Source organism: Halocatena marina (assembly GCF_023276375.1).
Lineage (GTDB): Archaea > Halobacteriota > Halobacteria > Halobacteriales > Haloarculaceae > Halocatena > Halocatena marina.
Genome location: NZ_JALLPK010000001.1, coordinates 229,168 through 1,151,913 on the forward strand (window position 1 = coordinate 229,168; position 922,746 = coordinate 1,151,913).

The following is a 922,746-nucleotide window of genomic DNA, read 5'->3' on the forward strand; positions in this document are numbered from 1 at the left end:
ACGTGATCCTGTTAGTGCCGGATGAGCCGGGCGATCTGTCAGCTGCTCGGCTTACGAGAATCTCATCCACATCGATTTCCCAGAGACGCTCTTTGCACTCCTCAATCAGCTCTGTATCTCCCGGTAACAGATCCGGCTCTAGCACCGCGTATTTCGTCGTGAACGGATCGTTGGCTGAACTCTCAAACGACGTTTTGTTCGAGAGCGGATCCACATCGAGAGCGCGCTCGCGGTAGATGACGACTGGTATCTCGAAATCGAGAAACGAAACAGTGTACCGACGAAGACGTTCGTTGGTGAATCGGTTCCGGTGTACTGTTTCCTCGATGCTCGCTGTCGCGGTGTACTCGCGCGTGTACACCGTGACGTTTTCATCAGTCCAGTCAACGCCCTCAATTCGATCGTCGAGAGCGTACGGCGTGAGCTCCTCGAAACATCGGATGCGTGCAAGGGCGTGATATTCAACTCGTCGCCGCGCAGCAGACGAGAGATCGATCAATTGATCGATTTTCTGCTCGTACTTCTGGTCGAATCCCTGCTGCATCCGTTCAATGGCCCCTCTCCGCGTGAGTGGTCGCTCCAGATCCGCCGCTGAAAAATACTCGACAATCCGTTCGAGCACCGTCGTGCTGTGCTCAGACAACCGTGGTTCGCGGACCTCGTACGCAAACTCCCTGTTCTTTTCTGTTGTTGTCGCCGATCTCGTCTGCCGAATCGTTGCAACAACTCCCGAATGGATCTCGTACTGAGAGCACACGTCCGGTGCGTACCACGCCGCCGAATCAGCGGGCGCAACCGGTGGCGGGACAGTCATCGTCTCGTTCGGCATACCTGCACTCGTCTGCATGCCGTGGATTCGACAACTAATCCGATTTAAACTTTAGCCGAATTCACTACTGGGGGTTGTTCAGTCTGTTGTCCGACGACCTCCGGTTCGTGTTCAAGATCGTCTGCAGGCATGACGTCACATTAGCTAACCATAGAATGATAGCTAACCATGCAAGGAATGGCTCAACAATACGCTTCGTGCGGTGATTTGGAGCCGCGATTCTCTGAGAGACATTTTCATTTGGAATCACCCGATTTCGCGCGTTCTCGACGGTTCCTTCCCGTCTTTTCGACCATTTTGAGAGATTGGTGATAATCCCCTTTTAGTACGGATGGTGATGGATAACTGAAGACAGCATCCGAGTAATGTAGGCGAATATCGAAGCGACCCGCCGTCGGCGGGTATCCAGATCTCAGCCGACACGCTATACCACAAGACAATGTCACACGCCACGACCGAACGTACACTCAAACGGCACGAGCGCCGTACCGCTGAAGAACACGACGAAGCAGAACACGACGGAGACCACGACACAGAGCACGTAGAATCTGGACGAACCGAATGTCCCGAATGCGGCTCTACGAGCGTCGTTCAGGAACAGGGAGAGCGGTGCTGTGGGGAGTGTGGGCTTGTTGTTGAGGACGATTTGGTCGATCGTGGTCCTGAATGGCGCGCGTTCGACAGTCAGGAGCGAAATCAAAAGTCCCGTGTCGGGGCCCCAACGACGCACACGATGCACGACAAGGGACTCACGACCGACATCAGTTGGAAGAACAAGGACGCGTACGGGCAGTTCCTCTCTACGAAAAAGCGCAACCAGATGAATCGGTTGCGAAAGTGGCACGACCGTCTTCGGACGGTGGATAATGCGGAACGAAATCTTCGGTTCGCGCTCTCTGAGATTGACCGCATGGCCAGCGCGCTCGGCGTTCCCAAGTCGGTTCGTGAGGTTGCATCCGTCATCTACCGACGCGCACTGAGCGAGGATCTCATTCGCGGACGTTCGATCGAAGGTGTCGCCACAGCAACTCTCTATGCCGCCTGTCGACAGGAAGGTATTCCACGCAGTCTCGATGAGGTGACAGAAGTCGCGCGTATCGATCGACGGGAGATTGCACGAACGTATCGCCACGTCTCACAGAATCTCGGACTGGAACTGAAACCCGCTGACCCAAAACAGTATGTTCCACGCTTTTGCTCGGATCTCGATCTCTCCGAGGAAGTACAGACGAAAGCGAACGAGATCATCGATGTGACAGCCGGAAACGGACTACTGTCTGGGAAATCTCCAACAGGGTATGCGGCCGCAGCAATCTATGCCGCCTCGTTGCTCTGCAACGAGAAACGCACACAGAACGACATCGCCTCTGTTGCGCAGGTAACGGAAGTCACGATCCGAAATCGGTATCAAGAACAGATCAAGGAGATGAACATCGTCGCGTGAGCGTGCGTGCTGGACGATCCAATCAATGAAAATCAGGATCGAAACGAGTAGAATTCGTGTCCGCAGTTGTTCAGCAGTGCCCCTTAGTAGAACTCTCGGACGAGATCCATTGCGTCCTCGGGCGCGCCATCAGGGATGTCGGCCATGTTCTCGGTTAGTCCGTGCGATTCGTTGTACGAGACGCTTTCTTCGTTCTGGTAGATGACGCCTTGGTACTCTTTTTCGCTGTCGAGGATGACGTCCGTCGCTTGGTCGTAGTCCGTTGGGTCGTACTCGTCGTCTTCACCAAGATCGACCAACGAATCGCGGAAGTAGTCGTAGGTGTCAACGTCGTTGAACGTCACGCAAGGACTGTAGACGTTGACAAAGCCAAAGCCATCGTGTTCGACGGCTTTCTGGACGATCTCAGCGTGGCGCTGAGCGTCAGAAGAGAACGACTGGGCGATGAACGTCCCACCGGCTGCAAGCGCGAGTGCGAGCGGGTTAACCGGTGCCTGCTGTGGTCCTTCCGGTGAGGTGGTGGTCTCGAAATCCTCGCGACTGGTCGGCGAGAACTGCCCTTTCGTCAGGCCGTAGATGCGGTTGTCCATGACCACGTACGTCATGTCCATGTTTCGACGCACTGCGTGAATGAAGTGACCGACGCCGATGGAGTAGCCATCACCGTCACCACCAGCAACCATCACTTCGAGCTCGGGATTGGCGGCCTTCACGCCCACTCCAACCGGGAGTGCGCGTCCGTGAACGCCGTGAAGTGCGTACGAGTGCATGTACGTCCCGATCTTCCCCGAGCAGCCGATTCCAGCCACGATGAACGTGTTATCGGGGTCGTTGCCCGTGTTTGCGAGCGCCTTCATCATGCCGTTCATCGTCCCGAAGTCACCACAGCCGGGACACCACGTCGGTTGTTTGTCGGATTTGAAATCAGTAAACCGTATGTCGGTACTCATGCTGTCACCTCCGTGCTCTCTGCGATCATGTCTTTGACATCAGTTGCAAGCTCGTCTGCTTTGAACCGGATGCCGTTGTATTTATTGATACGATCGACGCGGGTAAGGGTGTCGTGTTCGAGAAGATCGGCGAACTGACCGCCCGCGTTGCACTCGACGACGATAACCTGATCCGCGCTTTCGATCTCTTCGGTCAGATCCGCTCGTGGGTACATGTATGAACAGGAGATGAATCTGACTGAAATTCCGTCATCTTCCAAAAAGTCGAGCGCTTCACGCATTGCGCCCTCGTTCGATCCCCACGAAATGACGAGCGTGTCTGCATCGGGGTCTCCGAACTCGCGGTAGGACCAATCCTCGCGTTCGATTGCGGTTTCGACTTTTCGATCGCGTTTGTCGACCTGTTCGATACGAACGTCTGTGTCCTCTGTCCTGCGGCCGAGTTCGTCGTGTTCCAACCCAGTCGTCATATGCGCGCCACCGGACGTTCCGGGCGTCGTTCGTGGACTGATGCCGTCCTCAGTTGGGTAGTGTGGCTGGAACTGTCCTTGATCGTTCTGCCACGCCTCGATGTCGTCGGATTCGACGAGATTACCACGGTCGATCTCGACCGCATCCATATCGAACTCCTCGGGTGAGAACGTCTGCTCGGTTACGGCGAGCGCGAGATCGCTCGCGAGATAGACTGGGACCTGATACTTTTCTGCGAGGTTAAACGCCTCGATGGTCTTGTGGAAACACTCAGAGATCGTCGTCGGTGCAACGACGAATCGAGGAACTTCACCGTGGCCGCCGTAGAGCATCTGGTTGAGGTCCGCTTGTTCCTGTTTCGTCGGCATTCCCGTCGAGGGGCCCGAGCGCATCACATCACAGATAACCAACGGTGTCTCGGTCGTAGCGATTAGTCCAAACGTTTCGGTCATCAGATCGATTCCCGGACCAGAGGTGGCCGTCATCGATCGTGCTCCCGCCCGTGCCGCACCGAGTGCGATATTGATCGCTGAAAGTTCATCCTCTGCTTGGATGACCGCTCCACCGTAGCGCTCGATCCGTCCGGTGAGATACTCCATGACGTTCGTCGCCGGCGTAATCGGATAGCCAGCGTAGAACCGACAACCTGCGGCGATCGCTCCCATACCAATCGCCTCGTCCCCGTTCAAGAGCACGTAGTCGTTGTCCGTCGTTTCGAGTTCGTACTCGAACTCGTGGTCGTAGTTCTCCTCAACGTAGTCACGTCCCAAGCGAGCGGCTTGCTGGTTGTTCTCAACGATTGCAGTTCCCTTGTCTTTGAACCGCTTTTCCAGCGATTCATCGAGGTTCTCGATCGGGAAGTCCGCGACTTCGCAAGCTGCGCCGAGTGCAACGACGTTACGCATGATCGCTCCTCCCGCGTCTTCAGCGAGGCGCTTGAGCGGCACATTGAGATCGATCATCTCGTCGGGAACTTCGAGATCCTGCATCGTCGTTCGCTCACCGTCGTAGATGATGACGCTCCCCTCGTGGAGTTCATCGAGATTCTCATCGACAGTGCGCTGGGTGAGCGCGATGAGGATATCGAGGCGGTCGACGACGCTCTCGACCCGATCAACCGACGTCCGGACCTTGTACGCCGTGTATCCACCACGAATTCGAGAAGCAAAGTCCTTGGATGTGAAGACGTGTCGTCCGGCCCGCGAAAGTGCCTGGGCGAAAATTTTTCCCGTTGAGTCGATACCATCGCCAGCTTCGCCGCCGATGGCCCAATTAAGGTCTTCGTGCATACTGTTGCAAACGTACCTCTCGCCCGTGCAAAAGGCTTCTGAATGCCTAATAGAGATTCGTTCGAATCAGTTCGTAAATTGTCTATTCCCGCTCTTCTCCTTCGATCTTCGACCGAACTATCACACTATATACTTTTATTTTATTCTCCTTGTCGACTTATTTCTTTTACCATTGTTCCAATTTGTTTTGTTTCGTGGTGGATTTGTACTATCTTTATTCTATCTCTGTTCCGTTTTTGTTCGTTTACGCCCGCCGTGACCTCGGTAAGCACATTTATTTGTATTGTGGGCTGAGTGAATCATTGGGGAAGTCAGTCGGGTAATTCACGCTGTTTGAAAACGGCTGTGGTGCACCACACAACGAATGCGAACGAGTTCCATCCCTCTGACATTCGATAGCACTAATCAGTAGACACTAATCGAACGCCACGCGAGCGGTTTAGTGAGTCCGAGTCAATGCACTAACGTACAGTCAGCAGTAATCACACGCATGGACCCGACAACTGTCTCGGTTGTGACTGTCCGCTCCGTTGGAGCCGAGGCCATCGCGCTCGAACTACGTACTCCGTCCGATTTCGACGCCCGTCCCGGTCAGTTCGTCAAGCTTTCTACCGAAATTGACGGTGAATCCGTCTCTCGTTTTTATACAATCTCATCCCCGCGTGTTACCGACACGTTCGAGACAACGCTCACTATCGATCCATCGGGAACGTTTGGTCCGTATCTCGCGAACCTCGAATCGGGCGATTCGATCCGTGTCGCTGGGCCGTTCGGTAACGCTTACTACGAAGAGGAACAGCGAACGCTGATCCTCGCGGGCGGTCCCGGTGTTGGGCCAGCAGTTGGGATTGCCGGCCGAACGCTCGACGACGGCGGTACGACCACTATCGTTTACCGCGACGAGCAGCCAATCCACGAAGACCGTCTCAGCGCGCTTTCACAGCGGGGTGCACAGGTGTTCGTCGGTACAGAATCTGATAGCCTCACGGCAGCAATTGAGGAGACTGAGACTGAGAATGCACAAGTGTTCGTCTACGGCTTCTCGGAGTTTCTCGATTGGGCAACAGAGGCACTATCTGCTGCCGGTGTGGCTGTCGAACCAGCAAAGATGGAGAACTTCGGACCAGCACCGGAGGAATAATCGAACCCATTCGAGAGACATAGCACAAAATCCAGCAGTGAATCGAGACCGGTGAATCTACTCTCGGATGTCTCCGACGACTGACTGTAACACGGCATTACAGAGTTCACACCCTTCGACGGTAACACTGATACTGGACGGCGTTCGCTCACCGAATTCGATATCGCTCGTGCAGTCACAAAGTGGACAGCAGTTTGTTTCGTTCCACACGTGATGTAGAATCGTCTCGTCTATTTCTTCTCGTAACTGTTCGATACTTTTACGTCCGCCTGAATCCAAACCATACATGGTCTTTGTCTTACTGAAGACCACCGGAAGGGTGTTTGGGCACCCTTTCATCTAAGCCAGTGATCGCGTCCAGCGGTCTTCGTGTTTCCATTGATCGGTCACCACTTATAGTTTTAGTGTTCAGATAGAACCTCTAAGAATCAACAGTAGTGAATCTATCGCTGATTCGAGAATTGTGTATCTGTTGTCATACGATAGTACCCAAAAACACCATTGAACTAAAACGATCGTCAGCGATGAATCGAGATGTGGCTGTGTGAATACCTCTTTCTGACGTGGCTCACCCCACTGGATCGCCTTTTCTTGGGATTATCTCTCCAGAATTGACCGTTCGTGCGCCGTTCCGGTAGTTCTGGTATAGTTCTACCGCCCAGTTCAGAAATGCAGGATCGTCGCACTCGATACACGCCCGAATCCGTCCTCGTTCGTCGTATGCGCTCATAAAGCCGCAGTGGTCGGAGAGTGTGAGACCGAAGTCGATCGGCTGTGGAGATTCGTGTAACACGATACTTTCAGGAGAGGACCCAGATGCTGACACCGCGAGGCTCTGTACGCTATCGCTTTTGAGCACTGTCTCGTCTACCACGAGTTCGATTTCGGCTCCGCGCTCGGTCAGTTCCACGTAGAGGTCGGTGTAGTACTGGCTGAGAACCGGAAGGAGACTCCGGACTGTCGTGGGTGAGCTGTTTTTGAGACCGTTCACGTACTGCCTAATCGGTGCGTGCGGCTGATCAGATGTTGCAACGAATATCTCCGCATCGTGAAGCCACTCGGGAGCCGGGACGTGATCACAGTCGGGGAGATATTCGAAGAATGGTTTGCACTCGTGGATTATGCCGACCGTGGTCCGAAAGTCCACGTACTGTTCGGTGATGAGTTTTCCGTTCGTTGTGAGCCGGTAGGCACCGTTCACCTTCTTTGCCCACCCCCGCTCGACTAGTTTCGATAAATTTCGCTGAATTCCTCGGCGGGATAATGAAAGCGCACTTGCGAGTTCACGGGGTGATTGCGGGGTGTTATCGAGATATCTGAGTAGTCTAATCCGGGCCCGCGACATCGCAAGAAATCGAGTGTGCTCGTGGGGATCTGGTGTGTTTTGTGACATGATTCACCGTCCATTGTCAGTTACGACCGCTCGTCCAGTACCGCTGCAAAAGTGAATCCCACCGCATGCTGGACCATTGTCGGTGAGACAACTCAACCGCTGTCTCGCTGTGGTCACTCCACCTCCACGTACTCCCGTACTCCCGATCGATTCCACGAATCGCCGTGTCTTTCGAATGGATTTTCTCCATCATATTCTACATAGATTGTAGTTAATTGAATGTTGTGATGATATTTTGTAGAAGAGTGACTAACGATGAACATTATGTGGTAACATTGTACAATCAGATAGGTTACACGACCGGGCCGTTCCAACCCTCTTCGATCTTTCCGTGATACTCCGGCCATTGGACGATATGCTCACGGTATTTTTTATCCTGATATGTGTCGAGATGGGTGTGGTACATCGTGGTAGATACTAGCAGGCGGAGTTCCACCGAATCGATCGGAAGACCATCACGATAAGCGGTGTTGACATCAGTCGGCCTGTCTACTGCCCTCATCAGGACTGGATTTCCATCGAGTACGACAGCAATTGCCGAGACGATACCACAGACCGACTCCACGTCGCTGCCCCCGGCCCGGAGGTACTCTATGAGCCGCCTGCCGACGCTCCCCAGCTTGAAACTGTGGTGGGCGGGAGGCTGATACTTTCTTGCTTTCAGATGCGACAGCCTACATCGACGTCGAATTTCCCCATCAATATTTCATCTACAATTTTCTGAATAGAATTCTAAGAGAAAAGTTACCATGCCCGTTTGATGGTCGTGTGAGAAGAATAGCATGGTGAAGCTGTCGTTGAACAATCGTAACGCTCGTTAATGAGTCTCTCCCCGTCGAAAACAGCTGAAACCCCGATTTCGGGCGAGAGAACGCAAAAGAAGCCGAACACGAGGAGTTTATATCCGTGGGATGGTGACGTGTGAATGATATGGGACAGACGCTGACCGAGAAGATCCTCACCGATCATCTCGTCGAAGGAGAACTCGAAACCGGAGAGGAGATCGGCATCGAGATCGATCAAGTCCTCACACAGGATACGACTGGTACGCTCGTTTGGCTACAGTTCGAGGCACTCGGCCTCGATGAGGTCCAGACTGAACTCGCAGCACAGTACTGTGATCACCAGACATACCAGTTCGACTTCAAAAACACTGACGATCACCGATTCCTCCGTTCTGCAGCGGGGACGTTCGGTGCACATTTCTCTCGACCCGGAAACGGTATCTGTCATCAGGTTCACAAGGAACACTTCGCGGCACCCGGCAAGACGCTCCTCGGTTCTGACTCGCACACGCCGACTCCAGGCGGGCTTGGTCAGCTCGCTATTGGATCGGGTGGTCTCGACGTCGCTGTTGCGATGGGTGGTGGACCCTACTACATCGAGATGCCTGAGGTTGTGAGCGTTCGACTCGAAGGCGAACTTCCGGAATGGGCAACTGCAAAGGATGTCATCCTCGAACTGCTCCGGAAGCTTTCGGTCAAAGGCGGTGTTGGGAAAATCTTCGAGTACACTGGTCCTGGCGTCGAATCGCTTTCGGTGCCCGAGCGGACGACCATCACGAACATGGGGACGGAGTTGGGTGCGACGAGTTCGCTCTTCCCGACTGACGAGCGGACTGAAGAGTTCCTCTCTCGACTCGGACGCGAGGACGCCCACGTTGAGCTTCAGCCCGACGACGACGCTGAGTACGACGACGAGGTTGTCATCGACCTCTCTGAGCTTGAACCGCTCATCGCCACGCCATCGATGCCCGACAACGTCGTTCCGGTCAGCGAGGTTGCCGGCACGGATGTCGAGCAAGTCATCATCGGTTCGTGTACCAATGGTGCCTACGAGGACATCCTCCCGTCAGCGAAGATGCTCGAAGGTCGTGAGATCGACAAGAAGACTGAGATGATCGTCGCTCCCGGTTCGAAGCAAGCCTCTGAGCTGCTCGCTCGTCAGGGATGGACGGCTGAGATGATGGCTGCTGGTGTCAACTTCTCCGAGGCGACCTGTGGTGCGTGTATCGGAATCGGCCACGTGCCTGCATCCGACTCAGTCAGCTTGCGAACGTTCAACCGCAATTTCGAGGGTCGCTCCGGAATCGAGGACGACTCAGTGTATCTCTGCTCGCCCGAAGTCGCTACTGCAGCGGCACTCAAAGGCGAAATCATCGATCCACGCGATCTTGCGGATGAACTCGGTGATCTCGAAGCCCCCGGTCTCGAGATGCCCGAACAGTACGATGGTTCGACGACCGACCTCATCGCTCCCGACGAGGCAGTCGATGATTCGTTGGTGAAGGGACCAAATATCGGTGACGTGCCACTCAAGGACTCGCTCGAATCCGAGCTTGCTGGCCCAGCACTCCTGAAGATGGATGATAACATCACGACAGACCACATCATCCCGGCCACGCAGGACATCTTGATGTATCGCTCGAACATCCCCAAACTGAGCGAATTCACGCTCTCACGCGTCGACGATTCGTTCGCACAGCGTGCGCTCGATGCGGACGGTGGCTTCCTCGTCGCTGGAGAAAACTATGGCCAAGGATCGTCGCGCGAGCACGCGGCACTCTGCCCGATGTACCTCGGTATCGAGGGCGTTCTCGCACAGAACTTCGCTCGCATCCACAAGGCGAATCTGTTCAACTTCGGACTGCTCCCGCTTGCTATCGACGAAGACGATTACGAGCAGATCGAGCAGGGCGACGACATCGAAATCGTCGACAATGTGGATGAAGCAGTCCGCTCCGGTCAGGAAGCGTTCACCGTCCGTGTGAACGGCGACTGGGAACTCACCGCTACCCTCGATGCGTCCGAGCGCGAGCGTGAGATCCTCGCAGACGGCGGGAAGCTTTCCCACACGCGAAAGCACTACGACCAGAGCACGAGCGACGCGACACCAGCCGACGACTGATCGGCGTTCTTTCATCTGTCTATTCTCTTTTTGCTTCATCGACTCGGGTTTCGACTCGCTCCATGCCGGAGACTCTATCATCCTACGGTACGTATTGGGTGCCGTGACTACGTCCGTACCGGGGAACGATTTCGCTGTTCGTCAAGCGACACGGGCGGATCTGCTCGATGTCTTTCGAATCGAGCACGCCTCTTTTGCACAGCCGTGGCCGTTCCAAGCGTTCGAGCGGTTTGTCGGTGGTGAGGGGTTTCTCGTGGCCGAGCAAGGAAGTTTAATAGCGGGATATATCGTCGCTGATTCGGTTCCAAACCACGGTAGCGCACTCGGACACATAAAGGACTTCGCCGTCCATCCAGACTTTCGAGGACAGGGCATTGGCACAAGACTTCTCCAACGGACGCTTTCGGATCTCGGTATGCGGGGCGTCTATTCCGTTAAGCTAGAAGTCAGAGAGAGCAATGATACGGCGATTCGACTCTATCAGCAACACGGATTCACCCACCGACGGACTGTTCCTCGATACTACGAAAATGGCGAAGACGCGCTGATAATGGTTCGAGACTAATAAGCGAAAACGATACTATCTCCCAGTCTCTCCCTTCCCCGAAACAGTTCACTTCTGTCTCAGTTACAGTGTTTCCGACTCAGGGCCACAGTCCACGCGATTCGTGGGCTTCGACGATTCGTTTGAGTCCAACGACGTACGCGGCATCACGCCACGAGATTTCATCTTCACTCTCGTAGGCGTTTATGACGCTCGTCCACGCTGAGAGCATTTCTGCTTCGAGCTCTTCGTTCACGCGTTCGAGCGACCAACCCCGTCGGTTGATGTCTTGGAGCCATTCGAAGTACGAGACAGTGACACCACCCGCGTTGGCGAGGATATCAGGAATGACTGGGACGTCCCGTCGCTCGAAAATCGAATCTGCAGTCGATGTCGTCGGACCGTTCGCTCCTTCGACAATCATCGAGGCGGAAACATCTCCCGCGTTCGATTCTGTGAGCACGTTTCCAACCGCAGCAGGAATGAGGACGTCTACGTCAAGCGTGAGCAATTCTTCGTTTGAGAGCGCTTCGGTACCGGAAAATCCAGTTACGGCAGCGGGTTCCTCGCCGTGTGATTTGATCGCTTCTGTGTCCAGTCCGTCGGGATCGTAGATTGCTCCGTTGACATCACTTGCGGCAACGACATTTGCTCCCCATTCGTCGAGAAGGCGAGCAGCGTTCGCACCAACGCTCCCGAATCCTTGTACAGCGATGGTCGTTTCATCGAGTGGTTGGCTGTAGTATTTACACGCCTCACGTGTGACGATAGCGACGCTTCGACCGGGGGCTTCCTCACGGCCGTAGGAGCCACCGATAACCGGTGGCTTCCCTGTGACGACACCGGGTGTCGTTTCGCCTTCCTGCATGCTGTAGGCGTCCATAAACCACCCCATCGTTTCCGCATCGGTGCCCATATCCGGTGCAGGAATGTCGTGCATCGGCCCAATGACGCTCCGGAGTTCCTGTGCAAACCGGCGAGTCAGCCGTTCTTTCTCGTTTTGACTGAGTAGCTTCGGATTGACGACGACACCACCTTTTGCGCCACCGAACGGAAGGTCCATCACGGCGCATTTCCACGTCATCCACATCGAAAGCCCGACACACTCCTCTTCGTTCACCTCCGGGTGATAGCGGAGTCCGCCCTTGAACGGCCCACGAACCGAGTCGTGTTGGGCACGATATCCCGTGAATACCTCGACAGTACCATCATCTCGCTCTAACGGAAGCGAAACTCGCTCGACTCGCTGTGGATGCTTGAGACGCTCGATTACATTCGGATCGAGGTCGAGAAGTGCAGCCGCACGTTCGAGTTGCCGTCGAGCCGTTACGACCGCAGATTCAGACTCCTCGTTCTCGGCTTGTTCCTGTGAAATTGAGACGCCGGTTGCCATCTTTAAATACCTCCTCTGATTTTGCCGCCGCTACTCGAGTAGCCAGTGCTGTTGGTCCGCGAATTGGTCACCGGTGTCTTGTATCGCAACAAACCGCTCATCCACACCATTGTCGTGTGTTGTGCATGGATGAATATAATATTAATCCATATATGCGATATTAACACATCCAGCAGAATCACGATCTTTTCAGTTTGCTGTCGTATTACGACGCTCTGCATCTTCCACTCGCGCTTTTTGATGGACTGTTCGACGCTGTTATTTCGATCGGTGCTTGTTGTATCTCACAAGGGCTTTCCGCACGGCGGCTGTACAGTGGCCATGGGATACGAGTGCCCTGTCTGTGAGATCCCGCAGGCTGATGGCAGTCACCTCGCGAACCACGTCGCGTTCACTGCGATCATCCATGGTGACGAACACGAGGCGTGGCTCGATGAACGTGTTTCCGGTTGGTCTGATATGGGCCAAGACGAGTTAGCCGACGTACTCACCGAACTATCCGAGGAGACGACGTTTCCACAGGTGTTCGAAGATACAACTACCGGTGGTGAGCATCAACACGACCGCGAACGGTCTGGACAGTTGTTCGATGAACCATCGATGGCCGAACAGGGCGTTGGAAATGGTCGAGAACAACAACTGGACGCCCAGTCCGGAACGTTGGACGTAGAGGCACAGGCCGTTTTGGAAGAGGCTCGACGAATGACCGAATCGAAATTAGAAACTGACGAAGAGTAATCGGTGACGTTTCGAGTTGGTATCGTTCCATTCCTCGATTCTCATCAACCAACACGGTATCAGCCATGCTCAGTACTACACAGCAGAGTCGATCATAGCGCCTGCGATGAACATAACTATCCCTCCCGAGTACCCTCGATCATGCATTCGGTCGGTATCTTCGCCCCTGAAACGGTCGAGGCGGCACACGAGCAATACGACGCACTCGGATTCTCCGCCCAAACCGTCGTTCGTGAGGTTGCAAAGGCGATGTCGTTCGACAGAGACGAGTATCGAGAGCGCGTCACCACTGATGTCGTGATGACCGCGCGCGAGGCCCTTTTCGCGTCATTACTCGAAGTTACAGTTGGCACACGCGAGGAGTTCGACGAGTGGTGTGCTGATCGAAACGACGAGGTCGAACTCGCAGGGAATGAGAACGTCGACCACGTCGTCTGGCATCCGATCCCGTTTGCGGGTGTGATTGTCGCAGCGACGTTTCAAAATGAGGAAACAGCAGCTGTCGGAACGCTCCAACGACAGGCGTTCGGTCGTCACTACCGGAACGCATTCGAAGAACACACCACAGATGAGTGAATTCAACGAGTCCGGTCCCGACTCCAATCACGATCACGATCACGAAACGAGTACAGATACCGACCCCGACGGATGGCAGTTTATCGAGTCTGTCACCGAATACGAAACGGGCTGGTACACTGGCGGTTACGATCGATTCAAACAGCCAGACGGGACAGAAAAGCAGTACTACTGGGCGACACTCCCGCCTGCTGTGGTCGTCGTTGCCCGGGACGGAGATGAGCTGGTGATGGTTGAGCAGTTTCGGCCTCCGATCCGTCGATTATGTCTCGAACTCCCCGCTGGCATCGTCGATGCCGATGATCTGCCGGCTGCTCCGGATAACATCGACCGTTCGGACACACCGGGTGGATTGGCGGCAACTGCAGATGTTCCTCCTGCTGCCTACGAAGCGGCAGGTGCGCGCGAACTCCGCGAGGAAACCGGGCACGATCCGAACGAAATCATCTTCCTCGATGACTTCTGGGTGGCGACCGGCGTGCTCACACATCGTCGCGGACACGTTTTCGCCTCCGATCTTGACCCAACCGACCGCAAACTCGATACGAACGAGTTCATTACCGTTCGTCGTGTGCCCGTTAGCGAGGCACTTGAACAAGCACGGACCCCACCCTCCAATGACGCCACGATCGAAGGACTGCTACTAGCAGAACACGAAGGACTGCTCTAAGCGATCTGTTTAGTACATTGCGTATCTCTGTCGCCACCTTTGATGCTGTGTTCTTCTGTGCGGATAGATCCGGTACTATATCCGTATCCGGTGGTTTGATCGGACATGGACGGCGAGATTACCGCAGCAGAGTTGAAGACGTTGCTCGATACTGATGAGGACGTTCGACTCGTCGACATTCGAAACCGGACTGCGTTCGAACGTGGACACATCCCCAGCAGCGACAACATTCCGTTCGAAGAACTTCCACAGCGGGTTGAGGAACTCGATGACGACGACCACATCGTCACTATCTGTCCACTTGGAAAGTCGTCGATTCAGGCGGCCAGGCTCATCGAATCGTACGAGGGAACGAACGATACGACTATCGAGAGCCTAGCTGACGGATTACAGGGATGGGAATACGCGCTCGAGTCGAACAACGGGAACGCAGAGACGAACGACGGAACAAAAGCGCCCTTCTAACCGCATCCTCTGAGCTATTTTCTCTTGTAGGTAAAGTGTTAACGGAGGACGGCCTCCTCGTTGGATCTGTTCACATGATCGTGCGGCGTAATTTTGCGTTAAGCCACGTTGAATCCCTGTTCGCGGAGGAAGTCTTCGATTCGACCACTATGATTTCCTTGGAGTTCGATGGAACCGTCTTCGACGGTACCGCCACACGCGAACTTCGATTTGAGATCCGATGAGAGCGAATCCATGTCGACATCACGTGGATCGAACCCTTCGATGACCGTTACCTCTTTTCCGTATCGGCGCTCGTCGATGCGGATTGTAATCTCCTGGGACTCTTTTGCAACGTCTTCACAGACGCAGAGTTCCTGGGGCAATCCACACGTCGAGCAGACTTCCGACATTACGAGCGGAAGTACTCGATGGCCCTATTAAACACTATCGACCGTTCAGCCAAAAAACGCCGTCTCGTCGTGCCCTTGAGAGTCTGCGAGATGCGCTATAGGAGAGATCGTTCGCGCACACGTCGATTAACGATATCGATCGCTTCGTCTGCAAGCGCCTCTGTCGCCTCCCCTCCGTATACGGCGCGTTCGTATATCTCCTCAACCCGCCGTGCAGAATCGTCACCAACGACACGAACGTACTGCTTTCTCGTCTCTCCCGGTCTCCGCGGTCGATGCTCGCGTGCAAGGATGTATTCGAGTCGTTCGAATGCGCGTTCGATGTCACTCTCAGGATCGGTACGCGGCTGTCGGCGGAGCCACACTTCTCGGTAGGCCCGTCCACCGACGCCACTGCGGCGTACCACGGCCGCAATTCCCAACAGGACGATCGTTCCCAAAAACATTCGATCTCTCGAAGGGAGCATAATCTGCAAATCGCTCAATCCACCCTCCTTGTCGGCATCCGAGTCGCTTAGATCGCTCTCGCCACTCGGCGTGAATCCCGGAGGAGATGGGTTGTTCGATGAACCCTCTCTGGTTTGCTGTTGAGCTTCTGATTGGGGTGTGGATGTCTCGGTCGAGGTGGTTCCGTTACCCGCACTCTCGTTTTCATCAGGGGTCGGTGTTGGTGTCGGTTCCGTCTCGTTCGTATCGACGTTTGGGACTCCCTCAGATCGGGCGGTTTCGATGACGTTCTGTTCTGCTTGCTGGCGCGCTCCACCCGGCGTCGGGTCGAATTTGATCCATCCGTATTCAGGGATGTACACTTCGACCCATGCATGTGAGTCAAGTCCACGGACGACCCACTTATTCGAGTCTACACGCTGGCCCGGCGTGTATCCGACGACGAACCGGGCCGGAATATCCTGCGTTCGAAGCATTGTAACCATCGTCGTGGCAAAGTACGTACAGTACCCACGGTCCATCTCGAAGAGGAAGCTGTCCGCGATGTGGTCGTTCGGTCGCTGTACATCGAGCGAGTAGTTCTTGCTCCGCTGGAGATGTTCTTCGATGATCCGTGCCGTATCGTAGCTGTTGTTGGCGTTCGTGGTTAGCTTGTCAGTGTACTCTTTGACTCGTTCGGGTGTGCTGCCCGGGTTTTTTGTGTATCGACGGAGGACTTCGTCCGGATAGTCATCAGAACTGGTGCGCAACTCCTCCGGAGAAGCCGCTGGGACCGAACTGACAACACTGTACGAATCACCTGCATTGAGTCGTGTCTCTGGTTGTACGCCCTCAAAACCTGTTACGCGCGCCGAGTGGTTATCGACGGAAATGGGCTTCCACGCCGCGGGCATGACGTTCACCGGTTGCTTGGCACGAACTGTTTGTCGAATGTTTTGGTTCGGTCCCGGTGGCTGTGATAGCGAACCATTGTACGAATGGCTGTTTACGGTTCGTATCCAACTCGATCCAGTGTAACGGTCGTACGCCCCAACACGCCAGTACGCCTGCTGGTCGCTCTCGACTGTGAATCGAACTGAGGGGCTGAGGCGTATCGATCCTTGGATCGAGAGCTCGTTGTCAGCGTTCGTGAGGCTCCCCTCAACTGTCTGTGGATCGTTCGCTCCCTCTCTTGAGAGCACTGGGTGACTCTCACCGCCAGGAACGACACTCACTGTGGCCGTGAGAACGACGATCACAGCAAGAACAATAGCGAGCGCATTTGCTGCCGAGAGATTCCCACCGCTGTGATCGAGGTCTCCGAACCCAACCGTCGCTGCTGCCCCGAGCACACCGATGAGACCGGTTGTTACGTCCACGTCCCCTGTGAGAATGAAGAACCCAAGCGCAACGCATCCTACGCTCGTTGCCCGTCCATACTGTTTTCGAGAGGCGAAATACGACGTGAGAAATACAGGTACGGGTGCGACTGCTGTCGCCCAGACGCCAGCGTTGATGATTCGGAGGATCGACAATCCTGTGATGAGTGCACCAAAATCTGCCAAGAGAATATCTGTTGAGATGACGAACGAATATCCTTCTGGGAGTGTTGGGACGTACAGTGCGACCCCACCTGCTGCGATGAAGGCAGCACAGAGGTACGCAATCAGTGGCATCATGAATCGTCCAATAACGATTCCACCGACGAATGCCCCAGTCACAATAATGAAAAACAGCTGCATGTCGCCGGTGATATCGACTGCGCGATGGAGCACACTCAAATACGACCAACTCAGAACGAAGAGTCCAAGGAGTGCGAATAGCCACGGCGACTCAGCTTGAAATCGCTGTTTTGTGTCGAATTTTTCTCTCAGCCTACTCATGCGGGAACACTCTCACTTTCCTCGCCGCTATCGCTCCCGCTTTTCTCTTTCTCTTTCCGTATCTTTTGACTTCGGTGCCTGTCGCTGCTGTCGATTGCAGTTTTCTGTTTCCTGCTGTCGAGGTCATCACGAGCGCCCTCAATTGGCTCCTGATTGGTTAGCTGGTCAAACGAGATCGTTTGTCCCCCGTCTCCAACTTCGATGGTTACCCGGCCCCGTTCACCGAGAACGTATACGTCTGCTGACTCGACGCGTTCCATCGAGACGCGGCCCGGGTTAGTTCGCGCGAGAAGTTCGAGCATTCGCTGTCGATGGCGTTCATCGTGTCCCTTTTCGAGATGTCCGTTCGGGACTGCGAGGCTGACTTCGATACCGCGATCGATGAGATATGCAACGATGCTCGCGGTCGCCGTCGCCATCGCGTCGACACTCCGTCCGTGACTGTCTGCGGTTGACTCAGCAGCGATCGAGATACCTTCACCCCCACCGTGTGTGTACTCAACGACAAAGAGGTCGTCTTGATGCTGTTGTTTCGCGCTTGTCTTCCAGTGGACATCACGGAGTGAGTCCCCCGGTACATACTCGCGGAGCTGATCGAATTCTTGTCGTTCGATCTTTTCATCCGCTTCTGTGACTGCTTGTAGTGGTTTTGGCGACGTGAGATGGCGGATGTCTGGATAAACGAGTAGTGTTTCAGAATCGGTGTACCGATAGCGTTTGGTGACGAGTCCAAGCGAGTCGCGCACGTCAACAGACAGTGGGCCAATACTATGCACTCCGCGTCGCACGAGTTCTATGTTGTATGCAACCGTCTGATCTCCGGCGACGGTTTGCTCCACTGTATTGGGACGAATTCCGTCTCCGAGTTGATCGGTGATACTAACCATGCGGTTTGTGTCGAGACGGAGACGTAGCGTCCGGTCGTCTCCCGGAAATCCCGGTTCGGGAATCGAACGTTCGAGTGTTGGCCGGTCAGTCAGCGTGACTTCTGTAACGGCAACCGCGAGTGTCGCGATCGCTGGTACCACGACAGCATCTAATGCCCGTGCGCCAGAATTTGCACCGAGAACGAATCCGAGGACGGCAACTCCAGCGACGACAGTTCCGCGTCGTGTCAGCTTCATTCTATACCTCGACAGTTTCAAGTGCCGTCTCAATGAGTTCTTCTGGCGTTTCGTGGCTACTCGGTGGGACTCGTATCCTGTGTGCAAGTACTGCTCTTGCTTCCTGTTGGATATCGTCTGGGATAACGTAGCTACGCTGGTTGAGCACGGCCCGTGCCTGCGCAGCGCGCAACAACGTGATCGATCCACGAGGACTCACTCCCAACTGTGCCTTTTCGCGTGTATATCGAGAGAGGTTGGTAATGTACTCTCGAATGGCGTCTTCAACACGCACACGAGAGACAGTCTGTCGAGCCGACCGGAGATCCTCGATGGCCGCAACAGGCGTCAACGAATCGATCGGATGGTCACCGACAACGCGGGCAAGTACCTGTGACTCTTCATCCTCGCCCGGATATCCGAGGTGAAGCTTTTTCATGAACCGATCGATTTCGGCGATCGGAAGATCATAGGTACGGTTACGCTCGACCGAGTTTTGTGTGGCGATGACAGTGAACGGATCCGGCATCCGGCGTGTCTTGCCATCGACTGTCACCTGCTTTTCTTCCATCGCCTCCAGCAGCGCGCTCTGTGTCTTTGGAGGCGCACGGTTGATCTCGTCGGCGAGCACAACGTTTGCGAATATCGGCCCGTTTCGGAAGTCGAACTCTCGTGTCTTCTGATTGAAGACGTTCACGCCGGTCACGTCGCTCGGAAGAAGGTCTGGCGTGAACTGAATCCGCTTGAATATCCCGTCGATCGACCGGGCAATGGACCGTGCGAGCATCGTCTTTCCAACGCCCGGTACGTCTTCAAGGAGCACATTCCCCTGTGCTAATAACGACGTTACAAGATGCTCGACGGTATCGTGGTGACCAACGATAACTCGCTCTACGTTCGTCATCACGCTCTGTGCTAACTCCTTTGGCTGCTCTACGTCGATAGTCTCTGCAGTGATATTGTCTGTCATAACTCGCGCCTACTACAAGTGACTCTCACAAGCGTACATACGGCTTCTCGATGCAGAGTATAGGTCGAGCTCACATTCCGCTTGTCGGGCCGAAGCGTAGTAACTCTGCTGGGTTACATTGTCGGTAAAAAACACGGATTCGAACATCCTTGCCACAGTATTATCGGTAAAAAATAATGATAAAAGGCTAAAAACGTTCGAATAATCGTTCGAACTGTTCAATCCCTATACTGCAGTCGCCTCTAAAACAGTGAAACCCACTGAAAACCACCGGAACTATTCTCCCCTTTTATGAGATTTGCTGTGTTCTTTCGGTTCGATGAGTACACGTGCATCCCCATCGGAACAGTCTGGGATTTCCCCGCCCGCCTCCGCTGAAGAAATCACACCACCAACACTTGAACGAGATGACGTCTTCCATCTGCTACAGAACCAGCGGCGGCGGTCGGTACTCCGGTATCTTTTCGAAAATCCAGCGATCGACTCCGTCGAAATGCGAGTCGTCACAGAACAAGTTGCAGCATGGGAGAATAACACGACAGTCACGAAGCTAACATCGAACGCACGGCAGCGAGTCTACATCGCACTGTATCAGTCTCATCTCCCCAAACTCGACGATGCTGGCGTCATTGCGTACGATCAAAACCGTGGGACGATCGAGCCTTGTTCGCTACTGGACGAACTCGAACCGTATCTTTTCACAGATACGACGCCCGACAGTGGTGCTTCTGAGACAGTCGAAGAGTCAGCAGACGAAACAACACAACAGGAGACCGAATCAGAGATGACGTCCGAAACAGAGAGCGAAGCTGGCTGGTCCGTTTCGTGGAACGACTACTATCTCGGTTTATCGGTACTCAGTCTTCTCTTGGTCGTTGCAGTAACACTACTTTTCCCGACTCTGAGTGCAGGCCCGTGGCCGTTGCTCAGCGCTATTATCGGGAGTGTCTTCGGTCTGAGCGCGCTAATTCAGCGGTCCTAAAGGAATAGTGTGTAATACGTTCGGGGGAGCGTCGTTCTGCTCCGCTACTCCAACCCGAGCGGTTTCGACATCTTCTCATCGACATGCATATTCATCATCACGTCCGCATCCGCGGTTACCACGTTTGCGTTCGTGCTTGATTGTGTAGTCGTCGATTCCGTAGGTGTGTTCGTTGTGTCTGTGCTACTTGCCGTTTCGTTCACCGAGTCGCTCGCTGTCTGAGTGCTACTTGTCTGCGTTTCCGCCGGTTCCGTCGAATTAGAAGTAGTCTGGGTTTCCGTACCAGTTGCTTCTGACGTGTTTGTGGCGGATTCAGGCGTTTGGGTAGAGTTGTTCGCTACAGTGTCTGTGGGTGTGGGCGTGGCTGTGTCGTTAGCCGTCGTGTTGTTGATTGTCGGGGCCTCGTTATCGCTGACGACCCACTCTCCCGAACTGTTGTTCAACAGACTGTCAGTGAGATCTGACGAGTTGTTGTAACCGATATCTTGGGGAGATGTGTTGGTCGTTTCGAGTACCGTCTTGAGCGACGGACCATCCGCTTCTGGTGGGTCTCCACCGGATGTAACCCTCGTACCCTGTGTTTCTAAGTTATCGACACCAAGCCAGTAGGCTTCGAGTGTCGTTGGCATCGGGTTCGGGACTCCTGGTGGGAGACAGACTCCCAGCAGCGAAAGCGTGTTGACCAACATGTTTTCACCGTTTGTGTACAACACGAGTGCGCCGTTCACTTCGCCGGAGGGGAAACTAACGTGGGCTTTGACACCACCCTCCTTACCGAGGTATATATCGACGTCCTTCAGTTTCGAATCCGTGACGGTGACTTTGTTCACACCACCGTCGATCTTTTCGGCACAGATCTGCCCACCATCAGTCGCGTGTGGGAAGATCCCGCCAGTTCGGACCGTAAACGTCGCTTCATCATCGATACCGTCAGGCGCAGCAGCGGCGGGATTGAATAGTGCGAGACTGCCGCTCGACACGACCAGTAACGCAAGCACACACGTGAGTGCTGCTCGCATCGTCAATAGTGCCCTCAATCGTCGACGGAGTCGATATTTCGACATTCTTTTATCGCCACTTACTCACAAGCCCAGAGACACCATCGTCGTCTGATTCGTCCGAATCTGCATTGGGACCCCAGTCGAACGGGTTTGTCTCCTCTACCTCATCTGATTCCCACGCGATACAGAGATTTGAGCCGATCAGACCCAGCAACATCCCGATGAACAGACCACCAAGTGTTCCCATGAGAGAGATGATCGACAGTGCCCCGCCGACGTAACCGATCATCGTCGAGAACTCGGGCTTCGTGAGCGCGAATACGCCAGTCAGGAAGACGAGCGATGAACTCACAAGGCCGAGGAAGGCAGTTGAACTTCCGACAAGGATGAGGTCCTTCCCGTAGCTGATCGCCACGTAGGCCATGAACACGCTTCCAAGGAGCAGTAACGAGCCGCCAAGGAACGGACGACGGGCTCGCCAGTCTCCGAACCGCTGTCGACGTTCGCTCATGAAACCGCGATTTGAATTTGACATATTCACTTCCAGGGATGCAATTGTGTCTTAATAGAGGTTCCTACTCGTCCCCTCTACTCGCTGTAATTCCCGTCGCCGTCGTTATCGTATTGGACTTGAAGATGAAGTCCTGGAATACTGATTGAACTCGACGCGAGATAGTGTGCCGTAATGTTGGCGTTCTCCAAGTTCTGGGCCGGACCATCGTTGCTCGTGTCAACGAGCCGTCCGTCCTCTAGCTTCTTTTGTGACTCAGATGCATCACCCGACCAAATACCGAATGACTCGGACGGATTGTCCGAGTTGGATTCATCGATAACCTGCTGGTTGAAGGTGGCTTTGTCAGCCTTCAGGTCACTGATTTTGACCATCTGCTGATCCGCCGTGACATCTCCATTAGATGTCATGACGATCCGAGCGTTCCCGTTGAGTCCGGGCATGCTGGCGACGTTGATCTCCTTCATGAGCTTCATGCCTTTGATCGTGACGCCTTTCTGTTCGACAACGGCCATGGGGTAAGCATCCTCACTGCTGGTATCATCAGCACCTGGGTAGATGAGGGCTGATTCAGCGGTGAGCTGGTCAGCCTGGATGGTGAATCCTCCAATCCCGGCGAGAGGGACGGCGTATGCGGTTCCCGTTGAAAGAACGAGTAACCCAATTGCCGCCAATACCGCGAACGATGCACCCATGCCCTTTCCGAATGTGCGCTTGTTGTACATAGCTACCGTATTAAGTCCGCGTACGATTACGGTCGATGTAGTCTAGCCCTATATGTTTACCGAATTGCATGCATGTCGTACAATATGCCTGTTGTGTTCGAATAAGGACTATACGTACCGCTTACGAGGGAAATGCTTTCCCGTTGTCCCGCTTCGCTACCGAATGCTCACGGGCTTTCATCGACCTGGTCTCTGTTGCGTGTCTCTCTGTTAGAGTTTTTGCCCCGGATATACGTGGCTATTTAATAGAATTGTTAGCTGTAGTGGATGTAATATCTATTGTCATTTTTGTCCTGTCGTTCTCTTCTGACGTTCGATGATCAAGTGCGAAACATAAGTATAGGGGGAACAATAACGTGGAAATAGCGAAACTATCGATAGCCGCTCTATTGACTCTCTAGAACGTGCTTTCGCTTGGTCGGCATTCTCTGAACGGGTCGCAATTCGGTGATCATCACGACGCAGTCGATCGTGATCACACGATGATGAGCTTCCCACGTATCGAACGGATCGAAAACACAATCATACAGTCTCGAAAAGAGTCCGGAAATTCTCAGTTGTTCGGATAGCGTCCTTGATTGTAACCGAACACTCACCGTTCCATAATCACGCCGTAAACGAGACCCATCATTCCACCGTAGGTCATCCAGGCAAACAGGGGGATCAGTCCAAGAGAGGGAAGCGCGTATGCACCGCTGTAACCAATGAGCGAGAGCCACAGGGGAACTCCGAATCCGTAGAAGACGACCCCAACGGCGAGACCATAGACCTGCCCGAGAGCGAAAAGAGTCACACCGAGCGCAGAAATGTTGAGGAGTGGAACGAGAAGCTTCTGCAACAGTGTGCTCTTACTCGACAGCGCGATGATTGTCGTAACGAACGAGTTGACTGATCCGGAGGCAAACGCGAGAAATGGAAGTCCAAGCAGTACTCCACATACGAAAAGCAGTAGTGCTCCTCCGGTCAGTGTCGGCTCACGCACCGTCGCACCGAGCATCTTGACTGCTTCGAGACCATCGGGATGAAAATGGAGGATAAGGTTGGCTTGCAACGCTCCGAACAGGCTGGCCCCGATTATTCCTTCGATCTCGTCGATACCGATATCGAACGAGAACAGCGACCGTATGTTACGTTCCATATCCTCTCCCATTCCTCATGTGGTAAAAGTCTCTTGCAGGAATGGCTGGGTGATTTATTATGGCTGGTCGCTGAGGAACCTGCCACGCCGACAGCTCATTCGGCACGCACTCTGAATCCTGAAACATGATCAGCGTCTGAACGCGGAATTGACGACTGTCCGTAGCAGGGCGCCAATCATCCCGCCGATAATGCTATCGACAACGATGAAACCGGCAATCCCGAGGATAATGAGCAGCGAGCCTATCGTCCCCATCCCGCTGAACTGCGGAGCGATGATCCCGACAGCGTCCTGCATCAGCGATGGAGGTTCGATGATACCGAATAACTGACCGACGAGTACAGCGTTCGTCCCGCCGACGAGCCCCGCGATGATCCCGGCGATAATTCCGTGCAGCCATCCACGCGGCCCACCGACGATGTACGCAGCTACGAAGCCTGCGATGACGCCGCCACCGACGTAGTTGAGGACTGGAATCAACAGTGCGCTCATATTGACAAGGATCCCGAGCGTCGCCCCTGCAAGAATTGCCCTTTTGCTTATCGAGAGATCGAGTAAGTCGATCTTCGTTTCAAATACTGTCGTGTTACTCCCGCTCATACGTCGTGTTATTACCCCAACCCCGTAATAAATCCTCGGAGATATATCTTCGTATCCTATGTGATCGTGCCTCAAAAACACTGCAGTCTCACGATTAGCGGTGGTTCCTCAGACAACAGTAACGACGATATGTGAAGTGTTTCTATCGTTATGTGTACTCGCTCCCAACGATTTCCCTGATCCGGTCCGCAGTCACTTCTCCAACACCTGATACGTCCATGAGCTCTTCTTCGGAAGCACTCATGACGGTCTCAACACTGCCGAAGTGCTCAAGCAGCGCACGCGCCGTCACCGGACCGATCTCTGCGACCGAGCTAACCACGTACTCCTGCTGTTCTGCGAGCGTCTTCGCGCTTTTTTCCCCGTGAACACTCACTTCACGGTCCGAATCCGTTTGCTCACGGCGCGCAATGACCTCAAGCATCTCTGTCGTCTCTTGCTCATCACGCGTTTGAAGAACGCTTGCGCCAAAATCGGTGGCGAGCGACGCCAACGCACCCCGGATTGCGTTCGGGTGTACGTTCCGTCGTTCGTACAGTCTGTCACCTTCGAGGACGACGACTGGTCGGGAGTAGTTTCGCGCGGCGTCTCGGACCTGCTCAAACAACGAACGGTCGCTCCCCACGAGCGTGTCGAGGAAATCCTCAACGGTTTTACGCTCCACGACGGCCCGATCCGAAAGGACGTAATCGCCCACGGAGAGCGTTTCGAGTCGTGTCGTGATATCCTCGCGTTTCGAAAGTTCACGAGCGATGGTCGCATCGAGCTCTCGCTGATCGATAACGATTTCGACCGCATCGGCCTCTCCAGCGGATGGGACAGGGGTCTCTGTTTCACTCCCTTTGGCGTCCGACTCGTCATCCGGACCCGACGAGACGAATGCGTCTAACCCGGATTGTCCCGCTTGTTGTGCGTTGTTTTGTGTGGTCTCTCTTTGCTCGCTTTCGCCATTTCGTCCGGCGCTTTCTTTCTCACGCTTTGCAGCAGCGTGGTCGGATTCTGAGCCAGTCATTTCGTCCGTTTGTTCTTCCTCCGTGCCATCGAGCGCCGATTGTCCGAGTTCGCTGTTCACCTCGTTGACGACGCCTTTGAGCGCCCGTAACTCCTCTTCCATTCGTTTTTCTTCCCGTCGGGAGATCCAGAAGAACGCCTCATCACGTGTGTCTTCTGCGAGGAGCACCACCACGTGTCCCTCGCGTCCGCGTCCAGTTCGTCCCTTGCGTTGAATGGAGCGAATGCCCTTTGGCACCGGCTCGTAGAACAACACGAGATCGACCTCTGGAACGTCAAGACCTTCTTCTGCGACCGATGTCGAGACGAGCACCTCGAACTCTCCAGCGCGGAACGCATCGAGCGTTTCCTGCTGTTCGGTCTGTGTCATCCCGTCCGATCCCTCCGTGTCGCTCTGTCCGACGAACTTCCGGGTCGAAAAGTGATCAGAGAAGAAATCGGTCAGCGTCTCTGCTGTGTCACGAGATTCGGTGAAGACGATGATACGCTCACCATCCTCGACGCCGAGCGTCTGTGCCAGGAGAATACGTGCACGCCGGAACTTCGGGTGCAGATCGTCGTACTCCTCGACGCGACGCATTGACTCTTTCACTTTGGGATCACTAACAAATCGCTGTGCGGCTTTCGACGCTCCAGACGAGCGCGCAGCGTTGCGCTGTCGTTCGAAGTACCGCCGAAGCGACTCGACGCTCTGAGTCTCGACAAGTTCGACCGCACGCCGGAGTTTCATGATCTCCGCGTGGGCGGACATCCCTTTGTATCCCTCAGACTTTCCCGAATCGATCAGTCGCTGGAGTTTCGCTCGTATCCGGTTCAAGTCTTTCTGTGACATCCCCGGTCTGGTCGTGTCCGTCACACCGAGCTGTTTCAGCCGTTCGAGACGGTCGCCGATCACCGATTTCAACGAATCACGAATCGTGAGTATCTCTTCGGGGAGTTCGATATGCTCCCACTCCACCTCAGTCTGATACGTGAATGTACTCACGTCCGAGTCCGTCTCAGTCATTACCTCGACCTCTCTGAGACCGAGATTCGAACACACAGTCAGAATCTCCGCTTTGTCGCCACCGGGTGAGGCACTCATCCCTGTCACGAGCGGGTCCGCAGCATCCTGATGATACCGCTCTGCAATGTAGTTGTACGAGTAATCACCAGTCGCACGGTGACACTCATCGAATGTGAGGTGGACAACGTCATGAAGAGAGATTCGGCTGCCGACGAGATCGTTTTCAACGACTTGCGGCGTTGCAACGACAATTCGCGCTTGGTCCCAGAGCTCCGAACGATCATCCGGGCTGACCGCTCCTGTGAAGACGACAATCTCGTCGTCAGGAACGCCGAGTGCCTCGCGGTAGAACGTTGCGTGCTGCTGGACGAGTGGCTTCGTCGGAGCGAGCAACAACGACTTGCGTTTTTGCCCCGATTCAGAATCCTCGGCTACGGCATCCGACCGAGAGTCAGACGTAGACGTGGAGGTGGAGGTGGACGTAGAATCGGTGGAGGAGTCCAACGCAGCGGGATTTGAAACACGTATCCCACTGTCGTGCAGTCGGTGGGCAGTGACGAGCAGGCTCACTGTTGTCTTCCCCAGCCCGGTCGGGAGACAGACGAGTGTATGGTCTCCGGTTGCCGTCGCAGCCAGCTGAAGTTGGTATTCGCGGCGCTCAAGCAGTCCGGGCGTCAGCAACGGGTGATCGAGATTGGGTCCCTCGTCGACAGCCGCCATTATCTGTATCCTGTCGTCTCTACCGCATAAACGTTCTCGTACCGGTGTGGAAGTGAAATAGTATAGTGAATATCTAACATGAATAAAAGCATTGTGTCGAAATGATGCGGATGAAATTTCCAGGGTCGATTCTCAGCCAATCGGTGGAAGAGATACCAACAGGTGATGGCTCCCGGCGATTGCCAGTGCTGCTACCATTGGGATCGTGAGGTTGTCGTCGATGACGTATCCAGCGATAATTGGCTTTGCCCCGTCGGCTGCTGTTGCAGCGATAGCTCCACAGACTGCTGGGATAATGTCCACGAACGGGAGAGCAATGAGCGTACAGATGCCGAACATCGAAAACAGGATGTATGCCGGTTTCACAGTTGCTGGTTCACTGGAGCTGAGGAGACCGATCACGGGATCAGCAATCATGAGCATCAATAACGCGGGAAGCGCCACAGACGGATGGAATATGAGTGCAACGACGGTCGAGCTGAACATGTACAGCGCGTATCCCGCAAGATGGTCGCGTTCGTACTCACGAGTGAGCGTCTCGAAGATGCTCCACTCGATCAGACCAGAGAGCCGGAGAGCTTCGAGCGTCAGTGTAAGGAGCGTTCCGAGCACAAAACACATCCGTACCTGATCCCACGTGAAAAGTCCAATGACGTACGCAAGTGGGAGGGACACCCCAGATGCGTGAACGAGACGACGCTCAACCTCCGGCTGCATCTACGTATCCGTCTGATCGGACAGTCGCGCTGTCAAGTGCGCGCTTAGTTCATCGACCGAAACACGCTCTTGCTCGGTCGAGTCGCGCTCGCGGACGGTGACGGTGTCATCGTCGAGTGAATCGTAATCCACCGTGACGCAGTAGGGCGTACCGATCTCGTCCTGTCGCCGGTAGCGTCGACCGATCGCGCCCGAGTCGTCGTAGGTTACCTCGAATCCAGCGTTGCGAAGGTACTGTACGATCTCTTGGGCTCGGTCTGCCAGGCCATCTTTGGCCATCAGTGGGAAGACACCGACTGTGGTCGGTGCGATATCGGGACGAAGCGCCAGCGAGGTCCGCTCTTCACCGTCGACCTCATCCTCCTGGTATGCGTGCTCAAGCACGGTGTAGATGAGTCGGTCGATACCAAACGACGGCTCGATGACGTGTGGCGTGATATGCTCGCCCGATTCTGTCACCTCTTCGACGGCGAATCCTGTCGCGTCAACTGGAACCGCGTACTCTTCGCCGTCGACAGAGACAGTCACCTGCTCTGTATCGAACGCATCGGGGCGTTCCTGTGCGAGCCGTTCCAACTCGTCGGTGATAGCCGCGGCTGCACTACCGAATTCGGGACCGAGAACGCTCATGTCTGGGTCGACCGTTGGTCGCTCGACAGTAATCGGTTCGTCGTACTGTTTGAAGATGGTGAACTCCTCATCGGAGTACGACCCGTGTTTTGAGAGATCGTAATCACTTCGGTAGGAAAAGCCGGTGAGTTCGATCCAGTTGCCGTCGAGTTCAACCTCTGCGTCCCAGCAGTCGCTCGAATAGTGCGAAAGCTCGTTCGGTCGGTGCTGGCGGTAGCGGAAGCGATCCATATCGACACCGATCCGATCGTACCAGTTCGCTGCCACGCCGAGGTAGTAGGCGATCCACTCATCGACAACGCCTTCCTCGACGGCATCTCCGATCGACCACATTTCGATTTCACCACTACTGTCGCTCTCCTGTGCTGTTGCGGAGTACAACGGTACCTCAACGTCTGCCACTTCGGACAACGATGGTTCGTCCGTTTCCGGATCGATGAAATGTTCCAGTTCGGCTTGGGTGAACTCCCGTACTCGAATAATCGATCGTCGCGGACTGATCTCATTTCTGTATGCTCGTCCGATTTGTGTGACGCCGAACGGTAACTGATTGCGCGCGTACTCCTTCAGGCGGGGGAATTCGACGAAGATGCCTTGTGCTGTCTCGGGACGGAGGTAGCCCGGTGAGGACGAGCCAGGGCCGATGTTCGTACCGAACATGAGGTTGAACGCCGACACTTCGACGCCTGCGAGTGACGAACCGCAGTTCGGGCACTGGAGATCGTCCTCGGCGATCAGCTCTTCTATCTCGGGAATCGGGATGCTTTCTGCGTCCTCGATCTCTGTCGCATCCTCGACGAGGTGGTCTGCGCGGTGGCTCGCTTCGCACTCGGGACACTCGACGATCATATCATCGAAGCCGTCAAGATGGCCAGAGGCTTCGAAGACTGCTTCGGGCATAACCGTCGGCGCGTCGATCTCCATGTGGCCCTCCTGTGTAACGAAACACTCACGCCACGCATCCGTTAGATTGCGCTTCAGTGCTGCACCCTGTGGGCCGTAGACGTAGAAGCCAGCTGTACCGCCGTATGCGCCAGAAGCTGGGAAGAAGTAACCACGGCGCTTTGCGAGTTCGACGAGTTCTTTGCTCATAGTGCACTCAGAAGGTCCATATCGTGGACGATGCCGACGAGCTCGCCACCACTCACGAGCGGAATCTGTTCGATGTCGTGTCGGAGCATGAGCCGCGCAGCATCGCGCGCTGTCTTCGCGCGCGAGACTGTGATCAGATCCTCACTCATGAAGTCCGCCGCAGTTCCCTCGGGGAACTCAACGTTCCGCGTCGGATAATAGCGGTTGCCAACCGTCTTGATGCTCTCCCACATCCATTCTTCGTCGTCGCCCGCAATGGCGCCTCCTGTCTCCTCTTCTCCCTCGACGATTTCAGCGATGGCGATTAGATCCGCGTCGGTGAGAATGCCGGTGACCTCTGCCTCGTCGTCGAGCACCATCGCGTAGGGAACACCGGCGTAGCGCAACTCTCGCTCTGCGACGTGCAACGGCGTGTCGCTGTAGATCGCGTTGATCGACTGCGTTGCGAGGTCTCCGACCGACTTCTCGCCATCGACGTTACTCTCAGCAATGGCTCGGATGACATCGGTAATCGTGATGATGCCGTTGAGACTGTTGCCGTTGACGACCGGCACTCGTCGCGCGCGCGTCTCGCGCATCAGTGAAGCCAACTCCTCGAGACTCGTCCCAACCGTGGTCGTCGGACCTTCCTCGACGAGGAGTGCGAGCTGATCTTCATCGGGGTTTTCGATCAATGCCTCTCTGGAAATGAGTCCACGAAACGCTTCATCACCGTCCTCGTGCTTCACGACGGCAACCGAGGAGAACTCACGACTTCGAAGGTGTTCGAGTGCGTCATCGCGCGTACCCGGAACTGACACCGTGACCAGGTCCTCGCGCGGTGTCATCACGTCAGTTACGTCCATATCGCACCGTAGCCGTCAGACTACAAAGGCCTTACACATGCGGGAAGACCGTCCGGCACGCACAGCTCCCATCCGGCTTGGGCGTCTTCGCCGTGTTGTGCTATTTAGACTCCGTGTTATTCATCCAGCCGTTGTCTCGCGTTCGGGAAGAAGTGTTCCCAGCCTTCGTGTTGGAAGCTCCCGAGAGCCGTCTGATCGAGTGTTTGGACATGGGTGAACATTGCCCCCTGATCGAGGGCCGCGCGCATCAGATCCTGTGCGTTAATCAGTTCGTACGATCCAGCGAGCAAGATGGCGTTCGCTGTCGGCTCGTCGTAGAGGACCGTTACTTGGAACACGTGCTCTCCGACTTCAGATCTGTACACCTCGTACTCCTGGAATTCGCCTCCTTCTTCGTGTCCTCTATCGAATACGTCTACGAACTGATCAGCGAAATTGTCTGGGATCACGTAAACGAACCCGAATCGATCGGGGTTACCAACTTCCGGGGAGTTCGGCGCAGTATCCACGGCCGCGATCGCTGTCGTCGACCAGCCTCCCTCTTCGAGCTCTGCTGCCATCCCTTTCATATCCTGAATAGTGGCCTCCCACGCGTTCTTGGCCTGCTCGGACGAGCCAGCGAATCTTTCAGCATAGCTTTCGTTTTCACCCATTTCGGTCATACTGACATCTGTAGTGTTCAGGCACTAAAGTCCTCCCCACTTCAGCGCGCAACACTGAAGAAAACCTCAAGCGCGAATGATACAATCAAAATAAGAATGCTTGCAAAAAGTATCTTCACGCCGTCAGAGATCCGGTCATTCGGCTGAAGGCCGTACTGATCGAGTGGTGGAATCTGTTCGATACGCATCTGTATCCACGACGCTCGATCGCTGTCTGTCGATACCAGCTCGCTGTCGCGCCACGGCGCTGTCGGTCGGAGTTTGAACGTTCCGACACCAAATAGACCGATCCCAACGATGAATAGGATGTATTTCACACCAATCCATCCTCCGCCGAGGGTGAAACTGACCACAATCGAACCGATCACGACGATCACCGTGACGACGATCGCGTAGACGATCGCGTCTAATGCCTGTCGTCTCCAAAGCACCCCCTCGCCGGTAGTCATCAGTCGAGTATCCGTTCGAACACCGGTTCTGGTTCTTCGTATTCCGGTTGATGTCGGTGACAGAAGCTCGTTCGACCCGTTTCACTCACGGAGTGGTGTTTGGGCTTCTCCTGGGTGCAGCTGGTGTCGAACTCCGAAGCGAGGAGCGCACTGGCTTGTTGCTCCTTGTCGTTCCTAATGAGTTCGACTGCACGTTCGATGTGTGTTCGAACCTCCGGGGGAACGCCATCAAGCGCAGCATCGAGTCGTTCCGATGTTCCCATCTCGTTCCCGTCTTGTTCTCCAGCTTCGTCGCTCACTGTGACCTCCGTGTCCCGGACGAACACCTCTTCGACGACCTCGATGATGTCATCAAAGCGCGTTTTCATCCCCAACAGTTCCTTCGTCCGATCACGAAGCCCTGTCTCTGCCCGCTCGCGCTCACGAAGGATTTCGCGCAGGAGTTCAATTCCCTCCCACACGTTGTCATCGATATCTGCGTACGCTTCCGGACGGATCTTCACCGGACATCGCGTACTGAACGGGCAGCCAGTCGGCGGATCGCGCGGACTGGGTGGTGTTCCTCGCAGCGTAACGCGTCGACGCGTCGATGTTGGATCCGGATCCGGAATTGCCGACAACAGCGAGTACGTGTAGGGGTTTTTCGGGTTTTGGAACAGCTCTTCGGTCTCTCCGATCTCCATAATATGCCCGAGATACATCACAGCGACTCGGTCACAAATATGACGAACGACAGAAAGATCGTGGGCGATGAACAGATACGTCAGTCCGAACTCTTCTTGGAGATCTTCGAGGAGATTCAGGATTTTCGCCTGAACGGACACATCCAGCGCGCTCACTGGCTCATCGAGCACAACAAACTCCGGTTCGAGTGCGAGTGAGCGCGCAATCCCGACGCGTTGGCGCTGTCCTCCCGAAAATTGGTGTGGGTACCGGAAGTAGTGTTCTTCTCGAAGACCGACCGTCTGTAACAATTCTCGAACACGCGCGCGTCGGAGTCGATTTTTCGATTTAGTGACAGAGACGGATACTTTCAGTGAGTCATTCGAATCGGTGACCGAGACCTCCACGTCTTCTTCGGTCATTGGAAGCGCCTCACGAACGCTGACTGTCGGCCCGTCCGGGGTGACAATAATATCGACCGATCGGTCGTCTTCCTCGGCGAGTGTTCCATCGCCGGTAACGGTCACCGACCGATTACGGCTGTCCTCGACGCTGACAGTGAAGTTCGGCCACCCGTGGACATCGAGCGGCTCTCTGATGATCTCACCAATCGTCATCCGGTGATTGAGGCTCGATTCTGGGTCTTGGAAGACGATCTGGGCGTCCCGTCGCCACGTCTTTAGTTCTGTTCCGGAGAGTGTTGTGACATCGCGCCCATCGAACAGCACGTCTCCCGCTGTTGCGCGTTCGAGTTGGACCAGCGTTCGCCCAAGCGTGGTTTTTCCACAGCCTGATTCACCAACAAGGCCGAGTGTCTCGCCGCGGTCGATCGTGAAATCGACCCCGTCGACTGCCTTGACGGGTTGTGAGCCGAGCAATCCACCCGTATCGTAGTACGTTTTCAATCCCCGTACCTCGACCAGTGGCTCACCTTCGTCAGTGCGTTGTTGCTGTGTGAGTAGTTCTTCGCTCATTGCTGATCCCCTCCGTTGGCGTCACCGTTACCGAGCGTTCGGTGATGTTCGACAGCATCTTCTTTTGACATGTTGTCGGGATAGAGTAGACAGGCTGCCGTATGATCCGCTGTGGTCTCACTTACGTCCACGTTCGATGGATGGACGGTATCGCAGGCATCGAATGCCTTCGGGCACCGGGGCGCGAACCGACAGTACGTCGGCTCTTCGTTCGGTGTTGGAACGTCGCCCTCGATCGTTCGGAGCCGGTCTTCGTCCGTGTTCCGCCCCGGTATCGATTCGAGCAGCCCCTGCGTGTAGGGATGTTTCGGATTCGCGAACAGTTCCTCAACGGGTGCTTTCTCGATCAACTCGCCCGCGTACATCACGTTCACGCGGTCTGCGATTTCGGCGATAACACCCATATCGTGCGTGATGAACATGATTGCGAGATCACGCTCTTCTTGAATGTCCATCAGGAGTTCAAGTATCTGGGCTTGAATCGTTACATCGAGCGCGGTCGTCGGCTCGTCGCAGATGAGCAAATCGGGTTTGCACGCGAGCGCCATCGCAATGATAGCGCGCTGGCGCATCCCGCCGGAAAATTCGTGGGGATACTCGCTGACGCGTCGTCGTGCATCAGGGATCGAAACGTCTTCGAGCAGACGAATGGTCTCTTTGTGCGCTTCGCTTCCTCGCAAGCCCTGATGGAGTCGGAGTGCCTCTTTAATCTGGTTTCCAACCGTGTACACCGGGTTCAACGAGGTGAGCGGATCCTGAAAGATCATCGCGATTCCGTTCCCTCGGATCATTCTGAGGGCATCTTCGGGCGCGTGTGTCGTATCGACGTACCCACCGTCCTCAGAACGAACGATGAAGTCGTTCCCGTCCGTTATCCCGAGCTGTTCGGTGAATCGACGCTCAACGAGGGTGCGCATCGTGACTGCGTTCTCTCGCACCAATTCGACTGCATCCACGTCTGCAGTACTCCGATTCCGGTAGTCTTTATCGTTTGTTAGCTTTGCTGGTGAAACGCCCTGATCGAACAGGCGTTCGATGAGGGTTTCCACGTCGTGCTCGTTTCGGAGTTCGTCGATATCGACCGTCCGTTTTGGAAATCGATTGGCGAGTCGTTCGACTGTCCGCTCGTGACCGAACCGAACGCTTCCACCGACAACCCGACCGGGTGAATCGATCAGTCCCATGATCGACCGGGCAGTCACGCTCTTTCCCGAGCCAGATTCACCGACGATACCGACGGTCTCTCCCCGTTGAATTTCGAAATTGATGGTGTCAACCGCTCGGATCGTCTCCTTGTCAGTGAAAAACGACGTTTGGAGATTCTCAATGGCGAGTAGTGGTTGCTCTGTGATCTGAACACTCATGCTTACGCACCTCCTCCAGCTGCTGCGGCTGCTTCATTGGCCGAGTCTTCGCCCTCGCTCTCCGGATCGAGCACGTCACGGATTCCGTCACCGAGTGCGTTGAATCCCGTCACGACGATCACGATGAGGACTCCCGGAATGAGTGCCATGTGCCACGCTGGGCCTGTTACATAGTCCTGTCCTGCAGCGATAGCGCGTCCCCACTCCGGTGTTGGTGGGTTGATACCGAGGCCGAGATACGACAGCGCAGCAACGCCGATGATGATGCCACCAATCGTCATCGATCCGTAGATCAAGAGATAGCCGAGGATGTATGGGAGCATGTGCTTTCGCATTGTCGTCGTCGAACGCTGACCGTAGCTCTTTGCGGCGTCGACCCATTCTTGTTCTGACACTTGGAATGCCGGACCACGAATCGATCGCCACAGGCTCGGCCAGTAGATCACTCCGAACGCGACCGCGATCACGAATCCGCCGTTGTAAATCTGCCCTAACCAGTGGCTCTGAAACACCACTGAGACGAGGATGAGCAGGAGAATCCCCGGGAGCGACTGGATCGAGTCGCTCACGAGGACGACCGAGAGATCGATCGCACCCTTGTAGTACGCTGTGAGCATCCCGAAGCCAGCGGCCATAACACCACTAATACTGACGGCAAGCAACCCGATAACCAGCGATAGCCGCGCACCGTATGCCATGAAGGTGAATAAGTCCGCACCGGGATTCGACAGTGTTCCGAACGGATGGAATCGATCGTACTCATCGTACTGCCAGAATCCGATGTTCGTCGAACCGGCTCCCTGAGATGCCGACGCAAGATTCGCGTTGAGCACGGAGATCTCGTCTACTTCTCCATCATCGGCATCGTAGTACTCGATTTGATGGGAGGTCATCTCGTAGATGTTCTGTTCGGCCGTCGCTGGACTAATCGTCGGGGCGAAAATCGCCATCCCGACGAACAGCAAGACGATAACCAGCCCGAACTGACCCCAGCGATGGGTCCGCATCCGACGAACCATATCGTCGCGCGGCGTCCAGTCTGCGAGTCGATAGGCGTTGACGTAGGTGTCAAACCCTCTCCAGATCCACCAAAGAAGGACGAACATGTAGGTATACACTAATACGACACGGATGAGCCACGCAAGCATCGGCTCCAGTCCGAGGAACGTTCCATGCCACGCGCCATTGGGCGTCTGGTATCCTTGATTCGGAATGAAATTCCGAGACAGTAGTGATGGGAGACTGTCAGCAGCACCTGCCGCTGCGTTGAGCGAACCTGCGATGGCGCTCCCGACTGAGGGGAGGACCGGACCGCCCAACAACCCGTTTGCAACGCCCGCGATACTCCCTGTAAGACCAGAAAGCGCCATGACGGTCACCGACGCAATCGCACCGATCTGCAGTGCGAGTAGCGCGATCAGCACGACTCCCCAGACGAGTGCTGGCTGAGGGTTCGCCCGAACACGCTGTACGAATGGGACCTCTTCAGTTACGGTCGCAGTCGTTGATGTAGATGTGTCACTCATTATTCTAACTCTCGTACCCGATTCGTGGATCGATCACTGTGTACAGGAAGTCTTGTAGGATGTTCACTATCTGTAAGAAGACGGCGAAGATGAACAGGAGCGCCCCCGCCAAGGGCATATCTCCTTGGTTGATCGCTTGGAACGAGAGCTTCCCGAGTCCGTTGAGACCGAACACGTACTCTACGAGCACAGAGCCACCGATGAGGAGGAACGCTTCGGCCGAAATGACCGGCACGAGTGGGATGAGTGCGTTCCGGAAGATGTGCTTCCAGACGATGACCCTGTTCGTCAGTCCCTTTGCGCGTGCCGTTTCGACGTAGTTTGAGTTGATCGTTTCGAGGACTGCCGTCCGCCCGATCCGCATCTCGTTCCCCATCGACGCCGATCCGAGCACGATCGCGGCTGGAAGAATCCACTTGATCGCCGCGATCAGCCGGGTCGGATCGCCCAAATCAGTGAGCTCTGGCGTCCCAATGACGCCCGTTTCGACGATAAACGTCTGCCACGTGAACGTGATACCGAGTATCTCTTGAGATAGCTGTGTCGAGTTCGCGAGAACGCTCGCCAGGATGACTGCGAGCCAGAAGTTCGGCATCGCTCGCCAGATGATACCACTGAACGACGCGGTGTAATCAGACAGCGTGTTGGGATTCAATCCCGCGTAGAATCCTAGTGGAATCCCGACGAATAGTGCAATGAGGATCGACCAGAACCCGAGCCAGATCGTCACCGGAGCGCGCGCCGCGATCAGATCGAGCGCATTCGTACCGCGGTTGATGACCCACGTTTGGCCGAAGTTGAATGTAACGAGGTCAGTCATAAATTTAATATACTGCTCCCAGAGTGGCACTGGGGTCCCGTCGGGACGGACGAGACCGATCTGGACCCTCATTTGGTGTGCTACCTGTGGGTCTTGATTCTGTCCGAGGATCGCCGCGACGGGATCGAGCGGCCCGGCGCGAATGATCAGGAAGATGATCGACATCGCAAAGAAAAGCACTGGGATGGCGAGCACCAACCGTCGAAGGAAGTAACTCCACCGACTCACGGGCGTTCACCCTTCAGTGCGCGTGGGAGTCTCAAAGTCATACGTTGCAGCATTTCTGTTTGTGGCAATTGTCTCTTTCGTTTAGGTGGTTATCCGCACTTCGAAAAACGACCGGAAGCGATGCGTTAGAACGCTACCGTGTCTAGCTTTGTTCTTTCCAAGTATCGTTGAATTTACCACGCGACCGACCCATTCCACCGAACTTCTTGTAGTTGGTGTTGTCGTAGTAGAACTGCTCTGTCGCGCTGTGATGCGTCATGAGAACCATCGCATCCTCCCAGTTCGCCTCCTCCATCTTGACGTACGCTTGCTCTCGTTTCTTCGTAGCTTGCTCGGTCGGTTGGAGATTATTCTGAACCGTTTCGAACGCCGTTTTGGCCTTCTTCGAGGCCTTCGTTGGTGAATCACGGCCCCAGTTCAGGTACGTATAGGAAGCTGGGTTACCGGTGTGGGTGTTCGGTGGGTACAGAAGCTTCATGAAGTTGTCTGGTCTCGGCCAGTCGGCGATCCATCCGAGCGAATACAGCTCGTTGTTGCCGTTTTCTGCGCTCTGGATCAGCGTCTGGAACTTCGCTTGCTTGATTGACAGATCGATGAACGCACCTTTGAGCTGCTGTTGGAGGATTTTCCCAATCTGGCTGTACACTTCCGACTCGTAGTGGGTGAACTTGAGCTTGAAACGCTTGTTCGAGCCGTATCCAGCCTCCTTCATCACCTTCTTTGCGTTTTCGATATCGCTCTCTCCGGCGCTGTAGGGGTACTTATTTTCGACGTGCTTATCGTACGCCTCCTTCCCACCGGGATAGATGAGTTCCGGCATGAGATGGTAGGCTGCTGGCGATCGCTTTTTCCTGACCTGCTCGCGAATCGCTTCCGGATTTAGGACGTATGCGACCGCTTGTCGGACAGGCTTTGGCACGTTCCGTGCGTTGAACGCAATGTAGAAGGTCCCGACTTCTGGGATCTTCATGTAGTTGACCGTCTCGCCGTTCTGAATCGGTCCGTACGTTCCGGTTTTTCGCTGTTTATCGTCCGTGTTTTCGACGGAAACCTTCCCTGGGTCGTACTTTGCAGTCGGAATACTGAAAATGTCGGCCTTCTTCTCAATCGCGTAATTGAATGCCGCCGAGTCCTTCTCGATTACCTGCCAGTGGACGCCATCGACGTACGGACCTTCCCCGTAGTAGTCTTCGAACCGAGTGACTGCTGCGTCCTCCTGTTTGTTCCAGTGTTTGAATTTGAAGGGGCCAGCACCAACCGGATTGTTGTTGGCGAATTCATTGTACTGCTTGCTCGGTTTGTCCACCGTCCCTTCTTCCTTAAGCGAGCCGACGATACCCTCTGGTACCACAGAAAATGAACTGTACGCGAGGAGCTCGAGTGCCGCGTGGAACGGCCGTTCGAGCTTCATTTCGACCGTTTTGTCGTCTTTCGCGCTGACACCGAGCGATCCCGGTTTGTAGTTGTCTTCGGAGTCGGTTTCGTGGGTCACACCCATCGAACCGAGAATGAAGTCTGCGCGGACAGTGTGTGGCGATCCGGCGAGCCGTTCGAAGGAGTAGACAACGTCCTTCGCAGTGACGTCGCTGCCGTCGTGGAACTTCGCTCCCTCCCGGAGCGTGAACGTGTATGTCGTGTTGTCTTCGTTCGTTTCCACCTTTTCGGCGAGCAGTGGTTTCGTTTCGACTTGCCCGTTGGGGTAGTTAATCAGTGGGTCGAAAACCTGCTGAATGACTTCTCCGGACGCGGTATCGGCAGCTGCAACCGGATCGAACGTATCAATCGTTCCCGTGCTGATTAGGTTCAGGGTCCCACCCTTCTGCGGTTCTTGGTTACCGCCACCGTCGGTCCCACCGTCAGTCCCGCTTTCGTTCCCGTCACCCGAACCGCCGTCTCCGCCGAGACATCCTGCAAATGAAACCGCAGCGGCGGCTCCACCGGTTGCCTGCAAAAACTTCCGTCGTGAAAGCCCGGTATCGTCTGTCATTCCACCACCATCTCAATGATCCTTGGTGATAAATTTGCCGTTGTTCTTCTGACATTGTGTCTGGTATGTGATTTTTCCATTGTAGTCCTCTTTCGGCGATGCAGGGATGCTACACAGAGTTCTCTCGATATGTGTGGCATATACATGCACATCCCATCAATAAACCAGCATCCAGTTAATAACTAGCTATAAGTGAAAATGCCGTTTCACTCACACACTAATGGGCTGTAAACACCTTGGTGCTGCGTGACGTGGACAGGAGAGACACACACAATGTGTCTATATTAATCCACTATCTTCGGTCAATCGTGGTCTCGTGCGGACCGACAACCGTCGGCCCAATGGCTTCACGTCGTGCGACCATGGACGGCCCGTTTCGTTACGTTTATATCGTTGTGGTAACAATTACTCGACATGGTTCCAGACTCGGCCCCGGCGTCGGATACGCGCGGCGACAGTGAGGTGATGGTGTCTGTCGATTCTGACCAGCTCGTCATTGCCGACGTTTCCCGGGATGGAGCTTGGCTTACGATGCCAGTTTCCGAGGCAGCGGTTCTTCAAGACTGGCGATAACTTCCGCGATCTCTTTGAGCAGGGAGCGTACGCTCAATTGATAACAGTACGTTCATAGTTGGTGAGAATCCGTATATACGGATGTTTTTCTACTCCTTCAACGAATGGCCAGCATGGATATCGAGCCATTCACGCTGGAGCGTTGGTTTGCCGCCCACGAGCACGAAGCCGACATTATGCTTGCCGAAAGCGGTATCCGAAGTCTTCCTGCATCTCGATTTGACCTCGATCCCGGTAATCTCGGATATGTGATACCGACCAACGGCGAGCCTAAACTCCGTGCTGAGGTTGGGGCACGGTACGGCCGTACTGCGGACGAGGTGTTGTTCACGTGCGGAGCACAAGAAGCCAACTTCCTCGTGTTTCTCTCCCTTTTGAACGATGACGATCACGCTGTCGTCGTCACGCCGACCTACCAGTCGCTTCACTCGGTGCCGGAGTCACTTGCCGATGTCACGTGCGTCGACTTGGAACCACCAGAATGGACGCTCGATCCGGACGCAGTCGCCAAAGCCATACGTCCTGACACATCGCTTATCGTCGTAAACAATCCAAACAATCCGACAGGACGATATCACTCTCAAGAGACCATCGAAGCACTGTATGAGATTGCAGCCGACCACGGCGCGTATCTGCTGTGTGATGAGGTGTATCGACTGCTCGCGGAGGATCCAATTCCCCCAGTAGCCAGTATGGGTCAGTACGGAATTTCGACGACGAGTTTGACGAAGGCCTATGGCTTGGCCGGTCTCCGGTTCGGGTGGCTCGCTGGGCCACCGGAGATCATCAACGCAGCGTGGAACTGGAAAGACTACACCACGATCTCACCATCGCCCCTCAGTCAACACATCGCCCAGCAGGCACTCGACACCGAGAACGAACGCGAGATCCTCACCACGAACCGTACACTTGCCCATAAGAATAGGCAAACCACGCGCGCGTTTCTGGACCGACACGGCCTCGACTGGTATGATCCCGTCGGTGTAAACGGATTCGTGACCGTCCCAGACGGATTTGCGACGGGGATGTCGTTCTGTGAGCGCGTCGTCCGCGAGGAAAGCGTGGTCCTCGCGCCGGGTGATGCATTCGGCTATCCCAATCGCTTCCGTATCGGATTTGGATTACCGAGCGAAGCATTGACTGCGGGGCTCTCACGGCTCGATACATTCTTCGATCGGCACTCATAGCCTCCGTGTTCCAAACCGTTTATACCAGCACACCTGATACACGCGATATGGCGAGACAACAGACCGAAGTTCGTGATCTACAGGAAGGTAGCTACGTGATGATCGACGATACGCCGTGTCAAATCAACGCGTACAGCACGGCAAAACCAGGCAAACACGGGAGTGCGAAAGCACGTGTCGAGGGTCGTGGTGTCTTCGATGAGCGAAAGCGCAATTTCACCCAGCCCGTCGACGCGAAGGTGTGGGTGCCGATCGTCGACCGCAAGCAAGGACAAGTCATCAATATTGACGGCAGTGACATGCAGGTCATGGACCTCGAGACCTACGAGACGTTCCCGATGCGCATTCCTGATGGGATGGACCCATCACCAGACGACGAGATCGAGTATCTCGAATACGAAGACCAGCGGAAGGTCGTCTAAACCGGTTCGATCTCCGATGTTTCCTGGCGCAGCAGCCGATCGGAACGTTGCGGATTACGTACTCCTTGGTGCGCCACTCGACGTTTCGACGACGTTCCAGCCCGGTACTCGATTTGGGCCGGATCGTATTCGACAGCATGCCCGAACGTTCGATGACTTTGATCACCACACAGGACTCCGGTTTTCTGATCTTGGTGTGCACGACGGCGGAGACCTCCACGCGTGGGATGACGCTGCCGAATACATCGGATTCCTCGAAGGAATGCTCTCTGACGTGCGTGACGACGGAGCACTCGGAATACCCATCGGTGGTGAACACACAGTCTCACTCGCTGGGGTGCGCGCGTTCGATCCGGACGTTTTCGTCTGTCTCGACGCCCACCTCGATCTCCGATCGGAGTACGACGGTAACCCGATGAGCCACGCGACCATTACGCGTCAGGCTCTCGACGTTGCCGACAGAGCGATCATCGTGGGCGCACGCACCGGAAGCGAAGACGAATGGGAACGAGCGAGTGAGAACGATGTAACAGTCATCCCACCCGACGAAGTGACAGCATGGACATCTGAACTACAAGTACAATCCAACCGTATACTGGATCAAAAGCCAGCCCCAGCGTCAAATCCGGTGTCAACATCAGACTTAGACTTAGACTCAGACTCCGATTCCGACTCAGATTCAAATTCCGATTTAAATTTGAATTTTGATTGGGGGTCGGTATTTGGCGGTGATGTCTACTTGAGTGTCGATATTGACGGTGCAGATCCCGCATTTGCGCCAGGGACAGGGACGATGGAGCCGTTCGGTCTCATGCCACGGGAAATGCATGACGTGGTACGAGCACTTGCGCCCCACTGCACTGGCTTTGATGTGGTTGAGGTAAACGACCGTGATGATGGGCAGGCAGCAGCGCTCGCTGGGAAACTCCTTCGGGCGTTCGTCTACGAACACGCTGCACGCTCAGAGTGACGTGAAACGCCCTGTCACATCTACCGTCGGATCAGTTTTCGTGCTTTCTTGATGATGCGTCGTTTTACGCTCGATGGCAACTTGTGCCACACGCGACGAGCTGTTTTCAGTTTACTCATGGGTTATCTGTCTGATAGACACCCGCATTTCGATCGCAGTGGTTGTTAGTCTGGTGGTCAATACAGCCATACATGGATCTCTGTGAGCTTTGTTCACGACTCGACACTCGTCTCCGAACGACTGCGTACGCCGACCTCGATGCGAGCGCGAACGGTCTTCAGGTTGGCCCGCGCGAACAGGAAATCGAACGGGCGGCATTCGCGGTTGATGGCGCTGTTGCAACGATTGAACGAGCGGCTGCGTTCGATGCTGATCTCCTTCTCGTCCACCATGGTCTCTCGTGGGGCGGATTCGAGCGAGTAACCGGTCAGGACTACGATCGTATCGCACCGCTCATCGAGGATGACATCGCGCTATACGTCTCGCATCTCCCACTCGACGGGCATCAGGAACTCGGCAACGCGGCGGGACTTGCCGATCATCTCGCGCTCGATGATCGTGTTCCGTTCGGGACACTCGGAAGCGAGCATATCGGCCAGCGTGGGCGGCTTTCGACCCCGCTTGCGACCGAGAAACTGGCGAAACGGCTCACAACACTCGAGGGTGAATCCGAAGTACAGACCCTTCCATTCGGTCCCGAGACGATCGAGGATGTGGCGATCGTTACTGGGAGCGGTGTCGACTGGCTCGATGAAGCGCGCGCTGCTGGTGTGGACGCGTTCATCACCGGTGAAGGAAAACAACAGGCGTACCACGAGGCGCGCGAGGCAGGTATCAACGTCTATCTCGCCGGGCACTACGCAACGGAGACGTTCGGTGTGCGAGCGCTCAAGACGCTCGTCGAAGAGTGGGGGATTGAGACGACGTACATCAGCCATCCGACCGGGTTGTGAGCGTGGTTGAGCCGGCTCCGAGAGCGTCGCATCCGAACGAGTATCGTAGATCGCGTCGTTCAAACCCTCGCCACCCACAGGGTACGCATGAGCGAGGATTCCAGTCACGGGCACGACACTCCCCGAGAGGAGTTTCAGCACGATCCTATCGGACACACGACGGTTGGCGCTGGAATGACGGTTGCAGATCTAATCGATGAGTACGGGAAGGCGGGCATTGGAGCGGCAGATCTCCACAAAACTGTCGATGTCGCCGCGGAGATGTTTGCGGACGATGTCACCGTTTTCTTCGGTCTCGCGGGCGCGATGGTCCCCACTGGGATGCGCGCCATCGTCACGGATCTCATTCGACGCGGGCATATCGACGTGCTCGTCACCACAGGCGCGAACCTCACTCACGATGCTATCGAGGCAATCGGCGGTAAACACCACCACGGCCGAGTCTGTGACGACCAGCGCACAGAGCGAGAACACGACGAGCAGCTTCGTGACGAGGGAGTTGACCGGATCTACAACGTCTATCTTCCACAGGAACATTTCGCTCAGTTCGAGTCACACCTTCGTGATGAGGTGTTTCCAGCGTTCGACGAACCAGTGAGCATTCGCGCGTTCACAGCGGAACTCGGGCGTGCAAACGCCGACGTCAATGAACGCGAGGCGATCGAGGAAGATGCGGGTATCGCTGCTGCTGCCTACGCGAACGATGTACCTGTCTATGTACCAGCGATTCAAGATTCTGTGCTCGGTCTCCAAGCGTGGCTTCGTTCACAGGTTCAACCGTTCTCATTGGACGCACTCTCGGATATGTCTGAGTTAAATGATTTTGCATATGACGCTGACAGCTCCGGCGCGTTTGTCGTCGGTGGAGGCGTTCCGAAGAACTTCGTTCTACAGACGATGCTCGTCGCACCAGACGCCTACGACTATGCGGTCCAACTGACGATGGACCCTCCACAAACTGGCGGTCTGTCCGGTGCAACGCTCGATGAAGCCCGCTCGTGGGGTAAATTGGAGAAAGACGCGCGTAACGCATCGATCTATGCCGACGCGACGATAACACTGCCGCTCGTCGTTGCAGGTGCATTGGATCGAATCGAGTGAGCTGCTGTCTGACATACTGTTAGTATTCAAGTCTCTCCAGTGACTTGTTAGCGATTGAAGGGGACCACGTGGGAATCCACGGTCTCAGTAGTAGTCGTGAGGAGCGTGCGTTCAGTAGGATTCTTCTTCGACGAAACGTTCTGCGATGCGTTGTGCACCCCGTGCAGCGGCCGTAACGGGTTCTTCAGGCGCTGTGACTTTGACTTCATGTTGGAGTTCCTCACTGAGTCGATCTTCGAACTCTTCGACCAGTCCGGGGATGCACGCCATTCCTCCGGTCAGGACGATCGGTTCATCTAAGGTCTGTTTGTAGATCTTGATGTAACGGTTCGCCAGTTGTGGCAGGAAGTTGTTGGCGATTTCATCGACTGCGTCATCGACATATCGGTCGAGTGCGTCCGTCACACTGCGTTCGATGGTGAATTCGTGAGTGCCGCCACCAGGCTGTTGGATAATATCGGTGAACGGCTCGAAGTCGTTGAAGTCACCGTGTTGCTCTTTGTACTCTCGTGCAGTCGTCTGATCGATGTTTACCCGACCTTGTGTCTCTTCTTCGACGTAGTTAGAGATCCAGCGATCGACTTCATTACCTGTGACAGCACCGGTCGAAAAGCGCGAGAGTTGTTCACCCCGGCGGTACGCACAGGCTTCGAGATTCGTCGAACCCATGTTGATCGCGATGAAGATGCGTCCGATTGCGTCCAACCCGGTACCGATCGCCGGAATCGAACCACAGAGTGACTCGGGATAGCTCCGGATAAGCTTTGTACCAATGCCACTCTCTTCGATGACGTTCGCCAGATTTGACAGCCCACGCTCGTTGTCAATCGTTGGGATTGCATAGACAACGACGCTGTCCTCCGAAACATCATTCGCTTGGATGAATTTATTGAAGAACGTCGCAGCTGCTTCTGCCCGCTCGTCGTCTTCTGGGAGGCCAGAACGGAGCATGAATTGGACTCGCTCGGGATACTCGTTCGCTGCCTCCTCTCCGTAGATGGCGCGTCGCTTACCGGTCAAAACGTCCTGATAGGTTGCGAGACACGTGAGTGCCTCGTGTGTTCGTATAACACTTCCCTGTGGTTGAACAACAACCGTTCGGGTACTGCCAAGCTTAACGCCCACTGGAGAGAGGTTCGTTTCAGTTGTTTCCTCCTCCTCCTCCAATTCCTCATCGAGCATATCGTGCGACTGTTTCATCTCCTGGTACTTAGCATCATCCGTCTAGTTCTGAATTTTTCGATCTTTTACACATACAGGTGTATGTATGAGAAATGCATCTATAACTATGAAAACAATAAAATTTCATATAGTATTAGAATGTGTGAGTAACGTACAATAACGTAAGAAAACCCCCGCGGATCGACCCGTCAGTAGAAGACCATCCCCTCGGAGTTGACTGAGGCGATCTTAGCGATGTAAGCAAAACTCAGTAGGTGGTCACCACGGTCGAATACTTTGTATCCGTTGCCGTCGTAGTGGTCGTTCCAGCGTATTCGGTTTTGGAGGTCCTCTTCGACGCTTTTAGTGAACCAACCAATTTCGTGGTAGCGTTCGATTGCGTTGATCGCTCCTTCAGTTCCAGCTTCGTGTGTGAGAAACTCGAGCCAATCGCTGATAAACGCTCCTGCTGCCTCGGTCGAAATTCGCGTAAGGTAGGGCTTCTCACCGACCATCTCTGGGTCGATTCCTTCGAGTGTAAGCAATCGTTGATGTTGTTCTGGGGTCGGGTCCTCTATGCGTGACCGATGTTCTTCGGGGGGGTCGGACCAAACGAATCCGTGGACTTCGGTCTCTAACTCGTTCGAGAGATGATCGACGATATCACAATCAGAAATCGCTTGAAGCTCCGATATATCATAGTTAATCGGATCGATAGCAGTTTTGGCGTACTGTTGTTCCTGTCCTCCATCATCCCCGTTTACGACGGATTGTTTGCCGGTTGTGTTTTCAGCAGATTGCCCATCAGCTGTGGTTTCAGTGTGTTGTTGTGTTGAACTGTCGCTGTTATGCGTTTCTGTATCCGATTGGATATCGTTGTTCAAGCCATTGTCATCCCACTTTTCGAACTTCGAGTCATTACTGTCCCACCCTTCGAACGATTCTGTTGGCTTTTCCTGCAATTGTGACTCTGATTCAGTCTCGGACAACGACTGTGACTGGGCTTCCGAGGCGGATTCATTGGTTGTGTTACTCCACTGGAACCCAGGGCCGTTGTCTCCTGTCTGTTCCGATCTCTGATATGTAAACCCGCCATCAGAACTGTGTGTCGTTTGGTTCGATGCAGTATTTTTATCTAAATCAGTAATTTTCTCACCAGTGTTTTGAGATTGTGGCTTTTCTTTCGATTGTGTGTCTGATTGAGAAGATGTTGTGTTCTTGGTATCCTGCTGATGATCGGCGTCGTCTCCCTGACTTTCTGCCTCTGTCTCGTTTCTCACCCAAACGAATCCATGATTGTCGTCTCCGCTGTTCGACGTATCATCGATGCTCCTTTCACGGAGGTCCGACACGTCGTATCTGCTCGGATCGACGACCATCACCTTTCAAAGATAGTGGGTAACAACAGCACAACAATCTTTCTCCATCGACTGACGAAGAATCCTTCATATCACAACTAATTAGTCAGTGGCTGTTATAATCTTACACCACCTTCGTATCGTGCCGAGTACTGTAGATGATGGCTGATGACGATGAATACGACCCGAGCCGGATTCGGCACCCGGTGATGACGAACCCTATGAGTGCCGAGGCCATACCCCATGCTTTGATAGACTAATCGATTGTTCTCAATTGATAATATGTATCCGTTCTTCTATAGGAGGATATATATCGTATCTATTTTGTATTTGTTCATTTTATTGTCAAATCAGTTCTGATGTCTTTGGTGAATGTCTGGTCCGGAGTGGAAACGATCGAATCGGTGGATGTGTGGTTCTGGACACCGGAGGCGTTACTCACTGGATATACAGATACGACAAAAAACGGATCCGTCACAGCCTGCCAACACAGCTTTGAGGAGGGCTACGGATCATCACTATCGAACTGTTCGGTAAAAGTCCCGCGAACGTACTCGTTTTTCATTTCTATATTCTCTATTGACCGAAGCTGACAGCCAGTACACGCCGCGATCCCCACTCACAACAGAAGATCGTCTCGTCGGCACTAGTGATTTGAACTGAGCTGTATCGTAGCAATTGAAAAAACAGTAACTATCGAACAATCCACAGACCGTTCGAATTTGGAACCTAACAGTCTTCCTTATCTCGCTTTTTGTCGTGTTTCCGGTCGTCGTGTTTTTTGTCCCGCTTTTTGTCGTGTTTCCAATCGTCGTGTTTTTCGTCCCGCTTTTTGTCGTGTTTCCAATCGTCGTGTTTTTCGTCCCGCTTTTTGTCGTGTTTCCAATCGTCGTGTTTTTCGTCCCGCTTTTTGTCGTGTTTCCAATCGTCGTGTTTTTCGTCCCGCTTTTTGTCGTGTTTCCAATCGTCGTGTTTTTCGTCCCGCTTTTTGTCGTGTTTCCAATCGTCGTGTTTTTCGTCCCGCTTTTTGTCGTGTTTCCAATCGTCGTGTTTTTCGTCTCGCTTCTCGTCGTGTCTCACGTCAAGCTCTTCATTGCTTGCGTCGTGATCTTTGCCGTCTTTGCTGTCCCACTTCTTATCGTGTTCCCGGTCGTGTTTTTTGTCGTGCTTCCAGTCGCGATTACCGCTATCGCTGTTCGGACACCGGATGCGGAACCAGCAGATTCTCTTCTTTTCTCGCTTGTCTGCTTTAATTGTAGCACAGTAGGTACTATCGACTGGCTCAGCGACGACTGGCTTGCGCTTTTTACAATGTTTGAACTTATCGCGCCAATCGTGGTCTGATTCTTCATCGTGTCGCTTCTTCTTGTGGGTCGCATACGAGACAGCGAATGGGAAATGTGCGTAGATTTTTACTTTCTTTTTATCTCCTTTGATCCGGAATCTGTCCGGTTTGGAATCATTGGTATCATTCCCGTTATCGTTGAGCACGTGATGGTTCCATTCCCCATCTTTGCGCACGTAAACGATGTCGAGATCCTTTGGGCACTTTTTCGTGTTAGTATCGTTGTCGTTATCCTCGCCATCGGTTGCAACGGTGACGCCTGTACCAATGCCACCGAGAGTAATGCCGGATACACCGAGCGCCTTTATCAAGTCTCTACGACTAACAGATCGTTTGATACCCCTCATGGTACACCGTCACACAAAATGCCGTTTCGACTTTGTTATGGATAACTTTAAACTGATACTATATCGTAGGAACATATTATTGAATACGGGCGATGAATATTGTCAAAATATGTATGTTAACGTTATATATGTTAGAATATATTATTTTATAGTTGTGACTATTTGCACGAGAGTGTAGCTATAGTTATTTTCTATTTGTGGCTTCCATAGCGATTGCCACGCTAAAGACAATTCACAACGAATCTCCAGTACTCGCTTTTGCTAAAATCCTCAAAGGAAACAGGTCTGGGGGATGCTAGTGGTAGTAGACTTCGACTGATCACCGTGACGTTCACTGTTAAGTGGACGATTCGAGATCGTGGTGGTCTGTCCAGACACCCAAATACCAGAACATCGGCGCAAGATCCTGTGCTTTGTCTGTTGATTCGTACTCCACCCGTGGTGGTATCTCATCGTACGATTGGCGGGTTAGTAACCCTGCTTCGGTCAGTTCCCGCAGACGGTTTGAGAGTGTGTTCGGTGCGATGTCGATCATCTCCTCAAGATCGGAGAATCGTAGAGGATCGTCAGCACATGAAAACCGATGGAGAATAGCAATCGTGTGCTTTTTTCCGAGCAAATTGAGAAGCACAGCCATCGTTTTATTTGTTTCTCGTGCGAGGTCACTCCCTGGTTCCCTCGTCGAATCGTCAGCGAGGATCGTCTCGGCAAACTCCTCGGCAATAGGCTTCACGTGTTCTGCTATCGTTTCTGAAGTATAAAACTTGTTTTGGCGAAGCTAAAGATGGAGTACAGTTCTAGAGGTGGTGTGACTAATTCGTAGCAACAACTAAGAAACCGTCCAGAAACCGAACAGATGATCTGACTGAGCTGCGTTCCGGATGCTAACACCCAACGTGATAGAGGTATCGTCAGGAGTCGTTCGTGTTTCGAAAGAATACCACGAGCGTTCTGTCACCAATTTCGTCAAGTCGGTACCGTTTGGCGGTGTAGCTCTGTCCAAGCTTCTGTGCAACAGCGGAACGATTGGCCGCTGTTGTAATCACCACCGGCGGTGGTTCGGATCCAATGTCATCAGCAACGGCCACACTTGTCACATCGGCACCGATCGTTTCGGTATACCATGGGACTGGGATCCGACGGAACCACGCTGCTGTTGCTGGTGGAGCAGTACGGGAAGACTCGTTCGACACGAGCGAACGGCCAACGTACAGCACATCCGTATCGTTTCCGCCAGTTGCAGCCGCGTGGTCGATGGCGGTGATGACGGTCTGCAGTTCTTCCGGTGCCTGTGCATAGTAGACGATCTCGTTGCCGTCTCCTCCGTTTCTTGGGCTGTCGTATGGATTGAGATAGCTCGTCTCTATAGCTGTGAGGCCAGAAGAGACCACCAGAGTCCCCAGTAGCACAGTCGCACCACCTGCTTTGACCATCGCTCGCGTGCGCTCGCTTGCGATGGTACTCCCGTCGGAACGTGCAGTCTCCTGTGAAGACAGCTGGCTCTGCCCCCATCGATAGACGACGCCGACACCAACCGCTGCTGGAATCGAAAGTGCCACGACAGCGTGCACCGTTGACCACGGCACCGGAACGCTGTTTGCGAGTGGATATCCAACCGTTGCGGCAACTCCGCAGTAGAAACTGAACTCCACCAGATCGCGGGTACTACCAGCGTAGCGATCATAAAGAAAGCCAACGATTGCTAACAAGCAGACGCCCATCGCGCCCATTGCCAATGTCCAGAGGGTGTCCAGAAGATATGGAAGATACGGATGACTCTGAATTGACCCACCAGCCCAGTGTTCAATGGCCTTTTGGTAGGAGCCAAGCGTCGCTCGCTCGATGACAGCGGGAAGCATCTCAAACTTACCACCCACCGCTTTCCAGAGACCGGGCGCTCTCGCCTCGGGACTACGAGGTGCATAAAAGAAGATCACAATAAGAAAAAAGAGCAGGATCGCTCCCACCAAATGAGTCGCCCACGTACGAAAGCCAGCCACAGCGTGCACAGTGAGCGACCGGACAAACGAGACCGGTCCGGATCCCTCCTCACGGACTCGAAGCAACCGACGATCGAACACGAGCAAGGCCGCACCGCCCCACGTCAGCAACCACAGCAGGACGCTCTCTTTGGTGGTAAACGCGATTCCGAGCGCGATCGTCATTCCGTAGAGATACCGCGGCGCACGCGTATCGTACGCCCGAACCAACAACCCGAGTGCGACGAGCATGAACGCCGCAAGCGGAAGGTCGTTTCGCATAAAGCGCGAGTAGTAGAGCAACAGCGGATTGATCGCAAGGATGAATGCGAGCGCAACGATCTCCTCGTTTCGGAGACGGTCGCGGAACAACCACGCTGATAAGGGAAGTAACCCACCAATGACTGCCACGACCAACCGAGCAGTAAACTCGGTCGCTCCGAACACCGAGAAGACTACCGAATTAACTCGCATAAAAAACGGCCCGTGGAGAATCGGACGATACTGCCAGCTACCGTGTTCAAGAAATTTCAGCACCCAATAGCCGACCCACGCCTCATCGTAGTAGAACACTCGATGCCCAAGAGCGTACAAACGGAGGATGAGAGCACCGAACGCGGTCGCGATAACTGCAAGCGGTACCCACCGATCAGCGAGTAATGCACGGAAATCAGCCGCTGTGGAAGGCATGTCGGGGCTGGTTTGCTGATCGTAATATATCTTTTGTCAGAAGTGGAATTGTTTACGGACAAAATATACCCGCGAGGTATCAGCTGCGGTTCCAACTTGCCTGCTGCGTTACGGTGACATTCAATCTTTGAACCCATCAATGAGCGATCGATTGGGCGTGAGACGCGTGTATCCCCGCCTGTGTCCCTCACTGAGACGAAAAGCCACAAAATCTATGGCATCGCCGCGTGAATAAGCAGTTCCGGAACACGTTCAGACCCATCCACGCTATGTTTGAGGCTACCATCGAAATTGTACTTGAAAACCCCGTGACGGTTATCGCGCTGTTGCCAGCCCTCTACTTCACAGCCACGACGCTCTGGGGCGTCCGAAAGCCATTGGTGTCGATCCTTATGGCCACCACCGCGATTGGGTTATCTCCCATCTTCCTTCTCTTTGTGGTCGGTGAATTCACCGGATCATCCGTATGGATGTCGCTCGGAAACAGTGTCTTTCAAATCGAGGCGTCAGTGGTGGCTGGTGTCGTGCGGGTGTACGATGGGTTGATAGCGGCGTGGCTCCGCCTCTTCGCGTTGGTGTTCGATAGCCTGCTCTCGATTCGACTCCTCCCAGCGGATATGAGTGTCCGAGGGGTACCGGTAAACGAGGTGCTTCCGGTGTGGGTATCGGTGTTTGTGCTCCACGTAGCTGGCGGAGTGATGCTAGTGTATGGACTATACCGAGGAAACGAGAGTTCGTCTATGGATACGCTGTTGCGCGGCGGCGGTGTCGCGTTCTTGATCGCGGGGTTGTTCGTGGTTGTGCTCCAGTCCCGTGTTGTCGCATTCGACGCTTCCGCTATTGGTGTGTTGTTGATGGCGGTAGTCGGACTAGAGATCGGTGTTGCCGTCGTGCTGTTAGGCGTCCGCCCGGACTTTTCTGGTGGAGACAATGATGAGTTCGACGATGCTAGCTCCGCTATGAAAGACGTTCGTGATTCATTGCTGTCTCGTCTCACGATGTATATGAATCGGCTCCAGTCGGACGTGAACGAAGAGTGAACTGTGGCTGTTGACGAGAACTCTGAATCGTCCACCGTGTCGCTGGTCGAACCGAGGACAAAGCCTGCGACGCGAGAATGCTCGTTCGATTCGTGAATCCTGCATACATCAGCAAAACTGAGACTTCCCTCGTAGGAAGCCCCTCCTTTTAGGGTGAGGATGTCACAACTTGTGAGCACCGCCAATAGCTCGTCGGCCTCGTGCTTTCGTTCGATATCACGAACCGTCTCGGGACACACCGATTCAGCGCTGCACAGGACTGTCAAAAGCCTCGTCCGCTGTCATGCTGTCGCCGTTCGTTCCATAGACGCCGCTCCCTATCCGTCGATCTGGCTCACTACTCTATCGACTGACCGCCGAGAGAAGAGTCGTCTTGCAATATCCATAAGTAACCTCCAATCATACGCGTTTTCTATGAGCAGTTTTCGTGATCTGTCGTGTGCACGATTCCCGAATCACCCGTCCCAAATCAATCCGAGAAAGCGAGGCTCGTAGCATGCAGAACGTCTTGGCTTCCGGTACGGTCCGAACTTCGGGTCTGATTTCGTCGTTCGGTTCGGCCACAATGGATAGTTCGGCTTCGCTCGTGATGACGAACATGCCATCGAGCGAGTATCAAAAGACACCGAGACATCGATCGAACTGTGCGCTTGTTCCTGTGATCGGAACACGATCGACCGACAGTCCAGTCTCAATCCCCGGTCGTCGTTGCCGAGCTAGATTGCTCGAACGAGACCAACAGAACACGAGGAAACTCTGAACATGGTTGGTCTCTGTGGCTCGATCGGACAAGACGCTCTCCCCGAGGCAATGGCTGAGTACATCAGCTGGGGCGACGATGAGGAGACCGTCTCATACAGCGATGATCGCATTGATCTGCAGGCGTCATTGCATTCGTTGATCGCTGGCGATCAGCCGGTTGCAGTTGAGGATGAGGATGTCCTCCTCTGGATTTGGGGTGACGTGTACGGCTACGGATCGAGATCGAACTACGTCCCACGGCGGGGGCCACCCGACGGAAGCGCGGAGTTCTGTGCGCATCTCTATGAGGTGTTCGGGATGGATTTCGTCTCTGGACTGAACGGCAATTTCGCGCTCGTCATCTACGATCAAACGGAAAACGCCGTGTCGTTTGTGACTGACCGGTTCGCGACCCGGCCGCTCTACTACGCACAACCGACCGACGACACTCTCATCGTTTCCTCACAGTCTCAATCGCTCACGCTTCATCCCGACATCGAACCAGCGTTCGATCTCCCATATCTTTACGAGTATCTCGATCTCAGGCGCGTGTTCGGTGTGAAAACGCCGATTGCAGGTGTCGAACAGTTCCCACCTGGATCGATTATCACGGTCGATCTCGACGACCTGACGATGACAACGACCAGCTACTGGTCTCCCACGTACGATCCAATCGATAAGCCGTACTCGTACTTCCAAGAGCAGTTTGTCGAGACAATCCAACAGGTGTTCTCGGACTGGACGTATGATGATCTCTCGTATGGCCTGCTCCTGTCGGGTGGAAGCGACTCGCGGCTCGGGCTCGCAGCGATTGACCAACCGGTCACGACATTCCATAATGCTGACTGGATGAGCCGAGAGGCGAAGATCGCACGGCGTGCGGCAAATGCGACAGATAATACGTTCAAGCTGCTGGAACGCGGACCAGATTACGACGCCGGACTCCTCGAAAACGCGTCACCGTTGTCGAATTTCAGTGGCTGGTTCGATCAGGCATACTTCCTTGGATTCGAAGAGGAGGTCACAGCAGAAGTCGACGTTCTCGTCTCAGGGTTGTATGCCGATACGCTGCTCGGTGGCGGACAGCTCGAAACACCCACCGTCTCTCTCGATCCGCTCGGGAACCTCACGATACCCACTGCACAGTCGGTCAATTCGATCGATGAGTACATCGACTCTCAGATAAGTGAGGGAATCGAACCGCTTCCGTATTTCTCTGATGACTGGTCTCTTTCGAGCGTTTTATCCGACAACATTCACGAGACACGTGACGGTATTGTCAGCCACGGTATCCATTACGATTCGATCGAAGATCTGGTGATGTACGGCGGCTACTACCCGCTAAGCTCGGACACCGACGCTATCTTTTCGGAGAGTCTGGCACAAATGCGGCCGTACCGAACGCCGTTCCTTGACAATCGGATCGTCGATCTCCAACAACAGATCCCGAAGCGGTTCTTCCTTCGCCGTAACTTCGTCAATAAGGCAGTCGAACAGATCGATCCAGCACTCGCTGAGATACCACACGCCCACACCGGCGTCCCACTCAAGTACCCGTTCATTGTCGAGTATCTCGGGACGAATCTCAATGGACTCTGGTGGAAACACGTCGCCGATACCAGTGTACCAGAACCGTACCTCGACCACACACCATGGCCAAACAGAGAGGAACTCATCCGTGCTCGACCGTTCACCACCGAGACGCTGAACGAATGCAGTGAATATCTATCGGATCTGTCATTCCTCGATGTCGATGGCGCATGGCAATGCTATCACGAACATCTCGACGGAGAGGACAATACGACGATATTATATTCTTTGTTGACGTTCCTCCGAATGCGGGCCACAGAAGCGGTCCATCATTCATCTCAAACAGAGAATACCGACCGGTCCACGCCGGTCATCGAACCAAATTCGACCGCATCAGAAGGAAAAACGCGATGAGCCATACTCTCGAAAAGTATCAAAGTAGTGAACTATCGAGTCGACAGATGAACAAAGAGTTGTTTGGTATCTTCGGTGACAGAGATCAGTTCGACGAGTGTCGATCTGAGGACGAATTTGATGAAATACTTTCAGGTGATCAGGTTACTGTTGGTATTCGTGATCCGGGCCTCGGTGTGAAAGGACGGAGTGCGAGTCATTCGGACGATCATGGTCTCTGTTTCATCTGGGGTGAGGTGTACGCTGCGGACAGTAACGCGACGAATGAAGCTGATAATAATATCGCACAGTGGCTCTTTGAGGAGTATACGAGTCGCGGCGTAGCTGCTCTCTCTGATCTAAATGGATCGTATGTCGTTGCTCTCGAACACGATGGTGAAGCGATCGTTTCGACAGATCAAATCCGTTCGTGGGAATGCTTTTACGCTAATTCAAACGGCTGTAGGGTGTTCAGCACGGACTTTTCTGTAATCCACAGTTTTCTCGATGATCCACAGTATCATCGACCATCGTTGCTTGAATATATCCACCTCGGAACGGTGCTCGGTGATCGAACGATTATTAAGAATGTTCATCGAGTCCCGTTCGACGCCTATCTGACGTCGGACTCCGTCGAGTCGTTGTCTCGATTTGTATACAAACCGCGACCGTTCGATTACGTCACCGAACTGACACAGCGACTCTTACGAGCTGTTGATCGTCGAGCAAACCTCCCCGGCCCGAAGGGACTACTCCTTTCAGGTGGGAACGACTCTCGGATCTTTCTTTCTCGGATACCTGATATCGAGCAGTGTTATACGATCGGCAATCCGAACTCGCGGGAAGTCAAGGTCGCCCAAAAGGTAGCAGCGCAGTACGGGTCGAAACACACGGTATTGCTTCCGGACGATGGCTATCTCATGCCGACCGATGAGAAAAGTCGGTACTCACAAGGAATCAAGGAATCATTGCACATCCACCACGCCGGTTTCGATGATGCATTCGAGATGAAGACTATCTATCACGGAACGCTGTTCGATACGCTCCTTAAAGGCTACTTTCTCGAACGTGATGGTCTCGAACTGTTTGGAACGAAGCTTCCTTCGACGAAGCTCGTTTCGAACCCACGTCCGATCAAATCGTTGCTCGGGACGCTCGGGTTTTTCCCTGAAGACAGCGAGTCAGTCGGCGTGGCGACTGAAGAGCTCTTTGAGGAGGATCTCACCCTCGACTCACCGTACGAATTCCTTCGTGGACAGTTCGAGAAAGAACTGGAGACGTGTTGGGAACGCACCGATTCGGTTCACAACGCTATGGACCTCCTCGTCATCAAAAACCAACCCGTCTTACCATCGCATACACACCTCGCGGACAACTACTACGAGGCGTTCGTCGCCGCTGACCGCGAACTCGTCGAATGGCACCTGATGACGCCGCCAGAATATCGACGGTATGAGACATTCCGGAAGGCAATCGAACGGATCGATTCCGATATCCTCAAACATCGGCCACAGAGCCAGCCACTCCCCTCCGTCCGGCTGAATCAGATCGAACGGTTCCTCCGACGCAAGCTCCCATTTCTCGAACCGTTCGAACCGGCATGGCCCGATCGAGACGAGATTTACGACCAACATGCCATGGACCAAAGACTGTTCCCCGATGAGTACGCAATCCGGCGACTCCCCGCACGACTGAAGCTCCGAATCCACGACGCCCGCTGGTGGCTATCGTAGCTGTCATGGCCCGTCGTCGGTGATCAGAGCCGCCCTCGCATCAATTCGATAGTAACACACAATTCGGAGGTATTCAAACACATTAGGTAATTAATCGTATCTTATCTATTTTGCGAATAATACCGATTCCCACAGTATTTAACATCAACAATCGCTCAGAGAGAATATGGCCGTCGAGGACAACTATCACGAAGCCGAGAGTCTCGACACATCGGTGGATTCACTCGGGTACGACCATCCGGACGCATCCCAATACCGAGAGCTGGCTGTCGACTTGCGCAGCCGACTCGATGGCGGCGTACAGTTCGATGAATACGCACAGATTCTGTACGCAACTGATGGCAGTATCTATCAGGCCCGACCGGCGGGTGTCGTCTTCCCAAAACACACAGCAGATGTGCAAGCAGCTGTGCGGACTGCTGCAGAGCACGATGTTCCGGTGCTTCCTCGTGGGGCTGGTTCGTCACTCGCCGGACAGGCCGTCGGTCCGGGGTGTGTCGTTCTCGATCTCTCTCGGCACATGGACGCCATCCAGGACGTCGATCCCGACGCTCAGACAGTATCTGTCCAACCGGGTGTCGTTCAGGATCATCTCGACGCCCACCTCGAACAGTGGGGGTTGAAGTTCGCTCCCGACCCCGCATCCTCAAACCGGGCGACGATAGGCGGTGGCATTGGCAACAACTCCACAGGGGCACACTCCGTTCGGTACGGCATCACCGATGCTTACACTGAGGAACTTTCGGTCGTTCTCTCGGACGGCTCGTACATTCACACCCGAGAGATCGTCCTCGACAGCGAGGAGTGGGACGATATCGTCTCGAACGACGACCTCGAAGCCGAGATTTACCGCACTGTTCGTCAGCTCGTCGAGGAGCACGAAGCGGAGATCGAACACCGGTATCCAACGCTAAAACGCAGCGTTAGTGGATACAATCTCCACAAGGCTATCTACGAGAACAGCGAGGGAGAGACGGTCATCAACCTCTCGAAGCTCTTTGTTGGCGCCGAGGGCACGCTTGGTGTCGTCGTCGAAGCCACGCTCGAACTGGTTTCTGTCCCCGAGCAAACAGCACTCGCGCTGTACTGCTTCGATGATCTCGTTCAAGCGATGGAAGCCGTTCCAGAGGCGCTCTCGTTCGACGTGAGCGCGGTCGAATTGATGGATGACGAGGTCATCCGACTGGCGCTCGAATCGACACAGTACGCCCAGTACGCCGAACCGATCCCGGACGGCACCGAGGCAGCACTCATGTTGGAGTTCGATTCTGAACTCCACAGCGACTTCGAGGCGGCCATCGAAGAGACGAACGGTCATTTTGTCGATTCCGGAGCAGCGTTCGATGTGCTCAAAGCGTACAGTTCTGAGGCACAGGCGAAGCTCTGGAAGCTCCGAAAGGCAGCGATTCCGCTGTTGATGAGCCTTGAGGGCGACCCGAAGCCGTATCCGTTCATCGAGGACGCGACGGTTCCACCAGAGGAATTGGCCGAATACGTCCAACAGTTCGAGACCGTTCTCGACGAACACGATACATCCGCTGCGTACTTCGCGCACGCGGGGAGCGGAACACTCCACATCCGCCCGATCCTCAACCTCAAAACCGAACAGGAAATCGAGACGATGCACTCCATCACAGAGGACGTGACCGATCTCGTGCTCGAACATCACGGGTCGTTCTCGGGCGAGCACGGTGACGGAATGGCCCGGACGGAGTTCACTCCGAAGATGTACGGCCCGAAGCTGTGGCACGCATTCAAAACGCTCAAGACCGCGTTCGATCCCGAGTGGCTCATGCACCCGGGAAACGTCGTCTATCGGGATACATCGGAGGATATTGGGCCAGACACGAAGCGAGGAACGGGTGCGGACATGCGCGAACACCTCCGGTACGGAGCTGCCTACTCGTCGGTCGAACCACAGACCGAACTCGATTATTCCGACGGATTCTCACATCTCGTCGAGCTGTGTAACGGGTGTGGCACCTGTCGACAGACCGACTCGGCCACAATGTGTCCGACGTACCGCGCATCACGCGAGGAAATTCAAGCCACCAGAGGACGGGCAAACATGCTCCGGGCGGCGATCAGTGGTGAGCTCTCCGAAGATGAGTTGTACTCCGAACGGTTCCAAGAAGAGGTGCTCGATTTGTGCGTCGGCTGTAAGGGATGTGCGAGTGACTGCCCGACTGGTGTCGACATGGCGAAGCTCAAAACCGAGCTGAAACATCACTACCATCAGAAGGAGGGAGTTTCGCTGCGCGAGCACCTGTTCGCGGATATCGACCGTCTGTTCGCGCTCGGGAGTACGTTTGCTCCGCTTTCGAACTGGCTGACGCAGATTCCTGGTGCACGACGTGTCTTAGAGCAGATCGGAATCGCGCCTGATCGAGCGCTTCCACCGTTCACCAGAGAATCATTCGAAGACTGGTTTGAAGCTCGCGGTGGGTCGCACGTCCCACCCTCTCAGGCCGACGCGAGGGTCGTGCTGTTTCCCGATACGTACACGAACTACTGCTATCCCGAACCGGGGATTGCAGCTGTCAAAACCCTTGAGGCGGCGGCTGTCCACATCGAGCTTTTCAGTGACAATCCGAGTGGTCGTCCATCGTACTCGAAAGGACTGCTCGATGTGGCAAAACGGCGGGCCGATCGCAACGTCGATGCGCTGCTCCCGTACGTCGAAGACGGATATGACGTTGTGTTCATCGAACCGTCGGACGCCGTGATGTTCCAAGACGAGTATCTCGATTTACTCTCTGGAACTGCTGTCGAACGCGTGAGTGAAAACGCGTACGGCGTGCTGGAGTACCTCGACAAACAGCGACTCGACGATGTCTTGAACGTTGAGCCGACAGATGAGCAGCTCACGTACCACGGTCACTGCAACCAGAAAGCAATGAATAAGGATCACCACGCAGTGGGCGTGCTGCGGCGGGTGGGTTACACTGTCGATCCGCTCGACAGCGGCTGCTGTGGAATGGCCGGTAGTTTCGGCTACGAAGCAGAGCACTACGATATCTCACAAGCCATTGGTCGCATTCTCTTCGGACAAGTCGAAAACAGTCCCGGTGAGCAGGTAACTGCCCCTGGTGCATCCTGTCGATCGCAGCTCGGAGATCGTGATGGAGGTGAACGACCACCACACCCAATCGAAAAGGTCGTCGAAGTGCTCGAATGAACTGAGTTCGAACAGTGGCGACAGCACTCAGACCCCCCCGGGAATATCGGTTTCATCAGCTGCTTTAGACCACAATCCCTGAGACACGTCCATAAAGAGCACCACAATAACATGTGGGAGTGTAAGTATAGATATAAATACAAGATACATCGAAATGAGTTCTAATGTAGATGTCAGGGTCACAGGAACGAGTATGACGACCACTGAGAGTAATCCAAACGATAGTATCGTAAGTGGGGCTGCTTCTCGTCCAAACCGGATCAGAACCTGTACTGTATCACCTCGGACGAGTGCGGCTTGAGCGCCTGTATCGACAGCCAATAACCGAATAATGTGCCGAAGAGAATGCCAGAAGCAAAAATATACGCCAACTGCTATGAGGGGAGGTACGACAAGGAAATATACATAGAGAAGAACTGTTTCACCGACATCTATCCACCAAACATCGACGGGATGAATGTCTAGTTTCTCGTCGGCGGTTTGACTGACCTTGCCATTCCAAGCTGTTCGAGTACCGGACGCTGCTTCGGATGCGCTCCAGTAGTCGGATACCATGGTCACGAGAATGAGAAGCGAGAATACCATTCCAAACCCTGCACGAACAGGAGCTGAAAAGAGCCACATGAGCTCGAAATTCGACCCGAATAACGCTACCCACGCTGAGACGATAGTTCGATAGTCATCTGGAAAGGCGAGCAGTGGGACCAGCATCGGTAGACCGCCCCGGATCACGACGGTAGCTACCCGTCGCAAACGCGAATCGAGATATTGAGCACCCAGCAGTGCCAGTGCGTAGAGATCTCCCTGTCCCCAATGAAACCACGTGAGCGCGATAAACATCACTGCCGAGGTCTCTGGATAAAACGACCAAAGTATCCCATATACTCCACCAAAGATGGTGTACAGGAGGCCAATCGCTATGAGTCCCCGATATGTTACTTGTAGGCCCGCTGTTCGAGCAGGAGCGAGGTGGTCGACAGCGCCGTGGGGCAACCCGAGGATAACGACGCTTGAGAGTAGGGGGATGTATTGTACCCATACCGGAACTGCCAGATTGAGCTCACTACTAGCGAGCGTTACTGTAATGAGACCAACGAGGAGTATCCAAACTGGCCGAGCTGCAACTCGACAGTAAAACCGTCGAACTGCTTGTGATGCTGTGGGTGCATCGATCACGCCCACCGAGTGATCACCCATCGGTAGAGTATGAGGCCTTGTACGACAAAGAGATTCGTGACAAAAAAGAAAATAGCCTCTTCGATCGGCAGTCCGGCCAGCGTTATCCCGGTTGTGTACGTATCAGCTAGTGTCCAAATGCCGACCGCAATCGCAACGCGATCAGCACCCCACAGGTAGATTGTTGGAACTAATGTTCCGAAGAGGACGACTCGGTAGTGGTACAACAGCTGACAGGGTCCAACTGTCCACTGGAGGGTCAGAACAGGTGCAGCCCAAACGAGAATCGCTCCGAGATAGAACGTATCGAGGCCCTGTAGACAATACAATCCAATACAACCAACAAGCACACCGGTCGTGCAGCCAATAAGTCGTGGAACCGGTCGTAACTGTTGAGAAACATTCGGCCATCCTTCCCGAAGAGGCAGCTGTGCGAGCCAAAATGCGGTCATGAGCGGTTGGACGAGGATAAACAAGTACTCCTCAATTGGGGCATGCCCAACAGTTCTCAGCACTCGTCCTTCTCCGTACTCCCAAACTCCGCGTGCGATAAGGTAGTTATCCCACGGCGTCGTGTACAACAGCGCTACGAGCATGAGGGCCACAACGACGAGCCAATAGATGTGCCCACGATCGTTCGACCTAACTGAATTCCCTTCTGGTCTAATTGCCATCGCTGAGGCTGCTAACACGAGAGTAGCTGGTAGGAGAAATACAATATGAAACTGTAAGTAAGAAATTTGTGGCAACATCGGTAGTTAGGTACCAACCGGGGGTGATCGCATCGTATTCAGTGGCGCTGTCTTGAAACCACGCATCCAGCTGAACAGACACCGTCTCAAGTGAGACGACTTACTGAAGGCTACTACTGGTTTTGTTCGGTACGCCCCTCGGCAACACATCCGAAATAAGAACGATGGTTTCTGAGAGGACGTCGGTGGTGATCTCTCCGAATATGTCGTCGCATCGCTAGACGGTAGACGTTCGCATGATTCCACGGACGATTCGTGACTGAAACAGATATTCACGCGAGTGGCAAATGCCGCTATGTCGCTTTCATCGAAATCGTCTGCCCGAAACACCGTTTGCAAACTGGCGAGCAAGGACTGTTCTGTTCTGTGGGTATCAATTACTCTCCTCAAGACGAGCGAGGAATCCGTGAGTTGTGTATCTCGGGAGGAGATATCCGGATCACTGCCTTCCGTCTTATCAGGCTGGAAAGTGGTACTGACGCTTCGCGCTTTTCCCGTTATAATTCCAATAAGATGTCTGCTCGTAGAAGCTAATATTCGACAAATTTGTTTCTGGTGGGTATGGCTGTCGGTGCTATCGTAGTTAGGCATCGTTGAGTATACTGTTTTGTTTGTACATTGGAATGATGTGGTAGAGAGGGCCGAAAGCTGACGACACTCTTGCCGCGATATATTAGATGTGTGGGTCGGTGGGCTGTGCACCTGTTTTGATTGCTTCAGTTGCCGCATCAAGCACGTCATGGCTCGACAGAAGATGAGACCGATCCCGACTTTCGCTATCAGGTCCAGTACCGTGAAGCCAGCTGTCTCGATGTAGAGACTGACTGTCCCAAGACCTTCCGTTCCGAACAGCCACCAGATTGGATAAATGAGCCAGACGATTATCAGTAGCGTCCGAAGAGTCTCGAATGTGGATTTTGTATCACTGCTAAGACGCTGTGATTCCTCTTCAAGCGTTCTGTAGAGAATATAAAGCAGGACGAGGAGAAAACCTGTGGATATTCCCCACCAAATGAGGCGGTGGGCATCCGCCGAGAGGAATCCGCTCCCGCTGAACAGCGTGGCCAATGCACCAGCCCCAAGCATAAGCATGTCTACCCCAACAAGGGTTGTCAACTGAGTCCAATTCGCGCCCACGAGCAGTCCAAGGTCAATCAGTAGTAGGGGGATGGTAAAGAACCAATCTGTGTATCGGGCCCAATAAATAGGCATTTGTCCCCCACCGACCGTCACTATCGCCAACACAAATTCTATTGATATCAAAAGATAATTGATAAATACGGTGGTGATGACGAATATTGTCACAATATCGAACTTCTGTCGGTGGTTGTTTTTTACACCCCATCCGCGAGCGATGAAATACAGCATACCCAGTAGCATCCCCGTTGTCCCGGTCCAAAGCCATATCTGCTCTCTGATTGGTGCTGGCATAAAAATGAGATCGAGTCGGATGGTAATAAACAGCGTACACAGCTAGTAGGGCTTGCTGCTCGAGAGGCACAATTTTGTAAGATAGATGACTTGACTATAGAAGTATTTATGAATAGTCAAAAATTCATCCCCTCAATCCTCAGCAGTAGTAGGTATTCGACATCTCGAAGCATTATTTCCAAGACTCACACGCATTTAGAATAGTGGCAGATGGCAGCCACGCTAGCAATGTTTTTCCGCTCACCCTCAAGAAATTCAAATCGGTGATCAGTCGTCAACTGTTGCCGACTCGGTGGCCAACTCCCGCCCTGTCATAGACACTATCCGCTCGTTCGAAGCAATCCACCGGAGAAGTAGGAATGCAAACACGTACTTTGCAAGAATATCGAGGACAGAGTAGCCCCACGAGGTAAGTCCTGGCGACTGGACGAGTGCGAGTCCTTCAACACCAACTGCCCAGATAATCGGGTAGCCGAGCCACAGGACGATTGTTAGCGTGCGGAGGAGTCTAAAGATATCACTGGTACCTGCTTCGACTGCAAACGTTGGCCACTCAATCACCAACGCATAGAGGACGACGATAAAGAACGTGCAGCCGACAGCGTAGAATAGCCAGCGGAACAGATAGGAGGACGTAACTAAGGCTGCCGCGAGCCCTGTCATACACATTCCTATATCAGCCGTAATAACGGTGAAGAGACTTCCCAAGTTGGCGTCAGCGAGGAGCCCAAGCGCAAGCAAAATCAAAGGCGTTGAGAGTGTCCACGTGAGGTATCGTCCCCACTGGCTCATTACTTCCTCTCCCGCCAATGCGTGGCCCGCTGGCATCTCGATAAAACTGGCTGTCAGTCCAGAAGCCAGCCCGAGATAGCTCGAGATTGAGACGAGCGGTATCATCAGTGTCGCTCCCCAAATGAGGCGAGCGCGGTTGCTCGCAATTCCTCGACCCATGTATACGAATAGCAGTGCCGACAGACCAGCCAGCGCGATATTGACCCACAATGAGGAACTCAACAACACATCGTTCTGTATCTGCGAGAATGCGTCAGCTTGCGTTGCTTGGAGTAGAATCCCGCTCACGACAATTTGACCAATCGGTGACATACGTATCCGGTTTGGTGCGCTGAGTATATAAAATACATCCGAGACCATAATACAATAAATTAATGATCTTATTGAATATTACAAACTCACCGTCTGTGTCGAGTTTTTATTGGTTTCTTCGTGTGCTCGATTTGTCGTATCCGTATCGATTATCGAGCAGTTCTGAGACACAGCAACCTCATCAAATAAATGAAATTTATATATTGGTCATATATAAGTTGAATCATTGGTCTTTTGTGGTATTGTACGGCCAAAGCCATCCACTCCAAACATTCTATCGGTTATTTGAAGATATATCTTGCTCCATTGGCGTTTGAATATTTGTAATTATGACCGAAAACAATATTATGTGTGATGTTAAATCACAACATTATCGGCCCACGAGTGGTCGAGAGGATCAATGACAGGACAATCAGAGAAGGGAGCGGAGACAGAGTCTGACGGCGGTGTCGTCGACGACGTCTACGCTAGTGCAGAGGTTGGAGAACAGTATCGAGATTCGATGTATCGAGAGGTGAATTACGAGGTTCTTGAAACAGCTCCCGACACCACGGATTATCCGAAAGCCGATGGGAAAGGCGGTTACAAGCTGACCGATTTACCGAAGGTACCGAAGGTTAGTCACATCGTCGGACCGAGTGCGATCATGCTCGGAGCGGCACTCGGTAGCGGTGAGACGATGTTCTGGCCGGCAATCATCGCTCAGGATGGGTGGGCGCTCTATTGGGCGTTCTGGGTCGGCGTACTCACGCAGTTTTTCATTAACACCGAGCTTCAGCGGTGGGCGATGGCCACCGGAGAAAGCATTTTTCGTGGATTCGATCGCTTGAATGGGCTTTGGCCGTGGTTTTTCCTATTTGCCGGATTCGTCCAGCTCGGCTGGCCGGGCTGGGCTGCAAGCGGCGGAAAGGTGTTTGCCGCATGGACAGGTCTCATTCCACTGAATCAATGGTATTGGGTCGGACTTGCAACGATGATCGTCATCTGGCTGTCGTATCAGGCGGGTCCGGTGGTGTACAACATCATCGAAAAGGCTCAACTCGTAATGATGGTCCTCGCGATCGTCGGTGCCGTCGTGTTGGTTTTCCTCGTCGGTTCGATCGGTGAACTGGCGAACTTGCCTGCTGGCGCAGTGAGTTTCGGGACGCTCCCTGCCGACGTTGAGATTGCGACGTTCCTCGGTGGGTTGGCGTACGCCGGTGCTGGCGGATACACCAATCTCTCACAGGGGGTTTGGGCCCGTGAGAAGGGCTTCGGAATGGGTATCTATCAGGGCCGTGTGAAAAATCCTCTCCGTGGGGATAGTGAGCCCGAGACGGTTCACGACGGATATTCGTTCGAGCCGACCGAAACGAATCTGAAACGCTGGAAAGCGTGGTGGAAAGTGACCCAACAGGAGCACTTTTTGACGTTTGTGGTTGGACTGCTTGTCATTGCAACTGGTGCAATGACAATTACGGCACAGTACGTCCCAAGCGGGCAGACCGTAACAGGCAACGCTGTTTCCATGTGGCTCAACATCGTTATTCCACAGTTGGGGAGCGCCAACGCGTTCTTGATGTATATGGTGTTGTTCATCGCGCTGTTTAGCACCCAGTACGCCATCGTTGAGGCGTTCACCCGCAACACCGTCGACATCATCTATCAGGTCTACGGACGAGAACACGGTATGAACGTGAGTCGCGTCTTCCTTGGAGCACTTACTGTGTTCGTGCTGTGGGGGATGGCGATCATCGGAGCGAACGCCGTAACCAATATCACGACGCCGTGGATCTTCTTGGTGCTCGGTGCAGCGATGGCCGGCGTGATGATGTGGCCGTACAACGCACTCACAATCATCCTCAACACCACCCGACTGCCCGAACACACCCAACCGGGATGGGTCCGCGTCATCGCCATGTGGTGGGCAACCGGCTTCTTCGGGTACTTCAGCATCCTGTTGATCGGGGATCTCCTGTCAAGCAGCTTCGGGCTAAGTGTCTTCAGCACGACTGTAGATATCGTGAGTAGTGGTGTTGGCGGCTACGTCCTGTGGCTGATCGCGCTTGCTGTTCAGGTGTACACGATGTACCGGTCGGGCCAAGCGAAGCTCGAAACGAACGATACAGTCGAGAACGCCGAGGAAGCAGCAGGATTCCTCGCCTAAGAGTATTCAGGTGCAGAATCGCATCTCACATCGCATTATTTCCTCTTCGTGCGGTACTGTATTGGTATTCCAAAACACAACAGTACAATCGCATTCCCCATCATTCCATGATTCAGACGATTCAAAACTCCGGTGCGGTCCAATCACTGTTGGTTCGCTATCGATTGGCGATCTACATCCTCGGACTGTTCGCTATATCGGCTCCAATCGTACTCGATCGGTTTGGTATCTCGGTATCGTCCGAAATTCGAACAGTCATTGTTCTCGCAAGCCTCTTCGTGATGGTACTCACCTACGTCGCCGAGCGACAGTCCTTCGAACGTGCGGATGAGGAGCCCACGCGAAAGCAGAACTACTCTCGACAAGCACGCACCGCCATCGCGTTTGCACTCATCGGCGTCGCAATCGGTGGTTACGTCTGGTTTACGATCGACCCAGTGACTGGATTACTGTTCGTCCTCGGTGCGTTGTTGTTCGTCCGAATCGCTTACGCGGGGTCAATTCGATGAGCGAAAACATCGATTCCGACGCGTTCGATGATCTACCGAGCACGGATATCGAGGTTGAGGCTCACGTTCATTTTGGCATGACGGGTTCATTCCCGCTCCGTATCGCGGAACTGTTTTTTGCCAGTGACGGTCTCCACATCGTCGAATACGCGTATATCACGCCGCTGTTCGGCCTGGGAACGCGAAAACACAAGCGAGAGGCAAAGACGATGCGGTCGATCTACGACGTTCACGGTCTCGATGAAGTGTTGCTTCACGGTGACTCGGTGACTTGGCTCAACTACGACACCCTCGATCGGATCGCCGTTCACGATGGTGGATGGATGGGACGTCCGAAAATCACCATCTCGACTGATGGGCCGACGTACGCCTACCGACTTCATGGTGACCCAGATACTGAATCACTCATCGCAGACATAGATGACTCCGCCGAGCGTCACGGATTCTCGGTTGAGTTGGTTTCTGGTGTCGGATTCGCTCCGCGCGAGAACATCCGTCAATTTTTTAGTCGGTAACAGAACCAGAAGACTCGGAGAGACGGATCCAACCGTGACTGAGTGCTGCACAGCAAAGACCGATGATGTACAGCGCAGTCAGTACGATCGATAGCACTGACTGCACGATGGATGAATGGCTCGCCGTCCGGTGGTGAGCCAGAGACGCACAGCGTTCGATCAACCAACGGACGAATCGGGTAGTCCTCGCGTGGGGATGCCGGGCCAGCGTCGCTGCAATGGGAGGACTCACAATTTCGTAGAGATGAACCAGCGCACGCCCCGGTGGTGATCGGATGAGTGCGTCGTCTCGAAACGCTCGAAGCGCATCGAGCGTCGGACCGTCACCCGCCGTTGCCGTCGTGATGAAACACGCCGAATGGTGCTGGGTTACTTCCACCCGTCTAGTAGTATCTTTCGCGTATCGCTCTGTCTCCTCGTCCGGAAAGGCTGAATCCGAAGAAACGACGAACGCTGTTTCGGAGTGACGGAGGTAGACGTTCCCGTGATCTCTGTGTTCGCCCTCGTTCGTAATGGCTGTCACGTGCTTCTCTCTGTTATCACCGATTTCGACTGGCGTATCGCTGTCCTCGTCACGTTCCATGATCGGCAATCGAAGTCAATCCGGTTAAAACACACCGTAGAATAACGATTTCCGAAGTGGTTACCCCTGTCGAGACGATAGTACCGGTGGTGATTGAGCTATCCTTTCACTCGGAGGCATCTTGTTCTGGACGATTCTCGTCAGTGCTGTCCTCCTCGTCGTAGCCTTCATCATCAGCGGGCAGTACCTCCTCGCACTTTCTCTTGTTGTCCCTTTATTGCTGTTTGCCTATCTCGTGGATAATGCTGCGCCGTTACAGTAGCTCCCATGAGCGCTGCTCAATACATCCTGCCGTTCAATTTTGAAAACTGAGGCAGCTTTGCTAGTGAGAGTGACAGTCCAAAGTCCGTAATGATGTGAGTGTGTTTCAGTCCGATCGCAACGGACACGGACTATGTCATTTCTAATGGATATCGATATTTAATAATTGAATAGAACTGTTGCAACAGAGTGTCAGTGACAAATTCTTATGTGCAAATACTTTGGCTGATCGCGACCACCAATCTCGACCAGTATTGTCCACTTACTGGGTAGGAAAGCAACTTCCTCACAACACCGTTTTTGGTTTGTTTGTGTGTGTGGATCCCCCAGAAACAGGAGTCAGATACGGGATAGGCAAGACTCTGTTAATAGCCGGTTACCCCGGTAAGAGACGCGTATCCGTACAGAGCAAGCATCTCGCCGAGGTCGTCAATAAGGGAGGCAAAGAACGAGTAACTGTAGTCTAACCGACGAACGAACAGTTACTCTAACAAAAAAGAAACTCGAAATCGAGTTTCCTGAAAACATATCTGTTCAATCAATCAACTGTTTCCTCCCTGATCAGTTACCAGATCCTAGGATAGATATAACCGCTATCGACATAATTTAGGAACATCCTTATAACCGTTCGAACTAGTAATGTACACAAGGAACCGGACGACCGTTGGATGGGTAGTTAGAATGACGGTTTCGAAGAAGCGTTCCAGTCGTCGTGTATCGAGCGTGGCTGGTTGTTCGTCCGGTCGCCACAACGATACTCCATGGAAGAAAAATCACGCACACGGACTGATGGTCGGTACGACAAATACGGACTCTTCGAAACCCGTGATGGACGCCTCGTCGTGTACGAGCGTGAAAATCCGAACGCGTGGATCCGTTCGGATGCCATCTCGGTGCTGGAAGAGTAAACCGATACGGCAGCTGTGATGGGTGTAATCGATTCGGTTACATCCTCCAACTCCCACTTTTGTTGACCGAAGTGGTGGATGATGAGGGCGTTGTGTCTATCGATTATGAGACGAGTGCTTCGAGTTCCCACAGATCGTCGATCTCGTACGTCGGCTCGGTCGAGAGGAGAGTATCGCTCCGGTGTGAACGACGGATGAACGCCGAATCAATACCAGAGTTTTCCGCCGCTCTGATATCGCTCTCGCTGTCTCCGACGTACAGTGCGTTTTCGCTTTCCAGATCGGCCATTGCCCGCTCGATGAAGTACGGATTTGGTTTTTTCTTCCTAACGTGTTCAATCGTCGGCTTTCTCCCGTAGTACGTCTCGAATCGCCCATCGAGTTCGAAATGATCGATGATACACTCGATCGTCGCGTGCTGATTCGAACTAACGATGCCACGCGGATGTTCGAGCGACCAGACAGCTTCGATGTCGTCGTACAGCGGCTTTCGCCCTGCACGGATTTCGGCTTGCTGTGCGCGTGAACTGTTCGTGTCCCGCTGCTCCCAGAACGCAGTCGGAGACAGATCATATTCGCTGCAGACACGCTCGAGGCGATCGATGGTAACGCCGATCGACAACGCTGCAACGTGTTCGTCGGAGGGATTCGTCACATCGAACGCTTCGAACGCCTTACAGACCGCATCCCGAATGACGGTTCGGTCGGTCAACTCAGTCAGCACGCCATCGTTATCGAAAATAATCGCGTCATACATCGAATCGGATCACGTTATCGTCCAGTTCACGCGGAAAATACGTGAGCTGTTCGGTCCCATCGTCAGTGATTGCGACGGTGTCGGAGTGACGATAGCCGGCTGTTTCCGTGTAGAGTCCAGGTTCGATGGTGTAGACGTGGCCCGGTTCCATCTCGCTTTCTTCGTCCCACCCACGGTCGATGTACGGTGGCTCGTGGGCTCCGAGACCAATGTTATGTCCAACGTGGTGTTGGGCGAGATCAGCGACGCCTTGCTCTTCGAAGTAGTTCCACACCGCCTGATCGACGGATGCGACTGTCACGCCGGGTCCAAGCGCATCGATAGCGATGGACTGGGCTTCGAGCATGAGTTCGAAGTAGTGGATCTGTTCGTCTGTCGGTTCTCCCACGAACATCGTTCGTTCGAGTTCCGAAAAATAGCCATCGACGTTTGCTGTCGCACCAGTGATCAGCACGTCTCCCTCCGTCAATCGACGGTTGGCTGTGTGTCCGTGCGGGAGTGCGGTCTGCTGTCCGCTGATGAACCCTGCCGATACAGGCCCGTCGCCCCGAACACGCGCCACGTAGCGCTCACCGAGTGTATCGAGCATCGCCCGGGATGCGTCCATTGACGCACGCTGACTCACCGTTGCTGGGTGCGCGCCCGGCTCTGTGTATTCAGTGAGATATCGGTGACCGAGATTAGCCCACCGCGCTGATTCACGGATGAGATCGACCTCGGCAGCCGATTTCGCCCACCGCATTCGATCGACCCAGTGTTGTGTGTCTACTTCAAGGAACTCTGATAGCTCCGGGCCGTCGTATCCCATCGTGGCAGGTGCCCCATCACTGTCGGCGACAACTGAATCCGCATCGAGGTCACGCAACATCGTAACCGCTGTTTCGATCGGAGCACCGCCTGGATAGTCGAAATAATCGTATACGGCGTCGATGCGTGGATTGGACGTGACACGCTCGACTTCCAGTCGGGGGACAGTGATCGAACAGCGATCGTTCGTGACTGCGAGGACGACCGGTCGCTCGGTCTGGATGTGGTCGAAGCCGCTCACGTACTCGATACTCGTCGCACCAAACCAGACAGCAGCGTCTGCGTCGGTTTCTGTAAGCCGATCGCGGACAGCCGCGAGTCTCGATCGATACTCCGAGGGAGGAAGTGTGGTCGCCATGGAATCTGCTTGTGCGGATGAATCAAAAGCGTTCGCCTCATCGAAAACTGATCACGACGCCACGAACTGGTCGATACGTGGTCTATGACACGTCGCCAACTGTGTTCCGGAGCGTTCCAATTCCCTCGTAGGTAATTTCGATCGTATCACCTGATTCGAGGAGCCCGGGATTTGCGGGGCTACCGAATGAGATGACATCGCCCGGACGGAAGGTAAACCGTTCGGAGAGGAAGGAGACGACTGCATCGGGTTTGATGAACATCTGATCGGTGTTGTCGGATTGTCGTCGGTCGCCATTGATGAGCGTCTCCATCTCGATTCCGACAGGATCGATATCGGTTTCGATCCACGGACCGAGTGGTGCGCTCCCGTCGAAGGCTTTTCGTGCCGTACGCCGAGGCTGATCGAGCGCATCGAGATCATTCAGGATTGTGTATCCGCGCACGACGTCCTCGACCTCGTCTCTCGAGACGTGTGAGCACTCTCGATCGATGACTGCCGCCAGTTCGCCAGCGTACGTGAGTTCTTCGGTGAATCCGGGATACCGAATCGGTGTTTCTGGCGGATGCACCGAAATGGGTGGTTTGATGAAAAAGTCAGGTTCGTCAGGCACGTCATAATCCATCTGTGAGACCTTCTCGCCGAAGTTACGCCCGACGCAGAAACACGCCGAGGGTTCGCAAGGTGCGAGAAGCTCGTACTCATCCGGTTCGTACTGATCGGTGTCTGTGGTGACCGTCCCGTCGACGTACTCACCGGTTTGGATGCCCGCAGCCGTTTCGATGCGCGCGATCTTCATACTGACGGGAGTTGCGCGCGTGGAATAGTCGTTGTTATTTGAGAAAGATTCGAGGAGCGAGAGAGAACACGAATCCCTGGCTATTCTGTGATCAGACTTGGGGGACATCCTGAATAATCGACACTCATTTTTCTTATGCACACGGTAATATTATCGTGTGCACAAACGTCGTCAATCGAGAACGAGAATTTGAATCCCTTGATAACCGATTTACAACCTCTCTGTTCGTGAACTGATGGTCCGCGCCTCCCTCGTCGAACGGTATATAGAATTAGAACAATGGGTTCAAAATCTCTCCCCTGCTCGGAATGCGTTCTTGCACGGACTCATGTGGGCCGTAATGTGGACGACGCTTACGGCGGTGTTCGGTTCGCAGTCGATTCTGAGGGCAGTGGGTATCGGGGTCGCTGGTGGGGTTTTCTACGGCTGGCTGTGTTACTCGTGGGGAATTCCTTCGTAAGCCGATCTCTACCCAGCCAGATCGATCTCTTCGACCACGCTCGGCGAGTCGTTCGAGGGGTTGTTCACAGCTGTCGAGACTGGATACCCGCGCAGTGCATCCGCCGGTGTCGGTTCGAGCTCGTCCACCTCCACGCCGTCTAACCACGCTGATTCCGCTTCTCGTGAAAGCATGACCGCCATCCGGTCGTGATACTCGCGCACAGTAGCGTTCGGCTCGCGGGTCAGGATGGTGAACGTCACCAGTGGTTCGGGCTTCGAATCGTCGACGCTCCCTTCTTCTGTGAAATCTCCCAACCCAGTCTGGGTCTGTGGTGGCGTCCACGTCTCCCACAATCCAGCGAGGGCAAACGGCTCTCCATCCGTTCGGGTGATCCGATACGGCTGTTTGGAGCCATTCGTTGTGGCCCATTCGTAAAATCCGTCGGCGGGAACGAGACACCGCCGATTGTGGTAGGCATCGCGGAACGCAGACTTCTCATCGACCGTCTCCGAACGGGCGTTGATCAGATTCGTGCTCGCTTCGTCGGCCCACGACGGGACCAACCCCCACCGGCTCTGGGTGATCGAGTCGCGCGAATCGTCGCGGACGACCGGAAGCTGCTGTCCCGGCGCAGCGTTGTACCGAGGCTCGAAATCAAACGCGAACCGAGCCCCAAAGCGCTCCTCGACCTCGTCGGGCTGAATGAACAGGCTATAACGTCCGCACATACCTTACAGACGGTCTCCAACGCGATAAAGTCAACCTCTCTGTCCCGACGGACAATGATTTAAACCACATGGCGAACAACCCACCGTCGTGGCAGACGACCCGTCGTTCGAGATCCCCGAACGCCCAAAGCGTCAGTACTCTCGACGAACGGTTCAGTACGACGGTGATGTGAATTTCACACTCACACCGGCACACGACCGGGACACCGACCAACTCGAAGCCCTCGTCATCGACGTGCTCGACACCGGTCCGTACCGATACGGCGAGTGGTTCGATCTCCCGATGACACTGTTTCTGGTTCACGACGACCAGACCAACGACACCTTTCGCGTGTCGATCCGTGACGGGTCGGTCACGCTACACGTCCTTCCAAAAACCGACTCGGCGGGGCTGAAAGCGCTTTATGAACGGATCGTTGCGGCGAGCAACTGTGGCTGGTCTGTCGATCGGCACGTCGAGGTAGCGTGAAGCATCTTTCGCGTCGGTAACTCGAACACATCCGAGACAAAACCGATTTCTCTCGGCCACTCGATCCAGATGTATGACAGTCTCTCGCGCAGTTGAATTGGAGGGCCACATCATCGACTCGGGGATGATGCAGTCGTGCTTTGGCGTCATCATGGACATGGGCGGATCGTTCGAGGTCGAAGCGTTCGACATCGGTCGTTCGAAGACCGATGCGTCGTACGCTCGGCTTGTCGTGAGCGCGGACACCCAGAGTGATCTCGAAACGATCATTCACGAACTCCACCAGAACGGTGCAAATCCTGTCGACCCGAGGGACGCAACGCTCGATCCTGCGCCTGCTGATCGAGTCGTCCCAACAGGATTTTACTCGACAACGAACCATCCGACGGATATCAGATTCGAGGGGGAGTGGGTACCGGTCGAGAAGATCGAGATGGACTGTGCTGTGGTCGTTGAGCTCGACGGCAACGACCAACCGGTTCACGCCCAGGCGAAAGTGCTGACCGCCATCGAGGAGGGGGATCTCGTTGTCACGGGCGAGACCGGAATCCGTGTACGCCCGCCCGAGCGTCCGCGGGAGAGTGCTGGTGCGTTCGGATTCATGCAAGGTGGCGTCTCCAGCGAACGGCCATCACAATCGACGATTTCGACGATTGCGGATGCGATCGTTGAAACGAAGAGCGAAGGCGGGTCGGTCCTTGCCGTTTGTGGCCCTGCGCTTGTCCACTCCGGTGCGCGTGAGGACCTCGCGCGGCTCGTTCGAGACGGCTATATCGATATGCTTTCGGCTGGTAACGGCTTTGCCGTTCACGACATTGAACGTGACCTCTACGGCACCTCACTCGGAATGAACACCGAAACCCTCGATCACCCTCGACGAGGTCACAAACACCACATCTACGCGATCAGTGAAGTCATCCGCGCGGGTAGTATCGAGCAGGCCGTCGAGAATGGTCTCATCGAATCGGGTGTGATGTACGAATGCATCAAAAACGATGTGCCATTCGTTCTCGCGGGCTCGATCCGTGACGATGGACCGTTACCCGATACGATCACCGACACCCTCGAAGCCCAGAACGCCATCCGAGAACAAGCTCACGAAGCCGATATGGTGCTCATGCTCTCGACGCTGTTACATTCGGTCGCTGTCGGTAACTGTCTCCCATCGACAACACGCGTTGTCTGTGTTGATATCAATCCGGCGACCGTCACACAACTACTGGACCGTGGTAGCGCACAAGCTGTCGGAATGGTCACCGACATCGGCACCTTCATCCCAATGCTCGCAGAGCAAATCCTCGATAGCGACGAGTAACAGAGGACACTCGGACGCTGCACCCGAAACAGTAACAAACTAATCGAATCGGTGGGTTAATAATACTCTAGAAAATTTTATTAATAAGATGGGTCTCACGGATTCAATGCAGATTCGAGAGCGTTTTAGTCGGTCATCACCGGTCGGTGTCGGCGCCTTGCTCGTGTTGGTCTGTCTTTCGGTGATCGGCGTGGCAGGTGGCTATTGGAAAATATTCATCATCTCGTGGGTCGGGTTCATGGCGATGGCTGGTGGGGCAATCCCTGGTGCGCGGGCTGAGACGATCAGTGCTGATCGGTTGGTTTGGGGGTACGGACTCGCCAGCGGTGCAATGATAATGAGCGCCGCTATTTTTCTCGTTCCGGAAGCCATCGGATATTCGCCGACAATCGGTGGAGTTGGGATCGCCGCCGGTATCCTCGTGGGCTACGGTGCTCACACAATTGGCCATCGACTCTCACACATCGAGTCATTCGATTCGACCTCCATTCAACTCAGTGCTCATTCGTTGGCCGACGGTGCAATCATTGGACTCGTCTATGCGACGCTCCCCGATCTTGGACTGTTACTCGGGTTGGGTATCGTCTCACACAAGGGGCCAGCAGGGTACGCTGCTGCTCGTCAGCTCTCTCAGACTGGAAAACCGGTGTCCCTTCTGCTTCTCCCAGCTGCTGGCGTCGGGCTGGCAGCCTTCCCAATAGCGTTGGTGGACCTGGGCGGGTCATCTAGCATCAACGCAGTGATCTTTGGATTCGCCACCGGGACGTTTCTTCACGTTGCTATGGACTTTCTCCCGCAGTGTGAGATCGGAAACGAGATCGGTGATGCGGTCGGACAGAACGAAAGCGACGATGTCCACGCCGAACTCGATCGACTCCGGGTGCACGCCGTCGTGAGCACAATCCTCGGTGCGGGTGCGGTCGCCATTGCGTGGGCACTACTCGCGTAATGATCGAAATTGAGAAAAGTAAGGAAAGGAGGAAGAACGATCCTCAATGTAACATTGCTTCGCAGTGGGGACAGATTTTCATCCGAATTGGAATTTCCCTGTTGCACCACGGGCACCGCATCTCGTCTGATGATCCTTCATCAATGAATACGACCATCTGTGTGCGATTTCTGTATGCGTGGTGTTAACTATACCGCCATTACTTCGAATTCGATTCGGTTAGTGTGATGAATTCAGCACCTGAGTCTTCAGTTCCGTACTGTTCGAAAAAAGCCACGTCTAGACTAGGAAGATGTCAAAGCTCGACTTTCGTCGTTGGATCATCGAGATTCCAGAGCACACGGGGGAGAAACGCATCAAGATGGTCGATGACGTGCCGATCGGAGACATTCAGCCCTTCGCAGTATGTGTGTGCCTCATCACGGACAGAGACGTGGATATCATCGTCTTCGACGTGGACTTCGAGCGGGAACACAGAGCATCGCGTTGGCTTCCAGTCGTGTTCGGCGTGGAGCGAACAGCGACCGTCGTCACGGAGGAAATAGCAGGCGTGTTCGTCGATATCGATGTGTTCGTCCCGGTCTTTTTCCTCGCGTCGGACGAAATCACGTCCACGAATCTGCTTGACGGACTCGTTGATATTCTCACGCTGTGCAAGTTCAAGGAGGTCTTTACCATACAAAAGCACGCCGTGGTGACAACACCACGTGCATTCGGGAACGCACTCGAACGTGAGGTCCGGATCGAACTCGACAACGGCCTCACAGCCGGGATACACTTCGATGCGTTGGTCGTCGGTCACGGTAACACATCACGGCGCGTGGCGTGATACGTCCTTCGTCCCTCACACATTGATGGCAGCTTAGCTGTATCCACGCCAGCGATGTCCACACTCCATACATTTGAAAAAGCGCGTTGGTGGCTCGTCAGCCGACGCTGTTTGTTTGATCGTATACCACGCTCGGTCGTGGCCGCAGTCCTCGCAGATCGCTTCGGTGGTAGGGAGTCCCTCTTCGGCGGCTCCTTCTTCGGTTTCGATCACATCATCGAACGTCTGTGATTCAGTGCTGACGAATTCCGCAGCGCGTTCTTCGTCCTTCTGGACGCGAGCGTCACAGTTCGAACAGACCATCTCGCTGTCGCTATCAGTGTGCATCAGCGAACCGCACTCATCGCAAAATTGCATGCTTGATGTAGTCACTCGATGCCTAAAAGCGGATCACCTCTGTCCGATCACAAGACAGTTAGAGGATCTCCATGCCGTGATTTCGAGGCGTGCTCACGTGGACAGTGCCGTCGATGTCGAGTGCATCGAGTGCGTCTCTGGCTGTCGCTCGGGCTGACTCTATGTGGTCTTTGTCGGTTACCCCATACACAGCAGGACCCCACGAAGACTGTCCGGTCCCCATGATCGCAGACGACTCTCGTAGTCGTTCGATGAGCTCACCAGCTGGTGGCCGGTAAACGCCACCCTGCTCGTCAGCGTACCACGCCCCATTGAGTCGGCCAAGCGTTTCGATTGCGCGGCCGAACGGTTCGAGTCGCTCCTCGACGACTGCTGGCAGCAGTTGGTGGGTGAGGACGACTGCGAGTTCGTCACTGATGGAGGGGTCAGCCCGCTCGACGACCGAGCGTATCTGCTCATCCTCACGCTCGCCGTGTTCGCCGGTGATGTCTGCAGGAACAACGACGACAAACCGCCACTCGTCGGGAACAGCGTGTCGAGCGACGACAGGCGGGACAGTCCACTCGCCGGTCGCGGGCGGTGCGGTTGTGAACCGGTCTGTGGGATGTCCGGCGTCGACCACGAACCCACCGGATTCGAACGTCGCAACGCCGATTCCACTACGACCGCCCCGACCGAGCGCGGGTGCGTACTCACGGACAGTCGCGGTGCTATCGTACGCCCGTGCAATCGCCGCAAACGTTGCGAGCGCGTGCTGGGTGCCGCTGCCAAGCCCGACGTGTCGGGGCAACGATTCGAGAAGACGCACTTTCGCACCGGGAACGTCGAGCAGCGAGACAGCTCGCTGTGCAGAGGCGCGAATCATCGGATCGGCCGAAAGATCATCGGCTCGTTCTGCCTCGACGACGACGCGCGGCTCAGTCAATGCCACCCCAACACCACCATAGAGGCGCTCACGAGCCAACGAGAGGTTCTGAAAACCGATGTGAAGGCGTGCCCCCGTACATACCCGAACCATATGCTATTCTGTCGAGGTACGAGTATCCCGGTTTCGACACCGGAGATGTCTACCAAACCAGCAACTCAAGCTTACGAATACAGCCGCTCGAAAAGCTCGACAGAGAGCGAACCAACGCGGTGTCGTCAAGCGACCAGTAACGTCATCCGATGCTTTTCCAGAGCGTGTACAGAACGAACGTCGAGAGATACCCGACCGCGAGCGCAGTCGTCAGTGGCGAGCGCCCGAGCAGGGCAATCACGACAATCAGCAGGGGACCGCACAGGATGAGGGTGTCGTAGACAGTGTCACGACCATCGAACTGAAAGAGCGTCCCGACGATCGGGAGGTCTGCCGGTGTCACGGACGATCACCCCGCAGGAGTATACTCCGGAGCAAAACGAGCACTGGAATGATTTCGAGCCGACCGATCCACATGTTGAACATGAGCAACACCTTCGCGGCTGTCGACATCGTTGGTCCTGTGATACCGGTCGAGATCCCGACATTACCCTGTGCGCTTGCAATTTCGAAAATAACGTTTCCGAGCGTGAACCGTTGTGGCACGAGGAGCAACAGCCCAACGAGACCGATGACGAGAAACACCAGCCAGAGGAGCGTAATGATGGCTGCCTCCTCGAATTCGCGTGAGAGTTCGACATCCGATAGCGTTCGTCCGTCGATCTCGAACCGACGAACCGCAGACGCCGGGTAGAACACACTCATGATTCGGTATGCTGTCCCTTTTCCGAGCGTGAGAAGACGGATGAGTTTGATCCCACCGACAGTCGATCCCGCAGCAGCGCCGACAAACATCCCGAACGTCATCGTCAACTGAGTGATGGGTGCCCACGTCTGACCGATAGCAGCGGTTTGAAATCCGGTGCAGGATGCCGCAGAGACGAACTGAAACAGTCCAGACCGGAACGATTGAAAGAGCGTCTGGTACGGTCCTGTGTGATAGAGTAACACTGTGAGCACGGTGCTCCCGACGCCGAAAAAGATGAACACCCACCGGGTCTGGAGATCACGATAGAGATTCCGGAGATCTCCCTGCAGTATGAGGTAGTGGACGGGAAAGGCGATGCTGCCGAGAATCATGACCGGAATGAGCGCGAATTCGATAACAGCATTTTGATATGTTCCGATGCTGTTGTCGGTGACGCTGAATCCACCGGTTGCGAGCCCTGTCATGGCATGATTGATGGCGTCCCATATCGGCATCCCCGCGAGCCAGAGGAGGGCGATCGAGACGAACGTAAAGAGAACGAAGATCCACCAGATGGTCCGCACAGTCGAAACGATGCTAGGATGAATTTTCTCTGAGCGTGCTTCACTCTCATAGAGCGTAAGGGAACCACTCCCTGGCCGCGAGAGAATCGCCGTCGTGAGAACGATAACACCGACACCACCGACCCACTCTGTGAACGAGCGCCACCACTGGAGCGTACGCGGTAACTCGTTTTCGTGGACCGTCATCGTGAGACCGGTCCCCGTGAATCCGCTCATACTCTCGAAAACACCGTTGAGCGGGGCACGAAACGCCGCAAGCGTCGCCGTATCAGCATCTGTCGGCACGGCCAGCCACGACGGATCGAGGCGCACCGTCCACGCGATAAGCACGAACGGGAGTGAACCAAGCAGCGCAACGAAGAACCATCCCGAAGCGGCGATCATCATCCCGTGGAGCTTTCCCGGCTCACCGGCTTCGCCGATCCATTCACAGATTACAATCCCAAGACCGAGCGCAAGTCCGCCCGAAATGAGGAGGCTCGGAATGGTGTAGTACTCTCCCCAGACGATCGGAACGGCTACTGAGAGAAACATCATGCCGGATAAAGCCTGCAAAATGCGTCCGAGATCGAAAAGAATCGTACGGAGCCGGGGATTCATCTACGTCGTCAGTATCCTCGATAGTGCTAAATAAGCCGTGATTTCATAGCGTGAACTCGATTATCGATCGCGTGACACGGATGGCATTGCCTGCGAGCTCCCTCAAAAAGTATCAGCTGTGAGGTTCATCACTTCCCTTCTGAGATCGTCCTGTGGTCTTTGAACTGACCGAAAATGTCCGTCACGTTCGGGACAGCGCCTTGTTCTGAATAGACCGTCACGAGATCACCGGGTTCGATGTGGGTGTTCCCACGCGGTGTGATGGGGTCTTCGTTTCCATTTCGCTCGATCGCAACGATGAGCATATCGTCTGCGATGATCTCTTCAGATGCCGCCTCAGAGAGCGTCTTCTCGGCGATCGGAGCATCCGTCCCGACGCGAATCTCGAAGACTTCAGCCGTCTCTCCGATGTGCATGTAATCGACGACACTGGGACGTTCGACGGCTCGATAGAGATTTTCGGCGATGAGTCGCTGTGGGTTCTGCATCGTGTTCGCGCCGATTCGTTCGAACACACTCATGTGGTCGGGATCGTGAACGACCGAGACGATGTTTGGAACGTCGAACTCGCCAGCGAGGAGACAGATCATTATATTGGTCGCATCTCGGTCTGTCGTTGAGATAATCGCATTAGCTTGATCGATACCAGCGTCGACCAACGTATCTTGGACAGTTGCGTCGTCGTTGAGGACGAGACAGTCGAACTGACTAGCGGCGGTTTCGGCTCGCTCTCGATCGCGTTCGATAACGACGACTTCGTTACCGCTTTGGGTAGCGATGTCTATGAGCTGTGTCCCGATATTTCCCGCGCCAACGACGATGAGATACATACTGTGAAATTTTCTCAGACGGCACGAAAACCTACCGTTCTACACGCGCACAGCTCTCAGTTCGTAATCCTCGTCCAGTTCGTATATCCGTCGAAAGACGCGTTCGACGAAATCGGCTGTGTGTTTCGGATCGGCGAGAGCCGAGATATGGACGGTTGCATCGGGAGCCTTCCGTGTGGCTGGCTGCTCAATCTTGAACACCGGGAACGATTCGAAGAGTGATTCGAGGCGCTCGCGCTCCGTATCAGTCAGATCAAGCGTGATCGTTCGGTCGGCGTACGTGAGTCGTCCGGCATCGGTTTCGAGAACCACGCGCTTGCTGTTACGCGAACGGTGGGCCGTGATCGCCTCGGCAACGAGCGTCAGCCGATCGTGTGCTGTGTGTGCCTCGAAACGAGTCATGTGTACGCTGCTGTCGGTGAGCACCGACAAAAAGCGCGCGCCTACGCCTTTGCGATGAACTGCAGCCACCCGTCGGTGGTGACGGATGAATCATCGACGGTGAAGCCAGCGTTTCGCAACCGCTCGTTGAGATCATCGAGAGTGTAGAAAACGAACTGCCGTTCGTCAGATTCGTATACCGACCCGGTCTGTTCACCTTCTCCCTGTTTGACGGCGAGAGCGAGCGTCCCATCGGAGCGGAGAACGCGCTGAAACTCTCTAAGCGTCGACTGCGCATCGGATCGGGGAACGTGCAGAAATGATGCACACGCCCAGAGACCGTCCATCGATTCGTCCGCGAAACCGAGTCGGCGCATATCCATTCGAGCAACGGAGACAGACGGTGCGGTGTCTTGTATCATCTGGAGAAACGCCGGTGTGAGATCGATACCGACGGTATCGAAGCCGTGTTCTGAGAACGCTGTCGACTCCCAACCGGGACCACAGCCGATGTCGAGCACACGATTGCCCGCAAGCGCGCTGATGAACTGATCGACGAACTCCTCAACGACGCTCCGATCGGCGTTGCGAGTACGGTACTGTTCGGCGGCGGATTCGTACGTGTCAATGGTTGACGCGACGCAATCGTCCATAAATGATGATAATTGTAGGTGGAACGAAAGTGTTTCTACAAACTTTTAGGGATGCACGTTAGGATGAACGTATGGAACGTCCTCGAATCCTCCTGCTCGGCCCACCTGGAGCCGGGAAGGGTACCCAGAGCGAAAATATCGTCGACGAATTCGATATCGAGCACGTCACGACCGGCGATGCGCTGCGTGCGAATAAGGACATGGAAACGGAGTACGGCACGCCTCGAGAGTTCATGCAGAAAGGTGAACTCGTCCCGGATCCGGTCGTCAACGAAATCGTCGCACAAGCGCTCTCTGATGCCGAGGGATTCGTCTTGGATGGCTATCCACGAAATCTTTCGCAAGCAGAGTATCTCGATGACATCACTGAGCTCGACTGTGTGCTCTCACTCGCGGTGCCCCGCGATGAACTCATTGCCCGACTGACTGGGCGACGGGTGTGTCCAAACTGTGGCGCGACCTACCACGTCGAATTCAATCCACCGGAGACGGACGGCGTCTGTGATGCGTGTGGGAGTGAACTGACCCAGCGCGAAGATGACTCCGAATCGGTCGTCAGCGAACGACTGGAAGTGTACGAAGAGACGACAAAACCAGTCATCGAATTCTACCGCGAACGAGGCGAACTCGTCGAGATTGACGGTGAACAATCGCCGGATGAGGTTTGGAACGATCTCCAACTCGCGATCGAAGACGAACTGAACTGAAACGGGCGCAGGGAGACTATTTTTGTCGATCGTAGTAGGGGGATGGCTGTACGATCACAGTCGTCGATAGAAGACAGGGTTGATAACGAGGGATGGCCTAAACCCATCAATGGCACGTGCAGAACAGAAGGTGAACGATCTCCTTGCGGAAGATTCCGACATGGACGACGCGTTGTCGACCGTGCTCACTCGGGCGGACGCGAACGATGGCACGGTAGAGTGGTCTGACGTTAAGGGAGACCTGACAAGCGGACAGTGGGGACGCATCATCGAGAAGGGCGTCCTCACGAGCGCCAGCGGCAATGGGTTCTCGGTCCAGAATCCAGATGGGGTACGTGCCGCGCTCAACGGTGGTGGATCCACGACGACTGCGGGAGAGACGACAAGTGCAGTGGATGACGACGAGGGCTCCAGCTGGTCGGTTTACGATAAACTGGCTGGTGTTGGTGCGCTCGCCATGATGAGTGGGTATTACGTCACCTCCATCCGGGACACACTCGGTGGGGCACTCGATCTCCTAATCGGCCCACTCGATCAGGTGCTTCCGTTCTACGCCGTCGTTCTTATTCTGGCGATGCTGACTGGGCTGTATTCGACGCTCCTTCAGGCAAATCTGATGGACACAGAAAAGATGGGAAAGTACCAGTCCCAGATGCAGGAGATTCAAGACCGACGTAAAGAAGCCAAAGAGCGCGGTGACGACGAAGCCCTAGAGCGGATTCAGCAAGAACAGATGGACGCGATGGGTGATCAGTTGGGCATGTTCAAAGAGCAGTTCCGACCGATGGCGTGGATTACGCTGCTCACGATCCCCGTGTTTCTGTGGCTGTACTGGATGATCCAGCCCGGAGCAGGTCGAATCCCGGACGCGGAAATGCAGGTCATCATGCCGCTCGCTGGAGAAGTAAGTTGGAACAAGCAGGTTCTCATCATGCCCGCGTGGATTGTCTGGTATTTCCTCTGCTCGATGGGATTCAACCAGGTCATCCGGAAGGGACTTAACATTCAGATGACACCAACGGCGAGTTCGTAAGACAACCTCTTTTACCCTTACCACCGGAGATGTGGCATGTTGATCACCGTTTCCGGCCCGGCTGGCGTTGGTAAGAGTACTGCCACCGCCGCGCTCGCCGAAGCGCTCGATTACGACCACGTGAGCGGTGGCGATATCTTCCGCTCGTTGGCCGATGAGCGGGATATGACCCCGCTCGAATTCAATCGTCTTGCCGAAACGAACGAACAGATCGATCTCGATCTCGATCACCGACTCCGGGAACTCGCCCGCGAACACGACGATCTCGTGATCGAATCCCGACTCGCTGGGTGGATGGCTGGCGAGCATGCCGACGTCCGAATCTGGTTCGATGCGCCGCTTTCGGTTCGTGCGAGCCGGATCGCAGAGCGCGAAGAAAAGAGCGTCGAGCAGGCCCGCGAAGAGACACAAGCACGAGCCGAAAGCGAGGCACTCCGATACCGCGAATACTATGGAATCGACATCCACGACCGCTCCATCTACGATCTCTCAGTCAACACTGCTCGACTGGGACCGGAGGGCGTCGTTGAAACCGTTTTGGCGTTCATTCGAGCGTACGATCCCGACGCAGATGAGGGACAAACGCCGGTTGAGGGCGTCACCTACGAATTCTGAATCCTAACCCAATGCGCGCTCCACCTGACGAACGCGATGTCGATGAACTCCTTTCGTTTGGCGTCGTGAACCTCGATAAACCCCCTGGGCCATCCTCTCACCAAGTAACCGGATGGCTCCGTGATCGGCTCGGTGTCGAACGTGCTGCTCACGCAGGGACGCTCGATCCCAAGGTGACCGGCTGTCTTCCGGTGTTGACCGGCGATGCCACGCGGATGGCGCAGGTGTTCGATGAGAGCGTGAAGGGGTATATCGCTGTCCTCGAACTTCATGGTCGCACGGACGATCTCGAAACGGCTGCGGAGTTCGAAGGCCCCATCCTCCAGAAGCCACCACGAAAGAGCGCCGTCAAACGTCGGCTTCGAACGCGAACGATCCACCAGCTAGACGTGCTCGAATTCGAACGCGAGAATCGGCGGGCACTACTCCGTATCGACTGTGAGAGCGGGACGTACATCAGAAAGCTCTGTCACGATATTGGGCTGGCCCTCGGCACCGGAGCGCATATGGGGGATCTCCGCCGCGTGAGAACGGTCCCCTTCGACGACACCGATCTCGTGACGATGCACGATCTGACCGACGCGATGGCCTTCTACGAGGACGGTAGTGAGCGTGAGATACGGTCGGTCGTCGCTCCGGGAGAACGCGCGCTCTCGCACATCCCGCGTGTAACGATCGCCGAGAGCGCAGCACAGGAGATTGCGAATGGTGCACCAGTCTACGCACCAGGCGTCCTCGATGCGGAGGATGCAGAGAGAGGAGCGTTGGTTGCGTGCTACACGCCAGCGGGAACGGCCGTCTGTCTCGGAAACGTAGTCGGTGACCCGGACGCTACTTCGGGAACGGTTGTCGATACCCAGCGGGTGCTGGTGTAGGAACCGACAAGAGAAGGATTAAAAACGAAAACGAAGCGCTTAATCCGAGATGGTCCGTTATCAGAGACGTAGCACGGTGCGGGACCGTGGGGTAGCCTGGTATCCTCTGCGCATGGGGTGCGTAGGACCTGAGTTCGAATCTCAGCGGTCCCACTTCTGTCGATCGTTTTGATTCTGTCTGTGATGTTTTTCGTTTAGACTGTCAAGCCATCCGGGACAGGAACCAGCCCGTATTCGAGAGCGAGGCAGACACTCAAGTGCGTTCGGAGTAATATCCCTTCATGGAACGGTACTTCGATAAAAATCCGAAATCGGAGGTTTCGTCGTTCATATCAACAGTGGGGGTACTTCTGTGAGTGAATCGTTCGTCGAAAATCGGGCGCTGTGGCCGTGGTGGGCGCTCGTTCTTATCCTCACTGCGATACTGCTCGCTATCGCACACGCCTTCATCGGGACGATCGTCTTTGGAGTGTTTTTCTACTACGCGATGCGACCAGTCAACCGACGCGTTCGACGATTTACGAATGGACGGCGGCTCGCGGCCGCGTTAACGCTGTTTCTCGTCTTCATCCCACTGCTCCTGTTTATATTCTACACGCTTCTCGTCGGACTCGAAAATCTCAACGTTCTCCTCAACGATCAAGTTCGTCAGGCGATTCGTCCGTATCTCGATGTCTCCTCAATCGTCGAAAAACCAAGACAGACCCTCACGTTCGTCGAACAACTTCGTCAGACAGGGCCACTGCAAGATATACTCTCGACCAGTATCGGTGTCCTCGTGACAATCTCGAACTTGTCGATCAACCTCGCACTGATCGTCGCAATCGTCTACTACCTGCTTCAGGACGGAGCACGTATCGAAGCGTGGTTTCGTGACGAAGTCGGGGAAGACAGCGCGGCATACGCCTACGCGAGTGCCGTCGATGCAGATCTCGAATCTGTCTACTTCGGAAACGTCATGGCCATCGTGATGATTGCCGTCTTATCCGTGTTCTGGTATAATATTTACAACTATCTCGCACCATCACAAGTGATGATTCCGGTTCCGACGCTGCTAGCGCTATTGACCGGTATTGCGAGCATTATTCCCATTATCGTCGGAAAACTCGTCTATCTCCCCATTACTGGCTATCTGTTGCTTCTCGTGGCGCGGACCGATACACAGCTCGTGTGGTATCCAGCGCTGTTCGTCGTAGTGGCGTTTTTCTTCCTCGACTTCGTCCCGCAGACGTTCATCCAGCCGTACATCGCGGGACGAAATCTCCACGTCGGATTGATGATCTTCGCGTACGTCTTTGGTGGATTGTTCTTTGGCTGGTACGGACTCTTCCTCGGACCAATTATCCTCGTGTTCTCACTGCAGGCTATCCGCCTCGTCGTCACAGATCTGCTCCATGGTGGCCCAGTGACGCCGCGGCCAACAGCGGCTGAAGACCTCGGTTCCGATCCAGCGCTCGAACAGAACTAGCGACATTTCAATTCACTACAATCATCACAATAGTTAAGTAGAATCAATCTAATATTTATATAGGAAATAAAATTTACAATTGTCGGGTGGGCGCAGTACATCTCTCAGCTTTCGAATGAGTTGATATACGTACTTCGGCCACACAGACGACGTACACCGCAGCATCGCTGCTATGACAGACAATCCTATCGAAAACACCCAGTAATGGCCGACGATTCAGGGAATCAACCACCGGTGCCCGACGGACTCCCTGTCCTCGGGAATACGCTCGATTTTATTAGAAGTCCAATGTCATTCATCGGAAAACTACCGAAGCATGGGGACATCGTGCGCTGTGAGTTCCCGATGATTCGAGCGGTTGCACTGTTCCATCCTGAAGACATTAGGACTGTTCTTCTCGCGGACCAGCAGACGTACCGGCGATGGAACTTCGACCAACTCCGGAAGATGGGTGGGTACGACTTCGCTCCCGAAGGGCTGGCCTTTACTGAGGGGGAAAAGTGGCGCAACCAGCGTCGTCACCTTCAGTCGATGTTCGGTCTCGATCGACTCCACGGCTACGCAGACACCATGGTTGAGCACACAGAGCGTGTGCTCAAGCAGTGGGAGGACGGAGCAGAAATCGCGCTCAATCACGCCTTTTCGGAGCTCTCGTTGGCTGTCCTCACTCACTCGTTGTTCGATTTCGACATGCGCGAGCGGGGTGAGCCAATCATCCGGGCCACCGAGACGCTGAACGACCGCGCGCAGCTGGGTGGACGCAACGCTGTGGAATTTCTGCTCCCATCGTGGATTCCTACGCCAGGACACGCTCGCTACCGCGAAGCGATGGATGATTTCGATACGGTCGTCGATGAGTTGATCACAGAGCGTCGTGCGAATCCCGTTGGCTACGATGACCTCCTCGCCCGCATGCTCGCAACCGAGAGTGATAGCGACTATACAATGTCTGATGCCGAAATTCACGATCAGATGCTCGCCTTTCTGTTTGCAGGACACGAAACCACTGCCACCACATTGACGTTTACGTGGTTGCTCCTCTCGACGCATCCGGAAAAGCGCAAGCGATTAGACGCCGAGATTGAAGACGTGCTCGGTGGAGCACCTCCTTCGCCCGAACGACTCGATGCGCTTACCTACACCGAACAGGTCATCAAAGAAGCGCTGCGCCTGTATCCCCCAGCTGCGATGTTGTTCCGGAAGAATCTCACCGAGACGGAGATCGGGGGACACACTGTTCCAGCGAACTCGACGATCCTCCTCCCCCAGTTTGTGGTCCACACGGACGAGCGGTGGTACGACGATCCGCAGACGTTCCGGCCAGAGCGCTGGGATAGCCGGAGAGAACGGCCAGAGTATGCGTATTTCCCGTTCGGCGGTGGTGGACACCACTGCATCGGAATGCGTTTTGCCATGATGGAACTGAAGCACGTTATTCCGATCATCGCCCAACGCGTGGATTTCGAGTTACTGAGCACTCCCGACCCAGCTGTGCAGATGGAAATGACGCTCCAACCAACCGAAGATATCCGTGCGCGCGTCACCAAGCGGTCGTCACGCTATTAGCGTTTCGCGCTTGGGTTCGTGACAGCGCCGTTAGCAGCCGAGCCAAACGACTCACCATACTTTGCGAGCACACCGGACGTGTAAGCTGGCTCTGGCTCGTCTCTTGCTTTGAGGCGTCGGTCTATGTCGTCGTCCGAAAGGTCAGTCTCGATGATTCGCTCGGAGATGTCGATCGTGATAGCATCACCATCTTCGAGTGCAGCGATGGGCCCACCAACGTACGCTTCGGGAGCAACGTGGCCAATCATCGGCCCACGAGTTGCGCCGGAAAACCGTCCGTCAGTGAGGAGTGCGACGTCGTCCTCGTGTCCCTGACCGACAACAGCGGCGGTGACACCGAGCATCTCACGCATACCGGGACCGCCCCGGGGTCCTTCGTTGCGGATGACAATGACATCCCCACTCTCGATTCCTCCCTCCTGGACGTACTGCATCGCGTCCTCTTCGCTTTCGAAGACGCGGGCCGGTCCTTCGTGGTGGAACGCATCATCACCAGTTGCCTTCAGTACTGCGCCGTCGGGAGCGAGGTTCCCGCTGAGAATCTTGATTGCTCCCTCGTCGGTGAACGGATCGGAGACAGGTCGGAGGAAGTCCACATCGATCGACTCGTCGTCAGGAAGGTCCAACTGCTCGAGCTCTTCGCTGATGGTCCGTCCGGTAATGGTCATTGCATCGCCGTGGATCAGCCCGGCGTCGAGCAGACGGCGGATGACAACGGGAATTCCACCGATGTCGTGGAGATCCTTCATGACGCGCGTTCCGCCGGGCTGGAGGTTGGCAATCTTCGGCGTCCGCTGGGAGATGGCGTCGAACTCATCGATAGTGAGATCAATGCCTGCTTCGGCAGCGAGTGCGAGAAGATGGAGCACAGCGTTCGTCGAGCCACCCATCGCAACCTGAAGTGAGATGGCGTTCTCAAAGGACTTCTTCGAGAGGATCTCCGAGGGTGTGCGATTATCGCGGACGGCTTCGAGTGCGAGTTCCCCTGCGCGGTGGGACACATCGTCTCGCTCCTCGGATTCGGCGGGTGCGCTTGCGCTCCCGAGGGGCGCAAGTCCGATCGCTTCACTGATTGATGCCATCGTGTTCGCGGTGAACATTCCACCACAGGAGCCTGCACCAGGGCAAGCATGGCGTTCGATGTCGGCAAGCTCGTCCTCTGTCATGTCGCCGGACGCTACCGCTCCGACGCCTTCGAAGACGTTCTGGACGGTTATTTCGCGCCCGTCGTGCTCTCCGGGGAGAATTGACCCGCCATACAGAAAGACGCTCGGTAGGTCGGTTCGGACGGCTGCCATCATCATTCCAGGGAGATTCTTATCACAGCCTGCGACAGTCACGAGAGCATCCATGCGCTCACCGAACGCAACGAGTTCGACAGAATCAGCGATGACTTCACGGGAGATGAGTGAAGCTTTCATTCCCTCGGTTCCCATCGAGATGGCGTCCGAAATAGTGATCGTGCCAAATTCGATGGGCATACCCTCTGCCTCTTCGACTCCCTCGATAGCAGCGCCAGCAACTGTGTCGAGATGGACATTACACGGCGTGATGTCAGCCGCAGGATTGGCGATACCAACCATCGGAGCGGCGAAATCCTCGTCGTCGTATCCCATCGCACGGAACATAGCGCGATGTGGAGCACGCTCTGGTCCCTCGGTGACCTCACGGCTCGGAAGTCCCTCGGGTTTATCGTGCCAGTGCTGTTTCTGACTCATACCCCTCCCTGCATCGGCAGCGATTTAACTTGTCGGTGCACGTCAGAATTTTCCGTCTCTTCTCCGATATCTGTTATCATCATGATTTTGTAAAAATTAACGATAAGTTATGATATAATCGATTTGAAGAGGACACGAACATATCGCCGTTGTTATGTCGACCGGGGGTAATCGACCGCTATGGTCACGGACCTGAGTGTGGAAACCGAGACTCTCGATCTGGATCTCGATGCCACAGTCGTGGTTCCAGCGTACAACGAGCGCGCCTTCATCGGACGGACGCTCGACGCTCTGGCCGGACAGGACGCCGACGTGATCGTCGTCGCAGGTGGCGACGACGGGACCGAGGCAATCGCGCGATCGCACCCAGCAACAACCCACGTCATCGAGGATACAGACGAGAGTGGTCCTGCTGTCGCCCGAAACCGAGGAGCACGCGCTGCCGAGAGTGCAGTTGTCTGCTTCACCGATGCTGATACGGTTGTCCCACAAAAGTGGGTCACACGACACCTGCGCCACTACCGTGATCCGAATGTGGTTGGGGTAGGAGGGCCACAGCAACCGCTTGATGGCAGTCTCACCGATGACGTGTTGTTCACACTCCTCTCGGATTGGTGGTATCGTCTCTCGTGGCCGCTCGGATTTGTCCAAGCGAGCGGGAACAACTGCAGCTATCGCCGGAAACCGTTTCTCGAAGCTGGGGGATTCGACGAATCATTATCGTTTGTCGAAGACACCGACTGCTCGCTACGAATGTCTGATCGTGGGACGGTGGTGTTCGACCTCACCGCAACTGTCGAAACCTCCGTCCGCCGCCAATCCGAAATGGGCTATCTCGGCCTCTTTCTCACGTATATGATCGGATACAGTCGATACGCACTCGGACACGATCCCGGTGGGGAATATTTTCAGGATCGGTGAGTGGAACTGATGCTAAGCGAAAAAGGACAGTAGCTCTGGCAGAGAGCAAACGCACGCGCTCAGTCCCCTACCGATTTTCAGATCAACGAACATTTTGACATCGGTGCCTCATTCTGTGAATGCACTTCACTTCCCAGCGAGATGCAGTAGCTCGGATAATGAACGTTTTCTACATCTTCAACTATGCCCCGATCACGGCGTATTCTGTCGTTCTATCGCTCTCACGTACGTTCAGAAAATCAAACTATTGTCTATCGTCAGTTGTCGCTGATAATCTAACAGACGACGCCGCAATAGATAAGTATCTCTGAAATAATCATGATCCGTGTCACCGATATCCGGGATAGGTGGACTCATTGCTCGACGGTTGCTCATCGGTAGCAACGGACACATCGTTCACGTCTTGCAGACAACGGATCTGAAGACGATGCACGACATCTTCTCGAATATCTTCCGGGTGTTCCTGATACTAGGAACGCTCGTCGGCGTGGTTGTCATCTCCTATATGGTGTACAACGCGTTCAAATACCGGGAGAATGTCGATGAACAACTTGAGAGTGAGTCCTACACAGAACTAGAATCCAAGCTCGAATCGGACGTCGATCGGCCACAACTCGGTGAACTTCCATCGGGAAGTGGCGGCGGAAAGAAACTGGGTGTCTCATTCTTTTTCAGCGCGGTCATCGTTATCAGCCTCATCGTTTGGACCTACGGCCTCCTCATGGATGTCGAGGGTGGACCACCCGATACAGCCGATCAGATTGAAGTCAAAGTTGTCGGCCAACAGTTTTCGTGGCAGTTCATCTATCCGAACGGCCACACGAGTAGCACACTCCGAGTTCCTGAGGGGAAGACAGTGCGGCTCTCGATTACATCGAGGGATGTCTTTCATAACTTCGGGATATCGGCATTCGATTTGAAGGCGGATGCGATTCCCGGACAGACCACGGATACGTGGTTCCAACCCCAAGAAACTGGCACCTACCAAGCGAAATGTTTCGAGCTCTGTGGCGAGGGCCACTCGACGATGGAGTCGGAGGTCATTGTGATGAAACCAGATAAATTCGACAAGTGGTACGCCGGTACGAAGAATAGCACGCAAAACAAGAACTCTCCCACGAACACGACTGCGGCCAGTCACGCGATTGGCGATGTTTCAGTCAGGGCTGGCACGACGGTGGTTCGATGAGCGAGGACAGTCGACACACCGACAGTGCTGACGGAGCAGACGTGCAGACGGACGGCGGCCACGCACACAGGGGTGAGCAACCGACTGACATCGATTCGACAGTGCGTGATTTCTTCACGAGAGATACGCTCCCGCCGATGAGTTCGGTGAAACGGTGGCTCCTTACGACGAATCACAAGGATGTCGGCATCCTCTACGTCGTAACGTCGCTGTTCTTCCTCATCTTTGGGGGCGTTCTCGCGTTGCTAATGCGAGTCGAGCTGTTAACTCCTACAGCTGACGTTCTCAGCGAGGCGGGATACAACCAGGCGGTATCGATACACGGACTGATCATGATCTTCTGGTTCCTTTCACCGTTCGCCTTCGGTTTTGCGAACTATATTGTCCCGCTACAGATTGGGGCGAAGGATCTCGCATTCCCGCGACTCAACTCGTTGAGCTATTGGCTGTATCTCTTTTCGGGAATTCTCCTCGGCGTCTCCTTCTTTCAGGGGACGAGCTTTTCTGGCGGCTGGACGATGTACGCTCCGTTGAGCGTCCCGACCTACATGCCGAATATCGGTCCGACGACCACGATTCTGTCACTCCTATTGTTCGTCATCTCGGTGACGGTTTCGTCAGTGAATTTCCTGACAACGTTGCACCGAATGCGGGCTGAAGGAATGACACTCCGTCGGATGCCGCTGTTCACGTGGTCGATCCTCCTCACCGTCTGGATGATGCTCTTTGCGTTCGCGGCGTTGCTCGCGGCGCTTTTGATCCTCAGCTCCGATCGCCTTCTCGCTACGACCTACTTCACCGCTCCGGATACTCCCGGAGCGCTGCTCTGGACGCATCTGTTCTGGTTCTTCGGTCATCCCGAGGTGTACATCGTCTTCTTCCCCGCGCTGGGCGTCATGGCAGAGACGTTCCAGACGTTCACCGGAAGACGGCTCGTCGGGCGAAAATGGTTCATCGTGTCGATGTTGTTGGTTGCGCTCCAGAGCTTCCTCGTCTGGATGCACCACATGTTCCTCACGAGCATCAATCTCCAGGTCAAGACGCTCTTCATGTTGACCACAATCGGGATCTCGCTGCCTTTCGACGTCATGGTCTTTGCGCTCATCTACACGATGGTGAAAGGACGGATCCGATTCACCACGCCATTCCTCTTCTCGTTTGGTGCGCTTTTGATTTTCATTATTGGTGGTATCACCGGTGTCTTCCTCGGAGCTGTAGTGCTCGATTACCAACTCCGAGGAACGTACTGGGTCGTTGCGCACTTCCATTACGTCATGGTCGGCGGTGTAACGGCGCTCATCGGCGGACTCTTCTACTGGTATCCCAAGATCACAGGACGGATGTACAACAGGCGGCTCGGAAAAGCCACCTTTGGACTCTTTTTCATCGGGTTCAATCTCCTCTACTTCCCGATGTTCGCCGCATGGAACACACCACGGCGGGTCTTTGAGTATCCAGCGAGCCTCACACCGTGGCATCAACTTGCGACGGTCGGTGGATTCATTCTTGGAATCTCCTTTTTGCTCGTGATCTGGAACCTCTACTGGAGTCTCTGGAACGGTGAGAAAGTTGAGGGCAATCCATGGCGATATGCGTCCACAGCGGAATGGGCAGTTCCCTCCCCACCGCCACTCGAAAACTTCCCCGGGATTCCGAGCTACCGAAGTGGGTCACTCGACTTCCTCGACCGGATCTCGACAACGCAGGCCACCGATGGTGGCGCTGATCCCGAGAGTCTCACTGACGGTGGGAATAGTGAACTCACCACCAGTGATAGCAGCGAACTCACCACTAGCGACACTCACGACCATCACGACAGCCACGCTAGTCCGTGGCCTTTCTTCATTGGCGTTGCTTCGTTTTTCTTCTTCCTTGGATTGTCCGGAATCCATCAAGGCGGCGTCTATACCGCATCGGTCGCTCTCGGACTCGTTCTCGGGGCGGTGTCGCTTCTTGGGTTTGGGATGGAGTCGTTCCACGTTTCAGAACCGGCCCTCGGTGAGCGGTGGCCGTTCGACGGGATCGAGAACACGAAACTCGGCGTTTGGATCTTCCTCGCGTCCGATGTCGTGCTCTTCGGGGCATTTATCGGTTCGTACGTCTTCCTCCGTGTCGGGTACGGCTGGACCGATTGGCATCCTGTTCCCCACAATTCGATTCCGGGACTAATCAACACCTATCTCCTCCTCACGAGCAGTTTCTGTATTGTTCTCGCGCTCGTCGCGGCCGAAAAGGGGAGCAGGCGGGGTCTCATTGCTGGACTGACCACAACGCTTCTCCTCGGCATCGGATTCCTCGTGAACAAGGGGATCGAATGGTACGAACTCATCCACGAAGGGCTGTGGCTCTCGACGAACATCCAGACATCCACGTTCTTCCTCACGACGGGACTGCACGCACTCCACGTCATTCTCGGTCTCTTGATCATTATCTATCTGATCCCGAGAGCGATCGGTGGGGCGTATCTCGATGACGAGCGTCCGGTCGAGTACTTCGGGCTGTACTGGCACTTCGTAGACATCGTCTGGCTGTTCCTCTTCCCGCTCTTCTACATCATCTAGGTAACAATAATGACATCAACGAAACTGTACTCAGTGATATACGTCGTCTTGTTCGTGTTCGCAACCGCGCAGGTCGCAATCGAATTCACCAACATCGCCTACTGGGTTGCTGTCACAGCAATCCTAGTGCTGTCGGTGATTAAAGCGGTCGTCGTCGCGGCCTACTATCAACACTTGAAATACGAGCCGCGTTCGATCACGTACGTCATGCTCTCCGGTCTCTTGACGGCGCTTGCACTAACGTTCGCAGCGTCGTACTCGATTACGTGAGTCGGGAGGGAAACGATCGGTCTCATCGACTGCTCAACTTCTCTGTTCAGATTCACACGTTGTATCAGATCCACACGAACACGTAGACGTACGAGAACCCGAAGAAGACGAACACGAGTGCAGCGATCACTTTCAGATGATAGATGAACAGTTCGTCGGATTCTGTCTGGTATACGTCTTCGTACGCCTCGTGTTCGGTTCCGGTCCATTCCGTTTGGTGGACATCACCGATATGGAGCGTACTAAGTTGCTCTGTCGGAAACGGTCGCCCACAGTACGGACAGTGTGTGGCCGGCGTTTCGTCCGGTGGAACGGTCGTTTCTATCTCTGTTGGCTCCAGGTCGCCTTCTCGTGTCGATAGCGGTGTCATATGGGTGTTGTGTATGGTTGGAGAACGATCCACATGCTCGTCACGGTGTACAGGATCATGACGACGATGAGTGGATACTGGCTACGAATCGGTTGCAGTCGCCCCGAAAAGAGTTCGAACGCGGTCGCGTGTGCGACCCAGACGGCAAACAAGTGTCCACAGAGGATGAACAGGAGTTGCAGTTGCCCGAACCAGTCGGGCAACACCAGCACCTGCGGAGTTGGCGGATTGAACGGGTGGATGAGGACGGTCGCAAGCGCAGGTAACAAACTGAGAAAGTATCCGAGATAGTGTGCGAGGTGGTATCCGGCAGCGATCGGGAGCAACGAAATGACGAATCGCTCCTCGATGACGCGCGGTGCGACGTACGACTGTCCCGTCCGTCGTGCGAGCAGTGCCGCCGTTCGATAGACGAGAAGAAACACGACAAAGCCCCCGATCATCGTCCCGGCGTAGACGACTACCGGTGGTATTCCCCATCCGACTATCGCTCGTGCGAGTGCATTCCACGATGGTGTGGCAACAAGTCCGTCGTACGTCGTCGCCCACAACAGCGCGACAACGAACGCTCCCTGTCGGTATACTCCATGCGTGAGCGTGCTGCTCGGCAGTGTGATTTCGAATCCTGTCTCGGTTCGTTGGACGGGAGCCACACGGCCATACCACCGAAAGACCCGAGCAATCGGATCGACGTGCATAAACCACTCGTTCACACCGTACGCCATCGTACCGGCAAGCGTGACGAATGAGTACGCAAGAACCACGTATGCGAGCACTGACGGCGATTCGGCGACTGGACTACTCACTTCGAGCCAAACCAGTCCAAGCAGTCCGACGACACTCGGCCAGACGCCTAATCGACGCGGATACGAACGCGTCCTGCGCTGAGGGAACAGCGATGCGAGCGCTCGCCATGGGTTGACTGCAGGCCACGTGTTTCCAATGAGGTAGACGGACATCGTGTAGCCTGCCCACCAGCCCGCCCAGACGACGAGGATAGCGAAGTTTGACGTGGGAGTTGGTGATCCAAACAGCCCACTCAGCACGATCAGACCGAGGAGCGCGACACTCAGTGTCTGCACTGCACGGACTCCAACGACTCGGATCGTTTCCCACGTGGGAACGGCCTGCTGCCAGTCGTTGATCGAGCGGATCGTTTCGTGATCGGTTATGAGGCTCGTGAGGAGAAACGACGCGCCGACGACACCACCGCCGGTGGAGACCACCAACCAACGAGGAACGCTGACCGGTTCCTGTGAGAGCCGCAGTGAACCAGCGTGTGCTACGACTGGCTCCGTGACGATCAGCACGCCTATCAGACCGACTGCAGTGATACTCGTGACATTAAGGAGTGAAACAACGAGCGAACGGATCGTCGGTATCGCGCGCACCATCGAATCCTACGAACCGAGGAGGAGGTTCACGACGATCACGCCGACACCCAAAAGCCCGAGGAGCCAAATCGCCACACCAGTGGCTTCTGCGCTTTTTCGACCATGGCTTCGGAGTGAAAGATAGATGCCGGAGACGAAATACCCACAGACGAGACCTCCGATGACGATAGCTAGTCCGATCCCAGCCATCTGGGTCCCAATCCCGATCGATGGAAGCGACGACGCGCCAATGAAGAGAACCGAGCCCGCCCCTGCCGCGAGTACGAGTAGAAGAAATCCGATAATCCACGTGGGCGGTATCTCTGATGAGACTGTCTCGGTTGATCGCGCTGAAGGGGTGATATCCGGCAGCTCTGACGCCGTGCTTCGCCCGCCCGACGCTGTGGCTGTCTCGCTTACACTCCTAAGACGAGCGATTACAACGACGATTGCGAGTAGGAACAGGCCCATCAGGAGCGTGCTTACTAGGTAGTTGATCTCAACCATGGCACTATCTGTCGTTGTTATTCAATCCTTATATTTCTACGGTCGGTCGACGAAAGAGTATCGACGGTCCGTCCGACAGATCTCGTGCTGTCAAAACAGAAATAACCGAATCCTTTGTGAGGGTGATCTACTCTCGCACTGCGGGCTGTCCGTTTACGAAATCGAGTACACGCTCATTGAACAAGTCGGGTCGTTCGAGATTCGGCAGATGAGCTGTATCGAGAATAATCGATTTTTCCACGGTTGGAAGCTGCGCGGTCAGTTTCTCGGCAATTGCGAGGATATCCGGGCGGTCCTGATCTCCTATTATGACCAGTACTGGGGCTTCAATTTCATCGAGTCGGGAAACAGCGGACGGCTGTAATTCCTGTTCTAAGTCCTCTCCATTCGGTGCAATCTCATAGCTCTGTAAAAGCATATCACGGAGCAATTTCCGGAGCTCCGGATCGAGTTGATCGAGATCCCGATACGGGCCAGCCAACCACATTTCGGATTCGATTTCAGCTGCACGCTCGTATGCTTCTTGTTCGAACGCAGCCCCGGCTTCTTCCCACCCTTCGAGCGTCTGTCGATCGGTGAACTGATAGCCCTCTACTGCAGCGGCGGCGAGCGATATCGTCTTCACCCGATCCGGATGTTCGAGTGCGAAGTTGAGCGCGACTGCGCCGCCTGCGGACGCCCCGAGTAAATGTGCCGACGCTACGTCGAAGTAATCGAGTAGAGCAGTGAGATCGTGATGGTGAGTGAATGGATCGTCCGGCATATCGGACTGCCCGTGGCCACGTAGATCATACGCGATAACGCGGTGGTGCTGTGCGAACTTCTCGAACTGAGCCTCCCACATTCGACTATCTGCCACTCCTGCGTGGAGGAGTACCAACGGTTCACCGTCACCCGCTGTCCGGTAGTACAGTTGTGTGCCGTTGACAGCGGCAATTCCGGTTTCTGCTGTGTTCTCGTTGGACACTGTCACAGTGTACGTACCATCGTCATGTATATCTAACTGAAATGATGAAATGAAACGAAACTGGAAGAGAGTGCGTCTGTCCAGAGCAGTACGCTGTTCACGAGTCAGTCGGTTTCAAACAGCACGGTGCTACTCCATTGCAGAATACAAGCCTGAACGGAAGGTGTCGGTAGCAACGCACGATTACTCGGGCGACATTATTCTGCCGTCAAGTCCTCAACTATCAACGTTGATTGAGATCACGTCACGACGCTTACTCAAAGTCACGCCGTAACGCGATCTCGAACCACGGGCAGAGTCGGAGTTGACGGTACATCCGAGGATTATCGTGGAGATGCTCGTAGGGGGCCCAGAGGACGCCGCCGACTTCTTCTGGATTAGGGTCAATCGATGTGTCGTTCAGTGTGCATTTAAGCACCGCGCAGACTTCGTATTCAACGCCGTCATTGAGATAGTAGCGCTTGTACTCGAACTTGTCCGTCACGCGGAGGTCATCGTACTGTTCTGGGGCGATGCCCAGTTCCTCTTCGAGGCGCTGTTCGGTCGCTTCGACTTGCGTCTGGTTCTGGAGGGGATGAGAAGCGACAGTACCGTCCCAATGGGTGTCCCAGAGACGTTTATCGGCACTCCGTTGTGCAAGAAGGATGTGTCCGTCACCATCGAACACGAGTGCGGTGAATGCACGGTGCCGTGTGCCGTCACCAGTGTGTGCATCGAGTCGGTTCACGATGTCTAACTCGGTATCGTTTCCATCCACGGCGACGACAGACTGCTTTGCGTTCTCGTGTTGGTTGGTGTCTCCGGAGGCTGAGACATCGTCAGTGCTCATACACCTTCCTTGGTGACACCCCATAAGGACTCTTCGACTTATCTGTCCCTTCTCTGTGGTGCGTTTCTCCAAGGCATGGAACAGCTACTGCTCGTGTCGGTGCGCTCTCTATGCACTCCGTGTCCAACGGTTACCGAGAAAGCAGGTCACCCCAACTGTTCGTTGAGGATCAGTCGTGTTTTCGTGCTCATCACGTCATCGAGACCTCGTGCTTTGGTTATGAGATCGTTCACGCGTCTGGTGTCGGTGGCATCGACGACGAGTACGATATCCTCCTCGCCGCTGACCTGCCAGACGAAATCGACTTCCTTCCATTCGGCCATGCGCTCAGATACCTCAGTCGTGTCGACATCCACTGCAACTCCGATCTCAACCATCGCCTTCACGTTTCCGGTGCGCGTCGAGATTGTGAACCGCTCGATAACGCCGTCGTCGATCAGCCGTTCGACCCGATTGCGCACCGTACCTTCCGAGGTATTGACCGTCGACGCGATCTCGGTGTATGGAGTTCGAGCATCACGTCGAAGAATGTCGAGGATGTCTTGATCCAGGCTGTCCATTTCCATTGAGAATCATGTCTACCACTCCCACCCACTTGGAAATTACGAAAATCGTAATCTAACTTCGAATGACAATGATTAAGTCGTTCCTCGAATACGTACTTCGTAATGACGGACGCCTATGTGGCCCTCGAAGGTGGGCGTGTGGTCGAAGCACGCGCTCGTGCTCCTGGCTGTACACGCGGTGAACTGGTGTTCACGACCGCCTATACGGGGTATGAAGAGAGTCTCACCGATCCTTCGTATGAGGAGCAGGTACTCACGTTCTCCTACCCTCTCATTGGGAACTACGGTGTCCGACCCGAACGATTCGAGTCAGACCGTGTTCATCCACGCGCAGTTGTCGCCCGCGAACTCACCGACGATGTGGCGTCGTGGCTGACCGAAGCAGAAATCCCCGCTATCGATCATCTCGACACACGTGAACTCGTCATCGGAATCCGCGAGGAGGGTGCGATGAAATGTGGCATCGCTGTTGGTGAGGATGTCACCGCAGAAGACGCGCTCGCTGAACTCGATCAGTGTCAAGGGATGAGCGAGCACACGGATATCGGATCGCAAGTTTCGGTGGACGGACAGACATCGTACAACCGTGATGGAGACGGACCGACTGTTGCGCTCATCGACTGTGGTGCAAAGGGGTCGATCATCACCTCGTTGATCGAACGCGATGCGACCGTTCACGTCTTCCCCTACGACGCGACTGAGGACGACATCGCCGAACTGTCTCCGGACGTATTGTTCATCTCGAATGGACCCGGCGATCCGAAGAACTTCGAGGCGGCCGGCGATCTCGTGCAGTCGTACGCGGGGGAGGTGCCGCTTGCCGGTATCTGTCTCGGGCAGCAGGTCATCGCAGAAGCGCTCGGTGGCGACACCGAGAAGATGACCTTCGGTCACCGGGGTGTCAACCAACCCGTCCGTGACCTCCGAACGGAACAAGTCGTCATGACGACACAGAATCACGGCTACACCGTCTCCGAACCCGGTGATCTCGAAGTCACGCAGGTCAATGTCAACGACGGCACCCCAGAGGGTCTCGACAGCGAAGATCTCGGTATTATCACCCGACAGTATCATCCCGAGGCAAATCCCGGTCCCCACGACACGCTCGGATTTTTCGATGATGTGCTGACGATGGCCAAAACAACTGCTCCGACCGCTAATTGATCTCGCTCTCCGACGATTTTCATCGAGTACCGGTCGTACTCGTCCCTATTCTGCTGAACCATCGACTCCAGTCCGGAACGGAGTCTCTGTGGATCGAGACAACTGTCTGAGGAGCTCAGATTTCGTGTGCCGCGCGGATCGCGCTCGCAGCGGTCTCGTCCGCTCGGCGGACGATCTCGGCCTCGATCGTCGCTGGATCGACAGTCGTTCGACTCGTGTGTGAAAGGACGATGTGTGCGATTTCGACGGGAAGTCCGGCTTGTGAGACGACGTGAACGCCGTAATGAGGATGGCCGATCAGCCGTCCGATTTCGGTTTCGTTCATTCCGTCGAACTCATAGAGTTTCGAAACGTCGTGTACCAGTGCGCCCGCGATGACCGTCTCCATCGAGATATCGTATCCCCGATCGATGAACACTTCTGCGAGCGCAATTGCCCCCTGCGTTACGTCTCTCACGTGTGGGACGAGTCGTTCGTCCGGCAGGTTAAGTGTCCGCTGTGCTGGCGGAAACCACGGGAGCGATTCGAGATCATCGATACCATTGTCCTCCATAGCCGTCACCCACGCTTTCCGCACGCCTGCCCGGAGATCATCGCTTTCTATGACTGTGAGTTCGGGAAATGTTCGTTCGATCGTGTTGCTGTCAGTCACGTCTCGAACTGGCGCTATAAGATAAAAAATTCAGCCCCTCTCGTTTGATCCTCGCTCGCGGTCACTCAGATTCAGATTCAGATTCTGATTTTGGTTGTCCCCAGTATTCTTCGCGGGTTGGTCGATCGCCGACGGCCATCACGTCGAGTGGTTCCTCGCTCGCAGTGATGGCATCGAGTGCGGCCTTGGCGCTTGGAATCGTCGAGAAGTACGTTACCGATTCCTCGACGGCGACTTCGAGTGGTCCCCGTTCTCGCGAGACGATGAGGTCGATTTCATCATCGCGGATGGCCTGTTCAAACGCCTCATTGTCTTCGAATTCGACGATGTCGAACCGTTCATCGAAGCCTTCGACAGGGAGATCGACGACGGCTGTTCCTTCGCGTGGAACGGGTTTGCTCGTCGCGTCTTGTGCTTTGTCGTAGGCTTTGCCGAACGAGCGCGCGGTTCCCATGACTTCGCCCGTGGATTTCATTTCCGGACCAAGACGCGGATCGCTCCCCGGCAGGCGGTCGAACGGAAGGACGACTTCCTTGACGCTCGTATACACCGGGACCTGCTCACTGATGTCGAGGTCTGAGAGTGCCTGCCCTGCCATCACTTTCGCAGCGATCTTTGCGATTGGAACGCCGGTCGCCTTCGAGACGAACGGTACAGTGCGCGAAGAGCGTGGATTGGCTTCGAGGACGTACACTTCTTCGTCTTTCACGGCCAGCTGGACGTTCAACAGGCCGACAGTCGACAGCGCGCTTGCGATGTTCTCGACGACCTCGCGTACCCGGCGGTTGACCGACCGCCCGAGCGACCGCGGAGGGATCATACAGGCCGAATCACCGGAGTGAACGCCAGCACTCTCGACGTGTTCCATGATCCCGCCAACGAGAACGCTTTCACCGTCTGAAACCGCATCCACGTCCAATTCGACTGCGTCTTCGAGGAACTCGTCGACGAGAATTGGTTTCTCGGGACTCACGCGAACGGCTTCTCTAATGTACGTCTGCAGCTCGTCGTCGTCGTAGACGACCTGCATTGCCCGGCCACCGAGAACGTACGAGGGACGGACGAGTACCGGATAACCGAGATCGTGGGCGAGATCGAGCGCCTCGCTCTCACTTTGTGCTGTCCCGCCCTCCGGCTGGGCGATCTCCAGTTCGTCCATCAGCACATTAAACCGGTCGCGGTCCTCTGCGAGGTCCATCGCATCGACGGAGGTTCCGAGGATTGTACAATCCAACTCCCGCCGTTCGAGTTCCGCCTCAAGCGGCGTTCCGATATTAACTGATGTCTGGCCCCCGAACTGAACCATCACGCCGTCTGCGCCGGTCTCCTCGATGACGTCGGCAACCTCTTCTGCTGTGATCGGCTCGAAGAACAGTCCATCAGAGGTATCGTAGTCCGTACTAACCGTTTCCGGGTTGTTGTTCACAACGTGCGCTTCGATACCCTGCTCGCGCAGTGCCTGCACCGCGTGCACCGCACAGTAGTCGAACTCGACTCCCTGACCGATGCGAATCGGTCCACCGCCAACGACGACACAGCTCTCAACATTCCGATCGACCTGCACCTCGTTGCGACCGATCGATTGTTCGCTCACCGGATCACGAGCAGAGTAGTAGTACGGCGTCGAAGCAGCGAACTCGCCAGCGCAGGTGTCGACCTGCTTGAACTGACGATCGACCGCGCTTTCTTCGACCTCCGTGACCACCGCATCGGAGATTGAACCACCATCTCCGCCGTCCGCAATCCGAGCTGTCAACTCGTCACCGCTACGTTCGGGTTCGTCTTCTCCGTCGCTTTCGGTAGCGGTCTCACCGTCTTGTTGGTCCGCCTCAGCCAGTGCTGCGACCTGTCGGTTCGTAAAGCCAGTCTCCGCTGCGAGTGTGAAGTCACCGGACTGTGCGGCGTGTGCGGCGTCCGCGATACGCTTGTAGCGTTCGACGTACCATCGTTCGATGTCCGTTAGTGCAACAACCTCCTCGACGGAATAGCCCCGACTGAACGCCTCGAACATCGCATAAGCGCGATCGGGCGTTGGCGCTTCGAGGTAGTCGGTTTTTAAGGTACTATCGTCTACCGTCGTCCAATCGGCGCTCGGTTCGTACTCGCTCGAACGCAGCGCTTTGAGTAGACTCTCTTCGAAGGTGCGGCCGATTGCCATCGCCTCGCCCGTCGATTTCATCGCCGTCCCGAGCGTGAATTCGACATCATCGAACTTATCCTTCGGCCATCGAGGCACTTTCGTCACCACGTAGTCGATGGCTGGCTCGAACGCGGCCGTCGTCTCGCCTGTGATCTCGTTTTCGATCTCGTGTAAGCGCTTTCCAAGCGCGACTTTCGCGGTGACGCGGGCAATCGGATAGCCAGTCGCTTTCGACGCTAGTGCCGAAGAGCGCGAAACGCGTGGATTGACCTCCACAACGCGGTATTCGCCACTCGGTGTTCCGTCATCACGCCACGCGAACTGGATGTTACAGCCGCCCTGAATCCCGAGATCGCGGATGACATCGAGCGCTGCTGTTCGCATCTCCTGATGGCCATCGTCCGGGATGACCTGACTCGGCGTGACCACGACGGACTCACCGGTGTGGATGCCCATCGGGTCGATGTTCTCCATATTGCAGATGATGATGCACGAATCCGAAGCATCCCGCATCACCTCGTATTCGAGTTCGACCCAGCCCGCAATCGACTCAGTAATCTGCACTTCGTGGTTGCGGGACAGTTGGAATCCTTTCCTGACGCGCTCTTTCAGCTCGTCCATCTCTCCGACGACACCGCTTCCGCTCCCACCGAGCGTGTAGGCTGTCCGCATGATGACCGGCAACCCACCGACGGCCTCGACAGCCGCCTCGACCTCATCGATCGATGTAACCGTCTCCGAGCGCGGTACCGGCTGGTTGATCGTCTTCATTCGCTCGCGGAATAGATCGCGGTCTTCCGTTGCGTAGATGGTATCGAGCGGTGTCCCCATGATCTCGACATCGCACTCTTCGAGGACGCCTTGCTCTGCAAGCTCTGCCGTGACGTTCAGTCCCGTCTGTCCACCAAGACCGGCGATGACGCCGTCTGGCTCCTCCTTACGAACGATCTCCTCGATGGCTTCGGTCGTGATCGGCTCGATGTAGACCGCATCGGCCATCTCGGGATCGGTCATGATCGTCGCAGGGTTGGAGTTGACGAGAACGACTCGGGCTCCTTCCTCAGAAAGCGCGCGACATGCTTGTGCACCTGAATAATCGAACTCCGCGGCCTGCCCGATCTGTATCGGACCACTCCCGATGAGCAAAATCGTCCGCTTCTCGTCACTCATTATCCGATAGCATACGTACATCGTAATAAGTCCGGCGGATTTCTACGAAAGACGGAATTGAATTACGAATTTCGGAACGCGCGATACAGGTATTATGATGGCTTACCGCCCGTAGTATCCCCACGCCACACCAGTGAATGCCAGTATTGCCCCACTTGCTCCACCGATGTAGCGTCCGTATGGCATCCCAAGCGACCCTCCGGCCATCGAACCACCAACAGCAGCAACCGTAATCACAGCGAGCAAGAAAATGCCAGCTATCCACTCTGTTGTCAGTTCTCGAACATCCATTGAGTCCGTCTCAGTGCTTACGGTTCCCTGATTCGGAGATGTCGTGTCGGAGAAGAAGCCTTGAACGGCCGCGAACAGGCCGATTAGCAGGCCGAACGTCGTCACCGCGATACTGGCTATTCCCATATTCAAGAAACCGCCATACAGTACCACTAGTATCGCAGCCAGCTCGACGAGTATCGCTTTTTGTACATGCATGTCCGATCTTTCTAAAATATCGGATAAAGTATTTTCTATTAGAGTGGTTACCCGCGTCACTAATCTGATCATCACTCTGCGGTCGGACGAGGATATCTTCGGAACGTTCAGTTGTGCCGGATTCGGTATCGGTAGGGCCGATCGGGAATAACCTCGACCTCTGTCCCGGCGTATCGACCGAGAATCGTGGCGACTTTGTGTGCACTGTCGAACGCTTCCCCGTGCTCATCGAGTAGATCGAGAATTTCGCGCGCGGTCAGTGGCTCGTCCGGCTCGACTTCCAGAAGCACACTACGGATCCGTTCGAACTCACCCCGGCGTAAATGCATACATATATACAGAGACCCAAGCAACATAAATATAATACTTTGTCAGACTCCTTCTTATACGGTCTGAGGGGAAATTAACGGATGGGTGTATTGTAATTCATTCTGGAGAAGACAATTTCCATGTTGAACGCAGCGACACGACCCAACCGACAGCAGTGAGAAAGCATCCATCGACCTTCCTATCCGAAAGAATGATAGACGTATACTAACTGGGGTGAACCAGATCCGCCGTGGCTGTTACCCTTGAGCTTTATTCGTTAGCTATCAGCGACTGAATTCGATCGCTGCGCCCTGTCCGAAGCCGACACATTCGGTCGCAATGCCGCGTTCTGTGTCTTGTTTCTCCATTTCGTGGAGAAGGGTAACGGGGAGCCGAGCACCGCTGGCACCGAGTGGGTGGCCAATGGCGATGGCACCGCCGTTGACGTTGAATTTCTCGTCGTCGATACCAAGTTGGCGCTGACAGTAGACAGTCTGGCTTGCAAAGGCCTCGTTCAGTTCGACGAGTCCGTAATCTTCGATCGATCGTCCGTTGCGTTCGAGCAGCCCTTCGACGGCAGGGACAGGACCGATACCCATGATCGTGGGGTCAACGCCAGCGACGTTGTTGTCGCCAATTTCAGCCAATACCGGGAGTCCGTGATCCTCGGCGAAGCCCTTGCTCGTGATGAGCGTGGCGGCTGCTCCATCAGACACTTGTGAGGCGTTACCCGGCGTAACACTTCCTTCAACTTTGAACACAGTCGGGAGCTCCGCCAGCTTCTCCGCGGTCGTGCCGGGTCGGAGTCCCTCATCCTCTGTGACTGCCCCCTCGTCGGTGTCGATCGGAATAATCTCGTCGTCGAAGCGTCCTTCCTCGGTCGCCTCACAGGCACGCTGTTGGGAGCGAGCGGCGTACTCGTCTTGTGCCTCTCGGGAGATATCAAACTGCTCAGCGACCTCCTCAGCAGTCATGCCCATCTGGAGCATGGCAACGTTGTACGCTTCGTTCATGTTCGGGTGAATGTTCTGGCTGTTCTGACCCATTTTCACCCGTGACATGCTTTCGACGCCGCCGGCGATGATCGCATCGCGCTGGCCAGCACGGATCGCATCGCTCGCGCTGATGATCGACTGCGCTGAAGAAGCACACCATCGGTTAATAGTCGTCCCGGGAACGCTCTCACCGAGATCGGACAACAGCGCGATGACACGCGCGAGATTGTTACCCTGCTCTTCGCGCTGCTGAGCACAGCCCCACATCAGGTCATCGATATCCTCACCCGCTAGCCCCGTCTCGGCGAGGATTTCGTTGATCAGTGGGATCGAAAGATCTTCGCTTCGAACATCGTCAAAGACGCCGCCTTCTTTTCCCTGTGGTGTCCGATACGCCTGCACAACGACTGGTGTCGTATCCACCATACTCCAACATAACGCTTCATTGTGTTAAAATAGGATACTAACAACTCTCTGCGGGCCGTTTCCGGTTCACACCGATTGGGGATTTATTTCCGTGATATACCTAACATATTTTGCGATCGAGACGCACTCCGACGATCTTATACGCACGCCACGACAACTGTTTGGGGAATGACTGGCCCGGCGCTTGACGTCATCGAATTCATGCTTACGGCCCGCGTCTACAACGAGGATCTCGACTGTGACCCGGGCGATCTCCCACCGTCGTATCGTCGTGCGTTCTGGCGCACAAACGCCGATTCAGAGGAGTCGGCCGACGATTCGAACAGCGACAGTGGGCGTCGTACGAATGCCCCTGGTAGTATCCAACGACCATTGACGGTGACAACGACAAGAATATCGGAGGCGACAGGGCTTTCGCACCCATGGGATGCTGTCTCCGATTTGATGTTCACACAACGAAAGGAGTTCACCGGCGAGGTGTCGTTTACTGACGCTGAATTGGCCGAACAGTGGTATCTCAAACGAACCAACGCTGAGCGGCTCATGACGAACCCGACGCTCGTGGCGCATTTTGAAGACGAGGTAGAGGATGTCGAGTACGAAGCCGCTCGCGCGATGAACCGACCGATCCACGCCGATCGCGTGTGGATCGATAGCCTTCTCGAGCAGGTGTTCGACGAAGAGGACGAGGAGATGCTCGATCTCGTCGAGGTGCGCGCGCCCGAAGAGATGGAGATGACGCTCGACGATCTCGTCCTCACGTCCGGTCAGGAGGCAGAAATACAGAAGATCGTGAAAGCAATTGAGCACCGCGAGTATCTCGCAGAGATCGGTCTCCGCGAGATTGGCAAGCTCCTGTTTGTTGGTCCACCGGGGACTGGGAAAACGTCGATCGCGCGAGCACTTGCACACGGACTCGATCTACCGTTCGTCGAGGTGAAGCTCTCGATGATCACGAGCCAGTATCTCGGCGAGACGGCGAAAAACGTGGACAAAGCGTTCGAGGTGGCAAAACGGCTTGCACCGTGTATCTTCTTCATGGATGAGTTCGACTTCGTCGCAAAAACGCGAGCGAGCGACGAACACGCCGCGATCAAGCGTGCCGTGAACACGCTGCTCAAGTCCATCGACGAAGTCAGCCTCGTCCGTGACGATGTGCTCCTCATCGGTGCGACAAACCACCCCGACCAACTCGATGCAGCGGCGTGGCGGCGTTTCGATGAGATCGTCAACTTCCCGAAACCAGACGAGCCGATGCGTGCAGACATCCTTCGGGTCATCACCCGGAAGATGAAAATCGATGACTTCAACCCCGAACGAATCGCCAGCGAGACCGAAGGACTGACCGGGAGTGACCTTCGACTCGTGCTCCGAGAAGCCGTCCTCGATGCGCTTACCGAAGAACGAACCACCCTGACCCAAGACGACCTCTTGGCAGCCGTCGATGGCTTCGAAGAACGGGATAATCTCAAGAATATGGATATGATCAACGGCGATCCCGACGCTCTCATCGCTGGCTCCGGCGCAACAGACGGTGGCCACGAGCGAGGCAACGATCACAGCCACGACCACGATCACGATCACGATCACTGATGCGGGTTACGCTGCTCGGTACTGGTGATACCACGGGGACGCCTACCCCTGGTTGTAGCTGCGACACCTGTGAGGCAGCTGTTGACCGGGATATCGAGCGCACTCGGTTCTCCGTTCACATCGAGAACGAGCGCACGGGTGAGTCGTTTCTCGTCGATATGAGTCCCGACGCTCGATACCAACTGCTCCGTGATAGCGTGTCGCTGCCGGACGAGGTCATCATCACGCATATCCACTTTGATCACCTCGACGGTCTCGGCAACGCGTACCGACTGCTCGATTCGCTTCCGGTGCATGCTGCTGCTGCTGTCGACCCTCAAACTGGCGAGAGTGTCGCGGAAACGATAGCACAGAAATACGATTATCTCGATCAACTCGATGTACACCCACAGCAGCCGTTCGAACCGTTCGAGATCTGTGGTGTAACTGCCACGCTCGTTCCGGTTGAGCATCCACCACTTGCGTGTTATGGGCTGGCAATTGAGGACGAGACGGGTGCGAAGCTGTCTATCACTGGAGATACGAACTTCGCAGTTCCCGACGCCTCACGCGACGTACTGTCGGACGCTGATCTGCTACTTGCAGATGCTATTGTCCCAGCGCGTCTCTGTAAACACCATCCGCTTGGCGGGACACACGAAAATGAAGCGGGAGTCCCGCGCACGTTCGGAACGAAACATATGACAACCGAGGGGGCACTTTCGCTCGCAGCAGAACTAAACGCAGCGCAGACGCGACTCGTGCACGTCTCTCATTTCCCGACGCCAGAGGAAGCGTTCGGCGAGCACACTGCTGTCGACGGAGAACAGTACATTCTCTGATCAACAGCTCTGTCGCTCGCGTATCGTCACTCAAGTTCTTGTGGACCAACGAGCGCATTGAACGCCTTCGAAAGCAGTTGTACTTCATCGACTTCATCAACCGGCACCACCTCGTGGATGATCAAGTCGTACCACGGTGTTTCCGGCATCAACGCGCGGAGACGTGCCAGATACAACTGTGCATCTTGCACCGCCTCGCACGCGGCGTCCCGATTTGGAAATCGAAGTCCTGTTATGGGGGATGGGCTGTTACCCGTACGTGCACAGGCAATCCGGTAGCGTCCTGTATCCGTCGATCGACGCTCAATCCGACGACGGATGTCACAGAGGGTATCCGCGTGCATTTAGGATAACTCAAAACTGCAGTTGATTAATAGATTTGGGTAGTAGGTACCAAATCTACAACAATTCACTTATAAGTCTGCATAGGCTTGGCGTCGAGAAGATGTTCACGAATGAGTGCCTGCCCGTCTTTTGTTCGTTGTTTTCGCTCCTCATCTGAGAGCTGGAACCCGAGCCGTTCGGTCGTAATCGCTTCGGTGATGCGCTCACGTCGTTCCTCTGACACTGTCTCGTCTTCTGGTATCGTGCTTTCGATCCAGTCGTCGATGTGCTTTCTCCACGACTCGTCGCCGTATGTTCCTCCTTCGACTTGCCAATCCCAGTACTTTGCGACCTCCTCCCAGAATCCATCGTTCATTCGGTAGTCGTGGATGAGGGCTTTCGCAACCCGTGCACCGTGTCCCGCGCAGATGATTACTTGATGTGGACTCCCAGAGAGCCACCCAGCGACGTACAGTCCATCAATTGCGGTTCGACCAGTCGCCTCATCGCACTCGACAGGATGTGTTCCTGCTTCGTGGAACGACCCCTCATCGAGACCGCTTAGGTAGTCTGCGTTGTAGGCCGATGCCGCGATAACAGAGGCTGCTGTGAGTTCATGTCCGTCCTGTGTCTTGATCTGAAATCTGTCTCTGTCTCTGCTCTCTGCTTCAGATTCAGTCTCTGATTCTTCGACCTCGACGACCAGATCATCGACGATCTCACAGCCCTCGTACTGGGCGTGTCCACGGGCGAGTTTGAGAAACGCTGTCGGATCGATAGCGAGAAAGCCAAGGTAGTTCCCGATACTGTAGCAGCGCTGTATAGCGGACGCGCCTCGATCGAGGATAAGCGTCTTGAAGCCGTATCGAGCGGTGAACACTCCCGCAGACAGCCCAGAGGCACCCCCACCGATGATGACGACATCGTACTCGTCCGAACTCGGTTCATTCGATTTCTGTCCTGTTACTTGTTCTGTCATCGCTGGATGAATAATTGCGTCAGTGTGAAGGGCACGCTCGTGCGGTGAGAACCGGCGTGACGGACCGACTGTGAAATCGGTATTTTTGTTCCAATCATATTTTGGTTATTTGATGGACTGTTTCGGGAATATCTGTGGGTCGGGTGAGTACGTGACCGCTGCATCGATCTTGAACACGTCTGCGAGCAACGCTTCGGTCACGACGTCGCTGGGCGGACCCCAATCGTACACCGCCCCATCGTCGAGTGCGATGAGGTAGTCTGCGAAACGAGCAGCCTGTGCGATGTCGTGGAGAACAATGGCTACAGTGACGCCATTTTCGTCGTTCAGTCGCCGAATCGTCTCCATCACGCGGAGTTGATGGTGGAGATCGAGAAACGTAGTTGGCTCATCGAGTAAGAGCGTATCGGTGTCTTGTGCAAGCACCATCGCAATCCACGCGAGCTGTTTCTGTCCACCACTGAGGCTTCCCACTTCAGTATCGCGGAGGTGTTCCACACCAGCGAGTTCGAGCGAGCGTTCGACGGCCTCTCGATCTGTAGCGTCAACTGCGTCGAAAAAGCCCCGGTGAGGATACCGTCCGTGGTACGCGAGATCTTCGACCGTAATGCTCCCCGGCGAATCGTTCTCTTGTGAGAGGTGACCAAGTTTGCGGGCCAACTCCTTCTGGTCGTACTGCTGAATGTCGTGGCCGTTCAAAACGACCGTCCCGCTCTCAGGAGTGAGATGGTTCGAGAGTGATTTTAAGAGCGTGCTCTTGCCACTACCGTTCGGTCCAACGAGTGCGGTGATCTCACCATCGGGAATATCGATGCGGTCGCACTCGACAACTGGCTCCTCGCTCGTCGAGTAAGAGATCGACAGGGATTTTCCAAGAAGTGCACTCTCCGTCTCATTCGCCGAACTATCTTCCGTTGTTCCGTTCGCTTGATTGGTATCCGACGTGTTCTGGTCGTACGTACTCTTGTTCATAGCTCATCGATCTCTGGCTGGTTGGATCTCATACGCCGAATTGGCGCGCTGTGAATCGATCGTTGACCGTTCGCCTCACATGAACTGATCCCTTGATGATCCATGCTTCCGACCGTCACAGTTGTACACGCACACCCAACCATACAATCTCTGTTTTTGGATAGCCTAAACTACCTCAAAGACTTTTCGGAACGGGAAGATGTGTATGGTTCACTGAACCGACCGATCTCGGTCTGCTTCGTTGTGATAGTAGTCGGAGAGCGAACCCAAGGCGAGTGTGTTTCACGGATCGCATCCAGATCGACTGCGCTGTGTCCGTCTGCGTCGTGTCCAGAGGGACAGTCACAGGCGTCTGCTGGGCGGACGATACGCTCTTTTCGCGCACAATAGGGGATCCCGTCGACCCCAGCGATATCGGTGTTCTCGACGTGTGGACACGCCGGAAATTCGACCCGCCAGCCCTTTCCATAGGCGCGCTCTGCGAGCCGCCGCCGGAGTCGTCGCTTTTCCTTGTGGCTCACAACCGTGATCTTCGTTCGATCTGGCTGTTCTTCGAGTATCTCAATTCCGGGTCCCGATGAGAGTCGCTCGGGTTCACGAATTACTTCTCGAGTCCCTGTTTCGGGATCGAACCGCCAGACACCGACTTGTTCGGGAATGCGGTTCAGGTGTGCGCCGGTGACATACGACGCTGTGGCGAGAATGACTTCATCGCAGACCGCGAGACTGACGTCCGTTCGAAGCTGTGATTGGAGATCACCAGGACGGTCGAGATCGGGTTTATTCTCGATGGCTCGCAACGAGCCAAACCAGTCGGGGTATCGGGCTGTTTGTCGGATATACGTGCGTCCGTTTCGACGTTCGCTTTCGAAGAAACCGATTTCGAGAGCACGATTGACAGCTGCACGCGCACGATCCGGATGACAGTCGAAACAGTCCTTCCAGAAGCGAGCGCGGCCCACTCCTACGTCGGCCGCGATGGCTGCATCTGGAATGCTCTGTGCCGTGATTTGCGTCCGAGTATCGAACGCTGGCCCCGGTGTGACGGTAAGAACGTCGAGAACACGACGGCCGCTCGTACTCGCTCCAAGCTGCCGGCTCACGATCGTTCCACTATTCCCGTTTTCACTTCCTCCGTCTCTGATTTCGTTTTCGCTTTCGAGTGTCGCACAGAGGGCCATCTCGAACGCGAATTCGCGCATATTCCGTGTTCGGTGGGAGCTACCAAAAGGAACGCGGCGACACAAGAGCTATGCATTCTTTCGGTTTGGTTCGTTCTGTGCCCGCTCCCACATTCGACGAAACACAGCGATTCGAGTCATGGCTCTCTGCGCTGGTGATCATCTCCTCCATCCCCGTGCCGCTGCTCTTATGGAGTGTGATGGGCCTGCGGGGTGCCGTGATTGGGATCGTTACCGTACTGTTGCCGGTTGCAGTACTCGCTTTTGCGAGACTCGAGACCGAACTCCGAGACGACGGCGTCTACATCCGCTTTGTTCCGTTTCATTTTCAGCCACGCCGCATCCCGTTCGCAGAGATAGAGAGTGTCGATCGAGTTCGGCTCTCGTCACTCAATCGTGGAATTCATTGGACGCGCGAAGGGTGGAAATACACCGCTGCCGGGAGCACGGGTGTGCGCATTCGCCGAGAGAAACGAGACGTGTTCGTTGGCTCCAAGCGCCCAGACGACCTCGTTGTGGCTATTCGAGCAGCCATGGGGTCATAAATAGTCTATAATTTAATATATCTATTTGTGATGGTTTGGGATTTACGCGTCGTATTTTGATACCAGCGTGCAGCATTCTGACATCAGCTCTCCCATTCCGAGAACAGCAACTTTATGGCTACGACGGAAAGATATGGAGTTATTACTATCGAGATGACAAGGGAACACCGACAACCGGAGGTGAATATCGGTCTCGTTGGCCACGTCGATCACGGCAAGACGACGCTGGTGCAGGCGCTCAGTGGCGAGTGGACCGACCAGCATTCCGAAGAGATGAAACGAGGGATTTCGATCCGGCTCGGTTACGCCGACGCTACGTTCCGTCGGTGTCCCGATATGGACGCTCCCGAGTGCTATACGGTCGATGAAACATGTCCGGATGGGTCCGACAGTGAGGTTCTCCGGACGGTTTCATTCGTCGATGCTCCAGGCCACGAAACGCTCATGGCCACAATGCTCTCAGGAGCTTCGATGATGGATGGTGCGGTACTCGTCGTTGGAGCGAACGAGCCTGTCCCACAGGCCCAGACGGCAGAGCACCTCATGGCGCTCGACATTATTGGTATCGAGAATATTGTAATCGCGCAGAACAAGGTCGATCTCGTCGATAATGAGATCGCTCGAGAGAATTACCAGCAAATCAAACAGTTCGTCGAGGGAACCGTCGCAGAGGATGCGCCGGTTGTTCCGATCTCTGCTCAACGGGGAGTCAACATGGATCTCCTGATGCAGGCTATCGAGGAACAAATTCCAACCCCAGATCGTTCTCCAGATGTCGACCCACGGATGCAGATTGCTCGAAGTTTCGACATCAACCGACCAGGAACGACGTTTGACGAACTGATGGGTGGTGTTCTCGGTGGCAGTCTCGTGCGAGGACGACTACATTCTGATGACGAGATCGAACTTCGTCCCGGACGAGAGTTTGAGGAGGAAGGACAGTCGGAGTACCGCTCTATCACCACCACCGTTCGTTCGCTGCAGGCGGGCAACGATCTGGTCGATGAGGTCGGTCCCGGTGGCCTCCTCGGTGTCGGTACCGGTCTCGATCCGGCACTCACGAAAGGCGATGCGCTTGCCGGACAGGTCGCCGGTCCTCCCGGAACCCTGCCGCCGACGTGGAACTCATTCACGATTGAAGTCGAGTTGCTCGAACGCCTCGTCGATGGCGATGAGATCGAACCCATCAATACTGGCGAGCCCCTGATGTTGACAGTCGGGACGGCAACGACGGTCGGTGCCGTGACGAGTGCCAGAGAAAACGAGTGTGAAGTGAATCTAAAACGCCCTGTCTGCGCCGATCCGGGTGCGAAAATCGCAATCAACCGCCGCGTCGGGACGCGCTGGCGGCTTATCGGTGTTGGAACACTCGTAGGATAGGATGAGTAAAAGAGTCGCGATGGACACGAGTGCGCTGATGATGCCGGTCGAGTGTGACGTCCGAGTATTTGACGGACTCGACCGGTTACTCGGTGAGTACGAACTCATCACACCAAAACCCGTCATTCAGGAACTCGAACGACTCGCGCAAGGGAACGGGAACAGCACAGAACACAGAAACGAAAACGAGTCCCGAACGAAGAACAGTACTAGAAATGGACAACGACGGGGACAGGAAGCCACGGCCGCCAGCGTTGGGCGGGATCTCGCAGAACGCTGTACGGTTGTCGAGACGGATGCGACCTACGCTGATGATGCGCTCGTTGAATTGGCCGAGCGTGAAGCGTGTGAGTATGTGGTCACGAACGATGGTCCCCTTCGTGACCGTCTCTCTGTCGGAGTAATCGGTTTAAGGGGCCAGAACGAACTCGCTATTCACTAAGTTAACTATGTACAAACGGGTCAGACTACGCGATACGGTCGAGGTACCACCACGATACCTCGCCGACGTATCGGAAACGTTGGTCAAACAACTGTTGCAAGACAAGCTCGAAGGACGAATGGACGAGGATGTCGGCAGCGTCGTCAGCATCGTCGATGTCGTTGAGGTTGGCGAAGGTGCCGTCCTTCCGAATCGTCCAGGCGTCTACTACGAGGCAGTGTTCGACGCTGTCACGTTCGATCCACAGATGCAGGAGGTTGTCGACGGTGAAGTCGTCGAAGTCGTCAACTTCGGGGCGTTTATCGGTATCGGACCGGTTGACGGCCTGCTGCACGTCTCACAGATTTCGGATGAGTATCTCTCGTTCGACGAGGAGAATCAGCAACTCGCCTCTCGGGAATCGAACAATACACTCGGAGTTGGTGACTCGGTTCGCGCCCGGATCGTCACCAAGAGTATCGACGAACGAAATCCACGAGACAGCAAGATTGGCTTGACAGCGAAACAGCCAGGATTGGGAAAGATCGGATGGCTCCGTGAACAGCGAGAGCAAGAGCAGCCAGCGGCGGGTGAGTGACGATGGCGAACAAGCGACTGTCCTGTCGTGAATGTCACTTTGTGAACGAAGCTGACTCACAGACGTGCTCTTCCTGTGGGTCGAGCAGTCTCACGGAGGATTGGGCTGGGTACGTCGTCATTTCTCACCCCGAACAGAGCGAGGTTGCCGCAGAGATGAACGTCACTCGACCTGGTGCGTACGCTCTGAAGGTCCGATAGTGCTGTGCTTCGACTTCCACGTCACCTCCGAAGCGAACTCAAAGCTCCGATTGGTCCTGTCTACACCGAGCCGAGCGCGCTAATCGAAGCGGCAGGCACGCCGCTCGTCTCCGTCGGTGATGTCGTCACCGAGTATCTCCTTTCAGTTACGATTCCTCACGTAGCCGTCGTCGATGGCCAGACAAAGCGGACATCGATCGATAGTCCTGTGGATCTCTCTCCGTTTGAGCAGCGTGTGCGGGTTGAAAATCCTGCTGCAACCCTCTCTGAAGCGATGTTGCAGTCGCTTCGAGATGCGCTCAACGCGGATGACTCGACCGTCATCGTCGTCGATGGGGAGGAAGATCTCGTCGCGCTCCCGGCCGTCGTCGCTGCACCGATCGGCGCGAGCATCGTCTACGGTCAACCCGACGAAGGAATGGTGCTTGCAACCGTCGACGCGGAACTGACAGCACAGATGCGTGCGCTACTCTCTCGGATGGACGGCGATCACGAGGCGGCGCTTCGAATTGTCGAATCTGGCGGTCAGTAGCACGGCCGACGAACCGGAGTTGTGTACTACCAATAGATTGGTCTTGTTCGATATTCGGCCATTTGAAAACCCTCGGATGGGTCCGACCGCTAACGAACATCGACACTGTCATGCCCGATGGATGCATCAGAAATAATCTCTCGTAAGCAAAGTACGCTGTTCGTCTGTCTCAATTCTCGTTTCCGACTTCGTTTCCGTATCAACGTGCTCTCTGCGTATTTCCCATTGATGTGATGTATCGTTGCCGTTCAGATCTCTTGCGGGTGTTCACAGCGTAGCCATCGATCTATTCGTCCGACCGTTCGGTACAAATGGGTATCATTCCCGCACGATCTTGGCTGCGTCCGAGAATTCTTGATCATGAGAGTTGCGCATCAGAGTGAGCGGATGCTAACCGTCACCCAATTCATCTGTTTCTGTGCGTCATCGATACATAGTTGTGAGTGATGACATTTGCAGTATCGGTCGGGATTACTGTTGTGTCATTATACTCGATCCTTATCAAACAGGTAAAGTACCCCCCCATCGTTATACATACTCGTCATCAGCGATGGTGGGTCAACAGCCATCACGGTAGAGAGCGCAGACACGTCGGTGGTTTGATGTTCAATGATGCCCACAATCGCGGAGTCGATAACCCATGATACGGATAGAACTCGACCGGATTCACCTCGAACTGCTGTTGCTCGCGGGCTTGTTCGCTACGTTTTCCGGAGTGGTTTTCCAGCCGGAAATGCAGAACGGCATGAACATGACACCGCTTGCGGCATTTGGAGGTGTTGGAATCGTTGGTCTGGGCGTGCTCGTCCACCGACGAATCTCCACCGGCCAGGCAGATAGCCGTAGTCGTGTGCGTGCGATGGTTTGGTTTGCCCTCTTTGGTGCAACCTTCGGGGCCGTGATCTCTTCGGTCATCGTCGGTACACCACAATCGATTGCGCTGGCTTCAGTCGGCGCGGGCGCTATGTTCTCGGCACTTGGGACGCAGTTCGGTATCGTCATCAAGAGTCGAGAAGAGGCCGCAAAAGAGGCCGTCGAGGCTATTCTCGACGAAAAAAATGTCTTCGTAACACCAGACCAGCTGTGGTCCAACGGAAACACCACAAGTAGAGTGCACGAACCGAATAAACGATCGGATACGATCGGATACGAATCAGAATTTAACGTCGGAGCTGAAATGAAAACAGAGACGGAAACAGCGTTCGAACCTGAACCTGAGTCTGAACCTGAACCTGAATCTAAATCAGAATCTGAGTCTGAATCTGAACTTGAAGTTGAGTCTGAGTCTGAATCTGAACTTGAAGTTGAGTCTGAGTCTGAATCAGAATCTGAGACTGAGACGGACGCCGAGACTGATGCTACTGTTGAAGCGACCGTTGAGTCAGAGGCTGCATCTGACGCTGAATCAGAATCAAAATCAGACTCTGAATCTGAGTCCGACGTAACTGACGGGGTTGATGAGACCGACGAAAAAGATGATTCCGACGAGGACAGTACGAAGGACGAACAGGAAAACGATACCATTGAGCAGACCGACGATCCGGGTTCCGAAAGCTGGAAACAACCCACAACTGACGATACTTCTCCGATCCCCGTCATTAGATCGATTGAATCGAGTGAGTATCCCGAAGACTGAAGTCTGGGCGGTGGTAGCGATCGTTTTCTAGTGTGCTTTGGTGATGAGAGAGATCTAGCTGATCGTTCCGGTTGATGTTTTGTATTCTCGGATTCTGTTCCAATTCATGGAGTCGGTTGTTCCGAAATTCGTCAGTCAGTTTGCTACCAGCATTGGACCAACTACAGACAGTGTCATCGATGAGATGGACGCGTACGCCGACGAGCAGGGATTCCCGACCGTCGGTCCCGATGTCGGTGGTTGGCTCTCACTGTTAGCTCGGATTGTTGGTGCTCAGTCTGTGTTCGAGTTTGGGTCAGGGTTCGGATATTCAGCGTACTGGTTCGCACGAGAACTTCCATCGGATGGCGAGATTGTACTCACCGAACGCGATCCCGTGAACATCGAGCGCGCCCGCGAGTATCTTGATCGTGGCGGCTATCTCGACAGAGTGACGATTGAACAGGGCGATGCGATCGAGACGATAGACCGCTATGATGGGCCATTTGATATCGTTCTTATCGATAACGAGAAACACCGCTACCTCGAGGCGTTCAAGTCTATCAGAGACAAGGTCGCATCTGGTGGACTCATCGTCGCAGACAACGCTATGGTTGCTGACTCGATCGATTTCGATGCGCTCACTGATCTTGCCGACGGATACGAAGTCGACACGAACGAAAGTACCCAAGGCATCGCCGACTATCTCGATGCAGTACGGGATGACTCAGCGTTCGAAACGGCGCTGCTCCCTCTCGGAGAAGGAGTTGCAGTAAGTCACAAGCGATAACGATTCTGAGCTGTACTTTCGGAAACCATGACAACAGTTGGTATCTACCAGACCTAGCGCTGGATATGTCAGGTGGCAACGATCAGACGTTACGTCCATTCCTATGGCGTGCAGAACGATCCTAATCGGAGACAGAGATCGTTTCGCGCACTGGAAACGGAATCGTACGGTACTCGTACGGCGAGTATGCAGAGAGAGTTCGACAGCTTGCAAACGCGCTCGAAGCAATGGAGATCGAAGCTGGCGATCGCGTGGCGACCTTCTGCTGGAACCATCACCGCAATTCGAAGTGTACTTCACCACCGTCTCGATGGGTGCCCAGTTGCATACGATCAACTCGTTGCTTCCCACAGAGCACATCCAGTACATCATCGAAGACGCGAACGATCGTGCGCTGTTCGTCGATCCCTCGTTCCTCGATGCGCTCGAACCCGCAGCTCAGATTCCCGCCTTCGATAGCATTGACTGCGTCGTGATGAGCGAGACGGTTCCCGAGACTGGCCTCGATCTCGTGGACTACGAGTCGTTTATCGACGCGGTGCAAAGACCGCGACCGGAAATTTCTCAAAAAAGATCTCCGTGAGCGATACACTGACGCCTCGATATTCGATGGAAAATTGCCGGAAGAAGCCACACCTGAGGACTGATCGGGAAATTTTTGATTCTGTTCGTGCTTCCACTATGTCTGGATCCACAACTGTCTCTCCAGAAGATCATTCACACACTGATTTCACGGTGCAAACCGGTTGAGCAGTGCTGGTCGTTTAACGCGTTCTGTATCGTCGGGAATTCCACGAGTTACTTTATGGATGCGAGCAAACGGAACAGACAATGGAGCCGTTAGACGACAGCGTCGTCCCGGAACACGCCCAAGCACCCAAACAGCAGGCTCGGGAGTTCGCGGCGGAGCACATTGCTCCCGTCGCTGAGGAGTACTTCCGCAGCGGTGAGTATCCGTGGGATATTCTCGAAGCGGGCATGGATGCCGGATTAATCGCCCAAGATATCGGTGAGGAGTACGGTGGGTCGGGCTTCGATCTGACTCAAGTTCTCGCTATTGCAGAGGAGTTCTATCGTGCCGACGCTGGGATCGGTCTCACGCTATTGCTCGCCTCGTTCGGCGCGGAAATCGTCGAAGCGCACGGGAGTGAGGAACAAAAAGAGGAGTATCTCCGCCCCGTCGCGGAGAATACACAGATCACGGGGCTTGCCGTCTCCGAACCAGATCGTGGGAGCGATCTCGCGGGAATGACCACAACTGCCGAGCGTGTCAGTGATGGTGAGAATGCAGACGACGAGTACGTCCTCAATGGCGAGAAGTTCTGGATTGGTAACGGCGTCGAAGCGGACTGGGTCACTGTCTATGCGAAGACTGGCGACAGCGAAACTAACCGCTACGGCAACTACTCGTTGTTTATCGTGCCGACAGATGCATTGGGATACGAAGCCAAGCACATCCCCGAAAAAATGGCCATGCGCGCTTCTAAACAGGCACACATCATTCTCGATGACTGCCGTATTCCGGCTAAGAATCGCATTGGAGCCGAGGGGGGTGGCTTCTACATGCTCGCGGATTTCTTCAACTTCGGACGAACTGTCGTCGGTGGACAAGGGATCGGACTGGCGGCAGCAGCAATTGAGGAAGCGTGGGATTTCGTCCACGGCCGCGAGGCGTTCGGCCGAGATGTCAGCGAGTTCCAAGCCGTCCAACACAAGCTTGCGGACATGCGAATGGAATTTGAAGCCGCTCGCTCGCTTACGTGGCGTGCTGCTCGAAAGGTCGCAGAGAACGACAACGCGGGACTTTGGGCTGCAATGGCTAAGACAAAAGCAACCGAAACCGCTACGTTCTGTGCTGAAGAAGGGATGCAACTTCACGGTGGACGGTCGGTCCTCACTGACCGACGGATCGCCCGCGTCTACCGCGATGTCCGCGTCCCCGTCATCTACGAGGGCGCGAATGAGATTCAACGGAATCTCATATACAATCAATCGAGCTTCTGATCGCGTCTCCGTCATCCCTTGGCCGTCTCCGAAGGCTATTACTGGTCAATACCTTTGCTAGCTAAATGTTCCTCTCGGCTCAGAATCCTTCTCTCAGAAACGTCTCGCGTTTCGGGAACAGCTTTGAGAGCGTGCTACCAGCCGACTCTGTGGCATCAACATTTCCGATCCGTATCGCCCGTTCGACCGAGCAGTAGCCAACGGCGATCTGTGAGAGGGTCGCCACGTCGACAGTCGCATCGGGATTTGCGGTGGTTGGCTCGCACGAGGCGGTACCATCCTCGACGGTTAAGCGAAAGCACCCATCGTTCCAGTCAGCGAGCGCATCCTTCACGCTGAGCACGACAGATCCACCTGCTGAATACGAGAGATCGGACAACGCCCGTTCGACATCTACGATTCGGATCATCGGTCCAGGACTAATTTCGATCTCGACGTCTCTGGGATCGTCGACGCAGTCGTGCAACACCGTGCCGTCTGCATCACGAATCGAGACACACTCGACCTGTGAGTCGTGGTACCGACAGAACCGAATGAGTTCAACGTAGGCTTCGTGATCGACGTATCCGATATCCCAGACGTTCATCGTTCGGTCGTCTTCCTCTTCGATGGCGTAGACGAGATAGCCGCGAAGCTCACCATCGCGCTCCCAGCCGGACACGTACGGATCGCTTTTCCAGCCTTGAAAGACCCTTTTTCGCCACCATTCTTCTGTTCGGCGCATAGCGAGGTCGTGATCGTTGCAAGCCTCGTAGACGCGCGCTAGTTCTTCCCAGCGGTCGGTATCGAGATCGACGAACGCACTACCAGACGGGATATTTACACGGTCAACGAACGAGAGCGCATCCGGGGAACACGTGATTGCGGCTGCCTCATTACACATTCCCCATCCGAACTTCCGATAGAACGAATACTCGAACGGCCAGAGGACAGAATAATACTGATCGCGTTTGCGGTACTCTCGAAGCGATTCGAAAAGCAACTGGCGGACGAAACCCTTGCGGCGGTGTTTTGGTGGTGTCGAAACCGCAGAGACACCAGCGACAGCCCGATACTCACCGCGAATCCGGAGCGTCAACCAGTGATGTGTGACGGTACTGACCAACTCGTCGTCGTCGTACAACCCTCGACTCTCTCCAACGGTTGCAGGCGCTGGAATGTCCGCGCTCGATTCGATCGGTTCGAACGACTCAGTCGGCCAAAACGCATAGTTCAAGAGACGATGGAATTCGTTGAGGTCTCCATCGTACACCGGACGATAGTCCTGCATACCCGACCCTCCTGGCCGAACCACATAACTCCCTGCCAAGGTGTGATCTATGGTGACAATCGTTAGATGCGTATTCGAGCAGTCAGCTCAAAATCCTCGTCAAAGAACAAACACAGAACGGTGACCGAGAGTAGAACTGTTCCCGTTGTGGTGACTAGGTTCGGTCCTTACTTGGGGCCACACTATGGATTATGCGAGGTCGCTCTCACCAGCAAGGAGTGCATAGCGTTCGAGCGTGGTTTCAAGTCTGTCTCCACCCTCGGTTCCTTTCTGCTCTGATTCGTACGCGACCCACTGTCTCGTCCCCTTGTGGTGTGTGTAGCTGTACATGTGGTATTCGATTGGGGTTTCTAATACGAGATCTACGATGGTGTCCGCAGGCACCGGTTCGTTCGTAGCAGTGCTGATTTCGCGCTCCCGAGTCATTCCCCACACGCCGAACACTGTCTCATCGATGGGTATCGAGTCGAGTGCTTCGGTTGGATCATGTTCGGGACGGATTTCTGATTCCACCAGTGGCTCGTTGGGCCACTCATCCACTGGCCTAGGCGACATGGTGTTCACATTTGCACTCCATTATATTCATTCTTTTCCTAAAGAAATATATATTGAGGTTGATGGCTGCGTATCGACTTTGGAGATCGGCATCGACTCCAAACACTTACCCAGTGGCTATCGACCACTCTGTCACGCCAGCAATAGATAATATTCTTATACTTACTATTTGATTTAAGACGAATTAGTTTATACTAGAATTGATATACTTACGGTAGGAATGTTGCGCTATTTCCCATGATTGATTGAGTTAGTATCCCTTATGTCTCATGATAGTCCCTTATTCATCATAATCGATGTATGCTAACGTATGGTAAACCCTTTAGTCAACACGGTTCGTTTTGGGAGACACAGGCCTATTTGGCCATGATTTCGCATGACAAATGATGAGTTACTCTGGCGGATTGCAGGTGGGTCCGGTGACGGGATCGACTCAACCAGCCAGAATTTCGCAAAGGCGCTAATGCGCTCTGGTTTTAACGTCTTCACGCATCGCCATTATCCGTCTCGGATTCGTGGTGGTCACACATATGTCGAGATTCGGGCAGCACCGTACGATGTGCAGTCTCGGGGTGATGGCTACAATTTCCTCCTTGCGCTGGGTGACAGCTTCGCCCGTAATCCCCAAGAGGGTGCGTACTACGGGGTTGAGGAAGTAAAGCCACTCTCTGAAAATCTCGATGAACTCCGTGAAGGGGGCGTTATCGTCTACGACGAGGGACTTCTCGATGAGGCGGATGTCGCAGATCTCGACGAGCGGGCTGCGGAAAACGACTGGCACGTCTACCCGCTCGATCTTCGAGGACTCGCTCGTGAGCACGGGCGTGAAGTAATGCGAAACACCGCAGGTGTCGGGGCAACCGCTGCTCTGCTCGGGATGGAACTCGACCCCATCGAACAGTTGATGGAAGAGCGGATGAGTGGGGAGATACTGGAGCAGAACCTCGAGATCCTCGAACTGGCAAACGACCAGATGTCCGACACGGAGTTCACGCACGATCTCCGTATCCCTGACCAAGGCGACCAAGCGGACGAGCAAGACGACCAAGTGCTCGTTTCGGGCAGCACCTCAATCGCGTATGCGGCACTCGATGAGGGCTGTCGATTCATTGCTGGCTACCCCATGACACCGTGGACAGACGTGTTCACGATCATGTCCCAGAACCTTCCAGCGTTCGGCGGTATTGCAGAGCAGGTTGAAGATGAGATTGCCGCCGCGTCGCTCGCAATCGGTGCCTCACACGCTGGTGTCAAAGCCATGTCTGGTTCGTCGGGAGGTGGGTTCGCGCTCATGTCCGAACCGCTCGGATTGGCAGAGATGGCCGAGACGCCGATCGTGCTCGTTGAAGCAATGCGGGCCGGGCCATCGACGGGAATGCCAACCAAACCCGAACAGGGCGACCTCGAACACGTTCTGTACACCAGCCAAGGCGATTCGAATCGTGTCGTCTTCGCACCGGGGAACACAGAGGAGGCATACGAACAGACACGAACAGCGTTCCAGATCGCCTACGACTATCAGATTCCATCGATCGTCGTCTACGACCAGAAGCTCTCTGGTGAGATGACTAACGTCGACGAGTCGTTCTTCGACCGCGAACCGAATCCATCGCTTGGGTCGGTTCTTACCGAAGAGGAGATCGAAGACGCAGCACACCACGAATCTGGTAAGTTCAACCGGTACCAACACGATCCGGAAAACGGTGTCAGCCCACGCACGATTCCTGGTCAAGAGGACGGACGATTCCTCGTCACCGGCAACGAGCACACTCCACAAGGACACATCTGTGAGGATCCCGACAACCGGATCGCTCAGATGGATCGTCGGATGCGAAAGCTCGACTCGATTCGCGCAGAACTCGACGAGAGCGAGCAGAGCAACCAGACTCTCGTTACACCCGGAGAGGACGAGCAGTACCAGTACGGGATCATGACGTTCGGCAGCCAGCAGGGCACCGTCAAGGAAGCTACCGAACGACTGAACGAGCAGGGATATTCAGTAAAGATGCTCGGCGTGAGCGACCTCATGCCGTACCCAGAAGACGAAGTCACAGCATTCCTCGACTCTGTCGAGCAGTGTATGGTTGTCGAGATGAACGCCACCGGTCAGTTCCGCGGTCTTACACAGAAAGAACTCGGTGGCTACGGAGACAAGATGACTGGTCTGCTGAAGTACAACGGCAACCCCTTCGAACCAGCAGAGGTCGTTGAGGGGTTCGAAACGAGTATCAGCGGGGACGTGGACGCCCCCGGTCAGACGACCAAATTCGTCCCTGCAGCAGGTGATTAAGCAATGAGTGCATTCAGTGCAATCGGCATCGACCGAGAGGTCGATCAGAACGAGTTCACTCCCGGTATCGAACCACAGGCGACGTGGTGTCCGGGATGTGGTGACTTTGGCGTCCTAAAGGCGCTGAAAGGAGCGATGACTGAGCTGGGGAAAAATCCGGATGAAGTGTTCCTCGTAACGGGGATTGGCTGTTCGGGTAAGCTCTCCTCGTACTTCGAGAGCTACGGCTACCACTCCATTCACGGTCGTTCGCTACCGATCTCTCGAGCGGCGAAGCTCGCCAATCCAGACCTCGAAGTCGTGGCCGCTGGCGGTGATGGCGATGGCTACGGTATCGGTGGGAACCACTTCATGCACACCGCACGAGAGAACCACGACATGGTGTACATCGTGTTCAACAACGAGATCTTCGGGCTGACCAAAGGACAGACGTCCCCGACAAGCCCGAAGGGTCACAAATCCAAAACGCAACCGCATGGGAGCGCAAAAGATCCCATCCGGCCGTTGTCGATGTCACTCTCTGCGGGCGCATCCTACATCGCACGAACCGCGGCGGTGAATCCGAGACAAGCAAAAGATATCATTGTCGAAGCGATCGAACATGACGGCTTCGCACACATCGATTTCCTGACGCAGTGCCCGACGTGGAACAAGGACGCAAAACAGTACGTCCCGTACACTGATGTTCAGGATTCGGATGAGTTCGAGCTTGACGTAACTGACCGTCGCAATGCGAGCGAGGTCATGTACGAGGCAGAATCACGCCTCGCCGAGGGCGAAGTTCTTACGGGTCGGTTCTACCGCGATGACCGTCCTTCCTACGGGCAAGAGAAGCGTCACACGGGCGAAATGCCCGAAGTACCGCTGGCAGAGCGATACTTCAACGACGACTACGAGTGGGAACGGTCGGCCGATCTCATGGATCGTCACCGCTGAGCTGGCGTCCTCCACTATCACCCCTTCCTGCGCTTTCAGCGCCACGGTCGGGATGGTTTTTCCGATTCGGAAGGTATTTTTTCTACGATGCGAAATAATCGTCTATGAGCACGGACACTACCCAAGACCGTATTCTCTCTGTCTTGGAGAGGGATGCGCAGGCCTCGTACGCGGAGATCGCGGAACAGGCAGGAGTGTCAAAGCCGACAGTGAGAAAGTATATCGAACAAATGGAATCTGAGGGCGTTATCGTTGGTTACTCCGCGGACGTAGATCCCAAGAAGCTCTCTGGACGATCGATCGCAATGGTCGGTATCGATGTCGAAAGCGAGCGATACGTCGAAGTGACTCGGCAATTGCAGTCGCGCGAGGAAATCGAGGCGTTGTATACGTCTTCGGGAGATCACATGTTGATGGCGGAAGTGCACGCTGCAGACGGCCACGCAGTCGGTGAAATCATCAGCAATCAGATTGTGACTGTCGACGGTGTCACTGCTGCACACCCGTCGTTCCTGCAAGAACGATTGAAGTAGTTACTGTCATTTCAAACGACCTAGCACAAGTCTCCTCTGTGAGACTGCTTTCCCGACGAGCACCATTCGTTTTAGATGTTTGTACCGTGTTGTGTCGGCGTGAAACATGCGATACCAGTAAGTTAGTCCTGGGTGTAGCTAGTGCTATGCCCATTTTCACTCGCCAAACCCGAATTCGTGCACCGTTCGAGGAGGTTTGGGATTTTCATTCTCGCAGCGAAGGGCTCGAAATACTCACGCCTGCGTTCATGCGCCTCACTATCGAACGTGTTGTCGCTCCCGACGGGACACTCGATCCTGACTATCTCCATGAGGGCGCGCGCATCGACGCGACTGTTCGTCCGTTCGGAATTGGTCCCCGTCAGGGGTGGACCTCCGTTATCGTCGACCGAACCACAGCAGAGAGCGCAGCAGCGTTTGTTGATGAGATGGAGGACGGTCCGTTTCCACACTGGCAACACACCCATTCGTTTTACGCCGATGGGCTGGAAACGCTGCTCCGCGATCGGATCGAATACGAACTTCCCTTCGGAGGTCTCGGGCGGATTGCGGGTCGATTTGGCGACCTTGGATTCGAACCGATGTTCCGGTATCGCCATTGGAAGACAAGGGAGGTACTGGAGTGACAGTGGATGTACGCACATTCGATGCCGATACGAAACCGCTGCTCGCGCTCGTGGTTGCCATCTGTGCAGTGAGCACGAGCGCAATTCTCGTCCGTTGGAGTAACGCACCGAGTCTCATCAAGGCGCTCTACCGCGTCTTTTTCACGATCGTTCTCATCGCGCCATTCGCACTGCGTCGACACGAGGGGGAGTTCCGTCGGCTCTCACGACGCGATCTGATCGGAGCGTCCATCGCGGGCCTCGCGCTCGCATTTCATTTCAGTGCGTGGTTCGAGAGTCTCAATTGGACGACTGTCGCGGCAAGCGTAACGCTCGTTCAGTCACAACCCGTTTTTGTCGCTCTCGGAGCGAGCCTATTTCTTGACGAAGATGTATCCGCTCGGATTGTGGGGGGAATATCGATTGCACTCGTTGGGATGGTCGTTATGTCCGCTGGTGAGCTCACTGCCGGCGCAAGCGGTGCTGCCCCGCTCTACGGGAACGCACTCGCTGTCCTCGGTGCTTCGATGGCCGCTGTCTATGTGCTTTCCGGACGGGCGCTCAGACAGCGTGTCCCACTCCTCCCGTACGTGACGGTGGTGTACGTTGTCTGTGTTCTTGTTCTGTTTGTGCTCGTCCTTGTACGGGGATTACCGCTCGTGTCGTATCCGCTGCGAGAGTGGATTCTCTTTCTCGGAATGGCGATCGGTCCAGGAATCTTCGGTCACACAGTCATCAACTGGGCGCTTGCTCACGTCGAATCGAGTGTCGTCAGCGTCTCACTGCTCGGTGAGCCGGTGGGAAGTACGCTGCTGGCACTTATCTTGCTGGGCGAGATACCGGGCGTCCTGACCGTCGTCGGAGGCACTGTTGTGCTCGGCGGCATCGTAATTGCAGCCAATCGGTAACATAATATTAACTAAGGAACGAGGATATTCACAAATATCCGAGATCTTCGAGATTCCGAGCAATCGCATCCTCATCGTACTCTGTGATTTCTGCTGGCGCTTCTGGGATGATTTCCCGTCGTGGGCCAGATTCGTAGATCAACCACGGAACCGTGACCAGTGCTCTGTGATAGACACCCCGAGGATGGCCGTAATCCTTCAACGGAATTGGTGACAACCGCTCTCCGAGCAGCTCGCCGTGATCGGCGGTAACGACAGTCCGTCCAGACAACGAGCGGAGGAGATCATGGGTCTTCTCGATCACAATTTCGAGGTTTTCACGGTATGCTCGTCGGAGTTCAGCATCCGATGCGTCGTACTCCAATTTGATTTCTGCGAGGCTCAATCTCGGATCGTACCGCTCGCCGGTCGGTCCCAAATATGGTGTGTGTGGCTGGACGAAATGAATGAGGAGACGTTTGTTGGGATACGCTTTGGCTGCTTCCGTGGCGGATTCGACGACGATGTCCGGTGGCGTGACGCTGTTTCCGACTCGGGTTCGGTACTCGTCTTGCCAGAGCGGGATTTCGGCGTGTACTCGGGCGCCGATCGTGTCTCTTATTTTCGCGAAGTTTCCGTTCGACGTGACGTAGACGATGTCATCGAGCTGTTGGCCCGTAAAGTTCGCCTCAACCCACTCGCGGGTCATACTCCCCCGAGAAATACGGGATTCGAGCGTGCCTGGTAGGTCGGAAATAGTAGAAAACACGTCATATCTACACGCATCGAGGAGGATGAGGGTATCCCAATCCGCCTCAAATACATCGACTCCATCGTCATTGAACTCGGTGTGATTTCGATACCGGTGATGCATACGCGAGACGTGCCTGCTGATATTACGGATGTTTGGAGGATTACGATTCTTGATGCGTCGTGCTATCTGTTCGTACATCGATGACTCTCTGGATGGTGTGAGCTGTTCAGAACCAGTCGTTGTCCGACACGACAATACACCGACCTGAGGACGACTACCAAAGCGCTTCCCACGTCAAAATTCACGAAGCTCTCGTACTATCTTAATTGTTCGCTTTCGAGAGTAGGTCGAACGCCTCACGGATTGACGATTCGATGCCCCGCTCTGGCTCCCAGTTCAGTTCACTCTGTGCTTTCGATATATCCACATCGAAGTTCGAAACGAGCGTCTCTGTGCGTGGGTTCTCCACCTGTCGAACACGCACATCGATGCCTCGTTCGGTTGCAACTTCTTGAATGAACTCGGCAATATCGAGGACGCTCGGCGCTTTTCGACCAGCAATTTCGAATTTCTCGATCCCGGTCTCACCGCGGTCGCGCTGGTCCAGAACCGCTTCGACGCTCTGAACGTACGCCTGCGCTACGTCCACGACATGAACGTAGTTTCTCGCTTGCGTTCCCGGTTTATAGACAGTGAGATCTTCACCAGCGAGTGCTCGCTCGACGAAGTAGTTGATAACATTATTCCTGGTGACGGTCTGTCCACCCGCACGATGAATTCCGTATAGGTTGCCTTTGAGGAAAAGATGGGCGGGGAACGCATTTGCCGCGAACGACTCGACGATCCGCTCGCCAAGAACTTTCGTTCGGCCGTACCAGTTCATCGGCGTGCGTGGGTGATCGATCGATATTGGAAACTCCTGTGGATCACCGACGATAGCCATGCTCAACGGAAATACCAATCCAGCACCGGTTTTTCGGCACCAGTTCGTGACGTTGGCCGTTCCGACGACGTTGGTCTCGTACGTCAGATCAGGATTCTCAGTACAGTCTGGCACACCACTTATCGCTGCGAGGTGGACCACAACGTCCGCATCAGAAATCGCCGATGCAAGCCGTCGGCGATCGCGGATGTCAACGTGTTTAATAGAAAGGTCGCCGACGGTACGGACGGTCCCGAGATAGAAGTTATCGATCCCGATCAAATTCCAGTCGGGGTGTTTATTTTGAAACGCCTGAATGACGCAACTTCCGGCAAACCCTGCTGCACCAGTAATTGCCACTGTCGGCGTCGTCGCTGGTGTCTCTTCAATCGTCATCACTCACCAACCGAATACAGAGTATATTAACTATTTTCATATTTGACCACATCTTTGAGAACTTTAAACACCTGTCTGATAACGATTTGGAGGTCGAACCAGATGGACTGTTGTCTGATATATTCAACATCGAGCTGCAACTTCCCGTCTGGATTGTGTCCGGTCATATCGTTTATCTGAGCGAGTCCCGTCAATCCGGGCTTGACGAACCAGCGCTGTTTCCATTCAATCATATCGGCTGTGATCTCTCGATCGATCTCTGGACGCTCAGGTCGAGGACCGACAACGCTCATATGTCCCGTGAAAATCGACCAGAGCTGCGGAAGCTCATCGAGATGCGTGCTGCGGAGGATGCGGCCAACGCGAGTAACACGGGGGTCAACGCCTCCTGCATCTTCGTCGCTGATAACCGCTCCCGTCTCCGATTCAGCATCATCCACCATACTCCGGAACTTATAGACGGTGAACGTGCCACCGAACGTCGACGTTCGTTTCTGGGCGTAGATGATCGATCCTGGACTGTCCAGTTTGATAGCGAGCGAGATTACGAGCACCAACGGCGATAGCAGGAGTAGCCCTACACCCGCAAACGTCACGTCGAGCAGTCGCTTCGTCATCCGATCCTGCCAATCCCACGGCTCGAGGTCGATGTCTACCAACTCGTTGTACTGCGTGGAATCACAGGTTAACACGCTGCTCCCGAGTTCATGGGGAACTTTCGCGGTGACACCGTGGCTGTAGCACGTATTGAGGACTCCGAAGAACTCCTCGCGGTCGGTCCGAGAGAACGCCAGAGCGACTGTATCGGCGTCGTGTGTGACTAGAATCTCACTCAGCCTCGAAATCCCCCCGAGATATTCGATGCCCTCAATATCGGGGTACGGGGCGATCGATACCGAACCACCGTCCGTATACCCTGCCATTGGAGCCGATGATTCGGAGCCAGTATCGGAATCAGACCATTCTGCCAGTTGGTTCTTGTGATACGGACTGCTCAGAGAGACATAACCGACGATCGGTATCTCAGTCATGTCGACGAGCTTGGATATGTTCTCCGGATCGTCACCGACGATGATGATGCGTTCGGTCGAACTTCGCTTTTGACGCCGGATGAGTACGTGCCACGCTGGGAGTAACACGAGCAGCCCGGCAGTCGTCAACACGAGCGTTGACCGGGGAAGCCGGTATGTATAATCGAAATATCCGATCGTTGCGAGAATGAACGCTGCAAGCACGACTCGACGCTGTGTCTCGGTAACGACATCGAGTATACGGCGCGGCCGTGGTTTGTACAGCGGGACAAGTGCGAGTAGTACGATAAACAGCACCGTCGCCATTGCAATCGTCAATGCGCTGTTTGGGAGAGTCGTAGCTGGCAGACGATTCAAGACAGGAGCCGATGCCGTTGCCAATCTCTGTACGGAGGGATGATTGGTGACAGCAACCGCTAGTGCCGCGATTGTCCCTGTCCCGATCGAACTCGCCAATCGATATTGCCAACCGGACACCACACCCTTTATTCGATGACCTTGCATATTATTATCCGTCTCCTAATCCGATTCTACCACAATTCTCGATATCAACCTGTGGTGATATGTTTGACTACCTCTGACGAGGGTTCTGCTGGAAAATTCTCTATTTGATTCGCCTTCGGGAGGTTTTCTACTCTCGTGAACTATTTCGAGAACCACGACAAAATGATTACATTTCTTACATTGTTGGATCGTATCTAATATCCAGTAATATGAATGCAATCATACTCTTGTGGTAATCACATGGGTATAACACGAAGATATATTAGTATAATATGTCTGCTCATAATATCGATATGTCTTCAACAGATGTAATACTATAATCAGTCCATAATCATCACTACTTGACAACATGAAGTGACGTTTAATCAGATATTGTACCGTTTGATGGTCATTCATTCTCAGAAATGCCTGATTCAATCGTCAAAGACTGTCGTCGGAGACTGTGTTGGAGTCGGACGAACTCATGCGTATCCAAGATCTTCTAGACGGGCTTTGATCTCATCCGGAACTTCAGTATTCCCCTCAACAGCTCTGACGTCTAGCTCTGCTACGATCGACGCGAGTCGTTCTTTCGGAGACGGTATTCCTGTCTCTCCAGTTTCTTCGTATCCATCAATTGTTTCATAGCCGTAGTACTCATCGACAGCATATCCTCGCTGTGTCGTGTCGTATTGTTCTCGTTCGGTTTCGTCTCCATTTTCTTCGAGCTTCTGCTCGCTCCACGTGGTCAGTCCAAGATACTCCGTGATGCATTCTCGATCGTCGATGGTTCCGAGCAGTGTTTTGCCCCGTCCTTGCGAATCATTGATGCCTGCACTGTCGAGAACCGTTTCGTACACGTCACAAAGGGAGACCGTTTCGGAGCACGTACCATCCATCCCTGGCCCGTAAACGCACAGTGGAACGTGTGTCAGTTCCTTGTAAACGCCGTGTTCGTGGCCCCACGCGCCGTGTTCTCCGAGCATCTCCCCGTGGTCAGCGAGGGTGATGATGTAGTCGAAGTCTCTCGACAAAATATCAAATAGGTTGTTATAGCAGTCTGAAAGATATGTCGCACAATCATCGTACGCCTGTTGAATTTGATCTCCGTCTACGGCTTCGAGACTGATATCGCCGACCGACTTGGTCAGTGCTGGTTCTTCCACGGTTGCATATTCTGGCGGTACGCGGTACGGTTCGTGGGCTTCCATCACATTGATGAAGAGAAATTCGTTGTCACTGAACTCGATATTTTGCACTTCGTCTATCGCTTCGAGTGTCCCACCGTACTCAACGCTTTCCTGCGTATCCAGTGCGAATATGAGTCCCATACGGAGTGACGCAATTGTTTTAGTGTCGCTTCGAAGACACTCGTACACTCCTTCGAGATATTTCTGTAGCCCTGTCGTGTGGGTTTCTCGGCTGAACCTGCGCCAGTCGAACAGCTCCTCATCAGTGAGATGCTCGGATCCGTCTGGCGTTCTGAAATCGGTGAATCCTCTATCGAATCCGAAATGTCCAGTAATGTTTGTATTAGCACTGAACGCCCGCGTGGTGTATCCAGCCGCTGAGAGTCGCTCTGCGAGAACGGGCCTGTCACAGTCCAGTTCCATGTTCTTTGCGTGGACCCCAATTTCGCTCGCATACTGTCCCGTGAAAAATGATGCGTGGGCTGGAACGGTCCAGTTCGCGGTTGAGAATGCACGTTCGAACCGACGCCCGGGAAGCCAATCGAAGTGGCGGTCGAACGCGTCTTTTCGGAGTGTATCGAGGACAACAAGCGCGATGTTTGTCATAGCGTATCGAGACAGATGCTTTCTCCGTTTAGTACAAAAGGAAATCGACAGCGACGACGCAGTCGAGTTGTATTTTTGACGTTTCTAACGTGTAAATCGACAGGTCCACGTTAGCGCTGTCGTCCATGGACTGGTCTAATCAGGAGATCATAATGGAAATCTACCCCGGTTACAATTGCTCCACTATAGATAATGGCTCGAATCGCACTGATACACCCTCAGTATCTAGTCACTGGTGGGGCAGAAGCCGTCTCACTCAACGCCATCGAAGCCCTTCAGGACGAGCACTCCCTCACATTGTTTACGAACCACGAGCCGCAGTTCGACTCGCTCAACGACTACTACGACACTGCTGTCGATCCAAATCGCGTCTCCGTCCGCACACCGCCGATTGCGTCACACTACGTCGACCGCTTCGGTGCACAGAACGGTCTGTTGCTCTATGCATTGCTGAATCGGTACGTCAGACGGTATCTCGATGCGTTCGATCTCGTGGTTGGCACGTACAACGAACTCGCTTGTGAGATCCCTTCTGTGTTGTATCTCCACCACCCGTTGTACGATGTATCGAATCAACACCTCGATCCGCGCAGCAATCAGGGCGCTCGCTATTACTACAAACGTCTCAGTCGCTCAATCGCCGGTGTTTCGAATGCGACCATGAACCATCCATCTACAACGCTGCTGACCAACTCCGACTGGATGGCAGAAAATATAAAAGACGTGTACGGAACGCGTCCGCGGACGGTGTATCCACCGATCGAAACCAGCGCGTTTGCTCCGCCTCCGATTGAAGAACAATCACGTGGGTTCGTCTCGGCCGGTCGTGTCTCGAAGGACAAACAGCTCTTGCGGAGCATCGAGATTTTACAGCGCGTTCGAAATCGAGGACACGATATTACTCTGCATATCGCAGGGCCGCTCCCCAATACGGAGTACGCTGATCGCGTTCGTGTGGCCGCTTCACGCCACGCGTTCGTGACGATAGAAGGACGGCTATCGCGTGATGAACTCGTCTCGGTAATCGAGCGAAATCGCTATGCGATCCACGGCAAGGACTACGAACACTTCGGGATCGTCGTCGGCGAATTCATCGCCGGAGGTGCCCTTCCATTCGTACCGAACACCGGTGGACAGTGCGAAATCCTCGATCAGAACGACGCGCTTCTCTATGAGTCGACTGATGACGCTGTCGAAACGATCGATCACGTGCTCTCTTCGCCAGAGTTCGAACTGTCCCTTCGTGAGGAATTACCGTCCGTCGATGAAGAGTACGGGCAATCGCGGTTTCGACGTGAGATCTGTGACGTTGTTTCGACCGCACTGTGAGTACGATGATAGTCTCGTTCTCTTCAGATCGCCACTATTCCAATTCGTCTTGCAACGAGGAGTCCACCACCAACGATTGCGACTCCTCCCAGACCAAGACAGATTTTCCAGAATGAAATGCGCTCAACGATGCGCATCAGTGCATCGATCGTGAGATAGCCGACGATGGCGCTCACCGTTAGCGCGATCAGTGCACCACTTGGAGAGATACCAGCGAGACTACCGCTTTCGAGGAGTGCAAGCGCACTTCCACCGAGCGCAGCGGGAATGCTCAGCAAAAACGATAATCTGAACGCCGATGGACCATCGTGGCTCCGAAACAAGAGTACACTTGCTGTGACGCCGGATCGAGAGATCCCCGGAAGCACAGCGAACCCCTGAAGCGCCCCAACTAATAGCGCGTCGACGATGTCCGGTTGTTCGCGTGACCCGAGTGCAAGATCGCCGGACACACGCTGGAGTATTCCTGTTACGATGAGCAGTCCGCCAATCAGAATGATCAACATTCCTCCTTGAAGCTTGCCGATGACTTCCCCAAGAAGCAGATACGCCGGAATCCCAACGATTCCGGTCATCAGTGTTGCGATGGCGAGATACGACAGCTCGGCCGTCGAACCGTCGAACGCCTCCGATGGACGCCAGTCCGGAATCGATCGAAGCACAGCTTTGAGCTCGTCGCGGTAGTACGCTGTTGCTGAAACGGCTGTCCCAGCGTGCAAAAACAACGCGAAGGAAACTGCACTGGTGTTACTCTGTCCGAGTGCAGTAAGAGCGATCGTAATGTTTCCCTCGCTTGAGATCGGTAACCATTCGAAAATACCCTGCAGGATCCCAACAATCACCGCAATGAGCGCTGTCTCTCCATCCATGGTATGATTACCAGTGACCGATGGCTAAACGGTTTGGACTTCTTCTCGGATCGCGTTGTACACTCACACCCCTCCGCTTCGTACCTTCCAATACGAACAACATCTCTTAATGATCAGTTATAATTAATGTAAAAATAATGCCACTCGATCTTAACTCACTGTATTCTGTTTGTAACATGGCATCTCATATTCACCATCCAAATACATGTTAAATTATTTCATTCAACAACATAAAATGAGTATTTATTTGGTGATTCCGTTTGCTGTCCCCGACAAACGCATTACCCAGAAACTTTTACCCCTCTGTTACAAGGAGGTACGTAATGAATCGACCAGCCCGATACCTCTTTGCGAGCTTTTTTATGCTGCTCGTTGCCAGCCTGATATTCAATCAAGTCGGAGGACCTGAATCGCTGAGGATATATCATATTATTCCACTGTTCATTGTCTTTGGAGGACTTGGATTCGCGGTCTACGGCTATCACGTGTACGGTTTTGATGGCCGATTCGGACTGCTGTTGTTCACCTACATGCTCTGCATGGTGGTGCTCATCGGTGTTGCCCTCCAGCAGGGAGGACTCGGATTCCCTGCACCGGGGCGAGCAGTAAAGCTGGGACTCATCGCGTTGTTGGTCATGTTTTTCCTTGGCGTCTGCCCAAAGCAGCTTCGATTCATTAAGCAGACGTGGGTATACCTCTTTGCGTTTTTCGTGTTGTTCTCGATTCATCTCCTTCACGCAGTGCCGTTGTCACCCTCAGGTGGCTCTGCATCAGTCCCGATTTGGGCCGGATTTCTGATGGGCCTGAATCTGTTCGTTATCCCGCGATACGTTTCCCGCAATACGTTCTTGTGGGTGCTCAGTCTCTTCGCAAGTGTCTCGGTGTTGCTCGGTGCTCTGGCGTACTCCATCGGCCCCTACAGCGTTCTTGGAATGAATGTCACATTGTGGGACGAAACGTTCTCACCGATCTTCGTGAGTGGACAGCTTTATCCTCTCGAGTCGGTGTTTCCGAATCCAAACACGTTCGGATTTATCGGATTCATGGGTGCTGCCGCCGCGATTATGTTGGCAATCGGCCAGTTCCCGAGTAGTAACAGCGATCACGAGGGACAAAGCGTCCGCGCTGATGGTGCTTCGGCGACGGTTCTCTCGTTCCCATACATGTTTTCGCTCGGGCTGTCGTTTTTCGCCGGCGTTCTATTCGTGATCAATGTGCTGGGTATGTATCTCTCTAACAGTCGTGCCAGCTATCTCGCTCTCGCGATGGCACTCTTGTTGTTTTTCTCCTACATTACTCTCGGCCGTCGGAGTCTCCCCTTCGCCTTCGTCGGTCTCACGAGTGTTGTACTGCTGTTCTTGTTCTTACTTCCGCAACTCGGCATCAGTGCCTCTGGACGGTTCGCTCTCTGGTCTGGCGCGCTCGAAGCATTTCTCCAGCAACCGAAACTACTCGGAGAGGGAATTATCAATACAAAAGAGTTCATCGCGCCGTACGTCGAGGAGCCGTACAGCGGACACAGCCCGCACAACTCGTATCTGAATATCTTCCTCCGGGCTGGCTTGATCGGTGGTGGGATGTACCTTCTCATCATCGTTGGGAGTCTCTTCTCTGGTGCGCTCCGGAGAGACCGTGTCGACGTACCCGCCCTCGTGCTCGCGTTCGGTTGTGCTATCCATCAGATGTTTGAGGCATACTCGCTCTTCTGGTATACGATCATGGCTGTGATCAGTTCGCTTGCGTTCGGATATCTCATCATGAACGGCGCGTGGATTGACCAACCCGAAGAGCCAGCGAACGACCGTAAGCGGAACCGGAACTCCCGCAAGTCTCGAAATACATCCCGAAGTAAGTCTCGAAGCGAGACGTGGTCGCGCCCAGAGTGGAATCGGTGACTGTGTCGGCGTAATTTGAAACGTTTCTGTTCTTTATTGGATCGGTACCGAGTTGTTCATACCTGCTCTCATCGTATCCAGCCTGCTGATGACACTGGTCGTCGTTCCGGTTCGGTATCCCTTATCGAAGCATTCGCATGACACGCTGGAGATCGGAGCAGCGATCGCCCGCGAGCGTAGCGCCGAGCTTACGGTTCTTCATGTCAATATCTATCAGAATGGGGGAAGGATCACGCGCCGCGACCTCAAATCGGCTGTTAAGCGAGCCGTTGGTACTCTTCCACCAACGCGTTATGTCGTCCGTGACGGCTTTTTTGTCGAGGAAAGCATCCTTGATGAGGTTGCAAATGAGGCGGCAGACGTCGTCGTCATTGGTCGTGAAGAGGCATCCCGCCTCCGACAGCTCGTTCGTCGTCTGAGGGATGAGCCAGACATCGAGCGATATCTCCGCAATCGACTCGACTGTGAGATAATAACTGTTCCGACAGGAACGTAGCGTAGGCAGGTCAGTCGTCGGCTTCCGGCTCTGCAGGCGCACGCGGTGGGCGGTCTTCTGCCGTTGATTCGTGGGTCATATTGACGTTGAGCTCCCCGCTCGTTTCGTCAAAGACGACGTGTGAGTGAGGGTAGGCGAGTTCCACGTCAACGTCGTCGAGACGTTTCCATATTGCTTCTTGAATCCGAGAGCGCATCGTGAGCGGCTTGTACGGATCTCTCGTCCAGTAGCGGAGTCGGAGTTTGACGCTGCTGTTGGCGAACTGATCGATGAAGCACGTTGGTGCAGCGGGATAGCGCGAACTCCCGATGCGGATGTCTGGTCCGCCCTGAATGACTCCATCAATATCGCGAGCGGCGTTTTCGATGAGTGTACGCGCCTTCTCGATGTCGCTCTCGTAGGTGACACCGATGTCGAGCGTGTAGCGGGTCCGGGTGTCCTCAGCCGAATGGTTGATCACGTCCCGTTCGCGCATCGACCCATTCGGGACGACGAGGAACGTATTTTCGAGCGTGAATATCTTCGTGTAGCGGATCGTGATATCCTCGACGAACCCGCGTTGGCCTGTTTCGGCCAGTTCGATCATGTCCCCAACCTCGTAGGGCTGGTCGGCGAGAACGAACAGTCCGGAGATGACGCTCCCAACGATGGGCGCGAGCACGACACCAACCATGGCGGAGAAGACCGTGACAGAGAGAACGATGTTGGTGCCATTGATCCCGTAGATATACACGATGATGAACAGAATTCCAACACCGTACACGCTCATCCGAATGATCCGGAGCACTGTCCGCGAGACGCTCGGACGACGGAATCGTCGGGCCACACGCCGACCCAGCATCTGCGTGACGTACTTAGACGCGTACCACGTGACGATGAGGACGAGTATCGTCAGGAGCAGCTTTGCAACGTCTTGGGGAAACCCCCAATCCTTGAACCACTCAAGCCACCAGTGTGCAATATTGGCGAGGCCCTCACTCGCTTGTTGGCTGGCCGGTTCCTTGGTGGTCGATTGACCAAGTGGTCCTCCCGCCCCAGATTGATTCGTCGTAGTAGAATTGGCCGCAGCAGTCGTAGTAGTAGCATTCGGACTCTGTGCCGACAGCGTCCGACCCCCCTCCCTCATGTCTGTGGTCACTCTAGGAAGGGGAAAAAGCATTGCGACCCGTGAAATTGCCATTACAGCGTTCAGATTTGTTCATATTTGGCATCCATATTGATCGGTGTATAGTGTTACTTTGTCACTCATAATCACGCTTCATCATCAATGATGGAAGAATCACGGCCTGTAACCCTCTGAATATCAAATACTACTGCAACAAAGCCACCAGATCTATATCGGTGCTTCATCTAGTATCAAACAATGAATCTCATGAGTGTTCGGCAGCGATCGTCGGATCGAACCCAACGGGGGATCGGACGCAAGGCAACACTCGTCTGTCCCACCTGCGGCCACGAGAGTCCGAGCGGTACTGATGGCGACTGGGTTATCACTGAAGAAACGAACGACGATATCCGCCGCGTTACGTATGATTGTCCCGTCTGTTGGACGAGCGTCGTCGTTCAGCCTCGGTTCGAGCGCTGATCGATCGTCGAAACGGCGAGAGAGTGTCCTCAGAGGCCGTTCGTACGGAATTCGGTGTGTTCATAATTAGCACGAGTTTGTCGCTCATTGATTTAGAATCCCAGTAGAGAGCGCCGGAGCCACCGTTCGCCCGACAATCGCACGAACCGCAGTCGCGCTGCAGAAGATGGGCCGTTGGTGTAGATTACAGATCGACTGTAAGCGGGGATCGAAACACCGAGAGCTAAAAGAGTCGGGGGACAACGGACGCTTCGGCTTTTCGGAGATGTTCGTCGACGGTGCTCGGGGCACATCCGAGTTCATCAGCGATGTCTTGGTGTGTGGCGCAGCGGGGAACGTCGTAGTAACCGTGTTCGACAGCAGTTTCGAACACTTCGAGCTGTCGTTCTGTGAGCAGCGAGAGAAGATTGTTAGTGTCTGGATAGTACCCACCAGCATCGTGGACCGAAACGTCGATCTCGTCAGGAATCGACTGGAGGACGTTTCGAAGACTGGTGTCAATTCCAACAAGTGTCACGAACAGGTTGTTTTCGTCGAAGGTAATCGGTGTGTCGATAATGAGTGCGTGTTCGTGTGAAAGTTGGACGAGCTGTCCGACAGGATGCGACACATCGAGATGAAGGAATACGTAGACGCTCCCGTCTTCGACAGGGACGATCTCATAATTGAGAACATCATCGTGATCTCTGACGGTCGCTTCGATCGTCTCACGGTTGCCCGCGAGCTGATACAGCACGATGAACGTCTCGTTGAACCGAGCGTTGAAATGCAATAGTGTCTCTCGGGTAATGCTATCTTGTGCTGCGAGACAGTGGTCTATCGGGTGGAACACGAGTTGTGTCGGCCCGAGTGAGAGTGTGAGATACTTCATGATCTATGAACCCCGTAGTAGAAAGCCGAGCAGAACCGCCCCTTACTATTGTGACAAATCCGTCCAAACGTCGGAAGGGAACGTTTAACCCGACACTGTTCCCACCCACGGTTATGGAGTGGCCCCACGATCCAGACTCAGACGAGGGGAGCGAAGGAATGCGCAAGTACGGAATGGCGATTCTTGCCAAGAAAGTCGATGAAGACGACTTCCCGCTTTCGAAAGATCAGTTCCACGAACAAGTTAGCGACCATCCGATTCGTATCGACCACGAGACGGTCGTCAGCGTTGATGACATTCTCGACGGTGTTGAGGCCGATGTGTTCGAGGATATCCAATCATTCCACCGGACGGTGGGCAGCGCGATGCGCAATCAGGATTACTGGACGTACGATCCCGACGAAGCGACGAGCAACGGGTAGCGGTCTTCTTTCTGTGCACAGTATAGTGTGTGAACATACGCCACACTTATTCAGTCAGGATCGCATAGCAGCACGTATGGCAGTCGATTCATCGAACGCGGACGAGTCAGAACACGAACGGCTCCCCGAGACGGTGGTTGAGGATCTGCTGGACGATCCACGACGCCGGGCGATGCTTCGGTTGCTGGGAACACACGACGGCTCAATCAGAATGACACAACTCGCAGCACGCGTCATCGCAGATGAGCGATCGATTCCCATTGATGCAGTCTCTCTCGAGGAACGCCGGCGCGTCTGTGATACTCTCTATGAGTGCCATCTTCCGAAACTCACTGCAACAACTGTCATTCGGTACAATTCGCGACAGGCAAGCGTCGAACTCGACGAGAAAGCAACACAGCTGTTGGATCGACTCTAATTATCGCAACCGACATTGGTCGCCGTAAATTGGCACAGCCACAATCTGCGTGACGTTGTGCTTTTAGCTCCAGCCGGATCGAAGCACGAATATCCATGAATCAATAAGGACGGATGTGACGAACACGCAGGTCACGCTCATCCAGATCGACAACTATGGGCCGTGGACGGTAACGCCTGAACCACGCCGCGAGGTCGACCTTCAGACGCTTCAATCTCGATTGTACGCTGATCTCTCGCAACTGTTCGGCAACCGAGAGGGATACGTCTTCTTCTCTCGGTTCGACAATATGATCGCCGTTACCAACGGCTTAGACATGGATGCGCACGCGCTCATTCAAGAATCGGTTGGTAATCGATATCCAGTGACCGTCAGTCTAAGTGTTGCCGTCGATCCCAATCCTGTTGATGCACTTGGGTTGGCGACGAGTCGGCTGCAGGATGCCGGCAGTGCTCAGGATCGGACGAGACGGGAGATCCTCCGCGGAGAATCCCTCACTGAATCCATGCGTACGGAAGACGACGTCCAGATCGCTCACTTCGATGTGAACGACGCGACTGACCGCTACACCGACAAACTGAACGAGTTCGATACGTTCATTCACATTGAACAAGGTTACGCCGAGTTGATGCGTTATATGCGGATGGCCCACGATTCGCTCTCGTTTTTCGTCGGTGGGGACAACGTCATCTCGGTCTGTTCATCGATCGGCCGATCGGAGTACGCCGATGCCGTCGAACACGTTCAGGATGCGGTTGGCGTCGACCTCAAAGTCGGTGTTGGACGCAACCGGTCAGTACAGGCTGCCGGTATGATGGCGAAACACGCGCTTGAACAGTGTAGAGAAGACGAAACGGCTGTCGAACTCGGTTGGTGATCATAGACGTCACTGACCGATTATTGCCGAACGTGAGCCTAAGCGTCCATCTCACATAATAGTGCTGGGATACGCTTTACTTGGTCCAAGAGATACGTTTCGACATGGAATCTCACATGACCGTTCGTGATGTATTGTTGCCCGAATTTGTGGGTGCAAGCGAGAGCGATACCGTTCAGGCGAGTGCTCGTTTGCTTCTCGAAGAACGGGCGAACCATCTCGTCGTTCTCCGCGGAAACGATCCGGTCGGATTGGTCAGTGTCCGTCGACTTCTCCAGCAGTATGTCGATGGCGACGCTGCCGATACGACGCTCGGTGACGTGATGACGGATGAGTACGAGACCATCACGCCAGATATCTCCGTGAGTGCGGCTGCCGATCGCTTTGTCGGGGCCTCGCGGCCGTTGCTCGTCATGGATAACGGTACGCTTATCGGACTCTTGACGGAGAGAGATCTCCTGACCGCACCGCACAGTGAACCATCAGACGATACGATATTCGTCGAGGAAAAAGGATCGAACCCGACGCCCATCGATGAGGCGACAGCCGATCAAGGGATCTGTGAAGCGTGTGGTGCATTCACTCGAACACTAACTGTGACCGACGGACGCTCTCTGTGCTCGGACTGTCAAGACGTGTGAATCCTGATTCAACTCGATTCGGAGATTTGTGCGACACCGTCTGTGGTAGATCGTTGTACTCACCGAGTTCTGTAATCAACTGTCTCCGATATTTGGACTGACCTCGGGCAGCGATGGCTGTACTATCGAAGATCGTCGCACGTGCATCGCATGGTTCCGATGTGGACTGGTTTCGTCGTATGGTACGCGTTGTGTCGTTAGTCAGAGACGGAGAATGGGTATGGTGGCTGAAAAACGAGTACCCAAACTGTAGTAAATTCTTTTTCCTGAATCTTTTTACTATGTTTTTGCCTCAATTCTATGCACGGGAGAAAGATCCAATAGTTCAATCATGCGTGATGGGCATTCGTCCGGATATAGAACACAACACCTTTCGTAGATCGCGCAGGAATCACGGATATGATACGGACGCTCGATGATCTCGACGCGGAGGGAACCGCGGTCGGGGTGCGGGTCGACATCAATAGTCCGCTTTCTGAGTCCGGGGATGGGTTGGCCGACGATGCTCGATTGCGGGCGCACGTTGGCACGCTCTCGGAGCTCACGGAGCGGGGAGCACGCGTAGCCCTCCTTGCCCATCAGGGCCGACCAGCTGGTGATGCGTTTAGTTCGCTTGCTGCGCACGCAGAGCGGCTTGACGATCTGCTCTCGGCCCCTGTCGAGTACGTCGATGCCACATTCTGCTCGGACGCTCGGAGGCGCGTCGAGGCGCTTGAGGCGGGTTCGGTGCTCGTTCTCGAAAACACCCGCTTTTACAGTGAGGAGAACATGTCGTTCGATCCAGCTGATGCGGCCGAGACGCATCTCGTCGTGAACCTCTCATCGGTGTTCGATGCGTTCGTGAACGACGCATTCGCCGCTGCCCACCGGTCCCAACCATCAATCGTCGGATTCGCCGAGCAGCTTCCGAGCTTTGCGGGGCGTGTGATGGAACGCGAACTCGAAGCGCTCGGAAACATCGGTGAACGAGCGTCGCCGCGCGTATACGTCCTCGGTGGAGCGAAGGTCGACGATTCCATCGAGATCGCAGAAACCGTTCTTGAGTCGGGGTTGGCCGATACAGTTCTCACGGCTGGTGTCGTTGGGAACACCTTCCTGCACGCCTCGGGCGTCTCGCTCGGGTCTGAGAGCGATTCGGTTGTCGAATCACGCGCTCGTGACCGACTCGGTCTCGCTGAATCGCTGCTCGAACGGTATCCGGATCGCATCCGTATGCCCAACGATATCGCTATCGAACGGGGCGATGAGCGAATTGAGGTGGCTGTCGAAGAGCTTCCGGTTGATGAACCGGCCCTCGATGTTGGCCAGCGAACCATCGATGCATACGCAGACGTGTTCGAAACTGCCGGAACGGCGATTCTCAACGGTCCTGCTGGGGTCTTCGAAGAGGAACGTTTCGCAGTCGGGACGCGGGGGCTGTTCCAAGCCGCGACGGCTGCCGGATTCTCGATCGTCGGTGGTGGCGATACGGCTGCTGCGATCCGTCGGCTCGGTCTCTCTGGATTTGACCACGTGAGTACCGGCGGTGGGGCAGCGCTTGCGATGTTGACCGGCGAGCCGCTGCCAGCCGTTTCGGCTCTCGATTCGGCGTGAGTGAATACTGGTATGGAGATCGACACCCCGAGCCGAGCCGAGGCAGACATCCTCGCTGACCTCTGGGTGTCGCTTGCTCGTGGTCAGCACAATCACGGGTCTCATCTCGCAGCCGAAACCAATCGCACGCCGATCTACGAGTCTATCTGTCAACACATCGTTACTGATGGTGTCCGCGTCGCTCGCGACTCCGATGCTATCGATCAGGAACACGCCGATGGTGAGCACGTCGAGACCGATATCGTCGGATTCATTATGTTCACCGCGCGTACTGGTCGTTACGAGGAGACCGTTTCGGCCGGCGTCATCGAGAACCTCTATGTGATGCCCGATTGGCGGAGTGAAGGGATCGGCTCCGCACTCCTTTCGACGGCCGAAGACGAACTCGAAGCAGACGGAATCGAGATCATCACGCTCGATGTAATGGCCTCGAACAGAGCTGCCCGACGCTTCTACTCGCGCCATGGCTACGCCACCCACCGGGTGACAATGGCAAAACGCAAAACCGATACACACTCAAAGGATGAGTGATCATATACAGATGCGCCAAGGGAGCTTGGGCCCGGTGCAAGCACTCGATTTGTAATCGAGAATACGTGGGTTCAAATCCCACCCTTGGCTTGACTCTTCCAACACGAAGTTCGTACCTGTTGGTGTCTGTCATTTCATAGGTTGGATGAGAATCGGTAGCGTGACTTTGACGCCTCCCGTCCAGATCGGCGGAGGAATCGTCGGTTATGAATGTCCAGACTGTGGGGTTGTTGTGTTCGATTTTTTCTTGAGAGATTCCTTTCTGCGCGTTTGATGGTCTCATCGACAGATTTGCCGCTCCGTTTGAGCGTTCTCGTCTGTTCTATCAGTAACTGTCCGTCATTCGTTCGTGGACGTAGCAGCAAGCAATTCCTGAATGTGTTCGTCTGCCCAATCGTACACCTCTTCCATCTCCTCTATCATATCTTCGTACTCCCCGTACGCGTTCTCGGCGAAGGTGACACAGTCCTTGTAACATCCACGAGTTCGTGGCACATCTCGGTAACCGCATCAACCCATCCCTGTTTCGTAACCACCAAAGAGGTATCAATATCGAGCCTGTTGCATAGCGACCACAACCACACCACTGTCTACCGTTTAGTTATCCATCGATAGAATTCGATACTGAGCTTAAATTGCTGTTAGTTAGGACGTTAGATTTAACAGTATCCATCACTCTGTTGTGTTAGTGTTACTAATGCTGATTATGTCTGCTTGAACATCCGGGAGGTACAACCGAGTGCCAATAGTAATATTATCTGACTCGATCAATTCATCAATATCATCAGAATAATACACAGCCGAGACTAAACCGTACCCAATATCAAGCAATATTGAACGCTCGTTCGAGTCAATTTCACGAATCTCACCAACGAAATCATAGTTCCATTTACTTGCCGGAGATTTTGGGTGGCTGATGCCAATCTTCTTATCAGTATTCTCATATATATCATCATATAGATCAAGTCTAATACTTACATCGATATTCTCTCCAACCATCTCTTCTTCGACGACAGGCATAGGTAGATCAAACAGTCGAATCTCGAATCCGTTCTGCAATTTCGCTCGTACTGTCTGATCGTAAACTGTCCCTTGGTAGATCGCTTCTGGCTCGATTCCGAGGACTTGAATACGTATTTTGGAGGTTGTAACCATCTTTAGAACTATTAGTGATATTTCGATTTAGCGGGTATGGATGTGACAATATACCCGTTATCACCAACAATTACAGATATTGGCTCACCCGAGTCCGTCACGTATCCATACGCTGTCCCACCACCCTCTTTCTCTGGTATTCTCTTTGGCTCTCCTTCCTTGATTGTTTTATAAATAATGTCCATCATTTCGTCTTTATTTGAAACTTTGTATCTTTTATAGAACTGGTCTTCATGTCTTTGGAGAATGTGCTTCCAACCAGCACCACCATTCCCTTTTTCGAGCCAGACGACTTCCCCGTCACCCCAACGTTTCTGTTTCGGATTGACGGCCATCATCGTCTCATCCACGTTGCCCTGCTTGCCAATATGGCGGTAGTTGGCGTCGGTCAGACCGTCGTCTACAAACCGTCCGTTCTGGATCGTCTTTTTAATATCGGCTGTTGACCGTCCTCCATCAGTAACGAGTCGTTTCCCTTCATTCGGATTCTTCTTAGGCTTCTTCGAGAGCGCGCCTTTCTCCGCCCGATTGATGATCTCATCGACGGACTTCCCGCTCTGTTTGAGTTCACTCGCCTTCCCTCCGGAGAAGATATCCAGCAGTTTCACAGAAAGCGAGTCCGGCATATGGGGGGCGACGTGCTTGGCGAGCAGGGACCCGATCTCGTCACCTTTGGACGGGAATCGTTTGATCCAGTCTTTGGCGAAATCGAGTGCTTTGGCGCTGTTTGCGCTCGCTCCAACGACAGGAGCGATGGCCATTCCTGAGATGATAGCCTCACCCCACTTTCCGTTGGCCCCGTGCTGAATCGCATCGCGCACGTCTGCCGCGTCACCGAGACCGGGGACAAAGCCCACAGCCATGTGAGCGAGCGCATAAAACGGCGAAGCGTGCGTGGATTGGGTTTGCGCCCCGTCCGGCATCCCGGTGGCACCGTAGACCAGTCCGTCTTTGAACGCCGTCGCATCATCCTCCTGCAGCGTGATCCCCGCGATCGTCACCATCGAGTCCGAATCAGACTCAGTGTCTGGGTTCGTCGTGTCTTTCTCGTTAGGCTGTGTTCGCTCGGTGTCCGACTGTTTCGTCCCACCACCCGATGCCTGTCCGCCACTGGTTCCGGTTTCTATCGGTCCGCCAGCGCGCGCGCTCGACACATCGGTGCTGGTGTGCAGCGTCATCGACGGCTGTAACTTCGAACCTTGTTCGACCTCCCGCGTATCGACAGCCACGCTCACCGTGAGCGGCGTGCCCGGCTGAAGCGTGACAGCCTGTCCTCTGCCTTCAAATGGCGCTCCTGCCGTTCCTCGTTCGAAGGCGACGGCGTCGCTGTCGTCAGTGAGCCACACCTCCACTGGCTGGGTGCCCTGATTAGTGATCGTAAAGACGTTCTGTACGCGCGTTATGGCGTTCGGATTCACCCCTTTACCCTTCGCGGTAGCCACCTCTGTCAACGAGACGCGTAATCGCCCGTTCTGCTGGGTCGCGTACGCACCGTTGGGACCATCCGACGGCTGAAGCGCGAGATACCCGCTTGCATCCCCAGCAACGCGCACGTTCGCATCTCGTGATGCCGACAAATTCGAAAATGCGCCGGTAGCGTAGATGGCACTCGTGATCAACCCGATAGCAATCAGCACGATCGCAAGGCGACGGAGACGAAGCATGGATATGATGGCTCTGAGACGAACACGCACCACCACGGCCCACCGATCGACCGACAACGATGCGGTATCGCTACCCATCAGACGAACTGCATACTCTTTGTATTAGCCTGCTTGAAGATCTTCAAGCTCAGCTTGAAACCACTCACTCACTGTTCACGACTGTTTAACACTAGGCTAAAGAGTAATACGAGCCATTTCAATTCGAGATAGCTACTCTAACGAGATCGAATCGTACAGATACCAACGTACTAGTGATGAATTCGAATCGTACTTTCTCTTAGAGTATCGCCTCGATCACACGCTCAATCCACGGCGGTTTTGATCCCTCGCTTGGTATCACACTCATGGACGACGATCTCAGAGAGCGTATCGAGCGCGAGGCGGAGACAAGCGCGCTCTACAACGCGCTGAAGCACGACAACGAGGCACAGGTCGGGGCAATCCTCGGGCCCCTCATGGGCGAAAATCCGGCGTTCAGAGAGCACGGAGATCAGGTTGCGGGCATTGTCGCTCCCGTCGTCGAGCGAGTCAATTCGCTCACATCGGCCGAACGCCGGGAGCAGCTCGCTGAACTCGACCCGGACCGTCTGGCAGAAATCGACGCCGAAGACGACGAACAAGATGAACAAACGCTTCCAGATCTCCCCAACACAGACGCGTACGACCAGATCCGGATGCGTCTCGCGCCCAACCCGAACGGGCCGTGGCACATCGGTAACGCACGGATGCCAGCGGTCATCGGGACGTACAAGGATCGCTACGACGGGTGGATGCTCTGTCGATTCGACGACACTGACCCGGTGACGAAGCGGCCTGATCTCGACGCATACGACGCTATTCTCGATGCCATCGACTATCTCGGATTCGAACCAGACGAAGTCATCCGTGCGTCCGATCGGCTCGAAACGTACTACGATCACGCACGTGAGCTCATCGAACTCGATGGAGCGTACACCTGCTCGTGTCCCGCAGAAGAGTTCTCCGAACTGAAGAATGCGGGGAACCCTTGTCCGCACCGAGACAAGGACCGAGCGACGATCAGCGAGGAATTCGAATCGATGGTGGCTGGTGAGTACGATCCGGGTGAGATGGTTCTGCGCGTTCGGACCGACATCGAGCACAAGAACCCGGCGCTGCGCGACTGGGCCGCATTCCGGATGATCGATACGCCACACCCCCGCGAGGAAGCCGCCGACTATCGGTGTTGGCCGATCCTCGATTTCCAAAGCGGCATCGACGACCACCTGACGGGAATCACGCACATCATCCGTGGCATCGATCTTCAGGACTCGGCACGACGCCAACAGTTCCTGTACGACTACTTCGGATGGGAGTACCCTGAAGTGATTCACTGGGGACACGTACAACTCGACGCCTACGACGTGAAGATGAGCACCTCGACGATCAAGGGGCTCATAGCGGAAGGCGAACTCGACGGCTGGGACGATCCTCGTGCGCCCACTCTCGCTAGCCTCCGACAGCGAGGGATTCGTGGTGACGCTATCGTCGCAGCGCTCACCGCCCTCGGTACCTCGACCAGCGATGTCGACGTAGCGATGTCGGCTATCTACGCCGAGAATCGAGAACGGATCGACGACAACACTGACCGTGCATTCTTCGTGCGCAATGGCGTCGAAAAGGTAGTTGTGGGCGGTCCTGATGCCGGTGAACCCCCTGTTCATCCCGACCACGAAGAACGCGGGACCCGTCACATTCCAGTCTCCGACGCTGTGCTCGTAGAACCGGACGATGTGCCAGCCAACGGCAAACGCGTCTGGCTAAAGGGGTACGGCTGTGTCCGGCACAACCGTGATGCATTCGAATTCACCGGCGACGGGATCGAAGCCGTTCGAGAGGATGACGTTCCCGTCATCCACTGGGTGCCCGCCGATGAAAACGTCCCACTGACGCTGCAGACGATGAACGGAGCCATCGAAGGACACGCCGAACCCGGCGTCAGGGAATACGCACCAGATGATCTCGTTCAGTTCGAACGCGTTGGCTTCGTCCGAATCGATGAAATGAACGACACCGGAATCGCGTATTTCACACACCCGTAGTATCCCCTACGGCGTCGACCGTTCGAAGGCTTCCATCGAATCAACTGCTCGAACGTCTTGCATTGAATCAATCACATTCGGGAACACTCTTAAGTACCTACCAGCGAGTCAATCTAGGTATCGATGCCCATAGACCCACAATTCGAACAAAACCGAGAAAACGTCGGACAAGAGAACGGCGTTGATGTCTGGGGACCAGTTGATCCGCCGGAAGAGCTCGGTATTCACGGGACCCACGTTGCCGTCGACTACGATATCTGCATCGGTGACGGAGCTTGCTTGGAGGATTGTCCGGTTGATGTCTTCACGTGGGTTGACACTCCAGATCACCCTGAAAGCGAAATCAAAGTCGAACCGACGCACGAGGCCCAGTGTATCGACTGCATGCTCTGTGTTGATGTCTGTCCCGTCGATGCTATCGATGTCGACCCCGGCCGCGCAGGCCGTATCTAAACTAACACGTCTCCATACATATTCAAGACGCTGAAAGTACGAACAGCGTCGTTCAGCACGCACCCATTATTTACATATTTGTATAGGGATAACAACATTTATGTGACACAACAAAAAGCTATTAGCCTCCCGTAGTACTCATACCAAGACAGGGAAACACATGCCAATGCACTCGATTGTTCTCACAAAAGGGGTTCCCGATTTCCGCGAGGGGCAGGTCTCGTTCGACGAGGACGGACACCTCGAACGGGGAAAGACCCCGACCGTTATGAACCCGAACGACAAGCACGCGCTCCGTGCAGCGCTTCAAACGAAGGTACGACACGGTGGGCGAGTCAGCGTGATGAGTATGGGACCACCAGGATACGGCGACGTGCTCGCAGAGGCGATGGACTCTGTGTACGCCGATGATCTCTACTTGCTTTCAGACCGCGAGCTAGCAGCCTCGGATACGTGGGCAACGGCGATCACGCTCAGCACGGGACTCGAAAAGCTCGGTGTTCCTGATCTCGTTTTGGCTGGCTTCAAAACCGCCGACGGTGAGACGGGTCACACCGGTCCACAGGCCTGCTGGGCGCTCGACATGCCCATGATCACCCACGTCATCGCACTCGACGTGGACGAAGAGGAGCGAGTAGTGCGGGCAAAGAGGCTCGTTGAAGGCGGCGTCGATGAGATCGAAACCGTCGAGGCACCGTTGCCCGCGTTCATCGTTGCCGATCCCGAGTTTGATCCGTCCTACCGGACTGCGGGCGAGCAATTGACGCTGAAAGATCTCCGAGCAAAAACGAAAGACCGAGCCGAACACTACGAGCACCATCTGACGACGTGGGATCACAGCGACCTGAATCTCGATCCGGATTACATCGGTCTCGATGGGTCGCCCACAATCGTTTCGTCAGTGGATCCGATTCCAAAGCCCCCCGCAGAGCGCGAGGCAACGATGGTCGATCCAACCGACGAGAGTGAGATGGGTAACGTGTTCGATACAATACAGCCGTTCGCGGCAGGGGGTGATTGATCGTGGCGGATCTCGACCCGAGCGAGTACACCATCTCCGAACTCGGCCCGGAACTGAAAGACATCGAGGATGTCGATGCACTTCAGACGATCCTCGAAGCCGAGAAAGACGGCAAAGACAGACAGGGCGCAAAGACGCTCATCGAGAGTCGAATCGAGAAGTTCACCGAGGACGAAGACGAGGTCGATGTCGACGAGCTCGATCCGTCGGAGCTGTCCACAGCTGAGCTAGGGAACGCACTGCAAGACATCGATGATGCTGAGGAACTCGAAGTACTCCTCGAAGCCGAGAAAAAGGGTAACGACCGCGATAGCGCAAAGCGGCTCATCGAGAGTCGGATCGATTCGGTTTCTGGTAGTGGTGAAGAAGAAGAAGTAAAAGAGGAAGAAGAACGACTCTCTCCCGAGGAGAAACACCCGGATCTCGACCACCCGACAGCGGATAAACGACACATTCGTGCGCTCGATGACGGAGCGTACCGCGACATGTGGGTCTACTGTGAGACGCAAGCAGGAGGGCTCATCGACGTCTCCAAAGAGATGGTGGGGAAATCCCGCCAGCTGATGGATGCGTACAACGAGGAGTATGACACGGACGAGCGCGTCGTTGCAGTACTCATCGGCGACGATGTCTCGGAGCTCTCAGAGGAGCTCATCGGCTACGGCGCTGACGTTGTCGTCCAGTACGAGGACGAACGGCTCTCGCGCTTCCGGCACAAACCGTACACGGAGATATTCGTGGATATGGCGCGGGCGGACGCCGATTGGCGCGAATATGACGAACCGCGCTACACCATCTTTCCAGCGACGAACAATGGCCGCGATCTTTCGGCGCAGGTACAAGCTGAACTCGATAGTGGATTAGCGAGCGACTGCTCTGGGCTCTACATCGAAGAGAGCGTCATCAGCAATCCAGTCAAAACTGGTCGTCCAGGCGAGAAGAAGACATTCGAGCGCGTCCTACACATGAAGCGCCCGGATTTCAGCGGCTTCGAATACTCGACCATTTTGTGTCTCGACAATCCGAATCGGGAGTTTCATCCACAGGGTGCGTCGGTCATCCCTGGTAGTTTCGACATTCCTGAGGTAAATTCCGAAAGAGACGGACAAATTATAACGCACGAAGTCGATCTCGATTCGGACTGGATGCGCGTGGATGTAATTGAGCACGATCGGCTCGATAGCGGTGTCGACCTCACAGACCACGACGTTATCGTCGCGCTCGGACGAGGAATCGGCGACGACCCGACCCTTGGGATGGAGCTCGGCGTAGAGCTTGCCAACACGTTCGAAGACGCCGCTGTCGGTGTCTCTCGTGGCATCGTCACCGGCTCGTACGACTTCGCAGGACATGTCGAGGACTACACAAGCGAAGAGCGCCAGATCGGTGAGACTGGGCAGGTCGTTGCGCCGGAGCTGTACATCGCTATTGGAATCAGCGGTGCCGTACAGCACAAGGTCGGAATGGACGAATCGGAGACGATCGTCACCATCAACACCGACCCTGATGCCCGTATTCGGGATTTCAGCGACTACTTCATCGAAGGCGATCTGTTCGAGGTTGTTCCACAGCTGACAGGAGCCCTGAAATCCGGTGAGCTGGACCTGAAAGCGGCTGCAGATGGTGGATCATCCGCGGACGCTGATGCGAACGAGCGGGCAGATCAAACGCCAGACGAAATGAAAGGTGAATCCGATGATTGATGATTACGAACACTACGAAGCTGTCGTTGTTGGTGCCGGCCCGGGCGGCGCAGCAGCGGCGGCGAAATTAGCAGATGAGGGTATCGAAACGCTCGTCCTCGAACGGGGGGTCGATGCGGGATCGAAGAATGTCTCTGGTGGACTCATTTACGCCGAAGAGTCTGCTCCCTACACAATCGACGATCTCTTTCCAGATTTCAGAGAGGAGGCCACAGAGCGACCGATTACTGAGTATTACCTCCAGAACATCGCTGGTGAGAAAGTCAAGGAGTTCGATCTCACGTCGTTACACGAACACGACACAGAGTGGTCTGACGCCGTTCTGCGACGTCCCATGGACTCGTGGCTCGCAGAGCGCGTTCACGAGCGGACGCGCGAAACTGGTGGCGGGTTGTTGACCGGAATCAGCGTCAACGGGCTCCTTCGGAACGAGGGCCAGATCATCGGCGTCACGTGCGACGAGATCGACCCCATCCGAGCGGACATCATCGTGGCTGCTGATGGAGTGAACAGTGAACTCGCACGGGACTCTGGTCTCATGGACTGGGAGAAACCAGACGAATGGTTCCAGGGTGTCAAAGCAGTCGTCGACATGCCCGATGGGAGCATCGAAGAGCGCTTTGGCATTGGGCCAAACGAGGGTATTGCCCACCTCTTCTCTGGCAATCTGTTCGATGACGTTCGCGGTGGTGGATTCCTGTACACCAACACGGACACGCTGTCGATCGGAGCCGTCTTCCACCTCGACAGCCTCGTTGCCGAGCAAGCAGAGCCACACGAACTACTCAATGGGTTGCTCACCCACCCACTACTCGGACAGTGGATCGACGATGAGTGTGACGAAATCGAGTACTCGGCGAAGCTCGTTCCCGATTCGAAGAAGGTGGCTCACACTTCCCCCCACCGCGACCGACTTGTCCTCGTCGGCGACGCTGGAGGACAGATGCAGGCACAGGGTCCGATCATCAAAGGGATGAATCACGCAGTGACGGCCGGGGCACTGGCTGCCGAGTCGTTCGCAGAGGCAAAAAGACGAAACAACACCGATTCGGCTGGCAGACGCTACGAGCGGAAGCTTCAGGACAGCGGCGTGATGGGGAAACTCCGACCCAAGCGCTACGAGATGATGCGACCGATCGGCGAACGAGAAGACATGACGAGCGTGGTCGACCGACTCCTCACGTCGCCCATCGGTCGCATCGGTGTTCGAGCAATGGACACAGCCGGTCTATTACAACGGCTGTACAGCTCACCGTTCATGTCGATGGCGGCTCCAGACACCAAAACACCGTACGTCACGCTCCCGACGATGATCGCAGAGGAGCTCGGAACGCGGGTTCAAGAACGGAACACGATTGTACCACCGAGCCTCGAAGAACGCATCGGCGACCTAACCTACGACACCGACGTTGGAAATCCACACATCAAGCTGCTCGATAACTCGGCCGAGGCAAGTGGTGCCGCTGTTTCCGCCTGTCCCGTCAGCGCCACAGACTTCGGTGGTGGCTGCTACCGTGAGGAGACAATCCAAACGAATGGCGGACAGAAACAAGTCGTCAGCTTGGATACACAGCCGTGTGTCGAATGTGGTACCTGTGCTATCGTCGCAGAGACTGAATGGGAACACCCCCGAGGTGGGAAGGGCGTCGAGTTCAAACACGGCTGACGGCGATGGAGTCCTCCAACTCGGATTCGGATTCGAACTCTGCGTACTACGATCGGATCGTTGCGCTGGCTGACGAGGCTCGGTGCGATCGGGAGGCGTTCGAGCCGCCAGCGACGCCTGACGAAGAGCGAGCGATGGAGTATCTCCAGACTGGTGTTGGTCCAACTGTTGGGCTCTATATCGAAGCACGTACTGCAGATGAACCGGTCCGATTCTCTCCCGACGAGATGGCGCTCCTCGAACGCGCGATGAACGATTGGTTGGCTCTCTACGCTCGGTGTTACGATGTCGCGCTCGATCCCGAGTTCACCGTCCGTGAGGCTGCAGAACTACTCATAGACACTCACAACATCACGGATACAGCGCAGTTGCTGACGAAGGTACCCATGTGTTCAGACGAAATCAGCACGAATGATTAAGTAGTGAGGTGTGATATTATTAATCATGCAGTTCTCGGACGAACTCGAGTTCACTCACCGTGATCGGAAAGACGTATACGAGTACGTCGAGCGATACGGGAGCGTCGGGTACGAAAAAGCGCGTGCGGGACTCGACATGGAACCGGCTGCGTTTGGCCATCACGTAGCGATTTTGAAACGAGACGGGATCATCGAACAGCACGACGATACGCTCACGATTTCCTTCGAGAGCGGAGGGAAAGAGCAGTTCTCGGAGGATGGTGTCGAATTCGTGATTCGACAAGCCCGTGAGGACGATCTCACTGGACTCGTGGGGGCTATCCGCGAGGCAATCACCGATAAGACGTACATTGTCGCCGAAAACATCGCCGACATCATCGACCACGAGAACGTGTTGCTCCGGCACAACGATCTCGAATCTCGAGTGTTTTTCGTCGCCACCGTCAACGGTGATGTTGTTGGATGGGTGCACCTCACGTCACCCGAAATCGAAAAGTTGGGCCACACTGCCGAACTCACTGTTGGCGTTATTGAGGCGTACCGCGGCCACGGAATCGGGAGCCACCTCCTCCAGCGCGGACTGGAGTGGGCGAACGAAAACGGCTACGAAAAAGTGTGCAACAGCGTTCCGTCGACGAACGAGGACGCCATTGCGTTCCTCGACCGTCATGGCTGGGAAACCGAGGCGGTGCGCGAGAAGCATTACAAGATCGATAACGAATATCTCGACGAGGTGATGATGGCCGTTAATCTGTAACGAGCACAAGTGATTGGTGCTATCAGCGCCAGTCCTCCTCGGCCCCTTCGAGTGGTTCAGCGACGACGCCGTCTTGTTGTGCAAGCGCGCGGGCGTGGGCTGTGCAAACGTCCTTGTTCTTCGTCCACGGGATGTGAAGACGAACGGCTGCACCGTTCTCACAATCGTTCTCTTCGCACTGCATGGGTTCTGTTGTTCGTCGAGCCTAACAGACGTTCTGCACTCTCGCTCGTGCGATCCGGCGTCACTTTCGAGGAATGACACATTCCTGATCGTGCTCTCTTTGTAGCCCACCGAAATCTTGTTCGTGTCCAACGACCGCCATTATCTGTCGCAACTATTTTATCAAACGCCATCTATGAAGCTGACATGTCTGGATGGTCCCCTCCATCACTCTCTCGTGAGTGGCGCATCGGAATCGCTCTTTTCTACGTGTTCTTGTTCGTTTATTTTTTCGTCTTCCTTCAGCAGCTCCTCCTTGGCATTTTGATCGGCGCTCTGATCGGTTTGTGCTACATTTTGTGGCGATTCCTCATCGCAACCGAAGCAATTGCCGATGCCCTCCATCGCATTGCTCATCAGCGAGAACAAAGCTGAGACAGCGTCGGTGCCACCCTAGACGAAGACAGCAATCACGAACATCACGAGCATGCAGACCGTGAGCAGCACCTGTGCCACAGTCGAAGCGATGACACCGACCGTTGCGTACAGCGCTGCTTTTCCACCTGTCTTGGCGTCGCGGTGACGGTAGTATTCGGCGAGGAAGACGGTGCCTCCAATGCCGATAAGCAGGCCAATTGGTCCCGTAACGAACAGCAATACGAATCCAACGACCACCGCCAGACCGGTTGTGAAAAGCGAGGCACCGCCAGCGCGGGCGGTGATCGCGCCACCGAAGTAATCCGCGATGAACGCAGTGAGGCCGATAGTGGTGAGTACGAAGACCCAGAGCATGCCGGGATCAGTGAATCCGGTCGACCACCAATACAGGTAGACTCCAGTCAGCGACAGCAACGCCCCCGGAAGCAGCGGGAGGACGCTCCCGGCAATACCGCCGACGAGCATTGCAAGCGCGAGCAGCGTCAGTAGCTCACTCATCGTACCACCGCCGTTCGTCGGCCGCCGCTTGAGTACCGTACAGATCGACCAACGGTTGGAGCGCACGTCCCAGTGCCCGCCGGCACGCACTCGATGACATCTCCATCGCCTCTGCGACCTCGTCCCACGAGTGTGCCTGCAACACCCGGCGGACGAGGAGTCGTTCTTCGCGGGCAGAGAGCACATCGGCTGTGGGATCACTCAGCGTTGTGAGCACCAGTCGTCGGAACGGGCCGGGGTGCATATCGAACTGGCCGGGACCGAACGCAGCACTCACGATGAGTTGCCACTCCCTATCGGTCAGTTCGAGCACAGCGGGCCCGTCGGTTGCTGCCAGCGCAGCTCGAACGATGTCGGGATCGAGGTCTGTGAGTGTATCCGAGAGCATTCCGCCGATCCGCTCTCGGAACCACCGTGTGTGGCGTTCGAACAGCGCTGACTCACCCACCGGTCGGAGCATCGCCGCACTGTGTTCACCGCTCGTCTCGTTTCTCGTTGTCGAGAGATGCACCGTCCGATAGCCGTTCTCACGCCAGAATCGGAGGAGTTCGGGAGTCGTTCCGTAGGCGACGCCGAACCAGTCGATCTGCTCGAATTCGGCGTGAATCTCGTCTAACAAGCGTGATCCGAGCCCGCGCGAGCGCACTGCTGGATGGGTAGCGATGCGCATTACTCTCATTCCTGTTGTGGCTGTTGCGTCGGGGTCGCGCAGCTGTCCCGTGAGCAGGTCTGGGAGCATATTTCCGCGAATGCGGTCTCCAGCGTACGCCGCTGTTCGCGTCTCGCGTGACAGCCCACCCTCACGGGCGAGGAGTGCGACCGAGACGATGCGTCCCCCGTGTGTCAGCGCTCGAATCGAGAGATTCGGAGCATCAAGAAGTCGGACGAGGTCATCCGGCTCAGTTCGATAATGTGCGAGCACGAGCAGCCCGAACAGCTCCCTGAGCCGATGCTCGTCGTTGATGAGAGCCTCGGCTGTCGGTCGCTCGTACTCGATGGTTTCGGATCGTGCGTCGGTCACCAGCTCTTTGACGGCTGGCCGGGCGTCGAGCAACAGCGTCCGAAACGCCCAGCGCTCGATCGGATCTGTTGTGGCGTATCGAATGGGTCTTCGGAGTGTACACTCGGTCACATCGAGGTCGCTTTCTGCCAGTCGGTCACGAAAGCGCACCGAAAACCCTCGCCCAGCACCTTCATAGCCGTGGATGGTGGTCGCGAACACGACAGGTGTGGGCGTGAGAAACTGTTCGAGAAGTGCGACCGAAAGCGCAGCAGCCTCATCGACGATGACCGCATCCGGCTTCTCAGACTCTTCTCTCAGTGCGTCGGTTGCGCTGGCCGGTGGTTTGAAATACACTCGTCCACCAGCATTTGAGCGAACGACGGTTTCCTCAGTTGCTGACAGCGCGTCGAGTTGCTCTAACAACTCCCGAGCGCGGGTAAACACCGCTCGTGTGCCGACGAACGTTGGCGCGGTCACGAGAACGTCGCGGCCATCAACAGCGAGTGCGCCCGCAGCAAGACCAGCGGCACTCGACTTCCCTCGTCCCCGGTCAGCTTCGATAACGGTGGCACGAGCCGGCTCACGAAGCCGTTCGAGCGTCCGAACGGCCCGCAGCTGGTCGGCGGTCAAACAGGACTGGTAGGCGGCGCTTGGAAACGATCGATTCGATTCGGACGGTGGTGTCGGGTGGAATGTCCCGTCTGCTGGTTCCGGGTCGGTTAGTCCGTCTCGTTCGATGCGCTGGGTATCCACGTCGACGATGGCAATTCCCTCGTGAGCACGGAGGAGGGCGATCAACCGACGTCGGAAGTTTCTCGTTACGTCAGTATCCTCACTGGGCGGGACAGCGAGGGTTTCGTCGAATTGATCGTGTTGGTCGGGCCACGCATCGAGTGGCGGTGCAAGCAGGATCAACAGCCCGCCTCCATCGACCGCACCAACCACACGACCAATGGTGTTCGGACGACACTCCTCGTGAGCATCGAAAACGATGCATTCACGAGTCGTTCCGAGTAATGCGTCCGATTTCTTGGGTCGGTAGTGCTCACACTCCTTGAGAGTACGGTGCCCAACGAGAACAGCATCGGCTGCGAGCGTATCGAGAACAGTCGAAACAGCGTCGAGACAAGTCTCATGCGTGCCTGTGAGAACGAGGAGTCGCCGCTCGTTCGCGCGGCGAGCCTCATCGCGGAGCGACTGCACGAGATCCACGAGCATACGCCGAGAACGATCCACAAAAGCAAGCCTTCTCCGGTCTTCGATAGCGTAGTCTTCGCATCGGTACTGGCAAATAACGGACGGTGTACGAGCTGTGTGGTGGTCACACACGGTCGCATGCGTTCGGAAGCGCTTTTATGGACGGCTACAGTAAACCGGGATACAGCCCGTGTGGGGTTGATGATACTCCCAGCCAAGGACAACTCGCCGACGCAGGTCGGCAGTGGACGCTGGAGAACAATACACGAACCGGCTATCGGTGTGTTCTCGTTCGTCCACGAGGCGGGGGAGTGCGAGCCCACGCGCGGGGAGAATATCAACAATGTCAGTCTACGTAGATTTCGACGTTCCGGCAGATCTTGCAGAAGACGCCATCGAGGCGCTTCAGGTCGCCCGGGACACAGGTTCGGTAAAGAAAGGAACGAACGAAACGACGAAAGCAGTCGAGCGCGGCAACGCTGAGTTGGTGTACATCGCAGAAGATGTCCAACCCGAGGAAGTTGTCATGCATATCCCCGAACTGTGCGATGAGAAGGATATCTCGTACGTCTTCGTCGAAACACAGGACGACATCGGCCACGCAGCTGGTCTCGAAGTTGGTAGCGCAGCTGCTGCCCTCATCGACGCAGGCGAGGCCGAGGGTGATGTCGACGACATCACCGCCAAACTCGGAGAACTCAGGTAAATGAGCGCGGAAAATCAGGAGGGTGCGACGGCAGCCGAGGTCGTCGAAGTTGTCGGAAAAACCGGCATGCACGGCGAGGCAATGCAGGTCAAATGTCGCATCCGATCCGGCGAAAACCAAGGTCGAATCATCACACGAAACGTCCTCGGTCCGGTCCGCGAAGGAGACATCCTACAGCTCCGTGAGACCGCCCGCGAAGCAGACGCTATCGGAGGCCAGTAACGAATGCCGACGACACGAATTTGCGATTTCAGCGGCGACGAAATCGAACCCGGAACGGGCATCATGTACGTCCGAAACGACGGCACCGTCCTGCATTTCAAAGATTCGAAATGCGAGAAAAACTACTTCCTCGGTCGAGAGGCCCGAAGCCTCGAATGGACCGAGTCCGGTCGACGCGAAGGTGGCGACAACACGCAAGCCGAGTCGGAGTCGGAGACGGAATCGGACACTGAGAGCTCCGATGTGGTCCCCGATCTCGAACGGGCTGAGACAGCTGACACTGGCGTTGAAGGCGAGCCCGGCGCCGCCGACCAGCCAGATGAGGACGACGTCGAGACGAGTGAGGAGTCTGAAGACGACGAGAACGAGGATGACGAGTAATGGCTCGTGAGCGCACCTTCGTGATGGCCAAGCCCGACGCTGTTCAGCGCGGACTCATTGGTGAGATCGTCTCTCGGATCGAAGAACGTGGACTGAAGCTCGTTGGTGGGAAGTTCATGCAGATCGATGACGAACTCGCCCGCGACCACTACGGCGAACACGTCGATAAGCCCTTTTTCGACGACTTGACGACGTTCATCACGTCGGGTCCCGTCTTTGCGATGGTCTGGGAGGGACAAGACGCAACGCGACAGGTCCGCCAGATGATGGGCGAGACCGACCCTGCCGACGCCGCACCCGGCACGATCCGTGGTGATTACGCGCTGGACCTCGGGAGAAACGTGATTCACGGCTCCGATCACGAAGACCCCGGCGCAAACGAGCGCGAAATCGATCTGTTCTTCGATGAGGAAGAACTCCTCGACTACGAACGGATCGATGGCGAGTGGCTCTACGAGTGACCCGTCGATCTCTTCGGTGAGGAGTTCTTAGCGGGAGTTGACATTCATAGCTCGAAGCGTCGTTTACATCGATGTAAACAACCGAGAAAAGCTGTTCTAAGCGCTATCGTTGATCCGTCTGTTTGTGAACAGCGGCGCATCATGGTCGACCCGAACGAAATGACCAGCGGGATTGACGTCTCCGTCGCACTCCATGCTCAGCAGTTTGATGACCCACGCTTCGTGTTCAATTACGTCTTGGTGGATGTGCTGTGCTCTGTCGTGGATACGCCGGCACAGAAATGAGCATGTGACCGAAACGAACTTCGGCCGATTTAGTCACTCGTGATAATCGTCAATCAGGCGAGCCATTCTTCGGGTTTGGTGTCGTAATCGACATCCGTTGCGGCGAGGTGTTCGACTTCGTTCCACGGAAGCTCGGTCGCAGTGAGATCTTCGCCGTCGTAGCGGAGGAGATTCCCGCGTTCCTCGGGTGTCGGCTCGCTGTCGCGCCGACGGGCCACCTCGATATCATTCTCGTCGAGTTCCTTGACGATCGTTTTTAGGTTTACCGGGCGTCCCCACAGTTTGAAGACGCGTTTTAACACCTGTTGTGCCTGTTCGACATCGAGCATGACGCCGTTGTACTGATGAGAGAGCAACAGCTCGTTGCGGTTGTTGTAGTTACCGTCTTCGACGACAATTGTCGGCTTGCCGAAGTTCGAGAACTGGAGCATGAGCTTTTTCTTCACGTCTTCTACGTCGGTACTCGTCACCCGGTAGTCCTTCGTCGTCTCCATATACTCGTAGGTGAAGTAGCTGTGCTCGTTGACGAACTCCTGGGTGAGAAACTCATCGAGGAAGGTCACGTCGTTGTGGCTCTCACGAACTTCACGCATCCGATCCCATCCAGCACAGTAATCGACATGGTCGAGCGCCTCTTCGACAGTCGCGTACCGCGCATCGTCGAACATATACCGCGCGATGCGCTCTACGTCCGTCTGCGTGATCTGTTTGAGGAAGCCGCGGTTCTGTGGCTTCGCAAGTGAGTAGTGACGCTCGACTAGCCCCTCGTAGGTGAGTACCTTCCACGGGAATCGATCGGCGTCGATCTCTCCCGCTTTCGCGGCGGCGAGTCCCTCGTTATCGATGCGTGGATCCTCGGGATCGAGCGCAGCGAGCGTATCGCTGTCAACCCGGTCAACCACGGAATCGGGTTCAAGATGCTTCATCACCCGATCGAGATCGACCGTGTCGTGGAAATTCCGCCACGTAATGCCCTCGGTCCGGAGGAGATGCTCAACCACGTTCCGGCGGTTCGTCACGTTCTCAATATACTCCCACAGCTCCTTGCCGAGCTTGTACGGGTTGAAGCCGGGCGAACCGAGCACTTTCGATTGGTGATCCGCGTAGTGAATGAACTCGTTTTCGTCCGCGAATCCCTCCTCACCCATCATGATCGACTCCCAGTAGGCAGCCCACCCCTCATTGAGAACTTTTGTCATTTTTTGGGGTGCGAAGTAGTACGCCTCTCGACGGAGGAGTTCCATTATTTCGCGCTGCCAGTCCTCGAATTCGACTGCTTTTTCGGAGTCATCGTCATAGCGCATTCCGTGTTTGCGCAGGAATGAGATGATGTCTCGTTTCGGTTCGGCGGGAAACGATGTCACGTCCTCGTCCTTTCGTTGCTCGTCTAACCACTCGTCGTCGAAGACCTGTCCGATCACTTCTTCGCTCAGACCGAGATCGCCCAATTTCTCGTCGATATCCTCGTCGGTCGGTGTTTCGTTCGGCCATCCCTCTGCCGTCGAGAACGGCTGGTATTGGTCGATGCAGTCTTCCATACAGAGCACGTTGTCAATCCACGCCTCAACCTCCTCGCGGTCGATTTCGGGATCATCCATATACGACTCGATGATCTCTGCGTGGCTCGCAAGCATCCGGGCTGCATCGGGATTGTCAGAGAACAGTCCGAACCATTGATTCTTTGCGAAGAAGTCGGCATGGGCCTCCACGTGCGTGATGACCGCCTTCTGGTCCGCCAGTGCGTTCGATTCCTGTAAGAACGCGTGTGCCGGATTGTCGTTGTTGACCAGTTCGTAGGCTTTTCCGCCGAGGAATTGACGCTGTTTTTGCTGTTGGTCGTACTTCATTCCCCAGCGCCAGTGTGGATAGCGATCCTGAAATCCGTTGTACGCCACGAGCGAATTCATTTCGTCGTAATCGACGACCCAGTAGTTCACTGGGTACGGATCGAGACCGAGCTTCGTAGCTAACACTCGTGCCTCACGCACGGTGGATTCGAGTCCCTGTGCGATTCGCTGCTTATCCGCTCTGTCTGTCGGTGGCTTACTCATTGCTCTCGGTACTCAAGATTGTGTAGATGGCATCAACGACGTCGCCCGGATTCGTCACGTATGCGACTGCAACGTTGCCACTGTCGATGAAGTGACGCTCGACTTCCTCTGCGTGGGTCGCGTTGATGGCATTTCCACTCGGTTGTGTCTCGACGTACGCGTGAAGATTTGCGTCGATCTGTTCCATCATTGGAATCACACGCTCGGAGGTGTCGTTCGAGGAGTTCTCCGAGTCGCCAGCTGCGAACACATAGCGATTCCAGTCGCTCCACGGATACTCCTCTAAGAGTTCGGCTGCGAGTTCGTACGCGCTCGAGATGCGTGTTCCACCGCCAGATCGAATGCCGAAGAATTCATCGCGCGAGACCGCCCACGCGTCGGCGTCGTGGGCGATGTAGATGAACTCCGCGTTGTCGTATTTGCCTGTCAGATACCAGTCCAGCGGCGTAAACGTTCGCTCGACCAGCTCTCTCTTCTTCTCACGCATAGAGCCCGACACGTCACGAATGTTCACGACGACAACGTTCCGCTCTTTTTCTTCGATGATCTCCGGGTAGCGATATCGTTCGTCCTCGCGCCGGAACGGTATCTCTTCGATTCCTTCTTCGCGGATCCGCGTGGCTGTCGACGTTCGCTCGACCGATGCCATCATCTCTTCGATGCTCTCCCACTCGGTCCGTTCTTCGGGAGGGAGGCTCTCGTAGGCGTCGTCGATCCACGCTCGCGAGACTGGGATGCTCTCCTCTCGAGCCCACTGGAAGACAGCAGCCGGTCCCATGCCTTCGACCTTGAGTGCCTCGCGGACGTAGTCCTCGTCGAAATCCATCGCCAGCTTGCGCTTCAATCCCGATTTGAACAACCGATCGAAATCGAGTGTGCTTGCTGGACCTGTCCGTGTGATGTCGGTGTACTCGCCTTCTTTCTCCTCGACGACCCGCTTTCCTTTTGGCTCAAGATCCAACCCGAGTTCGTCATCGAGCTCCTGTGCGAACTCCTCGGGATCCATCTCGTAGTACTCGTGCTCACCACCTTCTTCGCCCGGCTCTCCCTCTTCATCACCGTCACCCGGCTCTGGCTGTCCAACAGGTTCACCGACATCCGGTGCCTCATCGTTTCCCTGCCCGACGCCACCTTGATCGCGTCGGTCGTACTCGAACGAGGGGAGGTCAACGATCTTGATCGGAATGTGAATCTCATCGGGAAGACTCTGTCCGAGGTCACCGTACTGGATAAAATCGGCGAGGTCTTGCCTGCGCTCCTCACCGACTTCCCGGTACCGTTCGAGGTCGTCTCTCAGTCCCATTTGTAACTCACTTGACTCATGACGTGTCGACTCGTCAGCTCAGCAGACGCTTCGCTGTAGTCGAACATCTCGATCATGTTGTCGATGGTCTCTTCTTTCACTGTGGCTGTCTCGGTCCCGGTTGGTGGATCATCCCACTGACGAGGGTCGAAGTCCTCGAATGTCCGGCTGACCTCTTCCCAGTCGTGACTCCCGAGAACCGTTCGGATCACGGGGATTTCCTTTGGATTGACATCTTTCACCCGGAACTCCTCGTCTCGGTTGTGCCACGCGTGGCGGTTCAGCGCCGTGATGATTTTCTCGATTCGGAACGATCTGACGGCTTCGGACGGTTCGGTTCCCGAGTAATGTTTCTCGTCGAATCGGCCGAGATGCTCGATCTCGAAGACTTTCATTTTGAGCGGATCGGGATCTTCGTGTTCGCCGCGGTCGTTCACGATCGGCTCTTCTTCGGCCCACGCGTAGACGTGTTCGACGTATTCTTCGACCGTCGCCACGTCGACGCGCTTTTCGCGCATAATCGCTGTGAGGACATCCTCCTCTTGGGTAGAGAAGATCTGGTTTTTCACCTGCACAACGCGATTCTCGAACTCCGTTCGTTCGGTGTCGGAAAACACAGGCGCATCGCGGAGTCCGTCTGCCATCGCGTCTAGTACGTCGCGTGGCATAATGATGTTTTCAACCGAGAAATCTGGGTGGTGTCGATCCTGCTCTTCGTAGAGGAGATCTGCAACGACATCTCGTGTGTACGTCACCGGAATGCCGTGCTGTCCATCGGTAGCGTCGTCTGCAAAGTCGAATTCGTCTTTTCCACGCTGATCATCGCCGTCGCGGATGTATCCAGCGTCGAACAGCCGTGCTTTGTCCACAAGATCGAGTCCTGGTGGCAGATCGTCTGTGTCGAGGCGCGTAACGACCGAATAGAGCGCTGCCGATTCGATAGCGTGTGGTGCGAGTTCGCGCTCTGTTACGTCCTGCTCGCTTCCCCGTACAGTGATGGTGAGTGATTCGCGGATCATCTCCTCCAGCTGATCGTACGAATCGGCCACCCACACTTCGGTTTCGTTCGTTAACTCTCGCCGAAGGAGCTCTGCTTCGAGCGAGAGGTTCGTCAGATACCGGAACTCGTGCTTATCAAGACGCCGCTTGAGTGCTTTGAGTGGGTCTTGTCCCTGCCGATCTGCGTGTTGATTGAGTTGTGCTTCGAGGTCGGGGTTAGAGATGATGATCAACTGCGTGTCGATGTCCATCCCGATACCCTTATCGAGCTTCACGTGTCTCTCGTCAGGAACGTTGAGCAGCTTCTGCAGGAGATCAGCGTGTTGTGCGGCGTCCTCGACCAATGTTAGCAAACCGTTACCTTGTGAGAGCACGCCGTCGTAGCTGAATGCTTGTGGGTTCTTCCGACCGCGCGAATCGAGCTTTTGCAACATTCCTGCCATCCACGATCCCACGAGACGCTCTTTCGGCGTTCCTTCGTCCTCAGAGTGGAGGACGCCGATTCCGTCTCCGATATCGACCACGAAGTTCTTCACGCGAAGATGCTCTGGGTTCGTCACAGCCGAAAACAGGTCATCGCGTCCCTGTCTGCGGTACTGCTCTTCGAGGTAGTCATAGGCCTCCCGACAGAAGGGATCGAGTTTGCTACCGACCTGAATCTCGATGTGATCATCGAGGCGTTCGTTGAGCTCATCGAGCAGGTGCTGGCGAACCGTCGGTGGGAAAACGGTCAGTGGATGTGACTGGACTGGGCTCGCATACCAATCGTCCTCGTCGCTCACTGGCTGATCGCCGTAGGTAAGCCCGCTGGATTCTCGCGCACCAGCGACGTTCCACTCGATGGTGTATCGACGCCCCTCGTCGGTCTTCGAGTACTCCCGAAGCCCGTTAATGAGACATCGCTTCATCTCCGATTTTCCCGTCGCTGTTGGTCCTTCGAGCCAGACGATCTTCTCCTCTTTACCACGTTGGGAGGCGATCGATCGGAGATCGTCGACGAACTCATTGAGCACCTCAGTGTTGCCGAGAATGGCGTGCTCACCGTCGTTGTGTGGGTCGTCGAAGAACCGATAGCGTTCGTTCTCCTCGCCCTCCTCGACCACCGTTCGGGTACCAGCGCTTTCGATGGCTTCGAGAAGGTATTTACTCGCGTGTGAGGCTAGTTGGGGCTGTTCAAGGATGCAGTCGACGTACTCCTCGATACCCATCGGCTCTTCGTAGGTCTCGGTCAGCTCACGGTCTGCCTCATGGATGAACTCCCGACTCATTCCTCTAGTTCAGTTTTAGCCACCTCCGCTCCGGCGAATTCGAGCACCTCCTTTGCCCCCTCGCGGGAGTAGCCTTGATCGACGAGTGCTTCGATCCACGCGTTTCGTTCGTCGTCTTCTGTCTCGCCACTGGAAACGAGTGCCGAGAAGTTGATGTTGTGTTTCTTATCTTCCCACAGCTTCCGTTCGAGTGCCCTGCGCAGCCTGTCGTTGTCCTGTGGATTGAAGCTCGTTCCCTCACGGGCACGCCGCGAGACCCAGTTCGAGACTTCCTGTCGGAAGTCATCTTTGCGGTCTTCAGGGATGTTGAGCTTCTCCTCGACGGACCGAAGGAACGTCTCGTCCGGTTCGGATTCTCGACCCGTGATCTCGTCTTCGATCGTGTCGTCGTCGATGTAGGCCATGACGTGATCCATGTACTTCTCGCCCTGGCGTCGGATCTCATCGACATCGTAGGCCAACGCGTGGCGAACGTCTTCGATCGCACGCTCTTTGTACTCCTCGCGCACCAGCTCGAGATACCGGTAGTACTGCTCGAAATGTTCCTCGGGAATCGAGCCGTGGTTTTCGAGATTGGCGTCGAGGTGGTTGAACGTCGTGAGTGGTGAGAGGAAATCTCGACCCCTGTGCATACTGTCCATGATTGCTTCTGCAATCTCGTCGCTGATGAAGCGGGGTGAGACGCCTTCCATTCCCTCACCGACGTCTGCGGTTTCTGTGGCTTCTTCACGAAGCTTCTTGACGTCTATATCGTCGATTTCGTCGATCTCACCGTTGTAGGCTTTTGATTTCTGAACGATACCGATCTGTCCACCGTCTGGTTCGACGACGCGCGTCAGGACGCCGAACAGCCCAGCCATTTCGAGCGTGTGAGGTTCGACGTGGATGTCGGGGAGGTCGGCGTTGTTGAGCATCTTCTGGTAGATCTTCGCCTCCTCCTCGTACTGGAGTACGTATGGGAAATCGATCCGTTTTGTACGGTCGTTGAACGCCTCCATCTTCTCATCGCCCTTTTTCTCCTTGTACTCGGGCATGTTGGTTCGTCCGACGATCACCTGATCAATGTCGATCCGTGGATTGTTCTTTGGCTTGATCGTCTGTTCCTGACTTGCGTGCAGGAAATCATACAGGAATTCGCGCTGTAGTTTGAGTAACTCTTCACCGCTGAAGACGCCACGATTGGCATTACAGAACGCTCCCGAGTAATCGAACGCCCTCGGGTCGGACTCACCGTAGACAGCAAGCTTCGAGTAGTTGACGTCTCCGGTGAGTTCGGTTTCGTCCTGATTTTTCTTATCTTTCGGCTCGAACGTCTCAATCGCGAGACGCTTGTTTTCGTCGGCCACGAGGCGGATGATTTCGATGTGGTTTTCTAACACCTGCTTGAGATCATCATCGTAATGTTCGAGCAGCTTATCCATGTAGAACTCGCTCGCTGGATCGAGTGACTGCTCGTTTCGGATGGTATAGGGTGCGTCGAGATGCTCGTTGAGTGTATCAACGACCCGATCGCGCTGGGATTGGGGAAGCAAGACGATCGGGTCCTGATTCATCGGTGAACGGACCACATCGTCGGCTGGGTCCTGATCACGGATCACATCGCAGAGATTGATCCACCGGAAGGTGTACATTCGCCCTTCTTCTCGGAGTGTATAGTCCTCGAAGTAGCGACGCACCTGCCGGTCGAAGTCGGATTTACCCGACCCGACGGGACCGAGCAGCAGCTTGATTCGCTTTTCCGGACCAAGCCCACGAGCACCGGATTTTACCTTATTCACGAATTCGTGAATAGCTTCGTGGATGCTTCGTCCGTAGAAGGTGTTTTCGCCGTCGGAAAGCGGATCCTTACTAGCGAGACGGTACTCAACGACACCGGCATCTTCATCGTATTCGGTGCCGTAGTAATCGAACATGTCCGCAACGCGTTGATGAGCGCTGCGGGAAATCTTGGGCTCCTCGTGGACGGTCTCAAGGTACCACTCAAACGAATGAGTGTGACGTAGATCAGCGGGAATTGAATCCTGATACGCCGTGCTGAGGTCTTCGAGGGTTGCCATGTCACCTGTCATGGTATCACGGAGCCGGTTTGGTTCTCCCGACCGCGTCAGTCTCAGAGATTACACCGCGCGAGCGTCCCCTACCATCGGATCAAAGTATGACGATCAACGCCACACAGACCCGCCGTGTCTCAAATACCGACCAACCAGCACGGAGGAAGGGGACCACACGGGCGGAATAATCCCCGATACTATATATCACGTTAGCTCTTCACATACATAAGTCTTCCCTCGATGGCGGTATCTAACATTCATCGCGACAAATAAAACCGCCGGCAGTCGTTGATAAATACGAAGGACACGATTGAATCGTGGCTCAGTATTTATATACGGTCCTCTAGCACGCGTCGGCATGTTGATGAGACGGGCGACCAACGATCGTATCTCTCATTGTCTGTGGTGTTTTACAACAACTATGCACATTGATCCGCCATCGGGATGGCGGCTCTGGAACGAGGAGAGCGAGCGGATAATCCTCGCTTATCGGCCGGACGTGTTCGACGGGGGATCATTTCCTGCCGCGTGTCTTCCGACAGTCTATGTTACGCGCGGACGACGAACCCGACGTCCGGGAAACCAGCGAACTGAAACAAACACGTGGTTCGTCACGCTCTTTCTCGAACCGGACGTAGAACACGACGCAGAACGATTCGATACACGCTCTGAAGCTATTGAAGGTGCAATCGAACTTGCCGATCGGTTTGGGGCTGGTGAGATTGATTATCGCGGGCTATATCAGATTCCTCGCCCGGCGTATTTCGACGCGTTGGACGAACTCACCGGCATCGACGACGAATCCTGATGACCGCTAGTTCGTGGCTGAACCCCGTCACCAGTTGTGGACGAGGTGTTTAACACCGGTGATACGCTATCTCGGGTATGACCACTGTTACACTCATTGGAACTCGACTCGCAGAAGAGGGGGTCGAATTCGTCTACCACGGAGCATCACCTGACTGTGATGGCTGTCCGTACCGGGAGCAATGTCTCAACCTTACGGAAGGTACCCGGTATCGGGTTACGAACGTGCGAAAATCCGGAACGCTGGATTGTGCTGTCCACGACACTGGCGTCACCGCAGTCGATGTCGAACCAGCCCCTGTTCGTGCTAATGTTCCCTCTACGAGTGCGTATGCGGGTTCGAAAGCGCAGCTTGGAGGACCCTGCCCCCACACCGAATGTCCGAGTCACCCCTACTGCGAACCGATGGGTGCCGATTTCGACGGCTCATACAAAATCGCGGAGGTTCTCGGTGAACCACCGCACGATTACTGTATGCTCGAACGAGATCTCACGCTCGTCCAACTCACGACAGAAGACAAAGGATAACTATTACGTCACTTCAACTTTCCGTTCAACTCGGCTGCGTATCCGAGCTGACTATCGTATCCGTACGGCGACATGAGAACTGGATAGAACGGCTCCTCAGCGATCAGTTCCCTGTCGTCGATGGTGGCGTACGGCGATCCTTCATCGACTCGTTCGAAATTCTCAACATGAACTGCATACGAGTCCGCAGGCTGTTTTGGAATAAGCTTTTGTAGCTGATAGACTGGAATTGCCCGATCCTCTGTTTCGACAGAGCCAGAGCCAGAGCCGGGAAGCGCCCCGGCAGCGGTAAGGAATTCTCTAACGAGTTGCACGGCATTCTCCGCGGCTTGATCGGAGCCCTGCAGGCCACATTCGACCTCCACGACATCGACGTATCCGACCAGCGTGTTTTTGACGAAATCTGCCGTTTCGACGAGCACATCGATCGAAAGGTGGGGACAGATTGTCTCTGCAAGCGGGCCTGCTTCGTCGACGATCGCAAATGGACGACTATACGACTGTGTTGAGTGCATTGAGAGGGTCGTGCATCCCCGAAGCTCATCTAGAAGCTTGTATGCCAAGCGGGTTTCATATGCCTCAGCATCGGGATTGCCGGGAAACACTCGATTCATATCGGTCTCTACGTAGCGCACATTACGATCGAGTGCGCGTTCATTCGCAATGATGAACTTAACCGGCCGTTCGACGGCTGGTTCCTCCGCAAGCAATGTCTCGATCGCATGCGCGCCACACGGTTCGTCGCCGTGAATCGACCCAACAACCGCGAGGTCTGGTTCGCCCTCGCCCAACTGTTCAACGCGCATGTTTAGGTGTACCACGGATTCCCTAATCAATCATGCGATTTGTTGTCGTCGAACTCATATTCTGTTAATTCGTTTCTGTCGGGCACTTTCCTACTAATCTTCCACATTATTTGTCATATATACGATTAAGATATGAAAGATTACTATTGCGGTTCTCATTCGAAGCAGGTGAGTCATCGGTTTAGCTTGTTCGATTTAGAGATATGGTTGTGTTGGTAGAAAGTTCTCTTTGCACTTGCCGAACGAGTATCGTCCGAGGGGTTACGTGAACATAGTTTGTAGTAGATGGCATGAACGATCACACGCGAGACGATTCCGTGGCTCCGTCTGCTTCTAATCCGACTGGATGGCTTCCCGAGAGCGACCGTTGGGAGCACGGGACACTACGTCGGGCGACGATCCACGGTGTTCGACTCTACAACGCCGGGGCGTTTCACGAGTCTCACGACTGTTTTGAAGCGGAGTGGTACAACTACGGGAACGGAACCACTGAGAGTGCGTTTCTCCACGGAATGGTGCAGGTAGCAGCAGGCGCGTACAAGCACTTCGATTTCGAGGACGATGCTGGTATGCGGTCACTCTTCGAGACTGCCTTACAGTATCTCCACGGTGTTCCGAACGACTACTATGGTGTTGATCTCCTTGATTTGCGAACGAAACTCACCAACGCGCTTGTCGATCCAACTGTACTTCACGGCTGGACAATCACACTCGATGGTGAGTGTCCCAGTGCGAGCGAACGAGACCACGAGTACGCTGATGGACTCTAGTGGCGTTCACGCACTCGGTAGCTCTCCGCACGCGTGATGGTTAACTACTCTTGGTATCATACGACATTCTGGACGGTCGCAGTTTGCTCGTTGGCGACGCGCTTCGCAACGTTTTAGCATTCGGAGAGACGACTGAAAGTGCGTGCGAGGGTAGCCAAGCCTGGAAACGGCGGCGGACTCAAGATCCGCTCCTGTAGAGGTCCACGGGTTCAAATCCTGTCCCTCGCACTCACACGAGTGCAGCAAGATGGAGCAAACATCTTGCCCTCGCAACTTCTTCACTACAACGCTCTGATCGATAGATATCTCTCGACCGTTCCGGTACGGGAGTGAGCCTACTCTCACCTCAATCGCAGCGACGGAGCGTTCTATGCATCGATCGGAGTGACATCGACGACTGCACCGACGATTTCCCACCCGTCTTCGGTTTCTTTTCCGGCGACGACCGTCTCGTCGTCTTCTCCCTCTGTGATGATGCGGTACGTTTCGTTGTCAGCGACGGAGACTCCTTCTCCTTGAAACGCTTCTTGAAAGAACTCGGTGCTCTGCATCCGGAGGTCGACGGTCGTTCCATCGGTGAACGTGATGCGGAGTGGATCGGGCGTGATGTTGTGGATGCGCTTTGCGAGCGTGTTCATACTGATTGCTCGGCAGCAGTACGCATTAGCTGTTCCATCTATCATATCTAATCCATACGACCGACGGATCTTTGCCCGACGGACTGGGACCGATTCACATGGTTGACGCTGAGAGCAGAGTCATGGTCGCAGACCGAGCGGCACACGCGGGGGCTGAGGTAGCGATGCAGTCGTTTCGCACTGCTATCGCTGTCGACACAAAAGCCAGTAAAACCGATGTCGTCACGCAAGCCGACCGCGATACCCAAGCACGTGTCAGAGCAATCATTGAGGAGACGTTTCCGGACGAAGCCATCGTTGGAGAGGAAGCTGAAGCACGCAAAACGGTACCAGATACGGGCGTCGCGTGGATCGTCGATCCGATCGATGGTACGAGTAACTACGTTCGAGGTGTGCGGATGTGGACCACGAGTGTTGCGTGCCTCGTCGACGGTGAGTGTGTAGCGGCTGTGAATGTGTTTCCTGCCCTCGGTGATACTTACATCGCCGGACCGGACGGTCTCACGCGAAACGGCGATCAGGTTGAGGTGAGTTCCGAATCGGATCCAGAAGCGGGTGTGGTTTCACCGACTCTCTGGTGGGATTTTGATCATCGAGATGAGTTTTCCGCCGCCGTCACGGCTGTCGTCGAGCGGTTCGGTGATCTTCGTCGGAGCGGATGCACACAGGGTACTCTTTCACACGTTGCCAGCGGAGGATTGGATGCCGCCATCTCGAACGTCGATCACTCTCCGTGGGACACAGTTGCGGGTGCGTTCATGATCGAACAAGCTGGTGGGACTGTCACCGATCTCACCGGTGACCGTTGGCGCTACGACGCTACCGGACTGGTCGCCTCGAACGGTCACATCCACGAGGAGGTACTCGCTGCAGTACGATCAATCGAGGATCGGACCCGGACGTAGCGCCGTGTATCGGAAGCATAAACACAACGCGACTCTGAACCTGCGGTAGTTTATGGAATCGACCGAACGGTTCAGCTCGGTGATCAACTCCGGGCGAGCCTGGATAGTCGCTGCAGTGCTCGCTGTCGTCGTACTGGTCGGTGGTGCCCTTGCCTTCCCGCGTCTGGTGTATGATCGCTTCGTCTGGCAGTATTTCTGGGGTCCTGTCTACGCGGATGCGCATAACGCCAGGTGTGCCGTGCTCTCTGATGGAACGGCAACGCTTCTCTCTGATGGGTGTCTCAGCGCCGAAACAGCCGGAAAGGTCGTCGCACGACCGGGCTATACGCTCGTATCTGAAGCTGGCTACGCACTGATTCTTATCTTCATGCTGCTCGGGGTCTTGTACCTCCTCCGGTGGGTCCAAATCGGCCGTGACCGCCGTCTCTTCTTTGCACTCGTCCCGTTCATGTTCTTTGGCGGTGCACTCCGGGTCGTCGAGGATGCGACTGACGCTGCCCTCAGAGCTGGCGCTGGGGAAATCATCGGATACCCACTCAACACGCTCATTATCAGCCCCGTCATCTATTTCGTCGTCTTTTTCGTCACGCTCGCTGCGCTCATGACGGCACTCGCACTCGCTCGATGGAACGTGATCAAAAGAGAGGAGTACACGTACGTCGCTGGGAGTATTGGAACGGTTGCTCTCTTCCTCACGATTGGCTATATCGGCTATTTAGTCACCACGACCATCGCTCCCGAACGAATGAGTGCTGGGTTCTACCCACAGATCACCATTCTTGTCGTTATCTTATCAATACTCATCTCTGTCGGCGTCTATTCGGCCACCGATCGGGTCGCTCCGTGGATAAACGCTGGAACTCGACGCATCGGTCTCGTTGTCATCTTTGCACAGGCACTCGATGGGGTTGCGAACGTCCTCGCCGCAGACTGGGCGAAAGAGCTCGGTCTTTCGTTCTACTACAGCGCGAAACATCCGATCAACCAGCTCATCATCGACATCACTGATAGTGTGCTTCCACAGTCGGCGATCGATACTATCGGAACAGCGTGGCCGTTCCTTCTCGTGAAAGTGGTTGCTGCAGTGGCCGTCGTCTCGCTCTTCGATGAGAGAATCTTCGACGAAAATCCGCGTTATGCTCTTTTGCTTCTCATCGCAATCACTGCGGTCGGTCTCGGACCGGGTACCCGAGACATGCTCCGAGCGACGTTCGGGATCTGATCATTTGCTCTTGCGTTCGAAGACAAGGAGATTATCTACTATCTATCCGTCACGAAGGATTTCCGAAACGCAATTTCTTCTGTGAGGAGATCCGGACGATCGCTGTAGTACTCGACCTGTGGCGTATTCGTAATTCGCGAAACTATCTCTTCAACTGCTACCTCCTGATATCCATGTGTTCTGAAATAATCGCCAGCTTTAGTACTGAAGAGATAGAGATTGGTCGCCCTCTGTGATCGTGCTTCCTGTTCGATGCGTTCGACGAGCGTCTCGCCGAGTCCGTTCGCTCGGTGTTCGGGTTCGACGTAGAGAGAGCCAAGCAGCGCTCCCGGCAAATCCAGTTCGAGACGGACAACTCCAGCGATCGTACCACCACGTTCTGCAAGCCAAAACCGAGAACGCGCAGGATCGATATCTTCGTACAGCATCCCACCAGCCGCCAGCTGATCGCGTATCTGTCTCGTTTCGTCATCCGCGCGACGAATATCATCCCCTCGAATGTCGGTCATCGGATCTGCGAGCCCTACGTCTACTGTGTATGTGCGTTCTGCTCTCACGGATACGGGTGATGTTCCCGTCGCAACCGTGGTTCGAATCCCAGTTCGATCGGAACTGTCTCTGCGCGCTCGCCAAAGTACGGATCGTCGACGAACAGCGGCTGAGCGCGAGGGATGAGAGCACGAACAGCTTCGAAACCAAGCGTGTCCACATCCGGTGGCGTCAGTCGTGCGGCGTAGGCATCGAGTCCCGCGTCGGTGATTCGTCGAACCAGGGCATCGAGCGCGTCCGACTTCGTTGGAACGCTTCCGGAGACACTTGAGGCCGAAACAGTCGTCTCGGGAGCGATGAACTCCTCGACAGACGAAGGGCGTGAAGCGAAATGCCCAATTCGCCCACCAGCAGTGCTGGCGTTTTCCCGTCCCATCGTTCGAAGCTCGGTCCAGTTCTGAAGTGCTTCACAGCAGGCCGACCGTGCCGCAGCGAACACATCGAGATCGGCAGCCAGTCCCATTGCGAACGCTGGCCAGTCGCCACTCCCGTTTGTTCGATGGACGGCGACACCAACAACGGGCACGTCGATATCTTGTGTCAACAGTGATGCGGTCACGGAGAGACCTTCTGCCCCAGCTCTGGCGACGAGCGTTTCGTACTCCTCGTCGTCTATCGAGAGGCCCAGCGGATCGTAGGTCGAATACCACGCTAACAGCGCGGCGTCGCGTTCGATGATTTCCGATAATCCTGCACGAAGCGCCATCGATCCTGAACTACCCAATCCTAAACCAGTCGTGATGGTCGGTCCAGCTCCGTGGTACGGAAAGAGAACGCGATCTGCAGGAAGGAACACTGGATTGCCTGTCGACAGATTTTCACCGGGTATCCACTCGATTGGATCGTCGTCAGCGGTCCCCGCTGGACGAACGAATGCCGACGGCGAAATCGCGTTCGAGAGATCGGTCGTTCGAGCAACGCGAACGTCGTCGGATCGGTACACCCCCGCGCTATATCGCTCCAGTCCCTCGCCAAGCGCCTTCATGAACGCTTTGTCCCAGTCGAGTGCGACACCGGCAGCCTGCCGACTCGCCGTCACGTCGCTGAAGTCAGACGTATCACCGAGCTGTGCGAGATAATACGGAACTGGGAACGATTCGACTTCACCAACTTCCTGAACTAATCCGACCCGATCGTCTAGTCCCCGCTCTGCACGTTCGAGTGCCTCATCGAGCGTCCGTTCCTCGTACTCCCGTCGAAGCCGCCAGTCCCGCTCTCTGCTACATTCGCAGTTCGGAACTGGAAGAACGCGACGAATTGCGTGAGGAATCTCGATGACGCCACCGAGCACTGGCGATCCCGAACCAGACAAGAGCCGAGCACTTTCTCGTCCGGCCAGCGCTCCCGCAAAGCGAGCCGTCGTGACGTCCTCGGTGTCCTCCTCGGAACGGCTGTGTGCTGAAGTAGAACTGAATTCGGAGTCAGCGGTACTGCGATTGGACACAACACGAGTTCGAAGACAGTCGAAACAGCCGGTTTCTGGACCATATCCCGAAACCGAGGCTTCGACAGTCGGGATACTGTGGCCACCAACGCCCCCGAGTTCGACGGCGATCCACCGCGTCTTTTGCTTTCTTGCTCTCTCGTTTACAGTCGAGAACAAGTCCGAGCCAACGCTTCCAACGACAATAGCGAGATCTCCGAAGTGTTGGGGGGGTGTGGAATGAACCGCTACCTCGTGATCGGTGTCCGAGAGCGCTGCCTCAATGGCATCGACGGACGGTCCTGAACCAACGACGATGACTGACATGGCTCATCGAACGTGTCGACACGAATAAGAAACACGGATTTGTCGCTGCTTGAACGTAGTAAAACAAGCGAAGCTAGACCGAATCGCGTCGATGATCTCCTTGTTTCAGGAGGCGAGCAGGCTCTGTGCGGCGTTTGCCAGATCGTCAGAGCCGGTGCCCTGAAGACGCTCGTCACCGAGCACGAGGCGCAGGCGTGGTCGACCAACATCGATCGGAACTTTCTCCGTGTCTACGAGACCCATCTCTTCGAGACGGGTTTTCGTACGGGAGAATGTTGCTTTGCTGGCGATGCCGACATCCTCGCCCCACTTGCTGATATCGTACAGCAGCTCCTCGTTCTTCGCTGCAACGAGCAGACTGATGGTGACTTCGTCGAGACCATCGCCGTTGCCGCGCGCAGTTTCGAGAGACGTAAGAACGCCATCGAAGTCGTCTGCGACATCGGTTCCGATCTCGTCGGACAGCGTCGTACGGACGCGCGAAATCGGTGGCGTCCGGAGCTTGAACGACTCAGAGACCTCCCACTCGTTCTCGTACTGATCGCGTGCAGCCGCCACGAACTCTGAATCGTCAGTGACGAGTCCAGCGACCTTCCCGCCCGCGGAGACGACAGCCGTAACAGCCTCATCGGAGACGATGAGTGTGTTCGTCGGGCCGTCGAACGTCCGCAGCGCAAGACGGTCCTCATCGATGAGGTCCGCAGCCGTGCTGCCGACGATGAAATCGTCGAGCACGTCCTTCAGGACGCGCTCACCAGCGAGCAAGCGCACCGAAACATCATCGGTTGCTTCTATTGCCGGGATTGTCACTTCAAGAATTTCGCGTGACGGGTTGACCAAGTACAGTTCTCCAGTAGCCTCTCCAAGGACTGAATTCAGGAGACCTTCGACACCTGATTCTAGTATGTTCGAACGCATCGGTAATGAATATTTATACCCTCATCCTATTTAATATCTGCGTTATCCAAAAACCGAATAGAACAGATATCCTGAAACTACTCGTACTCGGTTGACAAAAACTCTGCTGCAAGCTCATCTGACCAGCAAAGATCTTCGTCGAAGATGACCGGACAGGAGAGTCCATCGAGGACTCGAGGGACGTCTGCCCGGTCGAGTTCCGTTGTCGCAGAGGTACCACTGAGTCGAGTCCACAGTTCGAACGGGGCACAGTAGCTACCGCCTGGATATCGGTCCGGATCAACGGTGTAACTGAGTCTGTACGTCGTGCCGTTCTTGTTCAGTCGGGCAATGGCAGCCTTGTCATCGGTGAGCGTGTATGTTCCATCGCCGACGACAGTGTAATCCGTACTCATCATAATCTGCCGTCGAGCGAGCTGCATCGCACGTTCGATACCGAACCCGTTGATGAACAGCCGAGCAAACGTCGTCCCGACGTTGCTTGCCGGCTTGTTGAACACCTCTCGGAGTGTGACGGCACCAGCGACGCTACCACGCTCGATGAGTGCCTGACCTTGGTAGTACGAACCACACGCGTTGAGGAAAAACGTCCGCGCACCGACCGAAGAAAGGCTCTCGATGTCGAGTTCTCCGTCGGGACACTGTAAGCCACCTGTCTCACAGTGGCCAATGTAGTGGACGAAATCCTGACGCGATTCGAAGACTTGTGCGAGTTCGTCTACAGACAGCGACCGATGCATTGTGGTCGTTCGATCAGACTCGTTGTAGAACCGAGCAACCTTTTCGAGTTCGTCGTTCATCCCATCGTCGTTGAGAACAACGGTGATATCGAGAGGCGCCTCCGGAGCGGGCGTTGCGAGACGGTTCCGGAACGCTGCAACCGATGGGACGTACGCACCTGTTGGGGTACCGTTAGCGAGCCACGCGTGGAGGTCTCCCGGCTGAAGATCGGGGGCGACCATCTCGATGTTTGCAACTGATCCGCGATAGAAGTCATCGAGCGCTTCCGAGAGTAGTTCCTTCTCATCGATCGGTCGTGCACTCGGTGGGTAGATCAGACTGAGATCATCAAGCAAGTACGGAAGACTGGGGATCATATCGGAGGACGGTGAAACGTACGTCGAGAGATGCCACGTTGGCAGCTCCGACATGATCGACGCCTGTTTGACACCCATATACGCTGCGAGCCGCTCGCCTGGTGTCGCTGCCCGTATTGATTCTGGATTGAGACCGATCTTATCGAGTATGATGCGCTGATACGGTGGTTCCTCGTCAGGGACGTCTCGAACGAGACAATCGAGGAAAAACACTCGGCGAAGGAGAGCGGCTGCTTCAAATTGGATTTCTGAGAGAGAACCGAATGATTTATGTACTCCCGGCGCACTCAACCGTGCCGTACCGCTTCCAATCCGAACAGACGCACCAAGGTAGTACGCGAGCGGCGCGATGACGAACAATTCGTCGTAGTTCGCTGGAACGTCGATGATGATATCCGTTTGGGGAACCATCTCGCGCACTCGCGGCGGGATATACGTCTCGTCTCCGATCTCGACCAATGGTGGATGTGTTCGGTAATCTGGGTGTGATCGCTCGGGGCCGGTCGTCGACATCCCCGCGGACAAAACCGAGATGGCTGTCGCAACGCCTTCGGGGGTCTCAGAGACCGTAAACGTCGCTGGTCCCAGCGGCTGATCAACGGTCTGCCCATCACCCACGACGCCCCGGCTCATACCAGTAACTGGTATTGTTAGAGCAACAAATAGGTATCGACTCCGGAAGTCTGGCCACAGACGAGTAGATTATAGTGCAAGCGCACTGGAGAAATGACATGGAGTACGATCACGTCGGAGAGACTGATCCGGAAGTCGCCAACATGCTCTCCAGAGAGGTCGACCGCCAACGGGAGACGCTCGCAATGATCGCGAGTGAAAACCACGCTAGCCCCGCTGTTCTCGAAGCACAGGGGAGTGCTCTCACGAACAAATACGCCGAAGGATATCCCGGCGAGCGCTACTACGGCGGATGTGAGGTTGTCGATGAAGTAGAGCAGCTTGCAATCGATCGCGCAAAAGAGCTCTGGGGTGCAGAGTACGTCAACGTCCAGCCTCACAGTGGATCGCAGGCGAATATGGGCGTCTACCTCGCGGTGCTCGATCCGGGCGATACGATACTCTCGCTTGATCTCACGCACGGTGGCCATCTCAGCCATGGCCACCCGAAGAACTTCGCAGGACAGATGTACGACGTCGCGCGGTACGAAGTCGACCCGGAGACGGGCTACGTCGATTACGATGCTCTCGCCGATCAGGCACGCGACGTCGAACCCGACATCATCGTCTCGGGCTACTCAGCGTACCCGCGTCAAGTCGACTGGACCCGCATTCAGGAGCTAGCCGACGAGGTCGGTGCGTATCATATGGCGGACATCGCGCATATTACGGGACTTGTGGCAGCTGGTGAGCATCCGTCTCCGGTTGGAATCGCCGACTTCGTCACCGGGTCGACGCACAAGACAATCCGCGCGGGACGGGGCGGCATCATCATGTCTGATGCAGAATACGCTGATGCTATCGATAGCGCCATCATCCCGGGTATGCAGGGTGGTCCGCTGATGCACAATATTGCTGGGAAGGCGGTCGGATTCGGAGAAGCGCTCCAGCCGGAATTCGAGGAATACGCCACACAAACCGTTCGGAATGCGAGTGTTCTTGGGGAACGTCTCTCCGAACACGGTCTTAGTCTTGTCTCGGGTGGGACGGACACACACCTTGTGCTCGTGGATCTTCGGAAATCGCATCCAGACACGACCGGAAAGGACGTAGAGCGCGCGCTCGAAGACGTGGGAATTGTCCTGAACGCGAACACCGTACCCGGCGAGACTCGCTCACCGTTCGTCGCCAGCGGTATTCGTGCTGGCACACCAGCCCTCACCACTCGAGGCTTCGATGAAGCGGCAATGAAGGAGGTTGCAGACTGTATCGCCCGTATCGTCGAACACACGGACGATCCTGACGTGAAAGGTGAAGTCGCAGAGGACGTGCAGGCGCTCTGTGCTGACTATCCACTGTACGAATAAGAACGAGCACGGCTGTATCTGGGCCGCTCTCAGGCGTGATCGACGCGATATACTGATGATCTGCTCGTCTATCTGCTGTGGATTAATCTCGCTGTTAACGCCGCAAGCGACGTTCGTGCACGTTGCTGGCGGCACAAGGGACGACGTTGCTGTACGTTGCAGAATGTCAGATTCTCGACTCTTCGTGAATCGACGCACTCCGGCCGAAAAACACAACATGACGTACGTATGGTGTGTTGAGCTGCACACCAGAATCGAAGTAGACACAACGGAACCACAATGAATCATCCAAATTCAGATTTAGACTCTGACTCCACCTTTTCCTCGGATTTCAACGCTGCTTTTGAGGAAGTGTCATCTGCTCAGTCCCCGAATCCGGAACCGGCGGCGTTTCGTGCTCGGTACGAGGATGTTGTGTGGCACGAGGGGACACACGAACTCGACGCGGAATCGTTCGAATCTGTACGCGCTCGCGCACAACGTGGCTGGGGTGTCGGTGCGCTGATCGTGAACGAGGGGAGCGTGCTTCTCGTCCGTCAAGACAGTCGTTGGTACGCCCCCGGTGGGATGCTCGAATTCGACGAATCCCCTGAAGAGGGAGCCATCCGCGAAGTACGCGAAGAAACGGGACTGACGGTGCAGTTGGACGGGCTTGCAGCAATCGCTGAGCAGACGTTCGTCAACGCAGCCAACGAAGAGACGTTCGTGTTCTACTTTGCAATGTTCGATGCGCTGCTGGAGACAACGGTTCTCACCGACGATCCCGGTCTCTCGGATGAAAATATCAGTGCTGTCGAGTGGCACGCGACAGTTCCACCAGCTACCCACGACCGCCCGCTCATCGTCGAGCTACTCCAACAGCAGCATCCTCACTGGGAATAACAGACAACACATCCCAAAACGTCTCACTCTCCTCTCCCATCTTCGAATTCTGATGCCTGCTGTTTTGCAATCCAAATAATCAGTGCAGATACTCCACCATGTAACTGGTCAAATACGCGTATTTCTCAGACAACAGAAATGTCGAACGCTCGCTCTGCGTTTTTGTACAGGAACAGCTCTTTCGTCTCCTCATCGAGGTCGAGTGTATCGAGGCTGTTGAGGCAGTCTCCGGGTTGAATCATAGGATAATTTGTTCCAAACAGAACGTTCTCTCGACCGTACGTCCGCAGGAACTCGACGAACTCGTCAGGATAGCGTTTCGGTTTGTACGCTGAGGTATCGATGTACACGTTCTCGTACTTCGTCGCGAGCGCCATCATCTCAGCCGTCCACGGGTGGCCGATGTGACCTGCAACGATCGTGAGGTCCGGGAATTCACGCGCCACGGTATCCAGATACGGGATCGGTCGGCCCATCTCCGATGGTTTCAACGGACCAGTGTGGCCAACCTGCAAGCAGAATGGGACTTCCTGCTCGACGCACTCTGCATACACGGGGTAGTACCGACGATCGTCTGGTGGTAGTTCCCACAACCAAGGGATATTCCGTATCCCGACGAATCCCAACTCCTGTACACACCGGCGGACTTCTTCGATGGCTTCCATCGGGTTATTGAGTGGAACCGAACCGATACCTGTGAACAGTTCGGGTCGTTCGCTAACGATGTCCGCAACGTAGTCGTTGCTCAATAGCGGACCTTCCGGCCCCCACCACGCGGAAATGAGGGCCGTGTCGACCCCAGCGTTTTCGTAGGCCTGAATTGTCCATTCTAACGGAATTTCTGGAACAGTTTCATCGCCCTGCCAACGACGGAGCGAGGCGAACATTTCGTGATTGTGAAACTCCTCTGTCGGATGCTGCATCCACGCGTCGACGACAGGAATGTCACTATTTTCCATGTGTGTGATCATTCACTCGTAGTGAATATGACCGTCGATGCATCGAGGTATTCGGCTGATATACGTTGAGATTTTTCAAACCAGCAATTGTGAGTTTGTCACCATAGAACACGACTGTTTTCAGTCGGGCGATTGTAACGCATTTCAGTACACACAGCGTACCACAGCAGCATGGATGAGTCTGAGATCACCCGTCGGCTGCGACAGTTCGGATTTTCCGAAAAGGAAATTGACACTTATTTTACGATTCTTGCGCACGGAGAGGCGAAGGCAGCGACTATCGCGGAGAATGCGGGTGTCTCAAAGCGGTACGTTTACAGCATCTCTGAGACGCTCGAAGAACGCGGATTCGTTGAAGTCAACGACCATATCGTTCCGACGACCATCCGGGCAAACCCGCCAGAGGAGGTCATCGCACGGCTGACCGAGGAGTTGCAAGCAATGCAGCCAGGACTCGAATCTCGATTCAATCGGACGACACAGCCGACACAGCAGTTCGAGGTCGTTAAATCTCGTGTGACAGTGTTAAAACGTATTCAACAATTGCTTTCGAGAGCCACAGAAGAGGTGACGCTGTCCGTTCCGGTGTCGTTGCTCCCGAAAATCGAAGACGAGCTACGGGCAACGGTTGATCGTGGTGTGCTCGTTCTGTTGCTCGTGACCCGCGAAGATCTCGAGGACGGACAGATCGATCAGTTTGACGATATTGCGAGTGCGGTTCGTGTCTGGGAAGAACTCGCACCAGTGTTGCTCACGATCGACCGCCAGCAGGGAATCGTTGCACCAAATGAGATGCTCATGAGAGCGAACACGGGAAAACAGGCCATCGTCGTGGCTCAACAACAGCTCGTCCCCGTTTTCGTTGGATCCTTCCTCGGTAACTACTGGCCGATGGCGGATGAAGTGTGCGTGACCGAATCGGCGTCGCTTCCACATCGCTACGACGGATTCCGGCAGGCTGTGCTCCACGCGGAGCTTCACCGCCGGGCTGGTCAGCCACTCGTGGCACAGATTCAAGCCCGATCGACTGACTCGAACGACGACTATCACGACATAACGGGACCGATCGTTGAGATCCGACAGAGCCTCACTCAACCCGCAACGAACTCGTTCCCTGTCGAGAACGCGCTCGTCGTCGAAACCGACGACGGACTGGTCAGCGTCGGTGGTCCCGGTGCGTTCATCGAAGAGTACGAAGCTGGTGAAATCACTCTCGTGGCTGGCGAGGAGTGAGAAGAAAAAACGCCCAGTCGAAACACGAATCAATCTGATCGTCTCGGGATGGTCGTGCCGGAGGTCGGTTGCAGGTCGAGCGGGTATCGCGGAACAACGGGGCTATTCGTGTTCGGACCGGAATTTCTATGATCTGTGGCGTTCCGGTTGTATGCTCTATGACGAAGACAGAGAGCGAACGGTGCACCGATCTCGACCTCGGCTTCACTGTTGGTCTCGGGATGCCGTTTGACGAGACCGTCGAGTGGGCCGCGAGCGAAGGGTTCGATTTCGTCGAGGTGCTACTCGATGGCCCGTACGCCCGCGAACGCATCGCCGATCGACGCGAGTCGATGCGAACGACGCTCACAGACACAGGAGTGGATCTCATCGTCCATCTTCCGTTCGCTGTCGATCCTGGATCGCCGTTCACTCCTGTCAGAGAGGGTGTCGTCGATGAACTCATCGCCGGAATGGAGCTTGCAGCCACGCTCGACGCGGAGAACGTCGTGTTCCATCCTTCTTCTGATGCTTGGGATCTCGGCTGGTCCGAAGCGGAGTGTCGTGAGTTCGTCCACCGAAGTCTCGACGAACTCGTGCCCGCGGCCCACGAACACGGACTGACACCGTGTCTCGAAAACATCGTCTCCAGCTACTACGACGTGACCACGTTCCCGGAACTGTTAGAGCGCTATCCCGATGCATCGATGACTTTCGACACTAGTCACGCGCTGCTTGCTGGGATGGACGAATCCGGCATGGCTGAGTTCTGTCGGGACCACGCTGACCGGATCGATCACCTCCATCTCGTCGACACTCGCACAGGAGACGAGCACCTCCCCGTTGGAATGGGTCGCATCGATTTTACGACTGTGTTCGACGGTCTCGCTGCTGCCAGCTGGTCAGGGACTGCGACGCTGGAAGTCGGAACCGAAGACTACGACACCATCGCTCTTGGGAAACGGCACGTCGAGAAAGTGAACAGAACTATCTAATAATAGCTACGCGACTGACCGTCCATCGGTATCAACAGATCTGCCAGCCACCGTCGACGTGGAGCAGCTCACCGGTCACGTAGCTCGCATCGTCACTTGCGAGATACAGATACGCACCGGCCACGTCTGCTGGACGTCCGGCCCGACGCAACGGAACTGGCTTGAGGAATTTCTCCTCCTGTGCTTCTCGTTGTGCTGTTTCCGTCCATCCTTCGAGAAACTCCGTTGCGATCTGTCCGGGCGCAACACCATTAACTCGAATACCGTGTTCTGCGAGTTCGAGTGCCGCGCCGCGAGTGACCATCCGAATCGCTCCTTTCGTCGAGTCGTACTGCACCTGATCGAACTGTGCATGTGTGGAACTGATCGAGGCCGTGTTCAGGATGACCCCGGAGTGATCGCGCTCGATCATGTCGTTTGCTGCGGCCTGACAGCCGAAGAATACACCCCGAACGTTCACCGCGTGGATCCGGTCGAACTCCTCGGGGCTCACCTCACACAGGGATTTTCCGATGTAGAGCCCTGCGTTGTTGATCATTACATCGACGCCACCGTACTCACGAGCTTCCCCGATGAGTGACGCAATCTGTGCTGGCTCAGTCACATCTGTTTCGACGTACGTTGCTGTTCCTCCTGCTGCCTCGATCAGCTCGTGGGTCGGTTCAGTTTCGTTCGTATTCTTAGGATCTTCACGAACATCGGCGTTCAACACCGTTGCGCCAGCTTCGGCAAACCGAAGCGCAATCTCTCGTCCGATCCCCGAACTCCCTCCCGTTACAATGACCGTTTCACCACTGTAATCATACGCTGTACTACCCATACGGCTAGCTGCACAACACGAAGGAATATATACAATCGGCCGTCGTCGCAGTCATGCTCGGGACCTTCGGCAACGACGCAGTCCTGAGACGGTTTCTTCAATTTTCAGCTTCACCAGAGATCTCTAAGTTATTTATTAGTGACACCTTCGTCGGTATCCCGGCGATGGCCACGATCCGATCGCCAGTGAGTCTTCGCTCGGCTCTCCTCTATCACGGTACTGATGAAGGGCGTTCAGAGAACCGTTAAGGGGAACGGATGAGATCGGTACGACAATGATCGAAGAGGGAGCCGTTGCAGTCATCCACTTCGTCGGTCGACTGGCGGGCGACGATGCTGGTGCAGTGTTCGATACGAGCGATGTCGATGTTGCGCTCGAAGAAGGAATATATCACAACAACCGTGACTACGCGCCGCTCGAAATTCAGATTGGTGACGAATCAACATTTCCGGAAATCGAAGCAGCTGTCCAGACGATGAACGAGGGAGAAACGAAGACCGTTCGGCTCGATCCCGAAGAGGCGTTCGGGACTCACCACGAGGATCGCATCGTCGAGGTACCGCGTGCCGATCTTGAGGCACAGAGCGAGACGACAGCCACGGAGGGAGACCTCGTCGGAAGCGACCTTACCGACGGAATCGACGATGCGTGTACCGGTTGGATCACTGATGTGACCGCCGATACCGTCGAAATCGACTTCAACCACGAACTGGCGGGCGAACCAGTCGAATTCGAGATCCGATTGCTAAGCGTAAACGACTGAGTAACGACGCGTGGAAATCGGATACGTTGAATGATTCTGTGCGCTGCATCACGAGAACAGTTGTGGAATCACCGCTCGCTCGGCTCGTCTGAGTCGTTCGAGAAACGCGGATTTACTGAGATTGAGTTCGCTTGCCACAGTAGCGGCGTCTGCCATGCGTGGAATCTCGAAATACCCCAAATCGATAGCAACACGCAGAGCCTCCTCCTGTTTTGGCGTGAGGTCCCACCCCTGAGCGACCGTTCCCTGCTCCTCTTCGCCAAGTGGATACACACGCCGGAGCGTTACGCCAACGGTCTCGCCAGCGCGACTCATCACTCCGTCGAGCACGTCGTGTCCGACGACTGCGCCGGTAACGGTCGCATTACCGTCACGGTAGCTGAGCGATTCGACGAGGAGTCCAACACTCACGAGTTCGTGGACGACACACGGATGCTTCGAGAGACAGCGGTAGTTCGCTCGTTCGTCGAGCCGAGCGCGGTGGAGATACCGGATCCGTTCGTCACTGTCGAAGACCTGAGCAAGTCGCTCGTCGGGTGCGCTGAACTGCAGGAGTGCATTTCCATCGGAGCGTAGCTGTGGCGGTTGTGCGTCGATCGTCGTCTCTACTGTTCGAGTTGCCTCAGCCAGCGGGCAGTCGTCACCAGTCACCGCGAACTCGACGATGAGACACTCCGAAATCATGGACTCTGTAGTCGATATGGATATATAAAACACGTTCATGTGCGGGACAACCCGTATGTTAATCCGTTACAAATATTCGGTCGTAATGAATACAGCGGAGGCCAAAGAGCGGGCGGGACCACGCACGTTCAGTCCGCAGGACGATATGCCCGAGGAGTATCGTAAGGCTGCCACCCGGATGATTCAGTTTCACGCGAATTCTGAGATCATGGGCGCATACTTAGAAAAACCGTTCATCCGGCAAGCTCCGAGTCTCGACCGAAAGCTCGCGTTCTCCGCGAAGGTGCAAGATGAGATCGGACACGGGCAGCTCCTGTACAGAGCAGCGGAGTCCCTCGGCATCAAGACACGCGAACAGATGCTCGATGAACTGGCTGCAGGAGAGGGGAAATTCCTGAACTGCTTTCACTACCCGATGACAAAGTGGTGGGAGACGCCGATGATCGCCTTCTTCGTCGATGGGGCAGCGATGCGTCGACAAGCGACGATCAAGCGGACGAGTTGGGAACCGTACGCACACGCGATGGACAAGATCTGTTTCGAAGAGGGCTTTCACATCAAACACGGCGAAGACATCCTACGTGAACTCGCTACGGGGACTCGCCGCGAACAGGAGTTGGTACAGGAGGCGTTTGATGAGTGGTGGCCGCGAATTCTGCAGTTCTTCGGTCCGACGAACGATCAGAGCACACACCACGATTTCGCAGCCAGCGTCGGCCTGAAAACGATGAGCAACGACGAACTCCGGCAGGCGTTCCTCAATGCGTATCTCCCGAAAGCCGAGAAATACGGACTCTCTATCCCGGATGAGCCACGAATCCGCTACGAGGATGGACGCTACGAGGTCGTTGAGGATGACCTCGATTGGGACGAGTTCTGGCAGGTCGCGAAAAATGAGTACGACGGGAGCAAAGAACAGATCGGCTCACGGGCAGACGCACAGTCGGCTGTCGAGTGGGCACGAGCATCGCTCGAAAGCCACGACTCAACACAAACGCCGCAGGCGGCCGACTAATCATGATTTGGGAAGTCTTTAGACAGGAAGCTCCAGGGAAGTACCACACCCATTGTGGAAACGTCCACGCGCCCGACCGCGAGATGGCACTCCTGTTCGCACAGGTGCAACACGGACGTCGAAAACCAACCAACAGCCTCTGGGTCGTCCCGAAAGAGGAGATCGGAGAAGTTGATGCCGAGGAGGCCGAATTCGGCGGAACGACCGATAAGTCATACCGGTGGGTGTCGGCGTACAACGTCGATGTCGATTTCGCGGCCGAAATCGCCGAGTCCGACCGCGAACAGCGCGAAGCAGAGCGAGGTGAGAGCTGATGGCAAGCGCGATGCTCTCTGGTCCCGAGGACTTGACCGACCGAGAGCAGGCGGCTGTCGAGGCACTCCTCTTTCCGCTGGCGGACGAAGAGTTCGTGATCGCGGAGCGATACATCGAGTGGCAAGTGCTCTCTCCCACGCTGGAGTCGGATCTTGCGCTCTCGAACATTGCACAGGACGAACTCGGGCACGCGCGATTGTGGTACGATCTCTTGCAGGATTTCGGATACACAGAATCGGAACTGCTCTTCGAACGCGACCCGTCGGACTTCACGCACGCGGCGTTCGTTGAACTCCCGTTCGCGGAGGGTGACTGGGCAGACGCCATTGTCCGGGGGTATCTCTACGATGTTGCCGAACAACTCCGATTGGAAGCGCTCGAAGGAACGTCGTATCCACGAATCGCAGACCGGATTGGGAAAGTGCTCGGCGAGGAGTCGTATCACCGCGAGCACGCCCAAAACTGGCTGGAGCGACTGTGTGACGACACTGACGGCCGCGAGCAGGTTCAGAGCGCAGTCGATCGGCTATTCCCGTACGCGCTTGCGCTGTTCGAGCCACTCGATGCCGACAGCGAACGAGACATCGTCGATCTCGGTATCCGAACCGAATCGCTCGCAGATCTGCGAGAACAGTGGCTCGGTATCACCGTGCCGTTCCTCGAATCACTCGGTGTGGAAATACCTGTCCCCCCGACTGAGACTGACGCCAGCACGCTCCCCGATCAATACGGTCGCAACAGCGATCATACGGAGCACTGGTCAGCGCTACACGACGACTTAACCCGTACGTACCGCGAGTTAGGACGGACCGGAACCCACCGTATTATGAGTGATCCGGATGATGCCGAATGATCTCCCAGTCCGGTTCAGACGCGGCCGTACCACAGACGCCCCCGACGAACGCGAACGGACCTCTGACTGTTCACGAATCGAATGAGGAACGCCACAGTCGATACGGGACCGATCCCAATCGCACTGACACCATGTACACCCGAGGATTGACCAAACCATGATGCCCGATCACGAAAGCGACGAGCCCGAGTACTGTGCGTACACAGAGTACGATCGCGGCAAGAGCGTCGCCGAGCTTCCGAACACCGGCGAGAACGCGAGTGGTCTCGAACGGGACGTTTGGAACGCGCTCTTCGAAGTCGAGGATCCGGAGATGCCCATTAGTGTCGTCGATCTAGGATTGATTTATGGGGTCGACATCGATGACGACTATGCGACGGTCGAGATGACGCTCACGTACACCGGCTGTCCAGCGCGGAAGATGCTTCTCTCGGATGTGCGAAAGGCAGCCACGAGCGTTGATGGAATCGAAGAAAGCGACGTTCGGCTCGTCTGGAGCCCCGAATGGTCGGTCGAGTTCGTCACAGATGCGGGAAAGAACGATCTCCGCGAATTCGGGGTGAGCATCTGATGAGACGCCGATTTGATACCAGTTCGGATGCCGCACTCGACCCGAGCGTCGACACAGATGGAACGAGCGAGGGTGTGCGCTGTCCCTACTGCGACGGGACGAAGACAGAACGCGAACACCCAAAGGGTCCATCGCTCTGTCGCTCGATGCATTTTTGCCATGAATGTAAAGAGCCGTTCGAAGCGATCGGATAGACTGCTTCGATCAATAGCGTAATACTCTTTGGCGCGTTATCCCAGCACGATGAACGGTCGATCGCCCACTCGTCGACACCTTCTTCAGATGACTGGAGCGTCGCTTGTGCTCGGTATCAGTGGCTGTCTTGGTGGTAAGGACACGTCGAGCGACTCAGAACAAAGCGACGGATACGCCCCTCAGTCCAAGAATGGGACGGAAAAGACGAATGGTACGAAAACGAAGTCGGTCGACGTGAGCTCGTTCCCGACACGACCGACCCGTGGGACATCGGTGCCGCTTGTTCCGATCGACGTTGCACACGACTGGTACGTTCGGCGCGAGGCACGATTCGCCGACGCACGCGGGGAAACCGGATACGAGAAAGCACACATCAAAGGAGCGGTGTTGAGTCCAGCTCCGAAAGGACAAACGCAGAACGATCCTGTCGAGAACTGGCCGAAGTCAGACCGAATTATTACCTACTGCGCCTGTCCACACCATCTCTCCTCACTTCGTGCTGCAAACCTCATCAATCAAGGGTACAAGAACGTTTTTGCCCTCGATGACGGATTTCTCGCGTGGATGAAACGGAAATATCCGGTTGTGGGCTCAGAGGCCACCCAGCAACCGAATGTACAGGTCATTAACGGGCAGACAGCGCCACAGTATGCGGGTAAAACAGCGTGGGCATACCATCGACCGTCTGGCCAACGAGAAGCAACGACAATCGAATCGAAGGGACTCTACAGTCTTCGACTCCCGTTTTACGACGTTACTGGTGACTCTCTTATCGAGATCGAAACACCGGATTACATCATCGAAAAATCTCTCTCGGTGCTGACGAGCAAAACGATTACGCCCGAGGGAACGCTCTCCGTCAAGTGATTGAGTTTACAGTAGAGCGCACATCACGTACTCCACGGCGTCAAATGAACGTGAAAGAGCTTCCCGCACTCATCCTCCCCACACAGACAGCGCTCATCGGTCGCTATCTCTGAATCCTCGTACCCGACAGCGATAATGCGCGTTCCAGCGTGTCCCAACTCGTAACCGCCATCTGCTTCACGAACGAAATATTCACAGAGCTTTTTCAGATGATCGTTGAACTTTCCAGAGTCACGAATATCAACTCGCTCTCTGAGCTCCGTAAACGAGAGCACTCCATCGGCATCCGCAAGCTCTCGAAGGATCGACATCCAGATCTCGTTGCCGAGCACCGCGAGGGCATCGGTCAGATCCTCGTTACGACCAGCCATGAATCACCCCTACCCGAGCCATCTCTATCAGTCCTCTCCTGAATTTTCAGTATTATCACAGAATAGCTCTTCACCGAGTTTTGATATGAGATGTTTCCATCAGCGTCAGTATGCTCCGCGTTCGTTTGGATGAATCTTGCAAGTGGTGTCATCGAAGATAAAGGAAGTACGCCAGTCTCTCCATCGATGGCTCGCTAGTTTCCGGACCCGTCAGTTTCGACGGCTGCTCGTTGGGAGGGCTGTTAGCATCCTCGGAGACGGGCTGTACAGCGTTGCAGCGATGTGGTTAGTGTACGATCTCACTGGGTCGACGATGTACACAGGACTCGCGGGCGCGCTCGCGCTCGTCTCGGTCGTGTGCTAACTCTCGTCGAAATCACACAAGGTGTTCTCGTCCTCGCGGTCCCCATCGCCGCTGTATTCGGACATTTGACCGTGTCTGTCGTGTTGGCTGTGATGGTGTTGCTCTCGCTTGGCGGTCTTCCCGCGCTGCCAGCACAGAACGCAACCCTCCCACTGGTCGTCTCTGATGATGATCTTATCGGGGCAAATTCGGCGTTCTCGGTCGTCACGAAAACATTCGGTGCGATAGCGCGTGGCGTCGCCGGGGCGCTCATCGCTCTCGTCGGAAGCGTCACACTCTATCTCATCGACGCCGCGACGTTTGCACTCTCTGCGCTCGTTTTCACTTCACTCTCTGTCCCACCGCGATCGGGCATCGAAGAGCGTGCGCTCGATCTCACTGGATACGTTTCGGATCTCCGAAGCGGGATTGATGTGCTAACCAGTTCGACTGCTGGACAGATGCTCATCGCCAGCCGGTTTGCAAACTTTCTGGCGGGCGTCACACTGGCGGCTCTTCCCGCATTCGCCAACACTACGGGTGGTTCGGAGGTGTATTGATTACTGCTCGCTGGACTTACCGCTGGGCATATCATCGGTTCCGTCGGCGCTCCCGTCGCCGACCGATTCCCATTTGGTTGGATCACTATCGTCGGGATAGCATTCTCTGGTCTGCTGTGGATTGGGGCTGTGCTTGTTGCTGGACCTATTGCTACGGTTGTGTTGTTCACTGCGTCTCGAATTCCCGGGGGCGTATACAACGTTTCAGTCGTCACAATCTTTCAAACGAGCGTTTCCGACGACCGTCTCGGACGAGTGTGGTCAACCGTTGCCAGCGCAACAAGTCTCGCTGTTCCATCCGGTCTGTTGCTCGGTGGCGTTGCTGGAGAATGGATCGGGAGTCGATTAGTCATGTTCGCTGGCGGTGTCGGCTCGCTCTTGATGGCTGCCTACTGGTTCCTGATTCCGCCGCTTCCCGATTTGGACCACCGATCGAAGTCATATCTAGTCAGTTTGGTGATCCACACGTGGCGAACTGAATGTTCATATTCACTAATGGTTAACTTCATTGGCATGCTATTACATAACATGAATCTTCGATCGGCAACTGTGGCAGACATTCCACGGATTCAGACGATCGCTGAGCGCTCGTGGGAGCGTAACTACGACGTTCTGACGCGTGAAACAGCGCGCGAGACCGCAATGGAGTGGTACAACGAAGAAAAACTGCGGACAGACATCGAGCGTGACGACGCACGCATACAGGTGGCTGAAGCTGATGAAAGCGGTATTATCGGCTTTTCACACAGCGTATGGGGTGATGAAGAAACTGTGACTGGAACGGTCCTCCGTCTCTACGTCGATCCGAATCATCGGAACCGGGGCGTTGGCTCCAAACTGCTCGAAGCGACCCGTGCCGTGCTCAAAGAACACAATCTCGAATGGGTCGAGGCAATGGTACTTGCTGCGAACGAGCCCGGAAATGATTTTTATCGTTCCGCAGGTTTCAAGCGGATTGAGGTCGCCGAAACGACTATCGGAGACGATTCGTACTCGGAGTATGTTTACCGGGATAAGACTGAATAAACGATATATAAAAACACATTTGACACTCGTTGTCACGCGATACGGGACGGTTATGTGAGGTGGTTTCTCGTGACAGTGCGGTACTTTTATGTAGAAGCACATTCAATCATCGACCGATTATGGCTCAGCAGATGGGTAATCAGCCCCTCATCGTTCTGTCCGAGGAAAGCCAGCGCACCTCGGGACGCGACGCACAGTCGATGAACGTCACCGCCGGAAAGGCGGTCGCCGAATCCGTACGCACGACGCTCGGTCCGAAAGGGATGGACAAAATGCTCGTCGATTCGACGGGCAACGTCGTTGTCACGAACGACGGTGTCACCATTCTGGATGAGATGGATATCGAGCACCCTGCCGCAAACATGATCGTCGAGGTCGCCCAGACCCAAGAGGACGAGGTCGGCGACGGTACGACGACAGCAGTCGTCATTGCAGGCGAACTCCTCGCAAAGGCCGAGGATCTGCTCGAACAGGATATCCACGCTACAATTCTGGCGCAAGGATACCGTCAGGCAGCCACGAAGGCAAAGGAGATCCTCGAGGACATGGCCATCGACGTCTCCGAGGACGACACGGAGATTCTCGAACAGATCGCCGCCACCGCAATGACCGGCAAAGGTGCCGAGTCGGCGAGAGATCTCCTCTCTGAACTCGTCGTCGACTCCGTGCGCTCGGTCAGCGACGAGGACGGGATCGATACGGACAACGTGAAAGTCGAGAAGGTCGTTGGCGGTTCTATCGATGAGTCCGAACTCATCGAGGGCGTCATCATCGACAAAGAGCGCGTCCACGACAACATGCCGTACTTCAGCGAGGACGCTGACGTCGCACTCATCGACACCGCGATCGAGGTTCAAGAGACCGAGATCGACGCTGAGGTCAACGTCACTGACCCAGACCAGCTCCAGCAGTTCCTCGACCAAGAGGAAGCACAGCTTCGTGAGATGGTCGAGACGCTCGAAGATGTCGGTGCCGATGTCGTCTTCTGTCAGAAAGGCATCGACGACATGGCCCAGCACTACCTCGCTCAGGAAGGCATCATCGCCGTCCGCCGAGCGAAGAAGTCCGACATGAAGCGGCTCGCACGCGCAACCGGTGGCCGCATTGTCTCGAACATCGACGACGTCACCGAGGACGATCTCGGATTCGCTGGAAGCGTCGCCGAGAAGGACATCGGCGGTGACAACCGCATCTTCGTCGAGGATGTCGATGAGGCAAAGTCCGTCACGCTCATTCTGCGCGGCGGTACCGAACACGTCGTTGACGAGGTCGAGCGCGCTATCGAAGACTCGCTCGGTGTCGTCCGCGTTACGCTCGCCGATGGGAAAGTTCTCCCCGGTGGCGGTGCCCCCGAAACGGAACTTGCTCTCGGACTCCGAGACTACGCTGACAGCGTCGGAGGCCGCGAGCAGCTCGCAGTCGAAGCGTTCGCAGACGCCATCGACGTCATCCCCCGCACCCTCGCAGAGAACGCGGGTCACGACTCGATCGACGTACTCGTCGACCTTCGCAGTCGCCACGACGGCGGCGAAAAGTCCGACGGACTGGACGCATACACCGGCGAAGTCGTCAACATGGAGTCTGACGGCGTCGTCGAACCGCTACGCGTGAAGACGCAGGCTGTCGAGAGCGCAACGGAGGCCGCTGTCATGATCCTCCGCATCGACGATGTCATCGCTGCTGGTGACCTCAAGGGTGGCGGCAGCGACGACGACGATGACGATGCACCTGCTGGCGGTCCCGGTGCTGGCGGCATGGGCGGCATGGGCGGCATGGGCGGCATGGGCGGTATGGGCGGCGCGATGTAAGCGTCGGTCAATAGCCTACTCACCACCATACGCCACTTCGATTCGCACCGTCACAGTTCACGAATCATTTTCTTTGAGATACGAAACGGATACAAGCCCACAGTAGCGACCGATAACGGGTTGTTCGCAGTGCTGTTTGCTTTGGGAGTCCTCATACGAGAATGAGTGCTGTAGCAGGAGTGAGCAGTTAGTCGTTTTATAGGTTGGCTCTGTGGGCTGATCTTCTGTTGCTATCGCACTTCGAGCGCTCACGAGCGATTAGGAATCAACACCCGTGTCCACGATCGAGACCGTCTCTATCCAGAATCAACGATTAAAAATTGGTCTGAATGCGTTTCAACAGTGGTACGAAGCTGTCTCCTTCACAATCTGCTTGGAATAGTATCGTCCGTGCTTTCGTGCTCGGTGAACGGATTTGAAACCGTCAGAACGCAAAAAAGCACGATGACAGCGAGACACCCGAACGTGGCGAGAGCTGTAAGCGGTGAGGTGATGCTCGCTACTGCGCCACCACTTGCGCGTGCAAGAAAGAAAACGAGCGCGTACACCATCGAAACGCCACTGAGCGCCGTGGCCCGCCCGTGTGATGCGATTTGATCGTTGATGAACGCATTCCCCAGCGTATCTGTCGCCATATTGACTCCTCGGGCGAGAAAGAACGCAGGTACCGCAACGATCGGAATCTGTGTAGCGAGCAACAACACACCGGCGAGGGCGACTGGAACAATCGTATACCACCGCTCTGTCCCGAACCACCGTCTGATCCGCCCTGCTTGGGACGAACCGATCGCCGCTGCGATCATAAGCCCTGTATACAGCGGTCCAAGCGTCGCTGGACGGATTCCCATCGCTAGCATCACCGGTTGGACGAATATCTCAATCGTCTCTGGAACCGCGAGGATGAGTGCTGATAGCAACACGAACGTTCCAATCCGACGGTCCGTAACGATTACTTGGAGCGCTTTGCGCGCCTTCGCGGGCGAAAAACTATCACGCTCCTGTGTTACAGACGGTTCGGGAAGCGTTGCAACGACAAGCGCAGCGAGCGCAGTCGTGACAGCGGCCGCGAGAAACGGGAGCGACGGCTGGATCTCATACAGCAACCCGCCAACCAGTGCAGTCGTGGCTGCAGAAACGTAGAACGCACCAGTCGCCCGGCCACGGATATGCGTGTACGCCTCACTCATGCGGTCACGAGACGCTTTCTCTTCAGCGTCTGTCTCAATGTCTGAGAGGATATCGTACAGCCACGCATCGGCGCTTCCAGAGCGAAACGTCGCGGCTATCCCCCAGAACGCATAGAGTCCGACGAACGCGACGAGCGTCTCAGCGAATGCAAAGCCAATGTGCGTGATCGAGAGCAACACCGCTCCGAGTATGAGGCTGTTACGCCGACCAATCCGATCCCCGAGATAGCCCGTTGGGATCTCACCGATGAGTATCCCAAGAAAGAATACTCCGGTCGCAAGTCCGACAGCGGCAAACGTAAGCCCCTGTGCGAGTGCGTATATCGTGATAATTGGATAGACAAATCCTTCTGCGACGAGTGCACGATAGAGAAAAAATCGGTAGACAAGTGCAGAACGATCGGTCACTGTTGCACAGTCACACGAAGAAACATAAATGCTATCGATATGTTTGTGACACCGATTACCCTATCAACTGAAGCGTACCGCGGCGATGAAGAAGGAAACTACTCTTCTATATCGAGTGAGAACTGTTCGTGTTCAGAGACCGTGTTCAACACGACACTCGTATTTGTCTCTTTGACATTCACGTCAGTTAGCAGTTGTTTGATCTGTGCGTTCATTCCGTCCGTGTCTTTGAACTTTGCGATGGCGATAATATCGTGATCACCTGTGACCTCGTAGACGGACACCATCTGTTTCACATCACGGAGCGTATCGGCGACATCGGTGATGGCGCTCCCTTCGACTTTGAGTTGGATGACTGCCGTCACGTCATAGCCGAGTGCATCGTAATCAACTTTTGGGGTGTATCCCTCGATAACGCCCTCCTCATCGAGGTCGCTCAAATGGTTTGAGACCGTTGTAACGGAGACACCGAGCTCCTCTGCAAGATTTCTGAGACTTGCTCGACCATCTTCGAGAAGCGCATTCACCAATTTCTCGTCCAAGTTTTCATACGTCATTATATCCCCCCACTCGATCGAGACACTATAATTTTACGAATATCCAGTTATTCGTCCAGAGAAGTCGGTCTTGCAGGAACCAGTATGGTTTTAACCGTGAGGATAGATGAGTAGAACGTCAAAGAACGATGGGAAACGAAAATATTGCCTCTGATGGGGGACTTGATCCCAAGGCACAGACCGTCCTCGATGAAATCGAGGAACACAATGTCGATTTTCTCCGTATCCAATTCACAGACATTCTCGGAACAGTAAAGAACGTCTCTATACCAGCAAGTCAGGCAGAGAAGGCGTTCACCGAGGGTATCTACTTCGATGGATCGTCTATCGAGGGATTTGTGCGGATTCAGGAGAGCGACATGCGGCTCAGACCAGATCCGAACACGTTCGCGCTGTTGCCGTGGAAGACCCGCGACGACGGTACCGCGAGCGCCAGACTGATCGCAGATGTAACGGATGCATCCGGCGCGGACTTCAAAGGTGACCCACGTCACGTGCTCAAGCGTGCACTGAAGCGGGCAGGAGATATGGGATACACCCTCAACGCGGGACCTGAGCCGGAGTTTTTCCTCTTCGAAGAGGAAGACGGCCGGGCGACGACCATCACTCACGACGCGGGTGGATACTTTGATCTCGCGCCGAAAGATCTGGCAAGCGATGTGCGTCGAGACATCATCTACGGGCTCGAAAAGATGGGCTTTGAGGTGGAGGCGAGCCACCACGAGGTCGCAGAAGGGCAACACGAGATCGATTTCAAGTACGACGACGGTCTCACCACGGCTGATAACATCGCTACATTCCGGGCAGTAGTGCGCGCGATCGCCGCCGAACACGATCTGCACTCGACGTTCATGCCAAAGCCCATCGCGGGCATCAACGGCAGCGGGATGCACACGCACCTTTCACTGTTCACCGAAGACGGAGAGAACGTCTTCCACGACGAAGACGATGAGTTCAATCTCTCGGAGACAGCAAAGCAGTTCCTCGCAGGCGTTCTGGAGCACGCACCCGCCATCACTGCGGTTTGTAATCCAACAGTGAACTCATACAAGCGACTCGTGCCGGGATATGAGGCTCCTGTCTACGTCGCATGGAGTGATGTGAATCGGACTGCGCTCATCCGCAAACCTGCTGCACGGACGCCAGCCGCTTCGCGGGTCGAACTCCGCTCACCGGATCCCTCGTGCAATCCGTATCTCGCGCTTGCAGTCATGCTCCATGCAGGACTCGACGGAATCGAGCGTGGTCTCGATGCACCCGATCCAGTCCGAGAGAATATCTACGAATTCGACGAATCGACGCGCGAAGAGTACAATATCGATGTTCTGCCACCAAACCTTGGTGCAGCAATCGATGCTCTCGAAGATGACGATGTGATCCTCGATGCGCTCGGTAAGCACGTCGCAGAGAAATTCATCGAGGCAAAGCGTGCTGAATTCGACGAATATCGGGTGGCGGTTTCGGAGTGGGAACTCGAGAAATACCTGGAAACGTTCTAACTCTTAATCACGTACTCTCGCACGTTTTATCGCTTCGTGCTTCGTCCCGCGATATTTCCGTATTGTGATCGTTTACAAACGTAAACAGGGACACGAACACGAATATGAACACGAATACGGCCTACGAACGGATTGATTCGATACGGTTACGAAGGCGGGCAGGAATTCCAAGGAGATTGAATCCGACGCCGACCACGATCATGAAGACGTAGAGACCCAGTGTTGAGAGCCAGATAATGATCATCGCGAGGATTGCCCACAGTCCCGCGAGATAGAAAAAAGCTCCAATAGTCATTGCCGTCCCGTAGAGGAGGACGAGATACGGTCCCCAGCCGCGGGCTTTGCCGCGCCGTGCGCGCCGGCGCACGTATCGTTTGAGGTCACTTTCGAGTTCGTCTCGGTGGACGGTTCGGTCGTCGATGTCTTCTTCGAACTCCCGAAGCTGTTCTCGCAGTCTGCGAACCTCCGCTTCGAGATCATCGTCCGATTCAACGTCAAATGGCTCGTCGTCTGGCATAGATAGTTTCGGAATTGGTGGCCCTACTGTAGTCGTTTCCGCATCAGATTCGTCGGGGTCGTCTTCGTCGAGGCGTCCGGTGAGTGCTGCATTCAGTACAACACCCACGAGGAGGATAAGAGCCCCGAAATAGAGAAACGTCACGAGTAACAGGACCCCACCGATCGCCCCATACGCGTCGTAGCTACCCGCGTAGGCAGCGTAGATTCGAAACGCTGTCTGGAGTGCGGTCCAGCCGATTGCTGTAAAAGCTGCACCAGGGAACGCCTCTCGGACTGAGATCGATTCTCCTGGGAGGACATAATACAGGGGAAGGAGAGTGAGGGTAAGTCCACACAGCTGGGCGATTGTCCCGATTGTCCCGATGACGTCGACGGTCCCGACGACGAAATCGACCCCCGGAAAGGCGATGATCGTTCCGATAGCGACGGTGAGTGCGATACCGATACCGACCGCCATGAGTGTCAAAAGACCATTGCGCAACTGACCGACGATCCCATCCGAGGGTGGTTCTCCATAAACGGTCGAGAAAGCAACATCGAGGCCGCGAAAGAGCTTCAGTCCGCTCCAGAGGAGAACAAGTATACTGACGACAGTCGCACCACTTTGGCCCGATTGATTGTCCAGTGCATTTTGAACGAGTTCGCCCGCTTGCCCTCCAACGGCGTTCGTCACTGGCTCTGAGACAGCAGTCGAAAACATCTCCCCGCCGACGACGGATCCGACGACGATGGTGAGCAACAACAGAGGAATGAGTGAGATGAACGCGTAGTAGGAAAGACTCGCAGCGATAAATGTCACTTGTTCTGACCGGATGCCATCAATGACCGTTTGTATAACGCTGATAATCCGCTGCACGCTGGCATTCACGCTCTCTCGGTTTGTCCGTCGATCACATATAAATCGGGGGAAGAAGTCATCAGAACAGATAGTACACGCCAGCTACGGTTGGTTTATGTCGTTATGCGTCTCATCGCTTCGACGTCAGCGTTGGTCTTGAACGTCGTCCCTCCATAGTGGGTTCGGGACGCCTCGTACCCCGATTCAGTCAACGCCTCGAGGAATTCATCCATCGAGATTGCAGAAATACCCCATTGCTTTGAGAGCCGGTGTTGGTCGTAATGTGTTGGTCTGTCGATTTCATCTGCGATGGTGTCGAGTAACCGACGTGATCGGGTGGCGGTTCCCAGTTCTTCTGTTATGCGTTCACGAACGTCGGTCACGAAGTCCACCTCGTGGGTCGGCCCGAGCCACAATGGACCAGCGGTGTTGATTCGAGTACTCTCGCAGTTCGGACAGACGTCGTGCGGATTGGCGATCAAACCTTCTGTCGTCGTTCGATAGAGACACGCTTCGCAGTGATCGACGTATCCGAGTTCGTCCATGGTTGCGTTCGCATCCGTCGCTCGGTGACTGGTTGCGAGATACGTTCGCACGTAGTGGCGCGTTACGTGACTCAGCACAGGCGTGACGCCAACATCGTACCGGGCAGCAGTCCGAGCGAGCGCTGAGAGAAGGATGCGGAGTCCCATCTCCGCGTGAAAGTCCGTGTTCCGTGGAACGGCGCTGTACGAACGAACCCCGCTTTGAAAGTGAGCACCACACAGCGGCGCGGTGTCGGTTGCCGTGACACAGACGAGAGAGCGAGCACACTGGAACGCGGCGTCGGCAAATGGAATGGGCGTCCCGAACGGATCGAGATCGACCACGTCGACTCCCTTGTTTTCGTGCATGTACGCGTTCGCGTCACGGTGGACGATTCGTCCATCGAGATCGTTGCGCGTGAAGTTGGTTCGACAGTGCTCGACTGCGTCCGTATCGTAATCACAGCACGTCACGTTCCATCCTTCGGCAGCCGCGCGAACTCCCCGAATACCGCTTGCGGCGTTCGCATCGAGATACGATTCATCACCCGTCCGATCCTGCCACGTACGTAAGACAGCGACCGTAATGTCTCGATTCATCTCCTGTCGAGGATTATAGAAGACGACATCCCCAACTCCCGACTCAGGCTGCTCGGGAACCTCGATCGTAACCGTACCCTCGTGCACCTCCATACACGTCCCAACTGCCCAAGCGCGAAAAGCGCCACCATCCCGTCGGGAGATCTGTGTTCTCACCAGACGTCATCGATTGATGTCGGAGATCGTGACCATACAGACAGAACAAATCGAGGGAAGGGTGAACAAACGTGAATGACAGCAAACAGTGCGTGAGTGCATCGAACCGGTTTTGTTTCCTGACCGTCAAACTGTATGCGTGACCGCCGTGGAAGAGTGGCAGGATGCGCTCGCTGAGGAGGGCGAACTCACCGCCCCTGTAGTCGACCGTATCATCGCTGTCCACGGTTCGCGTGGAACACGCGCCATTGAGGCCGTTGCGGAGGAACGCGTCAAAGAGTACCGCGACTTCGTCGTCGTCGTTGGCCACACTGAGGAGTACATCGTCGAGGACGGTGGGTGTACCTGCGAGGATAGCCAGTACAATCTCGACCGTGATGACCCGACACAGCGTTGCTGGCACGTGCTTGCCGTCGAAATCGCTGCACGGATCGACGCAGTCGACCACCACGATATGTGGTATTCGGAAGTCCGAGAATTCCTCTAAGATAAGAGGTTTAATAGCACAGGTGCACGGACAGGTGAGCAAATGCGTCGATCGACGCTCATTGGGTTAGGATACGCTGGTTTTGGAGTCTTATTTCTCGCCAACGCTGTTACTGGAAACTGGATCCAATCTGGTTCGTGTGACTATATTCAACAGCAGTTGTTCGTCAACGTCGTTTCTGGGAGTTGGACCCAGTCTATCTCATGTGCCAACATCCGACGACGAATGATTACGTGGGGAGTGCTCGGGGGGATCTGGCTGCTGGTCAGTGTCTTTGCACTGTTGCGACCTGAACAGTTTGAAAACAAAGGAGACACAACAGAGATTGGATACGGTGCAATGTTCTCTGCTGTGTTCGTCGTGTTGCTCGTTCTCAGCGGAGGAGTACTGATCAACGTTATACTGTCACTGATCTATATGGTCTTTTGAACGGTTTTGGTGAGTCAGGAGCAAAGCTCAACGAAGTTCCGGAGGATGCGGAGTCCCGCTTCGCCGCTTTTTTCTGGGTGAAACTGCGTTCCGAAAATTGTTCCATCGTCGTTTGCGACGACACTTGGGAACGATTGGCCGTAGTCGGTTGTCGCCACACACGCATTCTCGTCGTTTGGGTCGGCGTAGTAGGAGTGAACGAAGTAGGCGTATTGCCCATCAACCCCTTCGACGATTGGGTGCTCGCGCTCAACAGTCAGTTCGTTCCATCCCATGTGTGGTACCTTCTTCGAACCATCGAATCTGACATTTCGGCCAGGGATGAGATCGAGCCCGTCGACATCCCCTTGTCCGGCACGGGTCGACTCTTCGCTCGAAGTGAGGAGCATCTGCATCCCGAGACAAATACCAAACAAGGGAATTCCGTCGGCAGCGGCATCACACAACGCATCGCGGAACGGTCCCGCATTCTCCATTCCTTCGCTGAATGCGCCCACACCAGGGAGGACGATGCCGTCCGCACGATCGAGGAGCGCGGGATCGGTGCTCATTTCGACGCCAGCGCCTGCTCGCTCGAGTCCACGAGTGACACTCCGAAGATTTCCGAGTCCGTAATCGACGACGACGACATCTGCCGTGATCTGACTGCTCATACTGGTCATTGGTGGGGTGAGATAAGGCGCTTTTCGCCTTCGTTAATACTCGCTGAGGCGGGATTGTCCACTCTCTGCGCCCGCACCCGCGAGTGAAACTGCCTCGCTGATCGTCTGTTCGAACGTTTCTTTCTGACTTCTGTCGTACAGTGTCGCGGCGGGATGAAGACAGATCACGATTCGACGCGGGGTGCCAGCGATCCGGTGCTCGACGACTGAGCCGGCCTCCTTCGTCACTGCTACGTCGCGCTCTAACAGGTGTTGACTCGGGACTTTTCCGAGCGTAACGATAAAATCGGGATCAACCGACTCAATCTCCCGTTCGAGATGCTCCCGGCAGTTCGTGAGCTCCGCTGTGGTCGGGTCGCGGTTTTCGGGCGGACGACAGCGCACGCAGTTTGCGATACGGACATCGCTCCGGACGAGACCACAGTCGCGCAGTGTTGTACTGAGTACGTCGCCAGAACGACCGACGAACGGCTCACCTTGCTCGTCTTCACGCGCACCCGGGGCTTCACCGATAAAGAGAAGCGACGCGTCTTCTACTCCGGTACCGTTGACGATCTGCGAACGAGACTCACACAGATCTGAACAGCGCTCGCAGGCAGTCACGTCGATCCCATCAACACGTTCCATGTCGTACTAGCGGCCGAGTAATGACTACAAGATTGCGTTCTCATCTGTATCCTGTGTGAAGAAATATCCTGCAATGATATGACTCCACGATCGGGATGATACCGTCGGTGCAACCGTGGTCTCTGCTTCTCGATCTGTCTCATATCGTCTGCGACAGTGTATCGCCTGCTCGCGCTGCGGTGTGTGCCACACGGAGTGGCTCCGGACGTCCTCCCTCAGGAGTAAACGTTCGGACGACACGCGCACTCTCGCTCGCATCGAGGCCGATCGCTCGGACAAACACCTGTTCGTCGTTGACTTCGATTGGCCAGCGCGGGGGCTGTCGCTCGTACCGTGAGAGTCGTTTGGTGCGTGCAGCACCATCGAACGCATCACGAAGTGCCGGTTCGAGCCCGTCGCTGTCCTCAAAGGAGACGGAAATGACCGGGCAGCTGAGAGCGTTCGCAAACTGCGGTAGATCAACAATATTGTACCACGCGGGCGCGATGCCGGAGATGAAGACATACTGTATATCGGGCCGGTCGACCCGATGGACGAGTTCTGTAAGACGATCGGTGCTGTCGGTTCCTCCAACCGTAACGTGCCCGAACGCTAACCCATCGAGGACACGGTCAGCACGTACGACCGCACCCGCGACAGTGCTCGTCTCAGCATCTGATTTGTACGAATCAGCCAACCCGAGTGCCCGCGTGCCTGATTTCACTCCTTCATCTCCTCAAGTCGTTCCAAGAGCTCGTCGTTGGAAGTGTCGAACTCGAACGAGACATTCCCATCGTGAGAATCACTCGAAGAGACCGTGTCTTCATCAAAGTCAGTGTCGATATCGCGGTTCTCCTGTTCAGATTCATCGTAGCTCCCGAAACCCATAGCCATCTAACTGTAAGGAATAGTCGTTGAAAAACGTTGGCTGCGTTCGTATTTATGATCTATCAGTAATTGCTAAAATCGAACTGTTCAGAATGGTGATATCTGACATAGATTCACCGTCGGTATCGATATGCGTGGAGGTAGGCTGAAGTACCAGCGTTACGACGTACGTGTATGAACGTTCATAACGTCACGGCAGACGCCGAGACGTTCACCTGTAACGCGTACCTCGTTACAGGTTCGACGACGACACTCGTCGACGCGGGGGCTGTTTCCGGTGTGGCCGACACCATCGCAGAGTACACCGATACTCTCGATCGGGTCGTCCTCACCCACCAGCACGGCGATCACATCGCCGAGCTCGATTCGGTTACGGATGCGTTCGAACCGGACTGTTATGCCTACAGCGATCACCCTCAGTGTACCCACACCATCGAAGATGGTGATCGCATCGACATCGGTGATGAGGTCTTTGAAGTCGTTTATACACCTGGCCACGCGGCCGATCATGTTTCGTTCATGAGCGAAACGACCATCTTCACCGGAGATGTCGTCGTTCACGACGACGGTGCGTTCGATGACGGCAGTTTTGGACGGACAGATATGCCCGGTCAGTCGCGTGAGCGTCTCATCGAGAGCATTAGAACACTGTTAGAGCGCCTTCCCGATGGAGGCGGCGACAACGCAGAGAGCAGTGTCGAACACATGTACTCGGGTCACGGTGGTCCCTTCCACGGTGACGTGCGCACTGTCATCGAACGAGCACTGGAGCGAGCAGAGCGCCGAGAACCGAAATATCCTGACGAGTAGTACCACACCTACAGAAACGGTAGTACTGTAGCAAGCAATCGTCGGGTATGGTCGGTTCTGCCTTTCTCAGGGGAGAAGACGTACGGCTGCGGACGATCGAAAAAGACGACGTCGACTTCCTCTGTGATCTCATCAACGATCCCGACGGGTGGCCGTATCTGAACAATCACACGCCTTGAAATCGCTCCTGGGACAATGAGCCAGCATCTCCGGCGGATCGAAGCGAAGATTTTCTCTGAGTATCCTTCCGACGCCAGCTCGAGCGAATTATAATACAGCGTACGCTGCGATCCACGCAAGAGACATCAAACAGATCGTCCTCCTACGAACCTTCTGAATCAGAACGAGCAGTACGCTGTCGATACGTCCCGACAACACCAGCCATCACGATTCGGTATTTGCTATTCGAGTCGGACTCACGACTCGATCAGCACTGTTCGCACGATTCTCCGCACAAACAGCTCGTACTGGGGCCATTTCCACCCGCTCTCAATCACATGAAGTCCTCGATCCCACTTTGTTTATTTTTGTCATTTTCGAATATGCTTTCTAACCGCCGTCGGAGGATGTCGAGGCGCTGTTTCGTGTACTCACGACAGCCAAACTCCTCTGCGACGTGGATCGCGGTGTCCAGATACTTGTTGACGGATCCCTCGTGGACGGTGAGCGTGACGCGGCCATCACACTCACGACACGACCCGGTGAGAGGCATTCGTCGGTACTTCACCCCACAATCGAGACACCGGGTGTCTTGCCGGGAGAACGCACGAAGGTTTCCGATGAGGTCCGGCAAGAAGTGGTACTCGATGACACGCTCTGCGACATCTGTTTCATCGACTGCGCGCAGCTTTCGAGCAAGTTCCAGCTGTGCGTCCATCTTGTCCATCATTGATTCGAGCGTTTTGTACGCCGAGAGATCCGGCCCAGCAGCGAGATCCGTGGTGTCGTGTGTGTGTTTGAATCCGGAGTACTCATCGTCGGTACCGAGCGTTTCCTCGGCGATTGTGATGTCAACTTCGCCGGGATCGGCCATCCGACGGGTTGCCTCGTAAAATTCGCGGGGATACGTATCGACGATGTCCACATTGTGTGCCTCGTCGTCGATCTCCGTGGGATCAATACGCGAGGACATGACCAACGGTGCGTCCATCGAGTTGTGGGCATAGAGCCAATTTGCGGTGAAAATAGGCTCACCGCCGACTTGTAGGTCGTACAGATAGCCACTGTAGTCGACCTGCTCGATGTTCGTGATTCGGAGATACGAGAGATCTCCTTCGACGAGCGGTCGGAGTTCGTCGAGACAGTGCGCTGCCTCGGTCGGTACCTCGCGCTGGTCGAGTTCAGCGACGATTTCGCTGAGCTTGTCCACTAAGATGGTCTCATCACGCTCGATCGACGCCGGAATGAGCTGTTCGACACCACGGATATCCATTTCGCGGAGGTCCTCTAGGGCACTCGGAATACGGACCGTGAGAGGTTCGGTGCCGTCATCGTCTTGCTGGCGAGAATCGCTCGCTCCACGAGAGGCAGTGAGCGTGTAGACCGACTGCTCTGATTCCTCCTGATCGTGCATTGCTATGTCGGCGACCAGTCCGAGCCGGTGGAGCAAGAATACGATCCCGTCTTTGACCGCCTCACTCGTCGTGTCGAATTCGACGCTCGAGTCGTTGTCGTCCTCACCATCGTCGATGAATCCACGGAGGAACGACAGGATGATCCTGCGCTCTGCACGGAGGATGCAGTCGGGAACAGCGTGTGCACAGTCGCTGTCGTTCGCACGCGAGTCAGCTTCGGTTTCTTCGATCCCAAGGTGATTGAGAACGTCTTTGAACACGGCCGGAAAGCGGACCTCACTGAACGTCTCCGACTGTTCAACAGACGGACTGCAACCGAGTACTGTTGTCGATACCTCAAGGATGCGTTCGGTGATCGACTCTTCACTACTCGTGAGTGTCGGGTTGTCATCGGAGAGTGATCCATTCGCGAGAACGTACCCAAGGAACCACGCGAAATCCACATCAACAGGGAGGTATCGATTGATTCCGATTTCTGATTCTTTGCTCCCGACTTCCGTGCTGTCTGGCACGGACTGATGGTCGTGTGTCGTTTCGGGCGTCGAAAACATCTCGAACGGGAGTTTTTGTCTATTTGTTGAACGATCGTCGTCGGCCGTGTCTGCTGGATCATCGACGAAGACGTACGGTGAATCGATACAATCGGTGACGTCAATTGTCGTCTCGATTGTTTCGACCTCTAATCGGCGTGGCGCGACGATCACGTCTCCCTCTTCGAGGTCGTCGCCAGCGACGTCCTCTATCCCGTCGTCGTACCGAAAGAGGCTGTGATTCGCTGTAATTTCCAGTGATCTCCCGAACTGGGTTTCGACGCGGAGCAACTGCTCGTCTTCACCGGCGCGGTATCGAATCGCCTTCTCGATCGGTTTCGGAGCAGCTTCGTGGTTCTCATCGAACGCGTACGTCGTCCATCCCTCTTCGAGGCAGATTTTCTTCTGGAACTTTCCATCGTGCTCGACCGGACTATCGAGTTGCGTCCAGAACTCCTCGAACGTGAGACATCTGACCGCACCCTCTGGACCGAACGCGAGCAGTTGAGAGTCCTCCGTCACGCTTCCCCCGCGTTTGTCCGGGAGATAGAGCTTGCTGAAATTCAACAGTCCGTCCATGAGAAGCATCACACAGTCTTCGTCCCCATCGCACTGTCCGACGTGAAGATCGTTCGCCACAAGTGTGTGGGTATCCGCAACCGTGAGACAGTACGTGTGGTCGGTATCACTTTCGACGTAGCGGACGTCTGTGACTTCATCGACTCGTGCAGTACTTCCATCGACGAATGGTCGCCCACGCTGATCGTTCGAGTCGAGTGACGCACGTGCCCATTCTGTCTCATCGGAGTCGGTTCCGATGAGTTCGGTGAACTGAATCGCACTCTCATCAGTAATGTGTACGATCCACGTTTCGACTGTCTGTGGATCATCACCGGAGAACGCAGCACCGACATCCCCCTCAGGCGTTCGTGTGTCACGGGACACCCGTCCAGTAATACCGAACCGTCTAAGCGCGCCAAGGAGATCTTCTTTCAGCTGGTCACTGACTGTGGTCACGCTGATCTCACTGGGCGATGCTACTGTGTTCCCATTGCTGTTGAAGTGAGCTGTGAGGAACGACTGGAGCTGACCGGCGGGTGCACCCATTACGCAATCTGGTATGCATTTGTCACCCATACCTGATCCGCACGCTAGCACGTCACATAATAACAATGAAACGATTCGGCTCGCTACAGTTACTCGCTCGTTTTCCCCGCCGGCTGCTTCGACTCCGAGTGCCTCCCTGAACGTTTGAATCGTTGCGTTTTGTGCGGCTTTGTGAGGAAGATTGATGACTGTCCGATACTGGTCCGCTTCCTCTCGAACGAAGCCCGACGCCGCGTAGTACCCGAGTAGTGATGCGAACGAGCTGTCGATTTCGAGCCACCGATCGACGCTCGTTCTGTCGTCTTCAACCGACAGAGAGATGTCTGTTGGAAGGAGGCTGAGAAGCGTCGATTCGTCATACTGTTCAAGAAGCGTCGACACCGGAACGCCATCCCGGTCGGTCTGCTCTGTCCACGTCGGATGGCGCTCGGAGCTTTTCTCGTCTCCGAGTCGTCGTTCGAGCTGTTTGGTCTCGTGACCGAGACCAGTAATGCGCAATTTGTCGTTCTCGATCCCATCGTGTGCGAGACACTCAGCAAGAAGATCGAACGACACCGGTTCTCCCTCGAAATCGACCGATTCTGGATGAAGTACGTTATCGCCTGGTTTGACTTCGCTCGCACTGACGCGCTCGATTTCGTCCGACCAGCGGAGAACCGTGTGGTCGGGCGTTACACGCAGTGTTCGTCCGTCGTTCGTTTCGATCGCTACGAGATGGTCGGGCGCGGGATGTTTCGAGACAGCACTGACCGGCTGAATGCCCATTTCACCATCGTTCGAGATCGATGGAACACAGAGCGCGCCGTCGAGATCTTGTATGAGCGTCCCGAAATCATCCGATCGTGGATCATCGAGACGCGCCTCAACGACGGTTTCGATGCGTTCGTACCGGTAGCGATCGTCTTCCCCCTTGTACCAGATCTTCGTTTCTGGATGGAAGCAGTTGCGCCGTTTTGCCGCGTGGAAGTACGGATGAGCGTATCCGACGGCTGCACTAGTGAATCCGACGACGCGTCCGACGACCGCGGCTGACGTGTGTGGAGCCATTCCGAACACCAGCTCACCAACGAGATCGTCGCGCGTTTCGACCTCGTAAAACGGCTCCAATCCGTAGTACTGCTCGAGGAGGTCATCGACGAAATCTGCGGTTCTGAGCATGTGAACCGCCGCGCCATCGGAGAGGACAATGTCCTGAACGCGGAGTTCGACAAGCTGATCGTCGTGACGGAGCGGTTCGCCATCAATATCGGTCTCGTATCCCAGCGAGCGAAACTGCCCTGCGGTCACATCGAGTTCGGTTGGTCGGACGGCTGTCACCGGCAGGTCTGTCATGTCGTATCGGATCGTGCCATCCTTGAACGTCGAAACACCGTGTTTTGCCCGTAAGACGCCTTTCTCGATCGGTTCGGCGATTTTCTGCTCCGAGGTGAGTCCCTTTACTCCTTTGAGGATATCGAAGACCCCCGCGCGCTGATTGACGGCTGCAAGCGCATCACGGTACTCACCCGCCACATCGATTGGTCGTCGCTCGACCGGTGATGCGAGACTTCCACAGCGGGGACATTCAGCCCGGCCGGCCTCGTCGGGCTCAGCACGAACGTCACAGTCACGACACTTATAAACTGGGCGAGTGGTATCGTTGCACTCTGGACAACGGGCTTTGAACGTCGCCGTATCACAACTGGTACACTCCCGACGGGCGATCTGTACCTCGACCTGTCCGGCAACAGACTGCATCGATTCTGTGTGTGAGGCTGCCTGTGTGACATCGCGCTGGTTGCCACCAGCTTCACCGATCGGGAACAACGTGTGAACAGCAGGGCTCAGTTCACGCTTTTCCGATTTTTCTGGCCGACCCATTCGGTTACCAATGCGGGTCGGCGCACGCTCACGAACAGTAAACGGCGCAACCTCGTTAACTGCCTTGATGGCGTTCTGCCCGTCTACGTCTGGTTCGACCGTCTCGTCAGCTCGGTCTGCTCTGCTCTCGTTGTCGTTGTTCTTGCTCTCTCGATCTTGTTCACTCTCGCTTTTGTTTTCATGATCACGCTGACTTCCCTCCGCGCGTGTTCCCCACGTACGGGCTTCGTCGGACAGATCGGTTATCGACCACGATCGTTCGAGCTGTTCGGTGAGTCCGAGCGAACGAACGAGCGCGAGCGCATCGGGGACAGTGACGGTTTCTTCGTTCTGTGTGTGTTGGACGAGAAGTGTTTCGAGTATGTTACAGACCGTTTCCGTTCGAGGGACGACGAGCGTGTTGGCTGAATCGGCAGCGTCGATCAGACGACCCTCACTGACAGCGTTGGCCAATCGTTCGAACTGTTTGACCGTGAGATCGTGCCAGAGGTAGGTGTACTTTGGATGCAACGGCGCGTCGTAGTCAGTAGTCCACCCGATCGCTTCGGCTGCATTGGGTTCAGAGAGATCGACGTGTGGGTCATCACGAAACATCTGTATGTCCGCACCAGCGTGATCAAGATCCTGCACCCACCACTCGACCGTGTAGGAGGCGGGCGAGAGTGGATGATTGTTCTCGACGAACTCGCCGTAGTTGACGAGATACTCCCCAAGATCGAGGATAGCTTCGACGCCGTTTCGAATCGTGCGTGCTTCCTCTAGGTCTTCGACGCGGCGCACATCACCGTTTGCAAGCCGGACTGTCGGCCCTTCGATGGTATCGACTGGAACAACGCCAGCGGCCTTTCCAGGACGTTCGGTCTTGATCTGTGTCCCTGTTGCGAGGAAGTCGTCGACGAGATGCATCGTCGCCGGATGAACGCCGGCGGTTGCGAATCCATGGTTTCGAGCGCGGCCGTAGCGGAGTCTGAAGCCACCTGCACGACACGGGTGAGAGAAGACGGGTCGACCAGCGATGAGGTCGCGGAGGAACTTCGTCGCTGGCTCGACACGCGGCGGACCTGTTATCTGGTCAGTCTCATCATCATCGACATCGTCGCCGTCGCCATCACTATCATCCTCTGACGATTCGTTCGTTTCCTCGTCTGTGTCCTTCCCTCCGATGGTTCCTTCGATGAGATCGTCGAGCCATGGCCAGTCGACCTCATCGAGCTGTGTCGTGTAGCGCTTTATTTTTGGGGCCTTCTGGGCGATACCCTCTGCGAGGACGAGACACATCCCGCCACGGGGATTGTTCGTATCGACTCGTTCCAAATCGCGGAATCCAGAGACTTCCTCCTGACCAGTCGCCTCCCCGTCGAGCATGATGGGACAGTGCTCTGCGATAAATTTCGTCTCTTTGTCCTTCGGAGAGTACTGTAGCCCCGTCTCTGAATCGTACAGATCAACTTCCTCGGCGTAGCGCTCGACCTCTTCGTCGTACGGCTTGTACTGATCGAGACCGAGTAACGTTCGGGTGTAGTCTGCAACGAGCACCGAAAGCGCCTGTGCTGTTCCGCCAGCCGAACGGATCGGGCCGGCATAGAACACACGGACGAACTCGGTCCCATCGCTGTTATCGAGCACCTCGACACGGTCAATCCCCTCGATGGGAGCGGCGACAACACCCTCTGTGAGGAGCGCCACAGCGGTCCGAACTGCACCCTCCACGACACCGGCTGTTGATTCGTATTCTCCGACGCGCCCTTCGGCGAAATCCTCCGCGAGTGCGAGTGTGGCCTCTTCGCGGCTCATCTCTCCTTCGAGCTCGCGGACCCGCTCGGCGACGCCTTCGATGCCGAGGATGTTCTCTACGCGATCGGCCATGTCTTTTGCAACCGGGATCTCTACGTCCGGTTTGGGGTCTCCTCCACGTTGTTTGGCCTCGCGGGCGACCGCGAACGCCTCGTCGAGACGACTCTCGATGCGCTCGAAATACCGTTCGTCGGCGTCCCTCACAGTTCCCAGAGATCGAGGTCCGTCGTTTTATCTCGCTTGCGAACTAACTCGGCGTCGAACGCACGGACGTACAGCTCGCCTGCAAACGTCGTGGCTCGGTTCAGGTGCCCCGCGACTGTCGAACCGTCCGCACGAGAGAGCGTCGCGTGCGTGTGTGCGAATCGCCCGTCATCGAGCCGAGAAATGTTACCAATGCAGGCGGCAACCTCCAGCGGCTCGTTGAACTCGACTGGGTGATACTCCTGATCGTCCTGGTCGTAAAAAAACAGCTCGGCGTCCTGTACAGCCCCAAGACCGTAGAAGAATCCCGCGTCGATCTCGTTTTCGTCAGCGAATTCCTCGATCTGTGCACGCCAGTCTGCGCCGTGATCCATCCGTGCGATGAACTCGCGAGTGCTCTCGATGACCGTATAGTCCATACCCACCGCGACGAGCGATGGTGGCAAAAGTGTTCCCGATAGTAGTGCGAGCGCAAAATTGTGACTCTCCAAAAATGGCTAATGTCGTATGTATTTCCCCATCTACACGAGGAATAGTACGTACGGCACTATTGCAGTACTTCAGAGGTTGGTACGGACTCCCTCCGGTTACTGCGTTCTAAACCGCACTATATATCAAATCATAGAATTGTTACATAATTGTTTTAATTCAGTCCAATAATGGCAATGTGTGATACATACTACTCGACGTCGGTTTTTATCGTTGGCTGGCACGACTGCGCTGGCGACAACTGCCGGAGTCACGAGTGCACGATGCGCTGAGAGAACGGCTACATTTGCTACGTACAACATCGAGGATCTCACGACAGAGCAGGTACAGTCAACCGGAGACGAGCAGGCGGCTGCCGCAGCGCGCGTCATTCAGGAAGTCAGACCGGACGTACTCGCACTCAACGAGCTTGTCAACAACGTTCAGGAGAGTGCGGTCAGGGACGTTCCACGCACACCAACGAACGCCCGAGCGTTCATCGAGAACTATCTCCGGATTCCACAGCGTGACGGTCTCGATAGCATTGACTACGAATATATCTACGTTCCGAAGAGCAACACCGGTGTTCACAGCGGAATGGACCTCGACAACAACGGAACAATCGATAAGACGCCCGGTGATCAAACGTACGGGAACGATGCGTACGGCTTCGGTCGCTATCCCGGTCAGTACGCGTTGGCGATCGTGAGTCGATATCCGATCGAGAAGAGCGCAGTTCGTTCGTTTCGTACGTTCCGCTGGATGGATATGCCCGACAGCGAGATTGTTCGTGAATCCGAGGGAATGTCTCTCACTGACGAGGAAGCCGAGCACTTCCGTCTCTCCTCGAAAACTCACGTGGACATTCCTGTCACCATCGGTGAGCACACTGTCCACGCGCTGTTGGCACATCCAACCCCACCAGTTTTCGACGGTCCAGAGAACTTCAACGGAAAGCGTTGTCACGACGAAATACGGCTCATGGCCGATTACGTCGCCGGTGCGGACTACATCTACGACGACAGCGGTGCGTGCGGCGGTCTGAGTGAGGACGCATCGTACGTCCTTCTGGGTGATATGAACGCCGCCCCCGGAAACGAAGAGAGCCTCGACGCCGCTGGAACGTACTTCCTCGAAAACGAGAATTTCAACACACGGCGGCTCCCAACGAGTCCCGGCGGTGCACAGGCCGGATCACCGTATCTGACGGCCGAATTCGGGAAACAGGTGGATTACGTGCTCCCATCACCCGACATTGCGATCCGTAACAGTGCCATCGTGTGGCCGAGCAAGAACGCACAGAAGAACGGACTGTCTGATGACGTGCAGACAGCCTCCGATCACCGACTCGTTTGGGCTGACATCACGTCGAAAGCATAGAATTACTGTTAGTGCTGCTCTGACGGAAGTTCACTTTGAGAGTGTGCATACTCGTGAAGCTGTGTTGAATGAAACAAAAACGTGATCGACTCGATCGCAAGCAAGCGGCACGCGAATAGATGTACCTCGACACCGGCATGCTGTTGGCACTGCTGAAAGAGGATGACTGGTTGCAAACCGACGTTGAGAGCGCCACGTTCACGACCCAAAAACGTCGGTTATCACCGCTGTCGAAATTCAGTTGGTGCTGTTCGACTCGTGGTCTCGGTCCGAGTCGGCAACCGTCTATGATGCGATCGGAGCGTTCGATATCGACGTAATCCCTGTGACTGCCGAAGCATTCCAAGCCGGTGCCGAACTGCTCACCAACTATCCGGCTTTGAGCGTCTTCGATTCCATTCACGTTGGGCACGCACGGGTGCTGGATGAGCCGCTCATCTCGACAGATACACTGTATCCAAAGATCGACGAAATCGAGAACATCGATCCACGAGAACTATGAGGTTCTTACTCCGATAGACACGAATGCTCTCTCCCAGTCCACTGATCGAGTGACATCAACTTCGAAACGTCAAACAATGATTCGATCGAACTAATTTTATGATTTGTGTGTGAGTCGTCGGAGTGTTAGTTAGTAGGTCTCCGGTCAGACAATCGTCAATCTTCTCTGCTCAGAGAGATACTGCTGTCACTGTTCATGCCGCTCTCGTCCTCTCTCTGTTGGCGCATGCTTTGGCGGGTGAACTGCGGTCGTGCGCGGATTCCGCGCCGCTTTCGGAACGAGCGATAGAGCAACACGCCGATGACACAGGAGATGGCAGCGACGACGAGTGCCCCAAGAGCGTCATCAGCGATGTACAACAACACGGTCGAGAGCAATCCGACTGTAAGTCCCATCCCGAGGACGAGTCGTTTTGCGAGTCGGTCGAAAACACCGTCCGGGTCGTTGAGTTCTGCCTGTACCACGAGGCTGTCACGGTCGACGCGGTCGAGCGTTTGTTCGAGTTTGGGCGGAAGGCGGATCGACGAGCGGACGGCCTGATCGACTTCGTCCACTCGCTCTTCGACGAACTGGCGTGCGCTGGCCTGCAAGTAGCCCTGTTCACGGAGGAACTCTGTTGCGACAGCGATGAAATCGAAATTCGGATCGAGCGTCACGCACACACCCTCGACAACGGTCGCAACGCGGAGGACGAGTGCGAGGTTGGGCGGCAAGCGCAGCGGAAACTCGTAGATTGTGTCCTCAACTTGGCCGACGATCTGCTGGACACGGTACTGCTCGATATCCTCACCACGCGCGTCCGCGATGGCGAGTTCCATCACGTTGGCCATCACCTGCCGATCGGCTTCAGGGCTGAGGGTCCCCATCTCGATGAGCGCATCGAGGATGCCATCGATGTCTTGGTTTGCGATAGCGATGTAAAAATCGACGATCCGGTTCTGAACGAACGAGTCGACGCGGCCGCTCATTCCGAAGTCATAGAAAACGAGTGTCCCGTCGGGTTTAACGGCGAGATTCCCCGGATGTGGATCGGCGTGAAACACGCCATCGATAACGATCATCTGGAGGTACACCTCTTGCAGCGTTTTCGCAAGCTGGGTGCGATCGACACCGAGCGCGTCGATATCATCGACCTCTGAGATTTTCGTTCCGCCCACGTACTCCATCGTGAGAATTCGACCAGTCGAACGCTCGTCTACGACACTCGGAATGAGTATGTCGGTGTCGTCGGTGAAGTTCTCTTGAATCTCCCGCAGCATGGTCGCTTCCCGGTGATAATCCATCTCTTGGCGAATGACCGTCGAGAACTCGTCGGCGAGCGTCTCCAGAGAAAAGGCCTGTGCTTGGTCGACGAACGGCATTAAAAGCGGGAGTGAGAACTTGATCACACGAAGATCAGTTCGAACGAGAGACTCGATACCTGGCCGTCGAACCTTCACCGCCACAGTCTCATCATCGTACTCGGCTACGTACACCTGCCCGAGACTCGCACCACTAATACTCTCTGTGTCAAAGTTGTCGTACGCGTCTTCGAGGGGGCCGAGCTCTTCCTCGATGACGTCCTTTGCGTCGGGCCACGGGGCGGGGGGAACCCGGTCTTGTAACTGCGTCAACTCTCCGATGTACTCCGGTGGGAGGACATCAGGTCGTGTCGAGAGCAGTTGCCCGAGTTTGATGAACGTCGGACCGAGTGTGAGGAGCGAATCGAGGAGGGTTTGGGCGCGCTGTCGTCGTTGCTCGCTCGATACGTCCCGAGCCGTCCCGAACACGAGAAAGCGTCGGCGGTCACGAGCGAACGCGACGAGGAGTGGAAGAAACTGCCACGCGACGACGAAAAACCTCCGGTACGCGCGGAGAGTCACCGACCCGCCACCTCATCCCTCCGTAACTGGAATCTGCTCGCCAGACGCGGCCGTCGTCTTCGGCAAGTGGAGTTCGAGAACGCCCCGCTCCATGTTCGCTTCTGCATCTGTGTCAGTTGCATCAGGCGGGAGCGGGAGCTGGGCATCGATGAAAAGCGAACGGTTTTCGCGGAGAAAGCGAAATGCCGGGGACAGCTCCTTTTCACGCTTGGCTTCAAGCCGGAGCCGACGGCCTTCCACCCACGCGTCAACTGTCTCCGGAGTTGCCCCCGGAAGATCGACAACGAAGAGGTACGCGTCGTCTGACTCCAGGACGTCAACGAAAACCGAGTCGGAAAGATCCTGAAGCGCATTGCGTAGGGCAGACATACAGAAACCTACTCTCGCAAGGGCGAAAAACCCCCCGGAACACGATCGTTTTGAGCGAACTTTTTTGTGAACAAACATCGGCGGACAAGCACACACGACAACAGGCGGTCGGATTTGACTAAATATCTCGATTCGGTCGCGTGATGTGACTGCAGAACACTTCGGTTGCGATCCATTCTATTTGACCTGACCTGACCTGATACCCTCTTCCCACGACGCTTTTGTCTCGGCAGGTCGATCATCGGGTATGTCTGACGTGAGCCAAGGGTTCGGTTCGGTGACGCGGGTCGCGGACGCTCGTGATCGGCTGCTCGATGCCGCCGACCCACTCGACCGAATCGACCGAATTCCGCTCTCGAACGCGGTGGGTCGCGCGCTCGCCGAACCAATCCGAGCGAGCCGTGACGTACCCCAGCACCGGCGGGCAGCAATGGATGGCTGGGCTGTTCGCGCTGCAGACACATTCGAGGCAAGTGAGCGTTCACCGGCGATCCTCCGCGAAAGCAGTGACGTTGGAGCAGGCAAAGCGGTCCACGTCGACACCGGAAACGCGCTCCCGGACGGCGCTGATGCGGTCGTTATGATCGAACAGACGGAACGGTACGGAACGGATGTAGAAATTTTCGAAAGCGTTGCAGGCGGTGAGAACGTCACTCCAGTCGGGGAGGACATCAGCGAGGGACAGCACCTGTACGACGCCGGCCATCAGCTCCGTCCATCTGATCTCGGTCTCCTCAAATCGACCGGGATTACGACTGTTGCGGTGTACGAGCGTCCGACCGTCGGCGTGATCCCGACTGGTGAAGAACTGGTTCAGTCCGATCCCGAACCGGGAGAGACCATCGAGACGAACGGGATGACCGTCGCGCAGTACGCCAAGCGATGGGGGGCGGTTCCGACCTACCGCGAGGAAGTCCCAGACGATTTCGATGCGCTCCGGGTCGCCATCGAACGGGATCTCACGAAGGATATCGTCGTTACCACCGGTGGTTCCTCGGTCGGTGAGCGCGATCTCGTCCCGGACGTGGTTGCAGAGCTCGGTGAGGTCCTCGTCCACGGCGTTGCACTCAAGCCCGGTCATCCGGTCGCTTTCGGTGTCGTCCGCGATACACCGGTTGTCATGTTGCCGGGCTATCCGGTGGCTTGCATCATTAACGCTGTGCAGTTTCTTCGTCCAGTAATCAAACACACTGGGAACCTCTCAGACGAGCCGCACCCAACGAGTGAAGCACGACTCTCACGGAAGATCCGGAGCGAACCGGGCGTGAAGACGTACGTCCGGGTGACGCTCGATCGCTCGGAGGAACTTCCAGTCGCCACTCCGGTTCGCGAAAGTGGAGCGGGTGTGTTATCGAGCGTCGCGCTGGCCGACGGCTGGGTCGTCGTTCCGGAAGCGCGTGAGGGAATCCCGGAAGACGAACGTGTTTCGGTCGAGAACTGGGAGGCATACCCATGAGAAAGGAATTCCGTGATCTCGCCCCGCCCGAGACCGTCCACGAGACGATCGCGTCACTCGATCTCGCTGGTGAGACCGAACACGTTCCGCTCCGCGATGCCGGCGGCCGCGTTCTTGCAGCGCGACTCGATGCAGCACTCGATGTTCCGGGTTTCGACCGGGCGAGCGTCGATGGCTACGCGGTGCAGGCGCGGGATACGTTCGAAACCGACGAGAGCGACCCAACACTGCTCCAGAAGGTTGGTACTGTCCACGCCGGAACAGAACCGGACGTCGAGATTGCTGCGGGCGAATGCGCCGCAATTTCGACAGGGGCCGTTCTTCCAGCGGGTGCAGACGCGGTCGTCATGGTCGAACGAACCACCGAAGAAAGCGAAAATGGACGGGTCGAAATTCGTACGAGCGTTGCGCCGGGCGATCGCGTGATGTTCGCTGGTGCGGATGTGGCGGCTGGTGAGCGCGCGCTCGGTCCCGGAACCCGTCTCACGCCGCGCGAGATCGGTCTCCTGTCGGCGCTCGGGATTGACGAAGTGCCGGTCGTTGGCCGACCGCGCGTTGGCATCGTTTCCACTGGTGACGAACTCGTCCGGCCGGGAGAGCAATTGAACAGTGACGCCGGGCAGATCTACGATGTCAACAGCTACACGATCGCCTCGGGTGTCGAAGAGGCGGGCGGTAGCGTCGTATTCTATCCGCACACGGGTGATGACTACGACGAGATGGAGCGTATCCTGCTCGAAGCAGCCAAAGAGTGTGACCTCGTACTTTCTTCGGGTTCGACGAGCGCAGGCGCGGTCGATGTCGTCTATCGCGTCATCGAAGACCGGGGCGAGCTCCTCGTTCACGGCGTCGCAGTCAAGCCCGGCAAACCGATGCTCGTTGGCGAGCTCGGTGGCGCGGCGTACGTCGGTCTTCCTGGCTATCCCGTCTCTGCTCTCACTATCTTCAGGACGTTCGTCGCACCGGCAATCAGGCGCGCTGCTGGTCTCCCAGAACCGCAGACAGCAACGGTAACCGGACGGATGGCGACGCGAGAGCGTTATAGCGAGGGACGACTGCGCCTCGTGCCGGTCGGGCTGGTCGAAAGCGGTCCATCAGAAACGCTCCAGATCGATTCTAACACCGGAGATGAGAGTGAGACAGTCGAATTACAGGGCGAGACACTCGTATACCCCGTGGATAAGGGCAGTGGCGCAACGACGAGCCTCGTCGAAGCCGACGGCATCGTCGAGATGCATCCGGACACGCGGTCGCTCACGATGGGTAAGCGCATTGACGTTTCTCTGTTCTCACCGGACGTGCGTCCACCAACGCTGTTCGGCGTCGGAGAGGACGATCCTGCGCTTTCGCGCCTCCTCGATCACCTCGAACGGCCTCGCTATCTCAGCCTCGGCAGCCGAGAAGGACTTCGTCGCCTCCGCAACGGCGTTACTGATATCGCGGTCGTCGCATCGGGTGACCCGTCACAGTCCGCCTTGGAATCCAGATTTGAGACCGAATTCGAGACGGTTCCGCTCGGCAGCTGGGAGCGCGAATGGGGTCTCGCTGTTCAGGCCGGAAATCCTGATGGTATCGAGGGACTGTCTGATCTCATCGAGCGCGATCTCCGGTTTGTGAACCGATCGTCACACTCCAGTCTTCGATCAACACTCACTGACGCGATCGCTGTGCTGGCTGCAGAACGCGATGAGACACGCCACGAGTGCATCGATGCGATCGACGGATTCGAGATGGCAGTTCGAGCCCACGAGAGTCCGGTCCGAACGGTGCTCGCCGGAACGGCCGACGCAGGACTCGGCCTTCGTGTTACTGCGAATAAGCTCGATATGGACTTTGTCTCACTCGGGACCGAGCAGGTTCGCGTGCTTGCGAATCCGGATCGGACCGAAAAGGGCGACGTCGCCACGCTCCAGTCCACCGTCTCCGATGTAGAGGCTCTTTTCGACGAACTCCCCGGCTATCGACGGTCGTAGGCTCAACATTTTGTGCCACAACCGAGTGTCACGATTCGGACGCTCGTGCCGCTGACTATAGATTTTGAGTGATAGCAGGGCGCCAAAGACTTCAAACGACTCCCTCACGTTATCTCAGTTGGGACGAGTTCCCGGTGTAAACATGAGCTGTGATCACAATCTCGATGCCGAGTACCTGTACCCATCCGACGCGGTCGTACTTGAGTTGTACGACGATTCCGAGGTCGATACTCTCGGTATCCGATTTGCCCTTCCGTGTCCGGACTGTGATGCAACGCTCGAACTCACTGCTACCGTCGATCACATTGGAGAGACCGAGCTCCAACCACCGATCGAAGAAGAGGATGATATCTACGATTGACACCGGGGACTACGAGTTGAAGACGAAACGACGGAGGGTTGGTCGTATGCGCGTGTGTCGGGATGTGGCTGTGGGTCAGTCTTTTGAAAGCGTACGGGTTGGTTGGGAAACGAGCTCGTCCAGCTGCGTTACCCGGTGATCGCCGAGAACACATACCCCCCGACGGTCGTGTCCGTGGCGCTCGATGTGGACGCTGTCCAACCCAGCGTTCCAGGCCGCACCAATGTCCTGTGGACTGTCCCCAACGAGAACACCCCGAGCGCCGTTCCCGTTCCCGTTCCCGTTCCCGTTCAGTTTTGTGTTGACTCCCATCGCTTGCATTGCTGTTTGTACCGGTTCTGGATCTGGTTTCCAGCCGCTCTCATCGGTGCAACAGAAGACGGTATCGAACCAATCTCGGATGTCGAGATGATCGAGGACCGGTTCAGTGAGGTACTGTTGACAGTGAGTGACCAACCCAACAGGGCCGTCTATATCTGAGAGGACGCGATCTGCGTCCTTATACAAAAAGGTCGCTGCTGCGCGCGATTCGGCATCCTCGACCTCGTGAAATGTCGACCAGAAGTTGGCGGGGTCGATACCCATCTGCGAGAAGAGATCGCCACGCTTGCCATCAAAACCGTACCAGAGCGCGGCCATCTCCCACTCCGAGAACTCGTGACCGATCCGATCTCCAACGATTGTCAGCACCTCCTTCGTATAGCTTTGCTCGACATCGACGAGTGTACCGTCGAGATCAAACACCCAGAAATCATAGGACGCGGATGACGAAGACATTGGACGTTCTGTTACGCCGCGTATCATCATATGACTTCCGCTAACGGTAGCTGCGCCTGATCAACGGAACTGACTGTCCTTTACAGATCACTGTCCGAACAGAGATTTTCAGTCTGTTACTGACCAGTTAGTTGACGAAGGAACAGCTTACTGGCCAACTCCACTCAGAACGTGCAAAGCGAAAGATTACGCGCCGTAGACATCGACACCGTTGGACATGACAATCATTCCGAACGGTGTCTTGCGGAGATAACCTGCGCATACCCTCTGGTCTCCGATTCTCGCGAGAGTGAAGGTTATACGTGTGGGGTGATAACTCGAACCTGGAGAATGATTGGCAATGAAACTTCTCGACCACGTCCGAGGACGCAGTCATGCATCTCCCCCCGAACCATATCAGTGTCAATGCTGTGACCACCGATTTGCTTACCAACGGCAAGTATGCCCGTTCTGTGGGGGATACACAATCGAACGAACCGATTGGAACTCTCGGGTCAATCCCGATGAACACGCACCCCTCGACGAGCAACAGCGTTGCCTGTAGGGTGAAGAAAACTCTCTCCTCGAAACGGAAGCAGTGCCCTATACCAGCGTATGCACCGTATTCGAGACAGGCTGGTGTCTACTACCACCAACCAGTACCGACAGCTACCACGTCACACTGAGAAACAGCCGTTTGTCTCGAATGGAATCGTCTGCTAGTCACGACTTTTTACAGCTCCACGACGCGTTTATGTGGTGAAACGGGCCACGGGACGAGACTGTTCCTGCTTTCGGGAAACGGAGCTCACACAAAGTATATACTCCCAATCGGTGAATTTTTCGCAAATGTCTGGTACTCCCGCGATCGAAGCCACGAGGCTAGCGAAACACTACAGCGACACGGTCGCCGTTCAGGACCTCCACTTGTCGATTCCTCGGGGGACCGTGTATGGTTTTCTTGGTCCCAACGGGGCGGGGAAAACGAGCACGATTCGGATGCTGACGACGCTCACGAAACCCACGAGCGGCGAGGCAAAAATCGCAGGTCATTCGGTTGAAGACCGTCAGGCAGTGTCACCGCACATTGGCTATCTCCCCGAGGAGCCACCACTGTACGAAGAACTCACTGCCCGCGAACAGCTCTCCTACATGGCCGGGTTGCGTGATCTGCCCGAAGAAGCGACGACCGAACGCGTCGAAGCACTTCTTGATCGATTCGATCTCGCTGCCGATGCCGACAATCGGATTTCGACGTATTCGAAGGGAATGAAACAGAAAACCGGTATCATTCAGGCACTGATGCACGAGCCGACGGTGCTCTTTCTCGACGAACCAACCAGTGGCCTCGATCCACGAGCGGCCCGAACCGTCCGCGAAACGATCGCTGGTCTCGCAGACGAAGACTCGACGGTGTTTCTCTCGACACACATCCTTCCTGTCGTCGAGGAGATTGCCGACAGGGTCGGCGTACTCCACGACGGTTCGCTGGTCGCCGAGGGAACGCCAGACTCACTCACAGACCGCATCGAGACCGGTTCCGAGAGCAGTTTGGAGGATGTCTTCCTGAACCTCACGACGGAAGCTGAATTTGCGGCTGCTGGTGCAAGTCGATGAGTCCACCAGCGACTGGGGCGAGTGGCGTTCGATCGTCGATCGAACACGCGTGGCTGATCACTCAAGTCGAGCTTCGCCGGAGTTGGCGCCGGATATCAGACACTCCCCGTCAGCTCGTTGGGCTCGCAATCACCGGACTGTTCATGCTGCCGGTGATGGCTGTCGCGGTTGGTGGAGCGTACGCGTTCGGGGTGGCGGCAGGCACCGATTCGTTCGTCGATCATCTTTCGATCGCCCGTATGGTTGTCGCGGGACTAGCGGCGTTTGTGACGCTGTTGGTCATCATCGCCACGATTCAGGAGTACGGTAAGCTCGAAGAACCCGAAGCAGTGTTGACGGCGATTCCGCACTACGAGGCTGTTTTTGGACTCTTGCTGTTGAATTACGTCTCCTTTGTGGGTCTGGCTGCGATCCCAATCGTTGGGATGGCGATCGCGTTTGCGATCGGTGCTAGCTCATTCGTGAGTGCTCCGATCATTGCCATCGTACTGTTTGCGGTGGTGGCACTTTCGACGACCCTCGGATTCGCAGTCGGACAGGCTGTCCGAACTGTTGGTGCTCGGGTCGCCTTCGTCGCACGCTTTAAGACTATTATCGGCGTGCTTGCCTTTATTGCGTACTTTGGTCTCTTGGCTTCTGGTAGCTTTGCTACCATCTTCGAACCGGTTCTCTCTGTGCTCGAAAAGACGCCACTCGGCTGGCTCGCCGACCTCGCGCTCGTTGCAGCGCCAGACCCTTCAATTGGAATCGTCCGACCAGCCGCGGCCGCCGTGGTCTTGCTTGCCGGGATTGGTTTGTCGATGTGGCTTGCTGTTCGACTCAGCGGTGTGCTCTGGTACACCGAATCAGTACGGCCTGCGAGCGAGAACGCTGACAACCGCTCGGCTGACAGAGCAAGCAGTACAGACGGTACTCCCCGAACCAACATCATGTCAACGGGGATTGCAGGCCAGATATTCGGTGGGTACGTCTCCCAACCGACCCTACAGATCGCTCTGAAGAGCTGGCGACGGACGTACCGATCACCACTGAAACTCCAATACGCCGTCATCCCAGTATTTTTTCTGATTGCACCGGTTCAGGAGAGTGTCGAAACTGGAGACGTCGTCGCTGTATTACCGGTCTTGATTGCGATCATCGGTGCGTGGGCGACGGGGACAGCGTTCACACTCAACCCGCTGGGTGATGAAGGAAGCGTATTGCCGATCACGCTTACGTCGGGAGTATCGGGCCGACGGCTACTCGGTGGGCTGGTGTTCGCTGGCACCGTCGTCGGGGGTTTGTTGACCGTGCTGCTCGCTGTGGGTCTCGGTCTCGCCAGCCCATTGGACGTTTCGACCACGTTGGTGACCGGAACACTCGCTGGTGTTCTCTGTGTTGGCGCATGTATGATTGGCGTCGGTGTCGGTACCACATTCCCAAAGTTCGAGTATACGCGTATTTCTCGGAGTCGAAAGGCGATTCTCCCGGGATTCTCGGCGTTTGTGGTCTATTCGCTAGTCTTGGTGGTGGTCTCGTTACCGGGCCTCCTTGGAGGGGTGCCACTGGCGTCCGACTGGCTTAGCGAACTGCTCGGCGTCTCTGCACAGCTGCTCTCGCTGGCTGGACTTACTGTCACAACCGTGCTGGTGGGTATGACCGGATGGTTCAGTCTCCGATCGGCTGCTGAGAAGATTGATGGCTACACGCCCGATCGTTGAACGACCCACACTGTCGACCGGTATTCCAGTCTCTCATGGCGTATCTGTTATCAGAATGAACGAGTAATGAACGCTTACTTTCCGGGTTTGCGTCGTTGATACGACCGGTAGCTCATCGCTACACCGTCTGTGATGACTGTCTCACGGACCTCTTCGTCAGATTCGGAAATTTGCACTGGTTCGTCACTGATCTCAGAATCGTCGAATCGATCATAGACGTATGGAGTGTCATTCCATATCATACACCTGTGTTAGATGCAATACTATAAAAAATTTTCCTCGATGATCATAGAATAGAGGTAATATCGGCCAGTGTATCGATCACGTGATCCGGTGGGGGGCTGGCAGTTTCTGGACCTGTTCCGTTGGCCAGCCCAGAACGGACGAGTGCTGTCGTCATCCCCGCTCGCTCACCGAAAGCGATGTCAGTATCGATCTTATCACCCACTACGAGGTAGTCTTCGGGCTGATATTCGAGCGTTTCGAGGACCACCTCGATCGTTTCAGGAGCGGGTTTACCGAGGACAACGTCTGGTTCACGTCCTGCGACCCCGGCGACAGCGTTGGTGATGGCTCCCGATCCGGGCATTGGACGACCATCGTCGTTCGGATAGACGATATCTGGATCGGTGGCGACGAATGACGCTGCTCCATCGAGTGCCCACAACCCGTTTGCCAAATCCTCATACCCGAAACTGTAGTCGTAGGAAGTAACGACCACGTCAGCTGCGTCGGGCTCGTCGGTCAGCTTAACGTTGTTGTCTTTCAGTTGTTCGCACAGTCCAGAACTGCCGATGACGAACACCTGGTCTGTTGCGTGATTGGTGGCCAGATAGCGCGCTGTCACGGTTCCTGCCGAAAGAAGTTCCTCGGGACCGACGCGAACTCCCATCGTGGTAAGACGCTCAGCGTACGTTTCGCGCGTCTGTGTGGGATTGTTCGTCAGAAAGAGAACCGAAAGACCCTGTTCACGGAGACGTTCGATGGCATCCGAAACGCCCGGTATCAGCGTATTTCCTTGATAAACAGTTCCGTCGAGATCGACAACAACACCCCGGAAGTCCATACACTGGCGACGGTCAGCAGCTTGTTAATCATCTCGATCCGAAATGTACTCCATTTTCCTATACGATCGAACTGTCCTCTCTATCGGCCGTTATAACCACAATAACAATGGTAATCAATCATTGATTGTGGGCTGGATAGAAATGAACAAAGGTGCGGTGGCCCTACGCAACGTCGCTGAGAAACCGGGACGCTGTCCCGGGTGTAGGCATACCGACGTACGAACGTGGGCGATCGATTCTCAACCGTCAGAGAGACGCTCTCTACGGTTCGAAAATAGCAATACCGAACTAATAGCGTGTTGGATAATTCCGCATAGAGGTCAGGTAGAATGATGTTGGTAACAACTCAGAGCGAGCAGTTTGACGACCAGTGCGCTGCACCGAGTCTCCGTGGCTCGGGAGATTGGGGTGGTAGTAATGAGTGATGTAAGTAACAAGCACGCAGCGAGCGTACAGCGTGTGTTCGACGAAGAGAAGTGTTGCACCGAGTTCACAACTGAGCATGGGTTAGAGAACCCGCCTGACAGTGCGTTCTGTTTCGGATTTGTCTGTCCACAGTGTGGGCGAACAAATCCACTCAAGGGTGATCCATCTGAGTTCCGATCTCAGCCAGTCCGGTGCTTCAGCTGTACATGGGTCACGGTGCTGGATGCAACGGCGCTTAAACAATTTGTTAGAGAGGTGTCCGATGATGAGTAAACACATGAAACGATCGACGCGGCGCGTCATGCTTCCGCAAACAGTGATTGCCGATCGAAACGTCATACAACTGCTCCGTGAGGAACGCATCGTCGTTCATTTCGACCACGGTGATGACAGTATCTACGTCAAAGCACCGCACGAATCGGAGATCATTCACGAATTTCCCATGCTGTGCGTTCACGACACCGAGAGCTGCGAACGGACGAGTATCGATTCGCTCGCGCTCAAACGAGCACTCCAACAACACGAGTTCAGTCTCGAAGACGAATCGGACACGCCGTTCAACGATACGAGTGAGTAACGTGCCGGGATGCCACCGGTTATGACGGCAACGACCGGTCCCACCGTCACCTTTCTCACCGTCGACGGTAGTGCTATTGCTGGGAAAACTACGACTGCACATGCCACTCCTCTCGAGAAGTGATCATCCATAGTCGAACGCATCCGAATGGCTATTATACGATATTTGGGTGACGTTCGGGTTGGTAGCAGACGAGTGCACGTAGCCAAACGAACACAATCACTTTCGCTTCCTCTCGTGTGAGATCTGGGATACACAGTGGGTTTTCGCTCGAACCGTTCCGTTCAGCTCTCGATGATACTACCGTTGTTTGTTAACCGAGCGTCGGGCCATGTCTTAAGACCATCCGGTGTTGTTCAAACACCGATTGAACTCTTCCATACGGTTTTGCTATACCGACCCATCGAACGTGATGTGGGTCGGCAGCGTCTACGGCAGAGGAGTAAGCATACCCATCCATCATCGCTGTTGATCCACTCGTCGCGGGTCATCTATCCGTTCCGTATCTCTGTCACCATTAGCAGGGAACTGGGGAGTTGAACGTGTGTGTGTGGGCTCGCGGCGTCATGTCCTTCATGCCGGTCGGATACGTCCTCATATCGACCGGATTCTTAGCAGTGAATCAGATTGGATTAGACAACTCACCACCAACCGAACAGTGACACTAAGTGGCTCACATCGATGGAGGTCATCGAAACGGTCTACGAGTAGCTATCTTTCTTGTGACTCCGATCGCGTGGGTCGCCAGTTGGATTTCAACTGCTCGCCGACTGACCGTGATCCTTCGACGGTGCGTCCCCTGAGCACAGACCAATATTCTTCGACAGATATCAGTAATATGACCGATGTGTATGAATATGGATACTATTGCAGTGCCTCGAGCGAAGCTACTAGCAGACAGATCGGCGCTCGATTAAACGATAGTCAACGGGCTGATTCGTGATACATAAATGACGAGGATTTCGGTCGAATTTCGCGGATTTGCGCTTCGAGACCCCTCTCGAAAAAGTGTATCCCGCATGGTTTATATGTCGATAGCCGCCATTTTAGAGTGTCTCATGCGACGCGCATGGACAGCATCACGATCACGCCCAACCGGGCACTCACACAATCATGTACGATACTGCGAAATATCTCATACACGCCAATATCACTGCAGAGGGGGTGGTCGAGCGTAGTGACGTCGTCGGGGCCATCTTCGGTCAGACAGAAGGCTTACTCGGGGACGAACTCGACCTCCGCGACCTGCAGGACTCATCGAAGGTCGGTCGTATCGATGTCGACATCAATTCAGAGCACGGTCAGTCGTTCGGAACGGTCACCATTGCAAGCGGCTTAGATCAGGTCGAAACCGCGATTCTTGCTGCTTCACTCGAAACAATCGAGCGCGTTGGACCGTGCCGGTCGAGAGTCGAAATAGACCGTATTGAGGACGTCCGAGCCGCAAAACGCCGGACAATCGTCGACCGAGCGAAAACGCTACTTGGAGAAGCGTTTGACGGAGGGATACTCACGAGCGAAGAACTCGTCGAGGAGGTTCGTCGCTCGATCCGCGTCGATGACATCACCGAGTATCAGGGCCTGCCAGCGGGTCCTCGCGTCGCGGATTCGGACGCTATCATCGTCGTTGAGGGACGTGCGGACGTGCTCACACTCCTCCAGTACGGCGTGAAGAACGCCATTGGCGTCGAAGGCACAAACATCCCCGAACCGATCATTGAACTCACAGACGGACGCACAGTCACCGCGTTCTTCGACGGCGACCGTGGTGGTGATCTCATCCTCAAAGAACTCGCGCAGGTAGCGGATGTCGATTACGTCGCCATCACTCCGACCGACCAGAACGTCGAAGATCTCTCCCGCGGTGGCGTTATGAAAGCACTCAGGGAGAAAATCCCGTACGAACTGGTTGCCGAGGCAAATACACCGCGCGAAGCAATGGCGGCAACTGACGGAAGTACTCGCCCTGCACCACCAGCAGCTGCACCACCACAACTCGATCACGAATCCGACGAAACAGCGAACACAGAACCAGACGAAAAACGAACAGAAACACTCGGACCAGAACCCGACACAGACGACGAAGGAACCGACGAGGCGGATACCGGACTGGAAACAAGCGAGATAACAGACACTGAGATCGATAGAAAAACAGAGTCCAACTCCGACTCCAACTCCAGTTCTACCTCTGCCTCTGATACATCTCCTGCGGTAGCGCCAGAGACGCTTCATGGTCACGTCCGGCAGGTCATCATTGACGACACTGGAGCGGTCCGCCTGCTCGATGAGATGTTTGTTACGCTTGATGATGCTCCCGCTGTAGAGGCGTTCGATCGGATCAAAGCAATTGATACCGTTCCCACGTCGGTCGTCCTTGACGATGAACTGAGCCAGCGCGTTCTCGATATCGCTGCCCAGCGTGGGGTGGATCAGATTATCGCAAAAAGTATGGGCGATTTTGTGAAGCAGCCAGCAACTGTCCGCATCCGAACCGCAGAACAGCTCATTCCGTCGGAAGCATAATTCAGAAGTCTGATCCGACCGAAACGTCACATTCGAACAGCCAACCTCGGTGTTGGTCTCCGTTTTCGTTATCCTTCGTTGGTTTCTGATTCGGTTTGTCCGTATCCTTCTGCGCTGATGTTAGCCTCGGGAACGCCAACTGCTTTGAGTGCCTCGGTAAGGTCGTGTATCATAGTGTTGATACCACACGCATAGACTTCCATGGAGTTCGGATCGAGCTGGGCGTCGATATCGAGACGAGGCTCTTCGTCGAGATACATTCGAAGGTCTTCATCCAGAGCAGACGAATCGACCGTTTCAGGATCGAAGTATTTCATCATTGTCTGCTGTACGTACGCATTCTCGCCTTTCCAGAGTGAGAGGTACGTTTCCCGTGTCAGGGTCGGGACGAAATGGAACTGCTCGTATTTTTCCTCAAGGTCGCGGAATGCATCGCGGTATGGGAGGTCGTCTTCCCACGCTCCTCCGAGGAAGAGCCAGATATCACGTGGCTTATCCTCGAATAGATGATGTTCTTCCTCGAACGTGTAGTCAATCATTGATTTGAACGGTGCGATACCGGTTCCGGTCGCGCTGAAGACGAGGTCCCGCTCGGATGGGTCTGCAAGGACGAAATCCCCGCTCGGACCCCGAATCGAAATAGTGTCCCCTTCATCGAGCGTCTCACAGAGTGTCGGCGTCAACGTCCCATCGGGGACACGCTGCACACAGAGCTCCGTTTCATCGCTGTTGGGTGAGCTTGCAATGGAATACGGCCGAGACGTTCCGTCGTAGCGGAGTGTGACGTACTGACCGGGGACAAATTGTAACGAATCGTCTGTCTGAAACCGAAGCGACACCAGCATCGGATGATCACGTTCGTAGCGATCCTGTAGTGTATCGAGCTTCGTCGCTAGCACCCCCCGATTTTCACCCTCTGCGTCGTCCGTGTCGGGTATCAACACGTCTCGAAGACTAGCCCAGTCAAGATTGTTCGCACCATCCACATCATCGAGGTATTCTTTCTCGTTGTATACTTCGAGAAGAAGTTCCACAGCGTCGATGACCTCTTCATGCCGTACTCGATCCATCGGCTCGATACCGGTGATTGTCGCGGCATCGGAAACGAGCGGCAAGTCCTCAGCAGCGTCGTGCTGTGAGTTATGCGACGCGATCTGCATGACGACGATTGGGTGTGGACATGTTTAAATTGTCGGAGTTATGATTTCAATTGCTGAAATGATAATTGTATCGTAGTATGGCGATGATATGCGTGGAAATAGATTCGTAGTCGAATAATGATGGAAGTTTGTAATGATATATGAATGCAGCAGAACGAACCGAACACTGGTTCACGACTGGAACGTGGGCCCGGAGCCGAGCGGTTTCGAGAGCAACAGCCCGTCTCGTCGTTCCGTTTCCTGACCGTGACCGTGTTCGTAATGCTCGGGTAGTCTGTCGATCACTTGGAAGCCGTGTGTTTCGTAGAATCCTCGTGCGGTTGTATCGTCAGCCCGTGCGGTTAGTAGGAGTTCGTCGGCGTCTGTGCGTTCAATGACTGATTTGAGGAGAGATGAGCCGTATCCTTCACGACGATGGTGTGGGTCAACGGCGAGTTCGGCAAGATAACACTGAGCGCCTTCTGTATCTGTCTCTCTACCTGTGGCTTGATCAACGGCGTCTGTTTCGGGCTGTCCCGTCACCGAGAGCGCGTAACCGATCGGTGTGTCCGTCGTTGTCGTTGCCACGAGACAGGTGGCTCCCCCGTGGACTGCGCTGTCGAGCAGCGCTGGCCATGGCGAAGTGAGTGATGCCCGCTGAATCGACTTGAGTATCGGCATATCCGTGGACACAGCCTCGCGGATCACAGTACCACGACGCTGGTTGCGAGCGACAGCGCGATGGCGACGATCGAGGCAACGAGCGTCGCGAGGAAGTTGACAGCCATATTGTCGAGCACTACTCCTTCCATGGTCGCACCGAGAAGGCTGTCGGTGGTCATGCCTGCAATACCAGCAACGACAATAACGCTCACTCCGAGGGCCGAGAGGTCGAAGAATGCGACAGCGATCCCAGCAACGATTCCGGCCCCGACAACACCAGCGAGTTCTCCTTGCCACGTGACACCGCCGTCGGTGCCCGGTGGAACGGGTTCCAGCGTAGTGATGAGTCGTGGATTATCGTAGAGTCCACCGATCTCACTCGAAAGCGTATCGCTCATAGCGGCGGCGATTGCTCCGGTGAATGCGAACAGAAACAGCGTCTCCGGCACTCCGAGGGGATCGCTCGCTGCGCTACCGATAACCGCGACGAGCGCAACAGCCGAGTTTGCGAGGACGTTTCCGCTCCCTCGTGCGCCCTCGTTGTCTTCTGCAAGCCCACGACTGCGTTTCGTGTCGTAGCGGAACTTGGTTGCCAGACCCCCAACCATGAAAAATGAGATCAGAACCGCGAACCACCCATAGCTACCGAGTACGATCGTCAACAGCGAAAGGAGAACCCCCGAGAGCATTCCGGTGACGGATGCGGTTTCGAGCGCGTACGAGAGATACCCGAACACGATGGTGATGATGAGCGCACTAATCACCGTCATCGGATCGAGAGAAGGCAGAAGGTCTGCAAACAACCACAGTGCAAACGCAACTGTAAGCATCACGAGCGGATCGTCACGATCGAACAACACCGAACGAAGGAGCGCGGCCATCAAGGCACCGCTCGACGCGAGAAAGACGGCAAGCGGGACGTCAAACGACTCTCCCGTGACGACTGTCGTCAGCCCTTGTGCTAGCAAGCCAGCGATAAACGCGGCCGTAACGAAAACCGTCACCAGCATGAACGAGTCGTCTGTCCACTCGGTAGTGAGCTTCTCGGCGAGATTACCGTAGACGAGCAGCAGAACGCTTGCGATGAACACCGCGATCGGCATCCCGAACTGGAGGGTAACCACCGTGAGACCAGCAGCAGCGAGACAGAAGCTTGCCAGCCCGTAGAGCCGACCCTCCTCGTAATCACCCGGGAACGCAAAGAGATCGAAGAGCGGACCGTGGCTCGTGATCAACGAAAGCAGCGTCACCGCGAGAAACGGGACGCTGACGAGAACCGTCATGGCGTGTGAGTGGCTGAGAATCGACGCGATCGGCACGGACTCTACTAGTGACGAGAACCGGTCCAGTTCCACGAATACCGGCACGAGGAGGGCGATTGACCCAACAAAAGCGAATCCTATTGCCCGCCGGACTGTGGAAGACACACCACTCGCTTTCGCTGTTGGTCACTTAATCCCCTCGGTGCCGCATTCATGTGGCGATGAAGTAACGAATATTTGTTGTCATTTTCAACCATCCGGTTCGATCGAGTCAGGCCGTGAAGTTTAGGCACCCGGACTGTTCACTGTGCATGTGGCACTTTACGACCGATATCTCGCTGCTCGCACGAGATGGAGTGATGCCGACCTCCCGAAAAACATCGCGCTCGTTATCACTGAACGTGATCTTCTTGAACCCGGGGCGTACGCAACACTCGAGAAGTTCTTTCGGTGGGCGTTTGAGAGCGACGCAGAGCGAGTCATGGTCTATGTGAGCGTTCTCGACGCTGCTGCTGTTCCGACACTTCAGAGCACGCTGTCGGAAATTGATGCCCCACACGATATTGCTATTCGTGTTCCAAATGACGACGAACGCGTCGATACATCCATACAGATCAGCATCGGACTGGGGGGGAAGTCCGAGTTCGCAAACGCTGTTCAACGGGTCGCCCGGAGCGTCGAACAGGGCACCGTGTCGTCCGATGAGATCGATGAGACGCATATCGAACAGGAACTCGTCTTTCCAACTGCTCCAGACCTCGTCATCAAAACTGGTGCAGAACGCCTATCGGATTTCATGATCTGGCAATCGGTCTATTCAGAGCTCTACTTCACCGACATCAACTGGCGTGATTTCAGAAAACGCGACTACCTACGCGCAGTACGTGATTTTCAGGAACGACAGCGGCGATACGGAACGTGAGTATTTGAGGTCGCTAATCACGTCTTGTCGTTAGTCACTCAGGGCTGGATCGTCCTCGACATCGATATCGAGATCGGTGTCGAGGTCGTCGAACTGTCTCCGGAGTCGCGCCCGAAGTCCATCGTCGGCACCCAGCACTCGAAGCAGTGTGATCGCGCGCTGGACACGGGTTTGGTGCCACGATTCCTGTCGTGATTCGTACGTTCGAATGGCTCGTAGGAGATCAACGCGTCGAAACTCTGGCCAGTAGGGCGTACAGAAAAACACGGCAGCTTCGTTGCCGTTAGCGTGCCACGGCAGGAAGTTGCTCGTTCGCTCGTCACCACCGGTTCGGATGATGAGATCGACAGCGCGACCGGAGTGTGAGTACAGTCGGCGTTCGATCTCGTCGACGTCGATCTCGTCCGGTGAGAGCGTGCCGCGTTCGACGGCGCGGGCGGTATCACGGGCCGCATCGAGCAACTCTGCGCGCCCGCCGTACGCGAGCGCGATGTTTAGATTCAAGTTGTCGTATTCTGCTGTCTTCGATTCGGCGTAGTTGATCGCCTCGCGGACGCGTTCGGGAAGCCGCTCTGTCTGACCGATCGCGTGAATGTGTACCTCTTTGTCGTGGATCTCTGGCTCGTCAGCAAACGTTCTGAGTTTGGATTCGATGAGATCAAACAGCTCCTCGCGTTGCTCCGGCGGTCGGTTGAAGTTCTCGGTCGAGAAGGTATAGAGTGTGAGCTCCTCGATGCCGAGGTCGGCGCACCATTCGAGCACTGACTCTGTTGTTTTCGCACCGTCACGGTAGCCGACCGCTGTTCCCTTGTCACGCGCGTCCGCGTAGCGACGGTTCCCATCCTGAATAACTGCTACGTGAGTCGGAACGCCGGAAAATTCTTGTTCGAGATTTCGCTCATAGAGGTCGAGCGCCCACCGACGGACCCGTTGTAGCATATCGAGCAGGAATCCTGCCGACCCTATGAGTCTTATGCCCTACCGGCACGCGTCACCCAGAGGATTTTAATAGTGGCGTCTCCTTCAGTAATACGCAATGGCGACCGGTACGGTTGATTTCTTCAACGACACTGGCGGTTACGGTTTCATCGATACTGACGAGTCCGACGAGGACGTATTCTTCCACATGGAAGACGTCGGCGGCCCTGATCTAGAAGAAGGTCAGGAAGTCGAATTTGAAATCGTTAAGGCTGACAAGGGCCCGCGGGCCAAAAATCTGACGAGGCTCTAATCATGGCGAAAGGTACGGTTGATTTCTTCAATGACACTGGCGGTTACGGTTTCATCGACACCGAAGAGTCCGACGAGGACGTATTCTTCCACATGGAAGACATCGGTGGTCCCGATCTAGAAGAAGGTCAGGAAGTCGAATTTGAAATCGTTAAGGCTGACAAGGGCCCACGGGCATCCGATCTTACCCGATTGTAGCTCAACTCTTGTTCAAGATATTTTCTTTGAGTAGCCCCAAGTAGCGGCGGCTCGGAGCAGTTGTCTAGAAGATCGACCGTGAGACGTATATCGGTCTGTGTCCGAGCATCGGCATGGATACGATGGATTCGAATGTTCTCGATGAGAATCTCTTCGAGCGGACGAAGGCGTTGCTCGAACCCGGCGATATCGAACTGAACGGCGTTATTGTCCACACGGATGTCGGAAACGATCAGGAAGCACAGCTTCACCAGACCACGCTCGATATCGGTGAAATCATCGCAACCCACGCCGACAAGGGCGAGACGTACGTTTTCTCTGGAAACGACGATCCCGAGTTTGGACTGAACCAGCATCAAGGACTCACGATCGCGGGCGATGAATTCGTCTGGGAATGCCAACAGCTACTCCGCGACGGAACCTTCAAAGTCGTGTTCTACTACGAGAGCAACGCCGATCAGGAAGCGATCGTCCGCGATATCGAAGCCGAAGACGTGCGGGTAACGAGCGTCGAAGGCGACTGACACTAACGAGACTGAAACTCGCTACTACTGGGGGATGGTTCGAGCAGTGTGGCACACGCCGAACCAATCAGTTCCAATATAATTTCACCCTGCTCGATACTCGAATTCCCCGGTACGAAGACCGAAGTGATTTTGCGCCAGACTGCTAAATCAGCGGTATGCAAAGTAGTGGGAACAGCGACATGACGCTCGCGTTTGAGCTTGAAGCGTTGAAACAGCTCGCAGAACCGGATACGGTGTTCACGAATACCAGACAGTGGAGCTCGTACGTCGGTGTCGTTTCGGAGAAACCAACCTATGTTGTGACGAATTTCACGCGAAAGAAACGCATCAGACAAGATTTTTTCTCTGGGCCCCGCGGCAAACAAGAGAGTCTCACGAACGTCAAACAGCAGTTCGATACCAACCGACACGTGTTCATCGGAACAACCGACGAGGACGAGGCCCTCGCCGAGGAAACCGGTTGGGAATATCTCGATATCGAGGACGCCGCCGAAGCTGCTGAGTGGGAACTCGGCGAGCCAAAGCCACAAACAACAAACAGATCAGAGCGCGACGACTGGCCGTAACAATCGCCGATCACGAGAGTAATAAATGTCACTTGATATCGGTGATGCGTTGAGAAAGGGTTTGGATCGGTCGACAGAACGTAACGGCGCGATTCTGTTTGCATTGCTTTTTGTACTACAAGCAGTGAGCACAGTAGCGAGCCAATCAGCACTCTCTCGTCTTCTTCCTCGGCTTATCCAGAGGATGCAGGAAGCCGCACCGGAACCGATTCCACCAGAAGTTACTCAGGCGATGGAACGTACGCCCCCGCTCGCGGTGCCGATTCCAGTCGAGGCGGCGGTTGCGCTCATTCTTGTGATAATGATCTTCGAACAGGCTGTGCTGGTAATCTCCGATCGGACGTTTATCAGCGATACAACCGAGCGGCTGCACGAACCAAAACGGTGGCTTGGATGGGCAACGGTGTCGAGTATTGGGGCTGTGATTTTCATCTATGCGTTGACTTTCCTTCTGTTTGTTCCGGCATGGATCGTCTCTTTTGTCAGTCTACCACTCGCCATATTTCTGGGACTGATTGCGGCTGTCATCGGTCTCTTTCTCGGACTCTCGTTTTTCTTTTTCAGACAGGAGATCGCTGCCGAGGATATCGGGCCCGTCGAAGCGCTGACCGACAGTTGGTCGCTCGTGAAAGGTGACCGGTTCGAGGTATTCGGTCTTATCATCCTGCTCTCATTCATTACGTTCGTTGTCAACTTCATCAGTGGTCTTCTCTTCGGATTGTTCGGGCGTGTTCCGGAAGCGGTAGGCACAATTGTCATTACTTCAGCACTGTTCGTATTTAGCAGCGCAGTCGCTGCACAAGCCTACCGGCAGCTCCGAGCGGCAAAACGCAACGAGGGTTCGACGGAGGCGGACGACAGCACCGATGACTTGGACCCGAATAACGAATGGAACGACCCACCGCTGTAACAACGATTTTGTCGACTCCCTTCATAGCTACCCTTGTGACAGATCACACGGACGCAGACATGAACATCGATGTCGAAGTTGAAGTCGAAGTTAACGGAAACGAACTCGAAATAGAAGTCGGCGATATACGGACTGCAGAAGCCGAACTCGAAGTCGACGGACTCGAAATAGAAGTTGAGATCGAAATCGAACGGAATGCAAACGAGGAGGACGAAGACGAAGAAGACGAGTGAGAACACGATACTTAACCGTCGGGTCGTCGTAGCGAGACTATGGCAGAACCGCGCGTTCCGGGGGAGCAAACGTCCGAGCTCGCGCTACCGTGTGGTGAATCGATTGCGTACCACGAACTCGATATGGGGTTGCGCGAACTCGAATGTTCGTGCGGGGACTCTCACGCGGTCGTAATGGATATGCATCCTTTGAGTCGGTTTGTTCCCGAGGATCTCGTGTCCATTCTGGACCACGTCGTCGATACGACCGATGGACTCCCGTTTGGAACGATGCACGTCATGGGAATGGTCCTTGAGGAGTATCCCGATCAGGTCGTGAGCGCGGACGCAAGCGACGACGGGACGGTTGGCTTCTCACTTGTTTGGATGGCGGGCTTCAGTGCCCGACGCCTCCATGAAATCGTTGTCGAACTCATTGTCGAACTCATGGAGCACGCCGTCAGCCACGCTGATAACGATCACGCGATGGATGACTTCGAAGCTCAGATGCTCGAATTCGATGTTTCTGAGTTCGTCGAAGAGTACCGCACAAAACGGGATTTCGAAGACGAGTACGATACACCGGCGTAACGTCCCTCGCTCTCCGGTGTCGCCTCAGACGGCTCATTCACGGTGATCTCTGAGCGCTCCTAGCGGAACGTATTTTACCGTCATCTGTCACAGTAACTCTATTCATCAGATTGATCAAAGCACCCTAGTTGATATATCAGCACATTATCGACACAGACCATACACAGACGTCCCTTATCACTATTTTAATCACATCAGAAAATATATTCGATCAAAACGTACACTATGTGGTATGGTGTCCTCCGATACCTCTTCTTTACGGACGCGCCGCTCGGTCCTCGCTGCATGCGGTACTGCCATGCTTGCTGGCTGTTCGGACATCTTAGCGCCCGATTCACCCCCACCGTCCATCGAATGCACGCACACGACGTACGATTGGCCCATGTACGGCTACGATGCCGCCCGCACGAGCCACGTGCGTTCTCACGATTTGCCGGTAGCTGCAGAGGCTTCTCGATTTTCCCAGACTGGTACGCACACGGGTGGTGGAAGCGCTGATGCACCACCGGTTGTCCACGATGGAGTCGCCTACATCGCAGGCAGTGTACGGATTGAAGCCCGTGACATTGAGACGGGTGCGCGTTTGTGGGAGAGTGAACCAGAGGATGGCATCGAGACCAGTCCGGTGCTCGCTTGTGGAACTGTCTATGTGAGTACAGTCAACGAAACGCTCGCGTTTGACCCCGAGGATGGGACCGAACTGTGGCGAGCAGACGTTGGGACACACTTCGGCGTGTCTTCCTCTCCCGTCGCGGTCGGTGACACTGTTTATGTCGTTGGGGTGGGAGTCACCGCCCTCGACGCCGAGACGGGAACGAAACGCTGGCACGCACAAATCGAACACAGTGCGCTCGGGATTGCTATTGGTGACCACATCTACGTCGGTGCAGGGAGCAACGGCAGCGGTGAAGTGGCTGCTTTCACGCGCGACGGTGATGATCTGTGGCGCACAACTGCAGCCGGGCAGGTCTACAGCGCCACATCGGTCGTTGGTGACACGGTCTATGCGATCTCGAAGACAGGAGTGCTGACGGCACTTGCTGTAGCCGACGGGAGTGTTCGTTGGGAGGCGAGCGTCGAACACGGCATCAATGAGCCACCGGCAGTAGCCAACGGGCGTATTGTCGTTTCGGCAGGCAACGAAAAGCGGACGATGGCCTTCAACGCGGCGACTGGCAACCGCTTGTGGACGTTTGAAACGGGCGTCAGCACTGGTGCACCGGTCATCACTGGTGATCGGGTGCTCGCCACGGGGGCGAACACTGGTATCCACGTTCTCGACGTCGGAACCGGTAACCGTGTTCATCATTGGCCTATTGAAAACGTGGGCTCTCAGCCGGTGATTGCTGGTCGTCGACTGTTCTATCGGGGCTGGGACGTTTCGGACGTGTTCGTGATCGAGCCATAACCGACCGATCCGCTCGTTCATCGCTCGCCAACCGCCCGATAGAGACCTCCGAGGAACGTTGTAAAGAGCCTAGCAGAACCGAACAGTTATTCCATTGTCACCGGTTGCCTACGGTATGCACGTTCCCGGCTACGAACACAGTCCAGGACGGCACTGCGGGTCGGTCTCGCTCCGAAATCTCGCCAATTTCTACGGGTGGGGATTCGATGAACCGACCTGCTTTGGGCTAGCGGGCGGTCTCGGATTCACGTATTTCGATCTCCCGATCAGCCCGCATCGGGGATTCTTTGGTCGTCCACTCCATCTTGAACGTTCATTCATGGAAACGCTCGATATCGGATACATCGAGCACGAGGGAGAGGAGTGGGAGACTGCGTGGAACGCTGTCACAAATCACCTCGAAGACGGCCGACCCGTGATGTTGTTCCTCGACATCTACGATCTCGATTACTTCGGAACGGACACTCACTTTGCACCACACGCCGTGCTCGCGGTCGGCTACGACGAAGCGCGCGTCATTCTCTCGGACAGTGAGTTTCCGGAGCTCCAGTCGCTCGCACTCGATAGTCTCCGTGATGCGTGGAACTGTGAACCGGTGTTTCCGATGCAAAACCGTTATCTAATCGTCACCGACCCGGCTGTGGAGGCGGATTCGTCGCCTGTATTCGAGACTGCTGTTCGCGATGCGACGCTCTCGGTGGCAACGTACATGCGCGATCCACCGACTGACGGCCTTGGACCAGGGCGACACGGACTCCCCGGAATGCGGGCACTCGCCGCTGATATGCCGACGTGGCTCTCGCTTCCCGATCCATCGTGGACAACACGGTTTGCATACCAGAACGTGGAGCGACGTGGTACCGGCGGTGGCGCATTTCGTGGGCTCCAGCGCGATTTCTTTCAGCGCGTCGATCACCCGTTCGGTACCGACGTCACCGAGCGGATGGCGTCCATCGCTGCCGACTGGACTGAGGCAGGACAGATTCTAAAGACCGCGAGCGAGGCAGACGAAGATGGTCTGCAGAGCGGACTAGAGCGCGCAGCAAGCGCGATCGATAATCTCGCAAACCGCGAACAAGCGCTCTATGAAGATATCTGTTCAAGAATACCTGATGGATGATCTATGATCGAATGGCCGATACAAATATCTGAAGTGCGTATGCTTTCGGTGATCTCCGATTTAGTGTTCTGCAGTAAACAGATGGATGTTTGTCATATGGTCGTAACGATGATAGATTGGTCCGTTGACTCACGAATACAGAACGAAAAGAACTCCTATAGTCAGTGACTCGTTGTACGTAACCATGGCACCAGTAATAGCAGATACTCATACTCATCTCTGTTGGGAACATAGGGTGAGAGTATGAGCGATATGTCGGATCAAAATATCGTATTCATCGTCATGGACACGGTTCGGAAGGATCGACTTTCTGTCTATGGATACGATCGACCGACCACACCGAAGCTCGAAGAATTTGCCGAGGAGGCTCGAGTCTTCGAGCAAGCTGTCGCTCCAGCGCCGTGGACGCTCCCTGTTCATGCGTCGTTGTTCACTGGCTTGTACCCGAGTCAGCATGGTGCCAGTCAGGAGAGGCCGTATCTCGAAGAGAGTACCACGCTCGCGGAGACGCTTTCAGAACTAGACTACGCGAGTGCGTGCTATACATCGAACACGTGGATCACGCCCTATACCAAACTCACACGAGGGTTTGACGATCAGGATAATTTCTTCGAGGCGCTCCCGAGTGATGTACTCTCAGGACCGTTAGCGCGGGTCTGGAAGGAGATGAACGACCGGGAGACACTTCGTACGGCAGCAAACTGGCTTGTCAATGCGGGAAACACGGTCCACGAGTATTTCGCGAGCAACCAGCAGGCAGACTCGAAAACGCCAGCAGTCATCGACCGGACCATCGAGTTCATCGATGGGACCGATGAACCGTATTTCACTTTCCTCAACCTGATGGATGCCCATCTCCCGTACCATCCACCTGAAGAGTACCGTGAGATGTTCGGTTCCGATATCGACTCAAATCTCGTCTGCCAGAACTCAAAGGAGTACAACTGCGGTGCGCGTGAGATCGATAACGACGAGTGGGATGATATCAACGATCTTTACGACGCCGAACTCCGTCACATCGACACCGAACTCGATCGGCTGTTCAAGTGGCTGCAAGCCAACGACGAGTGGGAGGAGACACTGATTGTCGTCTGTGCCGACCACGGCGAGCTTCACGGCGAGCACGATCTCTATGGACACGAATTCGGGATCTACGACCCCATTGTCAACGTTCCGTTGCTCATCAAACATCCCAAACTTGACCCCGGACGGGACGAGACGCAAGTCGAACTCGTCGATCTGTATCACACTGTGCTCGATCACGCTGGCGCGACTCCCGATGATTCGGCAGCCCTCGGGGACAATGCCTTACCGATCAACCACTACCGATCGATCCTCTCGTCTGACTACCGGACACCGAGCGACGACGATACGACGCTCATTGGGGATGGTGAGGTTGCGTTCATCGAGTATTTCCAACCAGTCATCGAATTGAATCAGCTTGAAGGGAAGGCTCAAGCTGCTGGTATCACGCTCGATACAGATTCGCGGTTCTACTCTCGAATGCGTGCTGCACGCCGCCTCGATGGAAAGTACATCCGAAACGAACGCATCCCTGATGAAGCGTATCGGCTCGATAACGACCCTGACGAGCAGTTCAACTATGCAGAAGCGGACGACTCCATTATCGAGGAAGTTGAGACGACCCTCTCTGAATTCGAGTCTCGCATTGCACGGGAATGGACGGACGCTGTTCCACAGCAAGACGACGCGGCCCTCGACGGAATGAGCGAGGAAGCAAAAGAACGCCTCCAATACTTTGGCTACCGAGAGTAGCCGTCTCGGACAGGTCACTGTGCTGGATGGCGACCGATCTGAGCTACATTCCATGCCGATCGGGACTGTTCTACTGCCATCGAGAAAGCGTGGAGAACGGGAAGCGTCAGACTTGGGACATAAGGTCGATCGTCTCGGGTCGACAGTAGACAGGTGGATCGTTGCCAGAACTGCAGATGAGACGCCCGATCGACGATCGACGATGATCCAGCTGATTGTCAGTGGCTCCGTGAGCCACGGTCTCATATCGAGACGGGCTCTCATAAAGTCCCAGATAACTAAAGCTAGCGTTTCACCAATTGAGTATGTATACCGTAGTCATACGACTACCAGTAGAGGAGTGGATCGTCACGCAGCCAACCGACAACGAGCTGATAGACGAGACCAGATCCGGAAACGAGTCCAAGTAGCATAATGAACAGTTCAGGGAGACGGACCCACATTGGAAAGACGAATCCGGCCCACGATTCGAGTCGATGGAGCTGATCAACGATGGGCTGTGAACCGGCAATGTTGGTCATCTCGCTGTTATGTGCCGAACCGTTGGTTGGTTCCTCTGGTAGTCCCAAACGATCGGCTTCGTAGATGATTCCCCGTTTTTCTCGCAGCGAATACCTCCAGACAACTTCACCCGCCGGGTTGATCTCTAGTAGCCGAAAGTTCCGAGAGTCGGTAATGAGTGTGTTTCCGTTCGGGAGTCGGTCTGCATCGCGCGGCCACTGGAGCCGACGATCGGTGTCGCTCGCATCGTATATCCAAGTGACTGTGTCGGTACTGGTATCAATTTCCACGATGCGATTATTCTCACTGTCGGCAACGAGAAGCGTATCACTGCCGAGACGCTGGGGGTTGTGTTGGTGGTTTAAAATCTTCGTGTCGCCGGGACGGCCGACCGTATCGACGATCTCGTTTGTCCGGGGATCGACCTCGATCACCATATCAAAATTCCGTATCGACAGCTGGTAGTTTCCGTTTTGAAGTAGATCGATGTCGTTCATGTGCGTCCAATCGGACTCGGCTCCCGTTCGCTCTGGGCCACCGTACTGTTCCCGAAAGGTGCTTTTCGGTCCGAGTTTCTTGTTTGCGCTCCATGACCACGTTATTTCGCCCCCAGAGTTGACGGTGAATGCACGGTTATTCCCCATGTCAATGATTGCTGTTTCGCCGTTCGGAAGCCGATCGGCATCGTGGACTTCGTGGTGGGTCTGAAAGGCGTCGTACCATGCATACTGCCAGACGACTGCGTTCGTTTCCGGATTGAGTTCGACGACACGGTTCTGAACACAGCCATCACCTTCCTGATATCTCACTGGACAATTTTCTGTGTCTACTGCTGTCGCAACCGACACGAGCACAGTCTGATTGTCGGTAACTTCAGCGTCGAACACGCTTGAGTTCGACGGGGCGTAAGTCCAAACAGTCGTTCCATTCGGGGTGGTGATCAGCGCCTTCCCATTGTTATTACCGAACCATCCATACGTTTGGACAGCAAGCAACGTGTTTCCCGAAGCGAGAATACTATCAGTGGACGTATCGTTTCGTGGCGCGTCTTGGGAGGGAGTGAAGGTCGAATTCGTTCTCGCCTGAGGATCAGCAGTCACGGCCTGCACGGCGAGAAAAGCAGCACAGAGAAGAACGATGGCACCGAGTACGAGAATCCGCCGCCGTCGGTCGGTGGATTCCGACGCTCGAACAGTCCCCGATGGTCTCAGTCCCATACGCTGCCATATGGATAGCTATCAATAAATTCGTTGTTTCGGTCGACCGATGATTCTAACCAACCTGAATACTGTGCACTAAACACGGAATCAAATGGAACAAACCCATACGAAAGACGAGATCAATCCGCCACGTATATCGAGACGTTCATAGCAATGCTCCCAGTTTGTATATCATATGCTCAAAGGGAACGCCCGAGCGATATTTATCGGGTTCGTCGGTTCGCTGGCCGTTCTCGGGGGTTTTTACTGGTATGTTGGTATCGATGAGACCCTTAGCGTGCTTTCGATGGCCGACACCAAGATTCTCGTACTCGTTGTTGTTGGAGCGATGTGTTGGCTCGTCGCGTGGGGTATGGCGCTTCGAACTGTCCTCGGTGTCCTCGGTTCGACGATCACACCGGTGAAAGCGACAGCCATCTTTTCGGGTGTCCTATTTGCGAATAACGTTACACCGTTCGGACAGGCGGGTGGAGAACCGATCAGCGGCCTTCTCATCTCGCATGCGACCGACCGTGAGTACGAAACTGGTCTCGCAGCGATTGCTAGTGTCGATGCGCTCAATTTCGTCCCATCGATCATCCTCGCAACCTTTGGATTGGGCTATCTCGCGTCGAGTATAACGTTTGATGGGAATCTTCAGTACGCTGCCTTCACCATCGTGGCACTTGCGGTGGTCGTTCCTGTGAGTGGCTACCTTGGTTGGCAGAATCGGTACCGACTCGAGCGATTCACTGTCTCTCTGATAACGCCGGTCATACGGACGATCCGGGGCACGATCTTACAGCGAGAACCGCTTGCGGAGGGGAGTATCGAAAAGCGCATTGAGGGATTTTTCAGCGCCATCGAGCGTATCGCAACCACTCCCCGTGAGTTGGCGCTCGCCCTCGGTTTATCCTCGCTCGGTTGGATCGCACAAGGAGCTTGTCTGTGGCTATCGCTGTACGCGCTCGGTCACGTCGTTTCACCGGTTGTTGTACTCATCGCTATTCCAATCGGTGCAGTCGCCGGTGTAACCCCACTTCCCGGGGGACTTGCGATGATCGAACTCGTGCTTGCTGCCGTTATCAGTGCGTTGGTTGTGTCGATCAGCCACCCTGTCATCGCGGCTGCCGTGCTCATTCACCGAGGTGCTGTGTACCTGCTCCCGACGATCGTCGGTGGCGGCGTAACAGCTATTCTTGCAAGTCGGTGAGCAGTACCGAACTCACGCGCTGAGTAAAACCGTCGTTCCGACATCGTTCTCGATCGCTGCTTCGTACAGATACGTCGCAGCCGCAGCGTCAAGTACCGCCGATCCGACGCTCTCGACGAGGAGGATGTCGTCTGTGTTCTCGCGTCCGGCATCTCCGCTGAGTACGGACGCGAACGGAACGAGATCCGGCGTTGGTGTGAGGTCTAAGCCGCGGATGTCGCCGATTGTCGCTACTTCTTCTGGGACGTCCGCGAACACCTGTGTCGATCGCTCAACGGTTGCCGTGTCTATCTCACGCATCTCGCTGGTGTACGCTCCGATGGCGATGACAAGCGTCCCGGACGAAAGTGTCTCTCCGGAAAACACGGGCTGTGTACTCGTCGTTGCGGTGACGACGACTGTCGATTCAGTCACCGCCGTGGCTGGCGTATCGACCGCTTCGACGGTGGGAGCAATCGCGTCGAGATCGCTTGCACAGTCGAACCGCGAGTCGCTCGGTGAATAGACACGAATCGCCTGTACATCGGTCGCTGCCGCGATGGCCCGCGCCTGCCACCGCGCCTGCGTTCCCGCTCCGATCAGTCCGAGCGTCACCGGTCCGGTCGAAAGTTCCCGTGCTGCGAGCCCACCGATGCAGCCAGTCCGAGCATTAGTGATCCGCGTCCCGGCCATGAACGCAGCTGGACGACCGGTCGTGGCGTCGGTCAGCGCAATCTGGGCGTTCACCGTCGGTCGTCCGCGTTCGGCGTTTCCCTCGTGTACGCTTGCGAGCTTCGTGGCGTAGTATTCCGATCCGTGGATGTACGCAGGCATCACGAGACCCGTTCCAAGCGGTTCGGTCGAGGAATCGAGTCCGATACCGACAGGAAAATGGGGGCGTTCGGGTCGTTCGACGGCCCCCGATCCTTGCTTTCGGAACGCATCCGCAATCCGTTCGAGGAGAGCATCGATTTCGAGAACCGACGCGATGTCGTCGTCAGAGAGGGTTATCACCATATTTTATGAGAGAATAATGAAGCAGTCATTCCACGAGTCACTGACTGAACTGTTGTCGAACGCTCGATGTGAGTCGCTCGAACACTGATGATTGGGGAACGTCGGTCGCTGTTTCGTATTCTCGTTTGAGGGATCCGTCCTGCTGGAGACTCAGTACTCCGATTTCGTGTCTCCGTGCAAGCTCTTCGGCCTGTTCGGAAACCGCTCCAGATGTCGTGATCAGCACACCACGCGCGCCTGCCACCTCTACGGAATTTTGAAGTCGCTCGACATCATCGCTAATGGGTCGTTCGTGGACAGCCACAATGACGCGATCTCCAAGCAGCTCGTCTTCCCCACGGATGTGGACGGGGATCTCTTCGTTTCCTGCTTCGTTGGTGATCGTCGTATCCACTTCGACATTGAAGTCTCTCTCTCTGAGCATCCCTGCCATCGACCGACGAGCCGACAGCTGTGTTTCGAGCCAGCTCTCCCCGTCTCGTTCGAACCCGTAGCTGTAGAGAACCCATTCGATCGTCTCTTCGGGTTCGTAGATCGACACGCACTCTCGACATCGGAGTGAATTCACGGGATCAGCGGCTCGTTCGCCGCAGGTTTGACAGACGTGCTGGCTTAGTGTCTCAATGTGCTCAGGATGCAATGAGAGATCACACTCAGGACACATATACTCGCCATCGTTGGCCTGAAACGCATCTCGTGGCGCGACTCCCCCGCACTCGATATGTTCGAGTAGCTCTTGCTCAATCGTGTTCGGAGAGCCACACCCCGGACAGATCGTCATAAACCGCATCCCGTCCGCGCCACAGTCTGGACAGACGTACACTTTATCTCGGAACTCTCTGTACAGAATCCCCCTGCTGGCTAGCGTTTCCAGTACCTCAAAGGGATCCCCATCACGCGCATCGAGATGCTGCTGGGCGTCTGGGTAACTAACCCGGCCATCTTCGTCGATCAACGGCGTGAACTCCTCGATTGTTCCGTCTGCCAGTTCAGCTAGCAGCCGAAGTACCCCTGGAGTAGCCATAAGTCATCACTATGCCGTCTGGCACCATAGTATTAATTCCTATTCAATGCTTTTTGATAGCATTTTCATACAACTTCGAGATCAAAAGATATGAACTGTGGGTTAGCTAGATTGAATTCGATACACTTGATTCGATCTTCGATGTCGACACGTGGATTGTTGGTGCCGATCGGTGGATTATCCTTCGTTGCTCTCGACGACTGAGGCGATGAGCGCGGATCGATTGCATGTGCTGTGGCTCACCCCGGATAAACCCGAGCACATCAGTGTCGGACGGCGACGAATCGCAGAGCAACTCCGACAGCAGGGCTACGACGTAACGCTTCGGGGAACGACACTACGCACGCTGTTCGCCGCCCTCCGAGAGCGCGGCCAGTACGATCTGGTGATCGGCACGACCAGAGCCGGAGCCATCGCCGGTACAACCCTAACACTCGTTGATGGTCCTCTCATCGTTGATCACGTCGATCCGATCCGTCAGTTCGAGGCAACGCATCCGTGGTGGCTGTTCGGTCCTGTCCGCTGGCTCGAACAGTTCGCGTTCACCGTTGCCGATCACGTTCTCTACGTGTATTCCGAGGAGAAAGAGCGAGTAGAACGATTCGCATCTGCCGCTTCGAAGACAGATCTTGGTGTGGCGTACGAACGATTCGCCGATCCTCCCGACGAAATCGTCGCAACCGCACGCTCAAAACTGTCTGCGTTCGACTCTGAGAATATTCTCATCTATGTAGGTGGTCTCGAACCGATATATCATATCTCTGATCTTCTGGCTGCCATTCGACAGCTCGATGACTGGACGCTCGTGGTGCTCGGGACTGGATCGCTCGAACCCGAAGTACAACGGGCTGCTCAGAAGCACTCGAACGTCTCATATCTCGGGACAGTTCCGCACGAAGAGGTACCGGGATATCTCCACGCTGCTACTGTCGGCGTCTGTCTGGTCGATGATCCACACACGCTGAAAGTGCTCGAATACGGCGCGGCCGGGCTGCCCGTGGTGCAACTCGCCGGACGAGCCGAACCACGGTTTGAGGATCGAGTGACGTTCTGCGAACCGACGCCCTCAGCTATTGCACACGCTGTCCGAACGGCAGCGCAATCGACTGAACCCGAGTCACTTCAAACGTTCGTACAGCAATTCGACTTCGAAGAAATCGCCGCAGACTACGCAAACGCCATTGCACAGGCAGTAGATGCGCACGGCGAATCGGAATGACTGTTCGGTAGAACGGGAACAATGAGCGCACTGGTATTCACCTCAAACTTAATCGAGAAGATCGGTCCAAACGTCGAGGTACTGTTGGGCGGCGTGTTCGTTGTAGTGATTCATCTTTTCGTGGCTCGCTGCTGCGAGCTCGGAAAATTGGTCAGGATCTGATAGTACCTCGTCGACCGCGTGCTCGATGCCTGTTGGCGTTGGTGGACAGATGCGCCCAGCGGTTCCAACCGCTTCAGGAACGCCCGCAGTGGCTCCACAGACGACGGGTAAGCCGGCTGCTTGCGCCTCCAGAACAGCCATCGAGAGCGAGTCGAGGTAGCTGACGTAGACGAACAGATCGGATGTCGCCAAGAGATGTGGAACATCGTCTCGATACCCGAGAAGATCGACACGGTCGCGGTGCGGATACGACTCGAGATACGCTGCTACCTCGTCGAACGCACGACCGTCGCCAGCAATCGTATACTGGAGCCGTTCGTCACGATCGAAGAGTGGTTGGAGCCCGTCGAGAATCGTCATAATTCCCTGTGCCTTCTGTTGATATCTGAGGTTTGTTACCGTCAGGATTTTCATATCCCCGTCGCATGTCGGCTGTGCGTTCGAAAATCGGGTGGTGTCAAACGGCCGCCTCACGATACGATTTGCTCCAAAGGAGTAGTGACGGCGCATTGTCTCTCGGCAGACGGAGCTAACAAAAAGTGCACGATCAGCGTGTTGAAACACGAGCTTCCCACGACATCTGATTGAACGGTGTGTCAGCCACCCGTGTTGACCGTGGGCGTTCGTATAATCTGCCCATCCCCGGATACAGTTCACGAGCGGTGTCCCTCGTTGTCGTTTTTCGAGGACAGCAAGCAGTCCGTTTCGAACCATTTCATCCACTTGTAGCAGGTCATAGCGTTCGGTGAGCACTCGATGCACACGCGAGTGGACTGACTCTGGTTGCGAGAGGACATCGACCTCGTATGCTGAATCGATCCGCTCGACAGCGGCAGCGAGCGCCTCAGCAAAATCTCTCTGTGCGTGGAGCAGTGCTATTCGAGGCATACTATCATATGATGTCGGATACGGAACGGTGTGCACGAGCAACGATCGCATCGGATGTCGTGCATCCGTTGTCGTATTGGTTGATCGCGGTCATGGTCGCTGGTTCGAAGCACGATCGTATAAGTGATATCACGATACGTCCCTCGAGGGATGTATAATAGATCTTTAGACTCATTCGCACCATATCTATCATATGTGGTTTTGTACGTGGTCGGTGGTGTAGTTCTCCCGGCCACATTTCTGGCTTCCAGAGAACACCAGTATCGTCGGGAACTGTTGGCTTTCTTATACTCACACGACGTGCAGTATCTCATCGAAACACGATCCACAACGACTACCACAAGCCGACGCATATCGTGAGGCGTGGCTTCCGATTCGGACGATGCACTCAAGACTGTATTCACGGGCGGGAGTGTCATATTTCTCGGATTGATCGTCGAACTTGGTGTTTCGTTTCTCGCAAAGCTCGCCATCGCTCGTGTTCTCGGTCCCGTCAACTACGGTGTGGTGTCGCTCGGTGTCACCACGATGCTGATCGTCTCGACTCTCGTGTTACTCGGATTGAACACGGGAATCGGCCGTTATCTTCCACGAGACGACGAGCCCGAGTATCGTCGTGGCGTCCTCGTTTCGGCCTTTCAGATTGCACTTCCGCTCGCCGTCCTCGCCGGACTCGGTGTGTACGTGTTTGCACCGACGATTGCTACAGACGGCTTCGGTGATCCCTCAGTTACGCCCGTTCTTCGCGTCTTCGGACTCATTGTGCCACTCGCGGCGGTGGTGAAACTCGCTGTCGGTGGCGCACAAGGACTCCAGCGTGCGCTCCCGAAAGTGTATATCAGGAATTTAGTACTGCCATTAACACGATTCGGTGCGGTGCTCGTCGCGCTGTCGCTCGGGTTCGGCTCACTCGGGATCGCGTGGGCGTACGCCGCTGCCTACGCTGGTGCTGCTGCAGTTGGTCTCTACATTCTGTTCCGCAGAACACCACTGTTCTCGCGTGAGATCGACGCAGTCCCGATGCACCGAGAACTGCTCTCTTTCTCTGTTCCGCTCGTTATTTCGACGACGATGACGTTCGTCTTTTCAGACATCGATACGTTCATGCTCGGCTACTTCGCCTCTACGGGGGATGTGGGTGTCTACAACACGGTGTATCCGCTTGCACAGTTGCTCATCGTGGGGATGAGTTCGTTTGGATTCATCTTCATGCCCGTCGTCTCGGAGTTGCACGAGCACGGCGACAGCGAGAACATGCGTCGGATATATCAGATTGCTACAAAGTGGATCTTCATCGCGACGTTCCCGGTATTCGCTGTTGTGGCGCTTTTTCCGACACAAACAATTCAGCTGACGTTCGGCTCCGAATACGTCGGGGGTGACCTTGCGCTCGTCGTACTCTCTGTCGCATTCTTCACGCACGCAGTCGCCGGTCCAAACCTAGATGCACTCACATCGATTGGTCGCACGAGGATTATCATGTACGATGATACCCTCGTGGCCATCGTCAATTTCGTGCTCAATCTCGTGTTGATCCCGCGGTACTCGTTTTTCGGAGCCGCATTCGCAACAGCCGCTTCGTACGTTCTGTTGAACGTCCTCTACACGCTCCAACTGTATCTCGAAACCGGTATCCATCCGTTCACATCCACGCTCGCTCGGGCGGGTCTCATCGGTTCGGTCATCATTGCGATGCTCTACGGACTCGCAACGTCGTTGTTCGAGATGACTGTGTTCGTGTTTGTCGCGACTATTAGCGTATTCGTCCTCGTATACTCATTTGCCATCATCCGATTCGCCATCGAACGCGAGGAGATCATGCTCGTGTTGAGCTTCGAAGAACGATACGGCGTTGATCTCGGTCCACTCAAAACACTGGCCCAGCGAGTGATGGCGTGAGCGAAACGTGTTGATAGCATAAGAACTGTCCTCTGGACTCTGTGGATGCTGGTCGGTGAGTCTCTGTTTTCATAGTTTCTACGAGCGATTCGGTAGCAGGGAGAGCCAGCGTGCAACCAGACAGTGCAGGAATATCGAGGCAGTCTGCTCGGTACTCACGCGAATCAGGCTGACCCCGGTTGTATGTCGTCTGTTCTGCCGTCTCCGAACTGGCATTTGTCCATATCGGCACGGACAAACCACAAATATATTCGAATATGTTTAATAACGGACTGATCATCGTATCGTTGGTGTAATTGAATCTATGATCCTGACGACGACGGAGACGGTTGAAGCCCGGGAAACAGTGGAGGTGCTGGGAATGGTCCGCGGCAACACGATCCGTGCCCGGAATGTCGGTCGTGATATCACGCAAGGGTTGCGAAATATTGTAGGCGGTGAACTCAAAGCCTACACGACACTGTTGTCTGATTCTCGTGAGGAGGCGCTCAAACGCATGGAGGATGCGGCCGAAGAACTCGGTGCCGACGCGGTGGTAAACGTGCGTTTTGAAACGAGCGGGGTAGCAAACGGTGCAGCGGAGCTCCTCGCGTACGGCACGGCTGTGAAACTCAAATAGCCGAATGGCGTGCTCTGAGTCATCGCTGTGACTCGTGCTATCGCGGTAGCTGTGAACCACCCAACATAAGAATCACTCGGTCATACCACCGTGTATGTCCAACCCGGATTCCGATCCCGATCCCGATCCCGATCCCGATCTCGGGAAGATTGACCGTACATTCTTCGATGAATATATTTATCCGCATCTCGGTGCTGACCGGGATGACGTGGTGCTTGCGCCGCAACACGGCGTCGATTTCGGAACGATTGACGCTGACGGAACGGCGGTTGTCGTGGCCACTGACCCGGTGTTTATCATGCCGTCGCTTGGGTTCGAGCGAGCAGCGTGGTTCGCCTTTCACATCCTCATGAGCGATGTGGCGGTGTCTGGACTGACTCCGACGCATCTGAGTATCGACCTCAATCTTCCTCCGCAGATCACGGATGCGGAGTTCGAGACGGTCTGGTCGACGATAGACGAGGAAGCGAGTGATCTCGGTGTTAATGTCGTCACCGGACACACCGCTCGGTACGAAGGGTGTAACTATCCAATGGTTGGCGGTGCAACGGCGATTGCAGTGGGCGAACATGCTGATCTCGTTCGGCCTGATGGCGCGCAAGTTGGCGATCGCATCGTGATCACGAACGGTCCCGCTGTCGAGGCGACAGGGCTGCTCTCGATTCAGTTCGCGTCTCTCATGCGCGAGGAACTCTCCGAAGAGGTCATCGAACAGGCGAACGAACGATTCTACGATATGAGTCCTGTCCGGGCTGCGCTGACAGCAGCCGCAGCTGGACCGGTGACTGCGATGCACGATGCAACTGAATGTGGCGTCTACGGTGGACTCTATGAGATTGCACGTGCTGCCGGCGTCGGTCTCGACATCGACCAGAGCGCGATCCCAGTCCAGCCGGGAGTACAGGAAACGTGTGACTTCTTCGATATTGATCCGTGGGCGTCGATCAGCGAAGGGACGCTCATTGCAGCGGTGCAACCGGACAGATGCGATGACGTGGTCGACGCGCTCGATGCGGAAGGTATTCCAGCCGCAGATGTAGGACAAGTGATCGAGGGAGAGGGTGTCATCATCGACGACGAACCGATCGAACACCCTGGTGTCGATCCGTTCTGGGGAGCGATGGAAGAATACGCTGCGAAACTAGAACAGAATACATGAGATCTCCGGCACCGGTCACGAAGCCGGTTACGCTAACGATCGCGGGGAGCGATTCGGGTGGCGGCGCAGGTATTCAGGCCGATCTGAAGACGATGGAAGCATGCGGTGCGTTCGGAACGTCCGTCATCACGGCACTCACCGCACAGAACACCCTCGGCGTCGACTCCTCTTTCGTCGTTCCCACAGAAGAAATCGAGGCACAGCTAGACGCAGTGCTCGCCGATTTCGACGTCGCGGGCGTCAAGACAGGAATGCTCGCCACAGCTGATGTCATCGAAGTGGTCAGTGAGTACGCACAAGCGCTTGGCTGTCCGCTTGTCGTCGATCCAGTGATGGTCGCCACCTCCGGTGATCGCTTACTGGACGAGGAAGCGGCGGACGCATACGAGGACCTCATCTCGGAAGCGACGCTCGTTACTCCCAACACCGACGAAGCAGCGGTGCTCACCGGTATCGAACCGACGAACGAAAGCGAAGCACGCGATGCGGGCGAACGCTTGCTCGATATCGGTGTTGATGGTGCACTCATAACAGGCGGACATCTTCCGACCGATGAGGTGCTGGATATTCTCCTCACTGATCAGTCGGTCGAAACGTACCGTCATTCACGCATCGAGACCGATGCAACCCACGGCTCTGGCTGTACGCTATCGAGTGCGATCATCGCTCGACTCGCCAGCAATACTGACGAAAACGAACCCACACACGAAGATGATCTGTTCGCGGCTGTCGAGTACGCCACGACGTTCATGCAACGAACGATTCGGTACCATCACGACGTCGGGGACGGTCCGGGCGCAGTCCACCATCTCGCTGCGCTGCGTGAGCAGGCGGCTCGGCAGCCGGTCCAAGAGTCAATCGAGTCTCTTGTCGGTGCATTCGTAGAACAAAACGTCCGCCCACTTGTTCCCGAAGTTGGGATGAACGTTGTTGGTGCGACTTCCTATGCGGAAACAGCAGACGAGATCGCAGCCGTCGAGGGACGTATCACAAAAACGATCGACGGAATCCATCCGAATCGTGGTGTCCGCTTCGGTGCGTCGAGTCATATGGCCCGCTTTCTCCTCTCGCTGCGTGAGCACGATCCAAGCGTTCGCTTTGCCGTGAACTGCCGGTTTGCGGACGATATCGAACGTGCGCTCGCTTCATTCCCGTGGACTATCGGAGAGTACAGCCGGGACAAAGAGCCAGCACCTGATGAGGAGAACTCCACAATGGGATGGGGAGCACGGCGTGCGTTCGAATCAGTCGAGGGAACCCCCACCGCTATCATCGATCGTGGTGATCTTGGCAAAGAACCAATCGTAAAACTACTCGCTCCAAATCGACAACAGCTCTACGATCGCACAATGATGCTTCTCGATACCCTCTCGAATAGATAAGGGATACAATGAGAGGGGGAGGGGCGAAGCAGTGCAGGTAAAGCCTTAATGCACGATCACCGGGCTACCACCCAACTGTACCGTCCCGGCGATGTCAACTGTGGTATGCGAGTGTGACCAAACACCCCAACCCCATCTATATAAGAGATCTACCCCAGTAAGTGCTTTCTGGTTACGGGAGATAGTGTTTTATTTCTAACTAATCAACAGCCTGGAACTTCATCTGAGGTTGATACCGTTACCCAGTCCCACAATATACGAGCAACTCATCGCCGTATCATATCCCAAACGATTATTACACATCTCTAATAGTAGATAGTATGGATCCGGGAAACTCCTCCGGTGAATTTGATGCTTTCCTCAACCAGATCTATACTGATCAGGATGATACGACCCACACTGAGATCCCCCAAATTGACGCTGTATTTGATGCAGAGGCTGACGAACGAGCTGTTGAATTCGACAGAGCGACCGAGAAGTCCGTCTTTAATCACGACAGGACCGACTCCGACGATGCACATTTCATCGTGGCTGATCGCTTGCGTCAATTCGCCGCCAAAGACCGACGTGATGTCTTAATCGAACACGTTGGCACACTCTTCGTGCAGCTTACTGCACCGAATACAGACATTCGTCGCCACGTCGCCCAGACCGTCATTGTTCTCTTTGATGATGCTGATGAAACCAACTCGTTAATCACGGATTCATTCATCGAGTATACGTCCGAACTTACCGCTCTCCTCGGCGACGAATTACTGTCCGTCAGGCGCGCGGCAGTGTACGCAATCGAGACGATTGCGATGAATTCGCCGGGTGCTATCGTCCCGGCTATCGATGCCCTCATCCCGCTTCTCTCGGCTGAAGAATCGGACATCCGACAGACCGTCGTCAACACGATCACAGCAATCATCGAAATTTCTCCGAGCGACGCAGTCCCTACCATTCGAGCGCTTACGACGCTTCTTGGTGACGATGTGAGAACAATCCGATTGCGAGCAGAGCGCGCGTTGACATTATTAACTGAAACCGCTCCGGATGCAGCGGTACCCGCTGTCGATGCCCTCATCCCGTTGCTCGAAACCGAGAACACATATGCCCGAAAGACTGCACTAGAAATCATCGCACGGATCACACTGTTCGCCCCGGGTGCGGCGGTGCCTGCCGTCGACGAACTTGGCTCTCTTCTTACGTCTAATAATCAATATAGTAGAAAGGTATCAGCGTGCGCACTCGCTGAGATCGTCGAGCATTCCCCTGAAGACGTGATACCAGCCGTGAGTTCGTTCGCGTCAGTGCTCACTTCGTCCGAACCAATCGTCCAAAACGCAGCGGCACACGCGCTTGCGGAGATTGCTGAGCACTCCCCCGAAGATGTAGCACCCGCTCTCGATTCGCTTCTGCTTCTTCTTGATGCCGATGATCCGAGTGTTCAGAAAAACGCAGTACGCGCAATCATATCGATCGCAGAGAGTACTCCAGAAGCGGTAATTCCCATTATCGAGTCGCTCTTTTCTCCGCTTGACCCCGATGAGTCATTCGTTCGAGAGCAGACTGCACAAACGATCGCAGCAATTGCTCAGAACTCGACGAAACCAGCGGTGCCTGCTGTCGATGCTGTCACGACGCTTCTCAACACAGACGAGTCGATTGGCCGAAAGCTAGCGGTGCGTGCGATTGTCGAGATCGCAACGGAAGTGCCGGAAGCGGCTGTTCCTGCCATCGATCCGCTTCTCCTCTTCCTCGATTCTGATCGACCACTGGTTCGAAAGTACGTAATCGCTGCGATCGCCGTGGTTGCGGCTGCCTCTCCGAAGACAGCAGTCCCTGCTGTCGATCCACTCGTGCCCTTTCTCGACGCCGACGAGCCGAACATCAAGAAGCTAGCAGTGCGTGCAATCACCGAAATTGCCGAAGAGTCCCCCGAAGATGTCGTTTCTGTTGCCGATGGCCTCGTTCCGCTTCTCGATGACGAGGATGAACACGTTCGAGAGAGAGCAGTGCGTGCAATGGCTGCGATTGCTACTACTTCCCCGAAGGATGCGGCACCAGCCGTTACTGCGCTCGGATCGCTTCTCGACAGCGATGACGGTCTCGTCCGAAAGAAAGCGGTGTGTGCACTCATGGAGGTTGCCATTGCCCGCCCGAAGGACGCAGCACCAGCCGTTACTGCACTCGGATCGCTTCTCGACAGTGATGACGGTCTCGTCCGAAAGAAAGCGGTGCGCGCGATCGCGGCAGTTGCCAAGAACTCACCTGAAGACGTGGTCCCTGTCGTCGATGCCCTCTCGTTGTGCCTCGATGCAAACGAATCGGCTGTCCGGAAGAACGCGGCGTGTGCAATCACCGATGTCGCTAAGAACTTTCCGGACGCAGCGGTGTCTGCGACCGATCCGCTGATGCGTTGTCTTTCTGTCGATGATGTCTACCTCCAAGAGAAAGCGGTACGCTCGATTGCAGAGATTGCTTCTGTCTCCCCGGAGACGGTTGTTCCTGCTGTCGACTCTCTCGCAAAATTCTTCGATTCAGATAAGCCCTATGTTCAGGAAAACTCGTTGTACGCGGCCTCGGAGGTCGCCAGAGCTGTCCCAGAGGCGGTGATTCCCGTTGTCGGTTCGCTACTCCCGCTCCTCGATACTGATGACGTAGCCGTCCAGAAGTCCGCGATTCGCACGATTGTGTCAGTCGCACTCTATTCACCAACGGGCATGGCTCCTCCTGTCGATTCGTTCCTTCCTCGTTTCAGTGCCAATGAATTGGCTGATCAAAAGAGGGCAGTGGCTGCAATCGCGGCGATGATTGAAGCACCCCCTGAGGATATGATTCCTGCCGTCGATTCGCTCTGTGAGCTTCTCGACGATGAGACACTCGGTGCGAAGCTTGCAGTAACTGCAGTTACAGTGATCGCCGAGGACGAACCGTTTGTTGCTGCAACTGCTATTCACGGACTCGTACCGCTCTTCGAAAGCGATGATCCGTACATTAAGGAACTGGCGGTACAGGCGACCGTACTGATCGCGCACGGCTCGCCAGCGTCGGCGATTCCTGCCGTGGAGGCCTTTATTTCTCTTCTCGATGATGACAATGCGTTCATTCAGCACGGTGCGGTGATCGGAATCGGGTGGATCGCGAAAGGATCGCCGAAGGCGGCGGTATCAGCTGCCGAGCCTCTTATTCCGTTTCTCACTATGGGTGACGTAGCAGTACAGAAGACAGCAGCATACGTGATTGCACGAGTTGCCGAGCACGCACCGGAAGCAGCGGCTCCCGCCATCGATGCGCTTGTTGCCTGTCTCGCTGCCGAGACTCCGTATGTCCGAAAGCACGCTGCCGAGGCGATTGGAGCGCTTGCTCTCTCATCGCCAAAAGATGGCGACACTGCTGTCAAATCTCTCGCACTACTCCTTGATGACGAGGACGAACGCGTTCGGGAGAAAGCAGCGCGCACGATCGCAACGATTGCAAAGGGTGACTCTGAGTACACGCGACCTGCTATCGATGCGCTGATTACCCATCTCGATGCCAGTGATCCAAACATCCGAGAACTGACGGTTCGAACGATCACGGAGATCACGAAAGACGCACCACGTGCAGTGATTCCCGCTGTCGATCATCTCGTTCCTCTCCTCGGAGACGAGACGCCAGTTATTCAGAAGAGTGCAGTCACCGCGATTGCGGCGATCGCCGAACATTCGCCCGAAGCAGCGATGCCCGCTGTTGATCAGCTCATTACCCTCATCGAAGGTGAGAACGTATCCATTCAGGAGAAAGCAGTGCGCGCGATCATGCCGATCACCGAAGACTACTGAAGGACACTCACCAACTCTGGATGCAGAAAAGAGTAGAAAAGCGAGTTAATGTAACGATAAAATCGAATCGGACGGTGCTGGCTTCAGAGTACGTCCCCGAAGTCTTTGTGACCTTGGATTGACACTCCTTCCTCGGTAACTTCAGCGAGGAAGACACCGTTGCCCGAGCCTGTATCACGCTCGACAGCGGCTTTGACACCACTTGCGGCGACGCTTTTTGCTTCTTCGATCGAGAGATCATCGCTGTATTCTCGTTCGAGGGTTCCGTACGCGACCGTCAGCCCAGATCCGGTGACCGTGTAGTCATCTTCCATAACACCACCCGCGGGATCGATAGAGTAGACGTGTGATCCTTCGTCGTCGAGCCCACCGAGGATCGGATTGATGGCGAAAAACGGTCCACCACGGGCGTAGTTGCCCGCAATGGTCGAAAGCGCGCGCATCGACATCTCTTCGTCGCGGCGCACTTCGTAGAGGTTGACCTCGGCGCGGATGTTCCGAATGAACGACTGAGCACCACCGACGCTTCCGACGAGCGTCATCGCTGCCTTCGGGTGGATCTGCTCGACTTTCTGGACGTTCTTATTCGAGACGAACCGACCGCCGAGACTAGCGCGCATGTCCGTTGCGATAACGATTCCGTCGGTTGCCGTGATGCCGATGGTAGTCGTTCCAGTCTGGTTCACCTTCTCGACATCTGCATCCGAAACGTCCGGAAGCGAGCCAAGCTCTGGCTCGTAGATCGGAGGTTCATAATCACGCCTATCGTGTATTGAGCCGTGTCCCAGTCCTTGCGAGAGCTGTGTTTCGCGCATTACTACCGGGTAGCCGGCGTGCGCTGATAAAAGCACCCCTTCGAACACTCAACACCTGCTTCGGGCATGGTTGTGAGCGTCGTCACACCACCGGATTGCCCGGTGGAATGGGAACGGAAGCCCCACCTGCCGGGCAAGAACGCCGACCGGCAACAACAGGAGACCGGTGACGAGGATTACTTGGTACAGTGCGAACAGGACTATTGATCGTAACCGTGCGAGCATGTCCGTACAGACCGGGAATCCATAGTGGATATATAACTATTACGCCACGGACTTTCGGTCAATCCGGCTGCAGTCGTGCGATTTTCTCGATAGCCCGCCGAACAATCTGTGAAGCAGACGTTGCTGACGATCGGCGGTATTCACAGTGGATGAACCACGAGGGAGAGAGGAGTAATCCAAATAACTTATCGGCGCTATCGGTGTGACGTGCGCATTCAATCGGACCGATCTATGTAGCCAATCAGACCGATCGACGAACCACAAAGACCGATATGATCGAATCCGAAGGTACGTCATGAGCAACTATCTCGTCGCTGTTGAGGCAGCGTGGCTCGTCCGGGATGTCGAGAGTATTGATGACGCAATCGGTGTCGCAGTGAGTGAGGCTGGAAAGCGCCTGAACCAGACCGATATGGACTACGTAGAAGTCGAAATCGGTGCCACGGAATGTCCGGTCTGTAGCGAACCGTTCGACTCGGCGTACATCGCCGCTGACACCGCTCTCGTCGGTCTGATCCTCGAAATGGATGTTTTCAATGTTGATAGCAAACAGCACGCACAGCGCGTCGCAAAAAGTGAGATTGGTGGTGCACTCCGGAACGTCCCGCTCAAGGTGGTTCACGCGGTCAAAACCGAATCTGATTCCGAAACAGAGTAACGGCGACCCACGCACCGATAACATTTTTGTATAACCACCGGTTATCTCGCGTATGGAACTTCCGACGCCGGAGGATCTTCGCGAGAACCGGCACGAACTCGAACTCACACAGAGCGAACTGGCAGACATGGCTGATGTTTCTCAGCCACTCATTGCACGCATCGAGGGTGGTGATGTCGACCCACGGCTATCGACGCTCCGGCGCATTGTCACCGCGCTCAACGAGGCAGGAGGAGCACTCCGTCGTGCCGAAGACATCATGCACAGTCCCGTTATTGGGGTCGCTCCGGACGACAATGTCGGTGACTCGATCGACCGTATGAGTCGGGAAGGCTACTCACAGCTCCCGGTTATTCGGGACGGCTATCCTGTCGGCATCATTAGCAACAGTGATATCCGGCGCATGAATGAAGACGCCTCACCCGCTGAACTCCCGATCGCCGACGTCATGCGCGAGTCAATCACGACGGTAACGCCCGATGCCACGCTCAGTGAGGTCGATACCCACCTAAATCACCACGACGCTATCATTGTTATCGATAGCGGCGAGATGGTCGGAATCATCACCGAAGCGGACGTGGCCACACACATCTCCTGATTATTGCAACGTTAGTCCTCGTATTGTTACGCGGCCAGTCTCTTCCTGATCTGATTCGACGTGGCCGATGATCCGTCCATCAGTGTTATCACAGAGTTGTTCGGCGTCTTCAGGCGAAAGCGCGGCGACAAAGCCCGTTCCCATGTTGAACGTTCGGTGCATCTCCTCGCTCGTGACGTTGCCCTCGTCCTGTACGAACTCGAAGACTGGCTGTGCATCGAATGGATCGGTAATGTCGTAGTGAAACGCGCCCATGCGCACGAGGTTCGTCCAGCCACCACCGGTAACGTGTGCTGCAGCGTGTGTATCGAGTTCGCACAGTGAATCGAGGAGGTAGGTGTAGATCCGCGTTGGTTCGAGTAACACCGACCCGATCGTCCGTGGTTCCGATTTCGCTTCTGCTGTCGATTCATCACGTGGGAACGGGTCCTCGTACTCGTGGCGTTCCAGTGCTGCCTTCCGGGCGAGTGTCAGTCCATTCGAGTGAATTCCGTTCGATGGAAATCCGACGATTGCGTCGCCCGGCTCGGCTTCACCTGGAAAGACCCCATCTTTCGGCGCGAGACCGGCACACGTCCCAGCAAGATCGAGACCACTGACGACTTCGGGCATCACCGCCGTTTCACCGCCGACGAGCGCACAGCCTGCCTCTGCTGCTCCTGCAGCAAGCCCCTGACCAATCTGTGCTGCGGTCTCGTCGTCCGGCTCGTCGATCGCGAGATAATCCACGAACGCGACCGGGTCGATACCTACTGCGGCGAGATCATTTGCGTTCATCGCTATGCAGTCGATACCGACCGTGGAGTAATCGTCAAGCGCCTCTGCCACGAGGAGCTTCGTCCCGACACCGTCGGTCGCAAGCGCGAGATACCGGTCGCCGATATCGATGACGCCAGCGTAATCACCCTCGGTATTGAGGTCCTCCACTGCACCGACCAGCGCAGCCGTTGCCGCCTCACTGTCCGAAATATCGACGCCTGCCCCAGCGTACGTCATCCGCTCCTCGTCGGTCATATAACTGAGTGAGAGGGCAGCGGTCGCAAAAACACTGCGGTTGTTCGGAACGGAGAGACAGCTAATTCGTGGTTGCGTTGAATCCATTGTGGATCTGTGAAAGCAGATGAGCGCCCCTCTCGATGGGACTCGAACTGTTCGAGCATTTCACCATTACTCACCGGGAGCAGCGTGAAGACCGTTCGTCAGCGGAGTGAAACACTGGTACATGTGGCGTAACATGTATACTGCAAGGCGATCTATTCTCGAATATGTCGACGAACGATGCGGGGGAGACGAAGGTAAATGACAAAGGGATGGTAACGATCCCAGCAGGTATCCGTCGACGGCTCGATATTGATGGGGGAGACAAACTCCGGTGGGACGTCACCGACGAGGGGGAGTTGACCGTCAGGGTCGTCCGGCAGCGCTATGAGGCGTTTGCAGACGATAGCTTGAAAGCAGATCTCGGTGGTGATAGCGACACCTACGATCTCGCTGGCTACGAGCCTGAGTTCCCGGAGGACAGGTAATGGCGGTCGCAGTCGTTGATACTACCATTCTCATCGACTACAAGAATACTGGCGCTGGTGAGCGTCACGACCGAGCAGAGGCGATCGTTCGGAGTATCGACACTGGAACACTCCCGATCGGTCGGGTAACGAACTACATCCTGTCAGAGACGTTGAACTGGCTCAATGAACGACAACGACACGATATCGCTGTCGATCTCCGCCGCCGACTCGCTGAGTCAGCAGGATTCGAACTCGTTCACGCCGCACAAAAGGACTTTCATCGTGCTGTAGAGCTGTTCGAGACCTACGAAGGGCTTGCTTTCGGCGATGCAACCCTCATCGCGTATATGGAACGCGAAGGGATCGAGTATCTCTACAGCTTCGACGACGATTTCGATGTTGTCGATCACTGCACTCGTCTGAAGAGCGCCGACAATCCTCTCGGATAACGGCTGGGACTAGATACTATTTCCGTCCTTGTCATTTCCAAGGTATGTCTTCTTCCGAGAATGCCCATTCATTCGGATTGTTCGTTAACCATTCGACGTACGATTCGACCATTTCCTGCAGGGAATACCGTGGTTCCCAGCCCAAATCGGTTCGAATCCGTGTCGAGTCTGTTGGTGGATGACTGTTCCTATCGCCAGCCCACGTCGTGTCTGCGCTTTTTTCTTGAAGCTGAATGTCTGTATCGGGAACGGTTTTCGAGACCAGATCGACGATTTCTTCGAGCGTTGCATGTTGATCGGTTCCGACCAGGTAACGGTCGTACGAAAGATCATCGTTAGTTACGGCAGACACGAATGCTCGAGCACTATCTTCTGCGTACAGAAACTCGTCCCGAATCCCCGTCTGGGGCACCTCCAGAGCGATCCCACTAACCGCTGCCTTCACCACTGCTACATCGTAGGAGTTCCCTCGGAGTCGGTCCGGACCGAAGCCGTGTACAGATTCTAAGGCGGCAAACTCGGTGTCGAAGGTAGTACCGAGCCATTCGATGGCATATTTGGTCATCGCATAGGTGCTGTTTGGTCGCCGGACGGTCGTTTCAGTAATACGTTCGGCGTCTGGTGGACCGTTCCCATATACGTTGACCGATGAGCCAGCAACGACTCGGTCGACATCGAGGGACTGTGCTGCTTCGAGAACGTTGATCGTCCCACCCACGTTCACGTCGAACGCCTTTCGCGGATTCGATCGGGAATCAGGAACCAACAACGAGGCCAAGTGAATAATGCAATCCGGGTTGGTGGAACCAATTGCATTGTACACGGCCACCGGATCGGTGACGTCTCCTCGAATGATTCGCACTCTGTCCTTTACGCTCAGAGCAACTGGTCCTAATGCTGCAATATCAAACGCGACAACATCGTGTCCTGACGACGTCAGCAATCGAAGGACGTGCCCGCCAATGAACCCGCTAGCACCGGTAACAACAACACGCATATCCCGGATACAACTCATCACTTAAAGATAACTTCGATCTAAATACATAGAAATAAATACAATTCCATTTCCCACAATTAATTGTCATTATACGACGATATAAACACTGTATCGAATCGTGGTGAATAGCCTGTTCCAAGATCTGCCGCCTTCAAATCGATATCAGTATCCGAAGCCGACGAACAGCGCTGCCCAGATAGCGAGTCCGACGGAGACGAGAAAGACGACGCTGAAGACGATAATGCTCCAGCTGAGCACCTTCCGACCGTCGAGCGGGCCGAAGGGAATCATGTTAAATCCCGCGAGCAAGAGATTGACGGAGACACCGAGTTGGCCGGCTTGTTGGAGGATTCCATCGGGCGAAAACAGGACGAGCGGGAAGAAGACGGCGGCGAGTGCGAGGTTTGTCAGTGGGCCAGCAACAGCGATGAGGCCGTTCTGGCGCGGTGTGATCTCTCGTCCAGCGTGATAGACTGCGCCGGGCGCCGCGAACAGGAATCCGACGAGACCTGCACCGATCGCAACCGCGAGCATCGTGTAATCGGCCCGAAATTCTGCGATCCGACCGAACTGTATTGCGACGACCTTGTGTGCGAGTTCGTGCAGCAAGAACCCGATTCCGACGGTCCCCATGCTCAATGCGAGTGTTACGATGGCCGTCTCGACCGAGAAGATGCCAGCAAGCAGATCGGACGCAAGATCGCGCCGGAAAAAGAACGTGAACGCGATGCCAAGCGCGAGCCACGCCGCACCGAGATCCCGAATCTCACGCTCGCTGAACTCGATACCATCCGAATGTCGCTGATACGTCACAGGAGTCCCCCCATGATGATGTCAATACTTCTTCGTGCTCCTTTGAGCATCAGCTTAACGACCTCCACGTCGCCAATGACGTACGGGACTGTCGCGACGAATGCCGCAGATCCGATCGTACTCCCGAGGTTCGTCATCGCAACGACGAGAATGAGTTTGAACAGTGGCACCTGTTTCATTCGGGCGAAGAGGTCACCGAGTGGACTCTCTTCGTCACTTAGAATCTCGTTGAGCTTTGCGATGTCCGTGACGTTTACCGTCGTATAGCGCAGTTCGACGTAGCCCGAAAACCAGCCTGGTGCGAGCAACGGATTGACCGATGTTAACCACGCGACTGCGCCACCGACAGTAGCGCTCGTCCAGTGTGCGCCACTCAACCGCGAGAGCGTGAACGTGCAGATGCCGTTGAAAAGGAACCACGCACCGAAGAGCTTGAGGAGAAACGTGTTCCGAACGCCGGCCATCGCAATGAGGGCGAAAAACGAGAGAAAGCCAAGCATGATGAGATAGCCGACCATTTTATACAATGAGAACCGCGAGCCGGTCTGTCGTCCAGCGATCGATTCCATCGGTGGGAGTGTCTCCGGTGCCGTGAGATACTGCTCAATTCCTGCTTGATGGCCTGCACCAACGACCGCGACAACATGCTTTCCCGACTCGCGGAGCGAGACGAGTTTGTGCGCGATGTAGGCGTCTCGCTCGTCGATGAGCGCCTCAGCACCACCCGGGGAGAATCGACGGAACTCTTCCATCATCGCGGTTACGACATCTCCGTCGGTCAGTTCGTCTATGTCAAACACCTCTGTCTCATCGATCTCCTGTGGATTGTGTAACAGGGAGAATAGAAGCCCGAGTCCGAGTCCCAGCGTTGTCCCACCGGCAAGCGAGACGATGACAACATCGATGACGACGCCGATGAATCCCATTCCGGAATCAGTGAGAACGAACGGTCCAGCGATTCCCTCTGCGATGACTGTGATGAACGTACCGACGAATAGACCGATTGAAAGACCAAGTAGCAACGCACCAACGAGATCAAGCGCGAGACCACCAACTAATCTAAGCTTCTCGATGACCGAGAGACGAGTCCAAAAGCGTTGGATGGTAACCTGTATGTCTCGGTCGACGAGCGCAACGTCGATTCCGGACTCTTCTGCAGCATCGATGGCGGCCATCATGTCCGCACCGGGCTCGATATCGAACTGATCTCCGAGCCGGGACTGGATGTACGAGAGCATCCAGTACGCAAGGAACTGGTAGACAGTATTCCCGCGGAGGAGATCACCTGCATCGAGATCGTCAGGGTGTTCACCCTTGATCTGACGGTAGCGTCCTTCGTCGAGTTCAACCGCAACAACGTCTGGACGCTCCTCAGCGACGACCGCCTCGACTTCTTCAACACTCTTCTCGGAGACGTGGGCCGTCCCAACGACACGGACTGACCCCTGCTCCGTAACCCGCTCACTCATTGGGGGCGCTACCGTCTCCTGACGCATCAAGATTTCGAGGCCGAAACTTTTCGCTCAACGAACCGACTAATCCCGTGCATACTGTCCCATTCTATCACAGAAATGAGTGAGCATCAGTTTCGCATCGGTGAACCGAACAGCAGCCACCAACGACCGTCCTTATGAATGAGTCTCTTCGTGGTTGGTCTCCACGACGTGGTTTTCGTCGTTCAACGGGGGATCGTGGATGATCCGTGCCTTCATGATGCGGGTGTTGTCTACCTGTTCGACTTGAATCGTGATTCCGTCGTACTCGATCTCTTCTCCTGGCTCGACGAGACGACCGGCACGGTTGAAAATGAATCCTGCAATCGTCTCGAACTCCTCGCCTTCAGGGAGATCAATGCCGAGAGCGTCGTTCACGACGTCGATGTTCACTTCTCCTCGAACGAGAACGGTGTTCTCATCGATGAATTCGACTGGTTCTTCCTCGCCTCCTTCGAGGATCTCACCGACGATCTCCTCGACCACATCTTCCATCGTGATGAGTCCTTCTGTCGTGCCGAACTCGTCAATGACGACAACCATATGCATCCGATTCTCGCGCATTTCGCGCAGGAGTTCGTCGACGTTTTTCGACTCCGGAACGTGAAGAACTGGCTGGATGAGATCGTCTAGATCGAGAGCATCCGACTCCCCGTAGTTGAGATCACGAACGAGATCACGAATGTGAACGACGCCGATGACGTTGTCGAGTTCACCGTCGTAAACGGGTAACCGCGCATGACCACTCTGAATGCATTTTTCTATTCCTTCCTCGATGCTGGACTCTTTACTGAGTGCCGTCATATCGAGTCGCGGGGTCATGACCTCCTTTGCAATGGTGTCGTTGAATCTGAGTGTGCGTTGGAGTATATTGCGTTCTTCCTCGGCAAGAACGCCCTCTCGTTCGCCCGTCTCGATCATATCCTGAATCTCCTGACGAGTGACGTAGGACGTTTCGATGGCCGATCGACCACCAGTCACGCGATTCACCTGCCGGGTGAGGAAGTCGAACATGACGACAAGCGGGAGCAAAACGTACTCTGCGAGCTTCAGCGGTCTTGAAACGCGCAGTGCCCACGATTCTGTATTCTCGATCGCGTATGATTTCGGAGAGCTTTCACCGAACAGGAGAACGAGGGCAGTGATTCCGAACGTGGCGACAGCGACCGCCATTCCACCCGAGAAATAGAGCGAGAGCAGCCCGGTTGCGATCGAAGACATCGCAATATTGACGAGGTTGTTACCGACAAGGATTGTCACGAGCAATCGGTGCGGGTCTGATTTGAGCTTTTGTAACGTCTCCCCGGACCGTCGTTCCTGAGAAAGTGCTTCGACACGATGGGAAGCAATCGAGAACATGGCGATTTCCGACGAGGAGAAAAACCCAGACAGTCCGAGTAGAATAAAGATGACGACAAGACCGAGACCAGCGGTCGCGCCCTTATCGAGAGTAAACAGTCCAAGGAGGTCTATTTGTACTTCGGTCGGTGTGGCATTCCCCAACGCGACGGATAATGCATGCACAGCTGAAGAACTATGGCCCATTCCCGTCCATTCTTCTCACTCAGTCAGATTAAACGTTGTCATGGAGGCGAAGAACTTAGGCTGCTTTCGGTCGAAATCGGCGGCATGATCAGTCCACCAATCACACTCCATCGACTACAGACGTGTCATTTCTGTGAGCGCGTTGTCCGTCGCCACAACGAACTTGATCATGGGATGGCTGGTATTGCGGATCCACGGCCAGCCGTTTCTCTCATCGACAGCGATGGCAGCATCAATCACGCGTGGGTTGCTGGCGCTTGGCCCAAGTTCCCTGACTACAAGGCAATCGAAGCAGCTATCGAAGAACTGTGACCGTAGAACAAGCTGCGACAGCGATCAAAGAAGATGGTGGATGCGTTATCTATCCCACAGAGACTGTGTATGGACTCGCGGCCGACGCATTGAACCCAGAATCGATCAATCGTGTGTTCGAGCTGAAGGGACGCTCCCGAGACAACCCGATTTCGTTCGCTGTTCCTGACATCGAAACAGTCGATGAGTACACACGACCGACCGACCGCGAGCGCGCCTTCATGAGAGCGTTTCTTCCGGGACCGATCACGGTCGTGCTCGAACGGCGGTCGGGGGCTGGCGTACCGGACGTTCTCACGGGCGGGCGTGAGCGCGTTGGTGTCCGGATCCCAGATCACCCGATTGCACTCGATCTGCTCGAACGCGTCGCTCCGCTCACGGCCACGAGTGCCAACCGGAGTGGTGCTGGGAGCGCCCGTCGCGTTGAGGAGATCGCACCCGATTTCCGAGACGCTGTCGACGCTATTCTCGACGACGGGGAAACACCGGGAAGCGAGAGCACAGTTGTCGATGTTTCTACGGACACCATCCATCGACGAGGAGCCCTCGCAAACGAAATCGAGGCGTGGCTAACCGAGGAGTGAACGCAGCGAACGCGTCCGTACTCCACACTGTGGACGGTATTCACAAGATTCACACTTGCTCGTGTTGCGCGTCCGTGATGGCGGTCCATCGACGCTTGCTGCTGTCCGCAGCGCGCGACGATACTGTCCCACGCGCCGCGCGGTGAGTTCTATCTCGCGGACCACACCGTGTGTCGAGTACTCGATGAACGCTCGATCGACAGGTGTCTCACGCTCCCACGCAAGTGCCTTCGCAGCTGCGACCGCTCGCACGTTTTGCGGACCCCACACACCTGTTTCGGGTGGCTCACCGACGGAAACGATCGACGGTGCGAGTGGATCTTCGAGAACTTTGTGGGCGATCCCTCGCGCCTGCCGGCCGGTGAGGAACGTTTCGCGCGACGACGGCTCGCAGAGCGAATCGAACGCATCGATGCGCGCCCGCGCCCGACCGAGATTGCATCGGTAGGTTACTGGCGTAACGGCAATCGGTTCGGTCTGTAAGCGTCGATCCGGATCGAGCAGCTCCGGGTAGCGAAACGCAAGTTCGAACCGTTCGTCACGCTTCGGCGGATCGTACTCATCTTCGTGCCACCGATAGTACAGTTTACGGGGGCAGTACGCTGCCAACGCAATGTCAGTGAACGCATACACGCGTTCGCGTGGCTGCGTGCTGGCATTTGAATGTTCGGTCGTTCACACATCAGAACAATGGTAAAAATGAAGGGAGAATGAGTGAACGATAACTTAGAGTGAAACGTCTGTTTCCATCCCTTCTGTCGCCTCGTCGAGGCCGTCTTCTGTTACGTCTTCGGTGTGCTCTTCGAGGTCGGCATCGGTGAGCAACTCCTCGAACTCATCCGAGTACCGGCTGTTGACGCGGCGGATCTCGTCCTGCGTCTCGACGATACGGTGGTATTCCCGGACCGACGACTCGGGGACGTCGAGTGCATCCGCAATCTCGCTGTCCGTCCGCTCCTCGACGAGCAGTCGCCGGAACGCCTCGGGAGCGAACGAAACGTCTGTTTCACGCTCGCGGATGAGATGAAGATCATGACGGGCCAGAACGACCCTTTTTTGATCAATGTCGAGCCGATCAGAGAGAGCAGTATCCTCTTCGTCCTCGTAGAATCCACGCACTATCGTTTCGTACTCGTCGACAGAGAGATCTGTCTCGAACGTCAGCTGCTCGCGCATCTGTTCGATGATGGCACGGAGTTTCCCCTTGATCTCCCGCTCATCTTCTGTGAGGGAGCCCCGCGACTCTTCTTGTTTCTCTGTAATCGTGTCATCTTCCGTTACCTCCAAGAAGATATCCCGGAGTTCTTCTGTTTTTTCGTTCATCAGGACTATGAACACAGGATACGAATATATGAATCTGTCCCCGGCGATTTCAATGATTCAAGCATGTACTACCTCCATCCGATCTGAAAGAGTACGTAACGACTCGAAACCGCGTCACCGTGGTCGCTCAAGCAATCGAGGGATCGGCTCTGTTCATCTGCTCGTCTATTTGTATGCAGTATTCTCGACGATTTGCGAACTGGTCATACTGGACGCGTTCAAATGCAGCTATCATTGGTGTGTTGTGTGTGTCAGCATCTGCCATGATTCGATCTGCCCCCGTCTTTAGGATGGTCCTTGTCCCGCGTGTGAGCAACGCATCGACGTACTGTTGTCCACGCAGCTCTGGAACGACACCGATGTATCCGATCGAAGCGCCTGCTGGAATTCTGGTAGGCATGATCACTCCGACGAGTTCCTCGTCTGGTGTCCACGCTAATTCCCACCACGATGGGTCGTACACAAGAGACGTGAGACTCTCGAAGTGCGCTATTGCGTCTTCTGCTGGGCCGACCGTCTCTCGCTGTTCTTGTATTCGCTGATCGAGAGACCCGACTGAGACTCGTCGAATTGCGTCTTTGAATGGGTTTTCTCCTATTTCCTCAAGTGATCGATAGGTCAATTCGTGATCTGTAGACGGTGGGTATTCCATCTCCTCTGCTTTGAATTCGAACCGGACGGTCTCGCGGATCTGGCTGAATCCACACTGTTCTACGAGGGATCTGCGTGATTCTGGATGTGCCTGCCACTGTGGCTGTTGGACAGGGGTATCGAGCACGTATTCGAGTTGTTTTGTACCGAGCGAACGTGCGGTGTCGAACATCGTATCGAGCAGCACAGTCCCGGTTTCGAACGCGGATGTTCGCTGCCAAGGAAGGTCAAGAAGAATGATGGCAACTGGCTGATCACGCTTTGGAAGTGTCCAAAATGCTGCACGGCCAACTGGGTGACCGTTACGCTCGGCGAGATAACACCACTCGCGTCGCATCGCACCCTTCGAAATGAGGTCTTCGACGTACTGTCGAACGTCATCTACATTTTCTGGCTCTGTTGCAGTCCTGATGAATGTCGAGAGTTCATCGGCCTCGATGGGTCGAATATGAGTCATATAGATTCCATACGCTCATGCCGTCTAATATTCATCGACGTAAGAGATCTCAATACATGCTGAACACTGGAGCTACCTCACGAATCACACGTATCAAGATCAAGAAACCGCTACGGAAAAAGTGCCCGTAGTCTCCAACACGACGAGGTACACCAGTGCGTCGAAATAAGATGGCCGTCAGACCGCGATAACTGCTGTCTCGACCGATCGTCTCAAGACAAGCAGACAAACAGCGTCGATCGTTGCAAAGCGAACCGAACAGTCAAACAGCAATAAAAACTGAGGTATCTGTGATGCTCATAAGCACACTGGGTTCTCACCCACTGAAAACAACTTCAATCCCTGCATAGTCTGTTGGTAAGACTTAACCTTCTCCTTCTATGCTGATAATCCATGATACGCCCGCTACAAGCCGAAACAGTCACTCGTGAGACATTTTGGCTCATCGGACCTGTTGGTGAGGTTGTGTTCTACTATCTTGCCCTACTGACGGTTCTTGTGTTCTCCTTCGGTGCGTACTACCGATTTTCGCGGTACGCAGAGGGTTCTGAGGATCCATTCGAACGTCTCGATCAACTTCCACAGCGCATTATTCGGGCCGCAAAGATCGTCGGCTCGAACGAACAGCAGTTCAATCGTGATTTTGTTGGTGGCATGATGCACGCCTTCATCCTCTGGGGGTTTTTGACGCTACTCATTGGGACGACGATCCTTGCGATCGACATGGATATCTACCGAAAGCTAACCGCAGCGTTCGGTACGGAACAATCGTTCTTTGTGGGTGATTTCTACCTCTCATACTCGCTCGTGATGGATGCGATGGGGCTGCTGTTCGTCGTCGGTCTCAGTGTCGCACTCTACCGTCGGTACGTCACGCGCAACGAGCGTCTGTGGGGTCGCCACACGAGCTTTGAGGATGCGTATCTCGTTTGGATGCTCTTCTTACTCGGTGTCGGTGGCTACCTCGTCGAGGGTGTTCGTATCCTCGGGGCTGGATTTCCGGATTTCGAGACAGTGAGCTTCGTCGGCTGGTTCATCGCTGATATGTTCCAGATCGCCGGCGTAACGGCGGGGATGGCTCGTGCGATCTACCCGGCCATGTGGTGGTCACACGCGCTGCTCGCGCTGGTTTTCATCGCATCGATCCCGCTTGCGAAACCGTTCCACATGGTTTCGAGCTTCGGGAACGTCGTCACCCGCGATGAGAAGGCGGGTGTTCGATTGCCGGGCGTTCCAGCCGATGCATCTCCCGATGAGATCGGAGCGAGCACGATTGATGACTTCTCGTGGAAACAGCTCCTCGATCACGACGCGTGTACGAAGTGCGGCCGCTGTTCGTCAGTCTGTCCTGCGAAGGCCGCTGGTCGACCGCTCGATCCGCGTGATGTCATTCTCGACCTCAAACAGTACCGCGAGGATCTTGACTCCGGGAACACAGACGAAGTCCCGATCATCGCTGATGGAGGCAACAGTGTCATCGCAAGCGAGACGATGGAGTCGTGCATGGCCTGTATGGCCTGTATGGACGCCTGTCCGGTCGATATCGAACACGTGACCCAGTTCACGGAGATGAACCGTCGGCTGACCGAATCCGGGCAGATGACCGAAACAGTCCAAGAGGCGATGATGAACGTGTTCCAGAACGGCAACACGTTCGGCGATCCAGAGCGCAAACGACCGGACTGGGTTGAGGATCTCGCGTTCGAGGTTCCCGACGCACGCGATCAATCGGTCGAATATCTCTGGTACGTCGGTGATTACCCGAGCTACGACGACCGTAATCAGAAGGTCGCAAAGTCGATCGCAACTCTGTTCCACCGCGCTGGTGTGAGCTACGGAATTCTTTACGATGACGAGCAAAACGACGGCAACGACATCCGACGCGTCGGCGAAGAAGGGCTGTACGAGATGCTCGTCGAGGACAATATCGCACAGTTCGAGGACTGTGAGTTCGAGAACATCGTCTGCACCGACCCACACAGCTACAACACGTTCAAAAACGAATACCCAGAATTCGGATGGAACGAAGACGGTGAGATCGATGTGTACCATTATACGCAAGTCGTTCAGACGATCGTTCCGGATCTCGAACTGACGGGTAACGAACTCGATTACACAGTCACCTACCACGATCCGTGTCATCTCGGACGGTTCAACGACGAGTACGAGGCTCCCCGCTCACTCGTCCGAGAGACTGGGTGCGATCTCCACGAGATGCCGCGAAACAGAGCCAACTCGTTCTGCTGTGGTGGCGGTGGCGGTGGGCTCTGGATGGACCTCGAAGAGGAGACGAAGCCAAGCGAGGAGCGTCTGCGTGAGGCACTTGAGGACACCGACGCTGGTACTGGGATCGAGAAGTTCGTTGTCGCCTGCCCGATGTGCATGACAATGTACGAAGACGGCCGAAAAACAGGCGACTTCGAGGACGAGATCGAAGTCGTCGGTCTCTCAGAACTACTCGCAGAAGCGGTTACGACGGACGTTGCGAGCGCAAGCGTCGGATCCAGTCAGTCCTCGGCTCCGGCCGACGACTAATCGTCTCGCTACTTCTTCGGTTTTCTTTCATCTTTGTTCTACTATTTACTCTCGGAGTAGCGCCACGCCTGCGAGTGAGTCGCCGGCAACAACCGTTGCCTCTCTTGCGATCCAGTAGAGGATCCCATCACGGTCGGTCTCGACTTTCTGAAGCGTTTCGTAGGTCGTCGGATCGTACAGGGTACCGAGCGGCGTGTTGGCGCCCACGTACTCGCCCAATTCAGCCCTTCCATCGTAGTGAAACAGCCCCGAATCGGTGGCCTCTACTCGCCCGAGATGGTTACGCGCGAGCACACTGTCGCCGTTCGGCTTCGGTTCCTCCGCAAGCATATCCAGCTCGCGGAGTACGTTGAACAGCCCCTGAAGTCCCCGCTCGATTGCTGATTCGACGAGCTGTTTGTTGTGTGCGAGTTCGGGAGTGATCGTTGGGATGTCCCCGGTGGCGGCAGCGACGCGAAGTTTGCCATCGAAGCGGCGTTCGTGCCACTCCGTATCAGCGTTCGCTCCGGCTGGCTCTCCGAGCAACAGCGCTGTCCCGAACGCTTTTGCGAGCTCACGTGATGGTGGATGATCTTCCGTGAAGACGACGTGCGTAAGCGTGTCGGGACTCCCAGTGTGTATATCGACGATCGCGTCTGCTTCTCCCGCGTATTCCCAGAGGCGGGCAGCCATACGTTCGTGGAGCGATCCGTCGGTGTCTCCCGGCCAGACACGGTTCATGTTCGAATTCATCGAATCGAGGCTTCCCGGCGTCGTATAGGAGACGCGATCGAACGTGATCGGGTTCGCAACTGGAATGGCGATCACCGTCCCGCGGAGATTCGAAGGCAGATCTTCGTGGAACCGCCGCAGCACTTCACTCCCATTTACTTCACGGCCGTGTTGGGCAGCCTGGACGTAGAGTGTCGGTCCCGGTTCGTCACCCTCGTACGTGTGGACAGTCGTCTCTACGGAGAGATCCGACGGCAACCGAGCGAGTTCGATTCGTGTCGCAGTATGGGCGGTCATATCAGCTAGAGTGGACTACGTAGTAATGTAGGTATGCCCGCTCGTTGTTTCGATAGCAGCGATACGATAGTGGTTTTGTCCGCGAATCACAATCAGTAGATATGGATCTTCGACAGCGCCCCCGCCGCCTCCGACGAGACGATTTCCGGGATCTCGTCAGCGAAACGAGCTTATCACCGAACGACCTCATTGCCCCTGTTTTCGTGGATGCGACGACCGACGAGCGCGCACCGATTCCGTCGATGCCGGGTCACGAGCGTGTCCCCGTCAGAGAAGCGGTCAATCGTGTCGAAGAAGTGCTCGAAACGGGCGTCGAGACCATCATCCTGTTTGGGATTCCAGAGTCGAAGGATGAGAACGGATCGCGCGCGTGGGCCGAGAACGGCGTCGTTCAGCGCGCTACGCGTGACATCACCCGAGAAACCGATGCCGCCGTCATCACCGACGTCTGCATGTGTGAGTACACCGATCACGGCCACTGCGGTATTCTCGAAGACGATGCGCGCGAATCACCAACGCTGACCGTCGATAACGACGCGACACTCGATCGATTGGCGCGTATTGCCGTCTCACACGCTGAATCGGGCGCGGACATGGTTGCGCCGAGCAGCATGACGGACGGGATGGTTAGTGCAATTCGTGATGCACTCGATGAGCACGCGTACGAGGACGTTCCGATCATGAGCTACGCGGTGAAATACGAGAGCGCCTTCTACGGACCGTTCAGGGATGCAGCGGACGGCGCACCCGCGTTCGGCGATCGACGACACTACCAGATGGACCCTGCGAACACACGCGAAGCACTGCACGAAGCCGCTATCGACGCCGAACAAGGTGCAGACGTACTGATGGTCAAGCCCGCACTCGCCTATCTCGATGTCATCAGCGCGGTGCGTGAGGAGTTCGATCATCCCGTTGCAGCGTACAACGTCAGCGGCGAGTATGCGATGCTTCACGCGGCTGCCGAGAAGGGATGGCTCGATCTCGATGATGTCGCTCACGAATCACTGCTTTCAATCAAGCGAGCTGGCGCAGATCTGATTTTCACGTACTTCGCAGAAGCGATCGCAAGCACACTCTCTGAGTAAGCTTTGGGCTGGTTTTCGTGACATATCACTGTACAGCGCTGCCGATGAAAATCGTTAAGCCAGAACGGGCTCGATTCGAGCCGCTATGGATTCTGCTGATGAACCAACAGCACAGGACGCATACGACGAGTTAGCCGAAGAATACGCAGCGCGCGTCGATGAAAAACCGTACAACGCCGACTTGGATTTTCCAGCGATGACATCGCTCGTGCCAAACGTGGACGGAAAGCGTGTGTTGGACGCGGGCTGCGGGAGTGGCCGGTATTCAGAGTGGTTGCTCGATCGAGGGGCGGACGTTCTCGCTGTCGATGCGAGCGAAGAGATGGTCCATCACGCGAGAGAAAGAGTCGGTAATCGAGCACACGTTCGTCGAGCCGACCTCGATGAGCCACTCGGATTTGCGGAAGATAACGAATTCGACGTGATCGTGAGTGCGCTCGTTCTTCACTATGTGGAGGATTGGAGAGAGCTGTTCGCAGAGTTTGCCCGCATCGTGAAGCCGGATGGTGTTTTGCTCTGTTCGCTCCAGCACCCGATTGACGACTACCGACGGTTAGAAATCGAGAACTACTTCGAGGTAGAACGGCAGACAGACACGTGGTCGAGTTTCGGGACGCCAGTCGAAATGCCGTTCTACTGGCGTCCGCTTTCGGAGGTTATCAATCCGATACTCGAGGCCGGATTTCAGTTAAAGACAATCACTGAGCCTCAGCCAACGGCTGAATTCAAAGAGAAAAGGCCAGTCAGATATGAAAAAGTGATGAGACGACCGACGTTCCTCTGTCTCAAGGCATTTCGCTGAGTGCGCTCTCTGTGCCATTTGGATGTTCGGACGTGTAAACGAGGGAAACGACGGTCCGTTCTTGAGGCTGCGTTCGTCGATGCTGGATCAGATTTTTTACCCTTCAATTGGTGTCGGATTCACACTATAACATCCAGATGGCCACAACAGAACGGGGGAACGAGCATCCATCTATATAGGGATAGTGCTTCAGAAGCGTATCATGAGTGCGCTTGAATCAGAATACCGTCTGGATTATTTCGAAGAGGAGGGGTTTTCCAGAACGAACTGCCAGACGTGCGGAGATCACTTTTGGACACGTGATCCGAGCCGTGAAACGTGTGGTGAACCTCCCTGTGAGACGTACAGTTTCATCCACAATCCGGGATTCGACGAGGAATACAGTCTGTCCGAGATGCGTGAGGTGTTCCTCTCATTTTTCGAATCCCACGATCACGAGCGCATTGAACCGTACCCCGTGGCAGCGAATCGCTGGCGCGACGATGTGCTTCTCACACAGGCTTCGATCATGGACTTCCAACCGTTGGTGACGAATGGAACGACACCACCGCCGGGGAATCCGCTGGTGATCTCTCAACCGTGCATTCGGATGCAAGATATTGACGACGTTGGGAGGACTGGTCGACACACAATGGCCTTCGAGATGATGGCCCATCACGCGTTCAACGCACGTGAGGACGCTCAAGAATGCGCATACGAAGGAGAAGTTTACTGGAAAGAGCAAGCAGTCGCACACTGTGATGAACTCCTCGATTCATTGGGCGTCGATCTCACTGAAGTCATCTACATCGAGGATCCGTGGGTCGGTGGCGGCAACGCTGGTCCGGCACTCGAGGTCATCTACCGTGGGGTGGAGCTTGCCACCCTGGTTTTCATGACGATGGAACAGAGCAGTGACGGCGAGTATGAACTCAAGGACGGCAACACGTATACGCCGATGGATACGTACGTTGTCGACACTGGCTACGGTCTCGAACGCTGGACGTGGGTCAGTCAGGGAACGCCGACTGTCTACGAGGCAGTCTATCCCGAAACGATTGCCTTCCTCAAAGATGATGCTGGCATTTCTCACAATGAAAGCCAACAAGAGATCATCACCCACGCAGCGACGCTCGCTGGGAACATGGACTCGGATAAAGTGAGCGACATCGAGGGCGCACGCAAAGAGATCGCCGCAGCGGTTGGCGTCGATATCGAAGAACTCCGAACCTTACTCGAACCGCTCGAAACAATATACGCCATCGCGGATCACTGTCGAACGCTCGCGTATATGCTTGGTGACGAAATCATCCCTTCGAACGTCAGCACGGGCTATCTCGTCCGAATGGTGCTCCGACGAACCAAGCGCCTCGTCGATTCGGTGGACATCGACACATCGCTTCACGAACTCGTTAACATGCAAGCCGAGCGGCTGGGCTATGAGAATCGTGAGACGATCCGGACTGTCGTCCAGACAGAGGTCGAACAGTACCACGCAATGCTCGACCGTGGCAGCCGACGCGTCCGCAAGCTCTCCGAGGAGTATGCCGATCACGACGAGCCGATACCGACCGACGAACTCGTCGAATTGTACGATTCTCACGGTATCCAGCCGGACACAGTCGAAGAAATTGCCCGCAAAGCGGGTGCAGAAGTGTCTGTCCCGGGGAATTTCTATAGCCTCGTGGCAGCGCGTCAGGATGAGGCAGCCCGTGAGGGGTCACAGCAGGCAAGCACCGATCGAATCGCCAATCTGTCTGAAACCGAGCGGCTCTACTACGACGATCAAGATCGAACTGAGTTCGAGGGCATCGTTCTCGACTCGTTCGAACAGGACGATGGCTACGACGTGATTCTCGACCGGACGCTGTTCTACCCTGAAGGTGGTGGACAGCCATCGGATACAGGAATGCTCAGCACCGAGGATGTCACCGTCGAAGTCGACAACGTACGAATCGAGAATGGCGTCATCATCCATCGAACCAGTGCGGGCTTGACCACTGGTGAACGCGTTCGCGGTTGCATTAACGCTACCCGGCGCTCGCGTCTGATGCATCACCACACTGCGACACATATTGTGGCTCACGCCGCCCGAAAGGTGCTCGGTGAGCACATCAGGCAGGCCGGTGCACAGAAGGGAGTCGAGCGCTCGCGCATCGATCTGTGCCACTACGAACGGATTACCCGCGAACAGGCGGCCAAAATCGAGCAGCACGCTAACAAGCTCGTGATGGCGAACGTTCCAGTGACTGTCGAGTGGTCTGATCGCCACGTGGCCGAAAAATACTACGGATTCGACATCTACCAAGGCGGGATCCCACCGGGAGAACGTATTCGGCTGATCCACATCACAGATGATATTCAGGCCTGTGGTGGCACCCACGTCACGCGTAGTGGCGATATCGGTGCGATTCGACTCCTCTCGACGAAGCGCGTCCAAGATGGGGTCGAGCGGCTCTCCTTCGCAGCGGGCGAGGCAGCTATTGCGGCGAGCCAGCAAACTGAGGATTCTCTTCACAGAGCGGCCGAAGTCTTCGATGTCACACCCATCTCTGTTCCCGAAACCGCAGAACGGTTCTTCACCGAGTGGAAAGAGCGAGGAAAACGCATAGCAGATCTCGAATCCCAACTCGCGAAAGCACGTGCGATAAGTGGTGTAACAGGAAACGAAATCGATATCGGAGGCGTTACTGCTGTCGTACAACGTCTCAACACTGATGTCAATGAACGCCGTGCGACGGCGAGTGCCCTTGCCGAAAGCGGACAGATCGCTGTTGTCGCAGGCGATACGGACGGCGCACAGTTCACTGTTGCTGTCCCCGAAGATGTGGGTGTTGATGCGGGTGCTGTCGTCAACGAACTCGCGGCTCGTGTTGGTGGCAGCGGTGGTGGTTCACCGAACTTCGCCCACGGGGGAGGACCACGGACAGAGGATCTCGACGAGACCTTGGATGCCGCACCGGAAATGCTTCGCCGGGTGATGAATGCATAAGTTCCTCAATAATCAGTTTGCGTCAATGGAACGATTGTTCTTCTCTGCTGTTGATGCTGTCTACTTGTGATTCAGAGCATCAGAACTGTTTCACACGAGATACAACAAGCGGGCAAACGTCGTTCGCAATCCTGTGAATAGACCACGATTTCGGACAAACGTGATACGAGTTGAGCGTTTGATCTGCTTCTCGTTCTTGTTGGTGTTCCATCGGACGGTGTTCTTAGACTCTGCAGCCGACGCGTAGTCACCAGTTACCAGATAGTCGGATGGTGCACGAACCACGAGTTTGTCCGCGCCAGGAGACGTCGTTCCTTCTCCACCGATAACGAATGGGAGTACGGGATCAGAGGCATGAAACCGGGTAAAGACGAGGACGCCGAGGTGTGTCTCAACAGCATCGGAGTCGCGGTACGAGACGGTGAGTGTGTCTCCCGAGATCTGACTGCTCACGTGGGTTGGTTCGGCAACGTGTCGAGCGTGATGAAGTGCATCGGTGACGATTGCGTTCCGCAGGGCGTCGTTTTGGAGGGCGGAGACACCCTCTGTGAGCCGTACTGTTGCTGTCCACTCTGTCGATGCGTTCTCATAGACCTGAATGGACAGTTCCGAGTGAGCACGGTTGATCGAGACTCCGTGTTTATCAGCAGCATGGTCAAGAGACGAGGTACAGACACCACAAGCCGTCTGTGGTGGTGCACGTGCGGATCCCGAGAGAGGAGTAACGATGAACCCTACTATGAGGAGGGCAGCAAGGATCGCTTTCTGAGAGTCCATGTACCACTATCATATCTGATTAATATAAAACCAATCAAAGATGGCTATTTCCTCACGAGACGTGCCACTCCGTATCGTCTCCGATCACTAGTCTCGCAATATCCTTCGCTGATCGTTTAGCCGTTATCGGAGTGAGGCGGTTCAAAGTGCATCTTATTAGAAAGTAACTCAAACAGTCGAGTCGCATCGTGTGATCTTTCGACAAGTGTCTTCTTACATCCAATGTCTCGGCAATTGTCGTATGATCTACTCTTCTACTCTACCTCTTGTCATTCTCTGGATGTATGTCTGATTGATCTTCATACTGGTCGCAGACGATTTTATCACACTATAAACTGGTTGGTGAACTTTTTGGCTTGACAATGCATATGCCACTACTCGATAGCTATTCAGAAATCATTTTAACTCAAAATTGAACCAGTAATAGATCAATATAGATATGAAAATTTGGTGTGTATGGGTTAAATGTATTTTACTGAATAAAGAGTGCATTACGTCGTTGGGTTTGCTGTCGTTACTGCCGAATAATGTATCTAAAAACCAGAAATATTGTGGATAATCTTTAATTACTATATGGATATAGACCTACACTAAAATTATTTCTATTTCCAAACTTTGTAAAATTAGAGCCCTGTCTACTGTCTATTTTCAGTAGTAATTTGCTAATACCAATGTCCATAATCGGTGCACCCATAGATGCGATGCAAGACAGCAAAAGCGATAAAGCGAATCTGAATCGCCGAACGTATCTCAAAGGTGCTGCTGCAACCAGTACACTCGGACTTGCAGGCGTCGCATACGCGAGCCAAGACGGTGAGGACGAGAAGAAGGACAACGGCAACAAGAACAACGGTAAGAAGAACGACGAGCAGAACGGAAACGGGAACCACGACGGAAAGAAAAAAGACCGAAAGAAGGACGAGGACAAGGACAAGGAGACATACGTTATTGAGGAATGGGGAACAACGATCACCGAGCCGGGTCATTACGTCCTGAAAAGTGATCTCACCCGGCCCCGCCGCGCCGACCCGCGAACTCCTGCGATCACGATCGCAACGAGTGGTGTTAAACTCGATGGTCAGGGCTACACGATCGATGGCGGACGCACGGTTGAGCCCTCCCAGAATACAATATTCGGTTCGGGTGGCGTTGGAGTACTGGTTCAGGCGCCGCGACTGCGTAAGATTAAAAGAAAGAAAGGACACAAGAAATATAGCAGTAAGAAAAAGGATGCGGACAAAAAGGACTGGGAGGACTGGATGGATAGAAAGGATTGGAAGAAATTGAAGGACGTGACGGTGAAGAATCTCACCGTACGGAATTTCGCAACCGGTATTAAGTTCTCTGGCGTCAAAAAGAGTAAGATCAAATACACAACGGTTATGAACACGACCTTTGCGGGTATCTTCCTCTTCAAATCGAAGAAAAACAAGGTCGTCAAGAACACCGTGCGGTGGAGTTCCGTTGGCATCTTCTTGCTTGACGCGAGCAAGAATTACCTCAAATATAACACGGTCACAGACGTGTTATCCGGCATCCTCTTACATGAGTATGCGTCAGGATCCAACAAAAACAAGCTCGTCAAGAACACCGTGACAGACGCCATCATCAGTGGTATTGATGTATCCGACTCGTACAAAAACAAGATTAAGAAAAATACGGTTACAGAATCTACCTTTGGTATTCTCCTAACCCGGTCGGATAAGAATTACCTCAAAGAGAATCGCACAACGGAAAATGTAATTGGGATCACTCTGATTGAATCTGATCGAAACTACCTGTCCGGAAATCGTGCGAACGACAACGATATCGGCATCTTGCTTATCACGTCGCACAAGAACATTCTCAAGCAGAACACGGCAAACTACACCTCGATCGGATTCCTTCTTATCGACTCTGATAAGAACATAGTGTCGAAGAATACCGCGAACAACACAGAGATTGGATTCCTTCTTATTGAATCCAACTTCAATAAGGGGAAGCGAAACCGTGCCGATCGAAGCAGTGTCCCGATCTTAGTCATCCGTGGCAAAGGAAATTGGGTCAAAGTCGTTACCGCGGGCACCAATAACAACGCTCAGATGGCTGATGCCGAACAAGCTGTCTCCGAATGGAACAACCGCGTTAACGAGCAATCGCTCAATGGGTTGGTTAATGAACACTGGACTGAGCTCACGCAGGATCTCGAAATAAGTGGTGCATCTGAACCTCCTGAAATGATGCTAAGCCACCCACTAGCTGAGCAAAAAGAGCAACTGAAGATCAACCCCAGTAGAATAGAAAACGCGTCGAACGGAAACGCATCGAATGGGGGAAACGCGTCGAACGGAAAGAACGCGGGCAAAAAGAACGGAAGCAGTCGTCCTGCTGACGACTGAGTGGTAGATCTGCTTCTCGGATCCGCCTCATCCGCTTCGATTTTTCACTCGGCTGAATTGCGTACCCAGTGATAATGCATCTTCTTCGTGACGATCGAGAAATAGTGATACGTGAGCATCGATTCTTCGCTCGAAATTGCGTGACTGGATGATGCAGAGAAGTGATTCCAGTAACATCTTTCAGGCGGCCGAATGAACACTCTCCATGAACCACAAGCGTTCCCGTGCGCTGTACGACCGCGCGCTCTCGGTCATTCCGGGAGGGGTAAACTCTTCAGTTCGTGCCATTCGGCCGTATCCGTTCTTCATCGAACGCGGCGACGGAGCTCACGTCATCGACGCGGACGGAAACCGCTATCTCGATTACGTGATGGGGTATGGACCATTGCTATTCGGTCACGATTTACCCGAGCCGGTTCGGGCGGCAGTCCAGTCTGCGGCCAGCGACGGACCGATGTACGGGGCACCGACCGAGGTTGAGGTTGATCTCGCGGAGTTCGTCACTCGACACGTTCCCAGCGTCGAGATGATCCGCTTTGTCAACAGTGGCACCGAGGCGACCGTGTCCGCGGTTCGACTCGCACGGGGGTACACGGGCCGAAACAAGATTGTCGTCATGGAGGGTGGCTACCACGGTGCGCAGGAATCGACGCTCGTCGAGGGCTCACACGATGCACAGCGTCCCTCATCGAGTGGGATTCCACAAGCGTTCGCCCGCCACACACTCCCCGTTCCGTTCAACGACGAAGAGGCACTCCGAGCAGTGCTCGCAGAACATCGAGACGACATTGCGGCTGTTCTCGTCGAACCGATTCTCGGAAACACTGGAATCGTCGCGCCTGTCGATGACTACCACCAAACAGTACGGGAACTGTGCGATGAGATCGGAGCGTTACTCATCTTCGATGAGGTCATCACTGGTTTCCGCGTCGGCGGACTCCAGTGTGCGCAGGGAAAATTCGGCATCATGCCCGATCTCACGACGTTCGGAAAGATCATCGGCGGCGGATTCCCGGTCGGTGCCGTCGGCGGACGGACGGAGATCGTCGAGGAGTTCACTCCAGCGGGTGAGGTCTTCCAATCCGGGACGTTCTCGGGGCATCCGGTGACAATGGCTGCCGGGCTCGCGACGCTGCAGTTCGCAGCCGAAAACGATGTCTATGACCACGTGAACGCGCTTGGCGACCAAATACGAAGCGGGATGCGCGATATTCTCGCTGATCGCGCGCCCGAGTACACCGTCGTTGGGACCGACAGCATGTTCAAGACAATCTTCACGAGAGCCGACTCGGAGATACAGAGCGATGACTGTGAGACCGGTTGCCAGCAGGACAGATCGTGTACGCGCTTTTCGGACTGTCCCAAGAACGGTTCTGACGTGCAGTGTGCTGAAACCGACCGCTGGGAACGGCTGTTCTGGCCCGCGATGAAAGAACAAGGAATCTTCCTCACGGCCAACCAGTTCGAGAGCCAGTTCGTCAGCTATGCGCACACAGAAACGGATATCGAAGAAACACTAGAAGCGTACAAGATGTTTTTCGAGTAATCACTAATCAGTGATCTGGCCTTTGTCGAGCGGATCTTCGATATCGCCCATCACAGCTTCTAACAGGTCGGTCACGGTCACTAGTCCGATAGCCTCACCGTCCTCAATCACGAGTGCGAGTTCCTGATTCTCGGTTTGGAACTGATCGATCGCATCACTCACGTCTGTATCGGGAGAGAGCGTCATCGGTGGTGCGGCTATTTCGACAAAATCGATGGTTCCCGACGCCAGCTCCTCTCGGTATCTGACGAAGATCGGAGAGTACACAATCCCGTGAAAGTCCGTGAGTTCAGGACCGACGAGTGGGTAACGTGTGTGAGTGCTCGCTTCCATCCGCCGGACGTTCTCAGAAGCGTCCGCCTCGGTCGACAGCGCGATGATGTCGTCTGCAGGGAGCATTATCTCCCGAATCGTTTGTTCGCCGATCTGAAGCGCGTTCATCACTTCATCGCGGCGTTCTGCTGATAGCTCACCCTGTTCGAGCACTGAGCTGAGTCGATTGCGGAGGTCGGCTCGTGATTCGATGACTCCCTCCTCCGTTTCGAGCCACGCACCTGTCATCTCGATACCGAACAGTTTGAGTGTCCACTTTGCTACCGAGTCACCGAGTGTGATCAGCGGAGAGATCAACCAGTTGAACCAGTACAGCGGGGTGGCTCCGTATCGACAGACCATCTGTGCGCGCTCAACACCGAGATACGTCGGTGTCTGTTCACCATGGGTCAGATGAAGGAGATTGATGATCAGAAATCCGATAATTGCACCTGAACCGATCGCGGCTAATGCCGTATTCTCGAAAAGTGGTTCGAAAATGGCGGCTAATGCCGGCTCGGCGACGATTCCGACTGCGATACTCGACGCTGTAATCCCCACTTGACAGGTGGTTAAATATATCTCTAAGTTTTGTGTCATCTCCCACGCACGCTGTAGCGCGGGGCTCTCTTCAGTGAATTCTTCTTTGCTGAACTGACGGGCACGCGTCAACGCGAATTCGATCGCAACGAAAAATCCGTTTGTCAGGATCAACAAGATACCAGCGATGAGGCGAATTGTGATTTCAAATGGGTCCATTTCAGTACTTGTTTGCTTGTCGGTTATACAACGGTGGTGATCTCACGATACATAAAGTGACTATAGCGATAGAAAACCCACTCAGCACATCTTCAGGACGGGGTGGGACCGACGGCGATGCAGCGGACCTAGGTACCCGAGACGGGAGTGAAGTGATTGATTATCTGTGACCATCGCTTGCGTAAAGCAATCATCGGATGGTGAAAATAGTAGTTGTGCTTTCACCTCTTGTTAGACGTTCGCACAAAAGAGTTCATAAGATGGTGTTTGGATGGGGAATAAAGGATAACGGTTCGATCGCCATAGAACTCCTTTTCACGCCCGAAATCCGATATTGAATATCATGACCACGCGCACTGTCCGGCTGGCGACGCGGGGCTCATCACTCGCGCTCCGTCAGGCGAACGAGGTGAAAACCGCGCTCGAAACTCGTCGACGATCTGTCGAACTCGTCGAGGTGGAGACGAAAGGCGATCAGATCCGTGATGAACTCATTCACCGGCTCGGGCAAACGGGTGCGTTCGTCCGCAGTCTCGACGAACAAGTGATGTCGGGAGATCTCGATGGTGCTGTCCATTCGATGAAAGACATGCCAACGGAGATCCCCGATGAACTCATCGTCGCTGGGGTCCCTGAGCGCACACGTCCGAATGATGTTCTTCTTACTCCCAATGGTCTGACACTCGATAATCTTCCGAACGAAGCGGTCGTTGGGACATCGAGTCTCCGACGAACAGCGCAGTTGCTCGCAAGACGCCCTGATCTCACGGTAAAACCGCTTCGCGGCAATGTGGATACCCGCGTCAAAAAGCTACTTGCCCCATCGCTTCAACGCGAACACGAACGCCGTCTCGAAGAGACGGACACGGACAACGAGGACGGCGAGAGTGATTCTGAGAACGCGGGGAGTGGAACACACGACCAGCCACCACAGGAGTGGTTCGACTCGCTCACGGAGATCGAACGAAATGCGCTCGGACGCGAGGTAGACACCGAATACGACGCCATCGTCCTCGCGGAAGCTGGTCTCATCAGATCCGGACTCTCACATCAGATCGACTTTCACCGATTGCCACTGCAGGAGTTCATCCCGGCACCGGGTCAGGGGGTGCTCGCGGTCACAGCACTCAAAGGGAAAACCGCAGACGCGATCTACTCCACTGTCGACCACTCTCCCTCACGAGTGACTTCGACAGTCGAGCGCAGTATCCTCGCTGAACTCGGCGGCGGTTGTGTTGCGCCAATCGGCGTCTACGCCCGACTTCAGGGCGAGTACGTCAATGTCTCCGTTCGAGTACTCAGTCGAGATGGTACCGAAGAAGTGGCTGATTCGCGCGATCTTCCGGTCGAGCGTCACGCAAAAGCAGCGCGTGAATTTGGTGCAGCCCTCCGAGAGCGAGGTGCTGCCGATCTCATCGAACAGGCCAGACGAGACGATATCAGGATACCAGCCAGAGAAGAATGACTGGAACTGTCTATCTCGTTGGGAGCGGTCCTGGCGATCCCGACCTCATGACTGTGAAGGCAAGACGGCTCATCGAAGAAGCAGATGTAATCTTGCATGATAAACTCCCTGGCCCGGCGATACTCGATCAGCTCCCTGCGGACGCACGCGAGGATGTCGGAAAGCGAGCGGGTGGAGAGCGAACCTCCCAAGAGCACACGAATCGTCGGATGGTTGAACTCGCGCGTGAGGGAAAGTCGGTTGTCCGACTCAAAGGCGGTGACCCGTTCGTGTTCGGGCGAGGCGGTGAGGAGGCCGAGTATCTCGCTGCCCACGACGTCCCGTTTGAAGTCGTTCCTGGCGTCACCTCAGCCGTCGCAGGACCGGGTGTCGCCGGTATTCCACTCACACATCGGGAACACACATCGAGCGTGTCGTTCGTTACCGGTCACGAGGACCCGACGAAAGACGAATCGGCTGTCGACTGGGAGGCCCTTGCAGCAACTGGAGGAACGATCGTTGTCCTGATGGGTGTCGGAAAGTTGCCCGCCTACACGCAAGCACTGCTCGATGCCGGACTGGCAGCTGACACGCCGGTTGCCCTCGTCGAACGTGCGACGTGGCCTGACCAGCGCGTCGCCTGCGGAACGCTTGAAACCGCTGTCGACGTTCGCGACCGTGAAGAAATCGAACCGCCTGCCCTCACAATCATCGGCACGGTTGCTGCAACGCGTGAGCGCGTCTTCGATTATCTGAGAAATTCCACACAAGAGGTACACCAATGACCGCAATCGCTGTTTTTCGACCCAACGACGATCGAATGACCCACGCAGTCTCGCTCTTAGAGGAATTAGGCGTTGAACCGATCGCCGATCCGATGCTCGCAGTCGAACCAACTGGAGCTGTACCTCGGGAGGACGCTGACTACACGATACTAACGAGCAAAACTGGGGTCGAACTCGCTGCCGAATCAGGATGGAGCGGCTCCGGAACGATCTGCGCAATCGGTGATAGCACCGCTAGCAGTCTCGATGACCACGGGTACGCCGCGGATATCGTTCCTGACGAGTTCTCTTCACGTGGGCTGGTTGCATCACTCGCCGATCGAGTCGACGGTACGCGCATTGAGGTTGCCCGAAGCGATCACGGTTCATCACTGCTCACTGATGGATTAGCCAACGCTGGCGCATACGTACACGAGACGGTCCTCTACCGTCTCGTCAGACCGCCAGAAGCAGGTGTCTCAAGCGAACGGATCGACGCAATCGACGGCGCGTTGTTCACATCCTCGCTCACCGTCGAACACTTTCTCGATGCAGCACAAGAACGAGACTCTCGAGAGGCGGCGATTGAGGGACTAAACAATGCGATCGTCGGTGCGATTGGAGAGCCGACGCAGAAAACAGCCGAAGCAGCCGGCATCGCCGTTGACGCTATCCCCAAGCGAGCAGACTTTGAAACACTTGCCCGAACCGTCGTCGACGACATCGAAGCACAAGAGAAGAGACAAACACGATACGACGCGACGCCGCGATAGCACGTATCGAACGAGGGCCGTGCTATCTGCTTCAGCCACTAGGGAATGACAAAAGCACATAGCCGGAACGATCTGAAATCTGAGAGTGACTCTGATGACTGGGGGGAACCATTGGCCGCGAGCGAATGATCTTCTCGTTCCGGTGTTTCTTTTATCAACGAATAGATTAACAGTCCCCGAAGAACTGTTGCGTTGATACCGAGACTCATCGTTAGTTCTGCGAGCCGACGTATACCAGCAATATCGTTGCTGAACAATCCCATCTCCGGCGATATCCACAACAAGACACCGAGACCGAGCACAGCCGTACCAATAAGTGTGGCAATGACGTCACCGGTACAGAATGTATCCCTCACTGACATTGGCCGTATTGACTGTTCTGGCGATCGTGATGTACTTTGGGAGTTGCGGTGTCTGGACGCTCGGTTTGTCTCCGATCCTTGTTTGTATGTCTCTCCTAAACTTTTCATACTATGTCTAGTACTGTCATAGATCAAAAGGATGCGTGTGACGCACGTCTGACGTTCTCTTTGCGGCAGTTTTTCAGTAAATAGGTCGTAGTGATGGGTAATGAGTGTCGCGCCTGTTCCAGAACTCGAAGATTGCGCGGCTGCTTGCGCTGAGCATTTGCATGCGGCCCGCGATGTCCTACTCGTCTCGCATATCGATGCTGACGGACTCACAAGCGCAGCAATCGCTGCAACCGCTCTCAGACGGGCCGAAATTCCGTTCGAGACCGTTTTCAAGAAGCAACTCGACACCGACGAGATCGCCGCTGTCGCCGCGACCGATCACGAAACAGTGCTGTTCACCGACTTCGGGAGCGGTCAGCTCGATATTATCACCGACTACGCTGCGGGCGAATTCACCCCTGTCGTCGCTGATCATCACCAGCCCGCCGATGCGAGCACTGAATTCCACTTGAATCCGCTTCTGTTCGGTATCAACGGAGCAAGTGAGCTCTCTGGTGCTGGTGCGAGCTATGTCCTCGCTCGGGCGCTCGAAAACGGGAACACGACAGAAACGGCTGACAATCGTGATCTCGCTTCGCTCGCGGTCGTCGGTGCTGTCGGGGATATGCAGGCCACCAGCGGTGAACTCATCGGCGCGAATCGTGCAATCGTCGAAGAGGGAGTCGATGCTGGTGTCCTCACAGAACGCGTCGATCTCGCGCTGTACGGTCGTCAGACTCGGCCACTACCCAAGCTGCTCGAATATTCGAGTGACGTGTTCGTTCCAGGAATTTCTAACAGTGAGCGCGGAAGCGTCGGATTTCTCTCTGATCTCGATCTCGATCTGAAGCGCGATGGGGAGTGGCGGACGTGGGTCGATCTGACCGACGGGGAACGACAGACCGTCGCGAGTGCACTCGTTCAGCGAGCACTCGAACGCGGTGTCTCTCCAGACAAAATCGACGATCTTGTTGGAACGACGTATACACTACCGGCAGAATCGGTTGGAACCGAACTCCGGGACGCAAGTGAGTTTTCGACGTTGCTCAACGCGACGGCGCGCTACGATCGTGCGGATGTCGGGCTTGCCGTCTGTCTTGGAGATCGAGACGAGGCGCTCGATCGCGCACGCCACCTCCTGCGCAATCACCGTCGAAACCTTTCTGAAGGACTCCAGTGGGTCACGAACGAGGGTGTTACGCGTGAAGAGCACGTCCAGTGGTTCGACGCCGGGACCCACATCCGCGAGACGATCGTTGGCATCGTTGCGGGGATGGCCCTCGGTGCAGACGACGTCGATCACGCTTGTCCTATTATCGCGTTTGCATCGAAGAACGACGACGAAACAAAGGTGTCAGCCCGCGCTACGCACGGTCTCGTCCAGCAGGGTCTCGATCTCTCGCAGGTGATGGGAGAAGCAAGCAGCGCTGTCGATGGTGCGGGCGGTGGTCACGATATCGCTGCTGGGGCGACGATTCCTGTCAACCGAGCGCGCGAGTTTATTGAGCACGCAGATCGCATCGTCGGCGAACAGATCGAGTAGGCGATCGAGTCTGATTCGAGGTTGACTCCGGAGAGAGCGGTTACGAATCGACCGTTTCGATTTCGACGCGTCCTTCGGGGACACGAAGCGTCTTCAGACGCTGTTTCGTGGCATCCTGCGTGTTCATGTTCTTATCAACGCTGTACGCTGTGTAGGTGCAGTCCTCTGGAGTGAACTCGACCACCGAGTACCCCCATTCGGTGCTGTCGAAGAACTCGACATGAGGGTTCGTAGTTGTCACGGCCAGTTCGCTGATCTCGAACCAGTCGAGCGCATCGATTCCGGGAAGGACCTCTGCGAGATTCACGCTCGTGATTGCCGGTGTCATGAACTCGACACCAACCTCCTCGTCGTTCTTGAAGAGATCGTAGCCGGTCTGTTGGTATCCGGCCATGGCGGTGTGGAAATCTCCCGTCAGCGTGATGAAATTCTCGACTCCCTCATCGTTCAGGTGGTTCATGATCTGTGCGTGTTCGCGCTGGTAGCCACTCCACGCGTCTTTGTTGAGGTAGAACTCGAAGTCAGCCATACCGATCTTGAGTGGCATTGTGAGGACTTCGTTCGCCCAGACGTTCCATGTTGCATCCGAGCTGTCGACCCGTTCGAGGAACCAGTCGAGCTGATCGCTCCCGAGCATCGTACGGCCCGAATCATCGCCGCCACCGATCTCTGGTGGTGGGTCGCGGTACAGTCGTTCGTCGGTAAGCACGAGTGTTGTGAGATCGCCGAACTGGAAACTCCGCTGGAGAACGAACTGCTCGTGGAGATCTTCCGTTTCTGGATTGTATTCAATTCGTGCAGGCATCTGCTCGACCCACGCCTGAATCCCTGCAGCAGTGACCTGTGTCGCAAATTCAGGATCGTCACCGTCCGAGTGCGGCGGGAGCTTCGGACTGTCCGTCTCGTAGTCCCAGTAGCGATTGTTCGCAACTTCGTGGTCGTCCCACCCAGCGATCATCGTGTGCTGTTCGAGTGCCCGCTGGAGATGCGGGTCCGAACGATACGTGTTGTATAGATATCGGAAATCAGAGACAGTATGTGCCAAATCGTGACCGCTCGGGAGGGTGAGTTCGCGGTCTGGATACTCACGACTTCCGGGTGCCTTGTACTGGCCGGCAGTCGATTCGTATATGAAATCACCCAAGTGCACGACGAAATCCACGTCTTCGCTTGCGACGTGACTGTACGCCCCGTAGTATCCATTTTGATAATCTTGACAGGTCAACACAGCAAACGAGAGACTCTCCGGCGTTGCGTCCGGTCGCGGGAGCGTCCGACACCGTCCGATCCGACTCCGGACGTCCCCGTACGTGAATCGATAACAGTACTGACTATCTGGTGAGAGCTGTCCGTCGAGATCAACGGTTACTGTGTAGTCGTTTTCTGACGTGATCTTGGCCGCGTCGACAACGCCACGGTGGACGAGATTTTCGAACGATCGATCTGAGGCGACCTCAAGTGCTAGTGGTCGACCGTTGTGGTGTTTCTCTGGGGCGATTCGCGTCCAGAGAAGCACACCCTCGGATGTCGGGCCACCGCTTGCGATCGATTGTGGAAAGACTGGTCCGGATGACTCGTCCTCGGCGTCGAAAACGCTCGATTTTGCTGGTGAGCGTGTCGTAACCGGTTGGGCGAGACTCCGCTCGGCGAGCACGGAAGCGAGTCCGCCAGCGGTAGCGAGTGATGTTGTGTCCCTGAGAAACGCTCGACGGTTTACCTGATCCTCACTTTTGTCGTTCCGATTATGCATTCATTGATGCATGATCATCCACACGTGAAAAAAGTATGGTATGTCGTCTCGGTTAATCGATGTTGATAGCAGTAGTCATACGACACGACATACGGTTGCTCCGAATACGAAATCCGCGGAATGTGCTGTCTGGTTGCGTCTTTCGGCTATAAACCTCATACCACGATACTGAATGAGAGATTCTGTCATTGTGAATTCTTTGAATGCTCTGTATGAGAATGCCGCTGAACGAGGAATCGTATTTCATTTGTCCTAAACTGACCACGCGCAACTGCTCTCCGATATCATAGGTAACAACTCAAAGGCCAGTTAGAGAATATAAATATCATTACGACAAAAAATTGAACGTTCTGCAATGATCTACTTATATGGCGCACAGACTCGTTCGATGCCTTCCTCGAAGTCGATCTGCGGTTCCCAGCCGGTCGCTTCCTTCATTTTCGTGCTGTCAGCGAGTGTATCGTGAACGTAGTCGTCGAACGGTGTTTCGATGTACTCCGGTTCGATATCGGTCCCAAGCTCCTCGTTGAGCAACTCGACTACTGTGTTGAAATCGTAGCGTTCGCCGGTACCGAGGTTGTAGATACCGTCTAGGCGGTGGTCGGCAGCAGCTTCGAGCCCGCGAACGATGTCATCGATGTGGGTGAAATCACGTGTCTGTGAGCCGTCTCCGAATAATTCGGGTGAGCGATCGTTGACGATCTCATCTGCGAATTGGGCGATCGTGTTTGCGTACTCGCCTTTGTGTTCTTCTGCGCCGCCGTAGCCCTGATAGACGGAGAAAAATCGAAGTCCTGCCATCGTCATCCCGTAATGGTTCGAGTAGTATTCCGCGTACTTCTCACGGGCAAGTTTCGAGGCTTCATACCCTGTGCGTGCCGTGACTTCCATGTCCTCTGGGGAGGGTTCGGTTCGACTGCCGTAAATTGAGGACGTCGAAGCGTAAACAACCGTGTCACACTGCTCGCGAACCTGCTCGACTGTGTTCACGAACCCCTCAACGTTAACGCGGACTCCCTGTTGTGGGTGCTCCTCGTGCATGTTCCGGGAGGAGAGTGCAGCAAGGTGAAACAGGACGTCAATATCGCTGGTACCGGGAAGTTCGTCGTCAAGGACGCTCGCGTCGTGGAACTCGACAGAATAATCGAGGTTTTCTGGCGTACCGAGATACAGGTCATCGATCGCGATGACCTCATTTAGCTCCGCAAGGTGGTTTGCGAGGTTCGATCCGATGAACCCAGCACCGCCCGTAACAAGAACGCGCTTTCCATCCATATTTCAATTCATTCGCATCCTGACTAAGGACTATCGGTCTTGCTCAAATGTTATCTTCGCACTGTGTGTCTGGTTCGAGCAAGCGTTCGGCCCTGTCACGGTCTTCAGGATACCCAACGTCAACACGCCAGCCATTCATCGTTACTGCCTCGATTGTCCGACCGCTGTGAATCAGCAGATCGATGGCCTCGCTAATCTCATACTCACCACGATTAGATGGCTGAACAAGGTGACAGGCATGGAAGATCGCAGGAGAGAAGGTATAGAAGCCGGTCATCACCGTGTTCGATGGAGGCTCTTCGGGCTTTTCGATCACGTTTGTAATTTCGTTGTCGCCGTTGGTCACACACACACCGTACCGATTCGCTTGCTCGTACGGGACTTCCTCAGTGAGAAACACGGCGTCGGCATTGGTTGTCTGCTGTTGGGTGACGACGTCCTGTAGATTCGCTTGAAAAATATTATCGCCGAGCATCAATACGAAATCATCATCAATTTGATTTTCGACGGTGAGTAACGCGTGGGCAAGCCCGTTCTGTTCGCGTTGATGGGTGTAGGTGATCGGAATTCCGTCGAATGCATCCCCGTAATGGTCGATGATGTCTTGCTTGCGGTACCCAACCACGACAACAAACGCATCGACGCCAATCGCCGCCAGCTGTTCGAAGCAGTGCGTAAGAATTGGCTTGTCGTCGACTTCGACCATCCCCTTGGGTTTGTCATCAGTCAGAGGACGGAGACGAGTTCCTTTTCCAGCAGCTAAGATGACAGCGTCCATACTATTCGCAAACACAACGTATAGTGTATAAAGACTTCCTACTTGCGCGCATCGAAAACACTGAAGGTCGTCGGCAGGAACACTTCGCTAATGGATATCAGTATCGTTGGGAGCGGCTACGTCGGCACGACAATTGCCGCGTGTTTTGCTGATTTTGGTCATACGGTGACGACCATCGATATCGACGAGCAGGTCGTCGACCAACTCAACCACGGGACTGCGCCGATCCACGAGCCTGGACTGAATGAGCTCATCGACGCGTACGGCGGCAACCGACTTCAGGCGACGACTGACTACGCTGCTGTTCGAGACACCGATGTGACGTTTCTCGCGCTGCCGACACCATCGAATGCTGATGGAAGCATCGACACGTCGGCAATTGAGGCGAGCGCACGCACGCTTGGTGAAGCACTCGCCACCAAGGACAGCGATCATCTGGTCGTCGTCAAGAGCACAGTGATTCCTGGAACAACTGAAGACGTGCTCTACCCACTCTTGAATGATGCGGCCGGCGAAGAGACCAACCAACGGATCGACGTGGCGATGAACCCCGAATTCCTCAGCCAGGGTACAGCTGTCACGGACTTTCAGACCCCCGATAAAGTGGTGTTCGGGACACGGACCGACAGCGCCACTGAACTGCTCACCGCCGTGTTCGAACCGCTGCTGGCAGAATCTGAACCGGCGCTGGTCGATACCGGTGTTCGGGAGGCAGAGATGATCAAATACGCGAACAACGCGTTTCTCGCCACGAAAATCAGCCTGATAAACGAACTTGGAAATCTCTGTAAAGAGTACGGTGTCGATGCCTACGAGGTCGCAGCCGCCATCGGCCTCGACGACCGAATCGGTGAACAGTTTCTGCGAAGCGGTGTGGGCTGGGGTGGCAGCTGTTTTCCAAAAGACACCCGTGCGCTCATTGCTGCAGCTCGCGATGTGAACTACGAACCGTCGTTGCTCGAAGCCACCGTTGAAGTGAACGAAAAACAGCCCAAGCGGCTGCTCGATTTGCTCAAAAAACACGTTGACGTATCGGATCGTCGGATCGCCGTTCTCGGACTGGCCTTCAAATCCGGAACAGACGACATCCGTGGTTCACGGGCAAAACCAACGATCGAGAGACTCCAAGAGCACAACGCAGACATCGTCGCATACGACCCCGTCGCAACCAAACACATGCAAGAGACGTTTCCAGACATCGACTACGCAGAATCAGCGGCGGCGGCACTCAACGGCGCACATGGGGCGGTTGTTGTCACTGATTGGGACGAGTTCAGCGCGCTCGACGAGGAATTCGATCAGATGGCAGATCCAGTCGTTGTCGACGGTCGGCGTGTTATCACGCGCAAGGATGACATCATCTACGAGGGAATCACCTGGTAGATTGCTCAAAAAACGTCCACGGGCGTGACGTCACACCATTGGCCACGCACACAGAATCGAAACGATCACACCACGTCTCACACAATCGCAACCTGTGTCCGAACGAGTTGTAAACCCCGTTTGGTAAGGAGCATGTATGACTGAGACGAAGACACTGCTAGTAATCGTCGATGGATTCTGGCCAGAGCGGATGGGAGGTATAGCCAAATCGCTACTGAACGAGGTCGAAGGACTGGTGGCTGCGGGCCATGATGTCGTCGTCGTAACGCGAGCACTCGACGAAAACATATCGCTTCACGAATCGAGTGATGGATACGAACTGTATCGCTATCGTGCACCTCCAAAGGAGTCGCGCAGATATCATCTCTACCCGCTCTACACTGTTGGACGGCTTCCGAAGCTGATTGACCGTCTTCACGAACAGTACGAGTTTGAGGTAGCGTACGTCCACAACCCGGTCCAATCGATCGGACTCCAGCGGGCAGACTGTTCGATCCCTGAAGTCTACACGTACCACGCGCCGATGGCGGGCGAAATCGCCATTGAGGCCGAACAGGGCAAATACGGCTGGAAAACGCCGATGGCCAAGGGCGCTGCACGCGTGTTCGAACGGATCGAGCAACACGTCGTCAGCTCGGCAGAGCGAGTGCTGGCTCGAAGCCAGTTCATGTGCGATGAGATGGAGCAGATTCACGGCTCGGTCTCTAATGCCGAAATTCTCCCACTTGCGGTCGACACTGACCGGTTCGCCTTCGAACAAGATCCACGATCAACTCGAGAGACGCTCGACCTCCCTACTGATCGCCCAATCCTGATCACGTTTCGACGGCTCAAACCCCGTGTCGGAGTGGATCTGCTGATCGATGCAATGGAGTCTGTGGTCGAGAGTCACCCAGATGCGCTGTTGCTTATCGGGGGAAAAGGATATCTCAGAGAGTCGCTCGAACAACAGGTCCAACGACTCGGTCTCGATGAGAACGTCCGTTTTCTTGGATTTGTTCCAGAAGATGAGCTGCCGACGTACTACGCTGCAGCCGATTGTTCGGTGGTCCCCACGAAAGAACTGGAAGGGTTCGGTCTCTCGACGATCGAATCACTCAGCTGTGGGACACCTGTGGTCGCGACTCCAGTCGGCGCGAATCCAGAGGTTCTCGGCTCATTCGATCAGCGGCTCGTGTGCGATGCGGCGTCGGCGACGGCAGTAGCGACGACGCTCAATCAGTTCCTTGGACGCGATCCAGAAACAATGCTGGATGAACGCACGGACTGTCGAGAATACTGTGTGCAAAACTTCTCACAACAGGCCGTTACCGAACAGTTGGGTGAGCTGTTTTCGGCTGTAGATAGGCGCTGAGCGGATCGTATACTGAGCCATCAAATTCTTGACAATTGACATCTCAGTTCCTGCGTGATCTCCACACTGTCGAGGAAATCGCTATCCCTCACGCTTTCACTTCTACGCTCAGACAATTCCACGACGCCATCGCTGATAACGTATCCATCGTTGGTTGTGCCGGATTCACTACGAGCTACGCACTCGAGCAAGGACTGACGCTCTGTTTCGTTCACAGCATTACGGAGTAGCCGGCGATCTTCGAGCAAAACAACGGCTTCTTCGTGAGCCGTCGCACGCTGGGATCCAACAATGATTGATGGCGTGTCTCCAAGGCGATCACTGTGAGAATCGATCGAAAACAGCACGAAGTCCTCCCAGATCGATCCCCGTCCTCTCTTCTCCCTTCTCAATGAGATCGACTTCCTCAGCTTCGATCCCCCCGAGTACCAGGATGAGCCCAAGATAGACGACACCGAACACGGTGGTGAGCAGCAAAAACAACGGACCAGTGACCGTCCAGACGGCGCCTACGAGTTGTGTGAGTCCCACCCAGACAGCGATCGAACCGAGTGCTGGGCCGAGTGTGGCTCGTCTGAACGGATGCACGCCGATGGACCGGTACAGCTGAATTACGTACAGGCTGTTCATCGCGAGAAACGCCACCGTCGTCGCAATCGCCGCACCGAGCACCGAGTATCGCGGGACAAGAATCAGGTTCAGCCCCACATTCACGACTGCCACCACGATATTGTCGATCATCACCAGTTTGGATTTGCCCTGCGCCGTCAGGGTGTCACCGCTCGGCCCGGAGACGGTGTGGGCGAAAAAGCCGATCGAGAGTACCGCCAGTGGAAGCCCACCAGAGATGTACTCTGGACCGAACGTGTATCGGATCACGATGTCGGGGTACGTGAGATACACCAACAACACTGGAAGCGTCATCAGCAACACCCATTTCGATACAATTTGATACGTTCGGCGCATCTCTCCACGCTCACCGTTAGAGTGCAGCTCAGAAATGAGCGGCATGAACAAGAAGCCGAACGTCGTAAGACCTACTTTGAGCAGCTTTGAAAGCGGATAGACTGCGGTGTAGACGCCTATTTCACCAGTTGATTGGAAGAATCCCAGGATGAACACGTCGATATTCGCATGAATCATGTTCATCGTCGACGCGATGATGAGCGGTGCTGAGAACACCAGAAGCTTTCGTCGCATGGGGGTCGCCGGTGTGCGATCGAACAGATTCGTGTACCGGTATAGATAGTACAACGCTCCCAAGCCGATGAGCGCGTATGCCCCCAGATACGCCTTCGAAACACCAGCCGCACCGAGTCCCAACGCAAGGACAACGACGACGATCAATCCGAACCGAACCACCGGCAGTCCGATGTTCTGGAGCAGTACTCGTGGTAATGCCTCTTGCTGTCCGCGGATGGTGCCACCGGTAAGCCGTATCAGTATCATCACGGGGAGCGTCATCGCGAAGATTTGGATGATGGGCTCAGCAGCGGGATCTTTGAAGATGATACTGGCGATATCGCCGGCAAAAACAGCCATGAGCACTCCTGCGATGAGAGCGACGGGCATTACGACACTGAACGCCGACACTAACACTCCCCGTCGGTCTGCCGATCGCTCCTGGCGTGGGAGATACCGGCTGATCCCTGTATCGAGTCCCAACAGCAGGATAATTCCGGCCGTCGACATGACTGTCACCCCGATGTTGACCAGCCCGTAGTTGACGTTGCCTAGTAGCCGACCAATGAGCAGTTTTCCAACGAAACCGAGGCCCAACTGGATGATGAATCCGACGAAGATGATAGAGCTTCCTTTGAGGAAGCGCCCCAGTCGTCCACTCGACTCGTTACCCATCTGTTGACCCACCCGATGGTCCGTAGTGCTGCGTTCGTGGTGGGTTCACGTCCCCATGGTTGCGATTCGAGCCTTGTCCGTTAGAATATCGATAATTGTGCTTGAACGTTGTGTACATTTTTAAGAGTCAAGAACAAGCAGGCGTCGGTGGCCGTCGTAGCCCTTCGATAGCAATCACAGTGCTATGCGCACGCCAGAGGCAAATGAGAGCAATGAGTGGAGTATCTATCATATAGCGAATCTATGAAGGTGTTTCATTGTACTGTCGACTTGTCTTTTTCCATCCAATCTGCATCAGGGGGATGATGCTTTAGACGTATCCAAGATGCTCGAGGCGCTGTTCCACAACCGAATCTGACACTGCTTCTGACTCTTCTGGCGTGTCGGCAGTGGTGGTTCGGCGCTGGTCGAACGGTATTTCGTGCCACGGCACCTCGATCAGCCCTGGTTTCCGGACCCCTTCTGGGTGGCCGAATTTTCTAATGGGTGTCGGCCAGAGCCGCTCGCCAAGCAGGTTTCCGTGGTCAGACGTGATGACGGACTTGCCATCAAGTTCGCCCAGCAGTCCCTGAACATGCTCCTGTACAAGCGCAAAATTCTCGATGTAACCCTCACGAGCCGTCTGACTATCCACAGGCGACCGACCGATGTCGAGCAAGTGCCAGATAGACGGAGCAGTGTTGGTATTTTTACCATTGCCAACCACGTCACCACTCACTCCTCCCGATTCGAACTGTGACCCACGCTCACCAAGAAACGGGTAGTGGGGCTGCATGAAATGAGCGATAATGCGCTTTTCCGGATACGCCTCGTGGGCCTCGATGGTAGCCGCGACAACCGACTCAGGACGCACAGTGTGAACGTCCTCGTCCCATTCGTCGTCGAACAGATTGATAACCGCGTGGAAAGTGTCGCCATCGAGCAATGATGCAAACGGGTTCGATGTGATGTAGACCGTATCGTGATGTGTCGTTCCGAGAAAGTTTCGGGTGATGAACTCACGGCTGTGACTCCCTGCTGACCGGACCTTCGATAGTGTCCCGGGGAATTCGTGATGTTCTTCGAAAAGATCGTACCGACACGCATCGAGGATAAGCAGATTATCCCACTCTCGATCAAACACGTCAATTCCGTCGTCGGGTGGATACCGTGCGGTAGAGACCCGTCGACTTACCTTTACTCCCAATCGGACCAATCTATGTCTGAGCTTGTGAGGTTCCTGGAGTTCCTTCAGAAGAGTGCCCGAGAGACGCAAAGGATTGCCCATACTGGCGAGTATATACCTGCAATCATTAATACTTCGGATGGCTGTTATCGAGCACCTCGATCACGCGTATCCGAGGTGTTCGAGTTGTTCTTTAATTTCATCGGGGACATCGTTGTCCGTCTCTACTGCTCGAATGTCGAGCTCGGAGACGAGCTGATCTAATCGGTGTTGCAGATCGGACACGCTTTCATCATCCGTAGCAATGAATTCATCTTGAGTCTGGTACCCGTACGACCCGCTCTGTGTGACGTATCCACGGAGTTGCTCGTTGTACTGTTCGATCTGATCGTCAAATCCGTTCTGATGCAACTTGCGCTCACTCCATGATGTAAGTCCGAGATACTCCGTCAGATATTCGTTTTCATCTCCTTCCTCAAGCAGCGATCGTCCACGAGCACCACCATCGACGTCCGCAATGTCGAGTACTGTTTGGTGGACATCCAGAAGACTGACTGTATCTGTGCATGTTCCATCGAGTCCGTTGCCAGTGATCACGAGCGGAACATGCGTCAGGGGGGATGCCACGCCGTATTCGTGTCCCCAGGCGTCCTGTTCACCGAGTAGTTCGCCGTGATCAGCGAGCGTGATGACATAATCGAACGTCTCACGTAGCTCTTTGAACAACGCTTGATATTTATCAGAAAGATACGTCGCGCAGTCCTCATACGCCTGTGTTGTCTGTTCTGCATCGAAGGTGCCAGAGCCGAAGTAGATGTCGCCAACAGAGTTCGTCATCGACGGCTCGTCAACGGTTCTGTACGAAGGAGGAACTCGGTAGGGTTCGTGGGCTTCCATAAAATTCAAAAACAGAAACTCCTCTTCGCCGAAGCTGATATCAGAGAGTTCCGATTGCGCTTCGATCAGTCCACCGTATTTGACACCATTGTTTTCGCCCCGAACCTTCCGTGCGAGTGCAACCATTGAGGGTACCGTTGCTGCGTCACTGGTTACGATTTCGTAAAGGAGTTTGCTATGGTGCTCTAACCCTTCCGCATCGGTTCGCTGATTAAAATCTCTGAAATCGAATATATTGTCGTCGTTCAGATGGCCGATCTGTTTTGGTACTCTGAAATCATCGAACCCCCGGTCGAAGTCAAAATATCCGGTGACGTTTGTGTTTGCGCTAAACGCTCGCGTCGTGTAGCCAGCTGCACGGAGTTCTTCTGCGATGGTCGGGTCATCACAGTCAAGTGTCATATTTTTGGCGTGGGTTCCGAGTTCGCTCGGATACTTGCCGCAAAAGAGAGATGCGTGGGCCGGAACAGTCCAGTTTGCTGTAGAATACGCACGCTCGAATCGGCGGCCAGGGAGCCATTCGAAATGACGATCGAACGCATCCTTCCTGAGTGTATCGAGAACCACGAGTGCGAGCGAAACCATGCTCAGTACGACCGTTCTTGCGGATATAATACTACCGAAGTGACACTCCTCAGATTCGTTAACCGACACACACGTACACACTACATAAGAATGCGATGTCGGAAGGTTATTGGACAACTATCGTAAACGGTGTATCCAATGAGCCACTCGATGACTGGCGAATCTGTCGAGAGATGTCGCAGATTCGGACAGAGTGTTGGTTTGCGACCGTGGAGCACTGCTGCTTCGCGTTGCCGGTCTCGGTCGTGTGGTGCCTTCGCTTTGTGGGAAGGCACCGGGCGATTGCCGATCAAAAGAAGAGCTTTGCATCGATAAGGCTTCCAAATGATCACAATGAATGATACAAACACAATAGCGATTGCCCACCATAATCTAATGGAGATGGGTGGGGCAGAGGGTGTGGGAATGAACGTGATTGAAGCGCTGCAAGACCAGTATGACGTCACTCTACTGACGCTGACACACCCCGATTTCACCAAATTAAACAGCTACTACAACACTGAGGTCGACGAACACGCAATCGAGGTCCAGCAGATAGGGTTGGTGACACCAACGCTGTACGAACAGACCAAGAGTCTTCATTTGCTGAAGAACGCGTTCGTTTCTCGTCTGATGGCCAGCCGGGCCGACCAGTTTGACATGGTGTTTTGTACGTACAATGAGCTCAGCCTCGCTGGTCGGTCGCTGCAGTATATTCACATGCCCCAGTTCCGACGATGGACGAACGGCGGTGCAGACAGTACGCTGTTGAGCGTCTACGACGAACTGTGCAAGGGGATTGAAGGATTCGATACCGAGCAGATCAGCACAAACCATCTCCTTGCTAATTCGGAGTGGACTGCAGATGTGACCGAGCAAACTTACGGCGTTCGTCCGCAAGTGGTGTATCCGCCAGTCGACACAGATGGCTTCGTGGATACGCCGTGGGACGAGCGAGAAGATGGATTCGTTTCGGTCGGCAGAATCGGCCCAAAGAAGAACGTCCTTCGCACCATCAAGATCGTTGCAGCGTTGCACGATCGCGGCCACGATGTCCATCTTCACATCGTCGGCCCACCTCACGGTGAAGAGTACATAGAATCCGTCGAAGCGGCAGCCGACCAACACGAGTTCGTTCACCTCGAAGGGATCCTAAGCCGGAAGGAACTCGTTGACCTGATCTGTACGCACAAATACGGAATCCACGGAAAGAATCACGAGCACTTCGGGATGGCTGTCGCTGAACTGGCTGCGGCTGGCACTATTCCGTTCGTTCCAGACGGGGGTGGCCAGCGCGAGATCGTTAATGAACGAGCAGAACTGCTGTACGAGGCCAAAAACGACGCGGTCGAAAAAATCGATCACGTGCTCTCGACTCCCGAACTCCAGTCTGAGCTGACGTCAACCACTGAGAATGTAAAAGAACGTTTTGGTCGCCGCCGTTTCCAAAGAATAATATGTGATATTGTCGAGGACCAATTCAATGAATCTGAGTAATCCATTCGAACGGTTCTTGGATGCCCCTGCTCCACTTTCCAATGGCCACTCTTTCGTCATCTTGTCGGTAGTGCTCATATTTGGACTCACGTTCGTTGCACCGGCGCTTTCGATGCTCACCGGTGCTCCGGTTCTCTTCTTTGTTGTTTTGATTGGTTCGATCTATGGCGTCCTTGCAGTCTGGTTTCGAGAACCGTTTATTGGTTCGCTCATCGCACTGCTCGTCACCGCAATGTTCGCTGCAGACGTCCCTCTGGCCAGCGAAGCCTACACCTCGCTCTTTCGCGGTCATCTCGGTCCCCGACTGTGGCTCGCACAGCTCCCGCTCATTGCTTCGGTTGGCCTCGTACTGTTCACGAAACACCGGGCGTTGTTCGATGGACGCACTCGTGTCGAAGAATTGTTTGCTCTCTTTGTCGGTTGGACAGTGCTTTCGGCGGTGTTCGGTGCGACGGTTCGTGTTGATGCAGCACTGTTCTTTTCGTTGTTGATGTTTCAAGGACTGATCGTATTCAGTCTGTTTCGGTACACTGTCCAACAGCGGATTCTCTCCTTTCGATCGGTTGTATGGTTGTTCATTGGGACAGTGCTCGCCCAGTCTGCTTTTGCGGTCGGCCAGTTCTTGAATCAGGACGTCTTTGGGTTGTCGACACTCGGTGAGGGTGACGGGATCGCACTTTCGTGGATCACGCTTGGCCCCTTCGGCCAGTTCTCATTCGGGACCCACGTCGCTGGATTCACGGGAATGTCGTTCCATTTAGCGAGTCTCATTGTCCTCGCCGTTCCGTTGACTATTGTCCTCGCTGTCCGCGAGACCGGGCGAAAGCGGGGAGTGCTTTTGGGACTGACGATACTGATGATCGCCATCCTGCGTGGAACCACCACCGATGCAGGACGAGGCGGGCTCATTGTGACCCTCATTTGTGTGTGTTTGGCACTTGTCTGTCTGTATCATACCTCACTCTTCGATTCGATTGTCTCGCGTTCCTCACACGCTATATCGGGACGTAGTCGGCTGATATCGCTCGGATGGGTCGTGTTTACCGTGCCTCTGAGCATCATCGCACTCTTCTTCCCTTCGTCAACTGCTGGAAACAAATCGGCAGTCACAGAGGTTAGTAGTGGAGTTGGAGTCAGTGGTGGCGGTGGCGGTGGTGGACTCGGTGGTCCTTCTCGATTTGAAGCCATCAACTCGTCTCTCCAGAGCCTCTCAATTCCATTTTTTAACATCGCCAACCTTGGTATTCGTGTACAGCAGTACGTGGCAGGCGTTGATCTCTTCATACAGAACCCACTGTTCGGTATCGGTGGTGCAAACTTCGTGTACTACACGTCCGAATACGGCTTTCCGGAACCACTACCGCTACACAGCATGTACTTCGCAATGCTGGCCGAAGCCGGCTTTCCTGGATTTGTACTCATGGTTGTGATACTCGTGAGTATTCTGTGGTACGGTTGGAAGGCCATCCCCCGCTCCAGTGATGGGGCACTGCTCGTCGGAATGCTCTGTGGATTTATCGGATGGCTAGCGTTTGCGTTTTGGTCCATTCCAACGATCAAGCTGACAACAATGTTTCCGTTCTGGGCGTTGGCAGGGGCCACTGTAGGTGTGTACGCACAGGACGATACGGCGTGAATGGTCTGGTAGATATCGTCGAGACAGAACTCAAATCAGTCGTCGGCTGCTCGTTCTGCGGTTTCCCACGTGACGATGTTGCGCTGCTTCAGGAAATTTACAAGCGCAAGACCCATGCCGTAGTTCGAAACGACGAAGTAGTACGGGATATGGAAGATCGACGAAACCTGCCGCCCAACTCGATCACTGATCGCACCGACCAGCGCACAGAGATAAAACACGATCTGGAACCCCAGAACGACGGGGTAGAACAGTCCCCTCGTCACCAGTGTCAGAACAACACTCGTCGCAAGGGCCCCGACGAGAAACACCGGTGAAAGCCATCTGAACACTTTGTGGGAGAACAATTTGAACGAAAACACCGGATACTGACGTGGATTCAACAGAGCAGTGTGGTCAGATAGCGTGTTCCACGATCGAGTGACAATCCGAACTCGACGAGAGAGTTCGGATTCGACCGACTGATCTGTCCGCTCGCGTGCGATAGCCGTCGGCGCGTACGCGATGCGTGAACCGTTTTCGATAAGCGCCAGTGGTTCTGCAAAGTCACTGATCGCATCCCGTGGGAGCGGAACGTACGATGACGTACGAACGGCATAGATCGAGCCATTGCCGGTAACGATGGAGCCGAGCTTCGATTCGAGTCGTTTGATGAGCCGTTCGTACCGCCAGTACGTGGATTCACCATCCACATCACTATCGTCGCTGTATCGAAGCTCTCCCACAACGCAATCGACAGACGGCCCGAATCCTCGAATGAGCTCACGGATCGCGTCCGGATCGTACATGCTATTTGCATCAGAGAAGACAATGATCTCGCTTCCAACTTGTTCTGCGACCACGTTCTGACACTCGGTTTTTCCCACGCGGCCCTCAACGCGGATCAGTTCGACGCCTTCATCGGCGTACGACTCGACGATCTCGTCTGTCCGATCAGACGATGCGTCCGAAAACACGATGAGTTCTAACTTCTCTGCTGGATAGTCAAGCGCAATGCTGTTCTCGATCTTCTCTGCAATCACGTCCTCTTCGTTGTACGCGGCGATGACCAACGATACCGTCGGGAGATCTGCAGGAAGTTCTTGGTGGTCTGACTCGACAATCCGACTGATAATTGATAGAATTGCTGGATACAGTGCGTATGTGTGGACCAATGCAAAGCTACAAATCCAAAAAATGGCTGCAATTATATTGTTTTGTATTTTCATTTTTTATAACCCATCTCTAATTTATTTATTCTATCTCATCCATATTTTCACTCCGTCACGTTCTTTCTCTGCTGGTTCCGACTGTGGTGTCGTTATTGATAGCACTTTTGATTATATTAGTGAACATGCTTTCTAGACTGTGAGACGATTGCGTTCGCTGCTTCGTGTGCAGGGCCATAAACCGATGATCCTTCTCTTGGTCGATGTATTGGTACGTCGATTGAGCATCGGGACCCTCGGGGTGTTCGATATTCTATATCAAGGGTCTCTCAGCGTGTTGATCTGCTCACTGCAGTTCGTACCACGACAGACCGGCGTATTCGTAACGTTGATGATTTCATCACCCACAATGCTCAAATTATCATCGACTTGATCATTGAGTGTGGATGATCTTGAGGAATTGGAAGCTACCTTATAAACAAGACTCGATCGACCCGTCCGGTGATTTTACCCACCCAAATCACATATGTAGGTTATCGATATTCAGATGGTTTCATCACGCTGTAGAGAATGGCAGCACCACTGCCAAGCTTCCAGTATCGTTTCCAGGATACCTAATATCATCACTGATTGACGCACACGTTTTGCTGTTCTACGATTTTCTATTTCACTCATTACTCTCAAGAGTGATTGGTCAAAGCAGTCCGTTGAGTCGTCGTAGAAGCCCCAAGACGAGAGGGATACAGACAGTAATGAACGCATCTATCCGCGAGAGGTTGTGGAGGTGTTCCATCGCAGACACCCAAAGAACTCCACTCCAGAGCAATAGACCGATCCCAATCCCGCCTGCAATCAAGAGGACTGGGTCCGACTGGAGTTGCTCGAAGGCGTTTTGAGCAGCGTGGCTTCCTGCCGGAAGTGTCTCACCGCCAAAAACGTAGTACGCGGCAGCGATACTGACGAGTTTGTCGAAGATCGCTGGGACGAATCCCCAGCCAGTGAGCGCTAGCGTATCAGTAAACGATCCGTTTCCGTCGAAAGCAACACGAGCAATGAGGTAAAACACGATCGCGTAGAGTCCCCACGTAATCACGGTACCGAGCACCGCACCGAAAACCGCGAGAATATTCGAGGCCGCAGAGATCACGCCAGATACACTCTGGTTCACCTGTTGGCCCTGCGATTGAACCATGCTCGTTGCGAGCTCACTAGCGACATCCGCCCGTGGGAGTGCTGCGATACTCGTCAGTACAGCTACGAGCAACACGATCCCAACTGGACTGAGGAAGTTGGGACTTTCCGTCCGATGTCGGAAGAACATATTTGGATCAGTGATGAGCGCTTGGAATCCTGCAGATGAATCATTAGTCACAATGTTATATTATATCTGAGGAAGATTGATAATATAGTTACGGAATTTCATCGAACAGGAAATAATCACGACACTATTTTCAGATGTGATCTCGGGGTAATCGAACTGGCTCATTGACTGAGAGGACGATGGACATTAATCTCTCAGATTGTCTCGCCATCAACCAAGTGCCGCCTAGCGACTGGTTCCCGGGAACTAGTCGATCTCGATGTGTCGCCAGTGGCTCGTTTCAGAACTCGTTCCTGTGGCACTTGCAGCCTCGCGGACGCGGCTAATGCGCTCATCAGTCGGTGGATGGCTTGCAAGTGCTCGTTCTAACGGTGTTTGTTCCGTCTGACGATCGTGTGTCGGGAGCAGCCACGAGAACAGTCCCCAGCCAGGCTCGCTTGCACGCTGGATCTTCTTGAGCGCACGAGCAAGTGCCAACGGATCGTCGAGGATTGCCACTGCTCGCTGGTCGGCAGCGTATTCCCGGCGGCGGGAGTAGGCCTGCAGCGCCAGCGTTGGAGCGATAAGCAAACCGATTACGAGTCTGATCACTCCACGTCGAAAGCCATTCCCCACACTTTTAGGGCCGCGTAGTGGACGGTCCACGACGAGCGATAGTCCCCAACAGCCCAGAAAGACAACGACGACGAACGGCACGAGCATCACGAGCACGAAGGATGTCGCCATCCGTAGAATGCTCATAACCAGCATGCGCAGGAGACTGTCGTAGCCTTCGAGATGAGCGAATTCATGAGCGAGAACGCCCTCGAGCTCTGTTGGTGTTAACAAGCGGACGAGCGAGTGATCAATCACGAGGGTCCCACTTCCGAGCGCAAACGCGTTGGGTTGACCAAGACGCGCAGTGTAGATCTCTGGTCGATCGAGCCGCATCCGTTGTGTAAGACGATCGACACTCGCGTGAATGCTCGGGGCACGGGACTGCGAGAGGGCTGTCACCGGGAGGCGAGAGAGGAGGCGCTTGGTGCTCGTCCGGTAGCTCAAGTAGCCAAAGACCAGTGCCATCGACCCCGCAAAGAGGAGCACCGATGGAAGGCTGCTACTGGTGAGAAGCGCACTGATCGCTTGGGAGGCAATGAGAACGCCAACGCCAGCAATCACGAGCAACCACACTCCAATCAGCACAGCGAGTCCACGCGGGCGACGGGATGACAGGGACATGGTTTTCGTACGTGTTGCTCGCCCAAAACGATTGCCGCGACGCAAATGAACCGCTCACTGAGCGTGAGATCGAAGTACCAGTGAATCTGTGTTGGTGTTTGTGATTTTCATACTAGAGGAGACACCACTACAGACTATGAACGTATCAGAATGTCATCTCCAAACAGGCTCCATGGACGATTCGAGCCGCCCAGATCGCTCTATTCGAGATGATTACGATTCAGCTCTCACGCACTGTCTTACGATTATTCGAAATATGATCGAATCACAAAAATATCGATAAAATCGTTAGATTTCGATCTCTCTGTCGAGATGCTATAATCAGCAATAGTCTGTGGTTCGAACGCTCGAAGTTAAGAGGCTTTGTCGTCCGAGCATACCTCGCACATTGATTTAGACTCTATTCAAATGACTTTACTTACTGTTTTGTAAACGGTGGTAGATCAGGACTCAAAGCACAATCTGTGTTCTATAGGTAGAAACCGAAACAATTACTTGAGCAAATATTCAATTGATTGCTGATGGCACAAACGACCGAGCGGCTTCGACGCTCTCTTAATGATGAACTTGAGGAGTGTCGTAGCGAGGATGTTGAACGTCGGCTTGATGACCTCAGCGCGCTCGAATCAGCACTTAGAACAGAGCAGGTAACAGCTGAACTCAATGTGTTCGCGGCACTCGGCAACGAGGTGCAATACGCACTCGTTCGAGTTCTTGTAGCGGCACAGGAAGAGCTCTGTGTCTGTAAGCTACACGCAGTTGTCGACGTGACCGAGAGCGGACTCAGTCACGCGTTGTCGGCGCTTGTCGACGCTGGGCTCGTTACTGTCCTCAAAGGGAGCGTGAGCAATGAGTAACGCCGAGGCTCACGAGCACGGCCCGGACTGTGACTGTGAGAGCTGTGGAGATCCACGCTCGATGGATGTCCTCGATAAGTATCTCACAGTCTGGATTTTTGGCGCGATGGCAATCGGCGTGGGAATCGGCTATTTTGCACCGTCGGTGACACAACCGATTCAGGATCTCCATCTCGTAGGAATCGGGCTTGTGCTGATGATGTACCCTCCTCTGGCCAAGGCTGATTACTCACAGCTCTCAACCGTGTTCAGTAACTGGCGGGTGCTCGGGCTGAGTCTCGTACAGAACTGGTTAATTGGCCCTACCCTGATGTTCGGGCTAGCGGTTGTGTTCTTCAGTGGGCTCGTTCCTGGTCTGCCCGCGCGACCCGAGTACTTCCTTGGACTCGTCTTTATCGGGATGGCACGGTGTATCGCAATGGTACTCGTTTGGAACGAACTCGCAGATGGTTCGACCGAATACGTCACTGGGCTGGTCGCATTCAACAGCCTCTTTCAAATCATTACGTACGGCGTGTACGTCTGGTTCTTCGGACTATTCCTGCCACCTCTCTTAGGAATGGATGCACTCGTTGCCGGGATTACGAGTTTTAGCATTACACCAATCCAAGTGTTCGAGGCAATCGTCGTTTTCCTTGGTATACCATTTGTCGGTGGGTTTCTCACTCGCTATCTTGGCACTCGAGTGAAAGGTAAAACGTGGTATGATGAGGTATTGATTCCGAAGATCGATCCGTTGACGCTGGTCGCGTTATTGTTCACTGTAATTGTAATGTTCGCTACACAGGGCGAGAACATCGTTGCTGCGCCGGTAGATGTCCTGTTGATCGCTGTTCCGCTCACGATCTACTTTGTCGTGATGTTTTTCGTGAGCTTCGGGATGGGACGCGGCATCGGAGCCGACTACTCGACGACAACCGCGATTGGGTTCACGGCAGCTTCGAACAACTTCGAACTCGCGATTGCGGTCGCAGTCGCAGTGTTCGGTGTTGGCTCTGGCGTCGCGTTCGCGACCGTTATTGGCCCGCTGATCGAGGTACCGGTGTTACTCGCGCTGGTCAACGCTGCGCTCTATTTCCGACGGAATGCCGACTGGAACGATGCCGAGACTGGAAGCGTAACTGCCTCAGCCTCCGATCCGATGACTGATGACGACTGATCACGAGACACGACAATGACGACGGATACCAATGCGGCAGCATCGATTCGCCTTGCCTTGTGTGTCCGGAGCGCTGGCCGCTCGCAGATGGCTCCGGTGTTTGATGTTCACGACTGGGCACTGGACGACCCTCGTGGCCAGAAACGAGACCGCGTGCGTGAAATACGTGAAGAGATCGAGGCTCGCGTTACTGCGTTGTTCGACGAGATCGTGGAGCGCTGCCACGTGTCTGCTGGTACGAATGTGATTCAATAATGAGTGATCGTTCTCTCCCAGATTACTCACACGCGACGGCCTATCAGCTTTCGCCCGCCCAGTGGGCAGTACTGTTCACCAGCGCGTGGCTGGTTGGCTGGGTGGCGATCAGGAGCTACACGGGGATGCCAGTAATCGATGCCTTGACACAAGCTGTCCCGATGGCGATCATACTCGGTAGCCTCGCATACGTTCTCAGACGATGAGCCAGCGAAACGACTGCACGTGTTCGCCAGTCGCAACAAGTCTGCTCATTGTCGTGGCTCATGTATCGATAACCGACCGTTTGATGTAGATATAAAATTCTATTCAATAAGACTATAGATACTAATTCTTAATAATCAAAAGAGTTTATATTGTTATATGAGCGTCGTCAGTGTCTCAATGCCAGAAGCGTTGCTCGAACGACTCGACCAGTTCGCCGATGATCATGGGTACACAGGGAGAAGCGAAGTTATCCGAGAAGCAAGTCGTAATCTTCTCGGTGAATTTGACGATAAGAAGCTCGAAGACCGTGAGCTGATGGGAGTCGTGACGGTCGTGTTTGATTACGAAACGACCACCGTCGAAGCAAAAATGATGCGACTGCGCCACGAACACGAGAACACCGTCGCATCAAATTTCCACAGCCATGTCGGTGGACGTCATTGTATGGAACTGTTCGTCCTCGAAGGCGCTCTCAAAGAAATTTCGACGTTCGTCGGAAAGATTCGAGCCACAAAGGACACGCTCACCGTCGACTACTCGGTGCTTCCCATGGATGACTTTGGATCACTTGCCGACATGAACTGATTCATTCACCAGACCCGTTTTTCGAACGGTTCCGTCCCTGAGTAACGACTATACGCCACACACTCTTGAGTAATAATAGCTAACTTTGCTTCCATAGAGATTACCACATCTATAATCTATATTAGTAAATTCAATGAATATATCAAACGATGATAATTTCCGGGCTTGGAGTGAGTTCGGTTGTCGGCTTAGGAATGACTTGGCGTCTCACTCATCCCGTCGGTAGAGCGCCCGCTTCGATTACCATCGCCTACACCTCTATTCATCGGATATAGAACATGAGGTGATGCAACAAGAGGGATACTACGACGACCTTCCAGGTGACGTCACTGTCGAACGATTCAGCTCTGGTCCGAGCGTCGTAACGGCGCTCGCGAAGGGTGATATTGACACAGCAATCATTCAGGAACCATTCGTAACGATCATCGGACGTGCCCCTCGATTCCACGAACTCGCACACGATCGTCATGCCCACGAGTTCGTCGACTGCGTTACGTTTGTACGAGATGAGTTCACTGCCTAAGTGGCGAGGTATTGAGAGCCAACCGCGAATCTCACTGAAACGAGAGAGCGTTACGCAAGTGAGCCGTATTCGACAGCGATGACTGTCTTATCAATAATAATCTCTTCCTACCCAATGATTATTATGATGGCAACAAAAAATAGGTAATGTTATTATATTCTATCTGCAGGTTACTAACTATGGCACACATTCATCTCGGAGAGGGTTCGTTCCCACTGTGGGCACTGGCTCTCTGGACGACCATTAGTGTTGCACTGATTGGGACAGTCCTCTACCGCGTGCGGACGAATGGAGTCAAAACACGTCAAATAGCGCTTGCGGGGATTGGGGCAGCCGCAAGCTTTGCGATCTTCCAGCTAAACATCCCCGTCTGGGGTGGTGTTCATATGAACCTCACTGGACTGGTTGGCATTCTTGCTGGACCACTGCTCGGGTCGCTCATCGCGCTGGTCGTGAACATTTTCTCGGCTGCCCTCGGTCACGGTGCTATTGGCCTGTTAGGCGCGAACACACTCGTCAATGCGTCGGAGGCTATTGTCGCCTACTACGCGTTCCGAATGCTGCTCCGTTTGGACTGGGACGTCTTTCCGGCGAGCGCGAGTGCCGCAATCCTTGGTCTCTCGGTTGGGGCCATCCTAATGGGCGCAATTGTCGTTATCAGTGGAGTGAACGGCAGTGCGCTTCCTCGTTCGGATCTGACGATCGCTGTTGCCGGGATGGTCGCCATTAATCTTGGTGTTGCAGTCGTTGAGGGACTCCTGACGGGATTGATTGTCCAGTTCCTCGCCTCGATCCGCCCCGACCTCGTTGGGATCGCTGATAGCACTGAGCACAAGGTATCCGCGGGGGTGACGCTCTGATGGATCGCTGGAAGCAGTATGCCGGTCTTGGCGGTCTTCTTGTCAGCTGTTTCGCCATTGGGTTGTGGGGCTTTACAGCGACTGGCGGGGCGCTTCCCTACGCGAAGCGGTTCACAAATGTACTACAGCACGGGTCACAGGAGGGCGGTGGCTCACTCGTTGCCCTCGGGCGGGGTATCGTTATTGCCGGTCCAATCCGCAAAGGCGGTCTTGTGGGCGAATTCGGTCTTATCATAGGTCTGTTCGTCATCATTGGAATTGGTCTGTACATCTATGCCGATCGTTATCACGATCCCGACGGACGAGAACGAGCTATCTAACAACCATGACGGTGCTCTCAGACCACGTCCTAGATCCACTGCTTATCACTGTGTACGCCGAGCGTCGTGATGGACCACTCCATCAGATCAATCCCTGAACCAAAGGGGGGTGATTGGCGCTCTGGTGCTCGCTGTCACCCTGTTCGACCGACGCCAACTATTGGCCGGTCTGTATGGTGTGGTCCCGTTCGTGTCCAGTCACTGAAATCGAGCTAGTGAGCTTCCTCTCGAAGAAAGCGTTAGACGACACTACCAACGGTCTGACCGTCTCACATACTACCAGTCTTTGCTGTGTGATTCTTTGTCGTGGCTGTCTTCCGAATGAATGAATCACTCTCTACGGCTAATAATCAAACATTGGAAAATACACCTCTGCAATCATTACTACACCCGAGTTTTATTCAGCCGATCTCCTTGCTTTCGTGGGTAGATATCATCTGATCGTATCGATCACAGATCTGACGCGGAGACACGGAGTGAACGCTTCTGTGATCGGTCTCAAGGCGTCAGTGAACGCATTGTTTATCAGAGACCGAGTTCTGAAAGAAGTATGACGATCTATGAGGCTGATGTCCCAGGCGTCGGCCACAAATTTGAACTCGAACTCGGGGGAGACAAACGACTAATCGTGCTTATCCACCACGACGGTAAGCGAGAAGTCTATCTCCGTCCTGGTGAGAATCAAGACAGTGAAAGACTATTTAGTCTGACGGGAAAGCGAGCACGCCAACTCGGCTCTATCCTCGAAGGAGCATACTTCCAACCCGTCGAAATGGACGATATTCAGGTTCCACTGGGCGAAGCGATCATCGAATGGGTCGACGTTAGTCCGTCGGCATCGTTGGTCGGTCACTCGCTGCGAGACGCTAATATTCGAGAGCAGACCGGGGTTTCCATTATCGCTATTCAACGAGGTGAGGAGACGATCGCGAATCCGCAGCCGAACAGCACGATCGAGGCTGGCGATATCCTCGTCAGTCTTGGAACGCGTGCTGAACAACGAGCGTTCACCGAGTTAGTCGAGACTGGCGAAACGGACACATCACAGACCTAAAAATGGCGGAGACGTTGCTTTTTGAAATTGGCATTGCACTGACAGGTATCGCCGTTGCGGGCGCTGTGGCCAACCGCGTTGGTCTGTCGGTTATCCCAGCGTACATCATTATTGGAATCCTCATTGGTCCGAACGAGCCCTCTTCAATCGCAGGAATTTCGCTCACGCTCGTGGAACATCGGGAGTTTATCGATATCGTTGCGGAACTTGGAATTGTGTTCCTTCTGTTCTTTCTCGGGCTCGAATTTAGCATCTCGCAGCTGTTGAGCGATCGTCGACGAATCGCTACAATTGGGAGTGTTGACTTTCTCATCAATTTCAGTCTCGGGATTGGTCTTGGCGTCGCGTTCGGCTACACACTTCTCGAAACGCTATTTCTCGCTGGGATTGTCTATATCTCTTCGAGTGCCGTTATCTCGAAAGCACTCATCGAGAGTGGGTGGGTTGCAAATCCTGAAAGTGGTCCCATTCTGGGTACGTTGGTGTTCGAAGATATCGCAATTGCGATCTATCTGGCGCTTCTCTCGGCGGTTGCCGTGGGAGAAGGGACACTGGTTGATGCTGCCGTCTCTGTCGGGATCGCGTTCGTGTTTCTTGGTGGGCTAACACTCACTGCGTGGTACGGATCGGATGCTATCGAGCAAATTTTCAGGGCCGATTCGGACGAACTATTTTTGCTGCGTATTCTTGGGGTGACGACGCTCATCGCAGGATTTGCGCTCACCCTTGGGCTGAGCGAGGCGGTGACTGCCTTCTTTGTCGGTACCGCATTCAGCGAAACCGACCACATTGAACGGATCGAGGCTGTCGTCGCACCAGCACGTGACTTCTTTGCAGCCGTCTTTTTCTTCGCAATCGGTTTGACAACTGAAGTCACTCTTCTCACGGGACTCGTCTGGTTGCTGCTCGCAGCGGTCCTCATAACAACCGTTGGAAAGATACTTAGTGGATCACTATCCGGACAGATCTATCAGCTCGATCGACTGCGATCGGTGCGCGTCGGGTTCGGACTGGTGCCACGCGGTGAATTCTCCCTGGTAATTGCTGCCCTCGCAACGAGTGTCGGAACAGGCGCACTTCAGTCCGTGATTCCAGCGTTCGCTGTTGGCTACGTGCTCATCATGAGTATCGTAGGCACTCTGCTCATTCAAAACGCTGATCGCATCTCCCACGAGATAGTGAGTCTTTCACAAACGGTGATACCCGACTGATGGCCACAGATACAGAGTAGCTCATCACGCCTGCGCGTTATCCGATTCCACTCGTTTTCGATGCTGCTGACGCTCTGATTACAACACTACGTATATCGATTACAGTCACATCTGCAAATCGATATGAGTCGAGATATCGCGATGCGAACTACTTTGAGAAATTTCTGACAAGCACGGGATAACACAGCTACTATGTTCAGTGACAACACCTAACACATCCTATGCCGTAGAGGAACTAACGCTCGCTGTGTCGCGGGCCGGGGTCGATGGCGTGTCGAGACGAGCGTCAGAGACGGTGTCCATCATGACTACAACAGTAACAGACGTCGATGAAACAGCCGTCAGAGACTTCGAAGAAACATTTCGAGGCGAACTGATCCGACCCGTCGATCCAGCGTTTGATGAAGCGCGGACGATCTATAACGCGATGATCGACAAGCGTCCGGGGATGATTGCGACGTGTACGGACGTCGCGGACGTGATTGAAGCGGTGAACTTCGGCCGCGATCACGACCTCAATATCGCAGTCCGCGGCGGTGGCCACAATGGCCCAGGTCTCGCTTTAGTGGATGATGGGTTGGTCATTGACCTCTCCGAGATGACCGGTCTCCGCGTCGATCCTGAGGCAAGAACTGTGCGCGTCGAAGCCGGTTGTACGTGGGGTGACGTCGACCATGCCACGCATGCCTTTGGCTTGGCTACAGTCAGTGGGGTTATCTCCACAACCGGGGTTGGTGGACTGACTCTTGGCGGTGGACACGGCTATCTGACTCGCATGTACGGGCTGACTATTGACAATCTCCTCAGCGCCGATGTCGTATTGGCCGACGGACGGTTCGTGCACGCGAGTGCGGACGAGCATCCGGATCTGTTCTGGGCGCTGCGCGGTGGAGGTGGGAACTTCGGTGTCGTCACCTCCTTTGAGTTCCGACTTCATCCAGTGGATACGGTCGTTGCCGGACCGCTGTTCTGGCCGCTCGACGAACTTGAAACCACCATGCGTTGGTATCGTGACTGGCTCGCGCAGGCTCCAGAGGACGTGTACGCCTTTTATTTAGTCGCAGAGGTACCAGGCGACCCGTTTCCAGAGGAAATTCACGGCGAGAATGTCTGTGGTCTCATGTGGTGCTATCTGGGTCCGGAAGAGCGAGTCAAAGCAGTGACTCAACCAGCGCGGGAGGTGGCAGAACCACTGTTCGAGCATATCGGAGCGATGCCCTATCCGGCACTACAAAGCATGTTCGATGCGCTCTATCCACCTGGGGATCAGTGGTACTGGAAAGGGAACTTCGTGCGCGAGTTGAGCGACGAAGCTATCGCCGAGCACCGACGGTTCGCTAACGTGCCGACCGCTCAATCAACGATGCATCTCTACCCGGTTAATGGCGCTGTGCACCGTGTCGGTACGGATGAGACGGCGTGGAGCTACCGCGACGCAAACTGGTCGATGGTCATCGCGGGCGTCGATCCGGATCCAGACAACAAAGAAACGATCACAGAGTGGACCCGTGATTACTGGCAGGCGCTGTACGAGCATTCGGCGGACGGTGCGTACATCAACTTCATGATGGAAGAAGGGATGGATCGGATCCGGGCAACCTACGGTTCCAACTACGAACGACTCCGGGAAATCAAGACCAAATACGACCCGAACAACGTCTTCCACGTGAATCAGAACATCGAACCAGCAACCTAGGTTGGATCGACCGGCAGTAGATGCCAGTGGCTTCGAGCGCGAAACCCACCGCATTCGGATCGAACACGCAGCTCACGATTGCAGTCGGCAGTACTGCTCGGCGTGACGTTCTGAGGGCTATGAAAATAGAATTTTGATCACCAGTAGTCGTTCTTTGACGGTGAGCGATACGCAGTGATGATTTGGCTTTCTGCCCGATGAAGAATGCGATTAATCACAGACTTGTTCCCGTTCCACACATCCTCCTACAGTCGATCGTGTACTCGCTCGTTTGTGCCGATTATGCAATCTAGTAGCGTTAATGTGAAGTAGTGCTTACCGTGAACATGTTGCCGTGGTTTCGACGATACCGGCGAATTCATTCAACATAAGGGTTAAATATTGTAGTAGTATATATTTAACTAGATGGTTGAACAATCGGTAGACGACCATGATCTTGATGCGATATTTCAAGCATTAGCTCATCCGACCCGTCGGGCGCTTCTCGAACAACTTGCCAGTGGACCCGCGAGCGTTGGTGAGTTGGCAGAGCCACACGACATTTCCTTAGCGGCAGTGTCGAAGCATCTGCACGTTTTGGAGGACGCTGGTTTGCTTGAGATTGAAGAAGACGGCCGTGTTCGTCGCTGTCATCTTGATGCTGCTCCACTTAGCGCAGCGTTCGGTTGGCTGACCCGATATCGTCTCTTCTGGGAAGACCGACTCGACGCGCTCGCCACCCATCTGGAGAACGAAACGTGACAGACAAAACTGCTGTTGTGAAGGGTCGATGAAATCTGCCTCTGATGAGTGACAATCGGTGGAGGGTCGTACTCGATAGTATCGACGACAGATTGAGGATGAACCGACGCGGCTGAGATCAGACTAACACCGTTGCTCGATATTTTGTGTAGGTATCGTATCTTTCCACAGATGATGCTGGCTAAATAATGAAATAAAACAATCATGTCTTCGAAATCCTATACAACTAATAATGTCTCTTTCTACCCTCGTTGGCCGTTCGAGCGGAGTCTACAGACAGTTACTATTGACATGGCGCATTGGAGATCTTCGGTATTTGTTATGTCACTATATGGGTGAGTAGGCAAGGGGGAGAAATGAACACTTATTCGTATCGAGGACGTTATTCTGAGTAGCATGAGCGAACAACGGGACGGGACCGAACCCAGTTTAACAGAATCCAACAGGTCACATACGGCCAGTAAGGTCGGCCGTGTACTCGTTGAGTACGACCTTGAGGACCTCGGGCAGACGATGGAGGCGCGGTGGACGGGAGACGAGGACGAACGATACAGCCTCCGAGAGCTTGCAAACTGGTTGAACAAGCACCTCCTCGAAGTAGCGATGGTTCGTGCAGGTCGTCAACCACTCGATGGTGAAGTAGATAACGTCTATCGTCTCCTCACAGGCGACGATGTGAGTAGTGGTGTCCGCACGCAGGCACGAAATGATCTCAAGCGTGACGGCGTAGCGATTGATGATCTTGAACGAGATTTCGTCTCGCATCAAGCAATCCACACGTACCTCACAAAATACCGCGGTGCGCGTCACTCCAAGCCAACGGCTGCCGACCGGGACCGAGTTGAGAGCGTCACACAGGCGATCCAGCGTCTCTCTCACCGAACCCTGCGCGTCACCGAAGACAACCTTTCTACTCTTGAGAACACTGACCGACTCCTGATCGGTGATTTCGATGTTCTCGTCGATGTTACAGTCACATGTCAGAATTGTGGGACTCGATACGATGTTGTCGAGCTCCTCGAGAGAGGCCACTGTGACTGTGAAACGGCGGGTGAGGAGTCCGTTGAATCGATTGACTGAACGGTTCCGTTACGAAATTACGCCTGTAACTCTATCAGTTCACACTGCTTCTTCTCCGGACGCGAGTCTGAGGAGTTAAATAGATGGCCCTCGGAATGCCGTCTATGAGTGCATCACAGATAGAAGCGGAGAAGATGCAGCTCTCTGTTGAAAACATTGGGGGTATCGATGGTACGACCGTCGAGTTCACGCCGGGAGTAACTGCTCTTGCCGGTCGGAACGCCACGAACCGCACTTCGTTGTTGCAGGCGATTATGGCGGCATTCGGCAGCGATCACGTTTCGCTGAAAGGTGATGCCGATCAGGGACAGGTCGACATGACGATCGGCGATACGACCTACACCCGAACACTAGAACGGCGCAACGGAACGATCGTGACTGGCGGCAATCCGTATCTCGACGATACGGAACTCGCAGATTTGTTTGCGTTCCTGCTTGAGTCAAACGAAGCCCGTCAAGCAGTCGCTCGGAGCGATGATCTGCGAGAGCTGATCATGCGGCCAGTCGATACGGACGCCATTCAGGCAGAGATCGAGCAACTCGAAGCTGAGCAACGTGAGATCGAGTCCAATCTCGAAGATCTCGATTCGCTCGCGGATCGTCTGCCCGAACTCGAGGAGCGCCGTACAACTCTCAGCGAACAGATTGAGAAGAAACGAGCGGAGCTCGAAGAGAAAGAGACGGAGTTGGCAGAAGCCGACGCTGATGTCGAGGATAGTCGAGCGGACAAACGCGAACTCGAAGAGACGCTCGACGATCTACACGACGCTCGAGCATCGCTCGACGATACCCGATTTGAGCTCGATACACAGCGTGAGAGTCTCGAAGCCCTCCGCGAAGAACGAGCCGAGGTGCAAGGCGAACTCGACGAGCTACCAGAGACGCCTGTCGGGGATATTGAAGAGATCAACACCGAGATCGGGCGACTACGTGACCGTCTACGGACGATCGATACGACGGTTAATGAGCTCCAAACGATTATTCAGTTTAACGAGGAGATGCTCGAAGGGACAAGTCGAGAGATCATCGACTCCCTCCGAAATGACGTTGGAAACAGCGAATCGGAATCCGAGGCGATCACCGACCAACTCGTTGAAGACTCGGAAAATGTCGTCTGCTGGACGTGTGGGAGTGAGGTTCCGAAAGCAGAGATTGAGGGAACACTCGACCGATTGCAAAAGCTCCGTTCGGAAACGTTCGAAGAGCGAAACGAGCTCCGAAGCAGCATCGACGATCTACAGAGTGACAAAAACACGCTCGAAGATCATCAACGAAAACGTGACCGGCTCGATCGACGAATCGAACAGATCGAAAACGAACTTGAAGACCGAGAAGACCGGATTGAGGAGCTGATCTCAACACGAGAAGACCTCGAATCGGAGATCGAGCGACTCGAAGAGGATGTCGATGATCTTCAGGAGGAGGACTACAGCGACATTCTCGATCTGCACAAAGAAGCCAACCAGCTCGAATTCGAACTCGGTCGGATCCAGAGCGATCGAGAGTCAGTCGATTCGAAGATCGACGGTATCGAGGACCGACTCGAACAGCGCGAATCCCTCAAAGAGCGACGGGATGAAGTGCATACGGAACTCGCAGATCTTCGAACGCGGATTGAGCAGATCGAAGAACAGGCGATCGAACAGTTCAACGAGCACATGGAGACCGTCCTCGATCTGCTCGAATACGCCAACCTCGAACGCATCTGGATCGAACGCACCGAACATCAAGTCAGCCAAGGTCGACGAACAGTTTCGCAACGCACGTTCGATCTTCACGTTATCCGCAGTACGGACTCAGGAGCAGCCTACGAGGATACGGTCGACCACCTCTCAGAGAGTGAGCGCGAAGTAACTGGACTCGTGTTCGCACTCGCGGGCTATCTCGTCCACGAAGTTCACGAATCGGTGCCAATCATGCTGCTGGACTCGCTCGAAGCGATCGATTCCGACCGCATCGCTGCGCTTATCGAGTACGTCGCCGACCATGCTGACTATCTCGTTGTTGCACTCCTGCCAGAGGATGCAAGCGCCCTTGATCAGGACTACCAGCGCGTGACCGAGATCTGAACTGCGTCAATCGTTGTTGTCTGGTGTATTTGTGGCAGCGTCTGACGTTAAAACACTTCAACACAAATAGCTGGATATTCGAAGCATATAGTTATCAATATATGTCAGGAAAAAGCCAATTGATAGCGAGAGCACAATCGATACAACGTGTAGGTTCGGATGCCCTCCGTTGTGGTTCGAAAAGCACATCGATATATACCGAGCGATGAGAGGCGTCTGATATGTGCGATGGTGAGGATGCTGGATCGGACAGTGCAGACGTGCATTCCGGGACTTCCCGGGCAAGGTCTTCGTCCGGTGGTTCTCGTATGGTGTCTCGACGCGGGGCGATTCGTAGTCTCCTCGCCGTGGGTCTCGCCTCGAACACTGCGTTGAGTGGCTGCCTGTACATAGCAGGTGCCGACCGTGTCAAAGAGCCGCTCGTGTTCGTTTCTCGAAAGAACCGCATTACAGCTGAGGATGCAACCCACGTCGTGCGCACGATAGACGAGCTTCGGTCGGCGCTCTCCGAGCGCGGAGCAACGGTCTGGCTTCCGAGTGATGTTAAAATACGCTTCGAAGACACTACTACGACACCGGTACCGATCGCATCGAACGTCACACTTGCGAGCGATCGAGGAGTTGATGGTGGACAAGGCGCGCTCATCGAGAGCACAGCGTATCATCCGACCATCTTTCAGTCGCGCAAGTCAGACATTCGTGTGACAGGTATTCGAATAAAGGGACCCCAGATGGAGTACTTCGATCCACGAACGAAATCCAAAGCAGAATCAGCGTTCTACGCGCGTGCATTCGAATTCATCGGGAACGGAATCGAGATTGATCACTGCGAACTGTTCGGTTGGACGAGTGCTGCAGTTAGTCTCGGTGGACAAGACGATCCAACTGAATCCCGGATCCATCACAATTCGATCCATCACAACCAGATGCAAACGCTCGGATACGGGCTCGATATACGGAACGGCACTCATCTCATCGAATGGAACTACTTTGATCGGAATCGACACTCGGTCGCCGGATTCGGCCATCGACAGAACGGATACGAGGCACGATTCAACGTGGTTGGGCCCCACGCCGTGCGTCACGCGTTTGATATGCACGGACTGAGTGAGAATCTCTCGGGATACTCAGGACCACTAGCGGGGAAATACCTCCGGGTGCATCACAACGTGTTCGAACTTACTGACGCCGCTGCCGTCGTGCTCCGGGGAATCTCAGACCGTCCGTCGTGGGTGCGAGAGAACTGGTGTGCAGCGGTTCCGCTCCTCGAACTCAAGGGTCGACGCTCGATTATCCGTCAGACACACGCCGATGCTCCCGAAAAATTTCAAGTGACTGATAATCACTTCGGACCGAAAGCAGTCAAACGCGGGCGTAGCTGGCTTCTTGAGCACGATACGAGCGTTCGCTACGAGTACTGAGGGTCTGTCATCTCGAATCGATGTTCGTGTTGTACTATGATGAGATATCATCTGCGATATAGGGATTGGTTGTTGGGTAATGTATCCTCAATTCTGCAGCTGAGATTGTGAGACGGCACGTCGCGTCGATGAATTCGTCATCTTGGTTCAGTCGGTGTACGACGTAGTAGACAACGGAGATTGGATCCTCTCATTAGACAGACGGGTCGAAGTGTCGGACGAATATCCCGATGTAGAGAGCGTGAGTCACGATACCGATCGCAATGTATCCGAGCATTGTTACGGATGATGCACCGACCGCTCCATCGACGATCACTTTGAGCGGCCAGTAAATCGGAACGGTTCCAGCGAGGAACTGGAGTGGTTCGGGGACGATCGCAATTGCGAACAGTGGTATCATAAGTGAGAACGCGACGAACTTGCTGACAGCAATTCCCTCAACGGTGTTTGCGGCGAATGACGAGATAATGAAGGCAACACAAATCGCCCAGAGTGAGCCAACGGCAGCCGTCAGGAGCACGACCTGAGCTGAGAGATTCACCAATCCGATCAGCGGGGCTACTAGGACCGTTGAAATAAAGCTGATGAGTACAACAGAGATTCCACGGTAAGCGAGGTATCCACGACTAGTCAGTGGAGTGGTCCACAGCCCCGCGAGGATATTCTCTTCTTTTTCTTCGAGAATGAGGAGTCCAATAGCCATTCCAACCGTGAACGATGGCATCGAGAAGAACAGACCGAACACCATCGGGTAGTATGGAACAAGATCGAATCCAGGAGCAAGCCAGGCCGTGATGACCGGGATTACAAAGCGCGCGAGCAGTGCATAGAAAAACGGAAGGATCAGAATATACGTGAGCAACGGATCGCGGAGCCAGTTGCGGAGATCCGAGAGAGCAAGTGACCCGACGGCACCGAACCGTCGCCCTTCGAATATCTGCGTGATATCTGGAACAGAAACGGTACTTCCGCTGTTTTCACCAGTAGTGACGCCTTGCACGATGTGTCGTTCGAAGGCACGATCTGCGAGCACAGCGGTACCTCCAATCCAGAGAAGGAGGTAGCCGACGGCGTAAGCGAGTTCCCACATCGGGAGTGGATCGAAGGCCCCGAAGGCACTACCGAGAAGCAATAGCGTCGCTTCAGTCGGAATGAGGTACAGCACTGGATGGGTAATACCGATCAATTCGAGTAACGGGAGCGCGGTCGGCAACAGGTACACCACCGCTGCCATCATGTACGCGTTGATCGTGTTGAACCGCGCGACGGCAACAATACCAATCAACACGAACAGCATACACGAAAGAACGACACCGAACAGGTACAATCCGATATCGAACTGAAGCCCATGGACGCTCACAGCGATAACGAAACTCGTGAGTACGCCTAACAGCGTGAGTGAGAGCGTCTTTGAGGCGAGATACGCCCGGCTACTCAGCGGTGAGACGACTAAGGCATCGAGAACGCCGTCCCTTTTCTCGAATAGAACGAGAGCACCAGTGAACAGAAAGCCGATAAACACCGGATCACTGAGAATGACGAGTGTGACGGCAGTAGCCCGGGCTGAAGCCGGAAGACTCAGCACACCGATTACGTACAGCGCCACCATGACTGCATAGACGGTGTAGAATCCGTACCGTATCTGTAGCTTCAGATCCCACCAAAGCATAGACACGAGAGCACCCGGTTCCGATGATTGCTGGTGTGAGCACTCCGAGTCCGCTGTTGGAACTGCGCGATTCATTGGAGTTCCTCGCCAGTAACCTCAAGGAAGACATCTTCGAGCGTTGCCTCTTCGGTGTGGATGGTTTCGATATCACCGGAATCGACTAGTGTATTGAACGATTCATCACTATCGAGCGTATCGAGATTGAATCGTTGTGATTCGAGTCGGCCGTCGCGTCGGACTTCGACGCGGACACGTCGGTTGCCGTGAGATCTTTTGAGTGTTTTTGGCGTCTCGATTACTGGAATCTCGCCATCGATCATGAACGCGACCCGATCGCACAACTGATCGGCGACGGTCATGTCGTGTGTCGTAATGAATACGGTCTTACCCGCGGTTTGCAAGTCGAGCACGATGTCTTTGATCCTGCGCGCGTTCATCGGATCGAGTCCGCCGGTTGGTTCGTCTAAGAACAGGAGGTCGGGGTCGTGAAGCAATGCACGGGCAACGTTGAGACGGCCCTTCATTCCCTTCGAGTAGCCGCTGACGTTTTCATTGGCGGCGTCAGCAAGCCCGACAAGATCGAGGACCGCTCGTGGATCACGGGTCTCGCCCTCGTAGAGTGAACCGAACAGTTCGAGATTTTTTCGCCCCGTCAATTTGAGGTAGTGGTTCGGTGCCTCTGCAGAGATGCCAATCCGTTCGTAGTACGAACCACTGTGGTCTGACACTTCGTTCCCGAACACGGCCGCTCCCCCCTTGTACTCGTCGAGGAGTCCAATGAGGATTTTTTGTGTCGTGCTCTTTCCAGCTCCACTCGGTCCGAGAAAGCCGAAAATTTCCCCTTCGTGAACGCTGAATGAGATATCTTGTACTGCTGGTGAAGTGGCCCCCGGATACGTGTAGGTGAGTCCAGACACGTTGACGATGGCTTCTGTCTGCTGCTTCCGATCATGGTCGTCCGTGCCATTTGTATCGGAAACTGCTGCAATCTCCGATGTCGATGGCCGGAAGTCGAATCGTGCTTGGATAGCGTCTCTCGTGCTCGATTCGTTCGATCCCTGGAAGCTACTTTGCTGTTGACGCTGGATAGTATCTGAGTGTGAGTCGATCTCGCCAGCGGTTTCGCGCTTGTTGATGTGGGCAATCAGTTCGGTCAGTACCATACCCGTTCGTTGACTCTATGACTATATATTTATTCTGGTCATAGAGTCTGACTGATGACCAGATTATTTATATAGTCATATACCGAATCTGGTGATATGGGCAATTACAGCGATGAACCGAGAGACAGGCGGGGATTTAGTGCTGAAGAGCACCATCGAATCCGAGAGCATCTCATCGAAACAGCGCGCGAACTGCTGTTCACCTATCGGCCAGAGAAGATTACCATCACGGATATCACTGAACCGGTTGGTATCGGCAAAGGAAGCTTTTACAGATTTTTTGACAGTAAAGCAGATCTCTATCTCGTACTACTGCAGCGCGAAATAGAGGAGTTTGTCGAGCACGTGCGTTCGGAACTGTCTGATGTGGATGAGCCACGTAGGGGGCTCGAACGACTATTCTGGTGCTACGCTGAATTTGCCGAGGAAAATCCACTCGTTCGTCGGATGGTTATCCAGAACGACTATCGAAAACTGATGCGAAATGTCTCACCAGATCGAATTGAACAGATGCAAAGCGAGGAGATGGCTGAACTTCTACCAATTATTGAACCGCTTCGGACAGAAGGTAGCGGAATGCTCGAAAATACCGAAACGGCGACACTTCTTGGTCTCATGGGTGGCTCGATCGGTCTTCTCGCTCTACACAAAGACGAATTCGACGAGTACGATGGTCCTGAAATATACGAAGAAGATTACTACAAGCGAGTACAGAACGTGCTCATCTCGTCGCTGGCAAGAGGTTTAACGGTTAATGAATGATCGATGATGTGTAACTGTCGCTAAAACAAGCTCTTTGCCGATCTTCTTCTTTTCTGTTACTGGAACGTAAGCGTCCGAACTGATTGATCCTTTTGACCAATCTACGAGAGCCCACCAACTGGTGGAAAATGTAGTAACGTATCTATTTGTGATGTTCTGTTGCCCTTCGCATCTTCACTAGACAAAAATGATTATATACTCGTTTCAATTATTATAACTGTCAAAATTATCCAATTCCTAATTATTAACCACGGAGACAATCTATAAAAGATGCTACCTTTCCACGAATACTTCTCGAAACTATACTTTGTATTTGTCCGTAGTGGTGTACTGCTGTTGTTGGTATAACCATCCTTTGAATGATATTATACAATTTTATGTATATGGTCCTATCAAACAATATATACAACGATAACAGTCCGGGATGAGTTGTTTAGTATGGTGATCAAAAGTACAATTATTATCGAAATTTACTGATGGGGCTATGAGGGCAAGCTTCTATTATTTACTCTAATCGATGCGAAACGTATTGATAGTGGGTGTAGCGGTCAACGGACGTTGAAGTCTTCATCATTACTGTCTATCTGACAGCACTCTCATTACAAAGGTACGGCTGTAATCCATCCACGAATATGAACGATACGTGGTCAGCCTTTTGAACTGAGTGCTTCGTGCTCCAGAAGCACTATTATCGACTGAAATTCGGTAATTACAAACGCAATAGTTGTCGATACGAATGAGGGCATTACAGATGTACGTGTGTGAGTGGATACCTTCGTATATCTGTTTTGAAGATTGTCCAGTCGGTCTCGAATTGCCAATCAGGGGTAACGAGAGTTATTGTCCCGATCCACAATGACAAAGGACTCGAATTGGCGGGCATACCGAACGAACGCTCAGCGTCTCTCTGTGGCTACACAGAACGCTCGTAGTTAATACGTGAATTCTACGAAATGGACGCTACCGTGTTTGCAGTTAGCGAATTGAATCGAGTACTACAGAAACGGAAACGGACTCCGTTGTTCAATCGGTGATAGACCAAATTGGCACGCATAGCGGGCTCATCGAACGACAGTGTCACTCATCAGTATCGACGCTTTACCAAACGTCTCGTTCCAAATATACAGCAGTCATCTGCGAACACAGTCGGTTTGTGAGAAGCGAACAGTGGGTCAATGATTTTTAATACAATCGGTAGCGATCATAAGGTTTGGTGTCCAAATGCTGGATTTTATTGCCGATATCGGTAACTGTGGTGGAACCTGAAAAGACTACACGTGAGTAGCGTTTACTTCTATGACGTTAGCAGCACCGCGGACGAATTCAGGGAGTTCCTTTCGGAATCGATCTCCCTTCAATCGGCTCGTTGGTCCCGAGATGCTGATCGCACCTTGAATATCGCCTTTCGAATGTTCAATTGGCGCGGCAACACATCGCAGACCCTGTAAAATCTCTTCATCGTCGAACGAGACGTTTTCCTCGCGGATTTGGTTCAGCTCTGTGAATAGTTCCTCACGAGTCGAGACTGTGTTGACTGTCCGTTGGGGTAAGCCCGTTTGATCGATAATTCCCTCAACACGTTCTTTTGGAAGTTGTGACAGGATCGCCTTTCCAAGTGCTGTACAGTGGAGGTCCTTCCGATTACCCGTATAGGATGCTGTCTGGATGGCATTCTCTCCACTTACCTTGTGTAAGTAGACACCGGTTCCGTGCTCTTCGACCATAAACTGAGCGACTTCACCGGTCTCTTGTGCAAGGCGGTCAACCTCTTTCGTTGTTATCTCGTAAATATCAACGTTTGTCTTGGCATACTCTCCAAAGTCGACGAACCGGAGGCTTATGCGGTATTCGTCCCCTCGCTTGACAACGAACTCGCTATCGATGAGCGTCGCCAGGTGGCTGTGAACGGTCGCTTTGGCGAGACCGAGATGATCGGCGAGTTCGGTGACACCAGCTCCGTCGAGGTCTCGGAGTGCTTCGAGTATCCCTGCCGTCGTTTGGACGGCCTTCACCCGCCGTCCTCCGTTGTTCTGACCGCCGTGGTTGCTCATGCATGATCGTACTTATCGCAAGATCATATCGTTTGTGATGAACGAACACGACACAACGATGTATTCGCGTGGAGCGAAACAGAGAATTCTGACGGAGTTAGAGTCAGAACAACAGTCGGAGACGGTCAGGTTCGAGAAACTGGTTCGGCAGCCTTGGTCTGGGCACTGTTCTTGACGGCTTCGCCGGTCTCGGCATCGAAAAGATGGATCTTATCTTCAGGAAACTCGATATCGATGCTATCGCCCGACGAAAGACGTATATCTCCATCGACGCTCGCAGTGTGCGTCTCTTCACCGATGGAAATGTAAATATAGCTCAGTTCACCCATCGGTTCGACTACTTCGACTTCAGTCTGAATAGCGTTTGTCACACTCTCTTCGACGATAGTGATGTGTTCGGGACGGATACCGAGTTCCAATCGCTTGGATGTTTGGCCGATATTGTCGATGATCTCGGATGAAATCGTGTAGGTAAACTCGTCGTGTTCTAGCACATCACCGTTTCGCGCCACCGAAAGGAAGTTCATCGATGGTGATCCGATGAATCCTGCGACGAAACGGTTTCTGGGCTGGTGGTAACACGTAAGAGGCGTACCGAGCTGTTGCAGTTCTCCATCGTTGAGGACAGCGATGTAATCGCCCATCGTCATTGCCTCTGTCTGGTCGTGGGTCACGTATATAGTGGTCACGCCCATATCTTGTTGGAGCTGCTGGATTTCGGTGCGCATCGTCGTCCGCAGCTTTGCATCGAGGTTACTGAGCGGCTCGTCCATCAGGAACACTTCGGGTTCTCGGATGATGGCACGGCCAAGGGCAACGCGCTGTTGTTGGCCACCAGAGAGCTCTGAAGGCTTTTTCCCGAGTAGCTCCTCGATTTCGAGCAGCTCTGCCGTCTCTTCGACTCGTTCGTTGATTTCATCTCTACCGAGATCGGTGGTAATCTTCAACCCGTAGCCGATGTTCTTTCGGACAGACATGTGCGGATAGAGCGCGTAGTTCTGGAATACCATCGCCATGTTCCGGTCCTTCGGCTTGAGGCGGGTTATATCGCGGTCGTTGAGTAGTATCTGCCCCGATGTCACAGTTTCTAGTCCCGCGATACACCGGAGTGTCGTCGACTTTCCACAGCCAGACGGTCCGACGAGGACGAGAAAATCACCATTATCGACCGTCACGTCGAGGTCGTCGACAGCAACGATCTCGTTGTCTTCTACGTTGAATACTTTTTTTAGGCCGTTGAGTTCTAATTGTCCCATTGTTCACCTATTATCTACTGTGCCATCATTTAGCAGCCCATCTTATAAAACCATCTCTTGACCCCTGAGCTACGTCTTGACTACCACGTGATCATCATCGACGGTCCATTCGCCACTCACCGTCACCTCAGTAACGCGAGTGAGCTCTGTGCTGTTGACGAGTACTGCGTCTGGCGTTGGTCCATCGATGACGATGGTGATCGAATCGGCAGTGATATTGCCGAATGAAACGAAAAGCGCATTCTCTTCGGTTACAATCGCCATATCGATCAGTTCGTCAGCGTCTTCGTCGTAGAACCGGCCAGTAGCAGTCCCGTCGGCGTCGAGTGTCGTACGGAGCGTTAGTGACTCGGGGGTCCCCGAATGGACCGTCTCAGTTGGCTCACGCCAAGGTATCATGCTGCCGGCCCGCAGGAATATCGGCATGATCTCCAGCGGGGTGTCGACGCTGATGGTTGCGTTTCCGTTGTGGTGCTCGTCTGTCCAAATACTGATCCATTCACCCTCTGGGAGGTAGACCTCCCGCATCCCCGATGCCTCGAAAACTGGTGCGACGAGCAGATCTGTTCCGACGAGATACTCTGTATCGAGACGATGTGTGTTTGGATCGTCCTGATATTCGAGAACGAGCGGACGAATCACGGGAAGACCAGTCCGCGCGGCGATCTCCGCGTACGTATAAACATACGGTAGCAGTGAGTATCGGATTCGGGAGTACTCACGGAAGATATCGAGCGCTCGCTCACCGAACTCCCACGGTTCTCGGGGCGTGGTGCCGTGACAGCGCGCGTTGCTCGATAAGAGACCGAACTGTGCCCACCGAGTGTAGAGTGCATTAGTAGGAGTACCACGGAACCCACCGATGTCGTGACTCCAGTACGCGATACCTGACAATGAGGCAGAGAGACCTCCCCGGAGTGCTGCACTCATCCCGTTCCAGGTCGTCTGCGGGTCGCCACCCCAGTGCATTGGGAATCGTTGGCTCCCTGTCCACGCTGATCGTCCCCAGACGATGGCCTCATCGGTGCCATTGACCTCGCCGACCACCTCGTAGACCGCTTTGTTGTACAAATACGGGTAGAGATTGTGCATCGATGCCCCGCTCTTGCCATTCGCAAAGACGGCATCCTCCGGGACGTACTCACCATAGTCGGTCTTGAATACGTCGACGCCCATCTCAAGCAGACGACGGTGTTTGTCCTTCCACCACTCGACAGCATCAGGATTCGTGAAATCAACGAGTGCACCTCGATAGTCACCCTGACACGTGTGGTCCATCACGTACGGTTTTCCAGTCCCATCGCTGACGAAGTACCCCTCACGTGCGCCCGCTTCGAACGCCTCCGTGCCGACGGGAACGTGTGGATGTTCCCACAACGACAGACGGAAATCGTTCTCGTGTAGCCCAGATATCATCCCCTCTGGGTCGGGGAACTGTTCGGTGTCCCACGCCAAGTCCGTCGAGCAGTGATCGCGCATCCAGAACGGATCCAGATGGACGACATCGCTCGGAATCTCCGCTTCGCGGAGTCGGTCAACGATGGCTTCGAGTTGGTCGCGCGACTCGTAGCCGAGCCGTGACATCCACGTGCCGAAACTCCACTTCGGTGGTCGGTCCGGCCGACCAGTCATCGCCGTGTACGACCGCAGGATGTCCGTGAAGTCGGGACCGTAGAAAAAGATGAATGCGAAGCTGTCATCGGCGACGGAGACGGACGCGCTGGCCGTCGATGTCTTCCCGAAATCATAGTGGACGCGCGCTGTTGTCTCTACCAACATTCCGTATCCTTTCGATGAGAGGTGAAATGGGATGTTTTTGTATGCACGCGGTGTTTCCGTCCCGAGCGGTTCCTCGTGCCAGAGATCGAGTTCCCGACCGCGACGGTCGAACTCGACGAACTGTTCGCCTGCGCCGTAGAGCTTTTCGCTCGGATCGAGACTGAACGCTGTTCCTGTCTCTGTGATGCGTCGAGGGTTGTGGTTGATCTCTTCCTGTGTGAATCCCAATGGATCCACGCGTGAACGCGCGAACACATCTGTATCGTGACGTTGCTCTCGAAGGATCTCCTCACCATCCTTGATACGGAAGCTCCACTCGTCGAGACCGATGACGACCTCCAATGCCCCCGTATCGAGGACGAGTGTCCCGTCTATCTCGCTCACAGCAAGCGCGACACTATCGGTGAGCGCGTCTCGTTTGATGTCGGGATACTCTCGTTCGATGCGAACTTCTGGATTCGCGTGGAGTTCGAATCTGACGGTTTTTGGTCCGTAGAATTCGAGCGTCACTGGGAGTGTGCGCGAGGTCGCCGTCTCCGGCGAGTCAGTCGCACACTCAAGCCTAACGGTGGTTCCGTCGATAGAATAGTCGTCGACAGCTACGACAGTAATGCGTTCGCTCGTCATTGACACTCGATTGAGCGAGACTCGCGCTATTAAAACTATCCCGCCCACCGTACTGTCAGTCGTGCTGTCGCTGTCCAGTCTATTACTGTCGCTATCACAATCTTTATTCACTCGTTACAACAGAGCATAGATGATGACAAACGAAAAGCCAGGGTACCGTATCGCACAGGGTGGTGGCGTCCCGTGGCGCGACATGGGACGGGAGGAGACCCATCGGCCGCCAGAGCGAGATATCGAAATCACCGACGTGAAGACGATGGCAATCGCAGGTAACTTTACGTGGGGTATTGTCAAGGTTGAAACGGATGCTGGTGTCTACGGTCTCGGTGAAACGTTTCGTGCCGAAGCAGCCCTCGATATGGCAGGGCGGATGACCACCGATCTCGTGGGCGAGAATCCACTCGACACACACCGGATGCGAGAGCTTCTCGAACAACGCTACACTGGCACTGGCCGCATCGGTCAGGCAGCGTTCACTGCCATCGAAACAGCGTGCTACGACATCAAGGGGAAAATATTCGATGTTCCGGTGTACGAGCTGCTGGGTGGGAAGTATCGAGACCGTATCAAAATATACTGTGACACGCACGGCGGAGCATCTCTCGGTGAGGCTGAGTCACACGATCCGAAGGACGTCTACACGCCGGAATCGTACGCTCGTGCGGCCCGTGAAGTCGTTGATGAGGGGTTCGAGGCGCTGAAGTTCGATCTCGACGTGCCGACTCACGAGACGTACGACGAGTCTAACCGCCGGATGGACAATGAAGCACTGGAACACAAGGTTTCGCTGGTTGAGGCAGTTCGGGACGAAATTGGCTACGATATCGACCTTGGGATGGATCTCCACTGGAACTTCACCGTGGAGACGGCTGTTCGCTTGGGGAAAAAGCTCGAGCGTTTCGACTTGGCGTGGCTCGAAGACCCGGTTCCACCCGAGAAATCGAAGGCCCAACAGCGCGTCGCAGAGAAACTCGATCTTCCCGTGCTCACTGGAGAGAATCTCGTCACAGTCGATCAGTTCAACACGGCCGCCCGTCAGGGCATGATGGATATCGCTGCGCCCGACGTGAACAAATGTGGTGGTCTCGGCGAGTTCGTCGATATCGCTACCGTCTGTGATCTCTACGGCATTCCCATCGCGTCGCACAACATCTCCAGCCCTCTCGGTACCATCGCTGGCGCGCACGTCTCTGCGGCAATTCCCAACTTCCTCTGTATGGAGTGGCACGCACGGGACGTTCCATGGTGGAACGAGATGGCAACCAGAACCGAAGGAAACGGGCCGATTCTCGAAGATGGGTATATCGACGTACCGGAAGGACCGGGGCTTGGCGTGGAACTGAACCGTGATCTGTGCGAGCAGTATCTGACCGACGGCTCCGAACTCATCATTTGAACGCATGACGTACACTGTTGTCGTCACTGACCACGATTTCGGAGACCTCTCAATCGAGCGCGCTGTCCTCGGCGACGTGGCCGAAATCGTGGCACTCACAGATGACATCGGCGAACGCGACGCGAACGCTGTGAAAGCGTTCAGGACGGCGGACGCAATCATCAACCTGCGCTCCGTTATCGACGCGAATGCCATCACCACGATGGAGAATGCTCGGGTGATCGCCCGATACGGTATTGGTGTCGATAATATCGACGTTGCAGCCGCAGCAGACTGCAATATCCCAGTAACGAACGTGCCCGAGTACTGTCACGAAGAAGTAGCAACGCACGCGCTCACGATGTTGCTCGCGCTCGCCCGAAGCATTCCCAGCTACGATCGGTCGGTTGGCCGAGGCGAGTGGAGTCGTGCCGTTGGGACGCCGGTTCACCGGTTCTCGACGCGGACCGTCGGCGTCGTCGGGTACGGAACCATCGGGCGGGAGATCGGTGATCGCGCTGCCGCGCTCGGAGCAGACGTCGTCGCAAGCGATCCATTCCTCTCTAAGGCCGATCTTGCGGACGATCCTGCTGATCTCGTCGCGTTCGAGGAACTGCTCGAACGGTCAGATTTCGTGACTATCCACTCGCCGCTGACGGACGACACCCGCGGTCTGTTTGATGCTGAGGCGTTCTGCCGGATGAAGGATTCGGCGTCACTCATCAACGTCGCACGTGGCCCGATCATTGACAGCGATGCGTTGTTGAATGCGCTGAACACTGGAGCCATCGCCGCTGCTGGTCTCGACGTGTTTCCTGACGAGCCGCCGCCGATGGACGATCCTCTATGCGACCACAACCGTGTCATCACTACTCCCCACGTCGCGTGGTATTCCGAAGAATCGAACGAGGAACGACGCCGAACGACGGCTAAAATCGTCGAAACCGTCCTCTCGGGCGGCGAACCGTGGAATGTCGTCAATGGCGTGTAGCACCGATCTCTTGGACAACAGAGGTGTACGGCGTGCAGTACAATCGAAGTCGGTTTCTCATCCTGTGTGAAACGGAACGTGAATGTTCAAGCCTTGCCGGTGCCAGCCGTGAGTCCCTCAACGACCCTCCGCTGGAAGAACAGCATGAACAGCATCAGCGGGACGATAGAGAGGAACACTGCGGCCGAGATCGTTCCCCAAGGGTACTGATATTCTCCCTGATAGAGTGCGATCCCAACCGTGATCGTGCGCATACTATCCTCCGTCATAAACGTCAACGCGAAGAGGAACTCATTCCATGCATAAATGAAGACGATAATGGCCGTCGTGGCCATCGCGGGTGCGGAGACAGGGAGGATGATGCGAAAGAGGACGCCGATGCGTGAGAGTCCATCCATCAGGCCAGCCTCTTCCAGTGAATCGGGGAGTTCTTTGAAGTATGCCTGAAATATCCAGACCGCGAACGGGAGCTGGAAGGCGGCGTAGGGGATGATGAGACCAAGGTAACTATTGAGCAGTCCCCACGACCGTGCCAACGAGAACAGCGGAATGAGTCGAGAGATGAAGGGCAGCATCGCAGTACCTAGAATGAGCAAGAGGACTGGAAGTTTGAACCGAAACCGGAGTCGTGAGAGCGAATAGCCTGCGAGCGCACCCAAAACCACATCGACGATTGCTGTTCCACCAGCCACTATTATGCTATTCAGAAGATATCGCATGAATGGAGCCTGTTCGAGAGCAACCCGGTAATTCTCGAGCGTCGGCTGCTGTGGAAGGTAGTAGACCGGGAACTGAACGACGTTGGACGGCTGTTTAATCGACGTGATAAATATCCAGAAGACAGGGAACATCGAGATGGCAACGAGTACGCCGATCGAGCCGTAGAAACCCAGTTTCTCTCCGACCCGCTGCAGCGAATCAACGTCGAACGCCCCGAATATTTTCGTGCTCATGTTATCGTACCTCCGGTTCGTACAGCGTTCCGACGTAAACGAGTGAAATTACCAGTGCTATGAGCGTGATTATCGTCGCCGCTGCCGACCCACGGCCAAACGCCAGCTGGGTGAACGTGAGCTGATGGTCGAACAAAACAAGCGTCGTTGTCGCTTCCCCCGGACCACCACCGGTCAGGCCGTAGGGGAGTCCGAAGGCCTGAAACGCTGGTAACGTTCGAAAGATGAGTGCGACAAGGATAGTTGGTTTCAACAATGGGAGCGTGATGTCGCGGAATAGCCGCCATCTCGATGCTCCATCCATGCGCGCCGCCTCGTAGAGGTGGTCCGGAATACCAGATAATCCTGCGAGCAGAATGAGTGCCATGAATGAGCTGGTCTTCCAGATGGTGATGAACGTCATCGATGCAAGTGCAACGTTCGGCTTCGCCAAGAACGGGAATGTCGTCTCGAAAATTCCGATACGAATGAGCATGTCGTTGATAACACCGTACTGTCCGTGGAACATCCACGCCCAGATCTTTGCGTTAATAACCGTCGGCAGCGCCCACGGAAACAGAATCGCGGCCTGCGTGATGTACTTTCCCCGAAACGATCGCTGGAGAAGTAGGGCCATCCCAAGCCCGATGCAGAGTTCGATGGGCACCGACACGAAGGTGTAGATCATACTCACTGTGAACGAGTTCCAGAATCCGCCGTTACTCAAAAGCTGTTCGTAATTCTGCAACCCGACGAACGTCTGTGGCCGTGCTTCGATGACATACCCTGTGTAGAAGCTACTCCGAACCGTCTCGATAATAGGGTAGAAGGAAACGGCGAGAAGAAACAGCACGACGGGCGCCAGCAGCGCCGTCGCCAGTTCTTCTTCCGTCAGCCGAAATTCCCGGTACCGCTGCCACCGCGATACGGCGGGCGTTGATTCCCCATCATGACGTGAGCTACTCACATGGTCGGCTGTGTCTGGCATACGTGTTCACCAGCCAGACGAAATCCGCAACAATAAATCTACGGACACACCCTCGCTCGCGTTCATGGCTAAGTGACGTATCTAAGATGGTCTCGATACGATTCAGCGTCTGTTCACTATCACAGCTACTGCCGTTCGGAATTGAAGACGATCTATGGTGCTGCTGACAGTAACTGTTAAGATGAAGGGCTTTGTTCCGTCGGTTGTATGGCCGATCAGCTTATCGAGGTCGTAGAATCTGCAGACAACGTCGCGACGGCACTTCGGGATATCGAAGCCGGTGAGACGGTCACTGTCCTCGTCGATGAAGCAGAGCGCACTATCGAGATGCACGACGATGTCGAGTTTGGTCACAAGCTCGCGCTCGAACCGCTGTCCGCCGGTGAGACAGTTACCAAGTACGGCACGAGTATCGGTGACGCATCGACGGCTATCGATGCGGGCGAGTGGGTTCACGTCCACAACGTCGAATCGAACTATGGTCGCGGCGATCTCGCCGATCAGAACCAGTCACAAGCGGTTCAGGAGTGAGAATCATGAGTGAATTCCTCGGATACGAACGCAGCGATGGTAGTATTGGCATTCGAAACAACGTGGTCATCGTCTCGACAGCCCCGTACGCGAACGATACAGTAACGCGCGCTGCGGACATCGTTGAGAACACTGTTCCGATCACACATCCACTCGGGCGGTGCCAGACCAAACCAGACGTCTTCCAGACGTACCGGACGCTTCTGGGTTATGCGACTCATCCGAACACCTACGGCGCGGTCGTGGTTGCACACGCCGGCGAGATCGTCGATGGTGACGAACTTGCGGCCGACACTGCCGAAACGGGCCGGCCCAGCGAATCAGTCAACATCCACGAGGAGAAGGGCGTAATGAACGGCCTGAAGGCCACTGTGGACGCCGCGCAGAAAATGGTCCGAGACGCGAGCGAGCAACGTCGAGTTCCGTCAAACATGTCGAATCTCACGTTCGGTATCAACTGTGCGACCTCGGACACGACCTCGGGACTCTGCCAACACAAGGCAACTGCTGGTGCCGTCTGGCGACTCATCGATGAACACGACGGTCGCGGGGTGTTCGCCGAGACGCCAGAATTCTTCGGTGGCGAACAGGAGCTTGCAGAACGAGCGATCAACGACGAGGTCAAAGAGAAGATCTTAGATCGTGTCGAGTGGTGGGATGAGCGACTGCAGGCGACAGGCTACGACGTTCGCGGTGCCCAGCCCACGCCAGACAATATGGATGGTGGCCTAACGACCATTGAAGAGAAATCACTCGGCGCACTCGTCAAATCCGGCAGTGGCCCCATTCAGGGCATGGTCGACTACGCAGAACAGATTCCCAATGAGTCGGGGATGTACATTATGGACTCGCCCGGGCACGGCGCTGAATCTGTCACCGGCATCGGCGCGAGTGGTGCGCATTTCATGATCATTTCGACCGGACAGGGACACACGCTCTCGAACGCTGTCATGCCGACGATCAAGATCACGGGGAATCCCGGCAGTGCAAAGCGTGTTCCGGAAGAAACTGATGTCGATGTGAGCGAGGCACTCGTTGGCGATCAGTCCATCGACTGGGCGACCAACCAGCTCTGGGATGAGATCAGCGCGATCATCGACGGGAAGCTCACGATGAGCGAGGCGCTCGGCGAGAGTCAGTTCGCAATCCATCGCATTGGTCCATCGACGTAAGATGGAGGTCGACCGTCAGCGCGCTGTCGATGTCGCAACAGCCGCCTTCGAAAGCCACGGCATTTCAGCGTCGGACGCCGAACTCACCGCTGAAGTGCTCGTGAGCGCAAATGCTCGCGGAAAACACTCACACGGGCTCTTACGCTTGCCGCGATTCATTCGTGGGATTGAACACGGAAACGTCGATCCCGACGGAGACATCGAGATAACTACCGAACGCGGCAGCAGCGTCACTCTTTCTGGTGGATCACGACTCGGTCCCGTCGTCGCAAGTGAAGCCGCAGTACTGGCGATGGAGCGTGCCGACGAATTCGGTATCGGAGCCATCGGCGTCCACGACACGAATCATCTCGGGATGCTCGGATACTACACTGACCTAATACGATCGGACGGATACGTCGGCGTTGCTATCACGAACACAGAACCCGCGATGCCACCACACGGAGGTACCGAACCGATACTGGGGACGAATCCCATCGCTATTGGTCTCCCAACAGATCCGGTGTTCAATCTCGACATGTCGACCTCCGCCATCGCACGTGGTACAGTTCTGCACAAAAAGGCAGCAGACGAGCCAATCCCCGAAGATCGTGCACTCGATGCCACCGGTGAACCGACGACCGATCCCGATGCGGCCCTTCAGGGTATGATTCTCCCCTTCGGTGGCGTGAAAGGGTCGGGGATCGCAATCGCGATCGAAGTGCTGGCTGGTGGTCTCGTTGGCGCAGCGATGGGAACCGCGGTCACCGGAACCTATCACACCAAGGATCCCTGCACCAAGGGCGATCTCTTTCTCACGATCGACCCCGAAGCGTTTGGGAACCCGAACTTCGCATCGGAGGCAAGCGCGTTCTTACGGGACATGAAACGTCATTCGGGATCTACCACCGACGAAATCCGTCTCCCCGGCGAACGATCGGTCCGACGCGATCGTGATCGCGAGACCGTCGAGATCGAAGACGACTGCTGGCAGGACGTCTGCGCGCTTGCGGAACCGAACTGAACCCGAATCCGACGAGAACAGCGCGTGCCCTGTAACTTTTTATTCTGTTATGATAAATACGGATAAACAAGAACAGTTATCATATGACCAATCCATGTGTGACAACATATGTCCCACCAGGACTATCGTCGAAAGAGACGTCAGTTACTGAAAGGTATCGCTGTCGGTAGTACGACTCTATTCGCAGGCTGTCTCGGTAGTAGTGGTGATAACACCGGTGGCAGCGATGGTCAAACAGAAATAAAGTACGTCTATCCCGGTTATTTCAGTTCTGATGCGAAGGATTTGCTGGCGATGTTTGACGAGCAGGCCAAGAAAGTCACAATCAGCGCCCAGAAAACGCCCGCCGAATCCTCATCAACGCGTAAGTACTACGTCAACCAATTCATTTCTCAGGCTTCATCGTTCGATGTTGGGAATATGGATGTCGTCTGGCCTTCGGAATTCGCGACAAACGGCTGGGCCGCTACAGTGAAAGACCCGAAGGGCCTCACTGATACGATGTTGAAAACGCCTGTCGAATCCGTCACTATCGATGGGTCTCTCTACGGAATGCCGATTCACACGGACGCCAACGCGTTGTACTACCGTACCGATCTATTGAAGGAAGCCGGATTCAACGAGCCGCCCAAGACGTACATGGAACTCGTAAAGATGGCAAAGAAGATCAAAAAGACCAGCGAGAAGGATCTCAACGGCTACATCTGGCAGGGCGGCTCCAACGAGGGCCTAACCATCATGTGGCTCAACTGGCTGTGGGGTATGGGCGGCAGTGTCCGACAGAACGGGACGCTCACAGTCAACACCAAGAAAGGAATTGACGCACTCTCGCACGCTGTCGATCTCATCCACAAGCACGGTGTAACACCCCAGTCCGTTCCGTCATCCAGCACCGACGAAAACCGGAAAACGTTCCAGCAGGGAAACACGATATTCATGCGAAACTGGCCGTATGCCTACGCGCTGATGAACGAGGACGGATCGCAAGTCAAAGGGAAATTTGATGTCGCACCGCTGCCGAAAGCCAAAGGCTCACCCAATGCTAAGAACTCCTGTCTCGGAGGGTGGAATATTTTCATCAATAATAATTCGAAGCACACAGAAACAGCCCAGCAGTTTGCTAACTTCATGGCCTCGAAACAAGCCCAGAAAAATATGGCGCTCGAACATAGTCGACTGCCAGTCCGGACGGATCTCTACACAGATGAGTACTTCAACGAAGCGGAGCACCTGAAACTATTCAAGGAGATCGTCGAACAGACGAGCGCCCGTCCATCGACCCCAAAGTACTCGGCTTTTTCGAAGATCGTGTACACAGAGTGTAACAAAGCTCTCGTCGAAAGCAAATCGCCGAAGAAGGCGCTCGACGATGCGCAGAACCAGATCGACAACCAAATCAACAACTGATGTCATTTTCATCCGTTGATGCTGTTTTTCGTCCGGTACAGCCGCTGTTGGCGTAGAAATGCATCGAGAATGTAGAACAGTTCGAACGACGTTAATCCGTAACGCGAATTCGGTTACTGTGTGATGATATTGTTCTCGATAGCCTCAACTACATGACGATACGTCCGTTCCAGCTGCGCACGCTCGGTTTTCGTCAGCGGTGGAAGCGGCGGGAGTGGCGTTCCGATGTCCATCCCGTGTACGGCAACGAGATGCTTGATTGCCGCTGCGGTCGGAAGGTCAGATGTCGCACTGACCATGGGCACGACGACAGTGTTCATAATACAAGATACAGCATCATTATCACCGGCCGCGTGAGCGTTGTACAGACGGGCAAGGAGATTTGGGAATATATTTGCAGGCCCCGCGATGATGCCATCAGCTCCAAGTTCGAGCGACGCAGCGGCGAGTTCAGTTGCTCCTTGAAAAACAGAGAACGCGGCGTTCGTCTGTTCGTTGACTTGGTGGTGATATGTGAGGTCCCCGGATGTATCCTTTAGACCAACGATGTTCGGGTGATCTGCGAGCGATATCACGGTCTCGATTTCGATGGCGTTGCCGGTCAATGGCGGGATATTGTACAAGACGATCGGTAACGGCGAACATTCCGCGACGTTGGTGAAGAATTCTTCGAGTCCCATCTGGGTCGTACTCAGATAGTACGGAGTGACGATGACTGCGACGTCTGCGTTCGTCTCAGCAGCAGTCCGAGTATTCTCGACGACAGCATCGACACTCGTGTCACCACAGCCGGCGAAGACGCAAGTGCGGTCGCCGACGACCGAAGCGACGGTCTCGATAACAGTGTGGTTCTGGTCGGGTGTCAGACTTGAGAATTCGCCAATCGAGCCGCCCGGAAACAGACCGTGAACGCCAGCCTCGACGAGCGAATCGGTGAATCGCTCGAGTGTAGATACATCGATCTCCTCGGTACGCCTGTCGGTAGGCGTAGCCATGGGAACGACTACTCCCGATAGGTCCATACCTACCACTCGGCCAGTATCAATTTATAATTTGGGATGGTGTCACAATCGATTGATTAGTTCCTGATCAACAGAGACAGCGTCTGGATACCTCGGTTCGTTCATAGTCAGTGGGGTAACACTTATTGTGACGATAGCCGACCGTGTGGATATGAGTTTGGATGCAGCCAACCGGTTAGACAAGAGAATGCTCATCGATGGCGAATGGACCGATGCTGATGATAGGATTGCAGTCACCAATCCATATGACGGAACAGCTGTCGGGTCCGTCCCGTTGGCGAGCACGTCACTGGTGAATGAAGCTATCGAGGCAGCCGACCATGCCCACCGTGCATCGACGCTCTCGGCCTACGAACGCTACGAGTTGCTCGCTGCTGCCGCCGCCGAACTCGAAGCACGCGCAGACGACGTGGCGACGATCATCACGAGCGAACAGGGAAAACCGATTTCCGAAGCGCGAACGGAGGTCGACAGAGCCGTGCAGACGCTGCAGCTCTCCGGTGAGGAGGCAAAGCGAATGTTCGGCGAATACATCCCGATGGACGGCCAGAAAGGATTTGCGAAGGATCACTGTTTCACCCAGCACGAACCGCTTGGCGTCGTCGCCGCCATCACGCCGTTCAACTTTCCACTAAACCTCATGGTACACAAGGTTGGACCTGCCCTTGCTGCGGGTAACGCGGTCGTCGGTAAACCCGCATCCAACACACCACTGAGTTCTATCGTGTTGTTCGAGTGTCTCGAAGCGGCCAGTGAGGATATCGGTGCGCCTGATGGTCTCGTGAACATCGTCACTGGAAGTGGATCAACAGTCGGTGACGCTTTCCTCGACCACGAGGCAGTCGAAGCCATTTCGTTTACGGGTTCGACGGATGTCGGTACGTATCTTGCAAATAATAGTGGTATGAAAGAACTTACTTTAGAACTCGGTGGAAATGATCCAACAATTGTCTGGGATGACACCGACATTGAGCAGGCTGCTGAGCAGCTTATTAGTGGAGCCTGTTCGAACGCTGGGCAGGTTTGTAACAGTGTCGAGCGTATTCTTGTCCACGAAGACATCGAAGCCGAACTCATCGATGCGCTGGTTGAGGCCGCTAAATCGCTAACTATCGGTGATCCCATGAACGAAGCGACCGACGTCGCAGCAATGATTGATGATGATCAATTCCAGACCGTGGTCGATCTGCTCAAGATGACCATCGACGAGGGCGCTACCGTAGAATGCGGTGGCGGCTACGGAGACAATCTCGGAACTCGCGTATTCGAACCGACAGTCCTGTCGGGCGTCACGTCGGAGATGCCCGCAGCCAAAGAAGAGGTATTTGGTCCGCTCGTGCCGGTTATTTCTGTGAGCGACTTCGACGAAGCAATCGAAGAAGCCAATACCACAAACTACGGGCTCGAAGCCGGACTGTTCACGCAGGATATCGATCGCGCGAAACGCGCTGCCGACGAGATTGACGCCGGCGGTGTGAACATCAATACGGTCTCCGGATTTCGAGCGGACCACATGCCCTACGGCGGATTCAAGGATTCTGGCGTTGGCAAGGAGGGTATCAAGTACGCTGTCGATCACTTTTCTCGTGAGAAGCTCGTTGGATTCCACCGAGGATTCATCGCCTAATGCAGAGTACTCAGCCGTTATCTCCGTAGGGGACTGTCACTGAATCCACCGTGCGATAGCACGGAATATCGCTTGATTTTTCAGGTCTCCAGCTCGCACTATCGCTATGCTATCTGTCTGCCGATTGTTGTACCAATCGCTTGTTTGTCATTCAGCACTCGTTGAATTGCACCTTAGGAGAATGAATGTTCGGATTCGAGACGATCAGAGGAAGTGAGGTCGAACAGCAGACTTCTCTACCCGTTTACTGAATTTCGATCCAAGTCTTCTCGGCCGCTGCTTTATAAATAGCCTCCATCGTTACCATGTCGACGAGTCCGTGTTCGCCGTTCGGGGACAGGTGTGCATCTCCGCGTACGCGATCAGCGAAATAATCGAACTCCTCGCGCATTTGGTCGACCATCGCAAGCGTGATAGATGATTGGCTGTCTCCCCGAGAGAGGTGGAGTTTCCGTGATTGCTCCTGAAAGAACGCGGGTTCGACACGAACTTGTCCTTCTGTCCCGGTTACGGTGATACCACTGGATTGGCGGGCGTTGTGACTCGCATAGCAGGACGCAAACACAGAATCAGGGAACTCTAGCATGAACGAAACTGTTTCATCCACGTCAGCGAAGGCGGCATGCGTACTCGCGGTCTGTCCTGTTGCGGCAATCGGATCTGCGTCCAAGAGGAAACGGGCCGTGTTCAATGGGTAGATGCCGATGTCAAAGAGCGCACCGCCTCCAGCGAGCTCCTCGTCGAGTCGCCACTGATCCGGATCTGAATTAACGCGATCAAGCAACCGCTGTGACATGTCTGCGCGTACTTCCATCGGATCACCGATGTATCCAGATTCGATGAGTTCACGCGCACGTCTAACTGCTGGTTCGGTGTGCATCCGGTAGGCGATCATGAGATCAACGCTGGCCGCATCGCACGTCTCGACGAGGGTCCGTGCCCGGTCACTGTCCCGTTCCATCGGCTTCTCACAGAGGACAGCTTTCTCGAAGGCCGCTGCAGTGCTCGCGTAATCAAGATGCAGTGCGTTGGGGGTACAGATGTAGACAGCATCGTATCTGTCGCGCGCAACACCGTCATGGAACGCATCATAGCTGATGCCAATCGCCCCGTCTGTGGCTGCTGCTACCTGTTCGGCTTTTTCAGCCGTGCTGCTAACCAGCACCGTCGGTTCACAGCGGTCGCTCGCTTCTAGCGCAGGCAAACTGCGTCCTTTCGTGAACCATCCGAGACCGACAACCGCAAATCGGACTGGTGCTGTTGAGTCTGGATCGGTCGTTACCCAGTCGCGTGCACAGCTATCTGTGAACAATGCGTCTAATTCCATATAGTAGTACACTAGAGCGTGGTTATTAAATGCATCCACGCTTTCACTGAATCTGCTGACTCCACTTGCACGTTTTGTTCGCCACATTCAGAACAGTTGTCGTGCGCTAACCGAAGTTCTATACTGCCATCATTCAACGAATCCAACACGTGGTAACGTTCGGTCGAATGAAAACTGGTGCTGGATCGATACGATACATGAAATACTATCTGATGAGTGTAAAATCGATGCTTACCCTCGCTGGCCAGACGTGGAGACAGTTAGAACGCGATTGGAAAGCGGTAGTACTCGGGCTGTTTGTGATGATACTTGTGCTTGCCGGCATTTCGATCCCATGGTGAACCGATCTGAACCAGAACAGTTTGTGCTTCCTGGACTCGGAGTCCTCGCTGTGATCGGATTGGCCGCACGGACGGTCACAGCTGTTGTTCCGGTGAGTCATTTGATTGTTGCAATATTCATTGGGGTGATCATTGGGAATATTTACGGTGTTCCACGGTGGGCACTGGCTGGAGTCGGAACGAACAAACTCTTGCTCGAAGCAGGTATCGTTATCATGGGTGCAAACGTTGCTCTCGGCCGTGTTATCGCTGCTGGGCCGAAAATTCTTATACTCGTCACTGCGACAGTCGTGACAACCATCGTCTCGGTTGAAGTACTCGCACGGGGGACAGGGATCCGCAACAAGGTCGGTTCGTTGCTCGCTGCTGGATCAGGCATCTGCGGCGTTTCAGCTGTTGTCGCGACGGCGGGGAGCATCGAGGCGGATGAGAAACAGATCGCCTATGCTGCTGCGACTGTGCTACTGTTCGATGCATTGACGCTGATCATCTATCCGGCCATCGGTCACATTCTCGGGCTCTCAGACACTATCTTCGGTATCTGGGCAGGGTTGACAATGTTTAGTACCGGACCGGTAGCTGCTGCTGGTTTCGCGTTTTCAAATACCGCTGGAAAGTGGGCACTACTCGTCAAACTCACGCGAAACGCGCTGATTGGCGTTGCAGCGATTGGCTATGCACTGTATTATTTTCACGAATCAAAGAACGCAACGAAACAAGCCGCGTACGGTGGCTGGAGTCGGCTATGGAATTCCTTTCCGAAGTTCGTTTTGGGATTCCTCGCGGTCATGTTGGTCGCCAACGCTGGTATACTCTCCCCTGAGCATCGCTCCTCGTTGAAACATGCTTCCGATTGGCTGTTCCTGTTTGCGTTTTCCGGCCTTGGTCTTGAAATTCGATTCGATGAGCTTCGTTCGACTGGTCTCAAACCGGTACTCGTCGTGCTTATAAGTCTTATCGGAGTAAGCTCGCTCTGTCTATTCGTTCTCATGACTATTTTCGATCCAACATCCTTGTCGTGAACTGGACGACGTTGATTGGAGAAACGACTCGAACGGCATTTTCTTTAACCACACGTTCAATAACGGGGTAAGGGATGCGGGAATTCACGTTTACGATCGAATACGAGTACGGAGTCGACCCTGTCATGAACGTTTTCATCGACAATCCGAATTCGGTGGCGCGTTCGCTTGACGGATTCGTGACCAAGGATCAGTTCTGGCGGATCGAACGAATCTCTGGGTCAGTAGATGTACTCGATCAGATCAAACGGGTCCGATTCGATGATGGGACCTGTGGTGAGTCGGTCACGCAACGTGACTGCGATGCGACCCGCTATCACGACGTTCTCGAACGTCGCAATGGAGAACTTGTCCTCTATACGTATCTCGAAGACATTCAGGACTGTGAGTCTATTCACACGCTTGCAGGAAAACACCTTCCACCGGGACTTGTCTTTGAGACGCATCGTCAAGCGAGTCAGCATTCGTGGCGTGTGCTGATGCGGTCAGACACGCACGTTGGTGTACTCTACGACGAGATCACCGCACGACTGCGTGATGGACTTTCGTTCCGGATGGGCCACCTCCGCGACGCTGACGGTTGGCAGCGCGACTCTCTTGCGTCGCTTACATTACCTGCCGAGCAACGAACTGCACTCAGCGCAGCCGTGGAGGGTGGATATTACGAAACGCCACGCAAAACAACGCTCGACGATCTCGCAGCAACCCTCGATATCCCCCGCTCGACGTTCTCCTACCGACTCCGACAGGCAGAGATACAACTCGCACATCGCTACGTCACAGACAACAAACGAAACCAGTGGTTTTGAGTGACAGTATCGATACGATGGCTGTCGAACTCGGAACGAAGTGACCGCCAGCACGTCGGTAGCTGTCCTTATTATTGATTGAGAATCGAACAATCGACGATCGATATCCAAGAGGAGCCGGGATTGGTTATGCTTTGTGTGGCTGATACGGTTACAGAACGGTCGTCCGACTGAGAGCACAGCGAACGAAGTTCAGTTTCTGATTACCTAGCGTTATACACTGTTTTTGAATTAGAAGTATTTACTCGAATTCTCCGAGCGATGATGAACATAGTTTTTCGAAGAGTCTTTCGAGAATTGATGACAGAAACGCTCAATGTGCGACAGACTACGAATAGCCGTTAGTGTACAGCGCAACTAATTGTGGCGGCTCAAGTGGACACTCGGACACTCGTACAACCTCGGTACTGCAGGTAGTTATGCGTTTGCCCGAATGTAAATATGTCTGAGTAATAAAAGAAATATATTAATTCGTTCGATTACAGTCTTTCTTTCTATCGAGTGTTTACTTATAATCTTAGATTGGAAACAAGGAGTGGCTCCTGATGTCATGGAATATCAGACACATAATCTCCCAATTTCGGATGGCTGCATGCGCGACGGTATTTCGACCGCCGAGATAATTCGCTGCCGAGTTGGTGATCGAACGCACGTCCCGAAGTGACCAACAGACTATTCATGGGAAGATGATAATTAAAAATCCGATACTCATGGATGGGTTCAGTGATGCTGTGAATGGCTATTTCGATGTCGAAGATCAGCTATCACGGTACTTTCTTCGTCAGGCAGACGGCCATTTTTCTGCCGAACAGGATGAAAAGCGATCGATCGAATCACGCAGCGATTTCGAGGCACGTCGTGAGCGTGTGCGAGACATGTTTCTCTCAAGGATTGGAGGGCTTCCAGAGCGTTCTAAAGACTTATCGATAGAGACGGTGGATCGGCACGAACGGGATGAGTATTCGATCGAGATGGTGTCGTTCGAGAGCAATTCGAACTTCCACGTGACTTCGAACTGCTATGTGCCCGACGGAAATGGACCACATCCGGGGATTCTCTTTCTCTGTGGACATCTCGACGATCCGAAATCGGATCCGCTCAATCAGAAAGCGTGTATCGAACTCGCGTTGAACGGCTTCGTTGTCCTCATCGTTGATCCAATCGGTCAGGGAGAACGAACACAGTATTATGATTCCGAGACTGGCGACCCAGTCTTCGACGGTAGTGGTGGTGTCTTCACCCACTGCTATGCGGGACAAAAGTGCTTTTACGCCGGGATGAACCTCGCGCGGTACATGATCAACGACGCTCAATGTGCGCTTGATTACCTCCATCAACGAGACGATGTCGACAACGATCGGATCGGTGTTACCGGCACTTCCGGTGGTGGCACACAGACCCTGTATCTCTCACTCGTCGACGACCGAATCGATGCTGCCGCTCCGTGTTGTAGCGTTACTGAACGACGCGAGTGGTTGAAAAGTGGAAAGCGAATTGACGCCGAACAGGCGATCTACGGTGCAATAGCGGATGGCATCAACTACGATGATCTGATCACGGCGATGGCACCACGACCGATTTGTATCGGTGCGGCCACTTCTGATGAGTATTTCCCGATCGAGGGCGTTCGAGACGCAATCGATCGCACGCAGCGTATCTACGACCTCTACGATGCAAAAGAACGGGTTCGTCTCGTTACGGCCGACAGGACACACTGCTCCGTGTACGAACTCAGGGACGGCGTCTTCCCGTGGCTGTGTGAGAATCTTGCGGATTCCGAGTACGTATCCCACGACGAACGACGAACCCTCGAAACAGCCGCGCTGCAGTGTACGCCTCGCGGGAGCGTCCAGAAGGCGTACACTGATGAGCGAACGATTGATGATCTGATCCGAGAAGACGTTGCAGAGACACATCCCAACGCAGGAATACAACCGACTGTCGACAGCGCATGCGCTGACGAACTGCGACAGACGCTCGTCGAGACGTTCGACCTCGACCGGAATGTGTGTGAACTGTCTCCTCGATTCATCGACCAGACTACATCTGATGAGTTGAAAGTCGAACGAGTCTGGTTCAAAACCGAACGAAATCCAGATATCGTCGTGACAGGTGTGCTGGTATCGGTGCCAGAACCGACTCAGTCCCCTGCTATAGTCCTGTACGAGCGTGGTACGGAAGAGTTACCGGAACGACGCGAGGAGGTCGTGTCCCTCGCTGACGAGTATGGGACAGTCTTTGTCTTCGATCCACGCGGTGTTGGTGCGGTGAAAAACCGTGCCATTCCGATTCCGTGGTGGGTAGATGCGTACGACGACATCTACGGGACTGAGTTCAAATTGGCGTACGACGCGTTACAACTGAAGTCCTCTCTGCTCGGGATGCGCGTATTCGACGTGCTTCGATCTGTGGCATTCCTCCGCAACGAAGCCGACGCCGAACGTATCTCGTTCGTTGGGGAGGGCATCGGTGCGTTCTATGCACTGTATGCGGGAGCTGCCACCCACAGTGTAGACCGAATCGACCTTCACGATCTCCCACCCAGTTTCTATGAGATGACGACCGGGTCGAATGTCCCCTTTCACCCGCAACTCACTGTGTTCGATGTAATTGGTGCGTGTGACGTACCACAGTTGCTCACAGCACTCGACCAGCGTGGCGTGCAGGTCGACGTGCAGTGATCGGTGAATGGTAAAGCACACGTTACTTGGGTGAACGCCCTCTTCCGTATCGATTGACGTTAGTGATGGCTATTGAGGAGAACTTAGTAGAGTCGATAACGGACGCGGCTCCGTACTTGGATTATCTCAACCAACTGTGGAGATGGTGGACCTGAGCCACCGTAGTTCGTACCAAGATTGTACCCTCTTCTGAACATCCGTCTCCAACGACTTTCATACATCGACATATGGTTTATGACGGACAATCGCCTGTTTTTTACCCGTTTCAAGCAACCATTGACCATGACCGAATTCGATCCAGAGATGTTTGAGGACAAGTACGTTCACTACTTCACAGAGCTGCAGGAGGCATACAAGCGCGCGTTTGACACCATGAACGAAGAATACGACTCGCAATTGATTCATACGATCGATCAGCAGGTACTCAACGAGTCAGAGCCGTTCTACGACGATGGTGCGTTTCGAATCGACCTCCCTGAAAGCCCAATGGCACGCGCGGATGTCGTCGTAGGAGAAGAGAAGTTCGAACACATTCTCGACCGATACACAGACGAGCTGTGTCAAGAACTTCGAGTCGTATTCGACCTCGAGTGATCTGTTTAGAGACTCGTTCCGCGCTGCTCTGTCGTTCTTAGTAAACAAGTAATATGTTCGAGCGTAACTACACTGATTGAGAAAGAGACACAGCAAACAGTACATATGCAACACAGAAAACAACTGTCGCCTGCTCAGGAAGCACGACATGACTGAATCAGCCGACTACGATGATTTCGCGGATGTGTCCCCAGAGGCAGCGTTCGCACTGCTCGGCAACAAAACTCGAATCGATATCATCAGGGAACTGGGTGAGATCTCTGATGAGTCTCTGTCGTTTTCTGCGCTCCGAAGCCGTGTTAACATCGCTGACAGCGGTCAGTTCAACTACCACCTCAAGGAGCTTCTCGGGAGTTTTGTTCGACGAACCGATGACGGGTCCTACGAACTCACGTATGCTGGAAGTCAGGTCGTCGGAGCAATCTACTCCGGAACGTTCAACCAGCGAGGTGCTTCCCGTGCGTTCAAGCTCACCTCCTCGTGTACCAAATGTGGATCGTCGTTGGAGGCTGATTACGAGCAAGAGCGGGTAACCATTCGTTGTCCAGCGTGCGACGACCAGAAATCGTCGTTTGGCTTCCCACCGGGCGCGTTCGAGAACCGCACTCACGAGGAACTCGCACGCGCGTTCGATACGTGGCTTCAGTTGTTACTCTTAGCATCGTTCGGCGGATTCTGTCTCAATTGTGCTGGCCGAATGCACGGCTCGATAACCGATGTTTCCGAATATCTCGACGATAAAGAAATCGGGACTAAGCACGTCTGTGAGCGGTGTACGAATCGCACCGTGAACTCAGTTGGTGCCTATCTTCTCTATCAGCCCATCGTTGTCGCGTTTCACCACGACCACGGAATCGACGTTACCGAAACGCCGATCTGGGAAATCCCGTGGCTGCGCGATGAAGAGACGACAGTGCTCTCTCGGGAACCGTGGTGTGTTCAATCGGTTGTGGAACTCGATGGCGACCGTCTCGAACTCGTGGTCGAGGATGATCTCTCCGTAACCATCGTCGACACATAAAATACAATCTGAATCAATCCTATATTCTATAACACGTGTTTTGTTATCATATTAGTAACAAATTTATGCTTCTTCCTCATCGATTAAATGATGAATAACGGAGTATCGCAGTGGTTCAACATCATTATATCATTACTATTTTATACTCGGTCATTGGGTGGTTTTACCACGGCTGTAATCGACACAACTAGCCGAAATGGAGACAATTCATCGGTTTCTGTATACGAGGAACCATTGGTGGAAAGCCATAAGCGTGCGCAACCGCTACCGGTCGGTATGAGCACGGAAGCACAAAAATCAGAAGACGAGCTCCGAGAGGAGGTAACGAACTTCTTGCGGCGTAATTTCCCCCAGATCCAAATGCACGGCGGAAGCGCGGCGATCCAACACCTCGATGTGGAGGCTGGTGAAGTGACCGTCGCTCTCGGTGGTGCTTGCAGCGGCTGTGGAATCTCTCCGATGACGATTCAGGCAATTAAAAGCCGAATGGTGAAGGAAATTCCAGAAATAAACAGAGTCAACGCCGAAACTGGTATGGGCGGTATGGGCGGTGGGGGCGGTGGTCAAACCTCGCCATCCTTCCCCGGTGAGATGACCGACGACGACTCTGACGAGGGACCACAGGCCCCGTTCTAATCGCCTCGCTGTCGCGTTTGTTTCCTGCTTTATCTCTTCCTTTCAGAATAAGGTATGCGAATCAGAAGTCGTGAATCACGATTGTCACGGGAGACAAAGATATACTACTGTATTCCAATCAATTTTCTAAACAGTGTGTCATACGTGATGAAATATCCGTAGCAAATGTGAATCCTTACACGCGTAATGCTCTCGTACAAACGACATCTACGTCACTCTGAGCAGTATTGAATGGATATATCGTCGTCTTCACCGAGTAGCGTGTTCATACCTAACACACCATCGTTATGTGAAATGCGTTCATACTCACTTTCGTATGCCGGAATGCCAGAATTGTGGCGCGTTCGTGACCAGAGCGTACGCACGAGTGTTCACCCCGATCGGTATCGAGAACCCACGGGTCTGTCCGAATTGCGAGGACAAGATCCGTGATGGAGCGAGCGTCCGCGAAGCCCGTTCGACGCGTCGAACTTAGGAGACGAAGCTACTTGCGCTCTCAAAGACCGCTTCTGTTCGTGTTTCGTCCCGTGCTTCCGCCGTCACACGAATAAGCGGCTGTGTCCCACTGGCCCGCAGGAGGAACCATGCGTCATCGAGATCGACCCGGACACCATCAAGTGTCGACACGGAATCCGCGTCGTAAGTTTCGGTTACTTGCTCACGAATAGCAGCCATCGTTGCTTCTTTCTCTTCAGTGTCGATGCTCGCCCGTCGGATCGGATAGCTTGGGATCGATGCAATGAGTTCTTCGATCGAGTGTTCGGCTGCGAGTTCGACGAGCCGGCAAGCCGCGAGTGGTCCGTCTGGACATCGCGTCTGTGAGGGCCAGATCCACGCTCCGCTCGGCTCCCCGCCAAAGGGTATCCCTTCACCAACCGCTTCAGCGATGTATACATCTCCGACAGGCGTATGCTCGACACCGACACCGTGCGTTTCGAGATAATCCTCGACAGCGAGGCTCGTGTCGATCGGAACGGCAACTCGATCCCCCTCTTCAGTCGAGTACGCGGCGAACAGCGCTAGTAGCGCGTCTTTTGGGACGAACTGTCCGCTTCCATCTACAGCCATCATTCGGTCAGCGTCTCCATCGTGAGCGATACCGAGATCAGCATCACTCTCTCCGACGAGCGAACAGAGAGAAGTCAGTGTTTCGCTGTTCGGTTCACTCGGACGCCCAGGGAAGCGACCATCGGGTTGGGCATTGAGCGTCTCGACGTGACAGCCGAGCTCGATCAATGCCTCGACGGTAACGCCTCCGGCCCCGTTTCCGAGATCGACGACGACACTGGGACGTTCATCGCTCTCGAACTCGACTGCCTCGACGAGTGCCTCGACGTGCTTGGTTGTGGCGTCTGCTTCGGTCCGCGTGCCCTGTCCATCCCACGGTTCGAGCGAAACACCCTCCTTGATGCGTGTTTCGATGGTCGTGCGCAGTCCTTCGTCGAACGCCTGTCCGCTTGGCTGCCAGAGCTTCAAGCCGTTGTCCTCCGAGGGGTTGTGCGAGGCGGTAATCGAACATCCTGCGTCAGCGTCGTACCAGTTGACGGCGCGGGCGACGGTAGGTGTTGCAGCGAGCGCGAGATCGACGACGTCTGCACCAACTTCACGGGCGCCGGCTGCGAACGCATCAGCCAGAATCGTGCCGCTCGAACGTGGATCCCGTCCCATCACGATACGATCTGCATCGACACCGACCGCTCGACCGACGTCGAGCGCGAGGTCTGCCGTGATCTCCTCTCCAACTGGTCCACGGATACCGCTCGTTCCGAACATGGTGGTCTCCTCGATGGTCACAATGAAAACTACTGCGGGTTCCGGTTCGATCGTAGATAATCGATCATTGTAAACACGATCGACAGACTGAACCGGGTCCCGTTGACTTCTGTGCTGTCGTACAACAGAACGACCCGTGTCACGATTCCGTTGATGAATGTAGTAGAATGAGATGATGAAAACGCATCAGTTCATCACTAGTGATGGAACTCTGAATAGAAATTAGACTATCACATTCATTTCACGTATGAAACAGTCCTTTGACCTCTTTCAGGAAATACGCCGCCTGTATGCGAGGGGTGAGATCAGAAAGGTAATACAACGTCCCGAGCTCTTCATCAGGGACCAACACCGGCTCGAAAGACGGGTCCTGAATGTTTTGTAAACCGTTCGATAGTACGTTGGGTGAGGCGTAGAACAGCCGTCGTCGTACCTCTGCCCACGAGTGCGCATCTGACAGATTAACTGACGCAAACGCGACGATGTAGCCAGCATCGAGCTTCGGTGTTAACCGCTGCAGTGTGACCCCTCCAACTGGCTCATCGTGGAGAAACTCCCAGATTCCGGCTGGCGTTCCGCGGTACTGCCGGATGTCGCCATGGTGGAAACTCAATACGCCATGGGTTGGTTGCGTAAGGATTTCACCCTGAAGTATACCTACCTGAAAGTGGACGACAGCGTCGCACGTCTCCGCAACTGCCTCGACTACGTCGGACGGAATGGTAACACCGAATGGCTCTGACGGCTCCGCTTTACACGGGAGGTACTTCGCTGACCCCAGCCATTCAATATTCGACAGCGGCGTGTGTGTTTGTGGATCTCGTCTGACGATATTCTTAACGTACTGCACTCCCGTACTGCAGTGTTCCTTCAGGTGACTTCCGATACCGGAGTCGCCGAGTGTGTTCTCGTCTGGCTCGCTGGCGTGTACGACGAGCGGAATCTCAACGTTCGCGTCCTTAACGATCCGTCGTAGTGAGGCGACCATCCAGTCCGCGATTTCATCGCGACCTGTTAGGAAGCAGACGCGAAGAGAGGTGCTGGATGACATATTCATGTCTCGGAGCTCTCTGGCTTGTTTATCTCGCTTGTATATCCCGATAGCCCGCAATAGTTACTAACAGCATAATGCAGGGTTTTCGTGGCTGCTGATGCGATAACGATGAAGTAACTGTCTACCGAATAGTTCACTGTGTCAGTTCTATCTACGTATTATGTCTAGAAAGTGGTTTATTGTAGTTGGGATGGAACTTTTCGTGTATATAGACATCTTTTATAGAGTATGATTATACACGAAAGAACTTCCTTAAAATCGCTGTCTATCGTCAGCAATTCGGATGCGCTTTTGTTTCCGGCTATTGAACTGTTCTCCATGAAATCAGAGAACGGCAGAGACGATGCAAAACGGCGCGCTGGCGAATCGGCGGCCGAACTGATCGAAGACGGGATGGTCGTCGGACTTGGGACAGGAAGCACCGCAGCGCACGCAATTCAGGCGATCGGACGGGCTGTTTCCGAAGGAATGGACGTTTACGGGATTCCAACATCGTTCCAATCGCGCGCGCTCGCCCGTGAAGTAGGAATTCCACTCGTGACACTCGACGATGCGTTGCCAGATATTGCGATTGATGGAGCCGACCAGGTCGCAGACGGAGCGCTCGTGAAAGGAGGTGGTGGTGCTCACGCCCGTGAGAAAGTTGTAGACGCGCATGCAGCGCGCTTTATTTGTGTTGTCGACGAAACGAAGCTCGCAGACGTGCTCAATCACCCAATCCCACTCGAAGTGCTCCCGTCTGCTGTTTCGGCTGTTGAGGACTCACTCCGCGAGCGTGGCGGTGAGCCGACACTCCGCGCTGCCGAACGAAAGGACGGTCCCGTGATAACAGATAACGGTAATCCGGTACTCGATTGTGATTTCGGGACGATCGAAGATCCAGACGTGCTTGCAGCATCGCTCTCTGCGATTCCTGGTATCGTCGAACACGGCATCTTCGCAGCTATGGCTGATGAGATTCACGTCGGCTTCTCCGATCGAGTCGATATCCGATCGGTGTAGTAACTACCCGATCGAATAGAAAACGAGTAACTGAGGGACCTTACAGGTCTCGCGGCTGTACTGTCTTGCGGTCGTTCTCTCCTGCGCGCCGTGCAGCGTCGTCGAGAAGGTCCTGGACCTCCTCATCGAGCGCGTCGTAGAAGTCCGATGCAACATTCATGTCATTAAGCGCGTCCTTTACGGCGGCTTTGACGATTAGATCTGCCATACAGAATCCCATTCTCGTACTTACTTTATAAACCTTCTCAAATAAGGAGCCTCTCGAGGGTGATGACGGCATTTTCGAATCCGATATTTTCAGAATCAAAGTCAGTTTCGAAGAGATAATAACAGAATTGATTCGATAGTCGATGAGTAGGAGTTCATGGAGCTCAGAACGAAGTCATGCGCGAACTATTGAACTCCCTCGCAGCGGGTGAAATCTCGGTATCAGAGGCCGAAGCAGAACTGAACGGGTACGTGACCGGAGACGCTGGACGGTTCGATGCAGCGCGGACAGGACGTACAGGCATACCGGAGATGATTCTCGCGGAAGGGAAGACGCCAGAAGAGACTGCTGCGCTGGCTGTCCTCGCGGTAGAAACCACCGAACGGGCGATCATCACCCGAACAGATGCACCGACCGCAAATGAGGTCGAAGAGTGTGTTATCGAGGAACATCCCGACGCTGTGATCGAACACGCAGAGCGTACTGAGACTATTGTGGTCTACAGTCCAGCATTCGAACCTCCATCACTCGACGCTGATATAGGAATCGTCACCGCTGGAACGTCAGATGCCGTTCCTGCGGGAGAAGCAGCAACTATCGCTCGTGAGATGGGCGCACGCGTTACTCGGATCGATGATGTTGGGGTAGCAGGACTTGCACGGTTGATCGACCGTCTTGATGACTGTCGAGCACAGGATGTTCTCATAATCGCCGCTGGACGGGAAGGCGCGCTTCCAACAGTCGCCGCAGGATTAGTCGACGTTCCACTCATCGGGCTGCCTGTTTCGAATGGTTACGGGTACGGCGGTGATGGGGAAGCTGCCCTCGCTGGAATGCTCCAATCGTGTACACCTATTACAGTCGTGAATATCGATGCAGGCGTTACGGCTGGCGCGCAGGCCGGACTCATCGCACGTGCCCTCGATGCCGCTCGTGCTGAGTAACTAGCGAGATCATTATATTCTTTTGAATGAACTATCTAAATAACGAGGATATATAGGCATTGAATATCAAAGGTGTATTGCTGGCACACTTCGTGTCGGCGCAACAATGGCCAAGTGCGACCACTGCGGCGCGCATGTTTCGGGGCGTTTTGCCCGCGTCTTCGCTGACGAAAGTGGGGTTATCCTCGCTTGCCCTAATTGTTCAGCGAATGCGGGTATTGCAGAAGTGTCCCGTGACCGCGCCGGTGAAATCCGATGACACTACTCTACCGAACCGTCATATAAGCACCACGCGAAGCCCACATCATTTCCGATTGTACTCCGGATGATGTGTATGCATTACGTGTATATCCTTCGCTGTGGTGATGAGACGCTCTATACCGGCTACACAACGGATATCGAGCGGCGGGTCGAAGAGCACCGATCCGGGACCGGTGCGAAATACACCCGTGGTCGAGGACCGTTCGAACTTGTGCACGTCGAGAAGTACCAGACGCGGTCGGCGGCGATGTCACGCGAATACGAGATCAAACAGCTCGCACGCGAGACGAAAGAACAACTCATCGAGTAGATACGAGGACAGCCAATGGCCTCGGCCCGATCGATTCCAATCATTCTTGATTTCTGTTCAATCGAATCTCGATTCGCCTCGTCAGTACTGACGCGTGACGCGGTATGTTGAGGAGGGTTTTTACCCCCTGCGTTGGTGGAGCGGAGTATGGAACACATCGAACACATTTCGTTCGGTACCGATGGGTGGCGTGCCACACTCGATACGTTCACAGAGCCTCGTGTCCGGATTGTCGGGCAAGCAATTGCCGACTACATCGGGACAGGGACGGTTGCGGTCGGGTACGACGCCCGAGAAAGTTCGCGTGGATTCGCGGACGCAGTCTCCGAGGTGTTGGCCGACAATGGGATCGACGTGCTCATCAGCGAACGTGACTGTCCGACGCCCGTTCTTGCGTGGACACTCGGCGAGCGTTCACTCGATGGAGGTATCATGATTACAGCGAGCCACAATCCTCCGGACTACAACGGTGTGAAGTTTCTTCCCCCGGACGGTGCTCCTGCGCTTCCTGTGGTCACCGACGAACTGACGGAACGACTGGCCGAGCCAACTGCGCTTCCAGAATCCGACCAAGGCGAGATCCACGAAGACACGTTTACCACTGCTTATGGCCAGCACGCGCTCGAATTCGTCGATCCAGCGTTGGACCTCGACGGCCAACAGATTGCCTACGATGCAATGCACGGTAGCGGACGAGGCGTCACTGATGCACTTCTCGAAGAGGCTGGCGCGGACGTCGACTGTCTGCGCTGTGAGCAGGATGCGGCGTTCGGTGGGGTCCCGCCAGAACCGAGCGCCGACCGCCTCGAAACGCTCACAGAGCGTGTCCAGGAAGGGAACGCAGCGTTCGGCATCGCTAACGACGGCGATGCTGACCGGATCGCTGTCGTTACCCCCGGTCGGGGCTATCTCGACCCGAATCTCTATTTTGCCGTTCTGTACGAGTACCTCCTCGAATCGACGGCTGAATCCGGACCGGCTATTCGAACGGTCTCAACCACATTTCTCATCGACCGCATCGCGGCCGCTTACGGAGAGCGCGTGATCGAGACGCCTGTCGGGTTCAAATGGGTTGCGCAGGCGATGGACGAACACGACGCGATTATCGGTGGCGAAGAAAGTGGTGGGTTTGGTCTCACCGCGCATCTTCGGAACAAGGATGGTGTTCTCCTCGCGCTCCTCACCGCCGCCGCGCACGCCGAACAACCATTAGATGAACGGGCCGACGCCATTGTCGAAGAGTACGGTGACATTCATCAGGATCGAGTGAGTGTTGCCTGCTCTGATGAGCGAAAAGAGGAGGTGCTCGCGGCGCTCGAAGGAGTGCTTCCAGAAAACGTCGCAAACGTCCCTGTTGAGGAGATTGGAACGAAAGACGGGTTCAAAATTCGTCTTGAAGACGGTTCGTGGCTGCTCGTCCGGCCGAGCGGGACAGAGCCAAAACTGCGTGTCTACGCGGAAGCGAACTCAGACGAACGTGTCGAAGAACTTCTCGTGGCGGGCCGTGATCTCATCGAACCGCTGGTCTGAACCCCTCCCAGCGCGTCTCACTCGTCTGTTCGATTTCGAAGCCGAGAGACTCGTAGAATGGACTCACACTCGGTCGGAAATTGGCTGTCAGCGGTCCGCAGTGCTCGCTAGCTGCCTCGATCAACGTGGTTCCAATTCCATTTCCACGCTGTCTGCGCCGAACCGCAATCGCGTCGATATGGTTTTCATCGAGAACGACCACGCCGAGTATCGAGCCAGCGGCGACAGCGACGAGCACGTCCTGTGTATGAATTTGTGCTCGAACAGTTGTAGCGTCGGTCGCAAGTAACGCGCTGTCAATGACCGTCATGATGGACGAAAGTTCCTCGCTTGCAGCGACACGGACAGCCACCGAACGATGATTCTTATTCACGTAACTGATACTGTCTGTGGTAGTATTAGCCGCCTTTGATCAGTCGCAACACTCGTACGTGTTCTACCGTGACTGGTCCGTCATCAGGAACCGGGCGTCCGTCGACGAGCACGGTCGCCTCGTGGGGATTCAACCCCACTTCGTGAAGGAGATCTGCGTAGGTTGCCTCCCGGGTGAGGTCGAGCTCGTGTGTCTGCTCCCCGACGACCTCGGCCGTGATGTGCATGTGTGGTGTGTACGTGCGTGGCTGCTTGAGCCTCACGGACTCAGTGTTCACTGGTACCGTTTTCCCCGTTGATTGCCTCCTCGCGCAACTGTTCGGCTCGTTCTGACGAGATCGTGAGTTCGGGGACAGGCGTCGGTTGGTGGTCCTCGTCGATCGCAACGTACACAAAGTACGATTCGGTGGTCAATTCACGGTCTCCGGTTCGTGGATCTTCTCTGTATGCCCGTAATCGCACACGCACGCTGGTTCGTCCAGCTGAGTAAACGTACGCTTCGATGAGAGCGAGATCGCCCACGAGGATCGGCCGATTGAAATCCACGTGGTTGATGTGAGCGGTCACGCACGATTCACCCGAAAACCGCATTCCAGACATCGCACCGACCTCGTCCATCCACTTCAGAACGCGGCCACCGTGTGCGGTTTGGAGGGTGTTCGCGTGATTCGGCTGGACCATCCACCGGTTCTCCACGTAGGTGTCCATCAGATCTGGCATCAGTAGAACACAGTTCCTGTTGGAGGATAGATCTGCTGAAACCGACGCTGTGGAACAATCGGTTCATTCTATCTACAGAATTCAGACGACAGCAAGCGATCGAATCCACGACGGAGTACGTCCACACGTTGTCCAGGATCCATCTTCGCGGCTGAGCACTCGTCCGCCAGTTGTTCCGGCGAGGACGTGTCCGTCGGCGAGTGTCCACGCAGAAATGAACTCGATGGGTGCACCGGGATCGGACACCATTTCGACTGTCTCACCGTCGGTGGATACGAACAGCGCTGCCTCTGTCTCCCGCTCGGAGGTGTTCCCTGTCGGTAGTGTCGGAGGGAGCGTTTGCCCCGCGGCGTACAATCGATTCCGGTCTGCAATTGCCTCTTGGAAGTAGGGACGGTCGAAATCAGCATCGAGGCGCTTCCACGATCGTCCGGTGTCGTGCGTGCAATAGAGCCCACCCCCACACGAGATGACGTACTCGTCGGCACCCAGTACGAGAACGTGGTGCACGTCGTACTGAAGGTCATCAGGGCGCTGGCGAATCTCTCGTCGTTCGGACCACGTCTCTCCGCTGTCGTTGCTGATATGTACGCCACCAACCTCGACGCCAGCAATCACGCGCTCGGGTGCAGCTGGATGTACACCGAGACTTCGGACGTGGGCCGCGTTCCGGTGGCGTGGGGTGTGCCACTGGTTGCGAGAGGGGAGCGTTTGGAACCCGTTCAGTTCGGTCCACGTCTCTCCATCATCTGTCGAGACGTAGAGATGTGCGGGATGGGTACCAGCGTAGAGCCGAGTCTTATCGGGGCTGCGGACGACTGAATACACTTCTGTCCGGGGAACTCCGAGGTTATCCCACGTGAGACCACCGTCGACCGAGCGGTACAGCCCAGTCGATGATGCTGCAAACGCGTGACGGCCGAACGTGCGAACACGACGAGTGACACCGGAATTGAGCACCAATTCCACGTCGTCGAATGCAACACTCGACGATCGGTACACTCCATCAGATGTCCCACTCAAAACTGACATTATTATGTTATGCAGGGCTGTCTTGACGTGTTTGAGTAGCGCTTCGGTTGATTGTCCTCGATCGTGGAAGGAGCCAAACGACGGCTGTCGCTGTCGTGACATGCATTACTGCCAGCGTTAGGAGGACAGATCCCGGTGCTTCGGCCAAAAACGCTGGTGGCACGAGGAGCGGGACGAATGAGATAACCAGCACGGCTGCGGCGATAATCGTGAACCGTCGCGTCGGTTGTGATGAAGTGCGCACGAGCAACCCGTACACAGCCGTCGCCCCGGCGACTCCGACGACTGTCGTATTGACAATCGGACCCCATCCGAGTGGTCCGAACCGCGGCACATCGAACAGTGCAATCGCACCGACCCGGACAATCGCGTTCATCGCCCCGGCGACGATCGCTGCAAACATTCCATACGCTGCGAGACGCGTCGCAGCGACTGACTCCATCGATTCTGTCTCTGTCGTAGTTGTCATAGACGTCTGTCCTATACTACAGTTTGATGAGTAATATGCTATCAAGTTTGAAGTTTATGAGTAACTCACACATCACGAAGTTACTCACGCATCTCGAAGGAAGCGGCTGCTTCAAGAGCTCCGTGTCGCAGTAGAATCACCGATGCTCAGTCGTAGCAATGACCGACAATCACAGAACGCTGTTCGTAACCGCGCTGTTCGAAGAGGAGCCTATCGATCGTCGTTATCGAACATTCCGGTGGACATGTACCGCTCACCACTGTCCCAGAACACCGTCACTACAAGCGGACAGTCGTCGTACTCGCTCTCAGAACGAGGCACTGACGAGGATCGCGTCTGTTCCGTCCGCTCACCGCCATCTGGATGGGCGGAGTCGTGCTGAGATGCTGGCTCCGTTTGTGTCGATCCCGGCGTCGGTGTTGGTGGGCAGTTCAGTTCGGGGGTCGCAAGTCGTGTTGCGACCCGGCGGGCCGCAACGTTCGATGCGCCACTCGACTGTCCGACGAGGATGCCCTCTTCGCGTGCGAGTCGTCGACACTCCTCCTCTGCGGTGTCGATCGAGACTGTTTCGATGGCATCGACGAGGTCGCGGTCGAGATTCTCGCTCACGAATCCCGGACCCATCCCCTGAAATTCGTCGTTTCCGGATTCACCGGTCGAAAGCACCGCATTTTCCTCGGGTTCGACCGCGACGATTTCCATCTCTGGAAACTCCTCGCGCAATCGTCGACCGATCCCTGAGAGCGTTCCACCAGTTCCGACCCCTGCGACGAGTGCATCAACCGTCCGGTCACCGATCTGTTCGATGATTTCGGGACCCGTCGTGTTGTAATGTGACTCAGGATTCGCCGGGTTCTCAAACTGACGCAACTGCACCATCCCGTCTTCTTGTTCGTAGCGGTCCGCACGCGCTTTCGCGTCACTAATATCGCCTTCGATGAGGTCGATATCGGCCCCGTAGGCTCGCATGATCTGCCTGCGTTCGGGTGACTTTGAGGCGGGCATGACGATAGTGAGGTCATAGCCCTTTGCGGCGGCAACCACCGCGAGACCGATACCGGTGTTGCCACTGGTCGGTTCGACGATTCGGTCCCCCGGCGTGAGCACCCCCTCGCTTTCTGCGGTCTCAATCATCGAAAGCGCTGGGCGATCTTTGGCGCTTCCACCCGGATTCTTCGATTCGAGCTTGGCGGCGACCGTCGATCCTGGTGGAGAGTACACCTGTACGAGCGGCGATCCGATAGTGTCGAGGATGGAATCGTCCATGTACAACCTTCCCGAGCAGAAACCAAAGGCGTGGCGAACGAGACAATCGATTCCGCGACAGGTTTTTACACACATCCGGAGTTGACACACTATGACCAACGGTGGAACGAGAGGATCGCTCGATGAGACATACCACGCTGCGCTCCAGCACGATCTCGTCTCCCTGTCCGGCGATCCCCGTCTCGTCGGTGTCGTCCGTCGACCGACAAACTGGTTTCGACGGTCCGTCGACGAGAATCACCGGGAACTCGGCCCGCCAGCGGACCTACTTGATGCGTTCCGCGAACGCCACGAGGACCTACGATCTCGAGGAATGTGTGATGAGGGAGCACATAATGCCGCATGGGAGGAGCTCGCTTTCGAAGAGCGATACAGAGAGCATCTCCAAACCACTGCAGACGCGATCGCAGCAATCGACGATCTTGTGTTTCGAATTCGCACGGGTGATGACATTGTGCTCGTCTGCTTCGAGAACGAGAACAAACGCTGTCACCGCCACGAACTCGTTTCGGTCATCGAAGCAGAACTAGAGTAACGGAAGTGCGTACGTACCTCATTTCGTACTTCACCCGACCGTTGTCCTACTGGACGCGCTCGGCCATTTCGAGGGCTGCATCGAGTTCGAGTGGCCCATCGTCCACAAGCCGTTCGAGTAGATTTTCGATCCGTTCATCGGTCGGTTCTCGCTCTGCTCGTTCGAGGAGTTCTCGTGCTGCGCTTTGTCCCGTCCGTGCCCCGAACAGGAGCTGGCGTGTTCCACCGAACATTTCGGGATCGTACGGTTCGAACGTTGCTGGGTCCTCAAGCATCGCAGCTGTGTGCAACCCTGATTCGTGTGCCGTAACTGCCTCGCCAATGATGGCTTTTCGGGGATCGACTGTTTCGTCGAGCGAGTCGAGCACCGCTCGACAGACCGGCACGAGCTCATCGAGTACGACGCCGCTATCACCGTCCTGTTCGATGGCGACGACACATTCTTCAAGCGCAGGATTACCCGCTCGTTCGCCGAGCGATGCAACGCTCACATCCACGCGGTCGACGCCGAGCTGCGATGAGACAAGCGCGTTTGCTGTTGCGAGTCCGAGATCGTCGTGGAAGTGGACGCCGACGCGGTTGATCGAGACACCCAGTTCGGCGAGTGTTCGAAGATAGCCCGCAACGAACGGGGGTGTCCGTGCTCCAACCGTGTCGGCAAGTGTGATCGGCGCGTCGAACTGCTCGAACGCGGGTGCCACGCTTGCTGCATCGGTTCTGAAGGCGTCCATCAGCGTGAGGTGTGCTTTCGCACCACCGTCTCGAACGCTGTCGATGGCTTCATGGGCAGCATCGAACGCTGATTCTCTCGAATCGTCGATGACGGCTTCGAGCTGTCGGTCAGAAATTGGAATGAACACCTCGATGATGTCTGCACCCGATTCGAGCGCAGCTGCTATGTCGTCTTCTCGCGCACGCGCGATTGCGACGACCTCGGCCTCGAGTGTGTCGGCCAGCCGTCGCGTAACCACGGTATCGTGCTCGCCCGTGATTGGAAAGCCAGTCTGGATGAGTGGAAGGCCGAGCCGATCGAGAGCAGTTCCCGCTGCGATCTTCTGCTCGATCGTGTACGCTCGTCCCGGCATCTGGCCTGCCTCACGAAGCGTGACATCACAGAGACTCATACGATACCCTTGTGTTGGAGTTCGTCGTACATCTCTCTGTCAAGTCCGAGCTCTTCGAGGAAAATTTCGTCGTTGTGCTGTCCGTGTCGTGGACCGAGGTGTTTGATCTCCCCAGGAGTGCGAGAGAACTTCGGGACCGTATTCATCGTCCGTACCCGGCCGAGATCGTCGTCCTCAACAGCGATGATGTCATCGCGTGCCGCGTACTGTTCGTCTGCGAAGATGTCTTCCATGTCGTATATCGGCGCGACGACGGCGTCTCCCTCACCGAGTTCTTGCAGTACCGTTTCGGTTGTCCGCGCTGCGATCCACGGTGCGATGTACGTATCGAGTTCGGTTGCGTGTTCGACACGCGCGCCGTTCGTTGCGAATCGTTCGTCCTCAATGAGTTCCGGATGTCCGATCGCCCGTGCAAGATTCTCGAAGATGGACTGAGACGATGCCGACAGCGCGATATATCCATCTGCTGTGGCGTAGACGTTTCGAGGCGCGGCGTTCGCGTGATGGTTCCCAATGCGTTCTGACGTTTCGCCGAGCCGATCGTACTTCTCGACGGCACCGGGAAACATTCGAAAGAGAGATTCGTACAGGCTCACGTCGATGACCTGTCCTTCTCCACTCTGTGCCCGTTCGTAGAGTGCGAACATCGTTGCCTGCACAGCGAATTGTGCTGCAGCCATGTCGGCGAGACTGATAGGTGGTAACAGCGGCTCACGATCGGGAAAGCCGTTGACGTGAGCGAATCCCGATATCGCCTCGGCGACGGTTCCGAACCCAGGCATCTTCGAACGAGGACCCGTCTGTCCGTAGCCGGAGATACGAGTCATGATGAGCGCAGGATTTTCGTCCTTCAGTGTCTCGTAGCCGAGTCCCCACCGTTCCATCGTTCCTGGACGGAAGTTCTCGATGAGCACGTCGCCGTCGCGTGCGAGATCACACAAGATCGTACGTCCTTCGTCAGTACTCAAATCGAGCGTGATACACCGCTTGTTGCGGGCGAGTGATTTCCACCAGAGCGAAATACCATCCTCGAACGGTGTCCAATCCCGAATCGGATCGTGGTGGGTCGGGTGTTCGATCATCACCACGTCTGCACCGAAATCAGCGAGCTGCATCGTTGCGAATCCACCGCTGATCATCCCGGAACAGTCGATCACCCGAAGACCGGAAAGCGGTCCACTGTCAGCCTCTGTCATGCTATTATAAGAGAGAGCCAGTACCCTAATCGTTGGGTGACTTGTAGAGATTCCCGAGTACTGCGATGTTCGAACCCCTACACGATCTCGTCCAAACGGTCTTGAGCGGTCACAAGCTGTGTTTCAGCCCCCGTTTTGATGTATTCGCTCGTTTCTTGGGTGGCCACGACAAGCCGCTCTGCGGTTTTGGGGTCAACCTCGCCGTCGAGTGCTTCGATCCGACGCACATGTTCTTCGATCGTCGAGAAGACGGACTGTGCAGTCTGATCGGGGTGTGTCTCGAGAAACGTTCTGAGATCGCGCTGGTATGCATCGATAGCGGCGGCGTAGGCTAGTCCACGGGCTGCTCGCATCGATCGCGGAACCGCTGTCGAATCGGGGCGTCGATCGTCGTCTGCGCCTCGAAGGAGAGTGAGGAGGTACAGTTCTTCATCGTCGTCGATCCGCATCGCTCGATTCGCCTCACGAGCGGCGTACGAGAGCTCATTCGCCGCGAGAAACGTCTCCGATAGCGGTTCGAGCTCGCCCGCATGGATGAATCCCGTTCGTCTGATGAACTCCCGGCACCTGTCGACAGCATCATCGAGAGCCGCAGAAAGCCCATCGGATTCGACCATTGACCGGGCGGGCGCGAGATCGAGGGTAACGGGGGCGCTGGTGTGTTCAGTCCGATCGTCGACGCCTCGGCTCCGTAGACTGTCACAGTCCGGACAGACTATCGTACCGGTCTCGTAGTACGACCACCGCGTTCCACACTCTCGACACTCGCGCTGGCCACGGATTTTCATACATCCTGTTTACCGGGCGAGGTCAAAAAACTGATCGGCTCGTTACTGGTTCAGTGCTCGCAACTGGTTCCGGGATCGAAGTTCGACCACCGATATTTATGATGGATGATGCGTTTACTAGAAGTTGCAATGCCGTCTGATACTCCGGCAACAACGACGCCAGAGGATAGAGTAAGCCGCAGCGATGCGGCTGGTCGGGAAATTCGCCGGTACTGAAACGACACCGTTGCCTGTATCGAGTGACGAACAGGTGAGCGATTGCTCAGTCGAAAGTGATGGCCACGAGGTCCATGTTGCTCTCTCCGGAGAGACACATGTCCTAACGACTGAGGAGGCCCGTGAGTTGCGTACTGCGCTCGATGACGCACTCGCTCACACCGAGGTGTTCACCCACACGGTCTGTGAACACCGATCGGACGGCTCGTACGTCGTCGCCCGTCGTCGAGCAGACTCATCGGGGCATCGGAAGGTGTTCGATTCCTTCATGGTGCTTCGAGAGTTGTACGATCGGCTTCCGTGTGAGTTCACTGCTGAGGATGTCGGCCGGACAGGGCTGACAGGCGGCCGACGACATATGCTCGTCCGTCATCTCACCGAACATCCCGGCTTCGACTGTGCGTTGGTGTGTCGCCAACCGCTCACGGCACGGAAAGGTGATTCCTAATCAGGCAATCACCGACTCAGGGTTAACTCCCGCTTCGAGCGCGAGCAACAGCGCAATTCGTGCTTTCCACGGTGGCAGAGCGTCCGCAAAGACGACACCACGATTCGCAAGCGTTGCTCCGCCACCAGCTGTGCCGTACACCGGTTCGGTCGCTCCGGTGTGACAGCGCGATGCAACGACTACCGGAATTTGCTCAAGTGCGTCAGAAATAGCCTCTCCGAGCTGTGCAGTCACGTTTCCGAGTCCGGTCCCCGCGATGACGATGCCGTCGGCGTGTTCGAGTACCTGCTCTATCTGCGTCCCATCGACACCCAGACCGGATGTGATGATTGGTACAGTGGCGTCAGTATCGAGGGTCTCTGTACCGAGTGGTGTGTCTGCCGTACCCGGTTCGTGATTCCATCGCACGCCGCTACGAGTAATTGATGCGACCGGGCCAACTTCAGGCGACGTGAACGTTTCGAGCGCGCTCGTGTGGGCTTTCACAACATCGCGTGCGGCGTGTAACTCGCCGTTGAATGCGAGAAATACGCCACGAGAAAGCTGTGTAACCGCCCGAACAGCGTCCCGGAGATTCGCTGGGGCGTCTGAACTCACCTCCTCAGGGCGACGCTGTGCACCAGTAAACACGACTGGTGGTGCATCGTGCGCGAGTGTGAGGTCGAGCGCGTACGCGGACTCGGCCATTGTATCTGTTCCGTGCGTGATGATGATGCCGTCGACCGAATCAGCAGCCGGAAGCTGCTCGGCAACCGCAGCAAGCGTCGCAAGATCCATGTCGAACCCCGGACGCTGACTGATCTGATCGGTGCTTACCTCCGTGTTCTCAGTAAGATCTGGTACCAGTTCGACTATCGATTCGGTAGAGAGTGAAGGAGTTGCTCCATCCGATCCACCCGTGCTCGCAATTGTTCCGCCAGTTCCGATAATGTGTATCCGTGACATGTTGTACTGTTCGATGATCAGTGCTTCTCCCTGAATGTTTTTATCGACAGCGGCAATGGAGTGGATATGTCACCATCCAAATCACAGACACATCGAACGTCGCGGCCAGCGCCGTCGACGTTTTCAATCGTCGCACGCGACCCGGACAGCGACGCTGTCGGTGTTGCCGTGCAATCGAAGTTCGTCAGTGTCGGAGGTGTTGTCCCCTTCGCTGCTGCTGATGCGGGTGCAATTGCTACACAGAGCTTCGCTAACGTTTCCTATGGTCCGGACGGACTCACAGCGCTCCGAGAAGGAATCCCTGCAGATCAGGTCGTTGAAACGCTCATCGAAGCGGACGAGGAAGCAGAGAGCCGACAGGTAGGCATCGTCGGACAGGACGGTTCCGTCGGGACGTTCACCGGTGAGGAGTGTTTCGACTATGCGGGGGATCTGTCTGGAGAGACGTACACTGTTCAGGGAAATATTCTCGAAAATCGGGAAACACTCACGGCGATGGCTAAGGCGTACGAGACGATCGATGGTGGTCTGCCCGAACGCCTCATTGGGGCACTCCACGCGGGTAACGAAGCGGGCGGCGACAAGCGCGGTGAGCAGAGCGCAGCGCTGTACGTCGTCAAATCCGAGGGGGGCTATGACGGGAAAAACGACCGCTGGATCGACGTTCGTGTCGACGATCACGACCATCCGATCGACGAACTCGAACGGATCTTCAAACTGTACGACATCACGCTGCTCGAACGCGTTGAACCAGACGAGACACAGGAGCTGTGTGGCGCAGTTGCCAAAGCGGTGCTCACGACGCTTGCCGATATTGGTCTCTACGACGGCGAGCCAAGCGGAGCGTTCGGCGACGACGCCCGAGCCGCTCTCAAACAGTTTCAGGGGATGAACAATTTCGAAAATCACGATCTCGCGCTCCTCGAAGACGCCCTCGCACGCGGTTGGTCGGAGAGCGACCAGACGGAACCAGCAGTCGAAGGCGAAGCTCGACTCATCGACGCCATCTGGAACGGGATGTCGGACCGAGAACGCCTGTAATCCGTTGGACGAATCGAGGATGGGCGAGAACTCCATTCTTGACGGGAGTCCACAGGTTTTTGCCTCGGGCGGCAGTTTATTCGGCTATGCGAAGCGAGGATGAGATCCGAGAACAATACGAGTTTCTCAAGGAAGAACTCGAAGACGAGGAGATGCGTCACGAAGGTGTTCGACAGATGTTCACGTACTATCGTCGTGCACTCGGATGGGTCCTCGAAGAGGAACACATCTAGTAATCAATAACAAACCTTCTACGACCCGGTAACTTTATACTGGTGAAGCCATTTGGTGGAAGTGACGCTTCGCTTGGAGGGCCGAAGCGTCAGCGGGGACCAATTCAGGGCGGCATGCCTGGCCGGGTGTTTTCACCCCGGCTGGGCTGCTTTCCTTTCTACAGCAATTGAACACAGAGTCGCAATACTGTCTGTTTTACTAGCTGAATCTGATCGCAATCTGTTGGTTTCCATCTCACGATCGAAACGTGGTGATGCCTCTCCAAGTGCATCGTCAACGAATCAAATGTCCTACGAACTCTCTCAGCGATGGCTACTCATTGCTCGTCAGTTGGATGGGTGAGGAGGTTACTCTCTGTCAGTCGGCGAAACACAGCCAAATGGGGATCATCTGACCCAATTTTTCACCGATTGGTATTTGGTGACAAACTAGGTTTTCTCCGTGTCCTTCCTTCGTCACATCAGTGTATAAATTAGTCGGAAGATTGGTACACACAAAACAAACGATATCTCCAATAACGACTGAATTATAACCCTTAGTTGATTGTCATGCGGTGAGTGACCGACTGTGTGGGAAAGACGGTCGACTTGGGCAACGGATCGACCGACACTCTTATGCTACCGAATCGGTAATATCCAGAAGTAAACAGTCATGCACGATTTGACCGGTTTCCAGAGAGACTTACTGTACGTTATTGCTGGTAGTGAAGAACCACACGGCCTTGCAATCAAGGACGAACTCGAAGATTATTATGAAAAAGAGATTCATCACGGCCGTCTCTACCCCAATCTCGATACGCTCGTAGAGAAAGGATTAGTCGAGAAAGGTCAACGCGACCGGCGAACGAACTACTATACCCTCACTCGTCGCGGGCAGCGCGAAATCGACGCTCGCAACGAATGGGAGGCGCAGTACGTCGAAATCGGCATCGAAGCGTAACGTAACGTCGTTCGTTCGGCTGCTTTAGAACGCAGTACACACACGACAGCAGTACCGTATCGACGGCGGATTCCGCAGTGGGGGTATCGAGTTTGAGTTATACGTCTGACTTTTCGTATTTTCGGACAGTGCGCTGCCTCAATCCTCACGAATCGAAGGGTATCTTCACAAATCAGATCGTGTATCGTATCGTACAGTGGAGGGATTCGGTTACCAATCGACGGTCTTGAGCAAGCGAACTAGATGGGCTTACTCTTCGGTCTCGTCGCCGTGTGAGGCGTTGACCTGATCGATATCAGCGCGTCGTCGGACGTTGACCTGATAATGTTGGAGGATATCACGGCCGAGAAGGAGCGGGTAATCCATGTGACTCCGATCTTCGACGCTCGCGGTGACCGTGTGCTGTCGGCCACCGATCCCGATGACGAGGTCGACAACTGGCCGGGCTTTTCCTCCTTTCACGCTTCCCGACTTGACACGCGTCATGCTTTTGATGGGGCCTGCACCGATCTCGGCAGCGAGCGACGTATCGATGCTCGATCTGGTAGCGCCTGTATCAGATTTTGCGAGCGAAGAGGTTGATCCACTCGTACCGCTAACGACGACTTCCTCGATGTAGCCGATGAGTGGTACTTCTTCGGGAGTCGTTCGTGCAGTGGATGGCATACACGATGGCGTCGAATCATCGAGCGTCGTTGCCAGTTCGTGCACGCGCTCTTCCTCGACAGTACCGCCGACGTGCTCGATGGCTTTCTGTGCAATGTACGGCCCGGGGTTTCGACCAGTCGCACGATACAGTCCTTTGAATCCAGCAGTCGGATTAACTTCGAGCACGTACCAGCCATCGTAGCCCTCTACGAGGTCGATTCCAGCGTAATCGAGACCCATGACCTCTGATGTATAGAGCGCTGTCTCGGCGGCTTCTTCGGGTAATTCTTCAGTCGCGTCCTGTACCTCGCCACCGAGTGCGACGTTCGTTCGCCAGTCACCATCCGGCGCGTACCGTCGCATCGCACCGATGATCTCTTCACCGACAATGTAAACGCGTAGATCCCGGTGCCGTTCGCCGTCGCGCTCGATGAGATCCTGAAGGAACGCTTGTCGATTCCCGACGCGTGGATTGACTGGTTCGGTGAGCTTGACCTTCCATGTACCACCACCGTGGGTACCGATAGCTGTCTTGTAGACGCCAATATCGCCAAAACGCTCGCGCCCCTCGTTGAGCCGTTCGTTCGAGAGTGCAAGGAGCGCGTCGGGAACTGGAATGTTCCAGTCAGCGAGCGTCACCGCAGTAGCAAACTTGTGTATCGACGTTTGGACGGACTTTGGCCGATTGAGCATCGGTCGAATGTGATCAAACGTCGCAGCCAACCCCATTCCTTCGGCTGGCTCCTCGCTGTTCGAAAGCAACAGCCGATTAGCGATGATGTCTACCTCGGGATCGAGGGTGACCTCACCATCCTCGATGGAAACTGACGTATTTTCGCGTCGTAACCAAACTGGCTGATGACCGAGATCCTCGACCGCATTTAAAATTACCTTCGTCTCCTTGCTGTTGTGGAGCGCGAGCACACCAACCCGAACTTGTTTCGAATCCTCCGAAACAGACATGTACGCAAACCTGTGTGTGGGACCGTTCAAAGAGTTGCCGATTCAGAAACTACTCATGGGCAGATAGATAGCTCAGCAAAGAGGATATTTCTAATTAAGTTACTATGTGACATGTATGATTGTGGGTAGAATGGGACAGTTGTTCACGAATTGATTCACTATCGTGTCGATTGGTGATGTCGACTCAGTTAAGATGTTTTATTACCGGTCGCCGTCGTGTGTCGTCATGGCCGAGGGAGACGATGACGATGCGTTCACCTTTCAGGGTGGGGCTGTCAGGCCGGGAGAGACCCAGAACTTCCGGTATACGGTCAGTGAGACGTATCTCGGCGACCCGGTTCGGATTCCAGTCACGATCATCAACGGCGAGCGGCCGGGACCGGTCGTGTTCTTGAGCGCGGCTGCGCACGGTGATGAGCTGAACGGGATCGAAGTCGTGCGCGAGGTCGCGTATACGGGGATGGGAGATCACGCTGATCTCGCGGGGACGCTCGTCTGCCTCCCCGTGTTGAACGTTCCTGCGTTCATTGCCCAACAGCGGTATCTTCCGATCTACGACCGCGATCTGAATCGATCGTTTCCGGGCAGTGAAACGAGCACTGGTTCAAAGCGCATGGCCTACCGCATCTTCCACAACTTCATCGAGCCGTGTGATTACGGTCTCGACTTTCACACCTCGACGAGAGGTCGGACGAACATGGTTCACGTCCGGGCGAACACAGAGCGTGAGTCCGTCTCGCGGCTCGCAAACGCCTTCTCGACGAACGTTATCATCTCGAGCGAGGGTCCGGAAGGCACCCTCCGGCGCGAGGCCACGGAAGCGGGAACGCCGACAATCACCATTGAGATGGGTGAAGCACACCGCTTTCAGCGGTCCCTCATCGATCGAGCGCTTGAGGGCGTAAAGAGCGTCCTCGCGGAGTTCAGCATTCGCACGATGGAGAAAGTTCGCTGGCCCGGCTGGCGGACGGTCATCGAAACAAGTAACGATAAGACGTGGCTTCGTGCCGACGCTGGTGGGTTGGTCGATATGCACTACGATCGCGGCTCGCTCGTCTACGAAAACGACACCATCTGTACGATTGCAGATCCGTTCCACGTCGAGACCGAGGAAGTCACTGCGCCGTTTACTGGTCTCCTCGTCGGCGTGCTCGAAAATCCGCTCGTCTATCCGGGGAATCCTATCTGCCACCTCGTGAAACTCAATGATCGTACTCGACGAGCAATCGAACTCGAACAAGCCAAAAACGGACGATCCTAACCTCGTCTTCGCTGAGATGCGTTCGGTTGCTTCATTCTCGATCTAATCGGTACGCGTCATTCGATCGTAGATCACGTTCTTTTGCAAGCGTTCTGAAATAACGATGCTCTTCGTTCGAGAGTGCTGTTTGAACGTGCTTGGAATTGCTCATCGGAGCATTCACCCACTCATCTATTGAGTCCGTGGCTGAGATCGTTCCACGGATGGGGAACGTACATGATTCAGATAAATCATTGGTTGTGGACGAGATTTTATCATTGATTCTACTTGCATTTTTCTTGTGACCAGCAAACCGTTCGAGTCGGCGTCTACAGTTCACAAACTACTATATTGGCGGGTTCAAATCCGAAGGTACACATGAGTCAGTCGTACGATCGGGGACTCGTTGAGGACTTCGGCCGTTGGGCGGAGTTCTCTGCCGGAATGTGGGCGTGGGTGTTCCACAAGTTCACCGGCTGGGTTCTCATCGGCTATCTGTTCACCCACATCGCTGTTCTTAGCACCGCTATCGAAGGTCCAGCCCTTTACACCAACACGCTTCAAGGACTTGAGGCACTTGCCATCGTCCGGTTTATGGAGGTTGGACTGCTCGCAGTCGCCGTCTTCCACATCCTCAATGGTATCCGTTTACTGTTCGTCGATCTGGGTGTCGGGCTGGATGCGCAAGACAAAAGCTTCTATGCGTCGCTAGTACTCACAGGAGCGATTACCGTCGCAAGCGTGCCAACATTCCTCGCGGGGTTATAACAATGGCAGAATACTACACATCGTTCTCTCGGGACGACACACGCTGGCTACTCCAACGAGTGACAGCGGTATTTCTCATCGGTGTGCTCGCATTCCACTTCATGTTGTTGCACTTCGTGCATCACGCTGCCGAGATTGAGTTTGCGGGGACACAGGCCCGTATGAGTCAACCGGGATATTTCGTAACAATGGTCTCGTTCCTCATTGCCGCAACGTTCCATGGCGTCAACGGCGTCTACAACGCCCTCGTGAATCAGGGACTTGAGGGAACACCACGAGCAGTCATCAAGTACGGTCTCATCATCACGGGGCTCCTCCTCGTTATCCAGGGAATCCGTGTCGCAACCGTGATGGCCGGTGTCACTATCAGTTGATCATGAGTACACACGTTCCAGAATCCGAGTCCGAATCCGAAACGGGAGCACCGGAACAAACAGAAGAACAGATACCAGCTGCTCAGCAGCGACGACTCGCGAAAAAGCAAGAGCGGAGCGATCAGCGCGAACAACGAGCCGAGTCGGAATCCGAGACAGACGAGCAGACGGTTCATCTCAAAGTCTTTCGCTACGATCCAGAAGTCGAAAGCAAAAGCAGACCACGATTTGATGACTTTCATATCCCGTTCAAGAAGGGTATGACAGTTCTCGACGCGCTCATCTACTCGCGCGATCACTACGACTCATCGCTTACGTTCCGCCATTCCTGCCGACAGGCGATCTGTGGGTCCGACGCACTGTTCATCAATGGTGCCCAGCGCCTCGGTTGTCAAACGCAGGTTTCTGATCTCGACGATCCAGTGCGCATTGAACCGCTACCGCATCAGGAAGTCGTGAAGGATCTCGTCGTCGATATGGAACACTTCTACGAGCAGATGGACGCGGTCGATCCGTATTTCCGCGACGAAGACGTTCCGTCGGGACTCGAAGAACAGAACCAGACGCGTGAAAACAGAGAGAAAATCAAGATGAGTACGCGCTGTATCTGGTGTGGCGCGTGCACATCCTCGTGTAACATCGCGGCTGGCGGAAACTATCTCGGGCCGGCGGCGATCAACAAAGCCTACCGGTTTGCGATGGACGACCGCGAAAGCGATGCATTACAACAAGAGCGCTTTGAAACCATCGAGCAGGAAAATGGCGTGTGGCGGTGCCAGACACAGTTCTCCTGCACGAACGTTTGTCCAAAGGATATCCCTCTCACAGAGCACATACAGGAATTGAAACGAGAGGCAGTGAAAAGCAACCTCAAATTCTGGTGAATCGGACGAATACGAACCCAAAACGAACAACAACACATTATGTCTATCTATAAACACGACGTGATCGTGGTCGGTGCTGGTGGTGCTGGTCTCAGGGCAGCAATTGCAGCACACGAGGAGGGAGCAGATGTTGCGCTCGTCTCGAAGCTTCATCCGGTACGGAGCCATACGGGTGCGGCCGAAGGCGGAATCAACGCTGCGCTTCGAGCGGGCGATTCGTGGGAAGACCACGCTTATGATACGATGAAGGGGTCTGATTACATCGGTGATGCACCCGCTGTCGAGACCCTCTGTCAGGACAGCCCCGAAGAGACTATTCAGCTCGAACATTGGGGAATGGCATTCTCGCGCGAGGAAGACGGACGAGTCTCACAACGTCCGTTTGGTGGACTGTCGTTCCCGAGGACGACGTACGCGGGTGCTGAGACGGGCCATCACCTCCTGCACACCATGTACGAGCAGGTGGTAAAGCGTGGTATTCAGGTGTATGACGAGCAGTATGTAATGGAGCTGGCGGTCACCGACCACGCTGATCCTGAAGAGCGCAGCTGTCACGGCTGTATCGCATACGACATCAAGACCGGCGAGCTCAACGGCTTCGTCGCTGACGGTGTCGTGATTGCGACCGGCGGCCCCGGTCAGCTGTACGCCCACACGACGAATGCGGTCGCTCAAACGGGCGACGGGCAGGCAATGGCGTACCGGGCGGGCGTTCCGCTTCAGGACATGGAGTTCGTGCAGTTCCATCCGACGACACTCCCCTCGACAGGGGTGCTCATCAGCGAAGGTGTTCGTGGCGAAGGTGGTATTCTCTACAACAGCGAGGGCGAGCGCTTCATGTTCGAGCACGGATACGCGAAAAACGACGGAGAACTCGCAAGCCGTGACGTCGTTGCCCGCGCCGAAGTGACCGAAGTCGAGGCTGGACGAGGCTTCGAGGACGACGCTGTTCACCTCGATATGCGTCACTTGGGTGACGAGCGCATCACGGACCGATTGGAGAATATCATCCACCTCGCAACTGACTTCGAGGGCGTCAATCCGCTCGAAGAACCGATGCCAGTCAAGCCGGGCCAACACTACGAAATGGGTGGCATCGAGACAGACGAGAACGGCGCAACCTGTATCGAAGGGCTGTACGCTGCTGGTGAGTGTGCCTGTGTGAGCGTTCACGGCGCGAATCGCCTCGGTGGAAACGCGCTTCCAGAACTCATCGTCTTCGGCGCACGCGCGGGTCGCCACGCGGCCAGAAGCGAGTCAGTAGTGCCGCAGATCAAAACCGGACCGTCCGCGAAAATCGAGGACAGCGACGTCGAGTCACCCGTTGCGCTGGGTCTCGATGAGGAGAGCAGAGCGGATATCGTCGCAGACGGTGGCGCGCTACTCGATGCAACCGCAGAAGACGTTGTCACGCACACGCTCGAACAGGAGCAACAGCGCGTAGAGACACTGATGGAGCGTGATGGCGTGAATCACGCTGAAGTCCGGTCTGATCTCCAGCAGACGATGACGGCAAACGTGAACGTCTTCCGGAATGAGGACGGCTTGAAACAGGCGCTTCGAGACATCCACGCCTGTCGGGAACGGTATCGAGATGTCGGCGTGAGCGACCCATCACGGACGTTCAACACGGACCTAATCCACACCATCGAGACGCGCAACCTCATCGATCTCGCAGAGGTTCTCACGCTTGGTGCACTTGCCCGGACGGAATTCCGTGGTGCACACTGGCGCCAGAACTTCCAAGAGCGAGACGACGAACACTGGCTCAAGCACACGATGGTCGCGTGGAACGACGGCAGTCCGGAGCTGTACTACACTGACGTTATCCTCGAAGGTGAGGATAAAGTGTACGAACCGAAAATTCGGAGCTACTGACCCGCCTCTACGATACGGTCGAATTCCGGTGTCGTTTCGCAGTCCTCTTTACGGTCTCGTTAGTGTGTGGCGTAGTGTGGGTTTATGAGGGATATAACCGTATTTTCAGGTATGAGTGACCCGACGAACGGATCGACAGCCACGATCGGTGAAGGGGCGATTTCGGGCAATCAAGCACCGATCCCGGCCCCGATCCGCGCATGTGCCGACATCGATGATGGTAACAAGCTCCGTTAGTACTGGGAAGACGGCGAGTTAACGATCGAACAGACCATATCTACCACAATAAGGATAGCCGTATCGATTTTCGCCCACACCATAGCAGTAGGCATATCCCGGCTGAGTACGCGCCTTTCGGTATGCAGGTAATCATCCTTGCTGCAGGAGAGGGAACGCGGATGCGTCCGTTGACGCACTCGACACCCAAACCAATGCTACCAGTCGCCGATCGACCGCTCGTGGCACACACTGCCGACGCAGCCATCGCGGCTGGTGCGAATGAGTTGGTGTTCGTCGTGGGCTATGAGGCAGAATCTGTTCGGTCGTACTTCGGCGACGAGTATGAGGGTGTGCCCGTCAACTACGCTACTCAGGAAGAACAGCTCGGAACAGCACACGCAGTGCATGCAGCGAAAGAGCACATCGACGGTCCGTTCGTGGTCCTCAACGGTGATGATCTGTACGATCAGGCGAGTATCGCCGCACTGTTCGAAGGGGGTCCGGCGGTGGCTTCGTTCCGCGTCGACAATCCTTCGGATTACGGCGTCCTCTCGGTTGAGGACGGGAACGTAACGGGAATTGTCGAAAAGCCAGCAGACCCACCGAGCGATCTCGTGAACGCCGGAGCGTACGTCTTTCCGAGCGAAGCCCGCGAGTGGCTTTCAGTCCCACAGAGCGAACGTGGCGAACACGAACTCACCGACGTGCTCGCACGCGTCATCGAAGCGCAGGACGTGCGTACTGTCGTGCTCGAACGGTGGCTCGGTGTCGGTCGACCGTGGGAACTCCTCGAAGCCAACGAGTGGAAACTCGCATCGCTCGATCGCCGTATCGACGGCGAGGTCCACGATGACGCCGAAATCAGAGGCTCCGTTGTCATCGAGCGTGGTGCGACGATCGAACCGGGTGTCCTTATCGAAGGACCAGCACTAATCCGATCAGATGCCAGCATTGGTCCTAATGCGTACATTCGTGGTGGGACCCTCGTTGGAGAGCACTGCCACATTGGAAGCAGTGTCGAACTCAAAAACACGATCGTGATGCACGATACGAACGTTCCTCACCTCTCGTACGTTGGGGACAGCCTTCTTGGGCCAGACGTGAACCTCGGTGCTGGAACACAGGTTGCAAACCTTCGCCACGACGGTGGCGATATTAAGCAAACAGTGAAAGGAGACCGTACTTCGACCGGGCGGCGAAAGTACGGCGTTGTTGCAGGCGATGGGGCCAAAACGGGAATCAACACCTCACTCGCACCGGGCGTTGTCCTCTCACCAGGCGCGACCACCGAACCCGGCGAACGTGTACAACGCGACCGATAGCGATAGACAACAGCTGGTCAAGCGCCCGAATAGCAGCGTGATTCGAACGCAGTGAGCACGTTCGTGTTCGGTAGTGAACGTACTGCGTACTAGTTAAACGGTTACGGCCTGTTGTATACCTGCCAGAAAATATGCGCCTAAATATGATGGCACCTACGAAGAAGTAATGCAAAGCGTGGAGACGAATGCGTCATATCATGTGAGTGATCTGGTGGGACAGTACACAGAGAGAAAGCAATGACAGTCGATCCGACATCCAGCCTCGGAGCGGACGTCTGCGAGGAGGACGCACCACAGTGTGATACCTGCAGCGAGCCAATCGTAAACAAGCCGACTCACCGCGTCATCACGTGGATCGAAGACAATACAACGAAAACAAGCCACTTCTGCGACGACGTGTGCTTATCACCAGAAGCGACGAGTGAATGAGAGTGGCTGTAGAGAGCATCGAACTGACTCGATCGTTCTCAGTCCGGCGCTTCGTCCGGAGCGTCCGAATCCCCGATCCACTTTTGGCCCCATCGTTCGACTTCCTCGAAGACAGGACACAGCGACATACCTTTCTCAGTGAGGCTGTAGTACGTCGCAACGGGCGCGTCTTCCTCGAGACGTCGCGTAACGAAATCCATCTCCTGTAGATCATCAAGCACACGAGAGAGAGTTCGTGAACTCGCATCAGTTGAGCGTTTGAGTTCGTTGAATCGCTTTTCACCGTCCTGTAGATCGTGCAGTACGATCAGGCGCCACCGTGAGCCGATCTGCTCAAGAGAATCGATCACGAAACACGCGTCTTCGCTGTACTGATCCACGAGTTGCTTGCGATCGTCACTAGCAGTCATCGGTCTTCATTCCGGATGGTCGTCATCGCACCACATATTGGTTCGGATCCGAATTCGGTTACAAAATGAAACTGCTTTTCTTCGTGGTGACCCGCGTGTCACCTAGTTACACTAGTATCAGGTAAGACATATATTGGTTCGAGTGCGAACGTAGTAACGTTATGCCACCGGTGGCGGTACTGTGAGGGTAAATCGACCATCCACGGTGGACGTACGTGATGAATGCTGAACTGTGAAAATGACTAACACCTTTGCGGACCAACGATTAAACAACAATGACCGACGCAACTCAAACTGACGCAGACGTGACCGCAGATATTCCGGATAGCCTGATTCACACCACCGGGACAGATCACATCACGCTCATTGGGAGCAACGAGGAGGATACAATTGCGTTCTACCGCGATCTGCTCGGTATGCCCCTCGTTCTCAGACAGCCGAATCTCGACGCTCCTGACGTAACGCACCTGTTTTTCGACACTGGTGATGGGCGCATGCTCACGTTTTTCGTGAGCGACGATCGTCAGTCACACAACGGACCACAGCGGCCGGGAATTGGTGCGGTTCACCATCTCGCGTTTCGCATCGCTCCCGAGCGCTTCGTTGACGTACGAAACGCGCTTGCAGAGAACGGTCGGCGGTTCAACGAGTTCGACCGCGGCGCATTTCACTCTCTGTACACCCACGACCACAACGGACTCGTCATCGAGCTTTCGACTGAGAAATACGACATACCCGATAAACGGCGTGCTGAGGTACTGGCAACCGCCCAGCGGATACGTGAAGAGGACGGAGAAAGCTACGTCGATACAGAACACGTGGAGGCAGCGCTTGATGAACTCGAACTGCCGATCGAACCGTACGACCTCCCCGACGCATCGAGTGGGACGGGACAGCTCAATGAGTGATTTCGACAGACGATAGAAATTAGCTGAAACTCCATGACTCCGGAATCTGATCCCGACTCTGACTCTCATCACAACGCGTCTGAACCTCACCAGAACCAACCGCTCATGACGATGGGTGCATCACCGGACGCGGCCGGATCAGCTGTGATTGCCCTCCACGGGCGGGGAGCGACGGCACGTAGCATTCTCCAGTTCGTCGAAACGTTCCGTCAATCAGAACAAGTGGCGCTCGCGCCCCAAGCCATGGGACAGAGCTGGTATCCAAACTCGTTTCTTGCAGAAACAGAGAGCAATGAACCGGGGCTTTCCTCGGGATTACAAGCCATCGATAGTGCACTCGTGGAGGTTGAAACGGCTGGAATTCCGCTCGAACGGACGCTTCTCCTCGGATTCTCACAAGGAGCATGTCTTACCGCTGAGTTCGTCGCTCGGAAGCCTCGACGCTACGGAGGCGTAGCTATCCTCTCGGGTGGCGTGATCGGTCCTGAGACGTCGCTTCGTGACTACGACGGATCGTTCGAAGGAACCCCCATCTTCATCGGATGCAGTGACAACGACCCACATATTCCCCTCGAACGAGTTCACGAAACGACGACCATTTTCGAAGCTCTCGAAGGAGATGTGACCGAACGCATCTACGAGAGAATGGGTCACGGAATCAACGAAGACGAACAGAAGGCTGTAACCGAACTCGTCGAGCGCCTCCGCTAACTGTCCCGTAATCACCCGTCTCCGTTTTCCCGAACTGAACCTCGGTCTATCTTTGGGAGTAGTATGTATGGTGGAAAAAATTCTTTGAAAAGTATATTTAACCAATCGAAATTTTAATCATATTGGCCAGATGATGTCGCACCAATGAGCAAAGCGGATCCAACCGTGTTGGTCGTCGAGGACGAACCATCGCTCGTGGAAATTTATGCCCATTGGCTGCGAGAGGACTATTCCGTGCGAACAGCGCAGGATGGTGAGGAGGCACTCGAACAGATTGATGATACTGTGGACGTTATTGTGTTGGACCGTATCATGCCCAAAGTGACCGGCGATGAAGTGATCGAAGTCGTTCGGGATCGTGATCTCGACTGCATGATTGTGATGGCAACTGCCGTCGAGTCGGGGCAAAATCTCATTGAGGCTGGAGCCGACGCGTATTGTACCAAACCAATCACCAAAAACGAACTCCTAACAGCCGTCTCTCAGATGCTCGATCGAGGCGAATACATAGATCTCGAACAGAAATATTTCGACCTCCTCGAAAAACGTTCGGCACTGAAGGCCGACTCTGATGCGGAGTCACGACAGTCCGATGAGGAATATGTTGAACTCGAAGCACGGATCGACGAACTCAGCGACCGACTCGAACAACAAACCGAATCGATGGGTGATGATGAGTTCATCAGTATCATGAGGAATACGACGTAAAAGCAGGAGTGTTCTGCGACTCTATTTTACCTCGATTCAATTCGAGACGAGAGATATAATTTCCGTGATCACATCAACACGGACAGTTCGTTGTCAGTATTCTCGTTCGATGAGAAAGTCTGCGATATCTTCGAGGACGAGACGAGCTTCGGATTCTGGTAGGACACTGAGACGGTCTTTCCCCTCGGAGATCAAATCACGAGCAACGTTCCGCGCGTACTCGATACTTCCAACCGCTTCGAGACGCTCGACGGCCTCGTCAATCTCCGACTCAGAGACCGCTTCGACGCTCTCCGTGGAGACGAGTGAATCGACGTCGACACCTTGTTCTCGGGCATGGAGGCTGATTAGCGTCCGCTTGCCTTCGACGAGGTCGCTCCCGCGCTGTTTTCCGAGTTTTTCACTTGGAATCGTGAGATCGAGTAGATCGTCCTGTATCTGAAAGGCCGTACCCACGTCAAGACCGTAGTCGTGTAGCGCTTCAATGGTTTCTGTCTCGGCTCCGAGGAGAATCGCAGGGATAGAGGCCGACGCGGCGTAGAGGACCGCCGTTTTGAGCTCGACCATCTCGAGATACTCCGAGGTCGAGACATCACCCCGCTGCTCGAACTCGACATCGAGTGACTGTCCTTCACAGATCTCTGTGCAGGTCGTCGCCAGCTCATCGAGTGCCTGAACACTTCGACTCGCGGGCGCACCGGTGTCGAGCATACATTCGAACGCTTTCGAATAGAGCGTATCTCCAGCGAGAATTGCAGTATCGAGATCGTATTCACGATGAACAGCCGGGACACCGCGACGGAGGTCATCGTCGTCCATAATGTCATCGTGGATGAGGGTGAACGACTGGATGACTTCGACGCTCACAGCGCCACTCATGATGTCGATTTCTTCCGGACCGAACTTGCGGTAATCGTCGCTCGTCGGTTCCACGCCAGTAAGCGCCTCTGCTGTGAGCAGGAAGACTGTCGGTCGGAGCCGCTTGCCACCTGCATCGAGCAGGTATCGGGAGGCTTCATAGAGACGCTCGGGATGCTCTATCGGTAATCGTTCGCAGATGGCATCGTTGACAAGTCCGCGACGCTGATGAACGGCCTCGGCCACTCGGTTACGGCCTGTGGATTTCATGGTTGTTGTGTTTAGTCGACGAGTTGGATCATGTTCCCGTTGCACGAAACATGCAGGTCTCGTCCGAGAGTGTAGCCCTGAGCAGCACACAGATCAGCATACGGCGCGAAGCCAGCCATCGACTGGTGGGCCGGAATAACGTGCTGGGGCTGGAGGGCTTGTAGCATTCTGTAGTGACCTTCTTCACGCAGGTGACCAGAGACGTGGACGTCGTCGTAGATGCGTGCTCCCTGCATCTTCAGGAGCTTTTCGGACTGATAGCGCTGTCCTTCATTTGTCGGCTCGGGAATGATCCGTGCCGAGAAGACGACCTTATCCCCATCAGTGAGCTCGTAGGGGGTCTCGCCGCGACCCATTCGCGTGAGCATTGCACGAGGCTCTCCTTGATGGCCCGTGACGATCGGGAGATAGTCTTCTTTCCCTTCGTTCATGATGCGCTTGAACGTCCGATCGACGGACTTTCGGTGGCCGAACATCCCGAGCTCCTCCGGAAAGTCGACGAAATCGAGTCGCTCTGCCGTTCCAGAGTACTTCTCCATCGATCGACCGAGCAGGACTGGCTGGCGGCCGATGTCCTTTGCGAATTCGACGAGGCTCGTCACACGAGCGATGTGGCTGGAGAAGGTGGTAGCGACGATTCCGCCGTCGTAATCCTCCATGCTGTACAACACATCTTTGAGATGTCTACGAGCGACGGATTCACTCGGCGTGCGACCCTTCCGTCCTGCATTGGTACAGTCCTCGATGTACGCGAGGACACCCGGCCCTTCGCGTCCGATTTCACGGAAGCGCTTCATGTCGATCGGATCGCCGATGACTGGCGTGTGATCCATGCGCTTGTCCAGCCCGTAGACGATGGCTCCCTCGGGAGTGTGGATGACGGGATTGATCGCGTCGATGATAGAGTGCGTGACGTTCACAAACTCCATGTCGACGTTTCCTGAATCGCCGATCGGCATCGTCTCCCCGGCGTTCATCTTCACGAGATCGTTTTTGACCCCGAATTTCTCTTCGGACTGAATCTGCTGTTTGACGAGCTCGATGGTGAAGGGAGTTGCCACGACGGGCGCGTCGTACCGGTGAGCGAGCTTCGAGATCGCTCCAATGTGATCGAGGTGACCGTGCGTTGGCACGATCGCTTGCACGTCGCCCTCAAGGTCAGACATGACGCGGTCGTCGGGGATCGCACCCATGTCGATGAGGTCGAGACTGTGCATCCGCTCAGTTTCGACGTTGTCGTGAATCAGTACCTGCGAGAGGTTGAGACCCATATCGAAGATGACGACGTCATCTCCGGTACGGACGGCCGTCATCTGTCGGCCGACCTCTTCGTATCCTCCTATCGTTGCAATTTCGATTTCCATTGTCGTAACTCCGAGTAAGCCGCCAGGAGGCACGACTTTCGTGCTACACCGCAGCCCACCGGCGAGAACCGTGTGATTTCGTTTCGGCAGTTGCCGCTCGCCGGTCGCCCGCTCGCACCCCGGGGCGACCGTTCTCTCGGTTACAACACAGTACTGGCTGCTGTGTTAAAAACTACGTGACTTTGGTTCGTGTGCTCACAACGCCCTGTCTCCTGTCCTGATAGGCCGTGCTACTCGATTCGACTCACGCCGATCCACGAGAGTACTGCTCGGGTGAACAGATATAGGACAAGCAACAGCGCAAGAAACATCGTCGGAGCGGCGAGTATACGCGCGGTTCGGTACGCGAGGACGATCCGTGAGAGCCCAAGAATAATGAAACTCACAAGTATCAATGCAAATGCAAAAACGGACAATTTACCGAACGTCTGGTATCGCATCCCTGTATGAAGGAACTGTTGCCCGAAACACTAACGTCCAGCGTCATCCCGTGGCTGCGTGCCGCGTCGGCCGGGAAACCCTCGTGTCGGGCGTGTGTCGCGTGCCTGGGTTCGCCGCACTGTCATCGCACCCGCACAATCGCGGGGTATACTCGGGCGGGGACTAACGGCACGCAGTCACGCTAGCAGCGACGCAAACAAAGCGCTTGTGGGAACAGGGAAGCAGTGGAAATAGAAGTGAAAGTGAAGTGAAATTGGAGAGCAGGAAATTAAGGAGCGTCGATACAACAGCGGTTCACTCCCCTTGTGGTGGTGGTGGGTAGAACAGCTTTTCTCGGAGGAATGGCTCAGCACGCCGCCGGAGAATGTACGCGCCAGTCAGCATCGTTGGAAGCAGGAAGATGAGTGTAAAGAGGCTCACGCGCGAGACCATTATCGTGCTCCCGAGCACGTCGACAGGGATGCGCTGAATGTCGACAGCGATCATCCACGTCAATACGACGAACGGCGTGGCGAGCACGGCGTTCCAGAGGCCGGGTCGCACGCGATATCCGTGTTCGTAGCGGTCACTCCACGGAGCGGATGTGAGGTCTCGACACATTGCCATCACGCTCCACAGTAGTCCACTTATCAGCGCGAGTCCGAGCAGGAAGTTCACGATCATTCCGAGATGGAGTGGACCAAGCGTGAACTGACCAACCCACGGGGTCGGGGTGGCACTACCACCCGCAATAACTAGCTCTTGGAATGACCCCTTTCCGCCCCACTCGGTAAACAGTACCACGACGCCGATGAGCATCCCAAATCCGACGCCCATCCACGTTGGGCGACTTGGAACTGAATCTTCGTCAGTAGATATCAATACCCGAGCTCCGTTTCCAAACACGGACGGGAGCATGAGGAAGAAGCCCGCAAATACGAAGACAGAGGCGAAAGAAAACGCAATTCCGCCATCTCTTGCTCCCATGGCTGTTCCCATGAAGATGAGCACAAGGCTAAAGATGTTTGCACCGGCGATTGGCCAGACTCGATCCCTGCCAGCTGGCTTGTACCGTTCTCTCGATCGGGGTGACTCGAACGGTAGCGGCGAGACGAGTTCGTAGCTCGTGTAGCTTATTATGAGCGCTGTAAGAACGAACCCAAGCCCTGTCCCTGGGTTTTGTTGTGGCGCGTACGCGACCCCAAGCGCTGGAGCGGCCTGTGTGAACGCGAGAATGAGTATGATCGCGGCACCGAGACGAATACTCGTCGGCGATGTCGCTATCCCGGCAAACCGCTCTCGCGTGATCGAAATCGAGTCTGCAGGAGACTGTGTGAGCAGTCGAACGAAGAGCTCGAACGTATCTCTGAGCTGGTCGGCTGCCCACTCAAGCTGTTCTCGGATTGTGGGGTCGACGCGCTCAGCGCTCGATGTGCGCTCACGTTCACGCGTTCGGGTTCGTGCCCTTCGTCCCGCACGTGCTCGTCGCTGCCAAGCGTCGGCTTTGTCGGACTGGCGCTGCTGTTTCCACTGTTCACCGAAGCCCGCTCCTGCTCCTGCCCCCTGCGTCGATTCGCTGTGCCCGTTCTTCTGCACTTGCCCGTGTTGGTCGTACTGGGCGCGCTGTACTGGGTCCATCAACACCTCCTTAGCCTCGCGGATCTCCATGATCTTTTCTCGGGCGTCCGGCTCGTCACTCACGTCCGGATGGTGTTGTTTGACCTGCTCGCGGTAGGCTTGCTTTATTTCCGTCTCGGTGGCCTCCGGACCGACCCCGAGAAGCTCATAGTACGATTCGGTCATTCTGATCGGACGATGGATGTGTCACTGGTGGTGATGGATGTTCGGCTACTGTATCTCTGGGAGGTTTTGCTGCATGATCGAAAGCTCCTTGTCGGTAAAGCCGAAAACCGACTGGATCTCGATCTCATCGCCGATTTCGTGATCGACGTCCCTCGCGCTTACGTTCAAGATTCCGTTTTCATCGAGCATGAATTTGACCTCGATGTTCGCTACTCCTTCCGGTCGCTTCGGGAGTGGACCAAGCTCAAACTCATCGAGAAGCTCGTTCTCTTCGAGCCGGTCGCTGTCTCCCTGATAGACCGGGATTTCGATTTCGGTCTGACTGTCCTGTGCTGTTGTTGTCATATAGGAATTCCGAACCGGGATCGGGGTATTGCGTTCGATAATGACGTGATAGTACGGTTCATTGTTTTCTAAATCGATTAATCCGACGCCCAGCGACTGTGGGGCAACGTCGAGTAACACCGTATTGTTGACTGTCTGAGTCGCAGGCGTCCGTTCGGTGTTCGCAGTCGGTGCTGTTGTGCCTCCTGGGGTAGAGGCCGGAAGAATCTCGTGGTTGATGATCGCTGCCTGTGCGGCTGCGCCAATAGCAACGGCTTCGTCAGGGTTGATCCGCTTTGAGGGCTCTCGATCAAAATACTCCGTGATGCGCTTTTTAATCTGTGGCATCCGTGTTGCTCCGCCAACGAGAAGAATCTCATCGATCGATCGTTCGCTGTAGCCAGCTTCTTCGAACAACGCCTCACAAAGATTGATCGTCTTATCGAGGAGATCGCGGGTCATACGCTCGAACGTATCGCGTCGAAGCGTCGCCTCAATATCGTACGTATCTCCTTCGAATTCTAAAAACGGGATCGTAATCGTTGCTGTTTGTCGTGTCGAGAGGTCGTGTTTGGCCTGCTGGGCAGCGTCGAATATCCGCTCTTCGGCAGCCAGAGTGCCCTCAATCGAGATACCATGCTCGCGTTCAATTCGCTCTTCGAGCCATTCGACGATGGCCATATCCCAGTCGTCGCCGCCCAGTTGCGTATCGCCGTTGGTCGCCACGACTTCGAAAATACCGCTGTCGATCTCGATCAGCGAACTATCGAACGTCCCACCGCCAAGGTCGTAGACGAGAACGGTTTTGTCCCTGGCTGTCTGCAGCCCGTACGCAAGGCACGCCGCTGTCGGCTCGTTTATGATTCGGTCGGCATCGAATCCGGCGAGTGCACCCGCATGTTTGGTTGCCTGCCGTTGGCGGTCGTTGAAGTACGCTGGCACAGTGATGACCGCGCTTTCGATCGTCTGCCCAAGATACGCTTCAGCGTCCTGTTTCAGCTTTTTGAGGATGATCCCCGACAGTTCCTCGGGTGTGAATTCGTAATTTCTCCCTCCGATGAGTATTGTCTGATCACTCCCCATGTAGCGTTTGACTGAGAAGACAGTCCGTTTTGGATGGTTGACTGCCTGATTCGTCGCCTGCTTACCGACAAGAGCCTTTTCGGCGCGACTGTCGAACGCGACAACGGACGGAGTGGTACGATCACCGGTCACGTTCGGCAGAATGTCAATATTGCCTCCTTCAGCGTGCGCGATCGCACTATTGGTCGTGCCAAGATCGATTCCAATGGTTGGTGTCCCTGTCATAGGTGTTCACAGATGTCTCCATTCCGTCCCGTCCGTCTCCGTACCATGTGCGTCTCTATTATTGTTACCGTACATTGACGGTATTGGTTCGACGGCCTGAAGACAGTCGTCTCCTGATCGTCCGCATACGGTATCGCGAACAATCTGGCGACCATCACGACGGCCGATACTACCACACGAGGACATAACGATCATAAATTAGTAGGTTACGATGATGCCCTTTCGCGACATATCTTGCGGACGTTTTACTGGGGTGGGTCGTTTGGATCGCATTGAGCGTCGTACACTTCTCAAATCTTCGTTCACCATTACTCTTGATATTTCAGACGTATCAATTAGTGTCACTGTTTGTACTGATCCGCTTGGATCTGCACGTATCGCCCGCTCCGGTACCCGAATTTCGTCCATTCGTACCTGCCGAGGAGACCGAGTCCAGAAATGCCGGATGTCAGGGCATCGAAGGTGTGGTATCCGCCGTTCCTCATCATTTTGTTAACGTTCCTGAATGTACGGTCCCAGTCGGCCGGTTCGTAGTCGCGGACCACGTCGGCAAGCGCGACGTTTCGCAGAATCTCGTCCCCAATGGTGTGCTTCCATTCCGAATTGTATGCACGCAGCGCACCGAGGGCAGCGAGACGGCCTGCGATTTTCCCGGTACGGACTGCGACGTGATCGCCGCCTTCGTGAAACGCCGATGTCGCGCCCATCGCTCCGCCAACCACAGCAATGTTCGCTTTCGTTGGTGAATCGATGGGTCGCGTCGAGGAGATTGGATAGGTTTCTGTCCCGCCCCGTTTCCCCCGGTCTTCGACGAGCGGAAACGCTTCTTCGATGTCGTACTCGTCACCGTACTCACGTTCGAGCAGACGTCGAATGTACTCCGAACCGGCGGGGACAGTCTCGTCAGTGCTTTGAAGTAGGGCGTAGGATGTGGGGTCTTCGATGGTCGAGAGATCGAGACCGATCGGCATCGTCAGCCCAACGCGGGCGACAGTGCCATCGTTCGGGAACACCCACGGGTACGCCGTGTGTCCGGGCATCGCGCCCCACCAGAACTTGAGCATGTCCTCCTCGAACACTTCGTCCGGAAACTCCCGGTACTCCTGATAGGCAATGTGGTTCGCCCGTGGTGAGGCGAGCTTTTCGATCGTCCCGTCTGGAAGGAGTGAATCGAGCACCCGATTTGTGACGGTGCGTTGGGGCCCGTCCGCGAGAATCAGGTATTCTGCTTTGAGGGTCGCTCCGTCTCGAAGCGTTAGAGTGTGCCCGCTTTTTGCATCGACATCGATGCTCTGAACGCCGTTGCCGACGCGATAGTCGGCTCCGGCGGTCTCAGCACGCTCGCGTAACCAGTCGTCAAAGCGCGCCCGATTGAACGTAAATCCGAAGTTCGGATACGAACTCGTCATTCGCGTCGATCGGAGCGTTACGGTTTCGTTTGGCCCGTAGAAGGTCGTTCCATTCAGCTCACGACACTTTACCGACTCCGGAACTTCATCCGGACGCATATCCATGAGATCAACCCAGTAATCGAGCATCCCTGCTGCGTCTGTCGAGTCCGGTCCCGGGCCGTCGCGGTCAGCGCGAGGGACTCCTTTCTCGATGATTACGGTGTCAGCGTCTTCCTCTGCTGCCGCTCTTCCCGCCGAGGTGCCCGCCGGTCCACCACCCACGACGGCCACGTCCACGCGTTCCATAGCAATGATGCTCACACCGAACGAGAAAACGGCTTCGCTCCGACGGCACGGCGCGAACGAATCTCTCTCATCTGCACGAATCACCATATCTGCTTTCATCTCTGACAGATATGACAGCAAATAGCACTGTACTCGGTGGCCGAGAGATTCAAGACGGTTCATCTCCCGTTGATGAATGATGCGGCACGATCACCTCATCAGCGCAAAACAGTTGTCGCGGGCCGACATTGACACGGTGCTCGACCGTGCCGCCGACATCGCCCGTAGTCCTCCTGACGTCAATCAGTACGCCGACACCATTCTCGGTCTCCTTTTCTTCGAACCGAGTACGCGGACGAAAATGAGCTTCGATAGCGCGATGAAGCGTCTCGGCGGAACGACGGTTGACATGGGAACCGTCGAATCATCGAGCGTCAAGAAAGGCGAGAGTCTCGCGGACACCGTTCGTGTCATCGAGGGATACGCTGACGCGCTCGTTCTTCGCCACCCGAGTGAGGGTGCAGCGAAGATGGCGAGTGAGTTTGTCGACGTACCCATCATCAACGCTGGCGACGGTGCCGGACAACACCCGACGCAGACGCTACTCGATCTGTACACCATCCGCGAGAACGTCGGCTTCGATGATCTCTCGATCGGTATCATGGGCGATCTGAAATACGGACGGACCGTCCACTCGCTGTCACACGCACTAACGAACGTGGATGCCAGACAGCATTTCATCAGCCCAGAGAGCCTCCGTCTGCCGCGCTCGGTTCGGTACGATCTTCACGAAATCGGGGCGAACGTGCGTGAACACACGGGTCTCGATGACGTTCTCTCCACGCTCGATGTGCTCTATGTGACACGCATTCAGCGCGAGCGCTTTCCTGACGAGAACGAGTACCGGCAGGTCGCCGGTCAGTATCGCATTACTGCTGAGCTTCTCGCGGACGCAAACGATGATCTCATCGTGATGCATCCGCTTCCGCGCGTCGACGAAATCGCCCCCGATGTCGACGAAACGGAACACGCACAATACTTCCAACAAGCGCACAACGGCATCCCGGTGCGGATGGCACTTCTCGATCTGATGCTCGGCGGTGAGACACAATGAGTGAAAACGACCGCGAACTCCGCGTCAGCAAGATTCGGAACGGTACTGTCATCGACCACGTTCCCGGTGGACAAGCACTCAAGGTACTTGCAATCCTCGGTATCGACGGCTCTGGCGGCGAAGCTGTCAGTATCGGAATGAACGTCCCAAGCGAGAAACTCGGACGAAAGGATATCGTGAAAGTCGAGAGTCACGAACTGAGCCAGAACGAAGTGGACGTGATCTCTCTTATTGCACCCGAAGCCTCGATCAATATCATCCGCGACTTCGATGTCGTCGAGAAGAGCCGCGTCATCCGACCGGACCTTGTGACCGAAGTCATCGCGTGTCCGAACCGAAACTGCATCACGACGCGAAACGAACCTGTCGATTCGGAGTTCGACGTGCTTGAGGATGGCGTGCGGTGTGTCTACTGTGATACCATCGTGCGCGAAGATCTGACCGACCACATCGCTACCGATTGAATCCATCTCGTATTTAAAAGAAGCGTGTGAATCGCTCGATCAGTTAGTGTAGCGTAACGATTGAACGGCTCCATCTCGATATTCCCATAGATGATCGAGAAAAACGCTGTCCGTCACTCGTACGACGAGATCGCGGACACGTATGCCACACAGCGGTCTGAAAACAGTCCTGATACGGAGCTGCTCGCACAGTTTCTCGATACGCTCTCTGAACCGACCCGTATTCTCGACGCCGGCTGCGGGCCGGGAATCCCAGTTCTGCCTCGAATTAGCGCTGTGACAACGGCGATCGGCGTCGACGTCTCACGCGAACAGCTGCGGCTGGCCGAGGAGAACGCTCCCGATGCGCTCCTCCTCCAGAGCGATATGACAGACCTCCCGTTCGACGACGGAGTCTTCGATGCCGTCATTGCGTGTTGGTCGTTGATTCACATCCCGATGGATGACCATCAAGCGGTCATCGACGAGTTTGCTCGTGTTCTTCGTCCCCACGGACGGCTGCTCGTCTGCGAAGGAACTGACGAGTGGATCGGTGACAATCCGGATTGGCTCGAGAGCGGCGTTGCGATGCAGTGGAACATTGCTGGAGCAAGCGCAACACGAGCCCAATTGCACAACGCCGGTTTTACCATCAGTGACAGCTGGGGTGTCCCAGAGCCGCTGGGATCCGAGTCTGATTCGGACGGAAATGACGACTTGCCGTGGACGTTTTTCGCTGCACGCCTCGATACGTAGCTTCCGGTCGCTCCCGAACCACCACGAACGCTTATTACTAAGTAATACCACTAGGTTTTTCGATGACGCAATTACAGCGAGCGCGCGCTGGAGCAGTGACACAGGCGATGGAACGGGTCGCAGCGCGTGAGAAGAGGAGTACCGAGTTTGTCCGCGAACAAATCGCAACAGGACAAGCAGTCATTCCGTCGAACCAGCACCATACGGCGTTGGACCCGATGATCATCGGTCGAGAATTCGCAACGAAGGTAAACGCGAATATTGGCAACAGCGAGACAACGAGCAGTCGGGACGAAGAGCTACGAAAGCTCCATACGGCTGTGCACTACGGTGCGGACACGGTGATGGATCTGAGCACAGGGAGCGATCTCGACGCCATTCGTGAGACGAATATTGAGCATTCACCAGTACCCATCGGAACAGTACCGATCTACGAGGCGCTCAAACGCGCAGACAACATCAAGGAGATCACTCCCGAGTTGCTTCTCGATGTCATCGAAAAACAGGCCAAACAGGGCGTCGACTACCAGACCATCCACGCTGGAGTTCTGATGGAGCATCTCCCGCTGACCGAGGGACGAACGACTGGAATCGTCTCGCGCGGCGGATCGATCCTCGCGCAGTGGATGGAAGAACACGCCCAGCAGAACCCGCTGTACACCGAGTTCGAATCGATCTGTGAAATTTTCGCAGAACACGATGTGACGTTCAGCCTCGGAGACGGTCTCCGTCCGGGCAGCCTTGCGGATGCGAACGACGCGGCTCAGTTCGCAGAGCTAGAGACGCTCGGCGAACTCACCCGGACAGCGTGGGATCACGGGGTACAAGTGATGGTCGAGGGACCTGGCCACGTTCCAATGGATCAGATCGAAGCAAACGTCGAACGCCAGCAGGACGTCTGTGATGGCGCTCCGTTCTACGTGCTCGGCCCACTCGTGACCGACGTCGCACCCGGATACGACCACATAACGAGCGCTATTGGTGCTACTGAGGCCGCCCGTACGGGTGCAGCGATGCTCTGTTATGTGACTCCGAAAGAACATCTCGGACTCCCCGACGAGGACGACGTGCGCGATGGGCTTGCTGCCTATCGGATCGCTGCTCACGCTGCCGACGTTGCTACCGGACATCCCGGTGCACGTGATTGGGACGACGCGCTCTCTGAAGCGCGCTATGCCTTTGATTGGCGGCGACAGTTCGATCTCGCGCTTGATCCCGAGCGAGCGAAGTCATCCCACGATCAGACGCTCCCAGAAGAGAACTACAAAACGGCACGATTTTGTGCGATGTGCGGTGCGGAGTTTTGCTCGATGCGCATCGATCAGGACGCGCGTGATGGCAGTGATCTCGCTGCGCTCGACGCTGATACAACGGATCTCGACGCCTCGTCCGCTGCTGAGGTGAACCGCCCGCCAGTTGGAACCCACGAGACACGTCGCCTGCCATCGTGGCCGATTGCAGAACACAGAGCGGACGACTGAGTAGAAAAAGACTTGTTATATGCCCTCGTTACTGCAGTTGATGTCCAAGAAAGCACTTGTTGTGTTTGTATTGGTCGCAGTTACCGCCGCCGCGATCGTTGTAAAACGATAATCGCAGTTCTTAGCCGCGGTCACCGCGGCTTCGTAATTCACGAGGTGTCAAATACCGGTGGTACCTTGTGTGAACTGTTCACTTCACTGATCCCACGAACGAATGACTTACCCCGCGGTCTCGCGAATCGCGGGTATGTACGGCGTCGTCACCCGTAACGAAGAGGAGCTGACGTGGCCGGAGTTCGAGTATGCCTTCTACGAGGCAAAATCCGTCGCCGGTCGAGCTGCTTCTCCGCAGCCGAATGCAGTGAACATGGTCTCTTGTTTCGCCGATAACGCCGCTGCGCGTGACAATCCAGATCTCGTACCCGTGAGCGAATCAGGCGAGCGCGCTACCCGCGAGCAGCCGTATTTCGATTGGGCGTACGTCTGCCCGACCCACGAGCGCTACCGCGACGGTCTCCTTGAGATGATCGAAGAGTGTGCAGCCGTCAACGGCGATGTCCGTCTCGATGATGTGGGATTTCCGCGGTCGGAATACTGTCACTGCGAGCGGTGTGAACGTGCCTTTTCAGAAAGCGAGTACGACGATCGCTTTGCGTGGCGAGCGTCGGTCATCGAATCGTTCGTTGCCCAAGCCCGCGAACGGGTTCCTGGGCGGCTGTACCTCACGCTCTACCCAGATCCGTATCCGGGCCATCTCTACGAACGAACCGGAATCGATGTATCAGCGCTCGATAGCGTCGATGAGTTCGTCGTTCCAATCTACGACATGGCGTACTCGACTACTTACTGGCTCGAAGTTCTCGCCAACGGTTTTGTCGACAAACTCACAACACCATTCAGCATCGAACTGTACGCTGTGAACGTCGAGATTGACAATCTCATTACGGCGAGTGAGGTTGCACAGGCCTACGCGAAGGATGTCTTCTTTGGCTACGACGCGAGCAACGCACGAGCGACACTCCGGCGAATGGATGCGCAGGCGCGAGAAGGAAAGTCACACGGCCCCGACTAGCCGCGAAATCTGCTTGATTCCTTCTATATTCCCCACAAGATACTTACCAACAACCCACTCTGTTCTATATGAATCGGGCGTCGTGATACGCTCTCTGCCAAGACTGACATTCACGAGGTCTCGCGTTCGACCTCTCCCGGACGTGTGACCTCTCTGCCTCTGCGTCCGACGCCCCGATTCCTCATCTGGTGTCTTTCTTCTTTCGTACCAGACTGAATCGTGAGAGTACGCTCTGATAAGTGTCGGAACGTACACCGCGTGAGCTGTGAGGAACGAACACTGGGATTTTCCTTCGCCTGAGCTGTGTGGGTCGTGTTTTTGTAGTAGGGAGACGGACTGACGTTATCATGCTCAAACAGATGTCGCTTGCTGAAGCCATGCGTACGGATGTCGAAACCATCGAATCTGATGCCATACTCATCGAAGTCGGAAGACGGCTCCGGAAACGAGAGATTGGCTCCGTTGTCATCGTAGACGACGGTCCCCCTGTTGGAATTGTCACTGAGACCGATCTCGTTGAGTTCCTCGTAACCGGTGGCGACGTCGAAACCGTCACTGCAGCAGAATGTATGTCATCACCGCTGATTACCATCGATGCGTCGTCATCGATCATTGAAGCGGCGACGTTGCTCCGAGAGCACAACATCAAGAAGCTCCCGGTGCTTTCTGATGGTGAGTTGGACGGAATCGTCACCACAACTGATCTCGCATCGTATCTCCCTCAGTTTTCCGTCCAGCGGACTTCACGGGAACGTACCGAGGGCCGAGTTCCCCGTCCGAATCCTGAGATGGCCTACGACGATGAGGGGTGGCAGTTCGAGTACCGTGACACAACGTCTGGGACGTTCGGTGTTGGTGACGTCGTAGAGTTTTCGAAGGTCGTTACGGATGCTGATGTGCGCTCGTTTGCTGAGATAAGTGGCGACACAAACCGTCTGCATCTCGATTCAGAGTTCGCTGCACAGACGCGATTCGATCATCGCATCGTTCACGGAACGCTCGTCTCTGGTCTGATCAGCGCCGCACTCGCCCGAATTCCGGGGTTGACGATCTATCTCGCACAAGACATTAGCTATCTCGCTCCAGTGGCCATTGGTGATCGGATCACCGCGGTCTGTGAAGCCGCCGAAGCACTAGGCAATAATAAATATCGACTCTCAACTGATGTCTACGATGAGAACGACGAACGCGTTATCGAGGGCGAAGCCGTCATTCTCTTGGATGATCTTCCGGACACTGTTGACGAGGCGACCGAAGAAGATTAGAAACAGAGGGGAGATGTTTATCATTACGTGAATTACCAGCAATCGAACGAGTATTTGCTCTCTGTTGTTGTATCGATATTTCCATCTTTTTTGAGCCAGTCGGTCGCATCTCCGGACAACTGAACGTTTAACACTCACTCGAAAGAACGATCTGTATGCAGACGCACATCGTCCCGGTCGGATTCGACTACGACCGACTCATCGCACCACTCGTCCGGGATCAACTCGACGTCGACCGTGTCATACTTCTCGAAGGCGCGGTTGGAAGCGAGGCCAACGTCGAGTACTCCCAGCACCTCGCTGAAAAACTTGAGAAAGACTTCAGAAACCTACTCGGAGCAGAGACCCAGCGATTTGTTGTCGAAGATGTATACGATTACGACACCGCTTTCGAGCAGGCCTACGACCTGATCAACGCCGAACTCGATGGCGAACCACCCTCGGGAACCGATTCGGACGAGTTAGAGCGAGAGGATCGACCCCCAAAGGATGGCAGGCAGTGTGATAACGGTGCTGTCTGGGTTAACATTTCGTCGATGCCACGGACAGTGAGCTTCGCGTTTGCGACGGCTGCACACTCCATCATGGTCGAGCGCCAGAGCGAGCGCGAGCGCATTCGAACCTACTACACTGTTCCTGAGAAGTACTTAGAGACCGAACTCGCTGAGGAACTCCGAAAGGGGATCGATCTTCTCTCGGATCTTCAGTCTTCGGGTGTCTCCGATGAACGCATCGATGAGTGGGTGACGGATGCTCGGACAATGATCGATGAATTCGACGAACGCGGGACGACGATCGGCGCAAAATGCATCGGGGAGAGCCACATCGTCGAACTCCCTGTTGCTTCCTTCTCGAACGTCAAACCGTTCGAGGAGCTCATCCTGTTCACGCTCGGAGAACACGGCGAGTTCGCCAGCGTCTCGGAACTAGCACAAACGCTCGCGCGCGATCTGAACGAAGAGTACACCGACAGTTTCCGGTCGAAAGTCATCTACAACGTCGATCGGCTCGGTCCTGGCGGAAAGGGGTATATCGAACAGGAAGAACAGGGGAAGTCCTACCGAACCCGCTTGTCCCACATCGGACATTTGTGGGTCCGGTCACACGCCGACGAGAACGAGATGTGAGTAGCGCGGTTGTCGTCGATTCCGGGTGGCTGTCTTTCGGAACTCAAAACTAGTTGGTCTCTGACTCTGGGTCCGAATCCGGTTCCAGTGGAATCCGATTGAGTCCGACCGTATCGTAGTCCTGTTCGCTGGTAAGCACACGCTCATCACTACAGGCAATGACGCCAGCGTGAAGCGCATCAAACGGAGTCAAATGATACTCATTGAGGAAGGTCGCTGCGGCAAGAACGACATCTTCGTGTTCTTTTGGGACGATCGGGACGAGCTCCAGCAAATTAGAAATCGCTCGCGGTGTATCTATTTCGTACGCCGCTGTTTCATGATTGTAGAATAGCACTAAAACCTCGGCATAGGCTAGTATTGACGTGTGAATGTCGTCGTGCTCTTCGAGAGCACGGATAGCTGGCTTACGGAGCCAATCCTCGTCTTTCACGAGTGCCGTCAAGAAATCTGTTTCCACGTACACCTGTCAGTCCCCACGGTTCTGCGATCGGTGCTCGGCTTCGCTTTGGACCTCCCGGTGAATGGCCTTTCGTGCGTCTTCTTTCAGTTCGTCCGTGGTCTTCTCACCGAATGCGTCTCCGACAGCGGCTCGAAGCCCCGCAAGCGGGTCCTCATCGACGGGGAACAGTGCGACGTGGCTCGGGAGTTCGACGATGCGATACCGATCGCCAAACCGCTCTCGGACATCTTTCGGGAGATAGATTCGTCCCCGATCATCCGTCGATTTCGACATCTATACCCGAATATAGACGGGAAGATTATAAAAATACCCGCTTTTCTATCTATTTTCCCACTCGTCATTGGAGGACTATCCGCCGACGAGACAGGGTGAACAGGCGGACGCCTCGTTCGACGTTCGCATCACCAGATCACTGTGTTCACGCATCGAGCCGGGCTGCGAAAAACGGCGGTTTGGGATCGTCCTCGCCTCCCATCTCCGGGGCATCCCATTCACCCGTAATCCGAAACCCCGCGTTCTGTAGCTGTTTCCTGGTGGTCTCTGCTCCAGCCATACTCCATGTCATCTTGACGTCAGTATCGAGCCAATCGGTGTTCGTGCGTTCGAACTCCGTCGGAGATTCCGAGAGGAGGACGCGTCCGCCGGGAGAAAGAACACGTGCGAACTCATCAAGAACTGTTTGATGATCCGTGAGTGGAATGTGAATCACGGAGCGATACGCCGTCACGGCTTCGAAAACATCATCTCGAAACGGAAGCATCGTCATATCACCCTGTACAAGCAGTGCAGGCGAGACTGTTTCAGCGGCGAGCCGAAGTTGTTCACGGGAGAAATCGAGGCCAACCGCAGTCGTTCTCTCGCACAATCGACGAAGAATTGGTGTTCCTTGTCCACACCCAGCGTCGAGGATGCGTGTCGGCTCCGAAAGTGAATCGAGGAAATGATCGAGTATCACCATTTCACGACGACTCCCAGGGCGTTTTGCGGCGTATGTCTCCGCAAGTTCGTCGTATCCTCGACGGATCTTCTCTTTCTTTCCCATCTGCGAGACGTATGGCGGACAAACGTTCAATCTCTCGTCTACGGTGACTGTTCGTCGCACGACCTCGCCGGTGGACGAGAACTATTCTGAGATGTAATCATCAACCAAAGAAAAGACGCTCTACTCCAACTTCTTCGCACGCGTTGTGTACGCGAGAAAGACCGCAAGGACCGTAATGAGCACTGCGCCAGCAGCCGCGACCTCCAATGCAGAGAGAGTGACCTGTGTCGTTACGGAGAGCCACGGCACGCTATCGGCGACTGGAAGCGCGGTGTGGTGTGGTTGGCCAACGATCGGATAGAAGTAATCGACGACGAGATCGACAGTGTACCACGTGAGCGCAACGCCGATCGCCCAGCCGGGAAACGCAGAATAGCGATGGATGACGAACGCCTCGACGACCATCGCAAGATGACTCCAGAAGAGAAAGTTGTACATCGCTGGGTGGAGTCCCAGCTGTGCCCACGCAGGAAAGAATGCGAGCAGAACGTAGGGAGTCCACAGACCGAGTTTGATGCAACCAAAAAATGCGAACATGTTGATGACTTCATTGTTGCGGTCGAGCTTCCAGAGCGCGATGCTACAAGCGATGAAGAGCGTCGCAAGGGGACTGTCTGGAACGAACGGCCACATAACGACTGGTGTCGTAGCGAACTGAGATCGGTAGTACCAGAATCCGAAGGCAGTTCCGACGAGATTGATCGCAACAACGAGCCACGCGAGCCGAAGACCGAGATTCTCGATCGTTCTCGGAAGCGGGGCAACATACCGTGGGAGTGAATCGCGTGGTGGGAGCGAGTCGTCATCGAGATACGCGAGGAGTCGATTGTACCAACTCCACTGTGCGTCGTCGGATGCTATATCCATGCCTCTGTTTCAATCCCTCTCGTTCGATCAGTATCCGTGTTCGTATTCGTATCCCGTGCTCTCCCCACTTCGTCTCCAAACGAAGCCACACCAGTCTGTGGAGCGAACGTGTATACAGACTGGTTAAGTAGGTTCGGGTCAGTGATCCAACCATGAGCAACGAGACGAACATCGAGGAGCTAAAGCGCGGAACAGATCTCATCAAGCGCGGGTTTGCGAAGATGCAAAAAGGCGGCGTCATCATGGACGTCGTGACGCGAGAGCAAGCACGCGTTGCCGAAGACAGCGGTGCAGTGGCAGTCATGTCACTCGAAGCCGTCCCCGCGGATATCAGAAAACGCGGCGGTGTCGCCCGCATGGCCGACCCAAGCGCACTGAGAGAAATCATCGATGAGGTCTCCATCCCTGTGATGGGGAAATGCAGAATTGGACACACGAAAGAGGCACAGATCCTCGAAGCAACGGGAGCCGATATGCTCGACGAAAGCGAGGTGCTCACACCCGCCGACAACGAGTATCACATCGAGAAACAGTCGTTCACCGCGCCGTTCGTCTGTGGCGCGCGCACACTCCCCGAAGCACTGCGGCGTATTGACGAAGGCGCGGCAATGATCCGAACGAAAGGCGAAGCGGGTACCGGCGACGTAAACCAAGCGGTCACGCATCAGCGTGCGATCAAAAGTGCAATTCGAGAACTCGAAGGCCAGTCCAAAGAGGAGCGAGAAAAGTGGGCACGAGAGCACGAAGCGCCTGCTGACCTCGTTCACGAAACCGCAGAACGGGGCCGTCTTCCTGTCGTGAATTTCGCTGCGGGTGGTATCGCCACGCCGGCGGATGCAGCGTTGATGATGCATCACGGATGTGACGGCATCTTTGTTGGATCGGGCATCTTCGGGGCTGAAGACCCTGATTCGATGGGACAGTCAATCGTCGAAGCCGTCAACAACTGGGACGATCCAGATGCCCTCGCCGAGATTGCTGCCGGAATCGGTCGCGGCATGAAAGGCCAATCGAACGTCGGGATGAAAGACGAAGAGAAGTTACAAAATCGTGGTGTCTAAAATTCGGCCTGATCTGATGGAGTAGCATACGTTCGATCTCCTCAAGCTCGTTGTCAGTGTGTGTCATTTACTGTAGGGCAATTTATATTACTGGTGAATTAGTTGGATAACATAGATGGTAACATCAACAGAAATTGGGATGTATATAAAACAGGCGTACCTGCTCATCGACCGGGTGAGTGGGTGATTGTTGAATAATACTTACATGTCACGTCATTGCATGACAACGAAGATTAACTTTACCTACTCTGTAAGCAAATCACATGAAGACTGAAGTTATTGGCTCAGATCAGGATGACAGATTTTGGTTTCGTGCGCGAATTATTGCTTGCCGCGAACCATATCGGCGGCTGTATGGGATTCCGACGTCGGTGAATCCGTGGGCTATTCGCGCACAGTCCCGTATCCGTCGATTCACTCCTGAGTGGAGTGGGTGGACCCCGAGAGACGCAGGCATCCTCATCGACTTGCTCAAACAAAGTGAAAAAACGGTCGAAGAAGACGGCTACTACGAGCATATTCTAGAGTATGCGGTCTGTGTCGTCGCTGAAACGAGCTCACAAGCTCGTTCGCGCGCGAAGACCTGCCTCCGAAATGGTTCATTTCTCCAGTTCGACCTCGATGCGGTTGGCGCAGACGAAGCAGCAGCGCTCGAAGCGACTCCAGTTGCGACGCGTGCAATTGCCACCCAAACAGCCATTCATCCCTTGATTGGCGGCGAGTATTCCCCACCGATTCCGGAGATCCACCTCGCCAGTTCGTCCGATGAAATCGCAGGCGTCATCCGAATGGAGCTATCTCGGGAACAACTCAAAGAGCAGATCTCACGCGTTCGAACGCACCGCCGTCGGATGTATGACTGGGGACGATTCAAGCCCGAGTTCGAGCTGAATCGGCAGTTGAACGAGCGAATGCTCGCGGTTATAGACGCTGTCGCTGAAGACGATACCGGAATACTGGTCGCCTCCGTCCCGGTTACAGAGGACGAGCCAGAAGTAGCCGTCGTCCTCGTTTTGAGTCACGAATGGGTCAAACGGATACAGGATCGAGCCACAAACCGAGACTCCAATGTCGAAACAGTCCACTGGAAATTCCCGATTGCGGAATCGTCGCTCGATCACTTCCTTGCGTACGCCAACGAAGCAATCGACACCACTTCTCCACAAATCATCGGCCCGAGTCCGTTCGTCGAACCGAACGAGATGACAGACGCAGAAATGATATCAGCGAGGTGAGATCAGACGTGCTAGCACCGTGACTGAGCAACTATCACCTTCGGTTATCGATCTATTGACGTTCACATTCTTTCTTCGGTCAACAGAATCGTTGGGACCATCAGAAAATCTGTGCGCCGTCACCGATGTGCGTCTGGTAGGCGCGCGATTCAACACCAAATTCAGCGAACGAATCGAGCATAGCGTTCGCAATCGCGCGTTGTGCATGATCGTAACAGACTGCGATGATCGCTGGTCCGGCACCACTGATCGTAACACCGGTTGCTCCGGCCTGAAGCGCTGCCTTGCGGACAGTATCGTAGCCTTCAATGAGTTCTGCGCGTGCGGGAGTAACGATCGTGTCGTGCATCCCTCGGCCCACGAGTTCGGGATCATTTCGAGTCATTCCAGCGGTGATTGTCGCCGCTTTTCCGACCGTATCGACGACTTTCGAGATGGATGTTCGTTTGGGGACTACTTGCCGGGCACTGCGGGTCGAGACGACGATATCCGGGAGGCACGTAACGAATGAGATATCAGCGTCAATTTGGGTGATTCCGTCGTCCGTCGCAATCGTAAAGCCGCCGAGAATGGCCGGGGCGACGTTATCAGCGTGAGCATCTCCCGAGACAACGGCCTCACCTTTCGCGGCGATCGGTACGAGTTCTTTGCGGGTGAGTCCACAGTCGTACAGTACGTTGAGCGCGACAGCAGCCGCTGCTGCGCTTGCAGCCGAGGAACCAAGCCCTGAAGCCGGACGGACACCTTTGTCGATCTCGATTCGTGCTGGTGCATCGAGCGCTTGAGCAACAGCACCAACGGTGTTTTTTTCCGGGTCTTCAGGGATGTATTGGCTACCAGCCCCCGTCACATCTATCGTTGTTTTGTTGGCTTTCTCGACGCGCACGACATCCGCCGGGCGATCGAGGGCAACGCCGAACACATCGAAGCCACTCCCGAGGTTCGCACTCGTCGCCGGAGCCCGGACGGTCACCATGTCACCGCCTTATCCGAGCGTGCGGATAAATCTACCCGAATACGATCCTGTTCGATGTGTTTCAAAATCGACGGCCGCATATGATGTGATTCAGACGATACTACGGGGCTGATGAATCACGTCACATTGTTTGATAAACGTATTTGATAACCTCTGTTTTCTCGACCTTCCGTAGCCATGTTGTGGGCGCTCGTTTGTGTCTCGATTGGCGAATCAGACAGCTGTAGACATAGCTGTACGGTGAAATGAGAACTGTTATGAGTGGGCCGTCGTCGTGGATGGGAAACGACTTACGGAGAGCTATCTGACCGTATCGTATGATCGGTATCGTCGGTGGCGGTATCGCCGGACTGGCGGCTGCCTACCGGCTCAAGCGAGCAGGACATGATGTACAGGTGTTCGAAGCGAGCGACGACCTCGGGGGATTAGCTGCAACGTATGAAACACAGGGTGATCGGATCGAGAAATTCTATCACCACCTTTCGAAATCAGAGCAGACTATCGTCGATCTCGCTGAGAAGATCGGAGTCGGTGAGCACGTTGAGTGGCTCATCGGAGAGAATGCTTACTACGTCGACGGGAACGTCCATCAGATGGATACGCCGTGGCAGATTCTCGGATTCCCCCATTGGAGTGTCTACGACAAGTTCCGTTTGGGGATGCTCACGCTCGATATCGATATGCGCGGCGGCATCCCATCGTTCGACAGCTACGAGCGACTCGAAGATTTCGAGCACGTTCCTGTCAAGGAATTCGCTATCGATCACACCACACAAAACGTCTACGAGACGTTCTTCGAACCGCTTCTCGACGCGAAGTTTGGAAGCCGAAAGGAGGACGTGAGCGCAGCATGGCTGCTCGGTCGAATCAAGTTTCGTGGTGAGCGCGACCTTCTCCGTGGTGAGGTCCTCGGCTATATCGATGGCGGATTCGGTGTTCTGCTCGATGCACTCGTCGATGCCGTCGGCAGAGAGAATATCACTACCAACGCGCCGGTCACTGATCTCATCGGCGATGAGGAAATTGAATCTCTTGTCGTCGAAACTGATGCCGGAACGACGACCCACGACGTAGACAGCGCGATCGTCGCAACGATGCCAAACGTGCTGGAATCCCTGACTGGCTATCCCTGTGCTATTGACTTCCAAGGAGCGGTGTGCGCCGTAATCGGCATGGAAGAGTCACTCATGGACACGTACTGGCTCAACATCGCCGACGATGCACCGTTTGGGGCACTCATCGAACACACGAACTTCATACCGCGCGAGCGATACGGCGGCGAACACCTGCTCTACGTGGCAAGCTACGTGCAAAATCAACAGGAGGAGCTGTGGCAGATGAGTGATGAGGAGGTCGAGGAACACTGGCTGTCGGGGATTGAGGATCTGTTCCCACAGTTCGACCGCGACGCTGTGAACTCGGTTCGCATCGGGCGCAATCCAAGAACCGCGCCAATCTACGAACGCGGTTATCTCGATATGGTTGTCCCCTACGATCTGAGCGATGAGATCATGGATGGTGTCTACTACGCCGGTATGGCGAGCCAAGCACAGTACCCGGAACGAAGCCTGAACGGTGGATGCGTGGCTGGATACGAGTGCGCCGACCGAATCATCGAAACGCTTTCGGAAAGCGACGTGGAGGATGACTCCGACCGTCCCCGTATCGATACGGGGACGGCGTGAGCCTCATTCGCTCTCTGTAGAATCAGACATTCCCACTGCATCGCTGACATCGACGTCGTCGGGTTCATCTGCTCCACCCGTGGTGATTTCGCCGTCTGCGTCCTCGACGTAGACATCGTCTGCGTATCCGCTGACAGCGTTCGGCTGCGCCAGGTCGGCTTCGGAATCGTCGAGTCGATCGATAGTCGCTGGTGCATCGGGGAGGTCTTCGGGTTCGAACTCCCCAAGCGGTTCATCGATTGTGATACCGTGTCGTTCGAAGAACGACTCGTATCGATCGTAGTGCTCGTCGAGCTCGTCAGTCGGAATTTCCATCATTTCGACCCAGCCATGGTTGTAGAAGTCGAAATTCCCCTGAATGTGCGTGATTTCGCGCGCTTCAGCTTCGGAATATCCTTCTTCGAGTGCTGCCGTGTATGCATCAATTGTCCCATCGAAGAATCCATCGAGGTGCTCGCGTCGTTCTTCACGGTGGTTCTCGTCGGCTTTCCCAACGAAAATATTGGTGTGAAGCCGAACCAGACCAGTGTGAACGAGTGAATCAAGCCCGGGTGTTGTGAGCGCTTTCTTTGCAGCCCAGTGACGGACGTTCTGCTTGATCTTCATTGGGCGTGCTACGTGATGAACGCACATCAATATTGATCTCGCACTGCCCGGAAACTGAAACACGACGAGGGACGACGGATGACAATACATGGGAGATGAGCGAGATAGCAATCCACATTAAGCGCGGATTCATATCGTCCACTCATGGGCACGTCGCACGTAATTATTGGCGACGGCATCGCGGGAAGTTCGGCCGCGGAGACGATCCGCGAGGCTGACCCCGCTGCCGACATCACCGTACTCACCGATGAGGGTGAGGCACTTTACAATAGAATTCTCATCAAGGAATTCGCAAAGGGAAAGATGCCCGAGGGTCCCATCTCGATCCACCAACCGGAGTGGTATGACGAACGTGATATCGAACTCCGGCTTAATACGATGGTAACACGGATCGACGCCACCGCTCAGGAGATCCACACTCACGACGGTGACACCATCGGGTACGATGCACTTCTCCTTGCGACCGGAGGAACGCCAGCGCAATTACCAGTAGAGAACAGTGATGCAGAGGGGATCCATCACTTCTGGACGTTTGAGGATGCTCGTGCAATTGAAGAGCACGCATCGCGCGCCGACACTGGTGTCATCGTCGGTGCAGGACTGCTCGGCATCGATCTCGCGGCTATTTGTGGGGCCCAGGATGTCTCCGCGCAGTATTTGATGCGTGGCAATGCGTGGTGGCGATACGCATTGAGTGAGGAGGGCGCAGAGATCATGCACGAGGCGATGCGTGAGCGTGACGTCACGCCCGTCTTCGACAGCGGTGTCGATCACTTCGAAGTCGATGACACGGGTCACGTGACTGGCGTCGTTGATCCTAACGGCGAGCACTACGAGGCTGACTTCGTTGGTATTGCAATCGGTCTCAACTTCAATACAGAGTTCCTCTACTCCAGCGATATTGAACTCACGGACAATGGCAGCATCGTGACCGACGAACACATGCGAACGAACGTCGAGAACGTTTACGCGGCGGGCGATGTCACCTATTTCTACGATAATATCCTCGGTGATCAGGCCCAAAACGGTGCATGGGGAAGCGCGAAAGAACAAGGTTCGATCGCCGGAACGAACATGGTTCGTGATACGGGCGGTGAAGAGGACGAAGCAACGTTCAGTTGGGTCTCATCGTACTCGATTACCCACTTCGACTTCCCGTTCCTCTCCTTTGGCCATCCGACGCTTGGCGACGAATCGGCCGAACGTACGTACTCCGACACCGAATGGCGACGTGTTTCCATCAAAGACGGAAAAGTTACTGGCGGCGTGCTCATCGGTAATCTTGCTCCACAGACCAAACTCAAACGCCTCGCGCGAGAACAAATTGATGTGAGTAATTCGAAGGATCTACTCCTCGAAGAAACCATCGACGTCGATAAGTTCCTCAAACAAGAGGCGGAAACATAATACACTGCGAAGGAGCTTACACGCCCGATAGCGCTCGTGGTGATACTCTCCAAGCTCCAATCGACGCCCACGCTGAATTTTGACTCATCGTCGAGTGATCGGGGAGCAAACACTTCTTTGTAATATATTTCCATTCTGATCACCGACGAAATCGATCTTCTGATTCGCCGTTCGATCTGATGTACTGTCGATCAGCAAAGATACCAAAAAGATAATCTATTATGGGATAGATTCTCGATAGCGTCACGGACGACGAAACTGATGAGGTACTTCGATTTCACGATAACGCCCGACAATGGCTCCATTCATCCGATAGATCTGATCCTCGCGGAGCATCCCGATGTAACGCGTGAGGCGCTGTTGCACATCAACGCCCTTGGTGATGGAACTGGTGTTATGCTTTATCGGCTCCGCGGAGATTCCGCTGCTGTCTCTGAGGAACTCAGTGACAGTGATGTGATTAGACACGATATTCTCGACGTTCAAGGAGACGTATTCCACCTCTATCTCCACGTTCGTCCCGGTGAGCCAGCAGGGCGATTGATGGCACTTGCTCAAAAGTACGCGCTTATTATCGACACACCACTTGCGTTCACCGACGGTGGTGGACTCCGACTGACCGTTGTCGGAACACACGATATGCTACGGCGAGCACTCGAAGATCTTCCCGACGATATCCAGATCTCTGTCGAACAGGCGGGTCAATACTCGCCCGAACGACCGCATCTTCTCTCTATCCTCACCGACCGACAGGCCGAAGTCTTTCGGACAGCAGTCGAGAAAGGGTACTACGAAATCCCGCGCCGAACGACCCACGAAGACATCTCTGACGAACTCGGCTGTGCTCCATCCACAATTGATGAACACCTCCGAAAGGCGGAGTCGCGTGTTCTCTCAACACTCGTAAAGTAATCCGCTGGCCCGGAGAGCCAGATTACGTCTTCATTTCTGTCTCTCTTCTGTGGGTGGACAACGCTTTCTCTCTGTGACTCGCCACTCAATTGGGAGTTGGAGCGCGCTCTTCGTGTTCGCTGTATATCCGATCGACTTGTCCGGCATAGCGCTTGAGGATGTTGCGACGCTTTTTCTTCATCGATGGGGTGAGGAGATCGTTTTCGGGTGTCCACTCCTCGGGGACGAGTTCGAACATCTTGATCTGTTCTTCGGGCTCGAACTGCTCGTTGACAGTATCGACGTCCTCGAGGATCCACTGGCTGACACGCTCGTTCTGACAAATTTCTCTTCTGGTTTCGGGAAGGTAGATATGATTTCTGTCCGCCCATCGCTCGACGGTTTCGAAGTTCGGGACGATGAGTGCACTGACGAACTTCTCATCGTCCCCAATGACCATCACCTGTTCGACGCGGTCGCTGGTGGAAAAGGCACTTTCGATCGGGCCGGGTGAGATGTTCTTGCCAGTCGAAAGGACAAGAATCTGCTTGAGTCGCTCGTGAAAGACGAGATAATCGTTATCGAGCTGTTCGACAATGTCGCCGGTGTGAACCCACTCATCGGTGAATGCATCCTCTGTGGCTTCTGGTTTTTCCCAGTAGCCATCGGTCACGTTCGGTCCACGGACCAGCAACTCCCCGATTTCGCCTGATGCGCCACGCTTCTGTTCTTCTTCGAGCAGCGAATCGTCGAAAGCGACTTCCACGCCCGGCAATGGCGGCCCGAGCGTTCCAGCCTGAATATCTTCCAACGGGTTAACACAGACAACAGGTGCAGTTTCGGTGAGTCCGTATCCTTCGGCGATCGGGATGCCCATGCCACCGAACAGCTCGGCGAGATCTTTCGAGAGGCTCCCACCTCCACTGATGAAAATCTCGAGATTCTCTCCCAGCTGGTCTTTTACGTTGCTGTATACCAGCCGATTCGCAATCGAGTATTTCATCTTGTGAATACTGCCGTGGTTCTCCATCTGGTTGTGCTGGCGAGCAATACCAACTGCCCAATTGAAGATTCGCTTTTTGATCGACGATTCGCTCGCCTGCTCTTGCATGCTGTCGTAGATTCGTTCGTACACCCGAGGGACGCTTGTCGCTGCATTCGGTTTCACGATCCCAATGTCGTCTGCCACTGTGTCGGGCGATTCGGCGTACGCAACGGTCACCCCCGAGGCAAACATGAGAAAGTGACCGGCCGTACGTTCGAACACGTGTGCTAATGGCAGAAACGAAAGAAACGTCATCCCTTGCTCGACGGTTGGCAGGTCGGGGGGCTTATCCGGTCGCGGTCCGAGTCGCTTTCTGATTTGGTTGATGTTCGATCTGATCTGTTTGTGAGTGAGCTTGACACCCTTTGGCTCACCGGTTGTCCCAGAGGTGTAGACGATACTCGCAAGATCATCGACATCACGCTCGTTGAGCCAGCTTTCGAGCTTCAACGGCCACGCTATCCCTTCGCCTCTCTTATGGATATCGCCGAGCGACATAATGTCATCTCGGTCATTATACCGGAACAGGTCGTCCATTGAGACAATAAACGAGAGATCAAGTTCGGATTCGACAGCGAGAACGCGCTCTAAGAGCGTTTCGTTTTCGACGATGACGGCTGTCGCTCCGGGATTATCGAGCAGATACTTCACCTGCTGGGGTGAGGATTCGGCGTAGACCGTCGTTACAACAGCACCTGCGACCTGCAACGCGAGATCGACCTGTGCCCATTCCATGCGCGTTGATGCAAAGATTCCAACACGGTCTCCCGACTCGATTCCACAATCACGGAATCCCGCTGCGAGATTGTGGACGATGTGTTGCATATCGGAATATTTGAGCGGTGAGTATCGTCCCGGCGGTGAGGCGTCGATCACGCCGGCCGACACAAGCGAGCGCTCGTACACACCGCCTTTGTAGAGTTGGGCGTTGAGATCACGATTGCGGCTGGTGCTCCCCTCGAACAATCGGCCAAGCGTCGACATCCCGATGACATCGTCGTTATTATCTCCGTACTGTTGCTCTGCTTCGAGCCATCCGGATGCGAGATTTTCAGTTGTGTCAACCATTACCTCGATCATATGCGTCTGATGAAAAATCAATGTTGCGCGAAGCTTCTGCATCACACACTGGAAAAATCCGGAAATTCCATCATTTGTGACGGTTGTCCGAATGGTCGGGGATATACTAGCCGAGATACAGTTAGAAATATACAATTACTATATGATATTGATATTGAATTGTCAAATTATGTCGAAGATTCGTGTTGGTATGGCTCGAGTGAGTGAAACTGTCTTGCGACCGGCTCCTTTCAGATAGTGTCCCATGCTTCGGTGCATTGGCGCGCGACGGCCGAATACGTTGAGTGAATCGTTTCGGATGGCAGCGATTATTGCCTCGCCGTCGACTTCTTTGTCTTTGTTGAATCGCATCTCTGTGTACGCGCGTCCGAGTGTTAACACAGAGTGTGCATCGCTTCCGGCAACGCCCGGATAGTCACGACGCGCTGCAAAGGTACGGGCTCGACGGTTTCGAAAACCAGTGACCAACCACGCGTTATACACCTCGATTGCATCACAGTCGGTGAGGTGTCGCCGTTTCACTCCGTGACGCATCCGTTGGAATGGGTGAGGCACGACAGCCACCCCACCTCGATCGCGGATTGCCTGAACAGTGTCCTCGAACGGTCGTCCCGGTTCGGGCATTGTCTCGATACCTAATCCGAGGAGATGTCCCTCTTGTGTGGATATTTCGACGCCGGGGATTCCGATCATACCATAGGACGGTGCGAGTGCCGCTGCCCGAAGCGACGCCTCAATCGTATCGTGATCCGTAATCGAAATGGCGTCTAGTCCGATCTCACTTGCGTGTTTTAGAATACGGTTGACCGTTTCACAACCATCGTATGAGGCCCGAGAATGTACATGTGGATCGAACCGAATCGTCACTGCCTCGTCCAACATGAATAACGCTTTCCGGCCACAACGTAAGTACTTGCTTGCCACCTTATGAGAATTACTTGTGGTAATACACAAGAAGATGAATCGATTAGTTATAAGTATTTGAGTGTCCGTCTTGGTATCAATTGCATGAAACCGATCTCTAGGACCACTATTCGTGGCGTATTTGCCACTCTTATTGTGGTTTCAATGCTTAGCTTGGGATATTCTTACGTGACATCTGCTTCGGGAACGGAGGCTACGTACGCGAACGTAAGTGGACAGCAGGTTGACCAACGAGGAAACATCACCGTCATTTCGACGGATTCGAACTCGTGGCTCGGAAGCGCATCGAAGGGCCCGCGGTCAAAAGCCGAACTCGTCGCATTCGCCCCCAACGGAAGTGTTCTTTATTACAACAGTAGCCATACACGCTACTGGGATGTCGATCCCATCGAAAAGTCCAACTCTGCCTCTCGTTCTGGCTCTGGTGAGACGGTCGAGTACTTGTACTCTGATCACATGAATGCCTCGCAGTGTCCGGATTTTCTTAGCAAGGATTACTGGCAATCGAACGAGTATGCCAACAGCGTCCCCTATGCGCAGTGGCAGGAATACACTCGTTCACACAGCGGGGACGGTGCTTGTACTCGCAACGGAATCGTTCAGACAAATCTAAAAACGGGTGAGACGAAAAATATTTACAGTGAGATAACGCCGGGGAAACACTCAACTCGATGGCACGACGGTGACCGAATCAACGCTACTCACTACGCAGTCGCGGATATCTTCCTCGATCGGACGTACATTGTCAACACTGAAACGAGCAATATCACGTGGCAGTGGAACGCTCAATCTGACTATGACCCGGCTACGACTGGTCGTGAGTATCCAATCGATTGGACGCACATCAATGATGTCGAGGTGCTCCCCGACGGACGGATTATGGCCGATCTGAGAAATCACAATTCGATCGTCTTTCTCGATCCAACCAAGCCATCAGATCAGGCACTGGATGAGGACTGGACGATCGGTCAGACGGACAATCACTCGATTCTCTACGAACAGCACAATCCGGATTACATCCCCCGCTCAAACGGTGGACCGGCAGTGACAATTGGTGATTCGGAGAACAACCGTGTTATCGAATACCAGCGCAGCAATGGAACGTGGACACGAACGTGGGAATGGAAAGACGCTCACATTCAGTGGCCCCGCGACGCTGACCGACTTCCGAACGGCAACACTCTCATCACAGATTCCAACGGTGATCGTGTGCTTGAGATCAATCGATGGGGGGAGATCGTTTGGGCTGTCGACATTGCCTTCCCCTATGAAGCTGAACGACTTCCAGGCGATGAAAGTGCTGGTGGGACAAGCACGAGTGCGGCTGGAATCAATTCGAATGCGAACGGTCCGATCGAACAGGTATGGCTCGGGATCAAGGATGCGCTCGCTGGTCCGATGTTCTCTGCCACACAGTATATTCTCCCACAGTGGATGGGCTTTCTCGAATTTGGGGTGGCGGTCTTCGGATTGATAATGGCTCTCTCATGGGGAGTCGTGGAGGCGTGGTGGCTGTCGACCCCGATTCGAGAACGTATTATTCACTCAATCCGCTCTCCCTGAATACCATCTCCGAATCGTCCTCTGCGTGAATCCTCACGTTTGGTGGAGATGTTCGCAGTCTCCTGCGTGGATGCGTACGTTTCCGTCGTTGGTTTCGATTACCAATGCACCAGGAGATTCGATATCGGTGGCTTGGCCGATGACATCTCCGCGTGGCGTTTGTGCTCGGACGCGTCGACCGAGCGTAATCGCGTTATCGCGCCACGCGGGAAGTATAGCGTCCGTGTTGTTTCGGAGAGCATCAAACTCTTCAAGGAGCCGTTGGACGAATATTCGGGTCTCGATAGCGTTTCGTTCGGTCGCTTCTGTTTTGTCTGCCTGATCGTTTCGCAGTCCAACTGCTCCATCGATGTTCGGATCGTCGACGTTCACACCGATACCAACGACGAGCCACGCGACCTGCCCGGCCTCTCCTTGCATCTCTGTCAAGATGCCTGCTAGCTTGCGCTCGTCGTTTTCGTTCACTACCAGTACATCGTTGGGCCACTTGATTCGGGCGTCGATACCGGTTTCTCGGGCTGCTCGTGTCGTCGCAACTGCGGCAGCGAGGGTGTACAGCGGTGACTCCGCTGGCGAAAGATCGGGTTGACAGACGATACTCAAGTAGACACCTCCAGGCGGTGATTCCCACTCTCGGTTGCGTCGTCCCCGGCCAGCTGTTTGAGCACTGGCGACGACGACGCTGTCTGTCGCACCATTCGCAGCGAGTGTCCGTGCGCGAGCGTTCGTGCTGTCAATCACTTTGTGATACTCAATCTCGAAGGGAGCATCGAGACCGAGCTCTAATGCCGCCCCGCTCATCTCTGGAATTTCAATCAATCGATATCCGCTGTCGTCGCTCTCGATTACGAATCCTTCTTCGCGGAGCGCCTCGACGTGTTTCCAAACCGCCGCCCGCGAGATAGCGAACTCGTCTGCGAGCCTCGGTCCCGAGACGGGACCATCCGCAAGCGCCCCAAGGACACGTTGTCGGGTTTGCTTCATGGTTCCCATAGCGTGTGTGCCCTCTTCAGCGTTCAGAAGAAGCCGCCGTGGACATTCTGGTCTGTCTTCTCACAGCGGAACAGAGATGCTAGCGCTCTCTCACTTATTCGCTAACGGTGTGGTTTTCGGGTCCTGAAACCACGACCCGACCGATCCACCAGAGTCCGACTGCGAATCAGGTCTGAAAACGTCATCGAGTGTTGTTTCGTCTGTGAGATCAATCCTCGACAGCTGCAGTTGCTCGGTATACTCGTCGCCGAATACGTCCTCGTATACGAATTCGAACGAGAGTTCGACGGCTTCGACACCATCCTCGTAGAACACGCGCATCGCATCCGACAATCGACACGTGACGGTGTGTTTTTGATTGTTCTCTAGTATACTTTCGGATACATCTACCAGCACGTTCGTTTCGAAACTGAGTTCATCAGCGTGGGCTGGTACACGCGGCGATCGTTGCCACCGATCTGCCCGTGTGAGTGGACAGATCGCGCGGCCGCCACTGACGGAGTATCCATCGGGTGCGCCAATCAGTTCTATCTCTGAACGTACTGTGCAGTTTATCGCCGCTCCAAATGACGGATTCGTAACGTCGAATCGGATCACGTCTGCCCCACTATCCCGATCAGTGGTTCGGAGACGGTCGATCTCGGGGGCAGGGGTATAGAGCGCACGCAGGGCACGCTGTTGCTCTACGAGCACGTTGACTCCGCTTTCGAGGGACGCTGTTTGTTTCTGTAATGCTTCGAGTTCCCCAGACCGCAGTGTGCTCTGCTCTTTGAGTGTGGCAAGTCCGTTTTCGAGCGCCGTGCTCTGGCGGACGTAGACGACAACCACACCACTAGTCAGTAAGAGACCTGTTATGACTGCCATAATGGCGAGTGCATCGCTGCGAGGAGCGAGACCCTGACTGCTTAGTACAGTGATGTATCCGAACGCAACGACGCCGGCTCCGCCGGCAAAACCAACAGCCATCGCAATAATGGCCACAATCGGATGCCGAGACACGAACGTGGACTGCGGCATCAATCGAGAACTACTCGAATCAGTTATAGCACCCATCGTACGTGGTAGTTTTCCAATGTGATCCAGATAAAAGGCGTCGGTTCGCTATCCAATGATGAATAATTTATATGTGGTCGGTTGTGTATACTCTAAAACGCTCAGCGCATCACGGATCTGAGCTCGTGTGTCAATCAATCAATAACAATGAGCGGATCGCCCATGTCGACACTTTGGCTTTCTTGAATTGGAATTTCGACGACGGTGCCGCTGTGACTCGCAACAATATCGTTTTCCATTTTCATCGCTTCAAGCACACAGAGCACGTCCCCAGCGTCGACTTCGTCTCCTTCATCGACGTTCACCGAGAGGATCGTCCCTTGCATTTCGGCGGTGATCTGCTCACCTTCCGTGGTGACACTCCCACTGCTATTTCCGCTCGACCCTCCACGTTTCGTACCACCCGAAGAGGATGACGACGGTCGTGGGTTGTGCTGATTGGAGCCGTTCGTCGGAAGTGGTGGTGCACCACGCTCTTCGAGGTTCACTTCGAAGCGTTTACCGTTAACTTCGACCGTAAACTCGCGTTCGACGACGTCTTCGTCGTCTCCGTTTTCCGTGTTCACTATTTCCGGACCCCACCGCTCCTGAGCAGCATCAATACGCTCAGGATCTAAGCCTTCATCAAGGTACTTGGTGTTGTGACGGCCCTCAAGGAACGTCTCGTCGGTGAGCATCAAGCGATGGAACGGGATGATCGTCGGGAATCCTTGAATATCGTAGTCGGCGAGTGCGCGTTTCCCGCGCGCGATGCACTCCGTGCGGTCCTCACCGAAGGTGATGAGCTTCGCGATCATCGAGTCGTAGTCAGTGACGAGGGCGTCGTCCTGACGCTGGGCGTCGTCGACGCGGACGCCAATACCACCTGGAGGATCATAGACATCGAGCGTGCCGCCTGTTGCGGGTGCAAAGTCGTTGGCGGCGTTCTCGGCATTGATCCGGAACTCCATCGCGTGGCCTTCAAGTTGGATGTCGTCCTGCGCGACGGTCAGCTCCTCGCCGGCGGCGATCCGTATCTGCCACTTTACGATGTCGATGTCTGTGAGCTGTTCGGTGACGGTGTGTTCGACCTGAATACGCGTGTTCACTTCGAGGAAGTAGTAGTCTGTGTCCTCGCCGAGTAGTCCGTCATCGTTGCGGTTTGTATCCTCGACGATGAACTCGAAGGTGCCTGCGTTGTAGTAGTCGGCGGTAGCAGCGCCCCGGCGGGCGGCCTCGCTGATCTGCTCGCGGAGGTCATCGGTCAGCGCAGGCGACGGCCCCTCCTCGATGAGTTTCTGCCGGCGTCGCTGGAGCGAACAGTCCCGCTCGCCGAGATGGCGGACGTTGCTGTGCTTATCGGCGAGGATTTGGATCTCGATGTGGCGTGCGTTGTCGAGAAACCGTTCCAGATAGACCGAGTCATTCGAAAAGTAGGCTTCTCCTTCGCGTTTGGCAGATTCGAGCTGCTCTTCTGCCTCGTCGGGCTCGTTGACAATCTTGATTCCGCGACCGCCACCACCCCCCTCGGCCTTGATAGCGACTGGGTAGCCGTGTTCTTCGCCGAACTCGTGTATCTCTTCAGGGTCGGTGACTGGTTCGGTCGTTCCCGGAACAATCGGTACGTCTGCAGCCTCCATAACCGAGCGCGCTTTCGTCTTCTCACCCAACTGCTCCATCGACTCGCTGGACGGGCCGACCCACGTGATGTCTTCTGTCGCTTCGACGCGCGCAGCAAACTCGGCGTTCTCGGCGAGAAATCCATATCCTGGGTGAATGGCGTCCGCATCAGCGCGGATGGCGGCTTCGATGATTGCCTCTTGATCCAGATACGATTCGGCTGCGCGGGCTGGCCCGACGTTGTACGCCTCGTCCGCGTATCGGACGTGGCCTGCGTCTTTGTCTGCTTCACTGTAGATAGCGACAGTCCCGATTCCGAGTTCCTCGCACGCGCGCATCACTCGCACGGCGATCTCTCCTCGGTTCGCAACCAATACCTTCTCGAACATGGCTGTCTCTATCAGGAGTTCGCCTATAAAGGTACAGGAACGCTCTTTTCGACGGACTGAGACCTCCAGTTCGATTCAAAGTCCTACAACGATACATCCATGATGCTATACCACCTTACGCGACGGTTTCGATCCGACGATGCATGTGTGGTACGGGTGTTTAGCCGGGAATTAGTCACGGATAGGTCGACAACACGCAACAACGGTCAATTTCTCAATAACGTACAGGACGGCGAAAGGCAGCAGACGACAGCCAGGACTACGATTCGTCCGGGTTCGATATTGAGGAACGATTTGCACGAACAGAAAGTTCGTTTCGAATATGGAAAGCGTAGCGACGCTGGGGTGAACAACCTAAATGTTTCTGGGTTATGATTCTCATCTCGGACACAGCTGTCTTCATTGGGAATTCGACAAACGAAGGAATCCTACGAACCGATCGCAGCGGAGTCAGTACCGATCTCGTCGTCCTACCGATGCCCACGCATCGGTGGGCGCAGAGAGTGGTATTCGCCCTCCTGTCAGGCGCTGTTGTTCGAGCCGATTCGCAAACGCCCACCGCTTGCCAGTCCACGACTTCGATTCATCATTTGTATTGATGAGCGCTGCCCGTTCTTCGGCTCGGAGATGAATCGAGATGGCAGCGGCAATGACAGCTGCCTCTTCGCCACTAGCAGTCTCCGGAATGATGGTATCGTAGCTCGTCACAGCGGAATGTTGCCGTGTTTTCTGGAAGGATGATCCGTTCGCTTACTCCGCAACATCTGGAGGTCCTTGATCAGCCGACGCCGGGTTTCTGGTGGTTCGAGCACATCGTCGAGAAAGCCCTGATCCGCGGCGGTGTACGGGTTGGCGAACGCATCGCGGTACTCGTCGATCAGTTCCTGTCTGCGTTCCTCTACGTCGTCTGCTGTTTTGAGCTCGTTGTCGTATAGGATGTTCACTGCTCCTTGTGGACCCATTACGGCAATCTCGGCGGTCGGCCACGCGTAATTTACGTCCGCTCCGATGTGCTTTGACGCCATCACGTCGTAAGCACCTCCGTAGGCCTTCCGAGTGATGACCGTGAGTAGTGGCACGGTTGCTTCAGAGTACGCATACAGGAGCTTCGCGCCGTGTTTGATGATCCCACCGTGCTCCTGATCTGTGCCAGGCATGAACCCCGGTACGTCCACAAGCGTCAGGATCGGGATGTTGAAGGCATCGCAAAAGCGGACGAACCGCGATCCCTTCAGACTCGCGTCGATATCGAGCGTGCCCGCGTTCGCCCGCGGTTGATTTCCAACGATTCCGATACTGTGTCCGTCGAGGCGCGCGAACCCAACCACGATATTCCGGGCAAAACTCTCAGCGACCTCGAAAAACGAATCGGAGTCAACGATACGATCGATGACGTTCGTCATGTCGTAGGGTTTCTGTGGTTTATCGGGAACGATATCCGTTAGCTCCGCATCAGCGCGTTCGGGATCGTCCCACGGTTCGACGCGTGGGGGATCCTCGACGTTGTTCTGTGGAAGATACGAGAGCAACCGCCGGATGTCATCCAGTGCTTCTTTTTCTGCGCTTTCGGAGAAGTGAGCAACGCCGCTTTCGCTTGCGTGCGTCTGTGCGCCACCAAGCTCTTCGAATCCGACTTCTTCACCGGTGACTGTCTTAATGACTTGCGGGCCGGTGATGAACATGTGACTCGTATCTTGCACCATAAATATGAAATCCGTGATGGCTGGCGAGTAAACCGCACCGCCAGCACACGGACCCATAATGGCTGAGATCTGTGGGACGACGCCGCTCGCGAGCTGGTTTCGGTGGAAAATGTCCGCGTATCCCGCAAGAGAGTTGACGCCTTCTTGAATGCGTGCACCCGCCGAGTCGTTGAGGCCAATGATCGGCGCTCCGACCTCCATCGCCCGGTCCATCACCTTACAGACCTTCTCGGCGAACACCTCGCCGAGTGAACCGCCGAACACCGTAAAATCGTGAGCGAACACGAACACCGTGCTGCCATTGACCTCCCCGTAGCCGGTGACAACGCCGTCGCCCGGTATTTTCGTCTCCTCCATATCGAAGTTGTGGCACTCGTGGGTGCGGAGCTGATCGAACTCCTCGAACGTCCCTTCATCGAGGAAGTATTCGAGGCGCTCGCGGGCGGTCATCTTTCCTTTCTCGTGTTGGGACTCGATGCGCTCCTCTCCGCCGCCAAGTCGAGCGCGCGCTTTCCGCTCGCGCAACGCCTCGATCTTTTCGTCCATGGTCATTGCTTGACGTGGATTTTACCACGCCAAGCAAAAGGATACCGAACCAAGAAGCTACACACGATCCAAATGGATGTAAAGTTCATTGTTAACCATGGTAAATTCTATCGAATCGGGTGAGATTTAACGACGGCAGTAGATACGAAGTGTGTGGAGAACGTAACCGACCGTACGAGTAACCCGTTCGGGATGTCCCCCCCCTGTGAACGGTTCGTCCCCGGCTATGGTGACGCCAACGCCAATTTTCACGTCATCGGCGATCATCCGAAAATCCATGGAGGGAGTGAGACTGGCGTCCCCTTCACTAACGATGCCGGTATGCGTCTCCAGCGCGCGCTCGCCACAGCAGGCTTGATCGACCAGCCAGACGAAAACACCCCTGCGATGCACGAGACTTTCTTTTCGTATATACACATGTGCGTTCCCGAAGGAGTTGGTCCTCCGACAGAACGCGCATACCTCGACATGGAACGGTTTTTCGATGCAGAACTCCGAGCTATCGCGGCCCATGTTCTACTGCCGGTCGGTATGAAAGCGACGCAACACGTAATCGAGACGTACACTGCTCTTCCAGTGGACGTGGATACTCCTACGGATATGGACGAACGACACGCGACGGAAATTCGCGGTAGTGGCTTCCTTGTGTATCCTATTCTCGACCCGAGTGAATGGCAGTCTGAGGACAGAGCGAATGACAGCCACAACGGAGCGGAAGAACAGCTTGTGCAGGCGCTTTTCGACCTCCAGGCGACCGATTATTACCAGGAAGTAGATCTCGGACGATTCCTTCCGAACGACGAACCGTATCACGTTCGGTAGTTTACCTCTATTTGGCCTTTAGCAGTCGTGCCCCAGGGCGCCTAATCAGTACACTTTGATAGCATTCAGAGAACAGTGGTGACTGCTCATGACAGAGACTGCCTTTGCACATGACTGATTGCAATTAAGATTGGATGTCTCCGGTTGAGCGATCATAAGAACGGACGGGTCGCCGCCGCGGTGAGACAACTGATAGCGAACCATCCGACGAAGTTCCACCACGGAACTCCACGCAAGCGGGGCCCCGGAAGGTCATCAGTGTACGTCCAGTGCCCGTCATTTACTCCGTGGTGATCTGTGAAGATATCGTAAATGGTGGCGAGTGCACCAGTCACGGCGACTGACGTCCAACCATCGGTTACGAGGAGCGCAATTCGGAATACGATATATATCGTTCCTGTCCAGCCGAACAGTACATAAAGTGGGACTCCGGCAACCTTCGGGCCAATATGGTGTTTCAGCCACCCGAGATTGATGACGAATGCCTCGGCGATGAAAGCCGCGAGCGCACCCCCACCAAACAACACAAGTATCGGGTCTACTCGCCACGTCAATACGGCGTGAGCAAGCGCAACGACACCGACCACGACAGTGGTTCCGGCTAAAACGCGACCACTCGGCATACAATCTGACCTTATTGTGCCATCATAAAGGCTGTTACTCGAGGAGACTACTCACGGTGGATTCATCGAAGAGTGACCAGAGGACACGAGAGCCATTTGCTATACACATCGCTCCTATTTGATACACGATTCCGTTCAGGAGTTGTGGGTTTTAACAGAGGATATCTACTGCAAAACTGTTTTACAGTCCGTTCAGCGGAGTCCGGGTGGGATGATGAAGTAGCCCGTATCTGGGGTAAAGAACAGGTCCCAAATGTTCAGCCCGAACACCAAGATGACCGCGATGAGAACGAACGTGCGGAGCGACCACAGCCAAATTGGCGCAAACGAGTCTCCTCCGTTCATTCCTTTTTTGAGCTCATCGATAGCGTCGTGACCCATGATCCAGCCGACGAAAACGACGACGAGCAACAGCGTGGTTGGGAGGAACAGCGTAACTCCGATTCCGTCGAACCAACCGAGCCACTCGGTGTCTATTGCCGATGGGAGGCCGAGGAGGAAGACCACGACTCCAAGACCGAGGGTCGCGTGCATGCGAGGAATCTCGAACTCGTCCACGAGGTAGGCAACCGGCGCTTCGAGAAGGCTGATCGCCGATGAGAGCGCTGCGATGAGAACGATGAAGAAAAAGACCACACCAAGGAGCTGACCGATGAGCATCGGGAAGTCAGAGAGTGCTGTTGGGATCGCTACGAAAACAGCCCCTGCGCCGCCACCTTCTGGAACGACGCCCTGACCAAGCGTGAGACCACCGGCGAATAGCAACGGAATCACGACGAGTCCAGCGAGGACGCCGATAAACGTGTTCGTGACTGCAATCGAAAGCCCGTCTGCTCCGAGACTATCGTCTTTTCCGAGATACGAGGCGTACGTGATCATTACGCTGAACCCGACCGAAAGCGAGAACAGCGCCTGTCCCGTTGCTGCGGGAATAATTGTCGTAGCGTTCGCGGTGATCGTTCCGAACTCCGGATTGAGGAGGAATCCGTACCCTTCTTGGGCTTCTGGGAGTGTGAACGTGTACACCGCAAGACCGAGCAAGAGAACGACAATGCTCGGGACCATGAACTTCGTTGCGAGCTCGATGCCACGCTCAATGCCAAACGCGACGATGGTGATGGTGAGCACCATGAACAGCGCGTGCGCTATGATTGCTTGTGAGCCCGCCGAAACAACGCCGAAATAGGACTGGGGATCTGCAAGTGCGTTACCGGTGATGTTTCCGAGGACGTACCGTAGCACCCAGCCACCGACGACACTGTAGTACGATAGTGTCCAAAAGCTCGCAATAACGCCGATCGCACCGATGAACCGCCATTGTGGTTTGTTAATCTGACGGAATGCTCCGATAGCGTCCATCTGTGCGCGCCGTCCGATGACGAACTCCGCGAGAAGTGCTGGTATGCCGATAACAACTACTGCAATGAGGTATACGATGAGAAACGCTCCTCCACCCGACTCGGCAGCGAGGAATGGGAACCGCCAAATGTTCCCGAGACCGACTGCACTGCCGACAGCTGCTAGTATGAATCCAAGTCTTGTCGTCCACGCCTCTCGTTCTGCCATTGATATGCTCTCCCGTATGAACGAGCCCTTATAAAGGCGGCGATACTTGCCATTGATAATACCATCAAAACATCAGTTATTGAGGTTGTAGACATCGTCCGAGTGTAGCGTTTTGGTACACACTGATCTCATTTTCTGAGATATCATCTGTAAATTAGAACGGTGGAAGGTATCATTTAGCACAGACGCATCTCGATGATAGGGTTTAGGGCAATCGGTCTGCGAGGTCGGATAACGGATTCGACGTTCTATGCTTCACCGTACACCGGAATCGCTGCCCCACTTGTGGCGCTCGCGCTGTTGCTACAGAGGAACGCAACAACAGTGGCGATATCAGCGGGATCGACCCACGCTTCGTGATCACTGTCGGGCATCATCTCGCGGTTCATCGGTGTGTCGATAACGCTGGGCATGACTGCGTTTGCGCGAACGACGCCTTTGTTTTCGGCGGCAATGGTTTCAGTGAGGAGCCTAACACCTGCCTTCGATGCGCGATAGGGACCGTCACCTTCACCGCCTTCGAGTGACGATCGGGACGAGACTGATACAATGGCTCCTCCGGAGTCTTGAAGGTGTGGCAAAGCGTGTTTCGAAGCGAGAAACATCGTTTTGAGGTTCACGTCGAAGAGAGTCTCGAACGTGTCTACACTGGTGTCTTCGATTGGATCGCCTCCGCGCCACGTGCCCGCAATGTTACAGAGTGCATCGATACGGTCGTGATCGCTGACGACCTCGCGGGTGACGCGCTCAACGCTTTGTTCGTCCGTGAAATCTCCCTTGTAGAAGTGGACTGCTTCGTGGTTCGGATCGAGAAGCGCACTTTCGTCGTCCGGTTCGACGATGTCGGTCGCACAAACGGTTGCTCCCATCTCCGCGAATTGTTCGACAATTGCGCTCCCAAGTGCCCCGCTCGCGCCTGTTAGTATCACTACTTGACCGTCGTAATCAATGTCTAACGGATCGGCCATGCAATTATTGACGTGGGATAGTTGGATAAATCTAGTGACAGGTGAGGATGAACTCCGGTCCGTTGGAATGTATCGGTTCAGGACTCACGAATGAGCTTATCAGATGTTTCGTTTTATTGTGTGCATCGAACGATTCAGTTCGATGGTCTGCTCAGTATACGATGTACAACAGCGCGTACACGACGACACCGAGAGTGAACGAAATAAGCCAGAGTGGGGCCGCGATACGAGCGATACGCCGGTGATTAGTCGAGTAAATCTCGTCAATAGGTCGAGTAGCCGCGAGCAAGAGAACATAGTACAAAAGCGGGACACAAACAATTGCGAGAAGAATGTGAATTGCGAGCAGCGGCAGGTAGAAGTACGTCTTGAGGAGTGCAGGACCGGGAAATGGCGTCGGCCCTTCGAGAATCACACGGTAGAGATACAGCACGAGGAAGATGACGAACAGGACAAAACTCACTATCATCGCGCGACGATGTTTCTCGATAGATCCCGCTTTGATGTAGTACCAGCCCGCACAAATTGTCACGATAGCAGTGAGACTGATCACTGCGTTGAGGTGTGGAATAACTGTAATAAGTGCATCAACGTGAGGGAAGACAGACGGCGGGATAACGCGGAGGGCGGCACCAAACACGAGCGCGAGCGAGATTACTGTAAGCAGCCCCGTTACTGCAGGAACGTTGTCCTTGATCTGTAGCTGCATACGTGAAAGCAGACGTGCCACTGCCTTGCGCGTATCGTTCTGAAATGATTGGAGTGGTTCGAATTGAGCCGCGTTGAAATGCGACTGATTCTAACTTCTCCCGAGAATTCCGTATTGCCTGCTCTAACAATGTCTCTAACCGTCGAATACCTCTCCGCAGTTTCCGCACATCCAAACACCTTGTGCTTTGACGACGCTTCCGCTTCCGCACTTTGGACACTTGTTAGATCTAGTCATACTTGGTTGATAGTTATCCCCTTTGTACTAAAAGATTGAGGTGACCGAATCGTGTGTCTAAGCCAATGCAAATCTTCATCTTGTTCAACAGGAACGAGGGTTGACATTACATCATCGATATCGACGAATACGTATCTCCCATCTCCTCCAACCAAGACTTCAAACGGCATGTTCCCTCTGTCCTCAAACGGCGTCGGTGAGTCCACTGTTCGCTCCAGATGGCTCATATGCTCATCTGTATCGATCGGAACGAGGGCTGTCGCCTTACCCATGGAGTTTAGATGTAAGAACAGGCGATCATCGGGACCCTCCAATATCTCGATTGTAGTCATTGTTGGATCACTTATCATGGTCTATCAAAAAACTTGCCCCTCTATTTGACTTTATACATGGGTTGTAAAAACGTTAAATATATTGTAGTAGCATCATATATACTTCTGACATTTCTATCATCAGAGAACCAACACAAAGGTTGGTTCGGTACGACGCCGTCCGGTTGTCCACAGTCGATTCATGACGATGTCGTTCGCACGCCCGGTCATTCGAGATAAGGGGATCAGACCGACGCGATAGCCGCATCTGGGCAGATCATATTTTTCACCATCTTGCGCTGCGTTCGGATATTCCCATCCTCGTGACTCATGAGATCTGACGATCGAGAACGTTCTCACCACAAACGCATTTCGCTGTATTCCGCTCAATCATCTAGACAGCACGTTCACTGGTGGGATTCTATAGATCCCACTAGTTGTCACGAATGAAAGTAGGAGTAGGAAACTGTAGTGCGTGGGACCGGATTTGAACCGGCGGACCTCTACAGGACAGCGCCCTCAACGCTGCGCCGTTGGCCTGGCTTGGCTACCCACGCACGTTGTGTCGTACGCATCTACCTGTATTCCGTTGGGTAATAAAAGCCCTTCCTTTTCGCTGTTCCATGCCGACCGTTCGCAGTGCCCTCGCCCCATGCGGATATTTCAGTGGGAGAACGACGGTGTATTGACCTGAGTACAGATCGTTTTACACCGTATCGAGTTCTGTCATTACTCGTTTCCGACGCGGATAACCTGCAATAATGAGTGGACAGGGACACCTTCGAGTTCCTCAACTCCACGTTTGTCGACGAGAACGACACAGGCGATCGGTTCACCGCCACGGTCGCGGACAGCGTTGATCGTCTCCGTCATGGTTGTCCCACTGGTGACGATGTCGTCGACGATGTAGCACCCTCGATCGCGGATAGTTGCGAAGTTTCGCGAAAACGTTCCTTCAAGATCCTCAATGTCACCCTCTTCCCACTGGTGTTTGCGTGGTGTGTACGTGCTGAGATCTGTATCAAGTTCGCGTGCGATCGACGTCGCAAGCGGTATGCCCGCTTTTTCGATACCGACGGTGAGATCTACGCCGTTTCCCTCCTTCGAGAGGAGATCAGCCATCGCCGCGCCCGCGTACGATAATCGAAGGCTATCGCGGCCGAAGGCGCTCCAGTCGACGTGAATATCGTGTGGACCGCCGATCTGTTTGGTTGCTGTTGGTGTTGCCTCATCGACTCCGCTGCGTTCGATAAGCCAACTCGCGGTCTCTCGTGAGACATTCAGTTCGTCGGCGATCTCCCCTTTGGAGAGTCCGCCTTGGGCGAGTTCCGCTGCGCTCTCGATCAAGTCGTCAACGTTCTTCATGTGTGTCGAATTCCACGGCAGTTGTTATTGGCCTTTCGCAGCGTCTATCTACCCGTCTTGGTTTCGGACGAACGTCACCGGACAAGGAGCGTTTAACATCACTTCCTGTGCGGTGCTTCCGAAGACAGCCTTCCCTGTTGGCGAGCGCTTTCGCCCACCGACGACGACGAGATCGGCGTCGGTGTCCGTAGCGAGCGAGACGATGGCCTCTCCATGAGGACCGACCGATCCACGAATCGAATGATCGATACTTGCTTTTGAGAGGTTGTTACCGAGTGACCGAATCGTTGCGTGTCGCATCGCCACCTCATCAGGAGCGACCGTCCCATCCGGATCATAATCAAGCTGCTCGACAACAGTCTCGAACTCATCTGACGTGAATACGTGCGCGAGGGCGACATCCGAATCGGCTGGACCAGCAATATCTGCGACAGTTTCGGCGAGTTCCTCGATGCGCTTCTCGTCTCCTGTACCGACTGCGAGCAGGATGGTGTCGAGTGCCATACCTTACCGCTTTGCTATCTCGTGATAAATGTGTCGGTGGTGCAACTCGTCTGTGTTCGTAACCGATGGATGATGATTACAATATTGATCAGCTGGGATTCACCAGAATCTATCGAGTGGTGGATTACTATGATGGTGACCGAACGAGCTATGAACACACTGAGAAGCCACTACAACGGCGAGGGAGACTTTAACAACTGACGTTGTAAATCAATAAGTATATATGGATTCACCCGCCGGATAGTAACGATGTCTAAAGATCACACACCCAATAAGACGAGGCAGAGAGTGCCTCGTCGCCGGTTCATGAAGGCAGTGGGTGCGTCCGGTGTCGCTGTGGGGCTTGCTGGTTGTATCTACGGTGACGATAGTGGCGGTGGTGGAACCACTCTCAAAATTGCCTCCGATTCTGACCTAAAAGACGTTCAGGGCAAACTCAACAACTGGCTCCACAACGCTGGATTATCGAAGGATATCACGATCGAAGTTCTCGCTGGATCGAGTATTACGGACCAGCGCCAACAAAAGTACACCCAGTGGCTCTCCTCAAATAGAGAAGAGCCGGCGCTGTTGATGACCGACAGTGGATGGTCGATTCCGTTCATTGCCCGTGGACAGCTCCTCAACCTGAGTGAGAATATGTCCAAAACGGCGAAGATGGTCAAAAACGAGTACTTCGAGGCGAGCGTCAACACCGCACTTGATGAAAACGGCAATCTCTTTGCGGTGCCGTTGTACCCAGACTTCCCGACGATGCTGTACCGGAAGGATCTCGTCAAAAAGGCCGGGTACGATCCCGAGGGTGAGAACTGGGCCACGAAGTCGATGACGTGGAAGCGGTTCTCGAAGATCACGAAGGAGGTGATGAATCAAAACAGCATGAAGTATGGGTATACGTTCCAGTTCAAATCCTACGAAGGACTTTCGTGCTGTGACTTCAACGAATTTATCTCCAGTTACGGTGGCGCGTACTTCGGCCCGCTAAAGAATCTCTTTGGCCCGGTTGGCGACCGTCCCATCACGGTCGATGAAAAACCCGTGGTCGATGCGCTTCGAATGCTCCGAACGTTCATTTACGGAAATAACGATCCACACGCTTTGAACGGCATCACTGGAGGGATTGCTCCGACGGCAGTCCTGCAGTGGGCAGAAGATCCATCACTCCAGCCATTCACGAACGGCAACGCAGTCATGCACCGTAACTGGCCGTACGCCATCAACACCGCCGGAGCAGAGGACAAGCTCGGAAAGGATCTCGGTGTGATGCCAATCCCATACGGTGTCGAAAAGAGCAAGGCAAAATACAAAGGGACGGGTGGACCAGTTGCAGCTCTCGGCGGATGGCACGTTGCTATCAACCCGAACACACCGGAGACAGAAGCGGCCAAAGAGGTAGTGCGGACAATGACAAAAGAGGACGTCCAGTTTAAGCTCTTCCAAGAAATCGGATGGCTGCCACCGCGTCCCTCGTCGCTCGATTCGAAGCGCGCCAAGGAAGTGCCCGTCATGGGTCGGTATCTCGACCAGCTACGGATCGCCGGCAAAAACGCGATTCCGCGTCCAGTGACGGTTGCGTGGCCCCAAGAGTCGTCTAAGATCGCACAACAAGCCAACAGTGCGGTCGGAGAGAACGGGAACCCGCAAAAGGCGATGACTAATTTGAAATCACAGCTTAAAGATATCGAAAACAGTAGTAAAAAGAACTAATACATGGCAACCGAATCCGAGACGCAAGGAAGCATCCCGCGAGACAGCGGGAAGGGAGGCCCATACAGGGCTGGAGTTCGTTGGGTCGAAAACCTAGGGGATGCCGCATTCGCGTACTTGCTGTTGCTGCCGGTGTTTCTGCTGTTGGGTGTCATCGCGTTCTGGCCACTCCTCCGGACGTTCGAGATGTCATTGCACGCGGATGCTCTCCGTTCGGCAGAGGCAGTCGGGGCGTTTGTGGGATTACAGAACTACACCGAGTTGCTGACAGGCCAACGAAGATCAAATCTCATCAGGCCATTCATCCCATCGGTAGCGATCAACGGCGCATTTCCTTTTATTCACGTCCGAAATCCATTCACAACCGCACTCACCGCAACCTTCATTTTCACGATCGTGAGTGTCTTCTTCGAGACCATCATCGGGTTTGGTCAGGCGCTCGTGCTCGATCAGGATTTCCGCGGGCGGCGATGGGTGCGCGTGGCCATCATCATCCCGTGGGCAGTGCCGATCGTCATCCAAGGGATGATCTTTTTCCTGATGTTCCAACCGAACGTCGGATTTCTGGTCGGCGGTCCCGGTAACCAGACGTTCCTCCAGCAGCTCGGTGTGTTCTCGTCCACACCACTTTCGACGCCGAGAGACTCGATGCTCATCGTTATCGTCGCGGATATCTGGAAAACGTCCGCGTTCATGGCACTTCTCATCCTCGCAGGACTCCAGAGCATCGATCGCTCGTTGTACGACGTGGCGAAAGTGTCTGGCGCGTCGAAGTGGCAACAGTTCAAGATGATAACGCTCCCCTTGGTGTTCCCGACTGTAATGGTCGCGATGTTGTTCCGTACCATCGCAGCACTCAGAATCTACGGACTCATCGAGACCGTGTCCACCTGCAATACCGTTCCGTCGCTGTCGTGTCTCGTTGTGAAGTCATTCGGACAGCGCGCCTACGGCACATCTGCTGCCGTCGCGTTCATAACGGCAGCCATCATTGGGGTCTTCGTGACGGTGTACATCGTCAACTTCGCCCGAAGCGATATGGGGGGAGTCTGAGATGGCGACTGAAACTCAGGACGACCCCGACGCCGGTCCACTCACGCGCTGGGTGCAAAGCGCGATACAGCGTCCAGAAAATGTCTATAAGTCCCTGTTCTACGTCGTGACGGGATTCTTCCTCATCACGACGCTGTTCCCGTTCTACTGGCTACTCGTGCTGGCGTTGACGCCGCTCGATAAGCTATCGAACTTCGGATTTCCGCCTGTCCCGCACGGATTCAACGTCGAAGCGTTCGCTACCATCTTCCAGCAAGTGCCGTTTCACTTGTTCATGTTCAACAGCTTCGTGCTCGCTATCCTAACGACGATCTTCGTGTTAGTGATCGCAAGTCTGGCGGGGTACGTCTTCGGACGACTGGAGTTCCCCGGTCGAGTACCACTCATGCTGTTGATCCTCGCCATCTCGTATTTCCCACCGGCAGCCTTCTTGCTGCCATTGTTCCAGCTCTTTACGGGTAATGTAGAGATGGTACTCTTCGGGATGACGATCAAGAGTCCTGTTCTATACAACACCCCGTGGTCGATGACGCTGCCGTTCAGCGCACTGTTCCTGCCGCTGTCGATCTTCATCTTGACGACGTTCTACGGCCAGATCCCTGATGGATTGGAAGACGCCGCCCGCATCGAAGGAACGACGCGGATCGGCGCGCTCTTCAGGGTAATCATACCGCTATCGGCACCAGGCGTGGCGACGGCTGGTGTGCTGACATTCATCTCAGTGTACAACGAGTTCTTCTTCTCGTTCTTGATGAACAGCGGTGCTGCGACGGATTGGGCACCATTGGTGGGAGGTATTCTGTCCTTCCAGACCCAGTATCAGCAATTGTTCAACCTGATGGCTGCTGCGAGTATCGTCGGTGTTCTTCCCGCCGTGATACTGGTAGTCGTCGCACAGGAACGAATCGTGAGCGGACTGACAGCGGGAGCACTTAAAGAGTGAATACAATGGGAAACGTCAACCTCAATGCAATCACGAAGCGGTACGGAGACGTAACGGCAGTCGATGACATGAACCTCGATATCGAGGACGGAGAATTCGTCACGTTGGTCGGCCCATCCGGTTGTGGGAAATCAACGACGCTCGAAACCATTTCCGGATTGACGCTCCCGTCCGACGGGACGATCACAATCGCTGGTCACGACGTAACGAATCTCCCACCGAAAGACCGCGGGATTGCCATGGTCTTTCAGAACATCGCGCTGTTCCCCCACATGAACGTCTACGACAACATCTCGTTCGGTCTTCGTCTCCGCGATTTCGAGACCGAAGAGATCGACAAACGGGTGAACAGGGCGGTTGATATCGTCCAACTCGAAGGTATGCTCGAACGGATGCCAGATGAACTGTCCGGGGGACAGCGCCAACGCGTGGCGATCGCACGCGCCATCGTGCGCGAACCCGAGGTGTTCCTGATGGACGAACCGCTTGCGAATTTGGACGCGAAACTCCGAGTTCACATGCGGACTGAACTGCAACGCCTCCACAAGGAGTTGGATACGACGATCATCTACGTCACACACGACCAAGCAGAGGCGATGACCATGAGCGATCGTATCGCTGTCATCGATGGTGGTGAACTCCAACAGATCGATCCCCCACTCGTGTGCTATAATGAGCCTGCGAATCTCTTCGTTGCCGGATTCATCGGATCACCATCGATGAACGTTATCGACGGAGAGGTAAGCAACGATCAATTCCACAGTGATGGATTTGATCTGTCGATCGACTCGGCGACACTCGGTTCCGGACCGACGCAGTCGCTGACGGTTGGGATCCGTCCAGAGGACATTTACTTCGCCGAACAAGCGCAAGGCGTGACACACCCATCAGCAGAAATTCAGGCCAGAACAGACGTGCTTGAGCCGATGGGTGATGAAATATTCGTCTATCTCGTGCTCAATGACGACGACTCTGAGATGACAATGAGCCAAGACCGGAGTGATCAGTTGCTGATGAGCGTCGCTCCGGACACGGATATTGGGACAGACGAATCGGTTCGCGTCGTCCTCGATCGCTCTCGAATCCATCTCTTCGATACCGCAAGCGGCGATGCGATTCAACACGGACTCACAGAGCCAAAAAGCCCCGCGGGGGCAGAAGCCGAAGCAGAAGGAGACGATTAAAATGGTCGCAGACTCCCTTCTCGTCTATTTCGGTGCCGGGACACTGCTGTTCTTCTTCTGGGCGTATGGGATAGTCTCTTTTGCTTTGGATATGAAAAATAAGATCATACCGAGTGTAAAACAGTATCGGCGCGGTCGTCGCCGGCTCGCAGAGGAGAAGCAACAGGAACAAGAGCGCAAAAAAGACGAACAACAACTTTACTAAACCAAGTTAATTCATATCAGGAAAATAACGTTACGGTTACACATAGCAATACACATCAAGTTGCGGGACACACTATTACACAATGAACACACAGGATCCTCTCTCTATCGGTATCGTCGGTCTCGGCAATATCGGGCGGTATCACGCAGAACAGCTCACATCCCTCATGGGGAGTTTCGATATTGAACTCAGTGGCGGGATGGACATCGCACCAACGGCACGCGATCGGTTTGAGAGCTCCTTCGGTGTTCCGACGTACGAAGACCACGAGAAGCTGTACGAAACTGTCGATTCGGTCATCATTACGACGCCGAACCGGTATCACGAGGAGTACGCCGTCTCTGCGCTCGAATCAGACATAAACGTCCTCATCGAGAAACCGATCGCACACACAATCGAAAGTGCGGACCGAGTTGCCACGGCTGCAGCGGCCTCAGATGGCGTCTGCATGATCGGGTTCCACAACCGATTTGCAAGTCCAGTGCAGGTGCTCAAACAGTACCAGCAACAGGCTCGATTCGGCGACGTCCACCACATCGAAGCGAAGTATATCCGTCGTCGTGGTGTTCCGGGTCGAGGAACGTGGTTTACCGAAGAGGCAGCATCAGGCGGTGGGGCTCTTATCGACATCGGCGCACACGCGATCGATCTTGCGTTGTATATTCTTGACTTCCCGCAAGTCACTGAAGTCTCTGGTGTAACGCGCTCTATCTTCGGCGGGCGGCCGGACTACACTCACCTGGAAATGTGGGGCCGGAGTGGTGAGGGCCCATTCAATGTGGACGATTCTGCGAGTGCATTCATCCGCTGTGCTGACGGTTCGACTATATCACTCGATGTCGCATGGGCGGCCAATCGACCTCCAAACAACGAATTCGTGGTTCAAGGGAACGACGCGGGCGCTCGCCTCGACCTCTCCGATGGAGACCTAACTATCTTCGAGTCGTCTTCAGCAGGAGCACCGCACTTTTCTGATTCCGAAGTCAGGACTCGTGATGACGATCCCCATCGAATCGAGCAGCAACGGTTCATCCAAGCCAGCAGAGCCTCGGAGGCACCAACTGTCAACACAGTTGAGCAGGCACTCACCGTCCAGCGCGTGATGGACGCAACGTACCGATCGAACGAACGCGGTCGAGCCGTGAAGATCGACTCTGAACCCCTCCCGACTGTAGACTGAGCCCCTGTTTCCGTCTGATACCTTCTCGCGTGGATGCTGTGATTCATGTTTGGAGAAGCGCTGCCAGTCTCTGTGGTTTTTCCGAACGTTTCTCTTCTCGGGTGAGCTTCTGCTGTGAGTGGATTGATGGAGGATGGGTGTTGGAAGATCACTCCGGAGAGTGTTCGGCACGAAAAGCAGCAACGTTCTCTCGTTCTGGGAGTGCCGTCATCGCTCCCGGTTCCGTAGTTGTCAGTGCAGCAACTGCGTTTGCAAATTCGAGGAGCTCAATCGGCGACTGTTCACCAGACGCACGTGCAGCAAGAAAGCCCGTGAGGAACGCATCACCCGCACCGGTCGAATCGACCGGATCAACAGCGTATCCCGGATGAGTGACTGTTGTCTCTCCCCACGGAGCGTCAGCACTCGATACCAGCATCGCTCCTTTGGAACCGAGCGTCAGCAATACCGTGTGTGGTCCATCCGAAGAACCACAGACGGTTCGTGCGAGCGTCTCAGCATCCGTGCTATCGAATCCTGCCTCGTGGAGATCATCCGGTGTTGCCTTGAGAACGTCCGTGTATTGCAGTGCGCTCTCGATAGTCTGATCGAACCCCATGTCCGATCCCTGCCACAGCTCTGGGCGGGCGTTCGGATCGAACACGACAGTACATCCAGATTCGTATGCGCGCCGTGCGAGATCGAGCGTCGCAGTTCGAGCTGGTTCCGATGCGAGCGCGACACCACCGATGACGACCCACTCAACAGCCGCGAGCGCATCGTCCGAAACGCGGCCAACTTCGAGGCGCGTGTCTGCGGTTCCATCGCGATAGAACGTGAACGACCGATCAGCGCTCTCATCGTGTGAGACGAATGCGAGCGTCGTTTTCGCGGTTGAATCGCGTTCGATGAATCGGTCTGGTATGTCGTTCGATGCGAGGACAGCAGCGAGGTAGTCACCCATCGGATCCGAGCCGATCCGTGTCCAAAACCACGGATCTTCTCCGAGACGAGCGAGACCAACCGCGAGGTTCGCTGGAGCACCTCCTGCTCGGCGAGAAAACGTCTCGACGCACTCCAAGGAGCCGACCGTTTCGGGGAGAAAATCGATCAACGTTTCACCAGAAACGAGAATCCGTCGCGTCATGAATGATCGATCTATGGCAATCGATAAAACACCGCTGTATGTGTATCGGAAGGATGGTGTCCCTTCGATCGTAGTGTGAGGGTGATGTCGATTGTTTCTCAGCCACAATGAATATGATTAAAACATCGTATTTGGTGATATGGGTGATCTTTTCTTGGCCGTCTTTTAAATAGCAGCGGACGGATACACGGGTATGACAAAGTACTCCACAGGGGGTGTCAGCTCCAACGATGAGGGGAGCTGCGAGCTGTGCGGTGCCGAGGGTCGTTCGCTGCAGACCGAGCGGGTAGCTGGTGCGCAGCTCGCTATCTGTTCTGAATGTCGAACGCGCCACGCAGAGGGTGGAAAAAAAGCACGAGATCGTGACGAATATGGACACGAAACGGGGACGCGTGATCCAGACGAAGATGACCGACAACAGCGAGCAGTTCGTAACACCGCTCGGATGAACGACGCTCAAAAGAGAGATTCAAAACACTGGGAAGATGGTGCAGACTACGAGCGAGATCCGCTTCCGTATCTCGTCCGTGGGTACGGTGATCGTCTCGCCAACGCACGGGCGGCTATCGATCTTGGAACCGCTGAACTCGCGGGCGAACTCGACGTCGATGAAGCCGACATCATCGCCATCGAACGAGGCCGAGCCACCAGTGCCGACGTCGGCGGCTCGCTCATTACCGCGATCGAAGAACGACTCGATATCACGCTATCGGACGATAGCTGAAACGCAAATCCGAATTCAAATCAAGGCTGATTCTTCGCTCGAAGCGCAGCGTGCGTCGCCGGAGCCAGCAGTACTGTCCGCCTCCTGCTAACCCTGTGAGCCTGAGTCTTTTGTTCGTCGGTGGCTAGATGTCGGTCGATGACAACACCAGCAGCGACCGATCCGGAGACGACCCGCTTTGAGGCAACTGTCGAGCAAACCGATGCGGGTCTCGTTCTCGATCACAGCTATTTCTATCCGGAAGGAGGTGGGCAACCCGCAGACAGGGGTACCATCGCCGGTGTTCCTGTTCTCGACGTTCAAAAGCGAGACGGACAGATCGTTCACAGTATCGAAAAAGCAGAGACCGCGTCGATCGAGGTGGGGGCAACCGTCGAATGTGCTATCGACGAGCGTTTTCGGGCCTACTGTCGCCGTGCCCACACAGCAAGTCACGTGCTCTATGGTGCTGGACGGCGTCTTCTCTCGGATCTCGGATACGGTGGCTTCGGTATCACCGACGAGAAAGTTCGCGTTGACTTCTCGACGACCACCACTATCGATGACGACATCCTTTGTGATATCGAGCAACGTGTCAACGAAGTCGTTTGGGAATCGCGCCCCGTACAATGGGAAGAACTCCCGCGAGAGGAGGCACTCGCTCACGAGACAATCGCCTTCAACACGAAAACGGAGGACGGAATCGCGGGAACAGACCGCATTCGTGTCGTGACTGTCGACAGCGCGGGTCACGAACAATCGGAGCCGTGGGACGTGGCTGCCTGTGGTGGAACACACGTCCAAAATACGCGCGAGATCGGTCCTGTGACGGTTCTTGAACGGTCGAATCCTGGTGAGGGACTCACCCGGGTCGAGTTTGCGGTTGGCCCTGCTGGTATCGAACGCCGATCGACCGAAAAGCGCGTCGCACTCGATGGAGCACGACTGCTGGAGACGAACGTCTCTGCTGTGCCGGATGCTATTGATCGATTGCAAACAGAACGAGACGACTACTCGAACGAGTTGGCGTCCCTCAGAGAACGACTCGTCGACGCCCGTCTTGACGAACTCAGCGAAAACACGGTCGAACGCGACGGACAGACGTGGCTCATCGGTACCGTTGAGGGGCTCGACGCGAACGGACTCGCAGAGCGGGCACAGACGCTCGCTGGCGAGACCGCAGACGTAGTCGCACTCGTCAACGGGAGTCAGCTCGCCGTCGGCACCAGCGACACCGATACGGCGGACGCAGGCAGCATCATCGAAAGTGTCACAGACGAGTTCGGCGGTGGTGGTGGCGGAAGTCCGATTGTCGCACAGGGCGGCGGACTCGGTGGCAATCCAGAGGATATAGTCGCGTACCTCCGAGCAGATCATCCCGAGGCGCTCAACTAGAACCACAACCGCAACAAGAACGGGTAATTTTTGCGCCAGCGCATCGACGAGCGGACATGGAGCTCAACTCTGAACAGCAGGCCATTCGTGATCTTGTCCACGAGTTCGCCGTCGAGGAGATCCAGCCGATCGCCCGTGAGGCAGACGAGACCGAGCAGTTTCCGGAGGAGATTTGGGATGGTCTCTCTGATCTCGATCTCACTGGGTTAACAGTACCAGAGCAGTACGGTGGGTTCGACGCCGATCCGGTCACGTACAGCATTGTCAACGAGCAACTCGCGTACGGGATGCTCGCGGTGGCGACTGCTCTTTCAGTCCACTGTCTCGCTACCTCCTGTATTGCAGCGTTTGGATCCGATGAGCAGAAAGAACGCTGGCTCCCTGAAATGGTCGCAGGACGACCAGTCGGTGCATTCGCCTTATCGGAGACGAGTGCGGGATCGAACCCAGCGCAGATGCAAACGACCGCAGAGCGCGAGGGTGATACGTACGTCATCAACGGCGATAAACAGTGGATCACCAACGGCGAGCGCTCTGGCGTGATCATTCTTTTTGCAAAGACCGCCCCAGCGGAGATCACACAGTTTGTCGTCCCGAGCGACGCTGACGGGCTATCGGTCGGCAAGAAAGAGGACAAACTCGGTCTACGAGCGAGCGATACAACATCACTCTCGTTCGACGACGTGCGTATTCCTGTTGAAAACCGCCTCACAGACGAGGGAGATGGCCTGAGTGCAGCGTTGTCGATTCTCACTGGCGGACGAATCGCGATCGCCTCACAGGCAGTCGGTCTCGCACAATCGGCGCTCGATCAAACGATCGAATACGTCACAGAACGCGAACAGTTCGGCTCTCCACTCAGTGATATTCAGGCTGTCAGGCACAAAATTGCGGACATGCACGCAACGACGCAGACAGGACGGATGCTTGCACGCGATGCAGCACAGAATAAAAAGATGGAATCACCGGAGACCTCAATCGCGGCGAGCACGGCAAAGTACCGCGCAAGTGAGGGTGCGATGGATGTGACAAACGAAGCTGTTCAACTCCATGGCGGGTACGGCTATACGACAGACTTCGATGTCGAACGACTCTATCGTGACGCAAAGATCACGACCATCTACGAGGGAACGACCCAGATCCAAAAAACGATCATCGCACGCGAACTGCTGGATTGAACGTGCAGAACCAAACGCATGAAAGTGCGGAGAGCACCACATACCGGATATCATATTTACTAGTGAGAATATAGATAACTCGTGACCGAGTACGACGCTATCGTCTACGATCTCGACGGGACCCTCGTCCATCTCGACGTGGATTGGGATGAAGTCGCACAGGACGGTGCAACTTTCCTTGAGTCAAAGGGTGTCGATGCTGACGGTGTGGATCTCTGGGCCATGCTTGAGATGGCAGCAGAGATCGGTGAGCGTGACGCTATCGAAGGAATCATCAGCGAGTATGAATGTCGCGGTGCCGAGCAGTCGACCCGTCTCCCGACTGCGGATGATCTCCCACAGATGGTTCCCGTCGCAGTGTGTTCGCTCAACTGCGAACAGGCCTGTCGGCTTGCGCTCGAACAACACGACATCGCGGAGTACGTCGAGGTCGTCATTGGACGGGACACGGTTCCCACGGAAAAGCCGGACCCCGAACCGCTCCTCACGGCCGTTCAGAGACTCGGTGTTGATCCTGACCGATCGCTCTTCATCGGTGACTCAGAACGGGACGAGTTGACCGCACAACGAGCCGGAACGGCATATCGATACGTCTGACGGACTCTCCCTGACCCCTACTTTTCGGTGCGTTGGCTCTCTTATAGCGGTCATCAGCACTGTAGTACTCTGATAGGGAACGAACAGTACGCGTATCCATGTACACAGGCCGTATCGGATCGATCAATCATTGCAGGCAGGGCACGACGCAACGCACAGCAAATCAGTGTGCGAAACCGTCTCCCACCGTACTCGTTCAGAAGTCGCCGACTGTCTAAACGGGAGGACATGAGTACGAATATCCACCAATAGAACCTAACAGTATCGTATAATGGATCCAATTGGCCTCTGTTCGGGAGAGACAGTCACTGTATATCCAATTTCGAGAACATCAGACTACACCTGGGTGCGGCGGGCGTAGAGAAAGACAGAGACAGCAGTGATGATCCAAACAACAGCCCCAACGCGAATAGCAAAGAGTACTCGTTCCATCCACGTTTCGAGCGCTGGAACCCCAAACGAGAGCACGGCGACTACGGGTGCGCCAACAACGATCGTGAGGACGAAGGTGACCTGCATCACCCAGCCGTAATCAACGTCCTCAGGAGACGTGGTCTCGATGTGCTCTGGCACGCCTCCATCTTCGAGCGGGCGTGATTAAACCTACCCGTTTGGTCCGTCGCTTGTCGGCGAGAGTGAAAATATCAGTACACCTGTATATTCAGAGAGTGACACTCCATAACATGGTAAACTGAGCACCACGAAGGACACAGTATGACTGCCGACGAAAATCACGACTTCGATCCGGAAGCTCCTGAAGAGCGGGAAATCGGCAGGGAGATGGTCGATAAAAGCGTTGGTCTCGGTTCAGTCGTTGCCCACTTCTATCGAGGAGAGATGAGTCGTGTCACGGCGTGGCGCCAACGGCTCGATGAAACGATCAACTGGGCAGTAACGGTTCTTTCAGCGATACTCGTCTACGCGTTCTCTACAGAAGGGAGACACGAAATTCTCCTCGCTGGGATAGTCGTTGTCACAATTTTCTTGGGACTCGAAGCGCGTCGCTACCAGGACTACGATGTCTTTCGGGCCCGAGCGCGTCTGCTACAAGAGAATCTGTTTGCAAACGCACTCGATCCGTCCCAAGGCGTTGAGCATCGTGATTGGCGTCGTCAACTCAGCGAAGATTATCGTAATCCGACGACCAAAGTACCACTCCTCGAAGCAATCGCACGACGCTTACGGCGAGTGTATCTCCCGTTTCTCACACTGTTAGTTTTAGCTTGGTTGTTCAAAATCACGGCTTTTTCCTCACAGTCGTGGACCGAAGGAGCCGCAGTCGGGAAGATACCGGGAACAGTCGTCATCGGCATTGTCTTTGGCTACTACATCGTAGCCATCGCAGTTGCGTTCTGGCCACGAGAACGCAAGGCGAAGGGTGAATTCAGCAAACAAGAGTACGGCGAATGGAAAGACGAAAACTAACAATTTCAATACAACTCACTTGCTCACCGAGCAGTTCGGATCGAACGCGTTTACCCGACGGAAAATCCACTATCGTTCATGCCGTCTGTGACAGAGATTCGTTCGAAGGCTGGTTCCGAGCCGATAACGATGCTCACAGCATACGATGCGCCGACCGCTCGTCTTGTTGATGACGCCGGAATGGATATTATTCTCGTCGGTGACAGTATGGGAAACGCTGTCCTCGGCCACGAGTCAACGCTTCCAGTCACTGTCGAAGAGACTGAAAGCCATACGGCTGCAGTTGCCCGTGCCGTCGAAGACGCGCTCGTTGTTGCCGACATGCCGTTTCTCTCTTTCGGGAAAGATATGAGTGAAAGTATTCACAACTGCGGGCGGATGCTCAAAGAAGCCGACGCCGACGCTGTCAAACTCGAATCCGGGCCGCACACTATTGATCTCACGGAACGGCTCACTCAACTGGGGATTCCCGTCATGGCACACCTCGGACTCACACCACAGCGGGTGAACGAACTCGGCGGATACACTCGTCAGGGAACGACTGAGGATGCAGCCCAAGAAATCATCGATCTCGCACGTGCCCACGAGGAAGCCGGTGCGTTTTCGCTCATACTCGAACACGTCCCTGCAAACCTCGCGGCGCACGTCACCGACGAACTCGATATCCCGACAATCGGCATCGGAGCCGGCCCCGACTGTGATGGTCAGGTGCTTGTCTTCCACGACGCCGTCGGACTGAGTGACTGGACACCGCCGTTTGCAACGACGTTTGGCGACGTCAAGGGCGAAATCGAAAACGCACTCGATAAGTACGTCGATGCAGTCGAGACAGGAACGTTCCCCGCCGAAGAACACAGCCATACCGAGGAAACACTAGACGAATTGTACTGATCTCAGTGCAGAGAGCGATACGCTCGATAGCACGTACTCGTTAGTGTCTGCCCGTTCTCGATAGTCATCAAATTCTACAGCAGTCCCAGACTACACTGACGTCAAAAAGGAATTGACCGAGTTATTCCACCGTTCGGGCTGTTCGAGCATTGAAAGATGTGCCGCATCAGCGACCGTCATCTGCTCGCACGTCGGTATCTCCTCTGCGAGATATGAGTGAAAGGACGGGGGCGTGAGCTGGTCGTACTCGCCCGTGATTGCGAGACAGGGAACTTCGACAGTATCGAGCTGCTGGCGCACGTCGAACGCAGCACAACTCATGAAATCACGATGGATTACCTCTCGTCCAGCCTCGTGCAGCGACGCTTTCGAGGCCTGACGATCGTCCTCACTTGCGTCGTGAAACAGCATATCTGCTCCGTGGAGGAACTCGGCGACACCTTCGAGATCATCCCTGAGCAGATCACGCAACTCGTCTGTCACGCCGAGTTTTGCGCCCGTTCCACAGAGAACCATTGCCTCGGGCTCAATATCCCGCTCGATGAGGAGGTGAAGGACGACGGCCCCGCCAAGGGAATTACCAACCAGCACGCCCGCATCGACCTCGCGTGCGACAGCGTATACGTCGTCTGCGTACGCATCGAGCGTCTCACGACCCGGATCGGTGTCGATGTCATCGCTCTCGCCGTGACCGCTCAAATCGAGTGCAACAGCAGGCCGAACGTTTTCACGGCGGCCGTACTGATGAACCCATACCTCGTGTGATCCACCACTCCCATGCACGTACACCACTGGTGGAGCATCGTTTCCAAAATCGGTCCGACGATACGTCGTCTCACGACCGTCGTGACAGACGTTCTGCATACCAGAACTACGTCGACTGTCGTATAAATCTCCGTATTGTTCAGCCGTGTAAATCTGGAACCACAATTCGACCGATATTCCAAATATCAACACCGTCCTGCGATTTTAATAGAAAGGTTTATATAGAATAGTAACTAACTTAGAGTTAGCATGAACGAGCAACAGCGGTTCACTGAACAGGGAGGGTTCATCACTCGGTACGACTACGATGATGAAACTGTGCTCGTAGCGGACATCGGTTTGAGTACTGAGGCGTCGATCGACGTTGTCGATGACACAGCCATAGTCGTCATCGGTGATGAGCAGTACGAGTTCGATGTGCCTGCGGGTGACGCGCAAGCGTTTATCAAAAACGGGATCGTCACTATCGAGGTAGAGCGATGAAACTCACCGTCAAACCCCTTAAACAGAAGGATGCTGGACGAGGACTCGCGGCGATCGACCGCACGGTGATGGCCGAGCTTGACCTCGAAAATGGCGATTATATCGTTATCAGCGCGAGCGACGGTCGTGCCGTCGCGCGCGTCTGGCCGGGCTACCCGGAAGACGAAGGGAATGAAATCATCCGAATCGATGGCCGACTCCGTCAAGAAGCTGATGTTGGTATCGACGACAGCGTAACTGTCGAGAAAGCGGATGTCAAACCCGCCAAGAGCGTCACGGTGGCACTCCCACAGACGCTCAGAATCCGTGGGAACGTCGGCTCACTCATTCGTGATCAGCTCAGTGGGCAAGCTGTCACGAAGGGCCAGACAGTTCCGATTTCGTTCGGACTCGGTCCGTTGTCTAGCATGTCTGGTCAGCGAATACCGTTGAAGATCGCAAGCACGTCTCCGAGCGGAACGGTCGTGATCACTGATTCGACGGAGATGCAGGTGAGTGAGAAGCCTGCCGAACAGATCGTCTCTGGTGGTTCGAGCGACCGGGAAACACCCAATGTCGCCTACGAGGATATAGGCGGTCTCGACGAGGAACTCGAACAGGTCCGGGAGATGATCGAACTCCCGATGCGTCATCCGGAGCTGTTCCGACAACTCGGCATCGAGCCGCCCAAAGGTGTGCTCTTGCACGGTCCGCCCGGGACCGGGAAGACGCTCATGGCCAAGGCGGTGGCCAACGAAATTGATGCGTACTTCACCAACATTTCCGGACCGGAGATCATGTCGAAGTTCTACGGGGAAAGCGAAGAACAGCTTCGGGAGATCTTCGAGGATGCATCGGAGAACGCCCCGGCTATTGTCTTCATTGACGAGCTCGACGCCATCGCGCCAAAGCGTGGCGAGACAACGGGCGATGTCGAACGGCGGGTCGTCGCCCAACTCCTCTCGTTAATGGACGGACTCGAAGAGCGCGGACAAGTGACTGTCATCGGTGCAACGAACCGCGTCGATGCGCTTGATCCCGCACTCCGTCGCGGTGGTCGCTTCGATCGAGAGATTGAGGTCGGTGTCCCCGACCGAGAGGGCCGCATGGAAATTCTGCAGGTCCACACCCGCGGAATGCCGCTCACTGACGACATTGACCTCGAAACGTACGCAGAAAACACGCATGGATTCGTGGGTGCCGACCTCGAATCGTTGGCGAAAGAGTCAGCGATGACTGCACTGCGGCGTATCCGTCCTGATCTCGATCTCGAAAGCGAAGAGATCGACAGTGAAATACTCGAATCCCTTCGCGTAACCGACGCCGACTTCCGAGACGCGCTCAAGGGTATCGAACCTTCGGCGCTCCGGGAAGTCTTTGTCGAAGTACCGGATGTCACGTGGGAGGACGTAGGCGGACTCGGAGAGACCAAAGACCGACTCCGGGAGACGATCCAGTGGCCAATCGACTTCCCAGAAGTCTTCACGGCAATGGATATGTCGCCCGCAAAGGGAGTTCTCCTGTATGGACCGCCGGGAACAGGAAAGACGCTGCTCGCAAAGGCTATCGCCAGCGAAGCAAACAGCAATTTCATCTCGATCAAGGGTCCCGAGTTGCTGAACAAATACGTTGGTGAGTCCGAGAAAGGCGTCCGCGACGTCTTCTCGAAAGCCCGCGAGAACGCTCCCACCGTGGTCTTCTTCGACGAGATCGACTCAATCGCGGGCGAACGGGGCCAGCGCATGGGTGATTCCGGTGTCGGTGAGCGCGTCGTTTCACAGCTACTCACCGAACTCGACGGTGTCGAGGATCTCGATGATGTGGTTATCATCGCCGCGACCAACCGGCCGGATCTCATCGACAACGCACTGCTCAGACCGGGGCGTCTCGACCGACACGTCCACGTTCCCGTCCCCGATGAGGAGGCTCGCCGGGCGATCTTCGACGTCCACACGAAGAACAAACCCCTCGCTGACAACGTCGACCTCGATCGACTCGCACAGCAGAGTGAGGGCTACGTCGGAGCCGACATCGAGGCAGTCACACGCGAAGCCTCAATGATCGCCACCCGAGAGTTCATCGACAGCGTCGATCCCGAGGATATCGACGGCTCGGTTGACAACGTTCGTGTCACAATGGATCACTTCGAACAGGCGCTCGATGAAGTCAGGCCGAGCGTCACAGAAGAAATCCGCGAGCGCTACGACAATATCGAAGAACAGTTCGGACGTGGCGGCGAACCGGGCAATCAAGAGCAAGTCAGCAGGACGTTCCAGTAATCGCCTTTTGCTCTTTTGCTCTTTTGTAGCTCTCTCGGCTCGAACGTCACGCTTCAGTGATTCACATTCTGTGAATGCGTACTGAATGATCGTTACTGTTTGTTTACTACGCTGTGATGATATGGCCAACTGTAACTGATGTGGGGTGTTATGCGTCGTAGATGACGGTCGAAGTGGTAGACGAGTTCGATTCGGAACACGTTTCTGAACTGGTGCAGCTGTACGACCAGTACCACTGGTGGGACGATCGTACGTCTGATACTATTCGACGGATGATCGAGCACACGGACGTACTTGTTGGACTTCGTGATACCAGATCAAAAGAGCTCGTCGCTGCTGGGCGCGTGCTCACGGATTTCGTCTACTACGCTAAGATCTACGATGTAATTGTGACTGAAACACACCGTGGCGACGGACTCGGGAAAAAGCTCGTCACAGCGATCGTGGGTCATCCAGTGCTCGATTCGGTGTCCGCTCTGACGCTCGATTGTCGTTCTGGATTGATTCCCTTCTACGAGAAGTGTGGCTTCACACAACACGAAAAGCGTATCAATTTCGAGGAAAGGACGGAGGAAATAGTACCAATGGTGTATCGAACCGAGTAATCAGTCCGTAATAACCTTCTGAACGAGTTCTACTGGCGTCGCGTCGTAGGCCGGGTTCTCGATAGCGAATCCTTCTGCGGGTTCACGCATGACCTCACTCGCCGAACGGTACTCGTTTTCGAAGACGAAGCCGTCTTCGATGATCTTCGCTCCGGATCCAACGACCATTACGGACACGTCAAGCTGGGCTGCTGTCGCGGCGATTGGAAAGGTTCCGATGCGATTGTACAATGTATCGCCAACGATGCAGTCCATCCCGAACACGACGCGATCGCACTCCGAAAGGACGTGTCCACTGGCACTGTCGGCGATGAGGTGTGGTTCGATGCGATCCATGGCGGCGAGCACACGGGCGGTTTTGCGTCCAAGATAGCGTGGGCGTGCTTCTGTAACATAAACTGTCATATGGACGCCGTTGCTAGCTGCAAGCTCGATGGCTTCAAGCACGGTAGAGGAATAATCGTGCGTGAGGATTGTCATTCCGTTTTCGAGCCATTCAGCACCATTCTCGGCCGCGTGTCGTTTCGCGGTTTCAACCTGCTCGATGACAGATTCAACTGTCTCCATCGTGAGCTGTTTCGCCTGCTCGACAGTTTCTGGGTCGGCTTCGGTGACTGTGTCGATGATGGTCCGTTGAGTGGTATAGAGCGTGGCGTGCGAGGAATTTGCGCGTCTGAGAGCGTTACTGTTACGTTCGAGATCCCGAATATACTCCTCAACCGTCGCGGCCTCACGCTCGGTGATCGTAGCGATCGCTCTGGCTGCTTTGATAGCAACGACCGACGAGCTATGGGTCTGCATTTCGCGGATCTCTTCAATGGTCTCATCTATCATACTTATTACGACACTCGTTCCCGGCAAAGAACTTCTGGCCACGAGGGTCCTACCTAACTCACAAACGACTCCCGGACAAGCCCGGTGAAGTTATATCGGTTCCGGCGCTAGCGGGTGCAGTGAGTGTTAACGTTGACAGTCGTACCGTCCGCCCCGGTCACGACACCTACGTGACTGAAGCGTGGGAGCTCAAAGAGCGCATCCGCCGAGAAGAAGGCGTCCTCCAACAACGAAAGGGATTTTTCACCGACGCGTACCGTCGGTCGACGATCTACTGTTTCATCGCTGAAGGAAGTTCAGAGACGCTCATCGGATTTGCTGCTACTCGCCGCGACGGCTACATCCTCTTTCTTGCCGTCTCCCCCGACTTCCGTGGCGACGGCTTTGGCAAACGACTCGTTGCGACGGTCGCAGAGAACTACAGCGGCGTCACTTGTCATGCTCGAACGACGAATGAGAGCGCACTCGCGTTCTACAAACACCTCGGATTCGAGATCGATCGACGGGTGAGTAGTTACTACGAAGACGGTGGCGACGCCTACTACCTCCGGCTCGGTGATAACGGAATCACGAGTAAAATTTCGCGGTTTATGGGATTCTGAGCTTCAGGTCCATCTACAGCTTGATCGGCTTCTCCGTGTGAGCTGCTCTTCTGTGCGATGCTCTACTGATAAGAAGGGAGTCGGTTGGTGATGTCTCCGCGTTGCTTTGACTACAGGTCTGTTGATGTGTGCCAGAATGCGTGGGATTCTTGACGGCGAACGTCGAACGTCAGGCAGCATGAACCAGCGCACGCGCGAGTATCTTCAAGGGCGGTTCGGCGACCACTATCGTCGTTCCGAAATCACGCTACCGCCTGCAGCGGACAAGCGCGAGTGGGGCTATATTCCGTTCACAGCGGGAGCAGGGACCACGATGGTCCGGCATAAGGCGCTGATCGATCTTGGCGATCTTTCGTCATTTCTGGCGCGAAAGCGTCCCCGTCACGTCTACTTCTCTGCGGGGCGATACAACGATCCCGGCACGCGATCGATGGAGGAGAAAGGGTGGCACGAATCCGATCTCGTGTTCGATCTCGATGGCGACCATCTCCCGGGTGTCGATCCTGAGACGGATTCGTACGCCCAGATGCTCCACTCCTGTAAGGACGCCCTGCTTCGGTTGCTAGATTTCCTGACGAACGATTTTGGATTCGGACCCGAAAACACATCGATCGTATTTTCCGGTGGGCGGGGATACCACGTCCACGTTCGAGACGAAAGCGTTCGGACACTCGATCGAGCGGCGCGCCGTGAGATCGTCGAATACGTTCTCGGAGACGGTCTCGATAGCCTCGATCGTCTCACACAAACCGAGACAGTCGCTGGAATGGGTGTGAAAAACCCAGTCGAAAAACGTAGTCTTCAGACGGACGGTGGCTGGGGAGAACGCGTTCACACCCGACTCGTGGAACTCACAGACGAGGTGCGGGCAATGGACGAATCCGACGGTCTCGATCACCTCCGCGAATTCGACGGTATTGGTGAGAAGGGTGCCACGAAACTGTACGAAGCAATGGACGAGCGCTACGACGAACTGAAGAGCGGCAATCTCGAAGCGGCAGGCCAGTATACAACAACGCTCACACGCCTGCTATTCGAACGAGTCGTACGTGAGGAGTCAGCGCCGATCGACGAACCCGTGACGACTGATATCAATCGTCTCATTCGCCTTCCTGGGAGTCTCCACGGCGGAAGCGGACTCGTCGTGACCGCACTTGCACACGATGACGTCGAAGCGTTCGATCCGCTCACAGATGCGGTTGCAGACACGTTTAGAGATCACAAAATAATGATTGAAAGTGAAACAGATCAACAGGTCGAACTAGATGGGGAAAAACATAATATCTCAGCGGGCCACTGTTCTGTGCGGGAGTCAGTCGGCGTGTTCCTCATGGTCCGGGGACGCGCTGAGAAGGCACCAGAATGAATCTCGACGAACTCCAGTCCGTTCAAAGCCGTGAGCGTCAGATAGATAGCCTCCAGCAGCTGCGCGATTCGTTTTACGAAGAAGCGGGGCGCTTCATTCGCCAGCTGCGCGAGGAGCGCGAACACGTCGCCGCCAACGCCGACGATCCGTTCGACTCGTCCGACGTTCAGCGACTGTCGGATGAAATCAAAACCGCAGAGCAGACCGTCGAGGCGGTCTACGAGCGACGCATAGGAAAGCTGGTCAAACAAGCAAGCCTCGAAGCCGCCGGAATGGCCGCTGATGTGGAGGGACTTACCAAGGAAGAACGAAAAGCGTTCAACAGTCTCGTTTCGACCATCGAGGACAACAGAACGCACGTCCTCGATGACGTGCTCGCAAGCGAGCGAAGCGAAGAAGACGTACGCAACACCAGTCCAGAATCAACGAGAGTCACAGGGTCCCCAGATACACCACTGCAAGAACACAACCAATCATCTACAAAGGACGCAGAACAAACAGATCAGAACGAACGTTCGAATCAACGTACTGCGTCCAATTCGTCCACTCATACCGACGCTGATCCTAGCTCACTTGAGGAAGACACACCCACCCGCACGGACCCTGAGGACGATTCTGCTGAACCTGCCTCCGAATCTCCACAGCGTGCGGGAGACGGTCCTACTGTCAGCGCTGCCGACGTGATGGGAGATGGTGGCGAAACAGTCACACAATCAGATCAAGCAATTCCACCCGACGTACCACCCGAGGATTCACAAGCAGTACCGGTTCACGAACGAACGTCTGCTGGTCCTGAACGAGAGAACAAGCCCGACCAAACGACTAGCACGCCTACGTCTACTGGTGTGGACGCAGAGACTGTGGATTCGGACGCTGGTAATGACGCCACAGCTAGTTCGTCGATTGATCGGGCGACGGTTCGAATCACGCGTGACGTAGGGGAGATTCTGTGCGTCGACAATCGGGCGTATAATCTGTCGGAAAATGACGTCGTTACGCTTCCGAAAACGAACGTGGGACCGCTCCTCGAACACGATGCAGCAGTACGACTCGACTAACAGTCACGGAACGAGTACGATCTTTCCCAGCAGACTTTCTTCCATCACTGCGCGCTGTGCCTCTGCGGCTTCGTCCAGATCGTATCTGCGAGCGATCGCTGGAACAACCGCACCACGTTCGAGTAACGATGCGGTGCGATCGAGGATCGCACTCAGATCGGGTGCGTTGAACAGTGTCATGAACTGATAGCACACATCCTTGCTTTTCGCTGCACCGATGGCTGTGAGTTCTGCGTGTTCGGTCGCGTTACCGATACAGATCACCCTCGCTCCGGTTGCGGCCACGTCGGCGTCGAACTGCAGATTTTCGTCAGCCCGTGTTTCGAGGATGACGTCTGGCGCGTGGTCTACTGCTTCGGCTAGATCATCCCGGGTGTAATCGAGGACGGTTGTCGCGCCAAGCGATTCCAGTTGGTCGTGATACGGTGGCCGAGCGGTTCCGATAACACGCGCTCCGATCGTTGCTGCGAGTTGGACCGCGACGTGGCCAACGCCACCGTTCGCTCCGTGAATGAGGCACGTTTCCGTGGGTTCGAGGGCAGCGTAATCGACGAGTGCCCGCCACGACGTACCGACGACGACGCCTGCAGCAGCTCCGATCTCGAACGAAACATCTGCAGGGAGATGAGCAAGCCGATCGGCAGGCACTGTTACCTGTTCTGCGTAGGTACCCAGCCGATCACTACCGAGCCCCGTCGCAAACACCCGATCGCCTTCGGAAATCTCGCTTACGCCATCTCCGACGCTGTCGACCACTCCTGCAAGGTCTGTGCCCGGGATCATCGGTAGCTCAGGAGGTTCGTACTCGCCTGTCCGAAAGTACGTGTCCACGGGATTGACAGCGGCCGCACGCACCGTAACCCGAACGTCGCCGTGATCCGGTTCCGGTGGCTCGATCTCATCGAGAACTAATACATCAGGATCGCCGTGGTCGTGAAAGCGAACTGCGCGCATGATAGACTGTTCGAAGCGAGACGATATAAAAAGCAATACGCCTCTTCCCTCGATCGGAAAATGGATCGATCGCTTCCAAGCGGAGTGTTATCAATCGAGATGTCCGTCGGGCCCACGGTCAAATGAACGGGATTTATGCGGAGTCCGGTCGCCCTATCAATTGATGAAGCTACACGAGCATCAGGCGAAAGGAATGTTCGCTGACGCGGGCATCCCTACGCCGTCCTCGCAACTCGCATCGAGTGTGGAAGGGGCGGTTGAGGCGGCCGACGAAATCGGCTATCCTGTCGCCATCAAAGCTCAGGTGCACGTCGGTGGACGCGGAAAAGCTGGTGGAATCAAACTCGTATCGGACGAGAAAGAGGCACAAGCGGCCGCTGATGAAATCCTTGGCATGGATCTCAAGGGATTGCACGTCAGTCAGGTTCTCGTTGAGGAAGCCGTGGATTTCACTGACGAACTGTATCTCGGTGTGACGATGGACCGTGGCGATGGCAGGCCGGTTGCAATGGTCTCTTCGCGTGGCGGTGTAGACATCGAGGAAGTCGCTGCTGAGGATCCAGACGCAATCGTCCGAGAACACGTCGATCCCGCATTCGGGTTACATCCGTATCAAGCCCGCCGTGCGGCATTCGAGGCTGGTCTCGATGAGGTTGCGACCGACACTGCTCGCGTCCTTTCCACGCTGTACAAACTGTGGGAAGAACAGGACGCGACAGAGGTGGAGATTAACCCACTGATGGTCACGTCAGACGGGTCAGTGATCGCTGCCGATGCGGTCATGAATATCGACGACGACGCGCTCTTTCGACATTCTGATCTCGCGGCGATCGAAGAAGAGGCCGCAGCGGACGACCTCGAACGGAAGGCAAACGAATATGATTTCGATTACGTCCGTCTCGAAGGCAACGTCGGTATCATCGGAAACGGCGCTGGTCTGGTGATGACGACGCTCGATCTCGTCGATCACTACGGCGGTCAGCCCGCGAACTTCCTCGACATCGGTGGTGGCGCAAAAGCAGAACGCGTTGCGAATGCGCTCGATATGGTCTTTTCCGACGAGAATGCTGATGCGGTCGTATTCAATATCTTCGGTGGTATTACCCGCGGTGACGAGGTCGCAGCAGGCATCAACGAAGCACTCGAACAGTTCGACGAAATTCCGAAACCAGTGACCGTCCGGCTGGCGGGCACAAACGCTACAGAAGGGAGAGAGATCTTGAATACGGACCTCATTACAGTTGAAGAGACGCTCGAAGCAGCTGTCCAACATGCAGTTGAGCAAGCCACGGAGGTGGACACATGAGCGTACTAGTCGACGACGAGACGCGCGTCGTGGTGCAAGGAATTACCGGTGGTGAAGGGAAGTTCCACACCGAGCAAATGATCGAGTACGGGACGAACGTCGTCAGCGGTGCCGTTCCTGGCCGCGGCGGTGAGGTCGTCGCGGACGTCCCTGTCTACGATACTGTCGAAGAAGCGACGACAACGCACGATGCGAACGCTGTTGTCGTGTTTGTCCCACCTGCGTTCGCCGCAGACGCGATCTTCGAGGCACTCGATTCGTCCGTTGATCTCGTCGTTGCGATTACTGAGGGTATCCCACAGCAGGATATGAGCCGTGTCTACCGACGGCTACAGGAGACTGATACGTACCTCGTTGGTCCCAACTGTCCGGGACTCATAACGCCCGGCGAGGCAAAACTCGGGATTCTTCCCGGAAACATCTTCTCTGAGGGGTCTGTTGGCCTCGTCTCCCGATCGGGAACACTCACCTACCAAGTCGTCGATAATCTCACTCAGCGAAACATCGGCCAATCGACGGCAATCGGCATTGGTGGCGATCCGATCATTGGGACGGACTTCATCGACGTTCTGGAACTGTTCGAACAGGACGTAGAGACCGACGCCATCGTCATGTGCGGGGAGATCGGTGGCGAAGACGAGGAAGAAGCGGCAGCGTACATCGATAATCACGTCGATACCCCTATCGTCGGCTTCATCGCTGGACGAACCGCTCCGCCGGGGAAACGAATGGGGCACGCTGGAGCTATCGTGAGCGGCTCAGGCACTGGCACCGCCGCAAGCAAAATCGAAGCACTCGAAGACGCTGGCGTCCCTGTCGGTGATACGCCAGCGGACGTAGCTGAGTACGTCGAAGACATAATCTAAGAGAGGAAGAAGCGAGAACCATCCGAGTCATCTCATTCGACTCGTGATCGATGACTCGTCTGTTCACACCGCAGAGAGCGAATTCACGTGTCTTTGTCTTTGGATCGTGGGCCAACCAGCAGCGCGTCTTCGACCAGCGCTTTTGTCCCGCGTCGGAGGCGCTCTGAAAGCGCCTGATGTGAGACACCGAAGTCCTCAGCGAGCGCTTGGAGGTCATTGTCGCGTGGGATATCGTAGTATCCACGTTCGACGGCTTGTGTGAGTGCTGCGTATTGGTTTTCGGTGAGTCCATAGCGGCCTGCTGGGTCACCTTCCATCTCGCGGATCGTCTCAATGTCGAAATTCACTCCATTGGCCTTACAGAACTCATTGGTTTTGCTGAGGAGATCCCGTGTCGGGTAGAGCACTCGAAGATACCAGCTGCTTCCTCCTCCGAACGCGTCGATAATTGTTGCCTCTGAGTTTGTGACCATCTGGAGCACGAGCTGGACGTGTTCAACCCACTCCATCCGGTACAACTGTTCATCGCCAAGATCTGAGAGTAGTTCGACGTCATTGACGCTCGGATCACTGTCGAGAACCTCCTGCACTGCCTTATTATCCGCTCCTCGGATCCATACCAGTGGCATAACAGTTTCTTCGCCAGTCTCGATGATCTGCTCGACGTCGAATTCGATGTCCGGCAGGGCCGCGTGCGACTCTGATAACGCAAACTCGCTCGCTGGCACGTGTCCTCTGACGATAGTTGCCATGGCTGTAATTGTAGGTCCCCGGTATAGTCTCCTTCGCTCTCTGTGTTCTATGACGTGGTTTCCGGATTGTCCCTTTCTCTGGTCGATTACTATCCGTCTTTTCAATCTTCTGACTGGAGTAATTGTTCAACGACAGCACGCTTGACCCACAAGACACCCTAAATGTCTCTGATCTTGTTTCTTATTCCTGTGAGCTATCGCTTCGAGCAAGAAAGTATCACGTGCTGACTGATCGGTGAATCACGTGTGGGTCGATCGCTTGCTCTGTCTCTGTCGCATCAACGTTAGCGACGATGGCGACGTCGACCTCTGTCGTCACTTCTCGTTCTTCGTCTTTGTACTCGGCGTGACACGTGAGGATTACATCTGATACGACTCCCTCTGTGGTTTCAACGTCCCAATCGAGTTCGTACGTACCATTAGGGTCCTCAATGAATCGGTGCGGAGTGAGGCTCTCGTGATACGCCTCGAGATCTTCGATATCTGCTAATGCGTCCACGTGCACGTCTTCGTGTACCGTCGTGCCGTCGAACACTTGATCGAGACACGTTTTCGCAATGTCGTCTGCCGTGTTGAGAAACACTGACAGCCGTTCATCCCACCACCATTCGTATGCCTCCTGCTGAGGCTGTCCGGATGACTGTTCGTCGGAATCCTGACCGTCTGGTTCCGTCATTTGCATGATTGCACTCACCCCGAGAGTCACAACCCGAGTTTGGTAACTGCGGGCAAAGACGATGTTCGTAACTCTCGTATTAATATCGATGAACTCACCGCATAAATACCTGCCTGTAAATGGAAAATAATCAAATAATGGACGGGATTATCCACGTATTTGTCTCTTTCTATCGATTATACCTGTGATAATTTGTTGATGTATGTGTATGTTTCACTCACAATGATATATAGTTCACGACTTTGGCTAGTGAAGATTGGTCCGGATCGGTTAGGTTCGGAGTCCCGGCTACACCGTATTCACAGACGATCTCGTTCGGACGCGGGGTTATCCATCGTCTTCGAATGGGGAGCGCGCCGCTTCGGGTTCGTCGCCCACGATGCTGATGATGTTCTCGCGGCCGACGCGGAGCTTGCTAATAAGATCTTCATCGTCCATATCTGAGAGGAGCATACTCACCTTCGATTTCGACCAACCAGTCTCATTGACGATATTCACTTGTTTCATCCGTCCGTTGTTTTCTTCGAGAAGCGACAGAACGCGATCCTCATCGGTCATCAGCTCTGCCTCAGTGATGACTGATGTCGTTGGTTCGTCGTCTGGTTTCGGTTTCGATCCGGTCCCTGACTCTGATTTCTCTCTAGACGGAACGCTCATTCGATCCGTGATCGCATCCGATCGATACGCTATGAGGGTCGTGAGGAGCACAAACGCACCGAGACCCAAAAGCCAGTGCCAGATCGAGAGTCCTCCGAATGGTAGCTGGACGGCAGCAGCGTTTGATTCGGATTCAGTGGGCCGATTGAGCACGACTTTCGGCTTGTTGTCGTAAAACTGTCGCCCTGCTTTCCCAGTCCACGTGACGGTGTCATCCGACTTATCATCCGGTTTGGGAACGGACGCCTCGTGTGTGAGATTATCACTCCACGTCACTGCGATCCGTTGATTCGGGCCAATGAGGAGTCCGCCCTCAAATACGTCACCGACGATAATCTTATCTCCCTCAATCTTTGCGAAGTTCGACCAACGAAACGACATTTCGACGACGCCGGAGTTGTCCAGTGGGCCAACGTACGCTCGACGACTAAACCCAGTTGCGTTCATCTCCCGACCCGTCTCTTTAGCTCCACTTTCGGTCAACACCTGCGCCCGCTTCTTGAAGTTCTCATACAGATCAGACTGTTCGTTAAATTCCTCTGCAAATGCGTTGAACTGTCTTCGCTCGGTCTGGTTCGACAGATCTCGTCGATAGACGAACGTCCAGCGTGCGGACCCATTTTCGCTTACGTTGATACGGAAGGTTGTTCGATCAAACTCTTGATCTGCGATCGAAACCCCCATCTGTGCAGTAGGAGGCACTGTTCCTATCTGTGCAGTAGGAGGTGTTGACTCCACTTGTTCTGTGAGTGGTGATGAAGTCGCTATGCTGACTGGTTCTGATCCGGTCGTCGCCATACCAGTCGCTGTGAGCACGAGGACCACGGCGACGAGCACCCGTAGCATCGTTCCGTACTCTCTACGCGGGGATATAAAACGAGTGTGACTCATCGCGGTGGGTGTTACCTATTTGATTGATTTGGTCGGTGTGATTGTTCAGATTGGCGGGCATCTCTGTACTATTCAACGTGCATCTCCTGTCAGTTGTTCGTGTTCATTTTAGTTGCTCAGAAGCAACATCTGCATACCGAACGATTGTGTCAAACGCCTCAGTTTTTCGTCGTGAACCGCTAGTGATGCCTCGTGCTTCATTGTTGTCCAATCGGTCGATGAACAGCTGTGCAACGAGGGCCATTCGTCCGTTGCCGTCTCGAAGCTCGTCTTGTGCGACTGTAAGGAGCTCAGCAGCCACGAACACGTCGTAGATGTAATCTACGAGTTCCTTGGCCTGTAGCTGGGCGTACTCCCTGTCTTCCCGTGCGAGCGTGAGCAGTGCCTTCTGTAGGTCGGTGAACTCCGTCTCGACTGTACTCGCTGATTCGGTCAGTGCAGAGTGATCGATCGAATCGAGGCGTTCAGTGATGGCTTCGATGAGCATTTCGTGGGCGTTTTCTCGTTCGAGAACGCGGAGTACATCGAGCGAAAGAATGTTCGACGTTCCTTCCCAGATTGGGAGGACCTGCGCGTCCCGGAGCAGACGAGCGGTAGCGAAGCCTCGGACGTAGCCGTTTCCGCCAAGTATCTCACACGCATAGGAGGCTGTATCGACAGCCTCGCGCGCGGTACGGTACTTCGCAATAGGGACGAACAATCGGAGCAGACGACGGGCATCGTCGTCGTCCCGTTTCTCTGCTTTATCGAGCAGACGTGCTGTCTCGAAGACGAACGCTGTGGCGGCCTCGTAGTCAACGGCCATCTCGATGAGGTCACGACGCATGAGCGGGAACTGATCGATTGTCCGGTCGAACGCCTCCCGGTTTGCCGCTTGTATCTTCGATTCAAGTAGACATCGACCCATGATTCCGATGCTCGCAGCAGCGTTCGAGAGCCGCTCGAAATTGAGCATCTCTGTCATGTAATTGAATCCGTTCTCAGGTTCTCCAACGAGGTATGCCTCTGCGCCGTTCAGTTCGACTTCTCCGGTTGGAACACTGATTGTCCCGAGTTTGTCCTTCAGCCGACGGTATAGCTGATCGTTGCGTTCGCCGTTTTCCTTTGTGTGTGGGAGGACGAACAGCGACAGTCCCTTGGTCCCGTCAGGAGCGCCCTCGCGTCGGGCAAGCGCGAGAGTTCCTTCCGCATCGATGTTCGAGCAGAACCACTTCTCGCCCGTTAGATGGTATACACCTTCTTCGTCTGTTTCGGTGGCTATCGTTTCATTCGCCCCCACGTCGCTTCCCCCCTGCTTTTCGGTGAGAAACATCGCGCCTTCGATGTATTCGTCGGGATCACGCGTCGTTAGCCGCCGGAAATACTCCTGTTGGCGTTCTGTTTTGCCGTATTTGTCGAGAACGATCGCCGCACCGACTGTCATAGCGACTGGACAGACGAACCCAGGATCGACAAATGAGAGTATTGTTTCCATCGTGAGTGCGTGTGCGAACCCCAATGGCTCCTCTCGATCTGCTGGCGCGTGGAACACATCGTGAGACAGCCCGAATTCGCTGTATGTGATCCGTTCGTTCTCGTACTGCTTGGGATGATACTCGACTTCGTTTTGTATTTCTCCCCACCGATCGTAAGAGTGAAGCTCCGGTCCGTGTCGATCAATGGTGTCTGAGTGATCGACGATTGTGTTCCCGGTTACAGAACCCAACTCACGCAGCCGTGGCTCGGCCCACTCGAAGTCTTCCCCACTGTACGCGCGTTGGGCCGCGGCCTGTAGCGTCCGGTCAAGCGTCCAGTAGTTGCAGTCACGGCCCGCCTCCCAGTCGCTATAGTCGATGGGGTCTGATGTCATGCTATTACACACTGTGCAAGATTGTAGTTAATATTGATGGGAACTCAAAACAACGATCGGGCGGTTGGGAGGGGATTGGAGCGTCCCGTCGCTCCTGTGACACAGCTTGAATGTGCTGTGAGATGACGGGATGACACGAGCGGCTGATCAGCTCTCACGGTGCCAGTCTGTTTTTCCGTCCTTTCATATTCTCGTTGTAATATTCGAATGTGAGCGGACACCAATCGGCTGCGAAATCAAGTACCTGCTCCGTCATATCGCGGACCTCCCACTGACTATCCGCCGCTGCGCGCATGTCGGCGACGTGCATTAGCATCCGTGCGTTGAGCGTCATTACCATGTTCACTTTGCTTCCAATAGGAAGGACAAATCGTGCATCTTCTGGCGGTAGCCCGAGATCAAGCAGTTGTTGGTACTGCTCGACGGATTGAACGATTGAGTCGTGGAAAATCTGCTCGCGCTCTTGGATGGTTTCTTCAGTGACAGCACCGTCTCGTTGGTTCCGACCGATCCAGTCGGCATCGCTCACGGAGGGTGGCACGACGACCATTTCACCGGCCCGCACGTCTTCTGGATCGACATCGTCGAACGCGACGTATCGCTGGCTCTGGATGTCGAATGAAACGTGTCGGTGGCGGGTGATCTGTGCCATGCACGAGCGGCTGATACCTTTCACAGCAAACGTCGCGTGCGCGTGTTCGAACGGTCCGTAGTGACCGTGCCCGAGGAGATGTCCAATGAGCGTGCGCTTTTTCTCCTCCATCGTCTCGCCATCGACTGTCTCCATCGTCTTTTCGAACGACTGCTCGCCGACGAAGGAGCTTGAGTAGTCGTTTCTGGCAGCGGTACAGATAACACGTTCGGGATCTTCCGTCGCTTCGAGCAGGTGAACGTCCATAGTCGGATCAGGACACGCGATACGCTTTCAAAGAGATTTCGTCACAGTCCTGTCGATCAGTTCCCGAGCGAGTCGATGAACTCAGACGGCGAGACGACATCCATATCCTTTTTCTTGACGTGATCGAGGACCGTCCGGAAGCCGTCCATCGAGACAGACGTGTTGGTTCCGCTGTCGATTTCGTGGTAGGCGACGACGACCAACTGGTTGTACTGCTCGGCGACATCGAGGATCGCGTTGACATCCTCGGGCGAGGTACCGTGGACACGAGGAATGGTGTACATATTGCCAGGTTGGGCAGCGTTGCCGGGCGAACCACCGAAGATGTAGTTGGCCTCGTGGTATTTCTTCATGATCTCGATCGTTTCGGTGCTGATGCGTCCGTATGGAGCAACGATGTGGCGTGCGCCCCTATCGAAGCCCCATTGTTCGAGTTGCTGTTTGGATTGTCGAATTTGGCGCTCTTGTTCTTTGGCCGGATGTTGCGGTAGTGGTTTGCTCACCGGTGGGTGAGACATCATGTCCCAGCCTGCTTTGCCCATCTCGCGCATGTTGTCACGAGTCATGTTTTGCTCGGTGTTGATCGAATCAGGAATAACGGCAACACCGCCGGGCCACTTGCGCTTTTTCAGCTCAGGGAACGCCTTGGTGTACGTCGATATATGAGAATCGTCAAACTGGAAGATCACTTTCCCTTTCTTTGGCCGCGGGAGCTTACGGATATCGTCGATACCGACGGAGATGGGCTCACCAGCGGTGCTGACACTGATGCGCAGCTCTTGGACGGATTTCATGACCGGCTGTCCTGTTTTGCTGGTGAAGCCGAAATCGAGTTGGGTCCAGCCGTTGAGTTCTTTCGGGAGGAAATGTCGGCTAGTGAGCTTGCTGCTCTCGGCGGGTGCGATGAACTCGACACCAATACGCCCACGAACGGGCTTCTCGAACCGAACAGCCATCGAAAGATCGTGCGCACTGAGATCAAGTCCACCCTCATTCGAATCGTAGAATGAACGATAGATGCTGACGCCGTTCTCTTCTTCCTGCTTTCCGTTGTTCGTGCCTTTGAGTACGAGCGACTGACTACCGTTGAACGCCTTTTTGGAGTCGACTGTGTACTTGCCCGAGTCGACCTGCCAGCGTGAGCCAACGTCGCCCTCAAAGTCCTCTATGACCTCTCCCTTAGATCCGGGGGATGGGGTCCCCGTTCCTTCCGCGTCAGTACCGCTGTCGGTCCCTGATCCGGATGAATCGCTTAGTTGTGCAGTCGATGTCGATGATTGGTCTCCGTTTGTGGATGGGCCGGTCGGCAGCACTGCCGAACACCCCGCAATCGATATTGTACCAGCAGTTCCGAGCGTTGCGAGGAATTTTCGACGAGTCGATGGGCGTCTCATAGTAGGTAGTGACTTTCAACGGAGCTAAAACACTTTATAATACGATTCGTAAAACTGATTAGGTGTGTAATAAATTCTCAGCAGAGCAAACAATCCGCGGCACCGACTACTGGTGTTTGATTTTGATTATAATCTGACTCATGGCAGTGTATATTGTTGTCTATACAATAACAGATATGAAAATTTATACAAAATTTATTGTATTCATTGTTTTTTGCGAGTATATTTTCTACACTATGAAAAATCACTTACCGTCGTTCGAATTGTGGAAATTAAATTCGTACAAAATCATTGTCCATTCGAGGGTTTTATAGTGAAGATAGTGATATCGATAGAGCATGGATTGGACTCGACGCCACTTTCTTTATAGCGCGGTAGGTATTGCTGGCTTATCTGGTTGTCTACAGAATGATTCTGGTTCTTCTCCTCCATCAGAGACTGTTAGTCGTTCTCCCATCGGCCCTCATTCACCGGTTCCGACAGCGCATTCACAAACCACTAGTGTCAATGAGAAACAATCAAATCGTTCTACTGATCCATCAGAGGAGACATCTCAGACAGATGATGGTAAAGCTGTCGGAAATTCACTCTATCAAGGAGAGACGATTCCGGGATCACCGCACGCTCCGTCTGGGACAGCTCCACCGATCGGTCTCAATTTCGATGCATCGATTGCGACTCCCGTCTTGCGTGCGAGCGATGTAACCGATTACGGAGAGGTCGACTATGTCGCTGATCCGTTTTTGTTCGTCGAAGACGGGACGTGGCACATGTTTTTCGAAATTTTCAACGAAGATCGGACACCTGACGCACCGATTGGTCACGCAACGAGCTCGGACGGCTTGAATTGGACGTACGATCAGATCGCGATCAAAAAGGAGGTACACACATCGTTTCCCCTCGTGTGGAAATACAAGGGCGAATACTACATGTGTCCCCCATCCGGAAAGCGAGTCGAACTATACAAGGCACGGTCGTTCCCAAACAATTGGAAGCACGTTGGGAATGCGATCGATGTCGAGTACTACTCACACGATCCGACGTTTATCCGGTATCAGAATCGCTGGTGGCTGTTCACAGAGCGGGATAACCGTGATGTGATGATCTATCACTCTCGGGATCTCGAATCCGAAGGATGGACGCCGCACAAGGCAAATCCCGTCGTCACTGATCGTCTCAGCGCTGGTCGGCAGGGCGGTCGACCCATCTGTTCCGGAGATCGATTGTTCCTCTACTTTCAGGATTCAGTCGAGAACTACGGCGATCGTATCCGATGCTACGAGGTGACGGATCTGTCACCTTCGACCTACAACGACAGAGAGATGCCCACATCGCCGTTGCTCCATGAGTTCGGTGATGGCTGGGCGGGTGACGGAATGCACACGTTCGATCCGTGGTGGCTCGGACCAGGAAAGGGGTGGCGTTGTGCGGTTGATGGCGTTCGAGAACAGCATTCCGTCGAAGATCTGTTCACGATCGGAATCGTCGATCTTCCAGCCCATTCTTCGTCTGCTCAGCCGTCCACCTCTACTCTCCCCGAAGGAGTGGAATAATCGGGGAGTAGAACTGAGTGCAACAAAGCGAAACGGTGTAAAACAGACTTAATTTGGTTCGTACACACCGGTATGTGTTCACTACGTGAACGCCTGTTTTCTACGGCGTACGACTATCGACACAACCATTCCTCAATCTGTCATCGATGCAACGTCGTGATACCGATCTGAGAATTTTTTCTCGATGGTTTCGGGCGCAAACCGTTCGAGATGGTCAGGGATGGCGTCGTAGTGTGTGTCGTAGTTCTCGATAAGTCGTTCGAAGGCGTCTGCGAGAGCAGTCTCGTCTCCGGGTGTAAATCGCTGTCCTGCTGGTCCAACGATGTAGTCGGTGCTTCCCACGTCGGAGGCGATGATCGGCGTCCGTGTCGATAGTGCTTCTAGTAGTACCCGCCCGAACGGCTCATCGAGTAAACCTGAGTATACGAACGCGTCCGCCTTGTCGTAGATTGTAGTCAACTCGTCGTGATCGACGTATCCGAGCCACTCGATCTGATCGTCGACATCGAGTTCTCGGGCGAGCTCGTGAAGTCGCTTTTCCAGCGGTCCCGAGCCTGCAATCTGTAACGTTGCGTCGTATCCACGCTGAAGTATCTCTGCTACACCGCGTACGAGCACGTGCACTCCCTTAATATCCTGTAGTGCACCTACATAGAGAAGTTTCACCGCTCGCCCAGCTTCCGGTTTCGAGCGTCCTTCGGTGTTTTCCACCTCGAATGTTTCATCATAGAAGTGTGGGATTACCTCAATTCGCTCGTCAGGAAATCCGATTTTTCCGAAGTCTTCCACGAGGTGTGGTGACAGCGCGTGATACGCATCGATATCCCACGAACGATCGAGGGATTCGTGAACGAAACCAATCTGACCGAGTGCAACATACCCACCTCGGAGTTCTTCATCGAGACCCTGTCGGCGTTTGAGGGCAGTCGCTGGGATGCAGTTCGCACATTTCACCCGGCCCGGCCCCGAACACTTCTGTTCGCCATGGTACATCATATCTGCTTTCGGGCAGACCGGGAGATATGAATTAATCGTCGAAAGTGTTGGAACATCCAAGTCGGCGAGAACAGGAATAAATGCTGACGAGTAGGAATGAACCAATTCGTGTTGATTGAGCGCGTGGCTCTCTTCTCGGAGTGTCTCGATCTTGTTCGTGAGTGGGTGGGGTAGCTTTGGGAGTTTGTCGTGAATGACGTATTCAACGCGGTCCTCGGCTGGAAGATCAGCCGACGACGCATCCATCTGACTCGATACGTACACGGTCAAGTCGTGGTAGTTCGATAGGCGCTCGATGAGCAGTGTGGATGTTCTAACGGCTCCCGTCCCTGCTGCTCCTGGACACTCGGCAGGGACGAATCCAACGTCGAGTCGCTCACTCACGCACTACTCACCCAGCTTCCTACTACTGTCTCCATCCTGTTTTCGTCCATCGTGTGGCGATGGTCTCACCTCTGAGCCCTTACTACTTGCTTTCATCTTCGGAACTATTCTGTGTCTGTATGTGGCATTGAAATTAACACTAAGGAATGTTACTTAGTGTAAATTCTATTTGACAATCCATGCCACACATCTCATGTTGGACATGCGTCAGCCGTATGTCGTTCGATCTAGAAACGATAATAAGACCGTAGGCATCTATGCACCTAGTAAGACCGCGTCTCCGGGTTTAGGAGGTGTATTGTAATACCCCTTCGGTCTCAAACAGGAGACTAGAGAGTAAGCACGCGATATATGTATCACGAACACACGATTGGCGTCGTTATACCGGCGTACAACGAGGAGGGATATGTTGGAGAGGTAATCGAAACGTTGCCTTCATTCGTCGACAGAGCGTACGTCATTGACGATGGCTCGACGGATGATACGTGGCTTGAGATAACAGAATATGCGACGGAGTACAATGCTACACACCCTGGCACGAACGGGTACGACGCACGCGTCGTCCCGATTCAGCACAAGGTAAACCGTGGTGTTGGCGGCGCCATCAAGACTGGCTACTTACAGGCACTCGAAGACGGCATCGATGTCACGGCTGTGATGGGCGGCGATGGACAGATGGATCCAGACGTTCTCACAAAATTCATCGATCCTGTCGTCGAGGGGAAAGCCCATTATGCAAAGGGTAATCGCTTTATGAAGTTCGAAACCCTCGATGCGATGCCCCGTTTCCGTCTGTTCGGTAACACGATCTTGTCCCTGTTGACCAAGGTATCGAGCGGGTACTGGTCCATTTCAGACCCACAGAACGGATATACCGCAATCTCACAAGAAGCACTCCAGCGCGTCGACATCGATGGGATGTACGAGTACTACGGCTATTGCAACGATCTGTTGGTTCGGCTCAATCTCGCCGACTGCCGTGTTGCGGATGTCGTTCACTCGGCTGAGACCGTCTATGGCGAGGATTGGAAGAGCCACATTAACTACTCGGCATACGTGCCGAAGGTGTCGTATATGCTGCTTCACCGCTTCTTGTGGCGGTTGAATCAGAAGTACATCCTGAAGGACTTCCGGCCGTTCGCGGCAGCGTACTACCTTGGTGCAGGCGTTACCGGTCTCGGGATCGCAAAGCTGATGGCCAAACTCGCATTCCGTCGTGAGAACACTGACAGCTGGTTCTTCACGCTGCTGTCGGGTATTGTGCTTATACTCTCTGCAATGGTGCTCGATCGGATGGAAAACGAAGACATGGGCGTCCAAGTTCGAGAAGCGCCAACTTCGCTTCCAACGACGTCGATCTCGAAGAACGGACGCACCGAAACAGGACCAATTCCTGCAGACGACGACTAATTAATGAGTAGCCGTACCGGTCTTCTCGGGATGGCCCGTCAGGGTCGTCTCGATATTATTGCGGGCTTGCTTGGTCTCATAGCAGCGATAGCGCTGCTGCCGCTGCAGTTTCTGCTTGATCAAGTGTACATTCGCACGCTCCCGATCGTGTTGGGCTGTGCATCGTTGCTCTATCTCCATGCGGCTCGTGATGAGCGACATGGTGAGGTCGCAACGCTTTCGATCGGTACGGCACGTATCCTTCCGCCACTCGTCATTCTCGGTTCGGCTGCCCTCGTCGTGATAGCAGCAGCTTCAGAAGGCCGAACGCTTCTGTTCTACGATATCGCTGCAGCTGTTGGCACTGCCTTGCTCGCGCAGATTCTCTTCGTCGATAACGACTACTTCTCGCCCGGACTAATGCTCTTTCAGATCATTGTCTTCGGGCTCGTCGTCCGATTCGCCGCGCTCTACACGACGCCCGGCTTCATCGGCATCGATGTCTGGACCCATATGGTGGACTGGACTGGGAAGATATACGAAGCCCGATCATTGCAGCCAATATCGGATGAGAAATACTTCGCCTCACCGTTGTATCACCTATTGGTCGTCGGGTCGAGTTTGCTGCTGGACGTGTCGATCAGAACGGCGCTGTTCATCGTGGTCGGCGTAGCGATGCCTATTTCGGTTCTGCTGATCTATGCAACGGCGACGTTTTTCGTCGAGCCACGCTGGGCGGTGTTTGCCACAGCAGCGTACGCGATCAGCGCGTCCGTTATCGAGTGGGGGATCCACCTCATTCCGACGAGTCTAGGGTTAATCTTCTTTCTCGCGATCTTCTACAGTCTGGATCGGATGTTACGAATCGACTACAAGCCGCGTGATTTCGGGCTGGTCGTGTTCTTCAGCGTTGCGGTTATCCTCACCCACCAGATCTCAGCGTTCATCATGCTGGTGTTCACCGGCTCTGGCCTCCTCGCCTACTTCGGCCTGAGCCTCGGCATCTTCGATATCGGCCGGGCCAGTTGGGAGCGCTCGTCGACGCGCGAATCGGTGAATCTCACCGGACTGTTAGTGTTCGACCTCGGGCTGATCACGTTTATGTGGTCGCTAACACCGTACCAAGGTGGATCATTCCTAACGACGATCCTCAACTACTTCGTCAACACGGTGCGCGATACTGCGGGTGCTGGCAATCTTGCCAGTTCATCACAGAATATCCCTCCGAGCGCGATGCCCCAGCAGACGCTTATGCAGAGCATCGTGGAGTATCTCGACGTGCTTGGATTTCTGTTGTTGCTGTTGTTGACGATCGTGGGCTGTCTGTACATCATTCGACAGGAAAATATCTCACACGCGACGTTCACGTGTGTCATTGCGACCGTTATTATGCTTGCATTCGTGTTCGGATTCCCCATGTTCGGGATCAGAACGTTCGTTCCTGGTCGGTGGTATCCGTTCGTTGGTGCTCCGATGGCCGTTGTCGGCGCAATCGGGCTCTCCTATCTCGTCAAGAACACCCAACCGTCAGTCATGGTGATCGTCCTATTGCTCTTCGTCGTCGTCTTCCCGGCGTCCTCGATTCTCGCAAGCGAAAGCACACAGGATCAGCCGGCGTTTGCTGACACCCAGACGCGCTACAGCTACACGGAAGCTGAACTGGCGGCCGTAGATACTATCCGTACCTACGCAGAGAATAAGAGTACGAACTGGGTCACCGATCACCCGTATGCGACAGTGTTGACCCGAACACAAGCTCACAACATGGAACCAGGCGCGATCCAAAACGGGCAGGTTGCCGGGTGGGCTAGGGATATACGATATGAAAACGGAACAACTACTACGCGGATGGTAGAGGCAGACACCTACATCTATCGGGACTATCAGGGAAGTGGTGCTGCGTACTTTAAGTTCTACTACAATAACTCGACAGTTTCGTACACACCCTCTGTCTCATACAAGCAAATGTGTGGAGGGAACAAGGACATTCTATTTATGAATAGTCAGGTGACTGTATGTAATTCGGCTGGAGCATAACAAAAACGTTGATAATGTTCGTAGAATTTCGGCTTCGGAGGAACGAAGGAATAAATAAGTGCATACGGAGAATCCGAAACAACAATGAAACTCACGAGAATGTCAGCTAGATCAGTTTCTTGCCAATCCATTATTCGACAAAAGATGAATGTAAATCATGGTACATTTAGTGGTGTATTGAAAAGAGGTGGTGATCGCAGTGAGTGATCACTCGATGGAGGCCTTACTCATCGGAATCGACGCCGGATGTCTTCCGGTGTTCGATCGATTGATTGAGGAGGATGTCATCCCAAATATTGAATCTATCTGCGATACTGGCGTTTCTGGGCCACTTACGTCTCAGATTCCGCCATGGACGCCTAGTGCATGGCCGTCGATGTACACCGGAGTGAATCCCGGTAAGCATGGAACGTTTGGTTTCGTCGATTACGACGGATACGATTGGCACGTCGTCACTGCCGATCACGTCCGTGAGCACGCACTGTGGAAGCTATTAGAGGAAAACGACATGTCGAGTGTCGTGGTGAACGTTCCAGTCACGCATCCACCTGACGAGATTGATGGAGCAATCATCCCTGGATTTATCGGTCCAGAGCATCCTGAATCTCATCCAAAAGGTATTCTAGACGAGGTCCGTGAGGAAATTGGTGAGTACCGCGTCTACCCTATCTACGAGCGTGAAGACGACTGGCCGGATTCACGGAAAATGGACGAGTATACGACACTCGTTCGGATGCGCGGCGAGGCATTTCGGTATCTGGATAAGCGATTCGAACCGGATTTCGGGTTTGTTCAGTTCCAAAAGCCCGATACGGTGTTTCACGAATTCCACGGGAATTGGGAAAAGGTAAAAACCGTCTACGAAGAGACCGACCGTCAGATTGGTCTCCTCCTTGAGGAGTGTGATGCGAAACGGGTCTTTATTGCAAGCGACCACGGGATGGGTCCATACGAGAAATACGAGTTCCGGATGAACGAATTTCTCAAAGACGAGGGCTACGCTGTGGCGACCCAAGGCGGCAAGGGAATGCCGTCGTGGAATCCGATCCGGAATCAGCTCCGTGAAGGGCAAGACCAAGAGACGTGGGAACCGGGCGTCGTCGAACGGTTGGCCGCTGTCGCAGCCCAACATGGTGTCACACCCTCTCGGATCGAAGGAGGACTCAAAACAGTCGGTCTCGACCGGATCGTGAAACAGTACCTCCCTGAAAACATCGCACGGACTGCGAGCGAACAAGTCGACTTTCCGGAGTCAAAAGCGTATATGCGTGCACGCGTCGAACTCGGTGTTCGAATCAATCTCGAAGGGCGTGAGCCGGATGGGATCGTGCCTGAATCGGAGTACGAGTCGGTTCGTTCTGATATCATCGAACAGCTTACGCCGCTGACAACACCGGATGGCGAGCCGATGTTCGACGAAGTCGTCCCGCGGGAAGAGTACTATCACGGTCCGTACGCTGAGAATGCCGTCGATATCGTGACCGTGCCAAACAACTTCGATCACTTCCTATCGGCCCATCTCCTCGGAAAGCACTTCGGGCCACCCACAGAGCCGTGGAATCACAAGCTCGATGGGGTGTTCGCTGCGATGGGTGAGGGTATTGATGATTCTGTTTCGGTTGAGGACGCCCACATCTACGATGTCGCGCCGACGATCATGGCCGCACTTGGTGTTCCGTACAGCGATCGCATGGACGGACGCGTCCTTCCAATCGTCGATGATCCTGGTTCAATTGCGTATCCTGAGTACAACAGCGACGATGCTGCCGGTATCGAAGACGACGACGTCGAAGACAGATTGGCTGATCTCGGGTATCTTTAAACGGACACCAATATACCGCGATACTGCAGCGTGTCGTCTCCTGTCTGTTATATTCGAGAGTGCTCTCTCTCCCCGTCAGTTGATCGTCTGGCGTGCCATCGGTTTGTGCTGATGCGCTCGCTGTCTGATCCCGTCGGCAATCACGCTTACTCGGTCATGTACCGGGGGCATCATTCCAGAGATCCACGTGGAGCCGTGGCGTGTATCGATAACCGTGTTCGATGGCGAGTGCAGCGACTGTTTCTCGCGTATCGTCGAGCGCCGAACGTGTCGCGCCTTCCGGCATGAGAAGAACATCGGTGTTTCGTATTTGGGTTGAGGTCACAGCTCGTATCCGTTCGAGCAGATCGGTAATCTCCGGAAGATCATCGGAATCAGTGACCACGAACTTGAGTTGGAACTCGTACGATTCGATGAGTGTTGCAAGTGTCTCGATATCAAGCCGACGTGCTTCGTGGGATTCTATCCACTCTCCATCACCTGTAGGTGCCCGTTCGGGCGTTGGTGTGCTGCTAGCGAGCTTTGGGCTGATACTTGCAAGATCAATGTCACCCTCTCGATAAACGGTTCCATTTGTCTCGACAGTCGTGTGATAGCCACACTCAGCGAGGCGATCGAGGAGTTCGACACTCGTATCGTGGATCAGCGGCTCTCCTCCCGTGAGAACGACGTGTGTCGCTGGATACGACTGTACGTCCTCGATAATATCTTCGATCGATAGCCACGCGTGAGTTGGTTCCCACGAGGTGTGATACGAGTCACAGAACCAACATCGGAGATTGCAGCCGCTGGTGCGGATGAAGACAGATGGCGTTCCAGCGAGCACTCCCTCCCCCTGCAGCGAATAAAACAGCTCGTTGATTGGGAGGTCACCGCTATCGGTATTGCCATTTCGATTTTCATCGTTTCCGATTTTCGTTCCCGTTGAGGGATCTACGGACGACTCGTCAGTATTGACTGGCATCGGTTCATATTCCCCCGTGTCCAGCGCAGAGTTCGCTGGTTTCACGGACTTCGACAGCGATCGCGGAGACTGTCTCCGGTAGCTTCTCTTTGAGTCGCCGTTCGAGAGCGACACTCATGACTTCTGCAGTCGGCGGATGTTCGAGGACAACTACTGCATCCCCATCACCTGACTGCTCGAACGCCTCAACCAGAGGATCACCTCGTTCGAGGAGGAATCGGTGATCCCACTCGTTGATCAGAGACGTTACCTCTCCCTTATCAACTACCCAACCACAGTCAGTGAGTGTTCCCTGAATCGAAACAGTAACCTCGTAGTTGTGTCCGTGGGGACGCGAACATTTGCCAGTGTGATGTCTGAGTCGATGACCTGCACTGATCCGAATCGGTCGGTCCTGACCGATGTGGAGGGTACGCTCTGTTTCTTTGATTCTCTTCAGTGAATTAGTGGCTCTTTCTTTGATTCTCTTCAGTGAATTAGTGGCTCTTTCTTTGCTCTCGTCCTTTATATCATCTCTATCATCGATTTCGTGTTCTGTACTCTCTGTATGGCCATCTTCTGAGACTCCTTCGATCATATTCTTAGATGACTGGAAGAGCACTTAGTCCTGTTCGATCAATTTTTTGTGCTGCGTTATAAGAGAATATTAGAATTTACGTTCATTCCAAATATAGGGGCGTCTCAGTCGCTGCTTCGCTCGTCATCACATTCAGTCTGTAACGGAAAACGAGATAGCAGTTGACGCTGCATTCACTGTGTGAAAATAATGACTCGACAATCGCGGGGGTTCTGTCGCTGAATAATATGATTCGTATCCATCGAGCAGTGCTGGTTCGTGAGTGCACGTGATTCGTGTTTCAGATCTCGTCTGAGTTACGCGGCATTGCCTGATGGATACGCGCGTTGATTGCTGTGTTGCAGTGTACTCTCCTATTCTGATCGTTCAGCAGGGCGGCTGTTCGTCGTTTTCCTCCGTTTCTGTATCCTCCTTGGTGTCCATCTCGTCCTCCGTGTCTTCCTCAGTAGTCTCCGAGCTTTCTTCGGAGTTCGTGTCTTCTTCTGTCTCGGTGTCCTGTTCAGTATCCGAGTCGGTGGCTGTTTCCTCATCTACTGTGCTATCGTTCTGCGTGTCGGTTTCAGTCTCTGTATCGGTATCTGAGTCTGTTTCGGTATCACTGTCTGTCTCTGGGTCCTCAGTTGGGAAATCAGATTCACACGGGATTCCGTCGCCGTCCCGATCTAAATCACTGTTATCATCGCCTTCTGCCTCAAACACTGCCTCGACTTGTTCTCTACTATTAAAGTCTCCGCAGTCGTATGGGTCGTCTGCGTCTCCGGATGGCGTCGGAGTTACGACACCGCTATCGTCTTGCGCTAATGCACCGAATGGCCCAACACTAATTACGGCGATAGTGAGCACAATAGTGAACGCCAGCGTAGCAATTCCTGTCTTAACACGTTTAGATGTGGTCGGTTTCATGACCGACTGCTACGATACCGTTTGTTGTAATATGCTTTCTGGCCACCTATATTAAATCCTTAGAATGGTGAGAAAGGTGGATGGGGTGTAACATCATGTCATATAATAATTGGGATAGAATCTAAATACATATGCTAGATTAACATTTGAGAGGTGGTGGATACCAATCTTCGTTGTCAATTATTTGTTGAATGGAATAGTATCCGATAGATTTATCTGTGGTTGTGCTGGTATATCCAACTGGTCCCAATAACATAAGTTGGAGACCGAAACCTTGTGCCCCTGCACACGGTTTTCCGATGCGTTCGAACTAGTTATGTGACATTCTGACTGCGGTCTCCAATAGAGACTATTATGCAGCCCCACTTAACTATTTATATATGGTGCTACTCACCATATCATGTACAATAGTGTGTCTGTTCGAGTCAGTCTGGTGGGAATATATGTCTTTGAATTTCCACCACACTCTTCGTCGTGACCCGAGGAACACATTAGGTGGATGATCGATCGGAATCACAGTGGTCGAACAACACGACAGTCTATTCTATCCCTCGATCGCTTGCGCCTTTTCTGATCTCTTTTGCACGTGTTCGTACGCGAGAGATGTACCGCTCGATTTTCTCCGGCTTTTCTCCGTAGAACGAGGCGATCCAATTAATATCCGTTCCGGGCTGTGTAAGGAAGTAAGCAGTCAACGTGTCTCGTCCAGCCTGAATGATCGTCGGAGGGACACCTCTCGTTCCGGTACCGACCTCCTCAAAACCGTTGACATCGAAATAAACATCTGCATACAGTTCGGCGAGATCGGAATCTTCGAAGGTTATTCCCTGATGTTGGGGTGCTTCGAATCGATAACGGGGGTCGCCGTCTGACGACGTCACCTCGACAATTCGAACGCCGAGAATATACTCTCGGGACACTGATTCGTTTCCCCTATCCGTGGTCGGATTATTGGATCGTGACATGGATGATGTACAGTTGATTGTAATACGGAACAGCACGATATGCGCGACCGTCAGACGAGCAACGTGTTGACAGACTGTGAATCTTTCTGCAACAAGAGATGAGTTACCCGACGACGATTGCTTCACTCAGTTGAGTTCTTCGCGAAGGCTAACGATGTCGTCGAAATCGAGACGATCATTTTCGTTGAAATCGTATGCGTCAGCGTTCAAACGGATGCTGTCGTCATCGAAATGTGAAAACAGTGTGACAATGTCGTGGTGGTCCAGTCGTCCGTTCCCGTTAACGTCTTCGTAGAGACCGTCTCCATCGGGGTCGGTAGGTGCGTTGTCTCCAATAACAGCCGGTGGTCCTGTGATGAATAGGCCAGTTCGTGCCTCCGCATCGATAGCATTGCCCTTCTCATCGTCCATCTGATGGATATCAATGGCGAGGTCGGTCGTTCCCATTTCGAGGGCACGCAACTCCACTGAAGCGATTGGGACATCGCTCTCTCCCGGTTGGATGTTCTTCTTTGTGTCTGCGAACCGGAGGGATACGGACGCACCGTCATCAGAAATAGTGCTGTCAGTAACCATCAACGTGTCCGGGAAAGAAACGTCAGTAATTGATGCCACGTCTGGATTGGAGACCGTAACGGTAACCCGGCCGCCAGAGATCCCTGATGGGAGAGACGACGCACGTAGGTCTGTACTCGCAGTGCTCCCGTGGGCAACAGCTATCGAGTCGATGTCGATCAGGACGTTCGGTTGGTAGACGTACAGCCCGTCGTTGGGGTATGAACGCGCAGGTCCGCCGAAGCCGTCCTCACAGCAGAGAACACGGCCGTCGTCCATTACGTAGACGTTGTCAACGTTCCTGAGTGCATCGTCTGCGTCTTCGGGTGCGTCTGTGAAATCGGGACCAGCAATAACTGGTTCGAGTCTCGAGACGTTGTAATCTCGTTCCAATTCGCCTCGGTAGACCACACCACCATCGACACGATCCATCTGAATGTCGCCTTCGTCGTTGGCAAGATCGTCGTTGAACTCAGAGATACCGAAGTAGACAACGTCACCCGGGCCAGCACCGTCGACGCTGTCGACACCCTCGGCCTTGTTGAATTCGATTGAGGCACCGATCTCTTTTGCGGCCGCGCGGGTTTCGAGGAACGGTACTTTGCGGAGGTCCTCATCGACACCTCGCGGTCCATCGCTTTCTACTTGTTCGGCCCAATCGATGATCTCTTGATTGGAGATGTAGTTCTGATTGCCGTTCTTGATGACGTCCCGATCGGCTTCCTCCAACGCTGCGTCGAGATCCTCTCTCCAGTCCGTCTCAGCGTGGGCTTCGAGGTAGTGTTGTTGCGTGATGTCGTCGTAGGTGGCGATCCACCGTTCTACTTCCTCGTTACTCGCGTGCCCAAGCTCAATCCACTCGATTTCGAGAGGGGTTTTCGCCGGTGAATGTCTGTTTCCGGAATCTGCAACGGATGCCTCATCGTTGGTTATTTTCGGGGCGTAAAGCGAGCCTTCGATCTCCATCGGATCATCGTACCTCGGAATCGGATCGTCGGCGACAAACTTGTAGATACCCTTGCTATCACCGTCCGAGCAGCCATAGACGGTTCGTTTATCGCTCTGGAAATCTGGTGCCTCCCACGCCGCCCGACCCATCACATAGTATTTGATCGGCTGGGGTGTCTCGGCTGCAGGATCACGAATATCGACGTGATAGCCGTATCGATACGGATTCGGGTAGATATCACCGATTGGGGTGGTGACATTATTTTTGCCGTTTGTCTGATCAACTTGCTCAGCTCCAAGATAATACGCGAGGAATTCGACACCGTCCAGCGCCCAGAAGCCCTGTGGACTGAACGAGTCGTCGTAATACGTTTCGATAGCCTCCACGATCTCGGACGGGTTCGGTCGGTTCCAGAACTGAGCACCGCCGATGAGACCCTTCCCGCTCCCGTTTTCTTCGATGTCACCCACCGTATTGGTCAGGTTGACGCGTGTGTGGGCGTAGTTCTCCTCTGAGGAGACCATCGTACCCCACGGGCTGAGATCACCATAGCAGTTGATACGCGTACCACCAATCGAACGGAGTGGCTCGGTGTTCGCAAGGTTGATTGCGTTCTTCTGGTCGGCCTCCCACTCACCGTCTTCGGTCTGGCGGATTGGGATCCGTGAGACGTTCCCCGGGCTGTTTTCCCAGTTCGTAAACAGGTATCCCTCCGTGCCATCGTTGTTTGTGGCGACGAACTCGTTACAGTCGGGATTAGTCGCGGCAGCCCCGTACTGAGTGCCTGGGAAGTTGTCCTGTGTGATGTCTGTACCCTCGGGCGTCTGAGTTACACCGAGTCGCTCCGTGCCACCGTTTATCGATTCTCCTCCCTGCGCGAGTAATACGTACTCGCCATTACCAGAACGTACCTGACCTTGTTCTTTCTTCGTCTGCGGTGTCGATACCTCTATGAAATCGTCGTTATCTCCGTCCAGTTCAAACTGGAAGCCGCTGAAGTAACCGATACCCGCTCTGTTGAATGGCGCTGGATTGTCCTCGCTCGGATGTTGGAGACTGTACAGCAGCCCGCCGTCCTCGAATACAAATGGACCTGTCACCTCGGCACCGTGCGCTGTTGTTGAAAATCGCTTGAGATTTCCCTTCACACTTGGCGCCCCAGGTGTATCCGTTTCTTCTACCTCATCTGCACTTGCCACACCGACCACGCTTGCTCCGAGCGCAGCGGCTATTGACGTTTCCATCAGACTCCGCCTAGTAAATTTCATTCTCGGTTTTGAACACTATCTCACTACCTAAAATACTTTTATAATATTTGTATTGATTGAGAAATAGTAATATTGGATGGAGGAAAGGTATATACCGGAAGAGAGTCTCATGGTGATATCGATTGTGACGCGGATGCTCTAGCACTCTCTGTATCCTCTAATCACGCTGTTTCCGAACTGCTCTTTTGCTTGGAGTTGGTGATCAAGTAGTTTCTGCCATCAGTCTCTTAACTGAATGACAAATGTAGCACAATACGATAAAACCGAATCTCAGTGCAATAATTTATAATTAGATAATGTTTGCTATGATATGATATGATATTTGATTAGATAAAACCACCTTTCGGTAAGAGTCAAACGTTTAGTCGAACCATTGTATGGTATTTGTGGATATGGCGGTTTGATGTGTGGGGGTAATCAGATGAGTGCTCTGAGTATCATTGATTTTCGAACGAACAATCGAGCAACAGACTCACTCACACCAATAACGACAGCCAGATAGCGGTTGTCTGAGATTCAGAATTGTACAGTGTGTTCACGCTCCATGTGTCGTGGGGGATAATTCCTATTCTTGAGTCATTGCCACGATACGTTGTCGTGGATGTGGATAGGTTTCCCATGATTTTCACGAGACAACGAGACTCTATTCCGTCGATTGTTGACACAACTTCGTCGGAGACAACGCGATATCAGTGACTAAGAGACCCACCTTTGTTCAAAATATATTTGCATCATGATTGTAAATTCTAATATCCTAATTGCGGATGAGTCGCATCTCTTTCGAACCATTGTCATTGAACATAAATATGACAGTTGGCAGGGGTTAAGTATAATGTACGCTGTGGTAGTCATAATGGTCGAAACAGAAGGAGTGTACCCACCGTCGCTCATTGCCGATGTCGTCGATGCCAAATTTTCGCACCTAATAGATGATACAATCTGTTTCGGTGGAGAATGTGAGTATGCACAAGCACACAACTGGTGGCTCACTTCAATTTTCACGTCTCAATGTTCTCAGAGGGCTACTGCCCGATACACGTGTGCTGCGTGTATGAGACGAGTGAAGATCGTTGTTGATCTTCCTTCGCTCACATACCTTGAATACTCTGATCCAGATGACGTCGTTGATGAACTCATCGATTATGATGGGTTCACGAGCAAATCGATGATCTAAACACGAAATTAATTTCTAACAGAGCGCCGCTTTTCGTCTCCGATTGTCTATAAGCTCCCAGTCGTCATTTTCTTCGCGCATTCAACTAACTCACTTGTTTGCACTCACCGTTCTGGCTGCTCCTGTAGAACTCAGACTTGCGAACATATCGTTCGAGTAGTCGGTTATTCACAATCCAGTACTCCTTGTTTATCTCCAGTATTGTAAAATCGGTAGTGAGTAGGTTGACGTTGCTTGTTGTTCAACCATACATCCGTCAAGATATCAGATTTTGGAGATAAGCAGTTCAGTATGAGTGCACGCAGCCGTAAATCGCGTTCGATCACAGTTCAAATTTGGTGGTTCAGCACAGCACGACTTATCGAGTCGGGGTGTCTCTCGGGAAAAACCACTGTAATGTTCATCGATCCATTTCGTCTATATCATATTAGTAATCTTTGAATCCAAATACCCTTTTTTCCCCACATCCGTCACAAACGGCAATATATGTATTCGATGACTTCATTGTCTTATGAGGGATAGTGTTTTTTTCATTACATTCATCACATCTCCATTCGAACATCACCAATTACAACCAATCTTAATCTTACTTGCTCACTATTTATAAACTTCATCTCATAATAACAATACGATCGCATTTTGTCTCCACTAATCGTTGTGCAAAGCCCTCTATGGAATGCATGGCGTGGGGGGCTACGTGCCGCTGGAGTCATTGATTTCTGTCTGCTGTCGAGGTCAAACACTCTGTGCGAAGTGAAGATAGAAAATATTCATGGTGTGGATTTCCTGATATGTCGTATATTGGACGTTGGTGCGAAGACGGTGGTATATACCTCAAAATGAGATGTGAATTGTACGTAAACGAATAACGGGATACTGTTCACGTTCAGGACTGCCGTACTTGTGGTGCAGCCGTATGTTAGAAAACTGCAGTCCTCTTTATTGATAGCGTGGCTGGAGCACAGTCACCATCTCTCATATCCTTTTATTTCAACTGCACTTATTCTCTCCTTAGTAAATACATACTTTAGCACTCATCTCACCCTCTTCGAAGTACGAGAAAATGCCTACACGGGATACTGATCTCAAATTTTATGTTATTGTCATATGAACATTGATCGAAAATAGGTTTTAGGGAAGTCGACATTCAACACGAAAAATGAGTGTGTGGATGATTACTGAGTCGGAAATCAGATATATTACAATTTATTTTTAATTGTATGTATTTACTTTGGAAGAATGTGTTTTGCCCATCTTGTAAGCTAGTCTTTTGATTTGATCCATGTCGAAATTACTATATAACAGACAAGAATGCTGTATTCACTGACTGCACGTTACCGTCACTACGTCTCAATATGAAAAAACACTCCGATAGATGTGTTGATGTTGCTATATTGTCGCAGTAAGCCGTCAACGTGCGCTGTGTATACAACAACGGCTAATCACGAACTAGCGTCCCATGGAGTAGAATTCCTCGTTAGGTCGCATGTCCGCCACTGTCGCCATCCTATTCGAGAGATTATAGAAGGCGACGACGCTCGTGATATCCCAGATCGCTTCTTCAGAGAAGCCATGATTGCGGAGTTTGGCAAGATCTGTTCGACCGATCGATTCCGGTGATTCAGTGAGGTCCGCCGCGAAATCGAGCATCGCGCGGTGATTAGGACTCAGATTCGCCGAGCGGTGATTAGTTGCGAGCTGGTCAGCGAGTTTGGGTGCTTCTGCATAAATTCGTAGCAACGCCCCGTGAGCGACGACACAATAGAGACAGTCATTCACACCACTCACCGTCACGACGATCATCTCGATCTCTTCGCGTGCAAGTTCGGTATCCTCAACGAGCGCATCGTGATACGCGACAAACGCTCGGAAGTGGCTCGGTTTGTAGCCGAACGCACTGAACACATTCGGCGTAAAGCCCGTGCGTTCGGTTTCCTCGTCGATTCGTTCGCGGAGATCGTCGGGAAGCTCATCGTGGTCGGGAGTCGGGAAGTTCTGCATCGGCTTCGTCATACTCCAACGTGATCTGGAAGGGTTTTATACTGCGGGTTACCCGTTGTCTATCCCCTCTGCTTGATTGCGTCTCCTGTCTCTCTCAAATGTGGGTGAGTATATCATGCGATCATTCTCATCCCTGATTAAAAACCAGTTATTTCCGGCATAGAATACACAAGACTTTGAGAGGTAATTATGAGTCTATGAAGATCGGACGACGGACGTTTCTACGATCGACCGGCGTACTGTTGGGTTCTGGAGCGTTAACGCTGGAGACAGTAAACGCAACTGGCAGCGATGAGATAACTATTCTAACCGACGAACACAGTGTCAGCCACGTGTATGCCGACGATCTGTATGGGATGGCGTTCGCAAACGGATACGTACAGGCTCGTGATCGACTCTTCGAGATGGACGTACTCAGACACATCGGTTATGGGAACAGTGCAGAGGTGCTCGGTCCATCCCAGTTGCAATCGGACATCGAAGTTCGCCGTGATCTCTACAGCAAGCGTGAGATCAAACGGCAGTACGAAACCGCCTCTGATCGGACACAGCGGGTTCTCGAAGCGTTCGCTGATGGCGTGAATCGGAAGATGGTTGAGCTAGCCGCCAGCGGACAATTGCCGGGGACGTTCACCGCTCTTGCGCACGCTCCAGCACCGTGGACGCCAGCAGACTCCATTGCCGTGCTGAGCTATCTCATCGGATACTTCGGTGTCAGCGGCGGGAATGAACTCGCTAATGCGCAAGAACTAGCTCAGCTCACTCAATCGCTCGACGACGAGCGATCGGCCTACGAGGCGTTTGGCGACCGAAACTGGCTTCGAATTCGTGAAGATCATTCCACGTCAATCTCGGCAGAGGATCTCACTGTCGACGGTGGTGAGGAGGTGCTTCCCTACGAGGACGTTCCAGATGAACAGTTGCGGTTTGTGGATGCTGCTCTCGATGCAGAACCGTGGGGCATTGAGAATGATTTCTCGCTCTCCGATTTCCTGAGTGGTCTGAGGCGAGGCGAGGAGGCGGGAAGTGGAGTCATGGAGGGGTTCAAGTGGGGGAGCAACGCACTCATCGTGAGTGGTGAGCACACCGAGACAGGATCCCCGATGCTCGGTGGCGGTCCCCAGATGGGCTATTTCAAGCCGCCAGTCATCCATCAAGTGGGACTCCACGGCGCTGGGTACGATGTGACCGGCATCGGTGTCGTCGGGACCCCAGGGATCGTCATCGGCCGCACGCCGGAGTTCGCGTGGACGGTCACAAGTGGGCGTGATGATCAGGTCGATACCATTGCAGTCGAACTCCATCCAGAGGATAAGCATCGGTACAAGTGGGACGGTGAGTGGCACAGCATGCAGACCGAGACAGTCGTTCACAATGCGTCGGTTGTCGGATCGATCGTCTCCGGGGACCCAGATGTTCGAGTTGTAAAACAGGAGATAGCCCGTATCGAAGAAAATGGGGACGTCATGCCTGTAATCGCGTGGAATTCCGACGAGCGCGTTGCGTGGTGTCAGCGAACGACAACACGCTATCAGGAACTCGAAGGAGCGTTCATGTGGGCGGATCTCGGTACACGGGACGATCTCGACGGATTCAAAGATCAGATCAGCGAATTTCCGTTCACGTTTAACTTCCACTATATTGACAGCGAGGATATTGCATACATTCATACTGGAAGCGTTCCGGACCGGAACCCGTCTCTCGATCACCGACTTCCAGCTCCTGGATCGGACCATCAATGGCGCGGTAAGCGCGTCGGTCTCGGGTTACAAACTTCGTATACGAACCCCTCCAGTGGATACGTTGTGAACTGGAACAATGGCCCGTGTGCGGGCTGGCGAGCGGGCGATGCTCCACAGCAGTGGGGATCTACTCACCGCGTCGAACTCCTCGATCGGTTCACTCGGTCGGCACTAGCTGATGGGCCGCTTTCACTCCAAGACGTCAAACAAATCATCGAGCGAGCCGCAACGCACGACGCAAGCGCACCTTACACCGTCCCAGCCCTCATCGATGCCGGGCACACGAGCAGCGACGCACAGCTTCGAGCGATGGCGGACGAACTCCAAACGTGGAAACAGCGTGGATACGCGTGGCGCGATGCGAATGAGGACGGTCGCTACGACTCCGGAGGGATGGCTATCTGGGAAGAAACACGCCGCGAGCTACAACGTCTTGTTTTTGAGGACGAACTCGACGAGCAAACACCCGATCTCGCGTTCGACCCCCCGGAAACCCGACACGCCGCAGATCACGGACGAGCACACCAGGAGACGACGCTCGTGGATGCGATCGCCGGTCGGACGACCCACGACTGGTTCGGGGGTGTAACTGATCGTAGCGAGCGCACACAGAACCACGATGAATCGGTCCGTACCGTCCTCAGACAGGCGCTCGAACAGGCTGCTCAAACGCTCGAAAAGCGATATGAGAGCGCCAACCCAGAGGACTGGCTGCTCTCAGTCCGTGAGTCTACATTCCGATCGCTCGGAGCGAGCAAACAGACATCGATCAAGATGGTCAATCGAGCGACGTACAACCAAGCTGTTGCAGTCGGTGAGGGACTCGAGGGTTCTCAGCATATCCTCGCACCGAGCAACGATGGCAACATGACACTCCCCGAGGTGCTGGCAACGCAACTCGGAGGAGACGAACCGGATCGATTGACCGATCAGCTGGACGAGTATGCGGCCTTCGAGTACGCTCCCAACCCGTACACCCGAGAGCAAGTTGAAACAATCGCTACGGATCACCAGACCCTCCGGGCGTACCACACGTCAATCGACGACCCGATCGAACCCACCGGTCAGATTTCCGAACGAACGCGAACGCAGATTGCTACGCAAATCAAAACAAACGAAGACAACAACTGAATTCCTTGCTGTTACACCGGTGTTGTTGGTTATAAATCATCATCATTTGTCGGGCCGATTTTTTGTTCGTCGACTGTTTCGAACTCATGGTCAATGACGTGGCGGGGATTTTCGTCGTCATCGCATTCGTATTTGTAGCGGACGCCTTCTTTCTCATCCTGAGTCGCTTGGTGTGAGCCATCACAGAACGGGTAGTCGGCTGAAAGGCCACAGAGACAGATCGCAATGTCGCCTTTCTCCTCGTCAAGGTCGTCGGGTGTGATGATCCGTGGCTCGGTCGCAGCGTGTGTGATTTCGCGGACCATACCCTCTCTTGTCGTTGGCTTTCCGTGAACGTGTGGTATCTGCACGGATGCACCCGACGAAACACTTTCAATCTCAACTCAACGGTGGTGGCCCTGTTGTCCTCCCGTGGCACCGACAACGATCGGATCGTGGGAAGATCACTTTCAGCGTCCATGGCGCAGTCTTATCATCGTACCGTTCGTGGATAGGATAGCGAATGAATCAGCTCAGGACCGACCCAGTACTCCAGGAATTGATCGAAGAACATGGGACTCTCGAACTTGAACCGGCTGTTGACCCGTTCGAACGGCTCGTTGTTTCGATCGTCAACCAACAGATCTCAACAGCGTCAGCGAGTGCGATTCGAGAGCGATTCTTCAATCGTTTCGACATCGCTCCGGAGCCTCTGTTGAACGCCAATGAGGATGATCTCAGAGACGTTGGGCTGTCCCAGCAGAAGATCGAGTACATCCAGAACACTGCCAAAACGTTCCAAAAAGAGAACCTCACAAAAGCGACGTTTTCAGATATGTCTGACCAGGCGGTGATTGACGAACTAACAACAATTCGTGGGATTGGTGTCTGGACGGCAAAAATGTTCCTTATGTTCTCGCTCGGAAGAAAAGATGTGTTTCCGACCGAGGATTTAGCTGTCAGAAAAGGAATGCAAGAACTGTATGGTGATCTCACTGAATCTGAAATGGTCGAAATAGCCGAGCAATGGCGTCCCAATCGGAGTATTGCAGCCCTCTATATCTGGCGAGCGTACGAGTAACTCGCCACTGAGAACAAAATCGGGCGATTCGATAATTCTGACTTCGGTTGGGCGAAATTCACACAACAATGATTGTATTTAATGATTTTAGTATACGTTTGCTATGTTATCTCAGATCCAGTCGCAATATTTATCATGGATGGAGACAATGGCTATGGTAGTGAGTGACAATCAGCCCAGTGTCTTGTCACGAGGTGACCGATGTGAGTGTAAACTCAAAACGATCAGAAAACGATAAATACGAATCGCTCGATTGGATGCTTTCGGCCGACGATCGAATTCTCGACCATTTCGACGAAAATGGTCCCGGGCTGTGCCCACAGGCAGCCGGAGTGCTTGGTCTCCATGTGTCGTTCGCTCGGAGGCGGTGCGAGATACTTTGTGAGCACGGATTCTTATACGAAAATGATACAGAATTTCGTCTCACAGATCGTGGCCAGCAGTATCTTGAAATCTACGAATAGCTTAGGAATGACCAGAGACCGGCAGCGGTTCGTATGGCTCTTCTAGAAATTCCATATCGCTGCCGGATAGCGTGATGTCAAGTGCTTCGACGGCTTCTTCGAGGTGTTCGATACTCGTTGTTCCAACAATTGGCGCGGTGACCCAATCTTTCTCGAGGAGCCACGAGAGACCGATCTGTGCCATCGTTGCCCCTTCGTCTTCAGCAATTTGCTGAACACGCTCGTTGATTTCTCGACCGCCCCCATCGAAGTAGGGATGGTCTCTTGCGTGACTATCTGCCTGCCCTCGTGCTGTCGTCTCGCTTTCCTCGTGGGGCCGGGTGAGATATCCTCGAGCGAGTGGACTCCACGGAATGACAGCGAGACCCTGATTTTCGCAGTACGGTAGCATCTCCCGTTCCTCCTCGCGGTAGAGCAGATTGTAGTGGTTCTGCATTGTCATGAACTGCTCCAATCCGTGACGATCGCTCGTGTGTCTTGATTTTGCGAGTTGGTGGGTCCACATCGAACTCGCGCCGATGTAGCGCACCTTCTCGCGGCGAACAGCGTCATCGAGCGCACGCATCGTCGTCTCAATCGGTGTCTCGTCGTCCCAGCGATGGATCTGATAAAGATCGATGGTGTCCACGCCGAGTCGTTCGCGGCTCGCGTCCAGCTGTTGCTCGATGGCTTTGCGCGAAAGCCCGCCCGAATTCGGGTCCGAATCGTCCATCTGAAAGTATCCTTTCGTTGCGATCACTTGCTCGTCTTTACGACCAGCAAGTGCATCACCGAGGATACGCTCTGATTCACCGCGTGAGTACATATTCGCCGTATCGAAGAAGTTGATCCCGAGGTCGAGAGCCCGCTCGATTAACTCGGTCCCTGCCTCTTCATCGAGCACCCACTCGCGCCAATCGCTCGTCCCGAAGCTCATGCAACCGAGACAGATCCGGCTCACAGTCATCCCGGTATCACCGAGCGTTGTATACTCCATACTGTTGCTGTCGATTTGAACTACTAAATAACTGTTTGAGAATTATCAATAGCTGATAATTTGAGATAAAACTTTAGACTGTTCGAGACGAAATCATATTGTATGAACTGCGAGCGATCGGACACCGAAAACACTGTCACTGGTTTCCTGAAGTCGGGAGTGCTCCCGTTCACGAGAGCAGCTCACGGGTGATCTTGTGCAATCGAACAGACGGGAAAACAGAGAGGGAGCCATCTACCGATGACGCTTGGCGTCCAACGGACCCCCGACGGATATCGTGTCGAAGTTTCCCGATATATCGATGCGCCACGAGAGGTGCTCTGGGATCTGCTCACGGACACGACTCGCTGGCCTGACTGGGGACCCTCCGTCGAGGAAGTGGTGTATCCCGATCGGTATATTCGACGTGGGGAGCGTGGGCGAGTGCGGGTAAGTGATGGTCTCGGTGGTGTCTGGGTCCCGTTCCAGATTACATCGTGCGCTGACTATCGCTGGACGTGGTCAGTCAGTCCGCCGACTCTCGGTCTCGGTGCGTTCGATCTCGCACCCCGCGTCCCGGCAACAGGTCACCGTGTTGAGCGTACGCCCCCGTACGTAGAACGTGAGTGTGATCCATCTCGCACTCGCCACCAGTCAACACAATCAGCGACAGACAGCTCTCGTGTCGTGTTCGAAATTCCACCCTTGGCTGCTGGCTACGCTATTATCTGTGAACGTGCACTCATCAAACTCGACCGGATTGCGGCGCGTGAAACAGTCGGTGAGAAATGATTCGTGCGTCGAAACAGAAACAGCCCCCTCCAGCGTTGCAGGAACGATACCCGAACCGGTTATCCCGGTTATTGAGTGACAGAAATCGCGTCTCGTACTCGATGTAAGTCGTCTTCGATTCCACTCCCTTCACAATCATCATTCGGACACTCGTAGTGCCACCCGTCTTTTGTGGCCCGTCGCTCCGCAAAGCGCTCACCACAGCACTCGCAGAACAACTGCGAATCGGTGCACGTATCGCGGTGAAGTTCAAGTTCGAGCTTCGTCGTGAACGTCCGCTTGCAGTTCCTGCAACTGTGAACCATATCTGCATTTCAGTGTCCATCGACCATAATGTTACCGACACGATCGTGCAGTGTGTCAAGATTGACCAAACATACTTGTACACGATCATGTATATAATTCATTATGTAGGCTCACACGCCTATTCGTATGCGTCCGGATAGGCCGCTTTGAGGAGATCAGATTCACCGAGTAGTCGTTCGCCGACAGGTGCGACAATGTCGGCGATATACGTTGCCGCCGCGTTCTTCAGATCCTGTGGGTGAAGCTCTTCGTTGACGAAGTCCGCTTCTAGTTCTGTGTAGCTCTCGTACGTGAGGTCGCCACCGAACTTCTCCGGACGTTCGATGTCGAACGATTCGTCGCGTGCCTCAAGCATCGGGAACACAAGGAATCGCACGTATTCGAGCACCCCGTTGTCTTCGACTTCTCCTTGCGGACAGTATGCCTTGTTCAACTTGTTCGTGATCTCGTCGGCATCGTCCGTGAGATTCACTTTCGAAGCGGCTTCAGAAGCGCTCATCTTGCCCCCTGTCAATCCCGAGAGAAGCGGTGCAAAGACACACAGCGGTTTCTCGTATCCTCGATCAGGGAGTATCTCTCGCGAGAGCATGTAGATACCGCGCTGGTCAATACCACCGTACGCGATGTCGGCTTCGAGTGCTGCAACGTCGAGCGACTGCATCAGCGTGTAGAGCAGTCCCCCGAGTTTCGGGTTGTCACTCTGGCGAACGACTTCGCTTCCGGCGCGCTGTGCGCGGCTGATCGTCGTGTCGGTCGCCATCTGAAGGAGTTCGAGCGAATATTCTCTGTCGAGCTCGAACTCGCTTCCCCGAACGAACGTGAGACGATCAGGACTTGCGCCTGCGGTCTCGATCATCGCCTCGATCGCCGTCTGATAGTACTCCGATCTGGCATCGAGCAGATCGAACGGGCTTTTCTCGTCATCGAGGTGCGCGTGGAGATCCGCAATCAGAACCGTCACATCGAACCCGGCACGGATGAAATCCGCAAGCTTGCGGATGGTGGTATAGTGACCGATATGCATCTCACCAGTCGGCGCGTAGCCGATGTAGACACTCGGCTCTTCACGGCTCAACACATCGTCGAGCTCCTCCTCGGTAACGACCTCCTCCGTGTAGCGGGTTATCAGTGCCCGCCGCTCGGCGGTGTCCATGCCCCCGATTTCTCCGTGATTCGAATAAATGGTTCGTTACACGGGCATGGAGCCCACGCTATCGCTTCGAACTGTCAGGCGGACGATCGTGTGTGGATGACTGATCAATCTCATTCTCACCCGTCCCGAGTCGGGCTGACAGGTGGACGATGGTTTCGACGGTGGACTGCCAGTATCAATCCGCTCACGAGGACATGGAAAAGCTCGGTTGCCACAGTACACTGCGCTAAAATCTGTCGTGCATGTCAGCACGAGCTACACGCAGAGCGTCGACGTACTGTGCGTTTTTTCTCAGTCGTCCGCGCTTGCGACCGTCGCTTGGACTTCGATGGTGCCCTCGTCGAGTTCCTGTTCGATTTCGCGGGCCGCGGTCACCATATTGTCCATCTTACCGTACGCGATCTCGCGTGGGAGCAGTTTCAGACCGCAGTCAGGGCTCACTGTGAGCCGTTCTGGTGGGACGACCTCCAGTCCTTTCTTGATGTTCGCTTTGATCTCTGCGACGGATTCGACCGAGGCCGTGTGTGCATCGACGACGCCCATCGCAAGATCCTTCGTGAACTCGTGTTCTTTGAACACGTGCAGTTGCTCGTAGTCACCGTTAGCGAGTTCGAGATCGTACTCGTGGACCGGATAGTCGAGGATCTCGGGGTAGATACGCGAGTAGTCTCCATAGCAGACGTGCAACCCGAGACGAACGTTCTCTGGAATCCCCTCCGCAATTGCGGTGAGACACTCACCGACGATGGTGTGATCGTCCGGTGTGGTCGCAAGCGCAGGTTCGTCGATCTGGATGTACCGAGCACCCGCCTCGACGAGCTTCTCGATTTCGGTGTTTACCAGTTCGGCGATGTCGTATGCAAGCTCTCCCTCCGTCTTTTCGGTCTCGTTGAAGCTCCAGTTTGCGAGCGTGTACGGTCCTGTGATGGGTACCTTTACCGGGCGCTCGGCGACCTCATCTGTGAACGCGAACTCATCGACCAGCCACGGTTCGTCGTATTCAACCTCGCTTGTGATACTCGGTTTATCGAAGTAGTTGTGTCCCCACACCTTGACCGGGCCGTTGAACTCGTAGCCATCGATGCGGTGGGCGAAGTACTCGACCATCTCGTTGCGCCGCATCTCGCCGTCGACGACCACGTCCAACCCGCTTCGCTCGTGTTCATTCGTGATGAGACGAGCAGCGTCGTCTGCAGTCTCGTTCCAATGATCGTCGCCGAACTCCTCATCGCAGTCGATCTCTCCCGTGTAGAGATCACGAACACGATGGAGCCACTTCGGCTTGGGATAGCTTCCCACAACGGTGGTTAACAGAAAGTGATCGTTCGGGTGATTCGGTGGTCTGAACTGCTCGCGTGTGTCTGTCATGCTGTCACCTCCTCAGCGAGGGCTGCTGCCTCGGCGAGAGCGTCCAATTTGGTCTCGAAGCGATTCGTCGGGAGGTAGAATAGTCCCGTGTTCGTCGTCGCATACACTGTCTCGAAGTCAGCTGCCGGCGTGTTGTCCTGCACCCACTCGATCCGTTCGCGGATCGTCGCCGCGTCCTCAACGTTAGTGTTCTGTCCGTCGACAACACCAAGTGCGATGTCGTCTTTTGTCCCGTACTCGTTGATATTGTACAGTGAGTCCTCGTGGTCGGTCACGAAGTCGTATCCGACGGCGTCGATGTCGGCGTCGAGTAAGTGCGCGTGCATCTTCTCGGAAAGCGCACCAAAGTAGGTGTGGACGACGACGTCCGTATCGATTGCTTGTGCGACGGTATCGATTGCCTCGCTCGCCGCCCTGTCTTCTCCATCTTCTGAGTTCGGTGGCTCCTCTACGAGCGATGGTTCGAGAACAAACAACGTTTCAATCTCAGGGAACCCTTCGAGTTCACCCGCGAGGAAATCGGCCACTGCGGTCAGGAATTCATCACCATAGTAGGTGTCCGTTGCGAGCGTCGAGAGCGAGTACGGTCCTGGGATGACTCCTTGTTGTCCTTCGATGTCACTGGCCTGTTCGAGATCGGCAGCCATGTCACCGCTTGCAGTCAACTCGCCGGTCACGACTGGCTCACGATAAAAGTTGTTGTTATCGTAGTACCGGACGATCCCGTGTGTCTCGACGTTCTCGTGGACGGTCAGTGGGTGGGCAAGCATGTCATCCCAGCGCAACTGTCCCTCGACAATACGGTCAAGTCCAGCTTCCTGCTGGCGCTCGATTACTTCGGTACGAGCGCGTTCGTACACAGATTCGATCTTGGGTCCCTCATCACCATCGATGAGATCGCCCTTCTGATGGCCTTTCAGGTCGGATAGCTCCACTTTCGCCCAATCGGGAAGTGGGAACAGTCCCGGTGTGGCCGCCACTACATTTGTCATTGAGGAGGGCTACGCAATCCCCACAAATAATATTTTCTACTCCGTCTAATGTTTCGTGGTAATTTTCATGACGACCAGCGTTTCGAACGGAATGGAATCTTCGGCGACGATTTTTGTTTCGAATCCATTACTCTGTGCGCGTTCGCGCACGGCATCGAGACCAGAGAGCGTGCTCACGAGGAGATATCCACGGCCGTTCGCATCGAGCACTGTGCTCAGGTCGTCGAGAAACGGGTTGATGACGGATCGTCCGTCGGGCCCGCCCGATAGCGCGTACTCCATCCAATCGTCCCACTCGTGCTCCGGATCAGTCGGGAGATAGGGTGGATTGAAGAGGACGACATCGAACGGGCCACAAATCCCCGACACGAGATCCGTGCGAACGACAGTGACTCCATGCTCTCTGGCCTGTTCACACGCGTGTGGGTTAATATCCGTCCCGACCACGGTTGCGTTCGTTTTTTCACGAACGGTGGCTGCAACGTACCCCGAGCCGGTGCCGACGTCGAGAACGCACTCGTCGGACTCGATGCGTTCGATAACAGTCGTGGCAAGCAGGTGTGAATCTTCGGCAGGCTGATACACTTGCTCTGTCTCACGACGGTCGCGCAAGTCACTCACGGTCACCACTCCGTCGGTTCGCCATGGTTCCACGCGAGGCGAGCAAGCGCCGCGAATTTTTCGGGAGACAGTTTACCAGCACGCTTTCTGAGTAGGTCCTCGTCAGCCGCCGTTACGACTGCCGCGGGATTGTCGAGCGACGAAATGTGTGCAGTGTTCCGGATTGCGTTACGCATCGTCTTCCGGCGCTGAGTGAACACCGCTGTCACGAACTGCAAGAAAAACTCGTCGTTCGGAATCTCGTACTCAGGCACACGGGGTGTCGTCCGCACGACAGCGCTCTCGACGGCTGGTTGCGGGGAAAACGCGGTCGTCGGGACCGGTTCGACGATTTCAACGCGCGCATAGTGGCCAGCTGTCACCGACAGGCGGCCGTACTCTGACGTGCTTGGCTCGGCTGCCATCCGCTCTGCGAACTCTCGCTGGAGCATCAACACAAGGGGAACAGAACGCGGGAGTAATCGGAAGACGATCTCGCTCGAAACGCTGTACGGAAGATTCGAGACTGACGCCGTCACACTGTCCGGAATATCTATTTCGAGTGCGTCACCTTCGATGAGCGTCAACCGATCCGCTGCGATAGCGTCCTCGAACTCCTCTCGAAGGAATTCTGCGAGCTTCGGGTCCCGTTCGACAGCAGTCACGTGATCCGCACATCTGAGTAAGCGGTCGGTGAGTACACCCGTTCCCGCACCAATTTCGAGAATGTGATGCGTGGCGGCTGCGGTTACCGATTCAGGCGCAGTGAGATACGCCGGCAATCGATCGAGCACGCGATCATCGACCAGAAAGTGCTGGTCGTGATTCGGATCACCAGCGATCCCAGCACGGGCAATGAGCGCATCGGGATCACGGGCGGACCCAGTCGATGGATCAGTCATTGCATTCGTCTACGTCTCTGCAGCGCAAAATGGATTCGTTCTCCGTCGCGTGGTCGATTTCCGGCCGTGACCACGCTCACGGTATCGTGATCGTACGCTTCATCGACTCGTGCGTTCGAACTCGTATCTTGTTGAATTTGTCACGAAAAATCAGATTATAGTGTGCTATCCTCCGCTAACGAACGAGCGGTATTTCAGGTCCTCTTCTCGAAGTTCCTCGTGAATCCGTTCGGCGAGAATCTCCCGAGGGCTGTGCAAGCCCGAAACGCGCTCTTCGAGATCTTCAAAGTCTTTGAATGGCTGGCGCTTTCTCGCTTCTAAGATATTATTCCGGAGCTTCTTACCAATTCCAGGCAAGAGATTGAGTTGGTGGAGCCGGAGCGTAATCGGTTGCGCGTCATTGTAGTAATCGACGAACCGCTGCTCGTCGTCGTCGATAATCGCTTGAATCGCGTATTCGAGTTCGGAGTGTGCACCGGACGTGAGTTGCTCGAATGAGAGTTCGCGGACGGTTTCGATACTCTCACCATCGAGGTCTACCCAATCACCAATCGATACGTTTGCATCGTCTGCAAGCACGCATTCGACAAGCTGGAAAGTATCTTGCTGTACCGCGTGAACGAGAGACGGTTTCTTATACTGGGGACGATCATCATCGGGTCGCCCATGCGGGAGGTAGTCCAGGACGACAGCAGGACTCGACTCTCTGTCCTCGGCATCACTCATACTCCATACAATGGTAGGCATGTACTTAAGTGAACTACCCACAGCGACAGTATAGAATAATCTACAAACGGGTGGGTTGGTCGTACATGGTGTCGACCGTCCGTCTATCGCATCCCTCCCCCGGTAGAAACCCTCCGGTTTGAATCACATGATCCCCGGGAGATACGACGACACACTCACAGGAGACGGGACAGATCAGACGTACTTTGCGACGACATCGAGAACGTCATCGAGTTCGTCGCCAGACAACGAGTAGCGTTCTTGTGCATATACGGAACGGAGCTCATCGCGCGTCTGCGGAAGGAGATCAGCGATCTTGAATGCGGTCGCTTCGTTCACCTTCTCAAGCTCTTGTAGCTCCGAGACAAGCTCGCGTGAGTCACTCGCACTCAGTTCTGAGAACTGATTGACGTGTTCGATAGCTCGCGCAAGCTCATAGCGCATTTCACGCTCTTCGTCCGTCGCGCGTTCCATCTCGATATCCGCGAGCAGCTCTTTGACCTCCGAGACCGTGAGATGTTCTTCTTCGAGTTTCTCTTTGAATATCGTCATCGCTGCCGTCGGAGATGAGCTGGACGGGAAATGAGCGTCTTCTCCATCCCACCATCGGTGATCTGGACTTTGAACGCTCTCCCTTGCTTCCCGAGAACCTCCCCCGTGTTACCGTTAAAGCGTGGGTGGAACCGTCCCTCGGGGACGCTCGGGTCAATCTTCAGGTGTACTTTCTCACCGACCTCAAACTGCTCGACTCTCGCTTGTGGTGGCGAGGTACCTCGTTCACGAGGATCGTTCGAGAGCTTGTTCCGCGTACTGTGTAAAGGACCATTGGAACTCGGCATTTGATGTACTTTTTCCGGTGAGAGATATAAAAGGTGCGTTCTCGGATCGACCAGAAACGATCCATCGTCATTATGCTACGAGAACAATAGCTATTGCTCCAGATCCGTGGCCGGAAAACAGTTTGTCTGTCTGTTCGTCGCTGGCTGCTTTCGTACAGCTAAATTCGCCCGACGTTCTTTACAGAAACACTCTCGACGCCCTCGGTGCCCTCGAAGGCGTCTTCGACGGCTTCGGTGCCTCCTGCGTCATCGGGAACGATGACGGTTGGCACAAGCGCAACAAGCCCGAACGCGACATCATCGCGCTCGAAACCGTTGATCTTCGCGCCCTCTGGAAGCGAGTCTTCGAGTCGCTCTTGGAGCACGTCGAGGTCGATATCGGGGCTTTCCGGCATGACTTTCAGATTTGCTGCAACTTTTCCCATGGCTACTTTATGGTCCCGTAAATCCGCAGTCCGGACACTCGTAGAGGTTACTCTGTTTTCGACACCGCTTGCACCGGTGGAGCTGCTGTCCGCAGTCTGGACAGCTGAACGACGCAGCACTCATCCCGGCGATGTTGATACCACAGGAGGTGCACTTGCGTTTCACTCGCTGCTCTGCACTCATATCTGTCGGAAGTAGACCGCGTGGTATAATTGTTGTTAAACGGCCCGTCGGAATCGTGAAATACGTTATCGAATTTCGGGGATGAATTTCGTCCCATAGCGTGGTATTCCCTCTTGTGTGTAGACACGCCGGATGACAGGAACAACACGGTCGCCGACGGCTGCTGCTTCGATGAGTTGGCCCGGGAGACTCACGCGCTCGCCAGCGCGTTCGAACCGGATAATTGCCACGCCGAACGAGCCAGAACGCGCCTGCTGTGCTGCAAATTCGGGTGGTGCGCCGCCTTGTTCGATCTCCGTCACCGTCTCGATGGTTCCAGGCCCCCACAGTTCGATCGGATCGTACTCCACCAGCATCTGACAGCCCGAACAGGCCCCCTCTGGTGGGAACGTGAGCGCACCGCAGTCGGGACAACGTCCTGCCACGAGCCGATGTCGTTGTGGTAGTGACCGCTGCCACGACGGAATAGAGACGTACGCTGCGCCCGTATCGAGTCCTGAGGATGTGATCTCACCCTGCTGACGGAGCGACGCCGAATACGTGAGTATACGGTCACCAGTGAGTGAACAGTCACACGGAATTGCTCCGTTGACTTCGATCCGAAGGACATCTGCGCCCGCTCCGCTGCCGAACGCCGCCGCAAGCACCGTCTCGTGTCCGTCATCGATCGCACGAGCGAGCGAGAGTGGAACACTCGCCGCTCCCGTATCGCCCAACTCGTGAACAGTTGCACACTCATGGATAGTAGTTCGTTCAACGCCGAGTGTCGATGCCGCCCGATACGGACGGCTGCCGTCGGGAGCCTGTACCGCTGCTGCAGTCACACCGTCAGCAGTCACCGCTTCGGCCGCCTTCGAGAGCGTTTCAGTGAACGCTTGGCGCTCGTACTTCGTAACGTCGATTCCCTCGATATGGTTGCTTCCAGTCCGCCGAAAGCGGGTTCCGGGATACGGCGCGGCGTATTCACTGTGCTCGACGACGGACCCAGCCCCGTTCGGATCGAGCACGAACGCGGCTGCACCCGCACCTGCCGCGTGCCCGCGCGCATCGTCCGGTTCACCACGGGGACAGTCCGACGCGACGACGAGCGCTGTACACGCAGAGGGTGCCGAGTGAATCGCCCGTGTTCCAGCACGCGTGCTTCCTGTAAACGTCTGGAGGTGTGCTCGCTCGGAAATGCCGAGCATCGACGCGAGCCGCGGCGTCAGCTCCTCCTCCGCGAGCGGTGGTGTTGTGGTGGCGAATCCGAGCCACTCGACGTCATTTCCGTCGATCTCCGCTGCTTCGAGTGCCCGCCGACAAGCACTCGCCGCCATCGTCAATGCGTCTTCGTCCGCGTCCGGAACAGCCTTCGATTCGATGTTCCGTGCTTCGAAACGACCCCACACCTCGGCTATTTCCTCGGCTTCGATACGAAATGCGGGCGCGTATGCGCCGACCGAGCGGATGCAAACAGCAGTCATGTGCTTTCCTCCGTTTGTTTTTCACCTTCGTCTCTGGGTCCGTCTCGTTCGAATACGTGTACCACCGCCGCCCCGCCGCTCCCGCCCACGTTGTGCGTAAGGGCGTATTGGGGGTTCTCGATCTGTCTATTGCCTGCTCGTCCGGACAGTTGTTCGAACACCTCGACGACTTGGCCCGTCCCCGTCGCACCGATTGGATGTCCCTTCGATTTCAGCCCACCGGACGTGTTGACAGGGATCTCTCCGTCGAGTTCGGTCGCGCCCGTCTCGACGAACGGTCCCGACTCTCCGCGTTCACAGAGCCCGAGATCCTCATAGGCCAGTAGCTCTGCAATCGCAAAGCAGTCGTGTACCTCGGCAAGGTCTAAGTCGTCAGGATCCACTCCCGCCATCGTGTACGCCTCTGTGGCGGCCTGTCGAGAGGCAGGGATTCCCGTGTACGTTTCGCGCTGGAAGAGACCAATAGCATCGCTCGCCGCACCAACCCCCGCAACGCGGATCGGTTCGCTGTCGGTGTACGCATCTACGACATCCTCGCTTGCGATGAGCGCACAGGCTGCACCGTCTGTCGTCGGACAGCAGTGATAGAGTGTGAGCGGATCAGCGACGATTGACGCAGACTGGGCATCCTCTAACGAACACTCGAACTGGAGGTGTGCGTGATCGTTTTTCGCACCGTTGTGATGGTTTTTCACCGCGATACGAGAGAGCTGTTCGCGCGTTGTGCCGTACGCGTCCATATGCGCTCTCGCCATCTGTGCGTACACACCGGCGAACGTGGTCCCTGAAAGTCGCTCCCACTCGGTTTCGCCGCTGACACCGAGCCAGTAACGAATCGCTTCGCTCGAAGCATCGGTCATCACTTCGAATCCGCCAGCGAGTACCACATCCGCCATTCCGGCACGAACAGCCATTACGGCCTGCCGGACAGCGAACCCTCCCGCCGCACAAGCGTTCTCGACGCGTGTACACGGAACTCCATCGAGACCGACGTGCTCGGTAACGGCCGGCCCGGAGAGACCCAACTGTCGTCCACCCACACCGAGTGTGCCGACGTACGCCTCATCAATTTGTTCTGGCCGGAGTTCATTCGAGACGCTTTCGAGCGCGTTCTCGTAGGCGGTCGCGAACAACGACCGGTAACTCTCGTCGGGAAAGGAGCCAAAATCCGATTGCCCTGCCCCGATCAGATACGCATCGGGCATATCCCTACCCAGCATCCCCGTCACTATTGCACTTCGGTTGTCGATAGGAGAATCGCTGTAGCTCAGTCGGTGATACTGGTGTGTGACTGGTACTGATATTTCCCATGCATATATGCTGAATTAGAATAACAATTACCACAGCGTATGCCGTTCCCAAACCATCCTGGAAAGCATGATGCACCGACGTATCTCACCCCGGAGTCGATTGCTGATACGTCGGTTGATACGGACACCGCGATTCCTGAGTCGGTCATTCTCTGCTATCAGCCTGATTTCTTCGAACACGTTGTCGAAACGTACGCGGGCGCAGCGATCGATCTGTTCACCGAGTCAGCTCAGTTCTATCGCCTCTCTGAAACGGACGGGCGCGTCGGTGTGCTGGGAGCGTTCGGCATCGGTGCGCCCGCCACAGCCGTCTGCATGGAACGACTCATCGTCCACGGGACGGACACATTCTGCATCGTTGGTGGCTGTGGTGGGATCGGTCGGAACGTTACCCGCCTCAAACCAGTCGTCTGTGATCGTGCGATCCGGGATGAGGGCGTTTCCCACCACTATCTCCCGAGCGGCACCTATATCTCTGCGAGTGCTCCTCTCGTTGACCAACTGGAGACATCACTCGACACAGCAGGCTTCGAGTACAAAACAGGACCATCGTGGACGATTGATGCTCTCTTCCGGGAAACGATTCCTGAGATTAAACGCTACCGGGATGAGGGGGTCCTCACTGTCGAGATGGAAGCCGCTGCAGTGTTTGCGATCGCCGAATATCGAGGCGTAGATGCCGCGGCGCTGTTCTGTCCGTTCGATCTCGTGATGGCAGACGGGTGGGAATCGAAACAAGAGCCGACTGTCGATGGGTTGCGTGATCTCCTTGTTCCTGCGCGTAATGCCCTTCTTTCCTATTCGCGATGAACGACCACAGAGAGACCGTGACACGATTCGCTAGAAACCTGTGAAATACGTCGTGCCAAACAGGGTCGCGTTGTAGAAACCGTGAGCGAGGATCGGGACGGTTAGATTGTCGAATTTCTCGTAGAGAATACCCATGAGAACCGCCAGTAAGAACGGGACGACACTGAGAAGGAGAATACCCTGCACGCCTCCGAGATACCCGATTGCGTGCGGAATAACGAACAACAGAGAGGCGACGAAGATAGCAGCACGTGGATGCATGCTTTGGGCTAGTCGTCGCTGAATTACCCCGCGGAACAGGTACTCTTCGGCCGGTGCGATGAGGATGGGCGAGAGCACAGCCATCACGAGAACCATCGTCTGACTCCCTGCGATCAGCTCCTGGTCTGCACGCCCGAGCTGAATCCCCGTGTGGGTGCTGATTACGCCAACCCCCATTGCGATTGCAAGCATGAGGAGCGTGCTGATGATCACCCACCACATCTGTCGGAACGTCGGTAGTTCGACCGGTACCGTTTCACTGAACCAGTTCCGGAGATACACCCATCCGACGAGCGCATAGCCCGCTTCTGACAGAACGAATACTGCAACGATCGCAGCGAAACTAGTCCCTCCCAAGGTGATCGGAGCGATCGAAAGAAGCGATCCGGTGACGATGGCAGCAACAACTAGTCCAAACCCGATGAGAATGGCCCGCCCGCGATCGTTCCAGTTAGATTGCGAGATTGGCTCGTCCGATCCACTGCTCTGTTGTGCGATATCCATTTAATCTGCATATTATAGAATTTGTTGAATTATATACTTGGTGTTCAATATAGTTTGGTGCTCTCCATATAGACGTGTGTTCATTATCCAGAACCTAATTGCTATCGAACAGTATGATGCTTCTTGAGTGGCTTTGAACTGTGCTGGTCGTGACTTGTACTACAGAGACCGAGCGTGCAGATACAGCCAACAAGGTCATGCCCTCACAGGTGATACAACCCTCCCAATACATCCCAGTCGGAAGGATACTTTGACCATGCGATAGTTATTTAGGCGAATAGGCTAAAGATGTTTTTAGATATGTCTAAAGCTTGTTGGTGTGGTGGAAGCCATGTTCGGTGAACTGTGGGAGATATTCGTTCTGTCGGTGCGTGATGGGTTCGTGCAGGTGAGCGCGTTCGTTGCAATAACCGTGCTCCTATTCAGTTACGTGCAGTACCGGACCGACGGACGATTGATTGAGCAGCTCGAATCGAATCAGCGCGCACAACCAATCTTCGGTACAATGATGGGGTTGACGCCGGGCTGTGGAGGAGCTATCGTGGTGATGCCGCTGTACATCAGAGGGAGCGTGAGCTTCGGAACGGTCGTTGCGACGCTCATAGCGACGGCTGGCGATTCGGCGTTTGTCATTCTCGCGCTCGCACCCGAGGCAGCGCTTTATGCGTACACCATCGCATTCGGAACCGCAATTCTCTCTGGATACGCCGTCGATCGCGCTGGAATCGGCGTCTCTCGCATCGACCGTGCGGTCAGTGAACTTCGCTCTACCGCAACAGACGGCGGGATGGTGGCCAACGGTGGTGTACACCAATCGCACTCCGAGGAGCGTTCACCAGCGTCACCTGGTGTCGGGAGTCAGGTTCACCACTACGAGGATGTTGAGGGCTGTGAGATTGAGACCGGAACACGCGAATCGCCGTTCATGGAGCGATTGAGCAAGGGCGTGCTCGCACTCTGGTGGATTGTTGCCATCGGCGGACTCGTCGCTGGCGTCACGTACCTCATGCGGGGCGCACCGGATGTGGCACTCGTTGCGAACGTGAGCTTTGCGGGTGCGTTCACTATCTTTGGCATCGTTGGTACTGTTCTCTCGTTCTACCTCTACTTCATTGGACGACGATACATCGGCCACGGGCAACTCAGACGGGCAAAAGATACGTTTGGCACTGTTCACGAGACGTTCACGCATGCTGCGATGGAAACGTCATTCGTGACTGTCTGGGTGCTCGCGGCGTATCTCGTCTACGAGTACAGCGTCGTTCTCTTCAGTCTCGATATCGCGGGAATCGCAGCCGCAGCCGGCGTGCTTGCACCGATCGCGGGTGCTGGTCTCGGGTTGATTCCAGGGTGCGGTCCACAGATCGTCCTCGCCACCGCCTACTCCGAGGGCGCAATCCCGTTCTCTGCGCTTACGGCAAACGCCATCAGTCAGGACGGTGATGCGCTGTTCCCGCTCATTGCGATGGATAAAAAGGCGGCACTCATCGCCTCGATCTACACGACGATCCCCGCACTCATCGTCGGTGTTGTCCTCCATCTCCTGTTCGGTCCGATGTTCAGCTTCGGTGTGCTCGGTGGGTGAACCGCTCCCCACGAGCTGATGAACAAGTTCGACATATCAACAATACTCAACGAAATACTGTTAGCTGTAAGATGACGTTGATCGGTAACCCTGTCTACGAGGCCGATAATAGTGCAGAGTGCTCAGACGCTTTGTGACAATGGCTCAGACGCTTGGCAGCGACGAATGACCTTCTGAACGGTATCAAAATTTTCCTCGCGTGTCCCGTAGACGACCGCATCGGCGTGAGAATCGATCTGGCGAGTCACGTCCACGAGCCGATCGACTTCAGCGTCGGAAGCCGATAATTGGATCGTAAGCGGTACGTCAAGGCCCCTGAGTTCCCGAGCGAACCCTCGAGCCAGCGACTCGACCCAGTACGTCGTCTCATAGCTGATGCTACAAAGCGGAACGAGAAAGCCGTCGACGTGGGCTTTGAGCTTCTGGGGGTCGAGACCAGCACACTCACGAAGATTACCAGGATACGGGTCAGGATACACTGTGACGATTATGTCCCCTGATACCCGGTTCGCTACCTCTTGTACGAATCGAGTGACTGTCTCCGTCCGCCACGCGACTCGCTTGTCACGATCGCTCGTCTCGAACTGTCGCTCACACCGCTCGCACCGACAGAACGCAGGGCCTGGAAATCCGAGGGTAGTGAGTCTGACGTCGTTAGCGCCGACCGTTTCGAGCCGATCGAGGAGTCTCGCTCGGTAGTCCGGATCGGTTGGACAGACCGTTCCCCAATGGTGACCCTCGGTTTCGGGTTTCGCACGAGTCCCGTCAGCAGTGACGGAGGCACGACTTGGATCGTCGTGAACTGCCTTCGTATCTCCCCAGCAGGCAACGGAGTTGATCGCACCGTCGAGTGGAGCGCGACGCTGACCACTCACGTCATCCGATATGTAGTGGACAAAATCACCAACATTCTCTCGAACTAGCGTCGGACTGCTTGTGAGAATCCCATACATACGGATCTTTTGGCGGGGGAATCTCAAAAATACTCCTCTGGAAGTGCCACGACGTGTACGATGGTACAGCCGCCGAAACAACTGCGTTGAAGAGTCGGCTGCTTTCTCAGTGGACAATCGGCCATCGTCACACTTTATCGTGAATTGCGCCGGACCAACCCCCTGCGGGAAAACCGTGATTCGTGTCTTCCGGCCGTTTGAGAGATAGTGGCCCGGTACCTGCTCCGAATCTTTACAACTGTGTTCAACTGCTTGGCGGTGAACGACCCTCAACTCTCTTGTGGATGCAGATCGGCGGACACTGTTCATGGAGAGCTGAGAACAGGTCAGGTCAGGTCAGGATACACGTGTCACTCTGCCATCAACACAATAAATACTTACCTAACGCAAATGTATTTGAATCGTCCGATCGCAGATCACTAACCATGCACGAAACAGACGACGAAACAACTGATCCAGATCAGGTTCGCAAACACACGCCCGGCGGAGGCGTAAAGCCAGCTGCTCACCCGATTGATCCGAATGTCCCCGAGGAGTTCGGGCTCGTTCAGGCATGGTGGGGTAATGGCAAAGGAAAGACAACAGCAGCCATGGGGATGGGCTTTCGTGCGGCCGGTCACGGCTATCGGGTGCATATGCTCCAGTTAATGAAAGGTGGTGCTGACAGCGTTGAGGCGGTTCGTGGCGAGTACAATGCTATCGAGTCGATGCCCGGCTTTTCCTACGAAAACCTTGGTCACTACGGCTGGCACGGTATGCAGGACGGCTCCAAAGATGATTCCCACAAAGACGAGGCTCAGGCTGGCTACAGTCGAGCTGAAGAACTTCTACGAGCAGCTGCCGCGGCCGATCTAACTGGAGAACTACCGTTGGACGCTCCTCCCGAGGACGGAATGCATCTCCTGATTCTGGACGAGATTCTCTACGCGGCTGATCGTGAACTCATCGACCCTGCGGATGTCATTACCCTGATCGAGAAGAAACCCGAACACCTTGAGCTCGTCATGACTGGAAGCCACAACAGACCGGAGTATCTCCTCGATCATGCCGATCTCGTCACTAATGTCCGGAAGGAAAAGCACCCGATCGACGAAGGGCAACGAGGTCGGAAAGGAACAGAGTTCTAACGGCCAAGACGCTGTCATTGGTCATCATTCGCCGAGAAGAGCAAGCCACGCCAATAGGACAATCGCAACGGTTTCTGGTAGAGATATTCGGTGCAGATCAGATTGAATCAAACATCACTGTCGTCGTCAACCCGTCGAGCTTTTCGATCTTGCTGTCCGAACTGATCGTATGACCGAATCCGATGGCTGGTTTGTCGGCGTCGATTTCGACGACGACGACCGACTGGCCGAGCAAATTCGCACGGGGAGATCGGATGTTTCCGACGCCAACGACCACGATTGGTCTTCCTTGGCTGTCGAGTCCGGGGTTGCAAGCGACGAGGAGGAGTATTACGAGCGCTTGCGCGAGGTAACGCTGACGGCGACCCGTGCTGCGGTGCGCGAGCGCGCCTTGGCTGACGATCGGCAGATCGTTCACGCTGTCCGAGCGATGGACGACGCAGAACGTGTTGCGAACGAACTCGCAGAGCGTGTTTCCGAATGGGCTGGAAGTCGCTTCGAAGACGCTGGAGCGGGTGTCAGATACGCACGAAGCCTCGCCGAAAAGGAGCCGAACGAACACGGAGCCAGCGCGACCACTTCGGTCGATGAGCAACTCGTTTCGTTTGGTGCTCGCGTTCGAGATCTCGACGACGAGAGCACGTCACTCCGGCGATATCTCGAACGGACGGTTCCAGAGGTTGCACCGAACCTAGCGATGCTCGCCGGACCAGTGCTTGCCGCGCGACTCATCGCGCTCGCAGGCGGTCTCGAAACCCTCGCAAAGAAACCAAGCGGAACCGTACAGGTTCTCGGGGCAGAGGACGCGCTCTTTGCCCATCTCAGGGGACGAGCAACCGCTCCGAAGCACGGCGTTATCTACGTTCACGAGTACGTCTCGGGGACTGCTCGTGAACACCGGGGCTCTGCGGCCCGCGCGCTCGCTGGAAAACTGTCGATCGCGGCCAGAGTTGATCACTACTCCGGTGACCGGCGACCGGAGTTACAGACAGCGTTGGACGAGCGAATCGATCGCATTCGGTCGCGGAGGGAGGACTGAGATGTCTCTTCCAACGCTTCCCACGGGTGTCGAACGGCGGCTGTTTGACGGTGACGAGCGGCTAGCGACGCGCGGCGCATCGGTCTACGGTGAACCAACGGACGGTGAATGGCGGGTGTGGGACGCGCGACGTTCGAAGCTCGGCGCAATGCTCGAACACGGGATGGAAACTGGTCTCTCTGGCGGTGAGACTGTGCTGTATCTCGGTGCAGCTGCGGGAACGACAGTCAGTCACGTCGCTGATTTTTCTGGGCCGACCTACGCGGTGGAGTTCGCTGCTCGTCCAACGCGCGATCTCCTCACGGTTGCCGAGGATCGGCAGAACCTCTTTGCGCTGCTCAAAGACGCTCGCAAGCCCGAAACGTACGCCCACATCGTCGAACCAGTTGATGTCATCGTACAGGACGTCGCCACCCGTGGGCAAGCCCACGTCGCGCGCGCAAATCGCCCATTCCTCCGGGATGATGGCCGCCTGCTTGCTGCCGTCAAGGCACGCAGCGAGGATGTTACTGCCGACCCAGAAAGCGTGTTCGAACAGTTTTCATCCCAGTTGGATGGCTATGAAATACTGGAAACCCAGCGGCTGGAACCGTTCCACGACGACCACCTCGCGGTGGTCGCTCGGCCAGACCGAGACCACTGACTGTCGCACTCCTATTGACTGTAGTTTTTATCTATGGCCGTCGTTTCACCGGCATGGGACTGTCCGTCGATCCACCAGAACCCCCCGTGCTCAAATCACAAATCGATCCGGACGAGTACGACGACACCGAGGTGATGGGTGAGGAGTACCGCCGAGACGAACTCCACGAGTTTCTCGTGGCTGGTGCGTGGGAACAGGCGTTCGAACAGTGGACTACAGACACGCCAATGGACGAAGAGGAGTTCGAAATTGCGACCGATCTCGATCTGTTTTCACGGTTTGATTTCTTCTGGGACGCCTTCGCAGATCGTGTCGGCTACCACGCTCCCGGAATCCCAGAGGACTGGCGCGAGCGAGAGATCCACCCTGACCTCGACTCGTGGGGCACCGTCTCAGCGATCAACGCTGGTCTCACCGAACTCGGACAGATCATCTGTGACGTGCTCAAAGACGAGTACATCGACTGGGAAACCGAATACGAACCGCCAGAAGATTTGCCTGATTTTTGAAAACGGCGTGACGGTAGTGATACTGTCCGGCCGTTGTCAGTCATGCTTCGTTCGGACACCACAACGATAATCATCGATGTAGATAGAATCGCTTTCGCTGAGTCAGCAAATCGCGGCAAGCATCTTATTACCAGATACCCTTCGAAGGGATGTGACCAATAATCAGTCTCTCGCCACAAGACTCAAAGAAGACCTAACAAATGACCTTCCAGTTAGTATCGTTTCTATCTTCCTTGCTATCGTCGCATCTTTCACATTTTCAACAATAAGTAGTATGTCTACCGGCAGCGTTTTGTTGGCGTTGAATATTGCCGTTTTCATTCCGTATGCGTACGAACGTTACTGGCCAGTTGCGTACTCGACCGGCACAGCGGCAATTTGGACCCTTTCTGCGACACTAATCACAACTGGCCTCTTCATCGGCGTATATCAAATTACGGTTGTTGTTCTTTCAATCAGTTCTGCTCCGGCAATCGCATTTGCTGTGACTGTGGTCATTCAGTATGGAACTGCAGCCCTGTTTGCTCGTGTTCGACGGGATGGGTAAGAGAAAACAACGGACGGTTCATGCTTCGAACAGCTATAATACATGTCATCGGAGGGAATAATTGGGCGTCCCAACGGGGAAGACATAGAACGGTCACGGTCAGGAGGGAAAAACGTGTGATTGATGCCTCGGATAACGAGATACTCGAACTTCTCGCCGACAAATATGCTCAGATGATTCTTCAACAGACACGAGACAAAGCAATGTCAGCGAAAGAACTCAGTGAAGAATGCGACATTTCCGTTTCTACAGTTTATCGACGAGCTGAACGGCTCGTCGAGTGCGGGCTTCTTTCTGAACGACGCGTTGCACACCCAGATGGCAATCACCATAGCATGTATGAGGCACGGCTGAACGAACTCACTATTCGTCTCGGAGATGAGGGTTTTGAAATAATTATTTCTGAGAAGCCAACAGGTGATCTCGCTGATCGATTTACAGAGATATGGGAGGGACTGTAATGATCATCCTGCAAGGGGATAAAATTCAGACCCACGCCGATTATCTCCTCTTACTTTCTATCTCTCTGATTGCAGTCGGACTAGCGCTGTTTCTCGTGCTCCATGCCTATCGGGGGTACCGACGCAACGACAGTACACGGATGCTGTTTCTCGCAAGCGGCCTCTGTCTTCTCACAGTCGTTCCAATGACGCTCTCGATCGGGATCAGCTCACTCGGACAGACAACAGCGCTCCAATCCCGAGTATATACATTCTATCTTCCGATAATAATTCGAGTGTGCGAGATTGGTGGTCTCTGTGCTCTTCTCTACTCACTGCTTATTATCCCTGACCGCTCTGAATAATTTGATATCTATCCAGTAATTTCGAATCATCTCAGAGTCGTCGAGCCCTGAGAACGAACGTTTCGTGGCGTTCGTCAGCGTATTCGATCTCGAATCCAGCGTCGGTGAGTGCCGTTCGGGCGTCGGCAAGCGCGTAGCGTTCGTTTGTCGGTGGGCCGTCTTCCCCAGTTCCGTTGCTGGTCCAATCTGCGATTCCGATTACTCCATCAGGTTCTACAACACGCGCAAGTTCCTCAAGTGCCGCATCGCTTGCGAATTCGTGGTACGTCATCGTCGAGAATGCACAGTTCAGCGAAGCATCATCGAACGGGAGATCGCTCACTTCAGCAGTAACGCATTCGACGTTCTCAGGTACTCCTTTCTCACGGTATCGTTCGTGCATCTCATCTTGTACATCGACGGCGTACAGCGTTTCGGCATAGGGAGCCACGTCGTCTGTATAAAACCCCGTCCCACTACCGAGATCCGCGACCGTTCCGGACGGATTGAACAGCGAGAGCAGTTCCTCGACCGAAAGGTACCGGTATCGAGCGAAGTCTTCCAGCGCGTCGGCGTTCTCGATGTCGTACGTGTGAAAGCCCATACGAGTGTGTTCTCTGCCGGCGGGGAAATAGCCTTAGACTCCTCATTTGTGACTGTACTCCCAACTTCCGAGCCCGAGCCCTCCAGCCACGACGACCAAGACAGACGTATAGCTTTGAGAGAGTACGACCGCGATGAGACCGAGTAGGGTGGAAACGACGAACGCGGGACGTGGATCCGCCTTCGTAAGCCGGTTCATTCCGACGAGAAACAGCAGTCCAAGGAGGATGCCTGTGAGGATATCAACAACGTAGTGAACGCCGAGAACGACACGAGAGAGCGCCACGATCGTTACGATCGCTGCTGGTACGAGGTAGTTCTGCCCGTCCCGTTTCGTGAACAGCAGCGCTGCGCCACCGTACACAGCGGTCGATTTCAGGGCGTGCCCGCTGGGAAATCCAAAGCCACCGCTCGTCACCAGCGACTCGTACACCGGTTTGCTGCTCGCTGGAAGCCACGCCGGGAGCATAGCAGTCGTGGCTCCCGGCGGCCGCGGGAGCATAAAAACGTGCTTGAGACTCATTGTCAATGCAGACGTACCAAGTGCAAGCGCGAATAAGTACGAACAATCCTGTAACGGTGTATTCGTAATCGACGAATCACGGCTCACGATCCAATACGTCCCGATGATCCACAGTACAACGAACCACATATCGCCCAATTGTGTGATGAGTCCGGCGATAGCGATAATCGACTCTGGAAGCTGCTTTATGACACCGATCTCTCCGAATCCACGCGACATTTCGTCTACCTCTGAATGATCTGTCCTATTTGATCGTTGTATGCTTTATGAATACGATTAAACATCAAAAATCTCCATTGGAATATCACAATTGTATTATTTAGGAAAGAGAAGGGGCGGATGAGCTTCATTCTGACGATTATTCGTTGAATGTGTGTCTGTTACACACAAGGAATTGTTATGATGATATCGTTGACCGATCGTGCGGGCTTTGTGGCCGCCGTGCGAGGAACAAGTATGCAGAACGTGGACGCCGCCGGTCTCGGTATTGGTGATTCGTATTCACCTCGGATCATGGGTGTGCTCAACGTCAGCGAGGAGTCGCCGTATGAGCCGAGTGTGTTCGACGAGCCGAGCGGGGCAGCCGCCTACGTCGATGAGCGTCTCATCGATCAGGGAGCGGATATCGTTGACATCGGTCTCGAATCGGCGAACAAGCGGTTTTCAGTACTTTCAGCCGACGAGGAGTTAAAGCGGCTCGACACCGCTATCGAAACCATCGCATCGGTGAGTGGTGACGCCGTTTTCTCCATCGAGACGCGCTATCACGAGGTTGCCGCTGCTGCTCTCGACGCAGGATTCGATATGGTGAACGACATCTGTGGCTTCGCCGATCCCGAAATGCCCCGTGTCTGTGAGGAGTACGATGCTCCCGTCGTCAAAATGGCGAGTCCACCGGATCTCGAACGGCCGGGAGCGGTCGAATCTCCCGAGGAGATTTACGAAGCATTGCAGATGAACGGCTTCACAGACAAGACTATCATCGATCCCGCATTTGGCGGATGGAGTGCCGAGAAGACGCTCGAAGACGACCGGGAGACGTTCGCTCGCCTCGAGGAGTTCCGTGGACTGGGTCGACCACTCCTCGTCTCGATCAATCGCAAGAACTTCCTCCGGGAGCTTGCCGGACGCTCGACCGACGACGCGCTCCCCGTTTCGCTTGCAGCCACGTCGATGGCGGTCGAGCGCGGTGCTCACGTCATCCGTACACACGACGTCGCCGAGACGCGCGATGCGGCCATCATTGGACGGGAGTTCTCCCAGTACCGACCGTCGGAAACACGCCTTGGTATCGAGGAACTCGACGACGTTTCTCAAGGGATTGAACGCCACTTCGAGCAAAGCGATGGCAGCCCCGACAGCTCGGTGATACGGACGTTCGAGCTGTCGGGTCTTTCGACTGTCGACCAGAGCTGTCTTTCGACGCTTGCCGCTGAGCACGGTGCGACTTTCATCCACGGCGAACGGGGGGTTCTCCTTGGCACAACCGAAGCGTTGTCGGCGCTCGCCGAGAACGGTGAGACGGGCGCTGTCAGTGAGAAAATGGATGACGATCACGCGTCGCTCGAACCAGTACTGGAAGCGATCGAAGAGCGGGTGAACGGAGGTCGGTAGCGTGGATTTCGCCGACTGGGAGCCAGTGTATACAGCAATTCTCGACGATTTTGGGTTCGACAGAGCTGGCGACGAGCGCGCCCGTGATCTGCTGGGGGACCTCACCACCGAATTCGATCTCTCTCGTCTCGTATTCACCGGTGGAACGGTCGCAGTCGTCGGTGGTGGTCCGTTGCCTTCGGAAGAACTCGCACGTGTTCACAGAGCAGACCGTGTCGTAGCCGTCGCTCACGCGGCCGAGATCTGCCGTCGTGAGGATATTCCAATCGATCTCGTGGTCACAGATCTCGATACAGACCCTGAACGAGCGGTGGTGCTGACTCAGGGAACGCCAGTTGCGGTTGCTGCTCACGGTGATAACATCCCTGCACTCGAAGCGTTTGTCCCGAAAATGACCCAGCGGAACGTGCTCGGGACAACACAAGCCAACCCGATCGGCCATCTGCTGAACGTGGGTGGGTTCACAGATGGTGATCGTGCTGCCTTCATCGCCGACCACTGTGGGGCGAAATCGTTGATCTTCCCCGGCTGGGACTTCGATGATCCCGACGTGAATCCCATCAAACGCCGAAAGCTCGCGTGGGCCGAACGGCTGCTCCGCTGGCTCGAACAGAGACGAAACGAACGCTTTGCAGTGCTCGATGGGCGACGCGCGGCCATCGATACGACTGTGATTCCCGATTGAGTCCAGCCTCGAAGCTATCCCTCTGAATTTGAATACGAGCGTCTCTATCGTCGGTCGCGCTCGCCGTGGACGAGAAACGCGAGTGCTCCACCGATGAGCCCGAGGTTCTTGATGAAATGGACCATCTGAGCTTCTTTTTGATCCTCGTCAACGGCCCAGAAATCGTGCATCGTCGGCGTGACACCAACAAGAAACGTCAACACCGAGATGGCGGCGAGTCTCGGGAGCCGCCAGAGCATGATTCCAACGCTGCCAAACAGGAGTGCACCGCTGACGAAGGGCACTGTCTGTTCGGGATTTGGCGCGTTGTTGCTCTCTGCGTACTCGATCTTCTCATCGAGATTGCGTAAGTTATCAATAGCCGAGAACGCGAGCACACTCCCGAACACCAGCCGAGCCAAAAGAAACACCCGTCCACATGGTCGCTCGTCAGTCGTTTCCTCGTCAGTCATCAGTCACTCACCTCCAAGACAGAGTGCATACCCAACGCTTCTCCCGCTAGCGTCTTAGTTCTTGATTGTTCCGTAATCATTCGATCTCCAAGCGTATGTAACGCGATTCTCCGACCCGTGACCCTTAATCGACTCGCACCACTATCAATGTTGATGACGGAGGGTAAGACCGTCGGCGGTGCGGACGCGTTTACACATCTCGGTGATGCGGTCCGGTCGGCGCTTTCTGAACGGGGATTTGCAACCCCGACTGAGCCACAGCGCCGGGCAATTCCGGTTCTGGCCACCGGGTCGAACGCGCTCATTGTCGCTCCCACCGGAACGGGTAAAACTGAGACCGCAATGCTACCGGTGTTCGACGCTGTCGCCGGGACAGACCGCCACGGCATCTCCGTGCTCTACATTACGCCGCTTCGAGCACTGAATCGGGATATGCGCGATCGACTCGAATGGTGGGGTGAGCAGTTGGACATCGATATCGACGTCCGTCACGGCGACACGACCCGATATCAGCGCACGAAACAGGCGGATGATCCGCCCGACGTTCTCGTCACGACACCAGAAACCGTTCAGGCGATGCTCACGGGCTCGAAGCTCAGACGAGCGCTGGAAGATGTCGAACACGTCGTCGTGGATGAAGTCCACGAGCTCGCAAACTCAAAGCGTGGTGCACAGCTCACCATCGGTCTCGAACGGCTTCGGGAACTCGCGGGATCGTTCCAGCGCATTGGTCTTTCGGCAACCGTCGGCGATCCCGAAGACGTTGGACGATTTCTCACGGGTGATCGAGGCTGTGACATCGTCGAAGTCGACGTCGGGAGCACGCTCGACATTCGCGTTCGTACCCCCGAAATCACGCCGGAAGACGAGCGATTAGCTGGCCGATTGATGACCGACGAAGAGACCGCCAGCCACATCCGTTTGATACGCGACCTCATCGACGAGCACGAATCGACGCTCGTCTTCGTCAACACCCGCCAGACCGCGGAAGCGCTCGGCTCCCGTTTCAAAGAACTGGATCTGAGTGTTGGTATCCACCACGGCTCGCTCTCGAAACCTGCCCGTATCGAGGTCGAAGACCGGTTCAAGGCCGGCGAGCTCGCTTCGCTCTTGTGCACTTCCTCGATGGAACTCGGCATCGATGTCGGTCGCATTGATCACGTCATTCAGTATTCGAGCCCGCGACAGGTCTCTCGCCTCCTCCAGCGCGTTGGACGAGCGGGTCACCGTCAGGACGTCCTGTCGTCGGGGACGATCATCACCACACTACCGGGAGATACGTTCGAAGCACTCGATATCGCAACGAAGGCAGTCGATGGAACAGTCGAACCGACGGAAATCCACGAGGGAAGTCTCGACACCGTCGCCAATCAGATCGCCGGGCTGTTGATGGGCACAGGTGAGATCGGAGCGATGCGTGCCTACGAGATCGTTACTCGGGCGTACCCGTTTCGCACACTCACTCAGGAGTCGTTTCGCGCTGTTGTCCGAGAGCTGTCGAACAACCGTCTCCTTTGGCTCGATGAGGATGCCGATCGTCTCGAAAAATCTGGCGGGACGTGGCAGTACTTCTACGACAATCTGTCGATGATTCCGGATGAGGCGACCTACGCTGTCGAGGACGTGGCGAGCGGGCGACAGATCGGAACGCTCGATGAACGGTTCGTCGTGAACTTTGCCGAACCGGGTGAGGTGTTCATCCAACGCGGTGAGATGTGGCGCATCGTCGAGGTCGATGACGGGGACGAGGAGGTCACAGTGACACCGATCGAAGATCCTGGTGGTGAGGTTCCTTCGTGGACTGGACAGGAGATTCCCGTTCCATTCGCGGTCGCACAGGGTGTCGGTTCGCTCCGCGCAACGGCCCGTCAGGCGTTCGACGATGGGGCCTCCCGAGCGACGGCCGCCCGCCAGCTCTGCGAGCGCTATCCGACCGACGAGCACACAGCACAGGAAGCGCTCGCACAGATCGAAAAGCACACGATGGCGATGCCCGATGCGGATCGGATCGTCGTCGAATCCTACGGCCGTGAGATCGTCATCAACGCCTGCTTCGGGCATATGATCAACGAAACGATCGGGCGGGTTATTTCGGCGCTCATCGGCCAGCAAACCGGATCCTCCGTTGGGCTCGAAACGGATCCATACCGCATCGCGTGTGAAGTCCCACGCGGAGTCACACCAACAGACGTGATCGAGGTGTTGGAGACAACCGTGCCAGAGCACGTCGAGGGAGTCATCGAACTGAGCCTGAAGCGTGCCGCTGTGTTGAAGTTTAAACTCGCACAGGTTGCGACGAAATTCGGGGCGTTGAAACGCTGGCACGGCTCCGGATCGTTCGGTCGGACGCGCCTGCTCGATGCGCTTGCGGATACGCCTGTCTACGACGAAGCCGTCCGCGAGGTGCTCTACGAGGAGCTTGCTGTCCCTGAAACGATTGACATCTTCCGGCAGATCCAGTCGGGCGGGATCGATATCGCTGTTGTCAGCGGACGAACCCCAATCGGAACCGGTGGTCGCTCTTCGGGACGCGAACTCCTTACGCCCGAGAACGCCGATGCAAGCGTCGTCCAGACCGTCAAAGAGCGCATCCGAGACGACCGGGTCATTCTCTTTTGTCTCCACTGCACGGAGTGGGAGCGGACCCAAACGGTGAAACGCGTCCCTGATCAACCCGAGTGCCCGAACTGCGGTTCGACCCAAATCGCTGCGCTCAATCCGTGGGACGACGACACGGTGAAAGCGGTGCGAGTCTCAGAAAAGGACGAAGAACAGGAGAAGATGACCCAACGCGCCTACCGCGCGGCGAATCTCGTTCAGAGCCACGGCAAGCGAGCGGTCATCGCGCTCGCTGCACGCGGCGTCGGCCCGCACAACGCAGCGCGGATCATCTCGAAACTCCGGGAGAATGAAGACGACTTCTATCGAGACATCCTTTCACAGGAACGACAGTACGCGCGAACGAAATCGTTCTGGGAGTAGTCTTGCCATATCTTCCACTGGAAAATCCCGGTATCCGACTTTTCACCCTGATCTGTGTGGGTCTCCGTGAACGAGCAAGTCGAGAATCAGTTCTCGGAACCGCTCTCCGTCCACCGATTCGACGACACGGGTGTTCGCGGGCAGGTCGGTGACGCCGTTCTCATCAACTAAGCTGTACCCCCGCGTCATCCCCTCTCGTTCGTCGACAGCAACTGGATACGTGTTTGTCTCGGTGATGATCGATGGATCGAGAAGTCCCGCGATGGTCAGCGAATCGGATTGCGTCGTTCCGTCGATTCCTTGCGTTTCGCGGGTGTGTTCGCACGCTGGCCGAGCGGTTTCGAGGAAGAAATCGGCGTACGGCGACTCCGATCGCGCTGCCTCTATCGGTTCGAATTCTTCGGTCCTGAGTGTCGCGTGTTCGAGACAGACACCCCAATCGACGAGCGTAACGTCGATTTCGGATAGCACTCGCGTTGCAGCGTCCGGATCGACCCAGAAGTTGAACTCGGCAGCCGGCGTCACGTTCCCGAGGCAGTTGCGCGCGCCTCCCATCACCCAGACGGAATCGAGTAACTCACCCAAATTGGGCTCGTGCTGGAGCGCCACCGCGACGTTCGTCAACGGACCGATACAGGCGAGTGTAATCTCACCGGGGTTCTCTCTTGCGGTTCGAACGATGTACTCGACTGCGTGTTCGTCGGCCGACGGAATCCCCGTCTCCGGAAAGAGGTCCCCACCGAGACCGCCCGTTCCGTGGACTTCTTCGGCCGTCTCGTGATCTTTTATGAGCGGTGACCGCGCGCCTTCGTAGACAGGTACGTCTTCTGCATCCGCCAGCGCGAGCGTGTACTTTGCGTTCTCGACCTCGTGTTCGAATTCAACGTTCCCGGCGACGACAGTCACTCCTTCGAGGACAGCGTGATCCGAACACACCGCGAGCAGCAGAGCTATCGTATCATCCCCGGCGGTGTCTGTATCGACAATTAAGCGGCGAGCGCTGTCACTGTCTGCTTTCACGTTCGCAGTTGTATTCGTCTCCATCTTTCTATCCTCTCTTGTTGGGGGCCACAACACAAGTATGTGCACGCTCTGATAGCATCCGAGAACGAACAACTATCATTCATTACTAGTGAACGAAATTATTTTATACGACTCTCGAATGCGATAGTATATGTGTGGTCGTCTCGCTGACGCTGCCCCCGATAGTGCCTTCGGACGCGTAGTAGTGGCCGTTCTGTCCGCATCGATTGGTGTTCCAGCAGCCATTGTTACGATCTTTGGACTGGGAAGTGAGATGTTTTTGCTAATTCCGATCGCCGTCGCGTGTGTAACTCTCTACGTTGCAGCTACCTACACGATGAGCGTTATCACGGACGCCGAACAGACCCCCGACACCGAACAACAATCCGAGAGCCAAGAGGCAGATTCTTCGACGGACCCTATCGCCACCCTCCGGATGCGATACGCTCGTGGTGAACTCACCGATCAGGAGTTCGAACATCGCCTCGAACGGCTGCTCGAAACCGAATCAAATTCGGAATCGGAATCGGAACGACAACCAGATCGCCTCGGAGAGCTCGTCTGATTCAGACTGTGTACCGCAAGTAGTTGATTTCTTCTCGCGTTAGTGTCCCCATCGGCTGCCTTCCTCGGTAAATCGAGCCTCGTAAATGCGCTCTCGTTGGTCGTCACTCAGAGAGACATCTGCTGCCCCGACGTTTTCATCGAGTTGATCGGTCGTTCGTGCCCCAATGATCGGGATGCACGTGAACGCTTCTTGGTCCATAAGCCAGCGGAGTGCGACCTGTGCTGGTGTTGCATCGACCTCCTGTGCGACGCTGCGGATCGCATCGAGAACGTGCCACCCGCGTTCAGAGGCGTAGTACTCTCCGAACTGCTCGTCGAAACTTCCGCGTGATCCGTCGGGTGCTTTCACGGCTTGTGGGTTATCCGGATCGGCGCGTTCGTACTTGCCGGTGAGAAAACCGCCAGCGAGCGGCGAGTACGGACAGACGGCCAGATCCTGATCAGCACACACGTCGAGGTAGTCGCCCACGTCTTCGTAGTATGCGGCGTGTGCGAGCGGCTGGGTAACCGAAAACGGCTCCCAGTCGTAAACATCGCTCTTCCAGAGAGCCTTCGTGAGCTGCCATGCGGCCATCGTGCTCGCCCCGAGATAGTGTACACGCCCGTCATCGACGAGACCGTTCAACGTAGAAAGCGTCTCTTCGATCGGCGTTTCCTCGTCCCAGCGATGGATGTAGTAGAGATCGAGATAGTCCGTTCCGAGGCGATCGAGCGTTCCGTCAATCTGATTGCGGATGTGGGTCCGCGAGAGCCCGCTTCCGTTCGGGTTGTCCGGATCAAACCCGAAGTAGACTTTCGAGGCGAGCACAAAATCCTCCCGGTCGCGCTCGTCGAGCCACTCACCGATGTACGATTCAGCGGTTCCGCTCGGCGTTCCGTACACGTTCGCCGTGTCAATGAAGTTCCCCCCACGCTCTGTGAACGCATCGAGCAGTTCGTGTGCCTCCTCACGACCCGTCTCGACGACACCGCCCGTCTCTCGACCGAATCGCCACGTGCCGAAACATAGCTCCGATACTGCTGTGCCCGTCGCTCCGAGCTGTCGGTATTCCATGGAGCAAAACTCGTTGACGGCCTCAAAGTATCTTCCGGCTGAACGTTTCTGTCAGGATCGGAGACTGTGAGGAATGTGGCTGTGTGGAATTGCAGTGCGTTGATCACTCAGCGCCAGCGCATCATCCGGACCACAGACCGGGACCGAGGAAACGCTGTCTGAGTGGTGTCAGAGTAGCGAATTCGAGATGGTTGTGTTCCTTGTTGCTCGGGTCCTCACTGAAAGTGTGTTTCTCTGAAATCATCTCTCGTCGGAAGCCATAGCAGATGGAGTTCAGTTCACGAGAGAACCGCTATTGCTCATCTGTGAGTTGGTTCTGTTCTCGTGCTTGCTCGAAATGCTGTGCGGTGATTCTGACCTCATCAGCGCGTTCGGTAGCTGCTTCTGGTCCGAGATCACCCGCAAACTCGCGGATAGCGAGCATGGACGCCTGTCGAACGAGTGCTTCGAGATCGGCACCAGAGTAGCCCTCGGTCTCGTCTGCGAGTGCTTCGAGGTCGACATCGTCACCGTAGGGCTTCCCTTCGCTGTGTACGTCAATGATCGCGCGGCGTGCTTTTTCGTCTGGAAGCGGGATTTCGACGTGTGATTCGAGACGGCCAGGTCGGAGCAACGCGGGATCGAGCGCCTCTCTCCGGTTCGTCGCAGCGAGTACCATCAGATTGGGGTTGTCGGTCATCCCATCGAGTTCGGTCAGGAGTTGGGAGACGACGCGCTCGGTCACTTCGTGGGTGTCGCCGCGACGACCAGCGAGCGCATCAATCTCGTCGAAGAAGACGATCGTCGGGGCGGTCTGTCTGGCGCGATCGAACACCTCTCGAATGGCTTTCTCCGATTCACCGACGTATTTATCGACGAGCTCTGGACCAGCCACGTGGATGAAATTCACGTCGCTCTCGCCAGCGAGTGCGCGCGCGAGCAACGTCTTCCCCGTCCCCGGTGGCCCATAGAGCAACACACCGGACGGCGGAGTGGTGTGCGTCGTCTCGAACAGCGCGTGGTATGTGAGTGGCCACTCGACCGCCTCACGGAGCGTCGCTTTCGCATCAGCGAGTCCCCCGACGTCATCGAACGTCGTACTTGGTGCTTCAACGACGTATTCGCGCATCGCGCTCGGTTCGACGGCAGCCATCGCAGTCTCCATATCTGCTCGGGTGACGACCATCGAATCGCTTTCATCCATTCGGTACCGACGGAGCGAGTTCATCGCTGCTTCAGTCGCGAGCGATCGGATGTCAGCCCCAACGAAGCCGTGCGTACGCGTGGCGATCCGATCGAGATCAACATCATCGGCGAGCGGCATCCCACGGGTGTGGACGTCAAGGATCTCTCGGCGTCCGGGCCCGTCGGGAACACCGATTTCGATCTCTCGGTCAAAGCGCCCTCCGCGGCGGAGCGCGGGATCAAGCGCGTCGACACGATTCGTCGCTCCGATGACGATTACTTCATCGCGCGTCCCGATTCCGTCCATCAACGTCAGCAACTGCGTTACGATGCGATTTTCCATGTCTGCATCGTCGTTGCGCGACCCACCGATGGAGTCGATCTCGTCCACGAAGACGATTGCTGGTGAATTGTGCGATGCGTCCTCGAACGTCTCACGCAGTCGTTCCTCTGAATCCCCTTTGTACTTCGAGACGATCTCTGGTCCCGAAATCGTCTCGAAATAGGCGTTGACTTCGTTGGCGACAGCCTTTGCGATGAGGGTTTTTCCCGTTCCTGGTGGCCCATGGAGGAGCACCCCTTTCGGTGGATCGACCCCCAACTGACGGAACAGTGCAGGATTGGAAAGCGGCAACTCGATCATCTCGCGTATCTGTTCGAGTTCGTCGTCCAGTCCACCGATATCCTCGTAGGTGATATCAAACTGAGAATCAGCGCTGCTGCTGGTAGACGATCCCGTCGATTGGGATGTCGAAGTACGAACTGTGTCTGGTGACGAAGACGAACCACCCCATCCCGTATCGATCGGATCTCCAGTTGTTCCGCTCGGAGTGTCGATCGTGACTGTCGTTTCGTCTGTGATTCTGACCGTCCCAGTCGGAGTCGTTTCGGCGACCGTTACCTGCACGCCGAACCGTTCGAGACGGATCTGTTCGCTTTCTTGGAGCGGGCGGTCGAGCAACTCGCGTTTGATAACTGATGTGACTTCATCCGACCGAACTGGTCGCGGAAGCGTGACCGTCACACTCCGTGCGTCTGCAACCTCGATCGGACGGACAGGTACCCGATCACCGATATTCAGATCTGCGTTTCGACGCGTATCGGCATCGATTCGAATAATATTCTCATCACCCCCCGGCCACACCTTTGCCACGGTCTGGCGGGGGCCGTCGAGAAGAACCGTCTCACCGCTGAGAACACCGAGTGCGCGACACGTCGCACCAGCGAGACGAGCGATACCTCGCCCGGCGTCTCGCTTCTCGGCACCCTGAACGGTCAGTTCAATTTCTCGTTCCATGACTGGACTAAGGGGTACCCCCCCTTGAGGCCACTGTCCGGCTCTGACGAATTCCCTCGATACCTGCTGGGAGTAACTCCTTTATCGGGTGAGACCAATATGAACATATGGTCACACAGGTCGAGCGTGATAATGTAACATGGCATACGTGCGAGACCTGCGGTCTCATGTTTGATGACAAAGACGATGCGAAAGAACACGAAAAACGCTGCGATGAGGAATCTCCGAGCTATATCCAGTGAGTGTAACACTCTTTTCGTTTAATTCAATCCGATCTCACCGACTGCCTCAGTTCCGTATTGTGACTGGTGGCTGGTGAGAGTCGAGAGTCGAACGACGATCGATCGACGGCTTGCTACCCCGGTTTGACGCTCAATGTCCAACGAAACGGGGATGATTGCTGAGGTGTTGTGGAAGATACCGGTTTCTGTCCGGGAGTTCATGAATGTCCGCTCGAACGGTGTTCCGTAGCTCATCGAGCGTCATAGTTCGCTCTTCGTCTTGCGAACGGATGTTGACACCGTACTCCTCACTCGACTGTTCTCGGTCGCCGACAACAGCGTAGTAGGGAACCCAGTCGGTTTCTGCGCGTGCGATTCTCTTTCCAACGGATTCGTGGCGGTCGTCTACATCCGCGCGAATCGTCGCCTCGCCCAGCCTATCGACGAGTTCGTCACAATGCTGTACGTGTTCGTCGCTTACCGGAATAAAGCGGACCTGCGTGGGCGAGAGCCACGTCGGGAGGCGTGGCGTCTCCATCGTTGCAGTCTTCTCTAGAAGTGCAGCCATTACGCGCTCAATTCCCCCTGATGGTGAGTAATGGAGAATCGGTGGATGGTGCGTTTTTGCTCCGTCAGTGTACTCGATATCGAACCGCTCTGCGCTTTCGACATCGATCTGCACCGTTGGATTCTCGATTGGCCGTCCCAGACCGTCGATCGCTGCGAAATCTATTTTGGCAGACCAGTAGTGATGACGCTCGGGCAGAAGCTCTACGAGGACGGGTTTATCGAGTTCGCTGACGACGGTTTTCACCCAGCGTTCGTTGTCTTCGTAGAACGCTTTCGTCATGCGGAATGCGGCTTCGTAGTTTAGTCCGAGATCTACCCCCGTCTGCAAGGCGAGCTTCGCTTGTCGGAGCAGTTCTTCGCGGGCCTGATCTGCGTCCCGGGCAGCGGTGTGCATATCTGGCATCGTGAACGCGCGCTGGCGTTTCAGGCCAGACACCTCGCCGCGCTGTTCCCGACGGAAGGAGTAGGTGCTCATCTCGTAGATCCGAAGCGGAAGATCGTTGATCGAGATATGCATGTCTCGCATGATCGAAAACTGTCCGAAGCAGGCGGCAAACCGGAGCATCATCCGCCTGTCACCGCTCTCGAAGCGGTACTGTCGTTCGCCGAATTGCTCCGCATGCTCTCGGATCGGTCGCGCTCCGAGATCGTACATGATAGGCGTCTCGACTGGCATTCCACCGTCGTCGACGACGAGATCACTGACGTATCGCATCAGCTGATCTCGGATCAGTTTCCCGCGCGGATAGTATCGGAGATTCCCGACATCAGAGAGGTCATCGTAGTCTACGAATCCCTTCTCGCGCATGATTCGAAGATGAGGTGGCTCTTCGCCCTTACTAGCAACCTTGTCTTCGACCTCACTTTCGATGAATGCCCGCATGTCATCGCCCAGATCGGCTTTCGACGCGATTGGATCGTGGAGGCTGCCGTCTGGGTTCATGAGCCTCCAGTCGCTCGGTTGCCGCTCGTTGCTCTCTTGCTCCTCTCGGTGGCCACTCACGTGCCGGGATAGCTCCGAGAGCGGGTGACCCTTACAGGAGAGCTCGAAGGACTTGTACCAGCCAAAGGGCGCACGAAGCACATCAAACTCCTCAGCAAGTGCCGCTTCCAACCGTTGGAGTACATCGGTGGCTACCTTGGGAGCTGCGAGATCTTCGCTTAAATGTGCGTATGGATAGAGGACGATTCGATTCGTGCCAAGCTGTGCTGCGACGTCTCGGAGTTCGTCAGTCGCGTTCTCGACAGTTCCAGCAACGCTCTTGCTGTCATCGCGTTCGACCGAAATGAACGCGGTCACACACTCTTCCATTTTCCCGTCGTGTGGGACGCCGTTCGTCTCGGCTATGTCACCGATCGCTTCCGTGGTCTCGAATTCGAGATGATCCGAATGGATGAATAATAATTTCATTGCCTAAACTCATTTATTTCTGGTATTTCCGGTATAAACCGTAGCGTTGCCACTCTCTCGGTAGTGTATTGTACAAACATGGATTTCTCTCCGTGATTAGTAACAGACAAACGAGCCAGCTAGGTGTAATAATAGTGATGGGCTTACGCCCGGCGTGTAAAGCACTCACCCACTAGCATCGATTCTCACTACCAACAACGGCTATTTAAACATATTGCCGACACTGTGTCAGATATCTCTTCGCTGCTTTGGGATGGGGCTCTTTCTATTCTATCATATATCGGATGTGTGTGTCGATTTGCGGTAGACTCGCGCCTGTCTTGTATTGGCAGATCATGGTGGGATAAAAGCGCAACCGTTATACACGAATCCCTCCGAGTAGTGGTTACACGCTGGACGTGTGCTCCGGTAGTGTAGTCCGGCCAATCATATTGCCCTCTCGCCTGCGTTCGCTTTCGGGCGTCGTGGGGAGTCAGGCGATGACCGGGGTTCAAATCCCCGCCGGAGCATCCTATCTTCTCAATGGTTTTCGTGTTCAGTGATTTCTGTTGTCCACGAAATTTATGATTTCAATGATCATTCGAGCCGCTTCTCTCGTTACTGAGTCATCTCTCTTCTTCGAATCTCCGTTCACGAGTAAACTGTGCGAAGAACTCCTCCATGAAACTCCACCGAGACCTTCCAAGACGACGTCCAGGAGGTGTATACAACAGCTCAAGACGCTCCGTTGCCCACTCTTCGAGAAGAGTGATATCTGGTAGGTCCGATGTCGCCATTCCAGAATCTGATGCGTTATCGATTACGGCGTATCTTTCGCCTGCTCTCCCAGATCTCTCACCGATAATACAGGAGAGACGAATGATGCCGCGTGCGCCAGTCGCTTCCAACTTGTCTGCGTCAAAAAGCAATTTAGCCTCGGGCGTCTCCGGTTCTGGGGAGCTAGCCCGAATACTGTGTGTCCGGAGACAGTGTTTGATCGCATCAATTTGGTCAGATGGTATCCCTTCGGCTTCGAGGAGATCGTCTGCTTTTCTAGCTGCCCATTTGCCGTGATGTTCGATCTCTCCGAGTCGCTCTCGTGGCCGACCAATATCGTGCAACCAAGACGCTGCAGAAAGAACTGCTCTGTCGACAGTGTTCTCATACTCCTTCGATAAGTTAATTGACAAATCCCGAACTCGCTTGGCATGGAAATGATCGTGCGCTGGGAGGGCATCTTCATAATACGGCAACGACAACGTTCGAGCAAGCGGACCTAATTCCTGCTTCATAGAGTGTGTATAAAGAATGGTCTCAGATGAGTTAGTGATTGTGAAATCCCACGTAACAGTGTAAACGAGCGCGCTGTCCGGTGGATATTCTTTGAGAGAATCCCACTCTATCTCTTATTTCGCTGTTCTACTTTGTTCAGTTCGATGAGGAGTCGGAATACCGCTTTCACGAGGTTGGCATCGACATCAAAGCAAGCTGCATTCTCGCCCGCGCGAGCCATCACTCGTTCCTCCTGCGTTTCGTCAGTCGTCGGAAGTTCTTTTTCGCGTTTGACTGTCGCGATCGTCTCTGCGACGTACGTTCGCTGAGCGATGAGTTCGACGATCTCTCGATCGATCGATTCGATCTCCTCGCGCAGCTCCGCGAGGTTCATCCCCTCTGTGCTCCGTCGGTTTGTGTTGTTGTCATCCATATGTTTCCCTCGTATGTTTGCCATATCTCTCGTACTCGTTCGAGCGCTGCTCGATCACCGATGGCAGTGAAACTCGGCCCTGTTCCGGAGAGTGAGACGCCATCTGCGTGCGACATCGCGGTCACAAGTGGATCGGTCGGGAACTGAAGCGCTGCACAGAACGCCAACCCGTTGACAGTCATCGCACGACCGTACTCCCCAGCCATCGCAAGATCTGCTACGAGATCAGCCATCGGCCCGATCTGCTCACAGCGGGCCACGTCCGCATCCGCGCTGAACGCCTGCTCGTTCGGCGTCCACACGAGCACGTCCCATTCGACTGCCTCGTGTTTCAAGAGTTCATCACGAGCGTTGTCCGTGATCGTTAGTCCGCCGAGCATACTCGCACTGGCGTCATCGAACGCCCCCGTAACCGTGACACCGACATCACGAGCGGCTTGTACTCCGATCCGAGCAGCGTCTTCCCGTGGGTACGTCACGTCGAGCGCATCGAGCGTCGCCAGAACCGTCGCGTTGGCGGCGGCGCTCGAACTCTTCAATCCCGCAGCCATCGGAATATCGCCAGTCGTTCGGACCGTTCCACCTTCGTCGTCTCCGAACCGTTCGACGATCAGTTCGACACACCGTTCGATGAGGCGCGTATCGGCGTCGGTCGTGTCCGCTACTTCACCCGTTATCGGACCGTCATTCGTCAGTTCGACGGTTGCAGTCAGCTCACTATCGATGGCGAATGCCGATCCGGTTTCATTCGCGAGGGCGTTCAGAACAGTACCCGCTGCAGGGGCGGTCGCTCGACCATTCACAGTTGTCTCTGTCACGGTGTGTACTTACCGCTGATGGTCGTGGCAGAGGTCACTGCGTGGCGCTCTTATAGCTGTCTCGAATAGGTTCCGTATGAGCATGCGCAGCGAGATCTCCCCGGATACCCTCCGTGTGGAGCTCGACCCCGATGGAATTGATGTTGAGTACACCGACGGAAGAAGCGTTTTCTACCATGGCATCCCACAGAAAACGACGGGATCGATTACCACTCCTCCCGGAAAACAAGTGCACGTTCTCATCACCGATCCAACAGAGGCAGAAGGCGCGATGATCTACGTTAACGACCGCAAAACCGACGACGAAATCCTTCGTAGTACCGGCGTCGGACGCGTGTTTCTCGCTAGTGACGAAGAAACGTCCATCTTCCCCGGTGTGACCGTCCACGAAGAGGGATACGCTGTCCGGGTCGAAGCCGACACAGAAGCAGCTCGTGGGCGTGTGTTCGTCTTTGCAGAAGACGAGCTGTCCGAACACTCGTGGGAGATCGTCAACGATAACGAGTAATTCACCACAGAGGTCAGCGATCGAAATAGCTGTATCGGGAACGAAATTGATCTCCAACCACGGACTCAGGACATCCCGTGACTCGGTTCTGAGAAAACACATCCGAGAGCGGCAAGGGTGTCCGTCTTCGTCATCACCATCCTATCGACTCGGGTAGTGCGGCTGATGACAAACGACCTTTTCACACCACTGAAACTGCGTGAAACGCGCCTTCGGAACCGCGTCATGGTGTCACCAATGTGTCAGTATTCGTGTGAAAACAGAGATGGAATCGCAACTGACTGGCACCTCGTCCATTTGGGAAGTCGTGCTGTCGGTGGTGCAGGGATCGTTATGACCGAGGCGACGGCAGTAGCGCCTCGGGGGCGGATCTCTCCACAGGATCTCGGAATATGGGATACTGAGCACGCCGAAGCGCTCGCACCGACTGCGTCGTTCATCCGCGAGCAGGGAAGCTGTCCCGCGATTCAACTCGCACACGCGGGACGGAAAGCGTCGAAGAGCCGTCCGTGGGATGGCAGTAAGCCACTCAGAGGCGACGAGGGCTGGGAAGTGCTCGCTCCAAGTTCCATTCCGTGGCCGTACGACGGCGACGCACCGCCGACCCGATCGATGACGCAGGACGATATCGATCGCGTCATCGATTCGTTCGTGGCAGCTGCAGAGAACGCACTCGCTGCCGGATTCGAAATTTGTGAAATCCACGCTGCACACGGATATCTCCTCCACGAATTCCTCTCTCCCGTGACAAACCAACGGACGGACGACTACGGCGGCAGCTTCGAGAACCGCAGTCGCATTGTCCGAGAAGTCACTGCTGCCGTGCGTTCGGTCTGGCCCGATGATCGTCCGCTCTTCGTGCGCATCTCAGCAACTGACTGGTTACCCGAACGCGATGCGTGGACCGTCGATCAGTCGGTCCGTCTCGCCGATCACCTCGCTGCAAGTGGCGCTGATCTAATCGATGTGAGTGGCGGAGGCATTCATCCCGACCAACAGCTTCCGAGTACTGGCCCAGGGTATCAGATCCCGTACGCCGAACAGATCAGCGAGGAGACGACTGAAGACGTCGCGGTCGGTGCTGTCGGTGCAATCACGGAACCAGCACACGCCGATGCACTCATCCGCACCGGACAGGCCGATCTCGCTATCATCGGACGAGAACACCTCCGCGATCCGTCTTTCACGAACAACGCTGCTTCGAAACTCGGTGTTGATCGCGTCGAACTACCGCCACAGTACCGCCGAGCCTACCCCGAAATTAACACTCGGACGGAGTAACACGTTCGTAACGGCATAACAGTGGATCAGCCACGAGAGACAGTAGGCAAGAGACTACAGACAGGAGACGTTTTAGGGATCGGGCGAGCAGTAGGCGATACTATCGTATGCACGTTCTCGTCAACGCCGCCATGAGCGCGGATGGAAAACTCGCTTCGTATCGCCGCGAGCAGCTCCGTATCAGCGGTGAGATGGACTTCGACCGCGTGGATCGGAGACGGGCAGAATCCGATGCAATCATGGTCGGTGTCGGGACCGTGCTGGCTGATGATCCATCGCTCACTCGCTTCGATCGCAATCACCGTGATGCGGTTGGTGGCACTGGTGTGCCGGCCCGGATCGTTGCTGATTCACAGGGGCGGACGCCCCTCGATGCGGCGCTTTTCGACGGGAGTGCGCCGACGTACGTCCTCACCACCGAAGCAGCATCGTCCGACCGCCTCGAACAGCTCGAGAAGGCGGGAGCAACAGTCGTTGTTGCGGGAAAGGAACGGGTCGATCTCACCGCTGCGCTCTCCGAACTCGAACGCGATGGCATCGAAACGCTGTTCGTCGAAGGCGGCGGCGAACTGATCTTCTCGCTGTTCGAGGCGGATCTCGTCGATGAACTCTCCGTTTACATTGGGTCGCTTCTCATTGGGGGCCGCGATGCCCCAACCCTCGCCGACGGCGAAGGATTCGTTGATGAGTTCTCGAATCTCATCCTCATCGGTGTCGAACGACTCGACGACGGTGTCTTTCTCCAGTGGAGTGTCGAATAACCGACCGCTCTTTACGAACAGAACCTCTGCCAACAGTCGCTGAGAACAGTCATCGCTGTCACGATCGTCTCGCGTGACTGAAATGAAGGGCCGTTAGTGATCGTGCCCGGTCGCAGCACCGAACGTCACGCCGAAACGATCTTCGAACAGGTCCATCATTTCGTCTTCGACCGAGGCGAGTTCGTCGCTCATTTCACCCTCGCCGTGGTGAACGATCGCGTGGATGCGCTCGGCACAAGAGAGAATAACAATGTCACTGACGACTTCAGCTGACGACTCATCGTTTTCCGAGAGTATCTTGAGCAGTGGTTCGGGAAGCAAAACCTCATCGGCCCCGTCTGGTCCTTCAATCGAGATGACAACACTATCAGTTTCTGTCGTCATACACATCCTTCGGACGACGACCACTAACCTCTGTTGGGTGGGCGATCTGACGGAGGACTGAACTCTATGATGGATTTTGGGGGTGATCGTGTAAGTGACAATGGGCGTGGAGCGCTGCCACGTCGGGAGAGATAGTGATTTTGGTTAGTCGTCAGATTCGGCTGGTGCTGGCGTTGTTTTAGTTGCCTTGCGGGGGTGTTGGTCGAGGAACTCATCAGCGTCGAGTGCAGCTTTCACTCCCATTCCGCCCGCGGTAGCGGCCTGTTGATAGTGGAAATCGACCACATCACCCGCGCCGAAGATACCATCGACATCGGTTCTGGTCTGTCCACCGTCCCGCCCACCTCGTGTCCGGAGGTAGCCGCTTTCGTCCATCTCGACGTCAGTCCCTTCGAGGTAGTCTGTGTTCGGTGTGTGGCCAATGGCGAGAAAGACGGCTCCGACGTCGAAATCGAACGACTCGGTGTTCGGGTCATCGAGTTTTTCGGACGGATAGCCCGAATCGTTGCGAGCGAGCGTGACGTGCGAAACACCCTCCGCTTGTGTTCCGTGGATCTCGGTCAGTTCCGTGTTGCGCATGATCTCGATCTCGCCAGCATCACTCTTTTCCTGAATTCTGTCGATCCAGTACTGTTCGGCGCGGAACTCCTCGCGTCGGTGAGCGAGATAAACCTTTGAGGCGAACTTCGTGAGAAAGGCTGCCTCCTCCATCGCGGCGTCTCCTCCCCCGACGACGAGCATCTCCTCATCGCGGAAAAACGCACCATCACACGTGGCACAGGTCGAGACGCCGTAGCCCATCAATTCGTCTTCGCCAGGGACGCCAAGCGTGCGCGCGCTTGCTCCCGAAGCAGCGATGACCGCATCAGCGGTGTAAACCGTTCCGTCTCTGCATTCGACTTCAAACGGACGCGAGCGGTCGTCGATATTCGTGACGATGCCGTGCTCAATTTCAGCTCCGAAACGAGTTGCCTGCTCTTTCATTCGCTGGACAAGATCTGGACCACTGATTCCCTCTGGAAAGCCCGGATAGTTGGCGACATCGGTGGTGAGTGTGAGCTGTCCCCCTGGCTCGTCACCCTCGATTACGAGCGGCTCATTGTTGGCCCGTCCGGCATAGATCGCGGCAGAGAGCCCTGCGATCCCTGTTCCTGTAATAATGAGTCGTCGATGAGTGCCATTGTTCATCGTTGGTTGATGTAATCGGGAGCGGTGTTTGTAGCTTGCGCCTACGGATATTGCAGGAGAATCGAGAGTGTCTCATCTCATTGATACGCCCTCTTCTTCCCTTGAACAACCATTCGAGCGGGACGTCCCGCTGTTTTTGGATGGCGTGTCTGGCGAAATCAATGTGCTTGCTCTCGACCGATCCGAACCGTTATGTCGCTCCCAGGCTGGCGTTCGATATGTCCGCCGATCTCGAAGAAAAGACCGAACGGTACGAACGTCTGTTATCGGAGGCGATCGATGCCGCAACGATTGCCCCTCCCGCGGGGACACCGTTGGCAGAAAGCGCCGCTGAATGCCACGAAATGGCCGCCTCGTACCTCGATGACGGACGTCACTTCAAGAAACAAGGCGACACAGTCAATGCACTCGCGGCGTTCTCGTACGGTCACGCGTGGCTCGATGCGGGTGCTCGTATCGGTATCTTCGATGTTCCGACAGATGGACACTTATTCACAGTTTGATCATATTGTGTTAAAAACACTAACCGCAATACGCCCACCGAACAGACGGTGTGTTTACATACAGGGGCTACGATCGGGTGAGTGATGGAAGGTGTCCTCTGGTACGTGCTGACGGGCACACGTGGCGGGCCCAACCGGGTGCGTATCCTGCGTGCTCTCGATGAGCAGCCACGCAACGCCAACCAGCTAGCAGAGGATTTGGATCTCGATTACAAAACGGTCCGACATCACCTTGACGTACTGATGGATAACAATGTACTGACTAACAGTGGCGACGATTACGGAGCGGTGTACCTCCCGAGCGATCAAGCGCGTCATCACTGGGAGATCATCGAGACGATCATCGAGCAGGTGGACGGATGAATCGGGACAGATTGAGCGTGACAAGTATGGCTGAATTTGGGCTAGTGTATATATGGCGGACAGGGGTTAGGATGACACAATGACGGGGCTAGTCGATCTCATGCGAGTGGTCCTGGGGATCAATCTCGTTCTCCTTGCTAGCCTTGGCTACGTGTGGGCAAACAACGCGTGGAAATTCCGCTCGAAACACACGATTGGGTTGTTTGTTTTCGCCCTGCTCCTGTTCGCCGATAATGGACTCTCGTTCTATTTCTTTGTGTTCCACGATGTACTCACTGGATGGATCACAGATCCGACGCTCGTCCCACCGATTGCTCAGTACGCGATGCTCTCGGTTCGGGTACTGGAGCTCTGTGGCCTCCTCTTTCTTACGTGGGTCACATGGGACTGATCGGCGTTCGTATGATCGTCCCATTCAACATCTGTTCCGTCAGATGATCTCTTGTTCTAGCAGCACTGCGTACATCTCGTAAGCAAACACGACTCCCACGAGTACGATTGATCCCCACGTCAGAAACGTGAAGGTGGTCGTACCGATCATTGGTCGTTCCCTCGTTGTCCACTGCCGTCTGCCATCGGTTCGTGTTCGTCGAGTCGCTGGATTTTCTGTTCAAATTGCTCGAAGTCGAACTGTCCCTTAGAGCCAAGCGAGGCGAGTACAGTCAGTGCGGCGGAAACGATGCCAGCGCTGAGGAACGACGCGAAGTATGACGCGGCCGGAAGTCCCGATGCGAACGGGAGGAGTGGCCGTGCCAGTGGGAAGAACAGTCCGCCGACGATCAGTCCGGCGACGCTCGCAAGAAGTGCGCCTGTCTCCGATAACCGAGCGAAGTACAGACCAGAGAGAAGCGGAATGAACGTCGCCACGGCAAGTAGGTCGGCGGTAAAGAAGATTGCGAGAACGCTGTATCCCTGTGCGCCGATGACGATCGCTGCGAGTGCAACGACGACGGTGAGAGCACGCGCACTCGCTGTGAGTGTCTCATCGCTTAGTTCGAGAACACGCGGGAGATCGGCTGTGACGATGCTTGAAAGCGCATTTAGCAGGGTGTCTGCGCTGCTCATTACGAGCAGGACAGCAAGAATGACGATACCGAGAACAATGCTATCGGGAAACGCCTCGTCGACGACGAGAAAAAAGGCGATACTCGCGTTGCCGTCGATGAGATTCAACCCTTGTGCAGCGAGACCGAACAGTCCGGAGACGAATATCATTGGAATGATGGCAACGGCAGTGACGAGGAACGACCGCTGGAGCACACGATCGTTCTCAGCCGCATAGATTCGTTGCCACCACGCCTGGTTCAGCATCTCCGCGCCGAGGACAGCAACAGCGATGTAAACGCCGAACTGTATCCCGGAAACAAAGCCAAGATTCAGAAGCTGGGGGTTCGAACTGACAGCGCCCTCGTAGACTGCCCCAGCGCCACCGAGTTCGAGCAGAGCGAACCCGAAGCCGATAGCCAGCAAGGGTAGTATGAGCAACGTTTGAACGGTGTCTGTGAAGATGCTCGCACGAAGTCCTCCATAGGTGGTGTACACGAGAACGAATCCACCGATGAGAGCAGCGGTCTGCCATGCTGGAACACCTGCAACGAGTGACAGGGCACCGGTGATCCCTGTCATTTCGGCTGCGAGAAATGTGAACATATACGCAATGCTCACTACAAGCACGTAGACGTACATCGCCGTCCCGTACCGGGCGTGAGTGTACTCTGTGAGTGAGTGACCGTGCGGAATTAGCTCTCGAATACGTGGTCCAATCACCGCATACACCACCATCGGAAGTGCACTCCCAAGTGCGTATCCGAGAACTGCTGTGATACCACCGAAGGCAGCACCAGCTTCGGCAGGCGATAGCAGAATCCATGCGCCCATACTCGATGCAATGAGTGTTGCCGTGAGCGTTCCCTCTCCTGCACTCCCTCGTGCGCTGATGTAGTCCTCGACGGTTTCGATCTGTCCACGAGCGAACAATACGCCGAGTATCGAAACCACTCCGACCACGAGAGTTGTCACACCAAGGACGATCGACGACTGAGTCACAAGAAATCACTTCTTCGAATCATTACCCAGTGATATCTCTCGATAGTACATAGATGTGATGACTGAGAAATCGTTCATAGACGAAACATTATTATTGGTAGTGTGTGGCACGGCCGATCGAGAGATACCTCTGACAGATACAATAACTGAAGGTTATTGTACTGCCTTCGTATGGTTTTGGCCGCGGCAGCGACGAAACATTTTTATACTTTACGGACTTACTGCGGGTAAGCAGATTGTGCGGAGACGGGTTCTCGATTTATTTGCCCGCGAGCCGCGCATCAGGTGTAACCATGAGCGATTCAACAATTCGAACATACACAGAAGAGACGACTGAATCCTCGTCCGAAGAGGAACACGAGCGTGAGCACGAGTCGACTTCCGCTTGTCCGGAGTGCGGTGGCCGACTGATGAGCGATAACGAACACGGAGAGACTGTCTGTGGAGAGTGTGGACTGGTTGTTGAGGAGGACTCGATCGACCGTGGGCCGGAGTGGCGCGCGTTCGACGCCGCTGAGAAAGATCAGAAGAGCCGGGTTGGTGCGCCGACCACCACGATGATGCACGACAAGGGCCTGTCGACGAATATCGGCTGGCAGGACAAAGACGCATACGGCAATTCCCTGTCTTCGCGTCAACGTCAGAAGATGCAGCGTCTGCGCACGTGGAACGAACGATTCCGCACACGGGACTCCAAAGAGCGCAACCTGAAACAGGCACTCGGCGAAATCGATCGCATGGCTAGCGCACTCGGTCTTCCCGAGACCGTTCGAGAGACTGCGAGCGTCATCTACAGACGCGCGCTTGCCGAGAACCTCTTGCCCGGCCGAAGCATTGAGGGCGTTTCGACGGCCGCACTCTACGCTGCTGCCCGGCAGGCTGGTACCCCAAGAAGCCTCGATGAGATCACGATGGTCTCACGAGTGGATAAGATGGAGTTGACCCGCACGTACCGGTACGTCGTGCGCCAGCTCAACCTCGAGATCAAACCTGCCGATCCGGAGAGCTACGTCCCCCGATTTGCGAGCGATCTCGATCTCCCTGAGGAGGTCACCCGTCGCGCACGGGATCTGATCGGCAACGCACGCGATGCAGGAATACTGAGTGGCAAGAGTCCAGTCGGTCTGGCGGCGGCGGCCATCTACGCTGCCTCGCTGCTGTGCAACCAGAAAGTCACCCAGAGCCAAGTGTCGGATGTTGCCAATATCTCTGAGGTCACCATTCGAAACCGCTATAAGGAGATTCTGGAAGCGGATGCCCATCCGGCAGTCTAATCTACCGTTTGATTGCTGACTCGATCGACGGTGGTCAAGCTTTTTACCACTGGCAACCGCATCGTTCGAGTATGCCGACTGAAACGTACGTGAGATTACTCTGTCCCGAATGTGGCAAACGGTGGGAAGCATCTCCCAACGATCTTCCGGAACCAAGCGAAGAGTTTCACTGTCCTGGCTGTCACGCAGGTCGGCGAATGTCGGAGTTCACACGCACTGAACGCGATCTTGAGACGCTCAAGACATTAGGTTGATACTAATTTTACTTTAAGAAAGTAACGACTTTCATTCGCAAGCTAACAGATATACACTGTTTACTGAACCGATCATTTTTCTTTCCAGTGGTTATTCGGCAGAAGTATGAAACCCTCTTGAGTGGCCGGCAGAGACGCTCTATCGCCGACACGTGATAACGTGACTCAAGGTAATACTATATGCCCCCAGTCACTATCTGTTTTCGACCATGAAAAAGCAGGAACTGATCCACCTTCACGGTCTGCTTGCAGAGGTATCCAATCACTACGAACTTCGAAGTGAGAATACAATTGATCACACCAAGTACGAGGAACTTGGGGTTCAACCGACATCTATACACAAATCAAAAACCGATCACAAGGAGGCTGTTTTTATGCTGGCCACAGGAATCACCGATGAAATAGTTGCTGTCGAAGACGAGCAGCCCATCTCGGCAGCCGCCGACTGATCTCGTCAGTGCGCGTTCTCCGATCAATTACTGCTGAATGACAATTATCTCTTGCTCTCGAAAGTGTCGACTATTTCTCTCCGATGAGGTCCTGAAACTCGGGAAGAATATCTTCATCTGATGCGTCCGATTCAGTTGTTGACTCGGTGCTCTCATCGGTGTCTGCTTGGGAATCGTCGATCTCTTCGGAGTCATCTTCGATGACGTCGACCTCAACAATATCGAGTGGCACCTTTTGCATTCGCTGGCCGATCTCTTTGCGAGCAATCCGCGAGGCGTGTTCTTCATCTTCAACGTTGAACACTGTCATTTCGAGTTCGAGTGAGACGAGCGCCTCGTCTGCGGCGACGAACGCAGGATCAATCTCCTCTTCACAGTGTGGACATGCTCGTGTGCCCATGGATATTTCGACGTAGTTGAGGTCGGGATTGAGCATGTCTCCGGTTTTTGAGATCGCTATGCGCACAGCTTCATCGGCAGAACCGACATCGTAGACGGGTATCGCCGCCTCGACGACGACGCGACAGTCCATAGATACACTTCGCTGTCTGACCGTATGAACCTTCGCCTCGATCGAAAGCTCGAAACCTTCGTCGGTCATCCTGTTGGGTGATGGAACAGGGTTTCATTTCTCTTGATTCGATACCCGGTGACTTCGACCTCCAATCGACCATCGAGAGCGGACAGAGTTACATGTGGTCGCGCGACGATGGGCGGATGTACGAGGAAACGCCTGCGTATGGTGGGACTGCCTGGTACTACACCGCCTTTTCGCGCCCGACGAATGGCGAACCATCCGTTGTTCGTGTCCGCCAACATGACCATCGACTCGAATGGGAGGCGACGTTTGACGCCCGTGACGCCCTTGTTCAGCTGTTGCGACTCGATGATGATCTTGAAGCGATCATATCCGAGACGGTCGATGATTCACTCGTCCGGACAGCGTATGAGACGTATCGTGGAATGCGTCTCGTTCGTGATCCACCATTTCCGACGCTCATTTCGTTTATTTGTTCGGCACAGATGCGAGTCTCGCGCATCCACGGCATGCAGCGCGCACTTGCTCGAAAGTTCGGCGACACGATCAAATTCGACGGGATGACGTACCACGCCTTTCCGACCGCAGAGCAACTCGCCACAGCGACTGAATCGGAGCTCCGAGAGCTGAAGCTCGGATACCGCGCACCGTACGTCGCGTCGACAGCCAAAATGGTTGCAGCTGGTGAGGCACATCCCGAGGACGCCATCGGAATGGACTACGAAGCGGCACGTGAGTATCTCACTCGCTTTGTTGGTGTTGGAGAGAAAGTCGCCGATTGTGTCCTCCTCTTCTCGCTCAATTACCTCGAAGCTGTTCCGCTCGATACATGGATCCGTGGGGCAATCGCTGATCACTACCCTGAGTGCGATCGCGGGAGCTACGCTGAAACTTCACGAGCGATCCGAGAACGCTTTGGTGGAACATACGCTGGCTACGCACAGACGTACGTGTTTCACTACCTACGAGCGAATGAGTCACCAAGCGAATAGACGACAGATCAGAATCTTTTGAAATCCTCCGATACAGTCCCATAGCCTTAAGCATTGGGCCCGTTTTCACGTCTGGAAAACAATGTGTCGTTTATATGCTCTTCACGAGAATACGTATGAGTGCGGGCATCCGGTCCCGTTGACTACGGGTATCCGGGGCTCACAGCGGCGTACTGGCCATTTCCACTAATTTTTCCATGTGTCAAAAACGAACCGAAATGGACGATACTCGGAGCAAAAGCATCTCTAAGCGGAAAGTGTTAATCAGAGGGTGTTCCTGTAGATAGTATGGCGTTTACCCTCCGGGAGACGCTTCGATCCGGTCTCTCTCTCGTCCGTTCGCGCAACGGAGCCATCCTGATCGGGACGTTTGCCCTTATCAGCTTATTTCAGGGTGGCTTCGTCTGGATCATCTCGGCGATGTATGTTCCGCTCGGGAGCAATGCCCTGGCATCCACACCGGCTGGTCCAACGCCGGGTACAGCGCTTCCTAGCTTCGTGGCTGTTCCTGCGGTTCTCCTTGCAAGCGTTACGGGCGGTATTTTCACAATCCCCGTACAGATTGTCGCCATCAGAACCATGGTGAGTAGACACACCGATCGTATCCCCGAGGAGTTCATCTTTCACAATATGGGGTGGGCAACACTACACAGCCTTCTCGGTTCGTGGTTCGTTTCCATTCTCGTCGGAGTCACTGGACTCGTGTGTTTGTTGCCCGGCATGCTCATTCTGTTCGCTGTGATGGACGCACCAACGCAGTCGTGGATGCTTGGGAGTTGGTTAGGGAATAGTGGGATCGGACTATTCGTTCTCATTCTTCTTCTCCCGAGCGCTTTCCTCGGTGTGAGTTTGCTTTTTGTCGGTCAAGAGATTGCCGTCAAAGACCGAAATCTGATTCAAGCGATTGTGGGCAGCTGGCGACAGTGTCGCGGACACCGTGTTCGCCTCCTGCTCCTTTCGCTAGTTCCGACTCTCATCCAAACAGGTGTACTGATGCTCGTTTTCGTTCGACTTGATCAAGTATGGGCTCAGAGTCTCATCTTCGTCGAAACAGCCATCGTGCAAATGACGATATTGGCGATCATGGCACGTGCGTACGTCGCCGTCCACAATGACACCGTCATTCCGATTGCTGGTGCGTCGCGGCGAGAGGATTGACGGTGTCGTTCGGGTTCGAAATGTGTCGACAACCACGACGATTGTACCACCTCCGGCTGCGTAGTGCTGTCGCTGCGGGTCGTTTTCCTGTCTCAGTGATGCATAAACGTAATACAGCTATAGAAACCTCCTCGCCAAGAGACGGTTCAAATATCACCTCCGATACAGTGACTTGGCTGATGTAACCGGCGAAGTTTCATCTTGGTTCGTGCTCGCTGCAGTGTATTTTAGTCACTTGATTGGTGAGTAATTAGTATGCTTCATGAAGCGCTCGCCGATACCCTTCGGGCTGAGACAATCGCACCAGAATGTATCCGGCCTGCATGGAATGACTACTGCTTCGCCAATGTTCCTGATACCGTGCTGTCACTGTTCGGTAATGGTTCGAAGGCCGTCCGTCCACTTCCTGATGCTGTTTTCGACGGTGTTATGACAGAGTTCGACCACGTTGTACTCGCATTCATCGACGGATTCGGCTGGAACCACTTTCAGCGCGTTCGGCATGATCACTCGTTTCTAACCCGATTGACCGAGCATGCGACGGTCACGCCATTGACGGCGGGCTATCCAAGCGAAACCGCGGCTGCGGTCTCCACGATTCACACTGGTCATCAACCGGTTGAACACGGTGTACTGGGTTGGGATGCTCACGTTCCGTCGCTCGGTGGATACATCCAGACACTTCCGTTCACTGACCACGAGCACACACCGCTCGGTGAGGTCCGTACCAACCCAGACCCTGCCGATCTGATCGATGAATCGACACTCTACGAACGTCTCGACGCCCGCTCGGTTCTCATTCAGCCCGCGAGAATCAACGAAAACCCGTATAACGCGCAGGTTACTCGCGGGGCCAAACTCGTAAATTACGAAAATTCCGCACAGGCTGCCTACCGAGTGCGTGCGCAATTGGAAGGGACGACAGAACCGACGTACTGTTACTGCTATCTCTCACACGTGGACACATTTTCTCATACACACGGCGTCGTTCACGAGGAAACTGATGCCCAGCTCGCAAGCGTTTGTCGCGCTATCGAGCGAGAGATTGTCGAAAAACTCGATCCCACGGTCGCCGAGCGCACACTACTGCTCGTGCTGGCCGATCACGGAGAAATTGATACGATCCCTCCTGAGCGGATCAACAGTGGCTCATTCGACCTTGACAGACATCTCCAGCGGGACGAGCAGGGAAACCCAATTCCAGTAGTTGGCGGTCCGCGTAATCTCCAGTTTCATGCCCGTGAAGGCCACCGAAACGCGCTACATACGGCCCTCGAAGACTGTCTCACACCACTTGACCCGCTCGTGCTCGATCGCGAGCGGATCATCGACGAAGACCTCTTTGGCGATCGAGAGCCAAGCGAGCGATTCAAGCGGCGGTGTCCAGATGTGCTTGTGGTGCCTCGAACGGGATTCGCACGTGATGCCGACGACCCTCTCACGAAGGTCGGGATGCACGGTGGGCTGCATCCTGATGAGATGCTGATTCCCTTCGCTGCCGCACGGATCGACGCCCTACAGGAGTGAGATGATAGCTACCAGAGACGGAGTAGAGGTCTCTTGGACACTCGTTTCATGTGTGTATGCGCCTACTCTGCGATGGGTCCCTCTTAGATGACTACGTCACCGTACACAGTACTCTTGTTGGGCTGGTTCTTTCGTCGCGTTCCTATTCTCTCACCCGTCAAAATCGCCGTTGACGATGTCTGCGACTCGCTGTCGATCGAACAATTTCTCATTGCTTGTCACTTCCCCGAAGACATCAGGATACAACTGCTGTGCGCCACGTTCAGTAAGAAACAGATTGTGGATTGGCCCTTGGTTGAGGTAGCCACCACGGTATACGCGTCCGTTCTGCACGGCCGTTAACTCGCTACCAACGGGATGGTTCTGCATATAATCGAGTACTGTCTTGCGGAATTCGGACACTGACTTTCGCTCGTGACCGCGGATGAGAATCACGTCTGGATCGATTTCGAGCAGGTTCTCGTAGTCGAGTTCGCTGCGGTTGCTGGTGCTGAGATTCTCGATAGCAGTCCCCGCGAGCGCGTCGGTAGCGCCGAGAAGACGCCACTGTTTCTTGCTCGTTCCCTTGTCGTCGAGTCGGTACGGTGAGAAGGTCTTCGGTTCTGTCGTTCCTTCGTAGGTGAGAAACACGCTCGGTCGCTTATCGGCGGGCGGGAGTCGCGTCCGAATCTCCGCAGTATAATCGTCATGAAGCTGCTTGAACGCCCGATACCGCTCCTGCTCGTGGAAGAGCTCTGCAATCTTCTCGAAGGCCTCATACATCGTGTAGTAGCGGTAATCGTGCCATTCATCGGACCGACGGAAGATCAAATTACAGAAAAATGGTGCAACGTTACTAGCGATTTCATCAACGTCCGACTGATTCCACTCGAACCAGTTGATGAGCATCTGTGGATCGTACAAGTGAACATCGTTGTCAAGCTCGTAGAACTGCTCTTTGGTTCGGATTTCTGGGTTTGCCTCGATTTGATCTCGATCGACGCTCACGCCAGGCAGCTCGTCGTAGATAGCGGTGTAATAGCGGTCGGCGTTTCCGATGCCGGTAATCCCGCTTGCCTTCCCAAGTGCGACGCCCATATCTGCGTACCCACCGTCGTAAGCGATCCACCGTTCAGGAACCGACTCGAATGAAATTTCACCGACCGGTTCCATTGTGACTGAATAGGAACTGGTCGCTGTAGCATTGTTTGCCGCAGTTGACGGTCCGTTCCCCGAATCGCCAACACATCCGGCGAACAGTCCACTGACGATCGCTGCTCCACCGTACTTGACACAGTCTCGCCGTGTCAGTTTCCCACTCCGTGTCGTATTATTGGTCTCCATGATCACGAACCCTCAGTGATGATATCAGCAACCCGCTGGCGGTCGAACAACTGATTACCACCGAATACGTCCGGGTAAAGTCTCTGAGCGGCCTGTTCGAGCTGAAAGAGATGAATAATAGGTCCTTGATACGTCAGCCCACCGTAGATGACGCGATCATTCTGAACAGCTCGAAGTTTGCTCGCTATCTCGTGGTTCTGCAAATGTGGAACGATCTTTTCGTCGATGTATTTCTGCGTGATTTCGCCTTGAAGTCTGATTGCGAGGATATCTGGATCGAGCTCCAGCAGGGTTTCATAATCGATTGTAGCACCGCCTGCTTGCGCGTCTGTGATGTCATTCTGCGCTAATGCGTCCCGAACGTTCAGCTCATTCCAGTGCTTGGATTGGGTTCCTTTTCCAATCCGATACGGGTAGAATGATTCTGGCGGCACTTCCGCAGGATACAGAACAGCAATATTGGGTTGCTCATTCGGGAGGCGTTTCTCTACGTCTGTGAGCACCTCATCGTGATACTGCTTGAACGCCTCGTAGCGTGCCTGCTCCTGAAACACTTGCGCGACCTTCTCGAAGGCCTCATACATCGTGTAGTCGGCGTAATCGTGCCAGTTGTAGACACGAGAAAAGATCGTATTCCCGATGAATGGTGCGACAGTATCACGAATCTCCGTGACATCGTCCTGATTCCACTGAAGTCGGTTCACCATGAAGTTCGGATCGATGAGGTGGATATCGACATCAAGTTCGTAGAAGACCTCCTTCCCGGTGCCATCCTGCCAGAGCTGCGTAAGTTTGCTCTTGTCGACTGAAACGCCAGGTATTGCCTCGTAGACGTGCGACCCAAATCGAGCGCGATGACCAATGGCAGACAGTCCGTCGCTTTGGCCCAGTGCGACACCCATATCCGCATAGTCACCGGTAAACGAGAACCACGTTTCTGGGACGTCATCGAACGTAACTGACCCAACTGGCTCCATCGTCACTGAGTATGAGGAACCTGCAGCTGTCTCGTCTGTATTTTCGGTGTCGCTGTCTGTCGCCATCACCGTCTTGTTCGTAGTCGACGGTGATTCGGAGCTATTGTTACCAGCACAGCCCGCAAGTAGACAGCCACCGATGAGAGTGCCACCGTACTTCAGGTAGTCGCGCCGCGTCGGTATTTCGAGTTCTGTACCGTTTACCATATGGTTTAGGCTCACCTAAATACACAAAGCCGTTTCGATTGTTAGGTTAGCCAAAAAATCGTCACTTAGTGAAAGTGCGGGCGTTGGTGTGATACTGTGATCCAGTCTCCTTGTCGTGTGAGATGCAGACAGATATGACTGATCGATGTCTGAGTCGGACACCCGTACTAAGTACGTGCGATCATCTCGTCAATCGTGATCCGTCTTGATCAGGTCTCCGTTTGCTGCGTACTTACGGATCGCATCGTCGTCCAGCGCGTCCAATATCTGATCGGTCCCAATTTCCTCGACGAGTTGTTGGAGGCCCGCTTTAGATTGATTCTCGACCGCAGTAGTGGAGCAACTCGTTTCGAACGCCCGGTCGATATACTGTTCACGCAGTTCTACGAATCGTTCATCACTCAGATCGTGATTGTCGTCGGCCTCGTGCTCGTAGTACTCACGCCACCGGTCGCGGTGCGCCCAGTCTCCCGAAAATTCCGATTCTCGCCGAAACATTATGGCTGCTTTGATCGATGAAGCTGTTAACCCATCAAAATCATCGTATTCGTCGGCTCCCTCGATATTTTTGGATAACATGGATGTCGACTCGACGCCATCAACCCCCTCCGATCTCACTCTCTAGAAAGTCAAGGCGCGTCGATAATCGGTCACTCGATCAAATCTTTGATGATCTTCTCCGGATCGATGTTTCGGGCACGAAGCTGTTCCTCAATAGAACAGAGGGTCTGGATAGTCCGGAGATCTGTGTTGTATTCTCGGAGTAGAACGCTATTGCGTCGGTAGCCATCGATCAGTCGTTCGTCGGACCACGTCTGGTAATGTGGTGACGCGGATTCGTCGATGCCAACACTACACATTTTTGAATTCAAATTCAGTGGGTGGTTCTTTTTCGTCATTGCCTGACATCCTTACTGGCGATATCCGCCATGTGCAGGCGATTGAGTACACTCATTCGGGGGTTCGGAGACGGTCTTTCGGTGGGCGTGGCCCGCCTCTGATGGTGTCTCTGTGGGAGTGCATCGTGCGTGACGATCTCTGTGGCCATGTGTTTTAGGCTGGCCTAAACAATAATAGTGATTCCGATTTTAGATGACGGACAGCATACTCAGCCACCTTTCGAGACATAAGAACTAGTTCCGGTGATCACACTGTATTCACCCAAGAACAAGAATGTGAAACGTCAGCGCTGAGACCAACGGTATGATGGAGAACGCGCTAACAGCGTGGCACTGCTAATCGCATTTCTCCACTACTTCTATTTCAACGAGTGGGTCTCCCAAGACGCCGTTCGCCGCTCAGTCGTAGCCCTTCCGGAAGCTTCGAAACTCGGTTCGGTGTGATTCCTCGTCACTTAGGATGCTGATAGCGAGGTCTTCGGTCACTGGATCGTCCGCTTCTCTGGCGGCATCAACGAGCGATCGGTACGTCTCGATCGCTTCTTCCTCGTACTCAATCACACCATCGATCACTGAGAGCACATCGGCCGTATCCTCTGGTGGTTGGAGTGATTCCTGTTGTGGTTCGAAATCGAACGACGCCGGTGGCTGAGCGTCGAGTTCTTTCAAGCGCTCCCCGATTCGCTCGGCGTGTCCGAGTTCTTCTCGTTTTGCATCGGAGCGGAGGCTCTCTTTGACCTCTTCTGCGCTGACGCCGTCGAGGACGACCGCGTTCGTCAGGTAGTTCATCACCGTCTCGATTTCATCGTTGTAAGCGCTTTGCAAAAGCTCGACTACCTGTTCATTGGTCATACAGTGTGTCTATACACGACCAAGAGCCTTAGTGGTAGGGGTCGACAGAGACCGATCCAGCGCTGTCACTGATTCGGTGCGTGCACGTCCTTGCACGCCTTCATGATGACCTTATTCATTGCGGGATGGACGTGGATCAGTGTGTTTTGGAGCTCATCGACTGTTATACCGTACTGAAAGGCAGGCGTGATTTCGTGGATGAGCATCGATGCTTCGTACCCGAGGATATGACAGCCGAGGATGTCTCGTGTTTCGGGATCAGTAAGCAGTTTGACGAACCCATGGTCGAGCTTTAGCGCCCGTGACATCGCGGTATCTGTGAATTCGGCACATCCGACGACATACTCTTGATCGTCGTCCTCAAGCTCTGATTCCGTTTTCCCGACTGCCCCGATCTGTGGTTCAGTGAAGACTGCATGGGGAAGCCCGGTGAAATCGGTCGTTCGTCGCTTCCCGTGGACGACGGTGTCGATTACGACCTCTCCCTCGTAGTCTCCGGAGTGTTTGAACATCCCGTTATCGGCGATATCGCCCATTGCCCAGACGTTCTCGACGCTCGTTTGGAGAGAGTCGTCGGTCTCGATGAACCCGTCTTCGTTCGTCGAGACGTTCGTTGCGTCGAGACCGATTCTATCCGTATTTGGTTGACGACCGAGCGCAACGAGGAGTGCATCGCCTTGCACTTCGATTTCGTCTTCGTCCTCTGATTCAGCGGTAACTGTGATCGTGTTTTCTGATTCGACAACGCTCGTGGCTCGATACCCAGTGAATACGTCGTGGCGTTCACGGGCGATTTCGGTGAACGATTCGGCGATTTCACTGTCCTCACGGGGAACGAGCGTATCCATCATCTCGATCAGCGCCACATCGACACCGAACGACCCAAAGTAGTAGCCGAGTTCCGCGGCGATGTATCCCCCACCGAGAATCACGAGCCGTTCCGGTCGCTCTTCTAATGTGAGCGCGTCGTCGCTCGTGAGGTAGTCGCTGTCAGTGAGACCATCGATCGCACCAGGAACGATCGGGTGGCTTCCGGCTGCAATAACGACCTTGTCGGCCGTGTGTCTCTCGCCGGTAGCCGTGAGTTCAATCGTACGATCATCGACGAAGCGGGCCTCTTCTTGAAACAACGTGAGATTCTCCTCGCTTTGCTTGTTCGCTCGGATTTCGTCGGCCGTGTCGGCGAGTTCCGCGTTCACCTCCCGAACGAACTCGGCAAAGCGAACGTCGTCGATGCTCGCATCGATTCCAAACTGGTCGGCATCCCGAATCCGGTTCACGAGATTCGCGTGTTGGATGAGCATCTTCGACGGATTACACCCCCGATTGAGACACAAGCCACCAAGTGGTCCCTTCTCGATGAGCGCTGTCTCTCGTCCGTCGGCGGCCGCTGCCGATGCGACTGTGTTGCCAGTGCCTCCGCCGAACACGATGAGATCGAACTCCGACATTGCAGCAGTAACTGAGGTGCGGTGTGCGTATATTAGTTCGCCGCTAGCGGGATTCCACCGCGAATACACCAATGAACTGAAACTATCTCGATGACGTTGACTACCAATAATCGTTCCAGTATACTGGCCAATGTGGCTCCGGCACAGAGATCGAGACGGCATATGTTGCCGGTTGTGAAAGAGACGTTTATTAAGTTGGAAGAAAACATCCTGTCATGCCATCCTATAATCGACGCGAATTTCTAACAGCGGTTGGAATGGCGGGGCTTGCGAGCACTGCCGGTTGTATCACGAGTGATACCGAGGGTAGTGACAAAAACACTGGGACTGACAAATCGAGTGGAGATAAGAGCGGTGGCAGCGGTGGAAACCAGCTCACGTGGGACGCTGGGGGTACTGGCGGCACGTACTATCCGCTATCGAATCAGTTCAAGGATATCGTCCAGTCGAATACGAAGTACTCGTTGCAAGTTCGATCGACGGGTGCGAGCGTCGAAAACGTCGGTAGTCTCGCTTCCGGTAAAGCAGACTTCGCGCTGATTCAGAACGATGTTGCCTATTTTGCACACAAAGGAACCGGAATCAAGGAATTCGAAGGCAACAGTGTTCCTGACCTTCGGGGCGTTGCAACACTCTATCCCGAAACGATACAAGTCATCGCGCAAGGAGGAAGCAATATCTCCTCGATAACGGATCTCCAAGGAGCGACGATCAACACCGGCGACCTCGGCAGCGGGACACAGGTCGACGCCAAGCAGATCCTGAAAGCGGTCGGAATCAACGATTACAACGAGCAGAACGCGAGCTTTTCGCAAGCAGCCGAACAGATTCAGAACGGCGACATCGACGCAGCGTTCATCGTCGGCGGTTGGCCGGTTGGTGCGATCGAGGATCTTGCAACGAACACGAACATCACGATCGTCCCGATCGAAGGGAATGCACGCAAGAAAGTCCTCAACTCGGGATCGTACTTCGCCGAGGACAAAATCCCCGGTGGGACGTACAGTGGAATACAGAATCCGGTCCCGACCGTTGCTGTCCAGGCGATGATCGCCACCGTCAAACAGACTCCCAAGCAGGCCGTCCAAGACGTTACAGCCGCGATCTTCGACAACCTCGATAAGGTTAGCAACAAACAGGAATTCATCTCCGTAGACTCCGCACAAGACGGTATGTCCATTCCCCTCCATCCGGGTGCGAAGGCGTACTTCGGAAAGACGGGAACGAGCAGTGGAAACAACAGTCTCAACTGAGCGCAACGTGTTCCGGAACGGCACACAGCACGGGTCATACGAGCCATCTGATCGCTTTCGGACAGACGAACACGAACACGAATACGAATGCGAGTCCGGACCTGAGCGCTACACTCGAATGCGCACGGGAGTATGAGACCGGAACAAGCGACACGTGCTCGCAGATTCGGTGTCTGGATCGTGGTCGTTTGTCTAGTCGTGCTCATCGCAGGCGCTGTCGCAGCGGCCACCCCAGCCGATCGCGTGCTCGTCGTTTCGGATGCAAAAACAGGAGAGCAGCTCCGCAGTATGCCGGTCGAAAATGGAACTGTCGTCGCAATCGAGTACACCCACAGCGTCGAGAAATCACGCGTTCTCGACGTGTACGCTGTACAGGGTGATCGTCTTGTAATGACACGCATGGAGTTCGAGACCTACGGCTGGGGCTTACCCGCAGCTGTCCCAGTCTCGACCGACAACGAAACGTTCGCCTTCGATCCGGCCTTTGCGAGCGACGAATTCGTAGTCAAGCCCGGCCGAATCGCTGGTCATACGCTTCATGTCCGAAACAGCACGTACGATCTCGTAGCGCTCTCCGATGCGCGTGCGGTTCGACTCTCTGTCGAACGGAGATCGGCACTGAGAGCTGCGCTCGACGCGCTCGATAATCACACTAACACTATCTCATCCCATCAAATCTGATATGAGTACACTACCGACTGATGAGGCCGATCGCCTCTCCGAGGAAGAACAACAGGAACTGATCGACGAACTCGAACGACGCCGATCACCACGAGGAATCGCTTCGCTCGTTGTCATCATCACCGCAATCGCCTTTTCGGCGTTCCAGATGTGGCTCGCTGCTCGGGGATTCATCTTTGCCGTCACGATACCGGGCATCGGTCAGATCAAGCTTGCGGCCCTACAGCTGTTGCAAGTCAACGCTATTCACGTGATCTTTGCGCTGTTGTTGGCGTTTCTCCTCTATCCACCGTCGACGGGGAACGGGCCGGTTGCACGACGTCTCGGACGCGTCGTCCCGGCGCTCGAACGTCGCTTCGGGGCCAAGAATCCAGTAACACGAACAATGCGAGGAGTACGCAGTATCGTCCGCTGGCTGTTCATGGACCCCAACCGCGAGCGGGTAACACCAGTTGATATCGTCTGTATGGGCATTGCAATCCTCGCAGGACTGTATATGCTCACGTCGTTCGACGAAATCCGGCAAATACGCGTCCTCGGGATCGATTCTGCCCGAACAATTGGCGAGTTCGTCCCGGCGCTCGCGCCGGTTGTCGACGTGATCTCGTCGCTCGGAATCGCGCTTGATACGATGTCCGTCGCCTTTCTCCTCGGTGCGGCTGGCGTGCTCCTCGTGCTTGAGGCAACCCGGAGATCGCTCGGAATCTATCTCACGCTGATCGTCGTCACATTCATCGTCTACGCAAAGTACGGGTATCTGATTCCGTCTGACGGAATCATCAGCACGCCATTCGGTTTCGGGATCATCGTCCCTTACATCGACATCCTCTGGATTCAACCCGGCGACTGGGGAACGATCATTCAGAACTTCTGGTACAACACTGAAAACGGCGTTTTCGGTATTCCCGTAACCGTATCAGTACAGTTCATCTACATCTTCATTCTCTTCGGGGCGTTTCTCGAAATGAGCGGGGCTGGTCAGTGGTTTATCGACTTTGCGTACGCCGTCACTGGTAAGCGAAAAGGTGGCCCAGCGAAGGCGAGTGTGCTCTCCTCAGGCTTCATGGGAGCCATCTCTGGTTCGTCGATCGCAAACACCGTAACGACGGGTGCGTTCACGATTCCGCTCATGAAGCGCTCTGGCTATCGATCGGAGTTCGCTGGTGCAGTCGAAGCCTCCGCGTCTTCTGGCGGACAGATCCTCCCACCAGTGATGGGCGCAGCGGCCTTTCTGATCGTCGAGTACACCACAACGCCGTACGCTAACGTCATCGCTGCTGCTGCCGTGCCAGCCATCGTGTTCTTCTTTGGCGTCTGGGTGATGGTCCATCTCGAAGCCTCGAAGGCAGGTATCACACAGATAGATGAATCCAGTGCTATCGCGTTACGACCACACCTCAGAAAAGGATGGTTCTACCTCCTACCGATTACAGCACTGCTCTACTACCTGATTATCGCACGACTATCCGTCGCTCGTTCTGCGTGGTTTTCGATCGTCGCGATCATCGCAGTCATCGCGGTCGTCGCCGTCTACAACGACCGCACCAAACGACCCCTCTTTGCAGGAATCGTCGGTCTGTTCCTCCTCGAATTCATCGCCAACCTCCTCGTTGGAACCGGTCTCGCTGGTCTCTTACTCGGAAGTGGTGGCTCCGGCCAATCTGTCTATCCAGCACTCGCTGCCGCTGCCGAGAAACTCGGAACGATCGCCATTACTATAAGTGCTGTGACACTTCTTGTTCGACCATCCCTCGATACGCCGTGGCTCGACTACGACGAGGCTGTCGACGAGGGTGGCGAGGCGACCGCGGACGCACTCAGTCGACCGTCGCTCTCAGAGAACAACGCATACCGGTTCGGTGCGTTCGTGCTTCGATCGATGGAGCACGGTGCTCGAACAGCAACTCCTGTCGTCATCGCTGTCGCAGCCGTCGGTATCGTCCCGGGCGTACTTAGCGCGACGGGACTTGCTCCGAACCTCACGACGTTCATCAAGACGCTCGCGGGTGGATCGCTCGTCTTGTTACTCATCATTACGGCCATTGCAGCGATCATTCTCGGGATGGGTGTGCCGACGACCGCGACGTATATTCTGCTCGCAGCGGTGCTCGCACCAGCGATCATCGAAAGCAGCTCAATGCCACTTCTCGCAGCACATCTGTTCATTCTTTATTTCGGTGTGATTGCAGATATTACACCCCCTGTTGCTGTCGCTGCCTATGCGGCGTCTGGAATTGCCAAGTCTGATCCGTTCTCGACGGGGGTCGAAGCATTCTCGCTGTCACTCAACAAGGCAATCGTCCCCTTCGCGTTCGCGCTCACGCCCGGTCTCCTCCTGCTGCGACCCACTGAAAATGGCGAGGCGCACATCATCGGACTCGCCGATGTCCTTGACTTCGGGTATTTCGTGCCCGAGGTAGCGATTCCGATCATCTGTCTGTTCACTGGTGTGCTTGCGCTCGGGCCAACGATCATCGGATACTTCTATACGGACGTCTCCCCCAGCGGACGAGCGTTGTTCGCGCTCACAGCGCTCTTGCTGATGACACCGCTGGCGCTGTTCAACTTGTCCACGACGCTATTCGACGTTCTGACCCCGTTCGCGGTGATAACCCCGCCATTCACCGAGCTCGCGCTCCGTGCCGTCGGAGCAGTGCTATTCATTGCGCTTGTGCTACAGAATCGCCGGAGCGCCGAAGAGCACGGATCCATCTCAACCCCAGAATCCACGACGGACTGAGCATCTTCTAGGTATCCGATTGTTGTTCTTGCTTTTGCTCTTGCTCTCGAAGATCGCTACCGGTGCCCGATCATTCGGAGAAGAACTCAGCTATCGGTTCTCTCTGTTCGTCGACGTTCAACGCTGGGGCGTGTCCACAGTCGACTTCGACCGTTCGAGCGGTTGGTTGGTGTTCGAGCATTGCTTCGAGCGGTTCACGCGGGAGAATCTTCGAATCCGTACCGTAAACGATGCAGATAGCCGCAGAAATCGATTCCCAGACCGTCCACGGATCTCCCGACGCATCTTCATCGAGTGATTCGATGATCCGTGGATCGTAGGCAGGGGTGATCCGTCCGTCGTCGGTACGCCGTGCGGACGTAACGGTGAATCGTCGCCACTCCGAATCCGTCATTTCGCTGAAAAATGGTCCGTACGTCTCTCTGTAGTATGCTTCCAGTTCGGTGACTGTGCTTACGGTTGGCGGATGAGGAACGTATTTGATGATCCGACCGAGCGCCTCCTCATCAGCGTCCTGTACTGGGTCAGGACTAATGTCGTTCACAACGAGGTGCGTAATGCGGTCGGCGAGCGGCCCCCCGGCGAGTGCCATACCGAGTCCACCGCCCATAGAGGTCCCGATCCAACGGATCGATTCGAGATCAAGCACGTCACAGAATTCGGTTAGCAGCTCAACCATCGCTTGGTTCGAATACCCCGCTGGATCACCGTACCATTCGCTCAATCCGCGTCCGGGAAGGTCCGGGCAGAGAACGCGATACGTATCGGAGAGACTGCGAGCGATTGGATCAAAATCACGCCCGACGCGTGACAGTCCGTGTGCACATACCACTGGTGGTGCGGTTTCGTCTCCCCACTCTGAGTAATGAAGCTCGGTGCCATCGACCGTGACGAATCGATGTTCCATACTGGCTACTATATCCAGACGTGTAGAAATAATCTCGGCTATTTCGTCTTGGGTTTGTGCGGTTCCTTTGGAAACTATCAGTGCTATCTGTTTGTCATACACTATGTTATTTTGATGAAATTAGTCGCTTGCCTCCGTCTCAAGGTATAATAGTCATGCTCTAATTGATTCATATACACGTGAGTAACACTGATACGTGGAGTCCAATCTTCACACGGTTAGCACTGGGGATCGTTATGATTGTTCACGGGGCTGGGAAGTTGTTCGGAGCCGGGCCGTCTGCGATGCCAATTTCGGATTTTGCGGGAGCCATCGCCGGTATCGGCTTCCCGGCTGCTTCGGTCCTCGCGTGGCTCGCTGCGCTTATCGAGTTCGGTGGCGGGATACTCGTGTTGGTCGGTCTGTTCACACGGTACGCCGCGCTCGGAATCGCACTCAATATGCTCATCGCAACGGCTTTCGTTCATCTTCCGAACGGATTCTCGAACTCGGGAGGGGGGTACGAGTACACCCTCGTGCTCTTGTTGCTGGCGCTGGCTCTCGTCGTGAGTGGCTCGGGAAAACTCTCAGTCACTCAGATTTTCTTCGATGGAGAACCCGACTGGCCGCTGTCTGCAGGCAGCTGAATGAGGCGCTGTGTGTATGTCGAAAAATAGCAGATGAGACGATCTACGCTGCTGTTTCCTCTGTCTCGGATGTAGACGGCCGTTCCCGATCTGTGCCGTGTCTCCGATCGTCAAAGCGGTCGTCAATGAATTCGTCGAGGTAGGTGGGATCATAGCTGTACGGGACTGTCCCTGTCTTTCCGGGGCGGGCGGCCCACGTCGATGTGAAGATGATCCGGTCGTAGATCGGTGCGCGGAGGAATCGATTCAGTTCCTCTGAACCATTCTCGAACGTCTGTTGATCCAGTTGCTTGACTCGATACAGGTCGTTCTCAGTAACGCCAATGAACGTGAACTGATGGTTGACGTACTCGTTTCGAACTTCACTAAGACTCTGGAACGGCTCAGTGCTCGTCCCATCGTAGCTGATGTTGGCCGCTGGTACCGAGATGTCTCGGAGATACCAGCCAGTTCCTGGGATTGAGCTCGAATTTCCGTTGACAGCGTAGTCGGTCGTTTGTCGGAACGCGATGAGAACCTCCTGACCGCTGTACGATGAGAGATCGAACGATTCGTTGACCCACTCGCCGCCGGTATCACCGGTGAATCCTGGTCGATTCTCGGCGATCGGAGGGTAGGCGCTATCAGGCGAAGCAAGGTAATCGCTCGTGTTCTCGTTCGACAGCGAGGTCCACGTCTCGCCACCGTCAGTCGAGACCTGCACGAATCCGTAGTCCCAGCCCCGCTCAATGTCGTAGTACGTATCGAACGTCAACGTCGGCGACTCGGTACCGCGGAGATCTGCTTCAATGACCGCGAAGTTGTCCGTGAGGTCGCCTTCGTTGCCCCATAGCACAGTATCACCTGAGTTCGAACTCGTACCGTTCCCCGGGGCAGAGACGGTATCCCATGCTGTCGGCTTGAAATCGATACCGTCAGCGCTGAATGTGACCATTGGCTCTCGATCGGGAGTGAGTGTGTTGTACGAACTCCCCCATGCCGCAGTACGGTTGTTCGTCCCACTCGTATTCACGTTCAGGTCGATCTCTTCGAACTGATACCGAGATGGTCTCGGCCGCAACGGATCGTCCAAGCTATCGAGGACGAGTGCCGTCGAAAAGTCCTGATGCAGGCTGTAAAAATCAGTTCCTGTTTGTTCTTCTTGAAGTGTGTTTTCGACGCTCACAATGCCGTTGTCCTGATCACGGACGAGATTTTTAATAAACGAATCACCGTATCGTTGATCCAAATACATCTGGAACAATCCGGCAACGCCGTAATCTGCGAGGATGTTGAGTTCCCCTTGATCGCCCCATTCGACGAGCGAGTTTCCGGGATGTTCCTCAAAGGCGTTGACGTGTCCCTCAGGCATTCCGTAGCCAGCGGCGTACTCTGCATACTCTGAGAGTCCTTCGTTGACCCACGATAGCTCATCGGCATCACGGTCACTGTGGATCAAATGCTGGAATTCATGCGTGAGCGTTCCTTCAATGGCGGTAGCGCTCCCATTCTCATCAGATCGCCACGGAGCATCTTTCGGACCAAGTCGATTGTCCCAATTGTATGCGTCCATGGTGAGAACGTTACGATCTGTGTAGTCTTCGATGACCGATGAGTAGAACCCGGCGGTATAGAGTGGATAGCTCTCGTTGAAGTAGTTCTTATCACGAATGTTATCTACGAGGACTATATTCCGGCTCTTGTTATCTGATGATTGGTAGTAGTTCTCCGGGACGACACCATCTTGAGAGAGTTCTGCATCAGTCCCGTAGCGCTTATCTGGTTCTCCGAAGAGTTCCACGTCTGATTGATAGATGTTATTTTCGAACTCTTCGGCAAGATAATCGACCTGCGCATCCGTCATATTTGGATTCTCTCGGGAGTCGTTTGTCGGCCACGAGAGATTGTCTGCAACCCAGATAGCTCCATGCTCGCTGTAGGCTCGGAGTGTATATTCTTTGATATAATACTGTCCTGTGTCGTAGTTCAGTGCGGGGAAAACTTTTGTTGTCCCGATTGCTGGACGGGAATTTTTAGCCTCAATATCCCGCGAACTGGGACTGCCAATCGTCTCCGGAACAGACGATCGATCGAGCGTAAAATTTTGTAACTCACTTGATCTCACTTCTCTCGGTTGATATTCCTGAGGGTTGTCATTCTCATTAGTTGTCTCATTTTCCTCCGTCGAAGTTTGCGTTATGTCTGTCTCTTGAGAGATTGATTTTGTTGTATCTTCATCTGTTAATTCTATCTGAGAGGTTGCGATGGCCGGAGCACCAACCCATGCAACTGAGCCGGATAGTACGACCAACGCCGTCACGAAGATCGGTAGAATCCTCATAGCGGTATCCATCTCAAATCAAAGAAGATATTTATAATCATCCCTCTTTTATATTAGGTTTATCCAACAATTTAGGTATATTGATGTGTATTTGAGATATGAAAATGCACGATGTTCAAGATCGGTTATGATTACTATCGTGGGAGAAATTCCAAAAATTCGAACATCGGTTTTGGACGAATGAGCACACGATTATGTGTTTGACAGATGGCTTCGTGGTCATTGAACATCGTTTCATCACTCTACTGGCGTTGTGCGGGTCGCGGTAGCTTTGAATGAGATGATCACGTTATTACCCGCTTCGAGGTCGAATTCCACGAGAGTATCACGGGTAATAAGTGTCGTGACTGGTGTCTTGGCCCCGATATCGACGACAACACGGGCAATTGACTCGCCACGATCTATTTCTGTCGCTGTCCCGTGAAACCGATTACGCGCGCTCATCCCAGCCGTCGATGGCACATCATCAGGCGTATGGAGTGTAATAGCGTCGGCTCGAAGCACTACCTGTACTCGATCAGCAGGCTCTGTAATCAGTGCACGTACCGTCCCGGCAGCCGTTTTGACAGTCGCTAGCTCGGCCTTGTGGTCGATTACGACACCAGAGAGAACGGTCTCTTCGACAGCAGCAGTGCCAGCGTACGCTGTTCGTAGCCGCTCAAAGCGTGTGAGTAGATCATGGGCGTTCGCTGTGAGTTCACTCCCGCCACCGTCAACGCCGCCCCGCTGGCGCTCAACAAGTGGTCCCAGTGCCTGTTCGAGGGTCTTGATTCGCTTGTGAGCACGCGAAAAAGAGCGATTGAGCGAATCGGCAGCAGCGTTGAGTGACTGCTGTTCCTCAACAGCGCGCAACAGCGCCGCATCCGCTTTCTCGAACGACACTCCTTTGGCCCGCAATCGCGCTTCGAACCCTGCATCCATATGTTGGCATCACTCTTCGAACGGGAAAACCTTTATGTCGAATTCGAAATAACGGTTCGTTACGTCCATGAGGAAACAACGCTCTGTACCGTATTCGCGCCGGGGATTTCTACAAGCGGTCGGTGGAGCAGGAATCGTCCTGACGGCGGGTTGTCTGACAGAAGGTGGTGCTGGGAATAGCACTGCTAACCGATCTACTCCAATCTCGATTCTCGCGGCGGGCAGCCTCAACAACGCGTTGTTGAACGGCTTAGAGCCGGTCGTTGACGCGTCGGTGCAGATCGAAACGCATGGATCGGCCCACGTTGCTCGGATGATCGATGAAGGATTGCGGGATCCTGACATTGTTGTGGTCGCAGATACTGCGCTGTTCGATGGGCCACTCACTCCATCTTGGTACTCGATCTTCACGAGCAACGCCATCGTGATCGCGTACAACGAAGAGACAGAAGAGGGACAACGCCTCGCTGCTGACCCAGATGAGTGGTATACAGTACTAGCCAGTGACGAGATTGCTCTCGGCCGGAGCGATCCAAAGCTAGATCCGTTGGGGTATCGGGCGTTGTTCATGCTCGAACTCGCCTCGCGGTACTACGATACCGAAGATCTCGTCTCAAAGCTCCTTCAACGAGACCAGATTTATCCTGAATCATCGCTGATCAGTCGTTTCGAAACAGGCTCGGTTGATGCAGTGATCGCCTATCGGAACATGGCGGTTGAGCGTGGCTATGCGTTTATTGACCTTCCAAACCAGATTGATCTCAGCAGTCCAGAACACGTCGATGAATGGTACTCAACAGTCTCGTATTCGTTACCAAACGGAAAAAAGGTGCAAGGCGAGTGTGTCAGCTACGGTTCAACGATTCGTACGATGAGTGACGCCGCGCTCGATGTCTTCAATGTCCTCACTACGGGTGCGTATCTCAAACAACACGGGTTCATTTTACGCGACACGTTCCCGGCTCACAAGGGAGATACTCCACAACACGTCGAAAAAGAGGTGAATGGTGGTCATTCCGACAGTAAAAACCCTACTGCGATGTTTCAGGTATAAACACACAGGTAGAACGTAATATATACTCCAATATATGAATACGCGACATACACGGTTGCACGGTGGATCATCGCTCGACTGGCTTACTGTGGCGCTCGTTCTCGGTTGCGTGCTACTTCTGTATTATCTCGTACCGTTAGTATCGCTGTTCTTTTCTGTTCCGGTGGGGGATGTAATCGTTCGCTTAAACGATCCGACGGTGGTGAACGTAGCAACGACATCGTTGCTGGGTGCATCGATCAGCACGAGCTTTGCGATGGCGTTCGGTTTGCCGTTAGCTTATTGGATCGCACGCGCAGAAACCCGTTGGAAGAGTGTTGTAACCGCGATTGTGGTGCTCCCGCTCGTTCTCCCTCCAACAGTAAGTGGCATCATCCTGCGTACTCTGTTCGGTCCAAATACGATGATCGGAGACTGGGCCGCCGCCGCCGGAATTCAGACGTGGCGCTCTCTTGCTGGCATCGTGCTTGCCCAGACGTTCGTTGCGTCGCCGTTCGTCGTCGTCACTTCGATGGCTGCATTCGAAGGTGTGGATCGGACGCTCGAACACGCCTCGCGGTCGCTCGGAAAAAGTCGCCTGACAACGATGCGACGCATCACGCTCCCGCTCGCTCTGCCGGGAATTGTCGCAGGGATGACCCTTGCATTCGCTCGTGCGATGGGCGAATTCGGTGCGACCATGATGATGGCCTATTATCCACGGACGATGCCGATTCAAATCTGGCGGGCGTTTCGGGAGCTTGGTTTGGACAATGCCTACCCGATTGCGATACTTCTCGTGCTCATTTCGGTTGCAGTGCTCATAATTCTCAACACCGTTGCATCGAATCCATGGAGGTAGTCTCGCGCTATGCTTGTCCTTAGTGACCTCGTGAAATCGCACGACGTGTTTGAGCTCGGCCCGATCAACCTCACTGTTGAAGATGAGGTCGTCTCCGTCCTTGGACCGTCGGGCGGTGGAAAGACAACACTACTCTCGGCTATCGCGGGGATTAGCGACATCAATGCCGGAACGGTCGTTCTCAATGATGCTGATCTCACCGAGTCCCCTCCAGAAAAGCGAGGCATCGTTCTCGTTTTTCAAGATGGAGCACTGTTCCCACACATGACTGCCTGGGAGAATATTAACTACGCCGCGACGTCTCCCGAGCGTGTCGATGTGCTTGCTGAAACGCTCGAAATCACCGCTATCTTGGGCCAGAAAGCGTCGACGCTTTCTGGAGGCGAGCGTCAGCGTGTCGCACTCGCACGGTCGATCGCTGCTGATCCTGCTGCACTGTTGCTTGATGAGCCACTTGCGAACCTCGATGCTCCGATCAGACGCCGATTGCGCCATGAACTGCGCGATCTGCTTGCTTCACTTGATATTCCCGTCGTCTACGTCACTCACGATCAGCACGAGGCAAGCATTATTGGCGACCGACTAGCTGTCATCGAAAGTGGAACGATACACCAACTTGGGACTCCAACTGAGGTGTTCATGCGCCCAAAGACTCCGTTCGTCGCGTCGTTCACCGGAAGCGTCAATCTGTTTCAAGCACGAGTCGATGAGACTGCACTTGTATGGGGAGACCGGCGGATCGAATGTCCCGCACACGAATACGATGTCGATCAAGATGTCTGGTTCTGCATTCGCCCTGAATACGTCACGATCGCTGATGATACAACCAACACGAACGTCTTTCTGGGACGGATCGAACGGCGAGTTTTCCAAGGTGATGATTATCTCGTTACTGTCTCCCCTGATGGAATGGATGAGACGGTAGAACTCAAACTGGCTCCTCTCGCCTATAATCAGCTACAAATTGAGACGCGCGAACAAATGCACATCTCGTTCGAAAGGGATGCTATCCACATAATCGAGAACGCGCCCCGCGAACAATAAACATTAATATATCTTGTACACATACATGATGTAATAGAGACAATAATTGATTAATATATATGATGTATTTGAGGTAAACTGAGTCAAGGTGTGATACATCTGGTATCGCGCTGGTAGTGAATGGAAGATTTTGATGTTACGAGCTGGATGATAGTCATTAAGTTATTGCTGGTGTTCATCCACTCAATTCGAATCAGTTCTTGTGATTAGGACCTGCTTTCAGCAAAGTGTGGACGAAACATCCTCAATCGAATACAATCTACGGGTAAATTTTTCTACAACATGGTGATACACCGGGACGAAGAATAGAATCATGAATGGGGGAACGATCATTCGTACTACCGGCTCGAAATTCATGATGCTATTCGAGATAGAAATGATTCATTGAAGAGATATTAGATGGAACTATCACTTTGATGAAGGTAGCGTCTCGGGCTAGCTCGTGTTGGCCCTGTCTTGGAATTATTGCTCTTCGATGAAGTGTTCACAGTCACATTTCGATGTCTGAAAATTTTCCTCGTCCACGGGCTGTCGGTAGTAGCTGTTCGCTTCTTCGTCGGTTGGATTCATCCCCACCGGTCATCGAGTGTGCGAGGAGCCGTCGGTTGTACACACCAGCAAACATTCGGGGACTGACTCTCTTCGATCCGTTGTGTCCAGTCCATCGATGTTCCCGTTCATCCCGCTCTCTGCAAGTCCATAGCCCGTGATCAATCTCAAATGTAATGCTGATCGGAGGTCACTCGAAGCTGTGTATTTCACTGTTTAAACGGTCGCTCCCCTACTGTTATTTCGCTACGTGATTATGATACTGTATGCGAGAAATTCAGACAACCGACGCACCGGAGAGTATTGGCCCATTCTCACAGGGAATCGTTCAGGAGAACACGATCTACGTCTCTGGTCAAGGCCCAATTGACCCAGACACGGGAGAGATCATTGGAGCGTCCCCGGGAGAACAGACGCGACAGACCCTCGAAAACGTTGAAGCAATTTTGAAAGCAGCTGGGGCTTCGCTTGCTGATGTGGTAAAAACAACCGTATTTATAAATGATATGCGATATTATGACGAAGTCAACGAAGTTTATGCCGAACGACTTTCGGAGCCGTATCCGGCTCGAAGCGCGGTCGAAGTAGTGAAACTACCGGTCGATATCGACGTAGAGATCGAGGTGACTGCAGCCGTTCCCGATCATCAGCTCGAATAAACCTCGTACTACGTACAGTACCTACTCGTCGTCGATACCAAGCACAACACCGACAGTTTCTCCAGTGTCTGTGTTCGGAAGTTCTTCTTCGACACGAAGAAGCGTGACACCGTTCTGGGTATCGAGTACCCTCGCTGGATAGCGTCGCTCCTGAATGGTTGATTCGAGACGATCGAGTCGGTCGAGGATCTGTTCGAGCGATGCGTCCTCTGTTACTGATTTTCCATCTCTCCTTGACTCAACATCAGACGCTTCGTGTATCGCAGACGTTGTCTGTTCCTGTGGTTGTGAATGTGAATGTGTGGTCGTTTGAGATCCTGTTGTCTGAGACGGTGAGTGTGTTGCTGAGAGTGTTGGAGCGCGCTGTATGACTGCTTCAATATCCAACCCCTCTGCTTCGAGGTCGACATCTGGGCGACGGTCCATTGATGGGAACAATAGTCCACCGTCTGCCTCTTCAAGTCCGTCTCCCATATACCGAGAGGTGTTCGTAGAGGATTGTTCGACGCGTTGCCGAGTCATCGTAGAGACCCACGGTGGAGGTGTCCATCCTCGTTCATCGAGAAGCGTATGCCGCGTCTGATCGTCCGTAACCCAGACGTAGCTTGCAAATTTGTCTTTGTATCTATCAGCTGCAGGACCTTTCTGATGCAAGATAACCACGTGCATCGGCGTCAGTTGATCGACGAGTGCATCTATCTTTTCGCGTGACGGATGGTTGCTCAGGAACTCGTCGTGAACAGTACAGCCAGCAGTCCGGATTGGAGAGTTGGTTCCAGAAAGTACCTGAACGAGTGTTGCACCGGGATCGTCGTCGATAGTTGCAAACAACCGGTCTGCGCTCTTGGGGCCTTCACGGGACGGCACTTCTGGTCCAGCAATTGTGATACACCCTGAGTCAAGAATCGTCGTCGGATCGGTAAACTCCTGATGGGTACTGACTGAAGGGATATCGTAGTTGAGTCTATCTGCTAGTGTCGCAGCGTGACCGACGAGTCTGATTGGCACGCTGATATCGAGTTGTACGTTGGCATGTCCGAGAAGATACGCGAGGTGGAGTCCGGTTAGTCCGCTGGCAGTCGCAAGCACTGTCGATCCCGCTAGCGCTCTGTCGATAAGCCGTGCGACTGTTTCCGTCAGTTTCGTCTCGACATCCGCATTCGACGCTGCATTCAGCAAGAGCACATCGATGTCGATGGGAAGGTCAGGTTCGAATCCAGGATAGCCAGCCGCTCGTCGCATTGTAAAATCGCCCGTCGCAAGAATTGTCCGTTGTTCGTCGTCATCATCCACTGATAGCAAGACTCCTGCCGCTCCGGGTGTATGGCCCGCCGGAACGGGACGAACGCGCAGCCCGTTGACTATCGTCGTCCAGCCGTCAATAGGAGATAACCGATCGAGAACCGTCTCGGTTGACTCTTGATCATCAAAATCATTTCCCGCAGCAATCGCGTCTTCGAGAATGGCAGCAGTATCGGGAGCGGCATAGATTGGTGCGCCATCACGTAGATTTTCATCAAGTGTTTTGTAGTGGTCGAGGTGAGCGTGCGTCAAACAAATTGCAGTGAGATACTCTTCCTCATCTTCGTCGAGTAAATTGTCGATAGCAACTCCCTCGCCAGTGTCGATTAAGACACATACTGTCTGATCCGGTAAGAGACCGTCAATACGAAGAACAACCGATTCGCGTCCGGTGAATGGATTTGCATGCTGATAACTGATGTGCATATCTAAGTTGGGTGGTATAGGCGTCTACGCTAGCGCCTATGAGAAAGTTTCTCCTTCGTCTTTTTGATAACATACGATTGAAATTTTCACACGATAGTTACTAGGGAGATCTAATTGATATGTATGTTGTTGATATAGTTTATTAAACAGTATGTTTACTATTTTCATGGCTGTTCTGCATGTGGTCGGACGTTTAGTGGGTATGAATAACAATGACCGTGTATGGTTGCAGAATATCAATAAGGTAACTGTTTCAATCGTGGCGAAGGTGACATCTGTAATGAGATAAGGCAGATGTGACAATGAACCAACTTCTTAATGGTGGTTCTATGAGTAACAGTATGGACGATTCGTGCCATTATCTCGATCTGTTACATTAAACGAGTAGTGAGATAATATACAACAATTTTAATTAATGATTATGGCTATTATATTGGTATTATATTGAAGTATGTTATTCTAATCTCTGAAATATCATAACAGATAAATATGGTTGATAGAGAATGACTATATTGCGCCATCTATCCGGATAAAATTCTAACTAAATACTGTGGGGTTATACAAGGTGTCCAAATCCATATTAAATCATTTCTTGGACTGACGTCTTTTACTCTGAGAAACCGGTATAGATACCAATTGCTTCTATTTAGATAATGGAAAACGACATTCTGGCAGAACTGATAAATAACAAACCAATTATATATTGTATAAATCCATAAAATTGTGTCTCGTGTCGAGTATGGTGTGATTGGTGGTCATTGGAGGTCAAAAATAGTCGTATTTTCATGCTCTTACTCAAACTCTACTGATGAGTTGAAGTAGCAATCGAGGATGTCTGTATGAATCATTGATGATTGTGAAATGTTGTACCGAGCACATGTTGGGTTGAGATATGGTATTGTACACTTCAATCTATATGCTACTGCTGTAGTTGGTGTGCTAACTACACAAAGGGAGGCGTGGGATGAATTGAACACCTCCTATTGTTTCTACATCCTCAGTATGGACATTCGCATCCGTGGGTCGATGATCAATGTAACTTTCACATTTGATGTATCGTGGTGATAACTAACTCGTGATGGTCGAATTAACTAGTTTGACAGTGACGTCGGCTGGTTACAGCAGTACGAATGTAATGAGCACACCGTCGATAGATTATCCATCTCACACTGTAACATTACTTAGAATTATATAAAAATATATAATATTATGTCGGTTGTCATAGGATATTGCCACCCGACTCGCCATCAGTACATGCATTAATTTCGCTTCTGATGACCCAACCGATCTACGTATAGATAGTAATCAGATAATGAACTTTGTCACAACCAGTTCTATCGGATGATTAACCTTCCTTGTGTGCCATACGAATCAGAGGTCTTGCTTCGTTCTATTAGTATATATGTGCATTGCGGTTGAAATGTATCTATGACTGTCCAATGGTGGACAATATACAATCACTATTCTTTGATTTTCTTGAACTCTGTATGAATCCTTCGTCAACGGGACTGTTGTTTTAGATGGCTCGGCATACAACATTCTCGAATATAAGTAACAACACAACAGTTATTTTAGTCAGGTAAATTAGCTAATTAAAATATCTCTATAAAGTTTTAATATCATAAATAAATAAAATGTATAATAGTGCATGCTATTTTGGTGGAACTGGTTATTGATTAGTATAGAATAATACATTTTGTTAAACAATCTATAACACGGACCCAATATCAAAAAATATTATATTATTTATATTTTCATAGATGCTAGTTGGTTATTTCTTGCGCATTTAACGGAGTGCAACTTTCAACTAGTCACTCTCACAACTTGGCTCGTTCTGTGATTTTCTTGATCACATCGTGACCGCAATCGAATTCAGGACGTTCTCTCAACGACAATGACACAAGCAGTTCATTCCATGTAACCCAGTTGTTTGAGTCTGTCTGTGACTTGATCAGATCGATTCTGTTCACCCTTTTCACTCACAGCGATCGGCTCGCGGGTGTCCCACGACGGTTCGGTTTCAAAGACCGGGAGCACACTCCCTTGCATATCTGTAGGAATATCGCTTCCGACAGCAGCTAGTAGTGTTGGTGCAATATCGAGGATACTGATCGATTCGATCTCGCCGCGGTCGTCGAAGTCTGGGCCATTGGCGACGAAGATACCGTGGGGTGTGTTCTCTGCGGCCCACCGATCCGGTCCAGACTGGATGGTTCCACCTCCGATACCATCGTTGACGTGAACTCCGGGTCGTTGATCAACGACTACTTCGGGTCCTTCATCGACGAACGGACCTGTGTACGCGTCTTCACCGTGATGAATCGAGGTGAACAGTTTCCCTGTCGAATCCGAGACGCCACGGAGATCATCGATAAGTTCCTCGCGCACTGTCTCGACATCGAACACAGGATTCAGGTAGATCGGTCCTTGTGCGCTCGCGACTGCCTTTGTCTCGTCGAGGTTGATTGCTTCAAGCTTCCGTCCACGTTTGATCCCTGCACTCTGTGGAATTAGTTGCTGGAGTCGCTCGGGAACAGTCCGTGCCAGTAAATCAACCACACCAGCGCGCTTTGCTAACTGGAGGACGTTTTCTCGGTTGAGTCCAAGCGGTCGGAGGAAGTCTTCAACGGTTCGCTGGCGTGCCTGATATCCATTCTCGGCGAGCCATTCGTTGATGTAAAACTCCGTTGTCGTCGGAGCACTCCCATGGTCTGACATGAGAATGAGGTTGGTATCTTCGAGTTCGGATAGTCGACCGATCCATTCATCGACGAGCTGCCACGCTTGCTGTGTTGGTTCTTCATCCCAGAAAAAATGATGGAGAACGTTGAGATAAAACAGCGTCACGTGCATGAAGTCGAGTTCTTCTCGCTCGAAGAGATCGAGTGCCACTTCAAACCGCGATTCGAGTATCGAGAGAATCGCCTCGACCTCCGCACCGCGCTCGTCGTTCGATGAGATGAGTGGCTCTGGATGGACGCGGTAACTGAATTCGTTATTGAGATACGTCGCTATGTCTTCGGGATACGTGTAGCCGGTGTCGATCGATCGATACTCCCCTTCGACTGTAGCAGGACCACCACACACAAGGACCCCATCGAGTTCACGCGGTGGAAACATCGTTGGCATATTGACGACCCCGGTCGAAAATCCGTCAGTGTTGAGATAGTCCCACAACTCAGCAGTCCGAAAATCTTCGCTGTTTGTTGTCGTGATCTCTCCCTCTTCAAGGTCAACGCGCTCGAACCAAAACACACCGAATCCGCCTGGATCCTTTCCCGACGAGTAGCATTTCCAGTTCGGGAAGGTGACCGGTGGGAGACAGCTTTTGTGTTCGGCCCATACGCCAGAATCTCGAAGCGACGCAATATTCGGGAGTTCTCCCTCCTCGATCCACGGATCGAGGAGTCGCCAACTCGCCCCGTCTAGGCCGACGACGAACGTCCGTGTCATACCCTGAGCGACTGGCTACCCGGTCATAGCCCTTGTCTTTCTATCCAGCCATCATAACTACATAAACAGTATACAGTTACACTCGCTTCGTACATGTACTGTTGTATGACAACAGCACGCTTCAGTTCATTTCTCTCCGGTGGCAAGCCCTGAAAGATCGATCCGGGTCACTGGATACCAGCCAGCAAGAGAGGGTAGATAGACTCCGAGGAATCGATCGACGAGAATTACTGGTGTAATAATTGCTGCTGGAATTCCAAGAGCTGTGAAAACGAGTGTCGCTGATGCTTCTGCGACGCCGATTCCCCCTGGTGTCAGCGGTAGCAACGTCACGCTGTAGGCAGTCACCAGTACCACTGGCAACAATAGCGGCGAGAACTCTACGTCGAGCGCGGTCAACAACACCCACGCCCTGAGCCCCGGAAAAAGCATTCTCGACGCAATCCACCCAGCTGTGTACAACGAAACGACGCGATAATTCGACAGCAGGTTTTTGAAGGTGTCTGCAACCCCTTCGCTGAAGGTTGGGAGCTTCCCCATGAACGCTCCGATCGCCGTCTCGATGAACGGGATTCGTCCGAATAGCTCCCGTGCTCGAACAGCAACGGCTGCCATGCCGTCCAGTCGTTGGGCTGCAACAATCGTGAGGAACCCCACTACAAGATACAGCGCGGTGGAGCCGCCGAGAACAGCGATCAGTCCCGGTGAGAACACGTGAGCAAAGAGCACGAGTCCGAGTAGCGCGATGAGGCCGTTGAGAATGGCGTACAACGCTGTGTGCAATCCGGCGACCGTTACGACCTCACTCCAATCGTACTGTGTGTAGTGGCGGAGGACGACTGGCGCAATCGATCGTCCTGAGATGCGCGACGGAAGAATTTGGTTGACAAAGTTGATGATCAAGGTCGAGCGCGCCGCAATCGAAAACGGTGTCGACCGGAGCCCGTTGAGCAAGACGTGCCACATCGAAAACCGAAAGAGTGTCTCGGCCACGGTCGCTGCGAGAATCACAACAATAGTTATATAATCCAACTTATCCATCAAACCGATGACGCGACCCCATTCAGCTTGTCGAACGAGCCACACGAGGGCAGCGATACCGATCGCGTACTGGACGATCTTGAGCGCCCACCGATAGCTCCGTTTCATCGAATCGTCACCAGATCGTGGTCGCGCCTCATTCGTTCCCCGAATACATGATACTGGCGGGCCGATCGTTGGACGATCCGACGGGCTAAATTGTGTCGTTGCCGGGGAATCATTCGATGGTCAAACGAGAGAGTGACGACTCATAGGGATTTCGAGGTTGCGATGGGTAACGTGTGTATCCTCTTTTCGAGAAAAATCATTTGTCCCGTAACGACTGAGATTACGGCTCGCGGAGTGCGTTCTGAACGTGGAGAGGACAAGACGATGTTCTATTCGAACGTCTGGTCGAGAAGGCGGGTCGCTTTCGATTTGATATCGAGATAGCGTTTGACCATAATGACCGTGCTTTCGGATTTTCGACCGATCTGCTCGGGAATCGTACCGAAGATGAGCTGTTGGAGCGGTCCCGCCCGTGTCGCACCAACGATCGTCAGATCGTAATCTTTGGACTCATCGACGAGTGTATCCACGACACTCTTTCCTTCGATGAGATGGTGTTCTGCAGGGGTATCCGTGATTGTCGCAGTGGTCGATTCGAGGCGCTCGCGGGCATCGTCGCGGTCCTGTTTAGTCATCTCAGGTTTGACGACGCGAACCACATCGATTCGTGTATTGCTCGGACGGGCAATCGATTGAGCGACCTCAGCGGCGAATTCGGAGTGAGGACCTCCCGCAGCTGGTAGCAGGATCGAATCGATCGTTTCTCCTCCTTCCGAACGGATCCGCTCGACGAGAACGTCACAATCAGCATCCTCGACGACCGTATCGACAATACTCCCAAGAATGGCTTCGCGGCGGGATGACTGACCGCTCCAGCCCATCAGGACGGCGTCAGCCTCGTACTGTTCGATCGTGTTCAAAATCGCATCATCGATGTGGTGTCCAATGCGAACCGTACCGCTGATCGGAACATCTTGCACTGTCGTATTGGGTTCTTCAGCGAGATCGTTTAATCCGCTGGCTTCCGTTTCGGTCTCAGCTTCCGTTCCGCCACCGTCGGTGAGTGCCATCGCACGCCGCAGCACCTCTCGTTGTTCATCAACGTACTGGTAGCCTTCCTCAAGCGGCGTCTGTTCGGGAAGATCCACGACCGACATGACGAGCACTTCGCCGTTCCGATCCCGGGCGATGTCGAGCGCAGTGCTCATCATCTGCTCGACGTGATCCGGATTGGCGATTGGAACCACGAGTTGATAGTCGCGTTCGTGACCGGACGGGTTGCGTTCTGCGACGACGGTTGGTGTCTCGCGCTCGATCTCCTGAACCGGACGGGAACGCGATTTCCACGCGAACCAGAAGGCAACACCAATGACTTCTGCAACGAGACCGAGGATGAGGCTCGACTGTTCGACGTTTGCGAGCAGCGCAAAGTTCGCCAACACTGCAATGATTGGAACCCACGGAACGAACGGAACTTCAAACGCGCGTTCGATGTCTGGGAACTTCCGCCGTGACTGGATGATAGCGAGGTTCACGAAGATCAGACCACCAAGCAGCATGAAATCAGCAAAGTGAGCGATGGATTCGATTCCGAGATGGAGTCCGAAGGGTCCAGTCACCTTGCCCTCTGCTGTTGGGCCACCACCGAAGAGCACGGTAAAGAAAAGGATGTAGAGAAGAATGAATCCGCCAGTGAGCAACACCGACTTATACGGTGTGTTCAGTGTCGGGTGAAGGTCTTCGAACTGTTGAGGGAGGTGGTTGCGTCGGCTCATCGCCAGCTTCACGCGTGAGCCTGCGAGAATAGTCGCGTTTGCGGCCGACAGCATCGAAAAGAGTGCACCGACGATGATCACGTAGAACCCGAATCCACCGAGATAGTACTGTGCGGCCAGCGCCATCGCCACTTCGGCGTTCGCTTCGATGTACCCCTCGACCCCTGCCGGTGCGCCGATTCTGCCCATCTCGATAAGAGATTCAATGAAGCCATTGTTGTTGATGGCAAAAACGATCACGAGAACGACGAGCGCGTACACCACTGTCACAAAACCCATACTGAAGAAAATCGCACGGGGGATGGTGCGTCCCGGCTCTTTAATCTCCTCTGCGTTCGTGGCGATCGCCTCGAATCCAAAGAAGGTGATGAACACGAGCGCGCTCGTAAGGAAGAGCGAATCGAAATTCGTGGCGTTTTCTGCGAACGACGTTGCGGCCACCGAAGCATCGAACGCCTGAAATCCTCCGTAGAGGAAGAGAATGATGAGACCCACTTTCAGTGCCGTAACGATGATCTGAAAGAGGCCAGTCTCCTCGGTCCCCTTGAGATTCACAGCGAGAAGGAGCCCAAGGACGAGAAGCCCCGCTACCCAGAATGGGATAGCTTTCGGAATCGACAGCGCGGGATACAGAAAGCGATAGAACCAATCGGAGAAAGATGCGAGATAGAAGGCGGCACTCGCGGGATAGCCGAGAATCATCGACCAGCCCACGATATACGTTAGATCACTGTCGAACGTATTTGCCACATACATGTACCCACCGCCACTCTCGGGATAGATCGCGGCGAATTCGGCGTAGGCAAAGGCTGTGAAGCTGGCAACGATCGCTGCGATGAGAAACGACCCAATCGCCATCGCGCCAACGTTGCTCACTGCAAGTCCAGAGAGAACGAAGATGCCAGCTGCAATCATCGTCCCGACGCCCAGAGCGACCGCACCAACAATGCCAATATCGCGGTCAAGTTCCGATTCGATATCGGACCCTCCTACTGCGTCAGTCTCTGCGACTTTGTCACCCATTGGGGGTACGATGGCCGATAGGATGAAAAGCTTTCACATGTCGTTCTCCTTCCGATCACGATTGCCTGCCGGTATTATACGTCGCTGAGCGGTATAACCGCCGGTACGCTGCTGATTCAGAAAACAGGTGCACTCGTGGCAATCTGTAGTGTGTCATAAATCGCAAGATGTATTCGATAGAGCGGACGGTAGTAGAGGCAATGGATGATATCGTTCTCGTGACTGCTGATTCGGTTCGGTATGATCACGTCGATGAGATGGAATTCATCTCGTCTTTGGGTCCACGTACTGGTATTACCGCCGCTCACTACACTCGTCCGAGCCTAGCGGGGTTGCTCTCTTCGAGCTTGGTCTCTGCCCTTCAGTCGAAGATCACTGGGCCGTCTATTGCGTCGGTAGCAGCGGAGCACGGATACACTTGCATCGGGTTAGCACCGACACCACAAACTGACCCGGCCTTCGGATTCGATTCCGGATTCGACGAGTACGAGACGTTTAGCGAAGGCGGGGGTGAAAACCCGTTCAAGAACAGACGAAGCCGCATCCGCGAATCGCTCGGCAGAATTAACTCTGTCCGTCGACTCTACCGCCGTCTCGTTCCGATGGAGGCTGTTCTCTCGTCGCTCCCAACTGACGAAGAGATCATCGACATGGCCATCGAACGGTTCAACGATGCTCCTGCGCCGCGATTCCTCTGGGTTCACCTGATGGAGAGCCATCGACCGTACGGCACTGGTTCAGAGGCCCTCCCAAAAGAACTTGATCGGAAAGCAGGCGCGGCTGGTAACACTGGGCTGCTCGGATCGAAATCGGTCAGTGAGTCGGAGATCGAACAGATCAAGGGAACGTATCGAGACGCACTCAGTCGTGTAGACGGGCAGATCGAACGGCTGCTCGCCGAGATTAACGCGGATCCGACATTCGTGTTTACGTCCGACCACGGCGACGAATTCGGCGAAGATGGATATTTCTATCATCAAGGATTTCGTCGGCGAGTCGTCGATCGGCTGATTGAAGTTCCCGTCGTCATGGACGGTGTTGATCTTGAGACAGAGCCGGAAGCGAAGCCGGAGCCGAACCGATTCAGCGTACTCGATATTGCTCCAACCCTGATCGAAAGCGCTGGTATGGAAGTACCGGACCAATGGCACGGGACACCCCTCGCCGATGGTGGTTCAGAGACGATGATAACGGTTGCTCCGTGGCACGAAAAGGCGACGATCGCTGTTCAAGACGAAACGAAGAAACTGGTCGCTCGAGATGCAAACGTTTCACTCGAAAGCGGCGAGAATCGAACTGAGACGAGTCGTGCCGAGGTCTCCGATGAGCTGGAACAACGCTTGCGCGATCTCGGATACACGGATGCAGGGTGAACCACACTACAGACAGACTGACACCACTGACAGACTGCGACGCTGGCGCAAATAAATCTGTCTCCTATCTCACAGTGAATTCATCGGAACAAACGTAAAGCGCTCTGAGAGGATCCTTTCGACCGCGTTTTGAAGCCACTCTCCCGTGCGCCAATAGACGCGGCGTGGAACACCATCGACGCGTGGAAGATCAACCAACTCCCACGGATGGATATAGAGAATCGGAACGATCCCACGTCGAGCGAGCAGCTTCATTCCGAGTATCGTGTATTTGACGCCGAAAAATCGGAGCCACGTCCCCGTCAACGGCAACCGAAGCCCCGGCATAACCGCAACCGGAAGCTCTGTGACGGTTGACGGTGCACCCTCGACGAATCGAGATGCTGGTGCGGGCTCCTGGACTGTGTGCTCGCCCCCATACCACCCGGGAATCGAACGGCACGGCACGATGCTCGAATCGTACTCGTATCCAGCAGCCGCAAGCTCAGTAAAATGGTCCGTGGTGATGTCGAACGACGGTGCACGAAATCCCGTGACTGGCGAGTCGGCAACTCGTTCGAGCGTCTCGCGGGATGTGCGAAGCTCATCGCGGCGTTCGGCTGTATCTATCTCTGATAGATGGACGTGTCGATGTGTGTGTGACCCGATCTCGTGCCCAGCATCGACGATACGGGTGATGATCTCCGGATGGCGCTCGGCAATATCCGAAACGACAAAAAACGTTCCTACAGCGTCGTACGCATCGTAACGATCGAGCAGCACCTCGATAGCCGATAGACCAACATCGGTATCAGACCCAGCAAGTGATCCGTGTGCATTCCGATAAGCGGGAATGTGTGAGAAACACTCTACATCAACAGAGAGAACAGCAGTAGGGCGTACCATCGCGTGATCGATACCATGAGGACGCTCTCTGTCTCTATGTAGCTTTGGCTCTCAATCAGTACACATATTGGTTTATATTTCGAAATTATATAATAGTATTACTACACAAAAAACGCATGGAGAATGTTCAGGAAAGTAAAATGAATACCACAACGCATATACTATCTCGCCCAAACGTCGGGAACAGCGAACAATATGATTTCGCCTCCGGAATCAATCATCAACATACCACTACTCGATCCAGCAGCACTCGCCGGTTCTGGGCTGGACAGTCCAGAACTCACGGGTCTATTGATACTCCTTGCAATTGGGATTGCCCTCTGGGGATTCGAACGATACCGTACGAAGTTCTCGAAAGGTGAATTTATCGTCGCGCTACTGCTTTCGGCCGGTGTTTTCGTCATCGGTGTCTTTCCCGATGTATTCGACCTACTTGGTTCGGCATTGAAAATCGATCGACGACCGCTGACGATCTCCTTGGTCGTGAATATAGCCATGGTCTTCCTCCTTTTGCATCTGCTCGCTCGAACGCGTGCGAACCAACTGTCAATGGCCGAACTCACCAGAAACTTGGCCATCGAGCAGGCGTCTGATGTCGATGAGGAGAACGAGCCGACAGTGTGTATCGTCATCCCGGCGTACAACGAAGCAGAGAGTATCAAAGGCGTTGTCGATGCACTTCCTGACTCGATCCACGGCCACACGCTTATGCCCCTTGTCGTCTCCGATGGATCGACCGACTCGACCGTTGCGCGGATCGAACCGACCGAAGCAATGGTTGTCAACCATCCGATCAATCAGGGTCAGGGTGGTGCTATCAGGACTGGCTTTGCAATCGCCCAACAGAACGACGCAGACATCGTTGTGACGATGGACGCAGACGGTCAACATCCAGCTGATCAACTCGATGATCTGCTCGAACCAATCGTCAACGATGAGGCGGATTATGTCATCGGCTCTCGATATACCGGTGTTGACGAGTCCCAAAACGGCGTTGCACGACAAACCGGGATTCGAGTCTTTACAGTTCTGATCAATGCGATGACGAAAGCAGGAATCACCGACTGTACGAATGGGTTTCGAGCGATCCGGTGTTCAATGCTCGGTGATATGACGCTATCCGAAGAACGATTCAGTGCTCCCGAACTCCTCATTGAGGCCCGGAAAAACGGACTCAGAATCACCGAGGTACCCATCACGATCGCTCAACGAGAGGCCGGACAGACCAAGAAACCAAAGCTCGGATACGCGCTTGGCCTTACCCGAACAATCCTCGTCACGTGGATCCGGTAACGTCTACTATTCATTATATCGTTGCTGTAGAACGATTCGATCCGTTCAGGTCTCGATCTCGCCCCGGATTATATGAGCGGATTTTTATTTCTCCTCGTTTGAGGTGAGGTATGCGTATGCGGTCGATTGTGTACCGACTGTTTTGTCGTGTGAAACGACGGCTTGTAAGCGATTTTGAAGCCGATCCATATCTCCTGTACATTCTCCTGTTGACTGGAGTGTTAGCCGGCTTCTGGTTCTGGCATCTGATACCAAACTTTGCAACTCGTGATGAACACGCCCGTCTCCTCGATGTGCTCCCGATGATCGGAGCACTTGTTGTGGATCCGGGAATCGAATCCCTCCGGCAAGGAGTAACACAAGGTCGAATGTACGGAGCGACGTTCTATCTGAATGCACTCGCGCTCATACCTGCCGTTTTGTTCGCCATCATAACGGGGAAGCTCGCGATCTTTGCTCCGTTCTATCGTCCGTATAAATCGACCAACATATGGGCTATCGACACTGATCTGTGGCATCTGTGGCATGATACCCCGCAGTGGCTCTGGACTTCGAGTCTTCTCACTCTCCGCCTTTTTAGTGTACTCTTTGCAGTCGGCTGTGTGTATCTCACCTACCGCATCGGGACCACACTCCGTGATCGAGCAACCGGACGGCTGGCGGGAACTCTGTTAGCGCTCACTTTTGGCTTCGTCGTCACGGCACACGAAGCCGGCGAGGACATCCCGATGCTATTCTTCTTACTACTTGTCATCTATCTCGCGCTCCGATATCTCCAATCAGGAAACGAAACCAATCTTCTCATTGGCTGTGTGGTCGGTGGATTTGCTATTGCGTTCAAGCTCACGGCTGTTGTTGGCGTGCTGGGTCTTGGGACGGCGTATCTCCTCCGCGCACGTAGAACTGGGACAGACTGGTATACGGCAATTGCTCGACCGCGTCTCATTATCACCGGATTGATTCTCGGCATCGGTGCGGTCGTCTTCGGATATCCGTCTATTCTCCTGTCCGGTCCAGACGCGCTCGCAGATCGAATTTTCAGAGGCGTGTCGAACAAGGGGACGGTAACGGGCGGACGGACTGCTTCGGCGGGGTGGTGGTTTCTTCGAGGATATCTCAATGGTCTCGGGCTTCCGCTGTTCCTCGCTGCAATCGGGGGCGTTTTAGCGAGCATCTCACAACTGCGAAACCAATCGAGAGAGACAGAAGGTATCGCAGTCGTACTGATCGTTTTTGGTAGTTGTGTGTTCATGCTCTCGTGGTGGGAGTACATACGGGTTCATCACCTCCTCCCAACGTTCCCGCTCGTCATGCTCCTCATCTCGATGGCTTTGTTGCGTCTTCGTGATCACAAACCGACGATAGCGCGCACGTTGGTCGTTGTTCTGCTCGTATCGAGCGGTTTGTATACTGGCTACGGCGACGTTGCCTACGCGACACAGCCGCGAGACGAAGCAACACAGTGGCTGTCGACACACGCTCCCGACGACGCGACAGTGGAAGTGTACGTAGAAGATCCCCAAGACGCGGCGGTTCCACACGGAATGCGTACCAGTCATTATGGGCACAGAGAAGACAGCGGTGCGCAAATTCCCCGGTCCCGGCCATCGGTCACTGAATGGATGCGCGCGCTACCAGAACGATGTCCCGAGTACGTCGAACTCACTCACGAGGATCTCCTCTATCTTGCTCCGAACAGTTCGAGTGCTCGGTCGTGGCAGTACTACAAACACCCCCAACGATCAGCGTACATTAGGCAACTCGTGAACAGCCCCACAGACCAATACGAGGTTGCAGCCGAATTTGGACCACGTCCTTCGTTTTTCGAAGCCCAACCTCGCTTTCGTCAGCGTTTACCGGAATTCGTCCGAGTTGGGTTGATTCCACGAACAATACAGTACGGAGACGAGCAAGATCTTGGCCCCGAGCAGTACGTTCTCATCCTCGAACGAACCGGCCACTGTCCCCGACCCGATACAGCAACCGCACGAGCAACCGGCATACGATAATTCGACACTGAAACGAAGCTCAATCGACTGAGGCCCTTTTTCTCTGAACGCTAGAACGTAACTGCTCTCGATTACACTGAGTAGTTTCATATGTTGCCCAGCTCAACCGATGAGACATATGTCTAACACGTTTAATATGGGTAGGATTTAACCGTAATGAGATCGATCGCATTATCGATAGGGGAAAGTAGTCGATGAGAGATGACAGCTCTGTATCTGATGTAGCACGGCGGACGCTTTTGAAGGCGACAGCTGGGTCGCTCGGTATAGCCGCTTTCGGGCAGGTGGAGGCACAGGCTCCCGATGAAGAACGAACCACTCCCAGCAACAGTGCTCGTGATGCACTGTCGAGCGATACATCGCGTGAAAATGCTGCTGAGTGGGCTTCAAACGCACTCTGGACAGCCACTGGGACTGCGACCGAATTTCCGGGTCAGGTCGTCTTTCCGCGATATTCACATCTCGCTGTTACTGCTATGAACCAGGCAGGTCTGTCAGGACACATTGGACCACGGGATGCAGCACTCGCAGCCTCACGCTTACAAGACAAGGAAACTGGCGGCTTTCACCGACAAGAGGGTGATTTCCTGGGTCCGTGGACCACCGCTACGTACCACGCTGTCTCACTGGCTCAGATGTTCGATATTTCGATCGACGAATCCGCCGCAACTGAATTTCTCCTCGACCATCAGAACGATTCTGGTGGTTTTATTCCCCGAAGTGGTTTCCTCGGTGGAAAAACGATCAGCACCTTAGCGGCCACGTACAAGTCGACGGCTGCTCTTGGTCAATTGAATGCAGTTACCCAATCGATCCGTGATCGGATCGTCAATTTCGTCCAGTCTGCCCAACACACTGACGGAGGGTGGGCGGCAACTCCTCACTCAAACAGTTCCACCGTCGCGGGTACGTACCACGCAATCAACACGCTGTTGTCTTTGAACGCGCTGGATGCCAAAACCAAGCGAAAAGCTGGTAGTTTTCTCCTTTCACTCCAACAGCCACGAGGAGGTTTCAGAGGGACACTCAAGCCGACGGACTGCTCTTCGCCCATCTGCCGTCGTCGTCCAGAAGTAACGACACGCAACACCGCTCAGGCTCTTTTAACGCTTTCAAAGCTCGGAGATGCGAATCCGTTGCAGTCGGCTATGGAACGGTTGCACGTGGACTGGTTGGTAGACAGACAGCTACTCAGTCCGGCGGACGAGCGGTTTCACGGTAGCTTTGAAACGTACCGGGATCGGACTGCCCCGATCACCCACTATCTCCTGAACACGGCGTTCGCAATGAATGCGCTCCGTTCGGTCGATACGCTCGATCACATCGACCAGCAGTCAGCGGGTGCGTTTATCGCGGCTTGCCAGCATCCGGGATCGGATGGCTTCGCTTCGTGGCCAAGTAGTCTTTCATCGCTGAGAGACACAGAAGCAGCGGTTCGTGCCCTTGATCAGTCGGGCGCAATCGAACGCTTTCCGCGAGACAGCCTCGCTCGAACGCTTTCCGGCCAGCAGCGCTCCGATGGATCCATCGCACAACTCGATTGGGACAACGAACCAACAGTCAAGCAAACTGCTCTGGCCGTGCTCGCCGCTGCTCAGGTTAATCGGACCAACGCCATCGACCGTGCATCTGCACTCTCATTCATCGCCGATCACCAGCATCAGACAGGAGGATTCACAAACACCAGTACGCCCAGATCGGAAACCAGTGATGGGGGTGGGGATGATCCCTCTCTCCAGACCACTTGGCTTGCAGTCCGTGCAGTGTCTGCCATGAATGGGCTCACTCGTATCGATCGGAGAAAAGTCTCTGAGTATCTCGCCGGGCTGCAAGGCGACGATGGCCAGATCTCTCCGGAACAGCCCACGAGTCTCACCGCTGTGCGTGACACTCGGTATGCGATGGAGATACTCACAACGATCGGTCGTCTATCAGTAGTGGATCTGAACAGGGCGATCTCGTACTTGGCCAGTCGTCAGCGGAGAGATGGCACGTATGAGAACGAAAACGAGGCCGTTCACGTAACTACCGGGCTTGCCGCAGCCGATGCACTTTCTGAGATTGATCTGTCGAAGACACAACAGTATCTACAGACGAAACAATTGCCAAGTGGTGGGTTCGCCAAGAAAGGCTTTTACAGCAGTGCTACTGCTATGCAGCGCCACGCCGATGTGGTCGAAGCACTTTCTGTCTTGCGTGCACAGTAGAATTACCTGCTCTCCACAAGAGGACGAACTGTTGTTTATGTCACTATATAGAGCGAACGAGAGGAGAGGCAGAGACTGGGGGCGGATGGGTGATTGGTTGATAACGTGGTTCTGGAACCCAGTATCTTAGTTTGAGACGATGAACTGTCCAGCGATCTTTGTGACCTCTTTCATGGATTTTGCCTCGTCGAAGCCCTTCGGAAACGGAAGGTCGCCGTTGAGTTCGTTGAGGAAGCCTGCGTGGCGAGCCTCAACGCTCTGGATCGATGCCGCCGCCTCGAAGACCGTGTCATTTGAGACGGTCGGGCCAGCACCCAAGTACGCCGCGACGCCGGTGTTTTCGAGCGCTTGTGCAACACCGAGGAATTCGCTTGCAGTCTCGTAGCCGAAGTCGTACTCGGCCTCTTCGACGGGGGTCCCGTCGAGTTTCTTGACGGTCTTCGTGATGGCGTCGACGTGGGCCTTCTCGTGATCACGGATCTCAGCGAGATCTGACTTGAGGCCGTCTGTGACCTCACCGTCACCGAATCGACAGAGTACTGCGTTTTCGAGTTCGGAATCGCTGAACTCTTTGAGCCCGTCGCGGTAGAAGGCGTATTCGAGGTGCTCAAGCGTCAGCGCGTAGTTCAGAACGTCGAGATCGCTCGTGCCATCATCCTGTTTTCGCTCTGGCTTTCCACTGTCGCTGTTTTGCTTTGCGTTCTCTTTCTTCTGTTTTTCCTTTGTAGATGTAATGAACTGCCCGGCGATCTTGAGGACTTCCTCCATCGATTTTGCTTCGTCGAACGCCTTCGGGAACGGTGAGGTGGAATTGACGAGATTGAGGAAGCTCGCGTGGCGAGCCTCGACGGTGTGGATCGAGAGCGCTGCCGAGAGAACCTTGTTGCTCATGATCATCGGGGCAGCGCCAGCATACGCCGAGACACCGGTGTTTTCGAGGGCTTTGCCGGTTGCGAGGAACTCGCTCGGCGTTTCGTAGCCGAAGTCGTACTCGGCCGCTGTGGCCGGGGTGCCGTCGAGTTTCTCGACCGTCTGTGCGATGGCGTCGACGTGGGCCTTCTCGTTGTCGCGGATTTCGGCGAGATACGCTGGCACTTCCATGCGCACCGTCTCGCTGAAGCTCTCGAGCGCGCTTGCGCCCATCAGCTCGTCGTGACCGAATTCCTTGAGGCCATCGCGGTAGAAGGCGTATTCGAGGTGTTCGAGCGCCAGCGCGTAGTTCAGGATATCGACATCCGTGGGATCGGACATCTCCTTGGCCTGCTGCACCCCAGCTGCGTCAAGCAGCTGCAGCTGGTCGGCCAACGGAGTACTCTGTGTAGTGTCCGACGCACTGATAAGTCCTCCACTGGCACTGCCGAGCAACGCAGTGCTTCCGAGGGCTGCCACACCGGTGAGTACCCCTCGACGGGTTGTGGATCCGCGTGATCGGTTTGATTGCTCTGTACTAGAATTATCGGTCGTGTCTGCGTTCTTTCGGCTCATATACGTTAGGTTCCTGCGTGACCTCATCTGGAGCCACACAGAATTTCTATAAGAAAATACGCCGAGTTGTCACCCAAATTCGGCCCACTTATCCACCGATTTATCCCCAAAGAGCGGATTATAACGTCAAAAACAGCGTTTTAATGAATTATCGATATTGAATATATCACGTTGGCCATCGTCTGTTCTTGTTGGGTAGCCTCGAACTCGTGGAGAATCGTTTTGACGAAGAACAGTACGATCAGACCAGGAGAGTGACCACTGGTTTATATGTCTAGTGCTGCGGGGATATCAACTAGTCCTGCTCCGCCCTCTTTCTCAGATAAGCCAACGTCTGTAGCAGTCTCTGTAAGCCGTTTTGCTGCCTCGGCGTTATCATACCCGTCTGCCATAAGTAGCGCTCCAGCACCAGCGATGTGTGGTGCCGCCATTGATGTTCCCGAGAACGCTTCGTAGGGTTGTTTGTCTGATGTATACGTAGATCTGATATTCGTCCCGGGCGCTAAGATATCGAGCTCTGGTCCTGTTGTTGAAAGCGCCGCGAGCTCGTCCTTTTCATTGGTAGCACCAACGCTGAGGACGTGGGGGTGGGCAGCGGGGTACTTCACACAGTTGTCACAGGGACCACTATTGCCTGCAGCAGCAACTACGAGTGTTCCTTGTTCAAACGCGTGTGAGCACGCATCGCCGACTATCTTCGATGCTCGTGGTGAGCCGAGACTCAGGTTTGCAACATCCCATCCCTGCTTGACGACGTAGTCGATACCCGCCGCAATATCTGATATCGCTCCGAAACCAACACTGCTCAGTACTCTCACTGCGTGAAGTGTCGAATCAGGACTGACACCGATAACACCTTCGGAGTTATCGATGGCGCTTGCAACGCCGGCACAGTGCGTTCCGTGTCCGATTTCGTCCTGCCACTTCGGAGATGTGGAGCTAGAAAGCAGTCCTGATAACCGGCTGTAATTTCTCTGTGATTGGTCGTCACGCGAGAGGGCAGTCACACTGCTCTGATTAGCTTGTTTTTGTTTTGTGGATAACAGTCCAAGACCGTTAGAAAATGACGCTCCTTCCCCAAGATTCCCCCGAAGATCAGGATGGGTACTATCGATTCCAGTGTCGAGAATCGCAATATCGACACCGCTGCCACTGATATCCTGATTGTGGGCTTTTGTTGTTCCAATGCGGCCGACCCCCCATGGAACGCTCTGTCCGAACGCAGCCATCGTCCGATCTGGTTCGACATACCGGATCGAATCATCATCAGCTAGTGTTTCGACCGCTGATCCAGACAATAGCTGTTCAGGTATTGTGATGGTCGCTGCGTTGAAATCGAAGTTTCGGACGACGCTATCCGCAAGATTGGCGGCCGCTTCGTGGCCGCTGTCGTCGTGATAGCCGATATTTAACGGTATGAGACTACCGACACTTTCTGTGGCGATATTTCCAATAGAACTGAGGACACCAATACTACCAACCGACCGGAGTACATCACGGCGGGTAGGCTCCGACCCAGAGCTATATGTCTCTTTAGATGTCATTTATTGTGAAACTATTTGATGATAGCTTTTACAAGACCCGACCCCGAGATCGTTCCTCTCTCTGTCTTCGCTGAATACGCGTGCATTCGAAACTGGGGCAGCAATGAAGCGCGCCAGAAATGATACAACAATATCAGATTTTACTGACTGCATATGACATTACGTAACTCGAATAGAAGAGTAATTAACTTTTGGGTTATATATGTATCCATCTGGCACAAACTATTACAATGGCTTTATGACAGGTGAAATCACAAGACAGCTGCCGTCAGATCATAAATATGAATGGGTATTCATGAAACTCTATCTGTATTTCTCTGGAAATAATGTCTACTACGATAGCAGATAGATAATTGACTGATCTATGATTGCTAGGTCGACATATAGCTTAGCAATCCGATTGTTTACTACTCCATGCGATAATTTCATATTATAGACATACATATTATATGAATTTAACAAACGATTCGTCATGAGTTTCCCATATCCAAAGGCTTAGTGTTAGTCTGCTCCGTGAGACGGTGCGTAACCACAGTCTTGACAGATCCACGACTGATACTGCTGATGCAATTCTCCTTCACAGTTGGGACAACGATAGTGCATACAAACTGGTGTACTATCGACAATCACTTATAGATTTGTTCGACGATTGTCGGTCTATAGTATTTTCACAGACCATCTATATTTATATTATAAATTCTCCTCATCGTCTATTGACGATAGGGTATGTTGCAAAGTCGGTGGGTGCAGACATCTGGAATGTCTTCAGCTCCAACGATCTCGATAGCCTCACACAATAGATCTGCTCGGAAACGACAGCCTCAGCGGAAAGCCGAATTGAACATGGTGTATGGTCTGTTCTGATTTCCCTCGAGAATTTTAAATACAACAATCATTATCTATCAGTTTGATTTCAATGCAAACGATTGACGTGCGGGGGACAACGATTCAACAGTCAACGAACAGTAACAGCTGAGTTGTCTCACTCAGTGTCCGGATTCGACACGACAAGGGAGTTCTTTGACTCCATAGAGACTCTTGAGTGGCGTTTTCTCCGACTCTTCGAGGGAGAGAACCTCGAACTGATCTAAGAGCGCTTTGAGTGCAATATCGGCTTCAATTCGGGCAAGAGATGCACCAAGACAGTAGTGAATACCTTTTCCGAACGCAATGTGTGGGTTCGGACTGCGTTCGGGTCGAAATTCTGCGGCAGCATCGAATATCTCTGAATCACGGTTCGCGGAGCCGATCCACGCTGTGATCACTTCGCCTGCATCGATCCGCTGTCCTCCAATTTCAACGGCATCAGTCGTCGTACGACGAAGTGCTTGAACGGGAGAGCGGTATCGGAGCACCTCTTCGATGGCTTGCGTGCGATCGACTGCTCCAGTTCGAACGGCGTCAGTCACGCCTTGCTCTTCAAAACACCAGACAGCGTTCGTGATGAGGTTGGTCGTGGTGACATTACCAGCAAGGAGGAGAAGAGTACAAAATCCGGTTTTCTCTTCGCGGGTAAGTTCGTCCGTTGTCGCGGTGAGTGTAACCAAATCATCATCCTCACTGTCAGCACGCTCATCAAGGAGTGTAGAGAAGTATTCTCTCATCTCCTGTTTGGCGCGTTTGCGGTGGGTTTGGGTTTCTTTGACAGCCGCTTTGGTGTCTTCGCTCGGACGAGCAATGAGTGTATCCGACCACGCTTTGAACTGATCGCGGCGCTCGCTAGGAATACCCAGAAGCTCGGCGATGACGGTCACTGGCAACGGATACGCAAAATCATCGACGATGTCGATGCGGTTGGCATCTGCAACTCTATCTATAAATTCAGCCGCTACAGCTTCGATACGGGGACGATATTCACGTATCATTCCGGGACTGAACCGGTCGGCGACAAATCCACGAAGTCGCCCGTGTTCTGGCGGATCCGCACTGATCATTGTCCGAAAGAACGGATGATCTTCATCATCACCGAAACGAGCGGCTTCCGTGCTCACCATGTCTGATGTAAATAATTCGTAGTCTGTGAGAACGCGATCGACGTCTTCGTAACCGAATACATCCCACACCTTTCGCTGTTCGTCGTAGTGAACGGGCGCTTCCTGACGCATTTTCGCATACCACTCGAATGGAGCCAACTGCCGTTCCCGGCTTCGAAGTGCCGCTGGCGGTTGAACTGAGGGCATGTTGCCGTTCGAAGACGTCATTAACTAAATATTCAGTTAGAGCTTTTGTAGCCCTTTCGGCGCGAACGTTGGGCTGAGTAATCCGTGACTGCAGTTACCCCTCTCCGACCATCCGCTCTTCTCCCTCCCAGTAGTCTTGTCTGAGTTGATATTTTTGCACCTTCCCGGTCGCAGTTTCAGGGAGATCGTCGACAAAATCGACGCTCGTTGGCGCTTTGAAGCTAGCGAGACGGTCACGAACGAAGTCGATGATCTCTGGCTCGGTGAGGTCCGCATCAGATTTCTGTACGACAACAGCGGTTGGTGTTTCGCCCCACTCCTCACTTGGTGTCGGAACGACCGCTGCTTTTGCGATCGCTGGATGGTCATAGAGTGCGTCTTCGACTTCGATGCTCGAGATGTTCTCACCGCCCGAGATGATAATATCTTTCTTGCGGTCTTGAACCGCGATCATTCCGTCTTCGTCTATTGTGGCCAAATCACCCGTATGGAAGTATCCAGGAAGACGATCGTTGAATGCTTCCTCCGTTGCTTCAGGCTTGTTGAGGTATCGGTCCATCACTTGATTTCCTTTCACAACAATTTCGCCAAGTGATTGTCCGTCACGTGGAACGTCCTCGCCGTTCTCATCAACAATTCGAATGTCCGTACAGAGGGTTGCAGATCCCTGCTTGACTTTGAGTCCTCGCCCTCGCATCGCAAGCCGACGCGGTGAATTGCTTGTGGTGATGATCGGTGCAGTCTCAGTTAATCCGTAGATGTGGATGATTCGCCAGCCGAAATTGTCTTCGACAGTTTGAATTGTCGCAGTTGCTGGAGCACTTCCAGCCGTCGCTATCCGCACTTCGCGGTCGCCGGTCGTTTCTGGTTCGTGTTCCTCGTAGTGGGCGATGAGTCGGTTGAGAACGGTTGGTGCACCACACATAAACGAAACATCGTATTCGCGAACACGCCGGAACGTCTCCTCAGGATCGAACGTACGCTGGCAGACGTGTGTCCCACCAGTGCCCGTGATCGCGTAAGTGTGTCCCCACCCGTTGCAGTGGAACATCGGTAGCGTCCAGAGATACGTATCGTCGTCGCTGATCTCCATGTGCTGGTTCAACACGAGCGCGTGCCAGTGCTCCGTGCGATGGGTGCGAACGACGCCCTTTGGATCACCTGTCGTACCGGACGTGTAGTTGATGCTCGCAGCATCATCTTCGCTGATATCTGGGCGCTCTGGAGCTTCTGTGGACTGACCGGAGAGGAGCTCCTCGTAATCCGACCATTCACCATCGATTCGGTCGGAGTTGTATCCGACGTAGTGTTCCGCTGGAATGGCATCCCGGACCGCTTCAATTTTCTCTGCGAACTCATAATCTGCGACGACGACGTCTGCTTCACAGTCGTTCAAGATGTATTCAAAGTCGTCCGGAACGAGCCGGTAGTTCATCGGAACGAACGTACCACCAACCTGATTGGTTGCATATAGTGTCTCGATGAAATAGTGGGTGTTTGGAGCGAGCAACGCGACACGGTCTCCTCTTTCGACCCCCAGCTCAGAGAGCGCGTGCGAGAGTTGGTTAACACGCGCTGCGAACTCACCGTACGTGTACTCGGTTCCGTCGTGAGCTATAACCCCGACTACGTCGTCGTAGAGGTCGACAGCACGGTCGAAAAAGTCCAGAGAGAGCATTCCAACATTCATGAACGTTCGGGTAGTTCGTTTCAACCGAGGTGATTAAGACCTTTCGGCTGAAAAGTGTTAATTATAAGAACATTCTCTTCGTCTCTGGCGGAATAATTGATGTGTATGGTCATCTATTGAACAGTTCCACACGATCACCACAACCTTTATTCTTAGGGTGTTCGCAGAAAATTGATGATGGCATTCGATGGGGGGACGATGGGGTCATCTGCGTTTGCGGAAGCTCTCAGTCGTCTTAAACAACGCGGCAGTGCATTACTCGTCGTCGGTAACGTTGCTCCGGAGGTACACCAGCTCGCTTGTCGCCACTTTATGGGCGATCCAAGCATGTGCCGCCAGCGATTGTTCGTTACTACCGACGGATTCGCTACGGACGTTCAATCATCAATTGTAGATCGATCACAACACGAAAATCATGTGATCGACTACGTGACAAACTGTCGAAGCACGAGTGAATATCCGGATGGCGATTCTACGATGGTATCGTACACGACCGCGACATCTTCGACCGAATTAATATCTGAGATTATTAATACTATCAAATCCATCGAACGCGATGTTGAGCCACTCTCTCCGGGGGAGCTCAGAGTTTGCATTGATTCTCTCTCGACCGTAATCGAATCGAGCAACAGAGACGTGCCGTTGCGTCTCGTCCGGTATACAGCTCTGGCAACGCGACGGCGAAATGGAATGATGCACGTCCACCTCCCTGTCGCCCGAGATTCGGAACTCGCATCACTATTCGAGCCGCTTGTCGACGCCGTCGTTGAACTTCGGGTTGCAGATGGCATACCTCAGCAGCGGTGGCACCTGACAGACGCTGCGATACCGTCCGATTGGACGAGCCTCAACGAGTGACTCGGAATCACCATACGACGCGAATCTATGATCTCTGCTATATACTACTCTGAATCTAGTCGTTAAAAATATATGGCGAATAAATTTTACGATGGATCATTCAGCAATACGCTTTTGTAGCAGCGGTCAGTATCGAACTCCAATCGGGTATGGGGGGAGATAGGAGATATGGATAAAGGAGTCGCAATCTCGTATGCAGCCATCGATGACGAACAAACCGGGCTTGAACTAATTGATCAAGTCGATCGTCATCGATACGTGTTCCATACACCGTCGGATCTTACACCACGCCGAACCGGAACTGATCAGTTCGAGTATCCAGTCGATCACGCGGTCGAAATCCGTACTGAGGCGATCGTGTTGCCATCCGTTGCCGGTGTCAATATCAGAAATCTCGATGGCGAAGTGCTTTCGAGAACGGAAGAGTTCGCTGATGAGTCGTTCCCCTCTGGGACGTATATTCTCGAACTATCCGCGCCTATCAAGGTGTATTTAATCGTCGAGAGTGCTGTCCGCATCACGGCGAATGGCATGCAGACTCACATCGTGTTCGAGAATGAGACGGCCGTCTCCGTTGGGGCGCGTTCGCGCCATCAGTCACCCGCCGCAACGATCACCACAACCGAGGATCCGACCGACATGATGGCTGCGATATCCATGTTCGGCTCGGCACTCAAGACGATCGGTGTAGAGCGCTCATATCCGACGCTCCGAGGACATCCGCCGACTGTCGAACTCGGCTCTGAACTCGACATTCCAGACGGATTGGAGACACCGGAGACAGGCGTCACGATAGAGATTCCCCCCAAATATCCGTTCGTTTATGTCGTCGCATCGCTCGCGTACTATCTCGGTGCGACGGTGGTTCCCGGAACTATCCCGAAGATTGTCACGACGACCGACTTTGAACACCGGCTCGATTCCGCGCGTGGGTTTGAGGGGGAGGTTGAGCGCGTGCTAAAGCAGGTTATGTTTCTCGACTGTCTCACACGAACCGATGGGGGAGATGGAATACGTCTGCACGAGCGACGATCGCTCGATTCTGTGCTCGATATCCAGTTCAATGAGCTGTACAGACAATCTCTCCCTGCGCAGCTCGAAGCGTATCTCTCCATTCCGTTCTCCGATATCGAGTCTCATCTTCCCGAGTGGAAGATGACCACCCACGTTTCGTCATCACCAGAGAACATCGAGACGATCCCGTTCCTCGTAAATGATCTCGCAGTCATTCGGACGCCGTGTTGTGAACGCGTCCAACCCCAAGCGGTGCAGGCTGATGCCATCACAGAGTTTGTCCGCGCTGGCGCGATGACACGAAGCACAACAGCTCACACGTCTCTCGATCGTGAGTACATTCAGCCCGAAGAATCCGATTCTCTCGAACAGGTCTGGGTTGGCGAGGAGACTCCCCTCGGAGCGAGCAAAGCGACGACAACCGCCTTCAGAAACCGACTCCAACGATCTCCAACGGACGGTAATATCACGATTACTGTCATCTGTAACGAGCCCGAGATGGCAGACGAACGCGATGCGATCGATGCTGTCTATGGCTCCCGTGACGAACTACCATTCGACGTCCGTACTCACGAGGGGCTGACGACTGATGAACTCGCCAGTGTTCTCATGAAACCGGCCGATTTCCTCCATTATATCGGGCATATCGATCCAGAAGGATTCCGCTGTCCAGACGGCCTCTTCGACATGCGAACGCTCGATATGGTCGGTGTAGACGCATTCTTCCTGAACGCGTGTCAGTCCTACGAGCAAGGAATGGCGCTTATCGATAACGGAGCGATTGGGGGTATCGTCACGCTTGGGAACGTCATCAACACCGGTGCAGTCACTATTGGACGTACCATGGCAAGACTTCTCAACCGGGGATTCCCCCTCCGTGCGGCAATGAACATCGCTCGAAACGAAAGCCTCGTGAGCAATCAGTATCTCGTCATTGGAGATGGTGGACTTGCGATTACACAGGCAGAAAGCGGTATGCCAATGCTCGGCGAAATCGAACGTTTGGCAGAGGACCGGTTCGAACTAGCGATCAATGTGTACCCGACGACACAGCATGGAATGGGATCTGTCAGTATTCCACTCATCAACGGTGAGAACGAATATCAGCTCTCCTCGGGTGGGGTCGACACATACGAACTTTCGACGAAAGAGCTAGAGCGGTACCTCGGGCTTGAGCAAATTCCCGTGCGAGTCGACGGAACGATTCAGTGGAGCGATGAAATAACGCTCACAGAACTCTAAGGTCCAGAGTAGTAAATCTTGTTAGCCGCTGATGCCGCTCCAACCTGTGTTAGCAGCAGCAGCATCGTGAACAGAACGCCAGTCATCTTTGGGTGATCGTTCAGGTATGCCGTGAGTGTGGTGTGCTCGGACATTACATACTAACCAAATGCATCCAGTGACATGGATATATTTCAAGTGTTTATGAATGTCGTAAAGTGATTTAAATTCTGTAACTCATTGACAGAGGAACAGATCTAGATACGAAAGAAATAGTTACAAACAGCGTACTACTGTGGTAGTACCTAGTATCTACAAACTGTGGGATCAAGTATTAACTCCCTTTTGTTTTCTTCAGTTTATTCCGCGACGGCGGTCGGATTGTGAGACGAACTCTCTCAAGCGAGCGCGCTTCCTGCCCGAATGATCTGCTCTTCACCGAATGCGGAGCCGATGAGTTGTAGCCCGACTGGAAGCCCGTCCGCTTCGCCCGCAGGGACAGAGATAGCGGGAAGGTTTGCGAGATTCACCGGAACTGTGTTCGCATCGATAAAGTACAGTTGGAGCGGATCATCGAGACTTTCACCGATCTTGGGGGGAAGAACTGGCATCGTCGGCGAGGCGAGCACGTCTGCACGAGAGAGTGCCGAATCGAAGTCCTGTTTCACCCACGCGCGGGCATCCTGTGCTTTCTTATAGTACTTATCGTGATACCCAGCCGAGAGTGCGTACGTCCCCAAGAGGATGCGCCGTTTGACTTCTTCTCCGAACCCGTCTTCTCGTGCTTTTGCGAAGGTCTCGTTCCAGTTTCCGTCGTATCCGCCAGAAGTCCCGTATCGAACACCATCGAAGCGCGCGAGGTTCGAGGAAGCTTCTGACATAGCAATAACGTAGTACGCCGCGAGGGCGTGTTCGATTGAATCGAGTTCGACTTCGACGGTTTCGGCTCCCTGCGCTTCGAGATCAGCGACTGCGTCCTCAAACACCGACACCACCTGTTCGTCTGCCCCCTCGACGAGATCCGAGAGGATACCGATCGTCATTCCTTCGACATTTCCGTCGGCGGCAGCCGCGTAGTCGGTGTTCGCTCCTTCCTCGTGAGTTGTCGCGTCGTGTTCATCTGGTCCGGCGATGACATCGAGGAGCGAGGCACACTCCTCGACAGTTGAGGCGATCGGTCCGATCTGTTCGAGGCTGTTGGCGTAGGCTATGAGCCCGTAACGCGAAACGAGTCCATACGTCGGCTTGATTCCCACGACACCGCAGAAGGCAGCAGGGTTGCGGATCGATCCTCCGGTGTCAGTTCCGAGTGCAAGATCTGCCTCACCCGCAGCGACGGCAGCCGCACTCCCACCCGAGGAGCCACCGGCCACACGCTCTGGTGCACGAGGGTTCTCGGTCGGTCCAAAAGCGGAGGTTTCGGTTGTGCCGCCCATCCCGAACTCATCCATGTTTGCTTTTCCAACGATTGTCGCACCCGCATCTGTGAGCCGACGCACGACGGTCGCATCGTACGGAGGGACGTACGATTCGAGCATCGCGGAGCCGCAGGTGGTCCGAATATTCTTCGTCGAGATATTGTCCTTCACTGCAACAGTCATTCCGGCGAGTGGGTTCTCGTCCTCATCACTTCGGTCGGTCGTCTCGTCAGTGTGTGACTCGATGCGCTCTTTCGTGATGAAAACGTTCAAATCTGCGCTCATGACACCCGTGGCCCTTTGAAGTACCCGTCTTCCGTTTCGGGGGCGTTCTGTAGTGCTTCCGCCGGATCGAGACAAGCGCGCTCTTCATCCGTTCGCATGACGTTCACGAGGTCTGTCTCCTGTTCGATCTCAGGGACCTCGTCTAACGAATCGAAGTACGCGAGGATCGTAGCGAACTGCTCGACGAACAGATCGACCTCCGCTTCGTCCAGTGCGACCCGAGCGAGGTCCGCTACGTGACGAACTTCCTCGGAGTCGACGGCGTCCTCAGTCATATACGGGACCTATCCGGGCCGAGCACTAAGCGTTTCGATACCCCAAACACCGATCTACCCATGGCGCAGTTGCTGCATTCGACTCGTGTCAACGTCATCCCATAATACGATCTTGTGTTCGAACTGTGTCTGCGAACAACTGAGAAACGAAACGCTCGGCGGCTCAAGACGTGACTGCCGTTATTTGATGGTCAATGACGCTATTATCTTCTCCATTCCATTTTCAGCTGTGGATGTATAGTTGAATTGTGGAACCACGATAAGGAGATCGTATACAGTTTCGTTGGCCAGCGCAAAGACAGCTTTTCCTCGCATCGGTATTTCCACCGTTTGGTTTCCATCCTCTACTTGGGATTTGATGTGTAGATCCATCGCAATGCCAGAGTGTTCGTTCGGAAGCGTCATGTCCCGTTTGCGCTTCACCTCAAATGCTTCAAATGTGGATTTATAGCCATCAATGAATACATCTACGAGTCCTTCGAGAGATTTTGGCTTTCCACCAAGACTTTCTGCTGTATTTGGAAATGCTTGCGTAGATCCAAACCCGCTGTCGCCACTAAACCTAACGTTCGTCAAAGCAGGATCGTCCGATGAATCCGACTTTTCCCATCCCTTTGGATACTTAATGCTATACGAGTGTTTCGTATCTGTATATGTCGCTAAATTAGATGGATCAATCGTCGCAATCTCTGCGCCTTCTGCCGTTCTTCCGTTCGTTGTCGACATCTCGGTGGGAACTTCGGTGACTGACTGTGTCGCCGTTGTCCCCAGCCGTTTCGTCGTCTCGGTGGATTCTGATTTATTCGTGCCCTGATCAGTACCCAACAACTGGGTACATCCAGCGAGAAACGGTAGTCCAGTTGCGATTCCTGTCAGAATACATCGCCTGTTCATGTTTACTATCACTTCTGTATTCACATAAGATTATTTATTCGTAAAAATGGTCGCATATGGTTTTTCGAATTGGTACACGTAATGATGGTAGCTATAGAATAGCCATCTCATTCTCTCCAATCAAACCAATTGAGAATTATGTATGCGATATAGATATATTTGTTCCTGTCAACCACTCTCTGTCAGTTATCACAAAACATTTTCATTTCCTTGACCCTGTGTCTCTCGTAAACGGGTGTACCAACGCTACACAGACACGAGAAGCCGACATATGGCCATCCCTTGTTGGAATTCACCGAGAGTGATGAACTTCTGCACGAAGCGGCTGTTCGGGACGTCAGCAAAGAATTTGGGACCCACGCTTGTGGCTCCTGTTCACAATATCGGACATGAGATATTTCTTTCATCTATTATTGCGTGGTATCACACGGATGATTCACACTAGAATTCGTCGACGCATCATCGGATGCGCAAAGATCGTCCTCACTCACTGAGATACGTAACAATCAGTCACATGTCCAGTAGACACAGTTGAGGTCGTCTTTCCGGTAATCGAGACAGTTGACGGCCAAGCTAAGATAGGACGGGAGATCAATCAGCGTTTAGAATCCATGATCAATCCACCCGTCGCACCAGACAGGAAGTCGGTGGTAGCGTACTTGATTCGTCGCTTGACGGCACCGCTGGCTTGTCTGAAGCTGATCCGCCATGGTGTCCGCTCACCGACAACAGTCGTCTCACCGTTAGCGATGGCTGTAAGGATCCCGTCGACCGTCCGTTCCTCGCTGGCGACGTGCGTGACTGCCTGCCCGACCATCTCTGCGATATGAGCGTCGCTCCCTGCGGTCATCGGAAGCGCTCGAGTGGTCGCAAAACGCTCTGCCTTCCGATTCGACCGACCCGTGAGGAGCCGTGAATTGTACACCTCAATGGCGTCAGCACTCGCGAGCTCTTCCTCTGAGATATTCGGTGCGACACCGTGGCGGGATCCTTGGAATGGATGCGGGATGATGGCAATCCCACCGAGATCACGGATGCGATCGAGCGTCTCCATAAAAGGGAGCCCCGCAGGAATTCGTTCTGTGATACCCAACCCAAGAACGTGACCAGCGGCACTCGTGATTTCCGAACCGGGGATGCCAATAAGTCCGTACTCGGGGGCAATGTCCGCTGCTTCGAGGCTCGCGGCGATTTCGTCATGATCAGTCACTGCGAGCGCGTCGAGACCGACCGCTTCGGCCTGCTGAAGCAGCAACTCGACCGGATCGCGCCCGTCGTACGACTGGGCGGAGTGTGTGTGTAGCTCGACCGAAAGCACAACGATGGATTGGCTGCCGCTGGCAAAAAAACCTCGATACTGGGTTGTCAGTGTTGAGTGTTACACCACAACAATGTCTGATACACCATCGGATAGCCCCATATCTCAGAATACACCAGCGATCTATACGGTGACTGTATGCTGTGCCTATCGGACATGGAAAGGGCTTTTACCGGCCTTCGCGGATACCCGGTCAATGAGCCTTGCCCCAGCGGATTACGGCCTCGTTGTCTCTGAACTTGGCCGCGATCCGACACCTGCGGAGGAAGCGCTCTTCGAGAATCTCTGGAGTGAGCACTGTGCATACCGCTCCTCACAGCCACTGCTTTCAGCATTCGACAGCGACGATGACTCTCAGAGCGTCGTTGTCGGACCGGGAGACGACGCCGCCGTGGTTGCTCTCACTGACTCCACGTACATCACGATGGGCATCGAAAGCCACAATCACCCATCGTACGTCGATCCATACGACGGCGCGGCGACGGGTGTCGGAGGGATCGTCCGCGATACACTCTCGATGGGCGCGTACCCGATCGCACTCACAGACTCTCTCTATTTTGGTTCGTTTGAGGACGAACACTCCAGATATCTGTTCGAAGGGGTGGTCGAAGGAATTGCAGACTATGGCAACTCCATCGGCGTCCCAACCATCGGTGGGAGCGTCGATTTCCATCCAGACTACGAAGGAAATCCGCTCGTTAACGTTGCTTGTGTAGGTCTCCTTTCATCGGAGAGACTTGTCACCGCCGAGGCACAGACTGCGGGGAACGCACTCGTTCTCATCGGGAACACGACCGGTCGAGATGGACTCGGTGGTGCGAGTTTTGCAAGCGAAGATCTAAGCGAAGACGCAGAAACCGAGGATCGACCAGCCGTTCAAGTTGGCGACCCGTACACGGAGAAACTTCTCATTGAGGCGAACGAAACGCTCATCGATGAGGAACTAGTTGAGGCGGCCCGCGATCTCGGCGCAGCTGGACTCGGCGGTGCATCGACCGAGATGGTTGCGAAGGGTGGTCTCGGTGCTCGCATCGAACTCGAGAAGGTCCATCAGCGAGAACCGAACATGAACGCGCTCGAAATCCTCCTTGCCGAGTCCCAAGAACGAATGTGCTATGAGGTCGCTCCGGAGAACATTGAGCGCGTTCGCGCCGTCGCAGAGCGATATCAACTCGGCTGTTCTGTTATCGGTGAGCTAACAGAAAGCGGTAGCAACTACGTCTGTACGTTCGATGGGAGCGTCGTAGTGGACGTTCCTGCCGAGTATCTCGCAGACGGCGCGCCGATGAACGATCTCGAAAGCGTCCAACCTGAACTCGAAGATCAGTCAGATCTTCCAGACAGAGCACTCGAAACAGCGTTTGAGTCCGTTCTCGCCAGCCCGAACACAGCGAGCAAGCGATGGGTCTACCGCCAGTACGACCACGAGGTCGGAACGCGAACAGCCCTCCGTCCCGGCGACGACGCCGCTGTTATGGCGATCTACGAGTGTGAGACGGGGCTCGCTATCGCTGCTGGTTCGAACCCACTGTGGACGAGTGCCGCACCGTACGACGGCGCACGCGCGGTGGCACTGGAGACTGCAACGAATCTCGCTGCCAAAGGAGCACAACCACTTGCCGCTGTGGACTGCCTCAACGGTGGCAATCCTGAAACGCCCGAAGTGTACGGTGGATTCAAAGCCATCGTCGACGGACTGGCCCATGCGTGCAGCGATCTCTCTGTTCCAGTGGTCGGCGGAAACGTCTCACTGTACAACGACTCCGCGAGTGGCCCCATCCCTCCGACGCCGACCCTTGCGATGGTCGGAACGAAAGACGGGTACGATGCCCCTCCCTGTGGATTTACCGGCGTAGAGACAAACGCGGACACTGAGGCAGGGACGATACTCGTTGTCGGAGACCGTGCGTTGGCGGGCGATCGCGCGAAGCTCGGTGGCTCGGAGTATCTCGCACAGTTCGAAGGCAGCGATGCGTTCCCGAGTCCGCTCGACTCTGAAGATGTTCCAGCGTTTGTCGACACACTCACAGCCGTCGCGAATGCGGCCTCAACTCTTGCGGTTCACGACGTGAGCCACGGGGGTCTAGCTGTGACGCTTGCGGAGATGGTCACCGATACGGGCGCTGACGTGACGCTTTCGTGTGAAGGAACCAAAGCAAGTGCAGCGGAACTGCTGTTTCACGAGCAGGTGGGCCGTGTTGTCATCGAAACGACAGACCCGGATGCAGTACGAACAGCATTCGACGGTGTCACACCGGTTCATGAGGTCGGACAGACTGACGGAACTGGTGAACTCACGCTCAGTGTTAACGGAGAAACACTCCGGTACGACAAGTCAACAATCCGAGACATTCGGAGTAGAATCGATCGAGAGCTCGATTGAGACGCTTCGACGAAACGAACGACGCGTTCCGGTTCGAGTGAATCCTGTTCTATACTGTCGTGAGGATCGGGATTCCGAAGGCGATCACCATCCCGATGATCGCAACGACGAATCCGATGCCGACGTCGCGCATCGTGTACTCCTCTTGTGGGGCAGTCTGTCGCTCGATCTGTATCGTCTCCTTCACGCTTTCGGGTTTTACCATGCCCGAACTCCTCCGGGAATACACTTTGGCCTATCGATTGGCGCTGTTTCGACTAGCGTACTCTTAATAATCGAAGAATGATTATGCAAAATAAAGAGATCAATAGTCCGCTGGATGGAGAACGTCGAAGTCGATCGCTCCATCGTAGTTGTCGAGATCTCCATCAAGCGTGATAATCGTCTCAGCGTCAAGAACATCGATACAATGAACCAGTGTCGCGTCGTCAAAATCGAGGACGCTGTTCCGCTGAATCTCACATATCTGTACCTGATCTCTGGCTGAGAGATGATAGAGGTCGAGTCCTGATGCGGTCACGATGCTAAAGATCAAGTCTTGTATCTCATCCGGCGCGCGCTCTTTGAAGTACGTATTGAAGATGGCTATCGTACCATGAAGGTGGAAATCTGATAGATCTCCCTCACAGTTCCCCTCGATGAGGTCATGAAGTATTCGTTCGCAATCGTCTGCATACGCGTCGTCGAGATAATATTCGAGGATGATTCCTTGATCAAGGATCATCGGGAGTCGTCTCGTTTCCGACGGTGCTGCTCCAGCAACAGTTCACCCACCGATTCCTGAAGTTCGACACTCCCCATATCGACGTGACTGAGATGCCCCCGTTTTGCTAGAAGCGGATTCTGCGATGGCGTAAGTTCGATATCGATGTCCTGTTCGGCTATCCACGTCGAGATTGCTTCCTCTCCTGCTTTTCCAATCGACCCTCGCTTGTGTCCGAACCGCTTCATCGCACGTTCGCGGAACTGTTCTTCGACCTCGTCCGGAACGGTAAATTTGATCACTCCCATTAGATCGTACATACGTACTTATGTGCTTAAAGACTTTCCTTGGTTACTGACGGACGATTATTCCCGAGTCGGATCCGTTTTAGCTCCCCCACTCCAACAGCCAGATATCACATGACGCTGACGAAGCGGATTATTCCCTGTATTGATGTCGATCTCGATGATGAGGGAAACGCTGCTGTTTACACTGGTGTCAACTTCGAGGATCTCACGTACACTGGCGATCCGGTCGAGATGGCAAAGCGATACAACGCGGCAGGAGCAGACGAGTTCGTCTTCCTCGATATTACAGCGAGCGCCGAGGGACGAGAAACCATGCTTGATACCGTTGCTCACGTCGCCGACGAGGTATTCATCCCGCTGACCGTCGGTGGGGGTATTGGCACCCGCGAAGACGTAAAAGAGACGCTCCGGGCAGGCGCTGATAAGGTGTCGATTAACACGGGTGCACTCAGGCGTCCCGAACTCATCACTGAAGCAGCGACCGCATTCGGTAGCCAGTGTGTCGTCATCAGCGTCGACGCTCGGCGTCGTTTCGACGAAGCGGGCGAACACTACGCACAAGCCGGCGGCGAATCGTGCTGGTTCGAGTGCACGGTCAAAGGCGGTCGCGAGGGAACCGGCATTGACGTGATCGAGTGGGCCAGCGAAGCCGAAGAACGTGGGGCAGGTGAACTGTTCGTCAACTCCATTGACGCTGACGGAACGAAAGACGGCTACGACATCCCACTCACAGCAGCAGTCTGTGATTCGGTCTCTACTCCCGTCATCGCGTCGTCTGGTTGCGGTGGCCCAGAAGATGCCTACGAGGTCTTCACCGATGCTGACGCTGACGCTGCTCTCGCCGCTTCAATATTCCATTTCGAGGAGTACTCGATCGAAGCGGTCAAATCGTACCTCGCAAAGCGCGACATTCCGATTCGATTATAACTGTACTGATACCGTCTCTCTGGCCTGAAATCAGGGGTCTCACCGCGTCATTGAATCCACTTTCACCGTGCTAGCCGCGCGCTTTTGCTCTGGAATCACGTTGATTCAACTACTCCCTCAGACGACGATCGCAGAATCCGACGTATCTCACTTCGACATCCTCCAGATCAGCGATGACTGTGTGATGTGAGATACCGGCTGTGCGTGTGGGAGTCTGATCAACGTGCGTGTCACCGCTCAGACGCTGATCACTCAGAGGAGATCCCGATGAACACGAATATCGAGCACACACACCAATCGAGAAAGCGGAGCGAACGGATCACTGGTCCCCACGCTGGGTACGACAAATACGGTCGGCTCGACCATTACTACTGGCGATGTGAACGTTGTGGACTAGAAGTAACGACATCGAAGCTTGCTCGGGGCTGCTGGCGATGTGCCACTGAAGATGATGCCTGAAGAGAATGAGTCACCGAGTACCGGCTGGCGAGACGTGTACGACGCAATGGGCGTCTCGACGACCGCTGAAGACACTGATTCGAACGGTTCCCGACCTCCGATGATCCGCCCTCCTTGATCACGCATTGATACACCTCATCTTCGCGGTGTGATGCGAGCGTCACGGGCTGTGGATTCCTGCACTACTGGAACCGAACCTCTGAATTTCTCTCTCACATTACTCGTGAGAGGATGCACCCGAGTCTTACCTGTCTCCGTAGCCAGTATGGTGTATGGGTCTCACTGCCGAGTTCCGGCTTCAGTCGCCACGACTGCCACTGATCGACGTGGCCAGCGCTGTGCCTGATCTTACATTTCGACTCGAAAGCACAGACCAGCCCCAATCCGGACCGGTCGTGTTTTTCATTCGTGTTACGGGGTCGTCATTCGACGGAGTAGACGCTGCACTTACAGATTCTCCTTCCGTCAAAGAACACGTTCGAATCAGCGAGATCGGCTCGATACGGATCTATCAGGTGGTTCTGACCGGTCCGCGCCCCGAGTATCTCGACAAACGCATGTTTTACAAAACGTTCCCCGAGAGCATCACAATCGCATCTGATGGGTGGTACATCAAACAACAACTCGCCGACCGAAATGAATTACTCGCGTACCAAGAATTCTGGCAAACGAGAGGTTTCTCGTTCCGTCTAGATCGGCTCTACGACTCACACAGCACCGACACCGAACTGATTGGTATATCCGAGAAACAGCGCGAGGCGCTGCTCACTGCCTACGAAGCGGGGTACTTCGCTGTCCCGCAGCAGACGTCGTTGGACAATGTCGCGACAGCACTCAAAATCTCCCGCTCTGCACTTGCCGAACGGCTCCACCGAGCGCAGGCGCACCTCATCGAGCACTTCTACTACACTGACCTATATTAAGCCCCAAAAAATGTGGGCAAGCGGTGATCCGATTTCCGTTCCAAAATACGGACGAAAGCAGATGCATAGATCACACGGCGTACTCACCGATACAATCGCACCGGCACTGACTGATGACTACATGCGTGACGGAGACGGGTTCGGGTATCTCGGACCAAACGGTGCAGACAGAGTGACACCGATACTCGTGGCCCTGTCGATGCCGATACGAAACCGGAGCACGATTAGCTGTTCCGACAGCGAGATCGGATCACGAACGGTATGGGAGGCTCGTAGAACGGAGATACACCCATGAGCTGCATACTCATTACAGGAGGGAACGGTTTTATTGGTCGTCAAATAGCTCGTCGAGCCGTTGCAGATGGTCACGTAGTGCGAAGCATTGCACGCAGCGGACGGCCAACCCTCACTGAACCGTGGGTTGATGAGGTTGATTGGAACGCGGCCGATGTGTTCGAACCACAGGACTGGCGAGACCAGCTTGGTGGCTGTGATGCCGTCATCCATACCATTGCCAACATTCGTGAATCCCCCGAACAGGGGGTGACGTTCGAGCGAATCAACGGTGATGCAGCGATTATTGCTGGGCTTGAGGCCGAACGGATGAACGTCGAAGCATTCGTATTCCTGTCCGCAGTGGGAACCCCTCCGCTCGTCAGCGAGCGATATCAAGCCGCCAAACTTCGTGCTGAACGAGCAATCAGCGATTTGGATATCCGTACAGGCGTGCTCAAACCTGGTCCCGTTTATGGTGAAGGAGCTAATCAAGGCCACTTCCCGTATCTTGTAAATCGCTGTCTTCGAGCGATCGACGACCACGAATTTCTCGCTCGCCATTTTGGTGACCAGCGACCACTCGGTGTCACACATGTTGCTCGAGCAGCGCTCCGGGTAGCGCTTGATTCCGACGAACCGGAACTGCTGATGCCTCACTCGATCAAATCATATTCCGAGAATAGTTCTCAGTAACTGAACAGCAGTATCTCCTGTGATATCTAATTGAGGAGAGACGATGCAAGAGCGGACACGGCTTAAACTAGGCAGAAAGGCCTCACGGGATGAACCTACCACAAGCCGCTCTTCATCCACTTACACTCCGCTACGCGCGTCTATATATGATCTGCTGACCGATCTCTACTGCGAGCAATAGACAACTATGACAGTATCACACACAGTAACCTCTCGTGTCATTAAAGTAGATAGTGGATCGGAATTCGAACTCTCTCACAAGGACGAATCAATATGACAGAAAATACCACTCCGCCTGTACAAGATGAGGACCGTGAGTCCTCACGAGGAAGATCAACCACATATGCCTTGTGGGGTGTACAGGGGCTGCTTGCACTCCTCTTTCTGCTCGTCGGTGGGATGAAGTTGATTCAGTCCTCTGAAATGGTGACAGCACAATCGCCGGTAGCGTTACCGGTTCTGTTCGTCCGGTTCATCGGTGTCGCCGAGGTGCTCGGCGCACTTGGTCTCGTCCTGCCAAGTGTTACAGGCATTCGGCAGAACCTGACACCGCTGGCTGCCACTGGGTTAGTGATCATCATGTGCGGGGCAACAGTGCTCACACTGGTGAGTGGTGCTGTCGCACCCGCGATTTTCCCGTTGGTCGTCGGACTCCTCGCTGCGTTCGTCGCCTACGGCCACTGGAATGTAATCAGTAACAGCTAGGCGTACCAGTGGCCGAACAGTAATTAGTTCGACTGCTGTCGGACCCCCGATCAGCCCGCTGTCTCGAACGCGGTCCGGAACGTCGATGCCTTGTCTTTGATGCTAGTCGCTGCCGTCGAAAGCGTATCGAGTGGGTCAGTCCCCTCTTCTGTCTTGATGGTGAGAATGGGATCTGTCTGTCCCCCCGACTGTTCAGGGTTCAGATCGTACGTAGCAGCGGCAACACCCTCTGTTTCGAGTAGTGTCCCCTTGAGAACGTTCATGAACGTATGATCCTCACCGGCAATTTCGATAGAGAGTTCCGTCGGCTCGTTATCGATGACCCGGAGTTCCATGTTTGACTGTTGTCGATCCGGCGTTTGAAGGTTTCGGACGGAACCGAATCTCTCCAGCCAGTAATCCAAACGATCTCCAACCAACTACGCATCTGTTGCTTGATATGTTCAATGGGTAAACTACGCTTCAGCGGTGTCCTGTGAAGACGACTGTGACTAGCTGTTGCTGTCTGCGGAATCAGCTATAGCCAATCGAATCTCGTTGTCTTTCGATTTTGATAACTGGTCGATTGTCTGCGTGGTGACGGCGATCAGAGCAAAAGTATGGCCGGTGCTCCCCCGAGTTTGATCGCTGCGTACTGGAGAGAAAATAGCGTCGCGTTGTATAACCCGTGAATCAGTGCGGGAACGACGAGATTCCCCGTTCGTTCATAAGCGATAGCGAAGACGAGGGCCGGAACGATTAGGAGTGCGACTGTAATTATTCTGCTCTCAAGACCACCAGTGAGCGAGGTGACGTGCGCTGCTGCGAAAATGACGGACGCAAGCACAATGGCGACGATCGGACCGAATCGCTCGCGGAGCGAGCCTTGTATGATGCCGCGAAAGAGCAACTCTTCGCCAGGTCCGATGAGGAGGATCGTTACTGGAATCATCACGAGTAGTGCCTCCGGTGTCTCAGACACCACCCGAACAAGTTGGTTTTTCCCTGGATTTAGTCCCAACAAGATAATGATGATCCCAAAAACGAATGCAGAGGCGAACGCAACTGCCCATCCTCCTGCGATCCACAGGAACTGTTTAAAATCAGGGAGTGAGACGCCGATCCACCCCAGATCACGGTTGCGAATCCATAGATAAATCACAGAAAGTCCACCGAAAACGAGCCCCTGCTGGAGCACTACACTAAGAACGAGTCGGGGGATAGTTGGTAGATTCACCGGAAGCGAATCAAGAAGCTGGGCCATTGTACGACCGAGAATCTCCGAAACACCGAGCGCAAGCACAACAATTCCCACTGCGATACCGATAGTCGCAAGACGGGACGACAGCACAGAACGATCCATGTCTGATGTGGTCGTCTGTCCGCCGTACGCAAATAATCTCCCTTCTCCTCGCCCAGCAACACTCTTGAAAACTATATAACTTGAATTCTGTCACCTAACATTTTGTATATTGTTGTGTATGTGATCGATGTTCACGTATACCCTTTTGCACTGCCTCCTTTCGCGAAAATACGTACGACTGTATCTTACTGTTTATAGAGGTTTTCGAGGATTTCAGCGTCAGTTCGAAATTTCAGGACGTTGTGAACTACAGAATTTCGGATATTTTGCACGGAATCACCATGCTCCTTATAGAAGTCGTGAATCCATTTTGATTCTTCACGTCTGTTCGTAAACATCATGATTGATTTCCACTGATATTCTCCATCTGAGAGAAACATGAACAGAGTATTGGGTGAGCCACGAATCGCTTCGAGTGCGTCACGCCACGTCTCTTCGAAGTGCTCTGGATTAAGTTTGAATTCAAACATACCAAAAATAAAATACTCGCCATTTGGAATAATCGCCTCGCGGAAGACGCCTTCCTCACGCATTCCACGAATAGATTCACTGACTGTCACATGAGAGACATCGATGTCGTATTCTTGTTCGAGGATGCCCGCGAGTTCGCGTGAGGAGAGTTGTGGGTCTTCGGAGAGTTCGCGGAGAATGTATACATCTCGCTCCTTGAAGTCCCAGTTTGGTGCATCATCTGGATCGTTCATACGGTAGCTATACCGTTCGGACTACCTGCCTGTTTCGGTCACTTATTCCTGGAGACAATAACAGGCGTACTATCAAACCAAAGTGTAAGACGCTCAGTGGTTTGCCTCTCCGAGTACGCCTCTGTGGAGGGGCGGCAGCGTCCCGTGGTTCAGAGGGTGAACCACAACTGCCCGGCCGACGAAGCCCCAAACGGGGACGAGATGCCAGAGAGAGCACGGTCAGCAGAGATCAGTCCAGTCATGCTCAGCCGACTGAACGGCAGCGATGGCCTCGAATGTGCTGCCCAATTACTACCCGAACGTTTGCCATGATAAAAATTATGGCCGATAGATGATAACTATTCTCAACCTTACAATGTTCTTCCGTATTTGAAGGAATTTGTTTTCGTGTACGATTGATTGGTCTGTGATACTGTGATACCGGTAGAAATTATCTATAAAATCTATTGAAGGAGTACTGAGGAAGATATGAGATACGCATACCGGCATTTATTTACATATCTATCGTAAATGACTGTCACACTCCGTAATGTGGTTGTTCACGGGGGTATAAGAGTTAACAATGGACTTAAAAAAATTCAAAGAAGAGAATGCTCCTCGAAAGGGTGGTGGGAAATTCCAACTCGAAAATCCGAAATTATTGGATATAGAAATTGATGGAGCGGTCATGGCGAAAATTGGCTCGATGATCGCGTACTCGGGAGATATCTCTTTCGAACAGAAGTCGTCGGGAGGCATAAAAGGATTCCTCAAAAAATCTGTAACTGGCGAGGGCTCGATCATGATGAAGGCCGAAGGCGAAGGCCATCTCTACTTAGCTGATCAAGCAAAGGAAGTACAAGTACTCGAATTAGATGAAGATGAGGAAATAAGTGTCAATGGAAATGATATTCTAGCATTCGAAAAGAATGTCGGGTGGGATATCAAGATGATGAAAAGCTTTGGCGGAGCTGCCGCTGGCGGATTATTCAACGTTTTTCTCGAAGGACCGGGATACATTGCCATAACTACACACGGTGACCCATTGGTTTTGCCGACGCCTGTTAGAACCGATCCCGATGCTACTGTTGCTTGGAGCAGTAACGTGTCTCCAGATATCAATACCGACAGAAATCTCAAAGGCTTCCTCGGTCGGCCGTCGGGTGAGACGTATCAACTAGAATTTCCGAAAGAGGATGGATTCGTAGTTGTCCAACCATTTGAAGAAGTGTTCCCGGAAGAATAGTCTCGTTGACTTTTGCTTTGTAGGTCAACTGTCTGTCGTTGTTCTACCCCCGCATCTGCTTTCGAGGGGGAGGATCAATTCGTCTTCTTGTCGTTCAAATTCGGTTCCGAACGGTTTCGATAGTTCGCGTATTCGGTCGCGACTCCAATCTGCAGCCGTCGATCCCGCTCTGTGGACGGCACAATCACGAATCTCTATCGGGAGCAGTCGGAGCGCACGGAGCGACCCCTCTCGGTCGGTTTGAAGTTCGAACAAAAATCCTCGGTCATTCCCTAGGTCATCATCAACCGCGTAGTCATCGACGAAGTCACCGACGTCGTATAGAATTGGACAGCCTTCGTGGATCTCAATACCCTGAAAGATGTGAGCACTGTGTCCGTGAACGAGGTCAACGCCCCGTTCGATCAACCAGTGACCAACGGCCCGGAACGCATCTGGTGGCTTGGTTACCATATTTGGTCCCCAGTGTAGCGACGCAACGAGAAGATCCGGTTCTGCGCTCTGTGCCGCGGTGAGTGCTTCACCGAGGATTTTTCGACATGGCTCGTTTTCGAGGTCGAACACAGTGTGGGAAATACCGGGCGTATCAGAATCTGCGGCGTATTCTGGGGTGTTGTCAGTGAACGAGATGACAGCGACGTTCATGCCTTCGATGAAAACATGAGACGGTTCCCGTGCCGCTCTCATCGTTCGCCCTCCTCCCGGGCTGGCGATGTCTCCACGATCGAGATGATCGAGCGTATCACAGAGCGCTCTCACGCCGTAATCGAGCGCGTGGTTGTTAGCGAGCGACGCACAATCGACACCTGCCCGTTCGAGTGCTGGTATGGCCCACGTCGGATTGGCACGGAAATGAAACGGTCGATACGTCCGTCGCCACGGCTGCCCGCGTGTCGAAAGACAGCATTCGAGATTGATAAACAGTCCATCGAGCGACTGCAATCGGCCAAGAAGGTCCCCCCACACTGCATCAGCGGATCGAGACTGCTGTCGTCGATCGACCTGTCGTCCCAACATAACGTCCCCCGTGAAACCGAACCGGACTGTCGAGGACATACTCGTTAGTTGCAGACTGTGGGCCGTAACAGTTTCCACGACATTGTTTCACAGAGCAAATGAACCGATCGACTGGGTCGCTCTCGGAATTCGAGCAGCGGAACCGACTCCGACGCTCTACCCTGGTGTTCTACTCTGGTGTGGCGGTCGGTAGGGCTCGTCGGCCGCGTGGTGGGAGCAGGTAGTTCCCACGGTGGGTGACGTTCATGTACTGGAGAATTCCGTTGTTCGTTCGTTGCCCGACAGCCGCCTGTGAAGAAACATCGCTTCCATTCATCGCCTCGCGCGTTTTCACGAAGTCACCAATCGCGCGCTGGAGCGACACGAAATGTAGCTTCGCGGTTTCATCGTCTGTCGAATCGAAATCTCGACGGAGAATGATTGGTGAGTCGTTTTCGCGTGCTCGTGCAGATTTTTGTGAGTGACCGACGACGCCGTATTCTCGGGCGTGTTCTTTGGTATGAGCCGGACAATCTGATAGTTTGCTTGAATTGCCGAGATTCTCGCCGGTTCCTTCGACGAGTTCTTTTTCCGCGTGGACCGGACAGAACATCGTTGCCACGCGGTGATAGCGGCTATCCTGTTCGTACCACTGCTGAAGATGGAGTCGAATCGTTGAGATGTGCTGGGTCGAACCACCGGCAAACGGACCGTTTTGAATCGTTACACGATCTTCACTAGCCTGATTCTTGGTAAAACTCGATTTGAAACCCATATACAGGGGCGAATCTTCGGGGACGGGCTCCGAGTCCGGAATTCCATTGACATCCTGGTTCGAAGCGGGTAATCCCTTGCCGACAAATCCCGTCCGTCGGTCAACTGTCTCAAAAACAGAAGACAACGTCGTCTGCATTTCGACACCGTTGAGCACGTCTTTTTCGCCGAACAGCGCTTCTTCGGCGGCGAGAACGACGGATCCGTAATCGCTGGCAAGATGAATCACGGCGTCCGGTCGATCCAACTTAGGATCCTCGAACGATGCCAATGCCTTCGGATTCGGAAGATCGACCGATTCCGGAAGCGAGTCGTCGAATCGATCGAAATACGCCGGTGAGTAACTTACGGTGAATAGCAGCCCTTCGTGGCTCCGAGGATACGCCCGATCGAGCGTCCGGAGGGTCCGTTCGACCAACGTACGGTCATTGGCGGTTGGCTGACCATCATTTGTGTACTTCAGATGCAGTAATACGCGGTGCTTGGGTGGAACGTGGTTACCGTACTTATCAGTTGCGAGTGAACTGTTCCACGAATGCTGGCGTTTCGGCAGTGTCGCGGGGTCTGGCCCGTTCGGGAGATTCGGTGTCTGCTCGTGATCGAGACAAGCAGATAGGGCAGACGCACCGCCAATCGCAACAGCCGCTTTCACGAATTCGCGCCGTGAGACAGCACGATTCGGATTCCCCTCCATGCCGACGGCGTATGGGATCCAGAAGAAAGCCGTTTCTGGTACGAGCCTCGAACGACACTATCAAAATGCTCTGACTGGTCTCATTACGAGAACGATCCTGCTGTTACCGTTCAGACTCACCGAACGATCAGTTCAGACGATTGCAAAAACGTCTCATGGTGCGCATCGACTAAATCGATCGCCGACAAATCGACAATAATAATATGCGCTTGGTTCAGCTGACGATTCCACAGGACAAACGAGCCGTCGTCATCGATACTCTCGAACAGCGCAATCTCGAATTCACATTGGTTGCTGAAACGTCTGGACGCGGTGAACAGCTGGTTGTGTCTGTCCCAGTTGAAACAGGCAATGTCGAGGAATTTCTGGATATCCTTGATGAAATCGGCATCAGTCGAAATGGATATGCAATCATCACTGATGTCGAAGCGACGCTTTCTCAATCTAATGATAGAACAACACCGAATTCCAACAAAGACGATTCTTTCGAAAACGACCGAATCTCGCGGGAAGAACTCCAAGCACGAGCAACAGAGATGGCAGCGTTCACGCCGAGCTACATATTTTTCACAGTTGTGAGTGCTATCGTAGCAAGTGCAGGATTGCTTACCGACAGCGCTGCTGTTGTCGTGGGGAGTATGGTCATTGCACCGCTTCTCGGGCCAGCAGTTGGAGCGAGTGTCGGGAGTATTGTCAATGACGACGATCTGTTCCGAGAGAGTGTACAATCTCAACTACTCGGTCTCGGGCTTGCTGTGATCAGTGGGACCATTTTCGCGTACGCGGTCAAGCTCACAGTGATGCCGAATGTGGACATACGTTCGCTATCTGAAGTTGCCTCCCGCATCAATCCCGGAGCATTATCTTTGGTCATTGCACTCGGGTCTGGTGCTGCCGGGGCGTTCTCGCTCAGCACTGGTGCTAGTACGCCGTTGGTCGGTGTCATGATTGCGGCGGCCTTAATCCCGCCTGCTGCCGCACTCGGGCTTGGTATCGCCTACTGGCAGCCCGTCTTAATCGTCAGCGTCACTATTCTGTTACTCGTAAACGTTCTCTCGATCAATTTCGCTAGCCTCGGTATTCTTTGGATGCGGGGATACCGACCGAGTCACTGGTTCGAGGAACGGATAGCCAAAAAAGCGACAGTAAAGCGACTCGGAGTGTTACTCATCGGCATTCTCATTCTGTCTTCGTTCCTCATTGCAACGACAGTCGATATGAATCGGAATGCCGAGTTCGAGAGTACTGTCGAAGGGATTGCTGCCGAAAGCGACGCTCGGATCCTTTCGATCTCGATTTCATACGAAACTCAGTTGTTTTCCAGACAACCAGACGTCGTTACAATTCACGCAGCGACGGAGTCCGATCAGATAGCCGATCAACTCTCCGATCGTATTAGTGCCGAAACGTCGTCTGATGTCTCTGTTGTCGTCATTAGAGAATCCGTAGAATTCTCCTAAACGCCTCTGTCTCTAAAATGGGAATAGCTCTGTTGATTCTCATCCAATGGACTACTCGCTAAGCAGGCCGTGACAGGAACTAGTTGTGATCTTTCATTCAGAACGTGATATCGAGGTCGAATTTTACATATTATTTAGATAGTTATATTTATACCTTCGATATTAATTTACTGATAGAATGGGTTTGGATCGATACTCTCCACGGGACATCGATCAGAGAAAACAATGACTGACACAATGACGAAGTCGAGCGGTCAGCGCCAGTACGATCACCAAACATCATCCGAATTTATCGACAGAGAATCCATAGAATGTCCGGAATGTGGGGGATCCACTGTTCGTCATGATCACGAACGAGGGGAGCGCTGTTGTAATGAATGTGGGCTTGTGATTGAGGGAGCAATGCTCGACACAGGCCCCGAGTGGCGAGCGTTCGATGCAACCGAGCGCCAGCAGAAATCCCGTGTCGGTGCGCCTGTCACACGGACGCTCCACGATAAGGGGTTGACAACAGCTATTGGATGGCAAAATAAGGATGGGAACGGCCGAATGCTTTCCACAAAGCAACAAAAGAAGATGCATCGACTTCGTACGTGGCACGAACGGAGTCGCACCGCGAACAACAGGGAGCGAAATCTCCAGTTCGCACTCTCAGAAATAGACCGCATGGCCAGTGCCCTCGGCGTTCCAAAATCGATGCGTGAAATAGCGTCTGTGTTGTACCGGCGCGCGCTGAACGAGGATCTCATTCGGGGACGCTCCATTGAGGGCATCGCTACCGCGATGCTCTATGTGGCCTGTCGTCAGGAGGGATTTCCCCGAAGCCTCGACGAACTGACCGAGGTGTCGCGTGTCGATCGTTCGGAGATTGCCCGGACGTATCGATACGTCGCGCGCGAACTTGCGTTAGCGTTGGAACCCGCCGATCCGAGACAGTATATTCCTCGTTTTTGCTCTGCACTTGAACTTCCTAAAGCGGTTCAATCGAAAGCCATCGAGATCTGTACCACCACTGCCGAGGAAGGACTTCTGTCCGGGAAATCCCCAACAGGATACGCTGCAGCAGCTATCTACACTGCTTCACATCTCTGTGATGAGGAGACGACACAGAGCGATATCGCCAGCGTTGCTCAAGTAACAGAAGTCACTATCCGAAAGCGGTACCACGAACAGATCGATGCGATTGGTCTCTCGATAGACGTTTGAGTTACTCCGGTGGCAACCAGAAGGTGCTGTCTGCAGGCCGAATTGATTGGTTGCCTCCGCGATTCCAACGCCTATTCTTGTGCGATCCGGGTAATCTTTCGTGATCCACACTCCGAGCACTGTTCGTATTGCTCACTGAAGCGCATGCCACAGTCCTCGCATTGATAGACTTCGTACTCTTCGGCCGCTTCCTTTGCATCAGTTTTGAATTGTTCGACCTGACGGCCGAGTTTCCGAAACAGACCCATTATAGTTCCGACGAATGGATGCCAGCACAATAAGTGTTCGTCGTCACCAACGTAGTGTCGATTCGTGCCAACAAAAGAGTTTTCGCCTGGTCCAGACGACTCCGTGGATGCAGTCTGTCCGAAAATCCACCCACAGCCTTGATTGGAGGTACTTACAGAAGGTGCGCCACTGAACCACGGGTCCAGCAGCTGTTTTCAAGCAAGTCTGAAAGAATAAATATTCACACGTGTCGCCGTAGGGCGACAGTGCTTACCTTAGACGCGAACGACGTTTTTCGCGCGCGGGCCTTTCTCTGCCTGTTCGATGTCGAATTCGATCTCTGTTCCCTCCTCAAGGTCGGGGCCGCCGACGTCTTCCATGTGGAAGAACACGTCCTCGTCCGCATCCTCAGTGGAAATGAAACCGTAACCGCCAGTGTCGTTGAAGAAATCAACCGTACCGTTTGCCATTACGAACAACCGTTAGACTCAGATACGGATAACGCTTTGGATGTGACTTTGTTCAGAGATTATATTAATTTCTGCAGATATGTGGGGGTAAATGTCGGTGCGGTCACCCACACAGTAAATATAGATATTACTACACTAATTGTGAAATACTTTATAATAGATAGTATCTTCATGGTTAGAAGTAGATGTTACTCGTTTTCTTTGAAGATCAGGATATCTTTGATGAGAACATTGTGCCCACGTCGAAGACGTTCTGAGAGGGCCTGATGAGAGATATCGAGTTCTGTGGCGAGTTCGCTCAGCGTAATGCGGCGTGGAACATCGAAATATCCCTGCTCATAGGCCTCGGTCAATGTTTTGTACTGCGCGTCGGTGAGACCGATCCTCGGGCTTGGGGGATGCGGTGGATCGGGATCAAGATGACGGACGTGAGTAATCTCGAACGTAAGACCGTGGTCCTGACAAAACTCGTTCGTACTGGAAAGAGCGTCCCGATTCGGAAAAAGAACCCGAAGGTTCCAGCCATCCTTGGAGCCCACAGCATCAAGAACTAGTGCCATAGCATTCGTAAGCATATCAAGTACGAGTCGTACGTTGGTCGTCCAACGCATCTCGTAGAGCCAGCGCTCCTCATCACCGATCAATAGTCTGTCATCGGTGACTGTTGAGTCCTCTGCTACCGCGTTTTCAAAGACAGTTGGCGTCGTCTCACGAACCCAGATGAGGGGCATAACCGTGTTATTGGGACCCGCAACGATACGCTCACCTTCAACGATCACCTGAGAGAGCCCTTGAAGCGTCTCTGTGAGCGCAAACTCCTCAACAGGGATGTTCGCGTGGATGAGCGTCGACATAGACGTTGTTGTCGGTGAATGTACATTAGTGTCGCGGCTACGTAATCAAACAGGAATGTATGTGTACTCATCTAGAGTCAGCTTGGGTGAAATATCTATTACATATTATAGAGTTTGAGGTGATATGATACGAGATCTCACTGTATGGTGACTCGTTATTCTATGGTATCTCTGTAATACGGATATACATCTCAGATTACTCAAACAAGAACATGGGAAGAGTGACCAGCCCTTCCCGAACCGCTGACCACGAAAATGCAGGAATGCCTGAATGGTAGACACGCGGGCAAACCCCAAATGGGTCCCTGCGCCCGCTACTGTGATTCACCTTGGTTTGTCCTGGAATTTCCTCCCGGTGCGCTCTTGCGCTACATTGCTATCCTCTATCTCCACCACTAAAAACGTTACTAATTATGTTAATGCAAACTCTGATGGGTTCGAAATATTGGATGTGTCTCATTCGTGAGATGCTATTTATTGATGAATGTGATATATTGGAATGAACTATCGGCTTGGATATTCCAATGAGCAGCCCTATGAGAGTTCAACTCACCCAAACTGGGATATACGGTTACGGACCGTCTGCTGTCAGGAGCTTCTGTGCGAATTACTCAGTAGATCTCGATTCGCGGGCTTTGAACACAGATTCGAGTACGGTAGCGGCGGCCCTACTGTCCTCGATATCTGCTCGTGCACACCGCAGAGACGGTTTCCAGCCTGTCGAGTACACCACGAGTGTTTCATCCGTGAGTGCCCAGTGCTCAAACGTCGACCACGGTCTGAAACGGCGCCAAAGTTGGTCCTCGACGACGAGTCCGGCATCCATAACGCGGATCGTTCGAGTGTTCGTTGCAGCGATGGCCAGTGGTATCGTGAGAGATGCGAGTGCGTACGCCGATATGGCCCATTCGATGCCGAATTGTGTACTGAGTACTATCCCTGCGAAGCCGATGATGTTCGCTATGACGGTGGTTCCGATAATTATTCGCCGCCATCGTTGCGGCCAGCGTCGTGCTTCCCACCGTGCACGCTCTTCTGTACCAACGAGTTGAGAATTTGCGTACTGTCTATGGCTCATCATAAGTAAAACAACTCCAGCCAACAGCCCACTGATTGCACCAATAAACGCTAGAAACACCGCCAGTGTAGACAACTCTGAATCGATAGCACTCAGAGCAACGCCGAATACTACAGGAGTCCACGTTAACGGAACAACGACGAGAAGCCAAATCGTGTCGTTTCGACCGAGCTGGATTGCTAGGTTCGGTATTTGATAAACGACTCTGCCAGCAGTGATCGTCACAAGCGCTGTGCTACCGATAAAACTGACACAGCGGAGTGCTGTGTTCGTGATGTCTGTCGAGAGAGCAAGGATAATTAGCGGTGTGAGGAGAGTGTTGATGTAGAAACCAGTGATGTATGCGTATATTCTATTAAAATGTGGGTCATCCGACGCCTTTGTTGTAAGTAGAATGTTGAGGACCATACAGGTTCATATTTGGCAAATGTAATACTATCTTCGGAATGGTAACCAATCACAATGTATGACTGTGCGGGTGAGTAAGTTCTTGCTCGGAAGGTTCGTTTCCTATATAGTACTATTTTGAATGATCAATATGTGCAAGTCATACTTCGAACGTTACCCCACAATGGTTCTTTGTCAGTCATTACTATCCCAATAATGGTGAATTTGGCGTACGAAGGTAGAATCATTGGGTAACTACTGTCTATTACTGTCTCTATACGGTCGATACAATCGTTGTGGTATTGTTCGTAGTCGGTCTATTAGGAGTTCTACCGACCCTTCGGTGTGGCATGGTTACGTTACTATCATCAGATGAGTTAGCATTTATGATCGCTATATCGTCGTCTCACTAACTCACTCCCGGAAAGAGCCACGTAATTGAGGAACCACCGTCGCATCGATCTGCGAATATGGTCGTGTGATACTTTCTGCACTAATTTGATGGACTATGGTATGCTCTAATATTGGTAGCCGTCTCATTTTTCCTATTATTACTCTGTGACTCTGAGATAATTGGTCAATCTCGCTTCTGAGCACTCTACTGTCTGCAGATAAAACTTTGATGGCATTAAATATAAGATATGAAATAAAAATATGGATATCACTGTATCCATACCATTCTAAGCCGGCTTACAAGATTTGAATAATAATTTATAGTATAGTTGATGGGGTATACATAATCGAAGTACTGGTGTCAATGGCAGTGATATAGATCGTTCATTCACTGCTAGATACATCTAAACGAATTAACGATGTCTACATTTTGTTTCCTTTCCGTTTCTCTGTTGGCTTTTTTACAGAAGTTATTGACATACAATTAAATACAGATCTGTTATTTCCAATCCTAAGATTTAATAGTCAAAAATAAAAGCGTAAACAATGACGCTGTTGTCGTAAGGAATCCGTTATGCAACACGAGACCAACGGTGAAGCTCTTAGACTATATTTGTAACCCAATCAAATCACGATACGCCATAAAACATTTTCTTTTTGAAACTTCACAGTCAGACTTAAAGATGTTCATTTCCATGTACAAATGTGGAAACTAGCTGGTCTGCTGTAAATAAAAATCCTGATATTACTTAGTCACTATCGTGGAATGGAATCGTTATTATCCAATTTCAATATATAGTTGAAAACTTTCATAATTTATGATCTGGTATCTATACGAACTTCTCCCCGTGCGAATCAAATCGGCTCTAACTGAGAAAACCTTCAAAGCTACGAATACAAATATCACACCGACAACGGAATTCGGCCCAACTGCGGTCTGGCCCGTTACAATCGTACTGCTGAAATGGTTAATGACAGATCCCCTTTACCTAGACGTCGAATGGACAGCAGATTCAGTCCGAACGACTAGACATACACGAGTAGCCACCCACACAAAACGATCTCCGACACGAAGCAACTCTGCTCTCGTGAGCTCGACGAATGATCAATCATCTGGCATCTAATGTAGTAACGGACAGCACTATTGGTATTTTAGGTTGACTTCGATCACGTTCGCTGTCCGCAAAACGAGATTGGGAATCTCTTCTTCAAACCGTGCATCCTGTATCCCACTTTTTGGGCCAGAGACGCTCACTGCCCCCATAACCTCGTTATTGTTGTCCAGCAGTGGGGCTCCGACACAACGCACACCACGAATTCGCTCTTCGTCGTCTGTCGCAAACCCACGCTCGCGGATCACATCCAGCTCTTCAAATAGTGCTTTCTCGTCCGTGATCGTATTTTCGGTGACTTCTGGAAGTCCGTGGTGCTCGATGAATTCGTCAACCTCTTCGGTTGGGAGTGTCGAAAGAATTGCCTTTCCGGCAGCGGTGGTCTGCAGTCCGACTCGTTTTCCAACGTATGTGTCTAATCGGAATGCATCTTCGCCTTCGACTTTTGCGAAGAAGACACCCTTACCAAACTCAGGGATCATGAGGTTCGCGTGTTCTCCCGTCTTGCGAGCGATTTTCCGCAACTCCGGTTGTGCGGTTTGGTATAGATTATTATTTCTTCGACAGTAACCGCCGATCCGAAGAAATCGAGTCCCGAGGCTGTATCCATCACGATTGCTAGTAACGAATTCGTACTGTTGTAACGTCTGAAGATGGTCAAACACAGTGCTCGTAGGTGTATCTAAATGATCAGCAATCTCGGAAACGCCTGCAGTATCGAGTTCTTGGAGCGCCTCAATCACCCGAATCGTCGTTCGCGTGGTTTGTACCGGTGCAGTGGATTCACCCATAGTCCAATCACGAATCACATTGAGACAACATAAATCTTTCCGGCACAGCCGGATCGATGTCATCACCCGAAGAATGTAATACATTTTGCCTTACTAACATGGAAACTAGTAAAACAAGAACTAAGGCACCCTCCGTAGTACCCGCTTTCATGCCAGAGTTAGAGATAACTGGGATAGAGTCGTATATCGTTGCAAATCCGTGGAAACCGTGGGTATTCGTGCGAGTAGAAACCAACGAGGGAGTTCACGGGCTGTCCGAGGCGACAACGCATGGGAAGCCTCGGACTGTTGTCGCTGCAATTGAGGAGATGCGTGATTACTTCATCGGTGCGGATCCGTTCGACACCGAACGCCTCTTTCTCGAAATGTACCGCGACGAGTGGTTTTCGAAGAACGTAATCAACACCACAGTCATCAGCGCTATCGACGTTGCCTGTTGGGACATCAAGGGCAAAGTTCTCGACCGGCCATTGTACGAGTTGCTGGGAGGGGCGGTACAGGGGACCGAGCTGCGAGCGTACGCCAACGGTTGGTATAAGGATGCTCAGGAAGGGCCTGAAGCGTTTGCTGAGGCAGCAGAACGTGTTGTTAGCGATGGTTACGACGCTCTCAAATTCGATCCGTTCGGCCACGCATGGGAACGAATGCAACGTTCTGAGTTCAACCGAGCGATCGATACGATTCGAGCGGTTCGTGAGGCCGTTGGGCCAGATATCGATCTCCTCATCGAGGGGCACGGCCGGTTCACTTCCGATGTTGCCGTTGAGATCGCACACGAGATGGCTCAGTTTGATCCAACGTGGTTCGAAGAGCCGTGTCCCCCAGACAGTATCGAAAGTCTCGGAACTGTCTCACGAAAGTCACCAGTCCCGATTGCAACCGGTGAACGACTGATGAGTAAGTATGAATTCAGTGCATTACTCGAAACCACCGAAATCGGGATCATTCAGCCAGACCTTGCCAACACTGGTGGCGTCACCGAAGGAAAGAAAATCGCTGCCATGGCTGAAGCAAAGCACGTGAATTTCGCTCCGCACAACCCACAAGGCCCTGTCGCAACCGCGATCTGCGCACACGTCTGTGCGAGCACTCCCAACTTCATGATTCAGGAAGTCTTTGAGGACTACGATGTCGACTGGAAGGGTGAACTGCTCCGTGATCCAATCACCATCGAAGACGGACGCCTGTCAGTTCCGGAAGGCCCCGGTCTCGGTGTCGAGCTGAATATAGCTGCGGTCGAAGAACACGAGTACACCGAAGACGCTGTCCACACGATCAACCTCTTCGAGAAAGGCTGGGAGTCTCGTTCGTTGGGTGGGGGCGACTGAACAGAGTGCTATCAGATCAGACTGACCAACGATCGGCTCGATAACAAGCGGCCATGTGGTTGCTTCAGTGGTTAATTGTCCTTTCATCGAACACAATTCATCGGTCGATTCCGACGACACCGGAACTACACACGATCTCTCGAATACTGCGGTTTTTCAACGGTATGGCCTATACCAACCATACTGCAAAATCAACCGTGGTCACGCAAGCCAGTAACGACGTGTTCATCTCCAATCTGGACAGGTTCACTCATGACTCCGAAGCTCATCGAGCCGTTGGATACGTATCTAAACGATTCAAAACTCACATCACCAAACTACGACTTCGATGGTCGCTTCGATATTTTCGCTCGCTCGCACGGGAAGTGGAACAGAACGATCTACGGATAGCTGTGGGATTGAGTATCATGACTCTCACGATCCGCGAGGATGCTCTCGAGAAACACGCCAAAGCGTCTCGGAAACAGCATAGCGAGGATATTCTGTCTCCTTTCTCCCAAGGCTACGAAAATCACGACCATTGTCAACGGACTCCACATCGAGGGAGTGCCGTACAGAGCAGTAGCGGCTATCGACGCTGCTGATCGAGCAGTGGGATAAGTCCATGCATCACATCTCAACTGTTATTTCCACGTCGGAATCTCCAATAGTGGAGTTCAGTTACTGATCACGTAGGTTCAAGTTCCCTCCCATCCAACACCAATCGGATGCCGACCCATACGCTACGGAAGCGACTCCAAGACGGAGAGACGTCAGTTGGAACGATTCAGGTCGTTGATTCGCCACAAGTTTCAGAAGCAATCGGCGTTGCCGGAATGGATTTTGTGATATTTGATCAGGAACACGGTCCGCTCACAGCGGAAACATCGTTAGCGATGGCTGCGGCCGCGCAGGTCGGTGGTGCTGAACCAATTGTTCGGGTTCGAACGAACGCCGAGCACGAGATTCAGCGTGCACTTGACATCGGATCAGCTGGTGTAATGATACCGCAGGTCGAGACACAAGCCGACGCGAAAGCCGCAGTCAACGCTGCTCGGTTCGCTCCACTCGGTGAGCGTGGACTCTCACAGTACGTTCGCGCTGGTGAGTACGCTGGCATGAATGAATACACGAAACGACAAAACGAAGAAACTACCCTCATCGTTCAAATTGAGGGTGAACGTGGCGTTGAGAACGTGCAAGAGATCGTCGCGGTCGAGGGGATCGATGTCATTTTCCTCGGCCCGTACGACATCTCTTCGTCGCTAGGTATCCCTGGACAGGTTCACGACAGCGAGGTACGGGAGCTCATGGCCGAAGTGTGTGATGTAGCGGCGAACTCTGAAACGATCGTTGGAACGTTCGCAGATGACACGGAGATGGCCCAGCAGTGGATTGAGGCGGGCGCACAGTTCGTCGCTATCGGCGTCGCTGCTGCTCACCTGACGTGGCAACTCGAATCGGTCGTTGATGCAATCGATCGATAACAAATGACGTCCTGAGCCGTATCCGAACCACCGTTGGCCGAAAAAACCACGGGCCGATCGGACACTGGTTAGTAAATTGTCACGAATCGGAGTACAACACAGCGTTCGACGATCATTCCTTGAGCGCACCCTGAGTGAGTCCGCTTACGATTCGTTCCTGAGCGACCAACACGATAGCTGCCATCGGGAGTACGCCAACGAGGCTCGCTGCAGCCATCAGATTATAGGCATACAATCGCGATCTTGAAGACGTAAAGATACCAAACGACACGGGTGCCCAATGCTCGACGGTGCCATCTACCACCTGATACGAGAAGACAAACTCGTTGTAGACGATGATGAACGTCAGGATCCCTGCGGTTGCGACCCCGGGAACAGATAGTGGAATAATGATACGGAACAGTGCACCGATTCGCGTCGATCCCTTGATGAGTATGGCATCCTCTCGTCCAGCGGGGATCTGGCTGTAGAACGTTGAGTGGCTGAAGATGATCAGTTGGAGAGCTTCGTCGGGAAATCCGCTGGCAACGGGTTCGGTTGCTCGCATGACTGGGATAGATCCACGTATGCGTGGCTGGCAGATGCCTCCCGAATTCCATCCATAATTTCGAGGACGTGATATCCCAGTTCACCATTCGCTCGCTGTTTCCAATCAGTCCGGATTGAGTAAGCCATATCTGCGACACCGATGCCTCTGTTCTCATCTGTGTGCCCATGCGTGATTGGGACCGTTTCCCACTCTCCGTCTGCCATATCGTCACGGTGGACGGTCACAGGGCCACTGAACTGATTGGGATCTGGGACGCGAAGCGTTCCCTTCGTACCGTACACTTCGAACGTACCGGAGAGATCCGTCTCCGAGACGTCAAAACTCATTAGCAGCGTTCCGATCGCACCGCTCTCGAACTCCAGCGTTGCGGACTCATGAGTCGGTACCTCGACGTCGATCGTTGTTCCACTTTTTGGCTGACTCGTAATCGTCCGTTGGGAGAATGTCTGTCTCGTGGTCCCCGAGACACTCTCAACCGATCCCATTAGAAACACAAGCGCGGTCAGATAGTACGGGCCCATATCGAATAGTGGGCCGCCACCGTCCTTGTAGTACAGCTCTGGACTCGGATGCCAGTGTTCGTGACCTGACGAGGCCCAGACAGCGGTGGCACCGACTGGTTTGCCGATCTGGCCGCTGTCGATCACATTCCGGCAGGTTTGGATTCCGCCACCGAGAAACGTATCGGGTGCAACTCCGACCGCGACTCCGTTCTCTGTTGCTCGGGAGAGTATCTCCGTTCCCTGTTCGGCCGACACCGCGAGTGGCTTCTCCGTGTAGACGTGCTTTCCAGCCTCGATACTTTGAAGCAAGACTTCCGAATGGACACTGGGTGGTGTCAGGTTGACTACGATGTCGATCTCTGGATCGTCAAGAACGTCTGTTATCTCACCGTACGTCGACACACCATACTCTTCGGCCTTCTCTCTGGCTTTCTCTGGAACGATATCAGCACACGCACCCACCTGAAGAATATCGAATCTGTCTTCTGCTTCAAAGTATACATCGCTGATAGTCCCGCAACCAACGATTCCAAGGCTGACTTGTTGCATGCTCAATCGCTCTCAACTCAGCAATATAAAACCATTCGTTCACATGATTTTCACCACTCATCAAACATCTGTCTCTCCATTTTGACGAATGAGAGAAGCCACTCGCTATCATTTTGACACATCATGAATACTGTGGAGACCGATATCAGCGACGATATTACCAGAAGTAGTCATGGAGCAGTCCCGTCCAGTATCAGTAACGCCGATAAGCAATGCGTGAATTACAGCGGTACATGCGTAACGGACGCTGTTGCTTCATTTGCATCGAATACGTGAACGAGACGACCCGCTCCGAACTGGGTCACCGTTGTCGTCTATACAGCATGGCAACAGGAGCGTTTTGCATGATAGAACAGAATCTATCATCGATGCCAGTTCGTCGATGGTCAGAGCGCTCTCCGGATGGTGTTGGTACTGTTCGGTCAGTGCACTCAAAGGATGGCGACGAACCAGTGATCGCCGGGGAAATCTCATATTAAATCTTTGTGGATTAAATAAATCGACAATCAACGAATTCAGTTGCTGTTGATTAAAACGACGAGGGCGACACAAACAGAACCCAAACAGATTGTTGGGTATTTTCGTTACAAAGAATACGCACCGTTAATCCTGTAGTAGTGGGTCTAAAAGACTGATTTTCCAAGACCTTCAATTTTCAAGTCCACAATCGGTCGTCAGATCTGTGACCAATCTGCTGTTGATTCCTGACCCGTCGAAACAATCCTCGGCTTCTAAAGTACGACAATTAACGATCTATGAGGTCGCTGAAATACGGAAGCTTCGAGGAGGATCGTCGCCGATATCGTTTACAAAATCACTTGTATTCGTCAATTTACAACGTCACGAACAGCAGATTCGGCGGACAGGGCAACGTTGCCACGATCGTGGACGCGCTGGAAGCCGAAATTCCGGATGCGCATCCGGTTCGTACTCCGTGGTACTTTCCGAGTCTCGGCGAATACGCATCGCTGCTCGAATCCAACGGGTTCGAAGTCACATATGCTCGGCTGTTCGACCGACCGACAACACTATCCGGTTATACCGGACTCGAACGCTAGCTCGAACAGTTTGCGGGCAGTTTCTTTGTGCCACTGTCTGTGGATGAGCAACGACGGATTACAAGCCGAGTCGAGAACCAACTCGACCCCTCGCTGTCTGATGGCGAACACTGGGTGGCGGACAACCGTCGTCTCCGGTTTGTTGTACAGCTGCCTGAGTAACTATGTGCGTTTCCATTCGTTTGTCTCTGCTATTCCCGAAGCGCCAGTGAGGCGTCCAGCTCGGCACTCGGGTGGCTTTCGATGAGATGGTACGCCACGATCGCCGCCGCAACGAACGAGAGGAGACTCCCAACAGCGAACGCGACGGAGTAGCTCATCACTGTAGCGATAGCCCCGAGAACGCTCGGACCGATCGCACCGCCCAATCCCCGAGCTGTTTGTCGGAACCCGATGAGCTCAGATTCACGCTCTTCAGGTGCAATATCGCCGATGAATGCGATCGTTCCGGTCATGAGCGCAGAGAAGCCCCCTGCAAGCAAGAGAAATCCGATAGCGACGACTGCAACGCGTCCAACGATGGAGGTCGGAACCGTCGCCATCGAGAGAACTGCTGCGTATAACCCGCTTCCGAATGCTCCACCGACGATGAGGGGCTTTCGGCCCATAATATCCGAGACGCGCCCGAGTACGTACATAAAGACGACCTGACAGATGGGGTTGATAGTGAGCAGGGCACCCATGAGAAATGTGGAGACGCCCACTCTCGCGACGAGATAAATTGGGAGTAATCCTCCCACGCCCAACACAGTCATGTTCCGGAGAAATACCGCAACGTACAACCATCGGATGCCGTTGCGGTGGAGGACATCAGTGTCACCCCCGACGAGTCGACTACGGATCTCAGCAAAGAGGACAGACCGCGACGGATCTCTATTTGTCGCTGTCGGCTCGTCGACGAACGCACAGGCAACGGCCACGAGGGCGCTCACTCCCGTCACGACGAGAAACACCCGATTGGGCGAGAGTGCGTCAATCAGAATTCCTGAGAAAAACTGACCGGCCATAAGTCCGACCGCAGTCGCGCTGTTGAAGAAACCGAGCGAGCGACCCCGCGTCGACGCTCCGCCGTGTTGATTTACGATCGTTAGCATGACAGGAAGAAATCCCGCAGCAAACACGGCAAACAACGCTCGAAATCCGATCATTGGTCCCACGCCGTTTACGAAGATCAATGGTGCGGTTCCGAGCGTTGCGAGGAGCGCTGTCCCCACGAGAACAGCTCGTCGCTTCCCAGTAATATCAGCGACCGACCCCCAAATTGGCGAGAAAATCATCAAAAATGCCCAGAACACCGTATAGACGAGACCAACAGCAAATGGGGAACCGTTCCGACCGATGTAGATGGACATCACCGTCCCCATGAGCATTACCGCAGCCTTATTCGCGATGGCTCCGACCCCGATAGCGACGCGCTGTCGTTTGCTTTCCACGATCTCGATTGGCCTCCGTCTCAGAGTCCGGAATGGGACGACAAAAGGCTGGTCTATCCGGAAGCCCTTTCGCGAAAACGGATAATCGAAATCGATGTGTATCTCGAAGCAGAAGAGTCACGATTGCTTTTTGTATTCTACTGATCACGATTACCTGCAGTGTTTTGATTCGTCGAATGCATCGAACCTGTGTATTTATGCCTATCCGTATCGAGCTATGGATCGTAACCGCTGGGACGATCGTTTCCCATCATTTGCATTTCCGTCACGAGAGCAACCAGATGGAGCGGATTTCGGTGGTCTGAGACGCGAGTTCGTCTCGGTATGGATGATCTTTGAGTATCACTATGACCTACAAAGCAGGCATCATCGGTGCGGGCGGTATCGCTGGGATGGGTATTCTTGGAATGCACGACGAAGATCAGATCGGCACAGAACGGATTCGCGCGAGTCACGCGGGTGGATACGAGGCGAACGATGACATCGAACTCATAGCAATCGCAGATGTCAATGCTGAAAAGCGAACCACGTTTGGTGACGCGTGGGACATCTCTCCCGATCGTCGGTACGAGGATCACAACGCGATGCTCGAATCAGAGGATTTGGATATTATCTCGGTCTGTACACCATCGCTGTTACACGCCGATCACGTCATTGCCGCAGCGAATTCGGAGGCCTCTCCAGACGTGATCTGGTGTGAGAAGCCGATCGCATCGTGCATCGCAGACGCCGAATCGATGATCGCTGTTTGTGAGGAGACTGATACAGAACTCGTCGTGAATCACTCGTTCCGGTTTACGAGCAAGCAACAGCGTCTCCGTGACTACATCCAGAACGATGAACTTCTTGGGGACGTTCAGGCGGTGACTGCACAGTTCCGGATGGAGCTACTGCGCAATTCGACCCACCTGATCGATACGCTGGTGCAGTTATTAGACACACGAGCGGCGCGCGTGAGTGGCTATCTCTCTGGAGAGAACGAGGCGGCCGAGTCACTCGACGTGACACGACGCGTCGATGACACCGGAGGTGGTGGGTTCATCGTCATGGAGGATGGCACGTTCGTCACTCTCGACTGTACGATTCCGCGGGAAAGCTCTTCGATGACGTACCAGTTCATCGGTTCAAGCGGGAAGCTCTATCTCAACAACGACGACGGAGAATGGCGATACTGGGCGCTTGAGGACGGAACACACGTCGAAACTCCGCTTTCGGATATCGACGGAGCATGGACGTGGGACGAGGATTACACCGAGTCGTTTGCAAACGCAACAGCACACATCGTAGAGATCCTGAATGGATCGGCCGAAAACCGTTCGAGCGGGCGGGAAGCCATTCGCTCGCTCGAAATCATCGTCGCGCTGTATCTCTCTCACGAAACCGGTGCGCACGTCTCGATGCCGCTCGCTCGGCCACTTCGGGAGATCGAAATAACTTCGTGGTAGCTCGTCAGTAGTTATCGGGAGCGATGATTTCGATCGGGTGTTGGACGCGAGGGCTCATCAGACTCTCCAACTGTTCGAGACAAGAGGTACCACTTGCGACGATAGGCCCATCGACATCGGTGAACTCCGATCGGAGATCGTCTCCAATATCGACGCTGAGGTCGTAGTACTCCTGTTTGTACCCGAACGAGCCAGCCATCCCACAGCACTCGACATCGGATGTCACGACCTCGTATCCAAGATCTTCGAAAACGGCTTCGGTGTACGTTTCAAGTCCCAGTGTTCGTTGCTGACAGTGGCTGTGATATGCAATGTGTTCACCACGAGAGAGCACGTCCTTGTCGGCCCCGTTAGCGAGGAGACCGTATACGTATTCGAGCATTTCGTAGCTCTGCTCTCGGAGCCGTTCGTGCTCTTTGGCTGGGAGCAATCGCTCGTAGTCTCGTTGGAACATGGCGAAGTCGCTCGGTTCGATCACTACCACGTCTCGTCCTTGATCGAGGTGCGAATCGAGCGTGTCGGCGACGCTGGTGGCGCGCGCTCGCGCTGTCGAGATCAGTCCCTGTGAGAGTGGTGCCCGCCCGCTTTCGGATACTGCTGGAATGTGAACCACGACTCCCAGCGATTCGAGCGTTCGGACGGCTGCTTTGCCGCGATCAGTGTGAACGTAGTTGGTGTAAACATCGGGGTAGAGGACGGCTTCTCGCCGTGGGTCTGCGATATCAGAGCCGCCGCGAGCGTCGAACCAATCGCGTAGTGTTTCGCGCTCGAATGACGGCAGCGACCGTCGTCGATCGACGCCCAACGTTCGCTCCAGCAACGCTTTCGTGGGACGAGCGTTCATCAGCCAGTTGGACACTGGTGCTGTCGCGCTGCCAATCTTTGCCAGCATCTCGAAATTTCCGAAGAGACGCTTTCTCGCGTCGATACTCCCTTCTTCGTCTGGTGTAAGTCCTTCGACGAGCCAGTCGAACTGATCATCACCTGCTTGGTTGATCCGGTCGCGAACAGCGGTGTTGATCCACGGAATATCGATCTTCACTGGGCAGTTGTTGACACAGCGCGAGCAACCGGTACAGAGATCGTTGAATTCAGCAGCCGTATCGAGTCCTTCAACACCGGCTTCCCACCCGGTGGCGATTCCACCCGAATACGTCTCGCCACCGAATGCGTGGCCACCAACGTGTTGGAAGTTCGCACACGAATTCGAGCAGGCACCACACCGGATGCAGTAGAGCGTCTCTTTCAGTTCTGGGTCATCTCGCATCGATAGTCGCCCGTTATCGATGAGCACGAGATGGAACGCTCGATCATTGCTGCTCTCCAATGTATCGTTCGTCTCGAAATCCAGTGTCGGTGTTCCGACTGGTGGCGTGAGTAGCGTCAAATACTGAGGGATATCCTGACCGGTCGCCGCTTTGGAGATGAGTTCGAAGAATGGTTCGAGGTCACCGACGGACGGAACCAACTTTTCGACGCCAGCGACCGCGACGTGCGTATCCGGTGTCACCGCGGACTTGCGTGCGTTTCCTTCGTTTGTCACGAGCGCGAGCGTTCCACTGTCTGCGGCGATGAAGTTTGCACCTGTGATTCCAATATCGGCCTCACAGATTCGCTCGCCCAGATATTCGCGCGCAAAGTCTGTTAGTTCTTCGGCGGTCTGGAGCGGCTCTTCGGGATCGAATCGAGTGTTGAACAGTTGAGCAATTTCGTCTCGAGATTTATGCAGCGACGGACCGACGATGTGCGAGGGTGTTTCATCGGCCACCTGCAGTACGAACTCTCCGAGATCAGTCTCCCAGACATCGGCACCGTTTTGCGAAAGACGTTCGTTGAGTTCGATCTCCTCGGTCGTCATCGACTTGCTCTTTACGACCGTGGCATCGCCAACGAGGTCAGCGACGTGCTCGCGCGCATCAGCAGCGTCTTCGGCGATGTAGACGCTCCCCCCGTTTGCTGTGACGGCGTCCTCGACTTGCTCAATTAGCTCTGGAAGGTGTTCGATCGCGTCCTCTTTGATCGCTCGCGCACGAGTACGCGCCTCTTCGTACTGATCAAAGTTCTCGGTAACCTCGTATTGCTGCCGATTGAAATGTGACGTGTTCTTCTGGACGGACTCGCCTTCGGTTTCGAGCAGCGTCCTGATCTGTTCTGCCGTCCGTCTGCGTGTCTCGACATCGCTCATCGGTCAGTCACCACGATGATGTGAACTTCTTTTGGACCGTGGACACCACGAACGAGCGCCCCCATATCGCCTGTAGCACTCGGACCGGTTGCAAACACGACAGAGTCGTGTCCGGCATCAATTTCTGTTTCGAGCCACTCGACCGCATCACTCATCCGTGGAACGATATCGCTCGCACAAAGTACAGCCACGTGACGTTCGGGGTAGAGACTGATCGGTTCGTCACCCGCTGTCCGTGATTGGATGGCAATCGTCCCATACTCAGCAATTCCGAGACCGGCGGGCGTCACACCTGTCTGGGCCTCCCGAATCTGCTCGGGTGATGGCTCTGTCGTAATATCCATCGATACTGAAATCCCATCCAGTGGGAACGATGCCCCGACTGCTGGCGGGACGACCGCGGCCGAGAGTGCCTGTTCGAACTCATCGGCCACCGTGCGAACAGTGCTCGTCTCGTGAGCATGCGCCGATCGTTCGAAGTCTTCGATTCGATCCGATGTCATGCTGTTCGGTATCGTTTCCTCCTAGTTAGATGTTCCCTCTCTCTTGTCTTCCACTTTTTGTCTGTCTGTAGCTCCGTTTCTCGTAGTTCGCCTCATACTCTCAGTCAGTGTTCCCAGATGTTTTGCTGATCGATCGCACACTCCCTGAGCGTAAGAATGAAATAAGTGTGTATCGACGCTTCGCCATGACGAATCAGGATTCGGCTGTTCGACGGCGGAAGATTCTGTGGTCATCGATCGGTATTGGTGGCTTTTCAGTAACTGGTTGGACGTATTTCAACGTCGGGTTCGTGCCGAGTTTCCTCCCGTTACTCATTGGGATCGTCGCGCTCCGGCGTCTTTTTGCGATCGAGATGGCAGAGTCACCAACCGAAGACGCTCTCACCGATCGATACGATGTCGATTCCGAACAAGAGTACACCGACGACGAGCAAGTCGATATTCTCTCAGAAGTGAAAGGTGAGTTCACGCAGAAAGGACGCATTTGGGCCGTTCTCGGTGCCAGTGCGGGGATTATCGGTGTTGTCGCAACTTCCCAGTCGCTGGCGTTGATGGTTGTCTGCATCGCGGTTACTGTCTACTGCCTCGTCCGGTATGTCCGGATTCGTCGATTGCTCAGAACGCTTGATACACGAATCGACGAACTCGTGGGCTAATCCGTGCTGTCTCTCACCCAAACTACACTGTCGGTGTCGTGTTCAGAGCAGTTGCGTGACGATGACGCCAATCCAGAGCACAGTCAACGCTGCGAGGACAATTAGAATCCGGTACTCGTCTGGTTCGGTAACGATATCCATGCATGAGTATCTCTACACCGATGAGTAAATAGTTTGGGAAACGATTTGTATTCGATACCATCGAACGGGCTGACTGCGTCCGAGAGTATCAGAACGTCATTAGCCCGAGATATTCGATGATCGAGATGATTCCAGAGAACGTCAGGAAGAGTCCCGACACGACGAGCGCAGCGTAATAGAGGTTGTTGCCTCGAAGCTCGGCGGGCAGTGCCGTCTTTTCTGCCCAAATCATACCGAAACACCACAATCCACAGCCGAAAACACCACCGAGAATCGAGGCCGGCGTGACGATTGCGACGGCACTCAGATCCGACCACATCAAGACAAGACCCAAACCACCACAGTAGATAAATGTCAGCGTCCGGGCGAGGTTCAAATTGTTCTTCTCTAAGTCACGAACGCGCGAGGAAAATGGTCGGAACGACATGAGCCACGTCCACGTGTACCCTTCCCACGTCGCGTACATCGTCCCGAAAATAGCGAAGAAGACGCCAATCTGCCACAATATATCGAGACCGGGTGCGATGTCGGTGAACCACATTGCTTGGTACGTATAGAGGTTGAATCCAGATGGGATGCGTTCTGTCGCGTTGAGACTCTGTGCGCCAAGCACCATCGCGGTAGCGGTGAAGAAAGTGATAGCGAGGAACGACAGTGTTACGTCGATCTGGGGAGCTTTCAACCACGAACGTCCACGACGGATATTGCTCTCATCGGTATCGATCGGCACCGTTTGCCCGGGTGCGAGTTCTCGAACGAGATCCTCGACATCGTCGGCATCCGAACGGCTGAATATCCCCCAGTTACGTTGCTTCGTGTAACCGACGTATCCAATGTAATCGTAGATACCGCCACCGACGGCTCCCATGTACGTCACCACTTCGACCCAAACAGAGCGAGCGGCAACCTCGGGGTATTTTTGATGTACGAACGGAGCATAATCACTCGGAAGCATCGGAATAAGACCACCCATCACCTTGCCGAGTGGTGGCTGTGTGGCGATCGCCAAAACCGCGATCGCAGCCGAAAGAAACGCTACGATTACTACCTGTGCTCGCTCAACGGCTTCGTACCCACCCAACAGATCGAGTCCGAACGTAACGACGATCATGATCGTACCGAGAGCGGCTGCCGTGGTGTTGTTCACCGGCAGCCCGAGTACCCACGCGGTGATCTGACCGAGCATCTTTGCGAGCCCACCAACCCACGATGGAAACGCCAGCAGGGCGAGAAAGCCCATCAGAAGCGTAAACCATCCACGCGGTCCCGGCAGCTTCGCCCACCGGGACATGATGTTCTCACCTGCAAGTGTCCGATAACGGACGCCGGAGTAGGTCATGACGCCCTTTACGAATCCCGCCCACACGAGGGCCCAGATGATCGAGAAGCCAAAAATCGCACCTCCACGCGGGGCGAATAGCGTCTCACCGGAACCAAGCGTCATCGACGCGACGATCGCTCCCGGTCCGAAATAGAGGAGCAATTTCCGCCAGTTCCGTGATCCCGGCTGTAGCTCCTCGGGTGGCTCCGGATACGTTATCTCCTCTTTCTCGTACTGTTCGTCTGTTGTCGGTGGATCGGCATCCGGTACCGATTCTCCTTTGGACTGGTTCGTCTTAGCACACATCCACTTTCACATCCAACTGCACACCGATTCTAAACGATTGTACTAATATATATCGGTTTATGATTATCTTAGTAATGTCTAATAGGCTGCCATCCGTCCCCGGACCGCAGCCTGCGGTCGGTAATCGTCTGACTGGATGATGTAAATTCAATTTATTGACGTGATATCGCGAACAATTTCACGAAGCGTATGTACCAAATCAGTCTGAAAGAAGACATATGTATCTCATACGTTTTATTTCTGTGTCATACGATCGATTTGCTCTGAATTTCAATACAATCGAAACGAGTATCAGTCATCGAGACGCTCTGGCAGTCTGTCGTCTACATTGCTCGTATCCTCACGGGTGATGGACTCTCAAATCAGCGGTTCTGTAGACAAAGCACTTTCTCCGTACGCTTCGAGAACAGTCCATCGGATAATGGTGAAAGCATACATTTATCAGAGCTACTCGAATGCTTGGACGTATGGGTTCACCCACGATCACCCGTATCGAAAGCATCGAATTCGGGTATCCGCTCGAAGACACCGGCTACGACGAACACGGATTCAATCTCGTCTACGATCCCGGAAGCCAGACCGAACGGAAGCTCTTTGGAATCCGGATCCACACCGACGAGGGGATCACCGGAGAGTACGTTGGTGGGAACTCCCCCGGTGCGGCGCAGATCAACATGTTTGCGAATTATCTCATCGGGAAGAATCCACTCCAGCGCGAGCGCCACTGGAGCGAAATCAAGCGCGCGCTCCGGAAGTACGATCGAATGGGTATCGGACCGATCGATATCGCACTCTGGGATATCGCCGGGAAGCACTATGACGCGCCGATTCACGAACTGCTGGGGACTTACCGCGAGCGAATCCCTGCTTATGCTTCGACCTACCACGGCGACGAAAATGGGGGACTCGACTCCCCGGATGCATTCGGGGAGTTCGCTGAAGACTGCCTCGATATGGGCTATGGCGGGTTCAAAATACACGGATGGGGTGGCTCTGACGCCTCACGAAATCTCGATCGTGAAGTTGCGGCGATCCTCGAAGTCGGAGAGCGTGTTGGCGACGAAATGGATCTCATGTGCGATCCTGCCTGCGAATACGAGACATTTGCTGATGCACTCAAAGTCGGGCGTGCCTGTGATGAGGCAGGATTCTTCTGGTATGAGGATCCATACCGTGATGGTGGAATCTCCCAACACGGTCATCGAAAGCTCGCTCAGAAGCTCGATACCCCGATTCTCCAAACCGAACACGTCCGTGGGTTAGAGCCTCACACGGATTTCCTCGTGAACGAGGCGACGGACTTCCTCCGGGCCGATCCCGAGTACGACGCAGGCATTACCGGAGCGATGAAGATTGCACGCGTCGCAGAGGGCTTCGGCGTCGATGTCGAATTCCATGCTCCGGGACCTGCACAACGTCACTGTATCGCGGCAACACGAAACTCGAACTACTACGAACTGGCCCTCGTCCACCCTGACTGTCAGAACACGCAACCGCCTGTCTATTCCGGTGGTTACTCCGATATGATCGACACCATCGACGAGAACGGAACTGTCGCCGTTCCAGACGGCCCCGGATTGGGTGTTGAGTACGACTGGGAGTATATCGAAGACCACCAGACGGGAAGCGTTCACGTCTACGAGTGATCGGCTGTCTGGCCTCAGCAGATCGTTTTTGCTGACTGCCCAGCATAGTGCTACTCGTGTGAGTGAGAGAACAGTGGAAGAAAACGCACTCTGAGTATGGTTCTGTTTCGTTCTCTCGAACTGTCAGACAGAAACGACGCTGTTGTGCAGTGTTCCGATTTCGTCGATTTCGATGTCGACTTCATCTCCTTCTGAAAGAGTGAACTCTTCTTCAGGAACGAGTGACGTTCCCGTCAACAGCACCGCGAGTTCCGGTACCGGGTTAGACCGCGTGTAGTAGCTGGCGAGTTCGGAGCATTCATGAATCATCTGTGAGGTCGAAGTCGATTCATCGAAGGCTATTTCCCCGTCTCTTCTGATCTGCATGGTAATCGTCACGTCGTGGGGATCGGGAATGGAGTTCGTCGAAGCGATGCACGGACCGATCGAACAACACCGGTCGTACACCTTCGCTTGCGGGAGATACAGTGGATTTTCCCCTTCGATCGATCGGCTGCTCACATCGTTGCCGATGGTGTAGCCGACGATCTCTCCTCGGTAGAGCACGACAGCGAGTTCCGGTTCGGGAACGTCCCAGTCGGAATCGGATCGGACACCGACGGCTTCATTCGGTCCAACAGTTCGACTCGGTGTCGCCTTGAAGAAGATCTCCGGCCGCTCGCCTTCGTATACCCGGCGATAGACATCTGGCATGGCGCTTTCAGCTTGCCGTGCTTCTTCACTGATCTTGTAGGTGACCCCAGCAGCCCATATCTCGCTGGCTATTACCGGTGCGCCAACCGATTCTTTGCTGAGGTCGATTCGTTCGGCATCAGTGAGTATCCGTTCGGTAACGCTGTCAATGTCTTCTCCGATAGCGGACGCAGTCCGGACAAGATCTCGAAATGATGCGACTTCGCTTCGAGCATTCGTTACATCGTACACTGCATCGTCATCGCCGGCCGCCAGTCGAGACGTACGGCCGTCGGTTAGACGGTAATACCTCATGCTTCCAGCAATATATTCGACCCTAATACTATAACTGTACCGCCCTCCTCGATTGAAAATCGTTTCGAGCAGAGAGGTAGTACGCTTAAGGTCCTGCGGTTGGTTGAACGATGCATATGTCGATCCAATCATACGGAGTGATCGCCGAATGAGTAAGAACACGCCGGACGTGCTGGTGTTTCGGACGGGGGCTCACGGTATGTCGAGCGAGAAATATGCCGCAGAGCTGCGCGAGCGCCTTCCGAATCACACTATCGAATGCGCGCGCACTCCGCAAGAAGAACGCGAACTCATCGCCGACGTGACGGTGGCAACGGGACACCACTTCGACGCCGAGCTTTTAGAACACGCTTCGAATCTCGAACTGTTCGCCTGTGCGGCCGCTGGTGTTAACCACCTCCCATTAGAGGAACTTGAGAGTCGAGACATCGCGGTCACAAACGCTTCTGGTGTCCACGGACCGAACATCGCTGAACACGTCATCGGGAACATTCTCGTGTTCAGTCGGAACCTACACGAGGGATGGCGCCGCCAGCAACGCACCGAGTGGCGTCACTTTCGCGCCCATTCCCGCGAACTGATCGACTCGACAGTTACTGTCGTGGGGTTGGGCGCGATCGGCGAGGCAATCATCGACCGGCTAAAACCGTTTGGCTGTCATATTATTGGCGCTCGATACACGCCAGAAAAAGGTGGAGTCGGAGCCGATGAAGTCATTGGGTTCGATACTGGCGACTTTCACGATGCGCTCGCCAGAACGGACTATCTCGTCCTCGCGTGCCCGCTCACCGAGACGACGCGCGGATTGATCGATAGTGCTGCGTTCGATACACTCCCCCCCGAAGCCGTCGTCGTCAATATTGGACGTGGACCACTCATCGAGACGGATGCGTTGCTCAGTGCGATCAGAGGAAACAATATCCGTGGCGCAGCGCTCGATGTGACTGATCCAGAACCGCTCCCAGCGGATCACGAACTCTGGGGAATGGGGAATGTTCTCATCACACCACACAACGCTGGAGACACTGACCAGTACTACCCGCGTCTCGCTGATATAGTTACAGAGAATTTAACACAAATCGAGGCGACTGGCAACTACGACGAGATCAAGAACCGAGTGCTGTAGCGTCGAGAGGACAAGCACCGTAACACACGTGCCGACCTGCATCGGTTTTTCATACCTCCGAACGACAGCCGATCCAGATCGCCGCAATCGAAGCGTATTTTTGACGGTAGACAAACAGTTAGATATTGATTCATGTTTATGTCCGCCAATGAGAATGACCGGGCCGTCCTCGCACTGACGATGCTCGGCCACGCGACGGTTCATACATTTGAGTTGTCTATTCCACTGTTGCTCAGCGTTTGGATGACCGACTTCAACGTGACCGCTGCCACCATCGGTGGAATCGTCGCATTGGGATATTCGTTGTTCGGTCTCGGGGCACTCCCTGCAGGAATGCTGGCGGATGCATACGGTCGTCAGCCCGTCATCGTCGCTTGTCTTATCGGTATGGCCGGTTCATTCGTACTGGTGAGTCTCGCACCGAATCTCATCTGGCTCGCTGTCGGGCTTGCTCTCTGGGGTATCGCTGCAAGTGCGTACCATCCGGCTGGCTTATCACTCATCAGCACTGGCGTCACTCAGCAGGGGCGTGGATTCGCCTACCACGGAATGGCTGGAAACGTCGGCATCGCAATTGGACCACTCGCTGTCGCGTTTCTTCTGCTTGTGGTTGACTGGCGAACTGTGGCGCTCATTCTCGCTGTGCTCGCTGCGGTTACCGCGGTCGCCGGTTTCCGTCTACGGATCGATGAAACGAGCGGCGTACAGATGGATGGTGGCTTCGACAGCCCGACGACTGCAAGCGAGTTCGTCTTTTCCTCTCGAAAGCTGTTCGCTGGCGGATTCGCGTTCGTACTCGTACTCGTCATCCTTGAGGGTTTATTCTATCGCGGAATACTGACATTCCTTCCCGAATTGCTAGAAAACTTCATCAACGTACCGTCCCTCGTTGTCTCCGGGATTGCACCCTCACGGTACGTGTACGCCGGGTTCCTCATGATTGGTCTTGTCGGCCAGTATATCGGCGGGTGGCTTTCTGACCGAGAGGACAGCCAGCGGATGCTCGCTATCGCATACATCACAATGGCAGCAGCAGCGTTGCTGTTCGTTCCCGCAGCGAACGCAGGTTTCACTGCACTTCTCGTTACCAGCGGACTGATCAGCATCTTACTATTTGGCGAACAACCCCTTCTTCAAGCGACTGTCGCCGAATACTCTGATCCGTCGATCCGAGGGCTTTCCTACGGCTACATGTATCTCGGAACGTTCGGTGTCGGCGCACTCGGAGCTGCGGTGACTGGTTCGGTTCTCACCTACTCGAATCCATCTGTTCTGTTCGTCTTCCTCGCCAGCATTGCTTTCATTGCAGCCGTCACCACGTGGCTATTTCGGCGGTAAAATCGAGGCAGCACCCTGAATTGTCTGGTTATATTATCTACTCTTCTGTTGGATTGTTATGGCCGAAAAGAGTCAGTCACACCCCAATCAATTGGTCGAAAGGGTGACGTATCCATCAAAGTTCAGCACAATCTGCTGGGCGACGTCACCAAAGAGTGCCTTGCCGGTTGGCGAACGATGACGACCGAGAACGTAGATATGATCACAGCCCTGATCTGTTGCCGTATCGAGGACTGCGTGAGCACGCTCGTCATCGTCTATCGCTTTGGCAATACTCTTAAATCCAATTTCGTCTGGAAGAATCTCGCGTGCCGTGTCACTGGCCTCGTTTGCTGCAGCGTCGAGAACAGCACTGCTATCGTAGCTAACGTTTTCGACAGATCCAATCGATTCCAGCGTTTCGATGTCCGATTCGTATCTCTCCTCCGACATAAGTGTCAACAAAACGATCTCTGCATCCGCACCACTCGCGTGCTCTGCTGCCTCCCGAAGAAGGTCTCGGTGTGCTTCCGTTTGGTCGACGACCACCAATCCACAGTTCATGATTACTATTCTTTTCGAATACATTGATATAAAACCATCGAACAACGAATATGTCGTCAGTTAGCCCCTCAAACCGACGATTCATCGTTATAACATTGTCTCGACATCAGTGTTGCAGTGCCAATGTCTCGAATCGCGCGTTAGGTCGGTATTCAATGGCAGAATGATAAAAAATAATAGAATTATTGCATCATCTTTGTTGCATGGTTGTTTCGGTGAGTGAAACAGTTTGATCCGTCGTCAGATCTTCGTGCGGACAAATGCACTCTCTAAACCATGTCTGAATCCATCTATTAACCGGAACCTTCTCGGTGTCTCCCTCTGTGGATTTGGTATGACTCGGTATGATGCGCTCGTGATCGGTGAGAACAGCTTTCCATTCCACGCGTTTGATGAGATGGGACAACACATTGCGACAGCACTCGGTTCAGACGTTGACGCAACGTTGACAACAGAAAGAGAGACACTTGCGGATCTCTCATCTTATGATTGCGTCGTCGATTATCTGACCGATAGTACTCTCACCGACGCGGAACGCGATGGGCTCTTCTCATTCGTTCGCAATGGCGGTGGGTATCTCGGATTACACTGTGCGGCTGATCTTACAAGCATGTCAGACGGCTCGGGTGGTATCGAACCGCGTGAAGAGCCGTTTCCCGCGTTCCGAGAACTGCTCGGTGGGCACTTTATCGGCCATCCAGAGCAGTCGGCGTTCGGTGTCGAAATCGTTGATGACGAACATCCAATCACCGATGGTGTCGGTAACTTCGACGTGTATGATGAGCCGTACAGACTCACTTACGACGAACGTGAGCTTCGTGTGCTGGCTCGGATGAATCATCCTGAACTCGAATCGTATCCAGTCGTCTGGGTGCGTGAATATGGATCGGGTCGCGTCTGTTACGTTTCGCTCGGTCATACGGTCGAATCGCTTGAGAACGACACCGTTCAGCAACTTCTCAAGAGAGCAGTGCGATGGATTTCTACAGAGTAAGGGTCGCCGCCGACAGCACAGGAACACCGTTCACCCACTGTCGATAACTGTATTCACACAGATTGATCCAAGTCGGTTCTATTCGGTTTCACTCGGACTATCCTCCGCAGTAAAAACATACACAGCGCTTGAGGCTCGTTCAGACTTCGTCGAAGAGGGTCTCGCCACCGACCATGTGTTCTTCGACAGCATCGAGATCGAGCGTAATACCGAGCCCTGGCTTCTCTGTGATCTTCATTCGGCCGTTCTGGATCAGGTTGTCCTCTTCGATGAGATCCTCCCACCAACCGAGTTGGTATGAGTGGAATTCCACAGCGAGCGAGTTCGGGATGGCAGCGGCAACATGCGCAGAAGCAACTGTTCCGACCGGCGAAGCGACATTGTGCATCGCAACTGGGATGTAGTAGGTGTCAGCCATATCCGCGATTTTGCGTGTCTCACGCATACCACCGACACGTGGAAGATCTGGTGCGATGATGTCGACAGCCTGCTCTTCGAGGAGACGACGATGACCGTGTTTACGGTAGACGTTCTCTCCGACCGCAATCGGTGTCGTGGTCGACTGGGTAACCTGTCGTTGGCTGTCGTGATTCTCTGGTGGAATGGGGTCTTCGAGCCACCAGACGTCGTATTCTTCGAGCGCACTGGCTAATTGGTGTGCCGAACCAGTCGAAAATGACCAATGACAGTCAAAGGCGACGTCTGCACGATCGCCAACACGTTCGGTGACCTCACGGACGATATCGACCTTGTGGCGGATTTCTGGCCCACGTAGATGACGGTTTGCTCGGTCTTTCTCGTGACCCGATGGCACATCGAGGTCGAATTTGATTGCGTCGTAGCCGAGTTCGTTCACGACTCGTTCGGCCTCGCGGGCATTCGATGCTGGCTCGGACTCATCACCAGCGTGACAATCACAGTAAATTCGGACGCTGTCGCGGTACTTGCCCCCGAGCAACTGGTAGGCAGGTATTTCGAGGAGCTTGCCTACAAGATCGTGGAGCGCGATTTCGATCCCCGAAATGGCAGAGATAGTCTTCCCGGATATTGATCCTTCTCCCGACATCTTCTGAACGAGATGCTCGTAGAGACGGTCGATATCGAATGGCGTCTCACCGATGAGAAATGGAGCCATTCTATCGATGATGGCGTCGTCTCCACCACCCCAATAAGCTTCGCCGGTACCGACGACGCCTGCGTCGGTGTAGACTCGAACGAGGATCCACGGGTAGTTGCCATCGACCATCGTCGTTTGCACATCCGTGATCTTGACGTCCCGGTGACCGCTCTCGCTGGTCAGGCCCATCGTCCCCGATGAGAGATCTCGCATGGTGTATTCTGCGTTGGGATCGTGTAGCTTCCGATAATTCGGCATACGATCGATAGTTACTGTCTGGGTATATTATGCTTGGCGTTTCAGCAAACATCACACGATACAACGTTCCAGAGACGCTGTCCCGTGAGAAGAACGTTACCTTGGTCTCTCCCGATCAGGCATACAAAGCCGGTATCACCGAGCGAGACGTAGACAGAAACAACGTGTTATTACACTAACTAGTTGTTCTGTGAAACAACACGTACGTTCTCCAATACAGAATTTTGTTTCCCATAAGGAAAGTGTGCGCCAGTACGTGGTTCTTCGTCGTAGCCCTCCTGCGTCTCTGGCTGACAATCCGTGTCGAACAGACGTTACTGATGTACGTCTGTAATTCTCTGTTCTGTCTCTGGTCCGGAGTAAGTGAACCGCCCAGCGAATATATCACTGCTTGTCTGAGACCTTCTCACCATCGATTGTACTGATCACAACACAATCCGGAGTGGCCGAACTGGTTTGAATTCAGCAACGATACGCTGATGTGCTCGATACCGCCGTTGACTAAACGAACAAAGAATGTCGGTCTATCAGAATATATTCGAACGTCCGATATCGACGAGAACAGCGATGATGCGGACGAATCGACTGGTGGTTTCGTATCCTTCGAGTGTCGTCTTCTCGCTGTCGGCCGCAGTAGCTCACAGTAGAGCACCACGCGACACTGGTGTTTCACGTTGGTACCAACTGAACTGACTGACAGCCAGATCTATTGCAAAGCTTCTGTCCGGTACGGTTGAGCCAGAAACGAGCGAAAAACTGTCCGGGGAGTGCTGACAAACGGGATGTTCGGTATTGCCGGATAGTCTTATACTCGGATCTCCCGTATTGATGATGATCAAATCGAGTGGTGTGTACAGTACACTCTCTTTGCTCAGAAACGAAGTTAGTTGGGCGGAACTGAAACGTGATCGAGACAATTGCTTTACACGAACTGTCTGATATTATCGGATAAATATACGTAGTATGAAGTGTCCGCCACAGTTGACGTTCGAATGACTAATCGAATTCCCAGTGAAATCGACACGAGTGAGTATCATCGTAGTTGAGGCGCTTCAGCGTCTCGATGGAGCAGGCGTTTCAAAGGTTTCGAAATACCTTGAAACTCCCAAGAGTACCGTTCACGATCATCTTTGGACGCTTGAGCAACTGGCGCTGGTCGTCAACGAAGACGGAGTCTACAAGACTGGACCCCGGTTTCTGGATCGAGATTCCGCGACTGAACGTCGAAGGAAATCCTCGATACGGGATGTGGATCAAGAGCTGTTCGAACGTTTCTCTCGGTGATCTCTGGATGCCTCTCCCGACGGCTGAGAGCATCGGTCTCGGCATCCGCATCGATGACAGTGAGAGCAACGGTCGAACGGAACGTATCGCTCGATTACGCATACGTCGAGGAGTGTTCACACCACGCTGTCGAAACGCACGGTGTCGACGGGATCGACATCAGTGAGGGACGCACCAGAACACCGGTGGCTGCGGGCTGCTCCTGAACGATACATCTGGTGCGACTATCGAAACAGTTGATGCAGTCAATCCAGATCCCGGTGGCGGGTATGCCGGATTCCGTGTTGCCAATGGAGCTGGCCCGGACATTACCGTCCAGAACGTTACCGTAAGAGGCGGAGCGCGGGGCGTCTTCGGTGTCTCTGGCAGTCATGGTTTCACAATCGAGAACGTCGATGTCGAGGAGACTGAAGTTCACGGAATCCTCATCCAAGACGGCCAGAACGCGAGCATCAACGGAGGGACCGCTCGGAACACCTACGACGAGGGCGTTCGGATCGATTCTCGATCCGGACCGCGTGCTCGATGCGTATCCGCACGAGCTCTCGGGTGGTATGAAACAACGCGCACTCATCGAACTCAGTCTGATTCTTGAGCCCGACGTGTTGGTCAGGGACGAGCCGACAGCAGCGTTGGATTTGCTCATGCAGCGCTCGATCGTCTCGTTACTGCAAGATTTACAGGAGACGTACGATCTGACCCTCGTGTTCATCACACACGACCTACCGCTACTAACCAAAATCTTGGACCGAATTTCGGTCATGGACGCCTTCGATATCGTCGAAACAGCCGGTATCGACGAAATATTGTACAGTTCCTCACCCCCGTACACGTGGGCGCTACTTGGGACAACACCGAATCTATTCGAGGACGACGATGACAAAGCGGAGTTCCCGATTCGCCAGATCGACGTTCCCGACCCGACCGACCTCCCGGCCGGCTGTCGATTCCATCCACACTGTCCAAAGCACGAGCGGTGTGCCAGCGCGAACATCCGAGTCCGATCAGGGGCGCTCGACGATGTCGCTGCTGCCGGGCGGACGACGGCCACGAGTACCGGGACAGCGAGATAATCCGACATTACCGGAACGACGACACTGGTTGGAGCACGTGCAATGGTTGGGCTGAGGATGTGATCAGCTCCCACTCACTGTAACCGACACCAGCACTATCCGGTGATGTCGGACAGATATCTCTCTGTCTTGTCGAATGGCCACTATCCACAGAAGATCGATTTCGGCTACAACTGCCGAGTAAAAGCGTACTCTGCAGTTACACTCAGATCACACGAACTGTGTGTAGCCACAGGTGGCTGCAAACGAGATGAAACAGTTGAGCGCGCCGTCGGACCTGTAGAGCTCTGCAGTCCGACAACGAACATCCACAACTGATATTTCTCTCCCTGGAATATTTGGAAATAACCAAATAAGAACGTACCTTTCGTTATTAAGAATGAGATTCCCTCAAACAGAATAGTTATCACTCTCAAACGCACAGCATTGGATCATGACCGAACCAAAACATCCGGTCCGAACCGTCGACCGGACCATCGACGTTCTAGAGATCATTCGGGAATTGGACGGGGCAGGCGTTTCTGAGATCGCAGAACGCGTCGACATCGGTAAAAGTGCTGTTCACAATCACTTGAATACGCTTGCAAACCGCGAGTACGTGCTCAAGGAGGGCGATGAGTATCACATTGGACTGTCGTTTTTGGGTCTTGGAGCGTACGCTCGAAACCGCACCGATATTTACGATGCGGCTCGCGTTGAGGTAGACGAGCTAGCTGATAAGACTGGCGAGCTGGTCAACCTTCTGGTCGACCGAAATGGAATGGGGATCTATCTCTATCAAGCGAAGGGCGAACAAGCCGTTGAGCTCGATACGTACGAAGGAAAGCACGTCCATCTCCACTGTACCGCGCTTGGAAAGGCAATTCTCGGATTCCGTCCACGAGAAGAGGTCACTGAAACCCTCGATGAGCATGGGATGCCAAGTATGACTGAGGATACAATCACCGACCGCGAGACGTTCTTCGATGAACTCGATGAGGTACGGAAACGAAAGTATGCCATCGACCGCGAAGAACGTCTCACCGGACTGCGTTGTATCGCGTCTCCGATTACTAATGATGAGGACCGTAGCATCGCAGCAATCAGCGTGGCCTGCCCGGCTCACCGCGTCGATGACGAACGATTCTACGAGGAGCTTCCGGATACTGTATTAGGAACAGCGAATGTCGTCGAACTCCAGTACAACTACTCGTGAGACGAATTCCGTAATCAATTGAAATTTTGTTATCGATGGTGAAGCTTACTATCCGATACCAAATTTCAGAAATTGAACATCAAATGATTGAAATTTGATGCTCGAACTAGCTATTATGTTCGACAGTGATTTCGGTACTAGATCCTTCGACAACCGCCAGATCGTACTCTGAAATCGTTGACCCACCGATTTGGAACGATGCTCCTGTGTCGATAGTTATCTTCTCACTGCTGTAGTTAAAGATCCACGTCAGGTCGCCACGTTCGGCAATGCGGACTCGTTCAGGGAGGCGATCGGTGTGTTCGACATCAGCCTGTTGTAACAGATCTGTCACGAGCGCGTCTGCAAGATCTTCACTCGGCCAGACGCCAACATAAACGATCCGACCATCGCCGACCGTCCGCTCGGTAATTGCTGCACGACCGGTACCAGTTCCTGTTGTGTATTCGCCAACGATCGTCGCATCCTCGTCAGCGAGCCACTCTGCCCACGTCCGATAGTCGTACGTTTCGCCCCCGTACTGAACCATAGTCTCAAGTCCGTCGACACTTTCGTGTTGTTCGACAGTCGCACCGACGAGATCTGCGAACGGACCAGGTGGTGTCGTTGGATGAAGTTTGTTGGAGCGGTCCTTCTCTCCAGAACGCATCGTCAAGAGCAGCGATCCGCCACGCTCGACGTACTCTGAGAGTGACGATGCGAGTTCAGTGTCGGAAAGATAGAGCGTTGGGGCGATGACAGCATCGTACGTCGAAAGATCGTCACTCGGTGGAACGATGTCGACATCGACGCCGCGACCGCGCAGCGCGCTGTAGTAGGTCTGGATGTGCTCCCAGTAGTTGAACGACGGCGACATGGGCTGTTCATCGAGTGCCCACAGACTGTCGTAATCGAGGAGAAGTGCGACCGGTGTGTCGACGTCGCCGCTTGTGAGGGCCTCGAACTCAGCGGCTGCGACTGATGCGTCGTGGTATCCGCGGTCGGCTGATCCATCCCGCTTTCGCAGACCAGAGTGATACTGTTCTTGTCCTTCGAGACATCGTCGCCATCGGAAGTACGAGACGACAGCAGCCCCGTGAGCGACAGCGTGATGTGCCCACAACCGCATCGCACCGTCTGCAGGCTGGGTCGTGATCGGTGGCCAGTTGATTTCACCCGGTTGCTGTTCCATCACCCAGAACTCGCCGGGCGCAGCACAGCGATAGAGATCGTGGTTGAAACCGAGCTGGTCGGGGTTGCCGACACGGAGCTCGTCTGTATCGGCTGTCCCGGGTGTGGTCTGTGGGAATCCCGTTGGATAGACGTCCCACGCCGCGAAATCGAGATCCGAGCCGACATCGAAGGGATTGAGCGGGGTAAACGAGACCATGAAGTTGTGCGTGACGAACCAATCATCGTTCACTGATCGGAGGAGAGCAGCCTGTAATCGATTGTACTCGACAACGCTGTCGCTCGAAAACCGGTGGTAATCGAGTCGCCGGCTCGGGTGATGGTCAGCGGCTGTGTGGCGCGGTGGATCAATCTCCTCGAAATCGGTGTGGTGCTGGCTCCAGAACGATGTGCCCCACGCCTCGTTCAACGTCTCGATGTCTCCGTACTTATCGCGGAGCCACTCGCGGAATGCATCGGCACAGTCCTCACAGTAACACCGAAGAGTGCCGTGACACCCGAATTCGTTGTCGGTCTGCCAGCCAACAACGGCCGGATGCTCTGCGAATCGTTCTGCGAGCGCGCTAACGATGCGCTCGGTCTGCTCGTGATACGCCTCGGAGTTAAAGCAGTAGTGGCGGCGGCCGCCAAACGCACGAACCGTGCCATCCGGCTCCTCCTGAAGAATCTCTGGATGACGATCAACAAGCCACTTCGGAGGTGTAGCCGTTGGCGTACAGAGAACGGCTTTCATCCCCCGTTCAGCGAGACCATCAACGACGGTTTCGAGCCACTCGAAATCCAGCGCATCGGGTTCCGGTTCGAGACGTGACCACGAAAATTCGCCCATTCGGACGTACTCGATGCCAGCCTCGGTCATTTGTTCAAGATCCGTCTGCCACCGCTCGCGCGGCCAGTGTTCGGGAAAGTAACATACACCGACGTTCATACGTAGTAGCCGTTTCTCCAGTTCAAAATCTTTTCCTTGTGTAGATAACTGTCTCGCACACCGTGACGGGGATGTCGCCTGTTGCTATCACTACGTTCGGAGTGAATTTCTCTTTTCTACGATACTCATACGAATCAATCATTACAATCATACTAATGTAATGGAATTCGCTCAGAATCCGGTAACACCGGATAATCAGTGTCTAAGGAAAGAGTCTACCCAACCACACCACAGATGAATGCTCGAATACTAGCTACTCTCTGTTTACTGCGGTAGATTGCCTCGACGCTAAATGTTTACTTGGTTGGCATTGACACACCACATATGGATCACGTGTCACTTTCGAATCACGAGCCATCGGAGGTTCTCGATGGTGTGTTTCTCGCTCAGTTGGCCGCAGGCGAACAGATGAGTGTCCAGCACTTTCGCATCGACCCCGGTGCGGTCGTCGACGACCACAGCCACGAGCACGAGCAAGGTGGGTATCTCTTCGAGGGGTCACTTGCGTTCACCGTCGATAGCGAGAGCTATCAAGTTGAAGCAGGCGACTCGTACGTGATTCCATCGAATGCGGTTCATGCCGTCGAAAATCGGGGAGACGAGCCCGCGATTGGCGTCGAACTGTTCAGTCCACCACGCCCTGATCCACCGTGGTCTAAAGAGTAGACTCGTCGATTCGAACGTATTGTTCACCAGGTGTTCAGCAGTAACCGCAGCCGTACTTAGCTCGGTTACTCGCTACTGACGTGGTTGGTCAGTGTTCCAACGCCTTCGATTTCGATCTCGACGGTGTCACCATCGGAGAGTGGGCCAACCCCTTCAGGTGTGCCGGTGGCAATAACGTCGCCTGGTTCGAGTGTCAAGTACGTCGTGATCTCCTCGATGAGTTCTGGAATTGAGAAGATGAAATCGTCCCTCGTGCCGTCTTGCTTGAGTTCACCATTGACCCGCGATCTAACGGCAGCATCAGCGGGTACGTCCTCGGGCGCAGCGAGCACGGGACCGATGGGAGCAGCGTTGTCGAAGGCTTTTCCTCGGATCCAGTTCTGCTCGACGCGTTGGTCGTCACGGTTCGAGATGTCGTTGACACACGTGATCCCGGCAACAACATCCATTGCGTCTTCTCGATCGACGTTTCGGCATTGCTGGTTGATGACGACGCCGAGCTCGGCTTCATAATCAATTCGCTCTTTCCCGGGCAGCAGGGAAATCGTGTCACCGTCTGCAGCAAGCGCGTTCGGTCCCTTGAGGAAGAGCAGTGGACGATCTGGGATCTCAGACCCCGACTCCTCGGCGTGAGCCGCGTAGTTCAGTCCAACACAGACGATCTTCGTCGGCTCGCACGGAGGAAGTATTGTCACGTCCTCGCTATCGTAGGTTTCTCCGCCAAAGCTGACTGTTCCATCGTTCCACTCACCAGTGCGAATAGACCCTGCAGGGTCACGGAATCTCACACGATTCATACACTCCACTGCTATCAGGCAGGGTAAAACGTTTCCGATGACCGCAAATACCGTTCTGTCTTACGCTTTTCTCGCTGGCTTTCGGTCGGTGTCCACGCTTTGGCTCACAGATTCGAAGCGCTGCTGCCACCATCGATGACAATGGACTGTCCGTTGATGTATCCAGATCGGGGAGAGCTGAGGAATGCGACCGTATTGCCAAGTTCCATCGGGTCGCCGATCCGTTCGAGGGGAACACCCTCACTCCACTCAGAGAGCCCTTCTTCGTAGCTATCGTACTCTCCGCGCTCGACACCCTGTTCGACGAGCGACTGAATTCGAGGCGTTTCGTGAGAGCCCGGTAGAACGGCGTTCACGCGCACATCGGGAGCGAACTCGACGGAAAGCGTCTTCTCCAGCCCGATGACGCTCATCCGAACCGCGTTCGACAGCACGAGCGCATCGATCGCCTCTTTCACGCTTCGTGAGGTGATCGTAACGATCGTTCCTCCGTTTTCGTCCAAGTGAGGCTTTGCTTCGCGGACGAGGCGAACGACGCTCATCACGAGTAGATCATACGCCTCGTACCAGTCTTCGTCGGTTGTATCGAGGAATGGACCGCTGGGCGGTCCACCAGCACTCGTCACGAGATGATCGAGTCCGCCGAATTCATCGACGGTTCGAGTGACGAGCCGCTCAATGTCGCTCTTGTCGGTCAAATCAGCTTGTACTCCGACAACGTCTCCTGTCGCAACCTCACGGACTTCATCAAGTGCCGCATCGAGTCTGTCTCCATCCCGGCCGTTGATCACAACGTTTGCGCCATCACGCGCGAGTGCCTTCGCCGATGCCTTCCCGAGTCCACTGCTTGAGGCCGTCACCAGCGCCGCGTTTCCGTCGATTTCGAGATCCATACCGCTAATGTGTGATGGGACCGACAAAAGACTTCACTCCGGGGCAATCGCAACGGGGTTTCGCCGATAGTCCGACTGATCAAAGCGTATACGCTCCATGCGCTACTGAGGACCCAATGCTTCGGTCAGTCCCTCCGTGTGCTTTGGGATTTCTTCTGACAGTGCTTCATCGATCGCTGCTTTCTCGTAGTCTGGGACACGTTTGCAGATGACGTTTCTGAGACCGATTCGGCCGCCGATCGTGCGCGGGTCCGCACTGGTCTCGTACTGTGTGACCTCTTCACCTTTGTAGACAATGGTGTAGGCGCACGGCTTCGACGCTCCTTCGGTCATCGTAACCGCCAACGACTCATCGATATCGATGGCTACCACGGTCACCACCGAATCTCGTCCCCGACGGCAAACTGTCCGGACTCGACGATACTCGCATTGAGTCCACCACGATGGACAAGCGTATCAGCGAGTCCTGGTTCTCCTACGAGTGATTGCATGTACCCACACGGTTCACACAGTTGAATCCCCTCACAGCGGATGTCGCCAACGGCGAATGTACGACCTACAAGATGGTTGAGCGGCACATCTCGTGTCGTTACGTTCCGACGGTGTGCCCCCGCCGGGACTTCGATGTCGGTCTCCCGCTCGACTGCTGTAAGTGCCTCAGATTCGATGAAGGTGATTTCGCTCGCTTCTTTACTCTCCCGAGTCGGGTCTTCATCGAGATAGTTCCAGAGGCCACAGTGCTCGAAGTATCGATCACCACGGATTCCTCGTCCGGCGACTGCCGCAACGGTCCGTTGTTCTTTCATTGGGTCACCGCTGTCGGGAGCGATGTGAATCCGTTCAATGTGACCTGTTCTCATGAATCTATTTCGGGAAATTGTCTTGTATACCTTCCGAACCGGGAAAATGATGCATCTGCTTTGACGACATCCCTCGAGCAATATGATTTCGTCATGCCAAGCCGTTGGTCGGGTCTCTGTCTATGTACTGTGTGACTGAAACAATATATGGCTGTTATACGTTATATCGATTTATCCACAGTCGCTGCGAGCGTTTTGAGCCGTATATTTTCGGATGGTTATGGGTTTAACGAACCCAACCGATGATTTCCGAATGCTTTTGTGATCGGGTCGATAGCGCATAGTATGACTCTTGGAACATGGCTTGACGGATATACAGAGCGCGATTGGCAAACGTCGTCGGACGGAACGGTTCGATACGCACTCATTGGTCTCGGTTGGTGGACGACCGACGTAGCACTCCCAGCAATTGCGTCCTCGGAACTCGCCACGACGACGACCGTGGTGAGTAGTTCGAAAGAAAAGGTAGAACGAATCGCCAGCGAGAACGATATCGAGCACGCGCTCACCTATGAGGAGTACCACGATGGAATGGCAGCGGACGGATACGACGCTGTCTACGTCGGGACACCCAACGCCTACCACCTCGAATACGTCGAGACAGCTGCGACGCTCGGGAAGGCAGTCATCTGTGAGAAACCAATGGAGGCCACGATCGAGCGCGCCGAACGGATGGTTTCTGTTTGTACAGAACACGACGTTCCGCTAATGGTCGCGTATCGGATGCATACTGATCCTGCAGTGCGTCGCGCACGCGAACTAATCGAGAACGGATTCCTCGGTGAGCCAGTTCAGGTGTACGGGAACAACACTCAACCACTGCTGGAAATGATTCCCGACCCCGACCAGTGGCGACTCAATCCTGATATCACGGGATACGGCACGTCTGTGATGGATCTCGGCATCTATCCGATCAACACGACCCGATTCCTCTTAGATCGCGATCCGGTTGCCATCGAAGCGAGAATGAGCTCTCACCACGAGGCGTTTTCGGATGTTCCAGACGAACGTTCTTCGTTCTTGCTCGTGCTCGAAGACGGCGTTCAGATGACATGCACCGCGAGTCAGAACGCCCACCAGGACACACAGCTCACAATTACGGGAACGGACGGACAGATCGAACTACGGCCAGCGTTCCACGGCACCTGCGAACTCCATCTCTCTGGCGACGGTCTCGATGCACAGATCTCTAACGAATTCGGCGCGACAGACGAAATGCGTGAGGAATTCGATTATTTCGCCGACCGAGTACTCACCGGTGAATCGATCTACGCTGACGGACACCACGGACTCCTCGATATGCGCATCATCGAAGCGATTCACCGAGCGAGCGAGACCGACGCAACGATCGAACTGTAGGAATCAGTTTTTGGTGGCACCCGTTCATTTATTTTGACAACATCAGGATGTCGTGCTGTGGGTGGGAAACGTCGTATCCCACGCTCTCAACGGTGGTCGTCGGCCACTCGCCAGTTTGCGTGAGGATCTCGAACCCATCGCTCGTGACGAGCACTGTGTCTTCGCTTTTTGCGCCCTGTACGGTCGGATTCCACGCGTATCCCATCGGGAGCGAAACACGCGCGTTCGAATCTGGTGTGGCGATCCACTCTCGGGTCGCGTAGCCACCAGCACCGCCTTGATGGTGGAGTTGCCATTCGTCGGGATACCCAACGGCTGCGTATGCGTCTTGGATGGAATCGAACACGTCACCCGCGGTACCACCGCGGTTACCGACTGCCTGTGTTGCGGCCAGCGCGGTCGATTGGACCCGCGCAGCAGCGTGCTGTCGATCTGTGAGCCATGCGGGCGGATCGAAGGCAACCGTTCGGGTGATCGAGATACAGAGACCATTTCGAACCGTACAAAGCGTGACGATTCCGTATTCGCCCAACGGCGCATCGGTCGATGTGAAATGACGATGGCGTTGTACTCGGTCTGCCCCTCCGATGAGCGCAACAGGAACCTTAATTCCACGCTCGGCAAATGCTCCCTGCACCGCTGCTTTGGCTTCCCGCTCGGTCGTTTCCGATGTGAGAGTGCGACAGATCGATTCGACCACTTCGGCGGTTTCGTGACCGAGTGCCCGATACTGCTCGATATCGTCGTCAGTGAGTGGGTGTCTGCAGTTGGATATGTCGATGGATTCGAGGCCGGGAACATCGAAGTCGGCAGCTGCGGGGGTTGAAGAACGCTCTGCAACAGCGCTTGCGAGCGAGGAGCCATACCAATCGAACGAGCTGACAGACATCTCCGATGGGACTTCTTTACGAATACGGTCGGCTTCGTTGTTCGCGGTAACGACCTCGACGCTCGTACCGTCGTAGCCTGCCGCAGCGACACCGACTGCCGCGGAGTCGACGACGGTATTGTCACCTCCGGTCAACCACGCGAACGAGTTCGGTTGCGCGAGCCAAATTGCTTCTACGGACTGCTCTGTGAGTAATTCATCAAGCGTTTCGAGACGTTGCATACAGTCGATCTGTCGGCCGTCGGGTTATGTATGTTTGTCTCGGCACGTATTCGGAAGCTGTGAGACACAGTTAACAGATAATGGTAATACAATGATGGATTCACAAAGGGAACGCGTTGCTAACAGCGCACATCACACCACCTTAACAACTCCAGCGGATGAAGACGATCGAAATCGTCCGTGACCTACGCCGTATTGACCAGTACGTGCAGTGAATATCTGATAACTTCTGTGACAGCCTATATTTGATTTGTGGTACTACTCGTTTGGTGACTCTGAAGGTGCGACAGAATGCTCGTTTGCGAGGTCAGCGAACGCGACTGTTGGGGTAACGCGTTCGATTTCGACCTCAACCTCGTCACCAGGATTACAGTCTGGAACAATGATGACGTAGCCACGCTCGACCTTTGCAATACCATCGCCTTCACTACCGACGGCTTCGATCGTCACAGTTCGCTGATCACCTTCCGTAACTGGAGGTGTCGGCTCAGTCGCTTCTGTCTCCGTTTCGACGAAACCGTCGCTATCTGGCGTATTCAACAGAGCGATACGGTAAACTGATCCGGGACTGATCGTTCCATGAGTGACCTCGTCGTCTGGTATCTCGATGACGTAATCGTCCCCACGGTGTTCGACTGTTCCGGTGAACACCGTGCGGAGATTATCCGAAATCTCGACCATAGATTTGATAGATGAACGCCGGTGTTAAGAAAACATCCCTCTAGCGCGGCAACCTGTGTCGGAAATTTTCTTTTGACAGTGTTTAAATATCTATATATGAGTATGATTTCTAGATGTCGTGTGAAGAATAAAGATGTGGTGATTGTGGATGGTTTCTCTGTCGCTGATTGTATACGGTTGTTGGTAGATAGGGAATTCTAGCAGAAGTAATTAAATATATAGCCGTGATTAAAGTGTCTGGTGTGAGTGCTACGCTGATTGCAGCACCGTTCTACTTAGCAACTTGACGGTGCTGTCGCTTCGAAAGGGGTGAGTTGTACTGTTACAGCTGAAAAATCGGTATCCGAACAATAGTACTGCTGTAAGGGTCGTGTTGTCTCTCTTTTAGTGACTGGTCTTCGTTTCACACATCACCCGGTGTTCGAATCTGGGGTCCGCTATCACGCTTTCCACGATTTGGAGAGTGGGATTGTGAAGTTGCCACCTCGTTTGAGAATATACTCGTACTTCGTATTACCCTCCGAAAAGTCCTTGACTGTCGTTGTCTGTCCGACGGTGAGCAGCGCACAATTATTTGACACCCACTTTGCGTCCTTGATCTCGTACGCACCGTTTCGATTCTCGACGGCGTCTGCGTAGATCCAAGCACCAATCACATCTGAGAGCGAGCACTGGCCAGACAGTCCCTCCGTTATTTTTATCTCGATAGTGTTATCGAGACAGAGGTCACAGGTAAAATCCGTTACCGTCCCCTCGATGCGCCCCGACGGATCGTCGATAAGCGGAGCGTTGCATCGTTGCGACTCCAGACACACTCCGTCGTTGAGATAAGCGTACGTCGGCGTTTGTTGATCGTCCTCGGTGTACACCGCGAACACGCCTTTGAACGAGAATACGTTCCCAACAGAGTGAGTCGTACTATGATCAGATGCACTAGCGACGTAGTCGATGCGTCCGCTTGTCAGCTCGACTTTCACTGCTCGTGCAGTCGGATCATCGCTCTCGACTGGAACCGCACTGATCGATTCGATGAATCGGCTCTTTTCGTACGGTTCGATGACAGAGGTGAACACGGTTCGGAGAGCGTTCCCAGACCGGTGTGCGATGAGATACGTAAACGCATCAGGGTTGTCTCCACGTTGTGGTGGGTCGCCTTCGGCGAGCGCGACAGTATCAGCATCCGCAACCATCGTTAATCGAAGATGCGGTCGAGTCTTCTCCGAGCGAACGTTCCAGTGGTCAGCGACGCTCCAATCGACGCTGAATGGCGGACTTGGATCATCGTCACACCGAACGTTGTACAGGTAGTTGAAACCGTTCCCGACCGACTCGTTGTAGTCGGTATTTTTTCCGTGTCCGGGCTTTGGCACATCCACTCCAGCGTACGTGCCGCGTTGCTGTGCTGTGAGTGTGAGACCGTGCGTCGTGACGCCCGTTTGTGATTTCATTCCTTTCCATCCCTCGTTCGTTTCGAAGAACGCCACGGGCGTGCCATCCAGCTTGAAATCTTCGAAGAGAAGCCGGCCGATCTGGTTGTTGTCGGTCGCGCCAAAGACGCCCATCCGGTCATCGGTCGTGCTATCGAGTGAGAACGATCCTCTCCCGAGCGTCGATCCATTGGCGGTGAGACCGACATCGACACCGATACCGGCGACGGAAACGGTGAGTTCGAGTTTACCGTCTACTGTGCAGGCATAACTCGAATCGTACGAATCGGTTCCAACGTGAGTCTGTCCTCTGTATCTCTCGATTTCAGGCGGCGCGATGTCACGACCACGCATCCCGGACGTAACGGACACGCTGTCTCCACTCGATTCTGTCGTACTGGTGTTGAATAATCCGATCCTCTCCCAGTTTATCTCTTCGTAATCGTCCCAAACTTCCGTCTCAGGGTAGAACAGCCCGAGCCGAAGATTCGCATCGCGAGACAAACCGATACCGGCACACACGTGTCGACCCCCCATATCTTGACCGAGATAGACCGACTGATTGATCGGCCATCGAGCGCCCAACAGTGCAGCATCGATGGTCACGCTGGCCGTCGTCTCTCCGTCTGATCGAACGGCGACGCCACGCCAATCACGCGTGTTTGGAGACGTGTTAATGAGTTCTATGGCGCTGTGTTCGGTCGTTCTCGATCGACGGCTCGATACCCTCCCTCCCCCATCGTGAAGAACAAGCGACTCGTAGTTTTGTTTTGCCTTCTGTGTCGATCGGTTGGTCTCTGTCTGTGCTCCATGAAAGCTGAAGTGGTGATCGTGTCCGCCGTCTACCCGGAAGAAATCGACAGCGTAGGAATCGTTTTCATCAACTGTGATCTGTGCCGTGGTACGCCGGTACTGATCGACTTCCTCATAGACGTTCGAGGCGTCGACATCGAACAGCTGTACGCGGTCTGTGTGATCGAAATGCTTCGGTGTCGAAACCCACTGCTTCTCTTGTTCGTGCTTGTTGACGAGGACCGTGTTGTGGCTGATAGTGTTTGCCGTCCAGTTCCACCGCTTTGGCCAGTCGCCGGTTTTTTCTGGATATCCGAGATCCGGTGAAAGATCCAACCCATGAGCGAACACGCCGATGTTCAGGGTGTCGCGGTGGCAATGGCTGGTTCCGTACCCGACGTCCGGACCGTATCCGTTTCTGCCATAGTAGGTCCAGATGGCCCGTTTGCTCGACTCTGTGGTACCTGCACGGAGAGCGGTGAATCCGAATCCAGCGAGCTGTCGACTATCGAGTTCGAGTGGGCCCGCTGCATCGATACTGCGTGTCACTGCGTCAGTGACAGCGTTTGGTTCTCGATCAAATATCCCTCCACGGAGCCCCTGAGTAGTGTTGCTGTTTCTCAGATGAATCCACTTGGCAAGCTCTGTCCCGCCGTAGATTGTGTGCGCCTGCACAAGATTATCAATCGGCATCATCTCATCGAATCCTGGGTTGCCGGCGTGTTTTGTATCCCCGAGCGAGGGTACGTATTTGTTGAGAAAGACGAGCGACTCCTGTTGATCGATCATCTGCTTGAAGAAGGCGTTCTCGGTAAGATCAGTTCCCGAGTAGGACTCGTATTCGTTCAACACTTGCCCGACGCTCTGAACCGCACTTTTCACGAGGCTATTGTAGTGGATACTCCCCTCGAATGGGAACCCATCCCGGTCGAACATCCCGAGAAGCGACGGCAGGACATCGCCTCCCGTGACTCTCCACGCCCCCCACGATGAGTCATCGCCCGTATGTTTGAGTCCTCCCTCTTTAAAGAGGAAGTCGATCGCATCGCCAGTGTATCCGTTTGGATCATCCTGCACAACTGCCGAGACGGCGAGTGTGGTCTGGTGTGAGCCAAAATTACCACGAATCTGCGCTCTCTTAATCGCTGGCAGAACTTCCTGCACCAGTCCCGTCTCAATGTTTGAGCGAATCTCGGTGACACTTGTTTTGGGTGTGAGTCCGCTGAACTCCGTCGTTTTTCCATCGAGAAAGGAAGTGAGCTTCTTATCACCTGTTTGTGCCGGAAATACAGCATCGTACGCGATCAAGAGCTCCTTGATCCAGTACGATTCCCAGATCGACCCGATCTGTTTCCCGCGTCCCGTTCCCCCGTGTCCCGGGTTCGGAAACCCGTTCTGTGCCGTGTATCCTCCATCATCGAAGTAAACGGTGTTCTGAAGGGAGAACTCGGGGTAGACATCTGCAACGCGATCAAGAATTACAGAAGCGGCACGGGCGTATTTCTGCTTGCGCGTGTAGAGATAGGCCTCGGACAGTGTACCTACCAGTGACCGATATCCGTAGACGACCATCCAATGATGTGTCCACGCGACCGGTACCCAGCGTTGACCGGCTGTCCCGATATCGCCGTTCGTGTCGACCCAACCCAGCCCGTCGTCGACACCCCACTTTTTCCCTTTCTCCGGATGCTCTTCATTTACGAGGTGAGATTCGTCCGCGAGCTCCGGATCGAACGTTCCTTTGTCGTCCAGCCCGCTTTGACGATACGCCTCGAAGTCGTTCGTCGGCAGTGTATACTTCCCGTTGGTGATCTTCCACTGTTTGCCGGGCTCAGTCGCGGGCTCGATTCCGTCGACCGGAAATTTTGCTTCCCACTCGCTTGATTCAGGCGGGTGACTGGCCGTCTGTCTCGCGAGCCACGCCGATCGCGGGATGTTTTGTGATCCAACGTATCGCCAGAGATCATCGAGTGTAAAGTATGAGAGAATAGTATCCGCGGCCGCGACTACGTCGTCTCGGACCGTCTTGGCCCAGTCATACTTCTGGATGTTTTTGCGTGCTGCTTGGCGCTCTGATGATGTGTAGTATGTCGGTCGAGATTTCCCCGATCCCGACGCTGTCTTCGCTGTCGCGTTCTCCGAAGACGCCAATAGCCCGAGAGTTGTGATGCTTGAGGCCTTCATGAAATTACGACGATTCACAGGCGAGCTGTCGGCCACGCATCCAAGATTACGAGAATCCGTTCCGTTCGCACGAATACGACACTTCTCGGCTGTATCGACCATTATGCCGAGTTAACACTATCAGGAAATAAGATTTTTGATCAAATAAATATAATATGTCTAAAATAGTGGCTGAAATATGACGGTATATTATATCTGAATGCATTTTTCAGTTCAGTGGAGAAAGCAGATAGAGGGCGCTTATCGAGAGATTTGTGAATAAAGATCTATTCTTTGGATTGAAAGGTATATTATTAGCAAAGAATTTTTATTTGATATGTTAGTGAGTTAGGACGGTTGCTCTTCGTAGTGTGGCACTGTGAGCGATCGATGAGGAAAGCTAACAAAGTCTCAATCACTCGTCGGTGAGTGAAAATATATCTGTCACCGAACAACCCGACTCACGTGGATTTGCCAACGTCCTGTTTTCATTCGTCCCCCTCATCGTTGTTTTGCAACGGCGTACGTCGGGAGAATACTGTGGGGGATAACTCGATCGAAAAACGCGTTTAATGTGATAGAATACGTGATGAATGTGTGAGTAGATCGGAAGACAGTCGAATACTCTTTTATGTCTGCTCACGAAGTGGATACGATGGCGACACGAACTACGGATCCGGAGTGGGAATACGCTGTGATCGGAACGACTCTCTGCGTTTCGGTCGGAGCCGTTCTGCTCGGCGTGTTCCAGCTTGTCGACGGCGAGTCAGTCGGTACTGTTCCACTTTTTTTCGGAGGCACCGGTCTCGGGCTTCTCATTTATCGCTGGTATAGTCGGACGTGGCGAGCTGATGACGGGACCGATTCGTCTGTAACTGCTTTCAAAGACGATTCATACGCAGCCCTCTTGGAACGCTACACTCGTAACATCGACGATACGACGTCTGATGATCAATTTTTAGATATTCGACCTCCCTGTTCGGACGACGATGACGAACAGGACGAATCCACCGCAGAGCGCAGCATCGTCCCGAAGCGAAACTAACGCTGTCGATGGCACAACCCTATCTGGATGGGTAGTGGGAGAATGTACAACTCTGACTCGATTTGGAATTATCCTGTTGGAGACTCACAGTCCCGGCGCGATTCCGACGTACACGGCGATGATGTACAGGCCACAAATGGCGGCCAATACGAGGATGAGCAGGATAAGATAATCGAATGCTCCCTTGATCGTCGTCAGTTGTGGAATACGCATGTGGCTGTATACCGATTTGATCGTAATAACAACAACGGCATTTTATAACATCATATTGCCACTTCTATTGTAGAATTGGTCAATAATTAGCGAAATACGCGCTTCGCACGGACCATCCTCTTCCCGGTGAGAAACAAATGATCACACGCATCCCTGATCTCGACCGAAATCATTATAATCTAACCTTAATAGGCAGCTAATAGATCACGAACTCTCGTACGTTGGGGTTTCTAGTCATCATTGAATGTAGGTAGCGAAGACGGTAATTCAATACTAATCTCCTATGCTCCACTACGATGTAGGATCTAGCCAAGCTTAATAGTAGAGATGTACGCAAGCAGTATCCTCGAATGTCTGTTCACTCTCTCGGTACAGAGCCGAAGTCATCCACTATGTGTACGGTATTATCTGTCGATGTTATGTATCCGAATCTATTCGACACGCAGAAATACTTAGATTTTTTTACCCATGGTTGTTATCCGTACCATGGACAAACTCGCCAACGTCACGGTTGAACGCCTTCGAGAGGCTCTCAACGAGGCTGAAAGCGCGAAGGCAGCAAAGCGTCTCATGATTGCGCTGGCGTACAAAGATGGTGTTTCGGTAGATACACTGAGCGCTCGCTATGGACTGTCGCGTTCGACAGTGTATTCGTGGCTCGATCGCTTCGAGTACCGCTCAATCGAAGAGGCAGTACACGACGATTCCAGACCCGGGCGGCCACCAAAACTCAGCGACAAACAGCAATCTGCGCTTCAGACTGCACTCGAATCATCGCCCACGGACTTCGATTACGAGCAGTCATCGTGGACTCCAGAGCTGCTCCAGCAACACATTAAACGCAATTTTGAGGTGTCCTACTCATTAGGTCACGTTCGTCGCTTACTCCGTGAAACTGCCAATCGATAACCTAAATGTTCCTTATGCGTACCCACTTTGTACCGGGTTCAAAGGCGTGTATACCGTGAATATGGTCTCATTGGTGGTTCTATGGAATATAGGAAGTCAATAACTTTCCTGAGATACCACCTATTCATCAGTGATGTCCGAGTGGTTGACTGACAGTGATTGGGAGCGTATCGCGATGTTTGCGAATACTAGTATGCACGATCGTACCCCGGAGCTGCTGCTTCCAGAAGATGGAGCCGATATCGACGATACTCACCACGGTAGTACTTGAGTGACGGTACACACAAGAACGGAAAATCGTTGATCGAACGGTACCGCTTCGATCGTCTATTTTGCGCTCGATACTGCATCTTTGCTACTACCGTCTCTGTGTTCTCAGATAATAGAATAGTTGGATTAGATTATTGAGCAATGAAACAGGTCACACAAGGTTCTCTGCTTCGATTGTCTGCCAGATTTCTGTCCCCTGTTCGGTGATTCCGTAAACTCGTCCCTTTCGACGATCTTCTGAAACGAGTAGCTCAACGAGCGATCGTTCTCGGAGCCGTCCAAGCGCACGCGAGACATGAGATATCGAGATATCTGCGTCATCGGCTATCTGCGATGGTGTCGCAGGACCGACTGCTAGTCGCTTGAGAACGGCTACGCGATAATTAGAGCTAATAACGAAACTCACTTCGTCCCAGTTTGGTGTCATTGGGTGTCCTCCATGGTGTCACAGTCGTCCTCACAACGTCCCGTATTATCCGAATACAGGTTTAGTAATATACCACGTACCACAGCAGTTGCGTGTGTCTACTTTTTGTTAGTTAAGTTAAATAACTTTGCCTTGCGAATCGTAGCTCAGCAGTCATCCTTACGAAGCGGGCGATTATTGTTTGGGACTAATTACTCCGGTAAAGGTCGCTGCTTCGCTGATCTTCGAGTATCACAGAGGATCATGTAACATATCCATTTGAGGAACCTATTCATTCCTTACTCATACGGTAGAAACCGTATAACAATGCGCGAACACTGGCTGAAATCAGTTCAATGGGCACCCCGATAATCAATCCATTGAGTCGTTTGGCTCGCTCTTATCACTTCATTAGATCCAAAGAGTGCGGACGGGGGAGGCTTCAGAGGTGGATACGGTGACAAACGCAACTTCAGAGCGGTCGTGGTGGCGTCGGCTCATCACTGGTTCGCTCCTATGGGAAACCATTCTCGTTATCGGTTTTGCAGTAATAGCCGATCTTGTTGTCCTGATGGTTGACCGTCCGCCCATTCGGGCAGTGTTCGGATTTCCACTCCTGTTGTTTTTTCCCGGCTACGCGATCCTGACAGTGTTGTTCCCAGGTCAGCCTCGTCGTTCTCGATACAACACGTTTGATCCACTCTCTCGGAGTATCAGCGGTGTCGAGCGAGTTGCATTGTCGTTCGGCATAAGTCTCGCGCTGATACCACCGATCGCGCTCGTCTTTTGGACGGTGAACGATCAGGGGTTCGGTGTCCGAGCCATCCTCTGGGTCTTCACTGCGATTATCACGCTCGGAATGATCTATGGGACGTACCGACGCTTTCGACTACCAATGCGGGATCGATATCGCATCCCAGTCAGCCACTGGATGTCTGAGCTGCGGACAAACGGGTTCAGCGGGGGAGTGATCGGAACCCTTCTCCGGATCGGACTGGCGATTTCGGTTATTCTCGCGGTAGGAACGCTGGGTTATGCAGTTCTCGTTCCAAACCAATCGGCGTCGTACACCAACACCTCGCTTCTCACCCGTGGTCCGACTGGCGATCTCACTGCCGCAAATTATTCAAATGCAATGGCGGAAAACGGAGGGAACCTCATTCTCTCGATCGAGAACAATGAGAAAGAGTCAGTGTCGTACACAGTTGTCGTCAAGATACAGCGCGTAGAAACAAATGGGCAACAGACGTCTGTGAATTCTTCGGACGAACTGAAGCGTCTCCAGACAACTGTTGTGGATGGCGAAACAGATTATCTGTCTCACACCGTATCTCCATCGATGAACGGTGAGAATCTCAGGCTGCAGTACCTCATCTACAAAGGTGACCCCCCGGCAGTCACGACGGCATCCAATGCGTATCAGACGCTCTTTATCTGGGTCGATAACCCGAGTCCGACAGCGACAAACCCAACAGGCGGTTCCGGAACAGGTTCAGGGACAGGAACGGGATCAGGCCCGGGGTCTGGATCTGGAACAGGGCAATCACTGGCGAATACTAGCCCTACGAGAATAGCGGTGGTCGACTGATGTGGCCGTGGGAGCATCTCGCTGTTGGCTATCTTTTCTATTCTTTTTTTACTCGCTTTCGCACCGGATCACCACCTGGTTGGATGGGCGTGCTTGCTCTCGCGTTTGGCACTCAGTTTCCAGATCTCATCGACAAACCGCTCGCGTGGGAGATTGGGCTACTTCCATCCGGAAACTCCCTCGCGCACTCTCTGTTCACAGCACTCCCGCTGTCTGCGATTGGAATCATTCTCGCTAACCGTCGTGGAGTGCCCCAGTTAGGAGTCGCGTTTGCGATTGGATATCTCCTGCACCTCCCAGGCGATGTATTCTATCCGGTGTTGTACGGTGGCGGTCCGTGGATCGATTTTCTCTTCTGGCCGATCGTTCCTGCCCAATCGGGACACGTTTCTGGGTTTGTCTATGAGTTCAGGCATTTAATCGAACGAACGGTACAGTATCTATCTTCACCGTCTGGCCAACTGTATCTAATGCTCGAAGTAGGATTACTCGGCTCGGCAGGGATAATGTGGTACGCCGATGGAATGCCCGGAGCGGGTATCCTTCGTGTCACGATCGCTCGCGTCCGAACGCAGATCTGAACGCTCTATAAATTCATTCTAAGTATCCGAGATCTTTGAGACGATCCTCGATCGTTTCGTTGTGTGTTTTTCGCCGGGCATCGGGATCGAACAGCGGATATTTTCGCTCTCCCGCTGATTCGACGATCGGAAGCGTCTGACCGTCCATCTCCACATCGGCAGGAACATCAAAGGTTGCCAACACCGATGGAGCAACATCAAACAGGTGTGCGTTATTGAGTGGCACTGTCTCGTCGACCACAGCGCCTCGTGCTGCGATGAGTCCGGCACGCTTGTGATTCCATGGTTCTTCTGGGGCATCGAACTGTCCTGCTCCGAGACGAGTTGAGAGAAACTGATCGAAATCAGTTGGGATTGTTAAGATATCCACTGCTCGGTTCGCTTCTGGTCCTTTGAAGTACTGTCCGCGCCGAACAACCGATTCAAATACTGGTTTCCCTGCGGGCGTCTCGGCCTGCTCTAAACATTCGATGAGAGCGGATCGAACCGACTCGTACTCCGACTCTGGAACGATGCCGTCTGGTTCACGACCTTCGAGATTGATACGAACACCGAGCTCAGTACGCGAGCGCATGTATGCCATCGAACGTGGAAAGTCAACCTGTTCGGTCGCGGTACTAATTGCTCTCATTGGTACGTGTCGGAGAACAAGATCATCGAGGCCGATAACAGAGAGGATCGATTCGATTCGCTGACTCGTCAGTCCCATCTTCGCTGTGCTTGCTGTCAATCGCTCAATGAAACTTGAATCAAACTGTGTGGCCTCTGTACCGTGCTTGAGTTGTGCATCTCGGACACCTGCCCACGACGGCATTCCAGTGCCACCGTTTGTCGTCTGAACAAAGCCATGCTCGCGGAGGTACTCATTTACGAGGAACGAGCGGCCCTCGTAGGGGCCAATCCCGTGATCACTCACGACGAAGACGTTCTGGGGTTCACACGCGTCGAGCAGCTCGCCAATCTGTTCATCAACCGCACCGTAGATTCGCTCTAGCGCGGCCCAGTCACCTGGCTTTTTATGACAGATCGTATCTGTCCACTGAAACTGGACAAATCCGAAATCCGGCTCGAAACGCTCTGCGAGATATCGGAACGCGTCACCGCGCATCCGAATACAGTCTTTTGCTGATTCGACGTCTCCGTACAACTGATACCCTCCAATCGCCTCTTCGACGTCTGAGAGTATCTCCGGAGGGTGGCATTTCGGTGCTTCGGGAGCGGTATATCCGGGAATGAGAGCTCCATCGAACGGGCGCGGTGGGTGTGTGACTGGCACGTTGACGACAACACTCCGATAGCCGCATCGGTCGAGATACTCCCACAGCGTCCGTCGTCGCACGTGCGTCCCATTGACAACGTTCCACTCATACCCGTCGAATGAAAGAAAGTCAAAAACACCGTGTTTTCCTGGATTTGTTCCCGTATACAGCGACGGCCAGGCGCTCGCAGTCCACGGTGGAATCTGTGATTCGAGCGATCCGCTTGCCCCCGAGAGAAGTCGCTGTAAGTGGGGTAACCGGTTTTGCTTGAACTGCGGTTTGAGCACCGGTAAACAAGCGGCATCGATGCCGATCAAAAGCGTCCGCAGACTCCCGTTATCGCCCATCGATTCGTCTATGGCATCGCTCGCCCTTTGTTATGGTATTCATTCTCGTTTCAGTCTACGTTTGTCCCGCCTTTACTCTGAAGATCACGGGAATGACAACCGAGAGGGAATGATAGTGTATGTCTTGCAGAGTGGTAGCCATCAAATATGCTCAGCTGCGCTTGAAAGACTGTGGAGATATATCAGTAGTTTAGTTTGGATCACGATGTATCTTCGTAATTATATATTACGTGGGGAATGATCCTCACATCAACACCGGTCTTTCAATCCAATTCTGTTTACGACGAGCGAAAACCGCTGTAATTGGGGCCGAATATTCAGTTCAGTCGTTTTCGATCGATATATCATCAAAAACAATCATAGTACTGAACAACGAGTCTGGTTGTACGCTGACTTGCAAATGAAACAGAGACACTACTTGGCTTAATCGGACGCTGTGACTTCGATCAAGGAGTTACGTCGTGATCTCACTAGAGATTCGGATCAAAGTAAGGGCGAATGAAGGACAAAGGAACACAGCACGTCGATCCCATGTCCAGTACCGTTCCGTCCGCTTCGTCACCGCTGCTGTTCAATGATGGGAATTATCTCTCATCGTCAGTGGCTAACTCGATCGGGAGACGTTGCTCGCGCTGTCGTATCGAGAGGTAATGGATAATCGTCGTCAGGCCGAAGAGGCCGAGGATGATTGCTCCCGACACAGTTACTGACACTGCGGCGAACACGCCCACATCGATGACGCCGATGGCGTATATCACCACACAGATGATCTCAATCGCGAGATACATCAATTCCCATCTGATGTCGTATCCTCCCTCGCTCGGGAGGTATTCATCGACATCGCTTGCCCGATCGGTCAGACGGATCGTTCCGCTTTCCGTATCGTAGTCGATGAGTCCTGCTTCAGCCAGTTTTGGAACGTGTGTCTGATAGAGCGAAACGTACGCACGCTTTCGCTCTTGTTCGGTCAGTTCCTCTACTGGTGTATCATACTCCCAGGCAGCCACTTCGTCAGCAAGATCAGTCAACTGCATCGATTCGCTTTCCGATCGGAGATAGTAGAGGACGAATCGACGGCGAGGACTACTCAGCAAGTCGAAGACAAGATCTTGCGACAGTGGCTCTTCATCGCTTGATTCATGATTGGTTGACATACCATTATCCGTCGGGATAGTAGTCGTCATCGCCGCCGAGGAAGTAGAGGTATGTTGGTTACGTTCTTTGTTACAGTCGACCTACGCCTTGTAGACCGATACTAACGGACACCGTAAAACCTGATATTGATTCCTATCGACGAGCATTCACAGAGCAACCACATTACTGGCTGAATCCAGCCGTGATTCTACATAATACTCAAACTTCATGTTCGTAAATATACTTCTACTCGATGAAACCTGTCAATAACAAAGCAAGGGAGAAACGAGTTCTGCCCCTGTATGTCTCGCCCTCGAAGATACTCACAGTTCATTCAGCTCATCAGTAGTTGTGTGTCGTTCGAGCCACAGTCCACACGGGGACCGTGTTCCTCATCGGCAGTTGCGATCGTGTCCAATACTCATACCGAAGCGTTTGACTGGAGCCATGTTTGAGCAGCTACCTGTCGGGGTCATCGGCGTCGGCGATATGGGTCAGCACCACGCGCGTGTCTACACGGAGTCACCCCGGGTTGATCTCGTCGGCGTCGTAGACGAAGACGAAGAGCGCGCAGAAGCAGTCGCTGCTGAGTATAGTACACGTGCACTCGACCAATCAACGGTTCTCGAGGAGGCCAAAGCGGTATCGATTGTCGTCCCAACGCGTGCGCACGCACCGATTGCTCGAGAGGCGATCGACGCTGGTGTTGGCGTTCTCATCGAGAAGCCATTTGTTCATGACCCGTCTGTCGGACAGGATCTTATCGAACAGGCCAACGAACGAGACGTTGTTCTTCAAGTTGGCCATATCGAACGATTTAACCCGGCAATTCGGACGCTTGCCGATATACTCGCCGATCTTGATGTAATTGCCATCGATGCACGCCGCCTCGGACCACCGATCGACCGGGACGTCGATCAGAGTGTTGCGTTCGATCTGATGATCCACGATATTGACATTCTTCTGTCGCTCCTCGATTCCGAGCCACGGTCGATTAGTGCTGTTGGTTGCCGTGACAACCGTCACGTCACCGCGACGCTCCAGTTCGATGATGACATTGTTGGGACGCTGACAGCGAGTCGTCTCACACAGCAGAAGGTCCGTGAGTGTTGGATCACCACGAGCGAGTGTTTGATTGTCGTCGATTACATCGAGCAGACAGTTCGAATTCACCGCCACTCGCTACCGGAGTACGTCGAATCGGCTGGTGGCGTTCGCTATCGCCACGAGAGTATCACTGAACGACCGACGGTCGAGAACGGCGAACCACTGAAACACGAGCTACTGTCGTTCGTTGACGCGGTCACGAACGGAACGGAGCCAGTTGTCACGGGGACAGACGGACTGCGAGCGCTCGAAATTGTACGGCAGATAGACGCGCTTGCAACCAGCTCCGAACAGGAGATTCCACAGAAGATTGGATCTGGAATCCTCGCCGATAGCGGGTCGGATTCCATCGGAGGGATATGATATGTATCGAAATCATACGATTGGCGTCGTCGTGACAGCGTACAACGAAGAGGGATTGGTTGGCGATGTGATCAGCCGCATGCCAAGATTCGTTGACCGAGTGTACGCTGTCGATGACTGTTCGACCGACGGAACGTGGGACGAAATCACCCAACACGCTGCTACGCCGGTGAATGAGACCGTTACGTCTCCTGTTCCCGACGGAGGGCGAAACGCCGAACAGATGGTCGTTCCCATCCGACACGAGACCAACCAAGGGGTTGGCGGTGCGATCAAGTCGGGATTCGAGCACGCACTTGAGGATAGAGTAGACATTGTCGCGGTGATGGACGGTGATGGACAGATGGATCCAGCACACCTCCATCGGCTCCTCGATCCGATCATCGATGGAAAAGCCACGTACGCGAAAGGCAATCGCCTTTCGAGAATGTCCCATTTTCGAGGGATGTCACCGCTGCGTGTCATCGGGAACCTCATTCTGACCGCTCTCACGAGAATCGCGAGCGGTTACTGGCGCATGAGTGATCCCCAAAACGGATACAATGCCATCTCTCGGTCGGCGCTCGAGCGTCTCTCGATCTCTGATCTGTACAGCGGCTATGGGTTCAGAAACGACATTCTCGTCCATTTGAACGTCCAGCAGGCAATTATCGCAGACGTTGCGATGCCAGCTATCTACGGAGAAGAAGAAAGCGGTATCCGCTACAGCAACTTCGTCCCACGGATGTCCGGGCTCTTGCTGCGTCGGTTCCTCTGGCGGCTCCATCAGCGGTACATGTCGAAGCACGGCTCCTTCGAGTCGGGTTTATCAGCCGCAGTGATCAGTGTACTCGCGGGAGTCATTCTCCTCACTCGAACACTCTCTCGCAAACGCTCGCTGTTTTCGCGGATCAGCACTGTAGGGATGGTGTTCGGTGGTTTGCTGATGGCGCTTGCGATGGCCGAGAGTCGACACGCGAACGATGCAACCGTGGTGGTTGGTGAAGATGAGTAAGCGAATCCTCTCAGTTGTCGGTGCGCGACCACAGTTCATCAAGGCGTTTCCGGTGTCAAACGCACTTCGTCGCTCGCACGACGATGTGCTTGTCCACACTGGTCAGCACTACGACGCGATGCTCTCGGACGTGTTCTTCGCCGAGCTCGACATCCCCGAACCAGCGTACAACCTTGGTGTCGGTTCGGGAACCCACGCCGACCAGACTGCGCAGATGATGATCGAACTCGACGATGTGCTCGACGCAGAATCACCAGACGTGATGATCGTCTACGGTGACACCAACTCGACGCTTGCTGGTGCACTCGTTGCTGCGAAGCGCTCGACGACGCTCGTTCACATCGAGGCTGGACTGCGGAGCGGGAATCGATCGATGCCCGAAGAACACAACCGAATCGCAACCGATCACCTCGCAGACGTGTTACTCGCGCCGACCAGCAGTGCTGTAGACACACTCCGTTCTGAGAGTGTTCCTGGCGAGATTCACGAGACCGGCGATGTGATGTACGATGCCATTCTGTACGTCCGCGAACGCGCCAACGAGGTGTCGGCAATCCGCGAGCAACTCGATCTCGAACCGGATGGATACGTTCTTGCGACGGTTCACAGAGCGGGCAACACGAGCAACAAAAGCCGACTGTCGTCCATCATCCGTGGGCTGGCGAGTGTCTCGGTCCCGGTCGTTCTTCCGATCCACCCGCGAACCGAAGCGGCGCTCAAAGAGAACGGTCTGTGGCAGTTGGCCTGCGATCAACTCACGATCATCGATCCCGTTGGCTATCTTGATTTCGTCAGTCTCCTCGAAGGAGCAACACTCGTTGCAACTGACTCTGGTGGCGTCCAGCGTGAGGCGTTCTACCTCGATACGCAGTGCATTACATTACGCGATGAAACAGAATGGGTCGAGACGATAGACTGTGGTTGGAATACACTCGTCGGGGCTGACAGTGACCGTATCGCACAGGCGCTCGCGCAGAACGAGCCTAATCCGCCGAAACCACAGCTTTACGGCGATGGTCGAGCCGCAGAGCGTGTTGCTGAGGTGATTGATAGTGTTTGATGATTACGAATTTGCGCTGTGTCTCACGCACGATATCGATCGGCCGTACAAGGCATGGCCGCAAGCGTTGTACTACGCGCTCGCCGACCGCCAGCCATCGCATCTCCTGTCGATGCTTCCTGAGAGAAATCCCTACTGGCAGTTCGAGACGATCATGGCGGTCGAGGATGACTTCGACGTCCGGTCTGCGTTTTACTTCCTAAACGAGCCGGATCTGCTGCGGGATAAGTCGCCCGTTTCGTGGTTTCGCTCGGAGAACTGGATACAACAGCTCGGGCGATACGACATCACAGACGAGGCGATCGTCGACGTCATCCACACACTCGACCGCGGAGGATGGGAGATTGGGATCCACGGATCCTATCACTCGTACGCGGATCAGTTCCGTCTCGCCTACGAGAAAGCGGTGCTCGAATCACTCTATGACGGCTCGATCCTCGGTGGCCGACAGCACTATCTCAATCTCGATCGTCCACAGACGTGGCAGTATCACGCCGAGTTGGGACTGCGCTACGACGCGAGCTTGGGTTCGAGCACCAGTTATGGATTCACAAACGGCTACGGGGTCAAACGGCCGTTCGACAACTCGTTCGTTGTGTTCCCACTGACAATCATGGAAGTCGCACTCCCAGATCCCGGAACGAAAGAAGATGAGGCGATCGCTGAATGCGATCGGCTGCTTCGGGAAGCTGCAGAGAATGATGCTGTGATGACTATTCTCTGGCACCTTCGGTACTTCAACGAAGATGAGTTCCCCGGATATCTCCGTCTGTACCGATACATCATAGAACGCGCCCAAGAGCTGAACGCATGGATTGGGCCGCCCGGAGAGCTCTATCCACACGTTGCAAAACCGCCCGACAGCACAGAAACAAGACCAAAAACGGAGCTCTAAGAGTAAAATAGATGATAGGAATTATAACGAAATTTGAAAGAGGTTCATCATGAGCACGAAATCAATCGATCTGCAACGACTCACGCTGTCCGAGTGGGATGAGGCACTCCCCTCGTCAGGGACCGAAGTGTTTCACACACCATCAGTTCTCTCAGCTATCGACGATCATTCTAATGGGGAGCTGCGATTATACGGTGGATTCAAAGGTGAACAGCCGGTCGCACTCTTGCCGGTGTTCGTTAATGAACGAACGATCGGTCGTGTTGTGACCTCGCCACCCCCCTCGATGGGGATTCCACGACTCGGCCCACTTGTGCTGAGTGCTAGTCCAAAGCAACGAAAGAAAGAAACTGTCAACGAAGGGTTTGCCGAACAGATACTCGACGATCTCGATGTCGAGGCCAGATCGACGCTCTTTCGGATGATCTGTCCGAGGGCCTATCCTGATCCACGGCCGTATCAGTGGAACCGTCTTGAGGTACAACCACGATTCACCTACGTTCTCGATCTCGAAGACTGCACGGTCGACAACGTGATGGATCCGTTCAGTCGGAGCCTCCGGAACGAGATGCGCAACCGTGAGTCGAGCGACATCACGATTTCGGTGGAGGGGATGGACACAGCAGAGCAGATCTGTGACTCTGTGAACGAACACTTCGCCGATTACGGAGCACGATCGCCTGCTGACTGGTCGTTCGTTCAGGATCTCCTCAACGCGGATTCAGTACATCATCGGGTGTACGTCGCCCGTACGGATGATGGATCCTATTGTAGTGGCATTATCGTTCTTTATTCCGATGATACTGCCTACTACTGGCTGGGAGGTATCACGGCAACTCACGAAGGTGTAAGCGTCAACAGCCTTCTTCATCGGACCGTCATTGAGGATATCATCGAAGAACCAGAGTTGGATTCGGTCACTCGTTATGATCTTGTCGGTGCGAACACAGAACGGCTCTGTCGATACAAAGGAAAGTTCAGCGGGATGCTTGTCCCGTATTACGTCGTCGAATCCAACGGTCTAGAAATGAAGCTTGCAAAAGGTGTTTATGATCTCGCAACTCGATAGATATCCGAGTCGTAGTCTCGTTATCGAACGAAAAGCGAACCAACAGCAACGCAACCCAACCGTTCCGCTCAGCTCATCAACCGATCCAACGAAACCATGACACAACGCGTTTCAACTTATACGACCGAGACATCCGCACTTAACGACGAGCAACGCACAATCGATATCCTGCGAAAAACGCTGGCCTACGCTCGAACACGGGACTACAAAGGATGGGATTACGGTGACGGGATGAGCAGTAAGCTCCTCCAGTGGTTCCCAATCGATAATAAGTGGCTGAATCTCGTCGTCCAAGAGGTCGCGAAACGACCACCTATCAACGTTCGACCGTTGTTGCTCATTGAGCAACGGCGTAACTACAAGGGGACGGCGCTATTCGCAATGACGAATCTGAACACCGCCAAACTCCAATCGGTGTGCACTCCGGATGAGACGTCTGCGTCGACGCCGGGATCCGGTGCTTGGTCTGAGATGGGTATCGATACCGATGTCGATTACGAAGACGAGAGTTACCAGCTCAATCAGTGGCTCATCTCGAATCGGAGCGTCGGGTACAGTGGCTTCTGTGGGGGCCACAAACATCAAATTCAGCATTTCCACAGCCGTGGAGTGCCGAATGATCCCGATGTCGTCTCGACCTCATACGCTGTCAAGTCGCTACTGTCGGCCGCGTCGCTCGATCCGATGTACCTGTCTGTCGCAGAAACCGCTGCCAACTTCGTTGTCGACGATCTCAACTACCGAACCGTCGCTGATGGAGCGTGCATCGACTACCACTTCAACCACCCGAGTGACTCGTATACGATCAACGCCGGTGCAATTGGTGCGAGACTGCTCATAGATCTGTACGACCAATTCGGAGACGAGTCCTACCGCCGCCGAGCGAAATGTCTCCTCGACCACATCGCTGGCCTGCAGACCGATATCGGTGGCTGGACCTACCGCGATCCTCCGTCAGCCTCACATCTCTCAATGGACAACCATCACAACGGATTTGTCATCGAGGCGTTCCTCCGGTATCAAGATGTGACCGGCACTGATCGATACGCGAAGACGCTGGATCGGGCACTCACGTTCTATCGGGAGACCCTATTCGATCCGTCCGGTGCACCGAACTGGGACGAAAAGAAATCGTACCCACGGGATATCCACGCGAGTGCACAAGGGATTCTCGTGTTTACCTACGCTGGTGATCTTGATTTCGCACGACGTATTCTTGCATGGGCGCTCGACAACCTTTATGTGGGTGATGGAAAGTTCTACTACCGAAAACACCGCTTCTATACGACGCGGGTAACGTTGATGCGGTGGTGTCAGGCGTGGATGGCATACGCGATGTCGGAGTATCTGATAGCTCTGCAGAACCAATCGAAACAGACAGTGGATGTCTAGGCTGTCACTGGCAATCAGCTGCTGAATTCATTGTATCAGGGGAGCTACCAGCGACAATTCGTACGTCTCACAGCTTGTGCCTACGTCCGGTCGCGGATCCACTTGTAGGCGTGTGCTAGTGACGTGATCACCGGTGAGCCGCGTTCGACCGTATAGAACGGAACGAGTTCTGGATTGAACTTCGCCTTATAGCGGTTGATGCGGGGATTGTCCGCTCCGACGAGATCGTATGTCGCTCGGTCTCGCTCCATTGCTTCGGTCATTACGTGCCAATCGAGTAGATCATTCACAGGAAGATCGATGTCGATATCTGTCCGGACACCACCCTGCCATCGATACACAGTATCGCCGTCGTCGAGTGCGAGCAGCCCACCGATGAACTCACCATCGACCTGAAGCGCGTACGGACGCACGGATCCATCGGGGAGACCAGCTGCCAACTCCTTCACAAATGAAGGCGTAACGTGATAGTCGATATCTTGACTCTCGTACCGGTTATTCACCTGTTCAATGATATCGGAGATTGCTGCTTGACCACCTTCCTCAATTGTGAATGTTTCCTCTTCTCCATCCTGAATGTTACTTCGGGCATCACGACTAAACGACATCAGGAGATCCTCAGGTCCCGGAGAGAGATCGACGAGGTATGTATACGACGGTGTCACATCACAGCCGTTCCAGAGAAACGGTCGCAAATCGTCATAACAGCCGTGGATACGCATGTGTCCGTATTTCGGATCGAACTCCGAGTCGGCCCATTCGAAACACCCATCGATGAACTGGCGCTGCCGACGTTCGAGCTTTCGCTGTTTCAGCCCGTCTCCATTCAATAGTGCGGGACCGAGATAGGAGACTCGAAGCTCTGGCGGTGGTGAGAATGCGGTCCGAATTGGTCCACGTGTAAGTTCGAACAGAGGAAACAACCCAATCGGCTCCTCTCCCACGTACCCTACGAGTGGATGAACCGCAGTATCTGCGTGTTCAGCTTGCACAGACAACGCCTCGTGCCGGTGAAACAAACACGTGTGCGGTGATTGCTCGACAAGTCTATTCCATATTTCGTTGTCACTACCATCTATACGCTCGATTTCGACTCCCATGTCACTATCCGAACGTTCGGGTTCCAACACTGTGTCGTTTTCCATCAATATTTGATATGTATTATAATTTGATAAGAATAACAGTCTTTACGTAATTATATTACATAGGGAGAGTATCAGATTCCATCATTTTACCTCCATTCACTTTATATTAGATACCGATTAACAGCAGTAGATAATACAATAAAAAATTTGACGATGGTCTCGATAATATGTATTATTCCTAGAGATTTATTAATTGCCTATTGATAAAACTGGCATCTGTCAGGCGCATACTCGATGAGAATAGCAAGATACAGCAGGTTATATCTGTAATCAGTTAGTTCTATTCTATATTCCCATTGCCAATTATGAATATTCTCGGACAATTAATTACAAGTGACCACCAGACGTAATACTTCGCGCCGCGGTAACTGCCCACTACTCACAGCGTCGGGGCACCGCAGTACCGGGCATTGAGAGTCATGTCAATGTTACGAGCTTGGAGTTTCAATGTTGTATCGTTTCCGGTAACGTCCGTGAAAGACACGGAGGTAGCCAATGAGCACCAAGGCACCGAATAACTCACAGACACAGTCAGTCGGGAATAGCGCTTCAACAGAAATGGAAGCCGAATCAACCGTCACCGAAACCGAAACAGAGACGAGTGCCGGCCCGTCACTCGGTCCCGACCGGATCTTCGAGGTCTTGAAAAATCAGCGCCGCAGACGAACCCTCCAGTATCTCATCGAGCACGATAATCCGGTGACCATTGGGGCACTCGCAGAACATATCGCTGCGCTCGAAAACGACACCACGGAGGCCGCACTCACTTCTCGCGAACGAAAACGAGTCTACGTCGGGTTGTACCAGTGTCACCTACCAAAAATGGATGACACCAGTGCGATCGAGTTCGATAAAGCGCGGGGGACAATAGCACTCGGAGCGACCTCCGAGCAGTTCGAACCGTACTTGGATCTCGAATCGAACGAATCCGATGCTTGGCCTCGCTATTACCTACTACTCACGGGAATAAGCAGCCTAATATTCGCTATTAATGTAATCTCAGGAATTGGTATCTCGCTTACGCAACTACTCGCAGGTATCCTCGTGGGATTTGTCTTCCTCTCTACAGTTCATATCTATAGTACCCCGAATGAAATAACTACATACCTATCGTCTCTGGCTGAACGCTGAGGGATGCTGTTCGCCCTGCCTGCTGGTGGTAGGTCGACACGTACTATCCATCGATTTCTTGCAATTATGGCCCGTAAGCAACGACGTTGAAGTGGTACGTGTCTACTCTCTACAAAGTACCGATTAACAAAGCCACTCGCCGGTTTTGAGCAGTTTATGAGATTTCTATTTTTCACAAACACCCCGGCTCACGTTCACCTATACAAGCACGCGGTCGCAACGCTTCGGGATGAAGGACACGAGGTGTCGATCTTGGCGCGTGATTATGGCTGTACTATCGATCTTCTCGATTGGTACGGGCTCTCATACACTGTGTACGGGCCGTGTGGGACGACGCGCTGGTCGTTACTCCGACGGCTCCCTGAACACTACGCTCGCATTGCCCGCCATGCGCTCTCATTCGATCCAGATCTCATCTTCGGAATGGGTGCGTATGCTGCCCACGCTGGCGCACTCACGCGGACGCCAGTCGTGTTGGTCCTCGATTCAGAGCCGACGGGACTAGATCACACCATTTCGATGCCGTTCGCTCGAACCATCGTGACACCAATGGCGTTCCGTAAGGATCTTGGTTCGAATCACTACGTCTTCAATGGATTCAAAGAATGTGCGTATCTCCATCCGAACGTCTATGAGCCATCAGTCAACGTCCGCAAACACCTCGATCTCACGCCCGATGAGCGGTACGTCCTCGTTCGTCTCAATGCCTTCGGCTCTCACCACGATGTCGGCCACGGCGGATTCTCGGCTGACGAACGCCGCAAACTAATTACGCAGTTGGCCGAGCACGCTACAGTGTTCGTCTCCGATGAAGGCGAGGATTTCCCGTTTGACTCGCTTCCTGCTCGTCCGTTTGACATCCATCCAGCTCTGTTGCACGATACACTCGCGGAAGCGTCGTTGCTCGTCGCTGACACACAGACGATGGTGACTGAAGCAGCGTTGCTCGGAACCCCCGCGATCCGTTCGAACTCGTTCGTCGGGCCCGAAGATATGGGGAACTTCCTCGAACTCGAAGAAAATAATCTCGTCTACAATCTTCGAACGTTTGAGGAAGTGCTGGAAACTGCTGAGACTGTTCTGAGCCAATCCGGTGTCGAGCGCGAATGGGAACGCAAACGCGACCGATACGTGAGCGAGCTGGTGAATCCAACAAAGACGATAACAACGCTCGCAGTGGAAGCCGGAGACGCTTCTGCTGTTGAAAACCTCCATCGACGCTCCATGCACGAACAGCAACCGATACGGAAAGAGCGGTCACCACAGCAGAAGTAAACAAACATCGTAGTGAAAGCGGTCGTCCATAGTGGTGCCCTGTTCAGTCAAAACATTATAAATCAGGTCTACGTAGTGACTACGTATGACACACGTCACTGTCATCGGAGGCGGTCCAGCCGGATTGAGCGCTGCGCTGTTCACGGCGAAAAATGAACTCGAAACGAGAGTGTTCGACACTGACGAGACGTGGATGCACAAAGCACACCTGTTCAATTATCTCGGTATCGAAAGCATCGACGGGAGCGAATTCATGTCCGACGCTCGAGATCAAATTGAAGAGTTCGGCATCGATCGTCATCAGGGAGCGGCCGTCACCAGTCTCGATCAAAACGGAGCAGGGTTCACCGTGACGACCGACGGCGACGAGTACGAAAGCGAGTACGTTGTGCTCGCAACGGGTGCAAACCGAGACCTCGCTGAAGCCCTCGGCTGTGCGTTCACCGACGACGGAACGGTGGATGTGTCTCTTTCGATGGAAACGAGTATCGAAGACGCGTACGCAACCGGAGCGATGGTACGCGCCGAAGAGTGGCAAGCTGTCATCTCAGCGGGTGACGGCGCAGCAGCTGCACTGAACATTCTCACGAAAGAAAAAGGCCAGCATTTCCACGACTTCGATACACCAGCAGACGCCGCGTGATACCAAATCGTATCGCTGGTTATAGATCGCTACCGTTGCTGGAAACAGTACCTGCCGCTCCTCAATGAGAACGCGACCCATCGCTCTCTGATGGTCTCAGGCATCCGCGCTTACTGATGCCCGATTCAGTTATTCAACATAGATTCGGCCGGTACCATTTTCTGAAACGCTTACAGTCACTTGGTAGTCGATGAACGGGAAACTCACCCGTCCACCGATCCCCTGAACGAATAACGTATCCAGTGCTTCAGGATCGATAGCGTCGTTCAGCGGTGTGATGATCTCTGTCTCGTCGATATCTGCAACTGAACCAACTGCTTCGACAACTCGCACACCGAGATCATGTTCTGATGGATCGTATCCGAACATCGCTACATCTTCCAGATCCGATTCGAAAGACGTCCACTCCCCCTCATTCTCCGTATCTACTCCCATGGCAGCCTCCGTATTGATGTCTGCTCTCATTGTTGTGTTGATTGGGTGGCAGCCCATAGACAGACAACAACCCAATAATGCCCCACGCCCTATATAAACGATGTGGAATTCGTTTGGAATTTCCCACTGTTTATATTTTGGAACGAATAGGTGATGACTATTCGACGGTGCACGGCACCATCCCGTCCACCATAACCGACTCCAAACTGTCAAATTGGGGTCGCCGTAGTAGTTTACTGTATGGTGTAGTAGGATGTGGTTTATAGTGGGCGATGTGAGAATAAATGTCTGAATTATGAGTGATCGTAACAACTACTTACAGGACAGTAAGCATAAGCTGTTTTTCGTGTACCAGACTGCCATCCACAGTGGTGCCCAAGCCGTCGTTCCGGGTCGTACTAGCAATGTTTTGAAACGCGGCCACGATGATGAGATGCGTCAGTAGTAGCTGATTCGTACTCCGGCAGACGACAAGTATGGTACATTATAACAAAGGAACAACGAGACCGCCCTGAAAGCATCGAGATGGATATCGATCGCCTTCTTATCGTCGGGACGCTCGGCGGCGGTGGCATTCACCAATACGTCGAGCAACAGTATCAGGCTCTCAACGGTAGCGTTGACGCGTCGGTGTATGATATGATGTCCGAACCGAAAGGGGCTGGCGTATGGTGGATGATTACGTCCACGCTCGCCTCTCTTCTGGCGGCACTCCGGTTCCCATTCCGATCGCCGCCGGATATCGTTCACGTTCATACCTCGCACCGATTTTCCTTCTATCGCGCGGCGTTTTACGTTCTGTGGGCGTCATCCGTTTGGAACCGTCCAGTTATCCTCCACATCCACGGCTCATCATTCGATGAGTTCGTGATGACCGATTCGTGGCTCGTCTCACGGATACAGTCCCTCGTCTTCGAGGCGTGTGACCGCGTCATCGTGCTCTCTCCCTACTGGCACGACGTGTTATCGACCCGTGTCGATGAAAAAAAGCTCCGTGTTCTTCCGAATGCGATCGATCCCAGCGAGTACACACCCACGTTCGGCGGTGATCCGCCGCACATCGTTTTCGTCTCGAATCTCGTCGAGCGGAAAGGCGTCCACGAACTTGTCGATGCTGTCGAAGCGATCGTCGTTGAGCAGGATGTGCGCGTGAGCATCGCCGGGAGTGGTCCACTCACAGAAACGGTTGAGGCGGTAGCAGACCAGTACGACGCTGTCGACTACCTCGGGTACGTCTCAGAGGAGGACAAACGAGCACTGCTCGAGTCGGGCTCTATTTTCGTGCTTCCGGCGTACGCTGAGGGGCTTCCGATCGCAATGTTGGAAGGAATGGCCGGCGGAAACGCTATTGTTTCGACTACTGTTGGGAGTATCCCTGAAGTCATCGGCGAGGAGAATGGGATTCTCGTCGACCCCGGTGATGCAGAGCAACTAACCGAAGCGCTCACCACGCTCGTCTCGCTCCCAGAACAGACCGAACAGATGGGACGACAAAACCGTCAGCTCACGCGCGATACGTATTCGTGGGCCGCCGCAAAGAAGACACTCCACGATATTTACGCTGGTCTCCCAAGCGGGTGATTCGAGCGGGTAATCGTTCGTTTACGCTAGACAATCGATCAATAACAAAGCCGCGTTCTGTGCAACTCTGGGATAATGTCCGATCCTGACGTTCTCCTGCTCGTTCTCGACTCAACCCGACGAGACCGCGTTTCGGCCTACGGACACGGACGAGAGACAACCCCAACGCTCGATACGCTTGCGAGTGAGGCAACCGTCTTCGAGCACGCGTACGTTCCCGCACCGTGGACGCTTCCGTGTCACTGCTCGCTGTTCACTGGCATGTTCCCCTCTGAACACGGGATAACGAACGGCTTTACCGATCAGCGACTTCGTCTGTCATCCGACATCCCAACCCTTCCGGAACAGCTCTCTGAACGAGGCTACCACACCGCTGGGTTCTCAAACAATCCGTGGGTCGGCCAGCTTTCAGGACTAGATCGTGGCTTCGAGGAGTTTGTCGAGTGGGACCTCGAAATCAGTCGGTCCGATCATCCAATTCACGGACGGTTCGCCAGTCTCTACTCGAAGCTCCACACTGTACTCGGACACGCGAGCCGTCAGCCACTCGTTTTACTCAAACGTCGGTTCTTCACCGAGCGACTCGTAAACCGCGCGTCTCGCTGGCTCCAGCACACTGCCGATACGAACGACCCGACGTTTACGTTCATGAACCTCATGGAGGCCCACAGTCCGTACTATCCGCCCCAGAGCGCGTTCCGCGCGCTCGGGCTGGACCGTCCGACAGCACTCGAAGCTCGTCGGCTCAACGTCAAACTGCTCGCGCACATCATGGGTCGGTCATCGCTCGATAGAGACACGCGCGCTCGACTCTTGGAGTACTACGATGCAAGCGTGAAGTATCTCGATTCGATGGTCGAGACGCTGCTTTCGGTCCTCAAACGAGAAGGACTGTACGAGGACATGCTGCTCATCATCTGTGCTGACCACGGAAAGACGCTTGGTGAGTACGACCGCGACGAGAGACCGCCCCACTACGTGCGGGACGTGAACACGACCGTTCCCCTCTTCGTGAAAGAACCGAATCAGACAGAGCCCGTGCGTATCGACCAACCGTTCGAGCTACACCGACTCTTCGAAACAGTGCTGGACGGTGACCTCGAACAGTCTCTCGAAAATGCGCCATCAACTGCGCTCGTTGAGGACTTCATCCCGCACACTGGTCGGGAAGTAGAAACAGTCACACATTGGCGTGCACTGTGTGATGGCACGACCAAATACGTGACGCCAGTGGAGCACCCCTCTGAACGAACGAATGGAAACGAGCAAGAACAGACCTCCGAACACGAGTCTGATCAGGACCCGACACAGCAATCCCATGAGTATCTCTTCCGTGGAACCGGACTCAATGAAGTCCCTGTCGAAGTGGACGCATCGACGCTCGAGCAGCTACGATCGCTAATGATCGAGCGGACGAGTCAGCTCGATACCGCAACAGCGTCGGCCAACGGCTCGTCGACGGACGAGTCGACACCCGAGGATCTCAGTGGGAGTGTCGAAGCACAGCTCGAAGACTTGGGCTATTTGGACTGATTCACGGGGTTGGCCTTGGTCAGACGATTGAACGTCTTCGGTTGAATGTCAATGATGCGTCCGTGACTGGCTGCGGTGTTGTACGGGTTGATGAATAGTCCTCGGTCATCGTCTGCCGCGAGGAAAATGTACGCGTTGGCAGACGGGAGATACTGTTTGTAATCGATGTATTCGACGGGTCGCCGTCGCGTTTGAAAGCGTTCGATCTCGTACCACTCCGTGAATTCAGACGTTGCTGGCGAGGCAATAACCATCGCCGTTTTGCTCTCGTTTCCAGTCTCGTTGGTCAGACCGTCCGGTGCCGTGCTGTCTCCTCCAGCTTCGGCAGCGGTCGAGAACACGACCCACTGTGTGCCATCAACGATGAGTGACGTACCGAAGTAGATTGAGTTCGGGACGGTAGTGACTGATTCGATATGTGGGGTTCCCGAGCTGGAGATCTCATCTCTTTCGAGCTGAAAGACGTGATTTCGCTCTGTATACACACAGTCCATTCCCCAGATGATCGATGACGGCGTGAAGACGAGTTCAACGGCTCGCCACCGCTGGTCCCCACCGCCAACAATTTCGAACCGTCCATTACGGAGCCGGCCGATGTAACATTCTTCGTCCGTATCACCGGTCGTCATCCAGATATCGCCAGTGTAAGGATCGACTTGCACAGAGTGAATGTGGCGAACGTCCGGTAGTTCGAGCACTGTTGCCCACGTGCGTCCTGCGTCCTTCGAACGTCGCACGCGAGGCACTGCATCGTCCGCAAGCGGATACTCCCCGAGATAGATCGCTGCATCGTGAACACAGACAGCGGGGAGGAGAACACCGGTGAGACCCGACGACGGTGGGAGTTCGATGCTCACCCGCCAGTCCTTTCCGCCGTTATGCGAGACGAATAGCTGTCGACCGGCCGTCGCCAGCAGGACTGTGTCCGTGATCGGCCAGACGTTTGTCGTCTGATATGCTCCGACGAACCATCCTACAACTGATTTCCACGGCTGTGTCGTCTTCAGCGAATACTGGAGTGCATCGAGGCCGGTGAGTGGATTTGGAAGCCGGCCCAGTGTTTCGAACGACCCTGACGTGCGTTCTCTGAGAATCGATCGTCCGTGAGACGCATACAGCCGTCCGTTGTGGACACCCTGTAATTTCATTGTTCTTGCGTACTTATCGCACGACGTTCCGACTGCGAAAGACGAGCCTGTGAGCTGCGATCGGCTTCTTCGTCTTCGACGTAGTACAGTTGCACTTCACCGTTTGACATGACGCGGTTGACTCCCGGCTGATTGTCGAGGGATTGGAATCCCTGACGACTATATTTGAGCTCGCGGTACGCGGTGACCTCCCGCTCTTCATCCATTTGGGTAACGATGACGTACTGCGTTCCGTCGAGCGTTGGCTGTAGCCGTGACAGTCCATGAGCTGGCACCGTTTTCCGATACAGTTTCTCTCGAGGGAGCGTCCACGCGACACCTTGCGTCGCATCACTGTATCTCTCGGGCTCTATGCGAACACCGCGAATTTCCGTGTTCGGTGATTGTATGTCAATGGCCGCATCGTATCCTTCCATCTGGGGTTCCGTCACTTCCAAATTCGCTTTGTAAATGTATGGTGATTGGTAGACTGGTGCGAGCGCGAGCACTAACATGAACACGAAGCAGATCGCAACCACGGTGCCGGCTTTTGGCCGAGAAATCACGCGAGTGAGCCGATCTAGTAGCAGAACCAACCCAACCGCCCCGAGGATCGTTGCCAGCAGCATCAAGAACCCGAGGTGTCGAAACTGCATTCCTGAGATACTTCCTGCGAGATAGACGAAGAATATGATGACCATTGGAACGACGCTCAACGAGATGTACAATCGCATTCCTTTTTCCTCGGTCACGCTGTCGTCGATGCCGTGATACAACGAAAAGAGGGTGATAATAGCGGTCAGGAGTGCATACACCACACCCAGCAAAAAGAGCTTGACGAATATTTCGGTGAGACTGGCCCCGACGACAGACAACGAAGCTCCCTGTGACTGGATGCTTTGTCCCGCAGTACCCCTCCCGTCGATATACGCCATGATTTTGCTCAGGTGCTTACCGGCAAGCCGTCTGAACCACCCTGTTCTGACAGTCCAGAGAATGTAGACTCCAAAGAAAAACGCCGTTGAGGCGTACATTGTTGGATGCTTGGAGACTGGATGTGAGGAATAGAAGAGCCGATAGAACAGTTGTATTCCACAGACTGTCACGAACAGAATGAGGAGGTTGAGCGCTTGTTGGGGGTGATACAGCACAACAGCAGTGACAGCGAGCGCAAGCGCGAGCAACGTTCCCGTAATGGTTTTTGGACCAGTATCCGCTTTCTTTGAGCGAACGTCCGGGGAACGTCTTCCACTGATCGTCCTGTTTGTGAATACCTTTAAGAGGAGGAAAATAACAAATGACGAATAGAGAACTGTGAGGGTGAACGGATGGACACGAAGGTGAGTGCTGATGTGATTAATGGGAAGCAAAAGGAGAGCCGAGAATAACCCCACTACGGTAGCGTGACTCCCTGATACGAGCAATCGGACACAGAGGGGAACAAACACGAAGTAAACGAGAACGAAACAGAGGATGACGATCAGTAGTGACCGCGTGAGCGGGTAACCAGTGATTCGAGTGATGAACACCGAAAGGGTGTGGATGCCGGGATAGATCATTCCATACGGACTCAGTTCTCCGCGTGCGAGGTTTTTCGCGAGGCCAATATGTGTCAATGGATCCGCTGTCCCGTAAAAGTAGTAACCACGGATGAGCGGCAGCGAAATGACTGCGAAAACCGAACACGCAGCGAGGACGAGGGCGAGGAATCGATACGAACTGATCGGAGAGACGAACGCAACACACAGCGCCATTATAAGCGCGGCACCGACAGCGGCCCAGACCGCGATGGGTGTCGCAGTGTACATCGATAGTTCATATCCCGTTGTCGGGTTGTTGTATGCCACCATGATGGCACCCGCTAACGAGAGAAAACCCACGATCAGTAACGGTCTTTCCCATACTCTGCGATCGCCTTCTTTCACTGATGCCGTCATTGATACCGAAGCTCCAGAGACGGCATACTGTTAGTATTCCACATCACCGTTTCGCTCCTATTGCTGCTTCCGTTGGATCACGTCGTGCATTGTTATGCCCTTCATATACGAGAATAGTTGGACGTCTAATCCGGTGTGTTTGGGTTAACTATGGCGTCGGTCAGTCGTAGTATCCGAGATCCCGAAGCCTATCTCTCGCAATATGCTCTGTCGAACGCCGTCGTCTCTCTGGTGGGTCAGAGCTGATCATCTGCTGTCGGTTCTTCGGGGGCTCCGATCGAATGTTCCGTCGCTCCGTCGACGGAATAACCTGCCATGGGACCATGACTAACTCCTCTGTGTAGGTTCCAGATGGGTGGCCCCATTCACGAATTGGGAGCGGTGATGATCGCTCACCGATCATGTTCCCGTGATCTGACGTCACGACCGATGCTCCGACCAACAGATCGAGCAGCTCGTGGATTGATGGGAGCACGCGACGGAAGTTGTTCCGGTAGGCCTGCCAAATGTCGTTCCTTGAGACTGTCGTCTCGCCGGCCAGCAACTGTTCCCAGATGTCTTTTCCTCCGTTTGTCATCTGCAACCGCCTGCCAACATCGATCTCCGGATTCTCAATGAACGGGTAGTGTGGTTGTATGTAATGAATGATGAGGCGTTTGTTTGGGTAGCGCTTGGCTGCGCGACGACCGTACTTCGTCATCGTTTCTGGGAGCACCGTCCCGTGTTCTTCGTCCCACTCTCGCTGCCAGACGTTGATCACGTCGTGGAAGACGGTGTTGATCCGATCACGTCGTCGATGAAGCTGTGGACTAGCAGTTACGTAGACAGTGTCCAACAGATCCTTTCCAGAAAAATTTCCGATGAGGAATTCAACCGTGTGTGATCCTCTGGAGATTCGCCGTTCGAGCGTGCCAGGCAAGTCGTGGTGGTCGGCAAAAAGGTCGTACCGACAAGCATCGAGGACGATCAGGTTGTCCCATTCCTCTTCCATCACGTCGACACCGTCGATATTGTACTCGTACCGGAAGAGCTGACGGTTGTACAGTCGATTCAACTCCCGCGCAAAATATGATGGCGTCGAAAGCCCACGCCGGACCCCCCGCCACAGCTGCGGCAGTGTGTACATTATCCACTACTTGGAACTGGTTGTTCATCGTAAGGATGCTACTAGGACAGATTTGGACTTCCGGATAGAATGTCTGAACTGGTAGTGTCGAGATAATACGCGCATTACTATACGCGAATCGTCCGTTGCCAGCGATTAAGTGGCTATGTCTCTCGCACGACGAGTTATACGCGGTTTACAAGCCATGCTCGTAGCCGAGAGTGCGCGCATGCTTTCGAAAGGACTCATCGTCCTATTGCTCACGAACTACTTTCTCCAACCGGACGAGTACGGTCTGCTGCACTTATCGATCTCCGTTCTCGGAACCGGGCTCCTGTTCAGTTATCTCGGGCTCGCAAAATCAGCAGCACGCTACATAACAGAGTACAAAACGAAGGATCCATCGCAGATACCCTACATCATCACCAAGACATTACAGTACAATATCCTCGCTATCATCATTGTCTGTGGTGTATTCGTTGTTGGTAGCGGACCGATAGCGCGACTGCTCGGCGAGCCGTCCCTCGAACCGTTTCTGGTCGTCGGTGCCGGCTACATCGCGACGATGACGCTCTCTACCTTCACATCGATCGTGTTTCAAGGGTTCAACCGAGTGCGGTGGAGCGCATTTATTGGAGCACTGTCGAACGTCGGTCTGTTGTTGTTTGCGGTCGTATTCTTACTCCTCGGAATGGGTGCACTCGGTGCGCTCGCTGGCTACGTGGTCGGGTATGGAGTCGCTGCCATCGTTGGGTTGGGTGTCATCTACCGCCGATTCGTTCCAAACTACGAATCGGATGCGAGTCCAGAACCCGGTCTCTCGAAGAAAATCCTCCGATACAGTATTCCGCTCACGATCACACGCAGTGGTCACACGCTCGATAAGGATGTTGATACGATCCTCGTTGGGTTTTTCCTGAATCCCGCAGCGGTGGGCTTCTACGTGCTCGGAAAACAGATCGCTGATTTTGTCACAGTCCCTGCAACCTCGCTCGGATTTGCCATCTCTCCCGCGTACGGTGAGCAGAAAGCAAGCGACGATCTCGATGGAGCCGCTCGATTGTACGAAAACGCGTTCGTTCACACAGCGTTGATCTACATCCCCGCAGGAACGGGCCTCTTGCTGGTGTCCGAGCCGACGATCAGATATCTCTTTGGAACGGACTATCTCGGTGCCGTTCCCGTCGTTCAAGTCTTCGGCGCTTACATCCTGCTACGAGCGATTGATAAGATCACCAACGACGGTCTCGATTTCGTTGGACGCGCACGTGACCGAGCGATTGCGAAGACGGGCGCATCGGTGGCAAACGTGATTTTGAACGTCCTTTTCATCCCTGTTATCGGCGTCGTCGGTGCAGCTCTCTCGACCGTCATCACGTACGCTGCGCTGATCATCGTTGAACTGTATATTATCAACCAAGAGTTCCCAATCAACGTTCAGAGTCTCACAAAAGAAACGCTCAAAATCTGTCTGGTCACCGGACTCATGTCCAGTGTCGTGATAACCCTGCTCCCGTTCGTTTCCAGTCTCATCTCGCTGCTTACGGTCATCTTCATCGCAGGAGCGGTCTGGATGGGACTGACAGTGATGAGCGGACTGATTGATCCCTCGCTGGTCCATTCGTTCATCGGGAATGTGAACGAGTGAGAATCAGCGTGGGCGTACGAATACGTGTGAATTCCTCTTCTGACGTTTATCGAACGACACAGCCCGAATTCGACCCTTCTCAGAGATTCCACCGAGCGTATTTAGTGCCCGGTAGATTACTGCTGTTGTTGCTGGGTTGAGGATTGTTGGGGCTTGGCCTGCTCGGTTTCGTTAGCAGCGTCACGTATCAGTTCCATCATCCTGATAACCCACTGTGCCTGTTCGATGGGAACTGGCTGTTGATCTCCACGCAGCAGTGCATTCGCTTCGGCATCGATCTGGTAGAAGTGCGTTTTCAGTGCCTTTTCACTCTCCCAACTACTGTCGAACCGATTGGACAGAACGTCCTGAACCATGTTTGCCGTTCCCATGACCCGTCCAACTGCTCTGTCGAGGTTGTTTCGGGCACGATTGATCGACGATGTCGTGTAGTCTCTGCGGATGCGAACGACGGTCTGAGAAATGAGGTCGATGAGTAGCGAGCTGCGGTCGCCATGAACGCTGAGCTGATGCTGTGGAACACCACCCGCACTCACTCTGATTGAACTCAAGCCCCCATTGACTGTCGGATACTGCATCATCACCGAATCGTACGAGAACGGCTGCTCGTACGACTTCGTCAACGCTGTCTGTATGTCGATATCGTCATCGTTCTTTGGGTATCCTCCGATCGTCAGCGCGATGTACAGAGGATGTGGAATTCCCTCTTCGAACTCTCCACCCGACAATTCGAACGTCCACGATCCACGATTTGGTTCATCAGCGAACGATGTACCAGTGTATGTCAGGTCAACGCCACGGATCTTGCCAACAACCCCCTCGTCGATCAGCTTACGCGCCTTTCGCATGGCCGGATCGAACACGTGGTTGTGAACTGACGACAATACGACGTCGTTCTCTTCTGAGATCTCGATTAGTTCATCAAGTTCGTCGCTCGTCTCCGTAATCGGCTTTTCAATCAGAACGGGAACACCGCTTTCCATCGCTTTCCGTGCGAGTGTAACGTGTGTCTGTACAGGAGTACAGATATGTAGCCAGTGTAACTGTTCTGAGGAGAGCAGTTCGTCTATATCGAAGTATGCCGTTGTGTTGTGCTCGCGCGCTACTTTCGTCGCCCGCTCTTCGTCAATATCACAGACGGCAACAGGCGTCGTCTTCGGACATCTCCTCAGTGCTGTTAGATGTGTTCCCGATACAACACCCGCACCGACGACTGCTGTTCTGAGTACCATAAAGTAATATTTATCGATCGTATGCATTGTTATACGTCTCTTGGGTTCGGGTAAGGTCTCCTTATTCGTCGTGTGGTGGTCTTGACTCACCATCCGTTTCGTCAGTTGACTGTTCTTCATACGTCTGCGCCCGAGATTCGAGTGTGAAACGCTACCGTACATCGCTTTTCTATCAAATACCGCGATTTCGTACGGTAGCCACGCCTTACAACCGATAAGCACAGATTACCTACAATTAGTATAGAGGATTTTACATTATAGTTATGTGGTATACAATCGTGGGTAATTGCTTTCAATCCATGATGTTTAGGAACTGGAAAATGGATGTATGTAGCCGCAAGGTACTTTTTAGTAATCCTGCATTACCCAACGATGCCATCCAATGCAGAGAGAAAGGGAGAGAATAAGAGAAGCCTACAATTAGGCAGACGTGGGTATATGAAGCTTACCGGAGCCGTTGTCACCGGCTCTGCAGTCGGTACAACGCAGATTGGGCGTGCACGCGCAGCAACCCACCACGGGATCACATTCGATCGCGTTGTCGATGCGGTCGCTGATCTGGGCTGTGATCCAAAGGGGAACGCAGACGTCTCGAGTAAGGTCGAGTCGGCCCTCGACGGGCAGACGCTCGTCGAATTCCCCTCAGGGACGTATCACTGGGATGGATCGGTAACGCTCGATACCGATCGGATCGGGATTCGTGGGACGAGCGACGACGTGCTGTTCACCTTTCCTGCAGGGTACAACCAATTTTTCATCAACGGCTCGTGTGAACAAGCACTGTATGAGAACTTCGATGTCGACATCCAGCCCGAGAATACCGCGACAGGGATCCGAGTTGCTTCCGAGCGAGGATTCCACATCGAGAACATCGAGCACATCGGGCGCGGCACTGCCGATTCGAGCGACGTTACCCGCTGTTGGCAGCTCCGCGTGAACGATCCAGACGCAACGGGCGTCGTGAAAAACTTCGTTGCGAAGAAAGGCTCGGCGTGGGCGCACTACAAGGGTGGAGATGGTCGTGTTGGAATTTCTATCTACGGCGGCGAAGGGACGATCAAAGTCATCGACTGTCATCTCGAAGAGTTCGGTAACAACGGTATCTACGCGAGCCGATCTCTGAGTTCGGTCCAAGTCGAGGGCGGCACCTACCGCAACAACAACGTTGCTGGCATCCGCTTTTCGGGGAAAGGCAGCTACGTCGATGGTACAACCATCGAAGTCGACCCGAGCAAGTACTCCGGACCACGCACCAGAGAGGACGACTCGTTCAAAATGCGCGGTATTGTCGTCGAGCAAGGAAATAGCGACACGGGCGGATTCGACGATGCTGGCGCACAGATCCGGAACACAGATATCATCATCCAAGACAACCCAACCACCGGGCAAGCCATCTCTATGTGGACCGGTGGCCGAACACTCGCTGTCTCTAACACACGGATTGTTTACAACAACGACGGTGCGCCGGCGATCTACCGCGAGGGAAAAACCTCACAAGGCAGCCACAGCGCGAGTTCGGGCGCACGGTGGCTCCGCATGGACACCGTCCAGATCACCGGCGCTGCGGCAGAGGGACCAACCATCCTCGCCGAGGAAGCCGATAATACACAGATCAAAAACAGCTACATCGAACAAACCGGAGACGAACGGCAAGGCGTCGTCCTGTCTGATTCTGCGGACACTCTCGTTCAAAATAGTGTTATCGAGGTCAACGCGAAGGCTGTCTCCCTCGATTCTTCATCAGGGCAGTCGAAAAACATCAGACATTCGGGGAAACCACTCCCAAAAAGCGTCGGCGCACCATCATCCACGCCGAACAGCCCGCAAAAGGCCGCCGACGAAGTAGCCACGTCAGCTCCGAACACAGACACCCCTTCGAAGGAGAAGGATATGGCCGAGCCAGATAGCTCTCCGAAACAGAATAGTGGTGAGTCGAAAGCGAGCAAGAAGACCGAACACACGCTGGAGATCGAGGGAGCAGGTTCGAAATCTTCGTATTCGTTTGCTGTCGATGGGCAGGTAAATCCCAACAAGCGTCTCGGTCGGTTCGATACAGGCGATGATACGTTTGTCGGGGACAACTGGGTATCGGGATTCGTCGTTCGCTACAGCGACGGGTTCACGTTCACTGGTTCGATCATCGCATTCACGCTGGAGGGTGACGCCACGGTGCGTATCGATGGAGAAGAAGTCGATCCGAACACACTCGGAGACAGCGAGCAGCAGCATACGCTCGTCATCGACGGACAGACACCGAAAAAACCTACTTCGTACTCGTTCACCGTCGATGGATCGCTCACCAAAGGATCGCACGCCGATATGGATGATACTGTCAATAAATCGTCTGCTTGCGGAACCGTCGATGGATACCAAGACAGTTTCCAGTTTTCTGGACAGATCGTTCAGTTCGACATCGACGGCGATGCTGCAATTAGCTTCGAGAAATAGGAGGAGAAAATAATGAGTCTACCAACCACACGAAGCGCGATCGTCACCACGCTCGATGTTCGATCGCTCTGGGGGGGTAACCGAAACAATACATGACGACCGATAAGGGGCGCTCAGAGTGGCTGCATCAACCACCTGATCCCGATCCAGAGAAGGACCTCGGATACGAACTCGACTGCTGGGAAGTGACCGAAACTCGCTGTCGGGGCGAAGAACACCTTGCGTTCCTTCCCTCAGCTGATCGATTGATCGGTGATGCCGAATTCATCGTCGCGCATCCTGACGATGTCTGTGACCTGTTCGAAATGCTCTAACTAAGCTTCTCGCGTGCGCGAGACTCGATTACATCTGATCAGACCAACACGCTGAGCATCTGGCTATCCTCACAATCGACGAACGTGGTGTTTGGTGCTGTCTTTGACTTTGAATTCTTCATTGCAGTAGAATAATGCGTTCCCTATATCGACGAGCCAGAGGCATCTTAGACGATCTAACGGCTTGACCGGACTAGTTTGCTGGATCAATTAGAACCACCGAGGCAGCGATACTGTGTGTTAGCCGCTCTTCTTACGAATACTCCGCGGCGAGTTCGTCTAGTGCCTCGTGGTGATTCATGCTGTGTGGAGCGGTGAGCGGTGAAATACTCACTCGTCCGTCTAAAACGGCTCGTCGGTCCGTCCCGTCTGGGTCGGGAACGTTTCCATTGTCGATCCGATCGAAAATCCGGTCTCGGAGCACGACGTGTTCTTCGTCTATGACGGCGTCCATTGCATAGACGCTCGATGGTTCGGTAATTTCCATCTCACACGGACCCTCAGCCGACATCGGGACGTTCACATTCAGGTAATCTGCGTGCTCAAACACGCCTGACTCGACGGTATTCGCGGCGAGGTAGCGGGCGACACGCGCAGGCTCGTCGTATTCTTCGAGATCCGGATCGAACGACTGAAACGCTATATCGCCACCGGGAATGTACATCGAAACTGCGATTGCAGGCGTTTCGAAAAAGGTGGCCTCGACAGCAGCGCTCACCGTTCCGGAACGACCGAGCACGTACGCACCGAGGTTCGCTCCACGGTTGCAGCCCGAGACGACGAGATCGATCTCGGTTTCGATCGCCTGCATCCCGACGACAACGCAATCAGCCGGTGTTCCCTCAACTGCATAGCCTAGTTCGTGCTCCTCGACGGCGACGCGGCTCGACATTGAGCGTCCAACAGCACTCTGGTCGTCGGCAGGGGCGATGGCTGTCACGTCTCCCACTTCCGAGAGCGCTGCATAGAGCGCGCGCAACCCAGTCTCCTCGATACCGTCGTCGTTCGTGAGTAGGATGTTCATGATCCGTCTCAGGAGCGAGACAGAAAAAGCGCACCGTTCTCATTGCGAGAATTGTCGACCGTTTCGGCCTCCTTTCGTTCCCGTTTACAACATTTATTGGGCTACGACACAGTGCTGATACGGTCTACGATCGTCTCCTCGTCGACAACGAGGTTGTACGCTTGTTCGTCGTCGTTCCAGAGCACGAGTACGTTCTCGAACGCGAGGAGCGTACCGTACTCCGCTTGCGGGAGATCACGGTTCAGGCCAGTCTCGTTTGCGAGCACCGCGTAGTGATCGACCGTTTCGCTCCCGTCTCCAACTTCGAACAGCGGGTTGGCCGAACCGATGTCGTGGCTCAGTTTGATACCAACGAGGTTGATCCGATCCGAGACGTGGCTTTCCGATTCAGCCATCGGCGCGAACCGCGAGGGATCGGGCGTAAACTCGATCCGTTGCCGGCCATCACGACGAAGTACCGAATAGGCGTACTGAACGTCGACATTGATGAACTCCTCTGGTCGCTGTTCCGTTTCCGGTTCCGTTTCGTCGGTTGAATCGGTGTCCTGTGCTGTTGCTGTCTCGGTGGCTGCTTGTGCAAGCCGACGCTGGAACGTGGGTGTTTCGATATCTGGCTTGACGTCGAACGACCAGCCCTGAACGGTCGATTCTGGAGTCCGATCGGGCCAGAGTCGCACTGTCGGAGCATACACCGTGTAGTCTTGTTCGTCCACTAGTTCTCGCTCGATCGCTCGCAGTCCCGTGGCCGTGTTCTCGTCTGCTGGTGCAAGCATGAGACACGTTCCGTCGGTTGCCAGAGACGAGAGATATCGTTCGACAGTCGGAACCGGATCGTCGAGTTCGCTCAGAACGTTTGCGAACAGCACGAGATCGTACTCGTCGTCTGGCTCGAACGCTTCGGCGGTTTGGCGGTGGAGCGTGACGGATTGGTTGCATCCCGGTTCTACGAGCGCATCGAACACATCCGCGGCGGCACTCGGTTCGACAGCGTGGTAGTCGATCAGACACACATCGGACAGCAAATCGAGAATTCCGAGTGCCGGACCACCGACGCCCGCACCGACGTCGAGTAGTCGCAGTTGATGTGGGATACAGTCCTCACGAGCGAGATCGGCGAATGCATGCTGAGCGACCGCATAGTTGTCTGGTAAATGGTATATGGCGTATGCGAGCGCAGTTTCAGCGTCGTACTCGACGGATCGTTGATCGAAGTACTCGGCTTTGAACTGACGGATATTTTCTCGGAGTCGGTCACCCGACTCTCCTGTCTCCCACTGTTCGCCGTAGCGTTCGACAAGGAGTGTTTCGAGTCGTTCGACGTGGGATAGAGGTATCCGATCGACACCATCGAATTCGATTTCGACAGGTGAGTCCGACACCGGGACAAACGCCTCATCACGCTCGATGAGTCCGAGATCGAACGCCTGTTCGCGGAGCACTTGCCGCACAACAGCTGGATGGGGCTGTCCCTCGACGTACTCGTATATCTCCTCGGGATCGATCGGGCGCACGTTCTGTAGATACCGGGCGTTGTTCCGCACTTGTTCGCGTTGTTCGTCGTTCATTATTTTGCCTCCTGGTAGAGCGCCTCAAACGTCTCCTCGTCCGCGTCGGCGATACGCACAGCAGCCTGAGCGACATCTTCCGCCCCGCCGAACGCCTCCTGAATCTCGGCGTACACCCGTGGATTGCCGCTCGTGACTCGCTCGGCGAGAACAGAGAGCTGTTTCGAAACCGGCGTATGGAACTCCTCTCGTACGGTTTCACTGGCCAACCCAAACGCGAGGACGGCGGCGTGCGTTCGTGCTTGGACGGTTGCCATCGAGCGGTCGTGTTCCTCCGCTGTGGTTTCGAACAACGTGTTCCCGTCAGCGGAGAGATCATCTCGAATGCCGTCCGTCACCGGACCCGAGGCGTCGGGAACGACGGCGATACGACCGGGAGCGTGTCGAGCAGAGAACAGCGGATGAAGGCTCATCCGTTCGTGATCTGATCCATGCTTTCGCATCGCAGCGACCGCTGGTCCCATAACGCCCGTCAAATCGAGCACCGCTCGGCGAGCGCGATCGATGTGTGTCGCAATCGCAACTTCGGCAGCGGGGATCGGGACCGCGAGACAGACAGCGTCAAAGCGTTCGTCGGTATCGACAGCAACAGCGCGCCCATCCGTCGCTGTCGCGGCCCGCTCTGCATTAGTCTTGTTTCGGTCGGCATAGGCAACCGACCCACTGAGACACCCACCAAACCACGTTCCCATTTCCCCCGCGCCAACGACGAGTACGTTCATATGTCACGGATTCATCCCGGTACGCAAAAGCCTGTCCGACCGAGACAACGCGGTCGCACGCGTTTCGATCCGAGTGCTCACTGCACTCGACTTACCTGAGCGATACGAACGGGAGCGAGGCTCGCTGCTCGGCAGTGTACGAAAGCGCATCGTGCTGTGTGATGCCTTCGGGCGTAATCGTGTCCATAATCCGCGGTGCCATCGCTGTTATGCCGGACTTGGCTCCGCCGAAGACGTAGGATTCGTTCGCTTCCGCGACTGGACGCAGTGTTCCGCGGTCCTCGGACTGAACGACTGGAACAACTTCTAGGTCCGCGACGTCGCCATCGTCGAAAGCCCTCCGATCGACGCTCACCGTGACGGTGTTCGACGACGTGTCGACGGCTTCTCGAAGTGTGATCTGGTTGCCTGCGTCGGTCACTGGCGCGCCCGTCGAATCAACGAGGCTCTTGGTGAAACCACTGATCTCCATGCGGTAGTGCCACGGCTGCTCGAACGATGTCGTGGCCAGCAGATCGTCGAGGCTCGTCGTCGAGCCGCCGTCTTTGTTCGGATCGTGCATCCAGAGGACGAACATTTGAGGCGAGAATCCTCGACTACTCCCGAACGCGTTGTATAGGTTCTCGACTTCGAAGGTAAATTCGTACACGCTCGGCGTCTGCTCGACCGTAAAGGAGCGCAGGTCGAACGCACCGTCCTCGAAGGCGCTGTTGGTCGGGTAGGTGTAGCGTCCGGGGCCGTGATCGTCGTCGGCCGAATCCGAGAGGGAAGCGACGGTCACCGGCGGTTTGACCGTCACAGTCTCTGTCGCTAGTGCTGTTCCGTCGGCCGTTTGGACGGTTACATCGTGGGTTCCTGGCGTGTCAATCGAGTACGACAACGGTGTCTGATCCGTGGCGTTCGGTGCAAAACGGATGTTCGCATTCGCCACAACCTCGCTGTCGACGACGAGTTCGACGGTTGTGCCACCGATGTAATCCCCGCTGTTGGAGCCAGCGGCCACAATGAACGGCTCTTTGACGAACGTCTCGGCCTCGATAGACACATCGACAGTCTGTGTGGGCCGTTCGTAGGTCGGTAGTTCGGCGATTTCCCGACCGGTCGCTGGCCGCAGCCGGATGGCCGTACCGCCCGTCTCGATCAGTGAGGCCAGTATCGTCGTGCGTGGCGTAACGATCGCCGTATCGATGCGTACGTCCGAGAGATTCGTGTCGTACTCGGCGTCGATGCCGTCCGAATAGATCTCGGCAACGTACTTCCCTCTCGTATGACCGTTGCCGCTGCTTTTCCCGTGGCCGTTGCCGTTGTGCTTCTCGTGCCCCTTTCGCCTGCCGGGTGCAGCGTCGAGGAAGTCGAGTGGGATATCGAGTGCACGGCCGTTTTCATTGGTCATCGCACCGACGTACCATTCGTCCTCTTTCTGTCGGGCGGTGATCATGTACTCGCCGATTGCTGCGTCCAGCACTCGCGTATCGTCCCAACCGGCGGCAGGAACGTCTTTGATGAACTGGAACGCAGGCACCGTTGGGCCGAGCGTCGGGTCGGTGTCTGGCTCCGGCATCGATTGGCCTGTGTCGGTGAGGGCAACGGCATCGAGGTTGAATCCGCCAGTGTCCTCGTCTGTCACTGCCACTGCGACCGTGTTCTCGCCTGCGGTAAGCGAGATAGTCGTCGACACCGTTTCCCACTCATCCCAGTAGGCAGTCGGTGGAACATCGAGTTGGGTGGATGGCGACCCGTTGACCATCACGGTCGCCGTTCTGGGCGTCTCCGGTGGGACAGCGTTGTTCTCCTCATCGCTGGCGTACCGGAGATGGAACTCGTACTCGCCAGCCGAAACATCCTCGACCGTCCATGACGCCGTTGCATTGCTACTGCGGTTGGGATCGATGGGGACGTATTGACCACCGTGGGCGTTGGCCCACTTTGCGGCCGTCGGAAATCCATCGAGTTCGCCGAATTCGGCCTGTGCGACCCCACCAAGCGTGAGTACCGCTGGCTGCTCTGCGAGATAGGATTCCGGGAGGTCCGCAATCATCTGAAGACCACTGAAATAGGTCGGATACATCGCCAGCTGCTTGGCCCGTGTCGCCTCGATCCCGCCAGAACCTGAATCCGCATCGAAGATCCCCGGCGTGTACTCGACAGGCCCGCCGAGCATCCGTGTGAATGGGAATGTCACGTGATGTGCGGGGCTGACGTATCCAAACGAGTCGTACTCCTGACCCAGCACGCCCTCGCGGGTCATGACATTTGGATACGTTCGGCGTTCGCCGGTCGGCTTGATCGGCTCGTGGATCTCAAGCATCTGTCGGTGTTTGGCCGCCGCTCGATACACCAATCGGTGATGGTTAACCAGCGGCTGGCAGTGATGGTTGTACGTCGTTCCATCGATGGTGACACCGCTGTCGGCGACGTAACCGGTCTTGATCGAATGGATGCCCCGTTCCTCGTACTCGGCGAACGGATTGGGATCGTCGTTCAACTGAGCCTCGTAGTTCGAAATGTTTCCGGCGGTCTCGTTGTGTGCGGTCATCTTGACCGAGGGATCGAGCTGTTGACCGTATTCCGTGATCTCCTCCCAGTCGAAATCGGGATAGGAAGCATCGAAGTCCATCGCGCTCCCGTCGCCAGGGTACGTACTCCAACCCTTGTTCCACCCTTCGACGAGCACGCTTGGAATGCCATGTTCGCTCGCGAAATCCATGTATCGTTTCATCCGTCCGGTTTGAGCACCGTGATTACCCGTTTCTGGACCCATATACTCCCAGTCTGCCCGGCCGGTGATCATCAGCCACCAGACACCGAGGAACTTCTGGGGTTCGATCCAGTCGGTTCCCTGTGGAAAGTCGGTCGGGTCGTGGGGTGCGTTGAGATTGAGTACGAGGTTTGACTCGACGAGCGCCCCTGGTCGTCTGCCGATTTGGATTGTCCGCCACGGTGTCCGGTGTGGAGCTGCTGCCGTCACTTTCGTTCCGTCGGGTAGTGGGGCCAGCGTGGACTCGAAGGTAACCGAACCCTCCGACTGTGGTTCGATTGCCATCGCAGCGTAGTCCACGAGACTCGCTTCATGGATGCTCAGATACCGATCCTCGGCGGCTTTCATCGTGAGTGGAGTGTGTACACCGCCTGTCGGGCTCTGAGAGCTGATCTCACTCAACGATGTCTCGCTGTATGCGTATTCGTAACTGTTGAAGTCGTTCTGAATCCACCACGACGTATAGTCTCCGTTGAAGGAGAATTCTGTTCGTTCCGAACTGATGACGAACCCTCCGAAGCCACTATTTTCCGGGAAAACGTACCGAAAACCGACACCATCGTCGAACGCGCGAACCTCCAGCGTGAGCGAACGACCGGGGTCGGCGGCTTCTTGCAGTCCAATTCGAAGCGCCGCGTACTGCTCTCGAATCTCGTCGTACTGATCCCAGATCGGTGTCCACGTCGTGTGGGTCGCTGAACGCTCGGTTCCGGTGACAACGATCCCGTCGTGAAACGGAGCCTGATCCTGAAACTCGAAGCCAAGCGTCGAGTCTGCGATAACCGTCATTCCGTCGTGCACGACGCTGTAACTTGGGATTCCATTTGTCACGTCCACAGTCAGTTCGACAGCGCCGTCTGGAGAACTGAGCGTCTGTGTGGCAGTGCTGTCGCCATTCGTCACTTGCGCGGCAGTATCGTCTGCGACAGCGAGCGAAACGGACGAAGCAACAGCAAGCGATGCCAGTCCACCGACGAACGCCCGCCGACTAAGCCGTGTATATTGTTGTTGATTTTGTTCGTCAAACATCAGCTAGCATGGCTAATTCGAACGTAATAAAATTTTCCTCTGACAGGATTGTTCGATAACTGCTCTCTGTCTCCGTTACTCGATAATCAGTTCTTTTGGGTAATCGACGAGGTTTTCGAAGCCATCTTCGGTAACGACACCGAAATCCTCGATTCGGACACCGCCAACTGCGGGATCGTACAGCCCCGGTTCGATGGTGATGACGTGGCCCGGTTCGAGTGTCTCGCCGTTCGTTGCGATGCGTGGTCGCTCGTGAACGTCGAGTCCAATTCCGTGGCCCGTGCTGTGGATAAAGCCCGTCTTCGTGCGTTCATCACTCCGGAGTGTCGGTTCGCCCGCGTCCTCGTACACATCACAGACAGCGTCGTGAACGTCCGCGCCAGTCACACCTGGTTCGATGGCGTCCAAGGCAGCCGTTTGGGCTGCAAGCGTGAGCTCGTACCACTCTCGAATCGTTTCCGAGGGCGAACCCTTCACGAACGTCCGAGTCATGTCGGCGAAATATTTCGAGTCTTTTCCACGTGGGAAGATGTCGATAATGATGCTTTCGTCTGCTTTGAGTGGTCCGCTGCCCCGATCGTGTGGGTCAGCTGCGTCGGATCCACAGGCAACAATCGTTTCATCAAGCGCGTGGTCATTTCTGAGGAGCTCCATTTCGATTTCGCGACGGACGCGTTCGCTCGTCAGTGGCTCTCCATCGTAGTGTAGCGTGCCTGCCTCGACTGTCGCTTCCCGAATGAGCGTTTCGGCACGGGACATTGCCGCTTCATTCGCACGTTGGGCAGTGCGGATGTTCTTGATTTCTTCGTCGGTTTTCGTCGCGCGGAGCTTCGTTATCGTGTCATTGGTGTCTGCTGTCACGTCGATGTCGAGATCGCGTAGTCCGTCGGCAGTCGAGAGCGGAAATCGCGCCGGAACGGCCACAGATTGGACACCGTGTTTTTCGAGGAACGCAGCGACGACGCGGTTGTTCGCCTCCGTCGAATCGTATTTCTCACGCTTTTTGCGGTAATCGAAGTCACTGTACCGTGACACTGTCTCGGCGTTACTTTCTCGTTTCGCTCTTCCGTATTCGAGGCTCGAAACGAGCAGCTGTACACCGTCGGCGTACAACGTCACGAACGGGTCGGGTGCGTCGAATCCTGACAGATACCGTTGATTGGAGGTTTCGCTGTCCGCGTCGATCAGGTAGCCGTCGATAGTTCGGTCGGAAAGAAACGTTTCGAGATCTGAAACATCAGATTGCATGTTTCTGTCCTATACGTCGGTGGACAAAACGCTTTAGATGCGGTGTCGCTCTCTCGTGTCTCGATCATCGCCAGCGATTGATGAGCACAAGAAGGCTATAGCCGATCAGTCCCATAACGAACAGTATTGGTGGAATGAGAAACGGTCCAAACGTCTGTATCAACCACTCTATCGGCGTGGACATATGCTACCAACTCGTAGATCCGTCAATAAAGCTACGCTGTCTGAAGGGATTTCTATAAACCGTCGACAGACAGACACCGTCGCTGTGCTTTCAAGGCCCGTCGAGTGTATTATCGTATTGTGTCGATCAGATTGATGATTGATGCTCCCTAATCGCTTTTCTATTGGCGACGGAACGGACGAATGCGGCTAGCGAGTGCATCCATCCCACCCGATTGGGCACCAACCGCTGTCATTCCACGCCACTCGCTGGCCAGCAGGGTGTGCCGACGCAGTCGGAGAGTATCACGCTGCGTGCGTGTTTGTGCACGCAGTGTACACCACTCTATTCTACTCTACTCCACTTGGTCTGACTGGTGGCAATTCTCGAATCGCTGTTTGACGTCCGAGCAGGAATCGAATGAATGGCATACAGCGCAAGCGTGTCTGTGTAGTGGTGTCTACACTGTGATGATAACGGGGTTGCAAGTGCAGCGGACGATCCTTAGTTGACTGATGAATGAATGTAATCATGGTAAGATTTGCCTGCCCCTCGTGTGGAACAGTTCCAGATGGCACAGAAAAGTGGCTGCGTGTCGATTCCGTACCGGGACTTGGTCAGGACGCACCTACGGTCCAACTACTGATCGATGATGATCTCGAATCATTCGGGTCAGGTCTCGCTACGGACGATTCGGTAGAACCGATGACAACGCTGCGCCCGTGCGGACACTCGTTTCCGCACAGCACGGTAACCGCAGTCACAGAGCAACTCCATGTGCTCGATGATCTACTCGAACGCCACGCTAACGCCACAAGCGGCTTTGAAATCCAGTGCTTGCGCGAACAAATCCAGTCGACAGGAACGAAGCTCGATGCAATCGTCGATCGGTGTGTCGCACAAATGGATACAACGTGTCCTCATTGGCGAAAACGGACATGGATCGATACCAATTCGATGAATCAGTGAGTGTATCGTAACGTGAGCGTACCGCGTAGCCATCTCGGTTGAACTCCCCCTTCACTCTCTTCAGGGCTCCCCGTCGACAGTGGCCTTCATTGGCACTGCAATGATCTCCCGAGTGCGATCACGTTAAGGATGGTGTGAGCACAAGCCGGTCCGATCACACGAACCGAACTTGAGCGGACTGAAATGGTGGATACTAAACTGTTCCTTGCAAATACACCATTGACGATAATACAGTGGTGATGAACTTCGATCCATCCCACTTGTATTTCGAGCAAACGGATCTCATCGGTGAATATTCAATTGGGTATACTAGAATTATTCGTACTATCTGAATGGGCTGATGAGATCATCGAGACATCTCCAATAGAGTGTTCGTTGTTACAACTGTCAACCGGGGCTCCTTCGATTCTGGCAGTTGGATTTCTATGTTGATTTCCGCAACTGATGTCGGTTATCGAAACAGATAATTTCAATGATCCATGCTGATAGATGATCTGTTCGGAATACATGACTTCGTCGTCAGGTGCGGTCTGAGTCAGCTTCGTAATCTACCGCTCTCTCGTGGTCGAATAGCGGAATTTATATGCGTTCAAATATATTGGGCAGAATGGTCGATAGGGCGGACTCTCGCTCACAATTCATTCATCGATAGCACGTCAATTCAAATCGAGATATACAATATTATTTGTTCGGGATAACGAAGGGCTTGCCCGGACAAAACACTGATAGTGTGAATATACGGAAAATAGCCGGAGTCGTCCGGTGTGAAACAATTGGAGTGTTAGCTTCGCTTGCGATACAGTCAATCAGCAAACGACGATCTTCTGATGGTATCACCAGTGCCGTCCGAGTGCACAACCTGATGTCGCATCCTTAATCTAATCATTTAAAATTTTAAAGAAGGTTGAGGGACTAATTTGGAATATTATATTAATAATGCATCGTTTGCATACCAATATTTATCCATTTGATCATATCGAACGCGGTGGTTATTCCTTATGTGTTCCCGATCGATATGAGTGTTGAGTGACTCTCGCATGCTTCGAACTGCTGTGGTGGTATGAGTAATTTGATCGAGTAACTACTCATCCGTGGTGTATCAGCGTGTGAATGCAGGTGTTACTCAAAGTGCTCTCTTCGGAGCTACTGTCGGGTGTTCAAATATATAGTATTACATTCGTAACTGTGTAAAGACGTGATGGGTAGCGATCCGTGGCGACATCTCTCCGTGAGTAAGCGCTATACCCGTTTTCGAACGTGCTTTCGTGTCTCATACTATTGTGTGATAATCTCCCCACACTGGTTGTATTATTGACTACTTGTCTCGACGCTGGGAACTATTGTTTGAGGGTGTCAAACAACCGACGGTCAGTTGTCTTGGGTCGAACGTCGTATGTAGATACTCATTTTAGAAATTCGTGGTCCGTATCCACAGATTCAATTCTCGGCGAGTGTCGCAGGGTTGTAACCATGTTCTCCCTCACAGAAGGCATTCCAGCGACAGGAGTGAGACGGTCAGAACTGGTCGACGTTCATCAGACACGAGGATTCGTTCGAAAACAGTCTCCCCGAATACGTCGATCAAACGTCGATATCCGAATTATTAACTATCTCTCCAGAGACGTACTGTGTATGACCACAGTCACAGTTTGGAACGAATACCGACACGAGCAGGAGAGTGAGGTCGTCGCGGACGTATACCCCGACGGCATTCACGCGGTTATCACGGATGCGCTCGAATCACGAGGATTCGAAACACAAACGGCGACGCTCGATGAACCAGAGCACGGATTGACCAACGACGTACTCGACGACACGGATGTGCTGACGTGGTGGGGACACGCAGCCCACGATGAGGTCGAAGACGAAATCGTTGAACGCGTCCACCAGCGCGTGCTCGATGGGATGGGTCTGCTCGTTCTCCACTCCGGCCATTATTCGAAGATTTTTAAGACATTGATGGGGACAACTTGCTCGCTCAAGTGGCGTGAAGCGGCCGAGACAGAGCGTCTGTGGGTCGTTGAGCCAAGCCATCCGATTGCGGACGGCATCGATGAGTACATCGAAGTACCCGAAGCAGAGATGTACGGCGAACGCTTCGACATTCCTGCACCAGAGACGCTCGTGTTCAACTCGTGGTTCGAAGGAGGCGAGGTGTTCCGCTCGGGATGCTGTTATACACGCGGCAACGGACGCGTCTTCTATTTCCGTCCCGGTCACGAGACTTACCCAGTATACCATCAGGATGACATCCAACAGGTTCTGGCAAATGCTGTCGAGTGGGCAGCACCCGGTGACGAATCAACGCCAGAGTTCGGCAACGCCGATCCGATCGAAGCGATCGATATGACTGACGAGCGCAGCGTCCACTGAATTCGAGCAGTCCGCGAGGTGACAATCTACCCAAACATTTATTTGTATTTGGGGTGACTCAACTCGCATGCAAATCGGCGTACTGACGGCCGTTCTTGGCGGTCAATCGACAGCAGATGCATTTGAATACCTCGCTGATATCGGTGTCGACACGGTCGAGCTTGGGACTGGTGGCTTCCCTGGCGATGCTCACCTCTCACGCGAAGAGTACCTCTCAAACGAAGACGCACAAGCCGAACTCACCGATCTACTCGACGAGCATGATCTTCAGATATCGGCGTTGGCAACCCACAACAACCCTCTCCATCCTGATACAGAGCGCGCAGAACGAGCCGACACCGAACTTCGGGAAGCGATTCGTCTCGCTGATCAGCTTGATGTTGATGTTGTAACCTGTTTCTCAGGGCTTCCAGCAGGCAGTCCAAATGACGAGACACCCAACTGGATCACGGCACCGTGGCCGACCGAGCACGCCGAGGCGCACGAATACCAGTGGGAAGTCACAACAGAGTACTGGAGCAGTCTTGCCGAGCACGCCGAGGAGTACGGTGTGAACGTCGGCATCGAAATGCACCCGAACATGCTCGTCTACGAGCCGACTGGAATGTTAGCGCTCCGTGAGGCTACCAACGATCGGATCGGTGCGAATTTCGATCCATCCCACTTGTATTGGCAAGGTATTGATGTCACCGAGGCGATCCGGTTCTTGGGTGATCACGACGCCATCCACCATGTCCACGCGAAAGATACCCGTGTCTACGAGTCCAACGCGCGCGTGAAAGGTGTCCTCGACACCGCTCCCTACACGGAAGAACCGGACCGCTCGTGGTTGTTCCGGTCTGTCGGCTACGGCCACGGCGAAGAGCACTGGAAAGACATTGTCTCGACGCTACGGATGGTCGATTACGATGGTGCACTTTCGATCGAACACGAAGACTCACTGACCAGTGGACGCGAAGGGCTCGAAAAGGCCGTCGATCTCCTCGAACGTGCCGTGTTCGAAACCACACCCGGAGAAGCGTACTGGGCCGAGTAACGACTCCTGCGATTGTTTTTAGCATGCTCTGGCTGGTTTGTCAAGAGCTCCGGTAGCGACGACGTCAACGAGAGCCGACCGATCGTCGGATTGAGACAACCGGACGTCAGTAGAGTCGTCCGATTCAGTTACGCACGATCCCGCGCGGTTGTCTCTTCGAGGAATTCGTCGGGAAGCGCCTCGATCTCACCGATCTGCACGCGCCAGAGGTTAGCGTAGAGATCGCCGTTAGCCAGCAGTTCGTGGTGAGGGCCTTGTTCGACGATCGCTCCGTCTTCGAGAACGATGATGCGATCGGCGTTCCGAACGGTCGACAGTCGATGGGCAATAGAGAACGTCGTTCGGTCCTCGATCAGTTCTTCGAGGCTCTGCTGGATCAGAACTTCGGTCTCGTTATCGACGTGGCTCGTGGCTTCATCGAGAATGATGATTTCAGGATCCTTCAGAATAGCTCGCGCAATGGCGATACGCTGGCGCTGCCCGCCCGAGAGGCGGTCTCCTCGTTGCCCGACCTCTGTCTCGTAACCATCCTCGAGGTCAGTGATAAACTCGTCTGCGTTCGCGCGCGTGGCGGCGTCGATGATCTCTGACTCGGACGCTGCCATCCCGTACGCGATGTTCTCTTCAATCGTTCCGGTAAACAGGAATGGCTCCTGACCGACGTAGCCAATTCCGCCGCGCAAGCTGTGGAGCGAGATATTTCGGATATTTGTTCTATCGATCCGGATTGATCCTTCGTCAGCGTCGTACAATCGCATGAGTAGTTTCATCAGCGTCGATTTTCCAGATCCCGTCGGCCCGACGAGACCAATCATCTCACCCGACGAGACCGTGAACGACACATTAGTGATCGCCTCCTCACCATCGGGATAGGCGAACGAGACGTTGGAGAACGCGATATGACCGTTGGTGGCGTCGAGATCGATCGCCTCATCCTGTTCCGGAATCGTCACTGGATGATCCATCAGGACGAATACGCGTTCGGCAGACGCCTTTACCCGCTCGTAGTTGTTGAGGAGAATGCCCGCTTGCGACATCGGGCCCTGAATCTGACGCGTATACTGTAAGAACATGACGACGGTCCCCATGGACACCGTTCCGGAGAAGAACAGCGGTGGACCAAAGAGCAGCCACCAGCCACCGACAAGGAGGACAACCGCAAAGCCAGCACCGTTGATGAGCGTCAGGCCTGGACCAAACCGAACGCTCCACCGGCGGGCTGCCCAGCGGGCCTGCATATGCGAATCTGACGCCTCCTTGACGCGCTTCGATTCGAACGGCTCCGTCGTGAAGGATTTTACGACCGCAATCCCACTCAGATTATTTTCGAGCCGTGCCGCGAGATCGCCGAACGTCCCACGAGCCGCACGGTATTTCGGACGAACCGTTTGGATAAATCCGTAGCTGATAATCGTCAGAAACGGTGCGGGCAACAGCGCGACGAGACCGAGCTGCCAGTTAATCGTCATCATCACGAATGTGACACCAGCTACCTGAACGAGGATGTTCAGAATGCGCCCGACCCAGCCGTTGAGAAATCCTTCGAGTCGATTGACATCGCTCGTGAGGATGCTCATCAGCTCTCCGGTTTGTTTATCCGCGAAAAACGCCATGCCAAGGCGCTGCATCTGATCGTAGACATCGGTGCGGAGTGCGTGTTGGACGTTCTCAGCGAACTTGGCCCAGCCCCAGCTTCCAAACCACGTCAACAGTGCGTTCAATGTGTACGCACCCAGAATGAGACCGAAAATGAACAGCAGCTTCTCATTGGTCGATGTGGGGATGTACGCGGCTGGTAGCACTGGTAGCGCGAACGGTCGCTCTCCGGTAAAGAGCGCATCGATTGCAAGCGCGAGAAGATACGCTGGAGCCAACCCCAACAGTGGTGAGATCAGATTCGAGACAAGAGCAATGCCTACTGGAAACGGATATTTCCGCCCATACCGGCTGAACAGCCGAAACATCGGTCGAGAAACCTCCTTGCGCTCCTCAATGAAAAGTTCTTCATGATCATCAGGCATTTCGAAAACCGCCTCGATTCAGCACATAGTCGCTATGAATTCGTCTAGGTATTTCTGGTGGGCAATCAGGAGGGAAGCGAACCGTGACGTCCGCTGTCGCTGCGTCGTTGTTATGTGACAAACACATCCTATTTGGTGTTGGTCTACCGTCTGAAATTTATTCCGAAGACAGCAACAGTCTCCGGATCTCCCCACTGTTTCTCGTCACCATCACACCACGAATGCGATGATCATCGTGTGTCTCAGTTTCACTGCAGCGGCGACACATCAGCCAAGCTCTTTTTATCGGAAACTGGTACGTAGCATCCTCCATGCTGGTTACCTAATATATAGAAAGCACTAAGTTTCAGCCGAGAAATTCAGGTGCATGACACTCGATATCGGTGTTCTCGGCTATCGGTTTATGGGTGAAGCACACGCGAATGCCCTCGCGCGATTACCGATGTTCTTCTCGGATGCTCCCGAAGTGAATCGGCACGTGCTCATTGGGCGTGACGAACACGCACTCAAGAATGCAGCCGATCAGCTCGGATTTACGCACACGGCAACTGCGTGGGAAGATGCGCTGGACGAGATAGATGTTTTCTACAATCTCGGACCGAATCACGTCCACGCCGAGCCATCGATTGCGGCGCTCGAACAAGACGTGTCTGTGTTCTGTGAAAAGCCACTCGCACCGACGTTGTCGGACGCAGAACGGATGGCGGATGCCGCTCGTGGGACGGATGCGATTGCGGGAATTGCGTTCAACTACCGCTATGTGCCTGCAATCCAGTACGCACGAGAACTCATCGCGAACGGAGATCTCGGTGAGATCAACCACGTCCGGGCACGATATCTACAGGATTGGCTGGTCGATCCGGACGCACCGTGGAGCTGGCGCTCCTCAAAAGACCTTGCTGGCAGCGGGTCACTCGGCGATTTGGGAGCTCATTCTATCGACCTCGCCCGGTTCCTCGTCGGGGATGTAGCTGGCGAGATCGACCGCGTCTCGGGCCACCTTCAGACGTTCGTCGAAGAACGACCGGTGGATCCCGACGACGATGACAGCGAAACACGCCCAGTAACAGTCGATGATGCGTACTCGGCGCAGGTGGCATTCGAATCCGGTGCGATGGGAACGTTCGAGGCTTCGCGCTTTGCAACGGGGCACAAGAACGACAACACCATCGAAATAAACGGTTCAAAAGGCAGTCTGCGATTCTCGCTCGAACGACTGAACGAACTCGAACTGCTCGAATCGGGCAACCGTGGATTCCAGACGGTCATGGTCACTGACCCCGATGATCCGTACGTCGATCACTGGTGGCCGCCGGGCCACGTCATTGGCTGGGAGCACACGTTCGTTCACGAAAACTACGAATTCCTCACGAGTGTGCGCGACGAGACACCGTACGAACCCAGCTTTGCAGACGGATGCACGGTCCAACGCATTCTTGATGCCATCGAACAGTCCGACGAACGCGCCGAGTGGGTGTCGGTTGAGTAGGTCCCTCACGAAGTACACCTGCACAAAAAATTGTGCTCGTTTTTTGATTGTCCAGTCTGAGCGTAACTGATGTGTCTTTCGGGCCTCCTTGTGAGCGTCTCGTTGGAAGATTCCTCTCTCTATTACCTGCTGATTGATTTAGTAAGGCATATCACCGTCGTCATAATAGAACAATCCCAGAACACATTCGGACCAGATGAGTCGCTGGTGGCTCTACTACGGAATTGAGCATACACATCTGATGCACTATCACAAGACACCCATTCTGACGTTACGGTGTCACGAAAAACTTTAAAAATATATGTTGAGGTGAGCATCTTTGTTCCGATTTGGTCATAGTTCACTCCTCGATCCTTCTGGTGTTGTGACTGATTTTGTCCCGTCTGGGTACACTTATATTGATGGACACAATACTTGGATATCATATGTCATGGAAAGTGGAACGCGTCGTTGAGCACGCCTATGAAACGGGCGAGGGTCCATTGTATCACCCCGACGAGCATTGTCTCTATTGGGTGGATATTCCGAATGGGCACATGTATCGCTATGATCTCGATACCGGCGAGCACGAACAGTGTTACAGTGGCTCGCCAGTCGGTGGCTTCACGATCCAAGCAGACGGCTCATTGCTGTTGTTCAAGGCAGATGGCGAAATTACTGTCTGGGACAACGGCAGAGAGGAGACCATCATCAAAGAGATCCCGGAAGAACGCGGTTCACGGTTCAACGACGTTATTGCAGGCCCAGAGGGACGCGTGTACTGTGGAACGATGCCACCCGAGGGACGTCTGTACTGCCTCGACACCGATGGAACAGTGACGATGCTCATCTCTGATGTCGCGGTCTCGAATGGGCTGGGATTCTCTCCTGATCAAGCCAAGGTCTACTTCGCCGAGACTGACGCAGAGACGATCTGGTCGTTCGATTACGACGCTACAACCGGCGATCTGTCCAATCGACGTACTTTCGTCGAAACAGTCGGTGGGCCGGGATCTCCCGACGGGCTGACGGTCGACGCTGAGGGGTACGTCTGGTCAGCACGCTGGAACGGTGGCTGTGTCGTTCGCCACGATCCCGAAAACGGCCAAATCGTCGACCGTGTCCAGTTGCCTGCGCGGAAGGTTTCATGCATCACGTTTGGTGGCCCCGAGTACGATCAAGCGTACGTGACGACCGCGACCGCTGGCAACGATCGTTCTGTTGAGGGAGACGGTGCAGGCGCACTGTTCCGATTCACACCCGACGTGAACGGCGTTCCCGAGTTTCAATCACGGGTCGGACTATAAGACGACAGCGCGTCGTACTGTTTTCGAGCGTTCGAGATCTAATAGCTATACACATGTGTAGAACCGAATGTCTCTGCTTTGATCGTGTCTGTCTCTCCTCAATTGCTGTTCTTCGCACATGATCGTCACGGTACACTTAGTAATTGTGCCATTTTCGATTGTCTCTCGATGAGGTGCGTTCAGTCATTTGGAGACTAATCAGTATCATCTTGCGGAGGACAGCTGCCGGTTCGCTTGAGAATCACGGTATACTGATCGATGCCCATATCTTGTGGATCTCCGTACTGAATGGTCCACGGGACCACCCCAACTCGAACAAGCTCCGGCAATCGGGAGTCCTCTGATTTCCCGTCAAGGAACGAGGGACGAGGTCCGAACGTGGCAGCGACCGTGTATGGATATCGATCTCCAGCGAGCAAATTACGGTAGTAGTCCGTTAATCGAGGATCGGACAGAACCGTCGTCCGAGCATTTCGATCATCTGGAGCGAGATACTGGAGCGCCCTGGGAAAGGTGAGCTCGATATACGTCGGACAGCGGTGGGGCATGGCCAACACCCATTCTGGAGATGACATCCGGATTGTTTTCCCGTCAACAGGGGTCTCTCGATAGTTCGGGTGATTAATACGCATTCCATGTGGAACAGCTGCTTCCTGTGGGTCCATCAGATACGTTTCTACTGTCGCGTTCGATGATGCGTCCGCTCTCAACCACTCTGTGGCTTCATTTCGGGGTTGGGTTGCGTATCCGAGAACACCAACACCAGCATACACGCTGCTTGAGAGCAAAAGAACGACAATAAGCGGACTGGCAAGCGACCGATTCCGGTTGTAAAAGCGCGTCAAAACTGCCGCAAGAAGGAGAATGAGCAACGGAAACGTTGGAAGGAGGTGATGCGTGCGTACATACGACCAGCCGGCGTACACCGAGAGATACGCACCGATCCCAACAATAGACAACACGATGGCATCGGACTCTTGTGTTCGCTCTCTCAATCGGGGAAGACTCACCACAACGCTACAGCAACCTGCGACAAACAGCGCTCCGCCCAATCCGTGGAGATAGCCACGGAGAATCCACCACCAGCTTGGTTCGACTCGCCATCCGTACGACTGGCTTTTGTTCACCAGTCCCCGCTGCATCCGATCCAGAAGCCGATCCAGACCAGGAGCAAATACGCTTGGATAGCCAATGACGATCAGTGCAGCACCGACCACAATCCCGACAGTAATGAGACGCGGTCGTATCAGCGCCTCTCGCCACGCTGTGCCTGCATTACGTACGTACAGGAGATACGCGATTCCGAGGAGTAACACACTCGCTCCGGCAGTGAGTTTGAACGCGATGGCAATACCACCGCTTGCGCACCCAGCGAGATATATCGCTTTATCCCCCGTGTGAGCGTATCGGAGACCGCAGTAGACGACGAGAAGCAGAAAAAACAACGCTGGGATGTCTTCGCCAACCTCGTGCGCCGAGATGAGAAACCCCCACGTGAGCGATAACAAGATGGCCGACAGACGCCCTGTCATTCGGTCACGCATCGTCGTTCCAATGCGGTAGAGCACGTAGACGCATCCGACCGCACAAACGACGTTCGTGAGACGCGAAAGTAGAAGACTCCACGTCCAGATCCACTTTGGCATCTGATACCAGTGTGTCCACAGGCTGATCGACTGATTTCCCGGAATAGCAGTGAATGCGTCGAGCTGTCCGAGGAAGAACGCAACAACAAAGACCGGAATGATGGCGATTCCATAGAGATATAACGTCGCTCCGTACGCTCGACCCCAAGCAATTCCTTGTAGCAACGAGTCAATCCCTGGCTCATCGATGAAGAACCCGACAGCAACCATCGGATTGTTGATGCGCCAGCGTTCATCTCGTGTTGCAAAATTTGGAATCCGGTGCCAAAACCAAAATCCCGCCATTACCGCCGCTAACACGAGGATATACAGAAGGTATGGATCTGATGTGATATCGTCGATGAATTGCCGCTTTGCACGACCAAGCAATCCACCCGTGACTCGCCGCATATCGATTCCTTCGAAATGATAGATATATAAAATCTAGTATTCTGGGCACAAATCTTCAATGGAGCAGATCATTGTGGTTGACACTATTACTGTTACTCAAATCACAACAAGACGTTCCGACAGTGATTGGATGTTGTGTATGAATAGAACGTACTACCTCCGCTCTTGGCGAAGTATGGGATTCACATCACTTGTCTGTCGCTTCGTTATGCCCAGATTGTTTGTTCTGGTATCTGTACTCTCTGTCTCCTCCATAGATCGAGAATAACATACACGACTGAAATAACAGATGTTAGTTTATACTCTAAATCTGCTATACTGTTGACGTGGTTCATCAATTCACAGCAACGATCACGGTAGGCACGTAATTTCGTAGACGGACCAGTAATGTTGCATCGAGAGACAAGACGACGATCACTGTCTATTCGTCTCGAACCATTCGACAGCGAAATCGACCAACTTTCGTTGATTCATGAGAGTGGCTGTTGCTGTACCGACGGTCCCGCTCATCACCTCTCTCGTCTGTTCGAAGTCGGCACCGAGTTCGGCGAAGTCATCGGTACGCTCCTCTATCGTCTCGTATTCTGCCCAGATTCGTTCGCCGTCATCGAGTATTGGACCGCCGTTTTCTACTGTCGCTTTTGCGATGGCTGCACGGTGTTCGGCGAGGTGGAGTGATGTGTTGCCATCGTGACCAACACCAAGAAGTAACACGCTTCCATCATGTTCATATACGCGGGCGAGTGGTGAATTCTCTCCGAGGTTATAATCCAGGGCGTGATCGGTGACGATTGATTCGGCCGCTGCTCCCCACGCTGCAAATGAGACAGCAGGGTGGTCGCTGCGGAGGGTCTCTGGATAGGTACGAAAACATTCGGGGATGACCCCCATTCCGCGTGTTGGTGTGACTGCTGGTCGGTACGGTGGCATCGACTCCCGAATATTCTCTTCCCATTCGTCTGGAACTGGTGGGTTCGACCAGTCTGCCGGGTCAGTGTAGCCGGTGTGTGTCGGCATCACGAGCGTGCCTTTCTCGGTCACTACATCTCTGAGTGCATCGATGACCGCTGGCGCACCGCCACAAACCCATCCGAGAGCACTCAACGAGGAATGGATGAGGAGTATATCGCCACGTTCGACGCCGAGCGTACGCAAATCTGAAGCGAGTGATTGTGCTGTGATTGGTGTATCCGATTGCTCGATTGCTTCTTTTTCGCTCATGACTACACGTCGAAAGCACTACAAATCAACCTTTATATCCACTGGATCGCCGCAGGTGAGGAGATCGTGGTACTCACGGCTCAACTCTCGGTGACCGTACCGAAATTTAATACACCAGCGTGTACATACCTGGCACGCGTCGTCTGAAATTTCAAAATACGCGACCGGCTTAGTTTGCTATGGACTGGATCCACGTCGTCCTATATTCACCTGAATCGGTGACGCCTGCGCCGGCAGAGAACCGAAACCGATCACGTTGAAGATCGATTTTTAGGACTGCCCACGGGATCTGCGAGCTGTCTCCCATCCACTCGTGGATATTTGATGTGTGATAGTACATCGTTCCATACTCGTCGTGTTGGCTGCGTAGCCGATTCCACGAATCACTGTGGTGGCTGTGTCCGAAGATTCCAGTAATGACGTTCGGATTTTCATCAGACGAGAGCAGACGGCGGACTTCGTCCTCTCGCTTAAATTGATCATATCGGTCCCCACATCCTTGCGTTGCTGGGACGTGCATGAAGGCAACCAGTGGCCGATCGGTGTCTTCCAGTATGTCATACAACCATGCAAATTCTTCGGCGGGCATGGCGTGATGACGATGGTTTGTGACAGGACAACTCGTGTTCAAGAAGAGAAACCGGACGCCCTTTCGGTCGATGCAGTACCACGTATCGCTACGCCGTGTCCACTGATCGTTAATCGCGCGCCGTATTCGTTCTCGATCCCAGTTGGGGCCTTTGTACTCGTGATTGCCCATTACCGTATATGTCGGCATAGAAAGTCTGTCGTGGATGAGTCGCTTCCCTTTTGAAATGCGGTGGACAGCAGTGTCCTCACTACAGTATGGGTCATTGTCCGGGCTGCGACCATCAATGAGATCACCGAGATGAACGACGAAGTCCGGGCGAACATCTGTATTCATTGCCGTGACGAACTCCTCGTATCGATGTTTTTGATCAGTCAAATCTGTCAGTTCGTCGCGTGACGAACGTCTGATGTGCGTATCCGAGATAACAGCGATACAGATTGTTTCTGTACTGCCTGAACTCAGTACATCGTTCCCCGCAGATACACAGCCAGTTAGGCTCACGCCACTAGCGACGAAGAGACCTGCTCGGAGGTTCTTCAATGCCGACCGGCGGTTCATCGTTCTCATGAGCTGCCCCAAAAACCGCAAGAATGTCGAATACTATGAGAATGGCCTCCTTACTCACAAAGAGCGTAGATATTGGGGGACTGTTGTGATTCGTTCAAACCACTGGAGTGAATCAGAATCAATGCGCATTCGCTCGTGATTTAACCGATTCTACGTGAGATGATCTCTCTTCGATCGATACCATTGTTCGTCCGTGAAAAATGTCATTTCGAACGTGGGAAATGTACTCTAGAGAATGATTTCAGATAGATGTTCTGTTTCGATCACCCTACAAAGGAGTTGGTGGATATTACCGAGAATAGGGATCGTCCTGCGTTCAGATGCGGTGCAGTGATCGTGTGTGTTCGCAAGAGACCGTGTTATCGTTTTGTGTCACTCTAGCACAATCTTTTCGTGGTGGGTTACTCTCGAACGGGAGTCAGGCAATCCGACTTCAGCCAGGCATTAGGATCGTCCAAGTCGTAGATGAGGACACAGTCGGTTCCAGTTTCAATACTAGCGTACCGGCCGGCGTCGTCTATATCCCAGTCGGGTGTAACGTTGGTCATTGGATGGATGTGTGTTTGTTAAACGACATTTGTTGCGACACGGGTGCCTACCTGTGAGTGGTCGTTTATGCTGCCAGCGCTTGCGAGATCGGAACAACGAAATTCTACGATCTCATTTGCTTCGGCAGGTATGTGTTACAGACACGAGTATATAACTATTTCCCTCCAGTGAGGGTAATAGACACATACCTACTCTCTACTGCGGACCGGCCAACAACGGCGGTTAGATCCTCCGTACTAGGTGCATATATTGGTGTTCAAATATCGTATAAATATTATATCTCCGCCAGAGACAGCGACACGATAGGTGTAGTACGATATCTGAAATTGATAGTTTTCTGGTTAGGAGAACAGTAACAGTCTGCTACCCCAGCATCCACGATGCTCGGGAATGCTGAAGATAGACTCGTTACTCTCGTTGTGAGGCTTCGATATCAAAAAATGACTCACGGTGCGGTGCCCGTCAATTTACTGGTCACCCACACTGCTGGTGCATCCTTAAGCGTCATTGTGAATTGTGCGAGTCGATCAAAAGCAACAGACATCAACACAGCCGACTATGAACAACTCAATTGTGTCTTTTGCCGTAGTTAGGTGATGATTTGAGAATCGTGCGTTTCCATCGGCTGAAGAATAATGTTGTCATCGTGTCTCCACTTAACCGCGAGTCTCCTTCGAACGTGCCATGTGAACAACCTACATTGGCAACTGGGTTTCCAGTGAAATGTGGGGTGAAACAGCATCGAAGCAGCAAATACTGCGTGAATTAGACGGTGGTTTCACCGTTCTATCACGATTGTTTACCATGTTTCTGGTCTACTCACCTTCGACATATTTGACTCATTTTTTGCTCCAGTCTGCCTTATTCTGGTGATTGGGGTTCTCTCCTCGAAAAAATAGCGATATATACCATATTTCCAGTGTAAAGCGCATTACGTAGTGAATTTCCTATCTAATGAATGCGAGTGTTGGCCGCAGCAGAGCACAGCTTAGACGAGGACGTGTTAGTAATCGTGGATGACCCGTCCGTACCAATTCATATAATTCGCTCGAGACGGAAGATTTCGTTTCTTGGTTATCTCCCTACGATGCGATCAGTAGATCTACAGCAGTCATTTGCTGATTGCCCGCCATCCGAGAGCAGATCGATACACCAGATAGCAAGCTGTACAGACAGCACCATACTGAACGAAGTTATGTCTGGAATGATTCCCACACCACCTGTATTGCTACGATACACCATTGACTGCGGTTGGAATCACGTGAACTCAGCACCATCGGATGGTCCTGTTGGGAATACGCTCGAACCCAATTATAGAGATTCCCGATACCAAATGCACGAAGATCTTCGCTCGTACTCACCCGTTACAGTAATACTGTTGTAATGCTCATCTGTGTATAGGCGACAGAATAATGATTGTTGGATCTGTTTGAGGATAATCGATGGATCTGCAGCTCGCTACAATAGAAATACACACGGTAGTCTCGCCCTCTTGCTATCACACTGGTGGAACAGTTCGCCGCCATCTGAACAACTAATCAAAAATAAATTCACATATACAACATCACGTGTATCACTAACCTCATACGATTATATGAATAGTTACGAAAAGAAAGCGTTTTTGTCCATCACTAAACAGAGGAACTACGGATTCAGGATGAGCTATTATCGAATTATACAATTATGGATTGCTCTATTGCAAGTATTCACTAGTTTATGCATCTTTCGTAGATTTGTTTATAATCATAATGTTATCCGATCACAGTGTGTTGTTGATTATGATGGCATAACTAATGACGTTGATATCAAGAAGGAGTGGTTCGAGTAATGGCTTACACCTGATGTTGTACGAATTAATCGTATCGATGACCAACTATCTATGAAAGCATATCTTTATAATACATTATTCGTCACACTGTGAGGACAAACGATGGACTCTCATCCTTGTACAGTAGTCGGTAGCTACTGACCAATTCAAAAATAATCACACTGTTGTAAATCATATATGCTCGCTGTGAAAAGGACAGAAGATCGTCTTGCTATCGATCTACACACCTATGTTTATTATCTATTCTCGCAATCAATCGATCGAAGGACTAGTGATTCGTCTATCGTAACGAATCATGTACTGAATAGTTGGTGTTTGAGTGATAATATTTTAGACATTAACTTAATCCATTAGATGAGTACGATACTCTATAAATGTGAGTATAAACTTCTACATTAACTCTTGAAGTCAGATCGTCTACGTGTCTTCGTTATTCTTCTCCAGATGCATCATCTGAATTTCAGTTCTATCCATTTCGCTATTTCTGTAAAACGAGGACTCACTACGATCAACCCGATATATTCGCCGACCTCTACGTTATACAACCGAACGTTAATGCCCACGCTGATTCGTCCTGAGATTGATCAGATTAGCGAGTTCCATAACAATCACGTATCTGTTATTCAATTCTGAGTTTATGGAAACAACACGTCACTTGACTGCGACAGTTTACATCGTCAACGATGGTGCGACAGCCCTTCACGAACACGAGCGGTTAGGGATCGTCGTTCCACCCGGTGGTCACGTCGACCGAGACGAACTCCCACACGAGGCGGCACTCCGCGAAGTCCGCGAAGAGACAGGTCTCACGGCAACACTCCTCGATGACACACCTGACGTTTCTGACCCTGCTGAGACGCTCCCTCGTCCTCGTCATCAGTTGCTCTACGACGTGAACGTTCATGATGGAATAGTTGGACACCAGCATATTGATCAGATTTATTATGCGATAGTCGACGACCGGACGATAGACCCCGCTGTCGGCGAGACACCAGCAGCGGCATGGAAGTGGTACACACCCGAAAAACTCCAGCACAGTGACCTCGCCCCCGACACGGTCCAGATCGGTATCGAGGCAATTCGGATGGCTGAGCGTAGATAGAAGCCGCTGTGTTCAATCATCAATTCTGAGCACGATTTCGTGTGTCAACAGGCGATTCCAACACGATGCGTCAATCGCTCGAAGTCAATTCGTTCTGCATTCTACTCAAGCAGCGCTGCGAGTGTATGGGGTGTTTCATTAATAGCCTAGAAATAGCAGCGTACAGTGTGTCGAGACGCGTACCGACTGTGTGAGCTATCTCAACTCGTTTCTCGGAGACGGACGCTCGATCACGTGTGAATGCAGCGTCACTCGAACGAGAAAGTATCCGCTGAGGAGTGCGAGCGCACCGACAGACCACACCAGTTCGGTTACTCCCAATCCAAACATTGCGATACCGAGGACGACGAACGCAACACTCGGAAGAACGTACCCGCCTGGTGCTCGAAACGAGGGGGTAACGTCTGTGCGGTAGTACCTGAGTCCGACGAAAGCCAGGATGTTGATCGCATACGGAATGCCGGTTCCCACGACAGCAGCGATAACCAACAGCTGTGAAAAATACCGTGGCACTGTAGCGAGTGCTCCCGCAACACCAGTAACAGCGATGACCCCTACCCACGGGACTCGGAACCGATCACTTGTCTTTGCAAACACCGCTGGAAGTGTGTTATTGTCACCGAGTGCAAAGAGAACTCGACTCGAACTCATGATTCCCACGAGCAGTGTCGTGAAGATTGCTGTGATCGCAGCGACTGCGGTGAGGTAGCGCAGCCACGAGATTCCAATCGTGTCCACTGCTACTCCCAGCGGTGCAGTCATAGCGAGACTCCCATCCACGAATTGGGACAGATCGACAACACCGTAGACAACAGCGACAATACTCACATAGAGGAGCGTCGCGATCGATAGCGACAGCACAATCGCCCGAGGAACTGTTCGGTCCGGGTCCTGTATCTCCTCGATCGTTGCCGGGATTACGGTCCACGCGCCGTACGCTGTGATCGCTATTTGAACGGCAGCGAAGAAATCCAGCGGTCCACCAGTGATGAGCGGGTCGTAGTTTCGTGGCTGGAAGTGCGCTGCTCCTGCCGCAACGAACACAGTTAACACCGCGAGGAGCACTGCAGCCAACACGAGGTTCGCTCGGCTGGTGATATTGATGCCGAGAATGTTCACCGTGGCAGCCAACCCGAGCGCAACAAGTGCTGTAAGGGTTGCGTGACCGCTTGCTGCTGGGAGTATCTGTCCGAGATAGTCCGCAATCGCGAGCGCTGAGATCGTGAGACCAAACACCCAGCCGACGGTGTAGCCAACCCCTTCGAGATAGCTCGCAAACGCACGGACCGACGGTGACGGACCGAGCGTCTCATAGGGAAAGACTGTCGGCGCTCCCGTCTCGGGGAAAGCAAGCGAGAGTTCGGTGTAACACAGTGCGATCGGAAGCATCAGTACCCCCGCGAGACACCACGCAGCGACCGCGCCGGGACCTACTAATCGCCCGGTCGATCCCGGAAAAACGAAGATCGCAGAGCCCACCATCCCACCGAGGCTCAGAATGACACAATCGTACAGCCCCAATTCTCGCTTGAATCCCATCAAATGCTGATACGTTCTCTGTCACCCCTGAATCCTTCGTCTTCGATGTGCGTACCGTTTGCACTCTCACTGACTACGAGAACCGTGCGACAGCACCCGACCGTCAGGTCGGCTGTGATCGTGATCGTTCGTGTTCGAACTGCTCGGACTCTTGAGAGTGGCTCTCGTCGGGAATAAGTCGACGTTTCGAGTTGTAGACGACGACGAGACTGCTGATCGCCATACACGCCGCGGCGATGAGTGGATTGATGAGTCCAGCAATCGCGAGCGGGATCGCGATCACGTTGTACAGACCTGCCCACGCCAAATTCCGTTTAATCCGTCCTCGAGTCGACCGCGCCAGCTCGAAGATCGTAGAGACCGATTCCAGCCGATCGTTCATAATCACAGCGTCAGCGGCTTCGATCGCTATCTCCGTCCCGCTCGACACCGCAACTCCGAGATCCGCGCTTGCGAGAGCAGGCGCGTCGTTCGTTCCGTCGCCGACCATCGTGGTCGTCCCACGCTCGCGGAGCCCGCGAACGATCGCTTTCTTTGACTCCGGCCGAACGCCAGCAAAGACGTGGTCAACCGCGGGATGCTCGCCGAACTGCCGAGACAGCCGTTCGTCGTCGCCGGTCAGGACGACGATTTCCCGATCCTCGTCGGCGAGCGCTCTGATGACTGATTCCCACTCTTCGCGGGGGGTATCCTGAACCGTGATGATACCTTCGACGGTGCCGTTCCAGCCGACTGCTGTCGGGTGTTCTCCTGATTGATACGCCGTATCGATGGCACCCTGAACAGTCGAAGGAACGGTCCATTCGTCGGATTCGAACGAGGAAGGATGCCCAACGAACACCCGTTCCCCATCGACGAGCGCAGAAACGGTGCGTTCGTCCCGTTTGAATTCGGTGACCGTCTGAGTTGTCGGCGGTGCAGCCTCATCGATTGCCGCGGCGATCGGATGGCTTGATCGGCGTTCGACCGCTGCGGCTCGGGCGAGGACGGCATCTCCGTTTTCAACGACATTTGTGACGCTCATTTCGCCCGTGGTGAGCGTTCCGGTCTTATCGAACACGACGATTTCGGAGTCATCGATCCGCTCTAAGACGTTCTCGTTGATGATGAGAATCTGCTCTTCGGAGGCGTCCCTGCTTCCCGCTGCGAGTGCGAGCGGCGTTGCAATACCAAGCGAACACGGACAGGAGATGACGAGTACGGAAACCCCGGCCAGCACAGCTTTGCTCAACGAGGCACCGAGCAGGAGCCAGAGTCCGGTTGTGCCCACCGAGAGAGTGATGACGAGCGGGACGAACACGAGCGCGAATCGGTTGACGAACCGCTGAACGCCCGAATCAGAGCTTTTGACGCTCCAGAGCAACTCGACGAGGCGGTCGATCGTACTGGTCGCATCCGTTCCGACTTCAATGACTACTGCGCTGTCGGTGAGCACAGATCCTCCAAGTAGATGATCTCCAACAGACTTTGTCTGCGGGATTGATTCACCCGTGATGAGCGCCTCGTCCACGGCAGCCGTCCCTTCGACGATGGTCCCATCAACTGGCACACGCTCGCCAGGCTTGACGAGCAAGCGATCACCTGCCGTACACGCCTCGATATCGATCGTCTCGGTTCCGTTCTCACACAGTCGGCGGGCCTCGGTGACGCGTGATTCTGTGAGCGTCGAGCGATTCCCGAGCGCTTTCCGTTTGACTCGTGATTCGAGGTGGTTCCCGATCGTAACGACGACGAGGACCATGACTGCGACGTCGAAGTACGGGTCGCGTCCGCCCGCAAAGTATGTCCCCACCGAATAGAGATACGCCGCCAACACCGCGATCGAGATGAGAACATCCATGTTGGGCTGTCCGACCCGGAGGCTCACGTACGCCCCACGGAAGATCGGATAGCCCAGACCGATAACAATGAGCGTGCTCCAAACGATGAGCGGCCCAAAGACCATCGACTCGATTGCAGAGCCATAAAGGAAATGTTCCGGATAGATTCCGAGATACACGGGATAGATGAACAAGATGTACAGCGCCAGCACCGGCATCATGAGGATTGCTGCAATGCCCGCACGATACCGACCGAACTCGAATCGGCTTCTGATCGATGTATCCTCTTCGTCAGGAGCGCTCGCGTGATAGCCGAGCTTGCTTACGGCAGCTGAGATATCACCCCGATCGATCGCGTCGGGATCGTATACCAACTGCACCATTTCGGTCGCATAGCTCGCTTGTGCGCTGTGAATTCCTTCTGTCTCCTCGGCGAGTAACTCGATGAATCCCTCGCATGTCTTACAGTGCATCCCGTCCACTGAACGGTACGCTGTCTCTGCGCCGTCCGGGATGGTCTGCTCTTCGTTGCCATCGACGCGCTCTCTGACATCGGCGATCGAGAGGTCTGTTTCATCATCTTCGTCGATCAGTTGTGAGATCTCTAAGCAGCCGCGACAGCAAAACTCCCCGTCGGTGTCTGCTGTGGTGACTGGCTGCCCGCCGACAGGAAGTTCACAGAGTGTGCAAGTGGACATAGTGTGACAGTTTCTGTTCCATATATTGTGATTATACTCTATTTGTGTACTGTACGATGATCAAATAGCGTGGCTGGCGTGACTAGCGTGTTCTCCAAGCGGTTGGTAGAACGGGATGTCCACCATCGGAAGGTGGACCCCAAAACGCATGAGTCCCATTGCGAGCAGCACGTAGCCCAATACCACAAATAGCACGCCAAGGCTAGTGTGGACGATCTGGCGCTGTCGGGCGCTCACTGATTGGATGACTGTCCCATAGAGGAATACGGTTGGAATCGTTCCGAGACCGAGTGCCCCGAGCGCCAACGCTCCGTACACCGGCGATCCCTGTGCGAAAACGTACAAGAAGGCGGGATAGAGCAGCATACACGGCAATAGCCCGTGAAGCGCGCCGAGGCCGACGATCCCGGCGCCGTTGACCCAGCGATCGATTCGAGACGAGATAATCGCGTAGCTTCGAGCGAAGAGAGAACCAACACCCGTCTTCGAGACGACTGCTTCGGCCGACCCCTGCCGATAGCCCACGAGCCGCGTTCCCCCCATGACGATGATCGCGCCACCAGTGACGACACCGATGGTGCCCTGAACTGGTGTGATTACACCTGCAAGACTGACGGTTCCGTACAGAAGCGCACCGAGCAGCCCAAACAGCCCACCGAGAAACGCATAGCCGACTGTTCGACCGATATTGAACAGTCCGTGCTGACGAACTTCATACAGTGTCAGTGCTCCTTCCCACCGACTTTCCTTATCAGCGTTCATCCGCTCTGCGTACGTCGTAACGAGCGGTCCACACATGCCGATGCAGTGTGCACCGCCAAGGATCCCGATCAAAAAAAACACGAACAGATCGTATCGAGCGTGGAAACTAACAGCACCGAAAAGCATCGGTGGAGGGCTACTAAACCCGATGACAGCCGTGAGTGGACTGGCGGTCATGTCCTCCGTGAGTGTACGATCGAGACGCCATTACGACTTGTGATTCGCACCGTTGGGGCCTCCATCGATTCATACTGACGCTGATTAATCGAGATGAGCGGATCGCACCACAAACACGACGAGATCGTTATCGACGAGAGCAGCAGATCGAGCGAGAAAGACAGAATTTGTAAAAACAGTTCGAGCAACCGAGCTCACGAACCAGCGTCTCTAAATATTTCCTTGCTCTTCGAGCTGGTCGATAATATCGTCGACGAAGGACTCGGGGGTCTCGTAGGGGAAGTCTCCCCCACCGAGCTTCGTGTTGAGCTCCATTGCAGTCATGGAGAAGTCACCAGATTCGAATTTCGTCGATGGGCCATTCGGGAGGGCTGGCACGAGGTCCATTGGGCTGTTGATAGGGTAATCTGCACCGCCAAACGCATCGACCATCTGTTCACGGAGTTCGTCTTTGTCTGCCATGATACACTTCCCCCAAGCAGTAGCGCACACAAAAAACCATCCAGAACTATCGCAAAATGAAAGGAAGTTTATCAACACCCACTCGTATACTGTGGTTGATATTCGCCAGTACCGGACTGGAGTGTGCGTACGTGGTGAAATGTGGCCGATTACGATCGAAGCGTTCTCGCCCGCCACGCGAGCAGATCGTCGCGGTCTCGCGTGTCTTCAGGAAGTTCGGTGAACCACTGTGCTTTGCTGATCTCTTCGTCTGGGTCGCAGATGTCGGGTTCAGTTGTGTCCGCTTGGGCGACAAACACCGGTAAGACACCCCACGTCGAGTACGTCCCGTGACAGAGTTCGATGCGCGTGAGCATGGCAAGCCCTTCGTACGTCACTTCGATCCCCGTCTCCTCACAGAGTTCACGCCGAGCGGCGTCGTGAAATGACTCCCCATTATTGAGTTGCCCACCGGGAAGTACCCACATATCGACGCCTTCGTGGCGGACGAGAAGCAACTCTCCGGTCGATCGGTGGACGATCGTGTGTGTTCCATAGGGTGCTCCCGAAACGTGAATACGCTCTGCGAGCGTCCGAAAGCGACTCCGGCTCACGTGTTTGGTTCGATCGAACTCCATTGGTTCGTCGTACCGGTCTCTCAGGTGATGATACGCAGTATCAGCACTCTGAGTGGCACGGTCGGCGAGAAACCAGAGCTCATCGAGTGTCATTGTTCCGTCGACTCCAACCCGTCTCTTTCGTGATCATCATTGATGTAACTCTACTACACCCTCACCAATAAGCTTTCTACAGAATGGTACGATTGATTATATAATAAATCGTCTATGAGATATGAATCGCCAGTTTCGTGGCAACAGCACCCGAACCGGCACGTTCACTCTCAACGTAAGAAACCACGACCTTTTTGCTTGTTTGGAGTTATGAATTGAACTCTATTATCTTGGAAATTATCTACTCAATAAATTATTTCTCATCACTTCGATGGCGACACATTACAATCCGAAAACGGAAAGGTTATATTTAACCGGCAAAACCAATATATGTGTCAATTCCCCATAATGCCCCTTCCCATATAATCAAAAATACGGCGTATTGGGCCAAGAAACACGCATATACGCGGTGGAGGCTTTTGCTCATATCTCAGACATTTTTAGTGAGTCTTTTTGTTAAAGTGTCAAATTTCACTCGATCAGGTCGGCCAGAAATAAATGGAGATGGGTTATTTTTCCTGTTTAGTGGCAGGTCATGGGTTACTAATGGCGTCACTCCATATCGAAATCTCATTGACATCAAGCCGCCAGTCACGCACGAATTTGCGGCGCTGATTGCCGTCATAAGTGGTGGCGATCCGTTTCTCATGGTGTTCCTTGCAGACTTCACGACTTCCGCAGCCGTCGTGGGAATCGTCGTTCTCGTCGGACAACTTGCCTATCAGCAAGCAAGAGACCCGCGCGCTGCATATGCTGCTGGGACTGCCGTGCTGTTTTTCCCACTTTATTATTCGTACCCTGGCTTTCGACCAAAATATTTCACGGTCGCATTCGGTCTCCTTTCGGTCTGGCTATTGACCCGCGAGCAGCCAGCGGGAGCCGGAGCCAGCGCTGCGGTCGCGGCTGGATTCTGGCAGTTCGGTGCTATCTTCCCTGTACTCGTGTTGGGACAAACTGCCGTTCGACGTGACTGGTCTGCCACAATCCGATCACTGGCCGGGATTGTTGTCGTGGTGATCGTGGTCATCCTGCCGATCGCATTAGCCGGAATATTAGCCGTCGGTGACATGCTCGAACAGGTCATCTTCTTTCCTATCATCGCCAGCGAGGACATGCCACTCGCTGTGCGCATCGATAAATTCGTCGCAATTCTCGGTCCGGCAGTCCCCGCAGTGATCATTGGGGTGCTCGGGGCACTACTGCCAGCAGCCACTGCAATAAAACGCCGCGTGCTCAATCGGTCCCGACAGCGGCAGACCCCGGTCTCTGGCTCTCTATCTTGGCTGGATGGTTTATCCTCCAAGTATTCGTTTTCGATCTCGACGCTGGGATAGACTTGCTCCCGTTACTCGCCTGCTGTGCGCTAGGATATGGCGCACTTGGGCGTGTCCTCGACGAGCATACAATACTTATTTTACTATCCGTCGTGACAGTCGCAGTCGGCTTCGGCGGCGTCAGCCCGATTCAGCCCGGCCCGTGGACTCACGAGGTCGGATCGATGCAATGGCACTATTGGACTGCAACCCCGCCTTCATCTGACTGTTTCATCAAAAAAGGATTCGACGCATACCTCACTGGCCCTGCCCGGGAAGCCGGGCTACCAGCTGGATCGACATGTGGTCATAACTTTGAGCGGATTGTCCGGATTGCGCTCGGATTGCAGTGAATTCGTCGCAGAAGATTAAAATTTCCAATTCGCGTTCCAGACATAAATCGTCCCGTCGCCCATCTTGTAGGCCACTGAATGCGAACCACTCGATAGCTCGTTCCCTATTAGTGTTCGAAACTATTCATCGCACTCATTAGATTCTCCCACGTACGGTGTTGCAATCCGTAACTGGACGATTATTCAAATATCGGCCCGATCATCGCTCGGACGAAGTCGATTTCCGGATAGAGGATTCCGAAGCCGATGAAACACGTCGACTTACACAGTGTTACGGACGTCTCGTTGACCTCATAGCGACCGTCAACTATGACCCCGTCACCGGTCGCATGATCCGACATGCTTCTTGGATCGTCCTTGCCATTTCGGCTCCGACGCCACGATTTGAGCCAGCAAGGTCATGTCCACATTCAGAACATCGGTAACTCCATTTTGACATCTCACCACAAGAATGGCAACGAGTGCGGTGGATCATGCATCCTCCCTCCGTCATCCGATTGGCTTTCGTACATCTAAGGAATTCAAAACAGGGTCTTTTTGTCCAGCCGTCGGATAACGGTAGGTATGGCATTTGAAGAAGACGAGAGTGTTGTACTCCACGATCAACACAGCGAACACGACGGCGATACCGGTCGGATCACACAGGTAATGGAGACCATGTTCGGCGATGCCACGTACACCGTGAGCTTCGAGGACGGCCAAGAACAGGGTGTTCCAGAGGATTCACTTGAACCCGCAGCGGACGATAGTGAAGACGGCTCCGAAGCCGAAAACGAGACTGAAAACTAACCGTATACCGTGTCGAGTGTTCCCTTTCATTACATCGATTTGCAGGCGTTTTGTTACGCCACAGAAGACGAACGGCGCGTCGAGAGCGCTTTCCGGACGCTTCTTCCCGAGGAGTTCGAGATCAAACGCATCGAGAACACTGGGCACGCAGGTGATCGGATCGTCGTGCTATCTGCTCGCGTCGAACGAGCAGACGACATCCGACACGTTCTCGGACAGCTTCGCCGGATGCATCCCGATCAAAGAGCGCAACTCGGTGCGGAACTCGATGAGCGCGTCACCGAGAACTGCGAGCTATATCTCTATTTGGACAAACAAGCTGCACTTGCCGGTGACGTGGAACTCGGCGAAGGATTGTCGGTTCGCGCCAAAGTTGAGGCGTATCCGGCTAAAAAATCGTCCGCCATCGAAAGCGTGAGCGATGTATTCGGTGAGATGGCAGAGTGAGTGGTTCTATCGGGATTCGTGATCACTAAACCAAAATCAAACCATCTACCATCAAATTTCACCATGTACGAGACTGCTCACGCACGCCCCGACGGTGAGAGCACGGTCGCACGCCTCGCGCTCACAGCCTCCGAACAGGGATACGAGGGTCTCATTGTCAGAAACCACGACGACACGGTGGCGGATTACGACCCCGAAACACTCTCGTCTGAGTTTGGTATTGATGTGGTCGATGGTGTCGAAATACGCGCAGATAATCGATCACACGCATCGGGAGCTATCACGAGCCAACGGTCACAACGGACGATCGTTTGTGTCCATGGTGGGCGTCTCAATCGCCTCGCGTGCGAGGACGAACGGGTCGACGTGCTTGCTCATCCGATGACTGACGGCGATTTCAATCACGTCCTCGCGCGTGCTGCGGCCGACAACGCTGTTCGCGTCGAATTCAACTTTGCCCGCGTCCTTCGTGCGAACGGTGGTGTGCGCGTACAGGCGCTTCGGGGGCTCAGAAAACTCCGTACACTGGTTGAGAAGTACGATGTTCCGTATGTGGTGAGTGCAGACGCGAGTAGTCACCTTCATCTGCGAGCGCCGCGCGAACTCGCCGCTGTGGGCACCACGATTGGCTTTACCGACGAACAAATTCACAACGGTCTCTGTGAGTGGGGTCGGATTGTGGCGCGCAACCGGGATCGAAGTTCCGATTCGTTCATTGAGCCAGGTGTCCGAAAAGGACGATATGAAGAAGACGATTGAAGAACACGCGGCCCGCTTCGATGAGTACGCGCAGGACTACGACGAGCGCCACAGTCAAGAAACCACGCACGGTCAACACAGCTGTGAAAGCACGGATGAGAACGGTGACGACGCCGAGGAATATCGTGCTTGTGTGGACCTCGTTGTCGAACACGCAAACCCGGAACCGGAGGATGTCGTCCTCGATCTCGGAACCGGAACCGGTGCGATCGGACTCGCACTCGCACCACGGGCAAAGCGCGTCGTCGGCCGCGACATCAGCGACGGGATGCTGGAACAAGCACGTGAAAAAGCGAACGCAGCAGGAATCGAAAACGTCGAGTTCGGTACAGGTACCTTCCGAGAACCGAATTACAATGGTTCGGTCGATATCGTTGTCTCGAATTTCGCGTTACACCACCTGAGCGATGCAAAAAAGCGAGCAGCGATCGATGTGATCGCCGCACTTGGCCCGCGAAAATTCGTGCTCGGTGATGTGATGTTCTTTGGTGCGCCAGATCCCGAAGAACAATATTATAATCCAGCAGTCGACGACCCCGCGACCGTCGGATTGCATGCCGATGCTCTCACCGACGCTGGATTTTCCCTCACAGGCGTCGAGCGGGTCCACGATCAGGTCGGCGTGCTCGTTGCAGAGCACGGAGCAAACAGAGCGCAACCGGATGAGGATATGAACATGGATGTGGATTGGGAGGACGAGTAAACCGTGCGTCATCTTCCGAAGCATCTCCGTCCTCGCTGGCGTTACGTCGGTGTCGCCATCGAGTCGTGGCCGAACGCAGCAATCGACCGTGGCGCGTTCCAGCGCGAGCTCTGGTATGCGGCCCAGAACCTCATCGGCGACGTGGGCAGCGCTGCGATCGATCTGAGTGTATATGCGTTCGTATTCGAAGACGGCGTCGGCAACGCAGTGGTGCGCGTCCGGCGCGATGCGGTTGAACGCGCTCGGGCAGTTATCGCGTGTGTGAGCAGTGTCGATGATCAGTCCGTTCGTCTCACCGTCCGTGGCATCAGCGGGACGGTCCGAGCCTGCGAAGAAAGGTATATACGGCGCCCGTTGGAAAGCACAGAGGAGAGAACCGTTGCATTCGAGGACGCCGGTCGGTTCGCAGTCGTGCGGGATCGGTGTATCGACGTACGAACCGACAACGGGTTTGCGGGTGCGACCGACTACGATATTGAGTAACTATGCAGGGACAATCTCAACAGCAGGCCTACGATCGAGGGATTACCATCTTCTCTCCGGACGGCCGATTGTATCAGGTAGAGTACGCGCGCGAAGCAGTCAAGCGCGGGACAGCAAGCATCGGAGTACGAACATCTGACGGTGTCGTTCTCGTCGCTGACAAACGGATTCGCTCGCCGTTGCTGGTCGGAACGAGCGTCGAGAAGCTTCACAAAGCCGACGACCACATTGGTATCGCCAGTGCTGGCCACGTTGCCGACGCTCGTCAACTCATCGACTACGCGCGTCGTCACGCGCAGATCAACAGGCTCCGCTACGACGAGCCGATTAGTGTCGAGACGTTGACGAAAGCGGTCACGGACAACATTCAGCAGTACACGCAGGTCGGTGGCGCACGTCCATTCGGTGTCGCGCTTATCATCGGCGGTATCGACGATGGCCAACCCCGTCTCTTCGAGACTGACCCTTCGGGAACGCCTTACGAGTGGAAGGCCCTCGCAGTCGGAGCAAACCGATCCGACATTGAGGACCATCTCAAAGAGAACTATCAAGAAGAGATGGATCTCGATGGCGGTATCGGACTCGCACTCAACGGACTTGCGTCGGTCAACGAAGACGGACTGCGGCCAGAGGGTCTCGGTGTCACGACGATCGACACTGAATCCGAACAGTATCGCGTACTCGATGAAAGTGAGGTCGAGTCGTACCTCTCCGAGCACGACCTGCTCGCAGACGAAACGGAAACGGAAACAGACGAGTAACGCAACGAAACGCGCTGCGAGCGCACCTCTGAACTCAATCTTCGGTTCGACTTCAATTTCCATTCCAGCTGTTAAATACTGGTGTCACAACGCATCTATTAACGTACAATACACGAGATAGAAAACCCGTGATTGAATCCGTCCCTCGTGTTGGAGGGAGGAAACACACTTTACTGCCCCGTGAATAGCCGGATATATCGTATGATATCACTTGACGAAGCAGTAACAGCGCGACTTGAATCACACGGTGCGCAATTCGAGGTGCTAGTCGATCCGGATGCGGCACTCGCGATCAAGCGTGGTGAGTTCGATGACGATCTTGCGGAAGTCATCGCCGCAGAGGATGTCTTCGAGGATGCGGCCCGTGGCGATCGTCCCGCTGCTGACGATCTCGAAACAGTCTTCGAAACGACGGATCCAATGCAGATCATCCCCGAAGTGATAGAGCGCGGAGACATCCAGATCACGGCAGATCAGCGTCGAGAGATGCAGGAGCGAAAACGCAAACAGCTCATCAACCGCATCGCGCGAAACGCTGTCAATCCACAGATGGATGACGCTCCCCATCCGCCCGAACGCATCGAGCGTGCGCTTGAGGAGGCAGGATTCACGGTTGATCCGATGGAGCCGGTAGAAAACCAGATCGACGAGGCGCTCGACGAACTTCGGCCGATCATCCCAATCCGATTCGATGAGGTTGTCATCGCGGTCAGACTGCCAGCCGAACACGCCGGAAGTGGACAAGCGCGTATCCGGCAGTTTGGCGACCTCCAACGCGAGGAGTGGCAGGCAGACGGTTCCTGGGTTGGTGTTCTCGAATTCCCAGCCGGACTCCAGAACGATTTCTACGAACTCGTCAACCAAGTATCGAGTGGCGAAGCAGAGACACGCGTCGTCAAAGACGAGGACGAACTCGGCACGCGATAACACTCTTTCTGGAGACCACTACCACTGGCTCGTGCTTCGGCACTGATGGCCACGGGATCCTCTTGCTGTGGATCATTTTATCTCCGTCGCCGGGGGTACTCTTGTGATTGGTTTGGCGGACCACAATCGTTTGTCCCTGAGGATTAAGTGGACTGGCCATCTATCATAGTGTGAGTGACGGAAACACTACGCGATCCAGAGGCTGCGGTTATCGCAGCGCGCGTTGATCAAGGGACGGGATCAGGGACAGCCACCCCAGACACAGAGGAAATTCGTGATCTGACCCGCTCGGGAGGGTATCGGATCGTCGGTGAGGTCACACAGACACGAACCGAGGATCCTGCGCTCTGTTTCGGGACGGGGAAGGTCGACGAACTCGCTCGAATGCTCGAAGAGACTGGTGCAGGGAGGGTCGTCTTCGACAATCGTCTCGGACCGTACCAAACGTTCAACCTCGGAAACAGGCTCCCAGACGGTGTGGAAGTTATCGACCGCTTCAGGCTCATTCTCGACATTTTCGGACAGCGTGCCCAAACCCGAACGGCGCAGCTACAGGTCGAGTTAGCCGAACTCAGATACGAACTCCCACGAGTCCAAGCGAAGGTGAGTCTCGCAAAGCGCGATGAGCGCCCCGGCTTCATGGGTCTCGGTGAGTACGATGAGAGCCGCGAGCAAGACATCAAAAAGCGAATCAGTCGCATCCGCGAGGAACTGCGCCAGATCGAGGAAGACGAGGAAAAGCGCCGCGAACAGCGCCGCGAGTCCGGATTCGATCTCGTCGCGCTCGCGGGCTACACCAACGCCGGGAAATCGACGCTGCTCCGGCGACTCGCCCGTGATCTCGACGTAGACGAGAACGAACACCGCCACCCAGATCTCGATACAACCGCCGAGTCGGAAAATCGCCTCTTCACGACGCTCGGAACGACGACGCGACGAGCGGATATGGACCGGCGCGACGTGCTCGTAACCGACACGGTTGGATTTATATCGGATCTTCCACATTGGTTGGTCGAATCGTTCAAATCCACGCTCGATGCCGTCTATCGGGCAGATCTCGTTTTGCTTGTCGTAGACATTTCAGAACCGACTGAAGAGATCCGAGAGAAGCTCGTTACCTGTCACGACACTCTATACGAGCGAAACGAAGCTCCAATCGTCACAGTACTGAACAAGATCGATCTGATCGACGAAGAGGAGTGTGAACAGAAGATGAACGCGCTGTCCGCGCTTGCGCCGAATCCAATCGCTGTGAGCGCCGTGGAAGGAGCGAAAATCGATGGGCTGCTCGATCGCATCGATCGAGAGCTGCCCCCATTCGAGCACGAGCGGTTGGTGTTGCCGATGACTGACGACACCATGAGCCTCGTCTCGTGGATTCACGACAACGCCCGTGTCAACGATGTGACCTACGGTGAACAGGTAATCGTCGATTTCGAAGCTCGACCAGCTATCGTCGAACAGTCGCGCTCGAAGGCAGGCACGCTCTCCGTCCCGGCCGAGTCCTGACTCTGACGCCGTCCGCTTGGATACATTGACGTTACTGACTGACTTCTTCGAGGATGGATTCGCCAGTTCCGTCTTTCGATTCCCATTCCCACTCATCTTCGATACGGACGCGGTTGTCGTCCAGCAACTCGACGTCCCCGACAGAGTGTCCGGTCGCTGTCTCAGCACGTGTGTTTATTTGAACGTACCGAATGTCCAACTGAGCATCTTCGAACGTCCCAACCAAGTACCCATCAACGATGTCTCCTCCCGAATAGTGTGCACAGACTCGATTTTCGTCCTATGCGAAGGCGAACTGTGTCTCTTCGTTCACTTCCCCTCCATCGTTTGCAACGGCAACGAGTGTGCGTCCGTCGAGTGAAATTTCGTCGGCCATACGGTAGGATCGTAATACAGTAACATAATCTATGTCGAGTTCACAGTATATTTTGAGTTTCTGTCTCTTTTAAACCCTGATCGGGTTCTGAATACATCAACGCGTGATGGCGGATTCGTAGGTCTGTCGTCGATATTTTGTGTTCAACTAGTTCCACTATTCGAAGTGCCACCGGGTCGGGGTGAATGATTCGTCCAAACTGAAGCCGAAGACGGTCGCCATCGCTACTTCGTAGACCGCGTACGGGGGTGGTCCAGCGGTTGGTGCACCGTCTGCGTAGACTGCGCCGTCACGGACGTCCACTTGCCACCCGTATTTCGTCGCGTACGCGTCAGCCACGTTTTGAAGCATGCCCTCGTCATTCACTTTTCTCGCCGCACCTTCGACCACAAAGTGGAAATAATCTGTTTCAGTCGCAATACTGCAGTGCGAATCGATGACCAGATTCTTACTCTTTCGCGTAGTTGGCCCCGCAGAGAAGTACAGTGAATTTGCCGTCAAAACAGCCAACAGTGGTCGTGTATGCGGACGCTTGTCTGGACGATTCGTTGTTAGCCAGTAGTAGTCTGATTCTGCGAGCTGCTGGCGCGCTTTTTTCCACGGAGTAGTAGCTGTTGTGTCTCCAAGCGGCTGTACGTCTGTTGGTTTTTGATCAGTCATGGATGAGTAGTGGAATCACAGCGGTCATGAACCCGTCTGAGCATACCAGAACGAGCTATCAGTGATACGATGGTTCTACCGTGCTCAGGAGTTCTACGATTGTTACAGAGATAAGCGAGTCGGTGCTGAAATCATGATACGGTAGAGACGGCGGAGGCTTCGTCTGTATTCTCTCCTCGCTCACTACTCGCTGTCAGGTTCGTTCGATGTCGCTTTTCCGTCATATCTTCAACTTTTGTTTTTTGATTACACGAATATCCGTGATTCGTGCCTCTGGGTACTGTCCGTCGTCATCTTTCTCGACTGCCTTCACCATGTCCCAGACGACGTTCAATCCGGTCGTTACTCCTGTGAGTGCTTCCATCTCACAGCCAGTTTTACCGATCGTTTCGACGCCCACTTCGAGCGTCACTCGGTCGTTTTTCACGGTGAAATCCGTATCAATGTTCGTAATCGGTATCTGATGACACATCGGGATCGATTCCCATGTGTGCTTGACCGCCTGCACGGCTCCGACGCGGGCTGTCGCAAGCACGTTTCCTTTCCCGATCTCGTCCTCTTGAATGGCATCGATTGTAGATTTTTGAAGGAGAATATCCCCGGATGCGACCGCTCGACGCTTGGAGTCTGGCTTTTCGCCCACATCGACCATCTGGACCGATTGGTCCTCATCGGTGTGGGTCAGGTCGTCGCTCACGACTGAATCACCTCCGGTAGATGATCGATGAGATCTCGGGGGGAGATTGATGCTCGCCCATCGGCAGCGAGCTCGCCCGCCTTCCCGTTGACATACGCTCCAAGTGCTGCTGCATCGATCGGTTCGAGAATAGCCGCGAACGCGCCTGTTGCCCCCGCGAGTACGTCGCCCGTCCCACCAACAGTCATTGCCGGTGTTCCGGTCCGATTAACTCGCGTTCGATCGCCGTCAGAGAGCACGTCGTACTTCCCTTTCAGGAGAATCGTTGCATCGAGCTCATCAGCAAGCGTCTCTACATCGTCCATCCGTTCGCGCCAGTCGTCACTCGGGTCACCACCCATACGTCGGAATTCGCCCGCGTGAGGAGTACAGACGAGCGTAGCGTCGGTCTCGGAGACGACACCGAGGGGATCAGCGTCGACAACGCAGGTTCCATCGAATTCGGAGAGAAATGCACTAGCCGCAACGAGCGTGTCCTCGTGTGCGCCAAGCCCTGGACCAAGAACGACGGCGTCCTGTTCGGCAGCGATATCGAGCAACTGATCGACGTGATCGGATGCCAGTCGATCGCCGTCCACTGGCATCGTAATGAGTCCCTCGTGGTAGCTCTGTACGGTTGCAGCGACCGATTCTGGACAGGCAACGCGGACGAGGTCGGCACCGGCACTCAGTGCAGCCTGCGCAGAAAGCGCCGGTGCCCCGGTGTATGGTCCACCACCGATGACGAGCACCGTACCGTTGTCCCCTTTGTGGCTGTCCGGATCCCGACTGAGTCGGAGAAGATCCCCCTGCTCGACGATCGTGTCGGCCATCGATGGAATACCAATATCAGCGACCGTCACAGGAACATCGATCGAAGCGAGACCGGGCTTCATATCGTGAAACGTGACTACATGATCTGCCTCGATCGCGACGTTCGCTGCCTCACCAGTGTCTGCGTCGATTCCGGAGGGGACATCGACTGCGACGGTCGTCGCTTCGCTCGCGTTGATCGTCTCGATAGCACTACGCTCTGGCTCCCGAGGCGCCCCTCGTACTCCTGTTCCGAGCATCGCGTCGACGATGACATCCGGTGAATCAAGATCGAAATCTTGCGAGTCACGCACCTCACGAGCGTCGTATTCGCCCTGTTCGAGTGCGTCCCAGTTTTCTCGTGTGATCGCTGTGCTGATCGTCTCCTCGCGCCCGAGCAAAAAAATCGTCAGCTCGTATTCACTGTCGAGAAACCGTGCGGTTACGAAACTATCGCCACCATTGTTCCCACGTCCCGCGACGATCGCTATACGTGCGCCCGGTTCAGCGAGCTCTTTGACTGTCCGAGCAACGGCGCTCCCACTGGATTCCATCAACTGTTTTTGTGGGACACCGAGTGCGGCCGCATTCTCATCGACTACGGCCATTTCCTCGATTGAAATCATGGGTGAACGTTCGTCGGCTCGTCGGTTAAGCGTGCGGGACCGCCCTCTCAGCGCCGTACCTGAAATTCTTGTGCTCCTTTTGGGTCACTGAATTCCGTTTCAACGCGTTCCACGTCAGCCTGCGGACTCCCCGTGTGACACCACTCGATCATCGCCTCGACAGCGTCCGGCGGCCCCTCAAAGACGGCCTCTACACGTCCGTCTTCGAGATTCTTCACCCAACCATCGACACCCTGCTCTTGTGCCTTCTCGCGTGTCGTTGCGCGGTAGAACACTCCCTGTACATTCCCTGAGACGAAGACGTGTGCGCGTGTTCGATCGGACATATCACAGTCCTCTATCGGCGCGAGCGTAAAATGATCTGGGGCGCAGCGTGCACTGAGCTGTACCTACCACAGCGTGGGTGTTCGGTTACTGGATTGTATACGTCTCGAATCGGCGTGCTGCGTACCGAACCGACCGGTCTGCGACGACGATTGCGATCACGACCGGCCCCCCCAAGCCGACAAGTTGGATCCACTGCGTCGGGATCGACCCGATCGTTGCTCCGAACGATTGGAACAGCGCGATTCCCGAAGCAACTGGCATCCCAGCAGCCGCCAGTTGCGTAAGGAAGACGGGAACGAGACCACTAACGAGCAGTCGGAGAGCGGTCCGGACACCAGCTGGTGCGAGCAGTGCGGTGGCTGCTGGGATCGCAAGCCCAAGCGTGACGAGCGAATGAACCACCACTGCGGTGATGCTGGGAGGGACGACTGTGCGACGCTGTCCGACGCTAATGGCGCTGAATCGAGGAAACCACAGTCCGACGAGCGGGGCAAGCCGAACGGATAGGAATACCACCGTGATTCCGAGGAGGAGCAGCCCTCCTCGCTCAATCAGCGAATACGGGCTCACAACACCAGTTGCAAGCGTTAGAACGACTGTTGCCGAAAGCCCAATGACTCGCCCAGGGATTGTGAGTCCGGTAATGAACTGTATTCCTGTGAGTCGCGTCGTGAGCACCGTTGGGAGCACTCCTCCAGCATCCCCAAGCGGATTCAAGCCGAACAGCAACCCAGCAGTCCACGGAATGACGATTGCAGCGATGAGGGGTGCCACGACGAACAGCAGACCGAATTGGCTGGCGTTGATGAGCACACTGCCAGCGATGAAGATCGGCAGTAACGCGAACGAGATACGGGAGGGGTTTCGCCACGTTCTGGTGAGCATCACCTGAGCAACGCTCCGCGTTGGCGCATCGAGATCGGACGGATGCCAGAACGAATGCATTGGTGTCTTTCGAGCAGTCGATTTCTTCTCGCTGCTCGGAGCTATGGGGGCGTCGAACCAGAACGCGCTTGTGATTCGCTCGATCGCGTAGCCGCCCCCAAGCAGGATGATGGCTGTGGTGATGAGCACTCCCCCCACGCGCATCCACGACTGCGAGATCGCCGTTCCGACGACTGCGAGATCGCCGTACCAGCTGATAGGAAGCCACGCGAGAACGCCACTATCAATGCCCATGTCAATAGTGGGGGCATACTGTAACACGGAGTATCCGCCGAAGAACAGGACAATGAGGGAGATTCCGATTGGTGTCTTATAGCGGGCGACGATCCGGGAACGAGACAGAAGAAAGGCCCCAGCGAAGCCACATGCGTACGCGACAACGACGCTGCTCACCACAAATAACACGACTGCGAGCGGAACAAACACGACACTCGCTGGTGTTTGGAATGCGTATACGAACAGTCCGCTGATGATGATCGTTGGGGCAGCGAGATACGCTAAGATCCGAAATATCTCGGCAACGACGAGACCACTTGCCGCTGTTCGGGCAGAAACGGCCGTGAGCACGACCTCCTCGCTGTCGATTCGGGAGTGTTGTGAAATGACTCGATTACCGACCATGAAGACGTCAAACAACCAGTACAATCCAACTGCCCCCCGCATTGAACTGGGAAGCAAAATCGGTCTCGGGATCGATCGCAATGAATTGGCGAAGAGAACCGAGAATCCGAGCAACATGAGACTCCACACGATGGAGACGCCGCCGAGAAAGAACAAGCGCGCTGTCGATCCTCGAAGCGTGCGCATCGATCGGCGAAACTCGACGACACCGATCCGGATGCTCTGTCGTACCCACCGTGTCTCAGCCATGGATCATACCTTCCTCGAACGTCCTAACCGGTTCGGTAGCACTGGCTGACAGCGATTCATCGGAGCGACGACGCTCCACTACTGACGGAAAAGCGTACGCGAAGACCATTCATTCTTCGATTCTGATTACTCACACATCAATGTATCATCTCACATATCGTGTTTCATGCCGCTTAGAGCGTGTACTATTCGTAATGACAGATGGGTTATGTGCCGAGGTGCTTTGTACGATCGCGCCCAATAGAGATGTGTCGTGAGTAACGATCCCACAGACATTTCCGGACTTCCCGAGGATCTCGGAATCGGGGAGGACCTCGATCGATCTGAACAGCGCGTCTCGATCCGCGTCGACACTCGTCGCTACGGGAAGGCAGTGACTATCGTCGAAGGATTCGACTCATCGTCCGCCGATCTCACGGAGATTGCATCGACACTGAAGCATTCGCTTGCAGTCGGTGGCACCGTGACCGACGATCGTATCGAACTGCAGGGCGAGCATGGAGACCGACTGCGGCAGATTCTTCGAGAAGAAGGATTCGAGATTGAATGAAAAACGGCGTGCGGTCAGCGGATTATCCTGCCTCTGAAGATGCTTTGTCTCGCCATACCATCTTGTGATATTACACAAATACGTCTGTCATTTCACTCATCACACTCCGAACTGCCCATCGTCTCGTAGACGGGTGTTCGATGTCGACGATCCCACTCGACTCTCTTTCATTTTTTGATAGTGAGTGGTATGTAGATAACAGATCCATCCTTGTCGAATCGCGTATGATTCTAATAGTGAGGTGAGTGGGTGGAATAAAAGAGGTCTTTAACGCAAAGGTAGCTATGATAACCGCCACAATAAACAACCTCGTATGATGAGACGCAGAACGTTTCTCGGAGCAGTCAGCTTTGCTGTCACAACACTCTCTGGCTGTCTCTCTCTGACGAAGAGTGATGAAGAGTCGTCATCTACCAGCTTGTCTCGATCTAAGAATAATACGACATCAGATAGTTCTGTCGAACGTAATTCAACAAACACCACATCCACCAAGGCGTCCCCTGCTCCTCCGACAGCTACGACGGACACGAACGATTCCACCGAACAGATCGCTAACGGTGAACGGAGAGAACTCACGATCGGTGACGAAGCATCGTCTCACAATCAGTCACGATCGTCGTACAGGGTAACGCTCTCGAATCCGACCGATACCGCATGGACGACAACGCTCATTATCCGAATGTCTCCTTCATCAAAGGAGAGCAGCCCTACCGATATGACTCGCCTCAAAGAGACGTACAACCTCGACGCAGAGGCTTCGGTCGATATTTCTCTTATCGATCCCGAGCAGTACACTATCGTCGCGACGATCCCTAAAGCAGGAGCGTCGGCGACGGCCGATGTCACGCCCGCACAATCTGGTTGCCAACACTCTTCGACGAAAATCACAGTTCAGGAAGGTGGATCGCTCAACGTACAGACCGTATCGAAGCAAGTACCCTGTTCAATTGATAAGTAGTCGTAGTGTGTTGTTCTCTGAATTCAGTTCGGATCCAGACCAAGAGACACGACTGTTTGATGATCGAAAGCGTTGAATCTCAGACTGCTATCCTTCCATCCCACTGAAGGAGAGACCGCCTTCGATATAGCGTTGTGCCACCAAATACACGAGCATGATCGGTGTCGCAAACGTGAGCGCGAATGCCGAAAAGCGCGCCCACGGGATGGAGTACTCGCTAACGAGCGAGAACAGCCCAACGGGGAGCGTATAGTTCTCTGTGCCGAGCAGCGTCTGAGCGACGACGAACTCTGTCCATCCAGTGAGGAACGTGAAGATGAACACCGTTGCGAGTCCAGCAGCCGACAGCGGTAGAATGACCTCGACGACGATTCGCCACGGCGGCGCACCGTCAACGACTGCTGCCTCTTCGTACGCCACCGGGATGCCATCCATATACGTCTTCAACAACCACGTGTTGAACGGGACTGCCGTCGCCGCGTAGTAGACCGACAGTGCAAGCTTGCTGTCGTTGATGCCGAGCTGCACGTAGACAGCGTACAAACCGATCAACAACGCGATACCGAGCCCACCGCCGACTTGTGTCAGTAACACGTACAAGAACAGTATCTTCCGACGGAAGATGAACGTCTTGCGCGAGAGTGCGTACGCTGCTGGCACAACGAGGCACATGGCGATGATCACGGTCGGGATCGCAACCGTGATGCTGTTCCACAGGAAGTGTTTGAAGTTAGACGGATTTTCGACACCGTAGTGAGCAGCATCGAGTATGACGAACGACGGTGTGTTGAATACGACCGCAAGATTAGTGAGCGGGATGTTCACCGAGATGGTGTACGCCGGGATGATGAGATCTCCGATCACCCAGACGAACGCCTGAAGCGTCGGATCGTCCGGAACAAGGGTGAGTCCTCCCGAGGAATAGATCGACCCACCAGAACTGGACAGTGCGGCCATGAGAATCCAGTAGATCGGGAACAGTAGCGCCAACACCAACACGAGCGCGCCCGTCGTTGCTATAAGCGTCCGCAGTGGATCGATGGGCGAACGCTCACCCCGCCTGATGGCAGCGATCGTGTATCTGACGCTCCGACCCGTATCGATCGTCGAATACGCGATTGCCGCCGTGTTTGTTTTCACCGCTCGACCGGCGTTTCGAAGAAGGCGCATCATTCTGAGACACCCTCGGCGAGCCGTCCGCGCTTGACGTTCAGCCACATGAACGCGCCGATGAAAACGACTGCAATGAGGCTGATTGCCGCACCGCGTCCGTATTTCGAGAACGAGAACGCCTCACGGTAGCCGTACACAACGATTAGTTCGTTCGCTCGAGCAGGACCACCCTGATTGAACACATACGGGATGAGAAACTGCTGGAACGACGCTGCAGCTGTCAGAATCGACGCGAACAGCACTGGTCGTTTGATCGACGGCAGTGTGATGTGCAGAAACCGCGCGAAATAGCTCGCACCGTCAACCTTCGCCGCTTCGTGCAGTTCTTCAGGGACATCCTGCAGAGCGCTCACAGTGATGATGACCATGAACGGGTAGGCGAGCCACGCCTCCGTGACGTTGTACGCGAAAAAGGCCGTCCATCGCTGAGACAACCACGAGATGGATTCGCTACCGAACGTCCCAAGAAGCTGATTGGCGAGACCGAACTGAGCGGAACTGAAGATCCCGCGCCACACCGTGATCGTGAAGATCGCGGGAAGTCCCATCGGGAGAATGATGAACGACCGCATGACTCGTTTGCCGCGCACGCGGTCATTAGTCAACACTAGCGCGATACCGATACTCAGTCCGATCTTCAGCGTGACACTCGTGGCGACAAACAGCCACGTGACACCGAACGAGTTCCAGAACATGGGATCGGAGAGAACGAGGATGTAGTTCTCGATCCCGACGATACTCGCCTCTCCGAACGTGAGGACCGAGAGAATGCCATCGCCAGCGTAGAGAGTCGTCGGATCAGCGTTTGTGAACGAAATCCCGACGAGATACACCACTGGAAACAACATGAACGCCGCAAACACGAACAGTCCTGGCAGAACGAACAGCAAGGAAACGTCTCGCTCGTCGAGAAACGGGACCTCCCCTATTCGGCGTGCAGCGCGTGAAAGCGTACTCATACTGGGAACTACTTCCAATTACTACGGATCGTCTTCGCAGCTTGATCCAACGCTGCCTTCGCATTGGCATCCCCATTGAACGCTTTGATGAGCGCGGGTTCCATCGCCGACCAGACCTCGTTCATCTTCGGATGAGTCGGCATCGGTGTTCCCTGCTTGACTGTTTGTGAGAACGCCTGGACAGCGTTCGGAAGCTTATCACTCCCGACCAGATCTGCGAGAACCGGGATGGATCCCTGTTCCTTTGCGAGTGTGAGGATATGATCTTCGTTCGTAACGTACCACTCGACGAACGAACGCGCGGCTGCGGCATCAGCAGTGTCTTTTTCCATGCCTTTCGAGAAATACCACATGTTGATACCAGTGTAGGGTGTGGCCGTCCCGCCGTTTGGTGTCGGGAGGCGCGTGACCTCGTAGTTCACACCTTTCTCGTTGAGCGTCGAGAGATACCACGGGCCATTGATGGCGAACGCGGCGTTACCCTCGGCGAAAACGGCGGCTTGTGGTTCGTACGTCGGATCGTTGGCCATGTACGGTTTGAAGTTCTTGAGTGCGAATTCGAGACCCTGAACGGTCTTTGGACGATTGACACCGAGCATCGGATCCTTGCTCGAATCAAAGTAGTAGCCGCCGAACGCTTGGAGCCACGCGCTGGTGAAGTACGGGTCGAACGGATAACTCAACCCGTACTTGTCGTTGCCTGGATCGTGGTGCTCTTTCATCGTTGAGACCATATCGGCGACCGTTTTCGGTGGCTTGTCCACGATATCGGTGTTGTAGATCAGCGTCACCGTCTCGGCCGCGTGTGGAAGCCCGACGACGTTGTCCTCGAACTGAATGGCCTCGGCAGCCGCACTCGTAAACACATCGAGGTTCACATCAAGCTGATCGCTCTGGTCGACAACGAAATCACGCTGAACGTAGTCACCCACCCAATCGTGTGCCCACTCGAAGATTTGAGGACCCTGCCCCGCAGGAATCGCGCTGTTCGTTTTCTTTTCTAAATCAGAGATGTCGGCCCCTTTGATCGTGTGTTGGGATTGACCGTTGAACGCCTCGATAACGCTTTTTCGCGCCGAAATCTCTGACTCCGAAAGTGAGTACCACGCTTTCGCCGACCCGGCAGGGCCGTTATCACCTGTTTTCGTTCCGGACTGGGTGCCACCTCCGTCACCGTCAGTTCCGGAATCCTGTTGTTGTACGTCGAGACAGCCCGCAAACGCCGCAATAGCGCTCGCACCACCGATGTGCTTCAACACGTCTCTGCGATTCATTGTCATGCGTGAATATTAGATGAAACAGTTTTTCACACCTTAAATCCTTCGGAGATCACACGTCATATTGTCATCGTAAGGGCGTTGTGGAGCGGCCGGTCTTGACTGCGATCGTGCTGGGACTGACGTCGGTTGCATCGGTCGCACGAGGTCGAATGAGAAGAAAGACTATGAAATCATACTTCCCAAATTCATCGAATGGGGCAAGAGCTATATTCTATCATCCGTAGCCTTTGGCAGATGGCAACAGTAACGCTCGATTCATTGCGAAAGGAGTTCGACAGTGGGCGCATTGTCGCGGTTGAGGACCTTTCTTTGCAGGTCGAAGACGGCGAGTTCGTCACGGTCGTCGGGCCGTCAGGCTGTGGAAAATCGACAACACTTCGGATGATTGCAGGATTAGAACAGCCGACATCTGGACGGGTGCTGATCGGCGATACGGATGTCACCGAGACGTCCGCGCGTCACCGTGATGTGGCGATGGTGTTTCAAAATTACGCGCTCTACCCTCACAAGACAGTCCGGCAAAACATGGCGTTTGGTCTGCGGATGAGCACAGATCTCGATACGGACGAGCGAAACGAGAAAGTCGACGAAACAGCGGCGATGATGGGGATCGAGGAGCTCCTCGAAGATCGGCCATCGGAACTCTCTGGTGGACAGAAACAGCGGGTCGCACTCGGGCGTGCGATCGTTCGTGAGCCAGACGTGTTCTTATTCGATGAACCGCTGAGCAACCTCGATGCAAAGCTACGGACGACCATGCGCACCGAGATCCAACGCTTACAGGAGGAGCTCGGGACCACGGCTATCTACGTGACCCACGACCAGGAGGAGGCGATGACGATGGGCGACCGTCTTGCGATCATGAACAACGGCATCCTCCAGCAAACCGGCGCACCAACGGATGTGTACGTGCGTCCGAAAAACGAGTTCGTCGGTGGCTTCGTCGGCTCGCCGTCGATGAACATGCTCGATGTGAGTATCGAGCGGGTATCGGACGGAATCTCTCTCATCTGCGAGGAGCAGTTCGAGTACACACTGAACGGCGAATCCGCACACCAGATCGCTCAGACAGACCTATCGACGGCCAGACTCGGCATCCGTCCCGAGAACGTCACTGTTGTCGAGGATGGAATCGAGACGACGGTCGAGGTTGTCGAACCTGTCGGGAGTGATAACTATCTGTATTTGGACCTCGGGCCGGAGTTCATTGCTCGAGTTGACGCCGGAATCGAGCCAGAGATGGGTGATGTGATTGACGTGACGTTCGACGAGTCAGACGTTCACCTGTTCGATACAAGTGGTGAATCGCTGTTAACGGAAGCCACCCTGACAGCCTGAGGCTTACCCGTCTGCCGTCACTGGCTGTTCTTCGAGCAGATCGTACTCGTCCATCAGGGCGATTGTTGCTGTTCGCAGCGCGTGTGGCCACCCGAGCGGCGTCGCGCTGTCGGGTGTGCCGTCGTCGAAGACCTGCTCAGGGAGGTACCCGGTGTCGAGTGAGAGTGGTCCGCTTGGGAGAATGAGCGCGAGAAGCTCCCGTGCCGTTTCTGCTAGACGATCTGCGCGCTCGTCTCCATGGTCTGTGAGCACTGCGGCGAGTGACGCAGCGGCGTGGGCGCCCCACGCTGTCGACACGGTCCATATTTTTTCGTGTGGCTGCTCGCGCTGTCGCCACCGATCTCCCTCGTACCGGACAAGCCCGGAGACAGCGCTTCCATCGTGCCACAGTTCGTCGATAACTTGTTCGACGTGCGAAACGAGTCGGTCGAGTCGATCTGCGTCTATATCTCCGATTCGGGCGTACGCTCGGTGGGCGTTTGCGAGGGCAAGCGTGGCCGAATCACAGCGTTCATCGAGTGTGCCCCGCTTTTCGTGTCCGTCACCATACTCACGCAGCGCGTAGATACCGCGCTCGTCGACCCAGAGATCGTCTATCGCTTCATACACCGTGTCCGCACGCTCTGTTGCGCGCTCAGTGAGATCGGCGGTGTTGCTCGCGGCCGACGCCGCGTACGCCTCCAGAAAGACAGCAGCGGTGTGCCCAAAGCGTCCGGACATGTCCTCCCACGCGTTCTGGCACGTGACCGGTCGGCCGTCGTCTGCAAGCGCATCGTCGAGTCCGTCGAGTGCGCGCTCTAATACGTCACCCCGATCGGTACACTGGCCGATGAACGCCGTAACGCTCGCCGTTTGATCGGCTTGATACTCGTTGCCGATACCTTCTATCCGACTGTTGGCCCATCCGGGAGCCAACGTGGTGTCGAACGACCAGACGCGGTGGGGCCACGAACCATCGTCGAGTTGTGTCTCTGCGTAGGCAGCGCCACTGCGGGTGTGCCAATCACCGAGTCCGAGATCGAACTGTCGGTCTGCATCGAAGAGAAACCGCGATATCTCGGCATCGTCGCGGAACCACGAGTAGCCATACCCGCCCGAATGTGCGTAGTAGGGGTCGAACTCTGGACCGGCGATGCGCAGACCCGACCGGCCAGTCAGCAGTGAGAGAACACGGAGGTCGGTCGCGATCGCGTCTGCGTGAGGAAGGTCGGAACTGACCGATCGCTCGGTTTGCTTTTTTGCTGCGTGTTCGAGCGCACCACCGTCGTACGCCGTGGCCGTCCGGACGGTATCGAGCGCCGCTTTTCGTGATTTCGTCGCCCGTGTTGTCAGCAACGTCGTCACCGTCGCTTTTCCCTCAGACGTTGGAATGACACAGAGACTATCGCCGCTCAACAGATCCTCATCATACGATTTCTCCGGCTCTGCTCGCGGGTATTCAGTGGGCGTCTCATCGAGAAGCTCCGCGAAGCCACCGAAGGCAGACCCACGAACCCTCTCGAAACCGGTTGCGCTCGCGAGGTAGTCGGTTTCCGAGGCGTGATACACCTCGATCGCATCGTCGTGGTGCAGTTGTCCGATGCGCGTGTTCCGACCATCTGGCGCGAATCCGATGACAGCCACCAGCGCAAGCGAGGCGTCTGCTCCGTTCGTATCAAAATGGGTGACGTGGATATTCTCGAGCGTGAGATCGTACTGCGTTACTGTGCCGTACTCCGTTTCGTGATCAGTCACAACGAGCGCAGTGTCTTCGTGATACCGTTGGCGATTGCTCTGTGTGTCGAACCACGCTGTCTGAGATTCCAGTTCCTCAACGCTGGAATCGACAGGCCGAACACCGAACCGAGATCGGGCGATTCCGGTCAATCCAAACACTGGATAGCTGAAATCCCGGATCGATCCATCCTCGTCAACGTGAATGAGACGCCCATCGTAGCCGGAAAAGCGACCCGTTCGTGTTCGCCGCTCACCCGGAAATCGCGTGCGGTCATCTCGATGGCGCTTGTAGTCGTCTAGCGCATCACGTAGTTGCATTGAGAAGGCGTTCGACTTCAGGCGATAATAAATTTGGTGTAATTGTTTTTCACACACTCATTCAAAAGCGAAACGGTCAAAGGTGACACTCGCAACCGTGCGTGTATGCATCACCCGGGGCCCCCCCGATTTCTCCACGTCGGTGAGTCGATCGAACTGGCACCGCGCTCTCCTGACGTGTCAGGGACGTACGCGTGGCGAGTTGTCGATAAGCCAGACGGGAGCACAGTGACAGTCGAGGACAGAGAGGAACGGAGTTCCTCAGGCAGCCAGACACAGTCTGGCGACAGAGAGAGGCCGAAGGCCCCTCAAGCAGCCGGCACAGCCGGCGACATCACCGAGCAAAGCTCGGTTAGCAGCCAGACACAGTCTGGCGACTGCGCGGTTGTCCATTTCACGCCGGACGTTTCAGGTGTGTACCGTGTTGAACTTGCTGCCCCCGACGGGACACACACCCAGACGATACGCGCGTTTCCGGATCCACGCCGCGAGGCTCGCTTCAGCGTGGCCGCTGAGGATGTCGATATAGATCGTGCTGCCGTCGATCATGTCGCTGTTATCGGTCAGTTCAATGATTTCACGATGGGAACCCACCGAGCGGAGTGGCGCGGGGACGAGTGGGTTCTCGACACGATGCTCCCACCGGGGACACACGAGGCTATTTTTGCACTTGATGACGAGTTCGACCCATACGCCACGAGTAAGATCACTGTCGAGGGCGCTGGGCGACCCCGCGTTCGTCTCGATGGACACCGCGAGGGAAGTGATGTCGTCGTTACCGCGACAGCACAGGCTGCACCGGAAGGGAGCGATCCAAGCGTCGAGTTTTATCTCGATGACCGTACTTCCCTCACGGCTTCGAATGTCGTCATTCAGGACGATACGCTTCGTGTGTCGGTCGATTCGCTCTCGGAACTGACGCGCATCCACGCCGTCCCCGTCGCAGAACAGCACGGCATCGCGGATACGCTCGCGCTCTGTCCCAAAGGCGGAGGTGAGTTCTCGTTCGAACGTCCGGCCGATCCACCAGCGTGGGTGGAATCGGCCACCATCTACGAGATCTTCGTTCGCACGTTCGCCGGCACGGCCGAGACGACGTTCGAAGCGATCGAACGCCGCGTTCCGTATCTCGAATCGCTCGGCATTGATGTCGTTTGGTTCACCCCGGTCTGTGAGAGCCCAACTAAACATGGCTATCACATCACTGACCTGTTCGAGACGGCTTCGGATCTCGGCACCCACGATGAGTTCGTGTCGTTGATCGACCGGCTCCACGAGTCCGACATCAAGGTCATCTTCGATCTCGTTATCAACCACACTTCACGGGATCATCCTGCCTTCCACCTCCACCGGGCGGACGTTCCGGCGTACGCCGATCACTACGAACGCATTCCTACCACGCAGGACACGACAGAGATCGAGTGGGCTGGCGATGATGCTCCCGGTCACTACTTCACGTGGACGAGGATTCCGAACGTGAATTACGATTCTCTTGCTGTCCGCGAGTGGATGCTCGACGTGATCGATCACTGGGCACCACTCGTCGATGGCTTTCGGTGTGATGTGGCATGGGGCGTCCCCCACGGCTTCTGGAAGGAAGTCCGCGAGCGCATGAAAGCGCGTGACCCCGACTTCGTACTGTTGGACGAGACTGTTCCTCGTGACGCTGCCTTCCGTGAAAACGAGTTCGACCTCCACTACGACACCGATCTGTACAGCACACTACGTGATATTGGTACTGGTGAGAAACCAGCAACTGCCCTGTTCGATGCGCTCTGTGCGTCCCAGCGTCACGGCTATCCCGACGAGGCGAATCACATGCGCTACATCGAAAACCACGACGAGGAACGCTATGCGACCGCATGCGAGGCTGGTAGCCTGCGACCCGCCGTGGCCGCGACGTTCACGCTGCCCGGCGTGCCGATGATATACTCCGGGCAGGAACGCGGTGTCCCGGAGCAACGCGGACCGATGCGATGGTACGACGGTGACGCCGATCTGACCGCGTTCCACCGTCGGCTCATCGAACTCCGTTCCGAACAGCCGGCTCTCCGTGGAACCGGTGTCGAACCCGTCGAATGCAACACTGAGACCGGCGATTCCGACCGAGTCGTTGCGTACAAGCGTGCGAGTCAGAACGAGACGCGCATCGTCGTCCTGAATTTCGGAGCCATCCCGGTGACGGTGGCACTCGATCGAACCATCGAACCCGTGAACCTACTCGACGGGACGGACGTGAGCTGTGATGCTGGCGTTCGAATCGACGACGTGGGTGTCTTTCGAACTCGTTGAGTAATCCGGCATAAGACACTCTCTATCGATCGAAACAGTCTGATTCGAGGATGAACTCCCTATCCGATGGATTAATATTTCAGCAGCGGAACCTGTGAATATCATGGGAGATACACGTGGCCCGGATGCACCGAGCCGAGAGACCTCCCAGGAACGGTCCCCATTCGGTAACGAACTCATGCGGCTCAAACGTCGAGGGTGCTGTATCCTCGTAACAGGTCGGAGCAGCGTCCACGTTCGTGCTGCCCAATCCCGCCAGCTGTTCGGTGCTGTCGACGAACCTCGACGGCGCATACTGACCCTCATCGATGCGACCCCCTCGGAAACGTCCCAGTACTTTCCGGACGGTATCACACAGTCACACTCGGATGTGACTGTGCTCGACTACACCGAAACCGTACAGGACACGACGAGGGTTGCGGGTAAGTCACGGTCGCAGTCATCGTCATCTCAGTCGGATGACCCTTCGATGACTGGACTCGGCGCAACGCTCTGTGATCCGATCGGAGCTGCTATTCGGAACGAACAAACGGAGCCTGGCGAACTTCGAGTCGGTGTCGCAACGCTCGATGCAATCGTTGTCTCCGATGGTCGTTCGGCAACGCGTGCGTTCGTCGAAGCAGTGCGTGCTGACATTTTAGCCGCGAACGGAATGGGGCACTTTCATCTTCCTGGCTCGGTTGATCCCGAAACACTCGACGCACTGGCTCCTGTCATCGATATCCACCTCGAACTCCGAGAATCTCGACCCCACATCCCCGAACATCGCTGGCACCTGCTTGATACGGACCGCTCGACTGACTGGATCCCACTCTAACATGTGTACTTCATCCCATACCACGGCTGTGCGCGTCGAATCACAGTCCGGAGAACATCCTGCTCTTGCTCTGATTGATGATATTCAGGGTGTGAGCGCCCGGCTGTCAACCAGCTCCGTCTGTCACCCGACACGCTGTTCGACTGACTCATTTCTTTTCCCTGTCGATACGGCTTACGAGCTCTCTCCAACCGTCTTCTGGACGCATCAGCTCAATCCGATCATGGTGCGAAATCGGGAGAACACCTTCAACACCGATATCACGAACCGCGAAACTGCGGATCTTCCGTACGGGAGCTACTCTGTCGATCTCTGCTCGCTCGGACTGAAGGTGTATCTCTCCGTTCAGGGTGAAATAGAGATCATTCCTGACGAGGATCGAGGTCGTGTGATCGACTGTTCGACCGCCGAATCGGTGCGGATTGGGGTGCGCTCGTTCCACGAATCTCCATCCGGGACGGTGACGACGACCGACCAACCCCGCGACGTGATGCGCGCGCTCTCCTGTCTCGGATCAGCACTCAAGACCACTACCTGTGAACGGTCCTATCCGACGCTGCGAGGACATCCCCCACTGATCGAACGCGGCGAACGGTTTCAAGCTCCATCGGGTCTCGAACGGACTGACGAGACGGCAAGCGTTCGTATCGAGGTACCACCGACGCTCGAATCGCTCTATCCGCTCGCACCGCTTGCGTACTATCTGAACGCTGTCGTTCGACCCGGCGAGACGCCCCGTCTCGTTGCTGGCGATGCCACCTACTCTCTCGATCGGGGCGCGGGCATGGAGTCCGGAGTGGCTCAAATCCTCAAACACATCTTCACGCTCGATTGCATTACTCGGACAGAGGGTCTCTATCCGCTCTCCCTCGGCGAGCGTGAGGTTTTCGAAACCCATCTCGAAGATGCCGGATACGACGAGATCGATTTTGCTGCAATCTACGAGCAACCGCTCGCCGAGCAGCTACAGAGCTACTTCTCGATCTCGTTCGATGTGGTTGAGGAGGTTGTGCCACGCTGGCCGCTCACCGCCGACGTACGACCGGTGCCAAAGTACCTCCCGTTTCTCCCGTTCGTCGTTGCGAGCCTCGGAACGGTGCGGTGTCTCCCAACGAGTAGTCCACGGCCAACGGCCTCAGTTACACCAGCGATTGAAGAGTTCTGTCGAAACCGGGATGCTCGGGTCGCCAACGGCGACTTTACGCGTGCGATGCCGATCTCGCGGGAGAGACAAACAAGATCGTCTGACGATACGTCCGACCTCCCAGCTGACATCTACAGGCCGCCCGCGTCGGATAGTATCTCACAGATCTGGCTCGCCGATGGTTATCCGGTTCGAGCCGCTAAGCCGACGCTTGACGCGTTCCAGCGCCGGTTCGACGCGACCCCAGTTGACGGGTACGAGGTGGCCGTCGTCAGTAACGATACGGCGATGCAGGCAGAATCGGATGTCGTTGAACTGTACGAACAGCAAGATCAGATCGCGTTCGGAGTGACGATGCACGAAGAACTATCGAAACAGGCACTTCGAGGTGTGCTCACCGATGATTACGATCTCGTTCACTACGTGGGTCACGTCGACGGGAAAGGACTCCAGTGCACTGATGGATGGCTGGACACCCACACGCTCGAAACGGTCAGTACTCGGATGTTCGTACTCAATGGCTGTCGCTCCTATGTGCAGGGGAAAGGTCTGGTCGATGCTGGTGCGATCGGTGGCCTATGCACGCTCACGGACGTGGATAACGTATCCGCAACCCGTATCGGACGCACAGTTGCACGACTGATCAACACAGGATTCAGCCTCGGCGGTGCCCTTGATCTCATCAGCGAGGATTCTCTTATCGGACGGCAGTATACAATCGTCGGCGATCCCGGCACGGCGATCTTCCAAAATCCTGAAGATACACCAATTCTCACCGAAATTACGTACGCACCGGACGATGAAGTCATTGTGGACCTCTATGGCTATCCATCAATCCGGTCCCAAATAGGGATGCTCTACGTTCCGAGCGTTGGCAATACGGATATGTACTACCTCAATTGTGGCCATATGACCACTATTAATACCACTCATTCAGCAGTAACCGAAGATCTTCAACATGGACGCCACCCTGTTCGGGTCGATGGATCACTCTTGTGGAACAATGAAATTCCTGACGAATTTCTTGAGTAATTTGTAGAAAGTGTCAGGTCAAAATGTTCAATTCGAACTCGTATGGTCTACGGAATGATTACGGATACGTACTGAGCAACTACGGGCCACCGATAGTGTGACCATCAGTATCGCAGGTTAGTTCTGGGTGCTTTGCCGTGGTTGTCGTGATTGTATCGAACATCACATTTCTAACGACGAGATATTTGACAAAATATTTATTTAATCATTTTAAATAGAAACGTGTCGGATTAGAAGGAGAGGGACTGGTCTGTATCGATAGCAACGTCGTTACCAGACCGATACTCACGATATCTATATGAAACTAGCGTGAGCGATCATCGCAGCTTTGAGGCTTCGTCGCCGGAACAGCCAAACACGCCACTGAGTAATGCGCTCAGAAGGATCGTTCGAACGACGAGAAGTCCAGTGAGCTCTGCGGGATGATCGTTTTCGGACTGCACATCCCGTGTAGATGAGATCTCACGCTCTCGTGAGCGCGTAAAGTATTGCAGCCACTCCCCCTAAGTGTGCGGCGGTAACTACCAGCAGAATTTCTGCGTCGGTCGCTGCTGTTAGTATCGCTAATGCGTGCTGTGCGATGAACGGAACAGCGGTCAGGAGGACAATACCGACAGCGAGATACAGCATCGGCTGGCTCTCGTTGCGCTGATAGCCACGCACAGCTTGGTATGCGACGAATAGCCCGGCAGCAGCGGTGATCGCGGCGACAGCGAAGATGAGCAGCTCCGTGTTCGAACCGAACTCCGAGAGTTGCAGTACGCTCATTTTTTCACCCGATCCGATCGATCGTCGTCTCTTCCTGTCTGGGGAGAGCGTGCAATCCCGTAGATCGCATAGAGCATGGCCCCGAGCCCGAGCAGTTTACTCGTGTTCGCGGCGACCGATCGTCCGACCATCGAAACGGGAGTCAGGTTCGTCAACACCAGTTGGATCACGATCGGTCCGGTCGTGAGTAACACCAGTCCGATCGCAAGCGAGAGCCGAGCAGGGTCCCGGTTACGGAGATAGCCACGGAACACCAGATACGCAACCACGAGCGAGAGCGCTGCGGTCGTGAACAGCCCGAGAAGTACGAGAACAACGATGAACGGCGAACCACCGATTGCGGTTTGAAGAACTGGATACATGCTATCGTAACCCCTCGAAAAGGTCGGTGAACCGATCGGCGGCGTCTTTTGGCCGGTGTGTGACTTCGAGTTCGAACGCGCCATCGACCAGTTCGATCGTGATCCGTTCGAGACGTGCGCTGTACGTTTTATAATGATGTCCATCCCGATCGAGCTGCAACTGCTCAGCGAGGAGATCGTACTCTTGCAGACGCTCGATGCGTCGGTAGATGGTCGAAACTGACGCGTCACACGCATCGCTCAATTCGGAAGCCGACATGACTTGGTCGCTCGTGTGAAGGAGAATCGCATGGGCGTACTCGTCTTCGAGGAGCGCAGCGATCTCCCGGACATCGCTCTCCTCAGCCATTTCGAAACGGGAACCACCCGGGTCTGCATTTCAAAGGTAGTTCAGTTACAGCACGCGCGTCCATGCAATCGTTGTACCGCCATTCACCGGTTATCGACTTAAACGAAGGGTATCGTTGTCGGATGTCGCCTCCGAATCTTAGCGTAACGGTCGATTCGCGTGTCCTTGAACTACTTTGCTGAAAGGAGTCGTCGTCAACATCGAAGAGTCCGGTTGTACTCACGGTTGCGAAAATAGGCGTCGGTCCAGCCGACAACGATCAGGTTCCGATGGGACTGGCTCGGTCACCCTGCGTGATTGTTCGGTCGCTCCGGTACCGGTAGCTGTCGAGTGCCGCGCTTGGGATGGGACCCTCGCTCGCTCTATCTTCGAGGAGCATCAACATATAGTACTATGAAAGTAATTACTCGTTTTGAGGATACACATCAGCAGTGACAAAAAGATAAATATTATTACATTATCTTTTCTCGACTATCGCTGGCATCATTCAACAAGGTGGAGTGATAGTCGAGAAGATAGTACTTGTTTTCTTGTTCAGTCACGTCCGGAGACGAACGCATGTGCTACTATCTAACGCAATGGTGCATCTCTGAGCGCTGTACAAACAAGATGACACCGACCAGCTATTCGGCCTATTGTCGCTATTGTGGTTGTAAAACACGACATAGCGTCGATTGTTGAAATGCACATCAGACTGTTCTGACTGCTCAGCCTGAGATCGGATTACGACTGGCTCACGTAAACAGTCGAATCACTCTGTGTGCTTTTCTATTCTTCTGAGTGTACTCTGAAACTATCATTGTTACTTCTGTTTGATTCTATCTTGTGACCAAGCGATTCATCGTTGATGAATGAGCGAGTCGACATGTGTTGCTTGCGTAGTGCCGAATAGTGCGACTAACTTCATAGACCAGTTGTGATCGTTCAATATCGTTCGGCCATACAAGTATAAAATAATGAATATTGGCTTTGGGTGTCCTGCTTATTGCTAATTTGACTGTGTAATCAATTTTGACTAACACGATACGCTTGAGTGGTTCTCCAGCCACTGGCGATCGTATTGAAGTGATGTCGGCTACTGCAGCACGTTCATTCAAAAAAGCACTCTGCACGGTTGTTCAGGCATTCACTACGATGGCTCGTCGAGATCAGCGAAACCGAGGGGTTAGAGAATGAGCGAAACGATCGCTAGCACAATGAAAATGAGGATGAGTATGTATGCAATCCTCATTGTGAGCCCTGCGATACCGCGCGCACCGACGACGTACGCTATAATTGCAAGAATGATGAAGACGACTGCGAGGGAGGCGAACGATCCACCCCCCATTTGGAGCGCAGGACCGAAGACGGAGGCAGCAGAGAACAGCGGGATCGTCATTGTCCGATTCCCCACGACGTTACTGGCTTCTGTTGGCAAATATTGTCTACAACACTAACAAGACTCTGTAAACTAACCATATATCTAATTACTGTCTTCCAGTATATTACTTTTGTGGATCCATTCGATATACAGACATTACAATCGTCCCACGATCATTGTCCCGCAACTGTCGATATCCGACAGTCTCACACCATAAGCCACTCGGACGATGTATCGTGCCAACGGTTGCGGTCCATTACAAACGTATGCTTGTAACAGCAAGCCGTTTATTTATACAAACGGCCTCTTGATTAGGTACGAGTAGGATCTCGGTCAGAAGAGCAATCAACGCGGCGTTCGACGCTCGGATTTGATCAATACTGTCTAACGGTCAGCGTTCTCATCGCGCCATGCTCCCCCGAAAAGGTACGATACAACATCTCTATCGGAGCCGTTGATCACTCGCTGGAGAATCACACTCCTGTCCTCGCATCTCGACGAACCAAACAGATCGAGTTTACTGGATCAAATTGAGTGACGATCCGTGTAGCGCATTTCGTAATCCAGTCCAACGCTCCTGAATGGGTGGACATTCGAGACACTATCCCCGTAGCTTCTCCGAAAGGGCAGCGTAGTGATACACTGAAATGCTGGAACGTGGTGACTTCCCCGCGAACTGTCGTGCGATGCTGACACCGAACCCCGTTGAGCGCGAATAGTCGACGACGCTTCGGTAATTAGCTGCCGGTACAGAACAACAGAAATTTCAGATGTAATTAATATTCGGAATCGTGATCAGAGATACTTTGAAAGCAGCGGTCTTACCAATCGGTGCTGAGAAAGAGCCGATACTAATGCACGACCTACATCCACTACTCGAAACAATATCTCTCCTCAGTCATGACTGACTCACCGGTGATGATGGTTCAGGCGACGGAGCAGGCAAGTAGCCGTCCAGATAGTCACTCGCCACGCTGTTGTGCATCGTATCAAACAGTGGTGCTGCGATGAGTTCAGACGACAACATTCGAGAAGCGATCGATCGCGCTCGCAGCGGCGCACCCGCTGCCGGAGAAGCGGTTCGTGATCGATTCTCGGCAGACGAGATTTTTCAACGAATCGTCGCAAGTGCAGACTCCGAGATGGAGTCTGGTGGTCGGGAACTCTTTTTTAGTGGTTTGGCTGCTGGCTTTGCGATCACGCTTACTTTCTTAGCCCACGCAGTGTTCACTGCGGCGTTTCATACACCTGCACTCAATGCCATCCTCTACCCGATCGGCTTCATCTACATTATTCTCGGTCGGTACCAACTCTACACCGAGAATACGCTTCCACCAGTCACACTCGTGCTGACGCGATTGGCCAGCATTCCTCTTTTATTGGAGGTATGGACTATCGTACTGCTCGGCAACGTTCTTGGCGCAACTGTTGGGGTAATCGTGCTCGCTTACACCAGCGTGTTATCACCAGAAGCTGCACACGCAGGTGCCGAATTTGCGACGAAAGGGATACAACTCGGATGGTGGGATGTGTTCTTCAAAGCGATTTTCGCTGGGTGGATTGTCGCGGGGGTTGTGTGGCTCGACCACGCTGCGCGTGATACTATCACACGTCTCGTGCTCATCTACATCGCGTTTTACACGATCTCAGCCGTTGATCTGTATCACGTCGTCGTGACTGCGTGTGATGCGCTCTATCTCGTTTTAGTCAGCAACACTGGTTTGATACCTATCTTCGTTGACTTCTGGCTGCCGGTCTTACTCGGTAACACGATTGGCGGTGTCTTTCTCGTAGCCCTCGTGAATTACGCACAAACGAGCGAACGCCGGTTCCCGGAGTATGAGACACGCGGACCAGAGCTCAACCTCTCTGAGTGGATTTTTGGTCACCACGCAGGGCGACAACGTGCTGCCAAGGAATCGAACGAGACGAACGAGAATTCTGAGGAATGAGACAATCGACAGAGCTGTGTCTGTTTGAGACGAATCTCGACTCCGCGTTGTCATCGCTCGTTTCGTACTGGCTCTTTGGAAACTCGATTTGGAATCCGGATCACAGTAAAAATATTTGCACTCTATTTAGACAGTAGACTGGATGCCCTGTCTGATGGCTGTGACAGTCCTAGCCGGCACTCTCGACCAGCGTTGTACATCACGATAAGTGACGGATGAGGGAGAACCCAGCGTTCGAGACAGCGTGGTACATTACTTCATAGCGGATAGAGTGGACAACGCGGATTGACTGACACACATTCTAAGTCTCGTCCCAGTGGATGCTACTGGAATACGCAAGCCGCATAACTCCAGTGTGTTGGTCCGTGATTGTTCGAACCGTGCTCCGCGCTCGATCGATATGCAGGACCGTTCACTATCGACAGTAACCGAACTAATTCCTAGTCGATCGGTAGTATGTGGGTATTTATTTTTAACAATTTATGCCGAAAGTGCTGATTCTAGTGCGGGACGATCAATTCGATCGAAGAACACGAAGGCCGGTGCATTGTCTCTAAATCAACTAAGTTGATGAGTACTGTTTCAACGACTGGATGATAATTTCATAGCGATCGTGATTCATCACAATCCAAACAACAAGAATCGATTTGTTCGACAGAATCGACGGCAGTCAACTTCGGATTCACCCCGATTAGCAACGAGACAGCGCAGCCTCCTCCTCTTCCAAGATAGCTATTCGTTTGTGCTATGCTATGCTACGCTGCGCTATTCCAGATTCCCTTTCGAATCCCAGATCTCGGTCATCAAATCGACAAACACCGACGTTCGGAGAGAGTAGCCGTCTTCATCTGTTGCGTCGGGATCTATATCCACGATCTGAGAGATGAATTCGTCGTTGTAGGACATCTCATCGAGTGTGTCTCGCACATCGAACGTGAACGTTCCATCTTCTTCGGTGTCAAGCCAACTGACAACTTGTGCGTGATCGTCGTATTCGATCGTATACGTCTCTCCACCGACCAACTCGTGGATATCGGAGAGTTCACCGATTACCTCCCAGCCGTTTGCGCTCTCTACTGAGAGTATCCCATCTTCGATCCGCGTCTCATACCGTTTCATGCCGAAAAGCAACCGTGCGACGCTCTTAATTGCAGCGGTCGTTTCAATACCGTCCCACGATCCGTTTCACCATCGCGTCCTTTTGCCAGCGGCCCTGTCGAAACCAGAGGTATTCTCTCTAAATCGGACGGTCGTGAACAGTTAAGTGCTGTCGTGTTGGTGTTCTTCCATGCGCATACTGTATCTCGATTGTGATTCGCTGCGACCTGATCATCTCGGCTGTTACGGGTATGACCGCGAAACGTCGCCGTCTATCGACCGTGTTGCCAGTGAAGGACGCCTCTTTCGAAACTACTACGTCTCAGATGCACCGTGTCTTCCATCGCGGACCGCATTCTTCACAGGCCGATTTGGGATTCACACGGGCGTTGTCAACCACTCAGGTATCAACGCCGACATCCGGCACCGTGGCCAAAAGCGTGGGACGTCGACAGACGGCACATACCGGACGTTCCCGATGACACTTTCACAGGCGGGCTATCGCACAGCGCTCGTGAGTCCGTTTCCGACTCGTCACGGCGCTTGGCACATCCTCGACGGTTTCGAGGAGTGGCACGACACTGGTCGAAGCGGTCGAGAACGAGCGGACGAAGTCTATCCGCACGCGGCGGAATGGCTGCAGTCGCATGCGACTGAAGAAGACTGGTATCTCCATGTCAACTTCTGGGATCCACACACTCCATACGACACGCCGTTGGAGTATGGCACCCCGTTCGAAGACGATCCCACTCCGGAGTGGCCCACTGAGGAGCGCATTGCCGAGCAGTACGAGAGCTACGGGCCACACAGTGCTCACGATCTACACCACGGCTATCTGACCGGAAACGGGCCAGACGATCTCGAACGGACTCCCGACGAGATCGCTTCCCGTGCGGACTTTGGGCGGTGGATCGACGCATACGACACGGGAATTCGGTATATGGACGAGTATATCGGGAAGCTCTTTGACCTTCTGGACGAAAACGGCGTTTTCGAGGAGACGTTAATCGTCGTTTCAGCGGATCACGGTGAAAGTCAGGGTGAGCTAAACGTCTACGGCGATCATCAGGCAGCAGATGAGGCGACCTGTCGGATCCCACTGCTCGTCTGTGGACCGGGTGTCGAATCTGGCGTCGACAGCAGTCTCCATTACCACCTGGATTTCGCACCGACGCTCGCCGACCTGGCTGGTGTCGACGCACCTCCTGCGTGGGACGGACAATCGTTCGCACGCTCCATCACAGACGGAGCCGACACCGGCCGTGCGTTCCTCGTCACCGGACAAGGCGCGTGGGCCTGTCAGCGTGGCGTCCGCTGGGATGACTGGCTCCTTCTCCGGACGTACCACGATGGATGGAAGGACTTTGAGGCAGTCGAACTCTACAATCTCGCGGACGATCCGCACGAGACCGAGAATCTGGTCGATGAGCGTCCCGGTGTGGTCGCAGACGGGATGGCACTGCTCCAGCAGTGGCACAGCCGACGCCAACTAGAAGCGTCCGTCGGGCGCAACGGTGGTAATCCCGATGCGCCCCGCGGTCTCGTCGATCCGCTGTTTGAGGAGATAAGAGAAGGCGGCCCGACGTATCTCCGTGGAAACATTGAGGCGTATACTACGCGTCTGCGTGAGACTGGTCGCACCGAACACGCCGAAACGATCGAGCAACGCGATGGCCTTGTTGATCAGGACGAACACCTCATCTGACTAGATTTCTTTTTCACACGGCTCCGGTGGCGGTGCCAGCTCCCCCGAGATTGTGTCTCTCTGTTGTGATCTTTGCGTCTAGTTTCTCCACTACAGCCACACCGCGTGCAGTGATCGAAGATAACTGCAACGATATATTCGCTCACTGATGTGAATCATCTTCCTCTCGGAGGTGACAAAGAACTACCGTGCTGGGTGATATCGGTGATAGATAGTCTGTGGCAAGCGCATGAATGTAATGTATGTATGGGAAGTTACATTCGGGTGCGGATCGATCGTGGACAATCGAAGTCACACTGGACGACTGGTTCAAAAAGTCATTATTTTGCTAAATTGAGTAGAGTCACAATGATCAATTTGTGCCCAGTACACATTCTCATCTAGCTAAGCGAGTACATCGATAGAATTAGTGATGCGATCGGCGGGTGACTCACAGCGTTTCTCGAGAAGCGGATCAGACGATTCGATAGCGTGGTATTATAGTCGTAAACATATTCACCATTGAAATGATACTGCTTGCCGTCCCATCGTAACCAATGTCAGATACAACTGATGTCGCCATCGTCGGCGGCGGCCCAGCAGGACTGAGTGCGGCGTTGTTCACCGCGAAAAATGGCCTCAATACCGTCGTGTTCGACACAGATGAGACATGGCTGCACAAGGCACATCTGTTCAACTATCTCGGCATCGAGAGCGTTGATGGCTCTGCATTCATGGAAACGGCTCGCACGCAGGTCGACGAGTTCGGCGTCGATCGGTTGCAAAATGAACTGGTGACGCGTGTCGAGAACGGTGAAAATGGTTTCACTGTTGTAAGCGACGGAAACAGCTATCTGGCTGACTACGTCGTGCTTTCGACTGGTGCACGACGTGATCTTGCTGAGAACCTCGGCTGTGATTTTACAGACGATGGGATCGTTGACGTGTCTGTCACGATGGAAACCACAGTTGCGGACGCCTATGCAACAGGGGCAATGGTACGCGCTGAAGAGTGGGAAGCGATTATTTCGGCAGGCGACGGAGCGGCCGCCGCACTCAACATTCTCACGAAAGAGAAAGGAGACCACTTCCACGACTTCGATGTGCCCGCTGACGCCGAGTAACCTCCTCCGGTCGAACCAGAACAGCGATTGCTAGCCGCTCTCTCTGGTTCGTGGAACGCCGAGTCGGCCCTCCAGTGTGATCTGTATGATGTCGGTCTCATTTTCACGGCTAGCGCCACCACGACAGCGAACCATCACGTCCCATGACGCGTGATTTATCCGGCTGTGATGGGTATCCTTGCGTATGTCTCCTGTGACCTACAGCTGTACCTGTGGTGCAACCCTTCAGTTTAAGCAGGATCTCACGAAGGAGCAGGCCGACATCTACCCGACATGGAAGTGTAGACACTGTGGCACTCCGGTTCCGGGCATAACTGCCGAACAAATCAAACACCAACACCCCTCGTAGACAGCGATTGCTGGACACTTCCAACATGGTCAGAACTGCTGTCGATGAGGTCCTTGAAGCCATCACGATCGAGCACCACTACATCACCCAGACAGCAATGACCTCAATTAGGTAAGGGCTGCATATCAGGGCCAAGTTCGGTGACGTACTGACCGTCGCTTCGCACCGATTGAGCAACAGGACCCGACACTTCGGAGAGTGTCATTATCTGCTCGGTAGCTGTCGACCGACCGAGTAACGGTTCGATGGATGCGGTGTCGATACAGCATCGAAAACCGATTTCGGATCGCTGGTCCGTAGCCAATGCCACCCTGTTCTCGCACACAGCGACGCGGTCCGCCGCCGACTGAGTTGTGGTGTCCGAGAGAGCACGTCGTAGTCGTATGCACGAATCAGCCGATGGTAGTCAGCATAGAGTACTGCCGCGAGTAGCACGGCAAATTGACAATCGTGTGGGAGATATTTGATTCCCGACGTTCCATCTTCATAGAGCGACTCGGCCCGGCTGAGTTCCGTCTGCATGACGGCTGCGAATCGTTCGTCCATTCGAAGTGACTCGATCTGCTCGTTCGAGACGCCATGTGTCTCAAGCGTCGCCTGAGGGAGGTAAATGCGATCGTACTGACGGACATCCTCCCGGACGTCACGCAGAAAGTTCGTGAGTTGGAACGCTTCTCCAAGCGCCGTTGCATGCGGTATCGCCTGCTCGAAGTCGTCCGGATCCATCACTGCGGTCATCATCCGACCGACTGCAGCAGCCGATCCGTCCATATACGCGTTGAGGTCTGCGTATGTCTCGTATCGCTGTTTCGTGATATCAGTCGCCATCGCATCGATAAACGCGTTTACATCCTCGCTGGCAATGTCGTACTCCTCCCGTAGCTCGGAGAATGCCGCTACGACTGACCTGTCGCTCTCGCGTTCGCCGAGTGCCGCTGTGCGAAGCCGTTCCAGTTGTGCCCGTTGTCGTGCTGGTGGATCTCCATCCGGATCGTCGACAATTTCATCAGCGATCCGAAAAAACGCGTACAATACGTATGTCGCGTGGCGAACGCGCTGTGGAAATAGACGCGTTGCGACGTGAAACGTGGCTCCTGTTCGCTGCTGAATTGTCTTACTTTGCCTGAGTTGTGTGGTGTCTACCATATCGATGGGCCTCCTGTTCGGTGCACCGCGTGACTCTGTCTGTGGGTTCGCATCTACGCTGGCGCCACTGTACCGCAACTGGTCCGAATATCGGATCGTCTCTCGATTCATTCTCAGTCCGTTCGATGCGACTGGCTGTCTACTATAGCAAGGGTCGACAGCGTGATAAAAGTTATCAGAAATGTGGGATATGACACCAACGTTTACAAAGAAATTGCTATTTATTCGTGTTCTCAATGTTTGTGGCGTCGATTTATCGATTTAGCATCTATTGTATCAATTGCAATGTAATCGGATATTGAATGGTAATTGAACAACAGAACGCGTGGCTGTAGCGAACTCCACTGTGTAACGAACGACGTCTGCTCTCCGTGCGATCACTCCGTGAGCTAGAGAGGGCTAACGTCTCGAATCGTGTAGTCGACGCGGTCCGCTTTCATCAGACCGAGTCCGAGTAGCCCCGCGAGTACAACGGGAACGAGATTCCCGAAGTAGATGTTGACGATCCCCCAAAGAATGACGAAGCTAACGAGGGTATCGAGCATGAACTCACACTGTTGCAGTCGTTTTCTGATGTCCGCCAGCTCGAAACCCCAGTCGAAAATCGTCACTGCAATCGTCGCTGAGACGAGCCAGCCGAAGTAGTTCGAAAGTGGGACACCGTAGTACTGACCGCCGCCATACGTCCAGAAACCGAGGCCAACAGCGCCCGGATCAAGGACGAGATCCATCAAGACGACTGTAATGATGGCGACCGAACGTCGGAACAGCCCACGTTCTGCGCGTTCACCGAACAACAGCAGACACAGCAAATAACTATTCACGACGAGCGGGAGGAAAAAGATCGGCAGCCCGAGTGGAATCTTCTCGAACAACAGTGGTCCGAGACCGACGCTATACGAGAACGAGCCGTAGGGTACGCCAGTGCTCACGCCGATATACTCGATACTGTACGCGTAAGCAGTGAGGATCACCAGCGCACTCGCAGCTTTTCTATTGACGAGTGTCACAAGCCCCGCGATAAGCGGTAACCGCATCGCTACAACGCCGACGAGCACGAGAAGCGGATTGAACGACAACACAGGCGGTAGCATCGATTCCGTACTTGCGAGGAGGAGGATCGCTCCGACGAGAGGAAAGACAATAGCAAAGAGAACGCGGTTCTCACGAACAAACTCGTCGAAGGCTTGCTCGGCGCGTTGACGGTCAAACGTTATGTCAGCCATGATTTCCTCCAAGGAGCAACCACAGTCCACCGAGCGTGAACACCATCCCTGCAAGTGTGTTGATCGCTGGGTACCACCAGTACGCCTCATTCACGTCTATCGCTGAACGGACAATGGCAAACACGAGCAGCGGATACACGAGGAGGATCGCTCCGAAAAACGGGTGCACAACGGCGAACGCCGCGAGTGCTGCCAGCCAGCAGGCTGCACAGTAGATGTATGTCCATCGCTCGCCGAGCACGGTCGCGGTCGTCTTAATACCTGCTTGACGATCGGGTTCGATATCTGGAATCGCCGAGAACGTGTGCATCCCCATCGTCCAGAACCAGCCGCCAATGATCGCCGCAATCGGTGGATACGCCCCTTCGATGGCTGCGTACGCGGTAATCCCCGGGAGGATGTACAGTCCGTTGGATATCGAATCGAGTCCAGGCGTCGTTTTGAATCGGAACGGTGGCGCACTATATTCAACAGCGAGAGCGAAGAATCCGACCAACGACACAAGAGCCTCTCTCGGCAGGAACGGCACGAATACAGAGCCGAGGAGACCGCATGCAAACACGACAGCGACGACGAACTGACTGCCCTCGTAGCGAACCTCATGCTCCGTCTTTTTTTCATTGTGCACATCAACGTTGGTGTCGAAAATGTCGTTGACGCCGTAGAGAAACACGTTGGCCGGCACAAGGAAGTAGAAAAAGAGTGCGAGTGCGATCGGTTGGAACAGCCCGCTCACAGCGTCAACGGCGTACACGACACCGACAATGACCGGCCCGGCGAGGTAGAACCAAAAGCGGGGTCGGGAAAGTCGGAGGAGATACCCCAGACGCGTCGATTCCGAAAGAAGCGACGAACCGATACCACTGAGCAACTTGGAAACGCGCATTAGTCTATTGAGTCCTCAATAACTGCGTTTGCAGCGTGTTCTCCGCTGATAAGACACATCGGCATTCCGATTCCCGGTGTCGTGTATCCGCCTGCAAAGTACAGCCCGTCGACCGCATCCGAGCGATGAGGTGGTCGAAAGAGCGCCGTCTGGCGGAGTGTGTGCGCTAGCCCGAGGGCTGTCCCGTTCCAGCTGTTGTACGCTGAGGCGAAGTCTTCGATGGAAAATATCTCTTCGCAGACGATGCGGTCGTGCAGATCGACACCTGTGTTCGTTGCGATATCTCTGAGCACGAAATCACGGTATTCTTCTCGAATATCGGCCGTATCCCGTAGTCCAGCCGCGACGGGAACGAGCACGAACAGCGCGCTGTGTCCATCGGGAGCGACTGTGTCGTCGGTCTTCGATGGGACACAGAGATAGTACGCGGGATCGTCGGGCCACGCGGGGTCGTCGAATATCTGCTCGAAGTGATAGTCCCAGTCGGTCGGCAGGACGAGCGTATGGTGTGCAAGTGGTTCGACATCACCCTCGACACCGAGGTACATGAGAAAGGCAGACGGTGCGTAGGTTCGTTCATCCCAGTACTCAGCGTCGTACTGACGTTCTGGGGATGACAGAAGATCCTGTTCAGTGTGGGCGTAGTCGGCATCGCTGACAACGATGTCCGGATGAAAGCGTTCCCCGTCAACGGCTTCGAGCCGAAAACTGTCGCGCTGACGGGTTATTTCACTGATTTCGGTGGCAAGCGTTGTCGTGACACCGAGCTCTGAAGCGAGATCTGAGATGGCATCGACGACACCGGCAATACCGCCCTCTGGATACCAAACGCCCATGTTGAAATCGACGTGAGACATCATGTTGTAGAGTGCGGGCGTGTTCTTGGGGGCACCACCGAGAAAGACGAGCGTATACTGCATGATCTGTTGGAGCTTCGGATGGTCGAAGTAGCCAGCGACGTAGTCGTCCATCGTTCCGAGCAACTGAAATCCGATCGGCGCAGCACTCATCACGTCACGGTCGACCCAATCACGCAAGCGTGGGCGATCCTCATAGACGAAGTTCTCCATCGCAACCGAGTAGTGTTGTTCACTCGTTTCGAGATACTCCCGAAGAGCGTCTCCTGCTCCCTGTTCGTAGGATTCGAACGTTTCGATCACCTGCTCTCGGTCCGGTGTGATATCGACCTGATCGCCGTCTTTGAAGAAGATCCTGTAATGTGGATCGAGTTGGTCAAGGGTGTAGTACTCAGTAACGTCCCGGTCGAACTGGTCGAAAAACCGTTCGAAAACATCAGGCATGAGATACCACGATGGTCCCATATCGAACCGAAATCCATCGGTTTCTAACAGCGACGCACGACCGCCCAACTGCTCGTTTTTCTCGACGAGTTCGACATCTGCGCCAGCCTGCGCGAGATAACACGCAGCAGAGAGACCGCCGAATCCGCCACCGACGACAACAACGGATGTGTCGGCGAGTATCGGCTCTGTCGCCCTCGTCCGTTCGAGTGCCATATCGAATGGCACGCTCGGGGTGGCTAAAAAAGGTGTGCGATACTCGCTACTCCGAGTAGGAACGCCGATCGGAGCCAGTGCAGTAGCGGGCCGACAGGTTCTCAGCCGCACTTGGCTTCGATATGCCGTTTCTCCAGTTGTCTCAGTCCTTGCCGCGCGCTGATTCGAACATCGCTACTGCTTGTTCTCGACGGTCGCTATGGTCAACGATCGGGGCAGGATAATCGGGAGCAATCGATTCGCGCTCATCGTCATCAAGTTCGTGCCAGCGATGGATATTGCGAGAGTCAACACCGCGGAGTTCCGGGACGTACGCTTTGATATATTCGGCATCAGGATCGTACGATTCACCCTGTGTCATCGGATTGAATACTCTGAAGTACGGTTGTGCGTCTGTCCCTGTCGATCCGATCCACTGCCAGTTCCCGTTATCGTTTGCTGTTTCGTGGTCGACGAGTCGCTCTCGAAACCAGTCGTACCCCTCTCGCCAATCGTGCATGAGGTCCTTTGTGAGAAATGAACCGACGATCATTCTCGTGCGATTGTGCATGAACGCCTCCGTTCTGAGTTGCCGCATGCCTGCATCGACGATCGGATAGCCCGTTTCACCGTCTTTCCACGCATTGAGTTCGTCAGCGTCCGAACGCCACTGTATCTCATTCCTGTAGTCCTTGTAGTTCTCTGTGACGAGGTTCGGGTTGAAGTACAAGACCTGCGTGTAAAATTCGCGCCACGCCAACTGTCGCTGGTACGACTCGACGGATTCGCGTTTGGCGTCGGTGTCGGCCGCATCGAGTGCCTCCTCAGTTTGTGCGTACGCCTCACGAACACCGAGAGTACCGTACTTCAGATCCTGTGACAGCCGCGACGTTCCCTTGCTGGCTGGGTACTCGCGTATCTCGTCGTATCGATAGATGCTGTCGTTGCAGAACGTATCGAGCCGATCGCGTGCTGGCTCCATCCCTGCTGCTGGTAACTGGGCTTCCGGCTCGTCGAATCCGAGATCGTCGAGACTGGGCAGCGTTTCTCCCTCCGCATCGGCGAACACCTCCGCGGTGGGTGTCGAAAAGGGGGCCTCTTTCTCACGTTCTGTCCACTTCTTCCAGAAGTACGAAAACACCGAATACGGTTTGCCGTCGTTCGTTCGTATCGCTCCCGGTTCGTGGTGTACAGCGTCATGAAACCGTTCGTACGCGATCTCACTGTCCTTGAGCGACTCGACGACATCCTCGTCTCGTCGATGGGCGAGCCCCGAGTAGTCGTGATTCCACGTGATTCCCTCTGCATCGTATTTCTCGACAAGTTCCGGAAGTACCTCCCACGGACGGCCTTTTGCGATAACGAGGTCACTTCCACAGTCGCGGTACCAATCACGAAGGGCGTCCAACGCATCAAGGAGAAATGCCACGCGCGCGGGCGAGCCATGTCTCAGTACGTCTGGGTCGAAGACGAAGATCGGCTGTATTGTTTCGTCTGCCCGAGCCGCGAGTCCTTTGTTGTCCCTCACTCGTAGGTCACGTCGATGCCAGTGGAGCCACATATTTTCTGAGTTGCGTGCCGCGGGATTTTGCGTTTTCAGCGACGATACGTCCCCTCTATCAGCGCCGGTTTCTCACCATCGTCACACCAACTGACGATGGTACTAGCTAATCGTCCAATGCAATTAGTTGGTTTCCTTTATTTCGATGAGATATCCAAAGGGATCTTTCACGTAGACTGCTGGGGCGACGCCCGTTGCACCGAGCGGTTCGAGTTCTCTCTCGATCTCGACGCCGGCATTGATGAGCTGTCGCTTCACGTCTTTGACCGACTCGCTGACGAGAAGCGCGACGTGGTCGTAGCTGTGGCCATTGGGTTGTTTGAAGTTATCTACTGGTCGAACGTGCACCACGCTCGTATCGGTCAATCTGAACGAAAAGAACGATTTCTCACCACTCTCGAACAGCACTCGGTTCTCCATTTCGAACCCGAGAATGACACTGTAGAACTCGATCGCATCGTCTATTCGGTCTTCGGGGATCCGAAGATTCACGTGGTCGATTGCCTGAACGTTCATAGTTCTCCACGTTTCGGTACGAGCTGTACTTTCTTAATCGAATGGTTCGAACGATATTCCGGTGCGAAAATCCTCTAGGAAGTGCTCTGACTCGTCCGACCCCCATTCTCATTTTGCTACTGAACTCAGTTTCAGTATATCTCTTTACAGAAATATAATTCAGATTATACTTATTTCGGTGGAGTGTATATCTTGACTTGTATGAGATCTCGATTAACGTTACACGACCGCGCCAGCGAGCGGCCGTATTTCGACGGGCGGACGACATGGCGTGGCGTTGCAGCGGGATATGGATTGATGCTCTTCGTGCTCGCTCTCATGTGGGCCCTCAACGATCCATTACTTGCAGCGATACTGTTCGTGTTCGGCGTCGGAACGTATGTGGTGATCCGAGTCTGCACGCGCGATGTCCGCCAGCCGGTGTGGCGTACGGTTTGGATTCCTGGGACGGACATTTACGTAACGATCTATGTCCGTTAGTTCGAAGTAGCGACATCTTTGAAAGACACGTACCTCAAAAGGTATCAACGACCTGTGGCAGACAACCCCGTTCCGGCAGTATGTACTCACAGTGGGCATCGATCGTATCCGTAACGTCGTGATCGCTGTAGGTGCTCGGTGGATGGGGTCCCTGGGCACCTTCTTCACCAACCGCTTCTTCTGCTTCACCAGCCCAATAGAAGCTGTCGAGAACACTGTCATTGTCTGAATGCCAGTTGTTTACATGATCTGCACCGTTCTGGATGCCGGTCGACCATTGATCGCCTATTTCGTCTGCATCGACTGCGCCACCAAGCAGATCGAGCGTCCCGACTGACCGTCCTCGACTCGCCAAATCGTTCAACGCTGTCAGCGACACCCGCGCGCCAAGCGAGTGAGCGACCAATCGAACGTACGTCCTATGGCTGTCGACGTAGCCCGTCAGCCAATCGGCAAAGCTGTGACCAGCTTCCTCGGCATCGTCTTTCGCTGACCACCACCACGGATTGTTCGAGTCGTAGCCGAAACCGACGACGGGATGAGGATACCCACTGTCGCGCACGGCACGCTTGCACGTATACGCCTGATCTCGACCACCTCCGCTGAGCTTTTCCTGCCAGCCGTGGACAAAGATGAGGATCTCGGTCGGATCCCCAGACGGAAACGAACCACTAACGCTTGTATACCAGATGTACGGGAAATCGTCTGGAGCATCGAGAAAGCTAGTGCAACCACCAGCCTTCGCTGTTCCGATCGTCACGCCTCCCGAGAAAATTCCAACTGCAACCGATGTCGTCGCCTTCAGAACCTGACGACGGCTCGTGCTTTTTTCGTGTTCAACCGATTCATTTGCTGCCCTTTCATGTTTCGTGTTTCCGAATAACATACACACTGTACACTCTCTAATGTAAAAAATTACTAGCAGTATATACTAGACATATTATATATAGTCAATATTCATGAATATTGACTGCTCTACGAGGAATACAACCATAACAACTGTTCATGGGCAAGAGTGTATGGCGGAATTGGTGTACTGCTGAAACTTGCGTGTCTAGTCAGAAATAATTGCATATACTCCAGTTATTATGAGATCCATCCCTTCGATGAAGTAGACAATCTACTAATTAGAAAACGGGCGAATACAGATCGTACTCGTCCCACAACGATGGTAGTGCGGTCGTGTCTGTCGTAATCGTTGACCGATCCGTGAAAGACACCGAAATGAGCAGAAACGTCCATCTTAGACGTTTAGACGCCTACATAGTGATAATACCACGGCATATGGAGAAATTTGATACAACGGGAAAAGAGTAATAAATACCATTTCGAAGAGACAACACCTGTACTTTCTCGACGTTACGTCTGGTGACAAAAAACACATCGACAGCCTCGATTCAGCTGTTCATGTCTCGTGTGGTTCAGCTATCAAATACACTATGTATTTCGTCGATGAGCGTGTTGCTGGGATCTTGGGAGAGTTCCCAACACATCGCTCCACCAAAATCAGATTCCCGCGCGTATTCCGCTTTATTCGCAATCGAGTCTGCATCGTCGTAGGAGATGAACGTTTGATCCGCAGCGGAATACAACCACGGTACCGCTGCGTCGGGATGCCAGTGGTATTCGTAATCGGATTGTGGCTTGATCGTTTCTTCGATGGTCTGATACGTTTCTGCTGTTTCCGAATCGAACGAATTGTACAAGCCATCGTTGGCTGGAGCCACTCCGGAGAACGAGCGACCATAGAATGGCATTCCCACGACGAGCTTGTCCGTCGCTATCGATTTGCTCGCCCAGTGCTCCATCGCGTAGTTGGCATTGAACGTGGTGTTACCGTCCGGATCGTCCGATGCCGCGTACAACGGGGCGTTGAAATTGGTGTCGTTACTCCATCCACCGTTGAAATCGTAAGTCATCACGTTGACATAATCTAGATAGTCACTAATGATATCGACTTCGTACGCCTGATCGATCGTGTTGTAATTCTGTGATCCTGCGATACTCAGGCTGGTCCACGAGCCGATTCTCGAATCGAGTTGCTTGCGACACTCTTCTAACAGGAGTGTGAAGTTGTGTGGGTCCTCGGCCCGAACCGTTCCGTCTGGGAACTCCCAGTCCAAATCAAGGCCATCGAAATTGTATTTCTCCATTATATCGATGGCCGTTTTCGCGAATCGCTGGCGTCGCTCGGGCGTGGAGGCAGCATCGGAAAACGTCCCTGAGTACCAACCTGAACTGATCGACAGAACGAATACCGTGTCCTCGTTGTCATAGGTCTGGAGTTCGCTGAGAAGGTCTTCTTCTGCAGCGCTGCCCACGACAACTGTGCCATCTGACTGCGGTTCGAGGAACGCGTACTGCAGGTGAGTGAGCTTATCATACGGAACGTCTGAAGGAGTGTAGTCCCCAGCCCACGAAGGATAGTAGCCGACGATCCGCGGGTGGGTGATGGTATCCGGTTCGGCACGACCCACTCCTGCAATACGCCCGAGGAGCGGCGTTGTTGCTAGTACTCCTGCAGTTCGCAGTACGGTACGTCTCCGTGTCTGTGTCTCTGTCGTCTTATCTATCATTGTCGTTTTGTCTGTCATCGTTGATCGAAGCGTGTGGTCGTTCGTCGGTCAATGCATTCCAGTCGATTCTCTGGGTGATACCGGCTCTCGTTGAGACAACTGCTTAGAGACCGCCAGCTACAGATCTCAGCGCAGAGAGTTCCGATCCTTCGGAAGAGAATCAACCACGCAACTGGGTCGGTGGTCGAACTCCAGCCTTCGGGGCTGGTATTCCATCCACTGTCACCCGTACTGTGATCTGAACCAGTCTCAGAAATCGTGTCAGCTGACTGCTGCTCGATAGTTTGCTTTTTTGGATCAGTATCGTCTGCGACGGTTATCTTATCAATACCAGCCCTACTCGCTGGGAAATGCTTTCGATCGTCCCGTTGAACCAGACCAGTATGATTGTTTTCGCACACGACGCTTGTACGCATAAGGGGATCCTACTTTATGTTATCTCCTGACATCTACGACGCGGGATGTCACATCCGGACTCGATCGGAGATCGCAGCAAACGCTTCGGACGGAACACAATCTATCACGACTCTCGTAAGTCCTCGACTGTGCACGCGTGCGGAAACCAACGTTCTGACACCGCCGAAAGCATAAACCAGTGTTGCAATCGGTGTTAATGCTCCATCCGTTTCGTTGCTCATTCGGTCGTGTTGGCCAACAGGTCAAGTGAAGAGCAATCACAAATCAGAACTCGTGGCAACGTGGGTATACGTATCGGTGACGAATGGTTCACATGAACCGGAATCTCGACCCGCCGATCCGGCTTCTCTACGCAGCTGATTCGGCCGAGGATGACGAGTTCTATCGGGTGCTCGAACGACAGCCGGATTTTTCCGCTGTCGGATTCAGTCACGAAAAAACTCTCGATCACGTCATCAGTGCTGATTGTGTCGTGGTCCGTCACGGAACAGGCGTCGACGGTATCGCTGTTCTCGAAACGGTTCGTGAACGTTATCCTGATCTTCCGGTCGTCCTCCTCGGTCCAGATGACGGAGTTCTCGCTAGCCGAGCGATCGCGGCCAATGTCTCCGAGTTCGTCCCGTTCGCGGGTGAGGACTCTCCCACATATCTCGTCGAACGCGTTCGGTCTGCGGTCGCCGCTGGACCAAGAGACAACGGTCTACAGTTATCGATCGAAGCGATCGGCGTGCGAGAGAAGTTTCAACTCAAGGAACGAGCAATAGAGGAGGCACCAGTCGGTATTACGATTTCAGACGCAGAACAGCCAGACAATCCTCTCATCTACATCAACGACGCGTTTGAGAAGCTCACCGGATACACAAAAGAGGAAACGATCGGTCGAAACTGCAGATTTCTGCAGGGGGACGAATCAGATCCGGGCGCAGTCGCGGCCATGCGTGAGGCCATCGATCGAGAAGAGTCGGTGTCTGTCGAACTCGTGAACTACCGAAAGAACGGCGAAACGTTCTGGAATGAAGTCGATATCGCGCCGGTCCGCAATGAGACCAGCGAGACCACCAACTTCGTCGGCTTCCAGACCGACGTGACGGCGCGCAAAGAGGCGGAGCTCGAACTAAAACGCGAACAACAACGACTCGAACACCTATTAACTCGAATTGAGGGACTTCTTCAGGACGTCCACAGCGATCTCGTTCAGGCGGTGAGCCGCGCGGATGTCGAGAGCGCGGTCTGTGAGCGCATTGCGGCCGAGGATCCGTACGAATTCTGCTGGATTGGTGTGCCTGATCTTTCGCACGACACTATCGTGGCAACTGCGCAAGCGGGAGCGTGGTCTCCCGACAATGCAGTTCTCGACATCGATCTCACAACCGACTCGGCCGACATATCCCCTATCGTCGAGACGTACGAAACCGAGTGCGCTCAAGTGATTGATGATCCAAACGACCTCGCCGTGATCGTCGAAAATGTACCTTCAACTGTGGGTGATGCTGACTGCAAGGCGGTGGCCACAATTCCACTCGTCTACCGCGAGACGCTGTACGGCGTCCTCATCGTCTGTACGACTGAAGAAGACGCACTGAACGAGCGCGAGGCGGTCGTCTTGGAAGCACTGGGACGCGCAACAGCAACCGCGATTAATGCCCTTGAACGCGAGCGGATCATTGTAGCAGATAGCGTGGTCGAACTTGACTTCGAGATGCGGGATCTCTTTTTCGTCGACCTCTCCGCTCGACACAGCTCCGATGTCGAGTACAACGGATCGATCTATCGAACGGACCGGTCGATGCTCATGTTCTTTACGGCTGATATCGATCTGGCATTGATCGAGAAGAGCATCGAGCAGTATCCAGATGTTGACGACGTGACGCTTGTCAGCGCACACGACGGCGGGAATCTTTTCGAATTCACCGTCAGAAAGAATTCGATCATTACAACACTTGCAGAGCGAGGGGCAAAGACACGTTCAATGAGAGCCACCAATGGAACCGGACACGTGTCGGTCGAGCTTCCCACGGAAGCCGATGCACGAGCCATCGTTGCAATGCTCAAAGAGCAGTATCCAAACACTGAACTCACCAGATACCGAGAGCAAGAACGACCCCCGGAGACAAAGCAGGAATTCATCGAACAGCTCAAAGACACGCTTACGGAGCGTCAGCTGACGGCGCTCCAGACAGCATATGTGAGTGGGTTCTACGAGAGGAAACGCCCTATCTCTAGTGACGAGTTGGCCGAGACGATGGGTATCGCGCGCTCGACGTTCCACCAGCATCTCCGTGCGGCAGAAGGGAAACTTATCGCGGAACTCTTTGATTGATGGATAGTTCGATCTATCCCCCGACGTTCGACGTCTCTTCTAATAATTTTCAAGATCCGAAATTTGAAGCAAACGCTCGATGAACGGGTGACGGAGTCAGTAAGCGCCGCACACACCGGGGTTCGTTGTCTTTGGACTCGCAAGTCTTGATAGCGTATGAATCAACAAACTCCTGCATCTTTTGTGTGTCTCTGCCCAATCTCTCGTCATGACTGTTCTCGTCGTCGGGGCTGGATTGGCAGGGCTTGTTGCTGCCCGTCGTCTCGCTGTGGCCGGACTCGATGTTCGGCTGTTCGAGCGACGTGGTGAAATCGGTGGACGCGTCCGCACTCAGCGGCGAGAGGGTTTCACTCTCGATCGTGGCTTTCAGGTGCTGTTTACTGCATACCCGGCTGCCCGTCGAGAGTTGGATTTCGATGCGTTGGAGCTTCGGTATTTCACACCGGGTGCGACAATTGCTCGTCCCTCGAACAGATCGGTGCTGTCAGATCCGTTTCGAGACCCTCACACGGCGATCGAGACGTTGCTCAACGACGAGATCAGTTTGGCCGATAAACTCCGAGTGCTCATACTCCAGCGTGAGCTCCGCAATCGAGATCCGGAGACGATTTTCCCCGGTCCAGAGGTGTCTGTCGAAACGTATCTCATCAATCGCGGGTTCTCACGGACATTCGTCGATTCGTTCGCGGCTCCCTTCTACGGAGGGATTACCCTCGATCGGTCGCTCTCGACGGCAGCTGCGGTCTTCGAGTACACGTTCAAAATGCTGAGTGAGGGTCGTATTGCGGTTCCTGCGGAAGGGATGGGAGCACTCCCGGCACAGATCGCTGCTGGCGCTCGGACTGCTGGCGTCCAAATCGAAACAGACACTGAAGTCGTAGCCGTCGAGTCTACCGTTGACAGCGATGTGCCATCCGCTGACGTGACAATTGATCTCGGAGAAGAGACGATACACGGCGACAGCGCAATCGTCGCAACTGATCCCATAACAGCGCGTGCACTCACCGACGTCGCGTCTATCCCAACAGACAGTCGAGGGTGCACCACGCAGTATTACGCCCTTCCCCAATCAGAAGCGCTTGCGATGGGCAAACGTCTCCTCCTTAATGCTCACGATGGCGAACCGAACCATATTGCCCCGCTGTCGGCCGTCGCTCCGGAGTACGCGCCTGCGGACCAGCAGTTACTCTGTGCAACGTTTCTTCGACCCCCCGACACAGACGCAGACGTAGGCATAGACCCAGACGAGTTGGCCACTCAGAGTCGCACGGCGCTCGAATCGTGGTTTCCGGAGTATCGGTTTGACGATCTCACTGTTGTTCACACTGATCACGTCCAGTTTGCCCAGTTCGACCAACCGCCTGGTATCCACGCCACAGTTCCGAACGTAGCTGCACCGGACGGATCGGTCTACTTGGCTGGTGACTACACTGGATGGTCGTCTATCCAATCCGCGCTTCAGAGCGGTAGACGAGCTGCGCGTGCGATTCTAAACGAGCACAACTGAGCGATGTGTTCTGGTTTGATGTTGTTACTCACTCAGTACGTCTTCGATCGCCTGATCGAACGGTGTCAGCGTGATCGGCACCAGATCACGAATACGATCATCAGTTACGACGACAGAATTCTTGAGACCGTAGATAAGCGGGTGAGCGACGCTCTGTGGGACGGTGGTCACGAGGTCGACCCAGTAGACCGATAGTGCGGGCGACAGCACTGGAACCGGAATGATGAGTGGATCTGTTCCAAGGTGGGATGCAGTCTGATTCAACATCTGCTGATACGTAAGCACATCTGGCCCACCGATCTCGAAGGTTTCATCGGCTGTTTCGGGTACGTCGAGGACACCGACGAGATACGCGATCGCGTCTTGGAGTGCAATCGGTTGACACTCTGTTCGAACCCATTTCGGTGTGACCATGACTGGAAGCCGTTCGGCAAGCTGTCTAATCATGGTGAAACTCGTACTTCCTCGACCGATGATGATCGCTGCTCTGAGTGTTGTCAGTTCGTACTCATTCGAGTCGAGAATCGATTCAACCTCACGTCGTGAGCGAAGGTGCTCGGAGAGTTCACCTCCTGTTTCTCCGAGCCCGCCGAGGTAGATGACGCGCTCGATTCCTGCTTTGCTCGCCGCTCGGACGAAGTTTTGAGCCGCTTCCCGATCTCGTCGAGCGAATGCTTCGCCTGTCTGGAGTGAGTGAACGAGGTAGTAGGCGACATCGACGCTCTGGAAGCTATCTTCGAGTGTCTCCGGACTGAGGAGATCGCATTCGGTCACTGAGACGCCGTCTGGTGGATCGTACGACGAGGCGTCTCTGGTCATGGCCGTGACAGTGTGTCCTGCTGATACGAGCGCTGGGACGAGTGAATTTCCCACAAATCCGGTCGCTCCCGTTACGAGGACGTTCATCAATTTGCGTATCGTCGTCAGGAGAAATGAAATGTGGGATTTCATCTTGATTCGAGGAATTACATATACAGTTTCATCTGTTGATCTATGAGAGTTACTATCAACAAAGAATCACTATACAGTTACAGTAGATGCCCACATCATTTTCCGAAATTGTATTCGAAACCACTACGTTCGTCGAATGGGCCTGTTTTGCTGTTACAAATCGACACTCTCTTTCACTCGTAACTGGGCTCATAGTATCATTCGGCAGTCCGATTCGAGTGCACTATCATCACCCATCGATGTTCGTAACTACGGTTTCGACGATGCGTACTCAAATACAATCCAGAAACTATTTTGTTACCATCTTTGCTTCTGCGGAATGTTCATTTCTTCAAATCTACTTCATTAATTCAATATTTATGGGTGCGCGGGACGGTTTGTCTCTCACGAATCTATCTAATTTTTGTTCTACCAATCTGCATGATGCCGATCGAAAGACGCATCTGGAGATGTAACTTCGATGCTCACCGTTACAGACGTATTACTGTAATAGATGCGGCGGTAACGCCGACCAGTCGTCCGATCCGAGGCGATTGTCATTCAGATCGGCACCTACCGCAGAATTTCACGATTATACGCCGAGTTACAGAGAAACTACGACCGTCGAATAAATCGCGGATGATGTAGCCAAACGCTGGTATCTACATATGAAACATGTCTCGCATTGAGCGGACTGAGTTACGTTCGGATTAGGAGAAGAACTCGCTGAGGTGGTGATGATGCGCGTCTTGGCCCGCGACGAGGGCAACCGCCTCGTGGGCTGGGGCGTACACCGCCATTTCGGTGCCCTTCTCGGAGTAACCGATGCTAGCCGGTTCGATGAGACCGGCTTCCTCGAGTTTTTGGAGGTGATAATGGACGTTCTGGAGGGAGGTATCGATTTCGTCGCGGATATCCGTCGACGTCGACGGGTGATCGTAGATGGTCGCCAATACTGTTCGGGTCGTGGAGGCCGTAAGCGCCTCGAATACCTCATCAGCGACCTCATCGTCGAACTCGAGAATGCATGGGTCGGTCGGGGTCGATTGTGGTTCTTCACGGAGTGGAAGTAAACTCATTGCAGATACCTATAACGCCACTGTAATTGGTATGTGGACACTTCGAGTAACAGATGTTCGTATGATGGTGGTTAATGGGCTACTACTAACTCACTAATGTCGAGTAATTGTATCCTACTCTCCGTGTTGTTCTGCTCTTATTCGGTTCGAGGACCCGAAATGTATCTACTTCGCGGATCTCCTGCGTTTCATACCCTTGACTGAGGGAACATAATGCTACAATCTTGCGGCGTCTGTCACCTGGTGAGAGCTGTTGTGGTGCGCCCAAACTAATTGAGGTGAGTGATAGCGCGATCCATCGACGCTCGATTAGTCGTGTGACCCATGACTAACGAGACGGTTTGGGTCTATCCTCTGTGAGTGACCACGCTGCGTCGTCGACCAACGCCGGAACGGTGTTGTCACTAGGAGTACTCTCACTGTGTAACGCGAGCTGTCCATCGTCTGTGGCGATCGAAATCCGACCCGCACTTGTGACCGTCACTGCGTATCCCTCGAAGACGAACGAGAGCGATCCAGTTGCACGGGCGGTTCCGTCCTGTTGTGGTTGGAATAGTGCGGTGAGTGCGTCGGGCGTGAGACGATTCGTTAACCGATCACAAATGTCTGGTAGATCGTCGTCCACGACATCCGCGATCGATAAGAATACAGACGTACCGACAACATCGATCGGTACGTCCTTGTTACACGCCACGGTCTTATCGGTTGGCAACTCGGGATCAATGGCGCTCGGCGACGGTGCATCAGTGGTGATTGTCAGCGTGCGTTCGCGGGAAGCGGTAGCTGCATTCCCTGCGTACTTAATCCACACCCCGCGTTCACACCATTCGAACGCCAGCGTCGTGGGACAATCGTATGTCCCCCACGACTCCGAGCGGTGAGGCGAGAAAATCGTCTCAAGCGCTTCGGGATCGATCGCGTTGTATAACGGCGGCAGTGCAGTGGGTGTTGTGTCGAGCACGCTCACCATTGCTGTACTTATCTGCGTGCTCAATTCGTCCTCACAACCGAGTGGAACGTGAAACTGAGCGCTGGGGGCCTCGATACTCATGGCCGTGTTTACCTATTGCGGCATGTATGTTAAAAACCATCGGGATGTGTGATATCGTATAACATATGTTCCAGCGCTGTTTTCGATACCATACTTACTACACACAGTGTATATGTAAACATGTTTTTGTTGAGTGGAAAATATGAACGATCTATCTTCGTCAGTTGTTGCCTTCTATTTTATCCAAAACTATTCAGAGTGAATTAATAGGGTAGGATCCGGTATGCTGCTGTATCAGTCACAGTTCATCAGTGAGATTTTATGCCAAAGCGGATCGTATAACAACGGTGGTGGTGGACAATGACATCCGCATCCAACTCTGCGAACGACAACAAAGCGGTGGTGCGCAGGATTCCGAACGAGATCATGACTGAAGGTGTCGATACAGCAATTGAGGAGGTTTTCGCTGCCGACTTTGTCGAGCACAATCCGACGCTAGGTGAAATTCACGGTCCGGACGGATTCAGAAACCGGGTGTACAAACCGCTCCGCGACGCGTTTTCAGATCTTGAGGTCGTCATCGAAGAGTTAATTGCTGAAGATAACCGTGTGGTTCTTCGGGCGACGATTCACGGCATCCATGAGGGTGAGTTTAATGATATTGAAGCAACTGGCAACACGATTGAGGTCCCGGTGATGGTTATTCACCGTGTTGAAGACGGTTTGGTAGCCGAACGGTGGGTCATCTTCGACGCTCTCAGCATGATGCAACAACTCGATGTGATTCCAAACCCTCCCGACGCCACGTGACATACCACACGTGAGTTGTGCACCTGTTCCGTGCAACATCTGCATTGTACGCGATATCCATCTCTAGTCTATGGGATTCGACCGATACGAGACCACAGACAGTTCGATTACTGACGACGACAGCTGTATCCCCTGTGCTCTGAAAAATGGGAGCGACACTCGGGTCGTATTCTGTGGCCAATGTGTTCGCGCGCGAGTTCATCACTTTCGTTCGTGATGAGATTGTCACAGAGTTGGTGTCGATCCGTCCGTTACAACAACGTGGCGTCCACTACCTCTCTGTCATGTACTTCCTGCAGTAATGTTATTGAATAACTGATGGTATTCTCTACTAATCCATGATTTTATAATTATGTTATGCATTTCAGATCAGATGATGTGATATACAATAAAATCACAGCACTATTTGTTTTTAGTATTTCTATGCGGTGTACCTCTGTAGCACCCGATATCAGCAGCTGGTAGCAGCTGATGGCTCACAATCAAAATACTAGTAGGAATGTTAGTTAAATGTCGCCAAGGCCATACTCACCATGAGTATTGTATGTAATGTTATTTTATGAATGAATCAGTTACACTAGTCCGTACGATTGGTAGCTGTCACTAGCGACCGTAACCAAGTGCATTCTACCACGCGGCCATCTGTTCCGATTGTACGCTCTCGATGTTGGTACTATGGCGGTGGCGATTCGTTGATTCTCTTACTCAGTTGGTCGCACTATCCGTCGAAACGACGTGCAGTATCATCCAACGATCGAGAGAATCGCTCTCGTTCGGATTAGGAGAAGAACTCGCTGAGGTGGTGATGATGCGCGTCTTGGCCCGCGACGAGGGCAACCGCCTCGTTGGCCGGGGCGTACACCGCCATTTCGGTGCCCTTTTCGGAGTAGCCGATGCCAGCCGGTTCGATGAGACCGGCTTCCTCGAGTTTTTGGAGGTGATAATGGACGTTCTGGAGGGAGGTATCGATTTCGTCGCGGATATCCGTCGATGTCGACGGGTGATCGTAGATGGTCGCCAATACTGTTCGGGTCGTGGAGGCCGTAAGCGCCTCGAATACCTCATCAGCGACCTCATCGTCGAACTCGAGAATGCATGGGTCGGTCGGGGTCGATCGTGGTTCTTCACGGAGTGGAAGTAAGCTCATCGTAGGTAACCTATAACGGGACTATAATTGGTATGTGGATGCTTCGAACTGTAACCACGCTTATTATACTAATTAATGGCTGTATACTGCCCAAATAGTGATACATAGTAACGGCATACCATCGTGGATTGAGCCACTTAACTTGAAGAAAACGAGCTTCGATTGAGAACTAGCGTTGTTTCGTGTCGATCGACGCAGTCAAGTCACGACAGAGCGCTGTAATGACCGACTCTGGATCAGGGTCACTCACACGCTGAGCGAACCCCTGCAAGCCGATAGTAAACGAACGAGCCGCACAGAGGTCTCCGTCACTCACTGTGAGGTCGAGAATAGCCTCGTTATAGAGCACGAACGTACGAGAATCGTCGACAGTGAGGTGTTCGATCAGACGCTCATCAAGAGTTGCGAGCAGATCGGCAGCGGCATGCAGCTCACACCGCTGTGAAGAACGCTCGACACTCATCATGGTAGTCACTACATGGTGTTATTATAAAAATCCGCGTCAGACAGAGTCTGCTGGTCTGAACAGACTGTCTCCTCCCGGCTCGGTATTTTGCCAGATAAACAGTTGCTTCTCTCTCATCTCCAGTTTCGACTGAGCAACAGCGAACCGTCTCAATCGTTTCTGCGCTCGTGGGGCTGCACTGAGATCGTGTGAGCAAACATTTCGTGAAATACACGTTCCGACATGATCACGCCGATCGAATCGAGTATCGTGTGTGAACCGACTTGCCAGATTGACGTCTATCTGTGAGACAAATCGTCTTGACTCTCGTTGAAGGACCAGAGTCCGTTGGTATCTTCGCGGGCGGCTGTTTCAGTGTCTATAAACTCATCACTCAGGGGATGTGCTGTGTCAGTGGCACGCGCATATCCATTCTCGAGCAGCTTTGTATTGTACAACGTGGTCTGAGCGTTTCCGTAGTAGAGAGATACCGTCGGTGTCCCCGTTGCAGTGTGTCCGTGAACGACGATCTTCACTTGCTCATCGTCGAGTTGTTCTTCTCCATACTCGCGTGCGTTGTGCCCCCATCGATAGAGCCAGTTTCGTGCCTGATCGGTCGCTGGCATGTCGAACGCGTCTGGAGTGATTTCCGATGTCGAGGTTTCGGGTGCTTCGACACCGTGTAGTTTGACCGACCGCTGACTGCCGTTGCCGAATGCAACGATGATCACATCGCCACCGTCCATCACGTCGTAGACAGTTACGGTGTGATTGCTACCATCAACTGGTGCGTCTGTTGGCTCGGCACCGGCCGTTGTCGTTGTTGCTGTTGTTGCTGTTGTCTCTGTACTACTGATCTGAGTCTCTGTCGACAGCGTCTTCGATGGTGATTCTGTCTCAGTTTCGCCACTCTCTGTCGATTGTGGTTGTGTCTCTTCACCAACGGACGTCGTCGGTGTTCGATCCGATGATGAGGGAGTTCCAGAACATCCAGCAAGTACTACGAGTGCGATCATAACGACTGCTCCGATTTTCTTCATCATTCGATTTGCTCACCAGCCTCGAACTGATATGCCAGAGGATACGTCATCTAATTAAATACTTCGTGGCCGATCACGTGGGTCGGTATCTCGCTCATTATTCTGTTCGTGTCGTTCTGTGAGAGATGAAGGCAGACATGTGGTTTTTTACTCTCCTGATCACACTCCAATTATGTCGTCATTATCGGTCCTCGGTCACCGTCCATACATGATCGTCTTTTGGATAACGATCGCAATCGTCTACGGACCCGATCTCTTCCGTACGATACGTCGTGGATCCCCAACAGAGGCAGAATCTCACGGTGGGCGTTCCCTGCTCGTCATTTCTGTCGCGGTAACGGGTGGGATCGTTGCTAGTGTCGGATTCGTGTATCTCGTCCCTTCGCTGTCAATCTCGTGGTATCCACCAGCCGTTTTCGCCGTCGGAATTGCGCTCATACTCGTTGGCGGCACGATTCGCCAGTACGCCGTGTGGACCCTCGATCGATATTTCACGAACAAAATACTGACGCAGTCCGATCAGACGATCATCGAAACCGGACCATATCAGTGGGTTCGTCATCCTTCGTACACCGGAGCGATCATTACGTTCGTCGGAATATCGGTCATCCTCGCTAATTGGGCAAGCATCGGTGTGATGGTGCTCTGTATCGGCTGTGCCTACGGCTACCGAATCAACGTCGAAGAGCAAGCGCTTCGAGAGCAGTTCGAAGACGCGTATCGTGCGTACACAAACCGAACACCCTATCGGATATTCCCGCACGTCTGGTAGAAACGTGAGAACGGACCAGAACTCCGTTGCTGTCTCCAACGATGAGTCGAGAAGGACAATACGCAACACGCCGGAATGACAGACTTGAGTCGAGAACGACTCCGACACACGCACTCATCAGCTCAGCTCCATCGTCGCAGTGACGTACCCTGACTCTGAGGGAGCGCAAAACGTTCTCACTGCCGGTGATCTCGTAAGCGACTGTTTCAGTACGATGGTAGCCAACACGGCGATTCGTTCACACCGTCGGTGAACCACGGGCTATTTTTCATCCACCATACCGAAACCCGAGCTAGTGACGATTATTTCACTCGAAGGAGCGAGTGCGGTCGGGAAAACGACGACCGCCAAAGCCCTTTGTACCGAATTTGATGCCTATCGTGTTCCTGAGGTAAACACACTCTTCGATACGTCAGAAGAAGACGCAACAACGTGGTACTTCGAACGCCAGTGCGACCGCTGGCAACTCGCTGTCGACCGCGAAACGGACCACGAGCTCGTGATCTTGGATGGTGACGTTTTCCAACCCATCTGGTACAATTGGATTGCTCACCACCAAACGAATACACACGCCACAATCGATGAATTCGCCCCGCTTGACTCCATTTGTCGCTTCTACCGTGAAAAGCTGAAAGAGAAGTCTGTTGGGTTTCCGGATCGCTATTTTCTACTCACTGCCACCGACGAGACGTTGCGACGCCGGAAGAGAAATGACGAAACACGCATTCGTCGCAACTTTGAGTATCATCTTCAATGTATCACGCCACAAAAGATGTTCTTCGAGAAACTTCATAAGTTATCACCAGAGATAGTTCGGTTCCTCGATGCCCAATGTCTCAGTACCAATCGATCTAAGATAGCGGCCCAGCTCCCACGTGAGGACTGCGTTGATCGGTACTCGATTGAACGGCTCAATGCACTGGCCGAGTGGGTGAGCGAGACAGTTCCATCTCTTTCATACGAACGCATCGTAGAAGGGATATCGAACACCGATGCCTCTGGACAGAGACACGTTGGGGAATAACGAGTGAATTCACTACGACAGCACTGCAATCTCAATCACTGCGGAACGATAGTTGCTGTCTGATTGTGGTGGTCTTTGGGAGCAGAGAGAGCAGATCAGTACCTTCCCTCTTCGACGAACCGCTCAGCAATGCGGTGGGCACCGCGTGCTGCTGCCGTGACGGGATCGTCTGGTGCTTTTACAACGATGTCGTGTTCGAGTTCCTTGCTGAGGCGTTCCTCAAAGGTTTCAACGAGACCAGGGATGCACGCCATGCCACCAGTCAGAACGATCGGCTCTTGGAGTGTGTGTTTATAGACCTTCATATAGTCGTTCGCCAGCTGTGGCAGGAAGGTGTTAGCGATCTCGTCGATTGCATCGTCGACGTACCGGTCGAGCGCATCCATTACGCTGCGCTCGATAGTGTATTCGTGCGTGCCACCTCCTGGTTGCTGGATAATATCTGTGAATGGCTCGAAATTGTTGAAATCGCCATGCTGCTCTTTGTACTCTCGTGCGGTCGTCTGGTCGATGTTCACCCGACCCTGTGTTTCCTCTTCGACGTAGTTGGCGATCCAGCGGTCAACCTCGTTGCCTGCGATTGCACCAGTCGCAAACCGTGAGAGTTGCTCGCCCCGCCGATACACACAGGCTCCGAGATTCGTCGATCCAAAATTGATAGCAATAAAAATACGCCCGATTGCATCCAACTCGTCCCCGAACACCGGCACCGAGCCACAGAGTGACTCTGGATAACTCCGGATCAGGTGTTCGCCGACACCGCTCTCTTCGAGAACCTCAGCCAAGTTCGAAAGCCCACGCTCATTGTTGATCGCTGGAATGGCGTACACGACGACGCTGTCGGATGGTGTGTTTGTCGCTTTGACGACGCTGTCGAAAAACATCGCAGTTGCCTCCGCTTGTGTTTCATCCTCTGGCAACCCGGTTCGCAGCATGAATTGAACTTCGTCAGGATACTCATACGCTGCTTCTTCACCGTAGATAATACGTTGATCGCCAGTTAGAACGTCTTCATACGTTGCCAGACAAGTAAGTGTATCATGCGTTTTAACACCTTCTTCCTGCGATTCAGCGACGATTGTTCGGGTACTTCCGAGCTTAATACCGAGTGGAGCAGGACGCTCTTCTTCGACCTGGTCCATCTTCTCTTCAAGCATATGACTACCTGTACTGGTGCCTGATATATAAACAACCACAAGACGCAGCGGCGGTGTTATGATCGTGTTCAAACAAGAACAGATTGTGAATGCTGTATGTCTGAATACGTGGATGTTTCTGAATGGAACTACTTGATTATCGGTCAGTAATTCGCTCCATTCGTGACCCAGACGAGTAGTGGTGTTTCGGTAGTGAGAGTAGAATAATTCCGTTATAGCACTGCACGCTATCGTTGTGTGGTGTCTTACCTACTCAGATGAGGTCTCGTGAAGGATCTTGTCTTGATACTTTCGGGCATCTCCCGGGCCGTGATCTGAGCAAATGTTCACTTTCGTAATATATCTCGGATCACGACCCGCTTTGGGTGGAGTTCGGTCTCCAGTGAGTAAGTCAGAATTGTCGTCCTGATGGCTTGATTCAGACAGTGATTAGAGTAGTAGAACTCGAAACATCGTTCTCTGGCGTCTGCAGACAGTTTTCGTAGACCTGTGCTAACTGACCAATATTGTCTGAAAATGAATGTTATTCTATCCTATGATGTTGTTGATTGTCATGGCGATGAAGAACAAGATCACGACTTCGTTGACAATCCACGAATTCGTGTTCATCCAGGTACGAATCTTCGGGAGAAGCGCCTCTGCCCGTTCACCGAACAGGACCAGCATGAGCGATGGGAGCGCGAGAAATAAAACTGTCAGGAAAATAAACCCTGCAGAATCTGTCAGCGGTGCACTGTTCGCCGAGAGAAAGGTCCCAACAGCGACTGAGGTGAAGAGGTCAGTTGGGAAAAAGCCCAACAGTAAGAAGCCAAGTCTGAATGAGAACCGAGGATTCGCTGACGCCAGCTTCCCCATCCATTTCGGTGGTTCTGACTGCTCTCGCTTGAGATAAACGTGCACCATTGCAAAGAGGAGAAGAACGAATACGATGAGATGGAGTGTCCTGCGTGAGCCTCCTTGGCGGGGAGTCCCACTTCCGAACAGAAACGCGATCGTGACAATGAGGCTAATAGAGAGGCAGGCGCCGAAGACGAATGCGGCAGAGTTCCAGCGCCAATCCTCGCTCGTAGCAAGGAAGATAGCACTCAGAATCTGTGGCCCTGCGACCATCACAACAGCCAGTGGAAGTGGTGTAAGAGCAGTCATATTCTGATCATTTGTGAGATGCAATCCGACTCTCGACCGACGGTCCTACACGAATCGTTCGACTCATTCTTCGTCTCCACATGGTTGCCTAAACACCGTGAAGTAAGTTTAAATTTCGTACTGACCAGTATTGATATAATTGTGCCAGACTGTCGTGGCGGGGGGAATGATCGCTGTCTCTGTTCTGCATGCCGTGACAGAGCACACTCAGCGAATACGGGCCGAGAGCGGAACGTTTGAACACGAATGTCGAGGCTAATTACGCCCGTCACTTTCAGTCATCTCGACGCGGGTCTCTGAGTAACATCGTGCGAGTAGTGGCTGTTAATTAGTCGGACAGACAACCGTCACTGATGCTGACACTGGTGTGAATCCCAGTGTCCTATTAGTGAATAATCTCAGAAACAATCGGCTAATACTCCGCTTTTTGGTACAGCCCATGACGATGTGGTCAACGTCGAATTCGTCACTAATACTGATAATTGATCGTATCGGTGCCCCTCGTACAAGTTCGGTTCGTACATCGGCTCCATATTCGGTTGCGAGTTCCCGATAGTCCTCAAGGAGTTGCTCTGCCTCCCGTTTCCGACGATTCATGAATTCGTCGTCCCAAACCGCTGATTCGGTGACTGACATGACAACGAATGGCTTGAGTATACGAACAACGATGAGCTCAGCATCGTTGAAGTCAGTCGCTGCAACAGCGACTGCTTCTCGTGACTGTTCTGAATCATCGATAGGGACGAGGATTGTCCGATCCATATCTTCAGTCCGATTTTCAATCGCTGCTGTCTCTTTGCTCATGGACGAAAGTTCGAGACAGCACGTATTGGATGATCGTTCGGTGACCACCGAATTGAACTGTGGGCAGACACCAACGGCTCTCCTTTCTACGAGTATCCAAACTGGATAGGTGAATGGTTGATGTGCCGGTAGAGGATTGTACTGACAGAAGGACCGGACACTCAAACCACGAGTTTTCCCATCAGTCAACCATTGTATGTGTAATGCTCACACGGAACGGATTTGTTCGGTGTACACCAAGAGAAAATCGTGCGTGAATTCATCGTTACCATCACATACGAATCTGGTGTCGATCCCGTTATGGACGTATTCATCGAACATCCGGATACGCGAGCACAGACAACTACGTGTCACGTATCTGTCGATGGATTGTGGCGACTCGATCGGATTACTGGTTCCGAGGCTGCTCTCGATCAATTGAGCGAAACATTCACTAATTCCGTACACTGCAACGAGTGTATCGGAGAGCGACACTGTCACACAAATTGGGAGTACGAAATCCTCACCAGAAAGCCAACAAGGCAACTGGTCTACACGTATCGTCCTGCTGGAAGCGACTGCTGGTCGATCCCACACCTCGCAACCTGCTATCTCGGTGACGGGCTGATCTGTGATGCAGAACGGCACGAGAATCAGTACGAATGGCGGTTGCTCATGTGTGATGATGCTCCTGCCACTGAACTCTACGAGGCACTCAACGAAGAACTCCGTACGGGACTGGAGCTCGAATTTCGGCAAGTTGGCGAGCCTTCTTACTGGATTGACGAAGCAATCGAGATTGCCGATCTACCTCATGAACAGCGTACTGCTGTCGAAGCTGCTGTTGAATACGGCTACTATCAGACGCCACGCAATATTTCACTCACTGATCTCGCCGCAACGCTGGAGGTTCCCTTATCGACGCTCCAGTACCGACTCCAACAGGCTGAAGCGTGGATCATCCAGCGTTTCGTTACCCGGTCGACAACGGGGCGACTGTAGACGTACATATCGTAGCTGGTCTCTGGAATGTGTCTTTTTGAATGGAGTAATTCGCTCTATCTCACCAATTCAATCGGGCGTTCCCCCGTCTTGTCTCTCAGGCTCCTCGTAGATGACTATTCAATTGATTGAAACTCTTATCAATAGGACAAACAGCAGATATTTTGCTAGCGAGATATCGATACCAATTCGTGGGAGTAACTAGAAGCTACCACTATGGATAGCTCCTACCTTGATCCAGACATAGACGAAGAAACAGACGGTCTCAAAGGAACAACTTCGACGTATCCAGCCAATAATTCAGGAGACGAATCAGCTGAAGACCGGATTGACGAGCACACGACACCGCGGTGGCGTCGACTCACAGTTACACTGAGTGCGACGAGTGACGATGCACTGCCACAGATGGCAATCAGTGCAACACATCCATCGTACAGCGTGAGTGAGCTTCCAGTCGGCGAAGATGGCAGCTGTACGCTGTGGGTTCCAGAAATCGTGAACGATTTGGATTTCGTTCTCTCATTCCCCGATGCCGAACAGGACGATGTTTCGTTGACTGGTATCGCTGTTGGAAAACAGGATACGATCTCGATCCCGATCGTTGTTCTCTCGGGCTGACTTCCCGAGCGCGGAACCGTCTCTCTGAACACGCCGTCAGTTGGAGAACGAGGTGTCGCGTCCACGCACGCTCCCTCGTTTTCGCTCTCGATAAAATGAGTATCGATCTAGATACTGAACTGTCCGTACTGACGATACCGATCTGTTTGATAGCCGGTGATCGAGGCGGTGCTGCTCCAGTGTGAGAGAATTCAAATTTCGAATTCCTCTGTGTGATATACCCGAACGATTATTGAGATTGGTAAGTTGGTTCGATGTTCATTTGATGGCTTTTTCGAAATACGGTCACAATGTCAGTCGAAATATTATCAATCACAACCAAGATCAGAAAGGCTATAATAGATGAATTCAGACTGTCACTATGGGTGTGCAGGTTCAACACGCGTTAGTCATCGGCCTTACTGTCGGATCAATCGTCGGCGTCTTGGTGTATCGCAACGCAATCGATCGGACCCTCACTCGTCCTTTTGGCCGGTCGTTCGCAACTGGGATGGCTTCTTGTGTTGGAATTGTCATCTCACTACAGTTGGGTGATCAGGTCGTTAATATCCTCTACGTCGGAGACTCTGTCACCATCATATCCCCATGGGAAATTGCCTCAATAAAAGTCTTTGTCACTTTTTCAATTCTTGCACTGGTTTTCTTCAGTTATCATCTCTGCACTCGTGTTGGACCACTATCATCACAGGCAGGATAACTCTCGAATAATTAACGAGTATTGCCGAATTCGGTAGTCAGTACGGTCCGTAGTGGATCGTCGAATACTGGCATCCACAAAGCGAACACAACGAAATTGAGCGAGAGTTGAGACCAATACTAGAGAGAATTCCCAAAATCAACATCTATGCCCACATCCAGTGAGAAATATGACACGCGTCGGTGACAGAGGACGGCGGACGTTCATGACCACGGCTGTAGCTCTCGCAGTCGGTGTGCTTGCAGGATGTACGAGTCCCGGTGGCGGAGATAGTAGTGAAGAAACGACCATGATGGACGACGATTCGATGGATGACGATTCCACAAAAACGGATTCGATGGGGAATGAGTCAATGACGGACGACGAGATGATGAACGAGACTGATTCGATGGGGAACGAGTCACTGACGGATGATGAGATGATGAACGAGACAGAATCAGAACAGTAAGCGGAAGCGGAAGTCTCTCGGAACGTCCGGAAACGTGCTCCGCGAGTATTCGCTGAGACGACAGTATCCCGATCGTAGGAGCAAGAATGGGAGAATACACTTACTGATCCGTATTCATTCCGTGGGGCACGGTAGTGTTGATGGTTGCCTTCAGTTATACGAATCTACAACGGAGGAGCCTCCGACTGATTGCTGATGGTCAGAAAACGGAATGGCTTCTACCACACAATCACAACGCCGGGTCTACCACTGAGGGACGCGTGTTTCCGTCACAGGAGACCGCATTTCCCGCAGCGCCTCGATCCGCGCTTCGGCGATTTCATCGGCGATTTCGCCAGTCGGTCGATCCTCTGTCCGCGAACGACGGCCGATCGTGAGCATTCGATCGTAGATTCGATTAACCATCTCCCGAGCACGCTCGTGATTGTACCCACCTGTTCGGAGTAGGTCTGTGTCGTCGATCGTTCGTCCTGCGTTGGCGAGATAGTCGGGGGCGTACAGGATTCCACGATTGTGAAGTTTCGAACCGTGGCGCTTCTCGTCCTCCAGCTGGTTGTTTGCTGCCCCACAAATGATATCACACTGTAATCTTGGAATCGTCTCATCGTTCAAAACGAATCCCAGTGCTGAGGGCGCGAAAATATCACAATCGACGTCGTAGACGTTCTTGGGAGTAACCGTGTTGACTCCGTAGTGATCAACGAGTCGATCGATTGATGCCGTATCAGGATCGGCGACTGTGACGTCGGCACCCTCATCATTGAGGTATCGGACGATACTGGTGCCCATCTCTCCGACACCCTGTACGACAACGTGCAGATCACCGAGTGATCGATCATCGTACACGAGATCAGAACACGCCTCCATCGCTCTGATCACCCCGAGGCCGCCGCCATGATATCCCGACGGATGATCGAATTGTTCGGGCAAGCCAACGACGTAGTCGGTTTCCATACCAATCCAGCGAAGCTCCCGAACGTCTGTTCCGATATCCCCGCCAGTGACGAACCGTCCATCGAAGCTATCAACTATTCGACCGTACGATCGATAGAGCTCTTCCGAATGCTCGTCTTCGTCGATCCAGATGATTGCCTTCGCCCCGCCCATGTTCACACCTGCGAGGGCGTATTTGTAGGTCATCGCCCGCGAGAGCCTGAGTACGTCCTCGATGGCGTCGGCCTCGGATTCGAACGCGTATCTGCGGGTCCCGCCACCGGCAGGACCGAGTGTTGTATCATGAATTCCAACAAACCCCTTGAGTCCGGTCGCCTCGTCACGAAACGCCTTGAGTTCTGTGTGGCCGTTGTTCGCCATTCGATCGAGCAAGTCAGTCACGACGTGGTGCTTGCTGGCAATGCACTTATAGATTCGGCACTGACTGAGTTACTGTCCGAGTCAGTTGCAATCGCTGCCCAGGAAGCGTTGCGAAACTGAATGGCTCTGTAAAATGCGACTCGCTGTGAAGATTCCGTTGGCTGGAAACCAAGAAAGAGTGAAGCTGTGAGTCGTTTGCTAGCAACGAGGGGTGGACAGTGATGACAGAATGAATGTTTCCTCCAGAATGACTCTTATTATTCGTGCGTGTTGTTCCTTCAAACGATGGCTGAATTGGTAGACACCGTTCTTTTTGATATCGATGATACGCTCTGTGAGTACCGCCGTTCGGGAGCGGAACTGCTCGCACTCGCATTCGATCGCGAGGGAATAGAGCCGTTTTTCGAGGTTGATGAGTACTACGCTCAATACGATACGTTCATCGAGACAACCGATTCCGTCGAGGTTCTCCGTGCTGAGTGCTTTGCTGGCATTGCCGAGGAACACGGTCGTGATCCTGAACTCGGTCGCGCTGTTGCCAGCGCCTACGCCACCGAACGTAATCACCGAAACGTTCGTCCGTTGCCAGGATCGCGCGAGGCGGTCACATCTCTGTCTCACGATCACCGATTGGGTGTCGTGACGAACGGACCCCCCGACACGCAAGCTAAGAAACTCGACGAAATCGGGGTCGCGGATGCGTTCGAAGTCGTGATCCACGCGGGATACGATGCGCCTGCAAAGCCCGATCCCGAACCATTCCATCGGGCGCTCTCAGCGCTCGATGCCACGCCAGACTCGACTGTTCACGTCGGTAACTCACTCGCTTCGGACGTGGCCGGTGCGCAGGCAGCCGGACTCAAAGCGGTGTGGCTCTCGAACGGTACCGATCTGTGTGTTGATTCTGATTGTGTTCCTGAATACACTCTCGACTCCCTTTCGGATCTTACCGAACACCCGTGGAACCCGAGCGTAGAATAATATAGTAACTATTGTATCAATCTATAGGTCTGAATAAGCATCTATGGATAGACACATCACCGAGGGCTGGGATGTCTCGCTCTCACAGCAGTACCATGGCAGTGGGATTGAGCCAGCCCTGCGGCGAGTGGCCCACCAGAGCGTTTGGAAGGTGACTAGTATCACCAACTCCGTTCACTCTGACAGGCCACGGTACTGCTAATGGACAGCTATCGTAAAATTGTATGGGATCGTCAAACATCGATGTGAACGGTTCACTCACCGAATGGTGGGTGGTTTTGTATAGTAATCATTACATGATGTTAGTTGACTATTAGTCCGTTTCGATGTCGTATCCGCTGTGCTGTGGGATAGTATCTATGTACGAATAAATTAGATCCTGCTATCTAATCTCTGTACGTACCACTGCACGTCAGATAGATCTTGTAATACCATTCTCACAACTGCAGGTTGTATCTACGAACTAAAAATTGCAGAATTTAATATCCTTGGTCAGGAAATATAATTTGAATAGTAATAAATGATTCGTATCATGCGCAAAACGTATATCGGATTCTATTTGGAGATTATAACAACGCATGAAGGAACAATCAACACGTCGAAAATTTCTCACAGCGATAGGAGTCACAGGAATATCCCCGCTTGCCGGTTGTTCGAGCATCCCCGGGCTAGGAAATGCACCGATGAACTCCCAGATGAATGGTAGTGGAACGACGTCGCCAGATATAGATGGGAAAAACGGGACCAAGAACGCTACGAATGAACCGTATTCCCGGGGGACAGTGGTTGATGATTTTGAAGGTGATGTCGACTCCCGGTGGGGAATTAACGACGGCAAGTACAAAACGACGACACACGATGTGTTTCAAGGAACGCAGTCGCTCGTCGTCGAGCCCGGGACGTCAGCGAAACAACCCGTTGCCAAGATTTTCAAGTCGTTCTATCCAGATACACTGGATCTCAGCAAACACGATCTCTCGCTCGCGGTGAAGGTGAACAAGCCCGAGGATATCAAGATCTCTGCAGAGATCATCGCCCCTGCGAAAAGTTCCATGCTCACGTCGACCCGCTATATTCCCCTTGAACTGGACGGATGGGTTCGCTTCGATCTTGGATACACCGGTAAGACGGGCGAGCCGACCATGGACAGTGTCTCTGAGATTCGTCTTCAGATTGGACCAATTGACAATCAATTTCAGGTACTAATCGATGATCTCCGTAAAATCCCAAAGGCCACGAAGGGCAAAGTGATGTTCCAGTTCGACGATGGTCACATTACTGCCTACGAAGAGGCCTACCCGATTCTAGACGAGAAAGGATGGCCCGGTTCGATTGCAGTCGTTCCTGATGCCGTCAACGGTAACGATCGTGTGACTGATCAAATGATGCAAGAGATGGGTAACGAAGGCTGGGATATGATCGGTCACGCGAGTGAACTGCTTCCGAAGCGTTCGGAGCCAAAACAGCGTCGAATTCTCCAGCAAGCACAGCAGTATCTCAGCGTGAAGGGATTCAAAAATGGGGCACGCCATTTTGTTGCTCCATACAGCCGCGTAAATCAAACGACGCTCAATCTCATTGATGAAATCTTCGAGACGGGCTATCTGTTCGGTGGATGTCCCAACAACGCACAGCACCCGAGCAATCCGAGCTTCATTTCCCGTGTTCAGGGTTCTGATGTTCAGGGAGCTCAACATGTCCTCGACGTTGCCGACGAACTCAATCAATTGGTCGTTATCTCCTATCACGTTCTCGGTAGTGGTGACGATGCGATTCCAACGAGCGCACTCGAACAGATCGTTGATCACGTCGAAAAGAAAGATATGGACATTATCACGCCTTCACAACTCATCGATGGGAGCGAATGAGAGGGAAGATCGGCCTTATCAAACACCTGTTAGTTTGACATTCTCCCGCTGGGACAGCCATCGAATAGATGGACGAATCGTTCGGACACACGGGGACGAACGTTGAGCAAGCCTTCACAGCAGAAATCGGAGTGTGAACTCAGAAACGTCTCACTTGGTTTGTCTCCCCACTCGGTCACGATTCGGAGCTCGACGCTCGGATACACAAGAATGTCGGTTGTTTCATTCGTTTCTCGTAAGACTCTGGCTTTCTATCTTTGAATGTCTCTTTTGGTCTCGGCTCAACTAGTTCATCCAGTCGGAATCCAGTTTCGATGAGTGGATTGATGACATCAGCAAATGGCCGACGGTAGAACGGAACATCGATTTCTTCACCAGAGGCAGACCACGTCATACGTTTTTGTTCAGTTTCGAAGTAGTTCTCTGCCTCGAACGCGATATACTCATCAACCGGATGGTGTGCCGAAAATACGAGGAATCCACCCGGTTGGAGGATGCGAGCAAACTCTGTGAAAGCCTGTCGCCAATCTTCAACGTAATGAAGAGAGAGGCCACAAATGATACCATCGAACTCACTGTCGGCTGCGAACTCGAGCGGCTCTGTGATATCGGCTCTCCGAACTTCTGCTCGGTCGCCGATTCGTCGTTTCGCCTGTTCGAGCATCTTGATACTCTTATCAGCGGCGAGAACATCTGCTTCCCTCTCAATCAACCACTCTGCGTACCGGCCACATCCACAACCTGCATCAAGGACTCGTTTTCTCGCTGGATTTGGAATGAGTTCTGTCATTGCAGGAAATTCCAAGTCTGCGCAGTACGGGTCCTCTTCTTGCGTCTGGTACGTCTGCGCCAATTTGTTGTATGCGTTTTCGACGGTAGGGCTCTCATCAGGCGGCATGAACACGATCGTGTGTCACTCTTCGAATTAATCGTTGTGATTCCGATTTTGAGCCATTATTCATTCGTTACTGTTATTGGAAAACAGCTATGTTGAATCAGACGGAATGAATGAGACCACCGCTGTGTCTTCTGATTAGTGTGATCGGGCACGGTTGTGAGTGAAACAGAAAAGGGACCATTTCGTCGGAATTCCGTGTGATGAACACTGGCGAAATTTCATATTGCGCTTTCTGGTTATTCGCACGTACAAACCAACGATGACATTAGTCATACCTCGTGTCGTGTCTATCTTCGATTGTGTCCAGATATCGTACTGTCTCCCTCCTGTGGCCGTGCTTTACCACTTTCTCAGCCAGAGATCACACACAGAAATGAGCCCCTATCGTCGATTGTCAACATCTACTCCCTGTTTCACTGTATTTGACCACTATATCCTATTAAAAAGGAGTGTTCTAGGATCTAGTAGCCCTATACAACAACTTATAGGAAAATTTTATCCAATCTACTGTACATTCGTTAATCGTAATGTCTGTGAATACCAACCAAGATCGATCGGCCAGTGTTGTACTGTGTCAGTCCTGCCAGGAAGGAACGTTCTTCTGGGACGCTGAAACTGAGATGAGCCGTTGTTTCGCCTGTGGAAACAAGCATCCATAACCACTACCAAAATGTCAGGTTATACAATAAATGGCGATTCAAGAATGTCAATCAGTTATTCCTCAACTCATATCGGCGAGATGTACAGTCCGGAGGGCAGTTCATGAGCACATCAGAATGTCCACCACTGAATGAAGAGGAGTGGACTCTCGTCCAAGACTTTAACAAAGACAAGCACGGCGTTGGTCGATCAAAATTCGAGGCAAAGGCAGTTACAGACGTCTCGAAACAGTACATCGATGATGAGATCGTCATCGTCAAAAAAACGGCACCGATGGGTGGAGAACGCACATACATCCTCCCACAACGGGTAATCAAGGAAACAGCCCGCCGACTTCGATAGATTGTGTATGATCCGTACAACGCTACTATCGATAGTCCGCCATTGGGGTGTAATTACACATGAGCAAAACGTCTGGAATACAAAAAATAACCGTTAGCGAACACGCACTCGAACGCTGGTTTCAACGATCAGCCACACCTGGGAGCGATCCAGCGCTTGCTTGGGACGACGCAATAGAGATCTACGGTCACTGTCTTGAAGGTGATGAGGTTCGCTATCACGCTCTCAGCGAAACTGTTCTTATCCGCAAAACTGATACTCTCGTCACTGTCATCGCTGTGACAGACGCAAAGTGGACTGTTCGTATTGCTGTCTCTCATCTAGATGAGATGGCTATGTGACTTGATTTTAAGTTTAACTTTCTCTTCGACAATAGTTCGTGAGAACACCCACTGAGCAGGCTAGTCAAGTATCGATTATTCGATCGTTGGAGTGTCCCTCCTGTTGAGTGAGAGTGGTTTACCTTTCCACGTGATCTCAAGTCGGTGGCGAGAGAGATAAGGAGCGATGGAGTCACGAGTGACAAGTCCTTTGTAGGTCGTATCGTCGTCGACAACGACGAGGAGCGTTATTCCCGCTTCGCGCATCTGATCAGCGGCGCGTCTAACTGGTGTGGACGGAGTCGTCGTCATAACAGGACGAGACATGAATGATTCGATTGATCGGTCGCCACCGCATTCAGCAACGACAGCGACGATATCTGACTCGGTCACGACTCCGATGATGGTCTTCTCTGTATTGCAGACGACTAACGCTGGTGTGTTGGGCTGTCGAAGCCGCGATGCTGCCTCGACAATCGAAGTCTCTGGCGGTACGCTCGGTGTCGGTTTGGTCATAACAGAGGAGACTGGAACGTCGATCATACTCATAGAGGTACGATGGCGACACTTAACGATATTGGGTATACATCCACTAATTCCTTATACTATACTGATATCGATCGATGTCCTCGATAAATACTGGAGTATAGGAAAATGATCTGCCATATTTGTGTGGTTTCACAATCTGATCGAGAATGCAATACGTGCTATTTTCCACGCAGCTACTCGATTGGAGATCCATTTGGGTGATGGCAGTACAACTCAGACTGTCGATTTCTATCGGATCCTTCAATCGCTCGTCTTACCAATCTCGCTTTGAGCTCGAGTACTAAGTTATGACATCTCTATCACGATCCGTCTGAGTTGTCAGGTGTGACCGATCACAGACTCGTACATACTTGCTCTCCACTCACGACTTCTGGAATGATGACTTCGTCGGCACCAACCCGGCGAGCAAGTACCTCGTCCTGACGATCCTCGGCTCGAACGATGAGGGTGACTGTTGTAGCTAGCTGGCTAGCTACGATAGCAATCTGAATGTTCGCATTAGTGTCATCGATAGCGCCGATGACTGTCGATGCCCGCTTGACGGTAGCATCGGTGAGTATCTCTTCGCTGCGGGCATCTCCATTAACTGCAAGGAGGCCATCGTCGATTGCCCGCTGGTACTGTGTCTCTTGTTTTTCAATGATGACTACTGTACGATCTCTTTCACAGAGGCGAGCGGCGATGGTTTTACCGAATGTTCCATAGCCACAGATGATGATGTGGTTCTCAAGTTCACTAATGGTTTGTTCAATTTGCATATGTTGTAACTCCGCTCGTATTTGTCCACCGAACATCGCCGAAAACAGCGTCTCGCCGATCCAAAGACCGGCAACGACTAATCCAGAGAAAATCACAACGGCGTAGCCTTTAACGAGCGTTGCTGGTCCATCGTGACTCTGGAAATGAAGTTCGATACTGGTGGGATCTATCAACCAAAACAGCGCTTCTACGATGCGAATCTCACTGAGTATACTAAACCCAGCTAGTCCCGCGATCACAATTCCCGCGAATGCTACGACTGGCCGTACCATTCGGCGCAACAGTGGCCGCTGAACGAATGCTCGAACACGAATGCCTAACCAGCTCATAACGAAGTTTTGTGATGGAATCTGCTGACGGTGCGGTAGTGAGACACGAGTTGTAGTACAGAGCTATCGCTTCTCACACCGCGAGTAATCTCCGTGCTCGGGTCATCCCAATATGATCCCATCATTCGAATTTCATCTCGAGTTCGTGGAAACACGCAGGAGAGGTGTCCATTTTCTGCATTGCTGGTGACGGAGGATATCGCCGCTTGTGATGTGTCTGGATATGTGTGTGCGCATACTGCTTGACTCTCTCAACATCAAGCCCGCATTCTTCAGCGGCGTATTCGACATCAGCGTTGGCATCCACGAGACACCAGAGCAGCTTGTCGAGGACATCGTACGTCATTCCAAAATCGGTTTCATCGGACTGGTTAGCACGGACGCCAGCCGTGGGTGTTTTCTCACAGATTTCCGTCGGTACACCCATCTTTCGGGCTAACTGTCGTACATCTGTCTTATAGAGGCCGATCAACGGTTGGAGATCTACTCCTCCATCGCCATACTTTGTGAAATAACCCAGCAACCACTCGCTCCGAGTGGTCGTACCGAGCACTAGTCGTGACATCGTATTGGCCGCATAGTACGCACACAGCATCCGGAGGCGAGCCACCAAATTTCCGTGGGTGCGGGTCGTCGCCGCTTCTGTGAGATTCGATGGAAGTGTCTCTTCGACGAGTTTCACCACGGGATGGAGCTGCATCATCGTATGATCAATACCAAGCGTTTCAGCGAGTCCCACTGCGTCGAACGTCGCGGCTTCCGTCGCTTTTCCACACGGAAGGATGATCCCGTATACGCGATCTGGCCCGAGTGCCTCGACAGCGAGCATCGCAACGACGCTTGAATCGATGCCGCCACTCATGTTGATCACCACTCCCTCAGCATCGGCGTCGTCGACTGCGTTCTCGATGAACGTCGTCAGTCTCTCACGAATCTGTGAATGCGTCCTTTTTCCTGTTATAACCGATGCTGTCGTAGCGGTATTGCTGGCTCTGGTCATCATCTGAGTGATTGAGCGGCGAGACAGAGCTGTCGGGGGAGCCCGCTTGTGTGCAGTCTGAACACTCCGATTCATATACTGTCGGATGTCGGCTGGTTCGAGATGGAGTGCTGCTGCGATAGTAGTGACGTCTCGTTGTGTGTCGACTAACTGATGGAACACTGGATCAAGGACCTGATAAGATGCGCCCAACTCGTTCTTGTCGGTCTGGCCAGCCCAAAGCCCGCCAGTGGGAGGCTTTTCAATAATTGCGGTTGGCACTCCTACAAGCCGCGCGAGTCGACGGACATCGGTCTTATAGCAATCACCGAGCGGGAGAAGGTCTGTCCCCCCATCACCATACTTTGTGAAATACCCAAGCAGGCGTTCGGTCCGATTACTGGTGCCGACAACGAGAGAGGACGTCGTGTTAGCGGCGTAGTAGGCACACGCCATTCGCAGTCGAGCCGCGACGTTTCCGATCGCCGTCCGATCTCCGTGTGGTGAAATTCTGGGAGCGAGACTATCCTCGAACATATCGAGGATCGGCTGGATTTCGATCGTGTCATATGCGATTCCCAGATTGTCTGCAACCATCTGTGCGTCTTGCATATTCTCGTCTGTGCTAGCAAGCGTCGGCATGCACAGTCCGTGGACATCGGTAGCTCCGACCGCTTCGACAGCGAGAGCAGCCGTTGTCGAGGAATCGATCCCACCACTGAGATTCACAACGATACCGTCAGCATCCGCTTTCGTCATCATGTCTTCGATGAGTGAAATACCCTCATCGCAGCGATCAGCGGGTGAAAGAGACGTACCGTTACGGGCCGCTAATAGCCCGGTGGTCATAGAATGTGTAGACGACACTGTTAGTTGCCCTCTTTTTGTCCATCGACTGCCGGTGTTGGCATGGACACGTGCTGATGAGTCGCTCCCAACGTTATATCGAGTGACCGACCAGCAGAAGAGATTGATGTGGATATGAGATCTCTTTTTGTGATAATGGTGTTATTGATCTCTAAACTTTGCATATCGTTAATTCTTTCGCGTTTTAACAATTGATATTCTAGTATATCTTTAGTATTCTGTAGTTTCATACAGTTCATACACGTAGCGAACTTCCTCGTTTGATAAGAATCTTCTGTAATATGTGCTAGTACACCTCTGTTTCATCTAGTGTTCAAGTACTGATTCAGTCTATTTCTGTAGATTATTCTTTTTCATTCGAGTTAGATAGTCGAATGTGTTGTGTACCATGTCCGAAGTATAGTTCAGAGCATGGAATTTAGGGTCAAAATACTGTCACTCTCTGTATGGGAGTATTATGTACCGATAGAATCGGAGTGGTGTTGATCAGCACGAAGTGAGGAACCGACGACTGGCTGTCGAAGACACAACAACCAACAAAACGATACTCCTCGGAAGGGCTCAGCGCCCGGGTCCGAAATGGTCGATAGAGGGCGAAGATGTTGGTGACGGGCTACTATCAAGCCAACCGACAGATCGTCGCCCGATCTTCCAACAGGAATTCCAATTACTGGGTATATAAAAGATGTTCGGGAGTATTCAATCCCGATTTGATGCCGTGCTTCCAGCGTGCGGTACGTCTTCCGGCAGCAATTGGGTTTGGTGAGATCTCTTAGTAGGTCTCACTCGTCACAAGTGTCCCTGAATCGTCGTTGACTGAGACGGTGTCGCCACCGTTGTTCCAGATTGCTCCAGATGCTCCCCAATAGCGATCACTGGTTGTGTCAGAGCCACTCCCCGTATGAAGTGTGACGGTCTCACCAGCGGCGAGTGATGCGCCACTCGGGAACGTATACGTATGGCCGGCCTCATCGGAAACCGTCCATCCGGAGAGATCGAGCGTGCTCGATCCAGTATTCTCGAAGACGACGTACTCGTCGTTGAGGTTGTCGTTGTCGTTGCCAGCGGCGTCAGCGTTAATCTGTGCGATAGATAACCCACCACTGCCGCTCGGATTGCGGCAGTGCCAGAGACCGCGCTCGGCTGCTTGGGCGTCGGATTCAGCTGCGTAGAAGCGGTCACTCTGTGAGAAGGTACTGTCGTAAACGCGTGCATGACCTGTTTGGACGAGGTCATAGTTGAGATTGCGCCCGTCGTCGTGGACGTACGCAAGCAGCCGTCCGTAGTCTCCGCGCCCGTCGGACTGCGAATCAAGTTCAAGCGTGATCTGTTCTCCCTGCTGTAATGCGTCCTTCGTGTAGGCGCTCGCGCTTTCACCAGCCTCGTGCAAACACTGGCTGCCTGCCTCAGTGTCTGGTACACCTTCGAACTCTGTGGGGTCGTTTTCACCGTACACCTCGGGTGTGTCGACTCCCAGCATTCGAACTGTGTCGGTGGTCCCGTTCTCGTATTCGATGTCAACTGTATCACCGTCAGCGACGTCCGTAACTGTCGCTGTGAGCGATGTGCTCGTCGTCTCGGCGGGAGCAGCAGCCCCGAGCGCGCCCGCCGAAATCACAACGGCGAGGAGTGTTACTATAACAAGTGACTGGTTCGTTCGTGTCACAGGTAAAATACCGAAGATAAACATTTTAATTTTTTATATTATTGTTATATATTATTATATATCTATGCAGCTATCTATACCTACATCTATACGATGGCTGCAACATCTGGAGTAGTATCTCGCGTGTCGGTCGTGCTCGACTATCGTCGGGTCCGTCCTGTCACAACGTTGCTTGTGCGACTACGTAGCGTTGTGCGGCTATACACCACTGAGCCAGCTACTACTGAAGCAGTCATTACACAGCTTTGAGTGTAGATTCTCTGTAGACGGAATCGTTCACTTTTCTGGACGCATCTCGGTGTTTCTCTCAGTGATGACGTGAATCATTCTGCGTCGCTTCTCGCAATCACAAATAGTTCGGAGCCTGGTAACGGATTTTGAAAGGATCAATATCATTCATGGCCTATTGTGTGATCCCTCAAGATCAAAAGTAAAGACTCGTATATAATGAACAATCTGTGTAATATATCATCTATTTTTAATTTCTGGACTGTGTTTATTCCTCTTCGGAGGCTCCCGTACACCATGCACTATACAGTATTACCGTTGAACTCATTTTTGCAGAACACCGAGCAATAACCACTGATCTAACCACTATGCTAGTGTTATACAATTCATTTTGAATTTTTCCAGACGTCTAACTGTAGTAATCGTATGGATAGATGATATTTATCAGATCAATCTCACTATTGGTACGGGAAGTTTAGAAAGATGGTGGAATACGATTTCTTGGATTATATCTGGATATAGTACAATAGCCAAATAAGAATCTACTTTTACTGTCTCAGTCTATACGAGATAAGCACTGTACCAATTGATCATGGTGGGTAACGCATTAGTGAATTGTACTAGTAAAACATTGTGTGTTATCGCCAAGACAGTGTGCTACACGTACCCGTAACTGTACGTCACCCATCGTCGTCACCAATCACACTTGAGTATTCATCAGTGCCGATAGGACGACGAAACGGAGTCTATTGTTCCCATCCCGTATGATGGGATGGCCAGTGAGCAACCGGATCTCTACGAATGGCTATATTTCACTCGCTCTTCTCCGTCCGTCCGCTGCGAGCCGAATTTGCATTACAACCGTACTACTGTAACCATGACTTTAAAGATCAACGCTGCGATGACGTTTGAATTCCACATGGTGGGATGACTGGAGATCTGGCACTCTGTTACTCTGTCCATCGCGCTTCCGAATCGCAGCCAGTATCACAGTCTGAGTTGGTGAGCTATGGGATACTACTCTAACAAATCATTCGAACGACTGTCGCGACAATCGTTCGGAAGAACCAATTTGTGATCTCGAGCCAAATTCATATCCCGTATTATGAAATCGGAAGATTTCAATATTCCTTCTCAGTAGATGGCTCCTCGACAGCGATCATGATCAAACACGCACACACACTATCCCGTAATACGGGACATTAAATGGGTGTACATCATACAGGTGAGTATGACCGAATACAACGGAACGATCGCCTCGGTTGACAAGGCGTTTGATACACTGGAGTATCTCCGAGAAAACGGGAAATCTAGTCTTTCGACGATTGCAACCGATCTTGGATTCACGAAAAGCACAGCCCACAGACACCTCAAGACGCTCGAAAGCCGCGAGTACGTTGTCAGCGACGACGGGAGCTATCGATTGAGTCTTCGATTTCTCGACTTCGGCGAGTTTACGCGGCGACGGCACACAGAGTATCAACTCATCAGAGAGAAGGTAGAGGCGCTGGCCGAACAGACCGATGAGCGAGTTCAGTTCATGGTCGAAGAACACGGGCGAGCCGTGTACGTCTTCCAACAATCGGGACAACACGCAGTTGAGGCCGACACCTATCCTGGAAAGCGAGTCCCGATCCACGCTAGTGCGGCGGGGCTTGCTATTCTCTCTAAGGTGGGCTCTGATGCCGTCGACGAAATCGTTTCCCGACACGGTCTGGTTCGACTCACCCCGAAAACAATCGCCGATCGAGAAACTCTCGATGAGGAATTGCACAAAGCGCGCGAGCGAGGTTACAGTATCAACGACCAAGGCGTCATCGAGGGACTCCGGGCTATCGGTGCACCGGTGACCGGGCCGAACGATGAGGTAATTGGTGGATTGAGCATCTCTGGTCCGCTCAACCGAATGGAAGGCGAGCGATTCGAGAACGACCTCCCGTCGCTCCTCCTCGGCGTGACCAACGAGCTAGAACTTAATATCGCCTACCAGTAAACGAACGGGTTTTTGTATATTGACTTCGAGTGGTGAAGTGCATGTTGGACGGCTATGAAATGTACGACCTGACGCAGCCGTGGTCTCAGGACACCCCGGCTTGGCCGACGTACGACAACCCCAAAGTATGGTACGAGAAGAGTCTCGACACCGAAAAGGTGAACGGACAGAAGATCGAGTTCATGAACCATACAGGGACCCACCTGGACGGCGAGAAGCACTTCGTTGGAAGCGGCCGTGACATCGAGAGTATGCCGCTGGACGAACTCGTCGGCGATGCCGTCATCGCAGACATCTCTGATGTTGTCGGTGATTACGACATCTACACGAGCGAGATGATCGAGGATGTCGTTGACGTTCGAGAGGGTGATATCCTCTTCATCCATACCGGCTTTCAGGAGTACGCGTGGCACCGTGAGGACGCTGACCCGCACCGATTCTTCTGTACACATCCAGGACCAAACCAAGAGTTCGCCGACTGGTGTCTTGAGAAGAACCTCAACTATCTCATCCTCGATTGTGGGAGCGCAGACCACCCAATGAACACGGTCGTCCGCGATGTTCGACCAGAGCTCGCTGAAGAGGCAGCCGACCACCTCGGTGTCGACGACCTTGATGAAATCTTCCCGCCAGAGGGATATCAGTTGATGCACACCGACCTGTTCCCCGAGGGTATCGTCCACGTGGAGAATGCGGAGGTTCCCGAAGAACTACTCAACGAACGCGTCCAGATCGGAACGTTCCCATGGCGCTTCCGCGGTGGCGAGAGCAGTGTCTGTCGCTGTGTCGCATTCAAGGAAGCCTAATCTCCTTTTGGACTGGGACTTCGTTTCCGCTTTGGTACATTCAACTCCCACTCAGTAACGACGGTTGTCCATCCTGGTGGACGGGATCTGTGACCTGCTGTTCTCTTCTCAGCTCATAGACCTTCTCGCTGTCGCATACCAATAATCTGCTATTGCGGTCATACAACCCGTCTGATTAACTCCTACCATAAATAACAATTAAATTATGTAATGAAAATTCTATTATGCGAAATGGTTATAGTACTGTGCCCGTTGGTAGGTACATCGGAGTATTCGAGAGAACGACGGATGTGGTTTCGATCCCGGAACGACAATCGTAACGTTCCAAGCATCCTCCGTGGATGATCTCGAGTCGCACGCTCCGACAACTAACGGTTACACACAACGACCCAATGACTGACGCTACATCGGACTTGGACACAGATCACTCCGGCCAGTACGCTAGCATCGAAACTGGGAGAAACTGTATCCTCGTCTACGACCTTGAAAATCCGAACGCTTGGCTCAAGTCAAACGGATCGGTCCCCGTTCGAGAGTAGCTCACTGGTGCATCTATCCAGAGTGTGGATGCCATCAGTGGGGAGCGCATAGCAACGTGCGGTAGTGACTTGCCCGGCGATCGGATGACGTGGGCGTGTCGTAGTAGAGATATCGGCATCTAATGACAGTCCAAAACTGCCCGGATGTTCGGGTGCGGTGAGCAACCGTCCCGCCGTCGTGTGTCAGATAACACGACCGTGTCTGCCTGATTTCTGTAGCATGCTATGTCATTATCACGTCATACAGCGGCTGTATCATGCGATGGGGTAACATTTTTTACGTCACGGCGCACGAGATATTTCTATGGAACGCGGTGGATACATACTCGATGGTGTGCGCATCCTTGATCTCTCAACATTTGTGACTGGTGGTTTTTGCTCGCTGATGCTGGCCAATCAGGGAGCTGACGTAATAAAGATCGAGCGTCCCGGAACCGGTGATGACATTCGTCAGTCCGGACCGCCGTTTGTTGATGGCGAATCACCATACTATTGGACAGTGAACTACGATAAGCGAAGCGTTGAATTGAACTTGAAATCGGAAGAGGCACTCGCGGCACTGTATGATCTTGCTGCCGAAGCCGACGTGTTCATCCAGAACTTTCGACCAGGGACTGCTGAACGACTCGGAGTCGACTACGACCGTATCGTGGCTGAGAACGAGGATATCGTCTATTGCGATATCTCTGCATTCGGACAGTCGGGGCCGTGGCGACAGCGACCGGGATACGACCTGCTGGTGCAAGGTCTAAGCGGTATCATGGATGTGACCGGTGAGCCAGATGGTCAGCCGGCGAAAGTTGGTCTTCCAATGACCGATCTCGTAACCGGAATGTGGGCTGCGTTTGGCATCGTCTCGGCACTGTACCAGCGCAGACAGACTGGTGAAGGAGATTACATCGACCTCGGGATGCTCGATGCAACCGTACCGTGGCTCACCAAACAAGCGGGGAAGGTGTTCGCCGACGATCGTCCACAACGAATGGGAACGAAGGATCCAGTACTCGCACCGTACCAAATGTTCCAGACAGCAGACGGACACATCAACGTTGCTTGTCTCAACCGAAAGCTCTGGCGAGCGTTCTGTATGGCCATCGAACGCGAGGATCTAATCGAGGACGAGCGGTTCGTTACGAATGCTGACCGCGTCGAATCGATGGCAATTCTAGAAGACGAAATCGAACAGACACTGACCAAGTGGACGACCAACGAGTGGCTGGAAATCTTTGTCGAGGCCGGCGTTCCGGCCGCGCCTGTGCAAGGCGTAGAAGACGCACTGTACAACGAACAAACCGAAGCACGGGACGTTATGACGACCCTTTCAGACGGCGAACGTGAAATTCCTGCTATCGAACATCCACTCAACTTCCAACACGCAACGAGTGGTTTCCGATCCCCACCACCCCGTCTGGGAGAACACACGCGAGACGTGTTCCGTGAACTCGGCTACGAGGAGGCGGCTATTGAACGACTATTCGAAGTAGGAGCAATTGGTCGCACCAATCAGTCAGACTGAATCTGTTTGTTGACTCGGTTGGGACCACCATCTCCCGAAGCCTGCGGAAACTTTTATCATGGTAAACACCCTCACTCGGAATACGCATGAGCATAGAAACGTCCGAGAGTGATTCGGAACGACCAGTACGAGAGATTTCGCTGACGGTAAACGGCGAAACAGTCTCCGCAGAAGTCGAACCGCGTCTGAAGCTTTCGGATTTCCTCCGAAACTATCGTGACCTCCGCAGTGTCCGCGTCGGCTGTGAACACGGTGTCTGTGGTGCGTGTACTGTCAGTATGGATGATGCGGTCGTAAAGAGCTGTCTCGTCTATGCGGTTCAGGCCGACGGAAGTGACCTCCTCACTGTCGAAGGACTCGCCGATGACGGTGAACTCGGTCCAGTTCAGCAGGCGTTTCACGAAGAACACGCCCTCCAGTGTGGCTTCTGCACGAGTGGATTCGTGATGGCGACGCGAAGCCTGCTCAAAGAAACTGATCATCCGACGGACGAAGCGATCCAAGCGGGACTGGCTGACAACATCTGTCGCTGCACCGGTTATCAGAACATCTACGACGCCGTCCATCGAGCAGCCGAATACACACAAGAGGATGAGGACTGATGTCGGGAACAGGAACTGATGCTCGTCCCGAGTCACATCCGGATGCGGGCGACGAAGGAGAGACGTTCACTGGCACCGGACTCGAACGGATCGAGGACCGTCGCATCCTCACTGGAGAGGCCCAGTACATCCACGACATCACGCCAGAGGACTGCCTCCACATGGCGCTATTGCGGACGACACACGCTCACGCGAGAATCGAATCGATCGATACGAGCGCTGCTGAGAATCACCCGGATTGTGAACTCGTCCTCACCAGCGAGGACCTGCAGGCCGAGTACCATCCAATGCCCTGTGGATTAAAGGGATTCGAAGAATGGTCACTCGCGGTCGATACGGTACGATTCGTCGGTGAGCCTGTGGCAGCCGTCGTTGCAACTGATCGGTACGTTGCCGAAGACATCATCGACGAGATCGACGTGGCGTATGAAACGCTCGATCCTGTCGTCGATCCCTTGGACGCTCTCGAAGACGAAACGATCATCCACGACGATATTGGAACGAACGTTCCCGACGGTGAGGAGTTCGTCTTCGGTGCTGTTGATGAGGCATTCTCTGAGGCCGACACCGTCATCGAACGGGAGTACTCGTGGGGGCGCATCTCGGGAGTCCCACTGGAGACAGCGGGCGTCGTTGCCGAGTACGACCCTGATGCCGATTCGTTCCACATCGACTGCAACATCCAACTGCACACGCTGGTTGATGACACCGTATATGAGACACTCGGGTACCCCCCAGAGCGAGTCGTGCTCGACGTGCCTGCAGATGTCGGTGGAAGTTTCGGAACGAAGATTGCTATCCACCGATACTGCAGCTTGGCAGCAATGGCCAGTCAGCAGCTCGACGGACGACCGGTGAAGTTCGTCGAAGACCGCGTCGAGAACCTGCAAGGAGGGGACATGCATTCGACCCAGCGCGAGTATTCGGTTCGGCTGGCGTGTGACGACGACGGGACCATTCGTGGGCTCGACGTACAATTCGTCGATGATTTCGGCGCGTGGCCGCGGTATCCAGTGAATCAGACACTCAAGCCACTCTCTGTACTCACAGACTCATACGATATTCAGGACGTTCGCTATCGCTACGATCTGGTGATGACGAACAAGACATCCCAGACGGCCTACCGTGGCTTCGGCGTTCCACCGCATCTGTACGCGATCGAGATGATCGTCGATGAAGCGGCTCGTGAGCTTGGCATCGATCCCGTCTCGTTCCGACAGCAGAATCTTATCGAGCCAGATGCGATGCCGTACGAGATCCCATCGCACAACATCTACGACTCGGGAGATTACCCAGCGGCACTCAATCATCTCCGCGACCACGTCGAAGCAACTGAGCGCGTTGATGGTGGCCTACTCGATCCCGAGACCATCGAAGCACAGCGTGCAGACGGGCGTTACAGAGGTGTCAGCTACACGCTTCACATCGAACCGGGTGTGAGTGGCTCCGACTGGACTGACCGTCAGCGAAGCGACCGGGAGGCGCTGGCAACGCGCGACCGCGATGCAGTGAATGAACTACCAGAGCATCTACGCGCGGAAATCACCGAAGATGGCACCGTTCGAGCGTTTCTCGCGGCTGACTCCTCGGGGCAGGGCCATCAGACGCTTGTCACACAGTTACTCGCCGACGAACTGGAGATCCTCCCGAGTGATATCGAGGTTGAGTACCTCGACAGTGGCGCTGCTCCGACGGTATACGGCAGCGCTGCCTCACGAATGGCGGTGATGCTCTCTGGTGCAACACAGGGACTCGGTGAGAGGATGCAGTCGAACCTTTGTCAGCTAGCGGCCGAGGAGTGGGATCTCGATCTCGATACGGTCAGCTATCGTGACGGTGCTGTCGAACGAATCGACACCAACGAACGCCTTGCGCTCTCTGATCTCGTTGCTATCGACGTTGCGAATCGCAGCGAGGGCGAGCGACTCACCCGTGCGAGGTACGACTACGACCATCCAGCGACAACACGCGAGGCGTTCGATACGGCACTGACAGCGAAATACCCAGTTTATCCGACGGCAGCGTTCGCGGTCAACGCACCAATCGTCGAAGTCGATACAAAGACCGGCGAAGTGGATATTCTGAAGTTCTACACGCTCCGTGACTGTGGCACCCAGCTGAATCCTGTCATTGTAGAGGGACAAGCCCACGGTGGGATTGCACAGGGAATCGGCGCTGCGCTCATGGAAGAGTTTGGCTACGATGAATCAGGACAGCCACAGGCAGTGACGTTCTTCGATTACCTCCTCCCCTCGATTAAGAACGTCCCCAACATCGAGATGCAACACTCCGAGACACCATCACCGTTCACTGCGACAGGCGCAAAAGGAACCGGCGAAGGGGGAATGATCGATGCTCCTGCTAGCATTGCCTCTTCGATCAATCAGGCCCTCGAACCGCTCGATGTCGTTGCCGACCGTATCCCGATGACGCCGAACCGTCTCCGACGGCGCATCCGTGAAGCTGAAGCAACGAACGATCAGTAATCAGGTTCGTTATATTTGATTCTATTCTGTGCGCTTCGTCACGATTGCTGGCTGCGTTAGTCGTCTATCGACGCTTCGGCTCCTTCCTTGGCTTGGAGCTGTGACTCCGCAGAAACACCCTCATCAGCCTTTGCTTCGAGATCCTCGAAGAAATTGTTCACGAGGCGCGTCGAGACGCTGCCGAGTGCGCGCTGTCCCATGCTTGCGATGAGACCCGATACGTTCGTTTGCGCACTCCAGTGCGCTGTGGTCGTATCGTCGCCATTGCTGTGGAGATTCATCTCTGCAACAGCGTCGAAGGAGTTACGAGTAGCATTACCACCAACCTCCATTCTCAGCGTTTCCGGCTCATCCGCCTGTGTGACGACCATGTCGACATCGAATGTCGGCTTAACGCTGCCAACACCAACGGAGATGACTGCCGCAAGTTCTGAGGGTGACTCCATTACGATTTCGTCACACCCAGGGGCACAGGCCGTCAGAATATCGGGGTCTGTGAAATAGTTCCAAAGCTCTTCGCGCGAATGGTTCGACGTAAATTCACCTTCGAATTCCATCATTGGTCAGTTTGAGTAGTAGTGGCACGTTCGTAGGACGTTTCGAGCGAGCGTCGAGTGTACTCGCCGGCCAGTTCTCGTTTGTACTCCGCATCAGCGTGCATCTCACCCTCTGGTTGGGCGGCGTCGATAGCGGCGCCAGCAGCAGCTGATAAACTCTCATCGGTCAGCGGCTCGCCTTGAATAGACGCTTCAGCTTCTGTGACACGGAGCGGAATGTCTGCGGCGTTCGCCAGTGCAACACGAGCTTCTTCGACGACCGGCTCGGACGCTTTCGGATTGTCGACTCGAATCGCAGTTGCCGCGCTAATCGTCGGCCACGTCTGGGCGGCTGCTTTCTGTTCGAGAAACGCCATCCCCGTTCTGTCGGCTGGAAACGGGTCTCGTCCAATGGAGACACCGGTGATGAGTTCATCTTCGCCGAGGTCAGTGAACATATACGCAATGAAATACTCCGTGGCTGGAACGGTTCTGCTGCCGTCAACAGAGGTGACGTGAAGGTCGCCATCGAGCGCTGTGAGAACCGTTGGATAGTTACCTGCTGGGTCAGCTTCACCGATGCTCCCCCCGAGCGTTCCACGGTTGCGGACGCTCGGCCCGGCGATTTGCTCCGCTGCTTGCGGAAACAGCGGCAACGTCGCTTTGAGTTCGGCCGAATTCTCGATCGTTCGGTGGCGCACCAAAGATCCGATCTCGACTGACGACTCAGTTACGTCGATGTACTCGATCTCTTCGAGATCATTAATATCGATAATATGATTCGGCGTCGCGAGCCGGTTTGCCATGATGATGCCAAGTGATTGATTACCCGCCATCAACTCGGCGTCGTGCCGGTGCGTCTCGAGGAGTGTTGTCGTTTCCTCGATAGTAGTGGGCCGGTGATACTGGAAGGGAGCGGGCTTCATCGGCTTCTCCCTCTACTGCTTTCCGAACGAAATACCCCAGTCCAATTGATAGCGTTACTCATGCGGACACAACGTCACGATAGTTTCACCGCGGATATAAGTGTTGCCGTAAATTGCTGGATCGACTGATCCAGTTGGGTGGTATTGATGTACCAGATGGGACGATACTGATTATCATTCACGCGTAAAATTGACAGTTCGATCGCCGCTCTCACGGATGACCGTCGTCGTTGCGGGATCAGTACGAGAGATAGGTCGCCCACGGTTGAGAACGAGTGTTCGGGGAGCACGTCGACGGAGCGCATCGAACGGATCGAGAGCGTCGTAGACGACCAGTGACCCTTCACAGCCCGGTGTTACTCCATAATCATCAACACCGACTATTTCGGCGTTCGCAGCAGTTAGCATTTCCCAGAGTGAGGAGACATCGGCATGGCCACTCATATGAGCGTAGTGGAGCAAGACGTACGCAGCATCGAGTTGATCACCAACGCCGTAGTGATACCACGGGTCCATGACCGAGTCGTGACCGATTCCAACGGTCACCCCGGCGTCCCGCAACTGATCGATGCGAGTGTGTCCCCGACGTCGTGGGTAATCGTCGTGTCGTCCCTGCAACACTGCGTTGTCCGGCGGATTAGTGAGGACGCTCACACCGCTCTCGGCCAGCAGCGAGATGAGTTTGTCGGCGTACGCGTTCGAGTACGAGTGCATAGCCGTCGCATGACTGGCGGTCGTTCGGTCACCGATGTCGCGCTTGAGTGCCTCGCTAGCGAGCACCTCTGTGAAGCGAGACTGCGGATCGTCGGTCTCGTCGATGTGAAGATCGAGCGGCAGATCGTAGCGTTCGGCGGCTTCGACGGCTATCTCAACAGAGGTAACGCCATCCTCGCGGGTGTACTCGTTGTGCGGGATTGCACCGATGACATCGACGCCCATTTCGACAGCGTCTCGGAACAGATCTTCGTGTTCCTCACGCGTGAGGAGTCCGTCCTGTGGGAAGGCGACTACCTGAAGATCAACTACGTCAGATACCTCCTCGCGCAGTTCTAACAGCGCCTCGACGCCGGTCAGCGTCTCCTCGGTGGTGTCTGCGTGGGTACGGACACGGGTGATGCCATGGCTTGCCAGCCACTCGACCGTCCGTTCTGCGCGCGCTTTCACGCCGTCGATGGTGAGCGACTCCTTGCGATCGGCCCAAACTGCGATCCCCTCGGAGAGTGTTCCTGATTCGTTCCACGACGGAGTGCCAGCGGTGAGCGTCGCATCGAGATGGATGTGTGGCTCGGTCAGTGACGGAGTGACGAGACGTCCTCCCGCATCGTGGCGTCGATCAGCTGCGTAGGCGCTGGTATCGGCCGTTCCCGCGGGCCGAACCGACGCAATACGCCCGTTCTCGATCGCCACATCGATCCGGTCACCGTTTAGCCGAACCGCGTCTGTAACGAGATAGCGTGCCATATCTCACGCAGTTGGGCAACCCATTTAGTGGTACTGCTGGGGCCTCCGGTAGATTTATGTCACACGCAAAATGTGTACTTTCTACATCATGAGTTCAAGTACCAAGGGCCTCATTCGTCAACTCGTCTTCGGTGACGAGGGATTGGCGGATCCGGACTGGCCAGTTGATCACGTTCCAAGAAGCGAACGCAAAAGTCTTCTGAGTATTTCGGCGGTGCTGTTAGGATTCGTCTTTTTCGCCGGAACGCTCTGGGCTGGCGCCGACGTAGGGGCTGCACTGGGTCTTTCGACGACACTCGCCGCGATGGGTGTCGGCTACGCCATTCTCGCTGTCTACGTCGCGGTCCTTTGTGCAATCGCGGCAAAAGCGGGGTTGACGACGGTACTGCTTGCACGCTATACGTTCGGTCGGCGCGGTGCGAAGTGGGCGGATCTGTTGCTTGGTGGAACACAAATCGGGTGGTTCGGGGTGACGATTCCGATGGTCGCCATCCCGACCGCGAAGTTCTTCGGTGTCAACGCACCGCAGTGGGTTGCTTTCCTTACGCTCGTATGGGGAACACTCCATCTTGCGACTGCGTACGTCGGTTACGACGGCATGGAACTCCTCTCGATGATCGCCGTCCCAGCACTCGTGTGCATCGGGTTGCTCTCAATGGGGATTGCTGTACAAGACTCCGGTGGAATCGACGGTCTATTCGCTGGTGGATCGACAGAGATGACCTTCGGCGCGGCTGTTACCGTCGTCATTGGCACCTTCATCAGTGGTGGAACACAGGCACCCAACTGGGCGCGATTCGCGGCGAACAAACGGGTCGCATTCTGGGCTGGTCTCATTGCTTTCTTGCTCGGAAATGGATTTCTGTTCGTCAGCGGTGCGGTCGGCGGTGCAGCGTACAGCGTTACGCCGGCTGGTGATCTTTACGAAGTCCTTGCTGCACAGGGGCTTGCAGGGGTTGGACTCGTGGCGCTCGTACTCAACATTTGGACGACCAACGACAACGCTGCATACGCGTTCGGAGTTGCGGGCAGCGAAGCGTTCGAATACGAACGGAAACGACCGTTCGTGCTCGCGGGAGGCATCATCGGTATTGCTCTCGCACTCCTCGGTGTCGCTGATGCACTCATTCCTTATTTGTCGCTCCTCGGACAGTACATTCCGCCCCTTGGTGGGGTTATCATCGCTGATTTCTTGTTCTGTTGGCGGATGAAGATTCCTCGAATGGAGGATGTCGAGTTCACGAATCTCCGAACGAGTGCCGTCACCGCCTATCTCTTCGGGTGTGGTATCGCTATGGTTACGGCTGGCTCGCTTCTCCCCGGTGTTGCTGTCCCACAACTGTTACCCGGAATGAGCTCACTCAACGGTCTTCTCGCTGGGGCAATTCTTCACGTCCTCTTCTTCTCCCTCTTCGAGGGGCGCGGCCTTGTTGCGAGCCACACTGTCGACAGCGACGCCAACTACTGCGAAAGCGAATAATTCGATTCTGCGGACCGTTTCAGTCGTTGCTCAGACTTCTCGCACTGGGAGTTCGATCTGGGTCGGATGATCGGCGTTGTGGTGGACCGTATTGGTCGCAGCACGATACTCTCTGTCTCCGTAGAGTGGGCCTCCCGTATTGTGGTTCACGTCGAATCGGGGGAAGTTTGACGAGGAGATGTCGAGTCGGATGCGGTGGCCGGGTTCGAACACGTTCGCAGTTGGATACGGCTCCATGTAGAATTCGTACACTTCGCCAGGGGTGATGAAATCCGGCTCATCACGGTAGCCGCGATAACGGGCACGACAAATCGTGTCAGAGAGGTTGAGCGCAAACCCGTTCGGGAACGCCTGATTTGGTGGATATTCGTCGATCAGTTTAGCCGTGAAATCCGTGTCCGGTGCGTCCGTCGCACCGTATACGCTGACTCGGATGGGTCCGGTGATCTCCACACGATCCGTTAGCGGTGGTGTCCGAAAGACGAGCACATCGTCGCGCTGCTCTAGTGGGCCGTAGGGCTCGTTTGCACCAAATGTGTCCTCCCGAGTGCGTTGGTCGTATCCGCCCCGTCCAGTGATGTCGAAGAGTTTCCGTTCTGACAGCGGATATTCGAGGAGATTCTCTTCACGCGGCTCGTACGTAATGTACGACGAGCAGTTGCCACCGATCGTCGGCACTGGATTTTTCGGATCGAACTCGTAGCTCGTCGTGCCTCCGCTCTCGGACGGCTTGTCGGTCGATAGCGTTCCGTCGTGGTGTGCGTAGTACGTCGTGTACTCGACATCGCTTGGAGGCCACTCGTCGGCAGCGTCCCACTCCCCGCCGTGGAAGAGTTGGTTGTTGCCAGTCTGTCGGCCATCACCGGTTCCCATTCGGAAATACTGAACTGTCGGCTGGTCGCTCCACGTCCCTTTCCCTTTCAGGTAGTGATCGAAAAAGCGGAGTCGAGTCTCTTGATAATCGCGTACTGCTTTCTCCCCGAATGCCACCTCGCCGGAGTACGATTTGTTCCACGACGGGAGCGGGTACGAGTTCCATCCGTGAGTCCACGGCCCCATCAGAAGGAACTGATCGGCGCTCTTTCGACCAGAGAGAGAGTCAAAGTTGTCACAGGTCGCCTTGGTGTACGAGTCGTACCACGCTCCGCTGTAGACGGTCGGAACGTCGGCCAGTTCGTCGTAGTATCGCTCGAAATTGATACCAGCGGACTGCCAGAGTTCGTCGCTTGCCGAACCGCTGGTCATGATATCGAACACCCACTCCTCGTAGTTCGGGATGTGACGAAGTGGCGATTGGCCGGGGCGGATGGGACTGTCCGCGAGCACGTCGCGGACATCGACATTGGCGAGGAGCTGTTGGATATCTTCATTCTCGAGCGCGCGTTTGGCGAATCCACCCCCGAGCGTCAACGCCCAACAGAGCCACCTGAGTTCGAACGCACCGTTGTGTCTAAACGTTGCGTGTCGACCATTAGCAGCTCCCTGATTGATGAACATCGCTTCGAGATGGGGCGGATCCTGCGTTGCGAGTGCGCTCTGGACCCACGCTCCGTAGGAGGTACCGAAGGTACCGACCTGTCCATCACAGTAATCGCGGTCAGCGAGCCATTCGACCGTGTCGTAGCCGTCCTCGGCTTCGTCTATGAAAATATAATACTCCCCCTCGCTCTCGAAGCGACCGCGACAGTCCTGAATTGCGACGACGTATCCTCGTTTGGCGTACCACTCCCCGTGTCGCTCCAGTCTGCCACGCTTGTTGTAGGGCGTCCGGTCTAACAGTGCCGGCTTCGGTGTATCGATCGGCTCGCCAGTCTCTCGATCAGCCGGTCGATAGATGTCTGTTGCGAGTCGCGTTCCATCGCGCATCTCGACAGGTACGTTCAGTTCGGCACGAACACCATAGCTCGACTCCGTGCTCATACAGCATGCAGCCTGACAACCGGCAAAAAGGTTCCCCTCCGTCTCGTTTAATGAACGTTATTTGGAACACAAAATTTGCGGTACGTTTATCTCGTCGTTCTCCTACTGTGGTGGTAGGCGTGGTTGTCACCGTCACACATATCACGGCACGACAGGACGCATACTTTCAGAGGAGATAAGAATGGATGATAATGGACAACACAATGAGGATGACACAGTAGACACGGATTCTTCGGATGATGATGCAATCGGTCCGATAGAGGAGTCAGAGTTCGTCGAGTATGGTATTGAGGACAAGCCACCGCTGGCAGAATCGATATTCCTCGGTTTCCAGCATTACCTGACGATGATTGGCGCGACGGTAGCGATCCCGCTTGCACTCGCGGGTGCATTGGGAATGTTGGAGGCTGCTCCGGAACAGGTCGGGCGCCTCATTGGTACGTTCTTTATTGTTTCGGGAATCGCAACGCTCGGTCAGACGATCCTCGGTAATCGATACCCAATCGTACAGGGCGGAACGTTCTCGATGCTCGCACCGGCTCTCGCAATCATCGGCGTCCTTGGAACACAGGGCGCTGACTGGCAGACAATGCTCCTCTATTTACAGGGGGCAGTTATTGTCGCTGGCCTCACGGAGATCGTAATCGGATACACTGGCGTCATGGGATGGATAAAACAGCACATGGGTCCAGTCGTCATTGCCCCGGTTATTGCGCTCATCGGACTCTCGCTGTTCAACGCGCCACAGATCGTAGATCCAAACTTCAGTGCCCCCGGAACGGGACAGAACTGGTGGCTTCTCGGGCTGACGCTGGCGCTTATCATCCTGTTCTCGCAGTATCTCGATCAGTACTCGCGTGCGTTTCGACTGTTCCCGGTTCTCCTCGGCATCTCTGCTGCGTGGATTATCGCTACAGTCCTTTCGGTGGGTGGCGTTTTCTCGGCTGATTCGACGAGCTTCGTCGATCTTGGATCAGTGCTGTCTGCGTCGCTCATCCAGCCGGTGTATCCCTTCCAATGGGGAGTTCCCCGGTTCGAATTGGCGTTTGCCATCGGTATGATCGCAGGAATGCTGGCCTCCGTGATCGAGTCGTTCGGTGATTATCACTCCGTTGCGCGCATGGCCGGTCGCGGCGCACCGAGTCCCCGGAGGATCGATTACGGCATCGGAATGGAAGGAATCGGAAACACCCTCGCTGGTGTCATGGGAACAGGAAACGGTTCCACCTCGTACACCGAGAACGTCGGTGCGATCGGTATCACGGGCGTTGCCTCGCGCTATGTCGTTCAGATTGGAGCCATCGTCATGATCATTGTTGGCTACCTGGGCCCGGTTGGACAACTGTTTGCGACCATCCCTGCCCCCATTATTGGCGGACTGTACATCGTCATGTTCGGTCAAATTGCGGCTGTCGGTCTCTCACAGTTGAAGTACGTTGACCTCGACAACAATCGCAACGTATTCATCATCGGATTTGCTCTCTTCTCTGGACTCGCTGTTCCGGCATACATGAGTAATATCGGTCAGGGTGTCGACGCTGGCGCATCGACCGTGTTCCAACAAGGACTGAGTCAGGTTGCACTCATCGGACCAATTCTCGGATCAGACGTCATCGCAACCACACTCTTCGTTATCGGATCGACTGGAATGGCCGTCGGTGGCATTGTTGCGTTCTTCCTCGACAACACTATCGATGGTACCCGTGAGGAACGTGGTCTCGCCGAATGGGAGAAGATCACCGAAGACGACAGCGAGTTCCAATCGTTCTTGCAGCGATGGCGCAGCAGCGATGATGAGACCACCCCGACAGGAGCAGACTGACTCTCGTCGCTCGAAACTGTTTGGGTGTTGGGCAAACGCCTCCCCGCAACAATGAGGTACATTCGGTTCATCTCTTCTTTGTATGCCAGTGACGACGCGGCGGGACCAACTTGAGTATCATACCGACCTCCGTTCTGGAGGCTGGCTCGGTATCGACGATGATGCACTTGTCATTGTCCGCGAGTCAGAAGAGCCACTCTCCGTCCCGCTCGATGATATTGCTGAGGTTACCGCTCAAGATATCGATCTGTTTCTGGTGGTTATGAGCGTTACACTCGTTGGATTTGGTCTGTGGGCAACGTCACGGAACGTCGTCGGAGGACTCGTATTTGCGACGATTGGACTCGGGAGTCTCTATCTCACCTACCGGAAGCGCAATCGCTTGACGATCTCTGTCGCCGGTCGGCCAAAGCCGCTTCAGTACTATCCCGTTGACGCCGAATCGACCTACGCGGCAATCAACGACGCACTCCATGAGGGTGTGTCAGAACATTCATAGAAAATATGATTCACTACTATGCCAGCTCAACTGGTACTATTAAGTATGATTAGGTGGAGTACTGCTGTATGGCGGACCAAGCAGATCTGCGTGTAGTTAACGCACGAGTCGTTACGCCGAGTGGCACCCAGTTTGGAGGCGTCGCTGCGCGCGACGGAGTGATCACTGGCGTTGGAACTGACGAATCACTCCCCGATGCAGAGCGAGAGATCGACGCTGCCGGGAACTATCTCATTCCGGGCTTCATCGATCCACACGTCCACTGGGGTCTCTCACGATACGAATTCGAGGACTATCACGAAGGACTTGCTCACGACTTCGAAACCGAGACGCGGGGCGCAGTCCACGGCGGAGTGACGACTGTTGTCAACTTCCTACTCCAGCGGGAACCATACCTTCCAGATATGGAGTTCTTCCGGGACGTCGGAAGCGAGAACTCCTACATCGATTTTGCGTATCACGCAATCGTCCATCAAGACCACCACGTCGAAGAGATTGAAGGGCTCGTCGATGCGGGTATTCGATCGTTCAAGGTGTTCTTTAACTGGTATAAACACGCATCGCCAGAGCTTGGCATCGACCACTCGGACGCCGGGCGGGTGTATCGAGTGCTCGATACCGTCTCTGATGTCACGAACGGAGTCGTCATGTTCCATGCAGAGAATGAGGATCTCGCGTACGAACGTCGTCAAGAGCTTCAGGAAGCGGAGCGAAACGATCTCGAAGCGTGGACCGAAGCAGCACCGAACATCTGTGAGGCAATGCAGATCGAGCAGATTGGTCAGCTAACCGAATACACCGACTCTCGAGCGTACATCGTTCACATGAGCACCGCCGAGGGTGTCGATATCTGTGAGCGCTTTCAGGAGCAGGGTGTCAATCTCCACGCCGAGACGCTCCCGGCGTTTCTTGCCCACACGAATACAGACGACCTCGGCGTTTGGGGTAAGATTTCTCCACCGCTGCGAACCGAGCAAAGCAAAGAACGCCTCTGGGAAGGACTGCGTAACGGTGTCGTCGATTATCTTGGCACCGATCACTGCCCGCACAAAATCGAGTTCAAGGAGAAAGGTGAAGGAAAATACGGCGATATCTGGGATGCGATTCCGGGGGACAACAACGGTATCGAATATTTCCTTCCTGTGATGATGAGCGAAGGAGTCAACAAGAACCGACTGAGCATGGAACGCGTCGTAGAGGTCTGTGCAGAGAACAACGCAAAGCGGTGGGGTCTCTATCCGCGCAAAGGCGCGCTTGTCGAGGGATCTGACGCGGATATGGTTATCGTCGATCTCGATAAAAGCCGCGTTGTCGACGACTCGTTCTATCACACGATGGAGCCTCGCTATTCTACGTTCCACGGACAAGAACTCACAGGCCTTCCGACACACACGATCGTCGATGGTAGAGTGGTCGTTGAGGACGACGAGCTGCAAGTCGATCCCGGTGGTCGCTCTTTCCTCCCACGACACGAAAACGGTGTGCCAAAACGCTGAGGCACTCTGTGGCTGCGTTCTAACGCGCTCGTTTCAAAAACCGAGACGAACATCAACGGAGGTTGTGGTCTGTGAAACCAGCCACAAATTTCGCAGTAGCTGCCGGTGCAGTGCTTTCTGTGTTGGCTCAGTGGGTCGGCGACGCAATCAAACGAAAGAGTGCGTTCCTGATCGATTCGTGTATTAATCTTCGAATCGACAACCGTCACGGTGTGATCGTTATTGTTTCGCCATCAAATGTTGTGAGTGTAAACCCGTCGAATGAATCACGAAGGTTCGATAGTTTTCCTCGCCCGTTGAGAAGGCTGATTGCGACCTGTTCGCCGAGTTTGAGTCCGTACGTTTTATCACTTCGATAATGGATACCGGCCCAGTTTCGGGCATTCGCTATGTTCGCTGCGAGTTTATTGAGCTCACCCCGCACAGTCAGTTCTTCGTTCACGTCAGAGAGCAGTTCGGTTCCGTCTGCAGACGGGCGCATCGGCTCTTTGAATGTGTGTGATTCATCGAAGTACGCTTTCAGAATCGTCACGGAAGCGCCTGCAACAGTCGAGTGGCCAGCCACGTAGGACGGATGCAGAGGACACCCCTCTGGGTATGCCTGTGGTAGCAAATAATTACAGTACGTATCGTATATCCGATCGAGCACCGGTGAATCGAGCAGTTCCTCGTGGATCGGATAGGACGCATTTCCAGTACAGTGGTTGTGGACACGTCCACCGAATGCTTCGGGACGGAGGCGTTTGTGGACGATCCATTTTTGATACCACGCAGCACTCTGTGCAACGTCGAAGCAGCTATTTGTGGCGTCGAGTGCGTCCCAAAATCCGAAGTTGAGCAAGGGTGTGACCGGATCGTCCTCATCGTATGGTATGTTCGGGTCCAGTGAGACGCCATTGCCAACCAGAATCGATGCGGCGTTTAACATCGCTGCTGCGGCTTCATACGCCTGATTTGGCAAATCATTGTGAACGTACGTTGCAAGCGCACGTCCGTTATGGATGTAGCGGCGCGTTTCCTGATATGTTTGCTCTCTTTTAGGATCCGCCCCCCGCTGGCTCGCGAGCCATTCATCATACTCGGTGAGGTAATCTAGTCCCGGCGAGGCTGATTTGACTTTCTGTGCGATTTCGAGGGCACCGTGGGGAATGGGTTGGCAGAGAAACTGCGAAAGGTACGGTCCGGTTCTGTTTCCGGCTGGGACCCCCCGGAAAATGACATCTGATGTGACTGCTCCGTTTTTTGTTGGTCCATCGTAATCAGAGAAGGTGGACAAATCTTCAGCCGCAGCCGCTATGAGCTCGTTTTCTTCGTATTGGTAAAACGGAACGTCACGACAAAGAGCCATCCAATACAGCTCAGCAACTTCAGCTGCACTCCGAGCGCTCGCAAACGAGGGCGCTGGTGGCGCTGTTCCCTGATGAGAGTCAATCCCAACCAGTTCGTAAGCGTATGCCGCTTGTGGTTCGACGAGTTTTTGCTCTCCTTTGCCGAGAGGAATTTGTTTGAAATCCTGTGGTCGCCCCGTCTTAAGTGCGTGCTGGAGAGCGGCATACGCGTCGAGATCGACCTCCCCTAACCGGTTGTGAGGAAGTCCTTTCGTGAAGTCTGCGATTTTCTTATCGTACCGTTTGTGATCGCCGTTTGGGGTCTGTTCTGGAAGTCCTTTACTCGGGGCCAACACTTCATGAGCGATCTCTTTCCGTAGCTCGTAGGCTTTTTCAAGCCGATCTTGGGTGGAACTCCGACGCTCAGTGGAGAACGTCGGTACTGCACTCGCAGTTTGGGATCCTATCGCAGTTGTCCCAAGCCCTGCTAAAACTGTTCGGCGTGTTATGTCTTTGTCTAATACTTGCTTAATATATTCCATGGCTCCCAAGTATGAATTAATGACTTCAGAGATTGTTATGGGGTTATTAGAGGATGTATATGAGGTTATTACGGTATTCAGCCTTTCACTAAAAAATTAGTCTGTACATAATGTAACTTCATTTGGAACGTCGAAAATACACTGCACGGTACGGGTTTTGCACAAATATACAAGCCGATTATCGGATTTCTGGCGTCCAAACCTGTGAACACAGGGAAATACTTCCCTCGCGGAATGTAACCCACTGCACAACAGCAATTGTTCCAATACAAATTGCACCGACTCCAATGAGTCCCGCTTCCGGTCCGAACGCTCCACCAGTCAACAGTTGAGGACCAGCCTGTTCGGTCGCAATAACCGTCACGGGGAGTTGCAATCCACTGACAGAGAATCCATAGACGGTTGTTTGGAAGAAATTCCACGAGATATGCAGTCCGATCGGTATTCCCAGTTCGCCTGTCAGCACGTAGCCAGACGCGAGCATGATTCCCCCGAGTGTGATCACAAACGTGCTCGTCGGTGTCGCATTCGGATTGGCAATGTGACCGATACCAAAGATAGCCGAAGAACTGATCACAGCAGCCCCAACAGCCACTTTTGGGGTTATCCACCGAAACCAGCGGAATCCTTCAGCGAGATTCGTCAACAGGTAACCGCGTAGTAGCAGTTCCTCGCTAATCCCAACGAAGACAAAGAGAAGCGCCGAAACGAGGAAGGCACTGGCAAAGGGGATTTCTGATATGGTTTGAAAGTAGCCGGTTATTCGAATCCAGCCAGCCGCGAGCTCAACCACGAATATCGACGTCATGAGCAACCAACCGAGAACGAGACCGAATCCGAGATCGAGCCACCACGCACGCGAGAGATGGAAACCAAAATCCGAGAACATACGTCGATCGACAAACCGACCAACGACGTAAGCAAATATAAAAAATTGGAAGAGTTGCACAAACTGAAGGAGTAGTAGACGGCCGACTCGTCCGAATGGTTCAAGATGTAAACCAACGAAGACAGGGAGTAAGAACGGTTGAATCAAAAGTTGTGTCCCGAATGTGAGGATTCCGAACACAACTATGGCAGCGAGTAGTCGCCATGGCAACCGAAGTCGCCGCTCCGTCCTATTCCAGACGATTGACTTTACTGGATAGGTCATCATTCAGACTATTCCACGATATCGGTATTAACTCTCTGGTTCGAAATGTCAATCTCGAATGGATAGATGTCGAGCGTTGATAGCGATGGCTCATCTGATCGAATCAGTCACAGCGTGCGACGGCACGGACTGGACTCCCATCGCCGTCAGGAATAGCCAGTGGAAACGCGAGAAGTTCGAACTCACGAGCGAGCGCGGTGAGATTAGTGAGATTTTCGACAATCCGGCGGTCGGTAGCGAAGAGAGCATCGTGTGCTGGATAGCCATCAGGCTCGCTGTCGCTCTCACGGGTTTTGTCTACGCTCGGCGTTGGATCGGGGCTGAAACAGTCAATACCGACACTGTAGCCGTGGTCAGCACACCACGTAGCAGCGTCTTTATCGAGGTACGGATGATCCCGGTACGCGTCAGTTCCCCAGTGTTTGCTCCATCCCGTATGAAGGACGAGTAGGTCGTTGTCGCTGGGTTCTGGAAGGTCTGCAACGGTGATTGGCTCGCGGGAAGCTTTCCCGGTGCAATCGACAATCAATGCGTCAAATGTAAACAAAGAGACATCGAACGCATCGAGGGTTCGACCGTCTGCAATCATGTGGCTGGGAACGTCGATATGAGTCCCTGCGTGGGTCTCCATCTGGAGGTTGGTGACGTGAGCACCATCACGCTCGACAGTCGCAGACGGTTGGACTGAGACGGAGTCACTCCCGGGATAGACCGGCATCCCGGTTTCGATTCGATGAGAACAGTCTATAAGAGGCACGCGAGGTGAAATGCCTCGGTCCACAATAGCGATAACGATTTGTTTGTAGTGAGTAACTAGTTATGAATAGTACCGAGTGACATTCTTCGTGATGATCTCACACTAACTATTTAACGATGAGGTGAACTCTCTGTATGATATATACGATCATATGGATAAATATCGTTATTGCTCTGGCTTTTCCGAATAGAGACGAAAATCATTAAACTTTCTGAAGACTGAAGAACGAAGATTGAATCACGCGGTGATTAAGAGTAGACGGCTGGAATTCGTTCGAATCCTGCAAGTTTGTTATATTCCATTCTTGATTCTAAAGAGAACTAGGGTGTGATTTGAATTATTTGAAAAGGTACATTTTTCACGAATTATATAGTGACGGAATTACAGCCATAGAGACGGCCATATTCATCGATAGACATTTAGAGCACTTTTATTTCCGATACCGTTATACGATTACGAAACATCTCACCATTTGGTATGTCTGTAAACATTACTGGTGTGATATCAGAAGGATTGAGACGAACAGTGAGCCGGAATGGGCTCATGCTCATCGGAATTTTGATCGTATTCGCTCTCTTCAATAGTCTCATTTCGATTGGTGCGAGACAAACCCCAATCCTTGTTGCTCTCGTTTCTCTTGTGTTCGGTCTCGTAAACATCATCGTATCTATTGGGGCCATTCGGCTGTTCGTGAGCGACGAGACTGAAGAACTTCCACGCGAATACTTCAGCGACGACATTGGATGGCCGCTACTCAATTACATTGTTGGAGCAATTGTCTTCTTAATCGCCGTCTTTATTGGAACCTTGTTGTTTGTGATTCCTGGAATCTTTCTGCTCGTCGCTCTGACGTTCTGGTCCGTTTACGTCGCTGCAGAAAATGAAAGCTTCATCACTGGGTTTCAGAAGAGTTGGGAGCTGACTAGTGGCCACCGTTTCAATCTCTTTGGTCTCGGGATTATTGTCGTAATCCTCTGGGGAATCATTGGAGGCATTCTTGGGGCTATCGCTGGACTCGTTGGTGGTCTCCTGGGTGCTGTAATCGGTCTTGACCCTGCACAGTTCGGTGGTGCTCTCGGTAGTGCTGCTAGTGGACCTGTTGGATCGATTTTTGCGCTTGCGGCGCTTGCAACAGCCTACAACCAGCTTCGAGAGCAGGAAGATGACGCGAGTGCTTCCTCCGATAATGCGCTCGAATCGGATGTGTCATCGGATACGAGCGCTGACAGCGTCTGATTTGATCGATCGGGAATCTCTCTCTCTCGAGACGGATTTTCAGAATCGTGCTGCTGGATCGAATCACATTCACGAAATTCGAATAGTTAATCCATCGATCGCTGTTGATTGTGGGTCATAATTCCATGAATAGCTCACCAGACTAGCGACAAAACACGCACCAAGAACGGTGATACATCCGATCACCCGTAATCGTCGACGAAGCAGTTGAGTATGCCGCTAGTCATCTTTTTCTGTATCTTTGACCTAGATACGATTATGCTTCAGAAAACATTCGTAGCGATCGGTGTGATCGAGATTCTTTCACCGGAACGACTCATCGATGCCACAGAACAACTTGCACTCGAAAACCCTGATGACTGTGAGACAAAACAGTGGGTCATCCCCGCTGCACGACTTGAGGGAATCGTCTATCTGTTACTTGCATGCTGTTGTGGTAGATCTCAGTCGGCGTTCAAGACGCTGCTCGGCGTCATTGGACTGCCTGCCCTGCTCTACCCGAGAGACCTCATCGACTACACAACCGAAATTGCCTACACTGACGCGGAGGCTTGTGAATGGAAACCGTGGATCTATCCATTCACGCGCCTCCTTGGGGCCGTCTACGTCATCATCGCTCTCAACGAGATCCGAAACAGGTGACCGGGGCACAGACCAATAGTCGAACGTACATGTTCTTAGAATCTCATTCTTCTGACTCGATCGAACGAGAGTCATTCTCGGGTTCATCGTGGTATACGTTCGCTACAGTGTCGCTAGTCTCTCACTATCAAATTACTGTAGTGGTTGTCTCTCGTTGCCGGATCTTGGGACAAACGTGCCTTCATTTCGATCAGTAACAACAGATTTTTGTCACTGCATACCGGTCGCTCGCTATGCAAGTTATTACGAACAGCGGCTGGGTGGAGGTCATCACCGGCTGTATGTTCTCGGGAAAGACCGAGGAACTCCTGCGACGACTCCGTCGCGCCGAGATCGCGGGCCAGTCGGTCGCTGTCTTTACACCAGCTCTCGATGACCGCTACGGCGAGACTGCCATTGGGACCCACACAGGAGCGACGTGGAAGGCCACGGTCGTCGATGAAGATCATCCTCAACAGATCACCACATCGCTCGACGGTGAGACGGTCGTTGCCATCGATGAAGCAAATTTCTTCTCTACGGAACTCGTCCCGGTCTGCAAGCGCCTTGCGGATACCGGCCATCGAGTTGTTATCAGTGGCACCGATCAAACGTTCCGTGCCGAACCGTTCGAACCACTCTCACAGCTCATGGCACTCGCTGAATACGTCGATAAGCTTCAGGCCATTTGCACACAGTGTGGTGAACCTGCCTCACGCAACCAGCGGCTCATCGACGGTGAACCCGCTCACTACGACGACCCGACGATCATGGTGGGAGCTGAAGAATCCTACGAGGCACGCTGTCGGAACTGCCACGTCATTCGCAGCGACTGACCGCCGCATGTGATCAGCTGTTCGGAATTCGTTTCTTATTCTTCTTCCTGCGATCGTTCGACTCCCTTCGATCGAATTGATTTGCGTCGTTCGATCATACCCAGTAGAGTCAGTGAAATTATGAGCTCATCGTTCTGGTTAACTCCTGTGATCTTTACGTGCACTTCACCCAGTTCTGGGTTGCCTTCGAGTGGAAGCGTCTCTATGATCTCTATTTGAACAGACAGCACGTCACCAGGTCGGATTGGTGCATACCATCGAAGTTCGTCGACACCGCGTCCACCGGCACTCGCCATGTCCTTGAGTGCGCCATCGACGAACAGTCGCATACAGATTGCGGCCGTCTGCCAGCCGCTTGCGATGATCCCTCCGAACATGGAATCTTTGGCCGCGCTCTCGTCAGTATGGAATGGTTGTGGGTCGTATTTCGTGGCGAATTCGGTGATCTCCTCCTCTGTTACTGTGTAGCTACCCAACGCTGTTGTCTGGCCAATCTCACAGTCTTCATAGTATCGTGGGAATACGTTCGAAGGCATTCTTAATCCATCATACGTGGAGTACGTGGTGTTGTCAGTGTATCCACCGGGAAATTCCGCGATTGATGGAATAGTCCGGACCTCAAACTGTTCGTTAGTAGTGTTGAAACCATATCGAATGATGGCTCTCTTAATCAGCGATCAGGTAGAGACTCGATCGGACCGTCGTTTGTAGTGGTCGAATTTCGCTTTTGCCCACCGGATGCTCTCTGCGGTGTCATTGATTACAAGGCCACTTGTGTGTCCCTCCTCATCGAGTTCAATACAGATCTCGCTGGCGCTCGAAGAAGCGACAAGAAGGAGCGTAAACGGGAACTCAGTGTTCGTCTGCCAAAGCGAAGTGTCACTCGCAGTACGGATGCCATCGAATGCAGTTGGATACTCCTGATGTAGGTGCGTCATGATCTCTTCGGTGAGGAGTAGCTCTGCCATGAGCCCATCATCGACAATTCGCTGGTGAAGAATCGATATGTATCGCGGTGAGACTGCTGGCGAGAATCCGTGGACGACGGTGGCTTCCTGTAATATTGTTTCTACGCGGGTGAAATGGCGATCGACCGCGTGGTTGTCTGGTGTGACGATTTCAGCCCCGACGAGTGCCGAGGGATCGATTGCGTTGCGGGGGAGACGTGAAAGTAGATCCCCGAGATCGGCGATTCGTGCCAGTTCGTCGTACTGCCGGAGGGCTACAATCCCGAACAGCGTCGGTTGGAGCTCTTCTCGAGTTAACTCGATGAGTCCTAGTTCCCGGAGCTGAGTGACGCCTTTGTAGACAGTCGATTTGGACGCATCAAGGCGGTCGACGAGAATGTGTCGTTCCTTCGGAGCGTCGATGAGTGATCGGAGAATATCCTGTCTCCGTGACAGTAAATCAATTAGTTCGTCCGCATCGGTGAGGCTCGCACCCGCCGGTGTATCATCGGACATCTGTGGATTAACCCTCTTGAAAAAGCGATATGAACGGGCTTAATCTTATTTAGCGATTGTTTCGGTGATGATCGGACCTTCCTCGACGTGATTGTCATCGTTAGACGTATATTCACACGTTTGAGGAGACAGCAAATCGATTCCCATTAGATCCATTCTACTCTTTCGCTGGGACAGCTATATGTGGATCTCTGGTGAGGTATTGCGTACACAAATGGACGAGGTGTTAGAAATTATCTCGGTGCTATCCGGCTCGCGACACCGTCTCCCGATACTGCAGTATCTTGATGACGAGCCAGCTGGTGTCTCGGATATTAGCTCAGATCTAGACATCCCACGCACGACGGTCAAACACAACCTCACGCGGCTAGAGGAGACAGAACTGATACAGTCGGTCGGAACGAGCTACTCCGTCACAACATTCGGTACGTACGTCTGTGAGGATGTCACCAACTGTCTGCATCGGATCGCTGTCTCGACAGATCTACTCCCGTTTCTCGAAGTTGTTCCCCGCTCAACGCTCGATCTGGATATTTCGACCTTCCAACATTCGAATGTGACAGCCGTTTCCTCGACGAATCCACACGCACCTGTCGAGCGACTACTTGAACTCGTACAGGACGCAACGTACCTACGGGTGGCGACGCCGGTGATCCTGCCGCGCCTCGTCGATGCTTTCCATGAAGCGGTCGTCGAACGCGGGATTCACCTCGATCTGATCGTCCCTGCCGAGACGTTGGAGATGGTGCAATCGGAGTTCGCAAGCGAGTACCGAGCGGCCATCGAAAGTGAGCGGCTAATCGTCGGTGTCTCTCCTGATGATATTCCATTCGGGCTGTTCCTGTTCGAGGAACAGCTCGCACTTGTCGGTCACGACGGAATGAATCTTCCCCGTTGTCTTGTCGAAAACGATGCTGAGGCTGCGTTGCAGTGGGCAAACGAAGCGTTTCGGGATTTCGAACGTCGTGCCGATACCTACGTTTGGTATGACGACTGAACAGTACACACGAGGGTGGGATGGCAAAGCCATACAACAGCCCCTTCGCATTCGACGAACTCGTAATTAATATAGAAATTTTCAATTTCGATGCTGTGTTCAGATATGAATTCTCAATCGTATTGGAGTGGTTTTTGTGCTATGACGTCTACTCGTGGAAGCTCTCCGAAGCTCGTGAGGGTTCGTCGTCGATCACAATTTCGAACCGCGCACCTCCATTTTCGCTGTCTGTAACCGACACGTCACCTCCGTGGGCGTTGGCGATCGATTTGACGATAGCGAGACCGAGTCCAGTACCAGAGGAGGATCGGGTGTAGCCCGATTCGAACACGTGCTCGCGTACGGATGGTGGAATACCGGGACCATCGTCTTCGATGTAAAAACCCGTCTCTTCTTCCAACGGGCCGACTCGAATGGTGACATCGGGACCAGCGTGCTCGACTGCGTTTTTGAATAGGTTCTCGAACAGTTGCTGGAGTCGTCCCGGATCCGCTTTCACCGTGTAGGCCTCCGATTCGATCTCGACCGTCATTTCATCATGATCGGCCGAGAGTGTCGCATTCACCACGGTGTCGAGCGGAACAACTTCTGTTTCGCCAACCATCTGCCCTTCGCGCGCAAGGGTGAGGAGATCATCGATGAGTGCCTCCATCTCGTCGTGTGCCGTCGAAATCCGATCAACGTGTTCGCTTTCACACTCATCGTGAACCAATCCCAAATAGCCTTGTGCAATACTCAATGGGCCCTGAAGATCGTGTGAAACAATACTAGCGAACTGTTCGAGGTGATCGTTCTGTCGCTTCAGCTGGTCGTTCTGCTGTTTCAGTCGCCGGCGCTGTTCTTCTTCGATCGTGGTATCTCGAATGATCACGACCCGCCCCCGGCGTTCGCCAGTGTGGCTCTGTAGTGGTGAAATCCGTAGATTGAGAACGCGTTGCTTGCCGTCGATGTCGACGACAATATTCTCAGACCCTTCGTACACGTCCCGATAGCGATCGACGTAACACGAATTGAATACTTCCGTGGCAGAGAGCCCAACGACTACCTCAGGATCAATTCCAAGCAACGACTCGGTGGCGGAGTTGATATCGACGATGTAATTGTCGGAATCGAGAACGATAATTCCGTCGTGCATCTCGTCGATGATGGTGTCCCGTGCGATCGGCACGAGGTCCAACAACCGAAATCGAAAGAGTGCCGCGATGAACAGCCCCCCTGAAATCACGAAGAGGAACGGCGTCGGATCCATAACCATCGAGAACGCTTGGGAAATCTTAATCGCATTTCCAGCCCACGGAATGACGACTGCTGCGACCATCATCGCCACCTGACGGCGATAAATTTGCTGTGAGACAGCGATTGAGCGAAGAAAAATGATGGTTCCGGCTCCCAACAGGAGATACGAGTGGACCGTGTGTACCCAAAACCACGGTCCATACGACGAAATACTCAACAACTGAGTTGAATCGACAATCAGCAGTCCCTCGATTCGCCAGAACAGCTCGTGAACGCTATTCGTCCAGATGACGAACTGGGTCGTTATTGGAATCGCGAGAAGGGCCGCTACGGTTTCTCGCGTTATCCAAGCTTCTTTACCAGCGTACTCTAGTGAAAGAACGATCCAAGCGACTGGGACGAGACTGATTCCGAGATATCCGATATTCGTCGCTAACAGGTTCCCTGTGTACGTCATGGCCAATTGTGTGTGAATCGAGCCAATTGCCCAGATCGTAGCGGCTCCCATCAGTGCTGCCAACGAGCGCGCACCACGCTTTGGACGTAGTCTCCACGAAACGCCTCCGATGATCATGAGCATGATAGTCGCGACTCCGAGAACGAGAATTCGAGGCTGAAACAATGTGGCCATTTTATGACTGGTAATCTGAACGTCCGATGGTGTCGAGATAAACGCTCCGACTGAGTTAAACAGGTCCTTGGACTTCCTGCTTTTCTCCTATGTGACTGAAGATGATCCTTCGTTGTCTGGCCTGAGGATCAGCACTAATAAGTGATCCTCGTCTGGATAGATCCGAATACTGTGTTCAACACTGCTGGATTTAAATTTTCCTTCGGCAACGATCATCGTTTCTTCATCCAGAGCTCGGCGTAATTCTGCTTCGAGCGCAGATTTTTTTGGCAGATGATCCACAACCGCCGCTCCGAGGAGCGACTCTGAAGAGCCATCGAGGAACTGTTCTGCTCCCTCGTTGAGGTAGGTGATACAGAGATCAGTGTCGAGAGTGAGTAATGGATCAGCGACGCGATCGAGGAGATTCTGAAACCGTCTCATCTCCTTGCGATCTCTCCGTGAGGAGCGAAACCGCACAACAGCGTTGCAGATACGACTGCCTAGCATCTTGTACTGTTTTGAACCGGAAGGTTTCTGGACATAGTCGGTGACTCCCATCCGGATGGCTTCACTTGCGACTTTCTCGTTTCCTTTCCCGGTGAGGAGAATAAAAGGGAGAATGGGATACTCTTCACGGACAGTCGCAAGGACATCGAGTCCGTCGATATCTGGCATGTCGTAATCACAGACGATACAGTCCACACTAGATCGCTCGATGATCTCTGTGACCTCTGTTGGATCCGTGGTGATGATCGTCGAAAGTGACGCTTCGATTATCTTTTCGAGATACATCTTCTGTAGATCTGCGTACGCCGCTTCGTCGTCGACATGCAGGATAGTTATGTCACCAGTCATTTCATTTCTTTAATTGCGAGTGCCGATAGATTGTACATTCTATTACTATCATACGTGCCATCAAAAAACATTCTGTGGTGGCGCTAAAGATAGAATGCGTCTCCCGGTGTTGGGCGCTATCCACAGAATCATTGGAGGGACCCCGATAGACTGATCTCGTAGTTTTGTGTGAGTTAGAAACTTCAAGTTGTGTTATTCACATAATAGTTCTAATATTGGTTGGAAGAGTGACCATCGATTTGTTGGTCGTGGAATGTCTGAGTGAATACTTTTAAACAATTAAATCAAATAGAATTGATTTATTCGGCTATCAACGCAAAGCAGTAACCACGATGCCCGGTTAGCGTGACGAGCGTCGTCTTCTACATTGAACAGCGGTGAACAGATTGATCGGAGTGCTAGAAACCACCGTGAGGTCGAGATCGCGTCTATAACGGAGACGCGTGGTGCTTCCACTAGCGAAATCAAGTATCGTGGTCGTTTGGTGACTGCCAGCAGCCATCCAAAAAGCTATGGTCTGCCAGTACTGAACGCCGTGGACAGAGGATCATCAACAGATGTACGACCACATCCTCATCCCAGCCGATGGAAGCGACGAGGCAAAAAAAGCAGCCAAACACGGCATCGAACTTGCGGCAGCACTCGATGCGACAATACACGCGCTGTACGTCATGGATCTCCCGGGGGCTCCCCGAGCTCTTTCAATCAGGGACGACGAAGAACAGGTCCGTGAAGAGTACAAGCAGTACGGTCAGAACGTCACCAGTAAGATTTGTGAGATGGCGGACGAATCCGATGTCGAATGCATTGCCACGACCAGAAGCGGTGCAGTTCACGAAGAGGTCGTCAAATACGCCGACGAAGAGGCTGTCGACGTGATCGTGATGGGTACTGGATATCAGGGGCGATTTGGTGCGCTGCTTGGAACTGTCACTGAAAAAGTAGTTCGGACGTCGACTGTTCCGGTCATTTCGACCAAAATGGCCGAGTCCGAATCACGTCCGCATAGTTCAGATCAGTAATCCGGTAGTGATCCCTTCGACGATCTCGCTGAATGCCCATTCCGAAGTGATGCGTAGAACGGATAAATCCGGCCCAGAATCTATGGAATGGAGTAGTGGGGAACAAGATTGTTTGCTATACAACTCGATAGACCGTATGCTGGTGGCAAAATGTATACTAATCGTCGTTTGAGCGATGGCGAGCGAGGAGACAGGAGACGCTCTATATCCGTTTTTCGCGAAGATAAATCACAATGCTTGCGCTCAAAAACAAGGCTCCGGCTATTCCAAACTCGCTCGATGCCATGAACAGCGCTCCAGCCAGCATCAGCAGGAGGGCTGCGATCGCCAGAACCAGTGCGAGTACGTTCATTAGGCTCCCCCATCTCCTGTTGTATTCGGCGTATCTACCAGAAAACTATAGTATTTCATACATGCGTTGAAGAATATTAGGACGAACCGAATAAGAACTTGATGTGTGTTGGATCACTGAGCATGACTAGCTGCGCTGTAAATGTTTACTCCAAAGTAATTGTTGAATGACTCCGATCCAATGTGTCCTCGAGAACGATGAACGAAACGATGCTACGACTGACAGAGAGTTAGTCGTTGGAGGCTGTATCACCACCCTCCGTGACGTTTGTCACCATGTCTCCACCAGATGACGTTACGACCATGTCGTCGCGATCGCTAATTTCCTGTATCTGCTCTCTGAACGCTTCTGATTCGAGGATCTGGTACTCGTTATCGAGACCAAGGTAGACCGTATAGCACATCAACAGGAGAACAGCGGCGAATGGTAGGCCAGTCGTGACGGCAGCCGTCTGGAGCGCACCGAGTCCGCCACCATACAGTAGTAGTGCCGCAACAGTTCCTTCGATGATTGCCCAGAAGATTCGTTGTGCTCTCGGGACATCGTGTTTGCCGCCCGATGTCAGATGATCGATGACCAGTGAGCCCGAGTCAGAAGACGTAACGAAGAAGGTTACAACGAGCAACGTCGCGAGAATGCCCGACACAGCACCGAGTGGGAACTGATTCAACATTGCGAACATGGCGATGGTACCGCCATTCGGTCCATCCATCGCCGAGATGACACCCCCAGCACCGTGCAGTTGGAGGTAAAGCGCCGATCCTCCGAACGTCGACAGCCAGAGGAATGAGAACAGGGATGGGAGGAACAGCACGCCGAGAACGAATTCTCTGACGGTCCGTCCCTTCGAGATGCGCGCGATGAACATTCCGACGAATGGCGACCACGCGATCCACCAGCCCCAGTAGAAAATGGTTGTTCCGATGGTGCTTCCACCATCAGCAAGAGTACCGGTAAAGAGACTCAGTCCGAGGAAGTTGTTCGTATAAGAGCCGACTGCCTCAACCATTCCACCCATGACGAAGAGACGTGGACCGACGAGGAGCAAGAATCCGAGCAACGCGAACATGAGATAAAGGTTCAGCGTACTCAGACGCTTGACACCACCTTCGAGACCGGCTGCCACCGATGCGGTGGCGATCGCGGTAATCACCGCGATGAGGAATATCTGCGGTCCAACACCAGTCGGAAGGGTGGCGATCCCGAGAACGGCATCACCGGCTACGTACGCGAGACCGGTGTTGACCTGCGCAACCCCGAGACCGAGCGAGGTAGCGAGCCCGAACAGCGTTGCAAACACTGTTACAAGATCGATGATATGGCCCGGCCAACCGTAGATCCGTTCGCCCAATAAAGGCCAAAAGACTGAGCGGAACGTTAGTGGCAGCCCACGGTTGAACGAGAAGAACGCCAATCCGAGCCCGACCAACCCGTAGATGGCCCACGGGGAGAATCCCCAGTGGAAAAAGGTTTGAGCCAGCGCAACGGTTCCTGCTGTCCCCGACTCCTGTGGAACATCGCCGAAGAATGCCGGTGGACTCTGAAAGTAACCCATCGGTTCGGTAACGCTGTAAAACATGAGCCCGATGCCCATTCCAGCACTGAATAGCATGGCCATCCACGCAAAATCACTGAATTCTTTTTCAGCCTCGACACCACCGATCCTGATGTTGCCGTACTTGCCGACGGCAAAATACACGATAGTGACGATGAAAATGTTCACTGCTAAGATATAGAACCACCCAAAGGTGTCGTTAACGGTGTTAAACAACCGCTCGTAGGCAGACGATGCTTGATTGCCCATGAGGACAGTGACTGCTACAAATAACGTGATGATAATCAGCGCGACGGGAAAGACGATCGGATGGATGTCGAACCATCCTCCCATCAACTCCTTGTTGGTATCTCCGGGCTCCCGGTCCGAGTCCGGATGAAAGAGTTCTACTTGGAGCCCATCGGACATCTCGCCTGTTGTCTCATCGGAGTCAGTCATAGTTTGGGTCCTTGTTCTTGATCGATTTATTACTGTGTGCTATCATACGTCTGTGTACTGATTTGTGACTACAGCCTTTGTTTCGAAGGTGTTCTTCGCTTGATTCGTCGAGGTCCGGTGTCATTTCATACGGGGTCGATGTTGACTCGGTAACTATCGTCACCGAATTTTCTATTGATAACTCGACTCACGGTGCGTGTTGGTATGTATCGGTATAACTCTTTCTGATCAAACTCTTATACGTTTATCTCGGAGAGTGTCCCCACTCGTATCTATCGGTGTCCTACTGTGGTACGGAGAGGGATCTGGCTTACGATATTCTGAATCGACTATCGATCTCTGTGTCGAATTATCTATCAGCTACACCGTAAGAGCACTCTCTTGGCTCACTGCAACTGTTCAAATAGAATACGGCTCACTGTCTTCGATCGACACCCCTTGATGCGTTATCCGAGCCAGTTGTGTATTGTCTATTTACTGTTCTCCAAAGCACGTCTGAATGAGTCGCACCAGTGAATTCCGACAGCCACAGTAACAAATATCCGTAACGTAATTTGATGTGTCTGCATTAGATAGAGGACGTTGGCAGACGAACATCTCGAGAATAACGATTCGATGTCACTAGTATCGCTTTCTGTTGGTTTCTCAAATAGCTGTGCATAGGTGACGTCTTGAATTCGGCTACTGTAAATGTGTCCCCGACGAATGCGCGCTGTTCTCCTGTTTGGGATTCCTACGAAAGACGGAGATCTCATCCGGTGGAGAAACGATGCTCGAATTTTTGTGTCTGCTTCTTTGTTGAGCTTCCTTCGGTGCTACGACGGGTGAATGATTAGATACGCAGGTGCTGACTGTCCGATTGGGCATGTGCCAGTAACCACTCGCTCGATCAAAATAACCACCATATGAGATATATGTTCTGGGAGTAGTCTGGCGTTATCACGGTGCAGTATTGCGTTCTTCATTCGGTAGCATAGATTTATCAATTGTATACTTTCATGATATATCCCATTACGGTGGTACGGCTGTAATTCTTCTATACACACCTCTACAAAAACATGCAAATAGAGCATATTGAGTATGATCGCTATATTTCACAGGTGTTTATACCGGTGTCGTGATCGAATTATCTCGTTCACGTGAGGTTTTGAAGCTAAGAACGCCGAGTTCTTCACTGATTTACGAGTCAGTCTTTTACCACACACATCATTTTCACATGGAACAGTGTAGAATGAGTGACGTAATGTGTTAAGCTGAGAGGCGTGAAGAGACGAATTACGACCACTGCAAAGTAATGCAGTCCTAACCACTAACGACAATAATTTACTCAGATATGTATTATCAGTTTGAAAAAGGTTATTCTAAATTGACCATTCTATTTTATTTCGAATATATTAATATTCTCTACTAAATATTAATCCAGCGCTATATGTGGGGTAGTCTCCGTTTGTGCGATTTTTCAATAAATGCTTTGTGAACGATTCATTCATCGTGTCTCTTTACGTCTGTAGCATTGATGAACCCCGGACTTCATCTCTGTAACAACGGGACCGATACTGCTGCCGTTCTCGCTTAATTGGTTTCTCCAATATAGTGTATGTACAACGATATTAATTGCTGTTGCCAACGATGCTTTTTTACAAGCACAAGACGAGTCTGGGCTACCGTTTTACAGAAAGTAATTCATAGAGACATTATTTCGAGTCTCTTCGAGTGTTATGCTGCAAAAGAAAAACCTCGTGATATCTCTGATGAACCTCTCGTTGGATCACCTGTATCTGCGAGTCATTGTCGAAGAGTGTGTTCGTATCGTCCGTGACTCGTCCCGGTAACACTGGAGAGCGGAGGAGACTCGTCACACCTGCAACCGAACCAGAGCGAACGTTTCTTCTTTCTGAAATTTTCCCACAATTTAAGATGATAGATAAATGACATAAGTTGCACAACACACTCAAGAGGATGGGGCTCTGTCTGTTGTTTCAGTCGAGATACGACGCGAGAAATCCAAATGGTGACTCTGCGTCGATAGAGAGTTTGACAGCATTGCGTTGTTTGTCTGTCTTGTGATCACTGTGAATAATCTGATGTAACTAGGTTGATGTACACCCTCTCCGCGCCTCCAACCTGGTTGTGAGTACTCCAACATCGTGCGGTTTTTCTAATTATTACAGAGCTAGCTGTAGTTATTCTTTCCAATTTCCCTTGAGTCCAAACGGTCCCAAGATGCCGTATTCAACCCGAAGACTTGCGATCATTACTGAGCAATGACTTTCGACGAACGAGTCGACGCCACCAAGACGACCAGTCCATTTTTCCCGGACAGTATCAGCAGCCGTTTCGACGAGCGATTTCTCGAAGGCCAAAAAGAATGTATACGAATTATCCGTTCCTACCCGCTTTGCTATCGGATCCAGTTCCACCATTTCAATCGCATTTTTCGACGCATCTTTGAGGTCGTTGATATATTCGCGTTGGGTTTTCACATCTTCACGCGTTCCGAGTCGGGTGAGGTGGCCTCCAACGAACGTTTCGAATTCGTACTCTAGAATCTGATCGTGAGCCTCTATGAATCCGAAGATATCCGTGACGTAGCCCAGTCGATGAAACGGTACCCATCCCGGGTACACGACATCAACAAACATGAGTGTCTCCTGAACGGGGGCGAAAACGAATGTGTTGTCTGAACTATGGTTAGTTCCTTTGTGTGCCAGTTCTAGAACGTGCTCTCCAACTGCTACCGTGTGATTCTTTTCGAACGTTGTTGTCGGCGCGGGACGCGTTGGATCGTCGACCCGGGAGAGCAGTTCTGCCGTTCGCTCGTTGGCGACGTATTCGGCCGTTTCCGGATACAGGCTCGCTGCTCCAATGTGATCCGCGTGTGAATGACTGTAGATGACGTGCGTTATCGGATCGTCTGTCACCTCCGCGATTGCCTTCGTGATATCTCGTCCAATGGTCGGTGGTGCGTCGATAACGATGACACCATCATTGGTGTCTAAAAACAACATCTGAAACGTTCCGTCGGTCACATAATACAGCCCTCCTCGAATTTCATTGACCAGATATCCCTTTGCTGGAATTGACGGCCCGCGCGCGATTTCTGGGATCGATCCAGAATCGCCCTGTGAATCGGCTTGTGAGTCAGTCTTTGTCGTTCGAGCTCGCTCATCCTCTCCTTGTTCAGTAGTTTCTCGTTTCATAATCCATCGTCACCTCCGAGGATTGTGATCCTCATCTGTGGGCTACGGCACTAATTGTGTTAATTGTTGGCTATTCCCAAATATTCGGACGATGATGAATATATTCGGGGTAGACTGAGAAGAGTAGACAACTGTCTTATTATTCTAGATCTACTGTACATAGAATGTAGTACATGGGTAAAAATAGAATGTTCGCGTTCAAAATCTGCGATATAGAGAAATTTTTAATATATTGAACGGGTTGTACAGCCATGGCTTTTACAATCAGACTTGCGACGGAGGATGATGCAGGACCTATTCAGGAGATTTATGCGCCCTACGTCCGCGATACAGTCATTTCGTTCGAGCGAGAGCCACCATCTGTTGAGGAGGTTCGTCACCGGATTCGCAGCACCCTCAAGGATTATCCATGGCTTGTCGGAGAGCTCGATGGCGAGGTTATTGGATACGCCTACGCAGGCAAACACCGCACACGGGATGCCTACCAGTGGTCTGTCGACAGTTCTGTGTACGTTCGTCCCGATCATCATCGATCAGGTATCGCTCGGGGACTCTACGAGTCGTTGTTTGAACTGCTCACATTGCAAGGCTTTTTCAACGTATACGCGGGAATTACGCTTCCAACCCCGGCCAGTGTTGGCTTCCACGAATCGATGGGCTATCAGCCGATTGGCGTCTACAAGAACGTCGGCCACAAACATGGTGCGTGGCATGATGTGAAGTGGTGGCATCGATCGCTTGGTGACCCAGCTCCCGATCCAGAACGCCCAACAAGCCTCCAGGAGGTACAGTCTCACGAGGGTTGGGATGATGCCATTGGGACCGGGGTACAAGCAGCTCAATTGTGAATTGTTGTTCGTCGGGCGTGCAAGATACTGATGTGACAACAACGCTGTCTTGGCAGTTCTTCTAATCGTGTGATCATTCAACTTGGACAGCCCACAGACAGTGTAATATCTGTTCACAATGGAAAATATCAATACTGGTATTTTACTAGAATCCAGAATGGATTAACATCATCTGAATGATTGTTGAGGGGTTTAATATATGATGATTGTCTACGGAACATCGGCGGTGGCGGGGTGGGAAACTCTATGGGGTTAGTGGTCCAACCTTCTGCCGCCTGCCACACCCCTCGGCTACGAGCGCCATCCAACCGAGGGGCGCATACGCAGACTGCATAAACCACATGAGGCAATACCGATTCACCCGATTTCGGATTGTCCATCACCATCCTCACACCTCATGTGGGACGGCGTTCTCAAGGTCGACACCGGCTTCCTCGGCGATCGGTGCTCTGAGGACGCAAGTACTATCGAACTATTTCAAATTCGATCTTAATACGAATGTAGATATGATAGAACAATGATTATTAATGTGATGTCTGAATGGTGATTTAGGTGGTGCAAATTAAGTTAATCATGGATAATGTTTGAGTAATATACGATATGATTTCAGTCGGAAATGAATCCCTCGAGATTTATCTCTTGTCTTTGTACAGAGTGGATCTACGAACATGAAACGGAACTCAGTAGTCACCCACACTATTTTATTACAACATTATATAAGTGAACCTTTCCTACTTCGTGCCAATTTCTCTCTAGCATCGTTGATTGTCGTAGTAAGATTTAGTAATCGTCGTGAATATGGTGTGTACATGGAAACGTTCGAGACACTCTCGACGGAGACATCGAAGTTGGTGTACTTGTACCTACGTGAATGTGGTTCGGCGACGGCCAAAGAACTGCGAGCAGCACTCGATATCCCTCTATTGAAACTCCTACCGGTGCTGGGGACACTGGAAGATATGTCTCTCGTACAACGAGAATCGGATTATTACACGCTGTCTGATCCAATCAACTAAGCGATTTCGATCAAATTCGACAGCAGCCGGAGGGACGATCGATTTCGACATTCAACTTATTGGCAGATCGTTCATAGCTGAAGAGACGAAGAGTGATTGTGCAACGAATTGGTTTTTCCACAGTGCATCAGTCAGCGGGAGGAGCTGTCTGATGCTGTTCGATACGATCAGAAATGCAGTAGAGAAGCTCTTCGAGCTGTGAGCGTTCGATCTCCCACCACATCGTAGAGTGATGATATTCGGCAAGGATCGTTTGCATCGCTTTGAGTTGGGCAATGGTGAAGACGGTCTTACCGGTATCGAGCGTCTCGAACGATTGGTACACCTCGATCGATGGTGGATCGACTCTCGTTGGTTCTTCGGCCATTGATTCGTGCTCGATCTGATCGAGGAGGACGTGATGGAGCGTCCAGTGTTGCTCACGCGACAACGAAAGCGTGATTTGTGGATTGTAGGATTTATCGGACATATCCGTTGATTCTTCGGAGGGCCGTACAACCGATAGGCTATCGACTATTGTTAACTATTATCATTGTAACAAACAGCCGATGATGCGATCATCACGTCATCAATAATTCCATCAGTAGCGATCGCATTTTCGACGAATCACACTCGTTTGTTCGATCGCTCATCGTCTGTCGTCATTCGCATTCCTATGCCACCGCGGAGCTAAAAGACACTTCTGACGATTCTACAGTTACATTCAGGATCAAAGCAATGAGAAATATTTATCCCATGGTTGAGATTATACAGAGTACACAGCTGAAATCATTGTAAGACACGATAAACGAACAGTAGATGGACGCATCCTTTACTAGTTCTCGGACACGAATACACGTGGTATGAATGGGAGAGTTCCGGTCACAATCGTCAGCGGCTATCTCGGTGCAGGAAAAACAACTCTCGTAAACCACATTCTATCGGATCCAAAGGGATTCGACATCGCCATTATTGTCAATGATATGGGTGAAATAAACATAGATGCCGACCTCATCGCGCGCGAAAGTGACAAAGAGGGCATCGTTGATCTGTCGAACGGGTGTATCTGCTGTCGGCTGCAGGACGATCTACTATCTGAAGCACAGCATCTCGCTGAGACACGGGAGTTTGATTACCTGTTGGTCGAGTCATCCGGAATCTCGGAGCCGCTCCCTGTTGCGAAGGTTTTCACGGACGGTGCCGACAGTACTGACGTGGATCCTGAGGATTGGTTCCAATTGGACACGGTGGTCACCGTTCTCGACACCTACGGATTCTGGAAGGAGTTCGATGCGGGTGAAACGTTACCTACAGACAGTAAGCCGGATGACCGTCCAATGGCTAACGTTCTCGTCGAACAGATCGAATTCTGTAATATCATCATTCTCAATAAGTGTGACATGGTTCCCGACGATGTTCTTGATGAGATCGAAACCGTCGTCGAGATGCTACAGCCACGCGCCGAGCGGATCCGGACCAGCTACTGCGAGGTGGACCCTGCTAGCGTCCTTGGGACCGAACTATTCGACTTTACGAGAACGAAGCGCTCACAGGGATGGAAACAGCATCTCACAGAAGGGTCACACGATCACAGCGAGGAGAGTCGCGGACAGCCCAGCGCCGCGAGACAAAGTGCCGCCGAGAGTCATGGTGTCTCATCATTTGTCTATCGAGAGGAGCGGCCATTTGTTCCCGAACACTTAGCAGACTGGCTGCGAGACTGGACTGATTCGGTCGTTCGTGCGAAAGGTGTCTGCAACGTGGCTGGTCACGAGGAAGTGATTGGTGTCAGTCAGGCCGGTCCTGCAGTTCAGGCTGGTCCGATTGGTAAGTGGAGATCTGACGACCGCAAGACTCGCCTCGTGTTTATCGGCCGAGAGATGAACGAAGAGCAGATCCGGAGAGAACTCGATGGCTGCCTGATTGACACCGGAGAGACCACGGATCGGTCAGCAGATCCATTCCCGCTGTGATCGCTTACAGCTCAAGTTCTTCGCTGAGTTCGTCCCATGACTCGTGGAATCCATGCGTCGATTGTGCTGTCGTCTGATCTGAAAACGCGTTCTGATACACGTCATCGTACTCCAGCAACTGTGCCCAGCCATCCTGATAGGCGTAATTACAGTACTGGCACATTGGCTGATACTACATCCTCTATCATCTTACTCATTTCCCCGAACGACACACTGGCTCTATACCATTACCACGGGATTCGCAGGCCTCTCAGTGTCTGTGATGACAGCATTCGTTAACGGACGTTGGTATCTGTCGTTCAGCGACACAGATTGTAGATCTGAAACGCAACTCTCGACACAAACGCGTCGTGTTCTGACTCGGATCTCCGAATTCCAGTTCACCACACGGCGAGTGACATCAGCCACTAATCGAGCGATCCATCATTTGTCGAACGTAGCTGTGGAATCCATCTCGGAACGCGTTCGCAGTACTCTTCGTAGGCTGCACCATGCTGACGCCCGTCTCCGGATTGAGCGATCGCCAACGAGCGGCGCTGTTGGCCGCGTTCGATCTTGGATACTACGAGCAACCACGACAAGCGACTCACAAGGACGTAGCCGCCCGACTTGACTGTGCACCCAATACCGCATCCGAGCACCTTCAAAAAGCCGAGATGAAGGTCATCACGAACGTGCTCCAGTTCGAGTTCGAGCGGTGAGAGGAGGTATCGTGCGTCGTCCGTCACTTTCTCATCTGCTGCCTGCGTACTGTCTCTGAACAAACAGCATCACTCGGAAACTGTCTGCTCACACTGTTAGCCTCACTGTTTGATGGACTAATCCTCAGGAATTTCCCCCGTGTCGCTGACGTTCGTCGTGGCTGTAGAACCGGAGGTTACTGTTTCTTCGACTTGTGTGGCGACGAGGATCGCACCGACGGCCGCGAGTGCGGCCCCGAACGCGAATGGTGTGAGAAAGCCATACTGGATCAGGAATCCCGACGAGAGCGGCCCAAGCGCTGTGCCCAGTCCGAAAGCCATTGTCAACACCGCGAGTGTCGTTCCAGATTGACCATCGGTCGCCAGATCGCCAGCCAGCGCAAGCGCGGGTGCAAACACGAACGCCGCGGCAATACCTTGGACTGCGCGTGCGGCGATCATCTGCCACGGGGCGACCACCAATCCCTGTACGAACGTGGCCAGCACCAAGAGAGCGAGTCCCCAGACAATGAACGGTTTCCGACCGTGCCGGTCGCTCGCACTTCCAATCGGAACTTGTAACACGACCTGCACGAGGACGAAGACACCGAATTCGATCCCAAACAACGTCGGACCCTGATCAAGTCTCGTATTGACTGCTGGCTGGATCGTTGAAATGAGTGCGATGCTGATCGCCATCACCAGCGTAGCGACACCGAGAGTGAACACCGAATCGAGCAGTTGCTCATCACCTGCGTCGGCTAACACTGAGACAGTGAGGTCATCACCCGCGTCAGCGTGCGTGCTCTCGGGATCGCTTACGAACAGCGTTACGAGCAGGAATCCACCGAGTGCCGTGATCGCCGCGATGAAGAAGGCGGCGTCGAAACCACTCAGTTGGACAGCCACATCGGCAATTGCGAGCCTGTACGGTCCGGTGCTGACGACTGCACCGGCGGCAATCGGCCCGGCCCCGAAGCCGAGGAGCCGGAACGTGTTGAAGACGCCCATCGATCCCCCGCGTGTGGCGGTCGTCGAGAGCTCGTTGACGAGTGCAAGCGTTGCAGGAATGGTAAAGGCAACACCGATGCCCTGTGCGATGCGAATAGCGAGCAGCGACAGTTCGCTACCGACGAACGCGAATGCCCCGTTGGTCACCGTAAGGATCGCCAACCCAATCAGAACGAAAATCTTCCGCTTGCCCGCACGATCGGATGCTCGCCCGGCAAATGGTTGGACAACGCTGTTAAACAGCCCAAACATCGATAACACGAGTCCCGTAAGCAGCGCATCACTCACACTGAGCGTGCCGGGCGTGATCGCTTCACTAGCGATATACAGCGGCAAAACCACAATAAGAAACGAGTTCCCGACAGCATCAACCATGCGAGCGAGCGCGAGCACGAGCACTTGACGGTCTATATCCGGTAGACTCATTGTCTTCCCGAGATCTTATCCAGGACATTCACTTTGATCATCATGTTTCTGACTGGATCTCTGTGTCACAAGCCGCAAAGATCGACCGAAGCTCGATGTCCCCGTTCCATTTCCATCCTGCGATCAAGTGGAACACGCGTATAACGCTCTCAGACCGTGAATCGACACGAATGGAATTGTTCACCATGCATGATGGAACGGGCGCCCAGTACTTGAGGCCTCGCTGACGCCGGTTATTGTAGCATTTCGGACTACTATCGCGGTTGGTCCGGTGGACGTTCTGCATCTCCCCTAGTGCTGAAACTATTCATCTACGCTCGACAGCGTCACCCCAATCGGATATCGGTCCCCGTAATGTTCACATCGCTCCTCTACAAGCACCAATTATGCGCTTCCGGAAGCCACAGCAGGGATGGGCGAAGATGACACTCGGTATTTCAGTACTCTTTGCCATCGGTGTGTTCGTCAGTTTCGCGCTCACAGGATCACCACTGCGCGGTGCAGTCGGTGGAATCGTGATTATCGCGGCAGGTATCTGGGAATGGCGAACGAAGCGGAAAGACGAGATTCGGGCAGAACGACTAGAAGCTGAGGCCGAAGCAAACGAACAAAAACGACGACGATAGCGTTGCTCTCGTACCGAATCGTGTACTGTCCGTATACTAAAAAACGCTCAGTCGGCGGAAGATCCTACTGCAGTGTCGTCCTCGCTGTCACTGGCACCACTCTCGTGTTCGATTGACTCCACCCTAGCGTACGGGTCGAATCCGTTCGCGCTCTCGTACAAGTGACACGCCACTTCCCGTCTGTCTTCGATGTCTGATTTCTGTTCGAGTGGCGGCACGACGGTATCACACACATCACCGATGTACTTTTCACAGCGATTTTTGAACCGGCACCCGGTCGGGATGTGGATCGCATCACCAACCTCGCCCTGCAGTTCGACCCGTGTACGATCCGCTGTCGGGTCAGGAACTGGGACAGCGTCGATGAGCGCACGAGTGTAGGGATGCTTTGGCTCCGTGAGTATCTCCTCGATCGGTCCTTGTTCGACAATCTTTCCCATGTACATGATCGCGAGCCGATCACACATATGACGGAGGAGCGAAAGGTCGTGACTGATGTAGACGACTGACAGACCGAATTCTTCAGTCATTCGCTCTAGCAAGGAGAGGACCCCTGCTCGGAGACTCACATCAAGCATCGACACGGGTTCGTCTGCTACGATGAAGTCGGGATCGATGACCAACGCTCGGGCAATGGCGAGGCGCTGGCGCTGCCCGCCCGAGAGTTCGTGTGGATATCGATCAAAGTATGAGTCCGCTGGTACCAGCTCTGCGAACTCCAAGGCTCGCCGAACGCGTGCTCGTTGATTAGAGATACCATGAATGCGAAGCGGCTCGACCACGGTGTCGTACACCGTCATCCGGGGATTTAGACTCTCGAACGGATCTTGAAAGATCATCTGCGCATTCTGTCTGAAATACTGTAGATCCTTGGAAGACGATCCATTCCCATTGGTGATCTCTCTGCCGTCGTAGTAGATACTGCCACCAGTCGGTTCGTACAGCTTCGTCAGGCACATCCCGGTCGTCGTCTTACCGCACCCGGACTCACCGGCAATACCGAATGTCTCCCCTTCTCGGAGTTCGAAGCTGACACCATCGATCGCGTGAACCACATCTTCTTTTTCACCCCGGATGCTGTTCAGAAAACTATTCACGAGACCACTTCGAACTGGGAAGTGCTTTTCGAGCCCTTCTACGCGAACGAGAGGGTCAGTATCATCACTCATTGGCTCCCTCCGCCACGTTCTGCCACGTTCGTGCCTTATCGGAAACCGGGCGTAGCTCCGAGTCGATTCGGTCTGTGTGATGACACCTCGAACTGAGACCACCGTGTTCACGAATGGGCGGCACTGTCTCCCGACACACGTCGGTCGCCAGCGGACACCGTTCTGCGAACCGACAGCCACTCGGTGGGTTACTCAGATCTGGTGGATGCCCACCGATGCTCACGAGATCCTGCTCCGATCGACGGATGTCCGGAAACGCACTTTTCAATCCGAGAGTGTACGGATGGTACGGCTTGCCGAAAATGTCCGATGCAGGCCCCTCCTCGGCGATTTCACCAGCGTACATGACAACGATACGATCGCAGGTTTCTGCGACGACAGCGACATCGTGGGTGATGACCATCATCGCGGTGTCGCTCTCGCGTTGAATTTCGTTGACCCGTTTCAGAATCTGATCTTGCATGATGACATCGAGCGCCGTCGTCGGTTCGTCTGCGAGGATAAGCGATGGTTCGAGGACAAGTGACATTGCGATCATCGCGCGTTGTCGCATCCCACCAGAAAACTGGTGAGGGTAGTCCGTCTGGCGCTCACGGTCGAGACCGACGAGATCGAAGGCCTCATCGATTTTCTGCTGGCTCTCTGTCCGCCCCATCTTCGGGTAGTGGGCGTCGATCGCCTCCTGAATCTGTTCGCGGATGGTGTAGACCGGATCGAGGGCATTCATCGCTGACTGTGCGATGAGGGAGATCTCGTCCCACCGAAGCTCGCGCTGACGCCGCTCCGACATCGCAGTAAGAGTGTCGCCGTCGAACCGAACAGTCCCATCGTTTACGTATCCATTGCGCGGGAGAATTCCGATGAGTGCCTTCGCAAGCGTACTCTTTCCACAGCCGGATTCACCGACGATACCGACGGTTTCTCCGGCGTCGATGTCGAAGCTAACGCCATCAACCGCCTTGATTGGGCCGTCTTCACTCTCATAATACACTTCGAGATCTTCGATTTCGAGAAGGGCCACGCTAGCAATCCCCCGTTATCTGTCGATGTTCTCGGTGTTCGTGCGAATGCTTGTCTGTGTTCATCTTTGTATCTGTAGTTCTGGATTGACGATCTCTTCGTAGCCACGACCGATGAGAAAGCCACTGATGACTACGAGCGCGATGCAGATCCCTGGTGGTACGAACCACCACCATGCGCCTTCGGTCATTGCGCTGTAGACCCGAGCGCTCTGGAGCATCACGCCCCACGAGACGCTACTCGGATCACCGAGACCGAGAAACGACACTCCTGCTTCGGTCAGTATCGCCCACGCGATGGCGAACGCGCCGTAGAGAAACGCCATCGGGAGAACGTTTGGTGCGATGTGTCGTGAGATGATTCGCCAGTTGCTCGCACCGGACACCTTTGCAGCCTTGACGAACGAGCGCTCGCGCAACGATAGCACGAGCGCCCGAATAACACGCGCTGATGTCCGCCACTGGAGGAGGACGAACGCGAAGATGATGTTTTCAAGTCCTGGCCCGAGAACCGTCACGAGCACGATGACCGTCGGGAGAAGCGGGAGACCGTAGACGAAATCAACGAGACGCATGAGGATGTCATCAACGTAGCCACCGTAGTATCCCGCCGTGAGACCAACGAGCGTTCCGAGACCGACCGTCATCAACGCAGCGACAATCCCGACAACGAGAGCAGGACGTGCGCCGTACACCAACTGACTGAAGATATCGTATCCCTGTGCGGTTGTTCCGAGGAGGAAGCTTCCATCGCCGCCGAGGAACGTCGGTTTGATCCACTTTGCGATGAGCGCACCGCCGGTGAACACCCGTTCGGTTGGTGGATGAGGGGCAATATACGGTGCAGCGAGTGCAACGAAGCCGAAAAAGGCGAGTGTGAGCATCGCGAGCAAGACCAACGAATCGTCGATCAGCATTCGGAACTGCTCTGTGATGGTCTCGCGCCACAGTCGGAGATTCCGTCGCCACGCACTGAACTGTTCGGGGTCGTCCTCTTCTCCTTCAATGTCTGCGAAGATCGACCGATCTTGTTCTTGGCTCATCTCAGTCATAGGTCACCCGTGGATCGAGAACGCCGTAGAGGAGATCAGCGACGAAGTTCATCAGGATAACCGACAACGCGAGAACGAGAAACGTCCCCTGCGCAACCGGATAGTCTCGCCTGAGCACAGCCCGGATCATTTCACGCCCGATTCCCGGCCATCCGAACACCGTCTCGATGAGAACGCTCCCACCGACAGCGTAACCGACCGCAATGGCTGCTGCGGTCAGCACAGGGAGAAACGCGTTGCGGGCCGCGTGTTTAAACATGATCGTTCGTTCGGTCAGGCCTTTTGCTCGACAGATATCGATGAAGTCCTCCGATAGGGTCTCCAGCATGCTGTTTCGCATGATGAGCAGCGGATATCCCATGTAGTAGAACGCAAGGACGACGACCGGAGCAACGAGGTGATGGAGGAAATCGAGAGAGAACACCATCTCCCAGAACCCGGTCGATCCGGAGCCGAGACTCGTCATCCCACTCATTGGAATGATTCCGAGGTTCGTACCGAACACCCAGAGCACAAGAAGCCCAACCCAGAAGCTGGGAACGCTTCGACCGACGAGCGCAGTTACAACAGCGGATTTCTCGAATCGGCTGCCCCGATACCACCCGGTGAACACGCCGAGCGTGATGCCGATAAAATAGGCGACGATAAACGCAGTCAACATCAGGACGAGTGTATTCGGGAGATACGTTATGAGCACGTCGACGACTTGTTCGTTCGTTTTGAACGAGCGACCGAGATCGAGCGTCAGAAGGTTTTCGATGTAACGGAGATACTGCACCCACAGCGGATCGTTCAGTCCATAGCTTTCGACGAGCTGTTGTCTTACCTCCGGTGTCATTCCGGGCGAGATGACGTATGCCGTCGGATTTCCGGGCATGAGCCGAAACAGCATGAACAACGCGGTCGCGACGGCCCAGAGCGTCACACCCAACTGTAGAGCACGTCTGATGAAGAAATCTGATTTTCCCATTGATGTGTGAGCGTGAGTGGCCTACTTGGACGACTGTTCGGGGAAGTGAACGGTTCCGTCGTTGTCGATGACGTATCCAGCATCTTCGAGGCGTTTCTTACCGGCCTCCACGCCGTTTTGTTTCTGATATTTCTTCACGTCCGGATTGCTGTACTTACCGAACGATTCACCGATGAGATTCCAGCCTTCTTTAGCGAATCCGTACAGAATTTGCTTGTTGATGGCCGCCTTCGGAATCGCGTGGACAGCTGCCTGTCGGACCGCTCTGTCGTCGAGGCCCTTCTTTCGGAGATTTTGGCTAAAGTGCCACCATCCATCACCGGGCGTCGATTGGACGCCGATGTTACTCTTGCCCTTGTTATCTTTGAGCTGTTTGCCGATACGGGTGTATGGCAGGTAGTTTAGCTTCCCTTTTTTCAGGAGTGACCAAACTGTCGAACTTTCGGGGATGATGCGCCAAATCCGACGGTTGAATTTGACCGGTCGCCAGTGATCGCCGTACTTCTTCAGACTCAGCTCACTGCCTTTGTCCCAGTAATCAAACTGGAGCGGGCCACTTCCGACTGGCTTTTTGACCGATGCCTTCGCTGGATTGCTTCGGCTGTTCCACTTGTGCTTTGGCAGGATCGGAATCTGGTTGGAAAACAACTTGTGGACCGGTCCGATTGGATCTTTGAACGTCACCGTAATCCACTGACCATCTACCGATACTGAGTCATATAGCTCCCACTGTGTGGAATAGAGTGGAATCTTATTCTTCTTGACGTAATCGAGGGTGAACTTCACGTCCTCGGGCGTGACGGCTTCACCGTCGTGCCACTTGTGGTCCTCCCGGAGCTTGTACTTGACCGTCGTATCGTCCGGGCGCTCCCATTTGGTCGCCAGACTGAGCTTCGGATCGGCTTCTAACTTCGAGTTGATGCGAACGAGCTTATCGTACAGCATCTCGAACTGGTGAATGAGCTTCGTCTCATTCTTGTAACCGAGGACGTTCATCGTCCCAAGTGTCTCAGCCCACGAGCCTCGTAGCTCCTTTTTGTCGTTTTTCACCTCCACGTTCGTCATCGGCTCGAAATGATAGTAGCCGACGATGTGGTCGGTCCACCCACTGACCTGATTGTTGTTGTACGCCACGATGTTGGGCATCTGGACGATGGGGTGCATCGGAACGTCTTTGCCGAGTGTCGTCTGGATATCGTGGAGCATCTGGATCCGCTTTTGCTCGTCTTTTTCCTGTAGCTGCTCCATCAACGTTGGATCGAGATCCTTGTTCGCGTAGCCAGTGAAATTTCCTTGATCGGCCGTAACGTTCGAGGAGTGGAACTGCTCGGGCATCCGGACGCCCGGATCGATACCGAGCCCGCGAGACCAGGTGGCGAATGAAAAGTCGTGCTCCTGAGTGATCTTCGTGTACAGCGTCCCCCATTCGAACACCTGTACTTTCACATTGAGGCCCAGATTGTTGAGTTGTTCACCGACGAGATTGATCGCGTCGTGGCGAGCAGGGTTGTAATTGGCAGGATTATTCAGATACTTGTACTGTGGAAGCTCACTCCCCGCGTTTTCTGCACCTCCGCTACTACTTTCTAAACTACTGCATCCAGCGAGACTCGCCAATCCACCAAGCCCAGTTGCTGTGGTAAGCTTTAAAAATTCACGTCTATCAACATCATTGTTATCAATTAGCATCTGTACACAGGGTTCAACTGAACGGTAATAAATTGTAGGGAATAAGTGTTATACTATCACACTATTATATCCATGTTAGGTATATAACTAAAAATGAACTCGTAACATCAGCTATTCCGGGGAAAGACGGGCAGTAAGTCGAATCGCCGGCGCTGTGATTGCGTATGGGACCGTCGAACGATGCTTTGTACACGTACCAGTTACTGTCTCGCGTCGGCTGCCGAGCATCGAAATGGACTGTATGTCGGACAGAGAGACAATGACAGTCCCATCGGTAAATGGCTGTGCTCGTTCTGCCCCGTCGATTGTATACCCAATCTGAATCGGGAACGCAAGGGTCTGGTTCGTGGCTTCGTCCGAGAACTCCGAAGGGGTAGTCTCGGCGATATCTTTCGCATACTGAACGCTCGGGGGCATCGAGCTCTGGCGCTTTGTCTCTGTTGCATCGTTGAGTAGCCGTGCTGACTCAACCGACTCTATCCGCACCGCTGCTCCCGTACGGAGCGACGTGCGTGATGTGTCTCCCGCTGTAACGGAGAGGTGCCGAGAGTGAATCCGCGGCGGACGTTCGTATCCGAGACTCGGGACAACCGTTCCCGCCGGGACCGTCTCCTCCTCAATAGCCGACGCGGTGTCGTGGAGATGGTTCCGAACGATTCCTTCAGACACGAGCGTTACAGGGGTTGTCGTTCTCCCTTCAGCGTCGAACGCCCGCGCTGTCCACGAGCCAGCACAGACACCGTCTTCGATCTGAAGCGAACGCGGTCCGATTCGGTCACCGACTGCGAACGGACTCGACCCGAAATACTTCATATCGATCTCCAGATAATGGCAAACTTCGTGGAATAGTTCTGCTGCAGCACGCGGACCGAACACGATTTCAGTCGGACTATCGATGTCGGGCGGCGTTCGAAGACATCTTGCCTCGCCATTTCTTCGCGCGTGTGATGCCACTTCCTCAAACTGTTTTTCGAGCGTATCGAGAAACGACATTCCGGCTGTGCTCCCGAAATGGCGCTGCATCTTCGGCGCGTTAGTCGGGTCAACAACTATCTCTACCGACGCGCGCTCAAGCGTCGAGCGGACGGTCGTTCCAGTCGTCGTCAGCAACGCCGATTGAATGCGAGTATCGTGATACGATGCCCGTGCTCGTTCGAGGGAGAGACCGTCCATTGCATCTTCGAACGCCGATTGAACGATCTCGAGCTTCTCACTCGGACTCTGGTTGTCGAGCGATCCGCCAACAGACCATCCCGGATGCATCGCTTGATGGGTCGTTCCCTGGTCGTACCGTGCCGGAGTGTGCTGGTCGAGAAGACGTGCCGATTGAATCGATCGTCCTACGAGATCAGCGAGGTGTGATTCTTCAAGTGAAGTCGTAAACCGATAGTCTGCACTTCCCTCAACGAACACACGCCACCAAACAGCGTTCTGTGAGTGTTCTGTTCCAGGTTCGAGTTCAGCGAGCGTTACTCTTCCCTCTGTGCTTTCTTTCATTACACAACCAACTTCTGCGTGGCTAACATCCTCCGATTCGAGCCGTGATGTCACCCATTCAGCGGCGTTGAGGCTGTCTCCGAAGCCATCCATATCCGCCATTCGCTCGGAACTGGTGAAGTTCGTTCCGCCTTCGTGAAACCCTCGCTAAACCAAATCTACATTATACTTACTCTCCTTGTCTAGTTCACTACGAACAATGGACACATTACCCACGGCAATTGTTGGCGATGCATACACGAGTTCTCATCTTTGGAATCTTCTCTGTGATCTTGTCGACCTCGACAATAGAATGGCTGGACAGGAGGGTGAAGCAGAAGGCGCACAGCTGGTGAAAGACGCGTTCGACTCGTATGGCCTGCGTGATGCTTCGATAACTGAATTCGAGATCCCCGGCTGGTGGCGTGGATCGAGTTCGCTCACTGTCGAACATGAGCGAACACACGCATTCGATGCACAACACGAGACGGTCGCGCTACCTGGAACACCGAGTGGCGATGTGACCGCCGAAATCATCGATATCGGACACGGTCTCCCCGAAGACTTTCAAACGACTGACGTAGCGGGGAAGCTCGTGCTCGCCTCAAGTCTCACCCCAGACGGGTACGGACGATGGATTCATCGCGGAGAGAAGTACGGAGCAGCTGTTCGCGGTGGTGCGGCTGGATTCCTCTTTCGTAATCACCTTGACGGGAACCTCCCACCGACTGGGAGTGTCGGCAACGAGGATGGACCTGGTGACATTCCAGCTATTGGCGTCTCGAAGGAGGTCGGGAAGCGACTCGTCCGCTACTGTGAGGACAGTGAGACTCGCGCTCGGCTGGCGATTGATTGTCGAAACGAACGGACGACGACCCGAAATATCGAGGCGGTAGTTGGCCCTGAAACCGACGAAGAGGTGCTTGTCACCGCTCACATCGATGCCCACGATATCGGTGAAGGAGCCAATGATAACGGTGTTGGGACAGTGCTTGTCACCGAAATTGGTCGTCTCCTCATGCAGATCGCCGACGATATCGAGACCCGCGTTCGCTGTCTCGTCTTTGGTGCTGAGGAGGTCGGTCTCTACGGAGCGTACGAGTGGACCGAAACGCACGACCTCGCGCGCGTAAAATGCATCATCAATTTAGACGGCGCTGGTTACTCCCGCACTGCTGATATCTACACACATGGATACGACGCTATCGGTGAAGCATTCACAGCGGTGCAGGACGAATTCGGTGTCCCTGTCGAAATATCGTCAGATATTCGCCCACACAGCGACCATTGGCCGTTTGTCCAACGCGGCGTTCCGGGTGCACAAGGCCGTTCGGTTGCAGATGACAGCGGGCGTGGCTGGGGGCACACGCACGGCGACACGCTCGACAAACTCGATGTACGGGACCTCCGTGATCTGTCTGTTGTTTTCACTGCGGGTATCCTCGAACTCGCACGAGCAGATCGAGAGATTCCACACAAACCTGTCTCGGAGATTCGTGCAGCGACGATTGAGCAAGACTACGAAGCGGGGATGCGAAATGCCGGCACCTGGCCCTTCGAGGAAACGAATACAACAGAGGACGACGATTGATGGCTCGATTTGTCCGTGATTGCGTTGCTCGACGTTCGGTCACCGATAGCAACAGTTGAATGTATATCGGCGATTGATTGTTCCACGATTTTGCCGCTCACAAACACTGTGGCGTGGCGCGTACCTTTGTGAGTCGCACCGTTCTCGGCGATTTTCCATTCTTATTGGAGCTAGTTTCCACGCTTGTTTGGTCGGATACACCATACCAGTTAGTGCTGGTGAACCCCCCTTTCCTCGCCGTCTTAGCGGCGATCGCTATTGTCGTTGGTGTGGCAATGGTTCATGCCTATCGCAACGATGGGCTGCTCGTGACTACACTGCTGACTGTTGCAGTCGGAGTCGCAGGAATCCCCAGGTTGCATCTCGAAGATAGTTTAGGTCCGGTTCTAGCGGTAACGCTGGTTGAGTCTCTCGCACTTATCGTGTGGTTTGCCGGTCTAGGGATTGGAGCATTTGTTGTCGGGGTTGTCGACGTGTTGTACTTCATATTATGCGAAATCACGATCATCGAAAAGAAATCACCAACGCAGTGAGTACGAGAATCCACACGCCTGTGATGGCCCAACACCGAGAGCGATCGGCTGCACCTAGTGCAGATCAGTACCTCGGGTGCGATGAGATACAAAGCCTTACGAAAGCAATAATGGTTGGATTGCGGGTCACTGCAAGTACAGCACGTCTCAGTACCCGTGTGTTCTTCGAACAATACGCTTGAAGTTTTCAAAGAGCTGTCCGGTAGCGACGTCATCGAACGAGAACTGCTCCGATTGCCATCCGAAGTCGTCGATGAGGTCGTCCCGGTGTGTGGCTGTAATCTCTGGATGGAACTGTATCGTCCATAGTGGTGCAGTCCGGTGGCGAGTCCCAAACACGCGAGCGTGATCGGCTGACGCGATAATTTCCATGTTCTCCCCCGGCTCTGTCACGACGTCGCTGTGTAGCGAAACGACAACTGGATCGACTCCGTCGAACAGCGGATCGTCGGCTAAGTTCGCCCCAACGAGTGTCGCCGTGGTTTCGACCTTTTCGACGGTGCTACCGAGCGCCGAATTGATTACTTGGTGGCCAAAACAGACGCCGAGCGTTGGAATGTCTCGATCAACAAGTTCGCGGACGAGTTCCTCCTGTTCAGTGATCCACGGACGGCTGTCAGACTCATAAACTGCCGCCGTGCTGCCAGTTAAGATGACGCCGTCTGCCTCGTCGAGAGAGATACGTTCGCCCGCGACAAAATCGACCGCCTCGGCAGTGGGGAACCGCGCTGTCAACGCGTCGCAGTGATACGCACACTCCGGATCGACCTCGTTGCGAACGACGTACAAATCCAACGAATCTCTATTGCTAACAGACATATGTTCCAGTCTTCCGCTCTATCGCGCTTTGTCTTTCTGATTATTTAATAACCACTATCCACTCCTTACAACTGTCTGTTCTGTTACTGCCTCGTTTTGCCCCGTTGACCGTAGAGATCGGTATCCCGCCACGCATTTCATACCTTGTTGAACGACGAGAATTCACGGTGTTTGCTGAACGGACGAACTCTCAGCAGAGCAACACAGCGATGTTGATCAATCCGTCCGCGATATCGAGCTGAGTGTCCGCTGCTCACTCAGCTCGACCGAACGACAAATCTCACAGCGGTCACTGAACAAGCCGATATCGAATAATCATCTAGTTGAAAAGCCGTCACGGATACCTTGCGTACAGTTGCGGTCGTAGCCGCTGTCACGTGGTGTTTCGGGACCCGTAGACGCCCATTTTATCGGGAATATGACTGCAGAGCAGAGTAAAGCCTGCTCGATACAACCGAGACTGCATGTGGCTTGACGCCAATAGATGCCCAGCCGAAGGATCGTTCAGTGTGGATCCACCACGAATGGATGACCACTAAGGTCGAATACGAACCGTACCAAACGATAGACTGTCCGCTACCTTAGTACGTTATAAGCCGATTGATGATGTCAGCATAGTCTTCACTGAATGAAATAGCCGTCTTTTCTCCCCGACGTGCACGCTCGATGAGACCATCCGCTTCGAGGCGGTTGAGGTGGTGTCTAACTGTTGAAATATCGTGCGTGAGCGTCTCTGCGATTGCCGTTGTGGTGGTTGGTTTATCGTCGATTTCGCGGATCGCGTTGAGAATGTCAGCCTTTGTTCCGTCTTCTTCGGCAGCTATCACGGTTTGAACGTCAGCGGTCAGTGTGTCGTCGACCATGGGATAATAGTGTCGACTCTCCTGTTGGGTTTCGTGAGCGAGAATCTCCGCGTTAACAAGTATTCGCGCGTGGCGTTCGATAGTCATCCGTGGATACTCTGTCTCCTGAGCCACGGCTGTGAGTGTCTGACCGGGCGTCACAGTGAGTGTCTCGTACAGTGCACGGCGAGCATCGTTTTCGAGGAGTCGCTGGGGATTCGATCGTCGCGCACCGAGACAGACCCACCACAGCTGGCCGATGATCTCAAATCCTCTATCAAATACATTGACGCCTCCCACGTGAACGAACTGCGATTGCATCCACGAAAGCCCAATTGCCGAATTCGATACCCCGAATCCAACCAGTCCTGCAAGCACTATACCCATAACGCCAAGACCGATCAATCCCGGCTCGAATCCGCCTACAATACGTCCAAATAACATCGACTGATCATCGGCTGCTTTGGCAACTGGTGTATGCGTATCGTTGTGGTGTCCTCCGCTGTTCGTAGCGATCGAATCATCTGTGGATTGGACGTTGGACGTAGTGGGTGGACGTGTCGTTGAATCAGTTTCTGCGTGTGTTGGACCTCGATCAGCTGTTGTCTGCGTCGGAGCTGAGTGAGTAGTTGTGGCGGAACTGTTCACTGAGCTGGGTGTGTTTGGTAGGTGCTCTGTTTTTGCGATGGTGGAGGTCACTGTCGTCGTAGAGGATGGTGATACTCGTGGCTGTGGTGGCGACGAGTGGGTTCGTGATGGCGTGTCCTCCGGAGGCACTCGTGTTTCACGCGGGGTCGCTGTTGGTGTGGCTGTCGGCGTTGCTGTTGGGGCAGGCGTTATTGTCGGGGGACCATCACCTTCGCCGGGGTCATCACCAGAGTCGTCATCACAGCCAACATCGATCGTACCGATGTTGAAGCACAAATAGACAGTCAGTCCACCTTTCGTTCCCCCCGCACTCGTATTTGAAGTTGTCGTGATATCCTTCTCTGAGACGGTATCCACAGGTATCGAAACAGCACCAAGAGAAAACAAGCCAACCGATATAATAATACAAATTATAGATAGTGATACGAAGAATAGTTTACTAGTTGTTTGTAACATGATAGTTGACATTCAAACCTACTAACAAAGAGCTTTTTGGTTATGTCTGTTTTATTGTGCAGTTCTATCAACAGAAAGCCAGCATAATTGGATGATATTTTACAATTGGCGGTTTTCTATAAAACACCGACTAGTATGTAAACTCCAGTAGTCACCACACGTATAGGAATAGGATGGTAGATACCCATCAGAGAGGGTATCGCTCACTCAACGACGGTCGCCAACGGTTGACACAAGATCGCTGATAACCCGACCGTCGTTGAATGAATACAGATGGGGTAATCCGATATATATTGTGGCAAATCCATCCAACCGTTAAGCCATAGACTGGTGTATCCAAAAGGCGAGTATATCACCAGTGAAGCACCGACGTCAGATGCACTCAGGGTATAGTTCGTGACCTGACCATATTCCTCCCACCGATGTGGTATTAAAAGTATAATAATATTGCCAATTGTCTTCTATTAGATCGGTATCCTCTGAGTGACTAACAGAGATTCAACACAGCAGCGAGGATGCCTCAGCAATCGCTTTCCAGTGTATACCAGAACAAATCCCTGGTCGTGACCTGATTGTCTCGATCATGTCTTGCTAATTTTAGCATTTGGTTACATCGATTGCTCACGAGATGGAGCAAATAGCCATATGATGGTTAGGGTGTATTAAGTGCAACACTATCATTATCAAATAGTATGTCGACAACAGTGTCGGACACATCTGAATTCGGTATTGCACCAGAATTATCCGCGTTCCAACAGCATATCCTTACAATTCTAGCAAAGAAGCCCCGCTATGGGCTGGCGATCAAGCGCGAACTAGACGCCTACTACGATCAGGAAACCAACCATGGGCGGCTCTACCAAAATCTTAGTACTCTCGTTGAGTTGGGCCTCGTCGAAAAAAGCGCACGTGATAAACGGACGAACGAGTATGCACTGACTGAGGCTGGGCGCGACACGATTGCCACGCAACTGTCGTGGGTCTTCTCACGGTTCGTCACCGATGAGGACCGCGCGACGGAACTCGAAACCCTCGTCGACGACGCTCGCTAGGTAGACACAACGGCACCCATTTCCCATCAGCCCCCAGCACGTCTGGAGTCGTGCTGGATCTCCTCGTATTCGATTCGCCGAGAGAAATCTCAGATACCATCAGTAATTGACTGAGGAATGCTCAGTCCCCGGCGGTGGCATGTTGGATGATAGTATCAAGAGCCGAAGTCCGGTAGGAATCGGTGTGGGTAGTGTTTTCTGACATACACAATCTGATAAATTTGTCTGTTTTGATATATCATAAACATAGTAGATTACAAACTATACAATCTTATGATATTTCCTCAGTGTTTTATGAGAATAGTCAAATAGATTTAGATAGTGCGGTATAATCTTCTTATTGCTATCTAATCTGGACTCATAATGATCATAGAGTGCTGTATACAGAAAATCGAAAACATTACATATTTATAGTTACCTATATTCTATTCGCTAAAAGGAGAATATATCACTCAGATATGTGTGGAATAAGTCAATCAAAATTATATAAAATTATCTAAACAAATAGTATGTGTGTCAAACGAACTCGTCGTCAGGTACTTAGATTGTCGAGTACAGCGCTGGTGAGTAGTCTTATCGGGATTAGAAAGCAAGTTCATGCCCAAACTGCCACCAAAGAACAGACGTTCGAAGCCGACGATCCGTCGTTGGGCATCGATGTTGCAGCAGCGCCAGACGAGGCCGCCATGCAGTCGTACCCGACACTTGGATCGGCCGATGCGCCAAACGAGGTAGTGTTCTATGGAGGATGGAAGTGTCCGTATACCAAAGCCTTCGTAATAAACCAGCTTCCTGATATCGTCCAACAGTTCGTTGTTCCCGGCGATTTCCGAATTGAGTTTCAGCCGGTTGTCTATGAGAATGGAGAACCATTTCATGGCTTTGATGAGGTGCGGGTAGCCCGTGCTGGATTCGCAATCTGGGAGCACGATCCAGAGGCGTTCTGGACATATTTCGAGTATTTCTATGCGAATCAGGTTTCTCGGGCAGGATGGTACTCACCTGAGCGCGTGCTGGAGATAGCAGACGCCGCAAATGTGGATGACGAGACAGCCTTACGCGAAAGGATGGAAAGCGAACTGTACGCCGACCGTATCACGGCAACAATGAATCGAGTCCGTTCGATTCCCATTCGAGCCGTTCCGCGTCTTGTTCTCGACGATGAGGTATATGCACCGCTCGTTCACGAAGACAAGACAATGCAGGCACTCACGGAGCACAAGGACGAATAACTCATTTATCGAGAGTCAATCGATAGACACCACACTGCTCGCCAACGGGTTCCTCTGGTTCGATGCAGGTGTGGTGCCCGGTGTTGTCCTTGTTCACTGGTAGATCACTCGGGAAGATAATGGAGCCACCGAATATGCTACACGCGCCAAGGAAGTTCGTATAGACAATTGTTGGGACGCCAGCTGGACAAACACCGGATGTCTCCTCAGCTCGGAGCTGGTCCGGACGACCTCCTGACCGTCCACAACGGTTGTTTTGACAGTCAAAACTGGATCAAAGTTGTCGATATGGCTTGAAGCGATACGACGCTCGATTCGATTATCGAGAAGACGTGTTTGAATGTTACACTGGTTCAGTAACGGCCGGTAGCGCCCACGCGGAGCGCCAGAGTTCGCGTTTCGGCGAATAGTTTCTAACACGTACTGAGATAAATCGATGCTCATGCCCTGATTAGTTTGGTCACAAATTGATGATTTTAGCATCTAACTATCTCCATTGCTCACCAGATAGAACAAATAGCCATATGATGGTTAGGGTGTATTAAGTGCAACACTACCATTATCAAATAGTATGTCGACAACAGTGTCGGACACATCTGAATTAGGTGTTGCACCAGAGCTATCTGCCTTCCAACGACAGATACTCGCAGTTCTCGCAGAAGAAGCCCGCTACGGGCTGGCGATCAAGCGAGAGCTAGAAGCTTACTATGATCAGGAAATCAATCACGGGCGGCTCTATCCGAATCTCGATGATCTCGTTGAGTTGGGCCTCGTCGAAAAGAGCGCACGTGATCGACGGACGAACGAGTATGCACTGACTGAGGCTGGGCGCGATACGATCACAACCCAGTTGTCGTGGGTCTTCTCACGGTTTGTCACCGATGAGGACCGCGCGACGGAACTCGAAACCCTTGTCGACGACGCTCGCTAAGTAGACACAACGGCACCCATTCCCCATCAGTCCCCAGCACGTCTGGAGTCGTGCTGGATTTCCATGTATCTAATTTGTTGCGAGTAGGTTTCATAGCAAGAATCGTGTCGTTATTGCATATGATAGTCTCTTGCCCGTCTAACTTCGTTGACGAGCAAGATTGTGGTGTAGGACAGCGATCGAGTCTACATCGAGACATATCATTGTTTGTGAGACACGACAGCGGCCGCGGAGATCTCCGACTATTCAGGTAGCGAACCGGGCGTGGCGGTGTTTGGAGTGATATGACAGTGCCTACCATGACCGATCACCCACTAGCTATCATATTCCGGCTGCTCGTTTCGTACTCGAGTCGTCCCCAGAGTGGGCTCCGTCCTGCACGGAAGACGGCTGATCGATACAGCTGTCCGCGACTGTTGTTTCAGTATGGCGGAGCCAGCGTGAAGCTGTGTTGGTTCTGGAACATCGCACCAAACTGAAAACGAGAAGATAGTGATGTGGTGGTGCTGCCTGCACGGATTAGTCGAATCCTGTCGTCTGAAGGGGGAGGATCCGATGAACGAGGTTCGATATCATGGAATTAGTGATCCCCCAACAGGAGATGCTCCAGCAGGATCTGTGATAAGTGTTTGGGACGATAGTCCCGGTGAGCAAGACGGTTCGCTCCCGTCGCTACTCAGTCGCCATTGCACGAGGGTTCTAAGCCCTTCAACGGTGACGTTCGGACAGACAGTTGAGTGATCCTACATCGTGTTGGAATGCTTCGTCAGTGTACTCGAACGTCACTAAGAACGGTAGATAGCGCTGTTCGTCGCTGGGACCACGAGCGTGGCTGTCTGTCGGATTTCGGTTGCAGTTGATCGATGTTCTAGTTTAGCACTCCCACGGCGTCGTAGCGGGTGCATATGTAGTATGCTGGACAGCTGACCAGACGAACTCCAGAGCGGCCAGGATAGAAACTGACACATTCAGTCATTAGACCGGATCGCATTCTCGATTGGTGTGTTGCCGCCGAAGAGTCTGATCGTTTCGCCGATTGTTTCTTCGTTTTCAAGACAGGCGACGACCGTCTGGGCGACGTCGGCGCGTGAAATTGCTTCTCTATCCTCATCGCGGTATTCGTAGGCTACTGAAACACATCCCACTCCCTCGTCGTCGGTGAGCGTCGTCGGCCGAAGAATAGTGGTATCAAGCGGTGACCTCTCGGTATAGTCGTCAGCGCACCGCTTGGCCACCCGATATGGACGTATCGCCTCTGGCTCGGCTATCGGATCACTCGCTTTGTACGCACTGATCATAACGAATCGGTTGATTGCCCGCTCGACACACGCATCAACGCTCCGTCGTGCTCCCCAGAGGTCGATCAGGAGCGTCTTGTCCCAGCCGGTGGCACCACCGGAGCCAGCAGCGAATACGACGGCATCGGCGCCCCGGAGTGTGCCCGTGAACGCTCCCTCAAGGTCGCCTAACCGTGGCTCTCCGCCACGTTCGCGGATGGCTTCAAACTGTGATTTGTCCCGCACGACTCCGATCGGGTCGTGCCCAGCATCCGCGAGTCGGGGGAGTAACTCGCGGCCGATACCACCGTTTGCACCGATCACTGCGACTTGCATCGTGTGCTGTGTCTACCGCCATGTCAATAGATACTGGGGTTCCCGAACCCCGTGTCAGCAATCGGCTCCTCGATACGCATCCCACTTGAGAAGTTTGTTCGGTCACTCCGCTATGAACCATGCAACGTCACTGTGCCGAATTCGGTTTCCATATTCAGCACTGGCAGAGATGACGAATCATCAGGGTGAATCTCTCGTCAGGAATCGAGATCTGCATTCTTGAGATTCGGACGATTCGTGAACCGTCTCGATGTCAAGCCCGAAGCGCTCGATCTGCTCCGCCTGTCGAACAGTTGGTCCTTCTTTGAGAGGAACTATAACTATCCATCGAGCGAAGGTGAGGTATGTCTGATAGAACCGAGCGTTCTGATGTCGTTATCGTCGGTTGCGGTCCCGGAGGCGCTGTTCTCGCGTACCTCCTTGCTCGGAGCGGCGTGGACGTTGCCCTTATCGAACGGGCTGCGACTTTTGAGCGAGAATACAGGGGATTTGGCTGGAATCCGGGCGTCATTCGGTTATTCGACGAGATGGACCTCCTTGACGACATTCTCGCTCTTGCCCACGAGACTGTCACCGAGGGGGCGTTATCGCTCTACGGTAAAAACGTCCCGGTGCTTGATTTCGATCTACTCGAAACGGACTATCCCTATGCGCTGATGATGGAGCAGCCGGCACTGCTCGAGTGCCTCGTCGACCACGCTATGACGTACGATGGATTTTCCTTTTATCCTGCAACGACCGTTACGGATATCGAACGGGACGGATCGAGCAGCGGTAACGGTGTTCGGGCACACGACCGTACAACCGACCAGGAGGTCACATTCGAGGCGCGTGTCGTGGTGGGTGCCGATGGTCGATACTCGACTGTCCGCTCTACTGCTGACATTGCCCCCGGTCTGTTCGAGTCGCCGATTGACCTCGTCTGGTTCAAACTTCCGCGAGGGGCGGTTGATGCCAGCGCAGAGGGACGAATCGACCGTGACGGCATTCTCATGTATTTCGGACTGGATGGTGGTGAGCTTCAGATCGGCTACTTGGTTCGGAATGATGAATGGCCTGCAATCAAGGATGCGGGCTTCAGTGCGTTTCGGAATCGGGTAGCAGCGATCGACCCGGAGGTTGCCGAGGCTGTTACTACCCATTTGGATGGTTTCCGCGACACTACGCTCTTGAATATCGCACCAGGACTCGCGGATACGTGGACCCAGGACGGTCTCTTGTTGCTTGGCGACGCTGCCCACGTTGCAAGCCCAGTGGGAGCACAAGGAAATCCTCTCGCTGTTGAGGATGCTGTCGTCGCTCACGACGTCCTCGTCAGAGCCCTCTCCGAGTCTTCGGGAAACCTGTCTGGTCAGGTTCTTGACGAATTCGAAGCGCGACGGCGTCCAAGCGTTGAACGAGTCATCTCACTCCAACGGCGTGCAGCGGACAACTTCGCGTTTTGGCTGACGTACGGAGAGTACGTCCCGACGTGGTTGGTTCGTGGCTCTGCGACAGTTTTCAAACGGGTGGTCCCTCATTCACGTATCATTCAGAGGTTGGTCGAATCGTTCGCACTCGGAGATCAGACTGTCTCTGTCGGCCGATCGCACTTTACGGACTGATCCACGTTGCTGCGGTTCAAAAGAGGGTTCTATCCAAACCGTGTCGTACTTCTCTCGTTGGTCAACGAGGTGCTGGATATTCGTCTCCTCGTTATTGATACGAGCAGTGAACTGGACAGCATATCGGCAAGATGTATCAGGGGTTGCTGCGGCGGCAGGGACGAAAATCTACGAATTCCTTTGCTGATCTTTCGAGATAGGTGCTCTGAGACGATTTCTAATGGCTCCTGGGTATATTCAACGAAATGGTTAAATACTCATAGTTCCGTATATTCAAACAGATGGTTAAGCAACTATCAGGAGCACGATGAAGCATGACGACAGATACTATCGGTGAAGCAGAACCAATGCCTGAGACCACCGCAACAGGAAAAACAACCACAAACAACATCAAAAAGGATGGTCATAAAAGAAATAAGATTATTTACTGGGTCACCACCGGATTTCTAGCGTTTGGAATGCTGGCAGGTGGTGTCCAACAACTACTGCAAATTGGCTATGTTGAGATATTCACTCAATTGGGCTATCCGTTGTTTCTAATGCCTATTCTTGGCGTCTGGAAGATTTTGGGAGTTGTAGCCGTGCTTGTTCCCAAATACCCACTACTGAAGGAGTGGGCTTATGCAGGCTTTTTCTTTGTTATGTCGGGAGCTGCCATTTCACACATCATGGTAAGTCAACCGATATATGAAGCACTTCCTGCGTTGGTGTTGCTAATTGTGACAGTGGTATCCTGGTATTTCAGACCTGAGAGTAGAAAACTAAGTTCGCGCAAGCAATAACTATATGAATAAAAAAGAAATTTCTAATGGAGTGGTGCACGAAGTTCCAGAGGATTTACGAAAATCCCTGACGTCTGCGAAAGCGGCGGTGGAAGCTTGGGAGGATATTACACCACTTGCACGCAACGAGTTTATCTGCTGGGTCGAAGACGCTAAGAAAACTGAGACGAGAGAACGCCGGATCAAGCGAACGCGTGATGAGCTTATAGATGGAAAGCGCCGACCTTGTTGTTGGCCTGGTTGCTCGCACCGTTGAAATAAGCGGAGAGATTCGTGATCAAATTGTCAATGATTGCTAGTATACATCAGCAATACGGTAAATATAGACATCTACCATATTCCTGTAGGCACATAGCTGTGAAAATGTGAATGTATACACGCGCTGTTCACCGGTCGAAAGCGCTGTCACTAGCGTTCAAACACGAACAACCAGCCAGCAGCCAAGATGGAGAGATGCTTCGGCGGTCGCTATCAGTGGTGAATCACTCCGAAACTACGATTCCAAAGAGCAAATGTATCTACTCACAACAGCTGTAGCCAGTACTACTATGTCCTGTTGATGAAGACTTTCATGATATGAGTTCATCGACAGTGACGGTTATTATTCCCGCTTACAATGAAGCAGCGCGGATCAGCTCGGTCATTCGCACGATAACCGACATGTACGACTACGAGGTGCTCGTGATCGATGATTGTTCGATAGACGATACCGCAGCGATCGCTGCTGAGCACGGTGCCAGTGTCATAACGAACGAGCAGAATTACGGCTATCTAGAAACACTCCAACGAGGATTACGAGCAGCTGACGGTGACATTCTTGTTACGATGGACGCCGATGGTGAGCACCGTCCTGTCGATATCGAGCCTCTCGTCGCTCCCATAGCAAGTGGGCAAAAAGATCTCATGTTCGGCAAACGCGAGGGGTATCCACGTCCATCCGAGCGGCTGTTTAGTTGGCTCGTGAGGCTGAGAGTCGATGTCACCGATTCAGGGTCGGGATTTCGCGCCCTGCGCCAGGAACTCGCCGAGCAGTTAACGCTCCCCGGTGAATGTACTTGCGGAACGCTTGTCCTCGAAGCGCACGAAGCGGGAGCTCGCATTGGGGAGGTTCCGACACCGGCAGGCGACACTGATAAGCCACGACGAACAGGCTGGTGGCATTGGAAGCACCTTCCCTACGTCCTGAAATCGTTACTGTAAATTGAGGCACATCGGTCTTGCTCTGTGGTGAGTGGCCTCTCGAATCAGAACTCGGTCGCTTCGAGGCCATCGTGTTCATGGCCCATTATTTCTAAGGAGATGTACAATACCTCAGCGCTACGGTACTCCATCCAGTGAGACGCAGTGACTGTAACGGAGTCGCCTGTCTCACGTTCTCCCATTTTCGAGTGATTAGATCTGATGAGAAATACAAACGCTGGCGATCTTTCTCAGAGAGCCTTGTGTAGTAGAGCACCGACAATTCCACACGTAATGCGAACACGGAGCTATAACACTCTGTCCGAAGACAGTGGTCTGTATTTTCATCGGCATACCCCCGAGAATGCAGCCAATTGAAGTCCTAAGAGACAACTACGAGACATTAAACAATCACTGCGAATCTGGACAGAGCTGACTCCTCTCTCTGATAGCCTCGATGAAAAATAGGGAAATTTGGATATTTACATCATTATAATCTGCTCATTAATTGGATAATCGTTTTCCATCACTAACACCGTGGACACCTTGATCGTGCACGGAGGATTCGAAGCGACAACTGTCTCGGAGAACGTTCATGATCTCCGATCGAACTTAACCAGTCTGTGATATTTTGCCTGATTGCTATCGTGTCGTTTGGGATGTCGTTCTGTCGGGTTGCTGAGTAAGATTGGTGTGAAGACTCTGACCACAGATACCGAAATCCCTCGTTGTTCCCAGCACCTCAGAGGACGCATCACCCCAAACGAATCCATACATCATGAATTTCCATCAGGGATAAAATTTTTAATCATTTAGATTTGAACATTTTATAGGTCTAACAGAGAATACAAACCAGTGTGTTCCATTGAAAGGATGATCACGTCGTGGGATCAACCTCGGTGATGGGATCGTCCGGTCAGCGAGCACGCACGAGGTTGTATATGACCTACAGGCAACACTGTGGCGAAACTGCCACACTAAACATGACGTCAGAGAACACAGATTCAGAACGGTGGAGGGTATCGCGCAGGAACTACGTAAGAGGGCTAGCTGGCATGACAGCACTCGCGGCACTCGGGACCCGTGCTACTGGGACCATCCCGGATTCGAGCGTCACTCCGGTCGGGAATGGGAGCTACGCGACCGAGATGCCAGACGACAGTAACATAACGGCTGATTACGCGAACCCACCGTCGACAAGCGAGGTGTACACCACAGCGAACGCGTCAGGACCGATTCCAACGAATGACTGGTGGACAACAATTGCCTTGGGAACCAACGGTGACCCGCACGGTCAGGGAGCCGTCGTCGGCCTCCCCTACTACGCAGACACAAATGCACGTGGGCTAACGGTGCAGTACCCGACTGACTGGTTTGGGAATCCCGCTGATCAGGGATTTCTCAAAATGGACTACCTAAACACGCCACAGCTGACGATCGGAAACACCAATCAGAGCAGCTACGCGCAATCGGCTGCTGATGACTGGGGCGACTGGCACGTACGAACAACATGGGGTGAAGGAACCGGCGCAGCAATGGATGTAACGATGGCGCGTGGCTGTCCGTTGTTTTTCGTCGAGTACGGCGGTGGCAACGCCAGTCTGACCTTCGAAACCAAGGATAGTAGGCCCTCGAACGTGGTGCTGGCAGACGACGCGAACGTCTCCGTTTGGGCTGACCGAGGAAACGTCCTTGGTGTGTCTGTTGATGGTATCACAGCGGATAATTACACCAAACACTACGGTATTTTCGCACCGGCCAACACTAGTTGGTCTGGAACCGGGACCTCGACGCTGACGTCGTCGCTCAATGGCCAAGGCTATCTCACCGTAGCACTTCTGCCAGAGGCCAGCACGTCGGTCCTTGACCTTTTCGAGACGTACGCCTACAACTTCGTTCGCGGAACATCGGTCGACTGGACGTATACCGACACAGACTCGAACGGAAATGTCGTCTCTTCGGTCCGATCGACATTCTCATTCCAAACCGAGGAGAAAGCAGAGAGCACTGCCGGTGATAATGAGACGCTCACGTGTCTGTTCCCGCACCAATGGAAGCATTCCAGTGCTCCGCTGACAGACTATTCGTACTTTTCTCCTCGAGGGACGCTGAAGCTGCTCGCGGGAGCATCGTTCGAGACGGAGATGACCTACCCGGGAATTCTTCCCTTCTTAAACGACGAAGGAACCTACGACACGGGAACACTCGCCGGGTACGTCGACCGGCTGGAATCCAACGCACTCTGGCAGAATGGGACCGGGAGTAATACGAACACCTACTGGACTGGCAAGGATTACAACCGAAACTGGCAGGTGATTCCGATCACCCAGCAGGTCGGTGACACCGCAGCACGCGATTTCTTCCTCAACGGCATCAAGGATCGGTTGGGCGCTTGGCTGACAGCCAAAGACACGAGCCACAACACAGCCGAAGAAGAAGAGCTGTTCTACTACCACGATACGGTTGGTTCATTGATCGGCTTTCCGGACGGCTTTGGTTCTGCTTCGATCTTGAACGACCACCACTTTCACTACGGCTACTTCGTGAACGCGGCGGCAGAGATCGCTCGCATGGACGAGCAGTGGGTTTCGGAATACGGCGCTATGGTGGACCTGCTCGTGCGTGAGTACGCCAACTGGGAGCACGCAAGTGGAGCCACCCCATCGGGAACGCTACCGAAAGAGTCTCCGAAAGATGCGTTCCCATTCATGCGGAACTTCGATCCGTACGGTGGTCATTCGTTCGCAGGCGGGGACGATGCCGCTGCAGATGGGAACAACCAAGAATCGTCTTCCGAGGCAGTCAACGCCTACGCTGGGATGATCAAGTGGGCCGAGATGACCGACAACACAGCCATGCGAGACGCTGCGATCGCTGCCTACACTCACGAAGTCAACGCAATCTGGGACTACTGGTTCGATCCGAACCACGATTCATTCCCTGCAACGTGGGGCGACACCACGTCCTCGGGTGACGCCTGCAACGACGCCAACGCACCGCCATGGGGTGCGCCAGACTTCAATTACGCCTCGATTGTCTGGTCAACTGGATACGACCATCACGTCTTTTGGGGTCCCCTCGATACGGTCGAAATCTTCGGGATCAACTGGCTTCCCATCAACGGGCATTCGCTGTATCTCGGTTGGGATCAGACCTACGCTCGTGAAAACTGGAACGACATGACGCGCACACGAGAGCTGGAAACGACGTGTAAATCGGGTGTTGGTGCCCCAGACACGGACTTTCTGGGCGGCTGGAAAACCGCCGCGTGGGGCTATCGGTCACTGCACGACGCTGCGAACGCAGTTTCCCTCATGGAAGCCGAACTCCCGCTCGACGATTCGGGTGGTGGCGGTTCTTCGACGCCGTTCACCTACCACTGGGTGCACAATATGGACGCGCTCGGTACCGTCGACACCTCGATCGTGGCTGACGTTTCGATGTTCGCTGTCTTCGACAACGGCGGTTCGAAGACCTACATCGCGTACAACCCGACCGATTCAACGACGACAGTGACGTTCTCTGATGGGTTCTCAATGGACGTGCCAGCCAACGCTCAGAAGACCTCTACTGGTTCGGTCACCAGCGGTCTGGCTGGTGGTTCGAACGGCGGAGGCGGCGGCGATTGTACGTCTAACTATTCGGGAACCACAGGCGATGGCTGGTCGTTGACCACCTCTGATAGCACGAGCACCAACGAAACAGTCTGGGAGTTTGAACCCAGCAATACGGCAGGATGGGTAGACATTCAGTTCTACGAGGACGCAAACGGCGACGGTAGCAAAGAGTGGGTTGGCTACCGGATGGACGATACAGACGGCGACAACGTTCATACGCACACTCGAAGCAACGCTGGTGACGGCGGTAGTATCGACGTCAGGTTCGTCTGGGACAGCGGCGCTGGTAGTCAGTACATGTCCAGTACACAGACGCACACCTACTGTTAGGCGTCCCTCTTTTCTGCGGTTTTTACTGACTGCTAGCGGCAATTACAATCGCTTATTCACCAGTTTCTGAATCGGGGGTCCAGTCGGTGTAGCCTGACGTTCCAACGGTAATCGTCTCGGTTAGATTACCAACGGTAATCTCGTACTTCCCTTCTTCCAGCACGAGTCCCCTTTTCTCGCCTGTGATGTCGCCGGGAACGGTGAGGAGGGTTGAGAGTGATGCTTCGATTGTCACGCGCTTGCTCTGGCCCGCTTCGAGTGAGACACGCTCGAATCCCATGAGGCGTCTATCGGGACGAATAACCGAGCCATATCCGTTCGTATTGAATACGTGGACGACCGCTGTTCCGTCACGGCCACCGGTGTTCGTGACGGTTACCGTGACTGTGAGTGATCCCCGTTCGGAGTGGCTCGGGAGCTTCCCCGGCGCGAGTCGAAGATTCGAATACTCGAACTCCGTATAACTGAGTCCGTATCCGAACGGATAGAGCGGCTCGTGGCTTTCAGAGGTGCTCGGGGCTCGCGGTGGACGTTGGTTGTGCACGTTCACAAGTTGGCCAGTGGATTGTGGCCACGTGAACGGTAGCTTTCCGGACGGATTCGTCTCACCGAAGATCACATTCGCAACGGCGGAGCCGGCCGCCGTGCCGGGCTGATAGGCCATAAGAACGGCGTCCAACTGATCGATCACCGTCTTCGTCCCCCGTGGTCGACCAGCGATGAGAACGCCAACGGCATTCGTATCCGTCTCGGCTACTGTGTCCACGAGTCGCTGTTGTGCGTCCGGGAGTGCTATCGTATTCACGTTTCCAAATCCTTCCGAGTACGGGCCTTCTCCGAGAACGAGAACCACCGCATCCGACGCTTCGGCAGCTGATCGGATCTCATCTTCGTTTGTGAACTCCCAGATATCGTCTCCGTACGGTTTGAACGTGTGTGCAGTCGGGATATGGGTAACCGTAGCTCTCGATCGAACGGCATCCCGAATCCCGTCGAGAACCGTCGTGGCTGCTGGTTCAGCGTCGATTCCCTTCGAAAGCCCCTGCCAACCGAGCGTCCATCCGCCCATCTGGTTTCGGACGCTGTCTGCGCTTGGGCCGGTCACCAACAGAGAATTCACATCCTGTGGGAGAGGAAGCACACCCTCGTTCTTGAGCAGTGTCATCGATTCGGTAGCCGCCTGCTCGCTGAGTTCGCGGTTGCTACCGACAGCCTGCTCGGACTTTGAATGGAATGGCCGCGCAAACAGTCCAAGCCGCTCTTTGAGTCGGAGGACGCGACGAACCGCTTCATCAATCCGTGCCATCGGTATCTCGCCGGTACGGATCAAATCGAGAAGCGTACTGACGAATCGTTCGGGATTGTCTGGCTCCATATACACATCGACGCCCGCAGTAACACCCTCACGAACGGCATCGCGGAACGTTGGGACGTATTCGTGCATGTTCACCATTCGTTCGAAGTCATCCCAATCGGAGATAACGACACCCTCATACCCCCACTGATCACGGAGAATGTCTGTCAGAAGTTCTTTGGAGGCATGGGCAGGAACTCCGTTGACTGACCCGCTGTTCACCATGATCGATGCGCTCCCGGCATCGATCCCTGATTTGAACGGAGGAAAGACCTTCTGTCGAAGTTCACGTAGTGGAATTAGGGCTGGACTTCGATCGTTGCCGTTCATCGGTTGGGAATAGCCGGCAAAATGCTTGGTCGTCGCACCGACCCGGATGCCGTTTCGCATCTCTTGGATCCCTTTCACCATCGATGAAACCATCTCTGACGTCAAGAACGGATCCTCACTGAAACCTTCGTAGTATCGACCCCACCGAGGATCTCGTTGAAGGTCTGCATCCGGTGCGAAATTCCAGTGAGCACCAATCGCCCGCACCGATTTACCGGTCTCACGCCCAATCTTCGAGGCGAGGTCTGGATTGCGCGTCGCACCGAGGCCGAGATTGTGCGGGTACGCGGTTGCACCATCGACAGACACGTTTCCGTGAACCGCATCAATCCCGAACGCAAAAGGGATTCCGTGATCGGTGTTTGCTATCGCAAACCGCTGTAGATCATCAATGTTTCGCCGTAGTTCGTTTGGATCGAACGTCGGAGGATTGGCCCCACCTGTCAGTACGGATCCAACGTGAAGATCTGTGAATAGATGTCCGACCTCGGCGGGGTCGAGACTCTCTACGTTCACTTGGAGCATCTGACCGACTTTCTCTTCAATCGAGAGACCAGACAGAATCGATTCGACACGCTCTGATTGTCCCTGAGTTGTCGCTGATTTCGCGCTACTTGCTGTGAGTGCCACAGATCCAGTCAGCTGTAGAAACCGCCGCCGACTCGTCTGTAGGAACGCTTCGATTGACTGCTTGCTTTTTTCATTCATGGATGCTTTCACTACTTTTATTTTCCACTGTTATACGCCTCTGTAACTGACAGCTTAGGATACAAATACATTGGGGTCGGAAAAACGACCTAAGCGATGCGTAGCTATCGTTCGTCGAGTCGAACGTCTTTGAGAATGATTTTTTGTGCCTCGATATCTTCAAAGACAGCGCCCCAACTCCCAACAGCGAGTCGATCCTGTCCGGTGTCCAAGAAAACGGTCGAATACGTCGAAAGCTCTTCGAGCGACGGCTGGCTGACGCCATCGAGGAGGCCAGGATAGAAGAGTCCTGAGATGGTCCCCGTAACAGTCCGTTCACGTTCTGTTTCGATGTCAATCGCATCAATTTGAACAGTGACCGTTGCTCCGTCGTGATAGAGTGGTGCAACGTCTCGAATGAACTCCTCTAAGCTGATATACGTGGGAGATACTCTCCTGGTCGACTCAATTGGCTCGTACATCGACCACAGACACGTCTGGAAGTACCAGTGGTTGATTAGAGAGAGTATTTCATCGTTAATGAGAATGCCGTAGGTTTCTGGTGCACGCGAGTTTGGCATAAAATACGTGTGGTGTCGATCAAGCACCGCAAGAAATGGACCGGGAATTGTTACGACACGAAGTTCGAGTGATTGATCGAGGAGGCCAGCTTCGTGGCAGCGTTTCCCTACTTTGTGTCCTTCATAGACGGATACACGGACGAACACACCGCGTTCGATCGTAGCTCGAAGATCTGGTGCGAGTGATTCGAGCTGGTCAATAGTAAGCGCCATCTCGACACCGTGTGATGTCTCCGAGAGGCGATTTCGAACGCGCTCGATAACCGTATCGGAATTCTTGACAACACTGACACGGTAACTGTTTACCGCCGGTTGTTCCCACCGCTCTACCAACTCATCTGCGGCGTCAGTAAGTAACGTACTACGATCACGCAGATGTGCAAAGATCTCGGTCGGTTCGCGGGGTTCTGCATGCAGTGTGTCTTGCTCGATGGTATCGACGAAACCCATGCTTTCGAGCGATCGAAGGGTGCTGTACACCTGTGATGTAGAGACCGTCGATCGGTTCGCTACGTCTGTCGCTGACAGTCGACCATGCTTGAGGAGTGTGAGATATGCATCTGCTTGCGCACTCGTGAGGTCGGCGTGTTCTAACGCTTGCTGCAGCGTGGTTCGTTCCATAGTATCACTTATGTTTGTTATGTATGAAGATGTATCGACAACAGAGGTTCGATCGGATACGATTTAGATCAGTCCCTCACGGCATTTCTTGTTCTCGTGCTGATGAACGTTCTACACGGCGAATACTTTGTCTATCGTGGTCTGCGCCCATATTATTAGATAATTGTCTAAACAGGGGTGAAATGTATCCACTTCGCCAATTACAGACGTGATACGTGAACTGTTTTCGCCCCGTTTGATTAATGGATAAATATGTGGGTGTTACTATACTATTGTTGGTTAGTTGGCATCCATACCTTTGATCTATAGCTATATTCTCCACCAACCGCTATTAATTCACTGTCTAAGAAATTGATGGTAAAACCGTATGATTCATACCAATGGAAATTTCAATGGGTAATAGGTGGGTCACAACGGTAGCACTGGACACTCTCCAAGAAAACTAATCGTTACGAGTGTACAATCGTAATGGACATGCGATGCGATTCATATTATTGGGACGTTGTATGAATCTTACAATGCCAGATTCCGTCAGACGGTTCAATTTCGACGAGAGGAACACACCACCGAACGTCGTCATTTACACATTGATTATTGTACCTGAACAATGAGCTCTACCGTGAATACCACAGGGGGATGAATTGTAGATGTTAACGAAATTGAGGTTGTAGTAACTCGTGCATGCTGTATATCTCGACTTAATTGCTATTAGTAACTGAATGTTGCATACTATTCGTGGTTGGTCCATTCAATCCGTTCTCCGGGTGTCAGTGTGGACTAATTAGAGAGATGCACACAGCGTCGATTATCCGTACTAATATCCCCATTTGAATAGCTTAGACTCTCAATCGACTTGAGATTAAACCGAGGGTTAGATAGCTATGAATGGAAGATTTTTTGTAATATATCTATTTATTTCTGTCGAGCTGAGTATATGGTCTAGACACGATACGTTGGTATCTCGTTGTCGAGGAGTATTGCCAAACGATATAGAATCGAGATCCCTCTGCCCTAAACGTCGACGTACTCCTCGCCGGGTGACAACACCTTCGCAGAGAGTTATTCAATCCAATTAAGGTATGCCGTATTAATTTCGATGACTCCTGCGATGTTACGAATTTCCTGTGGAATGTCCTTGTAGAATGTCTCGTCGTCGATGCTCTCTACAGGGCCGTTCACGCTAATCGCACCAAGTAGATTGTCGACTTCTGTGGCGAGCGCCGTCGCAACGCACCGAACACCATCAAACTGTTCTTCGTCGTCGAACGCAATCCCGCGTGACCGTATCTCCTCGAGCTCGGAACGAAGTTCACCCACATCGAATGTTGCCGTGTCGGTTTGTTCGGAGACGTTGTATTCGAGAATCGTATCGACGCGTTCGTCGTCCATCACCGAGAGCATCGCTTTCCCGGCGGCGGTGCTATGGAGCTCTTCTTGTGTCCCGAGATGTGTCCGGACCGAATCACGGTTGTGGCGGGTCGCTTGATAGAGTGTAATACCATTTCCCTGCCGCTCAACGACGAGCCGCACCGTCTCGCCAGTTGTTCTCGCCAGTCTGTCGACTCCTTCCTTGGCAATTTGGAAGAGATGCTCTCGTTCCCGGGCGGCACCACCATATGTCAGCGGACGAAGTCCAAGTTGGTACTTATTATCACGCTTTTCAACAAAATTCTGCTCTCGGAGGGTTGCAAGATAGTGATAGACGGTACCCTTTGAGAGACCAACTGCGTGACTGAGCTCTGTTACACCTGCATGCTCGCAGCGTCGTAACTCTTCAAGGATTCGAAGGGCGTTTTCGACCGATTGTATCGTTTTGCGATTTCCCTTATCTTGCTTCATACAGGTTCCTGTATCGCGCTGATACAAGAACCCTCGACACAGGTTCTGTCTCGTTCAATCGTTCAGCGATTCACGCATTGTCTGCATAGATGCGGTCCACAACGCGCTGAACCGCAAGTGCTTGCTCGGCTGTGTTGATTGACAGTGGTTCGTCGTTGGCAACAGCAGTGATGAACGTCTCCATCTGTTCTCGGTACGGATCATTCCGGTTCGTCGTGACAGAGCTGTCGAGATAGTGATCTGCGCCGCCGTTCCGTGCTTCATAGAGCTGGAGGGATTGATGAACAGCGTTGTCTGTGTTCAGTAAATCCGTAATGTCAAGCAGTGCACCGGCGTCTGTTCCGTGAATATGATACGCGTGGACTGATTCTGCATTGACTGCCCACGCCACTTCCATCGTCCCAGTAGTTTCGTTCTCAAACTCCATGAATGCCGACACAGAATCCTCGACATCGAAGATATTTGCGTCGTCGTCGTTACCCCACATATCAATATACGTGTATGATTCCCGATTTCCGAAATCGCTGCGGGTCGTTGAGGTGATATCGAGTACTGTCGGTTCATCAAGGAAGTACAACAGAAGATCGATAACGTGTATCCCGATATCGATCAGTGCACCACCACCAGCGATCTCTTTCGAAGTGTACCACGATCCACGACTTGGAACTCCGCGTCGACGCATGTATGCCGACTGAACGTGTCTGATCTCTCCAAAATACCCCTGATCGATATACCACTTGAGGATCTTACAGACGTTCAGGAATCGACTCTGATAACCGACCATACAGATTCGCCCAGTCTCCTCAGCGGTGGTTGCGATCTGCTCGGCATCGTCGAGCGTGTGTGCCAACGGTTTTTCAATGAACACGTCGATACCGCGCTCCATCGCCGCCGTTGCAACCGGCTCGTGGAATTTGTTCGGTGTTGTGATGACAACCGCGTCGGGATCCTGCTCGAAGAGAGCTGTTGGTGTTTCGAAATGGTCGCTCCGGAAGCGTTGTTCGAATTCGTGTCGTGCTTCTGGACTGGCGTCTGATCCGTACACTCTCTGGTCGAAATTGGTTAGAATCTCTGCCCGATTTAATCCATGCGGTCCGAGACCAACGATCCCGATATCGAGTCGCGCGTCCATGCTCATGACCGTCTGTCCGATGCGACGACCATACAGCTTTCGACCAAGAACACGTTCGAAGCATATTGGTTAGTAGATGTATATGAAAGCGTAGATATAATTGGCCTGATACATTACATATATGTCTATCCTTTCTATGGTTTGATGACATTATTTGACTACTTCACGTTGAACGCGTCTTTCGAACGCTTTAACGATTCATTCGAGATATTTTAATGTCTATGTGACATATAGTCTAAAAACTACACAATCAACATTCCACAATTATATCTACAATTTTGCATAAAATTGGTCTAATATGTGTCAATTAGACTGCAATAGTTTCAGTCTGTACTCGATGCCTCGGTGGATTCTGTGAAGTCGGCACCACGATTGGCACCATCGAGCGGCTCGCTGTCCCAGTATTCGCTATCTGGTTGCGCACGGAAGCAGTGCACTCTCGCGTTGTCGGAAACAACGGTGTCGGGGCTCACCGTACGACAGTGCTCTCGTGCTTCCGGACAGCGCGTGTGGAACCGGCAGCCACTGGGTGGATTCACCGGATCGGGAATGTCGATCGTCCGCATTGGCATCGTTTCGACAGTTGCCTCCTTTTGTGCGAGGTTCGGTGTCGCCCAGCGAAGCACCGTGGTATAGGGGTGTTGTGGTGAATGAATGAGCTGTTCGGCAGGACCGAGTTCGGCGATTTCCCCCAAGTACATCACGCCGATCTTCCCACCACCGTGTTGTGTGAAGTATCGTGCGTTGGAGAGATCGTGTGAGATGAACACGTAGGAAGTGTCGAACACGTCCTGAAGTTCGAGCATGAGATCCATCATCTCGACGCGGAGTGAAACGTCGAGCGCGCTAATGGCCTCGTCAGCGAGGATCACATCCGGATTCATCAACAGCGCCCGACTGAGCACAACGCGCTGTTGTTCACCGCCCGAGAGCTGGTGTGGGTAGCGTTCAGCGAAATCAGGAGCTGGATTCATACCAACTCGTTCGAGCAGCGAGTAGATGCGTTCGCGGCGCTCTCCGGCGCTCAGGTCAGGGCTGACCTGACGTAGTGGCTCGGAGAGGATAGATACGATTCGGCGATTGGGATTCAGTGAACTTCCGGGATCTTGGTGGATAATTTGTAGCGATCGACGGATATCACTCCACGCGATGTCAGCAGTGTTGCCGTCACGGATGTCCCAGATGTCGTGTCCGCGGTACATGACACGACCAGCGGTTGGTCGCTGGAGACCAATGGCTGTTTTACCGAGAGTGGTTTTCCCACAACCGCTCTCACCGACCAACGAGATGACATCGTTCTCCTCTATTTCTAACGATACACCATCGACAGCGCGGACGGTTTGGGTCTCCTCACCGATATCGAGCAGGCCAGAATCATTCTCGAAGTGAACCTCGACGTTCTCGAGAGAGAGGAGGGGGCTATCGTCGCTCACCAATCGTCACCTCCTCTGATTTCCGAGTCATGCTGTAGTAGCTCCTCGTAGTTCAACTCGATCACTTCTTGTGCTTCCTCTTGATGGAAGCAGGCGGCAGTATGTTCATTCTCAGTCATCTCGAACGGTGGCTTGTCCTCTCTGCACTTCTCGGTCGCAAGCGGACAACGCGGATGGTACGCGCAGCTATCCGGCACATTGATGGGGGCTGGACTCTGTCCCTCGATGGGACGCATCTCTTCGAGCGGTGCATTCAGATTCGGTGTCGAGTTGAGTAGTGCCCGCGTGTACGGGTGGGCTGGATGTTCAATGAGTTCCTCGGCTGGGGCGACCTCGATCAAATTGAAGGCGTACATCACCGCGAGCCGGTCTGCCAGCGTGGCTACGAGCGGGAGATCGTGGGTGATAAACACCATGGTGAGGTCGTACTTTGTCTGGAGCTCCCGTAACAGTATCAGGATGGACTGTTGCATCAGGAGATCGAGGGCGGCAGTCGGCTCGTCCATCACTAAGACATCGGGATCGAGAACGAGAGACAGCGCAATGAGTGCGCGCTGTTGCATCCCACCGCTCAGCTCGTGTGGATAGGAGTTCAGCACGCGATCCGGATCGAGATAGAGATCTTTGAGTAGTTCGCGTGCCCGGTCTATCCCCTCGGAGACGTCTGCGTCGTGGGTCTCTACCGTCTCTATGAAGTGTTCCTTAATCGACATTGTAGGGTTGAACGAGCTCATCGCCCCCTGAAACACCATCGAGATGTCTTCCCAGCGTAGCTTGCGGAGTTCATCTTTCGTGAGGTTGAGGATGTCAATCGTCGTCTCAGCATCCGGATGATACAGAATCTCACCGGAAAGAACGCCGGGATCAGGCACCGCATCGAGCATCGACTCCGCGAACATCGACTTCCCGGAACCGCTCTCGCCAACCACACCGACGATCTCATTGCGTTCAATATCGAGGCTGACACCGTCGAGAACGTACGATTGACCGTCATCGTACGTAACAGACGCCTCGTGTATACTGATGATCGGATCCGTCGCTTCTGGTAGATCTTCGTGGGTTTGTTCAACAGCCATTAGGGCATCATCTCCGTCTTCGAAGATTCTTCAGTTTCTTCGCTCCGAACCGATTCAGACTCACCAGCGAGGCGGGTCCGAACGCGCGGGTTGAACACTCGATCGAGTCCCTGCGCGAGGAGGATGAGACTGAGCGCGATTCCCATGATAGAAACCATCGGAACCAATAGCTGATACAACGCGCCAGTACCGACGAGTGCGCCGGCCTGTGTGTATGCGTTTTCCAGCTGAAGTCCCCAATTTTCGACCGAACTGGGGAGAATTCCGAGATAGTAGAGTCCGACCGATGCGAAGACCACATAGCGAGCCGCATTAGCGAAATTGACCAGTACGAACGGCATTAGATTCGGAATAATATCCTTTGTCAAAATTCGTCGCGTACTCACGCCCATTGTTCGGGAGGCCTCTACGTAGGGTTCTTCACGGAGCGTAAGTACCTGCGAACGGATCGATCGGCCAAGTCCTGCCCAGTAGTTGATCGTGAGCAGTATACCAATGAGTATGGGATTTCTCGGTCTGAACACAACCGCGAGAACCATGATGAGCGGGAGTCCGGGGATCGACATTGCTACATCCGAGAACGAAGTCACCGCACGATCGACGCTTCCGCCTTTGTAGCCCGCAAGCGTCCCGGTGAGAACCGCGACTCCCGTTGCGAAGATGCCACCGGCCGTGACCATAATGAGCATCTCTGGGGTGGCGTGGATCGCCATTGCGAGAACGTCTTCGCCCGACTGTGTCGTTCCAAGCGGTGCATCCAACGTCTGAAACGGCTGCAGTCCACGCTCTGCTTGGTTCGTTGTTGGCTCGGGATAAAATCCCAGCCACGCTCCAAGCCACGCGATGACACCCATCGACACGTAGACGAACATAATGGCTGCTCCGATGCGCGTTCGACGGTCGTCCCACGCGACGAGTCCAGGTTTATAGATGAATTCCTCATAGAAGTCCCGTAGTCGCTCGTTCCACGTGACCTCAATGTTCGAACTACTAGTTTCGAACGAGAATGAACTGGTCTTTGAACCAGATCCGTCGGTGACAATTGATTCGGACGCAGACTCGGAACTGGAATCAGTAGGCTTCACTTGCATCACCCGATTTGACACGAGGGTCGATTAGTCCGTACGTCAGGTCAGCAATGTATACCGCCAGTACCAGTGCAACTGTGATTACGAGGAAGATACCCATCATCAGTGGATAGTCGCGGTTTTCGAGGGCCTGAAACATGTAGAACCCAATACCTGTGTAGTGGAACACTTGTTCGAGGATGATTGACCCTCCGAGATTGAACCCGATGAGCGTTAGAAAACCAGTGTACATCGGGAGGATCGCGTTCCGAGCAACATAGCGCACGGAAATCCGTCGGTCGGAGAGTCCGCGGAGTCGAGCAACGCGAACGAAGTCCGCGCCGAGCACCTGAATACTGTTCCCGCGCATTGCAAGTGCCTGTAAGCCAGCTCCGGTAACGACCATCGATACGATCGGTAAGAGCGCATGATAGAGCGCATCCATGACAAACGTGAGTGATAATCCAGGCTCAACTCCTGGACTCTTTCGATATCCGGTTGGAAGCAGCTCCAACTGATATCCAAAGACGACGACGAGTGCAATCGCCAGTACGTAAAACGGAACCGACGCAAAGAGAATTGACGCACTGCTAGAGAACAGATCGAACGTACTCCCTTCGTTGTACGCCATCAGCGCACCCCAGACGACAGCAATGACGAAAATTAAAATCGTTGCTGTTACCATGATGAACACCGTCCACGGGAGCGCATCAGCAATGATCGCTGTAACGGTACGCGAATCTGAGAACGATTTACCGAGATCGCCCGTTAGAAGCGATGTGATGTAATCGTAGTATTGAATATAAATTGGCTGATCAGGACGAACGTTCTGATACGTCTCGAGCATCGCATTTATCCGAGAGGATGAGATTCCCTGACGGATTAATTTTGCACGAAGCTGCACTAGTGGGCCACCGGGAAGCAACCGAATCATCCCAAATGTAACTGTGATCACAACCCATATGGTTAATACAGCCCGTATTGTACGTTGAACGTAATAGTTACTCATAGGTACTCTGTAAATATGTTTTGCATGTTCATATCTATCGGAATAAAGCTGATTGGTAATATGAGTTTCGGTAAGTGCTTCGGTTAGTTTCCAGTGTACTTCATTTCACCCATACGTGGAAGCCACGTGTTGGCCCACCGAACCTGTGCAACGTCGGCGTCTGGCTTGGGGATATCCCATTTGTCGCCGGCAGTGAGGAACGTCTGCTCGAGCTTTTCGAGAACGGGGATCATCGGAAGGTCCTGATTGGTGACCCACGCCTGTTCAACGACGATCTCTTTGATTTTTGCTTCCTCTGTGTTTGTGGCCATCTCGTTGAGACGCTTGGATGGATTGACTGTCATCGTGCCTGAACCGGTACGAGACGGAACGGTCACGTCGTTTCGACTCCCACCCCGAGATTGGTCGGCCGCTGGGTAATTGTATGTGAACCCACGGAAGTTCTTAACGAGCTGATGATGGAGTGAAAAGTACGGATAAGCCCCTTGTGGTGCGCCATCGAGCCAGCCACCAGCCGAAATCGCGTAGTCGCCGTTCGGCCATATGTTGCCCTGCAGGTTTCCAAAGCTCCGCCCGTCGACAGTCGCCTCGAAGCCAAACGATGTGAGCTGATCGACAATCGTCTGTGTTGCGGTGTTCCAGTCGGTCCAATCTGATGGAACAAGAATTGGAAGTTTAACAGCGGTACCATCCTTGTCCGTCCAGGTACCACCCTGTTTCGAGTATCCGGCTTCTTTGAGGACTGCAGCGGCTTTTTTAGTCTGGGAGCTGTCAACTCCATACGTTTCGAAGGAACTCATTGCATCGCCCAACCACTGCTTTTGATTGGACGAAGCGATCCCAATCGGGATTTCAGGAACCTGCTTCGAATCCGCGGAGACGTTGTTCATCACCTGCTTCCGGTTGATAACGTACTGAATCGCCTGCCGCACGGCTCGGTCTCCAGCGTGACGGTGCGAGTGGTTCGGAACCAACCCATACCCCCAGTTTCCTGGAAGCTGAATTTGTTTAACAGAGTCCGGTAGCTCCTCAACGATGCGCGTCGGCATGAACAAGGAAAATGCCGAGTCGATGGTTTGGTTCTGTAGTGCCTGTTGAACCGCCTCATTCCCGTCCTTGTAGACGAAGACGTATTCGCCGAAGTTGATCTTTTTCGAGTCTGGATGATCATCTCGCAGCGTGAGGAGTAATTGCTGTTGTCCAGCGCTGTCGAATTCGAACGGGCCGCTGGCAATCGGCTCTTGCCACGCAAACTCCTGCAGTTCCCTGATACCTTCTTTCTTGTTTTTCTTGATCTTCTCGAGATACTCGCCGAATACGCTCTTTTTTTGCCTGACGAATCGACCACTGAGTATCTGGAACTGGACGATCTTCTTGTTGATCGTCGAGTTGAACTTCATCACGACGGTTTTGTCGTCGGGTGTCTCGATCGAATCAGTGTAATCAGCGTAGGTTTCTCCCGTATGCAATCCGATTCGGAGCTGTGTGGCGACGTCGGCGGATGTGACATCGTCACCGTTTGCCCACGTCAGCCCGTCACGAATCGTCATCTTGAACGTGTTTCCACCGTATTCCCAATCTGAAATCGCGTATGGTTTGAACTCGCTCGTGGCGAAGTTGTACTTCGCAAAGGCATCGAACAGCACCTGTCCCGAAATTTCGGCGAGCTTCGATGGATTGCTCGGATTCCACTGCATGTTCTTCGGGATGATGTTGGTATAGCTCGTGTGCCGACCGTTCTCTCCACCTCCCCCGTCACCACCATTGTTGCCGAATGTACAGCCTGCAAGGGCGGCAGCCCCCGAAACTCCAACTAATCCGACAAATTGGCGACGATTGAGTATATCTCTATGGCTCGTGGCTTTCTCTACCATGTTCCACTCTGACTGCGGGGAGTACTCCGTAATAAGTGTTGTGGTGACATTCTCCTGAGACGTATGTAAGAAAGGATACCAATGTGGCTAACCTAGGCCTTGATCAGCGATTGTCCAACCGAAGCGAGTTGAAAAACCGCTGGCGGCGATTGTTTAGCCCTCACATTTGCCACCACTTAGATTAATCCTGTTATCGTCGATGGCCTGGATGATTGCGGTATTCCGTGTTCGTTCAAGCAACGAACTCCATAGTTCGCTTCGACTTCTCACGGAGTATTATCTCAAAGTTGTGGCTTCTATCTACTATGAGTCGATCGCCGGTGGTGGTGACCCATACCATTCCCCGACAAAGCACGAGAGATCCTTCCATTACAGTATCTTCGAGATCAGAATGAGTAGTGCCGAAACTGAAGCCAACTCCCGATTGAGCACATTTCATTTGATATGGTCAAACAACTCCGTTGTAGCGAATATACTCGAAATCTGTGTTGATAATATAGAACGATCATCGATATTATACCATCCTTCGGACGCGAGAGCAACATGAGATGAACCTAACTGAATCTCCTGAGAAGCGTGTTGATTTGTTCGCGTCGTCTCAGTTGGGCACTCATCATCGATATCAGAAGCTGAATTCTAACTCTTCACACTGTCCCCGAGACGTGGTCGTCTTTCTCGTGAACGGGTAACCCGACTGTACGACATGGTGAAAAACCCCAGCAACTGAGTTCCCAGATCTTGACAGTGCTCACTCGCAGCATTACACTAGTACTCCTGTAACGCCAAACAGTGGCAATCTCACTCCCGGTGTGTTTACTATATGGAAACGATGGATGTCTGGTGTGACATTATTATAAGCCAGCGTGTCGCCGTCTTTGACAGATTCGGATCTACTCGCAGATATTCGAGTTGCCAGCAACTCGATGACGGTAGGGCTTTCGTAGACCCTGTCCACACTGCAGGGGCGATTGAACCGTGTAATGAACGATGCTATCATCTCGATCGAGACAGTGTTGTGAATCGATGCGACCTTAGTTTACACGGAGCAGAATTGCTTGTTCAATAGAGTTCCCAACTGTTATGTAATCGAGAGAACTGTGGCGCTCTGTCAACTGTACTGAAGACGAATCAGATAGGATTTGCCATTATAGAACATGATCGAGGAGAATCGAGACAGCAATTACTACGGCAAATCGGTTCAGTGACAGCTCGAATCGTATCATTCACGACGGAGCTGCCATCGTTACAGTCCATTTTGCCATTGCGCTTTCGGCACCAGCGATTGCTGCGGATTAGTCACAAACTGTAATCAATATCTGGGATGAGACACAGTAACACCTTCAATTTGATATTTATCCGACTACATTCGAACCGGCACCCACTGACGACCCAGTAGCGGTACCTGACGGTTGTTGCGACCGTCGTCAGCGATCAAGCACTGTTGCGCCGTGTTCCAGCGATTCGAGCGGGTCATTCGGTTCATCGTGTTCGTACACGAATGCTGTCACATCATTGGTACGGGCTGCGTCGAGACATTGTTCGATGTCGACATCACCAGTCCCAACTTCGACCGGTGTTGCGGTTGCGGCATCACAGTCCGTGATATGGACCAAATCGATGCGGTCAGCGTACGTCTCGATGAACGCCACTGGATCACTCCCACCCGCTTCGACCCACCCAGTATCGACCTCAATCCCGAGTGCGTCGCTGCTCTGTTGTACGAGTTCGTCGAGAGCGGTCTGCCCCTCGACAGCGACGAGTTCGTGATCGTGATTGTGATAATGGAGCGTTCTGCCGGAATCAGCCACCTGTTCAGCGAGGTTCGTCAACCGAGTTGCAGTCTCTGTCACAGCGTCGACATCAGCAAAGAGCTCTTGGTCGAGCCATGGAACGACAAGCGTGTCACAACCGACCTCAGCGTATGCTTCGATTGTGCCTTCGAGGTCCGATTCCAGTGCTTCGATACCGACGTGTGCGGATACCGCTTCGAGATTAGTCCGATCAAGAGCGTCTGCGACTGCCGTCGTATCAGCATCTGCGAATCGATGGGCGAACTCGACGCCGTCAAAACTCGTCTCACCCACTCTGTCGAGCAGTGACGGGAGTGATTCATCGATGTTGCGAAGTGTGTACAACTGTATTGCTGTTGTGCTCACAGATGAACGTTCATCCCTGGTATTAAATAACCACGGCTCGACGCGGAGTCGACTCCTACTTCGATGAAACCGGTACCACTCGTCGACACGTCACCCTCCAGCCGTGGCCAGTGTTTGACTGATCAGCATCGACACGGCACGTGGTTCGCTCACGCACAACCGACAACCATCGAATGCACGACTTCGTTGGAACTGTCGTACGCCGAACCTAATCGTCGAACGAAATCACTATCTAGGTGGTCGTTCAATGTAACTATTAGCGGATGAGTCAGTACACAGTTGCAATTATTGGAACGGGTCCGGATCCAAAGAATCCAACCGTTGATGGATTCGCTATGGGATACCGACACGCAGAAGCGTACCGGAACAATGAACAGTGTCGCCTCGTCGCTTGCGCGGATATCGTCCGTGAGAACGCCGAGGCGTTCGCTGACGAGTTCAGCCTCAATACGGACCAGATCTACGAGGATTACGAAACGATGTTCACTGAGGCCGAACCAGATCTTGTCAGCGTAACCGTTCCGCCAGCGATTCACGAGGATATTGTCGTCGACTGCGCCCGGAGTAATGCCGTTGAGGCCGTTCACTGCGAGAAACCGATGGGCCACACGTGGAAAAGTGCCGAACGGATGGTCCAGTCGTGTTGGAGACACAATACACAGCTCACGTTCAACCGACAGCGTCGGTTCGGCCGACCCTTCACGGAGGCAAAGCGACTTCTCGATGAGGGGACCATCGGCTCACTCCAGCGCGTGGAAATTGGGTGGGGTGATTTCTTCGACACTGGTGCTCACATGGTCGATCTTGCCGTGATGTTCAACGGCGATCGCCCTGCCGATTGGGTTATCGCACAGCTGGACTATCGAGAGGAAGACGTCAGATTCGGAGCACACCAAGAGAATCAGATGTGGGCTCAGTGGCAGTACGACAACGGTGTCTATGGGACGCTCTCGACCGGGGCGGGTTCGTCGTTGGTCGGTGCTGCGCTCCTTTTGCGCGGGACTGCCGGGACGATCCGAATCGATGTCGACGGCGGTCCGATGCTCGAACTCGAACACGATGGGACACGAGAGAGTATCGATGTCGGTGGCGAGACAATCCACGGCACTCCGCAAGATGGTGACCGATTCGGCTCTCATCTTCACGACCGAGCTGTCAGTGATATCATCAGCGCCCTCCAACACGATGACGAATCACAGCTTTGTGGTCGTATCGGCCTCAACACTGCCGAAATTCTCTTTGCTGGATACGAATCTGTTCGTCGCCGAAAGCGAATCGATCTCCCACTCGATCTCGACGACAACCCAATCGAACAGATGGTCGAATCGGGAGCGCTCTCGCCGATGCCGGAGAGCAAAGAGTAAGACACTCAAACAGTACGAACGCCGCTCACAGCCGCATTACTCTCTGAGGAATCGACGTTTGTTTCTATGGCTCTCCTTTGCGTCTCGGCTTTCGATCGCGTACCACAGTGTCGTCTGGAATGAAGTGGTATACACCGATCAGAGATCAAACTCGGAGGTACATAATTTTGTTACTAAACGTAACTATTATTATACGCGAGTATAGTGTGTATTGACGTACCACATCATCGTGTATACCAGAGTGATTCGAAACGATCGCTCACAGTATCACAGAGTAGTCGCTGTAATCACGTACGGCATGTTGAGCTCGCAACTCTCGACTGTGGGGTTGATCGGACGAGTCAAGACTGGGACGTCACGCAACCACTCGATACTGAAACAGCGTCCAAAAGCGCTGGAAGCTGGCGATCTCCAGCTTCCAATCCATTCAGATGCTTGCTACCGATCATCCCTCCTTACGAGCAGCACGAAGCACCCCTAATCCTCATTTTGTATTTAATTCACTAGATATTTTATAATCTTTACACTAGTAGAAAATATTATTAGTATAGAGTTTATTGTATGGTGATGTACCACGTAACAGTGTGTACCCAAGCAATGGAGGCCTATACCATATCTTACCATGAGTGGAAACACAGAACGGAACAGAACGAATGAATCGACACGGATCCGATCGAAGGTCCAAAACTGGTCAACATCGCGGCGGAATTTCCTGCGAGCGGCCGTAGCGGCAGGGGGACTTGCTTCGGGCTTCAGTTCAGTTGCGGTCAACGACGCTGCAGCGGCAGGCATTCCGACGCCGTGGCTCCACCGGGACGGCAACTTGATCAAGGATCCAGACGGCAACACGGTTACGCTTCGCGGTGTCAACATTGCGGATCCAAAGCGAATCGACGTCACCGCACCCGCACGTGGGATGACTGCCGTTCAGGTCATCGACATGCTCACCAACGAGAGTAACGGTTGGTATCCACGAATGATCCGGCTACCGGTTCAACCCGTCGACATCGGTGAGTACGAACCCGGTTCGGGACCACCGATACCGGCGTTCGATCAGAGCCAACTGGAGAGTTACTTGAACGACCATCTCGACGCGGCGGTCCAGCGATGTGCCGAGCGTGGCGTCTACTGTATCATCGACTATCATCGACACAGAGACGTTCAGTGGGCAGAGGGACAGTCGGGCCCCGTCAACACGGCCCTCCAAGACGAAGTCAACATGTTTTGGGACATCGTCGCCCCGCGCTACGCCGATCAGTCTCACGTCTTATACGAGGTGTACAACGAGCCACAGGAGCCGGGGATGTGGAATGATCCAACGACCACCGAGTGGGTAGCCGATATTTGGCGACTCTGGCTGGATATGGCTCAGCCATGGGTTGATACGATCCGATCTCATGCTGATAACCTGATCCTCATGGGATCGCCCAGTTGGTCCCAGAGCCCGGAAGGTGCGCTCGTTGAGGAGTTCTCTGGCAGTGATATCGCCTACACCTACCACGTCTATCCGGGTCACAATGTGAGTGCTGAGAGCTGTCACTGCTGGGATGACGCCACAGTGAATGGCGAAGGCGTCGCGCAGGTGTATGAACAGGCTCCACTGTTCGTCACTGAATTCGGTTGGGAACAGAACGCTGGACGGTACATCGGCGGCACGGATACGTTCGGCAATGCGTTCCTCGATTGGCTCGGACAGAGCGATGCGATCCACTGGACCGCATGGGTTGCCGATCCCGTCTGGCAGCCAGTCATGTTCGATCGCCCGTTTGCCGATAATGCAGACGACTCAGTTGGAGATCCGTACAACGGGACCGTCCCCGAGGACTGTCCAAACGTGCCCTGTGAGTGGTCTCTCAACACAGGAAGCGGATTTATGGGCGATACCATCAAGACCACGCTGTCGAATCTTCGCAACGATGGCGTTCCCGGTAGTGGCGGTGGTGGTGGCGATACGACCGCACCGACAGCGCCCTCAAATCTCTCGGTGACGGAGACGACCAGTTCCTCAGTCACTGTGAGCTGGGACGGCTCCACTGATTCCGGTGGGAGCGGGCTGGCTCATTATGCGGTGTCGGTCGACGGAAGCCAGAACCAGACCGTCTCCGCTGGCACCACCTCGACGACGGTCGATTCGCTCGCTTCGGAGACGAGCTACGAGATCGGTGTCACCGCGGTCGATGGCGCGGGGAACACCTCCGGTGCGGTGACGACGACGGCGGCGACGGATGGCGGATCGACAGGCGGGTTGGTGATCAACGACTACGACGGCTCGCCCGCGTGGTCGTCAAACACGAACGATCTGGGCCAATGGTGTGGCGGTGGCTCGTTCCAGAACGGCGGTGGGGCAGTCTCTGGGGACGCCCTCGTTCTCGAGTACAACAACGGCGGATGGATACAAGAACAGATCAACCAGGACATCAGCGATTACACGACGCTCGTTCTCACCGCGAAAGGCGCATCTGGCGGCGAGGAAAGCGGCATTCAGTTCGAGATGGGCGGCGTGAGCACGTCACTTTCGAACGTCACCACCGACAGCATCGGCACGAGCGCTGCGGACGTGGCAGTTGATCTGGAGTCGGCGGGCGTCGATCGCTCTGCCTCCTCGTTGTCGCTCCGACTGAACTTCTGGGGAGCCGGAAGCAGTACTCTCTCCATCCAAGAACTCAGACTCGAATAGCAGTACGATCCCTACACGAGTAATCGACAATCACGTTGTCGATAGTCGGCCTCAGTGCTGGCGTCTCCAGCGCTGAGATCAAATCATTTCATTGGTCAATTCGACGAATAATGTCACACGACAATCAAACGAACGAAAGCAACACTGGATCGCATAGCAACCGAACGATCGACACGCTATCCCGGCGCGATGTCCTGAAGTCCACGGTTGCGGCTGGTGCATTTGCGACTGGTATTGGCACAGGCGTTGTCGGTACAGCTGGAGCAGCGGTGATCCCGACGCCACCGCTGCACGTCGACGGTAACCTGATCAAAGATCCCGACGGCGCAACGGTTTCACTGCGCGGCGTCAACATTGCGGATCCAAAGCGAATCAACGTAACGTCGCAGGCACGCGGAAAGACAGCCGAGCAGGTCGTCACTATGCTGACCGACACCAGCCAGAACTGGCATTCGCGGGCGATTCGAATACCAGTTCAGCCAGTCGATATTGGCGAACATCCACCCGGAGAGGGGCCATCACCGGTGGCGTTCACTCAAAGCCAACTCGAAAGCTACCTCACAGATCACCTCGATCCGCTGATCGAGCACTGCTTAGCGCGAGGGGCGTACGCCATCGTTGACTATCACCGTCACCGCGATATCCAGTGGACGAACACGTCGCTCCACGACGAGGTCGAACTGTTCTGGGATACGGTCGCACCACGGTATGCCGATCAGCCACACGTCATGTACGAACTGTACAACGAACCACAGGAACCCGGTATGTGGGGTGATCCGACGCAAAAGTCCAACTGGGCGGATGTCTGGCGCGACTGGAAATCCACGGCCCAGCCGTGGGTCGACCTGATCCGCTCACACGCACCGGACAACCTCGTCCTGATCGGGTCACCGAGCTGGACCCAGAGTCCCGAGGGTGCGCTCGTCGAACCATTTGATGGCAGTAATCTCGCCTATACCTACCACGTCTATCCAGGCCATCAAGTGAGCCAATCCAGCTGTCACTGCTGGGACGATGCCACAGTGAATGGCGAGGGCGTCGCGCAGGTGTACGAAGAGTATCCTCTGTTTGTCACGGAGTTCGGCTGGCAAGAGGGTGCTGGGCGGTGGATCGGCGGTACGGATACGTTTGGTTCGGCGTTTCTCGACTGGCTCGAACAGAGCGATGCGATCCACTGGACTGCGTGGGTTGGCGACCCGGTCTGGTTGCCAGCAATGTTCGACATGCCGTTCACTGATATCAGCTGGGAGGACAACATCGGAAATCCGTACGAAGAAGACGTTCCGACGGAGTGTCCGAATCTCCCCTGTGAGTGGTCTGTGCTCAGCGGCGACGGGCAGATGGGTGATGACATCAAGAACACGCTGAACAGTCTCCGTAATGACAACCCACCAACTGTCCCCTACGACGAACAGCTGCCGCCGGTGCCGTCTGGTCTCACTGTCGATGGTGTGACCGAGGTCACCGTCGACATCTCGTGGTCAGCCGTGACGGATAACGGCGACGCCGGATTGAGCCACTACAACATCACTCTCGATGGGACGAAGCGCACAGAGGCCCCGAAGGGGACAACAAGCACTACGATCTCAGAACTCACTGCTGATACGACGTACACGATCGGCGTATCGGCGGTTGACCGCGCGCGTAACGAATCCTCGACGGTAACTGCGCAAGCGACGACGGACGTTTTCGAGGATTCAACGGCACCGTCGGTGCCAGCAAATCTCTCCTCGCCATCGAACACCTACCGATCGGTGACAATCTCGTGGGACGCCTCGACCGATGCGGGGGATGCAGAGACAGCTGGACTTGGTCACTACAACGTCTACATGGACGGTACCAAAGAAACAGAAATCGAAGCAGGAACAACGGAGGCGATTCTGACCGGATTGGACTCGGACACCACCTACGAATTCGGTGTGTCGGCGGTCGACCGTGCGGGCAACGAGTCCACACAATCGACGCTGTCGGTGACGACCGATCTGGCTGGGGCGGGTCCAGATGACTTGCTGATCAACGACTTCGATGGATCGCCAGCGTGGCCAACCTCGAACGACCTCGGCAACTGGACGGGTTCGGGTGGCTTTGAGAGCATCGGTGTGACTGATGGCACACTGCGCATCGACTACAACGCCAGCGGCTGGTACGGCACCAAGGTGGCCCAAGACATCTCGAACTACTCGGCGCTCCGGATGAAGGTCGTCGGCGACAACGGCGGCGAACACAGAGATATTCAGCTCTCATTCGGTGGCGTCCAGCAGATGCTCCCTCAAGTGACCGACAACACGATCGAGACGACGCCGACGATCGTCTCGGTTGATCTCGAAGCCGCAGGCGTGGACCGTGCATCACCCGGTCAGCTCGATCTCCAGTTCTACAACGGGGGCAACAGCGCTATCGAAATCGAGGAGCTCTGGCTCGAACAGAGCTGAGATGATACCTGAATGATGTCTCCATCAGGCATCCGCTCTATCGACGTGATGTATCGATCCCGAATCACACCCACGATAACAAAACAGATCCGATCGACATGACACACGACATGAACGCAGAACGAACCGACACACTGCCAGAAGGAGACGAATCCACAGCCCGTGACCAGCGGATTGTACGGAACACGAGCCGGCGCGTCTTCCTACAGGCTGTCGGTGCCGGTGCAGTGCTCGGGGCCTTCACGATTGGCCACGCAGAAGCGGCTGGAATTCCGACGCCGTGGCTCCATCGGGACAGGAATCTTATCCGAGATCCAAGCGGAAATAAGGTGATTCTCCGTGGGGTAAACATCCCCGACGTGAGCCGTCTGAACGCGGACAACTACTACTCCTACACAGCTGCGGAGTATATCGATTGGGCCACGAACGGGAACGCTCCCCCTGGGACCGACGATCCGAACGGCTGGTACGCTCGGGTGATTCGGTTGCCTGCACAACCAGTCGATATCGGTGGCCACTCGCCCGGCGCGGCGCCTCCCGCACCGGCGTTCACCCAGAGTCAACTCGATAGCTACGTGACGAATCATCTTCGCCCCGCAGTTGACCACTGCCGTGATCGGGGTGTCTACTGCATCGTCGATTATCACCGTCACCGCGGCCAGTACGACGAGAATCTCTGGTTCACGAGCGACGCTATCGACAATGAGGTCCAACTGTTCTGGAACACTGTTGCTCCCGAGTTCGCCAACGACTCGCACGTCCTATTCGAGGTGTACAACGAGCCGACCGAGCCGTATCCCGACGACGTGGACCCGGCCTCGGATTCGCAGGCGGCGCTGGACGCGTGGAATCAGTGGAAGCAGAACGCTCAGCCGTGGGTCGATACGATCCGCCAGCACGCGCCACAGAACCTCGTACTCATCGGATCGCCACGGTGGTCCCAGTGGACCGCTCAAGCCCCTCGAAACGAGTTCGATGGAGATAATCTCGCGTATACAGGCCACGTGTACGGCCAAGACAATCTCAAGCCGTTCGCTGACTCGTTCGGCGCACCGTCCCAAGACGTGCCCGTCTTCCTGACTGAATGGGGATACAAGACCGGTCGAGCACCCTACTTGTCTGGTACAACGGCTGTGGAGGGCCAGATGTTTCTGGATCTCTTCGACAACTACCCGATCCATCCCATTCCATGGGCCTTCGACTTCCGGTGGGTGCCCCAGTTCTTCAACAGGCAGACGCGCGACGATTGGGAACTGCTCCGCAACAACGAGACCCACGGTGGACTCGTGAAGGATCTGCTCTATGAGAACCGAAACAACGATCTCCCGACCGATGGAGGGAGCGCTTGACACCCTCCGACCGATGGACGTAGAATACAGACAATGACAGAAGACACACACGATACCGGCTCGACAGAGGACCGAGAGACGAACAGCGCTACCAGTAAACAGCGATCGAGCAATCGATTTGTCGACGTATTCGGTGGTGCTTCACGCCGGGATTTCCTGAAGGCGGGTGCCGCCATCGGGGTCGGCAGTCTCGCACTCGGTTTCGGAAGTTCGGCGATGGCCGCGAAAGTCGAGGAAAAGTGCAACACTGATTACGGCAAGATCGACGTCGGGAACGGGTTCACGCTGATGGACAACCAGTGGGGGATGGCAGGTGCCGATCAGTGTATCTGGCTCAACGACGACGGAAGCTATGGGTACGACTTCGACGCATCGAACGCAGGCGGCGGGATCAACTATCCAGAGGTGTTCATCGGAACGCGACCGTGGGGTGACGACACGGGCGTCGCCGAGTTCCCTCTCCAGCGCCAAGACGTTGATGAGTTTGTGATGGAGGTTGATGCCGACAGCAATATCTCTGGCGGCGAGTGGGACTGGGCCGAAGAGTGGTGGTTGATGGAACAGCCCCCTGACCAGCAGACCGAAACACACCAGTACGAGATCATGCTGTTGCTCGATTGGGGTGGTGGCCACGATCACGGAGGTGTGCAGGTTCCCGGTGCCTGGACCGACCGCTTTGGCAACACGGTTGATCTCTGGACCGTCTATAACTCCGGTGGAACGAGCGCCAAGTTCTACATCTTCCGGATTCAGGGTGGTCACGATGGCGGCAAGATCGACATGGCAGAGATCATCGAGTATCTCAGTACGAACGAGGGAATCCGAGGCGACCTGTGGCTTTCGGGTATCGAACTCGGAAACGAGTACTGGAGTGGTGCCGTGGGACAGACCACCTACAACACGTTCAATGTCACTATCAACGGCTCGACGTACACGAGCGGGAGCAGCGACGGAGCCGAGACGCCAACAGCAACACCGACAGACACACCCACCGACACACCAACTGACACGCCGGGTGGCGGGCTAGTGATCAACGACTACGACGGCTCACCCGCGTGGTCGTCGAACACGAACGATCTGGGCCAGTGGTGTGGCGGCGGCTCGTTCCAGAACGGCGGTGGGGCAGTCTCTGGGGACGCCCTCGTTCTCGAGTACAACAACGGCGGGTGGATGCAAGAACAGATCAACCAGGACATCAGCGATTACACGACGCTCGTTCTCACCGTGAAAGGCGCATCTGGCGGCGAGGAAAGCGGCATTCAGTTCGAGATGGGCGGCGTGAGCACGTCACTTGCTGCGGTGACAAGCGACAGCATCGGCACGAGTTACTCTGATCTCACCGTCGATCTGGAGTCGGCGGGCGTCGATCGCTCTGCCTCCTCGCTGTCGCTGCGACTGAACTTCTGGGGAGCCGGAAGCAGCACTCTCTCCATCCAAGAACTCAGACTCGAATAGCCAAGTAACCACACGTCCAACAGAACAATGACACCAGACGATACATTCAAGCAGCAATCGAACGACAACATCAGAAGCGAAGACGAATCGTTCGGTACTGTTCATTCGAAATCGACTCGTGACAGTACCGCAGTTCGTTCGAGTTTGTCGTTCAGACGTCGGACTGTTTTACGAGCAGTGGGTGGCGGTATGGCACTCGGGCTTTTCGGCAGCAGTCCGACGAGCGGGGCAGCGGCCTCGTTCGGTGATGGGGTCAATCTCCAGCCCTCGTATTTCTGTCGCGGTGACCAGAATTTGGGCTGGGGTCTCATGAACCAGTATCCGGATATCCAGACGGTACGGATCGAAATTGAGCCGTTCTCGTTCAACGAGATCAGCACGACGAGAGACGACGCAAAGCGATGGATCGACGAGGCCAACAGTCACGGATACGAAGTGATCGCAAGCTACCATCACTATCCGGATAACGGCTCGTCCAACGCGTCTGCACTGCAGACCGCGGCCGACTGGTGGGTCGATCACTATAGCTACCTCTCACAAGACTCGCCGTTCACCATTAATATGATGAACGAGTGGGGTGATCACAGCGTCACGGCTAGCCAGTACGCGTCGGCGTACAACGATGCACTCAGTACAGTTCGGTCGGGGACGAACTACTCCGGTCCAATTGTCTGTGACGCCCCCGGCTGGGGACAGGAGACACACCGACTTGCCGACGCTACATCACAGATCGACGATGACAACATCATTTGCTCGGTACACGTGTACCCGAGCGGATGGAATCAAGAGGTCAACGAGGCGCTACAGCCGTCCCATCTGGATGTGGTGGACGAGACGGGGTATCCCTGTATGGTTGGAGAGTTCGGAAACTGGGCATCGAGTCCCAGTGGGGCCGACTGGTCCGCGATTGTCGACCACGCTAAATCCTTGGGCTGGCCGGTGATCGGATGGGCATGGAACGGTGATGGCTCTGGCGATCCGATGAATATGTCGTCTCCTTACTGGGGCGACGACTGTGGTGCGACCTCGTATTCGGCATCTTCGTACTTCGATGTCGTGTACAACAAGCTCGGTAACGGCGGGAATGGCGGTGATGACACGACGGCTCCGAGCCGACCCCCTAATCTCTCGGTGACGGGCACAACAAGCTCTTCAGTTAGTGTGAGCTGGGACGGGTCCACTGATTCTGGCGGAAGCGGGCTGGCTCATTACGCAGTGTCGGTCGATGGCTTGCAGGACCAGACCGTCTCTGCTGGGACCACTACAGCAACCGTCGACTCACTTGCTGCGGAGACGAGCTACGAGATCGGCGTCTCTGCGGTTGATGGCGCAGGGAACGCATCGAACACGAGTACCGTTACAGCGACAACTTCCACAGGGGATGGTGCAGGAGACGTGCTCGCGGAGGTAGAGCCGAGCACGACGACTGCGACCGTTGGCGAGCGGATCACGTTCCAAGTCGCGGACACTTCCGGCGATGAGCGGTGGATCACAGCTCTTGACTGGACGTTCGGGGACGGCACGACCGCGAGGGGCTGGTGGAACGAACACGCCTACGCGGCCGCAGGCACTTACACGGTCGCGGTGACGGCCACCGCTAACGACGGAGACACGACCACTGACGAGGTGACCATCACTGTCTCCTGATCAGTCTGGAGTCGTTGGTTCCGGTCGTTCGAACCGAACGACTCAGTCTCGAGATTCCATAGCATACCTCGCTCAGAATCAAATCTGAGAACGACCACGCGGGCGAAATCGGCCAACCCAAGACATCGAATCCAAACAGCCGAGTCGGTCTTAGTCCCACTATTTGCATATACAGAAAAGTAATATAATATTCATATCTAGAAATAAAATTTAAGGTTTAGTAAAATAATTGGTTCGTATGGTCAAACGAAGGGCCATACTGAAAAGTAGTATCGCATTCGGAACCCTTGGACTAGCAGGCAAAGTCGTGGGACAGCAGTCGACAGGATCTCTCGAAACGACGCCAGCAGCTGACGATCAGCTGCCGTCGACAATAACGGCAGAGACGACGATTGCCGAGCTGTGTCCTCAGTACAACGACCCATACTATGTCCCGCGTGACTTCCTCGATTACCTTCCGGGACAGAGTTCATCAAGCTCCGTAGCAGGAATGACAGATTCCGAGAAGGCAGAGCGGTTCGACTACAATATCGAGGCAGTTCGGAATAAAGTTGAGGATGGTACGCTCACACTCGGTGAGTTGGGCACGCAAGCCTTGCCATTTGTCCAGACTCTTGCGGCCGCTGATTTCCCGGCTCACGCAACCGTCAAGCTCCTTCCACGGCTTGCGTTGGTTCCCGACGAAACAGAACAACTGTCTCTTCACAATCAACCCCAGAGTGTTTGGGATGAGACTGCGGGTCCCGTCACTGCAAACAACAATCCGGCACAGTTCACGCAGAATCAGTGGCCGACCGATGCCCGCACATACAGTCCCGAGGAGGTCGCTATTCGCGATCGAGTTCACGACCAGCCAATGAACGAGGAGTGGGGAAGTGCTGCTCCGCTTCCAGACGATGTGCTTTACAGCGACACAAACCCCGTTCTCGATGCGGCGAGTCAGAAGGTTCATCCGGTGACTGGTGAGTCTCTCGATGGTGACGGTTTTACCGCCACTGCACCGATGGTAGCTGAGATCAAAATGCACGTTCTCAACGACGGCTACTGGTATCAGTATCTCAAATTCAAGAACGTTAGTTCGATTCCCTACCATCTCGATGGTGCCATTCTCTGGTGGTTAGGACCGTCGGGAATGGGTCGAAACCTAGCAGACGGTCACTACAACAATGTTCAGCGTCCGAATCCATCTCTCGGTCATCCACAACGAGACGTCATTGAGGTCATCCACGACGGTTACGAGGGTCTCTCTGTGTACGCGATTCGACTGGCCTACCACGATCAGCCCTACCACATGCGGACTGCCTACCCAAACCAGTGTTGGTCACTCGAAATTGGTACGCCCGCGTATGCGACGACCGTATCGTATCCGACGCCCGCGGAGCGCCAACAGCTCGTCGATACGATGTTGGATTCACTCCACGTCGAGCTGGAGACGAATATGGATATGAATGATGATCTCTTAGAGGCGGTTGACCTCAAACATCGGGTCCCAAACTAGCTGTGTTCCCAACGCGAAGAACTCGGGACTGTTGTATGCAATCTCAAGCAGACTGTTCGGGCAGGCCACCGTGGCCGCGATCGACGCTGGGAACTGATTGGGAGGATCGCTGGTCTAACTCTCGTGATCACCAACCGGACCGAGGCTGTTTGACAACAGTTCTAACACGAGAGCGTGAGTGTGACCGATCTTGGGAGAGCACTCTTGACCTTCCGTATGCGAACAGACCTGACGGTGATGTATTATACGAACATATATAATATCTTAGTGAAATAAGTCGTTATTCTACAACTACTACCGCGCAAAGTATAGATTCCGACCAATCAACTCGTATAACACTCGATCGACCATAACTGAGTTAGCATTCGACTGTGGAACATCATTTAGTTGGTATAATTAAAATCAGGTATGCTTAACAAAGCGACATATGGTTGTCAACACATCAGAGATCAAATATCCCAATAAAATGCTATTTACCAGCGCAAACCAACGAATCCACTCCATAGAACTTGATGAAATACTCGTTAATAGCACTTCTTTGACTGTTACTAATGTAATACGTGTAAAACACCAACCTTAATATATAGCTACAATTATCAAATAATATACATTTTTGAGAGTGTCTGACAGATGTATCAGCTAATGCCCATTACCTTCTATATCCTGATAGCTCCCATGATATGATTAATAGGTGTTATTTATTGCTCTGCAAGGACACTGCTCACAGAGTAGATAGTATCGTTGCCAGTACATTCACTTTCGCCTCGCTTAGCAGTTCTATATACCGTCTCGGGGCCACGAATGTAGTGGGTCGCTCCTGTCCTACAACTGCAAAACGTTACCATGCCATTAATCGAAACAAACCAAATGAGGAGAGACCGGTGAATCTTCCAGATGTCGTCTCACGAGATGAGTGGCGAGTCGCCCGTGAGGAGTTGCTGGCCAAAGAAAAGGAACTTACCAAAGCACGGGATGAACTGAACACCGCACGCCGTCAGCTTCCGATGGTCGAGATTGAGTCAGATTACGTCTTTGAGGGCACGGCTGGCGAGGCTAGCCTCCTCGATCTATTCGAGGGCCGTCGTCAGCTCATCATTTATCATTTCATGTTCGATCCAAATTGGGATGAGGGCTGTTCAAGCTGCTCGTCCGGAGCTGACGAAGTTTCGGAGGGGCTTCTCGAGCACTTACACTCCCGCGACACGACATTGGCGTATGTTTCCCGCGCGCCGCTAACCAAACTAGAACTATTCAAACAGCGCAAAGGATGGACGTTTCCCTGGTACTCATCGTACGATAGCGACTTCAACTACGACTTTCATGTCACTCTGGATGAGTCCGCTGCTCCTATCGAGTATAACTATCGAACCACATCCGACCACGAGAAAGCAGGGACGTCATACTACGTCGAGGGCGAGCAACCCATCGAACGCCACGGACATAGCTGCTTTTTACGTGATGGCGACAGCGTCTTTCACACCTACTCCACGTACGGCCGTGGTGCCGAAATGGTCGGAGGCTCGTACTACTTCCTTGATCTGACTGCGCTGGGTCGACAGGAAGATTGGGAGAAGCCAGAGGGCCGCGTGAACCGCAAACGACCACCCGACCCAGACCTTTCGACGTAGACTGGATTCATTGTTGTCATCCAGGTTTTCGCGCGGATAGGATGGTTTCTGTGATCGTTCCAACTGCCATTCTCAAAAATAGCAAGTATTCGACATATACTTGTACACAGAATGTGAGATAACACTAAAGACGGCTAACTGTGATTTGGATCTCTAATCGATTCTGGCCCATGAAATCATTTTCATTGCACCATCTACCCAAACTGATTAAATTCGATATAGCGATATACACTGTAGCACTGAGGTGGGACAGAATATAAATGATACACGCCTGATTTATCTCACACAATTACCGTCGAGATTGAGAATGTCTAATCAGTTTGTTGAACGCTACCGGAAACTACTGCCCTTCATGCGTCACTTGAGCGTGGCATCACCATTCGATCTCCTGTCACATACAGATACGAAACGGCCCCCAGTCCTCCGACACCGATCAGCGCACCGACTAAACCAAGACTGGCGTACGAGTCAAGAACAGTGAGCGTTACACTTCCGATCGCCGACCCGAGCGCGATCCCTAAAAACTGTCCTGAGAGCGTAAGTGCCAAGACAACTTCTCGTGACTCTGGTGCGGCCTGAAGCAGGCGGTTCTGTTGGGTCGGAATCAGTGCGAACACTGCGCTTGCGCCAATCATGAGTGCTGCTATTGCACCCACAATCGCTCCGATCGATCCAGCAACCGGAGCCAGCAACCAGAATGGGAAAATGCCGAGAATCACACCGACGAAGATGCCAAGCAGCATTTTCGTTGTATTCCAGTGATCTGATCCATAGCCGCCAACAGTGGCTCCCCCGATGCCCCCGACGCCGAGAAGAAGCTGTAGTAAGCTAACACCAGTGTTGCCGAATCCTGTGATGTTACGCAGCAACGGCCCGATGAATGTGACACCGACAAACACACTTGTGAACGCTGTCGTGATCAATCCAATATTCACGATGACTGCTGGTCGCCTGATAACCTGTAATGCTTGAAGTCCGACAGTTGAGTCTGTAGCCTCAACTGATGGTAAGAACACCCACAATCCGATGAATGCGAGAAGAGCGATGCTACCGACAAAGGCAAAGGTTGCGCGCCACCCACCGTATCCACCAATAAGCGTCCCCAGTGGAAGTCCCACGACGAATGATCCTGCTGAGCCTGCAACGACAAGTCCAATTGCCTGACCTTTCTTTCCGGCTGGTGCGAGCGCGGCGGCGACTGAAACGGCAACAGGAACAAAGATCGCTGCCCCAACAGCAATGATTGCCCGATCGAACACGAGTAATTCGAACGTGGGAAGAATAGCGGCAACTGCGTTTGTAACACCGTATAACAGAACTGTCCCGAGGAGGAGACGTTTCCGAGCGACGGTTCCAGTGAGCGAGACGAGTATCGGTGAACCGACGATGACAACAACAGCGTAGATCGTTACGAGCAAGCCAGCACTTCCTTCCGAGACGCCAAGATCTCCCGCAAGTTCACCGAGCACCCCCGTGAAGACGAGATTACCCGTTCCCATGACGAATGTTCCGAAGGTTAGCACCAACAATCGCTTGTGCGGAGTGGTGTCACTCATCGGTTATCTATCCCCCCGACCACGACTGATCGATTGTTAGTCTATCGTCGGTTATCTCGATAATGAAGAGAGTAGCCGTCGAGAACAGTGTTGATACCAATGCTGTACAGCTTTGAGTTGATAATTTATCCATGACGTACTATCTCCTCGCGCACTACTTTTTATCCACAGGTGGTATAAATTAACTAGCTTATAACTAGTTTAATCGTGGTGGTTTATGATACTCACTCGGTTTCGGAAAATCGTTCAAAGAGTAGAACTGTCGTTTTACGCTTGCGCTCTGAGTCCGATGTTATTTCTCTGAATATTATAATTTTCCGGATCTAAATAATTGCAATATATAGTGTACGAACGAGGATACGGATTCCACGTGTTGGTTAATCAATAGCGAGGGGTCGTTAGCATGATGCGTGCATAGTGACTCCATACCCATATGACTATATTGATGCATTTGGCCGACACCAGCAGGAGGACGAATCCAAGCGCAGAAATGAGGAGTGCGCTGGTGAGTGTTTCAATCTGCCACGCTCCGAGCGCGAATGTCGTTGTGAGACCAACGAGGAGGGAGTCCCAACCGAACAAAAGCTGAAGGGTAATATCAGTACGTGGAATCGGTCCAAACACGACGACAGAAGTACTCTCGTAGTACAGAGGTGCTAGCAAGAAGCTGACTGTCGTCGCCAACAGCGACCCCACCACCCCAAACGCGACACTACCGTACGCGAACTCACTCAGCAGATACACCACCGCCGTCCACGTTTGCAGACGAGTCACAAGCTGCTTCGTTCGGGACCAGAGTCCTCGGGTCTTCTCAGCCGGAGTCGGGTGGATATCGACAGCTAACAACGTCCGAAGGATCATTCGTTCGAACGCTGCCAACGCAACCACCACGACGAGTAATCCGACGAGAATAGGGATCCCAACGAAGATGGATACGAGTGGCAGCCCCAGTAGAAATCCGGTTGTGAGTAGGGTGAAGTAACAGATTCCAAGCGGAAACATAACTACGAGATAACAAAGATTGCGGTACGTCTGCGTTCGTACTAGATCTTTGAGGAGATGGGAGAGCAGCCGAGAAATAGTCTTTGAGTGAGATGAGATTTTAATTGACATTTTGATACTCTACCCGTTCGAAATGTTCTCGTTCAACCGATAGACTGTGTGCATCCTTAATCGATCCGGTTCGACTAAATTGATGTCTGTTTCAAAATCAGGCGTGGTGATGCTGTGATAGTAGTGAGAGACACGGAATTAGTGGTAGCGTGATCAGCTGTGTATGCTAGCATGCAAAAGAGGCGACGCTGATCACGTCGCCATATATAACTATTTCCCAGAACTGCTCCGATAGCGACTCTGCTCCTCTGATTATACTGCGCTCCTTCAATCGAACAAATGGAGCGAAACAACGTATGGCTGAGACAGAGACAAACCGAAACCAGAAGCTGGCGTCATCCAGATCACAACCCGAGAAATCGTGTTATTTTGCGACAGATCGGCGAAATTTCCTACGTGCGGTGGGTGGTCTCACCACTCTCGGTTTGCTAGCAGGATGTATTGGTGGAATGAGCGAAAACGCAAACGCAGACGATAAAAGTGCAAGTAGCGTCGATGGCTGGCTCGCTGAGTCAGACAATTACGATTCGATCACGGACATGACGGGAGAAGCTGCTGTCACTATCGAAGTCGGTCCCGAGAGTAACGAACACGTGTTCGCCCCAGCAGCAGTCCGTATCGATCCAGAAACGACGGTCACGTGGAAGTGGATCGGCAGTGGATATCACAATGTTGTCGATAGGGATGGGCAGTTCGAAAGCGGGGAACCAGAGGAAACGGCCACGTTCGAACATGAATTCAAAACGACAGGAATGTACTTCTACTACTGCACACCGCATAAATCGGTTGGGATGAAGGGTGTGCTCATCGTCGGAAATGACAGTGACAGTACATCCAGCAATAGTACGGAAACTGGTACGGGTAGTGAATGAATCACGGACAACCCTACTCAGATGGGTTTTGCGGATTCGGAAAAATGCTTGTTCTGCCGTTTGAGCGTACTGGCTCTTGAATCGAGAAAATTTCTCGAATTACGGTTCGAGCACCGCTCGGAACCGGACCTCATTCTCCATCATCCGGTTGTACGCATCAGAGACCTCTGTCAGGTCATATACTTCCACTTCGGGCGTGATATCGCGAAGCGCGCTGAACTCCAACGCATCCTGAGAGTCACGGGCGTGTCCAGACGCCCAGCCGCGAACAGATCCACGTGTTCCAACCAATGTTGCTCCAGACACTTCGATTGGCTCGTCAGGAACCCCCACGACAACAACTTCACCGTCCATCCCCAAGCCAGGAACAATTGACGAGATAGCGGCTGCGTTCGGCGCTGTTGCGAGGATTGCTGTCGCACCACCCAACTCTGAGAGTGCGTTTGCGGCGTCTTCTGCTTCGGTATCAACGAAATGATCGGCGCCCAATTCGAACGCGTACTCTTTTTTATCAGTTCCACGTGAGATTGCAACCGTTTCGAATCCTGCCTGACATGCATACTGCACACCGAGATGACCGAGACCACCAATCCCCTGCACTGCGACGAGATCCCCCGCCCGAGCGTCTGTGTGCCGGAGGGCGTTATACGTTGTTACGCCAGCACATAGAAGGGGTGCAGCATCTACTGCATCGAGTTCACTGGGTACCCGAGCGAGTACCTCTGCGTTGATTGTAGCGTATTCAGCATACCCGCCATCGATTGTTACGCCGTGAATTTCTTCGTTTTCACACTGCTGGAACTCACCGCGCCTGCAGGCTTCACAGACAAAACAATGGCCTGCGTGCCAGCCCGCACCAACACGGTCACCTTCTGTCCACATTTCAACGTCCGATCCGACTGCATCCACCCGTCCGACAATTTCGTGGCCCGGGATTCGTGGATAGGAGAGACCGGGATAGCCACCGGTCTTCGCGTACGCATCGCTATGACAAACGCCACAGGCGTCGATCTCGACACGAACTTCTGTTGTGTCGGGGGCTGGAACTGCTAGCTCGACCAGTTCAAACGATGCACCAGGTTCAGGGACTTCTACTGCACGCATCGTATCGGACATAGCGTCTTACTCATCGAGCGCGTCATCAATAAAGATGCTTCAGCGGATATTACGTTGCGAAAGCAGGTAAACCGAATGCCTCCCATCACAAAGGAGAGAAGCTGAACCAAATCACGTATCTGAAAGTTGTAGTCTCGTATACAACTGTGAGTAAATTTCATAATAGACACACTAGATAGATGGTGTATGAAGTAGTATCACAAAACGCTTGGATAGTAAAATGGATCTTGAATCCAGTCTCAATAAACCACTACTCGTTATTGTGGTCGTGTTCTTGGTGGTAAGCACTGTCGTTCTCTGTGTCATTGCCTTTGATCGACCTCGCATTACGGCAGTCAACACTGAGTGGGGAACCGTTACGGAGGATCGGACTGAGATTGTGACACAACTCGCGATCGAAAACCCGCGTATACTGGGAATAATCGAACTCTTCGTCGACGTTGAGTACTCCGTTTCTTTGAACACCGTCGAAATTGCTCGTGGTGAGAAGCAGTCAATCCAACCGTCGGGGAAACAGAACGTTGTTACCGTTTCGACGTGGGCCAACAACGACGATATCCCAAAGTGGTGGGTAACACACATTAACAATAACCAGACAACGACAGTGCGAGTGAATACGGACGTGGTTCTCACGCACGATGATCTGAGAGTCCCGCTTAATTCGTGGACACGAACGCGAACAGTGAGAACGAATATACTCGAACCGCTACAGAATAATGAAACGCGCACGCTCCGTACATTCGATCAACCACTTTTCATCGTCAATCGAACAGCGGCCCATTGGGGACAGGCTACTGCCAGACAGACACCGCTTATTGCGTCTGCAACGATTACTAATCCACTTCCGAATGCGATTCCGATCCTCAATATAGGCTATACGATACGAATGAACGACATCCGCGTTGGAAGCGATGTCGTCGATCAGCGAACTGACATTCCGCCCGGTAGCACGCGAACGATCGAGACACGAGCGATAATTAACAATACTCGGCTGGATGAGTGGTGGGTGACGCATCTCCAACGTAACGAAACGACACAGCTGACTGTTGATTTCTACGCAACGATCGAGTACAATGGCGTCCAACGTCGCATTCCTCTCGATTTCCTCACGTATCAGCGAACGATTCACACACAACTTTTCAGCAAAAATAATTCAACGGAACGCGGTCGTGATAGTATATCTGATTTACCGCGGACACCTGCTCATTTATTTCCCAGCGACCGAAGACGGTTCTTGATGGAGAATCCTTCCGAACGACTTCAGCGAAATCGATGAACTGCTTCGGACGAATGCGGTCAGACTCACGAAATCAGCATAAACGAATGGAAGCTGTGTCGTTCGGTGGACTACCAATGGAGCTCTCATTGAAGCAGTTGTAGGCATACTAAATATAATATTTCAGACCTTATTATTTTTCACAGGTCAAAAGTTCGTCACTGTATCAGCAGTATATATCAGATTCTCATCTGTTGTAATAGCCATCACGTGACGTGATATGGTTGACAATCCAAAAGTGATTTAACGAATTCAATGAATGGCTTCGATAACACATGCGGAAACAATCAACTCGTCGTACATTTCTCGCTACCGTTGGTGTTGTTGGAGTCACGTCATTCGCTGGATGTTCGTCGCTCTCGGGTGGAGAGGATGCAGCGTCTCCCACGCCTGGAAACAAGACGGGCACTCCTGCTCCCACGAAGAGTACGAAATCTCAAAAGAAAACCAAGACCACTGCTAATTCAAAAGGCGGGACTGGTGGATCTCAGGGTCCCGGCACATCGATTGATGCGTTCGATGATCTCTCTCAGTGGGAAGTCGATTACGGCAAAGTAACGACGATCAAGCAGGACAGCTTTCAAGGAGGTCAGTCTGTTTCTCTCGAACCAAAAAAGAGCGGAGATGAGCCTATCGCTCGGATTAAGCGGTCTTTCTACCCGAAAACGTTAGATCTGAGTAAGCACGATCTCTCGTTGGCAGCGAAGGTGAACGATCCTGATGGCATCAAGGTGCGAGCAGAGGTCATCGCACCGGCTGAAAGTTCTATGCTCACCGCTGTTCGTCGGATTCCTCGTGATCTGGGTGATTGGGTTCGCTTTGATCTCGGTTACACGGCAAGTAATGGTACTCCGGTGATGGACAAAGTCACAGAGATACGACTCCAAATCGGACCGTTACAGGACGCAACTGACTTTCAGGTGCTGATCGACGATCTTCGTAAGGTCCCAAAATCCACGAAGGGTAAAGTGATGTTCCAGTTTGATGATGGGCACGTCAGCGCGTACGAAACGGCGTATCCGATCCTGAAGGAGAAGGACTGGCCCGGATCTGTGGCCGTCATTCCCGAAATCATCGGCAAGGACGTCCGTGTTGACGAACCGATGATGCGCGAAATGGGCAAGAGTGGATGGGATATGATGGTCCACTCCGGAGAGCCACTTCCGGAACATTCGGAGAAACAACAGCGCAAAATCCTTCAATCCAGTCAGCAGGCCCTCGAACTTCTGGGCTTCAAAAAAGGAGCGCGCCATATCGTTGCGCCTTACAATCGTATGAATAAGACGACGCTCAGGCTTGTCGATGAGCTCTTTGAGACGGGCTATCTCCAAGGAGGGTGTCCAAACAACGCCCGCCATCCGAGCAATCCGAATTTCATCTCACGCGTTGACGGAGACGATATCCGAGGAACGAAACGAGCACTCGACACTGCAGCCAAATTCAACCAGCTTGCCGTCGTCTATTTCCACGTTATCGGTGACGATGGGCTCCCCGTAAGCAAGTTTGAGGAAATTATCAACTATGTCGAGGAGACGGATTTAGAGGTCATTACTCCATCTCAACTCGTTGATGGAGACAATTATTGATTTCAGGGATAGTAGGACTGTTTTCGGGTGGATGTGTATCAGTACTGGCTCCACGTAATCGCCTGTTCACGACAGCTTGATAGTTCGAGTGTGTTGAGGTCACAAATATCCTGACTCTGCTCAGAGAATGCTCTGTGTCTCTGTGTTCCGAAAAACAACATCAATCAATGATTTCTCGTCTACTTCATCAGCGATTTTCTAAGATTGTGAACGACGTCACATTGTGTCTCTTTAGCACAGGTGGAAAATAGTGAAGGCAACATCTGTCCAGCGTTATTCGAGATGGTGATACTCGAGTTCGTATCCTTCATCGATCGCCGACTCGATCGCTGAGGAGGGACGTCCCGGTTCTCGACACCACAGCGTCGAACCAGTGTTCGCGTGCGCAGAGAGGATGTTCTTCTGCCACACTTTGCGTGTCTCAGGAAAATCGGTTCGGAAGTGCGCACCACGGGATTCCTTTCGCTTCAGCGCCCCCCGGAGAACTCCTTCTGCGACAGTGAGCATGTACGAGAGATCGATAGCGAGTTCGAACGCTTCGCTCGTGAGGCCTCCCGTGAATCGGAGTGTCGTCGTGCGGTCTGCGATGTCATTGACCATTTCGAGACCCTGCTGAAGCGTTCTCTCGTCGCGAAAAATGCCCGCGTGTTCATCCATTACCCGGCGGAGGTCAGCGATTAACGCAGAGGGATGAACGTTACCGTCGCTCTCGACGAACGACACGAGTGCGCTCATTGTTCGCTCGGCGTCAGCAAGTACGCCATCAGGCATCGTCGATTCACCGACACCGTGCGCCGCAATATGACTTCCAACGATCTGACCGACAACAACAGTCTCTGCGAGGGAGTTACCACCGAGTCGGTTCGCACCGTGAAGTCCGGCAGCCGTTTCACCGACGGCAAAGAGACCATCAATAGCTGTTCGTCCGGTCGTCCAGTCGATATCGACGCCGCCCATCGAGTAGTGGGCGGTCGGGGCCACTTCGATCGGCTGTTCGCTGATGTCCACTCCGAGGCTCTGGAATCGCTCAAACATACGGGGGAGTCGCTCGCGGATGAACGCTGTGTCCTGATGGCTGATGTCGAGATACACGCCGCCGTTGTCGGTTCCTCGCCCCTCGTCGATCTCGGTTGCGATGGCGCGAGCGACAACATCGCGGGCGTCCAATTCTAGCTGGACGGGTGAGTACCGCTTCATGAACCGCTCACCGTGACTATTGTACAGCCGACCACCCTCTCCGCGAACGGCTTCGGTGACCAATCGACCATCCCACGTCTCACCATACCGATCCCCGACCATCCCCGTCGGGTGAAACTGCACGAACTCCAAATCGAGGAGATCTGCGCCAGCACGGTACGCAAGCGCGGGTCCATCGGCCGTATTCTCATCGTCGCGTGAAGAGTGCCGTCCGTACAACGCTGAACAACCACCAGCTGCGAGAACAACGTGAGCAGTCTCAAAGAGAAGGAACTGCCCAGTCTCTACATCAATAGCAATGGCGCCATACACTCGATTGCCATCGCTGATCAGCTCGGTCACGAGAACGTTTTCTCGATAGGGAATGTGGAGGGATTTGGCACGCTCGATCAATGTATCGAGCAGTGCCTTTCCGGTTCGGTCGCCAACGAATGCCGTTCGGCGAAATGACTGGGCTCCGAAGTACCGCTGGTCGATGCGGCCACCGTTGGTTCGATCGAACGGCATTCCCCACTCAGCAAGCTCACGTAGACGCTCAGGCATTGCCTCTGTGACTACCTCCACAGCCACGGGATCGTTGATGAAGTGACCTTCTTGCAGCGTGTCTGCAGCGTGTATCCGCCAGTCATCATCAGGATCGTGACTTCCGAGCGCGGCATTAATCCCGCCGGCAGCCCACGTCGTATGAGCATCGCCGTGGTCACGTTTGCCGATTACCAGCGGTTCGATGCCGTGCTCGGCCAGTTCGATGGCGGTTCGAACGCCAGCAGCCCCGGCGCCGATAATCAACACAGGGGTAGTGATGTGCTCGTAGTCGGACGTTCGTGCGGTCTGCTCACACTCGGAGATCACACTGGATGGACTCTGGTCCCAGCGTGGATTCGGTCGTTCAGGAGGCACTGGCATACTTGATATTCGATACAGAGGAGTATGAGGTCGGTACCTCACAATGACGGTGTGAACGCGCGTAGTACGATTTCGCCAGAAAAGCTGGCTGATACGGCCTGTTTTATCAGTCAGTGAAACTCAATTCCCGTAAGGAGCTCTCGTTCTGCTTTGCGCAGATGTTCGAGGAATGTCGTTCGTGAGACTTCAAACTCCTCTGCGAGAGCTTGTGCGGTGACATCCCGTGGATAGTTATAGTAGCCTCGGGCTCGGGCAAGTTGAAATGCTTCTCGCTGACGGGGAGACAATCCATCGCTCGGCAAGTCACGTATTCCACTCGGCGTGTGCGTGGTCGTGAACCGCTCAATAGTGAGGTCGGCGTCGTAGGACGCCTCGATATCCGAAAGCATCTGATACACCGTCTCTCGGTCTGAGATGGTGAGGAGCGTTCGGCGCTCCCTTCCATTCTCGTGTTGTGACGGACCGTAGTGCATGAAACCGCGAGACGCAAAAGCGTCTCGGGTGCCTGGTACTGGGTTACATTCGACCAGTATATCCTGTGTAACTGGGCCGAATGCTCTCGAATCGGGTGCCGTCGATGGTGATAAAACAACCACCTCTTCGGTCAAATCAGTCTCGTCTACGGCTTCGATCAGTTCCTCAACAGCCTCCCGAGAATCGCCGTACGCTCGGTACAGCCTGAAGCGGTCTGCAAATTCGCTATTCGATACAGTCATTTCGTATCCGAGTAAGCCTGCATCAACCGCTTGGGTAACGTGCAGCGTCCAGCAGTCTGGGTGCCACATATCAACAGTCACATATATGAGCTCAGCACCGGACGAGTTCATGGTTGTATTTTGCCCTCGAAGCGTCTAACCTCTGTTGGCCTCTGTTTAGTTCTATTGAGATCCTACTGAAACCGGCACAATGAGATCCCACAGACGATACTAGTGCGGGTTCGGCGGAGGACAGTCCCGCCGTAAAAATATTCGAGTTGATTCTGTGGCGGTTAGCCGGAATAATAGATTCGTCTCGACTCTCGTCAACAACCACCGATCACATCCTCGTATCTATAATAGTGTGTCGATGAACGATTCTATTGCTTGTTCGAGCACATTCTGGTCGTTCGAAGGGGTGTCTGTGTTCGGTGTAGATTTGGAGACTTTGTTGGCAGCCTTTTTCGGGCTGTTTGGCGTGGGCGATGATGCGCCGATATTTTTCGGGAGCGATTTCCCTGAGTGTCTGATGTTTTTCAACTGTCCTGTCGAGGTGTCGATATCGACAGCTTTCGCGTTGACATCGATGACACTGTTCTGGACGAGGGAACCTTGGGAGTTCGGTAACGCGATACCCTGTCGTCCGTTGCCAGTTTGTTCGATATAGCAATTTTTGATCTTTGTTTTGTTGGCTTCTTCGGCAAGGATGGTCGGTCCCTCTGCTGCAGCGCCAGTGATCTGGACGGTGTCCATGTGGAGCCACCGCGCGCCCGAACTTGCGCTGTGACTGCCTTGTGAGGTTTTCCCCTCGCGGTAGATCGCAGGCGCACCATTGTTATTGAAGACAATCTTGGTGTCCGATATGGTAAGCGTCCGGCCACCGGTCCACATAGAGATGGCTTGCCCGGTGGTTGGGTTGTCTTGAATGGTGATATCTGTGTTCCGGACCTTTGCGCCAGCATCGTCAAACCCGCCTGTGTCACTGTTTCCTTGTTCGATGACAATACCGCGCAGTTTGAACGAGTCATCCTCCATTGTGCGGGGACCGGAGTACTTGCTCGGGTCGACTTCGATGGTTGCACCGTCGACGTAGCTGCCTTTCCCCGAAAAGCGGATGCCACAAACGTTGTTGTTGCGGTAGGTGCCGCCCTCGACCTGAACCGCGCTGTGCGATCGGCTCGCGTAGATGCCGTTGTTGCCGAACTCTTCGAGATGACAGTCGATGACTTTGACCGTCCCCTCGCCGCCGTACACCGAGATCCCGACCCGGCCGTCACCGCCTTTGTAATGCGCCCACGCCGAGCCTTTCTTCGCAACGAAGTTTTTCACGACGCCTGTCGCATTCGGGTCGTTCACACGAAGTTGCCAACAGCGGGTGACGTCTTTCGAATCGGCAGTGCCGCGCCCGATGTGCTCGATGTTCTCGATGTGGAAACCTCGCTCGGAAGCAACTCGAATGCCCGTCGCGGTGTTCTCTGGTCGCACATCGACATCGAAGTTCTCATACAGTGCTCGATCACACGAGCCGTTGATGAAGAATTCGTTGTATCCTTCGGGGAATGTGAACAGCACGTCGTCGCTCGTCCCGCGAATCCCGATCCGATCGGTATCGAGCGTTACCGACTCGTCCCAGTGATACGTCCCCGAAGGGAATTCGACGAGTGTTTTCCCATCGAGGGCCGACTTGACCTTGCTTGAGACGTCCGCGTTTCCCTTTGGATCACAGCCCAGATCAGCGACCGCATCGACAACGCGATCGAATGTGATCCCGTGGTGGGTCGCTGCGCGTGCACGCCCAATCTGCGTTGTACCGACCGCGGAACCGGTGATAACGGCCCCGGTAAGCTTCATATACCCACGTCTGCCTAAATATACGCTCTCCTTATTCTCTCGCTTGCTCTCTGCATCAGATGACATCGTTGGGTAATACAGGATTACTAAAAAGTAACTTTTGGCTATATACGTCTATTTTTCCCTGATAAACGTCAAAAATTGGAATCGATTACCCACAGTTGTATACCACGTGAGTATAATGTAGAAATTTCTATAAGACTAGTGGATAATCAGTGCTTATCGGTTGTAAGGTGCGGCTACCGCTTAAAATCGAGGTTCTCAGTGGAAAATCACTGTCCGATAGCGATTCACACCCACGTCTGAGGCGCAAGAATTAAAATGAAAAATGGTGTGGGAATGGGGAGTGGGTGTTCGGTGGATGTCCCACGAATAAGGTGGTCTTAATTGAATATGAGGAATGTATCCCAGTACATACGATAGCCAGACGTGATCCGATGGTACGTACCGCAATAATCCTACGCGGCATTTGCTCTCGAGTGGATCTTTTGACTCAGTACAGAAACGAAAGCATTCTCTCGTCAGTTACATCTGCACAGTACTGAGGATCGAACGAACGATTCGTATCCGCTTATCATCGCTTCGTTCTGGACGGGGCGGCTGTTGCAGTGTGCATGCCTTTCCTTCAAGAGACGGAGATACTCGTCAAAAGACGTCTTCAGTGCCTTAGGCCATACAATTCCAGTAATCGTGTATCAATGATATTGGGAGTTAAGCAAACACTACTGGTAATAGAAGATGTCTACATAGGTGACCGATATGCTCTGTATACATATCACTTCGTCTATTATTGCCCTCTCTCTTGATTTATTTATCATTGTTATGGTGGTTTTTTCAGAGTGCACCAGCCTCATCACAGACAACGTGGGTGCTGATATCAACGTAACAGAAGCAACAGTTGCGTCGGTAGCCGATAAGACAGTCGGTCAATCTCCATCACGAACCCAGCTATCGACACGCACCACCTCATCAACACCAGCGGACATTCAGCCACGACAGTCATCGTGGTTCCGGACAATCCGTAGGGCGAGTCAACGCTGATGGTAGGAATCAGAGACAAAAAAGCGGCACTCGACAGCTCAACCCAGAGATACAGGAAGCATTGACTTACTGGGAACAAAACAGCGAGCAGTACGGTGGATATCTCATTGAGTTCAATCTCAAACCAGAGGCGGAAACTCCAGACATTTTCATCTCGTACGTTTCACGCAATGAGGAGTATGGAGACAAGAGCGAGTCGCGTATCGCTGAGTGCACGCTATCGGGATCTCCTGTGCTAGTACAGAGAGACGGGACACACAGTCGAATCGATTTTATGTTACTGTTAACGAATTGGAGGATCGTCCCGGTCGACTCATCAAGTGTGACCGAAGACAGTACCGTGACACGCTCAGGTGTTACTGGGTGCTCCGTTCTATCTATCTCGGATCAGTCGTAGTTCCCTCATAATCAGCTATTCCCGATCCGTCGCGTGGTTGATCGGGTATATCGCGGGCAGCTGTCTCGAAATCGTTCATGATCTTCGCCGGTGGCGTATCTGGATGGACAGAGAGATACTTCGCGACCATTCCTGCCACCTCCGGAGCAGAAAACGAGGTTCCGGACGCCTTGACCCATGGGCCGTCGAGGGCAGTCCCCATCGTTGTCCCCGAAGCTTGCGCGAGACGGTTATCTTTGCCAATGGCGGCCACGTCGGGATTGTCTCGGTTGGGGTTGTACGAGGAAAACTCGGCGACGGTGCCCTCCTCAGTACAGGCGGCGATACTGAACGCACGCGCTGCGGTTGCGGGACTCCCCGCCTTCTTGCCTGAGTTGCCGGCTGCAACTACATCTCGAACGCCCTTCGTGATGAGTTCATTGTGCACCCGATCTGTCTGCTTTGAACGTTCTCGTGACCCCCACGACATGTTCACGATATCGTACTTCTCCGTATTGTTGTGGAGCCACTCGTACGCGCGCATGATGACACTGTTTTTGGTTCGACCGTCGCTGCCGAAGATTCTGAGTGCGATGAGATCTGCTTTCGGAGCGAGTCGGGTGACCTGACCGAGCACACCTGTTCCGTGGCCGACGGCATCACCCTCTCCAGCGCCCGTCACGTCTACCTGTTCAATGGTGACGTTCTCGAATACTGGATGCTTCGGATCGATACCTGAGTCCATTGCCACAACGGTGAGTCCTTCTCCAGTAGCGTCGTCGTCCGGCACGTCGTGTACGTGACGAACGTCCTCAATGGTGGCTACAGCGTCTGGATCTTCGCTCACGTGTTCCGGTTCGAGGCATGGCTCGATCAGCAGGTTTCGTTCGATTCCGACGACACGGTCGTCGTCCATAATAGCTGATTCGTGATCTGGTTCACATCCAATGAGTGCTGCTCCCCCGATGCTGTCTCCGAAGTAATACGTTTCAATGACATCGCACTCTATCTCCTCGAGGAACGTAGCCGATTCGCGCGCAAAGACGATGCGCTCGTTCATACCTCATGTTATCCATCTAGCTACCTTACGTTGTTGGTCAAAGTACAATCCAACATAGAATTAATTCAGAGATACCGTCTTGATTCTGTATTCGTAGCTATTCCACATGAATTGAATTCGGTCCTGGAATGCTCTTGCTGTGATGTTGTGCAAAGCACGCCCAGTTGCAGACAACCAGACCGACGGGGACAACCTACTGTGGTACTGCGTATCAGCCATAACGTAGACATCCATTGTGAGGGTCCCAGAGTAATCAGACAAGCGAACCTTTTTAGTTATGTTTGACAGTCATCAGTATGAACATTCCAGAGGGTTGGACGACAGAGACTGTGTCTGTAAACGGGGTCGATTTACAGTACTACAGAACTGGGAACGGTCCACCGTTGGTTATGGCCCATGGATTTTTCGACAACGGGCGCTGTTGGGCCCCACTAGCTGACGATCTCGCAGACGATTACGACGTGATAATGTACGATGCTCGCGGCCACGGACTATCAGACGCTCCCGAAACTGGGTACGATACCGAAAGTCGGGTCGCCGACCTCGTTGGAATCGTCACAGAGTTGGATCTCAACGATCCGATTCTACTCGGACACTCGATGGGCGGCGCGACGGCGGCGTCGACGGCAGCAAAACATCCTACTCTTCCGCGTGCAGTAGTTCTCGAAGACCCCGCAGGCATGTACGGCGAGCCGGACAGAGATCCTGATGAACGTGCACAGATCGTCATGAAGCGCCTCAATGATCGAGCTGATCGATCGGTTGAGGATGTGATGCGCGAGTACGATAACGACCTTGATTCAGAGTGGACGCGACGCCTCGTAGTAGCAGACACCGAGTGCCGCCCGGCTATCGCTGAAATAGCCCGTGAAGGCTATCCCATACTGAAGGACACGTTCGGCGAGATTTCTTGCCCAACGCTCGTGCTGAAGGCTGACGGTGACACTGAACGGCGGGTCAACGACAGAGAAGTCGCTGATGAACTCACGCACGGGCGATTGGTCCACATTCCTGACGCTGGCCACTGTGTGTTTCGGGATGAGTACGACGCTGCGTACGCTGAACTACGCACGTTTCTCCAGCGAGTATAGCGGAGATTGACCACTTTTTGACGCTGGTCAGTATTTGCTACTGTCATATTCCATCCAAACTCACTCGATTCAATTCACCAGTCAGTTCTGCACTCCTCCTCTTGTGGCCGGAAGAAGCACGATACGCCGAGCGAAAAAGAAATCTGTCAGCTGCGACTCGGTGTCGCCAAAGCTGTCCGTGTCTTGTTCCTCGAGGTGGCGTGTCTTTCGTCGTACGGGCCGTTAAGGCTCTCAATAGCGCGTTACCGAGCACACGCTGAGGATGACAAATTCCTTCATCCGACGATATACGAATGGGGTCTATTCAATTAAAAATAATGACTCAATTCAATGACGGAACTGTGATGGAAAATTAGGACTCATCATAGTACGAGATCCAACCGTATTATTGATGATTAGGTGGTATAGATGATTCATTGTCAGTTGTATCGATCTAGTTCATATGTTGATACGGCCCACCATTTGGTGCCTGAGGTGGCAACATCAATTTGAGTCGGAAGCCGATCAGTCGATCGGTATCGCTACTCATCTACGTACTGTGGCTGTCCAAACGACGGTATTCAGGACGTGAATGCTGTATTTTGTTGTGCTACTACGCCTTTGACGTAGCAAATGATGTATGAAATCTGTATGGTGACGTCATTGTGCGGAAATTTTTAAGTTCTGATTTGTGCTTTTGAGATGGCTTCAGACAGCCAGAACCCCCATCGATTATTCAATGTGCTTTATCGTATGCTATCGGATTGACAGAATTTCAGAGTGTATTTCAAGAATTTCAACAGTCGAAGATCTGATGAGGATTATTGGCAAGCGATAAAACGATCATCGCTGCGGTCGTGTTACTAATACTAGGAGTGTACCAACATGTCTCTCATATCCCGACTCGAATCGTCAACACTCGTTGCACGACTTCAGGATCTTCCCTTCATCCCATCGGCTCTTGTTCAACCAGCGCTCCTCAGTCAGTTCATCATTGTCGGTGTTATTGGTGGTCTCATCGAGAATATCACTCTCATCGCGCTCGTTTCCGGATTCGAACTTTCCACTCTCATTAGTGCCGCCATCGGAAAGGAATGCTCGATCCTCTCGATGTTCGTGATAAACGACAATTGGACCTTCCGTAATCACCGCGACAAGCCACTTTACCGGCGAGTGTTTCAGTCGAATATCAACCGCTTTGGCAGTATTATCATCGGTCTGGTCGTCCTCTTTGTACTCACCACATGGCTACACGTCTGGTATCTCGTCGCGAACCTCATCGGTATCGGGTTTGGGTTCATTTTTAACTACGCAGCTGAATCGCTTCTCACGTGGCGGGTTCACGACGAGTCGTGACTGCTCATTGAAACGACGAGGGTCGCTCCCGACGACTGTCTGCTGTTTGAGGCACTGATGACGAACTAACAGTCACTTAACTCACGTACGTTGGACGTACGAATATTTTCAAAACCAACACTCATCTGGTCGACGAATGTATTTTGGTAGTGCCCAGTACCAGTGTGTCTCATACGACGATCGATCCTCCGGATTACGACTGTTGTAGTGTTTGTCGCGACAGCTCTGCATGTTCTGATCTTTGTAATTTGTGTCCTATGTTTGCCAGTTCGATTACTATTAGTGTTTTGTTGGGTGTTAAATTGGAACAGCGAACAAAGTCGGCTATTAGTTTGTCTTCTCGTCTCGTGCACCGTTCGGATGCGGCCACGCGATCACCAGCGTGAATCAATCGATACAACACCGATTAGTCTCGACAACGTAGAAGCGGTGTCGTGGTTGATTCATCGACTTTTGACTGACTAGATCGTAGTGAACAGTGACCCCTGATCTGTTTTATCCCGGCACTGCGACACAGCTAAGGGAAGAAATTCGATTATCTCTGGTACTGTCTTTGCTGTTTCACAACTGTGGCAAACAGAAATGTACATAAATTGTACGCTGTTACAAACATACGCTTGTAATGGGATGGACCACGCTCCCGCCGAGAAACAGAGTTAGTAGGGTCATCACTGGTTCGCCAGCGCGATATCCGTCTGGATGGCGAGCAAGTCGTCTCGTTGACGGAGGAAGCGATCAGTGTTGTATAGGTGCCATGGACATTCGTATCGGAACCAAGTGCAGGGAGTCTGCGCGCAATAAACTCCCCTTTCACTATTCGATGGACGAGCACTGACTATTGATTTCGGACTTACTCTGTGCAGTGAGATCGTGAACGTTAGCTGCCAGACTGAAGCCGAACTTCATCGTCTGTCACTTCAGCAACTATTCGCTCTTGGAGTGGATAGGTGTCTTCTTCGATGTCTGCCCATCCAAATCTTGCTTTCACACGGTCTGTGATTCCCGGGTCTGGATCGACGTAGGCTGTCCCATGTTCAACGGTGGCTACGATACCGACCGTCGTGTCTTCGTGAACAACGGATTTTCCTTCATCGGCTTCTGTGATCGTTGTCATTGCATGATACTGATCGGCAAGAATACGGATTCGACTTTTGGTTGCACATGCCAGTGTGGTATATCACCGATCGATAGCGTCGTATCTGTTGTGCTGACACTGCGGGATTGATTCGATGTAGTCTGTGCTCGGCACATGCCTAAGCGCACTCCTCGCCCATTCACAATCCAACACAAACATCGAATTTCCCTAAATGCGTTAGAATGATATGCTCATCGACGACCGTGGTATAAATACCAAAATTGGAACAAATACACTCTCTCCACAGGTGTCAACAATGATGGATCTAAATATCAATTCGATAGTCATTGGATCGACGAATTGTAATATATCCTGTCTTAGTACTGTATCACCCGACCGGTCTCATATCTTTGCTCTCCCAGCTTTTAAACCGATATCCATTCATCAGATTCTATTTCCCATCGGAGGGTATCTGACTGACTGTATACACCGATCGTCTTCTCGTGATCGTCCTTTTTTGTAGCGAGTGCAACCGCAACAGAGCCGAACACTTCAGCGGGCAGCTATCGGGGTTGATGTCCGTCTTGGATCGAGTGCCGAGATGTGATATCGGAACAAGCTCGTCGATCCGTACGGCCCCACCGTCTCTGCTTACATACTGCGCGAGTGCTTGCATAAGCATATTACATGAGAACGGTACTTCGGAGGTCCTCCTCGCTGTCGATCTGACCGATGATTCCAACAAGGGTCGTGAGTTGATCTGTCGCTGTACCTGTCGATTCGAGATGGTTGTAGAGATTATTGAGGTGTTTTTGACTCCGTGACGGTACAATTACCGTTGCATCTCTATTGAGAAACGCGTGGACGTTTCCCGCATCAATCTGCCCAGCACCTCCGGCAACGAGTGTAATTATTCCATTGTTGCTCGTCCGTCTCTCGATCAGCCAACACAGAATCGAATGTTGCGTTTAGCGACATATTCGTTATTCAGTTAATCTTTACGTGGTTAAGTATCATCTCATGGCCAGAATCGTTTCAGACGCGCCTGTGCAGACACGATTATTACGGATCAACACAATTGTGAAAGCCTCAAACCAATGATTGTGGCAGACAAAGGAGCGTATCGTGGCAATTGCGAGCATTTTGAACAGTATCCTCTTCATGAACCGGATCACCAATTCAATGCCCTCTCACTCGTAAAATCATTCCCTGTGAAAGCTATTCTGTCATTCTTTTGTTTCATATGGCATACCGATATTCTCCTGGATTTGTATTAGCATCCGCCGTAACAGAAGTCGTTCCTCAGTTGTGAATCCGTCTAGCATTGTCTCCTCTGTGCGACTCCAGCACGCTTCAATCGGAGGTATCATCTTTTCCCCTTCTTCGGTCAAAAATACCTGTTGAATTCGTGCATCATCTGGATCCCGTTGACGCTCGACGAAACCGACGTCTTCGAGTTTTCGTACGGCTTTGGTGATCGAAGGAGGTTTCACAGAGAGCGCCTCAGCTAGGTCGGACTGAGAACACCCATCCGTTTCTGCTAATTGGGCAAGAACGAGTTCCTGCCCTCCTTGTAGGTCAAGTTCGTCAAGTGCTGTAATGAGTTGATTTTGTTGATGTTTCGAGGCGTACGCCAGTTGATACCCGACTGAATCACGAATCGTTGTGTTATCCATATACAACACGGGTAACAGTTATCCGGGTAAATAAGACTGGCGCAGTGTAGACAACGATCAGCAAACCACCTTTGATACTGTCCATCTCATTGTGTGCGGTTTTTGCACCACTAGTGAATGTATCGACTCGTTGTATCGATGGTTCTCAAGTTAAAAATCCAATCAATCCATGGAGTTGGACATGGGCGTCCTCTGAGCACCGGTCAATGGGGAAGCCGGTGCGGTCTTTGAGGCCGCCACGGTGTGCCACACGAAGTGAGGATGGTGATGGACAATCCGAAACCGAGTGAATCGGTTGCTTCGTGCGGTGGATACGGTCTGCATGTACCCCCTCGGTTGGATGGCGTTTGTCGCCGAGGGATGCGGCAGGTAGCGGGAGGTTGGACAACTTACCCCGTACAGTTTCCCGCGTTGCCGCCGATATTTCGTAAACTACCATCACATATTAAATCATCCAATATTCAATGCGTTGATAGACGAACTTACTCTGGAGAGACTATTCTATGAGACCACTCAACGTGGTATAATCGCGGGAATTACTGGCGATGATCGTATGATCAAAGAGTAAGGGTCCACAGAAGTCATCACGTACCTTGTGACCGTCCATTAATCTCTGCACCGGTACTGCTCAGGTGACTACCGAGCGCATCAATTAACAATACTGGTGAGGATGACTACGTTGAGGGTGGGATATCGACGATACCGATTGTCCACAGATCCTCGCTTGACTCCTGCGCACGAACCCCATCGACCGCACACCGCCAGCCCTTCCCTGGTCCGAGCCACCACGGATCGAACGTGTGCATTCCATCGTTCGCCCAGTCGCTGCCGAACTCGTGGAGCACGGGCGATCCGGAAACCTCTTGATCGGCGTACGTAGATGGTGAGAGGTCGGTCACCTCGTAGCATCGGATGCGATCGCCGTAATTTTCGACAGAGTCCTGAAAGTAGAGGAACAGCCGATCGTCAACGACGATTGGTCGGCCGCCTTGTCGGCCTGCTTGGAGTCGATCCGTGACGACGGGGTTGCCCTCGTGTGGAATCCACCCCTCGCGTTCGAGATCCGTCGAATGATACACCATTACGTTCTCGTTGCCCCGCTCGGTGAACAGCCACCACCGCCCCTTGTACCGGACGAACGTCGGATCATGCGAGTAATACTCGACATCGATCGCGTTGCCGATATGCGTCCAGTCGGTGGGGAACCGCTGGGCTTTGTACAGCTCGACCTTCTTTCCCGTCGGTGGGCACATGTAATACTCGTTCTGATACTTCCAGACGAGCGGGAAGGATGTGTGGTATCGCTTCGTGAGCACGACCTGGTTGTAGGTCCAGTGTAATCCATCCGAACTGGTGGCGTGCCCAATCGGGGCGTCCGGCCTCCGATTCTCGTTGACGATCTCGAAGAACATGTGCCACGTGCCCTCTTCGACGAACATGAACGGATCCGCAACGTAATCAACGGCTCCGTAGTCGGTTACGTCACTGGCTCGCAACACGGGCGTGGCGTCCGACGGATGGAAATTCGTGCCCGTCGGAAGCGTTGCACCGTGCGGAGCGTGCGGCATCGTCGGAATCGTCTCGCCAACGTACAATGCCTCCTTGGTCTCGGATTCTGACTCCGCAGATGACTGCGTATCGGTAGATTCGGAGTCAGTCGGAGTATCTGTTTCAGACCGAGCTGGGGAATCTGCTGGAGTATCAGTTTCGGAGCGAGCGGGGACTTCCGCTGACTGCGTCTCTGTGGTTGGTGATTGGCTCTGAGTCGCTGTACTCTGTCTCTCTGGCTCTGGAGATGACTGTGTTGTAGCTGATGGAGATGAATCAGTGGATCGGTGGCTCGCTGTAGAAGGTGAGTCAGATTCCAACTGTTGGCAGCCAGTCATCGCGGCTATAAGTGACGTACTCAACAGAAACCGGCGTCGGGTCCAATCCATTATCTAAATTCCTGCAAACAAGGGCATCAAATTACCGATTTATGTCTGTTCTAATTAATAATAGTTATCTGGGATAATCATTTTCAATATGCACGAAGTAGTGGAGTTTTCGAAAATAGTATAGTTGATTATTCATATTATATGAGTGCTATTGGAAAGTTATGATCTTGACGAAGATGAACCCAAATGTGAGAATCGGTTTCGATTAGACAATACGAGGAGATAGACCACTTGATTCACTTCCAGTGTGAGACAGGTAACTGTTTACTTCCATGGGAATATGGCGTATCAATATCCATTACGATAATACAGTTGTAATGACATGGGAGTCTCCGTTTACAGACGGAGAATAAGGTGGTTGCGTTAATCTCATTCCAGCGCCCAGCTCTTGGTATGACGCTGCCGGTGTTTGTGAGAGTGTTCAAATGTAGATTCGAGGGAGAGTGGATGTGAGTGCCCTCTCGTGAATCATTTATGGTGATCATGCTCGAATGATGAGATTCATCTTGGGGTACGCAACAGCACAGAACGCAGCTTTCCGTTGTGAACCAAACCCATCCGACCCACTATTGACAGAATTATTGAATGACTATGAATTTGATACAGTGGTGGTCGCTAAATACCTTAAAATCATGGTTAAACAAGCTCTACTATAGTAGTAGCAAACTGCTGAACGATTCTCAATTCTGTAAATCCGTCCTGACGGTAGGCCTTATTCGGTTTCGTCTTGGTCCCGATACATCGCAAGCTGCTCCAAGACGGTCTCACTACAGGTGCGGGTAGCATCGTATGGATCCGTCACTGCCGTAAACGGTGCTGTCCCATCGAAAGCGGCGGCTCGATCGACGGCTTGATCAAGGCGAAAAAACGCATCACTCAACCTGGTCGCCGCAGTTTCGGGAGCCATCCACTCGTAGGAGTCGTGTTCGTCATTCAGAGAGATCGTTCGCTCGTCGGTTTCGCATCGATACACGAGGGTGACCATCGGGTTTCCTGTCGTATCGTCGACCCAGCCGCCATACATTGCCTCAACCAGTGGACCCACTCGGCTGTCGATAGACAACTCCTCGCGTAACTCGCGCCGGAGTCCACCAATCAGTGTTTCACCATACTCGAACGTTCCTCCCGGTGGCTCCCAGTGATCGTCGTTTCGTGTGAGTAATACCTCTTCATCTGGTCCGAACAGGATCGCTTTCTGCGTTATCTTTCCGATGTACGGGTCAGAATTTTTGGACATACGCCATGAACACTCTCAGAAACTGATGAATATATCGGTTGCTTCACAACGACTGCAACAGATTCTCGTACGTTGATCGTCATCAATCTCTGTGAACGCGACGATATCGGGACTGATCAGCGGTGAAAGAGGTACTTTCTGGTATCTGGTCCTAATTTCTTACTCTTGATCTGTCCCTGCCGGCGCAAATAATCTGTTATTGCGTTTCGACAGCCTCGCTACTAGCAATCAATTATAGCGAAGTGTACGGTACTATTGGTGAGCAATTGGCGTCATGGGCAGTCATTCGGGAGGAACGCTTCGGGAGAACAGCCCCGTTCGGTAGCTTTCTCGAAAAAGTGGACGGCTGCTACCACGTCGGCGACGGTGTGAACACTTTCCGTGGGCGAACACGGCTCACTCAGCTCTCGGTGCCGAATCATCTCGTCAATTTGTTGACTGGCGAGTGTGTGAACAACGTGTTGGGCATCAGCAATCGCAGTCGAAGCAATCGGATGCACATGGTTCGAGCGACACATATCGTATAGATCGACAGCGGTCCCAATGGGAAGCGGACTACCAGTTTCGGTCACCACGATGACTCGTGACGGCGAGACTTCTTCCAGTTGGACGTACTTTGCTCGCACGTCGTAGATCCACTGGCCCTCTCCTTCGAGACCGTACTCACGACACCCTTCAAGTGCGTTCGTAGGATTCGTCCGCTCATCAGTTGGCGGTGCGTTCTGTCCGTTGGATGATGTTGTGTGGTGTATCATGGGTGGGTGGTTGATACGGTAGTTGTGCTCTCGTTCGCCAGTTCAACGGTGAATGAACGGGAAGAGTGAGCAATCCACGGATGATATGAGACATCGAAATCGGTCGAAGTCCGTGTCGCACCGTGGCGAACGAGAGATTGATAGATCATACAGTCGAAAGACATCAGAAGAGCGGCTAACTCGACATCACAGCAACATGCCACATCAATAACGTCGAAATCAGCTTCGGCGCGTTCGTCGGCATAGACAGTCGGAGAAATCAGTGATTCGTTGGGGAAACAATGTCGGACAAGTGAGGCCATCTCGTAAGCCTCAGGCCGGATTTCGTTCGTGCTAGCCGACTTCCCACTACCGACCGCGTCGTGGCCGACTGCGATTGTCCGAGCGTTGGTTGACATCTCTTGTGTCTCAGTTGTGTTGTGATCGGAGCGATTCGGTGGTCTCCCAATCGATCTCGTTGTCGTCGGTTATCTCGACGCCATATGCTTCGCGAGCGGCTTCTTGTGAGACGTATCCGTCGACGACATCGTCACAGACTTGTTCGGGGGAACGGTCGTACGGGTCTCCGTATCCGCCACCGCCCCCGGTTCTGTTCGAGATGATCTCTCCCGGCATGAACGTCCCACGGAACATTCCAGCGTATTTTTCACTACCAATATCAGTGTAGAGATCGTCGTTGTCGACCAGAATGTCGATCCGCTCCTTCCACGATTCGTCATCTGTGTTTGGATCGAGAACGACGACGTTTTTCGCGCCAGGCTTGCCGCCCTGTAATCCCCAGTTATCTGTCCGGGTCTTCTGAATAATCGAGAGCGCACCAACTGGTTCAGTGATCTCATAGTCCCGTCGGATACCGAAGCCACCGCGATACTCACCAGGTCCGGCGGAGTCCTCACGGACCGAGAGCTGGTTGAACCGGATCGGCGCTTTGTTCTCGAAGACTTCTACTGGGATGTTTTGCACCATCGACTGACTGATGTGCATCAACGCGTTCCCTCCATCGTGATCAGCGCTGGCGCCCCTGCCAACGCCCTCATTGTTGGCTTCGACGAACTGACGGCCTGTCTCTGGATCCTCACCGAAGAGCATGATGTCACAGATATCCCCGCCAGATGCTGCTGGAACAGCTTCGGGGAGTGCTTTCGAGAGTGCCTCATACACGACATCGATAGCGATGATAGCGGTCCAGATAGTGAACGTCGGCACTGGATAACTAGCATTGAAGATGTTATCCTCGTCCATGACGACCGAAATTGGTTCGTACTGCCCCGCGTTGGAGTCCTCCCCAGGGGTAGTAACTGTCTTAAAGCAGAGTTTGGCGACGCTTTCGGTCATTCCTGGTGGAATATTGAGTGGTTCGTCGACCGTTCCCGACGATCCGGTAAAGTCGACGGTGAAATCCTCGCCGTCGATTTCGACGGTCGCGTGGAGTTTGATTGGTTCCTTGCGGTCCGGAGCCGTCCCATCGGCGTAACCGGTCGCACTCCAACGACCGTCAGGAAGATCTGCGACCGCCTTCCGGGCGGTCCGTTCACCGTGATCGAGAATGCGATCGATAGCGGTCTCAATCGTGGCTGAGCCGTATTTGTCATAAAGTTCACAGAGTCGCTCCTTGCCGGTCCGCACCGCAGCGATCTGTGCGTTCAGATCACCGATGACCTTATCGGGTATTCGAGAGTTGAATCGGATGATATCGAGAATTTCCTCATCTGGCTGACCGCCCTTGTACACCTTCGTCCCTGGGAAAATGATTCCTTCCTGATGTATATCCTCTGAGTCGAGGACGTATCCTGAATCCTTTGCACCGAGATCGAGCCAGTGAGCGCGACAAGTCGTGTAACCGATGAGCTCGTCGTCGTAGAAAACGGGAGCGAACAGCAGAACATCGAGGGTATGCGTTCCGCTCCAATATGGATAGTTCATGATGAGAACATCTCCTGGCTCGAAGTTTTCCTCCCCAACGTATTCGACGGCTTTCTCGATGCCGTAGTCGTTCGCACCGAGGAAGAGAGCCAGCCCCGGTGAATCCGCGATGAGATTGAGATCGCGGTCGTAGATCGAAATACCGAAATCCAAGATTTCGTAGACGATGGTATTGTAGGCGGTTCGAACGAGTGTTCGCTGCATTTCGGTCGCTGCCGAGGTCAAGTAGTTCCGAATGACCTCAATTGTCGCTGCGTCAATATCGGTGGCGGTGTTCATGCGTCTCCCCCTGTGATAAGAATATGACCGTAGTCGTCGATCGTTGCCTGCTGATCTGAGTGGAAAACCGTCGTTGTCGTTGCTTCCGTGATGATTGCCGGGCCAGATATTTCGTCGTTTGGTGCGAGCTGTTCGCGTCGGTACACGTCGAACTGCTCGTAGCTGTCCACAGCAAAGCAGTATGCCTCTCTGGTAGTTTCGGGTTCGAGCGGTGCACCCCGTGGCTCTTTCTGTTCGAGCTCGGGATTGTCACTCTCTCCAATCGCACGAACGCGAAGGTGTACTGCTTCGACGGGATCATCCATCGTGTGCCCATATCGCGTCTTATGATCTCGCTTGAAGCGGTCTGCAAGCGTATCGATCGAATCGATTCCCGCTGCCTCGACCTCAACGGTGTGCTCTTGACCGAAGTACCGCATCTCGATGGAACGTTCATACCGCTGGTCACCTGGCGCGATACCCTCATTTTCGATGGTCTCCCGAGCGTCGGCTTCTAGTTTCCTGAAGGACGTCTCTAACGTATTGAGATCGACATCGTCGAGAACGGTGATATGTGTCTGTGAGAAGTCATAGACGATATCGGCCATCAGCATCCCCCACGCAGAGAAGACAGACGGTGCCTGCGGGACGATGACTTCGTTGAGACCCATCTCACGCCCCAACAGCGGGACAAATAGTGGACCGGCACCGCCGTAGGCAACGGTCGAAAAGTCGCGTGGATCAAGCCCTTTCTCGACGGTAATCTCACGAATCGTACCGATCGTGTTGGCGAGCGTGACATCAAGGACGCCTTTGCTCACAGCATCGACACTAGAATCGAGTGGATCAGCAAGCTCGCGCTGGAGCCCATCGATTGCGCCGTCGTAGTCGAGTTCCATGTCGCCACCGAGAAACGCATCGGGATCGATATAATGGAGCGCGAGCGCAGCGTCGGTGACCGTTGGTTGTTCGCCACCTTTGCCATAACAGATTGGGCCGGGATCGGCACCCGCGGACTGTGGACCGACTTTCAGGAGGGAGCCGTCGAGCCACGCGATGGAACCACCCCCAGCACCGATGGTCCGGATATCGTAGACAGGAATCATCATGGGCTGGTGTTCGAGTGAAGCAGTGTACTCCACGACCGGAGAGCCTCCTTCGATAACACAGGCGTCGAGGCTTGTTCCACCCATGTCGACAGTGATGAGATCCTCACGACCGAGAACTTCGCCGACGTTGGATGCGCCAATGAGTCCGCCGGCGGGTCCCGAGAGAATGGTATGAACCGGAGCTGTCGTCGCGCTATCAGCTGTGAATGTCCCTCCCCCAGAACGAGTCACGAAGAACGATCCATCGAACCCTCGCTCTCCCAGCGCACCAGCGAGCTTCTCGACGTACGATCCGAAGATAGGTTTGATATATGCGTCGAGAACGGCAGTGCTCGTCCGTTCGTACTCTCGGTACTCACCGGTGATATCGCTCGATACCGAAACGCTGACCGCTGGGAAAGTTTCACGGATCAGTTCGGCTGCCCGTACTTCATGATCGTCATTCTGATATGAGTGTAAGAAACACACGGCGATCGCTTCGATCCCGTGGTCGGTAACGAGTTCATCTGCTGCTTGGATAACAGCGCTTTCATCGAGTTCATCGATAACGTCACCATCGGCGTTGAGGCGACCAGGGACCTCCTTGCACCGCCGTCGAGGTACGAGAGATTCGGGCTTCTCGTAGTTGATGTCGTACATTGCCGACCGTTCGAGATTGGTGCGGCCGATTTCGTAGACGTCTCTAAATCCGGTGTTCGTAATGATCCCTGTTCGAGCACCCTTGCGTTCAAGTACGGCGTTGAGTCCGAGTGTTGTTCCGTGGACGAACGCCGTTGTATTCTCCAAGCTGGCGTCCACTCTCTCACTTGAATTCAGTACACCCTGCGTCGGATCGGTTGGTGTTGTAGCTGCTTTTTCTATGTTAATATTGCCTGACTCGCGGTCGAACGTGATGGCATCGACAAAGGTACCACCGATGTCGACCGCGAGCCAGTCTGATGTGGGAGAATTTGTCATGTGATTATGTAGGAACAGGGGGGTAATTATACCTTATGCTGCCTTTCGACTTTTCGTTCATGGTAGGATTCGAAATGAACATTAGAGAGGGTATCGACGCACGATATAGATATTCCTTCAAACGATAGGGAGACATGATCCACAACATTTATTGGTCATTAATGTGCAATGTTATACTATGACAAATGAAAACATCAAGATCGACAGAAGAAATGTCTTAAAATATGCCGGCGCGGTTGGAACAGTTGGTTTGCTTGCTGGTTGCATCGGCAACCAAAAGCAAGGAGAAAATACCACGACAGATGGGGGAAATGAGCAAGGAGACACTAGCTTCACCTACGTTACAACCCTGACGCCTGGTTCTCTCGATCCGATGAAAGGATCAGACAATCTTGAGACGATCTTCACTCACAATCTCTATGATCCACTTCTCTACTATAGCAATTCGACACCCCCAAAACTCAAATCGTGGCTCGCAAAGGACTGGTCGGTCGCTGACGACGATCGGACGTACACGCTCAACCTTCAGGAAAATGCCACGTTCCACAATGGCGATTCTGTGACAGCCGAGGACGTGAAGTACTCCGTCCAACGCATGCACGACATCAAACAAGGATTCTCGTGGATGTGGTCTGATATTCTCAAGCCACAGAACGTGACAGCGGTTGATGAGACAACCGTGGAGATGAAAACCTCGAAGGTGTTTGCCCCGTTCCCATACACACTTCCGTTTCTCTTCGTCGTCAATAAAAATCAGATACAACAACACGCCAAAGACAGCGGAAAGTTTGGCACGAATGGTGATTACGCCACTTCGTGGTTGGAAAACAACGATGCAGGGAGCGGCCCATACAAACTCACCAACCGGAAGCGAAAGCAGCAGGTCGTCCTCAAAAAGAACAGCGACTGGTGGGGTTCGTTCGCTGACGGCAACGTCTATGAGACAGTAACGACTGAAATGGTCGAAGAGGCCGCAACGGTCGCTGGGAAGGTGAAAGATGGATCTGCTGATATGTCTGATCGGTGGCTGTCACTCAAGCAGTATTCGTCGCTCGGCAATGTCGATGGCGTAACTGTCCACGCGAAAGCAACGTTCAACCCGCTCTATATATTCATGCACAACCAGCGTGAACCGCTGTCGGATAAGAACGTTCGAAAGGCAATCTCGTACGCGCTCGACTACAATGCGGTACTCAACGATGTCATGAGCGGAGAGTCAGACCACCTCGTTGGTCCGCTTCCTGATGCGATGTGGGGCCACACTGCTGATCTACCGAAATACAAGCACAACTTCGAGACGGCACGAAAGCACCTCGATAAATCCAATTTCTCCGCTGGAGATATCGACCTCACCTACACATACGTCACTGGTCTTTCTGTTGAGAAGAACGTCGGACTGCTCCTCCAGAAAAACCTGGACAAGATTGGAATCAATCTCGAGATCCAGAAAGCTCCGTGGTCGAAAATCACATCGATGGCGAGCAAAAAGAGCTCGACACCGGATATGCTTGCTATCTACCTCTCATTCAGTTACGTAGACCCGGATACGTTTCTCTACCCAGCATGGCACAGCAACTCTCACGGCTCGTGGACTAGTGCCTCGTGGTATGAAAATAAAAAGGTCGATCAACTCCTCACCAAAGGACGTCAGACGACGGGGAAGAAAAATCGGATTCCGATTTACAAAAACGCACAGCGACTCATCGCGGAGGACGCACCGGCTCTGTTTGTGATGAATAAGGCGACGCGCAATGCTCTCAAGAAAGACGTTCAGGGCTTCAACGACAACGGCATCGCCGGTTACAGGCAGACGTACCACTGGTTCACTAAATCGTAACTACTACATGGAATATCGAGATTATTTGCTGCGTCGTGCCCTCTCGACGATCCCGATGTTCGTCGGGCTGTCAGTGCTCATTTTCACGCTCGCGCGGGTCATCCCGGGCAAGCCTGCACGGTTGGCGTTGGGGGCGCGAGCCACTGACGAGGCCGTCAGACAGCTCCGTCAACAGATGGGACTCAACGAGCCGATTTGGATCCAGTATTTCGACTACATGGGAGGGATGCTTCACGGTGACTTCGGTCAGTCGCTTGTGACCAACCGGAACGTTGCGACTGACATTGTCCGGTTCTTTCCGGCAACGTTCGAGCTAACGACGGTTGCGATGGGTATTGCGATCGTGTTTGGCGTCCCGCTCGGCGTCATCGCCGGTCAGAACAAGGACTTGACTGAGGACAATCTTAGTCGTCTCATCTCGTTTTTCAACGTCTCACTGCCTCCGTTCTGGGCGGGGATCTTGCTCCAACTCGTCTTTGCGTTCTCTCTCGGGTGGCTCCCGGCAACGGGTCGCCTCGGTGATATCGAATACGTTCCAGTTCAAGTGACTGGCCTCTTGTTAGTCGACAGCGTATTGGCATTGAATTTCGAGACGTTCGCCAGTGCGTTGCGACACCTGCTGCTTCCAGCGATCACGCTTTCGCTCGCACCGATGGCTGACATCGCACGGATGACTCGCTCGAACTTCATCGAAGAGTTCCAGCAAGACTACGTAGAGGGACTCAGGACCCACGGCATCCCCGAGCGACTCATCGCGTATAAGTACGTTCTCCGAACGTCGTTCGCATCGACACTGACGATCATCGGACTCGATTACGGATTTCTACTCGGCTCCGGATTCGTCGTCGAAATCGTGTTTTCGTGGCCAGGATTAGCGTCGTACGGCGTGACGGCCATCCTCGAAAAAGATATCAACGCTATCGTCGGCGTTACCCTCGTTATTGGCGCTGCGTTTCTCACGATCAATCTTCTTGTCGATGTCCTGTACGGTGTCTTTGACCCGCGTGTCTGGCACAGTGGTGAAAGCGAATGAACAACGAACAATCGACACAGTCAGTTGCGTCTCAGCGTGAGCGTCTTGGCCGGATCGCCTACCGATTTCGACAGAATCCGTTGTCGGTGCTCGGTCTTGCCATCATCATCGCCCTCGTGCTCGTCGCAGTATTCGCTCCTGTAATCGCACCGTCTCCCCGAGATGCGGGCTATCAGGGTCATCCGGAGGTTCACTTCTCTGAAAAGTATCAATCACCGAGTCTCGAATATCTGTTTGGGACAGATGGGGCAGGACGGGACATCTTCTCTCGTACCATCTTTGGCCTGCGTCTGTCACTTTGGATTGGTGTCGTCGTACTCACACTCGCTGTCCTCGTTGGCGTACCAGTCGGACTCATTGCAGGCTACGTCGGTGGTATTCCCGGAGCGGCCCTAATGCGTATCACCGATGTGTTTCTGTCGGTGCCGCCGCTCGTCCTCGCACTCGGGGTGAGTGTCGCCTTGAAAGCGAATCTCACAAACGCCATGATTGCCATCGCTGCTGTTTGGTGGCCGTGGTATGCACGCCTCACGTACGGTGAAGTCGTCGCAATCAAAACAGAAGAGTTCGTGGAAGCGAGTCGCGGTATCGGTGCCAGCTCATTCCGGACGATCTTCCGCGAGATACTCCCGAATGTTATCGCACCAATCACCGTGAAAATCAGCCTCGACATGGGGTATGCAATTCTCGTGGCTGCCGCGCTTGGCTTCATTGGCTTGGGTGCTCAGCCTCCGACACCGGAGTTAGGAACCATGGTCAGTCAGGGCCGTAACAATCTGCCAGAGGTGTGGTGGCACTCGACGTTCCCAGGCTTGGCCATTTTCGTCACTGTCCTCGGGTTCAACTTCCTCGGTGATGGGCTTCGAGACATGTTCGATGTGGAGGTACAGTAATGACCGATCCTGTCTTGAAAGTCGAGGATCTTCGCGTGCAGTTCGACGACTACGAGGGAACCCATCACGTATTAGATGGTGTCGATATCACCGTTAACGAGAACGAGACTGTCGCGCTCGTCGGCGAATCTGGCTGTGGAAAAAGCGTCACCGCAAAGGCAATCATGGGAACACTACCGACCCCGCCAGGCGAGATCGTTGACGGGAGCATCTATTATCGAGGTACTGATCTGTTGCAGGATGGAGCCGCTAAACGTACCAAGCGTCAGGAGATGAGTATGATCTTCCAGAATCCGATGACCTACCTTAGTCCAGTCTACACCGTTGGGTCGATGATGGCGGATGTTGCGACTTACAGCGACCGTGACAGCGTCTCGTGGTGGGAGATCTTCCGGAATATTCTGGGTCAGCGTCGTGCTGATGGAGAGCTTCGAGAACGCTGTATCGACCTATTCGAACAGCTCCAAATCTCGGATCCAGAAGGGATCCTCGACATGTATCCGGTTGAGCTGTCGGGTGGGATGCGCCAACGCGTCATTATCGCGCTCGCGCTCATCAATGACCCACAATTCCTCATCGCCGACGAGCCGACGACTGCACTCGACGTGACCGTGCAAGATCAGATACTGACGCTTCTCAAAGAGCGGATCCAAGCGCGGAATCTTTCGATGCTGTACATCACACACAACCTCGGCGTGGCCCGTGAGATTGCCGACCGGGTGTACATCATGTACGCAGGCGAGATAGCGGAAGTCGCAGACACTGACGAACTGTTCGAAGCCCCATTGCATCCGTACTCGCAGGGATTGCTCGACAGCATTCCGAAGCTCACAGGTTTCGAGAGCACCGGAATCGAGGGACAGATTCCGGATTACACGGACCCACCGGACGGTTGTCGGTTCCATCCACGCTGTCCCTTCTCTCTGCCGGGGACCTGTGATACCGGTGATCTCTCAGCCCGCGAAATCGGTGACAACCGCACTGTCGCTTGTCATCTCTACGACGACGGGATGGCTGTCGAGGAAGCCGTGGCTGTCACTGCGTCTGAAGATGATGGATTCGTATCGGAGGTGAGTAACGATGACTGACAGTCAGCAGGGTGGTTCGGCTGGTACGACGGAACAATCAACCAGCAGGAGCGCGAGTGATTCGCTCCTGACGGTCCGGAATCTGAAAAAGCACTACCCAGTCAGGAGTGGCCTGTTCAATCGGATTCAACAGCACGTGAAGGCCGTCGACGGCGTCAGCTTCGATATCGAACGTGGCGAAACGTTCGCCGTCGTTGGCGAATCTGGCTGTGGAAAGACAACGCTTGGAAAGACCCTAGCACGACTTTACTCGCCGACAGAGGGCGAGATCAGGTTTGACGGACAGGATATCGCGTCCTTGAGCGAACGACAGCTCAAATCAGTCCGGCGAAACATTCAGGTCGTCTATCAGGACCCGTCGTCTTCGCTCAATCCACGACGGCGCATCGAGGACATCATCGCCGAGCCACTCGTTGTCCACGAGGTTGGGACGAAAGACGAACGCAAAAAACGAGTTGCAGAGCTGTTGCGACGCGTCGATCTCCCAGTCGAGTTCAAGCACCGCTATCCAAGCGCGCTTTCGGGAGGGCAGAAACAGCGCGTAGCAGTCGCCCGCGCGGTGGCTCTCGAACCGAAGTTCATCGTTCTCGACGAGCCGACAAGCGCGCTCGATGTCAGCGTTCAGGCAAAGATCATCTCACTGTTGGACGAACTCCAAACGGAGTTGGAACTGACGTATCTGATCATCAGCCACGATCTAAGTTTGGTGAAGAACATCGCTGACCGCATCGGCGTCATGTACCTCGGCCAGCTCATGGAGGTCGCGGATAGCGAAAAACTCTTCAAGAATCCACTGAACCCGTACACTGAAAAACTCCTTTCCGCGATTCCGACGGTCTACGAAACTGAGGAAGCGCTCAAACCCCCAACGGTTGACATCGAGGGTGAAACTCCGAATCCTGCAAACCCACCAAGTGGATGTCCGTTCCACCCGCGGTGTCACAGACAATTCGAGCCGTGTGATGAGATACATCCAGATCTGATCGAAGCTGACGACGAGCACGCAGTCCGGTGTCTCTTATACCCAAGCGAAAAGGATGTTGAAGTCCGGAATCAGCTCCCGTCCGATACGGAACTCGCGGATATCCGTACCGACTGATGCACCACCAATAATGTTTTTGAAACTATTTCTTTCTGTCAGTATTGATGCGAATAGTTCCAATACCGTCTGGTGATGTCGTGTTACTGAGACTGGGCCTCGTCTAACTGTTGTACACAGTCGACTATGAACCGTCGTTGGCGTCGGATGGGTCTTCACTCTCGTCGTCTCCGAAGCTATCGAGCTGTTTATTCCACGCTTTGAAGGTCTTCGTCACCGGTGTTGTTTCGTAGGAGGCGATGATTGACGATTCTTGGAGTTCTTCTCGGAGATAGCTTTTGAGATCGCTCAAAGAGACGTGTGAAACGCGGACAAGCAAGTCGAATTTGCCCATGTACTCATCAATCTCGTAGATTAGTTCTTCATCCATCAAATAACTGATAAATGATTGGATTTCACTGTGGCTTGCCTCTGGCGTGAACTCGACACGAACATCCGCATGAGCTAGTTCGGCCTCCTGTAGCACAATGACGGAGATGATATCGATGATACCTTTGTCTTGTAGCTTTTTTCGACGACGGCGGGCCGCAGTTCGTGAGAGTCCGACGCGCTTTCCAAGTTCTGTATCGGACATACGACCATCATCGTTAAGCGCCTTATAGATCCGATAATCAGTCTCGTCAATATCACGCTTCAATATGTGTTGGGCCTTCGTATCCTTCACCCATGTGGAACTGTCGTCAGTGCCCTCACTTTCGTCCATGGACCGTACTCAAACGGGAGTACAATATCTCTTTGCGTTTTCGGCGCGATTGATGACGTTCTGAATGGATGTCTATACGAATTGAGTAGCAATCTCACGTATCCGCTACTAAATTGAGAAGTGAACAAACGAAACGGAGGTGCGCCTATTTCACCTCAATCCACTTTTGAGCGTTTCTAACTCTGTGATTCGGGCTCTTGAACAGAAATTTGACGGGATTGTGTCTGTTCTGATCTGTTCAATGAGCGGGCGTTTCGGCGGAGACGTTTCACAGTTCCGTTCTCGGACGAGATACGATTGTAACGAGAACAGAAGCGATGCGCTGCTGTGCACACTTTCTCTGAGAGGATTTCACGAACCGAATTTGAACCACCGATAACTGTGTGACGTCGATTCTCTCATAAGATTGAAATCATCCACTGGATAGTAGTTATCTTTCAAATTATCCCAGAAGATACCATTATAGACGAGTTACTCTACGATCTCTGTTGATCGTCTCTCGACCGCTCAATCGTTGTAGAAATCAATGCAAACTGATATTAGGTTCGACGGCCTGTCCTAATCATATCTGAAGGACATAAATTGTGAGTTCCTGCTATCATATGTTGGGGATGCTGTTTCCAACTATCAGCACGTTATGGGTAAAAGATCCTTTCACGAACGTTCTTCTCACAGGCTTTCAAATTCGATAGCCATCCGTTGAAGCTGTTCTACACGCCGCCTTTGGATTGGTTTCATCTGTGAGTGGTGAATTCATCATCGAACGATACGACACCGTCCGATAGTTCTTGATACGTATAATACATATACTGAAGTATTCTCGAATAAATTATCTGTATTACTCGAATGGCGTTTCGGGTGACTGCTCAATTAACGATTCAATGCGTTCCTGTAATGGTTCAGATAAGTCCATTCCAAGGAGCTCACTGACACGGGACCAACGACCAAGACTGTGATCATCTGTTCCTATCTCTTCGTAGAGCTGCTCATCGACTATCATTGGACGACAACCATCAGCCGCAGACGAAAATTCGAGCACTGTGACATCGTTTTGTTCGGGAGCTGTGATGCTCACAACGTCGTCCGAAACAGCCACTGACAACTGAACCAAAGCTTCTTCGTACCCATACGTCGGCTCCTCGATAGACGTAATCGCACAATCAGAACAGCGAACAACATCAATCTCCCACTCCTCGTCTTCGTGGTACCCATCGAGTTCTGGGTCAATGATACGAATGCACTCGAACAACACCGGACCGTCGATCGAAACCGATGCAGGAGAGTCGTGATAATCACAAAGCAAGCTGTCTTCTTGACCGAGTGTTTCACTGTGGAGATCTCTTCGGAGCCCCCAGATGACCGGATCAGTCATGAGAGTGTGAACTGATGGCAGACAGTTAAGGTATCTGATCCCTCTCTCTTGGATTATACGTTTCCATTAAAGACCGAAATCAATCAGAAAATGATACTCGTTCAACTCCGTTTTGGATCGTATTAGCCTCTCGAAAGCAAGACAGTTAATCGATTGAGTTGATTGTACAGATTGTGGTCACCGACGAGATACTGGTGTATGAATGATACCCACAGACTTCTTGTGAATATTAGTATGGGTGTTCTGTCGTTTCGAGCATCACACCACAACACGAATGCCTACGATGGAGAAACATACTCGTAGAGAGAACGTATGAATCGAGAGCAGGATTTGACTACAATATGGAAGGCTGTCTGTAATTGTAGAATGCGACGACGTGAATTGGGGGTATGATAGCGGTGTCGCCGCTACACGTGGGTGGCATCACATCGGCTGCGAACGTCGAACTCGCCATTTTCTTTCTGATCGGCCTTTTGGGAGGAGCTCACTGTCTGGGCATGTGTGGTCCGTTGGTGACCATGTACTCAGAACGAATGCAGTCGCCGGACCGCGAGAACATGCTTACGATCTTCGAGGTTCGGCAACATGCTCTGTTTAATCTTGGTCGTACTGTGAGTTATGCTGCTATTGGCGGCGCGTTCGGGCTGTTCGGCGCACTCGTCTTCGACACCTCTTCAATTGTGAGCACTATTGGGACCGTCGTTCGTGCAACAACCGGGGTCGTTGTCGGGATTGCAATTCTGATAGTTGGTGTCCGCTATGTGTTCGGTTATCACGGCGGTGAAGGACTCTTTGGCGGAGGAGGAATATCCCGACTCTTTCGACGACTCTCTACGCGAGTTGACGAGTGGTCGAGTGGTTTCGGAATCGTTGGACTCGGACTCGTACACGGAATCCTTCCTTGTCCACTACTCTATCCAGCCTTTTTGTACGCCTTCGCGCGTGGTTCACCGATCGGTGGTGCGCTGTCGCTTGGGGTACTTGGATTGGGAACCTTTCCGACGCTCTTTTTCTACGGCACGCTTGTCCAATCAATCTCACCAACACACCGCGAACGGCTCCATCGTGCCCTCGGTATCGCATTTCTCATTATGGGGTGGATGCCGCTCTCACACGGGCTCGAACTCTTTGGTATTCATGTTCCCCACGTCGAACCACCTATCTACCAGCCGTTGACTCCGTGATGCACTCTGTTTGTCGCCGGAGAACCGCTGATCTCAGATTCTGGTTCTGAACCAAAGAGACAAGAGTAGCTTTTGACCACCGTATTCGAGAGTTGGACCACAATTGTCTTTTCGTCCATCTATAAATAAGTGATTGATGAATCGCCGGACGTTCCTTAGAGCGAGTGTTGCTGCAACTGGCGCTGCGACTCTCTCTGGCTGCCTCTCTGGTTTATTCGAAACTCGATCAGTGTATGAACCACCACCACTCGTGGAGAACCGACCAAAAGCTGTCTATATACCATCACATATTGAAGGGATGGAGATGGGTGGAATGGCAACCAAAAAGTGGTATAAGGCTGGTATCATGTTCAGCTTCCCGCACCGCTTTTGGACCGTAGACAGCCAGAACAAAAACAAAGTTAATATTAGGGAAAATGACACAATTCATCTAATGTCTAGTGTCTGGGATTCGGAGACCACCATCGTACCACCGAATGCGAATCTCAGAGTGGATGTCACTAAAGACGGTGAATCCATTGCTACGAAATCGTTGTGGCCAATGCTCTCTCAGAATATGGGCTATCACTTCGGGGACAACATAGCACTCTCCGGCGATGGGACCTACACTGTGACGGTTCATGTCGGTCCGCTCGATGTCCGCCGCACGGGTCGTCTCCAAGAAAAATACGGCGAGCAAGCCTCATTCTCGATTACCTTCGATTACAGCCAGCAACAACGGGACGAAATCATGTTCAAACAGCTCTCCGAGAAAAAAGGGCAGAAGGGAGCTGTTGACCCGATGGAGATGAAGATGATGCCATCAACGCAGCTACCGCAGAAAGATCAGCTTCCTGGTACCCTCGTTGGCGAAGCGACAAGCGGCGATGGAACGTTTATTGTGACGAAACTCGACTCATCCCCAGCAGGGATTGATAAATCGGGACCATATCTTGCGGTTTCGCCACGAACGCCACACAATCGGTATCCGCTGCCGTTCATGTCGCTTTCGGGGACGGTCAAGCGCGGAAAGCAGACTATCTTCGATGGGCCCCTGACTGCCACGCTTGATCCTGAACTCAACTACCACTACGGGACTTCGGTAGAACGTCTACAGTCGGGAGATACGCTTGCGCTCACGGTGGATGTTCCGCCACAAGTCGCTCGTCACGAGGGCTACGAAATGGCGTTCTTCGAGATGCCACCGATGGAACTGACACTGTAGCTATGGTTGAACAGAACGTATCAAAGTGGGTCGGCCGGATCGATACCACTTCGATTCGGTACTATCATCTCTCGGGGGCAGTACTGGCAGGAACGTACGTTCTCATGTTATTAGGGGCGTACACGAGCGCGATCGGCGCTGGACTCTCCTGTCCAGACTGGCCGATGTGTTACGGGACGCTCGTTCCATTCTTACATCCTGAGATCATGAATCAGACTCCCTATTCTGCCATTCAGATTTTCGCAGAGTGGGCCCACCGTGGCGTTGCGATGCTGGTGGGAATCGGAATTTTCGGGACAGCAGTGGTTGCACACTACCTCCGGAAACCACCTTTCGTGCGGTGGTCTGTCACAATAGCCGTTCTCCTTCTCCCTGTTCAGGTGATTGTGGGAGGACTCACCGTCACCGAAAAGCTTCAGCCAATCATCGTTACGAGTCATCTCGGTATTGCAACACTCATCCTTCTGTTCCTGTGTACAACGGTGGTGGCCGACGTGCTGTCGAAAACCAGTTGTTGATTACGAGCTGACTTCGACTGATAGCTCTTTACATCACCTCCGGGATATCTCAGTACTGCGTCGAACGAGCAGAGAGTGACGTATTTGGATACTATCAATATATTCGAAAATTATACAATCCAACCGAGATCGAATAATATTATACTGTCAGCTGTTAAATGAGAGGGCAACAGCACGCCCATCGCCATACATGACGAGGATTTCCTCCCGACCGTCGTCATCGAGATCGATCACCGTCGGGTGGATCCAAACTGGAACATCGCGCTCGTACGTCGCCAGCTGCTCACCGTTCGACGGATTGAGTACCGTAACCACCCCATCAGGAGTGACACCGACCAGCTCAGGGGTACCATCTCCGTCAAGGTCACCGATCGAAGGCGGTGGCATAACACCTCGATCGTCCTGAGTGAGGTCTGTTGTCCACTCGACGGCCCCATCACGCGCAGAGAGCGCAGAGAGTTCTCCCCCGCTCGTTCCGACGTACACTTCGGGCGTGTCGTCCGCATCGCCATCGTCGACCGCGTGGAGTGCTGGGATGCCGTCAACAGGCTGTGACCAGATGACGTTGCCCGTCGTGCTATCGAGTGCAGTCACCGTTTGATTTGTATCATCGGCAATGACAAGTTCGGGTGTCGGGTCGGCACCAACGGCCGCAGAAACCATCCAGAGGACCGAATCGTTCGTCTGCCACGTTCGTTCTCCGTTACGCTCGAAGAGAGAAACGCCGTCAGCAGTACCGATCGCGATCTCTCTTTGTCCATCGTCGTCGAAATCGTCGACTGCGGGACTAGCCCATGTGGAGGCCGAGAGGTTTCGATGCCACGCCGTCGAGCCATCGCTCCGAATGACGAACAGCTCGCCGTCGATATCCACGGCGATGACCTCTTTGCCGTCTGCTGGCAGAATGTCTCTCACGACCGGTTGACTGTAGCCGAGCGATGAGGTCGGATGACGCCACTCGATTGCACCGGTTGCCGCGTCGTGGACGGTCAGCGTGTGGTCACCGCGGGCAATGAGGATCTCTTGAGTTCCATCGCCATCAAGATCCGCAATTGTCGAGTCCGGAAGCGAGTGAATCGTACAGTTTTCCGGCGCCAGTCCTGATTGCCACACGGTATTTCCAGATGATTCATTGAGCCGCACGAGAGCACACGAGGCTTGTGTGCTCTCATTACTCTCATCGTTGATTGGCGCGACGACGATAGTACCGTTGCCTGTGTTCGTAGCGGCGATCGGATGGTGATTCTGCTGATATCCACGAGCTGTGTCCGATACCCACTGTTCGGTAAGCTCTCCCCCGCCGCCAGTGAGTTGTAAAGCACCGAAGACAACAACCAAAGAGAGGACGAACCAAAGTAAGAGAACCGCCACCAGCGTCCTACGCTTCATAATCGGACGTAGCACGGGTTCGCTTAAACATCTGTACAAGGACGTCGACGTTTTCGTGGGGGACGTTCTCTGTGTCTATTTCCTCCCCAACTCGATTCGGCTGTTGCTGGAATGTAACGCATGTGTCTTTCGTTCAGATCAATCGCAGATCAACAGTTTCTTTCGGCTTTCGATCCGATTTTCGGGTATAGTGAGGACCAAACAGGCAGTCGTACTATTTTTGCTACCACTTGTAGTGGCAGGAACTGCGAGCGCCCACGATATTGGCGGGTCACGGTTCGATGCGCCAATTCCACTATCGTTCCTGTTCGTTGGTGGGGGTCTCACGGTTGCACTCACGGCCGGCTTGCTCACGCACACGACGGAGCCGAACACGATGGACTCCGAGCGTGGGATATTCTCAGTCGGGACGCTTCCATCCTCGATCGTCACCGCCATTCGAGTCTGTGCTCGCACGCTCTTTCTCATTGCTTTTATCGGAGTCCTCGTGACGGGCCTGTTCGGCCGCCAAGTCGCCACCGAAAACTTTGCGACTGTTTTTGTCTGGCCGATCTGGCTCAAAGGTGTCGCGCTGCTTGCTCTCCTTGTTGGTAGTCCGTGGTCTGTGTTGTCGCCGTGGCGCACGATTTACGAGGGACTGTGTCAACTCGAAGGGGGAGCAGTTTCGATCCTCGACTCGTATCCTCGTTGGCTCTCCGAATGGCCCGCACTGGTCGGTTTTCTTCTTGGTGTGGGAATAATCGAGAATCTAACGGTGATCCCACGATCTCCACAGCAAACGGCGTTGCTCGTGAGTGTGTACGCGCTCGTGATGCTCGGTGGAGGTGTCACCTATGGGGCAGAGTGGTTCCGCAGGGCTGACACGTTCGCTGTGCTCTATCGACTGTTTGGCTCCGTCTCGCCAATCACAACCACGCGAACGACGGCAGGTGACGCTCAGATCAGTCTCCGGTACCCGTGGCGTCGCTGTACCGAATCCGTCGACGATCGAGCGATCATCGCGTTCATCATCGCCATGGTTTACACAGTGAGTTTCGACGGATTCACGAACACACCGGAGTTCCAAACACTCTTATTCGGAGTTCGAGATCTCACGGGACTTGGACCAGCGGTGAGCGCGGCATTGTATTTCATCGGCTACGGAGGCTTCCTCGGCGTATTTTGGCTGGTTGCTATCCTTTCGCATCGGGCAGGGCTCGCTACTGACGCGCTTGCGACCGCCCAGGTACTCGCTCCGACAGTTCTTCCGATTGCAGCTGCCTACGAATTTGCCCACAACTATCCGTTTGTCGTACAGAGCCTTGGTCAGTTAATCACCCTCAGTGGACGGGCCATTCATCTACCGATTACGGTGACTCCACTGGAATGGCTGTCACTCCCTGTCTTCTGGGCTTCGCAAGTCGTCGTTATTGTCATAGGGCATATTTTCGCGGTCGTCGCTTCCCACATCCTCTTTGATGAACACACGACTGAGCGAATTGGCTACACCCAACTACCATTGACAACGCTCATGATTGCGTATACGATGCTCTCACTGTGGATTATTTCTCGACCGATCGTATCATAGGATTGATTCTCTGGCCGTGTCGTAGATGGTGATGCGTTCAATATGACACTTCAAAATTGTTTGATAACAATGTATTCATAGTACTGTACTACTTGTGAGGAAGATGGAATTCTGCTAGTTCTACTGGAGCGTTGACTAAGTGAAATATCAGTGTTTTTAATTGATCAGTAGAGTATAACTACCTCATCGTATCTGTGAGAAACTCCCTGAAATACCTGAATGCTTTCATCGAAGGCCCCTGGTTCTGATCGCTCCTCCCGTTTTTGATGAGTGTACTGATAGAATATTGTGTCTACTTTATATTCGATAACTAGAACATTTGCCGAATGGTCATCTGCACAGAATGACAAAATTTCATATTATACTGTACATAAATAATTTATTGATGTTTATTGATATTTGTGATGTGAATTCCTACTAGCTATCGTACAATATAGATCCATAGCACCCACACAGCTCGTTGCTTTTTGAGAAATCCCTACCACGAGCTGTAGCGTTCCTCGTTCCACGGATTTGCTGTCTGTGAGTAGCCACGCTTCTCCCAGTATCCTCGCTTTGGCTCGCTGAGGAACTCAACCTCAGTCACCCACTTTGCACCCTTGTATGCGTATTTATGTGGTGTTACCACACGGAGCGGCCCACCGTGCTCTGAGGGGAGCGGTTGATCGTCGAGTTCGAACGCAAACAGCACTTCCTCCCGCATACATTCGTTCAGCGGGAGATCTGTTGAATAGCCATCCAACGAACCGAACAGAACGTGAACAGCGTCGTCACGAACACCAGCTTGCTCGGCGAGCGTCGGGAATGAAATCCCCGTGAATTCGTTATCGAATCGGCTCCAGCCAGTCACACAGTGAAAGTCTTGACGCTGTGTTTCACTCGGTAGATCAACGAACTCCGACCACGAATACGAGCAGTTGGTTTCGACCGCACCAGTAACCGTGAACTCCCATGTATCCATATCCCACGATGGAGTTTTGCCCTTCGATAGAACGGGAAATTGGCTGGTTTGCCGCTGCCCGGGAGGCAACCGTTCACCGTCGAACTCCTCGTGAATTGATGTAACATCATTCACGGTCATATGGTCAGTTTCGACATGGAATCGTATAGTGTTGCTGGCAACGTTTCACGTGGTACTCATACGTGACTTGCCGTGTTGAAACCGCTACGCAACACCCGTCGATTACAAAAGATGATGCAGATTTATTGTGATCGGTGGTGCATTGAGTGTGGGGGAAATATGAATGCCACTACTCCGATTCGAAACCGCAGATTCGACCGAACGGACACAGATCGGTGAAGGTCTCGTACGGTTCGCAGTGAAAGCAGGTCGCTTAGAAAACGATCAGTCGAGTGGGAAATATTTTCTCAATCACACAGATGGGTGTGGTGAAGATGGAAAACGCATCATGCCGGGTGATCCGTTCTTTTTCGACACCGAGACTGGTGATATTCTCTGTGACGATCACGGAAAAGAGCGGAGTAAGGAATCCACAGCCACGTAGCCCACGACGGATATGCAATGAGTGAAAAGTAGTGTAACAGATTAATCGCGTACGACACCACCGAAATTATCATTCGACACCGTATCAACAGTTTTTCACAGTCGAAAAGCACCCTGTTGGTCGTACCAGTGCAACCGTGTCTACTAAATTACTACTCCAGCTGGTATCGATATGGCAGTAAACTAACTAGAGAGTCTGAATCTGTGAAATTGTCGAGCAAGAATGGTGTATGACGCAATTTTCCATTTTATTATGGGAAGATTTAAATATCTCTGAGACGTATTTGTTATCGTAGCACTTGTTGAATCGCTATTGAAATCACCCATTGAGTACCCGCTCATCAGTTCATCATCTTGGAAAATACCACAACCCGCATCCGTACGCACGAACCGAACGAACAGACACACGAGGAAACAACCAGCGAAGCAGAACGAATCTGTCCCGAATGTAGCGGCCGACTCGTGGACGACACCGAACACGGAGAAACCGTCTGTCGCGAGTGTGGTCTCGTCGTCGATGAGAACGAAATTGACCACGGTCCGGAGTGGCGTGCATTCGATAGCCAAGAGCGTGATCAGAAGCGTCGTGTCGGTGCACCAACAACGAACATGATGCACGATAAAGGTCTATCGAGCCAGATCGGCTGGCAGAACAGGGATGCCTACGGCAACGCCTTGAGTTCGCGCAAGCGCCAACAGATGAAGCGTTTGCGCACGTGGGACGAGCGTTTTCGCACCCGTAACTCCAAAGAGCGCAATCTCAAGCAGGCACTCGGTGAAATCGAGCGCATGGGCAGCGCGCTTGGTGTTCCGGGGGATGTCCGTGAGACCGCGAGTGTCATCTACCGCCGTGCACTTTCCGAGGATCTCCTCCCCGGACGCTCTATCGAGGGAATCTCCACTGCTGCACTGTACGCAGCAATCCGTCAGACAGGACTCCCACGGAGCGTCGAAGAGGTTGGTGCTGTTTCACGCGTCGACGAAATGGAGTTCAAGCGCGCCTACCGTTACATCAATCGTGAACTCAATCTCGAAATTGGCCCGCCAGCTCCGGATCAGTATCTACCGCGGTTTGCGTCCGCGCTTGCGGTGAGCGACGAGACTGAAGGGCGCGCCCGTGAACTGATTCAGACGGTAATGGAAGAAAGTGCTCACTCTGGAAAGAGTCCTGTCGGTCTCGCTGCTGCCGCGTTGTACGCTGCTGGCATCTTGACTGACGAGCCACTGACACAGAACGAAGTCAGTGAGGTGGCTGATGTCAGCAACGTCACGATCCGCAGCCGGTATCAGGAACTACTCGACATCGCGCAAAAACACCAGCAAATCGGACAGAAACAGGCAGAGACTGAGGCGGCTGCCTAAAATAATGATCAAATCCTCTGTTTCGTCACCGCCTCTTCGATCCGATCGCGCACACATTCTCGACGTCACTGGGATCGTCAAGAACGTTTCGAACAAGAATGATTTTGGATGAAGCTCTCCAGTCAGGCGTGGACTCTGTTGGGAGATCATCCGATATGAACGACCTGCTGCAGTGATACACAGTAGTAGCAAGAGTGCCGGATGGTCGTCGAAATCACAAGAGAGACAATAAATCGGGGCACTCTCTCGGCGCGCTCACCGACGTGGGTCTCGACCCAGCCCGGTGCTCGTATGAGAACCACAACGTTCGATCAATCACACGTGCTCGACGTTAACAGCGTCGTGAGCGATCTCGTGCAGTCATTGTATGGACATTTTTTCCGAGACAATGGATCAATCTGTGGCGCTGGAGATTTGATTCAGTGTTATCGCATCTCGTTCGTGCACTCACGAATCACTTCGGTGATGATGTCGAGACCGATTTCGGCTTGCGCTTCGGTCATGACGAGTGGCGGAAGGAGTCGGAGAACGTTCCCCTCCCGGCCAGCTGTCCAGACGAGTACTCCCTTCGTATAGCAGTCCGTCTGCACACGCTTGACCAGCTCCGCACTTGGATTGCCCTCGGTGTCGATCATCTCGATACCGATGAACAGCCCCCGCCCACGGACATCTCCAATCAGAGGACTGTTGATTTCACGGAAGCGGCCACGAATGTACTCGCCAAGCTCGGTCGCGTGTCCGAGCAAGTCGTGCTCTTGAATGTATTCGATCGCAGCCAGACCACCGCGCATTGCCGGTATGTTCCCCCGGAAAGTCCCAATATGTCCTCCTGGGCCCCACGTATCGAACTTCTCGTGGTATAGCATCGCACCGAGCGGGAGCCCAGCGCCACCAATTCCCTTTGCCATTGTGATAGCATCAGGTGTCACACCGTCGTGTTCGCAGGCCCACCATTCCCCAGTGCGACCAAATCCCGACTGAATTTCGTCGGTAATGAGCAACGCATCGTTGTCATCAGCGATGTCTCGAAGTCCCTTCAGGAATCCCTTAGGTGGAATGACAACGCCGCCTTCTCCTTGAATCGGCTCGACCCAGATGGCTGCTGGCGGCTCGTGACCACTGTACGGTCCTTCGAATTTCTCTTTGACGGCGTCGAGAGAGCGGGCACACGCCATCCGACCACAACAGTTCTCGCGTGGACACAACGCCTTTGCGTTGTCATCGGACAGCGACTCACGATACGGATACGGATACGGAACGTGGACTACGTCGGGGAGGAGTGGTTCGTATCCTTTTTTGTACTTTATTCCACCGGTAAGACTCAGCGCACCGGTCGTCCCACCATGGTACGATCCCTCAAACGCCAGCAATCCGTGACGACCTGTATACTGCTTTGCCAGTTTGATCGATCCCTCGTTTGCGTCGCTTCCGGATGGTCCGCCAAAAACCATTTTGCACTCTCCACGCAGGCCCGGCGGCGCAATATCGGACATCGCCTCGATGAAGTCGAGGCGGGCTTCTGTCGGAAAATCGATCGTGTGGACGAGTTTGCTCGTTTGTTCGTTTACTGCGTCGAGAACGTACGGATTCGAGTGTCCCACGTTCAGCACGCCAATGCCAGCGAAAAAATCGAGAAACACGTTCCCGTCGGCGTCTTTGATCGTCGCACCACGGCCTTCTTCGAAGGCTAGTGGGACGGCCTTCGGGTAGGCAACGGCACCGCTGTCGATGGCTACCTGTCGTTCGAGGAGTTCTCTGGAGTTGGGCCCCGGAATCGATGTCTCGACATTCGGTGCATCGTCGAAGTGGAGTTCGTCAATGGGTGGTCCCCCCGCCATACATCGTACAGAACACAAGTACCATCAAAGATGTTTGGTATTTATTGTCAAAGTTGCTGTAGCCTATCACGTGCTAATCTCTGCCATCGTCTATCGAACCACAGCAATCTTCACGAGCTTCGTGAACGATCGTTTTTCGTGTTTCACGCATCAGTCTGAGCCGACTGATCGTCAAACCCATCGAACTGCTCATCTAGATACTTTGTCGTGTGCTCGTTTCTGCGAAACTGATCATCTGCGAGCACAGCGAGATGGAATGGGATCGTTGTCGAGATTCCCTCGATCTCAGTTTCTTCGAGCGAGCGTTCGCTCCGAGCAAGCGTTTCTCGTCGGCTATTTCCAGTGATGATGTACTTTCCAACGAGCGAGTCGTAGTAGGGACTGATCGTGTCTCCCTGATCGATGCTATCGTCGACCCGGACGCCAATCCCAGTCGGTGGACGATAAACTTCGACGGTTCCCGGTGTCGGCGAGAAGTCTTCATACGGGTCTTCGGCGTTGATACGAAACTCCATCGTCGAACCACGCGGTTCGATATCCTGCTGTTCGAAGTCGAGCGCTTCTCCTGCGGCGATCTGAAGCTGCTGCTTGACGATATCGATCCCAGTCGCAACCTCGGTGATGGTGTGCTCGACCTGAATACGAGCATTAACTTCAAGGAAGTAGAAGCTGCCATCGCCAGCTCCATCTGTTTCGTACAAGAATTCGACGGTCCCAGCGTTGATGTAGCCCGCTTCTGAGACTCCTTGACGAGCGGCCAGGCAGAGCTCTTCGCGCGTCTCGTCGTCGATTACCGGCGAGGGCGTCTCTTCGATGAGCTTCTGTTGACGACGCTGGACCGAACAATCCCGTTCGTAGAGGTGTCTCGCGTTTCCGTGACTGTCAACGAGCACCTGCACCTCGATGTGACGGGGATTTTCGAGATACTTCTCGACGTACACAGCTGGGTTGTCGAAGTACGCCTCGCCTTCATGCTGTGCCTTCTCCAATTTGTCTTCGATCTCGCGTTCTTCACGAACGATCTTCAGTCCACGGCCACCGCCTCCCCCATCGGCTTTGATAGCAACTGGATAGCCGTGTTCGTCGGCGAATGCGTCTACCTCACTCGGAGAGCTGATGGTATCATTCGTTCCCGGCACAATTGGGACATCCGCCTGTCGCATGATTGCCCGAGCCTTCGTCTTCTCACCGAAGTCAGCCATCACGTTAGCTGGCGGTCCGATCCAGAGAAACTCCGATTCTTGGACGCGGCGAGCGAACGATTCGCTTTCGGCGAGAAATCCGTAGCCGGGATGGATCGCATCAGCGTCCGTCTCGCGGGCAGCATCGATGATCGACGCTTGATCGAGGTAGCTTCTTCTAGCGACCGATGCACCGATGTGATGTGCAATGTCTGCGCGGCGGACGTGTTTTGCCGTCTCGTCGGCATCGCTGTAAACGGCAACCGTCTCGATCCCCAATTCGTGGGCAGCCTGTATTACTCGTACAGCAATCTCCCCGCGATTAGCAATGAGTACCCTATCGAACATCGTTCTGAAATCGTGTCGGGGCTACTTATCACCTTCAGTGTCGGACCTCAACCACAAGTTGCGACAACACGTCTTAGCATCTCCCGTCGATGGGAGTGTGTGCCACCGTCACTGTTAATATATCACATGATGTTTTCTGCTATAGATTAGACTAATGACTGAGGCGCGAATAGAGCGGACGGAACTACCAGAGCCACGATACGAGTTCGGCGGTGACGATCACGTGTTCGTCGAACTCGACGAGGCGATGAGTTTCGACGCAAACTTTCAGGCGATGGCAATCACACAGCAGATCAGCGACCGCGACATTGCAGGCGTTACCGAAATCTGTCCAGCGAACGCCTCGTACATGGTGCGATTCGATCCCGATAGTATCTCTCCCGAGTCAATGGTCGAGGAGTTAAAAGAAATCGCTGCCGAAACCGACATTTCGGAGTTCTCGTGGGAGACACGCATCGTTACTATTCCCGTGCTGTTTCAGGATCCGTGGACACACGAGACGCTCATGCGCTTTCGAGATCATCATCAGGATCCCGACGGGACTGATCTTGAGTACTCAGCTCACATCAACGGCTTCGACACTGTTGAGGGGTTCATCGACGCCTTCGTCGGCGCTCCACACATGGTCACGATGGTCGGATTCGTTCCCGGATTGCCGTGGTGTTTTCAGATGGTGCCGAGAAACGAGCAGCTAGAGGTCCCAAAGTACCTTCAGCCGCGGACCGACACACCGAGCCGAGCGGTGGGCTTTGGCGGTGCGTTTTCCGTCGTCTATCCGGTGAAGGGAGCTGGTGGCTATCAGCTGTACGGTCGGACTCCAGTCGAAGTGCTCGATGTGGACCAACAACTTCCCGACTTCCACGATTCGATGGTGTTTCCGAATCCCGGTGACATTCTGAACTATCGATCCATCGACCGCGAAGAGTACAACGCAATCCGCGAAGAAGTCGAGGACGGCACGTACGAGTTCACGAGCGAGCGGGTCGAATTCACCCCAGAGGAGTTTTTCATCGCACCACACGAGTACAACGAGGAGCTGACGGAGGTGCTCTCGGCATGATTGATGTCATTGATGGTGGCGTCTCAACAACCGTCC

At 54.0% G+C, this 922,746-nt stretch carries 843 protein-coding genes, 5 tRNA genes and 4 pseudogenes (2 of these 852 cut by a window edge); 436 read left to right on the forward strand and 416 right to left on the reverse strand.

The features are described from left to right. Positions 1 to 847, reverse strand: the start of a protein-coding gene (locus MW898_RS01145) for a type II/IV secretion system ATPase subunit (RefSeq protein WP_248903802.1). The gene continues 1,568 nt to the left of window position 1, outside the view; the window shows 847 of its 2,415 coding nt (coding positions 1-847); the start codon lies at positions 845 to 847; its stop codon lies off the left edge, out of view. A 421-nt stretch (positions 848 to 1,268) separates the two neighbouring features. Between MW898_RS01145 and MW898_RS01150 the strand changes: the two genes are divergently transcribed. After that, a complete protein-coding gene (locus MW898_RS01150; protein ID WP_248903803.1) occupies positions 1,269 to 2,273 on the forward strand; it encodes a transcription initiation factor IIB in 1,005 nt (334 codons plus the stop codon). A gap of 83 nt (positions 2,274 to 2,356) precedes the next feature. Here MW898_RS01150 and MW898_RS01155 read toward each other — a convergent pair whose 3' ends face one another. Both MW898_RS01155 and MW898_RS01160 read right to left on the reverse strand, forming a co-directional pair. Further along, on the reverse strand, positions 2,357 to 3,223 hold the full coding sequence (locus MW898_RS01155; RefSeq protein WP_248903804.1) for a 2-oxoacid:ferredoxin oxidoreductase subunit beta: 867 nt from the start codon (positions 3,221 to 3,223) through the stop codon (positions 2,357 to 2,359). Continuing rightward, positions 3,220 to 4,983, reverse strand: coding sequence for a 2-oxoacid:acceptor oxidoreductase subunit alpha (locus MW898_RS01160; RefSeq protein ID WP_248903806.1), 1,764 nt, complete (start codon positions 4,981 to 4,983; stop codon positions 3,220 to 3,222). Before MW898_RS01160 ends, MW898_RS01155 begins: the two co-directional genes overlap by 4 nt. A 490-nt stretch (positions 4,984 to 5,473) precedes the next feature. On the opposite strand from MW898_RS01160, the gene MW898_RS01165 reads away from it, so the two are divergent. Then, entirely contained in the window at positions 5,474 to 6,124 is a 651-nt protein-coding gene (locus MW898_RS01165) for an FAD-dependent oxidoreductase (RefSeq protein ID WP_248903808.1), read from the forward strand. Between the two features lie 568 nt (positions 6,125 to 6,692). Here the strand turns inward: MW898_RS01165 and MW898_RS01170 are convergent. Next, on the reverse strand, positions 6,693 to 7,517 hold the full coding sequence (locus tag MW898_RS01170; protein WP_248903810.1) for a helix-turn-helix transcriptional regulator: 825 nt from the start codon (positions 7,515 to 7,517) through the stop codon (positions 6,693 to 6,695). A gap of 292 nt (positions 7,518 to 7,809) precedes the next feature. After that, the gene (locus tag MW898_RS01175) at positions 7,810 to 8,082 is read right to left on the reverse strand and encodes a hypothetical protein (RefSeq protein ID WP_248903812.1); all 273 of its coding nucleotides are present in this window, start codon (positions 8,080 to 8,082) and stop codon (positions 7,810 to 7,812) included. Positions 8,083 to 8,447: 365 nt separating this feature from the next. Here MW898_RS01175 and MW898_RS01180 point away from each other — a divergent pair, with 365 nt between their 5' ends. Further along, positions 8,448 to 10,424 carry an aconitate hydratase gene (locus tag MW898_RS01180; RefSeq protein WP_248903813.1) on the forward strand — a complete coding sequence of 659 codons (1,977 nt, stop codon included), beginning with the start codon at positions 8,448 to 8,450 and terminating at the stop codon, positions 10,422 to 10,424. Between the two features lie 103 nt (positions 10,425 to 10,527). Continuing rightward, a complete protein-coding gene (rimI, locus tag MW898_RS01185) occupies positions 10,528 to 10,989 on the forward strand; it encodes a ribosomal protein S18-alanine N-acetyltransferase (protein ID WP_248903815.1) in 462 nt (153 codons plus the stop codon). Between the two features lie 79 nt (positions 10,990 to 11,068). Here rimI and gdhB read toward each other — a convergent pair whose 3' ends face one another. After that, the gene (gdhB, locus tag MW898_RS01190; RefSeq protein WP_248903817.1) at positions 11,069 to 12,361 is read right to left on the reverse strand and encodes a glutamate dehydrogenase GdhB; all 1,293 of its coding nucleotides are present in this window, start codon (positions 12,359 to 12,361) and stop codon (positions 11,069 to 11,071) included. 321 nt (positions 12,362 to 12,682) lie between these two features. Here gdhB and MW898_RS01195 point away from each other — a divergent pair, with 321 nt between their 5' ends. The 4 genes from MW898_RS01195 to MW898_RS01210 all read left to right on the forward strand — a co-directional run bounded on the left by MW898_RS01195 (position 12,683) and on the right by MW898_RS01210 (position 14,810). Beyond that, positions 12,683 to 13,099 carry a DUF5810 domain-containing protein gene (locus MW898_RS01195; RefSeq protein ID WP_248903819.1) on the forward strand — a complete coding sequence of 139 codons (417 nt, stop codon included), beginning with the start codon at positions 12,683 to 12,685 and terminating at the stop codon, positions 13,097 to 13,099. A 141-nt stretch (positions 13,100 to 13,240) separates the two neighbouring features. Next, entirely contained in the window at positions 13,241 to 13,675 is a 435-nt protein-coding gene (locus MW898_RS01200) for a DUF5809 family protein (protein ID WP_248903821.1), read from the forward strand. Further along, positions 13,668 to 14,345, forward strand: coding sequence for an NUDIX hydrolase (locus tag MW898_RS01205; protein ID WP_248903823.1), 678 nt, complete (start codon positions 13,668 to 13,670; stop codon positions 14,343 to 14,345). Before MW898_RS01200 ends, MW898_RS01205 begins: the two co-directional genes overlap by 8 nt. Positions 14,346 to 14,450: 105 nt before the next feature. Then, positions 14,451 to 14,810, forward strand: coding sequence for a rhodanese-like domain-containing protein (locus tag MW898_RS01210; RefSeq protein WP_248903825.1), 360 nt, complete (start codon positions 14,451 to 14,453; stop codon positions 14,808 to 14,810). Between the two features lie 98 nt (positions 14,811 to 14,908). Here the strand turns inward: MW898_RS01210 and yciH (MW898_RS01215) are convergent, their stop codons facing one another. From yciH (MW898_RS01215) to MW898_RS01230, 4 genes are all read right to left on the reverse strand, one after another. Next, on the reverse strand, positions 14,909 to 15,202 hold the full coding sequence (gene yciH / locus MW898_RS01215) for a stress response translation initiation inhibitor YciH (protein WP_248903827.1): 294 nt from the start codon (positions 15,200 to 15,202) through the stop codon (positions 14,909 to 14,911). Between the two features lie 95 nt (positions 15,203 to 15,297). Beyond that, positions 15,298 to 17,511 carry a transglutaminase TgpA family protein gene (locus MW898_RS01220; protein ID WP_248903829.1) on the reverse strand — a complete coding sequence of 738 codons (2,214 nt, stop codon included), beginning with the start codon at positions 17,509 to 17,511 and terminating at the stop codon, positions 15,298 to 15,300. Continuing rightward, entirely contained in the window at positions 17,508 to 18,635 is a 1,128-nt protein-coding gene (locus tag MW898_RS01225; protein WP_248903832.1) for a DUF58 domain-containing protein, read from the reverse strand. The genes MW898_RS01220 and MW898_RS01225 overlap by 4 nt, the downstream gene beginning before the upstream one ends. A 1-nt stretch (position 18,636) precedes the next feature. Beyond that, a complete protein-coding gene (locus MW898_RS01230) occupies positions 18,637 to 19,584 on the reverse strand; it encodes an AAA family ATPase (protein WP_248903834.1) in 948 nt (315 codons plus the stop codon). Between the two features lie 319 nt (positions 19,585 to 19,903). Here MW898_RS01230 and MW898_RS01235 point away from each other — a divergent pair, with 319 nt between their 5' ends. Next, positions 19,904 to 20,566 carry a DUF7344 domain-containing protein gene (locus tag MW898_RS01235; protein ID WP_248903836.1) on the forward strand — a complete coding sequence of 221 codons (663 nt, stop codon included), beginning with the start codon at positions 19,904 to 19,906 and terminating at the stop codon, positions 20,564 to 20,566. Between the two features lie 44 nt (positions 20,567 to 20,610). Here MW898_RS01235 and MW898_RS01240 read toward each other — a convergent pair whose 3' ends face one another. The 16 genes from MW898_RS01240 to MW898_RS01315 all read right to left on the reverse strand — a co-directional run bounded on the left by MW898_RS01240 (position 20,611) and on the right by MW898_RS01315 (position 39,235). Then, positions 20,611 to 21,591 (reverse strand): hypothetical protein, encoded by a 981-nt coding sequence (locus MW898_RS01240; RefSeq protein WP_248903839.1) that lies wholly within the window; start codon positions 21,589 to 21,591, stop codon positions 20,611 to 20,613. 43 nt (positions 21,592 to 21,634) lie between these two features. Beyond that, a complete protein-coding gene (locus tag MW898_RS01245; RefSeq protein ID WP_248903841.1) occupies positions 21,635 to 22,102 on the reverse strand; it encodes a DUF6114 domain-containing protein in 468 nt (155 codons plus the stop codon). Between the two features lie 53 nt (positions 22,103 to 22,155). Further along, positions 22,156 to 22,803 carry a DUF6230 family protein gene (locus MW898_RS01250; RefSeq protein ID WP_248903843.1) on the reverse strand — a complete coding sequence of 216 codons (648 nt, stop codon included), beginning with the start codon at positions 22,801 to 22,803 and terminating at the stop codon, positions 22,156 to 22,158. Positions 22,804 to 23,395: 592 nt separating this feature from the next. Then, the gene (locus tag MW898_RS01255) at positions 23,396 to 23,941 is read right to left on the reverse strand and encodes a hypothetical protein (RefSeq protein WP_248903844.1); all 546 of its coding nucleotides are present in this window, start codon (positions 23,939 to 23,941) and stop codon (positions 23,396 to 23,398) included. Positions 23,942 to 24,070: 129 nt separating this feature from the next. After that, positions 24,071 to 24,541 carry a hypothetical protein gene (locus MW898_RS01260; protein ID WP_248903846.1) on the reverse strand — a complete coding sequence of 157 codons (471 nt, stop codon included), beginning with the start codon at positions 24,539 to 24,541 and terminating at the stop codon, positions 24,071 to 24,073. Between the two features lie 148 nt (positions 24,542 to 24,689). After that, on the reverse strand, positions 24,690 to 27,278 hold the full coding sequence (locus MW898_RS01265; protein WP_248903852.1) for a DEAD/DEAH box helicase: 2,589 nt from the start codon (positions 27,276 to 27,278) through the stop codon (positions 24,690 to 24,692). A gap of 132 nt (positions 27,279 to 27,410) precedes the next feature. After that, entirely contained in the window at positions 27,411 to 27,995 is a 585-nt protein-coding gene (locus MW898_RS01270) for a dolichol kinase (protein WP_248903854.1), read from the reverse strand. Beyond that, positions 27,996 to 29,717, reverse strand: a complete 1,722-nt coding sequence (gene glyS / locus MW898_RS01275; RefSeq protein WP_248903856.1) for a glycine--tRNA ligase — start codon at positions 29,715 to 29,717, stop codon at positions 27,996 to 27,998. Beyond that, complete coding sequence (locus MW898_RS01280) at positions 29,714 to 30,562, reverse strand: CBS domain-containing protein (protein WP_248903858.1); 849 nt, start codon at positions 30,560 to 30,562, stop codon at positions 29,714 to 29,716. The genes glyS and MW898_RS01280 overlap by 4 nt, the downstream gene beginning before the upstream one ends. A gap of 116 nt (positions 30,563 to 30,678) precedes the next feature. Continuing rightward, complete coding sequence (locus tag MW898_RS01285) at positions 30,679 to 31,224, reverse strand: DUF7529 family protein (protein WP_248903860.1); 546 nt, start codon at positions 31,222 to 31,224, stop codon at positions 30,679 to 30,681. A 41-nt stretch (positions 31,225 to 31,265) separates the two neighbouring features. Beyond that, the gene (locus MW898_RS01290; RefSeq protein ID WP_248903862.1) at positions 31,266 to 31,673 is read right to left on the reverse strand and encodes a DUF7555 family protein; all 408 of its coding nucleotides are present in this window, start codon (positions 31,671 to 31,673) and stop codon (positions 31,266 to 31,268) included. Next, positions 31,673 to 33,310 (reverse strand): ABC transporter ATP-binding protein, encoded by a 1,638-nt coding sequence (locus tag MW898_RS01295; protein ID WP_248903864.1) that lies wholly within the window; start codon positions 33,308 to 33,310, stop codon positions 31,673 to 31,675. The genes MW898_RS01290 and MW898_RS01295 overlap by 1 nt, the downstream gene beginning before the upstream one ends. Then, the gene (locus tag MW898_RS01300) at positions 33,307 to 34,674 is read right to left on the reverse strand and encodes an oligopeptide/dipeptide ABC transporter ATP-binding protein (RefSeq protein ID WP_248903866.1); all 1,368 of its coding nucleotides are present in this window, start codon (positions 34,672 to 34,674) and stop codon (positions 33,307 to 33,309) included. The genes MW898_RS01295 and MW898_RS01300 overlap by 4 nt, the downstream gene beginning before the upstream one ends. Positions 34,675 to 34,676: 2 nt before the next feature. After that, the gene (locus MW898_RS01305; protein ID WP_248903868.1) at positions 34,677 to 36,200 is read right to left on the reverse strand and encodes an ABC transporter permease; all 1,524 of its coding nucleotides are present in this window, start codon (positions 36,198 to 36,200) and stop codon (positions 34,677 to 34,679) included. Between the two features lie 4 nt (positions 36,201 to 36,204). Continuing rightward, on the reverse strand, positions 36,205 to 37,248 hold the full coding sequence (locus MW898_RS01310; protein ID WP_248903871.1) for an ABC transporter permease: 1,044 nt from the start codon (positions 37,246 to 37,248) through the stop codon (positions 36,205 to 36,207). 142 nt (positions 37,249 to 37,390) lie between these two features. Next, complete coding sequence (locus MW898_RS01315; protein ID WP_248903872.1) at positions 37,391 to 39,235, reverse strand: ABC transporter substrate-binding protein; 1,845 nt, start codon at positions 39,233 to 39,235, stop codon at positions 37,391 to 37,393. Between the two features lie 414 nt (positions 39,236 to 39,649). On the opposite strand from MW898_RS01315, the gene MW898_RS01320 reads away from it, so the two are divergent. From MW898_RS01320 to MW898_RS01345, 6 genes are all read left to right on the forward strand, one after another. Next, complete coding sequence (locus MW898_RS01320; protein ID WP_248903874.1) at positions 39,650 to 39,808, forward strand: DUF7556 family protein; 159 nt, start codon at positions 39,650 to 39,652, stop codon at positions 39,806 to 39,808. A 113-nt stretch (positions 39,809 to 39,921) separates the two neighbouring features. Continuing rightward, entirely contained in the window at positions 39,922 to 40,995 is a 1,074-nt protein-coding gene (locus tag MW898_RS01325; protein WP_248903876.1) for an aminotransferase class I/II-fold pyridoxal phosphate-dependent enzyme, read from the forward strand. Between the two features lie 47 nt (positions 40,996 to 41,042). Further along, a complete protein-coding gene (locus MW898_RS01330) occupies positions 41,043 to 41,417 on the forward strand; it encodes a translation initiation factor IF-5A (RefSeq protein ID WP_248903877.1) in 375 nt (124 codons plus the stop codon). 16 nt (positions 41,418 to 41,433) lie between these two features. Beyond that, positions 41,434 to 42,387 (forward strand): arginase family protein, encoded by a 954-nt coding sequence (locus tag MW898_RS01335; protein WP_248903879.1) that lies wholly within the window; start codon positions 41,434 to 41,436, stop codon positions 42,385 to 42,387. A gap of 191 nt (positions 42,388 to 42,578) precedes the next feature. Beyond that, positions 42,579 to 43,340: a Nif3-like dinuclear metal center hexameric protein gene (locus MW898_RS01340; protein ID WP_248903880.1), complete on the forward strand. Its 762-nt coding sequence runs from the start codon at positions 42,579 to 42,581 to the stop codon at positions 43,338 to 43,340. An 87-nt stretch (positions 43,341 to 43,427) separates the two neighbouring features. Further along, on the forward strand, positions 43,428 to 44,441 hold the full coding sequence (locus MW898_RS01345; protein ID WP_248903882.1) for a deoxyhypusine synthase: 1,014 nt from the start codon (positions 43,428 to 43,430) through the stop codon (positions 44,439 to 44,441). Positions 44,442 to 44,552: 111 nt separating this feature from the next. Here MW898_RS01345 and MW898_RS01350 read toward each other — a convergent pair whose 3' ends face one another. From MW898_RS01350 to MW898_RS01370, 5 genes are all read right to left on the reverse strand, one after another. Then, positions 44,553 to 45,623 carry an actin-like salactin gene (locus MW898_RS01350; RefSeq protein ID WP_248909683.1) on the reverse strand — a complete coding sequence of 357 codons (1,071 nt, stop codon included), beginning with the start codon at positions 45,621 to 45,623 and terminating at the stop codon, positions 44,553 to 44,555. Positions 45,624 to 45,811: 188 nt separating this feature from the next. After that, entirely contained in the window at positions 45,812 to 46,981 is a 1,170-nt protein-coding gene (locus MW898_RS01355; protein ID WP_248903884.1) for a FlaD/FlaE family flagellar protein, read from the reverse strand. A gap of 708 nt (positions 46,982 to 47,689) precedes the next feature. Next, positions 47,690 to 48,652, reverse strand: coding sequence for a hypothetical protein (locus tag MW898_RS01360; protein ID WP_248903886.1), 963 nt, complete (start codon positions 48,650 to 48,652; stop codon positions 47,690 to 47,692). 337 nt (positions 48,653 to 48,989) lie between these two features. Continuing rightward, positions 48,990 to 49,385 carry a winged helix-turn-helix transcriptional regulator gene (locus MW898_RS01365; RefSeq protein WP_248903887.1) on the reverse strand — a complete coding sequence of 132 codons (396 nt, stop codon included), beginning with the start codon at positions 49,383 to 49,385 and terminating at the stop codon, positions 48,990 to 48,992. A gap of 178 nt (positions 49,386 to 49,563) precedes the next feature. Then, complete coding sequence (locus MW898_RS01370; protein ID WP_248903889.1) at positions 49,564 to 51,321, reverse strand: flippase activity-associated protein Agl23; 1,758 nt, start codon at positions 51,319 to 51,321, stop codon at positions 49,564 to 49,566. A gap of 269 nt (positions 51,322 to 51,590) precedes the next feature. Here MW898_RS01370 and MW898_RS01375 point away from each other — a divergent pair, with 269 nt between their 5' ends. The 4 genes from MW898_RS01375 (at position 51,591) to MW898_RS01390 (ending at position 59,936) form a co-directional block, all read left to right on the forward strand. Continuing rightward, entirely contained in the window at positions 51,591 to 52,361 is a 771-nt protein-coding gene (locus MW898_RS01375) for a hypothetical protein (RefSeq protein ID WP_248903891.1), read from the forward strand. A gap of 762 nt (positions 52,362 to 53,123) precedes the next feature. After that, the gene (locus MW898_RS01380; RefSeq protein WP_248903893.1) at positions 53,124 to 55,046 is read left to right on the forward strand and encodes an asparagine synthetase B family protein; all 1,923 of its coding nucleotides are present in this window, start codon (positions 53,124 to 53,126) and stop codon (positions 55,044 to 55,046) included. A gap of 47 nt (positions 55,047 to 55,093) precedes the next feature. Next, complete coding sequence (locus MW898_RS01385; RefSeq protein WP_248903895.1) at positions 55,094 to 56,758, forward strand: asparagine synthase-related protein; 1,665 nt, start codon at positions 55,094 to 55,096, stop codon at positions 56,756 to 56,758. Positions 56,759 to 56,924: 166 nt separating this feature from the next. After that, complete coding sequence (locus tag MW898_RS01390; protein WP_248903896.1) at positions 56,925 to 59,936, forward strand: FAD-binding and (Fe-S)-binding domain-containing protein; 3,012 nt, start codon at positions 56,925 to 56,927, stop codon at positions 59,934 to 59,936. A 27-nt stretch (positions 59,937 to 59,963) separates the two neighbouring features. On the opposite strand, the gene MW898_RS01395 is transcribed toward MW898_RS01390, so the two are convergent. From MW898_RS01395 to MW898_RS01410, 4 genes and pseudogenes are all read right to left on the reverse strand, one after another. Further along, the gene (locus MW898_RS01395; RefSeq protein WP_248903897.1) at positions 59,964 to 61,133 is read right to left on the reverse strand and encodes a Brp/Blh family beta-carotene 15,15'-dioxygenase; all 1,170 of its coding nucleotides are present in this window, start codon (positions 61,131 to 61,133) and stop codon (positions 59,964 to 59,966) included. Then, on the reverse strand, positions 61,109 to 61,864 hold the full coding sequence (locus MW898_RS01400; RefSeq protein ID WP_248903898.1) for a lycopene cyclase domain-containing protein: 756 nt from the start codon (positions 61,862 to 61,864) through the stop codon (positions 61,109 to 61,111). The genes MW898_RS01395 and MW898_RS01400 overlap by 25 nt, the downstream gene beginning before the upstream one ends. A gap of 673 nt (positions 61,865 to 62,537) precedes the next feature. Further along, a pseudogene (locus tag MW898_RS01405) lies at positions 62,538 to 63,244 on the reverse strand (bacteriorhodopsin). Between the two features lie 318 nt (positions 63,245 to 63,562). Continuing rightward, positions 63,563 to 64,399: a bacteriorhodopsin gene (locus MW898_RS01410; protein WP_248903899.1), complete on the reverse strand. Its 837-nt coding sequence runs from the start codon at positions 64,397 to 64,399 to the stop codon at positions 63,563 to 63,565. 400 nt (positions 64,400 to 64,799) lie between these two features. Between MW898_RS01410 and MW898_RS01415 the strand changes: the two genes are divergently transcribed. From MW898_RS01415 to MW898_RS01425, 3 genes are all read left to right on the forward strand, one after another. Next, the gene (locus MW898_RS01415) at positions 64,800 to 66,545 is read left to right on the forward strand and encodes an Nramp family divalent metal transporter (RefSeq protein ID WP_248903900.1); all 1,746 of its coding nucleotides are present in this window, start codon (positions 64,800 to 64,802) and stop codon (positions 66,543 to 66,545) included. Between the two features lie 107 nt (positions 66,546 to 66,652). After that, positions 66,653 to 67,054, forward strand: a complete 402-nt coding sequence (locus tag MW898_RS01420; RefSeq protein WP_248903901.1) for a hypothetical protein — start codon at positions 66,653 to 66,655, stop codon at positions 67,052 to 67,054. Next, positions 67,051 to 67,569, forward strand: a complete 519-nt coding sequence (locus tag MW898_RS01425; protein ID WP_248903902.1) for a hypothetical protein — start codon at positions 67,051 to 67,053, stop codon at positions 67,567 to 67,569. The genes MW898_RS01420 and MW898_RS01425 overlap by 4 nt, the downstream gene beginning before the upstream one ends. On the opposite strand, the gene MW898_RS01430 is transcribed toward MW898_RS01425, so the two are convergent. Next, positions 67,559 to 68,152 carry a CFI-box-CTERM domain-containing protein gene (locus MW898_RS01430; RefSeq protein ID WP_248903904.1) on the reverse strand — a complete coding sequence of 198 codons (594 nt, stop codon included), beginning with the start codon at positions 68,150 to 68,152 and terminating at the stop codon, positions 67,559 to 67,561. The two genes, MW898_RS01425 and MW898_RS01430, sit on opposite strands and share 11 nt — an antisense overlap. A 121-nt stretch (positions 68,153 to 68,273) precedes the next feature. On the opposite strand from MW898_RS01430, the gene MW898_RS01435 reads away from it, so the two are divergent. Both MW898_RS01435 and MW898_RS01440 read left to right on the forward strand, forming a co-directional pair. Further along, positions 68,274 to 68,414 (forward strand): hypothetical protein, encoded by a 141-nt coding sequence (locus MW898_RS01435; RefSeq protein ID WP_248903906.1) that lies wholly within the window; start codon positions 68,274 to 68,276, stop codon positions 68,412 to 68,414. A 760-nt stretch (positions 68,415 to 69,174) separates the two neighbouring features. After that, complete coding sequence (locus MW898_RS01440) at positions 69,175 to 69,321, forward strand: DUF7331 family protein (protein WP_248903908.1); 147 nt, start codon at positions 69,175 to 69,177, stop codon at positions 69,319 to 69,321. Positions 69,322 to 69,424: 103 nt separating this feature from the next. Here MW898_RS01440 and MW898_RS01445 read toward each other — a convergent pair whose 3' ends face one another. From MW898_RS01445 to MW898_RS01455, 3 genes are all read right to left on the reverse strand, one after another. Continuing rightward, the gene (locus MW898_RS01445) at positions 69,425 to 70,078 is read right to left on the reverse strand and encodes an HAD family hydrolase (RefSeq protein WP_248903910.1); all 654 of its coding nucleotides are present in this window, start codon (positions 70,076 to 70,078) and stop codon (positions 69,425 to 69,427) included. Beyond that, positions 70,071 to 71,243 (reverse strand): M24 family metallopeptidase, encoded by a 1,173-nt coding sequence (locus MW898_RS01450; protein WP_248903911.1) that lies wholly within the window; start codon positions 71,241 to 71,243, stop codon positions 70,071 to 70,073. The genes MW898_RS01445 and MW898_RS01450 overlap by 8 nt, the downstream gene beginning before the upstream one ends. Before the next feature lie 82 nt (positions 71,244 to 71,325). Beyond that, positions 71,326 to 72,042: a fumarylacetoacetate hydrolase family protein gene (locus tag MW898_RS01455; RefSeq protein ID WP_248903913.1), complete on the reverse strand. Its 717-nt coding sequence runs from the start codon at positions 72,040 to 72,042 to the stop codon at positions 71,326 to 71,328. Positions 72,043 to 72,277: 235 nt separating this feature from the next. Here MW898_RS01455 and MW898_RS01460 point away from each other — a divergent pair, with 235 nt between their 5' ends. After that, positions 72,278 to 72,502 carry a hypothetical protein gene (locus MW898_RS01460; RefSeq protein ID WP_248903915.1) on the forward strand — a complete coding sequence of 75 codons (225 nt, stop codon included), beginning with the start codon at positions 72,278 to 72,280 and terminating at the stop codon, positions 72,500 to 72,502. Between the two features lie 8 nt (positions 72,503 to 72,510). Here the strand turns inward: MW898_RS01460 and MW898_RS01465 are convergent, their stop codons facing one another. Continuing rightward, positions 72,511 to 73,212, reverse strand: a complete 702-nt coding sequence (locus tag MW898_RS01465; RefSeq protein WP_248903916.1) for an SOS response-associated peptidase — start codon at positions 73,210 to 73,212, stop codon at positions 72,511 to 72,513. An 88-nt stretch (positions 73,213 to 73,300) separates the two neighbouring features. On the opposite strand from MW898_RS01465, the gene MW898_RS01470 reads away from it, so the two are divergent. The 3 genes from MW898_RS01470 to MW898_RS01480 all read left to right on the forward strand — a co-directional run bounded on the left by MW898_RS01470 (position 73,301) and on the right by MW898_RS01480 (position 75,945). Beyond that, entirely contained in the window at positions 73,301 to 73,681 is a 381-nt protein-coding gene (locus MW898_RS01470) for a hypothetical protein (RefSeq protein WP_248903918.1), read from the forward strand. Positions 73,682 to 73,754: 73 nt separating this feature from the next. After that, a complete protein-coding gene (locus MW898_RS01475; RefSeq protein WP_248903920.1) occupies positions 73,755 to 74,996 on the forward strand; it encodes an ornithine cyclodeaminase, nickel-pincer nucleotide-dependent in 1,242 nt (413 codons plus the stop codon). A gap of 106 nt (positions 74,997 to 75,102) precedes the next feature. Then, positions 75,103 to 75,945, forward strand: a complete 843-nt coding sequence (locus MW898_RS01480) for a ZIP family metal transporter (RefSeq protein WP_248903922.1) — start codon at positions 75,103 to 75,105, stop codon at positions 75,943 to 75,945. Between the two features lie 295 nt (positions 75,946 to 76,240). On the opposite strand, the gene MW898_RS01485 is transcribed toward MW898_RS01480, so the two are convergent. The 8 genes from MW898_RS01485 to MW898_RS01520 all read right to left on the reverse strand — a co-directional run bounded on the left by MW898_RS01485 (position 76,241) and on the right by MW898_RS01520 (position 81,885). Continuing rightward, entirely contained in the window at positions 76,241 to 76,747 is a 507-nt protein-coding gene (locus MW898_RS01485; RefSeq protein ID WP_248903924.1) for a hypothetical protein, read from the reverse strand. Positions 76,748 to 76,807: 60 nt separating this feature from the next. Next, positions 76,808 to 77,131, reverse strand: coding sequence for a transcription factor S (locus tag MW898_RS01490; protein WP_248903926.1), 324 nt, complete (start codon positions 77,129 to 77,131; stop codon positions 76,808 to 76,810). Between the two features lie 58 nt (positions 77,132 to 77,189). Then, entirely contained in the window at positions 77,190 to 78,149 is a 960-nt protein-coding gene (locus MW898_RS01495) for a beta-ribofuranosylaminobenzene 5'-phosphate synthase family protein (protein ID WP_248903928.1), read from the reverse strand. 142 nt (positions 78,150 to 78,291) lie between these two features. Beyond that, entirely contained in the window at positions 78,292 to 78,492 is a 201-nt protein-coding gene (locus MW898_RS01500; protein WP_248903930.1) for a hypothetical protein, read from the reverse strand. Further along, entirely contained in the window at positions 78,489 to 80,021 is a 1,533-nt protein-coding gene (locus MW898_RS01505) for a TrkH family potassium uptake protein (RefSeq protein WP_248903931.1), read from the reverse strand. Before MW898_RS01505 ends, MW898_RS01500 begins: the two co-directional genes overlap by 4 nt. Positions 80,022 to 80,149: 128 nt before the next feature. Further along, on the reverse strand, positions 80,150 to 80,851 hold the full coding sequence (locus tag MW898_RS01510; RefSeq protein WP_248903932.1) for a potassium channel family protein: 702 nt from the start codon (positions 80,849 to 80,851) through the stop codon (positions 80,150 to 80,152). A 39-nt stretch (positions 80,852 to 80,890) separates the two neighbouring features. Next, positions 80,891 to 81,253, reverse strand: a complete 363-nt coding sequence (locus tag MW898_RS01515; protein ID WP_248903933.1) for a DUF7975 family protein — start codon at positions 81,251 to 81,253, stop codon at positions 80,891 to 80,893. Positions 81,254 to 81,294: 41 nt separating this feature from the next. Then, complete coding sequence (locus MW898_RS01520) at positions 81,295 to 81,885, reverse strand: class I SAM-dependent methyltransferase (protein WP_248903934.1); 591 nt, start codon at positions 81,883 to 81,885, stop codon at positions 81,295 to 81,297. Positions 81,886 to 81,956: 71 nt separating this feature from the next. On the opposite strand from MW898_RS01520, the gene MW898_RS01525 reads away from it, so the two are divergent. From MW898_RS01525 to MW898_RS01555, 7 genes are all read left to right on the forward strand, one after another. Further along, a complete protein-coding gene (locus MW898_RS01525; protein ID WP_248903935.1) occupies positions 81,957 to 82,592 on the forward strand; it encodes an adenylate kinase in 636 nt (211 codons plus the stop codon). Between the two features lie 109 nt (positions 82,593 to 82,701). Next, positions 82,702 to 83,625: a DUF106 domain-containing protein gene (locus MW898_RS01530; RefSeq protein ID WP_248903936.1), complete on the forward strand. Its 924-nt coding sequence runs from the start codon at positions 82,702 to 82,704 to the stop codon at positions 83,623 to 83,625. A gap of 36 nt (positions 83,626 to 83,661) precedes the next feature. Continuing rightward, positions 83,662 to 84,240 carry a (d)CMP kinase gene (gene cmk / locus MW898_RS01535; protein WP_248903937.1) on the forward strand — a complete coding sequence of 193 codons (579 nt, stop codon included), beginning with the start codon at positions 83,662 to 83,664 and terminating at the stop codon, positions 84,238 to 84,240. Positions 84,241 to 84,251: 11 nt separating this feature from the next. Further along, a complete protein-coding gene (locus MW898_RS01540) occupies positions 84,252 to 85,115 on the forward strand; it encodes an RNA-guided pseudouridylation complex pseudouridine synthase subunit Cbf5 (RefSeq protein WP_248903938.1) in 864 nt (287 codons plus the stop codon). Between the two features lie 80 nt (positions 85,116 to 85,195). Next, positions 85,196 to 85,268, forward strand: a tRNA-Pro gene (locus MW898_RS01545). A 199-nt stretch (positions 85,269 to 85,467) separates the two neighbouring features. Further along, positions 85,468 to 86,583, forward strand: coding sequence for an AI-2E family transporter (locus MW898_RS01550; RefSeq protein WP_248903939.1), 1,116 nt, complete (start codon positions 85,468 to 85,470; stop codon positions 86,581 to 86,583). Between the two features lie 204 nt (positions 86,584 to 86,787). Then, the gene (locus tag MW898_RS01555) at positions 86,788 to 88,149 is read left to right on the forward strand and encodes a cytochrome P450 (protein ID WP_248903941.1); all 1,362 of its coding nucleotides are present in this window, start codon (positions 86,788 to 86,790) and stop codon (positions 88,147 to 88,149) included. Here MW898_RS01555 and ilvD read toward each other — a convergent pair. Next, positions 88,146 to 89,867 (reverse strand): dihydroxy-acid dehydratase, encoded by a 1,722-nt coding sequence (ilvD, locus tag MW898_RS01560; protein WP_248903942.1) that lies wholly within the window; start codon positions 89,865 to 89,867, stop codon positions 88,146 to 88,148. The genes MW898_RS01555 and ilvD overlap by 4 nt on opposite strands. 180 nt (positions 89,868 to 90,047) lie before the next feature. Between ilvD and MW898_RS01565 the strand changes: the two genes are divergently transcribed. The 4 genes from MW898_RS01565 (at position 90,048) to MW898_RS01580 (ending at position 94,808) form a co-directional block, all read left to right on the forward strand. Continuing rightward, the gene (locus MW898_RS01565) at positions 90,048 to 90,788 is read left to right on the forward strand and encodes a glycosyltransferase family 2 protein (protein WP_248903944.1); all 741 of its coding nucleotides are present in this window, start codon (positions 90,048 to 90,050) and stop codon (positions 90,786 to 90,788) included. A gap of 325 nt (positions 90,789 to 91,113) precedes the next feature. Further along, positions 91,114 to 91,977: a cytochrome c oxidase subunit II gene (gene coxB, locus MW898_RS01570; protein WP_248903946.1), complete on the forward strand. Its 864-nt coding sequence runs from the start codon at positions 91,114 to 91,116 to the stop codon at positions 91,975 to 91,977. Next, positions 91,974 to 94,538 carry a cbb3-type cytochrome c oxidase subunit I gene (locus MW898_RS01575; protein ID WP_368409122.1) on the forward strand — a complete coding sequence of 855 codons (2,565 nt, stop codon included), beginning with the start codon at positions 91,974 to 91,976 and terminating at the stop codon, positions 94,536 to 94,538. Before coxB ends, MW898_RS01575 begins: the two co-directional genes overlap by 4 nt. A gap of 9 nt (positions 94,539 to 94,547) precedes the next feature. After that, positions 94,548 to 94,808: a cytochrome C oxidase subunit IV family protein gene (locus MW898_RS01580; RefSeq protein WP_248903948.1), complete on the forward strand. Its 261-nt coding sequence runs from the start codon at positions 94,548 to 94,550 to the stop codon at positions 94,806 to 94,808. Between the two features lie 64 nt (positions 94,809 to 94,872). Here the strand turns inward: MW898_RS01580 and MW898_RS01585 are convergent, their stop codons facing one another. The 6 genes from MW898_RS01585 to MW898_RS01610 all read right to left on the reverse strand — a co-directional run bounded on the left by MW898_RS01585 (position 94,873) and on the right by MW898_RS01610 (position 99,414). Next, positions 94,873 to 95,178 (reverse strand): DUF7410 domain-containing protein, encoded by a 306-nt coding sequence (locus MW898_RS01585; RefSeq protein WP_248903950.1) that lies wholly within the window; start codon positions 95,176 to 95,178, stop codon positions 94,873 to 94,875. Then, positions 95,175 to 96,572 carry a hypothetical protein gene (locus MW898_RS01590; protein ID WP_248903952.1) on the reverse strand — a complete coding sequence of 466 codons (1,398 nt, stop codon included), beginning with the start codon at positions 96,570 to 96,572 and terminating at the stop codon, positions 95,175 to 95,177. The genes MW898_RS01585 and MW898_RS01590 overlap by 4 nt, the downstream gene beginning before the upstream one ends. A gap of 6 nt (positions 96,573 to 96,578) precedes the next feature. Beyond that, positions 96,579 to 97,058 (reverse strand): hypothetical protein, encoded by a 480-nt coding sequence (locus MW898_RS01595; RefSeq protein WP_248903954.1) that lies wholly within the window; start codon positions 97,056 to 97,058, stop codon positions 96,579 to 96,581. Positions 97,059 to 97,185: 127 nt separating this feature from the next. Next, the gene (locus MW898_RS01600) at positions 97,186 to 98,025 is read right to left on the reverse strand and encodes an alpha/beta fold hydrolase (RefSeq protein ID WP_248903957.1); all 840 of its coding nucleotides are present in this window, start codon (positions 98,023 to 98,025) and stop codon (positions 97,186 to 97,188) included. 253 nt (positions 98,026 to 98,278) lie between these two features. Beyond that, a complete protein-coding gene (locus MW898_RS01605) occupies positions 98,279 to 98,854 on the reverse strand; it encodes an NUDIX hydrolase (protein ID WP_248903959.1) in 576 nt (191 codons plus the stop codon). 146 nt (positions 98,855 to 99,000) lie between these two features. Continuing rightward, on the reverse strand, positions 99,001 to 99,414 hold the full coding sequence (locus MW898_RS01610; protein ID WP_248909685.1) for an Lrp/AsnC family transcriptional regulator: 414 nt from the start codon (positions 99,412 to 99,414) through the stop codon (positions 99,001 to 99,003). Positions 99,415 to 99,522: 108 nt separating this feature from the next. Here MW898_RS01610 and carA point away from each other — a divergent pair, with 108 nt between their 5' ends. Next, on the forward strand, positions 99,523 to 100,584 hold the full coding sequence (carA, locus tag MW898_RS01615) for a glutamine-hydrolyzing carbamoyl-phosphate synthase small subunit (RefSeq protein WP_248903962.1): 1,062 nt from the start codon (positions 99,523 to 99,525) through the stop codon (positions 100,582 to 100,584). A 115-nt stretch (positions 100,585 to 100,699) separates the two neighbouring features. Here carA and MW898_RS01620 read toward each other — a convergent pair whose 3' ends face one another. The 5 genes from MW898_RS01620 to MW898_RS01640 form a co-directional block, all read right to left on the reverse strand. Then, positions 100,700 to 101,236 (reverse strand): HD domain-containing protein, encoded by a 537-nt coding sequence (locus MW898_RS01620; protein ID WP_248903964.1) that lies wholly within the window; start codon positions 101,234 to 101,236, stop codon positions 100,700 to 100,702. Positions 101,237 to 101,297: 61 nt separating this feature from the next. Further along, a complete protein-coding gene (gene carB / locus MW898_RS01625; protein ID WP_248903966.1) occupies positions 101,298 to 104,546 on the reverse strand; it encodes a carbamoyl-phosphate synthase large subunit in 3,249 nt (1,082 codons plus the stop codon). A gap of 102 nt (positions 104,547 to 104,648) precedes the next feature. Then, a complete protein-coding gene (locus MW898_RS01630) occupies positions 104,649 to 105,035 on the reverse strand; it encodes a hypothetical protein (protein ID WP_248903967.1) in 387 nt (128 codons plus the stop codon). A gap of 107 nt (positions 105,036 to 105,142) precedes the next feature. Next, positions 105,143 to 105,364, reverse strand: coding sequence for a hypothetical protein (locus MW898_RS01635; protein WP_248903969.1), 222 nt, complete (start codon positions 105,362 to 105,364; stop codon positions 105,143 to 105,145). Positions 105,365 to 105,628: 264 nt separating this feature from the next. Continuing rightward, entirely contained in the window at positions 105,629 to 106,762 is a 1,134-nt protein-coding gene (locus MW898_RS01640) for a thiolase family protein (protein WP_368409157.1), read from the reverse strand. A gap of 171 nt (positions 106,763 to 106,933) precedes the next feature. Here MW898_RS01640 and MW898_RS01645 point away from each other — a divergent pair, with 171 nt between their 5' ends. Together MW898_RS01645 and MW898_RS01650 are read left to right on the forward strand one after the other, a co-directional pair. Further along, entirely contained in the window at positions 106,934 to 108,358 is a 1,425-nt protein-coding gene (locus MW898_RS01645; protein WP_248903972.1) for an ATP-binding protein, read from the forward strand. Then, a complete protein-coding gene (locus MW898_RS01650; protein ID WP_248903974.1) occupies positions 108,358 to 109,179 on the forward strand; it encodes an MBL fold metallo-hydrolase in 822 nt (273 codons plus the stop codon). The genes MW898_RS01645 and MW898_RS01650 overlap by 1 nt, the downstream gene beginning before the upstream one ends. Before the next feature lie 26 nt (positions 109,180 to 109,205). Here MW898_RS01650 and MW898_RS01655 read toward each other — a convergent pair whose 3' ends face one another. The 4 genes from MW898_RS01655 to MW898_RS01670 all read right to left on the reverse strand — a co-directional run bounded on the left by MW898_RS01655 (position 109,206) and on the right by MW898_RS01670 (position 112,656). Continuing rightward, the gene (locus MW898_RS01655; protein WP_248903977.1) at positions 109,206 to 109,523 is read right to left on the reverse strand and encodes a DUF7552 domain-containing protein; all 318 of its coding nucleotides are present in this window, start codon (positions 109,521 to 109,523) and stop codon (positions 109,206 to 109,208) included. Positions 109,524 to 109,588: 65 nt separating this feature from the next. Next, a complete protein-coding gene (locus tag MW898_RS01660) occupies positions 109,589 to 110,482 on the reverse strand; it encodes an FAD-dependent oxidoreductase (RefSeq protein ID WP_248903979.1) in 894 nt (297 codons plus the stop codon). Positions 110,483 to 110,587: 105 nt separating this feature from the next. Then, entirely contained in the window at positions 110,588 to 111,454 is an 867-nt protein-coding gene (locus MW898_RS01665) for an ABC transporter ATP-binding protein (RefSeq protein WP_248903980.1), read from the reverse strand. A 170-nt stretch (positions 111,455 to 111,624) separates the two neighbouring features. Next, positions 111,625 to 112,656, reverse strand: coding sequence for a DUF5787 family protein (locus MW898_RS01670; RefSeq protein ID WP_248903982.1), 1,032 nt, complete (start codon positions 112,654 to 112,656; stop codon positions 111,625 to 111,627). 77 nt (positions 112,657 to 112,733) lie between these two features. On the opposite strand from MW898_RS01670, the gene MW898_RS01675 reads away from it, so the two are divergent. The 10 genes and pseudogenes from MW898_RS01675 (at position 112,734) to MW898_RS01720 (ending at position 120,720) form a co-directional block, all read left to right on the forward strand. After that, positions 112,734 to 113,180: a hypothetical protein gene (locus tag MW898_RS01675; protein ID WP_248903985.1), complete on the forward strand. Its 447-nt coding sequence runs from the start codon at positions 112,734 to 112,736 to the stop codon at positions 113,178 to 113,180. 153 nt (positions 113,181 to 113,333) lie between these two features. Continuing rightward, positions 113,334 to 114,560, forward strand: coding sequence for a translation initiation factor IF-2 subunit gamma (locus MW898_RS01680; RefSeq protein ID WP_248903987.1), 1,227 nt, complete (start codon positions 113,334 to 113,336; stop codon positions 114,558 to 114,560). Between the two features lies 1 nt (position 114,561). Then, positions 114,562 to 115,002 (forward strand): PIN domain-containing protein, encoded by a 441-nt coding sequence (locus MW898_RS01685; protein WP_248903989.1) that lies wholly within the window; start codon positions 114,562 to 114,564, stop codon positions 115,000 to 115,002. A 7-nt stretch (positions 115,003 to 115,009) separates the two neighbouring features. Then, a complete protein-coding gene (locus tag MW898_RS01690; RefSeq protein ID WP_248903991.1) occupies positions 115,010 to 115,579 on the forward strand; it encodes a DNA-directed RNA polymerase in 570 nt (189 codons plus the stop codon). Positions 115,580 to 115,581: 2 nt separating this feature from the next. Further along, positions 115,582 to 115,779 carry a transcription elongation factor subunit Spt4 gene (spt4, locus tag MW898_RS01695; protein ID WP_248903993.1) on the forward strand — a complete coding sequence of 66 codons (198 nt, stop codon included), beginning with the start codon at positions 115,582 to 115,584 and terminating at the stop codon, positions 115,777 to 115,779. 4 nt (positions 115,780 to 115,783) lie between these two features. Next, positions 115,784 to 116,311, forward strand: coding sequence for a GTP-dependent dephospho-CoA kinase family protein (locus MW898_RS01700; RefSeq protein ID WP_248903994.1), 528 nt, complete (start codon positions 115,784 to 115,786; stop codon positions 116,309 to 116,311). Positions 116,312 to 116,951: 640 nt separating this feature from the next. Continuing rightward, positions 116,952 to 117,947, forward strand: a complete 996-nt coding sequence (locus MW898_RS01705) for a hypothetical protein (RefSeq protein WP_248903996.1) — start codon at positions 116,952 to 116,954, stop codon at positions 117,945 to 117,947. A 106-nt stretch (positions 117,948 to 118,053) separates the two neighbouring features. Continuing rightward, positions 118,054 to 118,716 carry an O-methyltransferase gene (locus MW898_RS01710; protein WP_248903998.1) on the forward strand — a complete coding sequence of 221 codons (663 nt, stop codon included), beginning with the start codon at positions 118,054 to 118,056 and terminating at the stop codon, positions 118,714 to 118,716. Between the two features lie 137 nt (positions 118,717 to 118,853). Beyond that, a pseudogene (locus MW898_RS26480) lies at positions 118,854 to 119,251 on the forward strand (AMP-binding protein); the annotation flags it as partial. A 296-nt stretch (positions 119,252 to 119,547) separates the two neighbouring features. Further along, positions 119,548 to 120,720 carry an acyl-CoA dehydrogenase family protein gene (locus MW898_RS01720; RefSeq protein WP_248904001.1) on the forward strand — a complete coding sequence of 391 codons (1,173 nt, stop codon included), beginning with the start codon at positions 119,548 to 119,550 and terminating at the stop codon, positions 120,718 to 120,720. A 79-nt stretch (positions 120,721 to 120,799) separates the two neighbouring features. Here MW898_RS01720 and MW898_RS01725 read toward each other — a convergent pair whose 3' ends face one another. Both MW898_RS01725 and MW898_RS01730 read right to left on the reverse strand, forming a co-directional pair. After that, positions 120,800 to 121,990, reverse strand: coding sequence for a GNAT family N-acetyltransferase (locus MW898_RS01725; RefSeq protein WP_248904003.1), 1,191 nt, complete (start codon positions 121,988 to 121,990; stop codon positions 120,800 to 120,802). Between the two features lie 189 nt (positions 121,991 to 122,179). Then, the gene (locus tag MW898_RS01730) at positions 122,180 to 122,545 is read right to left on the reverse strand and encodes a hypothetical protein (RefSeq protein WP_248904004.1); all 366 of its coding nucleotides are present in this window, start codon (positions 122,543 to 122,545) and stop codon (positions 122,180 to 122,182) included. A 376-nt stretch (positions 122,546 to 122,921) separates the two neighbouring features. Here MW898_RS01730 and MW898_RS01735 point away from each other — a divergent pair, with 376 nt between their 5' ends. From MW898_RS01735 to MW898_RS01755, 5 genes are all read left to right on the forward strand, one after another. Next, positions 122,922 to 124,835: a 2-oxoacid:acceptor oxidoreductase subunit alpha gene (locus MW898_RS01735; RefSeq protein ID WP_248904005.1), complete on the forward strand. Its 1,914-nt coding sequence runs from the start codon at positions 122,922 to 122,924 to the stop codon at positions 124,833 to 124,835. 3 nt (positions 124,836 to 124,838) lie between these two features. Continuing rightward, the gene (locus MW898_RS01740) at positions 124,839 to 125,771 is read left to right on the forward strand and encodes a thiamine pyrophosphate-dependent enzyme (protein ID WP_248904006.1); all 933 of its coding nucleotides are present in this window, start codon (positions 124,839 to 124,841) and stop codon (positions 125,769 to 125,771) included. 104 nt (positions 125,772 to 125,875) lie between these two features. Next, positions 125,876 to 126,304, forward strand: a complete 429-nt coding sequence (gene lrpA1, locus MW898_RS01745) for an HTH-type transcriptional regulator LrpA1 (RefSeq protein ID WP_248904007.1) — start codon at positions 125,876 to 125,878, stop codon at positions 126,302 to 126,304. Positions 126,305 to 126,450: 146 nt separating this feature from the next. Then, positions 126,451 to 126,930: an SRPBCC family protein gene (locus MW898_RS01750; RefSeq protein ID WP_248904008.1), complete on the forward strand. Its 480-nt coding sequence runs from the start codon at positions 126,451 to 126,453 to the stop codon at positions 126,928 to 126,930. A gap of 2 nt (positions 126,931 to 126,932) precedes the next feature. Next, positions 126,933 to 127,817 carry a DMT family transporter gene (locus tag MW898_RS01755; protein WP_248904009.1) on the forward strand — a complete coding sequence of 295 codons (885 nt, stop codon included), beginning with the start codon at positions 126,933 to 126,935 and terminating at the stop codon, positions 127,815 to 127,817. A 28-nt stretch (positions 127,818 to 127,845) separates the two neighbouring features. On the opposite strand, the gene MW898_RS01760 is transcribed toward MW898_RS01755, so the two are convergent. From MW898_RS01760 to MW898_RS01775, 4 genes are all read right to left on the reverse strand, one after another. Continuing rightward, the gene (locus MW898_RS01760) at positions 127,846 to 128,670 is read right to left on the reverse strand and encodes an alkaline phosphatase family protein (protein WP_248904010.1); all 825 of its coding nucleotides are present in this window, start codon (positions 128,668 to 128,670) and stop codon (positions 127,846 to 127,848) included. A gap of 202 nt (positions 128,671 to 128,872) precedes the next feature. Continuing rightward, complete coding sequence (locus MW898_RS01765; protein WP_248904012.1) at positions 128,873 to 129,868, reverse strand: NAD-dependent epimerase/dehydratase family protein; 996 nt, start codon at positions 129,866 to 129,868, stop codon at positions 128,873 to 128,875. A gap of 26 nt (positions 129,869 to 129,894) precedes the next feature. Then, the gene (locus MW898_RS01770; RefSeq protein WP_248904014.1) at positions 129,895 to 131,403 is read right to left on the reverse strand and encodes a sugar transferase; all 1,509 of its coding nucleotides are present in this window, start codon (positions 131,401 to 131,403) and stop codon (positions 129,895 to 129,897) included. A 461-nt stretch (positions 131,404 to 131,864) separates the two neighbouring features. After that, positions 131,865 to 133,178: a sulfatase-like hydrolase/transferase gene (locus MW898_RS01775; protein WP_248904016.1), complete on the reverse strand. Its 1,314-nt coding sequence runs from the start codon at positions 133,176 to 133,178 to the stop codon at positions 131,865 to 131,867. Positions 133,179 to 133,370: 192 nt separating this feature from the next. On the opposite strand from MW898_RS01775, the gene MW898_RS01780 reads away from it, so the two are divergent. Continuing rightward, positions 133,371 to 134,507 carry a glycosyltransferase family 4 protein gene (locus tag MW898_RS01780; protein ID WP_248904018.1) on the forward strand — a complete coding sequence of 379 codons (1,137 nt, stop codon included), beginning with the start codon at positions 133,371 to 133,373 and terminating at the stop codon, positions 134,505 to 134,507. A 23-nt stretch (positions 134,508 to 134,530) separates the two neighbouring features. On the opposite strand, the gene MW898_RS01785 is transcribed toward MW898_RS01780, so the two are convergent. Next, positions 134,531 to 135,376 (reverse strand): undecaprenyl-diphosphate phosphatase, encoded by an 846-nt coding sequence (locus MW898_RS01785; protein ID WP_248904020.1) that lies wholly within the window; start codon positions 135,374 to 135,376, stop codon positions 134,531 to 134,533. Between the two features lie 323 nt (positions 135,377 to 135,699). On the opposite strand from MW898_RS01785, the gene MW898_RS01790 reads away from it, so the two are divergent. Together MW898_RS01790 and MW898_RS01795 are read left to right on the forward strand one after the other, a co-directional pair. Continuing rightward, positions 135,700 to 137,271, forward strand: coding sequence for an O-antigen ligase family protein (locus tag MW898_RS01790; protein WP_248904021.1), 1,572 nt, complete (start codon positions 135,700 to 135,702; stop codon positions 137,269 to 137,271). A gap of 88 nt (positions 137,272 to 137,359) precedes the next feature. Then, positions 137,360 to 137,767 (forward strand): universal stress protein, encoded by a 408-nt coding sequence (locus MW898_RS01795; protein ID WP_248904022.1) that lies wholly within the window; start codon positions 137,360 to 137,362, stop codon positions 137,765 to 137,767. 10 nt (positions 137,768 to 137,777) lie between these two features. On the opposite strand, the gene MW898_RS01800 is transcribed toward MW898_RS01795, so the two are convergent. Then, positions 137,778 to 138,893 carry a mechanosensitive ion channel family protein gene (locus MW898_RS01800; RefSeq protein WP_248904023.1) on the reverse strand — a complete coding sequence of 372 codons (1,116 nt, stop codon included), beginning with the start codon at positions 138,891 to 138,893 and terminating at the stop codon, positions 137,778 to 137,780. 237 nt (positions 138,894 to 139,130) lie between these two features. Between MW898_RS01800 and MW898_RS01805 the strand changes: the two genes are divergently transcribed. Beyond that, the gene (locus tag MW898_RS01805) at positions 139,131 to 139,352 is read left to right on the forward strand and encodes a DUF8106 domain-containing protein (protein WP_248904024.1); all 222 of its coding nucleotides are present in this window, start codon (positions 139,131 to 139,133) and stop codon (positions 139,350 to 139,352) included. A gap of 223 nt (positions 139,353 to 139,575) precedes the next feature. Here MW898_RS01805 and MW898_RS01810 read toward each other — a convergent pair whose 3' ends face one another. Beyond that, positions 139,576 to 140,223 carry a helix-turn-helix domain-containing protein gene (locus MW898_RS01810; protein WP_248904025.1) on the reverse strand — a complete coding sequence of 216 codons (648 nt, stop codon included), beginning with the start codon at positions 140,221 to 140,223 and terminating at the stop codon, positions 139,576 to 139,578. A 113-nt stretch (positions 140,224 to 140,336) separates the two neighbouring features. Here MW898_RS01810 and MW898_RS01815 point away from each other — a divergent pair, with 113 nt between their 5' ends. From MW898_RS01815 to MW898_RS01845, 7 genes are all read left to right on the forward strand, one after another. Then, positions 140,337 to 140,645: a DUF5785 family protein gene (locus MW898_RS01815; RefSeq protein ID WP_248904026.1), complete on the forward strand. Its 309-nt coding sequence runs from the start codon at positions 140,337 to 140,339 to the stop codon at positions 140,643 to 140,645. A gap of 76 nt (positions 140,646 to 140,721) precedes the next feature. Next, the gene (locus MW898_RS01820) at positions 140,722 to 141,063 is read left to right on the forward strand and encodes a DUF7344 domain-containing protein (protein ID WP_248904027.1); all 342 of its coding nucleotides are present in this window, start codon (positions 140,722 to 140,724) and stop codon (positions 141,061 to 141,063) included. 115 nt (positions 141,064 to 141,178) lie between these two features. Further along, positions 141,179 to 141,940, forward strand: coding sequence for a GTP cyclohydrolase III (locus tag MW898_RS01825; RefSeq protein WP_248904028.1), 762 nt, complete (start codon positions 141,179 to 141,181; stop codon positions 141,938 to 141,940). 104 nt (positions 141,941 to 142,044) lie between these two features. After that, positions 142,045 to 142,581 carry a CBS domain-containing protein gene (locus MW898_RS01830; RefSeq protein WP_248904029.1) on the forward strand — a complete coding sequence of 179 codons (537 nt, stop codon included), beginning with the start codon at positions 142,045 to 142,047 and terminating at the stop codon, positions 142,579 to 142,581. Positions 142,582 to 142,980: 399 nt separating this feature from the next. Beyond that, positions 142,981 to 144,174, forward strand: coding sequence for a phosphoglycerate kinase (locus tag MW898_RS01835; RefSeq protein ID WP_248904030.1), 1,194 nt, complete (start codon positions 142,981 to 142,983; stop codon positions 144,172 to 144,174). 12 nt (positions 144,175 to 144,186) lie between these two features. After that, the gene (locus tag MW898_RS01840; protein ID WP_248904031.1) at positions 144,187 to 144,705 is read left to right on the forward strand and encodes a GNAT family N-acetyltransferase; all 519 of its coding nucleotides are present in this window, start codon (positions 144,187 to 144,189) and stop codon (positions 144,703 to 144,705) included. A gap of 14 nt (positions 144,706 to 144,719) precedes the next feature. Further along, positions 144,720 to 144,795 (forward strand) — tRNA-Thr (locus tag MW898_RS01845). A 249-nt stretch (positions 144,796 to 145,044) separates the two neighbouring features. On the opposite strand, the gene MW898_RS01850 is transcribed toward MW898_RS01845, so the two are convergent. The 3 genes from MW898_RS01850 to MW898_RS01860 form a co-directional block, all read right to left on the reverse strand. Beyond that, positions 145,045 to 145,200, reverse strand: a complete 156-nt coding sequence (locus MW898_RS01850; protein ID WP_248904032.1) for a hypothetical protein — start codon at positions 145,198 to 145,200, stop codon at positions 145,045 to 145,047. Between the two features lie 177 nt (positions 145,201 to 145,377). Then, on the reverse strand, positions 145,378 to 145,725 hold the full coding sequence (locus MW898_RS01855; protein ID WP_248904033.1) for a hypothetical protein: 348 nt from the start codon (positions 145,723 to 145,725) through the stop codon (positions 145,378 to 145,380). 146 nt (positions 145,726 to 145,871) lie between these two features. Beyond that, on the reverse strand, positions 145,872 to 147,602 hold the full coding sequence (locus tag MW898_RS01860; protein ID WP_248904034.1) for a hypothetical protein: 1,731 nt from the start codon (positions 147,600 to 147,602) through the stop codon (positions 145,872 to 145,874). A gap of 266 nt (positions 147,603 to 147,868) precedes the next feature. On the opposite strand from MW898_RS01860, the gene MW898_RS01865 reads away from it, so the two are divergent. From MW898_RS01865 to MW898_RS01895, 7 genes are all read left to right on the forward strand, one after another. Next, the gene (locus MW898_RS01865) at positions 147,869 to 149,584 is read left to right on the forward strand and encodes a glutamate--tRNA ligase (RefSeq protein WP_248904036.1); all 1,716 of its coding nucleotides are present in this window, start codon (positions 147,869 to 147,871) and stop codon (positions 149,582 to 149,584) included. 123 nt (positions 149,585 to 149,707) lie between these two features. Further along, positions 149,708 to 150,037, forward strand: coding sequence for a 4Fe-4S dicluster domain-containing protein (locus MW898_RS01870; protein ID WP_248904038.1), 330 nt, complete (start codon positions 149,708 to 149,710; stop codon positions 150,035 to 150,037). 166 nt (positions 150,038 to 150,203) lie between these two features. Beyond that, complete coding sequence (locus MW898_RS01875; RefSeq protein WP_248904040.1) at positions 150,204 to 151,058, forward strand: electron transfer flavoprotein subunit beta/FixA family protein; 855 nt, start codon at positions 150,204 to 150,206, stop codon at positions 151,056 to 151,058. 2 nt (positions 151,059 to 151,060) lie between these two features. Continuing rightward, complete coding sequence (locus tag MW898_RS01880) at positions 151,061 to 152,761, forward strand: electron transfer flavoprotein subunit alpha/FixB family protein (protein ID WP_248904043.1); 1,701 nt, start codon at positions 151,061 to 151,063, stop codon at positions 152,759 to 152,761. Further along, entirely contained in the window at positions 152,757 to 154,427 is a 1,671-nt protein-coding gene (locus tag MW898_RS01885; protein WP_368409158.1) for an FAD-binding protein, read from the forward strand. Before MW898_RS01880 ends, MW898_RS01885 begins: the two co-directional genes overlap by 5 nt. 5 nt (positions 154,428 to 154,432) lie before the next feature. Beyond that, on the forward strand, positions 154,433 to 154,846 hold the full coding sequence (locus tag MW898_RS01890) for a DUF8055 family protein (protein WP_248904047.1): 414 nt from the start codon (positions 154,433 to 154,435) through the stop codon (positions 154,844 to 154,846). A gap of 25 nt (positions 154,847 to 154,871) precedes the next feature. Continuing rightward, positions 154,872 to 155,603 (forward strand): GNAT family N-acetyltransferase, encoded by a 732-nt coding sequence (locus MW898_RS01895; RefSeq protein ID WP_248904049.1) that lies wholly within the window; start codon positions 154,872 to 154,874, stop codon positions 155,601 to 155,603. Between the two features lie 22 nt (positions 155,604 to 155,625). Here MW898_RS01895 and MW898_RS01900 read toward each other — a convergent pair whose 3' ends face one another. Beyond that, entirely contained in the window at positions 155,626 to 155,787 is a 162-nt protein-coding gene (locus MW898_RS01900) for a DUF8014 family protein (protein WP_248904051.1), read from the reverse strand. Between the two features lie 185 nt (positions 155,788 to 155,972). Here MW898_RS01900 and MW898_RS01905 point away from each other — a divergent pair, with 185 nt between their 5' ends. Next, a complete protein-coding gene (locus MW898_RS01905) occupies positions 155,973 to 156,200 on the forward strand; it encodes a DUF8066 domain-containing protein (protein ID WP_248904053.1) in 228 nt (75 codons plus the stop codon). An 18-nt stretch (positions 156,201 to 156,218) separates the two neighbouring features. On the opposite strand, the gene MW898_RS01910 is transcribed toward MW898_RS01905, so the two are convergent. Continuing rightward, positions 156,219 to 156,701 (reverse strand): DUF456 domain-containing protein, encoded by a 483-nt coding sequence (locus MW898_RS01910; RefSeq protein ID WP_248904055.1) that lies wholly within the window; start codon positions 156,699 to 156,701, stop codon positions 156,219 to 156,221. Then, positions 156,694 to 158,922: a tRNA(Met) cytidine acetyltransferase TmcA gene (tmcA, locus tag MW898_RS01915; RefSeq protein WP_248904056.1), complete on the reverse strand. Its 2,229-nt coding sequence runs from the start codon at positions 158,920 to 158,922 to the stop codon at positions 156,694 to 156,696. Before tmcA ends, MW898_RS01910 begins: the two co-directional genes overlap by 8 nt. Positions 158,923 to 159,244: 322 nt before the next feature. On the opposite strand from tmcA, the gene rpl7ae reads away from it, so the two are divergent. The 5 genes from rpl7ae (at position 159,245) to MW898_RS01940 (ending at position 160,956) form a co-directional block, all read left to right on the forward strand. Next, positions 159,245 to 159,607 (forward strand): 50S ribosomal protein L7Ae, encoded by a 363-nt coding sequence (rpl7ae, locus tag MW898_RS01920; RefSeq protein WP_248904058.1) that lies wholly within the window; start codon positions 159,245 to 159,247, stop codon positions 159,605 to 159,607. Further along, a complete protein-coding gene (locus MW898_RS01925; protein WP_248904061.1) occupies positions 159,608 to 159,829 on the forward strand; it encodes a 30S ribosomal protein S28e in 222 nt (73 codons plus the stop codon). Positions 159,830 to 159,832: 3 nt separating this feature from the next. Then, positions 159,833 to 160,210: a 50S ribosomal protein L24e gene (locus MW898_RS01930; RefSeq protein WP_248904063.1), complete on the forward strand. Its 378-nt coding sequence runs from the start codon at positions 159,833 to 159,835 to the stop codon at positions 160,208 to 160,210. After that, positions 160,210 to 160,671, forward strand: a complete 462-nt coding sequence (ndk, locus tag MW898_RS01935; RefSeq protein ID WP_248904065.1) for a nucleoside-diphosphate kinase — start codon at positions 160,210 to 160,212, stop codon at positions 160,669 to 160,671. The genes MW898_RS01930 and ndk overlap by 1 nt, the downstream gene beginning before the upstream one ends. Positions 160,672 to 160,812: 141 nt before the next feature. Then, positions 160,813 to 160,956 (forward strand): hypothetical protein, encoded by a 144-nt coding sequence (locus MW898_RS01940; RefSeq protein ID WP_248904067.1) that lies wholly within the window; start codon positions 160,813 to 160,815, stop codon positions 160,954 to 160,956. Positions 160,957 to 161,009: 53 nt separating this feature from the next. On the opposite strand, the gene MW898_RS01945 is transcribed toward MW898_RS01940, so the two are convergent. Genes MW898_RS01945 through MW898_RS01960 form a run of 4 tightly spaced genes read right to left on the reverse strand, consistent with a single transcriptional unit; the run spans position 161,010 to position 168,646 of the window. Next, the gene (locus MW898_RS01945) at positions 161,010 to 163,007 is read right to left on the reverse strand and encodes a SpoVR family protein (protein WP_248904069.1); all 1,998 of its coding nucleotides are present in this window, start codon (positions 163,005 to 163,007) and stop codon (positions 161,010 to 161,012) included. Beyond that, entirely contained in the window at positions 163,000 to 164,310 is a 1,311-nt protein-coding gene (locus tag MW898_RS01950) for a YeaH/YhbH family protein (protein ID WP_248904071.1), read from the reverse strand. The genes MW898_RS01945 and MW898_RS01950 overlap by 8 nt, the downstream gene beginning before the upstream one ends. Beyond that, positions 164,301 to 166,577: a PrkA family serine protein kinase gene (locus MW898_RS01955; RefSeq protein WP_248904073.1), complete on the reverse strand. Its 2,277-nt coding sequence runs from the start codon at positions 166,575 to 166,577 to the stop codon at positions 164,301 to 164,303. The genes MW898_RS01950 and MW898_RS01955 overlap by 10 nt, the downstream gene beginning before the upstream one ends. Next, positions 166,574 to 168,646: a PrkA family serine protein kinase gene (locus tag MW898_RS01960; protein ID WP_248904075.1), complete on the reverse strand. Its 2,073-nt coding sequence runs from the start codon at positions 168,644 to 168,646 to the stop codon at positions 166,574 to 166,576. The genes MW898_RS01955 and MW898_RS01960 overlap by 4 nt, the downstream gene beginning before the upstream one ends. Before the next feature lie 403 nt (positions 168,647 to 169,049). Between MW898_RS01960 and MW898_RS01965 the strand changes: the two genes are divergently transcribed. Both MW898_RS01965 and MW898_RS01970 read left to right on the forward strand, forming a co-directional pair. Then, positions 169,050 to 169,436: a DUF5820 family protein gene (locus tag MW898_RS01965; RefSeq protein WP_248904077.1), complete on the forward strand. Its 387-nt coding sequence runs from the start codon at positions 169,050 to 169,052 to the stop codon at positions 169,434 to 169,436. Between the two features lie 77 nt (positions 169,437 to 169,513). Continuing rightward, positions 169,514 to 169,963, forward strand: a complete 450-nt coding sequence (locus tag MW898_RS01970) for a UPF0179 family protein (RefSeq protein WP_248904078.1) — start codon at positions 169,514 to 169,516, stop codon at positions 169,961 to 169,963. An 8-nt stretch (positions 169,964 to 169,971) separates the two neighbouring features. Here MW898_RS01970 and MW898_RS01975 read toward each other — a convergent pair whose 3' ends face one another. Then, positions 169,972 to 170,769 carry a M14 family metallopeptidase gene (locus MW898_RS01975; RefSeq protein WP_248904080.1) on the reverse strand — a complete coding sequence of 266 codons (798 nt, stop codon included), beginning with the start codon at positions 170,767 to 170,769 and terminating at the stop codon, positions 169,972 to 169,974. A 290-nt stretch (positions 170,770 to 171,059) separates the two neighbouring features. Between MW898_RS01975 and MW898_RS01980 the strand changes: the two genes are divergently transcribed. Together MW898_RS01980 and MW898_RS01985 are read left to right on the forward strand one after the other, a co-directional pair. Further along, positions 171,060 to 171,539, forward strand: a complete 480-nt coding sequence (locus tag MW898_RS01980) for a DUF309 domain-containing protein (RefSeq protein WP_248904082.1) — start codon at positions 171,060 to 171,062, stop codon at positions 171,537 to 171,539. A 144-nt stretch (positions 171,540 to 171,683) separates the two neighbouring features. Next, positions 171,684 to 171,767, forward strand: a tRNA-Leu gene (locus tag MW898_RS01985). A gap of 140 nt (positions 171,768 to 171,907) precedes the next feature. On the opposite strand, the gene MW898_RS01990 is transcribed toward MW898_RS01985, so the two are convergent. Beyond that, positions 171,908 to 172,177: a DUF8072 family protein gene (locus tag MW898_RS01990; RefSeq protein ID WP_248904084.1), complete on the reverse strand. Its 270-nt coding sequence runs from the start codon at positions 172,175 to 172,177 to the stop codon at positions 171,908 to 171,910. Positions 172,178 to 172,275: 98 nt separating this feature from the next. Between MW898_RS01990 and MW898_RS01995 the strand changes: the two genes are divergently transcribed. Both MW898_RS01995 and MW898_RS02000 read left to right on the forward strand, forming a co-directional pair. After that, on the forward strand, positions 172,276 to 173,082 hold the full coding sequence (locus tag MW898_RS01995) for an inositol monophosphatase family protein (protein ID WP_248904086.1): 807 nt from the start codon (positions 172,276 to 172,278) through the stop codon (positions 173,080 to 173,082). A 52-nt stretch (positions 173,083 to 173,134) separates the two neighbouring features. Beyond that, positions 173,135 to 174,304, forward strand: a complete 1,170-nt coding sequence (locus MW898_RS02000) for a DUF63 family protein (RefSeq protein WP_248904088.1) — start codon at positions 173,135 to 173,137, stop codon at positions 174,302 to 174,304. A 38-nt stretch (positions 174,305 to 174,342) separates the two neighbouring features. Here the strand turns inward: MW898_RS02000 and MW898_RS02005 are convergent, their stop codons facing one another. From MW898_RS02005 to MW898_RS02020, 4 genes are all read right to left on the reverse strand, one after another. After that, a complete protein-coding gene (locus MW898_RS02005) occupies positions 174,343 to 174,813 on the reverse strand; it encodes a GNAT family N-acetyltransferase (RefSeq protein WP_248904090.1) in 471 nt (156 codons plus the stop codon). 44 nt (positions 174,814 to 174,857) lie between these two features. Next, a complete protein-coding gene (locus MW898_RS02010; RefSeq protein ID WP_248904092.1) occupies positions 174,858 to 176,603 on the reverse strand; it encodes a YcaO-like family protein in 1,746 nt (581 codons plus the stop codon). 105 nt (positions 176,604 to 176,708) lie between these two features. After that, complete coding sequence (tbsP, locus tag MW898_RS02015) at positions 176,709 to 177,521, reverse strand: transcriptional regulator TbsP (RefSeq protein ID WP_248904094.1); 813 nt, start codon at positions 177,519 to 177,521, stop codon at positions 176,709 to 176,711. Positions 177,522 to 177,598: 77 nt separating this feature from the next. Beyond that, positions 177,599 to 179,251: a CHAT domain-containing protein gene (locus MW898_RS02020; RefSeq protein WP_248904096.1), complete on the reverse strand. Its 1,653-nt coding sequence runs from the start codon at positions 179,249 to 179,251 to the stop codon at positions 177,599 to 177,601. Between the two features lie 98 nt (positions 179,252 to 179,349). On the opposite strand from MW898_RS02020, the gene glyA reads away from it, so the two are divergent. Both glyA and MW898_RS02030 read left to right on the forward strand, forming a co-directional pair. Next, positions 179,350 to 180,597, forward strand: a complete 1,248-nt coding sequence (glyA, locus tag MW898_RS02025) for a serine hydroxymethyltransferase (protein WP_248904098.1) — start codon at positions 179,350 to 179,352, stop codon at positions 180,595 to 180,597. A gap of 279 nt (positions 180,598 to 180,876) precedes the next feature. Beyond that, complete coding sequence (locus MW898_RS02030; protein WP_248904099.1) at positions 180,877 to 181,479, forward strand: NUDIX hydrolase; 603 nt, start codon at positions 180,877 to 180,879, stop codon at positions 181,477 to 181,479. Positions 181,480 to 181,604: 125 nt separating this feature from the next. On the opposite strand, the gene MW898_RS02035 is transcribed toward MW898_RS02030, so the two are convergent. Continuing rightward, positions 181,605 to 182,438 (reverse strand): amidohydrolase family protein, encoded by an 834-nt coding sequence (locus MW898_RS02035; RefSeq protein WP_248904100.1) that lies wholly within the window; start codon positions 182,436 to 182,438, stop codon positions 181,605 to 181,607. 171 nt (positions 182,439 to 182,609) lie between these two features. On the opposite strand from MW898_RS02035, the gene MW898_RS02040 reads away from it, so the two are divergent. After that, a complete protein-coding gene (locus tag MW898_RS02040) occupies positions 182,610 to 183,671 on the forward strand; it encodes a TrmB family transcriptional regulator (protein ID WP_248904101.1) in 1,062 nt (353 codons plus the stop codon). Between the two features lie 158 nt (positions 183,672 to 183,829). Beyond that, positions 183,830 to 184,645 (forward strand): sugar phosphate isomerase/epimerase family protein, encoded by an 816-nt coding sequence (locus MW898_RS02045; RefSeq protein ID WP_248904102.1) that lies wholly within the window; start codon positions 183,830 to 183,832, stop codon positions 184,643 to 184,645. A 31-nt stretch (positions 184,646 to 184,676) separates the two neighbouring features. Here MW898_RS02045 and MW898_RS02050 read toward each other — a convergent pair whose 3' ends face one another. Further along, positions 184,677 to 185,465: an SDR family NAD(P)-dependent oxidoreductase gene (locus MW898_RS02050; RefSeq protein ID WP_248904103.1), complete on the reverse strand. Its 789-nt coding sequence runs from the start codon at positions 185,463 to 185,465 to the stop codon at positions 184,677 to 184,679. Positions 185,466 to 185,739: 274 nt separating this feature from the next. On the opposite strand from MW898_RS02050, the gene MW898_RS02055 reads away from it, so the two are divergent. Beyond that, entirely contained in the window at positions 185,740 to 186,228 is a 489-nt protein-coding gene (locus MW898_RS02055) for an FKBP-type peptidyl-prolyl cis-trans isomerase (RefSeq protein WP_248904104.1), read from the forward strand. Positions 186,229 to 186,276: 48 nt separating this feature from the next. On the opposite strand, the gene MW898_RS02060 is transcribed toward MW898_RS02055, so the two are convergent. Beyond that, complete coding sequence (locus MW898_RS02060; protein WP_248904105.1) at positions 186,277 to 186,912, reverse strand: helix-turn-helix domain-containing protein; 636 nt, start codon at positions 186,910 to 186,912, stop codon at positions 186,277 to 186,279. An 85-nt stretch (positions 186,913 to 186,997) separates the two neighbouring features. Between MW898_RS02060 and paaA the strand changes: the two genes are divergently transcribed. The 6 genes from paaA to MW898_RS02090 all read left to right on the forward strand — a co-directional run bounded on the left by paaA (position 186,998) and on the right by MW898_RS02090 (position 190,728). Then, on the forward strand, positions 186,998 to 187,927 hold the full coding sequence (gene paaA / locus MW898_RS02065; protein ID WP_248904106.1) for a 1,2-phenylacetyl-CoA epoxidase subunit PaaA: 930 nt from the start codon (positions 186,998 to 187,000) through the stop codon (positions 187,925 to 187,927). 2 nt (positions 187,928 to 187,929) lie between these two features. Continuing rightward, the gene (gene paaB / locus MW898_RS02070) at positions 187,930 to 188,241 is read left to right on the forward strand and encodes a 1,2-phenylacetyl-CoA epoxidase subunit PaaB (RefSeq protein ID WP_248904108.1); all 312 of its coding nucleotides are present in this window, start codon (positions 187,930 to 187,932) and stop codon (positions 188,239 to 188,241) included. Further along, positions 188,241 to 189,095: a 1,2-phenylacetyl-CoA epoxidase subunit PaaC gene (gene paaC, locus MW898_RS02075; RefSeq protein ID WP_248904110.1), complete on the forward strand. Its 855-nt coding sequence runs from the start codon at positions 188,241 to 188,243 to the stop codon at positions 189,093 to 189,095. The genes paaB and paaC overlap by 1 nt, the downstream gene beginning before the upstream one ends. Before the next feature lie 160 nt (positions 189,096 to 189,255). Then, complete coding sequence (paaD, locus tag MW898_RS02080) at positions 189,256 to 189,666, forward strand: 1,2-phenylacetyl-CoA epoxidase subunit PaaD (protein WP_373689873.1); 411 nt, start codon at positions 189,256 to 189,258, stop codon at positions 189,664 to 189,666. After that, positions 189,666 to 189,860, forward strand: a complete 195-nt coding sequence (gene paaE, locus MW898_RS02085) for a 1,2-phenylacetyl-CoA epoxidase subunit PaaE (RefSeq protein WP_248904114.1) — start codon at positions 189,666 to 189,668, stop codon at positions 189,858 to 189,860. The genes paaD and paaE overlap by 1 nt, the downstream gene beginning before the upstream one ends. A 49-nt stretch (positions 189,861 to 189,909) precedes the next feature. Next, entirely contained in the window at positions 189,910 to 190,728 is an 819-nt protein-coding gene (locus MW898_RS02090; RefSeq protein WP_248904116.1) for a rhodanese-like domain-containing protein, read from the forward strand. Positions 190,729 to 190,751: 23 nt separating this feature from the next. On the opposite strand, the gene MW898_RS02095 is transcribed toward MW898_RS02090, so the two are convergent. Then, complete coding sequence (locus MW898_RS02095) at positions 190,752 to 191,099, reverse strand: DUF7347 domain-containing protein (protein ID WP_248904118.1); 348 nt, start codon at positions 191,097 to 191,099, stop codon at positions 190,752 to 190,754. 142 nt (positions 191,100 to 191,241) lie between these two features. On the opposite strand from MW898_RS02095, the gene MW898_RS02100 reads away from it, so the two are divergent. The 4 genes from MW898_RS02100 (at position 191,242) to thsA (ending at position 194,836) form a co-directional block, all read left to right on the forward strand. Next, positions 191,242 to 191,463: a hypothetical protein gene (locus MW898_RS02100; RefSeq protein ID WP_248904121.1), complete on the forward strand. Its 222-nt coding sequence runs from the start codon at positions 191,242 to 191,244 to the stop codon at positions 191,461 to 191,463. Continuing rightward, complete coding sequence (locus tag MW898_RS02105; protein WP_248904123.1) at positions 191,457 to 192,002, forward strand: MFS transporter; 546 nt, start codon at positions 191,457 to 191,459, stop codon at positions 192,000 to 192,002. The genes MW898_RS02100 and MW898_RS02105 overlap by 7 nt, the downstream gene beginning before the upstream one ends. Positions 192,003 to 192,035: 33 nt before the next feature. After that, positions 192,036 to 193,028, forward strand: a complete 993-nt coding sequence (locus MW898_RS25935) for a GNAT family N-acetyltransferase (RefSeq protein WP_368409159.1) — start codon at positions 192,036 to 192,038, stop codon at positions 193,026 to 193,028. A gap of 131 nt (positions 193,029 to 193,159) precedes the next feature. Beyond that, complete coding sequence (gene thsA / locus MW898_RS02115; RefSeq protein WP_248904127.1) at positions 193,160 to 194,836, forward strand: thermosome subunit alpha; 1,677 nt, start codon at positions 193,160 to 193,162, stop codon at positions 194,834 to 194,836. Positions 194,837 to 195,198: 362 nt separating this feature from the next. On the opposite strand, the gene MW898_RS02120 is transcribed toward thsA, so the two are convergent. Then, positions 195,199 to 196,431, reverse strand: a complete 1,233-nt coding sequence (locus tag MW898_RS02120; RefSeq protein ID WP_248904137.1) for an MFS transporter — start codon at positions 196,429 to 196,431, stop codon at positions 195,199 to 195,201. 98 nt (positions 196,432 to 196,529) lie between these two features. Beyond that, positions 196,530 to 196,988: an HTH-type transcriptional regulator Lrp gene (gene lrp, locus MW898_RS02125; RefSeq protein ID WP_248904138.1), complete on the reverse strand. Its 459-nt coding sequence runs from the start codon at positions 196,986 to 196,988 to the stop codon at positions 196,530 to 196,532. Positions 196,989 to 197,116: 128 nt separating this feature from the next. Between lrp and MW898_RS02130 the strand changes: the two genes are divergently transcribed. Then, complete coding sequence (locus MW898_RS02130; RefSeq protein ID WP_248904140.1) at positions 197,117 to 198,487, forward strand: glutamine synthetase family protein; 1,371 nt, start codon at positions 197,117 to 197,119, stop codon at positions 198,485 to 198,487. 121 nt (positions 198,488 to 198,608) lie between these two features. Here MW898_RS02130 and MW898_RS02135 read toward each other — a convergent pair whose 3' ends face one another. Both MW898_RS02135 and MW898_RS02140 read right to left on the reverse strand, forming a co-directional pair. Continuing rightward, positions 198,609 to 199,874 (reverse strand): YihY/virulence factor BrkB family protein, encoded by a 1,266-nt coding sequence (locus tag MW898_RS02135; RefSeq protein WP_248904142.1) that lies wholly within the window; start codon positions 199,872 to 199,874, stop codon positions 198,609 to 198,611. A gap of 83 nt (positions 199,875 to 199,957) precedes the next feature. Then, the gene (locus MW898_RS02140) at positions 199,958 to 201,061 is read right to left on the reverse strand and encodes a tRNA (guanine(26)-N(2))-dimethyltransferase (protein WP_248904144.1); all 1,104 of its coding nucleotides are present in this window, start codon (positions 201,059 to 201,061) and stop codon (positions 199,958 to 199,960) included. Between the two features lie 202 nt (positions 201,062 to 201,263). Here MW898_RS02140 and MW898_RS02145 point away from each other — a divergent pair, with 202 nt between their 5' ends. Together MW898_RS02145 and MW898_RS02150 are read left to right on the forward strand one after the other, a co-directional pair. Continuing rightward, entirely contained in the window at positions 201,264 to 201,611 is a 348-nt protein-coding gene (locus MW898_RS02145; RefSeq protein WP_248904146.1) for a hypothetical protein, read from the forward strand. A 42-nt stretch (positions 201,612 to 201,653) separates the two neighbouring features. Beyond that, entirely contained in the window at positions 201,654 to 202,040 is a 387-nt protein-coding gene (locus tag MW898_RS02150; protein ID WP_248904148.1) for a hypothetical protein, read from the forward strand. A 14-nt stretch (positions 202,041 to 202,054) separates the two neighbouring features. Here MW898_RS02150 and hisH read toward each other — a convergent pair whose 3' ends face one another. From hisH to MW898_RS02170, 4 genes are all read right to left on the reverse strand, one after another. Beyond that, complete coding sequence (gene hisH / locus MW898_RS02155) at positions 202,055 to 202,693, reverse strand: imidazole glycerol phosphate synthase subunit HisH (protein WP_248904149.1); 639 nt, start codon at positions 202,691 to 202,693, stop codon at positions 202,055 to 202,057. A gap of 42 nt (positions 202,694 to 202,735) precedes the next feature. After that, on the reverse strand, positions 202,736 to 203,329 hold the full coding sequence (locus tag MW898_RS02160) for a uracil-DNA glycosylase (protein WP_248904151.1): 594 nt from the start codon (positions 203,327 to 203,329) through the stop codon (positions 202,736 to 202,738). Between the two features lie 139 nt (positions 203,330 to 203,468). Further along, positions 203,469 to 204,032: an endonuclease dU gene (locus tag MW898_RS02165; RefSeq protein WP_248904153.1), complete on the reverse strand. Its 564-nt coding sequence runs from the start codon at positions 204,030 to 204,032 to the stop codon at positions 203,469 to 203,471. Beyond that, positions 204,029 to 204,196: a DUF5786 family protein gene (locus tag MW898_RS02170; RefSeq protein ID WP_248909686.1), complete on the reverse strand. Its 168-nt coding sequence runs from the start codon at positions 204,194 to 204,196 to the stop codon at positions 204,029 to 204,031. Before MW898_RS02170 ends, MW898_RS02165 begins: the two co-directional genes overlap by 4 nt. Before the next feature lie 174 nt (positions 204,197 to 204,370). On the opposite strand from MW898_RS02170, the gene MW898_RS02175 reads away from it, so the two are divergent. Then, positions 204,371 to 205,006 carry an MBL fold metallo-hydrolase gene (locus MW898_RS02175; RefSeq protein WP_248904155.1) on the forward strand — a complete coding sequence of 212 codons (636 nt, stop codon included), beginning with the start codon at positions 204,371 to 204,373 and terminating at the stop codon, positions 205,004 to 205,006. 47 nt (positions 205,007 to 205,053) lie between these two features. Further along, a complete protein-coding gene (locus MW898_RS25425) occupies positions 205,054 to 205,185 on the forward strand; it encodes a hypothetical protein (protein ID WP_264383087.1) in 132 nt (43 codons plus the stop codon). Between the two features lie 314 nt (positions 205,186 to 205,499). Here the strand turns inward: MW898_RS25425 and MW898_RS02180 are convergent, their stop codons facing one another. Together MW898_RS02180 and MW898_RS02185 are read right to left on the reverse strand one after the other, a co-directional pair. Next, entirely contained in the window at positions 205,500 to 212,075 is a 6,576-nt protein-coding gene (locus MW898_RS02180; protein ID WP_248904157.1) for an LAGLIDADG family homing endonuclease, read from the reverse strand. After that, positions 212,072 to 212,494, reverse strand: coding sequence for a PPC domain-containing DNA-binding protein (locus MW898_RS02185; RefSeq protein ID WP_248904159.1), 423 nt, complete (start codon positions 212,492 to 212,494; stop codon positions 212,072 to 212,074). The genes MW898_RS02180 and MW898_RS02185 overlap by 4 nt, the downstream gene beginning before the upstream one ends. Before the next feature lie 250 nt (positions 212,495 to 212,744). Between MW898_RS02185 and MW898_RS02190 the strand changes: the two genes are divergently transcribed. Together MW898_RS02190 and MW898_RS02195 are read left to right on the forward strand one after the other, a co-directional pair. Further along, positions 212,745 to 213,923 carry an endonuclease/exonuclease/phosphatase family protein gene (locus MW898_RS02190; RefSeq protein WP_248904161.1) on the forward strand — a complete coding sequence of 393 codons (1,179 nt, stop codon included), beginning with the start codon at positions 212,745 to 212,747 and terminating at the stop codon, positions 213,921 to 213,923. A gap of 220 nt (positions 213,924 to 214,143) precedes the next feature. Further along, positions 214,144 to 214,425 (forward strand): PIN domain-containing protein, encoded by a 282-nt coding sequence (locus tag MW898_RS02195; RefSeq protein ID WP_309242238.1) that lies wholly within the window; start codon positions 214,144 to 214,146, stop codon positions 214,423 to 214,425. Between the two features lie 155 nt (positions 214,426 to 214,580). Here MW898_RS02195 and MW898_RS02200 read toward each other — a convergent pair whose 3' ends face one another. Together MW898_RS02200 and MW898_RS02205 are read right to left on the reverse strand one after the other, a co-directional pair. Next, on the reverse strand, positions 214,581 to 216,287 hold the full coding sequence (locus tag MW898_RS02200; RefSeq protein ID WP_248904165.1) for an ABC1 kinase family protein: 1,707 nt from the start codon (positions 216,285 to 216,287) through the stop codon (positions 214,581 to 214,583). A 12-nt stretch (positions 216,288 to 216,299) separates the two neighbouring features. Beyond that, positions 216,300 to 216,656: an Hsp20/alpha crystallin family protein gene (locus MW898_RS02205; protein WP_248904167.1), complete on the reverse strand. Its 357-nt coding sequence runs from the start codon at positions 216,654 to 216,656 to the stop codon at positions 216,300 to 216,302. A gap of 247 nt (positions 216,657 to 216,903) precedes the next feature. On the opposite strand from MW898_RS02205, the gene MW898_RS02210 reads away from it, so the two are divergent. The 3 genes from MW898_RS02210 (at position 216,904) to MW898_RS02220 (ending at position 220,446) form a co-directional block, all read left to right on the forward strand. Continuing rightward, positions 216,904 to 218,112 (forward strand): molybdopterin molybdotransferase MoeA, encoded by a 1,209-nt coding sequence (locus MW898_RS02210; protein WP_248904169.1) that lies wholly within the window; start codon positions 216,904 to 216,906, stop codon positions 218,110 to 218,112. Beyond that, the gene (locus MW898_RS02215; RefSeq protein ID WP_277999747.1) at positions 218,109 to 220,085 is read left to right on the forward strand and encodes a molybdopterin biosynthesis protein; all 1,977 of its coding nucleotides are present in this window, start codon (positions 218,109 to 218,111) and stop codon (positions 220,083 to 220,085) included. The genes MW898_RS02210 and MW898_RS02215 overlap by 4 nt, the downstream gene beginning before the upstream one ends. A 142-nt stretch (positions 220,086 to 220,227) precedes the next feature. After that, complete coding sequence (locus MW898_RS02220; RefSeq protein ID WP_248904170.1) at positions 220,228 to 220,446, forward strand: hypothetical protein; 219 nt, start codon at positions 220,228 to 220,230, stop codon at positions 220,444 to 220,446. A gap of 75 nt (positions 220,447 to 220,521) precedes the next feature. On the opposite strand, the gene MW898_RS02225 is transcribed toward MW898_RS02220, so the two are convergent. Further along, positions 220,522 to 221,223, reverse strand: a complete 702-nt coding sequence (locus tag MW898_RS02225) for an HAD family hydrolase (protein WP_248904172.1) — start codon at positions 221,221 to 221,223, stop codon at positions 220,522 to 220,524. Positions 221,224 to 222,051: 828 nt separating this feature from the next. Between MW898_RS02225 and MW898_RS02230 the strand changes: the two genes are divergently transcribed. Next, complete coding sequence (locus MW898_RS02230) at positions 222,052 to 222,819, forward strand: ABC transporter ATP-binding protein (RefSeq protein WP_248904174.1); 768 nt, start codon at positions 222,052 to 222,054, stop codon at positions 222,817 to 222,819. After that, positions 222,816 to 224,519, forward strand: coding sequence for a hypothetical protein (locus tag MW898_RS02235; protein ID WP_248904176.1), 1,704 nt, complete (start codon positions 222,816 to 222,818; stop codon positions 224,517 to 224,519). The genes MW898_RS02230 and MW898_RS02235 overlap by 4 nt, the downstream gene beginning before the upstream one ends. 74 nt (positions 224,520 to 224,593) lie before the next feature. Here the strand turns inward: MW898_RS02235 and MW898_RS02240 are convergent, their stop codons facing one another. Continuing rightward, a complete protein-coding gene (locus MW898_RS02240) occupies positions 224,594 to 224,761 on the reverse strand; it encodes a hypothetical protein (protein ID WP_248904178.1) in 168 nt (55 codons plus the stop codon). Between the two features lie 44 nt (positions 224,762 to 224,805). Further along, on the reverse strand, positions 224,806 to 225,585 hold the full coding sequence (locus MW898_RS02245; RefSeq protein WP_248904179.1) for an HAD-IIA family hydrolase: 780 nt from the start codon (positions 225,583 to 225,585) through the stop codon (positions 224,806 to 224,808). A gap of 418 nt (positions 225,586 to 226,003) precedes the next feature. Here MW898_RS02245 and MW898_RS02250 point away from each other — a divergent pair, with 418 nt between their 5' ends. From MW898_RS02250 to dnaG, 3 genes are all read left to right on the forward strand, one after another. Next, entirely contained in the window at positions 226,004 to 226,285 is a 282-nt protein-coding gene (locus tag MW898_RS02250; RefSeq protein WP_248904181.1) for a hypothetical protein, read from the forward strand. Beyond that, positions 226,278 to 226,589 carry a hypothetical protein gene (locus MW898_RS02255; protein ID WP_248904183.1) on the forward strand — a complete coding sequence of 104 codons (312 nt, stop codon included), beginning with the start codon at positions 226,278 to 226,280 and terminating at the stop codon, positions 226,587 to 226,589. The genes MW898_RS02250 and MW898_RS02255 overlap by 8 nt, the downstream gene beginning before the upstream one ends. A 1,113-nt stretch (positions 226,590 to 227,702) precedes the next feature. Then, positions 227,703 to 229,112: a DNA primase DnaG gene (gene dnaG / locus MW898_RS02260; RefSeq protein ID WP_248904185.1), complete on the forward strand. Its 1,410-nt coding sequence runs from the start codon at positions 227,703 to 227,705 to the stop codon at positions 229,110 to 229,112. A 68-nt stretch (positions 229,113 to 229,180) separates the two neighbouring features. Here the strand turns inward: dnaG and MW898_RS02265 are convergent, their stop codons facing one another. From MW898_RS02265 to MW898_RS02275, 3 genes are all read right to left on the reverse strand, one after another. Continuing rightward, on the reverse strand, positions 229,181 to 230,272 hold the full coding sequence (locus MW898_RS02265) for a ferredoxin--NADP reductase (RefSeq protein WP_248904187.1): 1,092 nt from the start codon (positions 230,270 to 230,272) through the stop codon (positions 229,181 to 229,183). Between the two features lie 171 nt (positions 230,273 to 230,443). Further along, the gene (locus tag MW898_RS02270) at positions 230,444 to 230,932 is read right to left on the reverse strand and encodes a GNAT family N-acetyltransferase (protein WP_248904189.1); all 489 of its coding nucleotides are present in this window, start codon (positions 230,930 to 230,932) and stop codon (positions 230,444 to 230,446) included. Positions 230,933 to 230,955: 23 nt separating this feature from the next. After that, positions 230,956 to 232,341 carry a DUF92 domain-containing protein gene (locus tag MW898_RS02275; RefSeq protein WP_248904191.1) on the reverse strand — a complete coding sequence of 462 codons (1,386 nt, stop codon included), beginning with the start codon at positions 232,339 to 232,341 and terminating at the stop codon, positions 230,956 to 230,958. A 148-nt stretch (positions 232,342 to 232,489) separates the two neighbouring features. Here MW898_RS02275 and MW898_RS02280 point away from each other — a divergent pair, with 148 nt between their 5' ends. Beyond that, complete coding sequence (locus MW898_RS02280; RefSeq protein WP_248904192.1) at positions 232,490 to 233,098, forward strand: undecaprenyl diphosphate synthase family protein; 609 nt, start codon at positions 232,490 to 232,492, stop codon at positions 233,096 to 233,098. A gap of 30 nt (positions 233,099 to 233,128) precedes the next feature. On the opposite strand, the gene uppS is transcribed toward MW898_RS02280, so the two are convergent. After that, positions 233,129 to 234,037 (reverse strand): polyprenyl diphosphate synthase, encoded by a 909-nt coding sequence (uppS, locus tag MW898_RS02285; RefSeq protein ID WP_309242224.1) that lies wholly within the window; start codon positions 234,035 to 234,037, stop codon positions 233,129 to 233,131. 97 nt (positions 234,038 to 234,134) lie between these two features. Between uppS and MW898_RS02290 the strand changes: the two genes are divergently transcribed. The 10 genes from MW898_RS02290 to MW898_RS02335 all read left to right on the forward strand — a co-directional run bounded on the left by MW898_RS02290 (position 234,135) and on the right by MW898_RS02335 (position 241,636). Beyond that, on the forward strand, positions 234,135 to 234,329 hold the full coding sequence (locus MW898_RS02290; protein ID WP_248904193.1) for a cold-shock protein: 195 nt from the start codon (positions 234,135 to 234,137) through the stop codon (positions 234,327 to 234,329). A gap of 2 nt (positions 234,330 to 234,331) precedes the next feature. Next, complete coding sequence (locus tag MW898_RS02295) at positions 234,332 to 234,526, forward strand: cold-shock protein (RefSeq protein ID WP_248904194.1); 195 nt, start codon at positions 234,332 to 234,334, stop codon at positions 234,524 to 234,526. 122 nt (positions 234,527 to 234,648) lie between these two features. Further along, complete coding sequence (locus MW898_RS02300) at positions 234,649 to 235,050, forward strand: DUF5778 family protein (protein ID WP_248904195.1); 402 nt, start codon at positions 234,649 to 234,651, stop codon at positions 235,048 to 235,050. Positions 235,051 to 235,208: 158 nt separating this feature from the next. Then, positions 235,209 to 235,619 carry a DUF7124 domain-containing protein gene (locus MW898_RS02305; RefSeq protein ID WP_248904196.1) on the forward strand — a complete coding sequence of 137 codons (411 nt, stop codon included), beginning with the start codon at positions 235,209 to 235,211 and terminating at the stop codon, positions 235,617 to 235,619. A 25-nt stretch (positions 235,620 to 235,644) separates the two neighbouring features. Then, positions 235,645 to 236,529: a DUF7847 domain-containing protein gene (locus MW898_RS02310; protein WP_248904197.1), complete on the forward strand. Its 885-nt coding sequence runs from the start codon at positions 235,645 to 235,647 to the stop codon at positions 236,527 to 236,529. 35 nt (positions 236,530 to 236,564) lie between these two features. After that, positions 236,565 to 236,762, forward strand: a complete 198-nt coding sequence (locus MW898_RS02315) for a hypothetical protein (protein WP_248904199.1) — start codon at positions 236,565 to 236,567, stop codon at positions 236,760 to 236,762. Positions 236,763 to 236,801: 39 nt separating this feature from the next. Beyond that, positions 236,802 to 237,332, forward strand: coding sequence for a DUF5815 family protein (locus tag MW898_RS02320; protein WP_248904201.1), 531 nt, complete (start codon positions 236,802 to 236,804; stop codon positions 237,330 to 237,332). A gap of 232 nt (positions 237,333 to 237,564) precedes the next feature. Continuing rightward, positions 237,565 to 238,740 carry an outer membrane protein assembly factor BamB family protein gene (locus MW898_RS02325; protein ID WP_248904203.1) on the forward strand — a complete coding sequence of 392 codons (1,176 nt, stop codon included), beginning with the start codon at positions 237,565 to 237,567 and terminating at the stop codon, positions 238,738 to 238,740. 115 nt (positions 238,741 to 238,855) lie between these two features. Continuing rightward, positions 238,856 to 239,860, forward strand: a complete 1,005-nt coding sequence (locus MW898_RS02330) for a BtrH N-terminal domain-containing protein (protein ID WP_248904205.1) — start codon at positions 238,856 to 238,858, stop codon at positions 239,858 to 239,860. A 243-nt stretch (positions 239,861 to 240,103) separates the two neighbouring features. Further along, positions 240,104 to 241,636 (forward strand): sulfatase, encoded by a 1,533-nt coding sequence (locus tag MW898_RS02335; RefSeq protein WP_248904207.1) that lies wholly within the window; start codon positions 240,104 to 240,106, stop codon positions 241,634 to 241,636. 326 nt (positions 241,637 to 241,962) lie between these two features. Here the strand turns inward: MW898_RS02335 and MW898_RS02340 are convergent, their stop codons facing one another. Continuing rightward, on the reverse strand, positions 241,963 to 243,354 hold the full coding sequence (locus MW898_RS02340; protein WP_248904209.1) for an arylsulfotransferase family protein: 1,392 nt from the start codon (positions 243,352 to 243,354) through the stop codon (positions 241,963 to 241,965). A gap of 178 nt (positions 243,355 to 243,532) precedes the next feature. Here MW898_RS02340 and MW898_RS02345 point away from each other — a divergent pair, with 178 nt between their 5' ends. Further along, positions 243,533 to 244,549 (forward strand): lysylphosphatidylglycerol synthase transmembrane domain-containing protein, encoded by a 1,017-nt coding sequence (locus MW898_RS02345; protein WP_248904211.1) that lies wholly within the window; start codon positions 243,533 to 243,535, stop codon positions 244,547 to 244,549. 12 nt (positions 244,550 to 244,561) lie between these two features. Here the strand turns inward: MW898_RS02345 and MW898_RS02350 are convergent, their stop codons facing one another. Together MW898_RS02350 and MW898_RS02355 are read right to left on the reverse strand one after the other, a co-directional pair. Further along, the gene (locus MW898_RS02350; protein WP_248904214.1) at positions 244,562 to 245,545 is read right to left on the reverse strand and encodes an ornithine cyclodeaminase family protein; all 984 of its coding nucleotides are present in this window, start codon (positions 245,543 to 245,545) and stop codon (positions 244,562 to 244,564) included. 37 nt (positions 245,546 to 245,582) lie between these two features. Further along, the gene (locus tag MW898_RS02355) at positions 245,583 to 246,569 is read right to left on the reverse strand and encodes a TackOD1 domain-containing metal-binding protein (RefSeq protein WP_248904216.1); all 987 of its coding nucleotides are present in this window, start codon (positions 246,567 to 246,569) and stop codon (positions 245,583 to 245,585) included. Between the two features lie 208 nt (positions 246,570 to 246,777). Between MW898_RS02355 and MW898_RS02360 the strand changes: the two genes are divergently transcribed. After that, positions 246,778 to 247,788 carry a rhamnosyltransferase WsaF family glycosyltransferase gene (locus tag MW898_RS02360; protein ID WP_248904218.1) on the forward strand — a complete coding sequence of 337 codons (1,011 nt, stop codon included), beginning with the start codon at positions 246,778 to 246,780 and terminating at the stop codon, positions 247,786 to 247,788. Positions 247,789 to 247,836: 48 nt separating this feature from the next. Here the strand turns inward: MW898_RS02360 and MW898_RS02365 are convergent, their stop codons facing one another. Next, positions 247,837 to 248,838: a glycosyltransferase family 4 protein gene (locus tag MW898_RS02365; RefSeq protein ID WP_248904220.1), complete on the reverse strand. Its 1,002-nt coding sequence runs from the start codon at positions 248,836 to 248,838 to the stop codon at positions 247,837 to 247,839. A gap of 363 nt (positions 248,839 to 249,201) precedes the next feature. On the opposite strand from MW898_RS02365, the gene MW898_RS25940 reads away from it, so the two are divergent. The 5 genes from MW898_RS25940 (at position 249,202) to MW898_RS02390 (ending at position 257,703) form a co-directional block, all read left to right on the forward strand. Further along, positions 249,202 to 250,737 carry a flippase gene (locus MW898_RS25940; protein WP_248904222.1) on the forward strand — a complete coding sequence of 512 codons (1,536 nt, stop codon included), beginning with the start codon at positions 249,202 to 249,204 and terminating at the stop codon, positions 250,735 to 250,737. 304 nt (positions 250,738 to 251,041) lie between these two features. After that, a complete protein-coding gene (locus tag MW898_RS02375) occupies positions 251,042 to 251,356 on the forward strand; it encodes a YbjQ family protein (RefSeq protein WP_248904224.1) in 315 nt (104 codons plus the stop codon). A 94-nt stretch (positions 251,357 to 251,450) separates the two neighbouring features. Continuing rightward, positions 251,451 to 252,515 carry an AIR synthase family protein gene (locus MW898_RS02380; protein ID WP_248904226.1) on the forward strand — a complete coding sequence of 355 codons (1,065 nt, stop codon included), beginning with the start codon at positions 251,451 to 251,453 and terminating at the stop codon, positions 252,513 to 252,515. Then, positions 252,512 to 253,897, forward strand: a complete 1,386-nt coding sequence (thiD, locus tag MW898_RS02385; RefSeq protein ID WP_248904228.1) for a bifunctional hydroxymethylpyrimidine kinase/phosphomethylpyrimidine kinase — start codon at positions 252,512 to 252,514, stop codon at positions 253,895 to 253,897. Before MW898_RS02380 ends, thiD begins: the two co-directional genes overlap by 4 nt. Before the next feature lie 320 nt (positions 253,898 to 254,217). After that, complete coding sequence (locus tag MW898_RS02390; RefSeq protein WP_248904231.1) at positions 254,218 to 257,703, forward strand: HEAT repeat domain-containing protein; 3,486 nt, start codon at positions 254,218 to 254,220, stop codon at positions 257,701 to 257,703. 83 nt (positions 257,704 to 257,786) lie between these two features. On the opposite strand, the gene psmB is transcribed toward MW898_RS02390, so the two are convergent. After that, positions 257,787 to 258,518: an archaeal proteasome endopeptidase complex subunit beta gene (psmB, locus tag MW898_RS02395; RefSeq protein WP_248904233.1), complete on the reverse strand. Its 732-nt coding sequence runs from the start codon at positions 258,516 to 258,518 to the stop codon at positions 257,787 to 257,789. 66 nt (positions 258,519 to 258,584) lie between these two features. Between psmB and MW898_RS02400 the strand changes: the two genes are divergently transcribed. The 3 genes from MW898_RS02400 to MW898_RS02410 all read left to right on the forward strand — a co-directional run bounded on the left by MW898_RS02400 (position 258,585) and on the right by MW898_RS02410 (position 259,999). Further along, a complete protein-coding gene (locus tag MW898_RS02400) occupies positions 258,585 to 258,725 on the forward strand; it encodes a hypothetical protein (protein ID WP_248904234.1) in 141 nt (46 codons plus the stop codon). A 313-nt stretch (positions 258,726 to 259,038) separates the two neighbouring features. After that, entirely contained in the window at positions 259,039 to 259,401 is a 363-nt protein-coding gene (locus MW898_RS02405; RefSeq protein WP_248904236.1) for a DUF555 domain-containing protein, read from the forward strand. Positions 259,402 to 259,453: 52 nt separating this feature from the next. Beyond that, entirely contained in the window at positions 259,454 to 259,999 is a 546-nt protein-coding gene (locus MW898_RS02410; RefSeq protein WP_248904238.1) for a CBS domain-containing protein, read from the forward strand. Here MW898_RS02410 and purM read toward each other — a convergent pair whose 3' ends face one another. Continuing rightward, positions 260,000 to 261,013 carry a phosphoribosylformylglycinamidine cyclo-ligase gene (purM, locus tag MW898_RS02415; RefSeq protein ID WP_248909688.1) on the reverse strand — a complete coding sequence of 338 codons (1,014 nt, stop codon included), beginning with the start codon at positions 261,011 to 261,013 and terminating at the stop codon, positions 260,000 to 260,002. It lies immediately after the preceding gene. Positions 261,014 to 261,264: 251 nt separating this feature from the next. Here purM and MW898_RS02420 point away from each other — a divergent pair, with 251 nt between their 5' ends. Both MW898_RS02420 and MW898_RS02425 read left to right on the forward strand, forming a co-directional pair. Next, a complete protein-coding gene (locus tag MW898_RS02420) occupies positions 261,265 to 261,525 on the forward strand; it encodes an AbrB/MazE/SpoVT family DNA-binding domain-containing protein (protein WP_248904240.1) in 261 nt (86 codons plus the stop codon). After that, a complete protein-coding gene (locus MW898_RS02425; RefSeq protein ID WP_248904242.1) occupies positions 261,525 to 261,956 on the forward strand; it encodes a type II toxin-antitoxin system VapC family toxin in 432 nt (143 codons plus the stop codon). Before MW898_RS02420 ends, MW898_RS02425 begins: the two co-directional genes overlap by 1 nt. 31 nt (positions 261,957 to 261,987) lie before the next feature. Here the strand turns inward: MW898_RS02425 and MW898_RS02430 are convergent, their stop codons facing one another. The 4 genes from MW898_RS02430 to MW898_RS02445 all read right to left on the reverse strand — a co-directional run bounded on the left by MW898_RS02430 (position 261,988) and on the right by MW898_RS02445 (position 266,717). Beyond that, on the reverse strand, positions 261,988 to 262,953 hold the full coding sequence (locus MW898_RS02430) for an NAD-dependent epimerase/dehydratase family protein (protein ID WP_248904246.1): 966 nt from the start codon (positions 262,951 to 262,953) through the stop codon (positions 261,988 to 261,990). 162 nt (positions 262,954 to 263,115) lie between these two features. Further along, entirely contained in the window at positions 263,116 to 263,766 is a 651-nt protein-coding gene (locus MW898_RS02435) for a zinc metalloprotease (protein ID WP_248904247.1), read from the reverse strand. Continuing rightward, on the reverse strand, positions 263,763 to 265,235 hold the full coding sequence (locus MW898_RS02440; RefSeq protein ID WP_248904248.1) for a TraB/GumN family protein: 1,473 nt from the start codon (positions 265,233 to 265,235) through the stop codon (positions 263,763 to 263,765). The genes MW898_RS02435 and MW898_RS02440 overlap by 4 nt, the downstream gene beginning before the upstream one ends. A 159-nt stretch (positions 265,236 to 265,394) precedes the next feature. After that, entirely contained in the window at positions 265,395 to 266,717 is a 1,323-nt protein-coding gene (locus MW898_RS02445) for a hemolysin family protein (RefSeq protein WP_277999820.1), read from the reverse strand. Positions 266,718 to 266,888: 171 nt separating this feature from the next. Between MW898_RS02445 and MW898_RS02450 the strand changes: the two genes are divergently transcribed. Both MW898_RS02450 and MW898_RS02455 read left to right on the forward strand, forming a co-directional pair. Further along, on the forward strand, positions 266,889 to 267,116 hold the full coding sequence (locus MW898_RS02450; RefSeq protein WP_248904249.1) for a hypothetical protein: 228 nt from the start codon (positions 266,889 to 266,891) through the stop codon (positions 267,114 to 267,116). Then, positions 267,113 to 267,700, forward strand: a complete 588-nt coding sequence (locus tag MW898_RS02455; RefSeq protein WP_248904251.1) for an L-threonylcarbamoyladenylate synthase — start codon at positions 267,113 to 267,115, stop codon at positions 267,698 to 267,700. The genes MW898_RS02450 and MW898_RS02455 overlap by 4 nt, the downstream gene beginning before the upstream one ends. Here MW898_RS02455 and MW898_RS02460 read toward each other — a convergent pair. The 3 genes from MW898_RS02460 to MW898_RS02470 all read right to left on the reverse strand — a co-directional run bounded on the left by MW898_RS02460 (position 267,686) and on the right by MW898_RS02470 (position 270,131). Next, positions 267,686 to 268,333, reverse strand: coding sequence for a CRISPR-associated protein Cas4 (locus tag MW898_RS02460; protein ID WP_248904253.1), 648 nt, complete (start codon positions 268,331 to 268,333; stop codon positions 267,686 to 267,688). The genes MW898_RS02455 and MW898_RS02460 overlap by 15 nt on opposite strands. A 93-nt stretch (positions 268,334 to 268,426) precedes the next feature. Further along, entirely contained in the window at positions 268,427 to 269,023 is a 597-nt protein-coding gene (locus tag MW898_RS02465; RefSeq protein WP_248904255.1) for a hypothetical protein, read from the reverse strand. 127 nt (positions 269,024 to 269,150) lie between these two features. After that, a complete protein-coding gene (locus MW898_RS02470; protein WP_248904256.1) occupies positions 269,151 to 270,131 on the reverse strand; it encodes a GNAT family N-acetyltransferase in 981 nt (326 codons plus the stop codon). Positions 270,132 to 270,524: 393 nt separating this feature from the next. On the opposite strand from MW898_RS02470, the gene MW898_RS02475 reads away from it, so the two are divergent. Then, the gene (locus MW898_RS02475) at positions 270,525 to 272,666 is read left to right on the forward strand and encodes a heterodisulfide reductase-related iron-sulfur binding cluster (RefSeq protein WP_248904257.1); all 2,142 of its coding nucleotides are present in this window, start codon (positions 270,525 to 270,527) and stop codon (positions 272,664 to 272,666) included. Positions 272,667 to 272,711: 45 nt separating this feature from the next. Here MW898_RS02475 and MW898_RS02480 read toward each other — a convergent pair whose 3' ends face one another. Continuing rightward, a complete protein-coding gene (locus tag MW898_RS02480) occupies positions 272,712 to 273,674 on the reverse strand; it encodes a succinylglutamate desuccinylase/aspartoacylase family protein (RefSeq protein WP_248904258.1) in 963 nt (320 codons plus the stop codon). Between the two features lie 101 nt (positions 273,675 to 273,775). Here MW898_RS02480 and hemB point away from each other — a divergent pair, with 101 nt between their 5' ends. From hemB to alaS, 3 genes are all read left to right on the forward strand, one after another. Then, positions 273,776 to 274,762, forward strand: a complete 987-nt coding sequence (gene hemB, locus MW898_RS02485; protein WP_248904259.1) for a porphobilinogen synthase — start codon at positions 273,776 to 273,778, stop codon at positions 274,760 to 274,762. An 85-nt stretch (positions 274,763 to 274,847) separates the two neighbouring features. Next, entirely contained in the window at positions 274,848 to 275,564 is a 717-nt protein-coding gene (locus tag MW898_RS02490; protein WP_248904260.1) for a class I SAM-dependent methyltransferase, read from the forward strand. A gap of 202 nt (positions 275,565 to 275,766) precedes the next feature. After that, positions 275,767 to 278,535 carry an alanine--tRNA ligase gene (gene alaS, locus MW898_RS02495; protein WP_248904261.1) on the forward strand — a complete coding sequence of 923 codons (2,769 nt, stop codon included), beginning with the start codon at positions 275,767 to 275,769 and terminating at the stop codon, positions 278,533 to 278,535. 90 nt (positions 278,536 to 278,625) lie between these two features. On the opposite strand, the gene MW898_RS02500 is transcribed toward alaS, so the two are convergent. After that, positions 278,626 to 279,312 (reverse strand): hypothetical protein, encoded by a 687-nt coding sequence (locus MW898_RS02500; protein WP_248904262.1) that lies wholly within the window; start codon positions 279,310 to 279,312, stop codon positions 278,626 to 278,628. Positions 279,313 to 279,983: 671 nt separating this feature from the next. On the opposite strand from MW898_RS02500, the gene MW898_RS02505 reads away from it, so the two are divergent. Continuing rightward, on the forward strand, positions 279,984 to 281,690 hold the full coding sequence (locus MW898_RS02505; RefSeq protein ID WP_248904264.1) for a right-handed parallel beta-helix repeat-containing protein: 1,707 nt from the start codon (positions 279,984 to 279,986) through the stop codon (positions 281,688 to 281,690). 205 nt (positions 281,691 to 281,895) lie between these two features. Beyond that, positions 281,896 to 283,236 (forward strand): glutamate-1-semialdehyde 2,1-aminomutase, encoded by a 1,341-nt coding sequence (gene hemL, locus MW898_RS02510; RefSeq protein ID WP_248904266.1) that lies wholly within the window; start codon positions 281,896 to 281,898, stop codon positions 283,234 to 283,236. A 3-nt stretch (positions 283,237 to 283,239) separates the two neighbouring features. Here the strand turns inward: hemL and MW898_RS02515 are convergent, their stop codons facing one another. Further along, the gene (locus tag MW898_RS02515) at positions 283,240 to 284,307 is read right to left on the reverse strand and encodes a CNNM domain-containing protein (RefSeq protein ID WP_248904267.1); all 1,068 of its coding nucleotides are present in this window, start codon (positions 284,305 to 284,307) and stop codon (positions 283,240 to 283,242) included. Positions 284,308 to 284,650: 343 nt separating this feature from the next. Between MW898_RS02515 and hemC the strand changes: the two genes are divergently transcribed. From hemC to MW898_RS02530, 3 genes are read left to right on the forward strand one after another with little or no spacing between them, the layout of a single operon-like run. Further along, positions 284,651 to 285,772: a hydroxymethylbilane synthase gene (gene hemC / locus MW898_RS02520; protein ID WP_248904269.1), complete on the forward strand. Its 1,122-nt coding sequence runs from the start codon at positions 284,651 to 284,653 to the stop codon at positions 285,770 to 285,772. Next, positions 285,769 to 286,536, forward strand: a complete 768-nt coding sequence (gene cobA, locus MW898_RS02525) for a uroporphyrinogen-III C-methyltransferase (RefSeq protein ID WP_248904271.1) — start codon at positions 285,769 to 285,771, stop codon at positions 286,534 to 286,536. The genes hemC and cobA overlap by 4 nt, the downstream gene beginning before the upstream one ends. Beyond that, complete coding sequence (locus tag MW898_RS02530) at positions 286,533 to 287,288, forward strand: uroporphyrinogen-III synthase (RefSeq protein WP_248904273.1); 756 nt, start codon at positions 286,533 to 286,535, stop codon at positions 287,286 to 287,288. Before cobA ends, MW898_RS02530 begins: the two co-directional genes overlap by 4 nt. A 38-nt stretch (positions 287,289 to 287,326) precedes the next feature. Here MW898_RS02530 and MW898_RS02535 read toward each other — a convergent pair whose 3' ends face one another. Next, positions 287,327 to 287,650 carry a hypothetical protein gene (locus MW898_RS02535; RefSeq protein ID WP_248904274.1) on the reverse strand — a complete coding sequence of 108 codons (324 nt, stop codon included), beginning with the start codon at positions 287,648 to 287,650 and terminating at the stop codon, positions 287,327 to 287,329. 208 nt (positions 287,651 to 287,858) lie between these two features. Between MW898_RS02535 and recJ the strand changes: the two genes are divergently transcribed. Beyond that, on the forward strand, positions 287,859 to 289,283 hold the full coding sequence (gene recJ / locus MW898_RS02540; RefSeq protein WP_248904275.1) for a RecJ family nuclease: 1,425 nt from the start codon (positions 287,859 to 287,861) through the stop codon (positions 289,281 to 289,283). Between the two features lie 40 nt (positions 289,284 to 289,323). Here the strand turns inward: recJ and MW898_RS02545 are convergent, their stop codons facing one another. From MW898_RS02545 to aglF, 3 genes are all read right to left on the reverse strand, one after another. Beyond that, a complete protein-coding gene (locus MW898_RS02545) occupies positions 289,324 to 291,033 on the reverse strand; it encodes an alkaline phosphatase D family protein (protein WP_248904276.1) in 1,710 nt (569 codons plus the stop codon). Positions 291,034 to 291,393: 360 nt separating this feature from the next. Next, positions 291,394 to 292,308 carry an NAD-dependent epimerase/dehydratase family protein gene (locus MW898_RS02550; protein ID WP_248904277.1) on the reverse strand — a complete coding sequence of 305 codons (915 nt, stop codon included), beginning with the start codon at positions 292,306 to 292,308 and terminating at the stop codon, positions 291,394 to 291,396. Positions 292,309 to 292,351: 43 nt separating this feature from the next. Next, complete coding sequence (aglF, locus tag MW898_RS02555) at positions 292,352 to 293,086, reverse strand: UTP--glucose-1-phosphate uridylyltransferase AglF (protein WP_248904278.1); 735 nt, start codon at positions 293,084 to 293,086, stop codon at positions 292,352 to 292,354. A 90-nt stretch (positions 293,087 to 293,176) separates the two neighbouring features. Between aglF and aglM the strand changes: the two genes are divergently transcribed. Further along, on the forward strand, positions 293,177 to 294,469 hold the full coding sequence (aglM, locus tag MW898_RS02560; RefSeq protein WP_248904280.1) for a UDP-glucose 6-dehydrogenase AglM: 1,293 nt from the start codon (positions 293,177 to 293,179) through the stop codon (positions 294,467 to 294,469). Positions 294,470 to 294,605: 136 nt separating this feature from the next. Then, the gene (locus MW898_RS02565) at positions 294,606 to 295,823 is read left to right on the forward strand and encodes a glycosyltransferase family 4 protein (protein WP_248904282.1); all 1,218 of its coding nucleotides are present in this window, start codon (positions 294,606 to 294,608) and stop codon (positions 295,821 to 295,823) included. Between the two features lie 318 nt (positions 295,824 to 296,141). Here MW898_RS02565 and MW898_RS02570 read toward each other — a convergent pair whose 3' ends face one another. The 3 genes from MW898_RS02570 to MW898_RS02580 all read right to left on the reverse strand — a co-directional run bounded on the left by MW898_RS02570 (position 296,142) and on the right by MW898_RS02580 (position 300,327). Then, positions 296,142 to 297,680, reverse strand: a complete 1,539-nt coding sequence (locus tag MW898_RS02570; RefSeq protein WP_248904283.1) for a flippase — start codon at positions 297,678 to 297,680, stop codon at positions 296,142 to 296,144. Positions 297,681 to 297,990: 310 nt separating this feature from the next. Continuing rightward, a complete protein-coding gene (locus MW898_RS02575; protein ID WP_248904285.1) occupies positions 297,991 to 298,947 on the reverse strand; it encodes a hypothetical protein in 957 nt (318 codons plus the stop codon). Positions 298,948 to 299,007: 60 nt separating this feature from the next. Next, complete coding sequence (locus MW898_RS02580; RefSeq protein ID WP_248904287.1) at positions 299,008 to 300,327, reverse strand: sulfatase-like hydrolase/transferase; 1,320 nt, start codon at positions 300,325 to 300,327, stop codon at positions 299,008 to 299,010. Between the two features lie 333 nt (positions 300,328 to 300,660). On the opposite strand from MW898_RS02580, the gene MW898_RS02585 reads away from it, so the two are divergent. After that, positions 300,661 to 301,803: a glycosyltransferase family 4 protein gene (locus MW898_RS02585; protein WP_248904289.1), complete on the forward strand. Its 1,143-nt coding sequence runs from the start codon at positions 300,661 to 300,663 to the stop codon at positions 301,801 to 301,803. Further along, entirely contained in the window at positions 301,790 to 303,439 is a 1,650-nt protein-coding gene (locus tag MW898_RS02590; RefSeq protein WP_248904291.1) for an O-antigen ligase family protein, read from the forward strand. The genes MW898_RS02585 and MW898_RS02590 overlap by 14 nt, the downstream gene beginning before the upstream one ends. Positions 303,440 to 303,474: 35 nt before the next feature. Here MW898_RS02590 and MW898_RS02595 read toward each other — a convergent pair whose 3' ends face one another. The 3 genes from MW898_RS02595 to MW898_RS02605 form a co-directional block, all read right to left on the reverse strand. Further along, positions 303,475 to 304,647, reverse strand: coding sequence for a glycosyltransferase family 2 protein (locus tag MW898_RS02595; protein ID WP_248904293.1), 1,173 nt, complete (start codon positions 304,645 to 304,647; stop codon positions 303,475 to 303,477). Positions 304,648 to 305,281: 634 nt separating this feature from the next. Then, positions 305,282 to 305,959 carry a Yip1 family protein gene (locus MW898_RS02600; RefSeq protein ID WP_248904295.1) on the reverse strand — a complete coding sequence of 226 codons (678 nt, stop codon included), beginning with the start codon at positions 305,957 to 305,959 and terminating at the stop codon, positions 305,282 to 305,284. A 195-nt stretch (positions 305,960 to 306,154) separates the two neighbouring features. Beyond that, positions 306,155 to 307,126, reverse strand: coding sequence for a M48 family metallopeptidase (locus tag MW898_RS02605; RefSeq protein ID WP_248904296.1), 972 nt, complete (start codon positions 307,124 to 307,126; stop codon positions 306,155 to 306,157). A 521-nt stretch (positions 307,127 to 307,647) separates the two neighbouring features. Here MW898_RS02605 and MW898_RS02610 point away from each other — a divergent pair. The 15 genes from MW898_RS02610 (at position 307,648) to MW898_RS02680 (ending at position 321,164) form a co-directional block, all read left to right on the forward strand. Next, positions 307,648 to 307,983, forward strand: coding sequence for an ArsR family transcriptional regulator (locus tag MW898_RS02610; RefSeq protein WP_248904297.1), 336 nt, complete (start codon positions 307,648 to 307,650; stop codon positions 307,981 to 307,983). Next, positions 307,976 to 309,142 carry an ACR3 family arsenite efflux transporter gene (gene arsB, locus MW898_RS02615; protein ID WP_277999750.1) on the forward strand — a complete coding sequence of 389 codons (1,167 nt, stop codon included), beginning with the start codon at positions 307,976 to 307,978 and terminating at the stop codon, positions 309,140 to 309,142. Before MW898_RS02610 ends, arsB begins: the two co-directional genes overlap by 8 nt. Before the next feature lie 15 nt (positions 309,143 to 309,157). After that, the gene (locus MW898_RS02620) at positions 309,158 to 309,397 is read left to right on the forward strand and encodes a low molecular weight phosphatase family protein (protein WP_248909816.1); all 240 of its coding nucleotides are present in this window, start codon (positions 309,158 to 309,160) and stop codon (positions 309,395 to 309,397) included. Further along, the gene (locus MW898_RS02625; RefSeq protein ID WP_248904298.1) at positions 309,397 to 309,603 is read left to right on the forward strand and encodes a hypothetical protein; all 207 of its coding nucleotides are present in this window, start codon (positions 309,397 to 309,399) and stop codon (positions 309,601 to 309,603) included. The genes MW898_RS02620 and MW898_RS02625 overlap by 1 nt, the downstream gene beginning before the upstream one ends. A 157-nt stretch (positions 309,604 to 309,760) precedes the next feature. Continuing rightward, positions 309,761 to 310,189 (forward strand): CopG family ribbon-helix-helix protein, encoded by a 429-nt coding sequence (locus tag MW898_RS02630; RefSeq protein ID WP_248904299.1) that lies wholly within the window; start codon positions 309,761 to 309,763, stop codon positions 310,187 to 310,189. Positions 310,190 to 310,475: 286 nt separating this feature from the next. Beyond that, positions 310,476 to 310,712 carry a type 2 periplasmic-binding domain-containing protein gene (locus MW898_RS02635; RefSeq protein ID WP_248904300.1) on the forward strand — a complete coding sequence of 79 codons (237 nt, stop codon included), beginning with the start codon at positions 310,476 to 310,478 and terminating at the stop codon, positions 310,710 to 310,712. 179 nt (positions 310,713 to 310,891) lie between these two features. After that, positions 310,892 to 311,572 carry an energy-coupling factor ABC transporter permease gene (locus MW898_RS02640; protein WP_248904301.1) on the forward strand — a complete coding sequence of 227 codons (681 nt, stop codon included), beginning with the start codon at positions 310,892 to 310,894 and terminating at the stop codon, positions 311,570 to 311,572. Continuing rightward, positions 311,572 to 311,892, forward strand: a complete 321-nt coding sequence (locus tag MW898_RS02645) for a cobalamin transport operon protein (RefSeq protein ID WP_248904302.1) — start codon at positions 311,572 to 311,574, stop codon at positions 311,890 to 311,892. The genes MW898_RS02640 and MW898_RS02645 overlap by 1 nt, the downstream gene beginning before the upstream one ends. A gap of 550 nt (positions 311,893 to 312,442) precedes the next feature. Further along, positions 312,443 to 312,946, forward strand: a complete 504-nt coding sequence (locus MW898_RS02650; RefSeq protein ID WP_248904304.1) for a cation:proton antiporter regulatory subunit — start codon at positions 312,443 to 312,445, stop codon at positions 312,944 to 312,946. Positions 312,947 to 312,948: 2 nt separating this feature from the next. Continuing rightward, positions 312,949 to 314,157 (forward strand): cation:proton antiporter, encoded by a 1,209-nt coding sequence (locus MW898_RS02655; RefSeq protein ID WP_248904306.1) that lies wholly within the window; start codon positions 312,949 to 312,951, stop codon positions 314,155 to 314,157. A gap of 304 nt (positions 314,158 to 314,461) precedes the next feature. Beyond that, positions 314,462 to 315,853 carry an FAD-binding oxidoreductase gene (locus MW898_RS02660; protein ID WP_248904308.1) on the forward strand — a complete coding sequence of 464 codons (1,392 nt, stop codon included), beginning with the start codon at positions 314,462 to 314,464 and terminating at the stop codon, positions 315,851 to 315,853. Positions 315,854 to 316,258: 405 nt separating this feature from the next. Then, positions 316,259 to 316,594 (forward strand): ArsR/SmtB family transcription factor, encoded by a 336-nt coding sequence (locus tag MW898_RS02665; protein WP_248904309.1) that lies wholly within the window; start codon positions 316,259 to 316,261, stop codon positions 316,592 to 316,594. 396 nt (positions 316,595 to 316,990) lie between these two features. After that, positions 316,991 to 317,674 carry a rod-determining factor RdfA gene (rdfA, locus tag MW898_RS02670; RefSeq protein WP_248904311.1) on the forward strand — a complete coding sequence of 228 codons (684 nt, stop codon included), beginning with the start codon at positions 316,991 to 316,993 and terminating at the stop codon, positions 317,672 to 317,674. 104 nt (positions 317,675 to 317,778) lie between these two features. Continuing rightward, a complete protein-coding gene (locus MW898_RS02675; RefSeq protein ID WP_248904313.1) occupies positions 317,779 to 319,743 on the forward strand; it encodes an archaea-specific SMC-related protein in 1,965 nt (654 codons plus the stop codon). Positions 319,744 to 320,051: 308 nt separating this feature from the next. Beyond that, on the forward strand, positions 320,052 to 321,164 hold the full coding sequence (locus tag MW898_RS02680) for a hypothetical protein (RefSeq protein WP_248904315.1): 1,113 nt from the start codon (positions 320,052 to 320,054) through the stop codon (positions 321,162 to 321,164). Positions 321,165 to 321,357: 193 nt separating this feature from the next. On the opposite strand, the gene MW898_RS02685 is transcribed toward MW898_RS02680, so the two are convergent. Both MW898_RS02685 and MW898_RS02690 read right to left on the reverse strand, forming a co-directional pair. Further along, entirely contained in the window at positions 321,358 to 322,908 is a 1,551-nt protein-coding gene (locus MW898_RS02685; protein ID WP_248904317.1) for a fluoroquinolone export ABC transporter permease subunit, read from the reverse strand. Continuing rightward, positions 322,905 to 323,996: an ABC transporter ATP-binding protein gene (locus tag MW898_RS02690; RefSeq protein WP_248904319.1), complete on the reverse strand. Its 1,092-nt coding sequence runs from the start codon at positions 323,994 to 323,996 to the stop codon at positions 322,905 to 322,907. Before MW898_RS02690 ends, MW898_RS02685 begins: the two co-directional genes overlap by 4 nt. Positions 323,997 to 324,092: 96 nt before the next feature. Between MW898_RS02690 and MW898_RS02695 the strand changes: the two genes are divergently transcribed. Further along, positions 324,093 to 324,758, forward strand: a complete 666-nt coding sequence (locus tag MW898_RS02695) for a TetR/AcrR family transcriptional regulator (protein ID WP_248904321.1) — start codon at positions 324,093 to 324,095, stop codon at positions 324,756 to 324,758. Positions 324,759 to 326,029: 1,271 nt separating this feature from the next. Here the strand turns inward: MW898_RS02695 and MW898_RS02700 are convergent. From MW898_RS02700 to MW898_RS02710, 3 genes are all read right to left on the reverse strand, one after another. Then, positions 326,030 to 326,809: an IclR family transcriptional regulator gene (locus MW898_RS02700; protein ID WP_248904323.1), complete on the reverse strand. Its 780-nt coding sequence runs from the start codon at positions 326,807 to 326,809 to the stop codon at positions 326,030 to 326,032. A gap of 125 nt (positions 326,810 to 326,934) precedes the next feature. After that, positions 326,935 to 328,065 (reverse strand): ABC transporter ATP-binding protein, encoded by a 1,131-nt coding sequence (locus MW898_RS02705; RefSeq protein ID WP_248904325.1) that lies wholly within the window; start codon positions 328,063 to 328,065, stop codon positions 326,935 to 326,937. A gap of 69 nt (positions 328,066 to 328,134) precedes the next feature. Next, positions 328,135 to 330,471, reverse strand: coding sequence for a TIM-barrel domain-containing protein (locus MW898_RS02710; RefSeq protein ID WP_248904327.1), 2,337 nt, complete (start codon positions 330,469 to 330,471; stop codon positions 328,135 to 328,137). A 133-nt stretch (positions 330,472 to 330,604) separates the two neighbouring features. On the opposite strand from MW898_RS02710, the gene MW898_RS02715 reads away from it, so the two are divergent. Both MW898_RS02715 and MW898_RS02720 read left to right on the forward strand, forming a co-directional pair. Next, positions 330,605 to 331,867 (forward strand): mandelate racemase/muconate lactonizing enzyme family protein, encoded by a 1,263-nt coding sequence (locus MW898_RS02715; protein WP_248904329.1) that lies wholly within the window; start codon positions 330,605 to 330,607, stop codon positions 331,865 to 331,867. Positions 331,868 to 331,871: 4 nt separating this feature from the next. Further along, complete coding sequence (locus MW898_RS02720) at positions 331,872 to 332,837, forward strand: C-terminal binding protein (RefSeq protein ID WP_248904331.1); 966 nt, start codon at positions 331,872 to 331,874, stop codon at positions 332,835 to 332,837. A gap of 86 nt (positions 332,838 to 332,923) precedes the next feature. Here MW898_RS02720 and MW898_RS02725 read toward each other — a convergent pair whose 3' ends face one another. Beyond that, positions 332,924 to 333,790, reverse strand: coding sequence for a carbohydrate ABC transporter permease (locus MW898_RS02725; RefSeq protein ID WP_248904333.1), 867 nt, complete (start codon positions 333,788 to 333,790; stop codon positions 332,924 to 332,926). Position 333,791: 1 nt separating this feature from the next. Continuing rightward, positions 333,792 to 334,757, reverse strand: coding sequence for a carbohydrate ABC transporter permease (locus MW898_RS02730; RefSeq protein ID WP_248904335.1), 966 nt, complete (start codon positions 334,755 to 334,757; stop codon positions 333,792 to 333,794). Positions 334,758 to 334,964: 207 nt separating this feature from the next. Between MW898_RS02730 and MW898_RS02735 the strand changes: the two genes are divergently transcribed. The 4 genes from MW898_RS02735 to MW898_RS02750 all read left to right on the forward strand — a co-directional run bounded on the left by MW898_RS02735 (position 334,965) and on the right by MW898_RS02750 (position 338,870). Next, positions 334,965 to 335,288: a UxaA family hydrolase gene (locus tag MW898_RS02735; RefSeq protein WP_248904337.1), complete on the forward strand. Its 324-nt coding sequence runs from the start codon at positions 334,965 to 334,967 to the stop codon at positions 335,286 to 335,288. A 5-nt stretch (positions 335,289 to 335,293) separates the two neighbouring features. After that, the gene (locus tag MW898_RS02740; RefSeq protein WP_248904339.1) at positions 335,294 to 336,460 is read left to right on the forward strand and encodes a UxaA family hydrolase; all 1,167 of its coding nucleotides are present in this window, start codon (positions 335,294 to 335,296) and stop codon (positions 336,458 to 336,460) included. A gap of 1 nt (position 336,461) precedes the next feature. Then, a complete protein-coding gene (locus MW898_RS02745) occupies positions 336,462 to 337,463 on the forward strand; it encodes an Ldh family oxidoreductase (RefSeq protein WP_248904354.1) in 1,002 nt (333 codons plus the stop codon). 108 nt (positions 337,464 to 337,571) lie between these two features. After that, complete coding sequence (locus MW898_RS02750) at positions 337,572 to 338,870, forward strand: ABC transporter substrate-binding protein (protein WP_248904356.1); 1,299 nt, start codon at positions 337,572 to 337,574, stop codon at positions 338,868 to 338,870. A gap of 113 nt (positions 338,871 to 338,983) precedes the next feature. Here MW898_RS02750 and MW898_RS02755 read toward each other — a convergent pair whose 3' ends face one another. Beyond that, on the reverse strand, positions 338,984 to 339,892 hold the full coding sequence (locus tag MW898_RS02755; RefSeq protein WP_264822395.1) for a dihydrodipicolinate synthase family protein: 909 nt from the start codon (positions 339,890 to 339,892) through the stop codon (positions 338,984 to 338,986). Positions 339,893 to 340,043: 151 nt separating this feature from the next. Between MW898_RS02755 and MW898_RS02760 the strand changes: the two genes are divergently transcribed. Beyond that, positions 340,044 to 341,519, forward strand: a complete 1,476-nt coding sequence (locus tag MW898_RS02760) for an aldehyde dehydrogenase family protein (protein ID WP_248904360.1) — start codon at positions 340,044 to 340,046, stop codon at positions 341,517 to 341,519. A 244-nt stretch (positions 341,520 to 341,763) separates the two neighbouring features. Here MW898_RS02760 and gfo6 (MW898_RS02765) read toward each other — a convergent pair whose 3' ends face one another. After that, a complete protein-coding gene (gfo6, locus tag MW898_RS02765) occupies positions 341,764 to 342,846 on the reverse strand; it encodes a D-xylose 1-dehydrogenase Gfo6 (protein WP_248904362.1) in 1,083 nt (360 codons plus the stop codon). A gap of 212 nt (positions 342,847 to 343,058) precedes the next feature. Here gfo6 (MW898_RS02765) and MW898_RS25440 point away from each other — a divergent pair, with 212 nt between their 5' ends. The 8 genes from MW898_RS25440 to MW898_RS02800 all read left to right on the forward strand — a co-directional run bounded on the left by MW898_RS25440 (position 343,059) and on the right by MW898_RS02800 (position 350,425). Next, positions 343,059 to 343,187: a hypothetical protein gene (locus MW898_RS25440; RefSeq protein WP_264555291.1), complete on the forward strand. Its 129-nt coding sequence runs from the start codon at positions 343,059 to 343,061 to the stop codon at positions 343,185 to 343,187. Beyond that, positions 343,181 to 344,209, forward strand: a complete 1,029-nt coding sequence (locus MW898_RS02770) for a YeiH family protein (RefSeq protein ID WP_248904364.1) — start codon at positions 343,181 to 343,183, stop codon at positions 344,207 to 344,209. Before MW898_RS25440 ends, MW898_RS02770 begins: the two co-directional genes overlap by 7 nt. A gap of 74 nt (positions 344,210 to 344,283) precedes the next feature. After that, the gene (locus MW898_RS02775) at positions 344,284 to 345,018 is read left to right on the forward strand and encodes a helix-turn-helix domain-containing protein (RefSeq protein ID WP_248904366.1); all 735 of its coding nucleotides are present in this window, start codon (positions 344,284 to 344,286) and stop codon (positions 345,016 to 345,018) included. Between the two features lie 710 nt (positions 345,019 to 345,728). Next, the gene (locus tag MW898_RS02780) at positions 345,729 to 347,699 is read left to right on the forward strand and encodes an acetylxylan esterase (protein WP_248904368.1); all 1,971 of its coding nucleotides are present in this window, start codon (positions 345,729 to 345,731) and stop codon (positions 347,697 to 347,699) included. Between the two features lie 282 nt (positions 347,700 to 347,981). Then, entirely contained in the window at positions 347,982 to 348,293 is a 312-nt protein-coding gene (locus MW898_RS02785; RefSeq protein ID WP_248904371.1) for a DUF5783 family protein, read from the forward strand. 148 nt (positions 348,294 to 348,441) lie between these two features. Continuing rightward, entirely contained in the window at positions 348,442 to 349,314 is an 873-nt protein-coding gene (locus MW898_RS02790; protein ID WP_248904373.1) for a winged helix-turn-helix domain-containing protein, read from the forward strand. A 276-nt stretch (positions 349,315 to 349,590) separates the two neighbouring features. Beyond that, the gene (locus MW898_RS02795) at positions 349,591 to 349,950 is read left to right on the forward strand and encodes a NifU family protein (RefSeq protein ID WP_248904375.1); all 360 of its coding nucleotides are present in this window, start codon (positions 349,591 to 349,593) and stop codon (positions 349,948 to 349,950) included. Between the two features lie 316 nt (positions 349,951 to 350,266). Then, positions 350,267 to 350,425, forward strand: coding sequence for a DUF7563 family protein (locus MW898_RS02800; RefSeq protein WP_248904377.1), 159 nt, complete (start codon positions 350,267 to 350,269; stop codon positions 350,423 to 350,425). Here the strand turns inward: MW898_RS02800 and glmM are convergent. Both glmM and MW898_RS02810 read right to left on the reverse strand, forming a co-directional pair. Further along, positions 350,422 to 351,723 (reverse strand): phosphoglucosamine mutase, encoded by a 1,302-nt coding sequence (gene glmM / locus MW898_RS02805; protein WP_248909693.1) that lies wholly within the window; start codon positions 351,721 to 351,723, stop codon positions 350,422 to 350,424. The two genes, MW898_RS02800 and glmM, sit on opposite strands and share 4 nt — an antisense overlap. A 241-nt stretch (positions 351,724 to 351,964) precedes the next feature. After that, positions 351,965 to 352,774: a formyl transferase gene (locus tag MW898_RS02810; protein WP_248904379.1), complete on the reverse strand. Its 810-nt coding sequence runs from the start codon at positions 352,772 to 352,774 to the stop codon at positions 351,965 to 351,967. A gap of 321 nt (positions 352,775 to 353,095) precedes the next feature. Between MW898_RS02810 and rpiA the strand changes: the two genes are divergently transcribed. Then, a complete protein-coding gene (gene rpiA, locus MW898_RS02815) occupies positions 353,096 to 353,779 on the forward strand; it encodes a ribose-5-phosphate isomerase RpiA (RefSeq protein WP_248904381.1) in 684 nt (227 codons plus the stop codon). Between the two features lie 40 nt (positions 353,780 to 353,819). On the opposite strand, the gene MW898_RS02820 is transcribed toward rpiA, so the two are convergent. After that, positions 353,820 to 353,987 carry a DUF1931 domain-containing protein gene (locus tag MW898_RS02820; RefSeq protein WP_248904383.1) on the reverse strand — a complete coding sequence of 56 codons (168 nt, stop codon included), beginning with the start codon at positions 353,985 to 353,987 and terminating at the stop codon, positions 353,820 to 353,822. A 176-nt stretch (positions 353,988 to 354,163) separates the two neighbouring features. On the opposite strand from MW898_RS02820, the gene larB reads away from it, so the two are divergent. The 4 genes from larB (at position 354,164) to MW898_RS02840 (ending at position 357,032) form a co-directional block, all read left to right on the forward strand. Next, positions 354,164 to 354,931, forward strand: coding sequence for a nickel pincer cofactor biosynthesis protein LarB (gene larB / locus MW898_RS02825; RefSeq protein ID WP_248904385.1), 768 nt, complete (start codon positions 354,164 to 354,166; stop codon positions 354,929 to 354,931). Between the two features lie 106 nt (positions 354,932 to 355,037). Then, a complete protein-coding gene (locus tag MW898_RS02830; protein WP_248904387.1) occupies positions 355,038 to 355,190 on the forward strand; it encodes a DUF7563 family protein in 153 nt (50 codons plus the stop codon). Positions 355,191 to 355,265: 75 nt separating this feature from the next. Next, positions 355,266 to 355,502, forward strand: coding sequence for a GIY-YIG nuclease family protein (locus MW898_RS02835; protein ID WP_368409117.1), 237 nt, complete (start codon positions 355,266 to 355,268; stop codon positions 355,500 to 355,502). Between the two features lie 147 nt (positions 355,503 to 355,649). Continuing rightward, positions 355,650 to 357,032 carry a phosphoglucomutase/phosphomannomutase family protein gene (locus MW898_RS02840; protein WP_248904389.1) on the forward strand — a complete coding sequence of 461 codons (1,383 nt, stop codon included), beginning with the start codon at positions 355,650 to 355,652 and terminating at the stop codon, positions 357,030 to 357,032. On the opposite strand, the gene MW898_RS02845 is transcribed toward MW898_RS02840, so the two are convergent. From MW898_RS02845 to MW898_RS02870, 6 genes are all read right to left on the reverse strand, one after another. Then, complete coding sequence (locus tag MW898_RS02845; RefSeq protein ID WP_248904390.1) at positions 357,013 to 357,405, reverse strand: GNAT family N-acetyltransferase; 393 nt, start codon at positions 357,403 to 357,405, stop codon at positions 357,013 to 357,015. The genes MW898_RS02840 and MW898_RS02845 overlap by 20 nt on opposite strands. A gap of 25 nt (positions 357,406 to 357,430) precedes the next feature. Continuing rightward, positions 357,431 to 357,631, reverse strand: coding sequence for a ubiquitin-like small modifier protein SAMP2 (samp2, locus tag MW898_RS02850; protein ID WP_248904391.1), 201 nt, complete (start codon positions 357,629 to 357,631; stop codon positions 357,431 to 357,433). Positions 357,632 to 357,671: 40 nt separating this feature from the next. Continuing rightward, positions 357,672 to 358,124 carry an acyl-CoA thioesterase gene (locus tag MW898_RS02855; protein WP_248904392.1) on the reverse strand — a complete coding sequence of 151 codons (453 nt, stop codon included), beginning with the start codon at positions 358,122 to 358,124 and terminating at the stop codon, positions 357,672 to 357,674. An 81-nt stretch (positions 358,125 to 358,205) separates the two neighbouring features. Continuing rightward, positions 358,206 to 359,156 (reverse strand): WD40/YVTN/BNR-like repeat-containing protein, encoded by a 951-nt coding sequence (locus tag MW898_RS02860; protein WP_368409186.1) that lies wholly within the window; start codon positions 359,154 to 359,156, stop codon positions 358,206 to 358,208. Positions 359,157 to 359,163: 7 nt separating this feature from the next. After that, on the reverse strand, positions 359,164 to 359,625 hold the full coding sequence (locus MW898_RS02865; protein ID WP_248904394.1) for a DUF6069 family protein: 462 nt from the start codon (positions 359,623 to 359,625) through the stop codon (positions 359,164 to 359,166). A gap of 210 nt (positions 359,626 to 359,835) precedes the next feature. Then, positions 359,836 to 360,891 (reverse strand): PLP-dependent cysteine synthase family protein, encoded by a 1,056-nt coding sequence (locus tag MW898_RS02870; RefSeq protein WP_248904397.1) that lies wholly within the window; start codon positions 360,889 to 360,891, stop codon positions 359,836 to 359,838. 91 nt (positions 360,892 to 360,982) lie between these two features. On the opposite strand from MW898_RS02870, the gene MW898_RS02875 reads away from it, so the two are divergent. Further along, positions 360,983 to 361,426 (forward strand): DUF488 domain-containing protein, encoded by a 444-nt coding sequence (locus tag MW898_RS02875; protein ID WP_248904399.1) that lies wholly within the window; start codon positions 360,983 to 360,985, stop codon positions 361,424 to 361,426. A 46-nt stretch (positions 361,427 to 361,472) separates the two neighbouring features. On the opposite strand, the gene MW898_RS02880 is transcribed toward MW898_RS02875, so the two are convergent. From MW898_RS02880 to MW898_RS02890, 3 genes are all read right to left on the reverse strand, one after another. Further along, positions 361,473 to 362,549: a LeuA family protein gene (locus MW898_RS02880; RefSeq protein ID WP_248904401.1), complete on the reverse strand. Its 1,077-nt coding sequence runs from the start codon at positions 362,547 to 362,549 to the stop codon at positions 361,473 to 361,475. Beyond that, a complete protein-coding gene (locus tag MW898_RS02885; protein WP_248904403.1) occupies positions 362,546 to 363,745 on the reverse strand; it encodes a CaiB/BaiF CoA transferase family protein in 1,200 nt (399 codons plus the stop codon). Before MW898_RS02885 ends, MW898_RS02880 begins: the two co-directional genes overlap by 4 nt. 77 nt (positions 363,746 to 363,822) lie before the next feature. Further along, positions 363,823 to 364,533, reverse strand: coding sequence for a DUF7117 family protein (locus MW898_RS02890; protein WP_248904405.1), 711 nt, complete (start codon positions 364,531 to 364,533; stop codon positions 363,823 to 363,825). 184 nt (positions 364,534 to 364,717) lie between these two features. Between MW898_RS02890 and MW898_RS02895 the strand changes: the two genes are divergently transcribed. Then, positions 364,718 to 365,197: a DUF7528 family protein gene (locus tag MW898_RS02895; RefSeq protein WP_248904407.1), complete on the forward strand. Its 480-nt coding sequence runs from the start codon at positions 364,718 to 364,720 to the stop codon at positions 365,195 to 365,197. On the opposite strand, the gene MW898_RS02900 is transcribed toward MW898_RS02895, so the two are convergent. Continuing rightward, on the reverse strand, positions 365,198 to 366,142 hold the full coding sequence (locus MW898_RS02900; protein ID WP_248904409.1) for an asparaginase: 945 nt from the start codon (positions 366,140 to 366,142) through the stop codon (positions 365,198 to 365,200). A gap of 66 nt (positions 366,143 to 366,208) precedes the next feature. On the opposite strand from MW898_RS02900, the gene MW898_RS02905 reads away from it, so the two are divergent. From MW898_RS02905 to MW898_RS02915, 3 genes are all read left to right on the forward strand, one after another. After that, the gene (locus tag MW898_RS02905; protein ID WP_248904411.1) at positions 366,209 to 367,183 is read left to right on the forward strand and encodes a DUF1028 domain-containing protein; all 975 of its coding nucleotides are present in this window, start codon (positions 366,209 to 366,211) and stop codon (positions 367,181 to 367,183) included. Between the two features lie 86 nt (positions 367,184 to 367,269). Continuing rightward, positions 367,270 to 367,416, forward strand: a complete 147-nt coding sequence (locus MW898_RS02910) for a DUF8555 family protein (protein WP_248904414.1) — start codon at positions 367,270 to 367,272, stop codon at positions 367,414 to 367,416. Positions 367,417 to 368,068: 652 nt separating this feature from the next. Then, a complete protein-coding gene (locus MW898_RS02915; protein WP_248904415.1) occupies positions 368,069 to 368,356 on the forward strand; it encodes a PadR family transcriptional regulator in 288 nt (95 codons plus the stop codon). Positions 368,357 to 368,605: 249 nt separating this feature from the next. Here the strand turns inward: MW898_RS02915 and MW898_RS02920 are convergent, their stop codons facing one another. Further along, complete coding sequence (locus MW898_RS02920; protein WP_248904417.1) at positions 368,606 to 369,967, reverse strand: putative ATP-dependent zinc protease; 1,362 nt, start codon at positions 369,965 to 369,967, stop codon at positions 368,606 to 368,608. Between the two features lie 226 nt (positions 369,968 to 370,193). Between MW898_RS02920 and MW898_RS02925 the strand changes: the two genes are divergently transcribed. The 8 genes from MW898_RS02925 to MW898_RS02955 all read left to right on the forward strand — a co-directional run bounded on the left by MW898_RS02925 (position 370,194) and on the right by MW898_RS02955 (position 377,081). Continuing rightward, entirely contained in the window at positions 370,194 to 371,228 is a 1,035-nt protein-coding gene (locus MW898_RS02925) for a succinylglutamate desuccinylase/aspartoacylase family protein (protein ID WP_248904419.1), read from the forward strand. Positions 371,229 to 371,585: 357 nt separating this feature from the next. After that, the gene (gene sdhC / locus MW898_RS02930) at positions 371,586 to 371,975 is read left to right on the forward strand and encodes a succinate dehydrogenase, cytochrome b556 subunit (protein ID WP_248904421.1); all 390 of its coding nucleotides are present in this window, start codon (positions 371,586 to 371,588) and stop codon (positions 371,973 to 371,975) included. A 2-nt stretch (positions 371,976 to 371,977) separates the two neighbouring features. Next, positions 371,978 to 372,349: a succinate dehydrogenase hydrophobic membrane anchor subunit gene (locus MW898_RS02935; protein WP_248904423.1), complete on the forward strand. Its 372-nt coding sequence runs from the start codon at positions 371,978 to 371,980 to the stop codon at positions 372,347 to 372,349. Between the two features lie 2 nt (positions 372,350 to 372,351). Then, a complete protein-coding gene (locus MW898_RS02940; RefSeq protein WP_248904424.1) occupies positions 372,352 to 373,233 on the forward strand; it encodes a succinate dehydrogenase/fumarate reductase iron-sulfur subunit in 882 nt (293 codons plus the stop codon). Positions 373,234 to 373,278: 45 nt separating this feature from the next. Continuing rightward, positions 373,279 to 375,111 carry an FAD-binding protein gene (locus MW898_RS02945; protein ID WP_248909695.1) on the forward strand — a complete coding sequence of 611 codons (1,833 nt, stop codon included), beginning with the start codon at positions 373,279 to 373,281 and terminating at the stop codon, positions 375,109 to 375,111. A 111-nt stretch (positions 375,112 to 375,222) separates the two neighbouring features. Then, a complete protein-coding gene (locus MW898_RS25445; RefSeq protein WP_264383092.1) occupies positions 375,223 to 375,348 on the forward strand; it encodes a hypothetical protein in 126 nt (41 codons plus the stop codon). 122 nt (positions 375,349 to 375,470) lie between these two features. Continuing rightward, positions 375,471 to 376,652 (forward strand): bifunctional sugar-1-phosphate nucleotidylyltransferase/acetyltransferase, encoded by a 1,182-nt coding sequence (gene glmU / locus MW898_RS02950; protein ID WP_248904425.1) that lies wholly within the window; start codon positions 375,471 to 375,473, stop codon positions 376,650 to 376,652. A gap of 237 nt (positions 376,653 to 376,889) precedes the next feature. Then, positions 376,890 to 377,081 carry a DUF7576 family protein gene (locus tag MW898_RS02955; RefSeq protein ID WP_248904426.1) on the forward strand — a complete coding sequence of 64 codons (192 nt, stop codon included), beginning with the start codon at positions 376,890 to 376,892 and terminating at the stop codon, positions 377,079 to 377,081. Positions 377,082 to 377,119: 38 nt separating this feature from the next. Here MW898_RS02955 and MW898_RS02960 read toward each other — a convergent pair whose 3' ends face one another. Further along, complete coding sequence (locus MW898_RS02960) at positions 377,120 to 377,491, reverse strand: winged helix-turn-helix transcriptional regulator (protein WP_248904427.1); 372 nt, start codon at positions 377,489 to 377,491, stop codon at positions 377,120 to 377,122. A gap of 275 nt (positions 377,492 to 377,766) precedes the next feature. On the opposite strand from MW898_RS02960, the gene MW898_RS02965 reads away from it, so the two are divergent. The 3 genes from MW898_RS02965 (at position 377,767) to MW898_RS02975 (ending at position 379,818) form a co-directional block, all read left to right on the forward strand. Beyond that, positions 377,767 to 378,399, forward strand: coding sequence for a VOC family protein (locus MW898_RS02965; protein ID WP_248904428.1), 633 nt, complete (start codon positions 377,767 to 377,769; stop codon positions 378,397 to 378,399). Positions 378,400 to 378,432: 33 nt separating this feature from the next. After that, positions 378,433 to 379,110, forward strand: a complete 678-nt coding sequence (locus tag MW898_RS02970; RefSeq protein ID WP_248904429.1) for an alpha/beta hydrolase — start codon at positions 378,433 to 378,435, stop codon at positions 379,108 to 379,110. A gap of 144 nt (positions 379,111 to 379,254) precedes the next feature. Continuing rightward, the gene (locus MW898_RS02975) at positions 379,255 to 379,818 is read left to right on the forward strand and encodes a response regulator (protein ID WP_248904431.1); all 564 of its coding nucleotides are present in this window, start codon (positions 379,255 to 379,257) and stop codon (positions 379,816 to 379,818) included. A gap of 93 nt (positions 379,819 to 379,911) precedes the next feature. On the opposite strand, the gene idsA3 is transcribed toward MW898_RS02975, so the two are convergent. The 6 genes from idsA3 to MW898_RS03005 form a co-directional block, all read right to left on the reverse strand. Then, complete coding sequence (idsA3, locus tag MW898_RS02980) at positions 379,912 to 380,946, reverse strand: geranylfarnesyl diphosphate synthase (RefSeq protein ID WP_248904433.1); 1,035 nt, start codon at positions 380,944 to 380,946, stop codon at positions 379,912 to 379,914. Between the two features lie 11 nt (positions 380,947 to 380,957). Next, positions 380,958 to 382,310, reverse strand: a complete 1,353-nt coding sequence (locus MW898_RS02985; RefSeq protein WP_248904436.1) for a ribonuclease J — start codon at positions 382,308 to 382,310, stop codon at positions 380,958 to 380,960. Between the two features lie 230 nt (positions 382,311 to 382,540). Next, a complete protein-coding gene (locus MW898_RS02990; RefSeq protein ID WP_248904438.1) occupies positions 382,541 to 382,696 on the reverse strand; it encodes a hypothetical protein in 156 nt (51 codons plus the stop codon). A gap of 349 nt (positions 382,697 to 383,045) precedes the next feature. After that, positions 383,046 to 384,533, reverse strand: a complete 1,488-nt coding sequence (locus MW898_RS02995; RefSeq protein WP_248904440.1) for a J domain-containing protein — start codon at positions 384,531 to 384,533, stop codon at positions 383,046 to 383,048. Between the two features lie 45 nt (positions 384,534 to 384,578). Then, a complete protein-coding gene (locus MW898_RS03000) occupies positions 384,579 to 386,165 on the reverse strand; it encodes an Hsp70 family protein (protein WP_248904442.1) in 1,587 nt (528 codons plus the stop codon). Positions 386,166 to 386,506: 341 nt separating this feature from the next. Next, positions 386,507 to 387,862, reverse strand: a complete 1,356-nt coding sequence (locus tag MW898_RS03005; RefSeq protein WP_248909697.1) for an NAD(P)/FAD-dependent oxidoreductase — start codon at positions 387,860 to 387,862, stop codon at positions 386,507 to 386,509. Positions 387,863 to 388,040: 178 nt separating this feature from the next. Here MW898_RS03005 and pyrB point away from each other — a divergent pair, with 178 nt between their 5' ends. The 7 genes from pyrB (at position 388,041) to MW898_RS03040 (ending at position 395,099) form a co-directional block, all read left to right on the forward strand. Next, the gene (gene pyrB, locus MW898_RS03010; RefSeq protein ID WP_248904445.1) at positions 388,041 to 388,955 is read left to right on the forward strand and encodes an aspartate carbamoyltransferase; all 915 of its coding nucleotides are present in this window, start codon (positions 388,041 to 388,043) and stop codon (positions 388,953 to 388,955) included. After that, on the forward strand, positions 388,952 to 389,419 hold the full coding sequence (gene pyrI, locus MW898_RS03015; RefSeq protein ID WP_248904447.1) for an aspartate carbamoyltransferase regulatory subunit: 468 nt from the start codon (positions 388,952 to 388,954) through the stop codon (positions 389,417 to 389,419). Before pyrB ends, pyrI begins: the two co-directional genes overlap by 4 nt. Before the next feature lie 90 nt (positions 389,420 to 389,509). Further along, entirely contained in the window at positions 389,510 to 390,154 is a 645-nt protein-coding gene (locus tag MW898_RS03020; protein WP_248904450.1) for a class I SAM-dependent methyltransferase, read from the forward strand. A 62-nt stretch (positions 390,155 to 390,216) separates the two neighbouring features. Further along, positions 390,217 to 391,635, forward strand: a complete 1,419-nt coding sequence (gene thiC / locus MW898_RS03025; RefSeq protein WP_248904452.1) for a phosphomethylpyrimidine synthase ThiC — start codon at positions 390,217 to 390,219, stop codon at positions 391,633 to 391,635. 247 nt (positions 391,636 to 391,882) lie between these two features. Beyond that, entirely contained in the window at positions 391,883 to 392,707 is an 825-nt protein-coding gene (locus MW898_RS03030) for a hypothetical protein (protein ID WP_248904455.1), read from the forward strand. A gap of 347 nt (positions 392,708 to 393,054) precedes the next feature. Further along, the gene (locus MW898_RS03035; RefSeq protein WP_248904456.1) at positions 393,055 to 393,972 is read left to right on the forward strand and encodes a CBS domain-containing protein; all 918 of its coding nucleotides are present in this window, start codon (positions 393,055 to 393,057) and stop codon (positions 393,970 to 393,972) included. Positions 393,973 to 394,127: 155 nt separating this feature from the next. Continuing rightward, positions 394,128 to 395,099, forward strand: coding sequence for an HFX_2341 family transcriptional regulator (locus MW898_RS03040; protein WP_248904458.1), 972 nt, complete (start codon positions 394,128 to 394,130; stop codon positions 395,097 to 395,099). A gap of 49 nt (positions 395,100 to 395,148) precedes the next feature. Here MW898_RS03040 and MW898_RS03045 read toward each other — a convergent pair whose 3' ends face one another. From MW898_RS03045 to MW898_RS03060, 4 genes are all read right to left on the reverse strand, one after another. Then, positions 395,149 to 395,565 carry a PIN domain-containing protein gene (locus MW898_RS03045; protein WP_248904459.1) on the reverse strand — a complete coding sequence of 139 codons (417 nt, stop codon included), beginning with the start codon at positions 395,563 to 395,565 and terminating at the stop codon, positions 395,149 to 395,151. Positions 395,566 to 395,568: 3 nt separating this feature from the next. Continuing rightward, on the reverse strand, positions 395,569 to 395,835 hold the full coding sequence (locus MW898_RS03050) for an AbrB/MazE/SpoVT family DNA-binding domain-containing protein (RefSeq protein ID WP_248904460.1): 267 nt from the start codon (positions 395,833 to 395,835) through the stop codon (positions 395,569 to 395,571). A gap of 145 nt (positions 395,836 to 395,980) precedes the next feature. Continuing rightward, positions 395,981 to 396,604 carry a class I SAM-dependent methyltransferase gene (locus MW898_RS03055; RefSeq protein ID WP_248904461.1) on the reverse strand — a complete coding sequence of 208 codons (624 nt, stop codon included), beginning with the start codon at positions 396,602 to 396,604 and terminating at the stop codon, positions 395,981 to 395,983. 120 nt (positions 396,605 to 396,724) lie between these two features. Continuing rightward, the gene (locus tag MW898_RS03060) at positions 396,725 to 397,471 is read right to left on the reverse strand and encodes a DUF1405 domain-containing protein (RefSeq protein WP_248904462.1); all 747 of its coding nucleotides are present in this window, start codon (positions 397,469 to 397,471) and stop codon (positions 396,725 to 396,727) included. A 152-nt stretch (positions 397,472 to 397,623) separates the two neighbouring features. Here MW898_RS03060 and pdxS point away from each other — a divergent pair, with 152 nt between their 5' ends. Further along, positions 397,624 to 398,532 (forward strand): pyridoxal 5'-phosphate synthase lyase subunit PdxS, encoded by a 909-nt coding sequence (gene pdxS / locus MW898_RS03065; protein ID WP_248904463.1) that lies wholly within the window; start codon positions 397,624 to 397,626, stop codon positions 398,530 to 398,532. Between the two features lie 263 nt (positions 398,533 to 398,795). Next, positions 398,796 to 399,767: a hypothetical protein gene (locus MW898_RS03070; protein ID WP_248904464.1), complete on the forward strand. Its 972-nt coding sequence runs from the start codon at positions 398,796 to 398,798 to the stop codon at positions 399,765 to 399,767. A gap of 100 nt (positions 399,768 to 399,867) precedes the next feature. On the opposite strand, the gene MW898_RS03075 is transcribed toward MW898_RS03070, so the two are convergent. After that, on the reverse strand, positions 399,868 to 400,743 hold the full coding sequence (locus tag MW898_RS03075; RefSeq protein ID WP_248904465.1) for a homoserine kinase: 876 nt from the start codon (positions 400,741 to 400,743) through the stop codon (positions 399,868 to 399,870). A 317-nt stretch (positions 400,744 to 401,060) separates the two neighbouring features. On the opposite strand from MW898_RS03075, the gene MW898_RS03080 reads away from it, so the two are divergent. Then, positions 401,061 to 402,428 carry an NAD(P)/FAD-dependent oxidoreductase gene (locus MW898_RS03080; protein WP_248904466.1) on the forward strand — a complete coding sequence of 456 codons (1,368 nt, stop codon included), beginning with the start codon at positions 401,061 to 401,063 and terminating at the stop codon, positions 402,426 to 402,428. 3 nt (positions 402,429 to 402,431) lie between these two features. Here the strand turns inward: MW898_RS03080 and MW898_RS03085 are convergent, their stop codons facing one another. Next, on the reverse strand, positions 402,432 to 403,034 hold the full coding sequence (locus MW898_RS03085) for a DUF6149 family protein (RefSeq protein ID WP_248904467.1): 603 nt from the start codon (positions 403,032 to 403,034) through the stop codon (positions 402,432 to 402,434). A 144-nt stretch (positions 403,035 to 403,178) separates the two neighbouring features. Between MW898_RS03085 and MW898_RS03090 the strand changes: the two genes are divergently transcribed. Continuing rightward, on the forward strand, positions 403,179 to 404,441 hold the full coding sequence (locus MW898_RS03090) for an NAD(P)/FAD-dependent oxidoreductase (protein ID WP_248904468.1): 1,263 nt from the start codon (positions 403,179 to 403,181) through the stop codon (positions 404,439 to 404,441). A 261-nt stretch (positions 404,442 to 404,702) separates the two neighbouring features. Beyond that, positions 404,703 to 405,353, forward strand: a complete 651-nt coding sequence (locus MW898_RS03095; protein ID WP_248904469.1) for a helix-turn-helix domain-containing protein — start codon at positions 404,703 to 404,705, stop codon at positions 405,351 to 405,353. A gap of 85 nt (positions 405,354 to 405,438) precedes the next feature. Here MW898_RS03095 and MW898_RS03100 read toward each other — a convergent pair whose 3' ends face one another. After that, positions 405,439 to 407,445 (reverse strand): AMP-dependent synthetase/ligase, encoded by a 2,007-nt coding sequence (locus MW898_RS03100; protein WP_248904470.1) that lies wholly within the window; start codon positions 407,443 to 407,445, stop codon positions 405,439 to 405,441. Between the two features lie 174 nt (positions 407,446 to 407,619). Next, positions 407,620 to 408,339, reverse strand: coding sequence for a CehA/McbA family metallohydrolase (locus tag MW898_RS03105; protein ID WP_248904471.1), 720 nt, complete (start codon positions 408,337 to 408,339; stop codon positions 407,620 to 407,622). 210 nt (positions 408,340 to 408,549) lie between these two features. Between MW898_RS03105 and MW898_RS03110 the strand changes: the two genes are divergently transcribed. After that, a complete protein-coding gene (locus MW898_RS03110) occupies positions 408,550 to 409,944 on the forward strand; it encodes an aryl-sulfate sulfotransferase (RefSeq protein WP_248904472.1) in 1,395 nt (464 codons plus the stop codon). Positions 409,945 to 409,977: 33 nt separating this feature from the next. On the opposite strand, the gene MW898_RS03115 is transcribed toward MW898_RS03110, so the two are convergent. The 5 genes from MW898_RS03115 to MW898_RS03135 all read right to left on the reverse strand — a co-directional run bounded on the left by MW898_RS03115 (position 409,978) and on the right by MW898_RS03135 (position 416,233). Next, entirely contained in the window at positions 409,978 to 410,928 is a 951-nt protein-coding gene (locus MW898_RS03115) for a biotin--[acetyl-CoA-carboxylase] ligase (RefSeq protein WP_248904473.1), read from the reverse strand. Positions 410,929 to 411,027: 99 nt separating this feature from the next. Then, positions 411,028 to 411,954, reverse strand: coding sequence for a hypothetical protein (locus MW898_RS03120; RefSeq protein WP_248904476.1), 927 nt, complete (start codon positions 411,952 to 411,954; stop codon positions 411,028 to 411,030). Between the two features lie 170 nt (positions 411,955 to 412,124). Continuing rightward, the gene (locus MW898_RS03125) at positions 412,125 to 413,978 is read right to left on the reverse strand and encodes an acetyl-CoA carboxylase biotin carboxylase subunit (RefSeq protein ID WP_248904478.1); all 1,854 of its coding nucleotides are present in this window, start codon (positions 413,976 to 413,978) and stop codon (positions 412,125 to 412,127) included. Positions 413,979 to 414,428: 450 nt separating this feature from the next. Next, positions 414,429 to 414,686: a DUF8022 family protein gene (locus tag MW898_RS03130; protein WP_248904480.1), complete on the reverse strand. Its 258-nt coding sequence runs from the start codon at positions 414,684 to 414,686 to the stop codon at positions 414,429 to 414,431. Beyond that, the gene (locus MW898_RS03135) at positions 414,683 to 416,233 is read right to left on the reverse strand and encodes an acyl-CoA carboxylase subunit beta (RefSeq protein WP_248904481.1); all 1,551 of its coding nucleotides are present in this window, start codon (positions 416,231 to 416,233) and stop codon (positions 414,683 to 414,685) included. The genes MW898_RS03130 and MW898_RS03135 overlap by 4 nt, the downstream gene beginning before the upstream one ends. A gap of 147 nt (positions 416,234 to 416,380) precedes the next feature. Here MW898_RS03135 and MW898_RS03140 point away from each other — a divergent pair, with 147 nt between their 5' ends. Continuing rightward, positions 416,381 to 417,049, forward strand: a complete 669-nt coding sequence (locus tag MW898_RS03140; protein WP_248904483.1) for a uracil-DNA glycosylase family protein — start codon at positions 416,381 to 416,383, stop codon at positions 417,047 to 417,049. Between the two features lie 152 nt (positions 417,050 to 417,201). Here MW898_RS03140 and MW898_RS03145 read toward each other — a convergent pair whose 3' ends face one another. From MW898_RS03145 to MW898_RS03180, 8 genes are all read right to left on the reverse strand, one after another. After that, entirely contained in the window at positions 417,202 to 417,672 is a 471-nt protein-coding gene (locus MW898_RS03145; RefSeq protein ID WP_248904484.1) for a carotenoid biosynthesis protein, read from the reverse strand. A gap of 192 nt (positions 417,673 to 417,864) precedes the next feature. Next, complete coding sequence (locus tag MW898_RS03150) at positions 417,865 to 419,238, reverse strand: sodium-dependent transporter (RefSeq protein ID WP_248904485.1); 1,374 nt, start codon at positions 419,236 to 419,238, stop codon at positions 417,865 to 417,867. Positions 419,239 to 419,486: 248 nt separating this feature from the next. Further along, the gene (locus MW898_RS03155) at positions 419,487 to 420,206 is read right to left on the reverse strand and encodes an SDR family oxidoreductase (protein ID WP_248904486.1); all 720 of its coding nucleotides are present in this window, start codon (positions 420,204 to 420,206) and stop codon (positions 419,487 to 419,489) included. 151 nt (positions 420,207 to 420,357) lie between these two features. Next, positions 420,358 to 420,915: a DUF420 domain-containing protein gene (locus MW898_RS03160; protein ID WP_248904487.1), complete on the reverse strand. Its 558-nt coding sequence runs from the start codon at positions 420,913 to 420,915 to the stop codon at positions 420,358 to 420,360. Positions 420,916 to 421,148: 233 nt separating this feature from the next. After that, positions 421,149 to 421,484: a hypothetical protein gene (locus MW898_RS03165; RefSeq protein ID WP_248904488.1), complete on the reverse strand. Its 336-nt coding sequence runs from the start codon at positions 421,482 to 421,484 to the stop codon at positions 421,149 to 421,151. 451 nt (positions 421,485 to 421,935) lie between these two features. Then, positions 421,936 to 422,020, reverse strand: a tRNA-Leu gene (locus tag MW898_RS03170). A gap of 172 nt (positions 422,021 to 422,192) precedes the next feature. Beyond that, positions 422,193 to 422,828 carry a transcriptional regulator GfcR gene (gene gfcR, locus MW898_RS03175; RefSeq protein WP_248904489.1) on the reverse strand — a complete coding sequence of 212 codons (636 nt, stop codon included), beginning with the start codon at positions 422,826 to 422,828 and terminating at the stop codon, positions 422,193 to 422,195. Positions 422,829 to 422,876: 48 nt separating this feature from the next. Further along, positions 422,877 to 423,332 carry a universal stress protein gene (locus MW898_RS03180; protein WP_248904491.1) on the reverse strand — a complete coding sequence of 152 codons (456 nt, stop codon included), beginning with the start codon at positions 423,330 to 423,332 and terminating at the stop codon, positions 422,877 to 422,879. Between the two features lie 306 nt (positions 423,333 to 423,638). On the opposite strand from MW898_RS03180, the gene MW898_RS03185 reads away from it, so the two are divergent. From MW898_RS03185 to MW898_RS03210, 6 genes are all read left to right on the forward strand, one after another. Continuing rightward, positions 423,639 to 425,039, forward strand: a complete 1,401-nt coding sequence (locus MW898_RS03185) for an extracellular solute-binding protein (protein WP_264555262.1) — start codon at positions 423,639 to 423,641, stop codon at positions 425,037 to 425,039. 3 nt (positions 425,040 to 425,042) lie between these two features. Next, a complete protein-coding gene (locus MW898_RS03190) occupies positions 425,043 to 426,092 on the forward strand; it encodes a carbohydrate ABC transporter permease (protein ID WP_248904495.1) in 1,050 nt (349 codons plus the stop codon). A 1-nt stretch (position 426,093) separates the two neighbouring features. Beyond that, positions 426,094 to 427,035, forward strand: a complete 942-nt coding sequence (locus tag MW898_RS03195; protein WP_248904497.1) for a carbohydrate ABC transporter permease — start codon at positions 426,094 to 426,096, stop codon at positions 427,033 to 427,035. Between the two features lie 5 nt (positions 427,036 to 427,040). Continuing rightward, positions 427,041 to 428,219 (forward strand): ABC transporter ATP-binding protein, encoded by a 1,179-nt coding sequence (locus MW898_RS03200; RefSeq protein WP_248904499.1) that lies wholly within the window; start codon positions 427,041 to 427,043, stop codon positions 428,217 to 428,219. Between the two features lies 1 nt (position 428,220). Continuing rightward, the gene (locus MW898_RS03205) at positions 428,221 to 428,424 is read left to right on the forward strand and encodes a DUF8005 family protein (RefSeq protein WP_248904501.1); all 204 of its coding nucleotides are present in this window, start codon (positions 428,221 to 428,223) and stop codon (positions 428,422 to 428,424) included. A gap of 82 nt (positions 428,425 to 428,506) precedes the next feature. Then, on the forward strand, positions 428,507 to 429,604 hold the full coding sequence (locus tag MW898_RS03210) for a Gfo/Idh/MocA family protein (protein WP_248904502.1): 1,098 nt from the start codon (positions 428,507 to 428,509) through the stop codon (positions 429,602 to 429,604). A gap of 148 nt (positions 429,605 to 429,752) precedes the next feature. Here MW898_RS03210 and MW898_RS03215 read toward each other — a convergent pair whose 3' ends face one another. Next, positions 429,753 to 430,730 (reverse strand): carbohydrate kinase family protein, encoded by a 978-nt coding sequence (locus MW898_RS03215; protein WP_248904503.1) that lies wholly within the window; start codon positions 430,728 to 430,730, stop codon positions 429,753 to 429,755. Positions 430,731 to 430,923: 193 nt separating this feature from the next. Here MW898_RS03215 and MW898_RS03220 point away from each other — a divergent pair, with 193 nt between their 5' ends. From MW898_RS03220 to MW898_RS03235, 4 genes are all read left to right on the forward strand, one after another. Then, positions 430,924 to 431,454, forward strand: coding sequence for a helix-turn-helix domain-containing protein (locus MW898_RS03220; protein WP_248904504.1), 531 nt, complete (start codon positions 430,924 to 430,926; stop codon positions 431,452 to 431,454). Positions 431,455 to 431,592: 138 nt separating this feature from the next. Continuing rightward, on the forward strand, positions 431,593 to 432,828 hold the full coding sequence (locus MW898_RS03225; protein WP_248904505.1) for an alanyl-tRNA editing protein: 1,236 nt from the start codon (positions 431,593 to 431,595) through the stop codon (positions 432,826 to 432,828). 56 nt (positions 432,829 to 432,884) lie between these two features. Then, positions 432,885 to 434,006: an acyl-CoA dehydrogenase family protein gene (locus MW898_RS03230; RefSeq protein WP_248904506.1), complete on the forward strand. Its 1,122-nt coding sequence runs from the start codon at positions 432,885 to 432,887 to the stop codon at positions 434,004 to 434,006. Between the two features lie 81 nt (positions 434,007 to 434,087). Then, positions 434,088 to 434,603 carry an HAD family hydrolase gene (locus MW898_RS03235; RefSeq protein WP_248904507.1) on the forward strand — a complete coding sequence of 172 codons (516 nt, stop codon included), beginning with the start codon at positions 434,088 to 434,090 and terminating at the stop codon, positions 434,601 to 434,603. A gap of 336 nt (positions 434,604 to 434,939) precedes the next feature. Here the strand turns inward: MW898_RS03235 and MW898_RS03240 are convergent, their stop codons facing one another. Further along, positions 434,940 to 435,176, reverse strand: a complete 237-nt coding sequence (locus MW898_RS03240) for a DUF5822 domain-containing protein (protein WP_248904508.1) — start codon at positions 435,174 to 435,176, stop codon at positions 434,940 to 434,942. A 141-nt stretch (positions 435,177 to 435,317) separates the two neighbouring features. Here MW898_RS03240 and MW898_RS03245 point away from each other — a divergent pair, with 141 nt between their 5' ends. Continuing rightward, complete coding sequence (locus MW898_RS03245; RefSeq protein ID WP_248904511.1) at positions 435,318 to 436,028, forward strand: DUF2270 domain-containing protein; 711 nt, start codon at positions 435,318 to 435,320, stop codon at positions 436,026 to 436,028. A gap of 78 nt (positions 436,029 to 436,106) precedes the next feature. Next, entirely contained in the window at positions 436,107 to 436,919 is an 813-nt protein-coding gene (panB, locus tag MW898_RS03250; protein ID WP_248904513.1) for a 3-methyl-2-oxobutanoate hydroxymethyltransferase, read from the forward strand. A gap of 90 nt (positions 436,920 to 437,009) precedes the next feature. Here panB and MW898_RS03255 read toward each other — a convergent pair whose 3' ends face one another. Beyond that, complete coding sequence (locus tag MW898_RS03255) at positions 437,010 to 437,783, reverse strand: alpha/beta fold hydrolase (protein WP_248904516.1); 774 nt, start codon at positions 437,781 to 437,783, stop codon at positions 437,010 to 437,012. 150 nt (positions 437,784 to 437,933) lie between these two features. On the opposite strand from MW898_RS03255, the gene MW898_RS03260 reads away from it, so the two are divergent. From MW898_RS03260 to MW898_RS03270, 3 genes are all read left to right on the forward strand, one after another. Beyond that, a complete protein-coding gene (locus tag MW898_RS03260) occupies positions 437,934 to 438,167 on the forward strand; it encodes a DUF7127 family protein (protein WP_248904518.1) in 234 nt (77 codons plus the stop codon). Then, positions 438,164 to 440,425, forward strand: coding sequence for a CDC48 family AAA ATPase (locus MW898_RS03265; protein WP_248904519.1), 2,262 nt, complete (start codon positions 438,164 to 438,166; stop codon positions 440,423 to 440,425). The genes MW898_RS03260 and MW898_RS03265 overlap by 4 nt, the downstream gene beginning before the upstream one ends. A gap of 161 nt (positions 440,426 to 440,586) precedes the next feature. After that, the gene (locus MW898_RS03270; protein WP_248904522.1) at positions 440,587 to 441,030 is read left to right on the forward strand and encodes a GNAT family N-acetyltransferase; all 444 of its coding nucleotides are present in this window, start codon (positions 440,587 to 440,589) and stop codon (positions 441,028 to 441,030) included. Here the strand turns inward: MW898_RS03270 and MW898_RS03275 are convergent, their stop codons facing one another. Beyond that, the gene (locus tag MW898_RS03275; RefSeq protein WP_248904523.1) at positions 441,031 to 441,864 is read right to left on the reverse strand and encodes an eIF2B alpha/beta/delta subunit family protein; all 834 of its coding nucleotides are present in this window, start codon (positions 441,862 to 441,864) and stop codon (positions 441,031 to 441,033) included. Positions 441,865 to 441,983: 119 nt separating this feature from the next. On the opposite strand from MW898_RS03275, the gene MW898_RS03280 reads away from it, so the two are divergent. The 3 genes from MW898_RS03280 (at position 441,984) to MW898_RS03290 (ending at position 444,890) form a co-directional block, all read left to right on the forward strand. Beyond that, positions 441,984 to 442,466 carry a GNAT family N-acetyltransferase gene (locus MW898_RS03280; RefSeq protein WP_248904525.1) on the forward strand — a complete coding sequence of 161 codons (483 nt, stop codon included), beginning with the start codon at positions 441,984 to 441,986 and terminating at the stop codon, positions 442,464 to 442,466. A 178-nt stretch (positions 442,467 to 442,644) separates the two neighbouring features. Then, positions 442,645 to 443,832 (forward strand): DNA primase small subunit PriS, encoded by a 1,188-nt coding sequence (gene priS / locus MW898_RS03285; RefSeq protein ID WP_248904527.1) that lies wholly within the window; start codon positions 442,645 to 442,647, stop codon positions 443,830 to 443,832. After that, on the forward strand, positions 443,829 to 444,890 hold the full coding sequence (locus MW898_RS03290; RefSeq protein WP_248904529.1) for a hypothetical protein: 1,062 nt from the start codon (positions 443,829 to 443,831) through the stop codon (positions 444,888 to 444,890). Before priS ends, MW898_RS03290 begins: the two co-directional genes overlap by 4 nt. A gap of 3 nt (positions 444,891 to 444,893) precedes the next feature. Here the strand turns inward: MW898_RS03290 and MW898_RS03295 are convergent, their stop codons facing one another. Next, positions 444,894 to 445,844 (reverse strand): NADPH:quinone reductase, encoded by a 951-nt coding sequence (locus tag MW898_RS03295; protein ID WP_248904531.1) that lies wholly within the window; start codon positions 445,842 to 445,844, stop codon positions 444,894 to 444,896. 163 nt (positions 445,845 to 446,007) lie between these two features. On the opposite strand from MW898_RS03295, the gene sucC reads away from it, so the two are divergent. Continuing rightward, positions 446,008 to 447,150, forward strand: a complete 1,143-nt coding sequence (gene sucC / locus MW898_RS03300; RefSeq protein ID WP_248904533.1) for an ADP-forming succinate--CoA ligase subunit beta — start codon at positions 446,008 to 446,010, stop codon at positions 447,148 to 447,150. Further along, positions 447,147 to 448,016: a succinate--CoA ligase subunit alpha gene (gene sucD, locus MW898_RS03305; protein WP_248904535.1), complete on the forward strand. Its 870-nt coding sequence runs from the start codon at positions 447,147 to 447,149 to the stop codon at positions 448,014 to 448,016. Before sucC ends, sucD begins: the two co-directional genes overlap by 4 nt. Before the next feature lie 83 nt (positions 448,017 to 448,099). Here sucD and MW898_RS03310 read toward each other — a convergent pair whose 3' ends face one another. The 6 genes from MW898_RS03310 to MW898_RS03335 all read right to left on the reverse strand — a co-directional run bounded on the left by MW898_RS03310 (position 448,100) and on the right by MW898_RS03335 (position 455,133). Then, entirely contained in the window at positions 448,100 to 448,768 is a 669-nt protein-coding gene (locus MW898_RS03310) for a helix-turn-helix domain-containing protein (RefSeq protein WP_248904537.1), read from the reverse strand. 217 nt (positions 448,769 to 448,985) lie between these two features. Next, entirely contained in the window at positions 448,986 to 449,450 is a 465-nt protein-coding gene (locus MW898_RS03315) for a hypothetical protein (protein ID WP_248904539.1), read from the reverse strand. Between the two features lie 321 nt (positions 449,451 to 449,771). After that, the gene (locus tag MW898_RS03320; RefSeq protein ID WP_248904542.1) at positions 449,772 to 450,947 is read right to left on the reverse strand and encodes a helix-turn-helix transcriptional regulator; all 1,176 of its coding nucleotides are present in this window, start codon (positions 450,945 to 450,947) and stop codon (positions 449,772 to 449,774) included. A gap of 148 nt (positions 450,948 to 451,095) precedes the next feature. Continuing rightward, on the reverse strand, positions 451,096 to 452,841 hold the full coding sequence (locus tag MW898_RS03325) for an acyl-CoA dehydrogenase family protein (protein ID WP_248904544.1): 1,746 nt from the start codon (positions 452,839 to 452,841) through the stop codon (positions 451,096 to 451,098). A 154-nt stretch (positions 452,842 to 452,995) separates the two neighbouring features. Further along, positions 452,996 to 453,739 carry an FAD-dependent thymidylate synthase gene (gene thyX, locus MW898_RS03330; protein WP_248904547.1) on the reverse strand — a complete coding sequence of 248 codons (744 nt, stop codon included), beginning with the start codon at positions 453,737 to 453,739 and terminating at the stop codon, positions 452,996 to 452,998. Between the two features lie 56 nt (positions 453,740 to 453,795). Then, positions 453,796 to 455,133 carry a polysaccharide deacetylase family protein gene (locus MW898_RS03335; RefSeq protein ID WP_248904549.1) on the reverse strand — a complete coding sequence of 446 codons (1,338 nt, stop codon included), beginning with the start codon at positions 455,131 to 455,133 and terminating at the stop codon, positions 453,796 to 453,798. A 338-nt stretch (positions 455,134 to 455,471) separates the two neighbouring features. On the opposite strand from MW898_RS03335, the gene MW898_RS03340 reads away from it, so the two are divergent. Continuing rightward, on the forward strand, positions 455,472 to 456,686 hold the full coding sequence (locus MW898_RS03340) for a glucosamine inositolphosphorylceramide transferase family protein (RefSeq protein WP_248904551.1): 1,215 nt from the start codon (positions 455,472 to 455,474) through the stop codon (positions 456,684 to 456,686). 132 nt (positions 456,687 to 456,818) lie between these two features. Here the strand turns inward: MW898_RS03340 and MW898_RS03345 are convergent, their stop codons facing one another. Beyond that, entirely contained in the window at positions 456,819 to 458,066 is a 1,248-nt protein-coding gene (locus MW898_RS03345) for a glycosyltransferase family 4 protein (RefSeq protein WP_248904553.1), read from the reverse strand. A 351-nt stretch (positions 458,067 to 458,417) separates the two neighbouring features. Between MW898_RS03345 and MW898_RS03350 the strand changes: the two genes are divergently transcribed. The 3 genes from MW898_RS03350 (at position 458,418) to MW898_RS03360 (ending at position 463,314) form a co-directional block, all read left to right on the forward strand. After that, entirely contained in the window at positions 458,418 to 459,476 is a 1,059-nt protein-coding gene (locus tag MW898_RS03350) for a glycosyltransferase family 2 protein (RefSeq protein ID WP_248904555.1), read from the forward strand. 3 nt (positions 459,477 to 459,479) lie between these two features. After that, positions 459,480 to 461,492 (forward strand): hypothetical protein, encoded by a 2,013-nt coding sequence (locus MW898_RS03355; RefSeq protein WP_248904556.1) that lies wholly within the window; start codon positions 459,480 to 459,482, stop codon positions 461,490 to 461,492. A gap of 214 nt (positions 461,493 to 461,706) precedes the next feature. Further along, entirely contained in the window at positions 461,707 to 463,314 is a 1,608-nt protein-coding gene (locus MW898_RS03360) for an alkaline phosphatase family protein (protein ID WP_248909699.1), read from the forward strand. Positions 463,315 to 463,468: 154 nt separating this feature from the next. Here the strand turns inward: MW898_RS03360 and MW898_RS03365 are convergent, their stop codons facing one another. The 5 genes from MW898_RS03365 to MW898_RS03385 all read right to left on the reverse strand — a co-directional run bounded on the left by MW898_RS03365 (position 463,469) and on the right by MW898_RS03385 (position 469,471). Beyond that, positions 463,469 to 464,278 (reverse strand): 7-carboxy-7-deazaguanine synthase QueE, encoded by an 810-nt coding sequence (locus MW898_RS03365; RefSeq protein WP_248904557.1) that lies wholly within the window; start codon positions 464,276 to 464,278, stop codon positions 463,469 to 463,471. Between the two features lie 4 nt (positions 464,279 to 464,282). Next, positions 464,283 to 464,855: a 6-pyruvoyl trahydropterin synthase family protein gene (locus tag MW898_RS03370; protein WP_248904558.1), complete on the reverse strand. Its 573-nt coding sequence runs from the start codon at positions 464,853 to 464,855 to the stop codon at positions 464,283 to 464,285. A gap of 366 nt (positions 464,856 to 465,221) precedes the next feature. Further along, on the reverse strand, positions 465,222 to 465,758 hold the full coding sequence (locus tag MW898_RS03375) for an excalibur calcium-binding domain-containing protein (RefSeq protein WP_248904559.1): 537 nt from the start codon (positions 465,756 to 465,758) through the stop codon (positions 465,222 to 465,224). Positions 465,759 to 466,297: 539 nt separating this feature from the next. Next, a complete protein-coding gene (locus tag MW898_RS03380; protein WP_248904560.1) occupies positions 466,298 to 466,723 on the reverse strand; it encodes a hypothetical protein in 426 nt (141 codons plus the stop codon). Between the two features lie 126 nt (positions 466,724 to 466,849). Continuing rightward, positions 466,850 to 469,471, reverse strand: coding sequence for an alkaline phosphatase PhoX (locus MW898_RS03385; RefSeq protein WP_248904561.1), 2,622 nt, complete (start codon positions 469,469 to 469,471; stop codon positions 466,850 to 466,852). A 1,075-nt stretch (positions 469,472 to 470,546) separates the two neighbouring features. Here MW898_RS03385 and MW898_RS25450 point away from each other — a divergent pair. Then, positions 470,547 to 470,669, forward strand: coding sequence for a hypothetical protein (locus MW898_RS25450; protein WP_264383093.1), 123 nt, complete (start codon positions 470,547 to 470,549; stop codon positions 470,667 to 470,669). A gap of 1,449 nt (positions 470,670 to 472,118) precedes the next feature. On the opposite strand, the gene MW898_RS03390 is transcribed toward MW898_RS25450, so the two are convergent. Further along, entirely contained in the window at positions 472,119 to 472,682 is a 564-nt protein-coding gene (locus MW898_RS03390; protein WP_248904563.1) for a peroxidase-related enzyme, read from the reverse strand. 185 nt (positions 472,683 to 472,867) lie between these two features. Between MW898_RS03390 and MW898_RS03395 the strand changes: the two genes are divergently transcribed. Beyond that, positions 472,868 to 475,543 carry a penicillin acylase family protein gene (locus MW898_RS03395; RefSeq protein ID WP_248904565.1) on the forward strand — a complete coding sequence of 892 codons (2,676 nt, stop codon included), beginning with the start codon at positions 472,868 to 472,870 and terminating at the stop codon, positions 475,541 to 475,543. A 29-nt stretch (positions 475,544 to 475,572) separates the two neighbouring features. Here MW898_RS03395 and MW898_RS03400 read toward each other — a convergent pair whose 3' ends face one another. After that, positions 475,573 to 475,848 (reverse strand): CDGSH iron-sulfur domain-containing protein, encoded by a 276-nt coding sequence (locus tag MW898_RS03400; protein WP_248904567.1) that lies wholly within the window; start codon positions 475,846 to 475,848, stop codon positions 475,573 to 475,575. A 197-nt stretch (positions 475,849 to 476,045) separates the two neighbouring features. Here MW898_RS03400 and MW898_RS03405 point away from each other — a divergent pair, with 197 nt between their 5' ends. Then, a complete protein-coding gene (locus MW898_RS03405; RefSeq protein WP_248904569.1) occupies positions 476,046 to 476,603 on the forward strand; it encodes a DNA-3-methyladenine glycosylase family protein in 558 nt (185 codons plus the stop codon). A 203-nt stretch (positions 476,604 to 476,806) separates the two neighbouring features. Continuing rightward, positions 476,807 to 477,067, forward strand: coding sequence for a winged helix-turn-helix domain-containing protein (locus MW898_RS03410; RefSeq protein WP_248904570.1), 261 nt, complete (start codon positions 476,807 to 476,809; stop codon positions 477,065 to 477,067). Position 477,068: 1 nt separating this feature from the next. Here MW898_RS03410 and MW898_RS03415 read toward each other — a convergent pair whose 3' ends face one another. Further along, positions 477,069 to 478,043: an aldo/keto reductase gene (locus MW898_RS03415; RefSeq protein ID WP_248904571.1), complete on the reverse strand. Its 975-nt coding sequence runs from the start codon at positions 478,041 to 478,043 to the stop codon at positions 477,069 to 477,071. Between the two features lie 240 nt (positions 478,044 to 478,283). On the opposite strand from MW898_RS03415, the gene MW898_RS03420 reads away from it, so the two are divergent. Then, positions 478,284 to 478,814, forward strand: a complete 531-nt coding sequence (locus MW898_RS03420) for an SRPBCC family protein (RefSeq protein ID WP_248904572.1) — start codon at positions 478,284 to 478,286, stop codon at positions 478,812 to 478,814. A 68-nt stretch (positions 478,815 to 478,882) separates the two neighbouring features. On the opposite strand, the gene MW898_RS03425 is transcribed toward MW898_RS03420, so the two are convergent. The 13 genes from MW898_RS03425 to MW898_RS03485 form a co-directional block, all read right to left on the reverse strand. Continuing rightward, positions 478,883 to 479,119, reverse strand: a complete 237-nt coding sequence (locus MW898_RS03425; protein WP_248904573.1) for a transcriptional regulator — start codon at positions 479,117 to 479,119, stop codon at positions 478,883 to 478,885. 119 nt (positions 479,120 to 479,238) lie between these two features. Further along, entirely contained in the window at positions 479,239 to 480,273 is a 1,035-nt protein-coding gene (locus MW898_RS03430) for a tyrosine--tRNA ligase (protein ID WP_248904574.1), read from the reverse strand. A gap of 291 nt (positions 480,274 to 480,564) precedes the next feature. Next, entirely contained in the window at positions 480,565 to 481,641 is a 1,077-nt protein-coding gene (locus MW898_RS03435) for a methionine synthase (RefSeq protein ID WP_248904575.1), read from the reverse strand. Continuing rightward, on the reverse strand, positions 481,638 to 482,633 hold the full coding sequence (locus tag MW898_RS03440; protein WP_248904576.1) for a 5-methyltetrahydropteroyltriglutamate--homocysteine methyltransferase: 996 nt from the start codon (positions 482,631 to 482,633) through the stop codon (positions 481,638 to 481,640). Before MW898_RS03440 ends, MW898_RS03435 begins: the two co-directional genes overlap by 4 nt. A gap of 45 nt (positions 482,634 to 482,678) precedes the next feature. Next, on the reverse strand, positions 482,679 to 483,254 hold the full coding sequence (locus tag MW898_RS03445) for a HemK2/MTQ2 family protein methyltransferase (protein WP_248904578.1): 576 nt from the start codon (positions 483,252 to 483,254) through the stop codon (positions 482,679 to 482,681). A 2-nt stretch (positions 483,255 to 483,256) separates the two neighbouring features. Continuing rightward, positions 483,257 to 484,135 (reverse strand): 16S ribosomal RNA methyltransferase A, encoded by an 879-nt coding sequence (locus MW898_RS03450; RefSeq protein ID WP_248904579.1) that lies wholly within the window; start codon positions 484,133 to 484,135, stop codon positions 483,257 to 483,259. 165 nt (positions 484,136 to 484,300) lie between these two features. Further along, positions 484,301 to 484,861 (reverse strand): DUF655 domain-containing protein, encoded by a 561-nt coding sequence (locus MW898_RS03455; protein ID WP_248904580.1) that lies wholly within the window; start codon positions 484,859 to 484,861, stop codon positions 484,301 to 484,303. Positions 484,862 to 485,056: 195 nt separating this feature from the next. Next, entirely contained in the window at positions 485,057 to 485,413 is a 357-nt protein-coding gene (locus MW898_RS03460; protein ID WP_248904581.1) for an RNA polymerase Rpb4 family protein, read from the reverse strand. Beyond that, positions 485,410 to 485,700 (reverse strand): 50S ribosomal protein L21e, encoded by a 291-nt coding sequence (locus tag MW898_RS03465; protein WP_248904582.1) that lies wholly within the window; start codon positions 485,698 to 485,700, stop codon positions 485,410 to 485,412. The genes MW898_RS03460 and MW898_RS03465 overlap by 4 nt, the downstream gene beginning before the upstream one ends. 158 nt (positions 485,701 to 485,858) lie before the next feature. Further along, complete coding sequence (locus MW898_RS03470; RefSeq protein WP_248904583.1) at positions 485,859 to 486,125, reverse strand: elongation factor 1-beta; 267 nt, start codon at positions 486,123 to 486,125, stop codon at positions 485,859 to 485,861. A gap of 7 nt (positions 486,126 to 486,132) precedes the next feature. Beyond that, positions 486,133 to 486,309 (reverse strand): HVO_2753 family zinc finger protein, encoded by a 177-nt coding sequence (locus tag MW898_RS03475; protein WP_248904584.1) that lies wholly within the window; start codon positions 486,307 to 486,309, stop codon positions 486,133 to 486,135. Positions 486,310 to 486,374: 65 nt separating this feature from the next. After that, positions 486,375 to 487,772 carry a zinc ribbon domain-containing protein gene (locus tag MW898_RS03480; protein WP_248904585.1) on the reverse strand — a complete coding sequence of 466 codons (1,398 nt, stop codon included), beginning with the start codon at positions 487,770 to 487,772 and terminating at the stop codon, positions 486,375 to 486,377. After that, positions 487,769 to 488,977 (reverse strand): thiolase domain-containing protein, encoded by a 1,209-nt coding sequence (locus MW898_RS03485; protein WP_248904587.1) that lies wholly within the window; start codon positions 488,975 to 488,977, stop codon positions 487,769 to 487,771. Before MW898_RS03485 ends, MW898_RS03480 begins: the two co-directional genes overlap by 4 nt. 144 nt (positions 488,978 to 489,121) lie before the next feature. On the opposite strand from MW898_RS03485, the gene MW898_RS03490 reads away from it, so the two are divergent. Beyond that, a complete protein-coding gene (locus MW898_RS03490) occupies positions 489,122 to 489,892 on the forward strand; it encodes a nucleoside phosphorylase (protein ID WP_248904588.1) in 771 nt (256 codons plus the stop codon). A gap of 30 nt (positions 489,893 to 489,922) precedes the next feature. Here the strand turns inward: MW898_RS03490 and MW898_RS03495 are convergent, their stop codons facing one another. Continuing rightward, the gene (locus MW898_RS03495; RefSeq protein ID WP_248904589.1) at positions 489,923 to 490,657 is read right to left on the reverse strand and encodes a CPBP family intramembrane glutamic endopeptidase; all 735 of its coding nucleotides are present in this window, start codon (positions 490,655 to 490,657) and stop codon (positions 489,923 to 489,925) included. Between the two features lie 331 nt (positions 490,658 to 490,988). Between MW898_RS03495 and MW898_RS03500 the strand changes: the two genes are divergently transcribed. Then, a complete protein-coding gene (locus MW898_RS03500; protein ID WP_248909702.1) occupies positions 490,989 to 492,242 on the forward strand; it encodes a putative manganese transporter in 1,254 nt (417 codons plus the stop codon). 122 nt (positions 492,243 to 492,364) lie between these two features. Here MW898_RS03500 and MW898_RS03505 read toward each other — a convergent pair whose 3' ends face one another. After that, entirely contained in the window at positions 492,365 to 493,195 is an 831-nt protein-coding gene (locus MW898_RS03505) for a hypothetical protein (RefSeq protein WP_248904590.1), read from the reverse strand. Positions 493,196 to 493,620: 425 nt separating this feature from the next. Between MW898_RS03505 and MW898_RS03510 the strand changes: the two genes are divergently transcribed. The 7 genes from MW898_RS03510 to MW898_RS03540 all read left to right on the forward strand — a co-directional run bounded on the left by MW898_RS03510 (position 493,621) and on the right by MW898_RS03540 (position 497,865). Next, positions 493,621 to 494,322 (forward strand): cob(I)yrinic acid a,c-diamide adenosyltransferase, encoded by a 702-nt coding sequence (locus tag MW898_RS03510; protein WP_248904591.1) that lies wholly within the window; start codon positions 493,621 to 493,623, stop codon positions 494,320 to 494,322. 169 nt (positions 494,323 to 494,491) lie between these two features. Then, positions 494,492 to 495,361 (forward strand): NOP5/NOP56 family protein, encoded by an 870-nt coding sequence (locus MW898_RS03515; protein WP_248904592.1) that lies wholly within the window; start codon positions 494,492 to 494,494, stop codon positions 495,359 to 495,361. 1 nt (position 495,362) lies between these two features. Next, positions 495,363 to 496,004, forward strand: coding sequence for a fibrillarin-like rRNA/tRNA 2'-O-methyltransferase (locus tag MW898_RS03520; RefSeq protein ID WP_248904594.1), 642 nt, complete (start codon positions 495,363 to 495,365; stop codon positions 496,002 to 496,004). A 53-nt stretch (positions 496,005 to 496,057) separates the two neighbouring features. After that, a complete protein-coding gene (locus tag MW898_RS03525; RefSeq protein ID WP_248904596.1) occupies positions 496,058 to 496,513 on the forward strand; it encodes a DUF7992 family protein in 456 nt (151 codons plus the stop codon). 151 nt (positions 496,514 to 496,664) lie between these two features. After that, the gene (locus MW898_RS03530; RefSeq protein ID WP_248904599.1) at positions 496,665 to 497,060 is read left to right on the forward strand and encodes a hypothetical protein; all 396 of its coding nucleotides are present in this window, start codon (positions 496,665 to 496,667) and stop codon (positions 497,058 to 497,060) included. Positions 497,061 to 497,176: 116 nt separating this feature from the next. After that, positions 497,177 to 497,521, forward strand: a complete 345-nt coding sequence (locus tag MW898_RS03535; protein WP_248904601.1) for a winged helix-turn-helix domain-containing protein — start codon at positions 497,177 to 497,179, stop codon at positions 497,519 to 497,521. Then, entirely contained in the window at positions 497,521 to 497,865 is a 345-nt protein-coding gene (locus tag MW898_RS03540; protein ID WP_248904603.1) for a hypothetical protein, read from the forward strand. Before MW898_RS03535 ends, MW898_RS03540 begins: the two co-directional genes overlap by 1 nt. Before the next feature lie 31 nt (positions 497,866 to 497,896). On the opposite strand, the gene MW898_RS03545 is transcribed toward MW898_RS03540, so the two are convergent. After that, entirely contained in the window at positions 497,897 to 498,448 is a 552-nt protein-coding gene (locus tag MW898_RS03545) for a class I SAM-dependent methyltransferase (RefSeq protein ID WP_248904605.1), read from the reverse strand. Between the two features lie 42 nt (positions 498,449 to 498,490). Further along, positions 498,491 to 499,189, reverse strand: coding sequence for a phosphatase PAP2 family protein (locus tag MW898_RS03550; protein WP_248904606.1), 699 nt, complete (start codon positions 499,187 to 499,189; stop codon positions 498,491 to 498,493). Positions 499,190 to 499,426: 237 nt separating this feature from the next. Here MW898_RS03550 and folP point away from each other — a divergent pair, with 237 nt between their 5' ends. Continuing rightward, positions 499,427 to 500,584: a dihydropteroate synthase gene (gene folP / locus MW898_RS03555; protein ID WP_248904609.1), complete on the forward strand. Its 1,158-nt coding sequence runs from the start codon at positions 499,427 to 499,429 to the stop codon at positions 500,582 to 500,584. Position 500,585: 1 nt separating this feature from the next. Further along, positions 500,586 to 501,269, forward strand: coding sequence for a 6-hydroxymethylpterin diphosphokinase MptE-like protein (locus MW898_RS03560; RefSeq protein ID WP_248904610.1), 684 nt, complete (start codon positions 500,586 to 500,588; stop codon positions 501,267 to 501,269). A 44-nt stretch (positions 501,270 to 501,313) separates the two neighbouring features. On the opposite strand, the gene MW898_RS03565 is transcribed toward MW898_RS03560, so the two are convergent. Next, the gene (locus tag MW898_RS03565) at positions 501,314 to 501,721 is read right to left on the reverse strand and encodes a DoxX family protein (RefSeq protein ID WP_248904611.1); all 408 of its coding nucleotides are present in this window, start codon (positions 501,719 to 501,721) and stop codon (positions 501,314 to 501,316) included. 153 nt (positions 501,722 to 501,874) lie between these two features. On the opposite strand from MW898_RS03565, the gene MW898_RS03570 reads away from it, so the two are divergent. Continuing rightward, positions 501,875 to 504,703, forward strand: coding sequence for a DEAD/DEAH box helicase (locus MW898_RS03570; RefSeq protein ID WP_248904612.1), 2,829 nt, complete (start codon positions 501,875 to 501,877; stop codon positions 504,701 to 504,703). Between the two features lie 42 nt (positions 504,704 to 504,745). Here MW898_RS03570 and MW898_RS03575 read toward each other — a convergent pair whose 3' ends face one another. Then, positions 504,746 to 505,747, reverse strand: coding sequence for a nucleoside hydrolase (locus tag MW898_RS03575; RefSeq protein WP_248904613.1), 1,002 nt, complete (start codon positions 505,745 to 505,747; stop codon positions 504,746 to 504,748). A gap of 130 nt (positions 505,748 to 505,877) precedes the next feature. Here MW898_RS03575 and MW898_RS03580 point away from each other — a divergent pair, with 130 nt between their 5' ends. Continuing rightward, on the forward strand, positions 505,878 to 506,291 hold the full coding sequence (locus MW898_RS03580) for an SHOCT domain-containing protein (RefSeq protein WP_248904614.1): 414 nt from the start codon (positions 505,878 to 505,880) through the stop codon (positions 506,289 to 506,291). A gap of 39 nt (positions 506,292 to 506,330) precedes the next feature. Here MW898_RS03580 and MW898_RS03585 read toward each other — a convergent pair whose 3' ends face one another. Both MW898_RS03585 and MW898_RS03590 read right to left on the reverse strand, forming a co-directional pair. Next, on the reverse strand, positions 506,331 to 507,347 hold the full coding sequence (locus MW898_RS03585; protein WP_248904615.1) for an aldo/keto reductase: 1,017 nt from the start codon (positions 507,345 to 507,347) through the stop codon (positions 506,331 to 506,333). Between the two features lie 292 nt (positions 507,348 to 507,639). Then, a complete protein-coding gene (locus MW898_RS03590; RefSeq protein ID WP_248904616.1) occupies positions 507,640 to 509,808 on the reverse strand; it encodes an AAA family ATPase in 2,169 nt (722 codons plus the stop codon). A 107-nt stretch (positions 509,809 to 509,915) separates the two neighbouring features. Between MW898_RS03590 and MW898_RS26485 the strand changes: the two genes are divergently transcribed. Continuing rightward, positions 509,916 to 510,050, forward strand: a complete 135-nt coding sequence (locus MW898_RS26485) for a DUF7128 family protein (RefSeq protein ID WP_390204529.1) — start codon at positions 509,916 to 509,918, stop codon at positions 510,048 to 510,050. Between the two features lie 130 nt (positions 510,051 to 510,180). Here MW898_RS26485 and MW898_RS03595 read toward each other — a convergent pair whose 3' ends face one another. After that, positions 510,181 to 512,010: a threonine--tRNA ligase gene (locus MW898_RS03595; protein WP_248904617.1), complete on the reverse strand. Its 1,830-nt coding sequence runs from the start codon at positions 512,008 to 512,010 to the stop codon at positions 510,181 to 510,183. A gap of 402 nt (positions 512,011 to 512,412) precedes the next feature. Between MW898_RS03595 and MW898_RS03600 the strand changes: the two genes are divergently transcribed. Beyond that, positions 512,413 to 512,519: transfer RNA gene (locus MW898_RS03600), tRNA-Glu, on the forward strand. A 96-nt stretch (positions 512,520 to 512,615) separates the two neighbouring features. On the opposite strand, the gene MW898_RS03605 is transcribed toward MW898_RS03600, so the two are convergent. The 3 genes from MW898_RS03605 to MW898_RS03615 all read right to left on the reverse strand — a co-directional run bounded on the left by MW898_RS03605 (position 512,616) and on the right by MW898_RS03615 (position 514,497). After that, positions 512,616 to 513,281 carry an HD domain-containing protein gene (locus tag MW898_RS03605; RefSeq protein ID WP_248904619.1) on the reverse strand — a complete coding sequence of 222 codons (666 nt, stop codon included), beginning with the start codon at positions 513,279 to 513,281 and terminating at the stop codon, positions 512,616 to 512,618. Between the two features lie 107 nt (positions 513,282 to 513,388). Further along, positions 513,389 to 513,694 carry a chorismate mutase gene (locus tag MW898_RS03610; protein ID WP_368409120.1) on the reverse strand — a complete coding sequence of 102 codons (306 nt, stop codon included), beginning with the start codon at positions 513,692 to 513,694 and terminating at the stop codon, positions 513,389 to 513,391. Continuing rightward, complete coding sequence (locus MW898_RS03615) at positions 513,652 to 514,497, reverse strand: shikimate kinase (protein WP_248909707.1); 846 nt, start codon at positions 514,495 to 514,497, stop codon at positions 513,652 to 513,654. Before MW898_RS03615 ends, MW898_RS03610 begins: the two co-directional genes overlap by 43 nt. 91 nt (positions 514,498 to 514,588) lie before the next feature. On the opposite strand from MW898_RS03615, the gene MW898_RS03620 reads away from it, so the two are divergent. The 3 genes from MW898_RS03620 (at position 514,589) to MW898_RS03630 (ending at position 517,062) form a co-directional block, all read left to right on the forward strand. Then, positions 514,589 to 515,020 (forward strand): DUF5796 family protein, encoded by a 432-nt coding sequence (locus MW898_RS03620; RefSeq protein WP_248904621.1) that lies wholly within the window; start codon positions 514,589 to 514,591, stop codon positions 515,018 to 515,020. Between the two features lie 165 nt (positions 515,021 to 515,185). After that, positions 515,186 to 516,301, forward strand: coding sequence for an NADH:flavin oxidoreductase/NADH oxidase (locus tag MW898_RS03625; RefSeq protein WP_248904623.1), 1,116 nt, complete (start codon positions 515,186 to 515,188; stop codon positions 516,299 to 516,301). A gap of 107 nt (positions 516,302 to 516,408) precedes the next feature. After that, entirely contained in the window at positions 516,409 to 517,062 is a 654-nt protein-coding gene (locus tag MW898_RS03630) for a 2,5-diamino-6-(ribosylamino)-4(3H)-pyrimidinone 5'-phosphate reductase (RefSeq protein WP_248904626.1), read from the forward strand. Positions 517,063 to 517,155: 93 nt separating this feature from the next. Here the strand turns inward: MW898_RS03630 and MW898_RS03635 are convergent, their stop codons facing one another. Then, the gene (locus MW898_RS03635; protein WP_248904627.1) at positions 517,156 to 517,446 is read right to left on the reverse strand and encodes a DUF7545 family protein; all 291 of its coding nucleotides are present in this window, start codon (positions 517,444 to 517,446) and stop codon (positions 517,156 to 517,158) included. Positions 517,447 to 517,590: 144 nt separating this feature from the next. Continuing rightward, entirely contained in the window at positions 517,591 to 518,634 is a 1,044-nt protein-coding gene (locus MW898_RS03640; RefSeq protein ID WP_248904630.1) for an NAD(P)/FAD-dependent oxidoreductase, read from the reverse strand. Between the two features lie 218 nt (positions 518,635 to 518,852). Here MW898_RS03640 and MW898_RS03645 point away from each other — a divergent pair, with 218 nt between their 5' ends. From MW898_RS03645 to MW898_RS03655, 3 genes are all read left to right on the forward strand, one after another. Beyond that, complete coding sequence (locus MW898_RS03645; RefSeq protein ID WP_248904632.1) at positions 518,853 to 519,137, forward strand: DUF357 domain-containing protein; 285 nt, start codon at positions 518,853 to 518,855, stop codon at positions 519,135 to 519,137. An 84-nt stretch (positions 519,138 to 519,221) separates the two neighbouring features. Further along, positions 519,222 to 519,500, forward strand: a complete 279-nt coding sequence (locus MW898_RS03650) for a winged helix-turn-helix domain-containing protein (RefSeq protein ID WP_248904633.1) — start codon at positions 519,222 to 519,224, stop codon at positions 519,498 to 519,500. 79 nt (positions 519,501 to 519,579) lie between these two features. Next, positions 519,580 to 519,891 carry a DUF8036 family membrane protein gene (locus MW898_RS03655; RefSeq protein WP_248904635.1) on the forward strand — a complete coding sequence of 104 codons (312 nt, stop codon included), beginning with the start codon at positions 519,580 to 519,582 and terminating at the stop codon, positions 519,889 to 519,891. 146 nt (positions 519,892 to 520,037) lie between these two features. Here MW898_RS03655 and MW898_RS03660 read toward each other — a convergent pair whose 3' ends face one another. Continuing rightward, a complete protein-coding gene (locus MW898_RS03660) occupies positions 520,038 to 521,546 on the reverse strand; it encodes a sodium:solute symporter family transporter (RefSeq protein WP_248904637.1) in 1,509 nt (502 codons plus the stop codon). A gap of 293 nt (positions 521,547 to 521,839) precedes the next feature. Between MW898_RS03660 and MW898_RS03665 the strand changes: the two genes are divergently transcribed. The 3 genes from MW898_RS03665 to MW898_RS03675 all read left to right on the forward strand — a co-directional run bounded on the left by MW898_RS03665 (position 521,840) and on the right by MW898_RS03675 (position 523,523). Then, positions 521,840 to 522,820 (forward strand): transcription initiation factor IIB, encoded by a 981-nt coding sequence (locus MW898_RS03665; RefSeq protein ID WP_248904639.1) that lies wholly within the window; start codon positions 521,840 to 521,842, stop codon positions 522,818 to 522,820. Between the two features lie 71 nt (positions 522,821 to 522,891). Then, a complete protein-coding gene (locus tag MW898_RS03670; RefSeq protein WP_248904641.1) occupies positions 522,892 to 523,074 on the forward strand; it encodes a DUF7836 family putative zinc-binding protein in 183 nt (60 codons plus the stop codon). A 209-nt stretch (positions 523,075 to 523,283) separates the two neighbouring features. Continuing rightward, positions 523,284 to 523,523, forward strand: a complete 240-nt coding sequence (locus MW898_RS03675; RefSeq protein WP_248904643.1) for a UPF0058 family protein — start codon at positions 523,284 to 523,286, stop codon at positions 523,521 to 523,523. Between the two features lie 70 nt (positions 523,524 to 523,593). On the opposite strand, the gene MW898_RS03680 is transcribed toward MW898_RS03675, so the two are convergent. After that, positions 523,594 to 524,055: a DUF555 domain-containing protein gene (locus MW898_RS03680; protein WP_248904644.1), complete on the reverse strand. Its 462-nt coding sequence runs from the start codon at positions 524,053 to 524,055 to the stop codon at positions 523,594 to 523,596. 80 nt (positions 524,056 to 524,135) lie between these two features. Here MW898_RS03680 and MW898_RS03685 point away from each other — a divergent pair, with 80 nt between their 5' ends. The 3 genes from MW898_RS03685 to MW898_RS03695 all read left to right on the forward strand — a co-directional run bounded on the left by MW898_RS03685 (position 524,136) and on the right by MW898_RS03695 (position 527,738). Further along, complete coding sequence (locus MW898_RS03685; protein ID WP_248904645.1) at positions 524,136 to 525,053, forward strand: DNA-3-methyladenine glycosylase family protein; 918 nt, start codon at positions 524,136 to 524,138, stop codon at positions 525,051 to 525,053. A gap of 288 nt (positions 525,054 to 525,341) precedes the next feature. Further along, positions 525,342 to 526,211 (forward strand): DUF7847 domain-containing protein, encoded by an 870-nt coding sequence (locus tag MW898_RS03690; RefSeq protein WP_248904646.1) that lies wholly within the window; start codon positions 525,342 to 525,344, stop codon positions 526,209 to 526,211. A 255-nt stretch (positions 526,212 to 526,466) separates the two neighbouring features. Then, on the forward strand, positions 526,467 to 527,738 hold the full coding sequence (locus tag MW898_RS03695; RefSeq protein WP_248904647.1) for an alkaline phosphatase family protein: 1,272 nt from the start codon (positions 526,467 to 526,469) through the stop codon (positions 527,736 to 527,738). 150 nt (positions 527,739 to 527,888) lie between these two features. Here MW898_RS03695 and MW898_RS03700 read toward each other — a convergent pair whose 3' ends face one another. The 7 genes from MW898_RS03700 to MW898_RS03730 form a co-directional block, all read right to left on the reverse strand. After that, positions 527,889 to 529,061: an ABC transporter substrate-binding protein gene (locus tag MW898_RS03700; protein WP_248904648.1), complete on the reverse strand. Its 1,173-nt coding sequence runs from the start codon at positions 529,059 to 529,061 to the stop codon at positions 527,889 to 527,891. 2 nt (positions 529,062 to 529,063) lie between these two features. Then, a complete protein-coding gene (locus MW898_RS03705) occupies positions 529,064 to 530,245 on the reverse strand; it encodes an ABC transporter substrate-binding protein (protein WP_248904649.1) in 1,182 nt (393 codons plus the stop codon). A 189-nt stretch (positions 530,246 to 530,434) separates the two neighbouring features. Further along, the gene (locus MW898_RS03710) at positions 530,435 to 530,863 is read right to left on the reverse strand and encodes a hypothetical protein (RefSeq protein ID WP_248904652.1); all 429 of its coding nucleotides are present in this window, start codon (positions 530,861 to 530,863) and stop codon (positions 530,435 to 530,437) included. A 32-nt stretch (positions 530,864 to 530,895) separates the two neighbouring features. Next, positions 530,896 to 531,144, reverse strand: coding sequence for a hypothetical protein (locus MW898_RS03715; RefSeq protein ID WP_248904654.1), 249 nt, complete (start codon positions 531,142 to 531,144; stop codon positions 530,896 to 530,898). Beyond that, the gene (locus MW898_RS03720; RefSeq protein WP_248904656.1) at positions 531,141 to 531,293 is read right to left on the reverse strand and encodes a hypothetical protein; all 153 of its coding nucleotides are present in this window, start codon (positions 531,291 to 531,293) and stop codon (positions 531,141 to 531,143) included. The genes MW898_RS03715 and MW898_RS03720 overlap by 4 nt, the downstream gene beginning before the upstream one ends. Positions 531,294 to 531,543: 250 nt before the next feature. Continuing rightward, entirely contained in the window at positions 531,544 to 531,996 is a 453-nt protein-coding gene (locus MW898_RS03725; protein ID WP_248904659.1) for a ferritin-like domain-containing protein, read from the reverse strand. 65 nt (positions 531,997 to 532,061) lie between these two features. Next, the gene (locus tag MW898_RS03730) at positions 532,062 to 533,447 is read right to left on the reverse strand and encodes a dihydrolipoyl dehydrogenase family protein (RefSeq protein ID WP_248904661.1); all 1,386 of its coding nucleotides are present in this window, start codon (positions 533,445 to 533,447) and stop codon (positions 532,062 to 532,064) included. A gap of 215 nt (positions 533,448 to 533,662) precedes the next feature. On the opposite strand from MW898_RS03730, the gene MW898_RS03735 reads away from it, so the two are divergent. The 3 genes from MW898_RS03735 to MW898_RS03745 all read left to right on the forward strand — a co-directional run bounded on the left by MW898_RS03735 (position 533,663) and on the right by MW898_RS03745 (position 538,121). Beyond that, entirely contained in the window at positions 533,663 to 534,700 is a 1,038-nt protein-coding gene (locus tag MW898_RS03735; RefSeq protein WP_248904662.1) for a TAXI family TRAP transporter solute-binding subunit, read from the forward strand. A gap of 132 nt (positions 534,701 to 534,832) precedes the next feature. Next, positions 534,833 to 535,381 carry a DUF1850 domain-containing protein gene (locus MW898_RS03740; RefSeq protein ID WP_248904664.1) on the forward strand — a complete coding sequence of 183 codons (549 nt, stop codon included), beginning with the start codon at positions 534,833 to 534,835 and terminating at the stop codon, positions 535,379 to 535,381. 1 nt (position 535,382) lies between these two features. Continuing rightward, a complete protein-coding gene (locus tag MW898_RS03745) occupies positions 535,383 to 538,121 on the forward strand; it encodes a TRAP transporter permease (protein ID WP_248904667.1) in 2,739 nt (912 codons plus the stop codon). 70 nt (positions 538,122 to 538,191) lie between these two features. On the opposite strand, the gene MW898_RS03750 is transcribed toward MW898_RS03745, so the two are convergent. Beyond that, a complete protein-coding gene (locus tag MW898_RS03750; RefSeq protein WP_248904669.1) occupies positions 538,192 to 539,028 on the reverse strand; it encodes an alpha/beta fold hydrolase in 837 nt (278 codons plus the stop codon). 179 nt (positions 539,029 to 539,207) lie between these two features. On the opposite strand from MW898_RS03750, the gene MW898_RS03755 reads away from it, so the two are divergent. After that, on the forward strand, positions 539,208 to 539,654 hold the full coding sequence (locus MW898_RS03755) for a DoxX family protein (protein ID WP_248904671.1): 447 nt from the start codon (positions 539,208 to 539,210) through the stop codon (positions 539,652 to 539,654). A 43-nt stretch (positions 539,655 to 539,697) separates the two neighbouring features. Here MW898_RS03755 and MW898_RS03760 read toward each other — a convergent pair whose 3' ends face one another. Both MW898_RS03760 and MW898_RS03765 read right to left on the reverse strand, forming a co-directional pair. Beyond that, entirely contained in the window at positions 539,698 to 541,974 is a 2,277-nt protein-coding gene (locus MW898_RS03760; RefSeq protein ID WP_248904673.1) for a M6 family metallopeptidase, read from the reverse strand. A 237-nt stretch (positions 541,975 to 542,211) separates the two neighbouring features. Continuing rightward, on the reverse strand, positions 542,212 to 542,895 hold the full coding sequence (locus tag MW898_RS03765; RefSeq protein ID WP_248904675.1) for a TOBE domain-containing protein: 684 nt from the start codon (positions 542,893 to 542,895) through the stop codon (positions 542,212 to 542,214). Between the two features lie 67 nt (positions 542,896 to 542,962). On the opposite strand from MW898_RS03765, the gene MW898_RS03770 reads away from it, so the two are divergent. The 4 genes from MW898_RS03770 to MW898_RS03785 all read left to right on the forward strand — a co-directional run bounded on the left by MW898_RS03770 (position 542,963) and on the right by MW898_RS03785 (position 547,042). Further along, a complete protein-coding gene (locus MW898_RS03770) occupies positions 542,963 to 543,949 on the forward strand; it encodes an extracellular solute-binding protein (RefSeq protein WP_248904677.1) in 987 nt (328 codons plus the stop codon). A gap of 34 nt (positions 543,950 to 543,983) precedes the next feature. Then, the gene (locus MW898_RS03775; RefSeq protein WP_248904678.1) at positions 543,984 to 544,790 is read left to right on the forward strand and encodes a molybdate ABC transporter permease subunit; all 807 of its coding nucleotides are present in this window, start codon (positions 543,984 to 543,986) and stop codon (positions 544,788 to 544,790) included. 9 nt (positions 544,791 to 544,799) lie between these two features. Then, complete coding sequence (locus MW898_RS03780; protein WP_248904679.1) at positions 544,800 to 545,834, forward strand: ABC transporter ATP-binding protein; 1,035 nt, start codon at positions 544,800 to 544,802, stop codon at positions 545,832 to 545,834. 815 nt (positions 545,835 to 546,649) lie between these two features. Continuing rightward, a complete protein-coding gene (locus MW898_RS03785; RefSeq protein WP_248904680.1) occupies positions 546,650 to 547,042 on the forward strand; it encodes a RidA family protein in 393 nt (130 codons plus the stop codon). A 21-nt stretch (positions 547,043 to 547,063) separates the two neighbouring features. On the opposite strand, the gene MW898_RS03790 is transcribed toward MW898_RS03785, so the two are convergent. The 4 genes from MW898_RS03790 to MW898_RS03805 all read right to left on the reverse strand — a co-directional run bounded on the left by MW898_RS03790 (position 547,064) and on the right by MW898_RS03805 (position 556,110). Beyond that, positions 547,064 to 548,770 (reverse strand): MBL fold metallo-hydrolase, encoded by a 1,707-nt coding sequence (locus MW898_RS03790; protein WP_248904681.1) that lies wholly within the window; start codon positions 548,768 to 548,770, stop codon positions 547,064 to 547,066. Between the two features lie 1,908 nt (positions 548,771 to 550,678). After that, positions 550,679 to 552,223: an alkaline phosphatase family protein gene (locus MW898_RS03795; RefSeq protein WP_248904682.1), complete on the reverse strand. Its 1,545-nt coding sequence runs from the start codon at positions 552,221 to 552,223 to the stop codon at positions 550,679 to 550,681. Between the two features lie 126 nt (positions 552,224 to 552,349). Next, positions 552,350 to 553,372 carry a lysylphosphatidylglycerol synthase transmembrane domain-containing protein gene (locus MW898_RS03800; protein WP_248904683.1) on the reverse strand — a complete coding sequence of 341 codons (1,023 nt, stop codon included), beginning with the start codon at positions 553,370 to 553,372 and terminating at the stop codon, positions 552,350 to 552,352. Between the two features lie 269 nt (positions 553,373 to 553,641). Further along, positions 553,642 to 556,110: an amino acid permease gene (locus MW898_RS03805; protein WP_248904684.1), complete on the reverse strand. Its 2,469-nt coding sequence runs from the start codon at positions 556,108 to 556,110 to the stop codon at positions 553,642 to 553,644. A 200-nt stretch (positions 556,111 to 556,310) separates the two neighbouring features. Between MW898_RS03805 and MW898_RS03810 the strand changes: the two genes are divergently transcribed. After that, the gene (locus tag MW898_RS03810) at positions 556,311 to 557,483 is read left to right on the forward strand and encodes a sulfatase-like hydrolase/transferase (RefSeq protein ID WP_248904686.1); all 1,173 of its coding nucleotides are present in this window, start codon (positions 556,311 to 556,313) and stop codon (positions 557,481 to 557,483) included. A 69-nt stretch (positions 557,484 to 557,552) separates the two neighbouring features. Here MW898_RS03810 and MW898_RS03815 read toward each other — a convergent pair whose 3' ends face one another. Continuing rightward, the gene (locus MW898_RS03815) at positions 557,553 to 558,368 is read right to left on the reverse strand and encodes a polysaccharide deacetylase family protein (RefSeq protein ID WP_248904688.1); all 816 of its coding nucleotides are present in this window, start codon (positions 558,366 to 558,368) and stop codon (positions 557,553 to 557,555) included. Positions 558,369 to 558,563: 195 nt separating this feature from the next. On the opposite strand from MW898_RS03815, the gene MW898_RS03820 reads away from it, so the two are divergent. The 3 genes from MW898_RS03820 to MW898_RS03830 all read left to right on the forward strand — a co-directional run bounded on the left by MW898_RS03820 (position 558,564) and on the right by MW898_RS03830 (position 563,877). Further along, positions 558,564 to 559,661: a DUF2304 family protein gene (locus tag MW898_RS03820; protein WP_248904690.1), complete on the forward strand. Its 1,098-nt coding sequence runs from the start codon at positions 558,564 to 558,566 to the stop codon at positions 559,659 to 559,661. A 116-nt stretch (positions 559,662 to 559,777) separates the two neighbouring features. Then, complete coding sequence (gene agl22, locus MW898_RS03825; protein WP_248904692.1) at positions 559,778 to 561,670, forward strand: ArnT family glycosyltransferase; 1,893 nt, start codon at positions 559,778 to 559,780, stop codon at positions 561,668 to 561,670. 194 nt (positions 561,671 to 561,864) lie between these two features. Next, positions 561,865 to 563,877 carry a prenyltransferase/squalene oxidase repeat-containing protein gene (locus tag MW898_RS03830; protein WP_248904694.1) on the forward strand — a complete coding sequence of 671 codons (2,013 nt, stop codon included), beginning with the start codon at positions 561,865 to 561,867 and terminating at the stop codon, positions 563,875 to 563,877. A gap of 126 nt (positions 563,878 to 564,003) precedes the next feature. Here the strand turns inward: MW898_RS03830 and MW898_RS03835 are convergent, their stop codons facing one another. The 4 genes from MW898_RS03835 to MW898_RS03850 form a co-directional block, all read right to left on the reverse strand. Further along, complete coding sequence (locus MW898_RS03835; protein WP_248904696.1) at positions 564,004 to 565,362, reverse strand: ferritin-like domain-containing protein; 1,359 nt, start codon at positions 565,360 to 565,362, stop codon at positions 564,004 to 564,006. A gap of 266 nt (positions 565,363 to 565,628) precedes the next feature. Continuing rightward, a complete protein-coding gene (locus MW898_RS03840; RefSeq protein ID WP_248904697.1) occupies positions 565,629 to 566,906 on the reverse strand; it encodes a S8 family peptidase in 1,278 nt (425 codons plus the stop codon). 986 nt (positions 566,907 to 567,892) lie between these two features. Then, a complete protein-coding gene (locus tag MW898_RS03845) occupies positions 567,893 to 569,086 on the reverse strand; it encodes a cytochrome P450 (protein ID WP_248904698.1) in 1,194 nt (397 codons plus the stop codon). Between the two features lie 94 nt (positions 569,087 to 569,180). Further along, entirely contained in the window at positions 569,181 to 570,776 is a 1,596-nt protein-coding gene (locus MW898_RS03850) for a long-chain-fatty-acid--CoA ligase (RefSeq protein WP_248909709.1), read from the reverse strand. Positions 570,777 to 570,950: 174 nt separating this feature from the next. Between MW898_RS03850 and MW898_RS03855 the strand changes: the two genes are divergently transcribed. Continuing rightward, the gene (locus tag MW898_RS03855) at positions 570,951 to 571,634 is read left to right on the forward strand and encodes a DUF7504 family protein (RefSeq protein WP_248904699.1); all 684 of its coding nucleotides are present in this window, start codon (positions 570,951 to 570,953) and stop codon (positions 571,632 to 571,634) included. A gap of 168 nt (positions 571,635 to 571,802) precedes the next feature. Further along, positions 571,803 to 573,890, forward strand: coding sequence for a hypothetical protein (locus tag MW898_RS03860; protein ID WP_248904700.1), 2,088 nt, complete (start codon positions 571,803 to 571,805; stop codon positions 573,888 to 573,890). On the opposite strand, the gene MW898_RS03865 is transcribed toward MW898_RS03860, so the two are convergent. The 5 genes from MW898_RS03865 to MW898_RS03885 form a co-directional block, all read right to left on the reverse strand. Continuing rightward, complete coding sequence (locus MW898_RS03865; RefSeq protein WP_248904701.1) at positions 573,887 to 574,024, reverse strand: DUF7503 family protein; 138 nt, start codon at positions 574,022 to 574,024, stop codon at positions 573,887 to 573,889. The two genes, MW898_RS03860 and MW898_RS03865, sit on opposite strands and share 4 nt — an antisense overlap. Before the next feature lie 243 nt (positions 574,025 to 574,267). Beyond that, positions 574,268 to 575,572, reverse strand: a complete 1,305-nt coding sequence (gene gatA / locus MW898_RS03870) for an Asp-tRNA(Asn)/Glu-tRNA(Gln) amidotransferase subunit GatA (protein ID WP_248904702.1) — start codon at positions 575,570 to 575,572, stop codon at positions 574,268 to 574,270. Next, entirely contained in the window at positions 575,569 to 575,847 is a 279-nt protein-coding gene (gene gatC / locus MW898_RS03875; RefSeq protein WP_248904704.1) for an Asp-tRNA(Asn)/Glu-tRNA(Gln) amidotransferase subunit GatC, read from the reverse strand. Before gatC ends, gatA begins: the two co-directional genes overlap by 4 nt. A gap of 180 nt (positions 575,848 to 576,027) precedes the next feature. After that, positions 576,028 to 576,573 carry a hypothetical protein gene (locus MW898_RS03880; RefSeq protein ID WP_248904706.1) on the reverse strand — a complete coding sequence of 182 codons (546 nt, stop codon included), beginning with the start codon at positions 576,571 to 576,573 and terminating at the stop codon, positions 576,028 to 576,030. A gap of 763 nt (positions 576,574 to 577,336) precedes the next feature. After that, complete coding sequence (locus MW898_RS03885) at positions 577,337 to 578,059, reverse strand: PHP domain-containing protein (protein ID WP_248904708.1); 723 nt, start codon at positions 578,057 to 578,059, stop codon at positions 577,337 to 577,339. Between the two features lie 196 nt (positions 578,060 to 578,255). On the opposite strand from MW898_RS03885, the gene purL reads away from it, so the two are divergent. Next, complete coding sequence (gene purL / locus MW898_RS03890) at positions 578,256 to 580,442, forward strand: phosphoribosylformylglycinamidine synthase subunit PurL (protein ID WP_248904710.1); 2,187 nt, start codon at positions 578,256 to 578,258, stop codon at positions 580,440 to 580,442. 49 nt (positions 580,443 to 580,491) lie between these two features. On the opposite strand, the gene MW898_RS03895 is transcribed toward purL, so the two are convergent. The 3 genes from MW898_RS03895 to MW898_RS03905 form a co-directional block, all read right to left on the reverse strand. Continuing rightward, complete coding sequence (locus tag MW898_RS03895) at positions 580,492 to 580,647, reverse strand: DUF7550 family protein (RefSeq protein WP_248904712.1); 156 nt, start codon at positions 580,645 to 580,647, stop codon at positions 580,492 to 580,494. Positions 580,648 to 580,746: 99 nt separating this feature from the next. Then, positions 580,747 to 581,166 carry a hypothetical protein gene (locus MW898_RS03900; RefSeq protein WP_248904714.1) on the reverse strand — a complete coding sequence of 140 codons (420 nt, stop codon included), beginning with the start codon at positions 581,164 to 581,166 and terminating at the stop codon, positions 580,747 to 580,749. Further along, positions 581,163 to 581,453: a hypothetical protein gene (locus tag MW898_RS03905; RefSeq protein WP_248904715.1), complete on the reverse strand. Its 291-nt coding sequence runs from the start codon at positions 581,451 to 581,453 to the stop codon at positions 581,163 to 581,165. Before MW898_RS03905 ends, MW898_RS03900 begins: the two co-directional genes overlap by 4 nt. Positions 581,454 to 581,564: 111 nt before the next feature. On the opposite strand from MW898_RS03905, the gene hisF reads away from it, so the two are divergent. From hisF to MW898_RS03935, 7 genes are all read left to right on the forward strand, one after another. After that, positions 581,565 to 582,380: an imidazole glycerol phosphate synthase subunit HisF gene (gene hisF, locus MW898_RS03910; protein ID WP_248904717.1), complete on the forward strand. Its 816-nt coding sequence runs from the start codon at positions 581,565 to 581,567 to the stop codon at positions 582,378 to 582,380. Between the two features lie 267 nt (positions 582,381 to 582,647). Further along, positions 582,648 to 582,839 carry a DUF8118 domain-containing protein gene (locus MW898_RS03915; protein WP_248904719.1) on the forward strand — a complete coding sequence of 64 codons (192 nt, stop codon included), beginning with the start codon at positions 582,648 to 582,650 and terminating at the stop codon, positions 582,837 to 582,839. Then, positions 582,832 to 582,957: a hypothetical protein gene (locus MW898_RS25455; protein WP_264383096.1), complete on the forward strand. Its 126-nt coding sequence runs from the start codon at positions 582,832 to 582,834 to the stop codon at positions 582,955 to 582,957. The genes MW898_RS03915 and MW898_RS25455 overlap by 8 nt, the downstream gene beginning before the upstream one ends. A gap of 154 nt (positions 582,958 to 583,111) precedes the next feature. Next, positions 583,112 to 583,762: a helix-turn-helix domain-containing protein gene (locus MW898_RS03920; RefSeq protein ID WP_248904721.1), complete on the forward strand. Its 651-nt coding sequence runs from the start codon at positions 583,112 to 583,114 to the stop codon at positions 583,760 to 583,762. A gap of 61 nt (positions 583,763 to 583,823) precedes the next feature. Further along, a complete protein-coding gene (locus MW898_RS03925) occupies positions 583,824 to 584,057 on the forward strand; it encodes a hypothetical protein (RefSeq protein ID WP_248904724.1) in 234 nt (77 codons plus the stop codon). Next, entirely contained in the window at positions 584,054 to 584,731 is a 678-nt protein-coding gene (locus MW898_RS03930) for an NAD-dependent epimerase/dehydratase family protein (protein ID WP_248904726.1), read from the forward strand. Before MW898_RS03925 ends, MW898_RS03930 begins: the two co-directional genes overlap by 4 nt. Before the next feature lie 273 nt (positions 584,732 to 585,004). Next, positions 585,005 to 585,436, forward strand: a complete 432-nt coding sequence (locus MW898_RS03935) for a DoxX family protein (protein ID WP_248904728.1) — start codon at positions 585,005 to 585,007, stop codon at positions 585,434 to 585,436. Between the two features lie 50 nt (positions 585,437 to 585,486). Here MW898_RS03935 and MW898_RS03940 read toward each other — a convergent pair whose 3' ends face one another. From MW898_RS03940 to MW898_RS03950, 3 genes are all read right to left on the reverse strand, one after another. Next, a complete protein-coding gene (locus MW898_RS03940) occupies positions 585,487 to 585,771 on the reverse strand; it encodes a DNA-directed RNA polymerase subunit L (protein WP_248904731.1) in 285 nt (94 codons plus the stop codon). A gap of 251 nt (positions 585,772 to 586,022) precedes the next feature. Next, a complete protein-coding gene (locus tag MW898_RS03945) occupies positions 586,023 to 586,778 on the reverse strand; it encodes a CPBP family intramembrane glutamic endopeptidase (RefSeq protein ID WP_248904733.1) in 756 nt (251 codons plus the stop codon). 185 nt (positions 586,779 to 586,963) lie between these two features. Continuing rightward, entirely contained in the window at positions 586,964 to 587,482 is a 519-nt protein-coding gene (locus MW898_RS03950; RefSeq protein ID WP_248904736.1) for an Lrp/AsnC family transcriptional regulator, read from the reverse strand. 562 nt (positions 587,483 to 588,044) lie between these two features. On the opposite strand from MW898_RS03950, the gene MW898_RS03955 reads away from it, so the two are divergent. Next, complete coding sequence (locus MW898_RS03955) at positions 588,045 to 588,707, forward strand: AIM24 family protein (protein ID WP_248904738.1); 663 nt, start codon at positions 588,045 to 588,047, stop codon at positions 588,705 to 588,707. Positions 588,708 to 588,731: 24 nt separating this feature from the next. Here MW898_RS03955 and MW898_RS03960 read toward each other — a convergent pair whose 3' ends face one another. Further along, positions 588,732 to 589,763 (reverse strand): CapA family protein, encoded by a 1,032-nt coding sequence (locus MW898_RS03960; protein ID WP_248904740.1) that lies wholly within the window; start codon positions 589,761 to 589,763, stop codon positions 588,732 to 588,734. A gap of 130 nt (positions 589,764 to 589,893) precedes the next feature. Further along, positions 589,894 to 591,171 carry a twin-arginine translocation signal domain-containing protein gene (locus MW898_RS03965; RefSeq protein ID WP_248904742.1) on the reverse strand — a complete coding sequence of 426 codons (1,278 nt, stop codon included), beginning with the start codon at positions 591,169 to 591,171 and terminating at the stop codon, positions 589,894 to 589,896. Between the two features lie 203 nt (positions 591,172 to 591,374). Here MW898_RS03965 and MW898_RS03970 point away from each other — a divergent pair, with 203 nt between their 5' ends. Continuing rightward, on the forward strand, positions 591,375 to 592,631 hold the full coding sequence (locus MW898_RS03970) for a TIGR00341 family protein (protein ID WP_248904744.1): 1,257 nt from the start codon (positions 591,375 to 591,377) through the stop codon (positions 592,629 to 592,631). 237 nt (positions 592,632 to 592,868) lie between these two features. After that, positions 592,869 to 593,837, forward strand: a complete 969-nt coding sequence (locus MW898_RS03975) for a transcription initiation factor IIB (RefSeq protein WP_248909711.1) — start codon at positions 592,869 to 592,871, stop codon at positions 593,835 to 593,837. 71 nt (positions 593,838 to 593,908) lie between these two features. Here the strand turns inward: MW898_RS03975 and MW898_RS03980 are convergent, their stop codons facing one another. The 5 genes from MW898_RS03980 to MW898_RS04000 all read right to left on the reverse strand — a co-directional run bounded on the left by MW898_RS03980 (position 593,909) and on the right by MW898_RS04000 (position 599,150). Then, complete coding sequence (locus MW898_RS03980; RefSeq protein ID WP_248904747.1) at positions 593,909 to 594,085, reverse strand: hypothetical protein; 177 nt, start codon at positions 594,083 to 594,085, stop codon at positions 593,909 to 593,911. Positions 594,086 to 594,340: 255 nt separating this feature from the next. After that, entirely contained in the window at positions 594,341 to 594,535 is a 195-nt protein-coding gene (locus tag MW898_RS03985) for a cold-shock protein (protein WP_248904749.1), read from the reverse strand. Between the two features lie 188 nt (positions 594,536 to 594,723). Then, positions 594,724 to 595,389, reverse strand: a complete 666-nt coding sequence (locus MW898_RS03990; protein ID WP_248904751.1) for a helix-turn-helix domain-containing protein — start codon at positions 595,387 to 595,389, stop codon at positions 594,724 to 594,726. A gap of 607 nt (positions 595,390 to 595,996) precedes the next feature. After that, positions 595,997 to 596,875, reverse strand: a complete 879-nt coding sequence (locus tag MW898_RS03995) for a hypothetical protein (protein ID WP_248904752.1) — start codon at positions 596,873 to 596,875, stop codon at positions 595,997 to 595,999. A gap of 1,513 nt (positions 596,876 to 598,388) precedes the next feature. Next, positions 598,389 to 599,150 carry an IclR family transcriptional regulator gene (locus tag MW898_RS04000; RefSeq protein WP_248904754.1) on the reverse strand — a complete coding sequence of 254 codons (762 nt, stop codon included), beginning with the start codon at positions 599,148 to 599,150 and terminating at the stop codon, positions 598,389 to 598,391. 149 nt (positions 599,151 to 599,299) lie between these two features. On the opposite strand from MW898_RS04000, the gene MW898_RS04005 reads away from it, so the two are divergent. The 4 genes from MW898_RS04005 to MW898_RS04020 all read left to right on the forward strand — a co-directional run bounded on the left by MW898_RS04005 (position 599,300) and on the right by MW898_RS04020 (position 601,944). Then, a complete protein-coding gene (locus MW898_RS04005) occupies positions 599,300 to 600,478 on the forward strand; it encodes a mandelate racemase/muconate lactonizing enzyme family protein (RefSeq protein WP_248904757.1) in 1,179 nt (392 codons plus the stop codon). Between the two features lie 252 nt (positions 600,479 to 600,730). Next, a complete protein-coding gene (locus MW898_RS04010) occupies positions 600,731 to 600,868 on the forward strand; it encodes a hypothetical protein (protein WP_248904759.1) in 138 nt (45 codons plus the stop codon). 39 nt (positions 600,869 to 600,907) lie between these two features. Continuing rightward, positions 600,908 to 601,078: a hypothetical protein gene (locus MW898_RS04015; RefSeq protein ID WP_248904762.1), complete on the forward strand. Its 171-nt coding sequence runs from the start codon at positions 600,908 to 600,910 to the stop codon at positions 601,076 to 601,078. A gap of 107 nt (positions 601,079 to 601,185) precedes the next feature. Beyond that, positions 601,186 to 601,944 (forward strand): HpcH/HpaI aldolase family protein, encoded by a 759-nt coding sequence (locus MW898_RS04020; RefSeq protein WP_248904763.1) that lies wholly within the window; start codon positions 601,186 to 601,188, stop codon positions 601,942 to 601,944. A 112-nt stretch (positions 601,945 to 602,056) separates the two neighbouring features. Here the strand turns inward: MW898_RS04020 and MW898_RS04025 are convergent, their stop codons facing one another. Continuing rightward, a complete protein-coding gene (locus tag MW898_RS04025; RefSeq protein WP_309242227.1) occupies positions 602,057 to 602,491 on the reverse strand; it encodes an ABC transporter permease subunit in 435 nt (144 codons plus the stop codon). After that, positions 602,437 to 603,546, reverse strand: coding sequence for a Gfo/Idh/MocA family protein (locus MW898_RS04030; RefSeq protein ID WP_248904765.1), 1,110 nt, complete (start codon positions 603,544 to 603,546; stop codon positions 602,437 to 602,439). The genes MW898_RS04025 and MW898_RS04030 overlap by 55 nt, the downstream gene beginning before the upstream one ends. 755 nt (positions 603,547 to 604,301) lie before the next feature. Between MW898_RS04030 and MW898_RS04035 the strand changes: the two genes are divergently transcribed. Beyond that, complete coding sequence (locus MW898_RS04035; protein ID WP_248904767.1) at positions 604,302 to 604,604, forward strand: hypothetical protein; 303 nt, start codon at positions 604,302 to 604,304, stop codon at positions 604,602 to 604,604. A 191-nt stretch (positions 604,605 to 604,795) separates the two neighbouring features. Here MW898_RS04035 and MW898_RS04040 read toward each other — a convergent pair whose 3' ends face one another. Then, complete coding sequence (locus MW898_RS04040) at positions 604,796 to 606,037, reverse strand: MFS transporter (protein ID WP_248904769.1); 1,242 nt, start codon at positions 606,035 to 606,037, stop codon at positions 604,796 to 604,798. 347 nt (positions 606,038 to 606,384) lie between these two features. Here MW898_RS04040 and MW898_RS04045 point away from each other — a divergent pair, with 347 nt between their 5' ends. Then, the gene (locus MW898_RS04045) at positions 606,385 to 607,482 is read left to right on the forward strand and encodes a Gfo/Idh/MocA family protein (protein ID WP_248904771.1); all 1,098 of its coding nucleotides are present in this window, start codon (positions 606,385 to 606,387) and stop codon (positions 607,480 to 607,482) included. A 4-nt stretch (positions 607,483 to 607,486) separates the two neighbouring features. Here the strand turns inward: MW898_RS04045 and MW898_RS04050 are convergent, their stop codons facing one another. Both MW898_RS04050 and MW898_RS04055 read right to left on the reverse strand, forming a co-directional pair. Beyond that, positions 607,487 to 609,667, reverse strand: a complete 2,181-nt coding sequence (locus tag MW898_RS04050; protein ID WP_248904772.1) for an LUD domain-containing protein — start codon at positions 609,665 to 609,667, stop codon at positions 607,487 to 607,489. After that, positions 609,664 to 610,170, reverse strand: coding sequence for an LUD domain-containing protein (locus MW898_RS04055; RefSeq protein ID WP_248904773.1), 507 nt, complete (start codon positions 610,168 to 610,170; stop codon positions 609,664 to 609,666). Before MW898_RS04055 ends, MW898_RS04050 begins: the two co-directional genes overlap by 4 nt. A gap of 185 nt (positions 610,171 to 610,355) precedes the next feature. Here MW898_RS04055 and MW898_RS04060 point away from each other — a divergent pair, with 185 nt between their 5' ends. Further along, the gene (locus MW898_RS04060; RefSeq protein ID WP_248904774.1) at positions 610,356 to 610,826 is read left to right on the forward strand and encodes a hypothetical protein; all 471 of its coding nucleotides are present in this window, start codon (positions 610,356 to 610,358) and stop codon (positions 610,824 to 610,826) included. A gap of 229 nt (positions 610,827 to 611,055) precedes the next feature. Here MW898_RS04060 and MW898_RS04065 read toward each other — a convergent pair whose 3' ends face one another. Beyond that, positions 611,056 to 612,594: an Nramp family divalent metal transporter gene (locus MW898_RS04065; RefSeq protein WP_248904775.1), complete on the reverse strand. Its 1,539-nt coding sequence runs from the start codon at positions 612,592 to 612,594 to the stop codon at positions 611,056 to 611,058. 467 nt (positions 612,595 to 613,061) lie between these two features. On the opposite strand from MW898_RS04065, the gene MW898_RS04070 reads away from it, so the two are divergent. Beyond that, complete coding sequence (locus MW898_RS04070; protein ID WP_248904776.1) at positions 613,062 to 614,240, forward strand: mandelate racemase family protein; 1,179 nt, start codon at positions 613,062 to 613,064, stop codon at positions 614,238 to 614,240. A gap of 123 nt (positions 614,241 to 614,363) precedes the next feature. Here MW898_RS04070 and MW898_RS04075 read toward each other — a convergent pair whose 3' ends face one another. Then, positions 614,364 to 615,227: a fumarylacetoacetate hydrolase family protein gene (locus MW898_RS04075; RefSeq protein ID WP_248904777.1), complete on the reverse strand. Its 864-nt coding sequence runs from the start codon at positions 615,225 to 615,227 to the stop codon at positions 614,364 to 614,366. A 148-nt stretch (positions 615,228 to 615,375) separates the two neighbouring features. Between MW898_RS04075 and MW898_RS04080 the strand changes: the two genes are divergently transcribed. Both MW898_RS04080 and MW898_RS04085 read left to right on the forward strand, forming a co-directional pair. Beyond that, complete coding sequence (locus tag MW898_RS04080) at positions 615,376 to 616,353, forward strand: D-2-hydroxyacid dehydrogenase (RefSeq protein WP_248904778.1); 978 nt, start codon at positions 615,376 to 615,378, stop codon at positions 616,351 to 616,353. Positions 616,354 to 616,491: 138 nt separating this feature from the next. Then, entirely contained in the window at positions 616,492 to 617,691 is a 1,200-nt protein-coding gene (locus MW898_RS04085) for an MFS transporter (RefSeq protein WP_248904780.1), read from the forward strand. 87 nt (positions 617,692 to 617,778) lie between these two features. Here MW898_RS04085 and MW898_RS04090 read toward each other — a convergent pair whose 3' ends face one another. Beyond that, on the reverse strand, positions 617,779 to 618,234 hold the full coding sequence (locus MW898_RS04090) for a universal stress protein (protein WP_248904781.1): 456 nt from the start codon (positions 618,232 to 618,234) through the stop codon (positions 617,779 to 617,781). Positions 618,235 to 618,568: 334 nt separating this feature from the next. Here MW898_RS04090 and MW898_RS04095 point away from each other — a divergent pair, with 334 nt between their 5' ends. Continuing rightward, a complete protein-coding gene (locus MW898_RS04095) occupies positions 618,569 to 619,228 on the forward strand; it encodes a ThuA domain-containing protein (protein ID WP_248904782.1) in 660 nt (219 codons plus the stop codon). 139 nt (positions 619,229 to 619,367) lie between these two features. Here the strand turns inward: MW898_RS04095 and MW898_RS04100 are convergent, their stop codons facing one another. Beyond that, positions 619,368 to 620,603, reverse strand: a complete 1,236-nt coding sequence (locus MW898_RS04100) for a mandelate racemase/muconate lactonizing enzyme family protein (protein ID WP_248904783.1) — start codon at positions 620,601 to 620,603, stop codon at positions 619,368 to 619,370. Between the two features lie 29 nt (positions 620,604 to 620,632). On the opposite strand from MW898_RS04100, the gene MW898_RS04105 reads away from it, so the two are divergent. From MW898_RS04105 to MW898_RS04125, 6 genes and pseudogenes are all read left to right on the forward strand, one after another. Further along, positions 620,633 to 620,782, forward strand: coding sequence for a hypothetical protein (locus tag MW898_RS04105; RefSeq protein ID WP_248904784.1), 150 nt, complete (start codon positions 620,633 to 620,635; stop codon positions 620,780 to 620,782). 847 nt (positions 620,783 to 621,629) lie between these two features. Continuing rightward, on the forward strand, positions 621,630 to 621,887 hold the full coding sequence (locus tag MW898_RS04110; RefSeq protein ID WP_248904785.1) for a helix-turn-helix domain-containing protein: 258 nt from the start codon (positions 621,630 to 621,632) through the stop codon (positions 621,885 to 621,887). Positions 621,888 to 621,940: 53 nt separating this feature from the next. Next, a complete protein-coding gene (locus MW898_RS04115; protein WP_248904786.1) occupies positions 621,941 to 622,093 on the forward strand; it encodes a hypothetical protein in 153 nt (50 codons plus the stop codon). Between the two features lie 20 nt (positions 622,094 to 622,113). After that, complete coding sequence (locus MW898_RS26165; protein ID WP_368409188.1) at positions 622,114 to 622,482, forward strand: right-handed parallel beta-helix repeat-containing protein; 369 nt, start codon at positions 622,114 to 622,116, stop codon at positions 622,480 to 622,482. Beyond that, positions 622,391 to 622,879 (forward strand): annotated as a pseudogene (locus MW898_RS04120) (oligopeptide/dipeptide ABC transporter ATP-binding protein); the annotation flags it as partial. The gene MW898_RS26165 and the pseudogene MW898_RS04120, both read left to right, overlap by 92 nt. Before the next feature lie 514 nt (positions 622,880 to 623,393). Next, on the forward strand, positions 623,394 to 624,155 hold the full coding sequence (locus tag MW898_RS04125; RefSeq protein ID WP_248904788.1) for an IclR family transcriptional regulator: 762 nt from the start codon (positions 623,394 to 623,396) through the stop codon (positions 624,153 to 624,155). A 106-nt stretch (positions 624,156 to 624,261) separates the two neighbouring features. On the opposite strand, the gene MW898_RS04130 is transcribed toward MW898_RS04125, so the two are convergent. After that, positions 624,262 to 626,253, reverse strand: a complete 1,992-nt coding sequence (locus MW898_RS04130) for a beta-galactosidase (protein ID WP_248904790.1) — start codon at positions 626,251 to 626,253, stop codon at positions 624,262 to 624,264. Positions 626,254 to 626,577: 324 nt separating this feature from the next. Here MW898_RS04130 and MW898_RS04135 point away from each other — a divergent pair, with 324 nt between their 5' ends. Further along, entirely contained in the window at positions 626,578 to 626,919 is a 342-nt protein-coding gene (locus MW898_RS04135; protein ID WP_248904792.1) for a cupin domain-containing protein, read from the forward strand. A gap of 65 nt (positions 626,920 to 626,984) precedes the next feature. On the opposite strand, the gene MW898_RS04140 is transcribed toward MW898_RS04135, so the two are convergent. The 4 genes from MW898_RS04140 to MW898_RS04155 all read right to left on the reverse strand — a co-directional run bounded on the left by MW898_RS04140 (position 626,985) and on the right by MW898_RS04155 (position 629,415). Further along, complete coding sequence (locus tag MW898_RS04140) at positions 626,985 to 627,716, reverse strand: fumarylacetoacetate hydrolase family protein (RefSeq protein ID WP_248904794.1); 732 nt, start codon at positions 627,714 to 627,716, stop codon at positions 626,985 to 626,987. A gap of 104 nt (positions 627,717 to 627,820) precedes the next feature. Beyond that, on the reverse strand, positions 627,821 to 628,609 hold the full coding sequence (locus MW898_RS04145) for an SDR family oxidoreductase (protein WP_248904796.1): 789 nt from the start codon (positions 628,607 to 628,609) through the stop codon (positions 627,821 to 627,823). 102 nt (positions 628,610 to 628,711) lie between these two features. Beyond that, positions 628,712 to 628,987, reverse strand: coding sequence for a hypothetical protein (locus MW898_RS04150; RefSeq protein WP_248904798.1), 276 nt, complete (start codon positions 628,985 to 628,987; stop codon positions 628,712 to 628,714). After that, positions 628,984 to 629,415 carry an MOSC domain-containing protein gene (locus MW898_RS04155; protein ID WP_368409162.1) on the reverse strand — a complete coding sequence of 144 codons (432 nt, stop codon included), beginning with the start codon at positions 629,413 to 629,415 and terminating at the stop codon, positions 628,984 to 628,986. Before MW898_RS04155 ends, MW898_RS04150 begins: the two co-directional genes overlap by 4 nt. 339 nt (positions 629,416 to 629,754) lie before the next feature. Here MW898_RS04155 and gfo6 (MW898_RS04160) point away from each other — a divergent pair, with 339 nt between their 5' ends. After that, complete coding sequence (gene gfo6 / locus MW898_RS04160) at positions 629,755 to 630,828, forward strand: D-xylose 1-dehydrogenase Gfo6 (RefSeq protein ID WP_248904802.1); 1,074 nt, start codon at positions 629,755 to 629,757, stop codon at positions 630,826 to 630,828. 28 nt (positions 630,829 to 630,856) lie between these two features. On the opposite strand, the gene MW898_RS04165 is transcribed toward gfo6 (MW898_RS04160), so the two are convergent. The 3 genes from MW898_RS04165 to MW898_RS04175 form a co-directional block, all read right to left on the reverse strand. Continuing rightward, positions 630,857 to 631,939 carry a M24 family metallopeptidase gene (locus MW898_RS04165; protein ID WP_248904803.1) on the reverse strand — a complete coding sequence of 361 codons (1,083 nt, stop codon included), beginning with the start codon at positions 631,937 to 631,939 and terminating at the stop codon, positions 630,857 to 630,859. Between the two features lie 258 nt (positions 631,940 to 632,197). After that, a complete protein-coding gene (locus tag MW898_RS04170; RefSeq protein ID WP_248904806.1) occupies positions 632,198 to 632,620 on the reverse strand; it encodes a TRAM domain-containing protein in 423 nt (140 codons plus the stop codon). A gap of 440 nt (positions 632,621 to 633,060) precedes the next feature. Next, positions 633,061 to 637,125, reverse strand: coding sequence for a heparinase II/III domain-containing protein (locus MW898_RS04175; RefSeq protein WP_248904808.1), 4,065 nt, complete (start codon positions 637,123 to 637,125; stop codon positions 633,061 to 633,063). A 532-nt stretch (positions 637,126 to 637,657) separates the two neighbouring features. Between MW898_RS04175 and MW898_RS04180 the strand changes: the two genes are divergently transcribed. Beyond that, the gene (locus tag MW898_RS04180; RefSeq protein ID WP_248904810.1) at positions 637,658 to 638,047 is read left to right on the forward strand and encodes a hypothetical protein; all 390 of its coding nucleotides are present in this window, start codon (positions 637,658 to 637,660) and stop codon (positions 638,045 to 638,047) included. Positions 638,048 to 638,131: 84 nt separating this feature from the next. Here the strand turns inward: MW898_RS04180 and MW898_RS25460 are convergent, their stop codons facing one another. Continuing rightward, positions 638,132 to 638,260, reverse strand: a complete 129-nt coding sequence (locus MW898_RS25460; RefSeq protein WP_264383097.1) for a hypothetical protein — start codon at positions 638,258 to 638,260, stop codon at positions 638,132 to 638,134. A 486-nt stretch (positions 638,261 to 638,746) separates the two neighbouring features. Here MW898_RS25460 and MW898_RS04185 point away from each other — a divergent pair, with 486 nt between their 5' ends. Both MW898_RS04185 and MW898_RS04190 read left to right on the forward strand, forming a co-directional pair. Next, positions 638,747 to 639,169, forward strand: coding sequence for a helix-turn-helix domain-containing protein (locus MW898_RS04185; RefSeq protein ID WP_248904812.1), 423 nt, complete (start codon positions 638,747 to 638,749; stop codon positions 639,167 to 639,169). 133 nt (positions 639,170 to 639,302) lie between these two features. Then, a complete protein-coding gene (locus tag MW898_RS04190) occupies positions 639,303 to 639,440 on the forward strand; it encodes a hypothetical protein (protein ID WP_248904814.1) in 138 nt (45 codons plus the stop codon). Between the two features lie 150 nt (positions 639,441 to 639,590). Here MW898_RS04190 and MW898_RS04195 read toward each other — a convergent pair whose 3' ends face one another. After that, positions 639,591 to 639,866 carry a winged helix-turn-helix domain-containing protein gene (locus MW898_RS04195; protein WP_248904816.1) on the reverse strand — a complete coding sequence of 92 codons (276 nt, stop codon included), beginning with the start codon at positions 639,864 to 639,866 and terminating at the stop codon, positions 639,591 to 639,593. Positions 639,867 to 640,293: 427 nt separating this feature from the next. On the opposite strand from MW898_RS04195, the gene MW898_RS04200 reads away from it, so the two are divergent. Both MW898_RS04200 and MW898_RS04205 read left to right on the forward strand, forming a co-directional pair. After that, entirely contained in the window at positions 640,294 to 641,433 is a 1,140-nt protein-coding gene (locus MW898_RS04200; protein WP_248904818.1) for a DUF1616 domain-containing protein, read from the forward strand. Further along, positions 641,433 to 642,014, forward strand: a complete 582-nt coding sequence (locus tag MW898_RS04205) for a metal-dependent hydrolase (RefSeq protein WP_248904821.1) — start codon at positions 641,433 to 641,435, stop codon at positions 642,012 to 642,014. The genes MW898_RS04200 and MW898_RS04205 overlap by 1 nt, the downstream gene beginning before the upstream one ends. A gap of 13 nt (positions 642,015 to 642,027) precedes the next feature. Here the strand turns inward: MW898_RS04205 and MW898_RS04210 are convergent, their stop codons facing one another. After that, positions 642,028 to 643,620 carry an alkaline phosphatase family protein gene (locus MW898_RS04210; RefSeq protein WP_248904823.1) on the reverse strand — a complete coding sequence of 531 codons (1,593 nt, stop codon included), beginning with the start codon at positions 643,618 to 643,620 and terminating at the stop codon, positions 642,028 to 642,030. A gap of 584 nt (positions 643,621 to 644,204) precedes the next feature. After that, positions 644,205 to 644,774 carry a DUF7344 domain-containing protein gene (locus MW898_RS04215; RefSeq protein ID WP_248904824.1) on the reverse strand — a complete coding sequence of 190 codons (570 nt, stop codon included), beginning with the start codon at positions 644,772 to 644,774 and terminating at the stop codon, positions 644,205 to 644,207. 427 nt (positions 644,775 to 645,201) lie between these two features. Between MW898_RS04215 and MW898_RS04220 the strand changes: the two genes are divergently transcribed. The 6 genes from MW898_RS04220 (at position 645,202) to MW898_RS04245 (ending at position 651,634) form a co-directional block, all read left to right on the forward strand. Beyond that, the gene (locus MW898_RS04220; RefSeq protein ID WP_248904826.1) at positions 645,202 to 646,224 is read left to right on the forward strand and encodes a Gfo/Idh/MocA family protein; all 1,023 of its coding nucleotides are present in this window, start codon (positions 645,202 to 645,204) and stop codon (positions 646,222 to 646,224) included. A gap of 1 nt (position 646,225) precedes the next feature. Beyond that, the gene (locus MW898_RS04225) at positions 646,226 to 647,218 is read left to right on the forward strand and encodes a glycosyltransferase family 2 protein (RefSeq protein WP_248904829.1); all 993 of its coding nucleotides are present in this window, start codon (positions 646,226 to 646,228) and stop codon (positions 647,216 to 647,218) included. Next, on the forward strand, positions 647,211 to 648,278 hold the full coding sequence (gene wecB, locus MW898_RS04230; RefSeq protein ID WP_248904832.1) for a non-hydrolyzing UDP-N-acetylglucosamine 2-epimerase: 1,068 nt from the start codon (positions 647,211 to 647,213) through the stop codon (positions 648,276 to 648,278). Before MW898_RS04225 ends, wecB begins: the two co-directional genes overlap by 8 nt. After that, positions 648,271 to 649,173, forward strand: a complete 903-nt coding sequence (locus MW898_RS04235; protein ID WP_248904834.1) for a polysaccharide deacetylase family protein — start codon at positions 648,271 to 648,273, stop codon at positions 649,171 to 649,173. The genes wecB and MW898_RS04235 overlap by 8 nt, the downstream gene beginning before the upstream one ends. Before the next feature lie 64 nt (positions 649,174 to 649,237). Beyond that, positions 649,238 to 650,242 carry a GNAT family N-acetyltransferase gene (locus MW898_RS04240; RefSeq protein WP_368409189.1) on the forward strand — a complete coding sequence of 335 codons (1,005 nt, stop codon included), beginning with the start codon at positions 649,238 to 649,240 and terminating at the stop codon, positions 650,240 to 650,242. Positions 650,243 to 650,338: 96 nt separating this feature from the next. After that, positions 650,339 to 651,634: a glycoside hydrolase family protein gene (locus MW898_RS04245; RefSeq protein ID WP_248904837.1), complete on the forward strand. Its 1,296-nt coding sequence runs from the start codon at positions 650,339 to 650,341 to the stop codon at positions 651,632 to 651,634. An 80-nt stretch (positions 651,635 to 651,714) separates the two neighbouring features. On the opposite strand, the gene MW898_RS04250 is transcribed toward MW898_RS04245, so the two are convergent. Further along, positions 651,715 to 652,734: a lipid II:glycine glycyltransferase FemX gene (locus MW898_RS04250; protein ID WP_264383099.1), complete on the reverse strand. Its 1,020-nt coding sequence runs from the start codon at positions 652,732 to 652,734 to the stop codon at positions 651,715 to 651,717. 540 nt (positions 652,735 to 653,274) lie between these two features. On the opposite strand from MW898_RS04250, the gene MW898_RS04255 reads away from it, so the two are divergent. The 3 genes from MW898_RS04255 to MW898_RS04265 all read left to right on the forward strand — a co-directional run bounded on the left by MW898_RS04255 (position 653,275) and on the right by MW898_RS04265 (position 655,828). After that, the gene (locus tag MW898_RS04255) at positions 653,275 to 653,910 is read left to right on the forward strand and encodes a DUF7344 domain-containing protein (RefSeq protein ID WP_248904841.1); all 636 of its coding nucleotides are present in this window, start codon (positions 653,275 to 653,277) and stop codon (positions 653,908 to 653,910) included. Between the two features lie 156 nt (positions 653,911 to 654,066). Further along, entirely contained in the window at positions 654,067 to 655,185 is a 1,119-nt protein-coding gene (locus MW898_RS04260) for a DUF354 domain-containing protein (protein ID WP_248904844.1), read from the forward strand. An 85-nt stretch (positions 655,186 to 655,270) separates the two neighbouring features. Further along, on the forward strand, positions 655,271 to 655,828 hold the full coding sequence (locus MW898_RS04265; RefSeq protein WP_248904846.1) for an FAD-dependent oxidoreductase: 558 nt from the start codon (positions 655,271 to 655,273) through the stop codon (positions 655,826 to 655,828). Positions 655,829 to 655,957: 129 nt separating this feature from the next. Here MW898_RS04265 and MW898_RS04270 read toward each other — a convergent pair whose 3' ends face one another. Next, the gene (locus MW898_RS04270) at positions 655,958 to 656,263 is read right to left on the reverse strand and encodes a HalOD1 output domain-containing protein (protein ID WP_248904848.1); all 306 of its coding nucleotides are present in this window, start codon (positions 656,261 to 656,263) and stop codon (positions 655,958 to 655,960) included. A gap of 525 nt (positions 656,264 to 656,788) precedes the next feature. Between MW898_RS04270 and MW898_RS04275 the strand changes: the two genes are divergently transcribed. Further along, entirely contained in the window at positions 656,789 to 657,844 is a 1,056-nt protein-coding gene (locus MW898_RS04275; protein ID WP_248904851.1) for a glycosyltransferase family 4 protein, read from the forward strand. A 75-nt stretch (positions 657,845 to 657,919) separates the two neighbouring features. Next, positions 657,920 to 659,377, forward strand: coding sequence for a sulfatase (locus MW898_RS04280; protein ID WP_248904853.1), 1,458 nt, complete (start codon positions 657,920 to 657,922; stop codon positions 659,375 to 659,377). On the opposite strand, the gene MW898_RS04285 is transcribed toward MW898_RS04280, so the two are convergent. The 3 genes from MW898_RS04285 to MW898_RS04295 form a co-directional block, all read right to left on the reverse strand. Beyond that, positions 659,365 to 660,525, reverse strand: a complete 1,161-nt coding sequence (locus tag MW898_RS04285; protein ID WP_248904855.1) for a WD40/YVTN/BNR-like repeat-containing protein — start codon at positions 660,523 to 660,525, stop codon at positions 659,365 to 659,367. The two genes, MW898_RS04280 and MW898_RS04285, sit on opposite strands and share 13 nt — an antisense overlap. Continuing rightward, a complete protein-coding gene (locus MW898_RS04290; protein WP_248904858.1) occupies positions 660,522 to 662,441 on the reverse strand; it encodes a hypothetical protein in 1,920 nt (639 codons plus the stop codon). Before MW898_RS04290 ends, MW898_RS04285 begins: the two co-directional genes overlap by 4 nt. 160 nt (positions 662,442 to 662,601) lie before the next feature. Then, positions 662,602 to 663,567: a hypothetical protein gene (locus MW898_RS04295; protein WP_248904860.1), complete on the reverse strand. Its 966-nt coding sequence runs from the start codon at positions 663,565 to 663,567 to the stop codon at positions 662,602 to 662,604. Between the two features lie 184 nt (positions 663,568 to 663,751). Between MW898_RS04295 and MW898_RS04300 the strand changes: the two genes are divergently transcribed. After that, positions 663,752 to 665,194, forward strand: coding sequence for a flippase (locus MW898_RS04300; RefSeq protein WP_248904862.1), 1,443 nt, complete (start codon positions 663,752 to 663,754; stop codon positions 665,192 to 665,194). 116 nt (positions 665,195 to 665,310) lie between these two features. Here the strand turns inward: MW898_RS04300 and MW898_RS04305 are convergent, their stop codons facing one another. Beyond that, positions 665,311 to 666,426 (reverse strand): Gfo/Idh/MocA family protein, encoded by a 1,116-nt coding sequence (locus MW898_RS04305; protein WP_248904863.1) that lies wholly within the window; start codon positions 666,424 to 666,426, stop codon positions 665,311 to 665,313. A gap of 438 nt (positions 666,427 to 666,864) precedes the next feature. On the opposite strand from MW898_RS04305, the gene MW898_RS04310 reads away from it, so the two are divergent. Then, positions 666,865 to 668,874: a hypothetical protein gene (locus MW898_RS04310; protein ID WP_248904865.1), complete on the forward strand. Its 2,010-nt coding sequence runs from the start codon at positions 666,865 to 666,867 to the stop codon at positions 668,872 to 668,874. Positions 668,875 to 668,966: 92 nt separating this feature from the next. Continuing rightward, entirely contained in the window at positions 668,967 to 669,188 is a 222-nt protein-coding gene (locus tag MW898_RS04315; protein WP_248904868.1) for a hypothetical protein, read from the forward strand. A 253-nt stretch (positions 669,189 to 669,441) separates the two neighbouring features. Here MW898_RS04315 and surE read toward each other — a convergent pair whose 3' ends face one another. The 5 genes from surE to MW898_RS04340 form a co-directional block, all read right to left on the reverse strand. Continuing rightward, positions 669,442 to 670,212 (reverse strand): 5'/3'-nucleotidase SurE, encoded by a 771-nt coding sequence (gene surE, locus MW898_RS04320; RefSeq protein WP_248904870.1) that lies wholly within the window; start codon positions 670,210 to 670,212, stop codon positions 669,442 to 669,444. Positions 670,213 to 670,313: 101 nt separating this feature from the next. Next, complete coding sequence (locus MW898_RS04325) at positions 670,314 to 671,777, reverse strand: small ribosomal subunit Rsm22 family protein (RefSeq protein WP_248904872.1); 1,464 nt, start codon at positions 671,775 to 671,777, stop codon at positions 670,314 to 670,316. Continuing rightward, positions 671,777 to 672,499, reverse strand: coding sequence for a prephenate dehydrogenase (locus tag MW898_RS04330; RefSeq protein WP_248904873.1), 723 nt, complete (start codon positions 672,497 to 672,499; stop codon positions 671,777 to 671,779). Before MW898_RS04330 ends, MW898_RS04325 begins: the two co-directional genes overlap by 1 nt. Before the next feature lie 91 nt (positions 672,500 to 672,590). After that, positions 672,591 to 676,286, reverse strand: coding sequence for a glycoside hydrolase family 97 N-terminal domain-containing protein (locus tag MW898_RS04335; RefSeq protein ID WP_248904875.1), 3,696 nt, complete (start codon positions 676,284 to 676,286; stop codon positions 672,591 to 672,593). 75 nt (positions 676,287 to 676,361) lie between these two features. Then, positions 676,362 to 677,534, reverse strand: a complete 1,173-nt coding sequence (locus MW898_RS04340; RefSeq protein ID WP_248904877.1) for a M24 family metallopeptidase — start codon at positions 677,532 to 677,534, stop codon at positions 676,362 to 676,364. Between the two features lie 694 nt (positions 677,535 to 678,228). On the opposite strand from MW898_RS04340, the gene MW898_RS04345 reads away from it, so the two are divergent. From MW898_RS04345 to MW898_RS04355, 3 genes are all read left to right on the forward strand, one after another. Further along, the gene (locus MW898_RS04345; protein WP_248904879.1) at positions 678,229 to 678,666 is read left to right on the forward strand and encodes a hypothetical protein; all 438 of its coding nucleotides are present in this window, start codon (positions 678,229 to 678,231) and stop codon (positions 678,664 to 678,666) included. Between the two features lie 1,632 nt (positions 678,667 to 680,298). Then, positions 680,299 to 681,039: a ThuA domain-containing protein gene (locus MW898_RS04350; protein ID WP_248904881.1), complete on the forward strand. Its 741-nt coding sequence runs from the start codon at positions 680,299 to 680,301 to the stop codon at positions 681,037 to 681,039. A gap of 67 nt (positions 681,040 to 681,106) precedes the next feature. Next, positions 681,107 to 682,075 carry a sugar phosphate isomerase/epimerase family protein gene (locus MW898_RS04355; RefSeq protein WP_248904883.1) on the forward strand — a complete coding sequence of 323 codons (969 nt, stop codon included), beginning with the start codon at positions 681,107 to 681,109 and terminating at the stop codon, positions 682,073 to 682,075. 128 nt (positions 682,076 to 682,203) lie between these two features. Here the strand turns inward: MW898_RS04355 and MW898_RS04360 are convergent, their stop codons facing one another. Next, the gene (locus tag MW898_RS04360) at positions 682,204 to 684,096 is read right to left on the reverse strand and encodes an ABC transporter ATP-binding protein (RefSeq protein WP_248904884.1); all 1,893 of its coding nucleotides are present in this window, start codon (positions 684,094 to 684,096) and stop codon (positions 682,204 to 682,206) included. A gap of 367 nt (positions 684,097 to 684,463) precedes the next feature. On the opposite strand from MW898_RS04360, the gene MW898_RS04365 reads away from it, so the two are divergent. Then, positions 684,464 to 685,585, forward strand: a complete 1,122-nt coding sequence (locus tag MW898_RS04365; RefSeq protein ID WP_248904886.1) for a Gfo/Idh/MocA family protein — start codon at positions 684,464 to 684,466, stop codon at positions 685,583 to 685,585. A gap of 425 nt (positions 685,586 to 686,010) precedes the next feature. Further along, on the forward strand, positions 686,011 to 686,871 hold the full coding sequence (locus tag MW898_RS04370; RefSeq protein WP_248904889.1) for an SMP-30/gluconolactonase/LRE family protein: 861 nt from the start codon (positions 686,011 to 686,013) through the stop codon (positions 686,869 to 686,871). 194 nt (positions 686,872 to 687,065) lie between these two features. On the opposite strand, the gene agl22 (MW898_RS04375) is transcribed toward MW898_RS04370, so the two are convergent. The 4 genes from agl22 (MW898_RS04375) to MW898_RS04390 all read right to left on the reverse strand — a co-directional run bounded on the left by agl22 (MW898_RS04375) (position 687,066) and on the right by MW898_RS04390 (position 691,835). Next, the gene (agl22, locus tag MW898_RS04375) at positions 687,066 to 688,907 is read right to left on the reverse strand and encodes an ArnT family glycosyltransferase (protein ID WP_248904891.1); all 1,842 of its coding nucleotides are present in this window, start codon (positions 688,905 to 688,907) and stop codon (positions 687,066 to 687,068) included. Between the two features lie 414 nt (positions 688,908 to 689,321). After that, positions 689,322 to 690,128 (reverse strand): AAC(3) family N-acetyltransferase, encoded by an 807-nt coding sequence (locus tag MW898_RS04380; protein WP_248904894.1) that lies wholly within the window; start codon positions 690,126 to 690,128, stop codon positions 689,322 to 689,324. 169 nt (positions 690,129 to 690,297) lie between these two features. Continuing rightward, positions 690,298 to 691,278, reverse strand: coding sequence for a metallophosphoesterase family protein (locus MW898_RS04385; RefSeq protein WP_248904895.1), 981 nt, complete (start codon positions 691,276 to 691,278; stop codon positions 690,298 to 690,300). Positions 691,279 to 691,688: 410 nt separating this feature from the next. Next, positions 691,689 to 691,835 carry a hypothetical protein gene (locus MW898_RS04390; protein WP_248904898.1) on the reverse strand — a complete coding sequence of 49 codons (147 nt, stop codon included), beginning with the start codon at positions 691,833 to 691,835 and terminating at the stop codon, positions 691,689 to 691,691. A 2,466-nt stretch (positions 691,836 to 694,301) separates the two neighbouring features. On the opposite strand from MW898_RS04390, the gene MW898_RS04395 reads away from it, so the two are divergent. Further along, a complete protein-coding gene (locus MW898_RS04395) occupies positions 694,302 to 694,766 on the forward strand; it encodes an NUDIX hydrolase (RefSeq protein WP_248904899.1) in 465 nt (154 codons plus the stop codon). Between the two features lie 195 nt (positions 694,767 to 694,961). Here MW898_RS04395 and MW898_RS04400 read toward each other — a convergent pair whose 3' ends face one another. The 5 genes from MW898_RS04400 to MW898_RS04420 form a co-directional block, all read right to left on the reverse strand. Next, the gene (locus tag MW898_RS04400) at positions 694,962 to 696,305 is read right to left on the reverse strand and encodes an APC family permease (RefSeq protein ID WP_248904901.1); all 1,344 of its coding nucleotides are present in this window, start codon (positions 696,303 to 696,305) and stop codon (positions 694,962 to 694,964) included. A 103-nt stretch (positions 696,306 to 696,408) separates the two neighbouring features. Beyond that, positions 696,409 to 698,823 (reverse strand): heavy metal translocating P-type ATPase, encoded by a 2,415-nt coding sequence (locus tag MW898_RS04405; RefSeq protein WP_248904903.1) that lies wholly within the window; start codon positions 698,821 to 698,823, stop codon positions 696,409 to 696,411. Positions 698,824 to 698,883: 60 nt separating this feature from the next. Beyond that, entirely contained in the window at positions 698,884 to 699,711 is an 828-nt protein-coding gene (locus tag MW898_RS04410) for a sulfite exporter TauE/SafE family protein (RefSeq protein WP_248909712.1), read from the reverse strand. Positions 699,712 to 699,972: 261 nt separating this feature from the next. Beyond that, positions 699,973 to 700,224, reverse strand: a complete 252-nt coding sequence (locus tag MW898_RS04415) for an MTH865 family protein (RefSeq protein WP_248904905.1) — start codon at positions 700,222 to 700,224, stop codon at positions 699,973 to 699,975. A gap of 149 nt (positions 700,225 to 700,373) precedes the next feature. Next, on the reverse strand, positions 700,374 to 700,934 hold the full coding sequence (locus MW898_RS04420) for an NUDIX hydrolase (RefSeq protein ID WP_248904907.1): 561 nt from the start codon (positions 700,932 to 700,934) through the stop codon (positions 700,374 to 700,376). A 461-nt stretch (positions 700,935 to 701,395) separates the two neighbouring features. Between MW898_RS04420 and MW898_RS04425 the strand changes: the two genes are divergently transcribed. Both MW898_RS04425 and MW898_RS04430 read left to right on the forward strand, forming a co-directional pair. Beyond that, positions 701,396 to 702,268 carry a DolP-mannose mannosyltransferase gene (locus MW898_RS04425; protein WP_248904909.1) on the forward strand — a complete coding sequence of 291 codons (873 nt, stop codon included), beginning with the start codon at positions 701,396 to 701,398 and terminating at the stop codon, positions 702,266 to 702,268. A gap of 92 nt (positions 702,269 to 702,360) precedes the next feature. Then, positions 702,361 to 702,600 (forward strand): hypothetical protein, encoded by a 240-nt coding sequence (locus tag MW898_RS04430; protein ID WP_248904912.1) that lies wholly within the window; start codon positions 702,361 to 702,363, stop codon positions 702,598 to 702,600. Positions 702,601 to 702,779: 179 nt separating this feature from the next. Here MW898_RS04430 and MW898_RS04435 read toward each other — a convergent pair whose 3' ends face one another. Beyond that, entirely contained in the window at positions 702,780 to 702,941 is a 162-nt protein-coding gene (locus MW898_RS04435) for a hypothetical protein (protein ID WP_248904914.1), read from the reverse strand. 223 nt (positions 702,942 to 703,164) lie between these two features. Here MW898_RS04435 and MW898_RS04440 point away from each other — a divergent pair, with 223 nt between their 5' ends. From MW898_RS04440 to hflX, 8 genes are all read left to right on the forward strand, one after another. Further along, the gene (locus tag MW898_RS04440) at positions 703,165 to 703,389 is read left to right on the forward strand and encodes a DUF1918 domain-containing protein (protein ID WP_248904916.1); all 225 of its coding nucleotides are present in this window, start codon (positions 703,165 to 703,167) and stop codon (positions 703,387 to 703,389) included. A gap of 9 nt (positions 703,390 to 703,398) precedes the next feature. Continuing rightward, complete coding sequence (locus MW898_RS04445; RefSeq protein WP_248904918.1) at positions 703,399 to 703,836, forward strand: RNA-binding protein; 438 nt, start codon at positions 703,399 to 703,401, stop codon at positions 703,834 to 703,836. Positions 703,837 to 703,899: 63 nt separating this feature from the next. Next, entirely contained in the window at positions 703,900 to 704,595 is a 696-nt protein-coding gene (locus MW898_RS04450; protein WP_248904921.1) for an RNase P subunit p30 family protein, read from the forward strand. Further along, on the forward strand, positions 704,579 to 705,298 hold the full coding sequence (locus MW898_RS04455; protein WP_248904924.1) for a class I SAM-dependent methyltransferase: 720 nt from the start codon (positions 704,579 to 704,581) through the stop codon (positions 705,296 to 705,298). The genes MW898_RS04450 and MW898_RS04455 overlap by 17 nt, the downstream gene beginning before the upstream one ends. A 3-nt stretch (positions 705,299 to 705,301) precedes the next feature. Further along, a complete protein-coding gene (locus tag MW898_RS04460; protein WP_248904926.1) occupies positions 705,302 to 705,781 on the forward strand; it encodes an Rpp14/Pop5 family protein in 480 nt (159 codons plus the stop codon). Between the two features lie 2 nt (positions 705,782 to 705,783). Next, entirely contained in the window at positions 705,784 to 706,542 is a 759-nt protein-coding gene (gene psmA, locus MW898_RS04465) for an archaeal proteasome endopeptidase complex subunit alpha (RefSeq protein WP_248904928.1), read from the forward strand. A 201-nt stretch (positions 706,543 to 706,743) separates the two neighbouring features. Beyond that, positions 706,744 to 707,469: a ribosome assembly factor SBDS gene (locus tag MW898_RS04470; RefSeq protein ID WP_248904931.1), complete on the forward strand. Its 726-nt coding sequence runs from the start codon at positions 706,744 to 706,746 to the stop codon at positions 707,467 to 707,469. 174 nt (positions 707,470 to 707,643) lie between these two features. Then, entirely contained in the window at positions 707,644 to 708,978 is a 1,335-nt protein-coding gene (gene hflX, locus MW898_RS04475) for a GTPase HflX (RefSeq protein WP_373689826.1), read from the forward strand. A 31-nt stretch (positions 708,979 to 709,009) separates the two neighbouring features. Here the strand turns inward: hflX and MW898_RS04480 are convergent. The 6 genes and pseudogenes from MW898_RS04480 to MW898_RS04505 form a co-directional block, all read right to left on the reverse strand. After that, positions 709,010 to 709,243: pseudogene (locus MW898_RS04480) on the reverse strand (avidin-fold protein); the annotation flags it as partial. Positions 709,244 to 709,510: 267 nt separating this feature from the next. Next, the gene (locus tag MW898_RS04485; RefSeq protein WP_248904935.1) at positions 709,511 to 710,014 is read right to left on the reverse strand and encodes a pyridoxamine 5'-phosphate oxidase family protein; all 504 of its coding nucleotides are present in this window, start codon (positions 710,012 to 710,014) and stop codon (positions 709,511 to 709,513) included. 220 nt (positions 710,015 to 710,234) lie between these two features. After that, a complete protein-coding gene (gene moaC, locus MW898_RS04490) occupies positions 710,235 to 710,711 on the reverse strand; it encodes a cyclic pyranopterin monophosphate synthase MoaC (RefSeq protein ID WP_264822398.1) in 477 nt (158 codons plus the stop codon). Beyond that, complete coding sequence (locus MW898_RS04495; RefSeq protein ID WP_248904937.1) at positions 710,708 to 712,129, reverse strand: NAD(P)H-hydrate dehydratase; 1,422 nt, start codon at positions 712,127 to 712,129, stop codon at positions 710,708 to 710,710. Before MW898_RS04495 ends, moaC begins: the two co-directional genes overlap by 4 nt. A 47-nt stretch (positions 712,130 to 712,176) precedes the next feature. Further along, entirely contained in the window at positions 712,177 to 712,455 is a 279-nt protein-coding gene (locus MW898_RS04500) for an acylphosphatase (protein ID WP_248904938.1), read from the reverse strand. 85 nt (positions 712,456 to 712,540) lie between these two features. Further along, positions 712,541 to 714,271 (reverse strand): hypothetical protein, encoded by a 1,731-nt coding sequence (locus MW898_RS04505; RefSeq protein WP_248904941.1) that lies wholly within the window; start codon positions 714,269 to 714,271, stop codon positions 712,541 to 712,543. A 253-nt stretch (positions 714,272 to 714,524) separates the two neighbouring features. On the opposite strand from MW898_RS04505, the gene yciH (MW898_RS04510) reads away from it, so the two are divergent. Further along, entirely contained in the window at positions 714,525 to 714,821 is a 297-nt protein-coding gene (gene yciH / locus MW898_RS04510) for a stress response translation initiation inhibitor YciH (RefSeq protein WP_368409127.1), read from the forward strand. A 313-nt stretch (positions 714,822 to 715,134) separates the two neighbouring features. Beyond that, the gene (locus MW898_RS04515; protein ID WP_248904943.1) at positions 715,135 to 715,779 is read left to right on the forward strand and encodes a hypothetical protein; all 645 of its coding nucleotides are present in this window, start codon (positions 715,135 to 715,137) and stop codon (positions 715,777 to 715,779) included. A gap of 87 nt (positions 715,780 to 715,866) precedes the next feature. On the opposite strand, the gene MW898_RS04520 is transcribed toward MW898_RS04515, so the two are convergent. Genes MW898_RS04520 through MW898_RS04530 form a run of 3 tightly spaced genes read right to left on the reverse strand, consistent with a single transcriptional unit; the run spans position 715,867 to position 719,191 of the window. Then, positions 715,867 to 716,949, reverse strand: a complete 1,083-nt coding sequence (locus MW898_RS04520) for a sugar ABC transporter permease (RefSeq protein ID WP_248904946.1) — start codon at positions 716,947 to 716,949, stop codon at positions 715,867 to 715,869. After that, positions 716,949 to 717,911, reverse strand: a complete 963-nt coding sequence (locus MW898_RS04525) for a carbohydrate ABC transporter permease (protein WP_248904948.1) — start codon at positions 717,909 to 717,911, stop codon at positions 716,949 to 716,951. The genes MW898_RS04520 and MW898_RS04525 overlap by 1 nt, the downstream gene beginning before the upstream one ends. 8 nt (positions 717,912 to 717,919) lie before the next feature. Continuing rightward, complete coding sequence (locus tag MW898_RS04530; RefSeq protein ID WP_248904950.1) at positions 717,920 to 719,191, reverse strand: substrate-binding domain-containing protein; 1,272 nt, start codon at positions 719,189 to 719,191, stop codon at positions 717,920 to 717,922. 234 nt (positions 719,192 to 719,425) lie between these two features. Between MW898_RS04530 and MW898_RS04535 the strand changes: the two genes are divergently transcribed. Continuing rightward, positions 719,426 to 720,529 (forward strand): ABC transporter ATP-binding protein, encoded by a 1,104-nt coding sequence (locus tag MW898_RS04535; protein WP_248904952.1) that lies wholly within the window; start codon positions 719,426 to 719,428, stop codon positions 720,527 to 720,529. A 3-nt stretch (positions 720,530 to 720,532) separates the two neighbouring features. On the opposite strand, the gene MW898_RS04540 is transcribed toward MW898_RS04535, so the two are convergent. After that, positions 720,533 to 722,563 (reverse strand): DUF7997 domain-containing protein, encoded by a 2,031-nt coding sequence (locus MW898_RS04540; protein ID WP_248904954.1) that lies wholly within the window; start codon positions 722,561 to 722,563, stop codon positions 720,533 to 720,535. Positions 722,564 to 722,668: 105 nt separating this feature from the next. Between MW898_RS04540 and MW898_RS04545 the strand changes: the two genes are divergently transcribed. The 3 genes from MW898_RS04545 to MW898_RS04555 all read left to right on the forward strand — a co-directional run bounded on the left by MW898_RS04545 (position 722,669) and on the right by MW898_RS04555 (position 727,848). Further along, entirely contained in the window at positions 722,669 to 724,855 is a 2,187-nt protein-coding gene (locus tag MW898_RS04545) for an alpha-amylase family glycosyl hydrolase (RefSeq protein ID WP_248904956.1), read from the forward strand. Between the two features lie 103 nt (positions 724,856 to 724,958). Beyond that, complete coding sequence (locus MW898_RS04550) at positions 724,959 to 725,672, forward strand: DUF7504 family protein (RefSeq protein ID WP_248904958.1); 714 nt, start codon at positions 724,959 to 724,961, stop codon at positions 725,670 to 725,672. Between the two features lie 28 nt (positions 725,673 to 725,700). Then, positions 725,701 to 727,848 carry a hypothetical protein gene (locus tag MW898_RS04555; protein WP_248904960.1) on the forward strand — a complete coding sequence of 716 codons (2,148 nt, stop codon included), beginning with the start codon at positions 725,701 to 725,703 and terminating at the stop codon, positions 727,846 to 727,848. A 317-nt stretch (positions 727,849 to 728,165) separates the two neighbouring features. Here MW898_RS04555 and MW898_RS25465 read toward each other — a convergent pair whose 3' ends face one another. From MW898_RS25465 to MW898_RS04575, 5 genes are all read right to left on the reverse strand, one after another. After that, entirely contained in the window at positions 728,166 to 728,291 is a 126-nt protein-coding gene (locus MW898_RS25465) for a hypothetical protein (RefSeq protein ID WP_264383100.1), read from the reverse strand. A 19-nt stretch (positions 728,292 to 728,310) separates the two neighbouring features. Beyond that, positions 728,311 to 728,616 carry a DUF7521 family protein gene (locus MW898_RS04560; protein WP_248904962.1) on the reverse strand — a complete coding sequence of 102 codons (306 nt, stop codon included), beginning with the start codon at positions 728,614 to 728,616 and terminating at the stop codon, positions 728,311 to 728,313. Next, positions 728,613 to 728,978 carry a DUF7521 family protein gene (locus tag MW898_RS04565; RefSeq protein WP_248904965.1) on the reverse strand — a complete coding sequence of 122 codons (366 nt, stop codon included), beginning with the start codon at positions 728,976 to 728,978 and terminating at the stop codon, positions 728,613 to 728,615. The genes MW898_RS04560 and MW898_RS04565 overlap by 4 nt, the downstream gene beginning before the upstream one ends. A gap of 1 nt (position 728,979) precedes the next feature. Continuing rightward, positions 728,980 to 729,327, reverse strand: coding sequence for a helix-turn-helix domain-containing protein (locus MW898_RS04570; RefSeq protein ID WP_248904967.1), 348 nt, complete (start codon positions 729,325 to 729,327; stop codon positions 728,980 to 728,982). Positions 729,328 to 730,492: 1,165 nt separating this feature from the next. Beyond that, entirely contained in the window at positions 730,493 to 730,705 is a 213-nt protein-coding gene (locus MW898_RS04575; RefSeq protein WP_248904969.1) for a DUF1328 domain-containing protein, read from the reverse strand. Positions 730,706 to 731,694: 989 nt separating this feature from the next. Between MW898_RS04575 and MW898_RS04580 the strand changes: the two genes are divergently transcribed. Beyond that, positions 731,695 to 732,639 (forward strand): formate/nitrite transporter family protein, encoded by a 945-nt coding sequence (locus MW898_RS04580; RefSeq protein WP_248904971.1) that lies wholly within the window; start codon positions 731,695 to 731,697, stop codon positions 732,637 to 732,639. A gap of 765 nt (positions 732,640 to 733,404) precedes the next feature. Here MW898_RS04580 and MW898_RS04585 read toward each other — a convergent pair. Next, a complete protein-coding gene (locus tag MW898_RS04585) occupies positions 733,405 to 733,758 on the reverse strand; it encodes a hypothetical protein (protein WP_248904973.1) in 354 nt (117 codons plus the stop codon). 169 nt (positions 733,759 to 733,927) lie between these two features. Between MW898_RS04585 and MW898_RS04590 the strand changes: the two genes are divergently transcribed. After that, positions 733,928 to 735,442, forward strand: a complete 1,515-nt coding sequence (locus MW898_RS04590; RefSeq protein ID WP_248904975.1) for a sulfatase family protein — start codon at positions 733,928 to 733,930, stop codon at positions 735,440 to 735,442. Between the two features lie 536 nt (positions 735,443 to 735,978). After that, positions 735,979 to 736,545, forward strand: coding sequence for an NAD(P)/FAD-dependent oxidoreductase (locus MW898_RS04595; RefSeq protein WP_248904978.1), 567 nt, complete (start codon positions 735,979 to 735,981; stop codon positions 736,543 to 736,545). A 553-nt stretch (positions 736,546 to 737,098) separates the two neighbouring features. Here MW898_RS04595 and MW898_RS04600 read toward each other — a convergent pair. The 6 genes from MW898_RS04600 to MW898_RS04625 form a co-directional block, all read right to left on the reverse strand. Further along, positions 737,099 to 738,040, reverse strand: a complete 942-nt coding sequence (locus MW898_RS04600) for a phytoene/squalene synthase family protein (protein WP_248904981.1) — start codon at positions 738,038 to 738,040, stop codon at positions 737,099 to 737,101. 389 nt (positions 738,041 to 738,429) lie between these two features. Continuing rightward, positions 738,430 to 739,266: a bisanhydrobacterioruberin hydratase gene (gene cruF, locus MW898_RS04605; protein ID WP_248904983.1), complete on the reverse strand. Its 837-nt coding sequence runs from the start codon at positions 739,264 to 739,266 to the stop codon at positions 738,430 to 738,432. Further along, positions 739,259 to 740,152: a prenyltransferase gene (locus MW898_RS04610; RefSeq protein ID WP_248904985.1), complete on the reverse strand. Its 894-nt coding sequence runs from the start codon at positions 740,150 to 740,152 to the stop codon at positions 739,259 to 739,261. Before MW898_RS04610 ends, cruF begins: the two co-directional genes overlap by 8 nt. Further along, on the reverse strand, positions 740,152 to 741,669 hold the full coding sequence (gene crtID, locus MW898_RS04615; protein WP_248904987.1) for a bifunctional phytoene desaturase/3,4-desaturase: 1,518 nt from the start codon (positions 741,667 to 741,669) through the stop codon (positions 740,152 to 740,154). Before crtID ends, MW898_RS04610 begins: the two co-directional genes overlap by 1 nt. Positions 741,670 to 741,811: 142 nt before the next feature. Beyond that, positions 741,812 to 743,209 carry a cryptochrome/photolyase family protein gene (locus tag MW898_RS04620; RefSeq protein WP_248904989.1) on the reverse strand — a complete coding sequence of 466 codons (1,398 nt, stop codon included), beginning with the start codon at positions 743,207 to 743,209 and terminating at the stop codon, positions 741,812 to 741,814. A gap of 123 nt (positions 743,210 to 743,332) precedes the next feature. After that, entirely contained in the window at positions 743,333 to 743,725 is a 393-nt protein-coding gene (locus MW898_RS04625) for a VOC family protein (RefSeq protein ID WP_248904991.1), read from the reverse strand. Positions 743,726 to 743,926: 201 nt separating this feature from the next. Between MW898_RS04625 and MW898_RS04630 the strand changes: the two genes are divergently transcribed. Further along, on the forward strand, positions 743,927 to 744,205 hold the full coding sequence (locus MW898_RS04630) for a hypothetical protein (protein ID WP_248904993.1): 279 nt from the start codon (positions 743,927 to 743,929) through the stop codon (positions 744,203 to 744,205). A 34-nt stretch (positions 744,206 to 744,239) separates the two neighbouring features. Here the strand turns inward: MW898_RS04630 and MW898_RS04635 are convergent, their stop codons facing one another. Continuing rightward, on the reverse strand, positions 744,240 to 745,091 hold the full coding sequence (locus MW898_RS04635; RefSeq protein ID WP_248904996.1) for a DUF726 domain-containing protein: 852 nt from the start codon (positions 745,089 to 745,091) through the stop codon (positions 744,240 to 744,242). 535 nt (positions 745,092 to 745,626) lie between these two features. Next, positions 745,627 to 746,799, reverse strand: a complete 1,173-nt coding sequence (locus MW898_RS04640) for a glycoside hydrolase family 18 protein (protein WP_248904998.1) — start codon at positions 746,797 to 746,799, stop codon at positions 745,627 to 745,629. Between the two features lie 712 nt (positions 746,800 to 747,511). Here MW898_RS04640 and MW898_RS04645 point away from each other — a divergent pair. Together MW898_RS04645 and MW898_RS04650 are read left to right on the forward strand one after the other, a co-directional pair. Beyond that, positions 747,512 to 749,518 carry a bacterio-opsin activator domain-containing protein gene (locus tag MW898_RS04645; RefSeq protein WP_248905000.1) on the forward strand — a complete coding sequence of 669 codons (2,007 nt, stop codon included), beginning with the start codon at positions 747,512 to 747,514 and terminating at the stop codon, positions 749,516 to 749,518. Positions 749,519 to 749,726: 208 nt separating this feature from the next. Next, a complete protein-coding gene (locus MW898_RS04650) occupies positions 749,727 to 751,025 on the forward strand; it encodes an NAD(P)/FAD-dependent oxidoreductase (protein ID WP_248905003.1) in 1,299 nt (432 codons plus the stop codon). Positions 751,026 to 751,049: 24 nt separating this feature from the next. Here the strand turns inward: MW898_RS04650 and MW898_RS04655 are convergent, their stop codons facing one another. The 3 genes from MW898_RS04655 to MW898_RS04665 form a co-directional block, all read right to left on the reverse strand. Further along, on the reverse strand, positions 751,050 to 751,931 hold the full coding sequence (locus MW898_RS04655; RefSeq protein ID WP_248905005.1) for an NAD(P)H-binding protein: 882 nt from the start codon (positions 751,929 to 751,931) through the stop codon (positions 751,050 to 751,052). Between the two features lie 734 nt (positions 751,932 to 752,665). Continuing rightward, positions 752,666 to 753,034, reverse strand: coding sequence for an ArsR/SmtB family transcription factor (locus tag MW898_RS04660; RefSeq protein ID WP_248905006.1), 369 nt, complete (start codon positions 753,032 to 753,034; stop codon positions 752,666 to 752,668). Positions 753,035 to 753,362: 328 nt separating this feature from the next. After that, entirely contained in the window at positions 753,363 to 754,085 is a 723-nt protein-coding gene (locus MW898_RS04665) for a HalOD1 output domain-containing protein (RefSeq protein ID WP_248905007.1), read from the reverse strand. Positions 754,086 to 754,385: 300 nt separating this feature from the next. Here MW898_RS04665 and MW898_RS04670 point away from each other — a divergent pair, with 300 nt between their 5' ends. Continuing rightward, positions 754,386 to 754,835, forward strand: a complete 450-nt coding sequence (locus tag MW898_RS04670; protein ID WP_248905008.1) for an ester cyclase — start codon at positions 754,386 to 754,388, stop codon at positions 754,833 to 754,835. Positions 754,836 to 755,008: 173 nt separating this feature from the next. Continuing rightward, the gene (locus tag MW898_RS25470; protein ID WP_264555125.1) at positions 755,009 to 755,137 is read left to right on the forward strand and encodes a hypothetical protein; all 129 of its coding nucleotides are present in this window, start codon (positions 755,009 to 755,011) and stop codon (positions 755,135 to 755,137) included. A gap of 476 nt (positions 755,138 to 755,613) precedes the next feature. Here the strand turns inward: MW898_RS25470 and MW898_RS04675 are convergent, their stop codons facing one another. The 3 genes from MW898_RS04675 to MW898_RS04685 form a co-directional block, all read right to left on the reverse strand. Then, positions 755,614 to 755,982 (reverse strand): ArsR/SmtB family transcription factor, encoded by a 369-nt coding sequence (locus MW898_RS04675; protein WP_248905009.1) that lies wholly within the window; start codon positions 755,980 to 755,982, stop codon positions 755,614 to 755,616. Between the two features lie 169 nt (positions 755,983 to 756,151). Next, positions 756,152 to 756,445 (reverse strand): hypothetical protein, encoded by a 294-nt coding sequence (locus MW898_RS04680; protein WP_248905010.1) that lies wholly within the window; start codon positions 756,443 to 756,445, stop codon positions 756,152 to 756,154. A 281-nt stretch (positions 756,446 to 756,726) separates the two neighbouring features. After that, a complete protein-coding gene (locus MW898_RS04685) occupies positions 756,727 to 757,470 on the reverse strand; it encodes a thermonuclease family protein (protein ID WP_248905011.1) in 744 nt (247 codons plus the stop codon). Between the two features lie 169 nt (positions 757,471 to 757,639). On the opposite strand from MW898_RS04685, the gene MW898_RS04690 reads away from it, so the two are divergent. Together MW898_RS04690 and MW898_RS04695 are read left to right on the forward strand one after the other, a co-directional pair. Beyond that, positions 757,640 to 758,239: a methyltransferase family protein gene (locus MW898_RS04690; protein WP_248905012.1), complete on the forward strand. Its 600-nt coding sequence runs from the start codon at positions 757,640 to 757,642 to the stop codon at positions 758,237 to 758,239. 295 nt (positions 758,240 to 758,534) lie between these two features. Further along, positions 758,535 to 759,263: an ATP-binding protein gene (locus tag MW898_RS04695; RefSeq protein WP_248905015.1), complete on the forward strand. Its 729-nt coding sequence runs from the start codon at positions 758,535 to 758,537 to the stop codon at positions 759,261 to 759,263. Positions 759,264 to 759,358: 95 nt separating this feature from the next. Here the strand turns inward: MW898_RS04695 and MW898_RS04700 are convergent, their stop codons facing one another. The 3 genes from MW898_RS04700 to MW898_RS04710 form a co-directional block, all read right to left on the reverse strand. Next, entirely contained in the window at positions 759,359 to 760,420 is a 1,062-nt protein-coding gene (locus MW898_RS04700; protein WP_248905017.1) for an actin-like salactin, read from the reverse strand. Positions 760,421 to 760,948: 528 nt separating this feature from the next. Further along, positions 760,949 to 761,566: a GAP family protein gene (locus MW898_RS04705; protein ID WP_248905019.1), complete on the reverse strand. Its 618-nt coding sequence runs from the start codon at positions 761,564 to 761,566 to the stop codon at positions 760,949 to 760,951. 324 nt (positions 761,567 to 761,890) lie between these two features. Further along, positions 761,891 to 762,370, reverse strand: coding sequence for a universal stress protein (locus MW898_RS04710; RefSeq protein WP_248905021.1), 480 nt, complete (start codon positions 762,368 to 762,370; stop codon positions 761,891 to 761,893). Positions 762,371 to 762,619: 249 nt separating this feature from the next. Here MW898_RS04710 and MW898_RS25945 point away from each other — a divergent pair, with 249 nt between their 5' ends. The 4 genes from MW898_RS25945 to MW898_RS04730 all read left to right on the forward strand — a co-directional run bounded on the left by MW898_RS25945 (position 762,620) and on the right by MW898_RS04730 (position 765,114). Beyond that, positions 762,620 to 763,351 (forward strand): helix-turn-helix domain-containing protein, encoded by a 732-nt coding sequence (locus MW898_RS25945; RefSeq protein WP_248905023.1) that lies wholly within the window; start codon positions 762,620 to 762,622, stop codon positions 763,349 to 763,351. Between the two features lie 216 nt (positions 763,352 to 763,567). Next, entirely contained in the window at positions 763,568 to 763,969 is a 402-nt protein-coding gene (locus MW898_RS04720; RefSeq protein WP_248905025.1) for a hypothetical protein, read from the forward strand. Positions 763,970 to 764,330: 361 nt separating this feature from the next. Then, entirely contained in the window at positions 764,331 to 764,666 is a 336-nt protein-coding gene (locus MW898_RS04725; RefSeq protein WP_248905027.1) for a hypothetical protein, read from the forward strand. A 169-nt stretch (positions 764,667 to 764,835) separates the two neighbouring features. After that, positions 764,836 to 765,114: a hypothetical protein gene (locus MW898_RS04730; RefSeq protein ID WP_248905028.1), complete on the forward strand. Its 279-nt coding sequence runs from the start codon at positions 764,836 to 764,838 to the stop codon at positions 765,112 to 765,114. A gap of 243 nt (positions 765,115 to 765,357) precedes the next feature. On the opposite strand, the gene MW898_RS04735 is transcribed toward MW898_RS04730, so the two are convergent. Then, positions 765,358 to 766,449: a Leu/Phe/Val dehydrogenase gene (locus MW898_RS04735; RefSeq protein WP_248905029.1), complete on the reverse strand. Its 1,092-nt coding sequence runs from the start codon at positions 766,447 to 766,449 to the stop codon at positions 765,358 to 765,360. A 264-nt stretch (positions 766,450 to 766,713) separates the two neighbouring features. Between MW898_RS04735 and MW898_RS04740 the strand changes: the two genes are divergently transcribed. Both MW898_RS04740 and MW898_RS04745 read left to right on the forward strand, forming a co-directional pair. Beyond that, complete coding sequence (locus tag MW898_RS04740) at positions 766,714 to 767,409, forward strand: HAD family hydrolase (protein ID WP_248905030.1); 696 nt, start codon at positions 766,714 to 766,716, stop codon at positions 767,407 to 767,409. A gap of 578 nt (positions 767,410 to 767,987) precedes the next feature. Next, entirely contained in the window at positions 767,988 to 769,277 is a 1,290-nt protein-coding gene (locus MW898_RS04745) for a polysaccharide deacetylase family protein (RefSeq protein ID WP_248905031.1), read from the forward strand. Between the two features lie 175 nt (positions 769,278 to 769,452). Here MW898_RS04745 and MW898_RS04750 read toward each other — a convergent pair whose 3' ends face one another. After that, positions 769,453 to 770,175, reverse strand: coding sequence for a class I SAM-dependent methyltransferase (locus MW898_RS04750; RefSeq protein WP_248905032.1), 723 nt, complete (start codon positions 770,173 to 770,175; stop codon positions 769,453 to 769,455). Positions 770,176 to 770,937: 762 nt separating this feature from the next. Here MW898_RS04750 and MW898_RS04755 point away from each other — a divergent pair. Both MW898_RS04755 and MW898_RS04760 read left to right on the forward strand, forming a co-directional pair. Beyond that, complete coding sequence (locus tag MW898_RS04755; RefSeq protein WP_248905034.1) at positions 770,938 to 771,177, forward strand: hypothetical protein; 240 nt, start codon at positions 770,938 to 770,940, stop codon at positions 771,175 to 771,177. Positions 771,178 to 771,236: 59 nt separating this feature from the next. After that, the gene (locus MW898_RS04760; protein ID WP_248905036.1) at positions 771,237 to 771,518 is read left to right on the forward strand and encodes a hypothetical protein; all 282 of its coding nucleotides are present in this window, start codon (positions 771,237 to 771,239) and stop codon (positions 771,516 to 771,518) included. Between the two features lie 75 nt (positions 771,519 to 771,593). On the opposite strand, the gene MW898_RS04765 is transcribed toward MW898_RS04760, so the two are convergent. The 4 genes from MW898_RS04765 to MW898_RS04780 all read right to left on the reverse strand — a co-directional run bounded on the left by MW898_RS04765 (position 771,594) and on the right by MW898_RS04780 (position 776,670). Then, the gene (locus tag MW898_RS04765; protein WP_248905038.1) at positions 771,594 to 772,040 is read right to left on the reverse strand and encodes a CBS domain-containing protein; all 447 of its coding nucleotides are present in this window, start codon (positions 772,038 to 772,040) and stop codon (positions 771,594 to 771,596) included. Between the two features lie 338 nt (positions 772,041 to 772,378). Continuing rightward, on the reverse strand, positions 772,379 to 773,077 hold the full coding sequence (locus tag MW898_RS04770; protein ID WP_248905040.1) for a potassium channel family protein: 699 nt from the start codon (positions 773,075 to 773,077) through the stop codon (positions 772,379 to 772,381). A 178-nt stretch (positions 773,078 to 773,255) separates the two neighbouring features. Beyond that, complete coding sequence (locus MW898_RS04775; protein ID WP_248905042.1) at positions 773,256 to 774,962, reverse strand: NAD+ synthase; 1,707 nt, start codon at positions 774,960 to 774,962, stop codon at positions 773,256 to 773,258. A gap of 790 nt (positions 774,963 to 775,752) precedes the next feature. After that, positions 775,753 to 776,670, reverse strand: a complete 918-nt coding sequence (locus MW898_RS04780; protein ID WP_373689827.1) for a lamin tail domain-containing protein — start codon at positions 776,668 to 776,670, stop codon at positions 775,753 to 775,755. 1,435 nt (positions 776,671 to 778,105) lie between these two features. On the opposite strand from MW898_RS04780, the gene MW898_RS04785 reads away from it, so the two are divergent. From MW898_RS04785 to MW898_RS04810, 6 genes are all read left to right on the forward strand, one after another. Beyond that, positions 778,106 to 778,867 (forward strand): IclR family transcriptional regulator, encoded by a 762-nt coding sequence (locus tag MW898_RS04785; RefSeq protein ID WP_248905046.1) that lies wholly within the window; start codon positions 778,106 to 778,108, stop codon positions 778,865 to 778,867. A 41-nt stretch (positions 778,868 to 778,908) separates the two neighbouring features. After that, a complete protein-coding gene (locus MW898_RS04790) occupies positions 778,909 to 779,673 on the forward strand; it encodes a cyclase family protein (RefSeq protein WP_264383105.1) in 765 nt (254 codons plus the stop codon). A gap of 341 nt (positions 779,674 to 780,014) precedes the next feature. Then, positions 780,015 to 780,212 (forward strand): DUF7331 family protein, encoded by a 198-nt coding sequence (locus MW898_RS04795; RefSeq protein ID WP_248905050.1) that lies wholly within the window; start codon positions 780,015 to 780,017, stop codon positions 780,210 to 780,212. A gap of 304 nt (positions 780,213 to 780,516) precedes the next feature. Further along, on the forward strand, positions 780,517 to 781,728 hold the full coding sequence (locus tag MW898_RS04800) for a CaiB/BaiF CoA transferase family protein (protein ID WP_248905051.1): 1,212 nt from the start codon (positions 780,517 to 780,519) through the stop codon (positions 781,726 to 781,728). 86 nt (positions 781,729 to 781,814) lie between these two features. Further along, positions 781,815 to 782,330 carry a (2Fe-2S)-binding protein gene (locus MW898_RS04805; RefSeq protein ID WP_248905052.1) on the forward strand — a complete coding sequence of 172 codons (516 nt, stop codon included), beginning with the start codon at positions 781,815 to 781,817 and terminating at the stop codon, positions 782,328 to 782,330. After that, the gene (locus MW898_RS04810) at positions 782,330 to 784,816 is read left to right on the forward strand and encodes a xanthine dehydrogenase family protein molybdopterin-binding subunit (RefSeq protein WP_248905053.1); all 2,487 of its coding nucleotides are present in this window, start codon (positions 782,330 to 782,332) and stop codon (positions 784,814 to 784,816) included. Before MW898_RS04805 ends, MW898_RS04810 begins: the two co-directional genes overlap by 1 nt. Before the next feature lie 56 nt (positions 784,817 to 784,872). Here the strand turns inward: MW898_RS04810 and MW898_RS04815 are convergent, their stop codons facing one another. The 3 genes from MW898_RS04815 to MW898_RS04825 form a co-directional block, all read right to left on the reverse strand. Further along, entirely contained in the window at positions 784,873 to 785,376 is a 504-nt protein-coding gene (locus tag MW898_RS04815) for an SRPBCC family protein (protein ID WP_248905054.1), read from the reverse strand. Beyond that, entirely contained in the window at positions 785,373 to 786,278 is a 906-nt protein-coding gene (locus MW898_RS04820) for an FAD binding domain-containing protein (RefSeq protein WP_248905055.1), read from the reverse strand. The genes MW898_RS04815 and MW898_RS04820 overlap by 4 nt, the downstream gene beginning before the upstream one ends. A 174-nt stretch (positions 786,279 to 786,452) precedes the next feature. After that, entirely contained in the window at positions 786,453 to 787,739 is a 1,287-nt protein-coding gene (locus MW898_RS04825) for a cytosine deaminase (protein WP_248905056.1), read from the reverse strand. Between the two features lie 88 nt (positions 787,740 to 787,827). Here MW898_RS04825 and codB point away from each other — a divergent pair, with 88 nt between their 5' ends. Continuing rightward, positions 787,828 to 789,219 carry a cytosine permease gene (gene codB, locus MW898_RS04830; RefSeq protein ID WP_248905057.1) on the forward strand — a complete coding sequence of 464 codons (1,392 nt, stop codon included), beginning with the start codon at positions 787,828 to 787,830 and terminating at the stop codon, positions 789,217 to 789,219. A 30-nt stretch (positions 789,220 to 789,249) separates the two neighbouring features. Here codB and MW898_RS04835 read toward each other — a convergent pair whose 3' ends face one another. Beyond that, positions 789,250 to 791,139: a CocE/NonD family hydrolase gene (locus MW898_RS04835; protein WP_248905058.1), complete on the reverse strand. Its 1,890-nt coding sequence runs from the start codon at positions 791,137 to 791,139 to the stop codon at positions 789,250 to 789,252. A 181-nt stretch (positions 791,140 to 791,320) separates the two neighbouring features. Between MW898_RS04835 and MW898_RS04840 the strand changes: the two genes are divergently transcribed. The 3 genes from MW898_RS04840 (at position 791,321) to MW898_RS04850 (ending at position 794,956) form a co-directional block, all read left to right on the forward strand. After that, positions 791,321 to 792,961, forward strand: coding sequence for a uracil-xanthine permease family protein (locus tag MW898_RS04840; RefSeq protein WP_248905059.1), 1,641 nt, complete (start codon positions 791,321 to 791,323; stop codon positions 792,959 to 792,961). A gap of 82 nt (positions 792,962 to 793,043) precedes the next feature. Beyond that, positions 793,044 to 793,460 (forward strand): hypothetical protein, encoded by a 417-nt coding sequence (locus tag MW898_RS04845; RefSeq protein WP_248905060.1) that lies wholly within the window; start codon positions 793,044 to 793,046, stop codon positions 793,458 to 793,460. A 68-nt stretch (positions 793,461 to 793,528) separates the two neighbouring features. Beyond that, entirely contained in the window at positions 793,529 to 794,956 is a 1,428-nt protein-coding gene (locus MW898_RS04850; RefSeq protein ID WP_248905061.1) for a dihydroorotase, read from the forward strand. Positions 794,957 to 795,161: 205 nt separating this feature from the next. Here MW898_RS04850 and MW898_RS04855 read toward each other — a convergent pair whose 3' ends face one another. The 3 genes from MW898_RS04855 to MW898_RS04865 form a co-directional block, all read right to left on the reverse strand. After that, positions 795,162 to 796,826 carry a vanadium-dependent haloperoxidase gene (locus MW898_RS04855; protein WP_248905062.1) on the reverse strand — a complete coding sequence of 555 codons (1,665 nt, stop codon included), beginning with the start codon at positions 796,824 to 796,826 and terminating at the stop codon, positions 795,162 to 795,164. Positions 796,827 to 797,004: 178 nt separating this feature from the next. Next, positions 797,005 to 797,715: a CPBP family intramembrane glutamic endopeptidase gene (locus MW898_RS04860; protein ID WP_248905063.1), complete on the reverse strand. Its 711-nt coding sequence runs from the start codon at positions 797,713 to 797,715 to the stop codon at positions 797,005 to 797,007. A gap of 367 nt (positions 797,716 to 798,082) precedes the next feature. Continuing rightward, entirely contained in the window at positions 798,083 to 798,736 is a 654-nt protein-coding gene (locus MW898_RS04865; protein ID WP_248905064.1) for a cyclase family protein, read from the reverse strand. Positions 798,737 to 799,213: 477 nt separating this feature from the next. Here MW898_RS04865 and MW898_RS04870 point away from each other — a divergent pair, with 477 nt between their 5' ends. The 3 genes from MW898_RS04870 (at position 799,214) to MW898_RS04880 (ending at position 801,429) form a co-directional block, all read left to right on the forward strand. Beyond that, the gene (locus MW898_RS04870; RefSeq protein WP_248905066.1) at positions 799,214 to 799,972 is read left to right on the forward strand and encodes a DUF7847 domain-containing protein; all 759 of its coding nucleotides are present in this window, start codon (positions 799,214 to 799,216) and stop codon (positions 799,970 to 799,972) included. 258 nt (positions 799,973 to 800,230) lie between these two features. Beyond that, entirely contained in the window at positions 800,231 to 800,614 is a 384-nt protein-coding gene (locus MW898_RS04875; protein ID WP_248905068.1) for a hypothetical protein, read from the forward strand. A 233-nt stretch (positions 800,615 to 800,847) separates the two neighbouring features. Next, the gene (locus MW898_RS04880; RefSeq protein WP_248905070.1) at positions 800,848 to 801,429 is read left to right on the forward strand and encodes a thymidine kinase; all 582 of its coding nucleotides are present in this window, start codon (positions 800,848 to 800,850) and stop codon (positions 801,427 to 801,429) included. Positions 801,430 to 801,464: 35 nt separating this feature from the next. Here MW898_RS04880 and MW898_RS04885 read toward each other — a convergent pair whose 3' ends face one another. Then, a complete protein-coding gene (locus MW898_RS04885; protein WP_248905072.1) occupies positions 801,465 to 801,965 on the reverse strand; it encodes a MaoC family dehydratase in 501 nt (166 codons plus the stop codon). A 141-nt stretch (positions 801,966 to 802,106) separates the two neighbouring features. Then, positions 802,107 to 802,892 carry a helix-turn-helix transcriptional regulator gene (locus MW898_RS04890; protein ID WP_248905075.1) on the reverse strand — a complete coding sequence of 262 codons (786 nt, stop codon included), beginning with the start codon at positions 802,890 to 802,892 and terminating at the stop codon, positions 802,107 to 802,109. A gap of 214 nt (positions 802,893 to 803,106) precedes the next feature. On the opposite strand from MW898_RS04890, the gene MW898_RS04895 reads away from it, so the two are divergent. Then, positions 803,107 to 803,889 carry a helix-turn-helix transcriptional regulator gene (locus MW898_RS04895; protein ID WP_248905077.1) on the forward strand — a complete coding sequence of 261 codons (783 nt, stop codon included), beginning with the start codon at positions 803,107 to 803,109 and terminating at the stop codon, positions 803,887 to 803,889. 148 nt (positions 803,890 to 804,037) lie between these two features. Here MW898_RS04895 and MW898_RS04900 read toward each other — a convergent pair whose 3' ends face one another. Together MW898_RS04900 and MW898_RS04905 are read right to left on the reverse strand one after the other, a co-directional pair. Continuing rightward, complete coding sequence (locus MW898_RS04900; protein WP_373689829.1) at positions 804,038 to 805,756, reverse strand: histidine kinase N-terminal 7TM domain-containing protein; 1,719 nt, start codon at positions 805,754 to 805,756, stop codon at positions 804,038 to 804,040. Positions 805,757 to 805,843: 87 nt separating this feature from the next. Next, the gene (locus MW898_RS04905; RefSeq protein WP_248905081.1) at positions 805,844 to 806,593 is read right to left on the reverse strand and encodes a response regulator; all 750 of its coding nucleotides are present in this window, start codon (positions 806,591 to 806,593) and stop codon (positions 805,844 to 805,846) included. Positions 806,594 to 807,150: 557 nt separating this feature from the next. Between MW898_RS04905 and MW898_RS04910 the strand changes: the two genes are divergently transcribed. After that, a complete protein-coding gene (locus tag MW898_RS04910) occupies positions 807,151 to 807,615 on the forward strand; it encodes a universal stress protein (RefSeq protein ID WP_248905083.1) in 465 nt (154 codons plus the stop codon). Between the two features lie 202 nt (positions 807,616 to 807,817). On the opposite strand, the gene MW898_RS04915 is transcribed toward MW898_RS04910, so the two are convergent. The 3 genes from MW898_RS04915 to MW898_RS04925 form a co-directional block, all read right to left on the reverse strand. Continuing rightward, positions 807,818 to 807,967, reverse strand: coding sequence for a hypothetical protein (locus tag MW898_RS04915; protein ID WP_248905085.1), 150 nt, complete (start codon positions 807,965 to 807,967; stop codon positions 807,818 to 807,820). 229 nt (positions 807,968 to 808,196) lie between these two features. Further along, a complete protein-coding gene (locus MW898_RS04920) occupies positions 808,197 to 809,960 on the reverse strand; it encodes a BCCT family transporter (protein ID WP_248905087.1) in 1,764 nt (587 codons plus the stop codon). Between the two features lie 2,183 nt (positions 809,961 to 812,143). Then, positions 812,144 to 813,160 (reverse strand): MBL fold metallo-hydrolase, encoded by a 1,017-nt coding sequence (locus MW898_RS04925; protein WP_248905089.1) that lies wholly within the window; start codon positions 813,158 to 813,160, stop codon positions 812,144 to 812,146. Between the two features lie 251 nt (positions 813,161 to 813,411). On the opposite strand from MW898_RS04925, the gene MW898_RS04930 reads away from it, so the two are divergent. Next, positions 813,412 to 814,008 (forward strand): arsinothricin resistance N-acetyltransferase ArsN1 family B, encoded by a 597-nt coding sequence (locus MW898_RS04930; RefSeq protein WP_248905091.1) that lies wholly within the window; start codon positions 813,412 to 813,414, stop codon positions 814,006 to 814,008. An 809-nt stretch (positions 814,009 to 814,817) separates the two neighbouring features. Continuing rightward, positions 814,818 to 815,024, forward strand: coding sequence for a TrmB family transcriptional regulator (locus tag MW898_RS04935; RefSeq protein ID WP_248905093.1), 207 nt, complete (start codon positions 814,818 to 814,820; stop codon positions 815,022 to 815,024). A gap of 127 nt (positions 815,025 to 815,151) precedes the next feature. Here the strand turns inward: MW898_RS04935 and MW898_RS04940 are convergent, their stop codons facing one another. After that, positions 815,152 to 815,493: a DUF7853 family protein gene (locus MW898_RS04940; protein WP_248905095.1), complete on the reverse strand. Its 342-nt coding sequence runs from the start codon at positions 815,491 to 815,493 to the stop codon at positions 815,152 to 815,154. A 373-nt stretch (positions 815,494 to 815,866) separates the two neighbouring features. Here MW898_RS04940 and MW898_RS04945 point away from each other — a divergent pair, with 373 nt between their 5' ends. Next, positions 815,867 to 816,976, forward strand: coding sequence for a CobW family GTP-binding protein (locus tag MW898_RS04945; RefSeq protein WP_248905097.1), 1,110 nt, complete (start codon positions 815,867 to 815,869; stop codon positions 816,974 to 816,976). Positions 816,977 to 816,980: 4 nt separating this feature from the next. On the opposite strand, the gene MW898_RS04950 is transcribed toward MW898_RS04945, so the two are convergent. From MW898_RS04950 to MW898_RS04960, 3 genes are all read right to left on the reverse strand, one after another. Then, the gene (locus tag MW898_RS04950) at positions 816,981 to 817,139 is read right to left on the reverse strand and encodes a hypothetical protein (protein WP_248905100.1); all 159 of its coding nucleotides are present in this window, start codon (positions 817,137 to 817,139) and stop codon (positions 816,981 to 816,983) included. Positions 817,140 to 817,383: 244 nt separating this feature from the next. Continuing rightward, positions 817,384 to 817,704, reverse strand: a complete 321-nt coding sequence (locus MW898_RS26490; RefSeq protein ID WP_444881621.1) for a hypothetical protein — start codon at positions 817,702 to 817,704, stop codon at positions 817,384 to 817,386. Positions 817,705 to 817,794: 90 nt separating this feature from the next. Further along, on the reverse strand, positions 817,795 to 819,093 hold the full coding sequence (locus MW898_RS04960; protein WP_248905103.1) for an MFS transporter: 1,299 nt from the start codon (positions 819,091 to 819,093) through the stop codon (positions 817,795 to 817,797). 386 nt (positions 819,094 to 819,479) lie between these two features. Between MW898_RS04960 and MW898_RS04965 the strand changes: the two genes are divergently transcribed. Then, positions 819,480 to 819,719, forward strand: a complete 240-nt coding sequence (locus tag MW898_RS04965; protein WP_248905105.1) for a hypothetical protein — start codon at positions 819,480 to 819,482, stop codon at positions 819,717 to 819,719. A gap of 47 nt (positions 819,720 to 819,766) precedes the next feature. Here MW898_RS04965 and MW898_RS04970 read toward each other — a convergent pair whose 3' ends face one another. The 6 genes from MW898_RS04970 to MW898_RS04995 form a co-directional block, all read right to left on the reverse strand. Further along, positions 819,767 to 820,888 carry an ABC transporter ATP-binding protein gene (locus MW898_RS04970; RefSeq protein ID WP_248905107.1) on the reverse strand — a complete coding sequence of 374 codons (1,122 nt, stop codon included), beginning with the start codon at positions 820,886 to 820,888 and terminating at the stop codon, positions 819,767 to 819,769. Further along, a complete protein-coding gene (locus tag MW898_RS25950) occupies positions 820,881 to 821,909 on the reverse strand; it encodes an ABC transporter ATP-binding protein (RefSeq protein ID WP_248905109.1) in 1,029 nt (342 codons plus the stop codon). The genes MW898_RS04970 and MW898_RS25950 overlap by 8 nt, the downstream gene beginning before the upstream one ends. Positions 821,910 to 821,969: 60 nt before the next feature. Further along, positions 821,970 to 822,950, reverse strand: coding sequence for an ABC transporter permease (locus tag MW898_RS04980; protein ID WP_248905111.1), 981 nt, complete (start codon positions 822,948 to 822,950; stop codon positions 821,970 to 821,972). 1 nt (position 822,951) lies between these two features. Continuing rightward, positions 822,952 to 823,929 (reverse strand): ABC transporter permease, encoded by a 978-nt coding sequence (locus tag MW898_RS04985; RefSeq protein ID WP_248905113.1) that lies wholly within the window; start codon positions 823,927 to 823,929, stop codon positions 822,952 to 822,954. 21 nt (positions 823,930 to 823,950) lie between these two features. Next, positions 823,951 to 825,618 carry an ABC transporter substrate-binding protein gene (locus tag MW898_RS04990; RefSeq protein ID WP_248905115.1) on the reverse strand — a complete coding sequence of 556 codons (1,668 nt, stop codon included), beginning with the start codon at positions 825,616 to 825,618 and terminating at the stop codon, positions 823,951 to 823,953. A 111-nt stretch (positions 825,619 to 825,729) separates the two neighbouring features. Further along, positions 825,730 to 827,208: a metallopeptidase TldD-related protein gene (locus MW898_RS04995; protein WP_248905117.1), complete on the reverse strand. Its 1,479-nt coding sequence runs from the start codon at positions 827,206 to 827,208 to the stop codon at positions 825,730 to 825,732. Positions 827,209 to 827,314: 106 nt separating this feature from the next. On the opposite strand from MW898_RS04995, the gene MW898_RS05000 reads away from it, so the two are divergent. Both MW898_RS05000 and MW898_RS05005 read left to right on the forward strand, forming a co-directional pair. Further along, positions 827,315 to 828,685 carry a M28 family metallopeptidase gene (locus MW898_RS05000; protein WP_248905119.1) on the forward strand — a complete coding sequence of 457 codons (1,371 nt, stop codon included), beginning with the start codon at positions 827,315 to 827,317 and terminating at the stop codon, positions 828,683 to 828,685. A 212-nt stretch (positions 828,686 to 828,897) separates the two neighbouring features. Further along, on the forward strand, positions 828,898 to 829,218 hold the full coding sequence (locus tag MW898_RS05005) for a hypothetical protein (RefSeq protein ID WP_248905121.1): 321 nt from the start codon (positions 828,898 to 828,900) through the stop codon (positions 829,216 to 829,218). A gap of 147 nt (positions 829,219 to 829,365) precedes the next feature. Here MW898_RS05005 and MW898_RS05010 read toward each other — a convergent pair whose 3' ends face one another. Together MW898_RS05010 and MW898_RS25955 are read right to left on the reverse strand one after the other, a co-directional pair. Continuing rightward, positions 829,366 to 830,037 (reverse strand): type 1 glutamine amidotransferase, encoded by a 672-nt coding sequence (locus MW898_RS05010; RefSeq protein WP_248905123.1) that lies wholly within the window; start codon positions 830,035 to 830,037, stop codon positions 829,366 to 829,368. 581 nt (positions 830,038 to 830,618) lie between these two features. Continuing rightward, on the reverse strand, positions 830,619 to 831,884 hold the full coding sequence (locus MW898_RS25955) for a winged helix-turn-helix transcriptional regulator (protein WP_248905125.1): 1,266 nt from the start codon (positions 831,882 to 831,884) through the stop codon (positions 830,619 to 830,621). Positions 831,885 to 832,675: 791 nt separating this feature from the next. Between MW898_RS25955 and MW898_RS05020 the strand changes: the two genes are divergently transcribed. The 3 genes from MW898_RS05020 (at position 832,676) to MW898_RS05030 (ending at position 835,198) form a co-directional block, all read left to right on the forward strand. After that, positions 832,676 to 833,035, forward strand: coding sequence for a PadR family transcriptional regulator (locus tag MW898_RS05020; protein WP_248905127.1), 360 nt, complete (start codon positions 832,676 to 832,678; stop codon positions 833,033 to 833,035). 563 nt (positions 833,036 to 833,598) lie between these two features. Then, entirely contained in the window at positions 833,599 to 834,267 is a 669-nt protein-coding gene (locus MW898_RS05025; protein WP_248905129.1) for a DsbA family protein, read from the forward strand. Between the two features lie 571 nt (positions 834,268 to 834,838). Further along, positions 834,839 to 835,198, forward strand: a complete 360-nt coding sequence (locus tag MW898_RS05030; RefSeq protein ID WP_248905131.1) for a PadR family transcriptional regulator — start codon at positions 834,839 to 834,841, stop codon at positions 835,196 to 835,198. Positions 835,199 to 836,166: 968 nt separating this feature from the next. Here MW898_RS05030 and MW898_RS05035 read toward each other — a convergent pair. Further along, positions 836,167 to 836,811 (reverse strand): SDR family oxidoreductase, encoded by a 645-nt coding sequence (locus MW898_RS05035; protein WP_248905133.1) that lies wholly within the window; start codon positions 836,809 to 836,811, stop codon positions 836,167 to 836,169. 344 nt (positions 836,812 to 837,155) lie between these two features. Between MW898_RS05035 and MW898_RS05040 the strand changes: the two genes are divergently transcribed. The 4 genes from MW898_RS05040 to MW898_RS05050 all read left to right on the forward strand — a co-directional run bounded on the left by MW898_RS05040 (position 837,156) and on the right by MW898_RS05050 (position 840,397). Next, positions 837,156 to 838,415: an FAD-dependent monooxygenase gene (locus MW898_RS05040; protein WP_248905136.1), complete on the forward strand. Its 1,260-nt coding sequence runs from the start codon at positions 837,156 to 837,158 to the stop codon at positions 838,413 to 838,415. A gap of 314 nt (positions 838,416 to 838,729) precedes the next feature. Further along, a complete protein-coding gene (locus MW898_RS05045) occupies positions 838,730 to 839,197 on the forward strand; it encodes a DoxX family protein (protein WP_248905138.1) in 468 nt (155 codons plus the stop codon). Between the two features lie 4 nt (positions 839,198 to 839,201). Continuing rightward, the gene (locus tag MW898_RS26170) at positions 839,202 to 839,453 is read left to right on the forward strand and encodes a YdeI/OmpD-associated family protein (RefSeq protein WP_368409138.1); all 252 of its coding nucleotides are present in this window, start codon (positions 839,202 to 839,204) and stop codon (positions 839,451 to 839,453) included. A gap of 320 nt (positions 839,454 to 839,773) precedes the next feature. Further along, positions 839,774 to 840,397: a glycosyltransferase family 2 protein gene (locus tag MW898_RS05050; protein ID WP_248905140.1), complete on the forward strand. Its 624-nt coding sequence runs from the start codon at positions 839,774 to 839,776 to the stop codon at positions 840,395 to 840,397. A gap of 44 nt (positions 840,398 to 840,441) precedes the next feature. Here MW898_RS05050 and MW898_RS05055 read toward each other — a convergent pair whose 3' ends face one another. Beyond that, complete coding sequence (locus tag MW898_RS05055; protein WP_248905142.1) at positions 840,442 to 840,579, reverse strand: hypothetical protein; 138 nt, start codon at positions 840,577 to 840,579, stop codon at positions 840,442 to 840,444. Positions 840,580 to 841,431: 852 nt separating this feature from the next. On the opposite strand from MW898_RS05055, the gene MW898_RS05060 reads away from it, so the two are divergent. Further along, positions 841,432 to 844,323: a glycosyl hydrolase gene (locus MW898_RS05060; RefSeq protein WP_248905144.1), complete on the forward strand. Its 2,892-nt coding sequence runs from the start codon at positions 841,432 to 841,434 to the stop codon at positions 844,321 to 844,323. A 52-nt stretch (positions 844,324 to 844,375) separates the two neighbouring features. Here MW898_RS05060 and MW898_RS05065 read toward each other — a convergent pair whose 3' ends face one another. The 10 genes from MW898_RS05065 to MW898_RS05110 form a co-directional block, all read right to left on the reverse strand. Further along, positions 844,376 to 846,715, reverse strand: a complete 2,340-nt coding sequence (locus MW898_RS05065) for a glycoside hydrolase family 3 protein (RefSeq protein WP_248905146.1) — start codon at positions 846,713 to 846,715, stop codon at positions 844,376 to 844,378. A gap of 104 nt (positions 846,716 to 846,819) precedes the next feature. Beyond that, positions 846,820 to 847,896, reverse strand: a complete 1,077-nt coding sequence (locus MW898_RS05070; protein ID WP_248905148.1) for a TrmB family transcriptional regulator — start codon at positions 847,894 to 847,896, stop codon at positions 846,820 to 846,822. Between the two features lie 1,059 nt (positions 847,897 to 848,955). Then, complete coding sequence (locus MW898_RS05075) at positions 848,956 to 849,735, reverse strand: IclR family transcriptional regulator (protein ID WP_248905151.1); 780 nt, start codon at positions 849,733 to 849,735, stop codon at positions 848,956 to 848,958. A 70-nt stretch (positions 849,736 to 849,805) separates the two neighbouring features. After that, positions 849,806 to 850,873 carry a Gfo/Idh/MocA family protein gene (locus MW898_RS05080; protein WP_248905153.1) on the reverse strand — a complete coding sequence of 356 codons (1,068 nt, stop codon included), beginning with the start codon at positions 850,871 to 850,873 and terminating at the stop codon, positions 849,806 to 849,808. Positions 850,874 to 851,190: 317 nt separating this feature from the next. Beyond that, the gene (locus MW898_RS05085) at positions 851,191 to 852,300 is read right to left on the reverse strand and encodes an oligopeptide/dipeptide ABC transporter ATP-binding protein (protein ID WP_248905155.1); all 1,110 of its coding nucleotides are present in this window, start codon (positions 852,298 to 852,300) and stop codon (positions 851,191 to 851,193) included. Next, entirely contained in the window at positions 852,297 to 853,376 is a 1,080-nt protein-coding gene (locus MW898_RS05090; RefSeq protein ID WP_248905157.1) for an ABC transporter ATP-binding protein, read from the reverse strand. The genes MW898_RS05085 and MW898_RS05090 overlap by 4 nt, the downstream gene beginning before the upstream one ends. Further along, positions 853,376 to 854,467, reverse strand: a complete 1,092-nt coding sequence (locus MW898_RS05095) for an ABC transporter permease (RefSeq protein ID WP_248905158.1) — start codon at positions 854,465 to 854,467, stop codon at positions 853,376 to 853,378. The genes MW898_RS05090 and MW898_RS05095 overlap by 1 nt, the downstream gene beginning before the upstream one ends. Beyond that, positions 854,448 to 855,452, reverse strand: a complete 1,005-nt coding sequence (locus tag MW898_RS05100) for an ABC transporter permease (RefSeq protein ID WP_248905160.1) — start codon at positions 855,450 to 855,452, stop codon at positions 854,448 to 854,450. The genes MW898_RS05095 and MW898_RS05100 overlap by 20 nt, the downstream gene beginning before the upstream one ends. 83 nt (positions 855,453 to 855,535) lie before the next feature. Continuing rightward, positions 855,536 to 857,326 carry an ABC transporter substrate-binding protein gene (locus MW898_RS05105; protein WP_248905162.1) on the reverse strand — a complete coding sequence of 597 codons (1,791 nt, stop codon included), beginning with the start codon at positions 857,324 to 857,326 and terminating at the stop codon, positions 855,536 to 855,538. A gap of 1,424 nt (positions 857,327 to 858,750) precedes the next feature. Beyond that, positions 858,751 to 859,482, reverse strand: coding sequence for a sugar phosphate isomerase/epimerase family protein (locus tag MW898_RS05110; RefSeq protein ID WP_248905164.1), 732 nt, complete (start codon positions 859,480 to 859,482; stop codon positions 858,751 to 858,753). Between the two features lie 263 nt (positions 859,483 to 859,745). Between MW898_RS05110 and MW898_RS05115 the strand changes: the two genes are divergently transcribed. The 8 genes from MW898_RS05115 to MW898_RS05150 all read left to right on the forward strand — a co-directional run bounded on the left by MW898_RS05115 (position 859,746) and on the right by MW898_RS05150 (position 873,532). Continuing rightward, a complete protein-coding gene (locus tag MW898_RS05115) occupies positions 859,746 to 860,846 on the forward strand; it encodes a Gfo/Idh/MocA family protein (protein ID WP_248905166.1) in 1,101 nt (366 codons plus the stop codon). A 622-nt stretch (positions 860,847 to 861,468) separates the two neighbouring features. Beyond that, positions 861,469 to 863,523, forward strand: coding sequence for a cellulase family glycosylhydrolase (locus MW898_RS05120; RefSeq protein ID WP_248905168.1), 2,055 nt, complete (start codon positions 861,469 to 861,471; stop codon positions 863,521 to 863,523). Positions 863,524 to 863,633: 110 nt separating this feature from the next. Continuing rightward, complete coding sequence (locus tag MW898_RS05125; RefSeq protein WP_248905171.1) at positions 863,634 to 865,955, forward strand: cellulase family glycosylhydrolase; 2,322 nt, start codon at positions 863,634 to 863,636, stop codon at positions 865,953 to 865,955. A gap of 98 nt (positions 865,956 to 866,053) precedes the next feature. Next, entirely contained in the window at positions 866,054 to 867,304 is a 1,251-nt protein-coding gene (locus tag MW898_RS05130) for a glycoside hydrolase family 5 protein (RefSeq protein ID WP_248905173.1), read from the forward strand. A gap of 33 nt (positions 867,305 to 867,337) precedes the next feature. Then, positions 867,338 to 868,759: a twin-arginine translocation signal domain-containing protein gene (locus tag MW898_RS05135; RefSeq protein WP_248905175.1), complete on the forward strand. Its 1,422-nt coding sequence runs from the start codon at positions 867,338 to 867,340 to the stop codon at positions 868,757 to 868,759. A gap of 189 nt (positions 868,760 to 868,948) precedes the next feature. Next, positions 868,949 to 870,406, forward strand: a complete 1,458-nt coding sequence (locus MW898_RS05140; protein ID WP_309242228.1) for a PKD domain-containing protein — start codon at positions 868,949 to 868,951, stop codon at positions 870,404 to 870,406. A gap of 238 nt (positions 870,407 to 870,644) precedes the next feature. Continuing rightward, a complete protein-coding gene (locus tag MW898_RS05145; RefSeq protein ID WP_248905177.1) occupies positions 870,645 to 871,904 on the forward strand; it encodes a hypothetical protein in 1,260 nt (419 codons plus the stop codon). 881 nt (positions 871,905 to 872,785) lie between these two features. Then, positions 872,786 to 873,532 (forward strand): DUF899 domain-containing protein, encoded by a 747-nt coding sequence (locus tag MW898_RS05150; protein ID WP_248905179.1) that lies wholly within the window; start codon positions 872,786 to 872,788, stop codon positions 873,530 to 873,532. A 350-nt stretch (positions 873,533 to 873,882) separates the two neighbouring features. Here MW898_RS05150 and MW898_RS05155 read toward each other — a convergent pair whose 3' ends face one another. Continuing rightward, on the reverse strand, positions 873,883 to 875,088 hold the full coding sequence (locus MW898_RS05155) for an MFS transporter (RefSeq protein WP_248905181.1): 1,206 nt from the start codon (positions 875,086 to 875,088) through the stop codon (positions 873,883 to 873,885). Positions 875,089 to 875,469: 381 nt separating this feature from the next. Continuing rightward, positions 875,470 to 876,090, reverse strand: a complete 621-nt coding sequence (locus MW898_RS05160; RefSeq protein WP_248905183.1) for a sensor domain-containing protein — start codon at positions 876,088 to 876,090, stop codon at positions 875,470 to 875,472. 407 nt (positions 876,091 to 876,497) lie between these two features. Between MW898_RS05160 and MW898_RS05165 the strand changes: the two genes are divergently transcribed. After that, positions 876,498 to 877,073 carry a halocyanin domain-containing protein gene (locus tag MW898_RS05165; RefSeq protein ID WP_248905185.1) on the forward strand — a complete coding sequence of 192 codons (576 nt, stop codon included), beginning with the start codon at positions 876,498 to 876,500 and terminating at the stop codon, positions 877,071 to 877,073. Positions 877,074 to 877,172: 99 nt separating this feature from the next. Here the strand turns inward: MW898_RS05165 and MW898_RS05170 are convergent, their stop codons facing one another. Continuing rightward, positions 877,173 to 878,189: an alcohol dehydrogenase gene (locus MW898_RS05170; RefSeq protein ID WP_248905187.1), complete on the reverse strand. Its 1,017-nt coding sequence runs from the start codon at positions 878,187 to 878,189 to the stop codon at positions 877,173 to 877,175. 220 nt (positions 878,190 to 878,409) lie between these two features. On the opposite strand from MW898_RS05170, the gene MW898_RS05175 reads away from it, so the two are divergent. After that, entirely contained in the window at positions 878,410 to 879,465 is a 1,056-nt protein-coding gene (locus MW898_RS05175; protein ID WP_248905189.1) for an LEA/WHy family protein, read from the forward strand. A gap of 275 nt (positions 879,466 to 879,740) precedes the next feature. Continuing rightward, the gene (locus MW898_RS05180; RefSeq protein ID WP_248905191.1) at positions 879,741 to 881,051 is read left to right on the forward strand and encodes a polysaccharide deacetylase family protein; all 1,311 of its coding nucleotides are present in this window, start codon (positions 879,741 to 879,743) and stop codon (positions 881,049 to 881,051) included. A 273-nt stretch (positions 881,052 to 881,324) separates the two neighbouring features. Here MW898_RS05180 and MW898_RS05185 read toward each other — a convergent pair whose 3' ends face one another. The 4 genes from MW898_RS05185 to MW898_RS05200 all read right to left on the reverse strand — a co-directional run bounded on the left by MW898_RS05185 (position 881,325) and on the right by MW898_RS05200 (position 888,177). Further along, on the reverse strand, positions 881,325 to 883,148 hold the full coding sequence (locus tag MW898_RS05185) for an L-aspartate oxidase (protein WP_373689874.1): 1,824 nt from the start codon (positions 883,146 to 883,148) through the stop codon (positions 881,325 to 881,327). 116 nt (positions 883,149 to 883,264) lie between these two features. Then, positions 883,265 to 883,951, reverse strand: a complete 687-nt coding sequence (locus MW898_RS25960) for a helix-turn-helix domain-containing protein (RefSeq protein WP_248905195.1) — start codon at positions 883,949 to 883,951, stop codon at positions 883,265 to 883,267. A 252-nt stretch (positions 883,952 to 884,203) separates the two neighbouring features. Continuing rightward, a complete protein-coding gene (locus MW898_RS05195) occupies positions 884,204 to 885,700 on the reverse strand; it encodes a hypothetical protein (RefSeq protein WP_248905197.1) in 1,497 nt (498 codons plus the stop codon). Between the two features lie 1,418 nt (positions 885,701 to 887,118). Beyond that, positions 887,119 to 888,177 carry a S8 family peptidase gene (locus MW898_RS05200; RefSeq protein ID WP_248905199.1) on the reverse strand — a complete coding sequence of 353 codons (1,059 nt, stop codon included), beginning with the start codon at positions 888,175 to 888,177 and terminating at the stop codon, positions 887,119 to 887,121. A 296-nt stretch (positions 888,178 to 888,473) separates the two neighbouring features. Between MW898_RS05200 and MW898_RS05205 the strand changes: the two genes are divergently transcribed. After that, positions 888,474 to 889,268 (forward strand): alpha/beta fold hydrolase, encoded by a 795-nt coding sequence (locus tag MW898_RS05205; protein WP_248905201.1) that lies wholly within the window; start codon positions 888,474 to 888,476, stop codon positions 889,266 to 889,268. Positions 889,269 to 890,132: 864 nt separating this feature from the next. Continuing rightward, the gene (locus MW898_RS05210) at positions 890,133 to 890,603 is read left to right on the forward strand and encodes a GtrA family protein (protein WP_248905203.1); all 471 of its coding nucleotides are present in this window, start codon (positions 890,133 to 890,135) and stop codon (positions 890,601 to 890,603) included. An 877-nt stretch (positions 890,604 to 891,480) separates the two neighbouring features. On the opposite strand, the gene MW898_RS05215 is transcribed toward MW898_RS05210, so the two are convergent. The 8 genes from MW898_RS05215 to MW898_RS05250 all read right to left on the reverse strand — a co-directional run bounded on the left by MW898_RS05215 (position 891,481) and on the right by MW898_RS05250 (position 901,530). Beyond that, a complete protein-coding gene (locus MW898_RS05215) occupies positions 891,481 to 891,717 on the reverse strand; it encodes a DUF8593 domain-containing protein (protein WP_248905205.1) in 237 nt (78 codons plus the stop codon). 1,187 nt (positions 891,718 to 892,904) lie between these two features. Continuing rightward, positions 892,905 to 893,354: a MarR family winged helix-turn-helix transcriptional regulator gene (locus MW898_RS05220; RefSeq protein ID WP_248905207.1), complete on the reverse strand. Its 450-nt coding sequence runs from the start codon at positions 893,352 to 893,354 to the stop codon at positions 892,905 to 892,907. 674 nt (positions 893,355 to 894,028) lie between these two features. Next, positions 894,029 to 895,291 carry a glucosamine inositolphosphorylceramide transferase family protein gene (locus tag MW898_RS05225; protein ID WP_248905209.1) on the reverse strand — a complete coding sequence of 421 codons (1,263 nt, stop codon included), beginning with the start codon at positions 895,289 to 895,291 and terminating at the stop codon, positions 894,029 to 894,031. Positions 895,292 to 896,003: 712 nt separating this feature from the next. Beyond that, positions 896,004 to 896,528, reverse strand: a complete 525-nt coding sequence (locus tag MW898_RS05230; protein ID WP_248905212.1) for an NUDIX domain-containing protein — start codon at positions 896,526 to 896,528, stop codon at positions 896,004 to 896,006. A 272-nt stretch (positions 896,529 to 896,800) separates the two neighbouring features. After that, positions 896,801 to 897,283 (reverse strand): hypothetical protein, encoded by a 483-nt coding sequence (locus tag MW898_RS05235; protein WP_248905214.1) that lies wholly within the window; start codon positions 897,281 to 897,283, stop codon positions 896,801 to 896,803. Further along, complete coding sequence (locus tag MW898_RS05240; RefSeq protein WP_248905216.1) at positions 897,280 to 897,681, reverse strand: hypothetical protein; 402 nt, start codon at positions 897,679 to 897,681, stop codon at positions 897,280 to 897,282. Before MW898_RS05240 ends, MW898_RS05235 begins: the two co-directional genes overlap by 4 nt. Positions 897,682 to 897,691: 10 nt before the next feature. Further along, the gene (locus tag MW898_RS05245; protein WP_248905219.1) at positions 897,692 to 899,485 is read right to left on the reverse strand and encodes a hydantoinase B/oxoprolinase family protein; all 1,794 of its coding nucleotides are present in this window, start codon (positions 899,483 to 899,485) and stop codon (positions 897,692 to 897,694) included. Then, the gene (locus tag MW898_RS05250) at positions 899,482 to 901,530 is read right to left on the reverse strand and encodes a hydantoinase/oxoprolinase family protein (RefSeq protein ID WP_248905221.1); all 2,049 of its coding nucleotides are present in this window, start codon (positions 901,528 to 901,530) and stop codon (positions 899,482 to 899,484) included. The genes MW898_RS05245 and MW898_RS05250 overlap by 4 nt, the downstream gene beginning before the upstream one ends. A 178-nt stretch (positions 901,531 to 901,708) precedes the next feature. On the opposite strand from MW898_RS05250, the gene MW898_RS05255 reads away from it, so the two are divergent. From MW898_RS05255 to MW898_RS05275, 5 genes are read left to right on the forward strand one after another with little or no spacing between them, the layout of a single operon-like run. Further along, positions 901,709 to 903,367, forward strand: a complete 1,659-nt coding sequence (locus MW898_RS05255; RefSeq protein WP_248905224.1) for an ABC transporter substrate-binding protein — start codon at positions 901,709 to 901,711, stop codon at positions 903,365 to 903,367. Between the two features lie 7 nt (positions 903,368 to 903,374). Then, positions 903,375 to 904,400 carry an ABC transporter permease gene (locus tag MW898_RS05260; protein ID WP_248905226.1) on the forward strand — a complete coding sequence of 342 codons (1,026 nt, stop codon included), beginning with the start codon at positions 903,375 to 903,377 and terminating at the stop codon, positions 904,398 to 904,400. Next, positions 904,397 to 905,293 (forward strand): ABC transporter permease, encoded by an 897-nt coding sequence (locus tag MW898_RS05265; protein ID WP_248905229.1) that lies wholly within the window; start codon positions 904,397 to 904,399, stop codon positions 905,291 to 905,293. Before MW898_RS05260 ends, MW898_RS05265 begins: the two co-directional genes overlap by 4 nt. Further along, the gene (locus MW898_RS05270) at positions 905,293 to 906,381 is read left to right on the forward strand and encodes an ABC transporter ATP-binding protein (RefSeq protein WP_248905231.1); all 1,089 of its coding nucleotides are present in this window, start codon (positions 905,293 to 905,295) and stop codon (positions 906,379 to 906,381) included. Before MW898_RS05265 ends, MW898_RS05270 begins: the two co-directional genes overlap by 1 nt. Continuing rightward, entirely contained in the window at positions 906,374 to 907,480 is a 1,107-nt protein-coding gene (locus tag MW898_RS05275; protein ID WP_248905234.1) for an ABC transporter ATP-binding protein, read from the forward strand. Before MW898_RS05270 ends, MW898_RS05275 begins: the two co-directional genes overlap by 8 nt. Before the next feature lie 124 nt (positions 907,481 to 907,604). Here MW898_RS05275 and MW898_RS05280 read toward each other — a convergent pair whose 3' ends face one another. Both MW898_RS05280 and MW898_RS05285 read right to left on the reverse strand, forming a co-directional pair. Then, a complete protein-coding gene (locus MW898_RS05280; RefSeq protein ID WP_248905236.1) occupies positions 907,605 to 908,183 on the reverse strand; it encodes an Lrp/AsnC family transcriptional regulator in 579 nt (192 codons plus the stop codon). An 838-nt stretch (positions 908,184 to 909,021) separates the two neighbouring features. Then, positions 909,022 to 909,555 carry a hypothetical protein gene (locus MW898_RS05285; RefSeq protein ID WP_248905238.1) on the reverse strand — a complete coding sequence of 178 codons (534 nt, stop codon included), beginning with the start codon at positions 909,553 to 909,555 and terminating at the stop codon, positions 909,022 to 909,024. 389 nt (positions 909,556 to 909,944) lie between these two features. Here MW898_RS05285 and MW898_RS05290 point away from each other — a divergent pair, with 389 nt between their 5' ends. The 3 genes from MW898_RS05290 (at position 909,945) to MW898_RS05300 (ending at position 912,461) form a co-directional block, all read left to right on the forward strand. Further along, the gene (locus tag MW898_RS05290) at positions 909,945 to 910,739 is read left to right on the forward strand and encodes a sulfite exporter TauE/SafE family protein (protein WP_264383109.1); all 795 of its coding nucleotides are present in this window, start codon (positions 909,945 to 909,947) and stop codon (positions 910,737 to 910,739) included. A gap of 136 nt (positions 910,740 to 910,875) precedes the next feature. Beyond that, complete coding sequence (locus MW898_RS05295) at positions 910,876 to 911,943, forward strand: iron transporter (RefSeq protein WP_248905242.1); 1,068 nt, start codon at positions 910,876 to 910,878, stop codon at positions 911,941 to 911,943. A 2-nt stretch (positions 911,944 to 911,945) separates the two neighbouring features. After that, on the forward strand, positions 911,946 to 912,461 hold the full coding sequence (locus MW898_RS05300; RefSeq protein ID WP_248905244.1) for a COX15/CtaA family protein: 516 nt from the start codon (positions 911,946 to 911,948) through the stop codon (positions 912,459 to 912,461). Between the two features lie 147 nt (positions 912,462 to 912,608). Here the strand turns inward: MW898_RS05300 and MW898_RS05305 are convergent, their stop codons facing one another. Further along, the gene (locus MW898_RS05305; protein WP_248905246.1) at positions 912,609 to 913,850 is read right to left on the reverse strand and encodes a PQQ-like beta-propeller repeat protein; all 1,242 of its coding nucleotides are present in this window, start codon (positions 913,848 to 913,850) and stop codon (positions 912,609 to 912,611) included. Positions 913,851 to 914,040: 190 nt separating this feature from the next. On the opposite strand from MW898_RS05305, the gene MW898_RS05310 reads away from it, so the two are divergent. Next, positions 914,041 to 915,417, forward strand: coding sequence for a hypothetical protein (locus tag MW898_RS05310; protein WP_248905248.1), 1,377 nt, complete (start codon positions 914,041 to 914,043; stop codon positions 915,415 to 915,417). A gap of 478 nt (positions 915,418 to 915,895) precedes the next feature. On the opposite strand, the gene MW898_RS05315 is transcribed toward MW898_RS05310, so the two are convergent. Next, on the reverse strand, positions 915,896 to 916,498 hold the full coding sequence (locus tag MW898_RS05315) for a sulfite oxidase-like oxidoreductase (RefSeq protein ID WP_248905250.1): 603 nt from the start codon (positions 916,496 to 916,498) through the stop codon (positions 915,896 to 915,898). A gap of 163 nt (positions 916,499 to 916,661) precedes the next feature. Between MW898_RS05315 and MW898_RS05320 the strand changes: the two genes are divergently transcribed. Then, positions 916,662 to 916,922 carry a DUF8075 family protein gene (locus tag MW898_RS05320; protein ID WP_248905252.1) on the forward strand — a complete coding sequence of 87 codons (261 nt, stop codon included), beginning with the start codon at positions 916,662 to 916,664 and terminating at the stop codon, positions 916,920 to 916,922. 353 nt (positions 916,923 to 917,275) lie between these two features. Continuing rightward, a complete protein-coding gene (locus tag MW898_RS05325) occupies positions 917,276 to 918,283 on the forward strand; it encodes a transcription initiation factor IIB (RefSeq protein ID WP_248905254.1) in 1,008 nt (335 codons plus the stop codon). Positions 918,284 to 918,708: 425 nt separating this feature from the next. Here MW898_RS05325 and MW898_RS05330 read toward each other — a convergent pair whose 3' ends face one another. After that, positions 918,709 to 920,121: an aspartate aminotransferase family protein gene (locus tag MW898_RS05330; RefSeq protein WP_248905256.1), complete on the reverse strand. Its 1,413-nt coding sequence runs from the start codon at positions 920,119 to 920,121 to the stop codon at positions 918,709 to 918,711. Between the two features lie 143 nt (positions 920,122 to 920,264). Further along, the gene (locus tag MW898_RS05335) at positions 920,265 to 921,650 is read right to left on the reverse strand and encodes an acetyl-CoA carboxylase biotin carboxylase subunit (protein ID WP_277999759.1); all 1,386 of its coding nucleotides are present in this window, start codon (positions 921,648 to 921,650) and stop codon (positions 920,265 to 920,267) included. A 154-nt stretch (positions 921,651 to 921,804) separates the two neighbouring features. Between MW898_RS05335 and MW898_RS05340 the strand changes: the two genes are divergently transcribed. Together MW898_RS05340 and MW898_RS05345 are read left to right on the forward strand one after the other, a co-directional pair. Next, positions 921,805 to 922,710 carry a 5-oxoprolinase subunit B family protein gene (locus tag MW898_RS05340; protein ID WP_248905258.1) on the forward strand — a complete coding sequence of 302 codons (906 nt, stop codon included), beginning with the start codon at positions 921,805 to 921,807 and terminating at the stop codon, positions 922,708 to 922,710. Beyond that, positions 922,707 to 922,746: the beginning of a 5-oxoprolinase subunit C family protein gene (locus MW898_RS05345; protein ID WP_248905260.1), read on the forward strand. The gene runs 926 nt beyond the window's last position; the window shows 40 of its 966 coding nt (coding positions 1-40); its start codon is at positions 922,707 to 922,709; its stop codon lies off the right edge, out of view. Before MW898_RS05340 ends, MW898_RS05345 begins: the two co-directional genes overlap by 4 nt.

Coding starts and splice junctions, on each gene's coding strand:
- MW898_RS02535 (WP_248904274.1), bottom strand. CDS start 287,650: ATGTCAGTGAGGGATACATTCTGTACCGGTGACGTCATTGCCACACTT.
- MW898_RS05225 (WP_248905209.1), bottom strand. CDS start 895,291: ATGGATTGGACCCGACGCCGGTTTCTGTTGAGTACGTCACTTATAGCC.
- MW898_RS03105 (WP_248904471.1), bottom strand. CDS start 408,339: ATGTTGGACGAGGCAGTGACGATTCGGTTCGATCCACATGTACATTCT.
- MW898_RS03645 (WP_248904632.1), top strand. CDS start 518,853: ATGTCCGCCGATCTCGAAGAAAAGACCGAACGGTACGAACGTCTGTTA.
- MW898_RS02240 (WP_248904178.1), bottom strand. CDS start 224,761: ATGATATGGAATGACACTCCATACGTCTATGATCGATTCGACGATTCT.
- MW898_RS04610 (WP_248904985.1), bottom strand. CDS start 740,152: ATGCGCGTTTCCAAGTTGCTCAGTGGTATCGGTTCGTCGCTTCTTTCG.
- MW898_RS03080 (WP_248904466.1), top strand. CDS start 401,061: ATGATCGGTATCGTCGGTGGCGGTATCGCCGGACTGGCGGCTGCCTAC.
- MW898_RS03935 (WP_248904728.1), top strand. CDS start 585,005: ATGACAGAAAATACCACTCCGCCTGTACAAGATGAGGACCGTGAGTCC.
- MW898_RS02780 (WP_248904368.1), top strand. CDS start 345,729: ATGGATGGGTTCAGTGATGCTGTGAATGGCTATTTCGATGTCGAAGAT.
- MW898_RS03580 (WP_248904614.1), top strand. CDS start 505,878: ATGTGTGGTCGTCTCGCTGACGCTGCCCCCGATAGTGCCTTCGGACGC.
- MW898_RS03900 (WP_248904714.1), bottom strand. CDS start 581,166: ATGATCCTTGATCAAGGAATCATCCTCGAATATTATCTCGACGACGCG.
- MW898_RS01925 (WP_248904061.1), top strand. CDS start 159,608: ATGAGCGCGGAAAATCAGGAGGGTGCGACGGCAGCCGAGGTCGTCGAA.
- MW898_RS04710 (WP_248905021.1), bottom strand. CDS start 762,370: ATGAGCAAAGAGACAGCAGCGATTGAAAATCGGACTGAAGATATGGAT.
- MW898_RS02800 (WP_248904377.1), top strand. CDS start 350,267: ATGCCGGAATGCCAGAATTGTGGCGCGTTCGTGACCAGAGCGTACGCA.
- MW898_RS04025 (WP_309242227.1), bottom strand. CDS start 602,491: ATGCGAGCAACCGAACCCGTTGCCAGCGGATTTCCCGACGAAGCTCTC.
- MW898_RS02595 (WP_248904293.1), bottom strand. CDS start 304,647: ATGAAAATACAAAACAATATAATTGCAGCCATTTTTTGGATTTGTAGC.
- MW898_RS01565 (WP_248903944.1), top strand. CDS start 90,048: ATGGTCACGGACCTGAGTGTGGAAACCGAGACTCTCGATCTGGATCTC.
- MW898_RS02305 (WP_248904196.1), top strand. CDS start 235,209: ATGCAAAGTAGTGGGAACAGCGACATGACGCTCGCGTTTGAGCTTGAA.
- MW898_RS02530 (WP_248904273.1), top strand. CDS start 286,533: ATGACCGCAATCGCTGTTTTTCGACCCAACGACGATCGAATGACCCAC.
- MW898_RS02760 (WP_248904360.1), top strand. CDS start 340,044: ATGAGTTTGGATGCAGCCAACCGGTTAGACAAGAGAATGCTCATCGAT.
- sucC (WP_248904533.1), top strand. CDS start 446,008: ATGAAGCTACACGAGCATCAGGCGAAAGGAATGTTCGCTGACGCGGGC.
- MW898_RS04060 (WP_248904774.1), top strand. CDS start 610,356: ATGACGAATCAGGATTCGGCTGTTCGACGGCGGAAGATTCTGTGGTCA.
- MW898_RS03950 (WP_248904736.1), bottom strand. CDS start 587,482: ATGAACGATCCAGATGATGCACCAAACTGGGACTTCAAGGAGCGAGAT.
- MW898_RS03500 (WP_248909702.1), top strand. CDS start 490,989: ATGTTCGGTGAACTGTGGGAGATATTCGTTCTGTCGGTGCGTGATGGG.
- MW898_RS02635 (WP_248904300.1), top strand. CDS start 310,476: ATGCAACAAGAGGGATACTACGACGACCTTCCAGGTGACGTCACTGTC.
- ilvD (WP_248903942.1), bottom strand. CDS start 89,867: ATGAGTCAGAAACAGCACTGGCACGATAAACCCGAGGGACTTCCGAGC.
- MW898_RS04000 (WP_248904754.1), bottom strand. CDS start 599,150: ATGGGTGAATCCACTGCACCGGTACAAACCACGCGAACGACGATTCGG.
- MW898_RS03120 (WP_248904476.1), bottom strand. CDS start 411,954: ATGCCGCAGTCCACGTTCGTGTCTCGGCATCCGATTGTGGCCATTATT.
- MW898_RS01520 (WP_248903934.1), bottom strand. CDS start 81,885: ATGGACGATTGCGTCGCGTCAACCATTGACACGTACGAATCCGCCGCC.
- MW898_RS01360 (WP_248903886.1), bottom strand. CDS start 48,652: ATGAGGGGTATCAAACGATCTGTTAGTCGTAGAGACTTGATAAAGGCG.
- MW898_RS02955 (WP_248904426.1), top strand. CDS start 376,890: ATGACAGTCGATCCGACATCCAGCCTCGGAGCGGACGTCTGCGAGGAG.
- MW898_RS03055 (WP_248904461.1), bottom strand. CDS start 396,604: ATGGGAAAGAAAGAGAAGATCCGTCGAGGATACGACGAACTTGCGGAG.
- MW898_RS05105 (WP_248905162.1), bottom strand. CDS start 857,326: ATGGTAGAGAAAGCCACGAGCCATAGAGATATACTCAATCGTCGCCAA.
- MW898_RS04550 (WP_248904958.1), top strand. CDS start 724,959: ATGGGAGATACACGTGGCCCGGATGCACCGAGCCGAGAGACCTCCCAG.
- MW898_RS02430 (WP_248904246.1), bottom strand. CDS start 262,953: ATGCGTGTTGTTGTTACCGGTGCTAGCGGGTTCATTGGCGGGCACGTC.
- MW898_RS03320 (WP_248904542.1), bottom strand. CDS start 450,947: ATGCTACGGGTGCTCGTCGCCGTGGTCCTCGTGCTCACAGCGACTGGT.
- MW898_RS01730 (WP_248904004.1), bottom strand. CDS start 122,545: ATGTCGCCTAGGCCAGTGGATGAGTGGCCCAACGAGCCACTGGTGGAA.
- MW898_RS03895 (WP_248904712.1), bottom strand. CDS start 580,647: ATGGTAAAACCCGAAAGCGTGAAGGAGACGATACAGATCGAGCGACAG.
- MW898_RS01840 (WP_248904031.1), top strand. CDS start 144,187: ATGGAGATCGACACCCCGAGCCGAGCCGAGGCAGACATCCTCGCTGAC.
- MW898_RS03700 (WP_248904648.1), bottom strand. CDS start 529,061: ATGGAGACCAATAATACGACACGGAGTGGGAAACTGACACGGCGAGAC.
- MW898_RS02515 (WP_248904267.1), bottom strand. CDS start 284,307: ATGGACCCATTTGAAATCACAATTCGCCTCATCGCTGGTATCTTGTTG.
- MW898_RS02855 (WP_248904392.1), bottom strand. CDS start 358,124: ATGCCAGATCTGATGGACACCTACGTGGAGAACCGGTGGATGGTCCAG.
- MW898_RS04780 (WP_373689827.1), bottom strand. CDS start 776,670: ATGTTTATCTTCGGTATTTTACCTGTGACACGAACGAACCAGTCACTT.
- MW898_RS05095 (WP_248905158.1), bottom strand. CDS start 854,467: ATGCAAGTGAAGCCTACTGATTCCAGTTCCGAGTCTGCGTCCGAATCA.
- MW898_RS04890 (WP_248905075.1), bottom strand. CDS start 802,892: ATGTCCGATGATACACCGGCGGGTGCGAGCCTCACCGATGCGGACGAA.
- crtID (WP_248904987.1), bottom strand. CDS start 741,669: ATGGCACTCGAACGGACGAGGGCGACAGAGCCGATACTCGCCGACACA.
- MW898_RS01270 (WP_248903854.1), bottom strand. CDS start 27,995: ATGCAGCCGGAGGTTGAGCGTCGTCTCGTTCACGCATCTGGGGTGTCC.
- hemL (WP_248904266.1), top strand. CDS start 281,896: ATGAACCACAAGCGTTCCCGTGCGCTGTACGACCGCGCGCTCTCGGTC.
- MW898_RS02320 (WP_248904201.1), top strand. CDS start 236,802: ATGGCAGAACCGCGCGTTCCGGGGGAGCAAACGTCCGAGCTCGCGCTA.
- MW898_RS01505 (WP_248903931.1), bottom strand. CDS start 80,021: ATGAATCCCCGGCTCCGTACGATTCTTTTCGATCTCGGACGCATTTTG.
- MW898_RS02860 (WP_368409186.1), bottom strand. CDS start 359,156: ATGTCAGTTTTGAGTGGGACATCTGATGGAGTGTACCGATCGTCGAGT.
- MW898_RS25425 (WP_264383087.1), top strand. CDS start 205,054: ATGGTCGGTTCTGCCTTTCTCAGGGGAGAAGACGTACGGCTGCGGACG.
- MW898_RS02490 (WP_248904260.1), top strand. CDS start 274,848: ATGGATTCTGCTGATGAACCAACAGCACAGGACGCATACGACGAGTTA.
- MW898_RS04170 (WP_248904806.1), bottom strand. CDS start 632,620: ATGGTCGAGATTTCGGATAATCTCCGCACGGTGTTCACCGGAACAGTC.
- MW898_RS25440 (WP_264555291.1), top strand. CDS start 343,059: ATGAGTGTAAAATCGATGCTTACCCTCGCTGGCCAGACGTGGAGACAG.
- MW898_RS04980 (WP_248905111.1), bottom strand. CDS start 822,950: ATGAGCCAAGAACAAGATCGGTCGATCTTCGCAGACATTGAAGGAGAA.
- MW898_RS04085 (WP_248904780.1), top strand. CDS start 616,492: ATGTCCGCCAATGAGAATGACCGGGCCGTCCTCGCACTGACGATGCTC.
- MW898_RS04360 (WP_248904884.1), bottom strand. CDS start 684,096: ATGCCTGATGATCATGAAGAACTTTTCATTGAGGAGCGCAAGGAGGTT.
- gdhB (WP_248903817.1), bottom strand. CDS start 12,361: ATGGCAACCGGCGTCTCAATTTCACAGGAACAAGCCGAGAACGAGGAG.
- MW898_RS04270 (WP_248904848.1), bottom strand. CDS start 656,263: ATGGGAGTAGATACGGAGAATGAGGGGGAGTGGACGTCTTTCGAATCG.
- MW898_RS03020 (WP_248904450.1), top strand. CDS start 389,510: ATGATCGAGAAAAACGCTGTCCGTCACTCGTACGACGAGATCGCGGAC.
- MW898_RS02675 (WP_248904313.1), top strand. CDS start 317,779: ATGAGTGCATCACAGATAGAAGCGGAGAAGATGCAGCTCTCTGTTGAA.
- MW898_RS05000 (WP_248905119.1), top strand. CDS start 827,315: ATGGACACATTACCCACGGCAATTGTTGGCGATGCATACACGAGTTCT.
- MW898_RS03525 (WP_248904596.1), top strand. CDS start 496,058: ATGGGACTGTCCGTCGATCCACCAGAACCCCCCGTGCTCAAATCACAA.
- MW898_RS05180 (WP_248905191.1), top strand. CDS start 879,741: ATGCGGAAACAATCAACTCGTCGTACATTTCTCGCTACCGTTGGTGTT.
- paaE (WP_248904114.1), top strand. CDS start 189,666: ATGAGACGCCGATTTGATACCAGTTCGGATGCCGCACTCGACCCGAGC.
- MW898_RS03455 (WP_248904580.1), bottom strand. CDS start 484,861: ATGAGTGATGCCGAGGACAGAGAGTCGAGTCCTGCTGTCGTCCTGGAC.
- MW898_RS01975 (WP_248904080.1), bottom strand. CDS start 170,769: ATGCGCGTTGAACAGTTGGGCGAGGGCGAACCAGACCTCGCGGTTGTT.
- surE (WP_248904870.1), bottom strand. CDS start 670,212: ATGAACATCCTACTCACGAACGACGACGGTATCGAGGAGACTGGGTTG.
- MW898_RS05195 (WP_248905197.1), bottom strand. CDS start 885,700: ATGAAGCTTACCGGGGCCGTTATCACCGGTTCCGCGGTCGGTACAACG.
- MW898_RS04910 (WP_248905083.1), top strand. CDS start 807,151: ATGTACGACCACATCCTCATCCCAGCCGATGGAAGCGACGAGGCAAAA.
- MW898_RS04835 (WP_248905058.1), bottom strand. CDS start 791,139: ATGAGCACGGAGTCGAGCTATGGTGTTCGTGCCGAACTGAACGTACCT.
- MW898_RS05205 (WP_248905201.1), top strand. CDS start 888,474: ATGAACATTCCAGAGGGTTGGACGACAGAGACTGTGTCTGTAAACGGG.
- MW898_RS04485 (WP_248904935.1), bottom strand. CDS start 710,014: ATGACTGATCAAAAACCAACAGACGTACAGCCGCTTGGAGACACAACA.
- MW898_RS05050 (WP_248905140.1), top strand. CDS start 839,774: ATGAGTTCATCGACAGTGACGGTTATTATTCCCGCTTACAATGAAGCA.
- MW898_RS01940 (WP_248904067.1), top strand. CDS start 160,813: ATGGTCGACCCGAACGAAATGACCAGCGGGATTGACGTCTCCGTCGCA.
- MW898_RS02230 (WP_248904174.1), top strand. CDS start 222,052: ATGTCTGGTACTCCCGCGATCGAAGCCACGAGGCTAGCGAAACACTAC.
- MW898_RS04545 (WP_248904956.1), top strand. CDS start 722,669: ATGCATCACCCGGGGCCCCCCCGATTTCTCCACGTCGGTGAGTCGATC.
- MW898_RS02590 (WP_248904291.1), top strand. CDS start 301,790: ATGAATCTGAGTAATCCATTCGAACGGTTCTTGGATGCCCCTGCTCCA.
- MW898_RS03705 (WP_248904649.1), bottom strand. CDS start 530,245: ATGGTAAACGGTACAGAACTCGAAATACCGACGCGGCGCGACTACCTG.
- MW898_RS04290 (WP_248904858.1), bottom strand. CDS start 662,441: ATGACGGCATCAGTGAAAGAAGGCGATCGCAGAGTATGGGAAAGACCG.
- cobA (WP_248904271.1), top strand. CDS start 285,769: ATGACTGGAACTGTCTATCTCGTTGGGAGCGGTCCTGGCGATCCCGAC.
- MW898_RS03800 (WP_248904683.1), bottom strand. CDS start 553,372: ATGAAACGGAGCTATCGGTGGGCGCTCAAGATCGTCCAGTACGCGATC.
- MW898_RS02720 (WP_248904331.1), top strand. CDS start 331,872: ATGACGTACACTGTTGTCGTCACTGACCACGATTTCGGAGACCTCTCA.
- MW898_RS03270 (WP_248904522.1), top strand. CDS start 440,587: ATGACGGTCGAAGTGGTAGACGAGTTCGATTCGGAACACGTTTCTGAA.
- MW898_RS01395 (WP_248903897.1), bottom strand. CDS start 61,133: ATGGGTGATCACTCGGTGGGCGTGATCGATGCACCCACAGCATCACAA.
- MW898_RS01635 (WP_248903969.1), bottom strand. CDS start 105,364: ATGCATTTACGCCGGGGTGAGTTCGAACGGATCCGTAGTGTGCTTCTG.
- MW898_RS03485 (WP_248904587.1), bottom strand. CDS start 488,977: ATGCCCGATGCGTATCTGATCGGGGCAGGGCAATCGGATTTTGGCTCC.
- MW898_RS01645 (WP_248903972.1), top strand. CDS start 106,934: ATGACTGGCCCGGCGCTTGACGTCATCGAATTCATGCTTACGGCCCGC.
- MW898_RS03090 (WP_248904468.1), top strand. CDS start 403,179: ATGGGCACGTCGCACGTAATTATTGGCGACGGCATCGCGGGAAGTTCG.
- MW898_RS05135 (WP_248905175.1), top strand. CDS start 867,338: ATGACAGAAGACACACACGATACCGGCTCGACAGAGGACCGAGAGACG.
- MW898_RS01415 (WP_248903900.1), top strand. CDS start 64,800: ATGACAGGACAATCAGAGAAGGGAGCGGAGACAGAGTCTGACGGCGGT.
- MW898_RS02035 (WP_248904100.1), bottom strand. CDS start 182,438: ATGGAAAATAGTGACATTCCTGTCGTCGACGCGTGGATGCAGCATCCG.
- MW898_RS01780 (WP_248904018.1), top strand. CDS start 133,371: ATGGCTCGAATCGCACTGATACACCCTCAGTATCTAGTCACTGGTGGG.
- MW898_RS01425 (WP_248903902.1), top strand. CDS start 67,051: ATGAGCGAAAACATCGATTCCGACGCGTTCGATGATCTACCGAGCACG.
- MW898_RS02440 (WP_248904248.1), bottom strand. CDS start 265,235: ATGAGTGAGCGGGTTACGGAGCAGGGGTCAGTCCGTGTCGTTGGGACG.
- MW898_RS02160 (WP_248904151.1), bottom strand. CDS start 203,329: ATGGAACGTGTTGATGGGATCGACGTGACTGCCTGCGAGCGCTGTTCA.
- MW898_RS01835 (WP_248904030.1), top strand. CDS start 142,981: ATGATACGGACGCTCGATGATCTCGACGCGGAGGGAACCGCGGTCGGG.
- MW898_RS04950 (WP_248905100.1), bottom strand. CDS start 817,139: ATGTGCCAGTACTGTAATTACGCCTATCAGGATGGCTGGGCACAGTTG.
- MW898_RS01430 (WP_248903904.1), bottom strand. CDS start 68,152: ATGGAACGTGACGAGGACAGCGATACGCCAGTCGAAATCGGTGATAAC.
- MW898_RS01180 (WP_248903813.1), top strand. CDS start 8,448: ATGGGACAGACGCTGACCGAGAAGATCCTCACCGATCATCTCGTCGAA.
- MW898_RS04880 (WP_248905070.1), top strand. CDS start 800,848: ATGCAAGTTATTACGAACAGCGGCTGGGTGGAGGTCATCACCGGCTGT.
- MW898_RS01740 (WP_248904006.1), top strand. CDS start 124,839: ATGAGTGCATTCAGTGCAATCGGCATCGACCGAGAGGTCGATCAGAAC.
- MW898_RS02700 (WP_248904323.1), bottom strand. CDS start 326,809: ATGAGCAACCACGGCGGTCAGAACAACGGAGGACGGCGGGTGAAGGCC.
- MW898_RS01595 (WP_248903954.1), bottom strand. CDS start 97,058: ATGGTTGAGATCAACTACCTAGTAAGCACGCTCCTGATGGGCCTGTTC.
- MW898_RS03670 (WP_248904641.1), top strand. CDS start 522,892: ATGCCGACTGAAACGTACGTGAGATTACTCTGTCCCGAATGTGGCAAA.
- MW898_RS01235 (WP_248903836.1), top strand. CDS start 19,904: ATGAGTACACGTGCATCCCCATCGGAACAGTCTGGGATTTCCCCGCCC.
- MW898_RS04920 (WP_248905087.1), bottom strand. CDS start 809,960: ATGACTGACTCCGATGAGACAACAGGCGAGATGTCCGATGGGCTCCAA.
- MW898_RS02875 (WP_248904399.1), top strand. CDS start 360,983: ATGACCAACGGTGGAACGAGAGGATCGCTCGATGAGACATACCACGCT.
- MW898_RS03375 (WP_248904559.1), bottom strand. CDS start 465,758: ATGAAACCGACCACATCTAAACGTGTTAAGACAGGAATTGCTACGCTG.
- MW898_RS02215 (WP_277999747.1), top strand. CDS start 218,109: ATGAGAAAGGAATTCCGTGATCTCGCCCCGCCCGAGACCGTCCACGAG.
- MW898_RS04210 (WP_248904823.1), bottom strand. CDS start 643,620: ATGGGCGATAACGGGAGTCTGCGGACGCTTTTGATCGGCATCGATGCC.
- MW898_RS02865 (WP_248904394.1), bottom strand. CDS start 359,625: ATGACAACTACGACAGAGACAGAATCGATGGAGTCAGTCGCTGCGACG.
- MW898_RS05290 (WP_264383109.1), top strand. CDS start 909,945: ATGATAGCGGTGTCGCCGCTACACGTGGGTGGCATCACATCGGCTGCG.
- MW898_RS01800 (WP_248904023.1), bottom strand. CDS start 138,893: ATGAGGGAGGGGGGTCGGACGCTGTCGGCACAGAGTCCGAATGCTACT.
- MW898_RS01910 (WP_248904055.1), bottom strand. CDS start 156,701: ATGAGTGAGCTACTGACGCTGCTCGCGCTTGCAATGCTCGTCGGCGGT.
- agl22 (WP_248904692.1), top strand. CDS start 559,778: ATGCGGTCGATTGTGTACCGACTGTTTTGTCGTGTGAAACGACGGCTT.
- MW898_RS04790 (WP_264383105.1), top strand. CDS start 778,909: ATGTTGGACGGCTATGAAATGTACGACCTGACGCAGCCGTGGTCTCAG.
- MW898_RS04020 (WP_248904763.1), top strand. CDS start 601,186: ATGCCGACCCATACGCTACGGAAGCGACTCCAAGACGGAGAGACGTCA.
- MW898_RS01480 (WP_248903922.1), top strand. CDS start 75,103: ATGCAGATTCGAGAGCGTTTTAGTCGGTCATCACCGGTCGGTGTCGGC.
- MW898_RS03430 (WP_248904574.1), bottom strand. CDS start 480,273: ATGGACACCGCCGAGCGGCGGGCACTGATAACCCGCTACACGGAGGAG.
- MW898_RS03380 (WP_248904560.1), bottom strand. CDS start 466,723: ATGTCACGATCCAATAATCCGACCACGGATAGGGGAAACGAATCAGTG.
- MW898_RS01315 (WP_248903872.1), bottom strand. CDS start 39,235: ATGACAGACGATACCGGGCTTTCACGACGGAAGTTTTTGCAGGCAACC.
- MW898_RS04655 (WP_248905005.1), bottom strand. CDS start 751,931: ATGAACGTCCTCGTAACGGGAGCGACCGGATTTGTGGGAAATTCACTC.
- MW898_RS02010 (WP_248904092.1), bottom strand. CDS start 176,603: ATGTCAGTCATCGTCGTTGGTTCAGGACCGTCCGTCGATGCCATTGAG.
- MW898_RS04575 (WP_248904969.1), bottom strand. CDS start 730,705: ATGACGATCCCGCTGTTCTCTGCTGCCTCCGTCTTCGGTCCTGCGCTC.
- MW898_RS04595 (WP_248904978.1), top strand. CDS start 735,979: ATGTCAGATACAACTGATGTCGCCATCGTCGGCGGCGGCCCAGCAGGA.
- MW898_RS05240 (WP_248905216.1), bottom strand. CDS start 897,681: ATGTCAACCAACGCTCGGACAATCGCAGTCGGCCACGACGCGGTCGGT.
- MW898_RS04995 (WP_248905117.1), bottom strand. CDS start 827,208: ATGGATGGCTTCGGAGACAGCCTCAACGCCGCTGAATGGGTGACATCA.
- MW898_RS01955 (WP_248904073.1), bottom strand. CDS start 166,577: ATGAGTCGGGAGTTCATCCATGAGGCAGACCGTGAGCTGACCGAGACC.
- MW898_RS03635 (WP_248904627.1), bottom strand. CDS start 517,446: ATGACGACAGAAACTGATAGTGTTGTCATCTCGATTGAAGGACCAGAC.
- MW898_RS01510 (WP_248903932.1), bottom strand. CDS start 80,851: ATGTATCTCATCGTCGTTGGCGCGGGAAATATCGGGACACAGCTCATA.
- MW898_RS02000 (WP_248904088.1), top strand. CDS start 173,135: ATGGAATCGACCGAACGGTTCAGCTCGGTGATCAACTCCGGGCGAGCC.
- MW898_RS01930 (WP_248904063.1), top strand. CDS start 159,833: ATGCCGACGACACGAATTTGCGATTTCAGCGGCGACGAAATCGAACCC.
- MW898_RS02680 (WP_248904315.1), top strand. CDS start 320,052: ATGGTGTCTCGACGCGGGGCGATTCGTAGTCTCCTCGCCGTGGGTCTC.
- MW898_RS04600 (WP_248904981.1), bottom strand. CDS start 738,040: ATGGTAGACACCACACAACTCAGGCAAAGTAAGACAATTCAGCAGCGA.
- MW898_RS01450 (WP_248903911.1), bottom strand. CDS start 71,243: ATGGCGACCACACTTCCTCCCTCGGAGTATCGATCGAGACTCGCGGCT.
- MW898_RS01905 (WP_248904053.1), top strand. CDS start 155,973: ATGTCTGGATGGTCCCCTCCATCACTCTCTCGTGAGTGGCGCATCGGA.
- MW898_RS04855 (WP_248905062.1), bottom strand. CDS start 796,826: ATGGAATATATTAAGCAAGTATTAGACAAAGACATAACACGCCGAACA.
- MW898_RS03955 (WP_248904738.1), top strand. CDS start 588,045: ATGGACTTAAAAAAATTCAAAGAAGAGAATGCTCCTCGAAAGGGTGGT.
- MW898_RS03350 (WP_248904555.1), top strand. CDS start 458,418: ATGTATCACGAACACACGATTGGCGTCGTTATACCGGCGTACAACGAG.
- priS (WP_248904527.1), top strand. CDS start 442,645: ATGAACCAGCGCACGCGCGAGTATCTTCAAGGGCGGTTCGGCGACCAC.
- MW898_RS01385 (WP_248903895.1), top strand. CDS start 55,094: ATGAACAAAGAGTTGTTTGGTATCTTCGGTGACAGAGATCAGTTCGAC.
- MW898_RS04795 (WP_248905050.1), top strand. CDS start 780,015: ATGATCTCGAGTCGCACGCTCCGACAACTAACGGTTACACACAACGAC.
- MW898_RS02705 (WP_248904325.1), bottom strand. CDS start 328,065: ATGGGACAATTAGAACTCAACGGCCTAAAAAAAGTATTCAACGTAGAA.
- MW898_RS03765 (WP_248904675.1), bottom strand. CDS start 542,895: ATGGATGCAGGGTTCGAAGCGCGATTGCGGGCCAAAGGAGTGTCGTTC.
- MW898_RS04380 (WP_248904894.1), bottom strand. CDS start 690,128: ATGAGCGAAAAAGAAGCAATCGAGCAATCGGATACACCAATCACAGCA.
- MW898_RS04345 (WP_248904879.1), top strand. CDS start 678,229: ATGGTAAGATTTGCCTGCCCCTCGTGTGGAACAGTTCCAGATGGCACA.
- MW898_RS01380 (WP_248903893.1), top strand. CDS start 53,124: ATGGTTGGTCTCTGTGGCTCGATCGGACAAGACGCTCTCCCCGAGGCA.
- MW898_RS04635 (WP_248904996.1), bottom strand. CDS start 745,091: ATGTTATTCGGAAACACGAAACATGAAAGGGCAGCAAATGAATCGGTT.
- MW898_RS03290 (WP_248904529.1), top strand. CDS start 443,829: ATGAATCTCGACGAACTCCAGTCCGTTCAAAGCCGTGAGCGTCAGATA.
- MW898_RS03990 (WP_248904751.1), bottom strand. CDS start 595,389: ATGTCGACGCTCATCCACGCGAACATCCCTGTTGAGGAGTTTGCGCTC.
- MW898_RS04340 (WP_248904877.1), bottom strand. CDS start 677,534: ATGCAATCTGATGTTTCAGATCTCGAAACGTTTCTTTCCGACCGAACT.
- MW898_RS05125 (WP_248905171.1), top strand. CDS start 863,634: ATGTCACACGACAATCAAACGAACGAAAGCAACACTGGATCGCATAGC.
- MW898_RS04365 (WP_248904886.1), top strand. CDS start 684,464: ATGACACTCGATATCGGTGTTCTCGGCTATCGGTTTATGGGTGAAGCA.
- MW898_RS03160 (WP_248904487.1), bottom strand. CDS start 420,915: ATGCAGCTACAGATCAAGGACAACGTTCCTGCAGTAACGGGGCTGCTT.
- MW898_RS03745 (WP_248904667.1), top strand. CDS start 535,383: ATGAGTACACTACCGACTGATGAGGCCGATCGCCTCTCCGAGGAAGAA.
- MW898_RS04115 (WP_248904786.1), top strand. CDS start 621,941: ATGACAGTGAGAGCAACGGTCGAACGGAACGTATCGCTCGATTACGCA.
- MW898_RS04520 (WP_248904946.1), bottom strand. CDS start 716,949: ATGCGCCTTCTTCGAAACGCCGGTCGAGCGGTGAAAACAAACACGGCG.
- MW898_RS05210 (WP_248905203.1), top strand. CDS start 890,133: ATGTCTCTCATATCCCGACTCGAATCGTCAACACTCGTTGCACGACTT.
- lrp (WP_248904138.1), bottom strand. CDS start 196,988: ATGACGTATGAAAACTTGGACGAGAAATTGGTGAATGCGCTTCTCGAA.
- MW898_RS03040 (WP_248904458.1), top strand. CDS start 394,128: ATGCAGACGCACATCGTCCCGGTCGGATTCGACTACGACCGACTCATC.
- MW898_RS05340 (WP_248905258.1), top strand. CDS start 921,805: ATGACTGAGGCGCGAATAGAGCGGACGGAACTACCAGAGCCACGATAC.
- MW898_RS04350 (WP_248904881.1), top strand. CDS start 680,299: ATGACCACAGTCACAGTTTGGAACGAATACCGACACGAGCAGGAGAGT.
- MW898_RS04930 (WP_248905091.1), top strand. CDS start 813,412: ATGGCTTTTACAATCAGACTTGCGACGGAGGATGATGCAGGACCTATT.
- MW898_RS02185 (WP_248904159.1), bottom strand. CDS start 212,494: ATGGACTATACGGTCATCGAGAGCACTCGCGAGTTCATCGCACGGATG.
- MW898_RS04800 (WP_248905051.1), top strand. CDS start 780,517: ATGGAACGCGGTGGATACATACTCGATGGTGTGCGCATCCTTGATCTC.
- MW898_RS04850 (WP_248905061.1), top strand. CDS start 793,529: ATGGCGGACCAAGCAGATCTGCGTGTAGTTAACGCACGAGTCGTTACG.
- MW898_RS04905 (WP_248905081.1), bottom strand. CDS start 806,593: ATGACTGGTGACATAACTATCCTGCATGTCGACGACGAAGCGGCGTAC.
- MW898_RS01495 (WP_248903928.1), bottom strand. CDS start 78,149: ATGGTTCGGGTATGTACGGGGGCACGCCTTCACATCGGTTTTCAGAAC.
- MW898_RS01855 (WP_248904033.1), bottom strand. CDS start 145,725: ATGCCTGTCGTCGAAGAAGAGATGGTTGGAGAGAATATCGATGTAAGT.
- hemC (WP_248904269.1), top strand. CDS start 284,651: ATGACCACGCGCACTGTCCGGCTGGCGACGCGGGGCTCATCACTCGCG.
- uppS (WP_309242224.1), bottom strand. CDS start 234,037: ATGCTACAACGGGTCCGTCGGTGGGCGCTCGACCTCTATGAGCGAAAT.
- MW898_RS25445 (WP_264383092.1), top strand. CDS start 375,223: ATGAGTGACCCGACGAACGGATCGACAGCCACGATCGGTGAAGGGGCG.
- MW898_RS04870 (WP_248905066.1), top strand. CDS start 799,214: ATGTCTGTAAACATTACTGGTGTGATATCAGAAGGATTGAGACGAACA.
- MW898_RS01860 (WP_248904034.1), bottom strand. CDS start 147,602: ATGGGTAGCGATACCGCATCGTTGTCGGTCGATCGGTGGGCCGTGGTG.
- MW898_RS03605 (WP_248904619.1), bottom strand. CDS start 513,281: ATGAAGCAGGAATTAGGTCCGCTTGCTCGAACGTTGTCGTTGCCGTAT.
- MW898_RS02465 (WP_248904255.1), bottom strand. CDS start 269,023: ATGAACGAAAAAACAGAAGAACTCCGGGATATCTTCTTGGAGGTAACG.
- MW898_RS04135 (WP_248904792.1), top strand. CDS start 626,578: ATGGATCACGTGTCACTTTCGAATCACGAGCCATCGGAGGTTCTCGAT.
- MW898_RS04045 (WP_248904771.1), top strand. CDS start 606,385: ATGACCTACAAAGCAGGCATCATCGGTGCGGGCGGTATCGCTGGGATG.
- MW898_RS01390 (WP_248903896.1), top strand. CDS start 56,925: ATGGCCGTCGAGGACAACTATCACGAAGCCGAGAGTCTCGACACATCG.
- MW898_RS03490 (WP_248904588.1), top strand. CDS start 489,122: ATGCCGTTCCCAAACCATCCTGGAAAGCATGATGCACCGACGTATCTC.
- MW898_RS04585 (WP_248904973.1), bottom strand. CDS start 733,758: ATGAAACGGTATGAGACGCGGATCGAAGATGGGATACTCTCAGTAGAG.
- MW898_RS04400 (WP_248904901.1), bottom strand. CDS start 696,305: ATGGGATTCAAGCGAGAATTGGGGCTGTACGATTGTGTCATTCTGAGC.
- MW898_RS01320 (WP_248903874.1), top strand. CDS start 39,650: ATGGTTCCAGACTCGGCCCCGGCGTCGGATACGCGCGGCGACAGTGAG.
- MW898_RS03930 (WP_248904726.1), top strand. CDS start 584,054: ATGAGCTGCATACTCATTACAGGAGGGAACGGTTTTATTGGTCGTCAA.
- MW898_RS02500 (WP_248904262.1), bottom strand. CDS start 279,312: ATGGACTCTCAGAAAGCGATCCTTGCTGCCCTCCTCATAGTAGGGTTC.
- MW898_RS04985 (WP_248905113.1), bottom strand. CDS start 823,929: ATGGGAAAATCAGATTTCTTCATCAGACGTGCTCTACAGTTGGGTGTG.
- MW898_RS03385 (WP_248904561.1), bottom strand. CDS start 469,471: ATGGAAACGTCAATAGCCGCTGCGCTCGGAGCAAGCGTGGTCGGTGTG.
- MW898_RS01250 (WP_248903843.1), bottom strand. CDS start 22,803: ATGTACAACAAGCGCACATTCGGAAAGGGCATGGGTGCATCGTTCGCG.
- MW898_RS04255 (WP_248904841.1), top strand. CDS start 653,275: ATGAGCACCAAGGCACCGAATAACTCACAGACACAGTCAGTCGGGAAT.
- sucD (WP_248904535.1), top strand. CDS start 447,147: ATGAGCGTACTAGTCGACGACGAGACGCGCGTCGTGGTGCAAGGAATT.
- MW898_RS04310 (WP_248904865.1), top strand. CDS start 666,865: ATGAAGCTTACCGGAGCCGTTGTCACCGGCTCTGCAGTCGGTACAACG.
- MW898_RS05280 (WP_248905236.1), bottom strand. CDS start 908,183: ATGGACGAAAGTGAGGGCACTGACGACAGTTCCACATGGGTGAAGGAT.
- MW898_RS01230 (WP_248903834.1), bottom strand. CDS start 19,584: ATGACAGACAATATCACTGCAGAGACTATCGACGTAGAGCAGCCAAAG.
- thiC (WP_248904452.1), top strand. CDS start 390,217: ATGACGCAATTACAGCGAGCGCGCGCTGGAGCAGTGACACAGGCGATG.
- MW898_RS04665 (WP_248905007.1), bottom strand. CDS start 754,085: ATGAGTATCGAGGCCCCCAGCGCTCAGTTTCACGTTCCACTCGGTTGT.
- MW898_RS03810 (WP_248904686.1), top strand. CDS start 556,311: ATGGATGATATCGTTCTCGTGACTGCTGATTCGGTTCGGTATGATCAC.
- MW898_RS01350 (WP_248909683.1), bottom strand. CDS start 45,623: ATGCTCGATGAGGAATTGGAGGAGGAGGAGGAAACAACTGAAACGAAC.
- MW898_RS03260 (WP_248904518.1), top strand. CDS start 437,934: ATGAACGAGCAACAGCGGTTCACTGAACAGGGAGGGTTCATCACTCGG.
- MW898_RS03100 (WP_248904470.1), bottom strand. CDS start 407,445: ATGGTTGACACAACTGAAAATCTCGCATCCGGATGGCTCGAAGCAGAG.
- MW898_RS03365 (WP_248904557.1), bottom strand. CDS start 464,278: ATGCCAGTCAATACTGACGAGTCGTCCGTAGATCCCTCAACGGGAACG.
- MW898_RS04760 (WP_248905036.1), top strand. CDS start 771,237: ATGAGCAAAACGTCTGGAATACAAAAAATAACCGTTAGCGAACACGCA.
- MW898_RS01155 (WP_248903804.1), bottom strand. CDS start 3,223: ATGAGTACCGACATACGGTTTACTGATTTCAAATCCGACAAACAACCG.
- MW898_RS01555 (WP_248903941.1), top strand. CDS start 86,788: ATGGCCGACGATTCAGGGAATCAACCACCGGTGCCCGACGGACTCCCT.
- MW898_RS04245 (WP_248904837.1), top strand. CDS start 650,339: ATGACACAACGCGTTTCAACTTATACGACCGAGACATCCGCACTTAAC.
- MW898_RS04180 (WP_248904810.1), top strand. CDS start 637,658: ATGGCGACACGAACTACGGATCCGGAGTGGGAATACGCTGTGATCGGA.
- MW898_RS01870 (WP_248904038.1), top strand. CDS start 149,708: ATGCCCATAGACCCACAATTCGAACAAAACCGAGAAAACGTCGGACAA.
- MW898_RS03035 (WP_248904456.1), top strand. CDS start 393,055: ATGCTCAAACAGATGTCGCTTGCTGAAGCCATGCGTACGGATGTCGAA.
- MW898_RS01345 (WP_248903882.1), top strand. CDS start 43,428: ATGAGCGAGGATTCCAGTCACGGGCACGACACTCCCCGAGAGGAGTTT.
- MW898_RS02895 (WP_248904407.1), top strand. CDS start 364,718: ATGCGGCTGGTCGGGAAATTCGCCGGTACTGAAACGACACCGTTGCCT.
- MW898_RS03050 (WP_248904460.1), bottom strand. CDS start 395,835: ATGTCGAAATCGACGGATGATCGGGGACGAATCTATCTCCCGAAAGAT.
- MW898_RS01665 (WP_248903980.1), bottom strand. CDS start 111,454: ATGAACAAGAGTACGTACGACCAGAACACGTCGGATACCAATCAAGCG.
- MW898_RS03340 (WP_248904551.1), top strand. CDS start 455,472: ATGGATTGGACTCGACGCCACTTTCTTTATAGCGCGGTAGGTATTGCT.
- MW898_RS01160 (WP_248903806.1), bottom strand. CDS start 4,983: ATGCACGAAGACCTTAATTGGGCCATCGGCGGCGAAGCTGGCGATGGT.
- MW898_RS01400 (WP_248903898.1), bottom strand. CDS start 61,864: ATGTTGCCACAAATTTCTTACTTACAGTTTCATATTGTATTTCTCCTA.
- MW898_RS04940 (WP_248905095.1), bottom strand. CDS start 815,493: ATGTCCGATAAATCCTACAATCCACAAATCACGCTTTCGTTGTCGCGT.
- MW898_RS02295 (WP_248904194.1), top strand. CDS start 234,332: ATGGCGAAAGGTACGGTTGATTTCTTCAATGACACTGGCGGTTACGGT.
- MW898_RS03740 (WP_248904664.1), top strand. CDS start 534,833: ATGAGACCGGAACAAGCGACACGTGCTCGCAGATTCGGTGTCTGGATC.
- MW898_RS02505 (WP_248904264.1), top strand. CDS start 279,984: ATGTCCATAATCGGTGCACCCATAGATGCGATGCAAGACAGCAAAAGC.
- MW898_RS01945 (WP_248904069.1), bottom strand. CDS start 163,007: ATGAGTAAGCCACCGACAGACAGAGCGGATAAGCAGCGAATCGCACAG.
- MW898_RS04205 (WP_248904821.1), top strand. CDS start 641,433: ATGTGGCCGTGGGAGCATCTCGCTGTTGGCTATCTTTTCTATTCTTTT.
- MW898_RS04420 (WP_248904907.1), bottom strand. CDS start 700,934: ATGACACTCGATGAGCTCTGGTTTCTCGCCGACCGTGCCACTCAGAGT.
- MW898_RS03735 (WP_248904662.1), top strand. CDS start 533,663: ATGCCATCCTATAATCGACGCGAATTTCTAACAGCGGTTGGAATGGCG.
- MW898_RS03210 (WP_248904502.1), top strand. CDS start 428,507: ATGAACACACAGGATCCTCTCTCTATCGGTATCGTCGGTCTCGGCAAT.
- MW898_RS04220 (WP_248904826.1), top strand. CDS start 645,202: ATGTTTGAGCAGCTACCTGTCGGGGTCATCGGCGTCGGCGATATGGGT.
- MW898_RS05235 (WP_248905214.1), bottom strand. CDS start 897,283: ATGATACACCACACAACATCATCCAACGGACAGAACGCACCGCCAACT.
- pyrI (WP_248904447.1), top strand. CDS start 388,952: ATGAGTGAAAACGACCGCGAACTCCGCGTCAGCAAGATTCGGAACGGT.
- MW898_RS03595 (WP_248904617.1), bottom strand. CDS start 512,010: ATGAAATTATTATTCATCCATTCGGATCATCTCGAATTCGAGACCACG.
- MW898_RS02745 (WP_248904354.1), top strand. CDS start 336,462: ATGGAGGTCGACCGTCAGCGCGCTGTCGATGTCGCAACAGCCGCCTTC.
- MW898_RS05090 (WP_248905157.1), bottom strand. CDS start 853,376: ATGGCTGTTGAACAAACCCACGAAGATCTACCAGAAGCGACGGATCCG.
- MW898_RS02735 (WP_248904337.1), top strand. CDS start 334,965: ATGGCCGATCAGCTTATCGAGGTCGTAGAATCTGCAGACAACGTCGCG.
- MW898_RS03510 (WP_248904591.1), top strand. CDS start 493,621: ATGCACGAAACAGACGACGAAACAACTGATCCAGATCAGGTTCGCAAA.
- MW898_RS04030 (WP_248904765.1), bottom strand. CDS start 603,546: ATGCAACAAGTCAGCCTTGGAATCGTTGGTTGCGGGACTATCAGCGAT.
- MW898_RS02470 (WP_248904256.1), bottom strand. CDS start 270,131: ATGACTCATATTCGACCCATCGAGGCCGATGAACTCTCGACATTCATC.
- MW898_RS05035 (WP_248905133.1), bottom strand. CDS start 836,811: ATGCAAGTCGCAGTGATCGGTGCAAACGGTGGTATCGGCCGCGAGTTA.
- MW898_RS05250 (WP_248905221.1), bottom strand. CDS start 901,530: ATGACAAATTCTCCCACATCAGACTGGCTCGCGGTCGACATCGGTGGT.
- MW898_RS04945 (WP_248905097.1), top strand. CDS start 815,867: ATGAATGGGAGAGTTCCGGTCACAATCGTCAGCGGCTATCTCGGTGCA.
- MW898_RS04745 (WP_248905031.1), top strand. CDS start 767,988: ATGAAGGAACAATCAACACGTCGAAAATTTCTCACAGCGATAGGAGTC.
- MW898_RS02935 (WP_248904423.1), top strand. CDS start 371,978: ATGGCAGAATACTACACATCGTTCTCTCGGGACGACACACGCTGGCTA.
- MW898_RS04580 (WP_248904971.1), top strand. CDS start 731,695: ATGAGTTCAGACGACAACATTCGAGAAGCGATCGATCGCGCTCGCAGC.
- MW898_RS03970 (WP_248904744.1), top strand. CDS start 591,375: ATGCGCTTGGTTCAGCTGACGATTCCACAGGACAAACGAGCCGTCGTC.
- MW898_RS03725 (WP_248904659.1), bottom strand. CDS start 531,996: ATGACCAATGAACAGGTAGTCGAGCTTTTGCAAAGCGCTTACAACGAT.
- MW898_RS03325 (WP_248904544.1), bottom strand. CDS start 452,841: ATGACATCAGACCCCATCGACTATAGCGACTGGGAGGCGGGCCGTGAC.
- MW898_RS03730 (WP_248904661.1), bottom strand. CDS start 533,447: ATGTCGGAGTTCGATCTCATCGTGTTCGGCGGAGGCACTGGCAACACA.
- MW898_RS03205 (WP_248904501.1), top strand. CDS start 428,221: ATGGTCGCAGACTCCCTTCTCGTCTATTTCGGTGCCGGGACACTGCTG.
- MW898_RS04815 (WP_248905054.1), bottom strand. CDS start 785,376: ATGATGGAATTCGAAGGTGAATTTACGTCGAACCATTCGCGCGAAGAG.
- MW898_RS03480 (WP_248904585.1), bottom strand. CDS start 487,772: ATGACTGCTGTTTGCATCCGCTCGGTCGGCGCATACGCGCCCGCATTT.
- MW898_RS02570 (WP_248904283.1), bottom strand. CDS start 297,680: ATGGGTAACGAGTCGAGTGGACGACTGGGGCGCTTCCTCAAAGGAAGC.
- pdxS (WP_248904463.1), top strand. CDS start 397,624: ATGAGCAACGAGACGAACATCGAGGAGCTAAAGCGCGGAACAGATCTC.
- MW898_RS05060 (WP_248905144.1), top strand. CDS start 841,432: ATGACAGCACTCGCGGCACTCGGGACCCGTGCTACTGGGACCATCCCG.
- MW898_RS02425 (WP_248904242.1), top strand. CDS start 261,525: ATGGCGGTCGCAGTCGTTGATACTACCATTCTCATCGACTACAAGAAT.
- dnaG (WP_248904185.1), top strand. CDS start 227,703: ATGTACGATACTGCGAAATATCTCATACACGCCAATATCACTGCAGAG.
- MW898_RS02565 (WP_248904282.1), top strand. CDS start 294,606: ATGACTGAGACGAAGACACTGCTAGTAATCGTCGATGGATTCTGGCCA.
- MW898_RS05170 (WP_248905187.1), bottom strand. CDS start 878,189: ATGTCCGATACGATGCGTGCAGTAGAAGTCCCTGAACCTGGTGCATCG.
- MW898_RS03395 (WP_248904565.1), top strand. CDS start 472,868: ATGAAGATCGGACGACGGACGTTTCTACGATCGACCGGCGTACTGTTG.
- MW898_RS05120 (WP_248905168.1), top strand. CDS start 861,469: ATGAGTGGAAACACAGAACGGAACAGAACGAATGAATCGACACGGATC.
- MW898_RS26485 (WP_390204529.1), top strand. CDS start 509,916: ATGGTCACACAGGTCGAGCGTGATAATGTAACATGGCATACGTGCGAG.
- psmA (WP_248904928.1), top strand. CDS start 705,784: ATGCAGGGACAATCTCAACAGCAGGCCTACGATCGAGGGATTACCATC.
- MW898_RS02975 (WP_248904431.1), top strand. CDS start 379,255: ATGAGCAAAGCGGATCCAACCGTGTTGGTCGTCGAGGACGAACCATCG.
- MW898_RS03820 (WP_248904690.1), top strand. CDS start 558,564: ATGATTTCGCCTCCGGAATCAATCATCAACATACCACTACTCGATCCA.
- MW898_RS05200 (WP_248905199.1), bottom strand. CDS start 888,177: ATGAACGAGCGCATCGTCTTTGCGCGCGAATCGGCTACGTTCCTCGAG.
- MW898_RS01790 (WP_248904021.1), top strand. CDS start 135,700: ATGAATCGACCAGCCCGATACCTCTTTGCGAGCTTTTTTATGCTGCTC.
- MW898_RS04335 (WP_248904875.1), bottom strand. CDS start 676,286: ATGTTTGACGAACAAAATCAACAACAATATACACGGCTTAGTCGGCGG.
- MW898_RS04415 (WP_248904905.1), bottom strand. CDS start 700,224: ATGGCAGACAAAGACGAACTCCGTGAACAGATGGTCGATGCGTTTGGC.
- MW898_RS04970 (WP_248905107.1), bottom strand. CDS start 820,888: ATGAGTGATGATACTGACCCTCTCGTTCGCGTAGAAGGGCTCGAAAAG.
- MW898_RS04530 (WP_248904950.1), bottom strand. CDS start 719,191: ATGACAATGAATCGCAGAGACGTGTTGAAGCACATCGGTGGTGCGAGC.
- MW898_RS05075 (WP_248905151.1), bottom strand. CDS start 849,735: ATGAAGCAAGATAAGGGAAATCGCAAAACGATACAATCGGTCGAAAAC.
- MW898_RS01530 (WP_248903936.1), top strand. CDS start 82,702: ATGGCACGTGCAGAACAGAAGGTGAACGATCTCCTTGCGGAAGATTCC.
- MW898_RS04935 (WP_248905093.1), top strand. CDS start 814,818: ATGGAAACGTTCGAGACACTCTCGACGGAGACATCGAAGTTGGTGTAC.
- samp2 (WP_248904391.1), bottom strand. CDS start 357,631: ATGCACATCACGGCCGAGGTCGTCGGGGAGCAGACACACGAGCTCGAC.
- MW898_RS03095 (WP_248904469.1), top strand. CDS start 404,703: ATGAGGTACTTCGATTTCACGATAACGCCCGACAATGGCTCCATTCAT.
- MW898_RS04005 (WP_248904757.1), top strand. CDS start 599,300: ATGCCAGAGTTAGAGATAACTGGGATAGAGTCGTATATCGTTGCAAAT.
- MW898_RS05155 (WP_248905181.1), bottom strand. CDS start 875,088: ATGAGTGACACCACTCCGCACAAGCGATTGTTGGTGCTAACCTTCGGA.
- MW898_RS01990 (WP_248904084.1), bottom strand. CDS start 172,177: ATGAACACGCTCGCAAAGCGCATCCACAACATCACGCCCGATCCACTC.
- tmcA (WP_248904056.1), bottom strand. CDS start 158,922: ATGCTCGTGGATCTCGTGCAGTCGCTCCGCGATGAGGCTCGCCGCGCG.
- MW898_RS03060 (WP_248904462.1), bottom strand. CDS start 397,471: ATGGATATAGCATCCGACGACGCACAGTGGAGTTGGTACAATCGACTC.
- MW898_RS03200 (WP_248904499.1), top strand. CDS start 427,041: ATGGGAAACGTCAACCTCAATGCAATCACGAAGCGGTACGGAGACGTA.
- MW898_RS02830 (WP_248904387.1), top strand. CDS start 355,038: ATGGCCAAGTGCGACCACTGCGGCGCGCATGTTTCGGGGCGTTTTGCC.
- MW898_RS04455 (WP_248904924.1), top strand. CDS start 704,579: ATGAAGAAGACGATTGAAGAACACGCGGCCCGCTTCGATGAGTACGCG.
- MW898_RS04175 (WP_248904808.1), bottom strand. CDS start 637,125: ATGGTCGATACAGCCGAGAAGTGTCGTATTCGTGCGAACGGAACGGAT.
- MW898_RS01670 (WP_248903982.1), bottom strand. CDS start 112,656: ATGCGCGAATTCGCGTTCGAGATGGCCCTCTGTGCGACACTCGAAAGC.
- MW898_RS04100 (WP_248904783.1), bottom strand. CDS start 620,603: ATGCCGAATTATCGGAAGCTACACGATCCCAACGCAGAATACACCATG.
- MW898_RS04260 (WP_248904844.1), top strand. CDS start 654,067: ATGAGATTTCTATTTTTCACAAACACCCCGGCTCACGTTCACCTATAC.
- MW898_RS05305 (WP_248905246.1), bottom strand. CDS start 913,850: ATGAAGCGTAGGACGCTGGTGGCGGTTCTCTTACTTTGGTTCGTCCTC.
- MW898_RS03805 (WP_248904684.1), bottom strand. CDS start 556,110: ATGGGTGACAAAGTCGCAGAGACTGACGCAGTAGGAGGGTCCGATATC.
- MW898_RS01720 (WP_248904001.1), top strand. CDS start 119,548: ATGGAGCCGTTAGACGACAGCGTCGTCCCGGAACACGCCCAAGCACCC.
- MW898_RS04700 (WP_248905017.1), bottom strand. CDS start 760,420: ATGCTTGAAGAGAAGATGGACCAGGTCGAAGAAGAGCGTCCTGCTCCA.
- MW898_RS03790 (WP_248904681.1), bottom strand. CDS start 548,770: ATGCACATCAGTTATCAGCATGCAAATCCATTCACCGGACGCGAATCG.
- MW898_RS04405 (WP_248904903.1), bottom strand. CDS start 698,823: ATGTCCACTTGCACACTCTGTGAACTTCCTGTCGGCGGGCAGCCAGTC.
- MW898_RS05270 (WP_248905231.1), top strand. CDS start 905,293: ATGACCGATCCTGTCTTGAAAGTCGAGGATCTTCGCGTGCAGTTCGAC.
- MW898_RS05285 (WP_248905238.1), bottom strand. CDS start 909,555: ATGACTGATCCGGTCATCTGGGGGCTCCGAAGAGATCTCCACAGTGAA.
- MW898_RS01710 (WP_248903998.1), top strand. CDS start 118,054: ATGGAGTCGGTTGTTCCGAAATTCGTCAGTCAGTTTGCTACCAGCATT.
- MW898_RS05070 (WP_248905148.1), bottom strand. CDS start 847,896: ATGGAACGAACCACGCTGCAGCAAGCGTTAGAACACGCCGACCTCACG.
- MW898_RS03275 (WP_248904523.1), bottom strand. CDS start 441,864: ATGATAGATGAGACCATTGAAGAGATCCGCGAAATGCAGACCCATAGC.
- MW898_RS05115 (WP_248905166.1), top strand. CDS start 859,746: ATGAGTCAGTACACAGTTGCAATTATTGGAACGGGTCCGGATCCAAAG.
- MW898_RS04720 (WP_248905025.1), top strand. CDS start 763,568: ATGGATAGCTCCTACCTTGATCCAGACATAGACGAAGAAACAGACGGT.
- MW898_RS03850 (WP_248909709.1), bottom strand. CDS start 570,776: ATGAATGTTGGAATGCTCTCTCTGGACTTTTTCGACCGTGCTGTCGAC.
- MW898_RS04385 (WP_248904895.1), bottom strand. CDS start 691,278: ATGAACCGCCGGTCGGCATTGAAGAACCTCCGAGCAGGTCTCTTCGTC.
- MW898_RS01245 (WP_248903841.1), bottom strand. CDS start 22,102: ATGTCAAATTCAAATCGCGGTTTCATGAGCGAACGTCGACAGCGGTTC.
- MW898_RS04140 (WP_248904794.1), bottom strand. CDS start 627,716: ATGAATCGTGTGAGATTCCGTGACCCTGCAGGGTCTATTCGCACTGGT.
- MW898_RS05040 (WP_248905136.1), top strand. CDS start 837,156: ATGTCTGATAGAACCGAGCGTTCTGATGTCGTTATCGTCGGTTGCGGT.
- MW898_RS01775 (WP_248904016.1), bottom strand. CDS start 133,178: ATGACAAACATCGCGCTTGTTGTCCTCGATACACTCCGAAAAGACGCG.
- aglF (WP_248904278.1), bottom strand. CDS start 293,086: ATGGACGCTGTCATCTTAGCTGCTGGAAAAGGAACTCGTCTCCGTCCT.
- MW898_RS01515 (WP_248903933.1), bottom strand. CDS start 81,253: ATGACTCGTTTCGAGGCACACACAGCACACGATCGGCTGACGCTCGTT.
- MW898_RS04410 (WP_248909712.1), bottom strand. CDS start 699,711: ATGCTTTTCGGTGCTGTTAGTTTCCACGCTCGATACGATCTGTTCGTG.
- gfcR (WP_248904489.1), bottom strand. CDS start 422,828: ATGAAGAACGTTGACGACTTGATCGAGAGCGCAGCGGAACTCGCCCAA.
- MW898_RS02915 (WP_248904415.1), top strand. CDS start 368,069: ATGCACGATTTGACCGGTTTCCAGAGAGACTTACTGTACGTTATTGCT.
- MW898_RS04070 (WP_248904776.1), top strand. CDS start 613,062: ATGGGTTCACCCACGATCACCCGTATCGAAAGCATCGAATTCGGGTAT.
- MW898_RS04690 (WP_248905012.1), top strand. CDS start 757,640: ATGTCGTCATTATCGGTCCTCGGTCACCGTCCATACATGATCGTCTTT.
- MW898_RS02740 (WP_248904339.1), top strand. CDS start 335,294: ATGAGTGAATTCCTCGGATACGAACGCAGCGATGGTAGTATTGGCATT.
- MW898_RS03980 (WP_248904747.1), bottom strand. CDS start 594,085: ATGGGTCTGTTTCGGAAACTCGGCCGTCAGGTCGAACAATTCAAAACT.
- MW898_RS04130 (WP_248904790.1), bottom strand. CDS start 626,253: ATGAACGTCGGTGTATGTTACTTTCCCGAACACTGGCCGCGCGAGCGG.
- MW898_RS04145 (WP_248904796.1), bottom strand. CDS start 628,609: ATGGATCTCGAAATCGACGGAAACGCGGCGCTGGTGACGGCCTCAAGC.
- MW898_RS02880 (WP_248904401.1), bottom strand. CDS start 362,549: ATGAGTCTCTGTGATGTCACGCTTCGTGAGGCAGGCCAGATGCCGGGA.
- MW898_RS04470 (WP_248904931.1), top strand. CDS start 706,744: ATGATATCACTTGACGAAGCAGTAACAGCGCGACTTGAATCACACGGT.
- MW898_RS01655 (WP_248903977.1), bottom strand. CDS start 109,523: ATGCACGCGGATACCCTCTGTGACATCCGTCGTCGGATTGAGCGTCGA.
- MW898_RS03690 (WP_248904646.1), top strand. CDS start 525,342: ATGGCGTTTACCCTCCGGGAGACGCTTCGATCCGGTCTCTCTCTCGTC.
- MW898_RS02820 (WP_248904383.1), bottom strand. CDS start 353,987: ATGGCAGATCTAATCGTCAAAGCCGCCGTAAAGGACGCGCTTAATGAC.
- rpl7ae (WP_248904058.1), top strand. CDS start 159,245: ATGTCAGTCTACGTAGATTTCGACGTTCCGGCAGATCTTGCAGAAGAC.
- MW898_RS02605 (WP_248904296.1), bottom strand. CDS start 307,126: ATGTCCCTGTCATCCCGTCGCCCGCGTGGACTCGCTGTGCTGATTGGA.
- MW898_RS02390 (WP_248904231.1), top strand. CDS start 254,218: ATGGATCCGGGAAACTCCTCCGGTGAATTTGATGCTTTCCTCAACCAG.
- glyS (WP_248903856.1), bottom strand. CDS start 29,717: ATGAGCAAAGAACTCGTCGAACTCGCAAAGCGCCGTGGTTACTTCTTC.
- MW898_RS04535 (WP_248904952.1), top strand. CDS start 719,426: ATGGCAACAGTAACGCTCGATTCATTGCGAAAGGAGTTCGACAGTGGG.
- MW898_RS03435 (WP_248904575.1), bottom strand. CDS start 481,641: ATGACAGACACACGCGAGCAGTTCAGACCACCGAATCACCCGAACGAT.
- MW898_RS03180 (WP_248904491.1), bottom strand. CDS start 423,332: ATGGCACTCGACACCATCCTGCTCGCAGTCGGTACAGGAGACGAGAAG.
- MW898_RS04645 (WP_248905000.1), top strand. CDS start 747,512: ATGAACCGGAATCTCGACCCGCCGATCCGGCTTCTCTACGCAGCTGAT.
- MW898_RS02290 (WP_248904193.1), top strand. CDS start 234,135: ATGGCGACCGGTACGGTTGATTTCTTCAACGACACTGGCGGTTACGGT.
- MW898_RS05030 (WP_248905131.1), top strand. CDS start 834,839: ATGTCGACAACAGTGTCGGACACATCTGAATTAGGTGTTGCACCAGAG.
- MW898_RS04055 (WP_248904773.1), bottom strand. CDS start 610,170: ATGACATCGGATCGAATCGAAGACTTCGAACGATCGGCGCATGCTCAC.
- MW898_RS03945 (WP_248904733.1), bottom strand. CDS start 586,778: ATGGATCGTTCTGTGCTGTCGTCCCGTCTTGCGACTATCGGTATCGCA.
- MW898_RS02340 (WP_248904209.1), bottom strand. CDS start 243,354: ATGGGACTGAGACCATCGGGGACTGTTCGAGCGTCGGAATCCACCGAC.
- MW898_RS04125 (WP_248904788.1), top strand. CDS start 623,394: ATGACCGAACCAAAACATCCGGTCCGAACCGTCGACCGGACCATCGAC.
- MW898_RS05315 (WP_248905250.1), bottom strand. CDS start 916,498: ATGACCGTGAATGATGTTACATCAATTCACGAGGAGTTCGACGGTGAA.
- MW898_RS03005 (WP_248909697.1), bottom strand. CDS start 387,862: ATGGAACGCGTGGACGTGGCCGTCGTGGGTGGTGGACCGGCGGGCACC.
- MW898_RS03230 (WP_248904506.1), top strand. CDS start 432,885: ATGGAGCTCAACTCTGAACAGCAGGCCATTCGTGATCTTGTCCACGAG.
- MW898_RS03975 (WP_248909711.1), top strand. CDS start 592,869: ATGACGAAGTCGAGCGGTCAGCGCCAGTACGATCACCAAACATCATCC.
- MW898_RS02870 (WP_248904397.1), bottom strand. CDS start 360,891: ATGGACGATTCCATCCTCGACACTATCGGATCGCCGCTCGTACAGGTG.
- MW898_RS01750 (WP_248904008.1), top strand. CDS start 126,451: ATGCCCATTTTCACTCGCCAAACCCGAATTCGTGCACCGTTCGAGGAG.
- MW898_RS05320 (WP_248905252.1), top strand. CDS start 916,662: ATGCCACTACTCCGATTCGAAACCGCAGATTCGACCGAACGGACACAG.
- MW898_RS01900 (WP_248904051.1), bottom strand. CDS start 155,787: ATGCAGTGCGAAGAGAACGATTGTGAGAACGGTGCAGCCGTTCGTCTT.
- paaC (WP_248904110.1), top strand. CDS start 188,241: ATGGCAAGCGCGATGCTCTCTGGTCCCGAGGACTTGACCGACCGAGAG.
- MW898_RS05255 (WP_248905224.1), top strand. CDS start 901,709: ATGACAAATGAAAACATCAAGATCGACAGAAGAAATGTCTTAAAATAT.
- MW898_RS02685 (WP_248904317.1), bottom strand. CDS start 322,908: ATGAATCGCGCAGTTCCAACAGCGGACTCGGAGTGCTCACACCAGCAA.
- MW898_RS02885 (WP_248904403.1), bottom strand. CDS start 363,745: ATGACAGAGGCTGACAGTGGACCGCTTTCCGGTCTTCGGGTGATCGAC.
- MW898_RS02250 (WP_248904181.1), top strand. CDS start 226,004: ATGAGTGATGTAAGTAACAAGCACGCAGCGAGCGTACAGCGTGTGTTC.
- alaS (WP_248904261.1), top strand. CDS start 275,767: ATGAGTGCGCTTGAATCAGAATACCGTCTGGATTATTTCGAAGAGGAG.
- MW898_RS03940 (WP_248904731.1), bottom strand. CDS start 585,771: ATGGAACTCCGGGTCATCGATAACGAGCCGACGGAACTCTCTATCGAA.
- MW898_RS03360 (WP_248909699.1), top strand. CDS start 461,707: ATGGAGGCCTTACTCATCGGAATCGACGCCGGATGTCTTCCGGTGTTC.
- MW898_RS03550 (WP_248904606.1), bottom strand. CDS start 499,189: ATGTCGCGTGGATTCGGAGAGATCGGTGTCATAAAGCAGCTTCCAGAG.
- MW898_RS02405 (WP_248904236.1), top strand. CDS start 259,039: ATGAGCAACTATCTCGTCGCTGTTGAGGCAGCGTGGCTCGTCCGGGAT.
- MW898_RS03190 (WP_248904495.1), top strand. CDS start 425,043: ATGGCAACCGAATCCGAGACGCAAGGAAGCATCCCGCGAGACAGCGGG.
- MW898_RS03150 (WP_248904485.1), bottom strand. CDS start 419,238: ATGGCAGAACGAGAGGCGTGGACGACAAGACTTGGATTCATACTAGCA.
- MW898_RS01280 (WP_248903858.1), bottom strand. CDS start 30,562: ATGGACGTAACTGACGTGATGACACCGCGCGAGGACCTGGTCACGGTG.
- MW898_RS01725 (WP_248904003.1), bottom strand. CDS start 121,990: ATGCAGGACTATCGTCCGGTGTACGATGGAGACCTCAACGAATTCCAT.
- MW898_RS04860 (WP_248905063.1), bottom strand. CDS start 797,715: ATGTTCTCGGATTTTGGTTTCCATCTCTCGCGTGCGTGGTGGCTCGAT.
- idsA3 (WP_248904433.1), bottom strand. CDS start 380,946: ATGAAATCCACAGGCCGTAACCGAGTGGCCGAGGCCGTTCATCAGCGT.
- MW898_RS01475 (WP_248903920.1), top strand. CDS start 73,755: ATGACAGTCTCTCGCGCAGTTGAATTGGAGGGCCACATCATCGACTCG.
- MW898_RS04390 (WP_248904898.1), bottom strand. CDS start 691,835: ATGACCAACGTTACACCCGACTGGGATATAGACGACGCCGGCCGGTAC.
- MW898_RS01410 (WP_248903899.1), bottom strand. CDS start 64,399: ATGTCACCGATTGGTCAAATTGTCGTGAGCGGGATTCTACTCCAAGCA.
- MW898_RS02545 (WP_248904276.1), bottom strand. CDS start 291,033: ATGCATAATCGGAACGACAAAAGTGAGGATCAGGTAAACCGTCGAGCG.
- MW898_RS03715 (WP_248904654.1), bottom strand. CDS start 531,144: ATGACGAAAAAGAACCACCCACTGAATTTGAATTCAAAAATGTGTAGT.
- MW898_RS01980 (WP_248904082.1), top strand. CDS start 171,060: ATGAACGATCACACGCGAGACGATTCCGTGGCTCCGTCTGCTTCTAAT.
- MW898_RS04915 (WP_248905085.1), bottom strand. CDS start 807,967: ATGAACGTACTCGCACTGGTTCTGGCGATCGCAGCCCTCCTGCTGATG.
- MW898_RS01580 (WP_248903948.1), top strand. CDS start 94,548: ATGACATCAACGAAACTGTACTCAGTGATATACGTCGTCTTGTTCGTG.
- MW898_RS04730 (WP_248905028.1), top strand. CDS start 764,836: ATGACACGCGTCGGTGACAGAGGACGGCGGACGTTCATGACCACGGCT.
- MW898_RS03415 (WP_248904571.1), bottom strand. CDS start 478,043: ATGGAGTATACAACGCTCGGTGATACCGGGATGACTGTGAGCCGGATC.
- MW898_RS04755 (WP_248905034.1), top strand. CDS start 770,938: ATGAGCACATCAGAATGTCCACCACTGAATGAAGAGGAGTGGACTCTC.
- MW898_RS04725 (WP_248905027.1), top strand. CDS start 764,331: ATGGGTGTGCAGGTTCAACACGCGTTAGTCATCGGCCTTACTGTCGGA.
- MW898_RS02375 (WP_248904224.1), top strand. CDS start 251,042: ATGATCCTGACGACGACGGAGACGGTTGAAGCCCGGGAAACAGTGGAG.
- MW898_RS03630 (WP_248904626.1), top strand. CDS start 516,409: ATGCACGTTCTCGTCAACGCCGCCATGAGCGCGGATGGAAAACTCGCT.
- MW898_RS02480 (WP_248904258.1), bottom strand. CDS start 273,674: ATGACCGCCCATACTGCGACACGAATCGAACTCGCTCGGTTGCCGTCG.
- MW898_RS04845 (WP_248905060.1), top strand. CDS start 793,044: ATGCCAGTGACGACGCGGCGGGACCAACTTGAGTATCATACCGACCTC.
- MW898_RS02475 (WP_248904257.1), top strand. CDS start 270,525: ATGATACGCCCGCTACAAGCCGAAACAGTCACTCGTGAGACATTTTGG.
- carB (WP_248903966.1), bottom strand. CDS start 104,546: ATGAGTGACGAGAAGCGGACGATTTTGCTCATCGGGAGTGGTCCGATA.
- MW898_RS03720 (WP_248904656.1), bottom strand. CDS start 531,293: ATGGCCACAGAGATCGTCACGCACGATGCACTCCCACAGAGACACCAT.
- MW898_RS04660 (WP_248905006.1), bottom strand. CDS start 753,034: ATGAGTTTACTTCCACTCCGTGAAGAACCACAATCGACCCCGACCGAC.
- MW898_RS04190 (WP_248904814.1), top strand. CDS start 639,303: ATGTCCGAGTGGTTGACTGACAGTGATTGGGAGCGTATCGCGATGTTT.
- MW898_RS03000 (WP_248904442.1), bottom strand. CDS start 386,165: ATGACAGGGACACCAACCATTGGAATCGATCTTGGCACGACCAATAGT.
- MW898_RS01150 (WP_248903803.1), top strand. CDS start 1,269: ATGTCACACGCCACGACCGAACGTACACTCAAACGGCACGAGCGCCGT.
- MW898_RS04165 (WP_248904803.1), bottom strand. CDS start 631,939: ATGCAACGTCTCGAAACGCTTGATGAATTACTCACAGAGCAGTCCGTA.
- MW898_RS01285 (WP_248903860.1), bottom strand. CDS start 31,224: ATGACCGAAATGGGTGAAAACGAAAGCTATGCTGAAAGATTCGCTGGC.
- MW898_RS02205 (WP_248904167.1), bottom strand. CDS start 216,656: ATGTCTGCCCTACGCAATGCGCTTCAGGATCTTTCCGACTCGGTTTTC.
- MW898_RS03125 (WP_248904478.1), bottom strand. CDS start 413,978: ATGTTCGAGAAGGTATTGGTTGCGAACCGAGGAGAGATCGCCGTGCGA.
- MW898_RS04395 (WP_248904899.1), top strand. CDS start 694,302: ATGGAAACAACACGTCACTTGACTGCGACAGTTTACATCGTCAACGAT.
- MW898_RS02775 (WP_248904366.1), top strand. CDS start 344,284: ATGCGGGAATTCACGTTTACGATCGAATACGAGTACGGAGTCGACCCT.
- MW898_RS03585 (WP_248904615.1), bottom strand. CDS start 507,347: ATGGAATACCGACAGCTCGGAGCGACGGGCACAGCAGTATCGGAGCTA.
- MW898_RS04330 (WP_248904873.1), bottom strand. CDS start 672,499: ATGAACGTACTCGTCGTTGGCGCGGGGGAAATGGGAACGTGGTTTGGT.
- MW898_RS03650 (WP_248904633.1), top strand. CDS start 519,222: ATGGAAGGTGTCCTCTGGTACGTGCTGACGGGCACACGTGGCGGGCCC.
- MW898_RS02960 (WP_248904427.1), bottom strand. CDS start 377,491: ATGACTGCTAGTGACGATCGCAAGCAACTCGTGGATCAGTACAGCGAA.
- MW898_RS02695 (WP_248904321.1), top strand. CDS start 324,093: ATGGGCAATTACAGCGATGAACCGAGAGACAGGCGGGGATTTAGTGCT.
- MW898_RS02770 (WP_248904364.1), top strand. CDS start 343,181: ATGGTGAACCGATCTGAACCAGAACAGTTTGTGCTTCCTGGACTCGGA.
- MW898_RS03310 (WP_248904537.1), bottom strand. CDS start 448,768: ATGGCAACTATCGTCAGAGGACACGTGCCAGCGAGCGAGTTTGCGTTA.
- MW898_RS02985 (WP_248904436.1), bottom strand. CDS start 382,310: ATGGAAATCGAAATTGCAACGATAGGAGGATACGAAGAGGTCGGCCGA.
- MW898_RS04450 (WP_248904921.1), top strand. CDS start 703,900: ATGTACGAGACTGCTCACGCACGCCCCGACGGTGAGAGCACGGTCGCA.
- MW898_RS04765 (WP_248905038.1), bottom strand. CDS start 772,040: ATGATCGACGTTCCAGTCTCCTCTGTTATGACCAAACCGACACCGAGC.
- MW898_RS02910 (WP_248904414.1), top strand. CDS start 367,270: ATGCGAAGCGAGGATGAGATCCGAGAACAATACGAGTTTCTCAAGGAA.
- MW898_RS05335 (WP_277999759.1), bottom strand. CDS start 921,650: ATGTTCGATAGGGTACTCATTGCTAATCGCGGGGAGATTGCTGTACGA.
- MW898_RS02655 (WP_248904306.1), top strand. CDS start 312,949: ATGGCGGAGACGTTGCTTTTTGAAATTGGCATTGCACTGACAGGTATC.
- MW898_RS03965 (WP_248904742.1), bottom strand. CDS start 591,171: ATGGAGGGGAATCCGAATCGTGCTGTCTCACGGCGCGAATTCGTGAAA.
- MW898_RS01650 (WP_248903974.1), top strand. CDS start 108,358: ATGCGGGTTACGCTGCTCGGTACTGGTGATACCACGGGGACGCCTACC.
- MW898_RS03625 (WP_248904623.1), top strand. CDS start 515,186: ATGACAAACGACCTTTTCACACCACTGAAACTGCGTGAAACGCGCCTT.
- MW898_RS05265 (WP_248905229.1), top strand. CDS start 904,397: ATGAACAACGAACAATCGACACAGTCAGTTGCGTCTCAGCGTGAGCGT.
- MW898_RS04670 (WP_248905008.1), top strand. CDS start 754,386: ATGACATCCGCATCCAACTCTGCGAACGACAACAAAGCGGTGGTGCGC.
- MW898_RS05330 (WP_248905256.1), bottom strand. CDS start 920,121: ATGGCGGGGGGACCACCCATTGACGAACTCCACTTCGACGATGCACCG.
- MW898_RS01195 (WP_248903819.1), top strand. CDS start 12,683: ATGGGATACGAGTGCCCTGTCTGTGAGATCCCGCAGGCTGATGGCAGT.
- MW898_RS02060 (WP_248904105.1), bottom strand. CDS start 186,912: ATGATTTCGGAGTGTCTCATCGTCGAGTTCGCGGTGACTGGTGACGAC.
- MW898_RS03575 (WP_248904613.1), bottom strand. CDS start 505,747: ATGGAGACGAATACAACTGCGAACGTGAAAGCAGACAGTGACAGCGCT.
- rpiA (WP_248904381.1), top strand. CDS start 353,096: ATGAAATCAGAGAACGGCAGAGACGATGCAAAACGGCGCGCTGGCGAA.
- MW898_RS02300 (WP_248904195.1), top strand. CDS start 234,649: ATGGATTCGAATGTTCTCGATGAGAATCTCTTCGAGCGGACGAAGGCG.
- MW898_RS02640 (WP_248904301.1), top strand. CDS start 310,892: ATGGCACACATTCATCTCGGAGAGGGTTCGTTCCCACTGTGGGCACTG.
- MW898_RS01785 (WP_248904020.1), bottom strand. CDS start 135,376: ATGGATGGAGAGACAGCGCTCATTGCGGTGATTGTTGGGATCCTGCAG.
- MW898_RS01370 (WP_248903889.1), bottom strand. CDS start 51,321: ATGCCTTCCACAGCGGCTGATTTCCGTGCATTACTCGCTGATCGGTGG.
- MW898_RS01455 (WP_248903913.1), bottom strand. CDS start 72,042: ATGAAGATCGCGCGCATCGAAACGGCTGCGGGCATCCAAACCGGTGAG.
- MW898_RS02965 (WP_248904428.1), top strand. CDS start 377,767: ATGACCGACGCAACTCAAACTGACGCAGACGTGACCGCAGATATTCCG.
- MW898_RS04810 (WP_248905053.1), top strand. CDS start 782,330: ATGTCGGGAACAGGAACTGATGCTCGTCCCGAGTCACATCCGGATGCG.
- MW898_RS02355 (WP_248904216.1), bottom strand. CDS start 246,569: ATGGCTACTCCAGGGGTACTTCGGCTGCTAGCTGAACTGGCAGACGGA.
- thsA (WP_248904127.1), top strand. CDS start 193,160: ATGGGTAATCAGCCCCTCATCGTTCTGTCCGAGGAAAGCCAGCGCACC.
- MW898_RS03865 (WP_248904701.1), bottom strand. CDS start 574,024: ATGTCCGAGCACACCACACTCACGGCATACCTGAACGATCACCCAAAG.
- MW898_RS03425 (WP_248904573.1), bottom strand. CDS start 479,119: ATGGTTCACAGTTGCAGGAACTGCAAGCGGACGTTCACGACGAAGCTC.
- MW898_RS02690 (WP_248904319.1), bottom strand. CDS start 323,996: ATGGTACTGACCGAACTGATTGCCCACATCAACAAGCGCGAAACCGCT.
- MW898_RS01295 (WP_248903864.1), bottom strand. CDS start 33,310: ATGAGCGAAGAACTACTCACACAGCAACAACGCACTGACGAAGGTGAG.
- MW898_RS04840 (WP_248905059.1), top strand. CDS start 791,321: ATGGATGATAATGGACAACACAATGAGGATGACACAGTAGACACGGAT.
- MW898_RS04640 (WP_248904998.1), bottom strand. CDS start 746,799: ATGACAGACAAAACGACAATGATAGATAAGACGACAGAGACACAGACA.
- MW898_RS03195 (WP_248904497.1), top strand. CDS start 426,094: ATGGCGACTGAAACTCAGGACGACCCCGACGCCGGTCCACTCACGCGC.
- MW898_RS04685 (WP_248905011.1), bottom strand. CDS start 757,470: ATGATGAAGAAAATCGGAGCAGTCGTTATGATCGCACTCGTAGTACTT.
- MW898_RS03355 (WP_248904556.1), top strand. CDS start 459,480: ATGAGTAGCCGTACCGGTCTTCTCGGGATGGCCCGTCAGGGTCGTCTC.
- MW898_RS01965 (WP_248904077.1), top strand. CDS start 169,050: ATGCACATTGATCCGCCATCGGGATGGCGGCTCTGGAACGAGGAGAGC.
- MW898_RS02140 (WP_248904144.1), bottom strand. CDS start 201,061: ATGGAGGTGCACGAGGGTACGGTTACGATCGAGGTTCCCGAGCAGCCT.
- MW898_RS03165 (WP_248904488.1), bottom strand. CDS start 421,484: ATGACTACAATCGAGATATTGGAGGGTCCCGATGATCGCCTGTTCTTA.
- hisH (WP_248904149.1), bottom strand. CDS start 202,693: ATGAGCAGTCAGATCACGGCAGATGTCGTCGTCGTCGATTACGGACTC.
- MW898_RS02095 (WP_248904118.1), bottom strand. CDS start 191,099: ATGGCTGGTCGTAACGAGGATCTGACCGATGCCCTCGCGGTGCTCGGC.
- wecB (WP_248904832.1), top strand. CDS start 647,211: ATGAGTAAGCGAATCCTCTCAGTTGTCGGTGCGCGACCACAGTTCATC.
- MW898_RS02020 (WP_248904096.1), bottom strand. CDS start 179,251: ATGAGCCGGGGCGTCGTGGGTGATGGGCAGACCGTTGATCAGCCGCTG.
- MW898_RS04925 (WP_248905089.1), bottom strand. CDS start 813,160: ATGAAACGAGAAACTACTGAACAAGGAGAGGATGAGCGAGCTCGAACG.
- MW898_RS05160 (WP_248905183.1), bottom strand. CDS start 876,090: ATGTTTCCGCTTGGAATCTGTTACTTCACCCTACTCACAACCGGATTT.
- MW898_RS04785 (WP_248905046.1), top strand. CDS start 778,106: ATGACCGAATACAACGGAACGATCGCCTCGGTTGACAAGGCGTTTGAT.
- MW898_RS01805 (WP_248904024.1), top strand. CDS start 139,131: ATGAATCTCATGAGTGTTCGGCAGCGATCGTCGGATCGAACCCAACGG.
- MW898_RS02005 (WP_248904090.1), bottom strand. CDS start 174,813: ATGACCGACATTCGAGGGGATGATATTCGTCGCGCGGATGACGAAACG.
- MW898_RS03860 (WP_248904700.1), top strand. CDS start 571,803: ATGGATAAAGGAGTCGCAATCTCGTATGCAGCCATCGATGACGAACAA.
- MW898_RS01200 (WP_248903821.1), top strand. CDS start 13,241: ATGCATTCGGTCGGTATCTTCGCCCCTGAAACGGTCGAGGCGGCACAC.
- MW898_RS05215 (WP_248905205.1), bottom strand. CDS start 891,717: ATGACAACGATCACAGAAGCCGATGAAGGAAAATCCGTTGTTCACGAA.
- MW898_RS04280 (WP_248904853.1), top strand. CDS start 657,920: ATGTCCGATCCTGACGTTCTCCTGCTCGTTCTCGACTCAACCCGACGA.
- MW898_RS02835 (WP_368409117.1), top strand. CDS start 355,266: ATGCATTACGTGTATATCCTTCGCTGTGGTGATGAGACGCTCTATACC.
- MW898_RS25460 (WP_264383097.1), bottom strand. CDS start 638,260: ATGCGTATTCCACAACTGACGACGATCAAGGGAGCATTCGATTATCTT.
- MW898_RS04590 (WP_248904975.1), top strand. CDS start 733,928: ATGCGCATACTGTATCTCGATTGTGATTCGCTGCGACCTGATCATCTC.
- MW898_RS01225 (WP_248903832.1), bottom strand. CDS start 18,635: ATGAAGCTGACACGACGCGGAACTGTCGTCGCTGGAGTTGCCGTCCTC.
- MW898_RS05220 (WP_248905207.1), bottom strand. CDS start 893,354: ATGGATAACACAACGATTCGTGATTCAGTCGGGTATCAACTGGCGTAC.
- MW898_RS04185 (WP_248904812.1), top strand. CDS start 638,747: ATGGACAAACTCGCCAACGTCACGGTTGAACGCCTTCGAGAGGCTCTC.
- MW898_RS04250 (WP_264383099.1), bottom strand. CDS start 652,734: ATGGGAGTCGAAATCGAGCGTATAGATGGTAGTGACAACGAAATATGG.
- MW898_RS04300 (WP_248904862.1), top strand. CDS start 663,752: ATGCTCGTAGCCGAGAGTGCGCGCATGCTTTCGAAAGGACTCATCGTC.
- MW898_RS02810 (WP_248904379.1), bottom strand. CDS start 352,774: ATGTCATCCAGCACCTCTCTTCGCGTCTGCTTCCTAACAGGTCGCGAT.
- MW898_RS02150 (WP_248904148.1), top strand. CDS start 201,654: ATGCGTCGATCGACGCTCATTGGGTTAGGATACGCTGGTTTTGGAGTC.
- MW898_RS03255 (WP_248904516.1), bottom strand. CDS start 437,783: ATGCAGAACGTCTGTCACGACGGTCGTGAGACGACGTATCGTCGGACC.
- MW898_RS03070 (WP_248904464.1), top strand. CDS start 398,796: ATGAAGACTGAAGTTATTGGCTCAGATCAGGATGACAGATTTTGGTTT.
- MW898_RS03840 (WP_248904697.1), bottom strand. CDS start 566,906: ATGACATCTAAAGAGACATATAGCTCTGGGTCGGAGCCTACCCGCCGT.
- hemB (WP_248904259.1), top strand. CDS start 273,776: ATGGATCTTCGACAGCGCCCCCGCCGCCTCCGACGAGACGATTTCCGG.
- MW898_RS01770 (WP_248904014.1), bottom strand. CDS start 131,403: ATGCAAGGTCATCGAATAAAGGGTGTGGTGTCCGGTTGGCAATATCGA.
- MW898_RS02265 (WP_248904187.1), bottom strand. CDS start 230,272: ATGCAGATCGCGTCGCATAACTCACAGCACGACGCTGCTGAGGACTTG.
- gfo6 (WP_248904362.1), bottom strand. CDS start 342,846: ATGGAATTAGACGCATTGTTCACAGATAGCTGTGCACGCGACTGGGTA.
- MW898_RS01735 (WP_248904005.1), top strand. CDS start 122,922: ATGACAAATGATGAGTTACTCTGGCGGATTGCAGGTGGGTCCGGTGAC.
- MW898_RS02090 (WP_248904116.1), top strand. CDS start 189,910: ATGAACGGTCGATCGCCCACTCGTCGACACCTTCTTCAGATGACTGGA.
- MW898_RS01445 (WP_248903910.1), bottom strand. CDS start 70,078: ATGTATGACGCGATTATTTTCGATAACGATGGCGTGCTGACTGAGTTG.
- thiD (WP_248904228.1), top strand. CDS start 252,512: ATGAGATCTCCGGCACCGGTCACGAAGCCGGTTACGCTAACGATCGCG.
- MW898_RS04525 (WP_248904948.1), bottom strand. CDS start 717,911: ATGAGTACGCTTTCACGCGCTGCACGCCGAATAGGGGAGGTCCCGTTT.
- MW898_RS02345 (WP_248904211.1), top strand. CDS start 243,533: ATGCTCAAAGGGAACGCCCGAGCGATATTTATCGGGTTCGTCGGTTCG.
- MW898_RS01290 (WP_248903862.1), bottom strand. CDS start 31,673: ATGACTACCGGCGAGGGGGTGCTTTGGAGACGACAGGCATTAGACGCG.
- MW898_RS03570 (WP_248904612.1), top strand. CDS start 501,875: ATGACGGAGGGTAAGACCGTCGGCGGTGCGGACGCGTTTACACATCTC.
- MW898_RS04225 (WP_248904829.1), top strand. CDS start 646,226: ATGTATCGAAATCATACGATTGGCGTCGTCGTGACAGCGTACAACGAA.
- MW898_RS02795 (WP_248904375.1), top strand. CDS start 349,591: ATGAGCACGGAAGCACAAAAATCAGAAGACGAGCTCCGAGAGGAGGTA.
- MW898_RS03960 (WP_248904740.1), bottom strand. CDS start 589,763: ATGTCCTCGACAGTCCGGTTCGGTTTCACGGGGGACGTTATGTTGGGA.
- MW898_RS03075 (WP_248904465.1), bottom strand. CDS start 400,743: ATGGTGACCGTCCGGGCTCCGGCGACGAGTGCGAACCTCGGGAGTGGC.
- MW898_RS04155 (WP_368409162.1), bottom strand. CDS start 629,415: ATGAAAGAACAACGGACCGTTGCGGCAGTCGCCGGACGAGGAATCCGT.
- MW898_RS01205 (WP_248903823.1), top strand. CDS start 13,668: ATGAGTGAATTCAACGAGTCCGGTCCCGACTCCAATCACGATCACGAT.
- MW898_RS02995 (WP_248904440.1), bottom strand. CDS start 384,533: ATGACCGAATCGTACTATGAGCTTCTCGGGGTCGGTCCGGAGGCCACC.
- MW898_RS03780 (WP_248904679.1), top strand. CDS start 544,800: ATGCTTGTCCTTAGTGACCTCGTGAAATCGCACGACGTGTTTGAGCTC.
- MW898_RS05055 (WP_248905142.1), bottom strand. CDS start 840,579: ATGGGAGAACGTGAGACAGGCGACTCCGTTACAGTCACTGCGTCTCAC.
- MW898_RS03675 (WP_248904643.1), top strand. CDS start 523,284: ATGAAAAAGCAGGAACTGATCCACCTTCACGGTCTGCTTGCAGAGGTA.
- MW898_RS04195 (WP_248904816.1), bottom strand. CDS start 639,866: ATGACACCAAACTGGGACGAAGTGAGTTTCGTTATTAGCTCTAATTAT.
- MW898_RS05020 (WP_248905127.1), top strand. CDS start 832,676: ATGTCGACAACAGTGTCGGACACATCTGAATTCGGTATTGCACCAGAA.
- MW898_RS03750 (WP_248904669.1), bottom strand. CDS start 539,028: ATGGAACATCGATTCGTCACGGTCGATGGCACCGAGCTTCATTACTCA.
- MW898_RS04515 (WP_248904943.1), top strand. CDS start 715,135: ATGATGAGACGCAGAACGTTTCTCGGAGCAGTCAGCTTTGCTGTCACA.
- MW898_RS05065 (WP_248905146.1), bottom strand. CDS start 846,715: ATGAATGAAAAAAGCAAGCAGTCAATCGAAGCGTTCCTACAGACGAGT.
- MW898_RS02575 (WP_248904285.1), bottom strand. CDS start 298,947: ATGGGCAATCCTTTGCGTCTCTCGGGCACTCTTCTGAAGGAACTCCAG.
- MW898_RS03565 (WP_248904611.1), bottom strand. CDS start 501,721: ATGACTGACGAGGAAACGACTGACGAGCGACCATGTGGACGGGTGTTT.
- MW898_RS01260 (WP_248903846.1), bottom strand. CDS start 24,541: ATGAGCGGGAGTAACACGACAGTATTTGAAACGAAGATCGACTTACTC.
- MW898_RS03775 (WP_248904678.1), top strand. CDS start 543,984: ATGAATACGCGACATACACGGTTGCACGGTGGATCATCGCTCGACTGG.
- MW898_RS01220 (WP_248903829.1), bottom strand. CDS start 17,511: ATGAGTAGGCTGAGAGAAAAATTCGACACAAAACAGCGATTTCAAGCT.
- MW898_RS05165 (WP_248905185.1), top strand. CDS start 876,498: ATGGCTGAGACAGAGACAAACCGAAACCAGAAGCTGGCGTCATCCAGA.
- MW898_RS03855 (WP_248904699.1), top strand. CDS start 570,951: ATGATGGCATTCGATGGGGGGACGATGGGGTCATCTGCGTTTGCGGAA.
- MW898_RS04500 (WP_248904938.1), bottom strand. CDS start 712,455: ATGTCCGATCGAACACGCGCACACGTCTTCGTCTCAGGGAATGTACAG.
- MW898_RS03815 (WP_248904688.1), bottom strand. CDS start 558,368: ATGGTACGCCCTACTGCTGTTCTCTCTGTTGATGTAGAGTGTTTCTCA.
- MW898_RS02255 (WP_248904183.1), top strand. CDS start 226,278: ATGAGTAAACACATGAAACGATCGACGCGGCGCGTCATGCTTCCGCAA.
- MW898_RS02610 (WP_248904297.1), top strand. CDS start 307,648: ATGGCACAAACGACCGAGCGGCTTCGACGCTCTCTTAATGATGAACTT.
- MW898_RS02750 (WP_248904356.1), top strand. CDS start 337,572: ATGTCCCACCAGGACTATCGTCGAAAGAGACGTCAGTTACTGAAAGGT.
- MW898_RS04095 (WP_248904782.1), top strand. CDS start 618,569: ATGACTCGGTATGATGCGCTCGTGATCGGTGAGAACAGCTTTCCATTC.
- MW898_RS02235 (WP_248904176.1), top strand. CDS start 222,816: ATGAGTCCACCAGCGACTGGGGCGAGTGGCGTTCGATCGTCGATCGAA.
- ndk (WP_248904065.1), top strand. CDS start 160,210: ATGGCTCGTGAGCGCACCTTCGTGATGGCCAAGCCCGACGCTGTTCAG.
- psmB (WP_248904233.1), bottom strand. CDS start 258,518: ATGCGCGAAACACAGCTCTCGCAAGGACTGGGACACGGCTCAATACAC.
- MW898_RS03655 (WP_248904635.1), top strand. CDS start 519,580: ATGACGGGGCTAGTCGATCTCATGCGAGTGGTCCTGGGGATCAATCTC.
- MW898_RS03695 (WP_248904647.1), top strand. CDS start 526,467: ATGCTTCATGAAGCGCTCGCCGATACCCTTCGGGCTGAGACAATCGCA.
- MW898_RS01265 (WP_248903852.1), bottom strand. CDS start 27,278: ATGGCGGCTGTCGACGAGGGACCCAATCTCGATCACCCGTTGCTGACG.
- MW898_RS04275 (WP_248904851.1), top strand. CDS start 656,789: ATGGATATCGATCGCCTTCTTATCGTCGGGACGCTCGGCGGCGGTGGC.
- MW898_RS03770 (WP_248904677.1), top strand. CDS start 542,963: ATGAGGAAACAACGCTCTGTACCGTATTCGCGCCGGGGATTTCTACAA.
- MW898_RS05100 (WP_248905160.1), bottom strand. CDS start 855,452: ATGAGTAACTATTACGTTCAACGTACAATACGGGCTGTATTAACCATA.
- MW898_RS01210 (WP_248903825.1), top strand. CDS start 14,451: ATGGACGGCGAGATTACCGCAGCAGAGTTGAAGACGTTGCTCGATACT.
- codB (WP_248905057.1), top strand. CDS start 787,828: ATGAGTTCAAGTACCAAGGGCCTCATTCGTCAACTCGTCTTCGGTGAC.
- MW898_RS01810 (WP_248904025.1), bottom strand. CDS start 140,223: ATGAAGTATCTCACACTCTCACTCGGGCCGACACAACTCGTGTTCCAC.
- MW898_RS05295 (WP_248905242.1), top strand. CDS start 910,876: ATGAATCGCCGGACGTTCCTTAGAGCGAGTGTTGCTGCAACTGGCGCT.
- glmU (WP_248904425.1), top strand. CDS start 375,471: ATGCAGGTAATCATCCTTGCTGCAGGAGAGGGAACGCGGATGCGTCCG.
- MW898_RS01440 (WP_248903908.1), top strand. CDS start 69,175: ATGGAAGAAAAATCACGCACACGGACTGATGGTCGGTACGACAAATAC.
- larB (WP_248904385.1), top strand. CDS start 354,164: ATGCGCGAACTATTGAACTCCCTCGCAGCGGGTGAAATCTCGGTATCA.
- carA (WP_248903962.1), top strand. CDS start 99,523: ATGACGGACGCCTATGTGGCCCTCGAAGGTGGGCGTGTGGTCGAAGCA.
- MW898_RS03390 (WP_248904563.1), bottom strand. CDS start 472,682: ATGACGAAGCCGATGCAGAACTTCCCGACTCCCGACCACGATGAGCTT.
- MW898_RS04505 (WP_248904941.1), bottom strand. CDS start 714,271: ATGGCTGAGACACGGTGGGTACGACAGAGCATCCGGATCGGTGTCGTC.
- MW898_RS03155 (WP_248904486.1), bottom strand. CDS start 420,206: ATGGCCGATCCGTTAGACATTGATTACGACGGTCAAGTAGTGATACTA.
- aglM (WP_248904280.1), top strand. CDS start 293,177: ATGGATATCAGTATCGTTGGGAGCGGCTACGTCGGCACGACAATTGCC.
- MW898_RS01760 (WP_248904010.1), bottom strand. CDS start 128,670: ATGCATCACCGGTATCGAAATCACACCGAGTTCAATGACGATGGAGTC.
- MW898_RS26170 (WP_368409138.1), top strand. CDS start 839,202: ATGAATAAAAAAGAAATTTCTAATGGAGTGGTGCACGAAGTTCCAGAG.
- MW898_RS03295 (WP_248904531.1), bottom strand. CDS start 445,844: ATGCGCGCAGTTCGCTTTCACGACCACGGCGATCCTGATGTATTAGTT.
- MW898_RS04325 (WP_248904872.1), bottom strand. CDS start 671,777: ATGAACGACGAACAACGCGAACAAGTGCGGAACAACGCCCGGTATCTA.
- MW898_RS02790 (WP_248904373.1), top strand. CDS start 348,442: ATGACTGAATCAGCCGACTACGATGATTTCGCGGATGTGTCCCCAGAG.
- MW898_RS03220 (WP_248904504.1), top strand. CDS start 430,924: ATGACAAAGTACTCCACAGGGGGTGTCAGCTCCAACGATGAGGGGAGC.
- MW898_RS04035 (WP_248904767.1), top strand. CDS start 604,302: ATGAGGTCGCTGAAATACGGAAGCTTCGAGGAGGATCGTCGCCGATAT.
- MW898_RS04895 (WP_248905077.1), top strand. CDS start 803,107: ATGGACGAGGTGTTAGAAATTATCTCGGTGCTATCCGGCTCGCGACAC.
- MW898_RS03465 (WP_248904582.1), bottom strand. CDS start 485,700: ATGCCGAGTTCCAATGGTCCTTTACACAGTACGCGGAACAAGCTCTCG.
- MW898_RS01585 (WP_248903950.1), bottom strand. CDS start 95,178: ATGACACCGCTATCGACACGAGAAGGCGACCTGGAGCCAACAGAGATA.
- MW898_RS03995 (WP_248904752.1), bottom strand. CDS start 596,875: ATGGTCCTCAACATTCTACTTACAACAAAGGCGTCGGATGACCCACAT.
- MW898_RS01255 (WP_248903844.1), bottom strand. CDS start 23,941: ATGGAACGTAACATACGGTCGCTGTTCTCGTTCGATATCGGTATCGAC.
- purM (WP_248909688.1), bottom strand. CDS start 261,013: ATGACCGACGAGGAGCGGATGACGTACGCTGGGGCAGGCGTCGATATT.
- MW898_RS04315 (WP_248904868.1), top strand. CDS start 668,967: ATGACGACCGATAAGGGGCGCTCAGAGTGGCTGCATCAACCACCTGAT.
- MW898_RS03920 (WP_248904721.1), top strand. CDS start 583,112: ATGGGTCTCACTGCCGAGTTCCGGCTTCAGTCGCCACGACTGCCACTG.
- MW898_RS01490 (WP_248903926.1), bottom strand. CDS start 77,131: ATGCAATTTTGCGATGAGTGCGGTTCGCTGATGCACACTGATAGCGAC.
- MW898_RS03785 (WP_248904680.1), top strand. CDS start 546,650: ATGCGAGAAATTCAGACAACCGACGCACCGGAGAGTATTGGCCCATTC.
- MW898_RS03185 (WP_264555262.1), top strand. CDS start 423,639: ATGAAGGCAGTGGGTGCGTCCGGTGTCGCTGTGGGGCTTGCTGGTTGT.
- MW898_RS02325 (WP_248904203.1), top strand. CDS start 237,565: ATGGTGTCCTCCGATACCTCTTCTTTACGGACGCGCCGCTCGGTCCTC.
- MW898_RS02350 (WP_248904214.1), bottom strand. CDS start 245,545: ATGGTGATAACCCTCTCTGACGACGACATCGCGTCGGTTCTCGAAATC.
- MW898_RS01605 (WP_248903959.1), bottom strand. CDS start 98,854: ATGAGCACTGACGATGTCTCAGCCTCCGGAGACACCAACCAACACGAG.
- MW898_RS02365 (WP_248904220.1), bottom strand. CDS start 248,838: ATGCCTCGAATAGCACTGCTCCACGCACAGAGAGATTTTGCTGAGGCG.
- MW898_RS02620 (WP_248909816.1), top strand. CDS start 309,158: ATGACGACGGATACCAATGCGGCAGCATCGATTCGCCTTGCCTTGTGT.
- MW898_RS04620 (WP_248904989.1), bottom strand. CDS start 743,209: ATGTGGCTCCACTGGCATCGACGTGACCTACGAGTGAGGGACAACAAA.
- MW898_RS02725 (WP_248904333.1), bottom strand. CDS start 333,790: ATGAGCACGAAAATATTCGGGGCGTTCGACGTTGATTCGCTGCAGCGG.
- MW898_RS04570 (WP_248904967.1), bottom strand. CDS start 729,327: ATGGCTGAGGAGAGCGATGTCCGGGAGATCGCTGCGCTCCTCGAAGAC.
- MW898_RS02900 (WP_248904409.1), bottom strand. CDS start 366,142: ATGTCACGGATACACATTATCGGAACTGGCGGAACAATTGCGAGCACG.
- MW898_RS04215 (WP_248904824.1), bottom strand. CDS start 644,774: ATGTCAACCAATCATGAATCAAGCGATGAAGAGCCACTGTCGCAAGAT.
- MW898_RS01820 (WP_248904027.1), top strand. CDS start 140,722: ATGGCAGTCGATTCATCGAACGCGGACGAGTCAGAACACGAACGGCTC.
- gatC (WP_248904704.1), bottom strand. CDS start 575,847: ATGACTGAGGACGCCGTCGACTCCGAGGAAGTTCGTCACGTAGCGGAC.
- MW898_RS02650 (WP_248904304.1), top strand. CDS start 312,443: ATGACGATCTATGAGGCTGATGTCCCAGGCGTCGGCCACAAATTTGAA.
- MW898_RS03845 (WP_248904698.1), bottom strand. CDS start 569,086: ATGCCCTCAGTTCAACCGCCAGCGGCACTTCGAAGCCGGGAACGGCAG.
- MW898_RS04900 (WP_373689829.1), bottom strand. CDS start 805,756: ATGGCCACATTGTTTCAGCCTCGAATTCTCGTTCTCGGAGTCGCGACT.
- MW898_RS04440 (WP_248904916.1), top strand. CDS start 703,165: ATGGCATTTGAAGAAGACGAGAGTGTTGTACTCCACGATCAACACAGC.
- gatA (WP_248904702.1), bottom strand. CDS start 575,572: ATGAGCGCAGATTTGAACGTTTTCATCACGAAAGAGCGCATCGAGTCA.
- MW898_RS01890 (WP_248904047.1), top strand. CDS start 154,433: ATGGAGTCCTCCAACTCGGATTCGGATTCGAACTCTGCGTACTACGAT.
- paaA (WP_248904106.1), top strand. CDS start 186,998: ATGAATACAGCGGAGGCCAAAGAGCGGGCGGGACCACGCACGTTCAGT.
- MW898_RS04370 (WP_248904889.1), top strand. CDS start 686,011: ATGTCATGGAAAGTGGAACGCGTCGTTGAGCACGCCTATGAAACGGGC.
- MW898_RS02210 (WP_248904169.1), top strand. CDS start 216,904: ATGTCTGACGTGAGCCAAGGGTTCGGTTCGGTGACGCGGGTCGCGGAC.
- MW898_RS01630 (WP_248903967.1), bottom strand. CDS start 105,035: ATGCATGTACAAAAAGCGATACTCGTCGAGCTGGCTGCGATACTAGTG.
- recJ (WP_248904275.1), top strand. CDS start 287,859: ATGAGTGTCGCGCCTGTTCCAGAACTCGAAGATTGCGCGGCTGCTTGC.
- MW898_RS04105 (WP_248904784.1), top strand. CDS start 620,633: ATGCTTGGCGTTTCAGCAAACATCACACGATACAACGTTCCAGAGACG.
- MW898_RS02245 (WP_248904179.1), bottom strand. CDS start 225,585: ATGGACTTCCGGGGTGTTGTTGTCGATCTCGACGGAACTGTTTATCAA.
- MW898_RS05300 (WP_248905244.1), top strand. CDS start 911,946: ATGGTTGAACAGAACGTATCAAAGTGGGTCGGCCGGATCGATACCACT.
- MW898_RS02055 (WP_248904104.1), top strand. CDS start 185,740: ATGATCGAAGAGGGAGCCGTTGCAGTCATCCACTTCGTCGGTCGACTG.
- MW898_RS03400 (WP_248904567.1), bottom strand. CDS start 475,848: ATGGTCCGCGAAATCACACACGCTGCGACCGAGCCACGGATCATCACA.
- MW898_RS03540 (WP_248904603.1), top strand. CDS start 497,521: ATGATCATCCTGCAAGGGGATAAAATTCAGACCCACGCCGATTATCTC.
- MW898_RS02410 (WP_248904238.1), top strand. CDS start 259,454: ATGGAACTTCCGACGCCGGAGGATCTTCGCGAGAACCGGCACGAACTC.
- MW898_RS02030 (WP_248904099.1), top strand. CDS start 180,877: ATGAATCATCCAAATTCAGATTTAGACTCTGACTCCACCTTTTCCTCG.
- MW898_RS04775 (WP_248905042.1), bottom strand. CDS start 774,962: ATGACCACCGGGCTATTAGCGGCCCGTAACGGTACGTCTCTTTCACCC.
- MW898_RS05080 (WP_248905153.1), bottom strand. CDS start 850,873: ATGAGCATGGACGCGCGACTCGATATCGGGATCGTTGGTCTCGGACCG.
- MW898_RS04495 (WP_248904937.1), bottom strand. CDS start 712,129: ATGATTTCAATCGAGGAAATGGCCGTAGTCGATGAGAATGCGGCCGCA.
- MW898_RS03545 (WP_248904605.1), bottom strand. CDS start 498,448: ATGGGCTTTCACACGTACGACATCGAGAACGCCGACGCGCTGGAAGAC.
- MW898_RS03915 (WP_248904719.1), top strand. CDS start 582,648: ATGAACACGAATATCGAGCACACACACCAATCGAGAAAGCGGAGCGAA.
- MW898_RS03685 (WP_248904645.1), top strand. CDS start 524,136: ATGGAACAGGGTTTCATTTCTCTTGATTCGATACCCGGTGACTTCGAC.
- MW898_RS04650 (WP_248905003.1), top strand. CDS start 749,727: ATGACTGTTCTCGTCGTCGGGGCTGGATTGGCAGGGCTTGTTGCTGCC.
- tbsP (WP_248904094.1), bottom strand. CDS start 177,521: ATGCGTTCGAACATACTAGAATCAGGTGTCGAAGGTCTCCTGAATTCA.
- MW898_RS04805 (WP_248905052.1), top strand. CDS start 781,815: ATGAGCATAGAAACGTCCGAGAGTGATTCGGAACGACCAGTACGAGAG.
- MW898_RS02920 (WP_248904417.1), bottom strand. CDS start 369,967: ATGTCTGTTTCGGAGGATTCGAAACAAGTTCGGGTTGGTGTGCTCGCG.
- agl22 (WP_248904891.1), bottom strand. CDS start 688,907: ATGCGGCGAGTCACGGGTGGATTGCTTGGTCGTGCAAAGCGGCAATTC.
- MW898_RS02380 (WP_248904226.1), top strand. CDS start 251,451: ATGTCCAACCCGGATTCCGATCCCGATCCCGATCCCGATCCCGATCTC.
- MW898_RS04965 (WP_248905105.1), top strand. CDS start 819,480: ATGCGCTTCCGGAAGCCACAGCAGGGATGGGCGAAGATGACACTCGGT.
- MW898_RS03505 (WP_248904590.1), bottom strand. CDS start 493,195: ATGTATGGGATTCTCACAAGCAGTCCGACGCTAGTTCGAGAGAATGTT.
- MW898_RS02330 (WP_248904205.1), top strand. CDS start 238,856: ATGCACGTTCCCGGCTACGAACACAGTCCAGGACGGCACTGCGGGTCG.
- thyX (WP_248904547.1), bottom strand. CDS start 453,739: ATGGACGTTCACCTGCTCGAAGCGACGGAAGATCCCGAACGTGTTATC.
- MW898_RS03335 (WP_248904549.1), bottom strand. CDS start 455,133: ATGAGACGCCCATCGACTCGTCGAAAATTCCTCGCAACGCTCGGAACT.
- MW898_RS05245 (WP_248905219.1), bottom strand. CDS start 899,485: ATGAACACCGCCACCGATATTGACGCAGCGACAATTGAGGTCATTCGG.
- MW898_RS02730 (WP_248904335.1), bottom strand. CDS start 334,757: ATGCCAGACACAGCCGACCATGTGAGTAGCTCACGTCATGATGGGGAA.
- MW898_RS02665 (WP_248904309.1), top strand. CDS start 316,259: ATGGTTGAACAATCGGTAGACGACCATGATCTTGATGCGATATTTCAA.
- MW898_RS01795 (WP_248904022.1), top strand. CDS start 137,360: ATGACACTGGTCGTCGTTCCGGTTCGGTATCCCTTATCGAAGCATTCG.
- MW898_RS01300 (WP_248903866.1), bottom strand. CDS start 34,674: ATGAGTGTTCAGATCACAGAGCAACCACTACTCGCCATTGAGAATCTC.
- MW898_RS03680 (WP_248904644.1), bottom strand. CDS start 524,055: ATGGACTGTCGCGTCGTCGTCGAGGCGGCGATACCCGTCTACGATGTC.
- MW898_RS02310 (WP_248904197.1), top strand. CDS start 235,645: ATGTCACTTGATATCGGTGATGCGTTGAGAAAGGGTTTGGATCGGTCG.
- MW898_RS04740 (WP_248905030.1), top strand. CDS start 766,714: ATGGCTGAATTGGTAGACACCGTTCTTTTTGATATCGATGATACGCTC.
- MW898_RS04090 (WP_248904781.1), bottom strand. CDS start 618,234: ATGAACTGTGGATTGGTGGTCGTCGACCAAACGGAAGCACACCGAGAC.
- MW898_RS05175 (WP_248905189.1), top strand. CDS start 878,410: ATGGATCTTGAATCCAGTCTCAATAAACCACTACTCGTTATTGTGGTC.
- MW898_RS03085 (WP_248904467.1), bottom strand. CDS start 403,034: ATGAAGATCAAGCAGAACGTCCGTCACTGGGCTGCAAAGAAAGCGCTC.
- MW898_RS05260 (WP_248905226.1), top strand. CDS start 903,375: ATGGAATATCGAGATTATTTGCTGCGTCGTGCCCTCTCGACGATCCCG.
- yciH (WP_248903827.1), bottom strand. CDS start 15,202: ATGTCGGAAGTCTGCTCGACGTGTGGATTGCCCCAGGAACTCTGCGTC.
- cmk (WP_248903937.1), top strand. CDS start 83,662: ATGTTGATCACCGTTTCCGGCCCGGCTGGCGTTGGTAAGAGTACTGCC.
- MW898_RS01375 (WP_248903891.1), top strand. CDS start 51,591: ATGTTTGAGGCTACCATCGAAATTGTACTTGAAAACCCCGTGACGGTT.
- MW898_RS02175 (WP_248904155.1), top strand. CDS start 204,371: ATGAACGTTCATAACGTCACGGCAGACGCCGAGACGTTCACCTGTAAC.
- MW898_RS03135 (WP_248904481.1), bottom strand. CDS start 416,233: ATGACCATGGACGAAAAGATCGAGGCGTTGCGCGAGCGGAAAGCGCGC.
- MW898_RS02050 (WP_248904103.1), bottom strand. CDS start 185,465: ATGGGTAGTACAGCGTATGATTACAGTGGTGAAACGGTCATTGTAACG.
- glmM (WP_248909693.1), bottom strand. CDS start 351,723: ATGTTCGGAACGAGCGGTATCCGTGGACCAGTTGGAGAGGAGATCACG.
- MW898_RS03225 (WP_248904505.1), top strand. CDS start 431,593: ATGACAACACCAGCAGCGACCGATCCGGAGACGACCCGCTTTGAGGCA.
- MW898_RS04540 (WP_248904954.1), bottom strand. CDS start 722,563: ATGCAACTACGTGATGCGCTAGACGACTACAAGCGCCATCGAGATGAC.
- MW898_RS01305 (WP_248903868.1), bottom strand. CDS start 36,200: ATGAGTGACACATCTACATCAACGACTGCGACCGTAACTGAAGAGGTC.
- MW898_RS03985 (WP_248904749.1), bottom strand. CDS start 594,535: ATGGCAAACGGTACGGTTGATTTCTTCAACGACACTGGCGGTTACGGT.
- MW898_RS03515 (WP_248904592.1), top strand. CDS start 494,492: ATGACCGAATCCGATGGCTGGTTTGTCGGCGTCGATTTCGACGACGAC.
- MW898_RS04990 (WP_248905115.1), bottom strand. CDS start 825,618: ATGCTAATTGATAACAATGATGTTGATAGACGTGAATTTTTAAAGCTT.
- panB (WP_248904513.1), top strand. CDS start 436,107: ATGCCGTCTGTGACAGAGATTCGTTCGAAGGCTGGTTCCGAGCCGATA.
- MW898_RS01875 (WP_248904040.1), top strand. CDS start 150,204: ATGCACTCGATTGTTCTCACAAAAGGGGTTCCCGATTTCCGCGAGGGG.
- MW898_RS01340 (WP_248903880.1), top strand. CDS start 42,579: ATGGATCTCTGTGAGCTTTGTTCACGACTCGACACTCGTCTCCGAACG.
- purL (WP_248904710.1), top strand. CDS start 578,256: ATGAGCCTTGCCCCAGCGGATTACGGCCTCGTTGTCTCTGAACTTGGC.
- MW898_RS04885 (WP_248905072.1), bottom strand. CDS start 801,965: ATGCCTTCGAACGTATTCCCACGATACTATGAAGACTGTGAGATTGGC.
- pyrB (WP_248904445.1), top strand. CDS start 388,041: ATGCGGCACGATCACCTCATCAGCGCAAAACAGTTGTCGCGGGCCGAC.
- MW898_RS04435 (WP_248904914.1), bottom strand. CDS start 702,941: ATGTCGGATCATGCGACCGGTGACGGGGTCATAGTTGACGGTCGCTAT.
- MW898_RS25450 (WP_264383093.1), top strand. CDS start 470,547: ATGAGACGAGTGAAGATCGTTGTTGATCTTCCTTCGCTCACATACCTT.
- MW898_RS02225 (WP_248904172.1), bottom strand. CDS start 221,223: ATGTCTTCGTCATCCGCGTCCTATGATTTCTGGGTGTTTGATCTCGAC.
- MW898_RS04560 (WP_248904962.1), bottom strand. CDS start 728,616: ATGAGCGTACTGCAACTCTCGGAGTTCGGTTCGAACACGGAGCTGCTC.
- MW898_RS04960 (WP_248905103.1), bottom strand. CDS start 819,093: ATGAGTCTACCGGATATAGACCGTCAAGTGCTCGTGCTCGCGCTCGCT.
- cruF (WP_248904983.1), bottom strand. CDS start 739,266: ATGGCTGACATAACGTTTGACCGTCAACGCGCCGAGCAAGCCTTCGAC.
- MW898_RS03760 (WP_248904673.1), bottom strand. CDS start 541,974: ATGAGGATTCTACCGATCTTCGTGACGGCGTTGGTCGTACTATCCGGC.
- MW898_RS01355 (WP_248903884.1), bottom strand. CDS start 46,981: ATGGTCGTCGATCCGAGCAGATACGACGTGTCGGACCTCCGTGAAAGG.
- MW898_RS01335 (WP_248903879.1), top strand. CDS start 41,434: ATGTTTCCTGGCGCAGCAGCCGATCGGAACGTTGCGGATTACGTACTC.
- gfo6 (WP_248904802.1), top strand. CDS start 629,755: ATGACTCTTGGAACATGGCTTGACGGATATACAGAGCGCGATTGGCAA.
- MW898_RS03245 (WP_248904511.1), top strand. CDS start 435,318: ATGACTGCCGACGAAAATCACGACTTCGATCCGGAAGCTCCTGAAGAG.
- MW898_RS04750 (WP_248905032.1), bottom strand. CDS start 770,175: ATGCCGCCTGATGAGAGCCCTACCGTCGAAAACGCATACAACAAATTG.
- MW898_RS02450 (WP_248904249.1), top strand. CDS start 266,889: ATGATCAGTCCACCAATCACACTCCATCGACTACAGACGTGTCATTTC.
- MW898_RS02130 (WP_248904140.1), top strand. CDS start 197,117: ATGGGAAACGAAAATATTGCCTCTGATGGGGGACTTGATCCCAAGGCA.
- MW898_RS02360 (WP_248904218.1), top strand. CDS start 246,778: ATGAGCGCGGATCGATTGCATGTGCTGTGGCTCACCCCGGATAAACCC.
- MW898_RS01590 (WP_248903952.1), bottom strand. CDS start 96,572: ATGGTGCGCGCGATACCGACGATCCGTTCGCTCGTTGTTTCACTCCTT.
- MW898_RS03620 (WP_248904621.1), top strand. CDS start 514,589: ATGAGCATGCGCAGCGAGATCTCCCCGGATACCCTCCGTGTGGAGCTC.
- MW898_RS04680 (WP_248905010.1), bottom strand. CDS start 756,445: ATGAGTGTCGAGCGTTCTTCACAGCGGTGTGAGCTGCATGCCGCTGCC.
- MW898_RS02715 (WP_248904329.1), top strand. CDS start 330,605: ATGACAAACGAAAAGCCAGGGTACCGTATCGCACAGGGTGGTGGCGTC.
- MW898_RS05230 (WP_248905212.1), bottom strand. CDS start 896,528: ATGTCCAAAAATTCTGACCCGTACATCGGAAAGATAACGCAGAAAGCG.
- MW898_RS03610 (WP_368409120.1), bottom strand. CDS start 513,694: ATGGATGACAACAACACAAACCGACGGAGCACAGAGGGGATGAACCTC.
- MW898_RS03440 (WP_248904576.1), bottom strand. CDS start 482,633: ATGACAAATGTAGTGGCGGCCACACCGGGACTGTTCCCACTTCCCGAT.
- MW898_RS01705 (WP_248903996.1), top strand. CDS start 116,952: ATGATACGGATAGAACTCGACCGGATTCACCTCGAACTGCTGTTGCTC.
- spt4 (WP_248903993.1), top strand. CDS start 115,582: ATGGCGAACAAGCGACTGTCCTGTCGTGAATGTCACTTTGTGAACGAA.
- hisF (WP_248904717.1), top strand. CDS start 581,565: ATGACGCTGACGAAGCGGATTATTCCCTGTATTGATGTCGATCTCGAT.
- MW898_RS01765 (WP_248904012.1), bottom strand. CDS start 129,868: ATGACGATTGAAGAGACACCAGCGACGACGCCGACAGTGGCAATTACT.
- MW898_RS02550 (WP_248904277.1), bottom strand. CDS start 292,308: ATGGATGGAAAGCGCGTTCTTGTTACGGGCGGTGCTGGGTTCATCGGA.
- MW898_RS03590 (WP_248904616.1), bottom strand. CDS start 509,808: ATGGAACGAGAAATTGAACTGACCGTTCAGGGTGCCGAGAAGCGAGAC.
- rdfA (WP_248904311.1), top strand. CDS start 316,991: ATGAGCGAACAACGGGACGGGACCGAACCCAGTTTAACAGAATCCAAC.
- MW898_RS01330 (WP_248903877.1), top strand. CDS start 41,043: ATGGCGAGACAACAGACCGAAGTTCGTGATCTACAGGAAGGTAGCTAC.
- MW898_RS02940 (WP_248904424.1), top strand. CDS start 372,352: ATGAGTACACACGTTCCAGAATCCGAGTCCGAATCCGAAACGGGAGCA.
- MW898_RS02420 (WP_248904240.1), top strand. CDS start 261,265: ATGTCGACGAACGATGCGGGGGAGACGAAGGTAAATGACAAAGGGATG.
- MW898_RS02645 (WP_248904302.1), top strand. CDS start 311,572: ATGGATCGCTGGAAGCAGTATGCCGGTCTTGGCGGTCTTCTTGTCAGC.
- MW898_RS03640 (WP_248904630.1), bottom strand. CDS start 518,634: ATGAACAATGGCACTCATCGACGACTCATTATTACAGGAACAGGGATC.
- paaB (WP_248904108.1), top strand. CDS start 187,930: ATGATTTGGGAAGTCTTTAGACAGGAAGCTCCAGGGAAGTACCACACC.
- MW898_RS02400 (WP_248904234.1), top strand. CDS start 258,585: ATGGTTGTGAGCGTCGTCACACCACCGGATTGCCCGGTGGAATGGGAA.
- MW898_RS02660 (WP_248904308.1), top strand. CDS start 314,462: ATGACTACAACAGTAACAGACGTCGATGAAACAGCCGTCAGAGACTTC.
- MW898_RS01660 (WP_248903979.1), bottom strand. CDS start 110,482: ATGACAGAACAAGTAACAGGACAGAAATCGAATGAACCGAGTTCGGAC.
- MW898_RS03145 (WP_248904484.1), bottom strand. CDS start 417,672: ATGCCGAGTGGTCGCGTTTTAGCCGGAACCACTGTCGTGGTCGGTGTC.
- MW898_RS04285 (WP_248904855.1), bottom strand. CDS start 660,525: ATGAAATTACAGGGTGTCCACAACGGACGGCTGTATGCGTCTCACGGA.
- MW898_RS02970 (WP_248904429.1), top strand. CDS start 378,433: ATGACTCCGGAATCTGATCCCGACTCTGACTCTCATCACAACGCGTCT.
- MW898_RS02585 (WP_248904289.1), top strand. CDS start 300,661: ATGAATGATACAAACACAATAGCGATTGCCCACCATAATCTAATGGAG.
- MW898_RS01970 (WP_248904078.1), top strand. CDS start 169,514: ATGACCACTGTTACACTCATTGGAACTCGACTCGCAGAAGAGGGGGTC.
- MW898_RS01995 (WP_248904086.1), top strand. CDS start 172,276: ATGGTTGACGCTGAGAGCAGAGTCATGGTCGCAGACCGAGCGGCACAC.
- MW898_RS04705 (WP_248905019.1), bottom strand. CDS start 761,566: ATGACTGCTCTTACACCACTTCCACTGGCTGTTGTGATGGTCGCAGGG.
- MW898_RS05045 (WP_248905138.1), top strand. CDS start 838,730: ATGACGACAGATACTATCGGTGAAGCAGAACCAATGCCTGAGACCACC.
- MW898_RS01830 (WP_248904029.1), top strand. CDS start 142,045: ATGGAATCTCACATGACCGTTCGTGATGTATTGTTGCCCGAATTTGTG.
- MW898_RS03475 (WP_248904584.1), bottom strand. CDS start 486,309: ATGAGTGCAGAGCAGCGAGTGAAACGCAAGTGCACCTCCTGTGGTATC.
- MW898_RS02625 (WP_248904298.1), top strand. CDS start 309,397: ATGAGTGATCGTTCTCTCCCAGATTACTCACACGCGACGGCCTATCAG.
- MW898_RS04295 (WP_248904860.1), bottom strand. CDS start 663,567: ATGTACACACTGCCGCAGCTGTGGCGGGGGGTCCGGCGTGGGCTTTCG.
- MW898_RS01575 (WP_368409122.1), top strand. CDS start 91,974: ATGAGCGAGGACAGTCGACACACCGACAGTGCTGACGGAGCAGACGTG.
- MW898_RS03030 (WP_248904455.1), top strand. CDS start 391,883: ATGTACGGCGTCGTCACCCGTAACGAAGAGGAGCTGACGTGGCCGGAG.
- MW898_RS05010 (WP_248905123.1), bottom strand. CDS start 830,037: ATGTCTGTTAGCAATAGAGATTCGTTGGATTTGTACGTCGTTCGCAAC.
- MW898_RS03520 (WP_248904594.1), top strand. CDS start 495,363: ATGTCTCTTCCAACGCTTCCCACGGGTGTCGAACGGCGGCTGTTTGAC.
- MW898_RS03460 (WP_248904581.1), bottom strand. CDS start 485,413: ATGACGATATTCAAAGAGAAACTCGAAGAAGAACATCTCACGGTCTCG.
- MW898_RS03880 (WP_248904706.1), bottom strand. CDS start 576,573: ATGTCGACAACGAACGGAAGAACGGCAGAAGGCGCAGAGATTGCGACG.
- MW898_RS03115 (WP_248904473.1), bottom strand. CDS start 410,928: ATGAAGCAAACCCGACAACGTGTCCTTGGGGCGCTTGCGGATGGTCCC.
- MW898_RS04355 (WP_248904883.1), top strand. CDS start 681,107: ATGCAAATCGGCGTACTGACGGCCGTTCTTGGCGGTCAATCGACAGCA.
- MW898_RS04080 (WP_248904778.1), top strand. CDS start 615,376: ATGAGTAAGAACACGCCGGACGTGCTGGTGTTTCGGACGGGGGCTCAC.
- MW898_RS03795 (WP_248904682.1), bottom strand. CDS start 552,223: ATGACACGGACGTTCGTCGTCGGCCTAGACGGGGCGAGTTGGCGACTC.
- MW898_RS02170 (WP_248909686.1), bottom strand. CDS start 204,196: ATGGGTTTCGGGAGCTACGATGAATCTGAACAGGAGAACCGCGATATC.
- MW898_RS04630 (WP_248904993.1), top strand. CDS start 743,927: ATGAGATCTCGATTAACGTTACACGACCGCGCCAGCGAGCGGCCGTAT.
- MW898_RS04565 (WP_248904965.1), bottom strand. CDS start 728,978: ATGTATCCAGTTCTTCAAACCGCAATCGGTGGTTCGCCGTTCATCGTT.
- MW898_RS02220 (WP_248904170.1), top strand. CDS start 220,228: ATGAGCTGTGATCACAATCTCGATGCCGAGTACCTGTACCCATCCGAC.
- MW898_RS04770 (WP_248905040.1), bottom strand. CDS start 773,077: ATGGTACGGCCAGTCGTAGCATTCGCGGGAATTGTGATCGCGGGACTA.
- MW898_RS02270 (WP_248904189.1), bottom strand. CDS start 230,932: ATGCCGATACTCAAGTCGATTCAGCGGGCATCACTCACTTCGCCATGG.
- MW898_RS04820 (WP_248905055.1), bottom strand. CDS start 786,278: ATGAAGCCCGCTCCCTTCCAGTATCACCGGCCCACTACTATCGAGGAA.
- MW898_RS04265 (WP_248904846.1), top strand. CDS start 655,271: ATGACACACGTCACTGTCATCGGAGGCGGTCCAGCCGGATTGAGCGCT.
- MW898_RS01610 (WP_248909685.1), bottom strand. CDS start 99,414: ATGGACAGCCTGGATCAAGACATCCTCGACATTCTTCGACGTGATGCT.
- MW898_RS01465 (WP_248903916.1), bottom strand. CDS start 73,212: ATGTGCGGACGTTATAGCCTGTTCATTCAGCCCGACGAGGTCGAGGAG.
- MW898_RS03495 (WP_248904589.1), bottom strand. CDS start 490,657: ATGGATATCGCACAACAGAGCAGTGGATCGGACGAGCCAATCTCGCAA.
- MW898_RS03315 (WP_248904539.1), bottom strand. CDS start 449,450: ATGCAAATGACGGAACCAGACGGTCAGGATTCCGACGAACAGTCATCC.
- folP (WP_248904609.1), top strand. CDS start 499,427: ATGCAGAACGTGGACGCCGCCGGTCTCGGTATTGGTGATTCGTATTCA.
- MW898_RS03265 (WP_248904519.1), top strand. CDS start 438,164: ATGAAACTCACCGTCAAACCCCTTAAACAGAAGGATGCTGGACGAGGA.
- glyA (WP_248904098.1), top strand. CDS start 179,350: ATGGAGTACGATCACGTCGGAGAGACTGATCCGGAAGTCGCCAACATG.
- MW898_RS02755 (WP_264822395.1), bottom strand. CDS start 339,892: ATGGACCTATCGGGAGTAGTCGTTCCCATGGCTACGCCTACCGACAGG.
- MW898_RS02840 (WP_248904389.1), top strand. CDS start 355,650: ATGGAACACATCGAACACATTTCGTTCGGTACCGATGGGTGGCGTGCC.
- MW898_RS03370 (WP_248904558.1), bottom strand. CDS start 464,855: ATGATCGAAGGAGTCTCAGAAGATGGCCATACAGAGAGTACAGAACAC.
- MW898_RS04875 (WP_248905068.1), top strand. CDS start 800,231: ATGCTTCAGAAAACATTCGTAGCGATCGGTGTGATCGAGATTCTTTCA.
- MW898_RS01865 (WP_248904036.1), top strand. CDS start 147,869: ATGGACGACGATCTCAGAGAGCGTATCGAGCGCGAGGCGGAGACAAGC.
- lrpA1 (WP_248904007.1), top strand. CDS start 125,876: ATGAGCACGGACACTACCCAAGACCGTATTCTCTCTGTCTTGGAGAGG.
- MW898_RS01170 (WP_248903810.1), bottom strand. CDS start 7,517: ATGTCACAAAACACACCAGATCCCCACGAGCACACTCGATTTCTTGCG.
- MW898_RS02040 (WP_248904101.1), top strand. CDS start 182,610: ATGGATGAGTCTGAGATCACCCGTCGGCTGCGACAGTTCGGATTTTCC.
- MW898_RS03665 (WP_248904639.1), top strand. CDS start 521,840: ATGAGCGATTCAACAATTCGAACATACACAGAAGAGACGACTGAATCC.
- MW898_RS02580 (WP_248904287.1), bottom strand. CDS start 300,327: ATGGTTTCGCTCGCACTCGTGGTTCTCGATACACTCAGGAAGGATGCG.
- sdhC (WP_248904421.1), top strand. CDS start 371,586: ATGAGTCAGTCGTACGATCGGGGACTCGTTGAGGACTTCGGCCGTTGG.
- MW898_RS03470 (WP_248904583.1), bottom strand. CDS start 486,125: ATGGGAAAAGTTGCAGCAAATCTGAAAGTCATGCCGGAAAGCCCCGAT.
- MW898_RS01690 (WP_248903991.1), top strand. CDS start 115,010: ATGTACAAACGGGTCAGACTACGCGATACGGTCGAGGTACCACCACGA.
- MW898_RS03830 (WP_248904694.1), top strand. CDS start 561,865: ATGAGAGATGACAGCTCTGTATCTGATGTAGCACGGCGGACGCTTTTG.
- MW898_RS25455 (WP_264383096.1), top strand. CDS start 582,832: ATGCCTGAAGAGAATGAGTCACCGAGTACCGGCTGGCGAGACGTGTAC.
- MW898_RS04305 (WP_248904863.1), bottom strand. CDS start 666,426: ATGGTACTCAGAACAGCAGTCGTCGGTGCGGGTGTTGTATCGGGAACA.
- MW898_RS03835 (WP_248904696.1), bottom strand. CDS start 565,362: ATGAGCCGAAAGAACGCAGACACGACCGATAATTCTAGTACAGAGCAA.
- MW898_RS01420 (WP_248903901.1), top strand. CDS start 66,653: ATGATTCAGACGATTCAAAACTCCGGTGCGGTCCAATCACTGTTGGTT.
- MW898_RS01165 (WP_248903808.1), top strand. CDS start 5,474: ATGGACCCGACAACTGTCTCGGTTGTGACTGTCCGCTCCGTTGGAGCC.
- MW898_RS04075 (WP_248904777.1), bottom strand. CDS start 615,227: ATGAGGTATTACCGTCTAACCGACGGCCGTACGTCTCGACTGGCGGCC.
- MW898_RS02710 (WP_248904327.1), bottom strand. CDS start 330,471: ATGACGAGCGAACGCATTACTGTCGTAGCTGTCGACGACTATTCTATC.
- MW898_RS01680 (WP_248903987.1), top strand. CDS start 113,334: ATGACAAGGGAACACCGACAACCGGAGGTGAATATCGGTCTCGTTGGC.
- MW898_RS01895 (WP_248904049.1), top strand. CDS start 154,872: ATGCAGTTCTCGGACGAACTCGAGTTCACTCACCGTGATCGGAAAGAC.
- MW898_RS02925 (WP_248904419.1), top strand. CDS start 370,194: ATGGCCGAGGGAGACGATGACGATGCGTTCACCTTTCAGGGTGGGGCT.
- MW898_RS05140 (WP_309242228.1), top strand. CDS start 868,949: ATGGCACTCGGGCTTTTCGGCAGCAGTCCGACGAGCGGGGCAGCGGCC.
- MW898_RS03405 (WP_248904569.1), top strand. CDS start 476,046: ATGAATCAGCTCAGGACCGACCCAGTACTCCAGGAATTGATCGAAGAA.
- MW898_RS04675 (WP_248905009.1), bottom strand. CDS start 755,982: ATGAGCTTACTTCCACTCCGTGAAGAACCACGATCGACCCCGACCGAC.
- MW898_RS02785 (WP_248904371.1), top strand. CDS start 347,982: ATGACCGAATTCGATCCAGAGATGTTTGAGGACAAGTACGTTCACTAC.
- MW898_RS02890 (WP_248904405.1), bottom strand. CDS start 364,533: ATGAAAATCCGTGGCCAGCGCGAGTGTCGAGAGTGTGGAACGCGGTGG.
- MW898_RS01685 (WP_248903989.1), top strand. CDS start 114,562: ATGAGTAAAAGAGTCGCGATGGACACGAGTGCGCTGATGATGCCGGTC.
- MW898_RS01815 (WP_248904026.1), top strand. CDS start 140,337: ATGGAGTGGCCCCACGATCCAGACTCAGACGAGGGGAGCGAAGGAATG.
- paaD (WP_373689873.1), top strand. CDS start 189,256: ATGCCCGATCACGAAAGCGACGAGCCCGAGTACTGTGCGTACACAGAG.
- MW898_RS04825 (WP_248905056.1), bottom strand. CDS start 787,739: ATGGCACGCTATCTCGTTACAGACGCGGTTCGGCTAAACGGTGACCGG.
- MW898_RS02630 (WP_248904299.1), top strand. CDS start 309,761: ATGAGCGTCGTCAGTGTCTCAATGCCAGAAGCGTTGCTCGAACGACTC.
- MW898_RS01525 (WP_248903935.1), top strand. CDS start 81,957: ATGGAACGTCCTCGAATCCTCCTGCTCGGCCCACCTGGAGCCGGGAAG.
- MW898_RS01460 (WP_248903915.1), top strand. CDS start 72,278: ATGGTCCGCGCCTCCCTCGTCGAACGGTATATAGAATTAGAACAATGG.
- MW898_RS03925 (WP_248904724.1), top strand. CDS start 583,824: ATGCATAGATCACACGGCGTACTCACCGATACAATCGCACCGGCACTG.
- MW898_RS04625 (WP_248904991.1), bottom strand. CDS start 743,725: ATGAACGTTCAGGCAATCGACCACGTGAATCTTCGGATCCCCGAAGAC.
- MW898_RS03215 (WP_248904503.1), bottom strand. CDS start 430,730: ATGACGCGACGGATTCTCGTTTCTGGTGAAACGTTGATCGATTTTCTC.
- MW898_RS02905 (WP_248904411.1), top strand. CDS start 366,209: ATGTCACCATCCAAATCACAGACACATCGAACGTCGCGGCCAGCGCCG.
- MW898_RS01540 (WP_248903938.1), top strand. CDS start 84,252: ATGCGCGCTCCACCTGACGAACGCGATGTCGATGAACTCCTTTCGTTT.
- MW898_RS03450 (WP_248904579.1), bottom strand. CDS start 484,135: ATGACTGATCCATCGACTGGGTCCGCCCGTGATCCCGATGCGCTCATT.
- MW898_RS05275 (WP_248905234.1), top strand. CDS start 906,374: ATGACTGACAGTCAGCAGGGTGGTTCGGCTGGTACGACGGAACAATCA.
- MW898_RS02045 (WP_248904102.1), top strand. CDS start 183,830: ATGACGAAGACAGAGAGCGAACGGTGCACCGATCTCGACCTCGGCTTC.
- MW898_RS04050 (WP_248904772.1), bottom strand. CDS start 609,667: ATGAGCGATGTCGAGACACGCAGACGGACGGCAGAACAGATCAGGACG.
- MW898_RS01325 (WP_248903876.1), top strand. CDS start 39,922: ATGGATATCGAGCCATTCACGCTGGAGCGTTGGTTTGCCGCCCACGAG.
- MW898_RS01950 (WP_248904071.1), bottom strand. CDS start 164,310: ATGGGACTGAGAGACGACCTCGAACGGTACCGGGAAGTCGGTGAGGAG.
- MW898_RS03905 (WP_248904715.1), bottom strand. CDS start 581,453: ATGGGAGTGATCAAATTTACCGTTCCGGACGAGGTCGAAGAACAGTTC.
- MW898_RS03420 (WP_248904572.1), top strand. CDS start 478,284: ATGACGCTTGGCGTCCAACGGACCCCCGACGGATATCGTGTCGAAGTT.
- MW898_RS04065 (WP_248904775.1), bottom strand. CDS start 612,594: ATGTGTGCTAAGACGAACCAGTCCAAAGGAGAATCGGTACCGGATGCC.
- arsB (WP_277999750.1), top strand. CDS start 307,976: ATGAGTAACGCCGAGGCTCACGAGCACGGCCCGGACTGTGACTGTGAG.
- MW898_RS05145 (WP_248905177.1), top strand. CDS start 870,645: ATGGTCAAACGAAGGGCCATACTGAAAAGTAGTATCGCATTCGGAACC.
- MW898_RS01960 (WP_248904075.1), bottom strand. CDS start 168,646: ATGACAGGTGACATGGCAACCCTCGAAGACCTCAGCACGGCGTATCAG.
- MW898_RS05130 (WP_248905173.1), top strand. CDS start 866,054: ATGACACACGACATGAACGCAGAACGAACCGACACACTGCCAGAAGGA.
- MW898_RS04010 (WP_248904759.1), top strand. CDS start 600,731: ATGACTCCGAAGCTCATCGAGCCGTTGGATACGTATCTAAACGATTCA.
- MW898_RS04015 (WP_248904762.1), top strand. CDS start 600,908: ATGCTCTCGAGAAACACGCCAAAGCGTCTCGGAAACAGCATAGCGAGG.
- MW898_RS02335 (WP_248904207.1), top strand. CDS start 240,104: ATGAGCGATATGTCGGATCAAAATATCGTATTCATCGTCATGGACACG.